761 protein-coding genes, 7 tRNA genes, 1 other RNA gene, 28 pseudogenes, 1 CRISPR repeat array and 1 riboswitch (2 of these 799 cut by a window edge) are annotated in these 922,746 nt (G+C 38.9%); of the genes and pseudogenes, 408 read left to right on the top strand and 389 right to left on the bottom strand.

Annotated elements, in window-relative coordinates; all coding sequences use genetic code 11:
* A protein-coding gene (locus tag AC012T_RS06370) for an AMP-dependent synthetase/ligase (protein ID WP_487064092.1) crosses the window boundary here: on the bottom strand, positions 1-1,682 show its 5' portion. 301 nt of this gene lie to the left of the window's left edge; the window shows 1,682 of its 1,983 coding nt (coding positions 1-1,682); it begins with the start codon at positions 1,680-1,682; its stop codon lies off the left edge, out of view.
* Positions 1,683-2,121: 439 nt separating this feature from the next.
* Here AC012T_RS06370 and AC012T_RS06365 point away from each other — a divergent pair, with 439 nt between their 5' ends.
* On the top strand, positions 2,122-2,367 hold the full coding sequence (locus tag AC012T_RS06365; protein WP_487064090.1) for a hypothetical protein: 246 nt from the start codon (positions 2,122-2,124) through the stop codon (positions 2,365-2,367).
* A gap of 548 nt (positions 2,368-2,915) precedes the next feature.
* Here the strand turns inward: AC012T_RS06365 and recQ are convergent.
* Positions 2,916-5,090, bottom strand: a complete 2,175-nt coding sequence (recQ, locus tag AC012T_RS06360; protein ID WP_487064088.1) for a DNA helicase RecQ — start codon at positions 5,088-5,090, stop codon at positions 2,916-2,918.
* A 162-nt stretch (positions 5,091-5,252) separates the two neighbouring features.
* Between recQ and AC012T_RS06355 the strand changes: the two genes are divergently transcribed.
* From AC012T_RS06355 to AC012T_RS06345, 3 genes are all read left to right on the top strand, one after another.
* The gene (locus AC012T_RS06355; RefSeq protein ID WP_487064086.1) at positions 5,253-5,696 is read left to right on the top strand and encodes a DUF29 domain-containing protein; all 444 of its coding nucleotides are present in this window, start codon (positions 5,253-5,255) and stop codon (positions 5,694-5,696) included.
* Positions 5,697-6,194: 498 nt separating this feature from the next.
* A complete protein-coding gene (locus tag AC012T_RS06350; RefSeq protein WP_487066488.1) occupies positions 6,195-6,479 on the top strand; it encodes a DUF427 domain-containing protein in 285 nt (94 codons plus the stop codon).
* 355 nt (positions 6,480-6,834) lie between these two features.
* Complete coding sequence (locus AC012T_RS06345; protein WP_487064084.1) at positions 6,835-7,119, top strand: DUF2795 domain-containing protein; 285 nt, start codon at positions 6,835-6,837, stop codon at positions 7,117-7,119.
* A gap of 444 nt (positions 7,120-7,563) precedes the next feature.
* Here AC012T_RS06345 and AC012T_RS06340 read toward each other — a convergent pair whose 3' ends face one another.
* On the bottom strand, positions 7,564-7,827 hold the full coding sequence (locus AC012T_RS06340) for a hypothetical protein (RefSeq protein ID WP_487064082.1): 264 nt from the start codon (positions 7,825-7,827) through the stop codon (positions 7,564-7,566).
* 184 nt (positions 7,828-8,011) lie between these two features.
* On the opposite strand from AC012T_RS06340, the gene AC012T_RS06335 reads away from it, so the two are divergent.
* Positions 8,012-8,134 (top strand): hypothetical protein, encoded by a 123-nt coding sequence (locus AC012T_RS06335; protein ID WP_487064080.1) that lies wholly within the window; start codon positions 8,012-8,014, stop codon positions 8,132-8,134.
* 71 nt (positions 8,135-8,205) lie between these two features.
* On the opposite strand, the gene AC012T_RS06330 is transcribed toward AC012T_RS06335, so the two are convergent.
* Positions 8,206-8,640, bottom strand: coding sequence for a TOBE domain-containing protein (locus tag AC012T_RS06330; protein WP_487064078.1), 435 nt, complete (start codon positions 8,638-8,640; stop codon positions 8,206-8,208).
* Positions 8,641-8,796: 156 nt separating this feature from the next.
* On the opposite strand from AC012T_RS06330, the gene AC012T_RS06325 reads away from it, so the two are divergent.
* Together AC012T_RS06325 and AC012T_RS06320 are read left to right on the top strand one after the other, a co-directional pair.
* The gene (locus AC012T_RS06325; RefSeq protein ID WP_487066486.1) at positions 8,797-9,651 is read left to right on the top strand and encodes a DUF72 domain-containing protein; all 855 of its coding nucleotides are present in this window, start codon (positions 8,797-8,799) and stop codon (positions 9,649-9,651) included.
* A 252-nt stretch (positions 9,652-9,903) separates the two neighbouring features.
* Positions 9,904-10,344 carry a hypothetical protein gene (locus tag AC012T_RS06320; protein WP_487066484.1) on the top strand — a complete coding sequence of 147 codons (441 nt, stop codon included), beginning with the start codon at positions 9,904-9,906 and terminating at the stop codon, positions 10,342-10,344.
* A gap of 411 nt (positions 10,345-10,755) precedes the next feature.
* Here AC012T_RS06320 and AC012T_RS06315 read toward each other — a convergent pair whose 3' ends face one another.
* Entirely contained in the window at positions 10,756-11,331 is a 576-nt protein-coding gene (locus tag AC012T_RS06315) for a sporulation/spore germination protein (protein WP_487064076.1), read from the bottom strand.
* A 383-nt stretch (positions 11,332-11,714) separates the two neighbouring features.
* Here AC012T_RS06315 and AC012T_RS06310 point away from each other — a divergent pair, with 383 nt between their 5' ends.
* The 4 genes from AC012T_RS06310 to AC012T_RS06295 all read left to right on the top strand — a co-directional run bounded on the left by AC012T_RS06310 (position 11,715) and on the right by AC012T_RS06295 (position 14,554).
* Positions 11,715-12,290 carry a Uma2 family endonuclease gene (locus AC012T_RS06310; protein WP_487064074.1) on the top strand — a complete coding sequence of 192 codons (576 nt, stop codon included), beginning with the start codon at positions 11,715-11,717 and terminating at the stop codon, positions 12,288-12,290.
* Between the two features lie 47 nt (positions 12,291-12,337).
* Entirely contained in the window at positions 12,338-13,153 is an 816-nt protein-coding gene (gene rsmA, locus AC012T_RS06305) for a 16S rRNA (adenine(1518)-N(6)/adenine(1519)-N(6))-dimethyltransferase RsmA (protein ID WP_487064072.1), read from the top strand.
* A gap of 25 nt (positions 13,154-13,178) precedes the next feature.
* Positions 13,179-14,132, top strand: coding sequence for a 4-(cytidine 5'-diphospho)-2-C-methyl-D-erythritol kinase (ispE, locus tag AC012T_RS06300; protein WP_487064070.1), 954 nt, complete (start codon positions 13,179-13,181; stop codon positions 14,130-14,132).
* A gap of 92 nt (positions 14,133-14,224) precedes the next feature.
* Complete coding sequence (locus AC012T_RS06295) at positions 14,225-14,554, top strand: DUF3082 domain-containing protein (RefSeq protein ID WP_487064068.1); 330 nt, start codon at positions 14,225-14,227, stop codon at positions 14,552-14,554.
* A gap of 74 nt (positions 14,555-14,628) precedes the next feature.
* Here AC012T_RS06295 and AC012T_RS06290 read toward each other — a convergent pair whose 3' ends face one another.
* Positions 14,629-15,492: a response regulator transcription factor gene (locus tag AC012T_RS06290; RefSeq protein ID WP_487064066.1), complete on the bottom strand. Its 864-nt coding sequence runs from the start codon at positions 15,490-15,492 to the stop codon at positions 14,629-14,631.
* A gap of 50 nt (positions 15,493-15,542) precedes the next feature.
* Positions 15,543-17,144 (bottom strand): sensor histidine kinase, encoded by a 1,602-nt coding sequence (locus AC012T_RS06285; RefSeq protein WP_487064064.1) that lies wholly within the window; start codon positions 17,142-17,144, stop codon positions 15,543-15,545.
* 1,654 nt (positions 17,145-18,798) lie between these two features.
* Between AC012T_RS06285 and AC012T_RS06280 the strand changes: the two genes are divergently transcribed.
* Together AC012T_RS06280 and trpC are read left to right on the top strand one after the other, a co-directional pair.
* Positions 18,799-19,077 carry a HetP family heterocyst commitment protein gene (locus AC012T_RS06280; protein ID WP_487064062.1) on the top strand — a complete coding sequence of 93 codons (279 nt, stop codon included), beginning with the start codon at positions 18,799-18,801 and terminating at the stop codon, positions 19,075-19,077.
* A gap of 268 nt (positions 19,078-19,345) precedes the next feature.
* Positions 19,346-20,224 (top strand): indole-3-glycerol phosphate synthase TrpC, encoded by an 879-nt coding sequence (trpC, locus tag AC012T_RS06275; protein ID WP_487064060.1) that lies wholly within the window; start codon positions 19,346-19,348, stop codon positions 20,222-20,224.
* A gap of 593 nt (positions 20,225-20,817) precedes the next feature.
* Here the strand turns inward: trpC and AC012T_RS06270 are convergent.
* Positions 20,818-22,272: an aminotransferase class I/II-fold pyridoxal phosphate-dependent enzyme gene (locus tag AC012T_RS06270; protein ID WP_487064058.1), complete on the bottom strand. Its 1,455-nt coding sequence runs from the start codon at positions 22,270-22,272 to the stop codon at positions 20,818-20,820.
* 93 nt (positions 22,273-22,365) lie between these two features.
* Between AC012T_RS06270 and AC012T_RS06265 the strand changes: the two genes are divergently transcribed.
* Together AC012T_RS06265 and AC012T_RS06260 are read left to right on the top strand one after the other, a co-directional pair.
* Complete coding sequence (locus AC012T_RS06265; protein WP_487064056.1) at positions 22,366-23,598, top strand: GmrSD restriction endonuclease domain-containing protein; 1,233 nt, start codon at positions 22,366-22,368, stop codon at positions 23,596-23,598.
* A 15-nt stretch (positions 23,599-23,613) separates the two neighbouring features.
* A complete protein-coding gene (locus AC012T_RS06260) occupies positions 23,614-24,255 on the top strand; it encodes a HEPN domain-containing protein (protein ID WP_487064054.1) in 642 nt (213 codons plus the stop codon).
* Between the two features lie 106 nt (positions 24,256-24,361).
* Here the strand turns inward: AC012T_RS06260 and AC012T_RS06255 are convergent.
* From AC012T_RS06255 to AC012T_RS06245, 3 genes and pseudogenes are all read right to left on the bottom strand, one after another.
* Positions 24,362-24,745: pseudogene (locus AC012T_RS06255) on the bottom strand (ISL3 family transposase); the annotation flags it as partial.
* A gap of 17 nt (positions 24,746-24,762) precedes the next feature.
* Positions 24,763-26,103, bottom strand: coding sequence for a transposase (locus AC012T_RS06250; RefSeq protein WP_487064052.1), 1,341 nt, complete (start codon positions 26,101-26,103; stop codon positions 24,763-24,765).
* Between the two features lie 94 nt (positions 26,104-26,197).
* Positions 26,198-27,037: pseudogene (locus tag AC012T_RS06245) on the bottom strand (ISL3 family transposase); the annotation flags it as partial.
* A gap of 315 nt (positions 27,038-27,352) precedes the next feature.
* On the opposite strand from AC012T_RS06245, the gene gcvP reads away from it, so the two are divergent.
* From gcvP to AC012T_RS06225, 4 genes and pseudogenes are all read left to right on the top strand, one after another.
* A complete protein-coding gene (gene gcvP, locus AC012T_RS06240) occupies positions 27,353-30,325 on the top strand; it encodes an aminomethyl-transferring glycine dehydrogenase (protein WP_487064050.1) in 2,973 nt (990 codons plus the stop codon).
* A 418-nt stretch (positions 30,326-30,743) separates the two neighbouring features.
* A pseudogene (locus AC012T_RS06235) lies at positions 30,744-32,003 on the top strand (ISAs1 family transposase).
* A 16-nt stretch (positions 32,004-32,019) separates the two neighbouring features.
* Positions 32,020-33,207: an ISL3 family transposase gene (locus tag AC012T_RS06230; RefSeq protein ID WP_487066482.1), complete on the top strand. Its 1,188-nt coding sequence runs from the start codon at positions 32,020-32,022 to the stop codon at positions 33,205-33,207.
* An 85-nt stretch (positions 33,208-33,292) separates the two neighbouring features.
* Entirely contained in the window at positions 33,293-34,684 is a 1,392-nt protein-coding gene (locus AC012T_RS06225) for a 1-acyl-sn-glycerol-3-phosphate acyltransferase (protein WP_487064048.1), read from the top strand.
* Between the two features lie 270 nt (positions 34,685-34,954).
* Here AC012T_RS06225 and AC012T_RS06220 read toward each other — a convergent pair whose 3' ends face one another.
* Together AC012T_RS06220 and AC012T_RS06215 are read right to left on the bottom strand one after the other, a co-directional pair.
* Positions 34,955-35,377 (bottom strand): type II toxin-antitoxin system VapC family toxin, encoded by a 423-nt coding sequence (locus tag AC012T_RS06220; protein ID WP_487064046.1) that lies wholly within the window; start codon positions 35,375-35,377, stop codon positions 34,955-34,957.
* Positions 35,370-35,624 carry a YlcI/YnfO family protein gene (locus AC012T_RS06215; protein ID WP_487064044.1) on the bottom strand — a complete coding sequence of 85 codons (255 nt, stop codon included), beginning with the start codon at positions 35,622-35,624 and terminating at the stop codon, positions 35,370-35,372. Before AC012T_RS06215 ends, AC012T_RS06220 begins: the two co-directional genes overlap by 8 nt.
* Before the next feature lie 113 nt (positions 35,625-35,737).
* On the opposite strand from AC012T_RS06215, the gene AC012T_RS06210 reads away from it, so the two are divergent.
* Positions 35,738-36,247, top strand: coding sequence for a GNAT family N-acetyltransferase (locus AC012T_RS06210; RefSeq protein WP_487064042.1), 510 nt, complete (start codon positions 35,738-35,740; stop codon positions 36,245-36,247).
* Positions 36,244-40,035, top strand: coding sequence for a PAS domain S-box protein (locus AC012T_RS06205; protein WP_487064040.1), 3,792 nt, complete (start codon positions 36,244-36,246; stop codon positions 40,033-40,035). The genes AC012T_RS06210 and AC012T_RS06205 overlap by 4 nt, the downstream gene beginning before the upstream one ends.
* A 405-nt stretch (positions 40,036-40,440) precedes the next feature.
* On the opposite strand, the gene AC012T_RS06200 is transcribed toward AC012T_RS06205, so the two are convergent.
* The 17 genes and pseudogenes from AC012T_RS06200 to AC012T_RS06120 form a co-directional block, all read right to left on the bottom strand.
* Positions 40,441-42,942 (bottom strand): two-partner secretion domain-containing protein, encoded by a 2,502-nt coding sequence (locus tag AC012T_RS06200; protein ID WP_487064038.1) that lies wholly within the window; start codon positions 42,940-42,942, stop codon positions 40,441-40,443.
* Positions 42,943-43,007: 65 nt separating this feature from the next.
* A complete protein-coding gene (locus AC012T_RS06195) occupies positions 43,008-45,491 on the bottom strand; it encodes a two-partner secretion domain-containing protein (protein ID WP_487064036.1) in 2,484 nt (827 codons plus the stop codon).
* Positions 45,492-45,675: 184 nt separating this feature from the next.
* A pseudogene (locus AC012T_RS06190) lies at positions 45,676-46,797 on the bottom strand (S-layer family protein); the annotation flags it as partial.
* Between the two features lie 3 nt (positions 46,798-46,800).
* Positions 46,801-47,799: an IS630 family transposase gene (locus AC012T_RS06185; protein ID WP_487059958.1), complete on the bottom strand. Its 999-nt coding sequence runs from the start codon at positions 47,797-47,799 to the stop codon at positions 46,801-46,803.
* Positions 47,800-47,880: 81 nt separating this feature from the next.
* Positions 47,881-49,534, bottom strand: a pseudogene (locus tag AC012T_RS06180) (filamentous hemagglutinin N-terminal domain-containing protein); the annotation flags it as partial.
* 66 nt (positions 49,535-49,600) lie between these two features.
* Positions 49,601-52,066, bottom strand: a complete 2,466-nt coding sequence (locus AC012T_RS06175) for a two-partner secretion domain-containing protein (protein WP_487064034.1) — start codon at positions 52,064-52,066, stop codon at positions 49,601-49,603.
* Between the two features lie 75 nt (positions 52,067-52,141).
* A complete protein-coding gene (locus AC012T_RS06170; RefSeq protein ID WP_487064032.1) occupies positions 52,142-54,799 on the bottom strand; it encodes a two-partner secretion domain-containing protein in 2,658 nt (885 codons plus the stop codon).
* Between the two features lie 74 nt (positions 54,800-54,873).
* A complete protein-coding gene (locus AC012T_RS06165) occupies positions 54,874-57,621 on the bottom strand; it encodes a two-partner secretion domain-containing protein (protein WP_487064030.1) in 2,748 nt (915 codons plus the stop codon).
* A gap of 65 nt (positions 57,622-57,686) precedes the next feature.
* Positions 57,687-60,161, bottom strand: a complete 2,475-nt coding sequence (locus AC012T_RS06160; protein ID WP_487064028.1) for a two-partner secretion domain-containing protein — start codon at positions 60,159-60,161, stop codon at positions 57,687-57,689.
* Positions 60,162-60,236: 75 nt separating this feature from the next.
* Positions 60,237-63,221 (bottom strand): two-partner secretion domain-containing protein, encoded by a 2,985-nt coding sequence (locus AC012T_RS06155; protein WP_487064026.1) that lies wholly within the window; start codon positions 63,219-63,221, stop codon positions 60,237-60,239.
* A 66-nt stretch (positions 63,222-63,287) separates the two neighbouring features.
* Positions 63,288-65,807: a two-partner secretion domain-containing protein gene (locus AC012T_RS06150; protein WP_487064024.1), complete on the bottom strand. Its 2,520-nt coding sequence runs from the start codon at positions 65,805-65,807 to the stop codon at positions 63,288-63,290.
* Between the two features lie 164 nt (positions 65,808-65,971).
* Entirely contained in the window at positions 65,972-68,725 is a 2,754-nt protein-coding gene (locus AC012T_RS06145; protein ID WP_487064022.1) for a two-partner secretion domain-containing protein, read from the bottom strand.
* 62 nt (positions 68,726-68,787) lie between these two features.
* A complete protein-coding gene (locus tag AC012T_RS06140; protein WP_487059178.1) occupies positions 68,788-70,128 on the bottom strand; it encodes a transposase in 1,341 nt (446 codons plus the stop codon).
* 119 nt (positions 70,129-70,247) lie between these two features.
* The gene (locus AC012T_RS06135; RefSeq protein WP_487064020.1) at positions 70,248-72,758 is read right to left on the bottom strand and encodes a two-partner secretion domain-containing protein; all 2,511 of its coding nucleotides are present in this window, start codon (positions 72,756-72,758) and stop codon (positions 70,248-70,250) included.
* Between the two features lie 234 nt (positions 72,759-72,992).
* Positions 72,993-74,651 (bottom strand): ShlB/FhaC/HecB family hemolysin secretion/activation protein, encoded by a 1,659-nt coding sequence (locus tag AC012T_RS06130; protein ID WP_487066480.1) that lies wholly within the window; start codon positions 74,649-74,651, stop codon positions 72,993-72,995.
* A 1,517-nt stretch (positions 74,652-76,168) separates the two neighbouring features.
* Positions 76,169-76,324, bottom strand: coding sequence for a toxin-antitoxin system HicB family antitoxin (locus AC012T_RS06125; RefSeq protein WP_487064018.1), 156 nt, complete (start codon positions 76,322-76,324; stop codon positions 76,169-76,171).
* An 11-nt stretch (positions 76,325-76,335) separates the two neighbouring features.
* Positions 76,336-78,000 carry a DUF262 domain-containing protein gene (locus AC012T_RS06120; RefSeq protein WP_487064016.1) on the bottom strand — a complete coding sequence of 555 codons (1,665 nt, stop codon included), beginning with the start codon at positions 77,998-78,000 and terminating at the stop codon, positions 76,336-76,338.
* Between the two features lie 298 nt (positions 78,001-78,298).
* Here AC012T_RS06120 and argZ point away from each other — a divergent pair, with 298 nt between their 5' ends.
* The 6 genes and pseudogenes from argZ to AC012T_RS06090 all read left to right on the top strand — a co-directional run bounded on the left by argZ (position 78,299) and on the right by AC012T_RS06090 (position 86,521).
* Positions 78,299-80,410, top strand: a complete 2,112-nt coding sequence (gene argZ / locus AC012T_RS06115; RefSeq protein ID WP_487064014.1) for a bifunctional arginine dihydrolase/ornithine cyclodeaminase — start codon at positions 78,299-78,301, stop codon at positions 80,408-80,410.
* Between the two features lie 43 nt (positions 80,411-80,453).
* Positions 80,454-80,729: pseudogene (locus tag AC012T_RS06110) on the top strand (DUF2085 domain-containing protein); the annotation flags it as partial.
* A gap of 92 nt (positions 80,730-80,821) precedes the next feature.
* Positions 80,822-83,329, top strand: a complete 2,508-nt coding sequence (locus tag AC012T_RS06105; protein ID WP_487064012.1) for a U32 family peptidase — start codon at positions 80,822-80,824, stop codon at positions 83,327-83,329.
* A gap of 54 nt (positions 83,330-83,383) precedes the next feature.
* The gene (locus AC012T_RS06100; protein ID WP_487064010.1) at positions 83,384-85,762 is read left to right on the top strand and encodes a dynamin family protein; all 2,379 of its coding nucleotides are present in this window, start codon (positions 83,384-83,386) and stop codon (positions 85,760-85,762) included.
* Between the two features lie 99 nt (positions 85,763-85,861).
* Positions 85,862-86,233, top strand: coding sequence for a KGK domain-containing protein (locus AC012T_RS06095; protein ID WP_487064008.1), 372 nt, complete (start codon positions 85,862-85,864; stop codon positions 86,231-86,233).
* 42 nt (positions 86,234-86,275) lie between these two features.
* Complete coding sequence (locus AC012T_RS06090) at positions 86,276-86,521, top strand: HNH endonuclease (protein ID WP_487064006.1); 246 nt, start codon at positions 86,276-86,278, stop codon at positions 86,519-86,521.
* On the opposite strand, the gene AC012T_RS06085 is transcribed toward AC012T_RS06090, so the two are convergent.
* Positions 86,518-87,963: a glycoside hydrolase family 13 protein gene (locus AC012T_RS06085; RefSeq protein ID WP_487064004.1), complete on the bottom strand. Its 1,446-nt coding sequence runs from the start codon at positions 87,961-87,963 to the stop codon at positions 86,518-86,520. The two genes, AC012T_RS06090 and AC012T_RS06085, sit on opposite strands and share 4 nt — an antisense overlap.
* A gap of 68 nt (positions 87,964-88,031) precedes the next feature.
* Complete coding sequence (locus tag AC012T_RS06080) at positions 88,032-89,510, bottom strand: site-2 protease family protein (RefSeq protein WP_487064002.1); 1,479 nt, start codon at positions 89,508-89,510, stop codon at positions 88,032-88,034.
* Positions 89,511-89,946: 436 nt separating this feature from the next.
* Here AC012T_RS06080 and AC012T_RS06075 point away from each other — a divergent pair, with 436 nt between their 5' ends.
* Entirely contained in the window at positions 89,947-90,699 is a 753-nt protein-coding gene (locus tag AC012T_RS06075; RefSeq protein WP_487064000.1) for an MBL fold metallo-hydrolase, read from the top strand.
* A gap of 49 nt (positions 90,700-90,748) precedes the next feature.
* On the opposite strand, the gene ctpA is transcribed toward AC012T_RS06075, so the two are convergent.
* A complete protein-coding gene (ctpA, locus tag AC012T_RS06070) occupies positions 90,749-91,984 on the bottom strand; it encodes a carboxyl-terminal processing protease CtpA (RefSeq protein WP_487066478.1) in 1,236 nt (411 codons plus the stop codon).
* A gap of 343 nt (positions 91,985-92,327) precedes the next feature.
* Between ctpA and petB the strand changes: the two genes are divergently transcribed.
* The 3 genes from petB (at position 92,328) to AC012T_RS06055 (ending at position 94,447) form a co-directional block, all read left to right on the top strand.
* On the top strand, positions 92,328-92,975 hold the full coding sequence (petB, locus tag AC012T_RS06065; protein WP_015212945.1) for a cytochrome b6: 648 nt from the start codon (positions 92,328-92,330) through the stop codon (positions 92,973-92,975).
* A gap of 275 nt (positions 92,976-93,250) precedes the next feature.
* Positions 93,251-93,733 (top strand): cytochrome b6-f complex subunit IV, encoded by a 483-nt coding sequence (gene petD / locus AC012T_RS06060; RefSeq protein ID WP_487063998.1) that lies wholly within the window; start codon positions 93,251-93,253, stop codon positions 93,731-93,733.
* Positions 93,734-94,003: 270 nt separating this feature from the next.
* Complete coding sequence (locus AC012T_RS06055; protein ID WP_487063996.1) at positions 94,004-94,447, top strand: ATP-binding protein; 444 nt, start codon at positions 94,004-94,006, stop codon at positions 94,445-94,447.
* Between the two features lie 296 nt (positions 94,448-94,743).
* Here AC012T_RS06055 and AC012T_RS06050 read toward each other — a convergent pair whose 3' ends face one another.
* Positions 94,744-95,460 carry a pirin family protein gene (locus tag AC012T_RS06050; RefSeq protein ID WP_487066476.1) on the bottom strand — a complete coding sequence of 239 codons (717 nt, stop codon included), beginning with the start codon at positions 95,458-95,460 and terminating at the stop codon, positions 94,744-94,746.
* Positions 95,461-95,805: 345 nt separating this feature from the next.
* Positions 95,806-96,441, bottom strand: coding sequence for an orotate phosphoribosyltransferase (pyrE, locus tag AC012T_RS06045; protein ID WP_487063994.1), 636 nt, complete (start codon positions 96,439-96,441; stop codon positions 95,806-95,808).
* Positions 96,442-96,542: 101 nt separating this feature from the next.
* Between pyrE and AC012T_RS06040 the strand changes: the two genes are divergently transcribed.
* Complete coding sequence (locus tag AC012T_RS06040) at positions 96,543-96,977, top strand: hypothetical protein (RefSeq protein ID WP_487063992.1); 435 nt, start codon at positions 96,543-96,545, stop codon at positions 96,975-96,977.
* A gap of 124 nt (positions 96,978-97,101) precedes the next feature.
* Here the strand turns inward: AC012T_RS06040 and AC012T_RS06035 are convergent, their stop codons facing one another.
* Positions 97,102-97,602, bottom strand: coding sequence for a GNAT family N-acetyltransferase (locus tag AC012T_RS06035; protein WP_487063990.1), 501 nt, complete (start codon positions 97,600-97,602; stop codon positions 97,102-97,104).
* A gap of 111 nt (positions 97,603-97,713) precedes the next feature.
* Here AC012T_RS06035 and blaOXA point away from each other — a divergent pair, with 111 nt between their 5' ends.
* Positions 97,714-98,589, top strand: coding sequence for a class D beta-lactamase (gene blaOXA / locus AC012T_RS06030; protein ID WP_487066474.1), 876 nt, complete (start codon positions 97,714-97,716; stop codon positions 98,587-98,589).
* Positions 98,590-98,783: 194 nt separating this feature from the next.
* Here the strand turns inward: blaOXA and AC012T_RS06025 are convergent, their stop codons facing one another.
* The 4 genes from AC012T_RS06025 to patD form a co-directional block, all read right to left on the bottom strand.
* A complete protein-coding gene (locus AC012T_RS06025) occupies positions 98,784-99,503 on the bottom strand; it encodes a class I SAM-dependent methyltransferase (RefSeq protein WP_487063988.1) in 720 nt (239 codons plus the stop codon).
* Between the two features lie 210 nt (positions 99,504-99,713).
* Positions 99,714-101,357, bottom strand: a complete 1,644-nt coding sequence (locus tag AC012T_RS06020) for a dipeptide ABC transporter ATP-binding protein (RefSeq protein ID WP_487063986.1) — start codon at positions 101,355-101,357, stop codon at positions 99,714-99,716.
* Between the two features lie 208 nt (positions 101,358-101,565).
* On the bottom strand, positions 101,566-103,413 hold the full coding sequence (locus AC012T_RS06015) for a sensor histidine kinase (RefSeq protein WP_487063984.1): 1,848 nt from the start codon (positions 103,411-103,413) through the stop codon (positions 101,566-101,568).
* Positions 103,414-103,553: 140 nt separating this feature from the next.
* Positions 103,554-103,904: a heterocyst frequency control protein PatD gene (gene patD, locus AC012T_RS06010; RefSeq protein WP_487063982.1), complete on the bottom strand. Its 351-nt coding sequence runs from the start codon at positions 103,902-103,904 to the stop codon at positions 103,554-103,556.
* Between the two features lie 298 nt (positions 103,905-104,202).
* Here patD and AC012T_RS06005 point away from each other — a divergent pair, with 298 nt between their 5' ends.
* Positions 104,203-106,479 carry a RelA/SpoT family protein gene (locus AC012T_RS06005; protein WP_487063980.1) on the top strand — a complete coding sequence of 759 codons (2,277 nt, stop codon included), beginning with the start codon at positions 104,203-104,205 and terminating at the stop codon, positions 106,477-106,479.
* 164 nt (positions 106,480-106,643) lie between these two features.
* On the top strand, positions 106,644-107,363 hold the full coding sequence (locus AC012T_RS06000) for a class I SAM-dependent methyltransferase (RefSeq protein WP_487063978.1): 720 nt from the start codon (positions 106,644-106,646) through the stop codon (positions 107,361-107,363).
* Positions 107,364-107,365: 2 nt separating this feature from the next.
* Here the strand turns inward: AC012T_RS06000 and AC012T_RS05995 are convergent, their stop codons facing one another.
* Positions 107,366-108,298, bottom strand: a complete 933-nt coding sequence (locus AC012T_RS05995) for a cobalamin-binding protein (RefSeq protein ID WP_487063976.1) — start codon at positions 108,296-108,298, stop codon at positions 107,366-107,368.
* A gap of 515 nt (positions 108,299-108,813) precedes the next feature.
* Positions 108,814-110,060 (bottom strand): annotated as a pseudogene (locus tag AC012T_RS05990) (ISL3 family transposase).
* Positions 110,061-110,350: 290 nt separating this feature from the next.
* Between AC012T_RS05990 and AC012T_RS05985 the strand changes: the two are divergent.
* Positions 110,351-110,704 (top strand): Rieske (2Fe-2S) protein, encoded by a 354-nt coding sequence (locus AC012T_RS05985; RefSeq protein ID WP_487063974.1) that lies wholly within the window; start codon positions 110,351-110,353, stop codon positions 110,702-110,704.
* A gap of 100 nt (positions 110,705-110,804) precedes the next feature.
* Positions 110,805-111,485 carry a class I SAM-dependent methyltransferase gene (locus AC012T_RS05980; protein ID WP_487066472.1) on the top strand — a complete coding sequence of 227 codons (681 nt, stop codon included), beginning with the start codon at positions 110,805-110,807 and terminating at the stop codon, positions 111,483-111,485.
* A gap of 12 nt (positions 111,486-111,497) precedes the next feature.
* Here AC012T_RS05980 and AC012T_RS05975 read toward each other — a convergent pair whose 3' ends face one another.
* Positions 111,498-111,662, bottom strand: coding sequence for a hypothetical protein (locus AC012T_RS05975; protein WP_487063972.1), 165 nt, complete (start codon positions 111,660-111,662; stop codon positions 111,498-111,500).
* A gap of 412 nt (positions 111,663-112,074) precedes the next feature.
* Between AC012T_RS05975 and AC012T_RS05970 the strand changes: the two genes are divergently transcribed.
* The gene (locus AC012T_RS05970; protein WP_487063970.1) at positions 112,075-112,422 is read left to right on the top strand and encodes a hypothetical protein; all 348 of its coding nucleotides are present in this window, start codon (positions 112,075-112,077) and stop codon (positions 112,420-112,422) included.
* A gap of 155 nt (positions 112,423-112,577) precedes the next feature.
* Complete coding sequence (locus tag AC012T_RS05965; protein WP_487063968.1) at positions 112,578-113,486, top strand: hypothetical protein; 909 nt, start codon at positions 112,578-112,580, stop codon at positions 113,484-113,486.
* A 142-nt stretch (positions 113,487-113,628) separates the two neighbouring features.
* On the opposite strand, the gene AC012T_RS05960 is transcribed toward AC012T_RS05965, so the two are convergent.
* Positions 113,629-114,336, bottom strand: coding sequence for a rhomboid family intramembrane serine protease (locus AC012T_RS05960; RefSeq protein WP_487063966.1), 708 nt, complete (start codon positions 114,334-114,336; stop codon positions 113,629-113,631).
* Between the two features lie 189 nt (positions 114,337-114,525).
* Between AC012T_RS05960 and AC012T_RS05955 the strand changes: the two genes are divergently transcribed.
* The 15 genes from AC012T_RS05955 to AC012T_RS05885 all read left to right on the top strand — a co-directional run bounded on the left by AC012T_RS05955 (position 114,526) and on the right by AC012T_RS05885 (position 129,138).
* A complete protein-coding gene (locus AC012T_RS05955; RefSeq protein WP_487063964.1) occupies positions 114,526-115,242 on the top strand; it encodes a Uma2 family endonuclease in 717 nt (238 codons plus the stop codon).
* A 302-nt stretch (positions 115,243-115,544) separates the two neighbouring features.
* Positions 115,545-117,740, top strand: a complete 2,196-nt coding sequence (locus tag AC012T_RS05950; RefSeq protein WP_487063962.1) for a hypothetical protein — start codon at positions 115,545-115,547, stop codon at positions 117,738-117,740.
* A gap of 22 nt (positions 117,741-117,762) precedes the next feature.
* On the top strand, positions 117,763-118,725 hold the full coding sequence (locus AC012T_RS05945; protein WP_487063960.1) for a TRAFAC clade GTPase domain-containing protein: 963 nt from the start codon (positions 117,763-117,765) through the stop codon (positions 118,723-118,725).
* 9 nt (positions 118,726-118,734) lie between these two features.
* Positions 118,735-119,520, top strand: coding sequence for a hypothetical protein (locus tag AC012T_RS05940; protein ID WP_487063958.1), 786 nt, complete (start codon positions 118,735-118,737; stop codon positions 119,518-119,520).
* Between the two features lie 42 nt (positions 119,521-119,562).
* Positions 119,563-120,183, top strand: coding sequence for a tetratricopeptide repeat protein (locus AC012T_RS05935; RefSeq protein WP_487063956.1), 621 nt, complete (start codon positions 119,563-119,565; stop codon positions 120,181-120,183).
* Between the two features lie 1,164 nt (positions 120,184-121,347).
* A complete protein-coding gene (locus tag AC012T_RS05930; RefSeq protein WP_487063954.1) occupies positions 121,348-122,331 on the top strand; it encodes a ferredoxin family protein in 984 nt (327 codons plus the stop codon).
* A 591-nt stretch (positions 122,332-122,922) separates the two neighbouring features.
* Positions 122,923-123,312 carry a DUF2267 domain-containing protein gene (locus AC012T_RS05925; RefSeq protein ID WP_487063952.1) on the top strand — a complete coding sequence of 130 codons (390 nt, stop codon included), beginning with the start codon at positions 122,923-122,925 and terminating at the stop codon, positions 123,310-123,312.
* 50 nt (positions 123,313-123,362) lie between these two features.
* The gene (locus tag AC012T_RS05920) at positions 123,363-124,469 is read left to right on the top strand and encodes a DJ-1/PfpI/YhbO family deglycase/protease (RefSeq protein WP_487063950.1); all 1,107 of its coding nucleotides are present in this window, start codon (positions 123,363-123,365) and stop codon (positions 124,467-124,469) included.
* A 67-nt stretch (positions 124,470-124,536) separates the two neighbouring features.
* Entirely contained in the window at positions 124,537-124,920 is a 384-nt protein-coding gene (locus AC012T_RS05915) for a hypothetical protein (protein WP_487063948.1), read from the top strand.
* Positions 124,921-124,979: 59 nt separating this feature from the next.
* The gene (locus AC012T_RS05910) at positions 124,980-125,321 is read left to right on the top strand and encodes a cupin domain-containing protein (RefSeq protein ID WP_438888757.1); all 342 of its coding nucleotides are present in this window, start codon (positions 124,980-124,982) and stop codon (positions 125,319-125,321) included.
* Positions 125,322-125,566: 245 nt separating this feature from the next.
* Positions 125,567-126,010, top strand: coding sequence for an urease accessory protein UreE (ureE, locus tag AC012T_RS05905; RefSeq protein ID WP_487063946.1), 444 nt, complete (start codon positions 125,567-125,569; stop codon positions 126,008-126,010).
* The gene (locus tag AC012T_RS05900) at positions 125,988-126,674 is read left to right on the top strand and encodes an urease accessory protein UreF (protein ID WP_487063944.1); all 687 of its coding nucleotides are present in this window, start codon (positions 125,988-125,990) and stop codon (positions 126,672-126,674) included. Before ureE ends, AC012T_RS05900 begins: the two co-directional genes overlap by 23 nt.
* 38 nt (positions 126,675-126,712) lie before the next feature.
* The gene (gene ureG, locus AC012T_RS05895) at positions 126,713-127,309 is read left to right on the top strand and encodes an urease accessory protein UreG (RefSeq protein ID WP_487063942.1); all 597 of its coding nucleotides are present in this window, start codon (positions 126,713-126,715) and stop codon (positions 127,307-127,309) included.
* Between the two features lie 45 nt (positions 127,310-127,354).
* Positions 127,355-128,125 (top strand): lipase family protein, encoded by a 771-nt coding sequence (locus tag AC012T_RS05890; protein WP_487063940.1) that lies wholly within the window; start codon positions 127,355-127,357, stop codon positions 128,123-128,125.
* Between the two features lie 50 nt (positions 128,126-128,175).
* The gene (locus AC012T_RS05885; RefSeq protein WP_487063938.1) at positions 128,176-129,138 is read left to right on the top strand and encodes an acetamidase/formamidase family protein; all 963 of its coding nucleotides are present in this window, start codon (positions 128,176-128,178) and stop codon (positions 129,136-129,138) included.
* 1 nt (position 129,139) lies between these two features.
* Here the strand turns inward: AC012T_RS05885 and AC012T_RS05880 are convergent, their stop codons facing one another.
* Positions 129,140-130,303, bottom strand: a complete 1,164-nt coding sequence (locus AC012T_RS05880; RefSeq protein WP_487063936.1) for an NAD(P)/FAD-dependent oxidoreductase — start codon at positions 130,301-130,303, stop codon at positions 129,140-129,142.
* 42 nt (positions 130,304-130,345) lie between these two features.
* On the opposite strand from AC012T_RS05880, the gene AC012T_RS05875 reads away from it, so the two are divergent.
* The 5 genes from AC012T_RS05875 to AC012T_RS05855 all read left to right on the top strand — a co-directional run bounded on the left by AC012T_RS05875 (position 130,346) and on the right by AC012T_RS05855 (position 134,257).
* Positions 130,346-130,852, top strand: coding sequence for a GNAT family N-acetyltransferase (locus AC012T_RS05875; protein WP_487066470.1), 507 nt, complete (start codon positions 130,346-130,348; stop codon positions 130,850-130,852).
* A gap of 518 nt (positions 130,853-131,370) precedes the next feature.
* A riboswitch (cobalamin riboswitch) is annotated at positions 131,371-131,533 on the top strand.
* Between the two features lie 26 nt (positions 131,534-131,559).
* On the top strand, positions 131,560-132,339 hold the full coding sequence (locus AC012T_RS05870) for an energy-coupling factor ABC transporter permease (RefSeq protein WP_487063934.1): 780 nt from the start codon (positions 131,560-131,562) through the stop codon (positions 132,337-132,339).
* Positions 132,326-132,628 carry an energy-coupling factor ABC transporter substrate-binding protein gene (locus AC012T_RS05865; protein ID WP_487063932.1) on the top strand — a complete coding sequence of 101 codons (303 nt, stop codon included), beginning with the start codon at positions 132,326-132,328 and terminating at the stop codon, positions 132,626-132,628. The genes AC012T_RS05870 and AC012T_RS05865 overlap by 14 nt, the downstream gene beginning before the upstream one ends.
* Positions 132,625-133,437 carry a cobalt ECF transporter T component CbiQ gene (cbiQ, locus tag AC012T_RS05860; protein ID WP_487063930.1) on the top strand — a complete coding sequence of 271 codons (813 nt, stop codon included), beginning with the start codon at positions 132,625-132,627 and terminating at the stop codon, positions 133,435-133,437. The genes AC012T_RS05865 and cbiQ overlap by 4 nt, the downstream gene beginning before the upstream one ends.
* Positions 133,412-134,257 (top strand): energy-coupling factor ABC transporter ATP-binding protein, encoded by an 846-nt coding sequence (locus AC012T_RS05855; protein ID WP_487063928.1) that lies wholly within the window; start codon positions 133,412-133,414, stop codon positions 134,255-134,257. The genes cbiQ and AC012T_RS05855 overlap by 26 nt, the downstream gene beginning before the upstream one ends.
* 381 nt (positions 134,258-134,638) lie before the next feature.
* On the opposite strand, the gene petA is transcribed toward AC012T_RS05855, so the two are convergent.
* Both petA and petC read right to left on the bottom strand, forming a co-directional pair.
* The gene (petA, locus tag AC012T_RS05850; protein WP_487063926.1) at positions 134,639-135,640 is read right to left on the bottom strand and encodes a cytochrome f; all 1,002 of its coding nucleotides are present in this window, start codon (positions 135,638-135,640) and stop codon (positions 134,639-134,641) included.
* Positions 135,641-135,775: 135 nt separating this feature from the next.
* Positions 135,776-136,315 carry a cytochrome b6-f complex iron-sulfur subunit gene (petC, locus tag AC012T_RS05845; RefSeq protein WP_487063924.1) on the bottom strand — a complete coding sequence of 180 codons (540 nt, stop codon included), beginning with the start codon at positions 136,313-136,315 and terminating at the stop codon, positions 135,776-135,778.
* Positions 136,316-136,633: 318 nt separating this feature from the next.
* Between petC and AC012T_RS05840 the strand changes: the two genes are divergently transcribed.
* A complete protein-coding gene (locus AC012T_RS05840; protein WP_042465660.1) occupies positions 136,634-136,942 on the top strand; it encodes a DUF3067 family protein in 309 nt (102 codons plus the stop codon).
* 75 nt (positions 136,943-137,017) lie between these two features.
* On the opposite strand, the gene tatC is transcribed toward AC012T_RS05840, so the two are convergent.
* A complete protein-coding gene (tatC, locus tag AC012T_RS05835) occupies positions 137,018-137,812 on the bottom strand; it encodes a twin-arginine translocase subunit TatC (RefSeq protein ID WP_487063922.1) in 795 nt (264 codons plus the stop codon).
* A 286-nt stretch (positions 137,813-138,098) separates the two neighbouring features.
* Here tatC and AC012T_RS05830 point away from each other — a divergent pair, with 286 nt between their 5' ends.
* From AC012T_RS05830 to AC012T_RS05820, 3 genes are all read left to right on the top strand, one after another.
* A complete protein-coding gene (locus tag AC012T_RS05830; protein WP_487063920.1) occupies positions 138,099-138,344 on the top strand; it encodes a hypothetical protein in 246 nt (81 codons plus the stop codon).
* Positions 138,345-138,748: 404 nt separating this feature from the next.
* Positions 138,749-140,083, top strand: a complete 1,335-nt coding sequence (locus AC012T_RS05825; protein ID WP_487063918.1) for a P-loop NTPase fold protein — start codon at positions 138,749-138,751, stop codon at positions 140,081-140,083.
* Positions 140,059-145,215 (top strand): WD40 domain-containing protein, encoded by a 5,157-nt coding sequence (locus tag AC012T_RS05820; RefSeq protein WP_487063916.1) that lies wholly within the window; start codon positions 140,059-140,061, stop codon positions 145,213-145,215. Before AC012T_RS05825 ends, AC012T_RS05820 begins: the two co-directional genes overlap by 25 nt.
* Before the next feature lie 13 nt (positions 145,216-145,228).
* On the opposite strand, the gene AC012T_RS05815 is transcribed toward AC012T_RS05820, so the two are convergent.
* On the bottom strand, positions 145,229-145,378 hold the full coding sequence (locus AC012T_RS05815; protein WP_487063914.1) for a serine dehydratase: 150 nt from the start codon (positions 145,376-145,378) through the stop codon (positions 145,229-145,231).
* A gap of 283 nt (positions 145,379-145,661) precedes the next feature.
* Complete coding sequence (locus tag AC012T_RS05810) at positions 145,662-146,945, bottom strand: hypothetical protein (RefSeq protein WP_487063912.1); 1,284 nt, start codon at positions 146,943-146,945, stop codon at positions 145,662-145,664.
* A gap of 1,042 nt (positions 146,946-147,987) precedes the next feature.
* Between AC012T_RS05810 and fmt the strand changes: the two genes are divergently transcribed.
* Entirely contained in the window at positions 147,988-148,986 is a 999-nt protein-coding gene (gene fmt, locus AC012T_RS05805; RefSeq protein WP_487063910.1) for a methionyl-tRNA formyltransferase, read from the top strand.
* Positions 148,987-149,217: 231 nt separating this feature from the next.
* On the opposite strand, the gene AC012T_RS05800 is transcribed toward fmt, so the two are convergent.
* On the bottom strand, positions 149,218-149,586 hold the full coding sequence (locus AC012T_RS05800) for a DUF6464 family protein (RefSeq protein ID WP_487063908.1): 369 nt from the start codon (positions 149,584-149,586) through the stop codon (positions 149,218-149,220).
* 218 nt (positions 149,587-149,804) lie between these two features.
* Here AC012T_RS05800 and AC012T_RS05795 point away from each other — a divergent pair, with 218 nt between their 5' ends.
* Complete coding sequence (locus AC012T_RS05795; protein ID WP_487063906.1) at positions 149,805-150,869, top strand: vWA domain-containing protein; 1,065 nt, start codon at positions 149,805-149,807, stop codon at positions 150,867-150,869.
* Positions 150,870-151,022: 153 nt separating this feature from the next.
* Positions 151,023-153,067, top strand: a pseudogene (ligA, locus tag AC012T_RS05790) (NAD-dependent DNA ligase LigA).
* Positions 153,068-153,089: 22 nt separating this feature from the next.
* Here ligA and AC012T_RS05785 read toward each other — a convergent pair.
* Together AC012T_RS05785 and AC012T_RS05780 are read right to left on the bottom strand one after the other, a co-directional pair.
* Complete coding sequence (locus AC012T_RS05785) at positions 153,090-153,374, bottom strand: transposase (RefSeq protein WP_487063904.1); 285 nt, start codon at positions 153,372-153,374, stop codon at positions 153,090-153,092.
* Between the two features lie 122 nt (positions 153,375-153,496).
* Entirely contained in the window at positions 153,497-153,871 is a 375-nt protein-coding gene (locus AC012T_RS05780) for a transposase (protein WP_487063902.1), read from the bottom strand.
* A gap of 320 nt (positions 153,872-154,191) precedes the next feature.
* Here AC012T_RS05780 and AC012T_RS05775 point away from each other — a divergent pair, with 320 nt between their 5' ends.
* Entirely contained in the window at positions 154,192-155,109 is a 918-nt protein-coding gene (locus AC012T_RS05775; RefSeq protein ID WP_487063900.1) for a DMT family transporter, read from the top strand.
* A 434-nt stretch (positions 155,110-155,543) separates the two neighbouring features.
* The gene (locus tag AC012T_RS05770) at positions 155,544-157,271 is read left to right on the top strand and encodes an alpha/beta hydrolase (protein WP_487063898.1); all 1,728 of its coding nucleotides are present in this window, start codon (positions 155,544-155,546) and stop codon (positions 157,269-157,271) included.
* A 135-nt stretch (positions 157,272-157,406) separates the two neighbouring features.
* On the opposite strand, the gene AC012T_RS05765 is transcribed toward AC012T_RS05770, so the two are convergent.
* Positions 157,407-157,697 (bottom strand): type II toxin-antitoxin system RelN family antitoxin, encoded by a 291-nt coding sequence (locus AC012T_RS05765; RefSeq protein ID WP_487063896.1) that lies wholly within the window; start codon positions 157,695-157,697, stop codon positions 157,407-157,409.
* Positions 157,698-157,903: 206 nt separating this feature from the next.
* On the opposite strand from AC012T_RS05765, the gene truB reads away from it, so the two are divergent.
* On the top strand, positions 157,904-158,782 hold the full coding sequence (gene truB, locus AC012T_RS05760) for a tRNA pseudouridine(55) synthase TruB (RefSeq protein WP_487063894.1): 879 nt from the start codon (positions 157,904-157,906) through the stop codon (positions 158,780-158,782).
* Positions 158,783-158,971: 189 nt separating this feature from the next.
* Positions 158,972-159,754, top strand: a complete 783-nt coding sequence (locus AC012T_RS05755) for a DUF928 domain-containing protein (protein WP_487063892.1) — start codon at positions 158,972-158,974, stop codon at positions 159,752-159,754.
* Positions 159,755-159,766: 12 nt separating this feature from the next.
* On the opposite strand, the gene AC012T_RS05750 is transcribed toward AC012T_RS05755, so the two are convergent.
* Both AC012T_RS05750 and AC012T_RS05745 read right to left on the bottom strand, forming a co-directional pair.
* Complete coding sequence (locus tag AC012T_RS05750; protein ID WP_487063890.1) at positions 159,767-160,063, bottom strand: hypothetical protein; 297 nt, start codon at positions 160,061-160,063, stop codon at positions 159,767-159,769.
* A gap of 270 nt (positions 160,064-160,333) precedes the next feature.
* Positions 160,334-161,449 carry an ABC transporter ATP-binding protein gene (locus AC012T_RS05745; RefSeq protein ID WP_487063888.1) on the bottom strand — a complete coding sequence of 372 codons (1,116 nt, stop codon included), beginning with the start codon at positions 161,447-161,449 and terminating at the stop codon, positions 160,334-160,336.
* Positions 161,450-161,725: 276 nt separating this feature from the next.
* Between AC012T_RS05745 and AC012T_RS05740 the strand changes: the two genes are divergently transcribed.
* Entirely contained in the window at positions 161,726-162,919 is a 1,194-nt protein-coding gene (locus tag AC012T_RS05740) for a sensor histidine kinase (protein WP_487063886.1), read from the top strand.
* Positions 162,920-163,026: 107 nt separating this feature from the next.
* On the opposite strand, the gene AC012T_RS05735 is transcribed toward AC012T_RS05740, so the two are convergent.
* Positions 163,027-163,743, bottom strand: coding sequence for a GUN4 N-terminal ARM-like repeat domain-containing protein (locus tag AC012T_RS05735; protein ID WP_487063884.1), 717 nt, complete (start codon positions 163,741-163,743; stop codon positions 163,027-163,029).
* 397 nt (positions 163,744-164,140) lie between these two features.
* Between AC012T_RS05735 and AC012T_RS05730 the strand changes: the two genes are divergently transcribed.
* The 13 genes from AC012T_RS05730 to AC012T_RS05670 all read left to right on the top strand — a co-directional run bounded on the left by AC012T_RS05730 (position 164,141) and on the right by AC012T_RS05670 (position 179,163).
* Positions 164,141-165,562, top strand: coding sequence for an NADP-dependent isocitrate dehydrogenase (locus AC012T_RS05730; RefSeq protein WP_487063882.1), 1,422 nt, complete (start codon positions 164,141-164,143; stop codon positions 165,560-165,562).
* A 478-nt stretch (positions 165,563-166,040) separates the two neighbouring features.
* The gene (locus AC012T_RS05725) at positions 166,041-166,703 is read left to right on the top strand and encodes a hypothetical protein (protein WP_487063880.1); all 663 of its coding nucleotides are present in this window, start codon (positions 166,041-166,043) and stop codon (positions 166,701-166,703) included.
* 68 nt (positions 166,704-166,771) lie between these two features.
* Positions 166,772-167,227 (top strand): DUF29 domain-containing protein, encoded by a 456-nt coding sequence (locus AC012T_RS05720; protein WP_487063878.1) that lies wholly within the window; start codon positions 166,772-166,774, stop codon positions 167,225-167,227.
* Entirely contained in the window at positions 167,224-168,558 is a 1,335-nt protein-coding gene (locus AC012T_RS05715; protein ID WP_487063876.1) for a four-carbon acid sugar kinase family protein, read from the top strand. Before AC012T_RS05720 ends, AC012T_RS05715 begins: the two co-directional genes overlap by 4 nt.
* 128 nt (positions 168,559-168,686) lie before the next feature.
* Positions 168,687-169,751: a septum site-determining protein MinC gene (gene minC / locus AC012T_RS05710; RefSeq protein ID WP_487063874.1), complete on the top strand. Its 1,065-nt coding sequence runs from the start codon at positions 168,687-168,689 to the stop codon at positions 169,749-169,751.
* A gap of 45 nt (positions 169,752-169,796) precedes the next feature.
* On the top strand, positions 169,797-170,603 hold the full coding sequence (gene minD / locus AC012T_RS05705) for a septum site-determining protein MinD (RefSeq protein ID WP_015213165.1): 807 nt from the start codon (positions 169,797-169,799) through the stop codon (positions 170,601-170,603).
* A gap of 35 nt (positions 170,604-170,638) precedes the next feature.
* Complete coding sequence (gene minE, locus AC012T_RS05700) at positions 170,639-170,941, top strand: cell division topological specificity factor MinE (RefSeq protein ID WP_487066468.1); 303 nt, start codon at positions 170,639-170,641, stop codon at positions 170,939-170,941.
* Positions 170,942-171,132: 191 nt separating this feature from the next.
* Positions 171,133-173,541, top strand: coding sequence for a GH116 family glycosyl hydrolase (locus AC012T_RS05695; RefSeq protein ID WP_487063871.1), 2,409 nt, complete (start codon positions 171,133-171,135; stop codon positions 173,539-173,541).
* Positions 173,542-175,211: 1,670 nt separating this feature from the next.
* Entirely contained in the window at positions 175,212-175,802 is a 591-nt protein-coding gene (locus AC012T_RS05690) for a hypothetical protein (protein ID WP_487063869.1), read from the top strand.
* A 280-nt stretch (positions 175,803-176,082) separates the two neighbouring features.
* On the top strand, positions 176,083-176,466 hold the full coding sequence (locus AC012T_RS05685) for a HetP family heterocyst commitment protein (protein ID WP_487063867.1): 384 nt from the start codon (positions 176,083-176,085) through the stop codon (positions 176,464-176,466).
* A gap of 295 nt (positions 176,467-176,761) precedes the next feature.
* On the top strand, positions 176,762-177,166 hold the full coding sequence (locus tag AC012T_RS05680; RefSeq protein ID WP_487063865.1) for a hypothetical protein: 405 nt from the start codon (positions 176,762-176,764) through the stop codon (positions 177,164-177,166).
* Between the two features lie 113 nt (positions 177,167-177,279).
* Positions 177,280-178,260 (top strand): aldo/keto reductase, encoded by a 981-nt coding sequence (locus tag AC012T_RS05675; protein ID WP_487063863.1) that lies wholly within the window; start codon positions 177,280-177,282, stop codon positions 178,258-178,260.
* A 102-nt stretch (positions 178,261-178,362) separates the two neighbouring features.
* On the top strand, positions 178,363-179,163 hold the full coding sequence (locus tag AC012T_RS05670) for a hypothetical protein (protein ID WP_487066466.1): 801 nt from the start codon (positions 178,363-178,365) through the stop codon (positions 179,161-179,163).
* 220 nt (positions 179,164-179,383) lie between these two features.
* On the opposite strand, the gene AC012T_RS05665 is transcribed toward AC012T_RS05670, so the two are convergent.
* Positions 179,384-179,683, bottom strand: a complete 300-nt coding sequence (locus AC012T_RS05665; protein ID WP_487066464.1) for a Uma2 family endonuclease — start codon at positions 179,681-179,683, stop codon at positions 179,384-179,386.
* A gap of 426 nt (positions 179,684-180,109) precedes the next feature.
* Here AC012T_RS05665 and AC012T_RS05660 point away from each other — a divergent pair, with 426 nt between their 5' ends.
* The 4 genes from AC012T_RS05660 (at position 180,110) to AC012T_RS05645 (ending at position 183,842) form a co-directional block, all read left to right on the top strand.
* Positions 180,110-181,315, top strand: coding sequence for a DUF4336 domain-containing protein (locus AC012T_RS05660; RefSeq protein WP_487063861.1), 1,206 nt, complete (start codon positions 180,110-180,112; stop codon positions 181,313-181,315).
* A 92-nt stretch (positions 181,316-181,407) separates the two neighbouring features.
* Positions 181,408-182,508 carry a HindVP family restriction endonuclease gene (locus tag AC012T_RS05655; protein WP_487063859.1) on the top strand — a complete coding sequence of 367 codons (1,101 nt, stop codon included), beginning with the start codon at positions 181,408-181,410 and terminating at the stop codon, positions 182,506-182,508.
* Entirely contained in the window at positions 182,508-183,497 is a 990-nt protein-coding gene (locus tag AC012T_RS05650; protein ID WP_487063857.1) for a DNA cytosine methyltransferase, read from the top strand. The genes AC012T_RS05655 and AC012T_RS05650 overlap by 1 nt, the downstream gene beginning before the upstream one ends.
* A gap of 60 nt (positions 183,498-183,557) precedes the next feature.
* Entirely contained in the window at positions 183,558-183,842 is a 285-nt protein-coding gene (locus tag AC012T_RS05645) for a hypothetical protein (RefSeq protein WP_487063855.1), read from the top strand.
* 24 nt (positions 183,843-183,866) lie between these two features.
* Here the strand turns inward: AC012T_RS05645 and AC012T_RS05640 are convergent, their stop codons facing one another.
* From AC012T_RS05640 to AC012T_RS05610, 7 genes are all read right to left on the bottom strand, one after another.
* The gene (locus AC012T_RS05640; protein WP_487063853.1) at positions 183,867-185,177 is read right to left on the bottom strand and encodes a YcjF family protein; all 1,311 of its coding nucleotides are present in this window, start codon (positions 185,175-185,177) and stop codon (positions 183,867-183,869) included.
* A 210-nt stretch (positions 185,178-185,387) separates the two neighbouring features.
* Positions 185,388-186,707: an IS4 family transposase gene (locus AC012T_RS05635; RefSeq protein WP_487066462.1), complete on the bottom strand. Its 1,320-nt coding sequence runs from the start codon at positions 186,705-186,707 to the stop codon at positions 185,388-185,390.
* Positions 186,708-186,888: 181 nt separating this feature from the next.
* On the bottom strand, positions 186,889-188,280 hold the full coding sequence (locus AC012T_RS05630; protein ID WP_487063851.1) for a malic enzyme-like NAD(P)-binding protein: 1,392 nt from the start codon (positions 188,278-188,280) through the stop codon (positions 186,889-186,891).
* A 463-nt stretch (positions 188,281-188,743) separates the two neighbouring features.
* Positions 188,744-189,826: a photosystem II q(b) protein gene (psbA, locus tag AC012T_RS05625; RefSeq protein WP_015213182.1), complete on the bottom strand. Its 1,083-nt coding sequence runs from the start codon at positions 189,824-189,826 to the stop codon at positions 188,744-188,746.
* Between the two features lie 193 nt (positions 189,827-190,019).
* Positions 190,020-192,743 (bottom strand): cation-translocating P-type ATPase, encoded by a 2,724-nt coding sequence (locus AC012T_RS05620; RefSeq protein ID WP_487066460.1) that lies wholly within the window; start codon positions 192,741-192,743, stop codon positions 190,020-190,022.
* 333 nt (positions 192,744-193,076) lie between these two features.
* Complete coding sequence (locus AC012T_RS05615; RefSeq protein WP_487063849.1) at positions 193,077-194,576, bottom strand: MBOAT family O-acyltransferase; 1,500 nt, start codon at positions 194,574-194,576, stop codon at positions 193,077-193,079.
* Between the two features lie 89 nt (positions 194,577-194,665).
* On the bottom strand, positions 194,666-197,674 hold the full coding sequence (locus AC012T_RS05610) for a DUF1574 domain-containing protein (RefSeq protein ID WP_487063847.1): 3,009 nt from the start codon (positions 197,672-197,674) through the stop codon (positions 194,666-194,668).
* A 216-nt stretch (positions 197,675-197,890) separates the two neighbouring features.
* Here AC012T_RS05610 and AC012T_RS05605 point away from each other — a divergent pair, with 216 nt between their 5' ends.
* The 3 genes from AC012T_RS05605 to AC012T_RS05595 all read left to right on the top strand — a co-directional run bounded on the left by AC012T_RS05605 (position 197,891) and on the right by AC012T_RS05595 (position 202,019).
* A complete protein-coding gene (locus AC012T_RS05605; RefSeq protein WP_487063845.1) occupies positions 197,891-198,124 on the top strand; it encodes a hypothetical protein in 234 nt (77 codons plus the stop codon).
* Positions 198,125-198,346: 222 nt separating this feature from the next.
* Complete coding sequence (ppc, locus tag AC012T_RS05600) at positions 198,347-201,373, top strand: phosphoenolpyruvate carboxylase (protein ID WP_487063843.1); 3,027 nt, start codon at positions 198,347-198,349, stop codon at positions 201,371-201,373.
* Positions 201,374-201,740: 367 nt separating this feature from the next.
* The gene (locus AC012T_RS05595) at positions 201,741-202,019 is read left to right on the top strand and encodes a hypothetical protein (RefSeq protein WP_487063841.1); all 279 of its coding nucleotides are present in this window, start codon (positions 201,741-201,743) and stop codon (positions 202,017-202,019) included.
* A gap of 70 nt (positions 202,020-202,089) precedes the next feature.
* Here AC012T_RS05595 and AC012T_RS05590 read toward each other — a convergent pair whose 3' ends face one another.
* Positions 202,090-202,473 (bottom strand): hypothetical protein, encoded by a 384-nt coding sequence (locus AC012T_RS05590; RefSeq protein WP_323310397.1) that lies wholly within the window; start codon positions 202,471-202,473, stop codon positions 202,090-202,092.
* A 158-nt stretch (positions 202,474-202,631) separates the two neighbouring features.
* On the opposite strand from AC012T_RS05590, the gene AC012T_RS05585 reads away from it, so the two are divergent.
* Complete coding sequence (locus AC012T_RS05585; RefSeq protein ID WP_487063839.1) at positions 202,632-202,937, top strand: small RNA NsiR4-regulated ssr1528 family protein; 306 nt, start codon at positions 202,632-202,634, stop codon at positions 202,935-202,937.
* Positions 202,938-202,965: 28 nt separating this feature from the next.
* On the opposite strand, the gene AC012T_RS05580 is transcribed toward AC012T_RS05585, so the two are convergent.
* Complete coding sequence (locus tag AC012T_RS05580; RefSeq protein WP_487063837.1) at positions 202,966-204,411, bottom strand: DUF3370 domain-containing protein; 1,446 nt, start codon at positions 204,409-204,411, stop codon at positions 202,966-202,968.
* A 322-nt stretch (positions 204,412-204,733) separates the two neighbouring features.
* On the opposite strand from AC012T_RS05580, the gene AC012T_RS05575 reads away from it, so the two are divergent.
* Together AC012T_RS05575 and AC012T_RS05570 are read left to right on the top strand one after the other, a co-directional pair.
* The gene (locus AC012T_RS05575) at positions 204,734-205,123 is read left to right on the top strand and encodes a hypothetical protein (protein WP_487063835.1); all 390 of its coding nucleotides are present in this window, start codon (positions 204,734-204,736) and stop codon (positions 205,121-205,123) included.
* On the top strand, positions 205,123-205,455 hold the full coding sequence (locus AC012T_RS05570) for a hypothetical protein (protein WP_015213195.1): 333 nt from the start codon (positions 205,123-205,125) through the stop codon (positions 205,453-205,455). Before AC012T_RS05575 ends, AC012T_RS05570 begins: the two co-directional genes overlap by 1 nt.
* Positions 205,456-205,460: 5 nt before the next feature.
* On the opposite strand, the gene AC012T_RS05565 is transcribed toward AC012T_RS05570, so the two are convergent.
* The 4 genes from AC012T_RS05565 to AC012T_RS05550 all read right to left on the bottom strand — a co-directional run bounded on the left by AC012T_RS05565 (position 205,461) and on the right by AC012T_RS05550 (position 208,180).
* A complete protein-coding gene (locus AC012T_RS05565; RefSeq protein WP_487063833.1) occupies positions 205,461-206,030 on the bottom strand; it encodes a Uma2 family endonuclease in 570 nt (189 codons plus the stop codon).
* Positions 206,031-206,190: 160 nt separating this feature from the next.
* Positions 206,191-206,622, bottom strand: coding sequence for an NUDIX hydrolase (locus tag AC012T_RS05560; protein ID WP_487063831.1), 432 nt, complete (start codon positions 206,620-206,622; stop codon positions 206,191-206,193).
* Positions 206,623-206,630: 8 nt separating this feature from the next.
* Positions 206,631-207,083 carry a DUF3531 family protein gene (locus AC012T_RS05555; protein ID WP_487063829.1) on the bottom strand — a complete coding sequence of 151 codons (453 nt, stop codon included), beginning with the start codon at positions 207,081-207,083 and terminating at the stop codon, positions 206,631-206,633.
* A gap of 161 nt (positions 207,084-207,244) precedes the next feature.
* Positions 207,245-208,180: a Sll0314/Alr1548 family TPR repeat-containing protein gene (locus AC012T_RS05550; protein ID WP_487063827.1), complete on the bottom strand. Its 936-nt coding sequence runs from the start codon at positions 208,178-208,180 to the stop codon at positions 207,245-207,247.
* A 265-nt stretch (positions 208,181-208,445) separates the two neighbouring features.
* On the opposite strand from AC012T_RS05550, the gene AC012T_RS05545 reads away from it, so the two are divergent.
* Both AC012T_RS05545 and rsmG read left to right on the top strand, forming a co-directional pair.
* Entirely contained in the window at positions 208,446-209,123 is a 678-nt protein-coding gene (locus tag AC012T_RS05545; protein ID WP_487063825.1) for an ABC transporter ATP-binding protein, read from the top strand.
* A 43-nt stretch (positions 209,124-209,166) separates the two neighbouring features.
* Positions 209,167-209,922, top strand: coding sequence for a 16S rRNA (guanine(527)-N(7))-methyltransferase RsmG (gene rsmG / locus AC012T_RS05540; RefSeq protein ID WP_487063823.1), 756 nt, complete (start codon positions 209,167-209,169; stop codon positions 209,920-209,922).
* A 46-nt stretch (positions 209,923-209,968) separates the two neighbouring features.
* Here the strand turns inward: rsmG and AC012T_RS05535 are convergent, their stop codons facing one another.
* A complete protein-coding gene (locus AC012T_RS05535) occupies positions 209,969-211,135 on the bottom strand; it encodes a nuclease A inhibitor family protein (RefSeq protein ID WP_487063821.1) in 1,167 nt (388 codons plus the stop codon).
* 1,270 nt (positions 211,136-212,405) lie between these two features.
* Positions 212,406-214,097 carry a dihydroxy-acid dehydratase gene (ilvD, locus tag AC012T_RS05530; protein ID WP_487066458.1) on the bottom strand — a complete coding sequence of 564 codons (1,692 nt, stop codon included), beginning with the start codon at positions 214,095-214,097 and terminating at the stop codon, positions 212,406-212,408.
* Between the two features lie 119 nt (positions 214,098-214,216).
* Between ilvD and AC012T_RS05525 the strand changes: the two genes are divergently transcribed.
* The gene (locus AC012T_RS05525) at positions 214,217-215,110 is read left to right on the top strand and encodes a LysR family transcriptional regulator (protein WP_487063819.1); all 894 of its coding nucleotides are present in this window, start codon (positions 214,217-214,219) and stop codon (positions 215,108-215,110) included.
* Positions 215,111-215,240: 130 nt separating this feature from the next.
* Here the strand turns inward: AC012T_RS05525 and AC012T_RS05520 are convergent, their stop codons facing one another.
* Both AC012T_RS05520 and AC012T_RS05515 read right to left on the bottom strand, forming a co-directional pair.
* Entirely contained in the window at positions 215,241-216,011 is a 771-nt protein-coding gene (locus AC012T_RS05520; protein WP_487063817.1) for a pentapeptide repeat-containing protein, read from the bottom strand.
* 112 nt (positions 216,012-216,123) lie between these two features.
* Positions 216,124-216,294, bottom strand: a complete 171-nt coding sequence (locus AC012T_RS05515) for a hypothetical protein (RefSeq protein ID WP_487063815.1) — start codon at positions 216,292-216,294, stop codon at positions 216,124-216,126.
* Between the two features lie 884 nt (positions 216,295-217,178).
* On the opposite strand from AC012T_RS05515, the gene AC012T_RS05510 reads away from it, so the two are divergent.
* The 4 genes from AC012T_RS05510 to AC012T_RS05495 all read left to right on the top strand — a co-directional run bounded on the left by AC012T_RS05510 (position 217,179) and on the right by AC012T_RS05495 (position 220,665).
* A complete protein-coding gene (locus AC012T_RS05510) occupies positions 217,179-218,792 on the top strand; it encodes a histidine kinase (protein WP_487063814.1) in 1,614 nt (537 codons plus the stop codon).
* 106 nt (positions 218,793-218,898) lie between these two features.
* Positions 218,899-219,354 carry a BON domain-containing protein gene (locus AC012T_RS05505; RefSeq protein ID WP_487063812.1) on the top strand — a complete coding sequence of 152 codons (456 nt, stop codon included), beginning with the start codon at positions 218,899-218,901 and terminating at the stop codon, positions 219,352-219,354.
* A 162-nt stretch (positions 219,355-219,516) separates the two neighbouring features.
* Positions 219,517-219,960, top strand: a complete 444-nt coding sequence (locus tag AC012T_RS05500) for a CAAD domain-containing protein (RefSeq protein WP_487063810.1) — start codon at positions 219,517-219,519, stop codon at positions 219,958-219,960.
* 297 nt (positions 219,961-220,257) lie between these two features.
* Entirely contained in the window at positions 220,258-220,665 is a 408-nt protein-coding gene (locus AC012T_RS05495; RefSeq protein ID WP_487063808.1) for a hypothetical protein, read from the top strand.
* A gap of 28 nt (positions 220,666-220,693) precedes the next feature.
* On the opposite strand, the gene AC012T_RS05490 is transcribed toward AC012T_RS05495, so the two are convergent.
* Together AC012T_RS05490 and AC012T_RS05485 are read right to left on the bottom strand one after the other, a co-directional pair.
* A complete protein-coding gene (locus tag AC012T_RS05490) occupies positions 220,694-221,653 on the bottom strand; it encodes a YegS/Rv2252/BmrU family lipid kinase (RefSeq protein ID WP_487063806.1) in 960 nt (319 codons plus the stop codon).
* Between the two features lie 292 nt (positions 221,654-221,945).
* The gene (locus tag AC012T_RS05485; RefSeq protein ID WP_487063804.1) at positions 221,946-223,115 is read right to left on the bottom strand and encodes a GGDEF domain-containing protein; all 1,170 of its coding nucleotides are present in this window, start codon (positions 223,113-223,115) and stop codon (positions 221,946-221,948) included.
* Positions 223,116-223,320: 205 nt separating this feature from the next.
* Between AC012T_RS05485 and hemC the strand changes: the two genes are divergently transcribed.
* Both hemC and glgA read left to right on the top strand, forming a co-directional pair.
* On the top strand, positions 223,321-224,289 hold the full coding sequence (gene hemC / locus AC012T_RS05480; protein WP_487063802.1) for a hydroxymethylbilane synthase: 969 nt from the start codon (positions 223,321-223,323) through the stop codon (positions 224,287-224,289).
* A gap of 139 nt (positions 224,290-224,428) precedes the next feature.
* On the top strand, positions 224,429-225,862 hold the full coding sequence (gene glgA, locus AC012T_RS05475) for a glycogen synthase GlgA (protein ID WP_487063800.1): 1,434 nt from the start codon (positions 224,429-224,431) through the stop codon (positions 225,860-225,862).
* A 324-nt stretch (positions 225,863-226,186) separates the two neighbouring features.
* On the opposite strand, the gene AC012T_RS05470 is transcribed toward glgA, so the two are convergent.
* Complete coding sequence (locus AC012T_RS05470) at positions 226,187-226,960, bottom strand: hypothetical protein (protein ID WP_487063798.1); 774 nt, start codon at positions 226,958-226,960, stop codon at positions 226,187-226,189.
* 993 nt (positions 226,961-227,953) lie between these two features.
* Between AC012T_RS05470 and AC012T_RS05465 the strand changes: the two genes are divergently transcribed.
* Both AC012T_RS05465 and AC012T_RS05460 read left to right on the top strand, forming a co-directional pair.
* Complete coding sequence (locus AC012T_RS05465) at positions 227,954-231,433, top strand: beta strand repeat-containing protein (protein ID WP_487063796.1); 3,480 nt, start codon at positions 227,954-227,956, stop codon at positions 231,431-231,433.
* Between the two features lie 551 nt (positions 231,434-231,984).
* Positions 231,985-232,824, top strand: coding sequence for an FAD-binding domain-containing protein (locus tag AC012T_RS05460; RefSeq protein WP_487063794.1), 840 nt, complete (start codon positions 231,985-231,987; stop codon positions 232,822-232,824).
* Between the two features lie 44 nt (positions 232,825-232,868).
* Here AC012T_RS05460 and hemE read toward each other — a convergent pair whose 3' ends face one another.
* Positions 232,869-233,921, bottom strand: a complete 1,053-nt coding sequence (gene hemE, locus AC012T_RS05455; RefSeq protein WP_015217182.1) for a uroporphyrinogen decarboxylase — start codon at positions 233,919-233,921, stop codon at positions 232,869-232,871.
* A 207-nt stretch (positions 233,922-234,128) separates the two neighbouring features.
* Between hemE and AC012T_RS05450 the strand changes: the two genes are divergently transcribed.
* Positions 234,129-234,314, top strand: coding sequence for a hypothetical protein (locus AC012T_RS05450; protein WP_487063792.1), 186 nt, complete (start codon positions 234,129-234,131; stop codon positions 234,312-234,314).
* Positions 234,315-234,415: 101 nt separating this feature from the next.
* Here AC012T_RS05450 and AC012T_RS05445 read toward each other — a convergent pair whose 3' ends face one another.
* The 5 genes from AC012T_RS05445 to AC012T_RS05425 all read right to left on the bottom strand — a co-directional run bounded on the left by AC012T_RS05445 (position 234,416) and on the right by AC012T_RS05425 (position 236,917).
* Positions 234,416-234,673: a HEPN domain-containing protein gene (locus AC012T_RS05445; protein WP_487063790.1), complete on the bottom strand. Its 258-nt coding sequence runs from the start codon at positions 234,671-234,673 to the stop codon at positions 234,416-234,418.
* Positions 234,670-234,990 carry a nucleotidyltransferase domain-containing protein gene (locus tag AC012T_RS05440; RefSeq protein ID WP_487063788.1) on the bottom strand — a complete coding sequence of 107 codons (321 nt, stop codon included), beginning with the start codon at positions 234,988-234,990 and terminating at the stop codon, positions 234,670-234,672. Before AC012T_RS05440 ends, AC012T_RS05445 begins: the two co-directional genes overlap by 4 nt.
* Before the next feature lie 33 nt (positions 234,991-235,023).
* On the bottom strand, positions 235,024-235,308 hold the full coding sequence (locus tag AC012T_RS05435) for a DUF5615 family PIN-like protein (RefSeq protein ID WP_487063786.1): 285 nt from the start codon (positions 235,306-235,308) through the stop codon (positions 235,024-235,026).
* A gap of 57 nt (positions 235,309-235,365) precedes the next feature.
* Positions 235,366-235,659: a DUF433 domain-containing protein gene (locus tag AC012T_RS05430; RefSeq protein WP_487063784.1), complete on the bottom strand. Its 294-nt coding sequence runs from the start codon at positions 235,657-235,659 to the stop codon at positions 235,366-235,368.
* Between the two features lie 526 nt (positions 235,660-236,185).
* Positions 236,186-236,917, bottom strand: a complete 732-nt coding sequence (locus tag AC012T_RS05425; protein ID WP_487063782.1) for a hypothetical protein — start codon at positions 236,915-236,917, stop codon at positions 236,186-236,188.
* 275 nt (positions 236,918-237,192) lie between these two features.
* Between AC012T_RS05425 and AC012T_RS05420 the strand changes: the two genes are divergently transcribed.
* Positions 237,193-238,779 (top strand): B12-binding domain-containing radical SAM protein, encoded by a 1,587-nt coding sequence (locus AC012T_RS05420; RefSeq protein ID WP_487063780.1) that lies wholly within the window; start codon positions 237,193-237,195, stop codon positions 238,777-238,779.
* A 43-nt stretch (positions 238,780-238,822) separates the two neighbouring features.
* On the opposite strand, the gene AC012T_RS05415 is transcribed toward AC012T_RS05420, so the two are convergent.
* The 3 genes from AC012T_RS05415 to AC012T_RS05405 form a co-directional block, all read right to left on the bottom strand.
* Positions 238,823-240,088 (bottom strand): condensation domain-containing protein, encoded by a 1,266-nt coding sequence (locus tag AC012T_RS05415; protein WP_487063778.1) that lies wholly within the window; start codon positions 240,086-240,088, stop codon positions 238,823-238,825.
* Between the two features lie 78 nt (positions 240,089-240,166).
* On the bottom strand, positions 240,167-241,153 hold the full coding sequence (locus AC012T_RS05410; RefSeq protein WP_487063776.1) for an arginine deiminase-related protein: 987 nt from the start codon (positions 241,151-241,153) through the stop codon (positions 240,167-240,169).
* Between the two features lie 78 nt (positions 241,154-241,231).
* On the bottom strand, positions 241,232-242,425 hold the full coding sequence (locus AC012T_RS05405) for a type III PLP-dependent enzyme domain-containing protein (RefSeq protein ID WP_487063774.1): 1,194 nt from the start codon (positions 242,423-242,425) through the stop codon (positions 241,232-241,234).
* Positions 242,426-243,212: 787 nt separating this feature from the next.
* Here AC012T_RS05405 and AC012T_RS05400 point away from each other — a divergent pair.
* The gene (locus AC012T_RS05400) at positions 243,213-243,980 is read left to right on the top strand and encodes a DUF3109 family protein (RefSeq protein WP_487063772.1); all 768 of its coding nucleotides are present in this window, start codon (positions 243,213-243,215) and stop codon (positions 243,978-243,980) included.
* Between the two features lie 306 nt (positions 243,981-244,286).
* Here AC012T_RS05400 and AC012T_RS05395 read toward each other — a convergent pair whose 3' ends face one another.
* From AC012T_RS05395 to AC012T_RS05380, 4 genes are all read right to left on the bottom strand, one after another.
* A complete protein-coding gene (locus AC012T_RS05395) occupies positions 244,287-244,796 on the bottom strand; it encodes an SET domain-containing protein (RefSeq protein ID WP_487063770.1) in 510 nt (169 codons plus the stop codon).
* A 294-nt stretch (positions 244,797-245,090) separates the two neighbouring features.
* On the bottom strand, positions 245,091-246,524 hold the full coding sequence (locus AC012T_RS05390; protein WP_487063768.1) for an MATE family efflux transporter: 1,434 nt from the start codon (positions 246,522-246,524) through the stop codon (positions 245,091-245,093).
* Positions 246,525-246,783: 259 nt separating this feature from the next.
* Positions 246,784-248,010, bottom strand: a complete 1,227-nt coding sequence (locus AC012T_RS05385; RefSeq protein WP_487063766.1) for a molybdopterin molybdotransferase MoeA — start codon at positions 248,008-248,010, stop codon at positions 246,784-246,786.
* 25 nt (positions 248,011-248,035) lie between these two features.
* On the bottom strand, positions 248,036-248,287 hold the full coding sequence (locus tag AC012T_RS05380; protein WP_487063764.1) for a hypothetical protein: 252 nt from the start codon (positions 248,285-248,287) through the stop codon (positions 248,036-248,038).
* Between the two features lie 198 nt (positions 248,288-248,485).
* On the opposite strand from AC012T_RS05380, the gene AC012T_RS05375 reads away from it, so the two are divergent.
* The 5 genes from AC012T_RS05375 (at position 248,486) to radC (ending at position 252,913) form a co-directional block, all read left to right on the top strand.
* Positions 248,486-249,043, top strand: coding sequence for an RDD family protein (locus tag AC012T_RS05375; RefSeq protein WP_487063762.1), 558 nt, complete (start codon positions 248,486-248,488; stop codon positions 249,041-249,043).
* A 43-nt stretch (positions 249,044-249,086) separates the two neighbouring features.
* Positions 249,087-249,281, top strand: a complete 195-nt coding sequence (rpmG, locus tag AC012T_RS05370; RefSeq protein ID WP_015217160.1) for a 50S ribosomal protein L33 — start codon at positions 249,087-249,089, stop codon at positions 249,279-249,281.
* A gap of 2 nt (positions 249,282-249,283) precedes the next feature.
* Entirely contained in the window at positions 249,284-249,499 is a 216-nt protein-coding gene (rpsR, locus tag AC012T_RS05365; RefSeq protein ID WP_015217159.1) for a 30S ribosomal protein S18, read from the top strand.
* 320 nt (positions 249,500-249,819) lie between these two features.
* Positions 249,820-251,877 (top strand): ribonuclease catalytic domain-containing protein, encoded by a 2,058-nt coding sequence (locus tag AC012T_RS05360; protein ID WP_487063760.1) that lies wholly within the window; start codon positions 249,820-249,822, stop codon positions 251,875-251,877.
* Between the two features lie 304 nt (positions 251,878-252,181).
* Complete coding sequence (gene radC / locus AC012T_RS05355; protein WP_487063758.1) at positions 252,182-252,913, top strand: RadC family protein; 732 nt, start codon at positions 252,182-252,184, stop codon at positions 252,911-252,913.
* Positions 252,914-252,933: 20 nt separating this feature from the next.
* Here the strand turns inward: radC and AC012T_RS05350 are convergent, their stop codons facing one another.
* The 8 genes from AC012T_RS05350 to AC012T_RS05315 form a co-directional block, all read right to left on the bottom strand.
* Positions 252,934-253,122, bottom strand: coding sequence for an FHA domain-containing protein (locus AC012T_RS05350; protein WP_487063756.1), 189 nt, complete (start codon positions 253,120-253,122; stop codon positions 252,934-252,936).
* A 154-nt stretch (positions 253,123-253,276) separates the two neighbouring features.
* Positions 253,277-253,612, bottom strand: coding sequence for an element excision factor XisI family protein (locus AC012T_RS05345; protein WP_487063754.1), 336 nt, complete (start codon positions 253,610-253,612; stop codon positions 253,277-253,279).
* Positions 253,600-254,016, bottom strand: a complete 417-nt coding sequence (locus tag AC012T_RS05340; RefSeq protein ID WP_168494987.1) for a XisH family protein — start codon at positions 254,014-254,016, stop codon at positions 253,600-253,602. Before AC012T_RS05340 ends, AC012T_RS05345 begins: the two co-directional genes overlap by 13 nt.
* A gap of 335 nt (positions 254,017-254,351) precedes the next feature.
* Positions 254,352-255,098: a creatininase family protein gene (locus AC012T_RS05335; RefSeq protein ID WP_487063752.1), complete on the bottom strand. Its 747-nt coding sequence runs from the start codon at positions 255,096-255,098 to the stop codon at positions 254,352-254,354.
* A gap of 280 nt (positions 255,099-255,378) precedes the next feature.
* Positions 255,379-255,460 (bottom strand) — tRNA-Leu (locus AC012T_RS05330).
* 85 nt (positions 255,461-255,545) lie between these two features.
* Positions 255,546-256,625 carry an alpha-hydroxy acid oxidase gene (locus AC012T_RS05325; RefSeq protein WP_487066456.1) on the bottom strand — a complete coding sequence of 360 codons (1,080 nt, stop codon included), beginning with the start codon at positions 256,623-256,625 and terminating at the stop codon, positions 255,546-255,548.
* 69 nt (positions 256,626-256,694) lie between these two features.
* Positions 256,695-257,570 carry a M48 family metallopeptidase gene (locus AC012T_RS05320; RefSeq protein ID WP_487063750.1) on the bottom strand — a complete coding sequence of 292 codons (876 nt, stop codon included), beginning with the start codon at positions 257,568-257,570 and terminating at the stop codon, positions 256,695-256,697.
* Between the two features lie 140 nt (positions 257,571-257,710).
* Entirely contained in the window at positions 257,711-258,892 is a 1,182-nt protein-coding gene (locus AC012T_RS05315; RefSeq protein WP_487063748.1) for a leucine-rich repeat domain-containing protein, read from the bottom strand.
* A 217-nt stretch (positions 258,893-259,109) separates the two neighbouring features.
* On the opposite strand from AC012T_RS05315, the gene AC012T_RS05310 reads away from it, so the two are divergent.
* Together AC012T_RS05310 and AC012T_RS05305 are read left to right on the top strand one after the other, a co-directional pair.
* Entirely contained in the window at positions 259,110-261,998 is a 2,889-nt protein-coding gene (locus tag AC012T_RS05310) for a CHAT domain-containing protein (protein ID WP_487063746.1), read from the top strand.
* A gap of 262 nt (positions 261,999-262,260) precedes the next feature.
* Complete coding sequence (locus AC012T_RS05305; RefSeq protein ID WP_487063744.1) at positions 262,261-262,446, top strand: hypothetical protein; 186 nt, start codon at positions 262,261-262,263, stop codon at positions 262,444-262,446.
* On the opposite strand, the gene AC012T_RS05300 is transcribed toward AC012T_RS05305, so the two are convergent.
* From AC012T_RS05300 to AC012T_RS05285, 4 genes are read right to left on the bottom strand one after another with little or no spacing between them, the layout of a single operon-like run.
* Entirely contained in the window at positions 262,402-262,599 is a 198-nt protein-coding gene (locus tag AC012T_RS05300; RefSeq protein WP_487066454.1) for an element excision factor XisI family protein, read from the bottom strand. The genes AC012T_RS05305 and AC012T_RS05300 overlap by 45 nt on opposite strands.
* Positions 262,600-262,637: 38 nt before the next feature.
* Complete coding sequence (locus AC012T_RS05295) at positions 262,638-263,054, bottom strand: putative toxin-antitoxin system toxin component, PIN family (protein WP_487063742.1); 417 nt, start codon at positions 263,052-263,054, stop codon at positions 262,638-262,640.
* Positions 263,044-263,265 carry a hypothetical protein gene (locus AC012T_RS05290; RefSeq protein ID WP_487063740.1) on the bottom strand — a complete coding sequence of 74 codons (222 nt, stop codon included), beginning with the start codon at positions 263,263-263,265 and terminating at the stop codon, positions 263,044-263,046. The genes AC012T_RS05295 and AC012T_RS05290 overlap by 11 nt, the downstream gene beginning before the upstream one ends.
* Before the next feature lie 26 nt (positions 263,266-263,291).
* The gene (locus AC012T_RS05285) at positions 263,292-263,513 is read right to left on the bottom strand and encodes a type II toxin-antitoxin system Phd/YefM family antitoxin (RefSeq protein ID WP_487063738.1); all 222 of its coding nucleotides are present in this window, start codon (positions 263,511-263,513) and stop codon (positions 263,292-263,294) included.
* Positions 263,514-263,901: 388 nt separating this feature from the next.
* On the opposite strand from AC012T_RS05285, the gene AC012T_RS05280 reads away from it, so the two are divergent.
* Genes AC012T_RS05280 through AC012T_RS05270 form a run of 3 tightly spaced genes read left to right on the top strand, consistent with a single transcriptional unit; the run spans position 263,902 to position 264,601 of the window.
* The gene (locus AC012T_RS05280) at positions 263,902-264,159 is read left to right on the top strand and encodes a hypothetical protein (protein ID WP_487063736.1); all 258 of its coding nucleotides are present in this window, start codon (positions 263,902-263,904) and stop codon (positions 264,157-264,159) included.
* A complete protein-coding gene (locus AC012T_RS05275) occupies positions 264,156-264,416 on the top strand; it encodes a ribbon-helix-helix domain-containing protein (RefSeq protein ID WP_487063734.1) in 261 nt (86 codons plus the stop codon). The genes AC012T_RS05280 and AC012T_RS05275 overlap by 4 nt, the downstream gene beginning before the upstream one ends.
* 2 nt (positions 264,417-264,418) lie before the next feature.
* The gene (locus tag AC012T_RS05270; protein WP_487063732.1) at positions 264,419-264,601 is read left to right on the top strand and encodes a type II toxin-antitoxin system RelE/ParE family toxin; all 183 of its coding nucleotides are present in this window, start codon (positions 264,419-264,421) and stop codon (positions 264,599-264,601) included.
* Positions 264,602-264,753: 152 nt separating this feature from the next.
* Here the strand turns inward: AC012T_RS05270 and AC012T_RS05265 are convergent.
* Positions 264,754-265,188: pseudogene (locus AC012T_RS05265) on the bottom strand (element excision factor XisI family protein).
* Positions 265,189-265,376: 188 nt separating this feature from the next.
* Between AC012T_RS05265 and AC012T_RS05260 the strand changes: the two are divergent.
* The 4 genes from AC012T_RS05260 (at position 265,377) to AC012T_RS05245 (ending at position 266,770) form a co-directional block, all read left to right on the top strand.
* Positions 265,377-265,694 carry a hypothetical protein gene (locus AC012T_RS05260; RefSeq protein ID WP_487063730.1) on the top strand — a complete coding sequence of 106 codons (318 nt, stop codon included), beginning with the start codon at positions 265,377-265,379 and terminating at the stop codon, positions 265,692-265,694.
* Complete coding sequence (locus AC012T_RS05255) at positions 265,691-266,053, top strand: aspartyl protease (protein WP_487063728.1); 363 nt, start codon at positions 265,691-265,693, stop codon at positions 266,051-266,053. The genes AC012T_RS05260 and AC012T_RS05255 overlap by 4 nt, the downstream gene beginning before the upstream one ends.
* Positions 266,054-266,120: 67 nt before the next feature.
* The gene (locus AC012T_RS05250) at positions 266,121-266,360 is read left to right on the top strand and encodes a hypothetical protein (protein ID WP_487063726.1); all 240 of its coding nucleotides are present in this window, start codon (positions 266,121-266,123) and stop codon (positions 266,358-266,360) included.
* Positions 266,357-266,770 (top strand): putative toxin-antitoxin system toxin component, PIN family, encoded by a 414-nt coding sequence (locus tag AC012T_RS05245; protein WP_487063724.1) that lies wholly within the window; start codon positions 266,357-266,359, stop codon positions 266,768-266,770. The genes AC012T_RS05250 and AC012T_RS05245 overlap by 4 nt, the downstream gene beginning before the upstream one ends.
* Before the next feature lie 29 nt (positions 266,771-266,799).
* Here the strand turns inward: AC012T_RS05245 and AC012T_RS05240 are convergent, their stop codons facing one another.
* A complete protein-coding gene (locus AC012T_RS05240) occupies positions 266,800-267,129 on the bottom strand; it encodes an element excision factor XisI family protein (protein ID WP_487066452.1) in 330 nt (109 codons plus the stop codon).
* 254 nt (positions 267,130-267,383) lie between these two features.
* Between AC012T_RS05240 and AC012T_RS05235 the strand changes: the two genes are divergently transcribed.
* Positions 267,384-267,698, top strand: coding sequence for a hypothetical protein (locus AC012T_RS05235; protein WP_487063722.1), 315 nt, complete (start codon positions 267,384-267,386; stop codon positions 267,696-267,698).
* Positions 267,699-267,703: 5 nt separating this feature from the next.
* The gene (locus tag AC012T_RS05230; protein WP_487063720.1) at positions 267,704-268,126 is read left to right on the top strand and encodes an HNH endonuclease; all 423 of its coding nucleotides are present in this window, start codon (positions 267,704-267,706) and stop codon (positions 268,124-268,126) included.
* 68 nt (positions 268,127-268,194) lie between these two features.
* On the opposite strand, the pseudogene AC012T_RS05225 reads toward AC012T_RS05230, so the two are convergent.
* Positions 268,195-268,531, bottom strand: a pseudogene (locus AC012T_RS05225) (element excision factor XisI family protein).
* Positions 268,532-268,630: 99 nt separating this feature from the next.
* Here AC012T_RS05225 and AC012T_RS05220 point away from each other — a divergent pair.
* Complete coding sequence (locus AC012T_RS05220) at positions 268,631-270,118, top strand: Shedu immune nuclease family protein (RefSeq protein WP_487063718.1); 1,488 nt, start codon at positions 268,631-268,633, stop codon at positions 270,116-270,118.
* A 291-nt stretch (positions 270,119-270,409) separates the two neighbouring features.
* Here the strand turns inward: AC012T_RS05220 and ahcY are convergent, their stop codons facing one another.
* Positions 270,410-271,687 carry an adenosylhomocysteinase gene (gene ahcY / locus AC012T_RS05215; protein WP_487063716.1) on the bottom strand — a complete coding sequence of 426 codons (1,278 nt, stop codon included), beginning with the start codon at positions 271,685-271,687 and terminating at the stop codon, positions 270,410-270,412.
* A 397-nt stretch (positions 271,688-272,084) separates the two neighbouring features.
* Here ahcY and AC012T_RS05210 point away from each other — a divergent pair, with 397 nt between their 5' ends.
* Positions 272,085-273,722 carry a mechanosensitive ion channel family protein gene (locus AC012T_RS05210; RefSeq protein WP_487063714.1) on the top strand — a complete coding sequence of 546 codons (1,638 nt, stop codon included), beginning with the start codon at positions 272,085-272,087 and terminating at the stop codon, positions 273,720-273,722.
* Positions 273,723-273,954: 232 nt separating this feature from the next.
* On the opposite strand, the gene AC012T_RS05205 is transcribed toward AC012T_RS05210, so the two are convergent.
* The gene (locus tag AC012T_RS05205) at positions 273,955-274,287 is read right to left on the bottom strand and encodes a hypothetical protein (RefSeq protein ID WP_487063712.1); all 333 of its coding nucleotides are present in this window, start codon (positions 274,285-274,287) and stop codon (positions 273,955-273,957) included.
* A gap of 136 nt (positions 274,288-274,423) precedes the next feature.
* Positions 274,424-275,392 (bottom strand): metal ABC transporter substrate-binding protein, encoded by a 969-nt coding sequence (locus AC012T_RS05200; RefSeq protein WP_487063710.1) that lies wholly within the window; start codon positions 275,390-275,392, stop codon positions 274,424-274,426.
* A 212-nt stretch (positions 275,393-275,604) separates the two neighbouring features.
* On the opposite strand from AC012T_RS05200, the gene AC012T_RS05195 reads away from it, so the two are divergent.
* Both AC012T_RS05195 and AC012T_RS05190 read left to right on the top strand, forming a co-directional pair.
* A complete protein-coding gene (locus AC012T_RS05195; protein ID WP_487066450.1) occupies positions 275,605-276,345 on the top strand; it encodes a metal ABC transporter ATP-binding protein in 741 nt (246 codons plus the stop codon).
* A gap of 155 nt (positions 276,346-276,500) precedes the next feature.
* On the top strand, positions 276,501-277,364 hold the full coding sequence (locus tag AC012T_RS05190) for a metal ABC transporter permease (protein ID WP_487063708.1): 864 nt from the start codon (positions 276,501-276,503) through the stop codon (positions 277,362-277,364).
* Between the two features lie 608 nt (positions 277,365-277,972).
* Here AC012T_RS05190 and AC012T_RS05185 read toward each other — a convergent pair.
* The 6 genes and pseudogenes from AC012T_RS05185 to AC012T_RS05160 form a co-directional block, all read right to left on the bottom strand.
* Positions 277,973-278,563, bottom strand: a complete 591-nt coding sequence (locus tag AC012T_RS05185; protein ID WP_487063706.1) for an exopolysaccharide biosynthesis protein — start codon at positions 278,561-278,563, stop codon at positions 277,973-277,975.
* A 117-nt stretch (positions 278,564-278,680) separates the two neighbouring features.
* Entirely contained in the window at positions 278,681-279,556 is an 876-nt protein-coding gene (locus AC012T_RS05180) for a lipid kinase (RefSeq protein ID WP_487066448.1), read from the bottom strand.
* A 637-nt stretch (positions 279,557-280,193) separates the two neighbouring features.
* On the bottom strand, positions 280,194-281,870 hold the full coding sequence (bicA, locus tag AC012T_RS05175; protein WP_487063704.1) for a bicarbonate transporter BicA: 1,677 nt from the start codon (positions 281,868-281,870) through the stop codon (positions 280,194-280,196).
* An 891-nt stretch (positions 281,871-282,761) separates the two neighbouring features.
* Positions 282,762-283,094, bottom strand: coding sequence for a P-II family nitrogen regulator (locus tag AC012T_RS05170; protein WP_487063702.1), 333 nt, complete (start codon positions 283,092-283,094; stop codon positions 282,762-282,764).
* 98 nt (positions 283,095-283,192) lie between these two features.
* A pseudogene (locus AC012T_RS05165) lies at positions 283,193-284,303 on the bottom strand (sodium-dependent bicarbonate transport family permease).
* Between the two features lie 130 nt (positions 284,304-284,433).
* Positions 284,434-284,640: pseudogene (locus tag AC012T_RS05160) on the bottom strand (sodium-independent anion transporter); the annotation flags it as partial.
* 864 nt (positions 284,641-285,504) lie between these two features.
* On the opposite strand from AC012T_RS05160, the gene AC012T_RS05155 reads away from it, so the two are divergent.
* The 3 genes from AC012T_RS05155 to AC012T_RS05145 all read left to right on the top strand — a co-directional run bounded on the left by AC012T_RS05155 (position 285,505) and on the right by AC012T_RS05145 (position 291,386).
* A complete protein-coding gene (locus AC012T_RS05155; protein WP_487063700.1) occupies positions 285,505-286,950 on the top strand; it encodes a cytochrome ubiquinol oxidase subunit I in 1,446 nt (481 codons plus the stop codon).
* A 244-nt stretch (positions 286,951-287,194) separates the two neighbouring features.
* Positions 287,195-288,208 carry a cytochrome d ubiquinol oxidase subunit II gene (gene cydB, locus AC012T_RS05150; protein ID WP_487063698.1) on the top strand — a complete coding sequence of 338 codons (1,014 nt, stop codon included), beginning with the start codon at positions 287,195-287,197 and terminating at the stop codon, positions 288,206-288,208.
* Between the two features lie 244 nt (positions 288,209-288,452).
* Positions 288,453-290,625: direct repeats of the CRISPR family, unit length 37 nt; unit sequence ATTGCAATTTTCCTTAATCCCTATTAGGGATTGAAAC.
* 296 nt (positions 290,626-290,921) lie between these two features.
* Positions 290,922-291,386: a hypothetical protein gene (locus tag AC012T_RS05145; protein WP_487063696.1), complete on the top strand. Its 465-nt coding sequence runs from the start codon at positions 290,922-290,924 to the stop codon at positions 291,384-291,386.
* Between the two features lie 383 nt (positions 291,387-291,769).
* On the opposite strand, the gene AC012T_RS05140 is transcribed toward AC012T_RS05145, so the two are convergent.
* Positions 291,770-292,168 (bottom strand): nuclear transport factor 2 family protein, encoded by a 399-nt coding sequence (locus AC012T_RS05140; protein WP_487063694.1) that lies wholly within the window; start codon positions 292,166-292,168, stop codon positions 291,770-291,772.
* 121 nt (positions 292,169-292,289) lie between these two features.
* Between AC012T_RS05140 and pnuC the strand changes: the two genes are divergently transcribed.
* Both pnuC and AC012T_RS05130 read left to right on the top strand, forming a co-directional pair.
* Positions 292,290-292,859, top strand: a complete 570-nt coding sequence (gene pnuC, locus AC012T_RS05135) for a nicotinamide riboside transporter PnuC (protein ID WP_487063692.1) — start codon at positions 292,290-292,292, stop codon at positions 292,857-292,859.
* The gene (locus AC012T_RS05130; RefSeq protein WP_487063690.1) at positions 292,823-293,812 is read left to right on the top strand and encodes an AAA family ATPase; all 990 of its coding nucleotides are present in this window, start codon (positions 292,823-292,825) and stop codon (positions 293,810-293,812) included. The genes pnuC and AC012T_RS05130 overlap by 37 nt, the downstream gene beginning before the upstream one ends.
* Before the next feature lie 135 nt (positions 293,813-293,947).
* Here AC012T_RS05130 and AC012T_RS05125 read toward each other — a convergent pair.
* Positions 293,948-294,158, bottom strand: a pseudogene (locus AC012T_RS05125) (alcohol dehydrogenase); the annotation flags it as partial.
* Positions 294,159-294,254: 96 nt separating this feature from the next.
* On the opposite strand from AC012T_RS05125, the gene AC012T_RS05120 reads away from it, so the two are divergent.
* On the top strand, positions 294,255-295,160 hold the full coding sequence (locus AC012T_RS05120) for a DUF4437 domain-containing protein (RefSeq protein ID WP_487063688.1): 906 nt from the start codon (positions 294,255-294,257) through the stop codon (positions 295,158-295,160).
* Between the two features lie 33 nt (positions 295,161-295,193).
* Here AC012T_RS05120 and hisS read toward each other — a convergent pair whose 3' ends face one another.
* The 4 genes from hisS to AC012T_RS05100 all read right to left on the bottom strand — a co-directional run bounded on the left by hisS (position 295,194) and on the right by AC012T_RS05100 (position 299,742).
* The gene (hisS, locus tag AC012T_RS05115) at positions 295,194-296,579 is read right to left on the bottom strand and encodes a histidine--tRNA ligase (protein ID WP_487063686.1); all 1,386 of its coding nucleotides are present in this window, start codon (positions 296,577-296,579) and stop codon (positions 295,194-295,196) included.
* Positions 296,580-296,618: 39 nt separating this feature from the next.
* Positions 296,619-297,065 (bottom strand): DUF3598 family protein, encoded by a 447-nt coding sequence (locus AC012T_RS05110; RefSeq protein ID WP_487063684.1) that lies wholly within the window; start codon positions 297,063-297,065, stop codon positions 296,619-296,621.
* A gap of 41 nt (positions 297,066-297,106) precedes the next feature.
* Positions 297,107-298,528, bottom strand: coding sequence for an aldehyde dehydrogenase family protein (locus AC012T_RS05105; RefSeq protein ID WP_487063682.1), 1,422 nt, complete (start codon positions 298,526-298,528; stop codon positions 297,107-297,109).
* A 158-nt stretch (positions 298,529-298,686) separates the two neighbouring features.
* On the bottom strand, positions 298,687-299,742 hold the full coding sequence (locus tag AC012T_RS05100; RefSeq protein ID WP_487063680.1) for a nitrilase-related carbon-nitrogen hydrolase: 1,056 nt from the start codon (positions 299,740-299,742) through the stop codon (positions 298,687-298,689).
* A gap of 282 nt (positions 299,743-300,024) precedes the next feature.
* Between AC012T_RS05100 and AC012T_RS05095 the strand changes: the two genes are divergently transcribed.
* Positions 300,025-300,888 (top strand): isocitrate lyase/PEP mutase family protein, encoded by an 864-nt coding sequence (locus AC012T_RS05095; protein ID WP_487063678.1) that lies wholly within the window; start codon positions 300,025-300,027, stop codon positions 300,886-300,888.
* A 108-nt stretch (positions 300,889-300,996) separates the two neighbouring features.
* The gene (locus AC012T_RS05090; RefSeq protein ID WP_487063676.1) at positions 300,997-301,647 is read left to right on the top strand and encodes a Uma2 family endonuclease; all 651 of its coding nucleotides are present in this window, start codon (positions 300,997-300,999) and stop codon (positions 301,645-301,647) included.
* 722 nt (positions 301,648-302,369) lie between these two features.
* Here the strand turns inward: AC012T_RS05090 and bioF are convergent.
* The 4 genes from bioF to AC012T_RS05070 form a co-directional block, all read right to left on the bottom strand.
* A complete protein-coding gene (gene bioF / locus AC012T_RS05085) occupies positions 302,370-303,539 on the bottom strand; it encodes an 8-amino-7-oxononanoate synthase (protein ID WP_487063674.1) in 1,170 nt (389 codons plus the stop codon).
* A 27-nt stretch (positions 303,540-303,566) separates the two neighbouring features.
* Complete coding sequence (gene ruvA, locus AC012T_RS05080) at positions 303,567-304,205, bottom strand: Holliday junction branch migration protein RuvA (RefSeq protein WP_487063672.1); 639 nt, start codon at positions 304,203-304,205, stop codon at positions 303,567-303,569.
* Between the two features lies 1 nt (position 304,206).
* The gene (locus AC012T_RS05075) at positions 304,207-304,461 is read right to left on the bottom strand and encodes an HAD family hydrolase (protein WP_487066446.1); all 255 of its coding nucleotides are present in this window, start codon (positions 304,459-304,461) and stop codon (positions 304,207-304,209) included.
* Positions 304,462-304,698: 237 nt separating this feature from the next.
* Entirely contained in the window at positions 304,699-306,228 is a 1,530-nt protein-coding gene (locus tag AC012T_RS05070; protein WP_487063670.1) for a YifB family Mg chelatase-like AAA ATPase, read from the bottom strand.
* A 149-nt stretch (positions 306,229-306,377) separates the two neighbouring features.
* Here AC012T_RS05070 and AC012T_RS05065 point away from each other — a divergent pair, with 149 nt between their 5' ends.
* Both AC012T_RS05065 and AC012T_RS05060 read left to right on the top strand, forming a co-directional pair.
* Positions 306,378-306,983, top strand: a complete 606-nt coding sequence (locus AC012T_RS05065) for a Uma2 family endonuclease (protein ID WP_487063668.1) — start codon at positions 306,378-306,380, stop codon at positions 306,981-306,983.
* 97 nt (positions 306,984-307,080) lie between these two features.
* The gene (locus AC012T_RS05060) at positions 307,081-307,437 is read left to right on the top strand and encodes a hypothetical protein (RefSeq protein WP_487063666.1); all 357 of its coding nucleotides are present in this window, start codon (positions 307,081-307,083) and stop codon (positions 307,435-307,437) included.
* Between the two features lie 63 nt (positions 307,438-307,500).
* Here AC012T_RS05060 and AC012T_RS05055 read toward each other — a convergent pair whose 3' ends face one another.
* Positions 307,501-308,049, bottom strand: coding sequence for a pentapeptide repeat-containing protein (locus tag AC012T_RS05055; RefSeq protein ID WP_487063664.1), 549 nt, complete (start codon positions 308,047-308,049; stop codon positions 307,501-307,503).
* A 909-nt stretch (positions 308,050-308,958) separates the two neighbouring features.
* On the opposite strand from AC012T_RS05055, the gene AC012T_RS05050 reads away from it, so the two are divergent.
* Positions 308,959-309,576: a hypothetical protein gene (locus AC012T_RS05050; protein ID WP_487063662.1), complete on the top strand. Its 618-nt coding sequence runs from the start codon at positions 308,959-308,961 to the stop codon at positions 309,574-309,576.
* Positions 309,577-309,593: 17 nt separating this feature from the next.
* Here the strand turns inward: AC012T_RS05050 and AC012T_RS05045 are convergent, their stop codons facing one another.
* Genes AC012T_RS05045 through AC012T_RS05035 form a run of 3 tightly spaced genes read right to left on the bottom strand, consistent with a single transcriptional unit; the run spans position 309,594 to position 311,818 of the window.
* Positions 309,594-310,376, bottom strand: a complete 783-nt coding sequence (locus AC012T_RS05045) for a pentapeptide repeat-containing protein (protein ID WP_487063660.1) — start codon at positions 310,374-310,376, stop codon at positions 309,594-309,596.
* Entirely contained in the window at positions 310,373-310,798 is a 426-nt protein-coding gene (locus AC012T_RS05040) for a hypothetical protein (protein ID WP_487063658.1), read from the bottom strand. Before AC012T_RS05040 ends, AC012T_RS05045 begins: the two co-directional genes overlap by 4 nt.
* A gap of 45 nt (positions 310,799-310,843) precedes the next feature.
* Positions 310,844-311,818, bottom strand: a complete 975-nt coding sequence (locus AC012T_RS05035; protein WP_487063656.1) for an SGNH/GDSL hydrolase family protein — start codon at positions 311,816-311,818, stop codon at positions 310,844-310,846.
* A 167-nt stretch (positions 311,819-311,985) separates the two neighbouring features.
* On the opposite strand from AC012T_RS05035, the gene AC012T_RS05030 reads away from it, so the two are divergent.
* From AC012T_RS05030 to AC012T_RS05005, 6 genes are all read left to right on the top strand, one after another.
* Positions 311,986-312,210, top strand: a complete 225-nt coding sequence (locus tag AC012T_RS05030) for a hypothetical protein (protein WP_487066786.1) — start codon at positions 311,986-311,988, stop codon at positions 312,208-312,210.
* Positions 312,211-312,526: 316 nt separating this feature from the next.
* Positions 312,527-315,415, top strand: coding sequence for a glycerol-3-phosphate acyltransferase (locus AC012T_RS05025; protein WP_487063654.1), 2,889 nt, complete (start codon positions 312,527-312,529; stop codon positions 315,413-315,415).
* An 881-nt stretch (positions 315,416-316,296) separates the two neighbouring features.
* The gene (locus tag AC012T_RS05020; protein ID WP_487063652.1) at positions 316,297-317,670 is read left to right on the top strand and encodes a CmpA/NrtA family ABC transporter substrate-binding protein; all 1,374 of its coding nucleotides are present in this window, start codon (positions 316,297-316,299) and stop codon (positions 317,668-317,670) included.
* Positions 317,671-317,803: 133 nt separating this feature from the next.
* Entirely contained in the window at positions 317,804-318,640 is an 837-nt protein-coding gene (gene ntrB, locus AC012T_RS05015) for a nitrate ABC transporter permease (RefSeq protein WP_487063650.1), read from the top strand.
* 99 nt (positions 318,641-318,739) lie between these two features.
* Positions 318,740-320,743: an ABC transporter ATP-binding/substrate-binding protein gene (locus AC012T_RS05010; RefSeq protein WP_487063648.1), complete on the top strand. Its 2,004-nt coding sequence runs from the start codon at positions 318,740-318,742 to the stop codon at positions 320,741-320,743.
* A 75-nt stretch (positions 320,744-320,818) separates the two neighbouring features.
* Positions 320,819-321,661, top strand: a complete 843-nt coding sequence (locus AC012T_RS05005) for a nitrate ABC transporter ATP-binding protein (RefSeq protein WP_487063646.1) — start codon at positions 320,819-320,821, stop codon at positions 321,659-321,661.
* A 62-nt stretch (positions 321,662-321,723) separates the two neighbouring features.
* Here the strand turns inward: AC012T_RS05005 and AC012T_RS05000 are convergent.
* Positions 321,724-322,007: pseudogene (locus tag AC012T_RS05000) on the bottom strand (chorismate synthase); the annotation flags it as partial.
* A 247-nt stretch (positions 322,008-322,254) separates the two neighbouring features.
* Between AC012T_RS05000 and AC012T_RS04995 the strand changes: the two are divergent.
* Entirely contained in the window at positions 322,255-323,607 is a 1,353-nt protein-coding gene (locus AC012T_RS04995; RefSeq protein ID WP_487063644.1) for a PIN domain-containing protein, read from the top strand.
* Between the two features lie 71 nt (positions 323,608-323,678).
* On the opposite strand, the gene AC012T_RS04990 is transcribed toward AC012T_RS04995, so the two are convergent.
* On the bottom strand, positions 323,679-324,026 hold the full coding sequence (locus AC012T_RS04990) for a hypothetical protein (RefSeq protein WP_487063642.1): 348 nt from the start codon (positions 324,024-324,026) through the stop codon (positions 323,679-323,681).
* A 181-nt stretch (positions 324,027-324,207) separates the two neighbouring features.
* Between AC012T_RS04990 and AC012T_RS04985 the strand changes: the two genes are divergently transcribed.
* Complete coding sequence (locus AC012T_RS04985; RefSeq protein WP_487063640.1) at positions 324,208-324,549, top strand: hypothetical protein; 342 nt, start codon at positions 324,208-324,210, stop codon at positions 324,547-324,549.
* 102 nt (positions 324,550-324,651) lie between these two features.
* Here AC012T_RS04985 and psbA (AC012T_RS04980) read toward each other — a convergent pair whose 3' ends face one another.
* Positions 324,652-325,734 carry a photosystem II q(b) protein gene (gene psbA / locus AC012T_RS04980; RefSeq protein ID WP_487063638.1) on the bottom strand — a complete coding sequence of 361 codons (1,083 nt, stop codon included), beginning with the start codon at positions 325,732-325,734 and terminating at the stop codon, positions 324,652-324,654.
* 217 nt (positions 325,735-325,951) lie between these two features.
* On the opposite strand from psbA (AC012T_RS04980), the gene cofG reads away from it, so the two are divergent.
* Together cofG and purH are read left to right on the top strand one after the other, a co-directional pair.
* On the top strand, positions 325,952-326,935 hold the full coding sequence (cofG, locus tag AC012T_RS04975) for a 7,8-didemethyl-8-hydroxy-5-deazariboflavin synthase subunit CofG (protein WP_487063636.1): 984 nt from the start codon (positions 325,952-325,954) through the stop codon (positions 326,933-326,935).
* 431 nt (positions 326,936-327,366) lie between these two features.
* Entirely contained in the window at positions 327,367-328,902 is a 1,536-nt protein-coding gene (gene purH, locus AC012T_RS04970) for a bifunctional phosphoribosylaminoimidazolecarboxamide formyltransferase/IMP cyclohydrolase (protein WP_487063634.1), read from the top strand.
* A gap of 585 nt (positions 328,903-329,487) precedes the next feature.
* On the opposite strand, the gene AC012T_RS04965 is transcribed toward purH, so the two are convergent.
* Both AC012T_RS04965 and AC012T_RS04960 read right to left on the bottom strand, forming a co-directional pair.
* Entirely contained in the window at positions 329,488-330,222 is a 735-nt protein-coding gene (locus AC012T_RS04965) for a lipoate--protein ligase family protein (RefSeq protein WP_487063632.1), read from the bottom strand.
* A 44-nt stretch (positions 330,223-330,266) separates the two neighbouring features.
* Entirely contained in the window at positions 330,267-330,746 is a 480-nt protein-coding gene (locus tag AC012T_RS04960) for a YbjN domain-containing protein (protein WP_487063630.1), read from the bottom strand.
* Between the two features lie 210 nt (positions 330,747-330,956).
* Here AC012T_RS04960 and AC012T_RS04955 point away from each other — a divergent pair, with 210 nt between their 5' ends.
* On the top strand, positions 330,957-332,042 hold the full coding sequence (locus AC012T_RS04955) for an aromatic ring-hydroxylating dioxygenase subunit alpha (RefSeq protein WP_487063628.1): 1,086 nt from the start codon (positions 330,957-330,959) through the stop codon (positions 332,040-332,042).
* A 298-nt stretch (positions 332,043-332,340) separates the two neighbouring features.
* Here the strand turns inward: AC012T_RS04955 and AC012T_RS04950 are convergent, their stop codons facing one another.
* Both AC012T_RS04950 and rpiA read right to left on the bottom strand, forming a co-directional pair.
* The gene (locus AC012T_RS04950) at positions 332,341-333,522 is read right to left on the bottom strand and encodes an aldo/keto reductase (RefSeq protein ID WP_487063626.1); all 1,182 of its coding nucleotides are present in this window, start codon (positions 333,520-333,522) and stop codon (positions 332,341-332,343) included.
* Positions 333,523-333,700: 178 nt separating this feature from the next.
* Positions 333,701-334,411: a ribose-5-phosphate isomerase RpiA gene (gene rpiA / locus AC012T_RS04945; protein ID WP_487063624.1), complete on the bottom strand. Its 711-nt coding sequence runs from the start codon at positions 334,409-334,411 to the stop codon at positions 333,701-333,703.
* Between the two features lie 296 nt (positions 334,412-334,707).
* Between rpiA and psbP the strand changes: the two genes are divergently transcribed.
* The 4 genes from psbP to AC012T_RS04925 all read left to right on the top strand — a co-directional run bounded on the left by psbP (position 334,708) and on the right by AC012T_RS04925 (position 336,586).
* The gene (gene psbP / locus AC012T_RS04940; protein ID WP_487063622.1) at positions 334,708-335,253 is read left to right on the top strand and encodes a photosystem II reaction center PsbP; all 546 of its coding nucleotides are present in this window, start codon (positions 334,708-334,710) and stop codon (positions 335,251-335,253) included.
* A 117-nt stretch (positions 335,254-335,370) separates the two neighbouring features.
* Complete coding sequence (locus tag AC012T_RS04935; RefSeq protein ID WP_487063620.1) at positions 335,371-335,964, top strand: Maf family protein; 594 nt, start codon at positions 335,371-335,373, stop codon at positions 335,962-335,964.
* A 106-nt stretch (positions 335,965-336,070) separates the two neighbouring features.
* Positions 336,071-336,301, top strand: coding sequence for a nucleotidyltransferase family protein (locus AC012T_RS04930; RefSeq protein ID WP_487063618.1), 231 nt, complete (start codon positions 336,071-336,073; stop codon positions 336,299-336,301).
* Positions 336,302-336,403: 102 nt separating this feature from the next.
* Complete coding sequence (locus AC012T_RS04925) at positions 336,404-336,586, top strand: hypothetical protein (protein WP_487063616.1); 183 nt, start codon at positions 336,404-336,406, stop codon at positions 336,584-336,586.
* Between the two features lie 76 nt (positions 336,587-336,662).
* Here AC012T_RS04925 and AC012T_RS04920 read toward each other — a convergent pair whose 3' ends face one another.
* The 3 genes from AC012T_RS04920 to AC012T_RS04910 all read right to left on the bottom strand — a co-directional run bounded on the left by AC012T_RS04920 (position 336,663) and on the right by AC012T_RS04910 (position 339,087).
* Positions 336,663-337,553 carry a PEP-CTERM sorting domain-containing protein gene (locus AC012T_RS04920; RefSeq protein WP_487063614.1) on the bottom strand — a complete coding sequence of 297 codons (891 nt, stop codon included), beginning with the start codon at positions 337,551-337,553 and terminating at the stop codon, positions 336,663-336,665.
* A 119-nt stretch (positions 337,554-337,672) separates the two neighbouring features.
* On the bottom strand, positions 337,673-338,305 hold the full coding sequence (locus AC012T_RS04915; RefSeq protein WP_487063612.1) for a hypothetical protein: 633 nt from the start codon (positions 338,303-338,305) through the stop codon (positions 337,673-337,675).
* Between the two features lie 632 nt (positions 338,306-338,937).
* Complete coding sequence (locus tag AC012T_RS04910; RefSeq protein ID WP_487066444.1) at positions 338,938-339,087, bottom strand: DUF4351 domain-containing protein; 150 nt, start codon at positions 339,085-339,087, stop codon at positions 338,938-338,940.
* Between the two features lie 619 nt (positions 339,088-339,706).
* On the opposite strand from AC012T_RS04910, the gene AC012T_RS04905 reads away from it, so the two are divergent.
* The 4 genes from AC012T_RS04905 to AC012T_RS04890 all read left to right on the top strand — a co-directional run bounded on the left by AC012T_RS04905 (position 339,707) and on the right by AC012T_RS04890 (position 344,899).
* Positions 339,707-340,444, top strand: a complete 738-nt coding sequence (locus AC012T_RS04905; protein ID WP_487063610.1) for a phycocyanobilin:ferredoxin oxidoreductase — start codon at positions 339,707-339,709, stop codon at positions 340,442-340,444.
* A gap of 836 nt (positions 340,445-341,280) precedes the next feature.
* The gene (locus tag AC012T_RS04900) at positions 341,281-342,714 is read left to right on the top strand and encodes an HlyD family secretion protein (protein ID WP_487063608.1); all 1,434 of its coding nucleotides are present in this window, start codon (positions 341,281-341,283) and stop codon (positions 342,712-342,714) included.
* Positions 342,715-342,884: 170 nt separating this feature from the next.
* A complete protein-coding gene (gene devC, locus AC012T_RS04895; protein ID WP_487063606.1) occupies positions 342,885-344,039 on the top strand; it encodes an ABC transporter permease DevC in 1,155 nt (384 codons plus the stop codon).
* A gap of 116 nt (positions 344,040-344,155) precedes the next feature.
* Positions 344,156-344,899 (top strand): DevA family ABC transporter ATP-binding protein, encoded by a 744-nt coding sequence (locus AC012T_RS04890; protein WP_487063604.1) that lies wholly within the window; start codon positions 344,156-344,158, stop codon positions 344,897-344,899.
* 11 nt (positions 344,900-344,910) lie between these two features.
* Here AC012T_RS04890 and AC012T_RS04885 read toward each other — a convergent pair whose 3' ends face one another.
* Positions 344,911-345,729: a hypothetical protein gene (locus AC012T_RS04885; RefSeq protein ID WP_487063602.1), complete on the bottom strand. Its 819-nt coding sequence runs from the start codon at positions 345,727-345,729 to the stop codon at positions 344,911-344,913.
* A 105-nt stretch (positions 345,730-345,834) separates the two neighbouring features.
* Between AC012T_RS04885 and AC012T_RS04880 the strand changes: the two genes are divergently transcribed.
* The 3 genes from AC012T_RS04880 to AC012T_RS04870 all read left to right on the top strand — a co-directional run bounded on the left by AC012T_RS04880 (position 345,835) and on the right by AC012T_RS04870 (position 348,120).
* Positions 345,835-346,629, top strand: a complete 795-nt coding sequence (locus AC012T_RS04880; RefSeq protein ID WP_487063600.1) for an HAD family hydrolase — start codon at positions 345,835-345,837, stop codon at positions 346,627-346,629.
* A gap of 857 nt (positions 346,630-347,486) precedes the next feature.
* Positions 347,487-347,825 carry a Mo-dependent nitrogenase C-terminal domain-containing protein gene (locus AC012T_RS04875; RefSeq protein WP_487063598.1) on the top strand — a complete coding sequence of 113 codons (339 nt, stop codon included), beginning with the start codon at positions 347,487-347,489 and terminating at the stop codon, positions 347,823-347,825.
* Between the two features lie 22 nt (positions 347,826-347,847).
* Positions 347,848-348,120: a cupin domain-containing protein gene (locus AC012T_RS04870; protein WP_487063596.1), complete on the top strand. Its 273-nt coding sequence runs from the start codon at positions 347,848-347,850 to the stop codon at positions 348,118-348,120.
* A 284-nt stretch (positions 348,121-348,404) separates the two neighbouring features.
* Here AC012T_RS04870 and AC012T_RS04865 read toward each other — a convergent pair whose 3' ends face one another.
* A complete protein-coding gene (locus AC012T_RS04865) occupies positions 348,405-348,968 on the bottom strand; it encodes a thermonuclease family protein (protein WP_487063594.1) in 564 nt (187 codons plus the stop codon).
* A gap of 492 nt (positions 348,969-349,460) precedes the next feature.
* On the opposite strand from AC012T_RS04865, the gene AC012T_RS04860 reads away from it, so the two are divergent.
* On the top strand, positions 349,461-349,703 hold the full coding sequence (locus tag AC012T_RS04860; RefSeq protein ID WP_487063592.1) for a hypothetical protein: 243 nt from the start codon (positions 349,461-349,463) through the stop codon (positions 349,701-349,703).
* Positions 349,704-349,719: 16 nt separating this feature from the next.
* Here AC012T_RS04860 and AC012T_RS04855 read toward each other — a convergent pair whose 3' ends face one another.
* Positions 349,720-350,502, bottom strand: coding sequence for a TrmH family RNA methyltransferase (locus tag AC012T_RS04855; RefSeq protein WP_487063590.1), 783 nt, complete (start codon positions 350,500-350,502; stop codon positions 349,720-349,722).
* Positions 350,503-350,754: 252 nt separating this feature from the next.
* Positions 350,755-350,836, bottom strand: a tRNA-Leu gene (locus AC012T_RS04850).
* Positions 350,837-351,187: 351 nt separating this feature from the next.
* On the opposite strand from AC012T_RS04850, the gene murA reads away from it, so the two are divergent.
* Positions 351,188-352,567: a UDP-N-acetylglucosamine 1-carboxyvinyltransferase gene (murA, locus tag AC012T_RS04845; protein ID WP_487066442.1), complete on the top strand. Its 1,380-nt coding sequence runs from the start codon at positions 351,188-351,190 to the stop codon at positions 352,565-352,567.
* 232 nt (positions 352,568-352,799) lie between these two features.
* Positions 352,800-355,085 (top strand): AAA-like domain-containing protein, encoded by a 2,286-nt coding sequence (locus AC012T_RS04840; protein WP_487063588.1) that lies wholly within the window; start codon positions 352,800-352,802, stop codon positions 355,083-355,085.
* A 147-nt stretch (positions 355,086-355,232) separates the two neighbouring features.
* Here AC012T_RS04840 and AC012T_RS04835 read toward each other — a convergent pair whose 3' ends face one another.
* From AC012T_RS04835 to AC012T_RS04810, 6 genes are all read right to left on the bottom strand, one after another.
* Entirely contained in the window at positions 355,233-357,350 is a 2,118-nt protein-coding gene (locus AC012T_RS04835) for a prolyl oligopeptidase family serine peptidase (RefSeq protein ID WP_487063586.1), read from the bottom strand.
* Positions 357,351-357,479: 129 nt separating this feature from the next.
* Positions 357,480-362,417, bottom strand: a complete 4,938-nt coding sequence (locus tag AC012T_RS04830) for a hybrid sensor histidine kinase/response regulator (RefSeq protein ID WP_487063584.1) — start codon at positions 362,415-362,417, stop codon at positions 357,480-357,482.
* Between the two features lie 136 nt (positions 362,418-362,553).
* A complete protein-coding gene (locus AC012T_RS04825) occupies positions 362,554-365,727 on the bottom strand; it encodes a methyl-accepting chemotaxis protein (RefSeq protein ID WP_487063582.1) in 3,174 nt (1,057 codons plus the stop codon).
* Between the two features lie 16 nt (positions 365,728-365,743).
* Entirely contained in the window at positions 365,744-366,271 is a 528-nt protein-coding gene (locus AC012T_RS04820; RefSeq protein ID WP_487063580.1) for a chemotaxis protein CheW, read from the bottom strand.
* A 32-nt stretch (positions 366,272-366,303) separates the two neighbouring features.
* The gene (locus AC012T_RS04815) at positions 366,304-366,669 is read right to left on the bottom strand and encodes a response regulator transcription factor (RefSeq protein WP_015212647.1); all 366 of its coding nucleotides are present in this window, start codon (positions 366,667-366,669) and stop codon (positions 366,304-366,306) included.
* A 199-nt stretch (positions 366,670-366,868) separates the two neighbouring features.
* Positions 366,869-368,074: a response regulator gene (locus AC012T_RS04810; protein ID WP_487063578.1), complete on the bottom strand. Its 1,206-nt coding sequence runs from the start codon at positions 368,072-368,074 to the stop codon at positions 366,869-366,871.
* A 380-nt stretch (positions 368,075-368,454) separates the two neighbouring features.
* Here AC012T_RS04810 and hmpF point away from each other — a divergent pair, with 380 nt between their 5' ends.
* A complete protein-coding gene (gene hmpF, locus AC012T_RS04805) occupies positions 368,455-370,206 on the top strand; it encodes a pilus motility taxis protein HmpF (protein ID WP_487063576.1) in 1,752 nt (583 codons plus the stop codon).
* Between the two features lie 39 nt (positions 370,207-370,245).
* Here hmpF and tilS read toward each other — a convergent pair whose 3' ends face one another.
* The 10 genes from tilS to AC012T_RS04755 all read right to left on the bottom strand — a co-directional run bounded on the left by tilS (position 370,246) and on the right by AC012T_RS04755 (position 378,277).
* The gene (gene tilS, locus AC012T_RS04800) at positions 370,246-371,259 is read right to left on the bottom strand and encodes a tRNA lysidine(34) synthetase TilS (RefSeq protein WP_487063574.1); all 1,014 of its coding nucleotides are present in this window, start codon (positions 371,257-371,259) and stop codon (positions 370,246-370,248) included.
* Positions 371,260-371,340: 81 nt separating this feature from the next.
* A complete protein-coding gene (locus tag AC012T_RS04795; RefSeq protein WP_487063572.1) occupies positions 371,341-371,685 on the bottom strand; it encodes a KGK domain-containing protein in 345 nt (114 codons plus the stop codon).
* A gap of 92 nt (positions 371,686-371,777) precedes the next feature.
* Positions 371,778-372,125: a KGK domain-containing protein gene (locus tag AC012T_RS04790; RefSeq protein ID WP_487063570.1), complete on the bottom strand. Its 348-nt coding sequence runs from the start codon at positions 372,123-372,125 to the stop codon at positions 371,778-371,780.
* A gap of 138 nt (positions 372,126-372,263) precedes the next feature.
* Positions 372,264-373,316: a c-type cytochrome biogenesis protein CcsB gene (gene ccsB, locus AC012T_RS04785; RefSeq protein ID WP_487063568.1), complete on the bottom strand. Its 1,053-nt coding sequence runs from the start codon at positions 373,314-373,316 to the stop codon at positions 372,264-372,266.
* A gap of 410 nt (positions 373,317-373,726) precedes the next feature.
* Positions 373,727-375,442, bottom strand: a complete 1,716-nt coding sequence (locus tag AC012T_RS04780; RefSeq protein WP_487063566.1) for a DUF3352 domain-containing protein — start codon at positions 375,440-375,442, stop codon at positions 373,727-373,729.
* Positions 375,443-375,529: 87 nt separating this feature from the next.
* A complete protein-coding gene (locus AC012T_RS04775; RefSeq protein WP_487063564.1) occupies positions 375,530-376,099 on the bottom strand; it encodes a type II toxin-antitoxin system VapC family toxin in 570 nt (189 codons plus the stop codon).
* The gene (locus AC012T_RS04770) at positions 376,100-376,312 is read right to left on the bottom strand and encodes a hypothetical protein (RefSeq protein WP_487063562.1); all 213 of its coding nucleotides are present in this window, start codon (positions 376,310-376,312) and stop codon (positions 376,100-376,102) included.
* A gap of 273 nt (positions 376,313-376,585) precedes the next feature.
* A complete protein-coding gene (locus tag AC012T_RS04765) occupies positions 376,586-377,368 on the bottom strand; it encodes a pentapeptide repeat-containing protein (RefSeq protein WP_487063560.1) in 783 nt (260 codons plus the stop codon).
* A 93-nt stretch (positions 377,369-377,461) separates the two neighbouring features.
* A complete protein-coding gene (locus AC012T_RS04760; protein ID WP_015212656.1) occupies positions 377,462-378,073 on the bottom strand; it encodes a chorismate lyase in 612 nt (203 codons plus the stop codon).
* 123 nt (positions 378,074-378,196) lie between these two features.
* Positions 378,197-378,277, bottom strand: a tRNA-Leu gene (locus AC012T_RS04755).
* A 347-nt stretch (positions 378,278-378,624) separates the two neighbouring features.
* Here AC012T_RS04755 and accC point away from each other — a divergent pair.
* A complete protein-coding gene (accC, locus tag AC012T_RS04750; protein ID WP_487063558.1) occupies positions 378,625-379,971 on the top strand; it encodes an acetyl-CoA carboxylase biotin carboxylase subunit in 1,347 nt (448 codons plus the stop codon).
* A 107-nt stretch (positions 379,972-380,078) separates the two neighbouring features.
* On the opposite strand, the gene AC012T_RS04745 is transcribed toward accC, so the two are convergent.
* Positions 380,079-380,372, bottom strand: coding sequence for a YggT family protein (locus AC012T_RS04745; RefSeq protein WP_438893161.1), 294 nt, complete (start codon positions 380,370-380,372; stop codon positions 380,079-380,081).
* A gap of 174 nt (positions 380,373-380,546) precedes the next feature.
* Here AC012T_RS04745 and psbX point away from each other — a divergent pair, with 174 nt between their 5' ends.
* From psbX to AC012T_RS04720, 5 genes are all read left to right on the top strand, one after another.
* On the top strand, positions 380,547-380,666 hold the full coding sequence (gene psbX / locus AC012T_RS04740; protein ID WP_013189728.1) for a photosystem II reaction center X protein: 120 nt from the start codon (positions 380,547-380,549) through the stop codon (positions 380,664-380,666).
* 223 nt (positions 380,667-380,889) lie between these two features.
* Positions 380,890-381,807 (top strand): Ycf66 family protein, encoded by a 918-nt coding sequence (locus AC012T_RS04735; protein ID WP_487063555.1) that lies wholly within the window; start codon positions 380,890-380,892, stop codon positions 381,805-381,807.
* Positions 381,808-381,854: 47 nt separating this feature from the next.
* The gene (locus AC012T_RS04730) at positions 381,855-382,409 is read left to right on the top strand and encodes a TolB family protein (protein WP_487063553.1); all 555 of its coding nucleotides are present in this window, start codon (positions 381,855-381,857) and stop codon (positions 382,407-382,409) included.
* Positions 382,410-382,428: 19 nt separating this feature from the next.
* Complete coding sequence (locus AC012T_RS04725; RefSeq protein ID WP_487063551.1) at positions 382,429-382,572, top strand: hypothetical protein; 144 nt, start codon at positions 382,429-382,431, stop codon at positions 382,570-382,572.
* 17 nt (positions 382,573-382,589) lie between these two features.
* On the top strand, positions 382,590-383,117 hold the full coding sequence (locus AC012T_RS04720; protein WP_487063549.1) for a TolB family protein: 528 nt from the start codon (positions 382,590-382,592) through the stop codon (positions 383,115-383,117).
* A gap of 92 nt (positions 383,118-383,209) precedes the next feature.
* On the opposite strand, the gene AC012T_RS04715 is transcribed toward AC012T_RS04720, so the two are convergent.
* A complete protein-coding gene (locus tag AC012T_RS04715; protein WP_487063547.1) occupies positions 383,210-384,208 on the bottom strand; it encodes a succinate dehydrogenase/fumarate reductase iron-sulfur subunit in 999 nt (332 codons plus the stop codon).
* Positions 384,209-385,842: 1,634 nt separating this feature from the next.
* On the opposite strand from AC012T_RS04715, the gene AC012T_RS04710 reads away from it, so the two are divergent.
* Positions 385,843-386,277, top strand: coding sequence for an AbrB family transcriptional regulator (locus AC012T_RS04710; RefSeq protein WP_323312787.1), 435 nt, complete (start codon positions 385,843-385,845; stop codon positions 386,275-386,277).
* 304 nt (positions 386,278-386,581) lie between these two features.
* On the top strand, positions 386,582-387,451 hold the full coding sequence (locus AC012T_RS04705; RefSeq protein ID WP_487063545.1) for a CPBP family intramembrane glutamic endopeptidase: 870 nt from the start codon (positions 386,582-386,584) through the stop codon (positions 387,449-387,451).
* Between the two features lie 171 nt (positions 387,452-387,622).
* Here the strand turns inward: AC012T_RS04705 and AC012T_RS04700 are convergent, their stop codons facing one another.
* Positions 387,623-388,744 carry a geranylgeranyl reductase family protein gene (locus tag AC012T_RS04700; protein WP_487063543.1) on the bottom strand — a complete coding sequence of 374 codons (1,122 nt, stop codon included), beginning with the start codon at positions 388,742-388,744 and terminating at the stop codon, positions 387,623-387,625.
* Positions 388,745-388,969: 225 nt separating this feature from the next.
* On the opposite strand from AC012T_RS04700, the gene AC012T_RS04695 reads away from it, so the two are divergent.
* The gene (locus AC012T_RS04695) at positions 388,970-389,434 is read left to right on the top strand and encodes a DUF29 domain-containing protein (protein ID WP_487063541.1); all 465 of its coding nucleotides are present in this window, start codon (positions 388,970-388,972) and stop codon (positions 389,432-389,434) included.
* Between the two features lie 200 nt (positions 389,435-389,634).
* Here the strand turns inward: AC012T_RS04695 and frr are convergent, their stop codons facing one another.
* The 3 genes from frr to AC012T_RS04680 form a co-directional block, all read right to left on the bottom strand.
* Positions 389,635-390,183 (bottom strand): ribosome recycling factor, encoded by a 549-nt coding sequence (gene frr, locus AC012T_RS04690; protein WP_487063539.1) that lies wholly within the window; start codon positions 390,181-390,183, stop codon positions 389,635-389,637.
* A complete protein-coding gene (gene pyrH, locus AC012T_RS04685; RefSeq protein WP_487063537.1) occupies positions 390,170-390,898 on the bottom strand; it encodes a UMP kinase in 729 nt (242 codons plus the stop codon). Before pyrH ends, frr begins: the two co-directional genes overlap by 14 nt.
* An 80-nt stretch (positions 390,899-390,978) precedes the next feature.
* Positions 390,979-391,557: a thioredoxin family protein gene (locus AC012T_RS04680; protein WP_487063535.1), complete on the bottom strand. Its 579-nt coding sequence runs from the start codon at positions 391,555-391,557 to the stop codon at positions 390,979-390,981.
* A 325-nt stretch (positions 391,558-391,882) separates the two neighbouring features.
* Here AC012T_RS04680 and AC012T_RS04675 point away from each other — a divergent pair, with 325 nt between their 5' ends.
* A complete protein-coding gene (locus AC012T_RS04675) occupies positions 391,883-392,770 on the top strand; it encodes an alpha/beta fold hydrolase (RefSeq protein ID WP_487063533.1) in 888 nt (295 codons plus the stop codon).
* Positions 392,771-392,922: 152 nt separating this feature from the next.
* On the opposite strand, the gene AC012T_RS04670 is transcribed toward AC012T_RS04675, so the two are convergent.
* The 8 genes from AC012T_RS04670 to AC012T_RS04635 form a co-directional block, all read right to left on the bottom strand.
* Positions 392,923-393,126 carry a hypothetical protein gene (locus AC012T_RS04670; RefSeq protein ID WP_487063531.1) on the bottom strand — a complete coding sequence of 68 codons (204 nt, stop codon included), beginning with the start codon at positions 393,124-393,126 and terminating at the stop codon, positions 392,923-392,925.
* A gap of 479 nt (positions 393,127-393,605) precedes the next feature.
* Positions 393,606-393,809: a hypothetical protein gene (locus AC012T_RS04665; protein ID WP_487063529.1), complete on the bottom strand. Its 204-nt coding sequence runs from the start codon at positions 393,807-393,809 to the stop codon at positions 393,606-393,608.
* A 352-nt stretch (positions 393,810-394,161) separates the two neighbouring features.
* Entirely contained in the window at positions 394,162-394,314 is a 153-nt protein-coding gene (locus AC012T_RS04660) for a hypothetical protein (protein WP_487063528.1), read from the bottom strand.
* A 411-nt stretch (positions 394,315-394,725) separates the two neighbouring features.
* Positions 394,726-395,043 carry a hypothetical protein gene (locus AC012T_RS04655; protein WP_487063526.1) on the bottom strand — a complete coding sequence of 106 codons (318 nt, stop codon included), beginning with the start codon at positions 395,041-395,043 and terminating at the stop codon, positions 394,726-394,728.
* 25 nt (positions 395,044-395,068) lie between these two features.
* Entirely contained in the window at positions 395,069-397,237 is a 2,169-nt protein-coding gene (locus AC012T_RS04650) for a peptidase domain-containing ABC transporter (protein ID WP_487063524.1), read from the bottom strand.
* Positions 397,238-397,396: 159 nt separating this feature from the next.
* Positions 397,397-398,905: an HlyD family secretion protein gene (locus tag AC012T_RS04645; RefSeq protein WP_487063522.1), complete on the bottom strand. Its 1,509-nt coding sequence runs from the start codon at positions 398,903-398,905 to the stop codon at positions 397,397-397,399.
* A 725-nt stretch (positions 398,906-399,630) separates the two neighbouring features.
* Complete coding sequence (locus AC012T_RS04640; protein WP_487063520.1) at positions 399,631-399,987, bottom strand: CTB family bacteriocin; 357 nt, start codon at positions 399,985-399,987, stop codon at positions 399,631-399,633.
* A gap of 513 nt (positions 399,988-400,500) precedes the next feature.
* Positions 400,501-401,205 (bottom strand): diacylglycerol/polyprenol kinase family protein, encoded by a 705-nt coding sequence (locus AC012T_RS04635; protein WP_487063518.1) that lies wholly within the window; start codon positions 401,203-401,205, stop codon positions 400,501-400,503.
* Between the two features lie 55 nt (positions 401,206-401,260).
* Here AC012T_RS04635 and yidD point away from each other — a divergent pair, with 55 nt between their 5' ends.
* The 6 genes from yidD (at position 401,261) to AC012T_RS04605 (ending at position 406,333) form a co-directional block, all read left to right on the top strand.
* On the top strand, positions 401,261-401,506 hold the full coding sequence (gene yidD, locus AC012T_RS04630; RefSeq protein WP_487063516.1) for a membrane protein insertion efficiency factor YidD: 246 nt from the start codon (positions 401,261-401,263) through the stop codon (positions 401,504-401,506).
* Between the two features lie 30 nt (positions 401,507-401,536).
* Entirely contained in the window at positions 401,537-402,241 is a 705-nt protein-coding gene (locus AC012T_RS04625) for a M15 family metallopeptidase (RefSeq protein WP_487063514.1), read from the top strand.
* A gap of 165 nt (positions 402,242-402,406) precedes the next feature.
* A complete protein-coding gene (locus AC012T_RS04620; RefSeq protein ID WP_487063512.1) occupies positions 402,407-402,730 on the top strand; it encodes a DUF6825 family protein in 324 nt (107 codons plus the stop codon).
* A 285-nt stretch (positions 402,731-403,015) separates the two neighbouring features.
* Positions 403,016-404,701, top strand: a complete 1,686-nt coding sequence (locus tag AC012T_RS04615) for an ABC1 kinase family protein (protein ID WP_487066440.1) — start codon at positions 403,016-403,018, stop codon at positions 404,699-404,701.
* A 17-nt stretch (positions 404,702-404,718) separates the two neighbouring features.
* Complete coding sequence (locus AC012T_RS04610; RefSeq protein WP_487063510.1) at positions 404,719-405,453, top strand: Stp1/IreP family PP2C-type Ser/Thr phosphatase; 735 nt, start codon at positions 404,719-404,721, stop codon at positions 405,451-405,453.
* Between the two features lie 682 nt (positions 405,454-406,135).
* Positions 406,136-406,333, top strand: coding sequence for an NblA/ycf18 family protein (locus tag AC012T_RS04605; protein WP_015212684.1), 198 nt, complete (start codon positions 406,136-406,138; stop codon positions 406,331-406,333).
* Positions 406,334-406,798: 465 nt separating this feature from the next.
* On the opposite strand, the pseudogene AC012T_RS04600 reads toward AC012T_RS04605, so the two are convergent.
* The 9 genes and pseudogenes from AC012T_RS04600 to priA form a co-directional block, all read right to left on the bottom strand.
* A pseudogene (locus tag AC012T_RS04600) lies at positions 406,799-408,416 on the bottom strand (serine/threonine-protein kinase).
* A 415-nt stretch (positions 408,417-408,831) separates the two neighbouring features.
* Positions 408,832-409,278 carry a hypothetical protein gene (locus AC012T_RS04595; protein WP_438893137.1) on the bottom strand — a complete coding sequence of 149 codons (447 nt, stop codon included), beginning with the start codon at positions 409,276-409,278 and terminating at the stop codon, positions 408,832-408,834.
* A 65-nt stretch (positions 409,279-409,343) separates the two neighbouring features.
* Positions 409,344-410,522, bottom strand: coding sequence for an anhydro-N-acetylmuramic acid kinase (locus tag AC012T_RS04590; protein ID WP_487063508.1), 1,179 nt, complete (start codon positions 410,520-410,522; stop codon positions 409,344-409,346).
* An 84-nt stretch (positions 410,523-410,606) separates the two neighbouring features.
* Complete coding sequence (locus AC012T_RS04585; RefSeq protein ID WP_487063506.1) at positions 410,607-411,716, bottom strand: universal stress protein; 1,110 nt, start codon at positions 411,714-411,716, stop codon at positions 410,607-410,609.
* A gap of 155 nt (positions 411,717-411,871) precedes the next feature.
* Positions 411,872-412,471: a K(+)-transporting ATPase subunit C gene (kdpC, locus tag AC012T_RS04580; protein ID WP_487063504.1), complete on the bottom strand. Its 600-nt coding sequence runs from the start codon at positions 412,469-412,471 to the stop codon at positions 411,872-411,874.
* A 67-nt stretch (positions 412,472-412,538) separates the two neighbouring features.
* Entirely contained in the window at positions 412,539-414,668 is a 2,130-nt protein-coding gene (kdpB, locus tag AC012T_RS04575) for a potassium-transporting ATPase subunit KdpB (RefSeq protein WP_487063502.1), read from the bottom strand.
* A 317-nt stretch (positions 414,669-414,985) separates the two neighbouring features.
* Positions 414,986-416,671 carry a potassium-transporting ATPase subunit KdpA gene (gene kdpA / locus AC012T_RS04570; RefSeq protein ID WP_487063500.1) on the bottom strand — a complete coding sequence of 562 codons (1,686 nt, stop codon included), beginning with the start codon at positions 416,669-416,671 and terminating at the stop codon, positions 414,986-414,988.
* Positions 416,672-417,303: 632 nt separating this feature from the next.
* A complete protein-coding gene (locus tag AC012T_RS04565) occupies positions 417,304-418,566 on the bottom strand; it encodes an FAD-dependent oxidoreductase (RefSeq protein WP_487063498.1) in 1,263 nt (420 codons plus the stop codon).
* Between the two features lie 74 nt (positions 418,567-418,640).
* Positions 418,641-421,184, bottom strand: a complete 2,544-nt coding sequence (gene priA, locus AC012T_RS04560) for a primosomal protein N' (RefSeq protein WP_487066438.1) — start codon at positions 421,182-421,184, stop codon at positions 418,641-418,643.
* Positions 421,185-421,966: 782 nt separating this feature from the next.
* On the opposite strand from priA, the gene AC012T_RS04555 reads away from it, so the two are divergent.
* From AC012T_RS04555 to AC012T_RS04515, 9 genes are all read left to right on the top strand, one after another.
* Positions 421,967-423,100 carry an RpoD/SigA family RNA polymerase sigma factor gene (locus AC012T_RS04555; protein WP_487063496.1) on the top strand — a complete coding sequence of 378 codons (1,134 nt, stop codon included), beginning with the start codon at positions 421,967-421,969 and terminating at the stop codon, positions 423,098-423,100.
* 188 nt (positions 423,101-423,288) lie between these two features.
* Complete coding sequence (locus tag AC012T_RS04550; RefSeq protein WP_487063494.1) at positions 423,289-423,783, top strand: GNAT family N-acetyltransferase; 495 nt, start codon at positions 423,289-423,291, stop codon at positions 423,781-423,783.
* Between the two features lie 142 nt (positions 423,784-423,925).
* The gene (locus tag AC012T_RS04545; protein WP_487063492.1) at positions 423,926-425,176 is read left to right on the top strand and encodes a hypothetical protein; all 1,251 of its coding nucleotides are present in this window, start codon (positions 423,926-423,928) and stop codon (positions 425,174-425,176) included.
* Between the two features lie 361 nt (positions 425,177-425,537).
* The gene (locus AC012T_RS04540; RefSeq protein ID WP_487063490.1) at positions 425,538-427,838 is read left to right on the top strand and encodes an FAD-dependent oxidoreductase; all 2,301 of its coding nucleotides are present in this window, start codon (positions 425,538-425,540) and stop codon (positions 427,836-427,838) included.
* 330 nt (positions 427,839-428,168) lie between these two features.
* A complete protein-coding gene (locus tag AC012T_RS04535; protein ID WP_487063488.1) occupies positions 428,169-433,553 on the top strand; it encodes an ATP-binding sensor histidine kinase in 5,385 nt (1,794 codons plus the stop codon).
* Positions 433,554-433,735: 182 nt separating this feature from the next.
* Entirely contained in the window at positions 433,736-434,068 is a 333-nt protein-coding gene (gene petJ / locus AC012T_RS04530; protein WP_487063486.1) for a cytochrome c6 PetJ, read from the top strand.
* Positions 434,069-434,545: 477 nt separating this feature from the next.
* Positions 434,546-434,881 (top strand): cytochrome c6 PetJ, encoded by a 336-nt coding sequence (petJ, locus tag AC012T_RS04525; protein WP_487063484.1) that lies wholly within the window; start codon positions 434,546-434,548, stop codon positions 434,879-434,881.
* A gap of 97 nt (positions 434,882-434,978) precedes the next feature.
* On the top strand, positions 434,979-435,896 hold the full coding sequence (locus AC012T_RS04520) for a tetratricopeptide repeat protein (RefSeq protein WP_487066436.1): 918 nt from the start codon (positions 434,979-434,981) through the stop codon (positions 435,894-435,896).
* A 158-nt stretch (positions 435,897-436,054) separates the two neighbouring features.
* Positions 436,055-438,139 (top strand): TonB-dependent receptor plug domain-containing protein, encoded by a 2,085-nt coding sequence (locus AC012T_RS04515; RefSeq protein ID WP_487063482.1) that lies wholly within the window; start codon positions 436,055-436,057, stop codon positions 438,137-438,139.
* A gap of 268 nt (positions 438,140-438,407) precedes the next feature.
* On the opposite strand, the gene AC012T_RS04510 is transcribed toward AC012T_RS04515, so the two are convergent.
* From AC012T_RS04510 to AC012T_RS04490, 5 genes are all read right to left on the bottom strand, one after another.
* Positions 438,408-439,256 (bottom strand): hypothetical protein, encoded by an 849-nt coding sequence (locus AC012T_RS04510; protein ID WP_487063480.1) that lies wholly within the window; start codon positions 439,254-439,256, stop codon positions 438,408-438,410.
* A 612-nt stretch (positions 439,257-439,868) separates the two neighbouring features.
* Positions 439,869-440,312, bottom strand: a complete 444-nt coding sequence (locus AC012T_RS04505; RefSeq protein ID WP_487063478.1) for a GNAT family N-acetyltransferase — start codon at positions 440,310-440,312, stop codon at positions 439,869-439,871.
* Between the two features lie 82 nt (positions 440,313-440,394).
* Complete coding sequence (mtnA, locus tag AC012T_RS04500; RefSeq protein WP_487063476.1) at positions 440,395-441,435, bottom strand: S-methyl-5-thioribose-1-phosphate isomerase; 1,041 nt, start codon at positions 441,433-441,435, stop codon at positions 440,395-440,397.
* A 302-nt stretch (positions 441,436-441,737) separates the two neighbouring features.
* Positions 441,738-443,759 (bottom strand): cation:proton antiporter domain-containing protein, encoded by a 2,022-nt coding sequence (locus AC012T_RS04495; protein ID WP_487063474.1) that lies wholly within the window; start codon positions 443,757-443,759, stop codon positions 441,738-441,740.
* 101 nt (positions 443,760-443,860) lie between these two features.
* Entirely contained in the window at positions 443,861-444,142 is a 282-nt protein-coding gene (locus tag AC012T_RS04490) for a hypothetical protein (RefSeq protein ID WP_487063472.1), read from the bottom strand.
* A gap of 197 nt (positions 444,143-444,339) precedes the next feature.
* On the opposite strand from AC012T_RS04490, the gene AC012T_RS04485 reads away from it, so the two are divergent.
* The 3 genes from AC012T_RS04485 (at position 444,340) to AC012T_RS04475 (ending at position 448,261) form a co-directional block, all read left to right on the top strand.
* Positions 444,340-445,623 (top strand): dicarboxylate/amino acid:cation symporter, encoded by a 1,284-nt coding sequence (locus tag AC012T_RS04485; RefSeq protein ID WP_487063470.1) that lies wholly within the window; start codon positions 444,340-444,342, stop codon positions 445,621-445,623.
* A 226-nt stretch (positions 445,624-445,849) separates the two neighbouring features.
* On the top strand, positions 445,850-447,034 hold the full coding sequence (locus tag AC012T_RS04480; protein ID WP_487066434.1) for a class I SAM-dependent methyltransferase: 1,185 nt from the start codon (positions 445,850-445,852) through the stop codon (positions 447,032-447,034).
* 348 nt (positions 447,035-447,382) lie between these two features.
* The gene (locus AC012T_RS04475) at positions 447,383-448,261 is read left to right on the top strand and encodes an NAD(P)-dependent oxidoreductase (protein WP_015212361.1); all 879 of its coding nucleotides are present in this window, start codon (positions 447,383-447,385) and stop codon (positions 448,259-448,261) included.
* A 99-nt stretch (positions 448,262-448,360) separates the two neighbouring features.
* Here the strand turns inward: AC012T_RS04475 and AC012T_RS04470 are convergent, their stop codons facing one another.
* From AC012T_RS04470 to AC012T_RS04415, 12 genes and pseudogenes are all read right to left on the bottom strand, one after another.
* Positions 448,361-448,885 carry a single-stranded DNA-binding protein gene (locus AC012T_RS04470; RefSeq protein ID WP_487063468.1) on the bottom strand — a complete coding sequence of 175 codons (525 nt, stop codon included), beginning with the start codon at positions 448,883-448,885 and terminating at the stop codon, positions 448,361-448,363.
* A gap of 253 nt (positions 448,886-449,138) precedes the next feature.
* A pseudogene (locus tag AC012T_RS04465) lies at positions 449,139-450,041 on the bottom strand (FAD-dependent oxidoreductase); the annotation flags it as partial.
* Positions 450,042-450,179: 138 nt separating this feature from the next.
* Positions 450,180-451,355 (bottom strand): ISH3 family transposase, encoded by a 1,176-nt coding sequence (locus AC012T_RS04460; RefSeq protein WP_487063466.1) that lies wholly within the window; start codon positions 451,353-451,355, stop codon positions 450,180-450,182.
* Positions 451,356-451,538: 183 nt separating this feature from the next.
* Positions 451,539-451,877, bottom strand: a pseudogene (locus tag AC012T_RS04455) (FAD-dependent monooxygenase); the annotation flags it as partial.
* 281 nt (positions 451,878-452,158) lie between these two features.
* A complete protein-coding gene (locus AC012T_RS04450; protein ID WP_487063464.1) occupies positions 452,159-452,602 on the bottom strand; it encodes an HNH endonuclease in 444 nt (147 codons plus the stop codon).
* 1 nt (position 452,603) lies between these two features.
* Positions 452,604-452,864 carry a hypothetical protein gene (locus AC012T_RS04445; protein WP_487063462.1) on the bottom strand — a complete coding sequence of 87 codons (261 nt, stop codon included), beginning with the start codon at positions 452,862-452,864 and terminating at the stop codon, positions 452,604-452,606.
* Positions 452,865-452,890: 26 nt separating this feature from the next.
* Positions 452,891-456,415: a HEAT repeat domain-containing protein gene (locus AC012T_RS04440; RefSeq protein ID WP_487063461.1), complete on the bottom strand. Its 3,525-nt coding sequence runs from the start codon at positions 456,413-456,415 to the stop codon at positions 452,891-452,893.
* Positions 456,416-456,595: 180 nt separating this feature from the next.
* Positions 456,596-457,087: an ArsC/Spx/MgsR family protein gene (locus AC012T_RS04435; RefSeq protein ID WP_487063459.1), complete on the bottom strand. Its 492-nt coding sequence runs from the start codon at positions 457,085-457,087 to the stop codon at positions 456,596-456,598.
* A 181-nt stretch (positions 457,088-457,268) separates the two neighbouring features.
* A complete protein-coding gene (locus AC012T_RS04430; RefSeq protein ID WP_487063457.1) occupies positions 457,269-457,880 on the bottom strand; it encodes a cysteine dioxygenase family protein in 612 nt (203 codons plus the stop codon).
* Between the two features lie 15 nt (positions 457,881-457,895).
* The gene (locus tag AC012T_RS04425) at positions 457,896-458,054 is read right to left on the bottom strand and encodes a hypothetical protein (protein ID WP_487063455.1); all 159 of its coding nucleotides are present in this window, start codon (positions 458,052-458,054) and stop codon (positions 457,896-457,898) included.
* A 52-nt stretch (positions 458,055-458,106) separates the two neighbouring features.
* Entirely contained in the window at positions 458,107-458,592 is a 486-nt protein-coding gene (locus AC012T_RS04420) for a hypothetical protein (protein WP_487063453.1), read from the bottom strand.
* A gap of 414 nt (positions 458,593-459,006) precedes the next feature.
* A complete protein-coding gene (locus AC012T_RS04415; RefSeq protein ID WP_487063451.1) occupies positions 459,007-459,576 on the bottom strand; it encodes a Uma2 family endonuclease in 570 nt (189 codons plus the stop codon).
* Positions 459,577-459,747: 171 nt separating this feature from the next.
* On the opposite strand from AC012T_RS04415, the gene AC012T_RS04410 reads away from it, so the two are divergent.
* Positions 459,748-460,314 carry a Uma2 family endonuclease gene (locus tag AC012T_RS04410; RefSeq protein WP_487063449.1) on the top strand — a complete coding sequence of 189 codons (567 nt, stop codon included), beginning with the start codon at positions 459,748-459,750 and terminating at the stop codon, positions 460,312-460,314.
* A 146-nt stretch (positions 460,315-460,460) separates the two neighbouring features.
* Here the strand turns inward: AC012T_RS04410 and AC012T_RS04405 are convergent, their stop codons facing one another.
* The 4 genes from AC012T_RS04405 to fdxB form a co-directional block, all read right to left on the bottom strand.
* A complete protein-coding gene (locus AC012T_RS04405) occupies positions 460,461-461,057 on the bottom strand; it encodes a cytochrome c oxidase subunit 3 (RefSeq protein WP_127055945.1) in 597 nt (198 codons plus the stop codon).
* A gap of 184 nt (positions 461,058-461,241) precedes the next feature.
* A complete protein-coding gene (ctaD, locus tag AC012T_RS04400; protein ID WP_487063447.1) occupies positions 461,242-462,888 on the bottom strand; it encodes a cytochrome c oxidase subunit I in 1,647 nt (548 codons plus the stop codon).
* A gap of 72 nt (positions 462,889-462,960) precedes the next feature.
* The gene (locus AC012T_RS04395; protein ID WP_487063445.1) at positions 462,961-463,917 is read right to left on the bottom strand and encodes a cytochrome c oxidase subunit II; all 957 of its coding nucleotides are present in this window, start codon (positions 463,915-463,917) and stop codon (positions 462,961-462,963) included.
* A 435-nt stretch (positions 463,918-464,352) separates the two neighbouring features.
* Positions 464,353-464,646, bottom strand: coding sequence for a ferredoxin III, nif-specific (gene fdxB, locus AC012T_RS04390; protein WP_015212347.1), 294 nt, complete (start codon positions 464,644-464,646; stop codon positions 464,353-464,355).
* Positions 464,647-465,742: 1,096 nt separating this feature from the next.
* Here fdxB and AC012T_RS04385 point away from each other — a divergent pair.
* On the top strand, positions 465,743-467,332 hold the full coding sequence (locus AC012T_RS04385; RefSeq protein ID WP_487066432.1) for a helix-turn-helix domain-containing protein: 1,590 nt from the start codon (positions 465,743-465,745) through the stop codon (positions 467,330-467,332).
* A gap of 162 nt (positions 467,333-467,494) precedes the next feature.
* Here AC012T_RS04385 and AC012T_RS04380 read toward each other — a convergent pair whose 3' ends face one another.
* A complete protein-coding gene (locus tag AC012T_RS04380; protein WP_487063443.1) occupies positions 467,495-467,878 on the bottom strand; it encodes a four-helix bundle copper-binding protein in 384 nt (127 codons plus the stop codon).
* 535 nt (positions 467,879-468,413) lie between these two features.
* On the opposite strand from AC012T_RS04380, the gene AC012T_RS04375 reads away from it, so the two are divergent.
* From AC012T_RS04375 to AC012T_RS04365, 3 genes are all read left to right on the top strand, one after another.
* A complete protein-coding gene (locus tag AC012T_RS04375) occupies positions 468,414-469,016 on the top strand; it encodes an MBL fold metallo-hydrolase (RefSeq protein WP_487063441.1) in 603 nt (200 codons plus the stop codon).
* A 212-nt stretch (positions 469,017-469,228) separates the two neighbouring features.
* Positions 469,229-472,243: a hypothetical protein gene (locus AC012T_RS04370; protein ID WP_487063439.1), complete on the top strand. Its 3,015-nt coding sequence runs from the start codon at positions 469,229-469,231 to the stop codon at positions 472,241-472,243.
* A gap of 29 nt (positions 472,244-472,272) precedes the next feature.
* The gene (locus AC012T_RS04365; RefSeq protein WP_487063437.1) at positions 472,273-472,608 is read left to right on the top strand and encodes an element excision factor XisI family protein; all 336 of its coding nucleotides are present in this window, start codon (positions 472,273-472,275) and stop codon (positions 472,606-472,608) included.
* A 52-nt stretch (positions 472,609-472,660) separates the two neighbouring features.
* On the opposite strand, the gene msrB is transcribed toward AC012T_RS04365, so the two are convergent.
* Positions 472,661-473,155, bottom strand: a complete 495-nt coding sequence (gene msrB / locus AC012T_RS04360) for a peptide-methionine (R)-S-oxide reductase MsrB (protein ID WP_323310727.1) — start codon at positions 473,153-473,155, stop codon at positions 472,661-472,663.
* Positions 473,156-473,394: 239 nt separating this feature from the next.
* Here msrB and AC012T_RS04355 point away from each other — a divergent pair, with 239 nt between their 5' ends.
* The gene (locus tag AC012T_RS04355; RefSeq protein ID WP_487063435.1) at positions 473,395-474,180 is read left to right on the top strand and encodes a class II glutamine amidotransferase; all 786 of its coding nucleotides are present in this window, start codon (positions 473,395-473,397) and stop codon (positions 474,178-474,180) included.
* Positions 474,181-474,319: 139 nt separating this feature from the next.
* On the opposite strand, the gene AC012T_RS04350 is transcribed toward AC012T_RS04355, so the two are convergent.
* Both AC012T_RS04350 and AC012T_RS04345 read right to left on the bottom strand, forming a co-directional pair.
* Positions 474,320-475,516: a response regulator gene (locus AC012T_RS04350; RefSeq protein ID WP_487063433.1), complete on the bottom strand. Its 1,197-nt coding sequence runs from the start codon at positions 475,514-475,516 to the stop codon at positions 474,320-474,322.
* A gap of 355 nt (positions 475,517-475,871) precedes the next feature.
* Positions 475,872-476,954: a sulfate ABC transporter substrate-binding protein gene (locus AC012T_RS04345; protein WP_487063431.1), complete on the bottom strand. Its 1,083-nt coding sequence runs from the start codon at positions 476,952-476,954 to the stop codon at positions 475,872-475,874.
* Positions 476,955-477,370: 416 nt separating this feature from the next.
* Between AC012T_RS04345 and AC012T_RS04340 the strand changes: the two genes are divergently transcribed.
* From AC012T_RS04340 to AC012T_RS04325, 4 genes are all read left to right on the top strand, one after another.
* Positions 477,371-478,486 (top strand): sulfate ABC transporter substrate-binding protein, encoded by a 1,116-nt coding sequence (locus tag AC012T_RS04340; protein WP_487063429.1) that lies wholly within the window; start codon positions 477,371-477,373, stop codon positions 478,484-478,486.
* Positions 478,487-478,643: 157 nt separating this feature from the next.
* Positions 478,644-479,585: a sulfate ABC transporter permease subunit CysT gene (locus AC012T_RS04335; protein ID WP_487063427.1), complete on the top strand. Its 942-nt coding sequence runs from the start codon at positions 478,644-478,646 to the stop codon at positions 479,583-479,585.
* Entirely contained in the window at positions 479,572-480,411 is an 840-nt protein-coding gene (cysW, locus tag AC012T_RS04330) for a sulfate ABC transporter permease subunit CysW (protein ID WP_487063425.1), read from the top strand. Before AC012T_RS04335 ends, cysW begins: the two co-directional genes overlap by 14 nt.
* A 178-nt stretch (positions 480,412-480,589) precedes the next feature.
* On the top strand, positions 480,590-480,856 hold the full coding sequence (locus AC012T_RS04325; protein WP_487063423.1) for an NIL domain-containing protein: 267 nt from the start codon (positions 480,590-480,592) through the stop codon (positions 480,854-480,856).
* Between the two features lie 383 nt (positions 480,857-481,239).
* Here AC012T_RS04325 and AC012T_RS04320 read toward each other — a convergent pair whose 3' ends face one another.
* Together AC012T_RS04320 and purE are read right to left on the bottom strand one after the other, a co-directional pair.
* Positions 481,240-482,712: an ammonium transporter gene (locus AC012T_RS04320; protein ID WP_487063421.1), complete on the bottom strand. Its 1,473-nt coding sequence runs from the start codon at positions 482,710-482,712 to the stop codon at positions 481,240-481,242.
* An 869-nt stretch (positions 482,713-483,581) separates the two neighbouring features.
* Positions 483,582-484,100, bottom strand: a complete 519-nt coding sequence (gene purE, locus AC012T_RS04315; RefSeq protein ID WP_487063419.1) for a 5-(carboxyamino)imidazole ribonucleotide mutase — start codon at positions 484,098-484,100, stop codon at positions 483,582-483,584.
* An 85-nt stretch (positions 484,101-484,185) separates the two neighbouring features.
* Between purE and nagA the strand changes: the two genes are divergently transcribed.
* From nagA to AC012T_RS04300, 3 genes are all read left to right on the top strand, one after another.
* Positions 484,186-485,349, top strand: coding sequence for an N-acetylglucosamine-6-phosphate deacetylase (nagA, locus tag AC012T_RS04310; RefSeq protein ID WP_487063417.1), 1,164 nt, complete (start codon positions 484,186-484,188; stop codon positions 485,347-485,349).
* 569 nt (positions 485,350-485,918) lie between these two features.
* A complete protein-coding gene (bchM, locus tag AC012T_RS04305) occupies positions 485,919-486,602 on the top strand; it encodes a magnesium protoporphyrin IX methyltransferase (RefSeq protein ID WP_487063415.1) in 684 nt (227 codons plus the stop codon).
* Between the two features lie 265 nt (positions 486,603-486,867).
* Positions 486,868-488,415 (top strand): hypothetical protein, encoded by a 1,548-nt coding sequence (locus AC012T_RS04300; protein WP_487063413.1) that lies wholly within the window; start codon positions 486,868-486,870, stop codon positions 488,413-488,415.
* Positions 488,416-488,437: 22 nt separating this feature from the next.
* Here the strand turns inward: AC012T_RS04300 and AC012T_RS04295 are convergent, their stop codons facing one another.
* A complete protein-coding gene (locus AC012T_RS04295; protein WP_487063411.1) occupies positions 488,438-488,602 on the bottom strand; it encodes a hypothetical protein in 165 nt (54 codons plus the stop codon).
* A 14-nt stretch (positions 488,603-488,616) separates the two neighbouring features.
* Between AC012T_RS04295 and AC012T_RS04290 the strand changes: the two genes are divergently transcribed.
* Both AC012T_RS04290 and AC012T_RS04285 read left to right on the top strand, forming a co-directional pair.
* Positions 488,617-488,805 carry a hypothetical protein gene (locus AC012T_RS04290; RefSeq protein ID WP_487063409.1) on the top strand — a complete coding sequence of 63 codons (189 nt, stop codon included), beginning with the start codon at positions 488,617-488,619 and terminating at the stop codon, positions 488,803-488,805.
* Positions 488,798-489,178: a hypothetical protein gene (locus AC012T_RS04285; RefSeq protein WP_487063407.1), complete on the top strand. Its 381-nt coding sequence runs from the start codon at positions 488,798-488,800 to the stop codon at positions 489,176-489,178. Before AC012T_RS04290 ends, AC012T_RS04285 begins: the two co-directional genes overlap by 8 nt.
* Here the strand turns inward: AC012T_RS04285 and AC012T_RS04280 are convergent.
* Positions 489,103-489,948: an RpnC/YadD family protein gene (locus AC012T_RS04280; protein WP_487063405.1), complete on the bottom strand. Its 846-nt coding sequence runs from the start codon at positions 489,946-489,948 to the stop codon at positions 489,103-489,105. The two genes, AC012T_RS04285 and AC012T_RS04280, sit on opposite strands and share 76 nt — an antisense overlap.
* 305 nt (positions 489,949-490,253) lie before the next feature.
* On the opposite strand from AC012T_RS04280, the gene AC012T_RS04275 reads away from it, so the two are divergent.
* From AC012T_RS04275 to AC012T_RS04260, 4 genes are all read left to right on the top strand, one after another.
* Positions 490,254-492,977, top strand: coding sequence for a M16 family metallopeptidase (locus AC012T_RS04275; protein WP_487066430.1), 2,724 nt, complete (start codon positions 490,254-490,256; stop codon positions 492,975-492,977).
* A gap of 223 nt (positions 492,978-493,200) precedes the next feature.
* A complete protein-coding gene (locus AC012T_RS04270; protein ID WP_487063403.1) occupies positions 493,201-493,695 on the top strand; it encodes a hypothetical protein in 495 nt (164 codons plus the stop codon).
* Between the two features lie 171 nt (positions 493,696-493,866).
* Positions 493,867-494,280 carry a hypothetical protein gene (locus tag AC012T_RS04265; RefSeq protein ID WP_487063401.1) on the top strand — a complete coding sequence of 138 codons (414 nt, stop codon included), beginning with the start codon at positions 493,867-493,869 and terminating at the stop codon, positions 494,278-494,280.
* Positions 494,281-495,093: 813 nt separating this feature from the next.
* Positions 495,094-495,729, top strand: a complete 636-nt coding sequence (locus AC012T_RS04260) for a glutathione S-transferase N-terminal domain-containing protein (RefSeq protein ID WP_487063399.1) — start codon at positions 495,094-495,096, stop codon at positions 495,727-495,729.
* 244 nt (positions 495,730-495,973) lie between these two features.
* On the opposite strand, the gene AC012T_RS04255 is transcribed toward AC012T_RS04260, so the two are convergent.
* Together AC012T_RS04255 and AC012T_RS04250 are read right to left on the bottom strand one after the other, a co-directional pair.
* The gene (locus tag AC012T_RS04255; protein WP_487063397.1) at positions 495,974-498,775 is read right to left on the bottom strand and encodes an amino acid permease; all 2,802 of its coding nucleotides are present in this window, start codon (positions 498,773-498,775) and stop codon (positions 495,974-495,976) included.
* 143 nt (positions 498,776-498,918) lie between these two features.
* Positions 498,919-501,714 carry an ATP-binding protein gene (locus AC012T_RS04250; protein ID WP_487063395.1) on the bottom strand — a complete coding sequence of 932 codons (2,796 nt, stop codon included), beginning with the start codon at positions 501,712-501,714 and terminating at the stop codon, positions 498,919-498,921.
* A 63-nt stretch (positions 501,715-501,777) separates the two neighbouring features.
* Here AC012T_RS04250 and tmk point away from each other — a divergent pair, with 63 nt between their 5' ends.
* The 9 genes from tmk to AC012T_RS04205 all read left to right on the top strand — a co-directional run bounded on the left by tmk (position 501,778) and on the right by AC012T_RS04205 (position 511,633).
* On the top strand, positions 501,778-502,410 hold the full coding sequence (gene tmk / locus AC012T_RS04245; protein WP_487063393.1) for a dTMP kinase: 633 nt from the start codon (positions 501,778-501,780) through the stop codon (positions 502,408-502,410).
* Positions 502,411-503,364, top strand: coding sequence for a DNA polymerase III subunit delta' (gene holB, locus AC012T_RS04240; RefSeq protein WP_487063391.1), 954 nt, complete (start codon positions 502,411-502,413; stop codon positions 503,362-503,364).
* A 722-nt stretch (positions 503,365-504,086) separates the two neighbouring features.
* On the top strand, positions 504,087-504,587 hold the full coding sequence (locus AC012T_RS04235; protein ID WP_487063389.1) for a DUF2231 domain-containing protein: 501 nt from the start codon (positions 504,087-504,089) through the stop codon (positions 504,585-504,587).
* Positions 504,584-505,198: a DUF2231 domain-containing protein gene (locus tag AC012T_RS04230; RefSeq protein ID WP_487063387.1), complete on the top strand. Its 615-nt coding sequence runs from the start codon at positions 504,584-504,586 to the stop codon at positions 505,196-505,198. Before AC012T_RS04235 ends, AC012T_RS04230 begins: the two co-directional genes overlap by 4 nt.
* Before the next feature lie 64 nt (positions 505,199-505,262).
* Positions 505,263-506,189 carry a cytochrome c oxidase subunit II gene (locus AC012T_RS04225; RefSeq protein ID WP_487063385.1) on the top strand — a complete coding sequence of 309 codons (927 nt, stop codon included), beginning with the start codon at positions 505,263-505,265 and terminating at the stop codon, positions 506,187-506,189.
* 114 nt (positions 506,190-506,303) lie between these two features.
* Complete coding sequence (gene ctaD / locus AC012T_RS04220; protein ID WP_487063383.1) at positions 506,304-507,980, top strand: cytochrome c oxidase subunit I; 1,677 nt, start codon at positions 506,304-506,306, stop codon at positions 507,978-507,980.
* Between the two features lie 170 nt (positions 507,981-508,150).
* Complete coding sequence (locus AC012T_RS04215) at positions 508,151-508,753, top strand: cytochrome c oxidase subunit 3 (RefSeq protein ID WP_487063381.1); 603 nt, start codon at positions 508,151-508,153, stop codon at positions 508,751-508,753.
* A 298-nt stretch (positions 508,754-509,051) separates the two neighbouring features.
* A complete protein-coding gene (locus tag AC012T_RS04210) occupies positions 509,052-510,371 on the top strand; it encodes an IS4 family transposase (RefSeq protein WP_487066428.1) in 1,320 nt (439 codons plus the stop codon).
* 446 nt (positions 510,372-510,817) lie between these two features.
* A complete protein-coding gene (locus AC012T_RS04205) occupies positions 510,818-511,633 on the top strand; it encodes a carbon-nitrogen hydrolase family protein (protein ID WP_487063379.1) in 816 nt (271 codons plus the stop codon).
* A 149-nt stretch (positions 511,634-511,782) separates the two neighbouring features.
* Here AC012T_RS04205 and fba read toward each other — a convergent pair whose 3' ends face one another.
* Positions 511,783-512,856: a class II fructose-bisphosphate aldolase gene (fba, locus tag AC012T_RS04200; protein ID WP_487063377.1), complete on the bottom strand. Its 1,074-nt coding sequence runs from the start codon at positions 512,854-512,856 to the stop codon at positions 511,783-511,785.
* A gap of 530 nt (positions 512,857-513,386) precedes the next feature.
* Between fba and AC012T_RS04195 the strand changes: the two genes are divergently transcribed.
* Together AC012T_RS04195 and AC012T_RS04190 are read left to right on the top strand one after the other, a co-directional pair.
* On the top strand, positions 513,387-515,009 hold the full coding sequence (locus AC012T_RS04195) for a Vgb family protein (protein WP_487063375.1): 1,623 nt from the start codon (positions 513,387-513,389) through the stop codon (positions 515,007-515,009).
* Between the two features lie 180 nt (positions 515,010-515,189).
* On the top strand, positions 515,190-515,495 hold the full coding sequence (locus AC012T_RS04190; protein ID WP_487063373.1) for an RNA recognition motif domain-containing protein: 306 nt from the start codon (positions 515,190-515,192) through the stop codon (positions 515,493-515,495).
* Between the two features lie 114 nt (positions 515,496-515,609).
* Here AC012T_RS04190 and AC012T_RS04185 read toward each other — a convergent pair.
* Positions 515,610-516,630 (bottom strand): annotated as a pseudogene (locus AC012T_RS04185) (NADP-dependent oxidoreductase).
* Positions 516,631-516,808: 178 nt separating this feature from the next.
* On the opposite strand from AC012T_RS04185, the pseudogene AC012T_RS04180 reads away from it, so the two are divergent.
* A pseudogene (locus tag AC012T_RS04180) lies at positions 516,809-517,726 on the top strand (ribonuclease D).
* Positions 517,727-518,259: 533 nt separating this feature from the next.
* A complete protein-coding gene (locus AC012T_RS04175) occupies positions 518,260-519,099 on the top strand; it encodes a tetratricopeptide repeat protein (RefSeq protein WP_487063371.1) in 840 nt (279 codons plus the stop codon).
* Positions 519,100-519,133: 34 nt separating this feature from the next.
* On the opposite strand, the gene AC012T_RS04170 is transcribed toward AC012T_RS04175, so the two are convergent.
* The 3 genes from AC012T_RS04170 to AC012T_RS04160 form a co-directional block, all read right to left on the bottom strand.
* Positions 519,134-520,789, bottom strand: coding sequence for a sodium:solute symporter family protein (locus AC012T_RS04170; RefSeq protein ID WP_487063369.1), 1,656 nt, complete (start codon positions 520,787-520,789; stop codon positions 519,134-519,136).
* Between the two features lie 9 nt (positions 520,790-520,798).
* Complete coding sequence (locus AC012T_RS04165) at positions 520,799-521,053, bottom strand: DUF4212 domain-containing protein (RefSeq protein ID WP_487063367.1); 255 nt, start codon at positions 521,051-521,053, stop codon at positions 520,799-520,801.
* Positions 521,054-521,646: 593 nt separating this feature from the next.
* Complete coding sequence (locus AC012T_RS04160; protein ID WP_487063365.1) at positions 521,647-523,014, bottom strand: hypothetical protein; 1,368 nt, start codon at positions 523,012-523,014, stop codon at positions 521,647-521,649.
* 210 nt (positions 523,015-523,224) lie between these two features.
* On the opposite strand from AC012T_RS04160, the gene AC012T_RS04155 reads away from it, so the two are divergent.
* From AC012T_RS04155 to AC012T_RS04135, 5 genes are all read left to right on the top strand, one after another.
* Entirely contained in the window at positions 523,225-523,374 is a 150-nt protein-coding gene (locus AC012T_RS04155) for a hypothetical protein (protein ID WP_487063363.1), read from the top strand.
* Between the two features lie 38 nt (positions 523,375-523,412).
* Positions 523,413-523,694 carry a hypothetical protein gene (locus AC012T_RS04150; RefSeq protein ID WP_487063361.1) on the top strand — a complete coding sequence of 94 codons (282 nt, stop codon included), beginning with the start codon at positions 523,413-523,415 and terminating at the stop codon, positions 523,692-523,694.
* Positions 523,679-523,864, top strand: a complete 186-nt coding sequence (locus tag AC012T_RS04145) for a type II toxin-antitoxin system PemK/MazF family toxin (protein WP_487063359.1) — start codon at positions 523,679-523,681, stop codon at positions 523,862-523,864. The genes AC012T_RS04150 and AC012T_RS04145 overlap by 16 nt, the downstream gene beginning before the upstream one ends.
* Before the next feature lie 429 nt (positions 523,865-524,293).
* Entirely contained in the window at positions 524,294-525,802 is a 1,509-nt protein-coding gene (locus tag AC012T_RS04140) for a UbiD family decarboxylase (RefSeq protein ID WP_487063357.1), read from the top strand.
* Positions 525,803-526,037: 235 nt separating this feature from the next.
* Positions 526,038-526,685 (top strand): Coq4 family protein, encoded by a 648-nt coding sequence (locus tag AC012T_RS04135; protein ID WP_487063355.1) that lies wholly within the window; start codon positions 526,038-526,040, stop codon positions 526,683-526,685.
* Positions 526,686-526,854: 169 nt separating this feature from the next.
* Here AC012T_RS04135 and AC012T_RS04130 read toward each other — a convergent pair whose 3' ends face one another.
* From AC012T_RS04130 to AC012T_RS04110, 5 genes are all read right to left on the bottom strand, one after another.
* Complete coding sequence (locus AC012T_RS04130; protein ID WP_487063353.1) at positions 526,855-527,844, bottom strand: hypothetical protein; 990 nt, start codon at positions 527,842-527,844, stop codon at positions 526,855-526,857.
* A gap of 10 nt (positions 527,845-527,854) precedes the next feature.
* Complete coding sequence (locus AC012T_RS04125; protein ID WP_323309632.1) at positions 527,855-528,100, bottom strand: hypothetical protein; 246 nt, start codon at positions 528,098-528,100, stop codon at positions 527,855-527,857.
* A gap of 348 nt (positions 528,101-528,448) precedes the next feature.
* Positions 528,449-530,335 (bottom strand): molecular chaperone DnaK, encoded by a 1,887-nt coding sequence (gene dnaK / locus AC012T_RS04120; protein WP_487063351.1) that lies wholly within the window; start codon positions 530,333-530,335, stop codon positions 528,449-528,451.
* A gap of 330 nt (positions 530,336-530,665) precedes the next feature.
* Positions 530,666-531,160 carry an Hsp20/alpha crystallin family protein gene (locus AC012T_RS04115; protein WP_487063349.1) on the bottom strand — a complete coding sequence of 165 codons (495 nt, stop codon included), beginning with the start codon at positions 531,158-531,160 and terminating at the stop codon, positions 530,666-530,668.
* Between the two features lie 384 nt (positions 531,161-531,544).
* Complete coding sequence (locus AC012T_RS04110; protein WP_487063347.1) at positions 531,545-532,294, bottom strand: thioesterase II family protein; 750 nt, start codon at positions 532,292-532,294, stop codon at positions 531,545-531,547.
* 108 nt (positions 532,295-532,402) lie between these two features.
* Here AC012T_RS04110 and AC012T_RS04105 point away from each other — a divergent pair.
* Both AC012T_RS04105 and AC012T_RS04100 read left to right on the top strand, forming a co-directional pair.
* Positions 532,403-533,305: pseudogene (locus AC012T_RS04105) on the top strand (DUF2887 domain-containing protein).
* Between the two features lie 358 nt (positions 533,306-533,663).
* Complete coding sequence (locus AC012T_RS04100; protein ID WP_487063345.1) at positions 533,664-535,493, top strand: ABC transporter ATP-binding protein; 1,830 nt, start codon at positions 533,664-533,666, stop codon at positions 535,491-535,493.
* A gap of 124 nt (positions 535,494-535,617) precedes the next feature.
* On the opposite strand, the gene AC012T_RS04095 is transcribed toward AC012T_RS04100, so the two are convergent.
* From AC012T_RS04095 to AC012T_RS04060, 8 genes and pseudogenes are all read right to left on the bottom strand, one after another.
* On the bottom strand, positions 535,618-536,547 hold the full coding sequence (locus AC012T_RS04095) for a manganese catalase family protein (protein ID WP_487063343.1): 930 nt from the start codon (positions 536,545-536,547) through the stop codon (positions 535,618-535,620).
* A gap of 361 nt (positions 536,548-536,908) precedes the next feature.
* Entirely contained in the window at positions 536,909-537,211 is a 303-nt protein-coding gene (locus AC012T_RS04090) for a hypothetical protein (protein ID WP_487063341.1), read from the bottom strand.
* A gap of 317 nt (positions 537,212-537,528) precedes the next feature.
* Positions 537,529-538,137: pseudogene (locus AC012T_RS04085) on the bottom strand (SDR family oxidoreductase); the annotation flags it as partial.
* Positions 538,138-538,142: 5 nt separating this feature from the next.
* Entirely contained in the window at positions 538,143-539,012 is an 870-nt protein-coding gene (locus tag AC012T_RS04080) for an alpha/beta fold hydrolase (RefSeq protein ID WP_487063339.1), read from the bottom strand.
* Between the two features lie 73 nt (positions 539,013-539,085).
* Positions 539,086-539,805: a 3-oxoacyl-ACP reductase FabG gene (fabG, locus tag AC012T_RS04075; RefSeq protein WP_487063337.1), complete on the bottom strand. Its 720-nt coding sequence runs from the start codon at positions 539,803-539,805 to the stop codon at positions 539,086-539,088.
* A gap of 56 nt (positions 539,806-539,861) precedes the next feature.
* A complete protein-coding gene (locus tag AC012T_RS04070; RefSeq protein ID WP_487063335.1) occupies positions 539,862-541,055 on the bottom strand; it encodes a thiolase family protein in 1,194 nt (397 codons plus the stop codon).
* A 741-nt stretch (positions 541,056-541,796) separates the two neighbouring features.
* On the bottom strand, positions 541,797-543,167 hold the full coding sequence (gene phaC / locus AC012T_RS04065; RefSeq protein WP_487063333.1) for a class III poly(R)-hydroxyalkanoic acid synthase subunit PhaC: 1,371 nt from the start codon (positions 543,165-543,167) through the stop codon (positions 541,797-541,799).
* A 198-nt stretch (positions 543,168-543,365) separates the two neighbouring features.
* Positions 543,366-543,488 (bottom strand): annotated as a pseudogene (locus AC012T_RS04060) (NAD(P)-binding protein); the annotation flags it as partial.
* Between the two features lie 371 nt (positions 543,489-543,859).
* Here AC012T_RS04060 and AC012T_RS04055 point away from each other — a divergent pair.
* The 6 genes from AC012T_RS04055 to AC012T_RS04030 all read left to right on the top strand — a co-directional run bounded on the left by AC012T_RS04055 (position 543,860) and on the right by AC012T_RS04030 (position 547,991).
* Positions 543,860-543,931, top strand: a tRNA-Phe gene (locus AC012T_RS04055).
* 113 nt (positions 543,932-544,044) lie between these two features.
* Entirely contained in the window at positions 544,045-544,245 is a 201-nt protein-coding gene (locus tag AC012T_RS04050; RefSeq protein ID WP_487063331.1) for a hypothetical protein, read from the top strand.
* A 289-nt stretch (positions 544,246-544,534) separates the two neighbouring features.
* Positions 544,535-545,260: a hypothetical protein gene (locus tag AC012T_RS04045; protein WP_487063329.1), complete on the top strand. Its 726-nt coding sequence runs from the start codon at positions 544,535-544,537 to the stop codon at positions 545,258-545,260.
* Positions 545,261-545,292: 32 nt separating this feature from the next.
* Positions 545,293-545,363 (top strand) — tRNA-Leu (locus AC012T_RS04040).
* A gap of 343 nt (positions 545,364-545,706) precedes the next feature.
* A complete protein-coding gene (locus tag AC012T_RS04035; protein ID WP_487063327.1) occupies positions 545,707-547,146 on the top strand; it encodes a vWA domain-containing protein in 1,440 nt (479 codons plus the stop codon).
* 86 nt (positions 547,147-547,232) lie between these two features.
* Positions 547,233-547,991 (top strand): hypothetical protein, encoded by a 759-nt coding sequence (locus AC012T_RS04030; RefSeq protein ID WP_487063325.1) that lies wholly within the window; start codon positions 547,233-547,235, stop codon positions 547,989-547,991.
* On the opposite strand, the gene AC012T_RS04025 is transcribed toward AC012T_RS04030, so the two are convergent.
* Positions 547,988-548,236 (bottom strand): hypothetical protein, encoded by a 249-nt coding sequence (locus tag AC012T_RS04025; RefSeq protein ID WP_487063323.1) that lies wholly within the window; start codon positions 548,234-548,236, stop codon positions 547,988-547,990. The two genes, AC012T_RS04030 and AC012T_RS04025, sit on opposite strands and share 4 nt — an antisense overlap.
* Positions 548,237-548,640: 404 nt before the next feature.
* Here AC012T_RS04025 and AC012T_RS04020 point away from each other — a divergent pair, with 404 nt between their 5' ends.
* Both AC012T_RS04020 and AC012T_RS04015 read left to right on the top strand, forming a co-directional pair.
* Positions 548,641-549,471, top strand: coding sequence for a hypothetical protein (locus tag AC012T_RS04020; RefSeq protein WP_487063321.1), 831 nt, complete (start codon positions 548,641-548,643; stop codon positions 549,469-549,471).
* 84 nt (positions 549,472-549,555) lie between these two features.
* The gene (locus tag AC012T_RS04015) at positions 549,556-550,194 is read left to right on the top strand and encodes a HesA/MoeB/ThiF family protein (protein ID WP_487063319.1); all 639 of its coding nucleotides are present in this window, start codon (positions 549,556-549,558) and stop codon (positions 550,192-550,194) included.
* Positions 550,195-550,514: 320 nt separating this feature from the next.
* On the opposite strand, the gene AC012T_RS04010 is transcribed toward AC012T_RS04015, so the two are convergent.
* Both AC012T_RS04010 and AC012T_RS04005 read right to left on the bottom strand, forming a co-directional pair.
* The gene (locus AC012T_RS04010; protein ID WP_487063317.1) at positions 550,515-552,176 is read right to left on the bottom strand and encodes an NACHT domain-containing protein; all 1,662 of its coding nucleotides are present in this window, start codon (positions 552,174-552,176) and stop codon (positions 550,515-550,517) included.
* A 110-nt stretch (positions 552,177-552,286) separates the two neighbouring features.
* Entirely contained in the window at positions 552,287-552,403 is a 117-nt protein-coding gene (locus AC012T_RS04005; protein WP_487063315.1) for a DUF4351 domain-containing protein, read from the bottom strand.
* Here AC012T_RS04005 and AC012T_RS04000 point away from each other — a divergent pair.
* A pseudogene (locus tag AC012T_RS04000) lies at positions 552,402-552,638 on the top strand (ThiF family adenylyltransferase); the annotation flags it as partial. The gene AC012T_RS04005 and the pseudogene AC012T_RS04000 overlap by 2 nt on opposite strands.
* A 333-nt stretch (positions 552,639-552,971) precedes the next feature.
* On the opposite strand, the gene AC012T_RS03995 reads toward AC012T_RS04000, so the two are convergent.
* The 3 genes from AC012T_RS03995 to AC012T_RS03985 form a co-directional block, all read right to left on the bottom strand.
* Positions 552,972-553,487 (bottom strand): hypothetical protein, encoded by a 516-nt coding sequence (locus tag AC012T_RS03995; protein WP_487063313.1) that lies wholly within the window; start codon positions 553,485-553,487, stop codon positions 552,972-552,974.
* 130 nt (positions 553,488-553,617) lie between these two features.
* Positions 553,618-554,376, bottom strand: coding sequence for an intradiol ring-cleavage dioxygenase (locus AC012T_RS03990; RefSeq protein ID WP_487063311.1), 759 nt, complete (start codon positions 554,374-554,376; stop codon positions 553,618-553,620).
* A gap of 40 nt (positions 554,377-554,416) precedes the next feature.
* On the bottom strand, positions 554,417-554,662 hold the full coding sequence (locus AC012T_RS03985; protein ID WP_487063309.1) for a hypothetical protein: 246 nt from the start codon (positions 554,660-554,662) through the stop codon (positions 554,417-554,419).
* A 147-nt stretch (positions 554,663-554,809) separates the two neighbouring features.
* On the opposite strand from AC012T_RS03985, the gene AC012T_RS03980 reads away from it, so the two are divergent.
* The 7 genes from AC012T_RS03980 to AC012T_RS03950 all read left to right on the top strand — a co-directional run bounded on the left by AC012T_RS03980 (position 554,810) and on the right by AC012T_RS03950 (position 564,648).
* On the top strand, positions 554,810-555,487 hold the full coding sequence (locus AC012T_RS03980) for a response regulator transcription factor (RefSeq protein ID WP_487063307.1): 678 nt from the start codon (positions 554,810-554,812) through the stop codon (positions 555,485-555,487).
* Between the two features lie 2 nt (positions 555,488-555,489).
* Entirely contained in the window at positions 555,490-557,040 is a 1,551-nt protein-coding gene (locus AC012T_RS03975; RefSeq protein WP_487063305.1) for a sensor histidine kinase, read from the top strand.
* 114 nt (positions 557,041-557,154) lie between these two features.
* Positions 557,155-558,168 (top strand): helix-turn-helix transcriptional regulator, encoded by a 1,014-nt coding sequence (locus AC012T_RS03970; RefSeq protein ID WP_487063303.1) that lies wholly within the window; start codon positions 557,155-557,157, stop codon positions 558,166-558,168.
* A 335-nt stretch (positions 558,169-558,503) separates the two neighbouring features.
* On the top strand, positions 558,504-561,191 hold the full coding sequence (locus tag AC012T_RS03965) for a TonB-dependent siderophore receptor (RefSeq protein WP_487063301.1): 2,688 nt from the start codon (positions 558,504-558,506) through the stop codon (positions 561,189-561,191).
* 57 nt (positions 561,192-561,248) lie between these two features.
* Positions 561,249-562,265: an ABC transporter substrate-binding protein gene (locus AC012T_RS03960; RefSeq protein ID WP_487063299.1), complete on the top strand. Its 1,017-nt coding sequence runs from the start codon at positions 561,249-561,251 to the stop codon at positions 562,263-562,265.
* Complete coding sequence (locus AC012T_RS03955) at positions 562,262-563,263, top strand: ferredoxin family protein (protein WP_487063297.1); 1,002 nt, start codon at positions 562,262-562,264, stop codon at positions 563,261-563,263. Before AC012T_RS03960 ends, AC012T_RS03955 begins: the two co-directional genes overlap by 4 nt.
* Before the next feature lie 98 nt (positions 563,264-563,361).
* The gene (locus tag AC012T_RS03950; protein ID WP_487063295.1) at positions 563,362-564,648 is read left to right on the top strand and encodes an MFS transporter; all 1,287 of its coding nucleotides are present in this window, start codon (positions 563,362-563,364) and stop codon (positions 564,646-564,648) included.
* A gap of 34 nt (positions 564,649-564,682) precedes the next feature.
* On the opposite strand, the gene AC012T_RS03945 is transcribed toward AC012T_RS03950, so the two are convergent.
* From AC012T_RS03945 to AC012T_RS03905, 9 genes are all read right to left on the bottom strand, one after another.
* Complete coding sequence (locus AC012T_RS03945; protein WP_487063293.1) at positions 564,683-566,056, bottom strand: pyridoxal phosphate-dependent decarboxylase family protein; 1,374 nt, start codon at positions 566,054-566,056, stop codon at positions 564,683-564,685.
* 17 nt (positions 566,057-566,073) lie between these two features.
* Complete coding sequence (locus AC012T_RS03940) at positions 566,074-566,661, bottom strand: siderophore biosynthesis protein (protein ID WP_487063291.1); 588 nt, start codon at positions 566,659-566,661, stop codon at positions 566,074-566,076.
* Entirely contained in the window at positions 566,658-567,131 is a 474-nt protein-coding gene (locus AC012T_RS03935) for a hypothetical protein (RefSeq protein WP_487063289.1), read from the bottom strand. The genes AC012T_RS03940 and AC012T_RS03935 overlap by 4 nt, the downstream gene beginning before the upstream one ends.
* A 190-nt stretch (positions 567,132-567,321) precedes the next feature.
* Positions 567,322-568,710 (bottom strand): aspartate aminotransferase family protein, encoded by a 1,389-nt coding sequence (locus tag AC012T_RS03930; protein WP_487066426.1) that lies wholly within the window; start codon positions 568,708-568,710, stop codon positions 567,322-567,324.
* A 68-nt stretch (positions 568,711-568,778) separates the two neighbouring features.
* Positions 568,779-569,654, bottom strand: coding sequence for a class I SAM-dependent DNA methyltransferase (locus AC012T_RS03925; protein ID WP_487063287.1), 876 nt, complete (start codon positions 569,652-569,654; stop codon positions 568,779-568,781).
* A gap of 88 nt (positions 569,655-569,742) precedes the next feature.
* A complete protein-coding gene (locus tag AC012T_RS03920) occupies positions 569,743-574,305 on the bottom strand; it encodes an amino acid adenylation domain-containing protein (protein WP_487063285.1) in 4,563 nt (1,520 codons plus the stop codon).
* Positions 574,302-577,727, bottom strand: coding sequence for a non-ribosomal peptide synthetase (locus tag AC012T_RS03915; RefSeq protein ID WP_487063283.1), 3,426 nt, complete (start codon positions 577,725-577,727; stop codon positions 574,302-574,304). The genes AC012T_RS03920 and AC012T_RS03915 overlap by 4 nt, the downstream gene beginning before the upstream one ends.
* Positions 577,724-581,998 (bottom strand): type I polyketide synthase, encoded by a 4,275-nt coding sequence (locus AC012T_RS03910; RefSeq protein ID WP_487063281.1) that lies wholly within the window; start codon positions 581,996-581,998, stop codon positions 577,724-577,726. Before AC012T_RS03910 ends, AC012T_RS03915 begins: the two co-directional genes overlap by 4 nt.
* A gap of 33 nt (positions 581,999-582,031) precedes the next feature.
* Positions 582,032-586,537 (bottom strand): type I polyketide synthase, encoded by a 4,506-nt coding sequence (locus AC012T_RS03905; RefSeq protein WP_487063279.1) that lies wholly within the window; start codon positions 586,535-586,537, stop codon positions 582,032-582,034.
* Between the two features lie 855 nt (positions 586,538-587,392).
* Here AC012T_RS03905 and AC012T_RS03900 point away from each other — a divergent pair.
* The 5 genes from AC012T_RS03900 to AC012T_RS03880 all read left to right on the top strand — a co-directional run bounded on the left by AC012T_RS03900 (position 587,393) and on the right by AC012T_RS03880 (position 596,314).
* Positions 587,393-587,638: an acyl carrier protein gene (locus AC012T_RS03900; protein ID WP_015217390.1), complete on the top strand. Its 246-nt coding sequence runs from the start codon at positions 587,393-587,395 to the stop codon at positions 587,636-587,638.
* A 24-nt stretch (positions 587,639-587,662) separates the two neighbouring features.
* Positions 587,663-589,219 carry a benzoate-CoA ligase family protein gene (locus AC012T_RS03895; RefSeq protein ID WP_487063277.1) on the top strand — a complete coding sequence of 519 codons (1,557 nt, stop codon included), beginning with the start codon at positions 587,663-587,665 and terminating at the stop codon, positions 589,217-589,219.
* Between the two features lie 120 nt (positions 589,220-589,339).
* Positions 589,340-590,662, top strand: coding sequence for a salicylate synthase (locus AC012T_RS03890; RefSeq protein ID WP_487063275.1), 1,323 nt, complete (start codon positions 589,340-589,342; stop codon positions 590,660-590,662).
* Between the two features lie 258 nt (positions 590,663-590,920).
* Positions 590,921-592,420, top strand: coding sequence for a 3-oxoacyl-[acyl-carrier-protein] synthase III C-terminal domain-containing protein (locus tag AC012T_RS03885; protein WP_487063273.1), 1,500 nt, complete (start codon positions 590,921-590,923; stop codon positions 592,418-592,420).
* A gap of 414 nt (positions 592,421-592,834) precedes the next feature.
* Complete coding sequence (locus tag AC012T_RS03880) at positions 592,835-596,314, top strand: amino acid adenylation domain-containing protein (protein WP_487063271.1); 3,480 nt, start codon at positions 592,835-592,837, stop codon at positions 596,312-596,314.
* A 35-nt stretch (positions 596,315-596,349) separates the two neighbouring features.
* Here AC012T_RS03880 and AC012T_RS03875 read toward each other — a convergent pair whose 3' ends face one another.
* The 4 genes and pseudogenes from AC012T_RS03875 to AC012T_RS03860 form a co-directional block, all read right to left on the bottom strand.
* A complete protein-coding gene (locus AC012T_RS03875) occupies positions 596,350-596,889 on the bottom strand; it encodes an inclusion body family protein (protein WP_487063269.1) in 540 nt (179 codons plus the stop codon).
* Between the two features lie 107 nt (positions 596,890-596,996).
* A pseudogene (locus AC012T_RS03870) lies at positions 596,997-597,329 on the bottom strand (AidA/PixA family protein); the annotation flags it as partial.
* A gap of 538 nt (positions 597,330-597,867) precedes the next feature.
* Positions 597,868-599,217: a DEAD/DEAH box helicase gene (locus AC012T_RS03865; protein WP_487063267.1), complete on the bottom strand. Its 1,350-nt coding sequence runs from the start codon at positions 599,215-599,217 to the stop codon at positions 597,868-597,870.
* Positions 599,218-599,399: 182 nt separating this feature from the next.
* The gene (locus AC012T_RS03860) at positions 599,400-600,380 is read right to left on the bottom strand and encodes an NAD-dependent epimerase/dehydratase family protein (protein WP_487063265.1); all 981 of its coding nucleotides are present in this window, start codon (positions 600,378-600,380) and stop codon (positions 599,400-599,402) included.
* A 604-nt stretch (positions 600,381-600,984) separates the two neighbouring features.
* Between AC012T_RS03860 and AC012T_RS03855 the strand changes: the two genes are divergently transcribed.
* On the top strand, positions 600,985-601,401 hold the full coding sequence (locus AC012T_RS03855; RefSeq protein WP_487063263.1) for a hypothetical protein: 417 nt from the start codon (positions 600,985-600,987) through the stop codon (positions 601,399-601,401).
* 476 nt (positions 601,402-601,877) lie between these two features.
* Here AC012T_RS03855 and AC012T_RS03850 read toward each other — a convergent pair whose 3' ends face one another.
* Positions 601,878-603,353 carry a glycosyltransferase family 39 protein gene (locus tag AC012T_RS03850; protein WP_487063261.1) on the bottom strand — a complete coding sequence of 492 codons (1,476 nt, stop codon included), beginning with the start codon at positions 603,351-603,353 and terminating at the stop codon, positions 601,878-601,880.
* 491 nt (positions 603,354-603,844) lie between these two features.
* Between AC012T_RS03850 and AC012T_RS03845 the strand changes: the two genes are divergently transcribed.
* Positions 603,845-605,245, top strand: a complete 1,401-nt coding sequence (locus AC012T_RS03845; RefSeq protein ID WP_487063259.1) for a TldD/PmbA family protein — start codon at positions 603,845-603,847, stop codon at positions 605,243-605,245.
* 507 nt (positions 605,246-605,752) lie between these two features.
* Here the strand turns inward: AC012T_RS03845 and AC012T_RS03840 are convergent.
* The 4 genes from AC012T_RS03840 to AC012T_RS03825 form a co-directional block, all read right to left on the bottom strand.
* Positions 605,753-608,449 (bottom strand): SUMF1/EgtB/PvdO family nonheme iron enzyme, encoded by a 2,697-nt coding sequence (locus AC012T_RS03840; RefSeq protein ID WP_487063257.1) that lies wholly within the window; start codon positions 608,447-608,449, stop codon positions 605,753-605,755.
* A 6-nt stretch (positions 608,450-608,455) separates the two neighbouring features.
* Entirely contained in the window at positions 608,456-608,860 is a 405-nt protein-coding gene (locus tag AC012T_RS03835; RefSeq protein ID WP_487063255.1) for a Pepco domain-containing protein, read from the bottom strand.
* Positions 608,861-609,118: 258 nt separating this feature from the next.
* Positions 609,119-609,313 carry a hypothetical protein gene (locus tag AC012T_RS03830; RefSeq protein ID WP_487063253.1) on the bottom strand — a complete coding sequence of 65 codons (195 nt, stop codon included), beginning with the start codon at positions 609,311-609,313 and terminating at the stop codon, positions 609,119-609,121.
* On the bottom strand, positions 609,300-609,785 hold the full coding sequence (locus AC012T_RS03825) for a PIN domain-containing protein (RefSeq protein ID WP_487063251.1): 486 nt from the start codon (positions 609,783-609,785) through the stop codon (positions 609,300-609,302). The genes AC012T_RS03830 and AC012T_RS03825 overlap by 14 nt, the downstream gene beginning before the upstream one ends.
* Before the next feature lie 371 nt (positions 609,786-610,156).
* On the opposite strand from AC012T_RS03825, the gene purL reads away from it, so the two are divergent.
* Positions 610,157-612,556 (top strand): phosphoribosylformylglycinamidine synthase subunit PurL, encoded by a 2,400-nt coding sequence (purL, locus tag AC012T_RS03820; RefSeq protein WP_487063249.1) that lies wholly within the window; start codon positions 610,157-610,159, stop codon positions 612,554-612,556.
* Positions 612,557-612,839: 283 nt separating this feature from the next.
* Positions 612,840-614,360: an amidophosphoribosyltransferase gene (purF, locus tag AC012T_RS03815; RefSeq protein ID WP_487063247.1), complete on the top strand. Its 1,521-nt coding sequence runs from the start codon at positions 612,840-612,842 to the stop codon at positions 614,358-614,360.
* Positions 614,361-614,402: 42 nt separating this feature from the next.
* Here purF and AC012T_RS03810 read toward each other — a convergent pair whose 3' ends face one another.
* On the bottom strand, positions 614,403-615,722 hold the full coding sequence (locus AC012T_RS03810) for an IS4 family transposase (RefSeq protein ID WP_487066390.1): 1,320 nt from the start codon (positions 615,720-615,722) through the stop codon (positions 614,403-614,405).
* A 242-nt stretch (positions 615,723-615,964) separates the two neighbouring features.
* On the opposite strand from AC012T_RS03810, the gene AC012T_RS03805 reads away from it, so the two are divergent.
* Positions 615,965-616,711: a Uma2 family endonuclease gene (locus AC012T_RS03805; protein ID WP_487063245.1), complete on the top strand. Its 747-nt coding sequence runs from the start codon at positions 615,965-615,967 to the stop codon at positions 616,709-616,711.
* Between the two features lie 95 nt (positions 616,712-616,806).
* On the opposite strand, the gene AC012T_RS03800 is transcribed toward AC012T_RS03805, so the two are convergent.
* The 3 genes from AC012T_RS03800 to AC012T_RS03790 form a co-directional block, all read right to left on the bottom strand.
* Complete coding sequence (locus tag AC012T_RS03800; protein WP_487063243.1) at positions 616,807-617,088, bottom strand: hypothetical protein; 282 nt, start codon at positions 617,086-617,088, stop codon at positions 616,807-616,809.
* Between the two features lie 58 nt (positions 617,089-617,146).
* On the bottom strand, positions 617,147-618,193 hold the full coding sequence (locus AC012T_RS03795) for an ABC transporter permease (protein WP_487063241.1): 1,047 nt from the start codon (positions 618,191-618,193) through the stop codon (positions 617,147-617,149).
* A gap of 171 nt (positions 618,194-618,364) precedes the next feature.
* Positions 618,365-618,883 carry an adenine phosphoribosyltransferase gene (locus tag AC012T_RS03790; protein WP_487063239.1) on the bottom strand — a complete coding sequence of 173 codons (519 nt, stop codon included), beginning with the start codon at positions 618,881-618,883 and terminating at the stop codon, positions 618,365-618,367.
* A gap of 438 nt (positions 618,884-619,321) precedes the next feature.
* On the opposite strand from AC012T_RS03790, the gene AC012T_RS03785 reads away from it, so the two are divergent.
* Entirely contained in the window at positions 619,322-619,948 is a 627-nt protein-coding gene (locus tag AC012T_RS03785) for a DUF3038 domain-containing protein (protein WP_487063237.1), read from the top strand.
* Positions 619,945-621,402: a DUF4335 domain-containing protein gene (locus AC012T_RS03780; RefSeq protein WP_487063235.1), complete on the top strand. Its 1,458-nt coding sequence runs from the start codon at positions 619,945-619,947 to the stop codon at positions 621,400-621,402. Before AC012T_RS03785 ends, AC012T_RS03780 begins: the two co-directional genes overlap by 4 nt.
* Before the next feature lie 138 nt (positions 621,403-621,540).
* Here the strand turns inward: AC012T_RS03780 and AC012T_RS03775 are convergent, their stop codons facing one another.
* On the bottom strand, positions 621,541-623,811 hold the full coding sequence (locus AC012T_RS03775) for a transglycosylase domain-containing protein (RefSeq protein WP_487063233.1): 2,271 nt from the start codon (positions 623,809-623,811) through the stop codon (positions 621,541-621,543).
* A 443-nt stretch (positions 623,812-624,254) separates the two neighbouring features.
* Between AC012T_RS03775 and AC012T_RS03770 the strand changes: the two genes are divergently transcribed.
* Positions 624,255-624,731: a hypothetical protein gene (locus AC012T_RS03770; protein WP_487063231.1), complete on the top strand. Its 477-nt coding sequence runs from the start codon at positions 624,255-624,257 to the stop codon at positions 624,729-624,731.
* 165 nt (positions 624,732-624,896) lie between these two features.
* Here AC012T_RS03770 and lspA read toward each other — a convergent pair whose 3' ends face one another.
* Positions 624,897-625,367 (bottom strand): signal peptidase II, encoded by a 471-nt coding sequence (gene lspA / locus AC012T_RS03765; RefSeq protein ID WP_487063229.1) that lies wholly within the window; start codon positions 625,365-625,367, stop codon positions 624,897-624,899.
* 60 nt (positions 625,368-625,427) lie between these two features.
* Positions 625,428-626,015, bottom strand: coding sequence for a biotin transporter BioY (locus AC012T_RS03760; protein ID WP_487063227.1), 588 nt, complete (start codon positions 626,013-626,015; stop codon positions 625,428-625,430).
* Between the two features lie 385 nt (positions 626,016-626,400).
* On the opposite strand from AC012T_RS03760, the gene pstS reads away from it, so the two are divergent.
* The 4 genes from pstS to pstB all read left to right on the top strand — a co-directional run bounded on the left by pstS (position 626,401) and on the right by pstB (position 630,599).
* Positions 626,401-627,579 carry a phosphate ABC transporter substrate-binding protein PstS gene (gene pstS / locus AC012T_RS03755; protein ID WP_487063225.1) on the top strand — a complete coding sequence of 393 codons (1,179 nt, stop codon included), beginning with the start codon at positions 626,401-626,403 and terminating at the stop codon, positions 627,577-627,579.
* Between the two features lie 314 nt (positions 627,580-627,893).
* Entirely contained in the window at positions 627,894-628,844 is a 951-nt protein-coding gene (gene pstC, locus AC012T_RS03750; protein ID WP_487063223.1) for a phosphate ABC transporter permease subunit PstC, read from the top strand.
* 14 nt (positions 628,845-628,858) lie between these two features.
* On the top strand, positions 628,859-629,740 hold the full coding sequence (gene pstA, locus AC012T_RS03745) for a phosphate ABC transporter permease PstA (RefSeq protein ID WP_487063221.1): 882 nt from the start codon (positions 628,859-628,861) through the stop codon (positions 629,738-629,740).
* Between the two features lie 52 nt (positions 629,741-629,792).
* On the top strand, positions 629,793-630,599 hold the full coding sequence (gene pstB, locus AC012T_RS03740) for a phosphate ABC transporter ATP-binding protein PstB (protein ID WP_487063219.1): 807 nt from the start codon (positions 629,793-629,795) through the stop codon (positions 630,597-630,599).
* A gap of 415 nt (positions 630,600-631,014) precedes the next feature.
* On the opposite strand, the gene AC012T_RS03735 is transcribed toward pstB, so the two are convergent.
* The 4 genes from AC012T_RS03735 to AC012T_RS03720 all read right to left on the bottom strand — a co-directional run bounded on the left by AC012T_RS03735 (position 631,015) and on the right by AC012T_RS03720 (position 636,526).
* Positions 631,015-631,085, bottom strand: a tRNA-Gly gene (locus AC012T_RS03735).
* A 51-nt stretch (positions 631,086-631,136) separates the two neighbouring features.
* Positions 631,137-632,399: a hypothetical protein gene (locus AC012T_RS03730; protein ID WP_487063217.1), complete on the bottom strand. Its 1,263-nt coding sequence runs from the start codon at positions 632,397-632,399 to the stop codon at positions 631,137-631,139.
* A gap of 214 nt (positions 632,400-632,613) precedes the next feature.
* Positions 632,614-636,141 (bottom strand): response regulator, encoded by a 3,528-nt coding sequence (locus tag AC012T_RS03725; protein WP_487063215.1) that lies wholly within the window; start codon positions 636,139-636,141, stop codon positions 632,614-632,616.
* A gap of 247 nt (positions 636,142-636,388) precedes the next feature.
* A complete protein-coding gene (locus AC012T_RS03720; RefSeq protein ID WP_487063213.1) occupies positions 636,389-636,526 on the bottom strand; it encodes a hypothetical protein in 138 nt (45 codons plus the stop codon).
* 535 nt (positions 636,527-637,061) lie between these two features.
* Here AC012T_RS03720 and AC012T_RS03715 point away from each other — a divergent pair.
* Both AC012T_RS03715 and AC012T_RS03710 read left to right on the top strand, forming a co-directional pair.
* Positions 637,062-637,697 carry a GNAT family N-acetyltransferase gene (locus AC012T_RS03715; RefSeq protein ID WP_487063211.1) on the top strand — a complete coding sequence of 212 codons (636 nt, stop codon included), beginning with the start codon at positions 637,062-637,064 and terminating at the stop codon, positions 637,695-637,697.
* A gap of 799 nt (positions 637,698-638,496) precedes the next feature.
* On the top strand, positions 638,497-639,078 hold the full coding sequence (locus AC012T_RS03710) for a hypothetical protein (RefSeq protein ID WP_487063209.1): 582 nt from the start codon (positions 638,497-638,499) through the stop codon (positions 639,076-639,078).
* Here AC012T_RS03710 and AC012T_RS03705 read toward each other — a convergent pair whose 3' ends face one another.
* From AC012T_RS03705 to AC012T_RS03695, 3 genes are all read right to left on the bottom strand, one after another.
* Positions 639,079-640,230 (bottom strand): histidinol-phosphate transaminase, encoded by a 1,152-nt coding sequence (locus AC012T_RS03705; RefSeq protein WP_487063207.1) that lies wholly within the window; start codon positions 640,228-640,230, stop codon positions 639,079-639,081. It lies immediately after the preceding gene.
* Positions 640,231-640,454: 224 nt separating this feature from the next.
* Positions 640,455-641,105, bottom strand: a complete 651-nt coding sequence (locus AC012T_RS03700; RefSeq protein ID WP_487063205.1) for a YqiA/YcfP family alpha/beta fold hydrolase — start codon at positions 641,103-641,105, stop codon at positions 640,455-640,457.
* Positions 641,106-641,133: 28 nt separating this feature from the next.
* Positions 641,134-642,534, bottom strand: a complete 1,401-nt coding sequence (locus AC012T_RS03695) for a FecR domain-containing protein (RefSeq protein WP_487063203.1) — start codon at positions 642,532-642,534, stop codon at positions 641,134-641,136.
* 491 nt (positions 642,535-643,025) lie between these two features.
* Here AC012T_RS03695 and AC012T_RS03690 point away from each other — a divergent pair, with 491 nt between their 5' ends.
* Positions 643,026-644,285, top strand: coding sequence for a porin family protein (locus tag AC012T_RS03690; RefSeq protein WP_487063201.1), 1,260 nt, complete (start codon positions 643,026-643,028; stop codon positions 644,283-644,285).
* Positions 644,286-644,305: 20 nt separating this feature from the next.
* Here AC012T_RS03690 and AC012T_RS03685 read toward each other — a convergent pair whose 3' ends face one another.
* Entirely contained in the window at positions 644,306-645,121 is an 816-nt protein-coding gene (locus AC012T_RS03685) for a sulfurtransferase (protein ID WP_487063199.1), read from the bottom strand.
* 26 nt (positions 645,122-645,147) lie between these two features.
* Here AC012T_RS03685 and AC012T_RS03680 point away from each other — a divergent pair, with 26 nt between their 5' ends.
* The 3 genes from AC012T_RS03680 (at position 645,148) to AC012T_RS03670 (ending at position 649,003) form a co-directional block, all read left to right on the top strand.
* Positions 645,148-646,062: a tRNA (5-methylaminomethyl-2-thiouridine)(34)-methyltransferase MnmD gene (locus tag AC012T_RS03680; protein WP_487063197.1), complete on the top strand. Its 915-nt coding sequence runs from the start codon at positions 645,148-645,150 to the stop codon at positions 646,060-646,062.
* Positions 646,063-646,194: 132 nt separating this feature from the next.
* The gene (glmU, locus tag AC012T_RS03675; protein WP_487063195.1) at positions 646,195-647,553 is read left to right on the top strand and encodes a bifunctional UDP-N-acetylglucosamine diphosphorylase/glucosamine-1-phosphate N-acetyltransferase GlmU; all 1,359 of its coding nucleotides are present in this window, start codon (positions 646,195-646,197) and stop codon (positions 647,551-647,553) included.
* A 478-nt stretch (positions 647,554-648,031) separates the two neighbouring features.
* Positions 648,032-649,003: an orange carotenoid protein N-terminal domain-containing protein gene (locus AC012T_RS03670; RefSeq protein WP_487063193.1), complete on the top strand. Its 972-nt coding sequence runs from the start codon at positions 648,032-648,034 to the stop codon at positions 649,001-649,003.
* 95 nt (positions 649,004-649,098) lie between these two features.
* Here the strand turns inward: AC012T_RS03670 and AC012T_RS03665 are convergent, their stop codons facing one another.
* The 3 genes from AC012T_RS03665 to AC012T_RS03655 form a co-directional block, all read right to left on the bottom strand.
* A complete protein-coding gene (locus AC012T_RS03665) occupies positions 649,099-650,052 on the bottom strand; it encodes an isoaspartyl peptidase/L-asparaginase (protein ID WP_487063191.1) in 954 nt (317 codons plus the stop codon).
* 88 nt (positions 650,053-650,140) lie between these two features.
* Positions 650,141-650,302, bottom strand: a complete 162-nt coding sequence (locus AC012T_RS03660) for a DUF2256 domain-containing protein (protein ID WP_081593725.1) — start codon at positions 650,300-650,302, stop codon at positions 650,141-650,143.
* A 371-nt stretch (positions 650,303-650,673) separates the two neighbouring features.
* Positions 650,674-653,601, bottom strand: a complete 2,928-nt coding sequence (locus AC012T_RS03655) for a sensor histidine kinase (protein WP_487063189.1) — start codon at positions 653,599-653,601, stop codon at positions 650,674-650,676.
* Positions 653,602-653,702: 101 nt separating this feature from the next.
* Here AC012T_RS03655 and AC012T_RS03650 point away from each other — a divergent pair, with 101 nt between their 5' ends.
* Complete coding sequence (locus AC012T_RS03650; protein WP_487063187.1) at positions 653,703-654,836, top strand: quinone-dependent dihydroorotate dehydrogenase; 1,134 nt, start codon at positions 653,703-653,705, stop codon at positions 654,834-654,836.
* Positions 654,837-654,939: 103 nt separating this feature from the next.
* On the opposite strand, the gene AC012T_RS03645 is transcribed toward AC012T_RS03650, so the two are convergent.
* From AC012T_RS03645 to groES, 8 genes are all read right to left on the bottom strand, one after another.
* Positions 654,940-655,662 (bottom strand): hypothetical protein, encoded by a 723-nt coding sequence (locus tag AC012T_RS03645; protein ID WP_487063185.1) that lies wholly within the window; start codon positions 655,660-655,662, stop codon positions 654,940-654,942.
* Between the two features lie 628 nt (positions 655,663-656,290).
* Positions 656,291-656,491 carry a hypothetical protein gene (locus tag AC012T_RS03640; protein ID WP_487063183.1) on the bottom strand — a complete coding sequence of 67 codons (201 nt, stop codon included), beginning with the start codon at positions 656,489-656,491 and terminating at the stop codon, positions 656,291-656,293.
* A gap of 48 nt (positions 656,492-656,539) precedes the next feature.
* Positions 656,540-656,929, bottom strand: coding sequence for a toxin-antitoxin system TumE family protein (locus AC012T_RS03635; RefSeq protein WP_487063181.1), 390 nt, complete (start codon positions 656,927-656,929; stop codon positions 656,540-656,542).
* 3 nt (positions 656,930-656,932) lie between these two features.
* Positions 656,933-657,253, bottom strand: coding sequence for a hypothetical protein (locus AC012T_RS03630; protein ID WP_487063179.1), 321 nt, complete (start codon positions 657,251-657,253; stop codon positions 656,933-656,935).
* Between the two features lie 97 nt (positions 657,254-657,350).
* Positions 657,351-657,755 (bottom strand): PIN domain-containing protein, encoded by a 405-nt coding sequence (locus AC012T_RS03625; RefSeq protein WP_487063177.1) that lies wholly within the window; start codon positions 657,753-657,755, stop codon positions 657,351-657,353.
* Positions 657,756-658,049 (bottom strand): hypothetical protein, encoded by a 294-nt coding sequence (locus AC012T_RS03620; RefSeq protein ID WP_487063175.1) that lies wholly within the window; start codon positions 658,047-658,049, stop codon positions 657,756-657,758.
* A 397-nt stretch (positions 658,050-658,446) separates the two neighbouring features.
* Positions 658,447-660,084: a chaperonin GroEL gene (gene groL / locus AC012T_RS03615; protein ID WP_015217475.1), complete on the bottom strand. Its 1,638-nt coding sequence runs from the start codon at positions 660,082-660,084 to the stop codon at positions 658,447-658,449.
* A gap of 114 nt (positions 660,085-660,198) precedes the next feature.
* Complete coding sequence (gene groES / locus AC012T_RS03610; protein ID WP_487063173.1) at positions 660,199-660,510, bottom strand: co-chaperone GroES; 312 nt, start codon at positions 660,508-660,510, stop codon at positions 660,199-660,201.
* Between the two features lie 1,071 nt (positions 660,511-661,581).
* Here groES and AC012T_RS03605 point away from each other — a divergent pair.
* Positions 661,582-662,259 (top strand): response regulator transcription factor, encoded by a 678-nt coding sequence (locus AC012T_RS03605; RefSeq protein ID WP_015217478.1) that lies wholly within the window; start codon positions 661,582-661,584, stop codon positions 662,257-662,259.
* Between the two features lie 514 nt (positions 662,260-662,773).
* Here AC012T_RS03605 and AC012T_RS03600 read toward each other — a convergent pair.
* The 5 genes from AC012T_RS03600 to AC012T_RS03580 form a co-directional block, all read right to left on the bottom strand.
* The gene (locus AC012T_RS03600) at positions 662,774-664,906 is read right to left on the bottom strand and encodes an alpha/beta fold hydrolase (RefSeq protein ID WP_487063171.1); all 2,133 of its coding nucleotides are present in this window, start codon (positions 664,904-664,906) and stop codon (positions 662,774-662,776) included.
* Between the two features lie 4 nt (positions 664,907-664,910).
* Positions 664,911-665,801 carry a hypothetical protein gene (locus tag AC012T_RS03595; RefSeq protein WP_487063169.1) on the bottom strand — a complete coding sequence of 297 codons (891 nt, stop codon included), beginning with the start codon at positions 665,799-665,801 and terminating at the stop codon, positions 664,911-664,913.
* A gap of 193 nt (positions 665,802-665,994) precedes the next feature.
* A complete protein-coding gene (locus AC012T_RS03590) occupies positions 665,995-666,447 on the bottom strand; it encodes a hypothetical protein (protein ID WP_487063167.1) in 453 nt (150 codons plus the stop codon).
* A gap of 672 nt (positions 666,448-667,119) precedes the next feature.
* Positions 667,120-668,511, bottom strand: coding sequence for an asparagine--tRNA ligase (gene asnS / locus AC012T_RS03585; RefSeq protein ID WP_487063165.1), 1,392 nt, complete (start codon positions 668,509-668,511; stop codon positions 667,120-667,122).
* 88 nt (positions 668,512-668,599) lie between these two features.
* Positions 668,600-668,944: a sll0565 family protein gene (locus AC012T_RS03580; RefSeq protein WP_487063163.1), complete on the bottom strand. Its 345-nt coding sequence runs from the start codon at positions 668,942-668,944 to the stop codon at positions 668,600-668,602.
* A 66-nt stretch (positions 668,945-669,010) separates the two neighbouring features.
* Here AC012T_RS03580 and AC012T_RS03575 point away from each other — a divergent pair, with 66 nt between their 5' ends.
* Entirely contained in the window at positions 669,011-669,271 is a 261-nt protein-coding gene (locus AC012T_RS03575) for a DUF6439 family protein (protein WP_487063161.1), read from the top strand.
* A 57-nt stretch (positions 669,272-669,328) separates the two neighbouring features.
* Here AC012T_RS03575 and AC012T_RS03570 read toward each other — a convergent pair whose 3' ends face one another.
* Together AC012T_RS03570 and rlmD are read right to left on the bottom strand one after the other, a co-directional pair.
* Positions 669,329-669,778 carry an ATP-binding protein gene (locus tag AC012T_RS03570; RefSeq protein ID WP_487063159.1) on the bottom strand — a complete coding sequence of 150 codons (450 nt, stop codon included), beginning with the start codon at positions 669,776-669,778 and terminating at the stop codon, positions 669,329-669,331.
* A gap of 412 nt (positions 669,779-670,190) precedes the next feature.
* Positions 670,191-671,573 (bottom strand): 23S rRNA (uracil(1939)-C(5))-methyltransferase RlmD, encoded by a 1,383-nt coding sequence (gene rlmD, locus AC012T_RS03565; RefSeq protein WP_487063157.1) that lies wholly within the window; start codon positions 671,571-671,573, stop codon positions 670,191-670,193.
* A 182-nt stretch (positions 671,574-671,755) separates the two neighbouring features.
* On the opposite strand from rlmD, the gene AC012T_RS03560 reads away from it, so the two are divergent.
* The 6 genes from AC012T_RS03560 (at position 671,756) to AC012T_RS03535 (ending at position 676,931) form a co-directional block, all read left to right on the top strand.
* Entirely contained in the window at positions 671,756-672,241 is a 486-nt protein-coding gene (locus AC012T_RS03560; RefSeq protein WP_487063155.1) for an allophycocyanin, read from the top strand.
* A gap of 697 nt (positions 672,242-672,938) precedes the next feature.
* On the top strand, positions 672,939-673,778 hold the full coding sequence (locus AC012T_RS03555) for an urease accessory protein UreD (RefSeq protein WP_487063153.1): 840 nt from the start codon (positions 672,939-672,941) through the stop codon (positions 673,776-673,778).
* A 21-nt stretch (positions 673,779-673,799) separates the two neighbouring features.
* Positions 673,800-674,102, top strand: a complete 303-nt coding sequence (gene ureA / locus AC012T_RS03550; protein WP_323311928.1) for an urease subunit gamma — start codon at positions 673,800-673,802, stop codon at positions 674,100-674,102.
* A 31-nt stretch (positions 674,103-674,133) separates the two neighbouring features.
* On the top strand, positions 674,134-674,439 hold the full coding sequence (locus tag AC012T_RS03545) for an urease subunit beta (protein ID WP_487063151.1): 306 nt from the start codon (positions 674,134-674,136) through the stop codon (positions 674,437-674,439).
* Between the two features lie 63 nt (positions 674,440-674,502).
* Positions 674,503-676,209 (top strand): urease subunit alpha, encoded by a 1,707-nt coding sequence (ureC, locus tag AC012T_RS03540; protein ID WP_487063149.1) that lies wholly within the window; start codon positions 674,503-674,505, stop codon positions 676,207-676,209.
* Positions 676,210-676,457: 248 nt separating this feature from the next.
* Positions 676,458-676,931, top strand: coding sequence for a hypothetical protein (locus AC012T_RS03535; protein WP_487063147.1), 474 nt, complete (start codon positions 676,458-676,460; stop codon positions 676,929-676,931).
* Between the two features lie 173 nt (positions 676,932-677,104).
* On the opposite strand, the gene AC012T_RS03530 is transcribed toward AC012T_RS03535, so the two are convergent.
* On the bottom strand, positions 677,105-679,489 hold the full coding sequence (locus AC012T_RS03530) for an NACHT domain-containing protein (protein ID WP_487063145.1): 2,385 nt from the start codon (positions 679,487-679,489) through the stop codon (positions 677,105-677,107).
* On the opposite strand from AC012T_RS03530, the gene AC012T_RS03525 reads away from it, so the two are divergent.
* From AC012T_RS03525 to AC012T_RS03515, 3 genes are all read left to right on the top strand, one after another.
* Positions 679,457-679,855, top strand: a complete 399-nt coding sequence (locus tag AC012T_RS03525; RefSeq protein ID WP_487063143.1) for a hypothetical protein — start codon at positions 679,457-679,459, stop codon at positions 679,853-679,855. The genes AC012T_RS03530 and AC012T_RS03525 overlap by 33 nt on opposite strands.
* Positions 679,856-680,016: 161 nt before the next feature.
* Positions 680,017-681,114, top strand: a complete 1,098-nt coding sequence (locus tag AC012T_RS03520; RefSeq protein WP_487063141.1) for a sensor histidine kinase — start codon at positions 680,017-680,019, stop codon at positions 681,112-681,114.
* A 100-nt stretch (positions 681,115-681,214) separates the two neighbouring features.
* Positions 681,215-682,597, top strand: coding sequence for an aldehyde dehydrogenase (locus AC012T_RS03515; RefSeq protein WP_487063139.1), 1,383 nt, complete (start codon positions 681,215-681,217; stop codon positions 682,595-682,597).
* On the opposite strand, the gene AC012T_RS03510 is transcribed toward AC012T_RS03515, so the two are convergent.
* The 4 genes from AC012T_RS03510 to tig all read right to left on the bottom strand — a co-directional run bounded on the left by AC012T_RS03510 (position 682,574) and on the right by tig (position 687,308).
* On the bottom strand, positions 682,574-683,482 hold the full coding sequence (locus AC012T_RS03510; protein WP_487063137.1) for an alpha/beta fold hydrolase: 909 nt from the start codon (positions 683,480-683,482) through the stop codon (positions 682,574-682,576). The two genes, AC012T_RS03515 and AC012T_RS03510, sit on opposite strands and share 24 nt — an antisense overlap.
* Before the next feature lie 131 nt (positions 683,483-683,613).
* Positions 683,614-684,957 carry an ATP-dependent protease ATP-binding subunit ClpX gene (gene clpX / locus AC012T_RS03505; protein ID WP_015217495.1) on the bottom strand — a complete coding sequence of 448 codons (1,344 nt, stop codon included), beginning with the start codon at positions 684,955-684,957 and terminating at the stop codon, positions 683,614-683,616.
* 10 nt (positions 684,958-684,967) lie between these two features.
* Positions 684,968-685,666: an ATP-dependent Clp endopeptidase proteolytic subunit ClpP gene (gene clpP, locus AC012T_RS03500; protein ID WP_487063135.1), complete on the bottom strand. Its 699-nt coding sequence runs from the start codon at positions 685,664-685,666 to the stop codon at positions 684,968-684,970.
* A 244-nt stretch (positions 685,667-685,910) separates the two neighbouring features.
* Entirely contained in the window at positions 685,911-687,308 is a 1,398-nt protein-coding gene (gene tig / locus AC012T_RS03495) for a trigger factor (protein ID WP_487063134.1), read from the bottom strand.
* A gap of 1,022 nt (positions 687,309-688,330) precedes the next feature.
* Here tig and AC012T_RS03490 point away from each other — a divergent pair.
* The 5 genes from AC012T_RS03490 to AC012T_RS03470 all read left to right on the top strand — a co-directional run bounded on the left by AC012T_RS03490 (position 688,331) and on the right by AC012T_RS03470 (position 693,115).
* Positions 688,331-689,368 carry an aspartate-semialdehyde dehydrogenase gene (locus tag AC012T_RS03490; protein ID WP_487063132.1) on the top strand — a complete coding sequence of 346 codons (1,038 nt, stop codon included), beginning with the start codon at positions 688,331-688,333 and terminating at the stop codon, positions 689,366-689,368.
* Between the two features lie 84 nt (positions 689,369-689,452).
* Entirely contained in the window at positions 689,453-690,337 is an 885-nt protein-coding gene (gene dapA, locus AC012T_RS03485; protein ID WP_487063130.1) for a 4-hydroxy-tetrahydrodipicolinate synthase, read from the top strand.
* A gap of 304 nt (positions 690,338-690,641) precedes the next feature.
* Positions 690,642-692,405: a ribonuclease J gene (locus AC012T_RS03480; RefSeq protein ID WP_487063128.1), complete on the top strand. Its 1,764-nt coding sequence runs from the start codon at positions 690,642-690,644 to the stop codon at positions 692,403-692,405.
* Between the two features lie 227 nt (positions 692,406-692,632).
* Positions 692,633-692,809, top strand: a complete 177-nt coding sequence (locus tag AC012T_RS03475) for a hypothetical protein (RefSeq protein WP_487063126.1) — start codon at positions 692,633-692,635, stop codon at positions 692,807-692,809.
* Between the two features lie 96 nt (positions 692,810-692,905).
* Entirely contained in the window at positions 692,906-693,115 is a 210-nt protein-coding gene (locus tag AC012T_RS03470; RefSeq protein WP_487063124.1) for a PIN domain-containing protein, read from the top strand.
* Positions 693,116-693,545: 430 nt separating this feature from the next.
* On the opposite strand, the gene AC012T_RS03465 is transcribed toward AC012T_RS03470, so the two are convergent.
* Entirely contained in the window at positions 693,546-694,736 is a 1,191-nt protein-coding gene (locus AC012T_RS03465) for an anion transporter (protein WP_487066424.1), read from the bottom strand.
* Positions 694,737-695,083: 347 nt separating this feature from the next.
* On the opposite strand from AC012T_RS03465, the gene AC012T_RS03460 reads away from it, so the two are divergent.
* Complete coding sequence (locus tag AC012T_RS03460) at positions 695,084-695,464, top strand: Mo-dependent nitrogenase C-terminal domain-containing protein (RefSeq protein WP_487063122.1); 381 nt, start codon at positions 695,084-695,086, stop codon at positions 695,462-695,464.
* A 249-nt stretch (positions 695,465-695,713) separates the two neighbouring features.
* Here the strand turns inward: AC012T_RS03460 and AC012T_RS03455 are convergent, their stop codons facing one another.
* A complete protein-coding gene (locus tag AC012T_RS03455) occupies positions 695,714-697,570 on the bottom strand; it encodes a caspase family protein (RefSeq protein WP_487063120.1) in 1,857 nt (618 codons plus the stop codon).
* Between the two features lie 195 nt (positions 697,571-697,765).
* Between AC012T_RS03455 and AC012T_RS03450 the strand changes: the two genes are divergently transcribed.
* Both AC012T_RS03450 and rpmF read left to right on the top strand, forming a co-directional pair.
* Positions 697,766-698,320, top strand: coding sequence for a hypothetical protein (locus AC012T_RS03450; RefSeq protein WP_487063118.1), 555 nt, complete (start codon positions 697,766-697,768; stop codon positions 698,318-698,320).
* Between the two features lie 117 nt (positions 698,321-698,437).
* Positions 698,438-698,611: a 50S ribosomal protein L32 gene (gene rpmF / locus AC012T_RS03445; RefSeq protein ID WP_487063116.1), complete on the top strand. Its 174-nt coding sequence runs from the start codon at positions 698,438-698,440 to the stop codon at positions 698,609-698,611.
* Between the two features lie 547 nt (positions 698,612-699,158).
* On the opposite strand, the gene AC012T_RS03440 is transcribed toward rpmF, so the two are convergent.
* Positions 699,159-700,145: a GntR family transcriptional regulator gene (locus AC012T_RS03440; protein WP_015217141.1), complete on the bottom strand. Its 987-nt coding sequence runs from the start codon at positions 700,143-700,145 to the stop codon at positions 699,159-699,161.
* Between the two features lie 201 nt (positions 700,146-700,346).
* On the opposite strand from AC012T_RS03440, the gene AC012T_RS03435 reads away from it, so the two are divergent.
* Together AC012T_RS03435 and AC012T_RS03430 are read left to right on the top strand one after the other, a co-directional pair.
* Positions 700,347-701,096: a dienelactone hydrolase family protein gene (locus tag AC012T_RS03435; RefSeq protein WP_487063113.1), complete on the top strand. Its 750-nt coding sequence runs from the start codon at positions 700,347-700,349 to the stop codon at positions 701,094-701,096.
* A 131-nt stretch (positions 701,097-701,227) separates the two neighbouring features.
* Positions 701,228-702,130, top strand: a complete 903-nt coding sequence (locus AC012T_RS03430) for a S1 RNA-binding domain-containing protein (protein ID WP_487063111.1) — start codon at positions 701,228-701,230, stop codon at positions 702,128-702,130.
* Between the two features lie 449 nt (positions 702,131-702,579).
* Here the strand turns inward: AC012T_RS03430 and AC012T_RS03425 are convergent, their stop codons facing one another.
* The 3 genes from AC012T_RS03425 to AC012T_RS03415 all read right to left on the bottom strand — a co-directional run bounded on the left by AC012T_RS03425 (position 702,580) and on the right by AC012T_RS03415 (position 703,856).
* Positions 702,580-703,065 (bottom strand): PIN domain-containing protein, encoded by a 486-nt coding sequence (locus AC012T_RS03425; protein WP_487063109.1) that lies wholly within the window; start codon positions 703,063-703,065, stop codon positions 702,580-702,582.
* Between the two features lie 2 nt (positions 703,066-703,067).
* Positions 703,068-703,307: a hypothetical protein gene (locus tag AC012T_RS03420; protein ID WP_487063107.1), complete on the bottom strand. Its 240-nt coding sequence runs from the start codon at positions 703,305-703,307 to the stop codon at positions 703,068-703,070.
* 147 nt (positions 703,308-703,454) lie between these two features.
* Positions 703,455-703,856: an endonuclease domain-containing protein gene (locus tag AC012T_RS03415; protein WP_487063105.1), complete on the bottom strand. Its 402-nt coding sequence runs from the start codon at positions 703,854-703,856 to the stop codon at positions 703,455-703,457.
* Between the two features lie 226 nt (positions 703,857-704,082).
* Between AC012T_RS03415 and AC012T_RS03410 the strand changes: the two genes are divergently transcribed.
* Positions 704,083-705,867: a GmrSD restriction endonuclease domain-containing protein gene (locus AC012T_RS03410; RefSeq protein WP_487063103.1), complete on the top strand. Its 1,785-nt coding sequence runs from the start codon at positions 704,083-704,085 to the stop codon at positions 705,865-705,867.
* A gap of 38 nt (positions 705,868-705,905) precedes the next feature.
* Here the strand turns inward: AC012T_RS03410 and acnB are convergent, their stop codons facing one another.
* The gene (gene acnB, locus AC012T_RS03405) at positions 705,906-708,536 is read right to left on the bottom strand and encodes a bifunctional aconitate hydratase 2/2-methylisocitrate dehydratase (RefSeq protein ID WP_487063101.1); all 2,631 of its coding nucleotides are present in this window, start codon (positions 708,534-708,536) and stop codon (positions 705,906-705,908) included.
* A 150-nt stretch (positions 708,537-708,686) separates the two neighbouring features.
* Here acnB and AC012T_RS03400 point away from each other — a divergent pair, with 150 nt between their 5' ends.
* The 6 genes from AC012T_RS03400 to AC012T_RS03375 all read left to right on the top strand — a co-directional run bounded on the left by AC012T_RS03400 (position 708,687) and on the right by AC012T_RS03375 (position 712,544).
* Positions 708,687-708,902 carry a hypothetical protein gene (locus tag AC012T_RS03400; protein WP_487063099.1) on the top strand — a complete coding sequence of 72 codons (216 nt, stop codon included), beginning with the start codon at positions 708,687-708,689 and terminating at the stop codon, positions 708,900-708,902.
* Positions 708,892-709,299, top strand: coding sequence for a type II toxin-antitoxin system VapC family toxin (locus AC012T_RS03395; protein ID WP_487063097.1), 408 nt, complete (start codon positions 708,892-708,894; stop codon positions 709,297-709,299). The genes AC012T_RS03400 and AC012T_RS03395 overlap by 11 nt, the downstream gene beginning before the upstream one ends.
* Positions 709,300-709,557: 258 nt before the next feature.
* Positions 709,558-710,811: an NYN domain-containing protein gene (locus AC012T_RS03390; protein WP_487063095.1), complete on the top strand. Its 1,254-nt coding sequence runs from the start codon at positions 709,558-709,560 to the stop codon at positions 710,809-710,811.
* Between the two features lie 155 nt (positions 710,812-710,966).
* A complete protein-coding gene (locus AC012T_RS03385; protein WP_487063093.1) occupies positions 710,967-711,254 on the top strand; it encodes a BrnT family toxin in 288 nt (95 codons plus the stop codon).
* Complete coding sequence (locus AC012T_RS03380; RefSeq protein WP_487063091.1) at positions 711,244-711,441, top strand: hypothetical protein; 198 nt, start codon at positions 711,244-711,246, stop codon at positions 711,439-711,441. Before AC012T_RS03385 ends, AC012T_RS03380 begins: the two co-directional genes overlap by 11 nt.
* A gap of 149 nt (positions 711,442-711,590) precedes the next feature.
* On the top strand, positions 711,591-712,544 hold the full coding sequence (locus tag AC012T_RS03375; protein ID WP_487063089.1) for a class I SAM-dependent methyltransferase: 954 nt from the start codon (positions 711,591-711,593) through the stop codon (positions 712,542-712,544).
* Positions 712,545-712,704: 160 nt separating this feature from the next.
* Here the strand turns inward: AC012T_RS03375 and AC012T_RS03370 are convergent, their stop codons facing one another.
* From AC012T_RS03370 to AC012T_RS03355, 4 genes are all read right to left on the bottom strand, one after another.
* Positions 712,705-713,094: an STAS/SEC14 domain-containing protein gene (locus tag AC012T_RS03370; RefSeq protein WP_487063087.1), complete on the bottom strand. Its 390-nt coding sequence runs from the start codon at positions 713,092-713,094 to the stop codon at positions 712,705-712,707.
* Positions 713,095-713,371: 277 nt separating this feature from the next.
* Positions 713,372-713,749 (bottom strand): hypothetical protein, encoded by a 378-nt coding sequence (locus AC012T_RS03365; protein WP_487063085.1) that lies wholly within the window; start codon positions 713,747-713,749, stop codon positions 713,372-713,374.
* 355 nt (positions 713,750-714,104) lie between these two features.
* Positions 714,105-715,793 carry a potassium channel family protein gene (locus AC012T_RS03360; protein ID WP_487063083.1) on the bottom strand — a complete coding sequence of 563 codons (1,689 nt, stop codon included), beginning with the start codon at positions 715,791-715,793 and terminating at the stop codon, positions 714,105-714,107.
* Positions 715,794-716,048: 255 nt separating this feature from the next.
* The gene (locus AC012T_RS03355) at positions 716,049-718,376 is read right to left on the bottom strand and encodes a CHASE2 domain-containing protein (RefSeq protein WP_487063081.1); all 2,328 of its coding nucleotides are present in this window, start codon (positions 718,374-718,376) and stop codon (positions 716,049-716,051) included.
* 809 nt (positions 718,377-719,185) lie between these two features.
* Between AC012T_RS03355 and AC012T_RS03350 the strand changes: the two genes are divergently transcribed.
* Positions 719,186-719,707 carry a LabA-like NYN domain-containing protein gene (locus AC012T_RS03350; protein WP_015217058.1) on the top strand — a complete coding sequence of 174 codons (522 nt, stop codon included), beginning with the start codon at positions 719,186-719,188 and terminating at the stop codon, positions 719,705-719,707.
* Positions 719,708-719,798: 91 nt separating this feature from the next.
* Positions 719,799-721,391, top strand: a complete 1,593-nt coding sequence (locus tag AC012T_RS03345; RefSeq protein ID WP_487063079.1) for a 2-isopropylmalate synthase — start codon at positions 719,799-719,801, stop codon at positions 721,389-721,391.
* Between the two features lie 46 nt (positions 721,392-721,437).
* On the opposite strand, the pseudogene AC012T_RS03340 reads toward AC012T_RS03345, so the two are convergent.
* Positions 721,438-721,880, bottom strand: a pseudogene (locus AC012T_RS03340) (DUF29 family protein).
* 127 nt (positions 721,881-722,007) lie between these two features.
* On the opposite strand from AC012T_RS03340, the gene AC012T_RS03335 reads away from it, so the two are divergent.
* From AC012T_RS03335 to AC012T_RS03320, 4 genes are read left to right on the top strand one after another with little or no spacing between them, the layout of a single operon-like run.
* Positions 722,008-723,303, top strand: coding sequence for an AAA family ATPase (locus tag AC012T_RS03335; protein WP_487063077.1), 1,296 nt, complete (start codon positions 722,008-722,010; stop codon positions 723,301-723,303).
* A 2-nt stretch (positions 723,304-723,305) separates the two neighbouring features.
* On the top strand, positions 723,306-724,034 hold the full coding sequence (locus tag AC012T_RS03330; RefSeq protein ID WP_487063075.1) for an HNH endonuclease: 729 nt from the start codon (positions 723,306-723,308) through the stop codon (positions 724,032-724,034).
* Positions 724,035-724,077: 43 nt separating this feature from the next.
* Positions 724,078-724,584: a hypothetical protein gene (locus AC012T_RS03325; RefSeq protein ID WP_487063073.1), complete on the top strand. Its 507-nt coding sequence runs from the start codon at positions 724,078-724,080 to the stop codon at positions 724,582-724,584.
* Between the two features lie 27 nt (positions 724,585-724,611).
* A complete protein-coding gene (locus AC012T_RS03320) occupies positions 724,612-726,057 on the top strand; it encodes a RecQ family ATP-dependent DNA helicase (protein ID WP_487063071.1) in 1,446 nt (481 codons plus the stop codon).
* A 9-nt stretch (positions 726,058-726,066) separates the two neighbouring features.
* Here AC012T_RS03320 and AC012T_RS03315 read toward each other — a convergent pair whose 3' ends face one another.
* The 4 genes from AC012T_RS03315 to pheS form a co-directional block, all read right to left on the bottom strand.
* The gene (locus AC012T_RS03315) at positions 726,067-726,432 is read right to left on the bottom strand and encodes a type II toxin-antitoxin system RelE family toxin (protein ID WP_487063069.1); all 366 of its coding nucleotides are present in this window, start codon (positions 726,430-726,432) and stop codon (positions 726,067-726,069) included.
* Entirely contained in the window at positions 726,422-726,646 is a 225-nt protein-coding gene (locus tag AC012T_RS03310; protein ID WP_487063067.1) for a type II toxin-antitoxin system RelN family antitoxin, read from the bottom strand. The genes AC012T_RS03315 and AC012T_RS03310 overlap by 11 nt, the downstream gene beginning before the upstream one ends.
* A 173-nt stretch (positions 726,647-726,819) precedes the next feature.
* Positions 726,820-727,560 (bottom strand): hypothetical protein, encoded by a 741-nt coding sequence (locus AC012T_RS03305; protein ID WP_487063065.1) that lies wholly within the window; start codon positions 727,558-727,560, stop codon positions 726,820-726,822.
* A gap of 73 nt (positions 727,561-727,633) precedes the next feature.
* Positions 727,634-728,626 carry a phenylalanine--tRNA ligase subunit alpha gene (gene pheS, locus AC012T_RS03300; protein WP_015217066.1) on the bottom strand — a complete coding sequence of 331 codons (993 nt, stop codon included), beginning with the start codon at positions 728,624-728,626 and terminating at the stop codon, positions 727,634-727,636.
* A 437-nt stretch (positions 728,627-729,063) separates the two neighbouring features.
* Between pheS and surE the strand changes: the two genes are divergently transcribed.
* The 10 genes from surE to AC012T_RS03250 all read left to right on the top strand — a co-directional run bounded on the left by surE (position 729,064) and on the right by AC012T_RS03250 (position 740,786).
* Complete coding sequence (surE, locus tag AC012T_RS03295; protein WP_487063063.1) at positions 729,064-729,861, top strand: 5'/3'-nucleotidase SurE; 798 nt, start codon at positions 729,064-729,066, stop codon at positions 729,859-729,861.
* Between the two features lie 282 nt (positions 729,862-730,143).
* A complete protein-coding gene (locus AC012T_RS03290) occupies positions 730,144-731,031 on the top strand; it encodes an MBL fold metallo-hydrolase (RefSeq protein WP_487063061.1) in 888 nt (295 codons plus the stop codon).
* 795 nt (positions 731,032-731,826) lie between these two features.
* Complete coding sequence (locus AC012T_RS03285) at positions 731,827-732,930, top strand: bifunctional riboflavin kinase/FAD synthetase (RefSeq protein ID WP_487063059.1); 1,104 nt, start codon at positions 731,827-731,829, stop codon at positions 732,928-732,930.
* 237 nt (positions 732,931-733,167) lie between these two features.
* The gene (locus tag AC012T_RS03280) at positions 733,168-734,076 is read left to right on the top strand and encodes an AAA family ATPase (RefSeq protein ID WP_487063057.1); all 909 of its coding nucleotides are present in this window, start codon (positions 733,168-733,170) and stop codon (positions 734,074-734,076) included.
* Positions 734,077-734,249: 173 nt separating this feature from the next.
* Entirely contained in the window at positions 734,250-735,650 is a 1,401-nt protein-coding gene (locus tag AC012T_RS03275) for an AAA family ATPase (RefSeq protein ID WP_487063055.1), read from the top strand.
* The gene (locus AC012T_RS03270; RefSeq protein ID WP_487063053.1) at positions 735,647-736,243 is read left to right on the top strand and encodes a hypothetical protein; all 597 of its coding nucleotides are present in this window, start codon (positions 735,647-735,649) and stop codon (positions 736,241-736,243) included. The genes AC012T_RS03275 and AC012T_RS03270 overlap by 4 nt, the downstream gene beginning before the upstream one ends.
* Positions 736,244-736,373: 130 nt before the next feature.
* Positions 736,374-736,913, top strand: coding sequence for a cytochrome C (locus AC012T_RS03265; protein ID WP_487063050.1), 540 nt, complete (start codon positions 736,374-736,376; stop codon positions 736,911-736,913).
* A 288-nt stretch (positions 736,914-737,201) separates the two neighbouring features.
* Entirely contained in the window at positions 737,202-739,991 is a 2,790-nt protein-coding gene (gene secA / locus AC012T_RS03260) for a preprotein translocase subunit SecA (RefSeq protein WP_487063048.1), read from the top strand.
* Positions 739,992-740,122: 131 nt separating this feature from the next.
* A complete protein-coding gene (locus tag AC012T_RS03255) occupies positions 740,123-740,374 on the top strand; it encodes a type II toxin-antitoxin system Phd/YefM family antitoxin (protein WP_487063046.1) in 252 nt (83 codons plus the stop codon).
* On the top strand, positions 740,349-740,786 hold the full coding sequence (locus tag AC012T_RS03250) for a putative toxin-antitoxin system toxin component, PIN family (RefSeq protein WP_487063044.1): 438 nt from the start codon (positions 740,349-740,351) through the stop codon (positions 740,784-740,786). The genes AC012T_RS03255 and AC012T_RS03250 overlap by 26 nt, the downstream gene beginning before the upstream one ends.
* Positions 740,787-740,830: 44 nt before the next feature.
* On the opposite strand, the gene AC012T_RS03245 is transcribed toward AC012T_RS03250, so the two are convergent.
* Both AC012T_RS03245 and AC012T_RS03240 read right to left on the bottom strand, forming a co-directional pair.
* Positions 740,831-741,160, bottom strand: a complete 330-nt coding sequence (locus tag AC012T_RS03245; protein WP_487063042.1) for a type II toxin-antitoxin system PemK/MazF family toxin — start codon at positions 741,158-741,160, stop codon at positions 740,831-740,833.
* Positions 741,148-741,408 (bottom strand): AbrB/MazE/SpoVT family DNA-binding domain-containing protein, encoded by a 261-nt coding sequence (locus tag AC012T_RS03240; RefSeq protein ID WP_487063040.1) that lies wholly within the window; start codon positions 741,406-741,408, stop codon positions 741,148-741,150. The genes AC012T_RS03245 and AC012T_RS03240 overlap by 13 nt, the downstream gene beginning before the upstream one ends.
* A 292-nt stretch (positions 741,409-741,700) precedes the next feature.
* Here AC012T_RS03240 and AC012T_RS03235 point away from each other — a divergent pair, with 292 nt between their 5' ends.
* Positions 741,701-742,777 carry a helix-turn-helix domain-containing protein gene (locus AC012T_RS03235; protein ID WP_487063038.1) on the top strand — a complete coding sequence of 359 codons (1,077 nt, stop codon included), beginning with the start codon at positions 741,701-741,703 and terminating at the stop codon, positions 742,775-742,777.
* Here AC012T_RS03235 and AC012T_RS03230 read toward each other — a convergent pair.
* Complete coding sequence (locus AC012T_RS03230; RefSeq protein WP_487059111.1) at positions 742,698-743,723, bottom strand: IS630 family transposase; 1,026 nt, start codon at positions 743,721-743,723, stop codon at positions 742,698-742,700. The genes AC012T_RS03235 and AC012T_RS03230 overlap by 80 nt on opposite strands.
* Before the next feature lie 57 nt (positions 743,724-743,780).
* Here AC012T_RS03230 and AC012T_RS03225 point away from each other — a divergent pair, with 57 nt between their 5' ends.
* The 8 genes from AC012T_RS03225 to AC012T_RS03190 all read left to right on the top strand — a co-directional run bounded on the left by AC012T_RS03225 (position 743,781) and on the right by AC012T_RS03190 (position 747,771).
* On the top strand, positions 743,781-744,032 hold the full coding sequence (locus tag AC012T_RS03225) for a hypothetical protein (protein ID WP_487063036.1): 252 nt from the start codon (positions 743,781-743,783) through the stop codon (positions 744,030-744,032).
* Positions 744,033-744,034: 2 nt separating this feature from the next.
* Complete coding sequence (locus tag AC012T_RS03220; RefSeq protein ID WP_487063034.1) at positions 744,035-744,556, top strand: PIN domain-containing protein; 522 nt, start codon at positions 744,035-744,037, stop codon at positions 744,554-744,556.
* Positions 744,556-744,873, top strand: a complete 318-nt coding sequence (locus AC012T_RS03215) for a helix-turn-helix domain-containing protein (RefSeq protein ID WP_487063032.1) — start codon at positions 744,556-744,558, stop codon at positions 744,871-744,873. The genes AC012T_RS03220 and AC012T_RS03215 overlap by 1 nt, the downstream gene beginning before the upstream one ends.
* Before the next feature lie 39 nt (positions 744,874-744,912).
* Positions 744,913-745,083, top strand: a complete 171-nt coding sequence (locus AC012T_RS03210; RefSeq protein WP_487063030.1) for a hypothetical protein — start codon at positions 744,913-744,915, stop codon at positions 745,081-745,083.
* A gap of 23 nt (positions 745,084-745,106) precedes the next feature.
* Positions 745,107-745,346, top strand: a complete 240-nt coding sequence (locus AC012T_RS03205) for a UPF0175 family protein (RefSeq protein WP_487063028.1) — start codon at positions 745,107-745,109, stop codon at positions 745,344-745,346.
* A gap of 81 nt (positions 745,347-745,427) precedes the next feature.
* Positions 745,428-745,883, top strand: coding sequence for a hypothetical protein (locus tag AC012T_RS03200; protein WP_487063026.1), 456 nt, complete (start codon positions 745,428-745,430; stop codon positions 745,881-745,883).
* A gap of 13 nt (positions 745,884-745,896) precedes the next feature.
* Entirely contained in the window at positions 745,897-746,229 is a 333-nt protein-coding gene (locus AC012T_RS03195) for a low molecular weight protein tyrosine phosphatase family protein (RefSeq protein ID WP_487063024.1), read from the top strand.
* Between the two features lie 312 nt (positions 746,230-746,541).
* Positions 746,542-747,771: a response regulator gene (locus AC012T_RS03190; protein ID WP_487063022.1), complete on the top strand. Its 1,230-nt coding sequence runs from the start codon at positions 746,542-746,544 to the stop codon at positions 747,769-747,771.
* Between the two features lie 37 nt (positions 747,772-747,808).
* Here the strand turns inward: AC012T_RS03190 and AC012T_RS03185 are convergent, their stop codons facing one another.
* Entirely contained in the window at positions 747,809-748,963 is a 1,155-nt protein-coding gene (locus AC012T_RS03185) for a hybrid sensor histidine kinase/response regulator (RefSeq protein ID WP_487063020.1), read from the bottom strand.
* 309 nt (positions 748,964-749,272) lie between these two features.
* Positions 749,273-750,778: a response regulator gene (locus AC012T_RS03180; protein WP_487063018.1), complete on the bottom strand. Its 1,506-nt coding sequence runs from the start codon at positions 750,776-750,778 to the stop codon at positions 749,273-749,275.
* 322 nt (positions 750,779-751,100) lie between these two features.
* Here AC012T_RS03180 and AC012T_RS03175 point away from each other — a divergent pair, with 322 nt between their 5' ends.
* The 5 genes from AC012T_RS03175 to AC012T_RS03155 all read left to right on the top strand — a co-directional run bounded on the left by AC012T_RS03175 (position 751,101) and on the right by AC012T_RS03155 (position 759,713).
* A complete protein-coding gene (locus AC012T_RS03175; RefSeq protein WP_487063016.1) occupies positions 751,101-751,496 on the top strand; it encodes a response regulator in 396 nt (131 codons plus the stop codon).
* A 169-nt stretch (positions 751,497-751,665) separates the two neighbouring features.
* Positions 751,666-752,739 carry a putative bifunctional diguanylate cyclase/phosphodiesterase gene (locus tag AC012T_RS03170; RefSeq protein ID WP_487063014.1) on the top strand — a complete coding sequence of 358 codons (1,074 nt, stop codon included), beginning with the start codon at positions 751,666-751,668 and terminating at the stop codon, positions 752,737-752,739.
* 46 nt (positions 752,740-752,785) lie between these two features.
* Positions 752,786-757,129, top strand: coding sequence for a response regulator (locus AC012T_RS03165; protein ID WP_487063012.1), 4,344 nt, complete (start codon positions 752,786-752,788; stop codon positions 757,127-757,129).
* A gap of 80 nt (positions 757,130-757,209) precedes the next feature.
* Positions 757,210-757,983, top strand: a complete 774-nt coding sequence (locus AC012T_RS03160; RefSeq protein ID WP_487063010.1) for an RNA methyltransferase — start codon at positions 757,210-757,212, stop codon at positions 757,981-757,983.
* Between the two features lie 200 nt (positions 757,984-758,183).
* Positions 758,184-759,713, top strand: a complete 1,530-nt coding sequence (locus AC012T_RS03155; RefSeq protein ID WP_487063008.1) for a serine hydrolase — start codon at positions 758,184-758,186, stop codon at positions 759,711-759,713.
* Between the two features lie 70 nt (positions 759,714-759,783).
* Here AC012T_RS03155 and dprA read toward each other — a convergent pair whose 3' ends face one another.
* Positions 759,784-760,896 (bottom strand): DNA-processing protein DprA, encoded by a 1,113-nt coding sequence (dprA, locus tag AC012T_RS03150; RefSeq protein ID WP_487063006.1) that lies wholly within the window; start codon positions 760,894-760,896, stop codon positions 759,784-759,786.
* A gap of 90 nt (positions 760,897-760,986) precedes the next feature.
* On the bottom strand, positions 760,987-761,643 hold the full coding sequence (locus AC012T_RS03145) for a DUF2301 domain-containing membrane protein (protein ID WP_487063004.1): 657 nt from the start codon (positions 761,641-761,643) through the stop codon (positions 760,987-760,989).
* Between the two features lie 469 nt (positions 761,644-762,112).
* On the opposite strand from AC012T_RS03145, the gene AC012T_RS03140 reads away from it, so the two are divergent.
* The 3 genes from AC012T_RS03140 (at position 762,113) to pirA (ending at position 764,455) form a co-directional block, all read left to right on the top strand.
* Positions 762,113-763,699 carry an ATP-binding protein gene (locus AC012T_RS03140; protein ID WP_487063002.1) on the top strand — a complete coding sequence of 529 codons (1,587 nt, stop codon included), beginning with the start codon at positions 762,113-762,115 and terminating at the stop codon, positions 763,697-763,699.
* A 346-nt stretch (positions 763,700-764,045) separates the two neighbouring features.
* A complete protein-coding gene (locus tag AC012T_RS03135) occupies positions 764,046-764,213 on the top strand; it encodes a hypothetical protein (protein WP_487063000.1) in 168 nt (55 codons plus the stop codon).
* Positions 764,214-764,299: 86 nt separating this feature from the next.
* A complete protein-coding gene (gene pirA / locus AC012T_RS03130; protein WP_487062998.1) occupies positions 764,300-764,455 on the top strand; it encodes an arginine synthesis PII-interacting regulator PirA in 156 nt (51 codons plus the stop codon).
* Positions 764,456-765,219: 764 nt separating this feature from the next.
* Here pirA and AC012T_RS03125 read toward each other — a convergent pair.
* Positions 765,220-765,414, bottom strand: coding sequence for a hypothetical protein (locus tag AC012T_RS03125; protein WP_015216787.1), 195 nt, complete (start codon positions 765,412-765,414; stop codon positions 765,220-765,222).
* Positions 765,415-765,683: 269 nt separating this feature from the next.
* On the opposite strand from AC012T_RS03125, the gene AC012T_RS03120 reads away from it, so the two are divergent.
* Complete coding sequence (locus AC012T_RS03120) at positions 765,684-766,826, top strand: SGNH/GDSL hydrolase family protein (protein ID WP_487062996.1); 1,143 nt, start codon at positions 765,684-765,686, stop codon at positions 766,824-766,826.
* Between the two features lie 100 nt (positions 766,827-766,926).
* On the opposite strand, the gene larE is transcribed toward AC012T_RS03120, so the two are convergent.
* Both larE and hrmK read right to left on the bottom strand, forming a co-directional pair.
* Entirely contained in the window at positions 766,927-767,757 is an 831-nt protein-coding gene (gene larE / locus AC012T_RS03115) for an ATP-dependent sacrificial sulfur transferase LarE (RefSeq protein ID WP_487062994.1), read from the bottom strand.
* Between the two features lie 190 nt (positions 767,758-767,947).
* Complete coding sequence (gene hrmK, locus AC012T_RS03110) at positions 767,948-769,801, bottom strand: hybrid histidine kinase/response regulator HrmK (protein ID WP_487062992.1); 1,854 nt, start codon at positions 769,799-769,801, stop codon at positions 767,948-767,950.
* 167 nt (positions 769,802-769,968) lie between these two features.
* On the opposite strand from hrmK, the gene AC012T_RS03105 reads away from it, so the two are divergent.
* Complete coding sequence (locus AC012T_RS03105; protein ID WP_487062990.1) at positions 769,969-770,835, top strand: branched-chain amino acid ABC transporter permease; 867 nt, start codon at positions 769,969-769,971, stop codon at positions 770,833-770,835.
* Between the two features lie 21 nt (positions 770,836-770,856).
* On the opposite strand, the gene psaX is transcribed toward AC012T_RS03105, so the two are convergent.
* Together psaX and lipA are read right to left on the bottom strand one after the other, a co-directional pair.
* Positions 770,857-770,973 carry a photosystem I protein PsaX gene (psaX, locus tag AC012T_RS03100; RefSeq protein WP_015216781.1) on the bottom strand — a complete coding sequence of 39 codons (117 nt, stop codon included), beginning with the start codon at positions 770,971-770,973 and terminating at the stop codon, positions 770,857-770,859.
* Positions 770,974-771,138: 165 nt separating this feature from the next.
* Positions 771,139-772,049: pseudogene (gene lipA, locus AC012T_RS03095) on the bottom strand (lipoyl synthase).
* Positions 772,050-772,489: 440 nt separating this feature from the next.
* On the opposite strand from lipA, the gene AC012T_RS03090 reads away from it, so the two are divergent.
* The 4 genes from AC012T_RS03090 (at position 772,490) to AC012T_RS03075 (ending at position 775,599) form a co-directional block, all read left to right on the top strand.
* Positions 772,490-773,068, top strand: a complete 579-nt coding sequence (locus AC012T_RS03090; protein ID WP_438890898.1) for a response regulator — start codon at positions 772,490-772,492, stop codon at positions 773,066-773,068.
* Between the two features lie 290 nt (positions 773,069-773,358).
* A complete protein-coding gene (locus AC012T_RS03085) occupies positions 773,359-773,892 on the top strand; it encodes a methanogen output domain 1-containing protein (RefSeq protein WP_487062987.1) in 534 nt (177 codons plus the stop codon).
* Positions 773,893-773,952: 60 nt separating this feature from the next.
* Entirely contained in the window at positions 773,953-774,114 is a 162-nt protein-coding gene (locus tag AC012T_RS03080) for a hypothetical protein (RefSeq protein WP_487062985.1), read from the top strand.
* A gap of 48 nt (positions 774,115-774,162) precedes the next feature.
* Positions 774,163-775,599 carry an ATP-binding protein gene (locus tag AC012T_RS03075; protein ID WP_487062983.1) on the top strand — a complete coding sequence of 479 codons (1,437 nt, stop codon included), beginning with the start codon at positions 774,163-774,165 and terminating at the stop codon, positions 775,597-775,599.
* A 310-nt stretch (positions 775,600-775,909) separates the two neighbouring features.
* Here AC012T_RS03075 and AC012T_RS03070 read toward each other — a convergent pair whose 3' ends face one another.
* On the bottom strand, positions 775,910-777,466 hold the full coding sequence (locus AC012T_RS03070) for an NAD(P)H-quinone oxidoreductase subunit N (RefSeq protein WP_487062981.1): 1,557 nt from the start codon (positions 777,464-777,466) through the stop codon (positions 775,910-775,912).
* A 290-nt stretch (positions 777,467-777,756) separates the two neighbouring features.
* Between AC012T_RS03070 and AC012T_RS03065 the strand changes: the two are divergent.
* Both AC012T_RS03065 and AC012T_RS03060 read left to right on the top strand, forming a co-directional pair.
* Positions 777,757-778,172: pseudogene (locus tag AC012T_RS03065) on the top strand (XisH family protein).
* A complete protein-coding gene (locus AC012T_RS03060; RefSeq protein ID WP_487062979.1) occupies positions 778,160-778,489 on the top strand; it encodes an element excision factor XisI family protein in 330 nt (109 codons plus the stop codon). Before AC012T_RS03065 ends, AC012T_RS03060 begins: the two are co-directional and overlap by 13 nt.
* 19 nt (positions 778,490-778,508) lie before the next feature.
* On the opposite strand, the gene AC012T_RS03055 is transcribed toward AC012T_RS03060, so the two are convergent.
* The 3 genes from AC012T_RS03055 to AC012T_RS03045 all read right to left on the bottom strand — a co-directional run bounded on the left by AC012T_RS03055 (position 778,509) and on the right by AC012T_RS03045 (position 780,803).
* The gene (locus tag AC012T_RS03055) at positions 778,509-778,853 is read right to left on the bottom strand and encodes a hypothetical protein (RefSeq protein WP_487062977.1); all 345 of its coding nucleotides are present in this window, start codon (positions 778,851-778,853) and stop codon (positions 778,509-778,511) included.
* Between the two features lie 65 nt (positions 778,854-778,918).
* Positions 778,919-779,974 carry a ParA family protein gene (locus AC012T_RS03050; protein ID WP_487062975.1) on the bottom strand — a complete coding sequence of 352 codons (1,056 nt, stop codon included), beginning with the start codon at positions 779,972-779,974 and terminating at the stop codon, positions 778,919-778,921.
* 253 nt (positions 779,975-780,227) lie between these two features.
* Positions 780,228-780,803: a Uma2 family endonuclease gene (locus AC012T_RS03045; protein WP_487062973.1), complete on the bottom strand. Its 576-nt coding sequence runs from the start codon at positions 780,801-780,803 to the stop codon at positions 780,228-780,230.
* A 522-nt stretch (positions 780,804-781,325) separates the two neighbouring features.
* On the opposite strand from AC012T_RS03045, the gene topA reads away from it, so the two are divergent.
* From topA to AC012T_RS03010, 7 genes are all read left to right on the top strand, one after another.
* The gene (gene topA, locus AC012T_RS03040; RefSeq protein ID WP_487062971.1) at positions 781,326-783,962 is read left to right on the top strand and encodes a type I DNA topoisomerase; all 2,637 of its coding nucleotides are present in this window, start codon (positions 781,326-781,328) and stop codon (positions 783,960-783,962) included.
* A 294-nt stretch (positions 783,963-784,256) separates the two neighbouring features.
* Positions 784,257-784,394, top strand: coding sequence for a hypothetical protein (locus tag AC012T_RS03035; protein WP_015216771.1), 138 nt, complete (start codon positions 784,257-784,259; stop codon positions 784,392-784,394).
* Positions 784,395-784,419: 25 nt separating this feature from the next.
* A complete protein-coding gene (gene aroQ, locus AC012T_RS03030; RefSeq protein WP_487062969.1) occupies positions 784,420-784,872 on the top strand; it encodes a type II 3-dehydroquinate dehydratase in 453 nt (150 codons plus the stop codon).
* An 81-nt stretch (positions 784,873-784,953) separates the two neighbouring features.
* Complete coding sequence (locus tag AC012T_RS03025; RefSeq protein WP_487062967.1) at positions 784,954-785,880, top strand: ADP-ribosylglycohydrolase family protein; 927 nt, start codon at positions 784,954-784,956, stop codon at positions 785,878-785,880.
* A 375-nt stretch (positions 785,881-786,255) separates the two neighbouring features.
* Entirely contained in the window at positions 786,256-788,904 is a 2,649-nt protein-coding gene (locus tag AC012T_RS03020) for an HD family phosphohydrolase (protein WP_487062965.1), read from the top strand.
* Between the two features lie 315 nt (positions 788,905-789,219).
* Positions 789,220-789,513 carry a hypothetical protein gene (locus AC012T_RS03015; protein WP_487062963.1) on the top strand — a complete coding sequence of 98 codons (294 nt, stop codon included), beginning with the start codon at positions 789,220-789,222 and terminating at the stop codon, positions 789,511-789,513.
* A gap of 60 nt (positions 789,514-789,573) precedes the next feature.
* Positions 789,574-790,653, top strand: a complete 1,080-nt coding sequence (locus AC012T_RS03010) for a WD40 repeat domain-containing protein (RefSeq protein WP_487062961.1) — start codon at positions 789,574-789,576, stop codon at positions 790,651-790,653.
* 75 nt (positions 790,654-790,728) lie between these two features.
* Here AC012T_RS03010 and AC012T_RS03005 read toward each other — a convergent pair whose 3' ends face one another.
* From AC012T_RS03005 to AC012T_RS02995, 3 genes are all read right to left on the bottom strand, one after another.
* Positions 790,729-791,352 (bottom strand): cytochrome c oxidase subunit 3, encoded by a 624-nt coding sequence (locus AC012T_RS03005; RefSeq protein WP_487062959.1) that lies wholly within the window; start codon positions 791,350-791,352, stop codon positions 790,729-790,731.
* Between the two features lie 144 nt (positions 791,353-791,496).
* Complete coding sequence (ctaD, locus tag AC012T_RS03000; protein WP_487062957.1) at positions 791,497-793,191, bottom strand: cytochrome c oxidase subunit I; 1,695 nt, start codon at positions 793,189-793,191, stop codon at positions 791,497-791,499.
* A gap of 51 nt (positions 793,192-793,242) precedes the next feature.
* A complete protein-coding gene (locus AC012T_RS02995; protein ID WP_487062955.1) occupies positions 793,243-794,250 on the bottom strand; it encodes a cytochrome c oxidase subunit II in 1,008 nt (335 codons plus the stop codon).
* A gap of 414 nt (positions 794,251-794,664) precedes the next feature.
* Between AC012T_RS02995 and AC012T_RS02990 the strand changes: the two genes are divergently transcribed.
* The 5 genes from AC012T_RS02990 to aroF all read left to right on the top strand — a co-directional run bounded on the left by AC012T_RS02990 (position 794,665) and on the right by aroF (position 799,080).
* On the top strand, positions 794,665-795,588 hold the full coding sequence (locus tag AC012T_RS02990) for a COX15/CtaA family protein (protein WP_487062953.1): 924 nt from the start codon (positions 794,665-794,667) through the stop codon (positions 795,586-795,588).
* A 149-nt stretch (positions 795,589-795,737) separates the two neighbouring features.
* Positions 795,738-796,682, top strand: coding sequence for a heme o synthase (locus tag AC012T_RS02985; RefSeq protein ID WP_487062951.1), 945 nt, complete (start codon positions 795,738-795,740; stop codon positions 796,680-796,682).
* Between the two features lie 313 nt (positions 796,683-796,995).
* Positions 796,996-797,265, top strand: a complete 270-nt coding sequence (rpsO, locus tag AC012T_RS02980; RefSeq protein WP_438888245.1) for a 30S ribosomal protein S15 — start codon at positions 796,996-796,998, stop codon at positions 797,263-797,265.
* A gap of 12 nt (positions 797,266-797,277) precedes the next feature.
* Entirely contained in the window at positions 797,278-797,748 is a 471-nt protein-coding gene (locus AC012T_RS02975; protein WP_438888244.1) for a PAM68 family protein, read from the top strand.
* A 273-nt stretch (positions 797,749-798,021) separates the two neighbouring features.
* Positions 798,022-799,080 carry a 3-deoxy-7-phosphoheptulonate synthase gene (aroF, locus tag AC012T_RS02970; protein ID WP_487062949.1) on the top strand — a complete coding sequence of 353 codons (1,059 nt, stop codon included), beginning with the start codon at positions 798,022-798,024 and terminating at the stop codon, positions 799,078-799,080.
* Positions 799,081-799,215: 135 nt separating this feature from the next.
* Here the strand turns inward: aroF and AC012T_RS02965 are convergent, their stop codons facing one another.
* The 3 genes from AC012T_RS02965 to AC012T_RS02955 form a co-directional block, all read right to left on the bottom strand.
* Complete coding sequence (locus AC012T_RS02965) at positions 799,216-800,100, bottom strand: hypothetical protein (protein ID WP_487062947.1); 885 nt, start codon at positions 800,098-800,100, stop codon at positions 799,216-799,218.
* Positions 800,101-800,156: 56 nt separating this feature from the next.
* Positions 800,157-800,750 carry a DUF1517 domain-containing protein gene (locus AC012T_RS02960; RefSeq protein ID WP_487062945.1) on the bottom strand — a complete coding sequence of 198 codons (594 nt, stop codon included), beginning with the start codon at positions 800,748-800,750 and terminating at the stop codon, positions 800,157-800,159.
* 82 nt (positions 800,751-800,832) lie between these two features.
* Positions 800,833-802,389, bottom strand: coding sequence for a pentapeptide repeat-containing protein (locus AC012T_RS02955; RefSeq protein ID WP_487062943.1), 1,557 nt, complete (start codon positions 802,387-802,389; stop codon positions 800,833-800,835).
* Positions 802,390-802,470: 81 nt separating this feature from the next.
* On the opposite strand from AC012T_RS02955, the gene AC012T_RS02950 reads away from it, so the two are divergent.
* Positions 802,471-803,310, top strand: coding sequence for a prephenate/arogenate dehydrogenase (locus AC012T_RS02950; protein WP_487062941.1), 840 nt, complete (start codon positions 802,471-802,473; stop codon positions 803,308-803,310).
* 201 nt (positions 803,311-803,511) lie between these two features.
* On the opposite strand, the gene AC012T_RS02945 is transcribed toward AC012T_RS02950, so the two are convergent.
* Both AC012T_RS02945 and AC012T_RS02940 read right to left on the bottom strand, forming a co-directional pair.
* Positions 803,512-803,661: a hypothetical protein gene (locus AC012T_RS02945; RefSeq protein ID WP_487062939.1), complete on the bottom strand. Its 150-nt coding sequence runs from the start codon at positions 803,659-803,661 to the stop codon at positions 803,512-803,514.
* The gene (locus tag AC012T_RS02940; protein WP_487062937.1) at positions 803,658-804,365 is read right to left on the bottom strand and encodes an ROK family protein; all 708 of its coding nucleotides are present in this window, start codon (positions 804,363-804,365) and stop codon (positions 803,658-803,660) included. The genes AC012T_RS02945 and AC012T_RS02940 overlap by 4 nt, the downstream gene beginning before the upstream one ends.
* A 260-nt stretch (positions 804,366-804,625) precedes the next feature.
* Here AC012T_RS02940 and AC012T_RS02935 point away from each other — a divergent pair, with 260 nt between their 5' ends.
* Positions 804,626-805,132, top strand: coding sequence for a 2TM domain-containing protein (locus AC012T_RS02935; protein WP_487062935.1), 507 nt, complete (start codon positions 804,626-804,628; stop codon positions 805,130-805,132).
* Positions 805,133-805,650: 518 nt separating this feature from the next.
* Here AC012T_RS02935 and AC012T_RS02930 read toward each other — a convergent pair.
* Positions 805,651-806,970, bottom strand: coding sequence for an IS4 family transposase (locus AC012T_RS02930; RefSeq protein WP_487066422.1), 1,320 nt, complete (start codon positions 806,968-806,970; stop codon positions 805,651-805,653).
* 406 nt (positions 806,971-807,376) lie between these two features.
* Between AC012T_RS02930 and AC012T_RS02925 the strand changes: the two genes are divergently transcribed.
* Positions 807,377-809,449: a protein kinase domain-containing protein gene (locus tag AC012T_RS02925; RefSeq protein ID WP_487062933.1), complete on the top strand. Its 2,073-nt coding sequence runs from the start codon at positions 807,377-807,379 to the stop codon at positions 809,447-809,449.
* A gap of 24 nt (positions 809,450-809,473) precedes the next feature.
* Here the strand turns inward: AC012T_RS02925 and AC012T_RS02920 are convergent, their stop codons facing one another.
* Together AC012T_RS02920 and AC012T_RS02915 are read right to left on the bottom strand one after the other, a co-directional pair.
* Entirely contained in the window at positions 809,474-810,742 is a 1,269-nt protein-coding gene (locus tag AC012T_RS02920; RefSeq protein ID WP_487062931.1) for a tetratricopeptide repeat protein, read from the bottom strand.
* Between the two features lie 211 nt (positions 810,743-810,953).
* Complete coding sequence (locus AC012T_RS02915) at positions 810,954-813,650, bottom strand: CBS domain-containing protein (RefSeq protein ID WP_487062929.1); 2,697 nt, start codon at positions 813,648-813,650, stop codon at positions 810,954-810,956.
* Positions 813,651-813,898: 248 nt separating this feature from the next.
* On the opposite strand from AC012T_RS02915, the gene psbZ reads away from it, so the two are divergent.
* The 8 genes from psbZ to AC012T_RS02875 all read left to right on the top strand — a co-directional run bounded on the left by psbZ (position 813,899) and on the right by AC012T_RS02875 (position 819,759).
* Positions 813,899-814,087 (top strand): photosystem II reaction center protein PsbZ, encoded by a 189-nt coding sequence (gene psbZ, locus AC012T_RS02910; RefSeq protein WP_015216746.1) that lies wholly within the window; start codon positions 813,899-813,901, stop codon positions 814,085-814,087.
* A gap of 197 nt (positions 814,088-814,284) precedes the next feature.
* Positions 814,285-814,842, top strand: coding sequence for a 6,7-dimethyl-8-ribityllumazine synthase (gene ribH / locus AC012T_RS02905; protein ID WP_487062927.1), 558 nt, complete (start codon positions 814,285-814,287; stop codon positions 814,840-814,842).
* A gap of 181 nt (positions 814,843-815,023) precedes the next feature.
* Positions 815,024-815,095, top strand: a tRNA-Gly gene (locus AC012T_RS02900).
* A 525-nt stretch (positions 815,096-815,620) separates the two neighbouring features.
* Complete coding sequence (locus AC012T_RS02895; RefSeq protein WP_487062925.1) at positions 815,621-816,028, top strand: hypothetical protein; 408 nt, start codon at positions 815,621-815,623, stop codon at positions 816,026-816,028.
* Positions 816,029-816,032: 4 nt separating this feature from the next.
* Entirely contained in the window at positions 816,033-817,298 is a 1,266-nt protein-coding gene (locus AC012T_RS02890; RefSeq protein ID WP_487062923.1) for a glutamate-5-semialdehyde dehydrogenase, read from the top strand.
* 107 nt (positions 817,299-817,405) lie between these two features.
* Complete coding sequence (locus AC012T_RS02885; RefSeq protein ID WP_487062921.1) at positions 817,406-818,596, top strand: hypothetical protein; 1,191 nt, start codon at positions 817,406-817,408, stop codon at positions 818,594-818,596.
* A 16-nt stretch (positions 818,597-818,612) separates the two neighbouring features.
* On the top strand, positions 818,613-819,212 hold the full coding sequence (locus tag AC012T_RS02880) for a hypothetical protein (RefSeq protein ID WP_487062919.1): 600 nt from the start codon (positions 818,613-818,615) through the stop codon (positions 819,210-819,212).
* The gene (locus AC012T_RS02875; RefSeq protein ID WP_487062917.1) at positions 819,202-819,759 is read left to right on the top strand and encodes a hypothetical protein; all 558 of its coding nucleotides are present in this window, start codon (positions 819,202-819,204) and stop codon (positions 819,757-819,759) included. The genes AC012T_RS02880 and AC012T_RS02875 overlap by 11 nt, the downstream gene beginning before the upstream one ends.
* Positions 819,760-819,841: 82 nt before the next feature.
* On the opposite strand, the gene AC012T_RS02870 is transcribed toward AC012T_RS02875, so the two are convergent.
* From AC012T_RS02870 to AC012T_RS02860, 3 genes are all read right to left on the bottom strand, one after another.
* The gene (locus AC012T_RS02870; protein WP_487062915.1) at positions 819,842-820,915 is read right to left on the bottom strand and encodes a fatty acid desaturase; all 1,074 of its coding nucleotides are present in this window, start codon (positions 820,913-820,915) and stop codon (positions 819,842-819,844) included.
* A gap of 213 nt (positions 820,916-821,128) precedes the next feature.
* Positions 821,129-822,184 (bottom strand): fatty acid desaturase, encoded by a 1,056-nt coding sequence (locus AC012T_RS02865; protein ID WP_487062913.1) that lies wholly within the window; start codon positions 822,182-822,184, stop codon positions 821,129-821,131.
* 257 nt (positions 822,185-822,441) lie between these two features.
* Positions 822,442-823,257, bottom strand: coding sequence for an acyl-CoA desaturase (locus AC012T_RS02860; protein ID WP_487062911.1), 816 nt, complete (start codon positions 823,255-823,257; stop codon positions 822,442-822,444).
* Between the two features lie 110 nt (positions 823,258-823,367).
* Between AC012T_RS02860 and AC012T_RS02855 the strand changes: the two genes are divergently transcribed.
* Both AC012T_RS02855 and AC012T_RS02850 read left to right on the top strand, forming a co-directional pair.
* Positions 823,368-824,597: a methionine gamma-lyase family protein gene (locus AC012T_RS02855; RefSeq protein ID WP_487062909.1), complete on the top strand. Its 1,230-nt coding sequence runs from the start codon at positions 823,368-823,370 to the stop codon at positions 824,595-824,597.
* 41 nt (positions 824,598-824,638) lie between these two features.
* The gene (locus AC012T_RS02850; RefSeq protein ID WP_487062907.1) at positions 824,639-825,016 is read left to right on the top strand and encodes a GxxExxY protein; all 378 of its coding nucleotides are present in this window, start codon (positions 824,639-824,641) and stop codon (positions 825,014-825,016) included.
* 35 nt (positions 825,017-825,051) lie between these two features.
* Here the strand turns inward: AC012T_RS02850 and AC012T_RS02845 are convergent, their stop codons facing one another.
* The gene (locus tag AC012T_RS02845; RefSeq protein ID WP_487062905.1) at positions 825,052-826,245 is read right to left on the bottom strand and encodes a Coenzyme F420 hydrogenase/dehydrogenase, beta subunit C-terminal domain; all 1,194 of its coding nucleotides are present in this window, start codon (positions 826,243-826,245) and stop codon (positions 825,052-825,054) included.
* A gap of 468 nt (positions 826,246-826,713) precedes the next feature.
* Here AC012T_RS02845 and AC012T_RS02840 point away from each other — a divergent pair, with 468 nt between their 5' ends.
* The 4 genes from AC012T_RS02840 (at position 826,714) to AC012T_RS02825 (ending at position 828,613) form a co-directional block, all read left to right on the top strand.
* Positions 826,714-827,124: a hypothetical protein gene (locus AC012T_RS02840; RefSeq protein WP_487062903.1), complete on the top strand. Its 411-nt coding sequence runs from the start codon at positions 826,714-826,716 to the stop codon at positions 827,122-827,124.
* Positions 827,125-827,227: 103 nt separating this feature from the next.
* Positions 827,228-827,629, top strand: a complete 402-nt coding sequence (locus AC012T_RS02835) for a hypothetical protein (protein ID WP_487062901.1) — start codon at positions 827,228-827,230, stop codon at positions 827,627-827,629.
* Positions 827,630-827,644: 15 nt separating this feature from the next.
* Entirely contained in the window at positions 827,645-828,052 is a 408-nt protein-coding gene (locus AC012T_RS02830; RefSeq protein ID WP_487062899.1) for a DUF6575 domain-containing protein, read from the top strand.
* 42 nt (positions 828,053-828,094) lie between these two features.
* Entirely contained in the window at positions 828,095-828,613 is a 519-nt protein-coding gene (locus AC012T_RS02825; protein WP_487062897.1) for a hypothetical protein, read from the top strand.
* A 22-nt stretch (positions 828,614-828,635) separates the two neighbouring features.
* Here AC012T_RS02825 and AC012T_RS02820 read toward each other — a convergent pair whose 3' ends face one another.
* From AC012T_RS02820 to AC012T_RS02790, 7 genes are all read right to left on the bottom strand, one after another.
* A complete protein-coding gene (locus AC012T_RS02820; protein WP_487062895.1) occupies positions 828,636-829,412 on the bottom strand; it encodes a hypothetical protein in 777 nt (258 codons plus the stop codon).
* 48 nt (positions 829,413-829,460) lie between these two features.
* A complete protein-coding gene (locus AC012T_RS02815) occupies positions 829,461-830,207 on the bottom strand; it encodes a cobalt-precorrin-6A reductase (protein ID WP_487062893.1) in 747 nt (248 codons plus the stop codon).
* A gap of 95 nt (positions 830,208-830,302) precedes the next feature.
* Positions 830,303-830,728 carry a DUF1636 domain-containing protein gene (locus AC012T_RS02810; RefSeq protein WP_487062891.1) on the bottom strand — a complete coding sequence of 142 codons (426 nt, stop codon included), beginning with the start codon at positions 830,726-830,728 and terminating at the stop codon, positions 830,303-830,305.
* Positions 830,729-830,810: 82 nt separating this feature from the next.
* A complete protein-coding gene (locus AC012T_RS02805; protein ID WP_487062889.1) occupies positions 830,811-833,714 on the bottom strand; it encodes a pentapeptide repeat-containing protein in 2,904 nt (967 codons plus the stop codon).
* A 117-nt stretch (positions 833,715-833,831) separates the two neighbouring features.
* Entirely contained in the window at positions 833,832-834,326 is a 495-nt protein-coding gene (locus tag AC012T_RS02800) for a hypothetical protein (protein ID WP_487062887.1), read from the bottom strand.
* 228 nt (positions 834,327-834,554) lie between these two features.
* Complete coding sequence (locus AC012T_RS02795; protein ID WP_487062885.1) at positions 834,555-836,675, bottom strand: pentapeptide repeat-containing protein; 2,121 nt, start codon at positions 836,673-836,675, stop codon at positions 834,555-834,557.
* A 55-nt stretch (positions 836,676-836,730) separates the two neighbouring features.
* Positions 836,731-837,075: a hypothetical protein gene (locus AC012T_RS02790; protein ID WP_487062883.1), complete on the bottom strand. Its 345-nt coding sequence runs from the start codon at positions 837,073-837,075 to the stop codon at positions 836,731-836,733.
* 399 nt (positions 837,076-837,474) lie between these two features.
* Between AC012T_RS02790 and AC012T_RS02785 the strand changes: the two genes are divergently transcribed.
* Together AC012T_RS02785 and AC012T_RS02780 are read left to right on the top strand one after the other, a co-directional pair.
* Positions 837,475-837,909, top strand: coding sequence for a hypothetical protein (locus AC012T_RS02785; RefSeq protein WP_487062881.1), 435 nt, complete (start codon positions 837,475-837,477; stop codon positions 837,907-837,909).
* Positions 837,910-837,927: 18 nt separating this feature from the next.
* A complete protein-coding gene (locus tag AC012T_RS02780; RefSeq protein WP_487062879.1) occupies positions 837,928-838,077 on the top strand; it encodes a hypothetical protein in 150 nt (49 codons plus the stop codon).
* Between the two features lie 6 nt (positions 838,078-838,083).
* Here AC012T_RS02780 and AC012T_RS02775 read toward each other — a convergent pair whose 3' ends face one another.
* The 3 genes from AC012T_RS02775 to AC012T_RS02765 are packed head-to-tail and all read right to left on the bottom strand — an operon-like array spanning position 838,084 to position 840,675.
* Complete coding sequence (locus tag AC012T_RS02775) at positions 838,084-838,455, bottom strand: hypothetical protein (RefSeq protein WP_487062877.1); 372 nt, start codon at positions 838,453-838,455, stop codon at positions 838,084-838,086.
* 50 nt (positions 838,456-838,505) lie between these two features.
* Positions 838,506-839,687, bottom strand: a complete 1,182-nt coding sequence (locus tag AC012T_RS02770) for a glycosyltransferase (protein WP_487062875.1) — start codon at positions 839,685-839,687, stop codon at positions 838,506-838,508.
* Positions 839,677-840,675 carry a GDP-mannose 4,6-dehydratase gene (locus tag AC012T_RS02765; protein ID WP_487062873.1) on the bottom strand — a complete coding sequence of 333 codons (999 nt, stop codon included), beginning with the start codon at positions 840,673-840,675 and terminating at the stop codon, positions 839,677-839,679. Before AC012T_RS02765 ends, AC012T_RS02770 begins: the two co-directional genes overlap by 11 nt.
* 810 nt (positions 840,676-841,485) lie before the next feature.
* On the opposite strand from AC012T_RS02765, the gene AC012T_RS02760 reads away from it, so the two are divergent.
* The 3 genes from AC012T_RS02760 (at position 841,486) to AC012T_RS02750 (ending at position 844,097) form a co-directional block, all read left to right on the top strand.
* Positions 841,486-842,199: a rubrerythrin family protein gene (locus AC012T_RS02760; protein ID WP_487062871.1), complete on the top strand. Its 714-nt coding sequence runs from the start codon at positions 841,486-841,488 to the stop codon at positions 842,197-842,199.
* Between the two features lie 149 nt (positions 842,200-842,348).
* Positions 842,349-842,843 carry a hypothetical protein gene (locus AC012T_RS02755; protein ID WP_487062869.1) on the top strand — a complete coding sequence of 165 codons (495 nt, stop codon included), beginning with the start codon at positions 842,349-842,351 and terminating at the stop codon, positions 842,841-842,843.
* A gap of 60 nt (positions 842,844-842,903) precedes the next feature.
* Complete coding sequence (locus AC012T_RS02750; protein WP_487062867.1) at positions 842,904-844,097, top strand: MFS transporter; 1,194 nt, start codon at positions 842,904-842,906, stop codon at positions 844,095-844,097.
* 81 nt (positions 844,098-844,178) lie between these two features.
* On the opposite strand, the gene AC012T_RS02745 is transcribed toward AC012T_RS02750, so the two are convergent.
* Together AC012T_RS02745 and AC012T_RS02740 are read right to left on the bottom strand one after the other, a co-directional pair.
* Positions 844,179-845,675 carry a beta-barrel domain-containing protein gene (locus AC012T_RS02745; protein WP_487062865.1) on the bottom strand — a complete coding sequence of 499 codons (1,497 nt, stop codon included), beginning with the start codon at positions 845,673-845,675 and terminating at the stop codon, positions 844,179-844,181.
* Between the two features lie 82 nt (positions 845,676-845,757).
* Positions 845,758-846,131, bottom strand: a pseudogene (locus AC012T_RS02740) (NAD(P)H-binding protein); the annotation flags it as partial.
* A gap of 120 nt (positions 846,132-846,251) precedes the next feature.
* On the opposite strand from AC012T_RS02740, the gene fabG (AC012T_RS02735) reads away from it, so the two are divergent.
* Entirely contained in the window at positions 846,252-846,992 is a 741-nt protein-coding gene (fabG, locus tag AC012T_RS02735) for a 3-oxoacyl-[acyl-carrier-protein] reductase (RefSeq protein ID WP_487062863.1), read from the top strand.
* Between the two features lie 109 nt (positions 846,993-847,101).
* Here fabG (AC012T_RS02735) and AC012T_RS02730 read toward each other — a convergent pair whose 3' ends face one another.
* Positions 847,102-848,184, bottom strand: coding sequence for an MraY family glycosyltransferase (locus AC012T_RS02730; protein WP_487062861.1), 1,083 nt, complete (start codon positions 848,182-848,184; stop codon positions 847,102-847,104).
* 158 nt (positions 848,185-848,342) lie between these two features.
* Between AC012T_RS02730 and groL (AC012T_RS02725) the strand changes: the two genes are divergently transcribed.
* From groL (AC012T_RS02725) to AC012T_RS02715, 3 genes are all read left to right on the top strand, one after another.
* Complete coding sequence (groL, locus tag AC012T_RS02725; RefSeq protein WP_487062859.1) at positions 848,343-850,028, top strand: chaperonin GroEL; 1,686 nt, start codon at positions 848,343-848,345, stop codon at positions 850,026-850,028.
* A 227-nt stretch (positions 850,029-850,255) separates the two neighbouring features.
* Positions 850,256-851,419: a circadian clock protein LdpA gene (ldpA, locus tag AC012T_RS02720; protein WP_487062857.1), complete on the top strand. Its 1,164-nt coding sequence runs from the start codon at positions 850,256-850,258 to the stop codon at positions 851,417-851,419.
* Positions 851,420-851,684: 265 nt separating this feature from the next.
* The gene (locus AC012T_RS02715; protein WP_487062855.1) at positions 851,685-853,424 is read left to right on the top strand and encodes a R3H domain-containing nucleic acid-binding protein; all 1,740 of its coding nucleotides are present in this window, start codon (positions 851,685-851,687) and stop codon (positions 853,422-853,424) included.
* A 46-nt stretch (positions 853,425-853,470) separates the two neighbouring features.
* Here AC012T_RS02715 and AC012T_RS02710 read toward each other — a convergent pair whose 3' ends face one another.
* Both AC012T_RS02710 and AC012T_RS02705 read right to left on the bottom strand, forming a co-directional pair.
* Positions 853,471-853,815, bottom strand: a complete 345-nt coding sequence (locus AC012T_RS02710; protein WP_487062853.1) for a hypothetical protein — start codon at positions 853,813-853,815, stop codon at positions 853,471-853,473.
* A gap of 158 nt (positions 853,816-853,973) precedes the next feature.
* The gene (locus AC012T_RS02705; RefSeq protein WP_487062851.1) at positions 853,974-854,642 is read right to left on the bottom strand and encodes a helix-turn-helix transcriptional regulator; all 669 of its coding nucleotides are present in this window, start codon (positions 854,640-854,642) and stop codon (positions 853,974-853,976) included.
* A 92-nt stretch (positions 854,643-854,734) separates the two neighbouring features.
* On the opposite strand from AC012T_RS02705, the gene AC012T_RS02700 reads away from it, so the two are divergent.
* Positions 854,735-855,379, top strand: coding sequence for a DUF3386 domain-containing protein (locus tag AC012T_RS02700; protein WP_487062849.1), 645 nt, complete (start codon positions 854,735-854,737; stop codon positions 855,377-855,379).
* Positions 855,380-855,644: 265 nt separating this feature from the next.
* On the opposite strand, the gene AC012T_RS02695 is transcribed toward AC012T_RS02700, so the two are convergent.
* The 3 genes from AC012T_RS02695 to AC012T_RS02685 all read right to left on the bottom strand — a co-directional run bounded on the left by AC012T_RS02695 (position 855,645) and on the right by AC012T_RS02685 (position 857,619).
* Positions 855,645-856,040 carry a GFA family protein gene (locus AC012T_RS02695; protein WP_487062847.1) on the bottom strand — a complete coding sequence of 132 codons (396 nt, stop codon included), beginning with the start codon at positions 856,038-856,040 and terminating at the stop codon, positions 855,645-855,647.
* Between the two features lie 180 nt (positions 856,041-856,220).
* Positions 856,221-857,105 carry an alpha/beta fold hydrolase gene (locus AC012T_RS02690; protein ID WP_487062845.1) on the bottom strand — a complete coding sequence of 295 codons (885 nt, stop codon included), beginning with the start codon at positions 857,103-857,105 and terminating at the stop codon, positions 856,221-856,223.
* Positions 857,106-857,118: 13 nt separating this feature from the next.
* Positions 857,119-857,619, bottom strand: a complete 501-nt coding sequence (locus tag AC012T_RS02685) for a HugZ family pyridoxamine 5'-phosphate oxidase (protein ID WP_487062843.1) — start codon at positions 857,617-857,619, stop codon at positions 857,119-857,121.
* 62 nt (positions 857,620-857,681) lie between these two features.
* On the opposite strand from AC012T_RS02685, the gene AC012T_RS02680 reads away from it, so the two are divergent.
* From AC012T_RS02680 to AC012T_RS02665, 4 genes are all read left to right on the top strand, one after another.
* Positions 857,682-857,906 carry a hypothetical protein gene (locus tag AC012T_RS02680; RefSeq protein WP_487062841.1) on the top strand — a complete coding sequence of 75 codons (225 nt, stop codon included), beginning with the start codon at positions 857,682-857,684 and terminating at the stop codon, positions 857,904-857,906.
* 16 nt (positions 857,907-857,922) lie between these two features.
* A complete protein-coding gene (locus AC012T_RS02675; protein WP_487062839.1) occupies positions 857,923-859,407 on the top strand; it encodes a CIA30 family protein in 1,485 nt (494 codons plus the stop codon).
* Between the two features lie 23 nt (positions 859,408-859,430).
* Entirely contained in the window at positions 859,431-859,781 is a 351-nt protein-coding gene (locus AC012T_RS02670; RefSeq protein WP_487062837.1) for a hypothetical protein, read from the top strand.
* 80 nt (positions 859,782-859,861) lie between these two features.
* On the top strand, positions 859,862-860,605 hold the full coding sequence (locus AC012T_RS02665) for a Uma2 family endonuclease (protein ID WP_487062835.1): 744 nt from the start codon (positions 859,862-859,864) through the stop codon (positions 860,603-860,605).
* 125 nt (positions 860,606-860,730) lie between these two features.
* On the opposite strand, the gene glgB is transcribed toward AC012T_RS02665, so the two are convergent.
* The 4 genes from glgB to AC012T_RS02645 all read right to left on the bottom strand — a co-directional run bounded on the left by glgB (position 860,731) and on the right by AC012T_RS02645 (position 865,235).
* The gene (gene glgB, locus AC012T_RS02660) at positions 860,731-863,022 is read right to left on the bottom strand and encodes a 1,4-alpha-glucan branching enzyme (protein WP_487062833.1); all 2,292 of its coding nucleotides are present in this window, start codon (positions 863,020-863,022) and stop codon (positions 860,731-860,733) included.
* Between the two features lie 233 nt (positions 863,023-863,255).
* The gene (locus AC012T_RS02655) at positions 863,256-863,630 is read right to left on the bottom strand and encodes a hypothetical protein (RefSeq protein WP_487062831.1); all 375 of its coding nucleotides are present in this window, start codon (positions 863,628-863,630) and stop codon (positions 863,256-863,258) included.
* A gap of 138 nt (positions 863,631-863,768) precedes the next feature.
* Positions 863,769-864,440, bottom strand: coding sequence for a glutathione S-transferase family protein (locus tag AC012T_RS02650; RefSeq protein WP_487062829.1), 672 nt, complete (start codon positions 864,438-864,440; stop codon positions 863,769-863,771).
* 561 nt (positions 864,441-865,001) lie between these two features.
* Entirely contained in the window at positions 865,002-865,235 is a 234-nt protein-coding gene (locus AC012T_RS02645; RefSeq protein WP_487062827.1) for a hypothetical protein, read from the bottom strand.
* 343 nt (positions 865,236-865,578) lie between these two features.
* Here AC012T_RS02645 and AC012T_RS02640 point away from each other — a divergent pair, with 343 nt between their 5' ends.
* Both AC012T_RS02640 and AC012T_RS02635 read left to right on the top strand, forming a co-directional pair.
* Positions 865,579-866,241: a hypothetical protein gene (locus AC012T_RS02640; RefSeq protein WP_487062825.1), complete on the top strand. Its 663-nt coding sequence runs from the start codon at positions 865,579-865,581 to the stop codon at positions 866,239-866,241.
* 79 nt (positions 866,242-866,320) lie between these two features.
* Positions 866,321-868,132, top strand: a complete 1,812-nt coding sequence (locus AC012T_RS02635; protein WP_487062823.1) for a peptidoglycan D,D-transpeptidase FtsI family protein — start codon at positions 866,321-866,323, stop codon at positions 868,130-868,132.
* Positions 868,133-868,573: 441 nt separating this feature from the next.
* Here AC012T_RS02635 and AC012T_RS02630 read toward each other — a convergent pair whose 3' ends face one another.
* The 7 genes from AC012T_RS02630 to AC012T_RS02600 all read right to left on the bottom strand — a co-directional run bounded on the left by AC012T_RS02630 (position 868,574) and on the right by AC012T_RS02600 (position 875,201).
* Positions 868,574-868,927 (bottom strand): phage holin family protein, encoded by a 354-nt coding sequence (locus tag AC012T_RS02630; RefSeq protein ID WP_487066420.1) that lies wholly within the window; start codon positions 868,925-868,927, stop codon positions 868,574-868,576.
* A gap of 354 nt (positions 868,928-869,281) precedes the next feature.
* The gene (locus AC012T_RS02625; RefSeq protein ID WP_487062821.1) at positions 869,282-870,136 is read right to left on the bottom strand and encodes a peptidoglycan-binding domain-containing protein; all 855 of its coding nucleotides are present in this window, start codon (positions 870,134-870,136) and stop codon (positions 869,282-869,284) included.
* A gap of 80 nt (positions 870,137-870,216) precedes the next feature.
* Positions 870,217-871,488: a M16 family metallopeptidase gene (locus tag AC012T_RS02620; RefSeq protein WP_487062819.1), complete on the bottom strand. Its 1,272-nt coding sequence runs from the start codon at positions 871,486-871,488 to the stop codon at positions 870,217-870,219.
* 79 nt (positions 871,489-871,567) lie between these two features.
* On the bottom strand, positions 871,568-872,809 hold the full coding sequence (locus tag AC012T_RS02615) for a M16 family metallopeptidase (RefSeq protein WP_487062817.1): 1,242 nt from the start codon (positions 872,807-872,809) through the stop codon (positions 871,568-871,570).
* A 524-nt stretch (positions 872,810-873,333) separates the two neighbouring features.
* A non-coding RNA gene (gene ssrS, locus AC012T_RS02610) (6S RNA) lies at positions 873,334-873,517 on the bottom strand.
* A 62-nt stretch (positions 873,518-873,579) separates the two neighbouring features.
* Positions 873,580-874,713, bottom strand: a complete 1,134-nt coding sequence (locus AC012T_RS02605) for a 5-(carboxyamino)imidazole ribonucleotide synthase (RefSeq protein WP_487066418.1) — start codon at positions 874,711-874,713, stop codon at positions 873,580-873,582.
* Positions 874,713-875,201 (bottom strand): pentapeptide repeat-containing protein, encoded by a 489-nt coding sequence (locus AC012T_RS02600; protein WP_487062815.1) that lies wholly within the window; start codon positions 875,199-875,201, stop codon positions 874,713-874,715. The genes AC012T_RS02605 and AC012T_RS02600 overlap by 1 nt, the downstream gene beginning before the upstream one ends.
* Before the next feature lie 642 nt (positions 875,202-875,843).
* Between AC012T_RS02600 and AC012T_RS02595 the strand changes: the two genes are divergently transcribed.
* Positions 875,844-876,167 carry a slr1957 family protein gene (locus tag AC012T_RS02595; protein ID WP_042465358.1) on the top strand — a complete coding sequence of 108 codons (324 nt, stop codon included), beginning with the start codon at positions 875,844-875,846 and terminating at the stop codon, positions 876,165-876,167.
* Between the two features lie 282 nt (positions 876,168-876,449).
* Here the strand turns inward: AC012T_RS02595 and AC012T_RS02590 are convergent, their stop codons facing one another.
* From AC012T_RS02590 to sbcD, 3 genes are all read right to left on the bottom strand, one after another.
* Complete coding sequence (locus AC012T_RS02590) at positions 876,450-878,348, bottom strand: GTPase family protein (RefSeq protein WP_487062813.1); 1,899 nt, start codon at positions 878,346-878,348, stop codon at positions 876,450-876,452.
* Positions 878,349-878,864: 516 nt separating this feature from the next.
* A complete protein-coding gene (locus AC012T_RS02585) occupies positions 878,865-883,703 on the bottom strand; it encodes a GAF domain-containing protein (protein WP_487062811.1) in 4,839 nt (1,612 codons plus the stop codon).
* 339 nt (positions 883,704-884,042) lie between these two features.
* Positions 884,043-885,281 carry an exonuclease subunit SbcD gene (sbcD, locus tag AC012T_RS02580; protein ID WP_487062809.1) on the bottom strand — a complete coding sequence of 413 codons (1,239 nt, stop codon included), beginning with the start codon at positions 885,279-885,281 and terminating at the stop codon, positions 884,043-884,045.
* Between the two features lie 100 nt (positions 885,282-885,381).
* Between sbcD and AC012T_RS02575 the strand changes: the two genes are divergently transcribed.
* The 3 genes from AC012T_RS02575 (at position 885,382) to AC012T_RS02565 (ending at position 887,304) form a co-directional block, all read left to right on the top strand.
* The gene (locus AC012T_RS02575; protein ID WP_487062807.1) at positions 885,382-886,041 is read left to right on the top strand and encodes a GUN4 domain-containing protein; all 660 of its coding nucleotides are present in this window, start codon (positions 885,382-885,384) and stop codon (positions 886,039-886,041) included.
* Positions 886,042-886,554: 513 nt separating this feature from the next.
* Positions 886,555-886,905: a hypothetical protein gene (locus AC012T_RS02570; RefSeq protein ID WP_487062805.1), complete on the top strand. Its 351-nt coding sequence runs from the start codon at positions 886,555-886,557 to the stop codon at positions 886,903-886,905.
* A gap of 12 nt (positions 886,906-886,917) precedes the next feature.
* Positions 886,918-887,304, top strand: coding sequence for an HNH endonuclease (locus AC012T_RS02565; protein WP_487066416.1), 387 nt, complete (start codon positions 886,918-886,920; stop codon positions 887,302-887,304).
* Between the two features lie 304 nt (positions 887,305-887,608).
* Here AC012T_RS02565 and cysH read toward each other — a convergent pair whose 3' ends face one another.
* The 3 genes from cysH to lipB form a co-directional block, all read right to left on the bottom strand.
* The gene (cysH, locus tag AC012T_RS02560) at positions 887,609-888,313 is read right to left on the bottom strand and encodes a phosphoadenosine phosphosulfate reductase (protein WP_487062803.1); all 705 of its coding nucleotides are present in this window, start codon (positions 888,311-888,313) and stop codon (positions 887,609-887,611) included.
* A gap of 941 nt (positions 888,314-889,254) precedes the next feature.
* Positions 889,255-889,455, bottom strand: a complete 201-nt coding sequence (locus tag AC012T_RS02555; protein WP_323313788.1) for a hypothetical protein — start codon at positions 889,453-889,455, stop codon at positions 889,255-889,257.
* A 148-nt stretch (positions 889,456-889,603) separates the two neighbouring features.
* A complete protein-coding gene (gene lipB / locus AC012T_RS02550; RefSeq protein ID WP_487062801.1) occupies positions 889,604-890,293 on the bottom strand; it encodes a lipoyl(octanoyl) transferase LipB in 690 nt (229 codons plus the stop codon).
* A 148-nt stretch (positions 890,294-890,441) separates the two neighbouring features.
* Here lipB and AC012T_RS02545 point away from each other — a divergent pair, with 148 nt between their 5' ends.
* The gene (locus AC012T_RS02545) at positions 890,442-890,585 is read left to right on the top strand and encodes a hypothetical protein (protein ID WP_487062799.1); all 144 of its coding nucleotides are present in this window, start codon (positions 890,442-890,444) and stop codon (positions 890,583-890,585) included.
* A gap of 319 nt (positions 890,586-890,904) precedes the next feature.
* Positions 890,905-891,540 carry a ribosome hibernation-promoting factor, HPF/YfiA family gene (gene hpf / locus AC012T_RS02540; protein WP_487062797.1) on the top strand — a complete coding sequence of 212 codons (636 nt, stop codon included), beginning with the start codon at positions 890,905-890,907 and terminating at the stop codon, positions 891,538-891,540.
* Between the two features lie 80 nt (positions 891,541-891,620).
* On the opposite strand, the gene AC012T_RS02535 is transcribed toward hpf, so the two are convergent.
* The gene (locus tag AC012T_RS02535; protein ID WP_487062795.1) at positions 891,621-892,082 is read right to left on the bottom strand and encodes a peroxiredoxin; all 462 of its coding nucleotides are present in this window, start codon (positions 892,080-892,082) and stop codon (positions 891,621-891,623) included.
* Between the two features lie 120 nt (positions 892,083-892,202).
* On the opposite strand from AC012T_RS02535, the gene AC012T_RS02530 reads away from it, so the two are divergent.
* On the top strand, positions 892,203-893,333 hold the full coding sequence (locus AC012T_RS02530; RefSeq protein WP_487062793.1) for an acyltransferase family protein: 1,131 nt from the start codon (positions 892,203-892,205) through the stop codon (positions 893,331-893,333).
* A gap of 61 nt (positions 893,334-893,394) precedes the next feature.
* On the opposite strand, the gene AC012T_RS02525 is transcribed toward AC012T_RS02530, so the two are convergent.
* Positions 893,395-893,520, bottom strand: coding sequence for a hypothetical protein (locus AC012T_RS02525; protein ID WP_487062791.1), 126 nt, complete (start codon positions 893,518-893,520; stop codon positions 893,395-893,397).
* Between the two features lie 61 nt (positions 893,521-893,581).
* On the opposite strand from AC012T_RS02525, the gene AC012T_RS02520 reads away from it, so the two are divergent.
* On the top strand, positions 893,582-894,772 hold the full coding sequence (locus AC012T_RS02520) for a GUN4 domain-containing protein (RefSeq protein ID WP_487062789.1): 1,191 nt from the start codon (positions 893,582-893,584) through the stop codon (positions 894,770-894,772).
* A gap of 237 nt (positions 894,773-895,009) precedes the next feature.
* On the opposite strand, the gene obgE is transcribed toward AC012T_RS02520, so the two are convergent.
* Both obgE and AC012T_RS02510 read right to left on the bottom strand, forming a co-directional pair.
* Entirely contained in the window at positions 895,010-896,047 is a 1,038-nt protein-coding gene (gene obgE / locus AC012T_RS02515) for a GTPase ObgE (protein WP_487066414.1), read from the bottom strand.
* 272 nt (positions 896,048-896,319) lie between these two features.
* Positions 896,320-896,979, bottom strand: a complete 660-nt coding sequence (locus AC012T_RS02510; protein WP_487062787.1) for a Mo-dependent nitrogenase C-terminal domain-containing protein — start codon at positions 896,977-896,979, stop codon at positions 896,320-896,322.
* Between the two features lie 114 nt (positions 896,980-897,093).
* On the opposite strand from AC012T_RS02510, the gene AC012T_RS02505 reads away from it, so the two are divergent.
* Positions 897,094-898,203, top strand: a complete 1,110-nt coding sequence (locus AC012T_RS02505) for a glutamate--cysteine ligase (RefSeq protein WP_487062785.1) — start codon at positions 897,094-897,096, stop codon at positions 898,201-898,203.
* A gap of 265 nt (positions 898,204-898,468) precedes the next feature.
* Here the strand turns inward: AC012T_RS02505 and AC012T_RS02500 are convergent, their stop codons facing one another.
* Positions 898,469-898,909, bottom strand: coding sequence for a cobalamin biosynthesis protein (locus tag AC012T_RS02500; protein ID WP_487062783.1), 441 nt, complete (start codon positions 898,907-898,909; stop codon positions 898,469-898,471).
* Between the two features lie 663 nt (positions 898,910-899,572).
* Between AC012T_RS02500 and AC012T_RS02495 the strand changes: the two genes are divergently transcribed.
* A complete protein-coding gene (locus AC012T_RS02495) occupies positions 899,573-900,910 on the top strand; it encodes a hypothetical protein (RefSeq protein WP_487062781.1) in 1,338 nt (445 codons plus the stop codon).
* Between the two features lie 82 nt (positions 900,911-900,992).
* Here the strand turns inward: AC012T_RS02495 and AC012T_RS02490 are convergent, their stop codons facing one another.
* On the bottom strand, positions 900,993-902,282 hold the full coding sequence (locus AC012T_RS02490; protein WP_487062779.1) for a Glu/Leu/Phe/Val family dehydrogenase: 1,290 nt from the start codon (positions 902,280-902,282) through the stop codon (positions 900,993-900,995).
* A 281-nt stretch (positions 902,283-902,563) separates the two neighbouring features.
* Here AC012T_RS02490 and AC012T_RS02485 point away from each other — a divergent pair, with 281 nt between their 5' ends.
* Together AC012T_RS02485 and AC012T_RS02480 are read left to right on the top strand one after the other, a co-directional pair.
* Positions 902,564-902,935, top strand: coding sequence for a hypothetical protein (locus AC012T_RS02485; RefSeq protein ID WP_487062777.1), 372 nt, complete (start codon positions 902,564-902,566; stop codon positions 902,933-902,935).
* Positions 902,936-903,230: 295 nt separating this feature from the next.
* Positions 903,231-904,595, top strand: coding sequence for a cytochrome P450 (locus AC012T_RS02480; RefSeq protein WP_487062775.1), 1,365 nt, complete (start codon positions 903,231-903,233; stop codon positions 904,593-904,595).
* 72 nt (positions 904,596-904,667) lie between these two features.
* On the opposite strand, the gene AC012T_RS02475 is transcribed toward AC012T_RS02480, so the two are convergent.
* The 3 genes from AC012T_RS02475 to AC012T_RS02465 all read right to left on the bottom strand — a co-directional run bounded on the left by AC012T_RS02475 (position 904,668) and on the right by AC012T_RS02465 (position 908,099).
* Positions 904,668-906,161 carry a carotenoid oxygenase family protein gene (locus AC012T_RS02475; protein ID WP_487062773.1) on the bottom strand — a complete coding sequence of 498 codons (1,494 nt, stop codon included), beginning with the start codon at positions 906,159-906,161 and terminating at the stop codon, positions 904,668-904,670.
* 176 nt (positions 906,162-906,337) lie between these two features.
* Positions 906,338-907,699: a folate/biopterin family MFS transporter gene (locus tag AC012T_RS02470; RefSeq protein WP_487062771.1), complete on the bottom strand. Its 1,362-nt coding sequence runs from the start codon at positions 907,697-907,699 to the stop codon at positions 906,338-906,340.
* 205 nt (positions 907,700-907,904) lie between these two features.
* Positions 907,905-908,099, bottom strand: coding sequence for a hypothetical protein (locus AC012T_RS02465; RefSeq protein ID WP_015212291.1), 195 nt, complete (start codon positions 908,097-908,099; stop codon positions 907,905-907,907).
* A 689-nt stretch (positions 908,100-908,788) separates the two neighbouring features.
* Between AC012T_RS02465 and xth the strand changes: the two genes are divergently transcribed.
* The 4 genes from xth to trxA all read left to right on the top strand — a co-directional run bounded on the left by xth (position 908,789) and on the right by trxA (position 911,427).
* Positions 908,789-909,571 (top strand): exodeoxyribonuclease III, encoded by a 783-nt coding sequence (gene xth, locus AC012T_RS02460; protein ID WP_487062769.1) that lies wholly within the window; start codon positions 908,789-908,791, stop codon positions 909,569-909,571.
* A 134-nt stretch (positions 909,572-909,705) separates the two neighbouring features.
* Positions 909,706-910,008 carry a hypothetical protein gene (locus AC012T_RS02455; RefSeq protein ID WP_487062767.1) on the top strand — a complete coding sequence of 101 codons (303 nt, stop codon included), beginning with the start codon at positions 909,706-909,708 and terminating at the stop codon, positions 910,006-910,008.
* Positions 909,977-910,870, top strand: coding sequence for a DUF6414 family protein (locus tag AC012T_RS02450; RefSeq protein ID WP_487062765.1), 894 nt, complete (start codon positions 909,977-909,979; stop codon positions 910,868-910,870). The genes AC012T_RS02455 and AC012T_RS02450 overlap by 32 nt, the downstream gene beginning before the upstream one ends.
* A gap of 239 nt (positions 910,871-911,109) precedes the next feature.
* The gene (gene trxA, locus AC012T_RS02445) at positions 911,110-911,427 is read left to right on the top strand and encodes a thioredoxin (RefSeq protein WP_487062763.1); all 318 of its coding nucleotides are present in this window, start codon (positions 911,110-911,112) and stop codon (positions 911,425-911,427) included.
* Between the two features lie 103 nt (positions 911,428-911,530).
* Here the strand turns inward: trxA and prmA are convergent, their stop codons facing one another.
* From prmA to AC012T_RS02430, 3 genes are all read right to left on the bottom strand, one after another.
* Positions 911,531-912,451, bottom strand: coding sequence for a 50S ribosomal protein L11 methyltransferase (prmA, locus tag AC012T_RS02440; RefSeq protein WP_487062761.1), 921 nt, complete (start codon positions 912,449-912,451; stop codon positions 911,531-911,533).
* Positions 912,452-912,580: 129 nt separating this feature from the next.
* Positions 912,581-914,161: a phosphoglycerate dehydrogenase gene (serA, locus tag AC012T_RS02435; protein WP_487062759.1), complete on the bottom strand. Its 1,581-nt coding sequence runs from the start codon at positions 914,159-914,161 to the stop codon at positions 912,581-912,583.
* Positions 914,162-914,649: 488 nt separating this feature from the next.
* The gene (locus AC012T_RS02430) at positions 914,650-915,834 is read right to left on the bottom strand and encodes an RNA-guided endonuclease InsQ/TnpB family protein (protein WP_487062757.1); all 1,185 of its coding nucleotides are present in this window, start codon (positions 915,832-915,834) and stop codon (positions 914,650-914,652) included.
* A 176-nt stretch (positions 915,835-916,010) separates the two neighbouring features.
* Here AC012T_RS02430 and AC012T_RS02425 point away from each other — a divergent pair, with 176 nt between their 5' ends.
* Positions 916,011-916,706, top strand: a complete 696-nt coding sequence (locus AC012T_RS02425; protein WP_487062755.1) for a Uma2 family endonuclease — start codon at positions 916,011-916,013, stop codon at positions 916,704-916,706.
* Between the two features lie 48 nt (positions 916,707-916,754).
* On the opposite strand, the gene panB is transcribed toward AC012T_RS02425, so the two are convergent.
* Positions 916,755-917,525 (bottom strand): 3-methyl-2-oxobutanoate hydroxymethyltransferase, encoded by a 771-nt coding sequence (gene panB, locus AC012T_RS02420; RefSeq protein WP_487062753.1) that lies wholly within the window; start codon positions 917,523-917,525, stop codon positions 916,755-916,757.
* A gap of 179 nt (positions 917,526-917,704) precedes the next feature.
* Positions 917,705-918,787, bottom strand: a complete 1,083-nt coding sequence (locus AC012T_RS02415; RefSeq protein ID WP_487062751.1) for a ligand-binding sensor domain-containing protein — start codon at positions 918,785-918,787, stop codon at positions 917,705-917,707.
* A 1,045-nt stretch (positions 918,788-919,832) separates the two neighbouring features.
* Between AC012T_RS02415 and AC012T_RS02410 the strand changes: the two genes are divergently transcribed.
* The 5 genes from AC012T_RS02410 to AC012T_RS02390 all read left to right on the top strand — a co-directional run.
* Complete coding sequence (locus AC012T_RS02410; protein WP_015212301.1) at positions 919,833-921,263, top strand: form I ribulose bisphosphate carboxylase large subunit; 1,431 nt, start codon at positions 919,833-919,835, stop codon at positions 921,261-921,263.
* A gap of 85 nt (positions 921,264-921,348) precedes the next feature.
* Positions 921,349-921,756 (top strand): RuBisCO chaperone RbcX, encoded by a 408-nt coding sequence (gene rcbX / locus AC012T_RS02405; RefSeq protein WP_487062749.1) that lies wholly within the window; start codon positions 921,349-921,351, stop codon positions 921,754-921,756.
* Positions 921,757-921,797: 41 nt separating this feature from the next.
* Entirely contained in the window at positions 921,798-922,127 is a 330-nt protein-coding gene (locus tag AC012T_RS02400) for a ribulose bisphosphate carboxylase small subunit (protein WP_015212303.1), read from the top strand.
* Positions 922,128-922,245: 118 nt separating this feature from the next.
* Positions 922,246-922,473, top strand: coding sequence for a type II toxin-antitoxin system Phd/YefM family antitoxin (locus AC012T_RS02395; RefSeq protein WP_148765920.1), 228 nt, complete (start codon positions 922,246-922,248; stop codon positions 922,471-922,473).
* Positions 922,470-922,746, top strand: the 5' portion of a protein-coding gene (locus AC012T_RS02390) for a type II toxin-antitoxin system VapC family toxin (RefSeq protein WP_487062746.1). The gene runs 104 nt beyond the window's last position; only the first 277 of its 381 coding nucleotides appear in the window; it begins with the start codon at positions 922,470-922,472; its stop codon lies beyond the right edge, outside the window. The genes AC012T_RS02395 and AC012T_RS02390 overlap by 4 nt, the downstream gene beginning before the upstream one ends.

Below are 922,746 nucleotides of genomic sequence, written 5' to 3'. Positions count from 1 at the left end.
ATCAAAGCGCCAATGCTACGTTGATCTTGTCCTACTAGCATAATTTGATCAACATAGGGCGATCGCAAACAAGCATCTTCTATTGGTTGCGGTTCAATGTTTTCTCCATTGGTTAACACAATTGTATCCTTGGCTCTACCAGTCAACACTAAGTCATTTTGGGGAGTCACCCAACCCAAATCACCGCTATCAAACCAGCCTTCCGAGTCTATTACTTTCTTGGTCGCTTCGGGATTTTGGTAATAGCCTTGCATAATTTGTGGCCCCTTCAGCAATACTAAACCACGTTCTCCTACTGGTAGTGGCTGACGAGTTTCTGGATTGACAATTTTTACTTCTGTGCCGGGAATTGGTTGTCCAGATGAACCGCGTAAATTTCGCCAAGGACGACGCGCATTAGTAACTGGTGAGGTTTCTGTCAAACCATAGCCTTGTAAAATCTCTACACCAACAATTTCAAAAAAGTTATCAATGTGCCGGGGTAGCGCACCCCCACCGCTAATCACTTGCTTAATTTTGCCACCTGTTGCTTCCCGCACTTTGGCATAAACTAATTTTTCTCCCAATGCCTGGAACGGCCACAAGGTTAATTCTCGGATCTTTGCACCTAATCGCTCACCAGCTGAGGCATGAATATGATCTAAACTTAATCCTTGGGTAATTCGTCGTGCTTGGATATATTTCTGGCTCATATCCAGCAAAAATTGAATCAACTGTTGTTTTTTGGCTGGTTGTTCGCGGAACTGCTTCTGTACTCCTTCATAGATCGATTCCCACAGCCGGGGTACAGCAATCATGTAATTGGGTTTAAATTTTTTTAAATCTTGTTTAACAGCACGTAAATTTGTGTAAATTTGTGTGCAGCCTTGAGAAAGCAAGAAATACTCCCCACTCCGTTCGTAACTGTGCCATGTGGGGAGAATGCTGAGGACTATATCTCCTTTTTGTGGCTGTACGACTGTTCCCAAGGTTTTTACTTGGTGTAGCAAGTTCTGATGAGATAGCATTACACCTTTGGGTTTGCCTGTAGTACCAGATGTATAAATTAATGTTGCTAATGTTTCGCTGCTTTGTTTGACGGTGGCTAAGGTGTGATTACTACCAATTTCTAGTACCTGGAGAAAGTTCACCACGCGCAAATTTTCAGTTGTTGGTGGGGTTTCATCGGCAAGTAAGATGACTAGCTTAATGGGTAAGTCGTTCAGGCCTGCTTTGATTTTATTGAATGTTTTGATATCTTCGACTACTACGACAGTACTACCACTATTGGCGATGATAAAGAGTAGTTCTTCTCGTTCTGCTTGGGCGCTACGGACTGCATTCACTGCCCCAGCAGTCATAATCCCTTGATCAGCAATAAACCAACGCGGGCTATTGTCAGCAATTAGGGAAATGCGATCGCCAAATGTAGGCGTTTCACCATTACCTAGATCCATTATTAATGCCTGTAACCCAGATGCAAATTGTTGGATCTGTTCTGCTAACTGACTATAAGTGATCTGGATTTCTGGTTTAGCATGGGGGTTATGGAGGGCGATCGTATTACTAAATTCCTTGGCCGCTAAAGGCCAAATTTCTGGTAGCGACTCCACATTTGTATAATCTACCAAACGCTGTAATTCTCGGTATTCTCGCTCGGTAACGTTAGATAAGTAAGAAGATGCAGGTTGTATTTTTGTCATAACACAATGATTGAGCAGTAAATGGATTGTTCTTGTTAATAACAGTATTTAATAGGCACTTTCCCTACTGTGTATAACAATAGCGTAATCGTCACATTCATATTCATAAAACTTTATGTTAAACTACATTTATATAAGTAAAATTCAATGGTTCAGTGGTCATGCGGTTCCATAAGCTTTACTTTCAGCCCTACAACGATGTCCAAATAATTGCTAATTCGTAATTATGTAAGAATTCAGGAGTTAGGAGTCAGGAGTCAGGAGGAAGAAGGAAGAAGGAAGAAGAATATTTTTCTCTTCTGTTAAGAGTTCCTCGCTATATCAAACATTCTCTATGCTGAATCCTTACGTAATTATCTAAGATGCAAACGCGGAAATCTTTAATTACGAATTACTGTTATCACTACAATTATCAAGGAGGTGATCAGTTATAGGTTTAATGGAAGCATTATTAATCACAGTCATCAATGCTGTTGCTTGTCTAGCTTTACCCAAGTTTCTATCTATGCTTCTGGCTTCTCAAGTCAAACCTCTTCAGCCATCATTGATAGACTCTAGGCGACATACAGCTAGGATAGAAATTACCAGTTTTCCCTATTGTACAGTTTACTCGTTGACTGGTAGTCAGTTCTGTAAATTCAGTCCTCGATTTTGTTCCCAGTGTTCTCCTAATGGACAGGAATAGTGGCATTTCTTAAATGCTAATTTGAGATTTTTAACGGGAAAATCAGTTGTAAATCAACACTATTTTGGAAAGCTTTTGGTTTTCAAAATATGTTTGGTATCATACTTGCGTAAGTCCTATTTCACTTAAACTGTCTCTACACTCAAAGGTTTTTCTATAAATCGTTGGCAGATAACTCATTAAGTTTAAGTTTTTTGAAGATATATATTGTTATATAAATATTTTAATAGTTTTTTAAACTTATTTAATTCACTTATATATACCAAAAGAAATTCAAAAACTTAGATGTCATCACTCACACCTATTTTGATTCAAAATAATAACTAGTAATCAGAACCAATTTTTATAAAGGGCTATTATCTATGAGTTGCATGGATGTTGTACTTTTGACTCTCTTAAATACTGCTGCTTGTCTGGCATTACCTAAGCTACTGGCTGTAATTTTTGGTACGCAAGACCAAAGCGAAAGTGCTACATAATCGTAATTGGTCAACAAGAAGCAAAGGGGCTGAGGAAAAAAGTTGTTTCCCTAACTATTTGGTTAGCAGTCAAGACTTAGAATTACGTTTTTTTTGTCGCCAAATTCCCCTCACTAGGCGAATTTCGTCAAAACTGTAACTTTCACCTAAATGATCTCGAATAGGTGTGAGGGAAATATCGCCTAGTACTTCTAAAACTTGCCAAATCTTTTGTTGATGTTCTAGTGGTACTAATTTGTTTAAATCTACGGGTTGATTTTTTTCAATTAAATCTGAGATGTGACGGATAATTGTCGTAGGACGAATGTTGCGTTTTTGGGCAATCTCTTCTATGCTCAAACCCTGTTGATATAACTCTAATGTCGTTAATTCGGTATCAGAAGGGAAGTTAGGCGGTGGTGCGTAATCAACTTGATTTATTGGTAATGGCTGTAAACCTTGTTCTTGACGATAGGCTTGAATTTCGGTTAAAAACTTTGCGCCATATTGAGCTAATTTGTGACTACCTACACCTGAAAGTTCACCAAATTCATGTAAGGTTTTGGGTTGTACTTGCGCCATTAATTTCAGGGTAGAATCATGAAAAATGACGTAAGGTGGGACTGCTTGCTCATCAGCTATTTGTTTGCGGAGCGATCGCAATCTGTGCATGAGAACTTCGACTTCAGCCTCTTTAATATTCCCCTCATCGAAGCTGATTTTCTGGGCTATGGGAACTGCAATTGAGACAGTACGCTGTTTTCGCATGACTTCCCAACTGAGGGGGTTAAGCTTCAAAACCGAGTAACCATCAGGGGTTTGCTCTAGTATACCTTGATGTAAGAGCGATCGCCCCAACATCCTCCACTCATCTACAGTTTTATCTTTACCAATCCCATAAGTAGATAATTTATCATGTCCATTCAGGGCAATTTTTTGGTTTTTCGCGCCTCGCAACACATCAATTATATATAGCATTCCATATCTTTCTTTGCACCTAGCCACACAAGATAAAAACTTCATCGCTTCAATAGTCCAATCCTGCACAGGTTTGGGATAACGACAATTATCACAATTGCCACAATTCCCTGCAAATCTTTCCCCAAAATAACCTAATTGAATAGTGCGTCTACAGTCTGTTCCTTCCGCATAATCAATTACCTGTCTTAGTTGTTGTTTAGCAATTAATTGTTCTTGAGGATCTGTTTTTTGATTAATACTCCATTCAATAGTTTTCACATCAGCAAAGCTAAAAAAGAGCGTACACCGTGAAGGTTCATCATCTCTCCCAGCCCTTCCTGATTCTTGATAATAACCCTCAATATTACGCGGTAAATCAGAATGAATGACAAACCGCACATCAGGCTTATTAATTCCCATTCCAAAAGCAATTGTTGCTACCATTACTCGCACATCATCCCGAATAAATCGAGTTTGATTTTTAGAGCGTTCATCATCACTCAATCCTGCATGATATGGTAAAGCTGCAACTTTATCTTTTTGTAATTTAAAAGTTAATTCATCAACCTTTTTACGGGTTAAACAATAGATAATTCCTGAACCTTCATTTTCTCTAACAATTTCTAATATTTCAGCGTAAGCGCGTTTACTTTTAGCCCTAACTTCATAATAAAGATTTTGCCGGTTAAAACTAGCAATATGAATACTTGGTTGCTTTAACCCTAATTGTTCAATAATATCAGCCCGGACGCGATCTGTAGCGGTAGCAGTGAGGGCGATAGTAGGAACATCTGGATAGCGTTTTCGCAGTAACTTTAGCTGACGGTATTCTGGACGAAAATCATGTCCCCATTCGGAAACACAGTGCGCTTCATCAATAGCAAAGGTAGAAATGCCGATTTTCTCTTTAACTACATCCAAAAGCGGCAGAAATCTATCACTAACTAACCGTTCTGGGGCAACATAGAGTAACCTCACCTTACCATTCATGATTGCCTCTTCACGCGATCGCACTTTATAGGCGTTGAGGCTACTATTCAGAAATGTGGCAGAAATATTATTATTTCGCAATGCTTCCACTTGGTCTTGCATTAATGCTATCAACGGCGACACTACCACCGTTAAACCAGGTTTGAGCAGTGCAGGTAATTGAAAGCACAAAGACTTACCCCCACCAGTCGGCATCACCACCATTAAATCACGATTTTGCAGCGCATCTTCAATAATTTGCCTTTGTCCAGGGCGGAATTGATCATAGCCAAAGTGATATTTAAGCTTTTTTTCGAGTTCAGGATACTGAAGCATGGTAGATGGCTGTTTCTCTGTTGTCTGCGTGGGTTGTGATAAAGATATTAGGATTTTAACTCACGTTGACGAATAGGGAGAGGGAATGCATCGACAAAAATTAACATAATTAGTTAAAATCAATTCATAGAGATTAAAACATCAAAACTACAAATTCAGCTAATGACTGTAATTATTGACATCAAGACATTATATGAATCCAATTACCTGCAATGGTTGGAGGAAACTATTAAATGTCTCAAAAATGGTCAATTGGCAGACATTGATTATGAAAATTTAATAGAAGAGTTGGAAGACTTGGCTAAAAATGAGAAAAGACGAGTAAGAAGTCTGCTGGAACAGATTATTAGACATTTATTACTTTATCAATATTGGGATTTAGAAAAGCCAAGAAATGCTAATCATTGGGCAGCAGAAATCACAAGTTTTCGTAATCAATTAAATGAAGATTTAACCACAAATTTACGCAACCATTTAGAGGATAATTTCAGCACAATTTATAGTAATGCCTTGGATTATGTTAAAGCTAAAACACAGCTAACTATTTTACCTGAAATCTGTCCTTATAGCTTAGAGCAAATTTTGGATAAAAATTGGTTGCCTTAGAGCATATTTGAAAAGTTTAGGGACGTATAATTTGTCATTCTGTTCGCGTTCACGTAGTGTGCCGTAGGCATAGCGTGGCGTTAGCCATGTGGAGTCTTACGCAACGAAGAATCTGGAGTTTAGCCCACATACTGAGATGCTACGTTCCTCAGCATGACATGGAAGGAGACTTTTCAAACACCCTCTTAATTAGGACTTACACAAGTGTCACGCCAAAAATATATTGTAGGGTGGGTTAGGCGCACTAGTTAATGTATGATACTAAACGAAAAAATAATTTTTGCGCCGTAACCCACCATTATTCTAAAATTGCTAAATTCTATGTAATGCACTACCTCAATAGTCACATTTGCTGTTTCGCAAAAATTTTTATTAACCTCAGTATATCACGCAAATAAATGGTAACTTTAAGCTGTTTCCATAAATTTTATAATTACCACCCAGTATTCAACATTAAAATGTAACAATATAAATTGTTAACTTTCTTTGCAAACTCAGATTATGAAAGCAATTTGGAACGGCACAGTTTTAGCCGAAAGCGACAAAACCGTAGTTGTGGAAGGAAATCATTACTTCCCTGCTGATGCTATTAACAAGGAATATTTCACAGAAAGCAACACCCACAGCACTTGTCCTTGGAAAGGTGTTGCTAGTTACTACAGTATTGACGTAAATGGACAAGTTAACAAAGATGCTGCTTGGTATTATCCCACCACGAAAGAGAAAGCTAAAAATATAGAAGGTTATATTGCTTTCTGGAAAGGTGTAAAGGTCGAAGCTTAAGAAAGTCTCTGGGAATATTTTGGTGGTTGATACGACTCAACCGCCATATTTAACAAGTTGAAGATGTTGGAAAAGTCTACGCTTGTATCCATGTTCCCATTGAAAAAGAAATAACTTTCTTGAAGTCATCCTTTTTAAGGAAGATTGATGAAGATCTAAGGTTTTAGATTATCTAGCAATTTTAAAATTAACACTAAGTAGGTAAAGTTTGTCAAGTACATCAATTTTGTCATAGATGCTACTTCAACTTTTAAAAGTTAAATCAAAAGTAATTCTCAAGATAGAAGGCTGTTATAAATAACAGTTCTAGCTTAGAAAGTAGATGAGTCACTTACGATTCTGTAAGGAGAATTTTATGTCTACTAAATCACAAGAAGGACGTGAACATCAACGCGGCCCTGATAAAGGTGAAGCTTATGGAGTAGCGGCAGTCACTCAAGCACTTGCAGGTATTGATTTTCCTGCAAGTAAAAAAGAAATACTCCAACAAGCAAAAGGTCACGAAGAAATTCACTGGACAAAGGACAAAACCGTAGATTTAAGATCATTACTTGATCAAACAGGTCAAGATAGGTTTGAAAGTATGCCGGAGTTAGTCGAAGTTATTAGTCAAAGTTCGAGAGAAGAAGAACTATCATAGCTGCTTTGGCTTGCAAATTCTAATATTTGTATTTGTAAGCCACAACAACAAATTTCAGAGGCTGTTTGATAGCTTGCGTGGCGTAGCCATAAACTTTTTCCTGTGGTATCTAGCAGTTGTAGATTTCCCTCAATCCTCCTTGGGAAGGGGGAATCTCAATCAATTATGATACTAATCAAACATCCTCTAATATGGATTGGTTTATGATTCTAGAAATAATCTTAAGGCTGATATTATAAAAGGTAGGCAGAGCCTACTCAGTTGCATTCCCAGTCAGAGACTGGGAACGAGATATACTTTTCAAACATCCTTTAATATTGATTGGTTTATGATTCTAGAAATGATCTTAAGGCTGATATTATGAAAGGTAGGCAGAGCCTACTCAGTTGCATTCCCAGTCAGAGACTGGGAACGAGATAAAACCTAATCTTAATATTGATTGGTTTATGATTTACGCATCATTTTAAAGTAACTATCCCACAATTTTCTTTGTGTGTCTATTGAGAAACGATTGACCTGTTCTTGGAAATCTAAGGAGTTTTTTACTAGGTCTTCTTGTAGTTTTACACTTTGTTCTAAATTTTCTGGTGGATCTGATAAGTTTAGATTCTGCATACTTGATAGGGTGGAAGTCCAGTTATGGAAAACCATAGTTTGGAATTCGCTTAATTGTTTAAAAAACTGTTCAAAGCTGTTAAACCAATCCATTGTAAATACTCCTATTGGCTAGTGTTGTTTGTTTTATTTGCCCTCAATTTTTAAGTTACTAAATGTGGATTATTTTATTTATTTCTTAAGAGTGATTTATTGAGACATATTTGGTGATATTCTAAAGTTTAAAATAGTGAAATTTAGACTAAAAAAACAAAAAAAATTGTTAGATAATCTGATAATGAAAATCTATGATTGTGATTTATTCGAGAATAATGAAGCCTTTGCGCTGAGTAATGTGTTGTTTAATTGCTTGCTGAGAGTTCCTGAGGAAGAATTAAATGTTTTTGAGCGATCGCTCTAGGATATCCTTGAGAAGCTTCAGGAGCGCAAGTTTTAGCCACTTTACTCTGACTGTGGAACTGTTATTTAACCCTATTCCTTTGCAATCACAATGTCATTAGATTTAATCACAGCATAAGCTTCAACTCCCTCAACCAATTCCAAATCCTCAGCCGAAACTCTAGTAATCATTGAAGTTAACTCAACTTTATGCACAATTTCTAAGGTCACTTCTGTATTCACACTTCCTGTAGTGACTCTGGTCACAACTCCCTTGAGAACATTACGCGAACTAACTTTTAATGATTTTTTGGGATTAATAATTTCCATCTCAGGAGTATGAGTTTCCACTTTCTCCGGTTGAGTTGGTAGAGGTACTGGTGGTGAGGAGTACTTATTCAGTCCACGTACTAATTCCCGCAAAATCTCAGTTTTAGTTCGCTGGGAGTGCTGACAGAACTCTTCTAAAATCTTGCGTTCTTCTTCTGATGTTTGAAATGTCACCCAACCTTGTTCTTTTCTTGGCATAAATAAAATTACCAATTTATTTGGTATATATAATCTTGATCTAATCCTAGCAATCATCAATCCTTTTTAAATCTACTCGTGTTCGTTACCACCTGGAAAGAGCTTTCTGCTGTTCGAGGTAAAATTGCAGAAGAAACCCTCAAACATTTTATTTTTGTGAACTTTTTTCTCGGTTGTGCGGTTTGGGCATATAAAGGTTGGGTGGGCGAACTTTATCCCCCAGGAACTCGCACCACTGAGTTTCTGCATCTCTACAGTCGTCGCTTTACCACGGTAGAAGGTAATACGACTTTTTACGCTGTTCCTAACTCTGAAACTGTCACTCGTTGGGCGACAGAAACACCTCCAGGCTTTGAATTTTGCTTGAAGTTACCGCGAGAAATTACCCATCAAGGATTATTGCGATCGCATATCCCTGAAGCTTTAACGTTTTTAGAACAAATGCGCCCTCTAGGTAAGCATTTAGGGCCAATATTTGCCCAATTACCTCCAAGTTACTCACCCGCATTATTAGATGATTTAACGGCTTTTTTGGCAGCTTGGCCACGCACAGATATCCCTTTAGCATTGGAAGTTAGACATCGTGATTGGTTTCAAGCACCTCATGCTAGTAATTTGAATGCGCTGTTAGAACAGTTAGGGGTAGGAAGAGTACTGTTAGATACACGACCAATTTATACTGGAGATGATGACCCACAATTAACATCAGAACGGCGTAAACCTCAGCTTCCAGTGCATTTTAGTGTGACTGCACCTTTTACTTTGGTACGCTTTATTTCTCATCCCCAGTTGTCAATTAATCAGCCGTTTATGGCAGAATGGGTAACGCAGATTCAAACCTGGCTGAGAGCAGGGGTAAGGATTTATTTCTTTGTCCATTGTCCTACTGAAGACATATCTCCTCAAAATGCTCAGTATTTCCAACAGTTATTAGAACAAAGTGGTGTAGCTGTTCCGCCTTTACCTTGGAATAATCTGAATCAGCCACCAAATCAACTTAGTTTGTGGTGATTACAATTAATACCAGATTTTCTAGACATACGTAAGTTATAGGAAGAATTTTCAGGATTTAATAAATGCTCAAAAAGAGCGATAATTTAGATATAGGTGTGAATACAGTAGAGCTAACAATCCCTGCCTATGAAGGTTTCTAGAGATGTCTAATGCGATCGCACAATTTTTTTTAAATATCGAAAACGTATTCACCAGGTTTGTGTTAATTGAGTAAATATTATGGAAGAATTTACGCCAAAGGAGATTGAGATGAGCCGTCTTCTTTATGAAAGCTCTGTTTCATATAAAGGATATCTCATTATTCCATTTGTTTTTGCTAAAATAGATAATCATGAAATTTTCTCATACAAATTATTGTCAGAAATTGGACGTAAAAGTAAATTTCATAAATTAGAAAATCCTGCAAAAATTTACGATAAAAGCATCAGCAATATAGTTGATATTGCCAAAGAACATATTGACAGAAATGCAGAATTTATCAGTTATGAAGATGGATTTAAATCGCGTTATGTTTACCGTCACAATTTAATAATTGTTTTTAAAGAAAACAATAAATTTTTTTATGACCACTATCCGGCAAATTCTTTAAATAATATTGCAGCCCCAAAATTATTCCTATCAGAATCTGAGTGTTTGCAATGGGTTCAGGAAGGACTTCAAGGACGAGATATTAAAGAGAAAGCGCAATAATTTTGATAATTGGTAATTAATACAGCAGAATTCAGGAGTCAGGAGTAAAACTGTCTGGGTGTCTAGGTTTCAATTTTGATTCTGTACCTCATTAATCTGCAATCTGCTGTATCTCGGTAAGGATTCAGGATAAAAAATGTTTGATATAGCAGGGAACAGGTAACGGAAGAAAAAAATATTCTTTCTTCTTTCTCCTAACTCCTAACTCCTAATACCAATTTTATATGAGGCTGCACAGAATCCTAAAATTGATTAATCCATCTTTATCTGTGTTTATCTGCGGTCATCTGCGTTCAATTATTCTTGACATCTTATTCTATGCAACTTCATATCAATTTGATATAACTCCTGACTCCTGACTCCTGACTCCTGACTCCTGAATTCTTACGTATCTCGTTCCCGTTATCTCGTTTAAAAGACAATTTCCTCACCTTTTTCAGTGAAGCGTACCTCTTTGATTTTCCATTCAGCATTACTGGTTAAGGTTTTGCGGAGACTACCAAACAGTGCAAATTGCTCACAACTAGAAAGAGAAGTGATTTGCCGTTTTGAATCAGGAGAGATTCGCAAATCAATTGTAGCCACATCATTATTGACGTTGACACGATACCCAGACAAGCTAAAATCGGCTGTATCTCCTTGTTCTAAAACTTTACCCACTGTTTCATTCATGGGTTCATCTGCTGAAACTAAAGCTGTTTTAGCAACGTAATCTTGACATTGAGTGTCACTTGTGTATAGGGTGACTTTGGTGGTTTTACCAGAGATAGTTTTAGAAGTTGAAGTCGGTGGCTGTTCGGTAGGAGTTGGTTGAGTTGAAAATGGTTGAGTTTCGACTGGAGAATTAGAAGGACTTGGGGAAGTTGTGTTTTTTGGTATTGTTGGTGTTGAGGTTAAGCTGTCACTGCTATCAGGTGTACAACTGCTAATACTGGCACAAACCGCTACTAAAATTAGAGGGAAAATATATCTTTTTTTGGTGTTCATAGCTGGGAAGAAATCTACCGGAGTATCCAGGTTTATTATAAATAATCGGAGTTGTTAAATCAAAGATGAACTTATGTGTAGAGACTTAACAAGAATTATAGTAGTGTCTAAAAGTCTATAAGTTTTAGTCCAGGGATGAAAGGTGACTTTGTGTGCCTAACCCAAACTATAGTAATCATATTTGATTTCTGAAAAAATCTAGGTATATGTAGGGTGTGTTAGGCGTAAGCCGTAACGCACCAAAGGCTTCAAGGAAGGTGCGTTACGCTCCGCTAACACACCCTACGTGTATTTCAAAAATCAAATATTAGTCCTATATCAGTTAAAATATTGTTATTCGGTAGATACTATCTCCAAACAATATCCAACTAAATATCAATTATATGACAGCTATCATCGTTAACTTAAATCCTATCATCACACTCACAGACAATCAATTTTATCAACTTTGTCGGGAAAATCCTGATGTCAAATTTGAACGTAATGCAGAAGGAGAATTATTAATTATGTCACCCACAGGTGGAGAAACTGGAAAACGTAATTTTGAAATTGATATTGATTTTGGAATTTGGAACCGCAAAACTAAACTAGGAGTTTGTTTCGATTCTTCAACCTGCTTTAAACTCCCTAATGGTGCAAATCGTTCTCCTGATGTAGCTTGGATAAAAAAAGATAGATGGGATGCACTTACACCAGAAGAACAAGGAAAGTTTCCGCCTATTGCACCTGATTTTGTTTTAGAGTTAATGTCACCAAATGATAGTTTGCAAGAAGTCCAAAAGAAAATGCAGGAATATATCAATAATGGAGTAAAATTGGGTTGGTTAATTAATTATAAAATGCGTCAGGTGGAAATATATCGTCTTCATAAACCAGTGGAAATATTAGAATCTCCGGTTGAATTATCTGGAGAAGATGTTTTACCAGGATTTATTTTAAATTTGCAAATAGTTTGGTGAAGAAAAAAATTACAGATGGCAAACAAAATATGGAGAAACAAATATAGATGGTGCAACCGCGCAAGCAATTTGCTCAACATTGGTTAAAAAGTGAAAAGGCACTAGATGCAATTGTCAAAGCAGCACAGTGTCAAGATGGTGATAGGATTTTAGAAATTGGCCCTGGCACGGGTATTTTAACTCGGCGTTTATTACCTTTGGCTCAATCTCTAGTTGCTGTAGAAATTGACCGGGACTTATGTAAATTATTGGTCAAACAACTAGGTCAAAAAGAAAATTTTTTACTGCTACAAGGGGATTTTCTCACCTTAGATGTACCATCTCAATTGGGAGCATTTAACAATTTCCAAAAGCAAAATAAAGTTGTTGCAAATATTCCCTACAACATTACTGGGCCAATTATTGAGAAGTTACTCGGTACTATCACTCAACCCAACCCAGAACCCTATGATTCTATTGTGCTACTGGTACAAAAAGAAGTAGCAGAAAGGTTATATGCTAAACCAGGTTCAAGAACTTTTGGGGCGTTGTCGGTACGGGTGCAGTATTTAGCTGATTGTGAGCTAATTTGCACAGTCCCCGCTAGTGCATTTCATCCACCTCCAAAAGTAGATTCGGCTGTAGTGCGGTTGCTACCTCGACAGATAGAAATTCCGGCAGATAGCCCCAAAAAGTTAGAAAATCTGGTTAAATTGGGGTTTGGGGCAAAGCGAAAAATGTTAAGAAATAACTTACAATCGGTCATTGATCGCGATCGCTTGACCCAATTACTGGAACAATTAGGAATAAACCCCCAAGTACGCGCCGAAGACCTCAGCGTGGCACAATGGGTAAACTTAAGTAACTGTCTGACTTCTGAGTAAATCTACTACAGCTGAAGCACTAAAAATGCATTCTTATAGCTTAATTGCACCTGCCAAAATTAACTTATATTTGGAAATCATTGGTAATCGTCCTGATGGATATCATGAGTTAGCAATGATACTGCAAAGTATTGACCTTGCAGACCAAATTGATGTCCATGCTGCCAGCACTCAAACAATTCGCGTCTACTGCGATCACCCACAAGTACCCACAGATAAAACCAATCTAGCATACCGGGCTGCGGAACTCATGGCCAGGAAGTTTCCTGACGCTTTTAGTAACTTTGGCGGTATTGATATTACTATCAGAAAACAGATTCCTGTCGCTGCGGGTTTAGCTGGAGGTTCGACAAATGCAGCAGCAGTTTTAGTAGGAATAGATTTACTCTGGAACCTGGGACTAACTAAATCAGAATTAGAAGAATTAGGAGCTACCCTGGGTTCAGATGTGCCATTTTGTATTTCTGGGGGAACAGTAATTGCTACAGGTAGAGGTGAGCAACTTTCCCCTTTACCAAATTTAAATCACATAAATATAGTATTGGCAAAATATCGCAGTTTAGAAGTTTCTACTCCTTGGGCATATCAAACCTATCGGCAAGTATTTGGCAGTACTTATATTAAAGATAACAAAGATTTAGTTGCCCGTGCCAGTGCAGTTCATTCGGGAGAAATGGTGAAAGCCATCTTGGCTAAAGATGCAGCAGAAATTTCCCAAAAACTGCACAATGATTTAGAAAAGGTCGTATTGCCAGCTTATCCCCAAGTTCTGCAACTGCGAGAATTATTTGCTAGTCAAGAAGGAGTTTTAGGAACCATGATGTCTGGTTCTGGCCCTTCTGTATTTGCGATTGTCGAATCTCCAGCACAAGCAGAAGTGGTCAAGCAGCAGATACGCACAGCAATTCCTGACGAAGATTTAGAATTGTTTGTGACTGGGACAATTACAACTGGAATTCAAATAATTCGTAATTCGTAATACTCGCCAAGGGCGAGAAGCAAGCTACGTAATTCGTAATTCGTAATTCCGCTACGCGGAAGCAAGCTACACCTTATACCCCACAACCTTTTATGAATGAACCAAATATCACACCATCACCAGATACTAGCGGACAAGTCCCACCTACTCCATTACGCTGTATAACTGGGGCTATCATGTCAGGAGGGCTGGGATTTGCGATGTATTCTCTCATGATAGCGATCGCAACTACATTTGCTGCAAAACCTATCCATTCTGATAACTTACTTGCAATCAAGATTAGCGCGGCTGTTCGTACCTTAGTTGTGGGTATCGTAGCTTTGGGAGCGGGGATATTTGGCATCGTAGGTATTGGTTTATTCGCTTTAGCCATACAATTAGTATTTCAGCAGCTAACAAAACCCAAAGAGAATAATTCGTAACTCGTAATTCTAACTAAGCAGGATAAATCCTGCTCTAGCCTTCATCCCTTGTCTAAAGCCCAGATGTGGCTGACTCAGGAAGCCACATCTTCAAGGGTTTTCGGCATTTCTCTTATAAATTGCAACTTGGCATTTGCAGACACATGAACTAACTGATGTTGTTTTCGCCAAATTGTTGGTGATAAACCGTGATGTTGACGAAACTGGCGGGAAAAATGACAAGTATTTTGATAGCCTAGTTTTGTGGCAATTTCTTCAATTGTCTGATTAGTATTTTTCAGTAAAGGACGAGCGGCAGCCATACGACGCTTAACAATCCAAGTATTAACACTTTCTCCCGTCTCTTTACCAACTTGTGTAGTCAAGTAAGCAGGAGAATAACCAACCGCTTCTGCAACATCTGACAAAGTGATCCCTTGATGGAAATGAAGTTCAATATAGTCGAAAACTTTTTTGAGATGGGGAACACTCGGAAAAATTGATTCTGAATTAACTAAAATATCTGGAACTGCTGAGATTTGTGGAGATTTATTAGCATACCAGTTCTTAAAAAGAGCTTGTTTTTCTAATCGGATAGAAATTGCTTTTAGCAACTCATCCACAGTAGAAGGTTTACTCAAATAATCATCTGCTCCCAACTCCATCGCTTTTCTCATAGATATTTTAGAGCTACAAGCTGTGAGAAAAATGAAAGGAATAATTGCTGTTAAATGATTTTGACGTAACTTAGTTAAAACACCATAACCATCTATATCCGGCATCATCACATCACAAATTACCAAATCAGGTAAATGTTCTTCTGCCTTCTGGATACCAACCAGCCCATTTTCTGCTCCTATCGTAACAAAACCTTCAGTCTCAAGACCTTCTAAGAAGAGATTGCGGGTTTTAGCATCATCTTCAATTACAAGAATTTTTTTCGACGATTCGCGTATCATTTTGCAACCAATAAAAGTGTTAACAGAGAATGATTAAAAAATTCTGAGTATTAAGCCATTGAAAAATCAGCATAGGGAACAGATGGTAGTACCACAGTAAATGTACTACCTACATCAACTTCACTTACTACCATAATTTGACCTCCATGTATATTAACAAGAGTTTTGACAATTGATAACCCCAATCCTGTACCAGGAATTTTAGCAACATTGCTACCTCGATAAAACGGTTCAAATAATCTTGGTTGATCTACTTCAGGAATCCCAATTCCCTGATCTTTAATCTGAAACATCACCTTCTCCTGTTCACAATAAACTGTGAAATATATAACGCTATTGTTAGAAGAATATTTAATAGCATTTGCAAGCAAGTTATTCAAAATTGGTTTCACCAATTTCGTATCAATCCAGACTTTTGAACAGTCACCTTGGTGATAAAATTTAATATGCTGTTCACTATTAATTAGCAGAAACTTTTCAATTAGATCATTACAAAGCTCAACTAAATCAACCTGTTTAAGTTCAACTTTATTTTTTTCTAAATCCATGTTAGATAAAAATAAAATATCGTCTAATACCTGATTTATATCTTCAATTGATGTTTGAATTGTTTCTAAAAATAGTTGAATTTTTTCTTCTTTCCATTTATTAATATGTCGCTTGATTAAGCTATTAGAAAAGGAAATAACATTTAGTGGTGTGCGAAACTGGTGAGAAACTACAGCCACAATATGCGCTCTGAGTTCGCTGAGTTTTTTGGCTTCTTCCAAAGTCTTTTGTAAGTCTAATTCTGCATATTTGTAGTCTGTGATATCAATAGCTGTGAGTACTTCAACTTCTTCACCTTCAAAATTCAGGAATCTATTAAATCGAGTCAAAGCACCCACTAACCATCGTTCTTTCCCATCTTTAGTAAGTATTTTGATCTCTTGATATTCAGAACTAGTTGCTTTACTTTGTTGTGATTTTGTACTCTTGATGAGTTGGTTTAATTCAAAACCTGCTAACAGTTCCTTTTTTGTATAGCCAGTGACTAACTCCGCAGCAGAATTTGCATAATAAATCTTTGTACCTTGAATTAGAAAAATATTCGCATTAATAGTTTCTACTAAGCTAAAAAATCCAGACTCTCTGAACCACAGTAAGTTATCAACCTGTTGAGATTTGAGTTCAACAACATCTTGTTGTAAATGCACTGGAGATTGCTTATATTCTGGCAACTCCCAGTTCTGCATACTCAATTCGACTAATTCATCACTAATTTCTTTAAAAATAGCACAGTTAAACTCTCTGTCTTGGTACTTTATATAAGTAAGAGTTATTTCTCCTAAAAATATTCTTCCTCTTTTTGTACAGTATCGAGATTTAAATGTGCGGTGAGCGATGTTTATATCTTTCCATTGTTCTAACCAATTCTGTAAGGAAAAATCTATATCTAAATCACCTAAATGCATGGAAAGTAATTCTTCGCGGGAATACTCTGTTAGGTAACAGGTGGCATTGTTAACATAAAGAAATTGCGCGTTTTTTCCTAGACAAAAAGCAGCATCGACAACTTGATTGATGAGAAAATCAGCAAATTCTAATTTCACCTGTGGCTGTAAACTCAATTGAGAATTAGATGTTTCTAATGTGGAATCGCTATAATTCATCTCTCTACTCACTCCTAGTCATCAGATATTAATGTAAGTGGTATTGAGTTGATCATCAAAAATTTACAAAATTTTGATTGTGCTATTAATTCACAACTTAAATTGAATAATTTTGATTTTAACAATAAAAAACTATAAGTTTCATTTGGTTGCATATCAAAATGAAATTGTTTTTTATTAAGTACCTTGTTGGTGTTAAGACAATACAAGCATTAGCTGACTTGTATTTTTGATCGGCTAACAGAGAGTAAACTTGATGATATAAATGAGGATGAATGTGGGGAATAATCTCAGACTCTAATTGGTTTCAGGTTAATACCTTTTTTGTAATGAATATTCTCAGTGGATTTATGTGCGAGTTACAGCACTTTGCTCAACTATTTGGTACAAAACAAAATCCTATAATCCTTGCCCCATAAACTTTTTAGATATTTAGGTGTGGTACTTTTAAAAAAAGTGCTGTAAGTTATAAAACTATAGCGATTTGATTTTATTAGCTTAATACAGGGTATGACAGATAAATGAGGTACACAATCAGTGTAAAAAATTCATCTACTAATAGGGCTTTAGTGCTATAAAACTGACACTGTATGAAAAATAAGTTTTGGAGAACAAAACATCTATTTTGTCAAGATTGAAATATTTATATATTACCTCAAGATCGTTACATTAATAGAGAAAGCCGGGTTTTTGAGTTGAATTATCTTAGTTTCCTTGTTAAAGGATTTAACTATATAAAAATATGCCGAGTCATCCTTCTTAAGAAAGAGATTTTTCTCAATAAAATCCTACTAATGGCAGAACATCTAACCAAAGGTATATAAAATATTAATAATAAATGTGTTGAGATATACAAAAGCTTAAATATATGCTTTTGAGCCTCAAAAATATTACTACAAAGGGCAGATAGCAAATATATTAAGTTATATTTATTTAATCATCATGGCTTACATAACTGACCTATTCCCAGGGTGTCTCAGATGTCGAAAGATAGGACTGACACACCCTACAGAGCCATTAAGTATGAGACGTAGCTTGAGTCCTAGCAATAATGAATTATGCCTGAGGTCCTGTACCCTCCAAAAAGCCTCTGTCAGTTTAGATAATAATTTTCTTAATTCAGGAATTGCAATCATATAAACTGCCTCTAAGAGGAAGATGCAATAGAAATGGAGCTTTTTAGGGTGAAGAATAATCAAAAAAAATTTAAGAGCGAAAAAATAGACAAGTTGATCAAAAAATAGTTCATGTATCTGGTGTTGAAGTTTGAGTAGGCTTAAACAAAGAAGCTAATTTTTCAATATGGTTAAGTTGATAAGCAGATTGAGCTAGATATATTAAGCAATAATATGCTGTTTCACTTGATTAAATCTGCTCCTGCTTTTCATAACCATCAATATCTATCATGGAGATTTTTAAACCCAGTGCATTGGAGGAAAATAAGATACAAAATAAGCATCAAAATCAATGTAATCAAAGGATGTCAGGGTTATACAGGTGGATTGCAATAATATGTCCTTCTGACCTCTCAAAACTGCGGGATGTCTGTGAGTAAGAAGTACATTTTTTTTCTTTGTGGTGAGGAATTTAGCAATCTGATTAAAAATCAGATAAGCCATTGACTAGTTTTTGTTCACACATAGGAGTGCATACTATGAACCAGAATGTTGCCGATTATAATAAACCAGCCAATAAGAAAATTAATACTGAACAAATAGAACAAATAGTCAAAGCAATTATATCTGGAAAGTATTCCTGGGCTTGTGTGTTACTTTTGCGGTTTTCTGGACACAACCCTATAGATTATATACCCTACCGTACTTATATCAGATTGCTGAAAAATAATTGCCTACTGGGTGGTTCTCAGCAAAATAAAACTTCTAACAAGGAGGTGGAAATGTTTGACCTCAAGTCAAGTTGGATTCATTTCTGAGAATACACAAAATTGAGGATATGCCAATTTGGGTTAGTGCAAAGAGGCAGAAATAAAAAAGTGAGCTTTTGCAACTATTTTGGCTGTTCTGTACTAGTTAGTGTTGATGAAAATTTTCAACCCATCCACAGATGGTTTGACAACTACTTTTGACAGTTAATCCAAAATCCCAACTTGGTATTATCCTCAGATAAATTTCTCATAATTGCCTGTGAGAAAAAATGAAGGATGAAATTGCTTAATTCTTAATTCTTAATTCATTTTCATCATGATTTACCCACTTAGTATATCTAATAGTCGCCTGCAACCTATACTCAGAGAGATTGTATGGCAGAAGAAGCTAGAAATCACACAAATGCAGCAAGAAATGTCTTTGGCTTCCTTACAACGTCAATTAACTGCTGCTCCGACTGTACGAGATTTTTTTACTGCTTTGCAGCAGAGTCTTTATAAACCTAGTTTGATTGCAGAGGTAAAAAAAGTATTACCTAATCAAGATACTCTCAATAAAGATTTTGATCCTTTAGCGATCGCAAAATCCTATGAGCGTGGTGGTGCTACTTGTCTGTCTGTCGTCACTGACCAAAAGTTCTTCCAGGGAGGTTTTGAGCATTTACGCACTATCCGCTATCGGGTAGCATTACCTCTGTTGTGCAGAGATTTTATCCTCGATCCTTGCCAAATTTATTTAGCCAGATCTGCTGGTGCTGATGCGGTATTATTGATTGCTGCTATTCTTACAGACCAGGAAATACATAATTTTTTGCGGGTAATTCACTATTTAGGAATGAATGCCGTCATTGAAGTTCATAACTTAACAGAATTAGATCGGGTACTCAAATTAGATGATGTACGCATTATCTCCATTAACAACCGCAGTTTAGAAGATTTTAGCGTTAATCTTAGCACTACTCAGCAATTAATGGCTGCTAGGCGATCGCAATTACAAAATTTAAGTATTCTTGTTGTTAGTGAGTCAGGAATTGAAACATCTGCTGATATAGCCTTAATAGCTGATGCTGGTGCTAATGCAGTGTTAATGGGAGATTCTTTACTGCAACAAGAGAATTTAGAGGAAGGTGTGCGTAGTCTCATCAAGGCAAAAGTTCCAGTTTATAAAGACCTTGTGAAAAAGGGAGCTTATTGAGAAAGCACTGTATTTAGGGCTTGCTGTAAAGCCATGCGGGCATAGCTTCCGTGCCGTTAGGCATAAAAGTCTTTCCGTTAGGGCTAGAAGTCAGGAGTCAGGAGTCAGGAGGAAGAATTAGAAGGAGATCAGAATATTCTCAAATCTGGGTAAATGAATTGATCCTGTTTTAATATCATTCTCCTAAAGCTTGTCTCCGTGAAAGCAGGGGTAATTCATGAATTACTCCTACTCCATTGGATCATGTTTTTTATGGAGTTCTCTTAATATCTTTTGCAGGTGCGTCAGATATCATAAATCTGTCGATAATAACCCTACAAAGCAAGCGACTTGCGTAAGAGCATGTTTGAAAAGTTTAGGGACGTATAATTTGTCATTCTGAGTGGAGTCTTACGCAACGAAGAATCTGGAGTTTAGCCCACATACTGAGATGCTTCGTTCCTCAGCATGACATGGAAGGAGACTTTTCAGACACCCTCTAAGTCCTGACCAATAGACATCTCCGGTGATTAAATGTGCGTGGATTGAAACCCTTCTGGAGACGTTCCAAACGTCTCTACAATCATTTTCACGGTCTTGTCTAATTACCTTTCTCAAGCTTTCACTACTTTTAAAGTTCTCAAACTAATATCTGCACAACCGTTAATAAATCCTCCTAAAGCCTGAATTTGTTGGAGATATTCTAAGGCTGATTTTGTGATAACTTCTCCCGGCATTAATATGGGTATTCCAGGGGGATATGGACAAACTATTTCCGCGCAAATTCGTTGCGGTGTTTTCTCCAAAGGTAATGTTTCACTATTAGCAAAAAAAGCCTCACGGGGAGAAATGCATATAGGATAGCTAATTATAGCATCGTTTCTATATTTACATATTTTGTACTGACTTGTCAATTGTGGTATCCGCGTCAAATTTTTCAATTCTTGCACTAATGCATTAATATCTGTTTTTGTATTACCCAAACTAATAATAAAAGTGAGATTTTGTAAGGATGAAAATTCTGGAGTTACACCCATTTCATTGATAATTTCTTCAGCTGCAAAACCTGTTAAACCTATTTTAGAAACGTTCACAGTTAAGCGTGTTTGATCTAAATCGACAAAACCCTTACCCCTGGCATGGAGAGGAGTCGATAAACCAGGAATTTGGCTAATTTGACTTTTTGCTGATGCTGCTAATTGCAAAGTCTGAGACATCAACTGTTCCCCATTAGTTGCCATTTGTTGACGTGCGGCATCGAGGGAAGCTAAAAGTATAAAGCTGGGACTGGTAGATTGTACTAGCTGCAAAGCTTTATTCACTTTGTCAATGTCGATTCTGTTACCTTGGATGTGTAACATTGATGCCTGTGTCATCGCACCGAGGGTTTTGTGGATAGACTGCACAGTTAAATCTGCACCTGCGGCTAAAGCTGGTGTGGGTAATTGAGGGTGAAAGGCAAAATGTGCGCCATGTGCTTCATCTACAAGGAGGGGAATATTATATTGATGGGTCAGAAGTGCGATCGCACTCAAATCTCCACAAACACCGTAATATGTAGGGTAAACTGTCAGCACCGCTTTTGCATCAGGATGTATTTCCAATGCTGTTTTTACCGCTGCTGGCGTAATACTGTGAGCAATATCTAAATCCTCATCATATTCAGGCTGAATAAAAATAGGAATTGCACCAGAAAGAATTAACCCAGAAATCACCGAAGAATGCACATTTCGCGGCAGAATAATTTTATCCCCCGTACCACAAGTAGCGAGAATTGCTGCCTCAATTCCACAGGTAGAACCATTAACTAAAAACCATGTTTTCTCAGCCCCAAAAGCTTCCGCTGCCAGTTCTTGTGCTGCGAGAATGGCATTTTCAGGAGTAAATAAATTATCTAATTCAGCCAATTCCGTTAAATCAGCACGAAAAACCTCTTTACCTAATAAATCGGTTAAAACTGAGGAAATTCCCGCACCACGTTTATGTCCTGGAGTGTAAAACGGTGCATGAGGACGAGAAATGGAGTTTTTTAAGGCATCTATGAGGGGTGTTTGGTTTTGATTGGGCATTTATTGGTGAAAGAAGCTTATAGTGCTTCAAGTAAAAATTGATAAAGTATAGAATATAATTAATAAGCTATATTTTATCCTGATTCAACTCTTATGCAGACTACATTTACGCCAGAAGAAGAAGTAATATTTTTTGAGGAAGATGAAGACCAAGAAATTGAGTCTGAATCTCAGAGTAAGTTAATTCCTGAATTAAAGCAAATATCAGAAATTGTTGTTTCTGGAAGTGACTGGACAACAGCAACAATATGTGATCAACTTGTGCGAGGTAATATACAATTAAGCCCAAGATTTCAAAGACGAGACGCTTGGACTATAACTCGCAAAAGTAGGTTGATCGAATCACTGATATTGGGATTTCCAGTACCACAAATAGCCCTGGCTGTTAAACCGGAAGAAAAAGGTAAATTCATCGTTCTTGATGGGAAGCAACGATTGTTAACTATTTTGCAATTTTATGGTAGGAGTGAAGAAACTCCAAACAATGCATTTGCCTTAAAGAATCTAGAATTCAGACGTGATTTAATTGGTAAAAAATATGAAGATTTTAAAAGGGATATACTCTTAAATTCAGAACTCAATGCTCTAGATAACCAAACTATTCGTACTATATTAATTCGGAATTGGCATAGCGAAAATTTTCTTTACAAAATTTTTCTGCGTTTGAATGTAGAAAGTACTCCCTTATCTCCTCAAGAACTAAGACAAGCATTGCATCCAGGTGAATTTATCAATTTCTTAGATGATAAATCAGTTGAAAGTAAGGCTTTGCGAAAGATATTAAAATCACCAAATCCTGATTTTCGGATGCGTGATGTAGAATTGCTACTACGTTATGTAGGATTTCATTATTTTCTATCTGAGTATAGGGGAAATCTAAAGGCATTTCTTGATATGACTTGTCAAGCTTTCAATGAAGATTGGGAGAAAAAACATGATGATGTAAAAAATGCAGTAAACCAATTCGAGGAAGCAGTACAAACAACTATTAATATATTTGGAGATAATTTTTCTCGTATGTGGTTAGGTAATAAATATCGAAGCCAGTTTAATCGAGCGATTTTAGATGTAATGGTTTTCTACTTTTCAGACGCAATTATCAGAAAATCTGCTGAAGATAAAAAAGAAGAAGTAGAAGATGCTTTTAAAAAATTGTGTGCATTAAACATCGATTTCAGAGAAGCTATTCAAGGAACAACCAAGAATATTCGTGAAACTTACAATCGTCTTAGATTGTGGGGTGAAAATCTCAAAGCAGTTGTAGACGTAGAGTTTAACCTACCTGAACTCGTTGATAATCATATTATTTTTAACGGGTTGAGATAGGGTGTCGTCTGTAATATGCAAAAATCAACTAGATTTCGCACTTTAACCAGGGAGTTAAATAGGTTAAAAAAGCAATTTTTGCCTAAGATTAGCCCGACAGGTTCATATTCTGGGAGTCAGTTAGCTAGAACTCTTGCATATAAAGTTTTAGCTCATGCTGAAATTGAATCATACCTTGAAGAGAGAGCTTGGGAAGTAGTTTTGAATGCCAAAAGAGCTTGGGATAGTACGGGTAAAACCTCTCGTACTCTGATATGTCTACTTGGTTTCTCTGGTTTAACTATGGATCAACCACCAGACACACTCAACAGAACTAGGGGAAGTCAAGATGATCACGACAAGCGATTGAAAATAAGCAAGAAGATTGCTTCAGCTATCACTAGCTTTAGGTGGGTTATTGATAATAATCATGGAGTCACAGAACCTAAGATTTTGGCTTTACTATTACCAATAGGAATTGATAATAATGATTTAGATCCTGCTTGGCTTCTTACTATGAATACATTTGGGAAAGAACGAGGCGTTGTAGCACATACCTCAGCTACATCATACAGAACTGTTCAACCACCAGATCCTGCAAATGAACTAAACACGGTCAACCAAATTACTCAGGAGCTTTTAAAAATAGATGAATTAATCAATAATTTGATGAAATAAAATATTAACTACCGATAGTCGGAGTGTAGCTTACTAAATCGCTTTATCGGCTACTCCTGCTATACAATAATTTCAACCTCAAAAAAATATGGCTCTTGCGCCTTTTTTATGGAGAATTAATACTAAAATGCCAGTTTAATAAACTACGTAATCTGAAATTGCTAAAGTTACGGAATCCATATCCAAGTCTTTTGATTAATTTGAGTTTATTATTAATTCCTTCCACAGTACCACTGGTAGTTCTACCGTCAAAATAACCTACGACTTCACCAAACCATCTAATCATTGTTCCTATACTTTTGGGAAAATACAAAAGTCCATCGTGCATCCAATCCAATAAATTCATTATGTTTTCACCCCAAGACTTAGTAGATTCAAATATGTCTCGAAATTCTTCTTTTAGGGCGTGCATTTTCGCCAGAGTAGGGGAAACTTCTTGAGCATTATTTAATCTTTCTTTTTGTTGTTCATTTAAAGAATCCTCATTTTTTCAATACTGTAGCCAAATTACGAGGGTTCAACGGCTGTAGAAGCATTGTGAATACGACCAAGAGAGGTAAGCTTGGCAAAAATCTGGGATAATAAAATAGGCTCAGGCTGTTGCGGAAGCATTTTTAACATTTCCCGAACATATCGAAAACCACGACAGTAAGCCTTAAGATCAACAATGCCAGAACCAGGATTATCTTGACGGAACTGAGCTAGAAGATAATGAGATAAATTGACCATAAAAAATGAAAGGTTGACAGCATTAGTCACCGCAGTTTGACCCCTGTTCATAAAATCTTCCAATCCCCAAAATTGTTTAGCATCACGAAAATTAAATTCGATTTGGAAGCGCAGTTTATAATAGTCAATTATTTTGTCATATGATAAAGTTAAGTCACTAGAAAACAGAATTACGTGACTGCAAGCATTAGTTTTCAAATTGGTTTTTACTAAAATCACTACATTCAAAGGCTGGGCAAATTCTTTGTGCAGTAAGGTAGATTGATAAGTATTTGTTTGGATATCTTCTTCAATACTAATTTGACACAAATATTTATCAGATATATTGTGCCAGTCCAGCTTATCTCCGTATTTACGACGAGAACGATGATTGGGGTCAGGATGTTGGTAAGGTATATATAATGCCGAATCGTGGCGTAACTTGGAAATTATGTGTAACTTTACCTGCCTAGCCATCTGCAAAGCATTATTGTTCCCAAAGTGACCATCTACGACTAAGTAAGTGAGAGGAATAAAATTAGCTATTAACTTGAATAACTCATTAATCATCTTCTGAATTCGTAGTAACTCAGATGTCAAAAAGACTTCCGTTTTATTTTTGTTTTTACTTCCTTTAGGTCGTCCTCGTCCACGTTTTTCTTGAGATTTTATTTCTGGGATTGACGATACAGTATTTTTTTCTACATCACTCTTGATTACTTGTTCTATTTGAATCGGAAATGAGTGTCTTTGTTGAACACTTACTAATGATAAGGTAAAGAAAGATAACCCCGATATTGGTTTGCTTATTAAACTGGAAAAAAACCTATCTAATCCGTAGGTTTTTTTCCCGGCTTTGCTTATTACTACTTCGTCTCCTGCCAACAAATAAACATCATTTGGGCAGAACAAATGCCGCCGAAAAAACACCCAGAACACCGTTGTCCACGGTATGACTGTACGAAAAAATCTGATTACCGTCCGATAACTACCACCACTAAGCGTCCAACGCGATATTCCCAACATTGTGACTCGCCCGCTCATGGCTAACATGGCCGTGATGATCTGGCTCAACTGCCGCATCGTCGTGACTTTTATTTCTGGCAGTAGGCATTGCAACAGTGCTAGTATGTCAAACATGGGCTGTATGTGGCTTTCGAGTTGTCGTTGTGGAAGACTATAACTCTACTACATCAGCCCTCTTTTTATACTCTTTTTTTGGCTACAGTATTGTTTTTATGAAGCTATATTTGCTTTTATTTAATCCTGCTAATATTCGGTGTCGCTCCGATTTATTATCTAAAGACATGGCGGCTTTTTTCTCAGATTTACGCATAGCATCTAATTCCTCATTTACTTGTTTCATTACATGAAATCTATCGGCAGTTATATTTGCATTTGGCATTAATTCTTCTACTAAACTTTTATAAGGAGACCAGAGATCGATACTCACTTCAACTATTTGTTCAAGTACCTGAGATCCCCATTTCATAATAACTTCACGTATTTCTTCTATTCTTCTTGACTTCACTAACTCAATTGGTTTACGAGTATCTAAATCTACTAATACTGCTAAATAACTTCCTTGACCTTTCACCAAAGCAATCTCATCTATGCCTAACCTTTTCACCTGATTTAAATTAATGTTTAATATTTGTGATACTTGTGCATTTAACATTGATTCAACTTCTTCATCACTCAAGTCATTTCTTTCGGCAACACTATGAATATTACTGTCTAATACTTGTTTAACTATATCTACGGCTAATCTTTTAGTATATCCTTTACTTTTATCTACAAAATTTAGCTTTTCACTAAAGACTTTTTTGCACTTGTTACATTTGAATTGACGGCGATTTATTTTTAATAATACTAGTTTTTCACTCCACGATAAATCATGAATCATCCGCCAATGATTTTGATGTATACTATAGGTGTTTTTTCCACAGTCTGGGCAAGTAGAATAGTTGACAGACTTCTCTATTGTTATAATTATTTCTGCTCCTTCAATTTCTTGAAAATCTAACACTTTCATATCTGGTAGATTGAGAATTTGATCTACGCTAAATTTCATAACTATTCCTAAAACTTTTATATTTGATAATTATGATTATTATCTTATGCTTATTCGCTTATGTCTAGAAGTTTGCAAACCTTTACATAGATAGACTTTTCAGCTTTTATAATTTAATTTTATCGGCATTAAATTTTAGTAATTTTAATTTTCTCCATAAAAGAGACGCAAGAGCCAAAAATATCTCCAGGACTGGAAATAGAAAAATGTGCTTTTGTCCAGAATATATGGCTAGTTTACATCCTGAGAAAAAAACCTAATATATAAAAATAATTATTACAATACATTAATACAGAAGCGTCTGGAGAACTATTTGTGGTAGCTAATCCCCCTCGTACTCAACCTAGTGATAACAAGATTTTGGCTAAAAGCAGTCAGAAACTCAGCAACTTTGCCCAAAGACACATTGGAATTAACCCTGATGATATTCAACAAATGCTTGATATCTTAGGGTTTTCTAGTTTAGATGACTTAATTGATCAAACAGTACCACAGACAATTCGCTTTAACCAAGAGCTAAAGTTACCAGCAGCACAAAGCGAATATGCAGCACTAGCGAAATTAAAACAAATAGCCGATAAAAATCAAGTTTATCGCTCATTTATTGGCATGGGCTATTACGATTGTATTACTCCTGCCGTCATTCAACGTAATATTCTTGAAAATCCCGGTTGGTACACAGCTTACACCCCTTATCAACCAGAAATTGCCCAAGGACGTTTGGAAGCATTGCTAAATTTCCAAACAATGATTATTGATTTGACAGGGTTAGAAATTGCTAACGCGTCTTTGTTAGACGAAGCGACAGCAGCAGCAGAAGCCATGAGTTTGAGTTATGGTGTCTGCAAAAATAAAGCCAATAACTATTTTGTTTCCCGTGAATGTCATCCCCAAACCATTGATGTATTGCAAACTAGAGCTAAACCTCTGGGGATAAATATCATTATCGGTGATCATCAAACATTTGATTTTACCGAATCAATTTTTGGTGCAATTCTCCAATATCCTGCGAGTGATGGCACAATTTACGACTACCGCAATGTTATCACACAGTCCCATGCTCAGGGTGCATTGGTGACTGTAGCCGCAGATCCTCTCAGCTTAACATTACTTACACCCCCCGGTGAATTAGGGGCTGATATTGCCGTAGGCAGCACCCAACGCTTCGGTATTCCTTTAGGCTTTGGGGGACCACACGCAGCTTATTTTGCCACGAAGGAAGAGTATAAACGACTAGTTCCAGGCAGAATTGTCGGGGTATCAAAAGATGTTAATGGCAAACCTGCATTACGTCTAGCATTGCAAACCCGTGAACAGCATATTCGCAGAGATAAAGCCACCAGCAATATTTGTACAGCCCAGGTATTATTGGCAGTGATGGCGAGTATGTACGCAGTTTATCATGGGCCAGATGGACTGAGGGGAATTGCCGAAAATATCCACCAGTTAACCGCAACTTTAGCAAATGGACTCAAACAGCTAGGTTACAAAATCACTTCTGAAAATTTCTTTGATACCTTACGGGTAGAATTAGGAAATACCAGATTAGATGCAATTCTCGACGCTGCAAATGAGAGAAATATTAATTTACGCATCTTTGATAACGCAACAGTCGGTATTTCCTTAAATGAAACTACCACAGAATCAGATTTAATCGACCTTTGGCAAATTTTCGCTCTTACAGATAATCTACCTTTCAGTGGAGAAGAATTCATTTCTCTGACCAATTACCAATTACCAATTACCAATTACCAAGGATCACGTCAAAGTAAATATCTTACACATCCAGTTTTCAACCGTTATCATTCAGAAACCGAATTATTACGTTATCTGCATCAACTAGAAACCAAAGATTTATCATTAACAACATCAATGATTCCCTTGGGATCTTGTACCATGAAGTTAAACGCAACTTCAGAAATGATACCTGTAACTTGGGCAGAATTTGGTAAAATTCATCCTTTTGCCCCAATTTCCCAAACCAGAGGTTATCAAATTCTCTTCCAGCAATTAGAAACATGGTTAGCAGAAATAACAGGTTTTGCAGGAATTTCTTTACAACCAAATGCAGGTTCTCAAGGTGAATATGCAGGACTTTTGGTAATTCATGAATATCACCAAAATCGTGGAGAAGGACACCGAAATATTTGTTTAATTCCTCAATCTGCACATGGAACAAATCCCGCGAGTGCGGTAATGTGTGGGATGAAAGTAGTAGGAATTGCTTGTGATGATCAAGGTAATATTGATGTTGATGATTTGAAAGCCAAAGCAGAAAAACACAGTCATGAACTTGCTGCTTTAATGGTGACATATCCATCAACTCACGGTGTGTTTGAAGAAGCAATACAGGATATCTGCGCTATTGTTCATAATCATGGTGGACAAGTTTACATGGATGGGGCTAATATGAATGCCCAAGTAGGAATTTGTCGTCCTGGTGATATTGGTGCAGATGTTTGTCATTTAAACTTACATAAAACCTTCTGTATTCCTCACGGTGGTGGTGGACCTGGTATGGGACCCATTGGTGTTGCCTCCCACCTTGTAACCTTTTTACCTGGACATTCTGTGGTGAAGATAGGGAAAAATGAAAAACTCTCTAACTCTGAACATACTCAGTACTCATTACTCAATACTCAGCACTCTTTTGGTGCTGTTTCCGCTGCACCTTGGGGTAGTGCAAGTATCTTAGTAATTTCTTGGATGTATATTGCCATGATGGGTGCAGATGGTTTAACGCAAGCAACCAAAGTAGCAATTCTTAATGCAAATTACATCGCTAAGAAATTAGAGTCATTTTATCCTGTTTTGTATCGCGGAAAAAATGGTTTGGTGGCACATGAATGTATTTTAGATTTGCGAAGTTTGAAGAAATCAGCCAGCATTGAAATTGATGATGTTGCAAAGCGTTTGATGGATTATGGTTTCCATGCACCAACTGTTTCCTGGCCTGTGGCTGGTACTATTATGGTGGAACCAACGGAAAGTGAATCTAAACAAGAATTAGATAGATTCTGCAATGCTTTAATTGCGATTCGTGAGGAAGTTGCCGCAATTGAATCTGGTAAAATGGATATTGAAGATAATGTTTTGAAAAATGCACCTCACACTGCGGAAAGTTTGATTATTGGTGAATGGAATCATCCCTATTCTCGTGAACAAGCTGCTTATCCTGCACCTTGGAATAAGGAATATAAGTTTTGGCCAAGTGTGGGTAGAATAGATGCGGCTTTTGGGGATAGGAATTTTGTTTGTTCTTGTTTACCGATGGAGGCTTATAGTTAATTTGTAGTTAATTAGTAGGGTGCGTTAATGAAATGTAACGCGCCATTTTGATTGTGGGATAAGGTGCGTTACGCTGATGCTAACGCACCCTACGAACTAACTTTGGATGTAAATAATCTAAATACTGCCGTACCTTTTCGATAGAACCCACATTCCGCAGATATTAAAGTAAATTTAGGAATTAAAAATTTAGAAAAAGTAAAGCCTGAAAAGATTGCCTAGCAAAGATTTCAGGCTTTTTTGGTAAAATAATAAGCGTCAAATACAGGGTAAGCTCATCTAATTTGGTATAGTATGAACTTGACAAAATGACTAAGACAAGCATAAGCAAAGGGATAAAAAATACACTTGACAGCAGAGCAAAAGACATGGGATGAAAGCAATGCAATCGCTCTGAAAACACCGGGAAAGAAACTTTATGTCGGCAGGATTTGAAACTAAATCAAGTGATTCCAAGAAGAGAAATTGCCGTCAGTCAAAGCCAGTACAGGTGGCATCCATAGAAGCAATTCAAAAGAGTTTAGTCGAGAATTTTGGAGACATCAAAGACCCAAGAGTAGAGCGAACAAAGAAACATCAACTTACAGATATCCTGGTGATTGCAATTCTGGCAGTGATAGGAGGAGCGCAAGGATGGGAAGACATAGAGAACTACGGCATCAGCAAGCAGGAGTGGTTGGAAGAGTTTTTAGAACTACCAAATGGCATCCCCTCAGATGACACATTCCGAAGGGTATTTGAGTTCATTAACCCTGAAGAATTAAATCGTTGTTTCAGCAGATGGATAGAAAGCCTAGTCACAAACATGGGAGGAGAGATAATTCCCATAGATGGGAAGACCATTAGGGGTTCTTACGACCGAAATCAAGGGAAATCAGCACTGCACGTTGTTAGTGCCTGGGCAAGTGAACAGAATTTGGTCTTGGCACAGATGAAAGTGGAAGATAAATCCAATGAGATTACAGCAATTCCGGCATTATTAGAATTATTGGATATGACAGGAGCTATTATCACTATTGATGCAATGGGGACTCAAACTGAGATTGCCAAAAAGATTATTGATAAAAAAGCAGATTATGTTTTAGCACTCAAGGCAAATCATCCAACTCTCTATAATCAGGTAAAACAATGGTTTGAAACATCATCTACACAGGATTTTCAAGGCATTGATGTCAGTTACGATCACCGCATTGAGAAAGGACATCACCGCACGGAAATCCGTCAAGTTTGGTCTGTTCCTATTTCGGCTGTTGGTGAACTTTACCAACCCAAAATCTGGGCTGGACTTCAAACTGTAGTCATGGTTGTTCGGGAGCGTCGTCTTTGGAATAAAACTACTCGTGAAGTTCAATTTTATCTCTCTTCTTTACCCAGTGATGCTCAACTTTTAGGTCGGGCTATCCGTAAACACTGGGGGATTGAAAACTAAGCTCATTGGACTCTTGATTGCACTTTTGCTGAGGATTCCTGCCGTATTCGCTCTTTCCATAGTCCCCGTAATTTTGCTCTTTTACGGCGCATTGCTCTCAATGCTCTCAATCGCGAACAAACTTACAAACGTAGTCTCCGCCAAAAAATGAAACGCACTGGTATGGACAACAATTACATGATTCAAGTTCTCAGTTGTTGTTTTCTTGACTCTACATTAGATTCCTCACATCCCTTATGTCAAGCCTAATTGAGATGCTCTTACCCTGATATCACATCGTCTTCATAGTGGGATTGGAATGATTTTACAAACCGAATCAAAAAAGTCATATGGTACTTGCCCCAACTGTGGCACAAAAAGCCATAAATTACATCAAAACCATCACCACATTATTAAAGACTTACCTTTTGGAGAAAAGCCAGTATTTTTAGAAATTAATAGACGACAGTTCAAATGTGCTGTATGTAAAAAACCGTTTAGCGAAGACCTAGATTTTGTCAGAAAAAAAAGGACTTTTACAAAGCGACTGGCACATAAGACAATACAAGAAGTTTTAGAGAATGATATTCATAGTGTAGCGTCAAAAGGTATAGTGACAACGGAAGAAATAGAACGGATGCTAAAAGATGCATCCGAAACATTACCCAATTTAAAACCTCTGAACTTAAAAAGACTTGGACTTGATGAAATAGCTCTGATTAAAGGCAAAGGTAATTACTGTGCAGTCTTAATAGATTTAGATACATCTCAACTAATTACTATATTAAATGGACGTACGCAAGAAATAATCAAGAAAACTCTTATGGAATGGGGATTTGAGGTTTTAGAACAAATAGAAGAAGTCAGTATAGATTTGTGGCAAGGCTATAAAAATTTAGTCATAGAATTAATGCCAAATGCCCAGGTAGTAGCAGATAGATTTCATGTAATGGCACAGATAAATAAAGAACTAGATACACAAAGAAAAAAAGAAAAACGCAGCGTAGAAGAGTTAATTAAAAAAGCAAATTCAGCAGAAGAAAAATCTAAATATGAACAAATATTATCAGGTCTGAAAAATAGTAAATATCCCTTACTTAAGAATGAAGAGAATTTAAATGAGGAGCAATTACACAAACTTATTCAAGTTCAAAATGTATCCCCTGTATTGAAAGTAATGCATGAACTGAAAGAGAAAATTAGAACGATTTTTAATAATACTCGTGATTGGTATACGGGAGTCTTTAAACTGGGTATGTGGCTATCAAAAGCTAAAAAATATTTCCCAAATAGTAACAATACTATTATTCGTTGGTTTGATGAAATTATTGCTTACTTTGATAACCGAACAACTAGTGGTACTGTAGAAGGAATTAATAACAAACTTAAGCTGATCAAACGTTCTAGTTATGGGTTTAGAAACTTTGACAATTTCCGAGTTAGATGTTTACTTAATTGGCATCTATATTATTAGTTTAGCATAGCAACTACTGAAGAGCCTAAATATTCTCATTGTTCAGTCTAAAGTGTCTCATTATTTACTTGAGGAGAAAATTACTTTGTCAAATTTAATGTACCAAGCACAACCACCATTAGAATTTATCCCCCCAGCTTTTAACCCCTTATTATTAAGATGTGTACATCTTTTGTTACCCAACTGGATACGCTGGAAAACTCCTATTAACCAGATTGAAGCCGAAAATGTAGAAGTTTTGGTAAATCTCTATCAGCAGTTTCAGGCAAGTAAAATCCGCTTCATGTTGGCGTTCCGTCATCCGCAAACAGAAGATCCACTTTGTTTAGCTTACTTGTTTTCCCAACTTGTACCCAAGGCAGCACGAACGCAGGGTATACAGCTACAGCATCCAATTCATGCCCATTTTATCTATGATCGGGGTATTCCTCTCTGGGCTGGTCAACATATTGGTTGGCTTGCTTCTCATTTAGGAGGTACTTCCATTCAACGGGGTAAAGCTGACTGGACAGGGTTACGTTCAGTGCGGGATTTGTATATGAATGGTCAGTTTCCAATGGCTGCTGCACCAGAAGGTGCAACTAATGGTTTATCAGAAATTGTCAGTCCCTTGGAACCGGGTATTGCTCAAATGGGCTTTTGGTGTGCTGAAGATTTACAGAAAGCTGGTAGAAATGAAGATGTGTTAATTTTACCAATTGGACTTCAGTATAGTTACATCAATGAACCTTGGAAGGCGATCGCAAACTTATTAACTGAATTAGAAGTAGCTAGTGGTTTATCTGTTAACCCATCTACTAGTACTTCTTTTGAAGTGCTTTATCCCCGATTATTGAGTTTAGCAGAAAATTTATTATCTATAATGGAGCAATTTTATACCCGATTTTATCATCAAAAATTGCCAGATGAAAAGATTATTAATGGAGAAATTAAAGATAGAAATGAAGCTTTAGCTTATCGGTTACAAGCTGTTATGAATGTAGCTTTATTTATTGCTGAACAATATTTTGATTTACCATCTAGAGGCAATTGGAATGATAGATGTAGAAGAGTAGAACAAGCGGGTTGGAATTATATATTTAGAGAAGATTTCAAGGATATTCAATCATTATCACCCATCGAGAGAAGTTTGGGCGATAAAGTTGCTGAAGAAGCTTATTTTCGGATGTGGCACATGAGATTAGTTGAGAGTTTTGTAGCAGTTTCTGGTATTTATATCCGTGAAAAACCAACAGTAGAAAGATTTGCAGAAACAACTTTACTTTTATGGAGTATGGTCAATAAAATTAAGGGCAATAATCCTTTACAGCGTCCGCAATTGGGCAAGCAAAAGGTAAAAATTACTGTGGGGACACCGATTTCTGTTTCTGAACGTTTTTCGGGGTATAAGGGGAGTCGTGTGGGAGCTAGACAAGCAGTGTCTGAATTAACAAGCGATTTGCAGCAGGTGTTGGAGGGGTTAGCAGGTGTGGGATGATGCATGAGTTCGGAGTTTCTCCTATGCCTACGGCACGGCTTCGCCGAACGGAGACGCTTCGCGAACGGAGTTCGGTGTTTGGAATTTCTCCTTAGGAGACGCTACGCGAACGGTGTTTCTCCTATGCCTACGGCACGGCTTCGCCGAACGGAGACGCTTCGCGAACGAAGTTATGATTTTTAAGAGAGAGAGAATAAGGGTTTGAGACTCCTACTAGGGGCGAGTTTTCCACAAATTATCTTATGTCGAACTCAGGTGATGATACTTAATTCATGCGTCAAGTTTTTTAACCCATGCTGGACATGATACGAGCGTGTTGAGCAAAGATTGGTCTGCTGTCCAAAATTCGGCTGATTCTAGCTCGGCAACTGCCAGAAAAGCAGCATCGTAGAGAGTTGCCAGAGAGAATTTTTCTGCGATCGCATAAGTTTTGGTGCGGATAGCATCACTATCGAGGTACTCAACAGGCATTTGACAGAAATCATCATAAAATGCCTCTGCTTGTGCTGCGGTAATTGTTCCCAATCTAGCTTTTTTTCGCAATACTGACCCAACTTCAGCCCATGCAAATGCTGGAGCAACTAAGCGCATATTTGATGTCAGTAAGGGAATAATCAAGTTTCTGGCTTGGGTTTGCAGTATTTCCGGTAGAAGATAGGGAATCCAAACACTGGTATCAATGCACTTAGTCACGCCGTTCCTCACCTGCTCGCAAATGACGAATCAAGTCTAAAGAGCTTGATTGAATACCTGTTTGAGCTTCCACTTCGGTACTACGAGCCACAATCCGCTGATGGGCTGCGAGGGAGCGCCTTCTTCGTACTTCATGAGCGATCGCTTCTACAACCATCTCATTAAAAGACTCACTGCTCTCTCTTAACTGCTTTGCTTGCTGAAGCAAGTTAGCAGGAATGCGGATAGTTACTGCTTCTCGTTCCATAGTTACAATATTTATAGTTATAATATGATATCATATAGTGTAACTATAATGTGGTATTATTTATTAATATCGCTAAAGCATATAAAAAATATTGCTATTTATCCATATAAAAAATGAAAAAGCCAAATATTACAATCAGAAAAGCCACCATAAATGATCATCAAGGCGTGACAAAATATGCCATCAAGCTAGTTCATCAACATCAAAATTACAATCCATACAGATTTGTTGAATTTACAAATCATGAACAACAGCTTTTTGATTTCTTTGCCGAACAGATTGATCACCCAAAAGCAGTTGTATTAGTGCTAGAAGTAGAAAATGAAATCGTTGGGTACTCATTTACAAGATTAGAAGAAAGCAGTTTTGTTGATATTGCACCAGAAGCAGCATGGCTTCATGACATTTACATTGATGAGTCAGTGCGGGGACTAGGAGCAGGAAAATTACTGTTAAATGCTTCAATAGATGCAGCTAAACAGTTAGGAACAAAAGTTTTAATACTTCAAGTAGCCGCACAAAACGAATTTGCTAAAAAGCTATTTGAAGCTAATGGATTTAACATAGCAACTTACGAAATGATCATGAATCTAGATGAAAGCTCAAAAATGTTGAAAAAATGAATTTCCACCCCTTTCAACAGTGGATTATCAAGATAGCAGGTACAGCACCATTAAGACGGATGCTGATAGTTCCGTTTGTCTTACAAATTGTGGGCGTTGTTGCCTTAGTTAGCTATTTTTCCTATGAAAATGGATCTCTGGCAGTTAACAAACTTGTTGTGAATTTACAGTCAGAAATTGATAATCGGATTCATCTCAATCTCAGTAACTATCTCAATACACCTGTCAAAATTAATCAGTTAAATGTGGATGCTTACGAATCTGGGCAACTGAATTTGTGGAATTTTCAGGACACAGGTAAGTATTTTGCCAAACAATTGCGAACCTTTGGGGCTAGTTATATTCAATTTGCCACAGCTAGAGGCGAATATATTGGTGCCGGTGATTATGGATTAGGTAACACCCAAATAGAAGAAATTCCTTTAGGGGCAGAACTGGGGAAATCCTATAAATATGATACAAATCAGACAGGCGATCGCACTCGACTAGTTTCTATGCCAACTTATGACCCTAGAGTAGAAGCTTGGTACTCCAAAGTAGTTAAGGTAGGTAAACCAGTATGGAGTGAGATCTACAACTGGGACGCGAATCCAGAAATTATGTCGATCGCAGCCAGCTATCCACTATATAATCGTCAAGGTAAATTTATTGGCGCTCTCAGTACAGATCTCAGTCTGACTTATATCAGCAATTTCTTGCAACAAATACAACTGGGTTCTTCTGGTAAAGCATTTATTCTAGAACGGTCGGGAATGCTAGTTGCCAGTTCTGCCAAAGAACCACCATTTCGGATGGTGAATGGTCAAGCACAACGGTTGCAAATCCTCAATAGTCAAGATTTAGTAATTAGGGAAGTTGCCACCAACATCCAAAAAAAATCGGGCAGTTTAGCAAAGATTTACAAAAATCAGCAAATCCAAGTCAAAATCAAAGATAAAAAATATTTTGTCCTCGTTTCTCCCTGGCAAGACAATTTTGGTTTGGACTGGTTGATTGTAATTGTCTTACCAGAATTAGACTTTATGGCAGAAATTCAGACCGCAACAGAGAAAACCATTTTCTTGTGCGGTGTGGCTTTTTTGCTCTCAATAGGGATGGGATTATTAACTACTCAGTTAATTGCCCGACCATTGCTGAGGTTAAACTTAGCAGCTAGACAGATTGCCCAAGGAGACTTTCAGGAACTAGCCCCAATTTTTACCCCCATAGTTGAAGTCCAGCAACTGTCTTCTTCCTTTAGCCAAATGGCACAGCAATTACAGCAATCATTCACCAAACTGGCAGACAGCAAGGCAGAACTGGATCAATTTTTGGAAAGTTTGCCCATAGGGGTATCTATTCATCAAAGAAATGGTTATGTAATTTACCTGAATCGGAGTGCTAAATCTCTGCTGGGTGTGGAAAAACTTCCTGAACAAGATGTAGATAATTTGTCTGTTGCTTATCAACTTTATGTAGCTGGAACTAACCAACTTTATCCCCAGAATAAATTACCTGTAATCCTAGCTTTACAGGGAGAGTATGTGCAGATTGAAGACATTGAAGTTCACTACAACGGCAGAATAATACCACTAGCAGTATGGGCAACGCCAATTTTTGACCAAAATGGCGGCATTACCCATGTGATTACTGCATTTCAAGATATTACAGATCGCAAACAAGCCGAACGCATTCTGACTAACTACAATGCCGAACTAGAAAGACAAATCGCCTGCCAAACTGCCGAATTACGTCATCAAGAAGCCCAATTTCGTGCCATTGTTGAGTTGCAAACAGAATTAATTTTCCGTAGTTGTGTCGATGGCAAGCTGACTTTTGTTAATGATGCCTTTTGTCGTTACTTTGGGGTGAATGCTGAGGATATTTTGGGACATAGTTACAAAGGTTTTATTTTTCCAGAGGATCGCGCTCAAGTATTTCAAACTCTGGCTACTATATCTATAGAAAATCCTGTTATCAGTATAGAAAATCGCGTAATTGCCCAGGGAGATGTGCGTTGGACGCAATGGAATCAACGAATGATTTTCGATGAAGAAAACCGCTTCGTGGAAATACAAGCAGTGGGTCGAGATATCACAGACAAAAAACGTGCGGAAACTGCTCTGGCAGCACGAGAACGTTATCTTTCAACTTTGGTTAATGTCCAGAATTACCTTTTAGTTAATGAATCTGATACCAACTACTACACACAAATTCTGCAATGGTTGGGAGAAACAGCATCTGCATCCCGTATATATGTGTTTGAAAATCATGATGATGCTGCTGGGAATATGGTAGCAAGTCAGAGATCAGAATGGTGTGTGGAAGGGATTGTTTCGGAACTTGATAATCCTGTACTGCAAAATATTCCCTATGCAGAGTTTTTACCACGATGGTTAGAAATCCTTTCTAGTGGCAAGATTATCAACGGTGTAGTTGCCGATTTTCCAGATAATGAAAGGGAAATATTAGAACCCCAGGGAATTCTCGCTATCTTAATTTTACCTTTCTTGGTGAATGGTCAGTTTTGGGGTTTTATTGGCTTTGATAATTGTGCATTGGCTCGCATTTGGGAACCAGCTGAGGTAAACTTGCTCAGTGCCGCTGCATCTGCGATTTCGGCACATCTAGAACGGCAGCAAGCTAGACGTGAAATTGTAGATGCCAAAGAGGCTGCCGAAACTGCTAACAGTGCCAAAAGCCAGTTTTTGACCAGTATGAGTCATGAGTTACGGACTCCGCTCAATGCGATTATTGGTTTTAGCCAGTTGCTAGAAACTGATGCTACCCTGCAAGCAGAACAAAAAGATTTTATTAATACCATCAATCAAAGTGGTGAACATCTGCTGTCATTGATTGATGATGTTTTAGAAATGTCCAAAATAGAAGCGGGTAAAGTGTTTTTGAATGAAAAATCTTTTCACCTGCCACAATTGCTGACGGGTCTAATGGATATGCTACGTCAGCAAACATTGTCTAAGGGATTGTTTTTTGAGTTGGAACTTGCGAACAATCTGCCAGATTGGATCGTTACCGATGATGCTAAATTACGGCAGGTGCTGATTAATTTATTGGGAAATGCTATCAAGTTTACTGATCATGGTGGTATTGTTCTGCGGGTAGGGATGATGGCATCTATATGTGCAGGCTATCACCTGTTCTTTGAAGTGGCAGATACAGGACAGGGTATTGCGGCAAATGAACTAGAAAACATTTTTGAGGTTTTTGGACAATCTGAAGCAGGTAAGCGATCGCAAACAGGTACTGGTTTAGGTTTGCCTATCAGTCGCAAGTTTGTAGAACTCATGGGTGGAGAACTGACGGTGCAGAGTATCCCTGGTGTAGGTAGTAAATTTAGGTTTGATATTCAAGCACAGATGGTTGATCCACCAGCTAAGAAAGATGAAAATACTCAACCAACTGGCTTGAGTTCTACAAAGGTCTTAGTGGTTGATGATAACGCTGTAAATCGCAAATTTGCTTTACTGATGTTGAAACGTTTGGGATACGAAGCTCAAACAGCAGATAGTGGAGAAGCAGCAATTCAAGTATTACAACACCACACTTTTGATGTGATCTTGATGGATGTGCAAATGCCTGGTATGGATGGACTGGAAACAACCCAAAGAATTCGCACCTTGTATAGCGATCGCCCACAACCTATATTTATTGCTTTAACGGCGGATGTCTCTAGTGAAACTCGTGATAAATGTTTTGCCTGCGGAATGAATAATTTTCTTTCCAAGCCAGTAAAAATAGAACTGTTGCAACAAGTCTTACAAAAAAAGGGAATAGGGAATAGGGAATAGGGAAAAGATAAGAAACTAAAGTTTCAGAGTTTAAAGCTCAGTCAAAAAAAGATATTTTTTGAAGGAGAATGGCATGAAAAAAGAACAGTGTCATTATTTCAATATTCTGATCTCCTTCTAATTCTTCCTCCTGACTCCGAACTCCTGACTCCGAACTCCTGACTCCTGACTCCGAACTCCTGACTCCCGACTCCCGACCCCTGACTCCGAACTCCTGACTCCTGACTCCCGACTCCCGACCCCTGACTCCGAACTCCTGACTCCTGACTCCCGACTCCCGACCCCTGACTCCGAACTCCGAACTCCTGACTCCGAACTCCGAACTCCGAACTCCGAACTCCGAACTCCGAACTCCGAACTCCTGACTTCTAGTCTTAACGGAAAGACTTTTTCAGCAAACCCTACTTAATTGTTAGAAACGCCAGCACAGGTTAAATTTGGTTGCACCTGACCAGAAGATTTATCTGCAATTAACTCAACTTTGCCGATCGCATTACGATGCCAAGAAGTAGCTGAAATCAAAGTTCTTGGAGATGGGGGTATTTGGGCTGATGCGCTGTTTCCACGATATGCAGAGATGTCGCGGATATCAGTCCAAGTACTGAGACGTAGCCAGTTGTAGACATCACTCCTCGCGTCCTGAGTGGGATTTTGGGGGATTCCCCCTCTTCCTGTGGCGACAAAACTACTACCACTCGTCTCTGCACATCCTGTAGCTATTTTTTGGGATGGGTCTGTCACATTTTCAGGTAATTCCACTAAACCGGAATTGGGGTCAACACCAATGTTATGTATCTGTACCGTACCGCTAACACCAAATTGAGAACTGGCAGTAATATCATTTTCAGCAGTAATTTGAGGACGATATTCTAAACCGATAATTCCCTGGGCGGCGATTTTAATATTACCCCCACGTCCTCGGACGGCATTGGCAATAATGTCGCTGTCTTGCAACCCCAGAAGAATCGGTGTGGCAATTTGAATATTACCCCCATCTCCCGCACCACCAGCAGTTGCAGTAATATTGCTGCGATCGCGCATTAGCAAAAGATTCCCCACTTGCAAGCTAATATCACCACCATTACCAGATGCTGTCTGAGCCTGAATTAAGCCTTGATTTTTTAATTGGATGCGATCGGCTGTGATGTTGAGACTGCCGCCATTTCCAGAGCCTTGATTGGTGACGCTCACTGTACCCCCATCTGTTAATATCAGATTAGGTGTAGTCACGCTCACATTACCAGCATTTGCACTCAGTATATCTGGTAAACCAAATAATTCTCTGAGTAGTGGTTCTGGCTTGAGGATGGATGAGTTAATACTGCTCTGATTTAATTGACTACGACCACTAATTTCAATAGATTCTGTGGCATTTACCTGAATATCACCCCCATTACCCATAAAAAACGAACTTCCGGCAATCACTCCTCCATCTAACAGTTGTAGTCTCTTAGTATCTAGTATTAAGGTTTTAGCACTGCCAGTACCATAGGTAATTGAGCTAATATTACTGTAAAGTCCGGCAGGATTGTCTCCCTTCACTATAGTAGTATCAGTATTAATTCTTACCTCACCACTAGAACCACTACCAAATGTAATTGAAGATAGTGCGGCACCATCAGACACTAGTAAGCTATTAGAATTAACGGAGATATCACCAGCAGTTCCAGTACCGCGTGCGCTAGTAGCCATACTGGTTACACCAGCTGGATTGATGGATGAGAAGCCAGATATCTCTATTGCTGATGCTTCAATCTGAATGTTGCCACTGTCAGCAACTCCAAACGCCGTGTTATTTAACCCTGAACCCTGCTGGAGTGAAAACCGAGGGGTGATGATTTGGATATTCGCACCAGTTCCACTACCGAGAGCTTCAGTGCGAATCCCACTGCGAATTTTGGCATCTGGTGTTGTGCCAATCATAGCGATCGCTTCTGATGCTTGCAAGTGGATATTCCCGCTAGGAAGATTGCCAAGATTCTTTGTAAGAACTAATGATCCATCAGTGAATTTAATCTTGCGTCCTTGAAGTTGAACTGAACCCGCATTTACTCCACTCACATCTAATAGTGATTTCTGTGCCAGTTGAATATCACCAAAGATTTGCTCTTTCCCATACTCCAATTTATATCCCTGAGTATTTGCAACTAAACTAACTAATCCTGCACCTCCCAGACTACCTAATTCTATTTGCCCTGTTTCACTAGTGAGGGTAGCCCCATTGAGATTCAGATTACCACCCACCAAGGCTAGGGTTTTTCCAGGCTGTACTTGCAATTTTGTTAAGCTAGGATTGCGAATAAAAGGAGCTAGAAGATTAGGAATATCTAAGGAATGTCCGGTACCTTGAACTTGTATTGGCGCGGGATTATTACCCATTTGTAACCCTATCGGCGCACTCATTGTCAATAAGGGTGTGGTCACGTCAATAGCACTAAATTCCATTCCATCACTAAATTTAATACTATTTGCCGTTGTTCCTACAAAGGACCCGCTGATATCCAACTTGGCATTTTCACCAAATACAATCCCCGCTGGATTCATTAAAAATAAACTGACTGGATGATTACTGTTGAGAGTTTGCATCAAGCCATCAATATGAGAAATATTGCCACCTGTCACCCGACTAAATATAGTTGTAATATTTGGTGTATTGTTTAAATCAAACTTTGCTGAACCACCTGTAGGTATAGAAAAATTACTAAAACTATGGAATAAGTTATGACCTTTTTCCATGCCGTTAAGAATAGTAAAATCATTACTAATTGAGTTGACAGTGGTATTAGTAGTACCATCAGATGTGACTTGAGCTATTGCACCTCGACCCCATAGAAATATTGCTGTTAGCATGATCCCTGGAGTTAATAACCCAGTTGTTAACATAAATATAAAAGCTCTAACTCTCATAGCTAACAATTTCCTGAATTTGGTATTAACTTATTGTTCCCTAAATAGGCATTTTTATAACATGATTAACTTTTAAGAATAGCCGCACAGGTTAAGGTTTGTTGTACTTGAGTAGGATATTTATCGGCTAGTAATTCTATTTTTCCTTGGGCATTACGATGCCAAGAAGTCGCTGAGATCAGAGATTTTGTTGATTCAGGTACTTGGACTGAAACTGTGCTACTCCCACGATATGCAGAGATGTCGCGGATATCAGACCAAGTGTTTAGACGTAGCCAGTCGTAGACATCTTTCCTTACATCCTGAGTCGGATTTTGGGGTATTCCCCCTCGTCCTGTAGCCACAAAACTACTACCACTCGTCTCTGCACATCCTATAACTATTTGTTGGGATGAGTCGGCTACATTTTCAGGTAATTCCACTAAACCAGAACTGGGGTCAATGCCAAAATTATTAATTTGCACAGTACCGCTAATACCAAATTGAGAACTGGCGGTAATATCATTTTCAGCAGTAATTTGAGGACGATATTGTAAGCCGATTATTTCCTGTGTGGCAATTTGAATACTACCCCCACGACCTTGAACTGCATTGGCAATGATGTCACTGTTTTCTAAACCAACAATAACAGGAGATCTAATTGACAAGTTACCACCATTACCTTCCCCCTTAGCGGTGACGGAAATCAGGCTATTGTTCCGCATCAACAGATAATCTTGCACATTTAATCCCACATCTCCTCCATTACCAGAAGCGGTGGATGCAGTGATATTGCCTTGATTGTTAAGAAAAATTGAGTGGGCATGAATCTGCAAATCTCCGGCTTTACCTAGTCCATCATTTTTGACAGTGACAAATCCCCCATCTGTGACACGTAACAATGGGGTGTTAATGGTTAGGGAGCCTGCGTTACCGGTAGGAATGGCAGGAAGTCCAAAGACAGCTTGAGTAACTGGATCGAGAATTTCGGCGCTTGAGGCAATGCGAGCAGGAAGAATCGATTCAGAGGCTCTGCCTCTAACATCTACGGATTCCAAAGCATTAACTGTCACGCTACCTGCTGCGCCTGAGGCAACCGCGCTAGACCCTAGTATTCCACTGTCTTGAATCACTAATCTAGATGTGTTGATGAACGTACTACCAGAATCTCCTGTGTTAATAGCCGATGAAATTATTGAACTTGATAATGCTGTAAAGGGGTTATTGCCAGCAATCTCAACTAAATCTGCTACATTGAATCGTAAAATTCCTGACTGCCCTGAGCCTGTGGATGTAGTGCTAATACTACCACTATTCAGAATTCTTAAGTTGTCACTGGAAACAGTAATATCACCTGCTTTGCCGGAATTCAATGTGATGGATGTGATTGAAGTTGAAGCGATAGGATTAGTCGGGGCAAAGCCTTCGATAGCGATCGCACCTGCAACATTGGCTGTAATATTGCCACCAGGTATTGGCGTAAATGTCCAGTTATGGATTTGTGACCCATCTTTGAGGGATAACTGTGCGGCGAAGAGACTGATATCCCCCGTTGACGTGATGCCTAAATTATCAATTTGGATCAGGCTACCTAATTTGCCATCGGATGTATTTCCACTTAAGTTAATAGACTCAGTGGCCTTGATAGTGATGCCCTGAGAAGGTTGTTGTAGCCCAAAGTTTTGCAGCAAGGCACCAGAACCTTCAGTGAAGCTAATATTCCGTCCTTGTAATTGGATCGAGCCACCACTACCACTAGCATCTACCAAAGATTGTTGTGCCAAATTAATATCGTTGAATTGCCTGACTGCGGAATAATCTCCAACTAACCCTGTAGAAGTAGAGTTAAGTTTGACTTGCCCATCGCTAACACTCCCAACTTCTAGATGTCCCCCCCCATTTGTGGTAACAATACCACCAGAGAAGTTCACGGCTCCACCAATCAGTGCTAGCGTATTGCCTGCCCCAACTTGTAACCCGATGGGATTATTGCTGCGATCTGCGGGAGTAAAAAATCCGATGGTGATGCGATGTCCACTCCCTTGCACAGCAATCTCTCCTGGATTTTGACCTAACTGTAAGCCGATTGGCATACTCATAGTCAATAGGGGCGATACTCCGAGATTAGTCGCACTAAACTCTACTCCATCAGCAAACTTAATACTATTCGCCGTCGTTCCCACAAATGAGCCGCCAATATTTAAACTGGCATTTTGACCAAATACAATCCCCGCTGGATTCATCAAAAACAAACTGACTGGGTTATTGCCATGAATAGTGCTAATTAACCCATCAATATTGGCAACATTGCCACCCGTAACCCGACTAAATATAGTTGTAATATTTGGCGTATTGGTTAAATCAAAAGTCGCTGCACCACCAGTAGGCACAGAAAAATTATTGAAGCTGTGAAATAAATTATTACCTTTATTTATACCATTAGTAATATTAAAATTATTACCACTTGGATTGACAAGGGTGTTAGTTGTGCCATCGGATATTACCTGAGCAATACCTACGGTCGGCTTTGCCAACGCACCGCAACTCCATAGAAATATTGCTGTTAGCATGATCCTTGGAGTTAATAACCCAGTTGTTAACATTAATAGACATCTCCGGTAATTAAATATGCGTGGCTTCAAACCCTTGTAGAGAAGTTTCGCCGGAACGTCTCTACTCTACTCTCATAGCTAGATAATTTCCTTGACTTGATTTAAACTTATTGTTCCCTAAATAGGCATTTTTATAACATGATTAACTTTTAGGAACGGCAGCACAGGTTAATGATGGTTGCACTTGTGAAGGAGATTTATCTGCAATTAATTCAATTTTGCCTTGGGTGTTACGATGCCAAGAAGTCGCTGAGATCAGAGATTTTGTTGATTCGGGTATTTGGGCTGTAATTGAGCTATTTCCACGATATGCAGAGATGTCGCGGATATCAGTCCAAGTGTTTAGGCGTAGCCAGTCGTAGACATCTTTCTTCACATCCTGAGTCGGATTTTGGGGTATTCCCCCTCGTCCTGTAGCCACAAAACTACTACCACTCGTCTCTGCACATCCTGTAGCTATTTGTTGGGAAGAGTCTGTCACATTCTCTGGCAATTCCACTAAACCAGAACTGGGGTCAATGCCAAAATTATTAATGTCTACTGTACCGCTAAGTCCAAATTGGGAACTCGCGGTAATATCACTTTCCGGGGTAAGTTGGTCGCGGAATTCTATTCCAAATAAACCCTGAGTTTGAATATCAATATTGCCACCAGCGCCTTTAATAGCATTGGCAGTAATATCGCTGTTTTCTAAACCAATAATAATCGGTGCATTAATGGTGATATTGCCGCCTGTGGCTGTACCTGTGGCATTGGTACTAATTTTACCGCCATAACGCATCAATAGAATATCAGTATTGAGAGTCATATTACCGCGATCGCCTGCGGAAACTTCTGAAAGCAGACCGCCACCTTGTTCGAGTTTGATTTGCTTGGCATTAATGAGCAAGTTCCCTGAGTTACCACCCCCTGTATTACTAACTGAAATTTGCCCATGATCCAGAACATTGAGCCGATTCGCCACTAGATTCACTGAACCAGCATCAGAGGTGGTAGTAGAAGCAGCAGTAATGGTACTTGGAAGAATGCGACCATTAGTTAAGGGTTGAGAATTACCCTCTACCGTTATATTGTTAACTTGTAAGTTGACATTACCTGCCGCACCATTGCCATCTGTAGAAGAGGTAATTTGTCCACCATTGAAGACGCGCAGATTGTCTGCCGTCAAGCGAATATTGCCTCCCTTGCCTGTGGAATTCTGCCCTATTGCTACAGTGATACCACTGGGAGCGTCACCAAGAAGATCAAGTACGGGATCGCTAAGTAGTTAGACAAAATTAATTACATAGTTTTCTCCAAATTCTCTCAGAATTTGTTCAACGGATGCAACAAAAGTTTTCCAATCTTTGTAAGCATCTATAGGAATCCATTCATACTTAATAAATCGCCACAAAATTTCAATTAAATTCAAATGAGGGGAATAAGTAGGCAATTCAAAAATAGTAATATTGCGCTCTTTCCATTCTTCAATTTTGTCAAAAATAGCATCACTAGTATGAATAGATGCTTGATCTACAACAATAAATGTTGGCTTATTTACTGTAACAAAAAAAGTATCAATACAAGCAATAACTACATCAGAGTTAATGGTTTGATATGAAACATAAGATTTAAGTTCATTTCGTTTATTCATGATTCCTAATACATTTAACCGCCGACTACGACAACTCAAAATATTTAATTGTTCCCCGATATCTTGCCACGCATAAGGGACAGAAGGAATTAGACAAAATCCCGATTCATCTAAATAATATAAATCAATTTCTCCCTTTTTATCCAATAGTTCTAATTCTTCTAATTGCGCCCTTTTTTCTTGATATACTTGAGTTTCAGGCTTTCCTCCTACCGCTCTACGCATTCGATGCCAACTCATTTTTAATCTTTTTAATATTCTTTTAACTGTTTTTTTACTGGTTTGAATTCCCAATTCTTCTTCGATTTTTTGAACAACTTGTTTTAATTGCCTTGGATTGTCTTTTGCTAATTCTTTAATTTTTTGTTCTTGTTCAGCATTGAATTTTGATTTAGCTCCCCTCCCTGATTTATTATATAATCCCACCATGCTTTCTGATTCCCATCTCTCAAACCAATTATAAATAGTTTTGTAACTTACTTGAAAAATTTTTATCAGTTCCTCTATTTTTACTCCTTGATGTGCTAGGATTAGACAATGCGCTCTTTGACGTACTTGATGATGTCGACTTTGACGATAAATCCGCTCTAATAATTTAGCGGATAGAGGGTTTATTTCTCGAATAAATATCATTTTATTAAATATTAGAATACGCTCATTATATCTGAATATTTTATGTTAATTATTTGTGTAATTAATTCTGTCCATGTACTTAACCTGCACATCAGTGGCTTGGATCGTGATATTCCCTGCTGTGCCTTTACCCGCGATCTCAGCATTTGGACTGCCTGTAATCTGACTGGAGATGGTTCCACCGTTGGTGAGAGCGAGTTGACCCGTGTTAATTGTCACATTGCCCCCTTGACCAACCGCCCCGGTTAGAATTGAACTGATGATCGCACTGGTACCATTGTCAGGGTTTGTACCACGAATATCGAGGCTTTGAGTTGCCGTCACGGAAATATCACCTGCTTTGCCAGTTAAAGGAGAGAAAGCACCAAACAAATCGGTGCTGATACGTCCCCCATCTAGTAGCAGTACCCGTTCAGCCTCTACCGCAATTGCACCACTTTCATTTTGTTGTCCTCCTAGAATCAGCGTTCCAATTGCAGTTCCTGGAAAAGAGTTTCCCGTATTCGGACTGCGGAATGGCGCATAACCAATAATTTCTACATCGGTGGCATGAACTGTGATGTCCCCTGTTTTGGCATTGTTGATAGGCATGAAAGTCGAAAAGTCAATACCAAGGTTAGAGGAGTTTATCCATCCTCCATTGGCAAGGCGTAATCGTTGAGTATTAATCGTGGTATTTCCGGCAGTTGCTCCACTTCCTTTTACACTGGTGGTTAAACCTGGAAAATTAACATTATCGGGATGAGAAACACCCAGTAAATCTACAAATTCTGTAGTTTGGACATTGATACCCTGTCCTTGACCATTCGCGCCAGTGGAAGATTCTATATTTGAGCCATCTTGAAGGGTCAACCCCCGCCCCCGGATGTTGATCGCACCCCCAATCGCCCCACTCGTATTGATATAGGAGGATTGTTGCAGGGTAATATTGCCCCATGTTGGCGATGGGGATGAACTCGCCAATTGCCAGTTACCAGAGGTGGGTATATTCACTGTACCATTTTGCATCGCCCACAATTCCACACGGCTATCCGGCGCAGAAATGTTGGCATTATTGATATCCACTTGTCCCCCAATCAGCGCCAGGGTTTGATTTGGTGCGATCGATAATGTCGGTGTCCGAAACATGAAATTGTTGGCAGGTGTACCTTGAACTTTTATCTCTCCCGCATTACTTCCCATCTGCAAACCCACAGGTACACTCATCGTCAACAACGGTGATTGAGTTGGATTTATAGCACTAAATTCTGTGCCATCGGCAAATTTAATACTATTTGCTGTCGTCCCCACAAATGACCCGCCAATATTCAACGAGGCATTTTCACCAAACACAATTCCGTTAGGATTCATCAAAAACAAACTGACTGGATTATTGCTGTGGAGAGTTTGAATCAAGCCATCAATATGGGAAATATTTCCACCTGTAACTCGACTAAATATGGTTGTAATATTGGGCCGTATTGGTTAAATCAAAAGTTGCTGAACTACCTGTAGGTATAGAGAAATTACTAAAACTATGAAATAAATTATTACCTTTATCAATCCCGTTAAGAATATTAAAATTATTGCCACTTGGATTGACAATGGTGTTGCTTGTTCCATCGGATGTTACCTGAGCAATACCTACGGTTGGCTTTGCCAACGCACCGCAACTCCATAGAAATATTGCTGTTAGCATGATCCTTGGAGTTAATAACCCAGTTGTGAAGATTAATAAAAAGGGTTTGACTCTCATAGCTAACAATTTCCTAGACTTGATTTCAACTTAATTGTTCCCTAATTAGGCACTTTTATAACATGATTAACTTTTAGGAATAGCCGCACAGGTTAAGCTTTGTTGTACTTGAGTAGGAGATTTATCCGCTAGTAATTGTATTTTTCCTTGGGCATTACGATGCCAAGAAGTAGCTGAGATCAGAGATTTTGGCGATTCGGGTACTTGGGTTGTAATTGCGCTATTTCCACGATATGCAGAGATGTCGCGGATATCAGTCCAAGTGTTTAGGCGTAGCCAATCGTAGACATCTTTCTTCACATCCTGAGTCGGATTTTGGGGTATTCCTCCTCGTCCTGTAGCCACAAAACTACTACCACTCGTCTCTGCACATCCTGTAGCTATTTGTTGGGATGAGTCGGCTACATTTTCAGGTAATTCCACTAAACCGGAATTGGGGTCAATACCAAAATTATTAATTTGCACAGTACCATTAACATTGAACTGAGAACTAGCAGTAATGTCATTGGTGCTGTCTTCTCTAGGACTGAGGGTGTTACGGTATTCTAGACCAATAATGCCTTGAGTGGTAATGGCAATATTGCCACCTTCTCCTTGCACAGCATTGGCGAGGATATCACTATTTTCTAAACCAGTAATAATTGGCGCATTAATGTTGATATTTCCCCCTTTACCATTACCGCCTGCGGTCGAGGTAATTTGGCTATTATCGCGCAGCAGCAACAAATTCCCCACTTGTAAGTCGATGTTGCCACCATTACCAGATGCTGTCCTGGCCTCGATGAAAGCTTGATTGCTTAATTCGATGTTATTGGCGTTAATCTTGAGACTGCCACCATTGCCACTACCTTCATTGGTAACAGTTACAGTGCCACTATCCTTTAAGATGAGGCTTGGTGTCGTAATGTTCATCGTACCACCATCGGCAGACAGTATATATTCTGTTAGCCCAAATAAGTTACGCAATACCGGGCTAAGAATGAGGGCAGAGGAACTAATGGCACTCGGTGTTAACGGATTGCGACCCTTAACTTCAATAAATTCCGTAGCATTGATCCTCACATCTCCGGCATGACCAATAAAATATGAACTTGTGCCTATTGATCCGCCATCTATCACTTTTAACCTAGCGGTATCTAGGGTTAAGGTTTTAGCATTGCCGACGTTGAATGTGACGGAGGTAATTCTTGTGCCGAAGGGAGAGCTATTACTACTCTGCACAGTGGTATCTAGGTTGCGAATCATAACTTCACCACTAGAACCAATACCCCGCGATACAGAAGATAGTCCGCCACCATAGGATACAAGTAAACTATCACCATTGGCAGAAATATTACCTGCATTGCCAGAACCAAAGGTACTGGTGTTAATAAAACTGCCAGTGGCATTGAGGGGCGATAAGCCAGATATCTCTATATTTTTGGCATTAACTTGAATATTCCCACTGTTAGACACACCATAAGTATTACTACTTAATATCCCTCCTTCATAGAGATTGAGTTTGGGGGTAATAACATTGATATTGCTACCAGTTCCCTGGCTCCAAGTTTCACTCCGAACCCCACTCACTGCATCAGTCAGATGTATGCTTTCTACTGCCTGAAGATGCAAATCGCCTCCAGGGAGATTACCATGATTTTGTGCCAGTAATAGTGAATGATCGCTAAATTGAATCTGCTTACCTTGCACCTGAACAGAACCAGCATTCACTCCACTAACATCTAGTAGGGATTTTTGGGTGACTTGAATATCCCTAAAATTGTGTACCTTCCCATACCCCAGCGTATAACCTTGAGTAGTTGATATCAGGTCAACTAGTTCTGAGCTACCCAAACTACCCAACTCAATATGACCTGTTTCAGCAGTTAAGGTTGCTCCATTCAGATTGAGATTACCACCCACCAAAGCCAGAGTTTTTCCGGCTTGTACCTGAATTTTTGTGAGACTAGGAGTGCGAATAATTGGAGACAGAATACTAGCAATATTTAAGCTATACCCTGTACCTTGAACAGCGATCGCTCCTGGATTTTGGCCTGTTTGCAGCCCCACTGGCACACTCATGGTTAATAATGGTGGCGCACCAAGATTAATTGTACTAAATTCGACTCCATCAGCAAATTTGATACTTTCGGCGGTAGTAGCTACAAATGAACCACCAATATTCAAGCTGGCATTTTGTCCAAAGATAATTCCACTGGGATTGAGCAAAAATAAATTAGCGCTACCATTGGCTTGAATTAAACCATCAATATGGGAAACACTACCGCCAGTTACACGACTAAAAATATTTTGGATATCTGAAGCGTTGTTGAAGAATACAGAGCCTTGGCTAGGAATGGAAAACTGACTGAAGCTATGAAATAAATTATTGCCGACGCGATCGCCATTGGTAATGGTGAAGTTATTATCATTTTGGGAGACGGTAGTTTTAAGGGTACCATCGGGAATTACTTGAGCGTTAACCCAACTGCTGCAAATCCCAGATGTTAATATTCCACTGATTAAAGTCAACCAAGTACAAATAACTTTCATCACCTCACCCCCATTTTTAACTACCTATATATAGGTTTCCCAAATTTGTATTTTTAATAACAAAATTAGAGGTAGTCATGAACTTTTAGGAACGACAGCACAGGTTAATGATGGTTGCATCCGAATGGGAGATTTGTCTGCAACTAACTCAATTTTGCCGATCGCATTACGTCGCCAAGAAGTAGCTGAGATCAGAGATTTTGTCGATGGGGGTATTTGGGCTGTAACTGCGCTCTTTCCACGATATGCAGAGATGTCCCGAATATCAGACCAAGTGTTTAGGTGTAGCCCGTCGTAGACATTGCTGATTACTTCTTGATTAGGATTTTGTGGTATTCCACCCCTGCCAGTGGCAATAAAACTGCTGCCAGTATTAATAGAACAACCTGTAGCTATTTGTTGTGATGTGTCTGTCACATTTTCTGGTAATTCCACTAAACCAGAATTGGGATCGACTCCAATGTTATTAACTTGAACATTGCCACTGATACCATATTCCGAACTAGCTGTGATATCACTGTCAGAGGTAAGTTGATTACGGAACTTCAATCCAAAAAGCCCCTGAGTTGTAATTTGAATATTGCCACCTCTTCCTTTGATGGCATTAGCAATGATGTCACTGTTTTCCCACCCTAGAATAATGGGTGCATTAATCGTAATATTACCACCGCTGGAACTTCCACTGGCATTAGCAGTGATAGTACTGCCTTGCCGTAGTAACAAAGTATTGAGGCTCATGACAATATTACCTTGGTTGCCTGCATTAGCTTCAGAACGAAGTTTGCTAGTTCCATCCAACTTCATATGATGAGTTTGAATGAGCATATTACCGGCATTTCCTGTACCTTTGCCGCTAACTACAATTTCACTGCGATCGCTCAAATTCAAATTTTCTGTGGTCAGATGTACCGAACCCGCAGCACCAGGGCCTGTAGAAGAGGCATATAAACCACTCGGACCAGTGGCATCAAGTGAGTAAAGCAGTTCGCTATCTGGGACTTTACTGACACCTGCAATATTGATGGAATTGGCTTGAATGGAAATATTTCCGGCTTTACCGTAGGTTTCAGTTGAGGTGGAAATTCGTCCTCCATCAAGTAAGTTGAGCTTACCAACATTAAAAGTAATGTTGCCACCTTGCCCCGCACCTAAACTAATCAGTTCATTAGTAGAGAAATTGTAGTTACCGTTTGTTGATGCAAAAAATCGCGTTGCTACTCCAGTTGACGAACTGCCACCCAAAGTTGCTTCTTCCGCATTAACAATAATGTTACCTGATGCACCTTCACCATAAGTACCAGTGCGAATACCAGGGCCATTCAAAACCTCTAGTTTCTCTACGTTGAGAATTATATCTCCACCCCTGCCTGTGGCATTTTCACGGATGCTAGTACTCATCCCCGTTAAAAATGCAGGTTCACCTGTTGCAGTTTCACCTGTCACACTTAAGTTTTGTGCTGTGACGATGATATTACCACCATCACCAGTTCCTCTGGCGGTAGAACGTATTTCAGCCCCGTCTTGAATGTTGACCTGTGTAGCATCAATTGTGACATTACCACCCCGACCTTGAGAACCATTTATTGTATTAGATGCTAGGGTACTTACACTAAATCGCTGCTTTGTAGGTGCATAGATCGCTTCTCCAATTATATTGACAGTTGTAGCCTTGACGGTAATATCGCCCGAATCTCCAGTTCCATAAGCACGGGTGTTAATTTGTGCGCCATTTAAAACATTGAGAACGGGTGTTTCGATTGTCACATCACCACCTCTTCCACTGGCTGTTGCTTGGGAGTAAGCGGCAATTGCAGTGTTAGAAAGGGCTTCCTTACCAATTAGTTCCAGAGACTCTCCGGCTTTGACAAGAATGCCTTGTCCTGAGGTTGTTCCTAGGGTGTGGGAGGTGATAGTTGAAGAACCAGATAGGGTAATTTTTTGCCCGTGGAGAGCGATCGCACCACCTTGGTTTCCACTTGTATCAACCTTGGCTGCGTTAGTAAAGTTCATATTTTGGAACTGATTCGCAGTCTGGAAATCTAAGCTAAATCCAGCACTGTTTGCAGACAGTCCCACGTTATTATTTGCTGCAACACTCGCTAATTCAACTCTGCCATCGGCAGCAGTAATTTTATTCTGGTCAAAAGTTAAGTTACTTCCAACCAGTGCAAATGTCTTTTGTGTTTGAACTTCTAATTTTGCCCCATAAATGTTAATTGCACTAGGATTGCTGCCCATTTGCAAGCCAATTGGCACGCTCAAGGTGAGTAAAGGTGAATCCAGTGGATTTTTAGCGCTAAACTTAAACCCGTCCGCAAATTTGATACTTTCGGCGGTAGTAGCTACAAATGAACCACCAATATTCAAGCTGGCATTTTGTCCAAAGATAATTCCACTGGGATTGAGCAAAAATAAATTAGCGCTACCATTGGCTTGAATTAAGCCATCAATATTGGAAACACTACCGCCAGTTACACGACTAAAAATATTTTGGATATCTGAAGCGTTGTTGAAGAATGCAGAACCTTGGCTAGGAATGGAAAATTGACTGAAGCTATGAAATAAATTATTGCCGACGCGATCGCCATTGGTAATGGTGAAGTTATTATCATTTTGGGAGACGGTAGTTTTAAGGGTACCATCGGGAATTACTTGAGCGTTAACCCAACTGCTGCAAATCCCAGATGTTAATATTCCACTGATTAAAGTCAACCAAGTACAAATAACTTTCATCACCTCACCCCCATTTTTAACTACCTATATATAGGTTTCCCAAATTTGTATTTGTACTAACAAAATAGAGGGTGTCATGAACTTTTAGGAATGGCAGCACAGGTTAATGGTTGTTGGACTTGAGTAGGAGATTTAGCTGCAACTAACTCAATTTTACCGATCGCATTACGATGCCAAGAGGTAGCTTGGATTGGAAATTCGCTCGATTGGGTAATTTCTGGTGTAACTGTACTATTTCCACGATATGCAGAGATGTCCCGAATATCAGACCAAGTGTTTAGGTGTAGACCATCGTAGACATTGCTCCTGATTTCTTGATTAGGATTTTGTGGTATCCCACCTCGTCCCGTCGCTATAAAACTGCTGCCAGTATTATTGGCACAACCTGTAGCTATTTGTTGGGATGGGTCTGTCACATTTTCTGGTAATTCCACTAAACCAGAACTGGGATCAAGCCCGACAGTATTGACTTGAACAGTACCACTGAGTCCAAATTGCGAACTGGCGGTGATATCACTTTTTGCTGTGATTTGGGGACGAAAGTCCAAGCCAAAGATACCTTGAGTGGCAATCTGGATATTTCCACCACTTCCTAATACCGCATTGGCAACAATATCGCTATTTTCATCAGCAAGGGCAATAATAAATCCGGCATTAATGTCAATATTTCCCCCTGTTGAGGTACCACTAGCATTGGTGGTAATATTGCTGCCATGTCGCAGTAGTAGAACATCATTTGCTTGCAACTCAATATTACCCAGACCACCTCCATTCACTTCAGAACGCAGATTTGCGCCATTATCGAGGAAAATCTTGTCAGCGTTAATATCTATATCTCCCGCGTCTCCAGTTTTAGTATTACTAACAGTAATTTCTGCACCATTGCGAATGCTTACAGTGTCAGATTCTTTAATCTTTACAGACCCCGCAGCAAAACTAGTAGCAGAAGATGCCGCGATCGCACTGGGCAGTTGACGACCATTAACTATGGTTTGGGAAATTCCTTCTACATCAATATTTTTAACTTGCAGGTTAATACTCCCCGCAGCACCTTGACCCAAGCTTGATGAAGTAATTTGTCCACCGTTGAATACCCGCAAGCGATCGCTCTTCAGAGTAATATTTCCTCCTTCTCCGACAGCACTATCAGCCACAGCAACTGTAATGCCACTGACTGCATTATTAATAGTATCGAATACTGGGTCGCTAACCTCTACATTCTGGGCATAAATCTCTATATTTCCAGCTTTACCAGCACCTGATAGCCCACTAGAGACAGTCCCGCCTTCCGCTAGTTGCAAATATCCAGTATTAATAGTGATGTTGCCACCTTGACCAGCTGCAAAAAGTTGAATAGAGCTGATCACAGCACTAGTAAAGTTATTAGGTGTAGCTCCTTTAATTTCGAGACTTTCCACAGCTTTGATTGAGATGTCCCCAGACTTACCAGTGGCGATAAACTCAATACCAAAAAAGCTGAAGCCGAGTAAATCAGTACTAATGTGACCTCCATTGAGCAAATGAACTCGATCAGCTTCAATGGTGATACTGCCACTATTATTATTATTACCACCACTTACCAAGGTAGTAATAGCGCTAGGTCTAAAAACAAGAATACCATTGAAAGGAATGCCAAATGGGTTGTATCCGTTTACTTCCACATCTTTAGCATGAACGGTAATATTTCCAGTACTAGCATCGTTGATGGGGGAAAAAGTGGAAGTAAAGCCATTATTGATGGACTGCAACCAAGCTCCATTCGCAATCCGTAACCGTTCAGTCTCGACGGTAATATCTCCCGCCTTTGCCCCGGTTCCAAATACACTAGTCAATAATCCAGGAGTTTCATAATTCTCAGGGGCAGAGACTCCTAACAAATCTATAAATTCCGTGGTTTTGACGGTGATACCTTGTCCTTGTCCAAATGCTTCTGTACCAGAAGAAATTCCTGAACCCTCCTGAAGTGTCAAACCGCGCCCTCGAATGTTAATTGCTCCGCCATTTATCCCACTAGTATCAATCAGCGAGGCTTGTCTGAGCGTAATTGTTCCCCAGTCAGCAGAAGTGGGGCTAGTTAGTTGCAATCCGGCTTGATTATTCAACCCAACTTCAGCATTCTGCAATGCCCATAATTCAACTCTTCCATCTCGATTGGCAAGGTTGGTCTGATTGATGTCGATTTCACTACCCACTAATGCCACTGTTTGAGCCTTGAAGATTTGCGAGGGGCGAAAAAGGAAATTGAGTGCTGGTGTTCCTTGGGTGCGAATTGTTCCGGCATTGGCTCCAAGTTGCAGCCCAACGGGTGCGCTCATAGTTAATAAAGGGGGCGTTGTGGCATCGGTGGCATTAAATGCGAACCCATCCGCAAATTTGATGCTATTGGCTGTTGTACCCACAAATGACCCGCTGATATCCAACTTGGAATTTGACCCAAATACAATTCCATTCGGATTCATCAAAAATAAACTGACTGGATTATTACTGTTGAGAGTTTGAATCAAGCCATCAATATGAGAAATATTGCCACCTGTAACTCGACTAAATATAGTTGTAATATTTGGTGTATTGGTTAAATCAAAGGTTGCTGAACCACGTGTAGGTATAGAAAAATTACTAAAACTATGGAATAAGTTATGACCTTTTTCCATGCCGTTAAGAATAGTAAAATCATTATTAATTGAGTTGACAGTGGTATTGGTAGTACCATCAGATGTGACTTGAGCTATTGCACCGCAACTCCAAAGAAGTATCGCTGTTAGCATGATCCCTGGAGTTAATAACCCAGTTCTTAACATAAATATAAAAGGTCTAACTCTCATAGCTAACCATTTCCTGAATTCGGTACTAACTTATTGTTCCCCAAATAGGCATTTTTATAACATGACTAACTTTTAGTAACGGCAGCACAGGTTAATGATGGTTGCATCTGCATGGGAGATTTATCTGCAATTAACTCAATTTTACCGATCGCATTACGATGCCAAGAAGTAGCTGAAATCAAAGTTCTTGAAGATTCGGGTATTTGGGCTGATGCACTATTTCCACGATATGCAGATATGTCCCGGATATCCGACCAAGTGTTTAGGTGTAGTCCGTCGTAGATATCGCTCTTGATTTCTTGATTAGGATTTTGAGGTATTCCACCCCGTCCCGTCGCCACAAAACTACTACCAGTATTATTGGCACAACCTGTAGCTATTTGTTGGGATGGGTCAGTTACATTTGTTGGTAGTTCTACTAAACCAGAACTGGGGTCAACATCAACTGTATTAACTTGAACCGTACCACTGAGACCAAATTGGGAACTGGCAGTGATGTCGTTTTCTGGAGTCAGGCGATCGCGGTACTGTAGCCCAAAAATACCTTGAGTGTTAATCTGAATATTACCGCCCTGACCAAGAAATGCGTTAGCAATGATATCACTGTCTTCTAATCCCACAATAATCGGAGAGTTGATGCTGATGTTGCCACCATTGCCCATATTGCCTGCTGTGGCAGTAATATTACTACCCTGACGCAAAATTAAGGTATCTGTTTGGAGATTAATTCCGCCTCCTTGTCCTGAATTTGTACTAGCCAAAATTTTTCCAGAGCGATTGAGGTTGATGGTTTCAGCATTAATGTAGAGACTCCCCGCATTACCCACTCCTTGATGATCGACCCGTACCTGTCCACCATCTGTAATTTCTAAGTGTGGTGTATTAATCATCAGGTCGCCTGAATTCCCTGTAGGCAGAGCAGACAGTCCAAAAGCTTTCTGAAAGGATAAAGGTAGAACTGGGGCGCTAGCACTGACATTGGCAGTTTTACCTGATGCCTCACTGACTCCACTAACACTAATTTTTTGGGAAACATTGACTCGTAAAGTTCCAGCATTACCTTGACCCAAGGTGGAGGCTGAAACACCTGCTCCTTTGCGTATGCTCAATTGCGGTGTATTCACTGTCACGTCTCCCCCATCACCTCTGTTAAAGCTGACAGTTCCGATTAAGCTAGCACTGAAGCTAATGGGTGTTTCTCCTTGCAATTCAATGAAATCAGCAGCATTGACACTAACGTTTCCAGTTGAGCCGCTACCAAAACTTGCCCCTGTAATCGAACCGCCATCTTGCATTTTTAGGTGTCGTGTTGTGACTTGAATATCACCGGCTCGTCCTCTGCCATAGGTTTCTGACATGATACCACTACGAGTAGTACCGGGTTTCAAGGGGGAAAACCCAATGAGTTGGATGGAATCTGCCTGGACGACGATATTTCCTGCTATTCCCTCTGCAAAAGTATGAGCATTAATTTTTGCGCCATCTTGGAGTATTAATTGAGGTGCAGTAATGATAACGTTACCACCAGTGCCGGCGATCGCATTTGTCCCCACTAGACTTTGGGTAAATCCATAGTTCCCAACGGCTTGCATTGTCAAGGAATCAGTGGCATCAACCTGAATTTTCCGAGCCAATTGATTTCCCTGGTTAATTGACAAAATTGCAGAACCTTGATTAATACTAATATTTCTCCCTTGGAGGTGAATCGAACCTCCAGATAAACCACTGGTGTTCACAAGAGCTTGACTCGAAAATCTAATATCGCCATACTTTTGTAGATTTCTGTAGTCAAAATTCCAGTCAGGAGATACTATACTCAAGTTAATCGTTCCATCTGCGCCACTACCAAGTTCTAGATGACCAGCAGAAGCATTCAAAATCCCACCATCTAAAATAATCTCTCCCCCCAAGAGTGCTAGTGTTTTTCCTACAGGAACTTGCAAGCCATTGGGAGTGTTTCCGATTTCTAGCGGGATGTTATTTCCTTCAATCAAACGGTGTCCAGTGTTATTAACAGTAATTTTTCCTGGATGTTGCCCCATCTGTAAGCCAATTGGCACACTCATTGTTAACAATGAGGACGTATCAAGGTTATTTATACTAAATTCCGTTCCATCAGCAAATTTTATACTCTTGGCAGTTGTGGCGACAAATGAACCACCAATATTTAAGCTGGCATTTTGCCCAAAAATTATGCCGGCTGGGTTGAGTAGGAATAAATTGGCACTCCCATTAGCACTGATTGAACCATCAATGTAGGAAGTATTACCTCCTGTGACCCGACTAAAAATATTTTGGATATCTAAAGCGTTGTTGAAGAATGCAGAACCTTGGCTAGGAATGGAAAACTGACTGAAGCTATGAAATAAATTATTGCCGACGCGATCGCCATTGGTAATGGTGAAGTTATGATCATTTTGGGAGACGGTAGTTTTGACGGTACCATCGGGAATTACTTGAGCATTAACCCAATTGCTGCAAATCCCAGATGTTAACAACATTCCACTCATTAAAGTCAACCAAGTACAAATAACTTTCATCGCCTCACCCCCATTTTTAACTACCTATATATAGGTTTCCCAATTTTGTATTTTTAATAACAAACTTAGAGGTAGTCATGAACTTTTAGGAATGGCAGTACAGGTTAAGGTTTGTTGGACTTGAGTAGAAGATTGATCGGCTAGTAATTCTATTTTGCCGAGCGCATTACGATGCCAAGAAGTAGCTGGGACAAGATTTTGTGGAGATTGGGGTATTTGGGCTGTAATTGCGCTATTTCCACGATATGCAGAGATGTCCCGAATATCAGACCAAGAGCCTAAGCGCAGCCAGTCGTAGATATCGTTCTCTATCTTTTGATTAGGATTTTGCGGTATTCCCCCTCGTCCTGTAGCCACAAAACTACTACCACTCGTGTCTGCACATCCCATAGCTATTTGTTGTGATGTGTCTGTCACATTTTCTGGTAATTTCACTAAACCAGAATTGGGGTCAACTCCAATATTATTAATATCTACTGTACCACTAATGCCAAATTGGGAACTAGCTGTAATATCACTTTCTAGGGTAAGTTGGTCGCGGAATTTTAAGCCAAAGATGCCTTGAGTAGTAATGTTGATATTGCCACCATCACCATTCAAAGCGTTGGCAATGATATCGCTGTTTTCAAACCCAACAATCACCGGAGCGTTGATGTTGATATTGCCACCATTACCATTACTACCTGCCTCGACATTAATTTGACTTTCATTACGACTCAAAAGTATATTTGTTAATGCTAGATTGATGTTACCGCCTTTTCCAGATGCCGTAGTTGCATTAATTGCTCCAGTATCTAAAAATAATCGGTCAGCTTGGATTTTTAACTCTCCTGCATTACCAATACCTTGATGAGTGACGCTGATAACACCTCGATTACGTATGGTTAATTGCTGAGTATTGATGTTGATAACACCTGTGTTACCGGTGGGAGAGTCTGGAAGCTTAAACAAGTCACGATTAATGGCATCTAAAAGGGAGGCATTAGCAATGATCACTGCAAAATTATTTTCACCATCTATTAGAATGTCATTGGCTTGGATTGTCAAAGTCCCAGCATCACCAGTTCCCACAGTCGAGTTACTGATGATCCCACCATTAAGAACGAGTAATTGATTGGTTGTGATGGTGACATCTCCAGGTTTGGCACTGCTATAGTTGACGCTATTTAAAGTACTACTGCTGCCACTTATAGGATTGATACCGCTAATGATTAAGCGATCGCTTACATTTAAAGTAACAGCGCCATTGCTTCCCAGATTACTGACCTGGTTAGGATCTCCAAGTCCACCAATCACTGGTACAGTAATCACTCCCAAGGTAGCACCATCTTGGATAGATAGTATTGGTGTCGTTATTAAGACATTGCCAGTATTACCAGAGCCAGTGCTGAGACTGCCAATAAAGCTGTTTTGGGAGGCAGAAATGGGTGACACTCCGACTAAATTGATAGCTTCTCCTACAACTAATGTAATATCTCCAGCATTGCCAATTCCTGTACCAGGTATGCCCGACAAGCGAGAAGTAATGGTGCTAATTGTTCCCCCATCAATGAGATTTAATTTATCTGAAGAAACCCTGATATTGCCACTATTCCCAATCCCAAATGTGAGAGCATTAATACCACTGGGCTGAGACCCAATGGGATTCAATCCCAAGGCATAAATCTCATCTGCACCATCAACCGAAATATTTCCACCCCGTCCAGTTGCTCCAGGAGATACGGTTGTTCTGACTGAAGCACCATCTTCCAGTATGAGTTTTCGAGCTACCAGGGCAACATCTCCCCCATTTCCCGCTCCATAGATTTGACTGGCGATACGGCTATTAATATTAGTAGAGAAGAAGAAAGGAGATTGCAGAGCAACGACACCATTAACAGCAATGGTATCTGCTACCACTTCCACTTTACCTGCGTCTCCTGCACCTAAACTGAGGGTTTCAATGCCTGCACCATCTTGTAAAGTCAAATTACCAGCTTTAATGTTTATTGCTCCCCCATTTCCAGTTGCTCCTGGAGTCACCTGATTGACAATCCAGGCGCTGGGAGCTTGAGCAGAAGGATTTACACCACCCAGAAAGAGCGATCGCTCTGCATTCACTGTAATATTACCACCTTGCCCAGTTCCTACTGTGGCAGCAGCAAGTTGGGATTGATCCAAGGTGATATCTCGCCCTACGACTTGAATACCCCCAAAAGGATTGCCTACAGGATCGGGATTCCATAGAGAAGAACGCCCCGTAAATTTTATATCTCGAAAATTTTCAATTTGTGCATAACCTAATTGCCATCCTGCGGGTGTGGGAGTCAAATTTACAGTCCCACTACCCACCGCACCCACTTCAATTCGACCTGCAAGGGCAGTAATCACACCGCCCGTAAAGGTGACATCTCCTCCAACTAAGGCGATGGTTTTTCCCGGAGAAGCTACTATTCCCAAGTTACTTGTAGGCACAATGCTATCATTGCCTTGACCCTGCACCTGAATCTGACTGCTAGAATCACCTAATTGCAAACCAATGGGTACGCTCATCGTTAACAATGGTGAATTATTCGTATTCACTGCACTAAATTCTGTGCCATCGGCAAATTTAATACTATTTGCTGTCGTCCCCACAAACGACCCACTAATATTCAAGCTGGCATTGTCACCAAATATAATTCCGTTGGGATTCATCAAAAATAAACTAGCAGGATGATTACCGTTGAGAGTCTGAATCAATCCATCAATATGGGAAATATTTCCACCTGTCACCCGACTAAATATGGTTGTAATGTTGGGCGTATTGCTTAAATCAAAGGTTGCTGAACCACCTGTAGGTACTGAGAAATTACTAAAGCTGTGAAATAAGTTATTACCTTTTTCAATGCCATTCAGGATATTGAAATTATTACCACTTGGGTTAACAATGGTGTTAGTTGTCCCATCAGATGTGACTTGAGCCATACCTACGGTTGGCTTTGCCATCGCACCGAGACTCCATAGAAATATCGCTGTGAGCATCATTCCTGGAGTTAATAACCCAGTTGTTAACATCAATAGAAAGGGTCTAACTCTCATGGCTAATAATTTCCTGGACTTAATTTAAACTTATTGTTCCCTATAAAGGCCTTTTTCATAACATGACTAACTTTTAGAAGCCGCAGCACAGGTTAATGATTGTTGCACCTGCATGGGAGATTTATCTGCGATTAACTCAATTTTACCGATCGCATTACGATGCCAAGAAGTAGCTGAGATCAGAGATTTGGTCGATGGGGTTATTTGGGCTGTAACTGCGCTCTTGCCATTATATACAGAGATATCACGGATATCAGTCCAAGAGCCTAAGCGTAGCCAGTTGTAGACATCATTCCTTGCCTGTTGAGTGGGATTTTGCGGTATTCCACCCCGTCCTGTGGCGACAAAACTGCTGCCAGTATTATGAGAACAACCTGTAGCTATTTGTTGTGATGAGTCTGTCACATCCTCTGGTAACTCCACTAAACCGGAATTGGGATCAACGCCAATATTATGAATATCTACCGTACCATTCACACCAAATTGAGAACTTGCTGTAATATCGTTTTCCGAAGTGAGTTCGTTGCGGTATTTTAACCCGAATATGCCTTGGGTCGTGATGTTAATATTACCGCCATTACCTTGGACTGCATTGGCGACGATATCACTATTTTCTAATCCCAGAATGATGGGGGCGTTGATGGTGATGTTGCCTCCATTACCAATACCACCTGCATTAGTAACAAGTGAACTACCATGACGCATGATCAAGTCGTTTGCTTGGATAAAAATGTTACCACCTTCACCCTCAGCCGTCGCGGCAGTAAGACTACCACCATTGTCGAGTTGGATTGAACCCGCATTAATTTCAAGTTTTCCAGCATCGCCGACACCTTGATGATCAACCCCGACAATCGCCCCGTCTGTAATCTCCAAATGCGAGGTATTGAGGATGAGTTTGCCTGTATTACCTGTGATCACATCTGGTAATCCAAATAGTTGTCGAATGGGTAGTGCAAGCAATTCTCCCCTAGCACCAATTCGACTAGGAAGACCAGAAGTACTACCGACTCCACTGACTTCAACTTTATCTGAAACATTGATGGATAAATCTCCGCCATTGCCACTATTTACGGTAGAGGCAACTATACCTCCTCCATCTCGCAAGCTTAGTTTAGGGGTGTTAATAGTTAAGTGACCTGCATTTGCTTGGCTAAACGTGCCTGCTACTATTACACTTGCAGCCATATTTTGTGAGTTTTCTCCGATCACTTCGATGAAGTCAGAAGCATCAATAGTGGTATTACCTCCTGCGCCATTTCCCCAGGGAGAATTGCCGATTACAGCACCATCTAAAACCTGTAATTTGCTGGTAACTACTCGAATATCACCACTTTTCCCAGAACCTCTGGTAATTGTGTTCAGTGAACTAGCAAATCCGCTAATCGGTGATAGTCCCACAATCTGAAGCAAATCTCCAATTTCGACAGAGATATTACTTCCTGCACCTTGACCAAAATTGATTCCATGAAGTGCGCCCCCATCTTGGAGGAATAACTGTGAGGCAGAAACTATGATATTACCCCCTCCAGCATTGCCGAAGTTATCAGCACGTAACAGACTTTGTGGAAATCCATTAGTGCCAATGCCCCCCAGTGTTAACGATCCACTCGCATTAACGCTGATATCGCCGGCATTACCACTTCCTTGATTAACTAATAAGGCCGCAGAAGCATCATTCAAGCTAATATTTCGACCTTGGAAATGAATAGAACCCGCAGGAGTACCACTAGCATCAGTCAGGGATTGATGGGAAAGCTGAATATTACCAAATTGCTGGAGATTGCCATAATCAAAACTCCAAATAGGAAATGAGGTGTTGAGATTAACTGTGCCATTACTAACGCTACCAAGTTCAATATGTCCAGAAGGTGCATTTAAAACGCCACCATCTAAAGCGATTTCTCCTCCTACTAATGCCAGGGTATTGTCAGAGTTAACGCTTAACCCCAGCGGATTGTTGCTGCGATCTGGAGAAGAGATCAAAGGGTGAATCAGGAATGTTAAACTATGTCCGCTATTCTGGACGTTGATTGCACCGGGATTACTTCCCATCTGTAAACCCACAGGTATACTCATAGTCAATAAGGGGCTACCTGAAGCATTCTCAGCGCTAAAATCTACACCATCAGCAAATTTAATACTATTTGCCGTTGTTCCTACAAAGGACCCGCTGATATCCAACTTGGCATTTTCACCAAATACAATCCCTGCTGGATTCATTAAAAATAAACTGACTGGATGATTACCGTTGAGAGTTTGCATCAAGCCATCAATATGGGAAACAGTTCCACCTGTTACCCGACTAAATATAGTTGTAATATTGGGCGTATTGTTTAAATCAAATTTTGCTGAACCACCTGTAGGTATAGAAAAATTACTAAAGCTATGGAATAAGTTATGACCTTTTTCAATGCCGTTAAGAATAGTAAAATCATTATTAATTGAGTTGACAGTGGTATTGGTAGTACCATCAGATGTGACTTGAGCTATTGCACCGAGACTCCATAGAAATATTGCTGTTAGCATAATCCCTGGAGTTAATAACCCAGTTGTTAACATAAATATAAAAGGTCTAACTCTCATAGCTAATAATTTCCTGGACTTGATTTAAACTTATTGTTCCCTAAATGGCTTCTTTTATAACCAGGACTTACGCAAAACAGAATGGAAGTAGGGGTAATTCATGAATTACCCCTACCCAAGAATCAGGTTTTGAGTCCAATCTTGCGTAAGTCCTAATAACATGATTAACTTTTAGTAACGGCAGCACAGGTTAATAATTGTTGCAACTGCATGGGAGATTTATCTGCAATTAACTCAATTTTGCCGATCGCATTACGATGCCAGGAAGTAGCTGAGATCAGAGATTTATTCAATGGGGGTGTTTGGGCTGTAACTGCGCTCTTGCCACGATATGCAGAGATATCACGGATATCAGTCCAAGAGCCTAGACCTAGCCAGTTGTAGACATCGTTATTTGCCTGTTGAGTGGGATTTTGGGGTATTCCACCCCGTCCCGTGGCGACAAAACTGCTGCCAGTATTATGAGAACAACCTGTAGCTATTTGTTGTGATGAGTCTGTCACATTCTCTGGTAATTCCACTAAACCAGAACTGGGGTCAACGCCAAAATTGTTAATGTCTACTGTCCCACTAAGCCCAAATTGGGAACTAGCTGTAATATCACTTTCTGGGGTGAGTTGGTCGCGGAATTCTATTCCAAATAAACCCTGAGTTTGAATATCAATATTGCCACCAGCCCCTTCAATAGCATTGGCAGTAATATCGCTGTTTTCTAAACTAATAATAATCGGTGCATGAATGCTGATATTGCCGCCTGTGGCTGTACCTGTGGCATTGGTACTAATTTTACCGCCATAACGCATCAATAGAATATCAGTATTGAGAGTCATATTACCGCGATCGCCTGCGGAAACTTCTGAAAGCAGACTTCCTCCTCGTTCCAGCTTGATTTGCTTGGCATTAATGAGCAAGTTCCCTGAGTTACCACCCCCTGTATTACTAACGGAAATTTGCCCATGATCCAGAACATTGAGCCGATTCGCCACTAGATTAACTGAACCAGCATCAGAGGTGGTAGTAGAAGCAGCCGTAATGCTACTGGGGAGAATGCGACCATCTGTTAAGGGTTGGGAATTACCTTCTATAGTTATATTGTTGACTTGCAAGTTGATATTACCTGCCGCACCATTGCCATCTGTAGAAGAGGTAATTTGTCCACCATTGAAGACGTGCAGATTGTCCGCTGTCAGGTTAATCGTCCCCCCTGAACCAATAACTTCATTACCCAGAGAAGCCGTGATACCTGTGATGCTTCTGCTATATCCATCTATGACTGGATCACTAACTTTTATTTCCCTTGCCTGAATGTCAATACTCCCAGCCGTACCCTGCGCCGCCGGTATTTTTCCAAAGAATGTGTCACCAGCACCTGCCAATCCACTAGTAATAGTGCCACCATTAGCCAAAACCAGACTACCTGTGTCAATTGAGATACGACCGCCTTGTCCTGTTGCTCCAGATTCGATCGAAGCGAGAACGGCACTGGCAATACTGCTGGTGGGGTCAGTTCCCCGAATCTCAAGACTCTCCGCAGCATGAATAGAGACTTCTCCCGCCGTGCCATTCCCTCTCAACAAACTGCTACTGATACGACCGCCATCGAGCAGATGAATCCGTTGGGCATCAATCGCAACCCGTCCACTCTGATTGTTGTTTCCAGCGGTGATTAACGTGCCAATGCTACTCACAATGCCCAAAGGAAGATCTGTTTGGTATCCCATCAGGTCTACATCAGTAGCACGAATGGTAATATCTCCGGCGTTCGAGTTGTTGCCAGATGTTGAGGACTGAATCCAAGCGCCATTAGCTAACTGTAAACGTTGGGTTTCGATGGTTATATTTCCTGCTTGTCCAGTTGTTGGTAGTCCTGACGGTGGAAAAAAATTAAATTGATTACCTACTGATGTGTTAATACCAGAAAGGATAAGTTGTCCCGCAGCCGAGACTCCCAAAAGCTCAACAAATTCTGTAGTTTGAATATTAACATCTTTTCCTCGTCCAGCCGAGGTGCTGGAACTAATATTCGACCCATCCTGAAGCGTCAAACCCCGTCCGCGAATGTTGATTGCTCCGCCATTGATTCCACCTGCATCAATAGAGGAGGATTGCCGTAGTGAAATATTGCCCCAATTGGCTGTGGTTGGAGCAGAAGTTAGTTGCCATGCCGCTTGATTATCTATCGCAATCTGAGCATTCTGCACTGCCCAGAGTTCGATTCGTCCGGCTGAAGCCTTCAGATTGGCTGCTGTCATGTCAATCTGTTTGCCCACCAAAGCCAGAGTTTGCTCGGTCTGCACTTGTAAGCCAGAAGCCAGATTTGCTGGTTGCACTCCTTGCACTTGTATCGCTCCAGCATTTACCCCAAGTTGCAAACCAACAGGTACACTCATCGTCAATAATGTTGGTTCAGTGGGATTTACAGCACTAAATTCTGTGCCATCGGCAAATTTAATACTATTGGCTGTCGTTCCTACAAACGAGCCACCAATATTCAACTGAGCGTTTTCTCCAAATATAATTCCCTTAGGATTCATCAAAAATAAACTGGTGGGATGATTACCGTTGAGAGTCTGAATCAAGCCATCAATATGAGAAATATTTCCACCTGTTACCCGACTAAATATGGTTGTAATGTTGGGCGTATTGCTTAAATCAAAGGTTGCTGAACCACCTGTAGGTACTGAGAAATTACTAAAGCTGTGAAATAAGTTATTACCTTTTTCAATGCCATTCAGGATATTGAAATTATTACCACTTGGGTTAACAATGGTGTTAGTTGTCCCATCAGATGTCACCTGAGCCATACCTACGGTCGGCTTTGCCATCGCACCGAGACTCCATAGAAGTATAGCTGTGAGCATGATTCCTGGAGTTAATAACCCAGTTGTTAACATCAATAGAAAGTGTCTAACTCTCATTGCTAATAATTTCCTGGAATTGATTTAAACTTATTGTTCCCTATAACAATACTGTAGCCAAATTACGAGGGTTCAACGGCTGTAGAAGCATTGTGAATACGACCAAGAGAGGTAAGCTTGGCAAAAATCTGGGATAATAAAATAGGCTCAGGCTGTTGCGGAAGCATTTTTAATATTTCCCGAACATATCGAAAACCCCGACAATAAGCCTGAAGATCAACAATGCCAGCACCGGGATTATCTTCACGAAACTGAGCTAGAAGATAATGAGACAAATTGACCATAAAAAAAGAAAGATTAACAGCATTAGTCACAGCAGTTTGACCTCTGTTCATAAAATCTTCCAATCCCCAAAACTGTTTGGCATCTCGGAAATTAAATTCGATTTGGAAGCGCAACTTATAGTAGTCAATTATTTTTTCAGATGATAAAGTTAAGTCACTAGAAAACAGAATTACGTGACTGCGAGCATTAGTTTTGAGATTGGTTTTCACCAAAATAACTACATTCAGTGGTTGGCCAAATTCTTTGTGCAGTAGAGTAGCTTGATAAGTATCAGTTTTAATATCTTCTTCAAGACTACTTTGACGCAAATATGCCCCAGGAATATTACGCCAGTCCAACTTCTCTCCGTATTTACGACGGGAACGATGATTAGGGTCAGGATTGTGGTAAGGTATATATAATGCCGAATCGTGACGTAACTTGGAAATTATGTGTAACTTTACCTGCCTAGCCATCTGCAAAGCATTATTGTTCCCAAAGTGACCATCTACGACCAAGTAAGTGAGGGGAATAAAGTTAGCTATTAACTTAAATAGCTCATTAATCATCTTCTTAATTCTTAGCAATTCAGGTGTAAAAGTCACCTCCTTTTTATTTTTGTTTTTACTTCCTTTTGGTCGTCCCCGTCCACGTTTTTCTTGAGGTTTTACTTCTGGACTTGGCGAGACACTACTTTTTTCTACATCGCTTTTTATTACCTGTTCTATCTGAATCGGAAATGAGTGTCTTTGTTGAACACTTACTAATGATAATGTAAAGAAAGATAGTCCCAATATTGGTTTACTTATTAGACTGGAAAAGAACCTATCTAATCCATAGGTTTTTTTCCCGGCTTTGCTTATTACTACTTCGTCTCCTGCCAACAAATAAACATCATTTGGGCAGAACAAATGCCGCCGAAAAAACACCCAGAACACCGTTGTCCACGGTATGACTGTACGAAAAAATCTGATTACCGTCCGATAACTACCACCACTAAGCGTCCAACGCGATATTCCCAACATTGTGACTCGCCCGCTCATGGCTAACATGGCCGTGATGATCTGGCTTAACTGCCGCATCGTCGTCACTTTTATTTCTGGTAGTAGGCATTGCAACAGTGCTAGTATGTCAAACATGGGCTGTATGTGGCTTTCGAGTTGTCGTTGTGGAAGACTATAACTCTACTACATCAGCCCTCTTTTTATACTCTTTTTTTGGCTACAGTATTGCTATAAAGGCCTTATTTATAACAGGATTAACTTTTAGGAACAGCAGCACAGGTTAATGATTGTTGCACCTGCATGGGAGATTTATCTGCAATTAACTCAATTTTGCCTTCAGGATTACGTCGCCAAGAAGTAGCTGAAATCAAAGTTTTTGGAGATGGGGGTATTTGGGCTGATGCAAAATTTCCACGATATGCAGAGATGTCACGGATATCTGACCAAGTGCCTAGGTATAGTCCGTCATAAACATCGCTCCTCACGTCCTGTGTAGGATTTGATGGTACACCACCCCGTCCTGTGGCTACAAAACTACTGCCTTGGGTTGGAAAACAACCTGTGGCAATTTGCTGGGATGGATCATTCACATTAGTTGGTAGTTCTACTAAGCCAGAATTAGGGTCAATACCAAAATTGTTAATCTCTACGGTTCCGTTAACCCCAAATTGGGAACTGGCAGTAATATCACTTTCAAAGGTAAGTTGGTCACGGAATTGCAAGCCGAAAATCCCTTGCGTGGAAATATCAATATTTCCACCTTTGCCATTGACGGCATTAGCAATAATATCACTGTTTTCTAAACCGACAATGTTCGGGGCATTAATCGTAATATTGCCACCATTGCCACTACCACCAGCTTCTGCATTAATAAAACTGCCATTACGCATTAATAATATATCCTGCATACGGAGTTCTATGTTGCCCCCTTCACCGACTTTTGTGGATGCGGAAAGACTGGCATTTTTATCAAGATATAAGGTATTCGCATTAATTTTTAAAATACCTGCATCACCTAGAACTTCGTTTTGAACAAAAACTCTTCCCCCATCATGAATGGTTAATTTAGGAGTATTAATTGTGACGCTACCGGCTTTCGCAGTAGAGTTTCTATTATCACTATTCCCGATAGCGAATAAACGGGCGACCGCTCCAATGTAACTGGGATTTTGTAGGTCTTTGATTCCGCCTACGTCGATTGAGTCAGTGGCATTGATGGTAAGATTGCCTGCATTCCCAATATTTACAGTAGAAACTGAAACTAAGCCCCCATCTTGAATCGACAGTGTGCGGGTATCCAGTTGAAGATTGCCGGCATCCCCAGAACTAAAAGTATTAGCTGATAGCAGACTAATCAATAAAGATCCTGGGAGGGTATTTAAACTTGATACCTGAACAGTATCGGCATTGATATTAACGTTACCACCATTGCCAGTGGCAAAGCTTCTAGTACCAACATTGCCACCACCAAAAATTGTCAGGCGATCAGTAGAGAGCCATAAATCTCCACCGTGACCACTTCCATAAGTTGCAGCCATTAACACGCCAAAGATTGGGTTAAGAGAAGGATTAGCAGGTTGAATCCCACCTACTGACACTTCATTTGCTTTGACGACGATATTACCACTTCTTGCAGAATTATAGGTACGGTTAATAACGATCGCACCTTGATCAATGGTTAGTTTTGGGGTTGTGATGGCAATATTTCCTGCTGACCCCGCTTTTAGAGTTTCATTGACTATACCACTGGAACTTTGAAAGTCTGAAGACATACCAATCACTTGTAACGATTCTGTGGCATTGATGGTAATATCACCCGCAGTCTGGCTACCTAAATTTTGTACTACCACCAAAGAACCATCCCGCAGATCGATCTGTTTTCCCTGAATTTGTATCGAGCCCGGAGTCGTTCCACTAACAGATGCTACAGCACGTTGGCTCATTTGAATATTACCAAAGCTATAGTTGTCGTGAGGATAGCTAAGTGTTAAAGCTGAGGAAGTGAGATTAATATTTACATTGCCTTGGGTGATGCTTCCTAGTTCTATTCGTCCTCCTGGTGCAGACAAAAAGCTACTGTTGAGGAAAAGATCCCCACCCACCAGAGCTAGTGTTTTTTCTGAGGACAGGTTTAACCCATTGAAACTGGTTAATCCAGAAATAGGACTTGTACCATTTAATTTGTGATTATGCCCTGTTCCCTCAACGGAAATTGTTCCCGGATGACCACCAAACTGTAGCCCAATTGGTACACTCATAGTCAGCAAAGGAGCGGTATTGGCCTGCACTCCACTAAACTCAGTCCCATCACTAAACTGAATGCTATTAGCCGTTGTCCCCACAAATGAACCACCAATATTCAACGAGGCGTTTTCACCAAACACAATTCCCGCTGGATTCATTAAAAATAAACTGACTGGATTATTACTGTTGAGTGTTTGAATCAAGCCATCAATATGGGAAATATTTCCACCTGTCACTCGACTAAATATAGTTGTAATGTTGGGCGTATTGGTTAAATCAAAATTAGCAGAACCACCTGTAGGCACTGAAAAATTACTGAAGCTATGAAATAAATTATTACCTTTTTCAATACCATTAAGAATATTAAAATTATTGCCATTTGGGTTAACGATGGTGTTAGTTGTCCCATCAGATGTGACCTGAGCCAAGGCACCACGACTCCAAAGGAGTATTGCTGTGAGTATGATTCCTGGAGTCAATAACCCAGTTGTTAACATCAATAGAAAGGGTCTAACTCTCATGACTAATAATTTCCTTAACTTGATTACTGTAGAAATATCACTGTTATCAAACCCCATGAGCAGATTGAGTCCATCTTAGAATCGCTCTTGATTGCCTGAGTTGGATTTTATTAATTTGGGAAAAGGTTAAAGGTTTTTCTTCCTCCTTCCCTTTTCCCTTTAGAAATAAAGACCAATTCCCTTATCTGAAATGTTCATGGTTGAAGTGATCAGATTGCTTGTTGATTGCCTCTTTTAAAATGGTGAATAGCTCACTGAAAAGTACAAACCATTTTCCTGGAGACTACGTTTTTCACCCTCCACGGAAACCAGCGGAATACCCCAATCTAGACGGGCTGAGAAGTTATTACCCTGTTTCCACAGCAGTCCTAAGCCGGTACCCACTAATGTACTTGTTGATGGATTATCTCCCTGGGTGTTCCAACCTTGACCCACATCAATAAAAGGTGTTAGTTGTAGCACTCCACCAATTTTAGCGGCACGCACTATCGGCAACCGCAATTCTGCTGAAAACAACAATCCATTATCTGTAAGTAATGTGTCTTGGCGATAGCCCCGCACACTGATTTGTCCACCAAGACCAAATTGCTCTAATGGTACTAGGGAATCTGCTGCTAATTGCAAATCGCCCCTGACTAAAAACAGGGTGTCAGATGCCAATTTTCGCACCCACTGCGCCTGTCCTCGCCAAGCGAAAAAGCGGCTATCTGGAGCATTGTCACTGACGTTAGCCCCAAACCAATCGACACCAAAGCTAAATTGCGATCGCATTGCAAAGACTTGGCTGGTGCTGCGCTGGGTATAATCCTGAAAAAAGCGTAGGGCAGATATGTTAGTTTTACCGTCGGCATCTGCACCAGGTGATAAAGGAAACCCACCAATATTATCCAGACCTAATTCAGTTTGGCTTTCTTGCCGTGAGAATGATAGCCCCATTGCTAATTCTTGAGTGGGCTTTTGTATGAGTGGTTGGCGATAACTCAATTCGTAAGATGTGGTATTTGATTGAATATCCAGAACGCTGAACGGTTCTTCAATCACGCGGTTCCAACCTTGGTTAAAACCTAAAGATATGGTGCCATTGTGGGCATTAATTGGTAGTTTGTAATTCACATTGATGGCATTACTACCATCGGTATTGGCGTATCCTATGCTGAGGGTATCACCTAAACCGAGTAAATTGGCTTCTTGGAGATCTATTCCGCGTCGAAAACTACCCACACTAGGCGATCGCCCATTATCTATGGTTGTGGTGAGGGAGAATGTGTCGGCTTCTTGCACTTCTACTTGCAATATATTGGTTCCCGGAATTACACCCATCTGTAACTCTGCTGAGAGGTTTTGAATGCGCGGATCGAGGCGAAGCATTTGTAATTTTTCCATTAAGCGCGGTACATTCAGGGGTTTTTTAGCACCTAGTTGAATGCGATCGCGAATGTATCCAGTCTGTAATCGTCGATTACCAGTAATCTTGATTTCTTGCAGACTACCTTCGATTACCTGAATTTTGACTGTCCCAGCTTCTAGTGTCTGCGGTGTAATCAACGCCCCTGTGGTGACATAACCTTTGTCAGTGTAAAACTTGGTGATGACATCTTTGATTTGTAGCAACTCTACAAATGTTAATTCCTTGCCCACAAAAGGCTCTGTAATTGCAGCAAATTGCTCTGGGCTGAAAACTGTACTTCCGACAACTTCAATGCGATCGACTTGAAATTTAGCATTAGAGTCATCCTGCCCTGGTATTGATTGATCCGGTATTTCCAAGGGAGGAAGTAGTTGTTCTTCTGGCATTGATGGCTGTGGTAGCACATCCGAAGGTAAGGGATTGATCTCTGATGGTAGTGAAGTGGGATTGGGAGTTTGAGCGTAGACGTAGCCCGTCCTAGACATCGCTTGTTGATAGTTGCACAGCAAAGTTGCTGCCGCAAAGCTGCAAGCAAAAAGTTTTTTCTCAGGTGTAATACTTAAATTATTATTAAATATTTTCGTAAAAAAAACGCATACTCTCTCAAATGCTTCTAGTCGTTCTTTGACTTCTTTTTCTCGACCATATAATTTTTCGGGAATGGTCAAGCAATGTCTAATCTCTCGCTCTTCTAACCCAAAAGATTCGCTAACTACAGGGTTTCGATCAGTTTCTCGATGCTTGCGACAAACCATTGTCCTGGAACCATTATAGAGTTTTTCAGTTATCTGATATCTGGAAATACTAAACATATTGGCAAATCGGTAGTGGTAAACACCAGAACTAACCCTTTCAAGGTGTATTAATCTTCTGTATTCTTTGGGCTAGAACTTTAGCAGTAGAGACGTGAGATTTGTTCTTGAGGTAAGTTCTTTGTGGTTGAGCAATCATCACGATTAGGCTGCTCCAAGCTTACCTTGACTCGGCACATTTTTAATATATGTCCATCATCTACACTTCACATAATGTTTTAATCAAACAGTACACTCCTAACGCTTTGATGTAATCAAAAAAAAACCATCATTCGCCTACTAAGTTATACTCTGATGCTATCGGATGAAAAAGTAGCCTTTTTGACTAGCATATCAAAGATTAATAACTTTCTACTATACTGTTCTTTCCCACTATATTCAAACCCTGATTTCTCATCAAGAGATAAAAACAAGAAGTCAAAAACGGCGAAATTGTATATATAGAAGGCATTCTGGAGCCTATAAAACATGACCACAATGATAACAGACTTTATATCAAAGTGGTCAATTAGTAGTATTGTTAAAGTATAATTTTTTTCTGCTACGGGGAAAACTGATCAGAGAAAGTGGAAACCGCAGTAAGTATTTCTACAGAAATACGAGTTTTCACGCATAAGCAATTAGTCCCTAACCTTCATAGCTTTATTTTTTCTATAGAAACATACATATACTAGTTTTAATCTATGATAAGTCCCAGATTTTTCTATTTCACTCGGTTCTTGTTCTGAAAAGAATTTTTGCATTGTTAAAATGGCATTTGCAATATAAAATATTGTTCTTGTCTTTTTTTTACAAATGAAAAAAATATTCATGCTCCTAATTTTGTTGTAAAAGCAAAATAGAAATGATCTAGTAATTCATTTATATCCTCATTTTTATACATATAATACTAATTTTATGTGAGACTGCACATAGTTCTGAAATCCCTTGATTAATCCATCTTTATCTATGTTTATCTGCGTTCAATTATTATTAATATTTTTTGATTTGGAAGTCTCTTATTTTCTACTGTTATTTTTTGGGGCATAAAAATTAAATTTTCTTTTGATAAATATGCTTTTATCTACACAGTTATTAGCCGCACCATAACACATTTTAGCCTTATTCACTTAGAACCGATTTAATTGATTTTCAGAGGCTTTTCCTAAACCTTGTAACAGTTTTTTAAAACTCTGTTCTTGCTCAATTATTTATCTTTCTGGTGTTGCTTGAATAAAATCAATGGATACAATTTGGCAGGTTAAAGCGTAAACTATATATTGGTTCAAAGAAACAGCTTCAGTTTCAGCTAACTGGATTAACTGTTTGTGTAGTGTTTCTGGTAATCTCAGTGTTAATTTACTCATAAACATTTTGGCTATTGTACTAATTTACTTAACATCTCATTTTGTCTTGTTTTGAGTATTGTTGTATTCCATTCCTGATAAGTTGCGAAAATCTTACTGCTTGGAAAAATATCAATTTTACCTTTCAAGTAGCGTTCTTTTTTTTCTTCAAAATCAAGATTGCTTAATGTTGAATTTTTTCGTGTGCTAATCAGAACAAGATTTCCTAACTTGTTTGTCCAATTTTTTCTTTCATCATCTGTAAAAACTGATTTCCATTGACTAGAATCTTTGGGGTTTTGCGGTAAAATATGTTCTACACTTATAGTTTTATAATTGGAAAGATAAACTGTATTATCTCCATTTAAATGCTCATATTTTAAGAGGATATATTTTGCAAAATGTTTTCCGTAAATTTGTCCATTTAAAATATTAAACAACTCATTATTATTTACTTCAAAAATAGTTTTATTTAATAAAATATCATCGGAATTATTATTATTTTCAATTTCTTTGAGAATTCTATTCATGTTATCTCCACGTTGAGTAGGAGTGGATTGTAAAATCCAATCACTGGTGAATTTATATTCTAAGTTTTTTAAAAATTCTAATATATTTGATTTGCCAAATTTATGATAAAATGCTAACAAAGGTGCTATCCAATCACTAGAAGATAACCCAAAATTCATTATGGTGACGAGATTCTTGTATTCGTTGTCTAAGTTTATTCCATCTGTATTTGTCAAAATGATAACTTTATCATAGTTTTCCTTTGTGGTATCAATATAGTCAATACTCTCTTTGCCTTTTTTTAGTAGATTTTTCTTGTAAATATTTTCTTCAAATTCATCTAATAAATTTAACCGAGCCTTCTCTTTAACCAATATTGTTCTTATAAAAGAGAGAAACCGATCAAATTCATTACCAAAATCTTCTTCGATTTTTTCCCATTTTTTGGCATACTTATCACGGATCTCTTCCGAAATTTGACCAATATTTATTGATTTCAAAATATCAGCATTCGTTAATGGAGTGCCACGATTGTTTAATATAGTAAATAATCTAAAAGCATCTTCTTGATTTTCTGTAGAAACATATATAAATACTGGTTTTAATCCCAGATAAGCTCCAAAGTTTTCTATTTCGGTTGCTTCTTTTTTAGAAAAGAATTTTTGCATTGTTAAAATGGCGTTTGCAATATGAGATATAGAAACATTTTTATCTTTACAATAATCTACAATTTGTTTATCTTTAGTACCAGATTGTGTGGCAATATATTTATTAATAAATTCTTCTACATTATCTCGAATTTTGTATATTATTCTTATTCTTTCTGGATCACCTTCAAATATATCTTCTTCTTGAATTATTCTATGATGGCATGATTTTTTTAACTTTTCATTTTCTGTTATATCGCGCAAAACTGCCATCAAAATTAGAAAAGTTGTAAGTCTTTGCTGACCATCCAAAACCTCATATTCATTAAACTTGATTTGCTCTGTTTTTTTCAAAACAAGTGAACCCAAAAAATATTCATTCTCATATTTGGTTTCAAAAGCGAACCAGAGATCATCGAGTAATTCATTTATATTATCACTTTCCCACACATAAGACCGTTGATATTCAGGAATTATGAACCAAAAATGAGAATATATGAATTTAATTTCTTTCTTTTCTGCAACTATCTTGTGTGCCATAAAAATTTAATTTCCTTATAAAATACAAAAGCTCTACTTAGCTTAGTATATAAATATGCTTTTGTATACACGGTTATTAGCCGCACCATAACATCCCCCATAACACATTTTTCCCTCCTATCACTCACATTGTCCCTAGTGGTAATAGAATAGGAGCGATGCCTACGGCGAGTGAAGCGATCGCCTGATAAAGCCTACCAAGAGCAAAAGGTAGGGATTAAGTAGCAGATTTGACAGAAGTAGAACACCAAAACTCTGTATCCAGAAGAGATTACTGAAAAGCGAAGTAAAAATTTTTATGGTTTCCCAAATTCGGTTTTTAATGTGCGCTCCTGACCATTATGATGTGGATTATGTGATTAATCCTTGGATGGAAGGGAATATTCACAAGTCCTCACGCGATCGCGCGGTGGAACAATGGAATAAATTATACAACGTTATCAAAAATCACGCCATTGTTGATTTAGTTGCCCCAGAAAAAGGCTGGCCTGATATGGTATTCAGTGCCAATGCAGGTTTAGTCCTCGGTGAAAATGTCGTTCTTAGCCGTTTTTTACATAAAGAACGCCAAGGTGAAGAACCGTATTTTCAACAATGGTTTGAACAAAACGGTTATAATGTTTACACTCTGCCTAAAGACCTGCCCTTTGAAGGTGCTGGTGACGCACTCCTAGACAGAGAAGGGCGCTGGTTATGGGCTGGATACGGTTTTCGGTCAGAATTAGATTCTCACCCCTACCTGGCTAAATGGCTGGACATTGAGGTGATTTCTCTGCGGTTGATGGATGAGCGTTTTTATCACCTTGATACCTGCTTCTGTCCTTTAGCAAATGGTTATTTGCTGTATTACCCTGGTGCTTTTGATTCCTACTCTAACCGCGTCATTGAAATGCGTGTCGCACCTGAAAAACGGATCGCTATTACTGAAGCTGATGCTGTTAACTTCGCTTGTAATGCGGTGAATGTGGAAAGCATCGTCATTATGAACAAAGCCAGTGAAAGTTTAAAATCACGTTTGGCTGAAGTTGGTTTTCAAGTGATTGAAACACCTTTAACCGAATTTCTCAAAGCTGGTGGTGCGGCTAAATGCTTGACTTTGCGGGTGACGGAACCAATTGGTGATGAAATTCACGCTAACGCATCCGTAGAAAGTCGTGTTATCCGCATGGAAGGACACCTACTAGATGCAGGTTTGATTAACCGCGCATTAGATTTGATTGTGGAAATGGGGGGAAGTTTCCAAGTTCTCAAATTCAACTTGGGAGAACAACGTCAAAGTACATCTGCGGCTGAGGTGAGGGTATCTGCACCATCCCATGAAGTGATGGAAGAAATTATCTCGCAGTTGATTGATTTGGGTGCGGTTGATTTACCCCAAGATGAACGGGATTCTAAGTTAGAACCTGTGATCCAAGCGGGTGTAGCGCCTGATGATTTCTATGTCAGCACGATTTATCCCACTGAAATCCGGGTAAATGGGGAATGGCTGAAAGTGCAGAATCAACGCATGGATGGTGCGATCGCAATTTCTCAAACTCCTAATGGTATTGTAGCTAAGTGTAAACTATTGCGTGATTTAGAAATAGGCGACAAGGTAGTTGTTGATGTTTTAGGTATTCGCACCGTCCGCAAAGCCGAATCACGAGAACAACGCAATTCCCAAGAATTCAGCTTTATGTCTTCTGGTGTTTCCAGTGAAAGACGGGTGGAATTAGTTGTTGAACAGGTAGCTTGGGAATTACGCAAAATTAAGGATAGCGGTGGTAAAGTCGTTGTTACGGCTGGGCCTGTGGTGATTCACACAGGTGGTGGTGAACATCTCTGTCGGTTAGTTCGAGAAGGTTACGTTCAAGGTCTTTTGGGTGGAAATGCGATCGCAGTTCATGATATGGAACAAAATATCTTGGGTACATCCCTAGGTGTGGATATGAAGCGGGGTGTAGCTGTGCGGGGTGGACACCGACATCACTTGAAGGTGATTAATACTGTCCGTCGTTTTGGTAGCATTGCTAAAGCGGTAGAAGCGGGAGTAGTGAAAAGTGGGGTGATGTATGAGTGCGTGAAAAATAACATTCCCTTTTCCCTCGCTGGTTCAATTCGGGATGATGGCCCCTTACCCGATACCCAAATGAACTTGATTTTAGCACAACAGGAATATTCTAAAATCATTGAAGGTGCAGATATGATTTTGATGCTGTCTTCTATGCTGCATTCTATCGGGGTGGGAAATATGACTCCTGCGGGTGTGAAGATGGTCTGTGTGGACATTAACCCAGCGGTAGTGACTAAATTGAGCGATCGCGGTTCAATAGAATCAGTAGGTGTGGTGACTGATGTGGGTTTGTTCCTCAGTCTGTTAACTCAGCAGTTGGATAAGTTGACAAGTCCTTATGTTGCTAAGGTAGGTTAAGAATTTTCTCACGCAGAGACGCAAAGACGCAAAGGGTTTTCCGGTGCGTTTTTGTGTCTTTGTTTTTTTCAGGGGTTTACAGGTTAATTGGGTGAGTTTTTTTGCTGATTTCCTGTTAGCTGGAATGGTTTTAGATCTTCCTATTGCTCATTTTTTGGCTGCGTCTGCTGTGTTTCCGGGTATTGCAGACATTACATTACTTACTTTATGGGTAATCATAAATATGTTCGCAGCCTACGCTTGATTTGGAGTTAGCACCACCTTATATATAATTGCAGTTTGTATGCATTGCTGTACAAAAATAACGGAGTTATATTTATATAATACCAAATTAGATTAGCTTCCCCTGTCCCACAATCTCACCCCAATTTAGATACAATCTATAAGCTGAACTAAACCTGACTAACCAAAATGACAAGCACCCCTACCCTCAAACTCCCCGAAATCCTAGCACCTGCGGGTAATTGGGAATGTGCCAAAGCAGCAGTAGAAAATGGTGCTGATGCAATTTACTTTGGTTTAGACAAGTTTAACGCGCGGATGAGGGCTGAGAATTTCACCGAAGCAGACTTACCGGAATTAATGGAATTTCTGCACCTACGAGGAGTGAAAGGTTACGTCACCCTGAATACTCTGATTTTCCCTCAAGAACTCACTGAAGCACAGCAATACCTCAAAACTATCATTTCTGCGGGTGTTGATGCTGTCATTGTTCAAGACATTGGTATTTGTCGTCTAATTCGTCATCTTTCCCCCGACTTTCCCATTCACGCTTCAACGCAGATGACTATTACCAGTGCTGCGGGGGTAGAATTTGCTAAATCGCTTGGTTGTCAATTGGTAGTTTTAGCGCGGGAATGTTCTATTACAGAAATTAATAAAATTCAACAACAAATAGTTCAAAAAAATACTTCCCTACCTTTAGAAGTTTTCGTTCACGGTGCTTTGTGCGTCGCATATTCTGGACAATGTTTAACTAGTGAAGCACTGGGGGGACGTTCTGCAAATCGGGGAGAATGCGCTCAAGCTTGCAGAATGCCTTATGATTTAATTGCAGATGGTGAAGTTGTTAATTTAGGTAATCGGAAATATTTACTTAGTCCTCAAGATTTAGCAGGTTTAGAAGTTTTACCAGAGTTGGTTAAATCTGGAGTGACTTGTTTAAAAATTGAAGGACGTTTGAAAGCACCGGAATATGTTGCTAACGTTACCCAAGTTTATCGAAAAGCTTTAGATAGAATTATGGCAACAAATGTAGAGACGTTCCATGGAACGTCTCTACTACAAACATTTTCTAGTAGAGAAAAAGATCAATATAGTCTAGAAATGGCTTTTTCTCGTGGACTGTATACAGGTTGGTTTGAGGGAATTAATAATCAAGAGTTAGTTCATGCAAATTTCGGGAAAAAACGCGGTGTTTATTTAGGAGAAGTTACCCGCATTAGCAATGAACAAATAACAGTAAAATTAGAAGCACCAGTTAAACCAGGTGACGGAATCGTTTTTGATTGTGGACATCCAGAAACGCAGGAAGAAGGGGGAAGAATATATGCAGTTGTGGAAAAAGGGAAAGAAGCAATATTAAGCTTTGGTAGAAATAATTTAAATTTTCGACGGATAAATATAGGTGATAAAGTTTGGAAAACTAATGATCCAGAACTTGATAAACAAATTCGTCAAAGTTATGCTGGAGAAAATCCCCAATTTCAACGACCGATTAATATAGAAGTGTATGGAGAAATTGGAGAAAACTTAATAGCGATCGCTCGTGATCAATTTGGTAATATAGTCCAAGTAGAATCAGAAATATTGCTAGTAGAAGCACACACTAAACCTCTCACTACAGAAAGGGTAAAAGAACAATTTGGACGTTTAGGAAATACTCCTTTTTATTTAGACGACTTTATAAATAATCTCAACGGGAATATTATGTTACCTGTGAGTGAATTAAACCGAATGCGTCGGGAAATAGTCACTCAATTAGAAAAATTAAGAAGAAAACCCAAACTTTGGCAATTAAATCATCATGGAAAATGGCAAGATTTAATTACTTCCCATTTTTCCCCTATTTCAGCTTTCCCTTCCTTGATTGTTTTAGTCAGAAACATCAAGCAACTCAAAGCAGTATTAACAGCAGATATCAAAACTATATACTGTGAATTTGAAAATCCTCGCAATTATCAAGAAGCAGTCAAAATAGTGCGAGAATGTGAAAAAGAAATCAATATCTTTGTTGCACCACCCCGCATAACTAAACCTGGAGAAACCTGGATTTTAAAACAAGTCCGCGCTGCGAATGCTGATGGTTATTTAATTAGAAATTATGACCAATTAGAATATTTTGCTAATGAAAGATGTATTGCTGACTTTTCTTTAAATATCGCTAACCCACTCACAGCAGACTATTTGAAACAACGTTTTAATTTAGAAAGATTAACAGCATCCTACGACTTAAATATTAACCAACTCGAAGATTTAATTACAAATTATCCACCTCAAAACTTTGAAGTGACAATTCACCAACGAATACCAATGTTTCACATGGAACACTGCGTATTTTGCGCTTTCTTATCTGAAGGAACAGATTATACTAACTGTGGCAGACCTTGCGAAAAACTAGAAGTCAAAATTAAAGACAGAGTAGGTAGTGAACACATTCTTAAAGCTGACGCAGGATGCCGGAATACAGTATATAATAGCACGGCTCAAACTGGTGCAGAATATGTACAAAGGCTAATATCATTAGGTTTACAGCACTTCCGGATTGAATTTCTCAACGAAACACCGGAACAAGTAATAAAAACAATACACCGTTATAATCAACTCCTCCAAGGAGAAATCAACGGTTCTCAACTTTGGAGAGAATTAAAACTACAAAACCAATTAGGTGTAACCCGTGGTGCGTTAAGTAAAATATAGCTAAATTGCAATAAGTAGTATTACAATACTTGTAAACTTTGTTTACTACTTATTATGTCAAGTTTAGCGCCTCAGTGCCAGCAATTACAAACTCAAGTTGAATCTATTTTACAACTGTTGCACCAAGAAGCAGCGTTGCGTTCTCAAGATATTACATCTGTGCAAATATCTTTGGATAAAGCAATTTCTCCGAAATTTGAGATTGTGTTCGCAGGTGCTTTTAGTGCGGGTAAATCAATGTTGATTAATGCACTATTGGAGAGGGAATTATTATATAGTGCAGAAGGACACGCGACTGGTACAGAATGCAAAATTGAGTATGCACCAGCAGATTCAGAAAGAGTTGTTTTAACCTTTTTGAGTGAAGTAGAAGTTCGGGAACAAGCGGTTTCTTTGTGTCAGCAATTGGGATTTACTACAGTAGAAAATATTAATCAATCTGATGTAATTGATTTATTGCGTCAAGGTTGTATGGTAATTGTTCAACAGGAAGGTGGAGAGAGTAAATCAGAACGGGGAAAACAAGCAAAAGCGTTAATTTTGTTATTAGAAGGATATGTAACAAACCGCGATCGCATCAACACGGTTAATAATGCTACATACTCAATGGAACAATTCAACTTTACCAACCTCAAGGAAGCTGCGGGATATGCACGAAGAGGTAGTAACAGCGCAGTTTTGAAGCGAATAGAATATTACTGTCATCATCCACTTTTAGAAGATGGTAACGTCATTATTGACACACCAGGAATTGATGCACCCGTAGAAAAAGATGCACAATTAACTTATGCAAAAATTCAACATCCAGATACATCAGCAGTCGTATGTGTTCTCAAACCTGCTGCTGCGGGTGATCTGACGAAGGAAGAAACCGAATTATTAGAAATAATGCGGGAAAATGCAGGAATAAGAGACAGGGTTTTTTATATCTTCAACCGCATTGATGAAACTTGGTATAACAACCAACTCAGACAACGTTTAGAAGATTTAATTAACAATCAATTTCGAGATAGTAGCAGAGTTTATAAAACCAGCGGGTTACTAGGTTTTTACGGAAGTCAACTTAAACAAACAACGAGATCAGATAGATTTGGTTTAGACTCGATTTTTGCTGAAAGTGTGAAAGGTTTAGATGGGAGAGAAGAAACACCACAATTTATTAATGAGTTTAATCGCTATTGTGCTAACTCTGGTAAATTATCCCCCAGTCAATTTCGCATTTCCGTTAACAGCTTTGAAACACCAAATGAAAACTATGTGAGAATTTTAAACGAACAGGGAACACCATTAATTAAGCAACTCATTCAAGATAGTGGTGTTGAAGAATTTCGCACATCAATTACACGCTATCTGACAGAAGAAAAACGTCCACAGTTATTTAAAAACCTCGCTGATGATTTAGAAGATATTTGCATTAAACTCAAAAAACACTATCAAAACGTGCAAATTGACTTAGATAGTCAACCGCGTGAAATCGAAAGTATGAAAGAATATGAGTTGCAAAAATTAAATCAGCAACTCCAGCAAGTTGGGAGAGATTTTAGCCAACATATTCACGAAGAAGTCAACAGATTAATTAATAATAATTGTGAAGAATTTGAAGCAGATTTTCGACAATTACAATCTCGGATGATTCGTCGTCTTGATGAATTACTAGATACATTTTCCGTTGCAGAAGTTTATCGTCGTGCAACATTGAGTCATCCCCGCAATGCAACTGCACCTTTATTGGCTATTTTAGTAGAGGCTTTTTATTATCTATCAAATCAGTTGGAAGATATTTTAATAGACTCTTGTCAACAAGTAAATGCTAATCTATTCCAGCAGTTAATGGAAAAGATTAGAAAATCAGAATATTACCGTCAATTGTATCGTTTATTAGGGAATGATGGGGGAATTGAATCAGAAATAAAATTGATAGAAAAACAAGTTTCTCAAGCTTTGGTAAATGCTGCTAGGGTGGAATGCGATAGATTTGTGAGAGAAAGTCCCAGATTTTACGATGAAGGAACATTTTCCATCTATCAATTTCGGCAAACATTACAACAAACATCACAAGGTTATGATGCAGAAAGTATAATTGAAGCTGAACCAGCAATTAGACAATTATTGAAGTTAGACTTTGAACCAAAAGTTGAAAATACCATTCGTAAATCTTTCCGACAAACCATCAACCAAACTATCAAAACTCAGTTATTACCAATGGGGGATAAACAAGCAGATGATATTTTACAACAATATCCCCATGCGCGTGCTTATTTAGAGAGAACTTTGGAACAAGAAGCTGAGGAAAAGATCGCTAATAATCAGCGTTTATTGAGTCAGGTTGCGGGGAAAATTGAGGAGTATAATACAGCAGTTGCTGGAATAAATAGCTGTTTACAAGCGATGCAGTTATATGAACATTTACTGCCGATAATTGGGGAAGAATAGGTATAGTATAATATTTTGGGGTGAATGCAGGGGTTTGCTGTGTTCACCTAATTAAGAATTATCTCACGCAAAGGCGCAAAGGCGCAAAGGAAGAAAGAAATGAAAGATAAGTTTAAGTTGATAGAGTGTAATGATGATGATGTGATTGAATGTAATGATTTAACTTATAAAGTTAATAAATTGAAACAAGCATTTGAAGAACTCGGAAGTGATACAAACTTTTTGAGTTCTCTATGGGAAGCATTGAGGAGACAAAAGATTTATTATTTACAAGATAGACATTATAATACTGAATGTTTCAAAGAAGGTATGGATGTCAAAATGCTAAATTTAGGTTCTAAATCTTGGAAAAAAGGGAAACTTAAATTTAAACTCAGAGTTGAATTTTACGTTGAAGAAGATACAGAAATAAAAGAACCAGAATCACCTCTTGATGATTTACGTCGGATGATAAATGATGCTACATCATAACTCTTACCTTTGCGTCTTTGCGCCTTTGCGTGAGATAAAAACATGAACAAAACCCCACGTATCACCATACCCTCAGAAGTCAGAACTTACGTTTTCCAAAGGGATAAATATCAGTGTCAAAGCTGTGGTAAAACTTCCCAAGAAACTAACCTCAGTATTGATCATATTATCCCTTTGTCTCGTGGTGGAAAAAACGATATTAGTAATTTACAAACTCTCTGCTTAACTTGTAATCAGCAAAAAACTGATAAAATTGACAATCGCTTTCACCGAAATTTCGATATTTAACCCAAAATGCAACCAGTACGCGGAGGAACGGTTAAATCAAGAACTTTACTATTCCATTCAATTTCACCAGTACCAAACAAAATTTGATCAGGTTGAGTTTGTAAATTGCTACAATCTACATTACCCGTTGCGGTTGCTGTTCCCACATTCACAGCAATAATTAATTCCTCAGTTCCCAAGGTTCGCGCAAATATATACAGCGTTCCCTGTGCATAAAGAACTTGATAATCCCCAATCCGCAAAGCTTGATATTTATGACGTAGAGAAATTAATTTTCTGTGAGTATCAAGAATTTCTAAATTCCAATTTGCTTCTAAAGGAAAACCCCGACGAGAATCAGGATCTAATGCACCTGGTAAACCAACTTCATCACCATAATAAATACTAGATGCACCGGGAAAAGTGAGTAAAAGTAAAGTTGCTAATTCTGCACTGGGGATATCACCACCAGCAATGGTAATTAATCTAGCTGTATCATGACTTGCAAGTAAATTAAGTTGTGTTAGCTGAATTTCCCAAGGATAAAGTGCTAGTAATTCTTTAATTTTAGCAGCGTATTCAGCCGCAAATAATGGTGGAGATGGTTGATAATCACGGCCTTGTACTTGTTCTAAATCTACTCTGTCGCCTGCGGTAAAGGCAATAGTTGGCCCAGCAAATAAATAATTCATTACCCCATCAAATTGGGTTCCATCTAACCATTCACGGGAGTCTCCCCACACTTCTCCGACAATATAAGCATCTGGATTAATAGCTTTGATTCGTTGGCGAAATTCTTGCCAAAATCCTGGAGTTTTAATTTCAAAAGGTACATCTAAACGCCAACCATCAATGCCAAATTTAATCCAATATTCGGCAATTTCCATGATGTATTCCCGTACTTCTGGGTTATCATGATTAAATACTGGTAATGAGCGAATTCCTGCCCAGCCTTCATAGTTTGCAGGTGCATCACCTGTATATGGTGCCAGCGGCCAGCCGTGGATTTTAAACCAATTTACCCAAGGTGAATGAGGTCCATTTTCTAAAATGTCGTGAAAAAAGAATATGCCCCGGCTTGCATGATTAAATACTCCATCAAGAACAATTTTAATATTCCTGTGATGGGCTGCATCTAGTAATTCTTTAAAGGCTTCATTACCTCCTAAAAGTGGATCAACTTGATAATAATCATGGGTGTGATAGCGGTGATTACTTGCAGATTGAAAGATGGGTGTGAAGTAAATGGCGTTAATTCCTAAACTTTGGATATAGTCTAATTGTTCCAATATGCCCCACAAATCTCCACCTTTATAACCTTGGAGGGTTGGCATTGCTTCCCATGCTTCCCAATTGGCATTTCGTAATAAACTCTTACGTGATTGTTTACTTTTGGCGAATCTATCGGGGAAGATTTGATAGAAAACGGCGTGTTTAACCCAGTCTGGTGTTTGAATTTGCATAAATTTTGTCTTTTACTCAATTAGTACACATATAGAGTATGACGAATTTCTGCAAACTGAGAGTTGTTTTAAATCTGCAACACACGAGCTAAGAATTGAGGTAGGGGCAGGATTATTAATAATAATAAAGCGATCGCACTTAATCCTAAAATATCACGTCCGTTATCCAGTTCTGTAACATCGTTCAGCGCTGGCTCATCAATTAAGGGAATAAATAATAACAGAATTGCCCACAACAGAAATTCTCTACGGATAAAAGACAGCATGAGTAACAACAAGCGAGCGATTTGACCAATGACAACTGCGGTACGTTGTCCAAACATGGCATGGACAATATGACCTCCATCAAGTTGCCCCACGGGCATCAAATTTAATGCGGTGACAATTAATCCTAAAAATCCAGCTACTGCCACGGGATGTAAATTTAAGGCAGATTGGGCGGTTAATTCACTTCCCAAGGCTAATTTTGAGAGCAATGCTAATAAAATTGAATATTTAGGATTCAGGGCATTGGGGTTTAACAGTCCCATTTTTGCGCTCAAAGGTACTACTTCCGAATGAGCTAAACCCCAGATCAGTAGAGGTAAAGTGGCGATAAAACCAGCAATTGGCCCAGCAATACTAACATCAAATAATGCTTTGCGGTGGGGAATGGGACTACGCATTTGAATAAATGCGCCAAAAGTTCCTAAGAAAAAAGGCACAGGGATAAAATAAGGCAGGGTCGAGCGAATTTTATGGAATCGAGCCGTGAAATAGTGACCAAGTTCATGGATACCCAAGATGGTGATGAGTCCTAAGGCGTAGGGTAAACCATTTGTGAGTAGAGTGAGGTCAGATTTGAGTTTTGCTAGTTCCACCCCAGCAATTTGCGATCCTATTAAGGTGGTGGTGAATAAAGTCAGTAACAACAGGGAAAGGGCTACTGCGGCTTGAGTTAAATTTTCTGAAGCGCGGTTTGGATTTTGTTTAGCAGCTTGGGAATTGGGAACGAGTACAAAGAAGGGTTTATCATTCATACCTTCTTGAAATATCACCAAAAAGCGATCGCCAAATTGCCCTTCAATATTTGTTTTAATTTGGTGATAAGCTTGATTGGCCTTGGTTCGCAACTGACCACGACAAATCACCGCTTGGGGTCGATACTCAATGTTTTGTAGGTAGTATACAGACCAAGGAAAACAATTCCGCAAATTAGTTTCTTCTGCCGGCTGAATGGGACGCACTGGTGATGCTTCGGAAGTAGGATTATTAGCTGATGGTGATCCTGTCATTTGTCCTTGAGTCTGGGTATCCCCTGGTACTCTACGCCCTGATAGGAACAAAAACCAGTATACCAGTAGAGAAACTACCAGAGGCCAGATAATCAGCCCTGGTGGAGGTGGTTGTTTGACACCATAAATCAATGTCCAACCGCTTAAGATTATTGCAGGTGTCATTAACACCAGCCACAATAACCACACTGGTGTTCTGGTGATATGAGCAACGCTGCGCTGCACTATGAGATAAGTAGCTAGACCCAGTAAGAGAAGAAACCAAAATGCCATGTTATGTTCACTAATTTGGACAAAAAAGTAGTTCAGGATTGCCTTGATATTTCCTGCACAGACGCTGACGCAAACAGGAGTTCATGATCAAGGAAGTAGGAACACAGAAGTTATACTGCAAACGGTTGAAAATTGGACTGATGTCATACTGAGTTCGATATAAGATAATTTGTGGAAAACTCGCCCCCAGTAAAGTTTCAAACCCTTATTCTCTCGCTTTTAAAAATCATAACTCCGTTCGCGTAGCGTCTCCGAACTCCGAACTCCGAACTCCGAACTCCGAACTCCGAACTCCGAACTCCGAACTCAGGTGATATGGGTTATTCTGTACATTGAAAACGCCTTACCCTCTAAAAATTCTCTTCAGGTAGTATTACTCCTATTTAAAGAGACCTACTAAGAAATAAGAATTCTTGATTTTGAAATTATTTGATTTATGTCTCCCGCACTTCAACAAACAAGTTATCCAATTAAGCCTCCTCAGAATATACTTTCTGGTCAAATGCCAGTAGGAGAAATCCTTTCTACTTCAACTGAAACAGAATCAGCATCTACCGACTTGGGCATCAACAAAATTTTTGCCTTGCCACCAAATCGAGATACATTAGGAGGAACTTCTTATCTCATTGTAAGAAATGAAGGTAATATTCTCATCGACTGCCCCTCTTTAGAGCAAATTAATCAGGATTTTTGGGAATGTCTGGAGCAAACTACACAAACAGATAAAGGTGTACGCTGGTTGTTCATAACTCATCGTGGTGCTATTGGTAAAACAGCAGAAATTCAACAAGCCCTTGATTGTGAGATTCTCATTCAAGAGCAAGAAGCTTATTTATTACCTGGCTTAAATGTCACTACCTTTGGTCAAGAATTGACTCTTGATGCCACCACACAAGTTATCTGGACACCTGGACATTCTCCAGGCTCCTCATGTCTATATTATCGTGAATTTGGGGGAGTTCTCTTTTCGGGACGGCATTTAGTCCCTAACTTGCAAGGTGAACCTGTCCCATTACGCACTGCAAAAACTTTTCACTGGCCTAGACAACTAAAAAGTGTTCAAGCTTTATGCGATCGCTTTACGCCAGAAACTCTACAATACATTTGCCCCGGCGGTAACATCGGTTTCCTTCGAGGCAAACACTTTATAGACCAAGCTTATCAGCGATTAGTCAGTACCGAGTACTGAGTACCGAGTATTGAGTAGGAATTTTCCTTGTGCTTCCTCATCTTCTCCATCATTCCTTTTCTGCTACTACCAAGTTTTTGGTCAACAATTCTACAGCGGCTTGATATTGGCTGTCTGCTTCTGTGGCAATTTGGTCACGGGTGATTGGTATTTGGGTAATTACTGTGTCTGGTTTAATACCGAGTTTGTTAATATCTCGATGGTTGGGAGTTTCATATTTAGCAATTGTCACTGCCAAACCAGAACCATCGGATAATTCAAATAACGATTGAATTAGACCCTTACCAAAGGTAGTTTCACCTACTAACTGGGCGCGACCATTATCTTGCAGCGCACCAGCTAGAATCTCACTAGCACTAGCCGTTCCTTGATTCACCAAAATCACTAATGGGTCTGGTGTTAAGGCTTGTCCAGAGGCTTCAAAATTGCCCTGAATCCCTTGACGATTGACCGTGTAGACGATTGTGCCAGAATCTAACCACTGACGAGCAACTTCAACACCTGCTTGTAATAAACCCCCTGGATTATTTCGCAGATCAAGAATATAGGCAGCTGCGCCTTTTTTTTCTAAACTAGAAATAGCGTGTGCTAACTCCATAGCCGCATTAGCATTAAATTGCGTGAGACGGAGGTAGCCAATGGGTTTTCCTTGGGGGGATAAACGCAAATCAGCTACAACAGGATTAAGTTCAATGCGATCGCGCATCAAGATAAATTCCTGGTCTGTTTCTCCCTCTCGGCCAATCAAAAGTGATACCACACTGCCGATAGGGCCACGCATTCGAGAAGCAGCTTCATCAAGAGTCAGATTTTCTGTGGATAATCCTTCAATCTTCAAAATGCGATCGCGTGGTCTTAACCCAGCTTTCTCTGCCGGCGAACCCTCAATAGGTGTAATTACCTCCAAAATACCCGTTTGGGGATTGAGGGCAATTTGTAAACCCACACCCGTCAGTTCACCAGAAGTACTAACTTGCAAACTGCGGTACTGCTCTGGGTCTAGAAACCTAGTAAAAGGATCATCAAGGCTTTTCAGCATCTTCTGAATTGCCGTGTATGCTGCCTGGTCATTGAGCAGCGGCTTTTTTAGAGCCTGTTGCCGCACATCCGACCAGTTTTGATGATTAAACGTCTCATCCAGATAAGAGCGATTGACAATTCGCCACACCTCAGAAACCAGCTTTTGTTCCTGAGTCAAAGCGATCGCAGGTGAGATGAATGAGCCAAAAATCAAGCAAAAACCCAATAGTAAGGAAAATCCCCACCTCAAAACCTTTTTATTCATGTTCACCACAACCCAAATTAGCTCTAACAGTCCAGTTGCCACGTTTTTGATGAAATCTATCTCTCGACTATGTTACTTTTTTTATAGAAGAGGTGCATTGCTCTCATCAAGTTGTCATCAACAGCTGCTGTGCATATCCCTCCTCAAAAACGATAAAATCTACTTTGGAACCAACATTTTCAGCGTTGGCTTGCAAAGAGATCGCAATATATTCGATATTTACAGAGTGTTAAGTTTCTGAAAATCTTAACGATTCTGCAAGAAAGCTACTCTTTGTGAAAATCCCAAAATTGCTATTGGGAGATTTATCAACCGCAACCAATTTTTAGGAACTTAAGATTGTATGGCCAACGTTTATGACTGGTTTGAGGAACGCTTAGACCTTGAAGCGCTCGCTGAAGATGTAACCAGTAAGTACGTCCCTCCCCACGTCAACATTTTCTACTGTCTAGGTGGAATCACCCTCGTTTGCTTCCTTATCCAGTTTGCCACTGGATTTGCGATGACATTCTACTACAAGCCCACAGTAGCTGAAGCTTATTCCTCCGTTCAGTACATCATGAATGAAGTCAACTTCGGCTGGCTAATTCGCTCCATTCACCGCTGGTCAGCCAGCATGATGGTGCTAATGATGATTCTGCACGTCTTCCGAGTTTATCTAACCGGTGGTTTCAAAAAACCCCGCGAACTCACCTGGGTCAGTGGAGTCATCCTCGCTGTCATCACAGTTTCCTTCGGTGTGACCGGTTATTCCCTACCTTGGGATCAAGTTGGTTACTGGGCTGTAAAAATCGTTAGTGGTGTACCCGAAGCAATTCCCGTAGTTGGTGTACTCATCTCTGACCTGCTACGTGGTGGTTCTAGCGTCGGTCAAGCCACCCTAACCCGCTACTATAGCGCCCACACCTTCGTTCTACCTTGGTTGATTGCAGTATTCATGCTGTTCCACTTCTTGATGATCCGCAAACAAGGTATTTCTGGGCCTTTGTAACTGAAAATTATCACTAAATAGGTAAAAACTGTTTCCAGATCAGAGTCGTTTGTTTTAAACTTAGGGCAAATAACATTTAAGTGAAAAACAAACACTATTCTCTGAAGCTGTAAGCATTGAAAGCTACAAAAACTGATTTCAACTAGCAAGACAGAACTTAGTGTCATACTAAATTTGTGGCTTTCAACCAGACGCACAAGCGTGCGGCTTACCTAAATAGCTGATGGCTTTCACAAATGCTTTAACTTAATTTAAGCAGGAGAGCAAATTTCAAAATGTCAACGCAAAAAAAACCGGATCTCAGTGATCCTCAGTTAAGAGCCAAACTTGCCAAAGGCATGGGTCACAACTATTATGGTGAACCAGCTTGGCCTAATGATTTGCTCTACGTGTTCCCAATCGTGATTATGGGTTCATTCGCTTGTATCGTCGCTCTAGCAGTCCTAGATCCCGCCATGACAGGTGAACCTGCTAATCCCTTTGCTACCCCCTTGGAAATTTTGCCAGAGTGGTATCTATATCCCGTTTTCCAAATTTTACGCTCCCTTCCTAACAAACTGTTAGGAGTATTGGCAATGGCTTCCGTACCCTTGGGTCTGATTCTCGTTCCCTTCATTGAGAACGTGAATAAGTTCCAAAACCCCTTCCGTCGTCCAGTAGCAACAACAGTATTTTTGTTTGGTACTTTTGTAACTATCTGGTTAGGTATTGGTGCTGCATTGCCATTAGATAAATCTCTGACTTTGGGACTGTTCTAACTGAGTTTTTCCACAAAGTACTGTAATGCCTGTGAGTTTAAAGAGCATATACCTAGGTTATGAGTCTAACAACTTAGCCGCAGGGCTTACATAGTCCATTAGTCACTCATATTCCTGGCTAATATGCTTTTTAAAACGCACAGGCATAGATTTTTAGAGTCTAAGTTTTGTCTGGAATTTGAAATTTTGGATATAAGATCAAAGCTATTGCTAAATTTCAAACCAACAAAACTAGCATTTTTCATTTACTTAATATTCAAGTCACGGTCAATGCTTACCATAGTGCAGCAAGACCATCTGACAGTAAAGAGCGATCTGAAGCTCCTAAACCAGGTGCAACAATGGTTTGAAAAATTCTGTCTGCAATATTTAACCCAATACGGCTGGTCAGAAAGCCAACTCTATCGCCTCAATTTAGCATTAGCAGAAGGCTTTACCAACGCAGTTCGCCACGCTCATCGTTCTTTACCACCAGATACAACGATAGATATTGAATTGAGTCTATGGATTGACCGACTAGAAATGAGAATTTGGGATCATGGAAAACCATTTAATCCTGACGCGATCATTGAGCCAGAGCCAGGTACTCTACAAGTAGGTGGGTATGGATGGTTTCTCCTCCGACGCTTGGCAGATCATGTTGTTTATGAACGAGATGCTGATAACAGAAATTGTCTGCTGATTGTCAAATATTGTCTGGAAGGGCAACATTAGCTTTGCTCTCTTTTGTCAAATGGGAATGAAACCTTAATTTTTACCAGGCTATGAACCGGAAAATACCTGAGTTCGGAGTTTCTCCTATGCCTACGGCACGGCTTCACCGAACGGAGTTATGACTTTTAAGAGCGAGAGAATAAGGGTTTGAAACTCTACTGGGGGCGAGTTTTCCACAAATTATCTTATGTCGAACTCAGGTGAAAATAGTCGATTTATTTCGATAGTGATTAAAGAAGATTAAGCAGAAAAAGCCCCATGTTTGCCAAATATTAGGCTTTAGGTTGAATTTTTGTTTAAGCTAAGTCAAAAAGCAAGATTTCTGCACTGAGATTTGTACTAATTTCTAGTCGTTCTTCTCCAGTAATTTGGACTCCGTCACCGGCTCTTAGTTCTTGACCATTGAAAGTTGCTTCACCTGCCGCTATTTGTAACCAGGCATAACGATGAGGCTGGACATGATAATTTACAACATCGCCCTTCTCTAAAATAGATGCATATAAATCAATATCTTGGTGAATAGTCACAGCACCATCACGTCCATCTTTAGCTGCGATTAATCTCAGTTTTCCTCGCTTTTCTTCTGCTGAAAAAGCCTTTTGGTCATACCTTGGTGATAATCCTGGTGTGTCTGGTAACATCCAGATTTGCAATAAATGTAACTCTTCAGTTTTTGAGTGATTAAATTCGCTGTGCATGATACCAGTACCCGCACTCATAATCTGTGCGTCACCGGGACGAATGACTGAACCTGTACCCAAACTATCTTTATGTTCAACTGCACCTGATACAACATAGGTGAGGATTTCCATATCTCGATGTCCGTGAGTAGGAAATCCAGCCCCAGCAGCAATGCGGTCATCATTAATGACTCTTAAAGAACGAAATCCCATGCGTTTGGGATCATGAAAGTGACTGAAGGAAAATGTATGATAACTATCGAGCCAGTCAATTTGACTATGACCGCGTAAATTTCCGTCATGAATTATGTAGTTAATCGTATTTTGAGACATCATAATTAAGTCCTACTAAGTTCATAAATTATTTAGGATTACTATCTAGTTTAAGATGTTCCCGTATAAGATGAAAAGTACGCACTTAAAAGTTGCATACTTACCAAAAAGATACTATTAAACCGCGCTTTATTCCTGACTGTAAAGACGTTCCATAGAACGTCTCTACGGTATTCGGAGATTACAGATAAATGAGGCTTACGTGAGCGTCAGCGGCTCAACTGAGCTATCCCTGAATTAGTTAGGACTTACGCTAGATGCAGCTGAAAACCTTATTATTACGTAGCGATAATTCATAAATTACCGCTACTTTCGTTATTTTTTGCGTAAGTCCTGTTAGTATTACTAATGATTTGGAACTTTCTTGAGTATCTGCTGATACCGTTCCTGTAGATCCCGAATTGAAAACAGGACATCAAATTGCAACCCATGAGACTGATATAACTCTGCTCCCCCTTGTAATCGGTCTATCAAAGAAATTACTCTATTGACTGTATAACCTGCTGCTTGCAATCGCTCTACAGCTTTCAGTGCAGATTGCCCAGTAGTAACAACGTCTTCTAAAACCACTACGTTTGCACCTTTTGGCAAACTGGGGCCTTCTATATAAGCCATTGTTCCATGACCTTTCGCTTCTTTGCGAATAATTAAAGCTGGTAGGGGTCGATTTTCATAGACGGAAACTACACTCACTGCTGAAACTATGGGGTCAGCCCCCAAGGTTAAACCTGCTACTGCTTGTGTATCTTCCGGTAAGAGTTGTAACAAAAGTCTGCCTACTGCCAATGCACCTTGAGGGTGGAGTGTTACTTGTTTACCGTTAATATAGTAAGAACTCTGCTGTCCAGAAGAGAGAACAAAATCACCTTCTTGATAAGCAAGTTGGCAAAATAAATCTAGTAACTTCTGACGCAGGGTTGTTAAATCAGTAGTAGTTGCCCAAATATCCGATTGGTTAGATGTTTCAGTAGAATTAGACATTACAAACGATTAAAAGTTGTGCTACACCAAAGGTTAAACTCATGAGAGTTCTGAGACTAAGCATAAATTAAGATTCGTCCAAAAATTGAGGAGTAGTCAATATGGGTATAAAATGGCAAGGCTTTAGTGGATTACTAGTACTCCTGGTTACTAGTACTGCTTTTCCTGTAGTTGCAGTTGCTCAGATGCAAGCAGATCATTATGAAACAACGAGTGATAGCTTCGAGAGAGCTTATTTTCGCCATGATCCTAATTTTTACGATAATGGCAGTTTAAAGCGTCAGGTAGATTCTTTGCTGGGGCCTGGAGGTAAGTTCGGGACAACTTTCCCTGATAATGAAATAGCGAAAGATGCTGAGTTGGTTAATACTCTTTATCGGGATGTTCTCACTCAACAAAGTATGAATGATCCATATCTTCGTACCCCTGATTTACCGAATCCTTACGATACTTCTCTGTTGATGTCTCCTCGTTACAATGCTAATCAGCTAAAAGTTGGTACTGAATACAACTTTGATACTTTAACTGCTCGATAAAAATTCTGTTTGCGGCTTCGGTGCTGAGTGCTGAGTGGTGGCCAGTTACTCTCAGACTCAGGACTTAAAAACATTTTTATGCATCTTGGTGTACGCAGTTCGTGATGGCTAGTTAAGGTATACTTTATTCCGGTTTTCCAACTCGTAACCCCATAATAATTAAATCCCTTTCTACACCTGCTAAATCGGCTATTTTGGGCAAATGCCCCCAATGTTGAAAGCCAAATTTTTCAAATAGCTTCAAACTGGGGTGATTATGGGCAAAAATAAAGCTAACTAAGGTTTTTAAACCTAAATTCGGACTTTCTTTGATTGCTTGTTCTACTAGTCGCTTTCCTAAACCACGTTTTTGAAAGTTTGGGGAAATGTAAATACTAATTTCGGCTGTGGAATGGTAAGCTGGTCTGCCATAAAATGATTGGAAACTTAGCCAGCCAGCGATCGCACCATCTGCTTCAATAATCCACAGTGGTCGTTGTGAGGGTACTCGTCCTCTAAACCAAGCCATGCGACTTTCCACAGATACAGGTTCTAAATCGGCTGTAGCCATGCGGCTAGGAACAGCAGCGTTATAAATGTCTACAATTATCGGTAAGTCTGTTTCTGTGGCATGGCGGATGGTCATTGCGGCTATTTGGGCAAAATTCTTAGTAAAATATTTACAAATAATACACTGTCACCGGAAAATTTATGCGGTTTTTTGTTGATTGTATTTTATCTAAATGGAGAAAAAATTTTGTTGCGTATTTGGCGATCGTCTCTGGTGCTGCGCTACGTGCAATCGCTCAGTTTTGTTTTCACACTCATAGTTATTATTAGCTTAGGATCAATATATGTCCAGGCTCAACCCTCTTCTAACTCATCTACACACTCAGCAAAAGTGAGTGTTAAAGTCCCAGATTTGGGACGGCATTTCCAAAAATTTGGGGTTGAAGGATCGATATTAATTCATGACTCAAAAAACAACCTCACCTATGAACACAATCCTCAGCGCAATGCCACGGCAATGACTCCAGCTTCAACTTTCAAGATTTTCAACGCCTTGACGGCTTTAGAAACAGGTGTGATTGCTGATGATGTGGCTGTCCTGACTTGGGATGGAATTCATCGGGATTTTGAGGGTTGGAATCAGGATACGAATTTACGTCAAGCCTTCAAAAATTCCACTGTCTGGTTTTATCAAGTTCTAGCACGTAGAATTGGATATGAAAGAATGCAGCAATGGATTGATAAAGTCGGTTATGGCAACCGTCAAATTGGTACTGCCGCAGACATTGATCGTTTCTGGCTGCAAAGTCCATTGAAAATTACACCCAAAGCGCAAATTGATTTTTTGCAACGGTTGTATGAAGGTAATTTACCTTTTACAAAACGGACAGTGGATGTTGTTAAAGATATTATGGTGCGGGAACAGACTCCAGATTACACGCTACGCGCTAAAACAGGGTGGTCAATTACTAATAAACCACAAATAGGCTGGTTTGTTGGCTATTTGGAACAAAACAAAAATGTCTACTTTTTTGCTACAAATCTTGTCATCAATAAACCAGATGATCTACCTGCTAGAATTGAGATTACACGCAGCAGCTTGAAGGATCTAGGGTTGCTATAATTAGGGCTAGGAGTCAGGAGTCAGGAGTCAGGAGTCAGAAAGAAGAATTAGAAGGAGATTAGAATATTATCAAATCTGGGTAAATGAACGGTTTTTGATGCTTTTATTGCTTATTTCTTGCAATTTTTCCAACTTTTTTTTAGCCTGAAACTTTTGATATATCTAGGTTTTTAGTTTATTCACTAAATTTTATCTCAAAACCGTACTTTATATAACTCGAATAATTCTCCTAATTGGCGTTTAGCTACTTTACCACCCGCTGCTTTAATGGTTTTTTCCCATTCAGTCCCAGATTCTAGAAACACTTCAGCACCTAAATAAGTTTCTAAAACTGCCCAATCTTCTGCTAAAGGTTGTTCTGAATTAAGAATATCAAATACAAAATGTCCATCTGGTTTCAATACTCGTTTGACTTCTAGTAAAACGGCTTGCCAATATTCTAAGGGAAAATAACAACTAAATCCTGTAGCTATGACTAAATCAAACTGATCTGAAGCGTAATTTAGATGATGTGATGCGCCTAATTCCACACCTTTAAAAAGTTTGGAGTTCAATTGTGAACCACGGGAATTGAGCGTATCTCTAGCTATATTACTAATTTCTTGCCCATAAAAAAATGCTTGCCAATCTCGCCAAGGATAGATTAAAAAGCTGACACCGCAACCAATATCTAAGCAGTGTTGATTTTTTTGAGGTTGAGCGATTTCCCAAAAAGGTGATACTATTCTATCCCCTAATAAGCCAGTATTCCATTCTCGAAATATTGGCATTGCTTGTACTTCTTCTGGTACTTCAAAGGGTTGATTTTGATATTGTCGGTTGAAGCGATATGCTATTTGTGCTATTCTTTCTTGCCATTTATCTGATGGATTAGTATTGGTTGCGTAAGGTTTTGAAGATGAATTTTTAGACATTAATTACTTTGGTGATTGGTAATTGGTAATTGGTAATTGGTAATTGGTGATTGGTAATTGGTAATTTTATCCTGACTCCTGACTCCTGACTCCTGACTCCGAACTCCGAACTCCGAACTCCTGACTCCTGACTCCTGACTCCTGACTCCTGACTCCTGACTCCTGACTCCTGACTCCTGACTCCGAACTCCGAACTCCTAACTCCTAATATTAAGCTTTCGCTAATAGGGGTGCAGCTGCTAGGAGAGTTTTGGTGTAGGGGTGTTGGGGATTAGAGAAAATTTCTTTGGTGATGCCTAGTTCAACTATTTTACCGCTATTCATGACGGCGATGCGATCGCACAAAAACCGCGCTAACCACAAATCATGGGTGATGAATAGGTAAGTTAGCTCAAATTCGGCTTTTAGTTGCAACATCAAATCTAGGACTTGTGTCTGTACACTAGCATCTAACATACTTACGGGTTCATCGCATATGACTAGTTTAGGACGAGTAATTAAGGCGCGTGCGATCGCAACTCGTTGTTGTTGTCCCCCAGATAAATCACTAGGATAACGCTGATAATAAATTTCTGCTGGTGATAATCCTACTTTATCTAACATCCACAAAACCTGTTCTTTTGCTGCTCCAGTATTAGCTAAATTGTGAATTAATAAAGGATCAGCAATACTTTGTCCTACTGTCATGGCTGGATTTAAACAAGCATGAGGATCTTGAAACATCATTTGTATTTCTCGCCGGGAAGAGCGAATTTCTTGGCGTGACAAATTAGTTAATTCCCTGCCTAAAAATTCAACTTTCCCAGATGTAGGGCGAATTAATTGTAAAATGGTTCTAGAAAGTGTACTTTTACCACAACCCGACTCACCAACTAATCCTAATATTTCCCCTGGATATAATTCTAAATTAATCCCATCTACAGCTTTAATTGTTTGACCTTCTCCTTTAAATAGGCGTTCAATAAAGTTAGGTTCAATGGTATAATGTTGTTTGAGTTCTGTAACTTTTAAAATCGGGGATAATATAGGTTTTTCCTGGTTTTCTGATTCTGCTTCCTGTTCTGCCTGAATGTGTAAAGCTGCTTTGAGGAGAGATTGGGTATATTCGTGTTGGGGTTGTTTAAATACGGTTTCTGTTTTCCCCATTTCTACCATTTTACCTTGATACATAACACCGATGCGATCGCAATATTCACCCACCATTGCTAAATCATGGGAAATCAGCAATAACCCCATATTCTCTTCACCACACAATCGGGTTAATTCTTGTAAAATTTGGGCAGAAACGGTAACATCTAAGCTAGTTGTAGGTTCATCAGCCACAATTAGTTTAGGATTGAGAAGGAGAGCAAGTGCGATCGCTACCCGTTGACGCATTCCACCGCTAAACTCATGGGGATACTGACTCCAGCGACTAGCAGGAATCTTCACCTTTTCTAAAGTTGCCAGTGCTTTTTCCTTGGCTTGCTGTTTTGATAACTCTGGTGAATGAGCCAAAAGCGTTTCAATACAATGATTACCAATGGTCATCAGTGGATCAAGTCGCGTCATTGGATCTTGAAAAATCAGTGCTACAGCTTCTCCGCGAAACTTTCGCATCTGGTTTGGTGTTAAATCTAATACTGATTGTCCCTGAAAATTTACTTTGCCCTCAATACAACTAGAAGAAGGTAGCAAACGCATAACAGCCTTGCCAATTGTGGATTTACCACAACCAGACTCTCCCACCAAACCCATTCTTTCACCGGGTTGGAGGATAAAAGAGACATCATCAATCGCCCAACTTGCTTCTTCCCCACTACGTTGCGGATAAGCTACACGCAGATTTTCAATACTAAATAAGACTTCATTCATAAATTAATTATTAGCCGACGTTGTCAGCTTTTATTAAATCGTAAATTTAAGATAGTTTATCAGATTTGGTAAAAGTGCAAAATATAGTGTATTGCCATATGCCCATACTGACCTACTTTTTTGACTATAGCAATCCTAAATAATTCATAAACACCTTCTATTTCCTAATTTCTATAGTATGAGTTGGTTTTTAACTCAAATAGGACTGCTATGTATGTTTAATCGGCAGATAAATGATAAATTCTGTTCCTTTTCCACGTTGAGAAATACAATTTAGTTTACCACGATGTTTTTCCGTAATAATTTGATAGCTGATAGACATTCCTAAACCTGTGCCTTTGCCAACATTTTTAGTTGTAAAGAATGGATTAAAAATCTTGTTTTGTACCTCTTCACAAATACCAGTTCCATTATCAGCAATGGTAATTTGCGCGAATCGTGAATCCACCAACGAAGTGTGGATAGTAATTCGGCTAGGATTTGCTTGCATTTGCTCATAAGTTCGTGTCGCATCGACTTCATCTAGAGCATCAATCGCGTTAGAAAGAATATTCATAAATACCTGATTAAGTTGTCCAGGATAGCACTGAATCAGAGGCAAATCACTATATTGTTTGATCACTTGAATTGCTGGACGGTCATGTTTTTCTTTCAGAGAATGTTGTAAGATTAATAATGTGCTATCAATGCCCTCATGAATGTCTACTGCTTTGAAATCTGCTTCATCTATCCGTGAAAAGTTGCGAAGAGATAAGACAATGTTGCGAATGCGTTCAGCACCCATGTTCAAAGAAGCAAGTATTTTCGGTAAATCTTCCTGGATAAACTCTAGATCAATTTCTTTAGCCTTAGTTTCAATTTCAGGAATTGGGTCAGGATAGTGCTGCTGGTAAAGTTGTACAAATTCCAGCATACTTTTAGCATATTCATCAACATGAGTGAGATTACCAAAGATAAAATTAACTGGATTATTGATTTCGTGTGCAATACCTGCAACCATTTGGCCCAAAGCGGACATTTTTGCACTTTGCACCATTTGAACTTGAGTGTGTTGTAGTTCCTCTAGAATCTGTTGTAGGTCAGTATTTTTTTCCCTAAGTTCCTGGGTTCTTTCTTGAACATTTTGTTCTAGAGTTTCTTTATCAGCTACAAGTGTAGCATTAGCGATCTGTTGCTGCTGTAATAGTTCCTTCACCGAATTAATGAGTTGATTAAAAGAGTTAGCTAAAACACCTATTTCATCATGACACTCAATAGTAGCTTGTAAATCGAAATTAGATTCTTCAGTGGATCTGCGGGCGATATTGGTCAGAGATTGGATAGGTTTAGCGATCGCACGACTGGTAACAATTGCCAATATAATCGAGATAGCCATAGATATTCCGATGCTGGTAATTACGATTACCTGAGCAATATTATTTGAATGCGCTAACATCTTTTCTGCTTGATGAGATATCTCGTATGATTTCTGAATTATTTCTACCAGATCATCTGATATACCATCATATTTGAGTGCTAAATCGCCATTTGTAAATTGTAGTAGTATTGTTTGGGCTTGATCAAACTCTGTGGGTGACTCCAGATTTAACAAGCTAATTTGCCGCATTCGGTTATCTAGTTCTCTCAAGTAAAGTTCTGGAACACCAGCATAAGTTTTCAAGAATTCCGGCACTTCTGGTGAATTTAAATTCTCATCTGACTGAGGCTCATTTTCTATAAACTTCTTGAGTTCATCCCACGATTTCTGAATTTCCTTTTGATGATGAAGTATATGAGCATATTCTTTCTGAGACTGTTTCGGGTTTGACAACAAAGGGATCAATTGTTGTTGATGGGTACGTACTTGAAGAATATCAGCTTGCAAACGATGAAGCAATTCAACTTCGTTACGAGTGTGTTTTTCTTGTAGAAAAGCTTCTTTGTAGTAATAACTACCGATACTAAAGCCAGTAATTGTTCCGAAAACAGCAATACTCAGAACCAAGGCATATCCTAAACTAATGCGCTGACCTATTCCTAAAGATAGCAATCGGTATCTGAAGCTGAATTTCGACATACAATTTTCTGGTTTTGGAACAAATGACTGTTAAGTCTAGAGTTCCCATTCTGTCTATAAATCTAACAGTTAGTAGTTTTATGGACAAATATCCTCAAGCTACTTTTACTCGTGAATTCTGCTATGACTCGCGCCATGATTTAATCTTCTGGTGCTTCTTGTTGCAGTATGGCATGGCAATATTGAATTAAAGTTGTAATGCGATCGCAGATAGTTTTCATTCTCGCCTGTGCTGTTGATGACTGCCTAGCCCCTTGGAAAAACATCACATCTATTTCCAAAAGACGCAGTTGCTTACTCATCTCCGTCTGATAAGACTGTTCCTGCCAGTCTACATCAGACAAAGGCACAATTTGCTCAACAAACCATTGCCGCAGAACCGTCAGACGCTGCCTCAGTGCAGGGGCATCTAGTTGGGTTTTTGTAACATCAGAGGATAATTGCTCTAGGAATGTTGCGAATTCCTGATATTTCTTAAAATTCAGAGACATCCAGTGCTAGTTAAGATAGTATTAATGTCAAGAAAATTTTCTTCTACAATAAACTTTTTTAAGGACTTAATCAAATCAACAGCCTCACTTCATACTTTGAGGCTTTGTTTGCCATTAATCAATGTTTACCTTTATGCGTTTAAACACCCACAATGGATGATGATCATAGGCAATTAGCGCATCATCCTCACATTGGGTTTCCCACCCGTCTGTATGATAACAGCATCTTCGTTATGGCGATGCTGTCATTTTCGTCTATATCTCACTTATCCACCAAAAATCTAATAATTTCTCTTGTATGAGCAGCTTACTTCTTGATTCCTCAGTAGATGTCAGTCTTCCGGAATGGCTTAAGAAATGTTTACGAGAAACATCCGTCAAAAGCAGCACACCAGAAAATGACCGAACGCATAGCGAGATTGATTTGATTTGTAGAGCTTTTAGATTTGCCTATCAACTGCATCAAGGACAATACCGCAAATCTGGAGAAGCATATATTGCCCATCCGGTTGCTGTAGCTGGCTTACTGCGAGATTTGGGAGGCAGTCCTGCTATGATAGCAGCTGGATTTCTTCATGATGTAGTTGAAGATACGGAAGTTACAATTGAACAAATAGAAGAACTTTTTGGAGCCGAAGTCCGTCTGCTAGTGGAAGGTGTCACCAAGCTTTCTAAAATCAATTTCACTAGCAAAACTGAAAGCCAAGCAGAAAACTTCCGACGAATGTTTTTGGCTATGGCGCAAGATATTCGGGTAATTGTGGTGAAGTTGGCAGACCGTTTGCATAATATGCGAACCTTGCAATATATGTCAGAAGCAAGCCGTCGTCGCAGCGCCCAGGAAACGCGAGATATATTTGCACCTTTAGCCAATCGCTTGGGAATTTGGCGGATTAAATGGGAATTGGAGGATTTGGCGTTTAAGTATTTGGAACCTGACGCTTTCCGCGAAATTCAGCAGCACGTTTCTGAAAAACGGACGGCACGAGAAGAAAAATTGCTCAAAACTACGAACGTCTTGCGGGAACGTTTGCAGCAAGCGGGAATTCAGTGTTTGGATATTAGTGGCCGCCCCAAACATCTTTATAGCATTTATCAAAAAATGCACCGGCAACAAAAAGAATTTCATGAAATTTACGATTTGGCTGCACTGCGAATAATTGTGCAAACCAATGAGGAATGTTATCGCGCTTTGGCTGTTGTTCATGATGCTTTTCGCCCCATTCCGGGAAGATTTAAAGATTACATCGGCTTGCCAAAACCCAACCGTTACCAGTCGTTGCATACTGGGGTAATTGGTTTAACTGGCCGCCCCTTAGAGGTACAAATTCGGACTGTGGATATGCATCATATTGCCGAATATGGGATTGCAGCACATTGGAAGTATAAAGAAACAGGCAGTTCTACTAATAATCAAGTAACGAATTCAGATGAAAAGTTTACTTGGTTGCGGCAACTATTAGAATGGCAAAGTGATTTAAAAGATGCTCAAGAATACTTAGATAGTGTTAAAGACAATTTATTTGAAGATGATGTTTATGTCTTCACCCCTAAGGGGGATGTCGTACCTCTAAGTCCTGGTTCTACGAGTATAGATTTTGCTTATCGAATTCATACAGAGGTGGGCAACCATTGTGCAGGTACGCGGGTGAATGGGCGCATGGTGCCATTATCAACGCGACTACATAATGGGGATATTGTAGATGTGATTACGCAAAAAAATAGCCATCCGAGTTTGGATTGGTTAAATTTTGTCAGGACTTCGGCAGCGAAATATAGAATTAAACAATGGTACAAGCGATCGCGCCGGGAAGAAAATGTCGCACGGGGCAGAGATTTATTAGAAAAGGAATTGGGTAAAACTGGTTTTGATAACTTGTTGAAATCTGACGCAATGCAAACTGTGTCTGAAAAGTGTAATTATCATAGTGTTGAGGATTTATTAGCCGGTTTAGGTTACGGTGAAATTACTTTGAATCTGGTGCTAAATCGCTGGCGAGAAGTGGTGAAAGCAGATCAACCTGTGGCTGATGTGATCCCATTTTTACCCAAAGAGTCATCATCAAAAACCGCACGAGAAACACAACCAACTACATCCCGTGCTAGTGATTCACCAATTCTTGGGGTTGAAGGGTTGGTTTATCATGTAGCTGGGTGTTGTACGCCAATTCCAGGTGAAGGGATTATTGGTGTGGTGACAAGAGGTCGGGGTATATCTATCCATCGCCAAGGCTGTCATAATGTGGAAAGTGTCGAATGTGAACGCCTAGTACCCGTGAGATGGAACTCAGCGGTAGAAAATAGCGGTCGTCCTCACACATACCCAATTGATATTCAAATTGAGACTCTTGACCGAGTGGGAATATTAAAGGATATTTTATCGCGGTTGAGTGATCAAGGCATAAATGTCCGTCATGCTAACGTGAAAACAGCTTTGGGACAACCAGCATTGATAGATTTGGGTATTGATATCCGCGATCGCAATCAATTAGAACACTTATTTGTACAAATTAAAAAAATGAGTGATATTCTTAACATCCGTCGTGTTGGTCAAGTGGAAGAGTCACAGGGGTAATTGTTTGCGAGTGCGTTAAACAGTCAAATTTTTTAACGCACCCATTGTAACTGGTTCAATGAATCTATGAAGTAGCAACAAAGCTAGAATTCTGCGGAACAGCATCACCAATAAAAGTAGATTCCACAGCCAGGAAGACATTAATCAATTTAATAACTACTAATATGACACAAATATTTCCCGGTGAAGTATTCGCCGAAACCAAAGATTTTGATCTGGGTATCCGCCAACTATTACCCCGCTATGATGAAATGTTAGAGGTAATTATCCGTTGCTTACCTGCTACAACTCATCGGATTTTAGAATTAGGTTGTGGAACTGGGGAACTTAGTTTAAAAATCCTCAACCACTTTCCAAATGCTGAAGTTATCTCCCTCGACTATTCACCACGCATGATAAAATTTGCTCATGCTAAAGTTGTTGCTGCCGGATATGAAAACCGATGGACTGGAATCGAAGCAGACTTTGGCGAATGGGCAAATTATCCAGAAAAATTAGGGATAGGGACAGATTTTGATGCTTGTGTTTCATCTTTGGCTATTCACCATCTTACAGATGAAATGAAACTCAGGTTAACTCAACAAATTGCTATTAATCTCATTCCTCAAGGCTGTTTTTGGAATGCTGATCCTACTCTGCCAGAAACACCAGCCTTAGCAGAAATATACCAAACAGCAAGAGTAGAATGGGCAAATCAACAAGGAATAAATTTACCAGAAATTCGTAGTAAGGTAGGGAAATCTGATACTCAAGGTTATTCTAGTCAAGACCAATTAGCTACCCTTGACACTAATCTACAAATGCTAAAAAAGGCTGGTTTTGCTACTGTAGCTGTACCTTGGAAATATTACGGACTTGCTGTATTTGGTGGTTGGATCGGTTGATTTTAGTTTTTTAAAGGTTCCCAACCAATACCTTTATAACCATATTCAAATATCTCTGGGTGCAATATCTCTGCTAAAATTTCCACAGAATCTACCAGGCGGGGGCCAGGACGATTAAAGTAAGAATTACCGTCAGTAATGAAAACTCTACCAGCTTTAGCCGCGTGTAGTTCTTCCCACTCTGGGCGTTGGGTTAACAATTTGGCTTGTTGCTGAGTCTGTTGTAAATCAAAGCCGCAGGGCATAAAAATGATGACATCGGGATTACTAGCTACCAATGTTTCCCAGTGCAAGCGAGCAGCAGGTTTACCCATATTGCTACACACAGTTTGTCCTCCTGCTAAATTGATTAATTCGGGAATCCAATTAGCAGCAATCATCAAAGGATTAGTCCACTCAATACAAGCAACTGTGGGCATTTCTGTGACAAAAAGGCCTTGGACTTTACGATTACAAATTTTGACTCGTGCTTCTAGGTTATCCAGTATATTTACTGAATCTATGCCAAAGGTTTGACCAACTCGCTCAATATCACCCCACACATCCTCTAGAGTGTTAGGTTGCAAGGATATAATTTGGGGTGAACTGTGGGTAAGTTCAGTAACTGCTTTTTCCACTTCTGGCAAACTGATAGCACAGACATCACACTGGTTTTGAGTAATAATGTGGGTCGGTTGCAGTTTCTCTAAAACATCCAATTTGATTTTGTAGATACTCAGCGCAGATTGCAATATATGGTTGATGCCGTTGTGAATGGCATTGCTGGAATCATCGCCATTTACGCGTGATTCTGTACAAACAGGAAGATGGGCTATTTCCGGGGGGTAGTCACATTCGTGCGATCGCCCTACAATAGCTTCAGATAAACCCAAAGTAGCGACAATTTCTGTCGCACTAGGAATTAAAGATACAATTCTTATATCATTACCGCTCATGATGTAACCTCCTATAAACATAGGAGTTTAGGATTTAATAATGGAAATTATTTTTAAGTTTTCTTAGCAGCTATTTCTATATTTATTATTACATCATTTGATAATATGGGGATCTTTCTTTAGGGGAATATACACGCTGATACCTTCAAAAATTATTACTTAGAAAATCCTCACAGGAGTGAGTAAATAATTTGACTATTAATTTGAATACAGAGAACAGAAGAGGTAAATATTATGTATGAGGTAATTCTATATCCGTTTAAGTCAAAATTATTGCTTGCCAAATGCCCACCCTACTCATTTACTGCATCAAATTTTGATCATGATTTCATGATAACAACCAATTTTCTAATTTAATAGGACTTACGCAAGATTGAACTCAAAACCTGATTCTTGCGTAGGGGTAATTCATGAATTACCCCTACTTCCGTTCTGTTTTGCGTAAGTCCTGTTTAAGTTCTTCAATTCTTAATAAATCAGAATCATTAGGGCTCTTCAGTAGTTGCTATGCTAAACTAATAATATAGATGCCAATTAAGTAAACATCTAACTCGGAAATTGTCAAAGTTTCTAAACCCATAACTAGAACGTTTGATCAGCTTAAGTTTGTTATTAATTCCTTCTACAGTACCACTAGTTGTTCGGTTATCAAAGTAAGCAATAATTTCATCAAACCAACGAATAATAGTATTGTTACTATTTGGGAAATATTTTTTAGCTTTTGATAGCCACATACCCAGTTTAAAGACTCCCGTATACCAATCACGAGTATTATTAAAAATCGTTCTAATTTTCTCTTTCAGTTCATGCATTACTTTCAATACAGGGGATACATTTTGAACTTGAATAAGTTTGTGTAATTGCTCCTCATTTAAATTCTCTTCATTCTTAAGTAAGGGATATTTACTATTTTTCAGACCTGATAATATTTGTTCATATTTAGATTTTTCTTCTGCTGAATTTGCTTTTTTAATTAACTCTTCTACGCTGCGTTTTTCTTTTTTTCTTTGTGTATCTAGTTCTTTATTTATCTGTGCCATTACATGAAATCTATCTGCTACTACCTGGGCATTTGGCATTAATTCTATGACTAAATTTTTATAGCCTTGCCACAAATCTATACTGACTTCTTCTATTTGTTCTAAAACCTCAAATCCCCATTCCATAAGAGTTTTCTTGATTATTTCTTGCGTACGTCCATTTAATATAGTAATTAGTTGAGATGTATCTAAATCTATTAAGACTGCACAGTAATTACCTTTGCCTTTAATCAGAGCTATTTCATCAAGTCCAAGTCTTTTTAAGTTCAGAGGTTTTAAATTGGGTAATGTTTCGGATGCATCTTTTAGCATCCGTTCTATTTCTTCCGTTGTCACTATACCTTTTGACGCTACACTATGAATATCATTCTCTAAAACTTCTTGTATTGTCTTATGTGCCAGTCGCTTTGTAAAAGTCCTTTTTTTCTGACAAAATCTAGGTCTTCGCTAAACGGTTTTTTACATACAGCACATTTGGACTGTCGTCTATTAATTTCTAAAAATACTGGCTTTTCTCCAAAAGGTAAGTCTTTAATAATGTGGTGATGGTTTTGATGTAATTTATGGCTTTTTGTGCCACAGTTGGGGCAAGTACCATATGACTTTTTTGATTCGGTTTGTAAAATCATTCCAATCCCACTATGAAGACGATGTGATATGACTTTTACATCATCTAAATCAAGAAGCTCTGTGAGAATTTTAATATCTCTTTTGCCAGTCATAACTCTAACTTTATCTAAAAATACGGTTAATTGTATTTATACTTAACAATATATATTGTTCATATGTCAATACCTGTAAGACTTTTAGTCAGTTTTTAATATGTTTTTTAATAGTATTTTATGCCTACTGCTAATAATTTGGCATAATAGGTAATGAAGAGCCAATATTTATAGCGTTTCTTTTTAAGATAGCCTAGGGATTGTCACCAGTGGTTAGACTGACTATAAGCGATCGCACTGGACACAATTGCGGGAAACTGGAAACAGGTCTGTAAAGAAAGGAGAACTGTATGGCCTGGACTAAAATTTTAGCGGCTAATGCCTTAGCACCTGGTGCTAGAGAAGTTGTGAAAGTAGGTAACAAAAATATTCTGGTGTTGAACCACGAAAATAACCTCTACGCTGTGGAAAATAACTGCCCGCATTTAAAATTACCCTTGAAATCTGGGAAAATTAAAGATGGAGCGATCGTTTGCTCTTTCCACCGTAGTGCTTTTGACTTGAGTAGCGGTGAAGTGAAAACTTGGTGTCCTTGGCCCCCCGGAGTGGGTAAGTTACTGTCAATGGTTTCCGAAGCCAAAACCCTGCCAGTTTTTCCTGTCCGTGTGGAAGATGGCAATATTTTGGTTGATGTTCCAGAGTAATAATAGTAGCTAGTTTTGGAGAGCGATCGCTTGAAAGTAAAAATTCTGGAGAGCGATCGCATTGATTTAGTCTATATTTTAGCAATCAACCCCGATGAATATGAGCGAACAACAACCAGAAACCATACAGCAGAAGATTAAACAATTAGCCAACCAAGCGATCGCACAATCAAACCCCTCATCCTGGTTTGAAGTTCTATATGCAGAATCTCAAGGTGATGCAACTCAAGTACCTTGGGCAAACTTAACTCCCCATCCCTATTTACAAGATTGGCTTCATACTCATCCTCTCACCCGTGACAAACATTCAGCACTGGTAATTGGTTGTGGCTTGGGAGATGATGCTGAAGCTTTAGCTAAACATGAATTTCAAGTTACAGCCTTTGATATCTCTCCCACCGCAGTTACCTGGTGTCAACAGAGATTTCCTAATTCTGCCGTTACTTATATGGTTGCAGATTTGTTCGCAATTCCTCTCCAATGGCAGCAGGCTTTTGACTTAGTATTTGAATGTCGAAATATTCAAGCATTGCCATTGAATATACGTTCCTTAGTAATTGAATCAGTTGCTTCTATGGTTGCAGTCGGGGGAACCTTATTAATAATTACAGGATTTCGAGAAACAGAAGCCGAACCAGATGGCCCACCTTGGTTTGTGTCTGAGTCCGAACTTACTCAATTTACAGCATTGGGATTAACAGAGATTTCTCGCTTTCCGTTCTTAGAATCGAACAAACAACGCCTAAGAATTGAATATCGGCGGGAATTGTCTACCAAATAAATCTACAAAATGTTACATACAGTATATTGCAGGTAAACGAAGTACAAAATTTAACTCAAAACCAAGTATCAACTGACTTCTGACTCCTGACTTCTGACTCCTGACTCCTAAATTCTGCTCAATATTTTTTGTAGTTATTTTTAGGCGATAATAAAAATAGAAAGTCGATTCAAGCATTACTCACTTTTATTAAATTAGCTCCAAACTCAAATAGCTTAGTTAGCAAGTGGTAAATGGAGGTGAAATAAGATGACACATGATTTTATCATCCCTGATACTACTACACACCTGCTCATTAAAATCGGCGTGGTAATTTTAGCCCTTTTACTGTGGTTTGTAGTGACAGCCGCACCAGTTATTTAGTGATTAGACCTCTGGGAACAAAGAAAGTAGAGGCGTTACATGGAACGTCTCTACAATGTTTATAGCCAAGTTTAGAGCAAAATGAGCGATCGCATCAGTGGCTGCGGTGTTTAGTAGAGGCGCAGCATCAAAAAAATTGCTTTCGATAATAAATCTCTCAATGAATTGCCCGTTATGAGCTTCCGTATTATAGGATGAACAGAGTGTTACAAGGCTTGGGGCTATTATGGCTCGGTATACCTGTTCGTTTATTATTTCTGTTCCCATTGATCGGTTGCAAGGATTACTAATACAACTTCTACAGGAATGTCATTTAGATGTTCAATACTATACACCCGACTACATTATGGCGCGGGAAATTCCCGGTCAAGTATCTTTTTCTAAATTAGTGACAATAGAGGTACTGATTGATAAATCCAATGCTACCGAAACCGAAACTGGGATGAGTATGATCATGAAAAATGAGGAACTCCCACTTCAATTAAATAATCACTGCCGACAAATATTTGATTTTGTGAGGCAGTCCATTGAACAAAGCCGACATTGGCATTTAATTGAAAGTATTTCTAGTTAACATTCTCCCGACTGTAAAAATCAGCAATAGCGAAATTTTCACAAAAAGTCGGGAAATTTTTAGTTCCGCGAATCCACTTAAACTAGATTTCTGAGATTATGGTATAAATAAAGTATGTAGGCAACCACATTACAGTAATAGCTCATATACCAGGTATGCAAAGTAATCTTAACCCCCTCGAATTTCTTAATCTCAAGGTAAAAGCAGCTGTTACTGATACTCAGAATTTAGCTAACCAAGGCATTGCTAAAATACAAGAAACTACAACTCAAATAGGCAATTTTGCACAAGCAGCACCCAGTTCAATCGTTAGTGCTGGTACAATTGCCACTCAAGAAGCTTTTAAAATCGCTCATCATATCCGGTTTGAAAACTTGCCAGCAAATCTGCAATTCAAATTTGCACGGGCTGGAGTGCGTAATGGAATGCGTGATATTCAAGAAGCCGCAAAAGTGTTTGAAACCATTCCCGCACAAATTCGCGCTCAAGGTTCTGAAGCAGTTCGAGAATTTTGTCAAGATAAAGACTGGAGTCACATTCAAGCTCATGTGAATGGAGGTGGCAGCGAAGCCACTAACGGCATTTTTGAGCATTTTTGGATTAACCGCGCTCGTGGTGGTGTAGACATGACACCAGAAGAACTAGCCGTAGCCCAGCAGGTTTTAGCTGACGCAGCATTTAAAGCCGCAGTGGCAGAAGTAGTAGGAGCAGTTTTAAAAGGAGCCGTTGCCGCAGCAGCAATTGAGTTGGTATTCTCCATTTTAGAAAACTCATTGTTGTGCGTCGAAGGCAAAATTACACAACAAGAATTAGTGCAGAAAGTCGCCACAGCTACCGCTAAAGCAGGTATAGCAGGTGGTGTGATCACAGGGATTCTTTTAACCATTTGTATGATATTTCCACCTATAGCTGCACTTTTAGGCGCAGCAGCTATACCCCTTGCAGTTGCAGGTATTGGTTTTATGGGAGTTCGCGCTTGGGAAATTTTCTGTCATGCAGACAGCTTGTTTGGTATCACTGAACAGACACAAAAATTCCTGGGAATGTCTGAAGCTACAAGTTAGGTTAGCACTCATACCAGATTAATATGAAGCTGCATAGAATAATTAAACGCGGATGCACGCAGATAAACGCGGATAAAGACAGATAAATCAATGGATTTCAGAATTATGTGCAATCTCACATAAAATTGGTATCAGCACTTTGCTATCCTTTGTAAGATTTATCATTAAACAAACCCAACAAAGGGCCAAGAATTGCCCCAAATACGAAACCACCTGCATGGGCCCAATAAGCGATTCCTCCACTTTCCATACCGATGTTAGTGGGTGTTTCTAAACTCGCAATTCCGTAAAAAGCTTGTTGGACAAACCAAAATCCTAAAAAGAAATATGCAGGAACCCGGAAAGTCGGGAAGAAAATACCCAAAGGAAGTACCGTGAGAATTTCCGCTTGGGGAAAACGAATAATGTATGCACCCATTACGCCGGCTATAGCTCCACTTGCACCCAATGATGGAATGCTAGAATTTTGAGAAAAGTACCATTGTGTTAATGATGCCAAAACACCGCAAGATAAATAAAACAGTAAATATTTAATTCCACCTAACTTTTCTTCAACATTGTTACCAAAAACCCAGAGAAACAACATATTACCAGCTAGGTGCAAAATACCACCGTGGAGAAATTGAGCAGTAATTAAAGTTACCCATTCTGGTACAGGTTGATTTACAGAAATACCTGCAAAGCTTAAACTGAGTTCTTGAGGAACTACAGCAGCCCAATGTAAAAACACATTTAATGCTTGAGGAGAGAGACTGGCTTGATAGAGAAAAGCGAGGATATTGATAGCAATTAGCGCATAAGTTACATAAGGCGTAATATGTACGGGGTTGTTGTCTTTAAGGGGAACCACTGGATTTATTCCTGATTTTTGAGCAACTAGCTTTAAAATAACGAATTTTGCCAGTAAATGCTTCTACCTGTTGGATGGATTAGGCTTTAGTAAATGTGATTATTTTAATTACTGTCCGTTAAGCGATCGCACTTTCCCACCTTTAAACTAAGACTATCAGCACAACTCCCTAAAATTGGAGGTCTAGCTATGGTACAGCAACTCACCCCAGAAACCGCACCAGACATCATCTACCCAGACAGCGACGGACAACCAATGGCAGATAATACTAAACAATTTCGCTGGATTGTCACTATTAAAGAAAACTTAGAAATCTTATTTGCATCACGGGATGATGTTTTTGTCGGTGGAAATCTTTTATGGTATCCTGTTCAAAGAAGTATTAAAACTCGCCAAGCACCTGATGTCATGGTCGTTTTTGGCAGACCAAAAGGCGATAGAGGTTCCTATAAACAATGGGACGAAAATAATATTCCTCCCCAGGTGGTTTTTGAGATTTTATCACCTGGAAACCGAACTCAAGAGATGATTAATAAATCACTTTTTTATCAACGTTATGGAGTAGAAGAATATTATGTTTATGACCCAGATACATTAGAATTATCCGGTTTTCTGCGTTCTCAAGATTCTTTTGCCGAAATTGAAGAAATTAATGGTTGGATAAGTCCAAGCTTGGGTATACAGTTTCAACTTACTCCAGATACTTTAGAAATTTATTATCCTGATGGACGAAAGTTTCTCACATCTGTAGAACTTGATCAACTACGAGAACAAGAATATCAACGTGCTGAACAGGAATATCAACGGGCTGAAAAGGAATGTCGAGAGAAAGAAGCAGCACTTCAGCAATATCATGATTTATTAGCCAAATTGCAAGCTAAAGGAGTTGATATAGACAATTTATAAATACTTGCTGTTATAAAAATATTAATTTTAATTAACCGCAGAGGCACAGAGAACGCAGAGGAAGAAAAAGATGAAGATACCATTTATCAGCTAATCTTGCACCGATAAGGGAATCATTATCTCTTCTAGGATTTACGCAAGATTAAACTCAAAACCTGATTCTTGCGTAGGGGTAATTCATGAATTACCCCTACTTCCGTTCTATTTTGCGTAAGTCCTTTCTTCTTAGGAGGTGCATGGAGTTAATTGAGGCAATTATAAGCGATAATTTATAGAGGCTCACTGTTTTAAGAAATTATTTTATGTACATAACGACTAATAGAATTGGAAAAATTACCAGCATTATTGAAAAACGCCGCCCAATAATTGATAAAATTCAAGTTGTAGAGGCAAACCTACATTCTCTTTATTCTAAATTAGATTATCTAGAAAGCTACCGTCATTACTTGCTAACGGCAGTTGATGATAAAAATGTTTATGGACGTTTGCAAGAAATTGATTTGACAACAATTCAAAACACCATTGCAGACGAACTCAATAAATTGGGCAAATTGAAAATGCGTTTCTGTCGTGACACCCTTAATATTGGGGTAGTTGGACGCGCACGTCAAGGAAAAAGCCGCTTATTACAAAGTTTAACAGGGTTGAGTACTGCTGAAATTCCTGATGGTGATAGACAACATTGTACTGGGGTGAGAAGTACGATTCACCATAACTTGAATGTCGATACTTATGGTGAGGTTTGGTTTCATTCAGAACGATCTTTTTTAGATGAAGTAATTAGTCCTTATTATCAAAAACTACGTTTGGGTAATACACCAATTACAATTGCCGAATTTGCTGCCAATCCTATTCCAGCTTTACCACAAAACCTGCCGGGATATGCTGAACCAGGTGCAATGTATGAACATTTAACGAGATATCATACACATTTAGAAAAATATCGTCACCTGTTGAGAGAAACTGTCCCTCGGCGGATTTCTAGAAATGAAATTCGGGAATATGTGGCTCAAGATACTGCTGATGGACAAAGGGTATTTTTTAATTATTTAGCAGTGCGAGAAGTGAAAATTATTTGTAATTTTCCTAATGCTGATGTGGGACAAATTGCTTTAGTAGATATGCCTGGATTGGGTGATACAGGTGTTGGTGATGAAGAAAGATTAATGAAGACTTTGGGACAAGATGTAGATGCAGTTTTATTTGTGAGAATGCCAAAATCATCTGGCGATTATTGGGCAGATGTAGATGTGCGACTTTATGACACTTCTCGCGCTGCATTGGTTGATTTGCCCATTGATTTGTGGTCTTTTATAGTGCTTAATCAAACTAGTGCTAATTCTAAAAATGGAGATAACTCTAATAATTGTCAAGATTTGGCAGAAAGTTTTACAGATAAACACATCAAAGTAGTTGATTGTTTAATTGCTAATTGTGCTGATAATGAAGCAGCAAATCAAGTTTTAGATACGGTTCTCAATTATTTAGTTATTAATATTGAGTCTTTAGATCAGCAATATGGAGCATCTTGTCAAGAGCGATTAATGCGTTTGCAAAATTCAGTTGATGCTGAGTTAGAAAAAGCGCGTCATGTTTTGGGAGAAACGACTCAACAAGATAATTGGTTTCCTTTATTTGAGCAATTATTTGATCAACTTTGGAACGATTTAACTAGTGGGTTGGAAAAATTACTCAGACAACTGAGAAAACAAAGAAACGCTGACGATCTTGATTTTAAGCAGCAGGTTGAGAAGGCGATTCAAGCTTGTCGCCATGATACTGGTATTCCTAGCCTAGAGCAAATCGAGAAAAGGCGCGATCGCATCGGTGGCTATCCAAACGCCTACTACGAGTATCTGAACGAGGTTCGAGCGCACTTATCGCAAAATTTCCTCTTGCTGGATGATGCTTTAAAGCGATCGCTCTCCCAAGTTAAAGCCAATGTCGCCCAAGTACTTATAGAACAAGGACTTTTAGGAAAACTCACCGCAGAGAAAAAAGAGCAATTCTTTACAGAAATTGCCAATCTCATCCCCGAAAACCTCAGCAAACTCAAACTAGGATTTCATATCCTCTCAGATTTTGATATCTCCTATCGCGGCTTAATTCAGCACCGTATCCGCAAACATTTAGATGGATTAACACCAGATGATACCTCACTCCAACTATCCACATTTCCCTCAGCCAAAGAACTTTTAGCCAACTTAAAATCACTACAAGCAGAAGCCGTTTATGGTTGCGAAACTGCTTTAGAAGACTTACTCTGTGAACCTAGCCAAGCAGCTTTTGCTATAGTTGAAGAATTTGTTGATCGCGTCCTTCGTTCTGAAGGTGCAAAAACCGAATGGCGCATCTTTTTAGAAGAAATGCGTGCAGAAATTTGGCAAGAAGAATTTGAGCAATTAGGAGAACGGACTAAACTGCGTCGAGAATGGTTAAAATCAGTAGAACAAGTAGCCGCAGCTAATCAATTAGACTCCATGCAATTTTTGAATTAACAAACTAAGGTAAAAATTTTAAATGCACGAACTAAAAATAACAATGCTTGGCCCCAGTGGCGTTGGTAAAACAAGTCTTTTAACTGCTATGTATGAGCAGTTTGAAAGTAACATCGGTAAAACTAATCTGCAACTCACACCTGATTTAGATAGTTCAGCACTTTTGCAAGAACGTCTAGCAGAACTGAAAAATCTTCCTGATAATTTTGAAACTAAAGGATGGATGCAAAATACTGAAGATTATAAATCTTTCTTTTTTGAACTTGGTAAAAAAGGTGCTAAACCTTCCTTAATGCTCAACTTTCAAGACTATCCTGGTGAATACCACGGTTCTAAAAGTCCCCGTGAAGAAAAAGAACGAATTGAAAATTTTGTTAAGGAATCTGCGGCTGTAATTATTGCTATTGATACCCCTGCTTTGATGGAAAAAAATGGTCAATGGCATGATTCAATTAACAAACCACAAATGATAACTAATATCTTTCAAAGAGCTTATCGAGAACTTGATTCACCAAGGTTAGTAATATTTGCCCCTGTGAGATGTGAAAAATATTTACAGAATGAGCAAAGTATTTCTGAATTAATGAACCAGGTAAAAATTGGATATACCAAATTACTTGAAGATTTTAAAACCGAAGCGCTACTTCCTAAAGTAGCTGTAATTGTCACACCTGTACAAACAGTAGGTAGCGTGCATTTTTCTCGCATAGAAATGAATGGGAATAATCCATTATTTATCTTTCGCAAAACTTCTCATGATGCTAAATATAATCCTAAAGATAGTGAACAACCTCTGAGATATCTTTTGCGGTTTTTGCTCAAACTCCATATTGATAAAAAACATTGGAGCTTATTCAATTTTATCCGCGAGTGGGTTGGTTTAGATAATCATCTCAAAGATGCCGTGCGTGAATTTGCCAAGGGATGCAAAGCTAATAATAGCTTCGTAGTTTTACAGGGTGACAATCTGCTAAATATTGATTAGGAATTTGATATGGAGATTTACATTCGCAGTCGAGGATTTTCTCAAGAAGAAGGCTACGCTTGGATACCAGAACTACCTGAAATTATCAGAAAAAATCAGGTTTATGAACTGATTCAAAGTGAAGTTTTTTCTCTTTTTATTGGGCGATATGGTAGCCAGTTATTATTACTGATTACTGGACTTGATGCCATTGAAAGAGTAGATTTTCGTGACCGCAAAATCCGTAATTCTGTAGCTTGGATAGGTGAAGATTCCGAAGAAAATGAACAAAAAATTAGAGCTATCGCTGCTGCTGCTTTACGAGATGAACTAAGAGAAACCTTAAGAACAGAAATAGACCAAGCTGTGATTTTTGATCATGATCATGGATTTAAAATTGAAGCAGATATTAGCAAATTATCTGTAGAAGAAGTTATCAATATTCATGATTTTTCTGCCAATAACAATCATAAAATAGGTAAAAATTGCAAGAAATTAAGAGATGAACTAGCTTTTGAATTTGAAGAAAAATCTTTACCAAAAGGAATTACTTACAATAATGTACCTTTAGTAATTGTCACAGGAATTCAAAATAAATCAACACTAATTGATTCGGGAGTTTGGCGCGGTTTATCAAGTAGTTTACAATTGGAGGTATGGGAAGAGTACAGAAAAAGCCCCAATTCTTTGGAAACGCAGCCAGAAAATAAACAGACAATTCAAAAAAACAAGTCACTAATATTCATCATGATTTTTATTGCTTTAATTTCAGCTTTCATCATCCTTTTTTTGTTATTACAACCACAGCTAAAATAATATAGCTGATTTACCTAAAAATTGCCTTAAATAACCAAATTTATGTTTTTTAACAATTCCTTAGAATCTCAACTCCAACGCTGGAACGAAATAATTCATAGTCAGCCAAACAACCCTAATGCTTACATTCAGCGAGGAATGTTTTACTTTAAACTTGGGAAAATTGCAGAATCTATTCAAGACTTTGACACCGCAGAAAAATTAGATTCTAAAATCACACCCTATCTGTGGCAACGTGGTTTATCTTATTATTATGTAGAAAGATTTGCTGATGGTGCAAAACAGTTTGAAATAGATTTAACTGTCAATGCTCAAGATGTGGAAGAAACAGTTTGGCGATATCTTTGTATAGCGCGTTATTTAGGTGTATCTGAAGCGCGTAATTCTCTGTTAACCGTAAAAAATGACCCCAGAAAGATTATGCAGAGTGTGTATGATTTCTTTGCGGGCAACTGCACACCAGATGATGTTTTAAATGTAGGTAAATTGCAAGGAATTAAAGGAAATTTTTATAGTCATCTTTATCTGGGATTATATTACGAAACCGAAAATAATTTTGAATTAGCACAAAAATATATAGTTAAAGCTGCTGATACATATAAAATTGATGATTATATGTGGTATTTAGCACAGGTACATAAAAAAGTGAGACAATGGCCTTGACCATAATTAAGACTTGCTGTAATTAGGACTTACGCATTAGACAAGAGCGTGAAAATTAAATGTGCGTTTCTTAGAACCTTGGTAGAGAAGTTCCATGTAACGTCTCCAGCAGATATCTATTGACAAAATTTATTAAATATGAATGAAGGATTTTATCTCTTGTAGGGTGCGTCAGACCCTATAATTTAGGACACCACAGATTGTCACTATCTGACGCACCGCACTAATATGCGATTCCAAAAGCCTGAAACTAAGCTATTTCGGTCATATATATCATACATATGCAGTTTATACAGTACGTAAGTCCTGAAGTTAAAAAAATCCAAGTAGCGTTTGTAGGGTACGTTAGGATGGAAAAGTGTAACGTACATAAGGGACTTTCAAATAAAAAAATATACAAATATTTCTTGTGGTGCGGGCATCTTGCCCGCTAATTATTAAGGGCAAAGGGCAGACAGGATGCCTACCCCACAAGATGAGATTATTTATTTTCTGGAAATCCCTAAAGCTTAGGATAGTGTATTTTGTTGCAATTTATTGTAGCCATAATGCATTTCTATACATACATTACGTATTTTTCAAAGATCAAATATTAGTCTTATAGTTATACTGAAGATACGACTAGACAAACTACCGAAATGTTTAAATAACCCTACGGTAAATTAGCGCTGCCAAAGATGCTTTATCTCCCTTGCTGCTACTACTTGATACTAGTTTAAAATCGCCTAGTTTTAGTACATAAGTTTTACCCCTAATTAATAAAAGTATTTTAATCATTGGGTAAAGTGTAAAGTTAAACTTCTCAAATGTACCCTAACACTAATTTTTTTTCACTCCCACTCCAGTAGGGTTTAATTTATCCACTAAAAGCGTAAAATCTAACTTTCTGTAAGTCCATGTTTTGATAGGTGAAATTTCATGAATTGCTAAACGAACTTAGATACACAATTAACTTGACTGTTACGGAAATATTTTGTATGGGGAGGCTTATTTCTAGAAATGGGGGATTTATTAACCGGAAGGACTTCAAAAAATCAGAAATTTATAAAGTGGCTACTTGTTTTTAGTTGATAAATCTAGGAAAACATCAGGACTGGTAGCTAAAAACACAATTTTACTTTTTCATTACCTTTGTCTATAAAATCAATTCTTGAGTACATTTATATGAATACGATGTTTTGCTCTGACTATTCGCGGCACATAGGAGAAGATATTATTGGTAGTGCCACTAACTATCAAACTTACATTTTAGTGGAATGTCCTCAACCGTGGATGTCAGAAGCATTTAAATCCAAATGGGTTCCAGATAATTTACGGGTTTTAGTAGAAGAATTAAAACGCAGTAAGCTATCAATTCAGTTTCTTTTAATTGCTAATGATCAATCACATAAAGTAGAAGAAACAACCTTATTAATTTATAAAAAACAAGAAGGTCTAATCAATGGATACTGTAAGCAAGAGTTCAAGTTACCAAATATTGAACAAGTAGCAGGAGTTATAAATAAATGGTTGTTAGATGAAAATCTAGATTATCAAGTAGAAAATGGGATAAATAGAGATATTTTAGTATGTACACATGGTAGCCATGACCAGTGTTGTGCTAGATATGGAAATCCTTTTTACTATTATGCTAAAAATATAATTTCTGATTTACATTTTGATAATGTACGAATTTGGAAATCAAGCCACTTTGGTGGACATCGCTTTGCACCTACAGCTATAGATTTGATGGAAGGAAGATATTATGGTGTTCTTGATCATGATTCTTTCAAATCCATTCTAACTCGTACTGGTGATATTAAATTTTTGAATAAGGTTTATCGTGGCTGGGGAATTTTGCCGTCTGCATTACAGATTTTGGAAAGAGAAATAATTCTTCATCAAGGATGGGATTGGTTTAACTATAAAGTAGCAGGTAAGATATTAGAGAAAAGTTTAGATAATAATACGATGTTAGCAGAGCTAACTTTTGAAAAACCGTCTGGTTCTCTCTACACATACCAGGCTAAACTTGTGAAAGATCCAGTCAAAACTCAAGCCGTAAAAAGTTCTTGTCATGCTACACAAGAGTCAGTGGTTGTTAAATATGCTGTAGCTAATCTTTATCTAGCTGATAGGGAAATGCTTACTTGTGCAAATAACTATTAATTGACAACTGAACACTTCTGAATGTAGAGATGTTGTCCACAATGTCTCTACAGGAGTTATGGAAGACACATGAAGACACATATTTAAATTCGATTGATGTCTCTACTACTTTTGATTTTAGTAGGAGGCATCAGACCTATAAATTGGTTAGTATCAGCAGATTTTTGGCATCTGATGCACTCTCTAATCTTACATTAAGTGTGACACGCAGCTTTAGATATATAGCAGATTTTGCTGTCAGGAGGTACTTACCTAGCGGGTAAGATGCCCGCACCATAAGAGTTTCATTATTCAAGTTTGTATCTCATTTAAATGAAATTCGCTGTATAGAGCTTTTCAAGCAAAAAACTAGTAATCTCATATAAATATATCTATATGGAGATATATAACTTTAGTCATAAAAAATATATCCCCTGAGAACGAAGTGAATCAAGTTTTTAAAGCTTACACTGATAAGTGTGAATTTGAAGTGTTCTATATACAATATATATTGTATCTTTCATTTTAATAAATTCATAAATCTAAAAAAATCCTTCAAAAACACTATTCATTAATTTTGAACTTTGTAATTTTTAACAAGGGGCATATCTAATGGAATATACAGAGTTTATTACCCATGTTCAAAGTCTAGCTCAATCAAATTCTCGTGAGGAAGCTGAACGAGCTACTCATGCCACATTAGGAACTATTAAAGAGCTTATTCCTAATCATGAAGCTCAAGAAATAGCGGCACAACTACCAGAAGAATTAGGTAAATCTTTGTCTGGAAGAGAAACCGAAGCTACTCAATCTTTTCATCTACAAGAGTTTATTGAGCGTGCCAGTCAAAAGGAAAATATAGAACCTACTACAGCCGCAATTCATGTTAGGGCTGTTTTTGCAGTTTTGCAGAATGCTATTACACCAGATAAATTTAGAAAATTTCACACTTATTTTTCACATGATTATGAGGAATTATTTGCTACATCATCAACAAGTTAAATTTATTCGTCAATAGTGTGATTTAGTCAGTTGACTTTAGGAGAAACAGTATGACACAAATTCATCAAAATAATCATCATTCTGGCAAAAATAAAATAGCTATCCTGATTGAACAAGGGGTAGAAGATGTAGAATTTATCGTTCCTTGTAATGGGTTAAAACAAGCCGGAATGGAGGTAGTAGTCATTGGTTCACGGATGAATGAAAAATATAAGGGTAAACGAGGTAAATTAAGTGTACAGGCTGAAGCAACGACAGCAGAAGCTTTGGCAGAAGAGTTTGTTGCGGTGGTAATTCCTGGTGGTATGGCTCCTGATAAAATGCGGCGCAATTGTAATACAGTTTGCTTTGTCAGAGATGCGATGAATCAAGGTAAATTGGTAGCTGCAATTTGTCACGGGCCACAAGTTTTAATTGAAGGTGATTTACTCAAAGGTAAACAAGCAACGGGATTTACTGCTATTCGCAAAGATATCAGCAATGCTGGAGCAACTTATCTAGATGAGTCGGTAGTCGTGGATGGAAATTTAATTACATCTCGTGAACCTGGAGACTTAGCAATTTTCACAACAGCCCTTTTAAACCGTTTAGGTTATGGTGGTAAAGATGTAGAATTGCCTGATATAAAAGACACAAGTGCGGAATGGTGGAAATTAGCTGATGCTTGGGGTGGTTCAACTAAGAATGAAATTATAAAAGGTTTAAATACTGCTTTAGCTGGTGAACGTTATTCATTAGAAGCTTTAGAAAAATATGTAGAAAAGGAATCTGATCTAGAAATCAAAGCGCTGTTTCAAGAAATGATAACCAATAAACAGCGTCATATTGAAAAACTGGAAATTTATCTTCAGCGCTTGCATGAGAAACCCTCTTTAGCGGCAAATATTGCCAATCAATATGCCAAAGTAAAAACAGCTTTGACAGGAAGTGATGATATTTATCAACTTCGTTGTGCATTGGGTGATATCCAAACAGGTATTGGTGATATGAGCAATTTATCTGCAATGTATACTGACCCTGTAGCAACGGCAATTTTTAAAGAAATACAAAATGATTTAGGGAAATATGAACAGCGATTAATAGAGCTTTATCAGGCGAGGTTAGTGGCTGGTATCAAGCCTCCTAAACCAACTACTGGGGCTGCTGTGACAATGTAGAATTTTCGTTTTTTTAACACAATACCTCAAAGTTTTTCTTCAACCTATAATTTCTGGAAGGATGTTTATGAACAAGTTTCTTAAGAATCTACAACGTCAAATTTTGGTAATATTTTTTGTAATATTAACCTTTTTTGGATTCCAATCTTTTGGATATGCTCATACTATGTTAGTAGCACAAGCGGATACTGTGAAAACACCAGAAGGTATTTATTACAAAGGTACTCCAAATGCAGCGGAACTGAGAAACGATCAAAAAAGACACAAAGATACTGGCGATAATATTAAAGAAAAACTCAATCTTGATGAACCAATTCCTGAATCTACAAGAGAGTTTTTAGACGATGTACAAACAAATGTTGAGAAATCTGTAGAGCCAATTACTGGAACTAGACATGGATATTACCAAGAGAATATACCACCGGAAAGAGTATTGAGAGACAAGATGTAAGTAATCAAGCTGTTTTGTGCTTTATATTCATGTAAATGCTTTTTGTAGCCTAGATTATTATGAGTGACACCAGTGTTAAAAAAGTAGATTCTGCCTATTCCCCAAAAGGTCAACTTGGTCAAAAGTATCTTGCATCTGGAAAAACTGTTTCTATGCGGCTGTGGGAAAATGAGGAACCAGGTGAGGAAAAACAGCCAACTCAGCGAGAATATGAGACTGTTGGTTATGTAATTAATGGTCAAGCAGAATTGGATATTGCAGGACAAACAATTTTGCTAGAAAGAGGAAGTTCTTGGGTTGTACCAAAGGGAGCAATTCATTCTTATAGAATTCTGCAACCATTTACAGCGGTGGAAGCAACTAGTCCTCCGGCTCAAGTTCACTCCAGAGATGAAAATTAAATTTTTTAAATACCAAATTTTTAACCCCGTTTCCTAATAGGAGATGGGGTTATTTATATTTTAGGAAACACCAGAACATAAATTATAGCGGTTATCGGTTGAGTGAGGTACAAAAACCACACCCCGCAAGCGATGAGGGGGCTATGGTGTACCTCATGTGATGAGGAAACGCTATAAAAATAGTTTTTTTGGACAAGAAAGCCTTAAAATCCAACAAGAATATGTATTGATGATTGACTAAAATTATGCTGACGTTGACGCAACGTAAGCCATCTGACTCTAATGCTGTAGTTACGCTCACTCTGGCACTCACCGCAGAAGAACGCACCCGCAGCCGTCATCGGTTTACATTGGAGGATGGGAAGGTGGTATTTTTACATTTACCAAGGGGGACGGTTTTACATAATGGTGATCTTTTAGCTGATGAAAGCCAAGATAATTTAATCAGAATTATTGCTAAGTCTGAGCCTGTTTTAACTGTGTATGCAAAAACGCCTTTGCTGTTATTAAGGGCTGCTTATCATTTAGGAAATCGTCACGTATCTCTGGAAATTAATTCCACTTATTTGCGCTTGTCTCCAGATCCAATTTTATACGCGATGTTGGCACAATTGGGGTTAGAAATTAAGGAGGAAGTTGTACCTTTTCAACCAGAATTAGGAGCTTATGGACAACATTCTCACGCATAGGAGTTTTTTATCTATTTTGCAATTGGCGAGTCCAGCCTTACCAGTGGGAGCATATAGTTATTCTGAAGGTTTGGAAATGTTGGTAGAAAATTCGACTATTACTAATGTAGAACATCTAAAACATTGGTTGGAAGCTGAGTTAATTTATGGATCAATTCGCCTTGATGGGGCGGTGATGGTAAGAGCTTTGCAAGCTGCGAGAGTTGGTGATTTAGAAGCTTTATGCCGCTGGAATTTGTGGTTATCAGCATTGAGGGATGCGGAAGAATTACGTGCTTCTAGTTGGCAAATGGGGCGATCGCTCTTGCAGTTATTAGGTAAGCTGGAACCAGAGGTTTTACCGTTGACTACTGCTGTGGGTTATCCTTGCAATTATGCGATCGCTTTTGGTATCGCTTCGGCTCACTGGCAAATTAGCCCCCAAACTGCATTATTGACATATCTGCATAGTTGGGCAAATAATTTAATTACTGCGGGAATCAAACTTATTCCCCTCGGTCAAACTGCTGGGCAACAATTGTTATTAGGGTTACAAGACGTATTAAGTACTACAATGGGGGAAATTCTCGCTTTGGAGGATGATGACCTCGCTTGTTGTAGTTGGGGTTTATCCCTGGCTAGTATGCAGCATGAAACCCAGTATACAAGATTGTTTAGGAGTTGAGCGACTGATGACCAATCACCAATGATGAATGACTAACTATGAGTACGTTTCGAGTTGGGGTAGCAGGGCCTGTAGGTTCGGGAAAAACGGCTTTAGTCGATGCTTTGTGTAAAGCACTACGACAGCAGTATAACTTGGCAGTTGTCACTAATGATATATATACTCAAGAAGATGCTCAGTTTTTAGTCCGTTCTCAGGCTTTGGAGAGCGATCGCATTTTGGGAGTAGAAACAGGAGGTTGTCCCCACACCGCTATCCGTGAAGACGCTTCCATGAATTTAGCTGCAATTGAACAACTAGAAGAAAAATTTACAGACTTAGATTTAGTCTTTTTAGAAAGCGGTGGTGATAACTTAGCTGCTACCTTTAGCCCCGAATTAGTAGACTTAACCATATATGTAATTGATGTTGCCGCAGGTGATAAAATTCCCCGCAAAGGTGGCCCCGGTATAACTAAATCCGACTTATTAGTCATTAATAAAACTGACCTTGCACCCTATGTTGGCGCTGATTTAAACGTCATGCAAAGAGATGCAAAAACAATGCGCGGCGAAAAACCCTTCATTTTCTCCAACTTAAAAACCAAAGCCGGTTTAGAAGATATAATCCAATTTGTTACCACGCAAATTTGCTAAATTTTGATTTTCTAATATCCAGTTTTATAACTAGAGGACACAGGCATGAAGGTTGATTATTCTAAAGCATTGAAATTAGCAATTTGCTGCCAGGAAAGTTACCAAAACTTTTCTAAAATTAAATTTAGTGGCTGGAATGAAAAACCATTTTTAATTGACCAAAAAGATACTGATACCCAACTTGCTATTCTCACAGATACATCAGGAATTACTATTGTTTTTCCTGGTAGTAATTCATCCTTTGATTGGAGAACAAACCTTGAAACCACTCAAGAACGGAAAAAGTTTGACCAGCAAATCATTCAGTCAAAAATTGTTGATCAAAATGATAAAATTTATCCTTATCCAACAGAAAATACTTCGGGATCTTTGATGCACAGTGGCTTTGCCAAGGCTTACTTTTCCGTCAGAAACCAAATTCATGAATATATCAAAAATAATAACATTTCTCGTGTCACCGTATCTGGACATAGTTTAGGTGGAGCATTAGCAACATTATGTGTTGTAGATATTCAATACAACTTTGTGAATCAATTAACATTTATAGAATCCTTTACTTTTGGAGCGCCCAAAGTTGGTAATAAAGGCTTTCAAGAATCATATAATCAAAGAATTCCCAACAGCTATCAATTTGTGAATGGTATGGATATAGTACCAGAATTACCAAGATGGTGGCAGGGATATCGCCATATAGATAAAGAATTGCGGATAGGTTCAAGATTCAGTTTAAATTTTATTTCCGCACGATTTAAAGATCATGCTATCAGCAATTATATTAGTACCTTCAAAGAAATAATAAGCCGTTCAGGGAATTAAAAGACGCTGCAATCAATAGCCATGCATCTACTCAATTCATCCACCACAACATGACTCACCACATTTTAAAAGCTACCAAAGAAACTGTACATCTAGGTGGCTTTTCCCATTTATTAAAACCAGCATTAGTAGTTAATTCTGACGACACAATAGACGTAGAAACTTATACTGGTTATTATGTTTATGACAAAGCTCCACCAGAATTTTTAACACCGGAATTTATTGATATCTGCAAAAATTTACCTCCCGAACGCAAAATAGCAGGTGGGCCACATTTACTCACAGGGCCAATTTATATCCGAGATGCTGAACCAGGAGATGTTTTAGAAATACAATTAGAAGCCATCTCACCCCGTTTACCCATTGGCTTTAATGCTATTCGTACAGGTTGGGGAGCATTACCACAACAATTTCCTCATCCAACATTAAAATTTATTCCCCTGGATTTAGAAAATAATTTTGCAGAATTTCCTATAGGATCAAATATCAAAATTCCCCTCACACCATTTTTTGGAATTTTGGGAGTTGCTACCCCAGAAAACTCCCGTAATTCTATACCACCTGGTGCTTATGGAGGGAACATTGATAACCGTCAATTACAAGCAGGTTCGCGGCTATTTTTACCCATATATCTTCCCGGTGCATTATTTTCTCTAGGTGATGGACATTCTGCACAGGGAGATGGTGAAGTGAATGTGACTGCTATCGAAACTTCTATGAATGGCAGAATTAAACTCAAATTGCGTAAAGATTTGCAACTGAAAATACCAATTGCCGAAACTCCCACAGATTTCATCAGCATGGGTTTTGCACCAACCTTAGATGATGCTTTAGAATTGGCTTTAAAAAATATGATCTATTTTCTGGAACGCTTCACAAACTTGTCACCAGAAGATGCTTATATTTTATGTAGTTTAGCTGTTAATTTCCATATTACCCAAGTTGTGAATAGTCCTCAAAAAGGTGTGCATGGAATGTTATCTAAATCAATTTTTCCGAAGATAATATTATAGATTAGTTCAAATTAGTTCTAGCTGGAGACATCTGGCTAATAATTTCATCTTGATAACCAGATACAAATTTAGCAAAGCGTGCTGCTAATGGTGGAACCAAAACAAAAGGACTACTAAAACCAGAGAAAATATGAATGTTTTCAAATTCAGGAATATTCCCAATTAATGGTAATTTATCTTTAGTGAATGCCACTAAACAATGATGCCAAGTTCCCGGTAAATTTCCTAAAGTTGGTAATATGTTGTTGATACTTGTTCGTAACCATTTTTCACTAGCTTCTGAGTTAATTGAAGCATAGGGATTTGTAAGAATACGGCTAATTTGACCTAAACGCAAACTACCATCAAGAAACTGCACAGCACCTGCATCTAAAATTGGTGTTACTGGTTCCTGTTCAGATTCATCCCATAATTTATCAACTTGAGTTGATGCAATTTCTAATTGCAAGCGTTGTAGATTAGCTGGTGTAACCAGGGTGCGTAAACGCAAATCTACAGGTGGGGTTTCAATTATTTCTGCATGAGAAAAATACGTTTTTATGGGAATACCTGCTAATTTTAGTAATTGTCGGCTGAGTCCACCCGCACAAATTGCTATATTGGCACTGTGGAAAGTTGCCGTAGTTGTTTTTACGCCTTTTAAGCCTTGATTAAGTTCTAATACTTGGGTAAACTGCAATTCTCCCCCTAGTCGCAACATAGCTTGAATATATGCTTGCGCTGTTTTATTTGGGTGGATATGACCATGTTTAATAGTCAAAGCACCAGATATGGCATTTCTATTTAGCAGTGGTTCTAATCCACAAGCTTCTTGAATACTTAATAAACTCGGTGGAATGGCAAGATGAGAGTAAGACGCAGATGTTGTTTTTGGGTCGCTATTAGTGGGGATAGTTAGCAATAAATCTAATTCACGAAATTGGATATCAGCATCTAACTCTTGGGATAAAATAGGGTAACGAGCTTTACTTTCTTGACTTAATTGTTGTGTAATTGGTGTTGTTCCTGACCAATAAGAAATTCCCCCATAACTATAGCAAGTAGCATTTTGTGGTGTGGTATATTGTTCTAGCAACAGTACAGAAAATCCAGTTTTTGCTAATTCATAAGCAAGTGCAGCACCTGTGATTCCTGCACCAATAATAATCCAGTCGTAAGTTTTCATGATTGTTTGAATCTAAATATGTTGAAAATTGGAACTGTTAAGATGAAAATTCGTGGTGAAACTTTCCTCGACTATCCAGCAATAGCTGAGGTCAATACTCTAGCTTTTAAAGGTGAAAATGAAGCTCTACTGATTGAGAAAATTCGGATTTCTGACCGCTATATTCCAGAGTTATCATTAGTAGCAGAAACTGATGGTAGAGTAATTGGTCATATTCTTTATAGCTATATTGATTTGGTCGATGAAGATACACTACAGGTTCTTGGTTTAGCACCCATAGCAGTTCATCCACAGTTTCACAATCAAGGAATTGGTAGCGCATTAATAAATGCAAGTTTAGAAATAGCAAATACCAGAAAAGAAGCTATCGTTATTGTACTGGGTTATCCTTCTTTCTATACACGCTTTGGGTTTGTTCCATCAGTTGATTATGAAATTGAATCTCCGTTCCCAGTCCCGAATGATGTTTTTATGGTCAAAACATTGCAAAGCTATGATAAAAAATACAAGGGTAAAGTTATTTATCCACCTGCTTTTGATGGATGTTGAGATTTAAATAATTCAGCGGGGTTCATTTCCCCGTTTGTAAGAAATTATTTGGTTCGTGCAGAATATGGGAGATAATGTTAGTGAGAGATATTATTCAAACTTAATTAGAAAACAAGGCGCAGGCATTTAAAGAAATAGCAAGCAAAATATAGGGTTGAAAACCAATAAAATCGTTATGAAATAAATAGAGTTTGATAATTTTGGTACAGGTATTGGCTTAGAGGTTGTTTGAAAAGTCTGTTTCTTTGTCATGTTGAATGGAGGGTAGCGGAATGAAACATCTCGGTACACGCTCTCAACCTAGATTCTTTCCTACGGAACGCTTCGCGTTCACAAAGTGTCCCGTAGGGATACGCTCGATTTCATTGCGCTCAGAATGACCTTTTATACCTCCTGAAACTTTTCAAACATACTCTTGCTTTCTTAGAAAACATCGCTTATCGACGATTTCCCGGACTTGTAGCTAAATGGCGGCAGATGTGGTGGTAAAAAATAGCGTCTCAAAATTTAGTAACGGTGATATAGTTACTCTAATCGGTTCTGATGGTTGGCAGCCAATGGCTAACGCCAAGCTGCACTATCGGACGCAAGGGGGAAAGTTCGGTGCAAATCCGGCGCTGTCCCGCAACTGTGAACCACAAATGGGTGAGTCAGGATGCCCGCCGGTTAGAATCAATTCGTTTACATAAATCTGCGAGGTACAGATTATGAACAGAAAAAAACAGGCGTTAGTCAGCCTAACCCTGATGGCAGTTATCAGTTTTTATCTAGTAGTTGGTTTACCCAAACCCGCCTACGCCATGCACATTATGGAAGGTTTTTTACCGGTGCAGTGGGCAATTTTTTGGTGGATTGTGGCATTACCATTTTTTCTATTAGGATTGCGTAGTCTGACTCGCATTACCCAAGCTAACCCGGAACTGAAACTACTGCTGGGCTTGGCTGGTGCTTTCACTTTTGTGCTGTCAGCGTTGAAAATCCCTTCTGTCACAGGTAGCTGTTCTCACCCAACAGGGACGGGGCTAGGTGCGGTGCTGTTTGGCCCCCTAACTATGTCGGTTTTGGGTAGCTTAGTATTGTTGTTTCAAGCTTTGTTACTGGCGCATGGTGGCTTGACAACGCTGGGTGCAAATGCTTTTTCGATGGCGATCGCTGGCCCTTTCCTAGCTTACTGGATCTATAATCTGACAATCAAGTTAAATGGTAAACAACAAATCGCCATATTTTTAGCAGCTGCGATCGCAGATTTGCTCACCTATATTATCACTTCTATCCAACTCGCCCTAGCTTTTCCTGCACCTGTTGGTGGGTTTATCGCTTCATTTACCAAGTTCGCCGGAATTTTTGCTATAACTCAAGTTCCCTTAGCAATTAGTGAAGGATTGCTAACTGTATTGGTGTGGAACTGGCTGCAATCTTATAATCCTCAAGAATTGGAATTGCTGAAATTAATCAAACGGGAACCCCAAGGAAATGAATCAGTCTAAAAAAGGGTTGAGTAACTGGCTGCTGGTGGTAGCTGTATTAGCTTTAGCAGTTGCACCATTAATATTTGTGCGTGATGGAGAATTTGCCGGTGCTGATGGCAAAGCGGAAGAGGCTATTAATGAAATACAACCTGAATATAAACCCTGGATTAAATCATTTTTTGAACCAGCTAGTGGGGAAATAGAAAGTTTATTATTTGCATCGCAAGCAGCTTTAGGTGCGGGAGTAGTTGGTTACGCAATTGGGTTGTATAAAGGACGTTCCCAACAACAAAAACGTGAAGAATGAGCCTGCAAATAGACACTTTAGCTTATACTAATCGACTGCGAAGATTGCCACCAGAACATAAACTAATTTTTGCATTTACTACTCTTGCTATTTCCCTTGTTACCCATCCGCTAGTGCAAATTTTAATAGTGCTTTGGATGGGTGTTTGGACAGTAATTTATGCAAAAATTCCGGCTGATGTTTATTTCCGGTTATTAATGTTCACTATGGTTTTTTGTTTGACGAGTTTACCAGCATTAATGGTGAATGGAGTGGCAATTACTGATTTAGAAAGTGTCAAATTAGATTCCTTGTATGGACTAAATATCGGACAATTCTATATTTATATCAGTCATAATGGCAGTATCCAAGCATTGGAAATTTTAACCAGAGCATTAGCCTCTGTTTCTTGCTTATATTTTCTCATGTTAACTATCCCTTTCACGGAAATTTTACAAACTCTGCGTTACTTAGGATTTCCAGTACTTTTAACCGATTTATTATTATTAATGTATCGGTTTATTTTCATCCTACTGAACACAGCCGATGAATTATTGACAGCACAAAATTCCCGTGGTGGCTACCGCACTTGGCGTATTGGCATAAAAAGTTTAGCATTATTAATTGGGCAACTATTACAGCGAACTTTACAACGATATAGTCAGTTCTCTCTGGGATTAGAAGCACGGGGTTTTGTTGGTGAATTTCGAGTTTGGTATCCCCGGCGCTATCGCCCACAAGTGCGATATATCATCGAAGCAATTTGCGGCTGTGTAGGATTAATAGGATTAGAGTTTTGGCGAAATGCAGGAATATTTACTCGAATTTGAGCAGGTATATTACACCTATCCCGGCGCACAACAATCAGCTTTAAATGGACTAACACTGAAGATTCCATCAGGTAAAAAGTGTGCGTTGATCGGTCAGAATGGTTGTGGTAAAACAACACTATTTCTATTAGCTAATGGTCTATATAAACCTGATTCTGGCATTGTCAGTTGGCGTGGTAAACCGTTAATTTATAACCGAAATTATCTCGGTAACTTAAGGCAGAAGGTTGGACTAGTATTTCAAGATCCAGAACAACAGTTAGTAGCTTCTACTGTTGAAGAGGATATATCTTATGGTTTATGTAATTTAGGTTTACCAGAACCAGAAATTAAAGACCGAGTAGAACAAGCATTAGTTGAATTTGAACTGACTACTTTAGCAGAAAGACCAGTGCATCATCTGAGTTTAGGACAAAAAAAGCGAGTTTCTATAGCTGATGTGATGGTACTTCACCCGGAACTCTTGGTACTAGATGAACCCACTGCTTATTTAGATATCAAACATACTCGTAACTTGATAGCAACTTTAAAAAAAATTCATCAAAATGGAACGACTTTAGTAATGGCAACCCACGATTTAGATCTAGTTTATCGTTGGGCAGATTGGGTTTTTGTCATGGATAAAGGACGGTTGATGCTAGAAGGTAAACCACAAGATGTATTCAGCCAGCGCACACTTTTAGAAGAGTTAGAGTTAGGTGTACCATTGATATATGAGATGTTATTTGATGGGCTATCTTTTGAGGAAGGAGTAGTTGAAGGAGTAGTTATAGAACGAGTGCGACAGAGGATATTAGAGCTATTTCATAATTTTTCCTAATTATACAGCTAGAGATCTCAAAAAATGCACGACAGCTTACAAAGAAGGCAGGAGGCAGAGGGCAGGAGGCAGGAGGCAGGAGGGAAGAAGTATGAAAACTTTAGTTCTGGGTCTAAAGCCCAGTTTAAAAGAGGAATTGTATCGAGACGCATAGCGCGTTAGCAAAGCGGCACGGAGTGCGATACAAAGCGTCCTTGCTTCAATCCCACGTTTTAAAACGTGGGTTCCTCCTGCCTCTTGAACTGATTTTTAGGGTATTTTATCGGCAAATCAAGGGATTTATCTTTTTATTTTGCCTAAAGTCATGGAAGAGGGTTATGTAACAGAAATAAAAAAGACAGGCAAGATGCCTGTCTAAAAATGAATTATTTAGCAGAGAATTTAGAAATTCATCTCAGCAGCTTGAACTTTTTCAATCTGCTTTTTCTTTAGTACCAGCATAACTTGTGCCAACATCACTAAACAGACGAAAGCAACCATCCATGCGACTCTGGAACTATCTTGTAAGACAATTTCTGCATCTAGTTGACCGAAACCACCAACATTGGGGTTGTTGGTCAAAGCATCACCAGATGCAACTGTTTGTCCTTCAGAAACAATTAGATCTGGGCCTGCGGGAACAGTGTCATTAACAACTTCACCAGCGTCAGTTGTGATGCTGATTACATACTTAACATTACCGTCTTCGTCTTCTTCTTTGGCAATCTTGCTAATTGTGCCAGCAGCAGAAGCGTTGTAAATGTTGTTATTGCTCTTTTCACCTGTGGGGTATACTTGTCCGCGTCCCCGGTTTCCGCCTACATGAACGGAATATTTGCCAAAGTGGATATTTTTGTCGGTAGCGGGGTTAGGAGACAAAATAGGGAAGACGATTTCTTGATATTGTTCGCCGGGTAAGGGGCCAACGATGACAATATTGTCTTTGTCTTCACCGTAAGGTTGGAAGTAAACATCGCCTACTTCTTCCTTCATTTCTTCAGGAATGCGGTCTTCTGGCGCAATTTTGAAGCCGTCGGGCAACATTAATACAGCACCGACGTTTAAGCCGACTTTAGAACCATCAGCGCCTACTTGCTGTGCGCTGGTATCGTAGGGAATTTTGACGATCGCTTTAAATACGGTGTCAGGTAGTACCGATTGGGGTACTTCTACTTCTGTAGGTTTAGCTGCTAGGTGACAGTTAGCGCAAACAATCCGTCCTGTTGGTTCGCGGGGAGTTTCCGGATAGGCTGCTTGCGCCCAGAATGGATAAGCCGCAGCGGTTTGGGGTTGGGCTATATCGCTGGTGAAGAAAAAGGTCACGGTGGCGATCGCTATAAGCAATGCGTTTAACATTACTTTAGCAGTACGAGTTAACCTCGCAGGTGTACAGGCGTTTCTCATCTCTATAAAGTCATTACATTAGTCAGTGGTCATTAGTCATCGATCATTGGTCATTGGTCGTTGGTCATTGGTCAAGAATTGATTCAAAACTCTGGACTTTAGACTTTAGACTAATCACTCGGTACTCAGTACTTTCTAAGCCCACCAAGCTGGTTCACCGGTACGGAAGTCGGTTTCTGTCCAAGGTGTCAAAACGATTTTGTCGTCATTAACTGTGGCATGAGCCAGAGCCAAAGATTTGGGTGCAGGCCCCCGAACGACTTTACCAGTAGCATCGTACTGGGAACCGTGACAAGGACATTTAAATTTGTTTTCAGCTACGTTCCAAGGGACAACACAACCTAAGTGGGTACAGATGGCGTTAATCCCATAGTCAGCGATCGCTTCTTTGCTTTCGACCACAATATATGTAGGATCACCTTTTAGTCCTTGAACCAAAGTGCGATCGCCCACATTATGGCTTTCTAGAAATTGACCAACACTAACATCGTTACCGAGTTCATTTTTAGCGACTGTACCACCACCAGCACCACCGCTTGCGGGGGGGATAAAGTAGTTGACAACAGGATACAATGCACCTAGCGCCACTCCGGTCACAGTCCCAAAAGTGAGCAGGTTCATGAATTGACGACGACCCATATCAGGCACGTCTGCTGATTCAGAAAATTGAGCCATAATCTACGCGCTCTTTGTGTAATTTATTAAGCATTTTGACAAGAGTACCAGCACTTGAGCAACCCCTGTCTGAGTCGAAATGCTAACGCCTTCAGCGACACCATACTTCTTTGTTGCAAGACATATCTAGCATCTTTTCTGTTAGCATTACATTTCTTTATATCCTTATCATACTGGAGTTACGGAACTTAACATCATAACTAAATGTAAAATCTAATGGAGAAAACTTCTGATCCCATCAAGGATAGGCTGCGATGTTTCAAATCGAGGAAACACCCTCAGCCGAACTATTCTCAATCCCAAATCCAAATTATAGATATGACAGGACAGGAACTACGACAACTGCTGATTGATAAATGGGGATACTCTTATGATGTCCAGTTCCGCAGGACACAGGGGAAGGTATTTCTACAAGTGATGTGGAAATATGTTGAGCAAGCTTCATTCCCCTTAAGCGAGGCTGAGTACCAAGAGCATATCAATGATATTGCCAATTATCTCAATGCCTTGGGGGGAACAATACAAGTGCAAACTTTTATTACACAGACAAAAGAGCGTCCCCGTCTGGGTAAAGCAGTGAGTATTCCCCTCGATTTAGGCGATCGCGCTTCTGAATGGATTTTATGACTTTATAATAAAAATCAATCATGCTCATTTGAATATTGATTGGTAATTGGTGATTGGTGATTGGTAAAATGACCATTATTTTCCTGTAAGTTTAACTAAACCAACACCACCAAAATAAAGACCTAAAACAGCCCCTGCTAACAAACTTTGAGTGAGAGGATCAGTAGAAGGTGTGAGAACTGCTCCTAAAACCACTGCTCCCATAATTACAAAACGCCAACCAGCCACCATTTTTTCAGAAGAAACAATCCCTAAATTACCTAATAATAATTGAATAATGGGTATTTGAAATGCTAACCCAGTACTGAACAAAAGCAACAGTACAAACTCAAAATATTTTTCAATCGACCACAATTGTTCTACAACATCTGCACCGTAGCTAATAAAAAATTGCAACGCTGCGGGGATAAGTAATAAATAAGCAAATACTAACCCACCCACAAATAAAACACTAGACCCCAAAACCACAGGCCCTAACAAACGGCGTTCACGGCGTGTCAGTCCGGGAAGCACAAACTGCATAATTTGGTAAAGAATAAAGGGACTAGCAAGCACCACACCACTGTAACCAGCAACTTTGATAGACACAAAGAAATATTCTCCCGGTGCTAGTTGGAGAAACTTAATTCCATGCGCGGGGACTTCTAGCAACTGAACTAGGGGTTTAACGGCGACAAAACAACCGATAACAGCCACTACCACAACAATTAAAGAATAGAAAATCCGTTGCCGCAATTCCTCAAGATGGTCAAAAAAGGACATTTCAACCTCATCTGGTAACTCATCAAGGGGATTATTGTCAGAGTTTTCGTATCCTTCCATGTCCATGTCAGGGGAATTGAGAGTATCCACATCTGATAAAGGTGTCATAAGTCCATTAATAGCGATCGCGAACATTCCTTCACTATTTTATCTGCCAGAGTGACCAGCAATGGAGGTTTTTAGGGTTTTGGGAATTTTTCCGGTTGTTTAGTATTACATCTGCATAAGTAAGTAAGAAGACATTTGTGGGGAATGTCTACTACACACAATTACGGAACCGTTAATTTGTCAATTACGTCTGGAGTAACTACTACCGCTGTGCTGTGGTATTAACTCTAGTCGGTCAAAATAATGTTTCCAATAACCCAATCATCACTAAGAAAAGAGGTTTGGGATGAATAGGAAAATTTATATGCGATTGATGGTATTGCCAGTATGTTTATCCAATTCTACTTCAGGTATTGCCAGTAGTAATTTTTCACTCTTCCAGTATATGTTGCCGATGACAATTGCTCAAAACACAATTGCTCAAAATACAATAGTTGCTGATGCTAATTTTCAGCCGGAATTTAACAAAAATATCCACGCCAGAGATGATCAAACAGAAGATTGTTTAAGATCAGGTATCTGTAAGGATTAATATTTGTTTAAGATTACTAGCCTAGATGGCAATTATCCATTATCCACACAATTACTTTTTTAAAATTTAATTGTGTTGTTGTGTTACATAAAATTATTTGTAGTCCTATAAAATAATGAGACTAGATGAAAAATATATAGTTTATCAAACAGAATTCAGGAGTCAGGATTCAGTTGGGTATTCTGTGCGAGTGGCGGATGAATAACCAGGTTTCAGACCCCCACCACGGGAAGGCCAGAGCGAACAATCAGTTGCAGGTCTGTAGCTTGCTTCCCGTAGAGTATCCCCGACTGATAGCGTAGCGTTAGCGAGGAACGAGCATCTTGATTCTGACTCCTGGCTACTGACTCCTGACTCCTTCTTTATTTTTATCCTCCCCGTTCTTGAGTGAAGTAGATTAAATTATGCTCCTAGATTTAGAAAGATTTTATCAGGCTTGTAATCCGAGCAGACCACTAATGATAGAAAATGCTGCGGATCGCCTGTACTATATTGATTTTGCCTCAGTACGGGGAGGTAAAATTATTGAAGCTTTGCTGCGAACTATTAGTAAAATTTCTCCGAATACCCCCACCTGTCAATTATTTACCGGACACTTGGGTTGTGGTAAATCTACAGAATTGTTACGGTTGAAAGCAGAGTTAGAGGAGCAGAAGTTTCATGTCGTATATTTTGAATCCACTCGTGTGCTAGAAATGGCGGATGTGGATGTGACTGATATTCTCTTGGCTGTTGCTGGTCAAGTGAGTGAAAGTCTAGAAGCGATGAAAATCAGCCTCAAACCTCGCTACTTTGCTAAATTATTTACTGAAGTGGTGGATTTTTTGCAAACACCAATAGATGTGGGAGTAGAAGCCGAATTATCGGTGGGAATTGCCAAAATTACTGCTAAAACTAAAGAAAGTCCACAGTTACGAAGACGGTTAAGAGACTACTTAGAACCACGCACAGAAAATATTTTACTCTCAATTAATCAAGAATTGCTAGAGCGTGCCAATACTGAACTCAAAGCCAAGGGTAAAAAAGGTTTGGTAGTAATTGTTGATAATTTAGATCGAGTATCATCATTCCGACCTATACCATCTGGGAAATCTCTTCCAGAATACTTGTTTATTGAACGGGGTGAGCAGTTACGTAAACTTAATTGTCATCTTGTTTACACTATTCCTTTGTCTTTAACTTTTTCCAACGATAGCGCTGAACTACAACATCGTTTAGGTGGTGGAGTTGCACCAAAAGTCTTACCAATGATACCTGTGTTACTGCGCTCAGGGGAAATTTACAGAGAAGGATTAGAATTAATGCAGCAAATGGTATTAGCTAGAGCCTTCCCTGACATTTTGTCGAGCAATCGCTTAAACTTAATTACAGAAGTGTTTGATAGCGTGGAAACTTTAGACCGTTTGTGTCTGATTAGTGGTGGTCATGTGCGTGACTTATTAGGGTTACTGTTTGACTGTCTGCGGGAACAAGACCCACCATTTGACCGGGAATGTTTGGAATTAGTCATCCAAAGACAAAGAGATTATCGAGCTAACGCTATTGACCCCCATGAGTGGGAACTAATCTTTCAAGTGATGCGCGAGCAAAGAGTCAAAGGTGATACAGAATATCATGCATTATTACGCAGTTTGTTCGTTTTTGAATATCGCGATCGCCAGGGAGCTTGGTTTGGTGTTAACCCAGTCTTAGCAGAAACCCAAAAATTTAAATCATGGTTGAACGAAACACATCAATAGATATCAACAGTGCTAATGATCGTTCTTTACGCAGTTTAGCCAGGGCAATTTCACTTTCTCAAGGTCAATTTTCTGTTGTATTGGTGTGTTGTAACTATGGAATTTTGCGGGATTTAATACTGCAAAGACTATCAGAAATAGATAGTAGTTTTAATAAAATCCAAAAAGTAGTATTAACCCAAAATTCCCTCAGCCTATATTCAACTATTCATTTACAGCAACAAATTAATCAACCTACAGCATTAATAGTTTTAGGTTTAGAGTCAGTAGAAGGACTTGATGAACTCCTAATTTCTATTAATCAAATTCGTGATGAATTTCGTAAACGCCACCCATTCCCAATGGTAATATGGGTGAATGATGAGGTTTTACAAAAAGTAGTAAAATTAGCTCCAGATTTTGCTAGTTGGGCAGCAACACCAATTAGATTTGAAATGACTTCTATGGCGTTGCTAGAATTTTTGAAACAAGAAACAAACTCTTTATTTGCTAAAGCTTTACATAGAGATAATACCCAAAACCAGCAAATACAAAAGTATGATACTACCATAGAACAAGTATGGATGCGGAGCTATGAACTGCAAATTGCAATTAGAGACTTAGAAAATCGTGGTATTGGCTTGGAAGCCCAATTAAATGCTAGTTTACAATTTGTTTTTGGTTTAGATGATTATGTCAGTGACAGAATAAATTCAGCTTTAAACCATTTTCGACAAAGCTTACTTTTTTGGTATCAAAATCAGGACATAGGGGAAAAAGAACAAATCACCAAAGAATGGGAAAAAGGTAGAATTATCGAATGGGATAATCTTTCTCAATCACCCCAACTTTCTAAGTCTCCATCTCCTCATCTTCTCAAACAAGGTGTTTTATTACTTTACATCGGTCTATGTCATTGTCGTCTCACTGAACAAAATCAAACAGCAAGTCACCGCCACTTACAAGCCGCAGAAAATTATTTTCAACAGTGCTTACACACTTTTGAAATAGCTGGACGTACAGATTTAGTTGCTGAATTTATTGGACAACTTGCGGATGTTTTGCAAAGTTTACAAGCATGGTCAGAATTACAAATTGTTGCCGAAAAATCTCTAGAATTACACCAAAATTATGGCAGTCAAATTCAACTAGCTGGTGACTATGGTATTTTAGCCCAGGTAGCTGTACAACAGTCACGCTGGATGCAGGCAAGCATTTTAGCACACATAGCATTATTGAAATTAGGGGAAGCTCAAAAGCACCGTAACCTCCAACCTTGTTTATTTCCTCTGCTGTTGGCACAAATTTATTATTTAACCTTAGCCAAAGCACAGCAACAACTAGGTGAGCAAAAAGTAGCTCAGGAATACTTAGACAAGGCCACAACAGAACTACCAGCATCTTTAGAAAGCAGTGAACACCAATATGATGCCCATCGTTATATTCGCTTATTGCGGACATTGCGATCGCTCTATTTTGAAGCCGGTTGCTATCTCCAAGCCTATCTAATTAGACAAAAACGCCGTTCAGTTGAACAACAATATGGTTTTCGTGCCTTTATCGGTGCTGGACGTTTACAACCCCAAAGGAAAGTTACCAACCCCGCTTTGATGTCTGCGTCGGGAAATAGCAGCGTGGCTTTAGAAATAGCCGCTTCTGGTCGGGAAGGTGATATTAATAACTTAATTGGCAGACTTAGCCGTGCTGACTACAAGCTGATAGTAATTCATGGCCCGTCTGGTGTAGGTAAAAGTTCTACCGTCACCGCTGGTTTAATTCCCGCACTGCAAAATCGTGCCATAGGTGATCAAAATGCCATTCCAGTTGTCCTCCAAATATATACCGACTGGGTGCGAGAATTAGGCAAATCTTTAACAGCAGCAATGCTGCAACATCAAGAAGCCAACATTGCATCAGGAATCACCTCTGATTTAGCCCCCCTCAACAGCATTGATGGCATATTACAACAACTGAGAGAAAATGCCGATCATCATCTCATTACAGTTTTAATTTTCGACCAATTTGAAGAATTTTTCTTTGGTCATACTGACCGCTATCAAAAACAAGACTTTGATAGATTTATAAGTGACTGTTTAAATATATCTTTCGTAAAAGTGATTTTATCTTTGCGAGAAGATTATTTACACCGATTACTAGATTTTAAACATCTAGTTTCACTAGAAGCAATTAATCATAATATTCTTGACAAAAATATTCGCTATCAATTAAATAACTTTTCTACTGAATACGCCAAAGTAATTATTCATAAATTAACCGAACGTTCCCAACTACATTTAGAATCGGCTTTAATTGATGCTGTAGTCCAAGATTTATCAGCAGAATTAGGAGAAGTTCGCCCCATTGAATTGCAAGTAGTTGGCGCACAACTTCAAGATGAACGCATTACTAGTCTCTCCCAATATCAGCCTTATAGACCAAATAAACTCATTGAAAGATATATCAAAGAATTAATTAAAGAATGTGGCACAGAAAATGAACGGGCTGCTTTAATAGTGTTATATTTATTAACAGATGAAAGTAACCAAAGACCTTTTAAAACCCAGGCGGAATTATCAGCAGAATTATCAGAATTAGAAGATTCTAGTCAATTAGAATTAATTCTATCTATTTTAGTCAGTTCTGGGTTAGTCGTATTATTTCCCGACATTCCCGAACGCTATCAACTTATTCATGATTATTTAGTAGATTTAATTCGCTATCTGCAACAACAAGAATCAAGTTTACAAGCACAACTCAATCAATTACGTTATAAAGTCGAAAATAGCCAACAAGAAATTGAACGTCTTAAAAGTGAACTGAGACAAAAAAAACAGCAAGCAACATTAGTCGATACCCAACGTCAACAAGGAGTAGATTTATTAACAGAACTCCGAGAACTACGCAAGCGAGAAGAATTAAGTCAATTAGAAATTGAACATCTGCGTGGAGAACTCAAAGAAAAAGCATTAATCGCACAACTAGCAGAAAGTCAAGAAAAACAACGACTAAGTGAAGCACGATTAAATCGGACATTAAAAATCGCCCTGACGGCTTCCGTCGTTGCTATATTTGGTTTAACTATTTCCGTAATTACTGCCATAGATAGTGAAATTAAAACTCTCAGTACTTCTAGTGAAGCTTTGTTTGCTTCTCAAAAAGGACTTGATGCACTCAAAGACAGTTTAAAAGCGGGGAAAAAATTGCAACAGACAATCTGGGTAAGTTCTTCTACCAGAGAACAAGTACTAACAGCTTTATACCAAGCGGTTTATGGAGTCAAAGAACGTAACCGCTTAGAAGGTCATTTATCTGGAGTTAATAACGCCACATTTAGCCCAGATAACTCTTTAATTGCTTCAGCTAGTGCAGATTACACAATTAATCTCTGGCTTCCTAATGGCAGTTTTGTCAGAACTTTATCGGGACATGAAGATGTAGTCAATAGTGTTAATTTTAGTCCTGATAGTCAAATTATTATTTCTGCAAGTCAGGACAAAACAGTAAAATTGTGGAACCAAAAAGGTAAGCTATTAAAAACTTTAACTGGTCATAAATCTGTAGTGAATAGCGCTTATTTTAGCCCTGATGGTAAATTTATAGCTTCGGCAAGTACAGATAAAACAGTTAAATTATGGAGTGCGGAAGGTAAATTTATCCAGACTTTGACAGGTCATAATGGTGCGGTTTTGGCTGTAGCTTGGTCATCTGATGGTCAAATTATTGCTTCAGCAAGTGCTGATAAAACTATCAAATTGTGGAGTCGGGAAGGTAAATTTATCAAAACTTTGATAGGTCATGAAGATGCGGTTAAAAGTCTAGCTTGGTCATCTGATGGTCAAACTCTTGCTTCTGGTAGTTTAGATTTAGACAAAACTATTAAATTGTGGAGTCGAGAAGGAAATTTACTGAAAACTCTCTCAGGTCATACTTCTGGCGTTACCAGTGTTAGTTTTAGCCATGATGGTCAAACGATCGCATCTGCTAGTACGGACGAAACAGTTAAACTCTGGAGTTTGGATGGTGTATTGCTGGGAACTCTCAGAGGACATAATAATTGGGTGAATAGCGTTAATTTTAGCCCTGATGGTGGTACTTTAATTTCTGCGGGAAGGGATAAAACGATTAAGCTATGGCGTTGGGATGATGTGCTATTGCGAAATGGCAAAACTGACATTGATTGGGTGACTAGTATTAGTTTTAGTCCTGATGGCCGGATTTTGGCGGCAGCTAGTCGAGATAAAACTGTTAAACTTTGGAGTCAGAATCATCAATTACTGAGAACATTAACAGGACATCAAGGTTCTGTTTGGGGTGTTGCTTGGTCGCCGGATGGTCAGAATATTGCTTCTGCTAGTAAGGATACTACAGTCAAGCTTTGGAGTCGGGAAGGGCTATTAATTCATACTTTGCGGGGTCATCAAGATACTGTTTTAGCTGTAGCTTGGTCGCCGAATGGTCAGAATATTGCCTCTGCTAGTAAGGATGCTACAGTCAAGCTTTGGAGTCGGGAAGGGCTATTAATTCATACTTTGCGGGGTCATGGAAGTGCGGTCAATTGGGTCAGCTTCAGCCCTGATGGTAAGTTGTTAGCGTCAGCGAGTGATGATAATTTAGTCAAGATTTGGAGAAATGATGGTAAATTTCTCTACGATTTAACTGGTCACACCCGGCGGGTAAATGGTGTGGCTTGGTCGCCGGATGGTCAGACTATCGCTTCAGTCAGTATTGATAGTACGGTAAGACTTTGGAATCGGGATGGTAGTTTACTCAGGGTATTGCCCGGTAATGGTGATAGTTTGATCAGTGTCAGTTTTAGTCCTGACGGTAAAACCTTGGCTGTTAGTAGTGATGATAAGATCAGGCTTTGGAGCCGAAACGGAACTCTGCTGATAGCTTTAAAGACTGATAAGCAAGAGTTAACTAGTCTGAGTTTCAGTCCAGATGGTAAGACTCTGGCTGCGGGTAGCGGGAATGGAACTGTGATTTTACGCAGCTTATCAGATGTGAAGTTAGATGTTTTATTAAAACGTGGCTGTGGATTAATACAAGATTATTTGCAGAATAATCCTAAGGTGATGGAGAGCGATCGCATTCGCGGAGTGTCTACCACAGCAGAAACCCTCAGTGGGAATCGCTCTTTGTGCAATCGCTGAGAATGTGAAAACCTTATCTACTTGTCAGGTGTTTAGCTACTTCTTCTAAGGTTTGAATCAGGTGTTCTAATGTATAGATATGAGGTTTATCCTGATGAGAATTGCGAGTATCAGTAGAAACTTGTCTGACCTTCTGAATAGAATTAGAATTGATCAGTTGCATTGATTTTGACCCTGAGTGACTGACATTGTTAAATGTTATGCAATCACTATAAAATAATCTGCTATGAATAATACTGAGTTTATCCAAGTTTTCATGTAATTTTTAACTGGTAGCACAACTCTTCATTTGCACTTTATAATATATGTAATAGTAGAGACTCCGTAAGCACAGTTCTTCCCAATTCAGAAGTTGACGATATCTCTGATTTTGATCCGCAAAAAAACCCCGCTGTCACCTATAGCAACAACGGGAGTTTTGTTCAATTGATATGTCTTGGTGCAAATTATCTTGAGGCTACTTGGGGTTCTGCCCAAACTTGTCTATCACTTGTACCAAAAGTAACAGGCTGATCCCTATCGGTGGAGACATTGATACTTTTACCATCACTAGCAACTTGCACCAAAGGCCAATTTTCTTCCCCTATTTCACCTGCACGGAACAGTACATGATCCGGTTGTTGTTTACTCCAACCTAACAAGATTGCTATTTTTTCATGCTCATTTGCCTCCTGGGGAGGAGCAACTGTTTTGGTCTGATTTTGTTGCTGATCCCAAATTACTGCATGATCTGTAACATCTGCTGTATTGAATACGCCTATAAACTTGCGGGCTAAAAAGCGATCGCCTTTTTGTGACCAGCTAACCGGAACTAAAACCCCAATTTTTCCTTCTGTATCGGTTGCTTCTGTAGCCACAGTCTGTTGTAATAGCGGGTCGCTAATCACAGATGTTTTAGCTATCACCTTTAATTTCTTCGTTTGTCTATCTTCTATAAACAACAAGCTAGTGACTCGGCTATTATACATTTCGGGTTTCACTTCTAGCTGTACCCGGCTATAAACAGCATATCTACCATCTGGAGAAACCACCGGTATGCTGCGATAGTGCCGTACTCCAGAATTCCCTTTGCCACCAATAGCTTCCTGAGTCATCATGATCCATTTCCAAGGAATAGGATGAGGACTGCCCATCGGATCATCTGGTAATCCATCAGACTGATTTGGAGGACTATCTATGGGTATTTCCCTCATTGATGAGTCTCTAACACCTGGTGAACTGTTAACCGTTGCTACTTGTTCTGTTGCCGATCTCTTGCCGATCTGAGAATTAATTTCACCTTGCAAAGCCGCTAATTTAGCTTCTTTTAATTTTTGTACTAAATCAGTTTGACTAACAGGTATCTGTTTACTTGCTGTCACAGGAACACTCGTATCACCCCTAGACTGATAATTCTCTTTTTTTACCCCCGAATCCAGTTTATCTGCCAGTAATACTTGCCTTTCTCCACTAATAGGCGTATTTGATGGCACAACAGTCCCCAATTGCCCATTCAATGAGTTTAACTGACCTATTTTTAAATTAGATTCCCCGAAAATAGCACTTTTTGGTGATTTTGAATCAGATTTATCAACTTCCACACCAATTTTGGCTACCTTTAATTGTGATTGTTTTGCCAAGGTAGAGTGAATAGATACACCTAAGAGGGGAGCAATTACTATAACAACAGCAACGTACTTGATAAATGGTTGTACGCGGAACCATCCTGACAGCAAAAGGGATTTCAGCATGAGTGGACTCTCTAAGGGGGGTGGCTATTTCGAGGAGCAATGTCTATACAGGAAGGGCAAAAGCTATGATTATTATGTATAACAACAAAGTAGAAGCTCTAACGAGATCATCTCGTCAAATTTTGCATCACTTTACAAAAGTTTTAGTATCATTGTCCACATCTTTACAATCTTTAAATTCTGTAATATTTCCGGGCAGTCGAACCAGCAATCGTGCATTACTGTGTTGATAGATACAATAAGTTTTGGTGTCATCCATATACTCAAGTCTTACCTTTAATCAAGGAAGACTACAATACATTTCCAGTAGTACTGAGTAACCTCATGGATAAATCTAGTGGCTTAAAAAAGACCCGTGATCAGCTTTTAAACTTTTTTCACCGGATATTTATTTTCGCCATGCTGCACTAGTGCCTAAATTCAGGTATGCTTTACAAACAGTAATAGCAAGAGCTAGTCCATAACATCTAAAACACTACCTAATTAGAAACTTTTGTAACAGTACTAATCCCGTTAAAAGTAAAGCTAACGCGTATGAAAGCAATTGAGTAATCAAAAAATTTTCTACTTTCAGGGAAGAATTACTAAAATCCTCATCTTTAAACCTATCCAACTCCATAAATCTGTTCGCAAATCAATAATATATCTATTGCGATCGCCTTGCGTGTGAGTGCTATCACACAAATATAAAGAAGCTGATTTTAGTAAACTACCAAATTACTGCCCTACCAGATAAGTGGTTTTAGTAGATGCTTAATTGTCTAGCCATAAGACATAACCAAATATTTATGCCTGCATAGCAGCAAATACGATTACTGATTACTGCTATCCTGCTTGCCAAGACCTTCTAATTAATTAAGGAAGTTTTTATTGCACCAATAATCAACACTTTACCACTAAATCACTAAAATTGAATGCCCTCATCACGAAATTGCTTTGCGTTTTTTCTATCGTTATCGTAATTTAGTGAGTTGTGGGCAGTCAGTTGTCAGTGATTCATGACGCATCTAATATTGACTAAATAACTAATAACGTATAAATAATGAAAATCGTATTTTTTGGTACTCCCCAATTTGCTGTCCCCACGCTAGAGAAACTACTGGCTCACCCAAATGTAGAAATTTTAGCAGTTGTCACCCAACCGGATAAACGTCGGGAACGAGGGAATCAATTAACACCCTCACCAGTAAAAACACTTGCTATTTCCAGCAATCTCCCCGTATGGCAACCAGAGAGAATTAAAAAAGATATTGAAACTTTAAACCAACTTAAACAATTAGACGCAGATGTGTTTGTCGTGATTGCTTATGGGCAAATTTTGTCTAAGAAAATCTTAAATATGCCAAAATTGGGCTGCATTAATGTGCATGGTTCGATTTTACCCCAATATCGTGGTGCGGCTCCCATTCAATGGTGTCTATATAACGGTGAGCAAGAAACCGGGATCACAACTATGTTAATGGATGCGGGCATGGATACAGGTGATATGCTGCTAAAAGCCACTACACCCATTGAATTACTAGATAATGCCCAAAATTTAGCTGATAAGTTAGCGATAATGGGTGCAGATTTATTGATAGAAACACTGTTCAAGCTGGAACGTCAGGAAATTGAACCAATTCCCCAAGATAATTCTGTTGCCACTTATGCCTCTTTGATTCAAAAACAAGATTATAGTTTGGACTGGTCAAAGACAGCTATTCAATTGCACAACCAAATTAGAGGTTTTTACCCCAACTGTCTGACGACTTTTCGCAATCAACCACTGAAAATAACTGCTGCTGTTCCTCTAAATTCTGCTTATATACACGAGTTACCAGAGCAAGTAAGAGCAAGAATTCACAAAATACCCGATTTGTCAACTATTTCAGGGCAACCCGGAGAAGTAGTTAGTATCATCAAAGGCTTAGGAGCAATTATACAAACTGGAGAAGGTTTGCTGTTGTTGAGAGAAGTTCAGCTAACCGGTAAACGTCCTCAATCAGGATGGGATTTTGTGAATGGTACTCGTTTAACTTTGGGAGAAGTGTTAGTAACCTGAGTTCGGAGTTTCTCCTATGCCTACGGCACGGCTTCGCCGAACGGAGACGCTACGCGAACGGAGTTCTGAGTTCTGATTTTTTTAACGAGAGAATAAGGGTTTGAGACTCTTACTGGGGGGAGTTTTCCACAAATTATCTAAATTATCTTATGTCGAACTCAGGTGTTAGTAGGTAATTCGTAATTGAGAAAAAGGGGAATAAATAGAAAGTTTTTCTCCCTATCTCCCCAATCACCAATCACCAATCACCTGATTTTCATAGAAACGGCAGGATTTACAAGGGCCTTCTGGATTAACTGCACAACGAAGGATTTCTGAACGAGCATTGTAGTTGCAGGTAGCATCACCAATCACCCAACGTCCCTCAACCAAGGTTTTTTCGTCTGGTCGTTTAGCAGACTGTACATAAATAGCCACATTATGCAAGCGGTAGCGTCCTAATTTTAATTGATATTGATGACGACGCTCTAAAACCGCATAGGTTTTACCTTCAAGATCAAGATAATTACCCGGTTGGGGTGTCCAATCAAGTTTTAATATACCGAGAGATTGACGTGGGTTTGTTAAAATCACCTCAGTTGGTAACGAGTCTGGCTCCATAATAAGTTTATGTTATGAAATTTACGTTATAAAGATAATACCGCAACAACCAAAAATATATTTATGGGTATGAGTTGATAGAGATTTACCGTATTTTTACATATTTATTAATTTTCAACAACCCTAAATATTACAATATTTTAAAGTAATGTTTTTCACATTAAATAAGTATTTAAAATAAAGATACATTCTAGATAAGTGAGATTTAGGTTATAGCTATGGCAAACAACAATATAGAAGTTGTTTTTAGCTTTGATACGACTGGTAGTATGTATCCTTGTCTGACTCAGGTGCGGCGAAAAATTAAAAATACCGTCACTAGACTGATGGATGAATTACCTCTAATTAGGATTGGGATTATCGCTCATGGAGATTATTGTGATGCAGGTTCAACCTATGTAACTAAAACTTTTAACCTTTCTGGTGATGTCGATAAAATTTGTGATTTTGTCCAAAATGTAGAACCTACTGGTGGGGGAGATGCACCGGAATGTTATGAGTTAGTATTACATGAATCCCAATCTCTATCTTGGTCAAAATCAGCATCGAAATCTCTAGTTTTAATTGGTGATGATATTCCCCATGCACCAGCACACAATCCCCAAAAGTTAAATTGGCGTAAAGAGGTAGATAAGTTAGCCGAATTGGGAATTTCAGTTTATGGAGTACAAGCACTTAATCGCCATCATGCGACACCTTTTTATCAAGAATTAGCTGAAAAATCTGGTGGTTTTCATATTAATTTAGACCAATTTTCTTATATTACTGACTTGTTTTTAGCGGTTTGCTATCAGCAATCATCCGATGAACAGTTACAAGCTTATGAAAAAGAAGTAATTAACCAAGGTAGGATGAGTCGTGGGTTAAATAAAATATTTGACACCATGATGAAACGAGAAGGAACATCTTATTATGAATCAACTGATTTAAGAGCGGTTGTTCCAGGAAGATTCCAGGTGTTAGAGGTGGATTTAGATATTTCTATTAAGGCGTTTGTGCTAGAAAATGGGTTAACATTTAAAGTAGGGCGTGGTTTTTATGAATTCACGAAAACAGAAACTATCCAAGCGACTAAAGAAATTATCTTAATGGATAGGACTACAGGTGATTTATTTGAAGGCAGTGCTGCACGAGAAATGTTAGGTCTACCGATGGATGCGACAATTAGGATTAAACCGAGTAATCTAGAAAAGTATGTTGTGTTTGTTCAAAGTACTTCTGCTAATCGAAAGTTAATTGGCAAAACTAGATTTTTATATGAAGTTGAAGACTGGGATCATTAATCGAGATTTTGCCAAAATATTTCGTGGGTTTTCAGTATACATTCTTATAAAAGCCTGCTTCTGGCAGGTTTTCTAGTGCAATAAGGCAGAAGGTAGAGGAGCAGGACAATATTTTTCTATCTATTCTCTATTCCGCAATTACGAATTAAAATTATGATGCCAACTCAAGCTGAAGTAAAGCGTATAGAAGAAATCCGGCGGTTATTACAACAAGCCAGCTATGCTTATTATGTCCTAGATGCACCAATCATGGAGGATACTGTCTATGATCGGTTTTATCGGGAATTACAAGAATTAGAAACTCAGTATCCAGAATTAATCACTCCTGATAGTCCGACTCAACGGGTGGGTGAGCGGCCTGCAACGCATTTTACTTCAGTGCGGCATAACATCCCCCTATATAGTTTGGAAAATGCTTTTAATGTTGAGGAGTTACAAAGCTGGGAACAACGTTGGCGAAGACACTTACCTCCTCAGTATTTTCCGGGTGATATAGAATATGTGGCAGAACTGAAAATTGATGGTGCGGCTTTGGCGTTAACTTATGAAAATGGTGTTTTAACTAGAGGTGTGAGTCGGGGTGATGGGGTGATGGGTGAAGATATTACCCAAAATGTGCGGACTATTCGCTCAATTCCCCTACGTTTGAATTTTGACGGGTTAGCAAATATCGAAAAGGTGGAAGTGCGTGGTGAGGTTTTTTTACCTTTAGATGTATTTCAACAAATTAATGAGAAAAGGCAGAAAGCAGGTGAACAGGTGTTTGCTAATCCCCGCAATGCGGCTGCTGGTACACTTAGACAGTTAGATCCCCGGATTGTGGCACAGCGGCAGTTAGATTTCTTTGCTTATACGCTACATATTACTGGTTTGGATGACTCTAGTATTGCTAATACCCAATGGGAAGCTTTGGAGTTGTTGCAAAAAATGGGTTTTCGGGTTGATGCTAATCATAAGCTGTGCCATACATTAGAGGAAGTTGCTGAATATTATCAATATTGGGATACGGAACGGCTGAATTCGGCTTATATGACTGATGGGGTGGTGGTAAAGCTAAATTCGTTTAGGCTACAAGAACAGTTAGGTTTTACGCAGAAATGCCCCCGGTGGGCGATCGCTCTCAAGTATGCAGCAGAAGAGCTCCAACCCGTGTAGAAAGGATTACGGTGAATGTGGGGAGAACGGGAGCGTTAACTCCTTTAGCGGAAATGTTGCCTGTACAATTAGCAGGGACTACGGTTTCTAGGGCTACTTTACATAATAGCGATCGCATTGCTCTATTAGATATCCGCATTGGTGATACTGTAATTGTTCGCAAAGCTGGGGAAATTATCCCGGAAGTGGTGCGAGTAATTAAAGAATTACGTCCCGCTGATACTCAACCTTTTATTATGCCTACCCATTGTCCCGTCTGTGGTCAACCGGTGGTGCGGGAATCGGGGGAAGCAGTGACAAGATGTGTAAATGCTTCCTGTCCGGCAATTCTCAAAGGTGAAATTGAACATTGGGTAAGTCGTGATGCTTTGGATATTAAAGGTGTCGGTGAGAAATTAGTACATCAACTGGTAGATAAAGAGTTGGTGCATTCTGTTGGTGACTTATATGATTTGACACCAGAAAAATTATGTGCCTTGGAACGGATGGGGCAGAAGTCAGCGGAAAAATTGGTGAGTGCGATCGCTAAATCAAAAAATAAACCTTGGTCAAGGGTATTATATGGTTTAGGTATTCGTCACGTTGGTAGTGTCAACGCCCAATTATTAACGGAAAAATTTACCACAGTTGAACAGTTAACAGCAGCTAGACAATCGGATATTGAAGGCGTTTATGGTATTGGTGCAGAAATTGCCCAATCAGTTTATCAATGGTTTCGCATCAGCGCTAATCAAACTTTGATTTCTCGTCTCCAAGCGATCGGTTTGCAATTCATTTCCACCGAAGAACCGAAAGCAGCAGGAGAGATGAATGAGCAATTTGCTGGTAAAACTTTTGTCGTTACAGGTACTTTACCAACCTTAAAGCGCGATGAAGCAAAAGCACTTATTCAAAAAGCTGGTGGTAAAGTCACAGATTCAGTCAGTAAAAAAACAGACTTTTTAGTTGTGGGTGAAGATGCAGGTTCTAAATTAGAAAAAGCGCAGACTTTGGGAATTACTCAGTTAACTGAAGCACAGTTACTAGAAATGTTAGAGATTTAAACAATCAGCTTGACAAAAATAGCTAAATTGCTCGCGCTGTCTTAACATTTGCTGGATTTTCCTGGTCTTCTGCCCAACTTATCGGATTGGTAACTATGTACTGACGAATATTATTTAATGCTTCTTCATTGCGGATAATATGTTCATAATAATTACGTTGCCAAATAACATTTCCCTTATCCTTATTAATGCGATTAATTTGGCGCGTAGAAACAGATTTATAATTTTGAATTATTGATGCCAAAGATTGTGATGTCGTCCCATTAATTTTAATTTTTTCATCTGTAGGGGCGAAGCATTGGCTCAAAAATTTGTAAGGATTCAGGACACAGAATGTGTGATATGGCAGAAAACAGGGAACAGAATAGAAAAATATTCTTCTTCCTTCTTCTTCCTTCTTCTTTCTCCTGACTCCTGATTCCTGAATTCTTACGAAAGTTTTTGTTGTTGTTGATCATTTAAATTTGCCAATGCTTCGCCCTCCGCCTTAGAAAACGATTGTGAAAAATCTTGCTTCGCCAATGCTTCACTTTTAACTATAAAAATAATAATTCCATGTAAATGATTGGGCATGATCACAAATTCATCTAACTCTACATTTTGAAAATGCCGAGGAAGAGATAACCAATATCCTTTTGCTATCTCGCCATTTGTATTTAATTTCATTTCACCATCTACAATTTCACCAAATAAAAAATTACGTTGATGAGTGCAAATTGTGACAAAATAAGCTCCTGTTTGAGTATAATTATATCCTTTTAAGCGGATAGAACGGCGGTGGTGAATTTCGGGATTATAAGGCATGAATTAAATTTTTTTCATAGCATCATGGTTATGCAGAAGGGTGAAGCATTCGCCAATATAGATTATTTGTTTGTTCCATATTTTTCTAGTGCGAATGCTTCACCCCTACAGTAAACTATCTTTTAAGCGGTTATACTATAATAGTAATTCTCGATCATTCGTCAAAAACAAGATCCTCAATTTATCCAGTGTTTCTTCTGAAATGACCGCTTTTCAAAACTTACCCGGAGATAATAGTCAATAGTACGAAGTAATAAAGTATTCTTGATACTTGACTCCTGGAGACAAATGATTTTTTACCCATCAATTTACTATTAATCATGCATCAAAGTTCCGGTCGCTGGCGTTTAGGACTAGGTTTATCGTTAGTGACTGTTTTTTTATGGGGTATTCTCCCAATCGCTTTAAAGGTAACGCTACAAGCCCTAGATGTTTATACTATCATTTGGTTTCGCTTTTCCATGTCCTTTGTATTATTGGCAATTTATTTGTCTGTACAGGGAAAATTACCAACTATAGAAGAATTACGTTCTAGTTCTGGAAAGTTATTAGCAATAGTCACAATATTTTTAGCCACAAATTACTTCTTTTTCATGCAAGGTTTAGCATTAACAGCACCCGCTAATGCTGAAGTGATAATTCAGTTGGCTACTGTGTTGTTAGGTTTTGGTGGGTTGGTAATTTTTAAAGAACATTATACATTACGGCAATGGATTGGAGTTAGTGTCTTAACTTTAGGTTTTGCACTGTTTTTTAATGCCCAATTAACAAATTTAATTACAGCACATGGGCAATATCTTTTAGGCAGTGGATTGGTTGTATTGGGAGCAGTTGCATGGGCTATTTATGCTTTGGCACAGAAGCAGTTATTACAATCTTTATCATCCTCTAATATCATGCTGATAATTTACGGAGGATGTGCTTTATTATTCACTCCTTTTGCTAAAATCAATACAGTTTTTAGTCTCAATCCTTTGCATTTAGGAATGTTGCTATTTTGTGGATTAAATACTTTAATTGCCTATGGTGCTTTTGCAGAATCATTAGCACATTGGGAAGCATCAAGAGTAAGCGCAGTCTTAGCATTAGCTCCAATTGTCACTTTAATATCAGTTTGGATGGTTTCCGGTATTTTCCCGACTCTAATTCCCCCAGAACACATCACTATAATAGGAATTATAGGGGCATTTTTAGTTGTTAGTGGTTCGGTGGCTATCGCTTTAGGTAAATCTGAATAAAATAAATTATTGGCATAATTAGCTTAGGTTTTTTAACTCAAAAAATTGGTTTTATATTTAAAGCTACACCACAAATACTGAAGCAAACTATTGTTTTGGTTGTTATGATTTTAAGAGCATCTAATCAAATAGAGTCAAAATCTAATCGCAGAGATATTTGTTTTATCCTAATTGACTCTATTTCAATCAGGACTTACGCAAAACAGAACGTAAGTAGGGGTAATTCATGAATTATCCCTACTCAAGAATCATGTTTTTAGTTCAATCTTGCGTAAGTCCTGTCAATTAACCTCTAAATTTTGTCTTCACGAAAAAAAGCTCAAAAATATCCAGAAGACTGAGGCAAATAAGAGTATATAAATTTATTCACAGGGTGTCTGAATAACTACCAAATTTAACGCCTCGCGAAAAAACATCACTGAAATATTTGAGCGATGAATAGTTTGTTTGGTAATTGGGCCAGCAGTCTGAAAAAATTTTTCCTCTTGCTGGTAATTTCAATATTGCTGCCAACATTTGGAATTAATAATTCTGTAATGGCAGCAGAGAAAATATCCGCTTCTTATTCGTTACTAGAAATTTCCGTTCCTGTAATTAGTTTAGAAACCTACGCCAAAACTGGATTAATTGATCATGAATTGTCAGTATATCAGCAGTATATTTCACTTCAAAAACTGCAAGAACTACGACAAATTTTACTCAGAACTATCAAAATTAGTCCCGCAGTAGCTTCACAATTCCTCCATACACAACAAGGAGAATTTTTGCTGCGACGGCTGGCAGAATTAATTAAAACTAAATCTCGTCAACCTGAATCAGGATTTCATGCTTTACGCACAGCAATAATTTTAGCATCGGGTGAAGCAGACGGTTTAACATTATTAAATTTGCTACGAAAATATCCTACAAATAATATTCATATTAATTTAGCTGATAGTCTAGAAATAATTGGTGAACTGGAGAAATTAATTAATGAAACGAAGATAGCGATCGCAGCAATTCAGCAAAAAGCCAGTCTAGAAGCTGGTATCATCCAAAAGGCAAGTTTATATCAGCTGCCAAACTTAAAAACTGAAGGCGGTGTAAAATCAAAGAAATATCAGCTAGAGTTCTTTGATGTCACCCGTAATCGGCGGTTACTGACTGATGTTTATGTTCCTAATGTTCAGCATCCCACTTCAGTAATTGTCATTTCTCACGGTTTAGGTTTAGATAGCAGTAACTTTCGTTATTTAGCTACTCATTTAGCTTCCCACGGATTAGCTGTTGTGGTTCCTAATCATCCGATTGCTAATGCTCCAAAATTGCATCCTCAGCAATCTGTTGGTAAAAGTAATACAACTAGATTGATAGAGTCAGGTGAATTTATAGATAGACCTTTAGATATTAAATTCATATTAAATCAACTAGAAAAAGTTAACAAATCTGATGGCAAATTTCAAGGTCGGTTAAATCTGCAACAAGTGGGAGTAGTTGGCCAATCGTTTGGTGGTTATACTGCGTTGGCTTTAGCAGGGGCAAAAATTAACTTTGAGCAGCTAAAACGAGATTGTCAACCAGATACGCTGCGGGATACCTGGAATATGTCTTTATTCCTGCAATGTCGGGCTTTGGAATTGCAAAGAGAGCCAAAACTAGAATATGATTTGCGAGATGAGAGAGTTAAAGCTGCGATCGCAGTTAACCCCATCACTAGCTCTATTTTCGGACAAGCTGGTTTAAATCAAATTCAAACTCCTGTCATGCTGGTTGGTAGCAGTGAAGATACTGTCGCACCAGCTTTATACGAACAAATTCTCCCTTTCGCTTGGTTGACCAATCCCCATAAATATCTAGTCATGTTTGTTGGTGGTACTCATTTTTCTAGCATTGGTAATAGTAGTCCAGACAGCAAGCAAGTAGCATTACCAGTAGAAATGGTTGGTGATGCTTCCCAAGCGCGTGCTTACATCAATGCTTTGAGTTTGCCTTTTTTGCAAACTTATGTAGCCAAAATGCCACAATATATACCCTATCTTAATGCCAATTACGCTCAAACTATTTCTCATCAATCTTTGGGTTTGAGTCTGGTTCAATCTTTGAGTAATCAAGAATTAGCATCGGTACTGGGTAATAATTTTCAGGAAGCTTTCCCTGTAAAAAAAAACTTTCCCACACCATAATCGGGTTTGGATTATGGATGTTGAATGTTGGTGTATCCTTGCTTCATGTCTTGATTTTTTTGTAATTTTTTTTTCAAAGCAGGGAAGTTTGAATTATTCGCTCTTTAAAGTTCTTGCTCATATTGAGCGATTGCTTCACTCTGCATCTATGCCTGACCACATTTCTGAAATGGGAATAGTTTGTCCAGTTAAAGCTTCATGTAAACCTTGACGAATACCTTCAATGACCATTTCAGTAGGCGTTTCATCAGAATCGACTTCATCATCTTCGGAAAGTAAGACGATAATGCGAACGCGCTGTGGTTTGATCAATCCCAGCGATTGATCTAGGGTAAGTTGTCCACTCTCATTAATTGTCGCAGTGGTTTCAATCGCTTTCATACTGTAATAATATTGATGGCTAATGATGGCTAAATATTGAGACAATTTAATCTACTTATAGTTTAGTACAGCCAAACCTGTAATTAAACAAATACTATATTTTGTCTGTGCTAGTATAATTAATTACTTTAACTAATTCTACTAGAAACAGAGTTTTTTAAGCGCAAAATATAGGCTACACCAACAAAAATTAGAAAATCAAATAGTATTCCTATATAATTACTGAGAAATTACGAATTACAAATTATTCTGTGCAAGGATTTCTCAACCTTAACAAACCATTAGACTGGACTTCTCACGACTGTGTAGCGCGAGTCAGAAGACTTTTGCGTCTAAAACGAGTGGGACACGCGGGAACATTAGATCCTAAAGCTACAGGAGTATTACCAATCGCTCTAGGTAAAGCTACTAGATTATTACAATATTTACCTGGTGAAAAAGCTTATCAAGCCACTATCCACCTGGGTATACGTACAACTACTGATGATTTGGAAGGGGAAGTTATTACTTCTCAGCCTTGTCCTGGGTTAAATTTGGCAGCAATCAAAATAGCACTTAGGCAATTTATCGGCACCATTGACCAAATTCCCCCTAGTTACAGCGCCATTCAAGTGGATGGAAAACGTCTGTATGATTTGGCACGTAAAGGGGAAATTGTGCAAGCACCAGTGAGGACAGTAGAAGTTTTTGATATAGAAGTTATAGACTGGCGTGATGGTGATTTTCCGGAGTTGGAAATAGCGATCGCTTGTGGTGCCGGAACATATATTAGAGCGATCGCTCGTGATTTAGGTATAGTCTTAAGCACAGGTGGAACTCTGGCCACTTTGACACGAACACAAAGCAGCAGTTTTCACTTAAAAAATAGTCTCACCCTCACCGACTTAGAAACCCAAATCCAAGCTGGAACCTTTCAACCCATTCTCCCAGATGCAGCCTTACAAAAGTTACCATCTGTAAATTTACCAGGAACATTTGCCAAAAAATGGTGTCAAGGTCAACAAGTTCCTGTAAATATGGATATTTTGGGAATAGTGCGAGTCTATGAACAAGAAACCCGCTTTTTAGGTATTGCTCAATTAGAAGATAATGTGTTGATTCCCCAAATGGTTTTTGAACCGATTTCTTGATTAAATTTTCCCCAAAACCCCTTTCCCTCATACATTGGAGCTTCCTGCCTCTGACCTTATCCTCATGCTAAATATTCACAACCATCTACTTAGATGCACCTTAAAATCTTCACAATATCCTCGTTGATCTACGGAATTTAGCTTTCTGAATGTGAATTTTAATAAAGTAGCAAACCAAATATCCCTATCATGAATTTACAAAAGTATATTAATTTTTTGACTTTAGGAAAAATTGCTGTCGGAATTTCTCCAGCGCTGATAATTTTATCTAGCTTTTCTTTACCCTCATCAGCACAAATTTCCTCAAGCCTTCAATTACCAACAACACCTAACAGCAAATTATTAGCACAGTTGCAATTTCCATCCGCACCCGACCGAGGTAGACCTCAAAGAACAGGTGCAGGAGGAAGACGTGGAAATTCTTGTATTAGTAGCCAAAATGACCAACCATCTTTAACTGCTTTAATACCTACATGGGATAATAATGGGCAAACAGTTTCTAATAATCCAGAATTGTATGTGTATGTTCCCCAAATTAATACAAAATCTGGAGAATTTGTATTAATAGATGAGGATGGAAATGAAGTTTACCAAACTGATTTCATCCCACCTGATCAACCAGGAATAGTCAAATTGACCATCCCATCCAATGCTGATCTAAAAATAGGCAAAAAATATCAATGGTTTTTTACAATTGTTTGTAATTCTGAAGATAGAAGTCAGGATGAATATGTATCAGGTTCACTAGAACGGACTACCCTAGGTTCATTATTAAATAATAACCTTCAGCAAGCAGCACCTCTCAAACAAGCAGAGATTTACGCCAAGAATAGAATTTGGCATGATACTATTAGTAACGTTGCTGACTTGCGTACTGAAAATCCAGATGTATGGTCACAACTGTTAAAATCAGTTGGTTTAGAGCAGTTAGAAAAAGAGCCTTTTGTTGATTTCGGTACACCGAAACCCTAATGTTTCATGACTTCATTCCCAAGTAGCCACATCCCGCAACACATGAGGAATTTCTCCCTGTGATAAGGGAAACTCTAAAAAGGTTTCCCTATACCCCAAATATCCAGACTCAGTAAAAGACATTAGCATTCGTGCTAGTGCTAACCACACTTCTGATTCATATTCCCAATCACTATAACGCCTAGCACGACCAGCTATGGAACGTAGCGCCCAAAAGTAAGAATTTCTCACCACAGAACCACCTTTTTTAAATTCAGGTACATCCTCTTTATGGATAAATAAAATATTATTGTCGATTCTGGTTCTCATATATTTTAGATTTTAGGTAAGTATTCAAAATAAAGAATACTCCAAGTCAGGAGAATAAAGGCTTTTTTAGTTAAATTTGATGATTTTGATAAAATCTAGAACTAGCCCTTTCAAGGTGGTAAAATTTGCCATGAAGATTGAAGGGCTAGTCCTAAAATCTTACTTCTCTCTATTCTTCATTTTATAAACATTCTGAACCGCAGGTCTGCGTAGCATCTCCGAACTCCTGACTCCGAACTCCGAACTCCTGACTCCTGAATTTTTACGAATTTAGACTATCGGAAAAATCCTTTCCCCAGTGCTTGTATTAAACACAAATAACTGATTTAAATCTAATTGTAAATTCAGGTGTTCACCTGGATGTAAACGCACACCTCCACCCAGCTGCACATTGATAAACCCAGAAGAACCGAGTAAACTTGCACGAATTAAAGTTTCTCTTCCCAAAGTTTCCACCACCTTAACCTCTACAACCAAATCTCCCAAATCTTGCTCACTGTATTCACCGTGTCTCTGCGGTTTGTTAATACAAATATGTTCAGGACGAATACCCAAATTACAGATTTGTTCTGGGTGCAAATTTAAACCTGATTTTATATTTTGAGGAATGGCTAATAATTGCCCACTAATATCAAAATTGTCACCTTTATAAATAGCTGGTAAAATATTCATTGGTGGATTACCCAAAAAACTTGCTACCATCTCATTAGCAGGAAGGGCATAAATACTTTGAGGATCACCAATTTGTTGAATTTTACCGCGATTTAAAACCACGATTTTATCAGCTAAAGTCATCGCTTCAACTTGATCATGGGTGACGTAAATTGTCGTAATTCCTAATTGTTGATGTAGCTGTTTTAATTCGGCTCTGGTATCATCTCGTAATTGAGCATCTAAATTAGATAAAGGTTCATCGAGTAAAAATAGCTGTGGTTGACGTGCGATCGCTCTCCCTAATGCTACCCGTTGCTGCTGTCCCCCCGATAGCTGCTGGGGTTTACGATTTAATAAATGTTCTAGAGAAAGCGATCGCGCTACAGTAGTTACTCGTTCTTGAATCGTCTTTGGATCAACTTTCCGCATTTCCATCCCAAAGGCGATATTTTGCCCTACCGTCATGTGGGGATATAGGGCATAGTTTTGGAATACCATGGCCACATCACGCGCTCTGGCAGGAATATCATTAACCAAGCGATCGCCTATAAACAGATTACCAGATGTAGCAGTTTCTAATCCGGCGATAGTCCGCAAAATCGTAGATTTACCACATCCCGAAGGGCCAACAAACACCCAAAAATCACCATCAGGAATTTCAAAGCTAATATCCTCAATAGCGGTGACATTATTGAATTTACGCTTAATATTTTCTAGAACAACTTTTGCCATTATGAAATTAATTCGTTGTATTTGGCAGTTTTATACAATTATAAGGGAATAGTAACTATAAACTCCGCGCTGTTTCTAGATCTTCCCATTGTACTCTTCTGATATTTTAGGAGGTTAATGGCATTTTCAAAGCTGTAGTTGACGGGTTAGTTGCTATCTATATTCTGATCCTATATAATTCATCTTCATATCATGATTTATGTCAATAATGGTGAAGATCATCTTCTAAAATAATTAAACTCATTAGTTTACATTAGATTCATGGAATTTAAATAAATGGATTTTAGTCAAGTGCTGGCTGATAAAAATGATTTTATTTTAGATAAATGGGTGATAGCTGTTCGCCAAGATAAACAGATAGAAAGTGCTGATAATCTATCCTTCAGTGCCATTAAAAATCACATTCCATATATATTGAAAGCAATAGTAACAGTCCTGTCAACAGATGAGATCAATGATTTTAAGTCAATCGTCACTGCGAGTTGGGAACATGGAATGATTAGAGCTGCACAAGGCTTTAACTCAGAAGAAATTGCTAGGGAATATCATCATTTAAGAACAGTGATATATGATGCAATACAAGAAGACTTGTTGCAGGAAACTCCTAGAGATATCGTTCGGGCTTTTCGGTTGATTAACGCGGTACTTGATGAAGCCATTGCTCGCTGTTTTAATAGTTATGTTGATGAACGATTAAGAGAATTAGATCATCTTTATAAGACTTTAATGTTGCACAATCAGGAACTAACTAGATTAGTTAATGCTAATCGGGAAAATCTCTCTTTACTAACTCATGATTTAAAACAGCCTCTAGCTTCGATTATTGGTTACTCTGATTTATTTTTACGTCAATATCAAAAAAGTGATGAAAAAGAAGCTTTTCACAATATCGAACATATTGAACGAGTATTACGTAATGGCAGGCAATTGCTACGTTTAATTAATGATCTACTAGAAGTATCGCGGTATGAAGCTGGCAAAATCAAACTGGAACTTACATCACCAGATGTCTGTGAAATCATTAATAATGTATGTGAAATGCTTGAGCCTTTAGCTGCTGAAAAAAAATTGGCACTCATAGTTAATTGTAAGCAAGAAGCACAAAAGATAACCACTGATGCATTTCAATTACAACAAATTATCATAAATCTTGTTAGTAATGCAATTCGCTATACAGAGTCGGGAACTATTAATATTACTTTTCGTATATCAGATCATAAAAAATGGGAATTTATCGTCGAGGATACAGGTATTGGAATTGCCACAGAAAACCAAAAGCAGATTTTTGAACCCTATTTTCGTTGCACTAGTCCAAAGTCTCACCTACCTGATAGTAGTGGTTTAGGTTTAACAATAGTTTCGCACTTAGTAAAACTATTACAAGGTGAAATTAAGCTAGTTTCTCAACTAGGAGTTGGTTCTAGTTTTACTGTAATTTTGCCTTTGCGAATAGAAATGAAAGAAGGTTGATTTCGATCAGAGACGCAAAAAGGCTAAAAATATTTTTGCGTCTTTGTGTGAAATCAATATTTTTCAATGCCCCCTGCCTGATCGCAACGACTATTTTTAACACCAACTTAGGTATTCCAAGCAGGATGATTGAGAAGCGAAGACATCACCCGCACACCCCGCAGTTGATTAGAGAGGGGTAGATGACCTCTAGGGGCGCTTAAATCCCATGTAAACTCTTGTGGGTAGCGTGTCCAGTTATTACCGCTTTTCCAGCCTATTTTCGTCCATAGGTTGATCCAGTTTTTACCCAACCCCAACCAAATTTCTCGCTGTACAGAAAAACCAAACTTCCCTTCCGAGTGGACTACCCACAAATGATTAATAGTTCGTAAGTCCTGAGTAGGGAAATTATCCACATCAGTAAAATACAACCATTTTCTCTGTACAGTTGTGGGGCCTGCCACTTCACACATTTTTTGGATAGTCAGAAGATCGGCAGCTTGGAACTCTTGACGAGTTAGTAGCTGTTGCAAAGAATTGTAACTGATCCCACAGTCTGATTTTAGAGGTACAATTCCTTCAGGAAAGTTAGTTTCTAGAAATTGTTTGGCTGTGGGTGCATCAGAGTTGTAGACTACTTGGTAGGCGTTACCATCAATCCAAGTTGCTGGGGTGTCACGACGTTTCAGTAAAAATTCCTGCAACACTTCCAATCCCTCATTACCCAAGTTAGCTAACTGTGGGATGATTTGTTGTTGGACTTTTTGGGACCCAGCGATTAAATTTTGGCGCAGGGAGTCGATGTTATTAGCAGTGCCTGATAAAATCATTGGGTCTGTCATGCCATTACTCGTGTTAGCGGTGAGCGGAAATAAACGATTCAGCTATTGGGCATTCTACAAAATGAAGCACAGATAGCGAAATGTAGTTTACTATTTTTGACCGTACAAAATAGCGATCGCTTAACTGAAAGCTACACCTGAGCTATCAATACTGTATCAGTTAAAGCCGGGGATAATCTGCGCCTCAGGCATAAAGAGTGAGTTGCAGGAGTTCAGAATACAGGATTTGCGGGAGTTACAGGAGTATGACTATAGTTTGCGTGACAAATTAGGAGTCATACTGCCAAGATACTCCCTATCACAATGGAGGAGTTTTGAAGATAAATGTATTCCTTAAATTTCTGAACTTCTGAACTCCTGAACTCCTGGAAATTATTCTATTTGGAGTGTGTTAACTATGTACGATAAGATTACCCCCCCGACAACTGGATCAAAAATTACCTTCAAAAATGGTGAACCAGTAGTCCCTGAAAATCCTATTATCCCGTTTATTCAAGGTGATGGAACGGGTATAGATATTTGGCCGGCAACGGAAAAAGTCCTTGATGCTGCGGTAGCTAAGGCATACAAAGGCAAACGAAAAATTAGCTGGTTTAGGGTTTATGCTGGTGATGAAGCTTGCGATTTATATGGGACTTACCAGTATTTACCCCAGGATACATTAACAGCTATTGAAGAATATGGCGTTGCTATTAAAGGCCCTTTGACTACTCCGGTAGGTGGGGGGATTCGTTCTTTAAATGTGGCACTACGACAAATTTTTGACCTTTATACTTGCGTGCGTCCTTGCCGATATTATGCTGGTACTCCATCTCCACACAAAACCCCGGAAAAACTGGATGTAATCATATATCGGGAAAATACGGAAGATATTTATTTGGGGATAGAATGGAAACAGGGAAGTGAAATAGGCGATCGCTTGATCAAGTTCCTAAATGAGGAATTGATACCCGCTACCCCAGAACATGGTAAAAAGCAAATTCCCCTCGATGCGGGAATTGGCATCAAACCCATCAGCAAAACCGGTTCCCAGCGTCTTGTCCGCCGGGCTATCAAACACGCCTTGTTATTGCCCAAAAATAAGCAACAAGTGACCTTGGTGCATAAAGGCAATATTATGAAATACACCGAAGGCGCTTTCCGTGATTGGGGTTATGAATTAGCCACCAGCGAATTCCGTAACGAAACAGTGATAGAACGGGAATCTTGGATTTTGGGTAACAAGGAGAAAAACGCCAATCTCTCCTTAGAAGAAAACGCCAGAATGATTGATCCTGGGTTTGATTCCCTGACTCCAGAGAAGAAAGCGCAAATTGTCAAGGAAGTAGAAACAACTCTTAACACCATTTGGGAAAGCCACGGAAACGGCAAATGGAAAGAGAAAATCATGGTCAATGACCGGATTGCTGATAGTATTTTCCAACAAATCCAAACCCGTCCAGATGAGTATTCTATTCTGGCGACAATGAACCTCAACGGTGATTACCTGTCTGATGCGGCTGCGGCTATCGTGGGCGGTTTAGGCATGGGGCCAGGGGCGAATATTGGGGACTCCTGCGCCATTTTTGAAGCTACTCACGGTACTGCACCCAAACACGCGGGGTTAGACAGAATTAACCCTGGTTCTGTAATACTTTCCGGTGTAATGATGCTGGAATTTATGGGTTGGCAAGAAGCCGCAGATTTGGTTAAAAAAGGATTGGGTGATGCGATCGCAAATTCTCAAGTCACCTATGACCTAGCGCGGTTAATGGAACCACCTGTAGAACCATTAAAATGTTCTGAATTTGCCGACGCAATCATCAAACATTTCGGTTAATTTTTACTACCTGTAGGGGCGGGGTTTCCCCGCTCACAAGGGTAGGTATTTTACATTGTCGTGAGGGCAAGACAAGGATGACAAGGAAGGACAGTGGACAAGGGAGGAAAACCGTGCAAAATCAGATTCTCTTGGTAACAAGAACAGTCCGTCAAAATACCATTGTGCGTATCAAATCTTCCTTGTCTACCTTCCCTCCTTGTCTTCCTAGTCCTGCCTTTACAGTTAATATTAAAAACCTACCCCTGTGAGGGGTTTCCCCGTCCTATAAAACTCCATTTCTCAAATAGTGGATAAAATCAATCATGATTGAGCAACTTTTGAAACTAAACTTAGACACCATTCATCTCACAACGGCACACCAGGTGAACGCTATCAGAATGACACTTTTAACCCGTTTTTAGAATAACTGCAATTATCACGGTAAAGCGGGCTAAAATAGATACTTAACTCACCCTGACCCAAGGAGTATCTAGCGGTGCAGCCAGATTTAGTAGGATTAGAAATCAGCAAAGGGGAATTGAGGCGTTTAACAGGTTTTGATACTGAAGACATTTTTAGACCCTCAATTATGGCAGACAAGGAAAAGCGGATGGGCTTTTTCTTCAACGAAGGCTTGGTGGCTTTGGCACTTACGCCGATTATTGTCGGCTTTATTTATGCTTTTATAATTTTGCCCATTTTGGGATCTTCCACTAAATTGGGGATTATTTTACTGATTATTGTACCTATTGCTGTGGTTGTGGGGCGATCGCTCTGGCGAAAAAAAACCTGTCCCCATGCACTGACAATCCTTTTAGATGAAGTTGATAGATATCACACCGTAGTCCAAGCTATAGATATCAATGATCAACTCGCCACCTCTGGCAACTCCCAAAGTAGCATTAGCGACCGAGAACAAGTAATATCTGCACTCCAACTAATTAGAGAAGATTTAGTTCGCGCCTTAAAAAGTGAACGTATTTTGCGCGATAATAAAAAACTGCTTCTTAACAACCAAGAGTTACTAGTCAATAACTTAGCCAATTTGCAAGCCTTACAAGTTAGCTCTCAAGCTGGTGAATATGCACTACTCCTAAATGAGTCATTACAGATTGCGTTAGATGTGCAAGCGGAAATCAGAAAACTCAGAAAAGTGTAATCATAAATTTATTCCCCAAAATTCAATGCTTAAATCTTAATCTGTCTATTCAATCAGGAGAATCCTAAATGATATCTAAATTATTGAGTCAAACTCTTTATGAACAGGATTATCCCCAGTGGTTAGAAACCACTTTACAAAAGTTACAAGAACGGGATTTAGAAAATCTTGATTGGGAGAATTTGATTGAGGAGATTGCCACATTAGGGAATGAACAAAAACACAAACTAGAAAGTTATCTCCTGCAACTGCTCAAACATCTGCTGTTGTACCAGCATTGGAGTCTTCCCGACTGTAAAAATCATTGGGAAGTAGAAATTGATAATTTTCGGGTAGAAATTAGGAAATTAACAAAATCAAAAAACCTCTACAATTATATGTTAACAGTGGTGGATGAAGTTTATACTGATGCAGTACGACAAGCAAATAAAAAAAGTGGTTTAAATTGTTTTCCTGAAATTTGCCCTTACACAGTTGAGCAGATTTTAGATGTAGAATATTTGCCACCATTCACATATTTATGAATAACAAACCCAAAATAATCGTTTTAGATGATGATCCTACCGGTTCGCAAACCGTCCACAGTTGCTTATTATTGATGCGCTGGGATGTAGAAACCTTACGTTTGGGTCTAAAAGATGATGCTCCCATTTTCTTTATCTTAACTAATACGCGATCGCTCACACCAGAATCAGCCGCAATCGTTACTAGAGAAGTTTGTCACAATCTCAAACTCGCACTAGCAGCAGAACAAATAGATGATTTCCTTGTAGTTAGTCGTTCTGACTCTACTCTCCGTGGACATTATCCCATAGAAACGGATGTCATCGCCGAAGAACTCGGACCCTTTGACGCTCATTTTCTCGTTCCGGCATTTTTTGAGGGAGGACGTATCACCCGCGACAGCATCCATTATCTAATTATTGATGGTGTTCCTACCCCAGTCCATGAAACAGAATTTGCTCGTGATTCCGTCTTTGGTTACAATTACAGCTACCTACCCAAGTATGTAGAAGAAAAAACCAAAGGACGTATTCAAGAAAATACAGTCACTAGATTTTTACTAGCAGATATCCGTGCTGGTAGTTTAGAACGTTTGCTACAACTCCATGACAATCAGTGTGCTGTGGTAGATGGTGAAACTCAAGCAGATCTCAATAACTTTGCTGTAGATATATTAACAGCCGCAAGTCAAGGCAAACGCTTTCTATTCCGTTCTGCTGCCAGCATTTTAACAGCTTTAGCTGCCCTACCCCCTCAACCCATCGCCGCCGAAAATATGGCAGAATATGTCCGTGGTGGTAAACCAGGTGCAGTGATTGTTGGTTCCCATGTGAAAAAGACAACTCAACAGTTAGAATCACTGTTAAAAGTTGAGGGGACAGTAGGAATCGAAGTTGAAGTTGGACGATTAGTTGATGATGGAGTGAATGAATCAGCTAAACTGTTAACTGAAATTCTCGAAAGCGTCCAAGCAGTACATAATGCTGGTAAAACACCAGTAGTTTATACTAGCCGTCAGGAATTATCTTTTAAAGATGTTAAAACTAGGTTGGATTTTGGAGTAAAAGTTTCGACATTACTTATGGATGTCGTCCAGGGTTTACCGTCTGATATAGGATTCTTAATCAGCAAAGGTGGTATTACCTCAAACGATGTCTTGAGTACGGGACTAGCTTTAACTTCAGCTAGGTTACTAGGTCAAATTTTAGCAGGTTGTTCAATGGTGTTGACTCCATCTGACCATCCCCAATTTCCTAACTTGCCAGTTGTTCTATTTCCCGGTAATGTCGGTAATGCTGATGCCTTGGCTACCAGTTATCAAAGATTGACTGGACAAGGAATGAGAAATTAGCAAGATGGGAAGCTTGAAAGACGCTTTTACGCGGAGATAAATTTTAGATTTTAGATGGGAGTTAATTAAATACAATCCAAAATCCAAAATCCAAAATCCAAAATCGAGTACCCAATCACCAATTACCAATGAATTCTGATTCTACTAACTCCCCAAAAAATTTGGAAACGGAGTCAAATTCTGCACACCCTGATGTAGAATTAATCTCTCAACTAACTGAACTAGAGGAAAAAGTTGCCAAAACTACCGATATAGAGGCAGATACTGTTGTTGATGCTGAAGATAGTAATTCTATTATCCCCAATGGGGAGTTAACTTCTGTTCTTAACTATTTACAAGTTAATTCAGCAGCAAATGTAGATTCTGATTCTGAAGCGAAGAATACAGAGGAATCTAATTCTGAGTTGACTGATTTGGACAGCAATGAGTTAGGATTACCAGAACCAAAGCTTAATAATATCCAAGTTCAGTTAAAAACTGAAGAGGAGAGATTGTTATTAATTTTGCCAACCGAATCCCAAGTACCTGCTTCAGAAATTAGTTGGTCAGAGATTTGGCAACAAATGAGACAGCGACTCAATGCTGGGGATCGCTTGCGAACTCCTAATACCACAGTACATCTGTTAGCAAAAGACCGTTTATTAGATACTAGGCAACTGCAAGAATTGGCAGAAACTTTAAATGAAGTCAAACTTCAGCTAAAATCTGTAGTCACTAGTCGGAGGCAAACAGCGATCGCAGCTTGTTCTTTAGGTTATTCTGTAGAACAAGTACAGCTACAACCATCTTTTAGTGCCGATTCCCAAGCTACCACCTCCAAACCTCAAGCAGATGCCCTTTATCTAGAAATGACCGTCCGTTCTGGTGGAGAAATTCGTCATCCTGGCACAGTCATCATTTTGGGAGATATCAATCCCGGTGGTATTGTGGTCGCAGATGGAGATATCCTGGTTTGGGGTCGTTTGAGAGGTGTTGCTCATGCTGGTGCGGGGGGAAATCGTGATTGTTTAATCATGGCTTTGCAAATGGAACCAACCCAATTGCGGATTGCAGATGCTGTAGCTAGAGCGCCGGAAAAATCTCCGTCGCAATTTTTCGCGGAGGTGGCACATATCACACCCGAAGGAATTCGCATCGCTAAAGCTACTGATTTTTCTCGCAGTCAGTTAAGTAAAATTAATCAGAACCTCTAAATATTTAGTATTATTTGCTGAACCCTATTCGAGCGCATCGCTATTATGACTCGCATTATTGTAATTACCTCCGGTAAAGGAGGAGTGGGCAAAACCACAGTTTCCGCCAATCTGGGCATGGCTTTAGCCAAAATAGGCCGCCAAGTTGCCTTGGTTGATGCGGATTTTGGTCTGAGAAATTTAGATTTGCTATTAGGACTAGAAAACCGAATTGTCTACACAGCCGTAGAAGTTCTGGCTAGAGAATGTCGGCTAGAACAGGCTTTGGTTAAAGATAAGCGACAACCAAATCTTGTACTTTTGCCAGCTGCCCAAAATCGCACTAAAGATTCAGTCACTCCTGAACAGATGAAGCTGCTAGTAAATGCACTGGCGCAAAAATACCAGTATGTGGTGATTGATAGTCCCGCAGGTATTGAAATGGGATTTAAAAATGCGATCGCACCAGCCAAAGAAGCTCTAATTGTCACCACTCCTGAAATTTCTGCCGTTCGGGATGCTGACCGAGTAGTGGGGTTATTAGAAGCACAAGGAGTCAAAAAGATTCATTTAATAATTAACCGCATCAGACCTGCAATGGTACGAGCAAATGATATGATGTCTGTGCAAGATGTTCAGGAACTTCTCGCCATCCCTTTAATCGGGGTAATCCCTGACGACGAGCGTGTCATTGTCTCTACTAACCGTGGTGAACCTTTAGTATTATCAGACACCCCCTCTTTAGCAGCCGTAGCCTTTGAAAACATTGCTCGTAGGTTAGAAGGGCAAACTGTCGAATTCCTTGAGCTTGACTCATCCAACGACAACATCTTTTCGCGGTTGCGGAAGTTGTTGTGGACAAAGATCGTTTAACTCGTTTTCCAGTCTTCGCCTTAGACCTAGCCGCAATGATTCTTGAACTTTTAGAAAAACTTTTTGTTCGCACACCCGATACCAGTCGCACTCAAGTTAAACGTCGCTTGCAACTAGTGATAGCCCACGACCGCGCTGACTTAGACCCCCAAACCTTGGAAAAAATGCGCCAAGAAATTTTGGAAATAGTCTGTCGCTATGTGGAAATTGAGACGGACGGTTTGGAATTTTCCTTAGAAAGCAATCAGCGCACTACAGCCTTGATTGCCAATCTACCTATCCGTAGGGTTAAAGATAGTAACACTGATGAGTTAGAAAGTAGTGATACATCACAGTAGTTAGAATAGTTATCATGTATTTAGACCACACTGTAGAGACGTTGCATGCAACGTCTCTACAGGAATTTTAATTACCTGAAAAATAGCCTGACAAAAATAACTTGTGTATGGGGTAGGGGTTTTTAACAACTTGATCAAAATCACACATTGCGCTACTCTTCCTTAGCGTCAACCAGTGATATCTGACATAAATGACAACCCCCACCACCCTGCAAATACCATCCTGTACTTGGAATCGTCCTATCGGTTTAGGCTGGGACAAACCCTATACCGTCCGTTACCCTAGTAATATTGATGATGGCCCTTGGCACGGAATGCCCCTTGGTGGTTTTGGTGCAGGTTGTATTGGTCGTTCCTCACGGGGAGATTTTAACCTGTGGCACATTGACGGTGGTGAACATATTTTCAACACCTTCCCCGCTTGTCAATTTAGTGTATTTGAATCAACGGATATAAATACTAAAGCTTACGCTTTATCTACCCAACCCCCGGAAGATGGGACTTTACAAACATGGCAATGGTATCCAGCATCTAGCACTACAGGGGAAACCGGGAAATATTATGCTTTATACCCTCGTAGTTGGTTTGTTTATGAAAATGTATTTCAAACTCAGCTAAGTTGTGAGCAATTTTCCCCTATTTGGGCAAATAATTATCAAGAAACTAGTTACCCTGTAGCGGTGTTTGTTTGGAAAGCACACAACCCTACAAATGCACCTATTACTCTTAGCATTATGCTGACTTGGGAAAATATGGTGGGTTGGTTTACTAATGCTTTGAAATCTCCCCAAGTGCAAATACGGGATGATGGTAGTCCGGTTTATGAATATCAGCCACGTTTAGGTGCAAGTCAAGGTAATTACAACCAGATAGTCGAAAATGCAGAAAACTTCAGTTGTTTTTTAGGTCGGGTAGCTAGTGGTGAACCTGTCCAGGAAGGTGATGGTAGCTGGTGTATTGCTACGCCAAAACATCCCCGTGTGGAAATATTTAATCATACCCGTTGGCATCCAGCAGGGACAGGCGCGGATATATGGCAAAGCTTTGCAGCCGATGGATCTTTGGCTAATGATCAAGATGCAACTCCCGCAGACGAAAATACACGTTTAGGCGCAGCCATTGCTGTCCGTTTTACTCTCCAACCAGGAGAAACTCTGGAGATTCCCTTTACTCTGGCTTGGGATTTTCCAGTTACAGAATTTTCGGCAGGAATTAACTATTACCGCAGATATACAGACTTTTTTGGACGCAATGGAGAGAATGCGGGGAAAATTTCGACTGCTGGATTACAAGAATATCAAAATTGGCGATCGCACATCCTAACTTGGCAAAATCCCATTCTCAATCGGGAAGATTTGCCAGAATGGTTCAAAATGGCGTTATTTAACGAACTTTACGACCTCACCAGCGGCGGAACTCTCTGGAGTGCAGCTTCAGAAATTGATCCTATCGGTCAGTTTGCAGTATTGGAATGCTTAGATTATCGCTGGTATGAAAGTTTAGATGTCAGGTTGTATGGTTCTTTTGCTTTACTGATATTATTCCCAGAATTGGAAAAATCAGTGATTCGCGCCTTTGCACGGGCAATACCTCACAGAGATGATCATCTACGGGTAATTGGCTATTACTACACAATTGGGGCAGACACAACAACAGCCGTTCGCAAGGTAGTCGGCGCAACACCACATGATTTAGGCGCACCCAATGAACACGTTTGGGAAAAAACTAATTACACCTGCTATCAAGATTGTAATTTGTGGAAAGATTTGGGTAGCGATTTTGTCTTGCAAGTATATCGAGATTTTATCTTTACAGGTGGGCAGGATGTGGAGTTTTTGGCAGATTGTTGGGATGCAATTGTGCAGACTCTCGATTATCTGAAAACCTTTGATTTGGATGGTGATGGTATACCCGAAAATTCGGGCGCACCTGATCAAACCTTTGATGATTGGCGGTTGCAGGGTGTGAGTGCTTATTGTGGTGGGTTGTGGTTGGCAGCTTTGGAAAGTGCGATCGCTATTTGTGATATTTTAACGAACCGCAGAGGCGCTGAGAACGCTGAGAAAATAAGATTGCAAAAATCAATTTATCAATCTTGGTTAGACCAATCACTACCTATTTATCAGGAAAAGCTTTGGAATGGGCAATATTACCGCTTGGATAGTGAAAGTGGTTCTAATGTAGTCATGGCAGATCAGTTGTGTGGGCAATTCTACGCCAGACTACTGGGTTTACCGGATATTGTCCCCGGTCATAATGCCCTCTCGGCTTTGCAAACAGTTTATGATGCTTGTTTTGTAAAATTTTGTAATGGTCAATTTGGTGCTGCTAACGGCGTTCGTCCTGATGGTTCACCAGAAAACCCCAAAGCTACCCATCCCCTAGAAGTCTGGACAGGTATCAATTTCGGACTAGCGGCTTTTCTCATACAGATGGACATGAAAGATGAAGCAATGCGCTTAACCCAGGCTGTAGTGCAGCAAATTTATGACAATGGATTGCAATTCCGTACCCCAGAAGCAATTACATCTGCTGGTACTTTTCGTGCCAGTACTTATCTTCGGGCAATGGCTATTTGGGCAATTTACTTAAATTTTTAACGCGAGTGCGGCGACTCTTCCCAATTACCGGATAAATGTAACTTTATTTTCTGATTATTTCCGGAATCCATTGAAAAACTAAGTAATGGTAAGAGTCGAAAGATTTCATGCTCAGTAACCCTGTTGGAAACTATACGCTCATTACGCTTTTAGGTCAGAAAGATCATGAATATCCGCTATCCCCTCAACAAAAGCTATGATCATCAAATTTTTGTACAAAAATATCGAATTTAAGGTGTAAAACAACACTTTTAATCCGATATACATATTAGTTTCTCACCTTCTATTACAAAGTATCCAAAAAAAATACAGAAAAATGAAAAATTAGGAGCATCAATTGTCTTAATTAATTGTGTCAGGTTCACAAGTAGTTGCACTCTTAACCTACAGACAGGCAGTTCACTCAATCAGGACTTATATTATAACCCTTTGATTGCTAATTGGCAATCAATTATTGTTTAAAATTCAGAATTGACATATTAGCATCACAGAGCCAACTTCCCATTTATCAACGTTGTTCTCTGAAACCGAAGTATCAATTTTTAACAAATTGTCAATTATAAACTCATCATAATTAAGAGATTGAATTCACATTTATTAAAAATAAAATAGCAACTGTAATCTCACGGAATTTAGTTAATTTTATATTCAAAAATTATAAATTTTATCAAAAAAATAATCCCAAAAGTATTTATTTGCGCTTAACTTCAAATTAGCGTTTTAATTAGATTATTGCAGATAACTTTAATGAATTAACTCTTTTGTTAACGCACCCGCTTATAAGTGTTTTTTTATATACTATTAGTGTGACAATTATCCTTTATCTATCATATCATAAAATAGTATCATAAACAACTTAACAACAGAATCAGTTGACTTGTTGCCGGGTAATATGTTACTCCTATTTCACTAGACTCTATTGAATACAGGTGTGGCTACAACTATTTTTAGACCAGACTTCAAAGAAAAACATATAACAATATATAATGACTAAACTATTACGGCTAATTTGATTTAAAAAAGTGAATTTGATTTTCACTAAAGCCACCAAAAGTCTTAATTAGCAAGGGTTCAGAAATCAATTTAATCATAATAATTACTAAAAAAGTAACTGTCATTAGAGTTTTTAAGTATATAAAATGAGGGGTGTCACCCCTCATTTTTTTGATAAATTTGGGACAAAAGTTAAAGTTGCACAACACATAAATGAACATTCGGAGATATTCAGTAAATTTAACTTATAACACTGCCAAATTGGCAGATGACATTAGCGACAAAAAATAGTATAAATACGAATGTAGGTATTGAGATTCCCATATGAATCATCTTCTCGGTGCAATTGAAAATTATGAGACTTTACTGAAAAGCTCTCCTGATTTTCAGCGGTAAGTTATACAATAATAGCCAAGGGTCATCTATTGGATTAAAGGTTGTGAAATTTTCAGAGGACACAACAGCATCTACTCAGTCCGCTAAATTACAGAAAGAAGGTAAATTTCTACCTTTCATTCACTAATCAGCAAAAGCCACAGTCGAAACGTAATTAATGGCAGTTGTCTTCATCAACAACCAAAGCCACTAAGCTACAAAACTGCACAACAGGGTCAATACATCAACGCAGTACACAGACTTGATTAAAAACAGTCAGGTTTTCAATCACAGGTCAGGTCATGAAACAAATCATCAGGTCAAATGCAGTCGAAACACCAAGCCAACGAGGTATTTTAGAGATCAAACTCTCTGATTTGCATTCTCGTCAGGCATCCATTCAAGGAAGTCCCGTACTTTCACCAACGCTAACTTTATCAGTCCTAACTAAAAGTAGTGACATAGCAATTAAAAATACAGACAACAGGTCAACATCCTTTCAAACAGAAGTTCTCTCAACCCTTCTGTATTTAGTTTGGTGGAGTAAGTTAAATTTTTTGCCCACAGTTGTGGTTTGGGTGTGTACAGGAAAGATGTTACAAGTCAGTCACACCCAGGTAAAGCAAATCACATCTGGGATATCTCAGACTTCTTCAAAGACTCAACCTCTTGGAGTGATTATAGCTAGAGCAGAACCAGCACCTCCAATGGCATTAGCTTTGAAAGTTTATTTATTGAAGTTGCTCCCAAACGTACAGAAAAAACCCCAGTTAGTCGCCAAAATTGCTCAACCTAAAGCTTGGCTCAATAGCATCTATACGCAGCGAAAACAACAGAGCCATTTTAGGAATAGCTTTTTCCACTGGGAGTTACGGGAACCGCTGTTAAGTTGAGAAATTTCTGGTTGTGCCTGTTGGAAAGTTTATCTATTTTTTCAACATTCGCTACTAATTCAATTACCAATATATTCCTGTAATTAATTCAACATCTATCTCAAGACTAGTAAACAACCAAACCATTACTGCTGGGTGCAAGTACGCACAGGAAGAATATCAATTATCTTGCTGTTGTGAACCCATCAATGTTGGTGTGGTGGACTAGTATTGCAGTTTGTCAATAGCACTTGCAGAACCTGGACTAGTTTACTTTATTCAAATAAAACTAACACTCACTATGAATCAAGACATTTCTGGCAGTAGTAACAACTTAGATAAGAAAATTAATCCTGAACAGTTTGATCAAGTATTAGAAGCAATTCTGGCTGGTAAGTATTCATGGGCTTGTGTTTTAATGCTACGGTTTGTTGGTTATAATCCTTTGCATTACATTCCTTATCGCACTTATAATCGGCTACTCAAAGAAAACTCCCGTATGAGTAGATCAAATTCTCAAAACAATGAAAATCTAAAAATTGCCAAATCAGCTACAGAGAAAAGGTCTGATGGTCATTTAGCACCTAGCTGTTTGAGCAAAATGAAAGATTTAGCTTATCTGGAAGTAGCTGGTAAGCAAAAAGCCGAAATGCATGGTAGTCTCAGGGAAAAGAAATCAGCATAGGTGTCTATAATATTGTCAGTAAGGTGAGGTTGAGTAAAGTATCCCAGAGAGAGACTGTGTGTTTGCAAAGCGTAGATTCAGTAACCCACTTTTGCCATAAATGGTGGGTTACGATGCAACGAGAGCAAATATTGAGCGTTCTCATCTTTATATTGTGTGTCTCACTCAACCTACAGTTTTCTGGTAATTTATTTTTTGGTGTTCTTTTACACCGGAAGCTTTTGGGATTGGGTGTTGTTCAGCCAATAATTTCATCATCAAATATACTAACGGTGGAGAGTAGTATATAAAAGACATGGTGCGGTTTGTTTTCACAGGTATTTTGGTGTTTTTAACAGCTTGTAGCAGTATTGCGTTGCTACCGACTTATGAATTGGTGCAAAAAGCGATCGCAATTCAACTAGAACAAACCCAACAGCAGCTTAACCAAAAGCTGGATTTAGACTTCCAAAAATTCAATATTAAGGGACTATCAATTACTCAACAGCAACCGCTAACGATTGAAAATTTACCCGCTTACCGTGTGCGCGGAACTTATGACTTAACTGTTAAATTACCAAAACGACAACTCACTCAACCGCAAAAACCCTTTGAAGTTTATTTGCAAATTCAGCGAGAAGGTAAAACTTGGCGGTTACTGCTACCAGAAAAAAATACTGAAAATCCCCAACTAGTTTGGCATAGTTACTTAATTCTCTAACTGGTACATTTGTGCTATGATCATGCCTAATAAAGCTGCTAAAGCATAATTAGCAACTTAGGTCAGCATGGCCTGATAATGAGTTTTTAGAGAACTTTGAAAACGTCTTGAGTATGCAAACTAACCAAACATTATCTCTCCCTAATATGGGTTGCGGGACTTGGGCATGGGGAAACCAACTCCTCTGGGGATACAATGAAAGCATGGATGACCAATTGCAACAGGTATTTAACCTGTGTGTAAATAATGGTATCACCCTATTTGATACTGGTGATTCCTACGGAACAGGAAGATTAAACGGACGTAGTGAGTTACTTTTAGGGCGTTTTGCAAGAGAATACGATGGGATAAATAAAAACAATATTTGCATTGCTACCAAACTGGCTGCGTACCCTTGGAGATGGACAAGAAAGTCGATTATATCTGCTTGTAATGCTTCTGCAAAACGTTTAGGTAAAAATGTCGATTTAGTGCAAATGCACTGGTCTACAGCTAATTATGCACCTTGGCAAGAAGTAGGTTTATTAGATGGTTTGGCAGATTTATATGAACAAGGTTTAGTTAAAGGTGTAGGCTTATCTAATTACGGTACAAAACGACTTTTATGGGTGCATAAAAGATTTCAGGAAAGGGGAATACCGATAAAAACTTTGCAGGTGCAATATTCATTATTATCTACCTATCCAGTCACGGAATTAGGTTTAAAATCCGTTTGTGATGATTTAGGAATTAAATTAATTGCTTATAGTCCTTTAGCCTTGGGTTTATTAACAGGTAAGTTTTCTGAAAATGGTAATTTTCCTCAAGGTGTGAGAGGAATATTATTTAGGCAGATATTACCAGGAATTCAAGGTATTTTAGGGACTTTACAGGAAATAGCAAATAGTCGAAATAAAACCATGTCTCAGGTGGCAATTAATTGGTGTATTTGTAAAGGTACAATTCCCATTCCTGGTGCGAAGAATTTAGAACAAGCACAACAGAATATTGGTGCTTTGGGTTGGTTTTTGAATGATGGGGAAGTTGCAGAGTTGGATAATGCTGCTGCGAAGTCTGAGAAAAAGATGGTGCAAAATATTTTTCAGACAAAGTGAAATAAAACAACTATCTAAATATTACATATGCTATAAAAATCAAGATTATATTTCCCAAAGCTTCCCAAATCTAATTATCAACCCCAAAGCCAAGATACAGCCATAGAAGCTGATATTTATTTATTTAATAGATTACGACAACTGACATTAAAACAACGCTTAGAAATATTTATTTCCCATGAAAAAGGCGTAAAAAAACTATGTATTGTAGGAATTAAATCACGACATCGAAATTTCACTATCCAGGAAATTCGTGATATATTTACCCGTGCTGTATTAGGAGAAAAATTTACTCCTGATTTTCGACCAAAAGGTATTAATGAAAATATGTGGATTCAAGATTCAATTTCTTTAGCAGGTGAACTGCACCAAATTTTTGAATCAATTAATATTTGTTACTATGTAAGTTGTGGTGTTGCTAGTTCTATTCATGGAGAACCTCGTTCTACTCGTGATTTAGATTTAGTTATAGAAGTTAACCAAAATCAAATATATTTATTAGTAAACACTTTAGAAGCATCTGGATATTATTGTCCAGCAGGTGCGGTAGAAGATTTGCAACGTGGTTATGGAAATATGTTGAATATTACCCATACAGAAACTATTGCTAATGCTGATATCTATATTACAGATAATTCACCTTTTGCTATATCGCAAATGAATCGGAGAGTGTTAGTTAATGTAGAGGGAATACCTACTTTTTGGGTAGCTTCAGTAGAAGATATTATTTTACAAAAACTGCGCTGGGGTAAGGGAAGTAAATCAGAAAAACAATGGCGTGATGTTTTGGGAATAGTTAAGTTACAAGCAGAAAATTTGGATTATGGTTATTTAGTAAAATGGGCGGAATTTTTAGATTTGGTTGATGAATTTAGTGAAGTATTAAATCAAGCTGGGATATAAAATTATCATTTAGAGCATGTTTGAAAAGTTTAGGGACGTATAATTTGTCATTCTGTTCGCGTTCACGTAGTGTGCCGTAGGCATAGCGTGGCGTTAGCCATGTGGAGTCTTACGCAACGAAGAATCTGGAGTTTAGCCCACATACTGAGATGCTACGTTCCTCAGCATGACATGGAAGGAGACTTTTCAAACACCCTCTTAGTATGAGTTAAAATTACTCTTACATACCCAATAATTTCCTAACATAAATACTCACATCAGGAAAAGCTAAAGATTGAATTTCACCATGTTTGAAAATTGCTTGACTTTGATAACCTACGTCAGTAGGAACTCTAAAAATAATCAATTCCATAGTCTGTAAATTAATTATCCAATATTCGGGAATACCTGCGGACACATAAACTTTAGTTTTAACTTCCAAATCTTTAGTTAAACTAGAATTTGCACATTCAATTAACCAAAATATATTTTCTGGATAAGGATGATGTTCTCGATAATCTTTTCCTAAACGTTGAACAATAGAGATATCTGGTTCTGGTTCTGAATTAGTTTCCGGGATAGTAATTGGTTTAGCTTGACGAACTTTTGCCTTTTCTCCTAATAAATAAATTAAATATTCTCCTGCTTCATCACTAGCATAAGCATGATATTCTCCCTATGAGTACATTTCTAATATTTCTGCATTTATTAACTCAACATGACGATCTGCTAAAATACCTGTGGCAATTATTTGATGATAATCTTTAATAGTCCATTTTACAGTAGTTACATTCATAGCAGTTCTTCATCTGCTTTATTTTCATCGTACCTGTATTTATGACAAAATTAAATTATTAGTTCCATAATTTGCTAAACTCCAAATTTGTGAAATCTTAAAGTATTGGTTATTGGGAGCGATAGCGAAGCGCTCCGTAGGAATCGCACAGTGACTCAAGGTGAAGGTACAATGAATATAGAAAACGTCAACCCCCAGGACTATTTATGGAAGTTCTGGCCTGTTGTCCCTCTTTATCCTTACGGTAAACGTCGCACTATCCGCAAAGAAGTAGTTAAGGATAGCATCTGGACTTTTGACCAAATGCAGGGGGTTTTCTATGTGGTTGTGCCAATTCGCATGACGGTAGTAAAGTTAGAAAATGGCGGTTTGCTGGTTTATGCACCTGTCGCACCAACTAAAGAATGTGTCCGGTTAGTAAATGAGTTGGTAGCAGAACACGGTGATGTTAAGTATATTATTTTGCCGACTATATCAGGGATAGAACATAAAGTATTTGTCGGACCATTTGCGAGATGCTTTACTAATGCACAGGTTTTTGTTGCACCGGAACAATGGAGTTTTCCGCTAAATTTGCCTTTGAGTTGGTTGGGTTTACCTGCGAAACGCACTCAGATATTGCCGGAAAATAGCCAGGAATCGCCTTTTGCGGATGATTTTGATTATGCGATACTAGGAGCAATTGACCTTGGCCCAGGTAAGTTTGCAGAGGTGGCTTTTTTTCACAAGCGATCGCACACACTCCTACTTACAGATACCATAGTTTCGGTACCAGCAGAACCACCTGCGATCGTCCAACTCGACCCTTATCCGTTGTTGTACCATGCAAAAGATAAAGCTTATGACATCGTAGCTGATACCCAAGCCAATCGCCGTAAAGGATGGCAACGTGTGACTTTATTTGCTTTGTACTTCCAACCCAGCGTTTTAGATGTACCCAAGTTGAAAGATGTCTTCCGTGATGCCTCCAAAGCCCCAGAACGCACAAGAAAAGCATATTTTGGTTTTTTCCCCTTTCAATGGCGACAAGACTGGGAAAGGTCTTATGAAGCGTTAAGAGGAGATGGACGGATATTTGTAGCGCCGGTTTTACAGAGTTTAATATTAAATCGCGCACCCCAGGAAACAATAAATTGGGCTGATAAAGTGGCAAAATGGGATTTTCAATGGATAATTCCCTGTCATTTTGATGCACCAATTAAAGCCGAACCGCAACAATTTCGACAAGCGTTTTCTTTTTTGGAAAAATATCCAATTGGGGGTTTAGTTAATAGTAATAGTTATCCTTTACCAGAGGATGATTTTCAGGTTTTGCGAGATATTAATGAGGGGTTGAATCGGTTTGGTATTGTACCACCTGCGCGAGACAGGGTGTAGGCAAAGTATTGTTAAAATAAAAAATACTCATAATATTATGATATATTATTTTGGGCTGGCTGCTGAATAATTTCCTATATTATAATAATATTATGAATTCTGAGCAATTACAGGTTGGATTATTCGGACTACTTCATTCTAATAGAGATTTTTCTCAAAGAGAAAGCTGGGGTAAAAATCAATTTAATAATTCTTTTCCAGCATCATTAGCTTGTTATATGTATCACAAAGGAATGAAGCTAAATTATTTAACGCTGGATAAAGATTTGAAAATTCAGCATCAAGAAATAGATGTTTCTCAAATATTTGGCATTGCCCCGCTTTCTCCTAATTTATTTTTCTCCTTTGAAAGTGATTATGTACCTTATAGAAAAATAGTGATAGGTAAACTACCAAGAGTTGATTTAGTGACCCATGATATTAATAAAGATAATGCTTGTTTACGAAGTATAGAAATTAAGTTAACAGCATTACCTGACAACTCAACTTATCGTTTACCAGATAATCAATATGGTTGTGAAATTGTGACTAGACCAGATACAATTGTCTATCTTACTCTGAGTATTGCTCATGAGTTTGAAAATTCGAGAGATAAATTACTAAATTATCTTCAACCTGTATGTAGTCAAATTGAAGACTGGTCAAGTATACGTCAGGTATTGCCTTTTATCCCGCAAATTTTAGATTGTTTAGATAATTTACTCAGCGATAATCTTGAAATTCAATCTCCATTAGTCATGCAACCAATATGGAAAACAGTGGGTAAGACTTCTAAACTTTATCAAAACTGCCTAGATATTTTTGTTTGGAGTAACTTCGGGTTTACTAGGCTTTTCTTTGATATTACTAAAAGATTAGCTAAATCAGAAGAAACCATACAAAGACCTATGCGTTCTGTGGTATGGTTGGCAAAGATGTTATATGAATTTGCTCTTGTTGGTAAAATAAATCATAAATTAGTTATTGATACATTAACCTATAACACTAAAAATGATAAAGCTTTTGCTTTAAGTGGTTCAAATACTCGTCCTTATATGACTTGTGATAATTTGATTCATCCCAGAATTACGAAAGAAGAAATTAAAAATATCATATTAGGAGGAGGACAAAACTTTTTAAGTCCTGAGAGAAGATTTGATGGAGTAATCTTGAGTAATCCTGAAATTTTTGATGAGCGATTAAAGGAAATTTAATGAATACACAATTACAAGACTCTTCCTTAAAAGTCATAGATTTATTTTCTGGTTGTGGTGGTTTATCATTAGGATTCCAAAAGTGTGGCTTTGAAATAATTGCTGCTTTTGAAAACTGGAAACCTGCAATAAATATTTATCAACAAAACTTCAATCATCCAATTATTGAATATGATTTAAGTCAGGTAAATAACGATTATTCAATATTTAAACAATTCTTACCAGATGTGATTATTGGTGGTCCACCATGTCAAGATTTTTCTAGTGCTGGTAAGCGTAATGAAGATTTAGGTAGAGGAGATTTAAGTATTACATTTGCTGAAATAGTAGCTAATGTTCGTAGTCAATGGTTTGTCCTAGAAAATGTAGAGTTGTTTAGAAAATCTAATAAATATCAAGAATTTCGACAAATTCTCAAATCTGCTGGTTATGGTTTAACAGAAAAAGTGCTAGATGCTAGTTTATGCGGTGTACCCCAAAAGAGAAAAAGATTTTTTTGTATAGGAGAACTTGGTGGTAAATATGACAACTTGCAAACTTATTTAGAAGCTAATTTATCTAGAAAACCTACAACTGTTAGAGATTATTTAGGGAATAGTTTAGGTATTGAATATTATTATAGACATCCTAGAAGTTATCAAAGAAGGGCTATTTTTAGTATTGATGAACCTAGTCCTACTATTAGAGGGGTGAATAGACCAATACCTAAAAATTATAACCAACATCCGGGGGATGTTGCACCAGTAACACCAGATTTGCGCCCTTTAACTACTCGTGAAAGAAGTTATATACAGACCTTCCCTGAAGATTTTATTTTTGCAGGTTCAAAAACAGATTTGGAACAGATGATTGGTAATGCTGTACCTGTTAAATTAGCAGAATATGTGGCTAAATGTCTACTGATGTACATTCAAGAGAGTAAGAAATCACCAATATATAATATATGCACAGCTAAACAGTTGGAATTTCTACATTTAACAAGTTGCTGAACAAATGTGTAATCAGAATTATTTCAGCCCGTAAAGCAACACGCAAGGAGCGAGAATATTATGAAGATTGAAACATTAAAACAACGCTTAGACAAAAATCGCCCCATGACTACAGTAACTTTAAGAATGCCCGAAGATGTGATAGAAGACTTGAAACAACTTGCACCCATACTCGGTTTTTCTGGTTATCAACCATTAATTCGTGCATACGTTGGACAGGGAATGAGAGCAGATTTAGAACGTCTAGACAGCAATACAGTGACTGCTTTAGTTGCTAGTTTAAAACGACGTGGAGTGAGTGATGATATCATTCATGAAGCACTAACTGAAATTGTTAATGGATAACTGAAATCTCAGATGTTTCAACTCCTAACTTTTCATTCCCTTAAACCGTTCTTTTGCCCCTTCAAAAGCCTCTTGCATCACATTTTGAATCTTCTGAGGATCAGGTTTTTTCCCACCCATTAAATCACCAAAATACACGCAAGCAGCTGCACCTAAAGACCATGTATAAGCACCTGCCCAAGATGCAGCAATTACGCTGCCGAAACCAGGGATAAATTTAATTAACTCCCTTGCTATGGCTTGGGCTAAAAAACCACCAGCGATCGCACTCACAATACCCCCAGCTTGAGATGGTGTCAACGTTTGCCCATATAATTTACCCAATAATCCCACCATTGATACCTGCAAAGCCGTCAACACAGGCATAGTTGCAAAGGGTAAAGGCACTGCTGCTAAAGTAGCTGCCATAATCGAAAAAGGTAAAATATACCGTCTTCCCGCATCTCGGTAGATATTACCCAGTTTTTCACCCGCTTGCTGATCTAATAACTGATAAATTGCTTTTGCTTCTGCTTCCGGGAGGAGTTCAGCTAAATTATCTCGCAGTGCTTCTAAGCCATAAAATACAGGATTATAGCTATCTTCTTCTAAAGTGAAATCAATTAAAACTGCACTATTATATAAACCCGCAAAATTTTCTTTTATCGCGGTAAAAGCTCGGTTAACTTCCGCAAAATCTGGGGGATAATTAGGATGATCCTCTGTTTTTGGTGGATAAAGTTCATGTAAGCAAGTCACTACCAACAAACAAGGAATATTTGGATATTGTTGACGCAATTTTTGAGTAATTTGTCGCAGTGTATCAGTTGCGAAATCATTAATTTTGACGGTGAGAATTAAAACTCTAGCCCCTGTAGCCTCTTTTTGTAAATCACCAATCAATTCTTGAATAATTATTTCAGTATCTTGATTTACATCTCCTAATCCCACCGTATCTGTAAAAACTAGTAAGGGTAAATCATTGGAAGGATAAGCGTAACGTTGGGTGTTTTGAGTATGGGGACGAAATCCCTGTCCGACAATTTCCGCAGAAACCCCCGTTAAACCCCGGACAATGGAACTTTTACCCGCTTGGGGTTTACCTAACAACAATGCTTCTGTAGTGGGCAATTCAGCGCGAATCGTCTCTAAAATTTCTGCAACTTGGGCATCACTGACACTAAACCATTTTCCTACGGTCTGCGTCACTTGGTCTACAGGTAGGAGTTGGGTTAATTTGGCTGTGGTTTTGTTCACAACACCGGAAATGCGGTTTTGCCAAGAGTCATTATCTGACTTGGGTTTGAGTTCATCAGTCGGTGTCTTCAATAAGTCTGCGTTGGGTTGCTCAGTCATTGGTGTAATTTCAACTTGCCACCATTTCTAGTATAACTTGCTGTGTTGGTGTGATGAAAAGCTGGATAAAAACCCACAAATTATAGTTCAGTAGACAGGAGTCAAAAAAGAGGATAAGGAGGAGAGAGGAGAGGAAAACCCCATACATAAATGTAAGGGGGTGAAAGCAGGACGCATTTCAGATGATTGCTGGGCATCCTGCCATTGGTGTCAAGTTAAGGCATCAGCCCAAATGTCAAGAGAGCGAGCAGCCGTTCGTCGGTGACGTTGACGGACGGTCTTGATTAAGCCCATAGAACGATGATGTTCGACAAGCCAAGGAATAAGTTGTAAATCAGGAGCAAGTAAAAGTGCGCGGTGGAAAAAATACAAACTGCGAAAAACCATTTCCACAGAAATGCGTTCTAAAGGTTGTTGTAAAGCAATAGCCACATCAGCACACAAGTCATTGAGGACAGCGTAGAAAATCCAGGTAGCATATATTTGCATCTGTACACCATTAGTGCCACCAACCCACAAATAGGACAAGCCCAATAAACGCTTAGTCAATAAAAATGCGTCCTCAATTCGCCAACGTCGGCGGTATAAATCACAAACCTCCTGTGGTGAAAGCTGTTGTGGGTCAAGAACATTAGTCAAATAATGATACCAAGTCTTACCCCATAATACGGATACTTGGCGCATGGGATAGCGACATGGGTTGGTATGATGCAATCCCATTTGAATAATTTCATCCCTGTAGTGAGAGCTACTAGAAAGTACACGCACTACCTTATATCTGACCTTTTCCTTTTGGCGGGTGAGAACATACTTACCGGCAGCAGTTAGAGAATCAAACCACTCAAAACCATAAAATCCCATGTCTACTATGAGTAAACCACCATCAGGTAAAAGTTCTAACAATGCTTGCCACCAACGAGTCTCATTCCGCTTGGCATCAGCATCATACCAAACTGCTACAGGAATATGAGTGAAAGCTTCTACTACCATCAGCATTTTTCCTGCCAACACTGAACCTGTTTTTTCTTGCAATTGTCCGAAGTGCTTTTTCATGGCTTCGAGTGTTGAGGCATCACAAATCCAAATGGCGGAAAATCTCTGCGCCACTGATGCCCAGGCTGGAGCTAATTCTTTTGCATTCCTTTTTGCTGCTAGACGTTCTACTACTTGCTCAAACATCTTGGCAAATAGATGCGCCGGTAAACTGTTGAGTCTTTGGGACAGAGCTTGCTTGCTGACTTTTGTTGCCTCTACCCACATTAGTCCTTCTATTTCCAGGCAGCGCAATACATCTGTTAAGTGTTGTACTTGTCGATATACTAGACTCAGTATTATTGCTGCCATTACTGGTAGGGTTAATACTCTTGAGCGCAAGCTTCGCTCTTTGTCTTTTACCCCTTTGAGGTTGGCAAATGTCCCTGGACTTAATAGCCCAATCAACCGTGATTCTATTTCTTCACTAGCTGGAGCAGGTACGCTAACTTGATGGCGAAAGTCTGGATTCCCTTGTTTTTTCCTTGGTTTACTCATGGCTCTTTTCAACACCCCTGTGTTGACTTTTACCATTTATTTCCCACTCTTGACACAAATCCATTTTTCTTAACTTGACACCAATGGCATCCTGCCGGCACCACAAGAAAGTTTAAGGTGTTTGCAACCCTGATTTGTCAGGGCTATTTCTTCCTCTGTTTCTGCCCCGGAGGGCTAGTCATTAACTCTGAGCGATACCTTCTGCCCGTGCGGCTTGTTGTACGGCAGCAGCAACAGCGGTAGCAACACGTTGGTCAAAAACAGAAGGTATGATGTGTTGTCGATTCAAGTCTGAAGGATTAACTAAAGAAGCGATCGCACTGGCAGCTTCTAAACACATCGTCGTAGTAATCGTACTAGCTCGACAATCTAAAGCCCCACGAAACACCCCAGGAAACGCCAGGACGTTATTGATTTGATTGGGGTAGTCACTCCGACCTGTAGCCATGACTGCAACGTTATCAGGGGCTAATTCTGGTTGAATTTCGGGAATCGGATTAGCCATTGCAAACACGATCGCATCTTTGCTCATTCCTTGTACCATTTCTGGTGTTAAAACTCCGGGTGCGCTGACACCGATAAAGACATCTGCACCTTGGACTGCATCGGCTAAAGTTCCTTGGGCTGTAACTGCAAATTCCAGTTTTTCTGGGGTTAAATCTGTACGACTAGTTGATATAATGCCCTTAGAATCGCACATCCAGATGTTTTCTGCACCTGCTTTGCGAAGTAAACGAGCGATCGCTACCCCAGCCGCACCAGCACCGTTAATGACAATCCGAATATCTGCAATTGATTTATTTACCAGTTTCAGAGAATTAAACAACGCTGCCAAGGTGACAATTGCTGTACCATGTTGGTCATCATGAAAAATCGGGATATTTAATTCTGCTCGCAGTCTTTTTTCAATTTCAAAACAGCGGGGTGCAGCAATATCTTCTAGATTTACACCACCAAAAACTGGGGCGATATTCTTCACTGCTTTGACAATCTCATCTGTATCTTGGGTATCTAGACAGATAGGAAAAGCATCCAGCCCTGCAAATTCCTTAAATAGCATGGCTTTACCTTCCATTACTGGTAAAGCAGCAGCCGGCCCCAAATTGCCCAATCCTAAGACAGCACTACCATCGGTGACAATAGCCACGGTGTTTTGTTTGATAGTCAGATTGTAAACTTCTTCTGGATTTTGGGCGATCGCTGTACAAATTCTCCCGACTCCTGGAGTGTAAGCCATTGCGAGATCGGAAACACTCCTCAGAGGAATTCTACTAGTAATACTAATTTTGCCGCCACGATGTAGATTAAAAGTGCGGTCATACACACTAATTACTTTAATTTCTGGTAAGGCTTTTACTGCTTGGACAATAGCTTCAGCGTGTTCGGTACTAGCTGCATCGACTGTAATATCGCGGGTTGAGTCTTGGCGACTTTGATCAATTAAATCAATTTCTCCTAGATTACCACCACTTTGAGCGATCGCTTGGGTTACTGAAGCCAACATCCCCACCCGATTGGGAATCTGCAAACGCAGGGTTATACTGAAACTAGAATTAGGAGTTAGGTTTGCCATAGTAATTTTAGATTTTAAATTTTAAATTTTATAGTGAATTGCCTGTGAAAAATTTTATTTCTACAATAAAATATGATATTTCATGTTTGTAGTTAGGCGTTCAATGTGAAAATACTCACATTCACGTATTTAAATATACTATTTAATCAGATTCTCAGGATTTAAATTTTGTCAGAATCAGGATATCCAGGATTTAAGGATTTTCAGGATTTTGATTGATAATTTGTTGGTTTGTTTTCAACATTTTTATTGGTCTGATATATATTTAATATGAAAATTTAGCAATTAGTAAAATTGCATCTTAACTTAATTTACAAAATTGACAAAATCCCACATCCCAAAAATTTAAATTCCTAGAAAAAAACCATATCCTGTTAAATCCTTAAATCCTGGACATCCTGATTCTGACAAAAATACCCCCCATCTCTGGAAGGTATTTTTTATCTATCTGAAGATTTCAGAATTAACCGTTGATTGCAGGTGCAGTTAAAGCAACAGGAGCAACATCACCAGCAGCCAAGTCTAGAGGGAAGTTGTGAGCGTTGCGCTCGTGCATTACTTCCATACCCAAGTTAGCGCGGTTGATTACGTCAGCCCATGTACCAATTACACGACCTTGAGAATCAATGATTGATTGGTTGAAGTTGAAACCGTTCAAGTTGAAAGCCATTGTGCTAACACCCAAAGCGGTAAACCAGATACCGATTACAGGCCAAGCAGCGAGGAAGAAGTGAAGTGAACGGCTGTTGTTGAAAGAAGCGTATTGGAAAATCAAGCGACCGAAGTAACCGTGTGCGGCAACGATGTTGTAGGTTTCTTCTTCTTGACCGAACTTGTAACCGTAGTTTTGTGATTCGGTTTCGGTTGTTTCCCGAACCAAGGAAGATGTAACCAAAGAACCGTGCATTGCAGAGAACAAGGAACCACCGAATACACCAGCTACTCCCAACATATGGAAGGGGTGCATTAAGATGTTGTGTTCAGCTTGGAACACGATCATGAAGTTGAAGGTTCCGGAGATACCCAAAGGCATACCATCGGAGAATGAACCTTGACCGATGGGGTAGATCAAGAATACTGCGGTAGCAGATGCCAAAGGTGCAGAGTAAGCTACACAGATCCAAGGACGCATACCCAAGCGGTAAGACAATTCCCACTGACGACCTAAGTAGCAAGCGCAACCGATCAAGAAGTGGAAAATTACCAATTGGTAAGGACCGCCGTTGTACAACCACTCATCTAAGGAAGCTGCTTCCCAGATTGGGTAGAAGTGCAAACCAATAGCGTTGGAAGAAGGAACAACTGCACCGGAGATGATGTTGTTTCCGTAGATCAAGGAACCTGCAACTGGCTCACGGATACCGTCGATGTCAACGGGAGGCGCAGCGATGAATGCGATGATGAAGCAGGTGGTAGCAGCTAACAGGGTAGGAATCATCAATACGCCGAACCAACCGATGTAGATACGGTTTTCGGTGCTGGTGATCCACTCGCAAAAGCGATCCCAGACGTTAGCGGTTGAACGCTGTTGAATGGTTGTGGTCATTTTATAAGTGCTTTATTTTTTTATGATGTTGATAGGTTTTTTTGCCTACCTATATTCAACATTAAATCCTTAGTTGCGTTTTGTAAAGATAATTAAAATTAGTATTCATTATATCAGTTATATGTTTTACTAATGTGTTTAGATTTACAGAATGATTGGTGTGGGCAAGGATGCCTACACCACAAGGAATTTCTTAAAAACTAGAGTCCAAACGATTGGCAAAAGCAGCTACTGCAATCATGGGCAAGCCGACAAGTAGACAAATTAACCATTGATTCAAGTCTAAGGGGGCTGTATAAAATAATTGGTTCATTAAACTCCATTGGCTAAAAATAATCTGCAAAATTACAGTGCTGGTAATTCCTACATACATTGCAGTTTGATCGCTTATTTCCCGCCTAATTCCGCGAATTTTATCAAAAATAGCAATGCCTAATTGGGTGATGCTTAACAGGTAAAAAATTCTGCCTACCACTAAAGCTTGAATTGCCATTGTCCTAGCAACAGCAATATCACCTGTTGTTTGTCGCATCCATTCAAATACACCGAAAATTAAAATCCAGTTAAAGATAGAAATAATGAAAATGCGCTTGACTAAATTAGGAGAAAGTAATTTTTCATTGGGGTTACGTGGTGGTTGTTGCATCACCTGATCAGATTTGGGTTCAAAGGCTAAGGGAACTGTCATGGCAATGGAATTCACCATATTTAACCAGAGAACTTGTAAAGATAATATTGGTAAATCTCTAGCTAACAAAACGCTAATCAAGATCGTCATAGATTCACCACCATTAACGGGCAGAATAAATGCGATCGCTTTCAGCAAATTTTGATAAACGGTTCTTCCTTCCTCAACCGCAGCTTCTATAGATGCAAAGTTATCATCTGTTAAAATCATATCAGCGGCTTCTTTGGCTACTTCTGTACCAGCCCCACCCATAGCAATACCAATATCTGCTTGTTTGAGGGCAGGGGCATCATTGACACCATCCCCCGTCATGGCGACTATTTCACCTTTAGATTGTAGTGCTTCCACAATCCGCAATTTCTGTTCTGGTGCCACACGGGCAAATACTACCCCATCTTCTATGGCTGTTGCCAGTTCTGGTTTTGCCATTTTCGCCAGTTCAGCACCTGTAAAAGCCTTCACTTCTCCATGATGATTAAAACCCATGCGAGATGCGATCGCAGCAGCCGTTACAGCATGATCACCTGTAATCATTTTCACCTGGATACCAGCTTGTTGACAGGCTTGCACAGCTTTGATAGCTTCGGCGCGGGGTGGATCGATCATTCCCTGTAAGCCTAAGAAAATCAAATCATTTTCGATATCTGCGTGATCTATTGAGATTAGATTCTCAGATACTGGTTTTTTTGCAAAAGCTAACACCCGTAAACCTTGATGCGCCATTGTATGCACTTGCCGATTTACAGTATCAGCATCTACAGAAGTCAGTTGTCCAGAAAAATTTAACATCTGTTGACAACGCTGGAGAATTGCTTCTACCGAACCCTTAATGTAAATAATTCGTTCTTGTTGTTCAATTTCATACAGAGTTGCCATGTACTGAAACTCCGACTCAAAGGGGATGACATCAAGCTTGGATGTACTCGCTTGTAAGTTGTCACGGGTTAACCCGACTTTATTCGCAGCAGTTATTAATGCACCCTCGGTGGGATCGCCAACTACTATCCATTGCCCATCTTTATTTTCTAAGTGGGAATCATTACATAACAACCCAGCTTTTAAACATTCGGCTAAAGGAGGAACATCATTAAAATCTAGAGGATTTTCATTGAGTAAAATTTCTCCGCTTGGTGTATAGCCGGTACCCGTGACACTATAATCCTGATCACCTGCATAGATGGCTTGTACTGTCATCTGGTTTTCAGTCAGAGTCCCAGTTTTGTCAGAACAAATAACTGTAGCGCCCCCCAGAGTTTCGACTGCGGGCAATTTACGAACAATGGCGTGTCGTCGTGCCATGCGGGAAACACCAATAGCTAAAGTGACAGTAACTACAGCGGGTAATCCTTCAGGAATGGCACTCACAGCAAAAGCTACAGCAGGTTCAAACATTTGCACCCAGGTGTTACCGTATCCTAGCCCGACGGCAAAGGTGAGGGCTGCTATTGCTAAAATAATGTAAAGTAAGGTGCGACTAAATTTGTCGAATTTCCGAGTTAATGGGGTTTTAAGGATGTTTCCCTGTTCCATTAATTGAGAAATGCGCCCGGTTTCTGTTGCTTCCCCAATGGCAACTACAACACCTTTCCCAGTTCCAAAAGTGACAAAACTGCCAGCATAAGCCATATTAGTGCGTTCTGCTAAGGCTGCATCTGCGTCTACGGGTTGGGTATTTTTTTCCACAGCGACGGATTCCCCTGTTAATCCCGATTCGTTGATTTGTAAATTGCGGATTTGCACAAGTCGTAAATCGGCTGGTACTTTGTCGCCGGAAGTTAATAATACGATGTCTCCGGGGATTAATTCTGTGGAGGAAACTTGGAGTTTATTACTGTTGCGGATAATAGTGCTATTGGTTTTGACTGAGGAAGCTAAAGCAGCGATCGCACTTTCTGCTTTTGATTCTTGCACAAAACCAATAATAGCGTTAATCAGAGTTACGCCCCAGATTACCCCAGCATTTACCCATTGCCCCAAAGATGCTTTAATTGCACCGGCAATTAGCAAGATATAAAGTAGTGGCTGATGAAATTGCAGCAGAAATCGCAGTAAAGCACTTTTCCCGTGTTTGGCTTTAAGTTCGTTAGTACCAAAACTTTCTTGGCGCTTGGCTACCTCCGTAGAATTTAAGCCTATTTCGATATTACTGTTTAAATATCGACTTACTTCCTGTACAGGTAGATTGTGCCACTGATGTTCTGTTAATTGATTTTTAACTACTGCTGTCATCATTTTTGGTTCCGATATCATTCCCTGACAGGATAAATTTACAATGGCATTATTAATTATTAATTGTGTTGATTAAGGTCGAATTGAAATAGATAAAAAATCTATCTTTCGGATTATTTAGATAAAAAATATGGCTGGTAATAATATCACTATAGATGGATGTATTGCACCAATTTGTTAGTTATATGTACTGCAACTGGTTCATGGTTAAACTAAATATTTTACCCCTCTCCATCGCGGAGTGGCTTCTCTAATAGTACCTCTCTGCGTGAATGGGGAGAAGCTTTAAACTTGTTCTTTTTAAGGCAAACTAAATGCTGTCACAAGAATTTGTTAAAAGTCAAAATATATATAAGGTAAGCTACCTTCAGGTGCTAGTAACCAAACAGCGTAAAAACATAAAGGTACAAAAACAAGTTTGATAGGCCAGCTAAATTCTAATTTCATTCCTCGCTTAAAGGCATAGGTTAGACTCATCAGAACAGCTAGAACTATCAATAAATAAGAGAGTTGGTATTGGCTGATATTTAAAGCTTCCACATAGACTTTTTCAGCAAATTGTTGATCAGCAGGATGACCCCAAAGGTGTTGGATGACAAAAGCAGAGTCTTGGGGGTTGGGAAGACGGAACCAAATCCAGGATGTGAAAACCATCAGTTGTGTTAAAAACCAAGCGAAAACTATACCTAGAGGGTTTTGCCAGAATAGGTTTAAAATTTTAAAGCGATCGCTCATCGCATCTGTGAGACGATGAACTGCTAAGGCTAAACCATGCAATGCTCCCCAAATCAGAAAACCCCAGGCGGAACCGTGCCAAATACCAGCTATGATCATCACTATCAATAAGTTTCCGCAGGTGCGAAGCAACCCCCGACGAGAACCACCCAAAGGAAAATATAGGTAATTACGCAACCAATCGCCTAAAGTTATATGCCAGCGTCGCCAGAAGTCTGCGATACTATTGCTGAAGTAAGGAAAATCAAAGTTTTCAGGCAGAACTAAACCAAAAAGTAAAGCACTACCACGAGCAATATCTACATAACCGTTAAAATCTAAATATAACTGTAAGCCATAGGCAAAGGTAGCTAACCATAAATCAGCGCTACCGGCTCTTTGCAAGTTACCAAAACATAAATCAACAAAAATTCCCAGATTATCTGCCAGAATACCTTTTTTAACTGCACCTCTAGCAATTAACCACAGTCCCTCTGCTAATCTATCAGCAGTGGGAAATCGTACTGTATCGAATTGAACTGCTAAATTATGGTAACGAGTAATAGGCCCAGAAATCAATTTAGCAAAAAATAATTTGTAGGTAGCAAAGTTAAGAAATTGATCAGTAGCTGGCGCACCACGATAGACATCTATTAAATAAGCGATACACTCAAATGTAAAAAAAGAAATTCCCAAGGGTGTAGTTAATTTAAAAGATGCATTTGGTGAGTTTATAGATAAGTCAAATAACCATTTTAATAAAATAGGTAAATATTTAAAACTTAGTAAAAGACCTATATTTAAAATCACACCAAACCACAAAATTTTCAGTCGGGTAAGATTCCAGTCAGCTTGAGCAATTTGCCAATCTTCATTAGAAATTTTCCAGTTTTGAGAATGTTTTCCTGGTGAGGTATTTTTGCCAATTTCTAACCCTAGACGAAAGTTAATAAAAGTCAAGACTAGTAGTAATGGCAAATATTGAATATTCCAAGATGAATAAAATACAATACTAGCTACAAGTAGAGTCAACAAGCGTAATTTTTGCTTGGCTACAGTCCAGTAAATTCCCAGAATACTCAACAAAAAAAGTCCGTAAAAAATTGATATAAACTTCATTTTTTAGTCATTGGTCATTGGTCATTGGTCATTAGTTATTGGGAAGAGGTTATAGATAATTCTTACCCTGCGCCTACCTCCCCACCTTCTTATTTAAAAATCCAGGGAATCATGGGGTCTACAGCCAGCTTTTTGGAGACTTCATAAGCACCATAGCGGTTCAGGTGGCTGGGGTCAGAAAAGTATTCATTTGCTTTGAGCCAAATTTGGCTTAAATCTCGGTAAATAAAGTTTGTATTAGTGGTAGAAACATTTAACATATATTGTTGAAATTCTTGTTCATATTTTGTTCTAACTGGGTCTAAATAATCGGCTGTGAGGGGAGTATTTACAAAAACTAAGGAGATTTTTTGAGATTTTGTAAACTCCATTAATGATTGTAAAGCTGCGTCTTGATTACCTTTTAATTGAAAGGATTTATAGTCGTTGTCGTAACTTCCTGATACTCTGGCATATTTTTGATAATATGTGGCAGGATTAAACCGAATAGATAAAGGTAAGAAACCATCAAAATCAACTGCTTGCAGAGAATTATCTTCTTCTGAATCTTTTGTTAACTGAACTGTGACTTGCTGATTATTTTTGCTAAAAGGTAAATGGTTGAGTTGTTTTTGTAATAGTGTTTTAATTTGTTCACGATGTTGATAACTAGCAGATATACCAACGACAGCTTGATTTAACCAATCATTAGCAACTTGATAGCTATTAAAATCTAATGTTTCATTTTTGATTTCTGCCTTTTGGTCAGAATTTATCTGTTGTTGAGGTGGTTGATCACTAATGCTAGGTTTCTTGGCTCTTTGTAAAACTTTTTGATAGCCTTTTGATGCAGCAATGGCATTAAAAGTGATATCTTCTCTGCCACTATTAAAAGCTCTAGAACCATCTGCCCAAATAATGATTTTTGGGAGTTCTGAGGGTTCTAAAACTTGACGAATAATCAAGTCTACAACTTGTGCTGTTGCACCATTAACACCAAAGTTAAATATATCAACTTGGCGATAACCTTGAGATGTCAAGGCTTTAGAAAGGGCAACGGGATCAACACCTCTCAAAGCACGAGAAGATCCAATAATCAGGATATCTGGTGGTTTTCCATTTCTGGCTAAACGCTGTTTATACAGCGCAAATTGCTCATCTAATTGCCTAGCATTAAAACTGGGCATTTGAGATCGTGCTGCTAAAAGAATAGCAGTAGCGCTGGCTTTTGCTTTCAATGGTGCAGCTGGTAACTTGTCTGATGGAGTGTCATCATTTTGGGTAAACCCAGAGGCATTAAATCCTGAATTACGCCCCTGAGTAGATTTTATGTTGTTGCTAGTAAAAAATGCTGTTGTTCTTTGATTTGGATCTTCTCCTGATGTCAAAGATGCCTGTGAGGATAAAGCACTATTACGTTTGAGTGAATTTGAGACAGTACGAGTCAGGACATAACCTAACATCCAATCACTTTGAATTGTAAGTATTAATCCCAATGCTACCCAAACTAGACTAGCCAAAAATCCTTGTTCATCAGGGTTATGATCGATGGAGTGGTTGGGTTCTGCAAATAATTGAGTTCCCACAAGTAATTTTTTAACTTTTTTGTGAGCAGTTGCTATCCAATCTTGTGCTGCTTCTGTGACGAAACTTTTAACTTCCTGGGTTGTTAAATCAGGACGCAGAATTGGTTCGTCAGTTTCATTTGTGACTAGTTCACTGAAATATTCAGCAGTTGCGGCAAATTCTGGTGTGGCTTCTGGTACTAATCTGTGACGTTGTGTAAAATCAAATCCGTGATGCCATACGGGTTGATTATCGCCGGCACGACGACCGTAAACTCTGACACCAAAAAGATCAGGGATATTCAGTTGACGAACAAATTGAGTGACTTTGCTGGCGACTTGTTGGCGTGTGGGACAATTAGGCGCATCACACATCACGTGCAGTAAGTCACCTTTGCGAAGCAAGAGGACGCGAATACCACCAGTTTTTAAGCGCCAATCCATGTCAGGATTGAGTAGGCGTTCTAGTAAAAAAACAATGGCTGGTTCATCACCTGTAGAACCTAAGGCTAGTGTAGATGTTGCTAAAGCGGGATGTTTGGCGGATGGTAAAGACAACCAATCTACCCAAGCGGGTTGTTGTTCGCCTGTTTTTTGTCCATAGATAGCTGCTGCTAGAATTCCTTGGGGGGCGATCGCTTCTAACTGAGAAAGAATAATTTGTAAACACAGTTCCTTGTCTGGCGCAGGAGCGGTTTTTGCAGGATCAACTGCTGGGGTACAAAAGATATGTAGGGTAAATTCTTTCAGAGAAGCTTGGACAGCAATTTTTAATTCTGATAATACTTCTGTTAACAATCTAGCGATCGCTTGCACATCTCCCCACCGCGCCCATTCTTTCAGCATTGTTTCCGGTGGTGTCAAATCCACCCGCAGCCGCCAATCAGGGTCTATTTCTCCCCTCACTTGAGAGACAATGATTGCATCTTCATAACCAGCCAGTTTCAAATGCCTTAATTTTTGGGCTACTGGTTCGGCTAACAAAGTGGCATCTGGGCTATAACTTGATTGACAGAAGATCCAGAGACGATTAACAATTTTTTGAGATTTGGACTTGGCATTATGGGGTAGACTTTTGACTTGTACTGCCACACCCAAACTGCTCAGATTTTCACTCAAATAGCGAGCGATCGCATCTGGATTTCCTTGGCGTGCCAAACTTTCATTAGAGACAATCAGCGCCCCACCAGGTAGTTGTGTTTTTTCCGCTTCTACTAACATGGCTTGCTGTACCTGCTCTAGATGCCGATCTAATTGATTTAAATAAACTCGGTGACACCATTGAGGATGGTGTGAGCCTTTTTTTCGACCGTAGACCAATACTTGGTATATTGGGGATTGTTCCTCACTGGTTAAGCTATCCAAATCTGTTTGCTGTAGTGCTTGCAACAAATCAGAAAGAGTGTGCCAACGTTGCGGGCAGTCTGTACCTTCACAAAGTATGTGCAGATCATTTCCCAGCAACCGGACTTTCACCCCGAAAGTGCTGATTCCTGTGGCTTGGCTTACCCATTGCACTAAGGTTTGTTGGCGATCAAGTGATACTGTTTTCATGGGAAGTTAACTTTAACAGGAAGCGAGTATTAGGGGATTTTGCCTGTACTTGTAAACTAGAAACATACATTTAGCACATTTTGCAGTTTTTTTTTAACAATTTTGTTACCTTTAGAGCTAGAAAAATGGGCAAAGATAGTCTTATAAGGTTACAAGTCTTATCAAGATTGAGTTTTGTGTCTATTTTACCCATCTGCCAAAAAACAAGAATTAGCAATGTCACCTGTAACCCACAACCCCTCACCAACTAGCGGATTTAATCCGATTTTCAACATTCCCCAATCTTGTCTTCTCCAAATAGGCATAGCGTCTATACTACTGCTGTTGATAGCAGATAAAGCTACTGGTAAAGCACTAGAAGCCTTGGGGGAAGCCAGTGAAGAAGTATTTCGGGGCGATCGCTTGCCCATTCTTAATTTTCCCCATGAACAGGAATTAAACCAAAGCTAACTATATATATAAGCATTTATTGGCTACGGTTAATCCTATTCCAGTACAAACAAAAAAACTAGAATTATGAAGAGTGCTGAATTGAAAGTGCTATTACCTAGATTTTTCACAAAGGGTCGGACATTTACCGCTTGCAAAAGTAGTAAATATTCTTCTCACTCGGCACTCAACACTCAGTACTCAGTACTGTAAATATTAATTGGCTTTACCAGAACGGAGAATATGGGTTCCCTTTTATACTCTTCATCGCCAGCAGCGAATACATACCCCATGTCGGAATTATTCTTGCGTCATCGTCTACAGGTAGTAGAGGAATTGTGGGAGTCGGTTCTTCGGCAAGAATGCGGACAAAAAATGGTAGACCTATTGCGTCAATTACGCGATTTGTGTTCTCCCGAAGGACAAGCTACCCATGACCAAACTTCCTCCGCAGTCGAATTGATTGAACAATTAAATATCAACGAGGCCATTCGGGCTGCTCGTGCCTTTGCTCTGTATTTTCAGTTGATTAACATCATTGAGCAGGAATACGAACAAAAGCAGCAACTAACTCGCTATTCTGATACAAACGGAACAGATCAGGTAAATCTCGCCAATATTATTTATTCGACTAACCAAAGAGAAGATGACCTACCAGTCACCAAGTCATTAGGATCAGACTCACCACAAAGTTGGACAGACACCACACCAAGTCAACAAAAGGGTACATTTGCAGCTTTATTTCCGCTGTTATTCAAACTGAATGTTCCACCCCAGCAAATTCAACGCCTCATTTCTCAACTGGATATCCGCTTAGTTTTCACTGCACACCCCACGGAAATTGTCCGTCATACTATCCGCGATAAACAGCGTCAGGTAGTAGACCTTTTACAACACCTAGATAGCTTAGAAAATCGCTCTGGGGGCTATCCTTGGGAGGCGGCAGAGGTGAGAGAACGATTGATGGAAGAAATTCGCCTGTGGTGGCGGACAGATGAGCTACATCAATTTAAGCCCACAGTTTTAGATGAAGTAGATTATGCTCTGCACTACTTCCAAGAAGTGTTATTTGATGGCATTCCGCAGTTGTATAAACGCCTCAAATATTCTCTAGAGCAAACATTTCCTTGGCTAGAACCACCAAGTACAAGTTTCTGCTCCTTTGGTTCTTGGGTAGGTTCAGACCGAGATGGAAATCCGTCGGTGACACCGGAAGTTACTTGGAAGACTGCTTGTTATCAGCGGAAAATGGTCTTAGAGCGATATATTCAGTCGGTGACGCAGCTGATTGAGTTATTGAGTGTTTCCATGCACTGGAGCGATGTATTACCAGATTTGCTGGAATCGCTGGAGTTAGATCAATCAACGATGAGTGATGTCTATGATGCTTTAGCTCTGCGTTATCGCCAAGAACCTTATCGGTTGAAACTAGCTTATGTGTTGAGACGGCTAGAAAATACACGCGATCGCAATTTGGCTTTATACAATCGGGAAACGCCAACCAATGAAGATGCGCCAATGTACCGTTCTGGGGCAGATTTTTTAGTTGAACTGCGATTAATTCACCGCAATTTAACTGAAACGGGTTTAGGTTGTCGAGCTTTAGAAACTCTGATTTGTCAAGTAGAAATTTTTGACTTTAACCTCACCCAGCTAGATATTCGCCAAGAATCATCCCGTCATGCTGATGCGCTGAATGAGATTCTTGAATATTTGCAAGTTTTACCCCAACCCTATAACGAACTTTCAGAAGAGCAGAAAGTGGCTTGGTTAACCGGGGAATTACGAACAAGACGGCCGTTGATTCCCAGTGAATTGCCATTTTCGGAAAAAACCAATGATGTCATTGAAACTTTCCGGGTTTTGCGATCGCTCCAACAAGAGTTTGGCATCAACATCTGTCAGACTTACATCATCAGTATGTGCCGCGAAGTCAGCGATGTTTTAGAAGTTTTGCTGTTAGCCAAAGAAGCCAGATTATTTGACCCTGCGATCGCAGTAGGATCAATTAGAGTTGTACCGCTATTTGAGACTGTAGAAGACTTACAACGCTCCAGAAGCGTCATGCGGCAACTGTTTGAACTCCCCCTCTATCGCGCTTTCTTAGCAGGTGGCTATGAAGCAATTAAACCAGAAAATGCTTCCCCATCTCCTACCCTCAACCCCAACTTGCAAGAAGTCATGCTGGGGTATTCTGACAGCAACAAAGACTCCGGTTTCTTAAGTAGCAATTGGGAAATTCACAAAGCTCAAAAATCACTCCAGGAAATCGCTGAAGAATACGGCTTACATCTGCGGATTTTTCATGGACGTGGTGGTTCCGTGGGAAGGGGCGGTGGCCCAGCTTATGAGGCAATTTTGGCTCAACCAGGTCACAGTATTAATGGTCGCATTAAGATTACAGAACAAGGGGAAGTTTTAGCTTCTAAGTACTCCTTGCTGGATTTGGCTTTATACCACGTAGAAACCATTACCAGTGCAGTCATTCAAGCTAGTTTACTGCGGACTGGATTTGATGATATTGAACCGTGGAATGAGATCATGGAAGAGTTGTCAATGCGATCGCGTCAGCATTATCGCGCCCTCATTTACGAACAACCTGATTTTATCGACTTCTTCCACCAAGTCACCCCCATAGAAGAAATCAGCCAACTGCAAATTAGCTCCCGTCCAGCACGAAGACCATCTGGTAAAAAAGACTTAAGCAGCTTACGAGCCATTCCTTGGGTATTTAGCTGGACACAAACCAGGTTTTTATTACCTTCTTGGTACGGTGTAGGCACAGCCTTACAAGAATTTTTAAACGCCGAACCAGAAGAACACCTCAAATTACTGCGCTACTTTTATGTCAAGTGGCCTTTCTTCAAAATGGTAATTTCCAAAGCCGAAATGACCTTAGCCAAAGTAGACATTGAAATGGCACGTCATTACGTCGAAGAGTTATCCAACCCAGAAGATAAACCCCGATTTGATAAAGTATTTGAGCAAATTGCCAGCGAATTTTATCTCACCAGGAATTTAGTCTTAAACATCACTGGACACGAGCGACTTTTAGATGGTGATCCCATTTTGCAGCGTTCAGTACAGTTAAGAAACGGGACAATTGTACCTTTAGGATTTATCCAAGTTTCTCTACTCAAGCGTCTACGACAATACAAAAACACCAGCACCTCTGGAATAATTCACTCCCGTTACAGCAAAGGTGAGTTACTCAGAGGAGCATTGTTAACCATTAACGGTATTGCCGCAGGAATGAGAAATACAGGCTGATAATTATGAATTCCTAACCAGTAGGGTGCGTTAATGAAATGTAACGCACCATCTTTGATTGATATTTAACTGTAAGAGTAAAAATTTTTATTCGTTGTGAAAATTGATAAATTAACGTGAGTTCGGTGTTAGGAGTTTCTCCTATGCCTACGGCACGGCTTCGCCGAATGGAGACGCTACGCGAACGGAGTTATGATTTTTAAGGGCGAGAGAATAAGGGTTTGAGACTCCTACTAGGGGCAAGTTTTCCACAAATTATCTTATGTCGAACTCACGTTAAATTAGAGCCATAATTTATTACATCATGGAAAGCTGTCCGTAATTCATCGGTTTTATATTAATTATTCTTCCCGATTCCCCAATCACTATGACTAAAAAACGCATCCTAATTTGTACTTGTTTAGCTTTATCTTCTGGCTTTTTTGGTGGTTTGATGGGTGGACAAATCACGTCAATGCTGCACAATCAAAAATGCCAAAACCAAGGTTGGGGTTTTCAGCAGATGTGTAATGCTTGGGTCACACCAGGGGCAATGTGGCAAGGCAGTACAGCCGGCATTTGGACAGGTACAATATTAGGAGCGTTTGTTGGTGGTTCAATTACACGTAAATTTGGGAACGGGAAACAGGGAATAGGAAACAGATAGAAAGTTATTCTGTTCATCTCCCCAGTCCCCAGTCCCCAGTCCCCAGTCCCCAGTCCCGAATCCCCAGTCCCTATTCCCTTGGGGTAGTAGATGATTGCAACTTACTTAGAGATTGCCAACTGTTTGTACTAGTATCGAAACAGCGCCAATAGCCTTTACGTTCATCTTTATAGCAAAACAAAGTGCGATCGCGATCATCGAAGTTATCAGTTAAAAAATACACCATTCCTCGAAACGGATAGGTTTTCCGACTCAAGCGTTTAGCTACAGCGTGATTCGGACATTCAACAATAAAGACTGATTCTCCATTAATTTCAGCTAAAGAGAAAATACACATCCGCAAAATTGCTCTCAGCCAACTTTCAGAATTCTCGAAATAATCGTCGATAATTTTGTTAGTTAGTGCTTGTTCGAGACTGCGGTCTTTGTGGCGAGGAGAGTTGGCATCAGACATAGCATCACCTAAAAATTGCTATACTGCTGGTTCGAGGTTAAACCAAAATTTCCGAAAGTGACAAGTCTGGACTGGTAAAGCTCATCAGTCAAGCAACACAGCCAGAGGTGGCAGCAAGACTGGTAAAGTATACTTAATATTCTTGAGAGCAAATTGCCATGACGACCGAAATTAATCTAGGAGAGCAGACTACCACAGGTGCAGATGCTATTGATGTAGCGATCGCCCAAGGAGTTGATTTTGATGGTTCTCCCATTCCATCAGCTAAATTAGAACTATACAGCCAAGTTATGGGACTAGAAGCAGGTAGACAACGTAGTGGCGTATCTAATACCATGCGTTCTCGAATAGTCCGCATTGGCGCAAAACACATTCCCCAAGCGGAATTAGACCAAAAATTAGTAGATGCCGGTTTTGCACCCCTCAAAGAAAAAGAAATTGCCTTCTTCTACGGTGGTAAATAAGATCGGGAAAACTGCGATCGTCTTTACCTCATTTTTCTAAAGTTCTCACCGTCAAAACCTGGGGTGGAGTGGAATCGGGTGGATAAATCAAATCTAGCTGCACCATGCGCCTCATTCCAGGTTGTAACACAACTTTTGTCAAAGGTTCCAGAACTTGACCAGTACGATGCCATAAATGCACATAGCGCGTCCTTTGTTCCCCCTGATCATCAGCATAACGCAACCTCACTGTCCCCCGAAAGAAAGGAAAATCTAAGGATGGTTTTCGGAAGCGAACACCACCTTGAGCTAATTTATCTTCTTTCAAAGGTGTTTCTAAAGTCACGGAAACAGTTTGAGCTTTCTCAGTATTATTCCTTAAAGGCAAACTGAGATTGTATTCCACACCATAATTACCATGTGCCTCATAAGCTGTGTCGGCATAACGTACCAACATTTTTGCTGTTTGACTTTGTTCAGTACCCAATCTACCACCCCGCAAAGTAGCTATAGGATAGGAAATCGCTTTACCAGGTTGGGGAATTGTCAAAGTTTGCGTTTCCGGTTTATCCACCAGTTTCGCTTCCCACCGAGAACCTTGAGAAACGCCCGCTACACGTCCATAAATCAATTGACCGCCTTTAGCATCTGGTGCTGTAGGAACTTTATCTCTAGGCCCAGCAAAATTACCGTTATTTAATAAAGCTTGCCATTCGGCTAAAGTGGGCGCACGGTCAGAACCATCAGCATTTTTTTTCGCATACATCGCTAAACTAGCTGTATAAACTTTCCCACTACTACGCAAACGAAAAAAGCTAGACCGACCATTTACAGGTTTTTCTAAATTTCGCACCGGAATAGGATGATTTAACAACATCCGACTTTTTCCCGCAGGAATTACCAATTTAGCCGGAAAATCAGCTTGACGAACCCCCCTCAACACATCAGCCACAGCCCTATTTCCCGGGCCGGAAAAAGCCTTGCCATCATTATTTTCAATGTATGGTGCTAAAGTTACAAAAGGTGCATCTTGCATTAAATAACTTGCACCTTGTAAAACATCGACTGTTACAGATTTTTTACCAGGATTATGCAAAACTATACCCAGATAAAGCGTTTGTAAATCTTTAGGAGTATGGCTATAGTGATGAGCAAATAAATCAAAGCGTCCTTGAAAGGGAAAATTAAGATGTGCTGCGGGAACTTTTTTCCCATTGGTGGGAAAAGTAGAAAGTAAAACTCCTTCAGTTTTTACCCATTCCGGGCTATTACTATTAAAAACAGGTATGGTATCTAATTTCCCAGGTAAAACCCGCACTTCTCCCCCTTGAATAATTTCTTGGGGTACTGGTTTAGGTGGAGTTTGGGCATCTGCTACATTTTTATTATTATCCGAGTATAAATTTGTACAACCAATGCTTTGGGTAATTGCAACTCCTGATAGAACTATGAATAGAGTTACAGATAGTTTCTTTTTTAGCTGTTGAACTGGCATAATGTTTGATTATTCAAAAAGATTTGTTCTTATACTCAAAACGGTTAGGAACTGTACTTTTTATTGATGAAAAAACCGAGTTCTAAGCCTCTACCCGGTGAATGGGGAGAGGTTTGGAGAGGAGTTCCATATTTGGTTAAACTATGAACCGTTCACAGTATAAGCATGAATAGTTATGATTACAGGTTCTGATAAATGGATTTCTGACATGAGTCAGTTTTTTATGAAAATCTGGCACATTGGCACTTGCCACCATACAATTATCTGTAAGTTTAGGGTAAATTTAAAGTAACCTTGAAATTTCGACTCAGGAGTTAAATTGATGGATATACTCATTGAATCGACAAAGGATTTTGAGAAAGATTTAGAAAAATTTAATGATACGGAGAAATTTAAAATTATTAAAGAAATGAATCGCCATTTTGAACTTTTATCATCTGAAAATAATTCTTTTTATCAACACAGCGAACAACTCAGAAACATAAAACTTAATCACTCATATGATTCGACTATATATTCTTTAAAAATTAATGAACAACAAAGAGTAATTTTAACTATTGATGATGATCCAATTTTTGGCTGTATACTTGTTACTTTATTTAGAATAGTAAAAATGGAAGATGCACAACAAGCATATAATGCCATTGCAGAATTTATTTATCAAGATTTTACGGTAGATGAAAATCAAGAGGTTAAGGTTACTGCTTTATAATGCCACAAATTAAGCCTCTTCTAGATGAATATGGTGTTATTTATGAAGCCATGCAAATTTTGCCAGAGGAGTTAAAAATAGAGTTTCTCAAAGCTTTAGCAGAACTAGAAGATAATGAATGTCATAGAACTAGAACTTTTCCTAAAACGAGATTACACAAAGTAACTGGTATTAAACAAGCTATCTACCGTGCTGATATTGATAAAATATCAGGTTGGCGGATACATTTACAGTATATTGAGGGGAAAATACATTTAAAAGATATTATTGGTGGTCAACATCATGATAATGTCATTGAAGTGATTAAATTAAAAAAAGATAGATACGATTAATTTAATTAAATCGGTTGTCCTAGTACATCATTAACTCTCAATGTAACTTCAGGAAATGCTTGTATATCTAGAATATCACCATGTCGGAAAGTTTTGATTTCACTATAACCATTTGCGTTAGGGTAGCGATAAACTGTAATTAGTTGTTCATAAATATCTATTAACCAAACTTCACAAATATCACTACTTGCATAAAGAGGAATTTTTATTTCTCTGTCATATTCAATGCTGCTATCTGCAACTTCAACTAATAACAAGATATCCTCTGGTTGTGGGTGTCCAGCTTCATAAAAATCTGCACGAGGTTTGAGTAATGCTATATCTGGTTGTGGTTCTGATAGATTGTTTAATATAATTGGATTTTGGACTCGGATAATTACTCTTGTTCCTAAAAGAATACTGAGTAAATAATTAAGACGGTCAACACAAGCTGCGTGTCTTCTACCAATGGGGGACATTTCAATAATTTCTCCGTTAATAAGTTCTACCCTGTCATCTTCTGTGAGAATACCAGCTTGATTCATTTGGTTGTATTGTGCAACGGTGAAACGTCTTGTCATTAATTGAATAGACATAATTCACTCTCTTGGTTGATGTTCTAAGTTAATTATAGCAATTAAGGATTCAGGATACACAATGTTTGATATGGCAGGGAACAGAAGAGAAAAATATCCTTTATCCTTCATCCTCCCTTCTTTCTCCTGACCCCTGAATCCTGAATCCTGAATCCTGAGTTTACAAATAATCAAAAAATATCTCAGGTACTAACCTTAATTCTCCTGATTTAAATCGAGCAATATCTATCCATAAAGCGCGATGTTTACGTTCTGGAGATTCAGAAAAAGTTAAACTTTCGATTTTGTAAAATTCAGGATCGGCAAAATCGCATTGATAAAGTTGAATGATTTCATGTCCTTGTTTACCATCGAAGCTAAACAGGTTTTCTATACAACTCAAATAGCGAATATTTGTTAAATCAGCTTGGATTTCTTCTTGAAATTCTCTTTCTAAAGCTATAGAACTAGTTTCGCCAAATTCCACACCACCGCCTAAAGCACGATAGAATGTTGATTGTTTGGTAGGGTCATAACCTTCAGAAACAAATATTCTATCACCATCTCGAATTAGAGCTAAAACTATAACTCGAATTTGACCTGATTTATTCATGGTTGTAGTTAATTATCGTAAATTGCATCAGCACGAGTTTCGCTATCTTCGATAGGCCAATCTGGATTTTCTCCGCCGATGTATAGTTCTTGAATATCAACATATTCCTCACTTAATTGCGTCAGGGCGTTGATTAATATATCGAGAGAGATGGCATCGCTAGTTCCCATATCAAACCAGCAACGCCCCCATTCTCCTTCATACTCAAACTCGCCCATATTGTGCATCAAAGCGAGAAAGCTTTTGTTATAACCTTGTGGATCATAATCCAGATAGCTGAGTTCCAAACCAGTTTCCTGTACCTGGAGATTTTCAGCATTAAATGCTCCTAATTTACCCAGATAAAACCAGGAATTAAATACTTCTTCTACATATTTTTTTTCCCGTTCAGAGGGAATCATGTTGAATTTCAACCAAATCCAGACATCAAAAGGATTAAACTCACGGAATTGAATGTGCATTTTGGTAATTGGTAGATGGGTAATTAGTAAAAGGGTTTCACAATTAATTATGAATTATTTACTATATAGCGGTTTTAGGTGGGATGCAATATGATCAAGGGCGGGGAAACCCCGCCCCTACAGGCTTTGCAATTGAAAACTTCTCACTGAGATGAATACCACTATGACAGATTAGTCAATCGGCTGGCTGCGCTTCTGCGTTCGTGTTCAATTTGTTTGACTAGACTAGCAGGAAGTTGGGATTTTTTGGTTAAAGCTTTATCAAAATGAACTACTGCATCTTTAATCAAACTCTGGCTTTTTTCTTTTTTACCCTTTTCGTGTAATATCTGGGCTTTGAGATAATAGATTTCTGGGTTGTCAGTAGTCGATTTTAAGGCTCGATTGACATAATCTAAGGCTTGAGGATATTGTTTCAAATCCCGGTAGGCTAAAGCAATACCCCGATCTACCAAATACCCAGGTGCAGCATTTTTTTCTAACTTTTCAATTGCTTGATCTGGGCTGATAAAAGGTAAATTAACCGCTAACATTAAATTCATGTAACCCCGGAGTAAGTTTACTTCTGGATCATTTGGTGCGATCGCTTCCGCTTTATCTAAATACTCATAAACTTTTGTCAAGCGACTCAGGGCTTTTGATACACCATTAACACTCTTGTCACGGGTGATCATGACTGCACCCTCTAAAAAATTGCCGACACCAGTGTATAAATTACCGCGTAAGGGATCACTAGCAATCAGCTTTTGTCCTGCTTCTAAAGTCTTTTTACTGTACTTATCTAAGCCAGCTAAATCTTGATCGCCATAAGCCAAAGAAGCCTTCATAGCGTAAGCCAGGGGTTCATTTGGTTCCTCAGAGATTGCTTTTTGCAGATTATCTGCGGCTGCGGGGTAATTTCCTTGTTGAAAAATGGCTTTAAAAGCTGCTTCAGTGCGATCGCCAATTTTATGCTGTTCACCACTCCGAAACGGATCACCAGCCCAAGAAGGATTCACCAATAAATTTAGTGCAAAAGTAGTAACAAAGGTGACTTTAACAAGGGTAGGAAATCGGAAAAACATGATTAATTGAGGAATGAAAAATTGTTTGGACATAAAACGCCTCAGAAGAATTGCGGTTGAAATTGTCTTATCTGTTACTTAAAATGTAGAAAATTGGTAAACTTCAGAAGTATCTATCACAGTCAAAATTTTCTACACAGGTAGACTCTGGTCAATTACTTCTGTTCCCTGACTGCTTGTAGCGATTTTCTCAGCTAAGTCTGCCACAATAGAAAAAAAGCATGATTATTGCTGCTAAATCAAGTTTTTCTCAATTGACTCCATCAGTTATTCCCTGACTTCTTGCTAATTTTAACAAATGCTCTATCTCAGAAATCTAACTTATCACCCCACAGCTTGTCCAACCGCAATTCTTAAATCTATCAACTTGGAATTACCACCCCAGCAACTAGGTTTGATTATTGGCCCCAGTGGTTCCGGTAAAAGTACCTTACTAGAAATCCTATCTGGACTAGCTGAACCTACCTCCGGTGCAGCTTTCTGGAGAGAACAACAACTGATAGCCGAACAATTACAACAACTAGCCGGAATCGTATTTCAGTTTCCAGAAAGGCACTTTTGCGGTGGTACAATCTTAGAAGAATTGCGTTTAGGGCATCCTGAATTAGGGTCAGAGCGAGTTCATCAAGCATTAAGCGAAGTGGGATTAGAGCATTTATCCTTATCTACATCACCCCATGCTTTAAGCGGTGGACAACAAAGACGTTTAGCCTTATCCGTGCAATTAATTCGCCAACCAAATTTATTATTATTAGATGAACCCACCGCTGGTTTAGATTGGTCAATGCGTCGTCAACTAGTAAACTTATTAGCGAAACTCAAAAAAGATTGGACTTTATTAGTTGTAACACACGATGCTGGCGATCTGTTACCAATAGCTGACCATTGTTGGACACTAAATCATGGTGTATTAACAGCAGTTGACCCCGCAACATTAGAAAATAAAGTGAAAGAAGTAGTAATTCGTAATTCGTAATCTTTTCCAGTTCCTGGGTAATCTCCAATATTAAAATCAGAAAATGAATTTAGAATCTTTACCTGTATCTATTTTACCAGAAATGACAGAAATCTGGCAGCAAACACTTAATTGGCAACCAACAACTCAACAACAAAATCAATTTCAGCAGTTGTATGAATTAATTTTAGAAGGAAATAGCCAACTTAATTTAACTCGTATTACCGAACCTGAAGAATTTTGGGAAAAACATCTTTGGGACTCTTTAAGAGGGATTGCACCACAACAGCATTTTATTGATTCTCTTCATCAAGGTGCATCTGTAATTGATATTGGCACAGGTGCAGGTTTTCCTGGTGTACCAATTTCTATTATTTTTCCAAATTCTCAAGTTACCTTGTTAGACTCAACTCGCAAAAAAATTAATTTTATTGATACTTTATTAAGTAATCTCTCTTTAATTAACGCCAAAACCACAGTTGGACGAGCAGAAGAAATTGGTCAAGAACCGAAACATCGCCAAAGCTATGATTTAGCCCTAATTCGTGCCGTGGGGGCTGCTTCTGCTTGCGCTGAATATAGTCTACCTTTAGTAAAAAAAGGTGGTTTAGCTGTAATTTATCGGGGTAGTTGGACTAAAGAAGAAACCGCAAATCTACAAAATGCGGCTAATCAATTAGGTGCAGTAATTGAATTAATTGAAGAATTCACAACTCCTTTAACTCAAAGTATTCGTCATTGTATCTATTTGCGGAAAGTAGTACATACCCCAGTTCATTTTCCTCGTCCTGTAGGTATACCCAAACAAAAGCCTTTGTAAAACCTGCACATCTTTTCTTTGATTCCTTAAAAGGTTAAAAAAGTTTTCAAGTCCAGACAGCAACAGTTGAAACTCCTACTGCATCACCACTATTTGTATTACCAATACTGTATAAGTGATAAAGTGAATAGGAACCTATCACATATTCGCGTAAATTTGTGAGATTTAACTGCAACAGTTGATCTAAGGGATGGATGTCACGGAAGAATTCACCATCTTCATATTCTGCTACTGAACCAAAGGGAGCAAAATTGCAAGTAATGACAAAATCAATGGCATCAAGTAACTGATAAATTGCTTGTTCTTGAGAGTTAGCAGATGTTAAATAAAATTCTCTATTAGTAGTGTTTGGAGTAGTAGCAAACTCCAAGCCATTTACTATAGTTTGCAAGGTATTAATTAATATTTGAGTGCTGGATAAAAGAGTAAAATCTGTGGAAATTGGCAATCGCTCAGTATCGGTTCTAATATCCTCAATAGAACCAATTTGTGGCGCAATTCCTACCCAATTTCCATCATGAGTTTCACCTAAAATAAAATGAAACTCATCAATTTTTTCCCCAGGTAATAACGGATCAAAATGCATGATTTTATAAACAGCAATATTTTTACACTGCATTCGCAATGTAGTTTCTAGCATTTGGCATTTATGAGCAATTTCTTCAGGATTTAGATTTGCTTCTAAAGTCAAATTGCTAGGGAGATTACTGCTATTAGTAATGACAGTTGCCAAAAAATTATCCCATACAATCGACTGCATAAATCCCTCTGCTAAAAGCAGCTTATCTATAGTAAATTCTCCTTGATCTTCTACTTTCCAAACAAATGTTTTAAAAGGATAAGCGCTAGATTCACTCTCATAAATTTCTAAACCGGGTAGCACTACTGCTAGACGATTGACTAATTCATCTGTTGCTAAATTCTGTTCATTCAAATCGAAATCAAATGTTAACGGCTCAAATTCCTCTTCCTCTTCTTCTTCTACCTCAGTAGATAATGAATCTGTTGGCCGCTGATAACTAGGGTTTTCCCTGCGAATAGTTGTTTCGTAAAATTCCAGCGCTTCGGTTTCGGTAGCCAATTCATGGGTTTCAAAAGTGTGTGCATTGAAACCAACACCGTCAGTTGTGATGCTGACTATACAACCGGCAAGAGTAATCGTCATGATATAGTCGTATTTTCCGTCATCAAACCTGATCGTATGACTAGGCATAATTTTTTAATAAATCAATACTTTTGATACTTTATCAATAGTATTTTCTCACAGATAAACAGCTATAGCAATCCTATTTATTGTCGTCAAGGACGTTCTGTAAGGGGTTCTTACGACCGAAATCAAGATAAATCGGGATTGTATTTGATGAGTGCCTAAGCAAGTGAACAAAATTCAAGTCCTAAATTAAGCACAAAAAAGGCTTGGTTGTTAACCAAGCCTAGATATATACCAAGTGTTTACCATATGTAGATAATTTAAACTTACTTGGATTTCAATTCATCTACCTATAGGATGTGTACAAATATTAGATAACCTGTTAATCATTTATCATATTAAATGTGAATAAAATTTTTTTTCGATAATTTATAGATTATAGCGTTTCTCGGTTGAGTGAGATACAAGAACCCCACCCCCAACCCTCACAGGGGTAGGTTTTTTTACATAGAGATTTATAATGGAGAAAGACAAGGTAGACAAGGAAGAAGAACCAAGAAAAATTAAAACCCATAAAGATTTAGTGATATATCAAAAAGCGTTTAATGCAGCGACGACAATTTTTGAATTATCAAAATGTACCTAATGTAATGGGGAAACGCTATATTTACTTTTAGAATGACCTCAAAATGATGTGATGCTCAATATAAAAAGGCTTAGTGTGCTAATATTTGCTGGATAGAAGTAGATCATATGTGCTGTATTAAAAATATCACAGAGAAGATTTAATTAGTGATTTTATAAATTAAAAAAAGGTTTAGCAATCCGCTAAACCTCTATAGAAAGCAGTTATTCGACACACCAAAATTAATTTAAATCTATTTCTCATTCTAGTCATCTTCCTCTAGGATCTATCTAAATATTCATAAATCTGGTAGAGGCTTATTTGTTTAAATTTTTAGACAAATCTACTACCAAAAGAAAGATTTAAAATCAAATTTAGTAGCTTATAAACATTTTATATCTAATTAGGAAACACAAAAATAATTTCCTGACTTTCAAATCCAGATTTGAGCAAAGTTACAATATTTGATTACTAACAAAATGTGGCAAATATCTTTTTAAATAATGGGTTAAAATTTTGTGTTACCTAGGTCATGCAAAAGGAATAAGCTGTTACGCAGTTTTTAGATTACTGTTATCTACCTGATTTAATGTTTTCCATGATTAGACATCTCCGACAAAAATTGTAGAGCCGAAAATCGCTATCCATTTCACGTTTTTACAAACGTTTCAGATAACGCATATTTAATTTTCGGAGATGTCTATTAGTTTAGTCGTTGAACAAATTTAAATCTGTCACAGCACCAACACTACTAGAAGACACGAGTTTGGCATATTTCGCCAAAACGCCTTTAGTGTAAAGAGGTTGACGGGGTTTCCAATTGGCACGACGACTTTCCAATTCTGCGTCTGATACATTTACTTGCAATAGTCGAGAATTGGCATCTATGGTGATGCTATCACCTTCTTCTACAAGTCCGATATTTCCGCCTACTGCTGCTTCTGGGGCGACGTGTCCGACTACCATGCCGTAAGTACCACCAGAAAAGCGTCCGTCGGTAATTAATCCCACGGAATCACCTAAACCAGCACCAATAATTGCAGAAGTGGGAGCTAACATTTCCCGCATTCCGGGGCCACCTTTGGGGCCTTCGTAACGAATAATAATCACGTCACCAGCTTTGATTTTATTTGCTAAAATCGCATCTAAGCAAGATTCTTCAGATTCAAATACCCTAGCTGGCCCGGTAATGATGGGCTTTTTCACCCCTGTAATTTTGGCAACTGCACCTTCTGTAGCTAAGTTACCTTTAAGGATAGCTAGATGTCCTTGGGCATACATGGGGTTGTTCCAAGGACGAATTACATCTTGATCAGCACGTGGTTCTGCGGGTATATCTGCTAAAATTTCGGCGATGGTTTGCCCGGAGATAGTCAGACAGTCACCATGCAGTAAGTCATGGTCGAGTAGCATTTTCATGACTTGGGGAATACCACCTGCTTTGTGTAAGTCTGTGGCGACATATTTTCCACTGGGTTTCAAATCACACAATACGGGTACACGCCCACGAATAGTTTCAAAGTCGTCTAGATTTAGTTCTACTCCAGCTGCGCGAGCGATCGCTAAAAAATGTAAAACTGCATTGGTAGAACCACCAACGGCCATAATAACCGCAATGGCATTTTCGATGGATTTGCGGGTAATAATTTGTCGGGGTAATATCTGCTTGCGAATAGCTTCGACTAAGACAAAGGCTGATTTTTCGGTGCTATCTGCTTTTTCCGCATCTTCTGCGGCCATGGTGGAGGAATAAGGTAAACTCATTCCCATTGCTTCAAAGGCTGAAGACATGGTATTTGCTGTGAACATTCCTCCGCAGGAACCAGCACCAGGACAAGCAAGGCTTTCAATTGCTAAAAGTTCGGCTTCGTCAATTTTGCCGGCGCTGTGTTGACCAACTGCTTCAAAGGAACTAACAACAGTTAAATCTTTGCCGTTATAGTGACCGGGTTTGATTGTGCCACCATAAACAAAGATAGCTGGGATGTTCATGCGTGCGATCGCTAACATCGCTCCTGGCATATTTTTATCACATCCACCAATAGCCAGGACACCATCCATACTTTGCCCTGTACAGGCGGTTTCAATGGAATCAGCGATTACTTCCCGCGATACCAGGGAATATTTCATCCCTTCAGTTCCCATCGAAATCCCATCACTAATGGTAATAGTACCGAAGATTTGGGGCATTGCACCGGCATTTTTAACGCTACTTTCTGCCCTTTGTGCCAGTTGATTAATCCCCATATTACAGGGAGTGATGGTGCTGTAACCGTTGGCAATCCCAACAATGGCTTTGTTAAAATCTTCGTCTTTAAAACCAACTGCTCGCAGCATAGCCCGATTTGGCGATCGCTGTACACCTTGGGTAACAACTTTACTCTTTAAATTTTCTGGCATTGTTTTTTCACTCATTACTCTTATCTCAATTAAATCTCTGTACGAGTATGATATGTATACTTTTTTGATATGTCCAATATATATTTATTTAAAATTGAGACTTATTAAGTATCATAAATATGGAACTACGACACCTGCGCTACTTTATCGCTGTAGCTGAAGAATTACATTTCAGTAAAGCCGCAGAAAAACTGCACATGGCTCAACCACCTCTCAGTCAACAAATTCAGCAGTTAGAAGCAGAATTAGGAGTAAAACTTTTTGATCGCAAAACTAAGCGACAAGTACAGCTAACAGAAGCGGGAAAGGTGTTTTTACAAGAGGCTGATCAACTACTGGTGCAACTAGAAACCGCAGTGGCACTGACTCAAAGAACCGGAAAAGGTGAAACTGGTAAACTGCGAATAGGATTTACTAGTTTGGTAATTTACGACCTATTACCCTTGATTTTGCGAAAATTTCGCGAGCAATTTCTGGAAGTAGAAATAGAATTACTGGAATTGACTACAAGCCAACAGGAACAAGCGCTGAAAGATTCCTTGATTAATGTAGGTTTTGCTCATCCTCCTTTAGAAGATGACACACTATCTTATGACTGTATTCACAAGGAGACTTTAGTTGTGGCGTTGTCCTCAACTCATTCACTGGCTCAAAAAGATTATATCTCAGTGCGATCGCTTCTCAATGAACCTTTAATTATGTTTCCCCGCTATTTAGCACCAGGACTTTACGATCGCATTATGAGCCTTTTTCACCAGGCAAATTTTAGCCCTAACATTACTCAGGAAGCAATTCAAATGCAAACAATTATTGGTTTAGTATCGGCGGGAATGGGTGTAGCGATTACACCATCTTCTTTACAGAACCTGCAAAGATCTGGCGTAGTTTATCGTCCGATTCTGGAAGAAGTACCTTTAATAGAAACTGCTATTATCTGGCAGCAAGACCGTTTAACGCCTATTGTAGAGAATTTTTTAAAATGTACTCAAGAATTTATGGCTGGTAATGGGTAATGGGTAATGGGTAATTGGTGATAGAATCCCAGTTTTTATCCTTACATCCTGAAAATCCTGTATCCCTTACGGGAGCGTAAGCCATATCTGACATTCTTTTCTTCCCCTATACCCTCATACCCTTACACCTCTAAAAAGGTAAAAATTGCAGTAATACTGAACCGAGACTACCGACAAAATCCATAAAGCTGGGTTTACTAGGTTTAACGTTTTCTGTATAAGGTGTTTTCACTTCTAGAATAAAAGCTTGTGCTGTTAATATTCCCTCCGCATTTTTTTGTTCTTCAAACAGTTTTGCTGCCATTTGAGCATCTTCCAAGGCGCTTTTTCGGTCTAAGCTTTGATAACTAGCTACACCACGGGATAAATATGCACCTGCGTAGTCTGGTTTAAGTGCGATCGCTTGACTAAAATAATCAATAGCTGGTTTAAGGTTGCCTTTCTCAGCTGCTGCTACACCCCAAGCGTAAAATTCTTCTGGTTTGGCAATTTGTAAAGGTATGCCCACTGCCCCTTGGAAGTTAGCGGCATCAAGTTTAGCATCTGTCAATTCTATATTTGTTAAATAAGTGTTTCTCAAGTCCGCACCCGTCAGATTTGCTCCGCTAAGTTTAGCATCACTTAAGTTAACACCAAATAAACTAGCACCAGTCAAGTTTGCACCCCGCAAATCAGCACCACTCAAGTTAGCACGGCTGAGATTTGCACCAGCGAGATTTGCACCGCTTAAATTGGCTCCCGATAGGTTAGCCATCACTAAACCAGCATTGCGGAGATTACAGTTTTGACATTGTTTGGTGGCTAATAACTGTTTTATCTGTTCATAATTAGACGCTTGCGCGGTTATTGGCAAGCTTATAGTCAACAAAAATGCTGTTGTGGCAATAATTTGGCTTTTCATACTCAGTATCACCATATATCTTAATTCAGGACTCAATCTTAGCCGAATCTGGATTTATACTGAACAGATGATATGAGTAATTTTAGTCAATTTACCACAGTATTTATCTTTGTTACCGATTTATCTCTAGGTTTATATTTTTTTGTCGTTGACTTAAACTTACAACTTCCTGGTGAGGTACAGGAGTTTTTGCTATTTCTTTTTTAGAATTAGACCAACCCATCTCTGCAAATAGGCTGAAGCTAAATGTTAGGATAGATGCTAATAATAGTTTTTCCAGCATAAGTATAACTCCCCATCATCACCAAGCATTAACTAAAAATTTTTCTATATTTTAGCGGGCTTACTTGACTATACAGTAACAGATGTTTTAGTTAAGTAACCGTGATTTAATGCTAACGTTTACGTGATTAATATCACAACAGTGACTCTACTCAATTTCGATTTTATAAATTTTTTCTAATAATTTTGTTTGAGTAATTGTACTGTTACATCAGAACTATCATCCAGCGTCAGGCTGGCACCACTAAGAGGATATTTGAAAAGTTTAGGGACGTATAATTTGTCATTCTGTTCGCGTTCACGTAGTGTGCCGTAGGCATAGCGTGGCGTTAGCCATGTGGAGTCTTACGCAACGAAGAATCTGGAGTTTAGCCCACATACTGAGATGCTACGTTCCTCAGCATGACATGGAAGGAGACTTTTCAAACACCCACTAAGATTGATGGCTTGTGAATGCCTAAACCTACTCAGTGTATAACACAGTATTTCTATTTATATCTAGGATATTAATAATTTTACCAAATCTTTATTTTTATAATTTCCACATATCGTTTAGCGTCATTTTTTATCTTCCTTACAGAAGAATTTAATTTAGTCAGATCATGTTTATTTAAATACTTGTCGTATATGTTTTATTTAGTAATTAGTTATTAGATAAACTAGATTTACTGCTAGTAATATTACAAGATTTGTGTATTTTTTGTTGCCTAAAAAAATGAGAAAAATCTTACTTAATTCACAAATCAAAAATTTATCTATACCCAATGATATAAAGATAGGTTACTCCAAAAGATTGATGTAGACTGCATAAAAAAATGTACTAATAGAGTTAGTGTGTCTCATAACACTGGAATAATTCTTCTATAATTTCAGGGTAATAAAAGTATGGCTATAAATGCGAATAAACGGGCTGTAGGCATATTTACTCAGCGCCGTGATGTTGAACAAGCTCTCCATGAATTGAGAGATTCAAACTTTCCTATGGAAAGAGTTTCTGTAATTGCCAGACATAAAGAAGAAGGTGATGAAATAGCAGGTAAGCAAGTACATGAAAAAGTTGGTGATCAGTCTGATGAAGGTGCAAAAGTTGGAGCAGTTTCTGGTGGAGTTTTGGGTGGTTTAACTGGGTTATTAGTGGGACTGGGAACTTTAGCAATCCCTGGAATTGGGCCAATTATGCTGGCTGGAGCCACAGCAACAGCTATAGCTACAACTGCTGCTGGTGTTGGCATTGGTGCAGTAGCAGGTGGTTTAGTTGGTGCTTTGATTGGTTTAGGAATTCCTGAAGAAAGAGCTAGAATGTATCACGCCAGAGTGGAGCGAGGAGATTATTTAGTCATTATAGATGGTACGGATGTAGAAATTGCTAGAGTTCGAGCAATTTTCCATAAATGGGGAATTGAAGAGTTTGAAATTTATGATCATCCGAATAGTCAACAGACAACAACAAATACAACAAATACAACAACAAGTGTTATCCATCGAGATAGGAATGTCACTAAACAAGCTATTGGTTACTTTTCAATGTTGCAAGATGCAGAAGCAACAATTAACGATTTAAAAAAAGCAGGTTTTCCTTTAAGCCAAATTTCTTTAATTCACAGGGAACATCCACAGCGGAATGCTTTTGAAGGAATTGATGTGAGCGATCGCATTGAGCCTACTCGTTTTCATATTCCCAGTCAGCGGACTCAGTTCTACAACGATTGCATCCATCAAGGCAACTATATCATCATTGTTCGTGGTACTGATGCTGAAATCCAACGTGCAGCAACAATTATCAGCCAGCATCACGTTAAACAATGGGAAATTTACGAAGCCAATGGCCATGAAAATGTAGCTCCACCCACTACACAAACTGCCAAGAGAGCGGTTGGTGTATTTGCCCATCGTCGTGATGCAGAAACCGCACTGAATGAATTAAGAAATGCTGGTTTTCCCATGAGCTATGTTTCCCTGATAGCCAAAGACACAAATGGTAGTGTGAATAGAAATTTGGAGACAGGTAATCAAGCTGGGGAAGGGGTAAAAGCTGGTGCAGTTACTGGTGGTGCTATAGGTGGTTTAGGCGGTTTATTAGTTGGTTTGGGAACCTTAGCAATTCCGGCAGTGGGGCCTGTAATGGTAGCTGGTGCAGCAGCTACGGCTTTGGCTACCACCTTAACTGGTGGTGCTGTGGGTGCAGCCGTTGGGGGTATCGCTGGGGGATTGGTTGGTTTAGGAATTCCTAGAGAACGGGCGGAAGTTTATAGCGATCGCTTCCAAAGAGGTCATTACCTAGTAATTGTCGATGGCACAGAAGCAGAAATACGCCATGCAGAAACGATTCTCAAACGTCTGGGAATTGAAGAATTTGCTATTTATAATGCCCCTGATCCCCATAATGTCAGAGAACGTCAAGACAGTTTTGAACCAATCAAACAGGCAGAAACTGTTCCTAGTAATTACAACGGAGAAGCTCCTGTAATTATTGTTGATAACCGCGAAAGAATGGTCTAATCACCTTTCAATCAGTGCAAAAATTAGGAGTATTAACATCAAAATTTTGCTCCTAATTTCTACCCCATACTTCCAAACATTCACATTTATATCAAGAAATAAACAAATGAAAAAGCTAACTCCTTTCTTGATTGGTTCGCTTTTACTTTTTAGTGTTGCTTGCGATGACACTGCTAAGACAACTGTGACTGCACCCGAAACGGGAGAAGTTCCAGCAAGTCCTGCTGCACAAACAACGCAAGAAGCAAAAGAAGATGCCCAAAGTGAACTCCGCAGAAGACAACTAAATGCTGATATTCGCGCTCGTGAAGAACGAAATTTGGCAACTGGCGATCGTACAGACAGAGCCGCCTCAGATTTAGCAAGTCAAGTCCGATCTAAATTAGAGGCCAATATACCGGGTGGTCAATTAACAGTTAAGGCTACAGAAGATGGCCTAGTTACTGTATCAGGAACCGTTGGTAATCAGGAGCAGTTGGCTAAAATTGAACCTTTGGCAAAAGAAATTAATGGTGTCAAAAATGTAGTTGTTGAAACGATTGTTGCACCACCACAAAGCTAAAGCAGTTAACAATTAATATCCTTAAGTTGGCTGATGTAAATAAATTTTTAGCATCAGGAGTCAGTAATCAAGATACAAACTGAAATATTTTTGACTTGGTATTCTGTGTCCAGACTGTTATATTTATTTACGTCCAGTCATTTATCAACACTGTTCTGCCAAATGGCAAACGTTATGGAAACTCACCAACAGCCACCAGACACAGTAAATTCAGGTTCACCAGACGGTGCATTAGCTCTTGAGGGTGTAGATACTGCCAAATTACCAAAACTCCCGCCAGCTAAAGCTTATGAAAGCCAATGGCAGCGAGTGAGCAGACAAATTGTTGATTTCTTAGACCAACTGCCAAATTATCTAGGTAGTTTTTTTGACAAAAACAAACAGGCTTTATTAACGTTTGGATTAATTTTGTCTGCAATTGTCACAGTCAAGGTAGCGATCGCAGTTTTAGATGCTATTCATGGTGTACCGTTATTAGCGCCTATTTTTGAGATAATTGGCATAATTTATGCCATCTGGTTTACTTTCCGTTATCTCATCAAAGCTGAAACCCGGCAAGAATTAATACACAAGGTTAATTCATTCAAACAACAACTTGTAGGTTAATTAAGATAAATCTATTAGTTAATTTAATGTAGGGTAAACAATGCTAACCCTACATTTTTTTGAATTACTTACAGCAAAATTTAAGCTTCGCTGTGAACTTTAGTCGAACGAAGTCAGAAGTAAAAGATTGAAAGAGTAGGATAGGAGATTTAACACACCTCTGTATATGCCTCAAGATAGATAATTTTAGTTTGGATTTTTTATGAATTCACTTCTTAAGACAGTATCTATTTTTATAAAAAAAAACTAATCTAGTTCTCGAAGTTATTTTCAAAATAAATAAAGAGGGTTAAATTTATGACTAATAAACCAGTTAAAAAAATAACAGATTCTGCTCATCGAGTTGATGTAGATACTTATGATCGGGGAATTATCCCAGCGGAAATAGCAGCGCGTATGGAGAGAGAAGGAGAACATTATAAACATCTTCCCACAGAAGAAAACATCTCCAGTGCGCCTACTGATGACCAAACCAATGTTGAAAGCATACGTACCACAGATGGTTATACCGTTGATCAAGAAGGTCTGTTGAATAATTATCCAGTTGAACCAGAAATGTATTACGAAGTTCCAGGTGATGCACGAGAGCAAGCAGCAGAAGACACCGCAGAACGTCTTGAGGAATTACACGAAGTCAATGAAGATAAAACAGGTGAATTAACAGAAAAACATGACAGCAGGGGTAAAGGAACGGGAATAATTTAGATTACATAATTTCTAAATTTCTCATAGATTAATCTTTCATTTCTACAGTTAAGTTAGGTAATCCTTCTAGCTTTTCTGTGGGAATATCTTCTGTTACTGATGGGACAAAAACCCTCAAACCTCCTGGTACACAATGAATTTCCACAGGAGTTGTACCGACTATTTCTCCATCTATAACTACCTTTTGTGGTGGTTCAGTTGTGATTTTAAATGTTTTAGCTCGCAAATAGCCAATATCATCCCGTTCTACGGGTGTCCCTGCGGTAGCAGTTTGAAATAAATGAAATGAGGCTGCGATCGCACCTGCTTTATTTTCTGGAGCTACAATTGTTAAATCTAGTAATCCGTCATCAAAAATAATACCTGCTGGGCCATGAGCTAAAACTGAAGTTGCAGGTGCAGCATTGGCAACCGTCACCGCTGAAGCAATCGTTTTAATTATCTTATCTTCGGTTTCAATTTCTACATCAAATTTCTGTAAGTTCCCTAATTCTTGAATTCCTGCTAGGATATATGCCATCATCCCCAGGCGATTTTTAGCATTCCTGTCTGCTTTTTCTACAGTTCCCGCTTCAAAACCAATACCAGCTAATAATACCATCAGTCGCTCGTTGCAATAAGCTACATCTACTGCACGGCTTTTACCTTGTAAAATTGTCTGACAAGCGTCTGCAATGGTATCGGGAATAGTTAAAGCTGCTGCAAAAGCGTTTGCTGTTCCCCGTGAAATAATCCCGAAGGGAATATTAGTATTAACTACCGCTGCTGCTGCTGCTGACAGAGTACCATCTCCTCCAGAGGCAATAATCGCTTCTACTCCTCTTTCTACAGCTGCGCGTGCTAGTTCGTCAGCATCTATTTCTTCAGTGGTGAAATAAATATCTAATTCAATTTCTGGTTCTAATATTGATCTAATCTGATCTAATTCTAATTCTGGATCACCCTGACCCGCAACTGGGTTAAATATAAGGCAAGCGGAACGACTCATATAGATTAAAAAATAGATTTAGTCAGTATACTCTCTTGTAGCACATCTGTAAAGTTTTAACTTCCCTCTCAAGACTACTTTAGTGCAGGAGATAACAAAGATATAACCCGCCATTTCTCTAATTTTCTCTCGAAATGCGAACGCCGCATCTAAAGGATCATTTGCCATGATAGATTGCACTAATATTGTCCAAATTTGGCAATAATTCGCTTTTTGCAACAAATTTTCCGAAAATGAGGCGCAAATTTTTTAAAGCTGGTATTAGTTAATTTAATGAAATCTGGTTCCCATATTAGAGAATTTTGGGAACAATAAATACTTGGTTCCGACCATTATTTTTCGCCTGATAAAGAGCTTGATCAAGGACGATCAAAAATAAACTTAGTGAATTCATATAAGTTTCTTCAAAAGTTGCTACTCCTAAACTAATAGTGTAATAAATCATTCCCTCAGCGGCTGGATTTTTTTCAACTGTTATTCGCAATCTTTCAGCAATAAGAGATGCGCTTTCAATATTTGTGTTTGGTAATAAAATGAGAAATTCCTCTCCACCCCAACGACTCACCAAATCTTGAGAACAAAGAGATTTTCTCAGGATTTCAACTAGGTGTTGTAAAACATTATCACCGTAAATATGTCCATAATTATCATTAATTAATTTGAATTTATCAACATCAATTAAAATTAAACTAAAAGGTATTTTACTACGTTTGAATCTTGTTACTTCATGCTGTAAATATGGTTCTATTGCTCTACGATTTAGTGCTGTTGTTAAAAAATCTGTTGTAGCTAATGTATGCAAATCCTGATACATTCTTTGATTGACTATCATGATAAAGCCGGAGTTACGAAGGTAATCAAATAAAAATATTGCCCAAAGTGTGATGATATTTATGCTACTTGATTGCATTAAAGAAGTTGTCTGAGTAATTGGTATCATGATCATACGTAATATCGAAAAACCAACATAAAATAAAAATATAATAGAAGTAAAAATGGAAGAACTTAATAGAGATTTATCTTGATTTGACATGAGATAGTAAACCGCCAATAAATTAGAAATTATTGTCGGCAATAAAATGCTTGCATTTCTTATAAAATAATCATCTTTGATATATATAAAATAAAATTGGGCAACACAAAAAGCAGAACTAAGAGCTATAAAAAACAGGTAGTTTATTCTTTTGCCAATAAATTTACCAATTGCTATGGTGTACATTATTTGAGCGCAGGTAATGCATAAGTTACCAAAAAATCGTAGATTTAATAGCAGTAATTCATCTGATAATAATAAGCGAATAGGAAAAAGGATAAATCCCAGTGCTGATAAGATTGTGCCAATAGCATAAGTACTAATTCCCCGATATTGGTTAGCTAAGAAAACTAAAAATATTAGTGTGATTGATTGCAAAATAGATGCCACACTTACCATTAGGGACATTGTGCTAATATCAATGGTCATTATGGTAGCTAAAAAATTCTGCATATAAGTAAATTATTGAAAATCTGATATGTAAAAATATACCTAAAGTTTTACCAGCCTTTCAGCCGCTGTTGGCGTGTCAAAAATGTAAACAAATGTAAAGGCGTTAGTTCAATCCAGTACGTCACTCCCTGCGGTAGTCTAGATAAATGTGAATTTATCGCCTGGTTTGACATATAGTTTTATGACTTCAGTTTCTAGTCCTCCCCGCACTATTCGTATTGGTTCACGTAAAAGCCAACTTGCTCTGGTTCAAACACACTGGGTAAGAGAGCAACTTGAGAAAAGCTTTCCTGATATCACTTTTGAAGTCCATACCATGTCTACCCAAGGTGACAAAATCCTGGATGTAGCATTAGCCAAAATTGGTGATAAAGGTTTATTTACCAAAGAACTAGAATTAGGAATGATCAATCAAGATATTGATTTTGCAGTTCATTCCCTTAAAGATCTGCCAACGAAGTTACCAGAAGGGTTAACATTGGCAACAATTACCGAACGTGAAAATCCAGCAGATGCGCTGGTACTGCATGAAAAATATAAAGGACAGACAATCGACACCTTACCTGAAGGTGCAGTAATTGGGACATCTTCCTTGCGACGGCTGGCACAGTTACGCAATAAATTTCCCCATTTTACATTTAAAGATGTGCGGGGAAACTTAATTACACGCATGGAGAAACTGGATAAAGGTGATTATGATGCTTTGATTTTAGCGGTAGCTGGGTTGGAAAGATTGGGAATGAGCGATCGCATTCACCAAGTTTTACCCCCAGAAATTTCTCTCCATGCCGTCGGACAAGGCGCTCTGGGCATAGAATGCCGTGCAGATGACAGCGAAGTCATTGCTATCCTTAAAGCCATTGAACACCCCCAAACACGCGATCGCTGTCTAGCCGAACGAGCTTTTCTCCGTTCCTTAGAAGGTGGTTGTCAAGTACCCATTGGCGTAAATACAGAAATAGTTGATGGTAATTTAACCCTAACAGGTATTGTTGCCAGCGTTGATGGTCAAAAACTGGTGCAAGATACTGTTACTGGCCCAGCCAATGATGCAGAAAAACTGGGTACAGAACTAGCCAATATTTTAAGGAAACAAGGCGCTACGGAAATTTTAGAAACAATCTTCACCGAAATTCAACGCGGATCATAAGGTGACAGGTGACAGGTGACAGTTGACAGTTGACAGAGAATAATTATTCACCAATTACCAATTACCAATCACCAATCACCAATCACCAATCACCAATCACCAATCACCAATCACCAATTATCAATTACCAATAAATACCATGCGGATTTTATTTGTTGCAGCTGAAGCTGCTCCCATTGCCAAAGTTGGCGGAATGGGTGATGTTGTGGGTGCATTACCGAAAGTCTTAAGACAAATGGGGCATGATGTGCGAATATTCTTGCCTTACTATGGCTTTCTCCCAGACAAAATGGAGATTCCCAAAGAACCTGTATGGACTGGAAATGCAATGTTCCAGGACTTCTCCGTTTATGAAAGCCTTCTACCTGGTACTGATGTGCCATTGTATTTATTTCAACATTCTTCCTTCAATACCCGCCGTATTTATGGCGGAGAAGATGAAGATTGGCGGTTCACATTTTTCTCCAATGGTGCAGCGGAATTCTGTTGGAATTACTGGAAGCCAGAAATCGTTCACTGTCACGATTGGCACACAGGAATGTTACCAGTTTGGTTGAACCAATCTCCAGATATCACCACAGTATTTACTATTCATAACCTAGCTTATCAAGGCCCGTGGCGTTGGTATTTAGAGAAAATTACTTGGTGTCCCTGGTATATGCAAGGTCATAACACCATGGCCGCAGCAGTTCAATTTGCCAACAAGGTAAACACAGTTTCTCCCACCTATGCAGATCAAATCAAAACCCCTGCTTACGGTGAACAAATCGAAGGTTTACTGTCTTTTATTAGTGGGAAACTATCAGGGATTATCAACGGCATAGATACCGAAGTTTATAATCCTGCCAATGATAAATACATCACCCAAACTTTCACCACCGATACCTTAGACAAACGCAAAGCCAACAAAATTTCTTTGCAAGAAGAAGTAGGGTTAGAAGTCAATTCTAATGCCTTTCTCATTGGCATGGTGACAAGGTTAGTGGAACAAAAGGGTTTAGATTTAGTCATGCAAATTCTAGACCGCTTCATGGCTTATACAGATGCTCAATTTGTTTTGCTGGGAACAGGCGATCGCTATTATGAAACCCAAATGTGGCAATTAGCATCCCGCTATCCCGGACGCATGGCAACTTACTTACTGTATAACGATGCTCTTTCTCGTCGCATTTACGCTGGTACTGATGCTTTCCTCATGCCTAGTCGATTTGAACCCTGTGGTATCAGTCAAATGATGGCTTTGCGTTACGGTTCTGTCCCCATTGTCCGCCGCACAGGTGGATTAGTTGACACCGTATCACATTACGATCCAGTCAATGAAGCAGGTACTGGTTATTGCTTCGATCGCTATGAACCATTAGACCTCTTCACCTGCATGATTCGCGCTTGGGAAGGTTTCCGTTTCAAACCCCAATGGCAAGAATTACAAAAACGCGGTATGAGTCAAAACTTCAGTTGGTATGAATCTGCCAAGCAGTACGATAAGTTGTACAAATCAATTTACGGTTTGCCAGAAGAAGAAACGACACCAGAACCAAAGTTAATTTTAACCGAATCTAATGGTAAGCCCTGATTAGTAATATAGAGCGATTGACACTCCCCGGTCTAAAGACCTACCGTGTACACACAAGTGATCTGATTACCCAAAACAAGCCCTGGCGATTATAAATCACTGCTACACAAACAAAGTCCACCTGCGTGGACTAAGAAACAATACTGGTTTTCAACCCACGGAGGTGGGTTTTGCCTGTGTAGTTGCGGTTTCTAACCGCCGATTTAATCTTAAATAGGACTTGTGTGTACACTGTAGGGTCTAAAGACACGGGGATTCTACATTCATATTCCTGACTCCTGACTCCTGACTCCTGACTCCTGACTCCTGACTCCTGCTATATATTCACGCTGATTTAAAAAATCTAATAATTTCACGGACATGATCAAGAAATTGCCCATCAGTAGAAAGTTGTGCGATCGCATTTCTGGCTTCTCTAGACAGACGTTCATGTTCAGATTGGTTTGTAGCGCGTACTTCCTCTAAACTAGCAACAATCCGCGCTAATTCTCGGCGTGTCTCCTCCGAAAACCTTTGATTATTTGCTACTAAAGAATAAGGCTGTTCTGGGTTAAGTTGCTCTTCTAAAGATTTGACTTTTTGCTCTATTTCATCAAAACGGTGACGCAGTTCCACAATATCTTCCCGTGGATAGGTAAATGATTGACTAATCATTCTCAACCGAGCATATAAATACTCGTAAGCGCTGATTGCTGGACGCAATAAAGTTAATAATAAAGCTGCACCAGAACTAATATATCCGACAGTACTAATACCTGTAACAGCCAAGATATACAGAGCCAAGGCTGAAACTAAGTGTAAAGCAATTGCAATCAAGAGCGATCGCTTGGCTAAAACTTTTACATACTTAACTTGTTTCTCATCTACGGAAATGTTTTTTTCTATAGATTCTGCTGCTTGGGCTAAAACTTCTTTAGCCTGAAAATGGACATTCCACGGAACTGTCACAATTACCAATAACCACCAAAAACTCGCCCCACCAATTACCCAATCGAGAAAGCTACCAGCGGATACATGAAACCACTGCAAAACACCAAAAGCCAGTAATACTGTGACAATAATTCCCACAATCGAACTTATAAAAAAGTTGAAATACATCTTTATTATGTCTCCAATAAAACTCTTGCTTCTATCTTGACTACAAGTTAACAGTTATACCGAAAACATTGTGATGGTTTTTCTACTAGCACATCATAATTAAAATAAATCAAATGTCAAAAATTATCATCTTTTTTCTGCCAAAATCTTGACAAACTGACCCTATATGTGGGAATCAACAACTATAGTCATTAAAAGCAAACTCAGCGTTTTAAGTATTCTTTGTCTAAACTTTATGGAAACTTGACAATTAATAGGACAGGATATAGGCTATATTTATCTTGGGCGTTTAATGAAAACCTTATCCATCAATAGAAAATTAAACCCCTAAAAGATAAGTAAAAACTTCAGCATCTTGGTAGGTTCATTTTAGTAGGGTCGTTCGGGTGTCATCGGAAAAACCCCAGGTCTAGATAGACATGGATTTTCATAGTGTGCTGTAGGCATAGGTATAGCTAATAAGCTAGTGCTTCCAGCAGATCGTAGTTTGGGTAATTGAATCAAAATCTAGGTTTTATTTTGCATAGAGTTTAACCCGGATTTCCCTCATACCCATTGCTATAAATATTAAGCTCTGACTGTTTTACCACGGTACAGAGAGCAAGCTTAACGCAGATTAACAGCGGGATTAACTCCTATCCTTAACTGCTTGCTATCCATAGCAAATCTAACTACTTCACCGAAGTAGTGCTGAGTAAAAAAGTCTAATTAATTGTACGCCGCTCAACTTCCAGCTACCGCTTTAAATGTAGCCATGCAAGGCTGACAGCACAAGAGGTTTAAAACCCCTACATTCAAGTAAGGAATTTCCTCATGCAGATTAATCGCAGAGTGAACTCCTTCCTATTGTCTACTCCAATTCATATCAACTCTGGCTACTCAACTACAGCACAGAGAAATTTTTTCACGCAGATTAACAACAAAGACGAGCCGATTACAAAGCAGTAACGGCAATTTATCAAAACTTGAAAAAGCCAAAAATACTACAGAATTATGACTGAAAAAGTAGATATCTCCACACTTAATGGCACAAACGGCTTTACCATCATCAATGGCAACACAAACGATGACAACTTAGGCTACTCAGTTAGCAATGCAGGAGATATTAACGGTGATGGTGTTGATGACATAATTATCGGCGCTCCCCAAGCCGACCCCCAAGCAAAAGGTAACGCTGGAGCCAGCTACGTAGTATTTGGCAGCAAAAACGGCTTTGATTCTACCATTGATATCTCCACCCTAGATGGGATCAATGGTTTTACTATTCTCGGTGCTACTGAAAGTGAAGCAGCAGGTCGTTCTGTTAGTGCAGCAGGAGATGTGAATGGCGACGGCATCGACGACTTAATTATCGGCGCTCCCTTTGCTGACACCAATAACAACAATAACATTGGTAGCAGCTACGTAATATTTGGCAAAAACAGTTTCAGTTCCAATTCCACCATTGACCTCTCCAACCTTGGCAACAACGGCTTAGTCATCAACGGTCTGAATGCAGAAGACGAATTAGGCTACTCAGTTAGCAGTGCCGGAGATATCAACAATGACGGCATTGATGATCTGATTATCGGCGCTCCCAATGCCTATACCACCTCCAACGGCAAGCCTGGACAGACTTACATAGTATTTGGTTCAAGCAACTTTGATTCCAGTTTCGACCTCAACACCCTTAATGGCAGCAACGGTTTTGTCATCAACGGACAGAGCATAGAAGACTACTCAGGCTTATCCGTCAGCAGCGCTGGAGACATCAACAACGACGGCATTGATGATCTGATTATTGGCGCTCCCCAAGCTGCTCCAAATGGTACAAATTCCGGGCAAGCTTACATAGTATTTGGCAAAAATGGTAGCTTTGATTCTAGCCTTGACCTCAACAGCCTTGATGGTAGCAACGGCTTTATCATCAATGGCCAAGAAGGTGACAAATTAGGCTTCTCTGTCAGCAGCGCTGGAGATATTAACAACGACGGTATTGATGACCTAATTATCGGCGCACATGATGCCGACCCCAATGGCATCACGAATGCTGGAATCAGCTATGTAGTATTTGGCAAAGATGGTAACTTTGATCCCATCTTTGACCTCTCCACCCTCAATGGTAATAACGGCTTTGCCATCAACGGCATTAACGAATTTGACAACTCAGGCTGGTCTGTCAGCGGTGTGGGAGATATAAGTGGAGATGGCATCGACGATTTAATTGTTAGTGCTAACAATGCAGATCCTAATGGTGAAAGTTCTGGTCAAAGCTATGTAGTATTTGGCAAAGATGGTAACTTTGGTTCTGCCATCAACCTTACCGATATTGATGGTACTAACGGCTTTCTCATCGACGGTATTGCCGAATTTGATAACCTAGGTAATTCAGTTAGTGGTGCAGGAGATGTAAATGGTGATGGCATCGCTGACCTAATTCTTAGCGCCCCCTTTGCCTCCTCTCAATCTGGCGAAAGCTACGTGATTTTTGGTATCAACAGCGCACCTACAGATTTACTACTCAGTAATAACAATGTTGATGAAAATGTTGAATCTGAAACCGTAATTGGTACATTTACCACTACTGACCCCAACATCAAAGTTCAAACTTTCTCCTATAGTCTAGTTGCTGGAGATGGGGATGCTGATAATGATGCTTTCATAATTGATGGTGAAAGTTTGAAAATTAAGTTATCTCCAGACTTTGAAAGCAAGGCAACTTACAATATCCGTGTCAAAACAACAGACCAAGGTGGACTCTCCTATGAGAAGGAGTTGACCATCAATGTTAATGACCTTGACGAAACAGAAAATAATACAGCACCTACAGATTTAGCACTAACTGCAATCACTATTGATGAAAATGTTGCCGCTGAAACAGTAATTGGCACATTTATCACCACTGATTCAGATGCCGGTGATACTTTCACATACAGCTTAGTTGATGATGATAACTATCCTGATAATAGTGTTTTCAGCATTGATGGTGAAAGTCTGAAAATTACCCAATCTCCAGATTTTGAAACTAAATCAAGTTATCTGATCAAAGTTAAAACTACAGATCAAGATGGACTTTCCTATGAGAAGGAATTGATTATCAATGTTAATGATATCAATGAAACAGGCACAAATGTAGCACCTACAGATTTAGCATTAACTGCAATTACTATTGATAAAAATGTTGCTGCTGAAACAGTAATTGGCACATTTATCACTACTGATTCAGATGCCGGTGATACTTTCACATACAGCTTAGTTGATGATGATAACTATCCTGATAATAGTGTTTTCAGCATTGATGGTGAAAGTCTGAAAATTACCCAATCTCCAGATTTTGAAACTAAATCAAGTTATCTGATCAAAGTTAAAACTACAGATCAAGATGGACTTTCCTATGAGAAGGAATTGATTATCAATGTTAATGACATCAATGAAGATTCTGGAAATGGCGGTTCCTTAACCACTAAGTTAGTCAAAATTAGTGATGATGTCTTTAAAATCCAAACCAACAATAGCAAAGCCACACTTGAAGTTACACTCACCGGACTTAGTTCTAGCCTTGTCAATGAATTAGGTGCATTTACAGTTGATGATGCCGCTGGCACAATTAATGGTATCGCCCCTGGAGAAGCTGGATATGCTGAGGCAGCATTGGCTAACAGTAAGGTGATTTTCTCGGCTATTTCCAAAATTCCTCAGCAGTTTGATGCAAATAATATCAATAAGTTATTAGGATTCGATGCCAATGATAACTTAAGATTTTATGTGGTTAAAAATGGCTCGACTGATTCTGTAAAAGCTGGAATCACGTCTATTTCTAACTTAATTTTTCCTAGTTCTTCAACTCTCCAAAGTACAGACTTAGGTAATAATAATTTCTCTCTAGCTTGGGAGGATGGTTCTGGTAATCCTCAAGGATTCGAGGATTTGGTTGTCAAGATTAAGGCTACAGATAATCCTTTACCTCTGGGTACAGGTTTGCAAGACCGTTCACAGGGAGAAAACATTGATTTACGAGATGTTTCTGGTTTGGTGACTGCTGAGTTTACAGTCTATAGAGAAGCAGCCTTCGATAACTATGTTGGTTTCTATAAAGTGACTGATGCAAATGGTGGAATTGATATTGACGGTGATGGTACTGCTGATATCTTACCTGGGCAAGCTGGCTATACTCAGGCAGCGGTTAATCAACATTTAAGTAATCTTGGTTTGAGTGTTAGTAATGGACAAACAGCAAATTTTAGTGGCACTTTAGAAGGTGGTGCTATCTATGTGCCATTTCTAATTGTGAATAATAGGCCTGATGCTGTTCTTGATAACAATGCAAGTAATGATCCAGCCGTTTACTTTACTTTCTTAGGTGCTAATTCAGATCAATCAGATCATGTCCGGCTTTTAGGTGATAACACCTTTGGCTTTGAAGATTTAGTAAATGGTGGTGATGGAGATTTTAACGATATCGTTGTCAAATTTGAGTTACAAGCGATCGCATAAAAATCTTTGAGGATGTTTGCAATGTCTACGGTTGTGTCGAGATTTCCCTCTTAAAAAGGGAATAAGCTTCTCAAAGCCTTCCTGACTATCGGGGGTGGGAAAACTCACAAAGGTAGGTATTTTACATTGTCGTGAGGGCAAGACAAGGATGACAAGGAAGGACAGTGGACAAGGGAGGAAAACCTTGCAAAATCAGATTCTCTTGGTAACAAGAACAGTCCGTCAAAATACCATTGTGCGTATCAAATCTTCCTTGTCTACCTTCCCTCCTTGTCTTCCTAGTCCTGCCTTTACAGTTAATATTAAAAACCTACCCCTGTGAGGGGTGGGAAAACCCCGCCCCTACAGGCTTTGTATTGAAAACTGTACTTCAATAATCTGACAACTGCTACGGGTATTTTGATTTCCTCAAATTATTGATACTATTGGGAATATGAGAAGGCAAAAAAAAAGATAAGAATATTCAACACCGATTTCTGTGTATATTTTGTCATAATTTACTCCTTAAGGAATCACTTGGTCACTCAAATTATGTTTAAATCAGTAAAACTATGTTACGTGATTTTACTAGTCGAGAGGAATTAATAGCTTACCTCCGCGAACAGTTCCCCACAGCTACAGAACGAGATGATCACATTAGTATGACTTTAGGCGGAAGGAAAGCAGCCGAACAAGTATTACATCAAGTCAATCCAGATGCTTATGGAAAAACACGTAATTTTCTAACAGGTGATGTTACTAAACTATCACCTTACATTCGTTATGGTGTTTTGAGTTTGCGAGAAATTCGAGATTATATCCTTGATCATGTCCAGAATTTAGATGAAGCTACTAAATTAATTACCGAGTTAGGTTGGCGTGACTATTGGCAAAGGTTATATGTAAAGCTGGGGGATGGTATTTGGCAAAATCAAGAAGAATATAAAACTGGATACAAACTAGCAAACTACGCAGCAGATTTACCTCTAGACATCACCGAAGGTACAACAGGACTATTTTGTATTGATAGCTTTAGCCGAGAATTGCGAGCAACTGGCTATCTGCACAACCATATCAGAATGTGGTTAGCAGCTTATGTGATTCATTGGCGACATATTCAATGGCAAGCAGGCGCAAAATGGTTTCTGCAACATTTGCTTGATGGCGACCCAGCGAGTAATAATATGTCATGGCAGTGGGTAGCGAGTACCTTTAGCCACAAACCTTATTTTTTCAACCGCGAAAATTTAGAACGTTATACAAAAAGCGTTTATTGTCGTCAATGTCCGCTTTATGGAAGTTGTGATTTTGAAGGGAGTTATGAAGAATTAGAACAGCGACTTTTTCCTAATGGGGAGTTTAGTAAAAAGCCTAATAGTCAAAGTTGGCAGCAAGGAAAAAAGCGAGGTTGAACTGATGTTAATTAATTAGGTGGGCATTTGCCCACCCAAAAGAATTACACCAAAGCATTCAGTTTTTTTGCAGTTTCAAAGAAGAAAGCGACATTTTCTTCTGGTGTGGCTGGTAGTACACCATGACCAAGATTGAGGATGTGTCCCCAGTTACCGGCTTTGCGAACGGTGTCTAGAATGCGATCGCGGATGAACTCTTTTGAACCAAATAACACACCAGGATCAAGGTTTCCTTGAACTTTGACGTGTTTACCTAATCTAGCCCGTGCATCTGCCATATCCACAGCCCAATCGACAGTAACGATATCCGCCCCGGATTGTGCCATGCGTTCGAGAATACCTGCGCTACCACTAACTAACAAAATTAAGGGTGTATCAGGATGAGTTGCTTTGACTTTCTCGAACACCATTTTTTGATAAGGTAGGGCAAAGGTGTCATAATCTTGGGGGCTGAGTTGTCCTGCCCAAGAATCGAACATTTGCACAACTTGAGCGCCGCAGTCAATTTGGTAGCGGACATAGATTGCGATCGCATCAGCCAATTTTTCCAAAAACTGATGTAGCATCGTTGGGTCGCTAAATGCCATGTTTTTAATGATGGAATAGGTTTTAGAACCTTTGCCTTCCACCACATAAGCGGCTAATGTCCAAGGTGCGCCCACAAAGCCTAACACCGTTGATTGATTGCCTACTTCCTGCCGTAATGCCTGCAAAATCGTTTTGATAAATGGCAGGGATATTTCTGGTTCTAGAGGACGCAGTTGATCAACTTGTTGTTGAGTGCGAATGGGCGAGTGAATAATTGGGCCTTTACCTTCCGCAATATCCATTTCAATCCCCATTCCTGGGAGGGGAGTGACAATATCGGAAAATAAAATAACTCCATCGGGTTGGAAAGCTCTCCAAGGTTGGAGGGAAACTTCAATCGCTACTTCTGGAATTTCTGAGCGATCGCGGAATGAAGGATATTTTTCTCGCAAATCCCGATATGCTTTCATATAGCGCCCCGCTTGTCGCATCATCCATACGGGGGGACGATCTACTACTTCACCACGTGCAGCCCGGAGGAGGAGAGGAGCCGTTGAGGAAACACCCATTTAACACTTCATCCTAAGTCACTTTTTTATGTCACTGTTTAGCTTATCATTCTCAGAATACCCTTGATCAGCATGGGTGAAAAGCAGCGCCTACAGCTTTACCTAACTTAATATACTCAGCCAGAAGTTTAATAAACTGACTATGGAAATGCGATCGCTCCCAGGGAGGTAAAAAGGCTGGTTTAATGAGGTGTAAGTTTGCAAGAGATGCGATCGTACTGCGCCACGGTTGTATTGAAATTTGAAAAAGATTTGATTCGTCAATTTTTAAGGGGAAGAATGATTATTGGTATGTGCGATCGCATCCCTCCCCGCAGATACCGCTTCCATACAAACAAAAAAGGTGAGTTATTTGAAACTGTTCAGCAATCTTATATTGCACCAATGAACTGAATTGCTAGGGACAAAAATTCCTCCGCGCGGTCAATTTGTTGTGCGGCTTGGTCTGTTGTGACGGCGTTCAATTGTCCGTAGTCGCCAGTAGTTCGCAGTTCCTATGCTTCAATTAGGAAACGATGAAAATTAGTTGGGACTAGTTGAGGTTTGGCAAATTCTCGCCCGAAAGCAGCAATAACGGCTGAATGTTTAGAAAATGAAAGTCCCTTACCTTCTAGAAATGCTTCTGCAATGTAGAACATGGCGTAGTAGGCGCGGGAGGTGGCGTAGTCTGGGTAGTTGTTGGTAAGTAGGAGTTTTGCGGCTTCTAAACTCTGTTGGGCTTTGAGGAGAAGTTCCCGTTGTTCGTCCGTCATAGAAGAACGCCTTCTTTACGGATATTACGAAGTAAGGAGCCGTTGCGGGTTTGGTAGTGGGTTTCGTCCATGAAAAGACAGCTAATGACAACATCGTAGTGTAGGGAAAGATCAGCGATCGCTTTACCCGTGCGTTTGATTTCTTCACCGGGGTTGACGGGAGACTTCAGCACTACCAACACATCTATATCTGATCCGGGTTCTGCATCACCACGAGCTTGAGAACCAAAGAGGGTGAGGTGCTGCAAGCGATCGCCATACAGGTCAGTGAGTTCTTTTTTCAGGCGAGTGAGAATAGGTTTTAGATTAATGTTCATGGTTATAAGGGCGATCTGAACTTTTCACAGGAATTAGGCATATAATAGCTGATTTTTAATTTCATCAGCCATTAAGGTACTTACCAAAATGCCAACCCGTTGTGCAATTTCATAAGCATTTTTCTGAGGGACAACAATAATTCCAAAATGCTGTTTTTCTTCCTCTATAAATTGAAGATGCAATCTTTCAAAATCAACTCGGTTATGAGTGAGGATACATCTACATAGAGAAGTTGCAAATTCTAGCTGTTGACGATCAGTTTTTCCCAGTGTTGCTTGTTCAGGAACAGTTGTCACATCCAAACCACGAGAACGCATTCATGGTTGCGACTAATGCGGACATATCTTCATCTATATAAAGTGCAGCAAAAATAGTCATACTGTGCCTAATGCAGCTTTCACAGCAGGATGTACTAATTCATTAGGTACTTGATTTCGTTCAATATAATCATTAATTTCTGCTTGATGATCTAAATAAAAACTCAAGGCATCAAATACTTGTGCTAGTGTTAAATGCGGTAAATGATTAGGGATTTCTTCTGGCATAATGCCCAATCGCCATAAACCAACAATAGCGCTGATAGATGTACGAGTGCCTGTGATAATTGGCTCTCCACCTAAAATTTCAGGATTGCGTGTAACATATCTTGAGGATGTTTCAGCAAACATAAGAAAAAGTTGCTCAGATAGTCTGATATTTTCTCTAGTTTATCTCATGCGAATCGCTTCTCTTACCACAGGCATCGCTCCTATGGAAATAAAAAAGGCACAAATCAAGAAAGAACAAACCACGAAGACACGAAGGAAGCGAAGGAAAGAGAGTTTCAGAGATATTTTGCGTCTATAGTGTCTAAACTTTTGCACCTTTTTAGTAGGGGATACCTTGACAAGATGATTTAATTTCAGTTTTAATAAGTGTATTAAATAAAGTTTAGCCTGTTGTAGTAAACAGGACACAGCGCAACTCCCTAATCGCCCACTATACAATTAAGTCCGCTTCATGGGCGGGTCGCGGTGACGGCCTGATAGCTCTAAAGAGTTGTCAGGCTTTGGGGTATTAAATGTAGGACTTACGCAAGTGTCACACCAAAAATCTATTGTAGGGTGCGTCAGACTGCATAAATCTAGTAAATAAACATATTTTTGATATCTGACGCACCCTACCAATGTGCCAGTTGCGTAAGTCCTGAAATGGTTAGAGCATAGTATGGAGTTTTTGTGCTGTATCATAATGTACTTTAGCTAATGTATCTTGAAGTAAACAGGAATATTGGTAGAATCTGGAATGACTTCCAAAACAGCCATGCAGTGCGTTTCCATGAACTGACCAGTTGCGGAAGGCGTACAAAAGAGTAGGCATATCAAGAGAGTTAGCACTTCCTGCCTGTGCTGCGTCTCTAATAGCTTTCGCCGTATCTCCACGAACATCACTGGGTAAGTATTTCCAGCAGATAGCCTGTAAAGTTATGACAGACTGGCTACTCATGTTAGGTAATCGTGTTACAATATTTGTATTAAGTAATTGACGAAGTTCTTGCAGCCTAAATGATACATTTGCTGGTGAAGCACTGTTATAAATAACACAAAACTTAGAGTATTCAGTTCCTCTATTCGAGGGAGTTCCAACAAATAAATCAAGCAGTTCCTTACGAGTAAAAATTGCATTAATAGCAAACCAAGAGAAGCTAAATCTTAAAAGTTCAACAAACAACTCATTGTTTTTTGATTTATTTAAGTTTTTACCCATGTAGTAAATGCTATCCATCTCTGCTGCACGTCTTATCCATTCAGTCGCAACACCTATTCCAATGACTTGGGTTGAGAGTACATCAGTAAGCCCTTGTTGTGCAATACATTGTTCTACTTTAGCTGCACACTGTGAATAAATTTTACGTGCTTCTAAAAGAGTATTTCTATGTGAAATCATAGTATCAGTAATTTTATGTAGTCCCAACCTGTACTATCCATCAAAAATCATCTTAACCCAAGTTGCTAATTATCTAGTCGAGGCTGGTAATAGGTAGTTACTGATACGTAATTATTGATGAAATTCTGTCTTCATCCTGTAAATCCTTAAATCCTGGACATCCTGATTCTGACAATTCCCCCATTCTAACATACACCAGGCAAATTGAGAAAAAAGTCAATTAGTCTTAATTTTGGTTACAGTTAGATCACAAATAAATCGTGAGGGGTGATACTATGCGTGTTTTGCTAGTTTATCCAATATTTCCCAAAACCTTTTGGTCTTATGAGAAAATTCTAGCGTTAGTTGATCGCAAGGTACTGTTACCACCTTTGGGTTTAGTCACAGTAGCGGCGATTTTACCCCAAGAGTGGGAATTTAAACTTGTAGATCGTAACATTCGCGCTGCAACCGAGGAAGAATGGGCATGGGCAGATATTGTCATTTTCTCTGCCATGATTGTCCAAAAACAAGATTTACTGGATCAAATTCGAGAAGCAAAACAGCGTGGTAAGCTGGTGGCGCTAGGTGGCCCCTACCCCACATCGACACCCCATGAAGTTGAAGCAGCAGGGGCAGATTTCCTGATTCTCGATGAAGGGGAACTGACTTTACCCATGTTTGTGGAAGCAGTGCAGAAAGGTGAAAAATCTGGTGTTTTCCGGGCTACTGAAAAACCTGATGTCACTGGTACACCCATTCCCCGCTTTGATTTATTAGAATTTAATGCCTATGATATGATGTCCGTGCAGTTTTCGCGGGGTTGTCCCTTCCAGTGCGAATTTTGCGACATCATTGTTTTATATGGACGCAAACCCAGAACCAAAACACCTGCACAACTTTTAGCAGAGTTAGATTATCTCTATGAGTTGGGTTGGCGACGTGGCGTGTTCATGGTAGATGATAACTTTATTGGCAACAAACGCAATGTGAAATTGTTGCTAAAAGAGTTAAAAGTCTGGATGGAAGCACATCAATATCCCTTTAATTTTGATACAGAAGCTTCCATTGATTTGGCACAAGATCAAGAAATGATGGAGTTGATGGTTGATTGTGGATTTAAAGCCGTATTTTTGGGTATTGAAACGCCAGATGAAGATAGTTTACAACTAACTAAGAAATTCCAAAATACCCGCAGTTCTTTAACTGAGTCAGTAGAAACAATCATTAGAACTGGACTGCGGCCAATGGCTGGGTTTATTATTGGTTTTGATGGTGAAAAAGCTGGTGCAGGCGATCGCATCGTCAGATTTGCAGAACTAGCCGCTATCCCTTCTACAACCTTTGCCATGTTACAAGCGTTACCAAATACCGCCCTATGGCATCGTCTCACAAAAGAAGGCAGACTGCGGGAAAATAAAGATGGGAACATCAATCAAACTACTCTGATGAATTTCATTCCCACCCGTCCCCTAGAAGAACTTGCGAGGGAATATGTGGAAGCTTTCTGTGCTTTATATGATCCTGTAGCCTATTTAGATCGCACCTATCGTTGTTTCCTGATGTTGGGTTCTCCCAAATGGACAGCACCAGCCAAAACCCCAGAATGGGTAGTTATCAGAGCATTGCTAATTGTGATTTGGCGACAAGGTTTTAAAAGAGAAACCCGCTGGAAATTCTGGCATCACTTCTTTAGCATTCTCAAGCATAACCCCAAAGTGATCGAACAATACGTTTCTACCTGCGCTCACATCGAGCATTTTATGGAATATCGGCAAATTGTGCGTGATGAAATCGAAAGCCAATTAGCTGCATATTTAGCCCAAGGTGCAGAAAAACCCTATGTACCAGTGAAAGCAAAAGCAGAAGCAGTAGTTAGCTAACCAGATTAAAAGGCGATGTCTAGTTTGGGCATCGTCTTAGTTTTTAGTAGCAAGCGTCGATGAGATTGGATATTACATTGTTTGCTAAATTCTCCATCGTCGTTTGACTAACCGAAGGCTCAGAAAACAAGAAAGATAATAATGTTTTTTCTCGAAACTCAGATATGATAAGGGTCGGCATTCCCCCAAATGCAGCTGTTCCACAAACGGTGTGAATTTCCTCAAGTTCAAATGTCCCGTATACTGTGGGAATATTAAGTTTTCCCAGATTGCTGATATCGGCGGTTGTTTCCACTTCTTTGCCGAGAAGATCGATAAACTCATCAAGCTGTTCTGAAGTGATTTCGCTAATAAAAGCACCGCTCTTTAAAACCGATCGAATCTGTTGTCTTACCTCCCGCGACAAACCCCAAAAAGATGTGTTTTTTTCTAGAGTTTGCCATGAGATTGCATCCCAAGCCAACGAGTTCAAATGCTCGTTACTAACAGTAAATTTTAAATAAGGACGCAAATTAAAAATCGTAGTGCAAGAGGCACGCACAACCTCAATTTTTTGAGTTGCTCTGATAATTCCGGCTGTTGCTAACATCAGGGCTGCACAAAATGCTCCATGCAAGGTTGTTTTTTCCTGTCTCGCAATTTTTTTCAGATGTTGAGTTAACTTTTCATCGAGATATTTGTAAATGTAGGCAGTTTTGCGGCTTTCTATGGGAACCCACTTTTCAAAACCTAAGGTATCTATCTCCAAGTGTGATTCATACGGCTGACTGGTTGTCGTTAAATGTGGCAAGAGTTTTTCTAGTGAGGGTATTACAGGTAAGGGTGTCACTTGAGTTAGAGTTTCACCTGAAGCAATTTTTTGACAGTAGCTCAAGATTTCCGATTGCAGTTGCACAAATGAAAGTCCATCTGCTATTGCATGATGCACAGTTGTAATCAAATAGTTGCTATCTTTTTCATCGAGAGCGCGAATCAGTACAGCTCGCATCAGGCACTTGCTACTATCAATTTCTTTGTTAATTTGTGCGGTAACAATTTCTTGCCAGTATTTATCATGGAGCTTATCCACAACCTGTAGCGGAATCTTTTGCGTACCTTCCGTTTTAAATTGCAAACAATCCTGTTCCTCAACAATTCGCCAATTCAGGCGTGGATGACGAGACTGAGCCATGTCAAGAGCCTGTCTGATCATCTCTGGTGTTAAGATCCCCTTTATCTGGCTGGATATTGTGATATTAAATGTTCCTCCTTGTCGATTCAATAGTTCACAATACCGTTCATGTGGGAGGAGATTTTGGTTATTATTCATGAATATTTTATCCTGTAATTAAGCTAATATATATGACTAAACTCCTCAAAATTATAGAAATTTTTTTCAAAAAAATCATCACGAATAAATATTAGTATATTTTCTATTAATTTCTTTAGCAGATGAAGTTGCTTCTTGATAGTCAAGTACTTCTCTATAATTATTCCGGTTTAGGTGCATCATCATACATGAGAGCGATGCTCCTGATTTGTGGAACTCGGATAAATTGAACAACACAGGTTCCATTCCCATATATGTACACAGCTTGTTTAATGATTCAATCTTAGTTTTTTCCAGATCATAGTTCTGATCAGAGGACGAAAGTTCTTCGATATTAGATTCACAAAGGATGTATTTTCCTAAAACCACACTATTGCAAAGTCCAGCATAGGCAGAATTATATTCAATGTCATAAATATAAGTATATTTTTCCAGTTCTAGCAAAGTTTTTTTCTCAGCTATGTGTGTACACACAGCGACCTGCTCAGATAAAATTGGAAAAACACAGCAGTCAAGATGATATAGATATCCATCTTTCATGAAAAAAGGAATTACTTTCATCTCAAAAGTTTGACTAAACCAATCTAAAGCGTTCTTTGAAGTGCGAATACCATGAGCGCCAATATAAACGTTGTCCTTTATATGCTTTAAATCTGCCTCTCCTTCAAAATAGGCAGGCGCTTGTTGGACAGAAGAAAAACCTAAATGCTTGAAAAATTCAAGTCCGATACTACTCTCGTTCCGTCTCAGCTCTGAATAGTAATTTGCAATCACAACAGTTTGCTCTTGAGTATGAGGTAAAACAATACCTAAATTTGCCACATAGGTCTGATCCTGAAGACCAGAACAGCTAGGAAGCAAATAAACAAGCGCAAAACGCGATACAAAGCTATATAATGACATGAATTGTGAAATCGCATTTTCTTGGTCAATAATACGCTTATCAGGGCTAAGTTTTTGCATATAAAGATTATTAGGAACTTCAGCCGACAAAGAAAAGGGAACATTCATCAAAAATGCTGGCTTATTAGTAGTAGAAATATAATTAGCAGGATGGTGTGACATGAAAACCTCGTTAGTAAAAATGCTTCGATATCCAATGAAACTTGAGAACCCAGTTAGAATTAGATTCTAATAAGATAATTAAGATAATGCGGCTCTACTTAGCGGCTCATCATACAAAATCGAAAAGGCTTCGGAACACAAACCATTAAAACGAGTAACGGATGAATTTGAATATGCACCAATTTGGTCAATTTCAATCCAATCACCTTCACGCACATCATTAGACAATTTTAAGGGTGTTGGCAGCATATCGGCAGAATCACAGGTTGCGCCATTAATATAAAACTCTTCTAACTTATTAGAAGTAAAATCATTAAGCCGAACAACTCTCGCTGGTAGCTGAATTTTTGAATCATACAATTCAGATAACCCACCGTAAATACCATCATTGATGTAAAGTTGGTTTTTTTTACGCAATTGCACTTGCACTAATAATGAACAACTAGAGGCAACGAGTGCGCGTCCTGGTTCTGCTATGACTTGGGTTTGAGGCGATAATCTCAGCCGATTTAGTCCATGCTTTATCTCTGTCATATAATCTTCTAAAAGAGGAACATTAGTTCCTGGATAAGCATTGGGAAAACCCCCACCTATATCAAGGCAAATTGGTTGAATACTAGTACTATGAATGACCTCTCCTACAATGTCTAAAGCAATGCTGTAAGCTTTAGGGTCAATACATTGAGATCCAACATGAAAAGTAATGCCTGTTTTACAGCCATGTTTCTCAGCTTCTTTAATCAAACTACTTGCATCGTTTGGTTCTGCGCCAAATTTTTTGGAAAGGTTGTAGAAGCTGCCTTGTGATGCTGGTGTTTTTAAACGCACCATAATCACAATATCTTCCCCACCAGTCTCCTGTAATATTTTTTCTAATTCATCATAGTGATCGACTACAAAGTGTCGTATCCCATGATCCCAATAAGCAGATTTGATAGCAGCGCGGCTTTTTACCGGGTGCATAAAATATGACTTTGCATCTTTATAAGCATTGGATATTTGTGAAAACTCAGCTTCTGAAGCAATATCAAATCCTCTAATTCCTGCTTTATATAAAGCATCTACAACAATGGGTTGTGGGTTGCACTTTAGTGCATATATGACTGTTCCAGGAAAGAGAGATATAAATTGCTGGACTTTTTCTGCTAAAATTTTTGGTCGAAAACAGTAGATAGAGTAGTTGGGTTGTAAAGCAGCAATTAGAGATTGAACATCTGCAAAACATGGAATACATATTTTCAGACGACGGTTATTGACTGTTTTCTCAATCATTTTTTAAAGGATCAGCAGTATTAGAAGAATGAAGTAAAGAATTGTTAATTAAATCAAAACAAAAAATGGTGAAACAACTGTTAATATGCAAAGGTATACTATTACTTTCAATTACACTTGTCAATCAAGTAGGTTAAATGATATTTGTCAATAGGAAAGTCAGGATATACACATTTACAGGAATCACCAAATATATAGTATTGGTTAAATCTCTTCATTTTTGCCAAATGATTGAGTCTGACGCACTCTGCTAATATGCTATCCCAAAAGCCGGAAATTACCAATTATCGTTGATTCATATCATGTCATGTTCGATTTGTATAGCGCGTAAGTCCTATATTTAGCCCTTTCAAGGTGGTGAAATTTGGAACGAAGATTGGTTGTTTCAACCTTCAAAAAACCCAAAATATGGGCGGAGGATTTAAGATGATCTCACGGAAATGACGTATTTCCGTTAGTCACATTGAAAGGGCTAGTCCTATATTTAAGAAGAGAGAATCATCTTCAATATTTTTACTTGACGACAAGCCACGTTGCATATATGCTGTGCTTATTTGAAGTTAGGTTTTTCCAGGCTAACACAGTCGATTCAAAAGGTTGTAGGGGGTAGGGTGTGGGGTGTAGTGACTCAAGTTGAAAAACGTGGGATTGAAAGATGTATTTCTTGCGCTTTGCGTCTCGAAATACATCTTTTTTAACAAAGCTCTCAAACCAGAACTAAAGTTTTCTCTATATTCCCCCACACCCTGTTTTTTGTAATGTAAAGAAATGAATTGAGTTAAAACAAATGTCTAACACTAATATTCCAGAAAAGTTCATAAACTTTACGGCTTACCCCCAGACAGAGCAAGCTTGCCGAGATGAACTTAGTCAGGCAAATCTTAACATTGATTCATTTGAACAGAATCGTCAGCGTTGCTCTTTGTCTAGCTGTCACGGTATGTGCTGCCATTATGGAGTTCACGTTAATCAAGAAACTGCGGAAACTATTCAAAAAGTCGTTGAAGAAGAAGCAGAGTTTTTTAAAAGCATTGGTCTTGATTTACCAAAAGAAGTAATTATCGATGATGAAGAATATGAAGACTTTCCAGTTGAAAAGCTTGAATGGAAAGGTATGTGTTCGGTAAAAAAAACGGCTCTTAAAGAGAAACCTTTTTCCCGTCTCGTCAACGACTATCCAAAATATTTCAAAGACACAGCCTGTGTCTTTTTACTTGATGATTCTCGCTGTGGATTGCAGGAACTGTCCAAAGCCAAAGGATTACATCCCTGGTACTATAAACCATTGCCTTGTTGGCTGTTCCCAATTTTTATTGCTCCAGGAGAGAAGCAACCTGAAATATTTTTACCTAGCCCCGAAGCAGAACCTTGGTATTTGCCGGAGTATGGCTATGATGGGTTCTTCACAAAAGTACCTTGTGGTCAATATTCTGAGTGTGGACAAATAGGTTATATTTTGTTGCAGGAAGAACTGAAGTTTTTGTCAGCGATTGTGGGTCGAAACTTTGGGCAAGAAATTCAAGATTCAGTTAATAAGTCTGCTGAGAGCGATTGAGAAAAATATTCTAAGAGGTTGTTTGAAAAGTCTAAATTCATACATCCCTTGGCGATTATAAATCACGTCTACACAGACCAAACCCACCTTCGTGGGTTCAAAAGCCTTGATTTTTAATTAGTCCACGCTAGAAATTAAATATGTATGAGCTGAAACCATTGTGGAGATGTTCCATGTAACGTCTCTACAATCTTGACTGAAGATGTCTATTGTCTCTCAGCTTTTTCTATCCGAATTCTTCTAGATTATAGATTATCTGTTTACAAAACCTACGATAGTTTCAGTCAGTTTATCAAAAATGCACCTCTAGCTAAGTTCATCTGTATGGCGATTGTGTTCACGAACAATGAAATCTTGGACTATACCTAATTTCAGATATTTTTCTTTAACGTTAGTTGGTAAGTAATGAAAATCTTTTATGATTTTCCTACAATTTCTCGATGAACACCCACACTCCATTGTCCATGTATCGCTCATAGTGGTAGAGTAATCGCAAAAAATCTCATCACTTTTGGAAATATTCATTAGAGCTACTAACATATTGGTATTTACAATCCCTGCATTAGGATCGCAATGATGATTGATAAAAACGCCAGGTTCTTCTAAGTCAATATATAAGTTAGTATCTATTTGCAGTGGATTAGCTCCTTCCTTTTCTTCTTTAGCTATAACTTCATCAAGATTAATTATTTTACCGGTAAAGATGAGAATAACTTCACCTTTACTAATGTTTTGAGCAGCAAAAATTCCTCTTCCAAAACTACATTTATCTATATAGATGTTTGGATAGCTAGGATTCAAATTTTGAACGTTCATATTGTTTTTTTATACAATTTAATTATTTTAAGCACTTAAAATACTATTTCCCCATTGGATAAGTTTAACTGAATAAGCCTTAGTGTTTTCATAAAATTTACTTCTCAACCACACTGCATCAAATCGGTAGCGTGTCACTATCAGATGAATATTCAGTGGTGTTAGACACTAGCTAAATGGTAATCGATCACAGGTGATGGCAAATTACAAGAAACTGAAGTTTTTGCCAGAAATTGTTGGTCGAAACTTTGTGCAAGAAATCCAAGATTCAGTTGCTAACTCTACTGAAAGTGATTAAGAAACTGATTTGAATACAGGAGTTTGATCCTCATTTGCGGATTTACTCCTGTCTAGCTTTTCTTCATTATCGCTAGATTCGATCATCTCAGAAATCGAAAGGTAAAAACGATAAATTAAAAACAGTGTAGCTAGTGTAGTTCCTATTGTTAAACCTGACCACAAACCGATAGATCCCCAATTGAAATAAAAGCAAAGCAGGTAGCCGCTAGTCATGCCAATACACCACTGAAACAGGATGTTAATTAATAAAGGTAAGCGGGTGTCTTGGATACCTAGTAACGTCCCTAAAGTAATCAGGTTAAGTCCGAAAGCTATGAGAAAAAGTGAGGCAATTCTCAGTAGGGGGATTGCAGACGTGATTGCTAGGACGTTATCTGAATTACTGCCATCTAAATAGATGGTGGCAATCTGCTCTGGAAATAGACATAAAGTAACAGAAATCAGGCTAATTGCTGCTATACCAATGGCAATTGCGGCAAATCCTGCCCTTTTTGCGCCACCAGGATCATTCTGACCGATCATTTGTCCAACTCGCGTCATGGTAGCGTAAGATATCGCTGTTGGCACAATCAAAGATACTTCTATAATTTGCACGATAATTTCATTGGCTGCTAGTAAGGTTGTTCCCATGTAGCCACTCAGTAAGGCAATCAAGGTAAACAAGAACAATGTGGAAGCGTATTCTAATCCAAGAGGCCAACCATTTTGCCAAAGTTGGGCAAATATATCTCTGTTAAACTGTAGAGCAGCGAATAGTTTATATTCTTGAAACCAAGGATGGAAAGCAATTATGGCAGCAGCAGCTAGGAAATTCACCCAGTAGACAAAGGTGCCAGCCCAACCAATCCCTGCTAATCCTAGAGGTGGCAAGCCTAATTTACCAAATATTAAAAGGTAGTTAATGAGAATATTTAAGGGAATAGTAGAAAGGGCGATCGCACTAATTATTTGAGGACGATTGATCGCAGTAGCCACTTCTTTGATAACAAAAAAGCCTATGGCCGCTGGAAAACCCCACACAATTGCTCTTAAATAGCTACTACTTAACAATACTGTGTTTTCCTGTTGACCAGATAGCAGCAAAATTGAGTCTAGATGCCAAATAAGAAATATTATCGGTAAACATAGAACAGCTACCAGCCAAAGTCCTTGAGCAAAAAGTTGGCGAATGCGATCTATTTTCCCCATACCAAAAGCTTCAGCTGCCAGGGGACTTGCTCCCTCGACAATTCCCATACAGATAAAAATTAAGGTATAGAAGGTAATTATACCTAAAGCGCCAGCAGCAAGGAATTCAATCCCTAAGAATCCAATCATCACGGTATTGATAAAACTTATGGATGCTTCCGCTAGTTGAATGCCTCCTAAAGGAATTGCTAATTGCAAGGTGGCAAAAACTTCTGATATGAATTTTGATGGCGATCGCATTAAATCAACTACTCTTGGTTTATTTAGAGAAATGTAAAGAATCTTATATTTAAGTATATCAGGATATTACAACCCATACCAATTACCCATTACCAGCCTCAACTATAGGAATCCTATTTGATTTTTGATAGCTTGCGTGGCGTAGCCATACAGAACTCCGTACATACTGAAAGCCTTCTTCCCTGTTCCCTGCCTCCACGAAAAATTCATGAATCACATCGGATCACTATAGATAACTAGGAACTTGAGTTATTATTAATTATCTCACCTGTAAAACTAGCACTTCTTCCCGTGGATAAACTAAGGTTTTCCCGACTGGTAAAATAGCTAAAGCATTAGTTTGAGCTAAATTAATTAAATTACCAGAACTATTATTACCCCCGGCTTGATGAAATTCATAAATGCCATTGACTAAATGTAACTTACCCCAGATATAAGTTTCCATCTTGCCATTAGATTGTAGTTCGGAGTGCGATCGCACTTTCAAAAAATTCCCTTGCCAACCTTGAGCCAGTCCCGCTAGTTTTTTAATCGTTGGTTGTACAAAGCGCCAACAAGTCACCAACGCAGACACAGGATTTCCAGGTAAACCAAAGTATAGAGTATTGGGAAAAGTTGCAAAAGTCAGGGGTTTACCCGGACGCATTTGCACAGACTGAAAATGGATTTTTGCACCAAGTGATTGTAAAATCTTTTCTATATAGTCATAGTCGCCTACAGACACGCCACCAGAAGAAATAACGATATCAGAATTAGCGATCGCATACTCGATAATTTCTTTTAACGCAGTAGGATCATCCTTAACAATTCCTAAAACTAACACTTCAGTCCCCAGTTCCCTAACCAAAGCTGCCAAAGCAAACTGATTAGAATCTACTATTTGCCCTGATTGCAGCGCTTCTCCCGGCATCACCAACTCATTACCACTAGAAAAAATTACCACACGAGGACGACGAAAAACACTGATTTGATCACGCCCTGCTGCGGCTAAAACTGCAATTTCCGCAGCAGTTAGGCGAATACCCGCTGGCAAAAGTTCGCTTCCTGCTTTGTAAAAATCTCCCTTGCGTCTCACAAACTCTTGCGGTTGAGGAGCAGCAAAGATAAAAACGCGGTTTTCCTGTCGGTGTGTTTTTTCCTGCATAACTACAGTATCTGCACCATCTGGCATCACCGCACCCGTAAAAATTCGTGCCGCTTGTCCTGGTTTAACGGTAATTTGGGGTTTATATCCAGCGGGGATTTCTGCCACAACTTCTAAAACAGTTGGTTTTTCAGCCGTCGCTTTCAGCACATCTGCATAACGCACTGCAAAACCATCCATTGCTGAATTATCCCAATGGGGAAAATCCAGATAACTATTTACCGAAGTTGCCAAAATTCGATTATGTGCCGTCAATAAATCGACAAATTCTATATCCTTCTGGTTATCCAAGCCTCGTACTAAATTTAAGATAGTAGCTTCTGCATCTCTGACTGACAGCATGGTGAATAACTCCTGTATAATTATTTTAATCTACATCTTTAATATTCACAAAACCCTCACTACACCACGCTTGTAACAACCATTTTTTAGAGTGCTGATCAAGTGCTGGTAAAATTCGGAAATTAAAAACATCTTGCCATACTTCAACACTATGTTGATCAACAAAGGTTCTTTCTAATTCTTTAAACTGTGAATAATCACGATCATCAATTGCAATCAGCATAGGAATTACGGCGCTGACTGGAATTTGAGTAGCAGCTGTTCCTATAGATGTCATTGTGGGTAATCCTCAAAAATACAAATAAATAAATGGTAAAAACACCTGTTTAGTATTGATGATTGTAACCAACCGCTTATCTTGGCTTGTGGTCACTGCGAATCCGACTCATGCAACAAGTACTTAAATTATCACCTTAATATTAAAGATAAGAGCAATGATTATTTTCCTACACCTAAACATAAACACTTATTGTGTATGACCATCGTTAAAGTACCCCAAAAACACTACCCCAAGGCAGAAATAATCCGTCGAGGCATGGCACTGGGGATAGATATTCTTGGTGTCTGGCTAGTTAGTTCCCTACTAGGCAGCAATAATGTTGGGATTCAATTTGTCCAAATTTGCGTCTTTATCCTCTCTTGGCTAGTTTTGCGGGTAATAGTGGTGTACAACAATCGTGGACAAAGTTTAGGGCGTTGGGCTTTTGATTTAAAAGTCTTAGAAGTCGAAGGTGAAAGAATAGTTGGCAGAATTCCCCAATTGCAGGCATTATTGAAGCGAGAGGGGATTATTTGCTTTAATGCCTTGCTAACATCCATAGCTTTGACAAATATCATAGCTAATCCCACTGCTATACTACTATTACTTCCTTTAGGAATTGACTGTGGTGCCGCCTTATCAGATACTCAGATGCGTCAGGCTCTGCACGACCGCTATGCTGGAACTATCATCGTTTCATCACGACGTGGCTATTCGCTGGACTTAAAAGTTAAACGATTAGTTGAAAAATTGCAGCGAAATGTGAGAAGATAGTCATTTGTGTTAATTCTCTCCAGGCTTTACTGTTTGTAAGATTATGGCTAAGAGTAAAGGTGCCCGCATAATAGTGACACTAGAATGCACCGAGTGTCGTACAAACCCTGACAAACGTTCTGCTGGCGTTTCTCGCTACACCAGCACCAAGAACCGTCGGAACACAACTGGTCGCTTAGAACTGAAAAAGTTCTGCACCCACTGCAACAAACACACTGTTCATAAGGAAATCAAGTAAATATGAGCTACTACCGTCGTCGCCTGTCGCCAATCAAGCCAGGAGAACCAATTGATTATAAAGATGTTGATTTATTACGGAAATTTATCACAGAGCGTGGTAAGATTCTACCCCGGCGGATTAGCGGTCTGACCTGTAAACAACAGCGCGAATTAACATTAGCGATTAAACGCTCTCGGATTGTGGCTTTGTTGCCATTCATCAACGCAGAAGGCTAAGAAGATTTTGGATTTTGGATTTTGGATTTTAGATAATGATCCAAAAAAAAGTAACGTTGGTAATAGAAATTAAACGTTCACTTTCAGTCCAAAATCTAAAATTTGATCAACACCAAGGGAGTGTACAATAATGACATTCCAAATTTAAAATCAACAGATTTGGAGTTAGGTTATGGGGAACAAAAAACAGGAAATAGGTAAAGAATTTTACTTTTTTCCTAATCACCAGCCTAAACTAGATAACTAGGAACTTGGTTTACTAGTCATTTAATCCAAAATCTAAAATCTAAAATCTAAAATTACTATAAAGTGCGAGAGTTGTGGACAAGGGGACGCTAGTTGAATTTAGGGTTCAAGGCGATCGCCGTTTGGGCGTGGTAGATCGTCCAGACGGCAAGACCCGTTGGTTTGTGTTAGATGAACGAGGTCAATCCCACAGCCTCGCGCCTCGACAACTAACTTACATAGTTGATGGGCAAACTTATCAGCCCTCAGAAATTGCCAATTTTTTAGAGCAAGTCAATCCTTACTTAGATCCATCTAGTTTGGAAGTGGCTTGGGAAATATTGGTAGAAGATGGGGAAACTATCACCCCTGGAAAAATGGCAAATTTGCTATTTTCCGAATCAGAAGCAGTTCATTGTTATGCTGCTCATTGCTTGTTATCAGAAGACAAACTGTATTTCAAGCAGAAAGGAGAAGCTTACGAACCTCGCAGTGCCGCACAAATAGCAGAACGTAAACATCAAATTGAAGTAGAGACGCAAAAAGCTAAGGGACAACAGGAATTTTTAGCGCGTGTAGAACAGGCACTCAATGGTGAAAGTGTCGAATGGCAAAGACTGGATCGCCAACGCTTAGAAACACTGGAAAAATACGCAGCCCTAATGGCGGACATCGTGCGAATGGGAGTAAATTTTGACTCTTTAGCTCGTGCATATCCACCTCCAGCCCCAGTATTAGAAACCATGAATATGCTGGGACGTTCTGCTACTCCCCAGGCGGCTTTTCAACTATTGATCGACTTGGGTTGGTGGAGTTCCCATGAAAACCTGTTCCTGCGTCGTTCTTCAATTCCCGTTCAGTTCCCCAATAAGGTATTAGAAGTGGCGCAACAACGCTTAGATTTTCCACCAACAGACTTGGATGTAAATCGCCTGGATCTAACTCATCTGAAGGTATACACCATTGATGATGAAAGTACTACAGAAATAGATGATGGTCTGAGTTGGGAATTGTTACCAGATGGACAGGAACGCCTGTGGGTACATATTGCTGATCCCACCCGGTGGTTAATACCAGAAGATGAGTTGGATTTAGAAGCCAGAAAGCGGGGTAGTACTGTTTATTTGCCTACGGGGATGATTCCCATGTTCCCAGAGGTACTAGCAACCGGCCCGATGAGTTTGGTACAGGGAAAAATTTGTTGCGCTCTCAGTTTTGGGATAGTTTTAAATCAAACGGGATCTGTAGAAGATTATTGTATTCATCCCACCTTGATGAAGCCTACTTATCGCCTCACTTATGAAGATGTAGATGAGATGTTGGAATTAGGGGTAGAAGCAGAACCAGAAATTGCTGCGATCGCTAATTTAGCAAAACGGCGTAAAACTTGGCGATATAACCAAGGAGCCATCAGCATCAATATGCCAGAAGCGATGATCAAAGTCAAAGATGATGACATCAGCATTGACATTTTAGATGATTCCTCATCTCGGCAACTGGTAGCAGAAATGATGATTCTCGCTGGCGAAGTAGCCGCACGTTATGGACAAACACATAACATCCCCTTGCCTTTTCGCGGTCAACCCCAACCAGAACTACCACCAGAAGAAGAATTACTACAACTTCCCCCTGGTTTTGTCCGTTCCTGTGCCATGCGTCGTTGTATGCCCAAAAGTGAAATGAGCATTACACCTGTACGTCATGCTGGTTTGGGCTTAGATACATACACCCAAGCGACTTCCCCCATTCGTCGTTACAGTGACCTCCTCACCCACTTCCAACTTAAAGCCCATTTGCGTGGCGAAGTTTTGCCCTTCTCCCCTGAACAGCTAAAAGAAGTGATGATGACTGTCACCAGTACCACCCAAGAAGTAACAATGGTGGAACGACAAACAAACAGATATTATGCTCTAGAATATTTACGCCGTCATCCCGAACAAGTATGGCAAATCACAGTTTTAATGTGGCTACGGGAAGATAGCAATTTAGCATTAATTCTGTTAGAAGATTTAGGCTTGCAATTACCAATGGCCTTTAGGCGTTCTGTTAATTTGGGTGAACAGTTGTCCGTTAAAGTTAGTCTCGCTGATCCGCAAAAAGATATGATCCAATTTCAAGAAATAATTTATCAAGAATCTCAATTAGCAAATTAGATGCAAGATACAGCAGAATTCAGGAGTCAGAAGTCAGGAGTCAGGAGTAAAACTGACTTGGTGTCTGGCTTTGAATTTAGATTCTGTACCTCATTGATCTGCAATCCGCTGTATGAGTAACGGGATTTCTCTGAAAAGACCCTACCCATAGCTTGCTTCCCCAGCATAGCTGTAAGGCAAAACTTGGCAAACCCTCTGTAAGTTTCCAAAATTAAAGATTTTTGCCAATAGAGATAATTTGTAGCTTAAAAAAGGGATAAATAGAAATAGTTCCATCTGTGGTGCATATTCCCCTTATTTTTATATGACATATTGCCTCAGAATCGCCGACTTACCAGAAAATGAGCGTCCCCGTGAGCGATTAATGACCCACGGACCGAAAATCTTAGCTACTGCTGAGTTAATTGCCATTCTGCTGGCTACTGGACAAGGGCCAGGTAAACTCTCCGCAGTCGGGTTGGGGCAACATATATTACATGAATTAAGCAAACATCAGCGTGATCCTTTGGCAGCCTTAAGGGAAATTACCCCGGCTGAGTTAATGGCGATTCCCGGAATTGGCCCTGCAAAAGCCACAACTATTCTCGCAGCCATTGAATTAGGCAAACGTGCTTTTTTATGCCGTCCTTCAGATGGAACAGTCATAGATAGCCCACTCGCTGCGGCTGCCACGCTTAGTCAAGATTTGATGTGGCAGAGTCAAGAACGTTTTGCAGTACTACTTTTAGATGTGAAAAATAAGTTTTTGGGAACTAAGGTGATTACTATTGGCACTGCGACTGAAACCTTAGCTTCTCCTCGTGATATTTTTCGGGAAGTGATTCGTCATGGTGCAACGCGGGTAATAGTTGCCCATAATCACCCTTCTGGTAATCTAGAACCGAGTGAAGCAGATATAGAATTAACAAAACAATTATTAGCAGGGGCAGAACTTTTAAGTATTCCGTTATTAGACCATTTAATTTTAGGTAATGGCACTCATCAGAGTTTACGAGAAACTACAACTTTGTGGGATGATTTACCTCAGGTAGATTGAATTAACTACCGTTATCAAGGTTATGGGTTTTCAGGAGGATTGATATCTAATAAGCAATGATAGCGAGAAACTGTCATATCAATATTATCGGCAATTTGCAAATTGCAATCTTCACTTCTACCGATAATACAAGTGCTGCGACTATCAAATATGTATTGTTTTCCTGAAAGTTTCCCTGTGGCAATGGTGAGGGTAACAGTATATGGCATTTTTTTATAGTTGATTATTTAATGTTGTGGTAAATATTATAGTTGAGATCCCGACTTCTTGGATCAAGATTGTGATTTATTTAACGTTTAATTGAGAAGTCGGGGATCTGGGAGTGGGATTTTTAGAAAAAAGATTGGATAAAATTGGCAAAAATTAAGCCACACCATAACCAGTATAAGGACGTTTATAGGGTGGTTGTAAACCAAAAACAATGTCCTCTTTTGGTACTCCCATATTTACGAGTTGTTCAGCTAAATCTGTTTCGGTCGTATTTTGCTGAATCCAGATTTTGTTATCTTTAATATCAAAATGAATCACACTATGATAAATCCGGGTTAAACCATTCCAACCGACACGAAATAATTGATAATGATCATGAATGGTATCAAATATTAATTCATTATCTATTTCATCATATTGAGGTTTAAATTGACTGTGTTCCTGGAGTATGGTTTGAATATATTGACGATAATTTTCTAAATTTGCCATTTGATAATTACCTCCATTATGGGATTATATACTATGATTTTAAGTTTATGTCTTGCTACTGCAATTTTAGCAAGTCGAGTTTGAAAGAAGGATTTATAAGTTTCTTCGGGAACTGCTAAATATAATACTCGTTGTGATTCAGTCTCTTCTAACATGATTTGATAATTGAGAAATTGTCCTAATGCTGTATGAAATTCACTTACTGCTGAGTTACTAGCAAAACTTTTGATTTCTACAGCAATCTTTTCTTCTCCTTTTTCGGCTGCAATTAATCTTTCTGCACCTAAATCAATTTTCAATGTTGTATCTTCTAATTCTACCTCCAATGGATCATCAGTAATTAACCATTGTTCTTTTTCTAGTGCTGTTCTAACTGCTTGATGAAATAAATCTCTTGCTGACATAGTTATTTATGAATTAATTTATTTGTCTGAATCAGGATGTACAGGATTTAAGGATAAACAGGATTTAAGATATATGTTACATCTATTTGTATGTATTTAGACATCCTTTCAATTTCGGCTCCACAGTACATACTATGCTAAATATAGTTCATGAAAACCATAAAAATTTTACCATATAGCCAATACAGATTTTATTTATTAACATTTTAGATTTTTTTCGTTGATTTTAGTTTTTTGCCTTATTTTTCAACGAAATTTTGATGTTTAATTAAAAGTTTGGCATAACAAGTACCTAAGAGCCTCAATTTCTCTTTGTGTCTCTGCTTGAAAAAACCCTATTCCCCCTTCACAAATTCCAAATACCCTTTACTCAATTCCCCCACAGCCAAATCATAAAACTGCTTACCATGTTCTGGTGTTGCTAAAGCCGGATTTGAACCCATGCGGCCATCTGGGTAACTTTCTCGAAAATTAGCTGCACCATAAATTCTATGTCCACTTGCAACTTCTGAAGACAGGGGTGCTTGCTTGATTGCTTCTGGATAAACGTACTGGGTAACAGCTACTTCACTAGGGGTAGCATGAGAACCTTCTTGATCACCATATAATTCTTTGGCAAGTTTATATACAGAACCGCACATAAACCAATTAGCAATTTGACATTGAACTTTTTGAGAATTAGGAATTTGTAAATCTTCTAAATGTGCGTAGGTTTCGGAAAAAGCAGCTTTCAGAGTCGCAATATTTCCACCATGTCCATTAATAAAATAAAACTTTGTAAAACCTGCTTTTGCTAAACAAGTTATATAATCCCGAACTACCAAAATTAAGGTGCTAGGACGGAGGCTAATTGTACCGGGAAAAGCAGTATGATGTAATGCCATACCGATATTGATTGTTGGTGCAACCATTCCTTGAGTTTGTTCTGCGACACCGTGGGATATTGCTTCTGCACAAATGGCATCAGTCCCAATTAAACCCGTTGGGCCATGTTGTTCTGTGGAACCAATGGGGCAAATAATTCCCTGGGATTTTTGTAGATAAGTTTCAACTTCTGGCCAGGTGCTTAAATGTAATTGCATTTTCTCTAAATCTCGAAACCTGATTCAACGAAGCTAATATGTAGCATATTGCTAAACCTGTCCATAGGATATTTATTAGACATAGGAGTGAGAATTAAATGTGCGTAACTTGATAATTTGCGGATAAGATGCCCGCACCACAAGAAATTTTAGGGTATTTTTTTAATTGCAAGTCCCCTAATACAGATATAGGTTTACAAGGAAATTATTTTGTCACAGAGAATATCTCATTTGTGGATGTATGTCGAAGCGATATAAGATATATTTACAATTTTTAAAGTGGGCGGGAGGAGAATCGAACTCCTATACCTTTCGGTGCCGCATTTTGAGTGCGGTGCGTCTACCAATTCCGCCACCCGCCCTTGGGTGTCACTTTTCTAAACATAGCCTATTTTTTTTATTTTGGCAACAGGTATTTAGATTTATTTAGGGATTGGGGAAGAATGATTAATTATGAATGACCAAAGTTGAATCAATATCTTGTAAATTAGCACAGCCGCTGAGTGCCATTGCCGTAGTTAATTCATCTGTGAGTAGGGAGATGATATGAGATACTCCCGCTTGTCCAGATACCGCTAATCCCCATAGGACAGGGCGACCGATAAGGACGGCTTTTGCACCGATGGCTAAGGCTTTGAGGATGTCTGTACCGCGACGAATGCCGCCATCTAATAGGACTTCTGCTCTACCGTCTACTGCTGCTATGATTTCCGGTAGGGCATCTATGGAGGCGATCGCACTATCTAATTGTCTACCACCATGATTAGAAACCACAATCCCTTGAGCGCCATGTTCTACAGCCCGCACCGCATCATCACCCCGTAAAATTCCTTTCAATACCAACGGTAACGGACTCAAAGATTGCAGCCATTCCAAATCTTTCCAAGTCAGCGCGGGGTTAATTTGTTGAGCAAAATAACTCAATAAACCAGATTCACCTTTTTCCTGGGGAATATCTAACCCTGATATCTTGGTTAAATTAGCGGGATGCAAACCAGAAGGTAAGGTAAATTCATTGCGTTGATCTCGTTCCCGCTTTCCCAACACTGGCGCATCCACAGTTAAACACAGTGCTTTGTAACCTGCTGTGTATGCTCTTTCTACCAAAGCACGAGTTAAACCCCTGTCTTTGTGGATATAAAGCTGAAACCATTGCAAACCATTGTCAACCGTTGCAACTTGTTCCAAACTCTTAGTAGCCAGCGTACTCAACACCATACCTGCACCAGCTGAAGCTGCTGCTGAGGCTGTAGCAATTTCCCCTTCTGGATGTGCGAGACATTGAAAAGCCATTGGTGCAATGAGCAGCGGTAACTGCAAAGATGCACCTAAAACTTTAGTTGTCAGGTTAATTTCGCTGACATCAACTAGCATTTTAGGACGGAGTTTAACTCGTGTAAAAGCAGCACGATTATCCTGCAAGGTGATTTCATCCCACGCACCACTGCTGTAATAGTCAAAAGCCATCTGTGAAAGATGTGATTTTGCTAGTTGCTCATATTCAAATAAATTGATGGGTGAATTCATCTCTTGCACTTACCCCACTCCTCCTGCTTTCTTCTCTGTCACCTGTCACCTGTCACCTATTACCTAATTTTACCAATTGCGCCATCCGCCCTTGGGTGCTGTTTCAATCTGATCTTTAAAACCGTGATTTTGCAGTAACTTTTGGTACTCTAAACTACTACTCCAGCGGTCAATTTCCCTAGCGCGTAATACTGGTACTGGATGGCTTAATTGAGCGGTGCGGGCTTCTTTGACCATTACACCAAGTTCTGTTTTACTGATGTCATCATAAGCACGAGCTTGGTCAATAAAGGCATCGAGATTTAGCTTGGGTGCTAAGGTGGGAGAACCGCCGGCTAACTTCATTAAGACTGACATGACAACTTTGGGGTTTTGGGTAGCTAACAAAGCAGCGCGATCGCAAGTAAACTCAGCACAACGTACCCATTCTAATAATTGTGCCTGTAATGCTTGGGCTAAAACCGCACCCACATTAGGTAAAATCGCTGCCGCTAAGACCAATAAATTGACAGGTGTTAAATAAACGCTGTGGTCACATTTGAGATGTCCCAATTCATGGGCAATTACAGCTTGAATTTCCTCTGGTGTGAGAATATCAATCAAGGAAGTGTGCAGAACCACAAACGGCTGCTTACCACGCATTGCAAAAGTATAAGCATTGGGTGCAGGATGTTGACGCACATACAACTGGGGAGGCTCAATATCTAAGATTTTGCAAGCGTCTAATAATAACTTGTGTAAATCAGGTAATTGTTTTTCACCCACCAAAATACTAGAAGCAATATTTTCTACATAAAAAACCTGTTCAGCCATTGGACCGAGCCAATTTCTGACCATCATATCTATTCCAGGAATTTGCTTGAGAGTTTGCGTTGCTTCCAAGTCCAGAGGATGACGGAATGAGTCAGCTTTTAAACCAATTAGGGGCGTTTTAACTAATGACATAATTATGGTAATCAATAAAAAATACAATTCCCATAGATAGTATAACGATAGAAAAACGTAATCTCCAGATCCCCGACTTTTTTAACGTCAATTTATAGCTCAAAGCTGATAACTGATTACTGATAGCTGATTACTTACCATTATTTCACAATTGGATTATCTTTAAAACTCACATCTTTTAAATTACTGAGTTTTGATAGGGGCGTGACATCTGTGATTTTGTTATGATCGAGATTTAGGAGCGTCAAGCTAGTAAGTTGTGATAAAGCACTAATATCTGTGATTTCATTATCTTCTAAAATAAGTTCATTTAAGTTAGTCATTTTTCCTAAAGAACTTACATCTTTAATTTTATTCAAACTCAATACCAACATCTGTAAATTATTCAAATTCGCTAAAGGACTAACATCTCTAATTTGATTGTAAGTCAAAAGCAACCGAGTTAAATTTTTCAGGTTTCCCAAAGGACTTACATCTTTAATTTTATTATCTCCTAAAAACAGCATATTTAAGTTAGTGAGATTTGTTAACGGACTAACATTGGCAATTTGATTACCTTCTAAATTCAGCCTTTTTAATTTTTTTAAATTTGCCAAAGGAGTAAGATCCTGAATTTGATTCTCCGTTAATTCCAGTTGAGTTAAATTAGTCAACTTAGCTAAAGCAGAGATATCCTTAATTTGGTTATCTTCTAAAGAAAGACCAGTTAATTTCACCAAATCTCTGAGAGAACTAATTTTGTTAATATAATTTTTATCGAGACTTAACGAAGTTAAATTTTTCAATTTAGTCAAAGCACTAATATCAATAATTTCATTATTAAACAGTGACAAAGATTCTAGATTTTTTAATTCTTTTACGGCATTAATATCCTTAATTTTATTTCTTGCTAAAGTTAAACGATTAAGATTTTGCAGGGTTGCTAAAGGATTAATATCAGTAATTTGATTATTACTAACATCCAAATCTTTGAGATTTTTTAAACCTGCTAAAGGACTAAGATCAACAATTTCATTACCGTAGAGATTTAATGATTCTAAATTTGTAAATCCTGACAAGGGACTTAAATCAACAAGTTGCTGATTTATCAGATCAAGTTTTGTGACATTTAACAAATTTTTGGCAGCTAAATCACAATCATTTGTTTTGGCTTTTGCTAATAATAATTCTACCGTAATTCTCGCATCTGCCGATAAATTAGCCTGTTCTTTACACAACTGTATAAAATTACTTTCCCTGGGAGGTTGAGCAGCTTCAATAACTCCCCATCCACCACATATCCACATACTCGTCATCAACACCAACGCGCTAGTTAATTTCATATTTGATATCCCTATTGTTTGTATAACTTTTTGCCAGAATTTAGCTGTTCAGTTATCAGTAATCAGCTTTCATCTGTTTTGTCTACCTCTTGCTAACTGATCATAGCTGAATATTGACATTGCTGTATACTAGATTACTTGCTATGCTAATAGTTATAGTTTAAACCAATAATTTTTATTAGTTGTTTTCTTAACATTCATTAACCAGTTTACCCTTATGCGTATACATTCAGCAAATGTCGGTTTTATTACTCTGTTGTTGTCAATATCTTCCATATCTGTTTTAACATCCATCAGTAATTTTAATCCTGTATTCGCTCAAGAAGTGAGTAATCAAACTCAGAAAGATCAAGCTGATCGGTTATTGAGAGAAACAATTTATTTATGGGTGAATAGTCGCATATATAGAAGAAATGATGACAGAATTATTAACGGTTTTCAAAAGACCTTACAAGCATATAAAAAAATAGGATACAAACCCGGAATTGCTAAAACATTGGATTATCTAGCGTTTGTATATTACAGCAGAAAAAATTATCAACCAGCATTTAATCATTATCAGCAAGTATTAAAACTTCAACAAGAATTAGGTGATAGTAAGGGTGAAAAACAAACACTCATTAAAATCATGGATATTGAAAGTGAACAAAGTCGTCAACTTTATGAACAAGGACAATATCAAAAAGCATTAGAAAAATTACAAAAAGTTTTAAAATTAAGGGAACAACTGGATTTACAAGATTTAAAGGGACAACTAGATTTACAAGATGTAAAAATTCAAACAGGTTTCATCATTAACAAAATCGGTATGATTCATCATACTTTAGGAGAATATGAAACAGCTTTAAAATTTTATCAACAATCTTTATCAGTTTTTCGAGAAGTTACTACACAACCAGTAGAAAAAACTCCTTGGGTATGGACTGTGTTTTTTAACATGGGAGAAATTTATCAATCTTTAGGAGAAAATGAACGAGCTTTAAATAGTTATCAGCAAGCGTTAAAATTAGCTCAAGAAAATAAAATAGGCTCAGAAGTAAGAAATATTAACGCCATTGGTAATAGTTATTATCGCTTAAAACAATATGATTTAGCATTGCAATTTTATCAACAATCTTTGGCAAAACTTCCAGGAGTTAAGAACAAAAAAGAAAAGAAATTATTAGAAGCATTGACTTTTAATAATATTGGACTGGTTCACCTTGATCAAGGAAATTATGACTTATCTTTAAAGTTTTTACAGCAAGGTTTAACTATTGTGAAATCATTGCGAGATAAACTTTCTCAAGGAGTGATATTAGATAGTATTGGTAAGGTATACTTCCAACAAGGTAAGTATGAATTAGCAGGTAATTTTTATCAACAATCTTTAACACTTTTTCAGGAAATTGGTTATAAAGCAGGTGAGGCTAAAGTTTTGAGTAGTCTGGGTTATTTGTTGGAAAAACAAAACCAACCACAATTAGCAATTGTGTTTTTTAAACAATCAGTAAATGCAAGAGAAGGAATTAGAAATAATATTAAAGGTTTATCCCAGGAACAAAGACAATCTTATACAGAAACCATTGCAGAAGATTATCGTCATTTAGCTGATTTATTATTAAAAGAAGATCGCATTTTAGAAGCACAAAGAGTATTGGATTTACTTAAAGTTCAAGAATTAGAAGATTATTTAAGTAATGTCAGAGCTAGTGATAACACTGTTCAAGGTATTACCAAGCGTCCCCAAGAACAGCAAATTATTCAAGGTGTGTCCGCACAAATAGATAAGGCAATTTCTCAAGGACAGGAATTAGCTTTATTAGAAAATTTAGGTGTTAATCAAAGAACAGAAAAACAAAAACAGAGAATTATTGAATTAAGAAAAAATGAACAAGAAATTACTAAAGAGTTTGCAACTTTTTTAGAAAGTCCCCAGGTTAGAGAATGGATAGCAGAACTACAAAAAACCACCCAAGGACAAGCAATTGATTTAAATGCTTATGCTACCACCTTGCAAGATAACCTCAAAAAAATCCAACAAGATGCCGTAATTATCTATCCTTTTGTTTTAGAAGACCGTTTAGAATTAGTGTTAATTTCTCCATACACTCCTCCTTTAAAGCGCACTGTTCCTGTCAAAAGAGAAGAACTTAACCGAGCGATCGCTGAATTTCGTTCGACTGTCACAACGCCAATCCGTAATCCTAAAATTCCTGCTCAAAAGCTCTATAATTGGCTGATAAAGCCCTTGGAAAATGATTTAGTTCAAGCCAAGACCAAAACCATTATTTATGCCCCTGATGGACAATTGCGTTATATTCCTTTAGCAGCACTGCATGATGGTAAGCAATGGCTTGTCGAACGCTTTCGCATCAATAATATCACTGCTGTTAGTCTGACTGATTTGAACACCAAACCGCAAAGTCAGTTAAATATTTTAGCTGCTGCTTTTAGTGAAGGTGAGTACACTTTTAAAGTGGGAGATAAGGATTTATATTATTCTGGTTTACCATTTGCGGGAAAGGAAGTAGAAACTCTTGCTCAAACCATTCCTAACACTAGAAAAGTTTTAAATAAACAATTTAATCAAGATATTATTTTGGAAATGAACGATTATTCTGTGGTTCATTTAGCGACTCATGCTTTATTTACCCCAGGACAGCCGGAAGCATCATTTATTTTGTTTGGTAATGGCGATCGCATGACCCTACGAGATATCAAAAATTGGCGGTTGCCAAATGTTGATTTAGTGGTACTTTCAGCTTGTGCAACCGGATTAGGTGAGATATTGGGAGACGGTAGGGAAATTCTCGGTTTTGGCTACCAGATGCAACAAACAGGTGCAAGAGCGGCTATAGCCTCTTTATGGTCGGTGGACGATGGCGGTACGCAAGCATTGATGAATGTCTTTTATACAATTCTCAAACAAGGGAATATTACTAAAGCCGAAGCCCTGCGTCAAGCTCAAATATCCCTGATTACTGGCAACTATGCAATTACAGGTCAGGAAAGACGTATTTCTATCAAACAACCCATTAATAGTAATTTACCATCACAGGTGAGCGATCGCCTGAGTCATCCTTTTTACTGGTCTCCATTTATTCTGATTGGAAATGGATTATGAAGCGATCAGATGCAAATTTTCCTCAAACATCCGAAACTGATCACAAAAACTTACACATTTAGGACTTACGCAAGTGTCACACTAAAAATATTCGGTGGCGTTTCTGTTATTGTTAGAGGGTGTTTGAAAAGTCTCCTTCCATGTCATGCTGAGGAACGAAGCATCTCAGTATGTCGGCTAAACTCCAGATTCTTCGTTGCGTAAGACTCCACATGGCTAACGCCACGCTATGCCTACGGCACACTACGTGAACGCGAACAGAATGACAAATTATACGTCCCTAAACTTTTCAAACATCCTCTTAGGTCAAGAAATTGGTTATGAACATCCTTATGATTGGTTGCGGGTTTTTGATGCGGATGAATTGCAAGATTTTATTAAAGAAGTGAGTGAGGCTTTTCGTTTAACTGATACTTCTAATCAAGCTTGGGATTTGATTGATGCCTGAACCATAAGTCCGTTTTTCACCTTCCCACCCTATATGACTTACTAAATAGTGATTTCTTTGATTATCAAATATTAATTGTAATTCTGTTCCTTTGACTAGATGACTTTCTGTATGTCTTGCTAATACTGTCTGTACTAATTCAGGATAATTCATTCCTTTCATAAAACAATTTGAATTATATTAAGTATAATTTAATCAATGCTAATAAAGTCTCTTGGAGTAATAATCTGGTCTTGATATTTGGCTAGAGTTTTGAGTGATAACAAATCTTGATCTCCTATGATTAAAAATTCGGCATTAGCATCTTTTGCTAGTTCTAAAAATTTGTTATCGTCTGGATCTCTACAGATATCTATTTGAGTTTTTATTTCTATAAATTGGCTATATTTTTTGACTACTTCTAAAAAATCTTGTCGTTCTTCATCGGAGATATATTTATTGAATTTATGTTTATAAATTCGTGTTTTTAATTCTTGATAAGTTTCCTCACTTTGAGCTATTTTGAATTCTTTATAGGCTTTATCTAGGGCTTTACGGGCTGTTCCATCTGGACTGAGTGCAGCACTAAGTAAAACATTGGTGTCAATGACAATTAATTTATGATTCATCAGCTAATAATTCTTCTAAAATTTCTTCTGTAAGTCCTTTTACTTGAGCATTTCTACCAATTCTATCAAAAACAGTAAGTAAATCTTCTTCTTGATTTTTGTGTGAGTTAATCTTTATTTGTTGGATAATTTCTTCTTGTTCTTGTGCGGGAAGTTGTAAAACAAGATTAAGAATTTGCTCGAAGGTTAGAGGATAGGTTTTTTGTGTCATGGTATTAATTTTAACGCATTCAAAAATTAAAGTTTGTACGCAGGTAAGGGAGCATCAAAATCATCTGGAACTGTAAACTCTCCAGCACATAAACCATAAGGTCTGAGTTTTGGAGATGTGGAGAAAACTGGTTTTATTTCTGCTATTGGTTGACCTGCTTCGGTGATAATTATGCTTTCTCCTGCTGCTACTTGGTGAAGATAGATGGTGAGGTTTTTTTGGATTTCATCAATGGTTACGGTTAACATGAGATGATTTTGTGGGAATGTTTATATTATAGCAATTATTAATGTTTTTCATTTCGCGCAAAGGAAAAATGAAAACCAAAACAAAGGTTTTTGTAATGTTACCTATTGACAAATAATGGACATTACGTACAATAGTACGTAATATTATTTTTAGATTAAATCAGCGTTTGGAGGAAAATGCAGGTATCATGTCAATTGCAATTTTTACCAATGCGTTCTCAGATGAGTTAGTGACAGCTACTGAGTTAAATCGTCAACCTGGAAAGGTTTTAGATAAGGCTTATGAACACCCAATTACTATTACTAGAAATGACCAATCTTTTGCGCTGTTGCGTCGTGAATATGTAGCTTATCTTGTGAAAGGGGTAACACAAAGTAAGGCTGTGAGGTGTTATCGGTGGCGTTTCGGTTGTTGTTGGGTCAAGAAATTGGTTATGAACATCCTTATGGGTGGTTGCGGGTTTTTGATGCGGATGAATTGCAAGATTTTATTAAAGAAGTGAGTGAGGCTTTTCGTTTAACTGATACTTCTAATGAGGCTTGGGATTTGATTGATGCTATTATTTATGAATGGAAAGAAAGTTCTATAGCTATTCTTAGTCCTGAGTTAGCAGCAGCTTTTAATGATAATAAGGTGAAATCATGAATATCCAAATTAAACCGGAATTAGAGGAAATTATTCAAGCACAAATTGCTACGGGTAGATATACAAATCCTGAAGATGTGATTAGTAAGGCTTTGAAATTGCTTTTGGAGTGGGATCAGGGTTATCAGAATTGGGTAGAAGAAACGCGGGAAAAGGTTGATGTTGCTATTGAACAATTGAATAGAGGGGAAGGTATTGATGGGGAAGTTGTGATTTCACAATTGCGGGATAAGTTGCGTCAAGCCAGAGAAATATAAGGATGAAAATACATATTATCTCTCCAGAAGCTAGTCGGGATTTATCAGAAATTATTGATTATTTTGCAAATAGAAATATTGATGCTGGAGAGCGTTTTGTTGATGAGTTTGAAAAGAAGTGTAAGTATTTAGCTAATTTCCCCAATATGGGGCTATTAGGGTTGATTTGCGGGGTGTTCCTTTAGATGGTTACGTTATTCTTTATCGAGTTCTTAATGGTGGGATTGAAATTGTGCGCGTCGTTAGTGGTTATCGAAATTTGGAATCTTTGTTACAGAATCAATGGATGATTGAGAGTTTTTCTCACGCAAAGACGCAAAGGAAGAATTGCAAGATTTTAAGTAACTGCAAATTCGGTATATTGTCTGATATCCGCTGGTTGGAAGGCTAAAACTATTTGATTTTTAGGAATACCAGCGTTAACAAGTTCGTTGGCTATACCGTATTCTGTTCCGTCTCTTTGAATCCAGATTTTATCGTTGATTATGTCTATATGAGCTAAGCAACCATGCACTCTTTGATTATTTCCCCAGCCTAATGTTAGTAGTAGGTCAGGACTTACACAAAACAGAATGGAAGTAGGGGTAATTCATGAATTACCCCTACCCAAGAATCAGGTTTTGAGTCCAATCTTGCGTAAGTCCTATAGGTAATGGTTGGTGGTTTGGTCTATTATTAGTTGTCTTTCTAGTTCACCGTAAGCGTAGGGAAGTTGGGAATATTCGGTTAATATTTTTTGAATGATTTGGCGATAATTATCTAAGGTATCCATTGCAGTATAATCTCTCCTTTTGAGTCGAAGACAAGTAAACAAAGGCGTTGATTTTCTAAGTTGGCAGCAGCTTTTAATGATGAAAATAAAGAGGGAAAATCATGTTAAAATTTATGTTCAAACAATGATAAAAGTTGTAATTAAGCACAATTTAAGTTAAAATAATAATTGGAGTTCAAGTTAATAATATGACTCACATAACATCAAAAAAAGTGGTAAGAAGAGGAAGAATTTTTCCTGAATTAACTATACCACCAGAAGAATTAGCCAGACGAGCAGCGGAAGATGAAATATTTTATCAACGTTGTCGTGCAATTTTTGAGCGTGTCCGTCCTCAATATATTGAAAGTCACTATAGCTGGTATATTGCCATAGAACCAGATAGTGGTGAATACTTTCTTGCTCAAGATAATATTCAAGCTCATAAAAAAGTCCTTGAAAAATATCCAAAGGCTAAGAATTATGTGTTTTGCTTAAACGAAACAGGAACGACTGGGAGAATATGATTCAGGGAAGTTTTGGTAGTGAGGGGCAGCTATTTTTTGAGATTGATTTGATTACTGCTGATGGGTTAAATTTGCCTGTGGATGCGATGTTAGATACAGGTTTTACCAAGTTTATGGCAATTAATACTCAAGATTTGGATGGACTTGATTGGGTTTTTCTTGGTAATGAACCTATGCAAACAGCACAAGGTGAATCAAGGTTTAATATCTATTTAGGTAAGGTAATATTGGATGGTAAGGAATATGAAATTCCTGTTCATGTGGGGGATAATATTACAGAAGTTTTATTAGGTTCTGAATGGTTGAAGTTTTTGCGTTTGGTGGTGGATTTTCTAGAGGGTATTTTGACTTTGGGATAATTTTTTATTTCGCGCAAAGTAAGAAAAGTATCATAAAATATATATAGGATAAATAGCAGAATAAATTATGAATGCTTACAAAACTTATATCACGATTGAAGACCCGAAGCAGGTAGTTTTATCTGATTTACCTTTTCAAGTTGGACAGCGTGTGGAGATTATTGTTTTAGCTGAAGATAACCCGCAAGTTACGATTAGTAATAAGTTGCGGAATTTATTTGATAAAACTCAGGCTATTCCTGGTGTGGAAGAGGTTACAGATGAGGATATAGCCGCAGAAATTGAAGCTTATCGGCGTGGGGAATGAAAGTTATTATTGATACTAATGTTTTAGTTTCTGCTGTTCTCAAGGGGAGAGAACCAAGGGAAGTTATTCAATTTGTTGTGGATAGTCCTAATTGTGATTGGGTTGTTTCTGAGGATATTTTAGCAGAGTATCAGGATGTGTTAAGTCGGAAGAAGTTTAAATTGACAGATGAAGTCAGAAAAGAATGGTTAGATGTTATAGATTTGGTAACTAAATTAGTTGATGTTCAGGTAACTATAGATTTTGCTAGAGATAGAAAGGATGAAAAGTTTTTAGCTTGTGCTGTCGCAGCAGAGGCGGATTTTTTAATTACTGGAGATGCTGATTTTAATCAAGCACAGAATTTAGTGAATACTACTATTGTTTCTGTGTCTATGTTTAAGCGGTTGGTTTGTGATTTTAGGGGATAATCAGGCGATTAGAAAGATATATAAAAAATTTAACCTTCTGCAAAACCAGTAAACTGCCTAATATGAGGCGCTCTAAAACCTAACACAATATCTGTTTTCGGTACTCCTAACTCTACTAATTGATTAGGAATTCCTTCTTCTGTAAAATCGCGCTGAATCCAAATTTTTCCATCTTTAATATCTACATGAATCATTGTACCATAGGTTCTCTTTTCACCTTCCCAACCTATATGAACTACTAGATAGCGATTTCTTTGAATGTCAAATATTAACTCAATTTCTGTTCCTTCAGAGCAATGACCGTCTGTATGTGTTGTTAACACTTGTTGTACTAATTCAGGGTAATCTAATTTTTCCATAACATTGGGAACTGGTTTAATTTCTGCAATTGCTTTACCTGCTTCAATGATAAGAATACTTTCTCCTGCTGCTACTTGGTGAAGATAGCTAGTGAAGTTTTTCTGGATTTCATCAATGGTTACAGTTAACATGAGATGATTTTGTGGGAATCTTTCTAGTATATCAAGAAGTTATGAATATTTTTATCTCACACAGAGATGCAAAGGAAGAGAAGTGTTATAAAATATATATAGGTCAAATACCAGGATAAATTATGACTACACAAATTAATGCTCCTCCTGCGGTTGATTATGCACCTCTGGAATTACAAGGGGAATTAATGGCTATGCAAGAATTAACGATTGAGGATTTATTAAATATTGCTCAAATTCAAATTCCTGAAAGTCAGCAAGAATTACATTTACAACTTTTAGAAAAAAATCAAAATAATCAATTAAGTGAATCTGATAGGTTATTGTTGAAATCACTGCGAGTGAGTGCTGATTATTTAATGTTAAAAAAAGCTTATGCCTATGCACTTTTAAAGTGGAAAGGTTATACTCTTCCAGATTTTGAGCAAATAGTATAATACCAGTGTCATCTATTTCTAAATCTCTTCGTCAACAAGTTATTAATGAGGCAGGCTATAGATGTGAATATTGTCGCACTTCTAGCCGTTTAACAGGTATGCCTTTAGTTATGGATCATATTTTACCTAGTTCTTTAGAGGGAAGTGATGAACGAGAAAATTTAGCTGCTTGTTGTTATCGTTGTAATGAGTTTAAAGGAGCGAAAATAACTGCTAATGATCCTGTAACTAATGAATCTGTATCTTTGTTTAATCCTCGTCAACAACGATGGTTAGATCATTTTCAATGGGCAAATGGTGGTACTCATATTATTGGGATAACTGCTATTGGCAGAGGTACGGTTTTAGCTTTACGATTAAATAATGAGGATGTTGTACAAGCTAGGGCTATTTGGGTTGGTTTAAGCTGGCATCCTCCTAATGATTAATAATGGGTATTTTTGGGGTTTTTATCTCACGCAAAAGCGCAAAGACGCAAAGAAAGAATTGCAAGATTTTAAGTAATTGCAAATTCGGTATATTGTCTGATATCGGCTGGTTGGAAGGCTAAAACAATTTGATTTTTAGGAATACCAGCGTTAACAAGTTCGTTGGCTATACCGTATTCTGTTCCGTCTCTTTGAATCCAGATTTTATCGTTGATTATATCTATATGAACTAAGCAACCATGTACTCGTTGATTATTTTCCCAGCAAGAGTGTTAGTAGTAGGTAATGGTTGGCGGTTTGGTCTATTATTAGTTGTCTTTCTAGTTCACCGTAAGCGTAGGGAAGTTGGGAATATTCGGTTAATATTTTTTGAATGATTTGGCGATATTTATCTAAGGTATCCATTGCAGTATAATCTCTTGTTATATTCGTAGGTTGGGTTTGTGGTAATTGAGTGATATACGATATACTGAACTTTGATGTAACAGTAAAGGATAAAAATGTATGAATATGGAAAATAATACTATCCCCCCCATTGATTACGCACCTCCAGAATTGCAAGGTGAATTAATCGCTATGCAAAAATTAGAAACTGAAAAATTATTAGAAATTATTAATGGTGAATTTCCAGAAATTAAAAAAGAATCTCAGTTATCCCTATTTTCTGATCATTCAGATAATCAGCAAAGTGAATATGAGAAAAATAATCAACTCAGTAAAGCGAATGAATTTTTAATTAAACGAGCTTATGCTCTTGCGCTTTTGAGGTATAGAAATCATCCCAGAGAAACTAAGCTAACTGGCAAAAATAAAAACAGACGAAGTAAAGATTATCTTGATTTTATATCAGTATGGACTAAATTAATTGTCTCTCTAAATTCTACCACTGATGATAAAACTTTAAATGATACTCTTTCTAAGTTTGATTGTGTGGTGGGAAATCCTCCATTTCAAACTAAGACGCATCAATGTGCAGAATTTATTTTACTAGATGATTTAAGACTTAATAAAGTTAGTAATGAGTTAGCTCGGAAGTGTAAATGCTTTGTTCCTGTAACAAATTATATATCTGATAGTGTAAACAAGGCTGCAACTGATATATCAAGTAAATTTGAAGTACATCGTAGCCATCATACTAAAAGTTCATTTAGGGACGTATTTATAGAAAATAGTGATCTTACTTGGGAAGCACTAGAGATACGTCGAGAGCAAATAAATCCCTCTGGAAATATTAATATTATAACAAACAAATTACGCAAAAAAGCTGATTCTCCAAATGAATTCAACCGAATTTTGGATTTACTGATTACATCAAGAGAAATATCAAAAATCATAGTAGATATTTTGGAAAATAAATCAGAAAATGAACGAGATATTGAAGTTCAAAAATTACTTAACAGAATAGTAGCAGTAGATAATCTCAAAAATATTCTTGAAACATGGAAAGATAATAAAAATAATTCATTAGAGGAATTTTGGCATAAATTTTTTGAGGAAAACTCAGTTATACTGGGACAAGTCTTTTCTACACCAGTAACTATACTAGGTTCTAAAGCTTATGTAGGTGGAAAAAAATTCGATAATAAAGGTGGTAAGTATCCTGATTATTTGATGATACATAAACAAACAAGGAACACTGCATTAATAGAAATAAAAACACCTCAGACGAAACTTCTTTCTAGTGAATATAGGTCTGGAATTTATCAAACTTCCCCTGAAATAACAGGTGCTGTTATTCAATTATTAACTTATCGTGACCAATTTATTAAAGATTATTACAGTCTCGTTCACAATTTTCCAGATGAACGTTTTTATGCCTTTAACCCTCAGTGTATTTTAATTGCTGGTAATGCAAAACAAGAATTATGTGATAGTGAAAAAAAGCAATCTTTTGAACTCTCTCGCTCTAACTCTCAAGGTGTACAGATTGTTACTTATGATGAAGTTTTTGAAAAATTAAGCACTTTAGTTAATCTTTTAGAAGGTAAATAATTTAGATGATTTCTTTCACTTTCCATCTTATTATACCAATTCTTCCTTCGTGTTCTTCGCTTCTTCGTGGTTCATTAAATAAAAAAAAGGAATAAGCAAAACGCCCATCCCCAAAAAACCAACTATTAATCGTTGTGCTTCCAAACCCGCCCAGAACTGAAGTTCCGGGCTAATAGCCAAAGTAAACTAAAGTTTACTAAAAGACATTCATTTTACTTAGTCATCTTTAGATGACTTGAGCTATTAGACAGGGAATTAATTCCCTGTCGGGATATGGGTTTTACCAATAAATCAAGTACCAGACTGCCAAGAATTGATATAGTCAATTTGCTCGGCTGTCAAACTATCAATGAAAATGCCCATAGCTTGCAACTTCAAGCGAGCAATTTCTTCATCTACTTCTCTAGGAATAGAATGCAAACCAGCAGCTAAACTACCCTTATTCTTCACCAGGTATTCAACAGCCAAAGCTTGGTTAGCAAAACTCATATCCATAACTGCGCTGGGGTGTCCTTCAGCAGCAGCCAAATTAATCAAACGTCCTTGTCCGAGTACGACAACGGATTTACCATTTGTCAATTTATACTCTTCAGTGAAAGGACGGACATCCTTGATTTCCTTAGCATTAGCAGCTAAGTATTTCAAATCAAGTTCCAAATCAAAGTGACCAGAGTTACAAACGATCGCACCGTCTTTCATCACATCGAAGTGTTCACCCCGAACGACGTGCTTGTTACCTGTGACAGTAATGAAGATATCACCGTGAGGTGCTGCTTCCGCCATTGGTAGCACGCGGAAACCATCCATAACGGCTTCAATTGCCTTGATGTGGTCAATTTCGGTAACGATCACGTTTGCACCCATCCCACGGGCGCGGAGGGCTGTTCCCTTACCACACCAGCCATAACCGACAACTACAACAGTCTTACCAGCTAACAAAATATTTGTAGCGCGGATAATCCCATCTAAGGTAGATTGACCAGTACCATAGCGGTTATCAAAGAAGTGCTTGGTGTCTGCGTCGTTGACGTTCATTGCGGGAAAGGTGAGAACGCCTTCTTTAAACATGGCGCGTAACCGCACGATACCTGTGGTGGTTTCTTCGGTGCTACCAATTAAATCTGCGATTTGGTGTTGACGATGTTGAACCAATTCTGCTACCACGTCGCTACCGTCATCAACAATGATGTTGGGGCGATGATCTAATGCGATTTGCACGTGGCGGTTATAGGTGGCGCTATCTTCGCCTTTTTGAGCAAATACGGAAATTTCATGATCAGCTACAAGACTTGCAGCTACGTCATCTTGAGTTGATAAAGGGTTACTAGCAATTAAAACTGCATCAGCACCACCGGCTTTAAGAGCGATCGCCAAATGTGCAGTTTCTGTGGTCACGTGGGCGCAAGCTACAAGGCGCAATCCAGCAAAAGGCTTTTCTTTCTCAAAGCGATCGCGGATTTGCTTCAATACGGGCATTTCTCGTCCAGCCCACTCAATCCGTTGTCTTCCCAAGGGAGCTAGGCCGAGGTCTTTAACCTCGTGCTTTAATCTGGGAGTAGTTGCGGTCATTCAAATTATCCTCTAAAAAACAAAAAAGGTGCTTATACCTTTACGTACTTTAATAGATTATTTCACGAGTAGCCATATTTGCCGTTAATTAGCAATCAGCTAGTCAATAAGTCCTCAGCACTAGCTTCACCTTGGATATGAGCAATATCAACGCCCTATCTAGCTTTTTTCTTTTTCATCTTTCTCTGGTAAAAGTATTATCGACATTTACTTTTAGTTTTGAATCAATTCAAACCTGAATATGATCTGTCTAAAGATAGACAATAACCAAAAAAATGCAAATATCATCATCTTTAGGTCAATATTGAACCTTAGATAGGTACATTTACACAACTTTTTTGGTAGAAAATAACTATCGAAACACCCAATAATAGATTTTGCCCAAGGAGGTTTTTGATTGCGTTTAAAATTTTTGGCGATTGCAGGTTCAATGGTTATTACTATTGTTTCTGTACCAAAAGCTACAGCCCAGATTCCTCTTTTACCTTACTTACCAAATCCTAGCAGCGTAAATAATGCTTCCGAAAATACAATCGTTTCAGAATGGGTTTATTTAGATGGTCGTCCTCTATTTCAGATCGCTGCATCAAAAACCAATCTTTCAGAACGGTTGCAAAATATCCAACTTAATTTGCAGGAAATTAGCCAGGATTACTTTTATTCATCTACACAAAAACTTAATGTGCAGACCCGTAGAATCAACGATTTGCCAGTAATTTATGTTAATGAAAAATACTTGATGACAGTTAATTCTGATGATGCTAAATTACGTCAAGTAGATTCCTTAACACTTACTAATCAAATTGCTGTAGATTTACAAAAAGAGTTAGAACGTGCTAAAGAAGAACGCCAAATTTCATCTTTAATCGGTCAAGGTAAAATTGCAGGTAGTCTTGCTTTAGCAATGCTTGTCACAAGTTTAATAATATATCGTTATCAACGCCGGTTTCAAAAAGATGATGTAGAAGCAGTTTCACCAACCAACGAAATAGAACAACCGATTACAACCCAACTCAATCAACAACAACATCAGCATTTAGCAGAAGTTCAAAAAAGACTATTTCAATTAACTCAAACAGGTATTTGGGGTGGTGGAAGTTTTGTTGTTTTGGGTCTGTTTCCCTACACGCGAGCATTACAATTAGGGATTCTCGCAGCTGCTCAAATTCCTTTGAAAGTAGGTATTGTGGTATTAGGAACCTACGTAGCTATTCGGTTTAGTTATGCCCTAATCGACAAATTTACCACAACTTTAATCAGCGGTGGTGTTTTATTAAACTCAGAAACTTCTGAACGGATGCAACTGCGAGTTTCCACATTTTCAGGAGTGACAAAAAGTATTACTACTTTGATTTGGATGGGAGTTGGTATTTTACTTACCCTCATCGCTTTGGGTATAGATATAATTCCTTTACTAGCAGGTGCTGGTTTAATTGGTGTAGCTGTATCCCTCGCTTCTCAGAACTTAATTAAAGATGCCATTAATGGCTTTTTGATTATCCTTGAAGACCAATATGCCCTTGGTGATGTAATTAATGTGGGAGATGTGGGCGGTTTAGTAGAAAATCTCAATTTGCGAATGACTCAAGTCCGGGACGCAGAAGGACGTTTGATTACAATTCCCAACAGCGAAGTTAAAATAGTAGCCAATCTTTCTAGTCGTTGGTCACGGGCTGATTTAACTATTCCAGTTTCCTACCAAGCCAATATTGATGAAGCTTTGAAATTAATCGAGAATGTGGCTGTGAAAATGAATCAAGAACCCTTCTGGAAGCGGCAAATTATCGAAAAGCCCAGTATTTTAGGAATTGATAATTTTAGCGATCGCGGTATGATGATTCGCGTATGGATTAAAACCCAGCCCCTCAAGCAATGGGACGTAGCCAGAGAATATCGTCGTCGTCTCAAAATTGCCTTAGACCAAGCCGATATTTCCATCCCCGTACCACAACAAGCAATTTGGATCAATGATTCTCACCTGTTAAATTATGAGGGTAATGGTGCATCTAGTCCTGAATTAGGTGGACATCTTTAAATCACCAACCCCGTAGGGGCGGAATCTCCCCCATGAGTATCAACACAAACTCAAATCATTACCATACCTCGTTCCTAGTCTCTGACTAGGAATGCTATCACAGAAGTATCTTTCGCCTTGACCACACCCAACGCCGTCATTGCAACTCGTTCCTAGTCTCTGACTAGGAATGCTATCACAGAGGCTCTGCCTCCACTCTCCTGCCTCCACTCTCATTGTTTCAAACATCCTCTTACCACCAAACTCGATTTCCGTCTTCATCTACTCGCGCTTGACGAATCATATCAGAAATTTCTTCTGCATCTTTGACGTGGTGGAGTGCTTTTTGCTCACCTTCAGGAGTTTCAACTACAAAATAAGTTGGAACTGTAATATGATCGCCTGTAATATCCGGTGAGTCTACAGCAATTTGTTGAGATTTTTCTTCAATTGATTGCGGTTCTTCAGCAATTCTATCCCCAGGATTAGCAGTTAAGTTCCTTTTTTTGACATTTAGTTCTTTTTTAGAAAAGCTATCTTTATCTACTGGCTGATTAATTTGTTTATCTTGATGATTATCAGTCATGAGTTTTACCAAAATATTTTTTTGCTATCACTAATATCAATTTAAACAATCAAAGCCATAAGTAGCTCTTTCTTAGGAAAGAGTTTAAGAATGAAATTAAAACTTGGCTTCAGACTAAAGTTAGAGACTAATTTCACTAAGATTTTGCTTCTATTTTTTGCTTGAGTTTAAACGGCGTATATTTACCTCCCAATGCTGTGACAATAGCACGGGTATTGGCTACCATCATTTTGATGTATGTATCTCCATCACTTCCCTTTGCACCAATAGAATCAGAATAAAGTTGTTGTGGAGCAAGTTTTATACCTGCCTCTTGGGCAACGGTTTTAATTAAAGCTGGATTAATGGTAGTTTCAGCAAAAATTGCAGGTACACCTATTTTTTTGACTGAATCTACTAATTGTTTTACCGTTTGGGCGCTGGGTTGTTCTTCTGTACTAATGCCAATTAAAGTTCCAGCAATTTTGATCCCATAGGAATTTCCATAATATTGAAATGCATCATGAGTAGTGATCAGTTTACGTTTTTCTGGGGGAATAGTTTGGATTTGTCCCCTAATCCAGATATTTAATTGCTGTAATTCATCAATAAGTTTGTCTGCTTTTTGAGTAAATTTATCTTTATCTTCTGGTGATAACTCAATTAATCCATCTCTAATTGCTTTTACCATCAAGATGGCATTTTCTCCACTTCCCCAAACGTGTGGATCTGGAACAATTTGACCTTTGCTTTTTTCTAACTTTAAGGGTTTGACCACTTCCCCTACTGCTAACTTTCGTGTTTTTCTTCCACTAGCGTTCATCAACTTAATAATTCCCGGTTCTAAGTTATAACCGTTATATAAAATTAAGTCTGCTGCTTCTAAAACTCGGCTATCTGCGGGTACTGGTTCGTAAACGTGAGGATCTGCACCGGGTTGAAGAATTCCCAACAAATTAATTTCCTCTCCACCAACCTCTTCAGCTAAATCTGCAATTATAGTGCTAGTTGCTACAACTTGCGGTTTACCATTTCTCCGTGGCTGAGAGTCTAACGGAGTACAACTGAGTAATGTTAAAGGTAACAAAATTCCCACACACAACCGAAAAATCTTTGTTTTCTTCATCCCACTACCACTATTGATTCTGAGTATTAATTTAATTTATCCCCATTATTACTTCTAATTATAGATTTTTTCATATTTCTCTCATATTTATAGTAAACTCAAGGAATGAATATTTAAGTACGGTTATGCAAAACGTCTCTTTTTATCAAAAAATTAGTTTATTACAGAGACAAGTAAGAGCGATTTCTGAACAAACTATCAAACCGATTGTGATGAATCCCACAGCAGCCATTAACATCTCCCACTTAGGGGTACACTACCGGACACAGGAAGCCTTGCGGGATGTTAACTGCATTATTAAACCAGGACGACTGACGGGAATTTTTGGCCCTAATGGTGCTGGTAAAAGTACGCTGATGAAAGCAATTTTGGGATTAGTACCTTTAACTAGTGGTCAAGTTTTATACGAGAGCAAAGCCCTGATGCAGCAACTAGAGAAAGTTGCCTATGTACCACAACGTAGCCAAATTGATTGGAATTACCCTGCTACGGTTTGGGATGTAGTGATGATGGGACGTGTAAAAAAGACAGGCTGGTTACGTACTTTCTCGACTGTTAGCCGCCAAGTAGCCAAAGATGCTTTAGAAAGAGTGGGGATGAAAGAATTAGAAAACCGCACCATTGGTGAACTGTCTGGAGGACAACAACAACGGGTATTTTTAGCCCGTGCTTTAACCCAACAAGCAGAAATTTTCTGTTTTGATGAACCCTTTGTAGGAATTGATCAAAAAACCCAAACCATAATTTTTGAAGTTTTCCAAGAACTAGCCGCAGCTAACAAAATAGTTTTAGTAGTTAATCACGACTTAGGCGAATCCATCGCCCATTTTGATGATTTAATTTTACTAAATTGTGAACTAATTGCCACAGGTTCCCGCCAACAAGTCCTGACAGAACAAAACCTTAATCAAGCTTACGGAGGAAAAGTTATGTACTTCTCTGATGCAGCATAATACAGGAGTCAAAAGAGTTGTGAGTACCGAGTACCGTTAGCGGTAGCGTGGCGTTTAGCCTGTACCGAGTGCTTGACTCTCTTTCTTCGTCTCTTCCTTCGCGTCCTTCTCTTCGAGACACTTCGTGAATGCGTCTTTGCGGTTCATTTTCCTCTATGATTCAAACACTAATAGAACCGTTGCAATATGGCTTTATGCAACGTTCTTTAATCATCGCCATACTCGTAGGCTTATTATGTGCAGTAGTTGGTAGTTACTTAATGGTACAACGCCTAGCATTGCTGGGTGATGCTATCAGCCATTCTGTTTTACCAGGATTAGCGATCGCATTTATGATCGGTGCTAATATCTTTGTCGGTGCATTTATTGCTGGCATTGTGAGTACAATGGTCATAGCTTTTATTAGAACACGCTCACCCATTAAAGAAGATGCCGCAATGGGGATAGTGTTTTCAGCATTTTTTGCCCTGGGTGTGACTCTAATTACAGTTATTCAAAAAGATAATAAAATCGACCTGAATCACTTCCTTTTTGGGAATATTCTGAGTGTAACTGTAGATGAAGTGCGAGATACAACTATCATTGCTGCAATTGTTTTGATAGTTATCCTCTTATTATACAAAGAACTTCTATTTTACACCTTTGATCCATTGGGCGCACAAGCCGCAGGTTTACCAGTTAATCGTCTCAACTTTGGTTTAATGTTGTTGATTGCTTTAACCATTGTTGCCAGCATGAAAGCTGTAGGCGTAATTTTAGTATTATCACTTTTAATTACTCCAGGTGCAACCGCTTATCTATTAGTGAAACGCTTGCATGAAGTGATGATTGTCGGAGCCATAATTGGTGTAATTTCTAGTGTTAGCGGAATGTATATCAGCTACTTTTATAATTTACCTTCTGGGCCAGCTATTGTCTTAGTAGTTTCGAGTTTATTTACCTTGGCTTTATTATTCAGTCCCAGACATGGAATAATTTTTGCATCTCGTCAACCAAGGAAACAAGCTCTGGAAAAATAGCCCTTAGTACAAACACGCTTAAATTTATATAATTTAATTATAAGGCGCTCATCCACCGATGGGTAGATGCCAAAAAAATCACTACCTTATCTAAAAAAATGCGATCGCACTTTTTTAATTAATTCTTCCTGATTAACCCGACACACGGACGGAGGTATATATACCTTAATTGATTAATCGCCCTCAGGTGGAACTGGGGGTTTTACTACAATACTTTTCGATTATATACAAAAAAATATCTGATCAGCCTCGACCTTCCGGATATAGCCAAAAATCAGACGGATAAGAAAATAGTAGATGCACCTTAATTAGATTGCAGCCCTCAGCTTTTAGCTGGGGGTTTTATTTTAGCAATAATTTGATTGCTATATTGTGTATTTTTGTGAATGAAAAAGTCCTCTTCATCAGGGAACTTTTCCCATTTGAATCAGAATTCAGAGGAATCATCAGATAAACAGCTGATATGAGATGATTAATTTCTCTCAGTTTTCTATTCTGGGTATCTCATTATATCAACTCCCACATTCCGATGTGTATATTGTTTTGTAAAGATTTTAAATTTTTCCTATTTGAGCGATCGTAAATTCAACAGCACCACCTCAGAAATGTCAGTTCTTCAGAGTGGCAAACCACAACGCATAACCAAGAAACCCAAACAATAAGGTAATCAAGGCTGTAATCACGTAACTGATGCATATCAGCAAACCGTCAGATTCAATCATGGCAACTGCCAAAAGTAAAATACCTACAGTGGGGATGGGATTGGTAAAAGGAATTGGTGATATTAGTAATATTGTTAGCCAAAAAATACAAAGCCCATTTAAGCGCCAAATCCACGGATGAGAAGCTATGTGCATTAATCGGGGACGAGTAATTTTTTCCAACACCCTGGTTAATCGACGCAGATTCTGTAGAATTATCTGAGCAATAACGTGAGGAAATGGGTAATTAGCGATTTTTTTAGGCAGCCAAGGTGATCGTCGGCCTAAAATCATCTGTACCGACAACAGTAAGCAAGTACCCCCAAAAGGCCCTGTTAAGCCTGGTGGCAGAGGAAATAAAAAGGGCAGCACTAATAATGAAATTATTAAGCTAAAACCCCGTTCTGAAGTTTCTGCCAGAATATCACCAATAGTCAGTGGCTGTTCAGCTAAACGTTCCAGCAAAGACTTAATGTCTTGAGAAAATCGCAAATGCATTTTGCTCAAAGTTTATAGGAATATAGCCTGAAAACCCCGATAGTGGAGCATAGTTTTAGACATAGCTGAAATATAAAGACTCAAACAAAGTTTTTATGTTTCAACGTCTTCATAAAACTATAGTGGTGGTACCAAAACGCTGATAGCCATAGGTATCACACGAAACACAGCCGGAGTATACGTAGTTATTTCCCCATCTGTATTGATAGGACGTGGTTTACGAGTATAAACCTCAAATTCCTTTCCTTGTATAGCACGGACATTTGGCCAATGTATATGTCTACCTTGGCGCATTGACGGTAGTAAAGGTATTATTTCCCACCAATGCTTAACTTCTAAACTATAAAGATCCAGCCTCTGATCATCTATTGTAGCATCATGAAATACAGCCATGCCACCACCATAATAACGACCATTGCCCACAGCAATTTGCACAGTTTTGACGTGAATTGATTGACCATTCATGCGAATTTCTGCACGAAATGGGCGAGATTTCCAAACTACTTGAAATGCTGTCGCTGCATAAGCAAATATTCCCCAACGGCGTTTAACTTCTGTAGTTAATCGCTGAGTAATTTTTACACTTAATCCCAAACTGGCAGCATTAAAAAAATACTTACCATTTACCCAACCCAAATCAATGTGTTGCAACTGTCCAGCAGCAATAATTTGACAAGCTTCGGGTAGAGAATTGGGAATTCCCAAAGTTCTAGCTAAGTCGTTTGCAGTTCCCAAAGGCAAAATTCCTAAAGGTAATTGAGTTTCAACTACAGCATCGACTGCGGCATTAAGAGTACCATCACCACCGCCAACTATGACCAAATCAATTTCGTGGTGGTATTGTCTAATAACATCACCTAAATGTGTGGGGTTTTCTGTAGATTCTGGAATCACATTAAAACCAAGTGTCTCCAGACAATGAATAGCTGCCAAGAGGTTTTCTTCCCCTTTACGGGCATGACGATTTACTAATAACAGGGCGCGGGGGCTGATGGGTAGTACCCTTTGCAGTTTATATATCGAATTTTCCACGTTTTTTACCTTGCTTGAATTTCACTGTCAAGGCTTGGTGAGTCTGTGATTTTATTTACTAACAATTCAGTTTTCTCTAGCTGAACGTTAGTAGTTATCAGTATATTCCTTGTTAAGGAATTATAGCAATTCGTAATAGGGAATTAGTAATTAATAAGGGGTAGATTAATCTGTGTCACTATATTTACATGAATATAACTTACGCACAACAGAACAAAAGTAACCTGAGTTCGGTGTTAGGAGTTTCTCCTATAATGAATTATAACTACACTACAATCAGGTTTTTTATTACGTCTTTAGTAGGCCATAGTGGTATGAGCAATAATTCCTTGAGGCTACAAACCCCCAGATTTATCTGTGGAATCAATCCAAAAGCGTCTAACTTAAAAAACCTAAGTTATTGAAAACAAACCCCTATTTTGAGCGACAAAATAGGGGGATATTTTTTTGATTGATGTGATTTGGTTTTAAGAGAATGTTTTTACAGTGGTTTGCGATGTATTAAAAACCCCAGATCCTCTCATACGCCAACTTGAGCAGGAAAATTGAGAGGATAGAGAGCGATCGCTCTCACCAAGTTAGACTTAACCAATATCCTCTAAGCAACAGGTGCATTTGTTTCGTTTGCTAAACTGTGAACTAAAGCAACCGCTTGTGTTAGTGCTTCCTTGCGGTCTACCATCAAATGATGGGGAGGCAATAAGCTCAAAACTCCCAAGTTATCCAACCGTTTCTTAATTTTGCCTGTTGCACCCACAATGATCACTTGACGACCTTTCTCACAAGCTTCCCTAATTGCACTTTCAATAGTCAAAGAAGCTGTAACACCCATCATCGGTACATCACTCAAGTCAAGCACAACAACATCACAATCTTTGATAGCGTTATGTTCACGAGAAATAGCCTTAGAAACACCAAAAATCATTGCCCCACTTAAGTAGAACAGCAACACGCGGCCATTAGCTTCATCTAATAAACTCTTTTCTTCTGGAGTCAAATCAATAGCATCATCTGCATCACTAATGGCTTTGACTGTCTGAGACTGCATACTAGAAAGACGTTCAATGGTTAAGATGTTGGCAATAAATACACCCACACCCACAGCCACAATTAAGTCTACAAACACAGTCAAGAGTAACACACCATACATGATGATGGAACCCTTGAGAGATACTTTGTGAGAGCGTTTTAAGAAACTCCAGTCCAGAATATCAACCCCTACTTTCAGGGCAATACCAGCTAAAACAGCCATAGGAATGCTTTGAGTTACGCCAGCAGCACCCAAAACCACAACCAACAAAATCAAAGCACGCGTGATACCAGATATTGCAGTTTGCGCTCCACTTTGGATATTCACAACAGTTCCCATTGTTGCCCCAGCACCGGGTAAACCACCACATAAACCGGATACGACGTTAGCGATGCCTTGCCCAATTAATTCTTTATCAGATTTATGTTCAGTGCGGGTTAAGCTATCAGCAACCACAGCGGTTAATAGAGTGTCAATACATCCCAACATCCCCAACATTACCCCATCAACTAACATGATGGTCATTTGGGATAATGTGAAAGTTGGCATTTGGATCTTTGGTAAACCAGTTTGGATCACACCAATGCGTTTTATATCTGCATCTCCAAAAAATACCAAAGAAACCACTGTCACCGCTACTAATGCAATTAACTGGGGGGGTATAATGCGCTTAACTTTCGATGGTGTTAAGTAAATAATTGCCACTGTCATCACACCCAAAATTAAAGCAATCGGGTTGATATTTTCTAATAAACTAGGTAGGTTTTGAACTATTCCTAATACTCCACCTTTAGGGGTTGCTTGCCCCAAAAAAGGCGCAATTTGCAAAATAATCAAAATCACCCCAATTCCTGACATAAAGCCAGAAATTACACTGTAGGGCATGAGAGTGATATATTTTCCTAGCTTAAAGATGCCAAAGATAATTTGAAATAGTCCTGCTAACATGACTACGGTAAAAGCCATAGCCATGCCGTTTTCCGGGTCGCTGGCTGTGAAGGAACTGATAATACCAGTAATTACTACTGTCATTGGACCAGTAGGTTCAGAAATCAGAGTTGGTGTACCACCAAATAATGCTGCGAAAAAGCCCACACAGACAGCACCATAAAGACCAGCTACGGGGCCGGCACCGGAAGCAACACCGAAGGCTAAAGCCAGTGGTAGAGAAACAATAGCAGCTGTAACACCACCAAAAATATCTCCGCGTAAATTACGAAAATGAATAGTATTGGTTATTTCCATTAGTGGATGCTCAATGACAACAAAATTGTACGGTTTAGACAAGTGTTCTTCTGTCTAACTAAATTCACAATTCTAGCCATATAAAAACATCTAAACTCATCTGTTAGAAACTCAAATAGTGAGGAAAAATGTAATCATGTTATATTTATTGACAGTGATAATTTTTGGGTGGCTTTTATAGTTCCTTACCAATTTTTTGAAATATTGGGAATATCTAAGCTACCTTTCCTCTCACGTTAAAAGGCTGAGTTCTATCTGATTGCTAGTGTGTATTGTATGGTTGCTAAAATTGCCATAAAACTTGCAATGGCTAGATATATTTTAGATATCTATGAGATTTAGCAAAATGATTTTTTAAAAAAATGTCATCATTGTTGGGAATTTGCATTTTAGTCAGTTGAAAATTAAGTGTTATGTCGGCTGAAACCAGGTAAACAGATTTTTAGATTACTGGGAGAGACTGTTACTTAGTAGCGCTTAACCTTTGTTTATTCACGTAAGTACGCAACAATAAACGTAACAGAGTTGAGCCTAGTAACAAAAAACCAGAACCTACTCTAGAAGGAATTTGAATAAAAATAGCATACAGCTTTTAGCCCTCAAAATCTTAATTTCTGAACGCAATATTTGAAGAATACTAGCGCTTTATCTGTTTTACGGATTTCTTGGATATGATGTCCTTCAACGTCTGCGGTAAATTTACAACTTTTCATATATTTCCGGGTATTTTAAACCCACATTCCGCATCCTTAGCTGTCACACAGGGAAATTACGGAAACAAGAAAGGAAACTGAGGCTAAAAAAGCACATATAAGCGAAAAAGAAAAACAACAAAAATGGCATCAAAAAGCCGGGGATGACCCCGGCTTTCTAGGTCTGCGTCGTTTCGATTCAACAGCCGTCTGGCCCACAGAAATGTCTTCCGTACAGTACCTCTGCTTCACAGATATAGATAATGCCCGCATAATCGGTAAAAAACTTTATTGCGACCTGATCCGCAATATTCTCGGCCATCTCCCGAGTTTCGGTGAGTACCTCGAACTTTACATTCGAGTCGGTGTCGGCAGTGCTGGGTTTACCCGTAGAGCGCACGTTACGACTGCCTTTCCCGCCAGTATCTACCACCGTATAACCGGTCGCCCCGCATTCATCAATGATCTTGGCGACCTTTTTCATCAGAACCTTTTCCGTGACAATGACGAGCTTGTTGGCACGCTTGGACATATTAGTTACCTCCTTACTTAGGTAAATTGATATTATATACTTAAGTTGCTTAGTCTGCCGGTTCAAGGGAGTGCCAACAGACCGCGACCTTTGTGGGATTAGCCGCCTATCGCCTGGGCAAGACCGATAAAGAACGGTATACACACACCAATCGCAATTGGTGTACCGACGGCTGTGGAAGCGCCTATATAAGCGGAGGGATTGGCAGACGGGATACCGGCTCGCAACGTGGGAGGGGCCTGAGATGTCTGAACTAGAGGAAGCGATGACAGCCAGTACCACGACACCGCCCATGCTGAAGTTCATTGTGTAATGGGCAATCATGCCGAGACCGAAAGCTATCAACCCATGTATAAACGGTGCTACCACACTATACACAACATACCATTGGGCTACCTTACGCAGTTCGCCAATTCTTGACCAAGCTTCCATACCCATGACCAGCATCAAGATCGAAAGCAAGCCGCGAAAGGCGGGATCGTAGAAGCTTTTATAGACACTTTCCGGCTGGGTGAACAGTCCAAGAGCGAGGCCTAATAACATTGCCGATAAGGCAGGACCCCGAAGGCTTTCCTCGATGATCGGCCATATCTTGACCCGATTATCCGCAGGATCTTTCTTCTGGCTAAGATACTCCTGCCTGGTGCTGGGATAATCACCAGCCGCCACGGGATGCTTACTCAAAGACTCCTCAATGGCAGATTCGGGTGATTCTTTAAGCTTCTTCTTGTTGAGATAAATGTTGGCTATTACAATCGCAGTTACGAGCGCGGGGATATCCATGAAGGGATAGAGTGCGCCAGTCCATGCTTCAAATGGAATTTTTTGTTCTTCCAGAACCGTCAGTCCGGCAGCCATGGTAGAGCCGCTCACCGCACCAAACAACCCTCCAGTAGCGATCGCATCCACAGTTCTGACTTTAGGCAGCTTGGCTAATGTATAACGGGCGATGAATACAACCGCAATACCTGTGGCTACAGCAAACAATGCGGGTAAGATCATGTCCGCTAGGTTGGAATTACGGATCGCAATTCCACCGGTTAGACCGATTTTGGTCAGCAGCATGAAGACGATGATCGTACAAATTGACTCTGGAATTACCAATTCACTACCAAGGGCAGCAATGATCATCCCACCAATTAAAAAGGCCAGTGTTGGGGACTGCAACTGCTTAACAAAGTCCTGCAAGAAAACGGACAAGAATTCCACGAATACCTCCTTGTGTCTCCTTTGATGAGGAGTATTACAATAAATGAAATGAACTAAATGAACTTTACAAAAGAGTGATGCGCTTGACTCCTACAGCACAGGTGCTGCACAAGAACCTGTAGACAGGGCTTACGGTCATTAGCCCGGTCAGTTCAGAGATCAACGTTGGCGTACCAACAGGGCGGCAAAAAAGCCGCTATAAGCTGCCCCATAGAGTCTATCGAGGAGGCCCTACGCCGAAGGTTAAGGCGATAGGTAATGAGACAACGGCAGTGTCACGGCTGCCGAAGACATCGCCACGGAGATTGCGGAAATGAATAGTATTGGTTATTTGCATTAGTGGAAAATGTAATGATGTGGGTTGAAAAACAATTTTTACTGCTGACTAATTCACAACTATTTAGCCAAACAACTAGAATACCAGTTTTGAACTGCAAAACATTTGCTTGGTCGGCAAGAATGCAACCATTTCTATATTGGCAATAATAATCTGGATAACAATGAGATAATTAGCTACCCTGTTGATTATTAGTTGAAACTATTAGTGTTGGTTAATTTCGGCAAATGCACGTCATAAAGTTTGGACTGTCAAAATTACAAGTAAAGAGTTTTTATAAACAGCCTTTGCACTTCTATGTTTTGCTAGGTATATTAATGTTGATCTAAATAGATGTTCTCAACATTTAAATTTTATTAAAAAATGGGGTGTAGAATTCATTTGTAACTGCTCACTCCTCAAGTAGTAATAAATTGATTTGAAATTGCCAAACATAGCAAGCATAATAATATCTTGCTGGCGCTATAGTTATAGATGAAGAATTACATGATCAATGAACCAAGATTTTACAGAAGGATAAAACCTAGTTATTATTCAACACAATCATTTAAAACTATCTAATTTACGGTTTCTGACTGCAAATGTAGTTTAACTGTTTGATTAAAAATAGCATACAGCCTTTGCAAGCTAAAAAATTAACCCGAAGGTACGATTTATTAAATAAATATTGAATACCTTATATAAGCAAATGCTTATATATCATCCAAAATTTGCCTGTTTTTTTCGATGTATAATATTTTATCTATGGAAATCATTATTTATTCCTTTTGCATTGGGGTGAAAAAATTTTTTCGCAGCTGATATTTTTCCATTCAGTGCTTTACCCGATATCCTAGAAAGAGTAGTGAGCAAATGGAGAGATAGGTGGAATTTTTATCCGATTCCGTCTTATTATCACGGATGCAATTTGCACTCACAGCAATATTTCATATGCTTTGGCCTGTGCTAACGACAGGTATGGGCATTTACTTAGTCATAATTGAAGGAGTATGGTTAAAAACCCGTAATCCAGATTACTACCTCCATGCCCGTTTTTGGTCTAAATTTTACGTTCTCAACTTCGGTATTGGTGTAGCCACTGGTATTCCCATGGAATTTCAATTTGGGACGAATTGGGCCCCATTCTCGGAAGCAGTGGGTAACTTTTTTGGCAGCGTGATTGGTTTTGAAGCGTCTTGGGCATTTATGCTCGAAGCTGCTTTTTTAGGAATTATGCTATTTGGTTGGGAGCGTGTCAACCCTACCATTCACTATCTTTCTACCATTTTGGTAGCTGTGGGTGCTAACCTGTCCACTCTGTGGATTTTAACAGCTAATTCTTGGATGCAAACTCCCGCAGGTGGGGAATTAGTCGATGGTAAATTTATTGTCCATGATTACTTTCAGGCTATTTTAAATCCCTTTATGGTTAACAGTGTGCTGCATATGTTTTTTGCCACATTGGAGACATCATTATTTGTGATTGGGGGAATTAGTGCTTGGTATATTCTCAAACAACGTCATCCAGCTTTCTTTTCCCGTTCCTTGAAAATAGCTTTAGCAGCTGCGATCGCAGTTGCTCCACTTCAAATATACATCGGACACCTCAGCGGTGAACAAGTTTATCACTATCAACCAACCAAACTAGCAGCAATGGAAGCCCAGTGGGAATCATCACCAGCGGGAAAACCTGCTGACTGGAGTTTACTAGCTGTACCTAACGAAAAAGCCCAAAAAAACGACTGGGAAATTACCATTCCCAATGCTTTAGGATACATTCTCGAATTTAAACAAAATCTTTCAGAACCACTACGGGGTTTAAAAGAGTGGAAACCAGAAGACCGTCCCCACATGATAGGTTTAATATATTATGCCTTCCGCATCATGATTGGCATTGGCTTCTTCTTCGCTGGACTGATGTTATTAAGTACCTTGCAATGGTTACGAGGTAAACTTTCAGCCGAGAATATTAGTCAACAACGTTGGTTAATGGTGGGTTGGGTATTAGCAGCCCCTCTAGGATACATCGCTGTAGAATCAGGTTGGATAGTTCGTTGTGTAGGAAGACAACCTTGGGTACTTTATGGACAAATCCGCACAGTAGACGCAGCTTCTCATTTACCCGCTAGTAATGTCTTAGTTTCCCTCACCAGCTTTGCCACAGTTTACAGTATTTTATTTATAGCCGCTTTATATTTTGGTAGTCGCATTATTCGTAACGGCCCCAATCTTGATTTACCAATTCCCGGTGTAGAAATTACCAAACCCGCAGTTGATACCACACCAGGAGAATTTGTACCAGATGAACGTCCTGTAGAAGCGCAACAATAACACTAAAGGATTTCTAAATATTTTAATTGTAGAGATATTTCATGAAATGTCTCTACAGAATTTACAACATCTGTAGGGTGGGTTAGCGATAGCGTAACCATAAGAATTCAGGAGTCAGGAGTCAGGAGTCAGGAGGAAGAAGGAAGAAGGAAGAAGAATATTTTTCTTTTCTGTTCCCTTCTATATCAAACATTCTGTATCCTGAATCCTTACGTCAATTTACATATTCAAATTACATCAACTTATGGAAACACTACAATATTTTCTTCCCCAAGTTTGGTTTGTAATCTTAGGCTTATTTCTATTTCTCTACGTCATGTTAGATGGCTTTGATTTAGGAGTGGGCATATTATCTCTCACATCTTCTGATGAAGAACGTCGGGGACTGTTGATGACCAGTTTAAGTAATATTTGGGATGCTAATGAAACTTGGCTAGTATTGATGGCTGGAGGTCTGTTTGGTGCATTTCCCCTTGCTTACGGCACAATATTAAATGCTTTATATATCCCCATTTTGGTGATGATATTTGGCTTTATCTTTCGGGGTGTAGCCTTTGAATTTCGGGAATTATCCCGACGTAAGTTATTTTGGAATTTAGCTTTTGGTACAGGTAGCTTCGGTGCTGCACTTGGTCAAGGTTTTGCGTTAGGTGCAGTTTTACAAGGTATTAATGTCGATCAAAAAGGGCATTTTATTGGTAGTACCTGGGACTGGTTAAGTCTGCCGTCTGTATTGGTAGCTTTAACCTTAATTCAAGGCTATGTTTTGATTGGTTCAACATATCTTGTTTGGAAAACTACAGGAGAATTACAAGAGACTCACTATAAAACTGCAAAACTAGCTGCTTGGACAACTTTAATCGGTGCAGTTTTGATTACAATCACCACCCCCTTGATTTATGAAGGTGCGAGAATGAGGTTATTTCAACAACCCTTAGTTTATATTTTTGCAGTTATTCCCATTTTAGGAATCTGGTTAATTTGGCAGCTTTTACAAAGTTTAAATCGCCAAGAAGAACGCGCACCATTTGTTTGGACAATTTTGTTATTTGTTTTGACATTTTTGGGTTTGGGTTTGATTGTTTTTCCCTACATTATCCCCCGACAGATTACAATTTATGAAGCTGCTGCTGACCCCAGTTCGCTGGTAATCATGATTATTTTTATCGGCTTCCTGATTCCGGTAATGTTGTTTTACAATCTATATCAGTACATTGTTTTCCGGGGTAAGGTGACTGGTGGAGAGTATGGAGAGTAGTTGACAATCAGCCTTTTAGCGCGGCTGGGTAGGTGTAAAAAATCAAGAACCTGAAAAAATGTCTGTATCTCTTGATAGGCTTGGTTTTGCGGCTGTTAATGTTAGTCACCCGTCCGCGCACCTTACCCAGACTGGGTTTCAGCGATTTTCATTCTTGACACAATTTCTGAAATGGACTATGATGAGAGCGATCGCGCAACCGTACCTTGAAAACCAAATACAGACAGGCTTCCAGGATGCCGCTATTGCAATTTTCCTTAATCCCTATTAGGGATTGAAACTTAACAGTTTTACTACCAAGAACGAAGATAATTTATTGCAATTTTCCTTAATCCCTATTAGGGATTGAAACTTTGTGGAAGTAGATGGAGTTTGCATTCCTGCTGATGAAAATTGCAATTTTCCTTAATCCCTATTAGGGATTGAAACTGAGTTTGTGGGTGACTACATAGAAAATTACTCAGAATTGCAATTTTCCTTAATCCCTATTAGGGATTGAAACAGGACATAAGCTGTAAATGCTCCTATCTCTGGCTCAAATTGCAATTTTCCTTAATCCCTATTAGGGATTGAAACTGACACACCTGACACAGTGGGTGCAGCAGGGGTGCAGATTGCAATTTTCCTTAATCCCTATTAGGGATTGAAACTTGGAAGAATTATTTCAACAATCTCTAGCTGAACTTCGCCGATTGCAATTTTCCTTAATCCCTATTAGGGATTGAAACATTCTGTTTTTCTCGCTAGGTGAAATATGTGTCAAATATTGCAATTTTCCTTAATCCCTATTAGGGATTGAAACAAGCGTTCCCGGTGGACAGCCAGGGATGCACTCAAATTGCAATTTTCCTTAATCCCTATTAGGGATTGAAACAGGAGTGAATTTCCCAAATCGAACCTTGGCATTTACAATTGCAATTTTCCTTAATCCCTATTAGGGATTGAAACCTTGTGCAACGTTTACCGCTTCCTTTACGGCTTCGATTGCAATTTTCCTTAATCCCTATTAGGGATTGAAACACAGAAGCTGGGTAATTTATCCGGGTCTGTGCGTATTGAATTGCAATTTTCCTTAATCCCTATTAGGGATTGAAACGTCTCTATTCTTGCCTCCAAAAGGTATGGAGATTCGTCTAATTGCAATTTTCCTTAATCCCTATTAGGGATTGAAACTTAATGTTGTTTCAATTGAAACTGGACATATTTGGGAAATTGCAATTTTCCTTAATCCCTATTAGGGATTGAAACATCACCAGCATTCTCAACAATCACCTTAGCCTGAGATTGCAATTTTCCTTAATCCCTATTAGGGATTGAAACTGATATTCTGATATAACGCCGTTTTAACTATGACTAATTGCAATTTTCCTTAATCCCTATTAGGGATTGAAACGGCTCAAGTGTAAATAGCTTATTAATTTCAATTGTATTGCAATTTTCCTTAATCCCTATTAGGGATTGAAACGCGAATTCTCGTTTTATATCTTTGGCTAATGCCTCTGATTGCAATTTTCCTTAATCCCTATTAGGGATTGAAACGTTGCTTGGGAATTAACATCAATTCCTAAAAACATTGCAATTTTCCTTAATCCCTATTAGGGATTGAAACTTCCAGAACGAGTACAGATGGGACTTGAAAAGGGTTGATTATTGCAATTTTCCTTAATCCCTATTAGGGATTGAAACTCGAGGCTTAGATAATGAGTAGCTGTGACGAGAATTGCAATTTTCCTTAATCCCTATTAGGGATTGAAACTCTCTTCTGGTTTGAAGCGCGAACAAATTGAGCAGATTTTGATTGCAATTTTCCTTAATCCCTATTAGGGATTGAAACGATTCGGAAGAACCAGAAAATCAGAACAATGTCTATTGCAATTTTCCTTAATCCCTATTAGGGATTGAAACTTCCGCCTGTAATGGGTTTCTAACTGACTGTGGGTATTGCAATTTTCCTTAATCCCTATTAGGGATTGAAACGATTCGATAGAGGAATTACAGGATATTCATAATAATTGCAATTTTCCTTAATCCCTATTAGGGATTGAAACCATAAACTGGTATCGAAAGATATTTTCACATCACGAATTGCAATTTTCCTTAATCCCTATTAGGGATTGAAACTTATTTGCGCCCATCTTGCCGAATATCTGAATAGCTGGCATATTGCAATTTTCCTTAATCCCTATTAGGGATTGAAACATTAATAATAATGAATTTTCTCAATTCGATATTGATTGCAATTTTCCTTAATCCCTATTAGGGATTGAAACCAATAAAAGACTCTTTTCGTATCCATAATCTAAGATTGCAATTTTCCTTAATCCCTATTAGGGATTGAAACCACAAAAGTAAAGTTATTAAATCTCCTTCGGTTGAGTCTATTGCAATTTTCCTTAATCCCTATTAGGGATTGAAACTCTCATATTGACTAATAATTTAGAAAATAAATGATTCTGATTCCAAATTGATATGAAGCCGCATAAAATAAAATATCAAGAATAATTGACCGCAGATAAAGACAGATAATTCAATTGATATCATCATTCTGTTCAGCCTTACATATACTGCAAAAGGGTAAAACCTGAACTTATGTCATACTGATAAGATTTTTTTATCTTTCTATCCTACTTAAAAAATTGTGAAAATCGGTTTACAAGTGCAGACATTAAGAGATGATAGAATTGACAGTAATTAGAGGAGGCTAATTTCACCCATGAATAAGTTATTAGATGAATCATTATCTCTGCAAGTTGCTGAAAGCATCAAAAGTAAAGCTAAGAAACCTTTTGAAAATGCTTATAAAGCGGCTTTAGCTACTGAAGGATCAAAATATGTTCAAGGCTTTTTAGTGTTTACTGGTCAGCCTTATAAACCTGTTGAACATGGTTGGATTGAATTAGATGCAGTGATTATTGATCCCAGTTTTCCTTTTTTACAAAAAAACCATAAAACCCTTTGGTATTTTCCTGCACAGAGTCTAACTCTCAAAAAACTAAAAGCCATAATTGATGAATCAAAAGAAGATTATCCAGAGGATGATCCTCTGCCAGTTTATGGTAAATCACCTTATGAATATTATGGTGATTTAATGTTAGGTGATCAAGAATATTTGACAGCTTATCAAGCGGCTGAAGCCAAGTGTAGAGAAATTAATGGTTTAAATGCTGAGGGCAATTAATTTTAAATAAATTACTCTAAAATATAGAATTTATTGTATTTTTACCCTGCACCTAAACCCTCTTCATTATTTTGTGGAGAGGAAAAATATCTTTTGAAAATAGCTAGGGCTTGCTGAATAAACCAAAAACCTACATATATCAACAGTTTCAGGCGAAAAAAGTAGAAAAAAGTGCAAGAAATAAGCGATGAAATCATCAAAAACCGTTCATTTACCCAGATTTGAGAATATTCTGATCTCCTTCTAATTCTTCCTCCTGACTCCTGACTTCTAGCCATAACGGAAAGACTTTTATGCCTAACGGCACGCTACGCGGTAAGCGAAGCTATGCCCGCAGGGCTTTACAGCAAGCCCTAGCTATAAATTTAATTGTGTATTAAAAGCTAATAGGATTTTCCATCACTACCAAAGTATTCTCTATAACCACAAATTTTATTGTCTCTGACATCAAAGGCAACTGCAACGCGATTTTTATAAGGTTCTCCTAGCAATTTACCTTCATCCCGAAATTCAAAAATAACAGTTTTTTCATTGCTAGTAATATTATCTAAAGATTTAAGGTTTAATCCAGGTTTAAAAGCTTCAGAAACATATTCAAAAAACTCTTTTGCTCGTTCTTTACCTACATTTAATCCGTGAAATTTCCCCATTGGAAACCAAAAGCTAAAATCGTCTGTGAGTATATCTAGAAATGCTTGCCAATTACCTGTTTCTAGACCATTTGTAAAATATTTGAATGCTTGTTGCGCTACTTTTAAAGTGTTTTCTGATGTGGTGGACATCTATTAATTATTCCTTTTAGTGTCAAATTGAAATTTTGCTACTATTTAGATTTACAATATCTTAGAGCAGTTAAGGTACTAAAAAATAATTTAAGCCCTAAAATCCCCAGTCTAAAATTACATGACTTCTATTGAAATTATTGCAGCTATCTTCGGTCTTGTCAGCGTTTGGTTGACTGTTAAAGAAAATATCTGGTGCTGGCCGACTGGGTTGGTGATGGTGTTTTTATATATTTTCGTTTTCTATGAAGCACGTCTTTATTCAGATGCAATTCTCCAGGTAATTTACATTTTTTTACAAATCTATGGTTGGTATGCTTGGTTACATGGAGGTAAGGATGACTCTCCACTTGCGGTTACTCGCATTTCTAACCAGGGAAAATTGATTTGGTCTGGGGTTGCCGTTGTTGGGATTTTCGGTTTAGGTTATATTATGCACAATTATACTGATGCAGCTTTACCTTACCCTGATGCAAGTATTACTATTTTAAGTCTAATTGCCCAATGGTTGATGGCTAAGAAAATATTAGAGTGTTGGATTATTTGGATAACGGTTGATGCGATCGCAGTGGGAGTTTATGCTGTTAAACATCTTTACCCCACAACGGGACTCTATACGGTATTTTTGGTTTTAGCTGTATTGGGGTATAAGGAATGGCAAAAGGCTTACAAAAAGCTACGACTGGGATGATTTTGGGCAAGTTTATGCCCCCACATTTAGGACATAAGTATCTTGTCGATTTTGCGCGAAATTATGTTGACAATTTGACTGTTTTAGTTTGTTCTCTTCAGTCAGAACCTATTCCCGGAGATTTGCGTTACTGCTGGATGAAGCAGATGTTTCCTGATGTGAATGTGGTTCATGTCACTGATGAAAATCCCCAGGAACCAAAAGATGATCCTAATTTTTGGCAGATTTGGTATGACAATATTCGTCGGGTATTACCTACGGGGCCAGATTATGTTTTTGCTTCGGAAGATTATGGTTGGAAGTTGGCAGAAATCTTGGGAGCAAGTTATATTCCTGTAGATCATGGACGGAATTTAGTACCTGTTTCTGGTACAAAAATCAGGCAAAATCCCCTTACGAATTGGCGTTATTTACCGGACTTTGTGCGTCCCTATTTTGTCCGTCGTGTGTGCATTTTTGGTGCAGAATCGACAGGTAAATCGACGTTGACTCAAAATTTAGCTAACCATTATCATACTGTTTATGTGAGCGAATATGCGCGGGGATTATTAGATTTTAAAGCTGGACATTGTGATTTTACAGATATTCCTCTGATTGCTAGAGGACAAATGGCTTCTGAGGATGCTTTGGTGTATCAGGCAAATAAAGTAATATTTTGTGATACTGATTTAATTACAACTACGATTTGGAGTGATGTCCTGTTTGGAAAATGTCCCCGGTGGATTGAGGAGGAAGCTAATCGTAGAGAGTATGATTTATATTTGCTGCTGGATGTGGATGTACCTTGGGTGAATGATTCCCAGCGTTTTTTGGCTAATTATCGAGAAGAATTTCGCGATCGCTGTATTCAAGCTTTAGAATCACGCGATAGACCCTATATTATCATTAATGGCGACTGGCAACAACGCTGGCAAAAGGCTTGTAGAGAGGTAGATCAGGTGTTGGAGGATTAAAAGAAGCGATCGCAGTTCCGTTGTAGTTATGCGATCGCCCTAATTAATTGATACCTAGCCAAAGGAATCAATTCACTAACGATTATAGTTCTCATATTGCTAATATTGAGTGCAGTGCTATCCCCCTCAGGTGTGTCACCCCGCAGGAGATAATTTAACAACTACTTGGCCGCAATTTTTACCCATCAGGTATGGCTTCTAAGCCCTGAAACTCTGTTGGTTTCACTGCGACTTTAATTTTACCAGTGTAGAACAGATTGAGTAAGCGATCGCGTGCCTCTGGGATATATTTTTGATAAAATGTCATCAAAAAACCACGCACAGATGCAGCTTTCCAAAAAATTTGTCATCTAAACACGGTATCACGATACAACCTGCAAATAAAAATTCATCTTTTTATCATAACAATGTGAATCTTTTGCACACAAACACAGGTATTCAAATGAACAATAAAGCCTCCACAGGACGTAAACACGTAGAAACTGAAGAATCACTTAACTCAGTTATCAACTTTCCACAATTACCTTTTGAGGTAAAAAACTTTATTACTGGTGAATTCGGTACTGCTCAGATTCTATCCATCAACAAAAGTACTGGCGAATCTACAGAGCGAGTAGTCCTGAACAAAGGCTGGGACGCACCTATCGGTCATTTCACTACTGATGTGGAAATTTTCGTACTAACCGGCGTACTTTGCCAAGGTGGGTTTAAACTCCGCAATCTCAGCCACTCTTTCATCCCTGCTGGTATACCTACTGGCCCATGGAAAACCGAAGAAGATACCATTATCTTATGGATGCCCGATGCTACTCCCACTTACATAACAGAAGACTACACCAGCCTTGAGCAAACAAGAGAAAATTCTGTATATCATCCGAATATGCAGACCCATGAACGGATGACTGAGTATATTCCCCTGCAAGAACTTCACGCCATGAAATGGGAAAGCACAACCTTCCTACCTCCTGGTTCAGCACGTAAAAGCTTGTACACCAATAAAAAAACCGGACGCGCCACATGGATTCTTGGTTTAGTACCTATGTGGTTAGAAGGTAACTTTTATGCTGGTCATCCTACTACTGAGGAGGCATATGTCATCAGTGGAGATATCCTTGGGCATTGGTCTATGAGTGATGATCCTTTCAATAGACGTTATAGTGCTATGTGCAAAGACGGCTACTACTGGCGACCTGCACACATTCCCCACGGTCCATTTTGGACAGAAAGTGGCGCACTACTTTTATTCCGCACTAATGACCGCCTAGATTGTTACTGGATACTGCATAACCCAGATATTACTCAGCAAGATCAGGCGCTTCTCCAAGCTGCTCTTGAGAAAAACAAGTAAAATTAGAGAATACTCACCTGATCAATACTGAATTTAAGTCAGCCTTCTTTTAACTTCTTCAGCTAAATCTACTAAAGCCACCTCTACTTGTTCACCTGATTTCAAATCTTTCAATGATGATTTTTCGGCTGCGGCTTCATCAGCACCAATAATAACGCAAAATTGAATGCCTTGTTTATCTGCTGCTTGAAATTGTTTACCTAAAGGACGTTTTTCAAAATTAGTCACCACATTAATTCCCGCTTGACGCAATTGCTGTGATACCTTTAAATAAATAGGCATTAAATCCTCTTGCATATTTATTACCACAACCTGGGTAGGTGTTGCAGATAAGGTATTGAGAATACCCGCTTTTAACAACCGACTAATTAACCGAGTTAAACCAATGGAAATCCCCACTCCAGGCATTTTTTCGCCTAAAAACATTCCCACTAATTCCTCATATCTGCCTCCAGAACAAATACTACCTAATGCTTCATGTCCTATTAAAGTAGTTTCGTAAACTGTTCCAGTATAGTAATTTAAGCCACGAGCAATAGATAAATCAATACAGAAACGTTTGTCAGCAACTCCTAAATCTCTAACTCCATTAATTACCGTTTCTAATTCACTAACTCCTAAATTGAATTGCTCTGATTCTGATCTTCTAGCTAGGTATTTGAGTTGATCTAAAGTACCAACAACGCTATTATCAATTTTAATAAACTCAATAATTTTCTCTGTTTGTTCTGGAGAAATACCTTCTTTTTCTAACTCCAATTCAACTTTGGCTTCTCCAATCTTTTCCAAATTATCAATAATGCCAATACAAGCTTTAATTTGGTTGTCCGCAACTCCTACCGACTGAAAGAAACCTGTAAGAATTTTCCGGTTATTAATGCGAATAACAAAATCACCAATATTAATTGCTTCAAATATTTCGGTGATAATTGCCGGCATTTGGGCATCATATAGTAAACTGAGTTTACCACGAGCAACGACATCAATATCACATTGCCGAAACTGCCGAAAACGCCCATCTTTTGCCCGTTCTCCCCGAAAAACCATATCCATTTGATAACGTGCAAAGGGAAAGGTTAATTCATTTAAATGACGCGCAATATAAGCTGCAAAGGGAACAGTTTGATCAAATTTTAAAGCTCTTGCTTCCGAACCAGTTTCCCCAGATTTATCCTTTTCTGCTTGGCGATTTGGTGGTAAAATCGGGTCAATACCATATATTATATTATCGCCTTGATTGCCCTTAGCTTGCAGTACTTCTAACCTTTCAACTGCTGGGGTTTCAATCGGTGTAAAGCCATAGCTTTCAAATACACGACGGATTATATCTAATAAATATACTTCTAAACGCTTTTCGCTGGGTAGAAATTCGGGAAAACCGCTAGGGGTAGAAAAGTTAATTTTTTCGCTTTTTGCCATGCCTATACCTTGTCAAGTGGGAATTTAATCACAGAATTATTATTTTAACCGTTCTTCTTGAATAAGAGTGCGTTGGTAAATTTGATTATTTTTAAACCATTGCCAAGTACGAGCGCGATTATTATTATCAGGACTAATTTGAATCATTTCATACAGATACATATCTGGAAACTGTTTATAACCAAACCACAAAATAACGGTTGAATCATCAACTTCCCAGGCTTTACCTTGAATACGTTCGGTATCAAACCAGAGTTTTTTATCTTGATATGTTCCTGGAAATTTATGCTCTTCTTGTTTACCATCTTCCCAGGTATAACGATTGATTTGATAGTAAGAATAATCGCTATTTTCAGGAAATTGACAAGTTAAATGAGATTGATGACTGTCCAGAATTTTTCCTGTTGTATCAACCAATGTATAAGTTCCTACCCATTCACCTTCATGACGGGCTAAAACAGGCATTTCTAAACGAATATTAGACATAATTGGTAATTGGTGATTGAGAAAAACTTTTACCTATTTCCCTATTCTACTTCATTAAACCACCACGGGTCTTTATTGGTGTTGGTTTTAATTAGAAAGGCTTTTTTTCTCATGAAGCGTTTTAATGCTGCTGCACCCATGCGAGAACCTCCTAAACCAGAAAATTTAAAGGCGTTTTTCTCTCCTTCGTGCATCATAGATGTTAACCCTGCATCATTAATACTAATAGCACCTACATCTATTTGTTGGGCAACTTCAATTGCTAATTCTTCTGACTCAGCAAATACAGCCGCACTCAGTCCATAAATAGAGTCATTTGCTAAATCTACTGCTTCTTCTACTGTGGAAAAAGCCATTACTGGCATAATGGGGCCAAAGGTTTCTTCCGTCATCACTTTCATGTCATGATCAACTTCGGTGATAACTGTGGGACGACACCACCAACCACCACCTAATTCTTCTACTTTACCACCACAGTGAATTACTGCTCCTTGTAATAGGGCATCTTGTAGATGTTCATTAATAATTGCAGCTTGGTTTTCGGAAATGATGGGGCCAATGTCACCGCTTTCAATTGTAGGATAGGCTAGTTGTAGACGTGAGGCTTTAGTTACTAATTGATGATAAAATTCTTCAAAGATAGATTCAGCAACATAAATTCTTTCTATTGATAAACATGACTGTCCTGAATTGATCACAGAACCCCATAAAATTGCTGAAGTTGCTAAGTCTAGATTGGCTGATTCTAAAACTATAGCTGGATCTTTTCCTCCTAATTCTAAGAAAGATGGAATAAAGTTTCTCGCTGCAGTTTGTGCGACTATACGCCCTGTTTCAACACTGCCTGTAAAGCATACTAAATCAACTTCTGCAATTAAAGCTGCTCCTGTTTGTCCTGCTCCTTCTACAAAGTTTAAAACATCGCGTAATTTAGGAACTGTATTTAGTGCAGTCATCAATGGTGCAACGAAACGAGGTGCAATTTCGCTGGGTTTAACTATGACAGCACAACCTGCTAGTAAGGCTGGAATTGTATCAATTGTAGATAACAATAAGGGAAAATTCCAGGGACTAATTACAGCTACTAGAGGATAGGGAACGGCTGTTTGTTGTAAAGCAATAAAGGGAATAGCTGTATTTTTGGAGGTTTCTTGTAGTAACTGGGGAGCTAAATTACACCATCTATCAATGCTTGAGAGAAAAGAGTCTATTTCGAGTATGGTTGTTGATAATCTACCTGTATCACTTACCAAGGCATCTGTTAACTGTTTGCGCTCAGATAATATGGCTTGTTTCCATTGCTTGAGTGCATCAATTCTCCCTTCAATACCGAGTTCCTGCCAATAAATCTGCCCTCTGCGGAGTCGGTGACATTGCTGGGATAGCAGTTTGGGTGGTGGTGGGATAATGACGTAATCAAATTTCCCTGTACGGGGGTTGCGGACTTCTATTGGTTTTGTCATTTTTTATTAGTCATTAGTTATTAGCAGGACTGACGCAACTGTCTTGCCTTGTAGGGTGCATCAGACCTATAAATTGGTGATTATCAACAAATTTATGATATCTGACGCACCTGCAAAAGATATTAAATGTAACACGCAGCTTTAGTCATGATTAGTCATTAGTTATTAGCAATTATCCCTAATTTAGTGAGGCGTTCAATGGTGTCTTTTTGTGTTTGCATGAAATGTTTGCGGTCTATTTTCCCATCTAGCATGGTATTAGGTGGGTAGAAGTGTGACTGGTTGTAACTTTGGGCATAAAGTTCAAATCGTTGACGGGAGAGGAGGTTATTTAACCCTGGCCTAGTGCGATCGCTCCTCAATGCTGCTATATTAATCTCAGCAAAGGCTGCCATGCTTTCACCTGCACCTGTTTCTGCTAATACGATGCCTCGATGATCAATAATTTTAGACCCACCATCGACAGAAGCCGCAGGAATGGGACTATTAATTATACCTGCTGTATTGGCTGAGACGACGTAAACCATATTTTCGACAGCACGAGTGATTTTAGCTGCATCTTTTGGGGTCAGGTTTTTGCTATAAACCTCTGATGTGGAATGTAATAATATTTCTGCACCACGCATTGTTAAACAACGGGCAACTTCTGGATATAAAATTTCTTCAGATGCTAAAGCTGCTAAATTGCCAATTGCGGTTTTTGCAACTGGGAAAACTCCCTCTAATCCATAGCAATCAAGATATTTATCCCAAACATCATGCGGTGTGGGTGCAAACATAGAATTTAGTCGTCGATAGCGTAAAATAATTGATCCTTCCGGCTCAATTACAAAGCAAGTTTGGAAGTATAAACCTGGAAAATTTGGGTCTAATTCATAAGCATTACCAGCTAAAAAGATTTTATGTTTTTGGGCAATTTTACCAAGTGCTTCATATTCAGCCCCTGCCATTTCTAAACAGGCTTTTTCTGCCCATACTTCTAAAGATTCTCCCAATGGAAAACCTGTAAGGAAGTATTCAGGCAGGACAATTAAACGACAGTCAAAACCGATAAAAGCAATGCTGGCAGCGATTTGTTGTTCTAAGCGTTTAATGGTATTTTGGATCATGGAGCAGGCTTCAGTGCGATCGCTTGCCTGATTGACTGCATGACAGGTAACTTGCAATGCTAAGGCGCGGAACGATTCAAGATTATTTATATTCTTATTTGTCATCTACTTAAATGTGAATTTAAAAAGAATTAATTTGAAATTTAAATGCTGCAATTGCAAAATATCAAGACTTACGTAACTGGCTTGCTTTGTAGGGTGCGTCAGCTGTCGAACATCTGTTAATTGTTAATGAATTATCGAGTTTGACACACCTGATAAAAGACATGGAATGTGACACACAGCTTTATGCCGAGATATAAACGAAAAAATAATCTCTAGTTTTAAAATTTTCTCATTGTATCAAACTGGTTGTATTCTCAAAAGAGTACACTTATTGTTACTTATATGTCTGCTGCCAAAAAACTGCGGGAATTAATAGCACGTCCTGAAATTATCATTATTCCTGGTGTGTATGACTGTTTGAGTGCAAAACTTGTAGAACAAGCAGGTTTTGATGTCGCTGCTACTAGTGGTTTTGGTATCGCTGCTTCTACGTTGGGTGTACCTGACTATGGGTTTCTCACCGCTACGGAAATGCTTTACAGTGTAGGGCGGATTTGTCAGTCAATTAATATACCTTTAATTGCCGATTGTGATACGGGTTATGGTAACGCTTTAAATGTGATGCGGACTGTAAAAGATGCCGTACAGTTGGGTTTAGCTGGAGTGATTTTGGAAGATCAAGAATGGCCGAAAAAGTGCGGGCATTTTGAAGGCAAGCGAGTTATACCCATGACTGAACACGCGGGGAAAATTCATGCTGCGGTGGCAGCGCGTGGTGATAGCGATTTGGTAATTATAGCTAGAACTGATGCCCGCGCACCTTTGGGCTTGGAAGAAGCGATCGCACGAGGAAAATCATACATTAATGCTGGTGCTGATGTCTTATTTGTGGAAGCACCCCAATCTGTGGCAGAATTACAAACCATAGCCGCTGCTTTCCCGGATGTGCCGTTAGTAGCTAATATTGTAGAAGGTGGAAAAACCCCGGAAGTTTCCCCAGCAGAATTACAAAAATTAGGTTTTAAAATTGTCTTTTTCCCTCTCACTGCACTTATGGCTGCAACTGAAGTCATGAGTACTTGTTTTCGTCATCTCAAAGCACAAGAAACAACTGTTAATTTTCCTGGTTTGATGAATTTTCAAGATTTTCAAGAACTCATGGATGTTCCTAAATATCTGCAAATTGAAAAACAGTATAAAGAATGAGTTAATAATTGGTGATTGGTAAAAAATTAACTTTTAACCATCACCATTTTTAGTAATTTTGTCCAACGATGAGTTAAGCTAAATAACAACAGCACTCTGTCCAAAACTATGGTTAACTCTCCTTTAGTTTTAACAACTGTCCCCACTGATACTTGGGTAGAAGCGACTTGGGAAGATTTTCTCACTTTTGCTGATGACCCAACTTTAGCAAATGGACGGTTTTATTATGATCAAGGTTACATGAGGATTGAAATGTTACCAATAGGTTCTGCACACAGTCAAGATAATACTGTCGTCTCCACCGTGATTATTTTGTATGCTGCTATTAAAAATATTCCCATCAAAGGATTAACAAATGCGAGTTTTAGAAAAGTTATGGTAAGGGAATCTCAGCCAGATATAGCTTTTTACATTGGCAAAAATTTGAGATTTCCACCTCACAATAATACACCAGTTAATTTAAATGAACTAGATCCACCAACTCTAGTAGTAGAAATTGCAGCTTCTTCTTTAGAAGATGACACAACTCGGAAACAAAAACTTTATCAACGGTTGGGTGTAAAGGAATATTGGGTTGTTGATGTTAATAATAGTCAAGTGATTGCATCTTGTTTATCACTTGTTGAAAGTATCCCTATTCGTGAATCTCAAGTTTTACCAGGATTGGAAATTGACTTAGTTGAAGAAGCTTTGAAAAAATCGCAAACTGAAGATGATGGTGCAATTAGTCGTTGGTTATTAGCAACTTTTAACAGATAAATTCATGATTGATTATTGCTGACAGGACTTACGCAACTTGCTTTGTAGGGTGCGTCAGACTTCATAAATCCTGTAAATAAACAGATAAACTTCGTCCAAGTGGAGAACTGGAGTTTTTCAAAAGGGAACAGGGAAGAGAGAAGAGTATAGGATTTATACCAGATTAATATGAAGCTGCATAGAATAATTGAACGCGGATGTACGCAGATAAACGCGGATAAAGACAGATAAATCAATGGATTTTAGAATTATGTGCAACTTCACATAAAATTGGTATTAGGCACAAAACCCGATTAGGAAAAAACTATTGGTTTCAAAGTAGACGTGGTTTATTTGATATCTCATGCACCATAAATATAGATGTTTGGTGTGACACGCAGCTTTAGTCCTATATATTTTATAGGTGCGTCAGATTTAGAAAATTTATATATTGTGTCAAACAAGAGACTTTGATGTTTTTTGTCAACGCGTAAGTTCTATTTTTTATAAAAATAAGTTTTTTAAATCTAAATTTTTCTAAAAAAGTAATTTATCCAATATTTTGCAATAAGCCTAGACTATTATCAATAATATTGAGAATGTTGTCAATAATTTGACGAATTTTGGTCTTTTAAGCAATTGATATTGACATACATATTTTTCGTGGTATCATACCTGTATACTCAAAAAGTATTCTTATAATAATTTTCAGTAGCAGTTCTTCTGAACTTCAGGAAGTATTTCTATAGTTGCATTCCCTGTAAAACTTCCACCAATTTCTCAATATGCTCTTTTTCATGTGTCGCCATCATGGTGATTCTAATCCGACTAGTGGGGACTGTGGGGGGACGAATTGCCGGAGCAAAAATACCAGCTTCTCTCAGATGCTTTCCGGCTTTTAATGCTGTGGCTGCATCAGATAATTGAAAGCATAGTATTGGTGATTCGGAAGGTAAAATATTTAAATTAAGTAAATTTTCAGAAACTAATTGTTTTAAATAATCTATATTTTGCCATAATCTCTCACGGCGTTGGGGTTCTTGTTGGACTATTTTGAAAGCTGCTAATGCTGCTGCTGTGTCTGCTGGTGACAGGGCTGTGGTATAAATCCAACTGGGGGCGCGATTTCGCAAAAAGTCTATGAGGGCATTATTTCCCGCTACATATCCGCCTAAACTACCCAAGGCTTTACTTAATGTACCAATTTGAATTAATTCTCTACCTGTACAACCGAAATATTCCACACAACCAGCCCCGGTTTTACCCATGACTCCGGTAGCGTGTGCCTCATCTAATAACAGCATACAATTAAATTCTTCAGCTATGTCCAGCAATTCTGGTAAAGGACATAAATCACCGTCCATGCTGAAGACGCTATCTGTAATTAGTAAGCAGCGTCGATGGTTTTGACGTTGTTGCTGTAATTTCTCTATTAGTACTGCATTACTATTATGGGGATATTCAAGAATAGTCGCACCGCTGAGAATAGCCCCATTTTTTAAACTGGAATGATTATATTGGTCTGATAAGATTAAGTCTCGTTTACCGACCAAAGTAGTAATTGCACCTATATTAGCCAAATATCCAGAACTAAACACTATGGCATCTTGTGTTTGTTTGGTAGACGCTATTTCTTGCTCTAAATCTCTGTGTAGTTTTCGATGTCCACTGAGTAATCGAGAACCTGTGCTGCCAGTCCCAAATTGTTGAATAGCAGTAATTGCAGCTTTTTGTAAGCGTTCGTCTGCTGCTAGTCCCAAATAGTCGTTACTGGCAAAATTAATCACCTCTTGCCCAGATAGTAGCACTTTTGCACCGGGAAGACTGTTAATTGTTTGTACCGAACGATACCAGTCAGCCCGATGAATTGTTGCTAGAGATTCTTCTATCCAAGCATAAGGATTATCATTCATTACTCAGAACTTGATGTATTCACAATATTACACGCCAGCTTCGGTACTGCTAAGATGGGCGATCGCTTGTTTGATCCAATCTTCCACATAGGCATCTTTGGGTAAACCTATATTTTCGCTGACTACGTGCAGAGCGTGACTGACTTCATGGGCAGTATATCCCAAAGCGAAGAGAGTCATTTGCACTTCTTCGAGAATTCCCGGTGCAGGTCCACCTGTAGCCACGAAGAAGCCTGCTGATTTGCGCCATTCAATCAACTTGCTTTTGAGTTCTAAACATAACCTTTCAGCGGTTTTCTTACCCACTCCAGGAGTTTGAATTAGTATTTGAGTGTTAGCAGCAATAATCGCTTGGACTAACTCTGGTAATTCCAAAGTGTCCAAAAGTGCGATCGCTAAAGCTGCACCAATACCGCTCACAGATAGCAAGTGGCGAAATAAATCCCGTTCCGATGGCGAAGAAAAACCATAGAGTACAGGTACTTCTTCCCGAATCTGGTAATGGGTAAATATTTGTACCACATCTCCAGTACTTGTTAATTGGTTGGCTAGACGCTGCGGAATTTGCAAATCGTAACCCAACCCATTTACCTCTAACGTCAAAATGACGCGATTAGCGCTAATTGTTTGGACACCAGCGACGATACCTTTAAGATAACTAATCATTCTAGGAACCCAAAATATTTAAAGCCTTCCATAATCTCCCCAGCACAACAGCTTTGTGCAAAGTAACGGTGTTAATTGTGTCATGGGAGTAACTCTTGGTGAGCATTCCCGACAAGATTCCCCATTCGTTACCTACAGCGAATAAAGCAATATCATTACCTAAATCGCTGCGAACAAAAGTTTGCTTGGCTGCAAATTTCCACCCTTGTCGTAAAAATTGCATTGCTTGACCTTTATCGCTGGTCAGGGGTAAAATGTCAAGGTCTATATCGCCACTATAAATTAACTTTATATTTAATTTACTTTTCTGCGAATCTGTCTGAAGTTAAGGGACTTCCGGGAAATATATTATCCAATCTTGTGGGATGGGCTTCTAGCCCGTCCGAGTTTAAGGGCAGGCTTTTCGGACTACCCCACAAGAATTACAAGAATTAATTGAATATTTTTTTATTTGGCAGTCCCTAAAAAACAAACGCATTTGCTGGGATCAAAATCACTGCATTCTATCAATTGTCCGATATTGAATTGCTTCTGCTACGTGTTGCGGTTTGAGATCATCATCTCCTGCCAAATCTGCAATCGTGCGTGCTACTTTGAGAATGCGATCGCTTGCCCTAGCCGATAAACCTAATTTTCTAATTGCTGCTTCCAGTAAATTGCGACTAGCATCATCTAACTTGCACCATGTTTGTAAATGACGACTTTGCATTTGGGCATTACAACGCAGATTTGCTTCAGCTTGAAACCGTATGATTGCCTGTTCTCGTGCCTTCTGTACTCTTAATGCCACAGAATTCGATGTTTCTCCCGTTGGTTGTTGGGTAATTTCCTCCGGTTTCAAACGATTTACAGCCACTTGCAAATCTATTCTATCCATCAAAGGCCCAGACAACTTTGCCCAATATTGCTCCCGTTGTCTAGGGGAACAAGTACATTGTTGAATCGTATCGCCATAGTAACCGCAAGGACAGGGATTAGTACTTGCCACCAAAGTAAATTGTGCGGGAAATGTTACCGATTGTTTAGCCCTGGAAATCGTCACAAAACCATCTTCTAAAGGCTGACGCAGAAACTCTAATACATCTCTTTTAAACTCTGTTAATTCGTCCAAAAACAATATCCCTCGGTGAGATAAAGATATCTCTCCAGGACGGGGAAAAGTGCCACCACCAACTAAAGATGGACCTGATGCCGAATGGTGAGGACTACGAAAAGGGCGATCGCGCACCAAAGAACCCCGATTTTTCAACAACCCAGCCACAGAATGAATCCGAGTCACTTCTAAAGACTCAGAAAACTCCAGCGGTGGTAAAATACCCGGTAAGCGACGTGCTAACATCGTCTTGCCACTACCAGGCGGCCCCACAAAAATCAAATTGTGTCCTCCAGCCGCAGCGATTTCCAAAGCCCGACGCGCATGAGCCTGACCCTTCACATCATGCAAATCTGCCCCAGTGTATACCGCCTGTAGCCCTTCTTCCCTGGCAGCCAATTTTACAGGTTTGTAACGTTCTGGATTATTTAACAAATCCACCACATCAGAAATATGTTGGCAACTATAAACAGCTAATCCTGCCACCACAGCCGCTTCTTGAGCATTATCAACCGGTACTACCAAAGCCGTAATTCCCATCTTTTCCGCAGTTGCTGCAATGGGGAGAACACCAGCCACAGGGCGCAAACTACCATCTAAGGAAACTTCCCCTAAAAATAAAAAATCTCCCAACAAATCAGCGTTAACCTGCTCAGAAGCCGCTAAAATACCCACACTAATCGGCAAATCAAAAGCAGGGCCTTCTTTACGTAAATCTGCGGGAGTCAGGTTAATTACAATCTTTCGCATCGGAAAGGCAAAACCCGCATTTTTGAGAGTCGCTTTTACCCTTTCCCTAGATTCCTGAATTGCAGAATCTGGTAAACCCAAAACCACAATTCCTGGTAAACCCCCAGAAACATCAACTTCTACACCGACTTTAACAGCATCTATACCAACAATTGATGCACTCCAAACTCTAGCCAGCATTTTTTATATATAAATAAACTTTGAGAATATCAAAGCAGATTCGTAGGTAGATTAACAATGGGTAAAATCACGCAAGAACACTGTTAGTAACTCAGAAAATAAGGAAAATGTCAAGCTAAAATAATAGCAGCAAAAGATGTAGGTGACTTATGGTTCAAGCATTAACAAAACCATTAACCTTAGCAGAATTTCTCATCCAATATGGTAAAAACCCTCGCTATGAACTTGCAGACGGAGAATTGATTGACATGGAACCAACTGGCCCCCATGAAACCGTTGGTGGTAAACTGGCAACTCAATTGGGTATTGCCATTACTACAGCCCAACTGCCTTGGTTTATTCCTCGCACCTGTCTAATTCGTCCTTTCGCAGAAACAGCCACAGCCCGCCGTCCTGATATTGTAGTATTAGATGAAACGGTGCTTCAACATGAACCTTTTTGGGAACATGAACCAGTCATCGCTTTAGGTCAATCAATTAAATTAGTAGTTGAAGTTGTCAGTAGCAACTGGGAAACTGATTATGCCCGTAAAGTCGAAGAATACGCCTTGTTAGGAATTACTGAATATTGGATTGTCGATGATCGAGGACTGGGTGGCATTGTTTTTATTGGTAAACCGAAGCAACCCACATTTACAGTTTGTCAACTAATTGGAGAAGATTACCGCCAGAAACAATATCGGTTGAGCGAATTTATTCAATCTCCTCTTTTACCTCTTCTGCAAATGCGTCTTGAAGATGTTCTACCTCGCTAATTGATAGCGAATATTATTATTCCTGATTACTGTTCACTTGAATTGAAATATCTAATCGTGTATTCTGAGCATTCAAGAACATTTATCAAAGACAAAAATGAACAAATTTATACTAACCTTGTTTTCTTCTCCTGTGTTGATTAGCTCTTTGTTGACTATGGGAGTGATGCTAAACCAGGCACAAGCTGGGGAACCAAAAGCTAAAAATACAGATAATTTGTCCTGTATTCGCAATAAACATAAAGTTGGTTTAGTCTGTGCAAGAGTTTCCGTATTGGCTCAAGTTCCCGAATATCAAGCTCAACCAGAAGATGCTTCTACTCCAGGTGATGTTCTTTTGCTAGAGTTTAATATTGAAGAAAGCAATAAAGCGATCGATTTATTTGGCTGTGATTGCCCCGCTTGTATAAATTCTTTACGTCAGATGCGTGGTGTTACACCTCTAGTTTATTGAGTAATAGGGAACAGGGACAGTAAACAGTGAAAAAACTTTTAACTGAGCCAGTTCCCAAGAATATCAATAACTTCCAGCCCAAGTGATCCATTTATGGGATAAACCTATGTGCAGAACTTCGCCGGTTATCTCTAGTTCAGTGATAATTGCGTTAGTTAAATTTGCACCATTAAATTCGGCTTCATTGATATTACTACCAATCAAATTGGCATTTTGAAGATTAGCACCACTAAAATCAGCACCACTAATTTCCGACTCACTGAGGTTTGCACCCAGTAGGTTAGCCAATTTTAAATTTGCACCGCGTAAATCAGCACCACTCAGGTTCGTTTCTTTGAAGTTGACTTTTGTTAAGTCAGCACCAATTAAGTTAACTTCACTCAAATTTGCACCTTGCAAATTAGCTTTACTTAAATCAGCATTAGTCAAATTTGCCCTGGTTAAGTTACATTTACTTAAATTAGCTTCACTGAGGTCAGCGCCACTCAAGTCAGCTTCAGATAAATTGATACCACTTAAATTAGCTTGAGTTAGCTTTGCTTGATGCAGATTGACACGATTAAAATTCCGTTCTCCTGATCTATATTGTCTCAGGAAGCTGATAGTATCCATACTTCACCTCGCTATGTCTATGGGTGAGTTCGACACTCTTCAAACCACATTAAGAGTTCTCCAATTAAAAAAATATCCCAAAATTTCTTGTGGTGCGGGCATCTTGCCCGCTAATAATACAAGGACAGGCAAGATGCCCATCCCACAAGATTGGATCATCTTTTTTGTGGAGTTCTCTAAATTAAATTTAGTAATTCTATTGTGCTAAATATTTTTGTGTTTTGAACCTTTTTTTAATGGAAAGATATTTAACTTAATGGTATGGCTAGACAGGAAAATCACAAAATGAACGTTAGAATCTTAGAAATTACTCAATTGGCTTACTTTTTAGGGTGCGTAAATCCCTTGCAGGTATGGATACACAGCGTAACGCACCGTAAATTTGATTAATGGTGCGTTACGGTTTTGCCTAAGAGGATGTTTTAAAAGTGGTATCCCGTAATTTTCATCACATTGTTACCCCCCTTAGCCCCCCTCACAGGTGTAGGTTTTTAATATTAACTGTAAAGGCAGGACTAGGAAGACAAGGAGGGAAGGTAGATAAGGAAGATTTGATACGCACAATGGTATTTTGACGGACTGTTCTTGTTACCAAGAGAATCTGATTTTGTACGGTTTTCCTCCCTTGTCCACTATCCTTCCTTGTCATCCTTGTCTTGCCCTCACGACAATGTAAAATACCTACCCTTGTGAGGGGTTAGGGTGGGGTAAAAAATATTTGATGCATCAACCATAACTTTTCAAACACCCTCTAACACACCATACAAATACTTAGATTGTTTCAAAACTCAAATACTATTGCTCTATCTGACGCACCGACAAAAGATATTAAATGTGATCCGCAGCTTTAGTCCTGAATCTGTCAAAATGGGAGTAAAGCAGATAAAATTCTCAATCCCCAATGTTCTCATGACGACTGATTTGACATCTAGTATTACATCTGATTTTACCAGCATTCTCTTCCAGACTGCGATCGCATATCGAGAGGGAAACAAACCCCCTACAGCTGAGGTAGTAGTGAATGCGCTGCTACAAGCTGAAATGTTTGCCAAGAAACAAAGATTAAATTATACTTTTGATTCTCTGATTGGTAAATGGCGGTTATGTTTTGCTACTGGTACTAAAAAGGTGAGAAAACGTGGGGGAATTATCTTAAGTAAGGGTTTTTATGTACCTAAATTGGCAAAAATTCATCTTGCTTTTAGAAATACCGAGGAACAGGTTTTAGGTAGAGGTGAAATTTATAATCAAGTGCAATTAGGCTCAATTTTATTAAAGCTGACAGGCCCATCACAATATTTAGGTAAAAAGAATTTATTAGCATTTGACTTTACCCAGATGCAAATCAGTTTATTTAATCGTCTTCTTTACAATCAACCAATTCGTTCTGGTAAAGATCAATTAGATGATTTTCACAACCAATCTATAGCTAAATTACCATTTTTCGCCTTCTTTTTAGTTACAGCAGATTTTATTGCTGCCCGTGGCCGTGGTGGAGGTTTAGCTATCTGGATTCGGGAAAATTAAAAATGATTAACTAAATCTTATTTGTGGGGAGATAAGGGAATTGTTACCAGTTCATCATGAGGAAAGATTGCTCCCTGCTTTTCTAGGATATACCTAACATTATCAGTTAGCCCCATATTATTGCTAAATAGAGTATTTTTCACTTTTAAATTGCTGAGATTCGTGCCTGTTAAATTAGCACCGCTGAGGTCAGCATTGTTAATATTAGCGTTAATTAAGTTAGCATTGCTCAAATCAGCGTTTCTTAAGTCAGCATAACTCAGGTCAGCATTTATTAGGAGGGCATTACTGAAGTTAGTATTCATTAAATAGGCACGAGGTAGTTTAGCATTGCATAAATTTGTGTTCATTAAGTTAGCTTCACTCAAATCAGTACGGCTTAAATCAGCTGCGCTCAAATCGGCATAACTCAAGTTATAGCCACTCAGGTTGCAACCAATTCCTTTAACAGCAAATAAATTAGCCCCAACAAAATCTGTAAGTGGATTAAATCCGGCAGTTTTGATTAGTTCAGATAAGTTTTCTGTATCGGCTTCTAAAATTTGTTTAACTTGCTTTTGAATTTCTTCTTTTTCTCTAGCTAATCGTTGTTTGGTTAGTCGCTTTTCTTCTTTCCACGCAATAAATCCAATGCCTAGAATTATACTTAATATAATAGTAAAAGCTGGAGGATTTCCACCAGTTATGAGTAACATAACTAGGAAATATACTCCAATTTGAGTAGTTTGTTGTAATAAAGAATTTAAGCTAGTTTTAGCTTCTTGATAAAGGCTAATTTGCTGCTGAGTAGTTGGGTTCATATATTTCTGTTCCTATATTTTTTTGGAGATTTTTTCAAATATGTCCAAAATCGAGCTATTATCCGTCCTGTCAGCACAATCCATAGTAAAAAATTGGCTGTGACGATGATAAAGCAAGCATAACGGGATAAACCCCAGGCATTTTCTGCTAAACAGAATGGAAAATTAGAAAAATTTTGATGCAGAATCTTTTCACAAATTAAACTTGGTATTTTGATGAGGATGATTAAAGCGATCGCATCTTGAATGGAAACATACACTGTTCTCCCCAATTCTCCCATTAATCTATACAGTAGCTCATCAATAAATTCAGCAATATTAATCACCAGTACTTTGGCGCTTCTCCCCAATGTTGTATCTTCTGAAGAAGATGTTTCTACAGAAGTTGGTGGTGGTGGACTGAGTTTCTGCGACTGTTTCATATTAATTTTCGATTAGGTTCTGAACACTGCTAATAAACTATTGACTTAAAAGCCTTTTTGTGTATTAACTTGCTCTAAAATAGACAAAAGTGATGTCTCGATGACTTCGCTCACCAGTCTATTCCCTTTGACATTCATATGGATGTGATCTTGATATAAGGTGTGCGGGTGAGCAGTTGAATTAAATTTTAGTAAAAAATCTATATAGGTAATTTGCTGCGCTTTAGCGAAATCACTGAGGCGTTGACGTGCTTTAATTTCATAATCATGGGGGCCTGGTTCGCCAATTTCCCTCAGTAAGGGAGTCATAACTAGAAGTAAGCGACTGTTGTTTGCTTGAGTGAAACTGTGAATTTTGCCAATTGCTTCTAAATTAATCCCCACCCGGTCTCCTGCTTCGTTATGAATTGCTTGGAGTTCAGGAATCGGCTTTTGCTTTAATAAGTAACGCTGTAATACTTCTGAAATTGCTAAAGGTGGTTTACGATCTGGGTAGTTGCGATCGCGTCCCACTGGTAAAGACGTAGGCGCAGTAGCAAATAAGTCGTCAGTGTTGATTAATAATATCACCACCTTAGCTCCAAAATTGCCAAAACGTTGCAAATAAGCTAATTCGTTTCTAGGCCCCCAGGAGTTAGCTGAAGCATTTAATACTTCCACTTGCTGATTATGACTAGTAGATTTCAAGGCAGTCATCAGCAAACTAGAAATAGTCAGGTGCTGATCTGTCCACCAGCCACCATTAGCAATAGAATCACCTAAAAGCAAAATTCGTAGAGTTCCATCTGTCGTGGCTTTAATTGGGTCACTCCGCATAGAATATTCATTAATTTCAATGCGATTTCCAAAGCGCCGGGTGCGTTGATTAGGCGCTAATAAATAACCAATTTGTTGATCCTGAATGTAAATTAGGGGATTACCAAAGCCAAAGAGCGATCGCAATCCTAACTCTATCACCACACCTAATCCTACCAACACTGCCAAAATAACAATTAGCACCTCTTTCACCTGCAACCACATCTAATCCTTTAAAATGTTACAGTATTAAATTACACTATTTTAACTGTTAATTGACAGAAGCAGCAGGGGGGCAGAGAAGAAATTTAGCCCTCTCCTTTTCAGACTGTCAACTCTCCTATTGCCTAACCACTTCCGAGAAAGCTGCAAAGATTAAAGAAAATAATAATGTGAATTTAATATCATCGGCAAACAGTAAAGACTACAATCAAAACGGAAAGATTAGCACTGTAACAAAGGAGGCTTACAAAGCTATGTCTGACTTAAATCGTGGAATTATGAAATTTGAAGGTGCAGATTCACCAAAAGTAGTCACCATCTCTACTGTGTTACTTTTGGGGTCAATAGCAGTACTCATCCTATGGGCTTTACAATCTGCTTATGCACTAAATTAGAATCATTAGTAAACTTGAAGGACACTGGCAACAAATATTTTCATTGTTGCCTAGTGTCCATCAATCGTGCAAACGGTCAAAAATTTCATCAGAATTACTGTTTCAAAACCCAGATTCAAGAAAAAAAGGTGTTGAACCTTTTTTATTATACTTAAGTACGGATATGATTACTATGATTGTAGTGTAAATAACTATTAATTAATTTGTCACTTACCAGCGCTCAAAGAATGCCAAAATTATTATAATCAAAATTTACAATTACCAAATAATATCCAAGAAGATTCAGTTTTAATCAAACATTCAAAATCAACAATAAATGTTTCAGCTTTGGGGTTTATTAGTTATTTTAATTGCTTGCCCACTCATAGGGGCAGTACCTTTAATCGCTTGGATTACCTATGCTCTCAAGGGTAAGCGATTAGCACAAATTGGTACAGGAAATATTAGCGTCTCAGCCGCTTTCTATCATGGTGGCAAATTGGTGGGTACTCTGGCAGTGTTGTCAGAGGCGTTGAAAGGAATTGGTGCAGTATTGATTGCTCGGATCTTCTTTCCTCCCAGTTCGTTTTGGGAATTAATTGCGCTCATTGCCTTAGTTGCAGGTAGATATGCCCTGGGTAGAGGTGCAGGAACAACAAACGTCTTCTGGGGATTTTTGATCCATGATCCTCTCGTTTTCGGATTTGTCAGTTTATTTGCAGCTATTAGCTTTATCCTTTTTCGTTCTCGGCAAATAGTCAAATTTGGGGTTTTGATTTTATTTCCCGTGTTTGTGGCTATTTTGTATTTTAATGATTTTGCCAGAATAGTAGCAGCGTTTACATTAGCGGGATTACTCGGCTGGATTTATACACAAATTCCCGATGATATGAATCTACCGGTGGCAGAGGCAGACGCGCAATTGCAACCGATGATGGAATATGTTAGCGGTGGTGAGCAAACGATTGTCACGTTGGATGATGAATTAAATCCAGAGGTATTTGGCAGCAAGGCAGCTACATTAGCTCAAATTAAACGTTGGGGTTATGCAGTACCCAAGGGATGGATACTCGCTCCCTTTGATGATCCAATGTTGTTGATTGATTTTCTCCAACCATCGGCGCTATCACCATTAGTAGTGCGTTCTTCGGCGATTGGGGAAGATTCGGAACAAGCTTCTGCGGCTGGACAGTACACAACCGTTTTGAATGTTACTACTCAACAAGAGTTAGAGCAAGCGATCGCACAAGTCCAAGCTTCATACAATCATCCCTCCGCTGTGCAGTATCGGCGCGATAGGGAACCGCTCCGCAGGAATCGCAATGCTAAAGATGCGGCTATGGCGATCCTCATTCAACCACAAGTCCAAAGTGTATTTTCTGGTGTAGCTTTCAGCCGTGATCCCATTGCCCAACAAGGTGATGCTGTCATCATTGAAGCTTTATCCGGTAGCCCAGAACAAGTAGTTTCTGGCAAAGTCACCCCAGAACAATATCGAGTATTTGTCGTCGGTGAAGAAAAATTATCTTGTCTCCAATTTGAGGGAACAGGCAAAATTCCCCAACCATTAATCAAACAAGTCGCATATTTAGCCCGTCGGCTAGAAAATCGTTATCACGGCATTCCCCAAGATGTAGAGTGGAGTTATGACGGACAAACTCTGTGGGTACTGCAAGCGCGACCAATCACCACCTTACTACCCATCTGGACAAGAAAAATTGCCGCTGAGGTGATTCCGGGAGTCATTCATCCCTTAACTTGGTCGATTAATTTGCCCCTCACCTGTGGAATGTGGGGAGAAATTTTTACCATCGTACTAGGCGAGCGCACCCGTGAATTAGATTTTAGCAAAATGGCGACGCTGCATTACTCTAGAACCTATTTTAATGCTTCCTTCCTAGGGGAAGTTTTTCTAGAAATGGGTTTACCGCCAGAAAGTCTGGATTTTTTAACCAGAGGTGCAAAAATGAGTAAACCCCCCCTAGCTTCCACCTGGGAGAATTTACCAGGACTAACGAAGTTGCTACAGCGGGAAATTAGTTTAGAAACAGAGTTTAAGCAAGATTATCGCCAAAAGTTCATTCCTGGGTTGACACGGTTAGCGAATGAACTGATTGAGAAATTATCACCACACCAGTTGTTAAGCAGAGTTGACTTAATTCTGGATTTGCTCAACCAAGGTACTTACTACAGTATTTTATCTCCTTTGAGTGCTGCCATCCGTCAAGCAATTTTGGGAGTCAAGGATGAGCAGATTGATCATAGTATTACTCCAGAGGTAGCATCATTGCGATCGCTCAGTCTTTTAGCCGCAGATGCCAAAGAAATCTTACAAGACTTTGACCCAGAAAGCGTTTTTGAACAATTGGCGCAAACTCCAGAAGGGGAAAAGATTTTGTATGACTTTGAAGAAATACTGCAAGATTATGGTTATTTAAGCGAAGTCGGAACTGATATTTCCGTTCCCACTTGGAGAGAACAGCCTCAGCTAGTGCAAAAATTATTTGTACAGTTGATGCTGAGTGAATTACCACATCAAGATGAATCGCAAAAACGCCAGCAAGGTTTTGTGCAAAGGCGAGTGGATCTTAAAGGACGAGTTACAGAGGTTTATTCCCGCTTGTTAGCCGAATTGCGCTGGACTTTTTTGGCTTTAGAAAAAACATGGTTAGAGACTGGTTTATTGAAACAAACCGGGGATATCTTCTTTTTAAAATTGGGTGAAATCCGGCGTTTAGAAGCCAATGCAGATGTAGAACTGAGAAATCGACTTGTACAGTTGCTGGAAAATAGGCGATCGCAATTTCTCCAAGATAGCCAGATTACCGAAATCCCTCCCCTGGTTTATGGCTACAACCCCCCCCACCCCATCGCCTCTCCTATTGATACCTCAGACAATATCTTACTAGGCATCCCCGCCAGTCAAGGGCAAGCCGAAGGGCGAGTTATGGTATTGCGAAATTTACAAGAAGTCGGTGAAATTAACAAAGGTACGATTCTCGTCGTCCCCTACACAGACTCTGGGTGGGCCCCTTTCTTAGTTAGGGCTGGAGGAGTGATTGCCGAAGCAGGCGGTAAACTTTCTCATGGTGCGATCGTCGCCCGTGAGTACGGTATACCCGCAGTCATGGATGTACGTGGCGCTACATATCTGCTCCAAGATGGTCAACAAGTCAAGATTGATGGTTCTAAAGGTATTGTCGAACTACAGGAATTTTTAGCTTAGAGTAAGCCACAAAATAAATGATCCTGTCTTGTCATGCTGAGTAATGACATTGGACATTTCTTTTTGTGGAGTTCTCTTAAAAACTCGTGTTGGGTAATTAGGACTAAAGCTGCGTGTCACACCAAAAATCTATTGTAGGGTGCGTCAGACTGCATAAATCTAGTCAATAAAAAGATTTTTGATATCTGATGCACCTTGCCAATGTGCCAGTTGCGTAAGTCCTGGTTTTGAGACTCCTACTGGGTGTGAGTTTTCCACAAATTATCTTAAGCTGTTACGCATCTAAATTAGATAATCCTAAAATGCTTAAATCCTGTGGGGTTGGCATCTTGCCCGCCAGACTTATACAAATTAAATACACAACAGCTTATGTCGAACTCAGGTTAATTCAAAAAAATCATCATCATAGGATTCACTTATGGATGCAGACTTGCATCTATAGTTACCATCATTAATTAGCTAGGATTTACCTTTTTTGTGTGATTAATTAAACTCGGAACTACTTATTTCATAGACTAGAAATAATAGTCATCATCAATTCCAAAATATATATTAGAAACTTTCCTAAAAATTAATCCCAGATTATAAATTTTTACTTATATATCTAATCTAATATTTATTTAATAATTGGCTTTCAAGGTTGACCAATTTCCATAAAAAACCTGTAAACTAAATTTCACTAGGTCAGAGATGCTTCTCCATCTCACCCAGTGACCCAAAGCAATTAAACTTTGTTTCCATAGCCGAATCAGGCATTTTCTATCAGAAAATGTAAAATTTTCATGACTACATATATTCTAATGTAGCGGCAAGAAATCAATTTCTTCTTGCTTGAATTTTCATGGCTAAAAAATAAATTTGCAAATCCAGGAGATATTAAGATGTCTGATTTTTTAAACCAAGTGTCTCGCCGTAAATTTATCGTTACAGCAGGATTTTCAGCAAGTGCAGTATTACTCAAAGGTTGTTTAGGAAATCCACCTGAAACAGGTGGTAATTCTACACAATCTGCTGTTCAACCAGTAGCTAATAATAACCCAGAACAAAAACCAGAAACAACAAAAGCCAAACTTGGATATATCCCCATTGTTGAAGCCGCACCTTTAATTATTGCCCTAGAAAAAGGCTTTTTCACCAAACATGGGATGACCGAAGTAGAACTTTCTAAACAAGCTTCTTGGGGTTCAGCAAGAGATAACGTAGAAATTGGTTCTGGTGGTGGTGGTATTGATGGCGGACAATGGCAAATGCCCATGCCACACTTAATTACAGAAGGAAAAATTACCAAAGGGAATAAACCAATTCCCATGTATGTATTAGCGCAGTTAGTTACCCACGGTAATGCAATAGCGATCGCAAACAAACATCAAGGGAAAGGAATTAGCTTAAAACTCGATGCTGCTAAACCCCTATTTGCCCAACTTAAATCCTCCACACCCTTCACCGCTGCTTTTACCTTCCCCCACTGTAATCAAGACTTGTGGATTCGTTACTGGTTAGCAGCAAGTGGAATTGACCCAGATACAGATGTCAAATTGCTGACAGTACCAGCAGCGCAAACAGTCGCTAACATGAAAACCGGCACAATGGATGCCTTCAGCACAGGAGATCCCTGGCCATTCCGTCTCGTTAACGACAAAATTGGCTTCATGGCCGCATTAACAGCCGAAATTTGGAAAAATCACCCAGAAGAATATTTTGCCATGAGAGGAGATTGGGTTGACCAACATCCCAAGGCTACAAAAGCCCTACTCAAAGGCATCATGGAAGCCCAACAATGGCTAGATAACTTTGACAACCGTAAAGAGGCGGCTGACATTCTCTCGGCTAAAAAATATTTTGGCTTATCTTCGCCAGAAATTCTTGCTAACCCATATCAAGGTAAATATGACATGGGTGATGGTCGTAAAATTGATGATAAATCAATGGCTGCTTATTACTGGAAAGATGAAAAAGGCAGTGTTTCTTATCCCTACCAAAGTCATGATTTGTGGTTCATAACTGAAAATGTGCGTTGGGGATTCTTACCCAAAGATTACATTGCCAATAGCGGTGCTAAAGCCAAAGAATTGATCAAAAAAGTTAACCGCGAAGATATTTGGAAAGAAGCTGCTAAAGAATTAGGAATACCTGCTGCTGACATTCCCAGCAGTACATCTCGTGGAGTAGAAGTGTTTTTTGATGGCGTTAAATTTGACCCAGAAAACCCAGAAGAATATCTCAAGAGTTTGAAAATCAAAAAAGCTAGTGTTTAGTCATTAGATATCTGGTGGTAAAGATCTGGGAAAGAGAGACGTTTTATAGAACGTCTCTACAAGGATTCTAAAAAACGCATATTTAATGTTTACCAGATTCCCCTTAGTCATACATAAATTTGAGGAAACATTCATGACATTAGCCCAAAAACGTTCCACAAGCCCTAAGTTTGATAATAGCTTTTTATCAAGTTTGCAAAAGCAATTTCCTGAACTTATTCCTCCAGCTATTGCCCTCCTGATCTTCTTAACTATTTGGCAATTATTCTCTTGGACTCCAGGGGCAACATTACCAGGTCCCATAAAGGTTATTCAAGAAACCTGGACTTTAATTTTATATCCCTTTTATGATAAGGGTGGCACTGACAAAGGGCTGTTTTGGCAAATTTTGGCTAGTTTACAACGGGTTGCTATTAGCTATACATTAGCGGCAATTGTCGGTATTGGCTTAGGGGTTTTGATTGGTGTTAATAAAACCATGTCCAAAGCTTTAGATCCCTTATTTCAATTACTCAGAACAGTACCACCTTTAGCTTGGGTTCCTATTTCTTTGGCAGCTTTAAGACAAAACGAACCAGCCGCATTGTTTGTAATTTTCATCACCGCAATTTGGCCGATTCTTATTAACACTGCGGTGGGTGTAACTCAAATTCCCCAAGATTACAACAACGTTGCTAAAGTTCTGCAACTCAGCCGCAAAGAATACTTTTTCAACATTCTTATTCCCTCAGCATTACCCTACATTTTTACAGGTTTAAGAATTGCCATTGGTTTGGCTTGGTTAGCGATTATTGCAGCAGAAATCGTCATGTCCGGTATTGTGGGAATTGGCTTTTTTATCTGGGATGCTTATCAAAATAACAACGTCAGTGAAGTTATTTTAGCCCTAGTTTATATCGGTGTTGTTGGTCTAATACTAGATAAACTCATGGCGGCACTGCAAAACTGGATTTTACCAGAGCAAAAATAGTCACTAGTCATTAGTCAGTGGTCACTAGTCAAGAAATAACAACTGACGACTGACAAATAACAAATTAACAATTACCAATTACCCATTACCAATTACCATATGTCTATATTTGTTGGCGTTGATCAAATTGATAAAGTTTTTGAATTAACTGGTGGCGGTCAATATATTGCTCTCAAAGGCATTGATCTACAAATTAAAAAAGGTGAATTTGTTTCTCTCATTGGTCACTCCGGTTGCGGAAAATCCACTCTGTTAAACATGATTGCCGGTTTGGATTTACCAACTGATGGACTAGTGACTTTGGAAGGACAAAGAATCACCAAGCCAGGCCCTGATAGAATGGTGGTTTTCCAAAATTATTCTCTCTTACCTTGGCGGACAGTCAGAGAAAATATTGCCTTAGCGGTAGATTCAGTATTAAATGGAATGCCCCCAGCCGAACGGAAAGAAATCATCGAACGGCATATAGATATGGTGGGTTTGCGTCCCCATGCAGACAAACAACCGGGAATGTTATCGGGTGGACAAAAACAACGGGTAGCGATCGCACGAGCATTGGCAATTCGTCCTAAACTATTACTACTAGACGAACCCTTCGGTGCTTTAGACGCACTCACTCGCGGTAACTTGCAAGAACAACTCATGCAAATCTGCGAAGAAAACGAAGTTACCGCAGTCATGGTGACACACGACGTAGACGAAGCCGTTTTGTTATCTGACAGAATAGTCATGTTAACCAACGGGCCCGAATCAAAAATTGGTGACATTTTAGAAGTTGACATTCCCAGACCCCGCAAACGCATGGAAGTAGTAAAACATCCCAGTTACTACACCTTGCGGAGTGAAATGATTTACTTCCTCAACCAACAAAAACGCGTCAAGAAAATTCGGGCGAGAAAAACTGCTGCAATTGTCCGACATGGCTTAGAAAAAGTTAATTTAGAAATTGGCTTCTTACCCATCACAGCTTGCGCCCCTCTCGCTATCGCCAAAGAAAAAGGCTTTTTCATCAAACATGGCTTAGATGAAGTTAATTTAGTCCGGGAAAGCAGTTGGCGAGGCATTGTGGATGGGATGACAGGGGGTTATTTAGATGCCGCACAAATGCCATCAGGGATGCCAATGTGGTTAAGTTTGGGAGGGAATAGCAACGAACCATTACCCGTTGTCACAGCCTTGACCATGACCCGCAACGGCAACGCCATCACCTTAGCCAAACGCTTTTATGATGCAGGTGTCCGCAGTTTATCAGACTTCAAAACTTACCTACTGAAAACCCGCGAAGAACAACACAGAATGGGTGTAGTCCATCCTGCATCCATGCACAACTTACTGCTACGTTATTGGTTAGCAGCAGGTGGCATTGACCCTGACATTGATGTGGATATGAAAAATATCCCTCCTGCCCAGATGGTAGTAGACTTAAAAGGTGGAACTATTGACGGTTATTCTGTAGGTGAACCTTGGAATTATCGGGCAGCAGTTGAAGGTTCAGGCTTTACAATTGCCACAGATTTAGAAGTTTGGTTAGGACACCCCGGTAAAGTTTTAGGCGTGCGAGAAGATTGGGCAGAAGCTTATCCGAATACCCATATAGCCTTAACTAAAGCCTTACTAGAAGCTTGTCAATATTGTGCAAATCCTGCCAACTCCCAAGAAGTTCGCCAAATTTTAGCAAGTCGGGATTATGTCAGCACAGATGTTGAGTACATTCAAATTGAAGACCCGAATGGCGCAACCTGTGACTTAGATCATCCCATGCGGGAATATGCCCATCACCAATTTTATTCTGAGTCTGCCATTAACCGCCCCAGTCGAACAGAACAAATTTGGATTATGACTCAATTAGCACGTTGGGGTGATACTCCCTTCCCCAGAAACTGGGTAGAAATCGTGGAAAGAGTTTGTCGAGTCCGCGTTTTCAGTACCGCAGCCAGAGAACTAGGCTTAGATATCAGTTACACCCGTCAACCGATTCAATTATTTGATGGTAAACCCTTCAACGCCGATGACCCAATTAGCTATCTGAACGACTTAGAAATTAAACGTGACTTCTCCATAGCCGAAGTCGTTCTAGATGCCCCCAGAAGAACAGCAGCTTAAAACAAACTCCCTTTCTTCCTTTGCGTCTTTGCGTCTTTGCGTGAGACATAAAAATCTATCCCCAATTCCCAAACCATGCAAAACCGTAACTTTAAATCCACCAACACCGCTACCAGCACAATCAGCCGTCAGCCTTTCCTAGAAATTAAGGATGTTTGCAAAGTTTATCCCACCAAAAAAGGGCCATTTACCGTCCTTGATGGTGTTAACCTCAACGTTGAACAAGGAGAATTTCTTTGCGTTATCGGCCACTCTGGTTGCGGTAAATCAACTTTATTAAACATGGTTTCTGGTTTTAACTTTCCCACCACGGGACAAGTGCTGTTAGAAGGAGAACCAATTACCAAGCCAGGCCCAGACAGAATGGTGGTTTTCCAAAACTATGCGTTATTACCTTGGAGAACGGCTTTTGAAAATATCTATTTAGCCGTAAATGCTGTTTATCCCACCAAACCAGAAGCCGAAAAACGGGCTATTGTCCGAGACCATTTGGCAATGGTGGGTTTAGGTGATGCAATGGAAAAGAAACCCATGCAGATGTCTGGGGGGATGAGACAGCGGGTTTCTATTGCCCGTGCTTTGGCTATTCGTCCCAAAGTGTTGATTTTAGATGAACCTTTTGGGGCGTTAGATGCAATCACTAAGGAAGAATTACAAGAAGAGTTGTTGAAAATTTGGAATGATAACCGTTGTACGGTGTTAATGATTACTCATGATATTGATGAGGCGTTATTTCTGGCAGATAAGTTGGTAATGATGACCAACGGCCCTCATGCCAAAATTGGGGAAGTGATGGAAATTCCCTTTGCCAGACCACGGGATAGGGCGAGAATTATGGAAGATCCTCAATATTACCAATTGCGGAATTATGCCTTAGATTTCTTGTTTAACCGTTTTGCCCATGATGATGTAGGTTAGTCAAGTTTATCAATATCCTCTACTTTTTCGAGAAGTAGGGGATTTCAACATAACCTCTATAGAATAATCTTTTGTGCGATCGCACCAGCAGTAACTCTCCCTATTGTCTCACGCGCTAACGACCTATTACCCTCAAACACCCCAGATAAAATCTCACAGTGTCCGCTTCCTTGCGAGGAGTGGTTATTTTACTTTGTCCCGGCTTTCTTCTATCTAACTCAAATTGAATTTCCTCAGCCGAAATTTCCAGTTGTGGCGAACAACCATCAATAATAAATCCCACACCACCGACGTGAGATTCTCCAAAAGTCGTAATTCGGAAAAAATGACCAAAAGTGCTGCCCATGATGTTGAGGAAATACAGACCGGGATATTTATTTTACATGGAGTTGAGCATTTAAAACACGATGCAATACCGAAATCCTTGGTTGACAGTAAAGGGTTGAAAATTGATTTGCATAGTAGGAGGTGATAGCTTTGAAGTCCTTTGTGAGAAATACCGCAAAAACACAAATTAACAGTTTATACTTTTACCAAACTGCCTTCACTTAGCATTATAATTATACTAATGATCTTAATTTAACCCCCTGTATATGAAAAACTTATTTTCCTGGAGACTTGTCCCATCTGATGCTGATTTTTCAAATTTGTGGGAAAATGCAACTTTTGTCTTTGATACCAATTTTCTTTTAGATTTATATCGGGTATCGCGCCCTACTGTAGAGGATTTTCTCAAAATATTGGAACATCTCCATCGCCAAAACAGAATTTGGCTGCCTTATCAAGTAGCCGATGAGTTTTTGAGACGGCGAGAAAAAGAAATTGATTCGGAGGCAGCATCTTTTAAGAAAGCTCTATCAGAACTCGATAGATGGAAATCTGAACAACAGAAATTTAAAAGTCTCCGAGCTAATCTTGCACAAGCAGGAAGGATTGTAGCTGCTGAAGTAGAGGATTTGTTTGATAAGCAGAAAAACTACTTTGATGCAGTGGATGAGGTAGAGAGGGTTTTTCAAGAAAAGATAAAGGAGCTTGCCAATTCTCATTTCCCATTTGATGCAGACAATGACATAATTTTGGAACGTCTTCTCTTAATATTTGATTCAAAAGTGGGAAATCCCTACGATAAGCAAAGTTTGCAGAGCCTATATAAAGAAGCTGAAGATAGATACAAAAAATTACAACCTCCTGGCTTTATGGATGCTAAAGAAAAGGAGGATGAACGGAAGTATGGAGACTTCATTCTTTGGAAACAAATATTAACTTTTGCTGAAAGAGAGTCTTTACCAATCGTTTTTGTAACAGGTGAGAAAAAAGAAGACTGGTGGATAAAGAAAAATGGAGAAATAGTTGCTCCACATATCGAACTAAGACGTGAATTTCAGGAATATGTCAAACAGTCATTTTGGATGTATCGAACTCAACGTTTTATTAAAATGGCTAAGAATAAATTGATGGTTGATATTGATGTAAGATCAATCGAAGAAACAAATGCAATTGCCGATGCTGACTTAAGTGATGAAGAAGAGAATGAAGCTATTAAGGAAGCAATTGAACAATTAATTGAACAAGCGAAACCAGAATATTCTACTTTGGAAATGGCAAAAAAATTAATTGAACAAGCGAAACCAGAATATTCTACTTTGGAAATGGCAAAAAAATTAGTGGAACAAACGAAACCAGAATATTCTACTTTGGAAATGGCAAAAAAATTAATTGAACAAGCGAAACCAGAATATTCTACTTTGGAAATGGCAAAAAAATTAATTGAACAAGCGAAACCAGAATATTCTACTTTGGAAATGGCAAAAAAATTAGTGGAACAAACGAAACCAGAATATTCTACTTTGGAAATGGCAAAAAAATTAGTGGAACAAACGAAACCAGCATTTACTAATTCAGATATGGAAAAATTGATTGAACAAATGCGAAAGAGGTACAGATGAGGGGTCTACTACTTCTCTTAATATACAAGGTTGGGTTGACACAAGGAAACCCGACACCACATTACGGTTTATCACAAATGAAGACGATATTTAGCTAAGTTCAAAATCTCTTGATGATTTATTTCTGATTGTTTTGGATCTTGTAATTCTAACCTTTCAACTAAATAACTATAAAGTTTTAAAGATTTTTCATAATTCTCTGGCTGATTCAACAAATCATCACCAGCCTTTAAAGTATCAAAAGCAAATTGATAATTTTCCTGTTCACAATGATGATAAAAAGCATCAATATAATCTGTTAAATCATCTTCCCAATCCCAATTTTCCAGCCAATCACTTTCTATATCTTCAACATAAAGATGAATATAATCAGAAGCATAAGTTCGCTTATCTAGCTGCAACTGCTGGGATGCTTCCAATCTACATCAGAACTGCACATATTTACATCTTGAATCATAAAATTACCATCCTGTAAATCCTTAAATCCTGGATATCCTGATTCAGACAAAACAATTAAGTATCTTGTACTGTTGTAACAATATTTATACAATAAGTATGGTAAGTGCTAAATTATAACGAAACTTGTAAATTACGGTAATCATGGGCTTTTTACTGAGAATATTCGGCTTCGGTGTGCTGATATTAGGAATCTACTTGGTTGGACAAAACATCATCTTCACAACCAATGCTTATCCTTATTGGTGGAGAGGAATCGCTGCCGACACATCTGTACTGGCACTTACAATAGGAGTGATGATATTAATTTTCTTCCCCAGAGGTATGAAAGAGCTAGGCTGGATACCCGTAGTTACTGGGATTATCCTTGTATTTATGAGCAGTCGAGCCATCCTCAATCCTACGAGCCTCTGGCAATTTTTTCTATCATTAATGCTCATGTCTGGTGGTTATAAAATGTTCATTACCGGACGCTTACCTATATAAAAAACTCAAACTTCCTCTCTGCGTTTCTGCGTCTCTGCGTGAATAAACAAAAAAAACGCCCTCCTTAAGGAGAGCGTTTCTTATTTAACTAAGCTTGAATTATTAACCGTTGATAGCAGGTGCAGTTAGAGCAACAGGAGCAACATCACCAGCAGCCAAATCTAAGGGGAAGTTGTGAGCATTGCGCTCGTGCATTACTTCCATACCCAAGTTAGCGCGGTTGATTACGTCAGCCCATGTACCGATTACACGACCTTGAGAATCAATGATTGATTGGTTGAAGTTGAAACCGTTCAAGTTGAAAGCCATTGTGCTAACACCCAAAGCGGTAAACCAGATTCCGATTACTGGCCAAGCAGCTAGGAAGAAGTGAAGTGAACGGCTGTTGTTGAAGGAAGCGTATTGGAAAATCAAGCGACCGAAGTAACCGTGTGCAGCAACGATGTTGTAGGTTTCTTCTTCTTGACCGAACTTGTAACCGTAGTTTTGTGATTCGGTTTCGGTTGTTTCACGAACCAAGGAAGAAGTAACGAGTGAACCGTGCATTGCAGAGAACAAGGAACCACCGAATACACCAGCTACACCAAGCATATGGAAGGGGTGCATCAAGATGTTGTGTTCAGCTTGGAACACAATCATGAAGTTGAATGTTCCAGAGATACCTAAAGGCATACCGTCGGAGAATGAACCTTGACCGATTGGGTAGATGAGGAATACTGCGGTTGCTGCTGCTACTGGTGCAGAGAAAGCTACACAAATCCAAGGACGCATTCCTAAGCGGTAAGAAAGTTCCCATTCACGACCGAGGTAGCAAGCTACGCCGATTAAGAAGTGGAATACTACCAATTGGTAAGGACCACCGTTGTACAACCACTCATCTAAGGAAGCTGCTTCCCAAATTGGGTAGAAGTGTAAACCGATCGCATTAGAAGAAGGAACAACTGCACCGGAGATGATGTTGTTTCCATACATTAAGGAACCTGCTACTGGCTCACGGATACCGTCGATGTCTACGGGAGGCGCAGCGATGAATGCAATTACGAAGCAAGCGATCGCAGATAGTAGAGTAGGAATCATCAAGACTCCGAACCAACCGATGTAAATCCGGTTTTCAGTGCTGGTGATCCATTCGCAGAATCTATCCCAGACGTTGGCGCTTTCGCGCTGTTGAATGGCTGTGGTCATGTGTTTATAATTGCGTTTTGGGTATGTATGTTTTGGTAGGTGTTTCTACCTCATGAATTTATATTAAGCTGTTTATTTAGTTTTGTAAACCCCTGTTAACAAAATTTTTTGAGAAACCTGCAAAATCAGGTATCTATTAGGAACTAGAAAGATTACATAGCAAGAGTTTCAGGAATTTTTGCTAATTTGTAAATATCTACTCATAAACGTTACATTTATGCCCTCATCTAGTTCAAACATCGTTACATATAGTCCGGCTTACACCATCGTCCCCACCTACGAATGCTTTAATCGCTGTTCCTACTGCAACTTTCGGACAGATCCTGGTCAAAGTCCTTGGCTGACTCTCGCAGAAGCCAAAAGCATTTTGCAACAACTACAAAGTCAGAATGTCTGTGAAATCCTCATCCTCAGTGGTGAAGTTCATCCCCATTCCTCTAGGCGTGAGGCTTGGTTTCAGCTAATTTATGATTTGTGTGAATTAGCACTAGAAATGGGATTTTTACCACATACCAACGCCGGACCCCTCAGCTTTGAGGAAATGCAAAAACTCAAATATGTAAATGTTTCAATGGGTTTGATGTTGGAACAATTAACACCACAACTACTAAATACTGTCCATCGCCACGCGCCAAGTAAAATACCAGAAATAAGGCTACAACAATTACAATGGGCAGGAGAGTTGCAAATTCCTTTTACTACAGGCTTGCTTTTAGGAATTGGGGAAACCGAAAACGATTGGTGGGAAACCTTAGCAGCTATTACTGAATTACATCAACGCTACCACCATATACAAGAAGTAATCTTACAACCCCACAGTCCAGGAAGTCAGCAAAGCTTTAACGCACAAGCTTTTGACCCCCATAAATTACCAGAAGTCATCAGCAAAGCACGGGAAATTTTACCCGCAGATATTACAATTCAAATTCCGCCCAATTTAGTTAAAGATGAAAATTGGTTACTAGCGTGTTTAGATGCAGGTGCGAGAGACTTAGGAGGAATTAGCCCTAAAGATGAAGTTAACCCTGATTATCCCCACTTGCAAGAACAGACATTAAAAGCAATTTTACAACCTGCGGGATGGGCGTTAACACCACGTTTGCCAGTTTATCCCAAGTTTCATAGCTGGTTGACTGGAAAATTGACGACAAACATTAGACATCTCCGAGAATTAAATGTGCGTGCTTTGAAACTCTTGTAGAGACGTTCCGGCGGAAAGTCTTTACAATCATTTTCTGGCGTTGTTGATTAAGAGTATGATTTTGTTATGCCTACGGCACGCTGCGCGAACACGCAGAGGCGCAGAGTCACAGAGAGTAAGAGTTTGAAATCATTGATTTTTCAATTTCATACTTTAGTAGGACTTACGCAAGATGTGGCTGAAAACATTATTATTACGTAGTAGGGGTAATTCATGAATTACCCCTACTTCCGTTCTGTTTTGCGTAAGTCCTGTTTAGTTCAGCAATGCCCATTTTCTGATCTTCTTCCTTCTTTCTTCGCGTCCTTCTCTTCGAGACACTGCGTGAACGCGGTTTATTGAATCCATATTCTTTTAGTTTTTTTTGCAAAGCCATTCGGTAGAATAATCATCTACTTGCAATTTTATAGTCCAAAGGAAACTGGGGAATTATGGCGCGTCTAGCCCTGCTGAGTGTATCTAACAAAACTGGTATTATTGATTTAGCCCGGAACTTGGTTGAAGAATTTGGCTTTGATATTATCAGCAGTGGGGGAACAGCAAAAACCCTGAAAGATGCCGGAATTCCAGTTACCAAAGTTTCGGATTACACAGGTTCACCGGAAATTTTAGGCGGTCGGGTGAAAACTCTCCATCCCCGCATTCATGGCGGTATTTTAGCACGGCGGGATGTGGCAGAAGATGTAACGGATTTAGAAAATAATCAAATTCGTCCTATTGATTTAGTTGTTGTCAATCTTTATCCTTTTGAGGAAACGATCGCTCGACCAGGTGTAACATTAGCTGAGGCAGTTGAGCAAATTGATATCGGTGGCCCAGCTATGTTAAGGGCATCATCGAAAAACTACGCTCATCTGACAGTATTATGTAATCCTGACCAATATGACGAATATTTGCAAGAATTACGCCAAAATGGAGAATCTTCTTTAGAGTTTCGCCAAAAATGCGCTTTAAAAGGATTTTCACATACTGCCAGTTATGATAACGCCATAGCTTCCTACCTCGCTGGCACACAAGCAGAAGAATTACCCGAACAATATACTGTTTCTGGTCAAAAACTCCAATCTCTGCGTTATGGTGAAAACCCTCACCAACCCGCAGCTTGGTATCAAACAGGAAGTACAGCCACAGGTTGGGCTGCTGCAACTAAACTGCAAGGAAAGGAACTCAGCTACAATAATTTGGTAGATTTGGAAGCTGCACGGCGAATAATTGCCGAATTTACAGAAAGTCCCGCAGCGACAATTATCAAACATACTAATCCCTGTGGAACTGCTGAGGCTGAGTCGATTTTTACAGCTTATCAAAAAGCTTTCAATGCTGATTCTACATCGGCTTTTGGGGGAATTGTAGCTTTAAATCGTGCCATTGATGCGGCAACAGCGACGGAATTAACAAAGACTTTTTTAGAATGCGTGGTTGCGCCTGGTTGTGATGAAGAAGCCCAGGAAATTCTGACTAAAAAGGGCAACGTCAGAGTTTTGATTTTACCAGATTTGTTAACTGGCCCGAAAGAAACAGTGAAAGCGATCGCAGGTGGGTTCCTTGTCCAAACTGCTGATGATATTGTTGCAGATACGAGTAAATGGCAAGTTGTCACCGAACGTCAACCCACTCCTAGCGAGTTAGCTGAATTACTTTTTGCTTGGAAAGTTTGTAAACACGTTAAATCCAATGCTATCGTTGTGGCGAGCGATCGCACAACTCTAGGAATAGGTGCAGGTCAAATGAACCGCGTCGGTTCCACAAAAATAGCCTTAGAACAAGCTGGAGAAAAAACTCAAGGTGCGTTTCTCGCTAGTGATGGTTTCTTCCCCTTTGATGATAGCGTCAGAACCGCAGCCGCAGCGGGAATTACAGCCATTGTCCAACCAGGAGGAAGTCTGCGCGATAAAGATTCCATCAAAGCTGCTAATGAACTGGGTTTATTAATGGTGTTGACTGGTGTTCGCCACTTTCTACACTAAGTTATATGTAGATTCTTTGCTGTCAAATAACTCAATTATAGAATTGTCACGCAATTTACTTGCCATTCTCTAAATTCAGTGATATAGTCATGGGGTGTGAGGAGCAATGTTAAATATAAGAAGCGCTTGGGGTGGAAACACGGTAACACTCCCAGGCGCTTTTTATTGGGCGTGTAAAAAATCACCTCCTGGTGCAGTTACGAAACTGGCACTCAACATACTTGTTTTTGAATTCAGCAATGATAATTTAACTCCTGTGTGAGGAGTAAGTTGAAACAAAAAATGCTTGGGGTGGAAACACGGCAACACTCCCAGGCATTTTTTATTTTTGCCTCAGCCCAGATATATATTTAAATTACTAATATAAAATTGTTAGTCAAACACTTGCTATTTAATTTAACCAGTGATATATTTATGGAGTGTGAGGAGCAAGTTTAAAAGAAAAGCGTTTGGGGTGGAAACACGGTAACACTCCCAGACGCTTTTCTATTGAGTCACAAATTCAAAACGAAAACTTCAATAAAAACTCTGCGTCACTTTGCGTTTACCTCAGCGAACCTCCGCGTTTGAAAGTAAAATTCCCAATCATTTCAGTATAGGTTGTGTTAAAATTGCTTCCCACTCAGTTTCAGAAAGCGGTTTTACTTTTATCTGCATATGAAAACAATCACAAGCTGCAAGAATAAAAGCTTCTATCAGTGCTTCCCGATTGAAATTTTGAGGAAGTTGGACTGGGGTAAAAGCATCTTTCCCAAACACTTGTTTAAATAAATCTGCGTCTGGGTTTAACTGAATAGAACCATGTTGCAAAATCGCCTCACCTCGTCGCAGTTGGGCGCTACCAATCAGTTTACTACCATCTGCTAAAATTAAATCTGCACCAGTCGCAGTCCCAAAACAGTTAGGGTTGTGGATATAACCACGCCCAGCTTGACCATAATTTAACTCTAAACCAAGCGATCGCCAGCCGGCAATCAAAAACTCACAAATCTTCCCATACACCTGGAGACGATTTCCCTTCATTTCTGATGTCACTACAGCATAAGTCAAATCACCTTGGTGTAACACAGCCCTACCACCACTAGGACGACGCACCAAATCTAGTTTTTCACCTTGCCAAGTTAAACTTTGCCAATATTCAGGGTATTGTTTTTGATGATATCCTAGGGAAATTGCGGCTGGCGACCAAGTATAAAACCGCAGAGTTGAAGGATGATTTCCTGACTCGTGCTGTTCTAACAACCAATGGTCAATTGCCATTTGTAAATTACCAGTAGTTGCTATTAAAGGAATTAGTCGCCAAACCTGCTTATTTTGCATCCTATGCAGGAGACTCCAATCTCAAATCCAAAATCTAAATGTACCTATGCTAGGCCATATTCAGCTACTAAAGCTTCATCATTATTATCGGCAATGGTAGCAACTATGGTGATTATACGGGAAACTTCGCTAGGTGACAACTCTGCTAAAGTCCGAGACGAAATTACAACCACTTGATTGTCGATAATTCCAAAACGAGCTTCAAAGGTACTAGTAAAGTTCAATTCTAACAGATAACGCATCAATTTGGGTTCATCTTTGGCGGGTAAATTCAGTACCGCAGACCAAACTGTAATTGTATCTTCATCACTCGAACCCGTGAGTTGCACAAATACTTCTACACTGCCATATTTAAATTTCCATAGATAAGCACCCTCTGGTGTGTGGCTAACCATAGCACTGTTATCTTGTTCCAACGTGCCAATCACGCTTTCAATTACTTGTACATGATTTAGACCTGTTGTTTCACTAATGAGTTCATCAATGAATTCATCGGGAGTTAGGGTTTCTTGGTAGCTTGTCATACAGACTTATTCCTCAATATGGTTACTGCTTTAATGTACATTAGGGAACTCTTAACAGGGAACTCTTAACAGATAGAATAATCACACATTAACTTTTTCCTACTGTCCTTTAGTCCCCAAAAATGAATAATTTGGTATAAAAAGAATATATAACCGTAAATACAAATTACTTGTAATATAACTTTAACTACTGCTGAATTTTAACATCTTATGCAGCAAATAATTCCTGAAACTACTTCCCCTCTGCCTTCAGTTCTACAAACTAGTGTGCGAAAAATCGGGATTAATCCCAACCACTGGTACGTAGTCGCACGCAGTAGTGAAGTTACTAATCAACCTTTAGGTGTGATAATTTGGAAACAAGCGATCGCACTCTATCGAGATCATACCGGAAAAATCCACGCCTTAGAAGACCGCTGTCCCCATCGTCAAGTTCAACTGAGTCACGGGCAAGTCATAGGCAATGAATTAGAATGTAGTTATCATGGGTGGCGCTTTAATAGTAGCGGTGAATGTGTAGCAGTTCCTTACCTAGCCGCAAATCAAAAATTACCGACTTGCAAAATTCGCCATTATCCAGTCAAAGAACAAGATGGTTTTATTTGGTTATTTCCCTCAGATATAGAACCATCTATAGAACCAATGGGTTTACCAGAATGGGAACATTTAAATTATATCGCTACAGTTTCAGTAATTAATACTCAAGCCCATTATTCATATTTAATTGAAAACTTGATGGATATGTATCACGGACATTTACATCAAGATCTACAAGCCTGGGCAGAAGCAGCATTACAAAATATTGATGAGGATAACAATCGTGTTAATGCCCATTATACAGCCCAAAGCTATTATAAAATAGATAAAATTTGGTCAATATCACAATTATTTTTTCCAGCTTTGCGACGCTTACATCCTGAACCCTTAGATGTCAGTTATGTTTATCCCCATTGGGTATCTACCTTGGGTAATGATTTTAAAATTTACTGTTTATTATGTCCTATAAATGAAACACAAACAAAAGCCTATTTAATTCACTTCACTTCGCTTAATGCCTTTTGGAGATTACACAAATTACCAGTATGGTTTCGACGATTTATCAAAGATAGCTTATTTGGTGCAGCCCAAAAATTACTTGATGGTTTGGTGATACAAGATGTAAAAATGATTGAAGAAGAACAGCAAGCTTATTTACATAATCCAGAAATACGGAATTACGAGTTAAATCGAGCCTTAGTGAGTGTGCAGAAGCTAATGAAGAATCAAATTGAGAAATTAGTCATGGGTAATGAGTAATGGCGAAAACAAATTATCAAATAGACTAATTTTGTAAAAATGCAAAATTAGAATTTATGTAAGTATTCAGGATAGAGAATGTTTGATAAGTAGTCGTGCAAAATAAATTTTATATTTGGGAGAGGGAAGAGGTAACAGATAAGGAATACAGAGATTTTTGTTTGATCCAAAAATGTTAAATTAATTTTGCCCAGGTACTTGTAGCAGGGAACTTTTAACAGTAGAGAAAAATATTATTCTTCCCTCTTTCTCCTAACTCCGAACTCCTGAATTCTTACAAGAAGATTTTTAATAAAATTCAACTTTGAGATAAACGTTTCACTTCTGCACCTGCTAACATTTCATGGGCTTTTGCTAACATCTGGGGTATTTTCTGTCTTTGCGGACTATTAACAAGACATTCTTTTAAATCTAGTTCTGCTAACTTATCTGCCTTGTTACCTGGAAACCAAGAACTACCATTACCTAAGAGGTTATAGCGCATTTTGCTGTATTCTATCATGTCATAGGCTAAAGCTAAATTTAATAACCACAAAACGGTTTTAATATTGATCTGTCCTGGTGTTTCTTCCCAAGTTGGTAAATTAGTTTCCCAATTTTTTACCCAATCTTCTCCCAAAGTTTTTATAGCTTCTGATTCTAACCGGGCTAAAATTGGCGGTAAAATTTGATCTGCATTATCTAATAATTCTAAAGTTTTTAAATGTTCATCAAAATCTTGAGGTTTTGCTGCCCCTATACTCAAAGTATGCACTTGGGGATGACTCAAACAAAATAAATCATTAAACACCATTGGACTCAATGGATAACACAAATTAACTAATTTTTCTGATGGTTGATATAACAAGCCTCCTTTATTAGATGGACTAATAATAAACACTCCCATATCTAGACCATTAGCAGCTTCAATTGCTGACCAATTCCATTGATTGATGTAGTACCAGTGCAAATTAACATAATCAAATTGATTGGTATTAATCGCTTTTGTAATTATATCTGTTGAACCATGAGTAGAAAAACCAATAAATCTAACTTTTCCTTCTGATTGCAATTGCTTTGCGACTTCTAAACAACCTCCAGGATTCAGGCTATAGTCAAAAGATTCGGCATGATTAATACCATGTAAACCTAACAAATCAACATAATCTAACTGAAGATATGCTAGAGATTTTTCAAAGGTTTCCCGAAAATTTTTAGCATCTGCCACAGGAGAGACTTTTGTTTGTACAATCAACTTTTCACGAGGAAATTTAGGCAGTATTTTTCCTAACTGCATTTCTGAACTACCATAACCACGAGCAGTTTCAATGTGATTAATTCCTAGTTCTACGGCATGATGAATTGTTGCTTCTAAGTTTTCTTGTTGATCTGCTGGAATCTCATCTGGTGTAACATCTTGCCATTTGAACTGATATCGCATTCCCCCACAGGAAAACACGGGTATTTGTAATTCTGTGCGTCCGAATCTTTTATATAGCATCGTGTAATTTTAGATTTTGGATTTTAGATTTTGGATTATGAATATTTACAAGTATAACTTAGTCCAATTATTCCTAAAATTTTAGGGTGCATTACTTCACGATATAGCTAACTTACGTTTTTGCTATTGTGGATAACACACCCTTTGATTTTAGATTTTTTTTACCTGTAATTGCTGACTACATTTGCCGAACAATAGGTTTACCATCTATAACTTCACCAATCAGAACTAAATCCACACAATTGACGAAGATGCCATTTTCCAAAACACCAGGAATGTTATTGAGTGTGATTTCTAAATTCGCTGGATCTGGAATCGAGTCAAATCTGACATCTACGACCATGTTACCTTGATCGGTGATGACTGGGCCTGCTTTTTTGACACCCATACGCAATTCAGGCTTACCACCGAGTTTCTTAATGGCATTAAGTACAGGGGTGATGGCCATTGGTATTACTTCTACTGGTACGGCAAAACTAGACCCCAAGCGGTCTACTAATTTGCCACTATCAACTACAACTATGAATTGCTTTGCCAGATAATCTACAACTTTTTCGCGGGTATGTGCTGCACCACCACCTTTGATCAGATTTTTATAAGGATCGACCTCATCCGCACCATCAATGGCAATATCAATGTGGTCAATAGCATCTAAAGTGGTGAGGGGAACACCGTACTGTTTTGCTAGAACTTCCGACTGAAATGAGGTGGGGATACCGACAATATCTTTGATTTCTCCAGACTGGAGGCGATCGCCTAAAAACTGAATTGTGTATGCTGTAGTTGAACCTGTACCCAAACCCACAATAGAACCTGATTTTACCAGGGCGGCTGCGGCTTTACCAACTTCTTGCTTCATCAATTTCACTGGATCTGCTGCTACGGTCATTTCCTCAACTCCTGAAAAATCAATTAATAGAAATAGAAGGCACTATTGAATGCTTACAGAGAATGTATCACGTTGAATGTCTATGATCTTCGGTTCAATCTGACTAGCGTAGTGTGGCGAAAATAACTATCCAGTTCAAAAAGGTTCAATTGAGGTATAACGATGCCTACGTCCTCCACAGGCATCGCTATGGAGATTCTCTCTATATCCCAAAGCGTACCCATTAATGGGAGAATAGGACGGTGTAATAACGCTTGTCTTATATTATTGCTTTGGGTCTAAAGGAATTTTGATAAATGTGGAAAAAAATTGCTTTAATTTTGTTATTGGTTTTTAGCTTCAGTTTCAGCAACTCTGATGTAGCGGCTGCTGCTGGATTCAAAAGCTTTGTAGATAGTGCTGACGGTTATCAGTTTTTATATCCTAATGGATGGTTGCAAGTTAAAGTTGCCAATGGGCCTGATGTAGTTTTCCATGATTTAATTGAAGTATCAGAAAATGTATCTGTGGTAATTAGTCCTGTTCCCGCAGGAAAAACTTTGGCAGAATTGGGGACTCCGACAGAAGTGGGATATAAGTTAGGTAAGGCTGCTCTTGCTCCTGTAGATTCTGGCCGTTCAGCCGAATTAACCAACGCGGTTCAAAAAGAATCTGATGGTAAAATATATTACCTGTTAGAGTATGATGTGCAACTCCCTGATGGACAACAAAGACACAATATTTCTAGTGTCGCTGTGAGTCGTGGTAAGCTTTTTACCTTTAATGCTTCAGTCCCGGAAAAGCGCTGGAAAAAACTGCAACGCATGATTGATGAAATTGTCAATTCTTTTACGGTGTATTAATTAATTTGGATAACTGGGAACTGGGGATTGGGTACAAAGTTTTCTAGTGAATAATTATCAATTAACTATTAACTATTACCCATTACCTAATTAGCAATTCTCTCCATTTTTTTGACTATGACCATTCCTCAATTTATACTTGCTTCTGCTTCTCCAGCACGTCGTCGCTTGCTGCAAACTGTGGGGATTGAACCAATAGTTTGTCCTAGTGATTTTGATGAGTCGCAAATTCAACTTAGTGATCCTGCCCAATTGGTACAAACTCTGGCTCAGTGTAAGGCAGAAACTGTGGTTTCGCAGTTTGCATCAGCGTTGATTATGGGCTGTGATTCGGTTTTAGCTATGAATGGAGAGATTTATGGCAAACCGGCAGATGCTGAGGAAGCGATCGCTCGTTGGCAATTAATGCAAGGTAATTTTGGTGATTTGTATACTGGTCATGTTTTGATAGACACAACAAAAAACCAAAGTATTGTCAAGTGTCAAGTTACTAGAGTTTTCTTTGGGAAGATGAGCGATCGCGCAATTCAAGCTTATGTAGCTACAGGTGAACCCCTTAAATGTGCTGGAGCCTTTGCTATTGAAGGATTTGGTAGTTTATTTGTAGAAAAAATTGCAGGCTGTCACAGTAACGTAATTGGTTTGAGTTTACCCCTATTGCGGCAGATGATAGGGGAATTGGGGTATGAAGTGACGGATTTTTGGGGATAGCAGATCAAGAGAAACTATAATATTGAATAATGACTTGGGGGATGTAGAAACCCCAATCTCAGGCGAAGCCAAATTGGGGTAGTTCATTGTGTTTTAGGGAAAAATAATGAAAAGAGATGAGGTACTGGCAATTTTAGCTATACATCGAGAAAAATTGCAGAACCTAGGAGTAAAATCCCTTAATTTATTTGGTTCAGTGGCACGGGATGAAGCTCTTCCAGATAGTGATGTAGACTTTTTAGTGGATTTTAATCAACCAGGTGGGTTGTTTCAACTTTTGCAAGTGCAGTATTATTTAGAAGATATTTTGGGATGTTCTGTTGATTTGGGAACTTAGGATGCTTTGAGAGAACATTTACGAAAACCTGTACTTAAGGATATCATTCGTGCCTTCTAGAGATTGGCGGTTTCGCATTCAAGGGCATTGCTGAATTCAGGTATGAAATTAGAAAATTCAAAATCTAAAACTTTGCGACTTTGCGCCTCTGCGCGAAACATAATTCATACTCCCATTATGCAACGCCTTGATTTGAATAGAGTTTGGGAAACTATTCAAAATGATTTACCTTCATTAGTGCCACATCTACAGGAAGTGCTGGAGAGAGAAGTATCTGGAGAATAGTTGATTGAATTAAGAGCGATCGCACTCTCTGGTTTTATATTGAGGATATGCGATCGCTAGATTCAAGCTTATGTGGCTACAGGTTAATCCCTGAAATGTGCTGGTGTTTCTTCCATATCCCTATTAATCCTAAGAATCCTATTGCAATAAAACCGAAAATAGAACTAGGTTCAGGGACTTTCGTAACTTGCAAATTAGTTAAGGAAATAAATCCACCAGAGCCTTGAATTAAAATATCATTGGGTTGTCCAGATATTGTGATTCTAGAAGCATAATTAAAATTTGCTTGTAAACTTCCAATCAAAGCTAAGACATCGTTAGAATTATTAAAGGGATTAAAAGCTGTCTCCGGAAGTTCAGGTTTTGGTGGATAAAGTGGTGAGTAAGGCTTACTTGACGGTGGTGAAGTACAATCTTTCAAAAATTTCAGCTTTCCACCTTCTATACATTCTATAGTAACTCCATTTAGTTCTAGTCGATGTTCTCCAACTTCATTTAACGTTTCTAAACTTATAGTTAAATTACTTAGTGCATTCCATAAGAAACCTAACTCCCCTGTCTCCTTATCGATACCCAAAACAATAGGTCCATCTTCCTGATTTTCTACTATCTTTGATATTCCAAGTGCTGGAATATCTATTTGTAATAGTACATCTAGACTACCTATCCCTTCACCTGTCTTGTCGTTAACATTAAATACTACCGAACTTGGCGATGAATCTATTTTTGAAATGGTAATTGGTCCTGTACTAATTGAACCCATCCCTAAATCGACTATAAATGGCTCGGCTACTAGGTCAAAGCGGCTAACTTCTCCTCGTATAATTGCTGCAAAAGCTCCTGAAAATGAGGTTAATGACCATAACAGTGTAGTTAATGATAAAAAATACAGCTTTTTTATCATCGATACTTTCTTCCAATCGAATTTTGCTACATTAAGCATCTGACGGGATTTCAAAAAAGTCATGATTTTCTTCAATTAATGAATTTGGTAAAAATACAAAAATTGGACTTGATGAAAGGGAGATGTGCGATCACATTCCTTGGTCTTATATTGAGAAGGAGCTATCGCACTATATGGAAGTTTTAGCAATTATTCGATTCCATCAAAGGATCGATAGAGCCACACTTCATTTGTTTTGTCAGGCTTACTGTTAGTCCTGTTAAAGCAATTGCGATAAGACTCAAAATAGAAGAAGATTCAGGAACACTAGCAACTGTTACTCCAACATCACTATTATGAATTTCTGAGGAAACTAAGGCTCTAAAGTTTTCAATATCTGAAGGAGAAAAAGAAAAAGATGCGTGAATTTGTGGATTTAATAGGAAAGGCATATCATCATAGGAAAAGAAAACATCAAACAGAGTACCTGGTGACCAACCAGGAAAGCTGTGAGCATATAGTTGATTCGGAAGAACTCCGCCAACACCAGGTTGAAGAATATTATAAGTTACACCAGATACACCACCTGGCACTATGTTTTGACCTATCAATCCGGGAAATTCCAGACCTCCATTAGATCCTGGTACATTTATAAATGGTGGGGGATTGAGAACAAAGACAGTAAAATCTGTTGCAGTCCTCACGTTATCAGGGTTGACAAATATATAATTACCAGGTTCTATTACAAGTGCATGACTGATGTCTGGAATTAAAGATATACTACTAGTTAAAGCTGTTGCAGCAATAAATCTTACTATTGATTTAGAGTATTTCATGAAAGAATTGCTCCAATTTGCAAAAAATTAAGTACATTTAAGCTTGATATATTTCTTCAAAAAAAGTTGATGCGATCGCACGTCCCCATAATTAGGGAGTGAAGCTTGAGGCTTTTTTCCCTTAACTTCAGTAATCATACGGTTGAATAAATCATAAAAATACAGGTACAGACAATCTTTATATGGTAAAGTTATGTAAAAACTTATAGTTTAATTTACTCACCGCAAAACCACTGAATAGATATTCCAGGACTTCTCTGAACGGAATAAATCCTTTACTCCCTAGATAGATCAGGAATTTTAACAAAACTTTATTTTATAAAAAAAATATGAAGTATTTGTTACTTTATTAATAGATATGAACATTTATCAAGAATTAATGACTTAAAAATGACCGAAATTCGTTGACCTAATAAGTTAAATGTATAGAAGGGTATCACTTACCTGAGCCATGAACTTCATATAATTTTTATACAATCTTCATAAACTTTCTGTATTGATACAGGACTTACGCAAAAATCAGGTTTTGAGTTCAATCTTGCGTAAGTCCTATGATAATAATTTTTACCAAAAAATAATGCTTTACTTAAAAAAGCAGGTTTCCTTAATCCATAACTTAACCTCGGACTGTTTTAATACGGAAAAATATTTTTTAAATTACAGTTTTCACTCAACCAATTAATTAAGTCAGCTTCAGTTTTAAAATCTAATAAAGCTTCTCCTAAATCCCCTAATTGTGTAAAAGATAAGTTTTGAATTTGATTTTGAACTTCAGTATTTATTTTTCTTAAATGACGTTGAAGTAGACGAACAATTAATTTAACTTCAGAACGTCTTCCCTGTTATAAACCTTCTCGAATAATTTTTTGATACACGACAGATGCTTGCATGATACCCTCCCGAAAATAGGCGTTAATCAAATCCGCATCAAATCTAATTCCAGCTAGAAGTTGAACACAGGCTAAGAGGATGTTTTAAAAGTCATGCTGAACGTAGCGCAGCGTAGTGAAGCATCTCCGAGTAATCGTTCAAACCCTAGATTTTTCGTTCCACTTTGTTCCACTCAGAATGACAAATTATACCTTTTCCAACTTTTCAAACACCCTCTAAGAATTTTTCTAGTAACCCAAGTTGCTAGTTATCTAGTTGAGGCTGGTAATGGGTAATTGTGATAAAATTCCAGACTTCATCCTGTTCATCCTTAAATCCTGGAAATCCTGATTCAGACAATATAATCTCACCCAATAATCTAGCATTCTTAAAGGTAGAGGAGGTTTTCATTGAAGGCTACTGTCATAACTCATATTTTATGAGAGTGGCGTTGTGCATTTACATTTCTCAATACAACAGAATGTACTTAATAATTGTAAACTAGATACTGAATTACATGGTTAAAATAATATGTCTTCTACTTCTACACCCTCCCTACGTCAACAACAGCATCGCTTAATTTGTCAATTAGCTGACACAATTGAAGCGGTTTGGCATAAATACTTAGACTTATCACCCTACAATCTGCCGGCGGAATTGGGATATGTAGAAGGTAGACTAGAAGGCGAAAAACTGATTATCGAAAATCGCTGTTATCAAAGTCCACAGTTCCGCAAAATGCACTTGGAACTAGCAAAAGTAGGAAATATGCTGGATATCTTGCATTGTGTGATGTTTCCGCGTCCAGAATACGATATCCCTATGTTTGGTTGTGACTTAGTTGGGGGTAGAGGTCAAATTAGTGCCGCGATCGCAGACCTTTCTCCTGTAAACTTAGAGCGCATCTTACCGACAGCTTATAATTCTGCACTCACTGAACTACCAGTAATCGACTTTTCCCAACCCCGTGAATTACCGGAATGGGGAGCTATATTTTCTGACTTTTGTATTTTTATTCGTCCCGGTTCCCCAGAAGAAGAAACATTGTTTCTCTCTCGCGTACAAGAATTTTTAGAAATCCATTGCCAAAATGCGATCGCATCTCACCCCGTTCCACCAGAAAAAATAGCTCCAATTCTGGCTGGACAACACAACTACTGTACCAAACAACAGCAAAACGATAAAACCAGACGTGTGCTAGAAAAAGCCTTTGGTACAGATTGGGCAGAAAACTACATGACTACTGTATTATTTGATCTACCACAATAATTAAAGCTCAAGCATCAAAACTCTACACCCCCCACACTCCAACTCTTCAGCTTCTCATCTATCTATCTGTAAGCTCTGTTACGTTTTCCCCCAACTGATAAATGTAGAATTCATTTAACCAGAGTTGAATGGAGTCAAAAAACAACAGCAGGGAAAGTAGCGCATCAAATCTTCGCAGTAGATAAGCAAAGATATTCGTTGTCTTATTCGATGTCAGCAACCAACCATGCTCACAGATTAATAATCAAGATAAGGAAACTGTGATGTTAGGAATGCTCTATTTGACAGATATATTTCAATTGGTAATTGATCATGCCAATTTTAGATTGAGAAAAAGCCAATTTTAGATTTTTTTGACACATTTACCTAGTTTCAAAGTCAGGATTCAACAAACAGTTATCAGTAAACCGAGATAACTGAGTTTGATCATCTATGATTGTAGACAATCTTGGCAATAGCCTACGCCTAGAAGATGTCTGCATTATTATACCTACCAAATTTATACCGGGTTGCCTTTCAAAATAACCTGCTCAAATCAATAGTATCTGGGTGCTGGAGTTGGTGAATTCAATAGCTTGAATTCCCTTAATCTTTAGTGCAATCACATCTCATACTCAGAAACTATTAAATAGCCAGTGCAAAACTACGCGCCATTGCAGAAAATTCTAGCTTTGAGTGCTAATCAGGCAATGGATTTTAAGTAAATAACTAGTCTAAAACCAGCCTTATTTCCTAATAGCTGGCAGTTTACTTATGACTCTTTTTGACTAATTCAACTGCGGCTAATTTGCTTTTTTACTTCCATTAGTACAAATCAGATAAACGGGCAATATACCATGTCAAGGGTGACTGATAAGCCAGAGTTAAAAGAACAAGGACTAGAAAAATCTAAAATTTGGTTGAAGGTTGCTGTCGCCCTGCCAGTTGCGATCGCAGCAGGGTTCCTAGCTACAGCCAAAATTGAGCAGCTAAGAAAACTTACATCCTCCGTATCAGTAGCACCATCGATCAAAACCATCAGTGCGGTAGGAAGATTAGAACCACGAGGAGAAGTCATTAGAATAGCTGCCCCCAACTCAGGACTATCAGCAAGAGTGCAGCAACTTTTGGTGAAAGAAGGACAAAGAGTACAACAAGGTCAAGTTATTGCAATTCTAGACAGCCGTGATACCAACATGGCAGCAGTCGAAGAAGCAAAAGCCAAACTGCAAGAATCTCGTGCTAATTTAGCGCAAATCAAAGCTGTTTCACCAAGAGATATTCAAGCCCAAGCAGCAATTATTGCTCGCTTACAAGCACAATTATCTGGTGAAAGTAATGCTCAACAAGCCACCATTGCCCGTATTGCTGCCGAGTTGAGTGGAGAAAAGAATGCTCAACAAGCTGGCATTAAACGTCTAGAAGCTGAACTCAGAGGGCAACGAGATGGTTTAAGAGCAAGCATTGCCAAAATACAAGCCGAACAGCGTGACGCTCAAGTTGATGCCGGACGCTATGAGTTCTTGTACAAAGAAGGCGCTATTTCCCAGCAAGAAAGAGATACAAGGCGTTTGCGTGCGGCTACAGCTAATCAGCAACTGCGTGAAACTCAAGCCAGTTTGAGACAAGCACTAGGAACATTACAGCAGCAAATAACTCAAGCTAGAGCTACCCAAATTCAAACGATCGCGACTTTGCAGCAACAACTGATTGAAGCCACCGCTACCCGCAACAAAACTTTAGCCACTTTACAAAAGCAAATCGACGAAGAACGAGCTAGATTGAGCAGGTTCTTAGATGTTCGTCCTATTGATATCCAAATAGCCCAAGCCCAAGTTAGTAATGCGATCGCTTTTGTTAAAAAAGCCCAAGCAGAACTCCAGTTAAGCTATGTCAAAGCACCAACTCAAGGTGAAATCTTAAAAGTTTACACCAAATCAGGCGAAGTCATGAGTGCAAATGGCATTGCGGAAATTGGACAAACTGATCAAATGTTTGTGGTTGCAGAAATAGCTGAAGACAGTATTGGTAAAATTCGTGTTGGTCAAATAGCGACGATTACTAGTGATAACGGCGCATTTGAAAAAGAATTAAAGGGAACTATCACTCAAATTGGCAGAAAAATTGGCAAAAAAGATGTCCTGAATACAGATCCAGCAGCCGATATTGATGCCAGAGTAGTAGAAGTGAAAATTGCCCTCTCGCCAGCAGATAGTCAGCAAGTTTCTGGTTTAACTAACGCCAAAGTCATTGTTGAAATTAATACTAATGGAGTTACAGATGGGCAGTAATTACATATATCTATCAGCCGGAATTATGAGGTTCGGCTCGCTATCTTTAATCCCTAGCAACACGTAATTATCTAATGCATAGGACGAATTAACAAAAATCATGATCATTCCCCATCAAAAATATCAACTCAAACATAAAAAATTAGCGTAACTGTAAATAAACATAGAAAATGACTCAGAAAATACCTCTATCTTGGCTACAACTGACCAGAGAAAAAACTCGCCTCGCTGTGGCATTATCAGGTATTGCCTTTGCTGATATTTTGATGTTTATGCAACTTGGTTTCCGAGATGCACTATATTACAGTAACGTCAGAATGCATGGCAGTTTAAAAGGTGACATTGTTTTAATTAACAATCAATCCAACGCTGTACTAGCAATGAAACCTTTTTCCCAACGGCGATTATATAAAGCTTTAGATTTACCAGCAGTACAGTCAGTACATCCTATATATTTAGATTATACCAGCTGGAAAAATCCCGTTACAGGCCGCCCTCGAAGTATTTTAGTTTTTGGCATCAATCCAGAAATTAACGTTTTTGATTTACCAGGTGTTGAGGAAAATTTAAATGCCTTGAAACTACCTGATGTAGTTATATTTGACCGTTCTTCTAGACTAGAGTATGGGCCTATTGCTGCTGATATTGATCAGGGAAAAGTTGTCACAGCAGAAGTGAGAAGAAGAAGAATTAAAGTAGCAGGATTATTTACTTTAGGTGCATCCTTTGGCGCAGATGGCAATTTAATTACCAGCGATGTCAACTTTATGAGGTTATTTAGTACCCGACAACGCGGATTAATTGATATTGGCTTAATTAGACTAAAACCAGGCGCTGATACAACCCAAGTTGCTCAATATTTACGGACTTATTTACCAACAGATGTTAATGTTTTAACCAAAGATGAATTTATTGCATTTGAAAGAAACTACTGGGCAAGTAGTACAGCTATTGGGTTTATTTTTACATTAGGAACAATTATGGGTTTTATTGTCGGCACCGTAATTGTTTACCAAATTTTGTATACAGAAGTAACAGATCACTTGTCTGAATATGCTACACTGAAAGCAATAGGCTATACACAAAATTATTTATTAACTGTTATTCTTCAAGAAGCTTTTATGTTAGCAGTTTTAGGATATATGCCTGGATTTGCTTGCGCTCTGTTGATGTATCAAGTCGCCAGAGATGCTACGCTTTTACCAGTTTTCATGAGTTATAATCGTGCTATTATGGTGCTAATATTAACTATTTTTATGTGTTTTATATCTGGCGCTATTGCCATGAGAAAATTACGTTCAGCCGACCCCGCAGATATTTTTTAAACTAAGATTATTAAATCCATATTTGGCAGTAATCATAATTCTAAATCCTGTTGAATAATTTCAGTTAAAAAACTCTTAATTGCTCAATATATCCAAAAATTAGTAACCAGAAACATATGAACAGCACAGAACCTGTAATCGCTATTAAAAATATTAACCATTACTATGGTAGAGGTGTTCTCAGAAAACAAATTCTATTTGATATCAATCTAGACATATATGCTGGAGAAATTGTAATTATGACAGGGCCTTCAGGTTCAGGAAAAACTACATTACTGAGCCTGATTGGTGGATTACGGTCTGTACAAGAAGGAAGTATGAAATTGTTAGGTCAAGAACTACTTGGTGCTAGTCAAAATAAACTTGTACATATGCGGCGTAACATTGGTTATATTTTTCAGGCTCATAATTTGCTGGGGTTTTTAACTGCTAGACAAAATGTGCAAATGGCAGTGGAATTAAATCAAGGTATTTCTCAATCAGCAGCCATTAAGAAGTCAGAAATAATGCTCGGCTCGGTTGGGTTGTCTGAACGGATGAACTACTATCCAGACAATCTATCTGGTGGGCAAAAACAAAGAATTGCGATCGCACGCGCCTTAGTCAATCACCCTCCATTAGTTCTAGCAGATGAACCCACAGCCGCCTTAGATAAACAATCAGGACGGGATGTAGTCGAAATCATGCAACGTCTTGCTAAAGATCAAGGAACAGCTATTTTGTTAGTCACCCATGATAACCGCATCTTAGACATCGCTGATCGCATCGTCGAAATGGAAGACGGTCTATTAACTCGTGATGCCCAAAATGTCACTATTAGCAACAAAGTAGGGCGAGAAGTTTCCGAGCCTCATAACTAGCCTTCACATTATCAAACCTGCTTTTTTGAATGTGGCATCTGTGGCGGCGGCGGTGCAGGCAGATTTTGTTGGCGCGTAGTCCTAAAAGTAACATTTACCCCTTCATTTGATTGTTCTAACACCAGTAGAGGAGTGGGTTTAGCCTTTTGGTCCCAATGCATATAAACAATCCGACCTTGAATTGTCGGTTGCCATGTATCATCTTCTTCTCTAGGACTAAGGTAAGTTTCTATACAGTCCATAATTTGGCTAATAGTAGCAGAAGTTGCTTGTGTGGGTAACTTCATTAAGCGAATTTGAATCCGAAATAGTACTCGGTTGACAATATTGGGCGCAATACCAGTTTCATATTCGACATCAAAAATCTCATCTACCTGCTTACCAGCATTACTGGCAATTCCCACTTGACCTTGTTGTGATTGATTGGGTCGCAGTGCCTGAGAAATTTTCTCTTTCACCTTGAGTTTCACTTGATTAACAACCCCAAAATGAAACACCTCCTCTGTCATCCGCATTCGCAGATAATCGAGGTTAAAATCCCGTGAGTGAACCAAATCGGGATTTGTTTCCATTTTCCGAATAGTTTCCAGCGCCAACTTCAACTTTTTTTCTAGTTCTCGCGTGCGAAACTTTTCAAACTTAACTTTTTTTTCATATTTACCCGCTAATATTTTGCTGTACACAATCACAGCAATTAGTGCTATTATCAGTCCTCCACTGGCAAACAGTAATAAAGATGATGGCATCTGAAAATTACTGGCGGCGACTTCCTTGATTGCCGGTTTAGTCTTGGAACTTGAAGACTGGGCTAGAAACATTGTACTAAGCATGGTTAGCAAACTAAAGATTTGACTCCTAATGGTTAGGATGCCCAAATCTTTAATATCACATTACTGTATTATTAATATTTTTTTACATCATATTGTGATTTTATTATGTACAAACCCATTAGCGAATCTACGGAATTTAGGGATGTTTGCCTTGTAGCTACGGATATGGATGGCACTCTGACGAAGGAGGGAAAATTTACCTCCCTTTTGTTGCAAGCTTTAGAAAATTTAGCCGCCAACGGAATTCAGGTACTGATTGTAACTGGTCGTTCAGCAGGTTGGGTAAGTGGAATAAGTAGTTTAATGCCTGTGGTAGGTGCTTTAGCAGAAAATGGGGGTATCTTCTATCCATCAAATAACCTCTCACCAATATTGTTAACACCTATACCTGACATCGCCAAACATCGCCAAGATTTAGCCAGGACTTTTGAAAAATTACAAAGTCAATTTCCCCAACTTAGGGAATCTAGTGACAATCAGTTTCGTCTCACCGATTGGACATTTGATGTAGCTGCTTTGACAGAAACCGAATTGCAATCACTCAGTCATATTTGTCAACAAATGGGTTGGGGATTCACTTATAGCAATGTCCAGTGTCACATTAAACCTCAACAACAAGATAAGGCTGTAGGCTTGTTACAAGTGCTACGCCAATACTTTCCAGGATATTCACCATCACAAGTTGTTACTGTTGGCGATAGTCCAAATGATGAAAGCCTATTTAACCAAAATTCTTTTCCTCTTTCTGTCGGTGTAGCAAATGTAATTAAATACGCACATCAGTTGCAGTATCAGCCAGTTTATATAACCACTGCGGCAGAAGGGGAAGGATTTTGTGAATTATCTAATCGTATTTTGCAAAAAAAAGCCGAGGACAGGGGACAGGATGAAAGAAGTTAATACTTTAAGAGTTTGTTTGCTCACGTCTAATTTCACCTTATACTCTCCGCACTTCTGCTTGGGGAGTATAAACAACTTGGGCAGCTTGTCAAGTTCCCGCAGTCATTCGGAAAATTATATCTGCGGGTATTAATAAAAATTTTTTGAGCAGGTAATGTTCAAGGAATAATGACTATTTGACCCACAATCTTAATAGTTAAAAATGCATTTATAGAGTTATGGTCTATAAAAAAAGACGAACATCTTTAATAGCAGTCAGGTAAACTTTTATTTTAAATATTTACCTCACCTATCATGAAATATATTATAGCATCTTTTGTATTTTTATAACCTACTTATATAGATAGATTAGTTTGTACTTATCAAATAATTTATTGCTACTAGTTAGATAATTTTTAGGTTGACTTATGTAACTTATATAACATTTTCTTCATATATAATCTAATCTCATATAGAACATTATCATTGCTAACATTCCTATAACCTTTCTATAGCGTAACTTAAACTATATTTTTATCTGTACAGTTAGAATTTGTACTACTGTGTGCTTTCCTTACCAGGCATTTGCAATTTATATATGGGAACACAATATTTGACATCAGCAATCAATAAGTTAAGACAATACCATTTTTATAATTTCTTTGTTATTTTGTATTTAACGGGACAGTTCTCCAACATCCCCTGAGCTTAAATAGCAATTAGTTGAAGAACTTATCTGTTTCTTTTATGTAAGATATGTAAGTCGCAATTATCTTACCTAAGATTACCAAATGGGTGTATTTCTTTACAACAATTTGCATGATTATAAGCCAAATTGGCTGATTATCATCAATCTCAAGACAGCAGGATTTAGAACTATGATCACAACAAATACCCAATCTATCATTCTCCATACTTTAATTAGCCCTATGGGAGAAGAGCATCAAGCAGATAATAAATTTGATTTATTGCAACCAATACGTCAATGGTTGGATGAAATCGAGATTCAGAATCGTAAATTAGCTAAATTTATTGCTAAATTGATTCCTGCTCAGTGTCCCTTTGAACGTGACATCGTTTTGTTTGGTCGGAAAATTGCCCATATTCCTCCTATGTGTAAGCTCAATCCGCTATATGATCAATTAGTTGGCTTGCGTTTTCGTGCATTATGTTATTTAGTAGATAAGTGTGGAGAAGATATCCAATCATACTGCTGAATACAACTAGATCAAACATCGCATGAAAATTCAAATCCAGCATCAACCAACTCAAGATGATCTCAAAAAACTAGATGTTTTTAAATGGGCTATTTGGCAAAAAGAAGCTTCCAAATTTCCCTGGACTTATGATTCTCAAGAAACTTGCTACTTTTTAGTAGGTAATGTAATAGTGACTCCTGATGGAGGACAACCAGTGCAAATGGGTGAAGGAGATTTAGTGACGTTTCCTGCTGGTATGTCTTGTACATGGGAAATTATCAGCGATGTAAAAAAACATTATTGCTTTGATTAATGTAGTACTAAGAGTCAATTATTTTTCTCTTTGTCTCTTTGTCTCCTAGTATTCTGAATTATTCAGAAAACAGATATCTCATTATTGACTTGAAGTTAGTCTTGTATGGAGATTCGCAACGAGTGTGATTAACTAAAGTTGCCGGATAGATAAATGACTTAATATTCTTATCGTTCAAAGCTTGTTGCGACTCCATCCCCTAGGAAATATTCGTTAAAATTTTATACTTTCACCTACAGGTTTTAGCTGTTGCTATATCTAATCAAGATGGCAGCTGATTGTGGTTATTTATTCGCCTTTCGATACGCCCAAGGATCAACAAATTTAGCATCATTCCAAAGGCCAATCCGTTGCTGTTGCGCCTGAGCTTCGGCTTGTTGGACTAAATTTTGACTAGGACACTTGTTTAAATAAGGGCGATACGCTTTAGCTAATCCTTCCTGTAATAAAACTTGCTGTACAAAAGTACCATCTTTTAAACGCACTTCTGCAACTTTTCTCCCGTAGCGATCGCTATCCGTGATATTCAACTTGACGCGATGACCTGACTGTTTAACCAGTTCCTCTACCCGTGTTTGTGCTTTAATACCCCAAGTAAATTGATTAATATCTTTAGTAGATTTACTGTTCTTTTCTTTTTGAGAATGAGGTATTTCTGGTGCATCAACACAAGCAAAGCGCACTGTAAATTTATTACCATCAGCGCCTTTCAATACCAGTGTATCACCATCACTCACTCGCTCAACTGCATCACCAGAGGGGGGAAATAGGCTACTACACCCGCTCAGACTCACAATAAAGATAGCTGCACCTAAACTGATTAGAACTTGTTTAATGAATTGATTCATTTCCACCCACCAGATTATTATGAGATAATTTATCAAGGTATTAACCCATTAATTGAAAATTTCTTCTGAAAATTAGGACTTATGCAAAAACTTGCCCAAACTCCTACTCCTCTGTTTCCTCTGCGGTTAGTAATTCCATAACTGATGTGTAAGTTTTATGAATCTGTCATAGTACTTACGACTTCTAAGTAATACCACGGTTTGGCAATCAAGCCTGTTAATGTGTAAAATATATACCAAGTTAAATATAGGACTCCTATTTGATTTTTGAACAAACTCAGTACACCTTATATTCCTTCTTTTCTGTTCCCTGTTCCCTACCTCTACGAGTAAATATGCCTACGGCACGCTACCGCGAACAGGAATCAAACCGGATTCCTATAGTTGTGATTCCAATAGCTATCAGAATAATTTTAGATTGCTCACATTGAATGGATTTGCATAGACAATCCACGATTAAGTTACTAAAATAATCATTCTCACATTAATACCATGAAACCTATTCAGCAATATCAACGGTGCGCCTCTGCTCAAGAATTTCAAAAATCCCTCACTCAGTTAGAAGATATTTTAGAAGTCAATTCTACTCATCATCAAGTGGTTATAAAACTAGATGCTAGTAGCTCTATTAACAATGAATTCAGTGAAAGTGCTGAGGAAATTTCTTTAGCTGCTTTAGAGGATGCAGTTGCTGACATTGAACAATATTTAGACCAGAAAAACAAACGGAAGTAATTCCTAAATCAATAAATCACCCATAAATCTTTTGTCGCTGGACTTCATACAACATTAGAGCCGCTGCGATCGCAACATTTAAAGATTCTACTCCAGGACTGAGGGGAATTTTTACTTGCTGGTCTGCCATTGCAGCTAAATCTGCTGACAACCCAGCACCTTCATTTCCCAATAAAATCAAACTCGGTTTCCGCCAATCTACTTCCCAATAAGTTAAATTTGCATTGGGTAAGGTGGCTACTACCTGCATTCCAGCTTGCTGACTTTGTTTGACTGTTGTTCTTAGATCTTCACTTACCGCCATATTTAAGCGAAACCACTGCCCCGCAGATGCACGTAAAACCTTGGGGTTATCCAAATCAACACTATCATCACTTAACCATAAACCCGATACCCCAGCCGCAGCAGCAGTACGAATCATAGTCCCCAAATTGCCAGGATCTTGCAGAGTCTCGACAGCTAGAACCACACCACTAAAAGGGACTTGGGTTTGCTGTTGGGTGCGTTTTGCTATTGCCACTACACCATCTGGCTGTACTGTTGTTGCCATTGCCGATAAAACTTCTTCACTGACAATTTCAGCGCGATGGCACCGACTACAGACATCATCCCATAATTGAGGATGTACCATTTGCCATTGGGGAGTACAACACACCACTTCTAAGGGGTAATTCACTGCACAAGCTTCTTCTAACAAGTGCGTCCCTTCCAGTAAAAATAACTCTTGTTTGTGCCTCTCTTTGGTAGAGTGCAACTTACGGATTTGTTTAACTAAGGAATTTTGTAAACTTGTCAGCACAATTTTAAAATAATTTGTAATTAAGTTTTTTAGGACTTACGCAAAATACCATTTCACCGTGACCTCTGTGCCTCTGTGATATGCGCTACGCGCACGTTATTCCGTGATTTGTGCGTAAGTTCTAGTGTTGTAACTGAAATTCATACCCAGCCACAAAACTTGCTGTTTCTTAGTAGGCTACTTAAGCCCCAGATTTAGTTAAATTTTGATATTATTGGATTTTAGATGAAACTAAAACCCAAGTTATTGATATGCGGAACCCGGGACTTGAACCCGGAAGCCTTGCGGCACTAGAACCTGAATCTAGCGCGTCTGCCAATTCCGCCAGTTCCGCTGGCATCAATGTCTTATTGACAATTTCTTATTATTACTTAAATATTTGAGTTTGTCAAGCTGAGTTTATATACATAAATTTAAGCAACAGAAACCAATACTTACTGTGTATTAGTTTTTGAGCTTACTGAATATTTTTTCTGGTTGTAAATTTGGCGTTAGTATTTCTATGGTCGATAAGTAATCAAAGCTTATAAACCTTGCTAGTAGATATTTACAGATGCGAGAGAAAAGAGTTATAAAATTCATTTCCATGAATCATAATAGCAAAATGTAGACAAACCGACTCTTTACTGTAGAATCGAAACCAACTTCAAACCCTTATTATTACTTATTTTTTGGAGGTAGGCTTATTAATTCTTCTAGCAGCTTACCAGATGCCAAGTCTTCACCTGAAGCAGAGTCCCCAGTTTTGCAAATTTGGGGTGGGCATCCTTTACGAGGTCATGTAAGAATTAGCGGAGCAAAAAATTCAGCCTTGGTAATCATGGCTGGAGCTTTGCTTTGTTCAGGAGATTGTCGGATTCGCAATGTCCCATTATTAGCGGACGTAGAGCGCATGGGGCAAGTTTTATCAGCTTTGGGATTGGGCTTAACCAGACAAGACGACATATTAGATGTTGATGCCAGGGAAATTAGCACATCCAAAGCGCCCTATGAACTAGTTACTCAACTGCGAGCCAGCTTTTTCGCCATTGGACCCCTATTAGCGCGACTGGGAGTAGCACAGATGCCTCTACCGGGGGGTTGTGCAATCGGTGCTAGACCAGTTGATTTGCACGTCCGAGGACTGCAAGCAATGGGTGCAGAAGTGCAAATTGAACATGGTATTTGTAATGCCTATGTTCCTGGCAGCAATGGCAGATTGAAGGGAGCCAGAATCTATTTAGATACTCCCAGTGTTGGGGCAACTGAAACTTTGATGATGGCAGCTACTTTAGCTGACGGCGAAACTGTCATTGAGAATTCTGCTAGAGAACCAGAAGTGGTGGATTTAGCAAATTTTTGCAACTCAATGGGAGCGAAAATTCAAGGAGCAGGTACGAGTACAATTACCATTGTTGGTGTACCTCAGTTACATTCTACTGACTACTCAATTATTCCTGATCGCATTGAAGCAGGAACTCTTTTACTAGCAGGAGCAATCACTCGGTCAGAATTTACTCTGTCTCCAGTGGTTCCCGACCATTTAATTCCAGTGATTGCCAAGTTACAAAAAATTGGTGTACCCATCATTGAGGAAGGATTAGATTGTCTGAGAATTTTGCCAGCAGAAGTATTGAGAGCCACAGATATTGATACTTTACCCCATCCGGGTTTTCCCACAGATATGCAAGCGCCATTTATGGCATTGCTGACTTTGGCAGAAGGTGACAGCATCATTAATGAATCTGTATTTGAAAATCGTCTGCGTCATGCTTCTGAGTTAAATCGCTTGGGGGCAGATATTCGGGTTAAAGGTAATACCGCCTTTGTTCGCGGCGTACCAATGTTATCGGGCGCACCAGTCATAGGCACGGATTTACGAGCATCCGCAGCCTTGGTGATAGCAGGACTAGCCGCAGAAGGACAAACTACTATTCAAGGATTAAATCACCTAGATCGTGGTTATGATCGCCTGGATATGAAGTTACAGCAACTCGGAGCAAAGATTATCCGTGTAAACGAAGCATCAGCAGATGCAGAATTACATACGAATAATAGTAATCCTCCGGCTTCAGTTTCTATCTAGGGTTAGGGGATTTCTTATTTGGTTACTTAATGGCGGATTTTACCTGTTGATGAAATACCAAGTTGGTAATTTTCGCCATTAATTTATTGAAATTAATTTATTGAATTTTCTCAAATTCTACCCACTATCTAAAACTACAACTTAAGATTTTAGTTAAATTCAGGCACTAAAAAACCTATAACCATGTGACAATTAACACTGATGCAGGTTTTAACAGTCTAAAAAAATCCCAATGTTTATCAAACTCAACGCTACCTATCAACCAGGTGGTAGTCTACCACCTGATGCCCCTACTTATGTAGTGCGACAGGCTGACTCTGAACTTTACGAAGGGTTATTAGCTGGTGATTATTGCTATGTTCTCAACGCTAGACAGATGGGGAAATCTAGCTTACGAGTACGGACAATGGACAAGTTACGAGCTACTGGTATTAACTGTGCAGAAATTGAATTGAGCGGTATTGGTAGCCAGCAAATTACTGCACCCCAATGGTATGGGGGAATTATTCAGGAATTAGCGAGTGGTTTTAAGCTCCAAATAAATCGGCGTAGTTGGTTAAAAGAACATGATGATCTTTCTCCTATTCAGTGCTTAAATCAATTTATCGAAACGGTATTACTCACGCAAATTCAGGAAAATATTGTCATCTTTATAGATGAAATTGATAACGTGCTGGGTTTGAAGTTTTCTACCGACGAATTTTTTGCCCTGATTCGCCACTGTTATGAAAGTCGAGCCATCAAGCCAGCTTATAGGCGACTATCATTTGCTTTATTGGGGGTAGCTACGCCTTCCGATTTGATTCAGGATAAACACTATTCTACACCATTTAACATCGGTAGAGCCATTGAACTACAAGGGTTTCAACTACAGGATAGCGAACCTTTATCAAAGGGATTAATAGGAAAAATTAGCAATCCAGAAGCAGTATTAAAAGAGGTTTTATTTTGGACTAATGGACAACCTTTTTTGACACAGAAACTTTGTTGGCTAATTGTAAATTACTGCAATAACAGTAAGGATTTTTATTCTTTTCAAGAAGGTGAAGAATCGGAGTGGGTGGAGAAAATTGTAGAAAATCAAATTATTAAAAATTGGGAAAGTCAGGACGAACCAGAGCATTTAAGGACAATTCGCGATCGCATACTTCGCAACACTCCCAGAAGCCAACAATTATTACAGCTATATCAGCAAATTATACAAGAAGGAAAAATCCTTGCTCACAACTCCCCTGAGTACTTAGAATTACGTTTGTCAGGACTTGTCGCCCAACATCAAGGAATTTTAACAGTTAAGAACCCAATCTATGCAAAAGTCTTTAATTTGGATTGGGTAAATCAAAATCTGACAATACAAACCTCTAATTCAGAGTTGAACAAGCTCAAAGACATCTCTACAACTGTCTTTGTATCCCATATTAGCCCCTATAATCCTGTGTCTATAGACAATGACAATATAGATAACTCCCTCAATTCTCCCTGTTATCCAAATGGTGCAGTTCCCCTCAATTCTCCTTTTTACATAGAACGAGCTGCGGTGGAAACGCAAGTTTATGAAGAAATTAGAAAACCTGGGGCTTTAGTCCGAATTAAAGCACCTAGAGAAATGGGAAAAACATCTTTACTACTGAGAACCTTGGATTATGCGACTCAGCAAGGCTACCGCACTGTTAGCTTAAATCTAGAACAAATTGATGATGTAATTTTGAACGATTTGAATCGTTTTTTGCGCTGGTTATGTGCCAATGTTACTCGTCAACTTCAATTAGAACCAAAGCTAGAAGACTATTGGGATGAAGATATCGGTAGCAAAATTAGTTGCTCTCTTTATTTTCGTAATCATCTTTTAAAACAAATTGATTCCCCTCTGGTTTTAGCAGTGGATGAAGTCAACTATATTTTTGAACATCCTCAAGTAGCAAAAGATGTTTTACCTCTCTTTCGTTCATGGTATGAAGAAGCTAAGAGACAACCAATTTGGCAAAAATTACGGTTAATTATTGTTCATTCAACTGAAATCTATGTCCCTCTTCAGTTAAAACAATCACCGTTTAATGTCGGATTACCAATAGAGTTAAGTAGTTTCAATCTAGAACAGGTACAGCAGTTAGCTCAACTTTACGGACTCAACTGGACTGACTACCAAGAAGCTAGAGAACTGATGGCAATGGTAGAAGGACATCCAGCCTTAACACATACAGCTATTTATCATCTGAGTCGAGGAGATATTAGCTTTGCTCAATTCCTAGATACAGCAGCTACATCAACTGGAATTTATTCCTCTCATTTGCAGCGTCATCAAGCAATATTGCAAGAACAACCTGAATTAGCAAAAGCGTTAGATATGGTGATCAATTCTCAACAACCAATATCATTAGATTCACTCATGACTTATAAATTAAGCAGTATGGGGCTGATCAAACAGTTAAAGGATAAAGTGATACCAAGCTGTAAATTATATCAGCAATTATTTTGCATCCAGAAATACAGCAGGAGTCAGGAGTCGGAAGAGTTGTGAGTACCGAGTACCGAGTGCTTGACTCTCCTTCTTACTCGTTACTCGTTACTCGTTACTCATCGGTCTGTACTGGCTTGGTGTCTGGCTTTGAATTTAAATTCTGTACCGCATTGATCTGCAATCCGCTGTAGCAACTGGAAGTATCATCTAAGAGTTGGACAAAACTCTCACTAGAAATGCCCACTTATCAGCTACTTCCTCAATAATTTTTGCAGTTGGTTTACCTGCACCATGTCCCGCTTTTGTCTCAATTCTAATTAAAACAGGTGCATCACCATTATGAGCTTCTTGCAAAGCCGCAGCAAACTTAAAACTGTGAGCAGGTACTACCCTATCATCATGATCAGCGGTAGTAATTAAAGTAGCAGGATAAGCAGTTCCCGGCTGTAAATTATGCAAAGGTGAATAAGCATAGAGAGTTTTAAATTCTTCCGAGTTTTCCGAAGAACCATATTCAGCCACCCAAGCCCAGCCGATGGTAAATTGATGAAAGCGCAACATATCCATTACACCCACTGCGGGTAAAGCAGCACCAAATAACTCAGGGCGTTGTGTCATACAAGCACCCACCAACAAACCACCATTACTACCACCACCAATAGCTAATTTTTGAAATTGGGTGTAATTATTAGCAATTAACCATTCAGCCGCAGCAATAAAATCATCAAAGACATTTTGCTTTTTCTCCTTCATTCCCGCTTGATGCCATTCTTCCCCATATTCACCACCACCACGCAAATTAGGCACAGCATACACTCCCCCCATTTCTAGCCATACTAAAAGGCTAACGGAAAAGCTTGGTGTGAGTGAAGCATTAAAACCACCATATCCATAGAGATAAGTAGGATTATTGCCATCTAATTTAATATCTTTCTTATGAGTAATAAACATCGGTAATCTTGTACCGTCTTTACTTTGATAAAAGACTTGTTTTGTCTCATATTCATCAGCCTTAAAATCTACTTTTGGCTGGCGGAAAAGTTCACTTTTACCAGTTTTCATGTCGTAGCGGTAGATAGTTCCTGGTGTGGTAAAGCTGGTGAAACTATAAAAAGTTTCTGTGTCATGACGCTTACCAGCAAATCCTCCTGCTGAACCGAGTCCAGGTAATTCTACTTCCCTAACAAATTTACCTGAAAGGTCAAATATTTTAATTTGACTATGAGCATTTTGAAGATAGTCAGCAACAAATTGATTATTAAGAACGCCTACACTTTCTAATGTTTCTGCGGTTTGGGGTATAATTTCTTGCCAATTTTCTGATGCGGGATTTTTAATATCAATGGCAATAACTTTGCCTCGTGGTGCATTTAAATCTGTACGAAAATAAAATACCTGTTCATCGTTCTCAATAAAACTGTAATCAGCCTCAAATTGGTTAATTAGTTCGATAACTTCAGAATTAGGGTTAGTCAAATCTTTATAAAAAACCAAATTTCTAGAATCAGTTCCTAGCCAAACGGAAATAATTAGATATTTACCATCTTCTGTAACTTCACCAGCAAAACCCCATTCTTTCTGATCAGGACGGTGATAAATTAAGATATCTTCTGCTTGAGGTGTACCAAGTTTATGGTAATAAAGTTTATGGTAGTAATTAACATCTGTCTTGGAAAATTGCTCCTCTTCAGGAGAAATCAAGATTGCATTTTCTGCTGCTAATTTTGTTTTTTTATTTGGTTCATCATAACGACTGTAGAAAAAACCTTGATGATCATGAGTCCAAGATGCACCAGAAAATTTAATCCATTGTAAATGGTCTTGTAAATCCTGACCTGTTTCTATATCACGGACTTTCCATTCTTGCCAATCTGAACCAGATGCTGATAAACCATAGGCTAAAAGTTTACCATTTTCACTAATTTCAATTCCAGAAAGAGCAATTGTTCCATCTTCTGAAAGTTTGTTAGGGTCTAATAAAACTCTAGGTTCTGCATCCAGATTGGGCAGAGTGTAAAGCACACTTTGGTTTTGCAGTCCATCATTTTTGAAATAAAAATAAGTTTCACCTTCTTTAAAGGGAATACCATATTTTTCATAATCCCAAAGTTTGGTGAGACGTTGTTTAATTTGTTCCCTCGCAGAAATTTCGTTCAAGTAGCTAAAGGTAACTTGATTTTGTGCCTCAACCCAAGCTCTTGTTTCCTCTGAATCTGGATCTTCTAAGGCACGGTAAGGATCGGCAACCAAAGTACCGTGATAGTTATCAACTTGATTGCTTTTGCTAGTTTTGGGATAGGTGAGGGATTTTGGAGAATTAGACATAGTGATAGAAATTATGAACCGTGCATTTTCTATTCTCCCCATATCCCCAGTTTTAGGCTACTCCTGAAAGAATAGAAATTAGGTTTTGCGGAGATTGGGTCAGAATCTTTCCCAGTCCCCATTCTCCACCTAAGCTGTAACGAGTTTTTCTCCTTTCAACATCCGTGAAGCTGCTTCCAGTAGTGCTTCTTCGAGATAGGGCTTGGTAAAGTAACCACTAGCACCAAGCTGAACAGCCATTTGTCTGTGTTTGTCTGCACCTCGTGAGGTGAGCATGGCTATGGGCAGGTGGTTAAGAGTATTATCTTTTTGAATGCGTGAGAGCAATTCCAGTCCATCACAACGGGGCATTTCGATGTCACAGAAGACGATATCGCAAGGTAAACCGGAACGAAGTTTATCCCAAGCCTCTTGACCATCACGGGCTTGCTCAACACGATAACCTGCTTTGTTGAAGGTGAGTGAGAGCAATTCTCGGACTGTAATTGAGTCATCGACAATCAACACTGTGGGTTCAATCTTCACATCTGGAGTTTCAGGGACGGGAGAAGCTGTTTTGCGTTGCCAAGAACCGCCACCAATTTGTTTGGACATCTTACCTTGGAAGATGTCTATGATTTCTAAAACGTCGGCAATGGGCATAATGCGACCATCACCGAGAACTGTGGCACCAGCGACACCGCTGGGTTTGGGTGCGGGGCCTTCAAATTGCTTAATTACAATTTCTTGTTCGCTCAATACTTGGTCAATTTGGAGAGCGACCATTGTATTTCCTGAGCGTAATACGACGACAGAAAGTAGGTCATCATCTCTGGTATTACCGTAGATGTTACCGCGACTAATCTGGCGATTGAAAGCGAGAATTTCGTGTAAAGGTCGGAATGGCAGGACTGTATCCCGCCAGAAAATAAATGATTGTCCATCAGAATCTTGCTGAATATCTGTTGCGGATATGTCTAGTGTGTCTTCTACTCCGTCCATAGGGAAGGCAATTCTTGATTTATCAGAGATACAGCAGAGGGCTTTACAGATACTGAGGGTGAGTGGTAAGCGAATGGTGAAGGTGGTTCCTTTACCTATGATTGAATCTGTACCAACTGTGCCGCGAATTTCACTAATGTCAGTACGAACTACGTCCATGCCTACACCGCGTCCTTTGAGATCATCAATCTCATCAGCAGTACTAAAACTGGGTAGGAATAAAAGATCGTAGAGATCTAGACGAGACATATTTTGTGCTTCTTCTGGTGTAATTACACCTTTTTGAATCGCCTTGAATTTGACTTTTTCGTGATCGATACCAGCGCCGTCATCAGTTACAGAAATTACTGTTTGGTTTCCCTGGTGGAAAGCGCAGATGGTAATGATGCCCATTGCTGGCTTGCCAGTAGCTTTGCGAACCTCTGGAGTTTCGATTCCGTGAGCGATCGCATTATTGAGCATATGAGTTAGTGGATCGGTGAGATGATCTAAGATCATTTTGTCAATTAATGTATCTGCTCCTTCTGTGACTAAATCCACTTGTTTGCCACACTTAATGCCGTTCTCGCGCACTCCTCTCCGCAAGCGATCGATAGCCTGGGCAAAAGGTATCATTCGGGTTCTTGTTAGTCCCTCTTGTAGCTGGGTGGTGACTTGACGGAACTGCCGTGCCACTCGTTCGGTTTCTTCGGTGACGAAATCAATGTCACTGGCTGATTCTCGCACCCGCACAATAAACTCAATTGTCTCTTGGGACAATGTATGAAACAGGGTAAAGTGATCCATTTCTAGTTCACTAAATCCTCTGTCTTGGGAACTGCCAGATGAGCTACTGTGGTCTCTTGATGAGCGATTCCGGCTGCTGAGGAGAGATGCTTCTAATAGCGATCGCTCATACAATTCCTGCATCCTCGCGCCTACATCCGAAAGATGCTGTACCTGAATTAGCAAGTTATCTAATGATTGTCGTAGCCGTTCATGATCCTGCTCTAAGGTATTACGATTAACTACCAACTCCCCAACTAAGTTGCTCATTTCATCCAGTTGTTTAACTGGAATCTTCATACTTTCTTCTCTGACTCGTCGAGTTGTGGGACGTGGTGTTTTGCTGGTACTAGATTTAATTACTCTGCCTTGGGAACTCATTGTTTGATCCGCTTCAGCGAGTAATTTCTCCAAATCCCTAAATTCATCAGGCAGTTCTGAAGATACAACCGGATTGTGAGCTTTTGCCACTACAGGTTGATAAACTTTTGGTGGTACTGCTGGTGTTTCTGCGATCGCCAAATTATTGCTTCCTAGTAATTCTTCTAAAGCCGCAAAATCTGCATCTGGGATGGCAGCGCTGGTACTCACATCTAATTCTTCATCTTCTAGTAATGCGTCTAATTCGGCAAATTCATCGAGGAAGGAGGCTTCATTCTCAATAGTATCTACTACTGTATTTTCTACCTCTAATTGTTCAGTATTTTCTGCTAATGTGTGATTATTTTCATCGGTTGCAGCCAAGACTGCCAATTCCATAGCAGATTCATCTGCTTCTAAACCCAATTCTAAGGAATTAGCATCTACAACTGTGTTGCTTGCTGCTATTGATAAACTATCTGCCCAATCACTGCTTTCAGAATTGATAATTAACTCTTCTTGGTTGGTCACTGCTGGTAAAGCAGTTACAGGCGCATCTATTTCTGTCAACTCCAGTGATGAATTCTGGTTGCTATCATCATCAAAATTAACCAGGGTATCCTCCAATTCAGAGGATTTTTGGGAAGATTGGTTAGTAAATTCTGGGCTGAAATTTAATGCTTCTGGCTCTTGAGAGAAGCTATGTACTGCCGGCAATGACGATATTCCACCATCATTAACTATGGAGAAATTGAATTGAGAATCTGCAAAATCAGCAAATAAGTTATCGGCCGTATCTGAGGTCAAGTTTAGATTATCAACCTCTTCTTCTTGAACAGCAAAATCAAAGTCTTGCAAGTAAAAACCGAGGTCGTTGTCCGATTCCTGATGGTCACTTACAGCTTCACCATCCCCAGATAATGCTGCAAATAAACTTTCCTCTAATTCCCTAGCTACATCTTGCTCTACAACAGCGGCGATTTCTTGGGTGGGAACTACATCTGTCTCGTTCCAGAAGCTGTTGAAGTCGTCCTCATCTGTGGCAACTTCTACGGCTGTTGTTTCTGCTGGTAAATCAAATATATCTCCAATGCCTAAATCATCTATTGGCTCTTGTGTATCTTCTGCGAGTTCGTTGAACAGATTGTCCAAAGACAAGCTTTCTGGTGTTGTTTGATTCTGTTCTAATGCAGGGATATCAAAGGTTAGGGTCAGTTCTTCTAGGGAATCAGCATTTTCAGTTGGTAATAAGTTCTCAACACTGTTGGCGGTTATGTTGGATAATTCTAAGTTAGGATTAATTTCAATTTCTGCTAGAAATTCTGGTGCTGTAGATAAAGATTTATTTTTATCTGTTACTGCCAATGCATTTTCTACAGCATTGATATTTGTTGACTCAATTTCTCCAGAATTAACTGTCGATTCTGCATTGATAATTGCAGTCGGAGACAATTCCAGATTTAGATTATCAAGGGAATTTTCACTAGATTCTCTAGTCTGAATAGTTGTTGTTTGCTGTTGTAGTTCTAAATTTTCTGCTTCTAAGAAGTTTTCGCCAAATAATGGAGTCAGATCTTCTGGAGTATGAGTGGGGCTTTGTTGCTGAACATTAGTTTTATCCGTATCCAAGGATAGAAAATAATCTAAATCAAGATCATCATTCTCATCTTCAATTTCATCATCACTAATTCCTAGCTGATTGATTGTGGTATCTAGAATTTCTCCTTTTTGCCAGGTTTCTTCCAGTTCGGGAGTTTCACCTTCAAACAAGTCAGCTAGAGTATTTAACTCTGAAATACCTACCTCTGGCCCAGTGAGGTCAATAATATGATTGAGGTTGAGTATTGAGTCTTGATAACTGAATAAAGAATCGGCAGAAACAGCAGTTGCATCCGTGTTTATTTCTGCTATGTCTGGCAAGTTATCAAAGGGATTAGCGCTGGTATCTGCTGCTAAATTTAGTTCTTCTGTTGTTTCAAATATAATTGTGCTATTCTCTTCTAGCCACAAATTATCTGTATGTAGTTCCAGTGTTTCTGGTAATTCTGTTACTGCTTCTGATTGGTCATCTGCCCAATCAAGTGTTAGTTCTAATAGCTCCAGTTCTGGAAGTAGCTCAAGTGCTTCTAGCTGTGGACTAATAGTTATTTCTGCTTCTCTACCTTGAATAACTAGTTCCTGAGCTTGTTTGATTTCGGTAATAATGATTTTGGCTAAAGTGAGATAGGAATTTTCAGGATTTGCGATCGCATTACCTGCTGCTTTACACAAACTGCACCAGTTGAGCAAATTTAATTTCTCACCCAGCTTAACTAATTTGTCACACCATTGCCGTAGATCGTCTCTGGATGAGGATACGCTGCTTTGCTTAAACAATTGCAACATATCCCGTAGGGCTTGTAGAACTTGAGTTTGGAATTCTAACTCATCATCGGTTTTGCTGCCTACTAGTGGTTTTTGTGGTTGCGGCTGAGGTCTATAATCCTGTTTTGGCGGCGTTGTTGGTGCAGATTCAGCTAATAAGCTGGCACCATCAGTTGATTGTAAAAGTAGTTCTAGATGCTGATTAAGCCCTGCAAATATAGGTTCACTTTCTAACATCAAAGTATGCGCCGTTTCATCTGAAAGACCAAACGGACTACCCAGATGATCTAACAATGCTTTTAAAGTATCAGATACACCCAGAAACAGAGACTCTAACTTTTGGTCAACTGCGACTGGATGCTCTTTGAGAACTTTGAAACAATCTTCCAGGCGGTGAGATGTTTGTTGGATACTATTAAAGCCCAGCATAGCCGCACCTCCTTTGATGGAGTGAGCGGCCCGGAAGACTTCGTTGATCATTTCTGGGTCGTTGAGGGTATCTTGTAGCTTCAGTAACCCCTGTTCGATAGTATTCAGGTGTTCTCTGGCTTCTTCGATAAAGTAACCCAAAATCCGCTGTTGTTGTTCCGGCTGCATAAACGATGAAGAATAAAGGATTAATGATTAAGGCTGTAGATCCCCCGATGACAGCTTCCTGTACTCAACATGAGAATCCTCAAGGTAGAATCGGTGATGAAGCATGAACTATGATTCATGCTTCATTTTGCATTTTTTACCTGGATTCAATGGTTTCCACTCGGAAGCGTTCCACAGAAGCAATCAAGTCACGAGATACCCCTACTAAGTGTTGTAAGGCTCCTGAAACTCGCTGTGCTTCTTGAGAGGTTTCTTGGGCTGTGAGTTCCACTGATTGCATTACCTGAGCTACAGCACGAGAAGTTTCCGTCTGTTCTACGGTGTCACTGGTAATTGAGCGCACCAACCGATCAATATGATCGGCTACTTGAATGATATTTTCAAGCGATCGCTTGGCTTCTTCTGCTAATCTTGTCCCTTGAATTACTTGTTGTGTACCTTCTTCCATCGCTGTCATTACAGAACTGGTTTCGCTCTGAATTTGCATGACGATTTGTTCAATCTCTTTTAAAGATTTGGCAGATTTGTCTGCTAACTGACGCACTTCATCAGCAACAATTGCAAACCCTCGTCCAGCGTCTCCGGCTCTTGCTGCCTCAATACTGGCATTTAGTGCCAATAAGTTGGTGCGAGAAGCAATCTGGGAAACCAAGGCGACAATAGAGTTAATTTCTTGGGATGATTCTGCCAATCGTTTAACTTTGCGGGTGGTTTCCGCTACTGTTTCCCGAATTTCCAAAATCCCTGCCACGGTATTTTCTACTGCTTCCCCTCCTTTGAGTGCGATCGCACTGGCATCACGAGCTACAGTTTCTGCCTCTTTTGCAGCCACTGCTACCCGTTGAATAGATTCAGTCATCACCTGTACGGAATTCAAGGTAACAGCTAACTCTTCTGCTTGGCGCAAGGCATCACCAGACAAGGCTCTAGCAAAGGTTTCCGAGTTAGTTGAGCCTTTGGTTACTTCTCTGGCAGCCACTTTCACCTGTTGCACAATATCCCGCAGGTTTTGAATTGTCAGGTTAAAAGCATCCGCTACGGCTCCTAGCACATCGGCTGTCACCTCAGCTTGGACTGTGAGATCTCCTCTCGCTGCTCCTTCTACATCGTCCAAGAGGCGAATTACCTGGCGTTGTAGGTTTTCTTTCGCTTCTTCTTGCTCAACTGCTTTCCTTTGCGCTTCATTAGTAGTCGTGAAAATTACCCGCGACATATCGTTGAAGCTAGTGGCTAAGTACCCTAACTCATCTTCTGAATAAACTGTGGCTTGAACATTCAGATTCCCTTCCCGGACAGCATCAAACTGTGTTTGCAGGTCTTTGGTAGTGCGCCGAATTTGCTTGAGTGCCAGATTCCCCATGAAACCTGCTGTCACTCCTCCAGCAATTCCCGCCGCTAAAGCCATTGCCCAACCTGTATTCCGCACTGAAGCCCGTTGTTCTGCCGGAGAAAATTGAGTAGCTCCAAAGCTAATTACCGCTGCTACTACTGCTGATGTTAAACCCACTGTGCCAGCGATGTACCATTGCTTGGTTTCTAAAGAAGCATTCTCAAAAAATGCAAACAAGCCTTGCTCAACACTGACACTAGGTTCTAGCTTAGAAGCATCTGATTCAGTAAATACAGGTACGGCTTCTTGCGCCCCAGTAATCGAGAACAGTTCCTCATCACGGTCAATACTGTTATCGGTTTCGTCATGAAAACTATGGCTATTTGTACCACTAAAACTATGACTATTCGTACCACCAAAATTATGGCTATTTGTACTTCTGATTCCCTGTGATTGAGATAATGAATCCACATCGCTGTAGCTAGAATCTCCAGTCAAATCAAAGCTAGGAATATTACCTAAATCATCAAAATCATCAAAATCATCTAAAAACTGGATATTATTTTTAGAATTTTCTCCCCGTGAAATACTCGAAACACTATGGATATCTTCATCATCAGGAAAGCCTTCTGAGCCAAAGGCAGACTCAAAAGCCTCTAAATCGAAATTATCATCATCAAAGTTATTTTGTTTCTGATTTGTATTTAAGTTAACCGATTCGTTCCGATGCTCAAAACTACTGTTCCAAGACGACGATATTTCAGTATTTAAATTTGATTCTTGAGCGGTTTCTATTTCCTCAGAAATTTGAGATAATGAATTATCTAAACCACTCAAATATGTATGTTCGCCGCTGTCTCTGAAATCATTGTTGATTAAATTATTGGGTATTTCTTGATCATATATACCGACGTTTATCTCCTCCGAGCTATGGTTAACAAAGTTAAAATCCCCCATACTTGTATCTTCAAAGTCTGATGAATTTTGTTCCATCAATAATTCAGGCGTATGTTCCCAATTATTGACGGCGTTCATCTCCTCCGCATTATGGTTAGCAAAATCAAAATTCCCCATACTTATATCTTCAAAGTCTGATGAATCTTGTTCCATCAATAATTCAGGTGTAGGTTCCCAATTATTAACTTCTCCAAAAGGTGAGTTTGTCTGCTCGTCTTTTATTCCTGAAAATTCCTGAGCAGAATTGACTTCAATATCAGCAAAAGGATTATTTTCTCCTGAATGTCCTATATTTCCTGTTGAAATATCTTCTTGCCAAAAAGGAGGTAATTCCAAAGCTCCCGATGCTTCATCACTATCAATACTTGCTTGTGGCTCTAAAGTCAGAGGTAGGTCGAAAGCTCCTAATTCTCCATTATCACTAATGCCACTTGCATCTGTACCTTTTAATGGCTGATCTAAAGCGAAAGGATCATCCCCAAAAGTCATGATGTTATTTGGTATTTGATCAAATCCTAGATCGTCTAAATGGCTATCAAAGGGATTATCCTGAGATATATCTTTGAGGGCATTGTCAGATGGTTGATATTCACCAAAAGATTGCAGATCAAAGTTGCTGTCATCAAAATCTCCAGCAACTCCCAAATCTAATAACTCTGCCTCATTAGCTACCAGACCATTAGACATTCCTCTAGAATTTATTGGCTCATCAGTTTCTATTAATGATTCTCCTCCCCCAAATGACTGTAAGTATTGATTGATATTCTCAAGGTAACTAGTGGCAGAACCAATAATTTCCTCATCATCTGTTAAATAAGATACTTGCTCATATTCGGTTTTTGCTATCTCAAACTGCTGCAAAACATAGTAGATGTGGCCTCTTAACAGATGAGAGTTTGGGTCATCTGGTAAATTTTGCACCACCTGGTCTACTAAAGTAGCTGCAACTTCATAATCTCCTTCTGTATAAGCTTTTACGGCTTGCTGATATTTTGAATTGTGATCATCTATATTTACTACCATTTCCTCCCTCCCAACTTCATCCTGCCCACCGCGCACTTCGCAAAATAGCTGTTTGATCTATTAGTCTTAGATACTTATTATTTTTAGTATCTAACCATTCTCCACGCAAAAATGGAGCCATAGTATCTGGTACGTTATTTGATGGCATCAGATACTGTACATCAAGCCAGCCCATTCCACAGATTTGCTCTACTCCTAAACCTACTATTATGTCTTGATCTTCAATAGCAATTACTGGTATCTCAGACCTATCCGTGTTTAATGCCGTTCCCTCCCCCAAAAACTGTCCTAAATCTGCCACCCAAATTAATCTGCCTCGCAAATTTAGAGTACCCAAAAGCAAGGGAGAAGCATTAGGAATCGGAGTGATCCGATCTGGACTGAGTTCGATTACTTCCCGAATCCCAGTGGCTTGCAATGCAAACTCCTGAAATGAGGGAAGGTAAAATCTTAAATGTAACTCACCTTCGGGACTTTCTAGTTGTAATTCCGGGCGAAATTGATCTTGACCACTACCGCTTAAAAAGTCTGGTTTGCTGACCATATTTTTGCATCTGTTGTTATTTTTATCGACCTTTATCCTCGTAGCAGTTGTTTGACTGTTCCTACCAATTCAGTTGGTTGAAATGGTTTGGCTATGTAAGCGTCAGCCCCTTGTTTCATTCCCCAGTAGCGATCAAATTCTTCCCCTTTGGAAGAACACATGACCACAGGAACATTTTGGGTTTTAGGATCAGATTTTAACCGCCGACACAGTTCGTACCCATTCATGCGGGGCATGACAATATCCAGAACTACTAAATCGGGAGGTTTGCTTTGAATTGCTTCTAAAGCTTCTACTCCGTCACAAGCATGGGCAACTGTTAAACCACTGGCTTTCAGGAGGTCTGTAATCATCTCCCTTTGAGCAATGCTGTCTTCAACAATCAGAACTGTACTCATAAATACCTATCTACCTCCTGATTTAGACTTTGTGTTTCTAGAATGAATATTCATTGGTTTTCTAACAAATATTAACTGTATAAATTAATTCTAGTATTGTAATAATTTACTGATTCTAGACATCTTACTGGAGTTAGCTGATTCTGTGATAACATTTTTTACCCTATGTTTGAGCAAATCCACAAGTCTTGTATTTCGTTTATATTCCCACACCAGAATCTATGTTGATATATTTTTCGACCAGCATCAGTAATTCTGTATCTGAAAATGGCTTTGTTAAATAATCTGTAGCTCCAACCATCCTAGCTCTGACACGATCAATGAATCCTTCTTTCCCGGTCAGCATAATAATTGGGATCAGCCGAAATGCTGTGGAATGTCGCAGCATGGCACAAATTTCGTAACCGTCTAATTCCGGCATGGCGATGTCGCATAAAATTAAATCTGGCTTGAGTTGAAAAACTAGGCTGAGGGCTTCTAAGGGTTTGGTGATGCAGATGGCTTCATAGCCCTGTGGGTTTAAGATTGACTCTACAGTTTGGCAGATTGCGATCGCATCTTCAATACATACTATCCGTCCTTTGTTCTGATCTAGTTGCTCCCTGTTTGGTATTTGATTACTAGGGCTATCAGTCACAGAATATACTAATTGTAGCCACCCCTGTTGTACGTAAGGATATATAACTTTGGCAACGGTTAAAATGTCACGGTTGAGATAACGAGCTAACTGCCGTAGGGATGTTTTACCATCTGCCCAATGTTGTAATTTATTAACTGTTGATGCTGGTAATGAATGGCGAAATCTTTCTATATCAGCCAGTACTGGCAACTGTTCTGGCGATTGAATATGGGGATATAATTGTTTCCATTCCTGTACTTGTTTAGTGATTTTTGTTACTAAAGTATTTATCTCCAAGCTAGTTAATTGCGGAACAAGGGCTGTACCTAAATCAAAAATGAAACTACCTTGATGTAAACTCAACAGATCAAAGAGTGTCTCATGTACTAAGCCATGAATGATATTGCGAGCTATTTTTGGGGTAATAATATTCTGCTCTAGAAGCGCCCAAATGTAGGCGTACTCTGGGGAATTCGTAGATTCTAAGGTGGCAAGTTGCGTTTTATTAAGTCGCTTCTCAACTCGATAATGACGCAAGTAATCATCAATCCGAGATAAACTACTTTCACCAGCTTGACAATAGACTATTTGACCGTTGAGGAAAAATACAAACCAAGATAGTGGTTTGCTCTCTCCCGACGAACGATACTTGAGAATGTCTTCTCCACTCAGTTTGTGAGTTGGGTAAGAATGATGCGCTTCTACCCACAACTGTCCAGTTCTTTGTCCTAAGGAAATCAGTTGTAGGATACTGTAAATGTCAATTTCGTTTAAATTTCCCTGCATTTAGCTAAAAAACCCTCCGTGGCATTCTAGAGAGATTACTATCTCAATTGTTACTTTCAGTTTTTTCATGTTGCAACTCAGGTTAAGATGACCTAGACAAGTAGTCTCAGAAGCCAAACATGATCCTTTTATGATCAATGATTGACAAACTTAGTGTTCACACGGTAGTCATAATTACTATCATGGGTACAGGATATAAAAGATGCGACATTGCCGCGTCTACCAAATATCAAGATATATCAAGATGTGAGATATCACTTCCATAAAATAGTTTTGTTTATCTTGTACTGTTAAACTGAGGTTAAACAAGACAATTTAACAAAATAATCTAAGATATATCCCAAAACACGGACGTAAAGTGCATCAAAAGGACTAGCGGTGTGCTGTATTTAGCAGAAGTACAAAAGCAAAAAGGCGGCTTACTCAGTGGTGGTTCTAAAACAGAACTAAAACTACTAGCTTGTCAACGAAGCGACCAGAATTGGAACACTGTATCAGAAGAAACTATCATTGCTGAAGAAGCAGGTAAATTGAACGATGGCGCACTAGTACTAGTGGAACTGAGTCCGAATCGCCAAGTGCAGCGGATTCAAGAAGCTGGCCGTCCCTTAGTCAATATTTTGCAGAATTTTTCCCGCCAGATGGAAAAATTTAAGCTCAAAGAAGACGAAATTGACCAGTGGAAGCAGTCCCTGATGTTTCAAGTCCAAGAGCTAAATCGCCGCGAAATGGACATGGAATCAAGGTTAGAACAACTGCAACAACTGGAAAATGATGTTCAACGCCTGGAAACACAAAAACACGAAGTAGAAACATCCCGTGAGCAAATTGAAAAGTTGCAAGCGGAAGTTGAACGCAATCGTCAGGAGCTAGAAGGTGCTTGGGAGCATTTACGGGGAGAACAGCGTCGTCTAGATGAGATCAAAGCAAATGCCCCCCAGGGTGCAGTTTTGGGTGAGGAGCAAAGTCGGCTCATCGCTGATTTACTCAAGCGCTTGTCTACGAATGACATTAGTTCCACTGGAACATTACGGGAAGACCTGAATTTTGCTTTTGAACTCATCGAACAGCAACAAGCTACTCTTAACCCACATTGGCAACAACTAGAGTCACAACTAACGTTGGCTCATCAACAGCAAGAGGAAGTTGAACAAATTTCCCAAACTTTGCGCGATCGCCAAGCTGAAATACTCTCTTTAGAGCAAAAACTAGTTCAGTTCCAATTGACTAGTGCCACGCTGAAAAATAAAGAGGAGTTTTCTGTCATACTCAAACAGCAGTTGCAAAATCAAGAAGATTTATACCAACAAACCCAGGCTTTGGTAGCAACGGCTGGTAATATGGCTGTCGAACAGCAAGTCGATGTGGAAGCTTTGCAGACAATTCCCCTGGAAGAACTGCAAAAGATGGTAGCAGAAGACCAGGAAAAATTGCACCAAGACTCTATTTTTGTTCAAGAACAAGAACAAGAACTCAATTACAAACAAGAAAGTATAGAAGAACTACAAACAAAGATACAGCAAGCATCAGGGGAAGATTTAAAAAATTTAGAAGCAGAACTAGCAGATGAAGAACTTCTGTACCAGATGCTCAATGATAGTTTGGAAGGACAACGTCGTAATTTAATAGATCGGCAAAAAACTCTAACGCGCAACCAAAATATACTCTTGCAACGGCAAGGACAGACTGTTGTCAATTCTCCAGATGAGAACAATATTAATTTAGAGTCAATTCTCGCCCAAATAGATCACCAACGACAACAATACTCCCAAGAACTACAAAAGCTCGAAAGTGAGATTTCGCTATTGAGTGCCGAGCTAGAGATGAACGAAGAGGGAATTGATCATCAAAACTTTGTACTAGATGAAAAGCGCCAAGAACTAAAAACCATAGAAGCCAAATTACTCAACTTACAAACAACAAATGATCAATGCTGGGGTAGGGTAAATCTCTATCAAGAAGCATTGCAACCTATTCAAGATTGCTTGGATGGTTTACGGGATAAGCTGCAAGCGATTTCTAGCTCTTTGGCTCATGTTCAAGAAACTGGTGATTCTCAAATTCAGACTATTACTGAAATGCGCCAAACTCTCCAGAGTTTGATACCCAATTTACAGTTGATTGCTTCATAGCAGAAGTCAAGAATGAAGGATGAATCATAATATCACCCTTTATTCTTTATCTTTTTTTATCAAGATCCAGCTATCTTGTACGATCGCTGTTGCACCACCAGGAAAAGGATCGGTTTGGGAACGATTTGGGGCTGTAATTAAAGCCGTTAATTTCTCGATATGTTCAAAGTTAGGCGCATTGGGTAACATTTCTTGCAGCACCTGACGCATGACACGACGTTGCAGGGCTAGAGGTGCTTTCTGCAATACCCGCCGATTTAACCTCAGAAGATGGTTTAGATGATTTGCTCCCACTTCCCCATTTTCCTCTCCCTCCATTGCTTCTTCCCGCAAATGAAGGGCTGCTTGTTCTAAATATTCCACCTCTGCTTGCAACAGTTCGGCAGTTTGAGCTAAATTTGATTCTACTTGGGGGTTGAAATTTTCTTGTAAATAGGGTATTAATTCTTTGCGAATGCGATTTCGCGCATATTGTAAATTTTGATTTGTGGAATCTTCCCAAATTGGTAAATTAAAATCTTGGCAAAATTGCTCTGTTTGGAAGCGAGTAATTTCTAATAGTGGACGCACTAGTAGTATATTTTCGGTAAGTGGACGTTGCCAAGTTAAAGCTTGTAAACCATCTGCACCAGTACCACGCATTAGATTATAAAGTAGCGTTTCCGCGCGATCGCTCGCCGTGTGTCCGGTAACGATATATTGATAATTATGATTTTGGGCAATTTTAGTTAAAGCTTGATATCGCCAACTCCGTGCTGACGCTTCACTATTAACAGGATTTGTCGCAGTTTCTAAATAAAAAGGTGTATTCCAACTTTGTGCTAAATTCTGCACATGATCAGCATTAGCTTGAGAATCTTCACGCCAACAATGATCACAATGAGCAACGCCTAAATTCCATCCCCATTTTGGTTGTAAATCTAATAATAATTTAATTAAACATAAAGAATCTTGTCCACCAGAAACCGCCACTAATAGCCGCTGATTACGTTCAAATAGACGACGTGTGCGAATAGTCCGATGTATTTGGGCGTGTAATAGAGTCCATGTCATTTGAGTCTTATTTTTGCTGATAGCTTTACCCTAGTTGAAGCGTGGCTATAACCTAACAAATGAATCCTTACAAACTGAATATCAGCTTTCAACTTCTTTCAGTTTGTTACGTAAATCATCAAGTGGTGATTCCGGTTCATCAGGACAAAATTCTAGAGTGACTCTAACCCTAAGCTTACCTTTTTTCCAGTAACCGCCTGGCTTCATAATTTCACAATCTACGCCTTCATTTAGCCATCTTTTTTTTTCTATGTATTCGTCAGTTTTTTCCCAATAGCTACTATCAATTTCGATGATGTTAGACTTAATTTTACTGAGAATTTGAGCGACTTTAAACATAGGATCATTAATTATATATCGCTGAACAACCTTTGTAATAGACAAAACTGCATCTTCGTTATCTACTGGCTCCCATCCATTGCCCATATTTATCTCCTATAACTAAATTGGTATTGACGAAAAAATAGTTTTTGATTTAACGTCACTTCTTTTACTTACCTGTGCTTGGGTAGATAATATTAATTTTCAATATCTTTGAGTTTGTCGCGTAAATCATCTAATGGGGAAGTTTCTTGATTGATTACTAAATTATTATTTACAATGGTTTTTTTTACTTCATCAGCGCAAAATTCTAAAGAAACCCTTATCTTACCCTTTTTCCAGCCATCAGCACCCGGTCTAAGTACCTCAAATTCCATGCCTTCTACAAACAATTTTGCATCTGTATGATCAGAACCTATATAATCCTTAATTGCTTCTATTAATTCAATTACTTTTAAAGTTCTAGATACATCTAATCGTTCAAAATCTTCAGGATTAACAGAAATTACATCATTGTAATCTAGTCTTTCAAACTTATTACCCATATATTTTACTTCAAACTATTTGGAACTTAGTATATTATATTTTATACCATCTTCTTAAATTTCTCTCTGTGACTCTGCGCCTCTGCGTGAGATAAAAAAATATTCCCCTTCTCAAAAGAAAAGGGGAAAAAGATATCCTTAGAAAAACCAACCGTAAGAATGTAAACCTTTACCCAAAAGATTCACACCAAGATAGCAAATCCAAACTACAACAAAACCACTAGCGGCTAAAATTGCTGGTTTTCTTCCTTGCCAACCGCGAGTTATTCTAGAGTGAAGATAGGCGGCGAAAACTAACCAAGTAATTAACGCCCAAGTTTCTTTCGGGTCCCAACTCCAGTAAGAACCCCAAGCTTCGTTAGCCCAAACACCACCGGCAATAATACCAATTGTCAGTAGGGGAAATCCCAAACCGATAATGCGATAACTAATATTATCTAGGGTTTCAGCTAGACTGAGGCGTTGAGGGGAAAGAGTTTCAGTAGATTCTACAGTTTGAGTTTTTGGGACAGTTACCAAATCTAAAACAGCGGTTCCGTTGCCGTTGTTATTGGTTTCCAAACGAGAAAAGCCATTATTTTCCGCAGCGGGTGTGGGGGGTTGAGAAATCACCTCACCGGCTTTAAGTAACTTGTAACCATTGCTGCGATAGCCACCTGTACCAACGGAACTACCTTGTAGTTGAATGTTTTTTCCGTAAGTGACAATTAAAAAAGCGATCGCTAACAATGCACCCACCATCAAAGCCGAATAGCTTAACATCATCACGCTAACGTGCATCATCAGCCAATTTGACTTTAAAGCAGGCACTAATGGCTCTGACACTTGCATAGTTGATGGTAATGTCAAAGTCGCAAAAGCAGTTATCCCCATCGCTACAGGAGCAGTTACAACCCCCACCAAGCGGCTACGGCTGCTATTCTCTGCAATTAGATGGATGGCAGTAATACCCCAAGTCAGGAAAAATAGGGACTCATAGAGATTGCTTAAGGGGAAATAGCCAGCTTCAATCCATCTAGCCCCTAATAGAGTAGCAATACACAAATTAGCGATCGCCATTCCAGCCGTCCCCAAAGCCGCAGTTGCCGATAAATTCGGAAAAGCTGCCCCCACCCAATACACCAGCATGGTGCAGAACAAGACAGCAAAAGAGGCATTATCTAGCCAGTTCTGGAGTACAACCAGATTCATAAACTCTTCTCCCCAGTGAATGCTTGAATCAATATCAGTTAAGTAATTAGACTGAGTTAGAAAATAAACCTAACTCAAATCTTAATCACTTTTCACTGAATTTAATTCCGACTATTCTGATCCTATCTAGTTTTGGTAATTGGTGATTGGTGATTGGTGATTGGTAATTGGGGATTGGTAATTGGGGATTGGGGATTGATGATTGGGGATTGATGATTATACTAAAAACGGGTTAAAAGTGTCATTCTGAACGAAGTGAAGAATCTCCGAGATACTTCGCTGCACTACGTTACGCTCAGTATGACATAAGTCCAGATTTTACCCGTTTGCAGTATAATTCTTTCTTTCTTCTCTTGAACTCCTGCCCCCTGCCCCCTGCCTCCTGCCCCCTGCCTCCTGCCTCCGAACTCCTACTCACCAGTTTTTTTTAATTCTAGAAAGATTTCATATCGCTGACTGCGACTATCATTAACCGCAGTTGTTAGCCCAATTGTCCGTATTCCTGCAAGTAATGCTTGTTGACTGGGAGATGTCGTATTCAGAGTAAAGTTTTTAACAGTTCGTTCCACATCCAAGAAAAATAGACCCTTGGCTGGATTTAATTCCCTGGGGACGGTTTCTTGAAAAGCGAGAGTACTACCGAGTGTAATTTTGGGTTTGGAAACAATTTTATCGCTGATAGGAGCGCCCAAAACGAAAAAAAGCACATCTTCATCCAACCAACCATGAGTAGCAGTTAAAGTCCCAAAAGGCGAAATCCAGTTGACAACGGGTTTACCCCCAACAATTGCCGATTGAATCTTAAACTGGTATTGATTTTGCATCGCCTCATCTAGCTGTTTTAAGGAAGTTTCCGCCACACTCCGTTGGCCTCCCTCACCTTTGCCTCCTACCTTTGTCATAAATACCAACCCCGCTCGAAAATTATCCGGTGAACCATCTTTTGGGGTATTAGGAATCACTGCAACTGAAAATTCACCTTTCATCCAACTTAGCAAATCCCGATCTAAATCCAAATTTGTTAACGACTTTACACCCCGTCGCACTTGTTCAGGCATGATTGGTGACAAAGGATTTCCCCTAGAGGTAGAAACATAGTCTGCCCATAACCGCTTTAAGTTACTACCAGTCAGCATCATTAAAGTGTCGTTGGGTAGGCGATTTTGCATAGTTCCAGCTTGGTTTTCTACTGCCAGCAGTCGCTGACTATTAGGATTTAACCAAGAAACACCTTTTAAACGGATTCCTTCTGGTTCTAAAGTGACAGTTCCCGCTAAACCTTGGTTATTCTGAAGTTGTGCTAAAACCTGGGCTGGTAAAGGACGGTTGGGAGCTTTTGCTGCTATTCTTGCTGCGATCGGCACATTGACATAAAATTGAGCAAAAGGTTGATAACTTGCCGTTTTTGAGAAATTTTGAATAAAGCTCCCTATGTTTGCCAAAGATGCTTTGCTTTTATAAGCATCAATTGTCCTTTCTGTGGCCTTAGCATTATCTGTAATTACAAGAAAACGCTCATCTATCAATGCTGCTGAAAGCTTGCCTCCAGCTTGTCCTTCAGTTTGTTTAATAGCAATTCCTTGATAAGTGCGGTCAATCCATTTACCTTGTTTGAGGGGTTTCGGTTGTGCCAAAATACTTTTGGCGATTTCTGGATTTTTAATTGGTAGCACCATCACAACTGATTGCTCAGAAGCAACTTCAACATTAGTGGCTACTGGTTTAGATAAAGGTTTGGTGGCTGCTGGAGGAGCTAAAATAGCGATCGTGACTTCATCTCCTACCCACGGTTGAATATCTTTCTCAAAGTCATAACCATTGTTAATGAGAAATCGTTGTTGCAGTTGTACTAAATTTTTATTCAGTTCTTTTTGAGTTTCTGATGTTCCAAATTCCTGCAATTTTTGCCATTGCTTAGTATCTGTCGTTAAGGAAACTGTAGCTAAGGCATCTTCAGGAATAATATTTGCACCCACTGGCAAATTTCTGGAAAATGGTTGTCCTTGGGTAAAAAACCAATATGCTGCACTTCCTATACCAATCAATAACCCAGCAGCTGATAGCGTTAGCACCAAAGACGGTTTCTTTTTTTTCATCATCCAATTAGACACAATAGATGGTGCCATTGCAACTTACTACCTAACCCGACTTGCTAGTTATCTAGTTTAGTCTGGTAATTCGTAATTATCTCATCTGTCACCAGCCATAACACTTTAGTCCCTTTGGCACTTCTCTGCCTCAAGATGAGCGATAGCGTACAGCGCTCCGTAGGAATCGCATATTTTGGGGATGAAAGTCTTTTCCTGCCCAAAACCGAGCGGCATAAAATTTGTATGATGCTGCGATCTGCTTGCAGCAGTTTTCACGTCCAATCCTCGATAGGTAAACCTAATAATACGTCCGAAATCAGAAGTGTTTCGAGTCAACAGAATGGCTTGATTCACCAACACAACTGAAGCAATTTTTAAGTCCATTGTGCCAAGCCGTGGATACAACTTTTTGAGACGTTGCAATTCCTGGGCTGCTTGCTCATCAAAATTGATAATCGGGATTGTGCAGTAATTGGTTAATTGTCGCTTTAGCTCCTTGTAAGCTTCAACCTGCTTTTCAATAGTCTGAGCTTTGGCTGCGTAACTCAGCCAACCTCGCATTTGCTCTTCATAGCTGATGATACTCGTCGCTACTTGAGTAGGATCAATAATTGCCAGTTTTTGTAACAGATTTTGCGCCTTAACTCCACCACGATCTATAACGCTGAGATGATCCGTATCCAGAATATACATTTACTCTTCAGATGGTTCTATAGAACTTAGGCTCAGAGAATTACGATACTCGCGCCCCAATCGCATCGCCTCATCATAAGCTGAATTGTCAGAAAATGTCCCAGTGATTTTCTCCCACCAAGGTCTGGATAACGAATCGTTTTCTACTTTACTTTTAAGCCGTGCAACTTCAGCTTCTAAATAGGCTAATCGTTCTTCTAACTGCTCTGGCATTTGCAAAAACCTCATTTGAACTTAAATCTTACTTTGATCGTAGGTTACTATTTTATATTTTGCACTTTTTATCACCAGCTAACCAATTCCTGCCGGAAGCTCATCAAGTTTCTTGCAAAATGCTTTTGTAACGCTAATATGCGATCGCATATCTATTTTCGGCACTTAACAACTTAGCTGATTCCTTTAGCTTACTTAATTGCGAACGAAAACAGACAACCTAATCGGCTGTTCCAGTTTATAAATCTGTCGAGATGATGGGAAATAGACCTATCAAAATATTGCTCCATTAAGATTGGCTTCACTTAAGTCCACATCAATCAACGTAGCATTCCTTAAATCGGCATTCTTGAAAACAACATGACTACGGTTCAATGAACTAAGATCGAATATACCCATCTTGCCGAAATTAGTCTCCCCTCTTGTCAAGGCTTTGTTTAAGTTAGCTTTTTTGAGTATTGCGCCCGTAAAATCCGCACCTCTGAGGTCAGCTTCGTAAAGATTTGCCTCCTCAAGGTTTGCATTCCTAAAATTTGCTCCAACAAGTTTAGTATTACTCAGATTAGCTCTAACTAAACTTGCATCTTCCAAATCTGCTGCTGATAAAAGCGCCCTAGTTAAATTGGCATCTGTGAAATTTGCTTGTGTAAGAGATGCCTTGAAAAAAAGTCCTTGCATAAGGATACCAAAACTGAAGTCTGCATCGACTAAATTGGCTTTGAAAAAGTTAGCCTTGGTAAATTCTACTGAACAGAGAAACTGGCTTTGACTCAAGTTCGCATAACTGAGATTTGCCTCGCTGAGATCGAGCATTTCAAGGTTACAGCCTTTCATATTAGCTCTGCTAAGATTTAATCTTGTTAAATCCACCTCATCTTCTTCAAAGTCATAGGCAATTTCTACCGACGCATCATTATCATTACATAAATCAGCTAAACCCATACAGCCAATGTATGCTCCACTTAGATCAGGAATCTTTTCTGGGTTGCCTTTTCTCCAAGTATTCCACGCTTTGGCTCCTTGACAAAGGATTTCCAAATGTTCAGAATTAGCCATTCATTTTCCCAAGAGAAAAGTTATTTTTATTACATTTTAGACTAAATCTATTTTCATAATCAGCACCATCCTCAATGGTTTTCAGCTTTTTTTCTAATAACCTTGTTGTTGACCCAAATATTTAGTTAAATAAGGCGAAAAAACCTCATAAATCAAGGTTAGAGGCTGTCCATGATGCCAAAACAAATAATGGCGACCCCAAAAAGGCCCAACTTGATCGAAGCCTGACTCTAGGGCAGCTGAAGAACCACAGTAAATTCCTCTAATATCTCGATATAATTCTGTCCGAATCCGCGCTAAACTTGCCCAAATCGGTAGAGAACGGTTTTGCAAAAACTCATCCACATGACTAGCTTCCCACCAGGAAGTAGCATAACCCAATCGCTGACCAGAGGAAGTACGCAGCCATACTTGTCGGCGCAGTCGCGGGCCGGGGACAGCTTGAATTAAATCGGGAGCAGCATCAGCATTCATGCCAATCAAAGCCATATCAATGACATCCACTTCTATAGGCTCACAAGTGAGTAATTGTAAATGCCTAGTTGGAGAACCATCTCCTAAAAGTAGCAATTGCCATGCTGGTGCTAACTGAGTATGAGGTAAACCTTTTTGAATATCCTTCTCTCCACCTTCCCAAATAGGATTTAGGCGATGCCAAGCGGTTGGCAATGTTGAGTTATTTGTGGGCGTAACAATAGTAGTCAATGTTATTTACAAAACTTCACCTATTTCTATGAAAGCACAAAAAACCCAGATTCTGATTAAGAACCTGGGTAAATTAGGCTGATAAATCTATATATCAGCACTTATAAACTAAAGACATAAAAATGCGGATGGCGAGACTCGAACTCGCAAGGCAAAGCCACACGCACCTCAAGCGTGCGCGTATACCAATTCCGCCACATCCGCAAAATTTGACTAGAATTCAATATAGCATAAAAAAAACAAATAAGGCGAATTTTTTCCCAAATTCTTTGAATGCGGGTATGAAGCTGACAGAAATATAGTTATGGGACAAGAGATATTAACAGTTATGGCGATCTTTCAAAAAGCCAAGTGAGGGAAACTGGCAAAGACTGACAGCCGCAATGTTGTTAGTTTAGCTAAGATTCGGGGAGGCAAGCAATCCAATCCTGAACTCTACTAAGAATAAGGGTGGGGTATCTCCTGTTAAAATTTGCAGTAATGCGACAGCTTTATTTCAACGGGATGGGAGAGAATGTCAATCTACGTGGTACTAATATCGAAGCTAGAAAATGAAATTTGACAAAATTTTAATTGCTAATCGGGGAGAAATAGCGCTTCGCATTCTCCGAGCTTGTGAAGAAATGGGAATTGCGACAGTTGCTGTTCACTCCACCGTTGACCGGAATGCTCTCCATGTCCAACTTGCTGATGAGGCAGTTTGCATTGGTGAACCAGCCAGTAGTAAAAGTTATTTGAATATTCCCAATATTATTGCTGCTGCCTTGACGCGCAATGCTACTGCTATTCATCCTGGTTATGGCTTTTTAGCAGAAAATGCTAGATTTGCGGAAATTTGTGCTGACCACCATATTGCCTTTATTGGCCCTAGCCCCGAAGCTATTCGGTTAATGGGAGATAAAGCCACAGCCAAAGAAACCATGCAAAAAGCTGGAGTACCGACAGTACCGGGTAGTGATGGTTTAGTAGAGACTGAGCAGGAAGGAATAGCGATCGCAAAAGAGATCGGCTACCCTGTAATGATTAAAGCCACAGCAGGTGGTGGCGGTCGGGGTATGCGGTTTGTACGTTCCGAAGATGAATTCGCTAAACTTTTCCTCGCAGCCCAAGGAGAAGCAGGAGCAGCTTTTGGCAACGCCGGCGTTTATATAGAAAAATTTATCGAACGTCCGCGCCACATAGAATTTCAAATTTTGGCTGATAGCTACGGTAATGTCATTCATTTAGGTGAAAGAGATTGCTCAATTCAGCGCCGCAATCAAAAGTTACTGGAAGAAGCTCCTAGTCCAGCACTTGACTCAGATCTCCGAGAAAAAATGGGACAAGCTGCTGTCAAAGCAGCCCAATTCATCAACTACACCGGGGCAGGTACTATCGAGTTTCTCCTAGATAAATTCGGTAAATACTATTTCATGGAAATGAACACCCGCATACAAGTTGAACATCCAGTCACAGAGATGGTGACTGGCATCGACTTACTTGTAGAACAAATCCGCATTGCCCAAGGTGAAAGACTCAATTTAACTCAAGATCAAGTTATTCTCAGGGGTCATTCCATTGAATGCCGTATCAATGCCGAAGACCCAGATCATGATTTTCGTCCCTCCCCAGGCAAAATTAGTGGTTATTTACCCCCTGGAGGCCCCGGCGTGCGGATTGATTCTCATGTGTACACAGATTACCAAATTCCGCCTTATTACGACTCTCTCATTGGCAAGCTAATTGTCTGGGGGCCAGACCGGGCTACTGCTATTAACCGCATGAAACGAGCATTGCGAGAGTGTGCTATTACCGGACTCCCTACCACCATTGGGTTTCATCAAAAAATTATGGAAAATCCACAGTTTTTGGCAGGTAATGTTTACACTAATTTTGTGCAGGAAATGAAAATTCAGTAATTGGTAATTGGTAATTGGTAATTGGTAATTGGTAATTGGGGAAGAATATTTATCTTTCCCTCTGCTCCGTGCTTTTTCTCTGTCACCTGTCACCTGTCACCTGTCACCTAATTTACGCGAGACATCATGGTCAGTAAACCTTGCTGACCTAGTAGAATTTCTCGCACTAGGCTGAAAATACCAACCCAAATTATGGGGGTGATATCCACCCCACCAATAGGTTGTACTAACTTTCGCAATGGCACTAAGAAGGGTTCTGTTGGCCAGGCGATCAGATTAAATGGCAACCGGTTGAGGTTCACTTGTGGATACCAAGTGAGAATGATGCGGAAAATAAACAAAAATATCATCAGCCCCAAAAAGAGGCCGAGAATCAAAGAGGTCAAATTAGCACCGGTCATTACTTTCAGTCAATATCTGTGAGTAAATATAAAATCTGGGCGCAAGCCAGAAAAGTTGAAGCTTTGTAAAGCCTTCTCTCTCATTTTAACCAGATGCTGTTGTCTCTTCTCAAGAAAGTAATACAGGATTAAGATTAAAATTAAAATGAAGTGTGTAAAAAAAGGTTGAGAATTATGACACCCTCTTTAGCAAATTTTCTTTGGAGTCTGGTTTGGGGTACTGCAATTGTGGTTATTCCCGCAACAGTAGGGCTAATCTTCATTAGCCAAAAAGATAAAATCCAACGTTCATAAGGAACAGGGGAACAGGTGACAGGTGACAGGTGACAGGTGACAGATGATAGATTATTCTCTCCCATCACCAATTACCAATCACCAATCCCTAATCCGCAATAACGGTAAACAGCTTCAGAGCTTCTTTGCCAGATGCTTTGAAGCTTTCATATTATTGTCAATAGTTAGAGTAGTGATTTTAATTGTGACCCGCTAACATAGATTTGATATTGGGAAAACAGCAATGATAAATTTTGGGCTGAACTCAGCCAATGTTTTGGCTCAGGTAAATTTTGGGGCTAACTCAGCCAGTGTACTAGGAATTTTCCTGGCTGTGGCTGGGGCAGCGCTGTATTTTCTCCGCACTGTGCGGCCAGAACTGTCACGAGATCAGGATATCTTTTTTGCAGCAGTTGGCTTATTGTGCGGTTTTATTCTCATCTTCCAAGGATGGCGATTAGATCCCATTCTGCAATTTGGTCAGTTGCTTTTAGTTGGTACTACTGTATTTTTTGCAGTTGAAAGTATTCGTCTGCGGAGTATAGCAACCCAACAAGCCAAACGAAACACTCCGATTGTTGATGATGAGCGGGAAGTAAGCAGAAAATATTCTTACTCTGAGCGACGCAATTATCAAGCGGAGATGGATGCAGATTTGGAACCGCTACCTTATTACGAGGAGGAGGAAGAAGAACGTCCCCCACGTGCGAGGATTCGCGGTAGCAAAGATGAACGTCCAAACCGTGATAATTATTATGAGGATCAACCCCCCCGTCGTTCTGAACGCCGCAATAGCACAGAAAAGCCGGAAACAGGAGAAAGGAAACGTCGTCCTACCTCTGGGCGTTCTGCGAGTCGCCCTACTGAAAGTTATGAACAAGAAAATTGGGGTTCTGTTTCTAGGGAAGTTGATGATTGGGAAAGTCCCCAGGAGGATGTAAAAAAACAACCACGTCGCACTAATAACAGACCTCAACGCCCAGAAGTTCGTGAGGATGATGTTGCTCCTAGACCAAGAAAGCGTCGTCCACCTGCTGATTCATCTCCTCGCAGAGTTAGGGAAGATGATGAGGCTATTCCTACTGATTATGTACCGTATAACCCAATTGAAAAGCCAAATGATAGGGGAGATAATTCGACTGATTTTGATGATGATATTTAGAACAGTTGGGGGGATGGCAGTTTCAAAGGCGACGGAATGCGGTTGATGTGAGAACATTTACGTCTATGTTGTGGCTCCAAAAACCAATTTATTGGAGCCTAGTTTTTAGTTTGACTAGTTTAATTGTGTCCTGTGGTTCTGGTGATATTCCTTTAGGGGTATCTTCTCTGAACAGTCGTTATACTGAGGAACAACCGTCTTTGAGTGGAAATGGTCGCTTTTTGGCGTTTGTTTCTAATCGAAATGGTAATCAGCAATTGTTGATATACGATTTGGAAACCCAAAGTTTTATTTCTACACCAGGCTTGAACCGACGGGAAACGATCGCAGAAAGTCCAAGTCTCAGCTATACAGGGCGTTATATTTGTTATTTAACTAGTGATCAAGGTAGAGCAGTTGTAGCACTTTACGATCGCGCTCTGCAAAAATCACAAATTCTCACACCGACCTATCGAGGTTGGGTGAGAAAGCCTCATATTAGCCCTGATGGACGTTATATCGTCTTTGAATCTGCTAGTCGTGGACAGTGGGATGTGGAAGTGCTAGATCGTGGGCCGACGGTGGAGTTAGATATTCCTAATGGTGCAACTGTGAGTAATTAAAAATTTAGGAGTCAGGAGTTTGGAGTTCGGAGTTCGGAGTTCGGAGTTCGGAGTCAGGAGTTCGGAGTCAGGAGTCAGGAGTCAGGAGTCAGGAGTCAGGAGTCAGGAGTTCGGAGTCAGGAGGAAGAAGGAAGAAGGAAGAAGGAGTTTAATAACCCAATAATTAATGACCAATGATCAATGAGCAATTACAAATTATTTATTATTTTATTTTTAAGCTCAACTTCTCTAACTGGGTGTTTTGGTTATCCGCGTTTGTTGAGTTATCCTTTTGATTCTGGTGGACGGGGTCTTAATAGTCTGGCTTCAGAGTTAGATCCGCAAATTTCTGGGAGATATATTGTATTTACTACAGACCGCAGGGGTAGTGAAGATATTTATATGTTTGATACTGTGACTCGGAATCTGGTGGATTTACCGGGTTTAAATTCTTTTGATACGATCGCTTCTCACCCTTCTGTCACTCAAGATGGTCGTTATATTGTTTTTACTGCGAGTCGTCAGGGTCGTTCGAGCATTTTTCTTTATGACCGGGAGACGCGACAATCACGGAATTTAACTCCTAGTCTGCAAGCGGAAATCCGCAATCCTACAATTAGTGCTGATGGTAGTAGGATTGCTTTTGAGTTTAGTAATAATGGACAATGGGATATCTTGCTGTATGACCGTGCTGGAAGACAATTGAATATCCCGCAAGAACCGAAATAATTTGTAAAAAAGGGAACAGGGTGCAGGGTGCAGGGGAAGAGTTTTCTCAATGACCAATGACCAATCCCCAATCCCCAATCCCCAATCCCCAATCAGGATTCTATTTTTTGGATAGATTCGATGAGCGATCGCACTTGTTGAGTACCCTGTGATGGTTCAAAGGAAAGAGGGAATTTACCCCGAACAAGCATTCGCAGACCTAGAGGTGCAATGCTAAGTAGTCCTTTGAGGTCGCGGAAATAGTTACCAACTACTTGGATACCAAATTGGCGTTCATCAATCCAACCACCTGATTTAACTAACTCTATCAATACTTTCCGATGACGAATTGATCTGCTATCGCTGGCTTGTTTGCGGTCAAGAATTTCCTGTTTAACTTTGGTGATTTGCTCTAATGGTGCAACTTCCATTGGACAAACTGAGTCGCAGTAAAAACAACGAGTACAACCCCAAACACCTTTAGTACCTTCGTTATAATTTTCTAACCGAAAATCGGTTACACCATCGCGGGAATCTGCCACCATGCGATATGCTTTGGCGAGGGCGTGGGGGCCAACAAAGTCTGAATTGACTTCGCGGGCGTTGCATTCAGAATAGCAAGCACCGCACATAATACAGTTACCAGTTTGATCGAGGAGCGATCGCTCTTGTGGTGTTTGCAAAAACTCTTTTTCTGGGACTTGTCGCGCTGCTGTACTGACATAAGGGGCAACCGCTTCTAAATTATTCCAGAAACTGCTCATATCCACGACCAAATCCTTAATCACTGGCATATTACCCAAAGGAGCGATCGTGATTTCAGCAATGGTATTGTCCTGGTTTTGCGGTGATGGAATTTGTTTTAATCTAGCCAGTTCACTGCCAACATTTTCCTTACAGGCTAAAGCCGAACGTCCATTGATTCGCATCGCACAGCTACCACAAATAGTATTGCGGCAATTTTTGCGAAATGCTAAAGTTCCATCTTGTTCCCACTTAATCTGATTGAGGCAATCTAGGATTGTATTACTTGCTTCTACTTGCAAAGGATAGGTTTGCACAACAGGAGTAGAGTCTTGTTGCTGCCGAATAATCTTAAAAATAACTTCCATATTATTACCAACCAAATTTTTTCAATTACCTTACCTGCCTCAAAAATCATGAGTTCAGGTTGGTTGTTGTGAAAAATGAGCTATTGTACATAACGTCACTGCTTAATAAGCTGACGCTTAAGGCTCTCATGATTCCAGTTTAACGATAACCATTAAAATTTTAGTCGTAGAAGTGCAATGAGCAAAATTTATCTTCTCAAAGCAATCCAACAGTAAAAAGGAATCATCCCTTTGCATTTAATTTACCGGTTAGGGGAGTACAGAGTGGAGATGTTTCACGTATAGAGGTGCTTACTTGATTAAATGCAGCTTATACATCTTGATGTCAACCACAGTCTACCAAAGACTGAAGAACCGTAATTTCTCATCCTCACAGGCATAATAGGTCTAATTTTTGAAAATTTTTTTTCCTTTTTCCTCACAAAAGCCGAGGTATCTACCTCAACTACTTTAACGTGAGTTCGGTGTTAGGAGTTAGGAGTTCGGAGTTATGATTTTTTCAACGAGAGAATAAGGGTTTGAGACTCCTACTTGTGGCGAGTTTTCCACAAATTATCTTATGTCGAACTCACGTTACTTTATCCTTTACACTTCATCCTTCTTTAGTCAAGTCCTATTTATCAAAAGTTTTTAAGCAGCAGCGAAGTAGAAATTTTTCAAATATATAGAAGTGTTAAAGCGGATAACAATTATCGGATCATGGCTATCAAGCTGTAGATTGATGTGGTAAATTGATTCTTCCCCTAGACAGACATGCAGAATAATTTGAGAGATTTGGCCTGATGCTAATAAACATAGAGCAAAATCCATCTTGCTTTTTGTCTCATCTCTATCAAGAAAACCGTGGATTTAACTCACTCACTCAAAACTGCTCATCTTAATTATATGAATTTTTATAAAAGCCCTGACCCAAAACTCATGACAGTATCAAGCCAGAGAAAAATCTACCCTGCTTTTTCTCTCCCCAAGTCCAGGGATTCAAAAAAAAACTTGAATTGCAAATTGAATTTTAAATTAAATAAATATTTTGCTATTATTAGTCCATGCTAGTATTTAATATAAAATTATGAATTAACAAAACCAGTACCAATCGCCGTATAAGTGCGACTACTACCGCTTTGTTTATTCATGGTGTAGAGATAAGAAAATTCTGTCTCTACTGGCAGGACAATAGGGTGTATGTCCGTAAGACCATGAGCCAATACAATGCTGTCCTCAGCTTGAAATGACGAGTAGGGATGACCTTACAACTCAATGGCAAGAAAGGCAAGTACTAAAAGTGAAAAACCTGCAATTTATTGTATCTACGACTTTTTTGGAGTAGAACTAACCTGATTTGTAAAGGTGGCTTAAAATTACACCGCTACAGTAGCGCCAAAAAATAAAATACTTTTATTTCTAATGGCGAATGATGGTTAAAAGTGCCGTAAAATCACCTAAATAGATTTCTGTGACAACCCTAGGCTCTAATTTAAGGTTCTAAACCATTTATAGAGGTGCTTGGGCTGCTCATATCAGCAGAAATTCACCCTCACCCACCAGTTTTGAGTAACTCTGTGTAGAAGCTAAAAAGCTAACTACTGTGTTCAGACTACATTGATGATCAGCTAGAGATTAAGGAAATTTTGAGCATAATGACTGAAACTGCAACCGCACCATTAACTGGAAAAGCACTGCTGGCTAAAGTAAAAGAGCTTTCTAATTTACCACGCCGAGAAAGAGCAAAGCAGTGCGGCTATTACACCGTTACTAAGAATAATCAGGTTCGTGTCAATCTCACCGATTTTTATGATGCTTTGTTGTCAGCTAGAGGTATTCCTCTCAGCCCAGAAGCACCTAAAGATGGACGTGGGCGCGAACCGACATACCGTGTTAGTGTTCACCAAAATCGTCAAATTGTGATTGGTGCTACTTACACCAAAGCAATGGGCTTAAAGCCTGGTGATGAGTTTGAAATTAGGTTGGGTTACAAGCATATTCACTTGATTCAGTTGGGCGAAAGTGATAAAAAATTAACCCCACAGGATGTAGACTCTGATGAAACAGAGTTGGAAGATGAAGAGGAATAAACTTTTCTGATAGTAGGGGGAAGTGTTAGGTAAATACTTGATAACTTGTCCCTACTGCTACAAATAAATAATATTTGTAGTTTAAGTATATATTCACACAACAAAATACGATTTGACTATGCCGATTTTAGATTTTTTGGTTCATGCAAGACTAACGTCCTGCAAGACTAACAACCGTTGTGATTGAAACAAATCCAAAATCCAAAATCCAAAATCCAAAATCGCTTGACCTTTTGCATGAGTCACAAATTCTAGTAGAGTCTTGAATAATAAGCAAGAACTTTATTTCTACTAGAAGTATATCGTGATTTTTTTGCCCGTTCTTTTATCACTTTTAGAGCCATCAGTCAATACATTACTGGCGTTATTTAAAAATGCACCAGTAGTAGTTGTTGTGATGGCTTTTTTCATTGTTTGGGTAGGGTCTTGGTTGCCATTAGCAGCGATCGCAGCCATCATGCTCAAATTGCAAATTAATCAACCTTTACAACCAGAGCAAAAAATACCTTTATTAGTATCTCTCTATTTATTAGCGCCCTTAATTCTCTGGGGATTTAATTGGCTAGGACTGGGATCTTTTGCTAATTATGGCTTGGTTGGGAACTTTTCTATTTTTGGTTCCTTGCTGCTAGGTTTGGGGCTGGGTGTATTGGGTCTTGCGATGGTGTTTACCTGCCAATTTTGGCTGGGTTGGTGCTATTTAGAAAAATCTCATCTCAAGTTAATACCATCTATTTTGTTACCAATTTCCTTGGTGGCTTTATTTGTTGGTGGAATAGAAGAGTTAATTTTTCGGGGTTTTTTGTTGACTCAGTTAGAAAAGGATTATGCAATTTGGGTAGCGGCGATTATCTCTAGCTTGATTTTTGCGTTACTACATTTAGTTTGGGAACAACGGGAAACGGCACCCCAACTTCCCGGATTGTGGCTGATGGGGATGGTTTTGGTAGTAGCTAGGGTTGCTGATCACAATAACTTAGGGATAGCTTGGGGACTTCATGCCGGATGGGTATGGGCGATCGCTACCATAGATACAGCAGAACTAATTACCTACACAGGAAAAGTCTCAGAATTGTTTACAGGTAAAAACAAAAAACCCCTAGCCGGCTTGACTGGGGTTCTTTGCGTTCTGGGAACAGGAGTAATTATCTGGTTATTTTCTGACTATGTTTAAATGCCGTTGAAAATATCGGTTATTCATAATTCGTAACAAGGATACTAAATTACGAATTACGAATTAGTTATAGGACTTACGCAAGATGTGGCTGAAAACATTATTATTACGTAGGGGTAATTCATGAATTACCCCTACTTCCGTTCTGTTTTGCGTAAGTCCTGAGTTAATCTAACCACCGAAACCGGGAATTAAACGCTTTAAGGCGCGGCCAGCTACATCGCCATATTTCAGTTCACCAGCAAGGATTTTACCCATGATTTGAGCGCCGGAGGGACGTTTAACACCGACTTTATAACCAATACCAGGGAAACGATAAAATGCTCCTGCTAATTTTTGCGCCCAAGCCATATCTGTTCCCCACTGTTCATTAATAGCCTCAGTGTAATTTGCTAAGGCATTGATATCACCACTAAGAGCCTCATTAATGAATTGTGCGGCTAGAACACCACTAAAAATTGAGGGACGAATACCTTCTGCGGTAAAGGGATCAACTACACAAGCTGCTTCACCAGCTAAAACAGCATTTTGGGTATGTAGCTTTTGATTACCATCCCACAAACAGATGGGATGACCATACTGCTTGCTAGTTTTGACATCTACATTAAAAGACTTAGCATACTCATCTAAAATTTTCTTAAAGTCTTGGGGTTCGCCACCAATAAATGTACCTACACCGATAGAATAACCATCAGCCTTGGGGAAATTCCAGATATAGCCGTTTTTTAGCAAGCCAAACTCGAAGTGCGCCATATTTTTATTGACTACTTCAGCAGCAACTTCGGCTTCTAATGCACCTGCTAAACGACGTTTACGGTCTTTAAAACCTAGCCATTTTGCCATTGGGCCTTTTGCACCATCAGCAGCAATTAAGTAACGACCTGTGACTGGGCCATTAGCAGTGTTGACTTGCCAATGATCATTTTTAAATTCAATACCTTTGACTTCTGTATTGTCCCGGAGTTCGGCTCCTTGATTTTGGGCTTGTTGGACTAAAAAATGGTCAAAAATATCTCGTCGCACCATCCAGACTGGTTCTTTGATGCCGATTTTTGCTTCTACGGGATCTTCAAGTTTCCAGGTAAAACGGAGGGAATCTACTTTGACGGAAATTGCGGGACTAAAGTCAAAGTCGAACCATTGAGCGATCGCTGGTGACACACCACCACCACAAGGCTTATATCTAGGTAGGGATTCTTTCTCTAAAACTAATACTGAGCGTCCCCGCTTGGCTAAATGATATGCTGCTGTTCCACCTGCGGGACCAGCACCGACGATGATGCAGTCGTACATAATTACTGAATTTTTGCTTTTTATTTTAATTAGTTGACTTTCCAGTATATATAAGGGTTTTGGATTTTTGGTAAATTTTTAGTGAATTATAATTTATTACTCCATCCTTCATAAAATTTTCAGGATGATTACGAGTTGACAAAAGTAGCTCTATTTTAAAGCGAGCGATCGCGTAGCCTGCTAGAGGCATTTGCATTTAGAAAAACTATAATCTAAGTAAAAGCTATGGAAACAGCCATGTCTTTGTTAAAGACCCATTCCCCAACCCTATATGAAACCGACTACTTGCAATGGATAGAAACAACTGTGGCCAAATTGCAAAGTCAGGACTACGCAAATGTAGACTGGGCTAACCTCATTGAAGAAATTGGTGACATGGGAAGGAGTGAGCGCAAAAGTCTTAAAAGTAATCTGATTGTCATTCTGCTGCATTTACTAAAATGGCAGTTTCAGCCTGAGAAGAGAAGCGGTAGTTGGGAAGGAAGTATCATTGAACATCGAAGACGTGTTCAAGAATCTCTCCAGGATTCTCCTAGTCTCAAACCCTATCTGGAGAGCATTTTTTCAGAATGTTATACACAAGCAGTTAAGCAAGCAAAAGCTGAAACGGGTTTACCAGTGGAGTCTTTTCCTGTGATATGTCCATATCATTTAGCAGAAGTAATAGAGGATGATTTTTTACCGGCATAAAACAGAAAAAAGGCAGGGAGGAGATTAAGCTATATCTTGGAGTAAATCATGAGTTCCCCCCACCTACAAATTTAGGAAACACCAAAAAATAAATTACCCAACAATCATAGGGTGAGTCAGGACGGTAGTCCGTAACCCACCATAAATTTAGCTGATAATTGTGGTTTACTTGGTACTCAGTACTTGGTACTCAGTACTGCTTAGACAGTTGTGATGTCTTTTTCTTTTTCTGCCAACAATTCATCAATTCTGGCAGTGTACTTGTTGGTCAGTTTTTGCAGTTTGTCTTGCTGATCTCGTGATTCGTCTTCGGAAACTTCCGCAGCTTTTTCTTGTTTGCGAATTGAGTCCAAAGCATCACGGCGAATATTACGAATGCCAACTCGACCTTCTTCTGCATACTTAGCAGCCATTTTGACAAATTCTTTCCGGCGATCGCTTGTCAAAGGTGGAATATTCAGCCGAATAACAGAACCGTCATTACTGGGAGTTATTCCTATATCTGACAAAGAGATTGCCTTTTCAACTATGTTGAGGCTGCCCTTATCATAAGGTTGAATCAGAATTGTTGAGGCATCAGGTGTGCTAATGTTTGCTAAAGATTTCAGTCCTGTAGGTGTACCGTAATATTCCACCTGTACCTTATCTAACAAGCTCGCATTAGCGCGACCTGTGCGAATGGTATTAAAAGCTCGTTGAGTGGCCTCAACGGTATGTTGCATTTTACTTTCGGCTTCATCTAATTTCACAAGAACCTCCCACAAGGGTACCAATAGATTCTCCCATTACTGCTCGGTGGATGTTGCCTCGCACTGTCAAGTCAAATACCAGAATGGGAATATTATTTTCTTTACACAAGGCAATTGCGGTGCTATCCATGACTCGTAAATCTTTGGCCAATACGTGGGCATAGGTGAGGGTTGTATAACGTTTGGCATCAGGATACACTTTGGGATCAGCATCGTAGATTCCGTCTACTTTGGTGGCTTTAAAAATCACTTCTGCGTCAATTTCTGCTGCTCTTAAAGCGGCAGTCGTATCTGTAGTAAAGAAGGGATTTCCTGAACCTGCACCAAAAATTACCACCCGTCCTTTTTCGAGATGACGGATAGCGCGACGGCGAATATAAGGTTCTGCTAATTCTTGCATAGCGATCGCAGTTTGTACCCGCGTTTGTACCCCTATTCGTTCTAGTGAATCTTGCAGCGTCATGGCATTCATTACCGTGGCAATCATCCCAATGTAGTCGCCGGTTGCCCTGTCCATCCCCGCCGATGCCGCTTTCACCCCTCGAAAAATATTGCCGCCGCCAACGACAATAGCGACTTGAACGCCAGTGGCTACCACCTCTCCTAACTGTTGGGCTATTTCCTTGACTACTTCTGGATCAATACCATAGCCCATGTTGCCCATCAAAGCTTCACCGCTCAGTTTAAGTAAAACCCGTCGGTAATTCGTTCCCATGAAGTTACACTTTATCAAATAAGTTGCAATTGCCTCCAATTTAAGATAGCAGTACAATGGGCTATCTGTGTCTATCAGGTCTATTTACGCCATACTAATGGTGTCCCCACCTGTTGTGTTTGTGCTGGCTGGATTGCTTGACCTGCAAATAAGCAAGCGATCGCATTTCTCAAATAATCCACTCCTGAAGCTAGTGGCTCTTGCGGGTGATCGTCAATTTGACCTTTATAGCGCAAAATCCCATCACTATCTATTAAAAAAGCTGTTGGTGTACTAATTGCCCCAAAGCTCTGAGTTACATCTTGAGTTGAATCCCATAGATAGGGAAAATTTAACTCATGATGACGGGCAAATGCTTTCATCCTCTCAAAGTTAGATACAGCGTCAAGTTCTTCACCAATACGAACATCATTGTTGCCATCACCACAATTTAATCCAATCAGTGTGAAGCCCCTGGAGGAAAATTCCGATTGAATAGTTTTTAGTCTGTTTATATACAAATCTACATAATCACAGTGGTTACAAATAGAAATGACACAGACTGAGCGTAAATTTTCTAAGTAACGGCTGAGATGGTGTACACGATCATCAATTCCTGGCAACTCAAAATCTGGAGCGTAACTTCCGATAGGAGTATCAATTGTTTCTAGTATATTCATCTTCTTTCGCCCGAAGGAACTAGGAACAAAAACTTTTTCAAAATTAGCGTTAGTTTCCAGGTGTAAAACTACGCCTTAGCATTTGTTTTATATCCAATTAATTTTATATACTAATTGAGTTAGCGTAAATTGTAAAACTACTTGATCTATTACTGGTGCTACTTTAATCATCCCAAACCATAATATTTCTGCAAATTTTCTTAAAAATACTGTAAAGCGCCATCTATTCGTTTATCTCGAACTTGCTATACATCAATATAAAAATAATTCTTAAATAGTTAGACAAATTTAAATTATTAGTAATTCCCCATCCAAAAATCAACTCATGACAACTTCTACAAACGCATTTACATCCACACAAACCTGGCTTTGGCAAGGTTTCCCCATTTGTTACCAAACCCAAGGAACTAGCGGCCCTGCGGTGATTCTAGTACATGGCTTTGGTGCTTCATGGGGACACTGGCGCAAAAATATACCGATTTTAGCCGAAAATTGTCGAGTGTATGCCATTGATTTGATCGGCTTTGGTGCTTCTGCTAAACCTCAACCAGGAGAAAAAATCACATACACGCTAGAGAACTGGGGGCAGCAATTAGCAGACTTTTGTAGCCAAGTGGTAGGTGAACCAGCTTTTTTAGTCGGTAATTCAATTGGCTGTATTGTAGCAATGCAAGCGGCGGTAATTAGACCGGATATGGTTTTAGGAACGGCGTTAATTAACTGTTCTTTGCGATTATTACATGATCGCAAACGGCTAAATTTACCTTGGATAAAACGCATTGGTACGCCGATTCTGCAACGCTTTTTATCTATCCAAGCAGTGGGTGACTTTTTTTTTAGTCAACTAGCCAAACCGAAAACAGTAAAAAAAATTCTCTTACAAGCCTATGCTAATGGGGAAACAGTAACAGATGAATTGGTAGAAATTTTGATGACACCAGCAAAAGATTCTGGTGCTGCTGCTGTGTTTTTGGCTTTTACTGCGTATTCCAGTGGACCATTACCAGAAGACCTCTTAGCAGTATTACCTTGTCCAGCAATTATTTTGTGGGGTACAGATGACCCTTGGGAACCAATTGAATTAGGTAGAGAATTAGCCAATTTCCCTCAAGTACAAAAATTTATTCCCTTAGAGGGAGTAGGACATTGCCCTCAAGATGAAGCACCTGAGCTAGTTAATCCGATCTTACAGAATTGGATATTTAAGGGATAAGTCGTTGGCACTTCCTCCACTGTCTGAAGCCAAGTGGCTTCAGTACCGTTCGGCGATTTTCTTGTGAAACATGGTATGGGGAGTAGAGAATGGAATTTTCCTCATTTTCCTCGCCATGTTTCACAGATCGCAAAGCGATTTACTGACTTTGCTTACCAGCCATAACCACGATGGTGGCGGTGATGGGGTCTCCAGCCATATCCATAGCCATAACCGGGTCCGTAGCCATAGCCGGGTCTACCGTAGCCATAACCATAGCCGGGTCCATAGCCGTAGCGATGCCCCCCTGTTAAAACTTCCTGTTCGTCGTTAGATAATTCTGTCAACAACTCAGTTGTGTTAACTTGCTCCAACATAATTGTTAGCCTCCATTGGTTGATATATCTTATTGATCCATAATCTTTTTATAAATTTCATTTCGATAAATTTAATGAATCTATGGTCATAAACTAATAGTTATATTGTCTATCTTTTGACTTAAATAAATTCATAAATCCATTTATTTTTTCTTACTAAAGACAGACTAAAATAATCATGCCTGATTCTCTACTTAAAAGTCCCATATTAAAATTTATCCTCATCCTATAACTGCAAAGTCGATAAAAAAAGTCTATAAACTAGGCTACCCTTAATAGCATTAGTTTATAGACTTGATAAATTATACCCATCCTCTAGTTTTTAAACATCCTCTAAGAAAAATAGGACTTACGCAAGTGTCACACTAAAAATCTGTTGTAGGGTGCGTCAGACTGCATAAATATTGCAAATAAACAGATTGTTGATAGTTGACGCACCTTACCAATGTGCCAGTTGCGTAAGTCCTGAAAAAGCATTATTAATCACCGCATTTATTGTCACTATCATGATAGCTATCATAACCATTGTCCGGTCTATATTGATCATAATTTTCGTAGTCTCCACAACGTTTTTTGGCTTTACATTTGGGGTAAGAATGGTAACATTTCCCACCAGATAAAAGCTGTTGCTCTTCTGCGGATAGTTCTACAAGCAAGTTAGATTGATTGGGTTGACGTGACATAATTATTTGCCTCACTTACATATCTACAATGGTTCAATTAGTAGATAGAATTCCCTGATTGAAAATCACTTGAAGAGTGTAAAATTACTTGGTTGTATCAAAAGTAAGAGTAGTGAGAAAAGTAAACACTATTTCTAGCAGTTACTTTTCTGGTCTCCGCACATTTGATTTAATTTAGGAGGAAGGAGAAAGGTAAGAGTTATCTCTAGTATTTCCCTTGGTAGTATTTGGAAGCTGAATGTAATACCCGAAGAAAATATTTGAGATTACCCAAACTATCTATCTCAAAACTTAATTATTTTGAGTCAATTATATAAGCTTTCTCTTTCCTCTCGTAAATGCTAGATTGAAATTAAATGGCTACCCAATTTGTGGTTTTTTTCCATTTAACCTCTCCGCCCTCTTCTTCTTTCGACATCAAAATCAACATCAACATCGACACCTCTACCGCCTCTACCACCTCTACCACCTCTACCTCTATCATCTTCAAAGAGATCGTAGTCATAGCAGATTATGGGCCTTCTTCTGGACTGTCCTCCAGACAGAAGCTGTTGTTGGTCAGATGATAACTCCACAAGTAAATCAGATGTAATGTTTTTATTTGACATGATTGTTAGCCTCAATTTATGAAGTAGGTGAATAACACCTATGCTTCTTTTATAAAGATTTATGATTAGAAATTAATGGCTCCATAGTTATAAACTTACTGAAACTTAAATTCTTCTTAGGTTATAATTCTATTCAGATAAATTTCTTTCTTTTAACTCATGTTTAATTTATTTATTTGTTTAATTTAAAGACTGAGCTATTTTTTAGATTAAAAAATGTTCTATTTATTGAGTTGGCAGACAAAAAATGTAGAGAAAGAAATAATTGTATCTCTACAAAAAGATGTTTAAATTCAAACCCAGCTATGTCATGAAAATAACTTATTTAAAAAATTTGGTGATAAATTACTTTCTTTCTCACCACTAGGACTAATTTTGAATAACCCGAAAGTTAAAGAAATTCCTATGGTGACTTGAGATAATTTATATTTAGTACTTTCTGAAGTAGAATCACCTGTTGCGAGAGTTAAATCACTATTACCTTCGGTTTCGATATCAGTTATTTGGAAGAATAAATTAGTTTCACCTAAAATAGGAGATATTTGCCCTCCAACTAGAGATTCCTGTTCTGTTTCAGAAAGATATCTAAATAATTGAGGACGATTAAAATTAGTAGTTGCAGACATATTACTCCTCACACAAATAAGACGGTTATATAGTTAAAAACTGCAAATGTTCTCCTGGTTGAGAAAGAAAACTTTCTAAGCTACCTTCAAGTTTGATTTGACCTTTATCTATGAGTACAATCCAATCAGCGCGATTAATGACACTGGGACGATGGGTAATTAAAATTGTGGTTTTGTCTTTTCTATATTCCAAGAGACGATCTAGGACATGAGCTTCACTTACTGGATCGAGTCCTCCGGTAGCTTCATCTAAAATCAGTATAGGTGGATTTGTGAGAATTCCGCGTGCGATCGCTAATCTTTGTCTTTGTCCCCCAGAAAGATTAGCCCCAAACTCCCCTAACACAGTTTGATACTTATTCGGTAATTGACTGATAAACTCATCTGCATCAGCTATATCACAAGCTTGAACAATTTGCTCAAAGGAAATAGAAGGAGTTCCTAGACGGAAATTTTCCAAAATTGAACGACTCCAAAAATGAGGTTCTTGGGGTACATAAACTATTTGCTGTCGCAAACAATCTAGAGCAATATCTTGGACATTCAAAAAGCCGATGCGGATATTACCAGAATCTGGTTGATATAAACCACCTAATAATTTAGCTAAAGTGCTTTTACCACAGCCTGATTTACCAATTAAAGCAATGACTTTTCCGCCTGGAAGCTTAATTGAAAAATCATTTAATAAGTCAACTCTTCCGGGGTGATGAAATTTGAGATGAGAACAACTAATATCTGCATCACCGGCAATTTTTGCAACTGGCTTTTGACTTCCTCCTACTACTTCTGGTGTAGCATCAATAACTTCTAGCAAACGAGAAACTGCGGTTTGGGAACGAAAATATTCATCGACAAAGCTAACTAATGAGTTAATTAACGCTAAAACATTGACTTGTAAAGCGTTAAAGGCTAACATTTGACCGATACTTAAATTACCTTGTATTACTAAAAGACTTCCTAAGCCTAACAACAAGACAGTACCAATTGTAGATAGGAGTCTGGCAATAGTACCATTGATAATTCCTAATTGAACTGTGCTGAAAGCAAGATTTGCAAGACGACCAAAACGACTTTGAAATTCATCCCAAAATTGAGGAGCAGCATTTGTTGTTTTGATTACCTGTGCGCCTTTAAATGTTTCTACTAAAACACCTTGATTCTCTGCTCCTAAAACCAAGAGACTACGGGTTTTTTGTTGAAGAAGAGGTAAAAAAGGGAGGGTAGCTAAAGTCATTAAGACAGCGACAAAAATGACTGCTGCTGTCAATTGCCAACTGTAAAATAACATTAAGCAAAAAGAAATTACAGCAATAAAAAACTGGCTAGGTAAAACGATGACAATCTGGGATACTAGCTGGTTAATTTCATTAATATCTCGTAGTCGGCTGGTGATTTCACCACTCCGACGAGACTCATAATAACTTAAGGGTAATTGGAGAAGTTTACGCCCAAATTCTAGGACTAAACCTAATTGTAATCTTTGTCCAAAATGAGAAATCATTAATGATTGAAATACTTGCAACCCTCCACTAAATAAACTCATGACGACAACTGCGGAAACGACAACCGTAAGTAACTGTACATCTCCACGAACTAATACATCGTCTGTGAGCAGTTGAATTAAAACAGGAGTTCCCAGTGCTAGTACACCTAGGACGATATTGATCATTAAGACCTGAGTTAGCAAGCCACGATAGGGTAAAAGTCGGCGAAAAAAGCGACTTAGACCACCTTTTGATTCTTCTTGGGGCAGATCAAAAAAGCGGTCTGGATCTGGCTCTAGTAAGAGCATGACCCCATTCCAAGCATTTGCTAATTCTTGTCGGCTAACATAGCGGAGTCCTACTGCTGGATCAGCAATGGCATATTTTTTACCACGTTTGCCATATAACACTACCCAGTGGTAGCCTTGCCAATGAATAATTGCAGGTAATGTAATTTCTGTGATTCTGTCTATAATCTCTGGGGAAGCTTTGACTGCTCTAGCATTTAAACCGAGATTTTCTGAACCACGTTTTAAACCGAGTAAGGTTGTGCCTAATTGTCCAGTACCGACTGCTTCCCGACTTTTAATCATGCTGAGGAAGCGTCCATAATGTTTGGAAATTGAAACAAGACAAGCGGCTCCGCAGTCTTCTTCACTTAGTTGTAAAGTACACTGATACTTTTTATGAGGTTTTAAGATATCTAACATGGATGCCAGACCTATAAAAGAAGGAGTTCAGGAGGTGGGATTGAGATCGAGAAACTCAAGATTATTGATTCAAATTTAATAAGATTGGTAGAAATATTGGGTTGCGCTGTTGCTTAACCCAACCTACGCTTTTAACCAATTTTCAAAGAAGGTGTGGAATTATAAATTGGTGATGAGTTTGCTTTTTCTGAGGATAAATTGCATGACGCTTTCTTGACGGGAAATAATATCAGCGCGGCCTTCCATACCAGATTTAAGATGACACAAGCGATCACTCTGACCGAGATATAGGGTTTCTGGTTCGATATTGACTTCGTAAGTAGCTACCTGGGATGTACCAGCAATGGGGTTATTTGGTGTAGTTGCTACAGCATCTGCTGCTACTGTTTTCACTGTCCCTTTGAGAGTTCCATAGTCTGGATAGGGACAAGCTGAAACCTGCATCTGCACAGCTTGACCTACTTCCACTTTGTCGATATCTTTAGCAGAAACGTGAGCTTTGATGATTAAAGGAGCATCAAGGGGAGCAATTTGAGCAAGAGCTTCACTTATTTGTACCCCCTGTCCAGGGTTGCGGAGTTTGAGTTGCATCAGTGTGCCGGTAATTGGTGCGCGAATCACACTTTTTTTCAACTCATTTTCTAGTTGTAGTAGTTCTTGACGACTACGAATCAGTTGCTTTTGCAGTTCTAGACGCTGTTGGAATAATGTTTCTCGTTCTTTTTGTAAAGCTGCTAAAGTGCCTTTGCCTCTGGCCTGTTCTTGCTTAATTCGTTCCGAGGCTACGGTTACAGATGCATCACTGGGGTTAAGGGAGATTTTAGCCTTTTCTAAGTTAATTCTGGCTAATTTAACAGCTTGTTCCTTTTCCTCTAGGAGATTTTTGGCATTAGCTTTAGATTCTGCTAATTTAGCCTGAGCAGATTTAACACCTTGTTGTTTTTCCTCCACTAGATTCCGAGAGACTGCTCCTGATGCAGCTATACTCTGCAAGCGATCGCGCTGCAATTTAGCCAGCTTTAAGGCAGCTTCTGCTTCTTGGACAGTTGCTGTTAATAATTTATCTCTTTTTAATCTTGCTAATTGCTCTTGAGCCAACTGTAAACCAAATTCTGACTGCGCCATTTCCGCATTAGCTTTAATTTGCTGATCCAAATAGTTGCGTTCAGTCCCACTTAACTCAGCTTGTGCAGCTATGATGGTGCGGTTAATTAAACTGGTTTGAGCCGCTATTTGCGTATTAACTTGGCTGACTTGAGTATCAATTTGTAGCAGTTGTAATTGATTTTGCTGAATACTATTTTGGAGTTGACTTTTTTGAGATTGAAGTTGGGAATCATCAATGTAAGCGATCGCATCTCCCTGATTTACAACCTGATTTTCTTGAGCTTGAATTTTTTCTACAGTTCCAGTCATAGCAGACTCCACTAACCGTAATTCTCCTAACGGTCTGATCGTGGCCGGAACTTTGACTGTGACATTGTAATTTAGGACATGAGTGAGACTCACAGCAATTACAAAGATAGCAATCATCACTCCCCCACCAATATTGATCCATTTACCAATATGGGGAAGAAACTCATTAGCTTCTAGTAAAGGTAGATCCTCTGGAGTCGGTTCATTTAACCGATACCAAGAATTGTTTTCTTCGCGCTGTAACGAGTTCACGGCATTGCACCTTATATTAGGACTAACATATTCTGTTCTCAGATTTAAATTGCAAATATTATGCAACAAAAAAGTAACTATCTCAGGTAATAAATCAGGTCAAATAAAAACCAGTGAATATCTATATTCAGATTATTCATATTCTGAAAACTAATTAAATGAATCGTTTATAATTAAATGAAGGGGTAGAGAAAGTTATTCCAGAGCATTGGAAATCATCTTTCTCAAATCTTCAACGCAGACAATGCGTTAAGAAAATGGAGGGGAACGCTCAAACTCTCTCAAAGTCCTCACTTACGTTGAGCGAGTTATTATTATCTCCTCTAACCCCTTTTTGTATCCAAAACAAGACAGTCTCACAATTTAATCACGATTGCATCAGGGCTTCAACCCGATAGACTATCTTCTCTATCAAATGATTAATTGAGCGGAAACAATTTTTAGCCTGATTTGCATTTGCACAAATAAAGATTCCAGAGACTGACTCAATCATGCAGTCCTCCCATCAGCATCCGGCCAGATGAATTGGGTTATGCATTCATTGAAGATGGCAGGAAAACTCTGGAATCTATGTTTGTTTTTAGCTTCCAATCCAAATAAACTTCAACTGACTAGTGCAAACTAGTTTAAAAGTTGATAAATCATCATTTTTCCCTAATTGCACTAGTTGAATCCTGCTTTGAAGTCTTTGAAATAGAGCAACTTCTAGCCTTGGCAGCCTATATCTATAATGTCACTCCAGACTGACTGAAATCTCCTTCATTGCCAGTTAGAGGGGTAACAGCTGGTATTCCTCCACCTCCTTCAGTTGGTAGTGTTGCTTGACCTAAAGGTCCGATACCAAGAGGAATATCTCCACCCAAGCCTAAGAAATCTTGTGCCGCAGTTAGTATGGTATTAGCTCGACCTGCTGAGGTAGCAGTGCTACCTTGTGGGCCTGAAGTACTTGTTCCCATTAAAGCTGATCCTCTGTTGCCGTAATTACTAGCAGCTAGTTCAAAGTCAGCCCCACCAGTTACAATCTCTTGTTGTTGATCAGATAATGCAATCAGCAAATTGGAAGCGTTGATTTGAGTAGACATAATTCTTAGCCTCACTTACGAAATTGGGTGTTTGACCACCTAACAACCCAACTATAAGCATTATTTCCTAATAATTCATAAACCTAAGGTTAGAAAGTCAAGGTTATAGTTTTACTTCTCAAAGTAGATATAAAATCTTTTAATTTTTACAGATATATGAATATTCTTAGAGTGGGTATTAACGATATTGGATGTTATTAAAGAGATTTGCCAACTTAAGATACAAATTGACTCTTTTTACTGACCAAAGCTAATACCAAATTTCAGAACAGCTAAATCTATGCAATTAGAAAATATAGTGGTTTTCGATCAGATACAATACAATCGACCCCAGGGAAACTCTGCCCCTACAGATGTTGCCATTGAAAACGGGTTTAATCTCTTACAAAACAGGACTTACGCAAAATCATAAAGAACCGTATCGCAAAGTACACCTGCCCCGGAGGCATTCTCGTAGGGTAAGAAAGAGGGTGGTAGAGAATTTTTATGTAAGTCCTAAAAAATATGGATAATTCAATTCAATACTAATAGCTTAATTAACATATAAGCTGCTGCTGCACTACCTAAAGGAACTGTTAAATTATCAATACCCAAAAATGAAAAAGCTTCTAAAACTGTAGCTATGATGGCTACTGCTAAAGAAATTACCCAAGTTTGCCAGATATTTCCTTGTATTGCCAGTAAAATAACAATAGTAACCAAGCAGCTAACCACAGTCATTGTTAAGGAACCTTCCCAACTTTTTTGTGAGCCAAAGAGTATATATTTGTGTTTACCAAATCTCTGTCCAATTAAAGCTGCTAATCCGTCTCCCCAAGCCATAATCATAATTCCTAGTGCAGCATACTGGGGTTGCTCTAAATACCAAAAATAAGCAATTAAAATACCGATACTAAGAGCATAAAAAAATGTTCCTAAACTTTGGCGGCCAACGCTATTAATTCCCGGCAAAATTGGGAATATATAGGACAATAAGGTGATGGCACAGCCTAAAATTGCAGATGTAATCCCGATTATGGGGGGGATATTTAGCCACCAAGCAATCAAGATGACGTTACCAATGCCAATATGAGCTATTTTGCGGATAAGTTCGGGTTCACTTTGAGGAGAACGACTAACTCCCCAAGCGGTGAGGATGACTAGTAAAACCCAAGCGGCAGGAGGTAAAATTTGCAGCCATAATGGGTAAATGGATTCTAAACTAAGTAATGTATTCAAGAATGATACAACAAATAAACTTTCATCTTTGATACTACTTTATTAAATTTCAGATATGAAAATATTATTGATTTGGCTAATTAAAGGCTATCGCTTATTCATTTCACCCCTGTTTCCCCCCACTTGTCGTTTTCAACCAACTTGTTCGATGTATGCTATGGAAGCGATTGAACGCTATGGTGTACTACGTGGTGGTTGGATGGGTATTTGGCGGATTTTGCGCTGTCATCCGTTTCATCCAGGTGGTTATGATCCTGTTCCAGAAATAAAGGAAAAGTCTTGCTGTCAACATGAGAAGTAATCTTGGATCTGTTTAATTACTAAAATTTCTATGCGACCTTATCACCAAATCCCAATTATTGAATGTGGTGAACCGTTGATTAAGATTCCCTTAGAACTGTTTGCGCTGGAATCTCCTCATCCTTATGAAAAGTTGGGTGCTACCTATGGGGAATATTCACCTTATTTTCTGCGTCATAGTGTGATTGAAAGTTTGATCAAGGCACAAAATTATTTACAATTGCTGCGTCCTCATTGGCATCTCCAGATATTTGATGCTTATCGCCCGGTGGCTGTGCAGCAGTTTATGGTAGATTACAGTTTTGCGGAAGCTTTGCAGGATAGGGGATTGATTGAGGCAGATTTATCACCCCAGCAAAGGGAAGAAGTTTGGCAAGCGGTTTATGAAATTTGGGCTGTACCCAGTTTAGATCTGAATACTCCCCCTCCTCACAGTACGGGGGCTGCGGTAGATGTGACTCTGGTAGATGATGATGGGGTGGTTGTGGATATGGGTTCACCGATTGATGAGATGTCGGTGCGATCGCACCCTGATTATTATGCTAGTAGTAACCAGCAGTATCATGCTCATCGTCAATTGTTACATGATGTGATGTTAAAAGCAGGATTTCAACGTAATCCCAGAGAATGGTGGCATTTTTCTTTTGGTGATCAAATGTGGGCTTGGTTATGCAATCAATCAAATCCTGATCATTTTACATCCGCACGTTATGGGCGATTTGATCGCAATATGTGAAAATTGCGGATTAACAGAGTAATATTACGCAGTAACATTTCTTGACAAAAATGATATATATGTTTTTATTTGGTTTTTGTGGTTGCAATGCCAATGTTTCAGATAGAAGCATTCCAGCATCCAGGCAAGCTATAATTCTCTTGCGGAGCAACGTTACAAAAATTTATGAGTAATCCCCTTGTGCAAGCCTTTTTTGTAGGCAGAGCAGTAGCTGAAGTCATTAATGAGCGTGTAGAAGTCGCCTTGACTGATGCTTTAAGTGAACTAGGCAAATTTGATGCAGAAGCTAGAGAGCAACTACGCCAATTTACAGATGAAGTTATAACACGAGCTAATCGAGCGGCGGAAACGGCTGGATCTGGAAGAACTCCAGGTACTACCCAAACTAATGCTGGTTCAGTTGACTTACAAGCAGAAATTGATGAATTACGAGCCGAAATTGCCCTCTTAAGAACCGAACTGCAAAAATATCGCACTAGTTCAAAATAAAGAGCAACATAGAGGTAACTAACCAAGTTGCTATCTCGTCAGGGCTGATAACGGGTAATTGGTAATGGGCTGTTTCTAATTACTCATCAGGATTTAAGGATGAATAAGATTAATCTTTTGATCATCCTTATAATCTGAGGAAATTGTATTCCCTCCGGAAGCTTTAGCCATTCCCAATTACCAACTACCCTAAATCGGTTTTTCTTCTATATCAAAAAAATTTTAGGAATCAAAGTGTCTCTTTTTACTGGTAATTCGGTGAATACCCGACGGTACACAAAAAATATGGACAAAGGTTATTCAGATCAGGCATACCGTTGGAATCGGGAAAATTATTCTAGCAAACGGCGCTTTGTAGATATTTGGTCTTTCGTGCTAACGTTAATGTTTAAGCTTTGGCGCTATAACAAAGCTTGGAGTTACTCTGGAGGAATGACAGAGGAGAAGCAAAGCGATAGACGTAAAGCCCAAGCTATCTGGATTCGCAATACGTTTTTAGAATTGGGGCCAACTTTTATTAAGGTTGGGCAATTGTTCTCTACCCGTGCTGACATTTTTCCTAGTGAATATGTTGAAGAACTTTCTAAGTTACAAGACAGAGTTCCAGCATTTAGCTATGAGCAAGTAGAAGCAATTATTGAGCAGGAATTAGGTAAAAAGATTCCTGAACTATTTCATAGTTTTGAACCTGTTCCTTTAGCTGCTGCCAGTTTGGGACAAGTTCACAAGGCTATATTGCATTCTGGGGAATCGGTTGTAGTCAAGGTGCAACGTCCTGGACTCAAAAAGCTATTTGAAATTGATTTACAAATTCTTAAGGGTATTGCCCGCTATTTTCAAAATCATCCCAAATGGGGCAGGGGAAGGGATTGGATTGGAATTTATGAAGAATGTTGTCGCATTCTATGGGAAGAAATTGATTATCTCAATGAAGGTCGCAACGCTGATACTTTTCGCCGGAATTTTCGGGATTACGACTGGGTAAATGTGCCACGAGTTTACTGGCGTTATGCTACTTCTAGAGTAATTACTTTGGAGTATTTACCTGGGATTAAAATTAGTCAGTATGAAACTTTGGAAGCTGCGGGTGTGGATCGGAAAGCGATCGCTCGTTATGGCGCTCAAGCTTACCTACATCAGCTACTAAATAATGGTTTCTTCCACGCTGATCCCCACCCTGGTAATCTCGCAGTTAGCCCAAATGGGGCTTTGATTTTCTACGATTTTGGCATGATGGGGACGATTAAATCCAATGTACGAGAGGGTTTAATGCAAACCCTGTTTGGCATTGCTCAAAAAGATGGCGATCGCGTGGTTCAGTCTCTTGTTGATTTGGGAGCGATCGCCCCTGTAGATGACATGGGGCCTGTACGGCGTTCGGTTCAGTATATGCTGGATAATTTCATGGATAAGCCCTTTGAAAATCAATCCGTCGCCGCCATTAGTGAAGACCTTTATGAAATAGCTTACAATCAACCATTTAGATTTCCAGCAACTTTTACCTTTGTCATGCGTGCCTTTTCTACCCTAGAGGGGGTAGGCAAGGGCTTAGATCCAGATTTTAATTTTATGGAAGTTGCCCAACCTTATGCAATGCAACTTATGACTGATAACAATGGTTTAGAGGGGAATAGTTTCTTGAATGAGTTAAGTCGTCAAGCCGTACAAGTCAGCAGTACTGCATTCGGATTACCGCGTAGACTAGAAGACACACTCGACAAAATCGAACGTGGAGATATTCGTCTGCGAGTTCGTTCTGTAGAAACAGAAAGACTCATACGCAGACAGAGTAACATTCAACTCGGAATGAGCTATGCTCTTATAATCAGTGGTTTTACAATTGCAGCCACAATTCTCTTGGTTGGCAAGTTTCTGTGGTTAGCAGTTTTCATTGGTTTAATTGCAGCAGCAATATCATTCTTGCTGATTCGTCTGCTTTTGCGCCTTGACCGTTATGATCAAAAGTATTAATTGTTGCTCGAAAATCTATGAAACTGAACTTCACGGGTTGTACCGATCCGGGACTTATTCGTGCTAATAATCAAGATGCTTACTATATAGACCCTGAAGGGCGATTTTTTATAGTTGCTGATGGTATGGGTGGTCATGCCGGAGGTGAAGAAGCAAGCCGCATTGCTACCCAAGAAATTCAGGCTTATTTGGGCGCAAATTGGCAATCTTCAGAATCTGCACAAAAATTATTAGAACAAGCTTTATTAACAGCTAATAAAGCAATTTTGCAAGATCAACAAAATCATCCTGAGCGTTCCGACATGGGGACAACAGCTGTAGTAGTGGTTTTTCCTCCACAAGAACAGCCGTTGTGCGCTCATATCGGAGATTCAAGACTATACCGCTGGCGAGAATCCAAACTGGAGCAAATCACAGAAGATCATACTTGGATCGCCAGAGCCATCAAAATCGGTGATATCTCAGTTGAAGAAGCCAGATTGCATCCCTATCGCCATGTTTTGTCACGTTGTTTGGGGCGTGAAGACTTTAATCATGTTGATATACAAGCATTAGATATCAAAGTTGGCGATCGCTTGCTCTTATGTAGTGATGGACTCACCGAGGAACTGGTTGATCAAAAGATTTCTAGCCATCTCCAAGATACTCCTTGGCTAGATAAAGCCGCCTTTGCTCTAGTCGAAGCAGCAAAAGAGGAAGGTGGACACGACAATATCACCATCGTCCTTGTTGCTGTTGAGGAAAATTCTTAATTTATATTGTCAGTTGCAGGTAATAACTTTAGGCAGAGCCTCTGTGATAGTATTCCCAGTCGGAGACTGGGAAAGAGATAACGGGGTAAATTCATTAACAAAACCATTCAGCTAGAAGGTTTTACTGCTGTAGGGGCGTATTTTAATAGGCCCCTATGATCACTGCTATAAGTTTTTGGTAATAAATTAAATCATCAATTATTGACCAATTACCATTGACAATTGATAAATCGAGTAAATATACTCAGCATTTTGTTCAATTTGAGCATTTTTTCTATTTACAAATTGATAAAAATATCTGTAACCTTTAAATTCATCCGAATTGAGGTTAAATTTATATAATCTGAGTAATTGACATTTTGCACCTCTTACCCTTGCTAGTCCCAACGACAAGGAGATTAACCCAACTTAATCTGGTCTTGCTTTCAAGCACCTGAGTTTGTAAACAGGTCTATTTAGCCAAAATATGCCTGACCAAGCTTGGGTAATGTGCCAGTAGAGTTAAGTGCAGACGACCAAAGCAGAAAAGTTAGACCTAAATGACTGGGCAATTTGTCCAACAATTGTTATCTTTCTTAATTAAAGGCGAACAAACGTTAGGATAGATATCAGCCCAAATATGATCATTTTGGCCTTTCTGTAACCAATATCACTTTTACGAGTTGTTTTTTTGGTTTTAACTATGAATCAACCAATTCAGCTTTCCTTGGAACAACAGTTTAACATCCGCTCATTTGCAACACAAGTTAAGCACATGAGCCATGAACAAGCACAAGACTTTTTAGTTAAGCTCTATGAACAAATGGTTGTCAAGGAGGAAACCTATAAGGAGCTTCTCAAGCATCAGTGGGGATTAGATTCAGGCTCCACTATGGCATAGAGTAAATCTTCTTTTGTCGCAGTGGGCGACCTCCTTCTCTTGCTGGTTTCCACCAGAGGAAAAGAGCTGGGGATGCTGGGGCGTCAACTTCAATCCTTCAAACTTACCTTCTAGAATGCTTAACCTTGACTCAGGAAGTAAATTCACAGTCAAGTCATAGGTTTAAACTTAGTATCACTTAACTCAAAACTTCCCTAAAATGATACTAGTATTTAAAAGTCAGACAAACTTCTAAATTTTGTCTACCTCAAATTACTTTCACCTGTAGAGACATTGTAGCTAGAGCTTGATTCTAATTTGCACTGATAATCATACCAGTCTAAACATAGAGTATCATTAAGGCTGACACTTTATTTATCTAACTATAATTTGCCAAGATAGAAAGCTTTTCTTTACAAAAGTTTACTTTATCTGATTAAATACTTTCCGGTTATTTATAATACTTGTAATATATTCATCTAAAATCTAGCCAGAGAGGTCAAATGGTGAATCTGTATCCATTGTTTGCAGTCTAGCTAAAATCTGCGGTTTAATTTTTTCATACTCTTGTTTAAGAAAAGTTTTACTAACTTGAGCATCGGCAGATGATGTTGATATTTTACTTGCTTCCAACCACTCTTTTAGTCGTTGACATTGGACAGGGGCAATGCTGGAAGGGAGGATATGGGTACAGCGAGTGGGTGTTTCTCGTGCAAAGAACAACAAGCGATAATGACCTGTATGTTGAAGTAAGCGCACAATCTCCTGACCAAAATTGGTTTTGAGATCAACATAATAAGGTAACCATTTAGCTCCATGTTGGCGATTGTAGATAACAGTAATCCACAACAGCATGGGATGGGGAACAGACATGAAAAGAAATTGATTATAGCGAGTACAAACTAAACGCTTTTGAATTTCCTGTTCAGGTAGCATGACCCATAAAGCTGGTAAAACTTCACCATTATTATAAATGGGTTGGGGAAAAACAATATCAGCAATTGGTTTATTTAATGGCCAAGAAGTCGTGCGAGACATATCATCGCTGATTGCTGTTACCCGTAGTTCAGTTTTGATTATTTTTTCGACTACTGGGGCTGGGGGGGGGTACTAATGGAGTAATTGTTGGCTTCTTTTCCGGCTCAATTTGCTGTTTAGCGGTGAAGTTAGGATTGAGTGCAGGCGTATTTTCACTAGCTTTTTTACGTATTTTTTCCTGCTGTTCTACGGATACTAAAACACTGAGAATCTCGTTAATGCTTTGAGGGCGATCGCTTGGTTTTTTTTCTAAACAACTCATTACCAAATCTTCGACCTGCTTTGGTATCCTTAATATAGGATTAACTTCGGCAAAAGTCTTTGGCTTTTGCGATTTATGGATTTGATACCATGCTCCAAAAGAATGATTAGACGGGACTAAGGGCAACTTAGCTGTGAGCATTTCAAACATCATCACACCCAAGCTATAAATATCAGAGCGATTGTCTAGTTCCTTACCCTCAATTTGTTCTGGAGAAGAATAGGCTAGAGTACCCAAATAAAATTTGGTCTGATCGCTATCTGACATAATTAACTTGGCAATTCCGAAGTCTAAGACCTTGACTAGTTCGCCAAAACTATCATCTTGAACCACCAGCATATTGCTAGGCTTAATATCACGATGAATAATTGAGTAGATAGCTCCGTCTACTGGGATGCCATTATGAGCGCACTGTAAACCCAGGCAAATCTGCCTAGACATACTCAAAAATCTAGATAAAGAAAGATTTTGGTCACGGATGACATCGCTGAGGCTTTTTCCTTGCAAATATTCCATCACGTAGTATGGAGTATTATTTTCGTCTACGCCATAGTCCATCACACGGACAATGTGCAGACTTTTTTGACCTAGTAAGGCACAGGTTTTCGCTTCTCGCTCAAAACGTTCTTGCAAACGCATTTTTTCGTTTTGAATAGATATAGCAAGAAACTTGATAGCTACGGGTACACCTCCCAACAAATTATCTTTAGCACGATAAACCCGCCCCATTGCTCCAATACCAATTAACTCTTGGAGCTGGTAGCGTTTGCTGAGTAAGCGACCAGTATTGGGGTCTGCTGGCATAGAAAATTCGGCTCCCATGTTCCAAAATCGTGAATGAAACCTGCCATTTGTAGATTTGTAATTTTTTCAGTTTTGAGAACTGAGCGAACAAACAGTAGGGTACTAATCAAGTTATCAGTTTTTTTATGTATATTTACGGAAAAAAATGATAATTTTGCTAATAATTTTTTGTTTATCTAGAGGATACTTGCGTACAAACTAAGTTTTTTTCAACTGGTATACAAATCCGCTGTTATATTTACTGAATGAAAATGAGGAAACCGGAAATTATCAATCCCTCCTAGTTAATTGTTTGTGACTAAAGATTGATAAGATTCACTTTTTTATAATTAGATTACCTAGTGCATAACCGTGAAAATAACTAGCTGGTGCAAAAAGTTTAAAAAGGTGATCAAGCTTGCCTCTTTTCCTTGTACTAGTTTGGTTGACGCTCTAAACTTGCTTCCATTGTACTGGTCAAAAAATGGCCTGCCAGGATACCGCTAGTGAGGTAGTAATTATCATCAGAAACCTGATGTAGGGTTTCAAACCCGCTGCGACGTTCGCGATCGCCTAGTACCCAGAAACGCTGGACAATGGTATCGGGACAAATCCAGCCTTCACCTTCTACTTGGCCTAAAAGATTATGTTGCAGTAAAAAAGTATATTGGCGGTCGCTATCATGCAGTCTGCCTTTATATTGGCAAGATATTTCTGCGCGATCGCTTCCAGGAAACACCAACTTTGTGGCCATAGAAAACCAGTCATCACGATCCCAAACGACTACAGTCATGCCCTTAAAACAGATTGGCATACTATTTCGTTCCAGCCAACTTCCTTGCATGATCCAGCGCCCTGGTTCTAATAAAAAACTGTGAGTCACCTTTTACATTCCTTGTTTTAATCCAACACTTTGCAATTAGAGCGATTCCATAAAATCAGTTGACGTTATGAAAGACACACAGAAATATTCTGGTGCATTTCTCCTAAAAGCACTTCTTGATCTGCTCCAGTTGCAGTGGGTAAGTTACCGGGAATGCCTAGCTGTCTCCAGTAGGCTAAGACCGCAAATGCGATCGCTTCCTTAAAATTTGCACTTAAGCCTACTTCATCTGTAGTTAAGACTGGTACTGATGCCAACAATAATTCTAACCGATGTTTTAAATAAAGATTCCGACTACCACCGCCACATAAAAATACCCTGTCTGGCATTTGCGGTAAAAAAGTCCGGTAACTGTGAACTATAGAAGTTGCAGTAAGTTCTGTAATTGTCGCCAACACATCTGCGGGGCTGAGTTCGTAGGTTTGGGAATCTTTTAAACAATCCTGTAGATAACTCACACCAAATAATTCCCGACCTGTAGATTTAGGTGGTGGTAAATGAAAATAATCTTGACTCAGCCATCTGTCTACCAATGGATGACAAGGATTACCACTAGCTGCCCAATCGCCATTTTCATCGTAGGTTTTAGCACCATTACTAAAATGATGTACAGCCAAATCCAAAAGACTATTTCCTGGGCCCGTGTCCCAGGCACAAATTTTGTCCAGCCAGTCATCTTGGCGAGGAGGTATATAAGCTACATTACCAATACCACCAATATTTTGAATACAACGCCTTTCTTGGGGATGACTCAGTAAAAAAGCATCAATTCTGGGGACAAGAGGCGCACCATGACCACCAGCTGCAATATCACCCACACGAAAATTGCTGATAGTATGAATACCTGTAACGCGAGCAATGATATCCCCCCGACCGAGTTGTAGACTATAGCCGAGTGATTGGGTTTTCTCCTCTCTGTTTCCCTGTGGTGGTCTATGAAAAACAGTTTGACCGTGGGAGCCAATTAAAGTGGCTGGTGGATGACCTATTTGAATATTTTGGGCAGCTTGGGCAAAAACTAGAGCGATCGCATCATCAATTTCTGCTAATTCTGCCATTGAAATAGGCGCACCGCCACAAATAGCCAAAATTCGGTCTCGGAGTTCAGCGGGGTAAGCGTATGTTTCCCCGGCTAGTAATTCAACTTTTAGATCAAAATCTGTACCGACAATCTCTACTAAGGCAGCATCTATACCATCTACAGAAGTGCCGCTGATTAAACCTATAACGCGAGTCGGATGCATTTACAGAGCTTCTGGTGTGAGTTCAACAGGTAGTTTAACTCAAATATTACCCAGATCAAAGCCAGAAGTTGCCACTATTAGTTTTTAGAATGATGTTTTTTCAGTAGCAATAATATGTAAATCAACATTTTTCAACAAACGTACCAATTTTTGGGTTAAAGAACCTTTAAAGAGGATTTCCCAACGAGAACGCTGACTTTCCCCAATGACTATCTGGGTAATGTGGTATTTTTCCGCAACTTCTGCGATCGCATCGGCAATATTATTACTGCTAACTCTGATAAAAGTACCTGTGAACTCTTTACATAACTTCTCACAAATATCAACGTGTAGACTTTCTTCTTTCGAGAGAAAGCGCTGAGGATCAGCCACAAATAAAACATACATAGGAGCATTCATATAACCAGCCAATCTAGCACCCCGACGCAACAATTGCACCGAATTGGGGTAAGTAGATACACAAACTAAAACCCGTTCGTGAATATTACAGAATTTTTCTGTAGGTATAGAAGCTAACGCATCTTCCTCCACATTATCTGCCACTTCCCGCAAAGCCAATTCTCGCAAAGCAATCAAGTTACGTCTTTGGAAGAAATTATCTAGAGATTGTTGAATTTTTTGAGGTGCATAAATTTTCCCTTCTAGCAACCTTTCTTGTAAAGTTTCCGGTGTAATATCAACTAATACAACCTCATTAGCTTCCTCTAGAATGCGGTCAGGGATTCGCTCACGTACAACTATACCTGTAATTCTGGCAACTAAATCATTGAGACTTTCCAAATGTTGAACATTCATAGTCGAGTAGACATCAATACCCGCTGCTAAAATTACTTCCACATCTTCATAGCGTTTTTCTCTCAAAGAACCAGGAATATTAGTATGGGCGAGTTCGTCGATTAAAACTAGTTGAGGAAAACGATTAATAATTGCCTCCGTATCCATTTCAGGAAACATCAAATCACCTAGAGGCATTAACTGTGGAGGTATAATTTCCAGCCCCTCAGATTTTTGGATCGTCTCCTTACGTCCATGAGTTTCCAATAACCCGATTACAACATCAATTCCTTCCTGTTTTAGCAACTGTCCTTCTTCTAACATTTTGTAGGTTTTACCTACACCGGGAGCCATACCAATAAATATTTTGTGTTTTCCCCGTCGTTTTAAATATAAAGAAGAATTTGCATCAGTTAGCATAATTCGTAATTGTAGAAAATCAATTATAGCGTTTTTCAGTTGAGTGAGATATAAAAACCCCAACCTGCTTATTTTAGGATCTCTATAGGTAATAGGGAACAGTATTGAAAAAGAGTATTACAATATGCCCCTATAGACAATTATTAATTTAATTATTAATTTTGTTGACGGTTCAGTTCTTGCAAATCAAGAGCATAATTTAAACGTAAAACATTAATACCTGGTTCACCAAATATCCCTAAAAATCTTTCATCAGTGTACTTACTAATCAAGGGTATTATTTCATCTTCTTTAATATTTCTTGCCCGTGCTACCCTTGTTAACTGCTGTCGTATCGCTTTCAAAGAAATATGGGGATCTAAACCAGACGCAGACGTGTAAATTAAATCAGGCAAAGGTTGTATATTTTCATCTTGAAGTTGATTAGTTTGTTCTAGAATTCTGTTAGTTAGCTCTGGATTACTAGGAGCAAGATTACTAGCACCAGAGATACCTGTAAGATAAGCTCTTCTTCCTTGGCTATATCTGACAACACTGGGACGACCATGAAAATATTTATCTGATGTAAAAACTTGACCAATTAAAGCTGAACCAATGGGTTTAGCATCTATATTTAAAACAATGCTGCCATTAGCTGAAGAAGGAAAGACAAACTGACCAAATTGTAAAATAGCCAGAGGATAGATAATTGCGGTCAACAACCAAAGTAAAATAGTTATCCGAATGGCGCGGATAGTTTCTTGAATAAATACCATAATGGGTGATTGGTGATTGGTGATTGGTGATTGGTAAAACTCTTCCTCTATTCCCTATTCCTTATTGTTAAGCTAAACCGACAACAGTGATGATCATATCTATAAATTTAATGGCAATAAATGGAGCAATTATTCCACCTAAGCCATAAATTAAAATATTGCGTTGTAGAAGTTGATTAGCTGTCAAAGGTCGAAACTGGACACCCTTTAAGGCCAAAGGAATCAAGATTGGAATAATCAAAGCATTGTAAATCAGTGCCGACAGTACCGCCGAATTAGCACTGGTTAACTTCATAATATTCAAGCTTTCTAGATTAGCAGCTGTAAATATTACTGGGATAATAGCAAAATATTTAGCAATATCATTGGCAATTGAAAATGTTGTCAATGCCCCACGAGTAATCAGCAATTGTTTACCAATACTGACAATATCAATTAGTTTTGTGGGGTCAGAATCCAAATCCACCATATTAGCAGCTTCTTTTGCTGCTTGAGTGCCTGTATTCATTGCCACACCGACATTTGCCTGGGCTAAAGCAGGGGCATCATTAGTCCCATCTCCTGTCATTGCCACCAGTTTACCTTCTGCTTGTTCCCGTTGAATGACGCTGATTTTATCTTCAGGAGTGGCTTCGGCAATGAATTCATCTACTCCCGCTTCTTTGGCAATAACAGATGCTGTGATACGGTTGTCTCCGGTTAGCATAATAGTACGAACTCCCATGCGCCGCAACTGGTCAAAACGTTCGCGGATGCCTGGTTTAATGATGTCTTTGAGATAGATAACACCGTAGATTTCGTTATCTAAACAAACGGCCAAGGGTGTACCTCCTTGTTGAGAGACTTCTTCGTAAGCAGTATCTAGTTCTAGGTTTTCGCGTCCATTCCGCGATGTTCCTGCGGAACCACTTCGTGAACGCACAAATCCTTTAATTGCAGCTACTGAACCTTTGCGGGCTTCATGTCCACTAGGCAGATTAGTCCCACTCATGCAGGTTTTGGCAGAAAATTCTACTCCTTGGGATTTTTTACGGTCTATATCAAATTTTGCCCCAAATTTTTCTGCTAGTCGGATAATAGATTTTCCCTCTGGAGTATCGTCAAAGATACTAGCGGCTAGGGCAACGTTAGCAATTTCTGCCATTGAGTGACCGTTGATGGGTATAAATTGTTCTGCTAAACGATTGCCGAGAGTGATTGTTCCTGTTTTATCGAGAACGAGAGTATTTATATCTCCACAGGCTTCAACTGCCCTGCCTGAGGTGGCTATGACGTTAAATTGAGCTACTCTATCCATACCTGCGATGCCTACTGCATTGAGTAGTCCGCCGATGGTGGTGGGGATGAGTGCTACTAAGAGGGCAATAAGTATGGGTACGCTGATTGGACTGTTTACATAATAGGCAAAGGCTGGCAGAGTTACGACTACAAATAGAAATACGAGGGTAAAAACTGTTAGTAGTGCTGTCAAGGCAATTTCATTAGGTGTTTTACTGCGTTCTGCCCCTTCGACTAATTCAATCATCCGGTCAATAAATCCTTTGCCGGGGTCAGCGGTGATGCGGATAATTAATTCATCGGAGATGATGCGCGTACCACCAGTAACGGAACTAGCAACATCTGAACTTGGTTCTTTGAGGACTGGTGCAGATTCGCCGGTAATTGCTGATTCATCGACGGAAGCGACACCCAGAATTACTTCGCCGTCAGCGGGGATGATATCACCGGCTACGACGTAAACAGTGTCACCTTGTTTGAGGCTGGTAGAAGAGACTTCTGTGATTGTGCCATCAACGACGATTCTTTTGGCTGTTGTTTCTGAACGAGTAGACCGCAATGTGTCGGCTTGGGCTTTTCCTCGTCCTTCTGCCAATGCTTCAGCGAAATTAGCAAACATCACGGTGGAAAACAAAATTCCCGTTAATAAGCCGTTGAAAAGTTGGGGGTTTTTTTGGGTGACGGGTCCAAATAGTGGGGGATAAATTGTGAGGGCTAGGGTGATGATTGTTCCTAACCAGACCACAAACATGACGGGATTTTTGATGGCATATTTGGGGTTGAGTTTGAGAAAGGTATCCCTAATTGCTCTAGTGTAGAGTCCTTTGGTGCTGACTAGGGCTTTTTTGCGTTTTGGACGGCGATCGCTAGGACGAGTCCGGGAAGATTTTGGTCTTGGGGTTGTTGCGGCAAAATTCATATATCAGGTCATTGGTAATTGGTAATTGGTAATTGGTAATTGGTAATTGGTAATTGGTGATTGGTGATTGGTAATTGGGAAAACTTTTACCCAGTCCCCAGTCCCTGACAGGTGTAGGTTTTTTACATTCTCGTGAGGGCAAGACTTGGCAGACAAGGTGGACAAGGTGACAAGGGAGGAAAACCATACAACAATATGTATGTTTCGTATTTGCGTAGAAAATCTTCCTTGTCTACATTCCCTCCTTGTCTTCCCAGTCTTACCTTCACAGACAATATTAAAAACCTACCCTTGTGAAGTCCCTAGTCCCCAGTCCCTTAATTTCCAGAAGCTAGTTTAAAAGCTTCGGCTATGGGGCCTAAAGCTAAAACTGGGAAGAATGTTAGTACTCCTAAGATGATGGTTACGCCAGCGGTGATGCTGGTAAACATGAGAGAATCGGTTTTGAGAGTAGCACGGGTTTCTGGTACTTTTGGTTTGCGGGACATACTATCAGCTAAAAGGAGGATGGCGATAATGGGAATGTAGCGCCCTGCTAAAATACTGAAGCTAGAACTTAAGTTCCACCACAGAGTGTTATCTTTCAACCCTTCTAAGCCAGAACCATTATTTGCTGCGGCTGAGGCGTATTCATAAACTACTTGAGAGATACCGTGAAAGCTGGGGTTGCTGATTCCTGATAGAGATATGGGATATGCTAGAGCGATCGCACTCGGAATCAAAACCAAAATCGGATGAATCAGCAGCACGACGCTGGCCAGCACGATTTCCCTTTGTTCAATTTTGCGTCCAAAAAATTCCGGGGTGCGTCCTACCATTAAGCCGGTTAAAAACACGGTCAGAATTAGGTAAATGAATAGATAAGCTGTTCCTGTTCCCTGTCCTCCCCAAATTATTTGCAAAAATAAATTGAATAAGGTAGAAAATACTCCTTGAGGCATGAGTGAATCATGCATGCCGTTGACAGCACCGCACATGGTAGCAGTAGTGGTGACTGCCCATAATGCAGTTTCTGCCCAGCCAAATCGCAGTTCTTTCCCTTCCAAATTCGGTATTTCGGCGCTCACAATTTTGTTAATCAGGGGATTTCCCTGCATTTCACCAACGGCTGTAATCCAGATCAGAATCACAAAAATGACAAATACCATCCAAAACAGTAACCAAGTTTGTTTGAGGTTGTTGGCAAATACGCCGTAGGTGTAAATTAAGGATGTGGGAATTGAAAGCATGGCGATCATTTCTAATAAATTAGAAGCGCCATTGGGATTTTCAAAGGGATGGGCGGAGTTAGCACCAAAAAAACCACCACCGTTTTCTCCTAACATTTTGATGCTTTCAAAGGAAGCAACTGGTCCTCTAGCAATATATTGGGTTCCTCCTTCTAAGGTTTGGATCGCCAATGTTTGATCTAATGTTTGTGGTACACCTAAGGCGATGAGTGCGATCGCACCGATAATAGACAGAGGTAGTAATATCCTGGTAATGGCACGGGTGAGATCAACATAAAAATTCCCTAACTTCCTCCCCGTTAACCCCCGAATAAAAGCAATTCCTACCGCTAACCCAGTTGCGGCCGAAGTGAACATTAAAAATCCTAAAGCTGCTATTTGGCTAAAGTAGCTTAAAGTCGTTTCCCCGATATAGTGTTGTTGATCTGTATTAGTCAAAAAAGAAATTGTTGTGTGTAGCAATGTATCCCATCTCATCGCCCCAAAACCATTGGGATTCCAGGGCAAAAGTCTTTGATAATGGAGTACTGCATATACAAAAATACCCATAACCAGGTTGCTGCATAATACTGCACGGATATATTGCCAACCTGTCATCTCATCATTTTTACGAACACCCACTAATATATAGAGAATTCTCTCTATCGGGTTCATGATCACATCCAGAATTGTGCTTTCTCCCAAGAAAACCTTAGCTATGTATCTTCCCAATTTGGGAGTAATGAATATGACAATAAGGAGCGTTAACGCAATTTGTAAAAAACCTTGTCCCATATAGTTTTTACTCAATTAAAATGAAGTTCTAGCCTGTCAATTCTGAAAAATAATACTTAAATTACGGGTAAACTTGATTGCTAGTGATTGGATGATCTCTACATATCACCTCAATGTATCAATCTTGATTTACTATATTCTCGATACTTGTGGAAGTTGTTGTTAAGAATATTTCAATTCTACTATTACTCATCTATTTGGCTAGTTATTATTATCTGTTTATACAATACATTCACCAAAATATACTTTCAATAAAATTAAAATATATGATCCTTTTATTACATCATTTACAGCTTAATCGTATAAGTTAATACCGTTTACTCTGCCATATATTAACCAGAGTGAGGTTAGCAGATGATTATATTCTATAATTGCTGAATTTTCGTAAAAATCCTGATCAGTTCACAATATCAAGTTTACCTGTATAAATTTAAGCTAAATCCTTACTCCCGAATTTTCATATTAAAGGTATTCATTGTTACATAATTTTTTATTAATTTATTTGTAACACCAATTCTCTGTAAAGTTGCGCCAAATAAACACCGTAGAGACGAGAATCCCTACCCATGAAACGTCTCTAGAAAGGAAGAAGTAAGAATATGACTAATTTTACATTAGGATTGCTATATTAACTATTTATTAGCAAAAAACTGATCATTCGATTTTTTGACTTTGGATATCCAATTTTGGTTTTTATACAAAATTTCTCTATAGGAAATATCGGCTACGAATACCGCATCAAATATAGGTGGAAAGAAAGTTTTTGGAAATATTTGATGGAGAATTTTTCCTAAACTATTGCGAATAATAAATTCAGTAAATAATTTTTTAGAAGTAGGAAAACAATAGTCACTTAATTCTCGTAATGCAAAAGCATCCGGTTGACGAATAATACTATAATTCTCTAGGGTTAGTGCTAAATTATCAGCATATTCATCTAACAATTTATCCAAAACTACCACATCTTCTAATGCTGAATTACAGCCTTGACCAATAGAAGGAGAAACTGCATGAGCAGCATCACCAATTAATAGAATACTATCACCGTAATGATAGCGATTGCAGCGAACTGTTAAAACTTGTGATATTGGTCTTTGTGAAAATGCTTCAGCTTCATCTTCTGGCATTAGTTGACCAATTTCTGGGAAATTTTCTTTAAAAAACTTAGTTACTTTTTCAGCGTCTGTAAGTTCTGTTATCGGATTTTTAGCATGGGGAAAAAGAATTACACCACTCATTGTTGCATCTGGCTGATGCAGCATTAATACAGCGACACCATCATTTATTCGCCAACTGTGAACCTTGTCTTTTTCTAAATTAATTCCTGGAGTTTGATCTGGATTAGGTAAAAAAATTGATTTGTAAGCATTGGGAACGTAATTTTGTTGACATTCAAATTCTTCTGTGTTGATTAAATGTTCTCTCACCACAGAACGCGCACCATCTGCACCAACTAATAAATCATAATCAATAGTCAATTCAGATTCTATTTCTTCAGCAGAAGTTTCTGGTTTTAGTTTTTGCAAGTTTACTTTTTTAGCTGCAAAATCTACTTGTACACATTGACAGTTAAAGTGAACATTAAGCCGAGTACTATCGTAGTTTTCTAGTAATTTTTCTAACAGTACATTTGCCAAGTTAGTACGGTCTAAAGTTACTAGCGGTTTTTTTCTACTAGTTACCTGAGTTTTACCTTTTTTTCCGTGGAGAATTGTTCCTGTCATTTCCACACTAACTGCTTTAACTGCTTCCTCTAGTCCGGGAATCTGACGTAAAGCATTTACACCCCGTTCACCGAGAGAAATGGGAAAGGTGCGTGTTTTGGAGAAATTTACAGTCTGGGGATCGCTGCGACGTTCATAAATATCAATTTGATATTTTTCATCCCGACGCAATAGGTAATGAGCCAGAAGAACACCACTGGGCCTGCACCGATAATTGCAACTTTTTTAACCATAACTTTGAACTATTACATAATATTGATGGGGTCTACATCTATTGTTAAGCTGATTGAGGGGGGACAAAGCGCTCTAATTTCTTGCCAGTCAGGTAAATTAGGTAATGCCTCATGATCAAATTTGAGCAATATTTGCCAGCGATAACGATTAGCTACGCGTAAAATACTAGCTGGTGCTGGCCCCAATATTTCAAAGCCTTCTTGATCGCTGAAGGTTGTAGCGATGATTTGGGCTGTATTTTGGACTTGAATGGGGTCAAGACTACTCAACCGCAATAAAATTAACCTACCATAAGGGGGATAATTAAGAGCTTCTCTTTGTTCTAATTCTGCATTAGAGAAAGAGTGATAATCATGTTTTTGGACTGCTGCAATGACTGGATGTTCTGGGGTATAAGTTTGCACAATTACCCTGCCTGGATCTTCTCCTCTTCCTGCACGTCCTGCTACTTGGGTAAGGGTTTGAAATGTTCTTTCATTGGCGCGATAGTCTGATAAATGTAGTAACCCATCAGCAGCGACAACACCAACAAGGGTAACTTGGGGTAAGTCTAAACCTTTGGTGAGCATTTGTGTTCCCACTAATAAATCTGCTTCACCGTTTGCAAATTGGGTGAGTAAGTTGCGGTGTGCGCCTTTGTTGCGGGTGGTATCGCTATCAAAGCGAATTAATTTGAGGTTGGGGAATTGGCGGTTTAATTCCTGTGCTACGCGTTGAGTGCCGCTGCCGAAGAACTTTAAATAGGGAGAACTGCATTCTGGACAGTGGGGGGGATGCGATCGCCCATAATTACAATAATGACACCTTAATAATTGCGGCGCACCTTCTTCTACATGGTGATAAGCCAAAGAAACATCACAATGTGGACATTCCAATACATAACCACAACTGCGACAAGAAACAAAAGTGCTATGTCCCCGACGATGAATAAATAAAATTCCCTGCTGTTTCTTTTCCTGTAGCTGTTCTAAAGCTTCTTGTAAAGACCTACTAAATATAGACCGATTTCCCTCCTGTAACTCCCGACGCATATCCACTATTTCCACCGGTGGTAAGGGACGCGAGTTAATCCGTTCAGGAAGAGAAAGATAAATTGTTGATTCCCGAATCATCTCCTGTCCCCCCTCCTCGCTTGCGGGGCTAGGGGGTGGGGTTCCTCCCAGACTCACCCAACTTTCTAAAGAAGGGGTCGCAGAACCCAAAATTAATGGACAATGTTCTAATTCAGCCCGCCATTGGGCGACTGTACGGGCGTGGTAGGTGGGAATGGGGGAATCTTGTTTAAAGCTGCTGTCGTGTTCTTCGTCTAAGATGATCAAGCCCAAGTTGGGTAAAGGGGCAAAAATGGCGCTGCGAGTCCCAATCACTACTTGAGGTTCTCCAGTGAACATTTGTCGCCATGTGTCGTAGCGTTCACCGTCGGAGAGGGCGCTGTGATAAACTTGGACTCGGTTTCCAAATCGAGCGCGAAAACGATCTGTTAGCTGGGGTGTGAGTCCGATTTCGGGAACTAAGACTAAAGCAGATTTACCTTGATTGAGGAGAGGTGCGATCGCTTGCAAATATACTTCCGTTTTTCCTGAACCTGTTACCCCATGTAATAAAACTTGAGCAAATCCATTTAAAGATTGTATTAATTCTAGGGCGTTAGTTTGAGCATTTGTTAAAGATTTTGCCTGATCCCCAGCCATGAGAGGACTTTGTTCTCTGCGTAATATTTCCCGTTCTTCAATTACTATATATTTCTTTTCTACCAAAGTTTTGAGGATAGAAGTACTAGCACTACAAATTTGTAATAATTCACTTTGCCATAATTCTCCACCTTGTCGCCGTAATACTTCAACAATTTCTTTTTGACGTGTGGTTAAATCTCGGTCATTATTATCTATTATTGTTACTGCTTTTTGCAGTTTTGGTTGATTTTGTCTGGGCGGTTCTAAATAGTTTTCTGCTAATCCCAAACGGATTAGTTCACGAATTCCTCGATAGGAAGATTTAACTTTTTGTTGAATATAGTAATAACTGTAGTCACCTGTAGGAGTTTTTTGCAGCAGCGATAAAACTTGTTGCGCTGTGGGTGAAATGAACACTGAAGTATTGCTAGAGACATCTTGATGTCTTCCCAAGGATGTCAAACGCAGACGACGTTGCGATCGCCCTAATAATCCTGGTGGTAAAGCCACCCGAATTACCTGAATTAGCGGCGTATAGTAATAAGTAGCGATGCGATTGAGTAATTCCCAATAGGTGCTAGGGAAAAATTTTCTGCTGACGACATCTTCGACTTCCCGAATTTTCTCTGGTGCTAAATCTGCTGGCGGTTGAGACAAGAAGCGAATAGCGATCGCACCCACTTGTTGCGTCCCAAAAGGAACAGTCAAAATATCCCCTGGTTTGATTTCTAACTGAGGTGGTATTTCGTATGTAAATAGCTCTGAGCTTCCTGGACAATCCACGAGTACTTCAATCCATCTATAAACATTTGTTTTTGATTGGTATGACTCCCCAGGTTCAGCTACGACTACAGAAGACAATTTTACGGTATTAGTATACATCATCCCTAAGTTTTTAGATAGATATTATCGCCATATACTTGGAGGAAATTGACCAAGCTCACTTAACTTTAACTGCTTAGATTACTACAGGTAAACTGTATTTCGCAATACTTTTATTACCAATCATACTTGATAAGTTTTAACTTGTGTAATCTACTAGACAAATTAATTTCCACGGTACGTGCAATAAATGTTTGATATTGGCTATACAAATGAACGTATCTGATATGTAAATAAAACGTTTTTTTATCTACTAAATATGGAGTATGCTTTTTCCACCTAATGATAGATATTAAATACTTTTTCTATGTGAGATGCTTTTATACAATTAAGATTGTCCGGATTTTAAGCTACCATTTTTGTAATTTGTATCATTTGGGAAGCTTCCACTTCTATCCTCTAAAACCAACAAAAATCTAGGAAAATACATGAAAATTTAAGACATAGCCTCCCTGAGATGGAATTTTTATATTTGTTAAGGTTGAGAATGTTTGAGGGGGTTTGACATATTTGGTGATCAATAAAAAAATGAGGAATATGTCTGCTGGTAGTCGAAAAAGATGGTATTTTGGGTGCAAAGACAATATAAATTGTATCTAAAAGTAACCAAAAGCATGACAGATGGATACAGATTTTCATTCCGACTGAGGAATTTTCAAGAAAATTGTATTTTGCTCTCGTTAATGGGTGTATTCATCCTTAAAGGAAAACTACCAAGCCTCAAATGAGCGGCTGTCACTAAATTATGTACCAAACAAAGCAACAATCCCGAAAAAAAACTTATGAATATTGCTGAATTGGGAACAATGGAAATACTGGAGAACGCTACTGATCATGAAGAACCATCACTTGATAGTTTGGATGCAGTAGTATTTGATGACTCTGCAATTGTAGAAAATTTGGAGTCAGAGGAACGGAATGGGGATGACATGGCAGCCGCTCGTCCTTCGGGATACAATAAAACCGAACATGACGATGCTGTAGGCGCGTTTTTTAAAGAAATGGCGCGTTACCCTTTGCTAAAAGCCGATGAAGAGGTGGAGTTAGCGAGGCGAGTTAGGTTTCTCGAAGAGGTAAAAGACTTACAAGCAGCTTTGGAATTGGAACTGGGACAGCAACCGAGTAAAAATGATGTTGCTGCTAAGTTTGAGATGACAGAAAAACAATTGGAAAGCCGCTTGTATCAAGGACGAGTAGCGAAGCGGAAAATGATTCGTTCTAACCTGCGGTTGGTTGTATCTATCGCTAAACGCTATTTAAACCGGGGAGTTCCTTTTTTGGATTTAATCCAAGAAGGTGCAATGGGCTTAAACCGCGCTACAGAAAAGTTTGATCCCGATAAAGGATATAAGTTTTCCACCTACGCTTATTGGTGGATTAGACAGGCTATTACTAGAGCGATCGCTAATGATGCGCGAACTATCCGTCTACCAATCCATATTGTTGAAAAACTTAACAAGCTCAAAAAAGCCCAAAGGGAACTCAAGCAAAAATTAGCTCGTAACCCTTCGGAAGCTGAAATGGCTGAATCTTTGGAAATTAGTGTTCAGCAACTGCGACAACTTCAACAACTGCGTCGTCAAGCGTTATCTCTCAATCACCGTGTCGGGAAGGAAGAAGACACAGAATTGATGGATTTGTTGGAAGATGAAGATAATCAGTCTCCAGAAGCAAAAATGAATGAAAACATGATGCGTCAGGAGATTTGGGAAGTTTTAGGTGATGTCCTCACTCCACGGGAGAAGGATGTAATCTCTCTGCGCTATGGACTGACTACCAGTGAACCCTGCACTTTGGAAGAAGTTGGGAATATGTTTAATCTTTCCCGTGAACGAGTGCGTCAAATTCAAAGTAAAGCTATGCGTAAGTTGCGTCGTCCCCATATAGCTAAACGTTTAAAAGGGTGGTTGATATAGCAGGAGTTCGGAGTTTCTCCTATGCCTACGGCACGGCTTCGCCGAACGGAGACGCTACGCGAACGGAGTTCGGAGGCAGGAGGCAGGAGGCAGAAGATTTAGATTGGAAAGGGAGTATCAGTCATTAGTTAAGAAAATTTATGGGCTTCGGTATAAACTATGGACTGTGGACTATAGATTAAAGACTAATGACTTTGCGTAGTGATTTGATTGTGCGTTTTGCTGAACCAAATGATTGTCATACTCTATTTGCGTTAATTCAGTGTCTGGCAGAATATGAGAAGTTATCTCATGCTGTAACGGGTGATGCTTCAGCACTAAAGGAGCATTTATTTGGTTCATCAAAATATATAGAGGCAATATTAGCAGAATCGGCGGGGCAAGCTGTAGGGTTTGCCCTATTTTTTCATAATTATTCTACTTTTTTAACTAAGCCAGGAATTTATTTGGAAGATTTGTTTGTTTTACCGGAATTTCGACGACAAGGTATTGGTAAAGCTTTACTAACTAAATTAGCAAAGATAGCTGTAGAAAGGAATTGTGGGCGCTTGGAGTGGAGTGTTTTAGATTGGAATGTGTCAGCACAGGCGTTTTATCGTCGTATGGGGGCAGATATTTTAGATGATTGGCGAATTTGTCGTGTGACAGCAGAGGGACTGACACAGTTAGCAGAGCAAGGTTAATCAGTTCTTAAATCATGACAGAGCTTTTTTGGAGTACCTTGATATTAGCTGTTGAGTATAAACCTAGTTGTATCGTTTATAGTCATAGTAAGAAATAACGGTACATCACCGTAGAAATAACTAACTGCTTACCCAAAGGTATATGAATACAAATTGCCCCTCCCAAGCAATGCAGACTAGTTTTCATGCTGCTCTCGGTGCTATGAGTGCATTTACAGAACTTTTTCAAGAACCACAAAATTTAACCAATTACCTAAACCAAATCCAACAAACGCCAGATCAACTGCTCCAAGATTTAGCCGCTAAAGGCAAAAATATGGAGGAAGACATGGCAAGTTTTGTCAAATCTCATTGTTGTGGATGCAAGCCAAAATCCTCCTATCCTCAGTATGTTGAACAAGCAGATGGACAGGCTTTCAATCAACCCTATGAGATTAAAGGGACGACAATGTATGGCTTTGCGATTGAGGCTTCAATGTCAAAGCTTCAGGATGTGTGTGACAAATATCTCAATAATCCTAGCAATGGGGAGATTGAATATCGTCCAGTGATGTCTCATGTCATTCTGACTATCAACAATTTAGACAGTTTAAGATCCATCAATCCTCCTGATTATGAAAAAGGAACAGTCCAAGAACAGGAAGTTGTGTTTTGGATGTTAACAGTAGTTGGGAAAAAGGTCGGGCCTGTGTTTGTCGCTGAACGTCTGGCTTGGTTCATACCCTACATCTATGTCAATAATGCCACTCCTCTAGTATCAGGGAGGGAAGTGTATGGCTTCTTTAAACAATTTGGGACGGTGCAGATGCCCAAAATTGATCAACCACCAGATTTATTTACTTTAGACACCTTGGTATTTAAGGAGTTTACCCCAGAAACCAAGGCGATAGAGGCTCGTTTATTGGAAGTCCGACGGATTTCCCAAGGAGAGAAACATCCCTCTGTCAAGACTTGGGAGAGTTTTGAAGAAGGAATTAGTGCGATCGCTAATTTACTATTTGACAGCAATAACGAAATACTTATCCCCGGTTTGGGATTACCATTCAATCTCCTTAACTACCTAATTGAAAAAATTGTCCCACTGGTTAACCTCAAACAATTCCGCGATGCCGAAGATAGTCGAAAAGCTTGTTATCAAGCCCTGATTGAATCCCCCATGCAATTACAAACTTTTCATGGTGGAGAACTTCTTGGCTTCGATGATTTTGGCGATAAATTTGAGTTAACAATCAATAAATTCGCCAGCCAACCCATCGTTCAAGAGTTGGGCTTACACACAGGATATTCTCCAGGTAGTGAATCCATACAAATTCCTATCAAAATAGCTTTCTTACTTAATTTCGATTTTAGTTTTCAAAATGGTACTACCGTATGGCAAGCACAACAAAAATAATTCGTAATTCGTAATTTGTAATTTGTAGTAAACCCTTAATAAATCCATTCCCCCTCCCTCACAAGGGTAGGTATTTTACATTGTCGTGAGGGCAAGACAAGGATGACAAGGAAGGACAGTGGACAAGGGAGGAAAACCGTGCAAAATCAGATTCTCTTGGTAACAAGAACAGTCCGTCAAAATACCATTGTGCGTATCAAATCTTCCTTGTCTACCTTCCCTCCTTGTCTTCCTAGTCCTGCCTTTACAGTTAATATTAAAAACCTACCCCTGTGAGGGGGTTAGGGGTGGGGTTTTTCGACACTCTCCATAAACGGAATTGATTGGCATACGCATATCTATTAAATCAGGAAAAATCATCATGTCAGAACCATATAACCCGAAAAAGATTGTCATCTTAGGTGGAGGAATGGCATCCTTAACTACAGCCTATGAATTAACCAGCCAACCAGGATGGAATAACCTCTATGAGATTACTATTTATCAAACAGGTTGGCGTTTAGGTGGAAAGTGTGCGAGCGGTCGGAATCTTAAACCCCATAAACCTGATCATGAACCTGATTACCGCATTGAAGAGCATGGATTACATATCTTTTTTGGATTCTATGAAAATGCCTTTAGTCTGCTCAATCAATGTTATGAAGAATTAGGAGGAAACGGCCCTTTCAGTACTATAGAAGATGCCTTCAAACCTCACAGTCTGATTGTGTTAGAAGAATACATAAATCAGCAATGGATAGACTTGCCCTTTGACTTTCCCACAAATTCCCTACTTCCCTGGGAAGGTGGTGGTAAATCTTCGATTTGGCAACACATTTGCACAACTATTAAATTTGTACTTCAGACTTATACAGAAATCAATGCTAAACAATCACAATCTAAAAATTGTTTAGAAACTCTAAATCAACAAATATCCCTTGGTAAAGAAATCATTGAATTTCTCTTAGAAGAAAGTCTCATTCAAGTTCCTAGCCAGTTAATACAACTCTTGCTACAAGAACCTAGCCATTGGGGAGAATGGTTAGAAAATATCAACAATAATTTGGGGAAAGTTTTCAAAGACCTTGATTTTAATTCAGAAGGAATGTTTCTGAATCTTGCTTATAATTTTGCTCAATTTCTTCCTCAGAACACCAAAAACCATAAAAGAGAACAGCATCAATTTATTCTGAAATTGATCAATCGCTTTACAGAGCATTTTAGTAATTATTTGGATACTGATGAAGAAGATTTTGAAATTCAGTGGCGGTTAACTCTGATTGATCTAGCACTAGCTAACATTCAGGGTTTATTTGTTGATGGAGTTCTTAATTATCGTAGTTTAGATCACCTAGATGAATATAACTATAAAGACTGGTTGAGGAAACACGGAGCGCGGGAATCAAGTGTTAATTCAGCATTTATCCGAGTTTTGTATGATCTCGTTTATGGCTTTCCAGAAGGGAACACCAACAACCCTCAATTAGCCGCAGGAACAGCTATTCGTATTCTCATGACCATCCTGTTCCAGTACAACGGGGCAATCATGTGGAAGATGCAAGCCGGCATGGGTGATACGGTGATTACGCCCCTCTATGAAGTCCTCAAACGTCGGGGTGTGAAATTTAAATTCTTCCATGTTGTCAAGGAGTTGCATCTTGATCAGAATCAGGAATCAATAGCTGAAATTGCGATCGCACGTCAGGTTAACTTAAAACATCCACAGCAGGAATATCAACCTCTCATCCCCGTCAAAGACCTGCTTTGTTGGCCTAGTGAGCCTCTCTACGATCAGATTGTAGACGAAGAAGCCAAAAAGCTCCAAGACAAGCAAATTAACCTAGAGTCATATTGGACACCTTGGCAAGATGTAGAAACATTTAAACTCACCAAAGGTAAAGACTTTGATATCGTACTTCTTGGTATTTCCATAGCGGCTTTACCTTCTATCTGTCAAGAAATACTCCAGGCTGAAAAAAATCCTGCTCATCAACAATGGAACAATATGTTGAATCGAGTCAAAACAGTCACCACTCAAGGTGGACAGCTATGGCTCAAGTCAACCCTGCCGCAACTAGGTTGGAAAATGTCTAGCCCCGTTCTTGGTGCCTATGTTGAGCCTATTGATGTTTACGCGGATATGAGTGATTTATTGCCACGAGAAAACTGGCCTTCGGAACATTATCCTTATAACACTGCCTATTTTACTGGCGTAATTGCAGACCCAGGAATTCCCCCCAGCAGTGAGTATGGTTTCCCCGCCCAAGAACAGATCAAAGGCGACGAAAAAGCTGTGAATTTCCTCACCAATCACATTGGACATCTTTGGCCTAATGCAACTCTCCCCAACAATCCTCAAGGATTAAACTGGGATTTGCTGATAGATTACCAAAACCGTCAAGGTGTAGAACGGTTTAAAGCTCAATATTGGCGAATTAACATCAATCCTACAGAGCGTTATGTACTTTCGGTTCCTAAAAGTACCAAGTATCGTCTCAAAACAGATGCATCTGGATTCAATAATCTTTACTTAGCAGGTGATTGGATCAATAACGGTTACAATTCCGGTTGTGTAGAAGCTACAGTTATGTCAGGAATGCAAGCAACGCGAGCAATTCTACAGCAATGCTTTCAAATCAAATATACAAAGAAAATTATTGGTGAATGGGATAACTGGATCTAGGGTTTGAATCAGTTGAACAAATCTGAGTATTTGTAGTATTTGTAGGGTGCGTTAGGACAAAAGTCTGTAACGCACCAACCGAAACTCCTAGTACATTAAATCAACTTAACGTAGCTATAGCCACATAAAATATATACGCTATACGTATGTCTCGGAAATCAAATATTGGTCTTATATACATACCAACTGACATATTGGTTAGGAGATCATATTTTAAGTTAAAGAAAATGGAGCTTCTAATAATTGTGGAGACTGCTATATTTATAGATAATTAGGATTTCTAAGGCTACGTCTTTCAATTAACAACAGTCCAGAGTGTGATGATAAGCCATGATTAATTTATCTAATTACAAAATTTTAAAGTTAATTTATAATGGATACAAAACTACTGTTTATCAAGCCAAAAGCAATGAGGATGATAAATTAGTGGTCATTAAAATCTTAAATATAGATTATCCCAGCCTAAAAGATATTGCTAAATTAAAATATGAATATGATCTCCTGAAAAATTTAGATATAGAAGGAGTCATCAAAGCTTACAGTCTAGAAAAATATAATAATAGTTTTGCGTTAATTTTAGAAAATTTTGATAGCATATCTATTGATAGTCTAATTAAAGAGCAGCAAATTGAATTGTTTGATTTTCTACAAATAGCAATCGAAATCACCCAAGCAATAGGCGAAGTTCATCAACATCATATTATTCATAAAGATATTAAACCAGCAAATATTCTTGTTCACAGACAAACACATCAAATTAAAATTATTGATTTTTCTATTTCATCTCTTCTCCCCAAAGAAAAACCTAAATTTAGTAATCCTGATTCGCTAGAGGGAACCCTGGCTTATATATCCCCAGAGCAAACAGGAAGGATGAATCGTTCGCTTGATTATCGTACCGATTTATATTCTTTGGGAGTTACTTTTTATGAAATGCTCACGGGGCAATTACCCTTTGAAGTTACTGATCCAATGGAATTAATACACTGTCATATTGCCAGACAGGCAGTACCAGTAGATCAGTTAAAGCCAGAAATTCCCCAGGTGATTTCTGCAATTGTTATGAAGTTACTGAGTAAGACGGCTGAAGAAAGATATCAAAGTGCTTTTGGACTCCAATATGATCTGGAAAACTGTTTGAATCAGCTAGAAAATATTGCTCAGATATCTAGCTTTCCAATTGGACGACACGATCAATCTAGCCAATTAGAAATTCCAGAGAAACTTTATGGTCGGGAAGCAGAAATAGCAACTTTATTAACAGCCTTTGAGCAAGTAAATCAAGGACAAAAAGAGTTGATATTAGTTGCTGGTTATTCAGGAATTGGTAAATCGGCTCTAGTCAGCGAAATTCATAAGCCTATTATCCAAAAGAAAGGCTATTTTATTACAGGTAAATTTGAGCAATTCAAACGTAATATTCCCTATGCTTCTCTTATTCAAGCTTTGCAAGAATTGATTAGACAATTACTGACAGAAAGTGAAGCACAGTTAGCGTCTTGGAAAGACAATTTATTAAAAGCATTAGCTCCTAATGCTCAGATTATTATTGATGTCATTCCAGAAATAGAATTAATTATAGGTAAACAACCATCAGTACCTCAACTAGCCCCAAATGAAGCTCAAAATCGCTTCAATTTGTTTTTTCAAAAATTCATAAGTATCTTAGCTAAAAAACAACACCCATTGGTTCTATTTTTAGATGATTTACAATGGGCAGATTTAGCTTCTCTCAAATTAATTCAATTATTATCTACAGATATAGAAATTCAAAATTTATTAATAATTGGAGCTTACCGAGATAATGAAGTAGATAGCACTCATCCCTTAAATTTGACTTTACAAGAGATTGAAAAAACTGATGTTGTCATCAGGACAATTAATTGTCAACCTCTAAGAATTACCGATATATATCAATTAGTTATTGATACCCTTAAATGTGAATTAGAAAGAGCCAAACCCCTGGCAGATTTGATTTTTAATAAAACTGGTGGTAATCCCTTCTTTTTAACTCAGGTACTTACTTATATTTATCAAGAAAATCTACTTTCATTTGATTTTAATACAGGTAATTGGCAGTGGAGAATTGAGCAAATTCAAGAAATAGGTATTACTGATAATGTTGTCGAGTTAATGCTCGGTAAAATTCAAAAATTACAGTATTTTACTCAAAATACCCTCAAACTTGCTGCTTGTATTGGTAACAGATTTAATTTAGATATCCTCTCTGTTATTAACGAAAAATCACAGAAAGATACAGCAGAAGAATTGTGGGAGGCTCTAGAAGTTAGTTTAATTTTGCCTCTTGATAATATTTATAAATTACCTCAATTTTTAGAGCAAGTTAATGATTTTATAATTGACTATAAATTTCTCCATGATCGAGTACAACAAGCAGCTTATGCATTAATTCCAGAAGAACAAAAAAAGGAAGTTCACTTAAAAATTGGTCAGCTACTTTTAAATAATTTAGACAAAATATCAAGAGAAGAAAAAATATTTGATATTGTCAACCATCTAAATATCGGTGCTGAATTAATTTATTCCCAAGTAGAAAGATATAATCTAGCTCAATTAAATCTGATAGCTGGAAGCAAAGCTAAGGATTCTACTGCTTATGAATCTGCTGTTAAATTTTTTAAACTGGGCTTAGAAATGCTGGCAGATGATAGCTGGCAGACTCATTATGAATTGACACTCAACCTTTATGTAGAAACAGTAGAAGCAGAGTATTTAAATACAAACTTCGAGCAGGCAGAAACTCTGTTTAATGTTGTTATACAACATAGCAAAAATATTCTTGATACAGTTAAAGTATATGAGAAAAAAATTCAATCTTACGTTTCTCAAAGTAGGATGCGAGAAGCATTAGATATAGATTTACAAGTTCTGGAAATGCTCGGAGTTACCTTATCTCAAACACTGCCGGTAGAAGTGAGCATTGAGGAGTTTGCTAATCTGCCAGAAATGACTGACCCTAGAAAACTAGCGGCGATGAGAATGCTGATTACAGCAATACCTCCTGCCTATTTTACAGAACCTACACTTCATCCATTGATTGTTTTTACCATGATTGAGCTTTGTCTCAAGTATGGAAATTCATCTTTAGCAGCGCACGCTTATGTTTCCTATGGGCTAATATTAATAATGATACCTAAACCTCTTCGGAATATTGAATTAGGATATCAATTCGGTAAATTATCTTTACAGCTTTTAGAAAAGTTTGATACCAGAGAAATAAAGCCTAAATCCTTTACGGTTTTCAATATTTTTGTTAAACATTGGAAAGAACATATTAAAACAACAATAGAACCACTACAAGAGGGATTTAAACTTGGTGTAGAAGCGGGAGATTTTGAATATGCAGGATATAGTGGTCTATTATTTTGTATGCATCAATTTTTTGCTGGAGAAAATTTAGAATTAATTGAGCAAATCCAATCTCCATATATAAGTTTTACACAAAAAATAAAACAAGATTATTTTAGTTTTTCCCTAAAAATATTCAGACAGACAATATATGAATTTATTAGAAGAGAAGCCAACGAATCCTATTTAGAAGGTGAAATTTTTAACAATTCCATGATGCCTAAGTTGGCAGGAAATAACACAGCTACTTTTTATGTATATTTCGGGAGAACCATTCTTTCTTATTTCTTCAAAAACTATAATACGGCTATTGCTAATGCTCATTTAGCTAAACAATATGAAGTTGGCATCAATGGAACTGTTTACGTAGTACAGTATAATTTTTACTATTCTTTAGCACTTCTTGCTCGCTGTTTGGAACGCAATTTTGAGCCAGTTTTAGAATATGAAAATGAATTAAAAGAAGTTTTAGAAAAAGTAGCAGCAAATCAAGAGCAATTGCAGGAGTGGGCTTTTCATGCACCAGTCAATAACCAGCACAAGTATGATCTTGTAGAGGCCGAAAAAGCCAGAGTTTTGGGACAAACTCTAGTAGCAATGGAATATTATGATCAGGCTATTAAGGGTGCAAATAATAATGGATATATTCATGAAGAGGCTCTAGCTTATGAACGCGCAGCAGAATTTTATCTCGCTTTGGGAAGAACTGAGTTTGCTTCATTATACATAAAAAAGGCTCACTATGGTTATACGCGTTGGGGTGCGATCGCTAAAGTTAAAGATTTAGAGTCAAGATATCGAGAGTTAATTTCTCAGTCATCCACAACAAATAAAACACATACAACAGAGGCAACAATTACTGTATCCGCTACTACTTCTAAAACAAATAATCTGGATTTAATAACAGTTATTAAAGCATCACAAGCACTATCTGAAGAAATTCTTCTGGATGAGTTACTAGAAAGTTTAATGCAGATTGTGATTGAAAATGCTGGGGCTGAAACTGGTTATATGATTTTAGAGAAAGAAGGCAATTTGTTTATAGAAGCTAAAAAAGGTGTTGACGAAAACGAGTTTAAATCTCATCAAATAATTGGCGATGATGACCAATGTCTACCTGTATCTTTAATTAGATATGTGGAAAGAACTAGAGAATATATAGTGATTAGTAATGCTACTTCTGATGGAATATTTACAACTGATCCTTATATTATTAAAAATAAAGTTAAATCTGTTCTATGTATGCCTATTGTTCATCAAGGTAAACTTATTGGTATTCTCTACCTGGAAAATACTTTGATTGTGGGAGCGTTCACACCCAACAGATTACAAGTATTAAAAATACTATCTTCTCAAGCAGCTATTTCTTTAGAAAATGCGCGACTCTATGCAAATTTAGAGGAAAAAGTTATTGAAAGAACTCAGGAATTAAATGAAAATAATCGCAGATTACAAGAAACGCTAAGTGAGCTTAAATTTACACAAGCCCAACTTATTCAAACTGAAAAGATGTCTAGTTTAGGGCAAATGGTTGCAGGTGTTGCCCATGAAATCAATAACCCGATTAGCTTTATTTCTGGTAATTTAACTTACGTTAATGAGTATGTACATGATCTACTTGCTTTAATTAAACTTTATGAAGAAGTATATCCTCAGACTGTACCCAAAATTAATGACTATATGGAAAAAATTCAACTTGATTTTCTGAAAGAAGACATACCTAAAACTCTGTCTTCTATGAAAAACGGTACACAGCGTATTACTGAAATTGTGCTGACATTACGTAACTTTTCCCGACTTGATGAATCTGATATGAAGCTTGTCAATATTCATGAGGGAATTGATAGTACTTTGGTGATTTTGAAGAGTCGTCTCCAAGCTAATGGGAAGAGTTCTGCTATTGAAATTATTAAAAATTATGCTGATTTGCCTAAAGTTGAATGTTATGCAGGACAATTGAATCAGGTATTTATGAATATTCTAGTTAATGGTATTGATGCTTTAGATAATTTCCATCAGGAACAAAGAGTAGCAGGTAATAATCATCAGCCAACTATTATAATCTCCACGAAAATAGTAACTCCTGATTGGGTAACTATATCCATTAAAGATAATGGAAAAGGGATGAGTGCAAGTGTTAAAGAAAAGATATTTGATCCCTTTTTTACTACGAAACCAGTGGGAGAAGGTACTGGCTTAGGATTATCCATAAGTTATCAAATTATTGTGGATAAACATCATGGTAAGATTGAGTGCATTTCTGAGCTTGGAGAGGGAGCAGAGTTTGTAATTGAAATTCCTCTACAACAAAAGCAGTCGGTAAATGCTATCAATCAAGTTATTTAAACAATATTTAACCTTTAAGCAGAAACTTTAATTAATATTAAGATATTAAATTAATAGATTCAAATTTACTGATTTTGAAAGTGAAGTTTGACAGCTTGTCTTTTGACTCAGATGATGGTTCGGATGAGAATTATATAAGGATATTGCACCTAATTCAGCAATTGTCGTAGAGAGAACACGAAATGAAAAAGATTATTTCTATATTACTGTTAGGCATTACCATCTTCACCTTTGCCTTCAGTAATCCCGCTTTAGCGGCTGATGCTGCTGCTGGAAAAGCAGTATTTACAGCTAATTGTGCTTCTTGTCATGCGGGTGGCAAAAATTTGGTTAATGCTGCCAAAAGTTTGAAGAAAGATGCTTTGGAAGAGAACGGTATGTACTCAGCAGAGGCTATTATTTCTCAAGTTACAAATGGTAAAGCCGCTATGCCTGCTTTCAAGAGTAGTTTAAAGGCAAACGAAATTGAAGATGTTAGTGCTTATGTAATGGAACAAGCAGAGAAAGGCTGGTAATAAACCAACATCTCGGTTGATTAATTAATACTATGCGGGGCTTTTTGTCCCGCTCATTGTTTTACTCTCACCACAAGCATCACTATGTAATACTTTTACATTTTTTGTATACAAAATAGCTTGAATGGGGGATAAAAATCGCTTGTGATACCGTTTTATTTTAAGTTTGATACACCAGAAATTCCCCTAAACCTCCTTCACAAGGGTGGCTAAGAAAAGTTATAAGTATTAAATTTTTCGTAAAATGGTATGACTGAGAGGATGATGGAATACTGGTTTTATGATTGGTCGTCCTAAATTTTAGTTTATAGAAATTTACATTTATTCTTAAACCCGAAGCTAATCATCAATCAATCTATAATCCTCAAATTTGAGAACCAAGTTTGACAGCCTGTCGTTTGACTAATGCAACTTCCTCAAAAGAGAATTAAAGAAGATATGTCACTTAATAAGTGATTGTTGTAGGGAGAACACAAAATGAAAAAGATTATTTCCGTATTACTGTTAGGTATCACCATATTCACCTTTGCCTTCAGTAGTCCCGCTTTAGCGGCTGATGCTGCTGCTGGAAAAGCAGTGTTTACAGCTAATTGCGCTTCTTGTCATGCGGGTGGTAAAAATTTAGTTAATGCTGCGAAAAGCTTGAAGAAAGCAGATTTGGTAAAGTACAATATGTACTCAGCCGAAGCTATCATTGCTCAAGTTACTAATGGTAAAGCTGCTATGCCTGCTTTCGGTAAGCGTTTGAAAGCTAACCAGATTGAAGATGTAGCCGCCTACGTGCTGGAACAAGCTGATAAAGATTGGAAGTAAGCTAGCTAATTTTTCATAAGTTGATCAACTCATAATTTGCGGGGCTTTTTGTCCCGCTCATTGTTGATGGCTGAAATGATCAAAGGAGATGGTGATGATGAATTTCTGGCGATTAATTTTCAGTGTGATGATTATAGCTTTTTCTTTGATGTTTTTTACTGCTGGTGCCAATTCATTACCTGTTGCTAATAGCGAAATTACAGCTAGTGACTTGTTTAAATTGGGTGTGAATCAGATGCAGCAAGATAATTACCAAGCTGCGATTAAGTATTTGAATTTGGCGATTGAAACGCAAGAAGAGTTTATAGCAGCCTACAAAAATCGCTGTTTGGCATATCTACAGCTACAAGATTACCATCAAGCGATCGCAGATTGCACCCAAGCACTAGACTTAGCACCAGATGACTCAGAGGCTTATCTCAACCGGGGACTAGCACTATACCGACAAGGTAATTATCTTCATGCAATGGCGGATTATAATCAAGCGATCGCACTCAAACCTGATAATTTCCGCGCTCACTACAACCAAGGTATAGCTTTTGCTGGAAAAGGTAATCACTCTGAAGCCATAATTGCTTACAACCGAGCATTAACTCAAATCGATCCCACTACTACCCTATTGCTTGCAGATATATACAACGACAGGGGTTTAGCTTATTTGGAGACGCAAAATTTAGCAGCAGCTATGAACGACTTTAATCTAGCAATTCGTCTCAATGCTGATGATGATAGAGCCTACTTTAACCGGGGTTGTCTTGGTGAACGCAGTGGTAATTACTTGGACGCAATACATGACTTTTCTCAAGTGATTAGGCTGAAACCCGGTCATGCTCTGGCTTATATTAACCGAGGACTAGCGAACTATAACTTAGGATACTACCAAAGAGCGATCGCTGATTTACAACAAGCATCAGCATACTTTGGAAAGCAAGGGCAGAAAATTGCTCACCAAAAAACCCTAGATATGCTGAAGATTGTGCAGCAAGAAATTTCATTCACAGAGGAAATTGCCTAACTCTCTTCTACGGTAATTCATTACCCACCTGGGAAGGAATTGAAAAATCAACTTCCTTCCTCTTAATTTAACTATGACAGCTTGTCTTTTGACACTTTTTATATTAATAAGGTAAATCTCACATAGTGATTGTTTTTACCGGGTGTGAGTTCAGAAATATGAATAAGAGTTTCTTTTTCCTGCCAGTCTCTTTACTGAGTTTCCTGGTAGCACTTCCTGCTGTAGCTAATGATAATAAAACTGATCAAAATATAGTCAATTCTGACATTCAGAATATAAATGAAATTGAATTACCTGCTACTAATGCTCAATTATTAACTCAACAACCTGGATCAAATGAAGTTGAACAAGAACCTGAAATAGAAGCAGATCCAACTCCCACAAATGATGCAGATATCTCCATAGAAGTAGTTGGAGAAAAAGATGCTTTACCTACATCTACCCCAACTTATGTAATTGAGAAAGAAGAAATTCAAAAACAGGGAGCTACTAGCGTCGCTGATGTTTTAAAAAGAATGCCTGGTTTTGCTATCAATGATGTCGGGCATGGAGCAGATATTCACACAGGTACATACTACCGGGGCGCATCAATTAATCAATCTGTATTTCTGATTAATGGTAGACCAATTAACACTAATATCAATACTTATCATGGAGGAACTGATTTAAATAGCATTCCTATAGAATCTATTGAAAAAGTCGAATTATATAGCGGTGCTGCTTCCTCTTTGTATGGTTCATCAGCTTTTGGGGGAATTGTCAATATCATCACCAAAGCAGGTTATAGTCAGGCAAAATTAACTGGTAGTGTAGAATTTGGCTCATTAAATTTAAACAACCAACAAATAACTTATGCTGGTTCTACTAATAAAGTAAAATACAATTTTAGCTTTGAAAGATACTTTATAGATAACCGTTACCGTGTTCCTATTGGTGCAGCAAACCGTGACTCTGAAGGATTTTTATCAAATGCTGATACTGCAACTAGTAGCTATTTTGGCAGCATTGGTTTAGATTTAGACTCTAAAAATTCTTTGAACTTAGATGTAACTGCACTTAGTAGTCGTCGGGGTTTAATTTATTTTGGATTCCCTTTACAAAAAGATAGATTAGATCATGATGGTTTGAATATTGGATTATCTTGGAAAACTCGACTTGGTAAGAATAACGACTCAAATCTGACAACTACAATCGGTTATAACCAAGATTACTTTAGTACCTATGGCCCAACAGGAGCAACATTTTATCGCACAGGAGTTTTAGATACCCAACAAATTACAGCCAGAGTTGATCATGATTGGAAACTTAGCCCTAATAATCAATTACGTTGGGGTATAGATTTAAAAAATACTGATTTAAATGGTGATGTTTTCAGCACAGCCCCAAATCGTATTAATCAGAATGAAACCGAAAATAGAAATCTCTTTCATACAGCCTTATTTGCTGTAAATACTTGGCAAATTAGTGATGCTTTGTTAGTTGATTTAGGGCTAAGACAAAGCTTTGACGGACAATTTGGTAGTTATCTTAATCCCAGTGCTGGCTTACGTTATGTCATTAATCCAGTAGTTGCAGTTCGTGGCAGTTGGGCAGGGGCGCAACGCAATCCTGGGTTAGATCAATTATATGTTTATGATACGGTACATGGTTGGGACCCCAACCCGGATTTAAAACCAGAAACTGGTTCTACCTGGACTGCGGGAGTGGATATTAATTTATCTAGTAATTTGCTGGCACAGTTTACATATTTTGGCAGCAGTTTAGATAATCGCTTAGGAGTCATTAGTGGCAGGTGGGAAAATATTGGCTTAGTAGATACCAATGGTTTAGAAGCTGCTTTGCAATTAAAAATTGCTCGTGAGTGGTCTACTTTTGTCAATTACACTTATACAGATGCCGAAATTAAAACAGGAACAGATAAAGGGTTACAATTAGGTTTAATTCCTTACTCTTTGCTGCAAACTGGAATTGGTTACCAAAAAGATGGATGGCAAGCTAATTTGTATTTGACTTACAATAGTGGTACTCGTCGTTCTGTTTTTACTAATACTGCTGCTGGTGATAAAAACACAGATTTCTCTCCATCTTTTGTGAATTTAGATTTGAGTGGACGCATTCCTGTGAGTAAAAATTTAGGAGTGACTGTTTACTTAGAAAATTTACTCGGTGAACAATATGAACGTGTTAATCGCATTTATAGTCCTGGGTTTACTTTTCGTTTGGGTTTAACTGCAAATATATAATAGGACTTACGCAATTGGCATATTAGTAGGGTGCGTCAGACCTCATAAATCCTGAAAATAAACAGATATTTGATATCTGACGCACCATAAAACGGGTTTTGATATTTTAATCGCTTATTTCTTGCACCTTATCCAACTTTTTCAGCCTGAAACTGTTGATATATCTAGGTTAGGGATAATGGTGTGTTACGCTGCGCTAACCCACCCTACGAATTGGGGATTTTTTTATGAGGATGTTAGATTGAGGCTACAGAGGAACGGCGCATCCTTATTTCAGTTCTGTGGCTTTGAGAATTTCGCTATTACCTTTCTTAACAATTAGAGTAGAAGCAGCATTTCCATCTTCTGTAATCGGTTGTTCTAATATGTAAATATAATCTCCATTTTTCCAACCTGTAACACATTTTCCATCCCGACAAGAAATTTTACCACCTGTTAATTCAATACATTTACCTTTAGTGTCACATCCTTTATAACTAATATTGCCTGTATTATTAATTCCTGTCCAAGAGTCATGATTGCTTGTTGTAATTGTCCATTCACCATTACTAATAGTATGTGATTTACTATTTACAAGTGGATATTTTTCTTTTGATATTTCTCCATTTGCAATCTCATTTCCTATACTGATAGTTTCAGATGTAGTATTTTTAGATTTAGATTTAGATGATTTTTCTTTGACAACCTCCATTTTGGTAATTATAGATTCTTTGCGAGTTTTGCCACAGGGTTCAGCACTTTCACAATCACTCAATGATTCTATTGTGTAAGTAGCACGGACTTTGTTATTTAAGAATTTTGCTTCTTCTGCACAAATTTCAAAACTTGCGCCAACTTGGTGTTCAATGCCTTTTTCATCTACTAATGTGGCATAACATAGTAAATCACCATTGACTAATTCTTTGACTGTAGCAATTTGTGGTTGTTGAGTTTTATTGGTGCTATGGCTAACGCTTTGAGTGGTTGATTTTGTTTCAGCTTGATTATCTGTTTTTAGTTGAGATTGTGCAGTAGTATTAGTTGATGTTTCTGTGGTTGTATTAGTTGGTGAATTACTACAACTAACTAGAGAGATACAGGAAATAATTAAGGATATTGTAGGAATTAATTTTCTCATGGATATTTTTTACTATTTTCTAAAAGCTAGATTCACTTATTTAACAAAATGCGATATAGCAATCCTAAATGAGATGTGAACATCTCTTCCTTGTGTTCCTCTGCGAACTCTGCGTCTCTGCGGTATGGCTATAGCTTGCGTGACGACGTAGGAGTCATACGCCACGCTACGCGAACGTTAAAAAAAATCCGTTCATAATTCAAATAGGATTGCTATATTACTGTTTGTATTATATAGCGATCCTATTTGAGTTGAGAACTGATTGGTATGGGCAGGGAACAAGTATTTTGCTCAGGACTTAGAGCATGTTTGAAAAGTTTAGGGACGTATAATTTGTCATTCTGTTCGCGTTCACGTAGTGTGCCGTAGGCATAGCGTGGCGTTAGCCATGTGGAGTCTTACGCAACGAAGAATCTGGAGTTTAGCCCACATACTGAGATGCTACGTTCCTCAGCATGACATGGAAGGAGACTTTTCAAACAACCTCTTACGCAACTAGCACATTGGTAAGGTGCGTCAGATATCAACAATCTGTTTATTTGCAAGATTTATGCAGTCTGACGCACCCTACAACAGATTTTTAGTGTGATACTTGCGTAAGTCCTATTGCTATTACTGCAACCGTAAAGCGTAATGGTAAAAGTCTTCGTTTTTAATATAATCTCGCGTTTCGTAAAGTTTTTGCGCGGTTGTATTAGCAATTTGAGTAGCTAAAATTATGCGAATTGCTCCATTCTTTTTTGCGTATTCTTCTGCTGCATTCATTAGTAACTTTGCAATTCCCCTGCGACGATATGACTCTTCGACATATAAATCGTTCAATATCCATATTCGTTTCATTGACACTGAAGAAAAACTGGGATAAAGCTGAGTAAATCCAACTAATTCCCCATTGTCATTAGCTGCAAATACTACCGAGTCATGATTCTGGAAACGTTCTTTGAGGAATTCCTTGGCATCTTTAAGGTTTGATACTTGATTGTAAAAAATACGATAGCGATCAAATAGTAATGCAATACTTTCAAGATGATCAATATTAGCCAAAAAAACTTCCATTGAATGTCCTCATCGCTTCCATACAGTTTACATTTATAGCCCAGATTCCACGATTAATAAACGTCCAGCAATGATTGAATATTTACTGACATATAGTCTGAAGCTTGACTAACTCATCAGGTGCAAAGACACCTTTTTCTGTAATAATTGCTGTGATTAATTCTGCGGGTGTGACATCAAAGGCAGGATTATAAAATTCGACTCCTGAAGGTGTGAGAATAGTATCACCAATTTGATAGATTTCGGCTGGGTGACGTTCTTCTATGGGAATTTGGCTACCATTGGCTAAGATAAAATCAATGGTTGAAAGAGGTGCGGCAACGAAGAAGGGAATATGATGTTTTTGAGCTACTATAGCTAAACTGTAAGTCCCGATTTTATTAGCAGTGTCACCATTAGCGGCAATTCTATCAGCACCGACAACTACAGCATCAATTAAACCTTGTTTCATGCAATGGGCGGCCATGTTGTCAGTAATCACTGTTACGGGAATTCCTTCTTGCACACATTCCCAAGCGGTGAGTTTTGCACCTTGTAAACGGGGACGGGTTTCATCTGCAAATACCCGTGTTAGTCGTCCTTCTCTCCAAGCGGAACGCACTACACCTAATGCGGTACCATAACCGGCAGTTGCTAAAGCTCCGGCGTTACAGTGAGTAAGTATAATTAGCTTGTCTGGAGTTTTGGGTAAAGCTGCTAAACCGTGATCACCGATCGCTTGACAGGTTTGGATATCTTCGGTATTGATAGTTTGGGCAGTTTCTAGGAGAGTTTGTTTAATTTCGACGACTGTGCCTATAGTTTCATAGGCAGTTTGCATCATTCTCCCAATTGCCCAAAATAAGTTGACTGCGGTGGGACGGGTAGAACGTAATAATTGGGCGACTTTTTCTAATTGTTGCAAAAATTCGGTGCGATCGCTTGTTTCAATTTCCCTGGCACCCAAATACATCCCATAAGCCGCAGCTACACCTATCGCTGGCGCACCCCTCACAATCATAGTTCTAATCGCCTCAGCCATATCTTCACTACGGTGAATTTCCACCACAGCATACTCATTTGGTAAGCGGGTTTGGTCGATTAGTAATACTGAGTTATTTTTCCAAACAACGGGATAAAGCATAATTTAAAAGAGTTCGGAGTTAGGAGTTCGGAGTTAGGAGTTCGGAGTTAGGAGTTAGGAGTTCGGAGTCAGGAGTCAGGAGTCAGGAGTTAGGAGTTCGGAGTTAGGAGTCAGGAGTCAGGAGTCAGGAGTCAGGAGTCAGGAGTTAGGAGTTAGGAGTTCGGAGTCAGGAGTCAGGAGTTAGGAGTTAGGAGTTCGGAGTCAGGAGTCAGGAGTCAGGAGTCAGGAGTCAGGAGGAAGAATGAAAAAGGAGTCAGGAGGAATAATAATAAATTTCCCTTATTCCCAGTCCCCAATCTCTACTACTGCGGTAAGTAGGCAATTATCATAGCAACTTTAGGGTGATTGTGGGCGATCGCTTCAGGGATATGACCAAGTAGTGAAAATAACTGTGTTTTCTGGGCTACAGAACCATTTAACAACAATAAATCATTTGTTTTCAGTAACCGTGACACTTCTTTAACAAAATTACCCCTGACTTTTTGAATTGGTGTATCCGCTGGTAGTCCGGCATCAGTAAAATCAATATCTACTCCTTTTGTGGAGACGACTTCCAATAGTTGTAACGATGCTTTGAGTTCTACGGCCAAATTTTGGGCTAATTTGATACTTTCCCTAAAGGAACTAGCATTGGCTTGTTGGCTGGTGAAAGCCAGGAATACTCTTGATGTATGTTCAATAGGTAAGGGAAAGCGAGTTACCAAAACAGGTATAGAACTGCGTTGCACGATTTTATCAATTACGCCGCCAAATAAGTTTTCTTGATAGGTAGAGTAGCCTTTCCAACCGCAAACTATCACACTGGCTTGTTTTTCTACTGCTACCCGTGCAATGCCTTTGTCAATTGATTCATCAATTCTACCAATGGGCGTAACATTTGTAACTGATGCGTGAGCAATCATTTCTGCGGTGGAAAGTAACTGATTTTGTCTGGCTTTAGCATCTGGAGAAATTGGTTCACCTTCCTCGATGATGATATGTAGAGGTAGAAGTGTACCTGCGGCTGATTTAGCTAAGAGGATTGCTAACTTTAATAAGTTATCTTCAGTATTTGGGTTAGCAACAGGAACTAAAACGCGATCGCCTAAACTCCCACCTATCTGCTTTTGGGGAGTAACATTTTGTGTCCTCATTTTTTGTCCCCACTTTGCTGTCACCCAAGGGGAAGCAATGCAGGTAACTAAAATCATAGCGATCGTACCATTCACCGTTAATTGATCAACCAATTTGATGTTGTAAGCAACAGTAATTGCTGCCAGAGTAGAAGCTGCTTGGGCTACAGATAGCCCAAACATAACCATAATATTGTCGAAGTTGTATCCAAATAATTTACCCGCACCCCACGCAGGGATATATTTAGCGACTATAGCCACTGTCACCATGACACCGGAGACAATGAGCGATTTTGGTTCTTGAATCAAAATCCCTGGATTCACCAACATTCCTACAGAAATCAGGAAAAATGGCACAAACAGAGTGTTACCAATAAATTGAATCCGATTCATCAAGGGACTAAGTTGGGGAATCAATTGGGTAATGGCAACTCCTGCCAAAAAAGCACCAATAATCGGCTCGATTTTGACTACTTCTGCCCCGTAAGAAACCACAAACAGGGTAGCAAGAACGAAGGTAAACTCTGCACCTTCATCATGTCCAAACTTGCGAAAAAACCATTTTCCTAAACGGGGAACACCCCAGAGTGTTAGGAAAGTATAGATGATCAGCGAAGGGATGAGAAATAACCAAAACTGTAAAGTTAAATTCCCTTGATGCGCCCTCACTACCACAGCTAATACTAACAATGCCAAAACATTAGTGATGAGAGTACCACCGAGGGTAGCAGTTAAAACGGGCGATCGCATAATTCCCAGTTTACCTACCACAGGTAAAGCCAACAGAGTATGGGAAGCAAAACAAGAAGCAACCAGAATGGCAGGCAAAAAACCGTAACCTATTGCCAACATTGCCCCTGTTCCCAAAACCATAGGTACAGCAAAGGTGGCTAATCCAAAGATTAATGCCTTATCGGCGTTATATTTCATGTCATCGAGGCTGGTTTCCAAACCTGCCATAAACATGAGAAACAACAACCCTACTGTACCTAAAAGGACAATAGTGTTATCTCGTGCCAAAAGTCCCAAACCATTAGGCCCAACAATCACCCCCGCTAATATTAACCCCACAATCCCCGGTAGCCGCATTTTTTCAAACAGCAGCGGGGCAATGAGCATAATGCCCAAAATCGTCAAAAATACTGGTACTGGCTCTTTAATGGGCGTAGCTACCATCGCAGGAAACAAAAGAGCGAACGCGTCTATGTTCATAGATATTTGTCAGCTAGTACGTCGGCACTCCACTAAAGTATCTAGTCCTTGCTCAAAAGACAAATGCCTATGGTAACTATTTTTAGATATATTTCGGATAATTAAGCAAATTCTTCCTTTAAAGACTCTACTAAGACTGGTAAATATTTTGTGGCTTTACCCTCAAGCGCAGTAAACCCAGCTAAAACTTCATTTTGGGTAATGCAAACCACATCAAAATTATTTGCTAGTTCTGCGATCGCAAAATGTGCTGCATTAGGTTGGCATTCTTGCATTTGTGCAAATCTTTGGGCGTAAAAATCTAACACCATTTTTTGATTTTGCATCCAACCTAAAGGTGTTGCTACATCTTCTATTTTATATCCTTCCCCTAGCCCTTTCAAGGTGGTGAAATTTGGAACGAAGGTTGGTTGTTTAAACCTTCAAAAAACCCAATTGAAAAAAGATGTAAAGGTTGGGGTTGATAGTAAACATTTGTAAACCATCAGATAAATTCTGGGATTTGAACAGAGAAATAAATGGAGAAGTGCGTAAAAAAACGTTTGTCAAATCCAACAACTTTATTTGCAGGAAACCAAGCATGGGTCAAATAGTACAGAAAAAACACCTTTCTGCGTGGAAGCGCATTCCATTAGCATTGCAGATTGCTCTTGCAATTATCTTGGCAGTACTTATAGGAAATTTACTAAGTACACAAGCCGCAAATAATACAGCGATTATCAGTAACTTAGCAATTCCCTGTAACTTAATACTCAAGGCGCTGCGGGCTTTAGCAACACCACTAATTATGTTAGCTGTACTTCATGCCTTTCTCACTGCTGATATTCCAGGTAGATCCGGTCGTCGTCTGACAGTGCTGTTACTGACCAATACAACTGTCGCCATTGTCATTGGTCTCCTTGTCGCTAACATTCTGCAACCAGGTTCATGGGGTCGCATTTCTCCTCCATCTGGAACAGAAGCAGCTGGGAAAACCCTTGATCCTTGGGGATTAGTTCAGGACATCATCCCAGATTCTATTCTGAAACCACTGGTTGATAACAATGTTATTCAACTAATTTTTATTTCTTTAGCTTTTGGTATAGTTCTACGTGCCTTGAAAGCACAGCAAATAGAGGAAGGCAAAACATATTACCAGGCAATAGAGGGAGTAATTACAATATTATTTGAGGCTGTGATCCGCATTCTGCACTGGGTTATTACTTTAGTGCCATTAGCGGTCTTTGGTATAGTTGCCAAAACCGTTGCTCTCCAAGGATTTGCGCCGTTTAAATCTCTGGGCGCATTCATTATTGCCGTGCTATTGGCTTTGAGTTTGCAAGCCTCTTATTACTTACTGCGGGTGAAATTTGGTTCTTGGGTAACTCCTCAAAATTTCTTAGCTGGGGGTTCAGAAGCTTTGTTAACAGCCTTTTCCACTGCTTCCTCAACAGCAACCACACCAATCACTTTTGAGGCGTTGCTATACAAAATTGGTTTACGGGAATCTTCAGCTTCTCTAGGGGCGCTAGTTGGCAGTAACTTTAATAATGATGGAACTGCCCTCTATGAAGCAATGTCAGCATTATTTATTGCTCAAGTATTGGGTTTACATCTTTCTCTACCACAACAGTTGATAGTTGTCGTCACAGCTATTTTTGCTTCCGTTGGTGCAGCGGGTATACCAGAAGCTGGTTTAGTGACAATGACTCTTGTCTTTACTTCTGTCGGTCTGCCTACTGAATATATAGCCTTGCTGGTGACAGTTGATTGGTTTTTAGATCGCTGTCGCACTGCTATAAATGTCATGGGCGATATGACTGTTAGCTGTCTACTTGATGGTAAGAAGCGTCTAATTACCGAAATAGTGCTGAGTACCGAGTAATGAGTGAGATCCCTACTTAGAACTCAGCACAAATAGGTATAAAGCCCCTGAATTCATTCATGGAAGAAGGAAAAATATTTATTTTGAAATGCAAAGCACGAGAAATAATGCTTCCTTGTTTCAATCCCCTAACTTTAGTTATGCAGTTACTCAGTACTTGGTACTCGGTACTTCTGAAGAATATCGACTCTTAAGTTTTTATACCCAATCTCTCAGCAAAAATTCTATGGATTCTCATCCCGCACTGTGTACAGCTATCGCTAAACGCATTAAAACTAGTCCTCAACAGCGCATTACTTTTGCCGAATATATGGATATGGCGCTATATCACCCAGAATATGGCTACTATGCCAGTGATGCAGTTAATATTGGGTTTCGGGGCGGTGATTTTTTCACATCTTCTAGTTTAGGGAGTGATTTTGGCGAATTACTGGCTGTGCAGTTTTGCCAAATGTGGGAAATTTTAGGGCAACCGATGCCTTTTCATTTGGTAGAAATGGGAGCAGGTAAAGGTGTTTTAGCATCCCATATTCTGAATTACATACAATTAAACTATCCAGATTTATTTGCGACGCTGAAATACATCATTGTGGAAAAGTCGCCAAGTTTAAGGCAAGAACAGCAGCAAAGGTTACAGGAGTTCTCTGTGCAATGGTTCAATTTAGAAGAAATAGCTGCTAACTCCATTACAGGCTGCTTTTTTGCTAATGAATTAGTTGATGCCTTTCCCGTACATCAGTTCGCTATAGAAGCGGGGGAATTGCGGGAAATTTATGTAACTGTTGAGGATGATGGAGAGAATACGCCTGTTTTTCCTAAATTTATTGAGGTTTTAGGGGAATTATCTACACCGCAGTTAGCAGCATATTTTGATTTGGTGGGGATTGAGTTAAATCCCAATATTTATGCAGATGGCTATCGGAGTGAAATTAATTTAGCTGCTCTTGATTGGTTGAGTATAGTGGCAGACTGCTTGCAGCGAGGGTATGTGCTAAATATTGATTATGGCTATCCTGCCAACCGTTACTATAACCCCAGGCGATCGCAAGGAACTCTACAGTGCTACTACCATCATCGTCATCATGATAACCCTTATATCAATGTTGGGCGACAAGATATCACCGCTCATGTTGATTTTACAGCTTTGGAATCTTGGGGCAACAAGTGCGGTTTAAATCTAGTTGGTTGGACACAGCAAGGTTTATTTTTGATGGCATTAGGTTTAGGTGAAAGAATTGCAGCCCTTTCTTATCAACAGCAACCAATATCACAAATGCTCAACCGTCGGGAAGCATTACACCAACTTATTGAGCCAACGGGAATGGGCAACTTTGGGGTTCTAGTACAAAGCAAGGGGCTAACAGAAACAGAAACTTTGCGATCGCTTCAAGGATTAACCATACCAGAGTAGAGGGAAAGGTAAAATTCAAAGGTTAAAACTCTATTCAATAATCCTGTATCAGTCTTTTTTCGACTAGCATAACAGTGATTACTCCAAAGTTAACAACCTGAGAAAAGTAATAATTATGACGGCTCACGACCTACTTGTATTAGCAACACTACTTACTCCCGGCATCTTACTTTCAGTTATCATCATGGCTACTTTTGCCGCAGGTGGCTGATTTTTGGTGATTGGTGTTGGCGGTAGCCTGCCGTTAGGCATATGGGGAAAAGGTGATTGGTGAATAGAAAAACTACTACCCATTACCCATTACCCATTACCTTGTTTACCCTACAATTTACCAAAGGAAAGTGAAACATGAAGGTGGCATTTCTGGGAACTGGATTGATGGGACTACCGATGGCTCAAAGGTTATTAGCTGCAAATGTAGAGCTAATTGCCTATAACCGCACCCCAGAAAAATTAGCACCATTACAAGCCGCAGGGGCAGAAATTGCGACCAAACCACGTCAAGCAATTCGCTCTGCTGATTGTATAGTTCTCATGCTATCTAATGCCGCAGCTATTTATCATGTCTTGCTCACAGATACTTCTTGGCACACTTTATCAGGACGTAGCGTCATCCAAATGGGGACACTTACTCCTCCAGAAAGCCAAGAAATCAGAGATGCAGTTGTTGCGGCAGGTGGTGAATATATCGAAGCGCCAGTACTCGGTAGCATCCCAGAAGCAGAAACTGGTAAATTAATTGTCATGGTTGGTGGCGAACAAGAACAATATCAACGCCATCTCAAGTTACTGCAAATTTTTGGTACAGATCCTGTATACATAGGCCCTGTGGGATCTGCATCATCTCTAACTCTGGCACTCAATCAATTAATTGCTTCGCTTACTACTAGCTTTGCACTCAGTTTAGCTTTTGTGCAGATGCAAGGTATTGATGTAGATTTATTTATGCGAATCCTGCGCGATAGTAAACTTTATGCCCCTACCTTTGATCAAAACTTGAAACGGATGTTGGATGGTAATTACACAAAAGCCAACTTACCCACCAAACAATTGATCAAAGAAATAGATTTATTTATCACTGAAGCTAAATCCCTGGGTTTGAATCTCAGCAGTATTGAGGGTGTAAGACAAATTTTGCAATCAGCAATGAGTATGTCCTATCCAGAAGATGATTACTCATCAGTTTTCCCTGCTATTCGTGAATGGGGTGAAGCCAGCGGGGAATAGAGGCAAGGGGGCAGGGAGATGAGGGAGATGTATCAACTCCTGCCTCCTGTCTCTTGCCTTCTGCCTCCTGCCTCCTGCCTTCTGCCTCCTGCCTCCTGACTAAAATGGGATGTCATCTGGATCAGGTTCTGGTGCTGATACAGGCTGATAGGATGGAGGCTGAAAATTTGCTGGTTGATAGGTGGGTTCAGGGATTGTTACCTGGGGAGTGACGGCGACATTAGTTGTAACTGGAATTGGTGCTGGACGAGTGGATTCATAAGACTCTGGAGGACGCTGTGCTGTTTGCGCCATTGTGGTTGCTGGTGGACTCGAATTCATCTCTTTGCCAATGCCATGAATTTTTTGGACTGTCAACTCAGCACGTTTTTCTTTGAAACCTTCGGGACGATCAAAGGTATTCATTCCTAAGCGTCCTTCAATAATAACGCGATCGCCTTCTTTGTAAGTTTGATGAATTTCTTTGGCCAAATTACCCCACCCAACTACTTTCAAAGGATGCGAAGGATCATCAGGCCGCACTCCAGGCACATGAACGATCATTTCTGTCACTTCCAACCCGTCTGGTGTGTGCCTCAGTTGGGGAGTGTCATAAATTTCTGCCATTAAAATACAACTGTTCATATATTGCTCCTTATAAGTCAATCTTTACAATATTTAGGATAACGCCTGAGTGCCGCGATCTATTTCATAATTCCTCTTCCCAATACCTATTACCAGCCCAAACAAATATCATAAGTATTCTAGCGAACATTAAGATATAGAAAGTCAAGCGGAGAAGGTGAAACAACTATGACTATAGATGTTCACGAACAACGCCTGACTAGAACGAGCATTTAATTCTGCATTGAGTAGTACAACTATACCATTAAAAACATTAAATTTGTACATGAACAGGAAAAATACCCAAAGCAATTAATCGGGCTGGCAGGTCACGTAAGATAGGTAAACGTAGCAAAAGAGGCGGCTGAAAAATTTGATTCTCATTGAGAATGGGGGCAAATATTCGTTTTTGAATAAATGTCTGAAATGCCTGAATGATACGCGTAGGTAACTCCCGACGCTGCTGTACTTTTGCTAAATCGCTGATTTGTACATGATGTTGCTGGAGTGGTTGACTGAGTATGTTTGCAGTTACCACAGCATCTTGAATTGCATAATTTATACCAACTCCACCAACTGGGGACATGATATGGGCTGCATCACCGATAAGTAGCAATCCAGGACGATACCAACGCTGAAGGCGACTAGATTCCACACAGAGAAAGGCTATTTGTGACCAATCTTGTAAAAGTTCCAGGCGATTCTTTAATTCTGGTACTACCTCAACAATAGAATTTTTTAACACTTCCAAACCAGCAGCACGCAGTTTTTGATAACCACCTTTGGGGATGACATAACCAAGTTGCCATTCTTCACCCCGATCTAGCATAACTACAATGTGACCAGCACCAAAGCGTCCCATTCCCCCGCTAAATTCTTCTGAGTGACGAGGTAGCCGAAACCAAAGGACATCCATTGGTGGTGAAGTTTCGATAGATTCAAAATCAGCTAATTGTCTGAGACGTGAATGACGACCATCTGCACCTACTGTCAGTGTAGCTTGGACTTCGTGCCAACCACAATGTCCACGATAACGCACACCTTGGATTACACCATTTTCTTCAATTACTTCATGGACATTTGCACCCATCACTAATTGAAAATTGGGATATTTTTGTGCCTCTTGGGTGATAAACTCCAAAAATTTCACCTGGGGAAGCATCATGATATAACAGTAAACCAAAAAGTTTTTTTCCTAAGAGCAAAAGCTAAAAAAATAGTGGTTTTTAATACTTAATGATACACAATCCTTTAATCAGCAAACATAGTACAGATAATTTTTACTTATAATTTATTGATTAATAATTTCTTGATGTTAACCTGATGGAATGTAGATGCCTTGGACTACTTGATATTTACGCTCAACAGCCTGAGATAAAAAGGCTAACATTTGTTTGAGTACGAAAAGCGTGCGATAAATTAATCGACTACCTTTCCTCTTACGACTAATTTTGCACCACAGGATATTCACCCAAATATTAACTAAAAGAAAGGATATACCAACGAATAATAATCTCAAAGCAGGCTTTTTATTATTCGTTTTTATACGACAGATATTTTTCAACCGATAGCTAGTTTCGATTCCAAATCTTTTTCGATAATCTTGATAGATATAATCTAAATTCGTTTTAATTTTATGCACAACATAAGCCAAATATTTTACCCCATGCTTATTATGTTTTCCCTTTCTATATTTACAGATAATCCATAAATCAAAAGTAACTGAATCGTCTTTATCTCTTGTGATAGTATGGGTGGTTTTATAACTTTTTTTACCCTTCAAAAATTGCTTGATTCCTCCTTGTTTTCCCGTTTTAATAGCAGGCATCATAAATGGTATATCTAATGCTTGCAACCATCGGATTACAGGAGTGTTAAAAAATCCCCTATCTAGATAGAGTTTTTTAACATTTATGTTAAGAGAGTCAAGTTCTGCCAATAAATAAGTAATTATTGCAACACTAGTATCTAATCGTCGAACACCTCTCACTGCAAGAGTTACACGCTTATTTTTGCTAATAACATATAAGGTTGCATAGGCGTAAAATGAATGAGTACCAGATTTTGCTTGACTTCGATATATGTAAGGTAATTCCTCATCCGTTGGTTTACCATAATAGCAAATTAAATTTAAATCAATCGCTATTTTTAAGCACCCTTTTTTTAATCCTAAAGGAATTCGACTTTTCAACGCTTGATTTATTTGCGCCTCTAATTCCTCAAAATTGTTGATTTTATTGAGATGATATCTAATATCATTAGCTGTGGGAACATTCTTTAATATTTTAGCTGTATTCTCAATACTATCTCCACTGCTTGCTGCTTTTATGAGGATCTCAAATAAAGTTTTTTGGTCACATATCCCTTGTGTTTCAATCGAAAAATTTTCTACTAAACATTCAATAACCTCATCCAGAGTTTCTGAGTCTGTTAAAATTGGTTCTTCTGTAAACTCGTTCCCCTTGGCTTTTTTTAGAGATGAAATAGTCAATTTTTTTAGATAAAATACAATTTATTACTTTGATTATTTCACATTTTGACCCACTGCAAAATATGATAATTATTTTTTATACAAAGAGTATTACATAATACTCTCTTGCTATACGTATTTATTCGTGATACCTGCTGCATCCCTAGTGGATCGCTCTCTTTGAAAAACTTTTTGGTTTACTGTATAAGGGTAGCGAGTATTGAGGTGACTAAAATCTGCTAAAGTTATAGTCTCTTGGGAAGTTTGGATATTAAGACGGTGCATTTTCGTGTGAGGTAATTGCAAAATGCGATCGCTCAAACCCAACTCTTCCATAATCTGCATTACCGATGGGTGAATAGTATCACCACGAAAATCCCGGTCAAAATCTTTATGTGCTTCCAGCAGCATCACCGAAATACCCTGACGTGCTAGTAACAAAGACAAAACAGCCCCCGCAGGGCCACCACCGACAATGCAACAATCTGTGGTTTGTACGTCTAAAATCTCATGTTCCTGAGTAACATCCTGATTTACAGACATAAAAACTCCTCCCGATTATGCCTCTTTTGTGTCTGCTATATATTGCTATTTTATTGGTAGCTGGTGTTTTGACATTGAAATTCTCAAAAAGCGTTTCCCTGCTAGTACTGCCACAATGAAGGCAAATACAGCACCATGCTTTTTTTGATATATACTCAAAACGGTTTAAAATGTCATTCTGAACGAAGTGAAGAATCTCTGAGATACTTCCCTGCACTACGTTACGTATGGCTAACGCCACAGTATGACATAAGTTCAGATTTCACCCGTTTTCAGTATATCTACTTGCTAATTCTTCCTTTTGCTGATGTTGGTGGATACTTACCAACTTCTATTAATAATTGTCTTTCTATAATCCGTTCATCGTTATTAAAATCGAGAATACGCACTGTTACTTCACCAATATCTGTTAATGGTTGAATTACAGCTTCATCGAGTTGAAAGTGATCACCCCAGAAGTCTCTACGGGGGTTAAAAAATCTCACTAATTCACCATTTCGCCAATTAATTGAACCTAAATCTGTACCTTTTTGTAAGTTACAGAAAACACAAGCATAACAAAGATTATCATCTGTGCTTGCACCACCATGTTTAACGCTAATTATATGATCAACTTGACAACCGGATGATCTATCTACTGCTGAAATCAGACAATATTCACAAATATTATCAGCGCGTTCAACAACTAAACGCCGCAAATCTACATTAATGTAAGTACGAGACATCTTATTTATCCTCGGTGTTCATATATTTATAAGCTTTGGCTTTAGCTAAAGTCATAATGTGTTCTAGAGTCAAAAAATGGTCTAACTCCTGCTTTTCTTCTTTTGTTAACTCATTATTTTTAGCACCGTCAACTAAATCCTCTAAACGGTTTTGTGCTGTTTCGGAAAGGTGAAAATTAATCACACTTTGAGGAGTAGTACCAGCAGCAATAAAATCTACAATTTCGTCGTAGACTTTGATAGTTTTGACAGATGTATTCATAGCGGTATCCTTTTTTTTATATTTTATCAGTTTAATTTTGCTAATTCTTTCTTTGCAAATTCCCGCACTTGCTCATCTGGGTCATTTTCTGCTCTGTCGTGCAACAGTGGTAAAGTTTTGGGATGGTTGGGATATGGCTTAATAATTATTTTCAGTGCAAGTAGTCTAGGGTTATCTTCTCGTTCTTCTTTACGTTCAAATGGATCATTTTTAGCACAGTTGTAGAACAAATCAAATAACTCAGGGTTAGTTTTAAAGTATTTGGCTAATTCTCGAACTGCTGTATATCTCACATTCCCTTCATCATCAGAGGTAGCAAGTTGTTTGAGGAGGGGTAAGGTTTCTGGGTCATCTTTGAAATTATGTGCTAACATTATTACTACCGAATTTCTGGCATTTTTATGATTATAAGAAGTAGCAAATCTTTTGAGGATTGGTAATATATCGGGGTCATCTTTGTAGTGATTTATTAATGTCCGTAAAGATGTATATCTCACATTTTCATGATTATCAGAGGTAGCAATTTTTTTGAGCAATAGTAAGGTATCGGGATCATCTTTGAAAGATTCAGCTAATCCTTCTATGGCTGAAATTCGCACATTTTCAATATCATCAGAAGTAGCAAGATTTTTGAGCAATGGTAAGGTATCGGGATCATCTTTAAAACTCTGTGCTAATGCTGCAACTCCTGCACGTCGTATATCCTCATCATTAGAAGTTGTTAGTTGTTTGAGGAATAAGAGAGTTTCAGGATTATCTTGATAGTTTTCTCCTAGTGCTGTTAATGCTGCAAATTTTGCAAACCAATGATCCTGAGATGTAGCAAGTTGTTTTAAAAATAGCATAGTTTCAGGATTATCTTTAAAATTACGTGCTAATTCTTGCATGGCGGGATATCTCACATTTAAACTCTGATGATAAATACTAATTTGCTTAAGGATGGTTAATGTCTCAGAGTTATATTTATAGTTTTCTACTAATGCGTCTAATACGGCAAGTTGCACCCCCCAATGATAATTAATATTATCGTTATAGGTAATAAGCTGTTTAAGAATTGTGAAAGTGTCAGGCATATCTTTATAGTTGGCCACTAAAGCTTTTACTGCTGCACGCTGCACCTTCCTATCCTCAATGGAAGTAGAAAGTTGTTTGAGAAGTTGTTTGAGAATGATTAATGTATCGAGGTTTTTTTTAAAATTCTCTGCTAATGCTTTTACTGCTGCACTTCGCAAATCAGTATTATCACCAAAAATAGCGCACTGTTTAAGCCAGGATAGAGTATTTGGATCATCTTGGCAAAGAGTCACTATTTTTGTAACTGCGTGGGTACGAATTTGTTTAACTAGACTAGCTTCTTCTTCATAATTATCATAATAGTAAATAATGTCATATCTAGTTAAATCTTTCAACTTCTCAATTAGTCTATTAGCAGTTGACTCTATTAATTGAATATTTCTTACCTCTTCAAATAACTCGGATGCTAAAAAGACATTAGTAAATTTTTCCTCCTCTCCATCTTGCATGATTAAATAATCAATAATTTCCCCAGCAAATTTTGGTTCAATCATTCCTGCAATCAAGCGTAATACTTCATGCCAAGATTCATCTTGCCAATGTTTACCAAAAAGCTCTGTTTTCAATTGCTCAATAGATAAAACTTGAGTTTCTTTAAATTGCCACACAAACTCCCATGCACAAAAATATTCCAAAAATGTACGATGGACAAAAGCATAATAATCTGCACCAACAAAACACAGGATAAAATTGCGAGTACGTAATTGATTAATCATCACTCGCGCAGCTTCTCTGGGTTTATCAACAATGGTTTTGAGATAATCGGTCAAAATCCTTTCTAAATCAGATGCACTTATTAAATTACCAGTTAATCCCTTTTCATTTGCTTGCATACTGTAGGCAACTTGCCTTAACATTGCCTGTTTATCTTTATAATCAATGGTTTTGGGATCTAGACGTGAATCTTCAATTAATGCTCGTTCTACATCCCATTGATGTAGCAATACCCGCGATGCTTGATGATAAAGTTCTGGTCTATCCCTAGGTAATTCTTGGTTACGATTTAAAATCGCCATCATTGTTAACAGTAGAGGATTTCCTGCTAATTCTTTGATAGATTTTGAATTTGTAACTGCTCCTTGTAGACGTTCTTTTTTTCTTAACTTATCAGCTTCATTATTAAAATTTAATTCATGCCAACGATTGATAAAATTTTGAATTTGTTCTGCGTCTAAATCTTGTAGCATGAAGTGATGAAATGCAGCATCTCTTAACCGTTGAGTTTTGTAGCCAATCACGCGAGAAGTCACAATCACCCGGACTTGAGGATATTTATTTGTAAAGCGATGAATATCTGTAATTACATCTTCTCGTTTTCCTGGATCAAAGACTTCATCTAAACCATCAAACATTGCTAAAGCATTACCAGCTAAAAGTTGTTCATGCAATTTATGTTGATTGAGATGATGAATTGAACCACTACATTTATGAAAAAATTCGATAAAATCAACGCATTCCTTATCTTCTCGTCGCCGCATATAAGTACGTAATTCAATCAACAAGGGAATCGGTTGAGAAATTACATTATCAATTGGCGATTCTGCCCAATTTAATGCTAAAAATTGCAGTAATGTAGATTTACCAGAACCTGGATCACCTAAAATTACTACATATTTATAATTTTGCTTGTCGTTAATAATATCTAAAACTGGTCTAGTTGCTTGTTCAAAATAACTTTGTTTGTAGCGTTCTAACTCCTGTATGGCAACTTCTGCTTCTAGCTGATTACTTTCGCGGAGTCGATTCCGATGTTCTTTAGGCAATTCGTAAATTTGTGGTAAAACTTGGTGAACTTCCCGCACATTTTGGGCGATAAACATTCGCCATAATTTAAGTTCGTTATAAGCATAACCTGTTGTATCTAAACTCTCTAATTTAAGATTGCCATAAGTTTCTTTGATTGCCTCTTGATATCCCAATAAATCAAAATCTGGGATAATACCTGCAAGTTCTTGGGTGTTTTTTTCAATTTTTTCAATATTCTGTGAGTCAAGTATATCTCTTAAATCTTTTGAATCAAAAATAATTTCTTGAACATTGATTAAATACTGGTTCGTGATGGCATCCCAGTTAAAATTATTTGGTAGAGATTTTAATTGTAGAGTGTTCCAAGTATTTTTAAGAGTTGTTGCATCAAGGGAATCGCAATCAATAGCAAAAGCTTTCCCTAAAATTGATTTAACCGATTTATCGCTGATAAATTTCTTGACTTCTTGAATATATGGTTTAATTTCATTTTCAGGAAGTTTACAACGGATTTTTAACTGCTGCTGTACCAGTTGTAAAAATTCTTTAATCGCTTTACCTGCTGCTACCTGACGAGGATCTTTTTCCCTTAGCAGAACGTGTTTGAGGGAATCTTTGAAAAAGTCTTTAGCAAAATCTTTTGCTCCTTCCTTTGCTAAATCTTGCAGAATTGGAGCAACCAGCACCCCAACACCTTGAGAAACTCCCCAAATAAGCAACCAGTCCAACATAATACTCGTATCTATTTGTGTTTAATTACGAGTATATACATTTGAACTGGGTATTTTTGCAGATTTAGGTGAATTGCTCTATATTTATCGAAAAAAGTAACCGCGACTTCGACAGAATTGATTTGATCTATTTAACCTTCTCCATACCTCTCCCCACAACGGAGAGAGGCTTTTTAATATCTAATGCTGGTGTTGTTCTTGACCGTGATTTTTACAACCACCCTTACCGTGATGGTGTTCGTGATCATGACCGTGAGAGCAGCCTTGGAGGTTTTGCTGCATCAGTTTTTCGCTCATTTCCTTCAAAGAGTCATCGACAGGTTTTAAACCTATCCATGCGTCAATTTTCTCGACATCAAAACCTACTTCACGTCTATTTCCTACTTCAATTAAAGGACGACGAATTAATAAAGGATCTCTGAGCATCATGACCAAAGCAGTATCAGCGTCAATGCTTTCAGGAATCACCTCTCCTGATTTTACTTTAGGTGCGGACTTATTAAACCATTCACTTACAGAGCGATCGCCAAAAAAAGACCGCAACCTGTCTGCTGTCCAAGGTTCCGTTAATAAACTGTATGTCACTACTTCATGACCTGCGGCTGTCAGCAAAACTTTTTGCTTTGTACCACCTTTACAGCCTGGTTTTTCATAGAAAATTACTCTGGCCATGGATATATCTCCTATAAGGTTTTGATTCGATTTCTGGACAGGAAATAATTAACGCAGATAAACGCAGATCAAAGATGATTAATTCTCTTTATAGGTAAATATTCTGGATTTTTTACCTATTACTATTTAGTTGCTATCTATTTATCACAATAATCATTTATTTCTGTTTTTGCCACTACATTTAAAATTTTTTAGCCCTGTGGTGAATTGTATCAAATTCAAATCTCTCTTTAGGGTCGGTTTCTCCATAGATATTAAATGTAACCGTAGGTTGTTCACCAACAGCTTGTACCTGATGAATTGTATCAGGAGCAAAACTAATAATATCACCTGGGAATAAATTTATTTCTCCAGTTGTTTCAATTTTATCTGGAAACTCCGGGTTAGAACTACGCCGCCAAAATGTATTGTTTTCTGAACCTTTTAGCACCGCTACCACTCCCCAAGTTCCATGATTATGAATATTGGAAATTGTCCCCGGTGCAAATGTTACTGTTTGTACAGTTAAAGGAAAACCCAATTCATCGTATAACAGTAAAACAGAGGTTCCTGTTTTGGAGTCAGGTGCTAAAAATTGACTTTGTACCCAATAGGAATTGACAATTAATCGCCTTACCAGCATCCGAATTTCAGGAAGACAAGTTGATTCGTCTTCAACATTATTGAGAACGTCTTCTATCTCAGTCAGAAACCGATACAGGCGATAATTGTCACGCAATAAATCCCATGTTCTCGCTGATTTACAAGCTTGATGCTGTCCATCTCCAGCGACAAACCAATCCTTACCTTGCATAATTTATATACTCAATTATGAATATTTTGGTAAGAAAATCATGGGAGGATTAGCTTGAGGCATCACAGTTATAGGAGTCACAGGAGATGCAGGGAGGGGAGGTAGGAGAAGATTATTATTATTAGCAGGTGTGAGAGATTGATAAGGGGATGAGGTGGATAACCAATTGTTCATGATTTTTGATTGTTGATGGTTGATTAGTAAAAATCTGAGCAAGTTTCTATTGTTAGTCATCATCTTCTGGTGGACGAGTTAAAATATCCAGAAGAATGCCAGCACCAAAATCATTTTTGTCATCAATGCCTTTAACTCTGGCACTAATTTCCTTGGCTTGCTCTAACTTTCCTAGTTTAGCTAATACCAATCCAGAAGCAGCATAAGCATTTAAGTACAATCTGATTCGGTGTTCTTCGTGACGTTTAACTAAGATGGGTTGAAGTTGTTCCCAGTTATCTGGAAATTTCTCGACTTCTTTAATTTTAGCGGTTATTTTCTCTGCTGTTGTCAACGCGAGAACATAATTATTTTTGTAGTAAAAATATCTATAAGCTGCAACTAAAACATCTGTGTTGTCTTCTGTTTTAGCTAAAGCTTGCTGCATATATTTTGCAGATTCTTCTGTATTTTCCCAAGTCTGTGCTGCTAGTATCAATAATTCCTTGACATCATCTGCTACATCAAACCATGAGTATTTATTTTGAGCAGTTTCCATAATATTTAAACTATAGTAATTTGTCTGAATCAGAATTTTAGGATTTACAAGATTTTAATTGTCTGAATCAGGATATCCAGGATTTAAGGATTTTCAGGATGTAATTTACTAATTATCAATTACCAATCTAATTTATTTTAGAATATACACTAGACGTAATTCTGTAAATTTTAGATTATCTCAATATCTATCTTGAAAAATAATAAATAGTTAACCAAAATCATAACTTACACACAAATAATACCATCCTGTAAATCCTGAAATCCTGGACATCCTGATTCTGACAAATACTGAAATCAGCAAATCACCACCAACCATTAAACACTATTATCCTGAAAATCCTTAAGGTAATTTAGATATTGAGACAGTTGTTGAAAAAATACAGGCAAAATTTCGTCATGCTGGTAAGATTGCTTACTCAAAAGCAACACCACGATAAATTTCTGCTATTGGTAATTCAACTCCAATTGACTCCAAAGTAATGGATTTTTCTAAATTATTAAAATCGGTTAATAACCAACCTTGAGATTGTTTACTATATTTTTCTATAAAAGGTTCATCTTTTTCAACTAATAAATATTCACAAAAACTGCTAATTGAACGACACATCCGAAACTTGCTTTTGCGGTCATAATCTGCTGTGGAAGGGGATAATACTTCTATAATTAAGGTAGGATTTAAAACTTCATCACTGCGATTTTCATTTAGTTGCGGTTCACCTGCAAAAACCATTACATCTGGATATAAGCCGCGTTTATATTCAGGAATCCATAGCCGCAAATCACTATTAATTGGCTCAAATTTACTATCCCGTAGCAGAAATTTTAGAAATGCAAAAATATTACCACCTATACGGCTGTGGTTGAGTGATCCTCCTGGCATTGGTATAATTTCCCCATCATGATATTCGTTGCGCCCTTCTGCTTTTTCTTCAATGGCGCGATATTCATCTAAACTATAATGACGCTCAATAGTGGTAATCATTATGCTGTCACCGATTACATTGAAGTGATTATGATTATAGCAAAATTGCGGCTAATTGTCTGAATCAGGATATCCAGGATTTAAGGATTTACAGGATGTGATTGGATGATTGTTTTAATACTTAATAAATAATGTTAAAATTAAACCATCAGTAATCATGGAGTAAATGTCATGGTACAAATTAAACATAGATTTGCAAGTTTTGAAGAATATTTATCTTATGATGATGGCACTGATAACTTGTATGAATTGTTTAATGGGGAGTTAGTGGAAATGCCACCAGAATCAGGTATTAATGTGCAAATTGCTAATCGTCTTTTACTTATTTTTGCATTGTTAATAGGGATTGATAGAGTGCGGGGACATGGCTTAGAGTTGGAAGTAAGAGGAGAACCAAGAAATCGTTATCCTGATCTGACTATTATTCGGGAAGAACATATTAAATTATTATCAAACCGGAATACTATTCGCCTCTCAATATCACCACCTTTATTGGTTGTTGAAGTTGTTAGCCCTGGGGAATTACAAAGAGATAGAGATTTTATCGCCAAGCGGTTACAATATCAAGATTGTGGTATTCCTGAATATTGGATTATTGACCCAGAAACTAAAAGCATATTAGTTTTAGAATTAATTAATGAAATTTATCATGAAATTGGGATTTTTTCTGGTGATGATTTAGTTGTTTCTCCACAATTTAATATATTGAGTTTAAAAGCATCACAGATTTTTGATTAAGCATAAATAATTTCTGTATCAGGATGTCTAGGATTTAAGGATTTTCAGGATGTGATTGGATAATGTTTTTACAATTGTGAATGATGTATGATCAGGTAAAAGGTAAAAGGTGTATAATTACCAATTACCCATTACCCATTACCAATTTAAAATGCGTTGAGAATGTAAACCAAGGTGAAGAGAACAATCCAAATGATATCAACGAAGTGCCAGTAAATTTCTGCCATTTCGATGCCTGTGTGTTTGGTATCAGAATAATGACCACGACGCAAAGAACGCCATAATACACCCAAGATTAACAACAGTCCGATGAAGACGTGTAAACCGTGGAAACCAGTCATTAAATAAAAGCAATTGGCGAAAACATTGGTGGTTAGACCATATCCCAAATTCATGTATTCATAAACCTGACCGGCTAGGAATACAGCCCCCATAATTGCGGTAATGAAATACCAAAACCGCATCCAACCTACACTATTTCTTTTAATTGCCATATCACCAAAGTGAATGACAAAGCTACTAGAAACAAGAATGATGGTGTTAATTGTAGGGATAAATAATTCTACTTCTGTTCCTTCTGGTGGCCAAACGGCGGTAGTACCTCGAAAGAACAAGTAGGTGGCAAAAAATCCACCAAACATCAAAGATTCGGAAACCAGAAAAGTTAATAGTCCCCAAACTCGTAAATCTTGATGTTCTTCGTGTCCAGCTTCGTGATGTTCACTGGTTGTAATTGCAGTCATTTCATTTACCTACTATTCGTTTCTCGATTAGCTGTCTCACCCGCCTGGGAATGAATTCCCAGTCTAATAGCCCAAGTCCGTTAAAACGGACTGAAAACCGGATTTCTTAGTCGGTTTTAACCGACTTTTGCTATTAGCCTTGTACTTGAGTACAAGGTGAGTAAACTATGTCAATGTCTGCGTTTTAACTGACAGCCTCAGTCACTGATGATGATTCATCATGAATATGACCGTAATCATAAGGACCATGAGTAACAACAGGTAATACTTCCCAGTTTTCAATAATTGGTGGGGAACTGGTTGTCCATTCTAAAGTCAAACTTTCCCAGGGATTATCACCTGCGAGTTCGCCTTTTTTCCAACTGGTAATGGCGTTGTAAGCGAAGGGAATCACAGAAATACCCAAAATGAATGCGCCAATGGTGCAAAGCTGGTTTAAGCTGACAAATTGGGGGTCATACATGGCAACTCGGCGAGGCATTCCTTGTAAACCCAGTTTGTGCATGGGTAGGAATGTCAAGTTAGTACCGATTAAAGTGAGGATAAAGTGAACTCTTCCCCAGGTTTCGTTCATCATTCTGCCGGTCATTTTGGGGAACCAGTGATATATACCTGCGTAAATACCAAAGACGGAACCACCAAAGAGAACGTAATGGAAATGTGCGACTACATAATAGGTGTCGTGGACGTGAACATCAAAGGGGGCTGTTCCCATTGTTACGCCGCTTAATCCACCCATGACGAACATGGATAATAAGCCGATCGCAAATAGCATGGCGCTGGTGAAGCGAATCTTGCCACCCCAAAGGGTTGCAACCCATCCGAAGATTTTTACACCTGTGGGAACTGCAACTATGAGGGTAGAGATGGTGAAGAACATCCGCATCCAACCGGGTGTACCACTGGTAAACATATGGTGTACCCAGACGAATAAACCAACGACGCAAATAGCAACTGTGGAAAATGCGATCGCTTTATAACCAAAAATCTGTTTCCGTGCATGGGTGGGAATTACTTCTGACATAATCCCAAAAATCGGCAGAATCATTAAATAAACTGCCGGGTGGGAATAAAACCAGAATAAATGCTGGTAGATAACGACGTTACCACCAGCATCTGGTTTGAAGAAGGAAGTACCAAAGTTGATATCAAACAACAACAGAATTAAACCTGCTGCTAATACTGGTGTAGATACAAGTGCGAGGACAGAAGTTGCTAAAATTGCCCAGCAAAATAGGGGAACTTGATCCCATTTCATGCTGGGGACTTTCATCAACAAGATGGTGATCACAAAGTTGAGTGAACCCAAAATTGAGGAAGTTCCCACTAACACAATCGCTAAAATCCACATGGTTTGCGCGATTGGTGCGGTAACTAAGCTTAATGGTGGGTAAGCTGTCCAACCTGATTGGGAACCACCAAAAATGAAACTGAGTAACAGTAATAATCCTGCGGGTGGGTTTAACCAAAATGCGATCGCATTTAATTTGGGAAACGCCATATCTCTAGCACCCACCATCAGCGGGACTAGATAGTTACCAAATCCCCCAATTGCACTAGGGACAATCCACAGGAAGATCATGATCGTCCCGTGATTGGTCATGAAAGCGTTGTACAGATTAGGATCAAGAAAATCGGAATCTGCGGTGGCTAACTCGGTGCGGAGTGCGATCGCCATCAACCCACCGATGAGATAAAATGCAAACGCTGTCACCAAATATTGAATCCCAATCACCTTGTGATCAATATTAAAAGTGAAATAATCTCGCCATTTCCACGCTGTAGGGTGTGAGGTGTGTGGCGTATTTGGTGGAAATTCTAACTGTGTCATTCGATTTTAGATTTTAGATTTTGGATTGGGGATTTTCAGTTATCAGTAGAAAAAGGCAAAAGTTTAATTTACCTATTTCCTATTCCCGATCACTAATGACGCAATATTTTCTTTACTCACTCCCATATCCTGAACATAAGGTGCCAGAAATTCAGGTGTAGATAAATTAGCTGGATTTACAGCCACAACTTGAGGTTGTCCTTGCTGTTGTGCAATCTGGTTTTCTGTCAACCAGCTATCAAAATCTTCTTGGGTGTGGACAACAACTTGCGATCGCATAGAACCGTGATAACCACCACACAATTCCGCACAAACTATCGGATATGTACCTGGTTTAGTAGCAACAAAACGCAATTCAGTAGCAATACCAGGAAGTGCATCTTGTTTGAGACGAAATTGGGGAACCCAAAACGAATGAATTACATCATCTGCTGATAGATTCAACTGCACATCAGCACCAACAGGAACGTGTAACTCACCAGCAGCAATCCCAGTTTGGGGATAGTTAAACAACCAAGCAAACTGAATCCCCTTCACATCAACTACCAAATCCGCTGCTTTACCTTGAGTTTGGGGACTTCCACCAATACCAATCCCAGCAGTGACAGCTTCAGAACCATCATTCATGGTAGCAGCCATAGCCATCTGTCCATGAGGATGACTACCTGGTTCTAAACCTCCCATTTTGTTATAAATATCTACACTGTAGATACCCAAAACAATCACAATTACTGTAGGAACTGCTGTCCAAAATATTTCTAAGGCTAAGTTACCTTCTACAGGTGTACCATCACCATTGTCTCCTGGACGACGACGATACATAAACAAGAAAATTAGAATCGTTCCTTCTACTACTAAAAATAAAGCAACAGCAATGGTAAACATGATATTGAAAAATCCGTCTACCAAAGGCGCTTGTTGCGATGCTTGTACCGGTAGTAGATGATGATTTTGACCAATCCAGATGCTAATAGGGGAAATTATCATCCCAGCTAATAGCGTCCATAACGACACAGGAACTTTTTGCATACTACCTGCACTCTATCAGTTATCAATTATCAGTTGTAGGAGCAAATTACAATTCGTCCGTACTTATCCAGTTATCAATCTGTTCACTGTTCTCTGATTTGGGGCAGTGTTTTTGATTTTCACTTACTAACGTTCTAACTTACACTTAATACTAAATTGCATAAACTTCCAGATTTTTTCATATCTTTTACTCAAGATTAAAAAAAATGCTTTTAGTATATTCAAATTTCCAATTTTTTATAAAAACTGGAAATTCAGGATTTTAATTCTGCTCATTTATAACAATTTACGATTTATATTTTTGTTGTTGATGAACTTTTTATCTAGTTGGGGAAAAAATAAGATATTCCCATATAATTACATAATTTAGCAGATTTACGCAGTCAAATAGTGCTTTTTTAAGCAAAGCATTATTTTGAGTAATTCCCAAAAATATTAGTTGTCTACTGTTGTATGAGAATAACAATTTTTGGGACAAATACGGGAACAAGCTTCGCAACCAATACAGTTTTCTGGAGTCACTACTGCCATTACCTTCCGTTCAATTTCTTCATCATCTTCGTCTTCCACAAATTCGCCTTCTTCATTTAGTGCCTTTAACCCTAAAACATTGTGACCACATACTTTAATACATCTGCCACAACCAATACATTTATCTTTGTCAATCTCTTGGGCAAATTTTGGAGTCCAGGTCTTACCGCCAAAAGTCACTCCTGTTAATGTCGCCATAATTTTTCCCTCAGCAATTTTGCTTACAAATTAGTTCGTGATTTAATCTTAATCCTAGCCTAATAATTTTTATTTTTACGAATAAAAATTAACTTTTTTATCAAATTTTTCTGACTTGGTAAATAATAGCAATTGAGTTTAGATAATTAATCATATTAAATGATATTTATTATTAATAAAAAACATCTACTTATCAATACCTTGTCCATTTTTTGTAGGTTGGGTTAAGCAACAGCGCAAGCCGACGCATTTGTTGGGTGATGCCTCCGGCACACTACGTGAACGTCCCTCAAGCCAACCTACAAATCAAGACTTTTTTCGATTTGGACAAGGTATTGCTGATAGATCCCCCTAAATTCCCCTTTTTAAGGGGGGTTGGGGGGATCTCAATCAATTCTGATACTTTTCAAACATCCTCTAGGGGTCAGTTTTCCTCCTGCCCTTGATAAAAATATATTGATATTTTTTTGCAAATATAATATTTACCTCATGGATAAAAGATGCGATTTAACAGTATTAGTAGATACTAAATAAACCCAAATTACCTTTTATGTAAAAAACTATACAAATTAAATCATCAGAAAAGTTATATTTTACCTTAACTTAATTTATGCACAAAATTTAACTTTAAAAGAAACTGTAACTTCCATAGCAATAAATAAATTCAAATTAACAGTCAGTTAAACAATTTAGCAGTACCTAGATGTTACCCAAAAACACTTTGAGTAAGGTTTTATAGTCAAATATAAAGACAAAGATTAAGAAATCTTCCTAAGCTCATTCTGAACAAACTTAGCGAAATCTTTATGAAATGTATAGTTAATAAAGAAGCAATGAAGCTCTTGTTTCAATGTCTTTGATCAGTGAATAGTCAACAGTGAACAGTTATTAAGGATATGCTGTGATTTTTCATTCAGCTAAATCCATTAGTAGGGGTAAAGCACAATATAAACCCTGTTAACTGATAACTGACAAGTGAGGCGAGAAAAACATTTCTTGTCATGGAGATACTTTGGTAGCAAGTTATGAATCAACAGGAGACATCACGGGGGGACTTGAGCCAAACATCTCAGCAATTAGAGTAGGAAGAAGCCTGATGCCTTATACAATTCCTAACAAAAATTGCATTGGATGTGATAAATGCCGACCCCAATGTCCTACGGGTGCAATCAAAATAGAAAATAATGAATATTGGATTGATCCTTGTCTTTGTAATAATTGTGAGGGTTATTATCCAGAACCACAATGTGTCATTGCTTGTCCAATAAATGCTCCCATACCTGCACAAGCGAAAAAAGGAAGATGCAAAATTGAACCGCGAGAACCTACCAGTCCTGATTTATTTTCCAATGGCAAGAATCATCCATTTGCTTCAGCAATAGTTATCTGGGAAGCTTGCAATTTACTAGCACAACGTAAATCATTAAATTGGGAAACAGATGCAGAAGATAATTTACATTATAGCCGACAAGTTAATCAAGGTCGGGGTGCAATTTCTTTTCATATCCAAGACCCATTTCAACTTAGTAACCTAGCTAAAGATTTACACGTAATTCAAAGCCTCGATATTCGAGCAGCTTGTATTCATTTAATTTTCGCAGCCCATGCTACAGCCTTAGATAAACCTTGGGAACAAGAATTTGCCATTGATGAACGCCAAATTGAAAAATATTTGGGGTTAGAGAAACGCAAAGACCTCAACAAAACTGCCAAGCTTTCTTTAATCAAAAACATCGTTCAACAAGCTTGTTCTCTCATTGTTACCATAGACTGGCCGCAACGGGGTAGAGTTACCGGATTTTCTGTTACACAAAGTCACTTATGGCATTTAACAGATATTCAGCACCATTTTCAAGAAGATGATCTGGGGTGTAAATATTTGATTGGACTGACATTTAAGGTTAAAACAGGCACTTGGGCGCAACATTTCTTAAATAGACAAGCCAGTAAAGAGCGAAGCGGATTTTATCAATATGGTAGTCTTCCTAAAACGCTGTTAACTACAGTTATGAGTCTTTGGCAGCAACATGAAGGTGCCATTAGACTGATGTTATGGTTATTATTTAAAACCAAAATGGGTAGAGAACAACGCATCACTGTTCCTACCCTAATGCGAGTTGCTTATGGTGAGGAAAAAATTAACCTAGCTTCGAGATTAAGAGATGAACGTAAGCGTTTATTACGCACTTTTGAAAATGATTTGGAAGTTCTCAATCATTATGGAGTCAAACCACTATTTGACCCTATTACCTATCCGCCAGAAATTCAACCATTGTGGGCGAAATTAGTTGATATTCCTGAAGATCCAGATGAGGCTTTGGAATTTTGGATTAATGATGGTAGTGGTGATAATCGACTAACAGATAGTGGACCTCGTGGCAAGTGGAATTTGTTAATGAATGCGCGAATTTTATCTTTTGAACTTCCTCCAGAGTGGGAACAGCTAAGTTCAGAAGCAGAGAAAAAAAAGCGTAGTACTGTTAGGAGTAAAAAAACTCTTAAAAGCATTGGTGATTTATTAGGTGAACAAGTTTTGCAAGCACGCAAAAATATTAATATCTCCCAAAGAGAATTAGCAAGGCTTACGGGTAAAAGCCAAAGCTGGATTCGTGATGTTGAAAATGGTCGTCTTAAACCTAAGTTAGAAGACCAAGCACTACTCAGAAAGGTGCTGAATATTCTTTAATTTAGTTATCTCGTTCCCAGTCTCCGGCTGGGAATGCCATTAAAGAGGCTCTGCCTCTAATCTTAGCAGAAGTGTTACCGATAGCGCAGCCTTGGCTCAAGGCAGAGCCTTCTAGAATTCATTCCCATACAGAGTATGGGAACGAGAAAAATTACGAATTAGTTAAGCAGGCATCATTTGCATTGATCTGCAAGTTTCAGCACATCTACGACAAACTGCGGCACATTCCATCATCTTGCTATCATCACTGATTTTTTCACAAGCTGCGGCATAGCGATAGCTTTGCTCGCCGCAGGCATCGCACATTTCCGCACAAAGCATACAAGTACGTCCCATGAACTCGGAACCACCCATCATCATGTTCATGCACATCATGCACATTTCAGAGCAGTCGCGCATCATGCTGATCATGCCCATATCCATGTACTTACCACCTTTACTCATACAGTAAGCCATGGTTTCTAAGCATATTTTATGACATTCCATGCAAGAGTTCATGCAGGTTTGAATTTCGCTGGTCATGTTTTCGGTCATCATCATCAACATAAAAAATACTCCTGATTTCGCAATGTTTGCCTATGTTTTGATTTGGATTAATTACAACATTAAGTCCAAATTTTTCAAGGGTAACTGGGGCTTTCACCCCTAAATTGATTAATTCAAAATTCCGATATAGTGACTAAATTCCTCCCCCAAATTATTCACATGAATTGGTGCTATTTTGCACTCTTTTCAATGATTTTTGCTGATAAGTTCTCTTATGAGAAATTCAATAAATAGAAGTTCTCAGCTTTTAATTTGGATATCCTAATGAAGAGTGAATTTTGACTAAATCCTAACACCATATTTTTGGTTCACAGTATTGATTAACTGTGATTAACTACTTTTTACCTTCTATCCTATGGCTGATTTTTAAATAAAATCATTAACTAAATTACCCGGTATATTTTGATGATCCTCAATTCCTAACGATGGTGACGGCAAAAACAGTAGTTTTTTCGCTGACTGGTGAGCATGAATGATACATTATTAATGCTGGTCTATTAATACAAACTATTGAAAGTTCTGAACTAAAATTATCATGAAATCTTTGCACCGTAACGATTTATATAGCTGGTCTTGTTTTAACCCCGCAAGAAATATTGATTTCAATGGGTTCGCTTGGATACGTCCAGAAGGGAATATCTTGATTGATCCAGTAGCTTTATCAAACCATGATTGGAATCATCTGGAATCCCTCGGTGGTGTGGCTTGGATTGTACTGACGAATTCTGATCATCTGCGGTCAGCTAAGGAAATTGCTAATCAAACCTATGCTAAAATTGCTGCACCAAAGGCGGAAAAAGAAGATTTCTCGATTTTGTGCGATAGGTGGTTGACTGATGGTGAGGAGTTAGTTCCAGGACTGAAGGTGATTGAAATCCAAGGTTCAAAGACTCCTGGTGAGTTGGCCTTGCTGTTGGAGGAGACGACGTTGATTACTGGGGATTTAGTGCGATCGCACAAAGCCGGCACTTTAACTATTTTACCAGACGAAAAGTTGATGAATCGAGATCAAGCCGTGGCTTCTGTACGCCGCTTGGCTGGTTTGGAGAAGGTGGAAGCGGTGCTAGTGGGTGATGGTTGGTCTGTTTTTCGCAATGGTAGGGAAAGGTTGCAGGAATTGTTGGGGACTTTGGGGTGATGTGGAGGACGAGGAGGGAACTGACAAGTCAGCGCTTCGCTATGGCATCACTTCAGAACAACATGGTATAAAATTTAATGTGGGCTGGGAAATGCCCTCTTTATATCATGTAATATATAATACAATAATTAAGAAGCTTTTTTAAAGTTGGAAGTATATTGCTAATAACTGCTTGATTTCATCTTTAAATTTTTACTTGATTAGAATACATAATGACTTTGAAAAAATTCAAAAAACATTGGTCAGGTAGTTTGAAACATCTGCAAGTATTTCAGACTTGGAATTTGCGGAGTTTAGCGAATAAAAAAGTAATTGGGTATGGAGTTAACTTTATAAGTGGTATGAGTCTGGGATATCTTTTAGGATTATTTAAGGCTCATGTAATTATTATCAATAATTTAGCTATGATTAATTTCCAAATTATAAGTATTAATTGGGATTTAATTATTTCTAAATTTTCCTGGGTAAAATATTGTTTTAACTGGATAATTTCAATATCACCTAGCACTGGCTTTTTATCAGATGTAGTAGCTTTTCAAGGTGCAATAATTGCTATTGCTATACCTCTCAGCTTGGAAATTATTTCTCGAATATCTGAGCGATATCAATCAGGAGTTATTACCAAGAAATTTAGCCAAGAGTCGGAAATTAAGCTGCTGCCAATATTGTTAACTATAGATATCATAGCTGCTATTATTCTAAAATTTTTCACCCCTGCTGATTCAATTTCTGGTTATTGGAAAATTCTTGCCTGGATTACTTTTATTATATTTATATTTACGATTTATATACTCTATAAATTTTTTGCTACCCTTCGACGTTATATAACTGATACTAATTTTTTATTAGATGAGCTTTTCAATGATATGGAAAAATCACTTACTCCCCAAACTCAAAATAAGAAATTAGATAATGAAGCATTGAAATTAAAACAAAAACAACTTGTTGAAGCTCTAGAAGCTACTGGTGATATTTTAGCATTTGAAACAAAGAATAAGAAAGGAGAAGAAAAAATCAAAATAGGACTAAATAGAATTAGCGAGAAAATGGGACAATTTCTTGAGATACAAAAAAGTAGACCTGAAGAATTTGAGCGATTACTTTTATCTCAAGATTTTTTTGATGTATATGCTCAGGATAAAACTAATGGTCAACTACCATTGAAATTAGATACTAAAAAACATCTTGTTTCATTTACAGCAGCAGTAAATCAACTTTTGAGAATACGCGAAGCAGCTTTAGAAGTAAACAATGCTGAAATTGAGTGGTTTGTAACTGCTGATATTATTTCGTTACTTAGAGATATATCCCAGATTCCTAATAATAATTTGCTTGTAGAACAATTGCTTAAAAATCTTGCTGAACTCAGAAGAAATACTAATCAAAATCAAAGCGGTTCAGCACATCTGGTTTCAATAAGCTGGTACATTACTATAGTATTTAATGATTTATTTGATCTTTCATATTTGGATTTATTTGATAGATACTTTTTTTACGGAATTCAAGATATTATATCTAATAATAAAACTTCCCTATTTAAAAGTTTGGTATCTAATTTAATAAACTCTATAACACTACACGATTCAAGTTATGAAAATATTGATAATTATATATCATTTGTTAGAGGGTGCAATTATCAAAAATACAAAGAAATAGATGAAACATATCACATAAGGAGTAAAATAAATAATTTAAAGCAGCAAATTCAACATATTCGTACAAGAGATCAGCTAATTAGTTGTCTAAAAATTGTTAATGAAGTAGTAGAATTATTACAACCTTGCTTTAATGACGTTCAAAAAGAGGAAGCTCAACAAAAAGAAGATAAACTTCGAGAGGATATTACTTCTAATTTCAAGTTTAATAACCTTATAGATATTATTTTTGGTGCTGGAGCATATTGTATTTTTAAACAAAGATATGACTATATTAAATATCTATGGAATTTCAAGCAACCACATGATTCGGAAGCAACTTGGGTAGGGCATGATATTCTTCCTACTTCGATTGGAAACTTAATCAACTTTTATTTTGAAATAAATCGTATTCAAAGAGATTTTTGCCTTTTTTGGGAAGATCGTCACGGAAGTGAACTCTACTATAAACAATATTTTTTGCTGCTATCGCTTAGAGAATTTCAAAAAAATAATCGGACAGAAATAATTAATCAATTTAGATTATCAGACACTTTGGATTCCCGCGAATTAAATAATATAATTTACTCAGTAGATAGCTTTATTAAACTTGCTAATAAACTCAAAGAAGATACTGAAAATTTAAGCATACTTGGACTGGACATTAATAATATTGAATCTGCATTAATTCCATTTTTGCAAAGTTTGAAACCAAAAGTAGAAGAACGGATAAAAAGTTTACTAAGAATTAAAAATCTCAGTTCTAAAAAAGTCGATCAATTTAAAAAAGATTTTACTGAGAGCTTTGATAAATCAACAATAATTAGAAATATTCTCAGTTATCATGAATTGTATGAAGATAGAATTCATGAGGGTTTAGAAATTAGCATTAATCCATTTGGTATAATAGAGCTTTATCCGAAAGCTGCTTTTTTAGAAGAATGGTATGTGACATATTATGATATTGGTATTACCTACGGTAGGAATTTAGCAAGAGACGAAAATTTAAGAATTATAGAAGAAATAGAAAATTTGTGCCAAGAGATTGATATCAGTCAGTTCGATACAGCAATTGATTTATTTAAAGAAAATCTAGATAATATAATTATTCTTACTATAAATTTAGATATAAATAGTCTTCTTACAAATAGAGTCAACTTCAAATCTAAGTGGCAAAATGATTGTCCAAAAATAGAAATCCGAGGTTTTCAGGGATGCTATACAATTGAAGATTGTGATATTCCAGTCTTTACTGTGTACGACGACAATACTGATAACAAGAGAATTTTAATCCTTAATAAGTCTAGACTTGGTAAACTAGTTCAATATTCACCCAGCAATGGGAGCGAGATGGAAGAATTGACAGGTATATTTCATATTAATATCAAGTCTTATTCAGAAAATCAAGAACTAATGAATGATTTCCTACAAAATCCGCCAACTTGGTTAACAGATTTAGGTGATCAAGTCCAACAAAAAGAATATCTGGAGGAAAAAGTCAAAATCGAAATTTATGAAAAATTCCAATTTGAGCAACATCAAGACTTTCAGGGATATTTAATAAAATTACCTAATCAGGATTCCTCTAATTAAGATAACTTGATCTCTTAACATCATGTTTTATGGCAAAGTTAGAAGATTATCGCCAATATATTCAGCAAATATTGACGAAATACGCCAGTTATAAACCTGCTTATGGAGAAATTGAAGTAGAGACAATCTTTGATACACAACGGGATCATTATCAGATTGTCCATATTGGCTGGGAAAATAAATGTCGAGTGTATGGCTGTTCTATGCACCTCGACATCAAAAACGAAAAAATCTGGATTCAATGGAATGGAACAGAAATTGATATTGCTGAAGAATTAGTTCAACTCGGTGTTCCTAAAGAGGATATTGTGATCGGGTTTCATTCCCCTTTTATGCGAAAATTTACAGAATATGCAGTAGGTTAAGCCAAAAAAGCGAACTGCTGAAAACAGCAGTGCTTTACGATCGCTCTTTTGACTAAGCTGGTGTAAACTGCAATGACACACCGTTCATGCAATAACGCAAGCCAGTAGGTTTGGGGCCATCGTTAAATACATGGCCTAAATGTCCACCGCAATTGCTACAATGCACTTCAGTTCTAGTCATGAACAAAGACCGATCTGTTGTAGTAGCGATCGCACCTTCAATTGGTTTAAAGAAGCTCGGCCAACCAGTACGGCTATCAAATTTGCTGTCTGAGGTAAACAAAGCCTGTCCACACCCAGCACAGACATAAGTACCAGGCTCATAATTCTTGTCTAAAGGGCTAGTATGAGGGCGTTCTGTGCCATGTTTCCGCAATACCTGATACTGTTCCGCTGTTAAAATGCTTTTCCACTCTTGTTCTGTTTTGGTCACTGCAAACTCAGTATTAGAAGCTGCCATAGTCTCTGAACCCCAATTGATATAACGTGAAAAAAAGGCTGTGCCAAATAATACGGCACTAATCTGTAAAAAACGGCGTTTGTCCATATTTATATTATTTACTATTTTACTTTTCTCAGCCAAGCAAACTCAGACGAGAATTTACTCATCATGAGCAATCACCCTGAGAAACACCTGATAAACTCATTAAAATTAGCTAAAAAAGTTTAATTTTCAAATTGCAGCGTTCGCGTAGCGTACCGGAGGTAATCGCGTCAACATAGATCAGCTATTCTGGAGTATCTTTATCCACAAACATCTATAGAAAATTCAGCGCTTTAACACTAATGTGTCAACTGCTAGGAATGAACTGCAATGTACCCACAGATATTTGCTTCTCTTTTGAAGGATTTTCTGCTAGGGGAGGAAAAACCGATGATCATAGCGATGGTTGGGGTATTAGTTTTTCTGAAGGTAAAGGATGTCGGATTTTTTTAGATGCTAAACCCTCCATAGCCTCTCCATTAGCAGAATTAGTCCGTCGCTATCCCATCCACTCTACCCACGTCATTGCCCATATTCGCAAGGCTACCCAAGGTGAAATTGCCATTGAAAACTGTCATCCTTTCTGCCGGGAACTTTGGGGTAGGTATTGGGTATTTGCCCATAACGGTAATTTACCAGACTTTCATCCTCAAAATAATGGTCTTTTTCAACCTGTCGGTAACACAGATAGCGAACAGGCATTTTGCATGATTCTCAACGCTTTGCGAGAAAGTTTTCCTGATGGTAAACCCCCGCTCAAGTTACTTTATCCTGTATTAAGCAAAATCACGGCAGAATTAAATTCTATCGGCATTTTTAACTATTTGTTATCAGATGGAGAGCATTTTTTTACCCATTGCTCTACCAAACTTTGGTACATTATCCGTCAAGCACCCTTTGCAGCCGCGCATTTAATTGATGAAGAGATGACTGTAGATTTTAGCGAATTGACTACCCCAAGCGATCGCGTTGCTGTCATTGTCACTATTCCCCTCACAGATAACGAAATTTGGACACAAATCCAGCCAGGAGAAATACTAGTGTTTCAAGATGGTTTACCACTTAATGTTGACCTGCGTTCGACATAAGATAATTTGTGGAAAACTCTCCCCCAGTAGGAGTCTCAAACCCTTATTCTCTCGATTGAAAAAATCATAACTCCGTTCGCGTAGCGTCTCCGAACTCCGAACTCCGGTTAATGTTGAGTAATTTATTTAGGAAAACATCTTAATAAGAAAATGCCAAATTATATGGCTTTCCCAATTTTGGTTCATCCTGTAAATACTTATTCACTATCCCTATTACCTTATCACTATCAATCGGCTTGGTGATAAATTCCGTTGCCCCAAATACCTTAGAACGGACTTTATCAAAAACGCCATCACTACCAGTCAAAACCACCACTGGTGTTTTAGCAAATAAAGAAGTGCATCTTAATTGGCTGCAAAGTTCATAACCATTGATCACAGGCATAATTAAATCCAAAAATATCAAATCTGGTTTATTTGCAATTAGTATAGGTAAAGCTTGTACAGAATCTTGAATACCTATAAATCTCATCCCATTAGCAGTAATAATCCTCTCTAATATTTTACAAACTTGAAGACTATCATCCACACAAGCTATAAGAGGAGCATTTTTACTAACTACTCGTGAATGGCTAGATTGATTATTCACTTTAGAAATTGCTAAAGGTAAGTCACCTATTTCTATTAATTCTGTGATTCCTTTTTGCATAAAAGGACGCAATGAGCGAGCTACTGATACGACACTCTGCTTCATTTTTGCAGCTAATTCCCATAATGTATACTGTCCGTTAATTAAACGTTCAAAGTTATTATACACAATTGGACTAACTTGCCTTTTTAGTAAGTCTGGATTGCGTAATACTGGTGATAAATTAGGATGAAAATTTTCCAAACCTGCTTCTGACCAACCATTCCAGAAATCTTTAATTTGTTGAGACAGGATATTTATAGATGTAGAATTTACTGGAGATTCTAACTGTATATCTTGATTTTGCTCACAAAAAAAAGATGAAGAGTTGGTTTTTTGAGCTAAATCACAGGTAACTTCAAATATTGTTGTTTCTATAATGTTATTAATTTGCTCTTTAGTAATTTTTTGAGTTTTATACAAATTCTCTAAAATCAAAAAATCCCAGTGTTCGACTGATATATCAATGTCAGAAAAGTTGATGCTATTAATATCAAGATCATGACAGTTGTTAGCCAGATTTCTACGCAACCGACGGTAAATGTGAGAGCCTTCTGTCGCCCATACTAATTGCCCCAATTGATAATAGAAAATCCACTTGTTTTTTTTTGTGTCTTTAATATTAATTTGACCGCTAAATTGCAGTTGAGTACATTTTTGAAATATATTTGTTATTCTACTAAGTTGTATAAGTTGCGGCTGTGTCATAAATTCCTTATTAAAATTTTTTGTGGTTAGGATAGTCTTGCTTTGCTGATTTAAATAACCAAAAATTTAGCACTTAAATCTAGCATAGATAGTAGTTTTCCGTCACCCTAAATGCAATAAAATATAACAGCAATTTCAGCAAGTCTACATATAGTAAACTTTTGTAAATAAAGCCAACAATAGTATAAATACTGATATTTGCTATAAGAAATTTTGTCTTGACAAAAGTGTTTAACTATGATATACGAGGGTGGTCAAAATAAAAGTAACTCCCCAAGAAAGCTATGGCAATGAGAACATGACAAGCATCGCATCCCTGAAGAGTTACTATAACAATTTGATTACGTAGTTAAAGTTAGCGCTTTGCCCCTTGAATTTTGTCAAAGATAGCTCCATCATCAAAAAATTTCTTCTGCACAGCATCCCAACCGCCCAAATTATCTACTGTGTAGAGTCTGGCAATCTTCGGAAATTTATTCTGTACTTCTTTAGCTACAGTAGAATTAACTGGACGAAAACCAACTTTAGCAAACTCACGTTGCGCTTCTGGAGTAAAAAGAAACTTTACAAAAGCTTCTGATACTTGACGAGTACCTTGCTTATCAACATTTTTATCCACAACAGCAACAGGTGCATCTATCGAAATATTAATTGATGGCACCTCGTAAGATACATCTGTCTTTCCTTGTTGTGCAGCTAAGATAACTTCATTTTCATAGTTGAGTAATACATCACCTTGACCTTTTTTATAAAAGACATCACTTGATTCTCGTGCATCTTTAGGTAGTACAGCCACATTCCGAAAGACTTGAGTCAGGAAATTTTGGGCTTGAGTTTCGTTACCACCATTTTTAGTGATTGCACCCCACAAAGCCAGAAAATTCCACCTTGCACCGCCTGATGTCTTAGGGTTAGCAGTAATAACTTTGACACCTTGTTTGGATAAATCAGTCCAAGTTTTAATTTTTTTCGGATTACCCGGACGAGTTTCTAAAGCAACTACCGAACGAGTCACAATTGAATTGTTCGGGGCTTCTTTCTCCCAACCAGGTTTAATCAAACCTGCTTTTTCTATCTTTTTTGTATCCAGTGCCAATGCTAAAGCTACCACATCTGCGGGCAAACCATCAATTACAGCACGGGTTTGTGACCCAGAACCACCATAGCTTTGACGAATTACCACATCTTGACCTTTTTCCCGTTTCCATTTCCCCACAAACTGAGGAATAATTTTTTCGTAAGCACCCTTAGTTACTGCATAAGAAACCAAAGTAATTTCAACCTTTTTACCACTTTGACTAATCAGTTGCGTTTTTGAAGTTGTGTTTGAAGCTAATACAGGGTAAATCGTATTTATACTTAAACCTGCTACTAACCCTACAGTAGAAGAAAGCTTTAAAAATGGAACTACTGGATTTGTTGAGAAATTGTATTTCATGGGGAGTTGTGAATTAGTTGGCAAAATCTACGGTATATAGATCGGAATATCGTAATTAAGAGATTTAAAAAAGAGCGTATCAGATAGTACAGAGAAAATCAATAGGTTTTCTCGACAAAACCACTAATTATTTATCGGGAAATGTATGTATAATATTTTTTTATTTAGAATAAGCTAAACTGATTACAAGCTTATGAATATATGTAGAAATTTTCATCAAGCTAATAGCCCGATGAAAATTTTTAGACCATAGAAGTTGTAATTGACCATGAAACTGGTACAATCCCCATATTCTCTATCGAGGAAGTGTTGTTTTTGCTTGCATTTATAACCACATATCTGCAATTATCTATATACTATGAACGGTAAATACCGTATCCCCATCAATTAACTGTAGATTTACAGGAGGACAGAAAATGAATTTGCGATCGCTAAAACAATTACAACTTGGATTTAAGCTAAATTCACCCAAAAGCTTTGTATCACTATTTTTAGCAGGGGTAATTTTGAGTGTAACACTTGCCGCTTGCTCTGGTGCGAATGATAGTAATTCCGCAGATACTCCTGGTGCTACTCCTGTTGCGGCAAGTAAGCAGAACGTGGAACTAACTCTAGTATCCTTTGCTGTTACCAAAGCCGCTCACGAAGCCATTATTCCTAAATTTGTAGAGAAGTGGAAACAAGAACATAACCAAACTGTTACCTTCAGGCAAAGCTATGGTGGTTCTGGTTCCCAAACTCGCGCTGTTATAGATGGATTGGGAGCAGATGTTGTCCACTTAGCCCTATCTGGAGACACCCAAAAGATTGAAAAAGCTGGACTAATTGAGCCAGGATGGGAAAAAGAAGTTCCCAATAATGCTATTGTCTCCAAATCTGTGGCAGCCATCATCACTCGTCCAGGCAACCCTAAAGGTATCAAGACCTGGGAAGATTTAGGAAAAGATGGTATCAAAGTAATTACTGCTGACCCAAAAACGTCAGGTATTGCTAAGTGGAATTTCTTAGCACTATGGAATTCCGTGGTTAAAACTGGTGGTGATGACGCTAAAGCTACTGAATTTGTCAGCAAAGTTTACAAAAACGTGCCGATTCTGACTAAAGATGCACGGGAAGCCACTGATGCTTTTGCTAAACAGGGTCAGGGAGATGCTTTAATCAACTATGAAAACGAAGTTATCTTGGCACAACAAAAGGGTGAAAAAGTTGACTATGTTGTTCCTGATGTCAATATCTCCATTGACAATCCTATTGCAGTAGTGGACAAAAACGTTGATAAACACGGCACACGCGAAGTCGCAGAAGGGTTTATCAAATTCCTCTACACTCCTGAGGCACAAGAAGAGTTTGTCAAATTGGGATTCCGACCAGTGAATGAGACAGTAGCCCAAACTAAGGCAGTTTCAGACAAATTTCCGAAGGTGAAAACTCTGGGTATTGTTGATGACTTTGGCGGTTGGACAGCAGTCGATAAGAAGTTTTTCGCTGATGGTGGGGTTTTTGACCAAATTCAAGCCAAGAACAAACGGTAATTTGGGTTTGGTGATTGGTGATTGGTGATTGGTGGTTAATTCCTTCCTCCTTTTTCCTTCTGACTCCTACCTCCGAACTCCTACCTCCGAACTCCTACCTCCGAACTCCGAACTCCTGACTCTCATCAGACAAAAAGCTAAGTTTAAATTTTGAATTATGACCGTATCTTCTTCGGTGAAAGTTGATCATAAAATTCCTGCCTGGAAGGTGTTTCTAGATAATGTCATTCGACTGCCTTGGACTTGGCGAATTACCATAGCATATTTAACGGTAATGTTGTTTTTGCCTATGGCGGCAATGTTTCTCAAAGCAAGTACTGAATCTCCGGCTAAGTTTTGGGAAATCGCTACTAATGAGTTGGCCTTAGCAACATACAATGTTACTTTTCTGACTTCTATTTTTGCGGCTTTGCTCAATGGCGTATTTGGAACTCTGATTGCTTGGGTTTTGGTGCGTTACGATTTTCCTTTCAAACGCATCATTGATGCGACAGTAGATTTACCTTTTGCTTTGCCAACATCGGTTGCAGGTCTAACGCTGGCAACAGTTTACAGTGATAATGGCTGGATTGGTTCGCTGTTAGAACCGGGTTGTTTTCTTCGGCATTGCCATCTGCCTCCAGACACTTATTATGATTGGATTCGTTGGCTGTTAGCACCACTGGGGTTTAAAGTATCTTTTACCCGCTTAGGAGTTGGGGTAGCAATGATATTTATCTCCTTACCATTTGTGGTGCGGACTGTGCAACCAGTGTTGCAAGAAATGGAACAGGAAATTGAAGAGGCTGCTTGGAGTCTGGGTGCTTCTCAATGGCAGACTTTTTGGAAGGTGATTATCCCACCTTTATTTCCGACAATTTTGACTGGTGTGGCTTTGGGTTTCTCCCGCGCTGTGGGAGAGTATGGTTCAACGGTGATTATTGCTTCTAATACACCGTTTAAAGATTTGATTGCACCTGTGTTGATTTTCCAGCGATTGGAACAGTATGACTATTCTGGTGCAACAGTGATTGGTGTGGTTTTACTTTTGATTTCTTTGGTACTGTTACTAGCAATTAATTTCTTACAAGCTTGGTCGAGAAGATATGACAACAGATAAGAGAAATAATCCCAAACAGCAGAGTTGGGTTCCGGGGGTTTTGATTGGAATTGCGATCGCTTATTTAGCCTTAGTTCAATATATCCCTGCACTCAACGTTTTTTACCAAGCCTTTAAAAAGGGAGTTGGCCCTTTTATCTCTAACCTCACCCGACCTGAATTTCTCCATGCAGCTTGGCTAACTTTTTTGCTGGCATTAATTGCTGTACCTATAAATACTGTATTTGGTCTATGTGCAGCTTGGGCTATTTCTCGTCATAAATTCCCAGGACGGGCTATAGTTCTCAGTATTATTGACCTGCCTTTTTCTATCTCCCCAGTAGTCGCTGGTTTAATGATAGTCCTACTTTACGGACGACAGGGGTGGTTTGGCCCTTGGCTTGAGTCTCATAATATCCAAATTATCTTTGCCTTTCCCGGCATGGTTTTAGCTACCGCATTTGTCAGTATGCCTTTTGTCGCTAGAGAAGTAATTCCGGTTTTAGAAGAGTTTGGTAAAGACCAAGAAGAAGCTGCTAAAACTTTGGGTGCAAACGACTGGCAAACTTTTTGGCGTGTGACACTGCCTAGCATCCGTTGGGGTTTACTCTATGGCTTAATTTTAACTAATGCCAGAGCAATGGGTGAATTTGGTGCGGTTTCTGTTGTTTCTGGCAATATTGGCAATACAACTCAGAGTCTACCGCTTTTTGTTGAGGATGCTTATAAACAGTATGAAACTGAAGCTGCCTTTTCTGCGGCTGTACTTTTGGCACTACTGGCAGTTGTAACTTTGGTGCTGAAGGAGATTCTGGAACGGAAAACCCGTATTAAGGAAGTTGAATAATGCGTAATTCGTAATTATGAGTCTTGATATACTAAACACGGTTAGGACTTGGACTTTTCTAAAATTGGGAAAACCCTAGATGTGTAGGGGTAATTCATGAATTACCCCTACCTATAGAATCAAATGATTAAGCCGTTTTGAGTATAAACAATATCAATTTGCTTTACAGGAGATTTTTATGGCTAGTGACAATGCGCTCACCCATAAAGGGATTCGAGTGAGGATTCCTCAAGACTATCATCAAGAACCTGTGATTTCTCGTTTAATATCTGACTACGGACTGACTGTGAATATTAAGGCAGCTATTCTGGGACGTGATGCAGTCGGTGATGGTTGGTTTGACCTGGATTTAGAAGGTACAGAAGTGCAAATTCAATCCGGGTTAACCTATCTCCAAGAATTGGAATTGGAAGTCTGGGATGAAAATAAGATAGGTGATTGGTAATTTAACTGTAGAGACGTTTCCCGCAGATGTCTCTACAGAGAAAATTTTGATTTGACCGTTTTTTGATCAAACAGTAAATAAGCCCAAGCAGATTTTAGACTAATAATATCACAAAATGTCAATAGGTAATAATCAATGGCTGTAAAAACGTATTTACGTTAAATTATTGATAATAATGTCAATAATATTGAGAATATAGGCTACTTATTGCTAAAAAGCTATAGTTGACAATTTTCTGAAAAAATATATTTAAATAAATTATGCTTTTCTAACAATTCAATTTGCATCTTCTAGAATCCTTGTAGAGACGTTCCATGGAACGTCTCTACATTTATATTCGTTAGATAATCGGTTGATTGCGCTTACCTAACCAAAGCGGTAAATTATTCACCTTCCAAAGCACCGACACCAGGCTTATGAGAGCGATGTTTTTCTTCTTCTTCGACAAACTGCTCAACTGCATAGACATCAGGCCAGACAGTTGCGCCGTGTTCATAAGCATCAATACCGATTTTATCGGCTTCAGAATCAACACGTAGGTGGCCAATTGCTTTGAGTCCACCGAACATCAAAAAGGCAAAAGCAACGGTGAAAACTGCGATCGCAACTACACCCAAAATTTGCACACCCAGCAAATCAAAGCCACCGCCTAACAATAACCCAGCTTTTTTGTTCAGAGTTAATTCTGGCTGACCCAAGAAACCTATAGCCAGAGTACCCATCATGCCATTAATCCCGTGAACAGCGAATGCACTTACAGGGTCATCAATATGCAGTGATTCAATGAAATCAATTCCTAAAACTACTAAAATTCCACCGGTTAACCCGATTAAAACCGCAGCCCAAGGTGCAACAAAAGCGCAACCAGCTGTAATCCCTACAAGTCCGGCTAAAGAACCATTCAGACAATAAACTAAATCCCATTTACGGGAACGGAAGTATTGATAAAACATTGCCGCAATTGCACCAGCACCAGCACCAAGGGTGGTATTGAGTGTGACTAACCCAATCAAGCCAGGATTACCAGTACCAAGGGTTGAACCTGGGTTGAACCCGTACCAACCAAACCATAAAATCATGGTTCCCAAGGCTGCTAAACCTAAATTATGTGCTGGGGGGATTTGTCCCCAAGGAGTACGTCCAGGACGGGGGCCTAACAAATATGCCCCAACTATTGCTGTCCAACCACCAACACTGTGAACTACAGAACTACCAGCAAAGTCATGGAAACTCATTTTGGCTAACCAGCCGTCCGCGTTCCAAACCCAGTGAACAATAATTGGGTAACTGAATGCTGCCATAACAGCACTGTAGATTAAGTCACCGATAAAATCTGTTCTTCCCGCCATTGAACCAGTTGTGATTGTACTGGCAGTAGCAGCGAAAGCAAACTGGAAGAAGAACAAGGTGTAAGCATTGAGTTCGGAAGCTATACCTGGCACTCCACCACTTGGGAAGGCTCCATCAGTTGGTAACTGACTGAGGAAAAAGGTATCTGTGCCAATAAAACCACCTGCACTTGTACCGAAGGCAATACCAAAACCAACTCCCCACCAAATTAAGATGGTGACAGCAGCATCAATGAAGTTTTCTAATAAGGCGTTAACAACACCTCTTTGACGGAGCAAACCTGCTTCTAACATTGAAAAACCAGTTTGCATGAAAAATACTAGAAACCCTGTGAGTAATACCCAGGTAGTATCAATAGAAATTTGTAATTTGGTTGTTGTTTCCGCTAAAGATTGAATTGTTGGCGGATCTGCTGCTTGAACAACTGTGGGAGCAAAAATTGCAAACACCATTGAACCTATAGCTAGTGCTATTAGGCGATACAAGGGTCGAGTACGTTTATTCATTGCTGTTTTTTCCTGCGAGTAAAGCCTTGATTGATGTTTTTCAGCAGCTGACAAAAATTAATTCTAGAAACATTAAACAATGTTTTTCCCGCTAAATCTGAAAAATCATTACCTCAAAATTTATGTTTCAAAAATGGATTCTATTTCGGCTCAAACGTGTTTTTTTGGAATAAAAATTGTCAGTTTGAGGCATAGAAAACAGAGTATTTCTTCCATGATTTATCCCCTAATTATCATGAAAGTTGATCATCGATCAAGGTGCAAATTACAATTCGGCAAAATTTGGTTAACTAACCCTAATTAAGGGAAAATTTAGATGTAATTGCTTCAGGAATTTCTAGATTAATTCCTGATTTAATTTAATGAAACCGTTCTTCAATAAATTTGATTGATTTTCTATTTAATATATAAATAAATTCTGTATCGAAAATTACATTTTTATGTTTTTGATATAAATTACTCACCCTGGAATCAAGGTAAAGGTGAATATATCCCTTGCAATACAAGGATTTAGCCTCATCTATATCTAATAAAAAGAACTTAAATAATTAACTATTAAAAAAAATAATAATGTGGTTATACTTTTATATACAAAATTTATGAGCTATTCGTTTTGACTGTTCAGCTGTTCCAAATTTAATTTGCATATTAAGGTTCAATAAGATGCTTATTTGCTTTGTGATAGCTTGATTATAATTATAATATACAAATAAACTTGACACTCTACCTTCTAAAGAGAGGCAGATTCTTTAAGACCTGCTTAAAACGGATAGTCAAATACCCTCTTACGTAGCGATAATTCATGAATTACCGCTACTTTCGTTCTGTTTTGCGTAAGTCCTGATGATGCAGGTAAGGTAATAAGCGAATCAAAACATTTGTTGTAAATATTGCTGATAGCCTAATTCTTCTAATTTGCTTTGTTTGTCCATGACCATATCACATAAGCTTTGGCGATATTTCAGGATTTTTTGCAGCAGTTCTGGTTGGTGAGTAGCGAGAATCTGCACTGCTAAAAGTCCAGCATTTTTAGCATTACCAATGGCTACCGTAGCGACAGGTATTCCCGCTGGCATTTGCACAATTGAATATAAAGAATCCACACCTTGTAAATTGCGGGTAGCTACGGGGACACCAATCACAGGGAGAGGGGTTAAAGATGCTACCATACCAGGAAGATGAGCCGCACCACCAGCACCAGCGATAATGACTTTAATACCGCGTTGGTGTGCTGTTTGGGCATATTCTACCATACGTTCTGGGGTACGATGGGCAGAAACGATCGCTATTTCGCATTCAACACCAAATTCCTCACAAACTGCGATCGCATCTTTCATTGTAGGCAAATCTGAATCGCTGCCCATGATAATACCAACTTGAAGATTCATAGAATTTTAGATTTTAGATTTTAGATTAATTGTCGATGCTTCCATCTACAATCGGTTGAGGTTCAGCTTTTTTCTGGCTAGGGTAATGACCAAAGCAACACCAAATTCCATCCTGACAAACGTAGATATTATCAACGCAAGAGTACCCGGTTATCAAGACTTACAGATGATCTGGGTGAATGAAAACGGCATAATTGAGCAAATTCTGCCTATGGGTAGAGTCTGTAGACGAGTGACACCAGAAGATTTACAAATTTTAGATTTTGCCGGTGACTGGATTTCCCTGGGTGGCGTTGATTTGCAAATTAACGGTGGACTAGGTTTGGCGTTTCCTGATTTGACAGTTAAAAACGCCGATATGCTCGAAGATATCTCTCAATATTTGTGGAATGTCGGTGTTGATGGCTATTTACCAACTCTAGTCACAACTTCTGTAGAAAATATACAGCGATCGCTTGCCATCATCTCTAACTATACTCAAAACTCAGGCGCGAAAATTCTCGGAGTCCATCTCGAAGGCCCATTTTTAAACTACGGTAAACGTGGCGCACATCCAGCAGAATACATCCTACCCCTAACTATGAATGAAGTTAAGCGGGTTTTAGGTGATTATGCCTCCATTGTCAAAGTCATCACCTTAGCACCAGAATTAGATCCCACCGGTAAAGTCATCCCATATTTACATTCATTAGGCATCACAGTCAGTTTGGGACACTCCCAAGCCACAGCAGAACAAGCACAAAACGCCTTTGAACAAGGTGCAACAATGCTCACCCATGCTTTTAATGCCATGCCACCATTACATCACCGTGAACCAGGCTTGTTAGGTGCAGCCATGAACCATCCCGATGTGATGTGTAGTTTTATTGCCGATGGCCAGCACGTAGTCCCTACAATGTTAGAAATTCTCCTCCGCGCCAGTAAAGGGTTGTTTCTTGTAAGTGATGCCCTAGCACCATTAGGATTACCAGATGGCGTATATCCTTGGGATGATCGACAAATTGAAATAATTAACGGAACCGCCAGATTATTTGATGGCACTTTATCAGGCACAACTTTACCCCTATTAACGGGAGTACAAAACTTAGTCAAATGGGGAATTTGTGGCGTAGAAAAAGCCATCTTCCTAGCTACAGACGCACCCAGAAAAGCAATAAATTTACCAACAATTGCCCCAAATCAACCAGCTAATTTATTACGCTGGCATTATGAACAAGAAACACAAGAATTGACTTGGGAAAGATTATAAGATTATTACATAACCGAAAAAATTTTAGATTTTAGATTTTGGATTTTAGATTGAATTCAAAGTCTAAAATCTAAAAGTAAGGTTTCAAGCCTCTCCATTTATGGAGAAAAATACAAATGTTTTTCACCTTCAAGCCTCTTCTTTAAAAGAGAGGATAATCTAAAATACTCGCTGCGCTGAGTACGCTTCGCTAACGTCAATCCAAAATCCAAAATTGATTGACCGAATAATTACTAATTCGTAATTCGTAATTCGTAATTGTCGATGATTTAGAAAGTTGGTTAAATCAAAATCAACAATGATCAAGGTTGTGAGTGGGGTTTTAGCCATACAACGGACTTCATTATAAATGAGATACAAACTTGAATAATCAAACTCTTGTGGTGCGGGCATCTTGCCCGCTGGGTATGTACCTCCCAACAGCGAAATCCGCTGTAAATCATTATTATGTTGAAACCCAATTATCTACTGAATGAAAGCAGATGTGAAAAAAATTTCTATTTTTTAAGTGAAAAACTAGCTCAAAAAATTTATAATTCTAAGAATTGGGAACTTCAATAATCAACTTTATGAACGCAGCCGACGATAAAACAATAGTACGTGAATACTTCAATTCCACAGGTTTTGACCGTTGGAAACGCATCTATGGTGATGGTGAAGTCAACAAAGTCCAGTTAGATATCCGTACTGGACATCAGCAAACTGTTGATACAGTCATCGGCTGGTTGAAAGCAGATAACAATTTAGCAGAGTTATCAATTTGTGATGCTGGTTGTGGTGTGGGTAGTCTTAGTATTCCCTTAGCGATAGATGGTGCTACAGTTTACGCCAGCGACATCTCCGAAAAAATGGTGTCAGAAGCCAAAGATAGAAGTGTAGAAGCTTTGTCAAATTCTACAAATCCGACTTTCGCAGTTCAGGATTTAGAATCTTTGAGTGGTAATTATCATACTGTCATTTGCTTAGATGTTCTTATTCACTACCCCCAAGAAAAAGCAGATGAGATGATTTCGCACCTCTGTTCTTTAGCACAATCACGCATTATTCTGAGTTTTGCACCCAAAACCTGTTTCCTGACTATCCTCAAGAAAATTGGTAGTTTCTTCCCAGGCCCTAGTAAAGCAACTCGTGCCTATTTACACCGTGAAGCTGATGTGGTGAAAATCCTCGAAAAAAATGGCTTCACAATACAGCGTCAAGCAATGACTCGAACTCGCTTCTACTTTTCTCGTTTGTTAGAAGCTACACGTTAATAAATAACAATCGTAGCAAAATCAATCATGTTTTTGCTGGGGGTTACATCTAAGAGGGTGTTTGAAAAGTCATGCTGAACGTAGCGCAGCGTAGTGAAGCATCTCCGAGTAATGCTCAAAGGCTAGATTCTTTCCTTCGGAACGCTATGCGAACGTTCCACTTTGTTCCACTCAGAATGACAAATTATACCTTTTCCAGCTTTTCAAACATCCTCTAAAAATTTTCTGGCTTTGATTCTGAGTGCAAAACCTTAATTTATAAACAATGTCTGCAAAAACAATATTTAATCATCTACCAAAATTAATCTTTAATTCACCTTGGTTGATAATACTTTCATTTTCGATTCTCGGTTTGATTGGGATTCTCAACCATTCAATGTGGAGAGACGAATTAAATCCCTGGCTAATTATCAGAGACAGTGAATCTCTGCCTGATTTAATCGGAAATATTCGTTATGAAGGTCATCCCGTTCTGTGGTATTTTTCTCTAGCATTATTAAGAAATATTGCTGATACACCCATAATGATGCAACTATTTCATTTAGGTTTAGCAATTTCTTCTGTTACAATTTTTTGCTTATACAGCCCATTTAATTATAGACAAAAACTGCTATTTTCATTTGGTTATCTACCTTTTTATGAATATCTATTAATTTCTCGCAACTATGCTTTGGGAATGTTATTTATTTTTGCCTTTTGTGCTGCTTTTCCATCTAGAAAAAAAACTTATATCATCCTAGCTATTTTCTTGGGATTAATGGCTAATACTAATGCCTATGGTCTAATGATCTCATTTACTTTGTTATTAACATTAATATTTGAATTGTGTTTTGATGTTGAACATCGTCACCAGTATTTTCACCAACATAAAAAATATGATTTATTTATAAGTGTTGCAATTGTAATATCTTGTTTTATTTTAGCAATAAACATTATTACTCCTCCTGCTGATAGTTATCTTCATGGAGGATTAAGCAATGGATGGTCTGTGACGCTAGATATACGTCATTTATTGAAAAGTATAGGCAGATTATTTGGGGGCTATTTTTTAATAATACCTACATCTAAACGATGGCTAGATTTAATTGTCTGTACATTAATTGCCTTATTCACAATAGCTTTAACCTTGCTCAAATTATCTAAAAAACCCATTCCTTTGTTTTTTTACACCTTAGGGACTTTCGGGATTTTGACGTTTGCATATTTGAGATTTGCAGGTTCAGGACTTCGACATTTTGGGCATTTTTATTTAGTTTTTATAGCTGCTTTATGGCTAGAAAGTTATTATCAAGAATCCAGATTTTTATCCAATAAATTTCTCATTCCCCCGCAAACACTTAGGTTTAGTAATAAATGGTATTCTATCATCCTCATGGCTACTCTTTATATGCAATTTTTTGGAGGAATTTATAGTTTTACGAGAGATTTAATTATTCCCTATTCTGCTAGTCGTGAAACAAGTCAATACATTCGCAAGTCTCAACTAGATCAGGAATTTATTGTTGCTAGTCGAGATGCAAATATGGCTGCGCTATCAGGTTATCTTAATCGTAAATTTTATTATCCTGAATTGCAAAATATGGGAAGCTTTACTTTATTTAAAACAGGACGTAAAGAGGTTGATCAAGCGGAGATACTCAAACAAACTAGTTCTCTTTTAAATATGCAAAAAAAGCCAAACAAAATTTTGCTAATTTTACATCAAGAACTGAAAATCAACCAAAATGATTTAAAAATTGTACCAATTAAGGATTTTAAAAGGGCATGGGTCGATAGTGAAAGATATTATTTATATTGGGTACAGAAAGAGTAATTATTTAGAATAGTTAACTACCTTAAGAAGCATTTTGCCACCAATTTCGCAGAAGATCATTTTTTGGTGGTTTATAACGTCCTTTAATCTGAATTGCATTGAGGACATAACTTAACATTGAAGAATCAGGTTTTTCTACTTCTGACCAATGTTTTATTATTTCTGGGGTTGATAAAAAAAGTCTCAACAAGTAAAATCACCATGACAGAAGACGAAAAAATTTCCAGACACGCAGCAACAGATAGAGATAAATGTCAGGAAATGGCTGATAAATACGGCTGGGAATTATTGAAAGTAGAACCTACTAATAATAAAATTCTCAAAGTGGATTGTGTGTTTGAAGGTGAAACAGAATTTCCTAATTATTATGAGGAATCAGAAAATGAGTAAATATATTATTTTTAAAGCAGATAAAGGACAGTTAGAAAACTGGGAAAAAATGTTATTATCTCATACTGGGGCTTGTACTGATATCCTAGCTGAACATTATGATGGTTCTAAAAAGCCTATTCCCGAACCAGGTTATAGACTCAAAGAATTTTGTCAAGTTGAAGAGTATGTAGATCCTGAGTTTCCAGGTGCAAGTACACATTATAGAATTGGTGATTGGGAAGTTTCCAAGGTAGAAGAATATGTACCAGATTTACCTGTGGGTACTTTTGAATCAGTAGTTATTTGTTATTGTCGTTATTCTCCCATCAATACCCCATTAAAACCATTACCAAAAATCCAAGTTTCCTCCAGTATTAAAATAGAAGCGTGAATAGAAACCTGTGGGAAATTGTAGGTAAATGATTCGAGGATATTCGTAAAATAATTATAGGACTTACGCAAGATTAAACTCAAAACCTGATTCTTGCGTAGCTGTAATTGCTCAGGTAATGCCATCATTTTGTCAATTATTTTAAAGAGGTTAACAATTTGTTCTTTTGTTAAGCCTCTATCATAAAGTCCGCGAATTAATATCCATTTCCATTGTTCCCTTTCTGATAAATTACCAGTGGTTGCTTTAGTTTTCAAATGCGCCATTACTATGATAGCAAATGGATTGTTACTTGATTCTAATTCCTGCCAGCGTGATTCATAGTCAAGAAGTTTAGCAATGGGAAATTTAAGACTAACTTCACACCCTCCAAGGGAATAACCATAAGTGCTAGGTCGCCAATTATTCCTTTCATCACCTAGAACAGCTAGACTAACTACAGGTTTGTGATACAGATCAAAGGAACGGTAATTATAAATATACATCCGTTCACCAAAATCTACTTCATATTGACTTTGAATTTCCACATGAATTAATATCCAAACTTCTCGTTTGTCAAGTAACCAAACTTGATAAAGTTGATCAGCAATACGTTTGTCTGTCTCTGATGCAGCTGTAATTTCCTGTAATTCTTTATCAAGGGATTTAGGCGTTTGAGTCCAATCAATTAACTGATGGACTTCAGGAAAAAAGAATATTAAGAAGCTTTCAAAGTACTCGGTTAATGCTTCTTTCCAAGATTCGTCATAATTGGCAGTTATTTCTTTCATAACAAAAGTTTACGAATTACAAATTAGGAATTGTTTTAATTTACTATTTCTTCTATTTCTCGCAAATAAGCTGTTTGGGTGTGATTTATCTAACCAATCTAGCATCCGCCGTTCGTTTTTCTTTCTTCACGCTAGAATTTCATGACTACACTAGAGGAATAGCAAAACCTGCTTAGTCCTTCACATCTCTAACTGTTGATAAATACCTGTCATCATCCAAAAGAGAGATTTTGTAATTTACCTTTCACCCCAAAAGCTGGGGTTTTGTTGTTTCAAATTAACCGCTTATGAAGCTGCGCTTTTATATGCTTTTAGGTTTGTGTCTCAGTCTGATTCTGAGTGTTGTGCCGCTTTCCGGCAATTTTACCAATGCTGCTACACCAGCAGTTACACCTGTTTCTGCACTCTCTTTTACCCAAGGGGTGCAAAAAACGGTTTTAGAAAATGGTCTAACGGTGCTAACGAAAGAAGTACATACTGCACCTGTGGTAAGTGTGCAGGTTTGGTACAAGGTTGGTTCTCGCAATGAGGGAAATGGAGAAAATGGTATTTCTCACCAGCTTGAACATTTAATGTTTAAGGGTACTACTGACCGTCCGGTGCAATTTGGACGGTTATTTAGTGCTTTGGGGAGTCAGTTTAATGCTTTTACCAGTTTTGATGAAACTGCCTATTTTGGGACGGTGCAGCGAGATAAGTTAGAAGCACTGTTGACTCTGGAAAGCGATCGCATGAAAAATGCTTTAATAGGCTCAGAGGAACTCACCAGTGAAAAGCGTGTAGTTATTTCTGAGTTGCAAGGCTATGAAAACTCTCCAGAATATCGTTTAGATCGAGAAGTCAGAAAAGCCGCTTTCCCTAACCGTGCTTACAGTTTACCAGTAGGGGGAACAAAAGCAGATGTTGAAAAGTTCACCGTTGATCAAGTTCGCAATTATTACCAAACTTACTACAGTCCTGATAATGCGACTTTGGTAGTTACAGGCGATTTTACCACCGAACCGACACTGAAATCTATCAAAGCAACTTTTGGCAAACTACCAAAAGGGGAAAAGACAACTTTGAAAGTTTCTCCAGCGGTGACAGCGGTTAATGCTGTTCAAAAAACGCCAATTGTCCTCAAACAACCAGGAAGTGCTGCACTGTTGCAAGCTGTCTATCCGTTACCAGATATCAAGCATCCTGATGTACCGGCAATTGATGTCATGGATGCTATTCTGACAGGTGGACGTAGTTCTCGATTGTATCAAGCTTTAATAGAATCAGGATTGGCTAGTTCAGTTAGTGGTTCTGCTGCGGAACTGATAGAACCGGGTTGGTATGACATCAGTGCTACAGCCGCACCTGGTCAAGAATTAAGCAAAATTACGGCTGAATTGCAAGCATCTCTGACAAAATTGCAACAGCAACCAGTTACTACTGAAGAATTAAACCGAGCCAAAACCCAATTGCAAACTAGTTATATCTTGAATAATCAAGATATTAGCAGTCAAGCTAGTCAATTGGCGTATAACCAAGTTATTGCTGGAGATTATCATTATATAGAAAAGTATTTGAGTGCGATCGCTCAAGTTACTCCCCAAGATGTGCAGCGAGTCGCTAAAAAATACCTCAACCCAGCAAAACAAACTATTGGTTACTTTGAACCAACTCAAGCAGATGGTCAACCAGGAACTACTAGCGGTGCTGCTGGACGCACTACGGAAAACTTTAGTCCTGGTCAACCTGTAGACCCCGCAGAATTAGCAAAATATCTGCCACCGACAACATCAGCTACCAACACTAACCAACAATCTTTACCACAAAATTTCACCTTAGCCAATGGCTTGAAGGTGCTGCTGTTAAAAGATTCCAGCTTACCCACCATCAATATTAGTGGACAAATTAATGCTGGTAATGAATTTGATAGTAATCAAAAAGCGGGTTTAGCGAATTTGACCGCTACCAACTTAATGAATGGTACGAAAACTAAAAATGCTTTGACATTAGCGCAATCTTTAGAAGATAGAGGTGCTAGTTTAAGCTTTCGTGCTAATCGTGAAGGATTAAGCATTAGTGGTCAGGGATTATCAGCTAATTTGCCGATATTAGTGGAAACTTTAGCAGATGTGGTACAGAATGCTAACTTTCCCCCAGACCAGCTAGAACTAAGTCGTCAACGAGAATTAACCAGTCTTAAAGTCCAGTTAGATGACCCCAGAACCCTAGGAAGACGGGTTTTTCAGCAAGCAATTTATCCAGAAAATCATCCTTTTCATAGTTTCCCCACTGTTGAGAGTTTGCAAAATATCACCCGTGACGATGTGGTGAGTTTCTATCAAACACACTATCGACCAGATACTACAACACTGACTTTAGTGGGTGACTTTGAGCCAAATCAGGTTAAATCCTTATTGGATAAGGCTTTTGAACAATGGCAACCACAGGGAAAACCACCCGTTATTAACTTCAATTCCGTAAAATCATTGTCAAAAACTCAACTGCTGAATCCAGTAATTCCTGGTAAATCTGAAGCTGTGACTTACCTTGGGTACAATGGCATTTCGCGCACAGATCCTCGTTATTATGCCGCATTGATTCTCAATCAGATTTTAGGTGGTGATACCTTATCGAGTCGTTTGGGAACAGAAGTGCGCGATCGCTTGGGTTTGACTTATGGTATTTACAGTGGTTTTGCTGCGGGAATCAATCCTGGCCCCTTCTTAATTTCCATGCAAACAGCACCTAGTGACACTCAAAAAGCGATCGCAAGTACCATAGCTTTACTTAAACAATTGCGTGACCAAGGTATAAATGAAGCAGAATTTAACACAGCTAAACGTTCAATTACCAATAGTTACCCCGTAGATTTAGCTAATCCTAGCGAAATAGCCAGCATCATTCTTAACAATGCTGTTTCAGGATTATCAACCGCAGAAATCCGCGAATTTCCCCAGCGAATTCAAGCAGTAACTATGAATCAAGTGCAGAAAGCAATTGAACAGTTAATTCAACCAGAAAATTTGGTCATTGTCACTGCTGGCCCCTGACAGTAATAACACGGTTGATTTAGTGTATATTTAGGTATATAACTATTTATACACTAAATTAGCTTTCTTAGGGACTTGCAAATAAAAAAATCTCCACTTGATTTATAAAGTTGGTTAGATACACTCTTATAGGAGGATAAAGATTTGTGTAAGACTGCTGTACTACTCCTCAATATATCATGCTACTATATCTAAACAAAATAATATATTTTTATCTCAAAACATGAAAATACCAGAGAATAAAGAAAAATCAAACATTCATTCTGATTTTGAAAGATGTTTTTCTCAAATTTCCCCAGAAATAGCAGCTACCTTTACACAAGAACAAATTGAAGCAATTCAAAAAGGCTTTATTCACAATGAATGGAAGCAGCATTCTTTAGACTTACGGGTATCTGTTCCTATCCCTATAATCGGTTTTTATTTAGTGTTATTAGCAGGTGAAGAACGTCGTTCAAAACAACGCTGGCAATATGAAAAACAGTTATATCCTTTTTGGACTTTTGGTAATATCTTGTTTTTAATTTTCCTCTCCTTCATTGTTATAAGTGGTAGCATCTCAACATTATTTTTAATCAAATCCTTTATTCCTAAACAATCAAACTCAACCTTTCCTACCTCATTACCTTGGATAACCGATGAAAATCTATGCAAAAAAGCTAACAAAATTTGGAGAGATGATAGATGTTGGGATAATGAACATGATCCTACATTTTGAAGCAAAAACCGTAAGAATTTAGGAATCGGGAGTCAGGAATCAGAATAATAATGATCAAATCAGTAATTTACTGATTCGAGATTTTATCAACAATATTAAGCATAATGTTCTAATTATTATTGATCCTGAATCCTTACCAAAAATCTAATCATAGAAAATTACCAAAAATACATGGTTAATAAACGTCTAACTCAAAAACCTTTGCACAATGATCCTTTCGTGCAAAAAATTTTAGCTCGTATTCCTAATCAAATAGCTGCAACTTTTACTGATGCTCAACTAATAGAATTAAAAAAGGTATTTATAGACCGTGTTAGCAATTCATCTAAAGTAGATATAAGGCGTTCTATACCATTTTTTAAACGCAGATTTTATCTAGTATTATTGATGGGTAAAGAAAACCGTTCACAACAGCGCTTAAAAAATTCAACTTTTAAAGTCGTCAATGGATATTTAGCCACAATATATAGTTTAGTGATTATTAGTTTTATTTTAGGTATTTTGTTTTATGTAGAAAAAGAATTGGAAATTAATGCCTTTCCATATAACCAATTACAACACCTTAATAGATATTTTAAAAAATAACCCGTAAGAAGTTGGAATCATACTCAAGAATAACTATAGGAAATTGTTGATATCTGACGCACCTTACCAATGTGCCAGTTGCCTAAGTCCTGTCCATAAAAAACATGATCCAATGGAGTAGGGGGAATTTATGAATTACCCCAGGGGAATGTGGGTTAAAACAGGATCAATCATTCTATGAAGTTTTCTAACAGAATTAGATTTCAAACTTCAATCGAACATCAGCAGGTAAAAATCACCATTTCTGATAATGCTAAAGGAATGAGCGAACAAATCAAACAGAAAATAAAATAACTTACTCTTTTACAGGACTTACGCAAAACAGAACGGAAGTAGGGGTAATTCATGAATTACCCCTACGCAAGAATCAGGTTTTGAGTTTAATCTTGCGTAAGTCCTATTTTAGTAAAAATACTTAAAAGTATTTAAATATACAGTACTAGATAGATTATTCCAAATTTGTCTATCTAATGGAGGAATAAATATATTTTAGATAAATACTTAAATGATTAAATATTCCGATCACCTGACGAAATTTAATACTATCTTCCCTCGTTGATATCTGACAACGAGGGAATTTTTTTAAATTATACAAACAGATAATAATCAAGAGTAATTGATCTATCTTTAGGAGGACTGGATAAATAGCTAATCAATATTAAATATTAAATAGCCCGATTACCCTACCGGACTTTAGCTCCAAACCCCCTCTTGTTATTAACCGTTCAGAGGGGGCTTTATTAAATAAATTTCCTTTTTATGACATTATAAATATAAAATTAAGTTTAGTACTATAAATTTGCATCAAAAGCGATGATCGAGCTTTATTATTGGACAACTCCTAATGGTCATAAAATCACAATTCTCTTGGAAGAATTAGAAATTCCCTACACCATCATTCCTATCAATATCAGTGCTGGTGAGCAATTTCAGCCTGATTTTCTGAAAATTTCTCCTAATAATCGCATTCCTGCAATTATTGATGATGAACCAGCAAATGGAGGTGCGCCAATTTCCATTTTTGAGTCTGGAGCCATATTATTATATTTAGCAGAAAAAACTGGAAAATTAATTCCTCAAGATCTGCGTGGACGTGTGGAAGTTCTCCAGTGGTTATTTTGGCAAATGGGTGGTTTAGGACCAATGGCTGGACAAAACCATCACTTTAGCCAGTATGCTCCTGAAAAGATAGAGTATGCTATTAATCGCTACGTTAAAGAAACTGGACGTTTATATACAGTATTGAATAAGCAACTTGCAGATAGAGAATTTGTCGCAGGTGATTATTCTATTGCTGATGTTGCCATTTATCCTTGGATTGTTCCTTATGAACGTCAAGGCCAAAATCTAGCAGATTTTCCCCATATTTCACGCTGGTTTGAAACCATAAAAAACCGTCCAGCAGTAATTCGTGCTTACGAGAAAGCTGAGGAGTTTAAGATTAAATGAACCGCGTTACAAAGGAAAGGACACGAAGGAAGAAGGAAGAAGAAGCTTTTTGATTTTGTTGGCAAGAAGTACGGTAGAACTAACATTATTCACCTGAGTTCGACATAAGATAATTTGTGGAAAACTCACCCCCAGTAGGAGTCTCAAACCCTTATTCTCTCGCTCTTAAAAATCATAACTCCGTTCGCGTAGCGTCTCCGGAGGAGAAACTCTGAACTCCGAACTCCGAACTCCGAACTCAGGTTTATTCGGGTGGTAATTCTTGTTGTTTTAAGGGGATAGTAATGACAAATTCTGTTCCCATATCAGGAGCAGAAATACATTTTAAATTACCACCATGTTTTTCTGTAATAATTCTGTAACTGATAGATAAACCTAAACCTGTACCTTTGCCTACTGGTTTGGTGGTGAAGAAAGGTTCAAATAAGCGCTTTTGGATATTTTCAGGAATGCCATAGCCATTATCTTTGATGTGAATAATTACCTCTTCATCAGTGGTGATTTCAGTTTGAATTTGAATTTGTGGTTGCTCAATTTTTTGTCCATTTAAAATTGATTCCTCCAACGCATCAATTCCATTAGCCAGAATATTCATAAATACCTGATTGAGTTGCCCGGCATAACATTCTACTGGTGGTAAGTCACCGTATTTTTTAATGATCTGAATTGCTGGACGATTAGATGTAGACTTGATCCGATTTTGTAAAATTAGCAGTGTGCTATCAATACCCTCATGAATATTTACAGCTTTCATTTCTGCCTCATCTAGCCGGGAAAAGTTTCGCAGAGATAGTACTATTTCTCTGATTCTTTCGGAACCAATTTCCATAGAATGCAATAACTTAGGCAGGTCTGCTATGACAAAATTTAAGTCTATGGCGGTGATTAATTTTTGTATTTCTGAGTTGGGCTGGGGATAATGCTGCTGATAAAGTTGAATGAGTTTAATTAAATCTTGGATATATTGATTAGCTGGGTTGAGATTGCCATAAATAAAGCTAACTGGGTTATTAATTTCGTGTGCGACACCTGCTACCAATTGACCCAAACTAGACATTTTTTCACTTTGTACTAATTGAGTCGCTAATAGCTGTGCTTCTGCTCTTAATTGAGCTTCAGATTGTCGTAATATTTCCTCTGCTTGTTTGCGTTGGGTGATGTCGTGAACAATGACGACATATTCTTGAAAATCTTGATGAAGTCGGTCTGAGATGGAAACTTCTAGAGTTCTGATTTTATGATGATGGTGTAGGGTGTGTTCACCTCGATTTTGCCATTCTTCTGGATATTGAGTTAATTGGGGGAGAAATTTTTTAAGATGATATCCCGATAATTGGGATGGGTTGAAACCAAAAAAATCTTCGGTTGCGGGGTTTGCTTGACGAATAATACCCTGTTCATCTACGACTAAAATAGCATCTTGGGCAATGTTAAATAGGTGTTCGGCTGATTCCCGTGCTTCTGCTAAGGCTATTACTTCGGGTAAACTTGTCCAACAAGCGATCGCAACTCCTACAAATGCTACCGTGATTAACAAGATGACAATCAGGTTTTTGGTAGTAGTATTCGGAGGTGCATTTAACAGCCACACAAATACACAACCCGCTAAAACTGCACCACATAACAGAAACATTAATATTCCCACTTGTATCAATAGGGAATCTTTGACTGGTGTACGTCTTTGTGATTTATACTGCCTGACCCACCAATGGGAACGAAAAATAGGGAGGGGAACATAACGGACAAAAGCATCCATCAATAATACAAAAAATGGAGCTAACAACCCAGCGAGAAAATCTTGCCAACCCCACGCATAGGCAGTTACTAACAGAATTACAGCTTCTAAGATATAAAAAACTAAAGATAGTTTTGGCCACAATATGTCAGCTTGATTTCGTTTTCTCCATAACCCCAAGTGCATAAGCATGAATGCTACAAACCAAGCCACATTTCCCACAATGACGATTTGAGATATGTCTCCCCACAGAAAGTAAATTATACATATACATAAACTCAAAACCAGTGCTGAACCAAAGACTCCACGAGACGAAACTAGAGCAAATACTGGTGCTAAGTGCTTATCTTTAGCCAACTGGTAAATAATTCGGGGGGAATTAGAAATTGCTGTTGCTGAACCAAGCAAACAACATCCAGCTAGTAAAAAAGTGATGGTGATAGGGGCAAAGTCTCCCCAAAATCGGGACGCAGCGGCAACAAGATTAAGATAAGCATCATCCCCTAAATCTGGCAGGGTAGATAAACGAATTATTACCCAAGAACCGCCAATAAAAATTGGTGGCATTAACCAAGTTGCAATATCTAGAAATTTTAAGGTTTCTTGAGGATGACGACTATCAGCAATAAAAGAGGAAACAGTTTCACAACTATAGGCTGTATAGCTGATAAAAAAGAACCATTTAGCCCAATTTATAAAACTTATTGATGACCAATGTTCAGGAAAAAAGCCGGGACTATGAGGAGCAAAAGCTAAAAAACCGAGTCCTTGCAGACAAAATGATAAGAGTAAAAGTAAAGCTGGCAGTGAAAATAATAGATGTAAAATACTTAAGGCACGACTACCACTAAAGGCAAGAACAAAGGGTAGGAGAGTAAAACCGAGTTTGAAAATTAGCTCTGGGCAGGTAATACCCAATAGATCCAGATTAGATTTAATCATCTCTGTGATGATGACGGCATTGAGTGGGACTACAGAAAGCCAGGAAATGAGATACCCAATTGCAGCATAACGAGCAATAATAGGGTGGCCATTCCATAACCGGGCTATGTAGTTGGGAGTACCACCAGATACATCTAATAGATTTCTACCTAGATGTTTAACTTGATAATTGATTAACATTCCTACGATGATGGCAGGAACCCAAACAAATATAGCTGCCGTTCCCAAGTCCGCATGAACGGTTGCGACTAATGTAGGCCAACTGAGATGGTTAGTGATACCGAAAGTCCAGGTTTCCAAAGTAGTCATGCTTCTTGGTAAACTTTGGAATGCAAATTGATGGGAGACTGGACTCTGGGAACTTGACATAAGTCTTTTATTTTGTCTGAAGTTAAAAAATTAGTGAGGGAAAAATTTTTAAAATATGAGTGGTAAATTCATTGTATTTGAAGGTGTGGAAGGTGGCGATAAAATTTTATACATTACGTTAGCGTAGCTTGCTGTAGGTTCTATTACAAATTATTTTTTTGTTTTAAGGGAATGGTAATCACAAATTTTGTTCCCATATCAGGAGCAGAAATACATTTTAAATTACCACCATGTTTTTCTGTAATAATGCTGTAACTAACAGATAAACCTAAACCTGTTCCTTTGCCTACTGGTTTAGTGGTGAAAAAAGGTTCAAATAAATGCTTTTGGATATTTTCAGGAATGCCATAACCATTATCTTGAATGTAAATAATTACTTCTTCATTTCTGGTGATTTCAGTTTGAATTTGAATTTGTGGTTGCTCAATTTTTTGTTCTTTAATAATGGCTTCTTCTAAAGCATCAATTCCATTAGCCAAAATATTCATAAATACCTGATTGAGTTGCCCGGCATAACATTCTACTGGTGGTAATTCACCGTATTTTTTAATGATCTGAATTTCTGGACGATTAGATGTAGACTTAATCCGATTTTGTAAAATTAGCAATGTGCTATCAATACCCTCATGAATATTTACAGCTTTCATTTCTGCTTCATCTAGCCGGGAAAAGTTTCGCAGAGATATTACTATTTCTTTGATTCGCTGAGAACCAATTTTCATGGAATGTAATAATTTAGGCAGGTCTGCTATAACAAAATTTAAGTCTATGGTTTCTATTTGATTTTGTATTTCTGAGTTGGGATGGGGATAATGCTGCTGATAAAGTTGAATGAGTTTAATTAAATCTTGAATATATTGATTGGCTGGGCTGAGATTACCATAAATAAAGCTAATTGGGTTATTAATTTCGTGTGCGACACCTGCTACCAATTGACCCAAACTAGACATTTTTTCACTTTGCACTAATTGAGTCGCTAATAGTTGTGCTTCTGCTCTTAATTGAGCTTCAGATTGTCGTAATATTTCCTCTGCTTGTTTGCGTTGGGTGATGTCGTGAACAATGACGACATATTCTTGAAAATCTTGATGAATTCGGTCTGAGATGGAAACTTCTAGAGTTCTGATTTTATGATGATGGTGTAGGGTGTGTTCACCTCGATTTTGCCATTCTTCTGGGTATTGAGTTAATTGGGGGAGAAATTTGTTGAGGTGATGTCCTAATAATTGGGATGGGTTAAAGCAAAAAAAATCTTCGGTTGCGGGGTTTGCTTGACGAATAATACCCTGTTCATCTACGACTAAAATAGCATCTTGGGCAATGGTAAATAGGTGTTCGGCTGATTCCCGTGCTTCTGCTAATGCCATCACTTGGGGTAAACTTGTCCAACAAGCGATCGCAACTCCCACAAATGCTACCGTGATCAATAAGATAACGATTAGGTTTCTAGTAATAGTGTTTGCAGGTGCATTCAATAGCCACACAAATACACAACCCGCTAAAACTGCACCACATAACAGAAACATTAATATTCCCACTTGTATCAATAGGGAATCTTTGACTGGTGTACGTCTTTGTGATTTATACTGCCTGACCCACCAATGGGAACGAAAAATAGGGAAGGGAACATAACGGACAAAAGCATCCATCAATAATACAAAAAATGGAGCTAACAACCCAGCTAAAAAATCTTGCCAACCCCACGCATAGGCAGTTACTAACAGAATTACAGCTTCTAAGATATAAAAAACTAAAGATAGTTTTGGCCACAATATGTCAGCTTGATTTCGTTTTCTCCATAATTCCAAATGCATGAGCATGAATGCTACAAACCAAGCCACATTTCCTACAATGACGATTTGAGATATGTCTCCCCACAGAAAGTAAATTATACATATACATAAACTCAAAACCAGTGCTGAACCAAAGACTCCACGAGACGAAACTAGAGCAAATACTGGTGCTAAGTGCTTATCTTTAGCCAATTGATAAATAATTCGGGGGGAATTAGAAACTGCTGTTGTTGAACCGAGTAAACAACATCCAGTTAGTAAAAAAGTGATGGTGATAGGGGCAAAGTTTCCCCAAAAAGGGACAGCAGCTACAGCAAGGGTAAGATAACTATTATCTCCCAGATCTCCCAAATTAGATAAACGAATTACTACCCAAGAACCACCAATAAAAATGGGCAGCATTAACCAAGCAGCAATATCTAGAAATTCTAAAGTTTGTCGGGGATGACGACTATCAGCGACAAAGGAGGAAACAGTTTCACAACTGTAGGCTGTATGGCTGATAAAAAAGAACCATTTAGCCCAATTTATAAAACTTATTGATGACCAATGTTCAGGAAAAAAGCTGGGATGATGAGGAGAAAAAGCTAAAAAACCGAGTCCTTTTAGACAAAATGATAAGAGTAAAAGTAAAGCTGGTAGTGAAAATAATAAATGTAGAATATTTAAGGCACGACTGCCACTAAAAGCAATCACGAAGGGTAGGAGAGTAAAACCGAGTTTGAAAATTAGCTCTGGGCAGGTAATACCCAATACATCCAGATTAGATTTAATCATATCCGTGATGATGACGGCATTGAGTGGAACTACGGAAAGCCAGGAGATGAGATACCCAATTGCAGCATAACGAGCAATAATGGGTTGCTGATCCCATAACCGGGCTATGTAGTTGGGAGTACCACCAGATACATCTAATAAATTTCTACCTAGATGTTTAACTTGATAATTGATTAACATTCCTACGATGACAGCAGGAACCCAAACAAATATAGCTTCAGTTCCCAATTCCGCATGAATGGTTGCGACTAATGTCGGCCAAGTGAGATGGTTGGTGATACCGAAAGTCCAGGTTTCCAAAGTAGTCATGCTTCTTGGTAAACTTTGGAATGGTAACTGATGGGAGACTGGACTCTGGGAACTTGACATAAATTTTTTGTCTAAGGGCTTTTGTCTAAGGGGAAAAAAATTGGTAGGGGAAAATTTTAAAACATGAGTGGTAAATTCATTGTATTTGAAGGCGTGGAAGGTTGTGGTAAAACTACGCAAATGCATCTGTGTAGTCAGTGGTTAAAGAGTCTAGATATCTCTGTGGTTTTGACTCGTGAACCGGGGGGAACGGTGTTGGGTTCAGATTTACGACGGTTATTGCTGGAAAAGTCGGAAGATAAGCCAGTGGGGGAAGTAACAGAATTATTGTTGTATGCTGCGGATAGAGCGCAACACATCGCAGAGGAATTAAGACCTAATTTAGCAGAGGGAAAATATATTTTGTGCGATCGCTATACTGACTCTACCATTGCCTATCAAGGTTATGGCAGGGGTTTAAGTATGAGTATCATTAATCAGCTTAATAACATTGCGACTGGTGGGTTAGAAAGCGATTTGACTATTTGGCTAGATGTTGATGTGGAAGTGGGACTAGCAAGGAAACGTGGCAGTGAAGCAGCACTAGATAGAATAGAACAAGAAGCGATCGCATTTCATCATCGTGTCCAACAAGGCTATACAGAATTAGCAGCAACTTACCCGTCACGAATTTTCCGAATAGATGGAAGTTTGAATAAAGAAATTGTGCAGAAAAATATCCAGGAAATTTTAAATAAGCGGTTGTTTAATTCGTAAATGTTTGAATCATTAATCGGACAAAAACAAGCAATAGAATTATTAACCCAAGCTGTTAAACAAAACCGCATTGCCCCAGCTTATATGTTTGTTGGTGCTGAAGGTGTGGGACGAAGTTTAGCAGCTAAATGTTTTATTGAATTGCTGTTTTCTAGTTCCGTAGAACCACAGCAAATACCCGCTTTACACAATCGGATTCGTCAAGGAAATCACCCTTCCTTATTTTGGGTACAACCAACTTACCAATATCAAGGACAAAGACTCACCGCAGTCGAAGCAGCAGAAAAAGGAGTGAAACGTAAAGCACCTCCTGTAATTCGCTTAGAACAAATTCGAGAAATCACTCAGTTTCTTTCTCGTCCACCATTGGAAGCACCAAGAAACGTAGTTGTTTTAGAACAAGCAGAAACAATGGCTGAAGCCGCTGCAAATGCTTTACTCAAAACCTTAGAAGAACCAGGACAAGCGACATTAATTTTAATTGCACCTTCTGCTGAGTCTGTTTTACCGACCTTAGTTTCCCGTTGTCAGAAGATTCCTTTTTATCGGCTAGATACAGCCTCTGTGTCTCAAGTGCTGACACAGACAGGGAATAAAGATATTTTACAGCATCCAGAAGTCTTGAGTTTAGCCGCTGGTAGTCCTGGAAGTGCGATCGCATCTTATCAACAATTACAAACAATTCCCAATGAACTACTCCAACAGCTAACAAAAGCGCCTAAATCTTACCGCAATGCTTTAGAATTAGCCCAGAGAATTGATAAAGAATTAGATACAGAAGCCCAACTATGGTTAATTGATTATCTACAACAATCTTACTGGCAACAAATACATCAACCGAGAATTATTGAACAATTAGAAAAAACCAGAAAAAATTTACTTTGTTATGCTCAACCGCGTCTAGTTTGGGAATGTACATTTTTATCAATATTGCAAATATCTCAGTTGCGTTAATTTTTAAACAAAATTATTTCGTATTTTATCCCCTGTATCCCTGACAGGACATTAAGCCATATTAGATATTTAAATATTTTCAGCATGAATATGATTAATCCTGCGAATCCTCTAATCCTGTAAATCCTGATTTAGACATTTACTATACTATATTCGCTATATTAAGAAATTTATAAACAAGCAGTGCGTTTCGCTCACCAAATCTACAGCTAATAATTTACAATAATTCTTAACTAGATAAAAATGAGCAAATAGACAATTTGTATATGTAGCAGCAATAATTTAAATTTCTGTTATTTTCGGCACAAAGTAATAATTCTTATATGTACAGCACTAGACATCAAAATATATGCCTTTTATTTCATAATAATTAAAGAAAGCAAAGGTAGCCAGATTAGCATTATTGCCTTTCTTGCTTTCTCTTAATTCTAAAAGTGAAGCTTTTAGTTTTTTGACAATTTATAAAAATTTACGTAACCTAAAAAATAGGTCTAGTAAATCAAAACCCCAACAGCGATTTAGTTTAGCTACATCGAGAATTGCTGTTACAGACTGCTGTTATGAGCATAAGACTTAACCCCAAATCATGCGCTATACATTTGGGTATTGGAAGTAGAAAATTTTCTAATGACTAACGTGTGATTTTTGATAACGATAATAATTGATATCTATCAATTATTTAAATGTGGCAGAGGAGTAGTAAATCAATCCAGGAGAACTCCATGTTCGAGTCCTTAACGTCGCTAAACGAGCATAATTTACCATATCCAGATCCACTGCATCCCATCGTAGTTCATTTCGTAATTGCGATGATACTGTTTGCATTTTTTTGTGATTTAATTGGCTTTTTAACTGGAAAAACCCGCTTCTTTGAAATAGGTTGGTGGAATTTATTTGTAGCTACAGTATCCATTTTCATTGCCATTATCTTTGGTCAATTTGAAGCAGGTTTAGCCAAACCTTACAACCTAGTTAAATCAGTATTAAATTACCACACCTTAATCGGTTGGTCACTGTCAGGAATTCTCGCTGCAATTACAGCCTGGCGTTATGTACTCCGCACTCGTGACCCACAAAGATTACCAATTCATTATTTAGCAGTTGGATTACTTTTAACCATACTTGTTGGTTTTCAAGTATATCTCGGTGATGAATTGGTGTGGGTTTATGGAATACACACAGTTCCAGTTGTGGAAGCCGTAAAGGATGGAATCTTACCATGAACTCAGAATTAATTGATCAAGTCAGCGCTCAAATGGGTGCAAATGGATTACCTTACACAATTCCGATTCATCCTAACTTAGTTCATCTAACTTTGGGATTATTCATCATTGCCATTATCTTTGATATAGCTGGTGTACTTTTTCCCTTAGAAAACTGGCTGTTTAAATATTTGGGTTTAGCTGTTGAACGCGCCCAATTATTTGAAGTTGGTTGGTACAACATGGTAGGCGCTGCTGTAATTACATTTTTCACAGTTGCGGCTGGCTTTTATGAAATGTTGTTAGCAACTCCACCAACAAACTTAAAAAGTGCTTGGGGTTTGCAAGCAATGGAAACCATGATGTGGCATGGTGTAGGCGGAGTTTTCTTATTAGCTTTGATGATTGCCATGACATTTTGGAGAGGATGGCAACGTTATATTTCCTGCAAAGATTCAGATCAACAAGTGCGCTGGAGTTATTTATTAGCAGGAATTTCCATCATGTTTGTTATGTATCTACATGGCACATTAGGAGCGCAATTAGCTGGTGAATTTGGTGTACATAACACTGCTGATAACTTATTGAGAATGGGAAAAGACATCAATCAGGTACTAGGGAATGGAAATTAGGGACTGGGAAGAATACCCAATTACCAATCACCAATTACCAATCACCAATCACCAATGACTAATTATGAACATCCGGCTGATTTTAAATCTTTTGACCTTGATGACTGGGGGGTTGATTGTCACGATTACCAGTATCTTCATTGGTAAACAGGCTTATTCTTGGCTTCCCCCCCAAGCAGCGGCTGAATCTCATCTTGTTGATGATTTATTTAGCTTTTTAGTGACATTAGGTGCTTTCATCTTTTTAGCTGTTATTAGTACAGTTTTGTATTCTGTCACCTTCCACCGCGCCAAAAGCTACGATTTGAATGATGGCCCACACATTGAAGGTAACGTCACCCTAGAAGTAGTGTGGACAGTAATACCGATCATGTTGGTATTGTGGATTGGCAGCTACAGTTACCAAGTTTACGAAGAAATGGCCATTCAAGGGCCAGCCCAACTGGTACACCTGCATAATCCAATGGAAATGCAAACTGCTTATGCAGAAGAAAAAGCAGCACCAATAGAAATTGCGGGTGAACCATTAGAAAAAATTGACGTACTAGCCAAACAGTGGGCCTGGGTATTTCATTATCCTGAAAAGAATATTACCAGTACAGAATTGCATTTACCGAGCGATCGCAGAATTCGTTTAGCCCTACAATCAGAAGACGTACTCCACGGCTTTTACATTCCCGCCTTTCGCCTCAAACAAGACATCGTTCCCGGCAAAACCATCGACTTTGAATTTACACCCATTCGCCCCGGCAAATATAGCCTCACCGATTCCCAATACAGCGGTACATACTTTGCAACCATGCAAGCCAACGTGATTGTCGAAACTCCCGAAGAGTATCACGAATGGTTAGAAAAAGCTGCAAACCACATCCCCACACCCGCAAAAAATCAAGCAGCCAGCGAATACGCCCAAACCAGCAACCAAAGCATAAAAACCGGTTGGGGAAGTGTCAAACCTGCTGCACCTCCAGTAGTCAACTTTTCCGGTTAACCAACTCTTCCTTTCTTCCTTTGCGTCTTTGCGCCTACTCTTTGCTACGCAACACTACCGCGAACGAGATCGCGAAACGCGATTGCGTGAGCCTTCCTATTTGGAAACTAACCAATGACAAACATTCCCATTCGCATTACTGGTGAAACACATCACCACGAAACGCCCAACAACTGGAAAACATACTTCACCTTCAGCACAGACCACAAAGTAATAGGTATTCAATACCTCGTTACCTCCTTTATCTTCTTCCTTGTTGGCGGTATCTTCGCCATGATATTGCGGGGAGAACTGATCACCCCCGAATCTGATTTAATAGACCGCACCGTTTATAACGGAATGTTCACCATGCACGGAACCGTGATGCTGTTCCTGTGGACATTTCCCTCCCTTGTTGGTTTAGCTAACTACCTCGTACCCATCATGATTGGGGCGCGAGACATGGCATTTCCGCGATTAAATGCCGTTGCCTTTTGGATGGTTCCAGTAGTGGGAATCCTCCTCATGTCCAGCTTTTTTGTACCTGGTGGGCCAGCCCAAGCGGGTTGGTGGGCTTATCCCCCCGTTAGTTTACAAAACCCCACAGGTCACTTAATTAACGGTCAAGTTCTGTGGTTATTAGCGGTAGCGATTTCTGGCGTTTCCTCCATCATGGGGGCGGTGAATTTTGTCACCACCATCGTCAAAATGCGCGCCCCTGGTATGGGTTTCTTCAGAATGCCCTTATTTGTGTGGGCAGTATTTAGCGCCCAAATCATCCAATTATTTGGACTTCCTGCGTTAACTGCGGGTGCAGTCATGCTGCTGCTTGATTTAACAGTTGGTACTGCCTTTTTTGACCCCAGCAAAGGCGGAAACCCGGTAATGTTCCAGCATTATTTCTGGTTTTACTCCCACCCAGCAGTTTACGTGATCATTCTGCCTGTGTTTGGGATTTTCTCAGAAATATTCCCTGTTTACTCCCGCAAACCTTTATTTGGTTATAAAGTAGTTGCAGTTTCATCCATGTTAATCGCCGTAGTTAGTGCGATCGTCTGGGTACACCATATGTATGTCAGTGGTACACCAGGCTGGATGCGGTTAATTTTCATGATGACAACAATGTTTGTCTCCATCCCTACAGGGATTAAAGTATTTGCTTGGGTAGCAACAATTTGGGGTGGAAAAATTAGATTAACTACACCAATGATGTTTGCTTTGGGTGCTTTAGTAATGTTTGTCTTTGCTGGTATTACAGGAATTATGCTTTCTTCTGTACCAGTAGACGTTCACGTTAACAACACCTATTTTGTAGTTGGTCACTTCCATTATGTTCTTTACGGAACAGTGACAATGGGTTTGTATGCAGCCATCTATCACTGGTTCCCCAAAATGACAGGGCGGATGTTTAATGAAGGTTGGGGACAAATTCATTTTTGGTTAGCATTCATCGGTACTAACCTCAACTTTTTACCCATGCACCCATTAGGTTTGCAAGGGATGTTACGCCGAGTTGCTTCCTACGCACCAGAATATACTTTCTGGAATGTGATCGCTAGTCTTGGTGCATTCTTATTAGGAATGTCCACCTTACCCTTCATTTTCAATATGTTGGTTTCTTGGACACAAGGTGAAAAAGCACCTAATAATCCTTGGAGAGCAATTGGTTTAGAATGGATGATTTCTTCTCCTCCTCCTGTAGAAAACTTTGAAGAAATTCCCATCATTATTAGCGCACCTTACGGCTACGGAAAATCAGATCCATTAACAGCCAACCTGGAACGCCAAACAACATTACAAAACGCAGAATAATGCAGAGAAAAAGAAGGACGCAGAAAACCTCTGCGTACCCTCTGTCTTGAAAAGTTTCCTACGCCGGGAAACCCGGCTTTCCTGCGGAACGCTTACACGAACGATGAACTTTTCGCTGCGTTTCCCTCCGCGTTCCTTTGCGTTTAAAACTAAAAAGGAGAAATTACCCAATGGATAGTTCTATTCACCCTGAAGAATTGCATCATGCCAGCCATGAACATGAACACGATGAAGAAGGCAATAAAATGTTTGGTTTTATTGTCTTTCTCTTATCAGAAAGTGTCATTTTCTTAAGTTTCTTTGCTGGCTATATTGTCTACAAAACCACAACTGTCAACTGGCTCCCTGCTGGTGTTTCAGGACTAGAAATTACAGCACCGACAATTAACACAATTATTCTGGTTTCTAGTAGCTTTGTGATTTACTTCGCAGAAAGATGCCTACAACGTGGCAATTTGCAGGGATTTCGCCTGTTTTTGTTGGCTACAATAGCAATGGGTAGCTACTTTTTATATGGTCAAGCTGTAGAGTGGAGTGAATTAGAATTTGGCTTTACTTCCGGTACTTTTGGCGGGATGTTTTACCTGTTAACCGGTTTTCACGGGTTGCACGTTTTCACCGGAATTTTATTGCAGTCTATTATTTTGATTCGTTCTTTCATTCCTGGTAATTACGATACAGGTCACTTTGGTGTCAATTCGACTTCATTATTTTGGCACTTTGTTGACGTTATCTGGATTATTTTGTTTCTGCTTATCTACGTTTGGCAGTAGGGATTTTAGTACGCGAGAATCAATTAATTATGTAGGGGTTTAGCAATGCTAAACCCTGATTATTTGATAGAATAAAATTTTTTTTACTTTTAAAATTGCTGATTTATCGAAGGCAGGAGTTAGGGGTCAGTTTCCCTCCTGTCTCCTTCAATTGTAGGACTAAGGGATTACCAAAAAATAGATTCCCCAATTTTGTGGGATGGGCAGGATGCCATTGGTGTCAAGTTAAGAAAAATGGATTTGTGTCAAGAGTGGGAAATAAATGGTAAAAGTCAACACAGGGGTGTTGAAAAGAGCCATGAGTAAACCAAGGAAAAAACAAGGGAATCCAGATTTTCGCCATCAAGTCAGCGTACCTGCTCCAGCTAGTGAAGAGATAGAATCACGGTTGATTGGGCTATTAAGTCCAGGGACATTTGCCAACCTCAAAGGGGTAAAAGATAAAGAGCGAAGCTTGCGCTCAAGAGTATTAACCCTACCAGTAATGGCAGCAATAATACTGAGTCTAGTATATCGACAAGTACAACACTTAACAGATGTATTGCGCTGCCTGGAAATAGAAGGACTAATGTGGGTAGAGGCAACAAAAGTCAGCAAGCAAGCTCTGTCCCAAAGACTCAACAGTTTACCGGCGCATCTATTTGCCAAGATGTTTGAGCAAGTAGTAGAACGTCTAGCAGCAAAAAGGAATGCAAAAGAATTAGCTCCAGCCTGGGCATCAGTGGCGCAGAGATTTTCCGCCATTTGGATTTGTGATGCCTCAACACTCGAAGCCATGAAAAAGCACTTCGGACAATTGCAAGAAAAAACAGGTTCAGTGTTGGCAGGAAAAATGCTGATGGTAGTAGAAGCTTTCACTCATATTCCTGTAGCAGTTTGGTATGATGCTGATGCCAAGCGGAATGAGACTCGTTGGTGGCAAGCATTGTTAGAACTTTTACCTGATGGTGGTTTACTCATAGTAGACATGGGATTTTATGGTTTTGAGTGGTTTGATTCTCTAACTGCTGCCGGCAAGTATGTTCTCACGCGCCAAAAGGAAAAGGTTAGATATAAGGTAGTGCGTGTACTTTCTAGCGGCTCTCACTACAGGGATGAAATTATTCAAATGGGATTGCATCATACCAACCCATGTCGCTATCCCATGCGCCAAGTATCCGTATTATGGGGTAAGACTTGGTATCATTATTTGACTAATGTTCTTGACCCACAACAGCTTTCACCACAGGAGGTTTGTGATTTATACCGCCGACGTTGGCGAATTGAGGACGCATTTTTATTGACTAAGCGTTTATTGGGCTTGTCCTATTTGTGGGTTGGTGGCACTAATGGTGTACAGATGCAAATATATGCTACCTGGATTTTCTACGCTGTCCTCAATGACTTGTGTGCTGATGTCGCTATTGCTTTACAACAACCTTTAGAACGCATTTCTGTGGAAATGGTTTTTCGCAGTTTGTATTTTTTCCACCGCGCACTTTTACTTGCTCCTGATTTACAACTTATTCCTTGGCTTGTCGAACATCATCGTTCTATGGGCTTAATCAAGACCGTCCGTCAACGTCACCGACGAACGGCTGCTCGCTCTCTTGACATTTGGGCTGATGCCTTAACTTGACACCAATGGCAGGATGCCCATCCTTGATAATTTGCGGGCTTTTCGACCGCACCACAAGAAACTTTTGAGTATTTTTTTAATTGGAAGTCCCTAAAGCTGCGTGTCACACCAGAAATCTATTGCAGGGTGTTTCAGACTGCATAAATCTAGTAAATAAACAGATTTTTGATATTTGACGCACCTTACCAATGTGCCAGTTGCGTAAATCCTGGTAAAGTAGCGATCGCATATTACAATTGTGAATGTAGCCAGAAAAATATTAACAACGCCATAATCAGGGTTTCAGCCCTTATTACTCAATAAATTTATTATTTGTAATCATGAACCACCTACACCACAGGTCAAAGCGAGAAATGCAAACCATGTTTTGACTTGAAATAAGGATATGAAGTAACGATATATTTGAGAATCTATCTCGTACAAATCCACTGTTTGTTTTTGAATCTATGAAGTCTTATTTAGCTGCCGCTATTCAAATGACCAGTGTGCCTGATCTACAGAAAAACTTGACACAGGCAGAGGAATTAATTGATTTGGCTGTGCGTCAGGGTGCAGAATTGGTAGGGTTGCCAGAAAATTTCTCTTTTATGGGAGAAGAAAAAGACAAACTTGCTCAAGCAGATGCTCTTGCTCAAGTAACGGAAACATTTTTAATTAAAATGGCGCAGCGCTTTCAAGTTACTATACTCGGCGGCGGCTTTCCTGTACCCGTAGGAGATGGCACAGGCAAAGTCCATAACACAGCTTTACTAATTAACCCCAATGGTCAAGAACTGGCCCGTTACCACAAGGCACATTTATTTGATGTCAATGTTCCTGATGGTAATACTTATCAAGAATCTAGTACTGTTATGGCTGGTAAAGCTTTACCCCCAGTCCATTTTTCCGACAACTTGGGTAATCTAGGACTTTCTATTTGCTATGATGTCCGCTTCCCGGAACTGTATCGACATCTAGCAGACAAGGGAGCAGATGTTGTTTTTGTTCCTGCGGCTTTCACGGCTTTTACAGGTAAAGACCATTGGCAAGTATTGCTGCAAGCCAGAGCAATTGAAAACACCTGTTACGTCATCGCTCCTGCCCAAACTGGCACAAACTACGCCCGTCGTCAAACCCACGGTCATGCGATGATTATCGACCCTTGGGGAGTAATTCTAGCAGATGCCGGAGATAAACCAGGAGTTGCGATCGCAGAAATTAAACCCACCAGACTAGAACAAGTACGCCGACAAATGCCATCTTTACAACATCGAGTATTTTAGATACTGGATCTGACAGAGGCTTTGTGGTGCGGGCATCTTGCCCGCTAATGTCAGATAAAAACAAAAAACCGGGAAACTTTAAAGCCACCCGGTTTATTGATGTAGGGGTATAGCATCGCCATACCCTAATTAATTATTGCTGAAAAAGATTAAACTTTAGCAGCCGCTCTCATTACCAATTCGCCCTTAGCATATTTAGCAGCAAAATCTTCTAAAGAAACTTGCTTAATCTTGCTTGCATTACCAGCAGTACCAAATTCTTGATAGCGATCTGCACAAACCTTCTGCATATATTTGATAGAAGGCTTGAGGAAGTGACGAGGATCAAATTCCTTAGGATTAGCTGCCAAAGCTTCACGGACAGCAGCAGTAATAGCTAGACGATTGTCGGTGTCGATATTTACTTTACGTACACCACTCTTGATACCTTTTTGAATTTCTTCTACGGGTACACCGTAGGTTTCAGGAATTGCACCACCATATTGGTTAATAAGTGCAAGTAAATCTTCTGGTACAGAAGAAGAACCATGCATTACCAAGTGGGTGTTAGGCAGACGACGGTGAATTTCTTCGATACGGCTGATAGCCAAAATTTCCCCAGTAGGCTTACGGGTAAACTTGTAAGCACCGTGGCTAGTACCGATAGCAACAGCTAAAGCGTCTACTTGGGTTGCTTCTACGAAGCTAACAGCTTCATCGGGGTCGGTTAACAGTTGAGAATGATCTAGTGTACCTTCAAAACCGTGACCATCTTCAGCTTCACCGGCACCGGTTTCTAGAGAACCTAAACAACCGAGTTCACCTTCAACGCTGACACCCAAGGAGTGAGCGACGTTGACAACTTCACTAGTAACTTTAACGTTATACTCAAAGCTTGCAGGTGTCTTCGCGTCAGCTTCCAAAGAACCATCCATCATCACGCTGGTGAAGTTGTTCTTGATTGCTGAGTAGCAGGTAGAAGGAGCATTACCATGATCTTGGTGCATGACAATGGGAATCTCAGGATAGGTTTCTACTGCTGCCAAAATCAGGTGGCGTAGAAAGTTTTCTCCGGCATAATTACGAGCGCCGCGAGAAGCTTGTAAAATTACGGGGCTATCTGTCTCAGCCGCCGCTTTCATGATTGCCTGAATCTGCTCTAAGTTGTTAACGTTAAAAGCTGGTATGCCGTAACCGTTTTCAGCAGCGTGATCCAAAAGCAACCGCATTGGTACAAGCGCCATAAATAATCCTCCTAATTTGGGTATCAGCTAGTCAGTTTAATAGAAGCGTAATATCTATCTTAATGTAAGTTTTACGCTAATCTTAAGAATTTTTTCACATTATAGGAAATTATAACTAATAGCGGGTGTTTATGTTGAAAAAGTTTACCGCCGTACTATATAGACATTAATCTATGCTTTGCAGGTACTGTTGTACTGTTAACTACTGTCTAGGGAGTTGGTTTGGTGGCTTGGGCTACCCACGGAAACAAAGAATAGGAAATAACTCTGCTGTAGAGTGCTTAATTAGACATAATTGTTCAGTAGAAATCTCCGAGACTTAAATGTGCGTGACTTGAAACCTGTGTAGAGACTTTTCATGGAACGTCTCTACAATCTTTTTCGGAGATGGTCAGTATAAAATATTATGGTTAGGTAAGTTGATAGAGATGCGATCGCACAACGTCCTCATGAGATTATTAGCAATCATGGTAAATTGTTACAAAGTCCATACCTTGATTTTACCTAACTGCTGATGGCTTTATAGAAATATGCAAAACAGAAATAGTAGTATTCTAGTTGGTAACACCAGAGGCAATAATGTTCTCCGCTTTAATGCTTATACAGGGAAATATTTAGGTGAGTTTATCACCTCTGGTCTGGGTGGACTGAAAGATCCCGATACCTTACTCTTTGGCCCAGATGGAAACGGTGATGGTAAAAGCGACCTTTATATAGCCAGTAGCTCAAAAGTAAAAGGTTCTTCTATATTGAGGTTTGATGGTCAAACTGGTAACTTTATTGATGTATTTGTAGGAGATAACCCAGATACATCATTAGATGAAAGCGGAGGGTTAGTTCGTCCCTACGGTATTGCTTATGGACCAGATGGTAATTTTTACGTTGCTAGTTTTCTCAGTGACCAAATATTGCGTTACAACGGTTCAACTGGTAAATTCATTGATGTTTTTGCCCAGGGAAATGGTCAAATAGGTGGTTTAAATGGACCAAACGGGCTACTTTTTATTAACAACAGTCTCTATGTGACAACCCAAGGTAGTGTAGCCAAAGTTAATCCTGATACTGGAGAAGCTGCCGCTGATTTTAGCGCAGGTTTACCTAGTCAAATCTTGCGGTACGACTCACTAGTAGCAGGAGCAACACCCACAGTTTTTGCTACACCTCAGCCTTCCCCAGATAGCGTTGGCTTTATCAGTTTGCTTGGTTTAGTTCTTGGTGAAGATGGTGATTTGTATGTAAGTGATTTTGCTAACGACATCCGCCGCTATGACCTGGAGAGTGGGGACTTAGTAGATACTCTTACTACAAATTATACAACCGTTGCACCACCCAGGCACAATTTTATTGGTGGACTTGCTTTTGCTCCTAATGGTAATTTATTAACCGTTGGTTTTGATGTGACTACTGCACAAGGTGCGATTCTCAAATATGATTCTGAGGGTAGTTCACCTGTTAATCCATTTCAGGTTTTAGTTCCCACAAACCCGGTTCTTGAGCGTCCTGTTGGTATAACTTTTTTCCCCACAGAAAGCCAGTTGGTATTTGGAACTGCGGGAAATGATAAATTAATTGCAGGTGTGGATTTAGAAGCTGTTGCAGATATTGTATTTACTGGTGGTGGTGATGATGAGGTTGACTTGGCTATTAAAAGTCATGCCAGTGATAACCGCGCTTTTTTAGGTAGTGGTAATGACATTATATATGTTAGGAACAGCGATCGCGCCTTTGGTGGTTCAGGAGATGACATTTTTGATGCTACAGATGGTCAAGGTGGTAGTCGGATGTCAGGTGGTTCAGGCCATGATACCTTTTATCTGGGTAGTGGTGATAGGGCATTGGGCGGTGATGGCAATGATAAATTTTTTGTGCAGTCTGGTGGTGGTAATCTCATAAGTGGTGGTGCTGGTGCTGACAATTTCTTCATTGTTAATGCTGAACTACCAGACACAGCTAATACAATTCTCGACTTTGAAATTGGTATTGACGTGATTAGTATTAATGGTGCTGCCGCCCTTGGTATTTCCGCAGCTACTTTGCTTTTGCAGGAAATAAGCGGCAATACTGAGATTAGCTTTGGTGACAAAACTCTGGCTATCCTGAATGGGGTTACAAATTTGGATATTAACCTCATCAAATTTGATGTGTTTATATAACCTTATGTAAAATTTTTGCCTCTTTTTTGTCAAGAGTTAATTGTTATGCCATCATAGTGATTGAGAAGTAATTCGGCGACGGCGTTTGTTCTTAACATTGATGGGCTTTTTCCTTTTGATATTTCCAGACTTTTCTCCGAAATCTAAATCTCTGCACTCTTATGATTTTGGAGACATTCTATGTCAATTTACGTAGGCAACCTCTCTTATGAAGTTACCCAAGACAACCTAACTGCGGTCTTTGCAGAATATGGTTCAGTGAAACGTGTTCAACTACCTACCGACCGTGAAACAGGTAAACTGCGCGGTTTTGGTTTCGTAGAAATGGGTACAGATGAAGAAGAAACCACAGCTATTGATGCCCTTGATGGTGCTGAGTGGATGGGACGTGACCTTAAAGTAAATAAGGCTAAACCCAGAGAAGATAGAGGTGGCTCCTTTGGTGGTGGTAATCGCAGTGGTGGTGGCGCTCGTAACCGTTACTAAGCTATAGACTATATCTAGTCTTTGTAGCTAATTCAACAGGCTTAATAACTTAATTGAATTTAAAAAAGGCTCAGGTATTGATACTTGAGCCTTTTTAATGGATATTTATCTGAATTATGGTTCTTCAGCAATTTGTATGATCAATTTTCCCATCTTAATGACCATCAAAAAGTTTGAGAATTGCTTGGGGTGCATTTTCCAAACCTGGGACAATTTCTTGAGTATATTTAATTTTACCCTCTTGTAACCACTGACCAATATCTCTAAAAGCAACATTCCACTGCGGAACGTAATCAGTGACAATAAAACCTTGTACAAGCACACGCTTCATTAAAATCTGGCTGAAATTATAGGGGCCGGGTACAGCATCTTCAGCATTATAAGTGGAGATTAACCCGCATAGAGGAATGCGTGCATTTAAATTTACCTGTGTCAAAACAGCATCAAGAATTGCACCACCAACATTCTCGAAATACACATCAATACCATTGGGACAGGATTTTGCCAAAGCGGGAATTAAATCTGCGGTTTTATAGTTAATTGCAGCATCAAAACCCAGTTCTTCTAGCAACCATTGACATTTCTCGTCTGAACCAGTGATACCCACCACCCGACAACCTTTAATTTTGGCAATTTGTCCCACCAGGGAACCAACTGCACCGGAAGCTGCTGACACAACAACAGTTTCCCCTGCTTGAGGTTTTCCTATATCCAGTAGTCCAAAATAAGCAGTACAACCAATAAAACTAAGAGGCCCAATGAAAGCAGAGAGAGGAACTGCTAAAGGTTGAGGTAGTTTGATGAGGTTTCCAGACGAAGCTAGTGCGTAATCTTGCCATCCTAGCGCACCAGAAACTAAATCTCCTGACTGAAAATTGGGATTTTTCGACTCTTCAACGACACCAATAACTAAACCACGCATTACTTCCCCAATTTCTACAGGAGGCATATACTGGGGTCTATCGCTCATCCAAATACGATGGGTAGGATCTAGAGAAAGATAGATATTGCGTACCAGTATTTCACCATCTTTTGGACTAGGAATTGGTTCTTCCCGATACTCAAAATCACTTTCTTTGATTTCACCAACAGGACGACTAGCCAAACGCCACTGACGATTTATTAATTTTTGCATAGATTTTAATTTGCGCTTTTTCAAAAAGAACTGCATCTATCTTTATGGGTATTTTGGCAAATTGGCAGACATTTTTGTAAAAAGTAATCATAATAGTGGGGCAGCAAAGAGCAAATTTAGTCACAAAATGTTAATTTTAGAAAACTATGACTAAGTTACACTCTCCCTACATCTACCAATGCCTTATCTTACTGCTGCCAGCGAAATTCGTTGCCTGATTGCTAAATATAGCAAAGCACAAACTCTGTGGATAGATACAGAAGTTGCTGACTATAAAAGTCGTAATCCTAAATTATCGCTGATTCAGATATTGGATAATCCTCAAGATATGAGTGGTAATAGCATTTACATTTTAGATGTCCTAGAACAATCGGAAGTAATTGCTGATTTTATTGAGCAAATAATGATGAATGTGGATATCGAAAAGGTATTTCATAATGCTAGTTATGATGTTAAGTTTTTAGGAAATAAAAAAGCTGAAAATATTACTTGTACATTAGAAATTGCCAAACAAATACCCTACTATATTTTACCTTTACCTAATTATCAACTAAAAACTTTAGCTATGGTTCTGTGTAATTTTCATGGTATTGATAAACAAGAACAAAGTAGTGATTGGGGGACAAGACCTTTAACTGATGAACAAATAGAATATGCTTATTTCGATTGCATTTATTTAGCTCAAATCCATTCAAAGTTATTGGCATTGCAAGCCACAATTAACCCAGCACCTGAGACAGAAAACTTAACTCTACTTTCGGAAACATATACAGAAGTTGAACAGCAGCGGAAGCTGATCAATTCGGAATTTGAGCATTTGCAAGAGCGATAAAAAAAAGCTATGCAGGCTCAAAATGTATCAGAAACGGCATATTGCCAAATTAGTAATTATGAACGCAAAACTGTAAAAGTTAAGTTTAAAGAACTAGTACGATTGATGGAAAATGATGATGTTGATTTAGATTTTTCAATTACGCTGACTGAAAAAATACAAAAAGATTTAGGTAAAAAATTGGAACAGTTAGAGGTGGATATCGAAAATACTCCTGTGTGGCGACTAACTGCAAAAACAACAGAAAATGAGGTAAATAATTAGTCATAAATATTTGGGTTTAGGCAGATAGCAGGATGATTGGCAACGAGTTAATTTGACCTTAAATAGTATTTGTAGGGTGTGTTAGGCAAAGCCGTAACGCACCATTAATCGAATTTACAAAGAAGGCAGGAGGGAAAAAGTATGAAAACTTTAGTTCTGGGTCTAAAGCCCAGTTTAAAAGAGGAATTGTATCGAGACGCATAGCGCGTTAGCAAAGCGGCACGGAGTGCGATACAAAGCGTCCTTGCTTCAATCCCACGTTTTAAAATGTGGGTTCCTCCTGCCTCTTGAAAGTGCGTTACGCTTTTGAGTGATTAGAGAACAAATTAAACACAAAAAAAGAAATTATTTACACATTAAATTTAAAAACTTATGTTTAAACTTTGGAAGATGATTTTATTAAAAAATAAAGAATATGAGGAAATCTTGTTAATTGAGTTAAAATTTTTAGCGTTAGTTAGAATTATTATGGAGTGAAAAAATAGATTTTGGTACTAATTTCCTCCAGGAGTGAAAGCGGTTTATAAAAATATATGGAATGGCAGTTATTGACACCTAAAAGGCAAGCATTAGGCAGAATATTCACCATAGCTTTTTTTACTGCTTTAAGCGGAGTTTTATGCGTTGCTTGCAGTAAAAATCAAGATGTTTTGGTGACAGAAGTAGGAGTTAGTCCTCCCAATCGTCTGACAGCGAAAACATCCAAAGCGGGAGAATTCTATATTCAAGGGCAGAATCAACACGCTAAGGGCAATTCCGAAGCTGCTATTGCTGCCTATAGTAAGTCGATTAGCCTTAATTCTCAATATGCTCCCGCTTTTAAAAGTCGGGGTTTGGCATATTTTGACGCGGGTAATAAAGAGGGTGCGATCGCAGATTATAATCAAGCATTACGCCTCAACCCTAATGATGGCGAAACTTACAATAACCGGGGCAATGCCCGTGCATCTCTGGGAGATCAACAAAATGCGATCGCAGATTACAATGAAGCTATTCGCTTGGCTCCTAACTATGCTGAAGCCTTCAATAACCGAGGAAATGCCCGTTCTGCCCAAGGAGATAAAAACGGGGCTGTGGCTGATTATACTGAGGCTATTCGCATAGATCAAAACTATTCTGTTGCCTATAATAACAGAGGAAATACTTACTTTGCTCAGGGAGATCAACAGAAAGCGATCGCAGATTATAATCAAGCCATCCGCCTCAATCCTAACTTTGGCCCCGCTTTCAATAATCGAGGAAATGCCCTTGCAGCCATTGGAGACAAACGTGGGGCATTACAAGATTTACAAAGGGCAGCAGCTATTTTTGATAAAGAAGGTAACAAAGATTTGTACCAACAAGTAATGAAGAATATTCAAGAACTGGGGTAATTCGTAATTCGTAATTAATTCTCTCCATCTTCTTTTATTCTTCAATTATTGGGGTGCGTAAATCTTCTACCAAAGCCTGAATTTCTGCGGGTGGGGGTGGTGTTAGTCGAGAAACTATCAGGGTGACAATAAAGTTAATAATCATCCCTAAAGTTCCAATTCCTTCAGCAGAAACGCCAAAAAACCAGGGTGACATCCCGGCAAATTTTACGCCGACGATGTAGATAATTGTAAATATCAAACCTGTTAACATTCCGGCAATTGCACCTTCTGAATTAGTGCGTTTGTCGAAAATACCTAAAAATATCACCGGGAAGAAACTTGCAGCGGCTAAACCAAAGGCAAAAGCTACCACTTCACTCACAAATCCCGGTGGGTTGACTCCAAAATATCCAGCTAAAACCAGGGCAAAACCAACGACAACTCGCCCCACAAATACCCGTTTTTCTTCTGAAGCGGTGGAATCAAAAATGCGGTAATACACATCATGGGCAACGGAACTAGAAATTACTAATAATAACCCCGATGCTGTGGATAAAGCAGCCGCTAAACCACCAGCCGCGACTAAAGCAATTACCCAAGGGGGCAGGTTAGCAACTTCTGGGGTAGAAAGAACTATGATATCTTTATCAATTGTAATTTCGTTGGTTTCTTTATTAGAGGTTAACTGCAAACGTCCATCTTTGTTTTTATCTTCAAAAGCTAGAAGTTTGGTTTTTTCCCACTTATTTACCCAATCTAATTGCTGTACTTCGGCAATTGTTTGATTATGCAAAGAAGTAATTAGATTATAACGAGAAAACATCCCAACTGCGGGGGCTGTGGTATAGAGAATGGCGATAAATAATAATGCCCAACCAGCAGAAAACCGGGCAGCACGAACACTTTTAACTGTGTAAAACCGGACGATGATATGGGGTAAACCAGCAGTCCCTACCATCAAAGCAATGGTGATGAATAGGACATCCAGCATTGATTTGTTAGCAAAGGGCTGGGTGTATTCTTTAAAACCTAAATCAAGTTGAATGAGGTTGAGTTTATCAGCAATATCACTAGCAGTAAAAGCTAGTTGGGGAATAGGATTACCCGTGAGTTTGTATGCGATCGCAATTGCGGGAATCAAATATGCGAAAATTAGAACACAATACTGGGCTACTTGTGTCCAGGTAATGCCTTTCATGCCTCCCAAAACCGCAAAAAAGCCGACAATAATCATGCCGATAATCACGCCAGTATTCACGTCTACTTGTAAGAAGCGACTGAAGACAATTCCCACCCCCCGCATTTGTCCAGCGACGTATGTGAGAGACACGAAAATGGCTGCAACTACCGCCACCAAACGGGCTATGTTAGAGTAATAGCGATCGCCTACAAAGTCGGGAACTGTATATTTACCAAATTTCCGTAGATAAGGCGCTAATAATAATGCTAGTAAAACATAGCCACCAGTCCAACCCATCAAATAAATAGAACCGTCATATCCCAAAAACGAAATCAACCCCGCCATTGAGATAAACGAAGCCGCAGACATCCAATCAGCCGCCGTAGCCGCACCATTTGCAATTGAAGGTATTCCCTGACCGGCAATAAAAAAGTCTTTAGTATTTTCTACTCGTGATTGCCAACCAATGTAAATGTAAACAACAAAAGAAAGTCCAACTAAGATAATCGTCCAAAGTTCAACTGACACTGTTTCTCCTCACTTTTTGGTATTATATTTGCGATCTAATTTGTCCATTTGGAAAGCGTAAGTAAAAATCAATACCACAAAAATCAAAATTGATCCTTGTTGCGCCATCCAAAAGCCAAAGGGAACACCAAAAAACCGTATTGCATTTAATGGTTGAACCAACAAAATACTAAAAACCAGGGATACTAAAGCCCAAACAATTAAAAGATTTCTAATTAAGGTGGTGTTAGCACGCCAATAAGCGCGACGCTGATCTTCGTCCATTTTTCTTTTATCATGATTGCATCACAGATAATATCAGCAAGTCGAGATAATGCTGTTTTATTTTGGCGTTTTTTTGTTAAGTTTTCTATATTAAGTAGTTAGTTCTATTTTTTATGGTGATTTTTGAGTAAGTTAAATATTTTTTATTTCACGCAGAGACGCAGAGGCGCAAAGAGGAAGAGAGAAGGAAATGAAACCCAACTTTGATTAATTTTATTATTGGGCTGCACTTCGCTTAACTCTTGTTCATTATTCGATATTTGATGATGTTTTTAATTTCCTTCATAGCATCTTGATAGTCTGTTTCCTTACCCTCTTTTATATATATGCAGATGTTTGAAAATCTTGTAACAATACTTTTTATATTTTTATAGTAACATATTTTGAAATCACGCCGTTAAATCTGTATTCATTTGCGTCTTTTCTCCTTTGCTTCTTTGCGAGAAACTTTCATATCAAATATCACCTTCTAAAGATAATTCAGCAACTTCTAAAAATCTTCATAATTACATTTCTTGTAACACAAGACCTGCTAAACTTGTACTAATGGCAAATATTCAGGGTTTAGCATTGCTAAACCCCTACAAAATTAACTAACTAACAGCTAATGACTTTTTACTGTAATATTCAGTTTGAGCATAAACAGTAATTACAGTATCACCAACTTCAAAAAATGTCCCTTCCTCTTCATGTTTAGAAAATTGCAAATGAGGATATTTAGCAGCTAGTTGATCCGCAGTCATTGCTGTAGCTGATATTTTATTGGGTAACAGCCCCGTTGCACCAATGTAAAATACTAAAGGTGAAATCTTCTCTTGGTAAATTTTATCAGCATAAGCTTCTAACTGGTTGTAAGCCGTCGTCATAGATGCAATAAAATTTTCTCTGTTAACAGGTTTACCCGCGTGTTTAGCATATAAAAATACGGCTAAACTATTATCAGCCACCTTGTTGAGTATTTCCGCTACTTTACCATTGATATCTATTCCCAGAAAGTCATCAAAAATCGGTTTCATTAAATCATCAACTTTGGTAAGTTTCATCCGTGTAGAAATGGCTTTAGGATGAAAGGAAATATTTTCATGTAAACCCATATCAAAACTAGGTTTAGAGAAAATCTCCCCAGTTACTTTATCTACAGCTTCATATCTCCGCGCTAAAAATTGATTAGCGGAATATAACTTACTTAAATTGAGAATATCGTGATTACCAAATTCGATTTTATAACTTAGATGAGAATCAATATTCTTTGGATATTCCTGAGTAGTGGGGAAATTCAGATACAAGTTTTTGGATAAATAATGTTTTCTTAACTCCTCTAATTGATTGACAATAAACACATCTGACTCATGGCGTAAATGAGCCGCAAGAATACTAGCAAGAACCTTTATTTCTGCAAGTTGGACAAATAAACCATCAATGCTGCCGAAATTCACATTAACAGGGACTAAAGATAGATTATCTAACTGAAGAGTATATTCAGAATTGAAATCAAACTTATCCGCAAAAATTACGTCTTTAGCTTTCAATAAATCGAATACTTTCTTATTGCTGATTTTTATATTTAATGCAGTTACATTGAGTTTGCCATCTTTAACAATGGTATAATTATTAAAGTTGTCTAAATCATTAGCCAGCAAACCCGCAACCTCAATCATAGGTGTATTATCTTCAGCTTTAACTAGCTTAACTTTCCGCTTCACCAACATATTAATAGTAGCGGTATTGCGATTCATGGCAAATACACCCATCTGCACAAAATCGCCAGGAAAGATATCTTCCGTTTGTAACCAAGGAGTGATTAAATCACCATTAATATCTCTCACACCTTTCACTCGCTTAATACTAGTTCTGTGGTAATCTTCCTTGAGCTTCTTAATATTAACGAGGATATATTGACGATATTCAGACAAAATTTGCACAAGTTCCAACAGCGAAATTTTATGATTTAACTCCGACATAAAACCCCCTAAATTTTATCTGGTAAAAACTCTATCTTCCTCTCCGCACCTCAGCGTCTCTGCGTGAGAAAAATCTATCTTTTTACTATTATAGTAAATATGTACTAAAATGTCAAGTTATTCCCAATAAGACTAAGATAAAAATATCTCTACATTCAGTTTATGATCGTGTTAAAATAAACACAGTTATTATTTAAGTATCTGTAACCGATGGTTTGGCAACAGGTTGATAAATTACAGGGTGGGAGATACGTTATAGAAAAAAAGTTTCCACCAGATGAAAATTTTGATGATGATAAAATTAAAAATATGCTCATCCAAGAAATGGAAAAGATTGAAATTGTATATGATACAATATAATCAAGTTTCAAAAATCTAACTACATAAATATAAAGAATATGAACAACCTATCAATTCCAGCGCAAACATTACAAGAAGCATGGGAAAAAGGTGTACGGCAAGGTTTAACCCAAGTTGCGGTAAATATGTTACGAGAAGGTATTGATTTAGATTTTATAGTTAAACTAACTGGACTGCCATTAGCAGTAGTTAAAAATTTACAAGCTGTTGATATAAATGATGAGAAAATAATAGTTAAAGAATTTTTAGAAATGAGTGAATCATCATTAAATAAAATTTGGCTTGAACCAGAGGAAGACGAAGCATGGAAGGATCTGTAGAACGTTTAATTAAAGGTGATGTGATATCTGTTCCTTTTCCTTTCTCTGATACATCTACCACAAAAAAATGTCCAGCTTTAGTTATAATTGAATCGGACAATAATAATATTATAATTTGTCCTATCACAAGTAAACCAAGTCGAGATTATGAAATTAAGTTGGAAGATTAAGATTTTAGGGTTGGTAAATTAAATTTAAGTCCTTGCTATATTCGCCCTAATATTATTACTACGGTTGATAAAAGTAAAGTAATTCGGTATATTGGAAAACTTAAAGATCATAAACTTCATCAAGTGATTATTACAATCATTGAAATTATAGAAAAGCCACCACCAGCATCAAAAGCTTGGGAAAGAAGCAAAAAACCAAAATGATTAAATATCCAGATTCCCGACTTCTTTTTTGACTAATTAATGTTGTTTGTAAATTGTAAATTGATATCTGTTTAATGTATTATTTAGAGGCAGAGCCTCTTATTTGCATTCCCAGTCAGAGACTGGGAACGAGAAACGAGAAATCTTAATTTAAGAGTACAAAAATACTACCCAGATATCAAGTTAAGATTAAGAAGACTTTACACTTCTTAATTCTTAGGGAACATGGCGCGAGATTTACGGGGATTCATTAAAATTTTAGAAGAAAGAGGACAATTAAAGCGAATTTCGGCTTTAGTTGACTCAGATATGGAAATTGCGGAGATTTCCAACCGAATGCTGCAAAAAGGTGGGCCGGGATTAATCTTTGAAAACGTGAAAGGTGCATCTTTCCCCGTTGCGGTAAATTTAATGGGGACTGTGGAAAGGATATGCTGGGCGATGAATATGGAAAAACCAGAGGAGTTAGAAACCCTGGGAAAGAAGCTGAGTATGCTTCAGCAACCCAAGCCACCAAAAAAGATTTCCCAAGCGATAGATTTTGGTAAGGTGCTGTTTGACGTGGTGAAAGCTAAACCGGGAAGGGACTTTTTTCCTGCTTGTCAACAGGTGGTGCTGGAAGGTAATGATTTAGATTTAAATAAGTTACCTTTAATACGTCCTTATCCGGGAGATGCCGGAAAGATTATTACTTTAGGATTGGTAATTACTAAAGATTGTGAGACGGGAACGCCAAATGTAGGTGTGTATCGTTTACAACTACAATCCAATAATACTATGACCGTACACTGGCTATCGGTGCGGGGTGGTGCGAGACATTTACGCAAAGCAGCAGAACGTGGTAAAAAATTAGAAGTGGCGATCGCACTTGGTGTAGATCCTTTAATCATCATGGCAGCTGCCACACCCATTCCTGTAGATTTATCAGAATGGTTATTTGCGGGGCTTTATGGCGGTTCTGGAGTGCAATTAGCCAAGTGTAAAACAGTAGATTTAGAAGTTCCCGCAGATTCAGAATTTGTTTTAGAAGGGACAATTACACCAGGGGAAGTTTTACCAGATGGCCCCTTTGGCGATCATATGGGGTATTACGGTGGTGTAGAAGATTCGCCATTGGTACGGTTTCAGTGTATGACCCACCGCAAAGATCCGATTTATCTGACCACATTTAGCGGTCGTCCACCTAAAGAAGAAGCCATGATGGCGATCGCACTCAACCGCATCTATACCCCTATTTTACGCCAACAAGTATCCGAAATAGTAGATTTCTTCCTGCCAATGGAAGCATTAAGTTACAAAGCGGCGATTATTTCCATAGATAAAGCATATCCTGGACAAGCGCGACGAGCAGCCTTAGCTTTTTGGAGTGCCTTACCCCAATTCACTTACACCAAATTTGTGATTGTCGTGGATAAAGATATCAACATTCGTGATCCGCGTCAAGTAGTCTGGGCAATTAGTTCTAAAGTTGACCCTTCACGAGATGTATTCATATTACCAAATACCCCCTTTGACACTTTAGATTTTGCTAGTGAAAAACTCGGTTTAGGGGGCAGAATGGGCATAGATGCAACCACCAAAATGCCCCCAGAAACAGAACATGAATGGGGTGAACCATTAGAATCAGATGCTGATGTAGCTGCAATGGTAGAAAGACGTTGGGCTGAATATGGTTTAGGAGATTTAAAACTAGGAGAAGTTGACCCAAATTTGTTTGGTTACGATATGAAATAAAGTGCTACACTGCAACTAGTAAAAACATCTAAAAAATCAGCTTGGCTGTTTACATCGGTCAAGCTAATAGAAATTCTCCAGTTGCAAAAGGAGTATTTCATAAACAGGAAATTTATCAAAACTTATCTGGGGGGTCAAAAGTAATAGTAGAAGAAGTTTCTCATGGAAAACTGTAGAAAACTTTTGGATACCAAAATTTAGTATTATCAAATTTTCAAGAATTAATTAGTAACACATGATAGAAACCATCAATCAGTCTCAAGAAACAGCAATTCTGGAAAGCTTTCTAACATTAGTCAAATCTCCTTATGGAGATTTCGCTGCCATTGGTAAGCTTTCCCATTTTCTAAATGATCCAGCTACGCTCCAAAAAATTGTGGCATCTCTCAGCTTGACCCCCCAAGGCAAGCAAGCTTTTGTAGAACGCCCTTTGCTGGGAAAAATTGATTTACAGCAACTGCATCAATTACCTGACCATACACTGGGCTATATGTATGCCGAACACATGATCAAAAATGGATTAACTCCACCACCTGTTAACGAAAATGTAAATGATCAGTTGACATTTTTGGGTACTCACATTGCTGAAACTCATGACATCTGGCACGTCGTTACAGGATGTAATACTGATAAACCGGGTGAGGTTAAACTAGAAGCTTTTTATATCGCACAGCTTGCTTCAGATCGTTTATTTCTAGCCCTGCTTGCTAAGAATTTGCTCAAAACTGCAATATACGAAATCGAACTCTGTGAGCAGATGATGGATGGCTTAATGCAAGGTTGGATGATGGGAAAACAGGCAAAACCGCTGTTTGGCATCGAATGGAACAGATTATGGGAAACACCCTTAAAAAACTTGCAGACATCTTTGAACATTAGCTAATTTTGAAGGACATATAAAAACAAAGTATGTAACGAAAAGTAAAGAAGCACCAGAAATAACCATCAAGCAAAGAGCTATTGTCAAGTCATAGAACAGGGGAAGGTAGATGGGGATATGGGGAGAATAACCTTCTAACTCCAACCAGTCCCCAGTCCCCAGTCCCTAATCCCTACACCCTTCTTTTTATCGTCTTAGCATCCCAAGTATAGAAACCGATTTGGTTAGGAACTCTAGAAAATCGTCCTGTGCGATGACCTCTAGATAATTCATTCAGCACTTTGTTTTTTACCTCTCTGATTTCTTGATCATCAAGTTCTCCATAAATGCCATTGACGATTTCATTCACACCAAAAACTCTTCCCTTATGTTGCTCCAAGAAAGAAGTGAGAGCATCAATTAAAAATTGACCTTGAAATTCTCTGAGCATCGGCACATCTTTTGAGTGCTGTTGAACAAAAGGCTTTTTCTTTTTATTTCTTGCACCAGCAGACGAGCCGTTGTGATGAACTGGAGCTAAAAGACTTAACACCAGAGTATAACAACCAGGTTCATTGGGAATAGCCGACCAGTAACCCCGTTCTCTACCTTGGGTGAGGGAAGACTGAACTCGACCTTTGACAACCTTGAAAATAGTTGACTCTAAATCTCCGTAAAGCGATCGCACAATAAAATCTATATGGCATACAGTACCAGCATATTCATGCAATAGCTTTTTCAGCGCTTCCATCCGAGTCAGAGCTTGATATTGGGGCAGCATGGGAATTTCTGCCCCTTTTGCCAAATGATCATAACTCTCGGAAGATGTATTTATCAGATGGGAATCTTCTGTATCTGTAGCAGTACTAGACTCATTTGTCTCCCATGTATCTGAGAGAGAAAGTTCTGACTCTAAAGACTCTAACAAGTCCAAATCAGACTTATCATCAGATGACAGAAAAAACAGAGAACCCTGCTCATCAGCGCTTTCTAGTTGGGAAAATGATTGATTATCTGGATAAGACCAATTGGATAATAAAGCTTCTGTATGATCCAACTGCGATCGCGCTTCTATAAATAGCCGTTGGTATTCTTGGGTAAGACTAGCATAGTAGTCTCGTAATTCCAACAATGGTCTGATAAATACCTCTGAAGGAGGTTGTAATTGTTCTTTTGGATTCATATTACTTCAATTAACCTAAATCAATATCGCTTTTGTAAGTCATTGCATGAGGCTTAACTTTTCTAGCTTCTTGTGATGATTTTTTAGGAGGTTGAGGAGGGCGACAGGATTCACAATACAAAGGTCTAGTCCCAAAAGTTTCCCTTTTTGTAGCTTGATTACATTCTTTACATACAAAATTAAAAACACGAGTGTGAATCTGTCTTTGATGCGCTCTGACAGTATATTCTCTAACATCAATGATTTTGGTAGCCATAATTAAGAATTGCCAATTCCAGTAATCTTAATATAGCTATTCAAGCAAAAGAAACTACATCAGTGTGTGTTTTAGTGTAAGTTTTATTCAAATCCTTAAAATCAAGCCAAGCATAGGATACAAATTTTAATTGTCAAGAATAAACAGCGAAGCAATCTCCACCCATGTGATTGTTCCGCCGTACTAAGCTTTCCTGACAATGGCCTTTCATATTGAATTTAAGTCTTTCTACTTGTTCATCTCTGCCTACTGATTATCTGGATAGTTTGCAGATTTTCACATCCTCCTTATGGATGAAATAAAAGGATGAAGTTTTTCATCCTGCGTAATTTATGTTCATTCATTTTTTTATTGATTTTCCACAAAATCAGCATCAATCACATCCTCGCTCCGACCACTTTGTGATTCCCTACTACTTCCATCTGGGCTGCCCGCGTGAGCATAAACTGCACTACCAATCTGCATCAAGACTTGCTGTAATTCACTGCTAAGGGACTTAATACGGTCAAAGTTATCTTGATTAATGGCTTCTTGCAAATCTTTAACTAACTCCTCAACTCGGCTTCTATCAGCAGCACTCACCTTATCACCCAAGTCTTTCAATTGCTTCTGGGCTTGATAAGCTAAAGAGTCTGCCAAATTTTTAGTGTCAATTTGTTCACGTCGTCTTCTATCTTCCTCCGCATGAGATTCTGCATCACGCACCATATTTTCCACATCTCGTTTATCAAGAGTAGAAGCACCTGTAATCGAAATTGACTGCTGTTTATTCGTGGCTTTATCTTTCGCTGTGACTGAAAGAATACCATTAGCATCAATGTCGAAAATAACGTCAATTTGCGGAACACCTCTTGGTGCTGGAGGAATACCATCCAAACGGAAAGTGCCTAAACTCTTATTATCTTTGGCTAACTCTCTCTCACCTTGCAAAACGTGAATTTCCACATTAGTTTGACCATCAGCCGCCGTGGAAAAGATTTCCGATTTCTTCACCGGGATAGTTGTATTGCGAGTAATGATTTTAGTCATCACACCCCCAAGAGTTTCCACGCCCAAAGACAACGGAGTCACATCAAGCAGTAAGATATCTTTAACTTCACCAGACAACACACCTGCTTGAATAGCCGCACCCACCGCCACAACTTCATCAGGATTCACACCTTGACAAGGGTCTTTACCTGTTATCCGTCGCACCAATTCTTGGACAGCCGGAATGCGTGTGGAACCACCAACTAAGACAATTTCGTCAAGTTCAGCATTGCTGAGTTTTGCATCTTGCAGTGCTTGTTGCACAGGTTTACGACAACGGTCAAGAAGATCAGCAGTCATCTCCTCAAATTGAACCCGCGTTAATGTCATATCTAAATGCTTGGGCCCCGTTTGAGTGGCAGTAATAAAGGGCAAATTGATATTAGTTTGAGTGGTACTAGAAAGCTCAATTTTTGCCTTCTCTGCTGCTTCAGTCAGTCTTTGTAAAGCTTGCTTATCTTTACGTAAATCAATGCCTTCATTACTTTGAAACTCATGAGCTAACCAATCTACAATCTTTTTATCGAAGTCATCACCACCTAAATGGGTATCCCCACTGGTAGATTTGACTTCAAAAACACCATCCCCAACTTCCAAAATAGAAACGTCAAATGTCCCACCACCAAGGTCAAACACTAAGATAGTTTCATTCTGCTTTTTATCCAAACCATAGGCCAGGGCTGCTGCTGTGGGTTCATTGATAATGCGGAGAACATCTAAACCAGCAATTTTACCCGCATCTTTAGTAGCTTGCCGTTGAGAGTCGTTGAAATAGGCAGGAACAGTAATCACTGCTTGAGTGACTTGTTCTCCTAAATATTTACTAGCATCATCAACTAACTTTCTCAATACTTGGGCAGAAATTTCTTCAGGTGCAAACTCTTTACCCGCAGCCGGACAGTTGAGTTTCACATTACCGTTGCGATCGCATAGAGTTCTATAAGTAACTTCTGTGGCTTCATGGGTAATCTCCTCATATTTGCGCCCAATGAAACGTTTAACAGAATAAAACGTGTTTTCTGGGTTCATTACCGCTTGTCGTCTAGCAATTTGACCAACCAAGCGTTCCCCAGTTTTCGTGTAAGCTACAACTGAAGGAGTGATGCGCTGTCCCTCAGTATTAGCAATAACTAATGGTTGCCCTCCTTCCATGACAGCAACACAAGAGTTTGTAGTTCCTAAATCAATTCCCACTACTTTTGCCATATCTTCCCCTTGGGCTTCAGTAGAAGTTTACTTTTTTAGTAAGCCTTCAGCGATATCTCGTTATCTCGTTCCCAGTCTTCAGACTGGGAATGCTATCACTAAGGGCAGAACCTTCTCGAATTCATTCCCATATAGAGCATGGGAACGAGAAAATTAGCAATTAGTTACAAATTAACCGAGATTAACTTTGAAAGCTTTTATTTTGTTCCCAGTCTCAGACTGAGAATACTATCACAGAGACTCTGCCTCTGCTATTACTAAAGGCAGAGCCTTCTTGAATTCATTCCCATATAGAGTATGGGAACGAGGAAATTAGCAATTAGTTACAAATTAACCAAGATTAACTTTGAAAGCTTTTTGCTTTTCTGGTTCTGCTTTAGGCAAATTCAACCGGAGAATACCGTCTTTATATTCAGCCTGGACTTGTTCATGTTGGACAAGGGAAGGCAATGGTATGATCCGTTGGAATTTGCCATAACGGAATTCAGAACGAGTGTAACCTTCTCTTTCTGCTGTAGTTTCCGATTTTCTTTCACCAGTAATAGAAACGGCTTCAGGAGTTACTTCCACATTTACATCTTTCGCTTCCAGACCAGGTAATTCTAGTCTTAATTTAAAAGCATCATCAGTTTCTTCAAGTTCAGCAGAAGGAATAAAAGTGATTCCTCCTCTTTCACCTCCATCAGTTGGTATAATTCTTTCAAACAATCTATTCATGCGACGTTGTAGCGTATCCATTTCGCGGAGAGGGTCCCAACGATCAAGTTCGCGGAATGGTTCTAAGCGTTCAATTTCCCGGAGCGGGTCCCAACGAATTAGTGCCATATCTATCTCCTAGACAATCCTCTATTTGGTTTGTGGAGGCTTAATTTCAAGCTTCACAGATGGCAAATAACGGTAATATTTTTTAAATCTTTCTTTGCCTGAAGCTTCATCTTTAGCTTCCTAAATAAACAATAACACCAGGAGATAAATTCAGTGGGTTCGGTTTTATAGATATGGGAATCGCAATAGCCGTACCTGTGGGAATTTTTGATAATTCGTTACAATTTCCATATTGAAAACAGAATAAATCTCATGTCAGAATAATTGTAAATATTTCTACCTTTATCCCAACCATAGGTTATTAAGTGCCTTGATAATTATAGAGAAAAGGCAAGGATTCAGAATCTATCTGAGGTGTAATCATGGATTATTTACACAATATTTTTACTCTAACTGTTGAGATATAGTTTCAAGTATTTTTTTTTGATTCGAGCTAATAAAGAAGTGATTACCATCAATCATTTGTAACAAAAAAGGAGCAGTAGTTTGTTCACGCCACGCTTCTAGCTCATAATCAGTAAACTCTGGATCTTGCAAACCACCAAAAACACTAATAGGAAAATCAAAAGGTGGTTGATGTTTGTAATTATAGGTATCTAAAACAGTAAAATCAGCCCTGAGAATTGGCAGAAAAATTTGGATTATATCTGGATTATCTATAATATCATTAGGAGTACCATTAAAATTCAGAATTTCTTGCCAAAACTCTGCATCTGGTAAGTTGTAAATCGGTCTTTTTTTCGGTGGAACTTGTGGCGCATTACGAGCAGAGATAAATAAATGCGATGGAGTTAAATTATAATCTGAGCGCAGTAAACGAGTTAATTCAAAACTGACGAGTCCACCCATACTATGACCAAAAAAAGCAAACGGTTTATCTAGATAGAGAATGAGATTTTGGGCTATTTCCCTCACCAAAGCTTGCATTTCTGTGTAGGGGGGTAAGTTCATTTGTCTTCCTCTACCGGGAAGTTCGAGAGGACACACTTCAATAGTTGGGGGTAAATCATTAGCCCAGGTGCGAAATACCATTGCACTACCACCTGCGTAGGGTAAGCAGAATAAGCGTAATTTAGCTTGGGGGTTGGGTTGGGGACAAGTTACCCACGAATTGAATGTAGTTTTGATTGTCATAATGGTTTTTTAAATCACCAGATATTTTTAAAAAATTGGGATACTCCCGATCTAATATATGATTTAAATGTATCGCTGGGTTAAAAAATAAATTAACTACAATCCTTCATGCGTCGGGACTCTATCTTTTACAAACTGTTTCAACAATCTCCCTCTTTACTATTTGAATTCTTGACAAATCCTCCGACAAATGCAGATGCTTATAGATTTGATTCTGTAGCTGTCAAAGAACCCAAATTTGAAATTGATGGGGTATTTCTCCCACCAGAAAATGCAGGTGCTGGAGTTGTCTATTTCTGTGAGGTGCAATTCCAAAAAGCGGAAAGTACGGTCTTGGGGTCTCCCCAAGTAGAGTAACTTTCCAAGACAGATGAACAGCTTTACGAAAGAGTATTTGCTGAATCTTCACTTTATTTCTACCGCAACCGTGCTAGATTTAGTGACTGGCAAGCTGTGATCATTTACCCATCTCGCAGCATTGAACAAAGCGATATTCATCCGCATCGAACACTACTCAATGGAAACCAAGTGCATCGAGTGTATTTAGATGAATTGGGGGATATTCGTCAATTACCTTTATGGGTAGCACTGATGGTACTCACTACAGTTGAAGAAGAACAAGCACCAGAAGCAGCAAGGTATTTGTTAACTAGAACCAATCAAGAAGTATCATCACCAACAAGTCACGTCATAATAGAGATGATTACGACGATTATGGTGTACAAGTTTGAACAACTTAGCCGCATGGAGGTAGAATCTATGTTAGGAATAACACTAAAGGAAACGAGAGTTTACCGAGAAATAAAGGAAGAAGGACGAGAAGAAGGGCGAGAAGTTATGGCTAATGCAATTTCTCGACAATTGACTAAGCGGTTTGGGAAATTGTCGCAGGAAATGCACTCTTCAATTTGTGGTTTAGCTTTACCTGTTTTAGAAGATTTGAGTGAAGCACTGTTAGATTTTAACAGTTTAGCTGATTTGTCATCTTGGCTAGAGGCGCAAATCAATTAATAGGATAAGTTATCCAGGAGTTAAATGTGGTTTTGGTTGTCATAATTGGGTTTAAGTGGGGATAATAATATTTAACTAGATTTTTTAGATATATTCACTGACATTTTTAATAATGCCGGACTTACGCAACTGGCGCATTGGTAAGGCGCGTCAGATATCAACAATCTGTTTATTTGCAAGATTTATGCAGTCTGACGCACCCTACAACAGATTTTTAGTGTGACTATCAAAATACAGCAGATTTCGTCAGGAGGTACATACCTGGCGGGCAAGATGCCCGCACCACAAGAGTTTTATTATTCAAGTTTGTATCTCATTTAAATGAAATTCGCTGTACTTTTCTCAATCTTGCTTTTAAATGAAGATAAAAAAACGAAATGTTCTGCGTCAATCACTGACGGTTTTTCGCTATAGTGGACGGGCTATAAACTTAGTATGGACGACTAGTCGCTGGCTGACTATTCTTCTGGCTGGTTTAACTTTAGTAGCTGGTCTTTTCCCGGCTGCGATATCCTATATTGGTAAATTAATTGTTGATGCAGTAGTATCGGCTTCTCTTGTTAATTCAAACGGCAATGGTTTTGTCAATGATTATGCACCTTTGTTGTATGTAGGATTAGAAGCGATCGCAATAATTTTACTCGCAGGCAGCCAACGGGGAATAATAATTTGCCAATCCTTACTGCGGGCGCTACTGGGACAGCGGGTGAATGTACTCATCTTAGAAAAGGCATTAACACTAGATCTGCGGCAGTTTGAAGACTCAGAATTCTATGACAAATTGACTAATGCACGCAGAGAAGCTTCCGTTCGTCCCCTTTCCCTAGTCACTCGCACCTTTGGCTTAGTTCAAAATGCCCTTTCCCTGATCACCTACGGTATTTTACTAGTAAATTTCTCATTTTGGGCAGTAGTCATGCTGATTGTGGCAGCCATGCCCGTATTTATTGCGGAAACGAAGTTTGCGGGGGAAGCCTTTCGCTTATTTAGTTGGCGTGCGCCAGAAACTCGTCAACAGCATTACCTAGAAAATCTCTTAGCCAGAGAAGATTTTGCCACAGAAGTCAAACTCTACCAACTGGGTGAGATGCTGCTAGGACGTTACCACAACCTCTTTGCTCAACTCTACGGACAAGACCGCGATTTAACTCTACGGCGCGGATTGTGGGGTTATCTTCTGAGTTTAGTCAGTACTGCTGCTTTTTACATAGCTTATGCTTGGATTGTCCTGGAAACAGTTGTCGGCAGGATTTCCTTGGGAGATATGACCATGTATCTCACTGTGTTTCGCCAAGGACAGTCTACTTTTGCCAATGCCCTCACTTCTATTGGTGGGATGTATGAGGACAACCTCTATTTATCGAATCTCTACGATTTTTTAGAAGAGGAAGTACCAACATCTTCAGGTCAGGCTACCATTGGTTTTCATCCCCAAGATGGTATTCGGTTTGAGAACGTATCATTTACTTATCCAGGCAGTTCCCAGCCAGCATTGAGAAACATTTCTCTGCATTTGCAACCTGGAGAAAAACTGGCCATTGTGGGTGAAAATGGTTCCGGTAAAACCACCTTAATCAAACTACTGACCCGACTCTACACCCCTGACTCTGGGCGGATTTTATTAGATGGTTTGGACTTGCAAGAATGGGATGTGGATGTGCTACGTCGTCGCATTGGTGTGATTTTTCAGAACTTTGTCCGGTATCAGTTTACTGTGGGTGAGAATATTGGCGTGGGCGATATAGAACATTTAGAAAACAAAACTCGCTGGCAAACTGCGGCCCAAAAAGGCATGGCCGAACCTTTTATTGACCAATTACCTGAAAGCTTCCAAACCCAGCTTGGTCGTTGGTTTAAGGGTGGACAGGAACTTTCTGGGGGACAGTGGCAGAAAATTGCTTTGTCTCGTGCTTTTATGCGATCGCAAGCTGATATCTTGGTTTTGGATGAACCAACATCGGCAATAGATGCCCAAGCTGAGTTTGAGATTTTTAATCATTTTCGGGCTATTACTCAACATCAGATGGTACTGTTGATTTCCCACAGGTTCTCAACAGTACGCATGGCTGACAAAATCGCGGTTATAGAAGATGGCGTTGTTGTGGAACTGGGAACTCACGAAGAATTAATACAGGCAGGAGGACGTTATGCTAAGTTGTTTTTTTTACAAGCAGCCGGATATCGTTAGTCACACTAAGTTATGAAGTAGGTCAGGTCAGGAGTTCGGAGTTTCTCCTATGCCTACGGCACGGCTTCGCCGAACGGAGACGCTACGCGAACGGAGTCAGGAGTCAGGAGTTCGGAGTCAGGAATTAGCCACCTATAGTCGTCCGCTCAACTAAAGGAGGTGCGATCGCTCCATTGCCTTCAGTCTTTCCGGGGTGTGGTGTATCATGTAGGCGTGGATCAGCAGGTGATAGTTGGGGTTCTTGTCCTAACGGTTGGGGATGGGCAACATACTCAAATTCCCCTTTACCGTCCATAGAGCGTCCTTTTGCCCAGCGACCTTCTTCACTTTGAGTTCCTTCTGAGTGATTCCAGAATTGATAGGCAAATTCGTGTTTTTCCAATTCTTGGGGGAAGGAACTAGGGACTGGTGTGGTTTCTATGCCAGAGCTTTCTATCTCTTCAATGGCTGCTAACCACTGGTTTTGATGCATAGTGTCACGAGCAATTAAGAAACTGAGAGTATCTTTTACCCCTGGGTCGTCGCTCATTTCGTACAGCCTCACTGCTTGCAAACGCCCTTGGGTTTCGGCGTGGAGATTAGACCGGAAATCTGCTAAGAGATTACCACTGGAGGCAATAAAGCGACCGTTCCAAGGAAAGCCAACGCTATCGGCTGGCTGCGCTCCTAAACCTGTGACAATGGTATGTTGGGGATTCATAGCCGCTGCTATCACATCAGTAATTACATCCCGTGGGCTAGTCCCACCCATAACTGCACCGACAACAGGATCTTCTGCTGCTAGTTCTTGCATTTTCAGCGGTGCTTTATCTAGCAGATGACCTATCAAGGTAGAGAGGATCTCGATATGCCCAATTTCTTCAGTACCTGTATCTAACAACATATCTCGGTATTTGGCAGGGCCGCGACTATTCCAACCCTGAAATAGGTACTGCATCATCACTGTCATTTCCCCAAAAACGCCACCGATGAGTTCCTGAACTTTCTTGGCGTAGATTGGATCTGGCCGTTGTGGAGGTGTGTAATACTGTAGTCTCTTGTTGTGATAAAACATCTGGATTCCTCGTTATGCTGGGACAAAATTAAATTTCTTCCTTCCTACTAGAAGAATATGGATTTAATGAATCGCGAAGAAGAAGGAAAGAAGATAGGTAAGAGAACTCCACAAAAAAGATGAGCCAATCTTGTGGGATGGGCAGCCCGTCCTTGTATTATTAGCGGGCAAGATGCCCGCACCACAAGAAATTTTGGGATATTTTTTTAATTGGAGAACTCTAAGTTTTATTGATATTTATGCAACCTTTTCATTCTAGGAAACTAACCAAATCGTTGATCTTCATCAGCCTTTAGTTAGATAAAAATACTTATTTTGAAAGCATTTTTTTGCTTTTTCCAGTTATGCCTAGCAGTGGAATTTAACCTTTGTTATTTAAGGTTTGTACTGCTAACAACGCTAATGCACCTGTAACTGCAATCGCTCCCCATTGTAGGAAAGGATTCTTATCCAAGGCATCGAAAAAACTGGGTATGACTTGGTTTTTATAGTCGCCATCTATTCGATCATGTTCAGGAACAGGTTGATAAAAGTTATTTGGTGCGTCTTCAGATTTGGGATCAGAACTACGCTGTAAATCAAAACCGAATTGTAACAACAGTGAATCTACTAACCCCGGAGAAATACGTTGTAATAAATCTATTGCCTTGGCTGCATCACCCACTAAAAGATCACGAGTGGGATGTTCCGCTACATGGATGACAGCATCAGCTACTAGCCTGGGGTCGTAGTAAGGTGGTATACCGGCTGGTTTTACGCCTAATTTAGTTAGGGCTTGCTGAAAAAGTCTTTCCGTTAGGGCTAGAAGTCAGGAGTCAGGAGTCAGGAGTCAGGAGGAAGAATTAGAAGGAGATCAGAATATTCTCAAATCTGGGTAAATGAACGGTTTTTGATGATTTCATCGCTTATTTCTTGCACCTTCTTCTACTTTTTTAGCCTGGAACTATTGATATATCTAGGTTTTTGGTTTATTCAGCAAGCCCTAGTTAAACCATTATTCCAGAACGGGGTATTAATTACGCCAGGTTTGATACTGGTGACACTAATCGGCCATTTATCATGCTGTAACTCTATCCGCATGGCTTCCACAAAGCCTTCAACCCCATGTTTAGCAGCAGCGTAGGCACTTTGATAAGGAAGCGATCGCCTGCCTTCCATTGAGGAAATGTGAATTAGCGCCCCCCTTCCTTCCCGCTTCAAATGGGGTAAAGCTGCCATTGCACCATAAGCTTGTCCAACTAAATCAACATCAATAACGTGCTTGAATTCTTCCGGTTTTGTGTTGTCGAAAGTGGCAAAAAGTCCCACTGCGGGAGTATGCACCCAAGTATCAATGCGCCCGAATGTCTCTACAGTTTTATCTGCGATCGCATTTACCTGCTCAAATTCCTGCACATCGGCGACAATAGAAGCTGCTTCACCACCAAAGCTGCGAATCTCTTCCACCACAGATTTTAACCCTGACTCACTACGGGCAGAAACTACTACTTTTGCTCCCCGTCTCGCAAATTGTAAAGCTGTTTCTCGACCAATACCACTAGAAGCACCAACGACGGAAACAACTTGTTGATTGATTGGTTTTAATTGCATAGATGCTAATCCTTTGAATTTTCAACAGAATCCAGAAACTGGTTTAATTCAGTAGTGAATAATTCGGGTTGTTCAACTTGGGGTATATGTCCACAGTTAGGAATTAACGCTAAGTGTCCTTGTTTGATGCGGTTAACAGCATTTTGAGCTTGATTATTTGGCAAAACCAAATCATTGACTCCCCACAAAATCAAAGTTGGCATTTGTAACTGTGGGAGAAGATCAAGTATTATTTGATGCTGTCCAAATAGATTTAATTGGGCGCGGAGTGAAGATAAACCAGCCTCTAAAAAGCCCGGTATTTTAGCCATCCGCTCCTGTTCTGATATCCATTGAGAAGGAACTTTCAAAGGTTGGGCAAACAGCAGTACAGCCCGTGACCAAGCCCGCTGCGTTGCTCCTAGAGGAGTTTTGCACCAAGCGATCGCTAATTCTCCATACAAAGGCAAGGTCAAATTCGACAGGATAGGATTGACTATATTGCTAAATCCCATACTATCTACCAGCACTAAAGCAGCTACTTGTTCTGGTTTGGAAAGTGCCAAGCGTAAAGCAATTATCCCCCCCAGAGAATTACCCACTAACACCGCTCTTTGAATTTCTAGGGTTTTGAGAAAATCGGCTAAGAACTGGGTGAGAAAATCAAGAGAATAATCGCGTTTTGGTTTATCACTTTCGCCGCAACCAGGAAGATCAACTGCTAAAACACGGCGGTTTGTTGCCAGTTTAGGTAATACCCACGACCAATCAATAACACTTTCACCAACTCCATGTAGTAAGACTAAGGGTGGGTCATTGTTACCTGCTGTCCAGTAGCGGATGTTTAAGCCGCTGACATCTATATATTTTTCTTCTGTCGTAGTTTCTGTAATCATTTTTTTAAGGAGTCAGGAGTCAGGAGTCAGGAGTCAGGAGGTAAATATTTCTCACCATCTCCCCTAGTCCTTTTTATGTGTGATGTGCGCCGTTGACTCGCAGCACTGTCCCGGTAATGTAGCTACTTGCTATGGGTGAAAGTAGGAAAGCGACTGACCAAGCAACTTCTTCGGGTTTACCAAAGCGTGATAGGGGAATTTCTGACAAAATTCGCTGTTTTACTTTGTCAGAAATAGGGTTGAGCATATCTGTTTCGATAAATCCTGGTGCTACTGCATTTACTCGCACTCCATACCTAGCTGCTTCTCTGGCTAAGGATTTAGTTAAACCAATTACCGCTGCTTTAGATGCTGCATAATTAGTTTGTCCGAGGTTGCCCTGTTCGCCAGAAATTGAGGAAATACAAACAACAGAACCAGAACGGCGATCGTACATTTTGGGAATAATCGGTTTGAGGGTGTTATAAACTCCCGTGACATTTGTATCTATGACAGCATCCCAGTCTGTGCTTGTGAGTTTGGGGAAAAAGTTGTCTTTGGTGATGCCGGCATTAGCGACAATTCCGTAAATTGCACCGAGTTCGTTTTCTACTTGTTCTGCTACTTGTGCCATAGCGGTTTTGTCGGTGACATCTGCGGATATTCCGAGTGTGCCAAGCTGGGGTGTGTGCTTGCTGCGGTAGGTGTAGGCTACTTTGCTTCCTAACTCTAAAAGCAAGTTAACGATCGCACTTCCTATACCCCGATTTCCGCCTGTGACTAAAATTACTTGATCTTCTAATCCTAATGTCATATTTTTATTTCACACAGAGACGCAGAGGCTCAGAGAAACAAGAGTTTGATGTAAATTTACCTGAGTCTTTCTATTGCGATCGCTGTTCCTCCTCCGCTACCATGACAAACTGCGGCTAGTCCTAAATGCCCGTTTTTTTGCTGTAGGGCGTTGAGTAGGGTGACTAAAATTCGCGCACCTGAAGCTCCTAGAGGATGTCCTAGTGCGATCGCACCCCCAAAAACATTTAATTTTTCTTCGGGAACTCCTAGCAAGCGATTAAATAAGACGTTACTCAAAGCAAAGGCTTCGTTATTTTCAAATAAATCAAAGTCATAAATTTTCATTTTCAGTTTTTCTAACAGTTTATTTACAGCTAAAATCGGTGCTTCGGGAAATCTCCAAGCTTCTCCACCTGTCCATGTTCCACCTATTAACCGGGCTATAGGTTGGAGTTGATAACGTTCTATTGCTGTTTTACTGGCTAAAACTAAAGCTGCTGCACCATCTGATATTTGACTACTATTACCAGCAGTAAAAACTCCGTCTTCTCTAAAGTTTGGTGGCAATTTTCCTAAACTTTCTAAACTAGTTTCTGGGCGAATTCCTTCATCTTTGTAGATAATTTGCCGTCCTTTTTTACCATCAATAGTAATTGGTGTAATTTCTTGTTTGAGAAAGCCCTTTGTGGTAGCTTCTGTTGCTCGTTGTTGTGAATAAAAAGCAACTTCATCTAACTCAGACCTTGTAATTTGGTAAGTAGTTGCTAACCGTTCTGCTTGTTCTCCCATTGTTTCCCCACTGATGGGATCTGTGAGGCCGTCATCAACTAAAATATCTCTGAGTTGTTCAGGTGTATCTTGTAAAAATTTATATCCCCAACGAGCGCGGTGTGAGAGTAAAAACCCTGTTTGAGACATAGATTCCATCCCCCCAGTCAGGACTAAATCCGCTTCACAGGAACGAATTGCTGTAGCAGCGTTGATGGCGCTCATCATTCCCGATGAACATACCATATCAACCGCATAACCATTTACCGTGTCAGGAATCCCGGTTTTAAAAGCTGCTTGACGGGGTAATGATTGTCCGTGTCCGGCTCTGAGTACATTACCAAAGATATACAAATCTAAAGCCTCCCCCGAAATTCCTGCTCGTTCTAAAGCCGTACCCATTGCGATCGCACCCAAGTCTACCGATGACAAATCTGCTAAAATACCTCCAAATTTACCCAGTGGTGTACGGACTGCTGAGACAATATAAGCTTCTTGCATACTGCTCCATCAAACTAATACAAAACCCGATAAATCTGGTCATTATGGAAAATGTAAAATTTAGGATTTTGTCCTAAAACTCCAAGGTTAAACTCTAATTTTGATAAATTTGAATCTTTGTTTTCAACTTTAGAATATAAAAATTTAATTATTAATAAATCAATCATAAGAAATAAATACAAAGCTGTATATCTAATCATCTAAAAATTTAAAATCATCCTTTCAGTCAATAGAACTATTGATAATGGAGGAGGTTAATAGCCTTGATTTTTTAACATTATCTCGTTCCCAGACTCTGGCTGGGAATGCAGTTCAGGAGGCTCTGCCTCCCTTTAAAATATCAAATAAAACCTAATAAACGAAATATCTCGTTCCCAGACTCCGGCTGGGAATGCAGTTCAAAGGCTCTGCCTCCCTTTAAAATATCAAATAAAACCTAATAAACGAAATATCTCGTTCCCAGACTCTGGCTGGGAATGCAATTCAGAAGGCTTTGCCTCCCTTTAAAATATCAAATAAAACCTAATAAACGAAATATCTCGTTCCCAGACTCTGGCTGGGAATGCAGTTCAAAAGGCTCTGCCTACCTCTAAATATCAAATAAAACCTAATTAGGACTTACGCAAGATTGAACTCAAAACCTGATTCTTTCGTAGGGGTAATACCCTTCGGGAAGCAAGCTACATGAATTACCCCTACTTCCGTTCTGTTTTGCGTAAGTCCTGCTAATAAACAAAATTTTTATATTCGCATCTTCAGCCAATTTCCAATAGTTAAAGGTAAGTTTTTCTGCACCTTGCTACTCACGTACATTCCAATATGTCCAACAGGGAAAGAATGCACTGTATAATCAAGACTAGCGATATATTTTTCTAGCGCCAAAGATGAAGATGGTGGAACTAAATGATCCTGTTCAGCGTAAATATTTAAAATTGGTATTTGTATCTTTGCCAAATCAATTTTTTGCCCACCAATTTCTATCTCACCTTTAATCAATTTATTTCCTTGATAAAAATCCTTAATAAACTGTCGAAACGTCTCACCAGCTTGATCAGGACTATCAAAAATCCATTTTTCCATTCTCAGAAAATTAAGCAGCTTTTCTTCAGATTCAATAATTTCTAGCAGGTCAATATATTTTTTAACTCCCAATTGAAAAGGTTTCAACATCAAAAAGACATAATTAAGTAAATTACCAGGAATATTCCCCAAAGTATCAACCATTAGGTCTACATCCAAAGCTTGAGAACCTAAAGTAGAGCCACTCCAAATATTGAGAAGTCCATCATTAACATGAAAATCCACTGGAGTAATCATAGTAATTAGGTTTTTCACCTTCTCTGGATACAGAGAACTGTAACAGAGACTGAGTGTTCCACCTTGACAAATTCCTAATAAATTAATTTGAGCTAGATTATGGATTTTACATATCACATCTACACAATTATTGATATAACCATTGATGTATTTATCAAGAGTTAACCAGCGTTCATTTTCATTAGGATATCCCCAATCAATCAAGTAGACATCTAAACCGAGTTTGCGCAAATTAGCAACAAAAGAACGTCCTTCTTGTAAATCAACAATATAGGGACGATTGACTAGAGCATAAACAATCAATACAGGAATATTTAAAGAATTTTTATCTGGCGAATAGTGGTATAATACCATCTTATCTTCTTTATATATTTCTAGCTTTGGTGTTACTCCTACCCGAAGTTTATCTGCATAAAAGTAGTTAACAATATTAATCGGATTAATTTGATTAACAAAGTCTATAAAGGGTAAAAATTCTTTTAGTAGTTGTTGCTGATATGACCAGTTAGTGATAGCTGTGCTTAAAAATTTACCTTGAACAATAACAGAATCTGGTGAGCGGAATTTATCCGTAAACTTTTGATCAAATTCATGAGCAAATAATTCAATTATTTGCGGTAATTCATCCAATATATTACTGCTATTGTTTGCATTACTAAACTTATATATTAATTGCGAAAAAACTTTTATATAAACATCAGCTATTAAAATTTGATAATTAAGATTGGCTTGATAAAATTGAATTAGATTCCTAATGAATTGGTGATATTCATGGATATCATTTTCGATGCTCATCAAATTTTATTCCTTCGTAATAATTCTGGATATTTCTGTATATTAAGTTTATATTTCACCCGTTTGTAATCAGGACTTACGCAAAACAGAACAAAAGTAGCGGTAATTCATGAATTACCGCTACGTAATAATAAGATTTTCAGCCACATCTTGCGTAAGTCCTGGTAATATAGGTGTTTTGTAATTAGCTAATTCCAAACCACCACCAGGAAGCGATCGCCCTTCCAATAGCAGAACGCTGTATCCTGCTTTCTGGAGATAGGCAGCACAAACTAAGGCATTATGACCAGCACCAATCAATACAACGTCATATGCTTCCATGAATGCAACTGGGGGGATACAAAGATATCCTCTGATGCTAGAAAGTGCTGAAGGTATCTAAATCCTTCATGAGTTGTAAACCATTGCCTATCTTTAGGGTAGTTGTTGCAACTGACAATATAAGTCCCAGAAAACTTAAACCACTCACTACTGCAACAGAGTCTGCGCTTATTTACACAGCAGTTTTCCGACTTTCCCAAAAATTTGTAGTATGCTCTTGACATCGAGTAGTATTTGTATTACAAATGTAATATCAACACAAACACCTCTCCAAGAGGCAAAATAAAAACCTCGCAATCATGCTTTTATTGGGTCTGTAGCTCTAATGGTAGAGTTCCTGGATTCACTTGTGTCCTGACAGAAAAAGCTTACATACTTGCTCAATTGGTAGAGCGATCATCTGAAAAATGATAAGTGCAGGTTCAATTCCTGCGGTGTTACCACAGCTTTTTCAACTTACACGAGGTGTGAGTGCAACTCTCACAGGGAGGGTATCGGTTCAATCCCGATCAGATCCATTAATAACAATTTGTAATTAAAACAAGAGGTGATGACAATGGTGCATATTCGATTTGAGGGACGTTCTGTTGATGTTACAGAAACACAACTGGGAATTACAGCAGGGATGAATGATGTAGCAGTCAAGGAACAAATTGCTCGACATTTAGATGTGAAAAGTGATCGCCTTTCTGCTTACATAATTGATCGTCGTCCCAGTGGTGATTTGATCATCCGGCCTGAAGCTGTTTATGGTTAAAGTATTTGACCCAAGGTGCTAATCATCTAGTTGAGGCTGGTAATGGGTAATTGGTAATGGGTAATTGGTGATCAAATCCCCAATTTCATCCTGTTCATCCTTAAATCCTGGAAATCCTGATATGGCTACGCCACGCTACGCTATCAGACAGATTTTTACGAAATTTCAACTATTAAAATTGTATTTAACTCAATCACTTATAAGGAGGTAAATCCGATGATGTTCGCTAACTTAATTGCAATCAAAAAACCATCGTTACAACTGCATTTGTATTTAAACAACGTGATATATGAGCGAACATCGTTTGAGCGAAATTGTGATTGAGCGTCCTCGTGGTGGGATGAAAATTAGCCTCAAAAAATTGGGTGGCTTTAAAAAGCGATTACAAGAAATTACCGAAGAGGCAACTGAGGATGGTTTATTCAATCCCTACCTGATTAAACCAACAAACAAATACAAATATCTTTCAGATCATCTCGGTCCCCTGCGTCGGTTGTTGCGTTCAAAAGTTGGACAGCCTTGGAACGACATTTACAGCGAACTGTGCCAAAAATTAGATACCAGCACAATGGCAGGACAGCACGTGATTGGTCATCTGTGGGACTACGTTGAACGCCATGTAGAAATCATTGATGGTCAGGTTTATAGCAAGTCTTACCGCTGGAATCGAGTTCGGTTAGATGGGAGTTACGATAACCGTTTTTACATCCATCCTGAAACCGGAATCCTTTGTGCAGTCCAGAAAGTAAACCGAAAGCAGAAGCAACAACCAGAACAAACCGATATTGTCATCATTGATAATTATCATCAATACCAGAAGGTCAACGAGATTTGGTATTTAATTACCTTTGCAGATTTTCCACCACCACCAACTGATTATGTAATTGATGTGATCCAAGGTGAAATCCATCGTTCTGCTGCAATTTTTAGAGGTCAAAAAATTTATGCTGTCAAAAAACAGCAATGTAGCAAGAAACAAATTCGATTGATTTTGAATCTACTTGCTAAAACTTAGAATTTTCACTTCGTACCCTAACCGATAAAGCTTACATACTAGCCAAATTGGAAAAGGCACTTGACTCAGAATCAAGAGAATACGGGTTCAAATCCTGTGTGTGAATCAACAGCTTTTTCAACTTGTACGAGGTGATTCAATTTTGGATTTTAGATTTTAGATTTTGGATTTCAAATATATACAGGACTTACGCAAAAAAGAACGAAAGTAGCGGTAATTCATGAATTACCGCTACGTAATAATAAGGTTTTCAGCCACATCTTGAGTAAGTCCTGATATAGTCAAAACGGCTTAATTATTTGATTCTATAGGTAAGGGTTTAGCACTGCTAAACCCCTACACATCTCAGTTTTTCGTAATCTTGTAAAAGTCCATGTTCCAACCGTTATTAGTCTAGAAATCCAAAATCGCAAATCCGCAATCCAAAATTTTTAGAGGAGGTGATCATGAATACTAATACCGCAGAACGTGATTTGCGTTTAGAAATGCTCAATAGTTTGCTGACAACTCCTCACCGCAAACTTGAGCAAGTGGCAGAAATTCATAAATTAATTGTTGAACTTGATCCTATATTTTACGGACATTTAGCTGTTTGGTATCAGCATTATGGTGATGTTCGTGACCACAAAGAAGTATTTCTCGCTCATTTGCTCACTAGCAATTTGACTGAACACCGAGATGCTGGATTTGTGATGCTGCAAGAGTTTCCACCCTATCAGGTGGCTCGTGTGGTGGATTTTATGAAACAGCAACAAAATAAGTTGCCTCGTTCTGCTCGGACTGCGGTGCGGCTGTATCTGAAGACACGGGAAAGTAATCCGGCTTTATTCGATCGCGCGGCTTTGCGGGGTCGTAAGGCAATGAAACACCTGTATGCTTCCCTGCACATCAAGCCCAATGAACGGGCAAATGCGATTTTGTTCCGCAATACTCCGCCAACCGGTTCTTTAGCAGATATCCTAAAACAGCTTGCTAAGGCAGAAAATGGGGCAGAACAGGCTCGTTTGATTGTGGAGTTCAAAATTCCTTATGCGATCGCCATTGGTGCTATTAAACAACTTACACCTGTTGTCTTGGTGGCATTAATCAACAGTATGACTCCCCAAGAAGTGATCAATAACCTCAAGTCTATCCAGGCTAGAGGAGCAATGGATCACCCAGAAGTCAAAAAGCTGATTGACTCCAAGCTGGAAGAAGCGTCTAAGAGTGGCCGTGTCTCAGCTTTCAAAGCCCAGATTGCCGCAGATACAGCAGATTTCGACGCAGACACCGTTGCCCGTTTGGACAAGGTGACTAATGAGCAAGTAAAGCAACGGGGTGCGATCGCTCGTCCGACTGCCTTATTAGTGGACAAGTCTGGTTCAATGGAAAATGCGATCGCTGTTGGTAAACAACTTGCTGCTTTAATTTCTGGTATCACTCAGGCAGAATTGTTTGTCTATGCCTTTGACACCATTCCCTATCCTGTTACAGCCAAGGGTAAGGAGTTGACTGACTGGGAACGTGCTTTTCAGTACATCAATGCAGGTGGTGGTACTAGTATCGGTTGTGCATTGGAAGCAATGCGGAAGAAGAAGCAGGTTGTTGACCAAATTATCGTGGTAACGGATGAAGGTGAAAATGCTGCTCCTTACTTCGGTGAGGTTTACAAGAGCTATTGCCGGGAGTTGGGGGTAATGCCTAATGTGGTGATTGTCCGTGTGGGTTCTCATTACAACTGGGTGGAAACTCAACTGAAGCAGCAACAAGCACCTGTAGATACATTCACTTTCGCCGGTGACTACTACAGTTTGCCGAACCTTGTCCCACTCTTAACGCGTCCTTCTCGTCTGGATTTGCTGATGGAGATTCTGGATATGCCTTTGCCTGTAAGGGTGGATAAGTAGAATGTAAAATGGGTGCGTTATATTTATACTTGACGCGCCCAATAACCTTAAAGAAAATATTCAAACGAATTGAGGCAATTTTTTGTATGAGAATCTCTAGAACTATAGATGAATTGGTATTTCAAGTTAAAAAATATGACATTCCATTGCTACCAATAATATCCGATCAACCACTGCTAAATCTTCTTAATCTTCGAGATGCTGTGGAAACATCTGTAGATATTCTCTATCACTTACGGGATGAGGAATGTATAAGTTATGAAACTTTTAAATATGTAGAATCAGTAAAAGAATTTGGTATTTCTTCTGATGGTATTATCAGTTCTGAAAAGTCAACGTTAGTACCTGATGCTTTACTATGGGTTAAACAATTTAGGTCAAACTTTCTATCAATATTTAGTACCTATATAATAACTATATGCAGTTTAGATAGAATCCTTGATAAGACATACGAAAAATTCATGAAAGCTCTTGAAGATACTAAATATAAAAGCCTTGTTCCAAAAGAAGACTCATTGTGTAAACAACGGGAGGAAGAAATAAAACATTACACTTATCTACGGAATAAAGTATTTGCACATACATCATATGCTAACCCAAAGGCTAACCATAAAAAAATAGATGGGGAAAATTTACAATCAGCCTCACTAGCATTTTATTCAGGTAGTGGAATGAGATATGCTGAAGATCATGTCTATATCCACATAGATATTCCAGATTTTCCTTCACCAGAAAAAATAGATTTAAGCATTTTTAAAGATTATTTTGAGACAATAATTCCACACTATGAGAAATGGGCAGATATGTTTACAGAAATTTTGGAGCAACTACCGACTATAAGCTAGATTATAAGGTCTTCTCCAAAACCACTCCGACATTCTGCTTTTTCTCTATCTGCTTCTTCAGCCGTTAACAAAGGAAGACCAGAATCAATAATTTCTTGTCGAATTTGTCTTAATTTTTTACCTAACTTAGAGCCAGATTTTATCTCCTGCTTTTGGCGTTCAAGTGAATCAATAAATGCTAAAACTTTTTCTTTTTCATCTGTATTTAAAGCTTGCCATTTATCCAGCATTTGTTCGGTGATCATATTAGTTATCACTCCGATTACCAAGAATATGAATACATTCATATTGTACTTGCTAAGATTTTATTTGCATCAACATTAAAACCTATAACCCGACTGGGAATGAATTCCCAGCCTCATAGCAAAAGTCATCTAAAGATGACTAAAAATGCAAAAAAATCTCCAGTTTACTTTAGTAAACTTTAGTTATTAGCCCGGAAATTCATTTCTGGGCGGGTGTGGAGTCCAACAGATAAGCTATATATTCTGGAAAATAGCAAACTTTTAAAGGAACGAACCGCAAAGACGCGAAGAGCGCAAAGGAAGAAGGAAAGAAGAAAAATTAAAAAACTTATTTACCCATCAATTAGTAATTGACAGACTGCTAGGTTGAATTTCTAGCTGATTTTGAATAATTGGTATTAGTTATGACAAACATATTTAACCTAATCAACCAAATAGCTAATGCAGAAGCGCAGTTGTCTGAAACTCAATTCCTTGCGCCCTGTGTCAAGGGTGGACGAGTTCGCACAAGGGTAGCCGGGATGGTTTACACCTTCACACCAAAGCCTATTAAATTTGCAGGTTGGGGCATCTTTCAGGCTGTGGATGAAAAGACAGCAAAGCTTGTGGAAGAAGCAGATTTACCCCAAATTGCCGAATACTTGCAAAACTTTCCGCAAATCCGACTGCGGTTAGCACACCAACTGCAAAAACAAACTTGGTTAGCATACCCTGTAAATGAAGCAGATATGCGTCAACGGTTGAAAGTCGTTAAACCGATCGCATTACATTTAGTAACTGAGGGTGTTGTCTTTGAGCAAATCATAGCTCGTTGGGATGGTCAATCCTGCTGGTTTGAGGAAGTTGATCGCCGTACTGATCCTGAAATTGTGGAAGTTCTGCAATCTGCTGTGAAAAAATTCACCCCGATACAGGAATTGCAGTTCAAAGGCATTACTCCAGAAATCCGCACAGTGTATGAATTAGCAAGTCAGCGGATTGATGGTTTTACTCAACCCCAACAGGATGAAAGACGATTGAGAAAGGCATTACAGATGGGGGGTGGTACTTTAACTCAATTCCATGATCGCGGTGATTATTGGACCGTTGATTGGACAACTAGTGATGGTGTTCGTCATAGTAGTGCGATCGCTAAATCTGATTTAACTGTTGTCAGTTCTGGTATTTGTCTGAGTGGACGCGATCGCGATTTTGACTTGCAATCCTTAGTAGCTGTAATGGAACAAAAAGAGTAGTGACACCAAGTTAAAAAATGATGGCGACAGATTCAATCAATTTCTTTCGCAATCCAAAATCCAAAATCTAAAATCCAAAATCGAATGAGCATCTTTTTTCACGAACAGCTTTACCGCAGCAATGCTGTAATGACAAAGCTCAAAAACTATCCTGTAACCATTTGTGGTGCTGGAGCATTAGGAGCTAACATTGTTGAGAACTTAGCTCGATCTGGTTTTGATAAACTGACGGTGATTGATTGCGATCGCATAGAAGAACGTAATCTTTCAACTCAGCCTTACTATCGTGCCGATGTGGGAGCATTTAAGGCGAAGATTTTAGCCAACAATTTATATCGAGCAATTGGCACTAAAGTTGATGCTAAAACAAAGGAATTGACATCAGCAAATACAAATCAATTACTTCAAAATAGCCAGTTAATTATTGATGCCTTTGACAACAGTGTGGCACGTCAAGCAGTGAAAGATTATGCTGTTCAAAAAAGCATTTCTTGTCTTCATGCTGGGCTATCATCTGATTATGCAGAAGTAATTTGGAATGATGTTTATCGTGTTCCCTCTGGAGTTAATGATGATGTTTGTGATTATCCATTGGCACGAAATCTAGTCATGTTAACGGTTGCTGTGGCTTGTGAGGCAATTATCTCCTTCATTGCTACAGCAGAACAGCGTAATTTCACCATTACCCTCAAGGATTTGACTGTTCAATCTTTTTTTGAATAAGTAGCCAATTGTCCCAGTCAGATGTTTACTGTAATCTTGTTAAAGATTTTGTTGTTTTTCTATCCGGTTTTTCGAGCTTTCATTCGCATGAATTAGGAGGAAGACATCTGAGCATTTATGTAACAATAACCTGAACAGTTTTTATATAGAATTTGTATTCACAATCTATTTTTGATAAAAATCGTACAATTTATTTTTACATGATGCTTTATAAGCAATGTCTAATCTCAAAAGGGTGAAAGCACTAATTTAGAAATTACGTCTCTGTGGCTAGTAGAGATGAGTAAATCAAAACTTAACACCTAGTTTTGAAAATCTGGTTAATCAAGGTGGCATCTGACGTAGGCGTTGTCGATTTCGTTGGCGTTGGCGTAGGCGTAGGCGATCGCCACTGCACGTTTACCCACTGGTTTATAATCACCCTGAGAGCCTACTGTAACTTGTTCTGACCAATTTAATAAGGCTTGCAGTTTTGGTGTATTGATGTATTTTTGTGCTTCCTTTTCCATCAACGACAGCAACTCATCTGCACCACCCCGCATTACTCCAGCAACTAATAAAAATACCTCTTTCCATCTTTTATCTATCAGGTGTTCAGTGACTAATTTCTCAACTAAGCGATGATCATCAATATATTGTGCTGCTAAATATTCCTGTAGCGTCAAATGAGAAAAAGAAAATACATCTTCTGCACGTTCTACTAAAATTCCTTGTTGCACTGCAATAGCATTTAAAACTTTTTCACCATCTAAATGCTGTGGTGCATTCAAATTACTGGCTAGAAATGTTTTGATTTGTTCCACAATTTCCCGTTGGGAGAAAAACAGGCGATTAGATTCAAAACCTGTATAAGCAATTTCTGAAAGCAATAATTCCTCTAGTTCTGTATGCAGTCCTTGATAAATATCATCTCGCAGAATTCGCTTTTCAGAAGCCCATTCTTCTAATAATATTCGCAACGCCTTTTTATATAACACACTGCGAGTATTAGGAAAATTTTGCGAACGGTCATATACTAAACAGAGAAAAGTCAGTAATAAAGGCGTGTGTGCCAACTCTTTCGCAGCTTGATTTTCTGGCTTTTGCAATAATTCCCAGCATTTATCCCCCGTTTTCGCTTGTTTATCATCTTCTCCATGAAACCAGTTTTTAATAAATTGCTGAATTTGTTCATCATCAAAATCAGCCATAGCCACATCGCTAAACCGCCGGAAATTATGGCGATAAGCTGCTGTGCGACAAGAAGCTATAAACCGATTTCTATCATGTTTATCAACAAAGTTTTGAATTTGGTTAATTACCTCAGTCAAATTTTGACTAGGAACTTCATCCAACCCATCCAGAAGAATTAATAATTTACCTTGTTCCAAAGCTTTAGATGTAAACTTATCTGGAACTGGAAAACCACAAATATCAAACTCATCAATAATACATTTTTCAATATTACTCTCACTAGATGCAAACTTTTTTAATTCGATAAAAACCGGAATACAGCCATGTTTAAATTTTCCTTTTTTACCTTTGAGTGCTTCCAGTCCCATTTTCCGTAAAAAGGTAGACTTTCCCGCACCTGGTTGACCCAAAACCATCAGATATTGTTTTTCATTAGCGACTTTAATTCCTGCTTGTTTTTCGCAATTTTGAGAATTAAACTTCCGGCTTTTAGCTTCACGATATACTTCTTCTAATTTTTCGATAGATGCAAAACTACGAATAGCATCATCATTTAAAAACTGCACTGCTGTATAGACTGACTCAAGCTTGACAGGTTCACGCATTCCTAAAACTTTGAGAATACCGTGTCTTTCTTCATAGTTCTGGACATATTGCTTGGAAGCATTAAAGATCACCTCTTTGGTTGTTTCATCCAAAGTTTTACCAAACATTCCCAAAAACCTACCACCGCTTCCCCACAGAGACTGGAAAATAGGAACTGCTAAACCGCTAACACCTGATATTACCCAAGGTTCAATGCCTGTCATAATGGTGAGTCAGTGAATATATCTAAAAAATCTAGTTAAATATTATTATCCTTACTTAAACCCCATTATGACAACCAAAACCACATTTAACTCCTGGGTAAATTATTTTATTAATTGATTTGCGCTTCTAGCCAAGATGACAAATCAGCTACACTGTTAAAATCCAAAAGTGCTTCACTCAAATATTCCAAAACAGGCAAAGGTAAGCCAGAAATTGAAGAATGCATTCCTTGTCTTCATGCTGGGCTATCGGCTGATTATGCAGAAGTAATTTGGAATGATGTTTATCGTGTTCCTTCTGAGGTTAATGATGATGTCTGTGATTATCCATTGGCACGAAATCTAGTCATGTTAACGGTTGCTGTGGCTTGTGAGGCAATTATCTCCTTCATTGCTACAGCAGAACAGCGGAACTTTACCATTACCCTTAAGGATTTAACTATTCAATCTTTCTTGGATTAGGTTGCCAGACTTTTACGAGTTATGTTTAGCTCAATTGTATCTAAATCAAAGAACGTAAACCTTAAAATCTGGCAAAAGTTCTAGCTATTCAGCAAATATTTTTCCCAATTTCACTAATTTTGATGAAATCAAAAAAGTCGAAACTCAATTGGAAGTTCCTTATTCACCTGAGTTCGACATAAGATAATTTGTGGAAAACTCGCCCCCAGTAGGAGTCTCAAACCCTTATCCTCTCGATTGAAAAAATCATAACTCCGTTCGCGTAGCGTCTCCGTTCGGCGAAGCCGTGCCGTAGGCATAGGAGAAACTCCGAACACCGAACTCAGGTTTATTCTACCTGGTTGCGGGAGTCGCACTGCGATCGCTTGGAGGATGAGCAGGAACACCCAAGGCATCTTTTAACTGTTGTTCAGTTACACCCAATTTTGTCGCCGCTGCTTTAAAATCCGGGCGTGGTGGTCGCTGATTTTTGTCACCTTGACTGGGAGGATGAGCAGGAACACCCAAAGCATCTTTTAACTGTTGTTCAGTTACACCCAATTTTGTCGCCGCTGCCTTAAAATCCGGGCGGGGTGGTCGCTGATTTTTGTCACCTTGACTGGGAGGATGAGCAGGAACACCCAAAGCATCTTTTAACTGTTGTTCAGTTACACCCAACTTTGTCGCCGCTGCTTTAAAATCCGGGCGGGGTGGTCGCTGCTCTCCATCTGGTCGTGCGTTGGGCGATGGTGCAGCTTGGGCAATTTGATAGGATGGATTAGCAGCATTTACCTGATTCAGCAAAATTAAACTAAATGTACCAGCCGTTGCTGCAATTGCTGTCACGATTACTACTTTATTAAGCTTCATGGTCATTCTCCAATAGATGAGATGGTTTAAGTTAGATGGTTGATATTTCTGATTTAAGCAACTAAAAATTACAGTTTGCCTTGTGTCTGAATTACAATTTTGTAATTTTTGTGCTTAAGATAAAATCCAATCAAGTCATTTGAAGTCCAACATCAAAGGTTGCCGCGTAACCTTGTGCATTTTTGGTAAGCTTGAGCAACATTTGCTCACCACCACCAGCAAAAATTCCGTCGTCAGCATTTTTTAGCGATCGCACTCCCTTGCTGGCGTAGGGTGCTTGGCTGTAAATGCGATCGCTTATTGCATCATCAAAATATAGCTGGGACGTAAATTCATAACTTTGCCCTGATCTCCCATTTGTGCGGACTTTAAAGTGGATATGCACAGTTCTTCCTTGATACCAACCAGGGTAAATAGTGGTGAACTGGACATTTCCTTTAGCATCCGTTACTTGATAGCCACGCAAGAATTTTTTGCCCACGGTATTAAATCTTCTGTCTGCTACATCGGAATAAACACCCAATGCATCACAGTGCCAAACATCCACGATTGCACCTACCAAAGGTGTACAACCATTACTGCCTAAGAGGGAAACGTGCAGTGTCAGTTGCAGTGGTACGCCATCTTTCACCGAACCATCTGACGGATCGGAACGGATATCAGAACGGTTAAGTTTCTCGTCTATGAAATACGGCCCTTCAGTTTGCTCTGGACTCACGACACAGGCAGGTGTAGATGATGTTTGGATAGCTACATTAGACTGTACTTGTGTGGAAATAGACTTTTTTGATGTGCATCCCACCACAAGTATTGCTGTTCCGGTTGCTCTAAATAGAGCAAGTACTTCTCTTCTAGTTAAAATTCGACCTAATTGGTGCTGATTTTTCATGATGAGCAATTTTTAATTATTCGTAAATTGCGAATTACGATCAACGGTTATTCGGTCTTGGCTGATTGTGATCTGCACCCTGTTGCGGTTGGGAATGGCGATGTTTCACCCGTGGTTTTTTCTTACGTCTTTGCAATTCCTTCTGGCGACTGTAGGGCTGTTGTGCGATTTGTGGATTGCGAGCAGATGGAGTTTCTGCGATCGCTTGATTGGGTGCAATAAAACCAAATATCCCAATCACTAAGGGAATTGCCGCTACGGCTAACACTCTCCGAATATTCATCATAATTAACCTCGAAAATTACTGTTGCTGACATTTCTAATTAATCCACCTCAAAATTACAGATGACCTACTTTCTGAATTACAATTTTGTAATTTGAGCTATGGAGCAATGAATCTAAAATGGAGCAATAAATGAAGTAATAAATACGTGTGAATATTCTATTTGTTGAAGATGAAGCAAAAATTGCTAACTTCGTCCGGGCTGGACTGAAGGAGCAGGGATTTGTCGTGGACTACTGCAACAACGGTGATGAAGGGTATCTGCGGGCATTAGATAACGAATATGATGCCATTATTCTTGACATTATGGTGCCGGGAAAAGATGGACTGTCGATTCTCAAACAACTGCGGCGAGAAGGTCGCAATACTCCGGTGATTTTATTAACGGCTCGTAATGAACTAGACGATCGCTTGGCAGGTCTAAACTTGGGAGCAGATGATTACATTGCTAAACCGTTTTTTGTGGAAGAATTAGCGGCTCGTATTCATGCAGTTGTGCGTCGGAGTGTAGGAGAACGTCAAAATCTCCTTGCAGTTGGGCCAATCAAACTTGATCGCATCACACGAGAAATAACTTGCAATCAACGAGCAATAGAACTCACCAGCCGCGAGTTTAATCTTTTGGAATATTTCATGCGCTCTCCCGGACGAGTTTTCACCCGTACCCAAATCTTAGAACACATTTGGGGCTATGACTTTAACCCCAACACCAACGTTGTAGATGTATGTATCCAGCGAATTCGTAAAAAAATTGACCCCATTGATGAAGCCAGTTGGATTGAAAGTATTCGTGGTGTTGGCTATCGGTTTCGCAAACCAGAATCTTGATCATGAAACAATTACGCTCGTTTCGACTCCGAATTGCTCTGTTGTCTGCGGCTCTAGCTGGCAGTACATTAGTCGGGTTTGGTGCAATTTCCTGGTTGCAGATTTACAATGCCAAGATTAGCCAACTCGATGCCGAACTGTTAAATCAGTTGATGCGAGCCAGCCGTCCACCTGAAAAAGAGCGATCGCCTATTCCCAGGAACTTCCTCTCTATGCCTCCAGGAGAGCGTAGCCCATCTCTGCGCCCAGAATTGCTATTCTTTGGTTCGGGAACCAATATCAAAACCCCCATCGCCCTGCTGATAATTGACGCAAACGGCAATACAGTCTCTCAATTTAACTCTCTAGCTGCTGATATTGAGGTGAACAATCTGTTGGTTAAGCGTCTTCAATTAACACCTCTACCACCTCCTCCTAGAGAACAACCAAATTCTCGGCCTTTTCGCCCACTTCCTCTGCAATTTGTCATTGCACAGACAGCAACAGCGACTTGGCGGATTGGAGCCGCTAAATTTCCCAATACTCAGGTGGCGATCGCTGTGAGTCTGCAAGCTGTCAATTTAGAGATGGCTACAATTCGGAATATCTTCTTGGTTTCCATTCCAGTGGCTTTGCTCATGGTTGCGATTGGAGCATGGTTAATTTCTGGGGGGGCGTTGCGTCCTATCGGTCAATTAACGGGTGTCATTCAACAGGTGACAGTCAAAGGATTAGATCAGCGAATTCCTATTGGGACAACGGATGTTGAGTTTGTCGAACTGATTCAGGTATTTAACCAAATGCTGTCACGTCTGGAGCGTAGTTTTACCCAAGCTTCCCGCTTTAGTGCTGATGCTGCCCATGAACTCAAAACTCCACTGACTATTCTCCAAGGTGAACTAGAAAGAACTTTGCAACAGGTTGACTCAGGAAGTGAAGTACAACAGCGTTTAAGCAATCTTTTGGATGAAGTGCGCCGTCTCAGTGGAATTATCCGCAAACTTTTGCTGTTATCTTTAGCAGATGCCGGACAAATGAGCTTGTATCTGGTTGAGGTAGATATGTCACAGTTGCTCATTGAGATGGTAGAGGATGTAGAACTGCTGGCTCCTCACTTGAGCCTACAAACTGATATTCCTGCTGGACTTAAGGTACAGGGCGATCGCGATTTGCTCATGCAAGTTTTGCAAAACCTGTTGAGTAATGCCATTAAATACAATCTTGCCGACGGTTGGATCAAGATTTATGCACAGCAAAAGCTAACAAATATCCATATCACCATCGCCAATGCATCAAAAGATATTCCTGCAAGCGATCGTGATCGTCTTTTTGACCGCTTCTATCGCGGTGATCCAGCACATACCCGCAAGGTTGAAGGACTAGGACTAGGACTGAGTTTAGCTCGTGAAATTGCTCGCGCCCATCGTGGCAACCTCACCCTAAATCCCATATCTGAAGCTCAAACTGCATTTACCTTGACGTTGCCAATAGACATAGGAGTGAAAAAGATTGTAGAGACGAGAATCCCTACCCAGATAACGTCTCTACAAGGGTTTCAATTCACGCACATTTAATTCTCACTCCTATGTCTATTGGTTCATAAGAGACAACGTACTTGATTTTCTGTGGTATTAATTACACAATAAATTATTGAGAAAAAATACTATTAGTTATCAAGTAGGATCGCCATGACAGTTTCGGTTTCACAACAAGCTTATGCAGATTTAGTTGAAGAAGCTCAACATAATGGTGAAATTATCCATCATCAAACTGCTTTTGAAAGAATTTATAGATTACCAAAGTGTTTTGGCAGAGGAGTTGATCACATCACCAAGCTGCGTAACGGACTGATTATTCATATTCAAGAAATCCAACTGCGGCAACCCTTAATACTAGAAAGACAGCATGAGTCTTCATTTCCACTCACGGCAAAATTTTATCTATCCGGTAGTTCTAGAATCAAAACTCCTGGAGCTATAGGTATTAAAGATGACTATGAAGAAACCTCTGGTTATAACTACATTTACTACCTACCCAATATCTTAGAATACGAGGAATGGCAAGCCGAAGAACAAATTCAGTTGGTAATGATTTATGGAGATATCGACTATTTCAAATTGTTTAATTTAGATGATCAATTTTTGCCAGAAAGCTTGCGGCAGATAATTAAAGCCGGTGAACCAGCACAGTTTCATCAATGCCTTGGCAAAAACACTATGGCAATGGAACAAGTCCTCCAGCAAATCCTGCATTGTCCTTATCAGGGAATTACCCGGCAAATGTATCTTGAAGCCAAAGCGCTGGAATTATTAATTTTACAGTTTACCAATTGCACAGAAACCCCACATCAATCAACTGCCGCAAAGTTACGAAAAGATGACATTGAGCGACTAGATGCAGCAAAAGATATTTTGATACGCACAATGAATAATCCCCCAACCCTATTAGAGTTAGCCCGACAGGTAGGACTTAACGAGCGCAAACTAAAACAGGGATTTCGCCAAGTCTTTGGCACAACAGTTTTCGGCTACCTACAAGATTATCGGTTACAGCAAGCCCAACAGTTGCTGAAAAAACGGGACATGTCAATTGCCAGAGTTGCCACAGCCATAGGTTATACGAATCCTGAGGCCTTTAGCGTGGCATTCCGACGCAAATTTGCAGTCGGTCCCAAAGCTTATCAAATGAGTAAAAATTACTAGGACTTATGCACAAGCTCAAACCCTGATGATATCTCGTTCCCAGGCTCTGATTGGGAATGCTATTACAGAGGCTCTGCCTCTGTTTTCAGAGAAGGCAGAGCCTTCTAGAATTCATTCCCATACAGAGTATGGGAACGAGAAACGAGAAAACCTAAATTCTAATTACAAACTTTTTTCAAGAAAGTCCGTTTCACAAAGAAAAAAGTCCGTTTCACAAAGAAATTCCAGAGGTTAACTTCGTATAATTTTTTCACTCACTTTTGCAAAAGATTCTTAACTAATAGCTAACTAGCCTGATCGGGGTTTAGTTGCAAGGATTTGTCAGGACGTAAAATATGAAGATCTCAATTTTCCTAGCAGGAGCATTAGCCCTTGTCGCTGTTCAACCTGTATGGGCAGAAAGTATCAGCAAAATGGAAGTGGAAGGCAAAAAATCCCTCACTCCCACCAAAAAAAGACAGAAGGTTATAGAAGGGCAAATAGACAATATTCCCTATCTCAGTGAATTTGTTAGTCCCACTAGGACTGTAAAAGGATGGCTGTCTCAAGCAAATTCAGCAGTTATACAGGTAACTGGTGTGAAAGCTAATCCCACCGATAAAGGTGTAGAGATACTTCTAGAAACTTCCCAAGGAGACAAATTACAACTTACAAATCGCAGTACTGGTAATAGCTACATCGCTGATATTGCTAATGCACAACTACGTTTACCGAGTGGAGAATCCTTCACATTTCGTTCTGAAAATCCAATAGCAGGCATTACTGAGATTACTGCCACAAATCAAGATAATAATACTATCCGAGTCAGCATAATTGGTGAAACAAGTTTACCAACTGCCGAGTTGTTTGATAGTGATGAGGGATTAATTTTTGGTTTGACACCTGTTGTCGCTTCATCACCACCCCAACAGCCAGCAACTCAAGAGGGTGAAACCCAACCAGAACAGCCATCAGCAGCAGCACAGAATCCAGCAACTCAAGAGGGTGAAACCCAGCCAGAACAGCCATCAGCGGCAGCAGACGAGCCAATTGAATTGGTGGTGACAGGTGTACAAGATAGATATCGCATACCAAATAGCTCAACAGCAACTAGAACAGACACACCTCTTCGTGATATTCCGCAAGGGATTCAAATCATTCCTCGTCAGGTGATTGAAGATCAGCAAGTGACCCGACTAGATGAAGCTTTACGAAATAGTAGCAGTGTGACCTTTGGTGGGACAAATATTGGTAGAGACGTTTTATTTAGTATTAGAGGTTTTGATCGCGCTCAAATCTTGCGCGATGGTTTTAATCAATTTCGCAGTGGAGGGATTCCAGAAACCACAAATTTGCAGCAAATCGAAGTTTTGAAAGGGCCGGCTTCTGTTTTGTATGGTGATATTCAACCAGGAGGAATAGTCAACCTAGTAACAAAAAAGCCGTTATCCGAACCTTTTTACGAAATTCAAACTCAGTTTGGTAGCCGTGGTTTATTTAGACCCAGTATTGATTTTTCTGGGCCGTTAACTGCAAATGGAAATTTACTTTATCGGTTAAATGCGCTTTATCAAACCAGCGAAAGTTTTCAGAATTTAGATAATAATGTCAATCGTTTCTTCATTTCGCCGATTTTAACTTGGAAAATTAGTGATAGTACCGATTTTACGTTGGATTTGGAATATTTAAATGATCGAAGACCAGCATCACCAGGTATACCTGCCTTTGGTAACAGAGTTGCCAATATCCCTTTTAATCGCATCATTAATGAACCTGATGATGTAGTGGAAGAGGATTTTTTCAAAATAGGATATACGATAGAGCATCGTTTTAGTGAAAACTGGAAATTAAATAATGCTTTTAGATATTTGCAGCAGAATATCTTGGCTGATGTAGCTTATGTTACGTCAGTGGATACAACAACTGGTATTGCTGACCGTAATTGGGCTATGCAAAAAGATGATTCTCGCAATATTTCTTTTCAGACAAATGTAGTAGGTGAATTTACCACAGGGCCGATTAAGCATAAACTATTAACCGGCATAGATTTGAGTAGATTTGACAATTTTTTCTATACAATATTTGATTTTGCCACGTCTATACCCATAGACATATTCAACCCAGTATACAGAGCATATACCAGACCAAGACGGGAAGATATACCTGTGCTGAATGATAGTAAAGCACAGACAGATAGACTAGGTTTTTATCTTCAAGATCAGCTTTCTTTGTCTGATAATTTGATAGTATTGGCAGGTTTTCGCTATGATACAGTCAACCAAACCAATATCAACAACCAGTCTGGTTCTGAGCAAACTCAATATAGTGATGCTTTTAGTCCACGTTTAGGTATTGTTTATAAGCCAATTGAAGAAATTTCTCTCTATGCCAGCTATTCACGCTCATTTACTCCCAATACAGGGGTTACGGTAAATAATGATTTTCTGCAACCGGAACGTGGTCAAGGATATGAAGTTGGTGTCAAAGCTGATTTATTTAAAGGAAAACTGTTTACAAGTTTGGCATACTTTGACATAACGAAACAAAATGTAGTTACTGAAGATTTAAATGCTCCTGGTCTGGGATTTTCTGTAGCGACTGGTGAACAAAAAAGTCAAGGTATAGAATTTGATCTCAGCGGTGAAATTTTGCCTGGGTGGAATGTCATTGCTTCTTACGCATATATTGATGCTAGGGTAACAAAGGATAACACCATACCAATTGGTAATCGGTTACAAGATATCCCCAAAAATAGCGCTAATCTCTGGACAACATACGAAATCCAAAAAGGTGGTTTGCAAGGATTGGGTTTTGGAATTGGAGTAAATTATGTGGATAGCAGGGCAGGTGATTTACAAAATAGCTTTGAGGTAGACAGTTATTGGCTGACGAATGCTGCAATTTTTTATCGCAAAAATAACTGGCGAGTTGGACTCAATTTTAAAAATGTTTTTGACATTGATTACATTTCAGGTGTATCGTTTGACGGAAATGACCCTGGAGAACCGTTTACGGTAGTTGGCTCAATTTCGGTGAAGTTTTAGATGATGATGCTTCCTATCTCCTGGATAAGTCGCATATTCAAGCTGTTTGTGCTGGCTATGATTACCACTTACATGATTACAGCCTGTGGGAATCAGGTTGTTCAACATTCTGCCAACAAACAGTTTTCTTCCCCAAGTGAATGTCAAGTTATTAAACATGAAATGGGGGAAACCAAGATTTGCGATCGCCCTCAAAAAATTGTGGTATTTGGCCCATATATCCTGGAACTTTTACTTGCTCTTGATGTTCAGCCAGCAGGATTTGCTGACCAACTTCCATTTCATCAGGGTGACTATAACAATCCTAGTCAACAAATTCCCTATTTGGGAGAGCGAATAACTGGTCAGCCAATTAATGTAGGTCTTGCTTACAGTCCTTCTATTGAGGCATTACTTAAAATTAAACCTGATTTAATTTTAGGTACTGAAGCTAACACAACTCAGTATGAAATGCTCTCCAAAATCGCACCAACGCTGTTATTAAAATGGTTTGACGCGAAATCTAATCTGCGATTAATTGCTCAAGTTTTAGGACGTTCCGCTCAGGCAGAACAAATACTAGCTAATAATGACCAGCGATTAGCTATTGCCAAGAAAGCATTCTCTCCCATTGTTGCGGCTCATCCTCAAGTGCTGATTCTAGTCTCTGCGGGTCAGTCGCTTCAGCAACAACTGCGTTTTCCCAATACTAAGAGTTTTTGTACTTCTCTGGTTGCTAATCTGGGATTTCAATCGCTACTTCCTAAAAGTTTGGCTCAGTCAAATGAGAGTCTCCCCCCGCCACTTTCTATAGAAACGTTGCCCCAATTCAACGATGCAGACTTAATTATCTTGCTAGGAGCTAACTTTAGCGATTTTCATCAGATCAGTGGTCAGAATTACTTTGATCCTCAAGTGAAAAAGCTCAAGCAACAGTGGTCAGAAAATGCGATCGCTCAATCTATGACAGCGAGTAAGGAGGGTCGAGTATATTTCATCCCCGGTTATCTTTGTCTAGGATTGCCAGGGACAATTGGTACGGAACTTTACCTCAATGAACTACAAAAACAACTACTCAACCCACCAGGAAAATGACAACTCCAAAACTCTTATCCGATTGTCAATTTTGCTCTGTTGTTTCCAAAAATAACGGTGAAGACCCTATTGGTACAGCGAATACAGCCGATACTTGGTTAGTTGTGGAAGCCACACTACCCTGGACGGAAGAACGCTTGCACAGCGATCCAATTCTCAGCCCAATTCACGATTTATTTCATGAAGTGGAAAATCGGCACATCCCAGTTATGCCAATTGCGATCGCACCTGACCGAGAGTATTCTATCCCCGGATATGTCCGCGCTCTACTTTACAAACGCCCTACAACAAATTTTGCTGAGTTTGAAAAGCAAGAATTTTTGATCCCTGAAAGTCACATCGGTCAGTTTACTACCGGTTTTTTAGAACACCCCAATAACCTAGATCAATTTCAACCATACCAACAGCCTCAAAATCACATTCGTGAAATTCTGGTTTGTACCCACGGGAATGTAGACGTTGCTTGCTCTCGGTTCGGCTATCCTATTTATCAAAAGCTACGCCAGGAGTATGCCACTGCATCTGCTGGAAATTTGCGAGTCTGGCGCTGTTCTCACATTAGTGGTCATCAATTTGCACCGACTCTGTTTGACCTGCCCACAGGACAATTTTGGGGACATATTGAACCAGATATTTTAGATGCCTTAGTTTGGCGTAACACCCCAGTTAAACAACTGCGTCAGTTTTATCGGGGTTGGTCAGGAATGACAAAATTTGAGCAAATAGTCGAGCGCGAGATTTGGATGCAGCATGGCTGGGAATGGCTTGGATATCACAAATCTGGTCAAGTATTAGCTCAAGATACAACAAACGATGAGGGAAATGCAGATTGGGCAGAAGTTCGCATTGATTTCACCTCTCCAGATCACAGCAGCCAAGGTAGTTATTTAGCAAGAGTGGAAACTTGTGGTCAAGTAATGACCGCTTTTAATTCTGGCGAAGAACAACCTTTAGAAGCTGTGAAACAGTATGCCATTAAGCAACTGATTACTGTGTAATACCATTTCACAAACAGCTGGATACAAACCATTAGTGTTTAATTCTTGCCCCCTGCCTGATTAGTAGCCCATTCTCTATATTTGCCGTGCGTACCTTCATGATTATTTGGTGCGGTCAGATCGTCTCTGCGATCGGCAGCGCCATGACTCGCTTTGCTCTGACTATTTGGGTTTGGCAATTAACTGGAGAGGCGACAACTATAGCCTTATTTAGTTTCTTTTACCAACTCCCACTCATATTTGTCTCTTTATTTGCTGGAGTTCTCGTAGACCGTTATCGCCGTAAATATCTAATAATTTTGGGCGACACCATCGCCATTCTCTGTACCATCATTATTGGATTGCTCTACGCTACTAACAATTTACAAATTTGGCATCTTTACTTGCTAGTTGCCATATCTGGTTGCTTTGGACATATCCAAAATCTGGCCTATTCTGCTTCTATTCCTTTGCTGGTTCCAAAACAGCATTACTCTCGTGCTAGTAGTATGATTACCTTGGTTGTTCATGCTTCAGCAATTTTTGCTCCAGCCTTAGCTGGTAGTCTTTATCCATCCATCGGTTTATTAGGCATTATTATTATTGATATTGCTACCTTTGCCACTGCCACAGTAACAGTTATTTTGCTCTCCATACCTCAACCTGCTAGTACAGAGACAAGCACTAAAGCAGAGGAAACAATTTGGCAACAGTTAGCATTTGGTTTTCGCTACATCCTGTCACGACCTAGTTTATCTGGTATGACGATCGCATTCTCGCTTTTTTGGTTCGCTCACCAATTAGCGGAAACTATCTTTCAACCCATGATTCTCGCCCGTACAGGTGGTAACACCGAGATTTTAGGTGTGGTTATGACTGCGGCTGGAGTGGGTGGCGTGGTTGGCGGCTCATTTTTAAGTATTTGGGGAGGATTTAAGCGGCGAATTAACGGGATGCTGCTGGGTTTTATTGGTACTGGCTTGAGCAAAATTTTATTAGGTATAGGTCAAATACCATTAATTTGGATTGGTACTAGTTTTTGTTCTGCGCTCAACCTTCCCCTGTTATTTAGTTCCAGTAGTGCTATCTGGTATGCCAAAGTTGAGCCAAGTATCCAAGGGCGGGTTTTTGCTGCTGACCATACAATGGGCATGATTATTGGTACAGTTGCTAGTTTAATTGCTGGCCCACTAGCTGACAAAGTTTTTGAACCAGCGATGAAACCAGGCGGAATTTTAGCATCTACATTGAGTCCCATATTTGGTACAGAAACTGGTAGTGGTATGGCTTTTTTGTATGTAATTACTTCATTATGTGTTGTGTCAGTTGGGATTGGCGGTTATTTTTTTCCAAAACTGCGGAATGCGGAAGATATTCTGCCTGATCATGATGCTGGTGTTTCTTGAGGAGTATTAGGAGTTAGGAGGCAGGAGTCAGGAGTCAGGAGTTCGGAGTCAGAAGTTCAGGAGTTAGTATTTGGTTGTTTACCTGCTGCAATAATTGCCAGATATCCTCTACCCAGTCAAGGTGTTCTGGTTTGATTAAGCATGAACGCAGACAAGTCAGGTGGTCTTGGTCAGGCTCAATTTCTGGATGGGCATCAATAAAAAATTCTATGGGAAGATGAGCGATCGCTAAATGCAGATTTTTTTTAGCTGCTTCAGTAAAAATATCTTTCGCCATTTGGGAAGCAACACTAGCACTCTTCGCTCTGGGAGTCCAAACTAGGATATCTAGTTCTGGTGCGAAGGGTATAACAAATCTGCCATCAGCTTGAATTTTTTGCTGCAAAGCTAGTGCAGCCGTTCTCGATTTACTCAGTTCAGTCGCAAATTCTCCTTCCCTAGTATAAGGAAGCAAACGCTGTGTAGCCCAAAGTGCCACAGCCGCAGCCCCAGGTCGAGAACATTCCAAGCTAATTTCCCCTAGATGCAACTCATCTGAAGTGAAATAAGTAAAAGGACACTCATGTTTATAAAAAGCCCCTACAGTGGGGTCGGAGAAAATCACACAACCACAACCGTAGGGTTGAAGACCATGTTTATGAGGGTCAATTACCAGAGAATCAACCTCAGACAGACAATTAAAAGCAGTTCTAGTGGCATCAGCGAGGTTATTTGCCAAAGTAAAATAACCACCATAGGCAGCATCAGCATGGATGCGAAAATCGTAATGCGATCGCAACTTCAAAATAGCTGGTAGAGGGTCAACAGCCCCAGTTGCAGTAGTACCCATTGTGACCACAACAGTACCAATATCACCAGCTTGGAGTAGAGTTTCCAGAGCATTAACATCCATTCGACCAAAGCGATCGCTCTTAACAGCCGCAAAAGGCAGACCCAACACCCCACAAATTCGTTCATGTGTATAGTGTGATTGCTGGGAAGCGACAATTTTTAAACCAGGCTTGACCTTTCCAGACACCCATAAAGCTTCCAAATTAGCGATCGTTCCACCACCACAAAGATGTCCCAGATGAGTTTCCCATCCAAACATCTGAGCAATTTCCTTAACCGCCTCTTTTTCCATGAAAGTACTAGCTCGTCCTCCATCTAACGCATGATTATTCGGATTAATCCACATTGACAGCATATAAGCCAAACGAGCCATAGGATGAGGCGGTTTTAGCATTTGTCCCACATATAATGGATGAGGATAGGGAAAGTTATCATGCATCCGCGTCGCCACTGCCAACAAAACAGTCCGTATAGCATCTAATTGGCATGGAGAATCGAATTCCGGCATTCCTTGAAAACCCAATTCCAATTCCTCAAGTGCCTCAAACAGTAATTTCAAACTTTCTTTTTCTAGCATCAATTTCAAAATACTGATTAATTTGCTTTTTCATGTTGATGGAACGGACAACCAGCAGATACTTTAAAATTCGGATCAATCAACCGCCAGCGATTTTGAGAAAATCTATCTAATACATCCGCAGCAGTACTATTGTCACATCTTAAGCTACCAGCTTCACCACCACCAAATTTCTCACAAACAGCTTTATGGGACTTGGCCAAACTAAAATAAGCAGCGACTAATTTGTGGTGTTGAGGCTCAAGATCAGCGGGTAATCGTTCAAACACCGGTCGGAGTCTTTTCCATATCTTCACCAACCAAGAATGCTCCCAAGACATAAGTCCACTAAAATCATTAGATTGAACATAAGGAGGAGCCATTGTCGGACGGACTTGACTTTCATACTCTTTTCTACTAAAACTGCCAGCAAGCTCCATCGCTGCCCCTGATGCCATCATCAATTCAGCCGCCGTTTCTAACTCAATTTGTGCCTCTGGAATATTGCCTAATGCCAGATTCATTTCAAACCGACTCAAACAAATAATCAAACCTTGAGTATTAATAAAAAATGACCAATGAAATCCTTCCCAAATTTGTTGCGGATGATTTTTAATATCAATCATGAAATTTTCTCCAGACATAAACTAAAAACTCTTGATAACAAATATGTATAAGTTTCAAATCCTTTCTTTTGCATTTCTATATGAATAGGGTCGAAATCATCAAAATTTTGACTGAGTTCCAGAAAATTTCTATACGCTAAAAGTAAACTCCTCACCAGACAGATAGCAGGTTCCTGAGTTTGTATATGCTTCACACCAAAATAATTATCAAAGTCTTCCACCTCAACAGTTTTTAAGGAAGTCTCTGTAGAAGATATCTCTGCTGTAATTACATTTGTTATTTCCAAGTTTGCCAATGCTTGATTAACAGTAATAAGTGCTTCTTGAACTCCAGGTTGTTTGAGAGCCAGTAACAACTGATTAAGTGCTGCGTATAACTTAATTTTATCAACTTCATTGAGTTCCTGCTCAATTGGTAAATCCCAAGGAACAAGTAAATGTAGTTGGACAGAAAAATTATTTTTGGTCATATCAGGGCAGAATTTATATTAGGGTTGATGCATTGATAGCCCTATTGACCGGAAAAAGGACTGAGTTAGGACTTACGCAAATATCACACCAGAAAGTAATGTATCAAAAACTTTGAGCTCCCCTTTGTTAAGGGTTAGGGGAGATCAATAAGTGCCTAACGTCACAGCCAGAAACTTTTAAAACAACCTCTTAGGGGAAAAACCCTGCTGATTGGATTTCATTGATGCTATCTTTCATTGCCTGCACAATATAATCAACATCTTCATCTGTATGAGATGTGGATAAGAAACCCCCGCCCTCACCTCGCAGCAAAACTCCTCTATCAAATAGGTGATAGCGTAATAAATTCAGACCCCCCATAAAAGAGGAAATTTCTGCACCTGAAAATTCTGCTAAAAAAAATGGTCCAAAAAATGAGCCAAAATTAGCCATACGGATAGGTAAATGTTTAGCTGCAAAAAAGATATTTAGTCGTTCTACATATTGTGTAGTGCGTTGATTTAATTCTGCTTGTAAAGAAGATCCTTGCAATTTTAAATAGTTAAGAACTGCTCTGGCCGCAGCTATAGATAATGGATGCTTACAGTGAGTACCAGCAAAAAATGTCCTTTCTACTTCTGGGAAAGAAGCATCGCCATAATTCCACATACCACCATCAATTTTATCCATGTAAATAGCTTTGCCAGCAATCACACCAATCGGCATTCCCCCACCAACAACTTTACCGTAAGTTGCTATATCTGCCTCTACACCAAACCAAGCCTGAGCGCCGCCCAAATGCAAGCGGAAACCAGTTATCATCTCATCAAAAATTAAAGTTATTCCTGATTTTTGTGTTAGTTGTCTGAGTTGTTGTAGAAATTCTTTAGGCTGTAAATCTGGACGGCGTGTTTGTACAGGTTCAACCAAGACAGCTGCTAATTCATCTTGATAAGCTTTGATAATCTCTAATGACTGAGAACTCCCATAATCTAAAATCAAGACATCTTCAATCATACCTGGCAAAACTCCAGGTGCTACAGGTACTGCATGAGAATTTTCAGGAGTTTGGGCTTGAGCTAGAGTGCCATCAAAATGACCATGATAAGCACCGGAAAAGATAGCAATTTTGCTACGCTTTGTAGCCGCTCTAGCCAAACGAATTGCTGTCATTACAGCTTCTGTACCTGTGTTACTAAAAGCTACCCTCTCCATCCCTGTTATTTCACTAATTAATTGAGCTAATTCCCCAACTAGTTCAGATTGGGGTCCTAGGGGTATTCCTTTCTCCAGTTGCTCTATAATTGCTGCTTGAATAAACGTTGGATTATGACCCAAAAGATTGGAGCCAAATCCCATGATTATATCTACATATTCATTGCCATCAATATCCCAAATGCGAGAACCTTTAGCTTTTGTGCCAACAGTTAAATAACACATTTCTTTTGTGGACAAATTAAACCATTCGGGAACTCTGGGATCAGCTAGTACCGAACGATAGGCTTGTCCCATCTGCTTTGAAGTTTTTGTTCGTTTAGTGTAACGCTCAATTAATGCTGCCAAATGTTGCTGTTGCAGGTTTTGTGTTTCTACTTGCATCATAGTACTATCCTTGTGGTTATTTAAAGTGAAAAAATTCTAGTATCAAAGTTGAAATCATCCTGAAACTATTGATTTATCAATGCTTTAGATTTATGAGCCACAAAATAGCCATATTTATTCTCTTTCTCACTGGCAAAACCAAAATAGTTATAAACTTTAATATTGGTAAAACCAACTTCTGATAATGCTGATTTTATTTCTGCTTGAGAATAGGGATGCACAGAAAAAGTAATGTCATAATGCTCCCATTGATTAGCTAGTATTTGTAATAATAATGAAGGTTTTACAAAACGCAAAAAGTTATTGTAAACAGAGCGTTTTGTCTGCTGTACAATTGAGTCAATGAGTGTAGAATTTTTATCTAATTGACCATGTTTTTTTTGAAAAACGGTGATAGTGAACGTACCTGTTTTAGTTTCAGAATTATAGGTTTCGCCAACGCTCCAAGCATAATTCTCTTGAAGTTCACCATCATTAACGGGTATATTACGATATCGGTTTTCTAAACCTAAATCAAAAAAGAATATGGTGTTTTCCTTCATGGCTGCATATACATTGTGGAAAACAGATTTAAGTTCTTCAAGACTCATGATATGATTAAGAGCCGAATCAGTACAAATAACTGCATCAAAGGTATTTGGTAATTCAAATAAGCGGGCATCACCTAAAATGAATTTAGCATTAGGTGCATTCTTGCGAGCATAGTTCAACATTTTTTCTGAGCCATCCAGTCCAGTGAGTCGATAACCCTTGAGAATTAGTGTTTGTGTTAATTGTCCAGTACCACAACAAAGGTCGAGAATTTGTCCTTCTACAGGAAGATGTGGTAAGACTAATTGTTTCAGTTTTGGGAGCAATCGACGAGAGGATAGATGTGCTTCCGATTCGTCATATAACCAAGCCCAGGGGTCGTAATCTGTGTAGCGCATTTGTGAATTCATCAAATATATTCCTTAAGTGAAGTTAGATAAAAAACAAACAATTGATTTCTCATTGCATCTGGAGCGTGAGACAAAAAATATCTAAATTCTAATGAACCGATATAGAAGCGAGAAAACCATGATCAATGAGATATGAGATGTAGGTATTTAGCAACCTTTCATCAATAGGTGGACAGGTAATAGATGTACCTGTAAGTCCATCGAGTGTATTTTGACAATCAAATTTTAAAACCGTGTTATCCGTGGTTTTAGCTGGAGAGAATCTGCTGGGAAAAAGTGAAACCAAGGGATATAAAGCGTGTTCGGGTGAATTTTCGGCTATATTCAGTAGTTGTGTATGCCATTGGTCGTAACAAACTTGCTGAATAGAGTATCCAAGCGATCGCATTTTTTCAAATAGTACACTTGAACAAACAGGTTGAGGATGAACGAAGTGAAAAGCCTGATTCCAGGACGCTGATTGCTTTGATAAATGCACAATAGCCTGACTGGTATAATCTACCGGAATTATATCCAGCAGCATCATTCCCTGATCTGGAATACTCCCTAACTGCACACAACCGATAATTAACCTGTACAAAAAGTCATTGACATTAAACACACCCGTTTGGCTGTGTCCTGATATGCGTCCCAGTCGATAAATACAAACAGGAAGACCCCGCAAACCAGCTTCAGTCACTAATTTTTCAGCAACCCATTTACTTTGGTTATAGCCACCCAAAGGCAACTGGCCATCATCAATATCATCCTCTTCTCGGACTACTTTCACACCAGCATCACCCACCGCAGAGAAAACGCTGGTAGCAGACATGAAATGAACAGGTTTAGTTTTCACCTCACAAGCTAACCTCAAAACTTCTTGAGTTCCCAAAACATTGGTAGTCTTCAGTAACGAGTAAGGAGAAGCATGATTTACCCAAGCGCCATTATGATAAATCACATCAATGCACTCAGCCATCTTGTGAAACTCTGCTTCACCAACACCCAAAAAAGGCTGTGATAAATCTCCAAGCACAGGAATAACTCGATGACTATAATCTTCATCCCCAAGTAAATAAGACTCCAAGCATTTTTGTAGCTTTTCCCTAGCTGACTCCCGATCTTTACCCCGCACTAAACAATAAATAACTGCCGATGTTTGTTGCAGGAGTTCATACAGTAAAAAAGCCCCCAGAAAACCCGTTCCTCCAGTTAATAAAATAGAATTAACTTCACAGTTTTGGGTAACTACATTTGGAGGATAAATTGTCGAATCTAAAACAGCATCAGCCCTCAGCAGTGCTAAAGTTTTACCGCTATCTTTAGGTACAATACCCCTAATTTGGATATTTTCAATCCGTTCAGCCAAACCTGCCACAGTCGGCACTTCAAACAGATCAATCACCGTTAACTCTACCTGAAAAGCCTTGAACAACCGAGCAATTAATTGTGTTGCCAGTAATGAATGTCCTCCCAACTCAAAGAAATCATCATCAACACCCACCTGTTCAACCCGAAGCACCTGAGCAAAAATTTCAGCTAAAATCGACTCTATTGGGGTACGAGGAGCAACATACACTGCATCTAACTCAGGTCGAATCGTCTCAGGTACTGGTAATGCCCGACGGTCTACTTTACCATTAGGATTCAATGGTAAACTTGGCAAGATTACGAAAACCGCAGGAACCATATACTTGGGCAAAGTTTTTTCAATGAAGCGGCGTAAATCACTGGTAGTAGGAATAGTTTTTGACTCAGGAACAACATAAGCCACCAGACGTTTTTCACTAAGATGATCCTGAACTACAACCACAGTTTCTCGGACTGCTGGGTGTTGGGAAAGCAACACTTCAACCTCTCCCAGTTCAATGCGAAAACCACGAATTTTAACTTGATGATCGACACGACCAAGAAGCTTGATGTTACCATCTTTGAGATAACAACCTAAATCCCCAGTTTTGTAAAGACGGCTACCTGGTTGATGATTAAAAGGGTTAGAAATGAAAACTTCCGCAGTTTTTTCGGAAAGGTTGAGATAACCCCGTGCCAAACCAACTCCACCAATGTATACTTCACCCACAACTCCCACAGGGACAAGTTGATGTTGGCTATCTAAAATATACAACTGCTTATTGGCAGCAGGACGAATAGTAGGCGATATTTGACCCCCATTACCACATTCCACCATACTGGCGTTTACCGTCGTTTCAGTGGGGCCATAGGCGTTAATAAATAGTCGCCCCTTTGACCATTGTTCAATCATTTCTACAGAAGGCGCTTCTCCCCCTACTAACACCATTTGCAACGCTGGTAAATCTTCAGGCGTTAAAGCTGCTAGTGCTGATGGCAGTATGGTGATATGGGTGATAGCTTGTTCACGCAATAACCGCATTAAGGGTATTCCTGGTTGTAACTCCTCTGGCGTTGCCAAGTGGAGGGCTGCACCAGAACCAAGCGCCATAACTATTTCGGGGATAGAAGCATCAAAACTGAAAGAGAAAAACTGGAGGACGCGACTATCAGGTTTGACACGACAAGCGCGAATTTTGTCTTGGGTTAAGTTTACTAATCCCTCATGATTAACCAACACACCCTTGGGATTTCCCGTAGAACCAGAGGTGTAAATTAGATAAGCTAGGTTTTTGGTTATGACGTTACTTACTGGGTTTTCATCACTGTATTGACTAATTTTTTCCCAGTTTGCATCTAAGGAAATTATTTGTCCTGAATAATCAGGTAGTCTGGTAACTAAATTCTGAGTTGTCAATAAAATCGGGATTTGGGAATCTGACAACATGAAAGCCAAGCGTTCTTGGGGGTATGCTGGATCTAAGGGTAGATAAGCCCCACCAGCTTTGAGAATTCCCAATAATGCTACGATCATTTCTAGCGATCGCTCTACACAAATTCCCACAATAGTCTCAGGTACTACACCCAGCTTTTGCAAGTATTGTCCCAGTTGATTAGCCCGTTGATTTAACTGCCGATAAGTTAAATATTGCTCCCCAAAAACCACTGCAACTGCATCTGGAGTTTGTGCAACTTGGGCTGCAAATAACTCATGGAAGCACAAATCTGGTGGATAATCGGTTTGCGTATCATTCCACTCCACCAACAACTGATGCTGTTCAGATATCGTCAGTAAAGGTAATTCCCCAATTCGCTGTTCTGGATCATGAACAATACCCAAAACCAAAGTTTGAAAATGTTCCACCATGCGGGAAATAGTGACATCATCAAACAAATCTGTATTGTATTCAAATACCCCCGTCAATCCGGCGGAAGTTTCACGCATATCTAGAATTAGATCTAACTTAGCAGTAGAGTTTGTTTGGGGTAAAGGAGTAATAGTTAAATGGGGAAGTCTGATATCTAAATCAGGGGTATTTTGTAACACAAACATCGTCTGAAACAGAGGATTGTAGCTCAAATCCCGCTCAGGTTGTAACTCCTCTATCAATTTTTCAAAAGGCAAATCTTGATGATCGTAAGCTTCCCAAGTCACCTGTCGCACCCGACCGAGTAATTCCCAAAAAGTTGGGTTGCCAGAAAGGTCAGTACGCAACACCAAAGTATTGACGAAAAAGCCAATCAATCCTTCAATTTCCACCCGATTCCGGTTAGCAATAGGTGAACCAACCAATAAATCTACTTGAGAAGTGTAACGGTAAAGTAAGACCTTAAATACCGTTAGCAGAGTCATAAAAAGAGTAACTTCTTTCTTTTGACTCAGAACTTTCAGCGCTTCAGTCAGTTCAAAAGATAAACAAAAAGATTTACTCGCACCCCGGAAAGTCTGAACTCTGGGACGGGGGCGGTCTGTGGGCAATTGTAATATTGGTAAATTACCGCCAAGTTGTTGTTTCCAGTAAGTAAGTTGAGCCGATAGTACATCACCCTGTAACCACTGACGCTGCCAATTAGCAAAGTCAGCATATTGGATAGATAATTCTGCAAGTGGCGAGGGTTTTCCATCACAGAAAGCTGTATACAAGTCCTTTAATTCCTTCAGAAACACCCCAATAGACCAGGCATCAGAGATAATGTGGTGCATAGTCAACAGCACTACATACTCAGCCTCATCTAGATACAAAATAGTAATTCGCAGCAGTGGATCTTGAGCTAAATTAAAAGGTTTTTGGGCTTCCTCACTAGCTAAATGTAAAACTTCAATTTCTCGCTCCCCTTGACTCAAATCTCGCAGATTTACAACTGGCAGCACCCTGGGAGAAAATTGGTTAATTACCTGGAATGGCTGGCCGTCTAAAGCCTGGAAATTAGTACGCAGCACTTCATGACGACGGATGATTTCGTTACAGCTTTGTTCAAAAGCAGGTAAATTCAATAAACCAACCATACGCACCGCAGCAGGTATGTTGTAAAAGGAACTATTCTGTTCCATTTGGTCGATGAACCAAAGCCGTTGTTGAGCAAAAGATAAGGAGATATTTTTGGTTTGAGAAATGGGAAAAATAAACTGAGTTTGTGAATTAAAAGTTAATTCTGCTTGGGCTAGAAATTCCAAAATTTCGGCTTTGCGTTCAGAAATCTGACTGCTGAGGCTTGGTGTCAATACTTCCTCTGGAGCATTACAACGTAATCGTTGATCTTCTACCCAAAGTGTTACGTCCAAACTATAAAGATAAGATAAAAATTCATCAATAGTTTTCATAATTCAATTTCCTTTCGACCTGGCTGCATAATAGAGGAAGACCGCGAAACTTGGGTGAGAGCTAAACGCATTGTTTCTATCCGTTCTGCTAAACTAGCTATAGTTGGTCGCTCAAACAAACTCCGTAACGGCAACTCCAGTTTGAATGCCTCACGCAACCGAGAAATAACCTTGGTTGCTAATAGAGAATGTCCTCCCAAAGCAAAAAAGTTGTCATGAATGCTGACTTTTTCTAGTTTTAAAACATCGACATAGGTAGCAGCCAATATTTCCTCTATAGATGTACGTGGTGGAACAAAAACAACTTCACTATTTCTGAGAAATGTATCGGGTATAGGTAAAGCTTTGCGGTTAACTTTGCCATTAGGTGTTAATGGTAATGCCTCAAGAGTGACAAACGCATTGGGTATCATGTAATCTGGCAGTCTCAATTCTAAAAAATGCCGCAATTGAGCAATTATTAACTCTTGTTCGGAGTGGGGAACTAGATATGCTACCAAACGTTGAAAATCTGCTTCATCTGAGTGAACTATAACTACAGATTCTCGCACATCTGGATATTGACTAAGAACTGATTCAATTTCTCCTAATTCAATCCGAAAACCGCGAATTTTAACTTGATAATCAACACGACCAATATATTCAATCTCACCATTAGATAAATATCGAGCCAGATCACCAGTTTTATAAAGACGACTATCTAATTCCTCACTAAAAGGATTGGGAATAAATTTCTCTTTGGTCAAATCTGGACGATTTAAATAACCTCTAGCCAGTCCAACCCCACCAATATGTAATTCCCCAGGTACACCCACAGGAGTAGGTTTTCCTTGAGCATCGAGAATATAAATTTGGGTATTGCTAATGGGGCGACCAATAGGCACAAATGGCAATTGACTATGAGGCTGACATTGCCAAAAAGTTACATCAATTGCTGCTTCTGTCGGTCCATATAAGTTATGTAATTCAGCATTCAAACGGGCAAAAAAGCGGTCTTGTAAAGTTTTAGATAAAGCTTCTCCACTACAAATTACCCGTTTTAGAAAACTACAAGTTTCTAACCCTGACTCGTCTAAAAATACTTGCAGCATCGAAGGTACAAAATGCACCGTTGTGATTTGCTCTTGAGCAATTAATTGAACTAAATAGGCGCTATCTTGATGTCCTCCCGGTTGAGCAATAACCAATTTTGCTCCGGTGATTAATGTCCAGAAAAACTCCCAAACTGAAACATCAAAACTGAAAGGAGTCTTTTGTAAAACTCGGTCTTGTGGTGTTAATTGATAGGTTTCTTGCATCCACAACAAACGATTACACAGCCCTTTATGGGTGTTCATTGTCCCCTTGGGTTTACCTGTGGAGCCGGAGGTATAGATAATGTAAATTAAGTTTTCACTAGTAACATTGCTAGTGGGATTGTGTGGACTGTGAAGGGTGATTTTATCCCAGTCTGTATCCAAACAAATAACTTGGGCTGAATGAATGGGTAGTGTGTTTAGTAGTGATGCTTGAGTGAGTAAAATGGGAACTTGGGCATCTGCCAACATGAAGGCAATCCGCTCTGGGGGATAGGCAGGATCTAAGGGAACATAAGCTCCTCCGGCTTTGAGAATAGCCAACAGTCCCACAACCATTTCCAGGGAACGTTCTACACAAATACCGACTAATGTTTCTGGTTTGACACCCAGTTTTTGTAAATAATGTGCTAACTGATTGGCTTTGGTATTGAGTTCTCTATAGGTTAATTGCTCATTTTCAAAGACCAATGCAACTGCATCTGGTGTTCGTTCTACTTGCTGTTCAAATAACTGATGAATACAAGTTTGTTGGGGATAATCTATTTGAGTTTGATTCCACTGCTGCAATTGCAGATATTCTACGGGAGTTAGTAAAGGTAAATCAGATAAACATTGGTCAGGATGAGCGACAATGCCAGCGAATAAAGTCTGAAAATGCGCGATGAGTCGAGCGATTGTCTGCTCATCAAATAGGTCTGTTTTGTACTCGACTCTACCGACCAAACCCGAGTCTTGTTGGGTGAATTCCATTGTCAAATCAAACTGTGAGGTGTGAGTATCTACCCGTGAAGACTGGACAATTAAATCCCCAAGGTGAATATCCTTGGTATCAAAAGCATTTTGCAGGATAAACATCACTTGAAACAATGGCGAGTAACTTAAGTCTCGTGTCGGTTGTAATTCCTCTACTAGCTTTTCAAATGGTAAGTCTTGGTGAGCATAAGCACTTAATGCCATAGCCCGGACTCGGTTTAATAGTTCCCGAAAGCTGGGATTACCGGATAAATCAGTCCGCATTAATAAGGTATTGACAAAACAACCTATTAAACCTTCGCTTTGCCTATGATTGCGGTTGGCAATGGGTGAGCCGACGAGGATATCTGTTTGCTGGGTGTAGCGGTGCAGTAAGGTGTTAAATCCTGCCAACAGCAACATAAACAGGGTAACTCCGGTGTTTTGCGCTAGAGTTTGAAGTGCGCTGGTGAGATTGTGGTCTAAGGTGAAGGATTGGCTTTTGCCGATAAAGGTTTGTAATGGTGGTCGTGGTCGATCGCTCGGCAATTGTAAGAATGTGTTCGCTCCTTGTAATTGCTGTTTCCAGTAGGATAGTTGTTGTGCTAGATATTCTCCTTGCAGTTGCTGTCTTTGCCAAGCCGCAAAGTCTGCGTACTGGATGGTTAACTTTGCCAATGATGGGTTTTTTCCTTGGCTCAAGGCTGTATAAATAGCGTTTAGTTCTCGAAAAAATACTCCTAATGACCACCCATCTGATATTGTGTGGTGCATGACAATCTGCAATAAATACTCAGTTTGTCCTAGTTGTAATAATGTGCATCGCCATAATAAATCTTTGGCTAGGTCAAAAGGTCGCCGAGCTTCTTGGATAATTAGTTGCTCTATTTTTTCTATTTGGTTGCCTTGGGAGAGCGATCGCCTGTCTAGCAATGGCAAGGTAAAATTGACAGTTGGTGAAATAACCTGGATTCCTTGTCCGTTGATATTCCCCAAGGTAGTACGCAGGATTTCATGACGTTGGATGATTTCCCTAATGCTTTGTTCGAGGATAGGAACTTGCAGCGCACCGCTAATTTTTAATGTGCCAGATAAGTTATAAGTTGCATTTGTGTCTTCAATTTGGCTAATTAACCAAATTCTTTGCTGGGCAAAAGATAGAGGTATTTCTGTATCCCGTGGTACAGGTTGAATAGACTCTAGATGGGAACTGTGGGCTAAGTTCGTGGTTTCCAAAAATTGAATTATTTCGGCTTTATGCTCGCGTATCTGAGCTAAAAATTCCAAAGAAATTACTTGTTTCGGGACACTATAACGTAACTCATGACCCTGAACCCAGAGTTTAACGTCTAAACGAACACATTCAGATAATAACTGATTAATATTTTTCATAATATTCCTTCCTCCCGATCGCCAAATATAGAATTTGCCCCTAGCTGGAGTGTTTGACTAAGTAAGCGCTGATTCTCTATGTATAGTGATATATCTGCTATAGTAGGTGTTTCATATATACTGTTTGCAGGCAAATTGATTTGGAGTTTTTGCCGCAGTCGAGAAATAACTTGAGTCGCTAGTAAAGAATGTGCGCCTATCTCAAAAAAGTTGTCATATATACCTACTTTCTCTATTCCCAACAGTTCTTGCCAAATATCAGCCAGTGTTTGTTCAATTTCATTTCTGGGAGCAACATAAGCATTTTGCAGATTTGCTCTGGCATGGAGTGACTGTGAATTATTTATTTTGTAATAATGCTCTACTGTCGAAAAATCTTGTTGCATCCAGCGCTTAATTCTAGTTTGTAAATCTCCAGTTGAGACAATAATTTGAGGAAAATCTCCACCAGATAAAATCCGTTGAAAAGCCTGAATTCCTTCTTCAGGTAACATGGTAAATTCTGCTAAAGTTCCCCCTATTTGACTGTCATCTCTCACTTTCCATGTGTCCCAATTGACACTGAGCCAAGGAATGGAGTTGCTATCAGCATATTGATGGGCAAAAGTATCCATGAATATATTAGCGGCTGAATAGGCCACATAACCTAACCCTCCTAAAATTGAAGAGAGCGAAGATAATAATAAGCAAAAATCAAGTTTGTGTCCCTGCAAAACTTTTTTTAATACCAAAAGTCCATTGACTTTAGGTGATAGCTGCTGTTGACAAATGGTTTTATCTATCTTGCCAATAGCACTCGAAAAAGTTTCTCCAAAATTTCCAGCAGCATGAATTACGCCATGAAGTTGAGCAAATTGATTAGCAATTTGGTAGAACAGTTTTTGCATATCATCAAGGTTGGCTACATCAGCATTGATAACTAAAACTTCAGATCCCATTTCTTCAAGTTCCTGAAGTTTTTGAATTTTGCAGCTGATACTATCTTGAGCGTCGTGAGTTGTTAGCCATTGCCTCCACTCATGTTTGGATGGAAAAGCCGAACGACCGATTAAAATGAGTTTTGCTTGTACAGTTTTAGCTAAATATTCGGCTATAACTAATCCAATTTTCCCAAGTCCTCCGGTAATTAGATATACTCCTCCTTGCCTTAATTTATGTATTGGTCTAGAATGAGTTTTTAATTGAATTTTTTCAAAAATTTGCACCCAACGATGATTTTTTCTATAAGCAATAAATCGGTCATCAGATTGAGTTGTAATTTCTGTAAATATTTGGTTAGTCAGTTGTGGAGAAATGGGTAAGCTAATATCAATGCTGCGACAGATGATATTTGCATATTCTTGAGGAATGACATTAATAGTTCCTAATAAAGTTGCTTTTGCTGGGCATAAAATTTCTTCTCCATTGACATCATATAAGTTGTTAGCTACAACTAAAATTTGTACCTCATTGACTAGGTTATGTTTTGTTAATGCCTGTGTGAGAAAGAGCAGGCTGTAAAAGCCTAAATTTTGAATTTTTTCGCTGATTTCTAATTCTAGATTGGTATTAGTATCTGGTGTAACACTCCATAAATGCACGATCTTATTGGGCAGCTTATTTTGATCTTTCAGTTCATTGATTAACGCTTGATAACCATGACTTTGTTCAGGATTGAGGGTATATGCACGTAACCCTTGGTCGCTTAATTTGTCAAATTCCGTTCCAATTTGAACTGTGATTACATCGTGACCTTGCTGTTGTAGTCGTTCTACTAATTGCCAACCCAAGCCGCATTCATCCAAAAAAACCAAATAGCTAGACTGCTGTGGTGCTAACTCTTCATACTGGGTTGTCAGTATAGATTGTTTCCATAAAGGTAAATAAAACCAATCAGCAATATCTGACTTTTTCACCTTTGATATTGGTGTTTGCGGTTCAATCCAATAACGCTGACGCTCAAAGGGATAAGTAGGCAAAGGCAGACGCTGACGGCGTTCATGAGCATAAAATCCTGACCAGTCTACGGATGCCCCAGCTAACCATAACTGACCTAAGGTATTCAGTAAAGATGCGGCTGCTGATTGATCCTCGCCTACTGAAGATAGCACCACTTGTTGAGCAGATTTAGCCGGATGCTGTTTGACTAAGGTACTCAAAGTATTTCCTATGCCTACCTCCAGCAGAATTTGTCCCGGTTGTTGGCATAACTCTTGTAAACCTGCGTGAAAATTGACACCTTTCCCTAAATGTTTTGACCAGTAATCGGGATTTGTTGCTTCTTGGGTAGTTATCCAAGTTCCAGTCAAATTAGAGATGTAGGGAATTTGTGGTGGTTGCAGGTGAATTTCGGCGATTTTTTCCCTATTTGCGACTAATTTTAAAGCGTCTTTCAGGGAAAATACTCCGGCTAAAGTTGCAGCAACATATTCTCCCATCCCATACCCAATCATGGCTACAGGGTGTATTCCCCAGGATATCCATAATTGAGCTAAAGCATATTCAATCACAAATAATCCTATTTCTGGGGATTTTTCGGCATAGAGAACTTGACGCAGATCAATTCCTAAATCAGGTTGGAGCAGTTCACAGCAGATATCAATATGCTGACGAAATGTGGGTTCCACTTGGTAGAGTTCTTTGGTCATGTTCACATATTGCGTACCCTGACCTGGGAACATGAAGATAACTGGCCGTTCTTGTGATGCCTGAAATTGGCTGAACACTGTTGAGGAATCTTTTGATTTAAGTGCTTTGACGGCTGCGTCCAGGTTTTGAGATACTACTATACAGCGATCGCTAAAGGCTTGACGACCAATACTCAGGGTGTAAGCAATATCAGCCAAGTTGAGTTCTTGATGCTGTTCTAAATATTCAGCCAGATTAGCGGTGGCTGTATCAACGGCTGTAGCAGTTTTAGCGGAGATAACTAGCAACTGCCAAGGGCGTGATTTTCCTGGCATTGCTGGTTCAGGAGCTTCTTCTAAAACAATATGGGCATTCGTACCACCAACACCAAAAGAACTCACACCAGCGCGACGAGGACTATCCTCAGTGTTCCATGCTGATAGTTTGCTATTGACGTAGAAGGGACTATTGGCAAAATCAATTTGCGGATTAGGTTGCTCAAAATGCAAACTAGGGGGAATCATCTTGTATTTGAGTGCCAAGATGGTTTTGATTAAACCTGCTATCCCAGCAGCTGCATTCAGATGTCCCACATTAGTTTTGACTGAACCAATGGCACAGTAACCTTTATTTTGGGTACTAGCACGAAAAGCTTTAGTAAGAGCGGCAATTTCAATCGGATCTCCCATTGGAGTCCCAGTCCCGTGAGCTTCAATATAACTAATAGTTTCTGGATTTAACCCTGCATTCGCTAAGGCTTCAGCAATTACCTCTGCCTGTCCTTCTACACTAGGTGCTGTATAACTGACTTTTAATGAGCCATCATTATTAATAGCCGAGCCTTTGATCACTGCATGAATGCGATCGCCATCTCTCAAGGCTTCTTCTAACCGCTTTAAAACTACAATGCCAACTCCACTACCAAACAGTGTTCCCTGGGCTTTGGCATCAAAGGCTCGACAGTGACCGTCTGGGGAAAGGATGCCACCCTCTTGATAAAAATAACCCGCTTTATGTGGCAAACTGATGGCAATTGCACCCGCTAAGGCAATATCTACTTCATAATTGAGTAAACTTTGGCAGGCTAAATGGGTCGCTACTAATGAGGTAGAACAAGCAGTTTGAATATTAATTCCTGGGCCTTTTAAATTTAATTTATAACAAACTTTTGTAGGCAAATAATCTTTATCATTTGCTAGTAATAAATTTCCCATTTCATGGTCATCTATATAATTCTCTTGAGAAATTTTTCCTAGTGAATAATTATTAAAAATTCCCCCTGCATAAACACCAATTAATCCCTGATAATTCTCTGTTACATAACCAGAATCTTCTATCGCTTCCCAAGCAGTTTCTAAAAATATCCGTTGTTGCGGATCAATTAACTCTGCTTCTGCTGGATTATAACCAAAAAAGGCAGCATCAAAAAATTCTATATCTTCTAAAACAGGTCTAGATTTGACATAATTATCTTTGCTAAATAATGATGAAGATATACCAGATGCTGCGAGAGTTTCCTGAGAAAGTTGAGATATAGACTCTACCCCATTCACTAAATTATCCCAGAATTGAGCAACATTTTTTGCCCCTGGAAACCGACAAGACATACCAATAACGGCTATATCTGTATCCCTAAATTTATCATCAGAATTACTTGTTTCCATTTTGAAATAAAGCCTCAGATTTTTAATGTCAATTTATTTTTGTATTTGCATTTTCTGTCTACGCATCTCACCACGAGAACGTCTTTGTTGCAGTGCAAATTGTTCTTTTTCTTCTGGATTTAATAATTGAGCAAGTTGACTAACTGTCGGAGCTTCAAAAATACTGACTGTGGATAGTTGAATATTAAACTCTTCTTGAATTTTGTTAATAACTCGAATACCGATTAAGGAATGACCACCCAATTCAAAAAAATTATCATAAATTCCTACTTTTTCAATTCCTAAAACTTGTTGCCAGATATCGGCAATGATTTGCTCCATTTTATTACGAGGCAAAACATAAGAATTATTCAGATAAGGACGAGGATAAGTTGGTTGGGCGGAATTTTCTCCTGTAATCGCCTCTTCAAAAATAGACTTCATACTAGCATATTGAGCTATCGTTTCTTGTATATCTTGGGTAGCTACAAGAATTTGAGATATGCCATTTTCTAGAATGCGATTGAATGCTTCCATCCCTTCTTTAAGAGTGATACCATTCTTGAGAACTTCAACATGAGACTGTTGAAATCCATACTCTACTTGCAGATTCACTGCCATTCCAACTTCTTGCCAAACATTCCAGTTGATAGTTATGCTTGGCAGTGATGAGCATTGAGCAAATCTATCCAAAAAAGCATGAGCAGCAACATAATCTACGTGTCCATATCCACCCGTAAAAGCTGTGATAGAAGACCAAAAAACTAAGAAGTCTAATGGCACATCTTTGAAGATGGCATCAAGTACTAATGTTCCTTGAATTTTCGGCCCAAATACGGATTTTAACATTGCTGGTGTTTTGAGTTGAGCCAAACCTCCACCACGGACTCCAGCTGCATGAATTACTCCATGAATTGCACCAAATTTTGCGTTTATTTGAGTTACTGCTGATCGCATTTGGACTTGATCAGCAACATCAGCACTCAAAACTAATACTTCTGCACCAAGTTTTTCTATTTCTTGTAGTTTGCGAATCTTTTGACTAGAAATATCTTGTTCATCATGGGTTACTAGCCAATTTTCCCATGCTGATTTTTCTGGTAAGGTTGAACGCCCAATTAAAGCTAGTTTTGCTTGTGCTGTCTTGGCTAAATATTCGGCAATTCCTAAGCCTAAACCTCCAAGTCCACCAACAATTAGATAAACTCCTTTTTCTCGCAGTCGTTTTGTCTCTGCTGTCTTTTCTAAAGGTATTGCTGCAAAGGTTTGTACCCAACGATAGTTATTTCTATAAGCAATCACATCTTCGCTATTATCTGCAACAATTTCTACTATTAATTTATCTATAAGTTCATTTTCACCTGATTTATTAATGACAATATCAATGCTACAACAATTTATATTTGGCTGTTCTTGGGGAATGACTTTACAGCCACCTAAAACTGTAGCTTTTTCTGGGTGAATATTTTCATTACCTATCACCATTTGGATATCACTAGATATAACGCTAATTTTCAAAGATTCAGTAATCTTCTGTTTAGCAATTACATAAGATAAATTGAGTAGGCTGTATAAACCTAGTTCTTGAGATTTCTCAAAGGACTCATGGGGATTAAGACTCCATAGGTGAGCAATTAGAGGTATTTTTCCTAATTGAGATATTTTCTGGAATAATTTCTCATAGTCCTCTCTAACTTGCGGATTGATTGTATAGACTTGCTCGTTTACCTGAGAGAAGCAATTGCCAATTTTAATTTGAATAACTTCGTGTTGGTAGTGAGTTTTTAAGCGTTGACAAAAAGCATCACCAAAGCCAGTATTATCTACAAAAACTAGCCAAGAAACATTTGCTGTTGCTAAATCTTGTGTAGGTATAATTGAACGTTGCCAAGACGGAAGGTAAAACCAATCATCTAGTTTTAGTCTTTGGCTGTGATGATTGCCTTGTTGTGGTGGATCAATCCAATAACGTTGGCGCTCAAAGGGGTAAGTTGGTAATGGTAGACGATCGCGTTTTTCATGCTGATAAAATCCAGACCAATTGATCTGTACTCCTGTCAACCACAATTTACCTAAAGTATTGAGCAAAAATCCCACATCAGAATGTTTTTCCTGGGGATGACGCAAGGAAGAAAGTATGACTCTTGCAGATGCTTGTTGTTTAGTTAAGGTGCTTAATGTCCGTCCTGGGCCAATTTCTAGAAAAATTGATTCTGCATTTTGTAGCAATTGAGCAATTCCTTCTGCAAATCTTACACCTTGGCGTAAATGTTGCGCCCAATAATTGGGATCTGTGGCTGCTTCTGCTGTCATCCAAGTCCCGGTAACATTGGAAATAAAGGGGATTTGTGGGGGATGAAGTTTGATTTTTTTAACTGCTACGGTAAAAGGCTCAACTACCGCTGCCATCATTGCGGAATGGAAGGCGTGAGAAGTATGTAGCCGCCGATATTCTATGCTTTTGGCTGTGAGTTGTTGTTCTAGTGCGGCTATGTCTGCTATTGTTCCAGATACGACACTCAATGATGGTGCGTTGCTGGCTGCTAAAGAGAGGTTTTCACCTAAAAATGATTGCACTTTTTGAGCAGGTAAGCTGACGGAAAGCATCGCTCCTGCTGGTAGTTGTTGCATCATCTGCCCACGAGTTACTACCAGTGATAAAGCGTCCTCTAGGGAGAAAACACCAGCGATACAAGCTGCTACATATTCCCCTATGCTATGACCAATCATGGCTACAGGAGACACTCCCCAAGATATCCACAATTTAGCTAGGGCGTATTCAATGACAAATAAGGCTGGTTGAGTAATAGCTGTTTGCTGTAATTGCTGGGTTGCTGTTGGAAGATCTGTGTCAGTTGGATATAAATAAGAGCGTAAGTCAAGGTGGAGATGATTTTGAAGATAGTCAAAACAGCGATCGCACTCTTCCCTAAATATAGTCTCCTGCTCATAGAGTTCTTTGCCCATGTTGACATACTGCGATCCCTGTCCTGTGAACATGAACACTACAGAGCGCTCACTAGATGCCAAAAGTTCGTTATCAACTGATTCCAGCTTTTTAACTACATCCTCAAGATTCTCTCCCACTACCATCCGTCGATAATTGAAGTCTTGACGACCAATTTGCAAGGTATATGCAACATCAGCTAAGTTCAAATCTGGATGCTGTTTTAAATATGCCGCCAAATTTTTGGTCGCTGTTGCCAAAGCAGAACTAGTTTTAGCAGACAGTACCAATAACTGCTGTTGACGAGCAGAACTAGAGGTTTCTAAAGGAGGTGCTTCTTCTAAGATGACATGGGCATTTGTCCCACCAAAGCCAAAGGAACTAACCCCAGCACGACGAGGACTATCGTTAGTTTTCCACTCCAGAAGTTTTGTGTTGACGTAAAACGGGCTATTGTCAAAATCAATTTGGGGATTGGGACTCTCGAAGTTGAGGCTGGGTGGTATAAGTTTGTGGTCAAGTGCTAAAACTGTCTTGATTAAACCGACAATTCCCGCTGCTGCATCTAAATGTCCAACATTGGTTTTCACTGAACCAATAGCACAATAGTTTTTTGCGTCAGTGGTAGCGCGAAAAGCTTGTGTCATCGCCGCAATTTCAATGGGGTCGCCTAAAGCTGTGCCGGTACCGTGAGCCTCAACATAGGTAATGGTTTCTGGCTCAACTTCAGCCATGATTTGGGCTGTGCGAATAGCTCTGGTTTGACCCTCTTGACTAGGTGCTGTATAACCAACTTTGTCAGCACCATCGTTATTAATGGCAGAACCTTTGATGACTGCGTAAATACGATCTCGATCTGCGATCGCATCTTCTAATCTTTTTAAAACTACAACCCCAATCCCATTCCCCCCTACAGTACCATTCGCCCTAGCATCAAAGGCTTTACAATGTCCATCAGCAGCCACAATTTCATCTGGCGATAAAGTTAACTCGTTTTGCGGTACTTTGACTGCAACACCAGCCCCTAAAGCCATATCACATTCGCCACTCAACAAACTTTGACAAGCTAAATGAACCGCCACTAATGAACTAGAGCAAGCTGTTCCTATACTGACACTCGGACCCGTAAGATTTAATTTATAAGAAACGCGACTAGCAAGATAATCTTTATCAACACCAACCAAAGTTTGTAAAAAGCCTTTTGATTCTATCCAGCCTTGATTGGGAATTAAGTTATAAAGCAGGTAAGTACCCATACCCACACCAGCATAGACTCCTATTGGTCTAGTTTCTAATTGCGAGTTATAGCCAGCATTTTCTAAAGCTTCCCAAGCACATTCTAAAAATAAACGCTGTTGAGGATCTATTGCTTCCGCTTCTCTAGGATTGAAACCAAAAAAAGCAGCATCAAATAATTCTACATCGCTCAAAATTCCACCAGCTTTAATTTTTTCTTCTGTGTCTGTTTTAGCTAATTTTGTATTTGTAAAAACTGAAGTTAACTCAACTCCCGTTTTCAGATTTTCCCAAAATTCCTCAATATTATTGCAGCCAGGAAACCGCCCAGCCATACCAATAATTGCAATCTCTAAACCATTGTGCTGAAAATTCATAAAAGTTAGTTGTGGAAAAATTTTTATAGTGGAAACTCGATGTATCAGATCAAATTTCCCTCTTAATAGCAATTTTGTGTGAGGCTGCACATAATCATGAAATCCCTTGATTAATCCATCTTTAGGGATTTTCAGGAAATAAATTATCCAATCTTGTGGGATGGGCTTACTATGGCTAACGCCACGCTACGCTATCGACAAGCTCAGTACAAGTCTAGCCAGTCCGGATTTAAGGGTAGACAAAATGCTTACCCCACAAATGAAAGTTATTTTTATTAGAGTCTCAATTTTAGGAATCTTTCTGAAACCTAGATTTACACCAAAAAGCTACTTATTGCAAGTAACTTTCATTAGATTAATACAGGTAAACAATTTTGGCAAGCCTAAATTCAGAGAATATAGGTACAAAAAAATTGGTGTTCCGGTATATTCTTGTGCAGAATGCCGTCTATGCAATTCTTTCAGCTTCTTCGGCAAAGTATTTTTACCTAAATTATCTGGAAAAAAGAGTTGTAATTCCTGAAAAATCGAAAATTTATCTTTTTTAAGATTTTGCATCTATCTTAAGACATAGATAAAACAATATATAGTTTATAGTAATGTATCTACTGTTACAGTATAACTAGTTTCTATGTAATATTGATTGCAAATGCAATTAATTACCATTAGAGTATCTACAGACATAATTGAAAATTAGTTGCATTAATTAGCTCAAATCAAATTGTTTGTTGCCAGCGTCAGCTACTAGCAAACACCCCAGGCATCGTCCAGGGAGTCTTTTGCAAAAGGTCTAATTAAATACAGCCAGAAATCTGCGCTTGACTTCGAGTCATCAGCTGGGGAGTTTTTTGCGTCATGGATACCTTAAATGTGATGAATACCCTGAAAACAATACTGACTGATTTAGGTATTCCCGAAGAATCGCTGTGTGAAGACACCTTTTTAAGCAAAGATTTACAGATTGATTCCGTAGAGACAGTAGAAATTGCTTTGGGACTAAAACGAAAACTAGGGGTCAACATCAAACTAGAAGCTTGGCAAAATATGACATTGGCTCAAGTCTGCAATGTAGTCGAGGCGGCGATCGCTAACAAAACCTAATATTTAGCCTAAAAGGAAAGTTGGATGGACAGTATTTCTGAACTTTTGCCTCCATTATTTAACGTTGCAGCTTATTTTATAGAAGGCAATTTAGCCCAGGAACGCAGCGAGAAAACAGCATTTTACTATCAAGATCAGACTTATACTTACGCTCAAGTGGGTAGTTTTGTCCGACGCACGGCTAAATTACTTTCTTATCTTGGTTTAGAATCAGAAAACCGCATCGCAATTCTTGTGCCAGATACACCAGAATTTATCTTTGCCTTTTGGGGTGCTATTTGGTTAGGCGCTGTTCCTATCCCCATTAATACCGCCTACAATGCTGATGACATTCAGTATATTTTGCAAGACTGCCGTGCTAAAGTTTTACTCACAACCCAAGAATGGCAACAAAAATTAGCTCCTATCCAGTCACCGTATTTGCGAAGTATTCTATCCATTGATGGGGAAAATTCATTTTTATCCCAACTAACCCAGCAAGACGAATTACTAGATTGGGCGAAAACATCGCGGGATGAACCAGCTTTTTGGCTTTACACTTCTGGTAGTACAGGACGACCTAAAGGTGTAATTCATCTCCATCAAAGTATGGTGGTTTGTGCAGAACAGTACGCTAAAAACACCCTAGGTCTGCATCCAGATGACATCACCTATTCAGTTGCGAATATGTCCTTTGCCTATGGCTTGGGTAACACCTTATATATGCCAATGGCAGTTGGTGCAGCAGCTGTACTATCGAATGGTAACAATGCTTTTGAAATTATTACCGACATCCAGCGATATCGACCGACGGTACTGTTTGGAATACCCAGTATTTATGCATCTATTCTCGCTGTTGATGAAATCTCACCTTTAGATGTTTCTTCTTTGCGTTTATGTGTATCCGCTGCTGAACAACTACCCAAAACTATTTGGCAACAATGGCTGAAAACTTACAACCTCGAAATTTGTGAAGGTATTGGGACTACAGAGTTTTTACACATATTTCTCTCCAATCGCATAGGAGAGTGTAAAACAGGAACTTCCGGTCGTCCAGTCCCTGGTTACGATGTTGAAATTGTTGACGACGATGGTATTCCTTGTCCTCCAGGCACGATTGGTAACTTACAGGTGAGTGGAGAAAGCCTGATGTTGGGTTATTGGAATCGGCTATCGCAAACGCGCAAAGCTATTTATGGACATACTATGCGGACTGGGGATAAATATGTGCGTGATGCGGATAATTATTTCCGATTCATCGGGCGATCTGACGACCTATTTAAGGTCAATGGTCAATGGATATCACCTATAGAAATTGAGGATGTCTTGCATCAACATCCCCAGATTTTAGAAGTAGCTGTAGTCCCAGAATCTGAAGGTGGTGAACAGTTAACTCAAATTGTGGCTTATGTTAGCCTCCAGTCGGGACAGGAAGCATCACCTGAATTAGAAAATAGTATTCGGAGATTTGCTAAACAGCAATTACCTCACTTCAAGGCTCCAAAAATAGTTCGCTTTGTAGAATGTTTACCCCGCACTGCAACTGGTAAAATTCATCGTCATTTATTACTCAAACAACAAAATCTTGTTCTTAATTCCTAATTCATAATCACGTCAATTTTCCTGATAACACACACTTCTCTCTTTGCGACTCTGCGCCTCTGCGTGAGATAGAAAAAATGTGTCTAATCAACTCAGATATTATCAAAAAGGATCAAATTAATGGTAGCCGAATTAAAGACTGAAATAAAGTATCACGAAACATTTATACCAGGTCAAAGAGAGCCAATTCTGGTTTTAAAGAATCTGCTAGAAGCTGGGATTTTTTCTAACTATGTGATGTATGAAGGTAATAATGAAGTTCGGATTGCTGGTAATGAACTTGTTAGGGTTTCGGTAAGCCAAGATTCTGTAGTAATTAATGGTTTAGGAAAGTTTCATTCTGAACCAGTCAGCGATCCTTTGAAACAAGTAGAGACTTTGCTCAAGTCTTTGGATATTAAAAATTGGACGGCTTATGGTTATGTTGCATTTGATATAGCTCGTTTTTATTCAGGATATTCTAAAGCAATTTCTCAAGAACTGCTTTATTTTTTGATTCCTGAAACTGAACTACGCTTTACAGAAACAGGAATTCATATCAAGACTACTAAGTCGTTAGAGCAGATTGAACAACTATTATTTGTTGAGACTTTTTTACCAGATTATGAATTGACTTCTTTAGTAGTTGATTTTAGCGATAACGAAAATTACAAAAACCGTGTTGATAATTTAATTACAGCAATTCAAAACGGTGATTTGCAAAAAGCAATTATTTCCCGTTCTGTGAAAGTAACGGGCAATTTAGATATTTTGGGGACTTATGTGGTCGGTTCTAAAGCCAACAATTCGGCGCGTTCCTACTGTCTGAATTTAGAAGATATTCGTGCTGTCGGTTTTAGTCCTGAAATTCTCATGCAGGTAAATGAAGATGGTTTTGTAGTCACAAATCCCCTCGCAGCAACTCGACCTCGTGGTGCAGATGTAGAAGAAGATACACGATTGAGTGGTGAACTGTTTACAGATGCAAAAGAGGTGAAAGAACATTCTCTTTCTGCTTGGTTAGCACAAAATGAGATTACTTCACTTTGTTTACCAGAAACTGTGCGAGTTTTTGATTTCATGGAAGTCAAAAAGTACCGTTGTGTACAACATCTATCCTCACGAGTTGGTGGTCAACTGCTACCAGGAAATACTTTGTGGGATGCTTTGAAAGTTTTATTTCCTGGAATTACTGTTTCTGGAATTGATAAAAAACAAGCCTTAGAATGGATTAACAATCTAGAAGACGAACCGAGAGGAATTTATGCTGGTGGTATTGGTTGGGTAGATAGTAATGGGGCGGCAGATATTGCAATTGCTATTCGCTCAGTTTACCAATACGGCAATAAAATTCATTTGAATGCTGGTGCGGGAATTGTTGCCGAATCAGTTCCAGAAAAAGAGTACATTGAATCAGTTAATAAGATGAATACGATGTTAAATAACTTAGTTTTGGAGGACTAAAAAAATCAGAATACTTATTGACGATTCTAGGGTATATTATCACCATTGATTACGGCATCATCAAAAATTTAGGACTTACGCACAACACAACAAAAGTAGGGGTAATACCCTTCGGGAAGCAAGCTACATGAATTACCCCTACGGAAGAATCAGGTTTTTGGTCACATCTTGCATAAGTCCTGAAATTGAAGGTGCGTTAGTCTGCTGCATAATACACCCTACTTTTTCAACTTGTTACTATTTATAAATAATTCTGTTATGAACAATTGTCCAGTAGGTATTCGCTCACTTGCAGTTAGCTTTCCTAGTATCATCCGTACAAATGATTATTGGCGTAATAAATACCCTAATTTGTTCGCTAAAGAAAAGCTCAGAAAAACAAGAGTTGCTCCTGCGATAGAATCTACTTCGGACAATAACGGGATTGATATTTGGTCACAAGAAGTAGCACCTTATTTGTCTGATTCATTTCGGGGGAACGTTGAGCGTCGAGTGCTTGGTGAGGATGAGTCATCATTAAAGTTGGAGTGTGATGCTGCAAAAGATGCGATCGCATCTGCTAAACTCTCCCATCATGAAATTGATTTGTTAATTGTAGCTTCACTCTTTAGCGAACATATTGGCCCTGGTCATGCCTCTTACCTCGCTCACCAACTAGAATTACAATGTCCCGCTTGGAATTTAGAATCCACCTGTTCTAGTGCCTTAGTGGCTTTAGAAAATGCTCATGCACTGGTGCAAGTAGGAGCATACCGCAATATCTTAGTAGTTGTTTCCCAAATCGGATCTAACACTGTTGATGAAGAAGATACCCTCTCTTGGTCAATGGGTGACGGTGCTGGTGCTTTTGTAGTTGGGTTGCTGAAACCGCAGCAAGGAATTCTCAGTAGCAAAATTGTTCATACTGCTGAAACTTGTGGCGCTTACGTACATGAACTGGTAACTGATGCTCAAAAACAACCGCAGATACGTACTCGCACGGGAACAAACGCCAATACCCTCGCCGAAACAGCTGTAGATTTTGTCCGGCAATGCTGTAATGCGGCTGTGGCTGCGGCTGGTGTCACCCTTGAGCAAATTGATTTTTTTGCCTTCAATACTCCAACTGCTTGGTATGCCAGTGTTTGTACTAGAGCTTTAGGTATCAATCCAGAGCGCACCATTAATCTCTACCCCCGATATGCAAATATTGGGCCTGTGCTTCCCATTGCTAATTTGTATCACGCTGTCCACACAGGTAAGATTCGTGAAAATGATTTAGTTCTTGTTTATACAAAAGGTGCAGCAGCAACTGCGGCAGCAACCGTGATGCGTTGGGGTGATGTGGCATTGGGTCAAGTTCCGGCTGATCCCATCAATGTAACTTGGGAGAATGAGACAGTTAAGCCAGCAAAAATTAGTAATTTATCAATAGCACAAAACAACTTTGATCGAGAAAAAATTCTCGCTGCTGCAACTGATTCACAACAGCAAATGTTGGAAATGTATCTTTTAGAATCCATGAGTAGTTTATTACAAATACCTTTAGAAAATTTAGACAAAAGACAATTTTTTGCGACATTACTTGATTCCTTAATGGCAATTATGTTGAAGAATAAAATTGAATCTGATTTACAGGTAAAAATGTCATTAAATCAATTTTTAGGTGAACAAAATATAAATACATTAGCAACAGAACTGCTCAATCAATTAGCTTTATCAAAATTAATTGCTAAAGCAGCAATCACCACAGAAGAAAGAGAAATATTGAGTTTATAGCCTAAGAGTATGTTTGAAAAGTGTTCGCTGATGTATTAGAGAATGTTTGAAAAGTTTAGGGACGTATAATTTGTCATTCTGTTCGCGTTCACGTAGTGTGCCGTAGGCATAGCGTGGCGTTAGCCATGTGGAGTCTTACGCAACGAAGAATCTGGAGTTTAGCCCACATACTGAGATGCTACGTTCCTCAGCATGACATGGAAGGAGACTTTTCAAACAGCCTCTTAACAACTTTAGATCCTCTAAAAATTAATAAGAAGCGTACAATTAAATCCAAAATTTTGCGCTTTCCCTGCGGGACGCTACGCGAATGCGCCTTTGCGTGAGATTATCCTCTTGAAAAATCGTGCTAGAAGCCCATCCCACAAGATTTGATAATCTATTTTCGATACTGTAAAATATTTGGTTAAAAATATGAACTTACATTTACTGTTAAATAATCTTGCTCACAAAGGTGTAAAACTATCTGCTAATAAAGATGCACTTTTAATTGATGCACCCAAGGGAATAATTACACCAGAATTGCGCGATTTATTAACTGAGCATAAAGCAGATTTGCTGAGATTGCTGCATCAAAATAGTCAGGATGTTAACGATACAACTTTACCAGTTGTTGTACTAAAACCAGAGCTACGTTATGAACCTTTTCCCCTCACTGATATGCAGCACGCATTCTGGGTGGGTCGTAGTAATGTATTAGATTTAGGCAGTGTTTCTAATCATGGTTATTACGAAATTGAAGGTCATGATTTAAACCTAGAAAGATTAAATTGGGGATTGCAAAAACTAATTTCACGACATGATATGCTGCGGTCTGTAGTGTTAGCAGATGGTCAGCAGCAAATTCTAGAACAAGTACCCGTTTACGAAATGGAGGTTTTAGACTTAAGAGAAAAAGATGAAGAAACTGTCAAATTAGAATTAGAAAAAATTCGCGATCGCTTATCTCATCAAGTTCTCCCTGCTGACCAATGGCCTTTATTTGAATTTCGTGCTACCAAATTGGCTCAGGAACGTGTGCGGCTACACGTCAGCTATGACTTGCAAGTATTTGATGCTTGGAGTTTGTTTCGGTTATTTGATGAGTGGTTTGCACTGTATCAAAATCCTGATGCCGTATTGCCATCGCTGGATTTGTCTTTCCGGGATTATGTTTTGGCAGAGCGATCGCTACAACAAACAGAATTATTCAAGCGATCGCAAGATTATTGGTTCAGCCGTCTAGATAATTTCCCCCCAGCCCCAGACTTACCCCTAGCCAAAAATCCCAAACAACTCAAACAACATCGCTGTCGGCGCTATCAAGCATCCCTCCCCCAACCGGAATGGCAGCAATTAAAACAGAAAGCCGCACAAGCCGGTTTAACGCCTTCTGGAGTCTTATTGGCTGCTTTCGCCGAAATTTTGACCGTTTGGGGTAATAACCCCCAATTTACCATCAATCTAGCCCAATTTAACCGTCTACCACTCCATCCCCAGGTCAACGATATCCTCGGAGACTTCACATCAGTCATCCTCTTAGCAGTAGACAATTCCACCCCTGAACCATTTACCGAGCGATCGCGCCGCATCCAACAACAACTCTGGCAAGATTTAGAACACCGCTACATTAGTGGCGTGCGCGTAGTCCGAGAATTAGCTCGAAGAAAAGGCACAGGCCCCAGCGCCATGCCAGTTGTCTTTACCAGCACCTTGGGTTTCAGTTCCTTAGGACAAAAAACCATGACCTTTAGCCATTTTGGCGAATTAGTTTATGGTATCAGTCAAGCTTCTCAAGCTTGGATGGATGTACAAGTTTGGGAAGAAAAGGAAGAATTAACATTCAACTGGGACGTGGTAGAAGAACTTTTTCCGGAAGGACTAATTGCAGATATGTTTGAGGCTTATAAAAACTTTCTCAAACTGTTAGCTACCTCCGAGTCAGCTTGGCTAGTTACTTCTCGACAATTAATTCCTCCGGCTCAATTAGCATACCGAGAAGCAATCAATTATACCGCTGCACCAATTTCTGAAGAACTCCTACACACTTTATTTGCAACTCAAGCACAGCAGCGAGGAACAGAAACCGCAATTATTTCCGCCCAGCGTACCCTAACTTACCAAGAGTTATATCAACTATCAAATCAACTTGGTCATCGACTGCGCCAACTAGGAGTTACTCCTAATCAATTAGTTGCCGTATTCATGGAAAAGGGATGGGAGCAAATTGTCGCAGTTCTGGGTATTTTAGCCGCTGGTGGTGCTTATGTTCCTATTGATCCCCAATTACCCCAAGAACGCCAGAATTATCTTCTAGAAAACAGTGAAGTACAAATTATTCTCACTCAATCTTGGTTGCAGAAAAAATTAGCATTGCCATCACAAATGCAATGTTTATGTATAGATGGAGATGAACTAGCAACCGAAAGTAAACAGCCACTACAACCAGTACAAACACCAGATGATTTAGCTTATGTGATTTATACATCAGGTTCTACAGGTTTACCCAAAGGAGTGATGATTACTCATCGCAACGTCGTTAATGTCGTTGTCTATACAAACCAAAGATTTAACATCGGTTCTCAAGATAGTATCCTCGCGCTGACAGCCCTTAACCATGATTTATCTGTGTATGACATCTTTGGTTTATTAGCCGCTGGTGGCAAAATTATCATCCCTGATGCTGAAGTGGTGAAAGACCCTGCACACTGGGCTAAGTTGCTGGTGGAACAACAGGTCACACTGTGGAATTCTGTCCCTGCCATGATGGAGATGTTGGTAGAATACGCCGAAAGTGAATCTATAGCCCTACCTACTAGTTTGCGTTTGGCAATTTTGGGTGGAGATTGGCTACCCCTAGCCTTACCTCGTTGTCTCAAAAGTTCAGTGAAAGGAATAGAAATATTAAGTATTGGCGGCCCCACAGAAACGACTATTTGGAATATTGGCTATTTGATTAAAGAAGTTAATCCAAATTGGCAAAGTATTCCTTATGGCAAACCTATGGCTAATTCCCAATATTATATTTTGAATACAGCTTTAGAAGATTGTCCGGTTTGGGTAACTGGGGAAATATACTGTGCTGGAGTACAGTTAGCGCAAGGCTATTGGCGCAATGAAGAAAAGACCCGTGCTAATTTTATTACTCATCCGCGCACAGGCGAACGCATTTACCGTACAGGAGATTTAGGTCGCTATTTACCTGACGGAAATATTGAATTTTGTGGACGAGCAGATTTTCAAATTAAGATTCGCGGATACCGCATTGAAGCTGGAGAAATTGAAGCAGCGTTAATGCAACATCCAGCAGTACGTACTGCTGTGATTACTGCCACAGGTAAAGATAATAGTAAAGAGCGTTTGGTAGCATATATTCTGAGCGAAAATCAGAACCCTCCAATTGAGGATCTGCACAATTTCCTCAGAGAAAAGTTACCAGAATATATGTTGCCATCAGCTTTTATATTTCTCGATCATTTACCACTTTCTGCTAATGGGAAAGTTGATCGTTTGGCGCTTCTAAATCAAGAAAGTTCATTCCAAGAATTTGCAGTTACTTATGTAGAACCCCAAAATGATGTGCAACAGATGATTGCGAAAATTTGGGAAGAAGTTTTAGGTTTAGAAAAAGTAGGCGTAAATCATAACTTTTTTGATATTGGTGGTAATTCTTTAACAATTACCAAAGTCTACTCTCAGCTAAAAAAATCTTGGCAGAAAGATTCAAATTCTTTATCAGTAGTTGACTTGTTTAAGTACCCCACAATTAGGCTTTTAGCTAATTATTTAAACCAAAATGAATACTCTAATTCATCAGCAAAAGCAGAAGGTAATGAATTAAATCAAAAATTAGAAGATGGTAAAAATCGTCTCAAACAAAGATTGACAAAATCATTAAAGGCTAATACCAAATAAATACCGTTTAGATTTATAGGAGAAACTCCTAACTCCTAACTCCTAACACCGAACTCAGGTTCAACGGTCATGGTCAAATTCCACTCAAAGTAGCCAAAGATATCGGGATGCCCAGAGTCAGCATTGCGGGTGTAGAGAGCAAACTGTACTCTGTAGTTTTCCGTTCCCCTGCTGATAACGCTGGCTTGGTAAAACCAAAATTCCTCATCCACGATTCTGCTTGGTAACATACTGTTTAGCGACTGGGGAACAACGGTTGACCTGGTGAAATTCTGGTAATTAAAAAGGCTAAACACCTGATTACCACTCAACTTCGGTAAACCGTAGACTAAAACAGCATCCTGAAAATTGTCAGAACCGGAAGTAGCAAAGACACGGCAGATATCACCAACGAAGGCAGTTACATTCAGATCCCCAGTTCCCTGACCAGAGTTAATTACTGTTCCTGTTGCGATCGTGTACCCGTAGTTGTGGCCAATTCCAGTGGGTCTATTCTGATCTTTACTAGGGTTGGGATAGAACTTCTTGACAGCATCCGTGTCGATTGTAATAAGAACGTTGATGGTTTTGCCCATGATACATCTTCATAATTTTTTGTGGCTTCTAGTGCTGGACTGAAATAAACGGTAATCTGAGCGTCCCACTGGTAGAGACCAGTGAAATTAGGCTCCCCATTTTCATCGCGGACATAGAGCGCTAGTATCAAGCTGTAGCATCCGGTTCCTTCGCAGGACACTTTGCATTCGTGCTGCCAGAACTCCCGCAGCACACTCCGGGCAGGCAATACGCTTTTAGATGAAGCAGGAACAATCTGTATTCGCTCGGTTCTCACGGTCTTGAAGTCTTGCAGAACGTTGTCACCCTGAGAATAGCGGATGTCCTGGATCACGACAGACTGCTCGAAGTTATTCGAGCCTGACGTGGCAAAGAAGCTTACGGTGTCGTTTACACAGGCAACAAGAGCGATATTAGCGCTATCCTGATTTTTGACCGCTGTGGCAGAGGTAACAATCATGTACTCATGATCACAAGCGATAGTTGTAGGAGTCAAGATATCCTCCTTTGGTTTGGGTCAAATGCATTCACCTTTTATCTCTAATAGTCAGAACTTACGCAACTGGCTTGCTTTGTAGGGTGCATCAGACTTCACAAATTCTGCAAATAAACAGATATTTGATATCTGACGTGGTTGGTGAGCTTGCGGAACCACACCATAAAATAGATGTTTGGTGTAACACGCAGCTTTAGTCCTAATAGTTTAGTTTTCAGCTAATTGCTTATTTGAAATATATCTAGCTTTTTAATTGAAAAATTCAGTTAAATTCAGTACTATAAAATACCTGAGTTCGGAGTTTCTCCTATGCCTACGGCACGGCTTCGCCGAACGGAGACGCTACGCGAACGGAGTTATGATTTTTAAGAGCGAGAGAATAAGGGTTTGAGACTCCTAACGGGGGCGAGTTTTCCACAAATTATCTTATGTCAAACTCAGGTACCTGTAGAGTTTTCAGATTTATTCAGCAACCCCTATTTAGACTAAATCACAAATTAATTTAGCGATCGCTTTTTTTACGGCGTGATGCAGATGAATTACCACCATACTTTTTAGCATCTGTTGCTGGTGGTGCTGCTTTACGTTTACCCGATCTTCGTGGTGCTGATTTACGTTTACTGGTAGAATCAGCCGTTTCTTGATCACGTCCAGGCTGGGGTTTGGGTTTGCGTCCATTTTGAATTGGTTCCGGCTTAATGTCGGGGTTGACTGCAAAACCAGCAACCACTTCTAATCTCAACGGTTGCTTGATCAGTTTTTCGATATCTGCCAACAAATGGAACTCATCAACACATACTAGAGAAACAGCTTCACCTTTGGCACCAGCGCGGCCTGTGCGACCAATACGATGGACATAATCCTCTGGGACATTGGGTAAATCGAAATTGACCACATGGGGTAATTCGCTAATATCCAGACCTCTAGCGGCAATATCCGTGGCTACCAGTACCTGTAAACTACCATTTTTAAATTTTGCTAAAGCATGGGTACGCGCCCCCTGACTTTTATTACCGTGAATTGCTAATGCTTGAATGCGATCGTCATTCAACTGCCTCACCAGACGATCTGCGCCATATTTAGTGCGAGTAAACACTAGAACTTGATACCAATTATCTTGTCGAATCAGGTGGGCAAGTAATTGACGCTTTTTGTCACGGTCTACCTGGTAAGCTCTTTGTGCGATCGTATCAGCAGTAACGTTCCGGCGTGCCACCTCAATCATCGTCGGGCGATTCAATAACCCTGAGGCCAATTCTTTGATTTTATCGGAGAAGGTAGCAAAGAATAGCAAGTTTTGGCGCTGTTTTGGCAATACCGACAGAATACGCCGAATATCACGAATAAAGCCCATATCCAACATTCGATCAGCTTCATCCAACACCAAAATCTCAACACGCGATAGGTTCACCGTCCCCTGTTGCAGATGGTCTAGCAGTCTTCCAGGAGTAGCAACCAGAATATCTACACCACTCTTCAACTGCCGTTTTTGAGGATTGATACTGACTCCACCGAATACCACTGTTGATTTCAACTTCAGGTACTTGCCATAATCATGCACGCTTTCCTCTACCTGTGCAGCGAGTTCCCGTGTAGGGGTGAGAATCAACGCCCGGATTGGTAGCCATCCAATAGCAGTGCTTTTAATGTTCTGGTCTGATGACAACTTATGCAAAAGTGGCAGAGTAAAACTTGCGGTCTTTCCCGTCCCAGTTTGAGCGCCAGCTAGTAAATCACCACCCGACAATACCGCAGGAATTGCCTGTATTTGAATTGGTGTAGGTTTAGTGTATCCCCTCTCAGTAACTGCACGAATAATTTCATTGGACAAGCCGAGATTAGAAAAAGACATAAAACTCCGTAAATAACATCGGCCTGTCGCTAATATCAGCGTCAGTCTTAGGCGGACGGATGGTTTGAAAGGCTGCATGGGCAACTAGCGCCAAGACTTCAGAGCAAATGCCGCAGCACTGAATTTTAACAGACTTTGACCATGAATTTACAGAAAATTGTTCAGGATGCTTTGTATTTTAATTATGAGGATTTCCGTGTCCCCTCTGAATACGGTCTGTTAATACCGCTAATTTTCAACACATCACTCATAGTTGCACAGTAATTTGGTAAGTCGAAACTGGCAGGATTAATGGTGTTAGCATAGGTAAAATGTCTATATTTCATGCAAAATCTATCCCATGCAGCCATTTGAATACGAAACAAAACAATAATCAAATTAGCTAATGATAAAGATAGAGGAATACGAAGGTAAATCTTTTTGCCTAAATAATCGCAGACTTCTTTAACCGCTTGGTTAACAGTTAATGCAGATTGACCCAAAACAAAACGACGTGGTTCCCCTTTTTCAGGTGGATAATCAATTAAATATTGAACAACAGTAGCAATATCGCGTCCATGAATAAAGTGAAAACTGCCATCTGCTTGTAAGAAACGAATTATATCAATATATTTGGTAACTTCGGGAATGCCTGTTGTCAGGTGAGAGTAAGGTTTGTTGTCATCACCACCTAAAACTAGTGTGGGAAAAACGGTGGTTATTTTGGGTGCAAGAGCTAATTTTTCTATTTTGTGTAAACAATCGTATTTAGACCGGATATAATCTGTACCGATTTCTCCAGCTTGTTTCATGGGTTGATTGTCATAATTTAAAACGCTTGCAGTTGAAAAATATATTACCTGTTGACATCTTTCTGGATTGAGTAGGTTGATTAACTCTAATGTTTTCAAGACGTTAATATCAAATATTCCTTCTCCACCCCATGAGGTAGCTGTTAGTACTGCCGTATCAATGGTTTTGAGTAAATTAGAATACTTACTAATTTCTTGCATATCGCCCTGCAAAACGGTGATACCAGGACGTGCAGCTGTATCAACTTGCAGTTTATTTGGGTTTCTTACAAGTAGGTATAATTCGTGATTGGTATTTTGAATTAAGGCCTCACTTATATAGTGACCGACACAGCCACTTGCACCAGTGATTAAAATCCGTTTTGTGGTCATGAAGTTTAATGTTTGGGTTGTTACAGGTGAATGATAGACGTTTGATAAACGTTTGATAAACTAAATATTAATCGAATTTACGGCAATTAACACACCTATCCAGACATTCGATACTGCTCGGTTAAGGCTACAAATTTGTTATATAGTAAGTTGGGTTGATGCAAGGAAACACAACATAATCAAGGCTTTTGTTAGGTTTTGCTGTCCCTCAATCCAACCTATATTTTCGATTATAGGGTGCGTCAGACCGCCTAAATCTAGTAAATAAACAGATTTTTGATATCTGACGTGGTTGGTGAGCTTGCCGAACCACACCTTGCCAATGTGCCAGTTACGTAAGTCCTGAAAAACTTTTAAAATAACCTCTTACTAGTTCCCATTCAGAAACCCAAAAAGCTCAGGAGGCTTTGTTAAAGTCTATCTGATTAGTCAAAAATGCACAAAATAATTGATAATAAAACTCCACAAAAAAGATGATCCAATCTTGTGGGATGGGCAAGATGCCCGTCCTTGTATTATTAGCGGGCAAGATGCCCGCACCACAAGAAATTTTAGGATATTTTTTTAATTGGAGAACTCTAATTTATAATTATCAATGATCAACATGAACAAACCAATTATTTGGATACATGGAGACTGCCTCAATCCCCAAAATCCGGTATTTCAAAAATATCCAAATGCTCCAGCTATTTGGGTTTGGGATGATGCTTTAATAGCAGAATGGCAACTGAGCCTCAAACGCCTGACTTTTATTTATGAATGTTTACTAGAATTACCTGTGGAAATTCGTCGTGGCAATGTGGGACAAGAGATTTTAAATTTTGCTCAAGAACATGATGCTAATTTAGTTGTCACTCTTGATAGTCCTAGTCCTCGTTTTCAGGAGATTTGTAATCAATTTGAAAAATATTTAAATTTAGAAGTTTTGGCAATAGAACCATTTTTTGATTATGATGGATTTATTGATTTGAAGAGGTTTTCCCGCTATTGGAAAGTTGCTGGGAAATATGTGTTTGAGTAGATTGACTCGCAAAGTTTTTATTCTCCTGACTTGGAGTATTCTCTATCCTGAATACTTACTATACTAAACACGGTTAGGACTTGGACTTTTCTAAAATTGGGAAAACCCTAGATGTGTAGGGGTAATTCATGAATTACCCCTACCTATAGAATCAAATGATTAAGCCGTTTTGAGTATAAAATTCTAGGACTTATGCACTGTACAAATTAATCATAATATGCTCTTACCAAAATAACTTATTTCAGGCTTTAATTAATGATGCTGTTACTGATAAATGAACCGTGGAGTAGGGGTAAAGCAAAAGCTTAATGGTGTCAACTTAAGCTCAAATCCTGATGATATCTCGTTCCCAGTCTCTGACTGGGAATGCTATTATAGAGGCTCTGCCTCTTTTTTCATATAAGGCAAAACCTTCTAAAATTCATTCCCATACTCTGTATGGGAACGATAAATTACGACAGTTTATAAAAACTGCTTTATTTATTTCCATTTAGATTTTGAATATTATTCCGAAGATAATGTTTTGTGGATTCGTCTACATAAATTTTTTGATAATTTTTGTCTAGGTAAGGTTTAATTAAATCAAAAATAATGAAAAATCTATTAATCAAAATTTGTTCTGGTTGATATTTTTCTAAAACATTTAATAAAAATTCCGAGTTAATATTTCCAGAATTTAATCTTTTCATAGAGATAACAGTTAGTTCTGGAGGAATATTAATTTGACTGTAAAATCCATACATTCCTATATCGGTAAATAACCATTTGCTTTGGTTTTTATAGGTGATAATTCTTTCTAAATTTGCAAATTTAAGTTGAGATTTTTGCACAAAATTATAGTTTTCCAATTGAATTACGCCTAGTTTAATGGGAATTACTAACAAGGTAAAAAAGATGGTAAACACAGCAAATTTAGAAAGTTGAATTTGTTTAAGTTTGGAAATTTTATTAGTATGATTATTTTGACTAAGTTTTACCAAAATCCCTTTAATTCCATAAGCACTTAACCATATTAAAGGTACAGAAACTAAAATTATATAGTGATACCAAATGGGTTTATGATTAAGAAAAACAAAGGTGATAATGATTAACCAAAATAGAGGAATTTTATAAATATGCTGTTCAGGTTTATTATCAATAATTTTGTTATCAAGAAGTAAATCAATTTTTATATTTCGGTATTTGAATCCTAATAAACTTAAGAGTAAAGCGTCAAAATTTTGTAAGTAGATATAAATTACATCTTGAAAACTGTTATGCTTAGAAAAGCTATATTTTAGGTTTGAGGAAATATGGAAAAAAAGTATTTTTTCTATGTTTAAGGATTGCGTAATAAAACTAATGATGATAAATGCTGTACTTAAAGATAGCAACCAAATAGAAATAGGAGATTTTAAAATATTGACAATATTAATATTAGTGATGTTGTTTAATGATATTTTATAGTAAGTTGCCCATAAGTAAATGATAATTACTGGAATCAGAAATATCATAATCATTTTTATCTGTAAAGATAAAGCGAATATTATTCCTGAGAGGATAATCCAAGATATTTTTAAACTCCTAGTATATAAAATTAATAAATAAATAGATAGCATTCCCAAGCTTAAACAAGGGATGCATTGCATAACGGAGACACTTAATCTTAAAAAATTTATGGAAATAATTAATAAAATTATGGTGATGATGGCGGTCAGTTTGCCTACGGATAAACGTAAAATATGGCTAAAAGACCAGATTAATAATGTTGAAAATAATAAAATTAATATTCTTGCGTTACTGATATGATCACCGAAAAAGTCCAGGTATTTAGAGATGATGATTGGGAAAAGAGGTGGTTGATCTGACCAAAATTGAGGGGAATTATTAATTATTTTTTGACTATATATATTCGCCTGTACAAGTGCAATTCCTTCATCTGAGTCAAACATGAAAACCTGATCGATTGGCATGATGATGAGAGTAAATATTATAAAAATAAAAGGAATAATTATGTTAAAAATATAAAATTCGTGGTTTTTGATCTTAAATATTTTTTTAATTAGGTTCATGTTTGAATGGTATTTTTATTTATGGTTTGGTTTTTGAATGAAGGTTGTTTAGCAATGCCCACCCTAAACACTATTAATTAAGGGTTCTGGACTGGAGTTTTTACAATAAGTTGATAAAGCAAGATAAGAGTATATCACTTCATCAGTCATTTTATTTTGAAGACTTGACAAGGTGCCAATATTATGATTTTTCGATGTTATGTAGCAATCCGATTTGATTTATGAGGAAGAGGAAACAGGAAAGAAGGCACAAATATGTGTATTGTGTTTTGCACCAATTCCGTACACAAGAAGCCCTTACAGAATTAAACCTGAGTCCTATCTGTTATGGATAGCAAAATTGACCTAAATAGTTGCAAAATAAATACAGTTCGTCATGATCACTAACAAGAATGCCTAACTTACTTGCTGACGTACAAAATTTACTATCTGAGCTAATCGCGTCCTACTCCTCCCGTGTGGATTATTTGATGATTCGCTTAGAAGAGGCAGAAGGAACGGATATCTTGTTGCGTGGTGACAAGGTGGAAACCCTCAGCGAGGGCATTTCTATTGGTGGACATATTCGCGCTTGTTATAAAGGTGGCTGGGGGTTGAGTAGTTTTAACCAGTTGGCTACTATTAAAGAACGGATAGAAGAAGCGATCGCAGCAGCTCGGATAGTGGGAGACGAAGAAACCATATTAGCTCCCATTGATCCCATACAAGCTATATGCGAATTACCCTTAACAGGTATAGATCCGCGTCAAGTTTCCCTAAAGCAGAAAAAACAATTGTGCGATCGCTATACCCAATTACTCAAAAGCGTTGATTCCCGCATCACCACCACCTCTGTCCGTTACGGTGACAGCGCCCAAAGAGTAATTATTGCTACTTCTGAAGGCACTTTAATCGAGCAATCTTGGGTAGATATGGAAATGCGCTTTGCAGCCACAGCCAGAAACGGCGACACCGTACAAACTGGTAGAGAAACCATCGGTTCTCGCAAAGCCTATCAAGATCTAACAGATTTAGATGCCCAAGTCAAAGGTGCTGCCGAAAGAGCAGTTACCGCTTTATCCTTACCATCAGTCAAAGGTAATACTTATACCGTAGTTATTGACCCTATACTCAGTGGTTTATTTGTCCATGAAGCATTTGGTCATCTTTCCGAAGCTGATATGGCCTACGAAAACCCTGATTTACTAGAGGTTATGACCCTGGGAAGGCGTTTTGGTTCAGAAGAACTGCAAATTTTTGATGGTGCAGCCCCAGAAGGTCATCGCGGTAGTTATTATTACGATGATGAAGGCACACCTGCCACAACTACGCAATTAATTAAAGATGGTGTTTTGGTCGGGCGTTTGCACTCCCGTGAAACAGCCGGCAAATTAGAAGAAGCGCCCACAGGTAATGCCCGTTGTCTCGATTATCACTTTTCACCCATTGTGCGAATGACAAATACCTGGATTGAAAGAGGTAATACCCCCGTCGCCGACTTATTTACTGATATTAAAGAAGGGGTATATGCCCGCAATTGGTTAGGTGGCATGACAAACGGAGAAATGTTCACCTTCAGCGCTGGTGAAGCTTGGATGATTAGAAATGGCAAAATCGCCGAACCCGTGAAAGATGTCACCCTATCAGGTAACGTTTTCCAAACCCTCGCGGATATTGAAGGCATTGGTGATGATTTTTACTGGGATGAATCAGGTGGTTGTGGTAAAGGTGGACAAAACGGTTTACCTGTAGGTTGTGGTGGCCCAAGTTTACGAATCAAAGATGTGGTAGTTGGGGGAGAAAGTTCAGATTAATTTGTAATATAGAAAGTGATTAGTTTGACTGGTCACTTTTTTCAAAATTATCAAAAGTTGATTATTGATTTACGTAAGAATTCAGGAGTCAGAATGCTGAGGAAATGAAGATATAGAGAGAAACAAGATTTGATCAAAATCATTAAATTTGACTCAAAAAGTCTTTATTGAGATTTTTCCGCTATATTTTTGTAGCTGATTTGTTCTGGTGGTATTTCTGAATTAGTGATAGTTTGGGTAGTTTCGGAATTATTGAAATCAGCGCTATTTAAAAGTTTTAATTCTGCTGGTGGTAAAGATTTGATCCAATCTACATGATTTTGCCATGATTCGATAATTACTAAATCATGATTATGAATGCGGGTAAGTTCAGGAAAGAGAAAATCAAGTTCGTCGTGGGATTCACATTGATTAAAGTCAAACTAATCGCTTTTTTGAAAAAATTTTTAGATCACTCCGTTCCACTACGCTTAAAAGGGTAAAGGAAAGAAGGGAAAAGGGCAAAAATTAAAGAGTCCTTGCGCCGGAAACTACTAGCCGAAACCCAAAGGCGTTACTTCTGACACCTGGGCTGCCGTTGGTGCTACGATCCGCAGAACGGCAATACCTAGGGGTGCTGCCCCAAGAACCACCGCGCAGCACCTTTATATCGCTTCGACCTGTCAAAGCACTACCATCTGTAGGCGCGTTATTATAACTATCTATATAATCATCCTGACACCATTCCTGGACATTGCCGTGCATATCATACAAACTAAAAGCATTAGGGGGAAAACTTCCGACATCAGTAGTTTGTTTTCGATTTTTTCCTTGGAGAGCATCACCATAATGATAATCACCATCATGGTTGACTAAATCGGTGGTAATGGTTTCACCAAAATGAAAGGGCATAGTTGTACCTGCTCGACAAGCGTATTCCCATTCAGCTTCGCTAGGTAATCTATAGGTACGCCCGGTTCTTTGACTTAGTTTTTTACAAAATTCTATTGCATCATTCCAAGAAACCATTTCCACAGGGCGTTTTTTTCCTTGAAAACGAGAGGGATTTTTACCCATTATTTGTTCGTACTGTTCTTGAGTCACAACAAATTTGCCCATATAAAAAGCAGGTAAATTTACATCATGCTGTGGACTTTCACTATTATTCCGACCTTTTTCTGATTCTGGTGAACCCATTTTAAAAGAACCAGCCGGAATTTGTACCATTTCTAAGGTAATACCATTACCTAAATCTTCTTTAAAATATTTGGCTTCATTATTAGGGGTACTTTTGAGTTTTGTTCCTGTCTTATCAACTGTTGTTACTGTTGTAAACTTAAATTTTAATAATTCAGGTGGTTCTACAGGTAGTTTTACAGATGGTTTTGGTTGTTCCTTAAACATCTGAGTAAATACAATCGTAGTTACTAAACCTGTCCCTCCTAACCCAGCATAGGTTAAAAATTGTCTTCGATTTATAGAAGATAAGATTAATTGTGGTGTTACTGGAGAACTTACAGATTTTTCCTGTCTTTTTCTATTCTCCTCCTGAAGTTTTTGATATTCAGTTTCTTTTTTAGTAATAATTGGTCTTTCTATTTGTAATATTTCCTGATCTGTAAGTTGTAAAGAACGTTGTAATTTTTTAAACTTATTTCTAGTTACTTCACTAAGAGGATATTCTCTATCAATATTTCTTGAAAATTCTTGTTTATACTCCAATATATTTTGTTGATATATTTTTTCAGCTTCTCGTCCATTTCTTACTATCTCCTCTGCATATTGGCGTTGATCTTTTAATATTTTTTCATCAATACTTAAAAGTTCTATTTGCGATACTTCCTGATCACTGAGTTGTAAAGAACATTGTAATGTTTTTAAATGATTTTTAGTTACTTCACTAACGGGATATTCTCTATCAATATTTCTTGAAAATTCTTGCCTATACTCCAATATATTTTGCTTATGGCGTATTCTTTTAGCTTCTTGTTCCCGTTTAATTTTTTCTTCTTCCTGGACTTTTTGGTATTCAGCTTCTTTTTGAACAATAATTGGCTGCTCAATTTGCGCTATATCTTGCTGTTTAATTGATAAAGATTGTTGTAACTTTAGTAAATTATCACGACTTTTTTTATCCAGTGGAAATTTTTGCTCAACAGCTTTCAAAAAAGCTTGTCTATATTCTTCTTTTTTACGATTATTTTCTTTTATTTTTTCGGCAACTTGAGATATAGATGCAGGTGCTATAGTAAACTCACCTCTAGATGAAGTAGCAGATTCAGGATTAATAATAGGTTGAGGAATTATTAATGGTGCTGAAGTATGTTTTTTAATCGCAATTCTTTGAAGAGCCGATATTGCATCTAAATCAGCACGAGACACACCTAAAACCCTAATCCATAATTGTTCTGCTAACTCAAAATTGCCAGCATTTTCAGATAAGGATGCCTGTAACTTTAATGATTCAACATCTTTAAGAGTAGCAGATTGCTCTAATAAAATATAATACATTTTATATGGCGGTTCTGCTTTGAGGTAAGGATTTTGAGTAGGTTTTTTATATCTAGTATTTAATTGAGGAACAGAAGAATTTAAATATCTATCTAATCGTTCTACAGTGGCACAATTAGCTTCACCATGTAACCTTAAACCTGTTAATAGTGTATGGGTAAATGAACCATGTTGTAATTCGGCAATTTCCCAAGATTTTTGGTTAGCAGCACAGGAATAAAAAGTAATTACTCCTTGATGCTTTTCTTCACCTATTCCCAAACCGCTACGACTACTTTCTTCTCGACAGGCATCTAATAACAAAACTACATTATCAGCACGACTACGACGCAATCTTTCAGTGATATATTCAACGGAAATAGCTGTATGTTCAATATCACCAGGATCACTATCTGCAAGCATTAAATAGTCTTTGTCTGCATGACGCATACCATGTCCAGCAAAAAAGAACCATAAATTATCTTCTGGTTTTAATAGAGGTTGTTCAAATTGTGCTTGCAAAAATCGCCGCAACCGTCCGTAAGTTGGTTGAGTAGGAATAGGTGTATTAGCGGGAATGGGTGGAGAGTCCTCTGTAAACAGAAACACCTGATCAAATTTGGCTTCTTCCCGAAACCAAGCGGCCATTGCTTCTGCATCCCGTTTAGCAAAATTTAGGGGTTGCAGGTTGTCATATTGATTAATGCCAATACTAATTGCCCAATTCTTACCCATTTTAATCTATGGTTGTCGCTTGAATTTAAAAGTTAGACTGCCTTTACCTCCTACTTTTCCCCCAGTTCCGAATAAACTAAGTTGTCCTTCCCCATTGACTTCTACTGAAACTTCTACTTCATCCAAGCGAATTTTTGAATCATTAGTATCGGCTTCATCCAAGCATTCTCGCATAGCTTGTATAAATCCCCTCATTTCCTGCTTGAGTTTTGTTACCTCAACTTTACGTCTGGTAATTATTACTTTGTCTTTTTCTTTAGTGACTATTATTTGTTCCTCAGTAGTCTTACTTCCCAGTAATCCACCTGTATCACCACTACTTCTAGCACCGCTAATAGTCGTCGTTGAGGTTTCTGCTACTTCTTCAGTAATAATCCATAAGCTGTCTGGGGTAGGAAATTCTGCTGACATAAAATTTAGTGGTTACACCTGCGTATTATCTACATGGCAAAATATTACTATTATCAAAGTTATACGTCAATATAAACCTGATCCAGTTACAATTTCCGGTAAACCAAACAGAAGCCAGGAATATTTACCACACATCCATATCCCCGACTTCTTTTTTCACTCTTATTAATAAACGATTAATTCATGCTAGAAGTCGGGGATCTTTAACCTCATTGATCAATAAATAAATCTTTTTATAAACCTATTTATCTTTTTCCGCTAGATAGTTTCTTGATGTTTCTTAATATCTGCGAGTATTTCATCCATTGTCACCTGATCCAACCATTGATGACGTTCTTCTGTATAGTCTCCACTACCATTATCAAATTGACGAATAAATCGGATAGCGTCAACATATCCTAAAGCATCTACGAGAGCTTGAAATCCTTTTCTGTATAATTCAATTGGGGTCATTTTCTCCTCCTTGTACAATATTATTGGTAGCTTCTGCCAACCAGATCATTGGATTAGCAACTATTATATTTATATTATCCTTATAGCTTAATGATTTTGACAATAGACGGCTATCAGTGGTTAGGAAAATATCAGCGTTATTTTCAGCACAAGCCAGATGAAAAGCATCAAAATTTTTAATATTAAAGGTTGTTAATTCTATTGCTCGTCGAGAAATTTCTTCTGTGACTAAAATCTTATCATGAGCCATTGTTAAGACTTTTTGTACTTGTTCTCTCCTGTTTATATCTGGAGTTCTCGCAATTTCTAATTCTAAAGCTGTGCTACCGACTAATTGCCATTTGCCAGATAAACAATGATTGATAATTTCTAAAATTGCTTCAGTTTCTAGCCTAATTCGCCATTGAGTTTGGTCGTCAAAAGGACGATTAAGGCAACAAACATCTAAATATATTCTATATTGTTTATTCATATTTTCAGAACATTTCTTTTTGTAAATACTGTTGCAACATATCAGTTAAAGTTTTTTCGGCTAAAAAAGCATCATAAGGCGACCAAACTTCATAAGTTTTACCATCTTCAAGAAAAGTTAAATTTTCTGCACCTTTAGCTAATTCTGCGGCTAAAAATTGAATAGCTTTAATTTTTTTGATCAGATAATTTTCGCAGTGATGGCAAAATTTCTGTCAATGTCATAAAAATACAGGGTAAAAACTGGTTACATCATAACATTATGAATAACTTTATAATTGATAATTTATTGACAAGATTAAAAAGAAATCCATGATCTTAATTGCCGTAAACAGATAGAATATTTCTCTGTCCTCTTGGTGCATAACTTCCATGACCACATTTGGTGAAAATCCCTTTTCTCCCCAAGAAATTGCCTCAGAAGGCATAAAACCAGAAGAATATACCGAAATTGTCCGCCGCTTAGGCCGTCATCCCAACAAAGCCGAACTAGGAATGTTTGGGGTGATGTGGTCAGAACATTGCTGTTATAAAAATTCCCGACCTTTACTCAAACAGTTTCCCACTACAGGCCCCCGCATCCTTGTTGGACCCGGTGAAAATGCCGGAGTTGTGGATATCGGCGACGGACTACAATTAGCGTTTAAAATAGAATCCCATAACCACCCTTCAGCCGTTGAACCCTTCCAAGGTGCTGCTACAGGAGTAGGTGGCATATTAAGAGATATCTTTACAATGGGGGCGCGTCCCATAGCTTTATTAAACTCTTTGCGGTTTGGAGATTTGAATGATCCGAAAACCCAACGATTATTTACAGGTGTAGTATCTGGTATTTCACATTATGGTAATTGCGTTGGAGTTCCCACAGTAGGGGGTGAAGTGTATTTTGACCCCGCCTACTCTGGAAATCCCCTTGTCAACGTCATGGCCTTGGGATTGATGGAAACTTCGGAAATTGTCAAATCAGGGGCTTCAGGCTTCGGAAATCCGGTGCTGTATGTGGGTTCAACTACGGGACGGGATGGCATGGGTGGGGCAAGTTTTGCCAGTGCCGAATTAACTGATGAGTCAATGGATAATCGTCCGGCTGTGCAAGTAGGAGATCCATTTTTAGAGAAGTCTTTGATTGAAGCTTGTTTAGAGGCATTTAAAACCGGGGCTGTAGTTGCTGCCCAAGATATGGGCGCAGCTGGTATTACCTGTTCTACCTCTGAAATGGCTGCTAAAGGTGGTGTAGGGATTGATTTTGATTTAGATAAAATTCCGGTGCGGGAATTGGGGATGATTCCCTATGAATATCTGCTTTCGGAATCTCAAGAACGAATGTTGTTTGTTGCCGAAAAGGGACGGGAACAGGAATTAATTGATATTTTCCACCGTTGGGGATTGCAAGCGGTGGTTGCGGGTACGGTAATTGAAGAACCCATTGTGAGGATTTGGTTTGAGGGGAAAATTGCCGCCGAAATCCCCGCTGATGCTTTGGCAGAAAATACGCCTTTGTATGAAAGAGAATTATTAACAGAACCCCCCGAATATGCCCAAAAAGCTTGGCAATGGACAAGTGATAGTTTACCTGTTTGCAATGCTGAGGGAATTGAACTTGGGGGAAGTCTACAAAGTTGGCATGATATTTTATTAACTTTGCTAGATACTCCTAGCATTGCTTCTAAAAGCTGGGTTTATCGCCAATATGATCATCAAGTGCAGAATAATACGGTATTGTTACCGGGTGGTGCTGATGCGGCTGTGATTCGTATCCGTCCTTTAGAAGCACCCCAAAATCCAAAATCCGGTTCATATCTTTCTTTGGCCCAAAATCTAAAATCCGGTGTTGCGGCTACGGTAGATTGTAATTCTCGTTATGTCTATCTTGATCCTTATGAAGGGGCTAAGGCTGTGGTGGCTGAAGCTGCCCGGAATCTTAGTTGTGTGGGCGCTGAACCCTTGGCTGTGACAGATAACCTCAATTTTGGTAGTCCTGAAAAACCGATTGGTTATTGGCAATTAGCATCGGCTTGTCGGGGTTTGAGTGAAGGTTGTCGTGAGTTGGGAACACCTGTGACTGGGGGAAATGTTTCTCTATACAATGAAACTTTTGATGCGGAAGGTAATCCTCAACCAATTTATCCGACTCCGGTTGTGGGTATGGTGGGGTTGATTCCTGATTTAACAAAAATTTGCGGACAAGGTTGGCAAAATGCAGGTGATATAATTTATCTTCTTGGTTTACCTATTCAATCCAAAATCCAAAATCCAAAATCTAAAATAGAACTGGGTGCTTCTGAATATTTAGCAACGATTCATAATACTGTTGCAGGTAAACCCCCTAGAATTGATTTTGATTTGGAACTTCGTGTCCAAAAAGCTTGTCGTGATGGTATTCGGGCTAGTTGGGTAAATTCTGCCCATGATTCGGCTGAGGGTGGTGTGACTGTGGCTTTAGCGGAATCTTGTCTTTCTGGAAATTTGGGGGCGGAAATTAATTTCCCAATTAGTGCAAATCACGATTCCCGTTTTGATGAAGTTCTTTTTGGTGAAGGTGGAGCGAGAATTTTAGTTTCTGTAAGTGAAGAAAACCAAGAAGCATGGGAATCCTATTTAGAGGAGCATATTCCTGAGCATTGTCAACTACTGGGAACAGTGACTAATTCTGGGAATTTGGAGATTTTAACCGCTGATAACCATAAGTTACTCCAGGTTAGTCTCGAAGATATGAGCGATCGCTATTCTCAGGCAATTTCTAAACGTCTCGCTATCTACACCAATACTTGATCAATATCAAAAATCAAGGTTTGTAAATGAAAATTTACAATTAATACTTGATTCTTAACCAATTTACGGTACTGTTTTAATGGATGGTTAAAGATTTATTAAGAGGTAGAAGAAGGTGACAGGTGACAGGTGACAGGTGACAGTAAAGAGGTGAAGAGGTAATAGAAGAGACTATACAAGTATTTTTCTCCCCTGCCCCCTGCCCAGTTCCCTATTTACCTCAACCCTATTTCCCATCCCTCAGTTCCCACTGACTCGACACCCCACCAGGAGTAAAACCAGCATGATTCCCATCCATTCCGTTACTTCGGATGAATACCCCCATAGCTTGCGTGGCGCAGCCATACTTGCCAACAACCAAATCAACAGTCATGAAAATCGCCCTGACAAGCCAGAAGAAGCTTGTGGTGTTTTTGGCATTTATGCCCCAGAACAAGACGTTGCTAAAATGACCTATTTTGGATTGTACGCCCTCCAACACCGGGGTCAAGAATCTGCTGGTATTGCCACCTTTGAAGGTACGCACGTACACCTGCACAAAGATATGGGTTTGGTGTCTCAAGTTTTTAATGAAACTATTTTAGAAGAATTACCCGGTGAATTAGCTGTTGGTCATACTCGCTATTCAACCACCGGTTCTAGCCGTAAGGTGAACGCCCAACCCGCTGTTGTCGAAACTCGCTTGGGTTTATTGGCTTTAGCACACAACGGTAATTTAGTCAACACAGTGCCACTGAGAGAAGAATTACTCAAAAGTAATTTTAACTTAGTTACATCCACCGATTCAGAAATGATTGCTTATGCGATCGCTCAAGAAGTCAACAGCGGTTTAGATTGGCTAGAAGGTTCAATTCGTGCCTTTAACCGTTGCGAAGGCGCATTTAGCCTAGTGATTGGTACACCTGATGGTATCATGGGTGTACGTGACCCCAACGGCATCCGTCCCTTGGTAATCGGGACTTTAGATAGTGATCCTATCCGTTACGTACTCGCTTCCGAAACTTGCGGTTTAGATATTATCGGTGCAGAATACCTGCGTGATGTCGAACCAGGAGAATTAGTTTGGATCACCGAAGCAGGTTTAGCCTCCTTCCATTGGAGTCAACAGCCTGAACGCAAATTGTGTATCTTTGAAATGATCTACTTTGCGCGTCCTGATAGCCTCATGCACAACGAAACTTTATACAGTTATCGAATGCGCTTAGGACGAAGAATAGCCAAAGAATCCCCCGTAAATGCCGATATAGTTTTTGGAGTTCCTGATTCTGGTATACCTGCTGCCATTGGTTTTTCCCAAGCTTCTGGCATACCCTACGGTGAAGGATTAATTAAAAATCGCTACGTCGGCCGCACCTTCATTCAACCCACCCAAACCATGCGAGAGTTAGGTTTACGCATGAAACTTAATCCCCTCAAAGATGTCCTTGCTGGTAAAAGAGTAATCATTGTTGATGATTCCATTGTCCGAGGAACTACTAGCCGCAAACTCGTCAAAACATTGCGTGAGTCTGGTGCAGAAGAAGTACATATGCGGATTTCTTCCCCTCCTGTGACTCATCCTTGCTTCTATGGTATTGATACCGACACCCAAGATCAATTAATTGCAGCCACTAAATCAGTAGCAGAAATAGCCAAACAATTAGAAGTTGATAGTCTCGCTTATTTAAGCTGGGAAGGAATGTTAGAAGAAACAAGAGAAGATACTAATAGTTTCTGTTCTGCTTGTTTTACTGGTGATTATCCTGTGCCTATTCCTGAACAAGTGAAGCGTTCTAAATTGATATTGGAAAAAGCTGTAGTTTAGATCATTCTATCATCTTGTGGGGTGGGCATCTTGCCATTGGTGTCAAGTTAAGGCATCAGCCCAAATGTCAAGAGAGCGAGCAGCCGTTCGTCGGTGACGTTGACGGACGGCCTTGACTAAACCCATAGAACGATGATGTTCGACAAGCCAAGGAATAAGTTGCAAATCAGGAGCGAGTAAAAGTGCGCGGTGGAAAAAATATAAACTGCGAAAAACCATTTCCACAGAAATGCGTTCTAAAGGTTGTTGTAAAGCAATAGCGACATCAGCACACAAGTCATTGAGGACAGCGTAGAAAATCCAGGTAGCATATATTTGCATCTGTACACCATTAGTGCCACCAACCCACAAATAGGACAAGCCCAATAAACGCTTAGTCAATAAAAATGCGTCCTCAATTCGCCAACGTCGGCGGTATAAATCACAAACCTCCTGTGGTGAAAGCTGTTGTGGGTCAAGAACATTAGTCAAATAATGATACCAAGTCTTACCCCATAATACGGATACTTGGCGCATGGGATAGCGACATGGGTTGGTATGATGCAATCCCATTTGAATAATTTCATCCCTGTAGTGAGAGCCGCTAGAAAGTACACGCACTACCTTATATCTAACCTTTTCCTTTTGGCGCGTGAGAACATACTTGCCGGCAGCAGTTAGAGAATCAAACCACTCAAAACCATAAAATCCCATGTCTACTATGAGTAAACCACCATCAGGTAAAAGTTCTAACAATGCTTGCCACCAACGAGTCTCATTCCGCTTGGCATCAGCATCATACCAAACTGCTACAGGAATATGAGTGAAAGCTTCTACTACCATCAGCATTTTTCCTGCCAACACTGAACCTGTTTTTTCTTGCAATTGTCCGAAGTGCTTTTTCATGGCTTCGAGTGTTGAGGCATCACAAATCCAAATGGCGGAAAATCTCTGCGCCACTGATGCCCAGGCTGGAGCTAATTCTTTTGCATTCCTTTTTGCTGCTAGACGTTCTACTACTTGCTCAAACATCTTGGCAAATAGATGCGCCGGTAAACTGTTGAGTCTTTGGGACAGAGCTTGCTTGCTGACTTTTGTTGCCTCTACCCACATTAATCCTTCTACTTCTAGGCAGCGCAATACATCTGTTAAGTGTTGTACTTGTCGATATACTAGACTCAGTATTATTGCTGCCATTACTGGTAGGGTTAATACTCTTGAGCGCAAGCTTCGCTCTTTGTCTTTTACCCCTTTGAGGTTGGCAAATGTCCCTGGACTTAATAGCCCAATCAACCGTGATTCTATTTCTTCACTAGCTGGAGCAGGTACGCTAACTTGATGGCGAAAGTCTGGATTCCCTTGTTTTTTCCTTGGTTTACTCATGGCTCTTTTCAACACCCCTGTGTTGACTTTTACCATTTATTTCCCACTCTTGACACAAATCCATTTTTCTTAACTTGACACCAATGGCATCTTGCCCGCCCAAATCTTTAATTGTCTGAATCAGGATTTACAGGATTTAAAGATTTACATAAGGTAGATCATAGCCCCATCCTCGCTTGCGGGAAGGGGTTTCTTATCAAAAACTGCTATATACTAATAGTTAATCCCTTTATCTAATTGCTATGGTTGTCACTGCTTCGACCTACAATAATATTACCTGGGAACTATTACCGGAAGATTTCATTTTAGATGATGAACCAGTGGATAATGTTAATCAACCTTCTTTAGCTGCTGCATTAACTGAAAGCCTACAAATAGCAGGAAAGCTCCCAGAAACTGCCCTCTCTACAACCAATTACGGCATCTGTGCGACAGTTAACGACAAATTTGTTGTAAAAGCACCTGATTGGGCTTACATACCGCAAATTACCGTCTCTAGAGAGCAAGTAAAACGCAGCTACACCCCTCACAAACAGGGTGAAATTCCTGTGGTAGTAATGGAATTTCTTTCTGATACAAATGGGAGTGAATATTCTAGCAAACGGACTTATCCACCTGGTAAATGGTTTTTTTATGAAGAGGTTTTACAAGTTCCCAACTATCTAATTTTTGAACCAGATAGCGGTGTTTTAGAAGTTCATCGTTTACAAGATTTAAGAAAATATCAATTACGTTCTCCAGATGAAAACAACCGTTATTGGTTAGAGGAGATGGAATTATTTATTGGTGTTTGGGAAGGAAAGCGAGAAAATCGTCAAGGATATTGGTTAAGATGGTGGGATAAAGAAGGTAATTTGTTATTGTGGGGGTTTGAGTCGGTAGAAAAAGAAAGAAGAGAAAAGGAACAAGAACGAAGGGAAAAAGAAGCAGCCTTACAACGTTTACAAGAATTGGAAAAAAGATTGAGAGATGCAGGAATTGAACTTTAACGGATTTTCAGGATTTATAATTGTCAGAATAAGGATAGAAGATAATTAAGAATGTTCGGTAAAATAGATTATTGCTTCCTTGTTCACCTAAAAAATTAACTATGCTGCAAAAATTTAATTTTAGGTAATAAAGGATCACTCACAATTCCTGTACCAGCAAAACTCCAACGTTTTACCAAACTTCCTACTTGTGTACCTGTAACAGATTCGACGGTTAAACGATTGGCTAAATCAGCTGCATGGGTGTTCAAATAACTGAGAGCATCAAAATCTTCTTTAAACAATAATAAATATCCTGATGTGTTATCATCAACACGCGCTGTGAGATATTTACCATCTGTTCTTGACCGAATAATATAATAAACTTCAGAAAGCATAATTCTGGGGACTGGGGACTAGGTACTGGGGATTGGGAAAGGAAAAATTGAATAATGACTAATTTAAATCTTCTAATTTGATTCTTGGATCTGCTGCTTTTAACATTAAGTCAGCAATTAAATTACCGATAATTAATAAAACTGCACTCATTACTAAACTGGCCATTACTAAATATTGATCTTTTGCTAAAACGGCTTGTAAAGTCAACTTTCCTAAACCGGGCCAGTTAAAGAAGTTTTCTGTGATAAATGCACCACTTAATAAACCTGCTAATTCAAAGCCTAATAAAGTAATTAAGGGGTTAATAGCATTTCGCAATGCATGAACATAAATAACGCGGTTTTCTGGTAGTCCTTTAGCGCGTGCTGTTTGGATATAATCTTGACGCAATACATCCAATAATTGTCCACGCATGATGCGTTGTAACCCGGCAAAACTGGTGATACTTAGGGCAATTAACGGTAAAATCATGTGCCAGCCAATATCTAAGATTTTACCCAATCCTGTGAGTTCAGCGTGATCGATGCTAGTCATGTTACCCACTGGGAATAATGGGGTAGTTATTTGGGCTAAGAATAAGAGAAATAAGGCGGTGATAAAACTAGGGAATCCTTGTCCAGCATAGCTCAATACCTGTAAAATCTTGTCTGTGGGGCGATTTTGCTTAACGGCAGCAAGTGTACCCAAGGGAATAGCAATCGCCCAAGTTACAATTAAAGATGCGATCGCTAACAACAACGTCGCTGGTACTCTTTCCCATAACAACGACGATACAGAACGTTGGTAAACAAAACTTGTCCCAAAATCACCTTTAGTAATAATTTGTTTCAACCAAAATACAAATTGTTCTGGCCAAGACTTATCTAACCCAAATTGTTGTCGTATTTCCTCAATCCGTTCTGGTGAAATTTTTGGGTTTTGTCTCAGTGTATCTACATAATCTCCTGGTGACAACTTCATGATAAAAAACGACAAAGCCGACGCTAAAAAAATCGTTAATAGCGCCTGCAATAATCTTTTGATTACATAAATAAACGTCTCATTTGTCACTAGTCTCACTAGTGCATTCCGAGTTGTCTCCAGGGAAATTTTCGTAGATGTCATAATTTGCCAGTTATCACTTAGAGTAATCCAATAATTAACAATCAAGAATTCAAGAGTCAGAATTTAATTCTGAATTCTGTGCAAATGCTGGATGTAGCTTGCTTCTTGGCAGGAGTATAAACGGGTTTAAGTCGCCCACGAATTTATTCTGACTCCTGACTCCTTCTAATTTCAATATTCAACCAAAGAAATAATCGGCACATCAGGCAGATGTTTACGCCCTTGCAAATCCCGTAGCTCGATAATAAACCCAAACCCCACAAGTTCGCAGCCAATCTTCTGTACCAACTTAGCCGTCGCGCTTGCAGTTCCACCCGTAGCAATCAAATCGTCTACAATCAAAACCTTGCTACCTGGTTGCAAAGCATCCTGATGCACTTCTAAGCTGTCTGTACCATACTCTAGTTCATAATCAATACTGTGAACTGCCGCTGGTAATTTTCCTTTTTTGCGGACAGGAATAAAACCAGATCCTAATTTATAAGCTAAAGGTGCGCCGAAAATGAACCCCCGCGACTCCATTCCCACAACACAATCAATCTGAAATTCAGATTCAATACATTTTTGTGTTAAAAAGTCAATAGTATAGCGTAAACCCTCTGGATCACGCAGTAAGGTGGTAATATCCCTAAATAAAATTCCTGGTTGAGGAAAATCTGGTATGTCACGAATCAGAGACTTTAAATCCATAAAACAGTGATTAGGTAATGGGTAATGGGTAATGGGTAATGGGTAATGGGTAATGGGTAATGGGTAATGGGTTAGGAGTGTTTTCTAGCCTCTGCTTTCGATTCCCCAGTCCCTAGTCCCCAATCCCTGATTCCAGATACCTGAAAAATCGTACACTATAATGTCATACGCTGGAGATTGAGGCTTGTGTTTCGTCACTTGTTGACAATAACTTAAAATTTGATCCCAGCTGATGTATCTTGGCTACTAACCTTAAACAAGTAGGTGATTTAATGGTTTAAAACTTTCATTACAGTATAGGGAAATATGTGAGTAACGAAAGTAAGTATTGTATATATTGAGATGCTCATGTCACCACCAGCCTAAGTGCTGGTTTGGCTATCTATCTTAAATTTTGTTTCACTCAGTTTGTTGGCAGCGCAGAAGGTTTTTTAGAAAATGAATGTTTCCGCAAGTTTAACGCCGTTCGATAGTCCAACTCCTGAGGCAATGCCCATGATTTTGGATACTTTACCAGATCCAGCGATCGCTGGACAGGGATGCCCCCGCAGAACCACTTTGCAAATAGACCTCATGTTGCTTGCAATTGAAGCCTTAGAGCTTGGCGGTTCTGAAGCTATCCTCGCCTTTGCCCAAGAGTTAGACCTGACAGGAATTATTAAAAATCGGGTAAACTTATGGCGAATGAGAGCTTCTAATCCCTTACGAAGAGCGCATATCCGCCGCCCGTTAAGTATCATAGAAGCGAAAGCTTTAGTAGTGATTGCTTGCTACATAGCCCGACGCTTAACAGTTGTCATCCGTCAGTTACTAATGATATATCAGCAATTGTCTGAAAAACAGATTCCACTAGAACAAAATCTACGTCTAGCTAATTACCTAGAAAGGTTTAGAGCGCATTTTAAAAGCCGGATGAATTCCAGACGTTCTGTTTTATTAACCCTAAATTCTGATGAAAAATTAGATGACCTGGCTATAGATTTATTAGGAAAATTACTATTCTGCACAGGTACAGCTGGAATGCAGCGGTTCTGGATTTCTCTTTTTGACGGTGAAGTAGAATGAATATTCAACGTAAATACAGTTTACCTAATTGCACGCTGCTCTTAGAAGGGTTAAGTGATGTCACCCTATCTGGTCACTTTCAAGAACTGCGTCCAGAGCTATCTATATTGGTCAATGCAGAATGCTATTTATCTAGTTATACTCAGCCCATAGCCGGAGGGCGGGAATTTTTTGAAAGCTTGGTGAGAGCAGTCAGTGCCTATGCCCAAGAATTTTTAAGTAGTGTACCCAACCCCCAAGCACATAATGATGCAGAGTTAGTAGAGTTGCAAAAAATTGATAGCAATCGACATAAGTTGATTGTGCATTCAGAAATTGCTACCGAAGGTTTTGAGTCTAAATCAAATGATCTTAAACAGCCATTTATTCAAGTTGATTTGAATACTGTGCAGTTGTTTGATTTAGTTGAAGCTGTAGATCAGTTTTTTGCTGACACCCAAACTTTACCAGAATTATCACTGGAACTACAACCTGTCACCAGACGTTATGGTGGTACTAGTCAAGCGGTATTAAAACAAGCAGTACCAGCGACTGTAGGATTATCAACTTTAGCCGTTGCTGCGATCGCTTTCAGCTTAATTCCTCCCCCCCAAGTACGTCCACCAGAACCAAAGCCAGAAGAACAGTCCAGCACCACTACACCGACAACCTCACCCACAGCCATAGCCTCGGAAACACCAACTACAACACCGACAACCTCACCCACAGCCATAGCCTCGGAAACACCAACCACAACACCGACAACCTCACCCACCGCAATTATTAAGGATTTAGAAGCACTTCTAAATTCAGTTCCAGAAATTACAGATCCTTCCCAGTTACGCGCATTAAATCGCCAAGTTTATAACCAAATTCACCCAGCTTGGAATAATCGTTCTGAAGTAAAAGAGAATTTAATTTATCGTTTGGGTGTAGCTGCTGATGGTAGCATCGTCGGTTATAAAGCTGTAAACAAAGGATCAAATGAAGCAGTAGACAAAACCCCACTGCCAAATCTACTATACAATCCTGCTAACCGTAATATTGCTAACGAACGTATCGCCCAATTCCGAGTAGTCTTTACTAAACAAGGCATCTTAGAAGTCAGTCCTTGGCTGGGATATGCTAGAAAACCAGAGGTAATCGGCGAAAAAATCAATGACACTAACACAGTCAAAGATTTAAACCAAAAGCTTTATAAAACAATTCGCCAAAATTGGAGCATTACACCTACTTTTAACAAAGATTTAAAATATCGGGTAGCAGTAAACACAATTGGTGTAATTGCGGACTATGAACCACTCAACCAAGTAGCATTTGACTTTTTTCGAGAAACACCATTGCCACAAATGTTCCAAACAGTATACGGTTCAAATGCAGCTGCTCCTAACAACAAAGAACCCCTAGCTCACTTCCAAGTAGTATTTAAATCTAATGGAACATTGGAAGTTAGTCCTTGGCAGGGGTACAGATAATAATTCGTAATTACTAATATTTCCTGCGGAAACGCTCCGCGAACGTAATTCGTAATTGAAGATTAATAAATTCGTAATCACTATTTCTTAATTCATGATTGAAGATTAATTACGAATTATGAATTACGAATTACGAATTTATTTAGTAATTCTCCCCATATAATTTCCCCATAACTGAGCGGCTTGAGCGCTGCTACCAGATGTGGGGGAATTATTATCATTACCTAACCAAATACCAGTGACAAGTTGCCGACTAGGAATAAAACCAATAAACCACAAGTCCACGTTTTTATCAGTTGTACCGGTTTTCCCCCCTTCACCCAGTCCCAGGGAAGCACTGCGGCCAGTACCTCTAGTGATGACACCACGCATTAATCTCACCATCTCATCCGCCACTCCTGGCTTTAATACTTGCCTGTTACCATCTGGATCTTGGTCAAAGGAATAAATGACACGACAGGTTTTTAAATCCTGACGATCTTCACAATCGCTACTGTCTAAAATCCTACTAATGGCATGAGGAGGATTCCACACACCACGATTGCTAATAGCGCCAAAAGCTCCAGTCATTTCTAAAACATTGACGACACTTTGACCTAGAACTAAACCAGGAACTGGATCAAGTGAGGACTGTACCCCAAGACGCTTGGCCATATCCACTACTTTATTTAATCCCACTTCTCTGGCAACCCTTAAAGCAATGGGGTTTTCAGAAAGAGCTAAACCTGTGGCTATATCTAAACTACCACCGCCACCAGACCGACAGGGCTTGTAGGTAAAACCTTGCCAAGGGAAAGACGCGCAGGAATAACTTCTGGATGATGATATTCCTTGTTCAAGTGCAGCAGTGTAAGCAAAAATCTTGAAAGTGGAACCAGGTTGTCTTTTTGCTTGAGTAACACGATTAAACTGACTTGTTCTGTAATCAACTCCTCCTACCATTGCCAAGATACTGCCACTTCTAGAGTCCAGAGTTACCATACCCCCTTGTGAAAACCGAAAACTTGAACCTGCGTTACTAACTGAATTTCGTAGTGCTGATTCTGCCTGGGCTTGAATGGCTGGATCTAACTGGGTTTCAATGATATAGTTACCCTCTCTTGCTGCTCCTTCCCCTAAAATTGATTCCAGTTCTTGAAAGACGTAATTATAAAAGTAAGGGGCAATTGTCTGAGCTTGCCTTTCACAGACTTTGGGACTAACTTGGACGGTAGATCGTCTGGCGCGATTGGCTTCTTCTGGGCTAATTTTGCCCATTTCCAGCATTCGTTTGATCACTCGATTGCGGTAATCAGCTGCTCCGAGTTTCTTTGGCCCATCTCCACAAAAATCGAAGGCGTTGGGAGCAGGTAAGATACCTACCAGTGTCGCCGCTTCTGAGAGAGTTAATTCTTTAGCTGACTTTTCAAAGTAATATTTAGCTGCATCTTCAAACCCAGAAGTATCCCCCCCCAAAAATACCCGATTTAAGTAAGAGAGTAAGATTTCATCTTTACTGTAAAAGGTTTCTAGCTTCAGTGAGACAATTGCTTCCCTGACTTTACGCCCCAACGAATCTTGTCTACCTACATAATCGCGGAATAAACTGCGGGCAGTTTGCTGGGTAACAGTACTAGCGCCTTGTTGGACATCACCTGTGCGGCTATTGATGAGTACGGCTCGCAAAATTCCTAAAGGGTCAACCCCAAAGTGCCAGTAATAACGACTGTCTTCAGAAGCGACGACAGCAGCAGGTAAATAAGGGCCGAACTCTGACAACTGTTTTAGGTCTACGTGAGCAATATTCCGAGGCTCTCGGAGTGGGGTAGAGCCATCACGGGCATAAACAATTACAGGGGCTTGTGTAGCTGTCGGTAGGGGTTTGACAGTAAATTTAGTCCATTCAATACCAATTCCTAGGGCCAATAAAGCGCTGACACTGCCAACACCATAAAACCCCCAAGTCGCTACTTTAATATACCAGGCTGGAGGATCGACGTATTGTAATCGGACAGAGGCAGCAAGCTCTGGTGGACCCAGGGTAAAAACATCTCCATGACGCAGTTCGAGAGAAGTGACTCGTCGCTTACCAAGATAAATTCCATTGGTAGAATTTTCGTCTTTGATGGTGAAAATTGGCGTTCGTTGGCTGGAATCGCGAGAGAGGGAGAGGTGAATTTGACTAACTACTGGGTTACGGACAACGATATCGGAGGATTTGGAGCTACGACCGAGAATATAGCGATCGCCTAATAGGGGGTATATTTCCGCTTTATCCGCTCCCGCATCCTGCACCCAGAGTTCCGGTACTTTGGCATTAGGCTTGAGCGCCAGTTTGGAAAAATCAACCCTAGCTTGAATAGTATTTACTGCTTGAGTCAGTTGACCAAGTAAAGTTTGTGGCTTTTGAGGAGGTTGCGGGAAACTCATCGGCTATATCACATCACATCTATATAGTGAAGACAAAATTGCAGGGATCGCAATTTTAATGCTAGTCTGACACCATTTTACTCACAAGCCAAAAATAAATTGAATGTACTGAATTTTTATTGTAGCCTATAATACATGGCTATATCTAGCTGGCAAAACTAACTGGTGATTTTTTGCACTAGTTTATATATTCAGATATTTTTACTACTCCAATCAGATGCTTATTTTATCTGAAAAAGCTGTTCACTTACGTTCAGCTACTATATTTATTTTTGTATTTCTAAAAACTACCATGAAATTAACAAAAGTTTTAAATGTTACCTTTACTCAAGAGTAGTATCACTTTTCCCAATAATTTACATCTTCATTTAGGCAGATTTTGTCCAATAAATTGTTTGATTTAATTAGCGAAGTGTTCCGTTGACCTTGAGGTTAATTTCAGAATGAAGGGAAAATCTCTGACCTTAATTGGTACAGCCATAACTTTGGCATTTACTAGTAATGTTGCTATGGCTGAACCTAGTAAATCCTTGTTTACCGAATCGAGTGACTCATCTATTAGTTCGCCAACGGAAATTAAAATGTCACCTGAAGGGATGAAAATTCTCTGTGAATATTTCCCTCTGAATTCCCGTTGTCCAGGTGGTACACCGCTTAATGCCAATGTCCCTTCTCCGGTTCCAGCAGTAGAAACTAATCCTGGTGAAAATAACGTTAATCCTGATACAAATATAGTACCAGAAACACCAACTTCCCCAGAGTCTAATAATTCTAGTCAATCAATTCCTGCACCACAAAGCCCTTCTTCACTTGAATTTGGTAATTCAGGTAGCACTACTAAACAAGATGAAGGTCTTTCTAATCAAGTACCCGCAACTATTGTGCCACAAACTCCTGCATCTGATATTCGCACTCCTTAATGAACAAGTCTCGCTACGCTTATTTGTTCAAGTAAGGCATTGTTAAAACATTTGTATTAAAAAATAATCTCTATCACTAATACCATTGCATTTTTGAATTTCAAAAATCCACTGATTTAGCGATGGAGATTTAAATTTGGGTAACGCTACCTCTTAATCTTAGATTTATCTTCGATGAGAAGTTGGTGTTTGTGGCAATGAGGCAATTAACAAGCAAACAATACCAATACTAATAAAAGAATCTGCCATATTAAATACAGCAAAGTTAATTAGGCGAAAGTCAAGAAAATCAACTACGTAGCCTAAGAAAAATCTATCAATACCATTACCCATAGCTCCACCTAAAATCAAACCATAACCCAACTGCTCCCAAAGAGTTAAGACTGGGCCTAGTGATGCGATCGCTATCAAGACTAAACTTACTCCTAATGATAGCCAGCGTAACCACTCTACTCTTCCACTTAACAGACTAAAAGCTGCACCAGTGTTTGTGACATAAGTGAAGTGAAATATCCCTGGCAATAATGGTAGTGTTTGTCCTAAAGCAAAGGTTCTCACTACCCAGTATTTTGTCAGTTGGTCAAGAAAAAAAGCGAATAAGGCAGAAATCCAAAAGAGGCGATTTTTTAAACGCATGGTAAATTAGTCATTAGTCATTAGTCATTAGTCATTGGTCATTTGACAGACCACTAGTGACTAATAAAACATTATATGTCGTAGCACATAAGCTACTATGGTGACAGCACAAACTACAACTAACTGCCCTGGTAGTGAAAACCAGGAATATTTTAGAATTGCTTGTATTAAAGGTAAATTTTCTGCACCTCTGCCAGGGAAAAGATAGCTGATCATCAAATAAGCAATACCGCAGATGTGTACTGTTAATAAGCCACAAAAGCAACTAAAAGCCAGTGTTTCTAACCGAGGTCTAGCTTTAAAGGCAAAATAACCACAAATCCAAGCACCTGGAATAAAGCCCAGGAGATAGCCAAATTGAGATAACTTAACATAACCGATACCGCCTCCTTCGGCAAATACAGGTAATAAAGTTAATCCCATGACTAAATAAGCAATTTGCGAAAGCGCACCAGCATTTTTGCCTCCTAAACAACCTACCAAAAGCACTGCGCCAATTTGATAGCTAACACCTAATGAAAAAGTTTTAATTCCTTGCTGACTCCAACTCCAAGGAAAGGTAGTGCCATAGGCTTCTAGGAACGTGCCACCCATTGTCAGGAGTAAGCCAATCATGGACCAAAGTAATTGATTGGAAGCAGCAAACATTTATCAGGCAACAGGGAAAAAGGCCAAAGAAAAAACTAACAGCTATCAGTATAAGCGAACGATACTAATCTAGGTTTCAGATATCCTAACTGCTTTGTAAAACCATAAATCTACCACGTTCTGCAAGCATTTTAGATATATTTAATGTAACTTGATTAAAAAAATAAATATTGCCGAATAATTACCAGTAATTATTATGAAAAATTTACGGTTAATCAGTATAATATATGGCACATATTAATGATGTATATCTTCATTATTCGTCTGCAAGAACAAAAAAACATTGCTTTATTAACCTTTTGTTTACCTTTTGTTTACCTTAGGGTGAATCATTAAGAGGTATCTTAGAGGCGCTCATCTGGCAATTCACAAAATTTTGACAACAATGCTATTACGTCTAATTCCAGTAAAGAATAATTGTCTTCAAGCTTCTATAACCGTATTAGCACTGACACTAGGTCTAGCTGCTTGTGGCGGAGAGTCAACCCCAGACAAGGCTGCTACAACTGAAACTCCTGGAACTACTCAAAACACCACTGCTTCTAGTCCAGCCAAACTGGATCTTGGTGGAAATATTACCTTAACTGGTGCTGGTGCAACTTTCCCAGCGCCATTGTATGCAAGTTGGTTTGCTGATTTAAACAAAAAGTATCCCAATTTGCAAGTTAGTTATCAGTCAGTGGGTAGCGGTGCTGGTGTTGAGCAATTTGTCCAAGGTACTGTAGACTTTGGTGCCAGTGATGTGGCGATGAGTGATGAAGAAATCGCCAAAGTACCCCAGGATAAAGGCGTGCTTTTACTGCCTGTGAGTGCAGGTAGCATTGTACTGGCTTACAATCTGCCAGACGTTCCTGAGATTAAACTACCACGAACAGTTTACACTGACATATTGCTAGGTAAAATCAAGTCATGGGATGATCCAGCGATCGCAAAAGCTAACCCTGAAGCCAAGCTGCCCAAACAACCAATCACTGTTGTATATCGTGCTGATGGTAGTGGGACTACAGGTGTGTTTACAAAACACATGAGTGCTATTAGCCCAGAGTGGAAAACTAAAGTTGGCGATGGTAAAAGCGTAAACTGGCCTGTGGGAGTTGGCGCTAAAGGTAATGAAGGTGTGACAGCCCAAATCCAACAAACTCAAGGTTCTATTGGTTACATTGAGTATGGCTACGCCAAACAAAATAATATTAAGTTTGCCGCTTTAGAAAATAAAGCAGGTAAATTTATATCTGATAACGAGGTGTCAGCCTCTAAAACCCTGGAAGCCGTAACTCTTCCAGCAAATCTCCGCGCCTTTATTGCTGATCCAGAAGGTGCTGATTCCTATCCTATTGTTAGCTACACTTGGATTCTGGCTTATAAAAAATACTCTGATGCGGCTAAAGCCAAGGCTGTTGAAGCCACAATTGAGTACGCTTTGACTGAAGGACAAAAACTTGCTCCTGAATTAGGTTATGTTCCCTTACCCGCAAATGTGGCTGCTAAAGTGGCTGCTGCTGCTGACCAAATCAGTCCTGACTATAAAATTGCTGTTGGTGATGGTACTAGTGCGAGTAACTAAGTAGGTTGGCGTTAAAAATTGTCGTTGGGATAAGGCACTTAGTCTCGGCTTTTTGTCTAACCGCAATACTCAAACAATAGGTTAGCCAAAATAATTTAATTGACCAATCAGTTGGGAACCCTGATTAGTTAGTGTGTCAGATGCAAAAAACAACGAAGCAATAATTAGGGCTTGCTGTAGTCACTAAATATCAGGACAGCTTTGATTATTTAGTGGGTTCATACTCAGTACTCGGTACTCAATACTCGGTACTTTTTTCTTAAGTCTGGTTCCCTCTCACATTTTTTCTGATTTGATTTTTACAGTCAGTATTTATGACTACAAATTTTCAGAATATGCCATCAGCGATTAAACAGCGCTCGGAAATAGACAAATCTCTAGATCAGGGATTTATTTGGTTGACACAGCTTTTTGCTCTAGCGATCGCGGGAGCTTTATTATGGATCACTGTACAGGTTGCTATTGGGGCTTGGCCTGCCATTCAAGAGTTTGGTTTTGGCTTTTTATTTAAAACCACTTGGAACCCTGTAAATAATGAATATGGGGTGCTGCCACAAGTCTATGGCACTCTGATTAGTTCTTTTCTAGGATTGTTATTAGCTATACCTATTGGTGTCGGCACGGCTGTTTTACTGAGCGAGAATTTTTTGCCATCTAAACTGCGCTTGGTACTAGTATTTTTAGTAGAACTACTCGCAGCTATTCCTAGTGTTGTCTATGGAGTATGGGGCATTTTTGTATTAGTTCCGATTTTAACTAATTTGGGAAAGTGGCTGCATAGTACTTTGGGCTGGATACCATTTTTTAGTACCCCACCCACTGGTCCAGGAATGCTACCGGCTGGAGTGATATTAGCAATTATGACTTTGCCAATTATCACAGCTATTTCCCGTGATGCCTTAATTTCTGTACCCTCTAGTTTACGTCAAGCAGCGATCGGATTGGGAGCAACCCGTTGGGAAACAATTTTTCAAGTTATTATCCCCGCTGCCTTTTCTGGCATTGTCAGCGCGGTGATGTTGGCACTTGGGAGAGCAATGGGAGAAACTATGGCTGTAACAATGTTGATTGGTAATTCCAACAACATTAATATTTCCTTACTCGCTCCATCTAATACAATTTCGTCTCTACTGGCCAGCCAATTTTCTGAAGCCAGTGGGCTACAAATTTCAGCTTTAATGTACGCTGCTTTAGTTCTGTTTTTTCTAACTCTGGTAGTGAATGTTTTGGCAGAGTTTATTGTTCTCCGGGTTAAGCGATTGTAGTTGTAGGCAAAATTATGAGCAATTATTTTCCCCAAAACAGCCTGACTCGCTCCCCTTCCTCTCCCCGAACAATGTTTAATACGGCAATGACCGTAGTTGCATTTATTTGTGGAGCATTGGCGCTACTACCTTTGCTGGCTGTACTTTCCTATGTCTTGTTTAAAGGTTTTAGCAGTTTAAATTTGAGTGTATTTACAGAATTGCCCCCAGCACCTCTGAGAAAGGGAGGAGGCTTCGGTAATGCCATTTTGGGAACGCTGTTAATGGTAGGTATTGGTGCATTAATAAGCATTCCTTTTGGTGTATTAGCAGCAATTTATTTAACAGAGTTTAGCTCTAGTAAAGTAGCTAGGTGGATACGTTTTGCTACTAATATTCTGAGTGGAGTTCCCTCAATTATTGCTGGGGTATTTGCCTATGGGATTGTGGTTTTGACATTAGTAAAGCTGAACTTAGGATCTTACTCAGCTTTCGGTGGTGGGTTTGCGTTGGCAATTTTGATGTTACCCACGATTGTACGAACGACAGACGAAGCTCTACAGTTGGTTTCCCAAGATTTGCGGCAAGCATCTGTGGGGTTAGGGGCAACTAAGTTTCAAACAGTCATACAGGTAGTTTTACCAGCAGCCCTACCAGCCATTGTCACTGGTTCTACTTTAGCGATCGCTAGAGCATCTGGAGAAACAGCACCTTTACTGTTTACTGCTCTGTTTTCCTCTTTTTGGCCTAGTGGCTTATTACAACCGACAGCTTCTCTTGCTGTTTTAGTTTATAACTTCTCAATTTCACCTTTTCAAAATTGGCAGTCTTTAGCTTGGGCTGCTTCTTTAATTTTGGTTTTGATGGTTCTGATTACCAGTATCATCGCTCGCTGGGCAACAAGGCAAAAAGCTTAACAAAATACCTCAACAGGATGGGTGATCATCCTATATTATCTCTAAACTTTTTATGGCTACTAAAACTAGTACAATCAACGGGACTGATGCGATTTTACGTACAGAAAACCTGAATATTTACTACGGTAACTTCCTTGCTGTACAGAATGTTTGGCTAGATATTCCCAAAAATAAGGCTACAGCTTTTATTGGGCCTTCAGGCTGTGGTAAAAGTACATTACTTCGATGCTATAACCGTCTTAATGATTTAATTGAATCATTTCGAGCCGAAGGTAAAATTTATTTTGGTGATAATAATTTGTATGCACCAGATATTGACCCGGTAGAAGTACGCCGTCGGATTGGTATGGTGTTTCAAAGACCAAACCCTTTTCCTAAATCAATTTTTGACAATATTACTTTTGGAGCCAAAATTAACGGTTACAAAGGTGATCTCAATGAATTGGTAGAACGGAGTTTGCGACAAGCTGCTTTGTGGGATGAAGTCAAAGATAAACTTAAACAAAGTGGTTTGTCTCTATCCGGTGGACAACAACAACGTTTATGTATTGCCAGAGCGATCGCAGTTCAACCAGAAGTTATACTCATGGATGAACCATGTTCTGCTCTTGACCCCATCTCTACTCTGCGGGTTGAAGAACTAATTCACGAACTTAAAGAACATTACACCATCGTTATCGTTACCCACAATATGCAACAAGCAGCACGGGTTTCTGATAAAACAGCCTTCTTTAACGTTAAAACTTCTGATAAAGGAAGCCGCACAGGCTATTTAGTCGAATACGAAGAGACAGAATTAATTTTCAATAATCCACAGCAAGAAGATACAAAAGCTTACATCAGCGGTAGATTTGGTTAACTATGTGACAGATATCTCTTAAAAATAATCCATATCTACCTAGGGTTTGCTGAAAAAGTCTTTCCGTTAGGGCTAGGAGTCAGAAGTCAGGAGTCAGGAGTCAGGAGGAAGAATTAGAAGAAGAGAAGAATAGTCTTGAATCAGATCCAGTGATAGGTTTTTGGTAGTTTCAATGCTTATTCCTTGCACCTGATTTACCTTTTTAACCTTCCGACTCTTGATATATCTATGTTTTAGCTTTATTCAGCAAGCCCTACCTATCACTGGAAATTTTGTACAGTGATATTTTTTTACCTAAATAGGGCTTTACAGCAAACCCTAAATAGACAAAGATAAAGTTGAACAAGAAATCAGGAACCGTATTCCCGTAAAAATCCCTTGGAATAACAGCCCTTTTGTCATTAATTCTTTTTAAAGCGGGTGGCGGGAATCGAACCCGCATTATTAGCTTGGAAGGCTAAAGTTTTACCACTAAACTACACCCGCATATTCCCAGCTAAATAACTTTAACATAGCTTTTCTAAAATTACAAGCTATTTATGGGGAATTTATCGGCTCAATTCTAATCCGTACATACAAATTACTCAAATCTGGTTTTGAACCATCTAGATTATAGGCAGCGAGAAAGCTCTCTTGCCTAAAAATATCATTAAGTGCTTGCTCATAGATGCTTTTTTGACTGCTGAGTATCGCCGGTTCGATGTTGATGACGATCGCTTGCTCAAAGTTACCATTTTTATCAATTACTAGACTAGCCAATATATCTGCTGGCTTAAGTCCAGAATCACCAGGTAGAAAACTTACTTCCAATTCTTTGGTGCGGCTACCTTGGTATTCTGCCAAAACATCAGGTAAAGCATCAACTCTTAATTGCTGTTGTTCTCTTAATTCGTTGACTTCATCTTTTAGTATAGGAGCAACGTTAGCGTTGATGAAGCCTGTTGAAGACATCGTACCTCCTCCTGTTGGGGTTGAGGAATCCTCTGGATTAGGAGTTGGTGAATCTTCTGGAGTGGGAGTTGGTGAATCCTCTGGATCAGGAGTTGGTGAATCTTCTGGATCAGGAGTTGGTGAATCCTCTGGATCAGGAGTTGGTGAATCTGAGGGAAAATCGTTTGGTAATAGAGTTCCCTGACCGAGTTTGACTTCTTGACGGCGATTCCAGGGAAGGTCATTTAATGGAATTGTCTCGGTAGGTGTAGCTGTAGGGGTGACTTGTGTTGTGGGACTCGGTGATGGAATTGTCTCGGTAGGTGTAGCTGTTGGAGTGACTTGTGCGGTAGGACTCGGTGATGAAATTGTCTTAGTGGGTGTGCCTGTAGGAGTTACTTGCGCTGTAGGACTCGGTGTAGGTGTAACTGTAGGATTTACTGGTTGCGGAACTGATTGATTATTAACTTCAGTATTTTTGCTCTCACCTTGCTGTGAGAGATTAAAATCAGGATTTATAATGCCATCATCTGGATTATTGTTGGTGGTTGGCGCGATTTTTGGTAAAGATGCTGTGACAGACTGTTGAGGTAACGAAGAAAATTTTGAGGCAACTGTTTTAGGTGTTGAATCGGGTTTGGCGGTTGATTGTACTTGAGGCGAAATATCTATCAAATCAACCGGAATTTCAGCTTGGTTAGATTGGGGAATCCAAGGTTTAAATTCATTAGATGAGCGTAAAAACCAAAAAATTAACAGGTGCAGCGAAACTGAACTTATAAATAAAATAATCCACAAAAAAGGTGGATCAGTATGTCTCCTCCAGCTTGTAGTAGAAATTGGAGATTTATCTGTAACTGATGGTATCATAGTTAACTTAAAACTGGATTTGACGTTTCCACTCTAAAAAGACGGCAATTCCCAAGAGTTATTTCCTAGTTGACGATTTTCTAGACAACACTGTACATATATAGGCAGCAATTCACTCTTCAGGGCTGTGTCAAACAGCTGCTAAACACGGTGCTTTCATCATTGCGCCCACTTTTTTCATGCAATGGTCGATAACATAATCCAGGATGAAAATCTATGCTTCTGGTGTAACTACGAATGTGAGAACTGTTTCATCTATACCTTTAAGTTCCAATGGACTGCCTTTAGTGATTTCTTCTTCCTGCAAATAATCTGCGACGGCAGCAGAAACCAAGATGTTCCCAGGAACAGCAGCAGCTTGCAATCTAGCAGCAATATTCACGCTTGGTCCGATCGCTGTATAGTCTGCTCGTTCGGCACTTCCAAACATTCCCACAACTGCTGTGCCTTGGTGGATACCACAGCGAAATTGTACTCCATTCCTGCCGTCAGTCTCGAATATACCTTGTTCTAGCCAACGATTATTTAACTGAATCAGGGCTTTTTGCATTCCTCTGGCTGTATTGATTGCCCGACGTACCTGTTCATTAGGTGTTAGTTCTTCTGGCGCTCCATACAAGGCTAAAATAGCATCTCCCATAAATTTATCTACAGTACCGCCATTGTTAAAAACAACTTTGGTCATGATTTCTAAATATTCATTCAGCACTTCTGCTACTTTTCGGGATCTGAGGGTGTTGGATAGTTGAGTGAAACCAACAATGTCACTAAACAATACTGTAACCAAGCGGGGTTCTGGTCGTAAATCTAGAGATAAAGTTCCAGCGGCAGCTTTTTTTACGAGTGCAGATGGCAAAAAGCGTTTGAGAACAGATTCTGTGAGGTAGGTGTTTAATTCCAATACCCGTTTCTCATTTTCCTTCAGGGCTAAAAGATTCCTGACTGCTGCTAAAAGTTCGCGGTCATTGAATGGTTTAGCTAAATAGGCATCCGCACCATATTCTGTGCTTTCAATGCGAGTTTCTTCATTAACTTTTGCTGTCAGCAAAACTATTGGTGTCCCTCGCATCTGGTCTTGACTGCGGATCATCTGAATCATTTCTAGTCCAGTCACCAAGGGCATCATTAAGTCAGTGATGATCAAGCTGGGATGATTTTCTTGTGCTGAACTAAACCCTTCGTAACCGTTGCGAGCTGTCAGTACTTGATAACCGCTGTGACGGAGGATGTCGGCTACATAGAACCGCATATCTCGGTTGTCATCTACGACTAAAATTGATTGCTCATTATTATGGTGAGTTTGAACTTGTTTGTTAGAGTCTACAATTTCTAAGTTGGGTGATAAATTTTTGCTAATCAGTTCTGGGTTATCTCTGACTGACTCTACCTGTTCTAAGTCTGCCAATTCTACACTGGCACGGTTATTATTTAGTTCCGATGGTGCTTCTAGTACTTGTTCTGGGGGTAAGTGATCTGAACCAGTCAATAGCCTTAGGCTAAATTGAGTACCTTGTCCATAAACTGATTGTACTGTGACTTGGCCACCGTGTAGTTCCACTAGTTCTTTAACTAGGGATAAACCTAATCCACTGCCTTCATAGGTGCGGTTTTCGGAGCCTTCTGCTTGACGGAATCGCTCGAATAGGTGGGGAATTTGTTCAGAAAGAATACCAATTCCTGTGTCTTGGATTTGCAGTATGCAGCTATCGCCCTCGTTGTATAATCTGACAGTGATGATACCTCCATCAGGGGTAAATTTCATGGCATTTGACAGCAGGTTGTAAACTACTTTGTCAAATTTTTCCATATCCAAGTAGACTGTCGGACATTCTAGTAAATCAGTCAGGACTTGCAGCCCTTTTTTCTCGCAGTAGAGTCGAAATGATTCCACAATTTGGGTGATAAATTCGACCATATTGCAAGGGCGGAAAGTAGGCTGCATTCTGCCAGCATCTAGACGTTGTAAATCTAGTAGTTGATTTACCAAGCGTAGGAGACGGCGAGAATTGCGGAGTGCGATCGCACTTTGGGCATGGGATAACCCTTCACCATTTTCTACCACCGATTCTAGCGGCCCTTGAATCAAGGTGATAGGAGTCCTAAATTCATGGGAGATATTTTGGAAAAATTCGGTTTTTTGCCTATCTAGTTCTATTAAACGTTCAGCTTGTTCACGAGTTTTTTGGTACAACCGTGATTGTTGTACTGCGATCGCAGCTTGGGCTGCTACTGATTTAGATAGTTCAATTTCTGATGTCAACCATTTACGAACTTTATTCCCTTCCCTCAGAGTAATACTACCAATGCATTTACCCTCAATCAATAGAGGCACAACCATTAGCGATCTTGGTCGCATTTTTAAAGGTAGATCAAAAGCTTGGACATCTGATGAAGAATGGGTAATATCCGTAATTACCACTGGTTCTTGTGTGTATAATATTTCTTGTAGAATCGGATTCTTGCGAATAGGGGCTTGGGAAATCGGTAATTGTGGAGTTAAAGAGCGATGCTTACTATTGAGATTATGCTCTTGATGATTGTCTAAATTTTGAGAACTATCATACAAACCCACACATTGAACAAATTCATCTTCTTCTGTCCATAAAGACAGAACACACCCATCCACTTGTAAAGCTTGTCCCAATCGTTGGGTTATTGCTGAAAAGATATCTTGTGGGTCTAAACTAGAGCGAATCTCCCTAGTAATAGTATTAATCAAAGCTTCTCTCTTTGCTAAAGCTTCCACTTCCTCATAAGCATAAGCCTGAGATAAAGCCAAAGCAGCTTGATCAGCCACAATTGATACTAGTTGTACCTCGTCATCTCCCCAACTTCGGACTTGGGAACACTGATGTAGAGCTAATACTGCTCTGACTTCTTGCTGACAAATCAGCGGCACAACTAAGCTAGAACGTATATTAGCAGTCCTAAAAGCCTCCGCACGTTCTGCATTTCCTTGGATGCGCTCATCATTAAGCACATCGTAAATTACCTGTACTTCACTAGTTTCCCATACCGTCTGCACTAATAGAGACAAGGGAATAATAGGGTCTAGACACTCATCGGGTAATTTCCCATCGGGTTGGTTTGGAGGTAAAGAAGAATCACTCTCTCCATGATCCTGGGCTGGTGGTTGAGCAGATTTTTGGTAAGTAAATCCTTCATCTGCCAACTGCTGATCTTGGAAGGGACGTAACAGGCAAACATCCACCTCTAACATATGCCCCACCGTATCAACAATTGTTTGCAAAATTTGCCGATAGTCTAGAGCGCTACGGATTGTATTAGTAACAGTATTCAGCAGCGATTCTCTACGGAGTGTGCGAGTGAGTTCACGGGTTCTGGCTTTCAGGACATTATGTGTGTCCAAAGCTTGGCGTACAACTGCTTTAAGTTCTTCAGCTTCCCAAGGTTTAGTAACATATTTAAATACTTTGCCAGAGTTAATGGCTTCCACCAAATCTTCGACATCAGTGTAACCAGTTAAAATAATTCGGATAATATCTGGGTATTGAGTTGCTGTCAGACTTAAAAATTCTGTACCGCTCATCATTGGCATCCGTTGATCTGAGATGATTACGGATACGTCTCCCTCTTGTGCAAGCAGTTCCAGCGCTGCTGGACCAGAATTAGCCCTCAGTACCTGATACTCGCGATAGAAACTGCGGTAAAGCAAGTCAAGGTTGTCTGGCTCATCATCGACAACTAAAATTTTCGGCTTACTGTTTGCTTGTGATGTCATGCACCGCTTTCCTGCTGCAACGGCAGTCGGATAAAGAATAGTCTGATCAGGTCAATATATTTCTGATTCAGGTAAGGTTCGAGCATTTCGACCAAAAAACTGTTAGGCCACATGACTACTAAGTATAAGAGTGTTTATTCACAATAATTGTAAATAGCTGGTATTAACTGCTTAAAAAGGTAAAATACAGTTGATTCCAGCGTTATTTTTGATTCATCATGTTAATTTTCACTGAGAAAATTTTTCCTCATCTCCTTTTATAACCTCCTTGGACTACATAATGCGCTTCCATCTGGATAAAAAACACCATAAAGCGGTATATTAAGTTTTCCCATTCCAGCAGTTGCACTAACACTTGGCGGTCAATTTTACTTATGATAGTCATGATATAGCAATGAATATTACAATAGTCATATTTAAAATTAAAGTATACTATTAAACAAGTACTTATTTAATAGTTGATACTCATAACTAGCACTCAGACAGGTGCTGAAGCTAGGTAAATTGAGAATCGAAGATGCTGAGAACTCGATTTTACTCTCATAGTAGTTGCTCAACCATGAGAGTTGGTATTCACACTGACTAAATCACTGTCAACTAGTTGTTTACTAAAGATACCACTCATCTCTGATAAAAATGCAGCCTGAAAACCCTGTAGCTTTAGTCTAAAAATGTAAGCTTCCCACAGGGTAAGCCTCTTTAGAGACGTTGGTTCCTCAAGTGAGACTTTGTTTTTCTACCGTCAATAGCTTGAAGAAGGCAGGTTGCAGATGGTTTGATGACAAGGGCATTCAGATCCTTCAGTCATTGTAGAACGTTAAACCATAATATATTTAACAGGAGTCTTTAACCTGATTAAGCAAGGTAAAAGAGCATAATTAAGATAATTATCGTTTAGTCCCATTACTCCTAAACTCGCTTTGAAATCCTGGTTTTCCCACCCACACTACCAAAAGTCAGTTACAGATGCTCGCATTCCCAATACCAGGCAACTCCAAATTCGTGCGGCTACATCTGCTGATTTCCCTGGGATTGCTCAAATAATTTCTGAAAGCTTTCATTCCCAAAAAGGTTTGTGGGGATGGGCTTTTCCATTATTTCGTTTGGGAATTTATGAAGACTTAAGATATCGTCTAGCGGCAAGAACACCTCATCACGTTTGTTTGGTAGCTGTTGACAGCAGCATCAGTGGAACTGATCAAATACTGGGAACTGTAGAGATGGGTGTACGCTTCAGTGATTCCTGGGCAAATGTCCACAAATCTTTTCCCTATTTATCTAATTTAGCTGTTGATCCTCAATATCGTAGATACGGCTTGGCTTCCAGTTTACTGATTAGCTGTGAACAAGTCTGCCAAGATTGGGGGTTTCAAGATTTATATCTCCATGTTTTGGAAAATAACTATCAAGCGAGGCAACTTTATTTTAAGCTGGGATATCGGGTACATAAGGTTGAATCTCATTGGAACACCTTTTTCTTCAATTCTTCGCGGCAAATTTTTTTGCATAAACACCTGACCAGTAAAGCTTCTCAGCGAGATGTTACACGAATGTAGGTAGGGATGGGTTACGGACTAACGTACTAACCCACCCTACGATTTTTGGGTAATTTATTTTTTGGTGTTCCCTGGGTAGGTTGGCGTTAAAAATTGTCGTTGGGATCAGGTAAGGGGCTTTCTAGCAGAGGAAAAAGGGTTTTATTCTGCCCACTTACTTACTACTAGAATATACTAAAAACGGGTTAAAAGTGTCATTCTGAACGCAGTGAAGAATCTCCGAGATACTTCGCTGCACTACGTTACGCTCAGTATGACATAAGTCCAGATTTCACCCGTTTGCAGTATAAATTTATGATATGTAGCCTTTCCCACTCTAGTTAGATACAAAATTACCCCTCCCCCCTGCCTCACAGGTGTAGGTTTTTTACATTGTCGTGAGGGCAAGACTTGGGGGACAAGGCTGACAAGGTATCATAATATCTGCTCATAAATTCACATGATCATATTGTTAAGATTTAGTACAGAAAATTTATGAAAAGGAAAAGCTCACCAACCAGTGGTTTCATAGGTTAACATTTCTGGAAATCTTTATGCTAACTTTGCATTGCCATTTTAATCTTTACAAAAACTTTAAAAAAGTCTCCTGCTGTTTGGAGACAAATTCAGTTAGATTCCATAATATATGGGTATATAATTTTGAACAATACCGATTTACTCATTAATAATCTACTTAGACATTTCCAAAAATTTCTTGGACATAACAAACAAAATCAAACACTTAATTGAATTAAACAGCCAGTTCATGGAAGTCTAGAAGTGCAGAATCCTATTACCTTTATCAAAAGTTTGAGAAAAAATGGATAGCGAACAACGCCGACGCTATCAGACTATGATGCTATCAACATATTGCCCTGAAACTAGTTTCCTGGACAAATTTGTCATGCGAGATGGAACTGATAAATGGCGATGTTCGCAGCAGGCATCGCATGGATCTAATATTCTTGCGTCTCTGCATGGCGGAAAAGTATTCATTGTGAATAGTCGTAAGCGGAATGGGTTAATATTATTTAAACCCTATCATGCAGAGTTTGCTGGGCCAGGAGCAGTGGTAGGTGGTGATTGTGATAGCGATTGTCAATTTGTACTACCTATAGGTAATCTATCTTTATTAGATGCTGAATCTCATGAGGATCGTCAAAAAGCTTACTTGATTAGGCGACAATGGATTCGTTTAATCAAACAAATTACAGAAAACTCTGTTGCTAGTCAGAGAGTACAGAAAATTCTTGATCAATTTGAACAGTATTTCCCTGCTGATGTAGTTGCTGATCTCCCAGATGTGGCTTTTGCTATGTTAGTAGGTGTGCTGCCGCAAACGGTAGCAATAGTGAGACGTTTGGGCAGTGATTTAGATGATTATATTAATCATCATGAATAGTTAATAAGATTCCAGATTTGCCAAGGCAGTTTGTAGTCGATTTAGGGTACGGACGTTTTCGGCTGGTGTTCCTACAGTAATTCGCAGTCCACCAGGAAGTAGGCGCACAAGAGTTCCTTGGTTCCTGAGTGTTTGGTTGAGATTTTTTAAAGTAGTACCTGCTTGATGAGAAGAATTTGGTTGGAGACGCAGGTAAATAAAGTTGGTATCACTGGCTGTAATTTCTAATGCTGGGTGCGAAGATAAAGCTGTGATGAGTTTGCTGCGTTCACTTAAGGTTTGGGGAATTGATTCCAGCAAAAGTTGGCGGTTTTGTAAAGCTACTAAGGCGGAAGCAATGGAAAAGCTGGGGAGATTGTAGGGGAGACGAACTTTTTCTAAAATAGCGATCGCATCTGGATGACCTATACAATAGCCTACCCGCATTGCTGCTAACCTAAAAGCTTTGGAAAAAGTTCGTAGCACTACCCAATTAGGACGCTGTGTTAACTCCCCAACTAAGGTAGTTTGGCTAAATTCAAAATAAGCTTCATCAATAACTACCAAAATTTCTTCTGGTAGACTTCTTAACCACGTTAATTCAGCCGCAGTTAAGCAATTGGCGGTTGGGGAATTGGGATGAACAACAAAAACTACCCGAATCGGAGGATTTTGTGTGGCTTCCAGGGCAGATTGTGCTGCTTTTAAGTCCATTGCAAAATTGCTTTCATCTCTACCGACAGTCACTACAGGAATGCCCAAGGTTTGCGCCAAAATCCCGTACATGGAAAAAGTGGGGTTGGCAACTAAAATAGAGCCTTCACCGCCTAAACAGGTGGCAATTAATAAAGAACGGATGAGTTCGTCTGAACCATTACCAACGGAAATATTAGCAGCAGTCAAAAGAGAGGATGAAAGATTAGCTGACTCGTTGACATATTGTGCGATCGCATCTTTGAGTGTCTCATGTCCACCATCAGGATAACGATTGCTTTCAATGACTTGTTGAAAAGTCCACGCCAATTTTTCTTTGATTTCCACTGGCAAATCATAGGGACTTTCATTAGTATCTAGCCGATCAAATTGCGTGGCAACGGGTTCGGCTGTAGTACTGCTGGGGTGGGGTTTGTAAGCGGTAAATTGGGCTAAATCTGAGCGAATAAATGGCAGCATAGTTGGTGATGGTAATTGGTGATGGGTAATTGGTAATTACCTGAGTTCGGTGTTAGAAGTTCGGAGTTTCTCCTTTGGAGACGCTACGCGAACGGAGTTATGATTTTTTCAATCGAGAGGATAAGGATTTGAGACTCCTACTGGGGGAGAGTTTTCCACAAATTATCTTATGTCGAACTCAGGTGGTAATTGGTAATTATCCCATTTCCCAAAATTCCCAGTACCTAATTCCTAATTTCCAAGCGACAGAATGAGCAAATTGCTTGCCAAATTTCGGCTGTAACATTGCCCAAAGCGTGATCGCTATCAAGTTCTATTAATTTTACCCAAGGACGGGAACTTGCAAATTCACGACTAGCAGTAATCGGAATCACATCATCTTGTTTACCGTGCAGGATTAAGGTGGGAATGGGACGTTGGAGATTTTTTTCTTGGTATTGGGCAGCATCGGTGAGGAAATTATAACTTAGGGGTAGCGATCGCTCTTCCCCATAGTGATGTACTAAGAGATATTGGTCTTGTTGCCAACGTTGCAGCGCTTCATCTCCTAACTTGGGCAACCAATGGGATAAAAACTCAAAGGCTGGTGCTAATAAAACTAGGCGTTTTACCTGTGGGAATTTTTCCCCTAAATGAGCAGATGTCAAACCACCCAAACTAGAACCAATCAGAGTTACAGGTACGGAATCATCCTCTGGAAATTCAGCAGCGACTTGATTTAGCTGACGGGTAATTGTCAGATGGGAAAAATCGCCGGCATTTAAATCAGGTATTTTCAGTTTGATGTGAATTTGGGAAAAGCGATCGCTTATATCCTGGGCTTTTGTTGATTTGGGACTAGAAGCAAAGCCGTGAAGATAGATGAATGAATTCAAATTGATTTCCCCGACCTAATATTACTAATTAATTATTGCCATTACCCTGACCATTGCCATTGCCCTGACCATTGCCATTGCCTTCACCATTGCCATTACCTTCACCATTACCCTGACCATTGCCATTGCCATTGCCATTGCCATTACCTTCACCATTACCCTGACCATTGCCATTGCCTTGACCATTGCCATTACCCTGACCATTGCCATTGCCATTGCCTTGACCATTGCCTTGACCATTGCCATTGCCTTGACCATTGCCATTGCCCTGACCATTGCCATTGCCTTGACCATTGCCTTGACCATTGCCATTACCTTGACCATTGCCATTGCCCTGACCATTGCCATTGCCCTGACCATTGCCATTACCCTGACCATTGCCATTGCCCTGACCATTGCCTTGACCATTGCCATTACCTTGACCATTGCCATTACCTTGACCATTGCCATTACCTTGACCATTGCCTTGACCATTGCCTTGATTATTTTCCTTGAGAACCTCTCCTGTTTGGATAAAAGTATCTTTGAAACCACCAGGATTGTTTCTAATAGAGTCTCTTTCTACATTGCCTCTCGAAGGACGGTTATTTCGTTGATCACGCCCAACACCATTATTATTTAACCGTTGATCACGCCCGACACCATTATTAGCAGATGAATTACCGGCATTAAAATTTTTATGTAAAAAAGATGGATTATCAATTAATCCCTGTCCTGTAATTGGTTTTTGTGCTGCTAAAGCTGCGGTAGTTTCAGCTTGAACACTTGCCAATTCTGGATCTGGTATAGAAGTAGAATTTTGCCTATTTAAATCGAATCCGCGTACTAAATCGCTATTGTCATAAAAATTTTTTAAGTCAAAATCGTATAGTCCTTGAAATTCACCTTTGACTACAACCATTAATTGTCCTGCTTCCAGAACAACATTTTGCGAAGCTTCCTTATTAGCAACTTCAATACCGCTATTTGTTAACGCACCAATAATCGTTGTATCTGATTCCTTGTTATAGCGAACAAATAATGCTGAACCGCGAATTGCTGCTGCGGCATTCGGTGTCTTAATACGTGTTTGTCCTCTTCCTGGTGGGATGAGTAGCAGGACAGTGCCATTACTTAGTGTGAAATCTCGTGTTTGCGGCAAAAATTGAAATACCGCTTGTTCCCCAACCCTAGCTACAGAACCATCATTAAAGCGCAAATCTGCTAGGGAAGCTCGACCGGTAGATAAACCATCTCCAGGATTTATGGTATCTGATTTTCGTGCAGGACGGGTCAGAGAATTATTTTTAGGAATCAGCTGAACCATATTACGGAGTTGCTGAATTTCTCCTTGGGTCAGAGGAGTTATTGCTTTAGCACGATGTGCAAAAGGTAAGACTGTAAATACCCATAAACCCACAACCAACTGAGGTAAGAATTTATTAAACATAATATTGGTAATTTCTCTCGACTTAACTGGTAATAACTTGATTAATTTTTATATACTATGTCTAATAATCTGATACCATTTATAGTATTAATACTTAAAATCAACAATTTAATGAAATTTATTTAAAAAATTCCGGTTATTTAAGTTTACGTGGAACCAACAAGCCGCTAGGTTTAAATTTTTGGTACAAAAAAAACTTAATTACGTATTATACGATTTTTGTTTTTTGTTAAATTTATGTTACTTAGAGAATGTTTGAAAAGTTTAGGGACGTATAATTTGTCATTCTGTTCGCGAAGCGTGGCGTTAGCCATGTGGAGTCTTACGCAACGAAGAATCTGGAGTTTAGCCCACATACTGAGATGCTTCGTTCCTCAGCATGACATGGAAGGAGACTTTTCAAACACCCTCTTACAAAAAAATATACTCTGGCTATATATCAATTCAGATAAAATGATACCTAAGACTAGCTGCGATAAACACCATACAAGATGCAAACCAAGATAAGAAAAGATTTGTTATTGGCAATTTTGTTAGTTTTTAGTGGTGGACAATGCTGTTGTATGGGTATAAACAGAAGTTGTTCTGCCCAAGCAGAGACAAAACTAAACCAAAAATCCTCAGTATCAAATATAACTAATTTAGTCTTATTAGAAACTAGTCAGGAAACAAGTGAGTTACAGATTATAGACTTAGAAACACCGTCAAATATAGAATCACTAACGGCTGAAATCAAGCAAGCGCAGAGGGAAGAATCAGGGAAGACTCAACAGGCATTTAGTTTAGTTCAGTCAAAAAATCAAATTGATGATATTCCTCTATTGTCTCCTGTATTAGCAGCACAACGGTTAAATCAAGCTTCAATAGATGATATGGGAAAAACACAAATACTTACCCAGTCTCAAGAAGAACAACAACCGTCTTCTGATGAAGCAAATGAAGAACAGGAGTTAATATTAAGAGTGCGGCCAAGACCCCTGCCAGAAATACCAGCACCGCAAGATAAACCCGCAGATCAATTTAAACCCATAGGATATTTAAGGGGTAATGTCGGCTATTTTCAGACAAGTAATATTTTTTCTATCAATGAAGATCAAATAAAGGATGGTTTAATTTTTTCTGGACTGACACTGGCTTCAGCGTATTTCCCTATCGGATCTAATACTTATTTAAATGGCTCAATTAATGGCAGTTTGATTCGTTATCTAGACCAATCACAATTCAATTATAATCAGGTACGATTCAACCTGGGTCTTTATCAAGAAATAACGCGGGAAATGTATGCAGAATTTAGTTTGAGTAATCAACAATTATTTTATTCTAAAAATAGTGATTTCTTTGCAGCCGGAGATAGGTTTTTAAATGAAAATTCTGTGCAGTTATCTTTGGGAAGACGGGATACACTTACAGATAAGTTGACATTAGATAGCCTTTATGAATTTAATGTAAACTTTTCTGATCCAGACAGGCGCAGTCGTTTAGTAAATTCTTTATGGCTTTCTTTAAGCTATTACTTGGAAAAACCCTTACAAGTTGGTCTGAACTATCAGTTTAGCTTGTCAGATTTTACCCAACGTGATAGAGAAGACCAATTTCATCGTTTATTTGGCAATTTAAATTATCGTGTATCTGACACAAATAATTTGAATTTGCAAGGTGGTGTTAATTTTGGTGGTTCCACAACCCCCAATATTGATTTTTCCAGTTGGTTTTTTAGCATTAATTACGGTTTTGAATTAGGAAGATTTTAAATAGTTCGTATTACCAATTACTAATGACTAATCCAATCACTCCAACTCCCAGCATAGAGTTTACCTTTGGAAATTCCTGCAATTTCTAAAGAAAGTAAATTTACGCAAGCTGTGACACCAGAACCGCAATAGACTACAATTTCATTAGATGTTTCTAGTTGTTTCCACCGTTGATGTTGTTCTGATTGGGGGAGTAGAAAACCATTCGTGTCGGTTACTTCTTGCCAGGGATAGTTTATAGCACCGGGAATATGACCGGCAATTTTATCAATGGGTTCTCGTTCTCCGCGATAGCGATCGCTCTCTCTTGCATCTACCAAAACTATATCTGGACGATCTTTGCGATTTTTAACATAAGTATAATCTACAACTGTATGCGCTTGTATTTGCGGAACAAAATTCCCTGTTTTAGCTGCTGGAATCACTTCTGAGACAGGATAATCAGCTTTTTGCCAACCAGCAAAACCCCCGTCTAAAACGGCTACTTGTTCATGCCCCAAATACCGTAATAACCACCATAAACGAGAAGCAAACGCCAAGCGAGAATCATCGTAGGCGACTACCAAGGTTTTTTGGTAATTAACCCCGATTTTCGCTAATTTATCAGCTAAATCATCGGTATTAGGTAAAGGATGTCTGCCTCCATGTTCTCCCACAGGACTGGACAAATCTTGATTTAAATCTAAATAGTAAGATCCAGGTATGTGACCTTCTTGATATTGCTTTTGTCCTAATTGCGAATCAGCCAAAGAAAAGCGACAATCGACAATTACAACTTGGGAATCGTTAAGATGTTCAAATAACCATTTAGGCGAGACAAAAACTGAAGTAGTCATTAGTGATTAATTATTAGTTTAGTATTATGAACAAAATATCAGATCCAGATAATTTTATACCCCAACAAACACAAGATGGTTCTTTTACCTTCTTTTCGGAAGAATTTGACGAGGCTTTTCACAGCCATTTTGGTGCTAGACAAGAGACTTATTTGAAGTTTGTACTTCCTAGTCAAGTGCAGAAAGCAGCCGGAAATGGAATAGTCAGGATCTTAGATGTTTGTTATGGTCTAGGATACAACACAGCCGCCGCTTTACAGGTAATTTGGGAAGTAAATCCCATTTGTTATGTCGAAGTCATTGGTTTAGAAATAAATCCAGCAGTCCCCCAAGCAGCCATTAAGCAGCGTATATTCTATGATTGGGAATACGAGTTTAGGCAAATCTTGAACGAATTAGCTTTTAAGCATCAATCTTATACAGAGCGATTAAAAGCAAAGTTACTCATAGGTGATGCTAGAGAATCAATTCAGATATTACAAAAGTCAGGTTTCCAAGCTGATGCTATTTTTCTTGATGCCTTTTCACCACCGCAATGTCCGCAATTATGGACTGTGGAATTTATACAAAAACTTGCTTTGTGTTTACATCACAATGGTTTACTAGCGACTTATTCCTGCGCTGCGGCTGTACGCACTGCACTTTTAGCAGCTGGCTTGGTTATAGGTTCTACGACACCCATAGGAAGACATACACCTGGTACTATAGCAGCATATCCCAGAGATGAGTCGGTGGATAGTTGGGGAGACGAGGACGAAGAAATTATCCCCATTCCCCCTCTATCGGAAGAGGAAAAAGAACATTTACAAACTCGTGCGGCTATTCCTTATCGTGATCCTCAATTGAGAGATGCTGCTGAAGTTATAATTAGGCGACGACAACAAGAGCAAAAAGCTTCTGTTTTAGAATCTACCTCTCAGTGGAAAAAAAGGTGGAATTAAAAGGAGGTAGAAGTCAGGAGGTAAAAGATTAATAAGCTAATCAGCACTCAATACTCGGTACTCGGATATGATTTGAGTCTGATTCAGAAAATACTAAAAAGATTGTTCATTGTAATTTACCGATATTTAATTATGGTTGTTGTAGCAATTCTCGCGGCAGGAAAAGGAACAAGAATGAAATCGAATCTGCCTAAAGTTTTACATTCTTTGGGTGGAAAATCTTTAGTTGAGCGTGTCATTGAAAGCGTCGAACCTCTTTCGCCTTCACAAAGGTTAGTGATTGTTGGGTATCAGTCTCAAGAAGTGAAAACTGCTTTGGGTTCAATTCCTGAATTGGAGTTTGTGGAACAGACTGTACAATTAGGTACAGGTCATGCTATTCAGCAATTAATTCCTCATTTAGAAGGTTATACTGGCGATTTGTTGATTTTGAATGGTGATGTACCTTTGTTACGTACAGAGACTTTGAAAAATCTTTTACAAACCCATCAAGAAAACCAAAATTCCTGTACTATTCTGACTGCAAAGTTATCAAATCCTCAAGGCTATGGTAGGGTTTTTTGTGATAGTGATGGTGTTGTGCAACAAATGGTTGAAGATAAAGATTGCACTCCTAGCCAAAAAGAAAATAATTGTGTTAATGCTGGAATTTATTGTTTTCGTTGGCCAGATTTAGCAAAGTTTCTGCCTCAATTAGAAGCCAATAATGCTCAGAAAGAATATTATCTCACAGATGCAGTTACCCAAGTTGGTAAAGTGATGGCTGTAGATGTGAAAGATGATCAAGAAATTTTAGGAATTAATGATAGATTGCAGTTATCCGCAGCTAACGATATTCTGCAAAGACGCATTAAGGAAAAATGGTTGTTAGCCGGTGTGACGCTGATTGATCCGGCAAGTATTACTATTGATGAAACGGTGCAATTACAGCCAGATGTAATTATTGAACCTCAAACCCACTTGCGAGGTAAGACTGTGATTAAGTCCGGTAGTCGCATTGGCCCTGGGAGTTTAATTGAAAATAGCGATTTGGGTGAAAATGTAACTGTTCAGTATTCTGTAATTACAGATAGCTTCATCCAGGGGGGAACTAAGATTGGCCCCTATGCTCATTTGCGTGGTCATGCAGAAGTGGGTGCTAATTGTCGAATTGGCAATTTTGTGGAGTTGAAAAATACGCAATTGGGCGATCGCACTAATGTAGCTCATTTATCCTATTTAGGCGATACTACAGCCGGAACTCAAGTCAATATCGGTGCGGGGACAATTACTGCAAACTACGACGGTGTGAAGAAACATCGCACAAGAATAGGCGATCGCACCAAAACCGGTTCTAATAGTGTTTTAGTTGCACCTATTACTGTAGGCAATGATGTCTACATAGCCGCAGGTTCAACGGTGACAGAAGATGTTGCTAACGATTCTTTGGTAATTGCGCGGAGTCGTCAAGTTGTGAAACCAGGTTGGCGCAAGAAGAGTACTGAATCCTGAGTAAGAAAAATTTTATAGGGTGCGTTATATTGCTAACGCACCTTTCTTTTTACGCAGAAATTTTATCACTTTCATCAAACCTCCACCTTTCCTCGGCGTTAAAAAAATCCCCCACTGCTAACATAAAATTTTTATACGAAAGCCTAATTTCATATTTAGGTATTTTTGTCAACTCGTAATATCAGTAACTTTACAAAAGTTATTTATCTTGTTACAGTTCTTTACAGATAAAGATAAATCGCTAATCAAAGAACTGCATAAATTAAGTGCAGTTGAATTATGAACCAGCAAAGGTAAACCTATACCTTCAGGTTCAACTAAATATTGATGTGCATAACAGTCCCTAGTGCAGCTGCGGCTTCTAGGTAAATTAACTTAGTGTGCGCCAGCAGTTTTGACCAGAAAAGCATCAGCTTAAAGATTCTGTGTGGGAATTTTGAAAGCTACAAATTAACAACCATTATTGGAGATTTTGATTATGACCTTGACTATCCAATCTGCTCAAAGTATTTTTTCTAACACTCAAGTTCCTAGCTTAATTCCAGCAACAATCGCCTTATTCGATCAACTCAATGTAGATGATCAACTTGCATATCTTTGGTATGCGTACACCGAAATGGGTAAAACAATTACCCCCGCAGCACCTGGAGCCGCACGTCTGCAACTAGCAGAAAGCTTGCTCACCCAAATTAAGCTCATGTCTCCTGAAGAGCAAACAAAAGTGATGCGCGATCTTGCTAGTCGTGCTGACACTCCTATTAGCCGTTCTTACGGATTCTTCAGTGTTAATACCAAACTGGCTTTCTGGTATGAGTTAGGAGAATTGATGAAAAAGGGTCTCGTCACTCCTATTCCAGTGGGTTATCAAATGTCTCCTGGCGTGAAAGTAGTGTTGGAAGCAACCCAGAAACTTGATCAAGGTCAACAAATCACAGTACTGCGTAACACCGTAGTCAATATGGGATTTGATACTTCTGAACTTGCTCCTAGCAGTTATCCAAAAGCAGATGCAGAACCTGCTTTCCAACGGACAACTCCTAGCATTTCTTCAGTCAAAATTGAGGGTGTGACAGAGCCAGCTGTGTTGGGCTACATTGAAGCAATGAATGCAGATAACTTTGATGCTGCGATCGCTTTATTCACTGCTGATGGTGCGCTACAACCACCATTCCAAAAGCCAATTGTTGGCACTCAAGCGATCGCTAAATATATGCGTGAAGAAGCTCAAGGACTCAACATGATGCCACAACAAGGTATTTGCGAGGTGCGAGCAGATGGTTCTAAACAGCTAAAAATCACAGGTGTAGTGCAAACACCTTGGTTTGGTGTCACCGTGGGTATGAATATTGCGTGGCGCTTCCTCATCAATCCCGAAGGAAAAATCTTCTTTGTTGCGATCGATATGTTGGCATCTCCCCAAGAGTTATTACAACTGACTCGCGTTCAATAACATATACATACATAGGATGAAAACCCTTGTAGAGACGTTCCGGTGGAATGTCTCTACAGTCATTTTCACGCTCTTGTCTAATAGTTGTAGAAAAATCAACAATAACCAATCAATTGGCCATCATTCCATTCCAGAGTATCGCCAATTGTTTCGCCATTGTGGTAGGCAGCCAGTAATATTTCGCTAGTTTTACCATAGGATATCGTTCCAGTCGCATCAAGAGCGATCGCACCCAAATCTCTGTCATTCTTACTAGCTTCAGTAAATGAGCGCAACATCGACTCTTGCAAAGACATTCCATCACTAACTCGAATCACAATCTTGGCAGCTAAACACTCATCAATGATGTCTTCGCCAATTCCAGTGCAGCTAACTCCAGCATACTTGGTAGCATAATTCCCCGCAGGCATCGCAGAATCACTGACTCTACCAATACGCTCAAAGCCTTTACCACCAGTGGAAGTACCAGCAGCTAACTGACCATAACTATCTAAAGCCACTACACCAATCGTACCTCTGCCAGCATTAGAGCTTTCTGCTACTTCCGGTTCTGCAACCACCCCAGCCATCGTCCTTTTAAAATTATCTTGACGTTCCTCCATCCATTCTTTCAGTCGCAAATCAGTTAAAGCATTGTAACTAGGAACTTGTAGCTCTCGTGCCAACTCCGCTGAACCGTAATCAGACAATACCCGATCTGGAGAGTTTTGCAGAAATAGCGCCATTTCAATCGGGTTTTTTACCCGTGAAACATTAATTACACCACTAAAACGCCCTGATGTACTATCCATTAAAGAAGCACTCATGCGGATTTGACCATCAGATTGTAATACCGAACCTGTACCAGCATTAAAGCGAGGATTATCCTCCAACATTTGACAACCCCGGACTACGGCTTCTGAAGCATTTGTACCCTTAAGCAATAGAGAGTAGACTTCAGCGATGATTTTGGAAAGGGAGTTGCGTACAGCCTCCAATCCTCCCTTACCTTGGAGAGAACTACCAGCCCCTCCATGAATAATTAATTTAGGTTGTACTTGTAATATCATTTATTTGCATTTGAGTAGCTTTAACAGTTATCAGTTATCAGTTATCAGTTATAAATTGTCAATTATCTTCCCACTCCCAAATTCCCAATTACTTATCTCCTTTAGCCTCAGAACGGCGACGACGACAACGTTCTGAGCAATATTTAACTTCATCCCAACAATCTTCCCATTTTTTGCGCCAACTAAAGGGACGTTGGCAGACTGCACAGATTTTTTCTGGTAAATCAGATTTAGAACGAACACGTCTCATTTGAAGTATTAAGTAGGGCTTGCTTAATAAACCTAAAACCTAGATATATCAACAGTTTCAGGCTGAAAAGTATAAGAAGGTGCAAGAAATAAGCGATGAAATCATCAAAAACCGTTCATTTACCCAGATTTGAGAATATTCTGATCTCCTTCTAATTCTTCCTCCTGACTCCTGACTTCTAGTCCTAACGGAAAGACTTTTATGCCTAATTATCGAGTCTGACGCGGTTGGTGAGCTTACTGAACTACACCCTATAAGAGACTGAAACCATACTCCATAATTGTCAGACTCAAGTGATGAAAACATTAATTGATTCACCACTAAAAACCAAGATTGGCGATTCGTCATCGACCAAAATTCATCCCACCCTCCTAAGAGTAAGGGGTAGGGCTTATTTGGTTTTCAGCTAAAGTATATCCTTCAGCATTCTGAGGAGCTACAGGTAAGACTAAACGACTTGCTACTCGATTATCTGGTAATTGATATATATGCAATTCTCCGCCCAACTGCTGCATCAGGTTTTGGCAAATTAGCAGATGTAACCCTGGTGGTTGGTTGAGTTGTGCAGAAGCGAGTATATCCTTGGATCGATTGTGATTTAATTCTGCTAATAAATGTGGATCAATGATGCCATTATCTGTAATAGATACTTCTAGTAAGCGCTCATCTAACCGACGACACCAGATATCAATTCTGTCACCAATGGGAGAACGTTTACAGGCAGAGACTAATAATTCATAGATAACTAATTCAATCTTGACGATATCACCAGATGTAGCTAATGGGGGTGGATTGTTAGCAGTAATTAGCTCTCCAGATAATAATGAACCACTTTTGGGTGATTCCCCATCTTCAATTGGTTTTCCCAAACCATGCAAACCTATCCATAACTGTTGCTGCTTAACCAAACTGTCTACTCTTTCAACAGATCGCTTTAATAAACTGGAAATTGACATAGTTTCCCCACTCAGGTGCAACTGCCACTGCTCTTGTTTGATGATTCCTGTCATTGAGTTGGCAATGTAATTTAATTGCCGCAGCAGGAGCTTGTAACGCATTTGAGTGAGTTCATTACTGGGAATACCCAAATCACGAATTTGAGTCAGTACTATGGCTGACATTCGATGAATTTCTTCTAAACGACGATGTTTATACCAGTTAAGTTCTTGTAATTCTTCAGTTTTGGACTTGAGCTTTTGGGTGATTTGCTGTTGACTATACCACCAAGCTAATTGAGTAATGAGGGTAGCAGTTGCATTGAGGTTGAGTTCTGACCAAGGTTGTTCTCCATAATCTGCCAGCAACACTATACCTCTAGGTTGAGAACCATCTGTGGTACGCAATGCCATTACCAAGACTCTACCCTGATCAGGAATAGTTAACCATTGTCTGGTTTCTGGTGGTAAATCATCAGCTTTAAAAATCAAGTAACTATTATGTGCTAATGCCAACTCGATGAGAACATCTTTTTGGATCAAAATAGGTGCATCTGCAACAATCCCAAATATATGATTGCTAATTATGCCTTGAATAATTTCTGCTCGATTTTGTCCAGGAGTCCAGGCTAGGATGACAGCTAGACGGCATTCCAAAACACTTGCTATATATTTCAGGGCTGTTGATCGGGTAGTTTCGCAGTCTGTTTGTATGAGTATGTTTGGGTATTGTTTGAATATTTTGGCAATTTTTTGCTGTTCTTGAGTGATGACATTTAACTTGCGATTACGGACGATGACACCAAGAGACTGACTAACTACCCATGACAATTCTTTTTCTAAAATTGTCCAAGAACGATGGCTGTCATTGGTCAGCATTAGCAATATTTCGGGTTGATGTCCTTGAATGCAGTTGCAAATTAAGAGTGATCGCACTCCACTTTCTAACAACTGGGTATGCCAGCTATATAAACGCAAATCTTGGTCTAGGGTTTCAATGTCTATCGCTTGCTTGGTATTTTGCAAAAGCTGAGAATCCATTTCCGAAAGAGGGGTGGGAATAAATTTCCACAATCGGCGACTACTCAGCACATTTTGGTAAATAATTTGATAAATATTTTGATGAGGATCGTACTCTAAGAGTAAAAAGCGTGTAGCACTTAGTTGCTCTAAAAGTTCTGTAGCATACCGTTGTAAGATTTGTTCTAGGTCTTGTTCTTGATGGACTGCTTGGGAAAATTTGACGGAAAGTTGGTAGTTTTGTTGAACTTGTTTGATTGTGCTGTCGATTCTGTCATTGGGAGCCGCTAAGGAGAGTAAGCCAGCTGCACCTTGAATGAACGTTTTATCCGCTTGAGTCCAAGTTCGTGGTTCAGTGCTTTCCACTGCTAGAAAGCCTAGTAAGTCTTTTTGCCAGATAATAGGAGATGCTAAAAGCGATCGCACTCCCAGGCGTTTTAGCAACTTATCTTGAACATGACTTTTCAGGGAACTATTGGATTCACCAAGCCAGACAAGTTGGTTAACCGCTAAAGAATAATAAACATCCCCCAATTCTTGTACTTTTATCCCTGCCGATGCTGGCTGCTCGCTCCAATCCCTACCTATACTTACTAGTTGACTACTCATTCGACACCAAAAATAGTGTCCTTCCCGTTCAAACCAGTATATATTTGTCCGCGAGGGAGCAATAAATTCATGGGTTTCATTAACTACGGCTTCTAGCCTTTTATTCAAGTTACTTGGGGAGCGTACATTTTCCAGGAGTTTTAATAATGATTCAGTAGGAGAATTATTAGCGTTATTTTGCCAATTTCCTTCTTTTTGATGGTGATCAAGTACTACTCCTAATTCACCTATTACTATCAATAGTTTGGCCCTTGCTTCTCCGGCCAGTAAGTAACCCCAGCGTTGTGAAGCTAGTAATACCACACCTAAACAGTTATTTTTATAGCGAATTGGTAAAACGATTGTCCCCTGAATATTATATTTAGCAGCAACGTCTTGCCATTCCGGAGCGCGGACTTCTCCCTGTAAATTAGCTACGCCCACAGGACAAAGTTCAGTCACTACTTGCGCTAATAAGTTACCAGGATTTACCAAAATCGATCTTGTTAAAATATTTGTCTCTCCATCTGGGGTTATACCCCCCTGACCATGTAATTTTTTACTCACCTGATCGTAAAGGGCAAGCCAAATAAATTGGTAGTCAAACTGTTCTCTAAGATAAGCAATAGTAATTGTGATCAGAGCATCAACATGATCTTCATCTCTGAGATTTTGGAGAATTTTCCCCACAGACATAATTTGTGGTTCGGCGGGTATAGGCTTTTTTGAATGCCCCATCTGATTATCCGTGGACATAGGTTGTAGTAATATATTAAGGATGCCCTGAAAATAATTCGGATTAATCCTGGATTTGGTATCTGATAATAATAGTAATAATTGGTAGATGTTAACCTAGTTTGGATATTTATAAAGCAGTAATTAGTCCTTTTTTATTTACTCTGGTGAGAACCGATCCAGAGTGGTTACACCAAAACACAATTCATAGTTTTACTTCCCTGTCACAAGCAAGCAATTATCCGCTTGGTAAATGGTTAGTTTCTCGTTTAGAACAGTCTTTATGCTTACATGATACACGTCTAGAACAAAATCTGTTTGGATTAAAATTCCCTAACCCCATAGGCTTGGCTGCTGGGTTTGATAAGGATGGCGTTGCGGCTAATATCTGGTCTAGTTTTGGTTTTGGCTTTGCTGAACTGGGTACTGTTACTTATCATGGACAACCTGGTAATCCTCGCCCCCGATTGTTTCGTTTACCTTTAGACAAAGCTGCACTTAACCGTATGGGCTTTAATAATTCTGGTGCAGTAGCAATGAAAACAAGATTAACAACTCTTAAGCAAGAAAAATCTTGGAAAATACCCATAGGTATAAATTTGGGTAAATCTAAGATCACACCTTTAGAAGTAGCAGCAGAGGATTATCTGGAGAGCTTTCGCTTGCTTCAAGATTTGGGTGATTATTTTGTTGTGAATGTTTCTTCTCCCAATACACCAGGATTGCGATCGCTCCAAGATGCCTCCATGCTTAGTCAGATATTGGACTTGCTACAAACAGACAACAAATCACAAAAGCCAATTTTTGTAAAAATAGCACCAGATTTAGAGTGGGATGCGATCGCTGACATTATTACTCTGGCTAAAACCTACAAACTAGCAGGAATAATTGCCACCAACACCACCATCAGCCGTGAGGAACTGAAAACCCAGTTGATAGAAAAAACTGGTAAATCCCCCCAAGAAGAAGCCGGGGGAATTAGTGGAAAGCCATTGTGCGATCGCTCCACAGCAGTAATTCGCTTCATTTACCAACAAACCCAAGGAGAAATCCCCATCATTGGCGTTGGTGGCATTTTCACCCCAGAGGATGCCTGGGAAAAAATCACAGCCGGTGCCAGCCTCATCCAAGTCTATACAGGCTGGATTTATGAAGGGCCAATGATGGTACGCCGCATCCTGTCCGGTTTATTAACCAAACTAGAGGAAAACGGCTTAAATTCCATCAGCGAAGCAGTAGGGATTGCTAATAGGTAATGGGTAATGGGTGAGTACCGAGTAACAAGTGTTTGACTTTAGTTCCTACTCATTACTCGCTACTCATCGCTTTGTACTAAACTTGCACCCTGCACCCTGCCTCCTATTCTTCTACAGGGAAAAACTCCTTAGACTTACGAGAATAAGACCAAGCAATCCCATCGGGGTCACGGCTACGACTCCATTCTGAGAAATCTGGGTCATTGCGACGTTTGTAAACAGTGCTGGAATATACACTTAGTCGTTTTGCCAGTTCAGATTGGATGAGAGAGCCAAAAACTAACTGTTCTTCCAGAGGTTTTTTGACTTCCTCATCATTGACTTGAGGTAATGACTCAGATTCTGTTTCTTCCTGCTGGGGAATTGTTTCTGGTGGTGCTAAGAGCGATCGCGCCTCTTTAGTCACAGGTTGAACAGGACGTTTTTCCACAACCTCACTACTATCAAGTATATTTCCCAGAATACTGGCATTTATAAAGTAGTAAGATTGGCTATCATGTTCAGAATCTAGTACACTAGCACCAAATTCCTTAGCCTTTCCATCTAAAAAGCGTTTAGCCTCATTTCCAGAAAAATTACCTCGAATGGCCAAATCAACCGGTGTAATTTTGCCCTGGTTTTCCCGAATTAACTGATAAAAAAGAGGGTTAACTTGTTCACACCACTTTTCCCACTTATACTGCTGCCAAAGGTTGAAGGCCATCAGCAGCAGCAAAACAATTAGCAAAATTTTCCAAGTAGAAACCAGGAAAATAATCAAAAACGAGATTGGCAAAAGGAGAACGAGAAAGGTTTTCCCGTTATTTTCTATTTTTTTTTCACTCATGCTGATTCACGCCAAGTGAATTGTTGCAAAATAATATATCAATCTTGGCAAAAATTGTGACATTTTTTTGTATCGTTTGGCAAACTTATGGCAAATTATTCGGCAAAAGTTAACATTAGCAAGTGTTATAGACTTCAATTTCGGCAAAATATCTAACCTGAGTCTGAGAATTGACCAAATTCTTTGCCAAAATCCGCAAAAAAATTTCCCTAAGTTCAGCAAGCCCTAAGAGGATGTTTGAAAAGTTTAGGGTTAAAGACAAGCTACCCTATCGGCGAATAAATATAATAAAGCCTCTTGTTCCCGTTAGGGATATGCTAATGCACAAATAATTAAGCTTACTCATAATAGCACAATATCAAGTCCAACCCATCTGCGTTTCATTTGTGTATCCGCAACTTTCAGCCACCAAGGCTGTAATAAATTAGACCTTTCAAACACCTTCTAAATTATGAGCAAATAGATCTCTATTTTTTATCATTTAATAATTCATAAACATCACAAAAATGGATTTTTAGATGATGATTCATCATTTTTAATGCTTATTTTTGAACAATATCTTTATTGATAAATTAATAACTCTTTCATAATATCCTTTAGGATAAATAGATGAACCAAATTTTTTTGCTCATTTTCTAGACAAAATCACGTAATCATCTTGAGGATTATTATTATAAGAACAGATAGCATAAAACTCCCTTTTAACACAATGATACGTACTAAAATAAGCTTCTAAGGCTATATTTAGAGAAATTATAGATAATTCAACATCATCCTCATTAAATAAAATATTTTTGTCCTTAAACAAGTTATCAATTTCATTCTTCATTTTTATATCTCCGCTTATTCTCTACATAGATCAACATTCAAAACTTATCTATCCGTTTTGTATTTCTTCTTCAATCAAAATCAGAATTTGTAAAATATTCCTCGACTCACTAGGTTTAACAATCAACTCATCTCCTAGATGAACATGATGGGGAAAATTCGGTAAATCAGGAAAATGCTCTACATTATCCCAACGTTTTTTTAATTGAGTTTGAGATGGATTCATCCATTGATAGCGATAAGTGATAGTAATACATTGTTCATTTTCTATTTTAAAAAATTCAGCTACTTCTAAAAAATCTCCATTATTTAAAGTTAGTCGCGCTCGAAAATAACCTTGATCTGGTATAGCTCTTTCTTTAATAACTTCAATATTATGAATTAGTTTATTATTGTTTAATTTGGCTTTAATTTCAGTGATATAAATGTGAGAGATCATAAATTAAAGTTGAAATTTAAGAAGATTTAATCGTTCTTGTAATGAACACAACATTTGATAAAAAGCACTCCATTCAACGAAGTCTATACAATCGCCTAGTTTACCATCTTTAAATTGTTGATAAAATTGTGCAGATGATAACTGATATTGTTGTTCAAAACTCTGTAAATCAGTCTCTATTTCTTGAATTTGTTGTTCAATACTATTAATTTCTTCAATAAGAATGTTTCTTAAAGATAAAACAAATGTGTCGCTATAAGCCCCTTGTTTAGAAAGAGTCTCTAGCACTTGTAATTGATTGAGTATTTTTTCTTGAGTTGTCATTTCAGGACTTGTTCTTGATTGTTTAAGAAAATAATTACTGATGACAGTATAAAATACATAATGCAATACTTTGCATTATCTTTAAGGCAAGAATTGACTAAGAAATTAACCAATTTTCTAGATTTAAATCTTTAACTCTAGTTAAATCAGAATCGTGAGAAACTAAAATTAAATTATGAATAATAGCAGTAGCAGCTATCAAAATATCTGCATCTTGAATAATTTTACCTCTGCTTGTTAAATCAGCATGAATTTCCGATGCTTTTTGAAAAATTTTTAGATCATCTAAAAACAAAATAGGATAATCTTGGCAAAATTGTTGAAACCAAGCTAGTTTTTTAGTGGCATTGCTTCTTAAAAGTCCTCTTTGCACTTCATAATAAGTTATGCCGCTAATACCGATAAATTCACCTTGACGACGTATTTCTGTAATTTTCAATGCCACTTCAAGATTCTGTTTTAGTGATGCTGAAACAATATTAGTATCTAATAAATAACCCATTTACCCACCACGTTTTACAGATTCATCAAAAAGTTGCATTTGCTCTGGAGTGAAATCATTGAGCATTCCTGAAACTAAATGTAAAGACAAAATACTTTTAATCCGTTTAATTAATGATTCTTCGGAAATACTATTAACATCAGGAACGGCTACAGGATCAAAATTACGATTGATATTTTCAATCATTTCCTGTTTATCTAAGTTCTCTTGATAAAGAGGATTATTGTCAATTAAATTTTTGACAATTTCAGGTAATCTTTGATAATTAGATTGATGATTAATAATTTGAGTCATGTTTAAACCTCATTAAAATAATATCGGTGTTGGGCAACATATTGTATTTTGGGTAAAATAGCAAATTATGCTCTTAATTCCGTTTTACCCAACTAATACTGTGATAGAGAAATTAAAATTTACGAGACTAAAGAAATACGCTCTTCTCCTTTTTTGAGAATAAGACGATAACCACAATATTGAACTAGCTGTAAAAAAATACTAATTCTTGAGCCTTGCTTTCACCATTTTCATCAAAATACCACTCCAACTAAAAAACTGAACCAACATAAATTAAATATTATTTAGTCATAATAAGTCCCATTATAGCAGCTACAATATCCGTGAAAAAGTAGGAATCAACAAAAAATAGCCGCCCCCTTGCGGAAGCGGCCATTATTCAAACTAGGAAAAGATTTTAGTAGTCGTAATCTCCGCCACCCATACCAGCGCCAGCAGCAGGAGCGCCATCCTTAGGTTCAGGCTTGTCAACTACGATACATTCGGTTGTCAACACCATTCCCGCAATAGAAGCCGCATTTTGCAGTGCAGAACGAGTTACTTTAGCAGGATCTACAATTCCAGCAGCCAACATATCAACGAATTCGTTGGTAGCAGCGTTGAAACCTACGTTGAATTCCTTCTCTTTCACACGTTCAGCAATGACAGCGCCATTCTGACCGGCGTTTTCTGCAATTCTCTTTAGAGGTGCAGGTAAAGCACGAGCCACAATTAAAGCACCAGTCAATTCTTCATCCTTGAGGTTGCTGTTAGCCCAAACTTCCAATTGAGGAGCCAAGTGAGCCAAGGTTGTACCACCACCGGGAACAATACCTTCTTCTACAGCAGCTTTGGTAGCGTTGATAGCGTCTTCCAAGCGCAGCTTCTTGTCCTTCATTTCGGTTTCGGTAGCTGCACCAACTTTAACGACAGCTACACCACCGGACAATTTAGCCAAACGCTCTTGTAGTTTTTCCTTGTCGTAGGAAGATTCGGTTTCTTCCATTTGACGGCGGATTTGTTCGCAACGAGCCTTAACTGGAGCTTCGTTACCTTCAGCTACAATTGTTGTGCTGTCTTTGGTGATGGTGATACGGCGAGCTTTACCCAGGCTATCTAGCTTGGTGGTATCCAGCTTCAAACCAGCATCTTCGGTGATGAGTAGACCACCAGTTAAGACGGCAATATCTTCTAGCATAGCCTTACGGCGATCGCCAAAACCAGGAGCTTTAACGGCTGCAACGTTGAGTACACCGCGCAAACGGTTAACTACTAAAGTTGCTAAAGCTTCTTTTTCGATATCTTCAGCGATAATCACCAAAGGACGACCAGAACGAGCTACTTGTTCAAGTACAGGTACTAAATCTTGTACTAAAGCAATTTTCTTGTCTGTTAACAAGATGTAAGGCTCATCAAAGACTGTTTCCATCCGCTCTGCATCAGTAGCAAAGTAAGGAGAGATATAGCCTTTATCAAAGCGCATCCCTTCGGTGATTTCGAGTTCGGTGGTCATAGACTTCCCTTCTTCTAGGGAAATCACGCCTTCCTTACCCACTTTGTCCATTGCTTGAGCAATCATCTGACCGACTTCTTCGTCGTTACCAGCAGAGATGGACGCAACTTGTGCGATCGCTTTAGAATCTTCTACAGGACGAGCGTGTTCAGCAATCTTTTCCACTAAGAAAGCCGCAGCTTTATCAATACCACGCTTCAGCAAAATCGCATTAGCGCCAGCTGCAACGTTCCGCAAGCCTTCTTTCACGATCGCATGAGCCAAAACAGTAGCGGTGGTTGTACCATCGCCCGCAGCGTCATTTGTCTTAGAAGCAGCTTGACGAATTAGTGCCACACCTGTGTTTTCAATGTGGTCTTCTAATTCAATTTCTTTAGCGATGGTGACACCATCGTTAACGATTTGTGGTGCGCCAAATTTCTTCTCTAGAACTACGTTGCGACCTTTGGGTCCAAGGGTGACAGCAACTGCTTCAGCTAAGATATCAATACCGCGTTCTAGAGCGCGACGGGCGTTTTCGTTATAGATAATGCGCTTTGCCATAAGAGTCTAAATTCGGGTAGTAAGTTAAAATTTGTCTTGAATTTGGTAATTGGTGATTGGTAATTGGTTATGGGGAAAACTCTTTCCCAGTACCTCATCCCCCTCATCACCCATTTACATGACGACTGCTAAAATATCTTTTTCAGAAAGCAGCACGTACTCTTCGGTTCCGAGCTTAACGTCGGTTCCAGCGTACTTGGAGTACAGCACTTTATCACCAACTTTGATTTCTAATTCTTGACGGCTACCGTCATCATTACGCTTGCCAGGTCCAAGGGCTACAACTTCACCTACTTGGGGCTTTTCCTTAGCGGTGTCGGGCAAATACAGACCACCTGCGGTCTTCTCTTCTGCGGCGGTCACTTTTACAAAAACGCGATCGCCTAGAGGTTTAACGGTCGAAACGGTCAGAGATACAGCTGCCATAAAAATTTTTTTCCTTTAGTTAGCACTCTCAACTCCTGAGTGCTAATTTACCGAAGTGCAGCATACAATGGCAACGATTGCTTGTGTACGGGTTTCCGAACTGAGCGATCGCAACTGTACTTAAGCATAAATGCCTAATTGTGATAGTTGTCTGGTTCTGTTGCGTAAGTAATGAATATTTTTATATGGACAACATTTATTTGCAAAGCGGGGAAATTGTTATAGAACTGTAATCAGGGAACCGTTCAATGAGTAACATTACAGTAAGTCCAAAAATTGCCTTCCTCTCCCCAAAACTACTAAAGCTGTGGAAGGAACTTAAAGCCCTAAGTCATTGTGTGAAAGCTATAGGACTGGCAAACCTTCACTGAACAGCGTTCTCTTGGTTCTGAGCAGACAGTTGCTCACTCATGGACAAAACAAGCTAGTCTAGAGTCCTGGGAATGCTTAAAACTGGGACTTAAAGAGCCACATCTCAACCAGCGGCTTAGTTAGTCATCCCATTTGCATCTTCAGAACTAAAACCAACTGCTTGCGTGTTTGTTGTTCTAGGCAGATAATGGTAGTTTACCCAGATGGGGTTTGGTATAGCCAAACAAAACCGGAAGTCATTGAGCGGATCATCCCAGAACACTTAATCGGCATAATGGTGGTGGAAGCATAAGCCTTTTTAACCCATCCTTTGCCAGAAACTTCCCCGGTTTCTCGTGAACCTCTAAATAGAGGCTTAACATCCAAAGGATATAGTAGAGCAACAGTAAGCGAATGAAAGTGCGGGTAAGTTTTGAGCTAGGGTCATCTTCAGCTAAATACTGAACTTGTCAACCAGAAAGATTATTATTTAATCAGGTTTAATCAGGTTTTTTAGCCCGCCCCTTTCAAAGCGATATATAATAGCGCATTATAAATACTATTGCTCTCCGTATCCTTACTGGAATTTTGCCATCGAGCTACTAGTAAGATTGAAAGTGACCTTCACTTTTTAGACTTCGAGGCAGCAAAGGCAAGTTAAGTGGGAAAAACAACAACATCTCAATAATCCACCATAGAGGATAACTAATCAAGACCTTGATGGATCGAAGCGCGACAAGTGCCACTGCTATGAAAGAGTCCAGCATGAAAGATCACAAACGACTTCTATTGATTGATGACGACCCTAACCTCATCTTGCTGGTGAAGGATTACTTAGAATTCCGAGGATACGAAGTCATCACGGCCGAAAATGGACGAGAAGCTCTGGATATTTTAGAACATGATGTTCCAGACATGATCATCTGTGACGTGATGATGCCGGAAATGGACGGGTACACTTTTGTGGAACAAGTACGCCAAAATGAACGTACAAGTTGGATTCCCGTCCTCTTCCTCTCCGCTAAGGGACAAAGTGCAGACCGAGTGAAAGGTCTAAACAAAGGTGCTGACGTATACATGGTCAAACCCTTTGAACCAGAAGAACTCGTAGCACAAGTAGAATCCTCACTAAAGCAAACCATCCGTTGGAAAGAACATCAGACAAAGGGAGGGGAAAACGGTTCCCGTATCCAAGTTCCCTTCGATGTACAGCTAACCCCAACCGAACTGAAGGTAGTCCAGTTTGTAGCCAGGGGTTTAGCTAATCGGGAAATCGCTGAAGAATTAAACGTCAGTCAGCGTACCGTGGAAAGCCATGTTTCCAATATGTTGGGTAAAACCAATCTCCACAACCGTACCGAACTAGCGCGTTGGGCGATTGAAAATCAAATGGCTTAAACCCTCTGCTGATTTACCGAAGTTCTGAGTTTTGAGTTAGGACATAATAGCTCAAAACTCAAACTGGTTACGTAACTTGACTTCAGTTTGAGAGCTAATAAATTATGAATTGTGAAGTCGAACGTGGATTTTTAATTCAAACTTCATAATTCATAGTTTATGATACAGCCCTCAACTGCTATGTTCCAACCCGGATATCACCTAAAAATATCACTACATCACCCCCACGCAAATCCCCCATTTTCCCAGATGGAAAGGAAATATAGCTCATACGGGCTGATAAATCTTTACACAACAGAAAATTAAATTAAAAATCAACATTTTGCAATATACGCAAATTAGCAATTATTTTTTACAAAATTAGTGTATGTGTCTTAAATAAAACTAGTTATATAGTATTTACTTCAATGCTTGTTATTAAAAAAACAAAGTAATTGCAAAAAAAACTTAATGCCAGTAGAAAAATAAGATTTTTGAAAGAGACGCTATGTAAAACGTCTCGATAAAGTTAAGATTACACAGGTATATAAGAGTACGATAACCAGTATACACCCCACAAAGTTAGCCCAACCAAAATAACAGTTACTATCAATTTCCAATTAATTGGTTTTTCTGGCAAAGTATCCGTGATAATAACCGGACTGCCAGGAGGGTTAAATTGATCGAGTAACTGGTTAACATTGGCTTGGTTTCTCACTACTAAATCAACACCAGTCCAAATATATTCCTTATTGTAAAGGTTGGGACTTTTCTTCACACCACCGAAATTGTTAAACAACGCATCATCAAAATAAGTGGTGTCGGTTACGGCTTGGTTATGAAAGGCAATTAACGGGGGATTATAGTCCTTATTGGAAAGCGAAAAGTAGATTTTCTTCTCTTCACTAGCTATACAGTCAAAATTGGATTTTTGTTGCCCAAATCCTGGTTTAGCCCAAGACTGGGGCTTGACAATTTTATCATCTACACCATGTAGAATCCCAATAGGTAAAATTAATTTACTACCGATTTTACGGATATTTATTGGGTTTTCTGCAAAGGGAGAATTAAAGAGTTTTAAAATCCAGAGAGCTATCTGCGGAATGCCCATTTCCGTACTTGGGGCTGGATCAGCAGTAATAATTTGTTTGGGTAAAAATCTTTGTTGATTTGGTTCGAGATAAAGAGGCCAACTCAGTGCTAATAATCCTCCCAAAGAATGACCAAATAGATAAAAGTCAAACTCTGATTGGGCAATATTGGGATAATCATCAGATAACTTTTTCCAAGCTCTATCAGTAATATCTATCGCTTGGTCAATCCATTCTAAAGGACTATGTAAAAGACTTAAGCCAACGGTGGAAATAAGTTTGATTAAATTCTGTCCATAGCGACGATTGAACCATGAAAACAGCACTTTAATCACAAAAATGATTACGACTAAGGCTAAAGAAACTCGAAGATAATTGACGAAATTAGGTTTGATTAATTTGCGGGCAACTTTCCCTATTTCTCGCCGCCGTTTTTGCTGTTGATCTAAAGTATCTCCTAGTTTAAATTTCTCACCTTTGGAAATAACATTTTGCAGAATTTTCCACCAGGATAATTCATGCTTTTCTTGATTATCTCTATACGCTGTTTTCTGTTCTATATCATCTGGATAGGTACTTTTTTGAAAATCTGGAAAAACTACATAATAGCCTTGTTTAGCCAATTCTTCTAAATGATCTTCATAGAATTTTGGCATACACAAAGCAAAGCCGTGTAAGTAAGTAATTAATCTGAGTTTTCCTTGCTCATCACGATAGGGAGCATCAGGAGCATAGACTTGGATAAAATTACCTTGAATGTGACTACCTGACTGGTAGATTGTGTAGCCTTTTTTTGTGTCTATAGTATGCTCCCATTCTAAGGCTTTTTGACTTGCAGCATCTACCATCAATATCTCTTTTTCTTTTTGAGGAGGTTGCTTACCGATAACTTGTATTTGCTGCTCTGTGAACAACAAACTTAAAGCCAAGATCAATTCAGATGCACTACCAGGAAGTGTCCCGATAGTTGATGAAGGCATAGCATTACCAAGTAGGGCAATAAATGTTCCTACAAATAACCATGACCATTTCAGTCTGACCCAAATGCCAATACCAATTAGTAGCATAAACAAATTAACTACAATGGTAATAATTGGTGGGCCACTCAGATTCTCAGGGACATAACGCAAGATTCCCGCAAAAAACTCTGGTTTTAATTCTATTCCTATATAGTTCTTGGTAATATCTATCCCAGCCAGTACAAATGCAATTCCCCAAGCTAAAATTCTCACTAATGTAACTGCCCAAGCTGCTCCAGCACGGTAAGCAAGTTCAACACCAATAACAATAAACAGTGGCAAAACTAAGTAGTGCAAGAGATAGCGAATCATGCTGAGACTTTCTAAAAGCTCTCCTGCACCAATAAGTTTTCCTGTTACCAGAATAGAATTGTCATAGCTAAGACTGACTAACAATAAGGGAGTTACAATCATCGCTACACTGGATGATTTTCGCCACAGACTAACCCCCCAACCTATTAATATCCATGCCATCACAGCTATACTGAGATGTCCCAGGGGATATATGATTGACAAAATATTGTTAATTGGCGCATCTTCAATTATTGATAGGAGCATATTGCTAATTCTTTATTGCTAATTCTTTGTTGATGATTAATTTTTCTTGATTAGTCTTTCTAAATTGAGTAATGCCTTTGTCGTAGACTAGCCAGGTGAAAATAGCTACTCCTGCTTCTGTCCCACCTAAGTCATGGAGGATATGAAATAAAGCATTGAACGCTATTTGGGGGTCTGTATAAGGATTGCCACCATACTTATCTAGAAGAAATACAAAACTTAAGTTAACTCCTACTGAAAAGAAGGGAACGAGGATAATTTTCCAATCTTTGAGTAGCTTATAACCTCGATAAGTCAAAATACCAAAAACTAAAGTCAGTGCAATATAGATTGGCACTTTAAAACTAGGGTTATTAGCTTGATAACCTAACGGGTATAAAATGGAGATAACTAACAAACTAATAGCAAACAAAATGTTAACTATTCTGGTGAGAATAGTTATCTTGAGAACTAAGCCATCTGACCACAATACAAATGATGAAATCAAAAAAAAGTAGAACATGAAATTCAGCATTGTAAAATCGTTGGCATAATACCAGCATTGGGTAACGTGCCAACCAATTTCAGCAGCGATCGCCACCATTACAAAAGCTAGACCTAGTTGAGAAGCAAAAATAACTTTAAATCCCAATCCCAAATTTTTTAACCCAGCATAAAAAATTCTCATTGCCAAGGGAATCAGGGCAAAAGTGATAATGTGTGTGAGAATTAATGCAAATTTCCAACCACCAGTAATGCAAGTTCGCTTTTGATCAATTAACTGCGATTCGGCGATTTCTGGCAATATAGTCAGGGTGTAACCAAATCCAAATAGTACTATACAGAAACAGAGAGCGATAAAAGCTAAATCAGCATTAAATATTTTGCTGGTGCTATCTTCTTGAAGATTTTCCATCGGTTCAATGCGTTATTTTCTCTTGATTAGAACAATGCTTTTTTTGCCATAGAAAACTTAATCGGCTGGCAAAAATCTCAGCAATTTCCAAACACAAATAGCAAATATTTCATATATTTTTATAAAATTGAGCTATGTTGTGTTTGGCAGAAAAGCTATATCAACTCTTCAAATAAATCAAGGCTGATTATGCTTAGAAATCAGAACTTAAGTTAACAGTTAACCTGACATTATCTGGTTTAAAACCACTTCCTGCTGCCATATAGATCGTATCTCCAGCGTCCAAAACAGCCGGACCACCGCAAGCTCTAATTAGGTTGGTATCTTGCGTTACTGCTTGAGGATTACAACCAAATTCAATCTTTCCATCAGGACCTTTAATTAAAATGCTGTTAATTTTTCCAGTTGCAGTTGCAGGTTCTAAGCAAACCTTCACAGAGCGAATCACGGCTGGATAGGGTAACTGGTTCTTCACCTCATATTCAAAACTTCCATTCACAACTGGTATTTCTTTGAAAATATTTCCTGGGATAGGTCTGCAACTATCTGCCATTGCTGTTGTCGGGGAAAAGAACATCAAACATGACAGAGCAAATGCAAATATCAGCACCTTTGCACAGTCCATAGACTTTTTCAATGAATTCATGATCATAGTCCTTGTTTAGCTTGTAATTTGTAATGCCAAGTAGTTGAGGAACATGGTTGATTTAGAGTTTCTAAAATTGAACTCAGAAATCGTTGTGTTTTTTGTTCCTGCCTTTAAGACGATTTCAGATGGCAATTTGTGAATTTTTGAACTAGAAATTATTTGTCGAACTTTTTTTGGGGAATAATTAATCCTGAGTACAGCATGGCGTAAATAAACCAACGGTTCGACGAGCTATCCCTGAGGGATGCTATTTCATGGAGGGGTAAACCTAACGTTTATTCTCTATTGCCAAAAATTTAAATCCTACCTTTCGCACCCTAAACTGTCACACAACGAAAATGGGTCGTTTGGAAATTTGGGATCGGCGATCGCCTATGAATATTAGTTAAGTTTTGTCAAAAATCCAACATTAAATGTGGATAAAAAACAGAAAAAACCGATTGTGACACTGGGGGTGTGGGAGATGCGTTAAATACAAGGACTGATAATGGACTAACATCTATTTACGTAGTTTTTCTACGTATTTTTTCTATTGTTTCTGGATATAGAGAAACACGCATTAACAAGTTTATAAATGAATTAATATATTTAAATGAATAGTAACTAAGATTAGGGTATATATAAATCAATACTATGGTAGAGACGTTGTAAATAACGTCTCTAAAGTCATTAAAACTCCGCGCTTTGTGGTGTGCGAGGGAACGGAATTACATCACGAATATTGCCCATACCCGTCATAAACTGCACTAATCTTTCAAAACCCAAACCGAAACCAGCATGGGGAACAGTACCATAACGACGTAAATCTAAATACCACCACAAATCTTCGGGGTTCATACCTTGGGCTAAAACCCGTTTTTCTAACACATCTAGCCTTTCTTCCCGTTGGGAACCACCAATTATTTCTCCTATTTTTGGTGCGAGAATATCCATTGCGCGAACGGTTTTTTCATCATCACTCAACCGCATATAAAAAGCTTTGATTTGGGCGGGATAATCTGTAACAATTACAGGCTTTTTAAACAGTTGTTCTGCTAAATAGCGTTCATGTTCTGATTGCAAATCTGCACCCCAACTAACAGGATAGTCAAATTTAACATCAGCCTTTTCTAAAAGTTTGACTGCTTCTGTATAAGTCAATCTTTCAAATTGATTATTAATAATGTTATTGGCGGTTTCTAAGACAGTTTTATCAATCCGTTCATTGAAAAATTCCATGTCTTCTGGACAGGTTTCTAATACATATTTAAAAATATATTTAAGAAACTCTTCCGCTAAATCCATATCACCTTCTAAATCACAAAAAGCCATTTCTGGTTCAACCATCCAAAATTCTGCTAAGTGACGAGAAGTGTGAGAATTTTCCGCGCGAAAGGTGGGGCCAAAGGTGTAGACGTTAGTAAAAGCCATTGCCATAATTTCGGCTTCTAATTGTCCACTTACTGTTAAATAAGCAGGTTTACTAAAGAAGTCTTGGCTGTAATCAATTTCTTGATTTTCGGTGCGAGGAACGTTCTTTAAATTAAAATTGGTAACGCTAAATAATTCTCCCGCACCTTCGCAATCACTAGCAGTAATAATAGGAGTATGTACCCACAAAAATCCTTTTTCTTGAAAGAATTGGTGAATAGCGGCTGAACAAGCATTTCTCACCCGAAATACTGCACCAAAGGAGTTAGTTCTAGAACGCAAATGTGCAATGGTTCGCAAAAACTCAAAGGAATGACGTTTCTTTTGTAGAGGATAGGTATCAGGATCAGCATCACCGTAGACTTTGACGCTATCAGCTTTTAATTCTATCCTCTGTCCTTTCCCTTGGGAAGCCACAAGTACACCTGTCACTTCCACAGAAGCACCAGTATTTATTTGTTTTAATATTCCTTCGTAGTTTGGTAAATCTTGATTAATGACAATTTGCAAATTACCTAGAGATGAGCCATCATTGACTTCCAGAAATGCAAAGCCTTTTAACTCGCGTTTTGTTCTTACCCAAGCTTGAATCACCAGAACTTCTTCTGGTTGACCAGTTTTTAATATTTCTGCAATGCGACGATTTACCATTTTCTACAATTTGTATTTTGTCAATGTATATATTATTAATTTTATGAAAAATTAACAGTTTCAGCCAATCAAAAATCCCAATTTGGAATTACCCAGCACAAGACTTTAATAGCCAGCCTATAATTATACCTAAACCACCAAAGCGGACAGATTGCCAAAAAGGTCTTTTCAGGCTATTCCAAGAAAATAACTGGCTTTCTAAGTTAAGTTCTAACGCCTCTAACTGTTTTTGAATGCGCTTTAGCTCTGACTTAATTTCTGGGGGCTGCTTTTTATTTTGTTTCAGATTTTTTAATTCTTGTTGCCATTGTGCCTTTTGTTTTTGATCTTGTTGCACTTGGGCATATCTTTCTTTTAATAATCGGAGTGAAGTTTCTACTTCTTCTAGTTCCTGTTCAAAGTCTGGCTGCTGGTTTTCCTGTAAATTAGTCATTGGTGATTGGTCATTGGCTATGATGATTAAATCATAACTGTTACTCTTCACTCACCACTTGGTTTTATGTCTCAAACTAGTCAACTGAATGAAATCAGCACTCTAGAACTGGCTCAAGCCCTGATAGAAAGGCTAAGTATCTCCCCTAATGATTGGCATCGCCTCAAGTCTAACCGCAATTCCCGTGCTAGTGAACAGGTAGCGGCTGCGATGGTGTTTCTCCTCAAAAACCAGCCTCAAGAAGCTCAAGCGAGATTAGAACAGGCTATTGGTTGGTTAGATAAGTCAATTTCTGCCCCTCCTTGTGAAAGTCACGGAAAAAAATGAGGGAAATCTATATCAGGATTAGGGGCGTATTGCAATACGTCCCTACTTGGGGTTCCTTCATCGCCGTAATGATAGAAGGCGACGGGTTTCTAGTTGCTTACAAAGCCGCAATTCTGTGCCTTTACGGTTCCACTCTACCTGATCAAAGATTAGATGCAGAAGAGACATACCGCGTCCACTTTCGGCTTCATCTGGTGGTAAATAGTCTGTAGGATCGCTATCGCTATCAGGTGAGGGAGTGAAGCCACTTCCTTGGTCTGAAATAATCCACCAATATTGATTATCTATTAGGGAAAAACGAACTACTACTAGTTTGCCGGGATCAAGATTATTGCCATGTTTAGCTGCGTTGACTAGGGCTTCTTGAAGTCCTAATCGCAGTTCGGCTTGTAATTTTGTAGGAACATCTGCCAATAGTAAATCTAATATGGGACAAAGATAAAGGGTTGAGGCAAAACTAATAGTGCCCCAATTACGTCCAACTGGACGGAGGGAAATGGTAATCACAAGAGAAACCCCGTAGCTTTTAGTTAGCTAGACATTAGTTTGGTGTCACAGGCACCCTAATAATCATTGAGGTGGTCATACTGCCTTCAAACTTGAGTCTGTAAAACTAAATTTTAAAAATGCTAGGGAGCATTGACTCTAAATATATGAGTGAGAATTGGTATGTTAAAAATTGGCTGTAATTTTACCGCTAATGCGGTCAGCAACTTGGAAGTTGCTATTAATTTAAATGGGTATATAAATAGCCCACTTTATTGCCGCTTAATAATTTACACAAATTAATTCACCTTTAAGAGTCTATGCAACTTCAATTTTTTAACAACAGGAATGTGTATTTTTAGATTAATTCTATTTTAGCATTACTACCATGCACTAGACTACAAATTTCTCATTTGAGTTTTTTGTAAATAATTTACTGACTCTCATCCACGGATGAACGCACTAGAAATGCGGCAGCTTCCACATGAGCCGTTTGGGGGAAAAAGTCTGCGGGCTGTACCCTGGTGAGAGTGTATAGTCCATTTTCACACAGTAATTTTAGGTCACGAGCTAGGGTGGATACTTTACAACTGACGTAAACAATCCGAGAAGGTTTCAAGTCAAGTAAAGTTTTGATGACGTTAGCTTCACATCCTTTGCGTGGCGGATCAAGTAATACAACATCTGGTATAATGCCTAGATTTGGAAGATTTTTTTCAACTGCGCCTATTTGAAATGTAACATTATTAATTTCATTGTGTGTGGCATTAAGAATGGCTTGTTGTACTGCTGTTGATTGGACTTCTAAGCCGATAACTTGGCGTGCTTGTTTGGCTAGGGGTAAGGTCAATGTCCCAATACCGCAGTAGGCATCGACTAGAATTTCGTGACCTTGCAAATTGAGTTCTGACTGAATTACTTGTAATAGGGATTCTGCGGTTTCTGTGTAGACCTGAAAGAATGTATCTGGGAGGATTTGAAATTCCAGTCCGGCAAATATTTCGCGCAGGTAAGGAACTCCGGCGATAGAACGGGTTTCTGAACCAAAGATAGCATTTGTGCGATCGCTATTTCGATTCAATGACACCCCTACCAATTGAGGATATCTCTCTAACCATTCTTGTGCTTGGGCTTCAATTCCAGATAATTTCCAATCTTTCACCACCAAAGTCAGCAGCATTTCCCCTGTGCGACGACCAATGCGTAAACCCAAATGGCGAATTAACCCTTGGTGACGGTGTTCGTTATAAATTGACCAACCCCGCTTTTGGATATCTAATTTCACTTCAGCCAGCATGGGGTTAAAGCGGGAGTCCTGAACCGGACATTGATTCAAATTAATTAATTGATGGCTACCTTTCTGGTAATAACCAGCTTGTACCTGTCCCGTAGCTGAGATACCCAGAGGATAGGTGACTTTGTTGCGATAACCTAAGGCTGCGTCAGCTGCCAATACGGGGTCTACAGGTGGGTCAACAAAATTGCCAATACGTTCTAAAGCTTGGATTACTTGATTACGCTTGGCTATTAGCTGGTAATTATAGTCAATATGCTGCCACTGACAACCGCCACATTTATCAGCCACAATGCAGTTTGGTCTAATTCTTCCCGGAGATCGTTTGAGGATTTCCTTGAGCGTAGCCTGAGCATATTTGGGTTTAACGTTTACCAGTCTAACAAGAGTGCGATCGCCTGGTACAGTGTCTGGAACAAAGACCACACGCTGCTCAAACCTGCCCACACCATCACCCGTATCACTCAAATCAGAAATTTCAACTTCAATTACTTCACCCTGTCGCCAAACATTATTAGTCATTCAATTTTAGATTTTAGATTTTGAATTTTTGATTTGATGGTTGAAGAATTATTACAATTGCTTCCTTATTTTTCCCCAATCCCCAATACCCAGTTCCTATTACTATCTTCTCACACCCTTCACTTCTGTACCTCTAACTAGTTAAACTAGCAAATAATATTTCGCGTAATTGCATAATAATCATGACTGTAATTAGCCAAGTTATTCTCCAAGCCGACGACGAACTGCGTTACCCCAGCAGTGGTGAACTTAAGAGTATCAAAGAATTTTTGCAAACTGGTCTACAGCGGACAAGAATCGTCTCTACTCTTGCGGAAAATGAAAAAAAGATAGTTCAGGAAGCAACCAAAAAACTTTGGCAGAAGCGCCCTGACTTTATCGCCCCCGGTGGCAACGCTTACGGAGAAAAGCAACGTGCTTTATGTATCCGTGATTTTGGCTGGTACTTGCGCCTGATTACTTACGGCGTACTTGCTGGAGACAAAGGACCAATTGAAAAGATTGGTTTGATAGGTGTGCGGGAAATGTACAACTCTCTAGGCGTTCCTGTCCCAGGAATGGTGGAAGCTATCACTGCTCTCAAACAAGCCTCCTTGGATTTATTGAGCGCTGAAGATGCTGTCGAAGCAGCCCCTTACTTTGATTACATCATTCAAGCGATGTCCTAATACACCTGGTATTAGTTCTAGCAGTGGACTTTCAGTCTAGCAGAGTGAGTATCAGACATTAGTACTCAATCCCAACCAATAAAATTCATCATTTGAGGATACCTTCCCCACACTTGATAGTGGCTATGGCAAAATCTTTGTCAAGTTATTATCCAGTAGTGGGGATATTTTATACTCAGTAATTAGGTACAAAGACAAAAAACCGACAGGTATAAGGCTGTCGGTCATTAGTGTGTTCCCTATTAATGACTCGGCTAGAGTTCAGTTATAGGTGATTATGCCAATATGCCCACTCTTAGAGGAGGATCTTTATCATATAAAAATTGTGATTATAATCATGTTTTTTTGTGATTATAATCACTAAATTATTACCAAAAAGATGTATTCACTTCAACAATTAATTTTACTTAGCAATTCTAAATCAAACTCCATACTTTAATGTAAAAAACCTAAAACTTGTGAAACCGGATACTATAATATTCTTTCAAACATCCTCTGAGAAGATTTGGGAGAAGCATTATTTAATTTTTCTGAAGCTGGTGATTTAGTGACTTGGTTAAACCAAAGAGTAAGCAATTAATCAAGATTTGGCAAGAATATTTTTTAGAGCTATTGTATGTAAGGTATCTTCTAGATTTAATAATATTTATATTTTGAATGATAAAGTTAAAATCAGAGAAATTTTATCCATTTATCCATGATTGTTAACAGTCCAATAGATAAAAATTGGCATGGAAGACTTAACTTGGTCTATGCTAAACACCAAGATTCTACTCAGTTAATTTACAACCATCATCAAGCGCCGTTTAAGGTACAACGCCCCTTTTATCCAGAAGGAGAAGAAGTTTGCCATAGCGTTATTTTACACACGGCTGGGGGTATTGTGGGGGGCGATCGCTTGTCATCTGATATTCACCTCGAAAAAGATTCCCAAGCATTAATCACCACAGCCGCTGCTGGTAAGGTATATCGCAGTAACGGCTTACCTGCAAGACAAAATGTAAATATCCAAATTGATGCTAATGCTTGTTTGGAATATTTACCTCAGGAGACTATTTTATTCAATGGTGCTGTTTATCGTCAAGATTTGAAAGTAAAATTGGATACTAATTCTAGCTTTGTCGGCTGGGAAATTACACGGTTGGGACGCAGTGCGAGGGGAGAAAAGTTTTTAGAGGGGGAGATGCGATCGCACACCGAAATCTGGCAAAATGGTATTCCGCAATGGATTGATAGGCAAATCTTACCCGGTAGCGAAGAAGTATTTCACAGTCCCCACGGTTTAGGGGGATATCCTGTGGTTGGTAGTCTCGTTTGGGTAGGAAGTTCTGTTTCCAGAGAAATTATTGAAAAAGCACGTTTTTTAGCTATTCAAAATAATTTAACGGGTGTGAGTCGTCTGCAAAATGGATTTTTGTGTCGATATCGTGGTAATTCTACATCTGAAGTCAGAAACTGGTTTACAAATGTTTGGCAAATGTTACGAGTATCTTTGCTAAATCGTGGTAATTGTATACCCAGAGTCTGGCAAATTTGAAATAACCGCAGAGGAGGAAAAATGCAACTTACACCCCAAGAAAAAGATAAATTATTAATTTTTACCGCTGCTTTAGTAGCTGAAAGACGAAAAAATAGAGGTTTGAAATTAAACTATCCAGAAGCAGTTGCTTTTATTTCTGCTGCAATTTTAGAAGGTGCAAGAGATGGACAAACGGTCGCAGAATTAATGAGTTATGGGACAACACTATTAACTCGTGATGATGTTATGGAAGGTATTCCTGAAATGATTCATGATGTCCAAGTAGAAGCAACTTTTCCAGATGGAACTAAGTTGGTTACTGTACATAATCCGATTAGATAATTTTCGCGCAAAGACGTAAAGGAGCAAAGTTATGATTCCAGGAGAAATAATCACCCCAGCAGGTGAGATTGAGTTGAATTTAGGTCGTTCCACTACTAAATTAGTAATAGCAAATACAGGAGATAGACCAATTCAAGTTGGTTCACATTTCCATTTTTACGAAGTTAACACAGCCTTACATTTTGAAAGAGAAAAAGCAAGAGGAATGCGATTAGATATCCCCGCCGGTACAGCCGTCAGATTTGAACCAGGAGACGAAAAAGAAATCACCCTCATCCCCCTCGTTGGTACACGACAAATCTACGGCTTCAACAACAAAATCGACGGAAACCTCTAAAAAACCCTCAGCGTACCTCAGCGCTAACCTCAGCGTCCCTCTGCGTTAAAAAAAGGATTTGATATGACCTACAAAATGAACCGCCAAGCCTACGCCGAAACCTACGGACCAACAGTAGGAGACAAAATCAGACTAGCCGACACAGAATTATTTATCGAAGTAGAACAAGACTTCACCACTTATGGCGACGAAGTGAAATTTGGTGGAGGAAAAGTCATCAGAGACGGCATGGGACAATCCCCCATTTCCAACGCCGACGGTGCAGTAGACTTAGTAATTACTAACGCCTTAATTCTCGATTGGTGGGGAATTGTCAAAGCGGATATTGGCATTAAAGACGGCAAAATTCACAAAATTGGTAAAGCTGGAAATCCCTATATTCAAGACAACATAGATATTATTATTGGCCCCGGAACAGAAGCTTTAGCAGGGGAAGGAATGATTCTCACAGCGGGGGGAATTGATTCTCACATTCATTTTATTTGTCCTCAACAGATCGAAGTTGCGATCGCATCTGGAATCACTACCATGATAGGTGGAGGAACAGGCCCAGCAACAGGTACAAACGCCACCACCTGCACTCCCGGCCCTTGGAATATGTACCGAATGCTGCAAGCTGCTGATGCTTTCCCGGTTAATATCGGCTTTTTAGGTAAAGGTAACACTAGCCAACCTCAAGGACTCATAGAACAAGTCCAAGCCGGTGCAATGGGGTTAAAACTCCATGAAGACTGGGGAACAACCCCCGCAACCATTGACACCTGTCTCACCGTCGCTGATGAATATGATGTACAAGTTGCAATTCACACCGACACCCTCAACGAAGCCGGATTTGTCGAAGATACTATTGCGGCTTTTAAACATCGTGCCATTCACACCTACCACACAGAAGGTGCTGGGGGAGGACACGCACCCGATATCATCAAAGTCTGTGGACAAACCAACGTTTTACCATCTTCCACCAACCCCACCCGTCCTTACACCCTCAACACCCTAGATGAACATCTGGATATGTTGATGGTATGTCATCACTTAGATCCGGCAATTCCTGAAGATGTCGCTTTTGCTGAGTCCCGTATTCGTCGAGAAACCATCGCTGCGGAGGATATTCTGCACGATTTAGGCGCATTTAGTATGATTGCTTCCGATTCCCAAGCAATGGGACGTGTCGGTGAAGTGATAATTCGGACTTGGCAGACATCACACAAAATGAAGGTACAACGCGGAAGCCTTGCTGGAGATAGCAATGCAGACAATCTGAGAGCAAAAAGATATGTTGCTAAATATACAATTAATCCAGCGATTACACATGGGATTTCTCAATATGTGGGGTCAGTAGAAGCAGGTAAATTAGCTGATTTATGTTTGTGGAAACCGGCATTTTTCGGTGTGAAACCAGAAATTGTGATTAAAGGGGGAATGATTGCTTGGGCGCAAATGGGTGATGCAAATGCTAGTATTCCTACACCGCAGCCTGTACACGCACGTCCCATGTTTGGTAGTTTTGCCGGTGCGAGGAATGCCACATCATTAACATTTGTTTCTCAAGCAAGTTTAGAAAGGGAAATTGCCCAACAATTAGGGTTACAAAAAACAGCAGTTTCAGTTTCGGGAACTCGGCAAATTAGTAAGCGGGATATGAAATTAAATGATGCTTTACCTCATATTGAAGTAGACCCAGAAACTTATGAAGTACGAGCAGATGGAGAATTATTAACTTGTGAACCTGCAACAGTTTTACCAATGGCACAAAGGTATTTTCTCTTTTAGGTTATGACTGAACAATCTACCGATTATGATAGCCCTTGGAAAGAAATTATAGAACTCTATTTTGACAAGTTTTTAGAGTTTTTCTTTCCTTTTTAGCAGATGAAGAACCAAACTGGCGACCTTCTAGTTATAATTATCAATTAGGAGGGTGTAGAGTCAGTTTAGAGTTTCCTATTGCAAAATTATTAGATTATGAACCATCTTGGTCAAGTCTAGAAACAAGTAAGAACCCTTTTGCTATCGTGGTGATGGCACATTTAAAGAGTAAAGCTACTAAACGCAATCCTGAAGATAGATTACAATGGAAATTAAGTTTAGTCAGAATGCTCTTAGAAAGCGGTTTCAGTCGGCAAGATATTAGACAGTTATTCCGTTTTATTGACTGGATAATGGTCTTACCAGAAGACTTGGCAATTAGTTTTAAAACAGAAATCAGAAGTTACGAAGAGGCAAGGAAAATGCGCTATGTAACCAGTATTGAAAGATTAGCTAAACAAGAAGGAATTGAGGAAGGTCTTGAAGAAGGTCGTCAGTTAGGAGTTCTTCAAAGCAGTCAAGATAGCGTGATTGAAGTCTTGGAAACACGATTTGGTGAAATACCAAAATTTATAATTAATGCGGTGAATAATATCAATGATTTATCTGTATTGAAAACACTGCATAAAAGAGCGATTTCTATTCCTGCACTTTCTGAATTTGAGCAATTATTACCATCAATTTGAAATATTGTTATTGATGCAGTGAGAATAATTCATCTGCATTAATAACACTTGATGAAAAGTGGTTCTTTCTAAAGATAAATTTCAGCAACTCTTAAATAATATTTCTGTTGAAAGTTAAACACATAAAAAATCCTTACGCATTTTTCTGATTAGCCTCTAACTACGCAAAAAAATTATTGTTTCTTTCTATGTTCTATTTCACTCATCGGTAAGAGTAAAGTATCCTCAATTTCTTGCCTAACTTCGCGGCTCACATAACAATCGCTATTTAGGCAATCAATTAGTAGCTTGTTAGTATAGTAATACTGCTGTAAAATTTGTCTTTCTACATCACTAAATTGCCAATCATGTCCAATATTGCGATACTTAATCATTGCAGTTCTTAATTGCTTATCCAATGTTGGACGATTTATTTCCAACCATTCTTGTATACGATCTTCAATTATTGAAATTCTATTAGATAGATCATCGGCTTTCCACCATTTTTCCAATATTTCTTTTTCTTCTTCATCTAGAATATCTAGCTTGTCCATAATATTTTGAATTATTTTTATCATATGAGGAGCAACTTTATTTGCAAAATGAATTGACCCAGGGAATTCAATCTCTTTTGCGTTCACAAAATCTGATGCAAACCAATAATTGTTTATTCTTGAAAGAGTGAAGTTAAGAAAAATATCCAAAATTAATTCACAATCTTGATTTTTGTCGAGCGATTTATCATACTTACGAGTAATAGTTTGAAAAATTGAAGGACAATAAGCATTATACTCGTCTTCAGAACGTCCTATACGTAACCCTTCATTTTCAATCCCTAAGTAAAAAGTGCGTATTGCTGCTGGCGTATATATTTCTTTAATGGAAGTAGATTTTTGATTCAGCCAGGTGATAAACTTCTGTAAGTTATCACTAGCAGCAACCTGATTATCAATTTTTACCTTCATTAAATTAACCAAATCATCAGCCTTACGCATCATGCCTACAGTAAGTAAAAATACTTCCCGCCAGCGTGTTTCTGTGATATGTTCAACTAAACTATCCCAAGCCGAATTAGCAACAATTTCTTTAGCAGTAAAATACTCATGAAATGTCAAATGTGAAAAAGAATAAATTCCCCTTGCGCGTTCCACTAATAGCCCATGCTGCGATTCAATAGACTTTAAAACCGCTTCACTATCAAGTTCTAATTCCTGTGGTTCAGTACGAGCATCGGGTAAATTATAGATAAATTCAGAAATATATCCTTCAAGCATTTTTTGCTTAAATAAATATTCCTTCTGCTCAAAAGTAGTCAGTGCAATTTGACTAAGCAAATATTCCTTACCCCGCAATGACAGATTTTTATAAACTTGATCACGTTCAATATTACGTTTAGCATCCCATTTTTTGAGTAGTATCTCTAAACCTTCTTCATAAAGTTCAGAACGATTGGCTGGAAAATCATTATTTTCACCAAAGACCAAACACAGCAAGGTTAATAATAATGGATTTGTAGCTAGTTCATAAATCGGTCTATTTTCTTCTAGTCTTTCAATAAAACGCTCTGCTTTTACTGGGTCAGTTAACCTAAACCAATTTTGGGCAAATGTTGCTATTTGCTTTTCGTCAAAATCTGCCATTTCCACTTCGGTAAAGCGTTCAAAGATATATTCTTTAGAAGCTATGCGACAGGTAATGAGAAATTGATTGGTGTAAAACTGGTCAGAAATTTCGAGAATTTGATTTAAAATACGCTTGGTATCTTCTTCTCGAACTTCATCTAAACCATCTAGCAAAATTAATCCTCTACCTTTTCTCAAAAGTTTATCTATTTCATCTTCAGCATTTTTAACATTACACGCTGATAATTGTTGAGCAAAATATTCTAGTAAATTTGGCTGTTTAGGTTTTTCTGCAAATTCCTTGAGAGCGATAAAAAAGGGAACTTTATTTGTTAAAAAATCCCCTTCAATACAATTCATTGCTAGATATTTTAAAAATGTTGTTTTACCTGCTCCCGGTTTACCTAGAACCATCAATTTACTGTGACGCTGTACTGCTTCTAGTCCTGGTATTCTTTCCTCTGTTATTCGGCTAAGTCCAAAACGGTCAAATTCTCCAGGGTTAGAGTTTTGCAACAGTTCAGCAATTTCTATTCGTCTACTTCGGTTGAGTTTCTCCAAAATATTAACATTTGTATAAATACCCCTCTCACCGGTTAACTCTATTGGTTGCGCCATATCTAAAACGCGCATAGTTCCGCATTTTTCTTTGATATGGGGTTTTACCAAGGCGCGAATTTCTTGGACTAGAACATCTATTTCAGAGTCTTGTTCTAAACTTGGCTTAACTTCAATTTGTTGATTTTCAGAAGTTTCTTGCCAGTTTAATCCTAATTTTTCGCATATCCGCACGAACAACTCATTATCAACTGTCTTCCCATTAAAAAACTTACTAATTGGTTGACGAGTCACTTCTAGTGAATCAGCAAGCTTTTGCTGTGTCCCAAATTTGTCAATTAAAGCTAATTTTGCCTTTTCAATCCCTTGTTGAGAAGCCTGAAGCGATCGCTTGACCATAATCTACTTAGCAAGTTTTACACTATTATATCGCTGTTAGCAAAAGTCACACATAGAGCTTACATAATTCACACATACAGAAAGCCAGTTAAATACGACATTAGAGGGATTTTAGAAAGACATAAATCCAATATGCTGACTAAGGCGATCGCAATGCTAGAAACTCTAATCCCCCAATTACTCAACAAATCTCTTGAAGTTATCCTGACGCTACTGCTGGAAAAATTCTTAAAATGGCTGCTGAAGGCTAAAAATAGCCAAAATCTCAACTACTTCCTGAAAACGCAGATACTTATGCTTTATCTAGATTGGGTTTTACTGAAAACGCCTCTCAACCCCGTTATCAAAGACACAACAAATAAATAACCCAAAAACAAATGAGTCGTATCAAAAATCTATGTGTAAGATACTGAAGGGATACTACACTCCTACAAAAGCTCTACTGCTCAAGCGTATACTTTATGGATTTTTACCAGGGTAAGCTAACCTAAGAAAAGCTAACTGTTTCCCTCTACCGCTTAAAGTCTATGAGTTCAAAATCTCCCCGCACCGGCAAAATACTAGTTGTAGACGATTCCCCCGATAACATCTTTCTCGTCAAAACTATCTTAGAGGCAGAAGGTTATACAGTTAGCACTGCCGAAAGTGGTGCTTCAGCACTCGCAAAACTGGAAGCATCTCCATCTGACTTGGTATTATTAGATTTAATGATGCCAGAAATGGATGGCTATGAAGTCACCAGATGCATTCGTAGTGAGATAAATTTCCTACAATATATCCCCATACTATTAATTACTGCCCACGATTCTCCCAGCGTTGCGGAAGGCTTAGATTTGGGTGCTGATGACTTTATCCGTAAACCGGTCAGTGTGGATGAATTATTGGCCAGAGTGCGATCGCTTCTCCGACTCAAACATAGTATAGATGAACGTGATGAAATTGCCCGTCAGCGTCAAGATTTCGTTTCCCGTCTCACCCATGACTTACGCACTCCTTTAGTAGCCGCAGATCGAATGTTGATGCTATTACAGCAAGGTGCTTTGGGACAATTATCACCCCAAATACAAGAAGTAGTAGTCATCATGGCGCGGAGTAACATTAACTTACTAACTATGGTGAATACCTTATTAGAAGTTTACCGCTTTGAAGCAGGACGCAAAACCCTAACTTTTCAACCTGTAAATATCAAACAATTACTCCAAGATGTATCAGCAGAATTAGCCCCCCTAGCTGAAGAAAAATCACTGGCTATCAATCTGGAATTCTCTAATGATTCAACTCCAAAAACAGTCCTGGGTGATCGATTAGAATTACATCGTCTATTCACAAACTTGATAGGTAATGCCATCAAATTTACAGATTCAGGTTCAATTACAATCCGTCTTAATAATCAACATCAGTTAGAACAAAATGTTATTGAAATTGCAGATACAGGGTCTGGTATCCCCCCTGAAGACCAACCAAGCTTATTTGAAAGATTTCGTCAAGGTAATCATAATCGGTCTGGTAGCGGCTTAGGACTTTACCTAGCGCGTCGGATTGTGGAAGCACATGAAGGGACTATTCATGTCAAATCTGAGTTGGGTAACGGTAGCATTTTTAGTATCCATTTGCCAGTTCATTAAATACAGAAACCGAACCGCAGAGGTAGCGAAAAAAATGTAATATTACAAAAATACATTTATTTTCAGCTTGTTATAGCTATTTAATTTTATCATCAACAAAATGATTACTGAATTATCAATTAGTGAAAATATTCGCCAACAACGTATTTACTTTTCTACAGGTAAATCCAAAGAAATTAATTTCCGACTGCAACAACTAAAAACTCTCAAACAATTAATTATTGATAATGAACTCGTAATTATTCAAGCATTACAAGCAGATTTACAAAAACCAGAACTTGAAGCTGTTACTTCCGAAATCATCTTAGCTTTAAAAGAAATTGAATTAGCAATTAAAAATCTGAGAAATTGGGCTAAACCCAAGAAAGCAGCAATTCCTTGGCAATTATTACCCGCTTCAGCCCAAATTATACCAGAACCTTTGGGAGTAGTTTTAATTATTGGTGCTTGGAACTATCCTTTTGAATTAGTGATTGTTCCTTTAATAGGTGCCATAGCTGCCGGAAATTGTGCAGTTCTCAAACCTTCAGAAATTTCCACTCATACCTCCCATGTTTTAGCTGAAATTATTCCTAAATATTTTGATTCAGACTATATTTCTGTAATTGCAGGAGGTGTAGAAACAAGCCAACAATTATTAGCAGAAAAGTTTGATCATATATTTTTCACAGGTAGCCCTCATATAGGCAAAATTGTCATGGCTGCTGCTGCTAAACATCTTACACCTGTAACTCTAGAATTGGGTGGTAAAAATCCCTGTATTGTAGATACTGATATTCATTTTGAACATACTGCTAGACGCATTATTTGGGGTAAATTTATGAATGCTGGACAAACTTGTATTGCCACTGATTATCTGTTAGTTAATAAAAAAATCAAAGATAAATTATTAATTAATCTCGAAAAATGCTTAAAAGAATTTTATGGTGATAGTCCAGATAAAAGTCAAGATTATGCCAGAATTATCAATCAAAAGCACTTTGATAGATTAGTTAATTTCCTAAAAAATGCTGAGATTATCGTTGGTGGAGAAACTAAAGCAAATGAATTTTATATCGCACCAACATTAATACAAAATGTCTCATTGACAGATTCTATTATGCAGGAAGAAATTTTTGGGCCTATCCTGCCTATAATTGAATACACAGATATTGAAGAAGCTATTAACTGGGTTAATTCTCAACCAAAACCCTTAGCTTTATATTTATTTTCTCAAAATGAATTTCTGCAAAAGCAAGTTTTACAAGCAACTTCTTCCGGTGCAGTTTGTTTCAACGATACAGTAATTCATTTTACTGTTCCATCTTTACCATTCGGTGGTGTGGGTAATAGCGGTATTGGCAGTTATCACGGTAAATTTAGTTTCGACACTTTTTCCCATTACAAAAGTATCTTACAAAATCCTTTTTGGATAGATGTAAAATTACGATATGCCCCCTACAAAGGCAAATTATCTATATTAAGGCAACTTTTGAAGTTTTAAAAATTCTTGTATCTTTACTAAGTAGGTTTCTGGATCTTCCAGCATCGGAAAATGAGCGGTATTCGGAATCAACGCAAATTCAACATTCTCACTCAATTGTGCGGCTTTTTTACCCATTTCTGCCGGAATAATGATGTCATATTCTCCTGCTACCAGTAGCGTTGGTACTGTTAATTTGCTAAATTCCTGGGGCATAAAGTCTGCTTGTTTCTTGCTAACAGACGTGAAAATTGTCCCCAAAGCTGCATCATAATCAGCATCTATAAAATCTTGTAAAAAAGCTTTCCTCTCAGATTTGGGGATAGGACTATGCAAAAATCTTGCCATAAACATCTTGTCAGCCAAGGGTATTTTTCCTAACCACTTGGGACGAAATTTAACTACTAGTCCACCAAATTTATAAAAGGATGTAAAAGCTTTTTCATCATATTCAAAAATCCCGCTACAAGTTAAAATCCCTTTTTCCACTCTTTGGGGGTAGCGGTTAAAAAATAAAGTGGCAATTGAAGCACCCATTGAATGAGCATTAATATAGACACGCTGGAGATGCAACCCGTCTAAAAAAGCTGCCAAATCTTCAGCATAATCCTCTAATTCATAAGTTAACTCTTGAATTGCCTCTGTTTTTTCCTGGGTTGACTGCGATTCAACTACAGACTCAGCAGTTTGGACAATAGTTGGTTTACCATGAGAACGCCCAAAACCGCGCATATCGTAGAGTAAACAGTCAAATTTGTCTAATAAAGCCTCAGCAGTGCTTCGCCAATACCTAGACGAACCAGCCCAACCATGAATAAAAACCATCACTGGCTTCACTTCTGAACCAGATGATGATTTTATCCACTCGTAGTAATGCTCAACCCCACGAACATTGATATAAGGCATTTTAAAATAATTCTTAATTCTTAATTATTAATTCTTAATGGATATTTCAGATGAGGAGTGTTTAATAACGCACTCCCCACCTTCGCTTTTAACTTTACTCGGTACTCGGTACTCAGCACTCAGTAATTATGCTATGCTGATTCTGGTTTTGGTAAGGAAGATGGATGTACTAACAGTTCAGCGGTAGAACGTTTCTCAACCATTTCCCGTGTTACTGTGCAGCGAGTCACATCTTTACGAGATGGTAACTCATACATTACATCCAGCATCAATTCTTCCACAATGCCCCGCAGCGCCCGCGCCCCGGTTTTGCGCCGATAGGCTTCTTGAGCGATCGCTTTTAAGGCTTCTGCTTTAAAATCTAACTGGACGTTATCCATATTCAACAGTTTTTGGTACTGCTTCACCAAGGCGCTGCGTGGTTGGGTAAGAATCGCCATTAGCGCCTCTTCATCCAGGGGATCTACCACTGCTATCATTGGCATCCGTCCGATAAATTCAGGAATCATCCCAAATTTTACCAAGTCATCTGGTTGAAGATGACGCAGTGTATCTGCTGCCCGTTTTTCTTTAGATAGCCCTTCTCCCGGTTGGACAAAACCAATTGACTTTTTACCCACTCTCTGATCTACAACTTTTTCCAAACCGACAAAAGCACCACCACAGATAAATAGGATGTTACTAGTATCAATTTGGATACAATCTTGATAGGGGTGCTTGCGTCCGCCTTGGGGGGGAACGTTGGCGGTTGTACCTTCCAACATTTTCAGCAAAGCTTGCTGTACACCTTCCCCAGAAACATCCCTCGTAATCGAGGTATTTTCACTTTTGCGGGCGATTTTGTCAATTTCGTCGATGTAGATAATGCCTCGCTGTGCTTCTTCTACATCCAAATCTGCTACTTGTAAAAGTCGCAGCAAGATGTTTTCTACATCTTCCCCTACATACCCTGCTTCTGTCAGAGTTGTGGCATCAGCAACAGCAAAGGGTACATCCAGAATTTTGGCTAGAGTTTGTGCTAACAGAGTTTTGCCGCAACCAGTCGGGCCCATTAATAAAATATTGGACTTTTGTAGTTCTACTGCATCATCTGCCCCACCTTTGCCATTACCTTTAGACTGAACAATGGCCAACCGCTTGTAGTGATTGTAAACAGCGACTGACAATACTTTTTTGGCTTCATCTTGACCAATGACGTGTTCGTCTAAATAGTTTTTAATCTCTCTCGGTTTAGGAATTTGGTTAAATGAGAGATTGGAAGAACGGGTACGGCGTTTTTGAGGTGGTTCTGACCGTGGTGCTGGTTGGGATGCCGCAGCAGCATTTGTATCAAGTAACTCCTCATCTAGGATTTCATTACACAAGTCAACGCATTCATCGCAGATGTAGACTCCCGGCCCTGCGATTAGTTTACGCACCTGCTCCTGAGACTTGCCACAAAACGAACATTTTAAATGGGAGTCGTACTTAGACATACCAAGCCTCTTATTTCAGAATGGTGACGTTTTCCCCTGCTGTGGGAAGATTTTGTCTAGAAATAACCTGATCGATCAAACCGTAGTTCTTGGCCTCTTCTGCTGACATGAAAAAGTCGCGTTCCGTGTCTGCTTCGATCCTCTCCAAGGGTTGACCAGTATGTTTGGCCATTAATTGATTCAAGTTACCCTTAATGTAAAGAATTTCTCTGGCTTGAATTTCAATATCAATAGCTTGTCCTTGAGCGCCACCAAGGGGTTGGTGAATCATAATCCTGGAGTCAGGTAGAGACATACGTTTGCCCGCAGCCCCAGATGTTAACAAAAATGCCCCCATACTGGCAGCGAGACCAAAACAGATAGTAACTACATCAGGACGTATCTGTTGTATTGTATCATAGATAGCCATCCCTGCGTAGACGGAACCACCAGGGGAATTAATGTAAAGTTGAATATCTTTTTCTGAGTCTTCGGCATCTAGAAACAGCAATTGGGCAACTATGGAGTTAGCAACGACATCATCTATTGGTGTTCCCAAAAAAATAATCCGCTCTCGCAGTAGGCGGGAGTAGATGTCAAATGCCCTTTCTCCCATACCGGATTGTTCTACCACCATCGGGACGATGTTGTTAGGGCTGCCGTAATTACAGCTAATGCCGATAGGACTCAAGCTACTGATTGGGTAATTTCCCGACTGCGATACAAGCATACAAGAATATTTAACAATAAATGGGACAGAGTTTCAGCCGTTATGGCTGATTTTTCAGGAATTGAATTTTTATTTGTGCTATGTCTTAACCATTATGCCTTATATAGATTCTTATCGTTGAAGTCAGGGGACTGGTGACTGGGGACTGGGGACTGGGGATTGAGGACTGGAGATTAGGTTTAAATAAATTTCCCCTGTTCCCTGCTTCTTCTTCCTGTCACCTGTCACCTGTCACCTTCTTCCTCTACTCAGGACTGGCTGTTGCTTCGTCTGTGACTACTTCAGTACTTTGAGCTTCTGGTTCTTCTGTAGGACTCAAAGAACCTTGGGGTACTAGTTCTACAGATGAATTGGCTACAAGCCAATCAAGAATTTTTTCGGTGAGCAGTTCGTTTTCGACGACTGATTGCAGTCTGTTTTGGTCTACGTCTTCGTCAGCGTACTGTTCTAATATTTCTTTGACTCTAGCTGCAACTTCTTCGGCTGTAACTTTGATGGATTCGCGTTTACCGATTTCTTGTATGGACAAGGAACGTTTGAGACGCTCAATTGCCTCTGGCTGCGATCGCTCCCGTAATTGGGGAATGATATCTTGGGTAAACAGCTTTTTCACATCTAGCCCTTGCTGTGACAGTTTCATGGCTGTCTGTGTCAACATGGCATCAATTTCTTGCTCAATCAAGGTTGCCGGTAAGTCAACTTCTACGTGCTTGAGCAATTCTGCTAACAAAGCTTCTTGTTGATTTACTTTGGTTTGATTTTGAGCTTCTGTTTGATAACGTTCTTCTAAAGATGCCCGCAATTGTTCCAAAGTCTCAAATTCACTCACTTCTTGAGCAAAGTCGTCATTTAATTCCGGTAACTCTTTTTCCTTAATTTCTTTAAGCGTTACCGTGAAAATTGCAGGCTTACCAGCTAAATCTTCATTAGCATAAGGGTCTGGAAACTGAGCCGGAATCTCTCTAGTTTCTCCGGGGTTCATGCCCACCATACCGGAAACAAAGCCGGGGATAAACTTATCTTCTTGTAACTCGACTTGAAAATCAGTTGCTTCCCCTCCAGGAATTGGTGTCGGTTCTGCTGATTCGTCTTCAGCTTTGGTAATCACACCTTTAAAATCAACTACCGCAATATCACCAATTTGGGCTGCTCGTCCTTCTACGGGAATCAAGGTTGCCATTTCTTGGCGTTCTTTGTTGAGAACATCATCTACCCGTGTAGGATCATACTTTATTTCTTCGGCTTTGGCTGCCAACCCAGTGTATTGAGCCAGATTGATTTCTGGTTCTACATCAACAGCAGCAGAAATAGTCAGAGGTTGCCCAGGTTCATAACTCTTAATCAAATCGTCAAAAGTTGAGAGCAATCGCGGCTGACCAATTGCTGAGATGGCTTCTTGTTTGACTGCTTCCTCTATCCCATCTGGAATCAGTTCTTCTAGGGCTGCTGCTTTGATGCGAGTTACGCCTAGACGCTGTAGTAATATTTGCCGGGGTACTTTTCCTTTGCGAAACCCAGGAATGTTTACAGTACCACTTAAGTTTCTAATGACTTGTTCGTATTTTTGTTTGGTAATTTCTGGCGTAATCTCTATTTCCAGTCCAATTTGGCTTTTATCAAGTTTTTCCTGGGTAACTTTCATGCTTTGTCTCTGTTTTTTTGTATTTTCATCTCCGAGTACACACAAGAAGCGTATCGCTCGCGTTATTAACTTGATGTCTCACTGCGGGGATTTATTTTATGTCTTGTAGGCATAATCAAATCCTGGGTGGGAAATTTTGCCCTTCAGCAGATATCCAGTTTACTGCCAATAGCAAAGGACTTAACACTTTACTGCAATTTCTTTACTGATAGCATTTCTAGATTCCGATTTATAAGCACTGAGCATTTATACGGCGCTTAGTCCTCAAAATCCTGCTTAATTGTCTGCTGTTGGCGTTTTTTGCTCAAAAATTAGATATTGGATAGAAAATGGTACTCAGATTGCTCACACTGTGATATCCTTTCAACAATGGTAGCTTTACTGCTAACTGTTTGTCGCATTGATTTTGTCAAACCTTGTGTGACAGAGCGCTAACATATTATGGTATGTAGCTCGTTTGCAGTACTGAATTGCAACCATCTGGATTATAGTATATTTTTAGCAACCTAAATTTACGGTAGGGCATGGGCAAATTTTAATTTACGTACAAATTTCAATCTATTCATTTTCAACAGGTTGTTATAGAATAGTGTATGATTGTTCAATTAGAATTCATGAACATTATTCATAGAGATAGTAATTTATTGTCACGCTAAAAAAGTTTTAAAAGTTTTAAAATATATAAAAAATTGAATTAGGTTAAAAACAATAAAAAAATTTTAACATATCATATGTAACACAAATCAGCAAAATATATTAAATTGAAGTATCAAGTTTTATTTAATTTCTGAACATCGTTATTGCGAAGTATTGACATTCAGAGGAAACTCTTAACAGAAAAAACTCGTGTTTAAAAATATGAAATTGAAATAATGATACTTTTTTTCGTGCCACTCTCCTTCAAAAAAACATATTTTCTTGAATGAGCTTTAAACTCTGAAACTTTAGTTTCTTATCTGTTCCCTTTTTTTTGTAAGTTTTACAAGAAAATTTCTAGTAACCTCTTAAAGGAGGAATCAAGTTTGTCTAAATCCTATCGTGTAGCTATTTTGGGTGCGACTGGTGCTGTAGGCACAGAGTTGCTGGAATTATTAGAAAATCGAGATTTTCCCATTGCCGATTTAAAATTATTGGCATCAGAAAGAAGTGTGGGGAAGACGCTCAAGTTTAAAGGAGAAAATATTCTCATTGAGCCAGTGAGCGATCGCTCTTTTGAAAATATAGATATAGTACTGGCTAGTGCCGGAGGGGGAACATCCAAAACCTGGGCTGGGATAGCAGTAGCTAAAGGCGCAGTCGTCATAGATAACTCTAGCGCTTTTAGAATGAACCCCGAAGTTCCCTTGATAGTACCAGAGGTAAATCCCCAAGCCGTCGTTAACCATAGAGGCATTATCGCCAATCCCAACTGCACAACAATTTTAATGGCATTGGCAGTATGGCCACTGCACAAAATTAAACCAGTTAAAAGGATTGTGGCAGCTACCTACCAATCTGCCAGCGGTGCTGGTGCCAAAGCAATGGCAGAAGTCAAAACCCAAACCAGTGCTATATTACAAGGACAGCTACCAGTAGCCGAAGTGCTGCCTTATCCATTGGCATTTAATTTATTTCCCCACAATTCCCCAATGACCGATTTAGGATATTGTGAGGAAGAGATGAAAATGGTCAACGAAACCCGCAAAATCTTTGGTAGTCAAGAAATCAGAATTACTGCCACCTGTGTACGGGTTCCCGTACTTCGCGCCCATTCGGAAGCCATTAACCTAGAGTTTGAAACACCCTTTAATCCAGATGAGGCCAGGGAAATTTTAAGTCATGCTCCGGGTGTAAAACTGGTAGAAGATTGGCAAGCAAATTATTTTCCCATGCCTATGGAAGCCAGTGGTCAAGATGAAGTTTTAGTAGGTAGAATTCGTCAAGATATTTCTCACCCTTGTGGCTTGGAACTCTGGCTATGTGGCGACCAAATCCGTAAAGGCGCAGCACTTAATGCAGTGCAAATTGCCGAGTTATTAGTAGAAAAAAATCTCCTAAAATCGGCAACAGCTTACGCTTAAATGTAGTCATTGGTCATTAGTCATTGGTAATCAACAACTGACAACTGAACAATTGACAACTGACAAATTAGGAGTGAAAACAGGGTGGGAGATTTCGGCAAAATTTTAACTGCTATGATTACGCCGTTTAAAGCAGACGGCAGCGTCAACTACGATGTCGCCTCAAAATTAGCAGCACATCTAGTTAACAACGGTACAGATACATTAGTAGTATGTGGAACAACAGGTGAATCCCCTACCTTGACTTGGGACGAAGAGTACCAGTTGTTTGTGGAGGTGTTGCAGACTGTATCAGGGAAAGCCAAAGTAATTGCCGGCTGTGGTTCTAATTCCACCAGCGAAGCGATCGCAGCAACCCAAAAAGCCGCTAAAATAGGAGTGCATGGTTCCTTACAAGTTGTTCCTTATTACAACAAACCGCCTCAAGCAGGCTTATATCAACACTTTCAGGCAATAGCACAAGCCTGTCCTGACCTACCAATGTTGTTATATAACGTTCCCGGACGTACTGGTCAAAATCTGAGTCCAGAAACAGTAGTTCGCTTGGCGGAAATTGAAAATATAGTAGGAATTAAAGAAGCCAGCGGGAACTTAGACCAGGCTAGTGAAATTCGCCGCTTGACACCAAAAGAATTTCAGATTTACGCTGGAGATGATTCTTTGACATTGCCCTTATTAGCAATAGGAGCAAAAGGAGTTGTCAGTGTAGCTTCACATATTGTAGGTAATCAACTACAACAGATGATTGAGTCCTTTAATATGGGGAAAATTCAAATTGCTACAGAGATTCATCTACAACTATTCCCGTTGTTTAAAGCTTTATTTTTAACTACAAATCCCATTCCTGTTAAGCACGCGCTGAAACTGCAAGGGTGGGAAGTTGGTTCGGTTCGTCTACCCCTATGGGAAGCTGACGCAGAAATCTATCAAAAGTTAGAGGTGGTGTTAAACAAACTTAGTTTAATCTAAGCGCCAATAAGTTGGAAACTAGCCAAATGCTAGTTGCCAGAGATATCTATAAATAATTGGCAATAATTGCTACCAATTTGCAATTTAAACATCTGTGCTAAAACTGAGTGATATAAGAATCCTTCTATAGGAGACGCTGTACGAACAGTGTAAATTCCCTTTTATTTATTCAAGTAAAAAATTGGATATCTGAAACTAAAAATTGGCTGCTTTTACACAGATCTGAATAGACATTGAATGTTGTCTTTCATACAAAAGTGCTAACTATCAACTGATAAACAACAAACACAATCTCAAGGAGAAAATGGTTAAAAACGAAGCTGAATACGCCCTAAAAATTATTCCTTTGGGTGGCTTGCACGAAATTGGTAAAAATACTTGTGTTTTTGAGTACCAAGATGAAATCATTCTCTTAGATGCAGGGTTAGCTTTTCCCACACGGGGGATGCACGGTGTTAATATTGTCTTGCCTGATACAACTTACCTGCGGGAAAATCGCCACAAAATCAAAGGTATGATTGTTACCCACGGTCATGAAGACCATATCGGTGGTATCGCTTTTCACCTCAAGCAATTTGATATCCCAGTGATTTATGGCCCTAGACTAGCAATGGCAATGCTAGAGGGTAAATTGGAAGAAGCGGGAGTACGCGATCGCACAGAATTAAGAACAGTTCTCCCCCGCGATGTCGTCCGCATCGGTGAATCCTTTTTTGTTGAATATATCCGCAACACCCACTCTATCGCTGATAGTTTTACTGTTGCTATTCACACGCCAATCGGCATAGTCATCCATACAGGTGACTTTAAAATCGACCACACCCCTGTTGATGGTGAGAAGTTTGACCTGCAACGTTTAGCAGAACATGGCGAAAAAGGCGTACTTTGCTTATTAAGTGATTCTACTAATGCCGAAGTACCAGGATTTACACCATCGGAACGTTCTGTTTTTCCCAATCTTGACCGGGTATTTTCTCAAGCCACTGGGCGCTTATTTGTCACCACCTTTGCTTCCAGCGTGCATCGCATCAACATGATTTTGCAACTGGCTAGGAAACACAACCGTGTAGTCACCGTTGTGGGGCGTTCGATGCTGAATTTGATTGCCCATGCCCGAAACTTAGGTTATATCAAGTGTGAAGATAATCTCTTCCAACCCTTGCACACTGTTCGTGGTATGCCAGATGAAAATGTGCTGGTTCTGACGACTGGTTCTCAGGGTGAAACAATGGCAGCCATGACCAGGATTGCTAATAAAGAACACCCCCACATCAAAATCAGGGAAGGAGATACGGTAGTTTTCTCAGCTAACCCGATTCCCGGCAACACAATTGCGGTGGTTAACACCATCGACAAATTGATGATTCAGGGGGCAAAAGTAGTCTATGGACGGGATAAAGGTATTCACGTTTCTGGACACGGTTGCCAAGAAGAACAAAAGCTGATGATTGCTTTAACTCGTCCTAAGTTCTTTGTGCCTTTCCACGGTGAACATAGGATGTTGGTGAAACACGCAGAAACGGCTCAAAGTATGGGCATCCCCTCTGAAAATATGATTATTATTGAGAATGGGGATGTAATAGAACTGACAGAAGAATCTATCCGTGTGGCAGGTAAAGTGCCATCGGGAATTGAATTAGTGGATACGACTAGTTCGGGAATGGTTAGTTCTAAGGTGTTGGAAGAACGTCAACGCATGGCTTCTGAGGGACTTGTAACTATTGCTGCTGCTATTGATTGGACTGGTAAACTGTTGGCTAAACCAGAAATTCATATGCAGGGTGTGGTGACAAGTATTGAGCGATCGCTCTTGCTAAAATGGGTACAACAACGTATTGAAGAAATTCTCCGCGTCCGCTGGCCAGAATTTGTGACGGGAAGCGAAGCAAATGATATAGATTGGGGCGGTTTGCAAGGAACTTTAGAAAAAGAATTGCAGCGTTCTATTCGTAGAGAGTTGCAATGTCAACCAACTCTGACTTTGTTGATGCAAATTCCTGAAGAACCAGCGGTGAAGGTTGCTGACGGTAGAAGAAGACGCACTCGTTCTACTGCTGTGGCTTCTTAGGATTTATTTCGCGCAAAGACAAGGCAGCGCGTTGGACGGGTTTCCCGACTTGTAGCGACTGCCGCGCAGAGGGCGCAAAGGTGTTTTTAGCATCTTTGCGTTTTTGTGTAAAATTGAGAAATCACTATTTTTTCAAGATGTGAAAAAACTAAGATAAAAAGATCAAGTTTACATAGCAAGTAAATAGTTATGCTACCTATTAATAAAAAATTGTCACTGACGACGCAATGCACCCAGTTGCTGTTTTGATTGATTATCAAGACTGGCAAAAAATTGAACAAATATTAAATGTCTATGAATTACAACAACAAGAAAATTGTGATTTAAACAAGTACGCGGGTGTCATTAAATTAACTCAAGATTCTTTAGAATATCAACAACAAATTAGGGATGAATGGAGTTGACGCAGCCTTTAATATTGTTAGATACAAATATATTGCTGTATTTTCTGGTTGGTAGGTTAGTAAACCCATTAGCCTCTGGGAAATATTTTGTTTCTAGTGATTACTGAAATTGAATTATTATCTTATCCTAGTCTGAGTTCAGTTGAAGAAACACAAATAATTGATTTTTTAAATAAAATTACGGTTGTTGGTATTGATAGTAATATTAAAAATTTAACGATTGCACTTCGCAAACAATACAAGCTTAAGCTTCCTGATGCAGTAATTGTAGCAACTGCAAAATCTCTCAACGCTACATTAACGTGAGTTCGGAGTTTCTCCTTTGGAGACGCTACGCGAACGGAGTTATGATTTTTTCAGCGAGAGAATAAGGGTTTGAGACTCTTACTGGGAGGGAGTTTTCCACAAATTATCTTATGTCGAACTCAGGTGATAGTTAGTTAGGGCTTGCTTAATAAAGCTAAAACTTAGATATATCAAGAGTTTGAAGGTTAAAAAGGTGAATCAGGTGCAAGGAATAAGCGTTGAAACTGTTCATTTACCTATCACTTGACGAGATTCAAGACGATTCTTCTCTTCTTCTAATTCTTCCTCCTGACTCCTGACTCCTGAATTCTGACTCCTAGCCCATGACTTACGTCACGCTGCGCGAACACAGATAACTTTTATGCCTAACGGCACGCTACGCGGTAAGCGAAGCTATGCCCGCAGGGCTTTACAGCAAACCCTAGTTAAGCTAATTAACCCACAGATAAACTAAAACTAAAGTAGATATTGTCAACGGTACACCAAAGCGCAAATGTTCCCAAAATGTGAGTTTGTAGCCTAACTCAGCGGCAGCTTCTACGGTGATTAAATTGGCAACTGCACCAAATAAAGTTAAATTACCCGCTAGGGTTGATGATGCTGCCAGCAATAGCCAAGAACGAGTATCTTCTTGAGCAATTAAGGGTTGTAGTAGCAGTACAGTAGGAACATTAGAAATTAAGTTAGACATAATAGTTGTAATTCCTAATAAACCAAGTTCAGATTTAACTACATGAGTAAATGGTTGTAGCAAGTTCAATTTTTGTGTGACTTTCGTTAATATAAAAAGTCCAGAAAACATCACTAATAAATTCCAATCTACTTTTTTGAGAATACGCTGTGCTTTGATCCTTCTAGTAATTAATAATAAACTTGCAGCTATTAAGGCAGATTCTGCTAGAGGTAAGCCAATAGCAAAAGCAATTAATAATCCGGTGGTGATAATTAATGTCTTTTTAAATAAGGGTTTAAAAATTCGTTGATTGTCTATTTTTAAAAGTTGACAAGGTTGATTTGAGCGCACTTCTGGATAAAGTAGCCAGAGTAATGCTACCTGAATAACTAAGCCAGTTATGGCAATGGGGGTTAATGCTTGTAAAAAATCTAGATAGCTGATGCCTGAAAATGAGCCGATGAGGATGTTTTGGGGATTACCGCTTAAGGTGGCAACTGAACCTATATTAGTTGCACCTGCGATCGCTAACAAGTAGGGAATAGGATTCAATCCTAAAGCTTGTGTCAGGCTGAGAGTCAGCGGTGTAAAAACTAGCGCTAAGGTGTCATTGAGAAAAAAAGCGGAGAGAACACCACTACCAAAGGTTAAGGCTATTAGCAAGCCCAAAGGACTGCGGGTGATACTCAATAAGATAGATAAGGCTTTACTGAAAAATCCTGCATAGGATAGATTGGCGTTCACCACCATCATACTTAACAAAAAGACGATGGTTTTGGCATCAATAGCCAGCCATGCTTCCTGTAAAGTAAGAACTCCCAAGGCTATCAAAAAAGCAGAACCGACTAAAGCTATGGTGGCACGGTTCATCCGCAAACCAGGTATGTAACCCAGAGCTAAACCGAGGTAAGTTAGCCCTAATACGCCATAAATGGCAAATTGCAGCATAATCACTGGCTTAAATCCTAGATAAAGAGCATTTATACTTATTGGAATTACGTATAATAATTAGATATATTAAGTTCTGTTACGGTTACAGCGAAACCCGTCCAAAGGTAGAGGTCTTCATTAGAATTTAAATTGTGTCAAGTTATCAAAAAGATTGAATGACTGGACTACCCATTTTCGGGAAATTGCGTTTAACTTGACGTAGTAATACATAAGTTCTGACTTTAAGTGGCTACTCACACTTTTTACAAAATTTCCGTCAGAATACTATTCCTCCGGCTACCGTGATTGTCATATTGTATATTCATCAGTAAGGTGAATACCCTCATAAAAAGAGAGGCGTAACCATGAATAAAGTATTTGAAAGTACCACGAAAAAGATTTTTTTATCAAGCTGGGTATCGGTTCATCAAGCAGAGATTAATAACGCTAATGTTACCCAGTTACAAGCTTCCCATTCTCAGTCTGATTGGAAATTTATCCGTCCTTTGCGAAATTGGTTAGATGATTTAAAGGTTAGCGATCGCCAATTTGCTCATCGGTTGTGTAAATATATTCCGGCTCAATGTCCTTTTGAACGTGATGTCAAATTGTTTGGTAAAGTCCTGTTTCACATTCCTCCAATGTGTAAACTGAATCCTGTATATGAAGAAGTAGTAGGTCTAAGATTTCGAGCCATGTGCTATCTGGCCGATGAATGCGGCGAAGATATTTCACAATACTGCTAATAGAGTACCGAGTACTGAGTACTGAGTAAAAAGTAGAGAGTCCAGAGTTAATTACAGTTCCTGTTAACTCTGGACTCTTTACTAATTACCAATTACTAATTACCAATTACCAATTACCAATTACCCATTACCCATTACCCATTACCCATTACCAATTACCCATTACCCATTACCAATTACCCATTACCCATTACCCATTACCCATTACCCATTACCCATTACCAATTACCAATTACCCATTAGCAATAACTAATTTTTTTTTACTTGCCACTTTTGAATAGCATCTTGAGCATCTTCGTAAGCGGGCGTTATTTCTGGAACTAAAGTAGCGGTTTCTATGGCGGTGCTGATTTCTCCTTGGGCGGCGCGATTTTTAGCTAAATCTAAAATTTTTTCACTCCATTGATTGATTGATGTTTGGGCAATTTCAAAGCCTGGTTGCCCTGGTGGTACTCGCTTGGCAACTTCAATGGCTCGATTGTAGGTTGATGCCTGTCCGGGTTGAATCAAGGCATTAGCGGCATCTAACAAAGTTTTGTTACTTACATACCGCTTGATTTCTAGTCGCCATTTGGCGATCGCAGATTGTGCTTGGGAATAGAGCAACTCGTCTTTGGTAATTAACTCAGCAGCAGCGATCGCATCACTATATTCTCTTTGTTGAGCGCGTTCCTCGGCTAACTCTAAAATCAACTGATTCCAAATCTGAATATTCTCCTGAGCCTGTTGATAAAGAGGTTCACCGGGTTTAATTTTTTTAGTCGATGCGATCGCTTGACTCAAATCACTAGCTTTAGTTGCGCTCAAGGACATTTTACCTAGCTCTAAGATTGCTTGGTTCCGCTTTTGGGAGTCCACAATGGGGAGCCTGGCCGGTTTTATTGGTTCTACAGTTGGGGTGACAGGGGGGAAACTCTTGGAAAATTGGGAGTCGCTGGTAGTATTATTTACGGTTGTTGAGAACTTTTTGAAGCGAAAACTAGCCTGATTATTGAGAACAAAGGTAGCAATTAAACCTACTATCATCATGCTGCCTCCGCCCCATAAGATAAATTGTTTCCAAATGGGGGTATTTGCCTGAATTGAAGGCGTAGCGTAGTCTTTGGCAGCAGAGGGAATAAACCTAGCTCCTGTATTTAATTCTGGGGAAGTAGCCAGAATCTGATTACCGTCTACAGGTAAGGTGCCGACTAATTCATCTGAATTGGAGGAAGTTTTGTTGAGAGTAGTTTCTACGGTTTTCTTTTCCGCCCACCAAGCTTTATCTCTACTTGAATTTTTAGATTTATTGTCTGCTAATGGGGGGACAGTGAGAGCAACAGCAAAGTTTTCTTCAGGAAAAATCACTTGCTGTGTTTCTGATTCACTGTCTAATTCCAAGATAGGCAAAATGGCTTGCTGATGGGATGGAATGACAGTTGCTGGGTTTTGAATAGGTCGCCAGTGGTGTTGACAAAGTTCCGGAGTCAGGGAACTGACATAGCCTTCTAAATCTGTTAAGTTGCCACCTTTGCCAGCACGTAAAGCTTCTAATAAGGCTGCTGTAAAGAATCCGTGACCTAGTTCGCTACTTTCGTGGGAAAATTCTTCTGGTTGACAAGACAGCATGACTGCCATTTGTAATTCTTTGGCCATGTCGAGAATTTCTTGCCCAACAGGAGCATCGGCTTGTGTGCCAAAGGCGCGGTTGATATCAAAAATGAGTAATACATTCAGTTGGGCAACTTGGAGACTTTGCATCAGCGATCGCACTTCGAGTCCAGTTTCAGAAACCATATCTGGGTTTCCTGCCACCGGCATTAAGTAATCTTTGTCGTTATAGTTGACTCCATAACCGCTGAAGAATAACCATAGATGGTCTTCTGGTTGCCAAGATGTTGCTGCTAATTCCTCCAGCAAAGACAAAATATTATCTTTTGTTGGATAGGAAGTTTTTTCCCCTATTGGTGGTGAAGTATTGGTCATCAGCAGGCAGTTTTGGGGAAGTAAACCTGCTTCTGTCAACAAAAAATCATGTAATGCCTCAGCATCGGCTTGAGCGCAGCTTAAAGGTTGAAATAATTCATATTGATTGATGCCAATAGCGATCGCCCAGTAATTTACCATCCCGCTCTTTGTCGGTTGTTGTTTGCTGAAAATTGCGGTTGGCCTTGCCGAAAAACAAAGCTAACCTATGTTTTATAGTCTAGGTGGGTTTCCACTAATTCCTAGATATAATGTAGTTCTTATGACGTTTAAATCTCGGAAAATACTTGCATTTGTTGAAAATGCTCAGTCATCATTCAGGAGGGCTACAAGTTTATGAACAGGATTTACACTCAACAATCATCATTCATTCCCTTTTCATTTATTGGCCAATTTGGCAGGAAAATCCGGATAGTTCAAGCTGGAGTCTTCCTATTCTTAGCGTTTCCTCTCTGGTTGGCTACGGAAGCGATCGCACCTCAAATTGTGCAAGCTTACACAGCCAGAGTTGATTTAACTATTGACAGACTGCCAGAAGAAAACTACGAAACCGTTCTCAGAAGAGCAGAAGCAGTGGCTAGGGCAGCGGCTCAACGCAGTTTTGATCAAGATATCTTGGTGACAGATGTTTCCATAATTGTCTCCGTACAAAATTATGGAGCTATCGCCCCAGTTATAGCCTTAGATGTTAGTCGTCTGCAATGGAAACAGCGTCCTGATCCCCAACGTTGGGTAACTTACTTCAAAACAGCGCGATCGCTACTTTTCTTTGAAACGAAGACAGAATTACCAGATCCTGCTCCTGTTGTACCTCCAACCACAGCTACCCCACCCACAGCTACCCCACCCACAGTTACCCCACCCGCAGTTAAGGAACCAACACAACCATAACGATAAAAAGCTCATCTTCTTATTTAGACATCTCTGAAAATTCAACTTTCTATCATTGCTAATGTCAATTGATGGCCTAGAATAAAAAGGTTGTCAATAATCACGATATCCGCTATCATGGCTGTTCCAAAGAAGAAAACGTCCAAATCCAAACGAGACAAACGCCGCGCTACCTGGACACATAAGGCTGTTGTTGAAGCTCAGAAAGCCCTCTCTCTCGGCAAATCAATTTTGTCTGGACGTTCTAAATTTGTCTATCCAGTTGCTGAAGAAGAAGAAGAAGAGTCATAATCTCTCGTTGAGGAAAAGCACAAACAGCGTATATGGGAGTGCTTTTTCTTTGCTTGCCTGATGGCATCAACTACGTAAGAATTCAGGAGTCAGGAGTCAGGAGTCAGAATATTTGATAAATCGTTGAATTATCAAATAAATATTTTTGGCGTAAGCGTTAAAAAGCTGACTGCTGATGGCTGATAGTTGAATGCTTACTTAATTACTAACCGCTAGACGCTTTGCGTTATAGCGGAGGTTTCCAGAAGGTAATTTATGAAGTTTTTTCAAGAACCAAATTAATTAAGAAAGCAAACGTGTTTTTCCTAATCAACGTCTGGCTGAAGGTTTTTCTATTTTAACTTATAGCAGTTTGCGTAGTTAGGAGGGACAAGATCTAAATTCAAACCTATACACAAAGCCAGTTTTATTCGTGACTCCTGAATTTTGCTGTATAGTGAAATTTCCCAAGTTAGCATTGAGAAAAAAGTTGATGAAACTATCAAACAGAATCCCTGAAATCTTGAAAATTTCCGGGATTCGATTGTTTATTTTGGAGTTGGTATTGTTAAATTAAACCGAGTTCGCGTTTGAGTAAATTTATTGACTGAGAACCAATGTAGTTTTCACAGCGAATTAGTTTTGGTGGACGAATCAGATCGTCTAGAACTATTTGCACTCCGGCTTGAACTGCTGAATAGCTTGCTTGATCTGTACAAAAAATGATTTCAGACCGTTTAACGATCGCTTGCAATTTATAACCGTCCTTTGGTTGGGAAGTCATTACGAGTAATTCATCACCTCGTAAACCGTGGAGGATGACTTCTGTGGCTCTGAGAATGCCAGGACTGAGGCTAACTATACCTATACAACTAGCTTTGGGTAAGTTTTTAACAACATTGAGTTCTTTGGCATAATCGTGAATATCTAGGGGAATAACGCGTACAGCTTTTGGTGCGGCGATCGCTTCCACTTCGCCGATAAAATAACGACTGGTGACTAATGTAGCCGAAGTAGTTTGGTCTAAAACCGCTAGTAACTCTTCCATTGCGACTAACTGAACTGGAATTTCTAAGGCTTCTTCCAATTCATCTACCATTAATTCTCCGGCCCCAATATCCTGAGATGGTGCTACTACAAGCACTCTGGCACTACACCGCAAGCGCCAATCAACTTCTGCTAGAAATAGCTCCCGTGCTTGATTTAGGGAACATCCTTGACCAAGTAACTCATCCAAAGTTTGTTGAACTACTTTGTATGCTTCAGGATATTGCTTGAGAATTGGCGACTGTAACCTACTCCCACCTTCATGTCCTTGAGCGCGGACATAGATTCCTGAACCCGCAAGACTTTCGACAAATCCTTCTTCCTCCAACTGGCGGTAAACTTTGCTAATAGTATTCCGGTGTAATCCCGTTTGCATAGCCAGCGCCCTTGTGCTAGGCAACTTATATGCAGGTGAATACTGCCCAGATGCGATCGCAAATCGGATTTGATTAAACAGTTGGGTAGATGCCGGAATTTCGCTGTCTGGCTGAATACGGAATTGAATCATCAACAATTCTCCTGATTACTGGTAGCTGCAATTAACCAGATGTGGATGCTACCTATTAAATATAATATTCTTGATACGTTAGATGTTTTAAAGGATGTTGCTAATACATTCAAGTTTATTAATTGATCATTTGGTTAAAAGCAATCTGAAGATACTGGCATAGTTATATCAGACAATTAGAGAGCTTGAGTAAAAATTATTATGACAGAGCGATTAATAAACACTACAAAAGTTAATCTTTCCCAAGATGATTGCCAAGTAGAGGCTTATCTAGCCACACCAACAGCACCCGGTTCTTACCCAGGAGTGATAGTTTTACAAGAGATATTTGGCGTTAACGTTCATATTCGAGATGTGACAGAACGGATTGCTAAACTGGGATATGTAGCGATCGCACCCGCACTTTTTCAACGTCAAGCACCTGGATTTGAAACAGGTTACACCCCCCAAGATATAGAAATAGGCAGAGAATATGCCTGGTCTCAAACCAAAGCCTCAGAACTCTTGAGCGATATTCAAGCAGCTATCAATTATCTCAAAACCTTGCCCCAAGTCAAAAAAGATAAATTTGGTTGTATTGGTTTTTGTTTTGGTGGTCACGTAGCATACCTAGCTGCCACCCTCCCAGATATTCAAGCTACAGCTTCCTTTTATGGTGCTAGAATTACCACTCGCACCCCCGGAGGTGGAAACCCCACTATTACCCGCACCAGAGAGATTACAGGCACTATCTACACCTTTTTTGGCACTGAAGACGCAAGCATTCCCAAAGAACAGATAGACGAAATTGAAGCCGAGTTAAAAAAATATAACATTTCCCATCGTGTGTTTCGTTACGATGGATCTAATCATGGGTTTTTTTGTGACCGTCGTGCCAGCTATAATCCTAAAGCTGCGGCCGATGCTTGGGAAGAAGTTCAAAAACTTTTTGCCAGCGTTTTAGCAGCTTAACAAGAGGTTTTTAGGAAATAGAGTTGTTTAAGGGATTTTCTAGCTGATTGTCCCTGTTAGCCTATCTCTCGCGTTGTGGCACTACTGAACTCCTAAATTTCTTCTTCTCATACAATTTATCTTCAAACGTCATGAATTCCGAATCACAACTTTCTCAAACAGCCAATTCGTCTTTTTCAATGGACGACTTTGCCCAAGCACTGGAAAAACACGACTACCAATTTCAAAAGGGACAGGTTGTACATGGCAAGGTGTTTCAACTTGACCATGATGGAGCCTATGTTGATATTGGTGGTAAGTCGTCCGCTTTTCTCCCCCGCGATGAGGCTTCGTTGAGAGCAGTAACTGATTTAGCGGAAGTTCTGCCGATGCAAGAAGATATGGAGTTTTTGATTATCCGAGATCAAGATGCTGAAGGTCAAGTTACCCTGTCTCGCAAGCAGTTAGAAATTCAGCAAATCTGGGTAAAATTGTTACAAATGCAGGAAAATTCCCAGACAGTACAAGTGCGAGTCACAGGTGTGAATAAAGGTGGTGTCACTGTTGATCTTCTTTCTTTGCGGGGATTTATTCCGCGATCGCACCTCGCCGACCGTGATAATTTAGAAGCACTCAAAGGTCAAACTCTCACCGCTGGCTTTTTGGAAATTAATCGCAACACCAACAAACTCATCCTTTCCCAGCGTTTAGCAACTCGTTCTAGCAACTTCAGCTTATTAGAACTAGGTCAGTTAGTAGAAGGTAAAATTACTGGCATCAAACCTTTTGGTGTCTTTGTCGAATTAAATGGTGTTAGCGCCTTACTTCACATTAAACAAGTAAGCCAAAAATTCATCGAATCATTGGAAAAAGTCTTTCAAATTGGTCAGCAAATTAAAGCCGTCATTATTGATTTAGATGAAGGTAAAGGCAGAGTAGCCCTTTCCACAAGAGTTTTAGAAAACCATCCTGGTGAAGTGCTAGAGAATTTTGCAGAAGTTATGAGTTCAGCCGAAGCGCGTGCTAATCGGGCTGCAAATAAAACTGCCGAATAGATAATTGGTGATTCATTTATTCAATACTCATAAATAGATTACAGCGGATTTCATTTAAATGAGATACAAACTTGAATAATGAAACTCTAGTGGTGCGGGCATCTTGCCCGCTAGGTATGTACCTCCTGACAGCGAAATCCGCTGTAAGTCTATTTTTAGAATCAAATGGGAAAGGAATACTTTTGGTAAGCTATGCGATCGCTCTTAGAAGCTATACCCAATTTAACTGTTAATCTTTAAACAAGATGAGAAAACCTTCTTGTGTAAAATGTTTATCATGAGTCAAGATTTATATAATATTGAGCTTTTTCATTGTCACCATAGAAATACAGTTTTTTCAATTGTAAGGATGATAAGCAATTGTTCTCTCATCCTACCTGTATCAAACAGCGATACCTATGCCTACGGCACGCTGCGCGAACGGACAGCTTCGCTATCGCACTTCACTATCAATCCTCAAAAATACTATCAAAAATTTCTCGATTTACCCGAAAATTAACATCCCTGATTTGTTGATACAACATATCTAAATCAGAAATATTAATTTTCCCATCTAGCTGTAATTTACGAATCACTGCTAAAGTTCCTTTAACATTTAATCCTAATCTTATGGCTTCTTTTCTGGCGGCAAAATCATCTAAAATAATATAATCTGGTTGTAATTCTATACCTAAAGTAATCGCTTGAGATTCTCCTATTCCTAAACGCTCATTTAAACGATTAGCTAAAGAAAGTAATTGTACTTTTTGGATTAATAATTTATTCTTGCTGATTAGTATATTAATATGTATGGATGATTTATCTTGTTTAGCACTGATTTCTTCTTTAACACTTTCCGGTAATAAAAATTGAGCTTCGGTTGTCAGAAATAAATCCAGGAAATTTAACTGAGATAGGAAAATTAAAGGGGAAGAATTAAATACTATTTTCATCATGCTTACCAGTTTTTTTCTATAGCGATATCTTCACCGGTAAGATATGAGAAATCTATCCCCATTAATTCTAAAACTTTCAAAAATATTTCTATATCCATTTCCATGATTTCGGCTGCTTTATGTAAACTAATCAACCGATATGTTAAAGCACCGAGTACAAATATAAATGTTTCTTTCTGTTCTATACTCTGGAATAATTGCACTTGAGAAGCAATTTCTTTAAAGGTAGTTTGGTGATTCATTTATTTGATACTGGTTAATGGATTAAGTCTATTTTTACAATTATATCAAATTGTAAAGCGATATTGACCTCTCCCCCAACCCCTCTCCTTATAGGAGAGGGGAGTAAGATTTCTCCCCCTTCCCTCGTAGGGAAGGGGGCTGGGGGGTTAGGTCTTTTCACAACAAGCTTGATAAATTCGCCGCAAAACTTGATCAATTTTCTCTGTTATTTCTTCATTTTTAAATCTCAATAAACGCAAGCCTCTAGCTGATAAAATTTTATCTCTTTCTATATCATATTCTATTTGTTGTTCATGAATTTTTCCATCTACTTCTATCACTAAACTAGCAGCATGACAATAAAAATCTACTATAAAACCATCTATAATTTGTTGCCGGCGAAAATGTAAACCATGCAAGCGGTTGGCGCGAAGATGTTCCCACAGAATTTTTTCTGTTGGTGTCATTTGACGACGCATTTCTTTGGCGCGTTCGAGTTTTACAGGTTCTATTTTTTGTCCAATGACAATGTTACGAAGTTCGTCTTTTTTCGGTGGTTGGTTGTTCATTTGTGGGGTGTGTTTTTATATCGTGTTTGACCTCTCCCCCAGCCCCTCTCCTACAAGGAGAGGGGAGCAAGATTTCTCCTACAAGGGAAGGGGGTTGGGGAGTTAGGTTAGTATGTGTTGGGAAAAGACATTGCCGCCTTATAAAAAATTATTGTCTAAAATCCAACTTAATATTGTACAAATAATTATATAATTTTTTACTAAGTACACCTGAGAAAAAATAATTATGAGTATTGCACCTCGTCCCATGAACGTTACTGAAGCATACCGTTCCTATCGCTTTGGGAATTTATTAGTCAATCGTAAGTATCAAAGAAAGCTTGTCTGGACAGTCGCAGAAAAAGAAAAGTTGATCGGAAGTATTTTGATGAAGTATCCAATACCTCTGATTTTGTTAGCAGAACGCCCTCAAATTTATGGCAGTGGTAAATATGAAATTGTTGATGGAATGCAAAGATTAAATGCAATTTTTGGATTTATAGAAAATTCATTTGCTTATAAAAATCAGTATTTTGATATGAATGAATTTTCTTATGCTAAACAATTGTCAGAGAATGGAATTTTTCAAATAGTTAGGGAAAAAGATTCCAAGAATCTTTCTCGAGAAAAATGCGCTGATATTATAGATTATCAATTGGCTGTGACTATCTATACCGCAATGGAAGAAGAAGATATTACAGAAATTTTTGGAAGAATCAATGCAAATGGCAAACATTTAAGTCGTCAAGAAAGAAGACAAGCAGGGGTAACTACAGCATTTTCAGAGTTGGTGCGAACAGTTTCTATGAAACTGCGTGGAGATGATTCAGAAAAGGTGCTACTACTTGCTGATATGCCTGAAATAAGTATTGACTCGCAAAAATCTAAACAGGGTTATAAAATTCAAGCTGAAGAAACTATATGGTGTAAGCAAGGCGCTCTGACAGTTTTACAATTACGTGAAAGTGAAGATGAGCAAATAATTGCTGATCTTGCTGCATCTATCTTGCTTAATGAACCTTTACCAGTAAGTACGGAACGTTTAGATAGTTTGTATGATCCTACAAGTAGACATAGTAAAGAAGTAGAAACAGCACTAATAACTTATGGTTTTAATAAGTTGAGTGATGACATAATTAAAACTTTTGCTATACTGCGAGAAACTATTGAATCTTATAGTTCTGAACCAAAATGTTTACTTAAAGTTGTTAATCCAAATAGCAGCAATCCTATCAGGACAGCATTTTATACTATTTTTATGGCATTTTTTGATTTAGTAATTCGTCAAGAACTTACTCCTATTGATCCTACAAATATTATTAATTCTCTTAAAGAACTCCAGAAAAAATTAGATTTAAGTGGTCACTATACAACAACGGAAAACAGAAAAAGTAATATTAATCAAACTAAAGGATTAATTCAAGATTTTTTTGCAAGAAGAGAGCCACCATTGCTTGGTCATGGTGTTGAATTGGCTCTAGATTTGGAGAATTCTTTACGCCGTTCTGTCAGAGAAACTACAAGATATGAGTGTAAGCAAGGCTTGCTGGATTTATCACAGAACAGAAAACTCAATAATGACTTGATTAAAAGAATAATAGAAACAATTTGTGGGATTGCTAACTTAGGTTTAGATGGCAATGGATACATTCATATTGGAGTCGCTGATAAAAGAGAAGATGCTGAAAGAATTACACAATTAGACAACATTAAGCCTATCGAAGTTAATGGGCGCTATGTAGTTGGAATTGAGAGAGAAGCAAAAATTCAAACTAAGAATAATGTGGAAAATTATGTAAGAATATTAACTGATGCTATTGAAAACTCTGCTTTAACAGAACCATTAAAAACTCAACTTTTAACAAAGTTCGATACCATATCTTACAAAGGTTACACAGTAATCAGAATTACTGTACCAGTACAAGCAGATATATCTTTTGTCGGTGATAAAGCTTTCACAAGAAAAGATTCATCAACCGTAGAGATACAAGGGCGTGAATTACTTGCTGTTAATAAACTTTTCCAAAAATGAGAAATTGTAAGGTGGGCAATGCCCACCTTAACCTAACATTATACCAAAGCTGCCTGCTCCTCCTTACTAATCACCCTACCCTCATCCTCAAAACCGACAATTTGATCAAAGTTCAAATAGCGATACAAATTATCAGCAAAAGGATGAATTCTCTCTGCCACAATATCCAAATATTCCTGCACATTAGGAAGTCTTCCCAACAATGCACAAACTGCTGCTAATTCCGCTGAACCTAAATACACTTGTGCGCCTTTTCCCATGCGATTATTGAAGTTACGAGTCGAGGTAGAAAACACCGTTGTGTTATCATCAACTCGCGCCTGATTTCCCATACATAAACTACATCCAGGAATCTCAGTTCTCGCATTTGCAGCTACGAAAACATCATAAACACCTTCTGTTTTTAGTTGGTGTTCATCCATGCGGGTTGGAGGTGCAATCCATAACCGCGCTTTTACCTCTCCTGCACCTTCCAAAACCTTTGCGGTTGCCCGATAATGGCCGATATTTGTCATACAAGAACCAACGAATACTTCTTGTACTGGATCATTAGCAACTTCTGATAATAACTTAACATTATCAGGATCATTGGGAGCAGCTACAATTGGTTCTTTGATTTGGCTTAAATCAATTTCAATTATTTCTGCATACTCGGCATCTGCATCTGCTGACATTAACACCGGATTTGCTAACCATTCTTCCATTTTCGCTACTCGGCGCATAATGGTTCGCTCATCATGATAACCCCGTGCTACCATATTTTTCAACAAGGCAATATTAGAACGCAAATATTCCGCAATTGTTTCTTCACTCAACTTAATTGTACAACCTGCACAAGAACGTTCTGCGGAAGCATCGGTTAATTCAAAAGCTTGTTCAACTTTCAAATTTGGTAAACCTTCAATTTCCAAAATTTTGCCAGAGAAGACGTTTTTCTTGTTCTGTTTCTCTACTGTTAACAAACCTTTTTGCATAGCAACATAAGGAATTGCATTAACAATATCCCTCAATGTAATTCCTGGTTGCAATTCTCCTTTAAATCTTACCAAAACTGATTCTGGCATATCCAAAGGCATGACACCCAATGCACCAGCAAAGGCTACTAACCCAGAACCGGCAGGGAAGGATATTCCCAAGGGGAAGCGAGTATGGGAATCTCCACCTGTTCCCACGGTGTCGGGTAACAACATCCGGTTTAACCAGGAGTGAATGATACCATCTCCAGGACGCAAGGCTACGCCACCACGTTGGGCGAAAAAGTCGGGTAGTTCTTGGTGGGTTTTGATGTCTACTGGTTTGGGATATGCGGCTGTGTGACAGAAGCTTTGCATTACTAAGTCTGCACTGAAACCTAAACAGGCGAGTTCTTTTAATTCATCCCTTGTCATTGGCCCTGTGGTGTCCTGAGAACCGACTGTAGTCATGATTGGTTCGCAAGATGTCCCCGGACGTACTCCTGTTAAACCGCAAGCTTTCCCGACCATTTTCTGCGCTAGTGTGTAGCCTTTTCCGGTGTCGGCTGGGGCTTGGGGACGAATGAATAAATCACTGGGTGCTAAACCTAATGCTTGACGGGTTTTATCGGTGAGGGTACGTCCAATTAGTAAGGGAATACGTCCACCGGCGCGAACTTCATCTAAGATGGTGTCGGGTTTGAGGCTAAAGGTGGAAATTACTTCTCCTGCGGCGTTGGTAACTTCGCCTTTGTAGGGATAAATGGTGATTACGTCACCGGTTTCCATTTTGGTGACATCGCATTGTATGGGTAATGCACCGGCATCTTCGGCTGTGTTAAAAAAGATGGGAGCGATCGCACTTCCTAATATATAACCCCCAGCCCGTTTGTTGGGAACAAAGGGTATATCATTGCCCAAATGCCATAATACAGAGTTAATTGCAGACTTACGGGAAGAACCTGTACCGACAACATCACCAACGTAAGCAACAGGATGTCCTTTTTTCTTCAACTCTGCAATAGTTTCCAAACTTCCTGGTTGCCGAGTTTCTAACATCGCCAAAGCGTGTAAAGGGATATCCGGGCGAGTTGTGGCGTGGGTTGCGGGTGATAAATCGTCGGTATTGGTTTCCCCAGGAACTTTAAAAACGCTAACAGTGATAGCTTCTGGTAATGTGGGACGGGAGAGAAACCATTCGGCTTCTGCCCAAGAGTTGATCACTTTTTTAGCGTAGGGGTTGGTTTTCGATAATTCCAAAACATCATGGAAAGCATCATACACCAACAAAATTCGGCTGAGTGCGGAAGCTGCATAAGCGGCTATTTGTTCTCTTCCTTCCCCTTTCATGACTAAGGGTGTTTCTGAAGATGTTGATACAGATGTTGTGGAAACTTGGAGTAAATCAATTAAGGACTGTACATTGTAACCGCCTATCATTGTTCCCAGCAATTCCACTGCGTCTATTGGTGAAACCAAGGGACTGGTTATTTCCTCTTTCGCAATAGCAGTGAGAAACCCAGCTTTTACATATGCAGCTTGGTCTACACCGGGTGGAATGCGATCGCGCAATAAATTTAATAATAACTCTTCTTCGCCTTTTGGTGGATTTTTCAGTAATTCACACAACTCTGATGTTTGTTGTGCGTCTAACGGTAAAGGGGGAATATCCAGTTGAGCGCGTTCTGCGACGTTTTGACGATATTGTTCTAGCATAGTTTAGCTTGTTCTCCTGTATGCAATGTCTTGTTTTCTTTATTTTATTGTAAAGGGAATGTTACAAGAGTTACTGATAAACGGATTTGTTAGAAATAACAATTTATAGATTATAATCTTGAATAGAATATTTATTCTAGGTAATTTACTATGGTTACAAAACAAATAATTCAAGAAAAATTAGAAAGTTTAACAGAAGAACAACTTAATCAAGTTTATGATGTAATTGAACAATTAAGTATTGCAGAAAATATCATTAAAAAACCTAGTTTAATGTCTAAATTACGAAAAATTTCTATTGATGCTCCCGAAGATTTTTCTGTTAACCTTGCAATTAGTTTTGGGAGAGATGTAAGTGAGGACTAAAATTTTTGTTGATACTTGGTTTATTGTTGCTTTAATCAATAAACGGGATCAATATCATCAAAAAGCCTTAGAATTATCTGAACAATATGAAAATTATCCTTTGATTACAACTGATGCCGTTTTTTTAGAAGTTGGTAATGCTTTATCAAGTAATTATAAAAATGAAGCAGTTGAATTAATTGAAAGTTTCCTAGAATCAGATGATGTTGAAGTTATTCGTTTAAATACAGATTTATTTGATCAAGCATTAAGTTTATACAAAAAACATCAAGATAAATCCTGGGGTTTAGTTGATTGTATTTCTTTTGTAGTGATGAAAAAATATGAAGTTACTCAAGCGTTAACTTTTGATAAACATTTTATTCAAGCAGGTTTTCAAGCATTAATGAAACAATAGAGATTCTTGATTACAAAAAGGAATTGTAATTGATGAATACTAAACAATAATAAATTTATGAGTTAATTAAAGAACTTAGAAAGGCTTTGCAAATAAAAGAAATTATGAAACCATCAGAAACATAATTTACATAATGGTATGATCCAGAAGAGGATATTTGTTAATCGAATTATTTTGTTTTTAACAATAATTCTACTTTAAAATATATTTTCAGACCACAATAAACATACCATATAAAGAGAGAAAATAAATTAATATATGATAGATAAAGTTGGCATTTTTTTAGATATTGAAAACTTAGCTGGTTGGCTAAAATTAGATGGAGGAGAAACGCTACTTGATAGAGCTAGTGAATTAGGTAGTGTTGTAGTACGTCGTGCTTATGGGGATTTTAGTTTACCATCTGTTAGCAAAAGACAATCTGAATTAAATTTATTAGGATTTGAGTTTGTTCATGTTTATCATCCAGTTAAAGGGAAAAATTCTGCTGATATTCAAATTGTAGTTGATGTGATGGAATATTTAACAAGAGTTCCTGATCTTCAATGGTTTGTATTAGCTACAGGTGATGCTGATTTTTCTCCATTATTTAGAAGATTAAAAGAGTTAGGAAAATCTGTTGTTGGAATTGGTCCCAAATCTAAATTAAGTGAAGTTGTCAAAAAATCGTGTAACCGCTTTATTTATACAGATACAAATGTTACAAACATTGTCACAAATATTGACATAACTACATTTCCTATAAACAATAAAGAACTGCAAGAATCTTCTTTAGAACTATTAGAAAAGATTTTAAATAGAAATACCGATCAAATTCCTGTATCTGTCCTTAAAACAGCAATTTTAGAACTTGATCCTTCATTTGATGAAAGAAATTTTGGTTATTCAAAATTTTTATCATTCTTAAAAAGTGTTCCTGATATTGTTAGTTTAAGATTAGATAAACAAAAAACAACTTGGTTTGCTAAATCAGCAGAAGATAATGAGGATAATAATGATGAAATAAAAATTTCATCTGAAGATCAAAATAATCAAAACCAAAATATACAACTACAACCTACACCGGATTTATATAAACGATTATTAAAGAAAATTGGATTACGATTATGCAAGAAAAAATTACTATGTGAAGCTTTTGTCAAACTTAATCAAAAGTTTAAAGATAAATTTAGCACATCAGAACAACTGGAATTTTTATTTGATACATTTGATAATCTTTATAGTCGTGGAGAAATTAGAGCAGCTTCTTTTCTCCTTTATAAATGTGGTTTTATTATTAAAAGTGAAGATGTAAATGATACAGCTAATTTATCGTTAATAACAACCTTTTCTCAAGAGGATGTACTTATAAAAATTGACAAAATTATTTTATCACATATTTATTATCAATGCCAAAATAAAAATATCAAATTTATACCTGATTTATGTATATCTTTAATGATAAGTAATTTTTTTAAAAATAAGAACAAAATTCAAGAAATTATATCTCAGTGTAAACTAGAGCATGAGTAAAGTTATCGCTCAAGCTCTCATCCTCAAAAATAACTCCATCCTGTAAATCCTTAAATCCTGAAAATCCTGATATGGTTTGCGTCACGCTACGCTATCAGACAAAATGATATAGTAACTTGAAAGAGCGAATTTAATCTAAAATATAATTATCAACTATGGAATTTGAATGGGATACAAAAAAAGCAGAATCTAACTTATCCAAACATGGAGTTTCATTTACAGAAGCGCAAACAGTTTTTGATGATCCACTCTATGTTGATTTTTATGATCCTGATCATTCAGAAACAGAACATCTTGATCTCATTATAGGAGAATCATCAAACAATTATATCTTGTTATTTTCCTACACCGAAAGAGAAGATAAAATTAGAATTATTAGTGCAAGAAAAGTCACAAAACAAGAACTCAAAACTTATCAAGAGGGTTCAAGCAATGGAAGATGAATTAAGAGAGGAATATGATTTAAAAAGTCTAAAAGTCAGGAAAATGGGAGCAAAGCGTAAAAGTTTTGGTAATACAATTATCAAACTAGATGCAGATGTAGCAGAAGTTTTTCCTAATGCTGAATCAGTTAATGAAGCTCTGAGATTTTTAATTAGAATCAGCAGAGAAAATCAAGTCACATTATAAATTAAATTCTGTAAGTTGGGTTGAAAAAACCAACATTTTTATTTATAACTAAAATCAAAAATAACCTCATCCTGAAAATCCTGATTCAGAAAATACTCGAAATTAGCTACAATATAAATAATTATTGTACCTCTATACTTACTGTTCAGATGAATACAAAAATCAAACCAGACTGGGCTGGACAAGGATTACTTTCTCAGTTTGTCAACCTGCTGATTAATACCAAACCTATCTACAGCCTAATGAAACAACAAGCTAGGCAAGTAATGATTAAAACTGCCGAAAAAAACGGTGTTGCTTGGCGGAAAAATTATGAGAACCTAGAAGCATCAGGAATCAAAGAAAAGCTGACAGAAGTTGTTAATCCGAATGTAGTTTATCCTGAGTACTACAAAGTTCCTTTTCATGCTTATAGTGAAGGTAATCTTTGCTGGAAAGCGGCTTTTGAAGCCCCCAGTGCTACCTATGCTATGGGATTACGGGTATGGCCAAAAGAAAAAATCACTTGGCAAACTGCAAACCACAGATTAAGGTCAAGTTTTCACGAAGTTTTAGGCAATTATGTCACTCAAGACGTGCAGGATATTCTAGATATTGGCTGTTCAGTTGGTATTTCAACTTTAGAAATACACCGCTATTATCAACGAAAACAAAACCATCCAGTTAACACAATAGGTTTAGATTTATCTCCCTATATGTTGATTGTAGCTAAACAGTTAGATGTTGATAACGAAATATCCCAATGGTTACACACTCAAGCAGAAAACACAGGATTACCAAATGAGTCTTTTGACTTAGTAACTCTCCAATTTGTCACTCATGAACTGCCTAGTTTTGCTAGTAAGGCTATTTTTCAGGAAGCTTTGCGGTTATTACGCCCTGGTGGTTGCTTTGCCATAGTAGATAATAATCCAAAATCACCTGTAATTCAAAACTTACCTCCTGTACTATTTACACTGATGAAAAGTACAGAACCCTGGTCTGATGAATACTATATGTTTGATATAGAAGAGACTTTACAGACTATAGGTTTTGAGGTACTAACAACGGTTGCTACTGACCCAAGACACCGTGCTATTGTTGCTAAAAAACCTACTTTGTAAAAGTGTAGGTTGTAGGGAAAATATTTATTTATCCCTACGTTTAGACTGATCTTAAAAACCATTAGCAATATCATTACAACTGTCAATCTTTAAATACTGATTCAGACTATTAAACGTCCATTAACTTTAAATTTATCTGCATCAATATTCAATTTTTATCTTACGTTGGAAAACCTAAATTTTTCATCAACTCCATCAAAGAAACTCCGTGCAAATGTGCCAAATCTGCTAGATATTCAAAACGATGTGCTTGCAGCTGATCTATCTGTTCACTTAGACGTAATAACTCTCTATACTCCTCATCTGTCAGATTTTTTTCGTCCGCTTTAGCTATTAATTGGTTGTAATAAATCTGATTATTATCAGAAATATCTGGATTATTTTTGAGAAAAAATTCGGCTTCTTCTTTGATCAATTTAGCAGCTTTTCTTTGGGTATGCAAAATAATGACTTGAGAGACGAATTTATGGAAATCTGGCTGGTTTAACTGTTGAACAGCTTGGAGTAAAGCTTCTGAAGATAATTGAACTTCAAGTTTCACTGTTGACATTTTTTACATCTCGCCAGCTAATTTGTCAATATTCTATCAATAGACTGATGACAACAAGTATATATGTCGTTAAAAATTCGTACAACTGCTCCTTGAAATTATAAAAAATCATCAGAAGTTAATACTAACCATAAATGTTAAACAAAGTATCGTTTTGATAAAGAATATTAAGATTATACAAAAACTTGTAAGTTATATTTATTTGTAAGCAGTGGATATGAACAATCAATCCACCCCTACAAATATTACTTTTAACAGAAAAGTCCCTTAAAAAAGGTTAACCAAACCAGTGAGAAGGTTGACAACCCGGTTGAACAGTTTCACAAAGGTAATTACTAATCCAATCTGATTTTTGTTGGATAATTGAAAAGATACCTTGATGAATCAAATTTTGTAGATGTAAGTGTTGCTCTAAAGGATGACGTGGTAACTTTTGGTTGATAGAGTTATTTTGTTCATCTTCATGTATAGGAATTTGACTATCAGGAACTGCGCTATAAAAGCCAGGAAGACGATTGATAACAAAGGAAATTAGCTCTTGTCGTAAATCAGGAATTGCAAAAGCTTGTTGATAAGGTTCATACAGATATGTATCTAAAACACTTTCAATTTCACCAATGACTGATTGGTGGGATAACTTGACTACTGTTTCCATGATTAATTATCTCCTGATTGTTAATAATTTACACAACGAAAAAGCTATTTAAATGGTGTGTTTTTATGATAAACATCTGGAAAATTTCCAGTATTAGACCTGATAACCTTATCTAAAAAAATTGTTTTTGGCAAAATTTTAGATATTTAATTATCCTATTTTTAGGTTAATTTTATACTCTTTTGAGTACAAGCTTAAAAATAGTATTCATTTAATTTTTGATATTATCGGTTTATAATCCTAATTATTTGAAATTTACAATTTTTTACAAAAAAATATACAAAACGCAGCATAAACTATGAGGGATCAATTTTACTATAATTACCCTAACCTCAAGGCAGTCAGATGGAGTGGTTCATCCTATTATCGGCTGCTGCTCTTCGCGCCATAACTGATATAACCGATTTGCAGGTATGGTCATGTACAAAATATCTCCTGCACTCAAATTGGTATCTAACAAATCCCAACCGTGTAAAGTTTGATGATTTGTCTCTACATACAAAGGTACAAAATCAGCAGACCTAGCTACATCTTTCACCCACTGGCCACAAAAAGGATGTAAAGGCGTAATCAAAGTGGCAAAAGCTACCCACAAACTATTGCCAATAATACCATTACCAATAATTTTACCTCCAAGGGCAGCAGCTGCAAAAGCTGGTGCTGCTAATTCTGCGGGACTGAGTACAGCTTCAAAGTCAAATACCTGTTTTGTCATCCCTGCAAAATCAGGATCAGCATAATGAACAATCACAGGAATTTTTGGTGTTAAACCTTTTGCTTTGAGGGCAATTTCTAAATTAGTAGCATCGTTGTTAGTAACAGCCAGAACGGCGGCTGCGGTATCTATATTACTTGTTTGTAGAGTTGTGCGAAAACTCGCATCTGCGAGAATTACAGGAATACTCATTCCTCTAGCAGTGTTGACAAATTTATTATTAGGATCTGTTTCAATTACTACTACTTCATATCCACCAGCATGAAGTTGTTGAATAATTCTAATACCAATTCCACTCAAACCACAAACAATATAATGATTACGTTGGGGAATTCTGGCAGCATCCCAAAATTGTTTGAGGCGAGTACCTAAAACAAAATCGGTGAGCATAGCATACCAAATACCAAAAACTGCTGCCCCAGCCAGCATCATAAAAACTGTAAATAATTTAATGCTATTTGGTGCTTGTTCTACAACTTTGTCATTACCACCAGCACCTGTAATCATGCCCACAGCAAAGTATAAAGCATCAACAAATGAGATATTTAATTTAGCCGAAACATAGGTGAATGTGGCGAGTAAAATAATTACTATTAGCGCTATTGCCATGACGATTACTGATTGGGCGTGTTTCTGAAACTGCCGAACACTTGTAAAAATTTTTAGCAGTTTTCTTCCCCATGATTTACGAGGGAGATTGACACGAGGTTGAGAACCAATAATTAAGCGATCACCTACTTTTAATTTTTGTTCTGACAATACAGCAGATACTAAATTTATCTTCCCTAGTAACGGTAGATAATAAATTAGCATCCGGGACTTATCTTCCCACAAATCGCTTAGTTTACAACCTCTCCAAGGATGATTTTCATCAATATATTCTTCCTGAATTGGCCAAGTTTGATCAAATAACTTAATTTGCCCAATTGCTTGATTTCCCAGGGCGGCAAAGGTAAATACTGGTGCTGCTAAACCGACAACACTCATACTTAAATGATCTACAAGAGTTTGATCTAGGCGTTCGCCCAAGTTCGGATTATAGAAGCGATTAATAATCCGAATTTGGGGATTCAGTATCCGCGCCTGCATCATAATGGACAAATTTAATGCATCATCAGAGCTAGCAATTACTAAAGTATGTGCTTGCTCAATTCCTGCTGCTTTCAGGGCAGAAGCTGTGTATAATTCACCAATAATTACATCTCCCGTAGCTTCGCCAGGTATGGGTTTGCGATGAATACCAACAACGGAAGCACCCTGTTGTCTCAGCAAACGAAAGATTTTATATCCAGTACGTCCTAAGCCACAAACAATGATTCGAGGTTTCATGAAACAGCAGCATGATTTACAAGAAAGGCTGCATATCAGTTCTTTATTTCCATTGTTGCTTACTTGCGGGAGGGATAACTGTAGCTGAAAATACTATACGGCAGAATTCAGGAGTCAGAAGTAAAGCTGGCTTTGTGTATAGGTTTAAATTTAGATTTTGTACCTCCTAACTAAGCAAGCTGCTATAAATTTACATTGCGTCAATTTACAGATTTTGCTGTGGGGTAGTTTTATGTTTATCTAAAATATATTCTCTCAAGATATTCCTGTCCAAGGTGTGGTAGGAGAGTCGGCATCAAACGAAGATAAATGATCTATGGAATACTTTGTATTGAAGTTAGTTTTGCTATCTTCACAAATTGGCAATTTATGTAGTTCATCTAATACTTCTAGGGCAGATTGATATCGTTGTTTATAATCTTCTGAAATCATTTTATTTATAATTTCTGCTAAAGGCTGACTCACTATGGCTTTGTCTATCCATTTGACTTCGCCATCATTATCTCTTGCTAATTCATGGGGAGAAATACCAGTTAAAGCCTTAATTCCAATCATGCCAATGGCGTAAATATCACTATTATATTTAGGACGACCAAAACATTGTTCGCTAGGTGCATAACCTTTAGTACCAATACCGATTGTGAAGGCGGTTGAATCAAGACTTTCTGTTATTTGAGTACTGACTTCTTTGACTGCACCAAAGTCAATTAGTACGAGTTTCCAATCTGAGTGACGGCGGATAATATTGTTAGGTTTGATGTCTCGGTGAATTACACCATTTTCATGGACAAATCTTAAGATTAGCAATAGTTCTTTTAACAGAGTAATTGTTAAATTTTCTGTGATGCACTTACCGGAAATTAATTCCTGATTTAAAGGATGTCCAAGTATGTATTCTTGCACTAAATAAAATTCTTTGTCTTCTTCAAAATATGCTAAAAGCTGAGGAATTTGATGGTGTGTTCCTAGTTTTTCTAGGGTTTTCGCTTCTGCACTAAATAAACGCCTAGCTAGTGCTAAACTTTCTGCTTTAGTTGTGGCTGGTTTTAGCTGCTTAACTACACATTGGGGGTTTCCAGGACGTTGTATATCTTCAGCCACATAAGTTTCACTAAATCCACCTGCACCTAAAACTTTAATAATTTTGTAGCGTGCGGCGAGTATTTTACCATTCAATGCTAAATCCCTTTGCTGAATTAGGTCTTGGAGGTCGTCTTGTTGGCTGATAATTTCTTGAATAATGGGAGAAGATTTGTATTTCTGAAAAATGAGGAATAATTTTTGTTTGTTGATTTTTTCTCTAGCTACTTCAGTGACTAAATAAGAGAGTCCTGTCAGAGCGATCGCTATCATGGGTACTATAGTCGGGAACATCAGTTGACCATAGATAAAGCTGCTATAGCTGATTACTCCCCACACACTAGCCAAAGCTATACTCAACAAAAATCTACTAACACCTCTTTTTTTGATGGTTACTATTACAGCCGCACCCCCTACGAGTAACAGCACAAATAGACCACGTAATATGGGACTTGTAATTGCTGTACCAATAGTTTTATTTTCCATCAAGGTAGCGATCGCATGAGCATGAATTTCTACCCCAGCCATAAGATCATGTGCTGAAACGGCTACTCGATGATAATCATTGCTTAGTTGCGATGTTGCACCAATTAGCACGATCTTATTTTGGAAAACTCTTCCCTGTTGTAAATAATTGTTCCAATTTTCTGAATCAAATACATACCAAAACGGAACTATCTTAAATCTATCTCCATTTCCCCAAAAATAAATGCGATCGCCCCTGGGTTGAGAATAATTCTCTTGTGCTGCTCCTAAAACTGCTTCCCCAAACGAAGGTATTTTAGTTTTAATCACATTGTCCTGAGCTAAAAACTTGGCATATTCACTGGCCATGCGATGAACCTTACCATCCACCTCCAAGGGAAAATTTACTGAACCAATGGACACAGAACCCATGCGAAACATTTCTTGCGGTTGGGTCAATTGCTGGAATGATCCTTGATGTGTCGTAAAATCTTCATAGACTGCGGCTAAGGTAACTTTACTCCCATATTTTTGTAAAACTGACTGTAATTGCCGATCATCAGCCTCACCATAACTACTCGGCCTATCAAAAACTATACCTAAAGCTACCGCACGCGCACCCGCTTTCATCAATTTATTAATCACTTGAGCATAGGCTGCACGTTGGTAAGGAAAAGATTTTAGTGGTTCTAAGTAGGCATACTGTTGAGGATCAGTCCTATAATACTGTTCAGGAATTGATATCGACTGATCATCAACTGCCAAAATCACAATATCTTGCGGTGCCGTTATTGGCCCACGTATTTGAAAAAAAGTAGTTAAAGCTTGAGTTTCTATCAATTTCACCCCATCTCCACCAGAAGCACTCAGCACTGCTGCCAGTATTGCCGAAGTACCAGTGAGCAGATGACCAAAACGCACCATTAGTTTAGACTGGTGTAACGAGGCAGTTAAATTTCCTTTTGTGAATTTACTTAACTGGTTCTGGGCAGCAGATAGTGATTTTTTAATTGAGGTCGATCTAGATTCTTCTGCCATATCGTGTTACTCATTAATTTAAGTACAACGCTTTTATTTATACACAGCATCTAGTACTAACATTGGGAAATCAAACTCTTATACATTACTCAAGTATGCTTTAATTCCAATTAAACTTGCATTGTTACAGTACCGCTAAAGAACTTCCCATCCAGATACTGCCCTATTTTCCTTGTGACTAAATGCCTATCTGTGATTGTTGCACAGATATCTACCAGATATGCTTCACCTTTGTAATTGGTTACGGTGAGAATCTATCCTAACTTTAGGACTCAACTTAACCAAAAGGACAGCAGGAAGAGACTAAACTTTTAGCCTTCGATCATTAACTGGTTCCTTCTTGATTTAGCAAAGTCCAGGCAAAAGGCAACTTCTGAACAATGGTATACTAGGCAACCTTGCCAGGAAGTCTTCTCTCTGTGGTTAAATCTTGATACTTACCAAAAATTCATTTCTGCTATTGAGGACAAAATCTATTGATGGGCATCAGCCTAGATCTTATTCCCAGTCCATACCATACCTCTTTAGGAGTAAACTTGATCGATATACAGATCACAATCCTGTTACTGGGTCGATTTTATTGGTAGATTTTGATGATGGGGGATCTTGAAAAAAGTTGGAGGTTAAACAAGTTCAGTTAGCGAGTATATCAAATTTAATGTTTTAGCCAATTTTATGCTTTGACAGAGGTAAGATAAAAGCTATACATGAAAACTACCTTTATAGATATTAGCGACCTTGCCAATTAAGAATTGCTATAATCTATTGTTCCATCTTACATTCTTATCTATTATTAGGTGTAAATTTCTATGGGTTCTCCAATGAATCGTCTGTCTATTTTTGTAGACGGAAACAATATGTTCTATGCTCAACAAAAAAATGGCTGGTTTTTTGATCCGCGACGGGTATTAGAATATTTCAAGAATGAGCAGTCAGACACAACATTAATTAATGCCTTTTGGTACACAGGCTTAAAAGATCCACAAGATCAACGCGGTTTTCGAGATGCACTGATTAGTTTGGGATATACAGTCCGCACCAAAATTCTTAAAGAATACTATGATGATGTTTCTGGTCGTTACTCGCAAAAAGCGAATTTAGATATTGAAATTGTTGTAGATATGTTTAATACAGTTGATCAGTATGACAGAGTTGTTTTATTTAGCGGTGATGGAGATTTTGAGAGAGCTATAGAACTATTACGTTCTAAAAATACTCATATAACAGTTGTATCAACAGAAGGAATGATTGCGAGAGAATTGCGTAATGCTACTGATAGATATATAGACTTGAACGATATCAGAGACCAGATAGAAAAAACTGAAGCTTAGTAAAATTAATAATTATTTACAAAGCCAAGAGTTAGAAAATAAAGTTCAAGGTATTTTAAGCCCACAGTCACAACTAAACAACCCAAAACCAATGAGCAATCAAGCAGACAGAATTATCATCTTTGATACGACACTGCGAGATGGAGAACAGTGTCCAGGAGCGACCTTAAACATTGACGAAAAGCTAATTATCGCCAAACAATTAGCCCGTTTAGGTGTAGATATAATTGAAGCTGGTTTTGCCTTTGCTAGTCCCGGCGATTTTGAAGCAATCAGCAAAATTGCCCAAACTGTGGGCATAGAAGATGGGCCTGTAATTTGTAGTTTAGCCAGAGCCAGACATGATGATATCAAAGCCGCAGCAGAAGCGATAAAACCAGCTGCTAAACGTAGGATTCATACCTTTATTGCCACTTCTGATATTCACCTGCAATATAAGTTGAAAAAAACTAGGCCGGAAGTGATCGCTATAGCTGAAGAAATGGTAGCTTATGCCAAAACCTTCACCGATGATGTAGAATTTTCTCCTGAAGATGCAGGACGCTCTGACCCAGAATTTTTGTATCAAGTTTTAGAAAGAGCGATCGCAGCTGGTGCAACAACAGTTAACATTCCTGACACCGTGGGTTACACCACACCCAGCGAATTTGGCAACATCATCAAAGGCATTACAGAAAACGTCCCCAACATCGACCAAGCCATTATTTCTGTTCACGGCCATAACGATTTAGGTTTAGCAGTTGCTAACTTCTTAGAAGCAGTCAAAAACGGTGCCAGACAGCTAGAATGTACCATCAATGGCATTGGTGAACGGGCCGGAAATGCCGCTTTAGAAGAATTGGTAATGGCACTGCACGTCCGTCGGCAATATTTTAACCCCTTCTTTGGTAGACCGGCTGATTCTCAAGGATCATTAACTAATATTGACACCAAACAAATTTACAAAACTTCACGTCTTGTTTCTAACTTGACAGGGATGTTGGTGCAACCAAACAAAGCCATAGTTGGTGCAAATGCCTTTGCACACGAGTCTGGTATTCACCAAGATGGGGTATTGAAAAATAAACTCACCTATGAGATTATGGATGCCCAATTGATTGGTTTAACAGACAATCAAATCGTTTTGGGTAAACATTCCGGTAGAAACGCCTTTGGTACTCGCTTGAGAGAATTGGGTTTTGAACTGTCAGAAACCGAATTAAATAAAGCCTTTGTACGATTCAAAGACGTAGCGGATAAGAAGAAAGAGATATCAGATTGGGATTTGGAAGCGATCGTTAACGATGAAATCCAACAAGCACCCGAATTATTCCGAGTCGAGTTAGTACAGGTTTCCTGCGGTAGCAACGCCAAACCCACAGCCACAGTCACACTCCGCACCCCCGACGGTGAAGAATTAACAGATGCTGCCATAGGTACAGGCCCAGTAGATGCAGTTTATAAAGCCATCAATCGGGTAGTCAATGTACCAAATGAATTGATTGAATTCTCTGTGCAATCTGTCACAGGCGGAATAGATGCCCTGGGAGAAGTAACCATCCGCTTGAAATATGAATCGCGTGTATTTTCAGGCCATGCAGCCAACACCGATATCATCGTTGCCTCGGCGCAAGCTTATGTGAATGCACTGAATAGGCTGTATTCAGCTTTACAGCAACAAGCCAAAGAAGAAGTAACAGCCTAGTAGGGTGGGTGAGACGCAACGGGTAATATGGTATTAACAGATTGCCTCAATTCGCGTCGTCACCCACCTTTATCAATTCCAGCGCCTGAGTTAAAATTTCTTGTTTAACAACCATTGCTGCTAATTCTTCCGTTTCATAACGTCCCTCATAAGCTTCTAGCGCCGCTCTTTTTAGTGCTACTTGATATCCTTGTTGGAGAATTTCCATTAATTCTGTTTGATTCAAGTAAACACCACCAGATTTGCGGCGCTTGTTAATTTTATTGATTTCCCGCACTGCATTTTCAATAGATATTTTCCAATAATGAGTAGAACGTTTTTCAGCTTTTTGTTTGATTAAATTAAATGGATGAGTAGAATTACGACATAACTATCAATTTTATTGATTTTATCGCTTAGGCTCATTTCTTCTAGTTCATCCACTAATAGTAATGCTTCAGGAATTTTACCCTGTTGTAGAAGCTGTCTGAGTTCTAGTATTTCTTCTATATTATTTGTTGAAGTTATTAAGAAGAATTAATATTTATTATATGCTTAGACTATTTGTGAGTGGATAAAATAATTAAATAATTTGTGAAATAACTTACCTAATAAAGCTATATTTACGATAACTAATATGAAAATACGACAACTTGAACTTCATAATTTTCGGTGCTTTGAGCAAAAAACATTCGATTTTTCCGATCAATTTAACGTTTTTATTGGTGATAATGCTACAGGAAAGACTGCTATTCTTGATGCACTAGCTATTGGTGTAGGAAGCTTGTTTCTAGGAATTGACAAAATCGACTCACGCAATATTCTTAAAGATGAAATTCGTCATATTTTCAGAAAGGAAGGCGAAACACCAACATTAGAACCGATTTTACCAGTTGTTGTATCTTGTAACGGTTGTTTTGAAGATGTTAAAGGGATGTCATGGAGAAGAGAGATAACCACTTATGGTGGTACGACAACTCGTGAAGGTGCAAAAGAAATATTACAATATGCTAGGGAATTACAGCAAAAAGTTCGTATTCAAAAAGAAGATAGAGAAAATATTATTTTGCCAGTAATTTCATATTACAGTACAGGTCGTCTTTGGGTTCAACATAGAGAAATAAGAAATCTTAAAAACCCTGATTCTCGATTTCTAGGATATAAAAATGCTCTCACAAAATCCTATGAACTGAAAAAATTAATGCAGTGGTTTAAAACTTGGGAATTAGCATCTTTACAACAAGGAAAAACTTTAGGCACCTTGTCAGCCGTCAAAGAAGCTATTAAAAGTTGTATGGAAGACTGGCAAGATGTAAAGTATGACATACTTCAAAAAGAAATATTAGCAACCTCTGAAGATGGAAAAACTTTGCCATTTCGGATGTTAAGCGATGGAGTGCGTAACATGATAGGAATGGTTGCTGATATTGCATATCGTTGTGTTATCCTAAATCCACAGTTTGAATCTGAAGCTGCGCGATTTACACCAGGTATCGTACTTATTGATGAAATTGATTTACACCTACATCCTAAATGGCAACGTCGAGTAGTTGAAGATTTAAAAAGAACATTTCCCAAAATTCAATTTTTTGCCACTACCCATTCTGAACATATAATTCAATCTTTAAGAGATGGGGAACTGATTGATTTAAATAACCCTGATTTAATACCAGCGGCAGAATATGAAAATAAGAATATAGAATATATCACAGAAAACGTGATGCACGTTCCTAATCCATACAGAAATGAGCGATATCAAACAATGATGGAAACGGCAGAAAGATATTATCAGATGCTAGAAAATTCTAACAATACATCACCAGAAGAATTGGAAAAGTTAAAAACAGAACTGGATGAATTAATAGAACCATATAGTGATGATGTTGCCTATCATGCTTTTTTGAAAATGGAACGTTTAGCAAGAGGATTATAAAAATGAGACCAGTTGTTAGAGGTGAAAATACAAAAGTTTTCAAAGATTATAAAGATGCACGAGGGGACTTAATTGATCGGCTTGGTCAATATTGTTCTTATTGTGAAATGCCTCTTGGCTCATCTCTAGCTGTTGAACATATATTACCACAAGCACTATTTACCGATGAAACAACTAACTGGGAAAATTTCTGTTTGGCTTGTCCTAACTGCAACTCAACTAAAAAATCTCCTATGGAGAAAAAATGGCAAGATTCATGGCAACACCTTAACATAACCTCTGCTAAAATAGCCGCAAGAGATGAATTTTATTGGATTGATCAAGATAATACTTTCCGAGCTTTTGAGTATAGCGAAGGTGGACTTGTTAAAGTAAATCCTTCTTTAGCTTCCGAAGAAGAAATAGTAGCTAAAGAAACTATTAAAATGGTGGGACTCGATAAAACACCTAAGTATGATCGGCAAATGAAAGATCGCCGATGGATTAATCGCAGAGAAGCTTGGGATAAAGCAAAAATGTCTTTAGACAATCTTGGTAAATGTAATGTAGAAGAAATGCGAAATCAAATTCTTCAACAAGCATTTGCTCAAGGCTTTTTTTCAATTTGGATGACAGTTTTTAAAGATGATCCTGATATGTTAAAACGGTTCATTGCTGCATTTCCTGGAACTTGTAAAGATTGTTTTGATGTGGAAGGAAAGGCTATTCCGCGTCCAGGGGGAAGAATATAAAAACAGAGAACTATAACTTTAAAAAATGATGTAGGGAACAATTATGAATAATAACCAGAATTTAGCAACACCTATTGATTTACTTTTTAACCCAGCATCTCTCCAAGCAGCAATTCAAATTGAAAATGAAACCGAGTCCGACGTGACAGCAGGTTTAGATTGGGCTTTAGCAATTCCCTCTTTATTGCAAAATCATGGAATGTTTGGAAGAATGACACAGTTGCGCGTATCACTCAACCGAGAACTGCGGTTACTCATAAAAGAATGGAATTTGGGGATAGGGGAAAAAACAGCTTTAGAAGTAGCACAAAAACGCTTGATTCAAAGACTACAATTACCCCAACCTGTAGCTTTATCAGCACTGCAAGATATTTTAAAGCAAGATGAATTATATAACGTTGAAGAATTTATATCTAATCGGGATGTATTAAAATCACTTTTAACTATTTTATTATTAGCTAGTGATTGGGAAGAAATAGCTGTAGCTGCTGCAAATTCAGTCCGAGAACAGGTAATTTATCAAGTAGGTGTTAATCAGATTTCTGCATAAAATAATGGTTTAGGCTTAAATTTTACTATGAATAGCCCAATTACAACTTCATTAAATGAAGTCAAAACAGCATTAAAACAAATCTGGGGATATGATGATTTTCGTCCTCCGCAGGGAGAAATTGTCAATAGTTTATTATTACAAAAAGATGCTTTAATAATTATGCCAACAGGAGGGGGAAAGTCAATTTGCTTTCAACTTCCCGCACTATTAAAAACCGGATTAACTTTAGTGGTTTCTCCCTTAGTAGCACTAATGGAAAACCAAGTAGAAGAACTCAAACAGCAAAATCAAAAAGCTGCACTTTTACATGGTGAATTATCTACATCCCAACGTCGTGCAACATTGCAAGCTTTAGAAAAACAACAATTAAGATTATTATATTTATCACCAGAAACTTTACTCAGTCCCCCAGTTTGGGAAAAATTATCTCATCCCCAATTACAAATTAATGGAATTATCCTTGATGAAGCGCATTGTTTAGTACAGTGGGGTGATACATTTCGTCCAGCTTATCGGCGTTTAGGTGCAGTTCGTCCAGCGTTATTAAAATCAAAACCACCAGGAACCAAAATTAGTTTAGCAGCTTTTACCGCAACTGCTGATCCTTCAGCCCAAAAGATTATTTCTACAGTTTTACAATTACAACAACCTGATAGTTATAGACTTAATCCTTATCGGAATAATTTACATCTTACCGTGCGTATTGCTTGGACACCAAAGGGAAGAAAACAACAATTATTAAAGTTTATTCAAAATCGACCCAATCAAACAGGTTTAATTTATGTCCGCACTCGGAAAGATAGCGAGAATTTAGCCCAGTGGTTCACAGAAATGGGATATAAAACCGCTAGTTATCATGCGGGATTAGGTGCAACAGAAAGACGCGCAGTAGAAGCAAGTTGGTTAGGTGGAAAAATACCGTTTGTGGTGTGTACTTGTGCCTTTGGAATGGGTATTAATAAAAGTGATGTGCGCTGGGTTATTCATTTTCATGCACCACATTTATTATCTGAATATGTGCAAGAAATAGGACGTGGAGGTAGAGATGGAAAACCAGCAGAAGCGTTAACTTTAATCAGTGAACCGACGGGATTTTTAGATGCTGAAGACAAGCAAAGACAGCAGTTTTTTGAACAACAAATGTTGAAGCAACAACAAAAAGCCCAACAGTTAGCGAAAAAGTTACCGCAACAGGGAGAAGTAGCATCTGTAATCAAACAATTTCCTGATGCTGCAACGGCACTTTCTTTACTGCATAGTAGTGGACAATTGCAATGGCTTGATCCTTTTCATTATGCAATTTCTGCAAAGTCAGGAAGTCAGCCACAAATGCAGTTACAAGCTGCGAAAAAAATGAGTGAATATTTGCATACTAAAAAGTGTCGTTGGCAGTTTTTGTTAAATGCTTTTGGTTTTAGTAAAGAAGCTGAAAACTGGCGTTGTGGACATTGTGATAATTGTAGAAAATAGTTTTTAATATCAGTCTTGATAATTATCTTTTTGAAACTCTTCTATAACTGACTTAATTTCTTCTGCTGTAACATCTGTTTGTTCAAGTTTAGAATAGATTAATAGTAGAATTACATTTGTAGGTGATTCAATCTGATAAACAAGTCGATAACCGCTACTTTTACCTTTCTTGATATCACTGTTGCGGACTCGCACTTTAAAAACTGTATATCCTGTTCCGGTAATTTGATCACCTACAAAATTACCGGCTTGTAATTGTTCAATTATTGGCTGAATATCAGCGCGTATCTTTCGGTATTTTTTAAATAAGTTGCGTAATCGTCGCTGAAAATCATCGGTAAAATTAACTAAAACAGTTGCAATTTCACTCGGCATCAATTCCATCCCATAGTTCTGAAACTGGTCGAATTTTGCCTGTCTTTGCTTGTTGTAACGAAGTCTTAAGACTCTCTAGAATAGATTCTTTTGGTTCATCATCTTCGTCTAGTTCATCTTCGACAAACAACACAATTACTTTTACACGGCTGTGTTTGTGAAGTGTTAATGGTGTATCTAAGGAAAGTTGACCATTTTCATCGACGCTTGCCATTATTTCTTGCGCTATCATCTTTCTTTCTTTCTTTTATTGATACTTGTTGTGAATTATAACAAATTTTATATATCAATGAACTCTCTTTGGCAGTTTTTGTTAAATGCTTTTGGTTTTACTCAAGATTCTGTAAATTGTAGTGAACATTGTAATAATTTTAAACGGCAGTAATTTTAACTTAAAGATTCTAAAAAGGGACGTATTCCTCCACTGTAAAGTAAGTCTTGCATTTTTAAATCACCTGAATCTTTTATTTCTGCTGTGGGTTTAAAACCTGCAATTATAAAATCGTAAGAACCTTTTATCTCATCTACTACTATAGGATTCATAAACAATACACAAATGAGAACTTTATTTTTGTTAAGCTCATCTTTTTTAATTCTCCACTTTATGTCATCTATCCTAGCAGCCTGACTTTCATATAATTCACTACTTTGATAAGCTAAATAAGCATCACTTAAATTGTTTTTAGACAAATCTATTAAAGATATTCGATTTAAGCTTTTTGTTTTTACTTGTATGCCAATATTTTGATTATTTTCGAGCCTAAAATCTATTTTACCATCTCCACGATTATAAAATTTATAATCTACCCCTGTAATTAGTTTCTCTAAATATACTTTGACTGCTTCTTCTCCTAGTTTGCCAATCTTGTAGTTCATATAAGCATCTACAGCAGGTTCTTGACCATATTTGTCAGCTAATTCACCACAAAATATATCAATCTTGTCTTCATCAAGTGCTGAGATTATAATTCGTTCGCTAGGATATGATTTTTCACAGTGCAAGGGGTGATAATCGAAACAACTGAGAGTGAGATTATCATATTCTGGTTTGTCTAAGCTGTACTTTAACCTTTGAATAAAATCTTGTTGCTGCGCCTGTAAAACTTTCTGCCAAGTAAGTTCTGCCATGATTAATTTTGGTTTTAAATCTTAGGTTCATTCAAACAATTATAGTAAAGAGCGGGTAAACCCCGCTCCTAAATTAAAACTGCTGCAAAAAGCGTAAATCGCTATTATACAAACGGCGAATATCATCAATTTGATGTAAAACCATTGCAAAGCGTTCTACACCAAAACCAGCAGCAAAACCACTATAAACCTCTGGGTCATAACCTACAGATTTCAGGACATTTGGGTCAACCATTCCGCAACCCATGACCTCTAACCAGCGGCCATTCCACTGCAAATCTACCTCAGCAGAAGGTTCGGTAAAGGGGAAATAACTAGCGCGAAAGCGAATTGGTAAATCGCCAAACATTGCTTGCAAAAACATCTTTACAGTGCCTTTGAGGTCTGTAAAAGTCATTCCTTCATCGATCGCTAAAAGTTCAATTTGATGGAAAACTGCGGAGTGGGTCGCATCTACATCATCTCTTCGGTAAACTCGTCCTGGGGCCACAATCCGAAACGGTGGTTCTTCTTTTTCCATGTAGCGAATTTGCACCGATGAGGTATGAGTCCGCAGCAAATTACCATCTGGTAAGTAGAAAGTATCCTGCATATCACGGGCTGGATGGTCAGGAGGGGTATTCAGGGCTTCAAAATTGTAGTAATCTGTTTCCATCTCTGACCCTTGGGCGACGGTGTAACCCATGCCGACAAAGATATCCAGGGCCTGATCAATGATGCCATTGAGGGGATGTATGCGACCTTGGGGGCGGTAAATACCGGGCATTGTCACATCTAAAGTTTCAGCTTCTAGTTGTGCCTGAATTTGAGCAGATTCTAAAGCGGTGCGTTGCTGGTCAAGAGAGTTTTGGATGGCTTCTTTAACTGTATTAGCGATCGCACCAATTTTGGGACGTTCCTCTGCACTCATCTGTCCCATACTGCGTAACAGCGCCCCCAATTGACCTTTTTTGCCCAAATAGTTAACTCTAAGTTCCTCTAGGCGTTCCAGGGTATCAGCAGATGCGATCGCACTTTCTCCCTCTTGTCGCAATGCTAAAAGTTGTTCCTCTAAATTACTAGTCATTAGTTATTAGTCATTTGTGATTAGTCTATAGTTTATAGTCCCCAGCAGCCGACAGAGGGCGTAAACGACCATGATTATATGGCATTATTCCCACTGCTCTAGTTTTTAGCGGAGACTCCTGCCTCTTTGTACTAGCATGGATATACAGCAGAAGTCAGAAGTCGGAAGAGTTGTGAGTACCTAGTACCGAGTGCTTGACTCTCCTTCTTACTCATTACTCGTTACTCATCGCTCTGTACTGGCTTGGTGTCAGGCTTTGAATTTAGATTCTGTACATCATTAACCTGCAATCTGCTGTAAGACAATAGAATTTAATTTAGATCTCCCATAACAAAAATTTTATATTCCCTCTTGTGACCAAAAACACTGACAATAGACATTTAACTCATTATTAATGACTAATCACCAATTACCCAAGCACCAATGACCAATCACACATGAAATTACTAATTAGCAACGATGACGGTGTTTCCGCTCTGGGTATACGCACCTTAGCCAACTGTTTAGCAGAAGCTGGTCATAACGTTACCGTAGTTTGTCCAGATAGAGAGCGATCGGCAACAGGACACGGATTAACCTTACATCAACCAATTCGTGCCGAAATAGTTGAATCCGTTTTTCATCCCGCCGTCAAAGCTTGGGCTTGTGATGGGACACCTTCCGATTGTGTAAAATTAGCATTGTGGGCTTTGCTAGATTCTCCTCCTGACTTGGTGTTATCTGGAATTAACCAAGGTGCCAATTTAGGAACCGAAATTCTGTATTCAGGCACTGTTTCAGCAGCTATGGAAGGTATGATAGAAGGCATTCCTAGTATGGCGCTGAGTCTTACCAGTCATACTCACAAAGACTTTCACCCAGCTGCCAACTTTGCCAAACTCTTAGTTGAGCAGATAGCAGCAGCACCTTTACCAGAACTCATGTTACTTAACGTCAATATTCCTCCCATAGCCTGGGAAGAAATTGCTGGTGTCACTCTCACTCGTCAGGGAGTCCGTCGCTATGTTGATGTTTTCGACAAACGAGTTGATCCTCGTGGCAAAACTTATTACTGGTTAACTGGTGAGGTTTTAGAGGATGTCGAACCACCTGCTGGGTTAAATTTATCCCCAGACATTCCCATTGATGTCAATGTCGTCCGTAATAACTACATCAGTATTACTCCATTGCAATACAATCTTACGTATGCTAATGGACTGGATAAACTATCTACATGGGAATTTAAATTTCCGTAAATTTTTCAGAGCCTGCTCAAAATTTAGCATTCATTAAATTTACTATCCTACAAATGAAGTTACGAATTTAGGAGATATACTGGGATAACTCAATACACACAAATTATGTTAGATCGAGAGTTGTAATATATATTATTACAATATAGTTACAATAAGAATTTATTAGGGTATACATTTTTACTAGTAGAATTGTGATACCCAAGGTTAGTCAGACAGCATAAACTGAAAAAATAAAAAGCATTTTTTTGATTGATCGCTAGCTCAGTCCAGCAACCAACACCCATGTCTAGGATAGAGAATCAATTTACAGTCCAATTTTGGGGCGTTAGGGGCAGCATCCCCTGTCCAGGTTCAAATACCGTCCGTTATGGTGGTAACACTCCTTGCGTTGCGATGCAAGCGGGTGGTAAAAACTTAGTTTTTGATTGTGGTACGGGAGTACACGTTTTGGGACAATCTTTATTGCCCCAAATGCCAGTAGAAGGTCATATATTCTTCACTCACTCCCATTGGGATCATATGCAGGGGTTTCCTTTCTTTACCCCAGCCTTTATCAAAGGTAATAAGTTTCATATCTATGGAGCGATCGCACCCGATGGATCAACCATTGAGCAACGGCTCAATGACCAAATGCTTCATCCCAACTTCCCCGTTCCTTTGCAGATCATGCAGGCTAATTTGGAATTTCACAACATTAAAGCCGGCAAACCAATCTACATCGACGACATTATCATAGAAACTGCACCGTTAAACCATCCCGGTGAAGCCGTAGGATATAGAGTGAACTGGCGAGGTGGAGCCGCTGTTTACATCACAGATACAGAGCATTTTCCTGACAAATTAGATGAAAATATCCTCTGGCTATCACGGGATGCCGACATCTTAATTTACGATTCCACCTACACTGACGAAGAATACTATTCTTCAAAATCACCCAGAATTGGCTGGGGACATTCTACTTGGCAAGAAGCAGTCAAAATAGCACAAGCTGCCAACGTCAAAACCCTAGTCATTTACCACCATGATCCAGCCCACAACGACGATTTCTTAGATGATGTAGGCAAACAAGCATTTGAAAAATTTCCTGGCGCAATCATGGCAAAGGAAGGATTAGTACTGCCAATTCCTGTTTTAGATCCTGTATCAGAATCCTTTCCTCTGAGCAAGTGAGTAAATCTATCGTTGATAATTAAACAAACAAGTCTGTACACTTATTAACAAATATCTATAGTTAAGCTTCCCCGGTCTGTTGCTTGCCGCCGAAGGCTAGGCGCGGGGATTTCCGAAGAGTGCATAAAAGGACTTTCTTCGGCTGACTTAAACAACCTCTACTGATTCGGGCTAACTCAAACTTAGCCATCATCGCTACTTTACGGATAATATTTGCAGCCCCATTACAGTCCGCATTTATCTTAATTCCGGTTAAAGTTTTAAACAAACCACGATTTATTCTAACACCACTACTTTTACACCCCGGTTTAAAAACACGGGGCTACCAAGCCCCCATATTGTTTACGTGTATTATGTATAATCCTAATAGACATCAACAGAATTTAAATATGCGTTTTCCAGAACCCTTATAGAGACATTCCATGGAACGTTTCTACATTCTTTTTCACTCCTATGTCTAATGAATTCGCCAAAAAATTAGGTGTTTCTGTAAAAACGATTCAGCAAAAATTTATTATTTCTGCGTCCTATTCCTCTGTCCTCTGCCTTTCTTCCGTCATTTGTAGATTTTAGATTAAATTGGTGATCAGAGAGCTAACAGCGCCATAGCTTACCTATTGGTGAAGTGGCAATTACTGGTAGATCAGCTTTTTGGCTTCACCAGCAGGCCAAACAAGCCTCTAGAACCCTCTCAAGCTGCTGAGGATAGGTAAACGTCCTACAGCAAAAATATAAGCACCTGAGAGGTCGCCAAGCGCTGATAGCTAAAAATAAACCTAAAATCCCAGAATCCACGTGCTAAATTTGTCTCAAAATGGGTGTTCTGTGTGGGTTGCTTCTTCGACCGAATTGGCTCGAACACCGACTGCGATCGCTCTTGGTAAATTTGATGGTGTTCATATTGGTCATCAAAAGGTAATTCAACCAGTTTTGCAGTCAGCAAGGGGTGAAGATGGGCGAGGAAATGGGGAGAAATTACCAGAAGGCGCACCTATTCATTCTAGTCAATCATCAACTTTGCCATCATCCTCAGGACATATATATTCAACAGTTGTCACCTTTGATCCTCATCCCCAGGAGTTTTTTACAGGTCAACCCCGTGCTTTGTTGACACCACTCGATGAAAAAGTTCAACAATTGCGATCGCTTGGAGTAGAACAATTAGTACTGTTACCCTTCGACAAAGAACTATCTGCCCTATCACCCCAAGATTTCGTCGCTAAAATCCTTGTCCAACAACTACAATGTCAAAAAATTAGCGTTGGGCAGGATTTCTGTTTTGGGAAAAAGCGCATGGGTACTGCCCAAGATTTGCAAATACTCGCTGCCCAATACAATATACCTGTAACCATTGTGCCGCTACAAACTGATACAGGAGACTTGCTCAAAAATAGCAGTTGTCTCAATACCGAGCCAATTGAAGATGGTCGCATTAGCACTTCATTAATTCGCCAAACTTTAGAAGCAGGCGATATTCAACGAGCCAACCGCTTACTAGGAAGACCTTATACCCTCACAGGTGTAGTTATACAAGGTCAACATTTGGGTAGAACCATTGGCTTTCCCACCGCCAACCTGCAACTACCAAAAGACAAATTTTTACCCCTCCAGGGAGTTTATGCAGTGCGGGTAATCATCCTCAACGAAACACCAGAAAATCTTCCCACTCAGAACTTAGGTGTAATGAATATCGGCAATCGCCCCACTGTCAACGGTACTCATTACTCAGTAGAAGTACACTTGTTAGATTGGTCTGGTGATTTATATGGAAAAAACTTGGTAGTGCAGCTAGTAAAATTTTTGCGTCCCGAACAAAAATTTCCTTCCTTAGACGCTCTAAAAACTCAAATTCAACTTGACTGCACTGTAGCCAGAGAAATTTTGAGTACACAATGCTGAATTTGGAATGTTAATTGGGAACAATGTATGTATGGTAATGGGTAATGGGTGATTGGTAATTGGTGATTGGTAATTGGAGGCACGAGAAAGATAAAGATTCGCCTCATCTCCCTCACGTTCCCCAGTCAATCCCCAGTCCCCAATCCCCAGCGATGCACTGAGCTTGTCGAAGTGTCCCTAGTGGTCACTGAGCTTGTCGAAGTGTCCCCACCTCCTCAAATCCCCCAACCCCAGTGCATGAGAGATAAAATTGACGCTTTAACACAAAATCTGGCTCGTACCATCGTTGGTAAAAATGAAGCAATACATTTAGTGATAATTGCTTTGTTGAGTGGTGGTCATGCCTTGCTAGAAGATGTTCCTGGGGTTGGTAAAACCCTGCTCGCCAAATCTTTAGCTCGGTCTGTAGATGGTAAATTTCAAAGGTTACAGTGTACCCCCGATTTGTTACCAACTGACATCACTGGTACTAATATTTGGAATCCTAAAAGCGGCGAATTTAGTTTTCTTCCTGGGCCAATATTTGCCAATGTGCTGTTAGCTGACGAAATTAACCGTGCTACCCCCCGCACCCAGTCAGCATTGCTGGAAGTGATGGAAGAAAATCAGGTAACAGTTGATGGTGTTTCCCGTGCAGTTCCTCAGCCATTTTTTGTCATCGCTACCCAGAACCCCATTGAGTACCAAGGTACTTTTCCTCTGCCCGAAGCACAAATGGATCGGTTTATGTTGTCTTTAAGCTTGGGCTATCCTTCCGAGTCAGACGAATTGGGAATGTTACAAAATCTGCAAAATGGGATTCAGGTAGCTGATTTGCAGCCTTGTATCACCTTGGCAGAAATAGCTCAGTTACGCCAACTTTGTTCGCAAGTAAAAGTAGAAATATCGTTGCAGCAATATATTTTAGAATTAGTGCGAGCAACTAGAGACGATGAAGAAATCACTCTTGGTGTTAGTCCTCGTGGGACTGTGGCATTACAAAAAGCCAGTCAAGCACGGGCTTTTATGTTAGGGCGAGATTATGCTATTCCTGATGATGTGAAATTTCTCGCACCTTACGTTATGTCTCATCGCCTGATTCCTAGAGGTGGCAGGAATTCTAGGACTATAGTAGATCGTTTATTGCGATCGCTCCCCATTCCTTAAATAATTGTAGTATCCGGGAGGTAGAACCTCCCAATGGGCATTCCCAGTCTCTGACTGGGAACAAGATAAATAATTCTGCAAACCGTCTTAATAACTGGGGCTATGTCTACGACGGCCTACACCTACGCAATATAATTAAATTAATGTGAAATATACAAAAATAACCTTGACCTATGCAAAAAATTATTATCAAAAATTTCGGTGCGATTCAAAATGCAGAAATAGAAGTCAAGAAAATATTAGTTTTGATTGGTGAGCAAGCAAGCGGTAAAAGCACTATTGCTAAACTTATTTACTTTTTTAAATCACTCAGGGATGATTTATTTAGTCAAATCTATCGGGATACCAATTTTAGTTATCTTGAGTTTACTTCTGACATCATTAATCCGACGATACAAAAATTTCAGAACTTCTTTGGTTCTACATCTCATTTACCTAATTTTGAAATAGTATTTTATTATAGTGTCGAGAAAAATAAATTCTTAAAATTAACGATTAATGAAAATAAAAGACTAAGTCCTAATTTTGGTCATTTGTTAGATGATGATTTTAGAACTTCTGCAAGTAGTATTAAACGACTTATACAGCAACGGTTAAATGCAAATAATATTGGTGGACAATTACAATTATTTTATGAAGAAGAGAAAATTAGATATGCTCAAAAACTTTATACATTACTAGATGAATCATTTGAAAGCTATCAGGCAGATTCATTATTTATAATTGCGGGAAGAAATGCAACAGTAAGTTATTCTGACTTGTTTGAAAAATATTTGTTTGCAAGTATTCAAAGTAGTTTAGAGGCAAATATAAAAAAATCACGGGATGAACAAACCATAGATGAAACTTTAATGTTAAAATTCATGGAAAGAGTTGGAAAAATTAAAGATATATTCAAAAAATTTGGAAATTTTGAAGGATTAATTGATAACTATGTAAAAAATGAAGTAAAGGAAAAATTATATGAGATTAAAAATAGGATAAATGAAATCCTAAAAGGTGAATACCAAATTGATCATAGGGGAGAAAGAATTGTATTCAATACGCAAGAAGAATATGTTTATCTTTCTAATGCTTCATCAGGACAGCAGGAGTGTATAAGGATTTTACAAGATATTTTCCTTAATATTCTCGATGATGTGAAAGTATTAAGAATAATAGAAGAACCAGAAGCACATTTATTTCCTATTGCTCAAAAGAAATTAATTGAATTATTAGCTCTAATGGTCAATCATAATGATGATAATCAACTTATAATTACTACCCATAGTCCCTATATACTAACAGTTTTTAATAATCTACTCTTTGCAAACAGAGTAGTTGAAAAAAATCCGTCAGCAGAATCTGAGGTAACAGAAATAATCCCGAAAGATTGTTGGCTTGATGCTCATGATTTTTCAGCTTATTCATTAGGTAATCAATCTGTTGCTGCGGATGTGAATTATTGTGAGTCCATTTTTAATACGGAGAAAGGTACTATTAAACAAAATTATTTGGATACTGTTTCCGAAATTTTAGGTGGTGATTTTCAGACTTTGTACAGTATTCACGCTAGAACTTTTGCAAGAAGATGAGCAAGTTTGAAGACATCAAAGAACATCTATCAAATAATTTCACTAATTTTTCTGATTTTCTAGAAATTGAATTGAAAGCAGAGTTCTCAGTAATAGATTATCAGGGACAATCTTTTATCATTATCAATATTCAGTTTGATGATAATACATTTACGATTAAACTAAATGGTCTTGAGACTGTGATAAAAAGCTTTGATAGCACTAAATTATTTAATGTAAGCAATTCTAAAATAGTTGGATTTATTCCTATTGATGGGAAAAAGGGACTTTTAGGATTTGGTACTTCTCATTGCGATTTTGTATTTTTTGATGAAACAGATTTTTGTTTTGTAGAATTTAAATTGAATGCAACAAGTGTCAGAAAAGTAAATAAAAATAGAGTAGATGCTATTGGACAATTAAAAAATACTATTAATTTATTTGATGATAAATTAGCCAAAAACTATGTAGGTTTAAATTTAGAAGCTTATGTTTGCACTCCTCCATTTTACAAATACCCAGCATTTAATGCAAGTTGGCAAGAATTGGCAGAAGATTTCTTAGAAGAGTATGGTATTCCACTTTTTGAAAGAAATGATAAAACCTGCAAATAAATAACACCTCATGCAACAAATTTTTATAAAAACCGTCTAAACATCAGGTAATCACAGATTGCTCAATGATGAGGTTTTTAGTTTAATAGATACAAGAAAATACAATATTTACGCTAAAGTAACTAAATTGATGTTAAATACGATTAAGCATAAACCATCCCATCAACGACTCAAACGCCAACTGCTGATTGTCATGCTGGTAATTTTCGCTTGGAGTATAGCCATAGGATTTATACTAGGTTTAGCTACCAGCACCCAAGCTGCTAACCCAGCTTCCTCTATTGGCACTGTTGATGTAGTACCTGCACAATACCAACTAGGGCAAGAGTTATATTTAGAAAACTGCGCCAGTTGTCACATTGGCATCCCACCAGCAGTTTTTCCTACCCAAACTTGGAAAAATCTGATTGAAGACTCCCAGCACTATGGGGTACAGATTCAGCCCTTAGTAGATCCGCAGCGGATTTTGGTGTGGAAATACCTATCAACTTTTTCCCGTGTGCAACTCCAAGAGGAAGCAACACCTTATCGCTTCAATAGATCACGTTATTTTCAAGCTTTGCACCCTGATGTCAAATTACCAAATCCTTTACAAGTTAGTAGTTGTGTAAGTTGTCATCCCGGTGCTAGTAAGTATAATTTCCGTAGCCTGACGACCGAGTGGGAGTAAGAAGAAGGTGACAGGTGATAGTAGTTAAGAGAATATTTCCCTCATCTTCCTTCCCTGCACCATCTGGGGGCAAAATGATACTATGAAGAGGCTTTAAATATAAAATATAGGTTGAAACCAATCACTATATCAACGTGATTGACCTGTTTTTATTAGGTTTTTGAGTAAATTCTCTTTTCCATGCCATGCAAAAGCAAAATGGCTGGATTGAGTTAACTGTCTATAATCATATAGCTATTTGCTAAACCTTTAATTCCCATCCCCCTTGATTTAGTTCCATAAACTGCCATGCTAAAACTATTGTTGGGCGATCCCAACGCTCGTAAGCTTAAAAAATACCAACCTTACATTACAGAAATTAACCTCTTAGAGGAAGAAATTCAGCCGCTATCTGATGAAGCGTTAAAAGGCAAAACTGTTGAGTTTAAACAACGGCTTGCCAAAGGCGAAACACTTGATGATATATTGCCTGAAGCTTTTGCTGTTGTTCGAGAAGCGGGACGAAGAGTATTAGGGTTGCGCCACTTTGATGTGCAATTATTAGGTGGTGTGATTCTGCATAGCGGGCAAATCGCCGAAATGAAAACCGGTGAAGGTAAAACTTTGGTGGCTACCTTACCGAGTTATTTAAATGCCTTAACTGGTAAAGGTGTCCACGTCATTACCGTTAACGATTACCTGGCACGTCGGGACGCGGAATGGATGGGGCAGGTACATCGGTTCTTGGGATTAAGTGTAGGGCTAATTCAGTCCACTATGACTCCCAGTGAACGCCAAAAAAACTATCAGTGCGATATTACCTATGTCACTAATAGCGAAGTAGGTTTTGATTACCTGCGGGATAATATGGCGACATCTATGGCTGATGTGGTACAACCGCCGTTTAATTATTGTGTTATTGACGAGGTAGACTCGATTTTAGTGGATGAGGCGCGGACACCGCTGATTATTTCTGGACAGGTGGAAAGACCGACAGAAAAATATCTGCAAGCGGCAGAAATTGCTTTTACGCTGAAAAAAGATGAACATTACGAGGTAGATGAAAAGGCGCGTAACGTTCTTTTAAGTGATGAAGGTTTTGCGGAAGCTGAAAATCTTTTGGGTGTGACAGATTTATTTGACCCGGAAGATCCTTGGGCGCATTTTATGTTTAATGCGATTAAGGCGAAGGAATTGTTTCTTAAGGATGTAAATTATATCGTCCGCAATGATGAAGTTGTGATTGTCGATGAATTTACAGGTCGGGTGCTGCCGGGACGACGTTGGAGTGATGGATTGCACCAAGCAATTGAAGCGAAGGAACACGTCGAAATTCAGCCAGAAACCCAAACTTTGGCAACTATTACCTATCAAAATTTGTTTTTGCTGTATCCCAAGTTGGGGGGAATGACGGGAACTGCAAAAACAGAAGAAGTTGAGTTTGAGAAGATATACAAACTGGAAGTTGCGATTATTCCTACTAACCGCATTAGAAGACGGGAAGACCTGTCTGATATGGTGTTTAAGACGGAATTGGGTAAGTGGAGAGCGATCGCTCAAGAATGCGCCCAAATGCACGAAAATGGTAGACCTGTGTTAGTGGGTACAACCAGCGTTGAAAAATCTGAACTTCTCAGCCGACTCCTCAAGGAAATGGAAATTCCCCACGAGTTACTCAACGCTAGACCAGAAAACGTGGAACGGGAAGCGGAAATCGTCGCCCAAGCCGGACGTAGAGGTGCTGTAACTATCGCCACGAACATGGCAGGAAGAGGTACAGATATCATCCTCGGTGGTAACTCCGAATATATGGCGCGGTTGAAGCTACGGGAATACTTTATGCCTCGTATTGTCAGCCCAGAAGATGAAGATAGTTTTGGTATGCAAAGGGCTTCTGGACTACCTATGGGTCATGGTAGTGGACAAGGTTTTGCGCCTGGTAAAAAGGTGAAAACTTGGCGGGCTTCCCCAGAAATTTTCCCCACCCAGTTATCTAAGGAGACAGAACAGCTTTTAAAAGCAGCTGTAGAAGTGGCAGTGAAGGAATATGGTGAGCGCAGTTTACCAGAATTGGAAGCGGAAGATAAGGTAGCTGTAGCTGCGGAAAAAGCACCAATAGATGATCCTGTAATTCAGAAATTGCGGGAAGCTTACCAACGGATTAAGCATGAGTATGAAGAGTTCACCAGCACTGAACATGATGATGTGGTGAGTAGAGGCGGACTGCACGTTATTGGCACAGAACGCCATGAGTCACGCCGGATTGATAACCAGTTGCGCGGAAGGGCTGGTAGACAAGGTGATCCAGGGACGACAAGATTCTTCCTCAGTTTAGAGGATAACCTATTAAGGATCTTTGGGGGCGATCGCGTTGCCGGCTTAATGAATGCTTTCCAAGTAGAGGAAGATATGCCTATTGAATCAGGTATGTTAACCCGCAGTTTGGAAGGCGCACAGAAAAAAGTCGAAACCTATTACTACGACATCCGTAAACAGGTATTTGAGTATGACGAGGTGATGAATAACCAACGTCGTGCTATTTACGCGGAACGTCGCCGGGTGCTAGAAGGTCAAGATTTGAAGGAACAGGTAATTAAATACGCTGAAAAAACGATGGACGACATCGTTGATTATTACATCAACCCTGATTTACCTTCTGAAGAATGGGAGTTAGAAAAATTGGTGGAGAAGGTAAAGGAGTTTGTTTACCTGTTGGCTGATATGCAGCCTAACCAATTAGAAGATATGGGAATGGGCGAAATTAAAGCTTTCCTTCATGAACAAGCCCGGATTGCTTACGATATGAAGGAAGCGCAAATTGACCAAATTCAACCGGGTTTGATGCGTCAAGCAGAACGGTTCTTTATTCTCCAACGCATAGATACTTTGTGGCGGGAACATCTGCAACAAATGGATGCTTTGCGTGAGTCGGTTGGTTTGCGTGGTTATGGTCAAAAAGACCCGCTGATTGAGTATAAGAGTGAGGGTTATGAGTTGTTCTTGGATATGATGGTGAATATCCGCCGTGATGTGGTTTATTCGCTGTTTATGTTCCAGCCTCAGCCTCAGCCTACTGTGCAGACTTCTGAGATGGTTTAAGATTTTTTTTCACGCAGAGACGCAGAGGCGCAAGAGAGGCGTTTTCTGCGTCTTTTTTGTTTCGCGCAAAGGCGCTAAGGAGCAAAGGAAGAAAGAGATTTGAGTTAGGATTAGGAGAAAGGGGGTATTTTATGATTTATCTTTCTGCTAATGAAGTAAAACAGAATTTTACAGAATTTTTAGATCAAGCTCAGAAAGAACCTGTTACTATTCAGGGTCAAAATGAAGATTTGGTGGTTGTGCTTTCTATTGTTGAGTATCAAAAACTTACAGGATTGTTGAAAAGAGAGTTTCAAGAATTTTGTGATCAAGTTGGCAAAGAGGCTGAAGCTAAAGGAATGACGGAAGAAAAGCTGAATGAGATTCTTGACAGTGATGAATGAGTTAAGAATTGTTATTGATACTAATTGTTTTGTGAGTCGGCTATTAACTCCAAATTCTACTGCTGCTCAAGCTGTTCGTAAGGCTATTGATAGTCATTGTATTCTCGTATCTTCGGAAACATTGGCAGAAATTGAAAAGGTTTTTTCGAGAAAAAAGTTTGATTCTTATGTTAGTTATGAAAATCGTCAAAAGTTTATTTTGTCTTTAAAAAATATTTCTGAGATGGTTGATATTGTGACATCTATACAAGTTTGTCGAGATCCAAAAGATGATAAATTTCTCTCACTGGCTATTTCTGGAAATGCTGATTTGATTATTACAGGAGATGAGGATTTACTGGTACTTAATCCTTATCAAAATATTTATATTATTTCACCAAGTGATTTTTTAATAATTTATGAATCTGATTAAATTAATCTGACAGTGTTTGCTAAGTTTTTGTTTTATGCAATCAATTATTCAGCGAACATTTCCGCTAAGATATCTAACACTACTTTTTGTTCTTCTGCACTAATTTGACCAAGAAGTTTGACTAGTCGAGTTTTATCTACTGTGTGAATTTGGTCAAGTACAATTTGTCCTTCTTTTCCTTGGAATTGAAAAGTTACCCTTGTAGGGTATGTTTGCCCTTTGGTTGTCATTGATGCAACAATAACGGTGGCAATATGATGGTTTATTTCGTTGGGTGAAATGATTAAACAGGGGCATATTTTTTTAATTTCACTGCCAATGGTAGGATCAAGATTAACTAGGAAAACATCAAATCTGTTGACTACCATTGCCATTCAGCTTCATTCCATTCTGTTGTATTGATATCATCTAATAGAACATCATCTTGTTTTTCTGCCATTTCTATAAATGCTTTTTCCCAACCCATTCTTACTTGTTCAACTGGGCGAATAATTAGATAATTACCTTGAACTTCAATTTCTACTTCTGAGTTAATACCGCTTTGTTCTAATAGGGTTTTGGGTATACGAAGTCCTTGGGAATTGCCGATTTTGACTATTCGGGTTTTAATTGCTGTACCCATTTTATGTAATTGGGGATAGTATAGTATTTACATTGTAATTACAAGAATGTAAATAATCAAGTTGAAAGCCGAAAGTAATGGTGTAAACATTCAAATAATCGAAATATTTTTTTACATAAAAGCATAGAGAAACTGATAGTGTTGTCTGCGTCTTTGTTTCATGTGGTAAATCCATGTTAGGTTAATCCAAAAAATTACGTAGCTTGCTTATGTATATATGTAATATATATACTTGATCATTTGCTTAATTGCAATATAATAGTATAAAGTAAATTCCCACTCAATCCTTAATATGACATTTGATTATGTACTATTGGGTCGAAAACTTCAAAATGCCCGTGAAAGTCTCTTAATTACTACTCACGAGGCAGCATCACGTCTTCAGATAGGTTTACAAGATTATTTAGATATTGAATTAGGGAATAGTAAAATTACTGGTGATAAATTGGTTTTGTTAGCAGGTTTCTACCGTCGTGATTTTAGATACTTTGTTACAGGTGACTATCCATCAGCAGAATCTCAAATCCAAGAAATGTTTCGCCGCAATGCTGCACTTTCTCAAAGCGATCGTATTGCAATTCAAGAATTTGTGCGTCTATGTGAATATGAACATTTTTTAGAACAAGAACTCTTGAACCGTCGGAAAGAAATTATTCCTGACTATAGACAATTTAGATTTAGTCATGGCAACTTTAAGCGTCAAGGTAAAGAGGCAGCTTATTTTGAGAGAGAACGTTTAAGCTTAGGACATAACCCAATCGACAATATTTTTGATTTAATACGAAATCAAGGTATTCATATTTTCAAGCGTCAGCTAGAAGACAATAATATTTCTGGACTGTATATCAATCACCCAATAGCTGGTCATTGTATTTTAATAAACTATCTTGATGATTTATATAGACAGAATTTTTCTGCTGCTCATGAATATTGTCATGCTCTATTTGATTCATCTCAGGAGCAGGATGTTACATATTGGTCTTCGCAGAATAAATCTAATCATGATAAGAAAGGTAACGATTGGTCTTTGGAAGAGAAAATTGAGTTTAGAGCTAATAGTTTTGCTGGTAATTTCTTGATTCCAGAACAGATAATCAAATTAGATTATTATCCTGTGAGTACTTACGAAGATTGGATAAGTTTAGCTAGACAAATTGCAGAACGTTTCCGAATTAATTCAAAAGTAGTCATTATACGTTTATTTGAAATTCAGTGGATTTCTCAAGATATACAACAGCAATTAATGCAAGATCGTCGCTTAATTATTAACTATAGCAATCCTAAATCATTCATGAGAAAACACCATACTCATAAAGTTTTGGAAAGTCAAAAATTTGACAATGAATGGATAACTCAAATAACGCCTTGACTACAGTAAAAGAATGACAGAAAAAATAAAACTCTCTAATTAATCGTTTTGCTTGTAGCCAAATATCTTCTACAGGATTCTGTTGTGGTGCATTCGGGGCAAATCTCAAGCAGGTAATCCACCATTGTTCTTTTTCAAGTTCACGATTTAATGAATCTAGATAATCTTGAATTTCTTGTGAACGATGATAACTTGCACCATCCCAAATTATTAAAAGTTTGGCTCCAGGTCGCTGTTTTTGAAGATATTCTAAAAAATTAATTGTGTTTTTAGAGTCACCTTTTTCAGCTTTATACGTGAGAAATTCTTTGGTTTTATAATCCAATGCACCGAAATATGTTTGTTTATCACGAGCATTTACTACTGGTATTGTTACTCGTTCACTAGTTTTCCCCCAAACATACCCTATTATATCCCCCCAAAGTAAATGACATTCATCTACCATGAACACAACTAGGTCTCCTGTCTCTATTTGAGGCCGTCGCGTCTCCAACAACTCACAAATCTCTTTTTTTTTTGAATCTACTAATTCTTGGTTATATTTTGGATTATTTGCTTGAGTTTTCTTCCAACTAATACTGGCAGCATCAAATAAATCGTAGTAACTTTGTTTTGAGGAGAATGTTACTCCATATTCTGAGGCAATATAGTACTCTAATTCATTTAAAGTCCATCTGTCTTTGGTTTGCAACCATTCCATTACCTCGGCACGTTGAAGCTCATCTAGAAAACCTTTACTTCCTTTATGCCCTAGTTTTAACCCTTCCAGCCCCAGTTTAAAAAATGCTTTTTTATAGGTACTAATGAAGCCAGATGAGACACCTAATATTGGCATTATCTCTTCATGCTTGTATCCACATAACAGCATTTTTACTGCTGTAGCTCGCTTGATTTCACGTGGCTCTTTATTATTTTTGATAAAATCTTCTAATAATTGTATCCACATCACCACACCTGCACCTTGGTTTCAAACGTTACTTTTAAGCTCTCTCCGTATTTTCTCATGAATGATTCCGGATTGCTATACAATTATAAATTTGATCCTGAAATTCCACCATCTTTGTCTTCAGGTATGCGAGATAAGCTGACACAAATTATTCGTAGAGGTTTGTCATGGCACTTTATTGAGAGTAGCACGGAAGCATATAGAGGAGGTGAAATTACCTACCATAAGCTTCTAGATATGCTTCTTATTCCCCTTGAAGATGGATATCAATTACTAAATGAGCTACTGACATTTTTGGAGGTAAATTGATAGTGAGTAGTATAGTAATTATTGATACTTGTGCAATTATTCATTTCATGTATATTGATCGTTTCTATATTCTTAAAACACTGGGTTATTCTGCAATAACTACAATATATGTACAAATAGAATTTGAACGAGGCTATTTTGATAGCTTTAATTATTACAATCAGTTGCTTCATTCTGGAAATATTGTACAATTTCCTCTGGAAATTGAGGATCTTGTGGAGATGTCAAAAGTCCCTCAATCAAAACGTGCAAGCGATGCCGAATTATCTTGTTTTGTAGTTGCAAAACGTATTGCTGGTAAGGCTATGACTGACGATACCAAGGCAATTAAGTATATAAAGAGATATATTTCAATGCCTCTAGGAAGTGTTATACAGTTAAAAGAAGTTCTGATAGAAGCACAATTAGAAAATCATTTGCGGCTTCATGAACTTAGAAAAATACAAAAGATACTAGCAAATCATAAATTTATGATAAAAGAAGATTTAGCTACTGAAGCTGTTAGAAGAAGAGGGATGATATAATGACAGAAAAGATTGAAATAAAAACCAGTAGCGGTAACGTATTTGCTGATTTAGGTTTACCCAACCCAGATGAAATGCGAGTAAAAGCTGAACTAGCACGCAAAATCAGTAATGCTATCACCGCACGTCATATTACCCAAGCAGAAGCGGCTGAATTATTAGGAATTGATCAGCCAAAAGTTTCTGCTTTAATGAGAGGAAGACTTACAGGTTTTTCTATAGAAAGAATGTTTAGATTTCTCAATACATTGGGAATTGATATTGAAATTACAGTCAAACCTAAATCGAGAGATGATGCACGGATAACTGTCGTTTAATTTGTGCTTCTGAAAATTCAAAATTCAAGGAATAAATATATGACTACTTTAGTGAAAGAATTATTAAGTACATTTGATAGATTACCAGAAGCAGAAAAACTAGAAATAGCTGTAGAGATTTTGAAACTGGTTACAAATTTAGACTTTCCACCTTTATCAGATGACGATTTAGTGTGGAATGCTGAAGAACTTTTTTTAGAATTAGATTAACGAGAAACAACTATGAAAATTTTATGACTTCCATTAATTTACAATTATCATCTGATTTGATTAACGAAGGTGAGCAAGCAATTCGTAAGGAATTAGCTTTACAATTGTATGAGCAAAATATCTTTCATTTTGGACAAGCGCGACGTTTAGCTAATTTATCTGTTTGGGAATTGCAGCAGCTTTTAGGAAACAGAAAAATTCAACGACATTATACTAAAGTTGATTTACTGGAAGATGTCAAGACTATTCAAGAAGGTTTTTAATAATTGTAAATATTATGTGCATTATTAAAATAAATATCACAATTAAAATATACAAAATAACACACTTGGAAAAAATCAACCATGCCAAAAATTACCCTAGAAGTATCAGAAGAATTATCTCAACAAATAGCACAAATAGGCAATGAACGCCTACCAGAATTACTTGCTTGGAGTATTCAACAACCAGCAATACCATCACAAGTTTACCAATATATCCTTAATTTTCTTGCTAGTAATCCTACTCCTCAAGAAATTACTGAATTTAAACCCACAGTGGAAATGCAAGAAAGACTGCGTACCTTACTAACACGTAGAAAAGCAGGTGATATTAACCCCAGAGAGTTAAAAGAACTCGATGAGTATGAACGTATTGAACATTTAATTGTGATGATTAAAGCAGGTAAATTATCTAAAATCAAAGGTGTTATCGGTAAAGAATTATTACATTTTGCCGGTTCAATACCCAAAGAAGACTTACAGCTAATGAGTAAAGCAATTGAACAAGATTGTGAGCAGATTGATACTACTGAGTGGTAGCTAATTGAGATAAATGAAAAAGCTATTATTCCTCTGTAGCCAAAATAAATTACGTAGTCCTACCGCTGAAGCTGTGTTTTCAGAATATCCAGGACTAGAGGTAGAGTCAGCAGGTTTAGACAGAACCGCCGAAAACCCAGTTTCCACAGAATCTATTACCTGGGCTGATATTATTTTTGTGATGGAAAAATCCCACAAAAGCAAGCTGTGTAAGAATTTCCAGCCTTTTCTCAAGGGTAAACGGGTGATTTGTTTGGACATTCCCGATGAGTATGAATATATGGAACTTGCTTTAATTGAGTTGTTACAGCAGAAAGTTCTGCCGCTATTGGGAACATTTAGTTGAGATATCTGTTGACAGATGCCTTGCTGCTTGATAAAACGATACTCATAAGCATTGCAATCCCGACATTTTATCCACTACCAGCAGCAAATCACTCAACTAAATTTTATACTGCTATACATTTGTATATATTTGTACGTAAAAATATTTATTTCTGGCAGAATTACATAAATTTTCTCCACAAGTTTTGCACAATAATTGTCTAAATTTAGAAGCATCAGGGTGATAGGACTATGCCTGTGGCAAAACTATCAGTGCTGCTCCTTGTCCTGAGTTCATCCAAAAATTATGTAAAAATAACTTCTAAATAGAGCTATGAATAACCTAAAATCTATGGAAACTAAACTACTCTTTCAAGAATTTCAAATTTGTACACAACTGCAATACAACGGACAGTTAAAAATTCAAACCTTACAAGGAAAAAGTTGGATTTTCTATTACAGTCTGGGACAGCTAGTTTGGGCAACAGGTGGAATTCATCCTTCTCGCCGATTACGTAGAAATATAACTCAATTCTGTCCTCAGATTGATACTAATAAATTATTTTTAAATTCTGAAGATACCTCACTAGATTACTGGGATTATCAACTTTTAGACAACTTACATCAAGACCAGAAAATCCAACTAAATCAAATTAATGCTATTGCCGAAAGTACTATATCAGAACTTTTGTTTGATTTAGTTCAACAAGCAAATTTCAACTCTTTTAATTGTGAACGTAATCAAGAAGTAATACTAGAAATAAAAACTTCTTCCACTAATGCAAATATGTTTCTTCAGCAAATGCAAAACTGCTGGAATAATTGGTTAAAAGCTGGTTTAGCAAGCTTGTCTCCTGATTTGGCACCAGTTCTACTAAAACCAGAAAAACTCCGGCAGCAAGTTAGCCCAAATGTCTACAAAAACTTTGAGAATTTAATCAACGGCAAACATACTCTGTGGGATTTGGCAGTCAAAATGAAACAGAGTGTATTATCAGTTTCCCGTTCATTATTACCCTATATTCAGCAAGGAATCACAAAACTTGTAGAAGTTCCTGATTTACCATTAGCAGTTGCAAGAGTTAAAAATAGCCATATGATTACACACATTAATAGTGGGAATATACCTCTTATTGCTTGTGTAGATGATAGCCCTCAAGTTTGTCAAATTCTAGAGCGCATTATTACCTCGAATGGAATGAGGTTTCTAAAGATTCAAGATCCTCTACAAGCTCTACCAATTCTGATTCAAAATAAACCAGACTTAATTTTTTTGGATTTGATGATGCCAGGTATGAATGGTTACGAACTTTGCACGAGTTTGCGACGTACTACCACTTTTGCCAACACACCACTAGCTATTTTAACAGGCAGTAATGGTGCTTTTGATAGAGCTAGAGCTAAGGTATTTGGTGCTACAGATTTTATTAATAAACCTATATCAATTGATAAAATTTGGAGCATAGTAGATAAATATTTAGGCGCTGCACCAAAAAATGTGCATCTATCCAATTCCTGCTTCCTCCCTTCTGTAAATGACGAATCTTTATGCCTATCTAGATAATACAGAATTGTTATCAATTTGGATTTCTATAGTGATGTTAAAACTCACTCTGAGCATAACGAGGTAAGGATACAGTAAATGTTGTGCCTAAGTTCTCTTGACTCTCCAATGAAATATTTCCTTGATGAACTTCAACACATTTTTTGACAATTGCTAATCCCAAACCTGTTCCCTTGATGTTACCGACATTACTACAGCGGTAAAATGCTTCAAACAAGTGTGATTGATTTTCCAAGGGAATTCCCATTCCTTGATCACGTACTTTGAAGATAACAACATGATTTTGACATTCTAAATCTAAATAGATTTCTGATCTAGAAGGGGAATATTTGATGGCGTTGGAAAGTAAGTTGCTGAGGATACGTTGCAGTAGTATTAAATCCATCTCTGCTTTTGTAGGGTTGCCTGTGTAATTAAAACAGATTTGATGTTGATTACCCAAACTATATTGCAGGGTATCAATGAGTTCTTTACAAAAATTTTCTAAATCAACTAATACAGGTTCATACTGCATTTTACCTACTTCTATTTTCCCAATTAGGAGTATCTCATCTAACAAGGAAAGCAGTTGGTCAACAGCATTGTTAATCTTATCAACGTAACGGCTGAGTATTTCCGGAGTAGGAACTTCATCACCACATTCAAGCAACCCTGCAAAACCTTGAATACTAGTGAGTGGATTACGAAAATCATGGGAAATCATGGAGACAAATTCTGATTTCAACCGATTGAGTTCTTGCTCTTTTTTTAGAGCTTTAAGGGCTTGATCTTTTGCTTTTTGTAGTTCTTGTTGCATTTGTCTTAGGCTTAATTGAGTCTCAATTCGAGCCAGAACTTCTTCTAACTGAAAGGGTTTGGTAATGTAATCTATCCCTCCCGTTTTAAAAGCTCTCACCTTATCTATTGTTTCGCTGAGAGCGCTGAGAAAAATTACTGGGATAGATTGAGTCTGTTTATCTAATTTTAAACGCTCACAGACTTCGTAGCCATTCATATTAGGCATATTGATATCTAGCAATATGATATCTGGATGCTCGATTTCCACTGCCTTGAGTGCGATCGCACCACTATTAGCACAACGTACCTCATATCCCTGTTCTTCCAGCATACTGGACAGCAAATGTAGGTTATTGGGCGTGTCATCAACAATCAGAATGTTAGCTTTACAGGGATAGGGCTGAAAATTATTCATAATTAAAGCGGGTTGAAAACTAGATAAATCTTATTTTATTTGGTTAAAAAATTATGTAAATTAGTATTTCCTACCAAATTTAGATAATTAATTTATAATTAATCTAGTCTATTTGATAGTTTCTCTTTCTCAATTACTAGCCGAAACAAATACTTTAAGTACCTGGGCAAAATTAATTTAACATTTTTGGAACAAACAAAAATCTCTGTATTCCTTATCTGTTAACTGTTCCCTGTTTCCTGTTCCCTCTCCCAAATATAAAATTTATTTTGCACGACTACTTAAATGTAACAAATGAGCATGATAATATCATGTCTTGTTTCTGAGTGTTTGGATGCGCTGGAGACGATTGACAATTCTGGTAAATAGTTCCTTTGGGACTATTGGCTTGGTTAGGTAATCATCTGCTCCATTGGTGAAGGCGTTCTGCAAAGTTTCCGCATCAGAACAGCTAGTCAGAAATAAGATTGGTAGCCAATTCCAGTCATGATTTTGACGTACATCCCGACACAAATCTAACCCTTCAGTTCCACTAGGCATATTAATATCAAGGATCAGAAAGTCTGGATAAGTTGATTTTAAAGTTTCCCAGAAATTTTCTGGATTTCCTAGACAAGTTAGCTGCACTCCTAAAGGTTCTAATAATATTCTTAAGGTCATCAGAATTTGTGGGTCATCATCAACAGCTAAAATTGTGGCATTAATTGGTTTAAATAACTCAGGTTCCTTGTCAATACTACTTACATTAATTAGCTCTTTAGCAGAACCTTCTATTTCCTGACGTAAAGCAATTACTAACGGTTCTAATTTCTGAGCAATTTTTTGTTGGTAAACTACACTAAAGTGTGATGTGGATTTAAAATCTGACTCCAAGGAAGTTTCTATTTGTCGAGCCAAATTACTTCCCTTATCAAAGCCGAACATACCCAGAGATCCTACAAGCTTATGGGCATTTTGAATTGCTTTTTGGTGTGAGTTGTTATCAAATAAACCAACTACTAGAGCGGATATAAATTGTTCTAAAGCAATCAGACGTTCAAAGGTTAAGTTTTTTGTCTGCTTCCATATTTCTACAATAGAGTTATCTAAAGTTTCTCGTTTAGCTAAATTGACAACTAATTGATCATTTTTTGCGGAAAGGAAAGCAGCATTAATCCGGTATCCCTGCCCATATACTGTTTCTAGGAAATCACCTGCACCAACTGCTTTTAATTCACGGCGAATATTTTTAATATGGGATCTAACTGTAGATTCATTGGGTAGTTCGTCATCAAATGCCCACAAGTGATTAACAATATCTCCGCAACTGTAAACCCGTTTTTGATTGCGAAAAAACAACTCTACTAAAAGATACTCTTTGCGGCTAAACTTCAGTAACTGTGACCCATAAGTTACTTCATGCAGATTGGGATCAAGACGTAATTCACCACACATGAGTACCACAGAACTAGATGTACTTCCTCTACGAATTAAGGCACGAATACGGGCAGCAAGTTCCTCAACATTAAATGGCTTGACAACATAATCATCTGCTCCGCTATCTAGTCCCATAAGCTTATCATTTGTGGTATCACAAGCCGTCAGTAGCATGACTAAAACTGGATTTTTCATCTCTCTCAAACGACGACAAAAGCTGATGCCATCAAGTTTAGGGAGCATCACATCCAACAACACTAGATCATACTGAAAGCTTTCTATGAACTCCCAACCAGTCTCACCATCGCTGGCTACATCTACAACATAATTCTGTTTTTGTAGCACATCAGTCAAAACTTTTACTATAGTTTCATCATCATCTACCAGTAGAATCCTCATAAATTAATCTTTAACTCCTGTGTATCTTCACGATTTATCTCTTTAAGTTGAATTTTATAACTATATCCAAATTTAAAGTTAAGTAATATTACTGAATGTCTTGGTTAATTATTGGTTAATACATTGATTGATTTCTGGTTGAAGGCCTACAAGCTGGAGTATACTGATCATGTTATATTTGCTGCCTAAATTGATGCTCAAGATTTGGGAATACTGGAAAAGTGAAGATTATCTATTTTTATTGGATATTATCTTCCCTAAGTCATAATCTAGCAGATGTATACTTCCCTACGGGTAAGTATTGGTTTTCTAGGAGGTTGAGATGAAAAGAAAAACAGTTTTGGTGATTGATGATGAAGATGATATCCGGGAGGTTGCGAAAATCAGCCTAGAAATTATGGCAGGATTGAAAGTTATCTTAGCTAGAACCAGCCATGAAGGAATACAAAAAGCGGAGACTGAACAACCTGATGCTATTTTGCTGGATGTGATGTTACCAGATCTCGATGGAGTCGAGACATTTCAGAAACTCCAGTCAAACCCATTAACGCAGAATATTCCTGTTATTTTGCTAACTGCCAAAGTACAGGCATCGGATCAACGTCTCTTTGCGAATTTGGGTGTTCGAGCGCTGATTGCTAAACCCTTTAAGCCGGCTCAATTAGCTGAAAAGTTATTATTAGCTCTTGGTTGGAGTAATGGAAGTGTTGTGGAGTAATCCAAAAAATAAATATTTAGGAAATGTTTGGGTGAAAGATTTGTCGAAGAAGTAAGTAGTTTGCTCTCTTCCTGTAGCTGATTCAATGTATATCCACGAATTTTCCACAATCTCGCAATACAATTTTTAATTAATATCCTAATTACTTAGTTAATACAGAGTACGAATTATGACAAATGGTCTAACTTCAAATCTACGTTTTAATGATGCTGCTAATCTAGAAATTAAGGATGAAAATTTCTTCTTGGGTATCAGTCACGAATTGCGTACCCCTTTAACAGCAATTCAGGTTGCTCTTGATCTTTTAAGTTCAGGCAAGCTCGGCAATCTTTCGCAGCAGGAATTACGGATGGTGGAGATTGCTACCAAAAATGCAGAACGGCTGATGCGGCTTACGAATGCCATCGAACGAGAGCCAGAAGCTCAAACTCTCTTCCTGTCATCGGCAGAACTTGCTCACCTGCGGTTGGAACGAGATCTAAAAATGGCATTGACTCGCAATGAGTTTAAGCTGTGCTATCAGCCAATATTTTCCTTGACAAACAATCAAATTAGCGGTTTTGAAGCTTTGATTCGCTGGCAACACCCTACTTGGGGGATTATATATCCTGACAAATTTATTCCTCTGGCAGAGGAAAAAGGCTTGATTATCGACATAGGCTTTTGGGTTTTACAAGAAGCTTGTCGTCAACTTTGTAGCTGGCAACAACAGTCTCCTGAGCTTTTTAACTCCTTGACGGTGAGTGTGAATGTTTCTAGTAAACAGTTGGCACTTCCTCTTTTAGTAGAACAAGTTAAGCAAGTTTTGCAGGAAACTGGTCTACAGCCTCACAACTTAGTCATAGAAATTACCGAGAGTGCTATAATTGATAACCAAGTAAATGCTCATAAGACTTTAGCGGACTTACAGAATTTAGGAGTTCGGTTGTATATAGATGATTTTGGCACGGGTTACTCTTCCCTGAGCCGACTTTATGAACTGCCATTAGATGTCTTAAAGATTGATCGTTCTTTTGTACAGAAGTTAGATTGTTCCAGCGGCAACCATATAGTTCAAGCGATCGCAAACTTAGCACATAACTTAGGACTTGAGGTAATTGCCGAGGGGGTAGAAACAGTTGAACAAATGAACAAGCTTCAGTTAATCGGTTGTAATCAGGGACAGGGATATTTCTTTGCCAAGCCCTTAGAAGATCATGAGATTGTAGATTTTTTATTCAATCAGTCTACAGCCGTCAGCTAATGGACACGCTTTCGCTAGGGCAAGCGATCGCTTGCTTACCCGTAAAATGAATATGAACCAGCAGCAAACCTCTCAATCCCTAGCAAATATCTTAGTGGTTGATGATAGTCCAGTAAATTTAGTTCTACTCTCCAAGGTACTTACTAATTATGGTTATAAAGTGCGGTCTGCATTAGATGCCGATATAGCACTGAGGTCAGTTCAGGCTAAGTTGCCCGATCTGATTTTGCTAGATATTATGATGAACGATATAGATGGCTATGAGGTTTGTAAAAGGCTGAAAGCAAATGAATACAGCCGTGACATACCTATAATTTTTATTAGCGCCCTTGATGAACCTTTAGATAAGGTAAAAGCATTTGGTATGGGTGGTGCAGATTATATTAGTAAACCCTTTCAAGCTGAAGAAGTAATTGCCAGGATCGAAAATCAACTCCGCATTCAGCGTTTACAAAATCAGCTAGTTGAGCAGAATGAAGAATTATTGCAAAAAACCCAGGCATTGGCTGATTTTAGTTCCAGCCTAAAGCAGTTACATCGCATTAACATGACTGATTTTAGTAATGTTGAAAAACTATTTTTAGATTATTTAAATACAGGTTGTCAAGTTCTGCGATTTTCAGCAGGAGCAATTGGTCAGATCAACAATCAAACTTATTCATTTTTGGCCGTACAATCTAACCTAAGCAGCCTGGTTCCTGGGCTAGAAATTAAGTTATCAGATGCTTATTGTGGAAAGGTTGTTGAACAACAACAAACTGTTACCTTCCACCATGTAGGAGAAATGCCAGAAATGCGTTGCCATCCACTATACCAAAGCTTAAAAATAGAGTCCTACATTGGCACTCCTATTTGGGTAGATGGATATATATATGGTACGCTTTGCTTTTTTTCCACTGATACCAGACCTGATAAATTTGAGAGTCACGAAAAAGAAATTATTGAATTGATGGCTCAAAGTATTGGTAAGTTTATCAGCGCTCATCAAACAGAGAAAAAACGCCAGCAGGCAGAAGAGGAATTAAGACAAAGTGAGGAACGTTGGCAATTGGCAATTCAAGCCAGTAAAGATGGTATTTATGACTTGAATTTACAAACATCTGAAGTTTTTTACTCGGCTCGCTGGAAAGAAATATTGGGCTATGAAGACGGAGAAATTGCTAATGATATTAACGAATGGATCAATCGCATTCATCCAGATGATCTCAAAGGAGTGATTCAGGCAAATCGCGCTCATATGAATCGGGAAACTCCCAGCCTCATCCAAGAGTATCGGATGTTGTGCAGAGATGGTACCTATAAGTGGATTTTGGTACGCGGTCAGGCGCTTTGGAATCAAAATGGGAAGCCAATTAGATTTATTTGTTGCCATACAGATATTAGCGAAAAGGCACGGCTTGAAGCCGAACGCGAACAGCAAGAAGAAGAAATCAGACAAACTCAAGCATTTCTGGATTCTATCATCGAAAATATTCCCGATATGATCTTTGTCAAAGATGCCAAGGATCTCAAGTTTGTCAGGCTTAACAAAGCAGGTGAAGAACTACTAGGCCATACCAGAGAAGAATTAACAGGTAAAAACGACAAAGACCTTTTCCCCCAAACAGAAGCAGATTTTTTTATTGCTAAAGATCGGGAAGTTTTAACCAACAAAAACATTTTAGACATTCCCGAAGAAACTATTCACACCAGATCTCAGGGAATCAGAACCCTGCATACTAAAAAAATCCCCATTCTTGATGAAACTGGAAATCCACAGTATCTATTGGGTATTTCTGAAGATATCACCGAAAGCAAACGCCAGCAAACAGCCTTACAGCTGATAGTTGAAGGTACCGCTTCAAAAACAGGAAGTCAATTTTTTCGTTCATTGGTGCGTTACCTAGCAGAAGTTTTACAAGTTCGCTACGCTTTTGTGACCCAATTTATAGATTCTGCAAAAATGCGGGCTTGTACACTAGCATTTTGGGCAGGAGAAGACTTTGGAGAAAACTTTGAATACGACTTGGCAGAAACGCCTTGTCAACAAATATTATCTGGAGAAGTAGTTTTCTATCCCCATAGCATCCAATCGTTTTTTCCTCGTCATGAACATCTATGCGACTTAGAAGTTGAAAGCTACTTGGCTATCCCACTCAATGATTCTATGGGAAACATCGTGGGATACTTGAAAGTGTTGGACACCAAGCCAATGGTTAACAACCAGACCACAGAACTGATTGTCAGAATTTTTGCAGCCCGTGCAGGAGCAGAGCTAGAGAGGCAATTATTTGAAAATGCTTTGCAAGAAAGTATAGAACAGCAACGGGCAAACCTGCGAGTAGTAGAACGGATGCGACAGACTTTAGATATTGCTAAAATCTTCCATACAACTACGGTAGAATTGCGAAATCTTTTGAAATGCGATCGCGTTGCTATTTACCAATTCCATTCTGACTGGAGTGGCGAATTTGTAGACGAATCTGTAGGTAATGGCTGGATTTCTTTACTGCCCAATAACAATAATTATCCCCAACTTGCAGAAAATATTATTTTTAATGAGCAATGTTCGATCAGAAAATTTGAAAGAAGAAAGCTAGACAGAGCAACCAAAAATAATAATACTGATAACTATAATTTCTGTACAGATACCTATATCCGAGAAAACAAAGATAGTATTTACAATCAAGGAACAAGCTATCGAGTTGTAGAAGATATTTACAAAGCAGGATTTGATGATTGTTATGTTCAACTTTTAGAAAAATTCCAAGCTAAAGCTTATATCATCGTCCCAATTTTTCAATCTGGTAAGTTGTGGGGACTCTTGGCAGGTTATCAAAACTCCGCTCCCCGTGCTTGGAAATCAAGTGAAATCAATCTGGTTATTAACATTGGTCAACAGCTAGGAATAGCCCTCCATCAAGCAGAGTTATTTGCTCAAATTCAACACCAATCAGTAGAACTAGAAAAAGCCAGAGATGCGGCTGAATCAGCTAACCGAGCCAAGAGCGAATTTTTGGCTAACATGAGCCACGAATTGCGAACTCCACTGAATGCCATCATGGGGTTTACTCAAGTAATGAGCCGTGATGTATCCCTGCATCAAACCCATCGGGAACATCTCAATATTATCAACAGCAGTGGTCAACACCTGCTAGAACTGATCAATGATGTATTGGAAATGTCCAAGGTGGAAGCAGGCAGAATCCAACTCAATACAACTAGTTTTGATTTATATTACTTACTCAATAATCTAGAACATTTATTACGCTTAAAAGCTACTTCAAAGCAATTAACGCTGATCTTTAATCGCGCTCCCAATATTCCCCAATATATCAAAACCGATGAAGTTAAATTACGCCAGGTTCTACTGAACTTGTTGGGAAATGCAATTAAGTTTACTCAACAAGGGCAAGTGACTCTAGGCATTACCAGAGGAGAAAGTCAAGATAACCAAGAGCAGGTTTCTAGTTTCCTCATATTTGAGATTAAAGATACCGGACCTGGCATTGCATCAGAGGAAATACAACGGTTATTTACTCCTTTCGTGCAAACCAAAACTGCTCATTCCCATGAAGGAACAGGACTAGGATTAGCCATTAGCCAAAAATTTGTCAAGTTGATGGGAGGAGAGATCAAGGTTGATAGTCTTGTGGGTGTGGGGAGTGTATTTCAATTCCATATCAAGGTTGATTGTGCAGAAAAAGTAGATATTCCTGCTCCATTATCTAACCATCGAGTTATTCATTTGGCTCCTAATCAGCCCGCTTACCGATTATTAATTGTGGAAAATCAATGGGAAAGCAAAAAACTTCTAGTAGAGATGCTTATTCCACTGGGATTTGAGGTGTATACAGCGGAAAATGGCCAAGAGGGATTAGAACTTTGGCAGCGTTACCAACCCCATCTAATTCTGATGGATATGCAAATGCCTATCATGGATGGTTACGAAGCTACACGACAAATTCGGGCAGGAGAAATGCACAATTTAGCTGCTGTTCAACACCAAACCAAAATTATTGCTTTGACTGCTAGCGCTTTTGAGGAACAGCGGACTTATATTTTGTCTATAGGTTGTGATGATTTTATTCACAAGCCATTTCGAGAAGAATTTCTGTTGAATAAACTGGCAGAACATTTAGGTCTTAGCTACACTTACGAAGAAAAGACCGAAAATATAGGAAGAGAAGCAGAAAAATCTTCATCTTTTATGCTTACTTCTGCATCTTTACAGGTGATGCCTGCTGAATGGATTACTCAACTACATGGGTCTGCTGGTCGATGTAGTAAACGTCAAACTGTTGAATTAATAAATCAAATCCCTGAATTACATAGTAATCTTGCCAAAGCTCTCACTAATTTAGTGCATGACTTTCATTTTGAGAAGATTGTACAGTTATGTGTCGAGTAGGATGCAGGTGGCAGAAGTAGGTAGAGAAAATTCTTACTTAGTACTCGGTACTCAATACTCATTTAGCAGGAGGAGTAAATATGGGTTTGGCTGGAATCAGAATTGTGTTGGTAGAACCAGCAGGACCCTTGAATTTAGGCTCAATTGCTAGGGTAATGAAAAATTTTGGTTTATGTAACCTAGTATTAGTTAATCCGCAGTGCGATCGCTCTGCTGATGATGCTCTAAAAATGGCAGTTCATGCCAAAGAAATTTTAGAATCTGCGGTCATAGTAGACACATTACCACAAGCATTGCAAGGATGCGTGCGTGCGATCGCTACCATAGGCCGTGATTACAGCGGAGAAATCCCCCTAGAAAACCCCCGCACTACCTTACCCTGGCTATTAGAAGAACCAGAAAAGCCAGTAGCCTTGATTTTTGGTAGAGAAGACCGAGGACTAAGCAATGAAGAAATCAATTATGCCCAAAAGTTAGTTTTCATTCCCACAAGTCCCATTTATCCATCCCTAAATTTAGCTACAGCTGTCTCCATCTGTTGTTACGAATTATCACAATTAGCAGAAATATTTACAACACCGAAAATACCTCCTACAGAAATCGCACCTTTGGATATTGTGGAACCTTACTATCAGGAATTGGAATCTCTACTATTATCCATAGGTTATCTTTACCCCCATACAGCAGCTAGTAGAATGGAAAAATTCCGTCACTTGTATAATCGCGCTCACATCCAAACTACTGAAGTTGCTCTGTTACGCGGAATTCTACGACAAGTAGAATGGGCATTGAAGGAGGCAAGAGGTAGGGAGCAGGGAGCAGGGAGCAGGGAGCAGGGGGAAAATTTTTCATAACTTCTTTCTTCCCAATCACCAATCACCAATCACCAATCACCAATCACCTAACTAGCAACTTAGGTTAATATGACTTAAACTGAGCAGAAAAAAGCTACTTAATCCCAGAAGTTTATCTGAGTATATCAAGGTGCGGGAAGATTCAATTTTGGGTCGAACATCTACAAACAAAACAGTTGAGTGGGTAACAAGGAGGAGTAGTGTCAGAATCAAGTGACAAACTAATAGCTGTCTCAAGACAGCAACCTTCACAGCGTCGTCGCCGTCCACGTCAAAATCAAAAGGCTGGACAAACACCCGTTGTCAAGAAACAGCAACAGGTTATAGCTAGAGGCGAAAGTGTGGCGCTAACACGGCTTAACAACAATAATATCATTCCTCCGGCTTTCCCCTCTGAGGGGCGAAGACCACGCTCCAAGATAGTTATGCCAACAGCTGTTAAACCCATCCCTAAAACTAAGGGCAAGATGCCACAACCGGGTACTGCAAAGTTGAAGACAGTACGTGTACCAAAGCAAGGAAAGCCAAAAATAGATAGGCGAGCATCTCGCAAAACTCGGTTAAAGCCAATGGCTAGAACCATATTGTATACGTTGCGGTTGTTGATTGTGGGCATCGGCTTAGGTGCAATTGTTGGCACGCTGTTGTCAGTATTAGACCCTGCTAATCGCATCACCACATCTTCTTCCCCATCTCAGACTAACGCGGGACAATCTCCAACACAATCTCCAACTAATTCCTCTGTCGCCGCTTCCAGTTTATATTTATCCCAAGAAATTATCCCTTTAAAAACCGATGTGCAGAATTTAGCAGCGGCCAATCCAAATCTGACCCCTGGGGTGTTCATAGTAGATTTAGATACTGGGGCTTATGTGGATATTAATGGTACTGCTAGTTTTTCTGCTGCCAGCACGATTAAAGTACCAATTCTCATTGCTTTTTTTCAGGATGTAGACGCGGGGAAAATACGTCTGGATGAAATGCTGACTCTGCAACAAGAGATGATTGCAGGTGGTTCTGGAACTTTACAGACGAGTACAGCAGGTAGTCAATACACTGCCCTTGATGTTGCCACAAAGATGATTACCATCAGTGATAACACAGCTACAAATATGCTCATTGCCAGATTGGGAGGTCAAGAGGTGCTGAATGAGCGTTTTCGCAGTTGGGGATTAGCAACTACAATAATTCGCGCTCCACTTCCAGATTTACAAGGTACAAACACCACCAGTCCTAGAGAATTGGGTAATTTAATTGCGGCACTCAATCAGGGAAATATGGTGAGTATGCGATCGCGCGATATCATGCTTGATATTATGCGTCGCACACAAAGAAATAATCTTCTACCTTCCGGCTTAGGAGAAGGAGCAAAATCATACCACAAAACCGGTGACATCGGCACAATGTTAGGAGATGCAGGTTTAATTGATATCCCCACCGGCAAGCGTTATATAGCTGCTGTTATGGTACAACGTCCCAACAATGACCCTGCTGCTGAAAAACTGATTGGTTCCATCTCTAGTGCCGCTTACCAACACTTTAGCCAAACTCCTATCACACCCCGGACTCCCACAAATAATCCACCAACCACTAATTTTCAGCAACCGGTTCAACCCTTTATTCAACCCCAGGTGATGACTCCAATAGTACCTAACGGAACAGTTAACAACGCCCCTATGGGTACTTATCCAGCCCCTGTGATGACTCCACAATATTACCCACCACAATAAACAATTCAAAATTAGAACGTGAACAGATTGCAGAAAATATGACTTTTTAAACCTGAAACAAAATCTTCTCTCAACATTTTTGATATCGCATTCCTGGTAATTGCGAAACTAAACCCATGAGTTCTAACTGTAATAAAGAACTAGAAACTAAACCAGCATTCATACCTGTTTTCTGCACAATAAAATCAAAAGATAAAGCATCAATAGATAGAGTATCAATTACCTGTTGTAATTCTGCTGATAAATTAGGTAAAGGAGCAGATTTAACTAATGGTATCTCTACATCTATTTTGGGAATTGCCCCCAACATTGTTAATAATTCACTTAATTGCTGATTAATAATACCAGCACCTTGACTAATTAATTTTAAACAACCTTGTGATGGTTGATCATCAACTCTTCCCGGTAAAGCATAAACATCTCTACAAAATTCATTCGCATAGGTAGCCGTAATTAATGCACCAGATTTTATCGGTGCTTCTATAACCAATACTGCACGACTTAAACCAGCAATAATGCGATTTCTTCTCGGAAAATGGGTGCGGTTAGGTGCAGTTTTCGCCGGATATTCACTAATTACTATTCCAGAAGTCAAAATTTCTTTATATAAATCTCGATTTTTATGGGGATAAATGACATCTACACCAGTTCCCACAACCGCTATCGTTCTTCCTCCAGCTTTCATTGCTGCTGAATGACTTTCTGTGTCTATTCCTTCGGCCATTCCCGAAACAACAGTAAAACCATTTTTTGCTAAAGCGGTACTAATTTGACGAGTCCATTTAATTCCATATTCTGTAGGTTGACGAGTTCCCACAATTCCCACTAGGGGTTTTTGTCCCGAATTTTCTTGTAAATCGACTTCACCGCGATAGTACAACAGTGGGGGTGGACTGGGTATTTCTCTCAATAGCTGGGGATATTCTGTGTCTGCTGGTGTCCAGAAATGAGGGTTTACTTGTTGGTGTTGGGCAAGTAGTTGTTGAGGATTTAAACGGGTTCTTTGTTGAACAACTTTTTCTAGTGTTTGAAATCCAAAACCTTCTACTTTTCGCAATTCCCCTGGACTTGCTTTCCAAGCGGTTTCTAAATTCCCAAAATGTTGTTGTAATCTTTGCAGTAATACTGGCCCCACACCAGAAATTTGTGACCAGGATAACCAATATGCACTTTCTTCTCTCAAGTTTTTCCCCTCATTTGTAGGATTTTTATTGCCTAATTAGTTTTATTGCTCATATTTCAAATAACCGCAAAGAACGCAGAGGAAAGAGAGTTAAATTTTTGCTAACCGTTGATTTTTTAAATAATCAAATACAGATTTATCCCCAATATCTGCGGGAATCGCTTGTACTGTTTTTCGCAATGCAAATACTAGAAAGCAAATTGCCCAAATTCCTAATAAAACCTGTTCAGCTTGAGTTGATAAAATTCCTGTTAAATGTCCTAATAAAAGTAGAGGTACAAGGGGAGTTAAGATTTTAGTTTCTAACCGATTGAAGCAAAAACCTTCTTTGAAAAAGATCCCTGTTAATGCTGCGAAAGTAAACCCAACTCCGAATAAAGTCAGAGGTTCATTATAAACGGTAATCGCAAAAGGTTGGCTATCAAAATGTCCAAAAATAAATGCGGAAATGCTGCCAATTACCCAGAAAAGTTGTAAAATTCGGTGCAGAGATGCCATATAAATATGGATGGTTAACAAACTGACACCTAGTGCAAGACTAAAACAGGTATAGAGTGGGGTAATTGCTTGAATTGCAGCAGGTTGAGGAGAGAATAAAACTAACCCGCTACCGATCGCAAAACTCACCGCAGCTACCATTAAACCTGTACGATAGATGATCACACTTGTGCGATCGCTCTCTGTAATTGTAAAATTGCCAAACTGGCCTTGATATACTTCTGGTGCAGATATTGTTTGTGTAGTCATATTACATAATAGATGATATTGTTAACGAGCTTCTATAGCCATTCTATATGATTTATGCAGATTTACCCAAATCTCATACACCCAACCACAATTCAAAATTCTGTACCCCACATTTAGCAGAAGTAACGCATTAATTTTTTTAAAGATCTGAAATGATTACGAGAAAATCTTTCAATGTTTGATTTTTCCCAAATTAATAATTGTTGAACCTGCTTTAATACCTGTGGAATCTGAAATACAATATGGGCAATCACAATCATCACATTAAATATTAAAAAATTGTTAAAATAAAATATCCGCCAGTATTTTTGACGAAGAATCTGCTATTATTTTTTACTAATACTCAGAAAAATATCACAAAATACGTAAAGTAATAAAGCAATAGCTTTATTTTTTGCGTGAAAAATTATCAATCTGAAGCATAACTGAATCATCTGCAAATCATGATGATAATCATGTACAAACAATGATGAAAAAATTAAATCAATATTTGCCCCAGTACAATCTGTGGCTAAGTAAATATCGTATTATTTTACTTTCTTCTACTTTATTTCTGAGCTTCGATGTAGGAGTTCTTATACCTAATTTTATTATATCTTCCCAATTACAAGAAGATGCTGTAATTATTAACTTGGCTGGTCGTCAGAGAATGTTATCACAGAGAATTGCCAAAACTCTTTTACAATTACAGGTTGCACAAACATTAAACCTTCCCACAGCAGCCACAAAAGAAGAATTAACAAAAGCCTTTAATAAATTTGATGAAACTTTAACAGGATTTTCTTCAGGAAAAGTTGTCACTGGTAGTGATGAAAAACCCGTTTTTATTAAAAAATTGGAAGATGAGAAATCTAAAGAACTGGTTATTCAAGCTCAAGCAATCTGGAATATGTATAGAGTAAAAATAACCCCTATAATTTCATCGGGAACGCAAATTTCATCCCCTATATTAACAGAAGCTGTAATTTATTCTAGTACAAATAATATCAAATTATTAAATTTAATGAATGATCTAACTACAGAACATCAAAATATAGCTAATCAAAGAGCGCATACATTACAGATTATTCAGATTACTGGATTAGTAATGGCATTAATTAATTTCTTTATATTGCTTTCACAGAGCCTAAAGAAACTAACAGACAGCGATACTCAAATGGCAGAAACTCTAAAGCAATTAGAAACAACCCAACTCCAACTTATCCAAAAAGAAAAAATGTCCAGCTTAGGCCAACTAGTTGCTGGAATAGCCCATGAAATTAATAATCCTATTAATTTTATTTCACCTAATATTAATCACGCTCATAAATACATTTCAGATTTATTAGAATTGATAGAACTCTACCAAAAACATTACTTAGAACCAATACCAGAAATAGATGAATTTATCCAACTAATTGATCTAGATTTTCTGCAATCAGATTTACCAGAACTACTAAAATCAATGAAAAATGGTACAACTCGTATTCAACAGATTGTACTTTCTTTAAGAAGTTTTTCTCGCTTAAATGAAGCTGAACTCAAGCAAATTGATATACATGAAAGTATTGATAATATTCTAATTATTCTTCAAAACAGATTGAGTTATAAATTAAATCAACCTAATATAGAAATTATCAAAGAATATGATCAATTGCTACCATTAATAGAATGTTATACTGCCAAAATTAATCAGGTTCTATTGAATATTATCACCAATGCTATTGATTTTTTGGAAATGACACCATCACACATCAATCCTAAAATATCCATTACTACTAAATTTATCAAAAATAATTATGTCTTAATTTGTATTGCTGATAATGGTATTGGGATACCAGCAGAAAATCAACAAAGAATCTTTGACCCGTTTTTTACAACTAAGCCAGTAGGAAAAGGTACTGGTTTAGGATTATCTATTAGCTACAAAATTATTGTTGACGAACATCACGGTCAAATAAGCTGTAGTTCTACTCCTGGAGAAGGTACAGAAGTCCAATTAGAAATTCCTATTGTTTATTCACTAGATAATTACAGGACTTACGCAAAACAGAATGGAAGTAGGGGTAATTCATGAATTACCCCTACCCAAGAATCAGGTTTTGAGTCCAATCTTGCGTAAGTCCTAAATTATAAAAAAATATAAATTTAATTATTCTAGGACTTACTCATTGATAAAATCTATCAAATATAAATTATGAATTTTATATCTTGTAGGGTGCGTCAGACCCGATAATTTAGTACACAACAGATTTTTTCTATCTGACGCACCGAACTAATATGCTATTCCAAAAGCCTGAAACTAGGCAATTTCGTTCACACATATCATGTGAAGTTGGTACAGTGCGGAAGTCCTATGTTCTTTAGACATAAGTGTAGAAAATTAAAAGTGCGTTTTTTTAGAACCCTTGTAGAGACGTTCCATGTATAGAGAGATTCTCATCTCTACATTCTTTGCAGGAGATGCTTTTTCACAAAAAAATCGCCTAAAAGCAATTAAGCTGATTGGCTATCTTAACAGTGGAGGAACTGCCAACGGCGAATTTATAGAGCCTCTGGTACTCTACATGAGATTATCCAATATACAATAGTTAACTTATTTCTGTAACAACAGCTACAAAATATGTGCTATGTTATGAATACAAAACATAGATATAAGCTTAAAGGAGTTATCCCTATGAGTAGCAATCGAGTGCAAGTAGCCAGAAAAACAGAAGAAGCCCACAGAGTGAATATTCAGAAAACCTTAGAACATCGCTTGGAAGTAGCCAGATTAAAGGGTGATGAAAACCTAGTTCGTCAGTTGGAAGCAGAAATGGCATCTTACAGCTAAATCAAGTTTTTAAATTTAATATGCATTCTTGGGGGTAAAAGTTTAGTAACTTTTATCCCTTATTATTTAGGGCTTTACAGCAAGCCCTATTTAGACATAACTAGTGAAAATTAAATTTGCTAAGAATTTATAATTTTTTACGTAAAAAAATATTATCAGTATTATCTACTGCTCCCACTTTTATCAACAGGTGAAAATTAAGAATATTTTTGTTAATTATGCAGTGAATTTAGTAGTTGTCAAACACCACATCTCAAAACAGATAGCAGAAAAATTTGGAAGCCTTATAGCCAGAGTAGGCAAAATTTACTCAAAAATGGCTATAAAGCTAATATTTGTCCTAGTGGACATGAAATTCCGGAAAAATTCCCGAAGGATAACCAGGTAGCAATTTCGCCGAATTTGCTAAAAATTGCCAACACTGGATTAAATAGTGCTTATTTTCGCCCTGTAAATAAGCGAGAAAAAACCCCATCTAGTTAAGTTATCCTTTGGGTTTTTTTTGAGTTCTTTATTCAGTTTGTAACTTTTGACGGATATCTACTTCTAGATACCTGATCAGGTTCTAAAACAGCGGATTTTATTGCTGAAATTCAACAATGCCGAGAGATATCTCTGGAACTGAAAGAGGTTTATTTAATGGGATGCTGCTATGGATTTAGCAGAGAGTCCATGCTTGAGTTGTCGTGGTTTTACTATCATCTCAATTGCAGTCAATATTGTTGCACTTGAAGATTTTAGAATTTAGACTCCTCAAGACAGATTCATATATCACCATTAACCTGCATTTGATGGACTTGATCTGCTAACTCTTGACGACCTTGATCATCCAATTTGTCAATTGCTAACATCCCCATGAGAATAACCTCTTTTAGGGTTAGACGTGTAGAATGTGCCTGTTTTTGCACAATCTCTTTAATGATTGGACTGACACCAATTGCGGTACTAGCTCTAGCCACGGAATAAAAGGAAACATTAATGACTTCGCATAAATCTTAGCACTTTAAACGACGTTATTCTAATTTTGGAAAAATTTTAACTAAGTTGTAAATAATAATAAAAAATTTAAGCTGCCAAAAACACGTTATTTTTTATACCTAAACTTAAGGAATTACATCCTCATGGGGGATATTGATACAGCTGTAAGGAAAGTAAAATTTTCCTGAATTCAGCCTGAACAGGCTGTCATAAGGAAAAGTAGTGAGTATTTACAAGGAAAGAAAAAACGATGAAGGAACCTTATCTGTTGGCAGCAAGCTTGTTAACAGGGTTGACAGTACCAACATCGGCTCTCCCAAAGATGTCGAGTGTCCTACCAGAAAATACTGATTTTTTGGTAGATTTAACACCACATTCACAGTCACAAGTAGGTGGAAAAGTTATCAATAATGTTGACATTTCTTTACCAGAATTTAGTGGTCAAGCTACTTCTACGCCAAGGCGTTCACAGCGACAAGTACGTGAAAAAAGTATCTCTTTACCAGAATTCAGCAGCCAAGCTGTATCCACATCTGAGAATTCGCAGCGAGAAGCAGGTGAGAAAATTACCCCCAGTCTTGACATCTTGTTGGCAGAATTCACTAACTATATTTTGCCAACACCCATAAAAACATCACTGAACTTCAGTTCCCAAAAAACCAAACAAACTTCTTTATCTGGGAGTCAACTGTACTACCTAAGATTAGCGTCACTAAAAACCGGTCAGATTTACACACGCGTGGATGATGACGATTTATCATCCTCGTGGAAGTCAGCTAAACAATATAAACTCAGTTATCAAGATTGGAAAAGCTTATTAGTTATGGAAGCTAGGGCTATTTCCCAAGGTCAGGGTACAAATCGCTTGAGTATCTTGGTGGGTGATTCTCTGAGTTTGTGGTTTCCTAAAGAAAAGCTGCCTTCTGGTAAATTATGGCTAAATCAAGGCATATCTGGAGATCGGTCTGAGGGTGTATTGAGAAGAGTGGGAGCATTCTCGACAACACGTCCAGAAGTGATTTATTTGATGGTTGGGATCAATGATTTACTTAGAGGTGCTAGTGATGTTTCCATTTTGCGTAATCACCGCCAGATTATTCGTAATTTACGCCAAACTCACCCAAAAAGTCAGATTATGGTGCAATCAATTTTGCCGATTCGCCGGACTATAATTCCTAACAAGCGTATTCGTCATCTCAATGCCCAAATAGCCTTGATTGCTAAACAAGAAGGTGCAAATTATCTGAATATCCACAATTGGTTTACAGATGTTGAGGGTAATTTACGTTCAGACTTAACAACAGATGGGGTGCATTTGACCCTAGAAGGATATGATGTGTGGCAAGCTGCTCTACAGCAAATAGAGTTTAGAGTCGCTCAAAGCCTGAATTGAGGGTAAATGTAGGTGACAGGCAACAGGTGACAGGTGACAGAGTTAAAAGTCTGTTGATGTCTTCAGCACCTTGATAGTTGCTATATCACTAATTTTCTAGTTAAGATTTATTACCCACAGTTTCCCGATTTAAAACCTGATTTAATTTGCCGCTGCGATAACCTTCTAAATCTAAGGTGACGTAAATAAATCCCAAATTCTGAAATGCAATAACTAAAGAGGATAAATCTGTGGTTAAGACAAATTTTTTAATTTGTTCTGGAGATAATTCAATGCGTGCGGTGTCTTCTTGAGAACGTACCCGCAAATTGTCCCAACCGAGATTGCGTAAATAAATTTCTGCTCTGCCGACTCGCTGTAACTTGGCTATGGTAATTTCTTCCCCATAGGGAAAGCGAGAGCTCAAGCAAGGTTGGGCTGGTTTATCCCACCAAGGTAAACCGAGTTGTTGAGAAAGTTGACGGACTTGGGCTTTAGTGATGCCAATTTCTGCTAAAGGCGATCGCGCACCTCTTTCTTTAGCTGCCTGAATTCCGGGGCGATAATCGTGCAAATCATCGGCGTTTACCCCATCTACCACATAGGGATAGCCTAACTCTAATGCCAAAGGTTTGAGTGTATCGTGTAGTTCACTTTTGCAAAAATAGCAGCGGTTAACAGGGTTAGATGTGTAATTGGGATTTTCCATTTCGTGAGTCTGGACGATTTTATGGGCAATCCCAATGCTTGCGGCTTGGGCTTCTGCGTCTGCCAACTCTTCTGGTAACAGCGATGGAGAAACAGCCGTTACAGCCAAAGCGCGATCGCCCAACACGTCATAGGCAATCTTAGCCACTAATGTACTATCAACGCCCCCAGAGTAGGCAATCAGCGCCTGCTCCATTTCTGCAAATAAAGCTTTTAATTGCTCCAATTTTTCTGTCATCATCATTTCCCAATCCTGCCAAAACCTTATAGCACCTGACAACTATTATTGTAGTCATCCATCGTTCCCATGTTTTCGGTCAACATAAATAGGGCTTGCTAAAAAAGTTTTTTGGTTATAAGTCAAAATCAGCACTCAATACTAACTGCTCGGTACTCGGTACTCGATACTCAATACTCGGTACTCAATACTCGGTTCAGCTATACTTGGCCACCATATTACCTAAAAGTTGTAAATCTATGGGTTTGGAAATATAGTCATTGACACCAGCAGCTAGACAGGTTTCTCTATCTCCTTTCATGGCCATTGCTGTTTGGGCAATTATTGGGATTTTTTGATATTGGGGATTGTTTCGCAGTTGTTGCACCAAGTTCAAACCATTGCCATCTGGTAGACTTACATCCATTAAAATTACTGCTGGTTGTAGCTGTGGCAGAGTTGTCCACATTTTGTCTGCATTTTTGACACAAGTTACCTGATAACCCAATCTGTTTAAATAAATTTTTATTAATTCCGCATTAGCTACATCGTCTTCTACCAACAAGATTTTTGGCGAGGTATTGAGAGAAATAATAGAATCAGAGAGAGAACCAGAATAATTACTTGTTTCTTTACTAGCTTCTAAATCCTTTTCTGCCTTGACTTCTATTGCTTCCAAAACTTTTCCCCTTGGCTGGAGGGGAAGGGAAATTGTGAAATAGGAACCGCGATTTACTTCTGATTCCAACTCTAAAGAACCACCGTGAATTTCTACAAGCCGCTGAGTCACCACTAACCCCAAACCAGTACCTTCATTGGTTTCAGCGGCAGAGTTAATAATTTGGCTATAGGGACGAAATAGTAGAGATTGGTTTTCTGGAGATATGCCAATTCCAGTGTCCCAAATTGTAAAACGTAAATATAAATCTTGTGTAGCTACCCGTAAACCAACACTACCAGTATTTGTAAACTTAACGGCATTGAAAAGTAAATTCAATAGCATTTGTTTGAGTCGCAAAGGGTCTGCTAGTAGTGTGTTGACATCATCGTCTATTTCCAGAAGCAGCTTCAAACCCTTATTAGCAGCTTTCTCTTTCACCAAAGCTAAAACATTGCGACATAACGATGGCACATCAACCATTTCCCATTGCACTTCTAGCTGATTGGCTTCGATTTTAGAAAGATCCAAAATATCATTAATCAGACATAGCAAATGCTTACCACTGGATTGGATGATGTGTAAATATTCTTGGTGACGCTGTTTGTCTGGTTCGTAACCTTGTGCTAAAAGCAGATGGGTGAATCCGATGATAGAACTCAGAGGAGTGCGAATTTCGTGGCTGGTATTGGCTAGAAACTGGTTTTTAAGTAGATTGGTGCGTTCCAGTTCCTGATTAAAGTTAGCTAATTGTTGACAATGTTGTTGCCAAGACTGTAATTGCCTCAGTTGTGCCAAAGCTGTATTGCAGTAACCGACTGTTCTGGTGATTAATTGCGATCGCAGTTGAGGCAGTTGAGTTGGTGATGAGTCGATGGTGTCACTATCATGATTTGACTTAGTTGTGGCAATAACTAACCACGTCATCACATTGCTAGAATCATCCACTATACGCCAAGCAAGCGCAGGCTTTTGTCTCTCCATTTGCTGCAAGTCTTTTAGTTTGATGGCAGCTTTTAATCTCAACCGCAGTTTTTTTCCGGCTTTGAGTCTTATTTCTGGGATTGGTATTCCGGGGGTAGAAGAACTATGAGAAACATAGCAAATATTACCGACTATTTCTTGTGGTTGACATTGGGCGATACCTACTACAAATTCCGTCAACTCTTTCCAACTACTATTTAAAGCGTTGTAGAGTTCATTAACCACAGTTTGAAAAATCTCTGCTTCGGTTATTGTCGCCTGTGGCATCGGTTCAGCAGATGAAAGCAGGCAATCATTGAGACGACTCTGCAAATGATTCAACCTGCGTTCTAACCACAAGTTATCCCGCAGTTGCTGGATTGTTGTCAAAACTGTTGGCGTTCCATTTATCTGTGAGTTCTGTTCTGGTAAGCTTGAAGATTGCTGCATGGTCAACTAGACCGCCAAGAAAATGCGAACTGGATTTTATGTATATTAACGAACAAATCTTTTTAAATTGAAAAACATAACTGCATAGTGTCAATTGTAACGGTTAATTAAACACTTTGTAGAAGGAAAGTACCGTCTTAAAAATTTCTTCATAGTAATTTAAAACAATGGATGCACAATTTATTCAATTAATTATCAACGGGATTGCTGTGGGCAGCATTATTGCTCTAGCCGCAGTAGGACTCACTCTTACCTATGGAATTTTAAGATTATCTAATTTTGCTCACGGTGATTTTCTCACATTGGGAGCTTATCTGACCCTGATCGTCAATGCTATGGGGTTAAATATTTGGCTGTCGATGATTCTAGCGGCTGTAGGAACCGTGGGAGCAATGTTATTGTCTGAAAAATTACTATGGTCAAGGATGAGATCTATTCGTGCTAGTTCAACAACACTGATCATTATTTCTATCGGACTGGCTTTATTTCTCCGCAATGGGATTATTTTTTTCTGGGGAGGTAAAAACCAAAACTATAATCTGCCTGTCACCCCGGCTTTAGAATTTGGGGAACTAAGAATACCACAAAATCAAATATTGGTACTGGGATTAGCCGTTCTGGCAATTGTGTCGTTACATTACTTGCTGCAAAATACCAAAATTGGTAAAGCGATGCGAGCCGTTGCCGATGATTTAGACTTAGCCAGAGTCTCAGGTATCAACGTTGATAGAGTAATTCTCTGGACTTGGGTAATTGCGGGAACTTTCACTTCTTTGGGTGGAAGTATGTATGGTTTGATTACCGCTGTTCGACCAAATATGGGCTGGTTTTTGATTTTACCCTTATTTGCTTCTGTAATTTTGGGAGGTATCGGCAACCCCTATGGCGCGATCGCAGCAGCTTTTATCATTGGTATAGTTCAAGAAGTCAGTACCCCTTGGCTAGGTTCACAGTACAAACAAGGTGTAGCCCTATTAATCATGATTTTGGTGCTGCTCGTTCGTCCCAAAGGTTTATTCAAAGGCACGATGTGAGCAGCACCAGTTCACGTTTAACTAGTCAATGATGTGGAAGTAGTAAGCCGCTACCAAGAAGTTGATAGCCAACAGTAGCAACGCCCAACTTGCACGAAAAACATAAGTAGGTTTAGCAGCTTTGCCTTTAGAAGTCATAATTTTGGTTCTCCTGATTTTGATGACTTTTTAACAAATAGCAAACAGAAGCACCAATTCTTCAGAATCTTTAAAAATATTTTTGTAGAGATGGGTATTGGGTATTGAGGACTAGGGAGAAAAATTAATTCTTTCTTCTGCCCCCTGCCTGTCACCTGTCACCTGTCACCTGTCACCTTCTTCCCCAGCATGGTATGAACTCCGCACCAAGGGGCCAGAACGGACATGACTAAATCCCATCTCTCTGGCTATACTGCCAAGTTCGTCAAATTCTGCTGGAGTCCAGTATTTTTGTACAGGTAGATGTTCTAAAGAGGGTCGCATATATTGACCAAGGGTAATGCGATCGCATTTTACAGCCCGCAAATCTGCCATTGTCTCAATTACTTCCTCTTTACTTTCTCCATGTCCCAGCATCAAACCTGATTTAGTAGGGATACTGGAATCAATGTTTTTAACAGTTGCCAGAACTCCTAAAGAGCGATCGTACTTCGCACCCCGTCTTACAGGCCCCGTTAATCTCCGCACAGTCTCAACGTTATGATTAAAACAAGCCGGTTTAGCAGTAACAATCATAGCTATCCTTAGGCTTTGCCCTGCTTCCCCAACACCAGCACCACCCCACAAATCAGGTGTCAGCACTTCAATTTGAGTTTCTGGGTTTAATTGGCGGATAGCCTCCATCGTTTTCACAAAATGTCCAGCACCCCCATCAGACAAATCATCACGAGCTACAGAAGTCAATACCACATAACGCAAGCCCAAAAGCTGGACTGATTCCGCTACCTTTTGTGGCCCTCTTCATCTACAGCCATCGGGGCATGACCTTTATCTACCTGACAAAAAGCACAAGACCTAGTGCAAGTTGGCCCCATGAGTAAAAAAGTTGCAGTTTTTTGGGCATAGCACTCCCCTCTGTTGGGACAGCGGCCTTCTTCACAAATCGTATGAATTTGGCGCTGCTTAATAATACGTTGTACGGTAGAAATTTCACTAGCTTTGCCAACAGAACGACGTAACCAGCTAGGCATAGCCGCAATTTTCAATTTGAGTTCGGCTTGTCGAGAAAAAGTCATAGACATCCCAGTAAGATACAAAAATAAAGATAAAAGATATACTAATTCAGAAAGGCAGGAGGGTAGAAAAGCTTGTTTTATCAGCTTTTGAACCTTGTTGAAGGGTATAGTTATTTTTGCGACGCTGCACTAGTGCGGGTGAGCAGAAATTATTTATTACCTAAAATAACCTCAAAAGCCTGTATGATAAGACTTGTAGAGATAAACCTACTAGCAACTGAATACTGACATTAGTTTAAGTTTTTTAGTTCATGGAATTTCTATGATACAAATTGATCACAACGCAAACAGAAGTTTTACAAACTACTTGTTTTTTTGACACTTATACAGAAATATACTCTCCCCCAATTTACATAAATCTTGTATATAGTGGGAGAATTCTTAATGTCAATCGGCAAACTAGCCATCTAAACATAAAGTCTCTGGTAGAGTAATCAGTCGTGGCAAACAAAATTTTAGTTATTGATGACACTACAGTTGTCAGGGTAAAAGTTAGAGAAATGTTGCCTCCGGGCAATTTTGAAGTATTGGAGGCAAAAGACGGCTTAGAAGGATATAATCTCATCCTTAACGAAAAAGTCAGCCTGATCATGTTGGATTTTATTTTACCGAAAATGAGTGGGTGGGAAGTTTTTCAGAAAGTTCAAGCCCATTCAGAGTTAAGCAAAATTCCTTTGGTGATCATGTCTGGCCGTAAGGAAGAGGTAACGGAAAAAATACCTGAACCATTTGAATATTTTGAATTTCTCAATAAGCCTTTTGACCAAAGACAGCTGATTACTGCTATTAAGTCAGCAATGGCCAAGGCTACTAAAAAAGCTCGTATTAATACTGAGCAATCAATGGTTGCTCCTGCGAGACAAGAAACAGTAGCTGCAAAACCTAATTCCGCAGTAGGTAGTTCTGATGCAGAAATACAAGCTCTGAACGCAAAAATGGTGAAGATGCAAGCAGAGATTGATAGCCTCAAGAAACAGCTAACTCAAGTTGTGACATTTATTAAACAGAAAATTAAGTAGTATTTGCTCTTGCGATGATCTTTACCACCCAAAATATTCAGTCAAGCAACACGGCTATAGACTGAGCAACCCTGCCTATTTGTACTTAGTTTCAGAGAATGGCAGGTTTTTTTTGGTTAGAGACAGCTTAATAACATACTTCCAAATAAAAAATATCCGCAGAGGAGAAGAATACAAATTTAAGAATGTCAGATTTTATATGGTTTTCTAAGTGTATAATCACTAATTATTCATACAATATTTACTTACGAACCATTTTATAGAGTTTAGAAAATAGAGTTTCAAAATTTATGACCCAATACCCTCAGCAATCATTAGATAACATCAATGTCCCTTTAGAGCGTGATGTTTTTTTACGTACTTTAATTAGAGAATTATCAGGTACATTACAGGACGTAGTAGGGTTAGAAGAAGCTGCTGGATTTATTAGCGTGGTTGGTGAAAGTATGGGTAGGCAGATTAACCAAGATTATAAGTCTGCTCTGAAAGTATCCAATCTTAGCCGTGAGCAAGTTGTTAATGTCTTGATTGATTTGAAAAAAAGAATCCAAGGCAGTTTTTATGTCATTCATGAGAATGATGAAAAAATTGTCTTTGGAAACCATAACTGCCCATTTGCAGAAAAAGTAATTGATCGCCCTGCTATGTGTATGATGACTTCAAATGTATTTGGAACTATTGCATCTGATAATTTGGGATACGCCAAAGTAGAGTTACAAGAGACAATAGCACGGGGTAATACTGGATGTAGGATTGTAGTCTATCTAAAAACAACACCAGAGTCAGAAGATGCACCAGGTAGAGAATATTTTCAATCATTATAAACTCTATACAGCAGAATTCAGGAGTCAGGAGTTCGGAGTTCGGAGTTCGGAGTTTCTCCTATGCCTACGGCACGGCTTCGCCGAACGGAGACGCTACGCGAACGGAGTCAGGAGTCAGGAGTAAAACTGGCTTTGTATATAGGTTTGAATTTAGATTTTGTACCTCCTAACTACGCAAACTGCTATCAATTCATCATTATTCAGCCAATGTTGGATTATTAGATTATTGCATTTATGTAAAAATGCTTAAAGATTCAAAATATAAACCGCATGACTCCTGAACAGTTTCTTGAATTTGCCAGAGTTTTGCCAGAACCTTTACTGTTAGTGAATAGTGATGGTCAGATACTAGCCACTAATCAACCAGTAACAGAGATGCTAGGATTACGCCGTCAGGAATTGCAAGAAAAAATGATTTTTGATCTTGCAACTGAGCCTCCCCATAAAATTTCTGCATACCTGAAAGCTTGTTCTCGTAGCCGCGCAATGATTTTGGGTTCATTGACTTTACACAATAGTGATGGAGAAACATTAGTGTGTCGTTGTCAAGGAGCAGTTATTCAACCTTGGTCTAATCAATCTTTAGCGCTAATTCTTCTGCGGTTAGAACAGAAAAAAGCAGCCAACATTAACTTTGTTTTGCTTACTAATAAAATAGATGAATTAGCCAAAGAAATCCAGGGACGTAAACAAGCAGAAGCAGCACTTTTAAAGGCAAATCAAGAACTAGAATCCAGAGTTGAGGAACGGACAACTGCCTTAAGGCAAACATTAAAGGAGTTACAACTTGCTCAAACCCACCTGATTCAATCTGAGAAAATGTCTAGCTTGGGTCAAATTGTGGCTGGTGTTGCTCACGAAATTAACAACCCTGTCAGCTTTATTCATGGTAATCTTGATTATACTGAACAGTATATTGAAAATTTGTTAAAATTATTAGAAAAATATCAAGAATATTATCCAAATGCTCCTCAAGAAATACAAGATATGAGAGAGGAGATAGATGTAGATTTTATTGTAAAAGATATAACTCAAATTGCCCATTCTATGAGAGTGGGAACACAACGTATTCAGACAATTGTGCAATCGTTACGTAATTTTTCTAGGCTTGATGAATCTGAACTTAAGCAAGTGGATATACATGAGGGAATTGAAAGCACTTTAATGATTTTGGCACACAGATTGAAAGGTAAACATTATAAATATCCAGAAATTAAAGTTATCAAAAAATACGGTATGCTGCCAAATATAACGTGTTATCCTTCTAAACTTAACCAGGTATTTATGAATCTTATTACTAATGCAATTGATGCATTAGAAAATTTTGTTGTTAGTGATAATGGGTCAATATTAGATTTCAAAAAACCTGAACAAAAAATAGAAAAAAGAAATGAACCAACTATTTATATTACTACTGAATTATTAGATGATAAATGGGCGGCAATCAGTATTGCGGATAATGGTTTAGGAATTGAGGAAGCATTACATAGCAAGCTATTCAATCCTTTTTTTACAACAAAACCTGTAGGCAAAGGAACAGGACTTGGTTTATCTATTAGCTATCAAATTGTAGTCAAAGAACATGGGGGATACCTGACCTACAATTCTATACCTATGAAAGAAACCAAATTTGAGATTAAGATTCCCATCCATACAATCAATAAAACGGCTTGCTATGGTGAGGAAGGGAGCATCCCAAATGTGTAAGTTTACTGTCTGTCAGGTTTCATTGCGCTTCGCTTCATTCAGCATCTCGCGAGATTCTCAAAGCCTACGGCACGCTGCGCGTTCACAAAGTGTCCCAAAGGGATAAGCTTCACTCCGTTCCGTATGGCTAACGCCACACTATGCCTACGGCACACTACGTGAACGTGAACAGAATGACAATTTGCAATGTTTTTGCTTTCATTGGGATGCTCCCGTGAAGAAAAAGGTGATAGGTGACGGGTGACAGGAAGATAAAGGAGTTTAATCAATTTTACCTATTACCCATTACCTATTACCCGATTACCACGAATTATTCTACTTGGTCAGTAATAATTACACTTGCTTGAGTACTCACTATTTTTGCTGCTTGCAATATGGGAGTATTCGCAACTGAATTATTGACTAAGGTAAACAGTGGATTTGACAAAACACCGGCGATGGTAGTAGCGATTAAAGTTACTATCAAACCTACCTGTAAAGGTCTGAAACCTGGTAAATCCCAATTAATTGCGGGATAATTTTTCACCACGTCAGACATTTCTTGGGGTTCTTTGACTACCATCATCTTAACTACACGGATGTAGTAGTAGATGGAAACGACGCTTGTAATTAAGCCTAGTAGGACTAACCAGTAAAGACCTGCTTGCCAACCAGCCCAGAATAGGTAAATCTTCCCGAAAAACCCAGCTAGTGGGGGAATACCACCTAAGGAGAGAAGAGAGATACTTAATCCTAGAGTGAGAAGTGGGTCTTTTTGATATAACCCTGAATATTCGGCTATTTGGTCGGTTCCCGTCCGTAGGGAGAAGAGAACTATGCAGGTAAAGCCGCACAGGTTCATGAACAGATAAACCAGTAGATAAAATATCATGCTGGAATAACCTGCATCAGTACCAGAAATTAAGCCAATCATCACAAAACCAGCTTGGGCAATGGATGAATAAGCTAACATCCGTTTCATGCTGGTTTGGGCTAGGGCAACAACGTTACCCAACACCATACTGAGGACTGCAAGGGCTGTGAAAACAAATCTCCACTCATCAGCGACGAGGGGGAAAACTACCGTTAATAACCGGATAGCAAGGGCAAATCCTGCTGCTTTGGAACCGACGGATAAAAAGGCAATAACTGGGGTGGGTGCGCCTTCATAAACGTCTGGTGTCCACTGGTGGAAGGGGGCAGCGGAGATTTTGAAACCAATGCCGGCAATCACGAAGACGAGGGCAATGATAAAACCAAGAGATTGACTGACGTTGGCTGCGGCGATACCATTAGCGATCGCACTCAGTTCTGTTTGTCCACCGGATAAACCATACAGCAGCGATACACCGTATAAAAATACTGCTGTGCTGGAAGCTCCAATTAACAGGTATTTCAGCGCCGCTTCATTGGAACGAGAGTCACGCTTGGTATAGCCTGTCAACAAATAAGAGGAAATACTCAGGGTTTCTAGGGAGATGAAAATCATTACCAACTCACTAGCAGCTGATAAAAACATTCCTCCCAAAGTCGCAGTCATCAAAATGGCGATGAATTCGGCTAAAGCTGTGCCACTCTGCTCAATGTAACGAATTGACATCAATATGGTGACAATGGCAGACAGCGCAATAATGCCCCGAAAGACAATACTCAGGTCGTCAGCATTAAAGCTACCAGTAAAGCCGATGGGGTTGGTAGAGTCCCATTGTAAGCATAGGGCGACAATTGCAGCGAGTAAACCTGCGATCGCTAGATATCCTATCCAGCGCGAAGATGTCCGCCCCAAAATCAAATCAACAATCAAAACCCCTAAGAGGGTGATAATTACAATCCCCTCTGGCAAAATCGTTCCAGCATTTAACTGGGATGCAATATTAGCAAAATCCATGAGATGTATAGGTTTTGGCGATTAGATATTCAGGCTAACTCTGTTCATTCTATCTATAGTTCTGAACTAAAATTGCATTGATCTTTCTATCTTCAATAGTTGATAATTTATATACAGCATATTGCCAGTCTGTGAGGTATTAAATTTTATCACAAAGCCATGCCATAATATGGTTTTACTCTTGACGGGCGTAAATTTTGCCATATCCGATTTTCTATATCCGTAAATCTCACCCCACAATAGACATATCCAGCCCATTACTATAAGTAGTGATCAACTAAATTTGATTTATGCCAGCTAAAGATTTGTTTCATAATACAGTTAAAACAGCACTAGAAAAAGATGGATGGAAAATCACTGATGAGCATCTATTTATTCAAGTTGAAGATGTTGATTTTTATATAGATTTAACAGCATAAAAAATGTTAGCTGCTGAAAAAACTGGTAAAAAATAGCAGTAGAGATAAAATCTTTTTTAGGCGCTTCAGACGTTACTGAATTTCACTTAGCTCTTGGTCAATGTCTCAACTACCGTTCAGCATTGAGGTTAACAGAACCTGCTCGAATTTTGTATTTAGCTGTTCCTGTAGATGTTTACGATGAGTTTTTTAGTCTGAGATTTGTTCAAAGAATAATTGGCGAATATCAACTAAAATTATTAGTTTTCAACCCAGATCAAGAGGAGATTGTGACATGGAGAGACTGAATTATAAAGAAATAGTCCAAAAAATTCTTGAAAATCACGTAAACAATCGCTCAAATAGTCAGACAGAAGTAAAACTGATATTTGATACTGAGCGCGATCACTATCAACTTCTTAATATTGGTTGGCAAGAGCTAACGCGAATATTTGGTTGTATCATTTACATAGAAATTAAAGATGGTAAAATTTGGATTGAACGCGATGGAACGGAAATCGGAGTGGCTAATGAATTAGTAGAAGCTGGCGTTCCTAAACAAGATATAGTTTTGGGTTTTAAAGCCCCATATAAACGGAAATTTACTGAATTTGCTGCTAATTGAAGCAAAGCAAAACCCCTTTCTAGAGAATAAACACTTTTTTCAAAGTCTTGATTTTAGTTGTATTAATACCACATTCAAGTTTAGAAATAGGATTTAGGCTTTTCCATTTACCTTTACTGGCACTAAAAATAATGTCTGCTGCTAGTTCTATATCAATTTTGTCAAAACCATCTAGTCTGTTTTGAGATAAATATTCTAAACGATTAAAAATATCATCTCTTGTAGCACTTTTAATACTAATTATCTCTGGAAGATGTGAAGGGTGTGAAATTGATATTTGTGGAGATAAAAAGAAAACTTTAGACAGAGCATCTAATTTTTTACCCTTAGTGATACCACATTTTAAAGCAGCTATCGGGTTCAAGTCAGACCAACTTTCTCTATTTGCTGATGCAATTTTGTTAGTAGATATTACAGGGTCTACACCTTTTAATGCACTACTGGGATAAAATCTTTAATTACTTTAGCTGCATTCTCTAGAGATGCTAAATTGTTGTGCTTGGTAGGTATGAGAACAGCATCACAGGCATACAAACTACTTTGACTAAAAAACATCCAATTTGTAGGACAATCAATGAATATATAATCGTATTCGTTTCTGAAAACATTAACAGCATCTCTTAATCTAGCAGAACCCTTGTCAATTTTTGCAACCAAGTCTTGCTCTGTAAATAATCCCATTTTTGGATCTGCTGGTATAACATCAAATTTTACTGTCTCTCCAGATTTGAATTTGACTCCAAAATGCTTAATGGTGTTGCGAATATCTAAGGTTCTATCAGCCAGACAATCATATAAACTTAATTTTCCTAATTGTAATCCAAGAGAATTAGTTAAATCTCCTTGTTGTGGATCAAAGTCAATTACAAGGACTTTTTTCCCCATTCGGGTGAGAGTTGCTGCTAAATTAACAGTTGTTGTGGTTTTACCAACACCACCCTTATTGTTGTAAACACAAACAGTCAATGCTTTCGGTGGATTATCAATCAAATTTTTGATGTGAGCAACAATATTATGAATATTATCTTTTTTAATTAAAATACTACGAGTGGCAGGTACAACAACTTTCCCATGTCGTCTAAATAGCTGGATATGAACTGAATTAGTAATGATACCCCATTGAGATTTTTGACAATTATGAGCAAGTAAATATCTTTTGATTTGCTCTCTAGAACTAACGTATTGAGGAGTTCCTTCCGATAAATTAATCTTTGCACCTGCACCTGTTGCGCGAGCCTTGACTTCAATGAGTAAATAGGGATTAGTTTTGGAAGATGAGAAATTATCACCATTTGTATTTTTGCGAACTGCAAAATCTACTTTGCAAGTATTATTTTTTTCTGTAAGAAATTGTGGAACCTGCTCTTGTTGATTAAATCCCAGTGCTGTTATCAGAGGTTCTACAAATCTCTGACTGATCAGAGCCTCATTACTTTCATCTGGTAAAATGTTCTCTAAAATTTGATTCCAGTCTATAGTTACCATTACTTAATTACCAAACAAGAATTTGTATTAAAACCTCGGCTTTATTAATTTAAGCAGATATGTTACTGCAAATGAGACAGTATTTTCACTGAGTTATTTTAGCTTTATTCTAATTTCTCATGAAGTTGCAGAGACTAAAAATTTTTCGCGTCAATTTTGATAAAATCTCACTTTTTTCTATTATTCGTTTTGTAAATATCCTGAATTCTAAGATTTTCTGAAGTTTTTTTTTAATAAATCGGGGATATTTAAACTAACGAATTAAACCAGCACGCTGAAAAATAGTCTGGGGAGTAATTTCTAATTCTGGTAAAATTTCATAACTGATGACTTGATTTTCTCGAAAAGTCACAGGCAGAGAAGATGCTGTAAAGACAGTGATAGTTTGAGATATTGTATCCACTATCCAAACCAGAAAAATCCCAGATTGAAGATAATAAGTAGCTTTTTCAATCATGTCTCCAAAAGTTTGACCAGGAGAAATAATTTCAATTACTAATTCTGGTATCACAGGACAAGCTTCATCTTTAAGCCAGTCAGCAGGAAGGCGGTTATAGGAAACATAGGTTAAATCAGGTACGGGTAGCCAATTTTCTTGATTCCTTGTTAATTTAATCCCCCATTCCACGACAACACGACCTTTTCCTTCCGCCCATGTGGATAGTAGTATAAATAATGCTCCTGTGGTTGAGCCATGAAAAAATTTAGGAGACATTTGATCATTTTTATATTTAGGTACAGATTCACCATTAACGAACTCATAGGCAAGATCACTTTCTGGAAGTGCAAGAAATTCTTCGAGAGTGAGTTTGGTTTTTAGTTGAGTCATAAAGGTAATAGGGAACAGGGAACAGGAAATAGGGAACAGAAAAATAACTTGTGTAATTAATTCCGTCCAACTACTTACCCAATATCATTTTGACATACTCCCCCGGTTTCTAAGGACTTACGAGACACTCTGCGTAACTTGCTTCCTATCCAGTGATACACCACAGGTATCCCACTTTAGCTAATTACCCAATTAGAATTTATAATTGCTCAGAAGCCCCAACCCTCAAGCAAAAAAAGCATCACACCAGTTACACTTCAGAGATATTTTGAAACCCGTAGTCGCCAATTACGCGTTAGATAAGTTAAAGATGGAAATAGCTGACAACCTAACGATTTGGCATTACCTTCCCCAGCCTTCTGGGACTGACTGTGCCTAAAGTTGAAAGAATTTTCCCCCTTTTGGGCAGTTTGTGTAAGGATTAAATCACTGCTTAGGCGTGATATTTCATCTTGACATTTCGCCGAAATTATCTCAACTTGACTGTTTAGCTTCGCAGCTATTCTTTTTTTTGAAATTTCCATGTCAACTCTCGTCATTGTCGAATCTCCAACCAAAGCTCGTACCATTCGCAACTACCTGCCAAAAGACTATCGGGTAGAAGCTTCAATGGGTCATGTGCGTGACCTACCGCAGTCGGCCAGTGAAATCCCCGCCGCTGTCAAAGGGGAAAAATGGGCGCAGCTTGGGGTGAATATAGAAGCCGACTTTGAACCGGTGTATGTCGTTCCCAAGGATAAAAAGAAAATTGTCACTCAGCTTAAAGATGCCCTGAAAGGCGTTGATGAACTGATCTTGGCAACTGACGAAGACCGGGAAGGTGAAAGCATTAGTTGGCATTTATACCAATTGCTGAAGCCAAAAGTTCCAACCAAGCGCATGGTCTTCCACGAAATTACTCAAGAAGCCATTAAAAAGGCTTTGAAAAATTGTCGCACCATTGATGAGCAGTTGGTTCGCGCCCAAGAAACCCGAAGAATTTTAGATCGCTTGGTAGGATACACCTTATCTCCTCTGCTATGGAAAAAAATCGCCTGGGGGCTATCTGCTGGGCGAGTTCAGTCTGTAGCCGTGTGTCTATTGGTGACAAAGGAACGTCAACGCCGTGCTTTCCATGAAGGTACATACTGGGATTTAAAAGCCAGTTTGCTCCAGGAAAAAACTCCTTTTAGCGCTCAGTTAGTGACACTAGGAGGCACGAAAGTTGCCACAGGTAGCGATTTTGATGCGGCAACTGGACAAATCACCGCAGGACGCAATGTGGTGTTGCTCAATGAAGAACAAGCAGTAGACCTCAAGGAACGACTGACAGGAAAAACTTGGAATGTTAACGACATTGAAGAACGTCCAGTCATCCGTAAACCTGCGCCACCGTTTACTACTTCGACACTGCAACAAGAATCTAACCGCAAACTGCGCCTTTCGGCACGAGACACAATGCGGGTGGCTCAAAATTTGTACGAGCAAGGGTATATTACCTATATGCGTACAGATTCGGTACATTTGTCAGATCAAGCGATCGCAGCTGCCCGCAGTTGTGTAGAGCAAAAATACGGCAAACAATACCTCAGCCCCCAACCCCGTCAATACACCACCAAATCCAAAGGCGCACAAGAAGCCCACGAAGCCATTCGCCCCGCAGGTAGTAATTTCCGTACTCCCCAAGAAACAGCTTTAGGCGGCAGAGAACTGGCGGTATATGACTTGATTTGGAAGCGTACCGTCGCCTGTCAAATGGCTGATTCTCGCCAAACGCAAATTACTGTTCAACTGCAAGTAGAAGATGCTGGTTTTCGCTCTTCTGGGAAGCGCATAGATTTTCCTGGCTACCTCCGCGCCTACGTTGAAGGTTCCGATGATCCTGAAGCCGCATTAGAAGACCAAGAGGTGATTTTACCACCGCTAAAAGTCGGGGATCATCCCACTTGTAATGGGCTAGAAGCCGTGGGACATGAAACCCAACCTCCAGCTAGATACACCGAAGCAAGTCTAGTGAAAACCTTAGAAAGTGAAGGCATTGGTCGTCCTAGTACCTATGCCAGCATCATTGGCACTATCATTGACAAAGGTTATGCCCAGTTGGTGAGTAATGCTTTGATTCCCACCTTCACCGCTTTTGCTGTTACTGACTTATTAGAGAAACACTTTCCCGACATTGTTGATCCCAGTTTTACCTCCAAAATGGAGCAAACCCTAGATGACATCTCCACAGGAGAAGCTAAATGGCTACCCTACTTGCAAAAATTTTATCTAGGCGACCAAGGTTTAGAAACTCTGGTGAGGGAACAAGAAAGTAAAATTGATGCCACTACAGCTAGAACCGTAATATTAGAAAATTTAGATGCTAAAGTCCGCATTGGTAAATATGGGCCTTACATCGAAGTGGAAAATGGTGATGGTGTTGTTACAGCATCCATTCCCAAAGACCTCACACCCGCAGACCTCGACCCCAAACAGGTGGAAGTTCTACTGCGACAAAAAACCACCGGTCCTGACCAATTAGGACGGCATCCCGAAACAGGTGAACCAATTTATGTAAAAATTGGCACTTATGGGCCTTATGTGCAGTTGGGAGATAAAACAGACGAAAACCCCAAACCTAAACAAGCTTCCCTACCTAAAGGCGTAACCCATGAAAATGTCACCCTAGACATGGCCGTTGGCCTTTTGGCACTCCCCCGGACATTGGGAGTTCACCCAGCCACTGGAGGGAAAATTCAAGCTAGTTTGGGACGTTTTGGCCCTTACGTTGTTCATGACCAGGGGAAAGAAGGAAAAGACTACCGTTCTTTGAAAGCTGCTGATAATGTATTGACAATTCCTTTGGAACGTGCATTGGAGTTATTGTCTGAACCGAAAAAGGGACGTGCAGCCAGCAATAGCAAATCTAAGGCAGCTTTACGGGAATTAGGAACACATCCAGAAGATGATGCTCCTATCAATATCTACGATGGACCCTATGGCCCTTATATTAAGCATGGTAAAACTAATGTGAGTATTCCCGAAGGTCAAACCGTAGAGAATGTAACGCTATCTACAGCATTGGAATTGTTGGCAGCTAAAGCTTCTACCAAATCCACAAGTAAAACTAGAAAATCAACAACTTCTAAAGCTAAGTCGTCAACCAGTAGGACGAAAAAGAAAGACGCAGCTAGTTAGGGCTTGGGAACTGGGGACTGGGGAAGATGAAGAAGTATTTATGAAGTATTTATAGTCTGCCACCCATTACCCATTACCAATCACCAATTACCCAATTACCCATTACCAATCACCCATCACTAATGTGATAATCTAAGAAGTAAGGGATAACACAAAATAAAATTTCAGCAGCAGCTTTAGCTCTAAATCTCAGAACGTGTTAACCCTGCTAGAAGCCAGAGGTGCAATAATACGCCAGTTTCTGCGACTAAAGTTAATTAAAATTGAGGTAGTATCTCAGGAGCGTTCAGTTCAATGGATTATATAGAAAAGGTGCTGGAAAAGCTTAAAGAATTAGCGCGGAAGCTAATGGGAGCCTTGTTGGGGCCAGAGGCTGAACCGGAACCGGAACTAATTCCGATTCCTGTGAACGAACGTCGCCGAAGTCGCTAATTACCTGAAGTGATTGGAGTTAACGTTGCCAACTTTAAGCATTTTGATACTGCACGGGCCAAACCTCAATTTACTAGGACAGCGGGAACCGGGAATTTACGGTTCTCTGACCCTAGTAGAAATTAATAGACTGTTGGAAGCAGAAGGACTAAAGCTACAGGCAAAAGTTACTGCTGTGCAGTCAAATCATGAAGGAGTCTTGGTGGATACTATTCACCAGGCGTTAGGACTACATCAAGGGATTGTAATTAATGCTGGGGCGTATACCCATACTAGTGTAGCTTTGCGGGATGCGATCGCAGCCGTGAATTTACCAACTGTAGAAGTGCATCTTAGCAACATTTATCGTCGTGAAGATTTTCGTCATCATTCTTATATAGCTCCAGTGGTAATTGGTCAAATCAGTGGCTTTGGTGTCCAAAGTTATTTGTTGGGCTTACAAGCATTGATACATCATCTGAGAAAGGAAAAAGTCTAGAAGTTTGTTGTAGATTTTGGTTTTTGGAATCTAAACATTTGCAATACAATCCAAAATCTAAAATCTAAAATCCAAAATTGTATGCGTTATTCTCTCGTAAGTCGGGTTAGAGGTATTTTTATAGGCGCATTCCTGGGAGAAAATTTAGCTATAGAGAATGCTGGTGATTTAGGTAAAATGGCTATTTTGGGTAGCCAAAGTTTAATTGCACTAGGTAGATTAGATGTAGATGATTGGTTAAAGCGTCAGCAACAAGCATCTCTTGCTTGGGAAAAAACTGATTATGCTTGGGTAAAAATAATTTTAGCCACCTTACCAGTGGCAATTTTTTTCCACGAAGATACTATTAAACTTAAACACAATTTACTGCAAGTATTACAAATTTGGCATACTGAGCCGATGGTAACAGATGCAGCCCTAGCTATAGGATATGCGATCGCTCAATCTCTCACAGAAAAACTCGACCCCTTGACCCTCATTCCCCAAACGATTACTTTTCTGGGAGAACCAACCACACCGTTAACAGAAAAATTATTAAAAATTAATACTTTATTAGCTCAAAGAGCAGAATTAGAACAGGCGCGAACCGAACTAAGTAGACAAGAACCACTAAGTAGCAATATCGCCTTTGCCTTTTATTGCTTTCTGAGTACCTTAGAAGATTGGCAACTAACGGTTTTGCGAACTACAGTTAATTCTGGGAAACAAGATCCTTGGTGTATGGACTCACATCCTAGAAGTGCTATTGCTGGAGCCTTATCAGGAGCATATAACAGTACAACAAGCATTCCTGTTAATTGGCAACTTTTAGCCATGAATTCACCCGGCTGGGGACTAAGCAGCTTTTCTCAAATGTTGGAATTAGCCGATGCACTTGTAGCCGTTTGGTCAGGTGTGTATAATATTACCCTGGATACAAACAAGTCCAAAAAAGAAGGATGTGGCATAAATCGGGGATTGACTCCACTATCTATCTTTGCTGCACCCCGCGTTATTCGCCCGCGATGAAACATAAATTTCTCACCCAAGCATCTAATTAATTTCTAATTTATCTTGACTTATCTGGTTTTGGATAAGTTTTTTTAGAGCAGATCAGCTGCTACAATTCACACAAACCAATGCGTAAGAAAAACCGCTGCCTGATATGTAGTTGTTTTGATTATCTGCTAAAAAACTCTGTCCGATAGAATCAATTTATGTATATATAGGCTAATAATTCATGGAGCAGTAGTCTGGCGATTTGGGATTTACTATTTTTCCGTCCTGAAGAACGGGGCTTGTACCAAATTTTTTTAATCTAAAATCTAAAATTTAAAATCTAAAATTCCCGGTCATGATTGTCTTGTTTTGGGCTATCAAAGTAAGGAACTACACCCAGAGGTAATGAAAACGCAGGAAATTTTGCGGTCTTTGACCCAGCAAATCAAGCAGTGGCGGCGACAGTGCAAAGTGTTATACCGTAAAGCGAAGTGGCTGGGTTTAGCGAGTAGTCCCAGCAGTCAGAGTCATAACAAAAAATTTTTCAGGAATATCCTCAAAAATTTACTTGTGTTTTTGTTACCAGCCAGTGAGGAAGGTGGACACCGACAAGGAAGAAAAGCTCCTCATTCAACGCCCAAATCTTTCAAAACGAATCATGGCATTTATGCTGTTGTTTTCAGTTGGTTATATAAAAAGCGTTCTGCGGTGATTTTAGTGATTGCCGTGATATCTCTCACAGGTGTCATGGGGCATGAATTATATAACCAGCCTCAGATGAAAGTTGGTTCTTTTGCACCACAGACAATTATTGCCCCTAATACTGCAAGTATCGAAGATCGCAAACAAACAGAAGACGAGCGCAAAGCAGTGAGAACGAGTTCTCAGCCTGTATTGATGATTAATGCCCAAAAAAATGAGCAAATTAACGAACATTTGCGACAACTGCTCGATGATGCTAATGAACTTCGTGCTGTTGCTGGGCCTTTTCCTTTTTTTGATGTATCGGTTTTGTCTATTCCTACCCAACGCTATCTCCGTTCTTGTCTGGAGTCAGAATGGCAACAGCTAAAAGTAACTTTAGAAAATAATCAGAAACAAAATTATAAATTGTTGATTCCTAAGTCGAGGCCAACTGATAGACAACAATTTTCTAGACCTTTGCGTAGTCCGCTGTTGTCGTTATCTATACCCTTAATTAAGGAGGGACAGACGGATATTTCTCAAGCATTAGCAGAATTAGACGCTTATCGCCTCACTACTTCAGAAAAAAATCTATCTTTACTAATTGCCCAAATAGGTCAAATTAGATTGGGATATGCCAAAGCTACTGAGAAACTTATAAACATGGAGGCAGAACGATCGCAAAGAGTATATTCAGAAACTTTCCTTTTGCAACTGTCAGATGAGGACTGGGCAAAAACACAAATGGGAGTACACCAAAGTGCAGAACGGATGCTGACTCAAGGTATAGCACCTGGACTGCCGCGCAGTATTCTACAGGATGCAGTGAGCCTACAAGTACAAATCTCTGTCCCTGGTGAAGCTGAATCATTGGCAAGTAAAGTTTTGTTGGCTGTACTCCGGTCGAATCTCATGCAAGATGAAGAACAAACGAGACAAAAGGCTCAATTAGAAGCGGATAAAGTGCCATCGGTAATGCAAAAAGTGCGGCAAGGAGAAGTCATCGTTAAGAAGGGGGAACGAATTTCAGAATGGAAATTTGATGTGCTTGAGCATTATCACTTGATTCGTAGAGAGGTGAATTGGCTGGCTTTGACTCTTTTAGGAGGCTTAGTTAGTACAGCCCTTGGTGTTTTTGTTTGGATAGAACGGCAGATTGGTAATCACCTGCGAGAACGCGATCGCTTTTTGATATTATTACTCACTCTCAGTATCCCTAGTGTTTTAGCAATGGGTGTGCCATATACTACATGGAGTGCTATTGGTTTATTGTTGGGTAGCTTTTATGGTCCGACTTTGGGAGTGACACTTGTCGGACTACTATCACTGTTACTACCAGTGAGTATGGAGATCAGTAAGATTGGGCTGCTGGCTGGTGCTGCGGGGGGTATCTTGGGCAGTTATGTCGCCCAAAGATTTAAATCTCGTGAGGAATTGGCGTTATTAGGTATTGTTCTTGGCTTGACTCAAGGCAGTATTTACCTGGGTTTGAATATACTTGTTGGTGCGGCGTTTGGTTCTGCTTGGTATATTGTCCTACAGGAAGCACTGTTATTTGCTATATCGGGTTTGGCGTGGAGTATTATCGCTTTAGGTTTAAGTCCTTATTTGGAAAAACTGTTTGATTTAACTACCCCGATTCGTTTGGCAGAACTGGCTAACCCTAACCGTCCGTTATTAAAACGACTAGCTACTGAAACACCGGGAACTTTTCAACATACCTTGTTTGTGGCAACTCTGGCTGAAGCGGCGGCCAAAAAACTCCGCTGCAATGTGGAGTTAGTTAGGGCTGGAACATTATACCATGATATTGGTAAAATGCATGACCCTTTAGGATTTATTGAAAATCAAATGGGAGGGCCAAATAAACACGAGACGGAAATTAAAGATCCTTGGCAAAGTGCAGCAATTATCAAAAAGCACGTAACTGAAGGTTTGGTAATGGCTAAAAAACATAGTTTACCCACAGCAATTCAAGCTTTTATTCCCGAACATCAGGGTTCAATGGCGATCGCTTATTTTTATCACCAAGCCCAGCAAATGGCTAAGGAAGACCCCAGTATTATCGTTAATAAAGCGGATTTTTGTTACGATGGACCAATTCCCCAATCTAGAGAAACAGGAATTGTCATGTTAGCTGATTCCTGTGAGGCTGCATTGCGAAGTCTTAAAGATGCTACTCCAGAACAAGCATTAAATATGCTGAATAATATTATCCGCGCCAAATGGCAAGATGAGCAATTAGTAGACTCTGGATTAACAAGGGAAGAAATGTCAAAAATTTCTCAAATATTTGTAGATGTGTGGCAGCAATTTCATCATAAACGTATTGCTTATCCAAAATTAAAAGCTGGCAGTGAAAAACTATAGCACTTCCAAAATAATATGTGAAAACGAATCAAGGCTGAAATCCTTGGAAAATAAATACTTGTATCTTTGTTGACAGGAGGCGTGTTATGTAAGTTTCGGTTCAAGATTTAATCAAGTTTCTTAGCTGCTGTCTGATTGGCAGGAAATTACTAAACATAATAGGGAATTACTACCCTACCTCTCCAACCCTAAAAAATTATAATATTATATGCCTTGATAGCCTTAGATCAGAAATATCTATCGCCTGTGAGGTATTCTAGGTTAGATTCTAGGTTAAATTTATACAAAAAGTTAACGGGAACTAAATAAGCTGTGATGAACGCTGTATTACCTCGTTTTTTGAAGTCAGCATATCGGAAGGAACCTATCATTAGTGCATTAGTCACAATGGGTGTAGTAGATGCACTGATTGGTGGTTTGGATGATAGCTGGTCATTGTTCGCTTTTGGTTTGGGGACAACAGGAATAGCTCTGGCCTTTAAGTTATGGCGGATGCAACAGCGTCCCCCTTTACCAGAGGAGCCTGTAGTACAACATTATTTACCGCCCAACTCCTCAAGTCCACCTTTACCCATCATGACCGTCTCTAAGAAAAAACCACGCCAGTAGGTAGTGGTGAGTAACGAGTATTGATTTAATTCAATAAGTGTCAACAGGTGAGGAGGAACTGTGAGAAGTGAAGGAAGAAGGGGAAGTAATACGGTTATTCGCTCTTATATGAGCGTGGTATTAATGACATCTGTAGCTTTGTCAATTCCTATGATTCCAGAGCTTTACAGTCATCCTGCTCATGCGGCTGATGAATTAAAGACAAACTCTCCAGATAGTAAAACTTTTGCTAATCCCCAACTACTTCACACCTTAATCGGGCATACAGGAGCTATTAAATCTCTAGCTTTCAGCCCAAATGCTAAACTTTTGGTAACAGGTGGGGCAGAAAATGAGGGTATAATTCGCTTCTGGAATCCTCAAAAAGGCAAAAATTCGGGTACGATTAACAGAGCGCATCAAGGATCTGTAGACTCTATCTTGATTACTCCAAATGGTGAAACTCTGATTAGTTGTGGTAGTGACTACAGAATTAACCTTTGGAATCTCAAAAGTCTGGAGTTTAGCCGTTCTTTCGTTGGACACACAAGTCCAATATTGTCTTTAGCGGTTTCTGCTGATAGCAAAGTTCTTGCCAGTGGTGGTTTAGATGGGATTCGGTTGTGGGATTTAAAACGACAAATGCCACTAGCTACCCTGGTACACTTAGATAATATAATTTATACCCTAGCTCTTAGTCCTAATGGGCAAACCTTAGCTAGTGGTGATAGTAAAGGTGTAGTTAAGCTATGGGATTTGCGTACTAACAAATTAATCCGAGCATTTGTCGCACATTCTCAAATAGTAACTGGGTTAGCTTTTACACCCAATGGTGAAACTTTAGTTAGTGCCAGTCGGGATACAAGCATTAAAGTTTGGAATGTTAACGGTGGTGAACGAATCTATACTCTTACCGGACATAATAATTGGGTGAACGCTGTTGCTATTCATCCTGATGGTAAAACCCTAGCCAGTGGTGGCAAAGATGGGATTAAGCTGTGGGATTTAACTACGGGTGAGTTAAAAAATAGTCTTGATAGTCAGAGTAAGTCGGTGAATGCGTTGGTGCAGCCCATTGAAGATATTGCTTTTAGTAGTGATGGGCAATTTCTGTCCAGTGGTGGATTTGATGGGAAAATTAATATTTGGCGGAGTCGTTGAAAAACCTATAAAAAAACCCCCTGGGTGGGGGACTGTAAGTTATTCAAGTGGAGTGAACAACTAAGTAATTAATACTTAAAGTAGATACAGTAATCCGAACAGAATGATCCAAATTACATCTACGAAGTGCCAGTACAGTTCAGCGGCTTCAATGCCGAAGTGTTTTTGGTTGCTGTAGTGGCCGGGAGTGCGCGATCGCCACAAAACTGCTAAAATCGCCAATACTCCAATAGTTACGTGCAAACCGTGGAAACCAGTTAAGACGTAAAACGCACTAGCGAATAAATTGGTAGTTAAACCAAATTCCAGATGGGTGTATTCATAAATCTGACCTACCAAGAAAATCGCACCCATAGCGGCAGTAATTGCCAACCAGATACGCATTCCCTTTTCATCATTCTTTTTGATGGCAGTATCACCATTGTGCATGACAAAACTGCTGGTAATCAAAATAATGGTATTCACACCAGGTAGTAAAAGTTCTAACTTTGGTGTACCTGCGGGAGGCCATACAGGCAAGATAGAACGGAAAGCTAAATAAGCACCGAACATTCCCAGAAAAATCATTCCTTCCGCAATCAGAAACACAACCAACCCAAATAAACGATGGTCTGGATGTGCTTCATGATGACCATCTGTTTCTGCTGCGTGGTGATGATTCTGTTCAATTTTCGCTGGGTCAATTATTTGACTTTGCATGAATTTTTAAATTGGTAATGGGTAATTGGTAATTGGGGATTGGTAATGGGTAATTGGTAATGGGTAATTGGTAATGGGTAATGTCAACTCTTGGCTTTTGTCTATTCCCTTCTTACTGTCACCTGTCACCTGTTACCTGTCACCTCATTTACCAGACTCAATGGTTGGATATGGTTCGTCAGGTTGAATGCTTAACACTGCACTGACATCAACTTTTTTATCACCTACACCATAGTCATAAGGGCCAGTAGTCAATACGGGCAGTTTTTCAAAATTTTCTATTGCTGGTGGTGAAGTAGTTATCCACTCTAGGGTCAGTGCTTGCCAGGGGTTGTTACCAGCTTTAGGCCCATATAACCAACTCCAAATGGCATTGATGATAAAGGGTAATGTGGAAACGGCAAGAATATAAGACCCGTAAGTACAGATTTCATTCAATGATGTGAATTTGGGGTCATATTGGGCAATGCGGCGATTCATACCCATCATGCCTAGCTTGTGCATGGGTAAGAAGGTCATGTTTAGACCAACAATGGTTAAAGCAAAGTGAACCTTACCCCAAAATTCATTGATCATTCTTCCCGTCATTTTCGGGAACCAGTGGTAGATAGCGGCAAAGATACCTAAAACGCTACCACCAAAGAGAACGTAGTGCAGGTGTGCCACGACAAAATAAGTATCGTGAACGTGAATATCAAAAGGCACGGCTGCCAACATTACGCCACTGATACCGCCAATTACAAAAGTTCCCAAGAAACCCATTGCAAATAACATGGGACTATTGAGACGGATTTTGCCACCCCAAATGGTTGCTAACCAACCAAAAATTTTAATGCCTGTGGGTACAGCGATGATCATTGTGGTGATCATAAAAAACATCCGTAACCAGCCAGGGATACCGCTGGTAAACATATGATGCGCCCAGACAATTAGACCCAAAAAGCTGATAGCTAAAGATGAAAAAGCGATCGCTTTATATCCAAAAATTGGTTTGCGGGCATGAACCGGCAGAATTTCCGAAATTGCCCCAAAAAATGGCAAAATCATGATGTAAACCGCAGGGTGGGAGTAAAACCAGAACATATGCTGGTACACCACCGGATCACCACCACCAGTCGGATTAAAAAATGTTGTCCCTGCCAATAAGTCAAAGGAAAGGAGAATTAACGCCCCCGCTAAAACAGGTGTCGATATCAATACCAGTGCTGAAGTTGCGAACATTGACCAACAAAACAAAGGTAGTTGATAGATACCCATGCTAGGAACACGCATTTTCAGCAGGGTAACGATAAAGTTGATTGCCCCCAAAATCGAAGACGTACCCAACAACAACACACTCATAATCCAAATAGCTTCACCCACCTGACCTGTAACGAGGCTAAGAGGAGGGTAGGAAGTCCAACCAGCATCCGGGGCATCGCCTACTACTAAACTCGCAATGAGCAATATACCCGCCGGCGGAATCATCCAAAAAGCCACAGCATTCAAGCGGGGAAAAGCCATATCCCTAGCCCCAATCATCAAGGGAATGAGATAGTTAGCAAAACCTGCCCCTGCTGGCACAATCCACAGAAAAATCATGATGGTGGCGTGGAGTGTAAACAGGCTGTTATAGACTTCTGGAGTGACAAAATCTACATCTGGAGTGCGTAATTCTGTCCGCACCAAGTCAGCCATCACGCCGCCAATGCAGTAAAAAATAAACGAGGTGACTAAGTATTGAATACCAATCACCTTATGATCGGTACTAAAGCCAAAGAAGTCGCGCCAATGTCTTTCCCCTTCTTCTTCAATATGAGCAGGGATATTAGCAGTTTCTTGTAACTGTGCTTGTGTCATAGTCAATTAGTCATTAGTTATTAGTCATTAGTTATTAGCCGTTACCTGCGACTATCTAACCATTGACGAATGGTGAACTTGATGAAGCATTTCTGAATGAATTCCCATGTCCTTAGTGTAGGGGGCGAGAAATTCATCTGCGGATAAATCGGTCGAGTTAACGGCAACGGCTTGATTTAGGGTTTCTTTACTAGCGACTAGCTGTTCTTGCATCCAAGTGTCATAAGCCGCTTGGGACTCTACCACTACTTGGGTTTTCATAGCTCCGTGGTAAGGGCCACAAAGTTCAGCACAAATTAAGGTATACTCACCCACCTTATTGGGTGTGAAGCGAATCTCACTTTGTCTACCGGGGATCACATCTTGTTTGAGGCGAAATTCTGGAACCCAAAAGGCATGGATGACATCACTAGCTGTCATGTTCATTTCCACTTGTTGACCAACAGGTACATGAAGTTCACCACTTGTCACGCCTGTATCTGGATAAGTGAAAATCCAAGCATACTGGAGTGCAGAGACGTTAACGACTAATTGTGGTGGTTGTCCTGCTTCTTGTTGGGGAGTAACAGTATCTACTTGGGCGATCAGGTTTGGTTCGGTGCTAGGAAGTGTATCGCCTAAAGTTGCAGCGATCGCTGTTCCTGGCATTGACATTGATTCTTGCATCATCGGTGTTTCCGGGGCAGCATGGACTGCATGAGGATCAAAGCCACCGATTTCGTTGTAGACATCAAAGCTATAAACAGAAATACCAAGGACGATAATCGCTGGGATCGCTGTCCAGAGTATTTCTAGAGGTACATTACCCTCAATTGCTGGCCCATCTTCATTGTCACCAGCACGGCGGCGGTATTTAAATGCAGCATAAATTAAAATACCTTCAACAAGTAGAAATATACCTGTAGAGACGATCATCATCGTGTTGAATAGGCCATCTACTAAGACGGCTTCATCAGATGCGGCTGTGGGTAACAGACCGTGATTTTGACCGTACCAAAGGCTGGCTAAGGTTAGCACAATGCCAATGAGTAATGTCCAGATCGAACTTGGAATTTTCACGGCTTACTTAACTGAATTTACTACGTTATTTCAAAGTCACTCACTTACTAAGGTAGTGCAGACTATAGAATATAGGGTCTCAATGTCTGAAATTTTTATTAATTTTTTTAATAAGTTGAGTAATCTTGAGTAAAAGGGATTTATGTGCTATTGCTAACAAAAAATGACAACTATATAGAAGAATTTTTGGAAAATTTTAGGAAATTCTTAAGAATTGCCATTAATTAATTATTCATATCTTAAAAAATACCTAAATCTTACAGATAAAAGTCCCTGAAGTGATTCAAAGTATAAGTAAAAGCGGAAGCCAATCTATAAATCTTAGCTCATACGTTAGGGTGTAGATAGGTCTGGATTGACTCAAATAGATAATTTATAAGAATATCTACCTCAAGCGGGCGGAAGGTATCGTTGATGAACGAATTTGTCCTACAACAACAAAATGAAGCGGCTGCCCAACACAATAGCCCCAAGGAAGTAATTCGTCGCTTGGTGTGGAAGATTTGCATAGCCACCTTGATTTTGATGGCCATAGGCAGTGCCACCCGCGTGATGAATGCTGGACTTGCTTGCCCCGATTGGCCTCTGTGCTATGGGGAATTGGTGCCAGCCAAACAAATGAATCTCCAGGTGTTTTTGGAGTGGTTTCACAGATTAGATGCAGCTTTGATTGGTTTTAGCGCGATCGCTCTTTCGGGTTTATCCTGGTGGCATCGTCGTGTTTTACCCAACTGGCTACCTTGGGCTTCTACATTCGCCCTGTTTTTAATTGTCTTTCAAGGCGTTTTGGGGGGACTTACCGTTACTGAATTGCTGCGGTTTGATATTGTTACCGCCCATTTGGGAACGGCACTATTGTTTTTCACTACTCTCTTAGTCATCGGTACAGCACTTAGCCCATATCAAGGGACTGGAACGGTTGGTAAGCTGCCTTGGGTGGGTTTAACTGCCTCTATTTTCGTTTACTTGCAAAGTTTACTAGGGGCTGTTGTCGGTTCTCGCTGGGCTGTACACCAATGTTTTGGTGATTCTCAACTTTGTGGAGTGATGTACAGCCATATTGTGGGATTGCTGCCGCCAACGGTGGCTATTTTGGCAATAGTTTTTATCTCTTGGCGAACGCCAGCGTTACATCCAGCTTTGCGCCGACTGGCAAATATGGCTGGTAGTCTGTTGATTTTACAACTGCTGTTGGGAGTTGCGACTTTCCGACTACATCTACAAGTTGAACCTCTGACCGTGACTCACCAAGCTGTAGGTGCTACTTTGCTGGGTACTTTGGTGGTGTTCACAGTTTTATCACTCCGCGACAGAACACTTAGTAGCCCAAGTTGCTAGTAATGGGTAATTGGTAATGGGTAATTGGTAATTGGTAATTGGTAATTGGTAATTGGTAAAATTTGTCTCTATTCCCTGTCACCTGTCACCTCTCACCTGTCACCTCTGTTACCTGGTAATTGATAACTGAGAAAGGAAGTAGAGCCAACATGATTGAGACTAATGTCTCTCGCCACCACGATACATTTTTACAAGTGATTCAAAGTTACTACCAGCTAACTAAGCCCCGGATTATTCCGTTGCTGTTAATTACTACTGCTGGGAGTATGTGGATTGCTGCTCAGGGACAAGTAGACCCTTTGCTATTGCTAGTAACACTAATTGGTGGTACTTTGGCTGCTGCTAGCGCTCAAACGATTAACTGTATCTATGACCGAGATATAGATTACGACATGGAACGGACGCGCCATCGTCCTATGCCTTCTGGTAGGGTTCAGCCCCGTGATGCTTTAATTTTTGCGATCGCTCTGGCTGTTGGTTCTTTTACCATCCTCACAGTATTTGCAAATTTACTAGCAGCACTCTTAGCTTTTTCTGGCATTATTTTTTACATCTTGGTCTATACCCACTGGCTGAAACGTCACAGCACTCAAAATATCGTCATTGGTGGTGCTGCGGGAGCAATCCCAGCCTTAGTAGGTTGGGCGGCTGTGACGGATACTTTAAGCTGGGCAGCCTGGCTAATTTTTGCGATCGTCTTTTTATGGACTCCGCCTCATTTTTGGGCTTTGGCTTTGATGATTCGTGATGATTATGCCAAGGTGGGCATACCTATGTTACCAGTGGTAGCAGGTGATGAAGCTACGGTACGACAAATTTGGTATTACACGGTGATTACCGTAACTGCCACCGTACTACTGTTTTATCCTTTACACGCCAGTGGTGTTGTCTATGCCTTTGTGGCTTTGACACTAGGGGGGATATTTGTTCACAAAGCTTGGCGCTTGCTACAAAATCCCGAAGATCGGACTACAGCTAGAGAGTTGTTTCTTTATTCCATCTCCTACATGATGCTGTTGTGTCTGGCGATGGTGGTTGATAGTTTACCGATTACTCACAGTTTGGTAAGTGCTGTGCTTAATCTGTTTAGTTAGTAGGAAGTTGCGATGGGCTACGCCCCGCAGGATGCGATCGCATGAAGTTAACTGCCGAAAGCGATCGCTTTTCTTTGTTCTGATGATGCGATTCCTATTTTTAACGCAGAGGAACGCGGAGGGTCGCTGAGGTTTATTTATAATTTTTGCATGGGGTTGTAGAGGAAATATAATAGCGATCGCTTTGAGAAGAGCAAATTACTCAAAAGCCAGCATCTCAGTAGTCACAAAGCTAATTCACCACACAGATTGAAGGCTGTGATATTATGGGAGACTGCTGCATACATTTGAAAAAATCACAATTTAATCGCTCATGGCTCTGACGCAACAGCGCAAACAAGAACTCATTTCTGGCTACCAAGTCCACGAAACCGACACCGGTTCGGCCGATGTCCAAATCGCTATGTTAACTGATCGCATTAACCGCCTCAGTCAACATCTCCAAGCTAATAAGAAAGACCATTCCTCCCGCCGAGGATTATTGAAGATGATTGGACAACGTAAGCGTCTTCTCAGCTATATCCAAAAGGACAGTCGGGAAAAGTATCAAGCTCTAATTGCTCGTCTCGGTATTCGTGGTTAGGAATTGCTGCTTATGCCTGCTGAAGAATCAGAACGTAGTCGCTTACCTTTTGAGCCAAACAAAAAACGCCCAAAACCAGTAAAGGCTAAAACTCAACCCGCCCCCAAGCCACAGGAGTCTGGTAAACAGACGCAAAAACAGCCACCCTTCACCAAGGAAGAAATGGCTATTCCTGAGGTTGTTAGCCAACGGATGATCCGCCGAGTGGCTGTGTTTTGTGGTGTACCCACAACTTTGGGTATTGTCAGTCTTGTTGCTAGTTATCTACTGGTCATATATGCCCACATCCAACTACCTCCCATCGCTGTGTTATTGGTGAATATGGGATTATTTGGTTTAGGGGTATTGGGGATAACCTATGGTGTTCTTTCTGCTTCTTGGGATGAAGAAAGACCTGGAAATTTAATAGGTTTAGGTGAGTTTAGTACCAACTGGGGAAGGATGATCGAGGTTTGGCGCGAAACTCGCAGCAAGAACGTCTGAGAATCGGCGCTCAGGTATCCAGATAACTGCAATATTGGGTAAATGGAAGAATGAATGTTGAAGTTGAAATTTTATCACTTCAACATCAATATTAAGAAAAATATATATTGTCTTGTTTATACCCAATATTCAGAAGAAAGTACCGAGCGCTACATTTTTTTAATATATTTGAATAATTTATTTTTTGGTATTCTCTAACTCCTGAATTCTTACTAAATCAAACTACATTACTGGATCGCTAAATAATTTATCCAAATAGATAGGAACTTTAACATGATTGTTGTTATGAAAGTTGGTTCCCCACAAGCCGAAATAGACCGTATTGAAGAAGAATTAACTAGCTGGGGATTAACACCAGAAAAAATCATTGGCAAACATAAAGTAGTAATAGCTCTAGTAGGCGAAACTGCTAACTTAGACCCCTTGCAAATTCAGGAACTGAGCCAATGGATTGAGCAAGTTTTACGAGTAGAAGTACCCTACAAGCGGGCTAGTCGGCAGTTCCGTCATGGGGAAGCTTCTGAGGTGGTGGTGAACACTCCCGATGGAAATGTGGTGTTTGGTGAACACCATCCTTTGGTCGTTGTGGCAGGGCCTTGCTCTGTAGAAAATGAAGAAATGATTGTGGAGACGGCTCGGCGTGTTAAGGCTGCTGGCGCTAAGTTTTTGCGTGGTGGGGCATACAAACCCCGGACTTCACCTTATGCTTTTCAAGGTCACGGCGAAAGTGCTTTGGAATTGTTAGCTAAGGCGCGGGAAGTCAGCGGACTCGGCATTATTACCGAAGTGATGGATACTGAAGACTTGGAGAAAATTGGGGAAGTTGCTGATGTCATCCAAGTGGGTGCGAGAAATATGCAGAATTTCTCCATGCTCAAAAAAGTTGGGGCGCAACCGAAACCAGTTCTTTTAAAAAGAGGCATGGCGGCGACAATTGAAGACTGGTTAATGGCAGCTGAGTATATTCTGGCTGCGGGTAATCCTAATGTGATTTTGTGTGAACGGGGAATTAGAACTTTTGACCGCCAGTATACCCGCAATACTCTAGATTTATCGGTTGTGCCTGTGTTGAGAAAGCTGACTCACCTACCAATTATGATTGATCCCAGTCATGGTACTGGTTGGTCTGAATTTGTTCCTTCTATGGCTATGGCTGCGATCGCAGCTGGTACTGATTCTCTCATGATTGAGGTACATCCCAACCCTGCCAAAGCCTTATCTGATGGGCCCCAATCTTTAACACCAGACAAGTTTGATAATTTGATGCAAGAGTTGGCAGTGATTACCAAAGTCATGGGACGCTGGCCGCAACCTGTAACTGTAGGAGTCTAGAACCCATAAGCAGGGAGCAAGGAGCAGAGGAGATGAGAGAGAATCTTTACTCCTGACTCCGAACTCCGAACTCCGAACTCCGTTCGCGTAGCGTCTCCGGAGGAGAAACTCCTAACTCCGAACTCCTGCTTCCAATTACCTTCTTCTGCTTCTACTACCAAATCCAGAAGACCGGCTACCAGAAGAACGTCCACCGCTACCAAAACTACTACCAGAATTACGACGAGGAGTAGAGTTAGAGTTACCGGAAGGACGGAGAGTACTACCACCAAAACCGGAACCAGTAGCTCTACCTGTATTTGTACGGGGTGTCGTCCGCACCTGACTAGAAGGCCTTCTAATTGTCCCTGTGGTACGGAAAGCAGTGCGATTTCTTACGGCTGCGGGTGGTTCATTGTAGCGAGTGCGATAGCTGGAAACCGCTTGGTCATAAGTAGAACCATATCCACCGTAACCACTCATAATCCCACCTGACTGATAAACAGGAGGCACATAGTACTGAGGTCTAAATAAAAGACTACCAATTGCTTGACCTGCAACATTACCAGCCAAAGAAGCGGCAAAGGGTGTCCAGAAGTTAGATTCTCGGCGAACAACAACGGTTTCCTGTTGTCCTGTTTGGGGATTAGTTTTAGTTTCAGTGACGTTATGAACGTACTCAATTTTAAAATCTTCTGTTAGGTATAAAGCTGGTTCTCCCTTTTCTACTTTTAGGTAAGTTTTTTTACCCTCTTTGATTTCTTCATCAGTCAGCCGTGCCATTTGTAATTTTTCGGTAGCAAAGGTTGGGGGCTGACTATTGAGTAAAAACAGCGTATACTCCCCGTTGGCATCGTTATAAGTGGCTTGTTGTACAGGATACTGTCCATCACTTATCTTGGTGGGGGTAGCAGTTTGGCTAACATTGTTTGTTGCAGATGAAGATGTAGTTTGGTTTCCACCTCCACAGGCGACGGTTGTTAAGCACAAGGTCAGAGATAAAAAGATGACTGTAAATTTACGTGCTATGGTCATGAGCATTACATGATTTTCCTAAAGTGATGAATGCAGGTGGTAAATATAGACTAACCAAAAAGTTATAAGGGAATCAATTCAGGAAAATACTGCAATAACTGATCGTTAGTTAGTTCGTCCCCTAACTGGGCGGGTGAAAAATGCACTTGGATGGCTTGGAGGTTATGTTTGTAGTGTAGATTGATGAGAGCTTTGAAACCTTCCTTTAATGCCTGGATGTTAGAAAGGTCTGTTTCTAATTGCGGTACTTCTCCTTCATAAGCCACTGTCAGCATGACAACTACATTGCGGGTGACAGGGATAGATAAAGGTTCATCGAAACCTGAAGCCGAACTAAAATCTGGTTCACTGAGATATCTTTGGGCTGAGTCGGTAAATAATTCATTGACATAATCTCCTGCTTCTCCTTCGCTCCAAAAAACATCACCTTCATTAGCTGCTGATGTCCAGTAGTCATCATATTGGAGGAGGTTTTGGCAAATTGTGACCAATTCTTCTCCCAAAACTTCCAAATCGCCTTCAGCGTCCATTGCTTGCCGTGCGGCACGATTGAGTACACCGAGAACTGGCGCTACTTCACCCCCGCTTAAGTGCAGAAAGAGACGACAGACGACATAGCGAGTTTTCCCCATCATTCGATTCAAGCGATCGCGCATTTTCTTTTTCCAGTAATTTATTTAGAGTATGCTGAAAAAGTCTTTTCGTGACTCCTGACTCCTGCTGTATTATCACCAATTACTACTGGTTGACGACGTAAAAACCTTGGATAAAATCTATTGCCATCTTTAGCGAAGGCATAATATATTCTGATTCACCTGATGTATCATCGTTGAAACTACTAATAGTCCGATTCACAAATCGTTTACCAAAGTTGGGATGATCATAAACAGTCAAACATCGAGCATTAGAATTTGTTAAAATTGTCTGGGTTGGCGCTTTAAAGAATCTTAATCTCGCGGCTACTTCTAAATTTTTTTTCGTCTGTTTAATGTTTTTAGATTTATGCATAGCTTCCTCTAGTAGGAAGATGAGTTTTTTAACAAGTGCTGGTGATTTAAAATTCTGGTTATTCATCGCTTCTTGACGCATCATATCTACCAACATATAGATATTTTTTTGAGTGGCGCTGGCATCCTTAAAAGGTAGAATTGCCATAAAAGCAGTTGATAATAAATTTTCGTCTTTATCAACTCGAAAAGTAAAAACTGTTCTGCGGCTGCCGTTTTCCACACTAGCTGGTTGTATCATTGCCTCATACTCTTGAGCAATTTGGTAATAAGCACCAGCGAGAACAAAATTTGCCTCATGCTCTAATGGTAGATCAACAATAATCCGAATAGTGGGTGGAGTGGCATTAAAAAAGTCTCGTGATTCATCACCATTAAAATTTTGAATGATTGTGCGATCGCCTGTAGTAGACAAATCAACCCATTCGCATTTTATCCCTTCAGTTTTTAAACCAAAACGAGGGGTAGCATACAGTTTAGAACCAGTTAAGGTACAGCCTGTTAAGTCAGCGCCCATCCATTCAACTTTAATTAATTTGGCTTGAGTTAAATTAGCGTGTACTAAACTCGCATTCGTTAAATTAGCATTACTCAAGTCTGCCCCGGTTAAGTTAGCTCCACTCAGTTTTGCTCCGCTTAAATCTGCCCAACTCAGGTTTGCACCTCTCAAATCTGCCCAACGAAGATTTACCCCACTTAGATCTGCTCCACTCAGGTTAGCCATACAAAAATTGGCTTGTCTGAGTTCACTGTCTCGTAAATTTGCGCCACTCAAGTCACAGGAAGTCAAATCAGAGGCGTTTAAGTTAGCCATTTCTAAATTAGCTTCTTGAAAACAAGCACCTCTTAAGTTGGCTTCGCTCAAATTGGCGTTACGGAGATTTGTTTGTCGAAGTGTAGCTTCTCGTAAGTCAGCATGGTTGAGATTAGCATCATACATATCAGCACGACTGAAGTTAGTGCGGATTAACTCAGCCCGCACAAAAGAAGCATGACGTAGTTGAGCGCGACTAAGATCTGCTCGAATCAAATTGGCAACGTTGAGGCTAGAGTTGTTGAGAATAGCACCAGAAAGATTGGCGCTACTCAGTCTGGCTACATTGAATTTAGTTTCGCTGAAGTTAGCGTCATTGAGAGTTGCACCACTAAGGTTAGCTACGCTCAAATTAGCTTTGCTGAGATTAATGCCGGTTAGTTTAGCACCACTCAAGTTAACTTCTGGTAGGTCAGCGCCACTAAAATCTAAAACTCCCGTCGCATATTTCGCTAGTAATTCCTCTATGGTCATGAATCTACCTCTCAGATGCCAACCTTAATAGTTGGTAAAGTATGCAGAGAATAAGTCAAATTTTAGTTGTCAGCGGTAAAAATGAAAATTGGTATTTTGGGACTGGGATTGATAGGTGGCTCATTAGGATTTGATTTACGTTCCCAAGGAAATCATGTTCTAGGAGTTAGTCGTCGTGAATCAACCTGTAAAAAAGCTATTGATCTCGGTATTGTCGATCAAGCTTCAGTGGAATTGAGCCTGTTGGCTGCTGCTGATATTGTATTTATTTGCACTCCGATAGGACTTATTATTCCCCAAGTTGAACAGTTAATTGCTTATTTGCCTGCAACTACTATTGTGACTGATGTAGGTTCAGTAAAAACACCTATAGTAGCAGGAATTTCTCCGCTTTGGAATAATTTTATTGGTGGTCATCCAATGGCGGGAAATACAGATGCAGGTATAGAAGCAGCACAACGAAATTTGTTTGTTAATCGTCCTTATGTACTGACACCAGTAGCTACAACGCCAACGGATGCAATTTCAGTTTTAGAGGAAATTGTGCGATCGCTAGGTTCTATTATCTACCATTGTCAGCCAGAAAAACATGACCGGGCAGTGAGTTGGATTTCCCATTTACCTGTTATGGTTAGTGCCTCTTTGATGGCTGCTTGTTTGAGTGAAACAGATCCTGAAATTTTTCAATTAGCTCAAAACCTAGCTAGTTCAGGATTTCGTGATACCAGCCGTGTTGGTGCCGGTAATCCAGAATTAGGAGTGATGATGGCACAATATAATCATCAAGCATTGATAAATTCACTACATCAATATCGTCAAAATTTAGATGAATTTATTGACTTGATTTCACAAGAAAAGTGGCTTCTTCTAGAAGACAAACTCAAGTTAAATCAACAAAATCGTCCTAAATTTTTAGACTAGGAGTAATACCGTTTTACTTTAATTATGATACATAAGATATCCTTCCAACCCTCTTAAAAAGGGTGGCAGTTACAAGTATCATCGGTAGGGGCGTATTGCAATACGCCCTTAGTGCATGAAAAAAGTTAAACAATTTTAGATTGTTCAATCAAAAATTGAAAATTCTTCTCCCTCCTTAAACAATTCTCAGAGAAGAAACTACTACTCGAAAGCTCGTAGTTGCGGAATCTGTTGATATTTGCCCAGTTTTTCGAGAATAGCCGCTTCTTTTTCAAAGAAATCCACAATCCGTCGATGGGAATGGTGAGGATGCAGTTGAAGCAGGATTGTTGTATCGGTTAGACAGTTCATTCTCTCCATAAAGCAATACCACCTAATAACCCGGTGATATTAGGAATTAGTTTCACGTTTAAAGGTAAATTCATGTTGACGCGCACAGCTTCACCACCACCGATGTAAAGACAATCATAGTTAAAGAGACGTTGTAAAGATGCGATCGCTCTCTGTAATCGCTTATTCCACTTTTTATCCCCAATCTTTTCTAAAGCAGCACGTCCTAGCTGTTCTTCATAGGTCTCCCCTTTACGAAACGGATGATGTCCCATTTCCATATTTGGAACCAGCTTTCCATCTACAAACAAAGCCGAACCGAAACCAGTACCTAGTGTGATGACTAATTCCACACCTTTACCTGCAATTGCCCCTAGTCCCTGCATATCTGCATCATTAATCACTTTTACAGGTTTATTTAGCTGTTTAGATAGTGTTGTTGCTAAATCAAATCCAATCCAATCAGCATTTAAATTCACCGCTGTTTCTGTGACTCCACTGCGAACCACACCGGGAAAACCTACTGAAACCCGATGATATTCACCTTGAGATGCAGCTAACACAGCAATGGCATTAATCACTACTTCTGGTGTCGCTGGTTGGGGTGTTTCTAACCTTCCCCTTTCTGTTAAAGGTTTCCCAGTGATATCCAAAACCATAACTTTGACACCACTACCCCCAATATCTACTGAGAGTGTGCGAACTGAACCGTTATCTTCCACCATTGGGTTTTTCCCTCTTGCTGCAACTTCTTTCGATATTATGCGCTGCTAAATTCCAGTCAGTAAGATATTTTTTCAGAGTCTTCAGCTTTTAATAATGAGAACGGGAAGGGGGAAGATTATTACCAATTATCAATTAACAATGACACATTACTATAAATCTCTATCGTCACTCTCATTTAGATTTGCTAGTGTAGGAGTAGTGCAAAGATTGCTAATAGCAGCATAGCCGTCTATTCAAAATTATTATCAGAGAAAGCATTATGACGAACTTTGAATCTAACAGTCTGCGTTCCTATAGCCAAGAAGAGGTACAGCAAATTCTACAACTAGCGATCGCTCGTCAAACCAATGATCGTGATCAAGAATTTTCCTATCAACAAATTATAGAAATTGCTGCTGAGTTACAAATATCACCAAATGATGTAAAACAAGCCCAAATTGATTGGATAGCCCAACAAAGTCAAGTACAACAACGTCAAGCTTTTGACCTTTACCGCCGCAGTAAATTTCAAAAACGTTTGGGTAATTATGCTATTGTCAACGCATTTTTAATACTAATTGACTTGCTTGGTGGTGCTAGTCTTTCTTGGTCATTGTACATTTTATTATTCTGTGGTCTAGCGATTTTGCTTGATATCTGGAATACCTTTCAAAGTAAAGGTGAAGAATATGAAATCGCTTTTCAAAAGTGGAATCGTAAGCATCAAATTAAACAAACTCTGAATACAGTTTTGAATAAATGGTTTAAGGCATTCCAGACATATTAAAATAATTCGTAATTCGTCATACCGCTACGCAACAGAAAGCTACGTAATTAATTTTCATGGAAATTTATACCTCCAGAATTAGTAGTATTCAGTTAAAGCAAGATTTATTAGAGAACTCCATAGAATCATTGATCCTGTTTTAATATCATTCAGCTAATACCAGATTAATATGAAGCTGCATAGAATAATTGAACGCGGATGTACGCAGATAAACGCGGATAAAGACAGATAAATCAATGGATTTTAGAATTATGTGCAACTTCACATAAAATTGGTATAAAGTCTGTCCCTGCGAAAGTAGGGGTAATTCATGAATTACCCCTACTTCATTAGATCATATTTTTTATGGGGTTCTCTTATTACATAAAAATAGTAGTTTTGAACACAAAATTTTCTTGACAATTACATTTAAAAATCAAAATTTTAATGAATATTGTGCGCTGATAAGCTGTTACGCATCTAAATTAGATAATCCTAAAATGCTTAAATCCTGTGGGGTGGGCATCTTGCCATTGGTGTCAAGTTAAGGCATCAGCCCAAATGTCAAGAGAGCGAGCAGCCGTTCGTCGGTGACGTTGACGGACGGTCTTGATTAAGCCCATAGAACGATGATGTTCGACAAGCCAAGGAATAAGTTGTAAATCAGGAGCAAGTAAAAGTGCGCGGTGGAAAAAATACAAACTGCGAAAAACCATTTCCACAGAAATGCGTTCTAAAGGTTGTTGTAAAGCAATAGCCACATCAGCACACAAGTCATTGAGGACAGCGTAGAAAATCCAGGTAGCATATATTTGCATCTGTACACCATTAGTGCCACCAACCCACAAATAGGACAAGCCCAATAAACGCTTAGTCAATAAAAATGCGTCCTCAATTCGCCAACGTCGGCGGTATAAATCACAAACCTCCTGTGGTGAAAGCTGTTGTGGGTCAAGAACATTAGTCAAATAATGATACCAAGTCTTACCCCATAATACGGATACTTGGCGCATGGGATAGCGACATGGGTTGGTATGATGCAATCCCATTTGAATAATTTCATCCCTGTAGTGAGAGCTACTAGAAAGTACACGCACTACCTTATATCTGACCTTTTCCTTTTGGCGGGTGAGAACATACTTACCGGCAGCAGTTAGAGAATCAAACCACTCAAAACCATAAAATCCCATGTCTACTATGAGTAAACCACCATCAGGTAAAAGTTCTAACAATGCTTGCCACCAACGAGTCTCATTCCGCTTGGCATCAGCATCATACCAAACTGCTACAGGAATATGAGTGAAAGCTTCTACTACCATCAGCATTTTTCCTGCCAACACTGAACCTGTTTTTTCTTGCAATTGTCCGAAGTGCTTTTTCATGGCTTCGAGTGTTGAGGCATCACAAATCCAAATGGCGGAAAATCTCTGCGCCACTGATGCCCAGGCTGGAGCTAATTCTTTTGCATTCCTTTTTGCTGCTAGACGTTCTACTACTTGCTCAAACATCTTGGCAAATAGATGCGCCGGTAAACTGTTGAGTCTTTGGGACAGAGCTTGCTTGCTGACTTTTGTTGCCTCTACCCACATTAATCCTTCTACTTCTAGGCAGCGCAATACATCTGTTAAGTGTTGTACTTGTCGATATACTAGACTCAGTATTATTGCTGCCATTACTGGTAGGGTTAATACTCTTGAGCGCAAGCTTCGCTCTTTGTCTTTTACCCCTTTGAGGTTGGCAAATGTCCCTGGACTTAATAGCCCAATCAACCGTGATTCTATTTCTTCACTAGCTGGAGCAGGTACGCTAACTTGATGGCGAAAGTCTGGATTCCCTTGTTTTTTCCTTGGTTTACTCATGGCTCTTTTCAACACCCCTGTGTTGACTTTTACCATTTATTTCCCACTCTTGACACAAATCCATTTTTCTTAACTTGACACCAATGGCATCTTGCCCGCCAGACTTATACAAATTAAATGCACAACAGCTTAAATCGCTAACATATACATCCAATATTGTCTTGGCAATTTGACCAGTTTTTCAATTATGCTTGTTGTATGATCATGAAACAATTAATTTTATGACTCTTGTTGTTTTTCTATACTGAGAAAAACATAGTTAGATTTACGAAATTTGAATATAATAAGTAATTCCCCAATCCCTACCAGGTTTATCTACCCTCCAAGTATGCAAGAGTCTATTAAATACAGGGAAAATGCGGAATAAACTTAGCATTATTTATCATGCAGTCACTTTTCTTTGCTCATGATCTGCTGTTTAAATCCCGATTGTCAAAAACCCCAAAACCCAGATGGTAAACAGTTTTGTCAAAGTTGTAACACCCCGTTATTACCACTGTTAAGAAATCGTTTTCGTGTCATCCGAGTGCTTTCAGATGAAGGGGGATTTGGCAGAACTTATCTATCAGAAGATACCGATAAATTAAATGACTGTTGTGTAGTTAAACAATTAGCACCAAAATTTCAAGGAACTTGGTCACAAAAAAAAGCAATGGAGTTGTTTAGCGAAGAAGCAAAGCGACTCCGAGAACTAGGAGAACATCCACAAATTCCTACTCTCTTAGCTTACTTTGAGCAAGATAACTGTTTGTATTTAGTACAACAGTTTATTGATGGAAATAATTTATTAAAGGAGTTACAGTTACGTAAAACCTATAGAGATTGGGATATTCAATCTATTTTGCTAGATTTATTGCCTATTCTCAAATTTATTCATAGTCGAGGAGTTATTCATCGAGATATCAAGCCAGAAAATATTATTCGGCGTAAAAGTGATGGCAGATTAACTTTAATTGATTTTGGTTCTTCTAAACAATTAACAGCCAGAGTTCAGAAAAAAAATGGTACTTCCATTGGTTCACATGGCTATTCTTCAATTGAACAAATCAGAGATGGTAAAGCCTATGCTGCTAGTGATTTATTTAGTTTGGGGGCTACCTGCTTTCATTTGATCACGGGAATTTCTCCTTTTCAATTGTGGATGGAACATGGATATAGTTGGGTAAAAAACTGGCAAGATTATTTGCGATGTCCGCTGAGTCATGAATTAGCACAAATTATTGATAAGCTGTTACAAATTGATATTCAAAATCGTTATCAATCGGCTGATGATGTCATCAAAGATTTGAGTAGACAATATACACATTTATTAGCACCAGCTAGTAATTCATTTTTAGCTGTACCCATTAAAAAGACAGGTGTTTATCCACGAAAATATGTTTGGCTGAGAAATTCACTTTTATTAGTTGCAACAATTTTATTTTTGGGTTTGGGAGAATTTGGTTATAGACATTTTCATCAACTACAAACTGCTATTTTGGCTAGATTTATTTCACCACAAAATAGTACAGCTACTAGTGATGCAATTTTCTATCAATCCCCACAGGAATCTTCAGAGAAATTTTCTTTAGTAAAAACTATTTTTGAACCAAACAATTTAATTTTATCTGTTGCTATTAGTCCAGATTCTCAGACTATTGCTAGTGGTGGTAATGGCATCATTAAATTATGGAATGTGGCTACAGGTAAAGATGTTACATCGCTATCAGGACATATACAAAATGTAAATGTAGTAACTATTAGTCCAGATGGTAAAAATCTAGTTAGTGGTAGTGATGACCAAACAATTAAAATTTGGAACTTAATTACAAAAAAGTTAAGTTATACCCTAAAAAGTCATACTGATTCAGTCCATTCTTTAGCTATTAGTAAGGATGGAAAAACTCTGGCAAGTGCTAGTGATGACAAAACAATTAAAGTTTGGAATTTAGCTACAGGAAAGCTAATTCGGACTCTCAAAGGTCATTCTTACTGGGTGCGATCTGTGGCTATCAGTCCCAATGGTGTTACCCTAGCAAGTGGTAGTTTTGATAAGACGATTAAACTATGGAATATCACTCAAGAAAAGTCAATTCATCAATTAACTCCAAATTCGCAAACGGTGACATCTCTAGCTTTTAGCCCAGATGGTAAAATTCTTGCTAGTGCTAGTCGCGATCGCAAAATAAAATTATGGGATATTGCTACAGGTAAGGAAATTCGCACCCTCACGGGACAAGACAATAATGTAACGACTATTGCTTTTAGCCCAGATGGTAAAATTCTTGTGAGTGGGAACCGCAATTGTATGGAGTGCGATACCTTGAATCAACCCAATCATCATAATATTAAACTATGGGATGTGGCTACAGGTAAGGAATTAAGCACATTGACAGGACATATTAATACAGTCACATCTCTGGCTTTTAGTGCTGATGGTAAAATCTTAGTCAGTGGTGGAGAGGATAATAAAATTAAGATTTGGCGTTTTTCTCAGTAATTCGTAATTAAAAATTAATCAAAACTACTGAAATTTATCGCGTTCCCAATCATCAATCACCTTTTGTAAATACCATTCTTCTGACATTCCTGGATAAACATCTTTTTTTTGTTGAATTAATCTTTGTGCCATTTCCCAATATCCACCAACCATGCGTAACAGTCTTTGACGTAATAGGTTATATGTGGCTTTATTTGTTTCTGGGATAGACGACTTGATTTTTTGTAGGCTATTTAATACTTGTTGATAATTCTGCCAATCTTCTTGTTCACAATAGATACTAGCTGCTTTTTGATAATCTGCAATTGCATTTTGCATTTCTTCTAAAAAAGTGTAGGCAAGACCACGATTGTAGTAAGATAAAGCGTCATCAGGATTAATTTTTAAGGCTTGGGCATAATCTTGAATTGCAGCTAAATAGTTACCCATTGACCGATAGATATTCCCTCTAGCAACATATCCTAAACCATCTTCAGGTTGCATTTTCAGGGCTTGATTCATATCAGCTAATGCCCCTTGATGATCTCCTAATTGAGAACGGGCTTTGCCACGATTTCGATAAACAACAGCATCTTGAAAATTTAGTTGTAATGCTTGATTAAAGTCGGCAATTGCTTCTCGATAATTACCAATTTTACAATATACAACTCCGCGACAGCAGTAAGCTTGGGCATCTTGAGAATCAGCTTTTAATATCCAGTTTAAATCAGCAATTGCTTCTCGTGTATCTCCATGTTCTGCTTTTTCTAATAATTGTGTGAAATAATCCTTAGTAGATATAATTGGTGCAGGCTTTGAATTAACTGGATTTGTGACAGGTTGTGGTTTTGGTTGTAGCTGTTTAATTTTTTCTAAACAGAGACGACAATTTTTTGCATCTTTTTGTTCTAAGTATAATTCTGCGGCTTTTTTGAAATTAGCGATCGCATTTTGAATATTTCCCTGTTTGCGCTGAACTATCCCCCGTAAGTCATAAGCAGCAGCATAATTAAGATTAAGCTGAATCGCTTTCTCTACATCTTCTAGAGAACCAGGTAGATTTTTTAGTGTTAACCTTGCTAAAGAACGACAATAATAAGCTTCTACATTTTTAGGATCTAGCTTGATAGCTTCAGTATAATCAGAGACGGCTTGGAGAATTGTACCTGAGTCATAATATGCCAAACCTCTTTTTACATAAACTGAACTAAAGTAAGGATCGGCTTGTATAACAAGGTTAAAATCTTCTATTGCACCAGCATAATCTTTTTGTTGAGCTTTTTCTAAGCCTCGATTGTAAAATTCCTGATTCATAGGTTTAAAATCATGCAATGTATATGTAGCTTTTCCTAGTCTAATGAAGTACAAAAATATCTGCGTTTATTTGCGTCCATCTGCGTTTAATTATTACTGTGTCTACCTCACTTGAATGGGAATTGCTATAAGTCAGCTAACGGGAAATTTGGGAATTTAGTATTTTTGAGATATTTGAATTTGCATATAAACTTCATATTTTTAGTTTCAATTATCGAGGATAATGGCTTGCTAAAAACTCTAGTGCTTCCGCCTCATTCTTAATGATACCATCTAAAGTAGCGCTGAGTAAATCATCAAGAATTTGTTTGTATAGTGGACTAGGCTTATAACCCAACTGTTTTAAATCATTGCCATTTAACAAAGGTTGTTTGTTTGCTAAATTAGTTAAAAAATACCAAATCTTCCGTCTAATTTTCCTAGGACTTTTTACGGCAATTAAAATCAAAGTTTGTAAATCATATTTTCGTAGTAAATTGACAACTTGACTAGGAGATTGTAAATTTGCTAAAGATGTGATTACCGTTGTTTGCGTTTCTACTAAATTATTTAATCTGGCAATACTATCATCCCCTAATTGCAGATTTTTAGAAACTTTTGCTCTATATTTTGGTTCTAAATGAGCTATTAATACTTCTAAGCGTAGTTGCCAATGATGTAGATTATATTGTTTGTCAAATTTTCGCAAACAAATTTTCAATAAATGTAATTCTTGTAAAATATCAGCATCTAATTTTAAGCTAGAATGGATACACTGCAATGCCCCTAAATTATCTAATAACTCTAAAGCTGATTGCCAATAAGGGGCTTCAAGAATATGTTTTAGTTCTGTTTTTAACCGAGTTTGTAACGCGGGTGTTTTGGTATTTGCTTGGGAAGTGCGATCATAAACACCGCTGTTAATCGCATAACGAATATATTCTTCAGTCCGCTGTTCAATTGCAAATCCAAATCGCACTGCAAAACGAACACCACGATAAATACGAGTAGGATCTTCTATAAAACTATTAGCGTGTAAAGTCCGAATTTGCTTGGCTTGTAAATCTAATAAACCACCAAAAAAATCAAGTAATTCACCAGCACGGGGAGATGTTAGCCTTAATGCCATAGCATTAATAGTAAAATCCCGACGATATAAATCTTGACGAATTGAACTGGCTTCTACTTCTGGATTTGCGGCTGGGTAGGGATAAAATTCTGTTCTAGATGTGGCAATATCTATCCATAATGAGCCTAATTCTGGGTCTTTGTGCCACAATAATGCAGCAGTTTGAAATGCACCATGAATTTCTAAACGAGCATTGGTGTAAATTTGTTGGAGTGCATTTGCTAATTCCACACCTGCACCTACATCTGCCGATTTATGAAAACCATCAACTACTAAGTCAATATCATTAATCATTAAAGTGCCAGTTTCTGCTTCTGCTAATAGCAAATCTCGCACTGCACCACCAACTAAATAAAGATGCCAACCGCGTTTTTCTGCTTCTTTTGATGCGGTGGTGAGTAGTTGCCAAAGTTGGGGAGCTAGTTTATTTTGTAGTTGTGGCAGATTAATATTAATTTCACCATCTTTTTGTATTTCCCCATCAACCACATCTACTTGATGTAATTCCCTTAAAACATCGGTACGGGTGACAATGCCAACGAGATTTTCATTTTCTAATACTGGTAAACGTCCAATATCATAAGTCACCATCAAGGACTCAATTTGTGGCAAGGTGGTATCTGGGGTGATGGTTTTTAAATTAGTTGTCATGTAGCCTTTAACTGGTGCATGACTAAAGCCGTGATGTAAAGCAATATCTAAATCACGTCGAGAAATTATACCAACTAATTGCCCGTGAGGATTGACGACGGATAAACCAGAATGACCATAACGCAATAAAATCCTTTGTGCTTCAGCTATTGTGGTTTCAGGACGAATGGTGCGGACTGGGGAAGACATTAAATCTCTGGCTGTGGGGGGATGGGGAATTTGTGCTTTTAACCCATCTAGAAGTTGCTGTAAGATTGGCTGTGAGTCTTTTGTGCGAATGTTCAGGGAAGCTGCTTGAGAATGTCCACCACCGTCAAATATTTGAAATAAGAGGTTGAGATTTGTACCGGAGATGTGCGATCGCCCAATTACCGTTAATCGCCACTCATCATCGTCACCCAAAGCATATTCATTTGCCAACAATATGGCATCAATTTCTGTTAATTCCACCAATTCTGAAGCTAAACTTGATAACCCTGGCACAAAACAATCTGTTTTTAATGTCACCCAAGCAATAGTATATCCTCGTAGACAAATATAATCTAAAGTTTCTAAAGCCTGAGTTAATAATTGTTGTAATTGTGGCGATAAACCAGGATCACAATAAGTGGAAATTACTGATAAACTTGCCCCCTGTTGCATCAACCACGCCAACGCTAAAGCATCTCTGGGTGTAGATTGGTCATAAGTTAACGAACCTGTATCGACATGAATACCCAAAGCCATCACAGTTGCTTGGGCAGAATTTAAAGAAATATGACGTTTTTGTAATTCTTCCACCATTAAGGTAGTCGTAGCGCCCACTTGATCAACATATAATTGCGTCGTGGGAATATCGCTATCTTGTCCGAGGTGATGGTCATAAACTATAATTTCTTGGACATTGGGTAAATCGAACCATTCAGCAGCTTTGCCCAAGCGATCGCGCTGTTGAGTATCCACAACCCTCAAAGAACGAATCTTTTCTGGATTTACCGCACGTCTTTCAATCAGCGGATACTCATCCCGATGCAACGCTAAAAAATCTCTCACAGGTGGATGCGCTCCCCCTGTCAACACAATCTTACTACCTGGCAGCAGACAAGTTAACCCAACAGCCGCCCCCAAAGCGTCAAAATCAGCAGTTGTATGGCAAAGAATTAAATCCATAGGGAATAGGTGACAGGTGACAGGTGACAGGTGACAGGTGACAGTAAAGAAAGCAGAGAGGGAGAAGCAGGAGAGATCATGACTAATGACCAATGACAATTGATCATCTGTTACAAACCGGACGTAAAATATTAATGGTTCAGAAGACCAAGTGGGCTTCACAGGGGTCACTGAACAACCCAGTCTGTCCATCATACAGCGACAGTCTTGGGACAATTTACGATATCGCTGTGTTGGGGAAAGTAAAAATGACCTTAGTATTCCAATTTGCTTTAGTATCTCTAGTTCTGATGTCTTTTGTCCTAGTTGTTGGTGTACCTGTTGCTTACGCTACACCTCAAAATTGGGTAGAATCTAAAAAACTGCTGTGGGTTGGTTCTGGAGTCTGGACTGTCCTAGTGCTTTTAGTCGGTATATTAAACTTTTTTGTGGTGTAGGCGACGGCTGCAAACAGGCACAAGCACATAACATAAAAAACTAGAGGGGCAGAAAAGTTAACGTAGAAGGTTAGAGAAGAAACAGAGAAATTTTCTTTTTCCTGATGCCTTTTTCCTAAACGTGCTTTCCTGCTCCTCTATCTTGAACACAGAAAAGTGTATTGGCTAAGAATTTATAATTAATTTAAGAGGCAGTCATGGCAGTTTTTGAGGGAAATTTTACTCAAACAGAGCCTTTGCGGTTTGCAATGGTGATTGGTCGATTCAATGACTTAGTTACTCTCAAACTGGTAGAAGGATGTCAAGATTGTCTAAAACGTCATGGTATAAATCCTGATCCTCAAGGCAATCAAGTAGACTATGTTTGGGTTCCAGGCAGTTTTGAAGTTCCTACCGTAGCTCGCCAGTTGGCACTCTCCCAACGTTATGATGCCATAATTTGTCTCGGTGCGGTAATTAAAGGACAAACACCTCATTTTGATTATGTATCGTCTGAAGTAGCTAAAGGTATTGCTGCTGCGAGCTTTCAAACTGGTGTACCCGTGATTTTTGGCATTTTGACAACGGATACAATGCAGCAAGCATTAGAGCGAGCAGGAATTAAAAGTAATCATGGTTGGGATTATGCCATGAATGCCATAGAAATGGCCAGCCTGATGCGTAATTTACGCTCTAACCTAGCAGAACCCTATGCTCGTAATGCCCAATCTTTACCAGCTGCAATGCAAAACCCCGTAGAATCAGAGGTGGTTTAGGGACTGGGGAGCAAGTCAGTACAAAGCGATGAGTAACGAGTAATGAGTAGGAAAGAAAGTCAACTACTTGGTACTCGGTACTTGGTACTTGGTACTCACCAATTACCCATTACCAAAAAAAATAAATTTAGGGGTTGACAAACTGGGATAAAGCTGAGATACTGATATTAATGTGAAAGTTGCGGGTATAGCTCAGTGGTAGAGCGCAACCTTGCCAAGGTTGATGTCGCGCGTTCGAATCGCGTTACCCGCTTTTCAAAAAATAATATCAAAGTAAAACTCAGGTTGTTTGACATCCGAGATTTATTGCCTAATCACAGAAAACTAATAGGCAAGGTAAATTTGGTTTTTTATCCCGTAGCGCCAGCATATTTAAGTTTTACGAGGATATCAATAGACATCTCCGAAAAAGAATGTAGTAGAGACGTTCCACCGGAACCTCTCTACAAGGGTTTTAAGGCACGTACATTTAATTACTGGGGATGTTTAATGTAGCTAAAATTCTTCAAGCTGGGTATTTTGTCAAGTTAAAAATAGCGACATCAATGCAGCCAGAAATATACTAGAAGTAGTCCTGACTGTGGCGATATTCACCACGACTAAAATTAACTGATGAAAGCTGCATTTAACTAGTGTGAGGTTTTCCTCCTGGCAGCAGCTGCTGTGGAAAACTCCGCTAATGAGGCTGATTTGTAGAAATAAGTAATCCAAGAAGCAATTCTGGGAATCACTACCAAAAACTGTTAAGAAAAACTCGCTCAAGTTATTTATATCGCTTGTGCCATCTCAAAAACCTGAAAAAATAGATTTCAATACTGAGTATAGCTGTCCTTGCCGTCGCCGGGGTCAGTTAATACCGATTACGCTGACAGAAGCCTTTGGTTGCGATCGCTGTCAGCAAATATTCGTTGTCGAAGATAATGGCTATATATTGGAGCAACTTTCCACCACCTATCCTTATAAAAGGGCTTGGCGCTGGACAGGGAATAGCTGGAATGTGATCCAACCCAGGTTGGGAGAAAGTTATTTACCGATAGCTTTAGGCATTATTTTTGTGCTAGTGATTATATGGCTACCATTAGCACTACGATTGGCAAATGGCTCTAGCATTATTGCTTGGGCGATAGTCGCTGTGCTATTGGCTATTTTGCCAGCAATTATGGTCTGGCTTACCTACAGACGTTAACTCAATGACCGTTGAAGCTTTTGATGATTGCCCCGAACCCATGAACAGCGCCAAACGCGCTTATCAAGCTTCCCTGAAGTTAGGGATTACCAAAGGGGCAGACCGAAGCCGTGCTGTGCTGGCAATGGCACAGGCGCTAGAATATTCATTCGACGATATTCTCGAAGCCAATACATTGGATTTAGAAGCAAGTCGAGAAATGGCAGTCTCAGAATTAATATTGGATTGGCTGAAGCTAACTCCCTCAAGGTTAGAGAATACAGTGGCGATTCTCCAACGCTTGGGGGAATTATCTGATCCGCTACGACGAGTGAGAACTGCCGATTATCAACAAGAAGATTCTCAGAGTTATACCCAGTTGATGCCTTTGGGTGTGATTGGATTTATTTATGAGGCTTTTCCCGATTTGGGTGCGATCGCAGCTGGGTTTTGTATTAAAACTGGTAATAGTATTATTCTTAAAGGTAGTACAGAAGCCAGTCATTCCAATGCTGCAATCGTAGAAGTACTGCAAAATGCTATTACTGAAGTCGGTTTACCAGCAGGTTGTGTAGAACTAGTTACCGCCGAACATGGTGCTTCTATTCGAGATTTAGTTACTCAAGATCAATATCTAAGCTTAGTCATTCCCTACGGACGTTCTAGCTTAATCCAACAGGTGGTAAGACAAGCAACTTGTCCAGTTTTAAAATCAGCGATGGGTAATTGTCACCTGTACTGGTCGCTCAATAGTAGCTTGGAAATGGTGCGCTGGATGATTCTTGATAGTCATGAGAGTGAACCAGATCCAGTCAACGCCATTGAAAAAGTGCTGATTCATCGTCAAGCTTTACCATCTTCATTGTCTGTATTGTGGAATAGCTTAAAAGACAAAGGCTTTGAACTGAAAGCAGATGCAGAATTAGTGGAGGCTTTTCCCCAGTTACAGTTAGCCAAAGATGGAGAATGGGGAACACCGTATTTAACGAAAACAGTAGCTTTTAAATTGGTGGATAGCTTAGAAAGTGCGATCGCTTGGATTAATCAATATAGTAGCGGTCATGCCGATTGCATAGTCACAGAATCCTACCAAGAAAGCCGCCAATTTGCTTTAGGAGTAAATAGCGCCTCTACCTATATCAACGCATCCCCGCGTTTTGCCCGCAACTCCTCACGGGGAGACGCAGTATTTTTGGGAATGTCGAATCAAAAAGGACATCGTAGGGGATTTATTAGTTTGGAGACTTTGACAACAGTGAAGCACATTGTCCAGGGAAATGGACGGTTTTAGTAGTGAGCAGTGAGAAGTACAACTGTTATTCATTTAAAATAGTCATTAAAGATATTCAGCTATTTCTCACAGTACCCACAACTTCGTAAATAGAGAATTTAATTTATATGTCTAATCGACTAAAGCTTTTTAGAGAAAGAATGGCTGCTTTTGAGGGTGCAGCAAATCCATCAGAAGCAATTGAAAGTGGTTATTATGTCCACGCACCAGGAAAATTATTGGTAGATGAGATATCAGGACGAATAGCTTTACGTCCTTCATCTTCACATCTTCTTTTAGGAGGAATTGGATCTGGTAAAACAACTCAATTATTAGTTGCTTGTCAGCAAATTAATGAGATAGAAGATACTCATGCAATATACGTAGATGTTAGTTTATATACATATATTTCCAAAATAACCACTGGTGTTCTAACTGCAATTGCAGGTATAGAACTTGCTGAATTAATGAAAGATAGTGAAGATGAACATATTATACAATCCATTGATTTAATTCGTAAGCGGGCAAATGGTTATACATACTATGATTATGATGATGACTACTATGACGAGCCTGACGGTTACGAACGGTTGATCAGCGTAAAAGGTATTATTCCCAAAAAAGTAGAGGGATATGGAATAAATTTAGAGTTAGTAGAAACAATTAAAAAATTAGCTAAACTTACCTCTGAAAAGTATGGAAATCTGGTTATTTTATTTGATGGATTAGATAGACTTGATGATGCTAAAACATTTATGCAGCTTGTGTATTCAGATGCAAAAGCAATATCATCAGCGGGTATTGGTCTAGTATTAGTAGGTTCATTAACTGCAATTTATGGTAACTATCATGATACAGTTGATAAGAGTTTAGACTATTTCTGCTATCAGCCATTTTTTGATGTGGAAAACGACCCAGAAGCTTATAATTTCTTTGAAAAAATAATTCAAACTAGATCATCCGAAGATTTTATAGGAGAATCAGCAATTAAACCTCTTATCCTATTTTCTGGTGGAGTTTTACGAGACTTTATTAGCTTAACACAAGCATCTATTCAGGAAACATATATATCAGGTGAAGAGAAAGTAAAAGAACAGCAAGTTTTAAAAGCAGTTGATTCAACTGGTAGAAATCAATTACTTGGTATATCAGACAACGAACTGAAAATTATTAAGCAGATTCTTAAAACAGGAACATTCATTCCTAGAACTGAAGAAGATTTGAGATTACTTGTAAGACGAGTAATTCTTGAATATAGATATCCAAAACTACGTTATGCAGTTCATCCAGCTATCAAACTATTAATTCAACAAATTTAGATTAATGTAAAATTCTATGATTAATTTACCTAAATCACTCTCTATTGATGAATTTTTACAGAGAACTAGCTCACAACCGACCAAAGGAAATACTTGGTCAGTCCTAATTGCTTCAAATTTAGATAGTCAACAATTAGTAGATGATTTACAAGAAACTATGAGCATTTTTGCAGAATGTGAAGTAGGTTGTTTATCTGCTAATGATGAAACTAATGTTTTTGTAGATAAAATCATCAATACAACTGAAGATTATTTAATTCTTTGGAACTTTGAAGAATGGGATAAAAATAATTGGTATGAATTTGATTGTATGCGAAGTTCCTTAATGAGAAAACGCGGTGTAGTTCTGATTTTATCTCCAGAATCAGCAAAAACGATGTTTTCTTATGCTCCAAATATTGTAAGTTGGATCGGTTCTAGTGTATATTCATTTTTAAAAGATACAGAATTACTCAGTGTTGAAGAAATTCAGGAAAGACTAGCGACACTTCAAGAATGGTCAGGTTTAACTGACCTTCAAATAATTGAAATGGCTGAAATGCGAACTTTACCACCTGAACCTGAATATGCTGAATGGCTTGTGCTTCTGGAACGGGGGGATTTAATTGAACAATAAAAATGACTGGGAGCAAATTTGTGAGGATGTACAAGAACGTTTAATAAAAACGACTCCTCTAACTGTAAAAAGTGCTAACATCCTGCGGAGTGAGATTTTAAAGTGTTTAACAAAAGCCTGTGATGATCAGCGTTTAAACAAAGAATACTATTCTAAAATTTATGAACTACTCAAAAAGACACCAAAAAGTAAAGGAATTATTGAAATAACTGGAGGACAGCGAAACTTTAAGCGACTCAAAAATATTCCGCATTTTGAAAGATTTGATGGTTGCTGGTTTGATTTTGCAATTTTAGTTAACGAAAATATTAAACCTGCCCAAATTATTGCATTCGACCTTGAAATTAGATTTTTAGAAGACAACCCAACAAAATTTTTACGTTTTGATCTCAACTTACCAGAACATAATAATGATGATAAAGGAAAACGATTTCATCTACATCCAGGTAATGATGATTTAATGATTCACGCTTCCCCAATGTCACCACTAGAAATTCTGCATTTATTTTTATATGATTTAAAAATGCCTGAACGTCCTCGCATTTGATGAAAAAAACAATTAAACATAAAAATAGGGACACTGCAATGCTGTATCCCTAATAACTTGATATACAAGGAAAAATTAGCCTTTAGCTAACTTTATTCTTAGAAGTGTAGTAAACCTTATTTCCCGTATCTGGAACAAAATGACAACTGATAGCAGAACGCCATAAAGACTTCCAAACTGGTTCTTTAGACTCGAAAAAGTACTCACCCATAATCGGTTTAATCGCCTTAGTTGCCTTCAACAAATTGTAATGAGGCATATTCAGGAAAATGTGGTGAGCAACATGAGTACCGATATCGTGATGGATATGATTTACAAAACCGTAATCTCTATCAATACTAGAAATCGCACCTTTCAAGAAAGTCCATTCTTCCCCACGATACCAGGGAATTCCCGGCTCAGTGTGATGTAAAAATGTCACCAAATCCAGCCAAATGATAAACACAATATATGGAGCAGCGTAGTATTTTAACAACCACATCCAACCCCATTGGTAGGTGAGGAAACCTAACAAAGCTACAAAGCCAATCCAGAGTGTTGTGCTAGTGATAATATCCCATTTTTCCGCAGGCTTGAAAAGAGGGCTACTGGGTGAAAAGTGAGAGCCTTCTTTACCAGGAGAACGCTTAAACAAATACACTGGATAAGCTAATAAGAATAGATAAAAACGTCCTATTCTTTGTAATAAAGGCATCTCGTCGTATTCTGATTCAGATACAGGATACCAGCTTTCATCATTCTCCAAGCTGCCTGTATTTTTGTGGTGAGTTCTGTGACTAATTCTCCAGCCATGATAAGGAACTAAAATGGGAGTGTGGGAGAGATGACCAACCAAATCATTTAGCCATTTATGTTTAGAAAAAGATTGGTGTCCACAGTCATGACCAACTACAAATAAAGCCCAAAACATTGTTCCTTGCATGACCCAGAAAATTGGCCAGAAATACCAAGAATCTAGATAATTAGCAACTGCATAAAGCAGACCGATAATCAAGATGTCACGGAAAAAATAATAAAGTGATTTAATCACACTTGGCTGAAAACATTCAGCAGGAATGGCTGCTTTCAAGTCCTGAAGGGTAAAGGGTAACTTGGTTGTTTCCTCAGATGATTCAGAGCTATTTGGCTGATTGAGATTGATTATATCTAGTTGCACTGGATTTGGTGATTTGATGTAAAGCGAAACTTAATTTTGGTGGTAATTGATATTACCTTAATCTATGCCAAATTGGGGAAATTTTTAAGACTTCACCAACTTAAAATCAGGTAAAAGCTGGCAATTTACTTCAGAATATTTCTGCGTGAAAAATTGCCATAAATAAATTCAAGAGGATGAAAGTTAAATTCCTAACTCATCCTGAATTATTAATTATTTACCTGCGTAATGTTCTGAGAAAGTCTTATAGCCCACATCAGTTGTGTAGAGTTGACACTCGTCTGTAATTTGCTTCATTAAAGACCAAGAGAACTTACATTCATCATGTAAATAACTGCTCCAATTTTCTTTAATGCTGCTGTAAGCCAACCGCAAATTATAAGAAGGAATGGCAGTAGAAATATGATGGGGAACGTGAACGTTGATATCGTGGCAAAGAATTTCTACCCAACGAGGATAATCACAATGGATTGTACCGAATAACTGTGCTAACGCCTCGTTCCATTTGTCAGCAGTTGTAAAAGGAACATCAGCAATAGTGTGGTGAACAATTGTGAATGTACTCATCCAGAAATGGTAAACCATCCAGGGTATAAACCAGAATTTGATAAATCCCCAAATACCAGTTGTAGCAATGAGTGTGGGGAAAACGATAGCTGCAAATATGACAACAACAGCTACAGAAAGCTTGACGCTAGATTGTTCTTTGGGTTGAAATTTGCGTGCGTCAAAATGCACAACAGCCCAATGTCCGATAGAACCTACCCACCATAGGCGTTTCTCCATGAACAATACAAAAGCTGACTGTCTGGTTTTATCCCAACTTTCAAAAACTTCTGGTCTAATGGGATGCCAAGCGTTATCTTCATCCAGCTTGTTTGTATGTTTATGGTGATAATTATGTTTAATGCGCCAACTATGGAATGGGTAAATTAAGAACATCATGAAGAAATGTCCGACTAAATCATTTACCCAACGACGGTTGGAAAAAGAACGATGACCGCAGTCATGTCCGATAACGAAAAAACCTGTTAAAGCAGTTCCTGTAAAAATCCAAGCTAGAGGTAACAGAAACCAAGGAGAAATCGCCAGGAAAAAGTAGCCTAAACCAGCCATGAAGAGACTAAGTACTACTTGTGTCCAAGCCTTGCGACTATTTTTCTGAAAACATTCTTTTGGCAGACTTTTGATAATATCTTTAAGCTTCAGGTCGGAATTACCAAGGTCTGTAGAAACGTTATTGATCTGGCTGTTAATTGTTGTAGTCATGAATACCTGAAAAAGAACAAAAATTCCCTACAAAGCCACTAAAAAGTAACTAGTCGCAAAGTTTTGTAACATTAATTCTTCGGATTATAGCAAGCTAAGTTACACTAACGCACTTGTAAAAAAAAATTGCTAAATTTTCCGAATTTGCAAAAAAGTTTTTGTGAAAAATATCAATACTCACAAGTTAAAAGCCAATAATCGCAAGTCAAAAAATAATTGACTATATGACTATTGACTGTATGAATATTGACTATGATTTACTGCTTGCGATCAGCCAGCTTCACATTTGTAGCTAGGCCAAGTAATTGCAGTAATTGAATTGTCATCCAAGTCATATCAATTTCCCACCATTCTAAGCCATGACGGGCTGAGTATTGAAAGGCATGGTGGTTATTGTGCCAGCCTTCCCCAAATACTAGTAGGGCTACCCACCAGCAGTTAGTGGATCTATCACCAGATTCATGACTGCGATAGCCAAATTGATGTGTAGCACTGTTAACCAACCAGGTACAGTGGTAAACCCAAACAATACGAAAGAAAATTCCCCAAACAACAAAAGACCAGCCACCTAAGAAAAATAGTGCTATACCCAAAGCAATTTGTAAGAAAATGAAATTTTTCTGTAAAAACTGATAAACTGGGTCATCTATGATGTCTTTAGTGAAACGGGGAACTTCATCATGAGCCGGAGCGAAATGAATCATCCAGCCCATGTGGCTCCACCAGAAACCTTTATTTGAATCATGGGGATCTTTTTCTGTATCCGAGTGCAAGTGATGGATACGGTGTGTACCTACCCACTCAATTGGCCCGCCCTCACAGGAGAATGTCCCAAAAATAACTAGGACATACTCTAACCATTTGGGTGTTTGAAAACTACGGTGGGTAACAAGACGGTGATATCCGAGGGTAATGCCTAAACCACCAGTCACCCAGTAGAGAAATAATGCGACACCAACGGCGTTCCAGCTAAAGTTACTAGGAACCAAAGCGAATAAAGCGCCGACGTGGAGTCCCACGAAAAATAGGGTGTTAACCCAGTTAATTTGAGGTTTAGAAGTAGCAATTGTCATGCAATATCCTGAATAGAAAATTGTTTAGCCCCGTCTGCGCGATCCGTTCGAGTAGCTAGGCGCTACGCGCCATAAATCCGCATATCTATATTTTTTTGAATGAGGAAACAATGAACAGCTTAGAAAAGCTGCGGCAAGCAGAACAGGCACTATTAGAGATTTTTTCTGGTATTGACGCTCAGGTCAAGCATAATCTTAAACGAGTACTAGATAGTTTCCGTAATCACCGTGTGGGCGCACACCATTTTGCAGGTGTAAGTGGTTATGGACATGATGATTTCGGACGAGAAACTTTAGATAAAGTATTCGCTGAAGTGATGGGTGCCGAGGCTGCGGTGGTGCGAGTGCAGTTTGTTTCGGGAACTCATGCGATCGCCTGTGCGCTGTTTGGTGTACTCCGTCCTGGAGATGAAATGTTAGCAGTAGTTGGTTCTCCCTACGATACGCTTGAAGAGGTGATTGGCTTGAGAGGACAAGGCCAAGGTTCCCTAATTGATTTTGGCATAAATTATCGACAATTGGAGCTAAATTCTGAAGGAACAGTGGATTGGCAAACCTTAAGCACTAGCATCACTGATAGTACACGGTTAGTGTTAATCCAGCGTTCCTGTGGTTATTCTTGGCGGCCGAGTTTGTCAATTGCGGATATTGCGAAGATTGTCCACCTAGTCAAACAGCAAAATCCCCAAACCATTTGTTTTGTAGACAACTGCTACGGCGAATTTATTGAAACCCAAGAACCGACAGCCGTAGGTGCTGATTTAATGGCGGGATCATTGATAAAAAATCCTGGTGGAACTATCGTCAGTGCGGGTGGGTATATTGCAGGTAGGGCTGACTTAGTAGAAGCTGCGGCTTGCCGCTTAACAGCCCCTGGTATTGGTAGTGCTGGGGGTGCTACCTTTGATCAAAATCGCCTCTTATTCCAAGGATTATTTTTAGCACCGCAGATGGTAGGTGAGGCCATGAAGGGAACGTACCTCACAGGTTATGTATTTGACAAACTCGGTTATCCCGTTAACCCTGCACCCTTAGCGCCACGGGGGGATGTGATTCAAGCGATTAAACTGGGTTCTGCCAAAAAACTGATTGCCTTCTGTAAAGCCATCCAACAGTCTTCACCCATTGGTTCTTACTTAGACCCCGTTCCTGATGATATGCCGGGGTATGAGAGCCAGGTAGTGATGGCTGGGGGGACATTTATTGAGGGGAGTACCTTGGAATTATCGGCAGATGGGCCGTTGCGTGAGCCTTATATTGTTTATTGCCAGGGGGGGACTCATTGGACTCATGTAGCGATCGCACTCCAAGCAGCTATTGAGGCTGTGGGAGAGGCATGAATTAAGATTCTTGCACGCAGAGGCGCAGAGGCGCAGAGAGTATGATTGAGAATGAGATTTCGGGAGTTATTGTTGATGTGGCTTACAAGGTTCACACTACTTTGGGTCCTGGTTTGTTGGAGTCTGTCTATGAGACGGTGATGGATGTTGAGTTGAGGAGGCGAAAGTTGGAGGTGAGAAGACAGGTAATTATTCCCATCATCTATGAGGGCGTTGTTTTGGAGGAGGGTTTCCGGGCTGATTTGATAGTTGAAGACAAGGTGATTGTCGAACTTAAATCAGTGGAAAATCTCCATCCTGTACACAAAAAGCAGCTATTAACCTATCTACGCCTTGCTGATAAGAAAGTCGGATTACTAATCAACTTTAACGTCTCACTCATCAAAGACGGTATCACACGCATAGTCAACAAACTCTAAAAACTCTCCGCGTCTCTGCGCCTCTGCGTGAGCTATCATTCCGGTAACTTATACTGTCCCACTATCCGCTTCGCAAACTCCGGTACATGAGCTTCTAACTTCTCCCCATGATTTCGCTTCACATATAAATAATTTCTCGCAAAGTGAGAATCTATAGAAAAACGTGCATATTCCAGTCCTTTTGGGCCAATTTTATCTATTACTACGCCCATTAATTTTGCAGCCCACATCGGTAAGGTAACGGCTTGGTCGTAAGCTGGTATGCTTTGCTGTACAGCAGGTTTTCTATCTCCTTTAGACATGACTGGCTGGGTGTCGATTTGGTCTTTCACTAATTCCAGCATTTCTTTGCCTGTATCATTTCTGACTACTATCCATTGCCATTGGTAGGGTGCGCCCATATACCCAACGACGATATCCGCGAGGGAGTTGACATAATCAAAACAACTCATACAGGATGGGGCAAAGATGTCTTTGAGGACGTTGGTTTTTAAGCCAAAGAAGGGTACTGTTTCTTCGGAACCGTCTTCGTGTTTGAAGTGGACTCGGAAGTCTTGCATAAATTCGTAACTGACGACTGTTTCCGGTGATCTGCTGGTAGTTTCGAGGAATTTTTGCAGTCCGGCGCGGGTAACGTTATCTACGCATGGTGTTCCCAGTACGTAGAGTTTTTCTAAACCGAGTTTTTTCTCTACGGCGCGTAAGGCTTGGATTTGACAACCTACACCAATTACTAATAACCGTTTCATTCCTGATTGTTCTATCTGTTCTAATACGGATAGGTTGGGGGATAGGGTAGGTTTATTTACTTTAGCTGCTAGTACTTCTTCGGGGGTACGGGCGATGATGGGCATGGGTTGAAAGCGGTCTTCTTTGGTGTTTTGGACACAAACCACGCCTTCTACTAAGCCACGATTCAGCATTTCTATGGCTATGCTGCTAACTATTCCTGTCCATTGTGCGCCTTCGATGGGTTGTTGTTTCCGTGCGGACATCATTTTTTGGTGAACACCAAAGTAGAGTTCGTTTTCGTCTTCTAGGTTGCGGGGACGTTTATGGGTGGTGGTTTCTAGTTCGTCTATTCTTTGGGTGATGAAGGCGCAAGCTTCTTTGACGTAGTGGATATAGTAGGTGTCGCATAGTCCGCATTCGCTACAAAGTTCTTTGGCGGGGCGAACACTTCCGGGTTTGAGGGCTTTGGCTTTTTTGTGGGAATCTATGGATGTCATTTATTTTGTTTATTTTTACTAAATATGGCTTTTATTACCTTACCGTTAGGGGTTGTGAAGTTGGCGGTTTGATTTGGATAAGAGTTTTTTTTCGCGCAAAGACGCAAAGGCACAGAGAGTATCAAAAAACATTTTAATTAGAAAATTTGTTATAGTTTTATTTATCATTACTGTAAATTTACAGTTGCAGCTGTTAAATATACAGTGTTATTTACTAAGTAAATTATTATACTGTTGTTTGGGGTTTTATGAGTTTTATATTTACCTTATTTAAGGAGGGAATATTCTTATTTCGAGAACCACATGAATCTAGATTGAATCCTCCTGGACTAGAAGGTGATATTTTATTATTTTTTAGAGAATTTAAAAAAGCAATAGATACTAAAAATTGTAGATAGGTTAAATGGGTTAATAGCTGATAGATATTATAGCGAATCCTATTACCCTAGCACTAACAAAAGTCAATTAATGTCATATTTCAAAGATTTATTTAACTCTTTACCATTTTTTATTAATCCTTCTTTGGAAATAGAAATTTGTAAAACTCCAGAATTAAAAGGAAATGAACAAGTTTTTATTGTTATTAGACCTATTTTAAATATTCATATATTAGGAATAAATTTATCTTCTCAAGGGTTTGGGATAGAAGAGCGTATGCGTGTAATTTTAGAAAAAATAAAAAATCAGGACTATTTGCTATTATTAATATGGAAGATATTATTTAGATTTCTGCGATTTAATAAAGAAGTGATTAACTACAATTTTGAGTTAATTTTCGAGGATTTTTTGGTGTTAAATACATCTTCCATTATCCCACATAACTACATGAGAATTAATTCTCAGTCTCATAGCGAAAGTCTGTTAAAACAGACTGCATAAATATCACTCTTCATTCAGCTAAAGCTGAATTTCGCTATTAGCCATAGAATTCATTTCTTAGCTGTGGTGATATCATTTAGAAAATGAATTCATATAATAGAATATGGAATGGCCTAACCATTTTCCTGAAAATTGTCCACATGAAACTGCTCAACCAATTTCAGGAACTATTTACCGTCTGGTAGATAACAACCCTCCTACATCTGATGATTTTAGATCATGGCGTGAACAAAATATAGATCAACTTTGTCCTAAAAACATCACAGAATGTCAAACTTGTGGACTCTCTGTTTTTACCTCAGCAGCAGGAGTTTGTAATGCTCGTAATAAAATTCCTGCACTTCGCAAAAAACAAGTAGCATTAGGATATGGGAAATCTGATTTAGGAGTAATATTAAACACACCTTCCAGAAAAACAGGTAATGATCATCATACTTGGTGGTTTCCAGCTAATCAAGAACCTTGGAAAAATTTTGAAATTGTTAATATTACTTCTCCTGACTAAAAATGAGGTTTATCTATGAAATTAATACCACAATACCCACCGCTAGTAAACCTAGAAATTATTGAAATCTATGAATATTATGATTTTCCCTGTTTATTTAGCTGTCAAAATGCGTCAGGGCAGATTTTTTTAGCTGTTTGGATAGATGAAACACCAGATCATAAAACTTGGCTTTATTCTCCCATGTCAAAAAGCAGATTAAAAGATATTCGTTCTGGTAATATTGATTTATATGATGCTTTTAAAAAATCAGAAGATGGTTTTATTTATCAAGCTATAATTTCCGCAAATAATAATTTGGATATTGTAGAAATTATATTTTGTGAAAATCTCAATGATGAATGTTTACCCATATCAGGAGAAACTATTGATTTTTCCGATGCAGCTTTTCCTCTAGAAAATAAGGAAAAAATCAAGATTTAATTTAAAATAGCAAATAAATTCACAAACACATTGAATAACTCCATGCATAATATTCCCACTCAATCTTTAAACATAGGAATAAGTATTATTTTACTTTCCCTATTCCCCTCCTTTAATGTCCAAGCACAAAAGGGAGCAAATAAAATCGAACTCAAGGTTTATAGTGAAAACGATCAAAAACAAAGCTGTCCAGAGAAAGTTATTGTGACTGAAATTCCCCGTCCTTATCAAGAAGGTGGTTTTGCTACTGATGGTTCTGTGAATTTGAGTGAGTACGCAAATAATATTTCTATCAGCGCCAAAAATAGCTTTAGCACTACATGGGTAGGAACATTAAAACCCAAATATGCAAAATGTTTTGCGTCTGCTGGAATTACTAAGATTGATGGCGAACAATATACTGGAAATACTAATTATTTACGACTGCATTTTGTCAAAGGTAAAGTTTATTTTATGCTTGATTTAGCTGGTGGTTCTGATCCTAATAATTATCCTTTAATAGTTGTTAAACAAGGGATAAAAAAAGGTAATCCTGTGTGGACTTGGGGTGGAACTGATTAAAGAATAAAAGATGATTAATTCTTCATTTCCCCTTTATTCCTACAATACCCAATGGACATTTATCAGGTTTCCGAAACTCCCACGAAACACAACCACCTGCTTCCAAATTTGGTACAGGTAAATCCTCAATTCGAGGAGATAACCTGATAATAAAATCAATATAATTTTCTTCTACAGCAGCTTGATAATATTCTCTTTTCTTTTCATCATCTTCTGTAATTTCATAGCTTATCCAAGCTGACATTTCTTCTGGTTGACGAGTTCTCAAAAAATAATCTTTGATTGATTCCGGTTCAATACCTAGTTGTGGTTTAAATAATCTGGGATTGGTAATTTGTCCCCAACCTGTAGATAAATCTCCTGGTGCATAACTATAAACTTCTACTTGATATATTCCCGGTGTAACTTCTACATAACATTGCAAAGCCTCACCATTTTCTATGTCATTTGCTGATGGTAAATTTTTAAATTCTTCTTCGTCTCCATCTAGTATTCCTGAAACCACCATTGCACCACAGGAAAGGTCTAATTTCCATCTTACTCTTGCTACCCATTCTTCTTGTTCCTGTGGATTTAATTCCCCCATCACTACTTGTACTCTATATCCATCATCTTGATAAAGATCCATTGCTAGAAATGCTTGATGTTCCACAATGATTTTTTTTAATTTTTCAGGATCACTTCCCCAAATTGAATGACAAAATTCATTGTAAGGAAGTCCACATAAATCTTTTGCACCCACCCAAATTAAACATCCCGCTTCCCAAAAGCTAAATTCATTTCTGTCGCTGCTTTTCATATTTTTATTTAATAAATAATATTGATGTTGTTAGTAAAATTCAATTATTTAAATACCCAACTTATCCAACAACCATTTCACGGCAGTTTCTACATCTGGAACTTGTTCCCCAGGTGGTAAAGGTGGACGGTTTACCATCACAACTTTTATTCCCATTTCTCGCGCTGCAATAATTTTAGGATATGTGGCATTTCCACCGCTATTTTTACTAACAATAGTATCTATATGATAATTAGTTAAAATTTCCCTTTCATCCTCTAAAGAAAAGGGGCCTTTATCAAATAAAACCAAACCAGGAGGTACTACAGCATCAGGGTTAGGGGGATCAATCATTCGCATCAAAAACCACATTTCCTGCAAATGGGCAAAAGCAGAGATTTCTTGTCTACCAATGGTCAAAAATACCCGTTTTGCTAGGTTTTCTAAAGCTGCGGCTGCTGCGGTAATATTTTCTGCTTCAATCCAAATATCACATGCTTGTTTTTCCCAAGGGGGACGATTTACCAATAATCTAGGAATACCCGTTTCTGTTGCTGCTGCGGCTGCATTCCAGGAGATATGATTGGCAAAGGGATGAGTGGCATCAATTAATACATCTATTTGTTGATGCTGTAAATACTCAACCAAACCTGTCACACCACCAAAACCGCCAACGCGGAAATTACCAATAGGGGTAGAAGGTTCACGGGTACGACCGGCTAAAGATGCGATCGCATCCACACCACTAATATTAGCAACTCTTGCAACTAATTCCGCAGCATCACCAGTTCCACCCAGAATCAAAACACGCAACATCGCAATTTGGGATTTTTATCTATTTTTTAGGTAAATGAAGCACATTTTTTGCTCACGCAGAGGCGCAGAGTCACAGAGAGAAATCAGGAGAAAGGTCAATTAATTGTCGGAATCCTGGCTAAAATGCCTTTTTTTAAAGGTTCGGGGCGTTCTGACCAAGGTAGGACACCATCAGGCTTGGAGTAGTATTTGCTGGCACATTCCAGCACCGCCTCAGCACAACCTTCAACCGGCAAATCACCGAATAGATAAGTTAACTTACCTTCACCAGCAAAAGCGACCACACAGGAACGGTTACAAGCACTCATACATTCAACTTCTTTAATAGGGAAATCATCCCGTAAATCCCAATTTTGCGCGGCTTGCTGAATTTCTTGTAAAAGTTTTTGACCACCAGTTTCACCGACACGCTTACCATCTTGCCAAACACTGGCGCAGGTTTTGCAAACAAAGAGATTATGAGAAGCTACACCAGTGTCACGAGTAGGAGAAATTGGAGAAATATTCACAGCAGCAGTCATCTGTATCCTCGCTGATTTGCACAATTTCTAATTATACCGCGAGGATTTTGACTCACACAGCTTTTGATGATATCGGCTGTTGTCACATCGTGCTGGAATCTTTGTCTGTGTTCAGATTCGTTAAATCTTGACCTTCTAAAATAGTTCCTCTAACATCTGCCTCTTGAAGATCCGCCCCTTGAAGATCCGCCCCTTGAAGATCCGCCCCTTGAAAATCCGCCCATTGAAGATACGCCCATTGAAGATTCGACCCTTGAAGATCCGCCCCTTGAAGATTCGACCCTTGAAGAATCGCCCGTTGAAGAATCGCCCATTGAAGATTTGCCTCTTGAAGATTCGCATCTTGAAGATTTGCCTCTTGAAGATTCACCTCTTGAAGATTTGCCTTTTGAAGATTCGCATCTTGAAGATCAGCCTCTTGAAGATTCGCATCTTGAAGATCAGCCTCTTGAAGATTCGCCTCTTGAAGATTCGCCCGTTTAAAATAAGCCCCTTGAAGATTTGCCCGTTTAAAATCACCCCCCTGAAGATCCGCGCCTTGAAGATCCGCCCATTGAAGATCCGCCTCTTGAAGATTCGCTTTTTGAAGATTCGCCAGAAAAAAATCTTGATGAATCAGAATACATTTCTGCAAATCTAGATAACTCAAATAATCCAAGCAAAAAATTTGATTATCATAATCTAATCGTTGTCCCCGTAGCCGAGAAATCCACACACCAAAATTTTGTGGGGAATGCCATTTAATCTCGGAAATTTTCTTTGTCACTCTAGCACAAGCATTCAACACAACTAATAACGCTTCTTCTGCATTTCGCGCTTGCCGATTTTCTTCATAAAAATTAGTTAAGTCTAATTCTTTCATCGGCATTCCTTCACGCAACATAAAACTAATCAAATTGCATAAAGTCTGCTGCCATTTTTCAACATTTGCTAGTTCTTGCAACCGCATTTCATCAAAAATAAAACTAAACAGATACTCATTTAAAGGAGATATCCCACACAAAATAGCCCATTGTTTTAAAGCCGCTTTTTCATCCCATTCTTTACGGCGATTTTTTTCACGTTCTTCTAACTGTTTATGAATTAAATCTAATTCTCGCACTATCCGTCTAGCTGTCAAATATTCCCCAAAACTCTTATGAGTAAATTCAAAGGTTTTATCCAGTTCCTTCAACCCACCTTGGCGAAAATAAAAAGCAGTTAATAAACGAGTTATACCTGCCTCTGCTGCTTGCTGATATTCAGCAAAAAGATTTTTTAAATGATTATTATCACCACAGATTTTTTCAATTTTACTAACAGTTGTAGTTCTTCCATCTCCGTGCCAACAAGCCAAAGCAATTTCTTCTAAAACTTCTGCAAATTCTTCCTCATCTTTAATTTTAAATTCTTGATTTATAGGATGTTTTTTATCTGCCCATTTACGTTCATAAACTGCTTTGAGTAAATCTGCATAAATACTATTCAAATTACTATCTGCTGAAAAATCTACTTCACCACGAGCAAAACTTAAAGCTACCAAATAATTTAACAAAGGTTGAGCAGTAATTTCTCCTAGCTTACCTTTATTTAATTCAGATGGTAAACCAGTATATTCTATGCCTTTTGCTTCACCATAATGCTTCCACCATAAATCTCTTTGGTCTGTTTCTAACAATTTTTGTTCATCTTCATAATTATCTCTTTCAGATTTCTCTAAAAAATAAGGCAGAACATACAATATTTCTTGTGATGAGTTATCCAATAAACTACTATTCGCTTGAATAGTTAAATCCCGTCCTGTAATCAAAACTTGTAATCGAGTTTCCCGTTGATTGAAATTAGCTAAATTTTTATCAACCTTCTGAATAAACTCTTTAGCGACTTCTGCCCCAAGTTTACCCTGCATTGCCAATTCATCTAAACCATCAAAGATAATTAATAATCGTGATTCAAAATCATTTGTTTCTAAAGGATTCTGTTTAATAAAGCCATTACTCAAAACAAAGTCACCAATAGCCTTAGTTAAATTATCCGTAACTTCAAACCGATGCAAAGGAATAAATAAAACTCTAACTTTCCCCTTTTTTGCTTGGTTAGCTGCCAATATTTTGGCAAAGGAAGATTTACCACTTCCGGGACCACCACTAATCACCCTCATAGCATCTTTAGAGTCAGCTTTATTTAACCAAGTTTCTACTTCTGTTTCTAAATCAATAACAACCTGCTCAAATTTAGCTTCTTCTCTGCTAAAGGTATCTGTTTTTTTAACTTCAATTTTGCGTTTATAATAAGCCCGCAACGGCACATAAACCTGTTTTAAACCAAAGGCTTCATCAAACATCCTTTCATTAACTTGGTTTTCTAGCCACGCTCTATAAATTTTCCATGCTTGTTGTCGTTCAGTGGCTTTAACAAAAGGACTATTGAGGTTATTTAATAAAGATTGATATTTATCACTATTTTTTAACCATTCTTTGTGTAGTGCATAAACAAACTGACCAGGAATTTGATTGCTAATAACTTTAGCTTCTGCTGGCTTGACACCAAAACCTTCTAACCACTGAGTAAAAGGTATTTTAATTTTTTCAACAATTACTAAATTTTCAGGATGTTCAAAAAAGTTAATATCAATAGTTACCTCTTGTGATTCTAGATTTTTTAAACACTGTTCTAGACGATGATTAACTATTATTTCAATATCTTTACTATCAGCTTCCTTTAATAAATCTTTTCTCTCTTCTGCTAAAGTACACATTGCTTGAATTAAAGCCCGAGAAATCAATATCCAAGCAACTTCTCCAGCAGGTTCTTTATCTAAATCTAAACCAACTGCGGCGACAACTTCCACAAGATTTTCTGGTATATTACCAAAATTGGCAACAGCCGCATTTGCACCAGCTTTGGTTAATGCTGTAAAAAAACTCCCGAAGTTAAAGTTATTCTTTAAATTTCTATTTAAAATAGAAACTGGCTTTTTGATGAGAATCCCTGATGTGTCGCTCATAATATTATGTTTATTTAATCACTTTTAAAGTAGGTTGGGTTGACGTAAGGAAACCCAACATTATTAATGTTTTTGTTGGGTTGCGCTGTCGCTTAACCCAACCTACTTTTTTATTATTTAAAATCTCAAACCCACCCCACCTTGTAAAGATAAAGCAGTACCTCCACCATTGCGGTAGGCATCAAAAGCAATAATTGCATTACCAAAAATCACTGTATTGCTATTAGGAACAACGTAATCAATTCCCGGTTGCAAAGCAAAACTAATTTTATTACCCACAGGAGAAGCTTCATTCCCACTTGTCAATACCATTCCAGCACCTAAATAAGCATCTGTTTGCCAATTCAAAGGGACATCATAAGAAACAGTAGGTACTATTGCTGTTCCTTGACCAATTAAAGCTTGAGCGCGGAAAGATACAGGTGTTTCTAGTAACTTGTAGCGGAAAGCCAACACCCCACCAATTTGAGTACCATCACTTAATCCTACTGTTGGGCCAATACCAACATAGCTACCATAAGCTACTTGAGCTTTTACTGGTTGGGTATTTATAGATAGACTCAAAACCGCACCAGTACCTAAAATTGAAACTAAATATTTAAAATGTTTCATTATCCCCACTCCTGACACCATATCAATAACTATGTTGTCTATATTACTCTGAATAGCTAATAGCGAAAAGGGAACAGTGAGTGGAAAAATTACTTTCCCTGCATCATCTGCTCCCTTTTATAGGTTATTTCTGATTTGACTAATGATTTCTGGATGCTACAAGCCATCGGATTTATCCGTGGAGTCAATCCAAAATCTAAAATCTAAAATCTAAAATTGTCTGACAAACTATGGACAGCGGGGATGAATGCCACCTTTAGTACAAATAAAAGCCAGTTGTTTGGCATCTAAATTTTTGGCTTCGGTAAAATCAACTCCTTGGACTACAGCGGCTTGTGAACCAAGATCAGATGTTTGTACAAATTGATCTGTGGGATCTTGTTTAGCAGGGAAAAGAATAGTTCCTTGAAAATCGGCTTCGTTCAAATTTGCCCCTCGTAAATCTGCGCGACTTAAATCAGCATTTCTGAGGTTGGCATTTTTCATATTGGTAGAGCGCAAAACAGCACCGGAGAGACGAGCAGCACTCAAGTTAGCATTGGTAAGATTAGCATTATCTAAATATGCTTCAGATAAGTCTGCTCCTTGCCAATCTGTGTTGGTTAAATCGGCATAAGATAACTGTGTACCGATCGCAGAAACTCGGCCTAAATGAGCAGCATACAAATTAGCTTCCATTAATTTGGCATCACTGATATCCGCCCCTGTCAAACTGGCATTTTCCAAGATTGCTTTTTGCAAATCGCTACCTATTAACTGAGCGCTGCTGAAGTTAGCACTCACGAGACGGGAATTTGATAAGTTAGCTTTGTTGAGGGTGGCGCGGCTGAAGTCGCTACGGTTCATCAATACACGACTGAGGTTAGCATTACTGAGATCAGCTTGTTGGAAATGAGCGTTACTCAAATCAGCGGTGACATCATCATAAGTATCCCAACGTCCATCTTCGCCTACACTGCGGAAACGAGTACCTTTCAAACTAGCGTGGTTAAGGTTGGCAGATTTGAAAATAACTCCAGATAAATCAGTATTGTCTAGTCCTAAGTTGAATAAAGAATTTGCCTCAGAGCTTTTTGAACCTAATTGGGTGCTGCTCAAATCCATGCCATTAATTTTGCCGCTATAAACAGTAAGAATTTTGTTTATTGCTTGCTGGTTAAGGTTTAACTGCTTTTGCCGAATTTCTCGGAATGTGGCGACTGATTCCATTTCACCTGCAAGAAACTGATTCATGCGTTTTAGTTCTGGCATCGCACTCGGTCCGATATTTGCCAAGGCTTGTTGAATAGTATCTATGGTTTTGGGGTCAGTTTCTTCAACTAGTAGATCTACCAGAAATTTAATTGATTGTGTATCGTTGATGCCGCCTAAAACGAGAATTGACCTCTGGCGTTCTTCGTTGGTAACACCAGAATCAGGGCTAAGTTGTTTAACAAGTTCCAGAAATTTTTGGCTATTGATTTGCTGGGTTTTCCGCAGGCTTTCTTGGCTTTGGATGTAAATTTGTGTGCCGACTAAAGTTGATAACACAGCAATCATGCTTGTTATCCCTACCAAAAACAAGATTAAATTGGGGCTACGCCGGATTGAATCTTTTGGAGTCGGTTGGTTAGTGGATGTATTGAGATCATGCTGATTTTCTGGTTGGGGTTGCTCGCTGGCATTGTCTACGGGTGGTTTGACTCGTTTTTTGCTATCTGTAACATCTACTGTGTATGTACCTGCTAACTGATCATGAAAGGAACGACGACGCTTTTGCGAAGGCCAACCCATTCCTTCTCCTAGCACCATCAATACAGCTAAAAATGTGAATAAACCTAAGTTAGGAAAGGCAAAGCTATAGCGCCACAGCAGATAGGCGATAGAAACTGGTGCTGTCCACCGTCCTAGACCTTCACGGACGACAACTGCGCCTAAACCAGGGGCTGTACCTTCGTCATTAATTACCCGGACACCAAACCAACGTTTGGGAATGGTGCTGCCGGTTTTACCTAGTAGATACAATTGCCACCATGAGAGGGTGATTGGTGCTAATAGGGCAATTGTCCACAAGAAATTAGTCGGACTGGCAACGTTACGAATACCATAACTAACGGGTAGGGCTAGAGGTCGTGCGATCGCTCTTTCTGTGAGTACCAACACCGGGTTTAGAGGTACTCGGTTGAGATCGCTGCGAGAATTGGCATAAACGCCTAGCCCAAAGGGAACTAACCCGCTGGCAACTACTAATGTGATTTCCACTGCCCAAGCGGCCAAGCGTCTTGTTCCTAAGGGCAGGGAATGAGTTTTTTCTGGTTTTTTGGACTGGCTAGATTGATGAATATTTGTCCCGACAGTTGGGGTCGCCATTATATAATTCCCTTTGACTTTATGTTTACGCCAATCTCGGCGCGGTTAAAATAGGCTATTGCTTACTTTGAAAGCTATTAGACACAAAAAATTTGTATCCAAGATACACTAATACCGCTAACAGTGCCAGACTGATTACAGATGTTACGAGTTTAAACACTGTTTGTAACATCAATAATCCCAATACCATCACTGCTCCCCCAACGGCCAGCTTTTTCATTCCCGATAAACCTTGGAACCAAAAGCGCGATCGCTCTAGATATAAGTTTAATTTGGCAAACCAAGCGATCGGTGTCTGTTTTTCTCCCTCTGGTTGAGGCTGGGTTGGGGAAAATGAATTAATCTCAGCCTCTAGTTTTTGGAGGCGACGTTGCAACTCTTCTTCGGGTTGAGGACTCATGATTTTTTTTACCTCAGCTAGGATACTCTGGTTTTACAACCAACTAAATCCTTTATTTGGCGGTTGTCTTAGTGATTTTAACTAATATCTATGTGTGCAACACCTTTGTAGGTAGGGAAAATAATCTATTACCCGTGAGTTGCTAGAGGTTGCTGTTTACTAAAAATTGACTAGCCATTATTGAAGGGGATCAAGATGATTAGTGCTTGAGTATCAGTAAAATTTTTCTGCCTTTTCCTTTTCATTTCAGGATATTTTAATGTTTAGTCACAAAATAGTTAAATTTCGGAATAAAAATTTATACATTACATTTGGGAACAAAATCGGTTTATCTGCGTCAAGTAGCCCAGAATATATATAAAGATATTGCTCTATTCACAGTCGGGAGCATTAACTAAAATGAAAACTTTAAGACTATTGACTCTTGTTTCTACAACTTTGGCAATGTGTTTGGTATTTAACCAAGCTAATTTGGCCCAAACTCCAGTCATTCAAGTTAATAACAAACTCCAGACAGACCCGATGGTTGTCAATGGTATGTCAGGAGGAACAGTTAAAACTAACTGCGGGAATATTACCACTAAACCAAGTCAAGTTATTCAAGTTAAAGAATCACTGCCTTATTTGCGATTAACCGTTGAGAGTCAGGGAAAGCCGACGCTATTCATTGATGGTCCCGGTGGTAAATTTTGTGTATTGGCAGATAGTTACTCTGAAAATAATAAACCAGAACTTGCAGGTTTCTGGCAGGCTGGGCAATATTTGCTCTATATAGGTGATTTATCCCCACAACAGCATCCTTATGCCCTCTCAATTTCACAAAAACGGAATTAGGAGTTCGGAGTTTCTCCTATGCCTACGGCACGGCTTCGCCGAACGGAGACGCTACGCGAACGGAGTTCGGAGTTCGGAGGCAGAATGATGAATGCTAGTAAGTACTCACTACTCGGTACTCGGTACTCGGTACTCACTACTCGGTACTCAGCACTCACACCGTTATGAATTATCTTAATCTTCTAGTGATTTGGCTGTGACTTCAATGGCTGTAATATCAATTGTTCCTTCTGGTGCGAAGCGGCTAAATTGACTATTTTGGATTAATAGCTGTTCTCCACAATTTGGACACTGCAATTTGCTGTTATTTAAACCTGTTAATTCAAATTCGCAGACGGGACACTGGCCAGCAACCAAATTGCGTTGTAGCCACCAGCGAAATCCGAAAAAAGCGATAACTGGTGTGACTAACAACAGCCCAAAAATAATTAGCAGGGAATTAACCAACCAGCCCAAGCCTAATGATGCTAATAACCAGGTTATAGCTAATAAAGTGAGCCAAGGACGAAGTTTTTCAAGATTCAATTGCAAGTTATTAGGGCGCATTTCTCAAATTTGTTTTACTATCACTCTATCTTAGTCATTAGTTATGGAGGTCATGAGTTTAGTTGAGATGGGAAGAGAAGCATTTGTTGTAGGCGTTGTTGAAAGGCTTCTATACCAAAAATTGCGATCGCCTGTTCTCGTAACCACTCACCATCACAACGTTGATCCTGACCTTGGAGAATTTCTATACAAGCTGCTGCTACGGCATCGGGGTTGCGGTGTGGTACTCGCCATCCTAGTTTACCATCTTGTAAGGGGTCAGCCGAGCCATCATTATCACCAGATAAAACTGGTATACCACAAGCCATTGCTTCTAGATAAACTATACCAAAGCCTTCTTGAGAGGGCATAACATAGGCATCTGCTAGACGGTAGTGTAACATTAATGCTTCTGTAGGGACAAAACCGGCAAAAATCACGCGATCGCTCACACCTAGCTCTTTTGCCAACTCCGCTAATCTCAGTTGGTCATCACCACGACCAATTACCAAATATTTTACCTCTGGAAACACCTGCATAATTTGCGGTAATGCTCTAATGGTGACATCTACACCCTTGTAAATATCCCCAGACCACAAACGTGCTACAGTCATCAACACCTTGGCATTATTTAAACCGTACTTCTCAACTAATTCTGGTGCTTTAATCCCAGGAGTAAATTTATCCCCATCAATAGCACAAGGTAACATCTTTACCTGATCAGCATTAATATCATTAGCAGCACAAGCACAATCTCGACTGTAGCGGCTAATTGTCCAAATGGCCGCAGAGGAAGCCAAAGCACTTCGTTCTTGATTTTTAAGCGGTTCCCAGACTTCCTTCCCATAAGTTAGTACAGTATAGGGAATCCCCAAAGGTTGGCATAAAGTTTTTATCAGTACCGCCAATTTAATATGACCACAAAAAACGTGTTGCGGCCTTTTTTGCAAGAGATAGCGAAGCAAGGCTAAAGTAAATTTGACTCTCCCTATTTGTGGCAAATCACTTTTAAAATAATGAAATTTCAAATTTTCTGATGCAAAAGGATTTACACAATCATCACTATCGCGTAATAAAAAAACTTCTGCTTTACAGGTTTGTTCTAATCCCAAATAGGCACGAAAAATGTCTTTAATATAGGATTGAATCCCACCTTCAAGGGCAAAAATTTCTAAAAATACGAATAAATGATTGGCTTTATTACTCAATTTTTCACCAGGCTTGAGATTGTCTATCACTTCATTAATTAGCATTTTGGGATATTTGTGGTGACACTCTACCACTTTGCAATTTATCCAAATCAGTATTCACCATTCTCTCTAACAGTTGCTCAAAACTAACTTTAGGTTCCCAGCCAAGATTATTTTTAGCTTTATTAGGGTTAGCAACAAGTTGAAAATGTTCATCCGCTCGTAATAAATTGCTATTAGTAACTACGTATTTTTGCCAGTCTAGTCCCACACAATCAAAAGCTGTGGCAATTAATTCTCTAACACTGTGGAGTTTACCTGTACCAATCACATATTCTTCCGGCTCATCTACCTGTAACATTCGCCACATTGCTTCAACATGATCTCCAGCAAAACCCCAATCACGTTTAGCATCCAAGTTACCCATTTCTAAAGTTTCGGCTAAACCCAATTTAATTGATGCTACCGCTAAAGAAACCTTGCGTGTGACAAACTGAGGAGGACGCAGAGGAGATTCATGGTTATACAAAATACCGCTACAAGCAAATAAGCCATAACGCTGCCGATGATGTACCATCGTCCAGTGAGCGTGTAATTTTGCGGCTGCATAGGGATTTTTAGGACGAAAAGTAGTTTCTTCATCTTGAGGAGAAACATCAACATCCCCAAACATTTCTGAACTACTAGCTTGATAAAAACGTGTAGATAAACCAACTTGCCTAATTGCATCTAACAATCTAGTAGCAGTACCTGTGATTAGATCCAGTGTTCCTAGAGGATCATGCCAAGAATCAGGAACAAAGCTGGGTGCGGCTAAATTGTAAATTTCGTGGGGTTGTAATTGTTCGACAGCCGTTAATAAGGCCGCACTATCTCTAGAATCAACAGTGTAAATGTCTACCTTGTCTGCCAAGTCTCCCAGTTTTGACAAGTTGGCTTGTCGGTGTGGAGATACCAAACCCACAACTCGGTAATTTTGGTTGAGGAGCAAATGGCTGAGATAGTAACCGTCTTGACCTGTAATGCCTGTAATCAGGGCTGTCTTTGTCATAGATATACTTTTTGAGTATGACTGTTTTAGTCTACTAAAATTATGTATCTAGTATATAATGAAGTTGATTTAGCTACCCGTGATATATTAAACTCCGTTACTACTGAGTTTATTTAACTATATTTCATTGATTTGATCACTGGTAGCAGTGATCAAAACATTTCCCGCATTTCTCACAAGTCCCGTGAATGCATTCGCCATAATCCTTACCCAAAATATGTTTTGGGCATTTTTGACAGGTTATTTTTTGATGCAGTGTGAAAAACCGGAATCTAGATTTTATAAGGCTTTGAGAATTGTGGTGAGAAATCCGGGATTTGCAATTCGCATTTTCACCAAATAGTAATGCAGATTTAATCTCTTTTGGCAAGCTATTGATCTCTAAAATCACGAAAGCTGCGTATGACTCTTAACGCAAGATTGTAGAATGCATCAAACTCGATCATTCAGTAAAAATCTACCAATTTTCGGTATCTGACACACCCTACTAAATATTAGCTAAGAATGGATAAACTAATAACTGTTTTAGGTTTTATAATTGTCTAGAACAGGTAAAAACTGGTCATTAATAGAGAGGCTGAACAGGTTGTATAAATCTATCTAGACACAGTATATTGCAGGTAACTTTAACACAAAATTTAGTTACAAAGTCATGTATAGAGATTTATTCCTGTACAGGTTGATGATTCCTAAATCCATGGCGACCAATGATTACTGACAGCTACTGTATTTTAGATATAGGTTCATATAACCTGGCTTGAAAGTCTGTTTTTCCATGAAATATCACTTCGCCGACACGTACAAACAATTATGGATTTGTCAAACTTTACTACACTCCAAAACTTAGAATCTGCCTTCGGTGGTGAATCGATGGCAAATCGCAAATACCTGTTTTTTGCTAACGTAGCGCGTAAACTAGGTTTTTCAGACTTAGCAAAACTTTTTAAGGAAACAGCAGATCAAGAAACTGAACACGCTTTTGCTCATTTTGAGTTATTGCATCCAGAACTAGCTGTTAAAGATGCAGCGAGTTTAACAGAAGAACAAAAAAAAGAAATTATCTCTCGCTGTTTGTCTTTAGCAATTGAAGGTGAAACCTACGAATACACTACAATGTATCCTGATTTTGCTGCTGCTGCTCAAAGCGATCGCGATCATCCCGCAGCTGAAGAATTTCTCAAACAAGCACAAGAATCTAGCGAACACGCCAACACATTCCGCACCGCAGCACACCGTTTTGGTTTGCTGAAATTCATAGAAAATCACCATGCAGATCGCTACTCTGAAGCTTTAGAAGTATTAAACGGAGGACAAGCTGTAACCAGAATAGCAGGTGAAGATCCTGCAACTCAGAAATGGATTTGTAGACAATGCAGCATGATTTATGATCCCGTAACTGGTGATCCTGATTCAGGAATTGCACCTGGTACACCTTTTGCGGCAATTCCTGATGATTGGAGTTGTCCTATTTGCGGTGCGACCAAAAAGACTTTTAAACCTCTTGAAGAAAAAGTTGCTGCTTAAAACAGAACTAAATTGAGGTGTCATTCTATTCAATTTCAAAAAATCCTAGCCTTATCCCTCTTCCTTTATAATGTCTAAAGTACGGAAGGGGGATTTTATTTTTCTTTCTACTAGCTAAATGATATTTTTGAAGAGAAAAAGAAATAAATATGCAGCCAAAAATAAAAAGAATTTACAGAATTGAAGAATTTTCTCGGCAAGATATACTTTATCATTCTTTTACACCTGCTTTAGGAATACTTTCCTCTATTTTTGGTGGCTGGACAATACTTTGCTTTTATTTGTTAGTGGGTGCATTTATTAGTATTTTATTTTTAGACCTTGATAATTGTTATGAAGTACTAACTTGCAATTTCAATTCAACCCTGGGTCGAATTAGTTTGAAACAAAGAAATATATTTTCTCAGGGAGTTATTGAACTATCACTAGCTGAAATTGAAACAGTAATAATTAACTCGCGCAGTTCTTCCTTTACCCCTAAAAGTAGGTTTGGCAAAAAAATTCAAATTGAAAATCAGTTATATTGGATTACTTTTGTTTTATATTCTGGTGAACATCATCGTTTGACTTATTATGAAACTACTCTTTTTAGTAGCAAGCAAAAAATAGTTGATTATATTTTGTTTTTAAAAGCAAATACATAAGGTTATTTATCCACTAAAATCATGTAAGATTTTAATTAAAAATATCATAGGTGCATAATTATGATTTCATCAGAAGAAAAAGAACCATTAAAAGACCTTAAACCAGTTTATCAAGAGTTGAATTTTCAGATTATTTGTATAGTTACGCTAATTGCTGTAATTGGAGTTTCTAGTGTGACTCCAGCATTTCCTTATTTGGCTAAATCTTTAAATATCAACCCCAAAAATTTAGGGTTATTAATTACAGTATTTACATTACCTGCCTTGTTTTTAGGGCCTGTAATTGGAGTATTAGCTGATAGATGGGGTAGAAAAATAATTATTGTCCCTTCTCTGTTTTTATTTGGAATTGCTGGTACAGCTTGTGCTTTTGCTCGTGATTTTAATTTATTATTATTTTTACGCTTATTGCAAGGAATTGGTGCAGCTTCTTTATTATCTTTAAGTATTACTATAATTGGTGATTTATATAAAGGAGACAGACGCGCTGCTGCAATGGGATATAATGCCAGTTTTAGCAGTGTTGGTACTGCCAGTTATCCGTTAATTGGTGGTGCATTAGCAACAATCGGGTGGTATTATCCCTTTATGTTACCTGTGGTAGCGATTCCTGTAGGGTTGCTGGTGTTATTTGTTTTGCAAAATCCAGAGCCAAAAGGTGATCGCAACCTAAAAGAATATTTTAGCAATGCCGGAATAATAATCAAAAATCGACAATTATTTGGTTTATTTATTGCCAGTGCGTCTAATTTTGTACTTCTTTATGGTGCTTATGTTACCTATTTACCACAATTAATTAGTGATATATTTAAAGAACCACCTGCCACTATTGGCTTAATACTTTCAAGTGTGTCTGTAGCAATTACAATTACGTCATCTCAGTTAGGGAGATTAGCGAAAAGATATCAACCAACAAATTTGATTAAAGCATCTTATCTTTTGTATGCTTTAGCAATGTTAATTGTTCCCTTTGTCTCAAATATCTGGTTATTGTTAATCCCGACAACAATATTTGGTATTGGTTTAGGAATAGGTTTTCCCAGTATTCAAACGTTGTTAGCGGAGTTAGCACCAAAAGAATATTTAGCAACGGTCGTATCAGTAAATGGGACATTTTTTGGTTTAGGACAAACTATGGGTCCTTTGTTGATGGGTGTTGCGTTTGGTTTTGGGGGAATTAGTAGTGTGTTTTTTGCAGCGATGGGTTTTGCTATTTTAATATTTTTCATGTTTAGGTATTTGACTTGTAGTTGAGGGATTGGATAAATTTAACAAACAAAAACAAAAAAAGAGACGTTGAATACAACCTCTCTACAAAAGTTTAATTTAAGTTTTTTATCTCACAGAAAAAGCCTCACTAAATCTGCGTGTAATTGGCTCAACAATAAACGTCAAAACTGATTTTTTTCTAGTGACAATTTCTGCATTTGCAGTCATACCTGGTGTAAATTCTACATCTTGTCCTCGGAAATTAATTGAATGTTTGCTCAACTTAATTTGAGTCGGAAAAATTAATCCCAAATCCTTATCAACTACCGCATTGGGACTAATTTGTGTAACTTCGCCATCAACAATTCCAAATTCTTGAAAAGGGAAAGTTGCTAATTTCACCTTTGCTTTCATGTTCTGACGAATAAAACCAATATCACGATTGAGAACTTTTACCTCTAATAGCATTTCTTCCCCTTCAGGGACAATTGATAATAATTCTTCACCAGATTGAACCGGCCCTTTAGTGGCTTTGATTTTATAAATTGTCCCCGCTACAGGTGCTTTAATAGTTTCTCCATCTTTTTGCTTTCTCGCTTGCTCTAGTTGACCAGCAATATTGGTTAATTCTTCTTTGCGTTTATTTATCAGCGTTAAAATTTCACTTTGACGTTCTGAGGATAAACGTAAAACTTGATTAAGTGCAGATTGATAAGCTTGTTCAACTTGTTTAATTTCTTGACGTTGAGCAGCAATATCTTTTTCTAAAGATGAAACTTTATCTTTTGCTTCTGTTAATCTGTTTTTGGCATTAGTTACTTCATCTGCACTTCTAATAATTTCTGTGTTGGCACGGTTTAATCTTTCTTGTGCTTCTAAATAATCTACTCTGGGAACTGCACCGGGATTTAATAAAGTGCTGAGATTTTTTTCTCTTTGTTGAGCAATACTTAAATTATTTTCAACTTTAATACGGATATTTTCAGCATTAACTATATTAGTTTGAGCATTAATAACACTGGTTTGAGCGCTGGCTAAATTTTCTTGTAACCGAGTCAACCGGACTTTTGCTTGATTGATAATAGAAAGTTGACGTTGCGCTTCTGCTTCTGCGGCTGCTTGTTTGGCTTTGTAATCTGATAAACGCGAGTTTAACAATTCATCTTGCAGTTTTGTTCCCGCAGTTTTTCCCCCAGTCCGTTCTGCTTGTAAACGTTGTAAGTCTTCCTCAATTAATTTACTAGCTTTAGCCAAGCGATTCACATCTGTTTGTTGTAAATTAGGGTCACGTTCAATTAAAATCTGATCTTTGGTAACGCGATCGCCCTCTTTCACCTTTACTGCTAAAATAGAACCATTACCCAAAGATGTCACTGGTCTGACTTGGGTAGATGCAATTAACTCTCCTGGTGCTGTAGCTACTTCATCAATTTCGGAAAAATGCGCCCAGGAAATTGCTCCAAATATAATGATGCTGATTGTTCCGGCTAATAATCTTGTATAAAGTGGTGGTAATTCTTGTACAGCTTTACCCAATTCATAAGATAATTGTTCTTCTGGTTGAGCAAATCTCTCTTTTGTTTGACGTGCTTGAGCAGCATTTGCAGCTAGGGAATATTTCATAGATTTTGGTAATGGGTAATGGGTAATAGGTAATGGTTAATGGGTAATGGGTAGAAGTCTTTCCAATCACCAATTACCTAATTTAAATTTCTAAATAACGGTGCAAAAAATTTTCCAAAGTTTCCAATTGAAAGTTAAAAATTCTTTCTACATTTGCGGTTTCTTATGATGTACAGAAAAACTCATTAGCCAGCAAATTACGAAAGGTTCCTAAAAACGTTCTGCCAGTGGTAGCAAGTTTGATGCTAGTCCAGCTAGGCGTAAAATAGTGTAATCTAAGCCACTACTTTGCAGATATCTTTGCTATGGCTCGTTTTGCTTTGAACATGGGTGCATCTTCATATCCTCTCTCAGCACCTAAAACGGATATGAAAACAAAATGTTCAATACCTTAGCTTGGACTTTAGCTTGGTCAATGAGTTCAATATTAGCGCGGTAATCCAAACAGAGAGCGTTGTTGCCTACAATGGAAATTTTAGGCTGCGATTTATACTTTTTTGACTCCGATCATGTTGCGTCATTACACCCTTTAAAGATTTACTTATAAAGGGTCTGTTGGATATTGAGGAAAATTAAATGACACTATTAAAAGATCAAGTTGCGATTGTCACAGGAGCATCACGGGGGATTGGGAGAGCGATCGCACTCCAATTAGCATCCCAAGGCGCTAAATTAGTTGTCAACTATGCCAGTTCTAGCGCAGCAGCAGACGAAGTAGTCGCAGAAATTATCGCTAATGGGGGAGATGCGATTGCTCTCAAAGCCGACGTTTCTCAACCAGATCAAGTAGACACGCTCATTAACACCACCATTGAAAAATTCAAGCGTGTCGATATTTTGGTCAATAATGCAGGCATTACCCGCGATACCTTACTGTTACGAATGAAATTAGAAGATTGGCAAGCAGTTATAGACCTGAATTTAACTGGAGTATTTTTATGTACAAAAGCTGTTAGCAAAATTATGCTCAAACAACGTTCTGGGCGAATTATTAATATCGCCTCTGTTGCTGGACAAATGGGCAACCCAGGACAAGCCAACTACAGCGCCGCCAAAGCAGGTGTGATCGGTTTTACCAAAACAGTTGCCAAAGAGCTTGCTTCCCGTGGCATCACCGTTAACGCCGTCGCTCCTGGCTTTATCACCACCGACATGACCAGCGATATCAAAGCCGAAAATATTCTCCAATTCATCCCCCTCGGCCGCTACGGTCAACCTGAAGAAATTGCGGGTATGGTGCGCTTTCTTGCAGCAGATCCCGCAGCAGCTTACATCACTGGTCAAGTATTTAATGTAGACGGGGGCATAGTGATGTAATTCGAGTACCGAGTATTGAGTACCGAGTACCGAGTTGTATTGATTTTCTACCTCCTGATTTCTGACTCCTGACTTCTGACTCCTACCTCCGAACTCCTCACTCCTGTAATTACGAATTACTCCTAATTCTTTGCCAGATAGTAAAACCCAAAAGCAAAATAATACTAGCGGCAGATGTGAGCATAACTGCTAAATTCATACCTTGTATTCTCATAGCCAGCAAATTAAAAAACAAGGTAATTGACCACAGAGTCAAAGCTGCGTGGCGTTGGGATAACCCCCAAGCCAACAAACGGTGATGTAAATGGTCTTTACCGGGAGTACTCAGGGGGTTTTTTCCTGCTAGGAGTCGCCGTACAAAAACCTGAGTGGTATCTAATACTGGCAACATCAGAAATAAAACCGTGGGTACAAGAGCATAAACGGTGTTTTGTTGGAGTTTTCCTAAAATGCTAGTTGCTGCTAGTACGTAGCCAAAAAAATATGCCCCCGCGTCACCCATAATGATCCGTGAGGGATAGAAATTGTGCCTCAAAAATCCCAGTGCTGCACCTGCCAAAGCGGCTAAAACTAAGGTGGCTGCGGCTCGATTATTAAACTGAGCCGAAACCCCTAACAAACTCATGGCGGTAATAAAACTAATTCCTCCCGCCAAACCATCCATACCATCCATCAGGTTAATAGCATTGGTAATACCTACTACCCACAACACTGTCAACGCCATCGACAATAGCGAGTCTATGGGTGTACCAAAAGTAACTTTAATGCTAATGCCATTAGCCACCAGCAAGAGTGCCGTGATCATCTGCGCCCACAAACGCACAGAAGGAGGTAAGCCAAATTGATCATCAATAAAACCAACAAGGACTAAGATAGATCCTCCTAAAAGGATTGTTAGTACCTGAGCTAACACCCCTTGGAGTTCAATGGGTCGTAAGAGACTAGCAAGCACCAAAGCGGCAATAACACCGGCATAGATAGCCAAACCTCCGGCATTAGGTAAAGGTTCTTGGTTAAGTCGTCGGGCATTGGGTTGGTCTGCCCAACCTACCCGCAAGGCAAATTGACGTATTGCCGGAATTAAACGCCAAGTCACAAACCAAGCCAAAATAAAAGTAAATACAACCGCTAACCAGCCGGTGCCGCTAGGGTTAGCAATGCCAAGAGACTTAAGGGAGTTGTCTAGGTTCATCTCCCACTTTAACCATTACTGCTAGTATTGAAAATCAGCATCAATTGTAATATTAATCAATTTTTTATTAGAATTTCTTAATTTGAGTGGCTAAGGGACTTAGCACTCTTTGCCTGTGAGTGCTAAATTGTCTAATGGAAGCGCTAGAGAAATTAAACATGGCGAAAATTATTGCATTTGATGAAGAATCACGGCGGGCCTTGGAAAAGGGTATTAACGCTTTGGCTGATGCGGTGAAAATCACCTTGGGGCCAAAAGGTCGCAACGTCCTTTTAGAAAAAAAATTTGGTATACCTCAAATTGTCAACGATGGTATCACTGTTGCCAAGGAAATTGAATTAGAAGATCCTTTGGAAAACACTGGAGCTAGACTAATCCAAGAAGTAGCATCCAAAACCAAGGATGTGGCTGGGGATGGAACTACTACTGCTACGGTTCTAGCACAAGCTTTAGTTCGAGAAGGACTCAAGAACGTTGCCGCAGGTACTAACCCTATTAGCTTGAAACGGGGAATTGATAAAACCGTTGAGGCACTCGTGCAAGAAATTGCAAAAATTGCCAAACCAGTAGAAGGAAGTGCGATCGCTCAAGTAGCTACCGTTTCGGCTGGTAACGACGAAGAAGTTGGCAGTATGCTGGCTGAAGCTATGGAAAAAGTCACCAAAGATGGTGTAATCACCGTTGAAGAATCTAAATCTCTGACCACCGAATTAGAAGTAGTGGAAGGGATGCAAATTGACCGGGGTTATATTTCTCCATACTTCATCACCAACAACGACCGGATGACGGTAGAATTTGAAAACGCCCGCATCTTAATTACTGACAAAAAAATCAGCAGTATTCAGGAGTTAGTACCTGTCTTAGAAAAAGTTGCCCGGTTAGGTCAACCTTTGCTGATCATTGCCGAAGATGTGGATGGCGATGCTTTAGCGACTTTAGTAGTCAATAAAGCGCGGGGTGTATTGGCAGTTGCCGCCATCAAAGCACCGGGATTTGGTGAACGCCGTAAAGCCTTGTTACAAGATATCGCGATCCTCACCGATGGACAGATGATTTCTGAGGAAATCGGTTTAAGCTTAGATACCGCTACTTTGGAAATGCTGGGAACTGCCCGCAAAATCACCATTGACAAAGAAAATACAACAATTGTAGCTGGCAGTGACATCAAGCCAGAGGTGCAAAAGCGGATTGCTCAAATTCGTAAACAGTTGGAAGAAACTGATTCCGACTACGACACCGAAAAACTACAAGAACGCATTGCTAAACTAGCTGGTGGTGTGGCAGTCATTAAAGTCGGTGCAGCTACAGAAACCGAACTCAAAGACCGTAAACTACGGATTGAAGATGCACTCAATGCCACCAAAGCCGCAGTTGAAGAAGGCATTGTTCCCGGTGGTGGTACAACCTTGATTCATCTGTCTTTGAAAGTAGATGCAATTAAGAACACCCTCGACCCTGAAGAAAGAATTGGGGCAGAAATTGTCCAAAGAGCCTTAGAAGCTCCCCTACGGCAAATTGCAGATAATGCTGGTGTTGAAGGTACTGTAATTGTTTCTAAAGTCAAGGAAACAGATATTAACATCGGCTACAACGCTGCTACTGGAATATTTGAAGATCTAATTGCCGCAGGTATCATTGATCCTGCCAAAGTTGTCCGTTCTGCTTTGCAAAACGCCGCTTCTATTGCGGGAATGGTCTTAACAACCGAAGCTATCATTGTTGAGAAACCTGAACCTGCTGCTGCTGCTGCCCCTGATATGGGTGGCATGGGTGGTATGGGCGGTATGGGCGGTATGGGTGGCATGGGTGGCATGGGTGGCATGGGCGGCATGGGTATGTTCTAAGTACCGAGTACTGAGTACTGAGTAAAAACCCAGGAGCTATTTGCCAGTCTTGTGGAATTCCTTCTTAAATTCTGACTCCTGACTCCTGTATTCTGTTTGATAAATTTTGATTTTTGATACAGTTTGTCTTGACAACAGGGCAAACTGTTTTTTTGTGTCTTTAGGAAATTATGATTTTTTATTGATTACGGTCGTAATTTTCATGCAGATAAAAGCATAATAGAAATGTGACTGATATGTTAGCCCCTTTACAATCCCTACAACAGGGTCACTGGTTCAAGTTAATTTGTGGAGCCAGTTTCCAACATTTACCTGCGGTCAGAAGTTTAACATTAGCCTATACTTTGGCGGGCGCTGACTGCATAGATGTGGCAGCTGATCCGGCGGTGATTGCCGCTGCCCAGGCAGGGTTACAAGCAGCTAAGGATCTGGTTAGGGATGCCCAGAAGCGGGGCTTTGGCTTTGAAGGGAATTTACCATTGCTAATGGTCAGCCTAAATGATGGAGAAGACCCTCATTTTAGAAAAGCAGAGTTTAATTCTAGTAATTGTCCGACAGATTGCCCTAGACCCTGTGAAAAAATTTGTCCTGCACAAGCGATTGTGTTTAACGATTTAAAAAATAGCTATTCAGGAATTGTGGCTCAAAAATGTTATGGCTGTGGTCGTTGCATTCCAGCCTGTCCTTATGAGATGATTGATACAGCATCATATGTGTCAACGCCGGGAGCGATCGCACCATTGATCATGTCAACGGGAATAGATGCCATAGAAATTCATACACAAATAGGGCGTTTGGAAGAATTCCAGCGTTTGTGGGCAGCAATTGCCACACCCTGGGCAGTTAATTTAAAGGTAATAGCCATCAGTTGTAACGATGGTGAGGGATTAATTGATTACCTCCAAGCAATTTATAATCTTATGTCCCCCCGTCCCCAAGTTGTAATTTGGCAAACAGACGGGCGCTCTATGAGTGGTGATATTGGACATGGAACCACCATAGCCGCAGTAAAATTAGGGCAAAAAGTTTTGGCAGCAAACCTACCGGGATATGTGCAGTTAGCAGGAGGCACAAATAGTTACACCGTTCCTAAGTTGCAGGAACTGGGACTGTTGAACGATTTTGGATTGCCGATTTTAGATTTTGGATTAGAAAACGCCAATTCACAATCTAAAATTCAAAATCCAAAATCCAAAATTGCCGGGGTTGCTTATGGTAGCTACGCTCGTGTATTGCTGTCACCCATTCTTGAAAAGTTAGAAAATAAGGAGGTGAGTAACACTAGTATTAAGACCTCTATCCGCCTGGAAGAAGAACCGGAATTACTCTGGCAGGCTGTAGAGCTTGCCCATACTCTCGTTTCCCAACTCAAGTCACAGCGGTCACGCTAATCGCTCATTCTGGACATTTTCTTCAACAGGGGTACTCGATTTTGGATTTTGGATTGACGATTTTGGATTGACTCCACCCTCAAGTGTAGAGCTTGAAGATTTTGAATTTTGGATTGACGATTTTTCTGTCAATAGAGGACGGGGCGTGTACCAAATTTTTTTAATCTAAAATCTAAAATCTAAAATCTAAAATCTAAAATTACTGGGCAACCCCTGCATCAAAGTGTCCTCGTTATCTCTAAAAACGTCAGTCACCATAGAAAGCATGACGATTACAGAAGATCTCCAAAAGTTATTAGACATTTTGCCCCAGGACTTGCGACAAGTACTAGAGAATCATCCCAAACGAGATAGTTTAGTTGAAGTGGTCTTGGATCTAGGTCGTCGTCCAGAAGCTCGGTTTCCCCATGAAGCTGAATATCTGAGCGAAACAGCCATTACTCAAGCACAGATAGATGATTGCATTCAAAGAGTAGGAACCTTTGGCGGAGATAATCGGGCAGGAATTGAGCAAACTTTACATCGAATCAGTGCTATCCGTAACCGCACTGGTAAGATTATTGGCTTGACTTGTCGTGTCGGTCGGGCAGTATTCGGCACAATTGGCATGATCCGCGATTTGGTAGAAACTGGTAAGTCAATTCTCATGCTGGGTCGTCCAGGTGTGGGGAAAACTACTGCTTTAAGGGAAATTGCCCGTGTTTTGGCGGATGATTTCAATAAACGAGTAGTAATTATTGACACCTCCAATGAAATCGCTGGAGATGGTGATATTGCCCACCCGGCCATCGGTCGTGCTAGACGAATGCAAGTTACTAAACCAGAATTACAACATCAGGTGATGATTGAGGCGGTGGAAAACCATATGCCAGAAGTCATTGTCATTGATGAAATTGGCACGGAATTGGAAGCTTTAGCAGCTCGTACCATTGCCGAAAGGGGGGTGCAATTGGTAGGAACTGCTCACGGAAACCAAATCGAAAACCTGATCAAAAACCCTACCCTTTGTGATTTGGTTGGGGGTATTCAAGCGGTGACGCTAGGAGATGACGAAGCGAGAAGGCGGGGTTCTCAAAAGACTGTTTTGGAACGCAAAGCCCCTCCCACTTTTGAGATTGCTGTGGAAATGTTGGAGAGACAGCGCTGGGTAGTTCACGAAACTGTAGCTGATACTGTAGATACTTTATTAAGGGGTCGTCAACCTAACCCGCAAACGCGAACTGTGGATGAAAAGGGCAAAGTGGCAATTAGCAGACAGTTATCTGTGGTTAATGGTCGTGGGGGTAGTTTACCTAGTGAGGAAGAATCTTTCCCAGCGATGAAGCAGGCTAATGGCTGGCGTTCTTCTGGTCAAATGGTTGCTTTACCACCTTTGTCTCTGGAACGTGAACGGGTGACAGGACGCAGTGAATTTGACCGCTTGTTAGATGAATCTTTCAATTATTCTGAAAGTATTGATTTTAGTAGTTCTACTAAGCAAGCAGGGCCAAATGGGGAAGATTTGCCATTACATATTTACCCCTATGGAGTGAGTCGTCACCAATTGGAACAGGTGATTAGTGTGCTAAGTTTACCTGTGATTTTGACAAAAGATATAGATAATGCTGATGCTATTTTGGCATTGCGATCGCACGTCAAAAATCACGCTAAATTAAGGCAGATGGCCAAGGCTCGTCATGTCCCAATTCATGTCATCAAGTCCAGCACCATTCCTCAAATTACTCGCGGTTTACGTCGATTGCTGAACATTGATGATCCAGAAATGGGCGATGACCGAGAATTACAATTGTTACTGCATCGGGGCGGCGATGATGAGATGGACGCTTTGGAAGAAGCAAGACTTGCTGTTGAGCAAATTGTGATCCCCAAAGGTCAGCCAGTCGAGTTATTACCTCGTTCTTCTCAAGTTAGGAAAATGCAACATGAGTTGGTAGAACATTATCGGCTCAAGTCAGACAGTTTTGGGGAAGAACCAAATCGGCGGTTAAGAATTTATCCAGCTTAACCCCGTTCAAAACCTTGACAAAACCCCTCTTTTTCATCAAGAGGGGTTAATTTGTGGGTTCAATTAATTTAAAGCCCCAAGGTTTCATAACTGCGATCGCTAGTTCTCTATCTACACCTACATAAGCTTCCCATTCAGACTGCTTATCTTTAGGATGTCCCTCACCTACATGACCTGCAACTTTGATTACCGGCACACCCACCAAAGAATCGCGTTCCAACCCTTTTGGGAGGGCTAATCGCATCTTGTGACCTACAAATTTTGATGCACTGGAATTAGCTACAGATTCACGGACTAAACAAATATCACCAGCAGTCCCCCAAGTAGTTGGATAAATGTGGAGAAAACATATATAAGTTTCTGGTTTAATGGATCTTTTTAGAACTTGCATTATCTGTAATCCTTAATCAACAATTTTATCTTAACCTCCCAGGAGACCCTCACCATAACCGTTTGCAGAGTGTTCCGTAAAGTCTTACTGGCATTGCTGCGTTTACTGCATAGCATTCTCAAAGAAAGGAAATGGCTGGTGGTCGGAGGAATAGGAGGTTAAGGTGAAACCAGTCTATCTTGCAATTTTGCCACCATTTCCGCCCGTGCTGATACCCCAAGTTTGCGGAACATTCTTTTCAAAGCTTGTTTAACAGAATTTTGGGTAATCCAAAGTTTAGCCGCAATTTCACCATTGGTTAAACCTTGAGCGACTAATTCCGCAATTTCTAACTCCCTGGCTGTCAAGGGACAACTGACAGCAGACAATAATGGTTTTGGTTTCGCCCGTAGGGTAGCCAGTTTAGTTGATAAATGAATACAAACAGCACTTAAATCAGCTAAATCGCTACCATTAAAAGGCGGACTTCCTTGGTCACGGGCAAAATTTAACGTCCCTACCAAACGACCATCACAAACTATTGGCCCAGTCATCACATGATCATGACGTGAGCAAAAACGCTTCCAATCCCCAGGAGATAAGATTAATTGCTCATGGGCTGGGGCGTGACGTTCCACCACATAACGCCCTACGGGATTGCTTTCTAAACAGGCTGCGGGCATTTCTGGCAGGTCTATGTCGGTTGTAGAATAGTCATCTAAGAAATAAATACCCCAATGTTGCACGCCAAAATGGTCGCCAATAGCATCCATGAGAGCTAATTTTAATTCTTGCTCATTCTGGATATTAGCGATCGCTTGAAAAATGGCATGGAGAGTTTTAGCCATAAGAGTACCCACTTGGGGACTATACGAACCTCGATAATTACCTCTATGCTAATACCAACAGCCATAAAACTCTATTAATCACCAATAAACACATGACAGTTACTCAAATTTCAGCCCAAGAATTTTTCCAGGCTGCCTATGAAAACCGCTACACCTGGGATCAAAATTTCCCTGGTTATACCGCAGATATCACTTATAAGTATGACGGGCAAGTATTGACTGGAAAAGTTAAAATTGACGCTAATCTCAAAGCAGAAGTTTTAGACGTAGAAGACGAAGCCGCAAAAAAAGCAATTCACGGACAAGCTTGGGAAATCGCTATTCACCGTGTTCGTCGAGCCTTTGCAGATACCCACGGCGCAAATACCTTTAGCTATGGGAAAACTGATGAAACCGGTGCAATAGAAATTTTAATGGGTGGTAAAGCCGAAGGTGACAAATACAAAATTCGTAATAATGAAGTTTGCCACGTTCATCGTTTAATTCATGGAACTTACGTAACCATTGACACTTTCAGCAGTCATGATACAGGTGCAGGTTATCTGTCTCACACCTATGACTCTGTATATCATGACCCCCAAACCGGCGCACAAAAAGGTGGAAGAAGTTTCTTCACTGACGAATATGAAAAAGTTGGTGAGTATTCCATTTTAAATCGTCGGGAAATTCGCACTGAAACAGAAGGTAACATTTCAGTTCAAGAATTTATCTTTTCTAACATAGAGTTGTTAGGCTAGATTTGGAAATAGCAACTAATCTAAATCAATAGAGTCTATTTCCAATTTATTTAGATCAGCAGAATCATCTGTAGGGGCGGGGTCTTCCCTCACAAGGGTAGGTTTTTAATATGATCTGTGAAGGCAGGACTGGGAAGACAAGGAGGGAACGTAGACAAGGAAGATTTTACAGGACTTACGCAAAACAGAACCAAGGTAGGGGTAATTCATGAATTACCCCTATAAAAGAATAAGATTTTCAAGCACATTTTGCGTAAGTCTTATTCTAACTCTCAATTAACTTATGAATATTATCCTCCCAATTTGCACCATCAAAAGGTACAACTTCAAAATCACCAATCACATCTCCATCTAAACACCTGACATTCACATCAATACAATCAGGATGACTGCGGGGAATATAAAAAGAATGAATTCCACAAATATTACAAAATTTATGTTTTGCAACTCCAGTATTAAATTGATAACTTGTTAAAACATTCTCTCCTTGCCGCAAAGTAAACTTATCTTTAGGAACAATTAAATGTAAAAATCCTTTTTTTCTACAAATTGAACAATTACAATCATCAACTTTATATTTATCAACCATCACCCGAAAGCGAACTGCACCACAGTGACAACCACCCTCATAAGTAACAGTTTGATTGATATTTATTGTCATTTCTAATTGCCTAAACTATATTTTTAGAAAATTGTAGGTTAGGTTAAGCGACAGCGCAACCCCACAAAATCTCGCAAATGTTTGGTTTTATCACATCAATAAAATCTATGTAATTTTATTTTTCTGAATTTTAACTAAATTGTATTTGCCTAAAACCTGTTAAAATTATAAAATAAATATCTAAAGGTGCTTATATAATAAACCAATCACAACTTCTGGCGTTTCTAAATGTGGTAATATACCGGTATTAGCGATTCCTTGAAAATCTCTAATCACACCTTTATTTAAACTTGCTAACCTCCGTCCTAATTTGATATTAGTAAATTGTGCCTCTTCACCCCAAAAAAATACAGTAGGTATTCTCAATTGCTGAATATATAAACTCAAATCAAAATAAAGATCACCCCGTAAAAATGCCAAAGCCGAAAACTTAGCATTAGGCTTTTGTGCAGATGTCAAATAAGCCTCTACCATTTCTTGAGTAACAAGTTCTGGTTTAGCAAACAGAAAACTTCTTAAAAAATTACTAACAGCAACTTCATTCTCCGCACCTAAACCATAAATTAGATTATCCACAAAAGGCATATTAATCACCGAAAGTGGTAATTTTCTTCCCGCACCTTGACCAAAATCATCAAACCCAGAAGGAGAAACTAAAAACAAATCTTTAAATAAATCAGGTTCAGAAATAGCTAAACGAATAGCAAATGCAGCAGTTAAAGAAGAAGCTACCGCTGTTACAGGTTGACTACAAGTTTGATTAATAAACTCACTAATAGTCGTCAAATAATCTTGAATTTGGTAATCTCTTGCAGGATGATCAGATTCTCCCCAACCAATTAAATCTGGTGCTAAAATGCGATATTTATTTGCAAATGCTGGATAGACTTTAGACCATTCATAAGCAGAAGCACCACCACCAAAATTGTGTAAAAATAATAATGGTGGTAATTCTTGAATTTGAGAAATATCCCAAGGTTCACTAATTTGGGTATAATATACCATTGAACCCAAGGATGTATTAATAACCTTATGACCAAAACCAGGGGGTTGAAATTTCAGCATATATAATTATGAATTAGGAAATATTATCTTTAGTAATTTGTACAAGTTGATTGAGATTATCACCATTAATATTGTAAGCTGCACCAAACCCAATTACAAAACGTCCCGCAGTTGGAGTGAGTTGAAAAATTCTAAAATCAGGTAAACTGCGTAACATTTCAATAATTTCTCCAAAACTGTCTTGAAATTGTTCAACAATTTGATTCCATTTTTCAGTTTCCCTTGTAATTAAAGTCGCTGTACAGTCAAAACTCAAACGACGACGAGCAAAAATATTAGCAGTTTTAGCTTCATCTTCAATAAATAAAACACCAACATGAGGGTGAGCATGAATATTAGTAGTGTGACTAGCCAAGCCACTCACATAAATGTAGATATTTTTAGATTCATCCATCACAAAAGGAGTATAACTTGCATTAGGAATACCCTTTTCATTGACTGTACTAATAATTATGCTGGAAAATCCTTGAGGAAATTTCTCATATTCAGTTTGAACTTTTTCAAATTGGCTCATAAATAAAATACAGTTGCACTTATCTTACCTAATTATAATAGAAATCCGATACCTTATCTTTCATGCTAATCATAAATAATTTATCATCAACTTCCTTAATTACCTCTGTGTCGTACCAGTTGCTACAAGTCGGGAAATCCGACGACAGTCGCCTCAAGTCGGGAAACCCGCCCACGCTGCTGTTTCCCCAACGCACTGGCTTCTCTGCGCCTCTGCGGTTAGTTCAAAAAAAAATTATAATTGATGCCAATGTAAAACTTAAAATTGATACAATTAAAGCACAGTAGAGTAGTAGAAATAATCGTGACTGAAAAAAATCGTTCTCAATGGGACTTATGCAGATTCATCAAAACCCTCACCTACTTTGAGGTATTTCCTGTCTTGAACTGGGTAGAAAAGTTATTTAAAAGTCATCCTCAAGACAATCAAAATCAACCAAATGAGGGAAGTAAAATGAGTGTAATTCTAGTAGCAGGTGCAACTGGTGGAGTTGGTAAGCGAGTTGTAAAAATATTGTCAGCACAGGGTTATAAAGTCCGCTGTTTAGTCAGAGATATTGAAAAAGCACGATTAATTGTCGGTAATGATGTTGATTTAGTAGCTGGGGACATCACCAAATCTGAAACCCTAAACAGCTTAGTTATGAATAATATTCAAGCTGTTATTTGTTGTACAGCAGTGCGTGTCCAACCTGTAGAGGGAGACACAGCAGATAGAGCTAAATATAATCAAGGTGTGAAATTTTATCTACCAGAAATTGTTGGTGATACACCAGAAAATGTTGAATATAAAGGTGTAAAAAATTTAGTAGAAGCAGCAGCAAAATATCTACCAAACACAGGTGAAAAAGCGATATTTGATTTTACTCAACCCTCTGAAGAATTAAAAAATATCTGGGGTGCATTGGATGATGTGGTAATGGGTGGTGTGAGTGCAAGTAATTTTCAAATATTAGAAAAAACAGCCTTATTTGCTGGTAATGTTTCCACAGCTAATTCTGGAGGATTTGCTTCTGTCAGAACTAAGAATTTTTCACCCCCAATTGATTTATCAGGTTATACAGGCGTAAAATTGCGTCTCAAAGGTGATGGACAGCGATATAAAATCTTTTTAAGAACAGAATCCACATGGGATGGTGTAGGTTACAGTTATGCTTTTGATACTGTAGCTAATACATGGATAGATGTTAGCATCCCTTTTGCAGATTTAACACCTGTATTTAGAGCGAAATCTGTTCAAGATTGTCCACCAATTGATTCTAGTAAAGTTTGTTCATTGCAACTAATGTTGAGCAAATTTGAATATGATGGAGCTTTAAATCCTAAATTTAATCCTGGTAATTTTGCCTTAGAAATAGAATCAATCAAAGCTTTTGGTGGTGAAAGTTTACCTCAATTTGTTTTTATTAGTTCTGCTGGTGTAACTCGTCCTGGAAGACCAGGAATTAATTTAGATGAAGAACCACCAGCGGTGAGATTAAATGACCAATTAGGAGGAATTTTAACTTGGAAATTAAGAGGGGAAGATAGTTTAAGAGCGAGTGGAATTCCTTACACAATTATTAGACCTTGTGCTTTAACAGAAGCAACAGGAGGGAAAGAATTAATATTTGAGCAAGGTGATAATATCAGAGGTAAAATTAGCCGTGATGATGTTGCTGAAATTTGTATTCAATCTCTACAACAACCAAAAGCCCGTAATCTGACTTTTGAGGTAAAACAGGGAGAAAATAATGCTAACTCTATTAACTGGAATCAAATATTTTCCAGCTTAAAGCCAGACAAATAACTGTTAGAGAATCAGTCAATAAAATGCTGAAAAAATTATTGTTTTCTGGAACTTTAGTGATCATAATTTGGAGTGGAATTTTATTAAATTCTGCTTCATCACAACAAGTGGATTTCCGTGTAAATAACTTAGAGTCTGACTTACGACGGTTAGAGTTACGTTTGAACCAAATTGAGTTATCACTCAGTCAAAATCGTCAACTTCCATCTTCTAGAACAACTCTTAATCCTCCAAAACCTCAGAATTCTAGAAGAAATTTGTCACAGTCAGAACGGGATAAAATGTTTGATAAATTATCAATTTTAGTGGTTGAAGTAAAGCAACAAGTTAATGAATTAGCCAAGCGGGTTACTCAACTGGAGTCTGGAAAATAATGAAAATGTCTGATATGGCTACGCTATCAGACAATAAATGCTAGAATCAATAAATAACTACTTGATGCCATATCAATCTTATGATCATTGCTCAAGAATTAGAATTTAAACAAAACATCTCCCAAGATGTAATTTTTCCTCCAGGTGATTTATATAGTGACGAACCTCAAGTGGAAACAGAACTGCATCTACGACAAATAATCCTACTTTTCAAATGTCTAGAATGGTTGTGGAAAGACAGAAATGATTTCTATGCTGCGGGAAACCTCACTATTTACTATAGTCCTAACCAAAAAAAATCAGAATATTTCCGGGGTCCAGATTTCTTTGTTGTGTTGGGAACTGAACGCAAAACCCGTAAAAGTTGGGTAGTTTGGGAAGAAGATGGTAAATATCCCAATGTAATTTTAGAAATTCTCTCACCAACTACGGCTAATACAGATAAAGAATATAAAAAAGAACTTTATCAAAATACTTTCCGTACACCGGATTATTTTTGGTTTGATCCTTATACATTAGAATTTGCAGGTTTTCATTTAGTAGATGGAAAATATCAACCTCTAGCAGCAAATGAAAAAGGACATTTATGGAGTCAACAGCTAGGGTTATATTTAGGAATTTATGGTGGTTTATTGCGGTATTTCACAGCAGAAGGAAAGCTATTACCCACACCAGAAGAAAGCGCAGAACAAGAAGCTAAAAGAGCAGAAAATGAAACTAGAAAAGCAGAAATCCAAGCTAAAAGGGCAGAACAAGAAGCTATAAAAGCCGAACGTTTAGCCGCAAAATTGCGAGAATTAAATATCGATCCGGATACAATTTAAAATGTAGCGTCTGACCATTTCTTGTTCCCTGATCTATCCAATATCCTGAATTCTGAGCATAAAAATAAGGGTACAGCAATGCTGTACCCCTACAAAATCCTCATTTATGTGGATAAATTAAACTGTTATGACATAAGTTCAGCCATCTTCTGCTTATCCAGCTTAAGCATCAACACGCCCAAGGGTGGTAAACACAAATCCAACGAATAAGGACGATTGTGTAAAGACCAATCATCAGTCCACTTACCGCCTAAATTGCCCATATTGCTGCCGCCATACTGACGAGCATCACTGTTAAACATCTCGGTATAAAATCCCTTTTCGGGTACACCAATGCGATAGTGAGAATGGGGTTGGGGTGTAAAGTTACAAACCACAATCACGAAGTTATCAGAATCCTTTTCACGACGGACAAAGGAAACGACACTATGACGGTTGTCGCTACAGTCAATCCACTCGAACCCTGGTTCGGCAAAATCCTGGGTGTATAAAGCTGGTTCAGAACGGTAAAGGTGGTTAAGAGCCTGGAAAAAGTCTTTTAACTGTTGGTGTGGTTCATGCTGGAATAAATGCCATTCCAAATCAGCCCACACATTCCACTCACTCCACTGGCCAAACTCCATGCTCATAAACATGGTTTTCTTGCCTGGGTGAGCGAACATATAACTAAACAAACAACGCACATTGGCGAGTTTTTGCCATGTATCACCCGGCATTTTACCGATGATATTGCTCTTACCATGTACCACTTCATCATGGGACAAGGCGAGCATGAAGTTCTCGCTGTGGTTATACCACATACTAAAGGTGATGTTGTTTTGATGGAATTGGCGGAACCAAGGGTCCATGCTGAAATAATCCAGCATATCGTGCATCCAACCCATGTTCCACTTTAGGTTAAAGCCGAGTCCACCTGTGTAAGTCGGCCAAGATACCATTGGCCAAGATGTTGATTCTTCAGCAATGGAAAGAACACCGGGAAAATAGCTAAAGATGGTGTGATTTACTTGACGGAGAAAATCAGCGGCTTCTAGGTTTTCTCTACCGCCATACTGGTTGGGTAGCCATTCTCCTGGTTCGCGGCAATAGTCGTTGTAGAGCATGGAAGCAACAGCATCAACGCGAATTCCGTCAATGTGGTACTTATCAAACCAGAATAGGGCGTTGGCTACCAAGAAATTACGAACTTCGTGGCGATTATAGTTGAATACTAGTGTTCCCCATTCTTTATGTTCTCCTTTGCGGGGGTCAGCGTGTTCGTACAGGTGACTACCATCAAAGAAGGCTAAACCATGTCCATCTTTAGGGAAGTGTCCAGGAACCCAATCGACAATTACACCGATGCCATTTTTATGACATTGGTCAACAAAATACATGAAATCTTCAGGACTACCAAAACGAGAAGTGGGAGCAAAGTAACCAGTGACTTGATAACCCCAGGAACCGTCGAAAGGATGCTCGGCAATTGGTAGTAATTCTAGATGGGTGTATCCTAGTTCTTTGACGTAGGGAATGAGTCGGTCTGCTAATTCCCGATAGGTAAGAAAGCGTGCGCCAGGATTTAGTTCTGATACGGGAACGATCGCTTGAGTTTCCCCATTTGGTCTTTTGGCTGGTTCGTCACTAGCAGCGTGTAACCAAGAACCTAGATGGACTTCATAGACGGAAACTGGTTGAGTGAGGGGGTCAGTGTTACGCCGCACTTCCATCCAATCTTCATCAGTCCATGTGTATGTATTTAGGTCTGTGACAATTGATGCTGTTTTAGGGCGTGGTTCTTGTTGGAAACCGTAGGGGTCAGATTTTTCGTAAATATGTCCTTCAAAATTTTTGATTTCATATTTGTAATGCTCTCCTACTCCTAGTTCAGGAATAAATAGTTCCCAAATCCCGGTGTGGCCTTTACGCATTTGGTGTTTGCGTCCATCCCAAAGGTTAAAATCTCCTAATAAGGACACGTTGCGAGCGTTGGGGGCCCAAACCGCAAAATAAACTCCCTTGACTCCATCTACAGTGGTGAGGTGCGCCCCCAGTTTTTCATAAATTCGGTGATGGTTTCCTTCACCAAATAAATGCAAGTCAAATTCAGTGAGATTGACTGAACGGAAGGCATAGGGGTCGTAAGTAACGCGCTCATGCTCCCCTTCTTTGATCCGTAACTGGTAGTTTGTTAGTTCTGCGGTTTCAATGATGCATTCAAAAAAATGGGGATCATGCACACTGTGCATAGGGTATTCCTGCCGTTGTTCAGGAACTATTACCCATGCTGCACTGGCATTTGGTAGGTAAGCTCGCACAGCCCAGACAGTCTTACCATTTTGCTCTATGGGATGAGAACCAAGTATTTCAAAGGGATCGTGATGCTGATTCCAAACGATGCGATTAACCTGTTCAGGGGCGATCGTGGTCATGGACATGAAGCTACCTACGTAAAATAATGTGATTAACTAAATCTACTTTTTTAAGATCTATATATATTCTTTACATTTATTTGCACTTTTGTCGTCACGGTTATCCTACATCAGAATGTATCTTGATTGGGTAATTGGTAATTGCTGAGTACCGAGTACCGAGTACCGAGTGATTGACTCTCGTTCCTACTCATTCTCATTATTCGTTACTCATCCCTCTGTACTGACTGGCTCCTTGCCTAAATATCTAAAAACGGGAAAAGCTGTAATAATGCTTTTCGTAACTGGAGGAGGAATATTTGGTCTCTAATTTTGCCATCGAGCTTTGGTGGTGGACTTGTTTGCAGTTGCGTTTGTAATTCTGCATATTCGGATGCTGTTAGACGCTTACCATCAATGGGCGATCGCGCTTCGGTAATAATTTCTGTTCGCAATATTTCCTCTGGTGTATCCTCTGGTGGCGGTAATGATGCGATATGTGGCACTGCGCTTCCTGCGATCGCCTCCGGCGCGGCGTAGCCTATCCCAGTTTTCCCCCAATAGCTACTTACCATCACTAAAACACTAGTGCTAAAACACAAAATCGTAAATAGTATGGCTTTTATCTTTTTCACTCTCCTCTCCCCCCTATTTCCCCACCCATTTTGACATCTCAGACCATTTCACGAGAAGCTTGATAAAATCATTTGTTTTTAATTTTTTCCCCCTGCACCCTTGCGCTCTATTTGTATCAACCTGAAGGTAAAACGGTATCAAAGTAGTCCTGGTGGCAGTTGCTCTCCACACAATTGATGAATCTGCACAATCCGCTCAAATAACCAAGGATATTCCTGACGGTACTGAGGAATAAGGGCTAAAGGACTCAGCAATGCAGCTGCGGTAATATCTGCGACGCTTAAGCTTTTACCCACCAGAAATTCGCTTTTTTGCCAGCGGATAGATAATTCCGCCAGAGCAATGGCTAACCTATTGGTAGCTAATTCTACAGTAGCATCGTTAATACCATACTGTTTTCTTACCACACCAATCACCATTTGACTGAATAGAGACGGGTCAATTTGTTTACCATCACCAGCACGAAAGTGATAATACACAAACCTTGTGGCTGTACCAATACTTTCATCTAACCAATCTTCAAGCATCAAAGCTTCAGTTTGCTGTTCATGGTTGGTTAAAAATAGTGAAGGTTCTGGCTGATAAGATTCTAAAAATTTTACTATTTGGGTAGAGTCTGCGATCGCTTGCGGTTGTCCCTGAATTTGGGGCAACAACACAGGCATAGTAGTTAAACCCGTTAGCGGCTTCAGTTTCAGGATATGCAAGCCAGGTGTCAGGTTTTCTACCTGATAACTAATTCGTTTGTAACCCAGCGCTAGGCGAGCTTTGCGACAATAGTGAGATGTACTAAATTGCATTAGCAACATAAAGCTGCTGATTGATAAAGTGATATTTTTTCCAGCTTAAATTTATAGATGGACACTGAGAGGCGGTAGAAACCGCTTTTTCTCGTGTCCTAAAGTTGCTGCTATAGCAAGAGAACTCCACAAAAAGAAATGTCCAATGTCATTCTGTTCACGTTCACGTAGTGTGCCGTAGGCATAGTGTGGCGTTAGCCATAGGAAACGAAGTGAAGAATTTTCCGAGATTCTTCTTTTCGCTTTGCTACACTCAGCATGACAAGACAGGATCATTTATTTTGTCGCTTACTCCAAAGTCAAAGTGCTGTTAGCGGTAGCGGGGCGTTTAGCCCGTGCTGCTGAGTCACCCTATAGCGAAACGCGGGGATTGGGGATCTTTAAGTAAAAACACATTATTTCTCGTCCACTCTCGGCTCGAAATAAATCTTTTTTCTTGTTACAGACCCAAAGCCAGGGGCTACAGACCAATTTGATACTGAGTCGAATAATTTTGTTTTTGACTCAGCACTCATTACTCAGAATTGTTTTAGTGATAGCGATGTGGTGAGGAGCGCTATCTAAAATGAATTAGGGAGTCGTAGTGGGAGTAGCTGCGGGGCTAGTTGCAGGGGTAGCTGCGGGGCTAGTTGCAGGGGTAGCTGCGGGGCTAGTTGCAGGAGTAGAACCAGTATCAGATGGTTCTCCACCTGTTGTAGCAGCAGGAGTACTAGTAGTACCAGCAGGTGGCGTACTACTTTCGCAAGCACCAAGAACTGTAGCCAGACTTAACATGAGAGCCAAACCAAAGATTTTTGTTTTCATAACTCCTCTTTCACCAAATAAAGGGCAATAGAAATCTTGCACCTGTTCAATAAGATAGCTTATTTGTTGATTTTTTTTAACCCCTATTTTCTAAGCTAACGAGCTTTGTGGTCAGCTATTGCCGCAGAATGCTCTACATTGCCATAATCTTAGATGTATGTAATACCTGATAAGTCAGTCTACCCAGGTGAGCATTACACTACCTGATGAATGTAAATTGTGGTGGAGTCACCGAGGAAAATCTGGAAAGGTTTTATCTGTGGAGATTGCTAAATAGAGGGTTTTAACCCTAGCAATAACAAGCGCTCAAGTTCAAATACAATGTTTATCATTCAAGAAAATTATGGTTGCTGCCCGTAAATCAGCTGTTTCTACAAAAAATACTTGGTTCAAGCGAAATTCTGCTCTGCCCCCAAGACAGCGACCTTCTAGGAGTCTGGACACAAATAAGGACAGCACCTCTACAGAGACGAATGAACTCACAGTAGTACGCCCCAGAAGAAAACGTAATTCCTCCAGAAATTTATCAGTTTCTACCACAAATGAGGCAACCATGCTCTCTTTGAAGAAAGACGATGGCAAAAAAGCAGTTTCCAATATTCATGGACAATCTCGTTTGCCTATGATGCATACTGCTGGGGCTGCACCTATTTGGTTGTTACGCTTACACTCTGTCTATCGTTATTCTTCAGCAGCGGCATTTTTGTTTGTGGCAGCTACACTTATGGTTTATGGTTGGACAGTATATTCTCAAGAGCTTTGGAGTCAAGCTTATCGCACGCTGCAAAGTCTACAACGTAACGAACGTCAATTGACTACAACCAATGCAACTCTAACCAGCAAAATGGCTGAAGAGGCAGAACAAGCAGCAGCAGGTTTTGTATCACCAAGTCCTGGAGGGACAATTTTCTTGCCACCAACATCTAATAGCCCTAACTCCCAATCCTCTACTACAGTCCCGAATACAGAAACACAGCCCCAAACAAAATCACCTATGGGATATTAATATCAACAATCATTGGTCATTGGTCATTAGTCATTGGTCATTGGTCATAACAACAAACAACTGACAAAGGACAATCCCAATGCAGAAATCGCCAAGCAGAACAAAATTCAGAAATTTGCAAAATTTGGAATTCACAAGGCAGCGAAAGTTTTTTAGGCAAGTTTTCCCAGGGAATGATACTCCTAAAACTCAAGCCCAAGTCCCAAATCTTAGGTCTCGACTTTTGATAGCTTGGGGTGTGCTAATTGCTGGTGGGATAGGGCTGGCTTTGAATTTGTATCGGTTGCAAATTCTTCAGGGATCAAAGCTGACTGAAAAGGCTAGAAGTCAGCAAATGGTAAATTTGCGTCCTTTTATGCCCCGTCGTTCAGTGGTCGATCGCAATGATAATATATTGGCCATTGACCGCCCTGTTTATACTTTGTATGCCCATCCCAAACTATTTGATAAATCTAATGAAGAGATAGCCAAGCAAATTGCTCCTGTATTGGGTAAAGATGCTGACAATTTAGTAAAAATATTTAAAAGTAGAAAAAGTGGTATTCTGCTATCCAATTCGGTGGCTGAAAATATTGCCGATCGCATATTTTCATTTCGGTTGAATGGCTTGGAGTTGATTGAAAAATACTCCCGGTTTTACCCACAGGGTGATTTAGTAGCTAATGTGGTGGGCTATGTTAATCTTGACCGTCGCGGTCAGGCAGGAGTGGAATACAGTCAAGAGAAGTTGTTGGAACGTTCTGTGCAAACTATACGTCTCAGTCGGGCAGGTAACGGGGCCTTAATGCCAGATCACGCACCTGAGGGATTTCTACATTTTGATGACTTAAAATTGCAACTAACTATTGATAGCCGTTTACAACGTGCTGCCCGGACTGCGCTTAAAGAACAGATAGACAAGTTCCAAGCTAAACGCGGGGCAGTCATTGTCATGGATGCTATGGATGGTTCTTTACTAGCTTTAGTTTCTCAGCCTACTTATGATGCGAATCAATATTCTAAAGCCAATATTTCCCTATTCAAAAACTGGATTGTAGCAGATCTTTATGAACCGGGTTCAACGTTCAAACCTTTGAATGTAGCGATCGCACTAGAAAATGGTGTCATTAAGCCAGATGATGTCTTCAGCGACCCAGGAACTATGAAGGTAGCTGATCGTATTATCAAAAATGCTGAAAAAAATGCCCCTCGACAAATTAATATTGCTCAAATTCTTCAGCATTCTAGTAATGTGGGCATGGTCAAAATCATTCAAAGAATGCGCCCCACAATATACTACAATTGGCTGGAACGTCTAGGACTAGGACAAAAAGTTGATACGGATCTGCCCTTTGAAGTCGGTGGTCGGCTCAAAAGTCAAGAGGAATTTTTGTCCTCAACTATAGAACCAGCAACTACTTCTTTTGGTCAAGGCTTCTCTCTGACTCCATTGCAGCTAGTACAAATGCATGGTGCTTTAGCTAATGGTGGTAAATTGGTAACACCGCATATAGTCCGAGGGCTAATTGATACCCAAGGCAAAATGCATTATTCCCCCACTCTCCCCACACCACGCCAAATTTTTTCTCCCACAACTGCCCAAAAAGTAGTAGACATGATGGAAACAGTTGTTTCTATAGGCACAGGTAAAGCATCAAAAATCAACGGCTACAGCATCGCAGGTAAAACTGGTACAGCCCAAAAAGCCAGTCCCAATGGTGGATATATTCCGGGAGCAAGAATTACCAGTTTCGTGGGTATTTTGCCAGCAGAAGCCCCCCGGTATGTAGTTGTAGCAATAGTTGATGAGCCAAAAGGAGCAAATGCCTATGGCGGAACTGTAGCAGCACCAATTGTCAAGGCTGTGATGGAAGTACTTATCCCAATGGAAAAGATTGCACCTAAAAAATAAGGCAACCTGAGTTCGGAGTTCGGAGTTTCTCCTATGCCTACGGCACGGCTTCGCCGAATGGAGACGCTACGCGAACGGAGTTATGATTTTTAAGGGCGATAGAATAAGGGTTCGAGACTCCTAGCGGGGGTGAGTTTTCCACAAATTATCTTATGTCGAACTCACGTCACGTTAAATCCCACCAGAAAAATTAGGTAGATAAAATTTTCCTGGCTGGAATTTTTCAAAAATATCAATAATCTGAGTCACATCTGCGGAATGTGGGTTAAATTATCGGGTCTGACGCACCCTACAAGAGATAAAATTCATAATTCATAATTCATATTTGATAGATTTTATCAATGCGTAAGTCCTAGATTTATACTAATTTTATATAAAAAAGTTTTGCTAAATAAATATTGTAGAGACGTTTGTGAGGATTATCGGCTCTACATTAGCGATTCAATCAACTACTCTGAGAAAATAGTTGATGAGACTAGAAACTATGGAAAGTACTATAGAACCGAGAAAAGCAGGTACAAAACCCTGAATCTCGAAGCCGGAACCTGGAGTGATAGCGCTTGCCAGCCAAAGAGTTAAAGCGTTGATGACAAATGTAAATAAACCAAATGTGATTAGGGTGATGGGGAATGCTAACAAACCTAAAATTGGGCGGATAATGGCATTCACTAAACCGATAACTATAGCTGCAAGCAGGGCAGCTACAAAAGTTTTGATAATGAATCCAGGCACAATTCTAGCGGTGATTAATAATGCTACCGCAGTACCAAGCCAAGTGAATAAAAAGTTTTTCATATCAATGTTAAGTAGGGTTTGCTGTAAAGCCCTGCGGGCATAGCTTCGCTTACTGCGTAGCGTGCCATTAGGCATAAAAGTGATCTGTGGAGGCTAGGGAACAGTTTTAGATGGTTGGTAAGTTTGAGTTTTCATCCAAAGTGCAAGGTTTTAAAGCACTAATCGTCAAATATCTTGCACTTTTTCAATTTAAAATCTCCTCACATCCTTTACCTGTAAAGGTTTCGCATTTATTCATCAAGCTCTAAGTAGTTGTGGAGAATAACTTATCTAGTTAGGGGAGGTAATGGGGAACGGGGAAAGAATGGAGCGATTTCATTTGTGTTTAAATGATTTTCTCGATTCAGTCTCAGGTTATTGGGGCAATCGTCGCACGAAAGCTTCCCAGGTAGCACCACCAGCTATGCCATCTGGTTGTAACCCATAGCGGGTTTGAGCGGCTTTGACTGCTGCTTCAGTTGTGACACCAAAGTCTCCATCTATACGACCTTTCAAAAATCCCAGGTTTTGGAGTAGTTTTTGCAACTTTACTACTTCTGAACCGCTATTACCTAATCGCAAAATCGGCCATCCTTCTGCGGTGTATTGAATGTTAGGATTTTGCTGTTTGTTGGGAGTGGGCTGAAAGGGTGTGTTGGGCTTATTGCGGATGGTTGTGTTTTGTTTTGGTGAAATCGGTTTCTGTACAGTTGTGTTATTAATTTTGGGGATTCTATAGGATTGGGTAGGAACTGCAAAACTATTGACTGAGGTGGGTTGGGTAGGGGCTAAGGGGACATTGGCAGTAACGTTTGATACGTTAGGAAAAAGTTTTTGCCAGGTGATAGCATCGACTACTCCATCTGGATTTAAGCCAGCGGCTTGCTTAAACTGGGAAACAGAACTGGCTGTCCCTGCTTGATAAATGCCATCTATTGCACCTGTGTAAAAGCCTAAAAGTCTGAGTGCTGCTTGAAGTTCAGAAACACGTTCACCTTGGCTACCAAGTTTGAGGGTGGGACGGTTAATAGTGTTTGTGCTTAATTGGGCAATTTTTGCTGGTGCGGCGATTCCTACGGGGCGCTGAGGATAAGGTACACGCTTTGTGTATGCGATCGCTCTTATAGCAGAGGAGCCAATTAGTACAGGTATTGCGGTACACAAAAACAAGTAATACAAATGATTTGGTTTCAAGTATTTAGAGACACTTGTTGTCAGACTGCCGTTCATAAAATTTACGTGCAATATTCTGTTGTTGATCTTACAGCTATGCGATCGCTCTAGAACATGATGACATTTCCCATAGCCCGCTAAATAACTGATTTAATTGCCTCTTCTTGACCTACTAAAGACAAATATGGTTCCTGTAAATACTGTTTAGCCGCTGTCATCGCTAACTTAGCACTGACTTTGTTGATCATTTCGGCAAATTCTTGGTCAAATGCTATTCCTAAGCCGAGAATTTCATACCAGCCATATATTTGAGCTATTTGTCCGTTAGTTTGCTTACCCAATGCGTACTGACCGAGTATTTTATTTTTAGCTGTTTGCAGCGCATCTGCGGTGAGTTCAGTCGTGCAGAGTAGTTCTACTTCTTGGCGTAGTCCTTGGAGGGCAACACCTGTATTTTCGGGTGCAGTCCCCATATAAACGATAAATGAGGCTGGAAAGAGGCGTGTGGAGTAAATGGCAGAGACTTCGTAGGCTAAACCCCGCTTTTCCCGTAATTCCACAAACAAGCGGCTAGAAAGACCATTTCCCAGGTAGGTAGACAGTAATTTGAGGGCAGCATATCCGGGAGCGCTCACTGATGGCCCCATATAACCTAACATGACGATTGATTGCTGTGTATTTAAGGGTTTAAGGCAAGATTTTGGTGTGACAGAAATTCCCGGTAAGTCAAGTATATGGCGTGGTTGCGCTGGAGGCAGCCAATCACCAAAGACTGCTGTGACTAACTCTAGAGCTGCTGAGGGTGTAATCCGTCCAGCAATACTAATTACCACATTATCTGGACGAAAGTGAGTTTGGTGAAACTGTACCAAGTCTGCACGGGTGATACTATTGAGAGTTGTTTCATGTCCCAAAACTGACATGGAATATGGATGCTCTTGGTACATTGCTTGCCGGATTTGCTCAAAAGCGAGGCTAAAGGGTTGTTCTTTTTGGGAGCGAATATCTTGTAATGCTAATCGGCGTTCTAGTTCGACTTGGGTTTCGGGAAATGTGGGCGATCGCAATAACAACCCCGATAATGCTAAAATTTCTGCAAAATCCGCACTCACCGTCTTTAAAGATAGTAAAAAATAATCCGTACCCGCATCTGTACTTAAACTTGCCCCTACAGACTCGACTTTTTCGGCAATTTCTAAACTAGATAAACCATCACAACCCTTAGTCATCACCGCTGATAGCAAATGTGCTAACCCAGACTGCTCTCTGCTTTCGTAACAACTACCAGCACGCACAAAAATTCGTCCGGCAATAATATCCGCAGCTTGATTTTCTGCCACCAAGACAACAATGCCGTTGGGTAATACGGTGCGATGGATAGAAGAGTTAGAATTATTTATAGTTTGCATTCTTTAGTCAAAAGGTTGATGGTTAATGGTCAATAATCAAAAGTCACAAGCTTTTAACTCATGACTAAGTGATTAATGACTAATAGGGTTTAATAACAGTAACTGCGTAATTTTGTAGTGAAAGGTACTGCCGTGCTAATTGTTGTAGTTCTTGAGCATCAAAGGACTGAATTGTCTGGGGATAAGTAACAGCTAATTCAGCTTTGGCAATGGTATTGTAATAACCATAGAGTGAAGAAAGCTGATTAGGCGCTTCTGTAGAAAAAGCATATTCATTACACAATGATCTACAGGTGCGGTTAACTTCTTGTTCACTAATACCTATACTTTGCAAGTCATACAAATGGTTACAAATTAAAGACTCCACACGCTCTAAATATTCAGGTTCTAACCAAGCAGTAATTGTGAATAAACTTGATTCCCGTTGCAGAGAAAAATTACTGCAAATTGCTTGTACCAATTGCTTTTCTTCCCGTAAATCATGAACCAAGCGGGAAGTTCTTCCTTCTGCCAGTAACACCGAAAGAAATTCTAAACCATGATTTGTACGGAGTTGTTCTACCCCAGGTGCTACCCACGCCATCATTAACCTAGCTTGCTCTAGCCTTGGTAAAATCAACTCTTGACGGCGAATTCCTGTAATTACTGGTTGTATTATTTTCTGAGATGGGGGACAATTAGAGCCACCACTAAAATCTGAAAAGTTGCGATTTACAAGTTCCCAAGCTGGTTCTTGAGCAATTCCCCCCACAATTACCACCGTCATATTTTCCGGTTGGTAGTGAGAACGATGAAAACAGCGCATTGCTTCTGGTGAATGCTGCATCAATTCTGGCTCAGTACCTAACACAGAACGTCCATAAGGATGATCTTGATAGACGTTTTTGAGCAGCGATTCAAATCCTATCCAATCAGGATCATCAGCACAAGAGCGAATTTCTTCTAGAACTACATCCCGTTCGCGCACAAATTCATTGTCAGGAATAGCCGCATTTAGTAGAAGTTCACCTAAGTGTGGTAAGGTATCCGCTAAGTAAGAGGTGGCTGTAGTCAGCGAGTAATGGGCATAATCATGACTTGTCGCCGCATTACTCACACCACCCATCTTTTCGATGTTATAATCAAACTCCCCAGGAGGTAAGGTGGCTGTACCTTTAAAAATCATGTGTTCTAAAAAGTGAGCCATTCCGAACCAAGGTTCAGGCTCTAAAGTGGCTCCAGCACGAACCCAAACATCAGATACCACTACAGGGGTAGTAGGAATCTCCTGATGAATAAAAGTCAAACCATTGTCTAGGTGAAGAACCGAGGCTGGAAACACTGTTTTTGTTAGGTATGTTGTCAATTTTTTGTAGCTTCAACCACAATTTAGCCCAATTTTGTCATCTTAACTCTGAATTTTACTCCAATTAGAATCAAATTATACAGATTTTTGGCTTCAATGAAATAAATAAATTGATAAATTGTAGGATTTACACGCTGTAAAAATTTAGCGTCATATGTTATGAACGAAATTGGGTTGTTTCAGCCTGTTGGCATAAGATATTAGTAGAGAGTGCCTCAGATGTATAACGTCTGTTAATTTTTGCCAAATTATTGAGTCTGACGACGCACCCTACAAGACTACGCATAAACCATTTTTGGTAAATTCTGTCAATGCGTCAGTCCTAAATGGATAAATAGACTGTTTTCAGTAGTGCTGAGTCCTGAATTGCTAAAATAGTTAAAATATTTACAGGCTTTCCCCGTAATATTTCTAGAAATCGCATCATCAAATCTAGCTAAGACAAGGTTTTAAAATAATTAAAACTCCCAGGTTGTTGCAACTTGGGAGCTAATATTTTTGAGTTCACCGCAACGCCGTCTTACCTAAGTTTATGACCTGGTTAAACCAGGGGGGAACGGCTGTTTCTCGTTTAAAGTTTCCGGGTACAAGCCCGGTATACTGCCACAAGAACTCTTTTGCTCCCTTTTCTTTAAAGACATAGATCAAAAAACTTGGGGGCAGTCACCAACGTCGTAGTGCAACTAGTTCATTATAACTTTCAAAATCAGTTTGTGTGTTGAATATGCAAAAGTTGGAAAAAATTTTTATTGGGGATACCAGATAGATTCGATGGTATTGATGATAGCCTTGATAGCATCTGGGTTTTGCCGCTCTAGCAAAACGGTGATATGTCCCAGTTTACGTCCTGGACGAGATGCAGTTTTCCCATACCAGTGCAGGTAAGCTTGGGGAATATTTGCTAGTTTTTGGCGTTGGTTTTGATAATCGCTGTGTGAATTTTCATACCCTAGCAAGTTAACCATAACTGCACTGGCAAAATGTAAAGCTGGATCAACCAAAGGTAAACCACAAACCGCTCTCAGGTGTTGTTCAAATTGGGAAGTTTCACAAGCATCTAAGGAAAAATGCCCAGAGTTATGGGTACGGGGGGCAATTTCATTTACTAGTATTTTACCGTTAGCGGTGATAAATAGCTCAATACCAAAGATGCCTACAGCTTGGAGGTTATTTAATAGTGTATGTGCGATCGCTTGAATTTCTTCCTCTTGTTCGGCTGTAATATCCGCTGGTGCAATCACCCGACGACAAACCTGTTGTTCTTGTTGGGTTTCTACAACTGGGTAGGTGACAATTTCCCCATGCACAGAACGCGCCGCAATTATAGCTAATTCTCTGGTAAAGGGAACAAATTCTTCGACTAAAAACTGTGTATTATTTTGACTTACTACTGTTGACAAAGCAGCTAAATCATGAATAATAAAAGTCCCTTGACCATCATAACCATGTCGTCTAGCTTTGAGAACAATGGGAAAACTCAAATATTCTGTTTTAGATTGAATATCTTCTGGCTTTTCTAAAGCGAAAAACTGGGGAACAGGTAAACCTAAATCCCGTAAATAGCAACGTTGCTCATATTTATCTAATAGCGGAGATAAAGCTGCTAATCTGGGACGGAAACAAACACCTTGTTTCTCTAATAAAGACAAAGCATTTAAATCAACAAACTCATTCTCAAAGGTGATCACATCACATTTTGCAGCTAAAATTTCCGTAGCTGCGGCATCATCAACTGCGGCAAAAACAGCTTCTTGAGCAATAGATACAGCGGGATCATCTTGGCTAGGAGTTTGTATAAATAATTCTATTCCTAGCTTCTTTGCTGCATCTCCCATCATCCAGGCAAGTTGTCCGCCACCAATTATACCAACACGTTGCATCAGCATCCTAGAGAATCACGAGTTTCAACACCAGTCTGGGAATTTACACCACTGGCCTTTTGACATAGCTCTTTTATTTGCGCTTTATCCAAAATTGCATCTGTAAAATCTGCACCGGCAATATTCACATCTGTAAAAATGGAACGTAGTAAAAGAGCTTCTAATAAAATGGCATCACTTAAATCAGCCCCGTTTAATTTTACCTGATCAATCATGGCATTTGTTAAGTCGGCTCCATGTAAATTTGCTTGAGTCATTACTGAAGCACTTAACACTGCTCCCCGTAAGTCAGCACCTGTAAAATTAGCCATTTCTAAATTAGCGTTAGAAAACTCCGCAGCTTGTAAACTTTGTCCTGAAAAATCGTGTCTTCCTAACTCTGCATTACTAAATGATAGGGGGTGAGTCCAGTTTACTGCTAGTGCTGGAAATGTCACACACCAGATCATAATTCCTAAAAATAATGCTAATCCTTGCCGCAAATACATATTTAATAGCCAAAAAAAAGTGTTGAATTTATTTCAGCTTACCGCATTCTGTTGGGCTGGGTTGCTGCTTTCGTGGAAAGATTTGTCATAAATTGCTTAAGTTTTCAGCAAAATATCAGCTAAATTCTGACTTTAGGCTGATGTCAATCTAGGGTTTAATTTTTAATTATGGCAATAATTAAAATAATGTAAATACAGCTAAAAGCTGTCAAAAATCGGTATTTTTGAGATCAGCAGAGTGAAACCAGGATGAAATGTAATTCCCTATTACCCTTTCCCTATGCCTATAAGTAGGATTTTAGTAATGCTAGATCTATAAACCAAGATAATAGTTAAGTTATATATTTACTGATTTTAGAATTACTTAAGAATTTAGCAGCAACTCGCTAATTTATTTACATTCATTTACATAGTAAAGTTTATTATCGTTTGCTGGAAACCGTAGGTTGATGCTGTTATTGTTCTAATTAAGGGAAGCAATCTGTGAGCATGATTTATATATATGCCTCAAGTGCTAAACTCAATTTTACGATTATGGAATTAGCGTTAATCTTATAAGCATTTGTTAGCTTGTCAGGAATCGTCGATAAATCTATATTCACTCACTAATCAAATTGAAACCTGGAAGTATTACCCCCTATGATGAATAATCATTACTCTATTCAATGGATTGAAGCATGGTGCATGGAAAATGGCTGGACAGATTTATTTATAGAACGTCGTGATAATTTTTGGGCGTTTCCTCCTGGAGGAGTAATGCCAGAACCAATTCCAGTTCATGTTTTGAGAGTCATTAAAGAAGAGAATGGACTCACTAATCAAGAAATGATATGGTCGATGTCCGCTGTGGTAATTAGCATTTTAGCTATTATTTATACCTTTGTTTTAAAATGTCCTATGCCGTTAGTTTTTGCTTTCGCATTTAATGCGGTGACGGTGGCACAACTTGAGTTAGAAGATGACTAATATTATTAATTTCGGCATTAGTTAAAACTGCTCTCTCTGAATACAGATGAGAGTGGTTTTTTATATGTAGACTTTATTAAAATTAAATAAGGCAGAGCCTTAGATCAGGCATTCCCATACAGAGTATGGGAACGATACAAACCCTCGCCTTGGTAAGGGGAGGGTGCGCGACAGCGCGGGTGGGGTGTATTTCATGAACTTGGGAATTGCTATAATGCACATCTTTATTCCGAACACATTTCTTTATATCCCTTTTTTCCTGTTCTTCTTTTGTCTCCATAACTACTGAAGATAATAATCAAATCTTTCTCGCAGTTGTTCAATTGTTAAATTCTGAGTCCAATACTCTATTAAAGCATGACCAAATGCCCAGGCATTACGATCTGGGGTGGTAGAATTTTCTAATAACAATGGCCATAGGGATAGTAAATCAAAATTACGTGATTTGGAATTATCTGTATTTAACAGGGGGAATAGTTCATAAGCCATTTGCAATTTACCAATAACTATAGGTAATTGTTCGACGGGAATTTGTTGTGCAAGGAGATAGGCAAGGGTAGGAGTACCTGTTGAAAGAGTAGAAATAAATTGCAAAACAGGACTTTTTAAAAGTGTGGTTAGTCCTTGGGTTGTGGCCATTTGAAAGGTATAATGGTCGATGATTTTTGCTGCTGCTAGGGTGCGTGTTTCTAGGTTACGTAAAAAGCGGGTGAGACGTAATTGTTTTGCGGGAGATATGGTTTCTACTAATCCCCAAGATAATTCTTCTATTCCCCAAGCGATGCGACCACTTTTTATATCACTGGTAACAATTGGTAAAACTAAATTAGCGTAATTTCCTAATAGTTGTTTTCGATATTCTGTGGCTTCTCGAATGGAAATTTCTTTTGGCTTTTCTCCGGTTTCCCAATTGTATGGGGGTTGCCATTCACGGAGAGGACGCAAACGATCTACTTGGGTAACAATGGTAATGATGGGTAAATCTGCGACTTCTGCTTTTATCTCTACTAAAAAGTCTACATCCATCTGCAAGGCGGGATCAAGTGCGGGGGTGATTAATAATAGTAAGTCGGCATTACTGGCATAATCAAGAACTACATCCCGCAAATCGTCGCGTTTTACTTGTTCATAACCGGGAGTATCCAAGAGGTTGAGGATTTCACCGCTTGCCGTTTCCCAGTGGTAGTTCTGAATTTTATCTGTACTGGGTAATACATCAACTGCGGCAAGTTCGGCTTGAAAGAGAGTGTTAATTAAACTGCTTTTACCTGCACCTGTGCGTCCTACGAGGAGAATATTAACGGGTTTTTGGGCGACTATTTCTGGGGGTTCTGCTTGGGTGAGGATGTCGCGCAGGGTTTGGGTTTTGTCTGGGGATAGGGTGGGGGTAGATAATTCAATTGTAGTCCCGGCATAGAGTGCGATCGCTTGTTTGCATAAATTTCGCAAAGCTGCTTCTCTTAATAATTGGCTCAAATTTATCAGTAATTCTTGAGAAGCGCGGTTACTTGTACCTTGACTGGCACGTTTTGCGACTGCTGCAACTGGATTTAATACCCACTGGGCCCAACTCCAAGCCTGCCAAAATTTACGGGCTGATGGTTCTAACTTGCGGTAGATTTGGTATGCTTGGTAAGCCTGTCCGACGGTAACTTGATTGAGAACAGGGGATAACTTTTGCATCCATTGATCCATATCATCTACAGTGCCGCGAATTAAACCGTAGACTTGGGGGATGTAGATATTCAGTAGGGGATATTTTACTTCAGGATTGTAAATGTGTGCGATCGCAACTACTAAATCTTGACATCTTTGCCAAAAGCTTTGCCAATCTTCCCAAATCAGAGAATCGTTTTGTGCTGCGGTGAGAATTTTTTGTAATTCTGCTTCTGCTTGTTGGGTATTGTCTTTTGTTGTTGACACATCTGAATTATTACTAGTGGTATTAGATGCTAATTCTTCCCGCATCTCTGCAAAGACAGCTTCAATCTGATTAACAGACGGTTTAGTCCAGCGTACCAGCAACCAACGCCAACCGACAAACACAATAGTAAATACACCCCAAATCCAACTTAGTCCCCAAGTATGAATTTGCGTTCCTGCGGCTATGAGTAGGAATGAGATAATCAGCGCAATAGGTGAAACTATAATTATCCATTGCCAGATTTTTAAGCGTACCATCCTTTAATACCTGCCTTGATTAGAGTTCTTTATAGACTACCAAATACAAAAATATCTAAAAATTTATTTGTATATTTGTAGGGTGGGTTAGCGATAGCATAACCATCAGGAGTCAGGAGTCAGGAGTCAGGAGGAAGAATTAGAAGAATAGTCTTAAATCTGCTCAAGTGATAGGTAAATGAACAGTTTCAACGCTTATTCCTTGCGCCTCATTCACTTTTTTAACCTTCAAACTCTTGATATATCTAGGTTTTTGGTTTATTCAGCAAGCCCTATTGAGCAAGCCCTAAATAAGTTTTATTGTAAGGATTCAGGATACAGAATGTTTGATATAGCAGGGAACACTTCGGCAAGTTCAGTGCGTAGCAGGTAACAGAAGAGAAAAATATTCTTCTTCCTTCTTCCTTCTTCCTTCTTCCTTCTTCCTTCTTCCTTCTTCCTTCTTCCTTCTTCCTTCTGACTCCTGACTCCTGACTCCTGACTCCTGACTCCTGACTCCTGACTTCTTTTTAAGATTTACTCATCTTGGTTTAAAAGCTGTTGAATCGTGGTAGCCAGTTGTTTGAGCATAACTGGCTTAGTCAAATAATCATTTGCCCCTGCTTCTAAACATCGTTCACGATCGCCTGTCATGGCCAGCGCCGTGAGCGCAATAATCGGTATATCCCTTAGTTTAGGATCGAGGCGAATTATTTTCATAGCCTCTAGTCCATCCATTCCCGGCATTTGGATATCCATTAAAATCAAATTAGGCTGGTGAGTTTTAGCAAGGTTAACAGCTTCATGACCATCCCTGGCTAAGATAATTTGATAGCCTTTGGCTTCCAGATAGCTACAAAATGTAATAATGTTGGCTTCATTATCTTCTGCTAACAAAATCAAAGGGGTTTGGCTTTCAGCTTCCTCAGCAGTGAGGAAGTCCAATTCTAAAGTAGAGGCTGATTGATCATCTGTGGTGATTGCAGATGAAAAGGGACTACATGGTAAATCAATCATAAAGCAACTACCTACACCAAGTTCACTGGTTAGTCCCACCTGACCACCGTGGAGTTCGACAATTTGTTTCACTAATGCTAGTCCCAAGCCTGTACCGTTATACTGACGATTTAAGGAGCTATCAATTTGGACGAAGGGATGAAATAGTTTATTGATATTCTCCGGGGAGATGCCAATGCCAGTATCGCTTACGGTAATTCGCAGGAAGTCCTGCGGGGGGAAATCAGTGTTCTCTATGTTGGAGTCAAGTTGGATGATTTCTAAGGTAACGCTTCCTCCCTGTGGCGTAAATTTCACCCCATTGTTAAGCAGGTTAATTAATACCTGACGAATCCGTCGTTCATCGACGAACAGATTAGGTAGGTTTTGTGGCAGTTTAATATCTAGCTTGATGCGCTTTTTAAGTGCTTGCTGTTTGATAAATGCCAAACTGGATTGGCACAGATGAGATACAGAAATTGAAGTACAGTCGAGATTGATCTGTCCTGCTGCAATTTTGGCTAAATCCAGGATGTCATTGATCAAGTCCAGTAGATGATTACCACTATTCTCAACAGTTTTTAATGCTTTGATTTGGCGTTCGTTAATGCCACCAAAAACTTGCTCTTGCAGAGCTTCAGCCATGCCTAAAATAGCGTTCAAGGGGGTACGTAGTTCGTGACTCATGTTGGCGAGAAATTCATCCTTGAGGCGGGTAGCGCGGGCGAGTTCTTCGTTAGAAATGGCTAGTTGTTGATTGGTTTGGGTGAGCTTGATTTCTGTTTTTTGCCTTTCTGTGAGTTCTTGCTGTAATTGCTCAAAAAGATTTGCTTGCTGAATTGCGATCGCTAACTGGTTAGCAATTTGCTGAAGGAGTTGGGCTTCACAGTCTTTCCAGATGCGTTTTTCCGAGCAAGCATGAACAACCAAAACGCCCCAAAGTTTGTTATTTTCCCCAGAGGCTACCCAACGATTCTTTTCTCCATCTTGTGCCTCTTGCAAAATCGGTGCGACGATTTTCGACTGGATTTGGCCTTCGGTGGAATATTCCACCAGGCAATCTGTCCAGATATCTTGCATAACATCGGCCACAATCCGGGGTTGCCCTTGCCAGTAGTAATCAAGAATTTCTTGAGACCAGGCTTCATTATCCCAGTGACGGTTTTTGAGGGTCACTAACTCACCAGAAACTGCTTCTTCGACAATTTGGCTTCTACCGTCAGCAAAGAGACGAAAAACGATCACGCGATCGCAATTAAGCAAGTTTTGGATCTCCTGAGTCACCGTTGCTAAAATATCTTTGATATCTAACGATTCTCGAATTTTTTGCGCTATTGCCCCTAGAGAGCGCTGTTGCTGTAACTGATGCGAGATGGCTAGTTCAGCTTTTTGGCGGATAATTAATTCTGCTTGGACTTGTTGATATAAATTTGCTTGGTAAATAGCGATCGCCAACTGGCTGGCAATTTGTTGTAATAATTCGATTTCCCCCGTTGTCCACCAATAAGGCTGATCATTTTGGTACATACCTAACAGACCCCAGAGTGATTCACCTACGAAAATGGGTGTAATCACATAAGCTCTGGCTTGGAACTGTTCCAAAAGTTCAATATGACAAGGCTGTAAACCAGCCTGATAAATATCACGGACTATTAAGGTTTCGTAGTTTCGGAATCTACCTCCTTGAGTTTCTTGGAGATAAGTATCTTCCCAAATCCTTTTAACGCCAGATTCTGCAAGCTTGACCCAACCAGAAACTACAGCCTCAGTAATAAATTCACCACTCCAATCGGGTTGAAAGCGATAAATTGCTACCCGATCTACTACCAGTAATGATCTGGCCTCATTTACAGCTGTATTGAGAATGACTTCAATTTCTAGGGATTCACGAATTGCTTGGCTAAGAGTTAAAAGCAACTGTTTGTACATTGCCTCCTGTTGCAGAGAGAGTTCAGCTTCTTGACGTTCCCGCAGTGCAGCTTTTTGTTTGCTAATATCCACTATTACACAAATAGTTTGATCCTTTGATTCCGGGAGGATCGCTGCGCCAATGAGAACAGGAATTCGACTACCATCCTGACGGTAGTATGCCTTTTCCCAAGGATCAATTTCGCCATGTTTCATCAGGTGATCCATGGCGGCAAAGTCGGTCGGTATATATTCAGATGGAGTAATTGCCAACCAATTAATTGCCCCGGCATTGAAGTCATCCCTGGTGTAGCCCAGCATCTGTAAGAAACGATCATTGGTATCAATAACCCGTCCCTGAAAATCAGCAAAGATCATCCCAACTACACTAGAATCAAACACCTGGCGGAAACGAAGTTCACTATTTTGCAAGGCATTCTCGGCTTGTTTGCGTTCGGTAATATCCCGAAAGATGCCTCTTGTCGCAATCGGCTGTCCATCTTGAAGCTGACAATTGACATTTCCTTCAACAATGATTTCTCGACCATCTTTGGTCAAAAATCTGGTTTCTATGTTTAAACAGGATGCACCAGAAAATAGGGTTGCCATTGCTGCTTGACAGTGTGCAAGCTCATCGGGATGGATGATTTGGAAAATGGACAACTGCTCTAAATCGGTATCATCGTATCCCAAGGTTTCTTTCCATGACCTATTGACAAATAAAATCCGACCTGCGGAGGAAATACTCTGGATTAAATCGGTGGCATTGTCGAGGAAGTCGAGCAGTTGGGCTTCTTGTGCTTGTAGTTGGATAGTCCGCTGTTCTACCCTTGTTTCCAAGTCTTGATTCAAGCGAATTAGGTCATCCTTGGCTATTTTGCGTTGCAATTCTGCTGCTGCCCGTGCTGCAAATACTTGGAGGAGGGCGATCGCTTCTCTGTGGGTAGATTCCTGAAAGGGTTGCACATCCAGAATGCAAAGGTTGCCAATTGCATTGCCGAGATCGTCTTTTAAGGATATGCCCAAATAACTATCGGCCTGCATCGTCACCAAATCAAAATCATCAGCAAAGACTTCTTGTACTCCAGTTTTGCAGCAAAATTGTCCATCTCTGAGGGCATATTCGCACGGTGTATGAGCCGCATAGTAGGAAACTGATGGCTGTAAAGATCCATTAGCCCAGAAACCCAAGGTATGAAGTTGATCACCCACTAGTTCGGTAACGATCGCATAGCTGACATTTAAGGCTTCGGCAATATGTTGCACCAAGGCTGGAAAAAAGTCCTCTCCTGTAACAGCAGCAGTTCCTGCTACCAGTTTTTGCAATGTTAATTCAGCTTGTTGGCGTTCTCTGAGTTGTTCCTGTAATTTGTGGTGGGTGGTAGCTTGCTGAAGGGCGATCGCTAGTTGTACTGTTAACAGTTGCAATAGTTCGATTTCTGAATCTTGCCACTGACGGGGGTGCTGGCTTTCGGTAACGTTGAGAAAGCCCCACAATTCATCACCACACAGCAGCGGCATCAAAATCTTGGCACGAATCTGGAGGCGAATTAACATATCGCGGTGACAGTCTGACATTTCAGTTGTGTAGATATCAGGTACGACGCGAACCTTCCCTTGGCGATACATCTCAATTAGCTGTTGCTGAAAACATTGGTCTTGAATTTGTTTTCCTCGCAGAGACAGACCGGAGTTTGTAGACTCAGCTACAGTAATTACTTTCCCATTGGCTTCTAATTGCCAAATAGTGACGCGATCGCAATTCAGCAATTGCCGGATCTGTTCAACTGTCGTATCCAGTATTGTTTGCAAATTCAGGGATGATCGAATTTGGGTGGCAATAATTGCTACCAATTTTTCTTGCTCTGTTTTAGTCTGGAGAGCAATGCTTTGATCTGCTACTTCTTGTTCTAATTCAACTGTACGAGTTTCTAAAAGCAGTATTTTTTCTGCTTCTAAGCGCAATACTTTTTCTTCTAAGATACGATTAGATATTTGCCGTAAACTTTCATCTGTCACTAGCCCAACCACACAATCTTGCTCATTCAGGATGGGTATGTGGCGAATGTGATACTGCTGCAACAGATCAATTGTCGAAAATAAATCGCTAACAGCAGATTCGGATAGGGTGACAACTGGATAGGTCATCACATCTTGAATAACCAAATTCTCCAAGGAACGCTGCTGAGAAATCAAACGCACTACGTCGCTTGCTGTGAAAATGCCTAACAATTTACCATCTTCCATAACCAGCACGCAGCTTGATTTTGCCTCTAAATCGAGTTCATCCAGTTGCCCAGCCGTTGTTTTAACAGTATTACAGACCAACTGCATACCACTCATTTGGTCGATGCCTGCGGCCAGTATGGCGATCGCATCCATTACCGTTGTCTCCGGTTTAACTATCAGAGGATTACGGACAATGGCAGATTTCAATTCTGATTGGGTAAGTATTACGGAACGGCTAAACATTTATTTGTGTATGGGCATGGGAATGATTTAGTTCACAGTCTTACAATGGAGTTGTCACAATATTTGTTTTGAGTACCAGTCACTGAATAAAGGTTTTTCCTCTTCCCTCACACACCAGATACTGTTGGCAGTTATAGGGTTTGTGCAAAAATAGTTTTATCCAGAAAAATCCAGGAGTATAGCATCTGAACTCCTTTCAAGTTATCACCAAAAAAAAGTTGATGTAATATATTTTCTAATTTTTATACCAATTTACAAGGTGGTTATTAATGCATCAATTAATCATAAAGCTCCCTCTAAAAAAGGGTTATAATCCTGAATTTTAACTCCTAACTCTTGTTATATTAACAAAATTTCCTCATCATCTTGTAATAAAGTTTGTGCTGCTTCTAACATAGATGTAGCAAGGTCTTTTAAATCTTCCCGATTATTTAAATAAGTTTTTAACGCTTCCATCGGGTCAATACTGCTACTTGCACTTAATTCAGGAATACGCGGTTTCGCCAACTGACTAATTAACTCTGGCTGAATTGTGTATGTGTGCGTTACACTTAAAGCATTATGTATAGAAGAGTTGTCGATCAAATCTAACTGTTCTGATCGCAATTTGTAAATCAGTCGAACTACGGTATCTTCAAGATTATGTTTTGCGATCGCTTTCAATAATAACGCTTGCGGATCATCAGCCTTAGATAAATCTACCTCAATAGTACGGAAAGTACGAACCGGTAACGAGCAAAAGGACCACTCAACCCTCCCTCGTTCCAGTTCCAGCATCACATAACCCTTATCTTCCTTCTCCTCACTAAAATCCACCCTTTCAATACTTCCCGGATAAATCACCGGTGGGTCATTAGACTTATTTAAATTCTGGTGTTTATGAACGTGTCCCAAAGCCACATAATCAAAACAAGGGCGCGTCAGCAAAGATAGAGGTAAAGTAAAACCCTTACCCACAGCCAACAAACGTTCCGCCCCCAAAGTTGCATTATCCGCCATCAAATGTGCCAAAAGCACCGTTGGTACATCCGAGTCAAGTCTGCGAATTTCCCCTTCTAAAACCACTTGTAACCGTTCTGTTAACAGTTGATTAACATCCGCCATAGACAACCCCGCAGTTTCCTGACGAGTCATCAAAGTAGAACGAGTTAACCAAGGGAGAGTAATTACCTGCACCTTTCCATTACGAGTTTGGATCTGGTGAGTAGTCAATGTATCACCCACCACAAACCCTGGTACACCCAAAGTCCGGTAAATATTTAAACTTGCACCTCCCACTCCTTGGGAATGTTGATCATGATTACCCACCAACAGTACCGTCGGAATATCAGCATCAACAAGACGACGAAATTGACTAGCAAAAGCCTCTTGTACATAAGGCGGTGGCGTAGCATCAGGAAAAGCATCACCGCCAAATATCACCATATCTACAGGATCAGCTAGGGCTTGGTCAATACATAAAGACAAAGTATTGACAAAATCCTCTAATCGTGTATTTAATCCCGTAACTGGATTGATGCGTCCGTGGGAAAAACCGCTTCCCATGTGAATATCGGAAAGGTGGAGTATTTTTATCATAAATAGTTATTTGTCATTAGTTATTAGTTTAGAACTAACCGCGATTTTCAATTACCTGGATTTGTTACAATTACGGAGATATTTAAGCATACATCTTTCTATGTTACAACCAGGAAAGCCATTAAAACAACGTCCCCAATATGTAATAGAAGAAGAAATAGGTACTGGGGGTTTTGGTGTTACTTATAAAGCAAAACATAAAGATTTGAATTTTCCGGTTGTTATTAAAAATCCTAATTGTCGTTTGTGTAAAGATGCTAATTATCCTAAATATGTGGAAGGTTTTCGCAAGGAAGGAATAACATTAGCTAAAATCTCTCAAAATCATCATCCCAATATTGTCAGAATAATAGACTTTTTTGAAGAAGACAATTTACCATGTTTAGTCATGGATTTTGTTAAGGGTGAAAATTTATATCATTTAATCCAAGACAAGGGCATTTTATTAGAAAAACTTGCTATTGATTATATTAAACAAATTGCTGAAGCTTTTAAAGAAACATTGCAGTTAATGTTGTGTGTGGGAGAACGGGAAGAGGAAGGTTGGTTTGATGCTGAAAGTATTGATAATTTTCCTTGTGAAGACCTCTGCACCATTGACCAATTATGGGTAAAATACAGCAATAGTAAGTTTGGGTTTTCTGCACAGAAACGGATTTATCAAAGTTTCGGTGGAACGATAGAATATAATGAAGAAATCTGGGATAAGTTTGGGGACAATGTAGGATGGAGGAAAGGAGGGAACTGGTTGTACTACTAAAGATACAGATACAGAGATTTAATAACATTTGATATAAAAGCACCAGAAGGCCACCTCCCTTTTGAAATCGTGTATAGAATGGTGCGTGGGGCTGCGTATCCAGGACGTTCCGTGTGGTGGTCTGTCTCTTCTCTCGCATCGAGACTTGTAGATTGCAACATTTAAAGATTACAGAAAATTATTAAGTCTGAATCAGGATATCCAGGATTAAAGGATTAACAAGATGGTAATTTTTAGATGGTTTAAATTATTCACAACCAATCATTCAACAACATCCTAAAAATCCGAACTTCCCATCATAAATAATCCAATCACATTCTGAAAATCCTCAAATCCTGGACATCCTGATTCAGACATATTCTATCTTTTTTATGGAACCACGAAGAAGCGAAGGACATGAAGGTAAGAGGTTACAAAGATATTCTCTATGGGTAATTTAATCCTGTAAATCCTAAAATCCTGGATATCCTGATTCAGACAATAATAAAATAACAGATTTTAGAAAAATGCACTATGCCCAAAATTACCCTAGAAATATCAGAAGAATTATCCCAACAAATAGCACAAATAGGAATAGATGCCTTACCCGAACTACTTGCTTTAAGTCTTCAACAACCCCCTATACCAACACAAATTTATCAATATATTCTAAACTTTCTTGCTAGTAACCCCACTCCTCAACAAATAGCAGAATTTAAACCTACACCGGAAATGCAAGATAGGTTACATACTTTGCTAACACATAGTAAAGCTGGTAAACTCACACCCAGAGAATTAAAAGAACTGGATGAGTATGAACGTATTGAACACTTAATTGTCATGATTAAAGCTGGTAATTTATCTTATTTAAGTAATAACCTGTGAGTATATCCTAATATTCCCGCAGCACTTCGCAGATTAGTAGAAGAACGTGCAAACTATCAATGTGAATATTGTTTACTACCTGCAAAAGTTGCATTTTTTCCCCATGAAATTGACCATATTATTGCAGAAAAGCATGGTGGTGAAACTAATGCTGATAATTTAGCACTCACTTGTTGGCGTTGTAACCGATATAAAGGTAGTGACTTAGGTTCATTTGATCCAGAAACAGCCAATTTTAGCTTTCTATTCAACCCACGTAAACAGGAATGGAAATCACATTTTATGTTTTCAGAAGTGGTTTTAGTTGGTTTAACTCCTGAAGGAAGAACAACAGTTAAATTGTTACAAATAAACAGCGAAGACAGACTAGTTGAACGAAAAAAATTAAAGTCAAAATAGCAATGATTTTAGAATTTGGGTTCTTCGGTTCTTTTTATGGAAAACCTGATTAAAAACCATTGAAAGCCTTATTGCGTGGGCATTTCATTGAAAATATGGTTATAATTCTTGTCTCGTGAGGGTTTTATTATAAAAAATCCTTAATCACCATAAAAGAGACGCAAGAACCAGAATTTGTAGTAGTTTCTAACCGCAATTAAACAACATCCTGTAAATCTTCAAATCTTGGACATCCTGATTCTGACAAAATACCTAAATTCAGGTGCGTTACGCTGTCGCTAACACACCCTACTCTGACAACTAACTAAATGTGAATCCCACACTCAGTTTTTTCACTTCCTCTCCAACGTCCGGCGCGTTCGTCTTCACCGTCAGCTACTTTGGTGGTAATAGGTTCATCACCAATACTGGGATAACCTTGGTCATGAAGAGGATTGTAAATTACTCCATGTTCAGCGACATAAACCCAACTATCTTTCCGTGTCCAAGCTGCAATGGGATTTACTTTCAATCTTCCCAAATTATCTAATTCAAATATAGGCATATTGGCACGGGTAACGGCTTGGTCACGACGGCGACCTGTAATCCAAGCGACGGTATTTAAATCGTCCAAACCCCGTAACAGTGGTTCAATTTTTGTAACTTGGTGGAATTGGGCAATATCTTTGTCCCAAAGCGCTTCACCATATTTAGCTGTAAAGGCTTCGCGGCTGTTTACATCTGGAGTTTTATAAGTTTGCAAATCTAGATTGTAGATTTCTTTAGCTTTCGCAACCAATTCTAGCGTTTGGGGAAAGTGGAAAAGGGTATCGAGAAAAATGACGGGAACAGGATGCTTTAGTTCAGTATACAGAATATGAGTAATTACCAAGTCATCTACATTAAAAGCGCTTGTTTGGACTAGTCCCGTGGGAATATTCTCAATAGACCACGCTAGTATTTCTTTGGGAGTGGCGGTTTCAAATTGTTGATTTAATTGATCTAAGTCAAAAGCTGTGGAAACTGTCATGATCGTTTTCTAGAAAAATTTTTTTACCTTGACCAAACTTAATTTTAGCCTATCAAGGCACATATTCCTCCCGATAATTGGGTATTTATTCAGAAAAAAGGCTGAAAACCCTTACAAGTTAGTCATGGTGCTATGCCTAAGCCCATATCAATATATATAATTATATATATATTAAAATAAATTAAGCAATTTTAATTTTTACTTGTTTTTGCATAGATGTTTATATTAATCCTGTTATTCTTAACCTAAGCTCTAATAATTCAAGGATTTAACAAAATAATGAATAATACAAAATTACCAAATAGCTTGAATCAATCTATAGTTATGGGCTTTTTAATCGTTTTGACCAGTGCGGGGATCATTACAATCATGAGTGTTTTCTAATCTCAATACAGTTAATTTTAGCCAAAAAAAATTTTTATTAACCCTGTTCAAAAATGAGTAGGGTTTTTACATTTTGTTATAAATTTTGGTTCTTCAGTACCTAATATGCAAAATCTAGGCAAAAAATCCCAGAAACATTAATTTGTATAAGACAGGACTTACGCAACTGGCACATTGGTAAGGTGCGTCAGATATCAACAATCTGTTTATTTGCAAGATTTATGCAGTCTGACGCACCCTACAACAGATTTTTAGTGTGACACTTGCGTAAGTCCTATAAGAAATGATGCAGAATTTTTAACATTATTGCAAAATATTGCCTCTTTTCCCCTGTTCCCTCTTATCGACTGGTGATTTAGCATAACAAGTAGCGTAGAGCCTAAATTTTTGCGTTGTCTTTAAGGGATCAAAAAAATAGTGCTGCTTTTGGACTGTTTTTGTAAGCTAGTCTGGAGCAGGTGCTACGTGCAGCTACGCGAAACAAAGTTGTCGCTCTCAAGGCAGCAATGGGTAAATAATGCAAACCTAGTCTTATTTGCAATAAAAGCGTGGTTAGTTCATAGAAACTCCCGCAGGAACTCAAAGGGATTATCTTCCCAACATGGTTCTGGTACTAACCAAACTAATTTACTTTTGATTTCGGCTTCAATTTCATCACTGTCGTCTCTGTCGAACAATAATATCAAAGCTTCCCAGTCCCGTTCTCTGAGGGTGGTGTATGAGGAAGGGCTTACCTGTAGATTATTGGAGTAATTCACAAGCACATTTCAGTTGATGTATATAAGGAGTGAGTATATTTGCTGGCAAATGTGCATATTTTACTTTGAATACTGTGATTAAAATGTGACGTAGATCATAAAGCTTTCAAAAAGTTTTCAGCAAGTTTCTGCAATTTTTCTCCTTAAATTAAGAATATGCAGATTTTTCAAACTGAGACTCGACTAATTCTACGCCAAATACTTCAGAAAAGTAGTGGGCTACACAAAAACGTACTTCTTGACATTTGATACCGGGAATCCAGTCTGCTAAACTGCCGACAGCCTTATCAGCAATACCACAAGGGACGATACGCTCAAAGCCTTTTAGATCGGGACAAACATTTAAAGCAAAACCGTGCATAGTCACCCAACGACTGACTTTAATGCCTATGGCTGCGACTTTGTAACCTTCTAACCATACACCAGTAAAACCGGGAATGCGATCGCCTGACAATCCATAATTTGCCAAAACGCGAATTAACACTTCCTCTAGTTGACGCAAATACCAATGCAAGTCTTGACGATAACGTTGCAGATTTAAAATCGGATAACCCACCAGTTGACCAGGACAATGATAAGTTACTTCACCACCCCTTTCAACTCGATGCACATCATACTCACTTTTGTCAATATCAAATTTGATAAATTCTGAATTAGCTCCTTTACCCAGAGTGTAAACAGGGGGATGTTCTAGCAAAATGAGTACGTCATCTAGGCTGGGGTTATTGATACGTTCTTGGAGAAGCGATCGCTGCCATTGATGAGCATCTAAATATGGCATTAATCCTTGGTTATAAAAAAAACACCGATATTTTGCGGTTGCATTACTATCAATCATGCCAAAAATCAATTGGGTAAATGACTAAATATATTTAAACTTGCCAGAATAAAGTCAATAAATGTCAAGCTATGCAAAGGATTTTAAAGGAACATCAAGGGAATTAGCTATATAAACAACAAAGTGCTAATTTGAATATATAACCTCAATGGTGTTGGGAGGAATTCTCTACAATCATCATCAAGCCAAGACAATAGGAACGAATGGACTGGCTGATGGATCTTCAGAAGTTGATGACATTGATCAGGATAAAACTTTGACAAAGGCTTGTATATTGTTAAATAAAAGATGAGCAAGCCTACCAGATAAAAAAAGGAGCAACTACTGCTAGTTTTATCAAGGTTACTCTAACTAACAAGGCAGGGATAAAAAAGTCAAAACTGCTTTATTTAGAGACTTTATCGGCAGATCCAATTGTCTAGCAACCAGTTAGTAAACCGAGCAGAGTTTGGCACAGTAAATCAAGGCTAAAGGTGGTCATAAATAAAGATGCGACAGCCATACATCAAAAGCAGTTCAAAATTTGTATTAGCGGCAATGATAGACTGACCGCAATCTCTGTTCATACAAAATACATTCACATCAAATAAATATTGAGCGGGAGAGTTTACATGAAGCTTGTCATCCACGGTAAAAATATTGAAATCACCGATGCCATCCGGGAATATGTGCATCAAAAAATTGAAAAAGCAGTTAATCACTTTCAGAACATCACAAACGAGGTGGATGTCCATTTAAGTGTAGCTCGCAATCCCCGAATTAGTACCAGACAAGCTGCGGAAGTCACTATTTATGCTAATGGTAGCGTCATCCGAGCGGAGGAAAGCAGCGAAAACTTATATGCCAGTATTGACTTGGTTGCAGATAAAATAGCCCGTCAACTGCGTAAATATAAAGAACGAAGACAAGACCACAAAACCCAACCCATACCAACCAATGAGGTAGTAGCGGCAGAACCAGTAAATGACTTAATAGGCGATCGCACTCCCGAACTACCAGGAGAAGTCGTCCGCACCAAATATTTTTCCATGCCTCCCATGACCCTTGCAGAAGCACAAGAACAACTGCAACTCGTAGGACACGACTTTTATATGTTCCGTAACGCCGAAACCGGAGAAATTAACGTCATTTACGAACGTAATCATGGCGGTTTTGGAGTCATTCAACCCCGCAACGGTAACGGTCAGACCAACGGCAAAAACGGCAAAACAGCTAACGTCTCTGTACCAGAAAAATCTAAAGCCTAATTAAAACGCAAAGGAAAGCTGAGTAAAACGCAGAGAAACGCAGAGAACATACTCTGTGAACCTCTGCGTTTGAAATCCTCTTACTTTGCAGCCAACTGTTGCAAAGTTTTCAAAGTTTCCTCAACATGGCCTTTAAAATTCAACATAGAATCAAACACGTACTGCACAATTCCCTGCTGGTCAATCACATAAGTCACCCGGCCGGGGATAAAACCAAAAGCAGTAGTTGCACCGTATAGCTTCCGCACCTGATCACCTTTATCACTCAAAAGAGTAAAAGGTAAATTGTGCTTGGCTGCAAACTTCTGGTGAGACTCGCTAGAATCACCACTTACACCAATCACCTCAGCACCAACGCCTTTAAAGACTTCATACTGATCCCGAAAAGCGCAAGATTCCATAGTGCATCCTGGTGTATCGTCCTTGGGATAAAAATACAGGACAACAGCCTGTTTACCACGAAAATCTCTCAGGCTGACTGTAGAACCGTTTTGGGCGGGTAAAGAAAAATCTGGGGCTTGATCTCCAACTTTGATAGCCATATTAAAAAATTCAAACATTACTTAATAAAATTTTACCTTGTAACCTAGTCTATAAATTTTCCTTGATAAGGTGCATTGGGCAGGGTAGGGTAGATAGTCATCAAAGACAAAATTCTGCCCATGCGCCTGACTTCACTCGATGTTTTTCGCGGTATCACCATTGCCGGTATGATTCTCGTCAATATGGTGGGAGTCGCAGACGATAAATATTCCCTTCTAGATCATGCTGAATGGAACGGTTGTACACCCACAGATTTAGTATTTCCTTTTTTTCTGTTCATTGTTGGTGTAGCAATGACTTTCTCATTATCAAAATACACCGCAGATAATAAACCTACCAAAGCAGTTTACTTACGTATCCTGCGCCGTGCAGCAATTCTCTTTATTTTAGGGTTACTACTTAACGGTTTTTGGAATAAAGGTGTTTGGACTTTTGATTTAAGTAGCATCCGCTTAATGGGGGTATTACAACGTATTAGCCTTTCCTACCTGTTCGCATCTTTAATAGTTTTAAAATTACCCCGCAAAAGTCAATGGATAGTAGCAGGGGTATTACTAATTGGTTATTGGTTAACAATGATGTATATTCCCGTTTCCGAATATGGTGCAGGAGTGCTGACACGAGAAGGTAATTTCGGTGCATTTATTGACAGGTTAATTATTCCCAAAGCGCAGTTATATAAAGGTGACGGGTTTAATTTTCTGGGAGATCCAGAAGGATTATATAGTACCATTCCCGCCATAGTTAGCGTTTTGGCTGGTTATTTTACTGGAGAATGGATAAAAGATAAAAAACAAGCTAATTCACAAACCAGCATGGATTTAGTTTTATTTGGTTTGTGTTGCTTGGTAATTGGGATTATTTGGGATGTAGCATTTCCCATTAATAAGAAATTATGGACAAGTTCTTATGTTGTATTTACCACTGGTTGGGCATTAATGTTATTAGCTGCTTGTTATGAAATGATAGAAGTGAGGGTAATAAAACGCTGGAGTAAACCATTTGAGATTATGGGCTTAAATGCGATCGCACTTTTTGTTGCATCTGTCTTGTTAATCAAAATCACAGCAAAAACCCAAATTGGCACAGGTGAAACCGCCATCAGCATCTACAATTGGATTTATCAAAATATCTTTGCATCTTGGGCGGGAAATTTCAACGGCTCATTTTTATTTGGGGTTGTCACCGTGTTCTTTTGGTACGGTGTTGCTGTTTTGATGTATCAGAAACGCTGGTTTATTAAAGTGTAAATAAAACCTTTGTGGGACAGGCATCTTGCCTGTCCAATATTTTGCTACAAGTTGAAAAGACCTATCGTTTTGGACATTTTACACCACCAGGGCGTTTTACCCCAAATCCATACATATAAATTTCAGGCATATTAACACGCTTATCAGAACGGTTTTCGACAATTCCCAGTTGGAGTAAATATCGCATAATTTCCTCCTGTTTTGAAGTTGTTTGTACTCTAATTAATTAGAAAAGGCCTGTAACTATTATGTCTCAACTTAAACTTATATCTGATATTGGTATAGATTATACCCAATTACATAGTTTACTGTTCATACAAAACTGGCGAAAAGCTGATAAAGAAACTGCAAGATTAATTTTGGATGTTGCCAACAAAAAAAACATTAAGAGTTCTTCTCAAACTCTCGCAACCGATAAAATTAAAACATTTCCTTGTGAGGATTTACAAATAATTGATCAACTTTGGATGTATTACAGTCAAGAACGTTTTGGTTTTAGTATTCAAGGTTCTTTGTGGGATGAGATTATTCAAGAGCATAGAAAATCAGATTTTCCGAGTTTTTGCATTTTAGCTTATAAATTAGGATGGTTTTTAGAGGAAGGTTGGCTAAGTTCTCAAACAAACTTAGATATAGAAACAGTACCAAAGGGGCATTTTCCACGTTGGGGTTTTGGTTTCAAATCAATAGGAGAGGAAGTAACTTGGACACCGGGAATCATGGGTCTACAAATGTTGAGTGCAAACGTAAAAATCTTGGGATATAATGGAACTGGTCTGAGATTGGATAACATACTAAATAAATTTAATACTCTTCTGCCTCTTGAAAATTTATTTTTTCGTATAAAAACTTGTGATTTGGTAAATACAACTGCTTACGAGCTTCGTACTTTCAAACACAAATTGCACGAAAGCCCAGAATTACAAAGTACAATCAAGAAAATATCTGTCACTTCAGAACTTAATCAACTTGATATTGAGGTAAATAATCTTCAGCAAAAAAATTACTATACTCCTAAAAAAAAGATAACATTTAAAAAGCGAATAATTACATCAATTGCCCAACGACAGGGACAACCTTTGTTTCGTAAGGCTTTGCTTGAAGCCTATGACTATCGTTGTGCTATAACAGGGTTTGATGCACATGAAGCATTGGAAGCTGCTCATATAATACCTTATTGTGAAACTGAGGATAATGATATTTCAAATGGTTTATTACTACGTGCTGATTTGCATACTCTTTTTGACCTCAACTTAATTGTTATAAATCCAAAAACGCTGAAAATATACATTGCTCCTAATTTACGAGGAACTTGTTATGAACAAGAACTTCATAATAAATCTCTGCGGCTTCCTATAAATCAATCAGATTTCCCCAACAGACACGCACTTCAATCGCGTTGTAATCAGTGTAGTTGGTCTGATTTCTCACGAGGGTAAAAGCAAATACCACGCTTGACAATTTCCTCTTTTCCTTAACTTGTCACCAATGCATCGTTCCTCATTCAACAATATTTTTGCATCATGTAAATGCCTTCCTGCTGCTTATGGAAAAGACTCTTCTAACAAAATCACTCCTTACTTATTGTTTTCAATAAACTACAAAAATGCTAAACATGAGTCCGCGCAGGCGGACTTTGCTTGTATAGCGTTTATTCAACAAAACCGCCACATTAATTAAACAGCAACCTCCGCCGCTTCCAAAGCCTCCAAAGCATTAATTTCATCTAAAATCCGCCAGATTTCCTGCATCATTGGATCTAAACCAGTGCGAGTTACAGCAGAAATTATGAAAACTGGCGCTAAAGCCAGATGATTTAATCGCATAGCTAACGCCTCCAAATCAACAGTTTCTCTATCAACTGCGTCAATTTTATTCAAAGCTAAAATTTGCGGACGTTTTGCTAAACCCCGTCCATAAGCTTTCAGTTCTTCTTGAATAGTATGGAAATCGGCAATTACATCTTCACTTGTTGCATCAATTAAGTGTAATAAAACCCGTGTGCGTTCAATGTGACGTAAAAAATCATGTCCTAAACCGGCACCATGAGAAGCACCTTCAATTAATCCGGGAATATCAGCGAAAACTGTACCATCACCAGTGGGTTTTTTAACTACACCTAAATTAGGAATGAGAGTAGTAAAAGGATAATCAGCGATTTTTGGCCGTGCGGCTGATAAAGAAGAAATTAAAGTTGATTTACCTGCATTTGGCAAACCAATAATTCCCACTTCTGCTAACAATTTCAACTCTAAACGCAATATTTTCCTTTCTCCTTCCAGTCCAGGAAGTGCGTATTCTGGGACACGGTTGCGGTTACTCAAAAAATGTTGATTTCCTAGTCCACCTTTACCACCTTCAACGACTCGAAAGCGTTGTCCTGGTTCAACCAAATCGCACAATAAGGCGCTTGTTTCCGCATCATAAACAGTAGTACCGCAGGGAACTTCGATAATTAAATCCTTTCCACCTGCGCCGGTGCAATTATTGGGGCCGCCACGTTCCCCATTTTGGGCTTTAAACAAATGCTTGTATCGAAAATCCAGCAAGGTTTGTAGGTTTGTATCAGCCACAAAAATGATGGAACCGCCTCTTCCTCCATTCCCGCCAGAGGGGCCGCCGGCTGGTACATATTTCTCTCTGCGGAAGGCGACGATACCGTCGCCACCTTTACCGGCTTCTACTTCAATTACTGATTGGTCTATAAATTGCATATTGTTAGAGTCTTGAGTTCTGAGTGATGAGTTATCAATTATAAGTTTTTCATTAACTTTAAATTCCTCACTCTTTACTTGTAACTCAATCCTCTGCACTCAGCACTCTTTACTCAGCACTTAGGGACTTCCAAATAAAAAAATCCCCAATTTGTAGGGTGTGTTAGGACGCTAATCCGTAACACACCATAAATTCAAGGATAATGGTGGGTTACGCTGTTGCTAACCCACCCTACGGTTTTTGTTTGGGTAATTTATTTTTTGGTGTTCCCTTAAATATATGCTGAAATATCTTCACCACAGTCATCAGCAAGGTAGGAAAGGGCGCGGAAACGTAAACCTACTAGTTGCTCATACAAGGGGTTAATTTTGCACATTGGTGGGATGTGAACTATTTTGCGTCCAAACAGAGTGACATCTCGCTCAAAGGGACATTGGGAGGGGATCATTTTGCACAAAAACCTAGCTACTCTGGGGTCTTGAATATCTAGTCCGTCCAACCAGTCCCGCATGGGGTGAAGTATATCTGGTGGGTGTAGGGTGGGTTCTTCTGTTTGTTCTGTCGCTTCTAGGGTATGACGTAGGGCTGCTAGGGCTTCTGTTTGCAGTTCTAATGCTTGACAAAACTGTTGCAGAAGTTCCTCTTCGCTGGGAGAATATGTTCCATCTGCGATCGCTACCATTACCGCTGTTCGCAAAAAATTCTCCGCTGCTGATGTACCTTTACCCAATACAGCAGCTAATTCTTCTGGTGTAATTATTTCTAGTGAGTTCCAGTCCAGACAAGGGGCTAACTCATCTTTGGTCAGGCTGGTAATTAACTCCTGTTCTTGGGCATCAAAATTACCATCAGCCCAAGCAATAGACAGTAATCCACGTAACCAAGCAGTAATTTGTTCGCTGCTGTATGGAGTTTTAACAGCACTTTTCATAAAACTCACGCCTCAACTTTTTCTCAATCATTACTAAGCTTAAGCTACTTTAATTGTCAGTCTTGCGTTAGAATCCCTCTGAGAGTATTATTGAGAATTCTTTCTATTTACTATATGTTTTTCTTCGGGATTGAACATGAAGTTGCTTTCCTTAACCATGAAGGAAAGTTTGCTGATTTCTCTTGTACAAAATTTGCTGAGTTTAATCAAATTGTTGATCGGCTACCTATATACGCCAACGACTACCCACAATTAAGAGTAGGTGATGCTGGCATTAAAAAAAAGCGTTGGTATATTGAGGGTTTTGAAAGATTTGCTGATTCAGAAGAGGTAATTGACTGTGTAGCGAAAGGCATCGAAATCAGAACAACTATCCACCCCACTATTCAAGGAGCAATTGCTGAATTAACAGCAAGTTTTAACTTACTACGTGAAGTATCTGCTAGTTTTGGATTTTTACCTGTTTTAGTGAGTTTTAACCCTTATACTGACATTTTTGAACCTAAACCACCATTAAATGATTTTGAAATTAGACAATTACAAGCTTATCCTGATGAACAAACTGCTCATATTTATATGGTTTCCTATGGGCCAGATTTAAATATTTCTCTAGCAGATTTACCTATTGAAAATGTCATTGATATAGGTAAAAAGTTAACTTTTTATAGTCCTTATATTGTTCCTTTTAGTTATAGCTCTCCTTTTTTAAATGGGGGTTTATGGGAAGGTTTATCAATAAGGACATTTATCAGGACTGGAAAAAGATCAGCAACATTAGTTTTTGTAGAAAAACAGGAACAACTTATTCAAAGTGTACCTTCTTTAACTAAAGTAGCCCGTATTCCAGCAGAAGTAGGTCGGATTGAGTTTAAAGCCTGTGATAGTTGTGATAATTTTGCTATTTATGCAGGTTTATTAGCTTTATTAAAAGGTTTAGCATTAGATACAACTTTGATGGGTAGAGCTACTATACCCGATGCTAATTTACACCAAATTTCGGCAAAATATGGGTTTGCTCATGAAGAGATTTTTCTGAATACAACCAAGATTTTACAAGCTGCTGAAGTTGCTCTTACAAATGACCCAGATATTGAGTTTTTAAAACCGCTAAAAGTTATTTTGGCAGACAAGAAAATTAAATCTCATCAACTAATTGAAATCTTCCAAAATGTAGGTTCAATCGAAGAAACACTTAAGAAAACTTACGACTTTGGTAATGGGTAATTGGTAATGGGTAATTGGTAATGGGTAATGGGTAATGGGTAATGGGTAATTGGTGTCAGAAGAAAGATAACTTTTCCCCATCCTCCTCATCTCCCCCTGCCTTACCTGAGTTCGACATAAGATAATTTGTGGAAAACTCACCCCCGCTAGGAGTCTCGAACCCTTATTCTATCGCCCTTAAAAATCATAACTCCGTTCGCGTAGCGTCTCCATTCGGCGAAGCCGTGCCGTAGGCATAGGAGAAACTCCTAACACCGAACTCACGTTAAATAAAACCCCTAATCCCTTGAGCAACAGCTATCGTGATACCACCTGATTCTCCTGGTAAGCGAAAAATTTGCTTGGGGACTAATAACCTTACACCGTCAGCAGCAAATTCCTGAGCAGCCAGAATAGCAGATGCCTCTGCAACACTCTGTGTCCCTACTAACGCTTCAATAATTTTGGCAGGGTTAGGAACACAGACACTAGATAAAAATTCTGCCGTGAAAGTTTTTAACGGGAAATTATGTATATGACAAAATTCCCTTAAACCAACTTCCGACGCTTTAGACTCAATAGTCGCAATACCTGTTATGTCAGTATCAGCAAGTTGATATTCTCGAAAAACTTTCTCAATAGCAGCATTAATTAAGTGGTAGGAAATGCCTTTTTGACAACCGATACCCACCCATAAAACTTGTAGAAACAATAAATCTACTTGCATAATTTAGTCATTCAATAGTATTAGAATAAATTTAATTTTTTATATAGAATCTCGCAAAAGCCTTGTAAATAGCCACAAAATCACACCAATGGATGATTGATTTTCAACAATTGTACATTTTAATACATCAAAATTGCTAATTTTAATACTTTCGCCAAAACTAAAAACCGATATATTTAGTACATCTAGCACAGTAGGAAACATCGAGGGAGAAAGCAAAGGTAAAAAGTAAATTAGGTCTTCATTTTTACTTTTTTCTGCCCTTGTAGCGTAAGCATTTCATCTTGATGTTTCAATTTCTTCTTTCTCCGTCGTAGCAAACTCACAACAGTTACGACGGAGTTTTGCTTATTTGAATGGGGTATAAAATTTAGCTTTTCAATCGGCGTTAAACGTAACCATAACAGTTTTTAGATCAGTGACGCATAGTTTTCAATCACAAAGCCTGTAGAGGTGAGGTTTATTGGTCTTCAATTATATTGCATTTGACCGAGAAACACTATATCTTCACAAAATTTAAATTAGATGATGATTGTAGATCATTTGCAACTGATAGCAATTGTACAAAATTACACAATCTTGGGAACTTATATCTTTTACCTTCTGTCGTTCCCATAAAGACTCAGTAGACCATTTGAAAAGTCAAGTCACAGAAGGATTTCCATGTCACCTCAGCCTTCATTCAAGTTTTTTCGTCAAGGTGCTTTGACAGTTACTAGTATCTCTGTCTTAGCTACCGTTGCTTTCCCCTCTCCAGTTTTCTCCTTAACAACCCAAGTAGAACAAAATTTACAAAGTCAACATCTTCAACTAACAGAACAAGGAACTAATTCATTCTCAAATCAGTTGAGTGGAATTAAAAAATCAACTTTTTTGATTGCCAGAGATGATGACGACGACGATGATGATCGTAGGAATAACCGTCGTGGACGTTATGAAGATGACGACGACGATGATGATCGTAGAAATAACCGTCGCGGACGTTATGACGACGATGATGATCGTCAGAATAACTATCGCAGAAATGAACAACGTTATCAGTCATCAAAAGCTTTTCGGAACAAAGACTGGAGTTGCTTACTAAAATCAGGAAGGCTAGTTAATTCCAAGCAAAGAGCCTTAGTTTTACAACTAGATATTCTAGAAAAACCCATTACTAGATATGCAAATGTAGTCTACACTGTGTACGCTCGACAGAACAATCGTTGGGTGCAATTTTATAGCACTACAGGCTCAAAATTGATTGAACAAAGAGCAGGAAGATACTCTTTACAACCAGAAGTCATAGAATACAATAAACTGCGGCTAGGCAATCTTGATTTGTCGAGATCAGACCTGAAATTTGTCACTCAAATTCGCTATGATTCAACCAGCAGACGCGAAGAAAGCCTAGTATTTGAAGATATCAGAAACTACAGAGAGGTTGCTGAAATTAGTAGTATTAGACAGTTTACCAACATCAGTACATCAACTGGCAATCAAACAATCTATGATCGTCAACATAATAATCGCAGACGTGATGATGACGATGATGATTATCGGCGCAGACAAGGATATGGCAGAGAACAAAATCGTAACTCATCAAAAGCTTTTCGGAACAACGGCTGGAGCGGCTTACTGCAATTTGGTAGACTAGTTAATTCCAACCAAAGAGGCTTAGTTTTACAGCTAAATATTCTAGAAAAACCCATTACTAGATATGCAAATGTAGTCTACACTTTATATGCTTTACAAAACAATCGTTGGGTGCAATTTTACAGCAGTACAGGATCAAGATTGATTGAGCAAAGAGCAGGAAGATACTCTTTACAACCAGAAGTCATAGAATTCAATAAACTGCGAATAGGTAATCTTGACTTGTCGAGATCAGACCTGAAATTTGTCACTCAAATCCGCTATGATTCAACCAGCAGACGTGAGGAAAGCTTGGTATTTGAGGAGGTCAGAAATTATAGAGAGATAACTGAAGTTAGTAATGTCAGACAGTTTACTACTTATTAAATAACGCATCCTTAGAAATAAAGAGGTAAAAATATTTTTATTATTTTTACCTCTTAGTCTTAAAAATTGTGAATCATAAAATCTAAGGATATAAACCTCTATCAGTCAAAGCTTGAGCCACCCTACCGACACCCAAAGTGTAAGCTGCCAACCGCAAATTTACCCCTTGGGATTGCGACCTTTGAACTACACGACGATAAGCATTTACCATCAGATATTCCATTTCTCGGTTAACACGTTCCTCATCCCAGAATAGGTAAGAAAGTCCTTGTACCCATTCCAAATAACTGACTACCACACCACCAGCATTGGCCAGAATATCCGGTAAAACCGTCACACCCTGAGCTTCTAGGACTCGGTTAGCTTCCAGGGTTACTGGGCCGTTAGCAGCTTCAGCAATAAACTGAGCTTGTATCTGATGAACATTTTCCTCAGTAATTTGGTTTTCCAAAGCTGCGGGAATCAAGACATCACAAGGTAAAGTTAGTAAGTCTGCATTACTAATTGGTGTAGCGTGGGGGAAACCTACCACACTTCTGCGGTTTTGAGCAGCATAGGCTTTCAAAGCCGGAATATCAAGACCAGTTTCCGAAAATACACCCCCAGCACCGCTGGAAACAGCAATAATTTTTGCTCCTTCTTGGTGTAATAATTCCGCAGCCGCGCCGCCAACATTCCCGAAACCTTGAATAGCAACTCGCACACCTGCAAGAGATTTACCTTGATCTGCCAGTGCTTCACGGACAATAATCATTACACCCCTGCCAGTAGCCATTTCCCGACCTAGAGAACCACCAATAGAAATAGGCTTACCAGTCACCACACCCGGTACAGAATGACCAACATTAACAGAATAAGTATCCATCATCCACGCCATTTCACGGGCAGAAGTACCCATATCAGGCGCGGGAATGTCTACAGAGGGGCCAATATCCTTAATTAATTCACTGATATAACGACGGCTAATTCGTTCTAATTCTCCAACAGTGTACTGTTTGGGATCTATGGGAATTCCGCCTTTAGCACCACCATAGGGAATACCCAGCAACGCACATTTCCAAGTCATTAGCATAGCTAACGCTGAAACTTCCCGCAGCGTCACAGCTGGATGAAAACGAATCCCTCCTTTATAGGGGCCTAAAATATCAGAATGCTGTACCCGATGACCAGGGAGAACTCTGATATCACCATTATCCATTTTCACGGGAATGGAAACTGTCACCACCTTACGAGGATGGCTGAGAATTTCTAATAGACCTGGATCTAATTTTAATTCTTTACCTGCCCATTCTAAGTAGCTACAAGCTTGGTCATAGGGGCAAATGTAAGCAGGAGAGTGACTTGCTAGTGATGGTAGCGATGTTGAAACCATAAAATTTTCCCCTCGTCGCGGTGTCTTCGCGAGCCGGATTTATATGGATTAGCTTACCTTTATTTTTGAAAAATATGGCAATTTTGTAGTTTTTGTTACAATTTTATTTTTCTTTGTATGATTAAAAATCAGTAATTCTCATTTTGAAACGATATTTTTCTTTAAAAAGCTGTTTTTTAAACCCTGCTTTAATAAATCATTATCTTTGGATAATGCCCGTGTGTTAACTAGTAAGCAACGAAACCTCTGTATGAGTTTTTCAATTTTTTAGAGAAGATAAAATGAAGAAATTTAGCAGTTTGATGATTGTCGGAGCAATATTGTCGATGAATGCGCCGGCATTAGCTGAAAGCCGTGCAGTTAATATCAGTGTTGGTAGTATTGGTGGTGCGTTAGATAATGCTGCTTTGCGAACAGTTCGCCAAGTGATCGGGTTTGCGGTTGGGACTGGTACTGTTGATCAATTTATTGTATATAGCCCAAGAGAAGGTGGTCCTATTCCGAAAGAAGGTGGGTTATCTGCTTGCGCTGAAGCTGGGTTCGGCGTAACTGATGCTAAATTTAAAGCTTTTATCCAGCAGTTACGTTCAATTACACCCAAATCAGGAACTTTCTTAAATGTAGAACTTACGGCAAGTTGTAGTATCAACTAAAAATGCTTAGTGGTGCAGAAAACTTTTTTGGGTTTCACAATGAAAAGACTGAAGGGTCAAAATAGAAGCTGAAACCCAATGCCCTCATTCGATTTCTTGAAAAATCCCAAATCCATTGTTTCAGTGATAATCCTTTATTTATAGGTGTTTCAGGATTTTTCTTCACCACTAATCTCTCACAGATGCTCGCAACAAAACTGAAGCATTTAGCAAATGGCGCGACTTGATGACGATCACTGTACCTCATATTAAAACCGTCATATAATACATATAAATTATTACTTAATAATTAATTATGATAAACCAAGAGAATAAATCACAAGATCAAAATATTTCTCCTCAGAATCAACTACCTTTACCACCAGGAAACTTAGGTTTACCTTTAATTGGCGAAACAATTAGTTTTTTGAGTGATCCAGATTTTGCCACAAAACGACAAAATAAATACGGTAACGTTTTTAAGACTAATATTTTTGGCTCTCCCACAATTATGATGATAGGAGCAGAAGCCAATCGCTTTATATTTAGTAGTGAAAATCATAATTTTACAATTAAATGGCCTGAGAGCGTTTCTGTCTTACTTGGCCCTGCTTCTTTATCAATGCAAATTGGTAGCATTCATCAAACCAGACGTAAATTATTATCCCAAGCATTTCAACCAAGAGCTTTAGCAAGTTATTTACCTGCAATGGTAGAAATTACTAATAGTTATTTACAGAAATGGGAAGGTGCAGGGCAATTAACCTGGTATCCTGAATTAAGAAAATATACTTTTGATGTCGCTTGTAAATTATTAGTAGGAAGAGATGCTAATAATGATAGTCATTTCGCTGAATTATTTGAAGAATGGTGTCTTGGTTTATTTACTCTTCCTATTCGTTTACCTTGGACTAAGTTTGGTAAAGCTTTGAAATACCGAGATCAGTTGTTAGTAAAAATTGAAGAAATTATTTTACAACGTCAACAACAACCCAGTTCTGAACAAGATGCTTTAGGTTTATTGTTAAATGCAAAAGATGAAGATGGTAATAGTTTGAGTATAGATGAACTCAAAGATCAAATTCTCACCTTATTATTTGCTGGACATGAAACATTAACATCTGCAATATCTTCTTTCTGTTTACTATTAGCACAGAATCCAGAAATTTTAGTAGCAGCAAGGAAGGAACAGCAGCAAATAATTTGTACAAGTGAGCTAACATTTGAACATCTTAAACAAATGACTTACTTAGATCAAATACTCAAGGAAGTTTTGCGAGTTATTCCTCCTGTTGGTGGTGGTTTTCGAGAAGTGGTTCAAAGTTGTGAATTTAATGGATATCACATTCCTCAAGGTTGGAGTGTGTTATATCAAATTGGCAAAACACATCAAGATGAAACTATATACAAAGATGCTCAAAATTTTGACCCAGAAAGGTTTAGTACAGATAGGGCTGAGGATAAATCTAAGCCTTTTAGTTATGTGACTTTTGGGGGTGGGATGAGAGAATGTATAGGTAAGGAATTTGCTAGATTAGAAATGAAAATATTTGCTGCTTTGTTATTGCGTGGTTATGAATGGGAACTTGTTGCAGGACAAAATTTAGATTTAGCAATGATACCCACACCACAACCCAGTGACGGTTTAAAAGTCATTTTTCGTTCTCTTCATGAAAGTTAAAAATTTTCTGAGAGTTTGTTGGGTTTCACGTTGTACCCTTCGGGAAGCAAGCTACAACCCAACTTACATTTATTAAATGAATATCTCAGGGGTAAAACTTCCATGTAAACCATAGGGAATATGATGCTTCAGATGTAGTTTTGCTACTGCACCTTTCTGGAAATCTTGAGCATCTAAAATTACTACATCTGAACGATGATATTCGGCATCATAAACTAAAGCTATTATCCAACCATCATCTTCTTGTTGAGAATTGGGACGAGGAACAAAAATTGGCTCACCTACAAAACCACGAGGTGCAGCACTCCATAATTGTCTGTTTCCTGACTCTAAATCAACTTTGAGAATTGCTTGTAAAGGGGCATTTCCAGTTTGGTTATGGGCAGCACCAATATATAAATAACGATATTTTTTACCCATATTATTGGGGTGAATAATAGGAAATTCACAAGCACGACTGTCTATCAATTGACGCTGGACTTGATTTTCTTTTAAATTTAGATGAAAACGCCACAGTTGTGAAGGTGCATTTGCTCCAAAATCAGTTTTTCGATAATCACTATTTGGTTCAACTTCCGATAAAGATTCATAGCAGATTGAATCAATCACTATTTCGTCCCCAACTTCAAAAGCATTAACGTGGTGAAAGATAAAACCTGATTGAGCTTCTAGAACTTTTAAATTTGGTGTTTCTGATTTGGATGTACGAGGGATAATTATTATCTGAGTCGGTTTATTTTTAATTAACTTAATGCATTGTCCTGCACTGCATATTCCTAAGGCAAAAGGTAAAGGATTAAATTTAACAGGATTTTGAAAAAATATGCAGTAATTTGGGGTAATCACAAAATCATGAATGAAACAAAAACCCGGAACTTTATGGGATTGCTTTCTAATGATTTCCCCTGCTAGATTTAACTCAAAAATGGTAATTTTTGTAGATAATCCTGGCTTAGTAGAAAAATTAACTAGACAAGGTGTGTTATTATCTTGTTGGCAATTGGGGTCAATACGAGGATGGGCGCTAAAGGCTTCACCTGTTGATAAGACACCATTAAAATATTCTTTTTCTAATGTTTCGAGTGTATGGGGGTCAAGACGATGGGGTTCTGCTGCTTCCCATAATGCCAAGAGTTTACCACCCCAGTAAATAACGTTTGTATTAGCAATATTTTTGATTTTAAAATCGAAGATATTTGCCAACCAACCACCAGGCTTTTGAGTACCAAAAACACCACGATAAAGGATTTTTTTAGCTGTTTTTTCTGCTAAATAACCGCTAGTTTGCACAAATCTGTTACGAAAATGGGCGCGACCGTTGGTGAAGGAGATGCGGCTAATCATGCCATCACCATCAAAAGGATGATGTAAGCGGTTTCCGTTTATATCTAATAAACCTGGGCCATTTCTAAATAGTGTTCCTTGCAATTCTGGTGGAATTTGTCCTTCTATGTCATCAATCCAATAATCAAATTCTTGGGAGAGAGATTCATATCCTCCTTGCCAATCTTCAAGAGTATAGGATTTTGCTGGATTTTTGTTTTCTTGAGTTTCTAATATCTGCATATTTTTGAAAATGTGTTAAGTTGTTATTTTTTACCTAATGCTATGTGGTGATTCTACTTTGAGTGAGACCCCCAAACCCCACCCCGCAAGCGAAGAGGGGGATATAATGTACCTCATTCAAGTGCATACCACTATCAATATAGACTTAAAAAATTTGTTTGTGATTTTATAGGAGGTCAATTATTAACTGAGGTTGCTGTCAATGTTGCTGATTCGGTTTCTTGTTCTTCTGGTAATAAGTTGATAAATAACAGAGGTAATAAAGCACTTAAATTAGTGATAATTACTAATAGCCAGAGGGCATCAAAGCTGGTGTCTGTAATACCTAACCAGTGCATGATTAATGCACCAAATTCTTTAGAAATAGCTCCTCCTAAGTTAAATATTGACATGAGGAGTGCAAATAATGTGGCTTCTATTCCTAAGGGACAAATTCTAGCGGCTAATACCATCACGGGCATGAATGCAATTTGTCCCATGACAGCAAGAATTAAGCTATCTCCTAAACTAAACCAGTGGTCATCTATTCCTAATGCTCTATTTGTGTGAGTTACTAACACTAATATTGTCATTCTTAGTGCTGTTGAGATGACGATACTCCAACCACAAATTACGCGGAAAGGAACGCTTTTAAGGAAGCGTTGAAAGATCCAGATGCCAATTAATGAGGCTAAACTGGTGACTAAATGAACTCTTCCTAAAAATTCTGGTTCAAAGTGTAGTTCGTTGGTGAAGAAGAAGAAAAAGGCTGCGTCGCCACTAGGGGTAGATTGCCACAGAAAGATAAATAGTGTGGGCAGCCAAATTGCTTTTTGAGTGAAGGCTTGACGTAGTTGTTTGAGTTGAGTTGAGACGTGGAAGGGATTAGTTTGATGATTTTCGAGGGTATTTTTGTGAATGGGTGTTTCACTAATGAACCAAGCTGCTGCTGAGATAATGAGGGGGAATAATGCGGTAACTAAAAATACTGTGCGGGTGGTGAAGTATTCTAAGAGTAGTCCGCTAAAGTAAGCTGTAATCAAGCCTCCAAGGGCGGTAGCACCCCAGCAGATAGATTGGAGGGAGCCAACTTGTGCTTTAGATTCAACTCTGGCACGTTCGACAACGAGGGAGTCAACTATGACATCACTGAAGGCAACGGAGAGGGAACTGAGTGCGATCGCTATTGTTGCTCCCAAGCTAGTATGAACTAATGTGGACAAACTCACCCAAGCCGCAGATCCCAATATTCCTGATAACACCAAATACGGGCGACGACGATAGCCAAAGATCGGCAAACCATCGGATATAAAGCCAAATAAGGGCTTAATCATCCACGGTAGGGCGACTATTCCCAACAGTGCTGACACCTCAACTGGACTCAGATGTAATTCATCTTTGAGGAAGAAACTGACGGCTAGACGAGCTAACCCTAATATGCCTTGGACAAAGTAAACAGCAAGTATTGCAATTAATTCTGGCTTAGGTTCGTTACCTAAGAGAATTTGTTTGGTTACTGAGTCTTTGACCTTGGATAAGCCAGAAGAGTCAATCAGCATTTGATAAATATTCTTTAAGTTTTATCTACTTTTATATCATAACCATATACGGATGATGTTATCGGCTATCTTAATCACAAAGTTTTTAGCTGCAACTGTAAAAGAAGGGTGGAATCTAACTAAAAACAAGACGCAAGCATCATTTATAGTCTGACGCTTGCGCTTAATAAATTCGGGCTGATTGTGTTTTTATCCCAGATGAAAATCAAGACGATGTGACATCAACCGCTTTCTGAGTCAGCACTCCAGTGTTACGACTGTCCAAATTAGACAAACGATTAATGCTTAAAAGTGGAACTTCTTGCCGACAAGACAAGCAAAACCAATACAGTTCACCATGACGGACATGACGCAGGATAGAACCACCGCAGCATGGGCAGATGTTGGCTCTCTTATTCATACCAATGTCCTCCTAAAAAAAATTGTTGTTGAAAACAGGCAAAAAAATTTTTGATTAAAACCTAATTAATATGTAAATTCAAGTGCCAAAAATTCTGCTTGGCGACCAAAACTACATATTTTGCTCTTTTTCCTGGTGAATAGTAATCTAAAAATGCTAAATTCTGTGGATATTACGGTTGTTATATACAAGAAAAATTTGTTTGTTCCATACCGCAATCAACAGCATCAACATAATATTGATTTAAGGTTGTATTTTACCAATACTGATTTAATAACTGACATTATTTTATGAGGACAAAGCATTTGTATATATTCTTCTGAAATTTAAATTAACTTTTTCCCACCTAAAAGCAAAATTTCAGCTAACTATACTCTCAATTCCCTACAAAATCATCATGTCATCTCATCAGCAATAGCTAACTACCAGCAGCACTCTTAAACTATAACCGAGGATTTAGTATTTTCATCTGTCCTGGGGATCATAAACGATTATGATATTCTGTAGCTGAATTTACAAATTCGCATATTTTGTAGCTGACAATACTAAATCAGGGCTAGGGATCAATTACTTACTGCTTTCTTTAGAGTAAATAGCAACAAAATAGAAAAATTATCGAGAGTAAATAGTCACGAAAAATTTACATATTTTATAATTCTTAATCTACCATCATTACTGATAAATAACTCATGAAAATTGCCACTTGGAATGTCAACTCGATTCGCACACGTTTAGAACAGGTTATTGATTGGTTAAATCAAAATCCTATTGATGTCCTGTGTTTGCAAGAAACAAAAGTTGTAGATGCTGATTTTCCGCGTTTACCTTTTGAAACATTAGGCTATCACCTTTATATTTTCGGACAGAAGAGTTATAACGGCGTTGCACTCATTAGCCGTAAACCCCTGGAAGATGTGAGTATGGGGTTCTGTGCGATTTTGCCAGAGATAGAACCACAATGGGACGAGCAAAAGCGCGTCATTACTGGTGTTATTGATGGAGTTCGCATTGTCAATCTTTATGTTCCCAATGGTTCCTCGGTGGGAAGTGATAAATATGAATATAAGCTGCGCTGGTTAACGGTATTGCGGAAATATTTGCAGGTGGTGTTGTTGTCTCAACCTGATATTTGTATGTGCGGTGATTTTAATATTGCTTTGGAAGATATAGATATTCACGATAAAGCGAAGATAGAAAATCACATTATGGCATCTGAGCCAGAACGCCAAGCTTTACGAGGTGTGATTTCGCTGGGTTTTGCGGATGCTTTTCGCAAATTCAACAAAGAAGGAGGAAATTATAGCTGGTGGGATTATCGTACTGCTGCTTTCAAGCGTAATTTAGGTTGGCGAATTGACCATCATTATCTGACACCTGTTTTGTGCGATCGCGCTCAAAGTTGTATTATTGACGTTGCACCAAGGAAGTTAACCCAGCCTAGTGACCATACACCAGTTATTGTGGAGTTTTAGATTTGAATGGCTCTTGATACCCCTCAGTAGTTCCACTTTATAGCTGGTTGTGGACTGAGCGTCAGTGATAGCTGTCTTAGTTACTCAAGTCGTTCAGTCATGACTTCGCTACAACTGGCTTAGATAGAAATAAATTGCTACTAGAGCTAAAAATAGGTAAACTAAGGTTGCATATTCTGAAAGTAGTAGGACTAGTAAATGATATGTCCTCCGAAAACAGCGAAATAGATAAAAAAATTCACTGTGCAGCAGAGTTAAGTCAAACAATTGTTGATGCCCTAAAAAGTACATCAAAGGAAAATGCTGATAAAATATCAGATGAATTAAATTTAATAATCAACAATAATGAAAAGGACCAGGAAGAACGTAGGATTCAGTCAAGAATTGAAACTGACAGAAGAAGAGATGAAATCAGAAGAAAATGGAAACGGTATTAATTTAAAGCATTTTATTTATTTAGACAAAAATCGCTTAAATTCGTATTCCTCTCAATTAGAAGATGGGCTAATTCAGATTAGAAGATTGACAGAAAATATAGGAAATAAAAATACAGAAGTACAGGGTGAGAAATATACAGAATATACAGAAGAAGAAGGGAGAGATATAGAGTTTACCGCAGGTCCAAAAAATATTTTGGGTGGTATATCAGGAAAGGGAGGAGATAAAACAACTAAAAAGAATGGATATAGAGAAGGAACGAAAACAATTATAGATGAATTATCTGAAAGTTTTTCTCAAGATAAAATTGATTACCATAATACTTATTTGGTTTTTGAAAAACAACTAATTGAGAAAGGCATTTTGAAAGAAATTTCTCATGAAAATCAACTAAAAAAATATGCGTCATTAATCAAAATCACAGGAACCTCAAAATTTTTTGATTGGGATTCACTATTCAAGGTGTTTGATGAATTTGGTAATCTTATAGCTAATAATTCTACTAATTCTACTCCTGAAGAAGCATTACAAGCAGATGGCATCAAAGTAATATTTCAAACGGTAAAATTATTTTCACTAGGAGAAATTACTTTACATACAAAAATAGGAAATTCCATTTTAATCAGCTCTCTTAATATCGAAAATCTGTGCATGACTAAAGATCAATTACGTTCAGCATATGTAATGCCAGGTGATGTAGAAACAACTATCGTTGGATTTGTGCCAAAACGAAGAATAGAGCAAACCACATTCCCTGGATTGGCAGGAACAATAAATATGGCTGAAATGTGGGGTCAAATGGCCGGAGAAGTTCAAACCGTCATAGATCCATTAGCAATCTATACAGAAATACATATCTAAGTTTACAAAATAGACCTGAAAGCGATCGCTATCCTGCAAAAGCCATCCGCTAAGGTTCTGCGGTCAATCTTCGTTACAAAACTTAATTATAAATTACGAATTACAAATTATTTTTTCTGTTGAATAAATCAGCTAATTTTGTAGATTTAACAGCTTTCCAAAAAAAATATGAAGATATACCGTTTCCATGACGTAAGAACTACCATTAAAACAAACAATAAAAAATTGGTGTGTGTCACATGACAACTAAAAAGCAATTTAACAGCTTTGAAGAAATGCTGTCTGGTTCTGATGTACCTGTGTTGGTAGATTTTTATGCTGATTGGTGTGGCCCCTGCCAGATGATGGTGCCAATTTTAGAACAAGTCAATGCCCAATTGAACAATCGTTTAAGAATTGTCAAAATTGACACAGAGAAATATACAGAGTTAGCCAGCCAATATCAAATTGAGGCCTTACCAACTCTAGTATTGTTTAAGCAAGGTCAGCCAGTGGAGAGAATTGAGGGTGTAGTACAAGCACCGCAGTTAGTTCAACGTCTTAAATCTCTCATTTAATTTGGGGGAAGGTGACAGGTGACAGGTGAGAGAAATTTTTGATATTTGATTTTCTTTCTCTGCACAAAACCCTGATCTCCTGCATCTTCCTCATCTCCCCACATCATGAACGACGGGCATTTAAGCAACACCATTCTTTTCTTTTCCAGAGAGTAGCCACAACCCAGCCATTTTGCTCTAAGACATCAGCAACCGCTTTAGATTGTTCTAGTAAAATACCGCTAAAGATACCCCAGGTAGTAGGTTTAACAATAGCTCCCATTTCTGGAATTAACTCAATAATTACATCAGCTAAAATATTGCAGACAATACCATCGACTGGTTGAGTAATTATTTTAGTGAGAATTTCTACACTTCCTTCTGTTGGCAGCAAGCGGTCTGAATTCATATCATTCAGGGCGCGATTGCTGAAAGTTGATTGTACTGCCAAAGGATCAGTATCTACTGCATAAACTTTTTCTGCTCCCAGTAGTACTGCACCAATGGAAAGAATGCCAGAACCGCAGCCAATGTCCGCAATTATTAGAGATTGTTTTTTATCATTTTTACTAACAAAAGCTTCAGGAACTTGACTGAGACGCATTTCTAGCGATTCTAAACACAATTGGGTTGTAGCATGATTACCCGTACCAAATGCAACGCCTGGATCAAGACGAATGACCAACCGTTCTAATGATTCTGGTAGTGGTAGCCACGCGGGGTTAATCAGAAAGCGATCGCCTATTTCTTGAGGTTGCCAATATTGTTTCCAGCTACTAGCCCAATCTTCCTCATCAATCAATTGCCAATGAAGTATGGGAGATGGCAACCCTATACACATAGCATCTTGCCGCAACCATAGTGATAGAGCCGATAAATCTAGTAGCTGTGCTTGAAAGCTGGGTAAGTAAGCCTTTAATAGTGAGGAATTACCTTTGCTTTCACTAGCTGTACCACGACAGCCAAAACCCTCCAGTCGCCAAAAGATAGAATCTTCCAGATCTGGTTCACATAAAATTTTGAGTTCCCACCAGGTGTTTGCCATAGAATTTTAGATTTTAGATTTTAGATTTTAGATTTTAGATTGGTGATGGGTAATTGGTGATGGGTAATTGGAAAAAACAATCACTGGTTACCTGTTTTTAATCCAAAATCCAAAATCCAAAATCCAAAATTAAAGTGTTACTGTATACGCATCTCGAATTCCTGGTACTTTCGTAATTTCATCTAAGATGCCTTCTGGTAGAGGATCATCAATACTCAGTGCCATGACTGCATCACCACGGACGATTTTACGACCTACCTGCATACTGGCAATATTGACATTAAAACTACCAAGTAGGGAACCGAGTTTGCCAATAATTCCTGGCATATCACGGTGCAGAGTGAACAGCATATATTTGCTAGGTGGAACGTTAATGGGGAAACCATCAACATCAGTGAGGTGAATTTCTTTATCACCCAACAAAGCACCTGTAACTGAATGAGTACCTAAAGTACCTGTAGCTTCTAGATGCAGTGAACCGGCATAATCTCTGGCTGAGGCATCCCGTGTTTCAATCACGCGAATTCCTCTTTCCTTGGCTTCTATGCTGGCGTTGACATAATTAACCCGTTCCCGTAAGGCTTGATAAAGTAGTCCTTTGAGGGCTGCTACTATCAAGGGCTGACTTTTGTTGGTTGCGAGTTCCCCTTGTAGTGTAATGTTGAGTGTTTCTACTCTGCCACCTACTAGTTGTCCTACCAAGTTACCAAGGGTTTCTGCCAACTGCATATAAGGCTTGAGTTCTTCTAAAACATCGGGACCGAATCCGGGGATGTTAACAGCGGAACGGGCAGGTAGTCCTAGAAGGACATCGCGGATTTGTTCAGCTACGTCTATAGCGACGTTAACTTGGGCTTCGGTGGTGGATGCACCTAAGTGGGGGGTGAGGATGAGATCTTTGCCGAGCGATCGCAAATCAGATTCACCCAGAGGTTCTGACTCGAACACATCTAAAGCTGCACCACCAATTTTACCTTCTTTAATTGCCGCTGCTAAAGCTGCTTCATCAATGATGCCACCACGAGCGCAGTTAATAATTCTCGCAGTTGGTTTCATCTTCGCCAAAGTTTTGGCATTAATTAAGTGGGTAGTTTCTGGGGTTTTGGGGATATGCAAGGTGATATAATCGGATTGCTGCATCAGTAAATCTAACTCTACCAACTGACAGCCCATCTGTTCAGCCCTTTCTGTAGAAATAAAGGGATCATAAGCTAATAGTTTCATCCCCATAGCTTTGGCTACAGCCGCAACATGAGAGCCAATTTTCCCTAGCCCGACAACGCCAAGAGTTTTTTTGTATACTTCTGCACCTACAAAAGTTTTGCGATCCCATTCACCCCTTTTGACTGAAGCATTTGCATCTGGGATATGACGAGATAAAGATAACATCATCGCTAGTGCGTGTTCGGCTGCGGCAATGGTATTTCCTTCGGGAGAATTGACTACTACAATACCTTTGCGGGTAGCAGCAGGAACATCAACATTATCCACTCCCACACCAGCACGACCAATAATTTTTAATTGTGTGCCAGCTTCAATAATTTCTTGAGTGACGCGAGTTCCAGAACGGATCATCAACGCATCGTACTCACCAATAATTTCTATCAGTTCTGCTGGTTTAAGACCTGTTTTGACATCAACCGTAGCAACTTGGGAAAGGATGTCAATACCAGCCTGGTCAATTGGATCGGAGACAAGAACCTTAGACATGATTACTTCATTTAAATTTACAAGTTTCGCTGCACAAGACTTTTAAGTTTAGTCTTTATCTGTAACAATTCAGCAAGAATTATGCGTTTCTATATATAGCAGGAAGGGAACAGGGAAAAGGAAAACAAGGCAAAAATATATGTGTACTGTGTTTTTTATGGCTGCTCCACGCAAGCTATCAAAAATCAAATAGGAGTCGTATATCTAATTTACCTGCTTCCAGCCCATAAACCTGATTTTGGTGCGATCGCAACGAACAAAGCGGTTAGAACATCAAGCGTATTGATGACACTCCGACCACATCATAAGTTTTACTTCTTCCTTCTTCCTCCTCCTTCTCCTGACTCCCGACTCCGAACTCCGAACTCCTGATTCCTGCTATATCGCCTGAACAAATTGACACTCCCCTGGCTAAAGCCGAGGGGATTCTACATTCATCGTCAAAACTTGCTCAACCAGGTTTGCACCCTTACGGGTTCGCCAGTCACTCATGAGGGAAACCCCCAAGACCGCGCTGGCGAACCAAGTAGAGTAGTGGTTTCAACTCCTGTAGCGTTACTTTGGGGATGCCCTCCCCTAGCTTTTGCAAGATTTAAAATATTAATTGCGGCATTTGTATCTCTGTGTAACTCGCATCCACAACTACATTTATGGGTACGAGTGGAGAGAGACTTTTTGACAATTACGCCACAACTAGAACACTTTTGAGAAGTGTAATGTGGTGTTACAGCTATAGCAACTTTGTCAAATTTAACAGCAAAATATTCAATCCATTGCCTAAACAAATACCAACTAGCATCACTAATTGATTTTGCTAAACAATGGTTTCTTACCATGTTTGAAACTCTTAAATCTTCATAGGCTACTAAGTCGTTAGACTTGCATACGTTACGCGCTATTCTCTTAGCGTGTTCAATCCGTTGCCTACTTATTTTTAAGTGTTTCTTAGCGTAAATTTTTCTAGCTTTTTTTCTACTGCTAGAACCTTTTACTTTTTTGTAAATCCGTCGTTGAGAATGCTTAATTGATTTTTCAGCCTTGATCAAAAACTTAGGGTTAGGTTCATGATGTCCATTAGAATCGGTGTAAAACGACTCAATACCGACATCTAAACCTATGTCTACACCTGTTTTTGCTTGAATATCTACAACATCAATCCCCACAATAAACTGTGCATAATAACCATCGGCACGACGGATTAAACGCACTCGTTTAATATCTTTAAGTTTGTAGGATTGAATATCCCATTTACCTAATAATTTGAGTTCACCAATTCCTTTCTTGTCAGTGAAAGTAATGCGCCGATTGGTTTTGTGCAATTTCCATCCCGATGTTTTATATTCAACGGAACGGCAATCTTTCTGAAACCGTGGGAATCCCTTTCTGCCAATCTCTTTAGACTTACAATTGTCGTAAAATCTTGATATAGCAGCCCAACTACGTTCTGCGGCTGATTGTACTGCCATTGAGTTTAACTCAGCAGTAAAAGGGAATTCCTTACGAAGTTCGGTAGAGTATTTGTTAAGGGCGAACTTATCAATTTTTAGCTCTCGTGGTGCATCCATCCAATATCTAATCGCTTTGTTACGAACAAATTGAGTAGTCCGAATAGCGTCATCTATTGCATCGTATTGATGTTGTTTTCCTTTAACTTTGTACTCTAGGACTATCATTACTTTATTTGTTTACGACCTATAAGTATTATACAATGTCAATACAGGATAAATCCTGTATCTAGCCTTCATCCCTTGGCTAAAGCACAGGTGTATCCTCCTGAGTCGCACACACCTTCAAGGGTTTTCAGCATTTTCGTTATAATTAATTGTGGTGAGTGTTGGGAGAAGTAGTGATGTTAAATTTCCACCTACCAAGGTACTTACCCTCGGCTGAAGAGTTACCCGATTCTGATGAGACACCTGTGGATAACGAACTGCAAGAATTAATTCCAGGATTGCTGAAATCTATACTGCTGATACTTTGGGCAGAACGCATGGACTGGTTTTTTGGGGTAAATATGGGGATTTATTATCACCCTGATGAACTGCCAATGGTGCCAGATGGGTTTCTGAGCTTGGGAGTAGAACGTTGTTATGATGAGGAATTACGCCCTAGTTATGTGTTATGGGATGAAAACATTGTCCCATCTTTAGTTCTAGAAGTAGTTTCTCCAAATTACCGTAAGGAGTACAGCATCAAGCTAGACGAATATGCGGACTTAGGTGTGCGATATTATGTGATTTATTCTTCTCGTCGCCGTCGTAAACCACGTTTGGAAGTACATAAGTTAGTGAATGGGAAGTATGAGTTACAAGCAGGAAACCCTGTGTGGCTACCAGAAATTGGTTTAGGAATTGGTTCTGAACAGGGAAATTATGGCGGTTTGAACCGGGAATGGTTGTATTGGTATGATAACGAAGGCAAGCGGTATCTGACACCACAAGAACAGATTAAAGAGGCAGAAAAACGCGCTCAGGTGGCAGAAGTGCGATCGCAAAAGTTAGCTGCAAAATTGCAAGATTTAGGAATTGATCCCGCTCAAATTTAATAAGATAAACATAAACCTGCCTAGGCAGGTTTATATATTTAATTCTAATTACGGAAATTGGCGATCGCGCACTTCCACAGCATAATTCTGCACAGCTTGAGTAATGTGTTCTCGTAAATTTGTATAAACTTTGGCAAAGGGCGGTTGTTTTTCTGAAAGTCCGAGAATATCAGAAGTAACTAATACCTGACCATCACAGTCCGAACCTGCACCAATACCAATAGTAGGAACACGTAATTTTTGGGTAATTTGTAATGCTAAATGAGCAGGGATATGTTCTAATACTATGGAAAATACACCAGCTTGTTCGAGAGCGATCGCTTCAGTTAAAATTTTCTCACCGGCTTCCGGGCTTTTCCCCTGTTGTCGCAAACCCAGTTGATGTACAGATTGTGGTGTCAACCCTACATGACCCATCACCGGAATACCAGCTTGTACCAACCTGGCTACAGTTTCCACCATTGCTGGATGTCCACCTTCTAATTTTACCGCTTGTGCGCCAGTTTCCTTTAGCACCCTGCCGGCAGACTGCATAGCTTGAGAAATGCTTTCTTGATAAGTTAAAAATGGTAAATCGACAACAACAAGAGCGCGTTTTACAGCACGACGCACAGCTTTAGCATGATGGATCATTTCATCTAGAGTAATTGGCAGCGTTGTCTCATATCCAAGAATTGCTGCCAAAGAATCTCCTACCAGGATTAAGTCTACACCAGCTGCATCTAACAGTTGAGCGATCGCATAATCCCAGCCAGTCAAAGCGACAATTGCCCGCCCCTGCTGTTTCCATTGAATTAATTGCTGGGTAGTAACTGCCATAAAAAAAGGAGTTTGGAGTTCGGAGGTCGGAGTTCGGAGGTCGGAGGTCGGAGTCAGGAGTCAGGATTCAGGAGTCAGGATTCAGGATTCAGGAGTAAGAAGAAAGAATTAAAATTTCCTCCTGCCTGTTCCCTGCTTTCTTCACTGTCACCTGTCACCTGTCACCTGTCACCTATTCCCTACTTCACAGCCCGACCGAACCCAAAATGAGTTTGTGCTTTATCCATTGTAGGCATTAACCACGCCAGCCCCTCGCTGGTTCCCACCCACAACTTATTACCAAGATCAGGTGCAACAGTTAGTACTCGACTAGAAGGAAGCCCCGCAACTCGGTCTAATAAAGCGCCTGTATTGGGATTTAATCGTAACAACCCATTAGTCGTACCAACCCAAACACTACCATCTTGAGCAAAACGGACTGAAGTTACATTCCGTCCTCGTAAAGGCGTGACAGACCTCAACACAATCCCATTTTTTGGGTTAACCACTAATAATTGATTTGGCATTCCTGCCCAAATTAACCCTTCAGGACTGATAGCTAAAGATTGCACAGTCGTCCCTGGTAAATTATTTATCCTCTTCATAATCAAAGCATTGGCAGTATTCACCCTCACCAAGCCATCCAAAGTCCCAACCCAAAGCTGACCTTCAGCATCTAAAGTCATTGCATTAGCACTAACACCAGGCAAATTTTTGACTGTAGTCATAATCAAGCCTTGGTCAGGACTAATCAAAGCTAAACCGCTATCAGTACCTGTCCACAAATAACCACGTTTATCTGTTAACAGCGACAATACCCGTTTGGAAGGTAGTAATAAATTTTGTGCTGTAATTTCATTAGTGCGAGGATCTACACGTGTCAAACCTTCATAATTTCCCACCCACAAACGACCGACTTTATCCTGGGCTAATGCACTAATAGTAATATTTGGTAAACTGACACGAGCAATAACCTTGCCCGTATTCGGGTCAATTCGCGATAAACCCCGCCAAGAACCTACCCACAAATTACCAGCAAAATCTCCTAATAAATTACTAATCCGGTAATCAGTTTCTGCTTCTCTTTCTTGCACATCCCGATCATCGGGTAAGGGATCTACTCGTCTTGGTGGAGGTGCGGCTGGGTAAGTAGTAGTGGAATTATTTGGATTGATATCAGGTTTTGTTTGCGCTCCTACTTGCTCTGCTGTGCTGGGCAAACTTATTAGCCCCAGCAAAATAGAAATCATCAATAAACGAGTACGACTATTAAATAATACCACGGTTGTATATCCTTTTGAGACAGTACCTAGAGAACTATTAACTAAAATGACTTGAGATTAATTAATAGTCTTCCCTGAGTTGGTATTTTTTTAGCATCAATAGCAATTTTTTCCTCAATCTAGCACTTTGCTGATAAATTATGCTGCACAATCGGGAGTCAGTAAACTAATTTGACAAAACTGCGGCGCGATCGCTCAGTAAACATCTCCTAGATTCAACTATGGGGTAGCACAGCACTTACTTATAGGACTTACGCACGAAGTAATCAGAAACCTGATTCTTTCGTAGGGGTAATTCATAAATTACCCCTACCTTCTTGATGTTTTGCGTAAGTCCTGACTTAGTAGGCTGGAAATTCTTTTATATCTAGTAAAAAAAAGTATCGCAGGTAGTCCATACAACTAATCATTACCCTTTGTACAGCAGTCTTAACAAAATGTTTAATAATTTCTTTAATAAGAAATTTAAATATATGAGTTCAAAACTTTCAAAGGATAACTTATTAAATTATTGATATATTGTGAGACAAGTTACAAATTACGTCGTGTGCAGTTTTTTGTCTTTAGCTCACTTCTGAGCTAAACCGCAGTTAGTGAAGTTTCCTCTATATCTTTTGTACCCAAACGGGATAAAGATATCAGGAGAAAAAAACGGGAATATGAGCTAAACAGCTTAAAACCCCACTTTTTCTACTTTTAAGGCATAAATTCCCATAATGCCCGTAAAGCAACGAATTTTCTCTGAAATTAAGCAGGTTTAGTAAGGTAAGCAAGAGAGATAGAAAAAACTTAGTGTTTGTGGGACGGGGGAAAAAGCAAAGCGTCTAGATTTGCGCTTTTACATAAAGATAATCATAAAGGTGCGGTAATTTGCCACCGCTGCCCACTGTTTGTCACAAAAAAATGCTTCCCTCTAGCAACAGTTAAGACCCAAATATAAGTTTTCTTTATATCTATAATGAGAAAAGAAGAAAGATAAAGGGTGATAAGAAGTTGCACATAACGTGATTTGATAGTAAAAAGAATGACTTCTTGGAAGGAAAATATGTCTTACGCGCAAACGAAGACTCAGGCGAAAGCTGGGTATCAAGCTGGGGTTAAAGATTACAGACTAACTTATTACACTCCCGATTACACACCTAAAGATACAGATATTCTTGCAGCATTCCGGATGACTCCTCAACCTGGAGTTCCACCCGAAGAAGCTGGTGCTGCGGTAGCGGCTGAGTCTTCTACAGGTACTTGGACAACTGTATGGACAGACTTGCTCACCGACCTAGATCGCTACAAAGGTCGTTGCTATGACATCGAACCAGTTGCTGGTGAAGACAACCAATACATCGCTTACGTTGCTTATCCTCTAGACTTGTTTGAGGAAGGTTCCGTAACCAATATGTTGACCTCTATTGTAGGTAACGTATTTGGTTTCAAAGCATTACGCGCATTGCGTTTGGAAGACTTGCGGATTCCCGTAGCTTACCTGAAGACCTTCCAAGGTCCTCCTCATGGTATTCAAGTTGAACGCGACAAGTTGAACAAGTATGGTCGTCCTTTGTTGGGTTGTACCATTAAGCCCAAATTAGGTTTGTCTGCTAAGAACTACGGACGCGCTGTATACGAATGTTTGCGCGGTGGTTTGGACTTCACCAAAGACGACGAAAACATCAACTCTGCACCATTCCAAAGATGGCGCGATCGCTTCTTGTTTGTAGCAGAAGCAATCCACAAAGCACAAGCAGAAACCGGCGAAATCAAGGGTCACTACTTGAACGTAACCGCTCCTACCTGTGAACAAATGATTGAACGGGCTGAGTACGCTAAAGAACTCAAAATGCCCATCATCATGCATGACTACCTGACCGCAGGTTTCACAGCTAACACCACCTTGGCTCATTGGTGTCGTAAGAACGGTATTTTGCTGCACATTCACCGTGCTATGCACGCCGTTATTGACCGTCAAAAGAACCACGGTATCCACTTCCGCGTATTGGCTAAAACCTTGCGGATGTCTGGTGGTGACCACATTCACACTGGTACAGTTGTGGGTAAATTGGAAGGCGAACGCGGCATCACAATGGGCTTCGTTGACCTACTACGTGAAAACTACGTTGAGCAAGACAAGTCTCGCGGTATCTACTTCACCCAAGATTGGGCTTCTATGCCTGGTGTAATGGCAGTTGCTTCCGGTGGTATCCACGTATGGCATATGCCCGCACTCCTAGAAATCTTTGGTGATGACTCCGTACTACAGTTTGGTGGTGGTACACTTGGTCACCCCTGGGGTAATGCTCCTGGTGCAACCGCTAACCGCGTAGCTCTAGAAGCTTGCGTTCAAGCTCGTAACGAAGGACGTAGCTTGGCTCGTGAAGGTAACGACATTATCCGCGAAGCGGCTAAGTGGTCTCCTGAACTAGCTGTTGCTTGCGAACTGTGGAAAGAAATCAAGTTCGAGTTTGAAGCAATGGATACCGTCTGATCATTTAGGATTTGGGATTTTGGACTATTGGATAAATTTAAAATCCAAAATCCAAAATCTAAAATCTATGGGGCTGGGGTCAAGCATGAATTTAAAGCAAATTGCGAAAGACACAGCCAAAACTCTCCAAAGTTATCTGACTTATCAGGCACTTATGACTGTTTTGGCACAGCTAGGCGAAACAAATCCTCCTTTAGCATATTGGTTGCAAAACTTTTCCGCTGGAAAAATTCAAGACGGAGAAGCTTATATTGAGGAATTGTTTCTGGTCAAGTCAGATTTGGCTTTGCGGATTATGACTGTCAGGGAACACATCGCGGCAGAAGTGACAGATTTCTTACCAGAAATGGTGCGTACTGGCATTCAGCAAGCCAACATGGAACAGCGTCGCCAGCATCTCGAACGCATCACGCAACTAAATTTATCAAGTCCCAGCCCAATAATTGAACAGCAGACAGTCTCAGACCCTGATTTGGATAATTTATCCGGTTAGTCGGTCAACGTAGTAGTAAAAACAACCCATTACCAACAGCTATGCAAACTTTATCAAAAGAGCGTCGTTACGAAACTCTCTCTTATCTTCCCCCCCTGTCTGATGCTCAAATTGCCAAGCAAGTTCAGTACATTCTGAGCCAAGGCTACATCCCAGCAATCGAGTTCAACGAAACATCTGAACCAACCGAATTGTTCTGGACAATGTGGAAGCTACCTTTGTTTGGTGCTAAAACCACTCAAGAAGTATTGAGTGAAGTTCAAGGTTGCCGTTCTCAGTTCGGTAACTGCTATGTTCGTGTTGTTGGTTTTGACAACATCAAACAGTGCCAAGTTCTCAGCTTTATCGTTCACAAACCCAGCAGATACTAAATTCTGATTTGGTTTAATAATTTATTCTTGGGAGAGGTAGAGTTTTCTATCTCTCTTTTTTTGTTTTTGATAGAGAATAGAATTGTTAGTGGAGTAGCACACACAAAACGGTGGCATTATGCAACAAATTACTGTTAATGAAGCATCTCAACACTTATCTGATTTAATTGAAGCCGCACTTGGTGGTGATGAAATTATCATCATGAAAGATAATCAACCTGTTGTTAAGTTAATTCCTGTATTACCTGTGAAAATTCGTCCTAAATTTGGTAGTGCAAAAGGAATGATCAAAATGTCTGATGATTTTGATGAACCTTTAGAAGAGTTGAAGGAGTATATGGAATGAAGCAATTAATTGATACTCATACTCTGCTGTGGTTTACTATGGGTAATCCCAGAATCAGCGATAATTTGAGATTACAAATTGAGAATAACGACAATCTTCTGAGTATTGCCAGTGTTTGGGAAATGGCAATTAAACACAGTATAGGTAAACTAAATTTGGAGATGAGTTTTGATGATTTTGTCGAACAGCAAATAATTGGTAACGGTATGACATTAAAGGAAATCAACCAACAGCATATTTCAGTTATTGCTCAACTACCTCTACATCATCGTG

Source organism: Anabaena sp. EIM26 (genome assembly GCF_057568715.1).
Note: the sequence above shows the minus strand (reverse complement) of the source record. Positions and strands in the feature narration are given on the sequence as shown.

Bases quoted from the DNA above. Each gene is read 5' to 3' on its own strand.
- AC012T_RS06365 (WP_487064090.1), top strand. From the start codon at position 2,122: ATGGAAGCATTATTAATCACAGTCATCAATGCTGTTGCTTGTCTAGCT.
- recQ (WP_487064088.1), bottom strand. From the start codon at position 5,090: ATGCTTCAGTATCCTGAACTCGAAAAAAAGCTTAAATATCACTTTGGC.
- AC012T_RS06355 (WP_487064086.1), top strand. From the start codon at position 5,253: ATGACTGTAATTATTGACATCAAGACATTATATGAATCCAATTACCTG.
- AC012T_RS06345 (WP_487064084.1), top strand. From the start codon at position 6,835: ATGTCTACTAAATCACAAGAAGGACGTGAACATCAACGCGGCCCTGAT.
- AC012T_RS06340 (WP_487064082.1), bottom strand. From the start codon at position 7,827: ATGGATTGGTTTAACAGCTTTGAACAGTTTTTTAAACAATTAAGCGAA.
- AC012T_RS06335 (WP_487064080.1), top strand. From the start codon at position 8,012: ATGAAAATCTATGATTGTGATTTATTCGAGAATAATGAAGCCTTTGCG.
- AC012T_RS06330 (WP_487064078.1), bottom strand. From the start codon at position 8,640: ATGCCAAGAAAAGAACAAGGTTGGGTGACATTTCAAACATCAGAAGAA.
- AC012T_RS06320 (WP_487066484.1), top strand. From the start codon at position 9,904: ATGAGCCGTCTTCTTTATGAAAGCTCTGTTTCATATAAAGGATATCTC.
- AC012T_RS06315 (WP_487064076.1), bottom strand. From the start codon at position 11,331: ATGAACACCAAAAAAAGATATATTTTCCCTCTAATTTTAGTAGCGGTT.
- AC012T_RS06310 (WP_487064074.1), top strand. From the start codon at position 11,715: ATGACAGCTATCATCGTTAACTTAAATCCTATCATCACACTCACAGAC.
- rsmA (WP_487064072.1), top strand. From the start codon at position 12,338: ATGGTGCAACCGCGCAAGCAATTTGCTCAACATTGGTTAAAAAGTGAA.
- ispE (WP_487064070.1), top strand. From the start codon at position 13,179: ATGCATTCTTATAGCTTAATTGCACCTGCCAAAATTAACTTATATTTG.
- AC012T_RS06295 (WP_487064068.1), top strand. From the start codon at position 14,225: ATGAATGAACCAAATATCACACCATCACCAGATACTAGCGGACAAGTC.
- AC012T_RS06290 (WP_487064066.1), bottom strand. From the start codon at position 15,492: ATGATACGCGAATCGTCGAAAAAAATTCTTGTAATTGAAGATGATGCT.
- AC012T_RS06285 (WP_487064064.1), bottom strand. From the start codon at position 17,144: ATGAATTATAGCGATTCCACATTAGAAACATCTAATTCTCAATTGAGT.
- AC012T_RS06280 (WP_487064062.1), top strand. From the start codon at position 18,799: ATGAACCAGAATGTTGCCGATTATAATAAACCAGCCAATAAGAAAATT.
- trpC (WP_487064060.1), top strand. From the start codon at position 19,346: ATGATTTACCCACTTAGTATATCTAATAGTCGCCTGCAACCTATACTC.
- AC012T_RS06270 (WP_487064058.1), bottom strand. From the start codon at position 22,272: ATGCCCAATCAAAACCAAACACCCCTCATAGATGCCTTAAAAAACTCC.
- AC012T_RS06265 (WP_487064056.1), top strand. From the start codon at position 22,366: ATGCAGACTACATTTACGCCAGAAGAAGAAGTAATATTTTTTGAGGAA.
- AC012T_RS06260 (WP_487064054.1), top strand. From the start codon at position 23,614: ATGCAAAAATCAACTAGATTTCGCACTTTAACCAGGGAGTTAAATAGG.
- AC012T_RS06250 (WP_487064052.1), bottom strand. From the start codon at position 26,103: ATGTTTGACATACTAGCACTGTTGCAATGCCTACTGCCAGAAATAAAA.
- AC012T_RS06215 (WP_487064044.1), bottom strand. From the start codon at position 35,624: ATGGAACGAGAAGCAGTAACTATCCGCATTCCTGCTAACTTGCTTCAG.
- AC012T_RS06210 (WP_487064042.1), top strand. From the start codon at position 35,738: ATGAAAAAGCCAAATATTACAATCAGAAAAGCCACCATAAATGATCAT.
- AC012T_RS06205 (WP_487064040.1), top strand. From the start codon at position 36,244: ATGAATTTCCACCCCTTTCAACAGTGGATTATCAAGATAGCAGGTACA.
- AC012T_RS06200 (WP_487064038.1), bottom strand. From the start codon at position 42,942: ATGAGAGTTAGAGCTTTTATATTTATGTTAACAACTGGGTTATTAACT.
- AC012T_RS06195 (WP_487064036.1), bottom strand. From the start codon at position 45,491: ATGCTAACAGCAATATTTCTATGGAGTTGCGGTGCGTTGGCAAAGCCG.
- AC012T_RS06185 (WP_487059958.1), bottom strand. From the start codon at position 47,799: ATGATATTTATTCGAGAAATAAACCCTCTATCCGCTAAATTATTAGAG.
- AC012T_RS06175 (WP_487064034.1), bottom strand. From the start codon at position 52,066: ATGAAAGTTATTTGTACTTGGTTGACTTTAATCAGTGGAATATTAACA.
- AC012T_RS06170 (WP_487064032.1), bottom strand. From the start codon at position 54,799: ATGAAAGTTATTTGTACTTGGTTGACTTTAATCAGTGGAATATTAACA.
- AC012T_RS06165 (WP_487064030.1), bottom strand. From the start codon at position 57,621: ATGAGAGTTAGACCTTTTATATTTATGTTAAGAACTGGGTTATTAACT.
- AC012T_RS06160 (WP_487064028.1), bottom strand. From the start codon at position 60,161: ATGAAAGTTATTTGTACTTGGTTGACTTTAATGAGTGGAATGTTGTTA.
- AC012T_RS06155 (WP_487064026.1), bottom strand. From the start codon at position 63,221: ATGAGAGTTAGACCCTTTCTATTGATGTTAACAACTGGGTTATTAACT.
- AC012T_RS06150 (WP_487064024.1), bottom strand. From the start codon at position 65,807: ATGAGAGTTAGACCTTTTATATTTATGTTAACAACTGGGTTATTAACT.
- AC012T_RS06145 (WP_487064022.1), bottom strand. From the start codon at position 68,725: ATGAGAGTTAGACACTTTCTATTGATGTTAACAACTGGGTTATTAACT.
- AC012T_RS06140 (WP_487059178.1), bottom strand. From the start codon at position 70,128: ATGTTTGACATACTAGCACTGTTGCAATGCCTACTACCAGAAATAAAA.
- AC012T_RS06135 (WP_487064020.1), bottom strand. From the start codon at position 72,758: ATGAGAGTTAGACCCTTTCTATTGATGTTAACAACTGGGTTATTGACT.
- AC012T_RS06130 (WP_487066480.1), bottom strand. From the start codon at position 74,651: ATGTCTAGGACGGGCTACGTCTACGCTCAAACTCCCAATCCCACTTCA.
- AC012T_RS06125 (WP_487064018.1), bottom strand. From the start codon at position 76,324: ATGAGTAAATTAACACTGAGATTACCAGAAACACTACACAAACAGTTA.
- AC012T_RS06120 (WP_487064016.1), bottom strand. From the start codon at position 78,000: ATGGCACACAAGATAGTTGCAGAAAAGAAAGAAATTAAATTCATATAT.
- argZ (WP_487064014.1), top strand. From the start codon at position 78,299: ATGGTTTCCCAAATTCGGTTTTTAATGTGCGCTCCTGACCATTATGAT.
- AC012T_RS06105 (WP_487064012.1), top strand. From the start codon at position 80,822: ATGACAAGCACCCCTACCCTCAAACTCCCCGAAATCCTAGCACCTGCG.
- AC012T_RS06100 (WP_487064010.1), top strand. From the start codon at position 83,384: ATGTCAAGTTTAGCGCCTCAGTGCCAGCAATTACAAACTCAAGTTGAA.
- AC012T_RS06095 (WP_487064008.1), top strand. From the start codon at position 85,862: ATGAAAGATAAGTTTAAGTTGATAGAGTGTAATGATGATGATGTGATT.
- AC012T_RS06090 (WP_487064006.1), top strand. From the start codon at position 86,276: ATGAACAAAACCCCACGTATCACCATACCCTCAGAAGTCAGAACTTAC.
- AC012T_RS06085 (WP_487064004.1), bottom strand. From the start codon at position 87,963: ATGCAAATTCAAACACCAGACTGGGTTAAACACGCCGTTTTCTATCAA.
- AC012T_RS06080 (WP_487064002.1), bottom strand. From the start codon at position 89,510: ATGGCATTTTGGTTTCTTCTCTTACTGGGTCTAGCTACTTATCTCATA.
- AC012T_RS06075 (WP_487064000.1), top strand. From the start codon at position 89,947: ATGTCTCCCGCACTTCAACAAACAAGTTATCCAATTAAGCCTCCTCAG.
- ctpA (WP_487066478.1), bottom strand. From the start codon at position 91,984: ATGAATAAAAAGGTTTTGAGGTGGGGATTTTCCTTACTATTGGGTTTT.
- petB (WP_015212945.1), top strand. From the start codon at position 92,328: ATGGCCAACGTTTATGACTGGTTTGAGGAACGCTTAGACCTTGAAGCG.
- petD (WP_487063998.1), top strand. From the start codon at position 93,251: ATGTCAACGCAAAAAAAACCGGATCTCAGTGATCCTCAGTTAAGAGCC.
- AC012T_RS06055 (WP_487063996.1), top strand. From the start codon at position 94,004: ATGCTTACCATAGTGCAGCAAGACCATCTGACAGTAAAGAGCGATCTG.
- AC012T_RS06050 (WP_487066476.1), bottom strand. From the start codon at position 95,460: ATGTCTCAAAATACGATTAACTACATAATTCATGACGGAAATTTACGC.
- pyrE (WP_487063994.1), bottom strand. From the start codon at position 96,441: ATGTCTAATTCTACTGAAACATCTAACCAATCGGATATTTGGGCAACT.
- AC012T_RS06040 (WP_487063992.1), top strand. From the start codon at position 96,543: ATGGGTATAAAATGGCAAGGCTTTAGTGGATTACTAGTACTCCTGGTT.
- AC012T_RS06035 (WP_487063990.1), bottom strand. From the start codon at position 97,602: ATGACCATCCGCCATGCCACAGAAACAGACTTACCGATAATTGTAGAC.
- AC012T_RS06025 (WP_487063988.1), bottom strand. From the start codon at position 99,503: ATGTCTAAAAATTCATCTTCAAAACCTTACGCAACCAATACTAATCCA.
- AC012T_RS06020 (WP_487063986.1), bottom strand. From the start codon at position 101,357: ATGAATGAAGTCTTATTTAGTATTGAAAATCTGCGTGTAGCTTATCCG.
- AC012T_RS06015 (WP_487063984.1), bottom strand. From the start codon at position 103,413: ATGTCGAAATTCAGCTTCAGATACCGATTGCTATCTTTAGGAATAGGT.
- patD (WP_487063982.1), bottom strand. From the start codon at position 103,904: ATGTCTCTGAATTTTAAGAAATATCAGGAATTCGCAACATTCCTAGAG.
- AC012T_RS06005 (WP_487063980.1), top strand. From the start codon at position 104,203: ATGAGCAGCTTACTTCTTGATTCCTCAGTAGATGTCAGTCTTCCGGAA.
- AC012T_RS06000 (WP_487063978.1), top strand. From the start codon at position 106,644: ATGACACAAATATTTCCCGGTGAAGTATTCGCCGAAACCAAAGATTTT.
- AC012T_RS05995 (WP_487063976.1), bottom strand. From the start codon at position 108,298: ATGAGCGGTAATGATATAAGAATTGTATCTTTAATTCCTAGTGCGACA.
- AC012T_RS05985 (WP_487063974.1), top strand. From the start codon at position 110,351: ATGGCCTGGACTAAAATTTTAGCGGCTAATGCCTTAGCACCTGGTGCT.
- AC012T_RS05980 (WP_487066472.1), top strand. From the start codon at position 110,805: ATGAGCGAACAACAACCAGAAACCATACAGCAGAAGATTAAACAATTA.
- AC012T_RS05975 (WP_487063972.1), bottom strand. From the start codon at position 111,662: ATGCTTGAATCGACTTTCTATTTTTATTATCGCCTAAAAATAACTACA.
- AC012T_RS05970 (WP_487063970.1), top strand. From the start codon at position 112,075: ATGGCTCGGTATACCTGTTCGTTTATTATTTCTGTTCCCATTGATCGG.
- AC012T_RS05965 (WP_487063968.1), top strand. From the start codon at position 112,578: ATGCAAAGTAATCTTAACCCCCTCGAATTTCTTAATCTCAAGGTAAAA.
- AC012T_RS05955 (WP_487063964.1), top strand. From the start codon at position 114,526: ATGGTACAGCAACTCACCCCAGAAACCGCACCAGACATCATCTACCCA.
- AC012T_RS05950 (WP_487063962.1), top strand. From the start codon at position 115,545: ATGTACATAACGACTAATAGAATTGGAAAAATTACCAGCATTATTGAA.
- AC012T_RS05945 (WP_487063960.1), top strand. From the start codon at position 117,763: ATGCACGAACTAAAAATAACAATGCTTGGCCCCAGTGGCGTTGGTAAA.
- AC012T_RS05940 (WP_487063958.1), top strand. From the start codon at position 118,735: ATGGAGATTTACATTCGCAGTCGAGGATTTTCTCAAGAAGAAGGCTAC.
- AC012T_RS05935 (WP_487063956.1), top strand. From the start codon at position 119,563: ATGTTTTTTAACAATTCCTTAGAATCTCAACTCCAACGCTGGAACGAA.
- AC012T_RS05930 (WP_487063954.1), top strand. From the start codon at position 121,348: ATGAATACGATGTTTTGCTCTGACTATTCGCGGCACATAGGAGAAGAT.
- AC012T_RS05925 (WP_487063952.1), top strand. From the start codon at position 122,923: ATGGAATATACAGAGTTTATTACCCATGTTCAAAGTCTAGCTCAATCA.
- AC012T_RS05920 (WP_487063950.1), top strand. From the start codon at position 123,363: ATGACACAAATTCATCAAAATAATCATCATTCTGGCAAAAATAAAATA.
- AC012T_RS05915 (WP_487063948.1), top strand. From the start codon at position 124,537: ATGAACAAGTTTCTTAAGAATCTACAACGTCAAATTTTGGTAATATTT.
- AC012T_RS05910 (WP_438888757.1), top strand. From the start codon at position 124,980: ATGAGTGACACCAGTGTTAAAAAAGTAGATTCTGCCTATTCCCCAAAA.
- ureE (WP_487063946.1), top strand. From the start codon at position 125,567: ATGCTGACGTTGACGCAACGTAAGCCATCTGACTCTAATGCTGTAGTT.
- AC012T_RS05900 (WP_487063944.1), top strand. From the start codon at position 125,988: ATGGACAACATTCTCACGCATAGGAGTTTTTTATCTATTTTGCAATTG.
- ureG (WP_487063942.1), top strand. From the start codon at position 126,713: ATGAGTACGTTTCGAGTTGGGGTAGCAGGGCCTGTAGGTTCGGGAAAA.
- AC012T_RS05890 (WP_487063940.1), top strand. From the start codon at position 127,355: ATGAAGGTTGATTATTCTAAAGCATTGAAATTAGCAATTTGCTGCCAG.
- AC012T_RS05885 (WP_487063938.1), top strand. From the start codon at position 128,176: ATGACTCACCACATTTTAAAAGCTACCAAAGAAACTGTACATCTAGGT.
- AC012T_RS05880 (WP_487063936.1), bottom strand. From the start codon at position 130,303: ATGAAAACTTACGACTGGATTATTATTGGTGCAGGAATCACAGGTGCT.
- AC012T_RS05875 (WP_487066470.1), top strand. From the start codon at position 130,346: ATGAAAATTCGTGGTGAAACTTTCCTCGACTATCCAGCAATAGCTGAG.
- AC012T_RS05870 (WP_487063934.1), top strand. From the start codon at position 131,560: ATGAACAGAAAAAAACAGGCGTTAGTCAGCCTAACCCTGATGGCAGTT.
- AC012T_RS05865 (WP_487063932.1), top strand. From the start codon at position 132,326: ATGAATCAGTCTAAAAAAGGGTTGAGTAACTGGCTGCTGGTGGTAGCT.
- cbiQ (WP_487063930.1), top strand. From the start codon at position 132,625: ATGAGCCTGCAAATAGACACTTTAGCTTATACTAATCGACTGCGAAGA.
- AC012T_RS05855 (WP_487063928.1), top strand. From the start codon at position 133,412: ATGCAGGAATATTTACTCGAATTTGAGCAGGTATATTACACCTATCCC.
- petA (WP_487063926.1), bottom strand. From the start codon at position 135,640: ATGAGAAACGCCTGTACACCTGCGAGGTTAACTCGTACTGCTAAAGTA.
- petC (WP_487063924.1), bottom strand. From the start codon at position 136,315: ATGGCTCAATTTTCTGAATCAGCAGACGTGCCTGATATGGGTCGTCGT.
- AC012T_RS05840 (WP_042465660.1), top strand. From the start codon at position 136,634: ATGACAGGACAGGAACTACGACAACTGCTGATTGATAAATGGGGATAC.
- tatC (WP_487063922.1), bottom strand. From the start codon at position 137,812: ATGACACCTTTATCAGATGTGGATACTCTCAATTCCCCTGACATGGAC.
- AC012T_RS05830 (WP_487063920.1), top strand. From the start codon at position 138,099: ATGAATAGGAAAATTTATATGCGATTGATGGTATTGCCAGTATGTTTA.
- AC012T_RS05825 (WP_487063918.1), top strand. From the start codon at position 138,749: ATGCTCCTAGATTTAGAAAGATTTTATCAGGCTTGTAATCCGAGCAGA.
- AC012T_RS05820 (WP_487063916.1), top strand. From the start codon at position 140,059: ATGGTTGAACGAAACACATCAATAGATATCAACAGTGCTAATGATCGT.
- AC012T_RS05815 (WP_487063914.1), bottom strand. From the start codon at position 145,378: ATGCAACTGATCAATTCTAATTCTATTCAGAAGGTCAGACAAGTTTCT.
- AC012T_RS05810 (WP_487063912.1), bottom strand. From the start codon at position 146,945: ATGCTGAAATCCCTTTTGCTGTCAGGATGGTTCCGCGTACAACCATTT.
- fmt (WP_487063910.1), top strand. From the start codon at position 147,988: ATGAAAATCGTATTTTTTGGTACTCCCCAATTTGCTGTCCCCACGCTA.
- AC012T_RS05800 (WP_487063908.1), bottom strand. From the start codon at position 149,586: ATGGAGCCAGACTCGTTACCAACTGAGGTGATTTTAACAAACCCACGT.
- AC012T_RS05795 (WP_487063906.1), top strand. From the start codon at position 149,805: ATGGCAAACAACAATATAGAAGTTGTTTTTAGCTTTGATACGACTGGT.
- AC012T_RS05780 (WP_487063902.1), bottom strand. From the start codon at position 153,871: ATGCCTTATAATCCCGAAATTCACCACCGCCGTTCTATCCGCTTAAAA.
- AC012T_RS05775 (WP_487063900.1), top strand. From the start codon at position 154,192: ATGCATCAAAGTTCCGGTCGCTGGCGTTTAGGACTAGGTTTATCGTTA.
- AC012T_RS05770 (WP_487063898.1), top strand. From the start codon at position 155,544: ATGAATAGTTTGTTTGGTAATTGGGCCAGCAGTCTGAAAAAATTTTTC.
- AC012T_RS05755 (WP_487063892.1), top strand. From the start codon at position 158,972: ATGAATTTACAAAAGTATATTAATTTTTTGACTTTAGGAAAAATTGCT.
- AC012T_RS05750 (WP_487063890.1), bottom strand. From the start codon at position 160,063: ATGAGAACCAGAATCGACAATAATATTTTATTTATCCATAAAGAGGAT.
- AC012T_RS05745 (WP_487063888.1), bottom strand. From the start codon at position 161,449: ATGGCAAAAGTTGTTCTAGAAAATATTAAGCGTAAATTCAATAATGTC.
- AC012T_RS05740 (WP_487063886.1), top strand. From the start codon at position 161,726: ATGGATTTTAGTCAAGTGCTGGCTGATAAAAATGATTTTATTTTAGAT.
- AC012T_RS05735 (WP_487063884.1), bottom strand. From the start codon at position 163,743: ATGACAGACCCAATGATTTTATCAGGCACTGCTAATAACATCGACTCC.
- AC012T_RS05730 (WP_487063882.1), top strand. From the start codon at position 164,141: ATGTACGATAAGATTACCCCCCCGACAACTGGATCAAAAATTACCTTC.
- AC012T_RS05720 (WP_487063878.1), top strand. From the start codon at position 166,772: ATGATATCTAAATTATTGAGTCAAACTCTTTATGAACAGGATTATCCC.
- AC012T_RS05715 (WP_487063876.1), top strand. From the start codon at position 167,224: ATGAATAACAAACCCAAAATAATCGTTTTAGATGATGATCCTACCGGT.
- minC (WP_487063874.1), top strand. From the start codon at position 168,687: ATGAATTCTGATTCTACTAACTCCCCAAAAAATTTGGAAACGGAGTCA.
- minD (WP_015213165.1), top strand. From the start codon at position 169,797: ATGACTCGCATTATTGTAATTACCTCCGGTAAAGGAGGAGTGGGCAAA.
- minE (WP_487066468.1), top strand. From the start codon at position 170,639: ATGATTCTTGAACTTTTAGAAAAACTTTTTGTTCGCACACCCGATACC.
- AC012T_RS05695 (WP_487063871.1), top strand. From the start codon at position 171,133: ATGACAACCCCCACCACCCTGCAAATACCATCCTGTACTTGGAATCGT.
- AC012T_RS05690 (WP_487063869.1), top strand. From the start codon at position 175,212: ATGAAACAAATCATCAGGTCAAATGCAGTCGAAACACCAAGCCAACGA.
- AC012T_RS05685 (WP_487063867.1), top strand. From the start codon at position 176,083: ATGAATCAAGACATTTCTGGCAGTAGTAACAACTTAGATAAGAAAATT.
- AC012T_RS05680 (WP_487063865.1), top strand. From the start codon at position 176,762: ATGGTGCGGTTTGTTTTCACAGGTATTTTGGTGTTTTTAACAGCTTGT.
- AC012T_RS05675 (WP_487063863.1), top strand. From the start codon at position 177,280: ATGCAAACTAACCAAACATTATCTCTCCCTAATATGGGTTGCGGGACT.
- AC012T_RS05660 (WP_487063861.1), top strand. From the start codon at position 180,110: ATGAATATAGAAAACGTCAACCCCCAGGACTATTTATGGAAGTTCTGG.
- AC012T_RS05655 (WP_487063859.1), top strand. From the start codon at position 181,408: ATGAATTCTGAGCAATTACAGGTTGGATTATTCGGACTACTTCATTCT.
- AC012T_RS05650 (WP_487063857.1), top strand. From the start codon at position 182,508: ATGAATACACAATTACAAGACTCTTCCTTAAAAGTCATAGATTTATTT.
- AC012T_RS05645 (WP_487063855.1), top strand. From the start codon at position 183,558: ATGAAGATTGAAACATTAAAACAACGCTTAGACAAAAATCGCCCCATG.
- AC012T_RS05640 (WP_487063853.1), bottom strand. From the start codon at position 185,177: ATGACTGAGCAACCCAACGCAGACTTATTGAAGACACCGACTGATGAA.
- AC012T_RS05635 (WP_487066462.1), bottom strand. From the start codon at position 186,707: ATGAGTAAACCAAGGAAAAAACAAGGGAATCCAGACTTTCGCCATCAA.
- AC012T_RS05630 (WP_487063851.1), bottom strand. From the start codon at position 188,280: ATGGCAAACCTAACTCCTAATTCTAGTTTCAGTATAACCCTGCGTTTG.
- psbA (WP_015213182.1), bottom strand. From the start codon at position 189,826: ATGACCACAACCATTCAACAGCGTTCAACCGCTAACGTCTGGGATCGC.
- AC012T_RS05620 (WP_487066460.1), bottom strand. From the start codon at position 192,743: ATGACAGCAGTAGTTAAAAATCAATTAACAGAACATCAGTGGCACAAT.
- AC012T_RS05615 (WP_487063849.1), bottom strand. From the start codon at position 194,576: ATGAAGTTTATATCAATTTTTTACGGACTTTTTTTGTTGAGTATTCTG.
- AC012T_RS05610 (WP_487063847.1), bottom strand. From the start codon at position 197,674: ATGAAAACAGTATCACTTGATCGCCAACAAACCTTAGTGCAATGGGTA.
- AC012T_RS05605 (WP_487063845.1), top strand. From the start codon at position 197,891: ATGTCACCTGTAACCCACAACCCCTCACCAACTAGCGGATTTAATCCG.
- ppc (WP_487063843.1), top strand. From the start codon at position 198,347: ATGGGTTCCCTTTTATACTCTTCATCGCCAGCAGCGAATACATACCCC.
- AC012T_RS05595 (WP_487063841.1), top strand. From the start codon at position 201,741: ATGACTAAAAAACGCATCCTAATTTGTACTTGTTTAGCTTTATCTTCT.
- AC012T_RS05590 (WP_323310397.1), bottom strand. From the start codon at position 202,473: ATGTCTGATGCCAACTCTCCTCGCCACAAAGACCGCAGTCTCGAACAA.
- AC012T_RS05585 (WP_487063839.1), top strand. From the start codon at position 202,632: ATGACGACCGAAATTAATCTAGGAGAGCAGACTACCACAGGTGCAGAT.
- AC012T_RS05580 (WP_487063837.1), bottom strand. From the start codon at position 204,411: ATGCCAGTTCAACAGCTAAAAAAGAAACTATCTGTAACTCTATTCATA.
- AC012T_RS05575 (WP_487063835.1), top strand. From the start codon at position 204,734: ATGGATATACTCATTGAATCGACAAAGGATTTTGAGAAAGATTTAGAA.
- AC012T_RS05570 (WP_015213195.1), top strand. From the start codon at position 205,123: ATGCCACAAATTAAGCCTCTTCTAGATGAATATGGTGTTATTTATGAA.
- AC012T_RS05565 (WP_487063833.1), bottom strand. From the start codon at position 206,030: ATGTCTATTCAATTAATGACAAGACGTTTCACCGTTGCACAATACAAC.
- AC012T_RS05560 (WP_487063831.1), bottom strand. From the start codon at position 206,622: ATGAATAAATCAGGTCAAATTCGAGTTATAGTTTTAGCTCTAATTCGA.
- AC012T_RS05555 (WP_487063829.1), bottom strand. From the start codon at position 207,083: ATGCACATTCAATTCCGTGAGTTTAATCCTTTTGATGTCTGGATTTGG.
- AC012T_RS05550 (WP_487063827.1), bottom strand. From the start codon at position 208,180: ATGTCCAAACAATTTTTCATTCCTCAATTAATCATGTTTTTCCGATTT.
- AC012T_RS05545 (WP_487063825.1), top strand. From the start codon at position 208,446: ATGCTCTATCTCAGAAATCTAACTTATCACCCCACAGCTTGTCCAACC.
- rsmG (WP_487063823.1), top strand. From the start codon at position 209,167: ATGAATTTAGAATCTTTACCTGTATCTATTTTACCAGAAATGACAGAA.
- AC012T_RS05535 (WP_487063821.1), bottom strand. From the start codon at position 211,135: ATGCCTAGTCATACGATCAGGTTTGATGACGGAAAATACGACTATATC.
- ilvD (WP_487066458.1), bottom strand. From the start codon at position 214,097: ATGCCAGAAAATTTAAAGAGTAAAGTTGTTACCCAAGGTGTACAGCGA.
- AC012T_RS05525 (WP_487063819.1), top strand. From the start codon at position 214,217: ATGGAACTACGACACCTGCGCTACTTTATCGCTGTAGCTGAAGAATTA.
- AC012T_RS05520 (WP_487063817.1), bottom strand. From the start codon at position 216,011: ATGAAAAGCCAAATTATTGCCACAACAGCATTTTTGTTGACTATAAGC.
- AC012T_RS05515 (WP_487063815.1), bottom strand. From the start codon at position 216,294: ATGCTGGAAAAACTATTATTAGCATCTATCCTAACATTTAGCTTCAGC.
- AC012T_RS05510 (WP_487063814.1), top strand. From the start codon at position 217,179: ATGGCTATAAATGCGAATAAACGGGCTGTAGGCATATTTACTCAGCGC.
- AC012T_RS05505 (WP_487063812.1), top strand. From the start codon at position 218,899: ATGAAAAAGCTAACTCCTTTCTTGATTGGTTCGCTTTTACTTTTTAGT.
- AC012T_RS05500 (WP_487063810.1), top strand. From the start codon at position 219,517: ATGGCAAACGTTATGGAAACTCACCAACAGCCACCAGACACAGTAAAT.
- AC012T_RS05495 (WP_487063808.1), top strand. From the start codon at position 220,258: ATGACTAATAAACCAGTTAAAAAAATAACAGATTCTGCTCATCGAGTT.
- AC012T_RS05490 (WP_487063806.1), bottom strand. From the start codon at position 221,653: ATGAGTCGTTCCGCTTGCCTTATATTTAACCCAGTTGCGGGTCAGGGT.
- AC012T_RS05485 (WP_487063804.1), bottom strand. From the start codon at position 223,115: ATGACCATTGATATTAGCACAATGTCCCTAATGGTAAGTGTGGCATCT.
- hemC (WP_487063802.1), top strand. From the start codon at position 223,321: ATGACTTCAGTTTCTAGTCCTCCCCGCACTATTCGTATTGGTTCACGT.
- glgA (WP_487063800.1), top strand. From the start codon at position 224,429: ATGCGGATTTTATTTGTTGCAGCTGAAGCTGCTCCCATTGCCAAAGTT.
- AC012T_RS05470 (WP_487063798.1), bottom strand. From the start codon at position 226,960: ATGTATTTCAACTTTTTTATAAGTTCGATTGTGGGAATTATTGTCACA.
- AC012T_RS05465 (WP_487063796.1), top strand. From the start codon at position 227,954: ATGACTGAAAAAGTAGATATCTCCACACTTAATGGCACAAACGGCTTT.
- AC012T_RS05460 (WP_487063794.1), top strand. From the start codon at position 231,985: ATGTTACGTGATTTTACTAGTCGAGAGGAATTAATAGCTTACCTCCGC.
- hemE (WP_015217182.1), bottom strand. From the start codon at position 233,921: ATGGGTGTTTCCTCAACGGCTCCTCTCCTCCTCCGGGCTGCACGTGGT.
- AC012T_RS05450 (WP_487063792.1), top strand. From the start codon at position 234,129: ATGCGATCGTACTGCGCCACGGTTGTATTGAAATTTGAAAAAGATTTG.
- AC012T_RS05445 (WP_487063790.1), bottom strand. From the start codon at position 234,673: ATGACGGACGAACAACGGGAACTTCTCCTCAAAGCCCAACAGAGTTTA.
- AC012T_RS05440 (WP_487063788.1), bottom strand. From the start codon at position 234,990: ATGAACATTAATCTAAAACCTATTCTCACTCGCCTGAAAAAAGAACTC.
- AC012T_RS05435 (WP_487063786.1), bottom strand. From the start codon at position 235,308: ATGCGTTCTCGTGGTTTGGATGTGACAACTGTTCCTGAACAAGCAACA.
- AC012T_RS05430 (WP_487063784.1), bottom strand. From the start codon at position 235,659: ATGTTTGCTGAAACATCCTCAAGATATGTTACACGCAATCCTGAAATT.
- AC012T_RS05425 (WP_487063782.1), bottom strand. From the start codon at position 236,917: ATGATTTCACATAGAAATACTCTTTTAGAAGCACGTAAAATTTATTCA.
- AC012T_RS05420 (WP_487063780.1), top strand. From the start codon at position 237,193: ATGCGTGTTTTGCTAGTTTATCCAATATTTCCCAAAACCTTTTGGTCT.
- AC012T_RS05415 (WP_487063778.1), bottom strand. From the start codon at position 240,088: ATGAATAATAACCAAAATCTCCTCCCACATGAACGGTATTGTGAACTA.
- AC012T_RS05410 (WP_487063776.1), bottom strand. From the start codon at position 241,153: ATGTCACACCATCCTGCTAATTATATTTCTACTACTAATAAGCCAGCA.
- AC012T_RS05405 (WP_487063774.1), bottom strand. From the start codon at position 242,425: ATGATTGAGAAAACAGTCAATAACCGTCGTCTGAAAATATGTATTCCA.
- AC012T_RS05400 (WP_487063772.1), top strand. From the start codon at position 243,213: ATGTCTAACACTAATATTCCAGAAAAGTTCATAAACTTTACGGCTTAC.
- AC012T_RS05395 (WP_487063770.1), bottom strand. From the start codon at position 244,796: ATGAACGTTCAAAATTTGAATCCTAGCTATCCAAACATCTATATAGAT.
- AC012T_RS05390 (WP_487063768.1), bottom strand. From the start codon at position 246,524: ATGCGATCGCCATCAAAATTCATATCAGAAGTTTTTGCCACCTTGCAA.
- AC012T_RS05385 (WP_487063766.1), bottom strand. From the start codon at position 248,010: ATGCTGTCAGTCAGAGATGCAGAAGCTACTATCTTAAATTTAGTACGA.
- AC012T_RS05380 (WP_487063764.1), bottom strand. From the start codon at position 248,287: ATGACATCTATAGGAACAGCTGCTACTCAAATTCCAGTCAGCGCCGTA.
- AC012T_RS05375 (WP_487063762.1), top strand. From the start codon at position 248,486: ATGACCATCGTTAAAGTACCCCAAAAACACTACCCCAAGGCAGAAATA.
- rpmG (WP_015217160.1), top strand. From the start codon at position 249,087: ATGGCTAAGAGTAAAGGTGCCCGCATAATAGTGACACTAGAATGCACC.
- rpsR (WP_015217159.1), top strand. From the start codon at position 249,284: ATGAGCTACTACCGTCGTCGCCTGTCGCCAATCAAGCCAGGAGAACCA.
- radC (WP_487063758.1), top strand. From the start codon at position 252,182: ATGACATATTGCCTCAGAATCGCCGACTTACCAGAAAATGAGCGTCCC.
- AC012T_RS05350 (WP_487063756.1), bottom strand. From the start codon at position 253,122: ATGCCATATACTGTTACCCTCACCATTGCCACAGGGAAACTTTCAGGA.
- AC012T_RS05345 (WP_487063754.1), bottom strand. From the start codon at position 253,612: ATGGCAAATTTAGAAAATTATCGTCAATATATTCAAACCATACTCCAG.
- AC012T_RS05340 (WP_168494987.1), bottom strand. From the start codon at position 254,016: ATGTCAGCAAGAGATTTATTTCATCAAGCAGTTAGAACAGCACTAGAA.
- AC012T_RS05335 (WP_487063752.1), bottom strand. From the start codon at position 255,098: ATGCAATTACATTTAAGCACCTGGCCAGAAGTTGAAACTTATCTACAA.
- AC012T_RS05325 (WP_487066456.1), bottom strand. From the start codon at position 256,625: ATGAATTCACCCATCAATTTATTTGAATATGAGCAACTAGCAAAATCA.
- AC012T_RS05320 (WP_487063750.1), bottom strand. From the start codon at position 257,570: ATGTCATTAGTTAAAACGCCCCTAATTGGTTTAAAAGCTGACTCATTC.
- AC012T_RS05315 (WP_487063748.1), bottom strand. From the start codon at position 258,892: ATGAAATTAACTAGCGCGTTGGTGTTGATGACGAGTATGTGGATATGT.
- AC012T_RS05310 (WP_487063746.1), top strand. From the start codon at position 259,110: ATGCGTATACATTCAGCAAATGTCGGTTTTATTACTCTGTTGTTGTCA.
- AC012T_RS05305 (WP_487063744.1), top strand. From the start codon at position 262,261: ATGACAAATTATACGTCCCTAAACTTTTCAAACATCCTCTTAGGTCAA.
- AC012T_RS05300 (WP_487066454.1), bottom strand. From the start codon at position 262,599: ATGAATTATCCTGAATTAGTACAGACAGTATTAGCAAGACATACAGAA.
- AC012T_RS05295 (WP_487063742.1), bottom strand. From the start codon at position 263,054: ATGAATCATAAATTAATTGTCATTGACACCAATGTTTTACTTAGTGCT.
- AC012T_RS05290 (WP_487063740.1), bottom strand. From the start codon at position 263,265: ATGACACAAAAAACCTATCCTCTAACCTTCGAGCAAATTCTTAATCTT.
- AC012T_RS05285 (WP_487063738.1), bottom strand. From the start codon at position 263,513: ATGTTAACCGTAACCATTGATGAAATCCAAAAAAACCTCACCATCTAT.
- AC012T_RS05275 (WP_487063734.1), top strand. From the start codon at position 264,156: ATGAATATCCAAATTAAACCGGAATTAGAGGAAATTATTCAAGCACAA.
- AC012T_RS05270 (WP_487063732.1), top strand. From the start codon at position 264,419: ATGAAAATACATATTATCTCTCCAGAAGCTAGTCGGGATTTATCAGAA.
- AC012T_RS05260 (WP_487063730.1), top strand. From the start codon at position 265,377: ATGACTCACATAACATCAAAAAAAGTGGTAAGAAGAGGAAGAATTTTT.
- AC012T_RS05255 (WP_487063728.1), top strand. From the start codon at position 265,691: ATGATTCAGGGAAGTTTTGGTAGTGAGGGGCAGCTATTTTTTGAGATT.
- AC012T_RS05250 (WP_487063726.1), top strand. From the start codon at position 266,121: ATGAATGCTTACAAAACTTATATCACGATTGAAGACCCGAAGCAGGTA.
- AC012T_RS05245 (WP_487063724.1), top strand. From the start codon at position 266,357: ATGAAAGTTATTATTGATACTAATGTTTTAGTTTCTGCTGTTCTCAAG.
- AC012T_RS05240 (WP_487066452.1), bottom strand. From the start codon at position 267,129: ATGGAAAAATTAGATTACCCTGAATTAGTACAACAAGTGTTAACAACA.
- AC012T_RS05235 (WP_487063722.1), top strand. From the start codon at position 267,384: ATGACTACACAAATTAATGCTCCTCCTGCGGTTGATTATGCACCTCTG.
- AC012T_RS05220 (WP_487063718.1), top strand. From the start codon at position 268,631: ATGAATATGGAAAATAATACTATCCCCCCCATTGATTACGCACCTCCA.
- ahcY (WP_487063716.1), bottom strand. From the start codon at position 271,687: ATGACCGCAACTACTCCCAGATTAAAGCACGAGGTTAAAGACCTCGGC.
- AC012T_RS05205 (WP_487063712.1), bottom strand. From the start codon at position 274,287: ATGACTGATAATCATCAAGATAAACAAATTAATCAGCCAGTAGATAAA.
- AC012T_RS05200 (WP_487063710.1), bottom strand. From the start codon at position 275,392: ATGAAGAAAACAAAGATTTTTCGGTTGTGTGTGGGAATTTTGTTACCT.
- AC012T_RS05195 (WP_487066450.1), top strand. From the start codon at position 275,605: ATGAATCCCACAGCAGCCATTAACATCTCCCACTTAGGGGTACACTAC.
- AC012T_RS05190 (WP_487063708.1), top strand. From the start codon at position 276,501: ATGATTCAAACACTAATAGAACCGTTGCAATATGGCTTTATGCAACGT.
- AC012T_RS05185 (WP_487063706.1), bottom strand. From the start codon at position 278,563: ATGCATTTGCGATTTTCTCAAGACATTAAGTCTTTGCTGGAACGTTTA.
- bicA (WP_487063704.1), bottom strand. From the start codon at position 281,870: ATGGAAATAACCAATACTATTCATTTTCGTAATTTACGCGGAGATATT.
- AC012T_RS05170 (WP_487063702.1), bottom strand. From the start codon at position 283,094: ATGTCCAAGCGTGCCAACAAGCTCGTCATTGTCACGGAAAAGGTTCTG.
- cydB (WP_487063698.1), top strand. From the start codon at position 287,195: ATGGAAACACTACAATATTTTCTTCCCCAAGTTTGGTTTGTAATCTTA.
- AC012T_RS05145 (WP_487063696.1), top strand. From the start codon at position 290,922: ATGAATAAGTTATTAGATGAATCATTATCTCTGCAAGTTGCTGAAAGC.
- AC012T_RS05140 (WP_487063694.1), bottom strand. From the start codon at position 292,168: ATGTCCACCACATCAGAAAACACTTTAAAAGTAGCGCAACAAGCATTC.
- pnuC (WP_487063692.1), top strand. From the start codon at position 292,290: ATGACTTCTATTGAAATTATTGCAGCTATCTTCGGTCTTGTCAGCGTT.
- AC012T_RS05130 (WP_487063690.1), top strand. From the start codon at position 292,823: ATGGCAAAAGGCTTACAAAAAGCTACGACTGGGATGATTTTGGGCAAG.
- AC012T_RS05120 (WP_487063688.1), top strand. From the start codon at position 294,255: ATGAACAATAAAGCCTCCACAGGACGTAAACACGTAGAAACTGAAGAA.
- hisS (WP_487063686.1), bottom strand. From the start codon at position 296,579: ATGGCAAAAAGCGAAAAAATTAACTTTTCTACCCCTAGCGGTTTTCCC.
- AC012T_RS05110 (WP_487063684.1), bottom strand. From the start codon at position 297,065: ATGTCTAATATTCGTTTAGAAATGCCTGTTTTAGCCCGTCATGAAGGT.
- AC012T_RS05105 (WP_487063682.1), bottom strand. From the start codon at position 298,528: ATGACAAAACCAATAGAAGTCCGCAACCCCCGTACAGGGAAATTTGAT.
- AC012T_RS05100 (WP_487063680.1), bottom strand. From the start codon at position 299,742: ATGACAAATAAGAATATAAATAATCTTGAATCGTTCCGCGCCTTAGCA.
- AC012T_RS05095 (WP_487063678.1), top strand. From the start codon at position 300,025: ATGTCTGCTGCCAAAAAACTGCGGGAATTAATAGCACGTCCTGAAATT.
- AC012T_RS05090 (WP_487063676.1), top strand. From the start codon at position 300,997: ATGGTTAACTCTCCTTTAGTTTTAACAACTGTCCCCACTGATACTTGG.
- bioF (WP_487063674.1), bottom strand. From the start codon at position 303,539: ATGAATGATAATCCTTATGCTTGGATAGAAGAATCTCTAGCAACAATT.
- ruvA (WP_487063672.1), bottom strand. From the start codon at position 304,205: ATGATTAGTTATCTTAAAGGTATCGTCGCTGGTGTCCAAACAATTAGC.
- AC012T_RS05070 (WP_487063670.1), bottom strand. From the start codon at position 306,228: ATGCTGGCTAGAGTTTGGAGTGCATCAATTGTTGGTATAGATGCTGTT.
- AC012T_RS05065 (WP_487063668.1), top strand. From the start codon at position 306,378: ATGGTTCAAGCATTAACAAAACCATTAACCTTAGCAGAATTTCTCATC.
- AC012T_RS05060 (WP_487063666.1), top strand. From the start codon at position 307,081: ATGAACAAATTTATACTAACCTTGTTTTCTTCTCCTGTGTTGATTAGC.
- AC012T_RS05055 (WP_487063664.1), bottom strand. From the start codon at position 308,049: ATGGATACTATCAGCTTCCTGAGACAATATAGATCAGGAGAACGGAAT.
- AC012T_RS05050 (WP_487063662.1), top strand. From the start codon at position 308,959: ATGACGACTGATTTGACATCTAGTATTACATCTGATTTTACCAGCATT.
- AC012T_RS05045 (WP_487063660.1), bottom strand. From the start codon at position 310,376: ATGAACCCAACTACTCAGCAGCAAATTAGCCTTTATCAAGAAGCTAAA.
- AC012T_RS05040 (WP_487063658.1), bottom strand. From the start codon at position 310,798: ATGAAACAGTCGCAGAAACTCAGTCCACCACCACCAACTTCTGTAGAA.
- AC012T_RS05035 (WP_487063656.1), bottom strand. From the start codon at position 311,818: ATGTGGTTGCAGGTGAAAGAGGTGCTAATTGTTATTTTGGCAGTGTTG.
- AC012T_RS05025 (WP_487063654.1), top strand. From the start codon at position 312,527: ATGTTTCAGCTTTGGGGTTTATTAGTTATTTTAATTGCTTGCCCACTC.
- AC012T_RS05020 (WP_487063652.1), top strand. From the start codon at position 316,297: ATGTCTGATTTTTTAAACCAAGTGTCTCGCCGTAAATTTATCGTTACA.
- ntrB (WP_487063650.1), top strand. From the start codon at position 317,804: ATGACATTAGCCCAAAAACGTTCCACAAGCCCTAAGTTTGATAATAGC.
- AC012T_RS05010 (WP_487063648.1), top strand. From the start codon at position 318,740: ATGTCTATATTTGTTGGCGTTGATCAAATTGATAAAGTTTTTGAATTA.
- AC012T_RS05005 (WP_487063646.1), top strand. From the start codon at position 320,819: ATGCAAAACCGTAACTTTAAATCCACCAACACCGCTACCAGCACAATC.
- AC012T_RS04995 (WP_487063644.1), top strand. From the start codon at position 322,255: ATGAAAAACTTATTTTCCTGGAGACTTGTCCCATCTGATGCTGATTTT.
- AC012T_RS04985 (WP_487063640.1), top strand. From the start codon at position 324,208: ATGGGCTTTTTACTGAGAATATTCGGCTTCGGTGTGCTGATATTAGGA.
- psbA (WP_487063638.1), bottom strand. From the start codon at position 325,734: ATGACCACAGCCATTCAACAGCGCGAAAGCGCCAACGTCTGGGATAGA.
- cofG (WP_487063636.1), top strand. From the start codon at position 325,952: ATGCCCTCATCTAGTTCAAACATCGTTACATATAGTCCGGCTTACACC.
- purH (WP_487063634.1), top strand. From the start codon at position 327,367: ATGGCGCGTCTAGCCCTGCTGAGTGTATCTAACAAAACTGGTATTATT.
- AC012T_RS04965 (WP_487063632.1), bottom strand. From the start codon at position 330,222: ATGCAAAATAAGCAGGTTTGGCGACTAATTCCTTTAATAGCAACTACT.
- AC012T_RS04960 (WP_487063630.1), bottom strand. From the start codon at position 330,746: ATGACAAGCTACCAAGAAACCCTAACTCCCGATGAATTCATTGATGAA.
- AC012T_RS04955 (WP_487063628.1), top strand. From the start codon at position 330,957: ATGCAGCAAATAATTCCTGAAACTACTTCCCCTCTGCCTTCAGTTCTA.
- AC012T_RS04950 (WP_487063626.1), bottom strand. From the start codon at position 333,522: ATGCTATATAAAAGATTCGGACGCACAGAATTACAAATACCCGTGTTT.
- rpiA (WP_487063624.1), bottom strand. From the start codon at position 334,411: ATGACCGTAGCAGCAGATCCAGTGAAATTGATGAAGCAAGAAGTTGGT.
- psbP (WP_487063622.1), top strand. From the start codon at position 334,708: ATGTGGAAAAAAATTGCTTTAATTTTGTTATTGGTTTTTAGCTTCAGT.
- AC012T_RS04935 (WP_487063620.1), top strand. From the start codon at position 335,371: ATGACCATTCCTCAATTTATACTTGCTTCTGCTTCTCCAGCACGTCGT.
- AC012T_RS04930 (WP_487063618.1), top strand. From the start codon at position 336,071: ATGAAAAGAGATGAGGTACTGGCAATTTTAGCTATACATCGAGAAAAA.
- AC012T_RS04925 (WP_487063616.1), top strand. From the start codon at position 336,404: ATGAAATTAGAAAATTCAAAATCTAAAACTTTGCGACTTTGCGCCTCT.
- AC012T_RS04920 (WP_487063614.1), bottom strand. From the start codon at position 337,553: ATGACTTTTTTGAAATCCCGTCAGATGCTTAATGTAGCAAAATTCGAT.
- AC012T_RS04915 (WP_487063612.1), bottom strand. From the start codon at position 338,305: ATGAAATACTCTAAATCAATAGTAAGATTTATTGCTGCAACAGCTTTA.
- AC012T_RS04905 (WP_487063610.1), top strand. From the start codon at position 339,707: ATGTCTTCTACTTCTACACCCTCCCTACGTCAACAACAGCATCGCTTA.
- AC012T_RS04900 (WP_487063608.1), top strand. From the start codon at position 341,281: ATGTCAAGGGTGACTGATAAGCCAGAGTTAAAAGAACAAGGACTAGAA.
- devC (WP_487063606.1), top strand. From the start codon at position 342,885: ATGACTCAGAAAATACCTCTATCTTGGCTACAACTGACCAGAGAAAAA.
- AC012T_RS04890 (WP_487063604.1), top strand. From the start codon at position 344,156: ATGAACAGCACAGAACCTGTAATCGCTATTAAAAATATTAACCATTAC.
- AC012T_RS04885 (WP_487063602.1), bottom strand. From the start codon at position 345,729: ATGCTTAGTACAATGTTTCTAGCCCAGTCTTCAAGTTCCAAGACTAAA.
- AC012T_RS04880 (WP_487063600.1), top strand. From the start codon at position 345,835: ATGTACAAACCCATTAGCGAATCTACGGAATTTAGGGATGTTTGCCTT.
- AC012T_RS04875 (WP_487063598.1), top strand. From the start codon at position 347,487: ATGATCACAACAAATACCCAATCTATCATTCTCCATACTTTAATTAGC.
- AC012T_RS04870 (WP_487063596.1), top strand. From the start codon at position 347,848: ATGAAAATTCAAATCCAGCATCAACCAACTCAAGATGATCTCAAAAAA.
- AC012T_RS04865 (WP_487063594.1), bottom strand. From the start codon at position 348,968: ATGAATCAATTCATTAAACAAGTTCTAATCAGTTTAGGTGCAGCTATC.
- AC012T_RS04860 (WP_487063592.1), top strand. From the start codon at position 349,461: ATGAAACCTATTCAGCAATATCAACGGTGCGCCTCTGCTCAAGAATTT.
- AC012T_RS04840 (WP_487063588.1), top strand. From the start codon at position 352,800: ATGTTTATCAAACTCAACGCTACCTATCAACCAGGTGGTAGTCTACCA.
- AC012T_RS04835 (WP_487063586.1), bottom strand. From the start codon at position 357,350: ATGTCTAATTCTCCAAAATCCCTCACCTATCCCAAAACTAGCAAAAGC.
- AC012T_RS04830 (WP_487063584.1), bottom strand. From the start codon at position 362,417: ATGCAGCCGGAACAACAACAGCGGATTTTGGGTTACTTTATCGAAGAA.
- AC012T_RS04825 (WP_487063582.1), bottom strand. From the start codon at position 365,727: ATGGTAGTAAATATAGATGATCACAATTCAAAATATCAGCAAGCCGTA.
- AC012T_RS04820 (WP_487063580.1), bottom strand. From the start codon at position 366,271: ATGGTCAGCAAACCAGACTTTTTAAGCGGTAGTGGTCAAGATCAATTT.
- AC012T_RS04815 (WP_015212647.1), bottom strand. From the start codon at position 366,669: ATGAGTACAGTTCTGATTGTTGAAGACAGCATTGCTCAAAGGGAGATG.
- AC012T_RS04810 (WP_487063578.1), bottom strand. From the start codon at position 368,074: ATGCAGGGAAATTTAAACGAAATTGACATTTACAGTATCCTACAACTG.
- tilS (WP_487063574.1), bottom strand. From the start codon at position 371,259: ATGACATGGACTCTATTACACGCCCAAATACATCGGACTATTCGCACA.
- AC012T_RS04795 (WP_487063572.1), bottom strand. From the start codon at position 371,685: ATGGGCAATGGATGGGAGCCAGTAGATAACGAAGATGCAGTTTTGTCT.
- AC012T_RS04790 (WP_487063570.1), bottom strand. From the start codon at position 372,125: ATGGGTAATAAGTTTGAAAGACTAGATTACAATGATGTAATTTCTGTT.
- ccsB (WP_487063568.1), bottom strand. From the start codon at position 373,316: ATGAATCTGGTTGTACTCCAGAACTGGCTAGATAATGCCTCTTTTGCT.
- AC012T_RS04780 (WP_487063566.1), bottom strand. From the start codon at position 375,442: ATGGCACCATCTATTGTGTCTAATTGGATGATGAAAAAAAAGAAACCG.
- AC012T_RS04775 (WP_487063564.1), bottom strand. From the start codon at position 376,099: ATGTATATTCTGGATACGGATCATCTCAGCGTTATAGATCGTGGTGGA.
- AC012T_RS04770 (WP_487063562.1), bottom strand. From the start codon at position 376,312: ATGCCAGAGCAGTTAGAAGAACGATTAGCCTATTTAGAAGCTGAAGTT.
- AC012T_RS04765 (WP_487063560.1), bottom strand. From the start codon at position 377,368: ATGGCTAATTCTGAACATTTGGAAATCCTTTGTCAAGGAGCCAAAGCG.
- accC (WP_487063558.1), top strand. From the start codon at position 378,625: ATGAAATTTGACAAAATTTTAATTGCTAATCGGGGAGAAATAGCGCTT.
- AC012T_RS04745 (WP_438893161.1), bottom strand. From the start codon at position 380,372: ATGACCGGTGCTAATTTGACCTCTTTGATTCTCGGCCTCTTTTTGGGG.
- psbX (WP_013189728.1), top strand. From the start codon at position 380,547: ATGACACCCTCTTTAGCAAATTTTCTTTGGAGTCTGGTTTGGGGTACT.
- AC012T_RS04735 (WP_487063555.1), top strand. From the start codon at position 380,890: ATGATAAATTTTGGGCTGAACTCAGCCAATGTTTTGGCTCAGGTAAAT.
- AC012T_RS04720 (WP_487063549.1), top strand. From the start codon at position 382,590: ATGAGCAATTACAAATTATTTATTATTTTATTTTTAAGCTCAACTTCT.
- AC012T_RS04715 (WP_487063547.1), bottom strand. From the start codon at position 384,208: ATGGAAGTTATTTTTAAGATTATTCGGCAGCAACAAGACTCTACTCCT.
- AC012T_RS04710 (WP_323312787.1), top strand. From the start codon at position 385,843: ATGACTGAAACTGCAACCGCACCATTAACTGGAAAAGCACTGCTGGCT.
- AC012T_RS04700 (WP_487063543.1), bottom strand. From the start codon at position 388,744: ATGTACGACTGCATCATCGTCGGTGCTGGTCCCGCAGGTGGAACAGCA.
- AC012T_RS04695 (WP_487063541.1), top strand. From the start codon at position 388,970: ATGGAAACAGCCATGTCTTTGTTAAAGACCCATTCCCCAACCCTATAT.
- pyrH (WP_487063537.1), bottom strand. From the start codon at position 390,898: ATGGGAACGAATTACCGACGGGTTTTACTTAAACTGAGCGGTGAAGCT.
- AC012T_RS04680 (WP_487063535.1), bottom strand. From the start codon at position 391,557: ATGAATATACTAGAAACAATTGATACTCCTATCGGAAGTTACGCTCCA.
- AC012T_RS04675 (WP_487063533.1), top strand. From the start codon at position 391,883: ATGACAACTTCTACAAACGCATTTACATCCACACAAACCTGGCTTTGG.
- AC012T_RS04670 (WP_487063531.1), bottom strand. From the start codon at position 393,126: ATGTTGGAGCAAGTTAACACAACTGAGTTGTTGACAGAATTATCTAAC.
- AC012T_RS04665 (WP_487063529.1), bottom strand. From the start codon at position 393,809: ATGTCACGTCAACCCAATCAATCTAACTTGCTTGTAGAACTATCCGCA.
- AC012T_RS04660 (WP_487063528.1), bottom strand. From the start codon at position 394,314: ATGACTACGATCTCTTTGAAGATGATAGAGGTAGAGGTGGTAGAGGTG.
- AC012T_RS04655 (WP_487063526.1), bottom strand. From the start codon at position 395,043: ATGTCTGCAACTACTAATTTTAATCGTCCTCAATTATTTAGATATCTT.
- AC012T_RS04650 (WP_487063524.1), bottom strand. From the start codon at position 397,237: ATGTTAGATATCTTAAAACCTCATAAAAAGTATCAGTGTACTTTACAA.
- AC012T_RS04640 (WP_487063520.1), bottom strand. From the start codon at position 399,987: ATGTCTACTCAAATCAACGCTTCCAATTTGCTGATTGCATTATCTGAT.
- yidD (WP_487063516.1), top strand. From the start codon at position 401,261: ATGAAAATATTATTGATTTGGCTAATTAAAGGCTATCGCTTATTCATT.
- AC012T_RS04625 (WP_487063514.1), top strand. From the start codon at position 401,537: ATGCGACCTTATCACCAAATCCCAATTATTGAATGTGGTGAACCGTTG.
- AC012T_RS04620 (WP_487063512.1), top strand. From the start codon at position 402,407: ATGAGTAATCCCCTTGTGCAAGCCTTTTTTGTAGGCAGAGCAGTAGCT.
- AC012T_RS04615 (WP_487066440.1), top strand. From the start codon at position 403,016: ATGGACAAAGGTTATTCAGATCAGGCATACCGTTGGAATCGGGAAAAT.
- AC012T_RS04610 (WP_487063510.1), top strand. From the start codon at position 404,719: ATGAAACTGAACTTCACGGGTTGTACCGATCCGGGACTTATTCGTGCT.
- AC012T_RS04605 (WP_015212684.1), top strand. From the start codon at position 406,136: ATGAATCAACCAATTCAGCTTTCCTTGGAACAACAGTTTAACATCCGC.
- AC012T_RS04590 (WP_487063508.1), bottom strand. From the start codon at position 410,522: ATGCATCCGACTCGCGTTATAGGTTTAATCAGCGGCACTTCTGTAGAT.
- AC012T_RS04585 (WP_487063506.1), bottom strand. From the start codon at position 411,716: ATGCTAACTGATGCAAATTCTTCTTTATATTTAAAACGACGGGGAAAA.
- kdpC (WP_487063504.1), bottom strand. From the start codon at position 412,471: ATGGTATTTATTCAAGAAACTATCCGCGCCATTCGGATAACTATTTTA.
- kdpB (WP_487063502.1), bottom strand. From the start codon at position 414,668: ATGAATTTTGCCGCAACAACCCCAAGACCAAAATCTTCCCGGACTCGT.
- kdpA (WP_487063500.1), bottom strand. From the start codon at position 416,671: ATGGGACAAGGTTTTTTACAAATTGCGTTAACGCTCCTTATTGTCATA.
- priA (WP_487066438.1), bottom strand. From the start codon at position 421,184: ATGTATACTAATACCGTAAAATTGTCTTCTGTAGTCGTAGCTGAACCT.
- AC012T_RS04555 (WP_487063496.1), top strand. From the start codon at position 421,967: ATGAATATTGCTGAATTGGGAACAATGGAAATACTGGAGAACGCTACT.
- AC012T_RS04550 (WP_487063494.1), top strand. From the start codon at position 423,289: ATGACTTTGCGTAGTGATTTGATTGTGCGTTTTGCTGAACCAAATGAT.
- AC012T_RS04545 (WP_487063492.1), top strand. From the start codon at position 423,926: ATGAATACAAATTGCCCCTCCCAAGCAATGCAGACTAGTTTTCATGCT.
- AC012T_RS04540 (WP_487063490.1), top strand. From the start codon at position 425,538: ATGTCAGAACCATATAACCCGAAAAAGATTGTCATCTTAGGTGGAGGA.
- AC012T_RS04535 (WP_487063488.1), top strand. From the start codon at position 428,169: ATGATTAATTTATCTAATTACAAAATTTTAAAGTTAATTTATAATGGA.
- petJ (WP_487063486.1), top strand. From the start codon at position 433,736: ATGAAAAAGATTATTTCTATATTACTGTTAGGCATTACCATCTTCACC.
- petJ (WP_487063484.1), top strand. From the start codon at position 434,546: ATGAAAAAGATTATTTCCGTATTACTGTTAGGTATCACCATATTCACC.
- AC012T_RS04520 (WP_487066436.1), top strand. From the start codon at position 434,979: ATGAATTTCTGGCGATTAATTTTCAGTGTGATGATTATAGCTTTTTCT.
- AC012T_RS04515 (WP_487063482.1), top strand. From the start codon at position 436,055: ATGAATAAGAGTTTCTTTTTCCTGCCAGTCTCTTTACTGAGTTTCCTG.
- AC012T_RS04510 (WP_487063480.1), bottom strand. From the start codon at position 439,256: ATGAGAAAATTAATTCCTACAATATCCTTAATTATTTCCTGTATCTCT.
- AC012T_RS04505 (WP_487063478.1), bottom strand. From the start codon at position 440,312: ATGGAAGTTTTTTTGGCTAATATTGATCATCTTGAAAGTATTGCATTA.
- mtnA (WP_487063476.1), bottom strand. From the start codon at position 441,435: ATGCTTTATCCCGTTGTTTGGAAAAATAACTCAGTATTACTAATCGAC.
- AC012T_RS04495 (WP_487063474.1), bottom strand. From the start codon at position 443,759: ATGAACATAGACGCGTTCGCTCTTTTGTTTCCTGCGATGGTAGCTACG.
- AC012T_RS04485 (WP_487063470.1), top strand. From the start codon at position 444,340: ATGGGTCAAATAGTACAGAAAAAACACCTTTCTGCGTGGAAGCGCATT.
- AC012T_RS04480 (WP_487066434.1), top strand. From the start codon at position 445,850: ATGGATTCTCATCCCGCACTGTGTACAGCTATCGCTAAACGCATTAAA.
- AC012T_RS04475 (WP_015212361.1), top strand. From the start codon at position 447,383: ATGAAGGTGGCATTTCTGGGAACTGGATTGATGGGACTACCGATGGCT.
- AC012T_RS04470 (WP_487063468.1), bottom strand. From the start codon at position 448,885: ATGAACAGTTGTATTTTAATGGCAGAAATTTATGACACTCCCCAACTG.
- AC012T_RS04450 (WP_487063464.1), bottom strand. From the start codon at position 452,602: ATGTCTCGTACTTACATTAATGTAGATTTGCGGCGTTTAGTTGTTGAA.
- AC012T_RS04445 (WP_487063462.1), bottom strand. From the start codon at position 452,864: ATGAATACATCTGTCAAAACTATCAAAGTCTACGACGAAATTGTAGAT.
- AC012T_RS04440 (WP_487063461.1), bottom strand. From the start codon at position 456,415: ATGTTGGACTGGTTGCTTATTTGGGGAGTTTCTCAAGGTGTTGGGGTG.
- AC012T_RS04435 (WP_487063459.1), bottom strand. From the start codon at position 457,087: ATGGCCAGAGTAATTTTCTATGAAAAACCAGGCTGTAAAGGTGGTACA.
- AC012T_RS04430 (WP_487063457.1), bottom strand. From the start codon at position 457,880: ATGCAAGGTAAGGATTGGTTTGTCGCTGGAGATGGACAGCATCAAGCT.
- AC012T_RS04425 (WP_487063455.1), bottom strand. From the start codon at position 458,054: ATGAACAATTGGTTATCCACCTCATCCCCTTATCAATCTCTCACACCT.
- AC012T_RS04420 (WP_487063453.1), bottom strand. From the start codon at position 458,592: ATGGAAACTGCTCAAAATAAATACTCATGGTTTGATGTAGCAGATGAT.
- AC012T_RS04415 (WP_487063451.1), bottom strand. From the start codon at position 459,576: ATGATTACCACTATTGAGCGTCATTATAGTTTAGATGAATATCGCGCC.
- AC012T_RS04410 (WP_487063449.1), top strand. From the start codon at position 459,748: ATGGTACAAATTAAACATAGATTTGCAAGTTTTGAAGAATATTTATCT.
- AC012T_RS04405 (WP_127055945.1), bottom strand. From the start codon at position 461,057: ATGACTGCAATTACAACCAGTGAACATCACGAAGCTGGACACGAAGAA.
- ctaD (WP_487063447.1), bottom strand. From the start codon at position 462,888: ATGACACAGTTAGAATTTCCACCAAATACGCCACACACCTCACACCCT.
- AC012T_RS04395 (WP_487063445.1), bottom strand. From the start codon at position 463,917: ATGCAAAAAGTTCCTGTGTCGTTATGGACGCTATTAGCTGGGATGATA.
- fdxB (WP_015212347.1), bottom strand. From the start codon at position 464,646: ATGGCGACATTAACAGGAGTGACTTTTGGCGGTAAGACCTGGACTCCA.
- AC012T_RS04385 (WP_487066432.1), top strand. From the start codon at position 465,743: ATGCCTTATACAATTCCTAACAAAAATTGCATTGGATGTGATAAATGC.
- AC012T_RS04380 (WP_487063443.1), bottom strand. From the start codon at position 467,878: ATGTTGATGATGATGACCGAAAACATGACCAGCGAAATTCAAACCTGC.
- AC012T_RS04375 (WP_487063441.1), top strand. From the start codon at position 468,414: ATGAAATCTTTGCACCGTAACGATTTATATAGCTGGTCTTGTTTTAAC.
- AC012T_RS04370 (WP_487063439.1), top strand. From the start codon at position 469,229: ATGACTTTGAAAAAATTCAAAAAACATTGGTCAGGTAGTTTGAAACAT.
- AC012T_RS04365 (WP_487063437.1), top strand. From the start codon at position 472,273: ATGGCAAAGTTAGAAGATTATCGCCAATATATTCAGCAAATATTGACG.
- msrB (WP_323310727.1), bottom strand. From the start codon at position 473,155: ATGGACAAACGCCGTTTTTTACAGATTAGTGCCGTATTATTTGGCACA.
- AC012T_RS04355 (WP_487063435.1), top strand. From the start codon at position 473,395: ATGTGTCAACTGCTAGGAATGAACTGCAATGTACCCACAGATATTTGC.
- AC012T_RS04350 (WP_487063433.1), bottom strand. From the start codon at position 475,516: ATGACACAGCCGCAACTTATACAACTTAGTAGAATAACAAATATATTT.
- AC012T_RS04345 (WP_487063431.1), bottom strand. From the start codon at position 476,954: ATGAAATACAATTTCTCAACAAATCCAGTAGTTCCATTTTTAAAGCTT.
- AC012T_RS04340 (WP_487063429.1), top strand. From the start codon at position 477,371: ATGAATTTGCGATCGCTAAAACAATTACAACTTGGATTTAAGCTAAAT.
- AC012T_RS04335 (WP_487063427.1), top strand. From the start codon at position 478,644: ATGACCGTATCTTCTTCGGTGAAAGTTGATCATAAAATTCCTGCCTGG.
- cysW (WP_487063425.1), top strand. From the start codon at position 479,572: ATGACAACAGATAAGAGAAATAATCCCAAACAGCAGAGTTGGGTTCCG.
- AC012T_RS04325 (WP_487063423.1), top strand. From the start codon at position 480,590: ATGGCTAGTGACAATGCGCTCACCCATAAAGGGATTCGAGTGAGGATT.
- AC012T_RS04320 (WP_487063421.1), bottom strand. From the start codon at position 482,712: ATGAATAAACGTACTCGACCCTTGTATCGCCTAATAGCACTAGCTATA.
- purE (WP_487063419.1), bottom strand. From the start codon at position 484,100: ATGAATCTTCAAGTTGGTATTATCATGGGCAGCGATTCAGATTTGCCT.
- nagA (WP_487063417.1), top strand. From the start codon at position 484,186: ATGACCAAAGCAACACCAAATTCCATCCTGACAAACGTAGATATTATC.
- bchM (WP_487063415.1), top strand. From the start codon at position 485,919: ATGAACGCAGCCGACGATAAAACAATAGTACGTGAATACTTCAATTCC.
- AC012T_RS04300 (WP_487063413.1), top strand. From the start codon at position 486,868: ATGTCTGCAAAAACAATATTTAATCATCTACCAAAATTAATCTTTAAT.
- AC012T_RS04290 (WP_487063409.1), top strand. From the start codon at position 488,617: ATGACAGAAGACGAAAAAATTTCCAGACACGCAGCAACAGATAGAGAT.
- AC012T_RS04285 (WP_487063407.1), top strand. From the start codon at position 488,798: ATGAGTAAATATATTATTTTTAAAGCAGATAAAGGACAGTTAGAAAAC.
- AC012T_RS04280 (WP_487063405.1), bottom strand. From the start codon at position 489,948: ATGAAAGAAATAACTGCCAATTATGACGAATCTTGGAAAGAAGCATTA.
- AC012T_RS04275 (WP_487066430.1), top strand. From the start codon at position 490,254: ATGCTTTTAGGTTTGTGTCTCAGTCTGATTCTGAGTGTTGTGCCGCTT.
- AC012T_RS04270 (WP_487063403.1), top strand. From the start codon at position 493,201: ATGAAAATACCAGAGAATAAAGAAAAATCAAACATTCATTCTGATTTT.
- AC012T_RS04265 (WP_487063401.1), top strand. From the start codon at position 493,867: ATGGTTAATAAACGTCTAACTCAAAAACCTTTGCACAATGATCCTTTC.
- AC012T_RS04260 (WP_487063399.1), top strand. From the start codon at position 495,094: ATGATCGAGCTTTATTATTGGACAACTCCTAATGGTCATAAAATCACA.
- AC012T_RS04255 (WP_487063397.1), bottom strand. From the start codon at position 498,775: ATGTCAAGTTCCCAGAGTCCAGTCTCCCATCAATTTGCATTCCAAAGT.
- AC012T_RS04250 (WP_487063395.1), bottom strand. From the start codon at position 501,714: ATGTCAAGTTCCCAGAGTCCAGTCTCCCATCAGTTACCATTCCAAAGT.
- tmk (WP_487063393.1), top strand. From the start codon at position 501,778: ATGAGTGGTAAATTCATTGTATTTGAAGGCGTGGAAGGTTGTGGTAAA.
- holB (WP_487063391.1), top strand. From the start codon at position 502,411: ATGTTTGAATCATTAATCGGACAAAAACAAGCAATAGAATTATTAACC.
- AC012T_RS04235 (WP_487063389.1), top strand. From the start codon at position 504,087: ATGTTCGAGTCCTTAACGTCGCTAAACGAGCATAATTTACCATATCCA.
- AC012T_RS04230 (WP_487063387.1), top strand. From the start codon at position 504,584: ATGAACTCAGAATTAATTGATCAAGTCAGCGCTCAAATGGGTGCAAAT.
- AC012T_RS04225 (WP_487063385.1), top strand. From the start codon at position 505,263: ATGAACATCCGGCTGATTTTAAATCTTTTGACCTTGATGACTGGGGGG.
- ctaD (WP_487063383.1), top strand. From the start codon at position 506,304: ATGACAAACATTCCCATTCGCATTACTGGTGAAACACATCACCACGAA.
- AC012T_RS04215 (WP_487063381.1), top strand. From the start codon at position 508,151: ATGGATAGTTCTATTCACCCTGAAGAATTGCATCATGCCAGCCATGAA.
- AC012T_RS04210 (WP_487066428.1), top strand. From the start codon at position 509,052: ATGAGTAAACCAAGGAAAAAACAAGGGAATCCAGATTTTCGCCATCAA.
- AC012T_RS04205 (WP_487063379.1), top strand. From the start codon at position 510,818: ATGAAGTCTTATTTAGCTGCCGCTATTCAAATGACCAGTGTGCCTGAT.
- fba (WP_487063377.1), bottom strand. From the start codon at position 512,856: ATGGCGCTTGTACCAATGCGGTTGCTTTTGGATCACGCTGCTGAAAAC.
- AC012T_RS04195 (WP_487063375.1), top strand. From the start codon at position 513,387: ATGCAAAACAGAAATAGTAGTATTCTAGTTGGTAACACCAGAGGCAAT.
- AC012T_RS04190 (WP_487063373.1), top strand. From the start codon at position 515,190: ATGTCAATTTACGTAGGCAACCTCTCTTATGAAGTTACCCAAGACAAC.
- AC012T_RS04175 (WP_487063371.1), top strand. From the start codon at position 518,260: ATGGAATGGCAGTTATTGACACCTAAAAGGCAAGCATTAGGCAGAATA.
- AC012T_RS04165 (WP_487063367.1), bottom strand. From the start codon at position 521,053: ATGGACGAAGATCAGCGTCGCGCTTATTGGCGTGCTAACACCACCTTA.
- AC012T_RS04160 (WP_487063365.1), bottom strand. From the start codon at position 523,014: ATGTCGGAGTTAAATCATAAAATTTCGCTGTTGGAACTTGTGCAAATT.
- AC012T_RS04155 (WP_487063363.1), top strand. From the start codon at position 523,225: ATGGTTTGGCAACAGGTTGATAAATTACAGGGTGGGAGATACGTTATA.
- AC012T_RS04150 (WP_487063361.1), top strand. From the start codon at position 523,413: ATGAACAACCTATCAATTCCAGCGCAAACATTACAAGAAGCATGGGAA.
- AC012T_RS04145 (WP_487063359.1), top strand. From the start codon at position 523,679: ATGGAAGGATCTGTAGAACGTTTAATTAAAGGTGATGTGATATCTGTT.
- AC012T_RS04140 (WP_487063357.1), top strand. From the start codon at position 524,294: ATGGCGCGAGATTTACGGGGATTCATTAAAATTTTAGAAGAAAGAGGA.
- AC012T_RS04135 (WP_487063355.1), top strand. From the start codon at position 526,038: ATGATAGAAACCATCAATCAGTCTCAAGAAACAGCAATTCTGGAAAGC.
- AC012T_RS04130 (WP_487063353.1), bottom strand. From the start codon at position 527,844: ATGAATCCAAAAGAACAATTACAACCTCCTTCAGAGGTATTTATCAGA.
- AC012T_RS04125 (WP_323309632.1), bottom strand. From the start codon at position 528,100: ATGGCTACCAAAATCATTGATGTTAGAGAATATACTGTCAGAGCGCAT.
- dnaK (WP_487063351.1), bottom strand. From the start codon at position 530,335: ATGGCAAAAGTAGTGGGAATTGATTTAGGAACTACAAACTCTTGTGTT.
- AC012T_RS04115 (WP_487063349.1), bottom strand. From the start codon at position 531,160: ATGGCACTAATTCGTTGGGACCCGCTCCGGGAAATTGAACGCTTAGAA.
- AC012T_RS04110 (WP_487063347.1), bottom strand. From the start codon at position 532,294: ATGACAATCAAAACTACATTCAATTCGTGGGTAACTTGTCCCCAACCC.
- AC012T_RS04100 (WP_487063345.1), top strand. From the start codon at position 533,664: ATGAAGATAAAAAAACGAAATGTTCTGCGTCAATCACTGACGGTTTTT.
- AC012T_RS04095 (WP_487063343.1), bottom strand. From the start codon at position 536,547: ATGTTTTATCACAACAAGAGACTACAGTATTACACACCTCCACAACGG.
- AC012T_RS04080 (WP_487063339.1), bottom strand. From the start codon at position 539,012: ATGATTACAGAAACTACGACAGAAGAAAAATATATAGATGTCAGCGGC.
- fabG (WP_487063337.1), bottom strand. From the start codon at position 539,805: ATGACATTAGGATTAGAAGATCAAGTAATTTTAGTCACAGGCGGAAAT.
- AC012T_RS04070 (WP_487063335.1), bottom strand. From the start codon at position 541,055: ATGCAAGAAGCTTATATTGTCTCAGCAGTCCGTACACCACTGGGTAAA.
- phaC (WP_487063333.1), bottom strand. From the start codon at position 543,167: ATGAGCATCGAAAATGATATCCATGAATATCACCAATTCATTAGGAAT.
- AC012T_RS04050 (WP_487063331.1), top strand. From the start codon at position 544,045: ATGGTGCATATTCGATTTGAGGGACGTTCTGTTGATGTTACAGAAACA.
- AC012T_RS04045 (WP_487063329.1), top strand. From the start codon at position 544,535: ATGAGCGAACATCGTTTGAGCGAAATTGTGATTGAGCGTCCTCGTGGT.
- AC012T_RS04035 (WP_487063327.1), top strand. From the start codon at position 545,707: ATGAATACTAATACCGCAGAACGTGATTTGCGTTTAGAAATGCTCAAT.
- AC012T_RS04030 (WP_487063325.1), top strand. From the start codon at position 547,233: ATGAGAATCTCTAGAACTATAGATGAATTGGTATTTCAAGTTAAAAAA.
- AC012T_RS04025 (WP_487063323.1), bottom strand. From the start codon at position 548,236: ATGATCACCGAACAAATGCTGGATAAATGGCAAGCTTTAAATACAGAT.
- AC012T_RS04020 (WP_487063321.1), top strand. From the start codon at position 548,641: ATGACAAACATATTTAACCTAATCAACCAAATAGCTAATGCAGAAGCG.
- AC012T_RS04015 (WP_487063319.1), top strand. From the start codon at position 549,556: ATGAGCATCTTTTTTCACGAACAGCTTTACCGCAGCAATGCTGTAATG.
- AC012T_RS04010 (WP_487063317.1), bottom strand. From the start codon at position 552,176: ATGACAGGCATTGAACCTTGGGTAATATCAGGTGTTAGCGGTTTAGCA.
- AC012T_RS04005 (WP_487063315.1), bottom strand. From the start codon at position 552,403: ATGCATTCTTCAATTTCTGGCTTACCTTTGCCTGTTTTGGAATATTTG.
- AC012T_RS03995 (WP_487063313.1), bottom strand. From the start codon at position 553,487: ATGAAGCTTAATAAAGTAGTAATCGTGACAGCAATTGCAGCAACGGCT.
- AC012T_RS03990 (WP_487063311.1), bottom strand. From the start codon at position 554,376: ATGAAAAATCAGCACCAATTAGGTCGAATTTTAACTAGAAGAGAAGTA.
- AC012T_RS03985 (WP_487063309.1), bottom strand. From the start codon at position 554,662: ATGATGAATATTCGGAGAGTGTTAGCCGTAGCGGCAATTCCCTTAGTG.
- AC012T_RS03975 (WP_487063305.1), top strand. From the start codon at position 555,490: ATGAAACAATTACGCTCGTTTCGACTCCGAATTGCTCTGTTGTCTGCG.
- AC012T_RS03970 (WP_487063303.1), top strand. From the start codon at position 557,155: ATGACAGTTTCGGTTTCACAACAAGCTTATGCAGATTTAGTTGAAGAA.
- AC012T_RS03965 (WP_487063301.1), top strand. From the start codon at position 558,504: ATGAAGATCTCAATTTTCCTAGCAGGAGCATTAGCCCTTGTCGCTGTT.
- AC012T_RS03960 (WP_487063299.1), top strand. From the start codon at position 561,249: ATGATTACCACTTACATGATTACAGCCTGTGGGAATCAGGTTGTTCAA.
- AC012T_RS03955 (WP_487063297.1), top strand. From the start codon at position 562,262: ATGACAACTCCAAAACTCTTATCCGATTGTCAATTTTGCTCTGTTGTT.
- AC012T_RS03950 (WP_487063295.1), top strand. From the start codon at position 563,362: ATGATTATTTGGTGCGGTCAGATCGTCTCTGCGATCGGCAGCGCCATG.
- AC012T_RS03945 (WP_487063293.1), bottom strand. From the start codon at position 566,056: ATGCTAGAAAAAGAAAGTTTGAAATTACTGTTTGAGGCACTTGAGGAA.
- AC012T_RS03940 (WP_487063291.1), bottom strand. From the start codon at position 566,661: ATGATTGATATTAAAAATCATCCGCAACAAATTTGGGAAGGATTTCAT.
- AC012T_RS03935 (WP_487063289.1), bottom strand. From the start codon at position 567,131: ATGACCAAAAATAATTTTTCTGTCCAACTACATTTACTTGTTCCTTGG.
- AC012T_RS03930 (WP_487066426.1), bottom strand. From the start codon at position 568,710: ATGCAAGTAGAAACACAAAACCTGCAACAGCAACATTTGGCAGCATTA.
- AC012T_RS03925 (WP_487063287.1), bottom strand. From the start codon at position 569,654: ATGAATTCACAAATGCGCTACACAGATTACGACCCCTGGGCTTGGTTA.
- AC012T_RS03920 (WP_487063285.1), bottom strand. From the start codon at position 574,305: ATGAAAACTATTGATGAATTTTTATCTTATCTTTATAGTTTGGACGTA.
- AC012T_RS03915 (WP_487063283.1), bottom strand. From the start codon at position 577,727: ATGAAAAATATTAATCAGTTATTATCTGAATGTGTTCGTTTAGACGTT.
- AC012T_RS03910 (WP_487063281.1), bottom strand. From the start codon at position 581,998: ATGGAAACAAGTAATTCTGATGATAAATTTAGGGATACAGATATAGCC.
- AC012T_RS03905 (WP_487063279.1), bottom strand. From the start codon at position 586,537: ATGAATTTTCAGCACAATGGTTTAGAGATTGCAATTATTGGTATGGCT.
- AC012T_RS03900 (WP_015217390.1), top strand. From the start codon at position 587,393: ATGGATACCTTAAATGTGATGAATACCCTGAAAACAATACTGACTGAT.
- AC012T_RS03895 (WP_487063277.1), top strand. From the start codon at position 587,663: ATGGACAGTATTTCTGAACTTTTGCCTCCATTATTTAACGTTGCAGCT.
- AC012T_RS03890 (WP_487063275.1), top strand. From the start codon at position 589,340: ATGGTAGCCGAATTAAAGACTGAAATAAAGTATCACGAAACATTTATA.
- AC012T_RS03885 (WP_487063273.1), top strand. From the start codon at position 590,921: ATGAACAATTGTCCAGTAGGTATTCGCTCACTTGCAGTTAGCTTTCCT.
- AC012T_RS03880 (WP_487063271.1), top strand. From the start codon at position 592,835: ATGAACTTACATTTACTGTTAAATAATCTTGCTCACAAAGGTGTAAAA.
- AC012T_RS03875 (WP_487063269.1), bottom strand. From the start codon at position 596,889: ATGGGCAAAACCATCAACGTTCTTATTACAATCGACACGGATGCTGTC.
- AC012T_RS03865 (WP_487063267.1), bottom strand. From the start codon at position 599,217: ATGTCTTTTTCTAATCTCGGCTTGTCCAATGAAATTATTCGTGCAGTT.
- AC012T_RS03860 (WP_487063265.1), bottom strand. From the start codon at position 600,380: ATGACCACAAAACGGATTTTAATCACTGGTGCAAGTGGCTGTGTCGGT.
- AC012T_RS03855 (WP_487063263.1), top strand. From the start codon at position 600,985: ATGAACAAACCAATTATTTGGATACATGGAGACTGCCTCAATCCCCAA.
- AC012T_RS03850 (WP_487063261.1), bottom strand. From the start codon at position 603,353: ATGCCAATCGATCAGGTTTTCATGTTTGACTCAGATGAAGGAATTGCA.
- AC012T_RS03845 (WP_487063259.1), top strand. From the start codon at position 603,845: ATGCCTAACTTACTTGCTGACGTACAAAATTTACTATCTGAGCTAATC.
- AC012T_RS03840 (WP_487063257.1), bottom strand. From the start codon at position 608,449: ATGGGTAAGAATTGGGCAATTAGTATTGGCATTAATCAATATGACAAC.
- AC012T_RS03835 (WP_487063255.1), bottom strand. From the start codon at position 608,860: ATGTCAGCAGAATTTCCTACCCCAGACAGCTTATGGATTATTACTGAA.
- AC012T_RS03830 (WP_487063253.1), bottom strand. From the start codon at position 609,313: ATGACCCCAATTGAATTATACAGAAAAGGATTTCAAGCTCTCGTAGAT.
- AC012T_RS03825 (WP_487063251.1), bottom strand. From the start codon at position 609,785: ATGAATAAACAATATAGAATATATTTAGATGTTTGTTGCCTTAATCGT.
- purL (WP_487063249.1), top strand. From the start codon at position 610,157: ATGACCACATTTGGTGAAAATCCCTTTTCTCCCCAAGAAATTGCCTCA.
- purF (WP_487063247.1), top strand. From the start codon at position 612,840: ATGATTCCCATCCATTCCGTTACTTCGGATGAATACCCCCATAGCTTG.
- AC012T_RS03810 (WP_487066390.1), bottom strand. From the start codon at position 615,722: ATGAGTAAACCAAGGAAAAAACAAGGGAATCCAGACTTTCGCCATCAA.
- AC012T_RS03805 (WP_487063245.1), top strand. From the start codon at position 615,965: ATGGTTGTCACTGCTTCGACCTACAATAATATTACCTGGGAACTATTA.
- AC012T_RS03800 (WP_487063243.1), bottom strand. From the start codon at position 617,088: ATGCTTTCTGAAGTTTATTATATTATTCGGTCAAGAACAGATGGTAAA.
- AC012T_RS03795 (WP_487063241.1), bottom strand. From the start codon at position 618,193: ATGACATCTACGAAAATTTCCCTGGAGACAACTCGGAATGCACTAGTG.
- AC012T_RS03790 (WP_487063239.1), bottom strand. From the start codon at position 618,883: ATGGATTTAAAGTCTCTGATTCGTGACATACCAGATTTTCCTCAACCA.
- AC012T_RS03785 (WP_487063237.1), top strand. From the start codon at position 619,322: ATGAATGTTTCCGCAAGTTTAACGCCGTTCGATAGTCCAACTCCTGAG.
- AC012T_RS03780 (WP_487063235.1), top strand. From the start codon at position 619,945: ATGAATATTCAACGTAAATACAGTTTACCTAATTGCACGCTGCTCTTA.
- AC012T_RS03775 (WP_487063233.1), bottom strand. From the start codon at position 623,811: ATGAGTTTCCCGCAACCTCCTCAAAAGCCACAAACTTTACTTGGTCAA.
- AC012T_RS03770 (WP_487063231.1), top strand. From the start codon at position 624,255: ATGAAGGGAAAATCTCTGACCTTAATTGGTACAGCCATAACTTTGGCA.
- lspA (WP_487063229.1), bottom strand. From the start codon at position 625,367: ATGCGTTTAAAAAATCGCCTCTTTTGGATTTCTGCCTTATTCGCTTTT.
- AC012T_RS03760 (WP_487063227.1), bottom strand. From the start codon at position 626,015: ATGTTTGCTGCTTCCAATCAATTACTTTGGTCCATGATTGGCTTACTC.
- pstS (WP_487063225.1), top strand. From the start codon at position 626,401: ATGCTATTACGTCTAATTCCAGTAAAGAATAATTGTCTTCAAGCTTCT.
- pstC (WP_487063223.1), top strand. From the start codon at position 627,894: ATGACTACAAATTTTCAGAATATGCCATCAGCGATTAAACAGCGCTCG.
- pstA (WP_487063221.1), top strand. From the start codon at position 628,859: ATGAGCAATTATTTTCCCCAAAACAGCCTGACTCGCTCCCCTTCCTCT.
- pstB (WP_487063219.1), top strand. From the start codon at position 629,793: ATGGCTACTAAAACTAGTACAATCAACGGGACTGATGCGATTTTACGT.
- AC012T_RS03730 (WP_487063217.1), bottom strand. From the start codon at position 632,399: ATGATACCATCAGTTACAGATAAATCTCCAATTTCTACTACAAGCTGG.
- AC012T_RS03725 (WP_487063215.1), bottom strand. From the start codon at position 636,141: ATGACATCACAAGCAAACAGTAAGCCGAAAATTTTAGTTGTCGATGAT.
- AC012T_RS03720 (WP_487063213.1), bottom strand. From the start codon at position 636,526: ATGACTATCATAAGTAAAATTGACCGCCAAGTGTTAGTGCAACTGCTG.
- AC012T_RS03710 (WP_487063209.1), top strand. From the start codon at position 638,497: ATGGATAGCGAACAACGCCGACGCTATCAGACTATGATGCTATCAACA.
- AC012T_RS03705 (WP_487063207.1), bottom strand. From the start codon at position 640,230: ATGCTGCCATTTATTCGCTCAGATTTAGCCCAATTTACCGCTTACAAA.
- AC012T_RS03695 (WP_487063203.1), bottom strand. From the start codon at position 642,534: ATGTTTAATAAATTCTTACCTCAGTTGGTTGTGGGTTTATGGGTATTT.
- AC012T_RS03690 (WP_487063201.1), top strand. From the start codon at position 643,026: ATGCAAACCAAGATAAGAAAAGATTTGTTATTGGCAATTTTGTTAGTT.
- AC012T_RS03685 (WP_487063199.1), bottom strand. From the start codon at position 645,121: ATGACTACTTCAGTTTTTGTCTCGCCTAAATGGTTATTTGAACATCTT.
- AC012T_RS03680 (WP_487063197.1), top strand. From the start codon at position 645,148: ATGAACAAAATATCAGATCCAGATAATTTTATACCCCAACAAACACAA.
- glmU (WP_487063195.1), top strand. From the start codon at position 646,195: ATGGTTGTTGTAGCAATTCTCGCGGCAGGAAAAGGAACAAGAATGAAA.
- AC012T_RS03670 (WP_487063193.1), top strand. From the start codon at position 648,032: ATGACCTTGACTATCCAATCTGCTCAAAGTATTTTTTCTAACACTCAA.
- AC012T_RS03665 (WP_487063191.1), bottom strand. From the start codon at position 650,052: ATGATATTACAAGTACAACCTAAATTAATTATTCATGGAGGGGCTGGT.
- AC012T_RS03660 (WP_081593725.1), bottom strand. From the start codon at position 650,302: ATGAGACGTGTTCGTTCTAAATCTGATTTACCAGAAAAAATCTGTGCA.
- AC012T_RS03655 (WP_487063189.1), bottom strand. From the start codon at position 653,601: ATGTCCACGGATAATCAGATGGGGCATTCAAAAAAGCCTATACCCGCC.
- AC012T_RS03645 (WP_487063185.1), bottom strand. From the start codon at position 655,662: ATGAGTGAAAAAAAAATAGAAAATAACGGGAAAACCTTTCTCGTTCTC.
- AC012T_RS03640 (WP_487063183.1), bottom strand. From the start codon at position 656,491: ATGAAGAATGAAATTGATAACTTGTTTAAGGACAAAAATATTTTATTT.
- AC012T_RS03635 (WP_487063181.1), bottom strand. From the start codon at position 656,929: ATGATCTCTCACATTTATATCACTGAAATTAAAGCCAAATTAAACAAT.
- AC012T_RS03630 (WP_487063179.1), bottom strand. From the start codon at position 657,253: ATGACAACTCAAGAAAAAATACTCAATCAATTACAAGTGCTAGAGACT.
- AC012T_RS03625 (WP_487063177.1), bottom strand. From the start codon at position 657,755: ATGGGTTATTTATTAGATACTAATATTGTTTCAGCATCACTAAAACAG.
- AC012T_RS03620 (WP_487063175.1), bottom strand. From the start codon at position 658,049: ATGACTCAAATTATTAATCATCAATCTAATTATCAAAGATTACCTGAA.
- groL (WP_015217475.1), bottom strand. From the start codon at position 660,084: ATGGCAAAGCGCATTATCTATAACGAAAACGCCCGTCGCGCTCTAGAA.
- groES (WP_487063173.1), bottom strand. From the start codon at position 660,510: ATGGCAGCTGTATCTCTGACCGTTTCGACCGTTAAACCTCTAGGCGAT.
- AC012T_RS03605 (WP_015217478.1), top strand. From the start codon at position 661,582: ATGGATCGAAGCGCGACAAGTGCCACTGCTATGAAAGAGTCCAGCATG.
- AC012T_RS03600 (WP_487063171.1), bottom strand. From the start codon at position 664,906: ATGCTCCTATCAATAATTGAAGATGCGCCAATTAACAATATTTTGTCA.
- AC012T_RS03595 (WP_487063169.1), bottom strand. From the start codon at position 665,801: ATGGAAAATCTTCAAGAAGATAGCACCAGCAAAATATTTAATGCTGAT.
- AC012T_RS03590 (WP_487063167.1), bottom strand. From the start codon at position 666,447: ATGAATTCATTGAAAAAGTCTATGGACTGTGCAAAGGTGCTGATATTT.
- asnS (WP_487063165.1), bottom strand. From the start codon at position 668,511: ATGGTAAATCGTCGCATTGCAGAAATATTAAAAACTGGTCAACCAGAA.
- AC012T_RS03580 (WP_487063163.1), bottom strand. From the start codon at position 668,944: ATGACTAATTTACAGGAAAACCAGCAGCCAGACTTTGAACAGGAACTA.
- AC012T_RS03575 (WP_487063161.1), top strand. From the start codon at position 669,011: ATGTCTCAAACTAGTCAACTGAATGAAATCAGCACTCTAGAACTGGCT.
- rlmD (WP_487063157.1), bottom strand. From the start codon at position 671,573: ATGACTAATAATGTTTGGCGACAGGGTGAAGTAATTGAAGTTGAAATT.
- AC012T_RS03560 (WP_487063155.1), top strand. From the start codon at position 671,756: ATGACTGTAATTAGCCAAGTTATTCTCCAAGCCGACGACGAACTGCGT.
- AC012T_RS03555 (WP_487063153.1), top strand. From the start codon at position 672,939: ATGATTGTTAACAGTCCAATAGATAAAAATTGGCATGGAAGACTTAAC.
- ureA (WP_323311928.1), top strand. From the start codon at position 673,800: ATGCAACTTACACCCCAAGAAAAAGATAAATTATTAATTTTTACCGCT.
- AC012T_RS03545 (WP_487063151.1), top strand. From the start codon at position 674,134: ATGATTCCAGGAGAAATAATCACCCCAGCAGGTGAGATTGAGTTGAAT.
- ureC (WP_487063149.1), top strand. From the start codon at position 674,503: ATGACCTACAAAATGAACCGCCAAGCCTACGCCGAAACCTACGGACCA.
- AC012T_RS03535 (WP_487063147.1), top strand. From the start codon at position 676,458: ATGGCACATTTAAAGAGTAAAGCTACTAAACGCAATCCTGAAGATAGA.
- AC012T_RS03530 (WP_487063145.1), bottom strand. From the start codon at position 679,489: ATGGTCAAGCGATCGCTTCAGGCTTCTCAACAAGGGATTGAAAAGGCA.
- AC012T_RS03520 (WP_487063141.1), top strand. From the start codon at position 680,017: ATGAGTTCAAAATCTCCCCGCACCGGCAAAATACTAGTTGTAGACGAT.
- AC012T_RS03515 (WP_487063139.1), top strand. From the start codon at position 681,215: ATGATTACTGAATTATCAATTAGTGAAAATATTCGCCAACAACGTATT.
- AC012T_RS03510 (WP_487063137.1), bottom strand. From the start codon at position 683,482: ATGCCTTATATCAATGTTCGTGGGGTTGAGCATTACTACGAGTGGATA.
- clpX (WP_015217495.1), bottom strand. From the start codon at position 684,957: ATGTCTAAGTACGACTCCCATTTAAAATGTTCGTTTTGTGGCAAGTCT.
- clpP (WP_487063135.1), bottom strand. From the start codon at position 685,666: ATGCTTGTATCGCAGTCGGGAAATTACCCAATCAGTAGCTTGAGTCCT.
- tig (WP_487063134.1), bottom strand. From the start codon at position 687,308: ATGAAAGTTACCCAGGAAAAACTTGATAAAAGCCAAATTGGACTGGAA.
- AC012T_RS03480 (WP_487063128.1), top strand. From the start codon at position 690,642: ATGGTTAAAAACGAAGCTGAATACGCCCTAAAAATTATTCCTTTGGGT.
- AC012T_RS03475 (WP_487063126.1), top strand. From the start codon at position 692,633: ATGCACCCAGTTGCTGTTTTGATTGATTATCAAGACTGGCAAAAAATT.
- AC012T_RS03465 (WP_487066424.1), bottom strand. From the start codon at position 694,736: ATGCTGCAATTTGCCATTTATGGCGTATTAGGGCTAACTTACCTCGGT.
- AC012T_RS03460 (WP_487063122.1), top strand. From the start codon at position 695,084: ATGAATAAAGTATTTGAAAGTACCACGAAAAAGATTTTTTTATCAAGC.
- AC012T_RS03455 (WP_487063120.1), bottom strand. From the start codon at position 697,570: ATGGTAAATTACTGGGCGATCGCTATTGGCATCAATCAATATGAATTA.
- AC012T_RS03450 (WP_487063118.1), top strand. From the start codon at position 697,766: ATGAACAGGATTTACACTCAACAATCATCATTCATTCCCTTTTCATTT.
- rpmF (WP_487063116.1), top strand. From the start codon at position 698,438: ATGGCTGTTCCAAAGAAGAAAACGTCCAAATCCAAACGAGACAAACGC.
- AC012T_RS03440 (WP_015217141.1), bottom strand. From the start codon at position 700,145: ATGATTCAATTCCGTATTCAGCCAGACAGCGAAATTCCGGCATCTACC.
- AC012T_RS03435 (WP_487063113.1), top strand. From the start codon at position 700,347: ATGACAGAGCGATTAATAAACACTACAAAAGTTAATCTTTCCCAAGAT.
- AC012T_RS03430 (WP_487063111.1), top strand. From the start codon at position 701,228: ATGAATTCCGAATCACAACTTTCTCAAACAGCCAATTCGTCTTTTTCA.
- AC012T_RS03425 (WP_487063109.1), bottom strand. From the start codon at position 703,065: ATGATGAAAATAGTATTTAATTCTTCCCCTTTAATTTTCCTATCTCAG.
- AC012T_RS03420 (WP_487063107.1), bottom strand. From the start codon at position 703,307: ATGAATCACCAAACTACCTTTAAAGAAATTGCTTCTCAAGTGCAATTA.
- AC012T_RS03415 (WP_487063105.1), bottom strand. From the start codon at position 703,856: ATGAACAACCAACCACCGAAAAAAGACGAACTTCGTAACATTGTCATT.
- AC012T_RS03410 (WP_487063103.1), top strand. From the start codon at position 704,083: ATGAGTATTGCACCTCGTCCCATGAACGTTACTGAAGCATACCGTTCC.
- acnB (WP_487063101.1), bottom strand. From the start codon at position 708,536: ATGCTAGAACAATATCGTCAAAACGTCGCAGAACGCGCTCAACTGGAT.
- AC012T_RS03400 (WP_487063099.1), top strand. From the start codon at position 708,687: ATGGTTACAAAACAAATAATTCAAGAAAAATTAGAAAGTTTAACAGAA.
- AC012T_RS03390 (WP_487063095.1), top strand. From the start codon at position 709,558: ATGATAGATAAAGTTGGCATTTTTTTAGATATTGAAAACTTAGCTGGT.
- AC012T_RS03385 (WP_487063093.1), top strand. From the start codon at position 710,967: ATGGAATTTGAATGGGATACAAAAAAAGCAGAATCTAACTTATCCAAA.
- AC012T_RS03380 (WP_487063091.1), top strand. From the start codon at position 711,244: ATGGAAGATGAATTAAGAGAGGAATATGATTTAAAAAGTCTAAAAGTC.
- AC012T_RS03375 (WP_487063089.1), top strand. From the start codon at position 711,591: ATGAATACAAAAATCAAACCAGACTGGGCTGGACAAGGATTACTTTCT.
- AC012T_RS03370 (WP_487063087.1), bottom strand. From the start codon at position 713,094: ATGTCAACAGTGAAACTTGAAGTTCAATTATCTTCAGAAGCTTTACTC.
- AC012T_RS03365 (WP_487063085.1), bottom strand. From the start codon at position 713,749: ATGGAAACAGTAGTCAAGTTATCCCACCAATCAGTCATTGGTGAAATT.
- AC012T_RS03360 (WP_487063083.1), bottom strand. From the start codon at position 715,793: ATGAAACCTCGAATCATTGTTTGTGGCTTAGGACGTACTGGATATAAA.
- AC012T_RS03355 (WP_487063081.1), bottom strand. From the start codon at position 718,376: ATGGCAGAAGAATCTAGATCGACCTCAATTAAAAAATCACTATCTGCT.
- AC012T_RS03350 (WP_015217058.1), top strand. From the start codon at position 719,186: ATGGGTTCTCCAATGAATCGTCTGTCTATTTTTGTAGACGGAAACAAT.
- AC012T_RS03345 (WP_487063079.1), top strand. From the start codon at position 719,799: ATGAGCAATCAAGCAGACAGAATTATCATCTTTGATACGACACTGCGA.
- AC012T_RS03335 (WP_487063077.1), top strand. From the start codon at position 722,008: ATGAAAATACGACAACTTGAACTTCATAATTTTCGGTGCTTTGAGCAA.
- AC012T_RS03330 (WP_487063075.1), top strand. From the start codon at position 723,306: ATGAGACCAGTTGTTAGAGGTGAAAATACAAAAGTTTTCAAAGATTAT.
- AC012T_RS03325 (WP_487063073.1), top strand. From the start codon at position 724,078: ATGAATAATAACCAGAATTTAGCAACACCTATTGATTTACTTTTTAAC.
- AC012T_RS03320 (WP_487063071.1), top strand. From the start codon at position 724,612: ATGAATAGCCCAATTACAACTTCATTAAATGAAGTCAAAACAGCATTA.
- AC012T_RS03315 (WP_487063069.1), bottom strand. From the start codon at position 726,432: ATGCCGAGTGAAATTGCAACTGTTTTAGTTAATTTTACCGATGATTTT.
- AC012T_RS03310 (WP_487063067.1), bottom strand. From the start codon at position 726,646: ATGGCAAGCGTCGATGAAAATGGTCAACTTTCCTTAGATACACCATTA.
- AC012T_RS03305 (WP_487063065.1), bottom strand. From the start codon at position 727,560: ATGGCAGAACTTACTTGGCAGAAAGTTTTACAGGCGCAGCAACAAGAT.
- pheS (WP_015217066.1), bottom strand. From the start codon at position 728,626: ATGACTAGTAATTTAGAGGAACAACTTTTAGCATTGCGACAAGAGGGA.
- surE (WP_487063063.1), top strand. From the start codon at position 729,064: ATGAAATTACTAATTAGCAACGATGACGGTGTTTCCGCTCTGGGTATA.
- AC012T_RS03290 (WP_487063061.1), top strand. From the start codon at position 730,144: ATGTCTAGGATAGAGAATCAATTTACAGTCCAATTTTGGGGCGTTAGG.
- AC012T_RS03280 (WP_487063057.1), top strand. From the start codon at position 733,168: ATGAGAGATAAAATTGACGCTTTAACACAAAATCTGGCTCGTACCATC.
- AC012T_RS03275 (WP_487063055.1), top strand. From the start codon at position 734,250: ATGCAAAAAATTATTATCAAAAATTTCGGTGCGATTCAAAATGCAGAA.
- AC012T_RS03270 (WP_487063053.1), top strand. From the start codon at position 735,647: ATGAGCAAGTTTGAAGACATCAAAGAACATCTATCAAATAATTTCACT.
- AC012T_RS03265 (WP_487063050.1), top strand. From the start codon at position 736,374: ATGTTAAATACGATTAAGCATAAACCATCCCATCAACGACTCAAACGC.
- secA (WP_487063048.1), top strand. From the start codon at position 737,202: ATGCTAAAACTATTGTTGGGCGATCCCAACGCTCGTAAGCTTAAAAAA.
- AC012T_RS03255 (WP_487063046.1), top strand. From the start codon at position 740,123: ATGATTTATCTTTCTGCTAATGAAGTAAAACAGAATTTTACAGAATTT.
- AC012T_RS03250 (WP_487063044.1), top strand. From the start codon at position 740,349: ATGAGATTCTTGACAGTGATGAATGAGTTAAGAATTGTTATTGATACT.
- AC012T_RS03245 (WP_487063042.1), bottom strand. From the start codon at position 741,160: ATGGCAATGGTAGTCAACAGATTTGATGTTTTCCTAGTTAATCTTGAT.
- AC012T_RS03240 (WP_487063040.1), bottom strand. From the start codon at position 741,408: ATGGGTACAGCAATTAAAACCCGAATAGTCAAAATCGGCAATTCCCAA.
- AC012T_RS03235 (WP_487063038.1), top strand. From the start codon at position 741,701: ATGACATTTGATTATGTACTATTGGGTCGAAAACTTCAAAATGCCCGT.
- AC012T_RS03230 (WP_487059111.1), bottom strand. From the start codon at position 743,723: ATGTGGATACAATTATTAGAAGATTTTATCAAAAATAATAAAGAGCCA.
- AC012T_RS03225 (WP_487063036.1), top strand. From the start codon at position 743,781: ATGAATGATTCCGGATTGCTATACAATTATAAATTTGATCCTGAAATT.
- AC012T_RS03215 (WP_487063032.1), top strand. From the start codon at position 744,556: ATGACAGAAAAGATTGAAATAAAAACCAGTAGCGGTAACGTATTTGCT.
- AC012T_RS03210 (WP_487063030.1), top strand. From the start codon at position 744,913: ATGACTACTTTAGTGAAAGAATTATTAAGTACATTTGATAGATTACCA.
- AC012T_RS03205 (WP_487063028.1), top strand. From the start codon at position 745,107: ATGACTTCCATTAATTTACAATTATCATCTGATTTGATTAACGAAGGT.
- AC012T_RS03200 (WP_487063026.1), top strand. From the start codon at position 745,428: ATGCCAAAAATTACCCTAGAAGTATCAGAAGAATTATCTCAACAAATA.
- AC012T_RS03195 (WP_487063024.1), top strand. From the start codon at position 745,897: ATGAAAAAGCTATTATTCCTCTGTAGCCAAAATAAATTACGTAGTCCT.
- AC012T_RS03190 (WP_487063022.1), top strand. From the start codon at position 746,542: ATGAATAACCTAAAATCTATGGAAACTAAACTACTCTTTCAAGAATTT.
- AC012T_RS03185 (WP_487063020.1), bottom strand. From the start codon at position 748,963: ATGAATAATTTTCAGCCCTATCCCTGTAAAGCTAACATTCTGATTGTT.
- AC012T_RS03180 (WP_487063018.1), bottom strand. From the start codon at position 750,778: ATGAGGATTCTACTGGTAGATGATGATGAAACTATAGTAAAAGTTTTG.
- AC012T_RS03175 (WP_487063016.1), top strand. From the start codon at position 751,101: ATGAAAAGAAAAACAGTTTTGGTGATTGATGATGAAGATGATATCCGG.
- AC012T_RS03170 (WP_487063014.1), top strand. From the start codon at position 751,666: ATGACAAATGGTCTAACTTCAAATCTACGTTTTAATGATGCTGCTAAT.
- AC012T_RS03165 (WP_487063012.1), top strand. From the start codon at position 752,786: ATGAATATGAACCAGCAGCAAACCTCTCAATCCCTAGCAAATATCTTA.
- AC012T_RS03160 (WP_487063010.1), top strand. From the start codon at position 757,210: ATGGGTTTGGCTGGAATCAGAATTGTGTTGGTAGAACCAGCAGGACCC.
- AC012T_RS03145 (WP_487063004.1), bottom strand. From the start codon at position 761,643: ATGACTACACAAACAATATCTGCACCAGAAGTATATCAAGGCCAGTTT.
- AC012T_RS03140 (WP_487063002.1), top strand. From the start codon at position 762,113: ATGAAAAAATTAAATCAATATTTGCCCCAGTACAATCTGTGGCTAAGT.
- AC012T_RS03135 (WP_487063000.1), top strand. From the start codon at position 764,046: ATGTATAGAGAGATTCTCATCTCTACATTCTTTGCAGGAGATGCTTTT.
- pirA (WP_487062998.1), top strand. From the start codon at position 764,300: ATGAGTAGCAATCGAGTGCAAGTAGCCAGAAAAACAGAAGAAGCCCAC.
- AC012T_RS03120 (WP_487062996.1), top strand. From the start codon at position 765,684: ATGAAGGAACCTTATCTGTTGGCAGCAAGCTTGTTAACAGGGTTGACA.
- larE (WP_487062994.1), bottom strand. From the start codon at position 767,757: ATGATGATGACAGAAAAATTGGAGCAATTAAAAGCTTTATTTGCAGAA.
- hrmK (WP_487062992.1), bottom strand. From the start codon at position 769,801: ATGCAGCAATCTTCAAGCTTACCAGAACAGAACTCACAGATAAATGGA.
- AC012T_RS03105 (WP_487062990.1), top strand. From the start codon at position 769,969: ATGGATGCACAATTTATTCAATTAATTATCAACGGGATTGCTGTGGGC.
- psaX (WP_015216781.1), bottom strand. From the start codon at position 770,973: ATGACTTCTAAAGGCAAAGCTGCTAAACCTACTTATGTTTTTCGTGCA.
- AC012T_RS03085 (WP_487062987.1), top strand. From the start codon at position 773,359: ATGACCCAATACCCTCAGCAATCATTAGATAACATCAATGTCCCTTTA.
- AC012T_RS03080 (WP_487062985.1), top strand. From the start codon at position 773,953: ATGCCTACGGCACGGCTTCGCCGAACGGAGACGCTACGCGAACGGAGT.
- AC012T_RS03075 (WP_487062983.1), top strand. From the start codon at position 774,163: ATGACTCCTGAACAGTTTCTTGAATTTGCCAGAGTTTTGCCAGAACCT.
- AC012T_RS03070 (WP_487062981.1), bottom strand. From the start codon at position 777,466: ATGGATTTTGCTAATATTGCATCCCAGTTAAATGCTGGAACGATTTTG.
- AC012T_RS03060 (WP_487062979.1), top strand. From the start codon at position 778,160: ATGGAGAGACTGAATTATAAAGAAATAGTCCAAAAAATTCTTGAAAAT.
- AC012T_RS03050 (WP_487062975.1), bottom strand. From the start codon at position 779,974: ATGGTAACTATAGACTGGAATCAAATTTTAGAGAACATTTTACCAGAT.
- AC012T_RS03045 (WP_487062973.1), bottom strand. From the start codon at position 780,803: ATGACTCAACTAAAAACCAAACTCACTCTCGAAGAATTTCTTGCACTT.
- topA (WP_487062971.1), top strand. From the start codon at position 781,326: ATGTCAACTCTCGTCATTGTCGAATCTCCAACCAAAGCTCGTACCATT.
- AC012T_RS03035 (WP_015216771.1), top strand. From the start codon at position 784,257: ATGGATTATATAGAAAAGGTGCTGGAAAAGCTTAAAGAATTAGCGCGG.
- AC012T_RS03025 (WP_487062967.1), top strand. From the start codon at position 784,954: ATGCGTTATTCTCTCGTAAGTCGGGTTAGAGGTATTTTTATAGGCGCA.
- AC012T_RS03020 (WP_487062965.1), top strand. From the start codon at position 786,256: ATGAAAACGCAGGAAATTTTGCGGTCTTTGACCCAGCAAATCAAGCAG.
- AC012T_RS03015 (WP_487062963.1), top strand. From the start codon at position 789,220: ATGAACGCTGTATTACCTCGTTTTTTGAAGTCAGCATATCGGAAGGAA.
- AC012T_RS03005 (WP_487062959.1), bottom strand. From the start codon at position 791,352: ATGCAAAGTCAAATAATTGACCCAGCGAAAATTGAACAGAATCATCAC.
- ctaD (WP_487062957.1), bottom strand. From the start codon at position 793,191: ATGACACAAGCACAGTTACAAGAAACTGCTAATATCCCTGCTCATATT.
- AC012T_RS02990 (WP_487062953.1), top strand. From the start codon at position 794,665: ATGAACGAATTTGTCCTACAACAACAAAATGAAGCGGCTGCCCAACAC.
- AC012T_RS02985 (WP_487062951.1), top strand. From the start codon at position 795,738: ATGATTGAGACTAATGTCTCTCGCCACCACGATACATTTTTACAAGTG.
- rpsO (WP_438888245.1), top strand. From the start codon at position 796,996: ATGGCTCTGACGCAACAGCGCAAACAAGAACTCATTTCTGGCTACCAA.
- AC012T_RS02975 (WP_438888244.1), top strand. From the start codon at position 797,278: ATGCCTGCTGAAGAATCAGAACGTAGTCGCTTACCTTTTGAGCCAAAC.
- aroF (WP_487062949.1), top strand. From the start codon at position 798,022: ATGATTGTTGTTATGAAAGTTGGTTCCCCACAAGCCGAAATAGACCGT.
- AC012T_RS02965 (WP_487062947.1), bottom strand. From the start codon at position 800,100: ATGCTCATGACCATAGCACGTAAATTTACAGTCATCTTTTTATCTCTG.
- AC012T_RS02960 (WP_487062945.1), bottom strand. From the start codon at position 800,750: ATGCGCGATCGCTTGAATCGAATGATGGGGAAAACTCGCTATGTCGTC.
- AC012T_RS02955 (WP_487062943.1), bottom strand. From the start codon at position 802,389: ATGACCATAGAGGAATTACTAGCGAAATATGCGACGGGAGTTTTAGAT.
- AC012T_RS02950 (WP_487062941.1), top strand. From the start codon at position 802,471: ATGAAAATTGGTATTTTGGGACTGGGATTGATAGGTGGCTCATTAGGA.
- AC012T_RS02945 (WP_487062939.1), bottom strand. From the start codon at position 803,661: ATGAACTGTCTAACCGATACAACAATCCTGCTTCAACTGCATCCTCAC.
- AC012T_RS02940 (WP_487062937.1), bottom strand. From the start codon at position 804,365: ATGGTGGAAGATAACGGTTCAGTTCGCACACTCTCAGTAGATATTGGG.
- AC012T_RS02935 (WP_487062935.1), top strand. From the start codon at position 804,626: ATGACGAACTTTGAATCTAACAGTCTGCGTTCCTATAGCCAAGAAGAG.
- AC012T_RS02930 (WP_487066422.1), bottom strand. From the start codon at position 806,970: ATGAGTAAACCAAGGAAAAAACAAGGGAATCCAGACTTTCGCCATCAA.
- AC012T_RS02925 (WP_487062933.1), top strand. From the start codon at position 807,377: ATGATCTGCTGTTTAAATCCCGATTGTCAAAAACCCCAAAACCCAGAT.
- AC012T_RS02920 (WP_487062931.1), bottom strand. From the start codon at position 810,742: ATGAATCAGGAATTTTACAATCGAGGCTTAGAAAAAGCTCAACAAAAA.
- AC012T_RS02915 (WP_487062929.1), bottom strand. From the start codon at position 813,650: ATGGATTTAATTCTTTGCCATACAACTGCTGATTTTGACGCTTTGGGG.
- psbZ (WP_015216746.1), top strand. From the start codon at position 813,899: ATGACCTTAGTATTCCAATTTGCTTTAGTATCTCTAGTTCTGATGTCT.
- ribH (WP_487062927.1), top strand. From the start codon at position 814,285: ATGGCAGTTTTTGAGGGAAATTTTACTCAAACAGAGCCTTTGCGGTTT.
- AC012T_RS02890 (WP_487062923.1), top strand. From the start codon at position 816,033: ATGACCGTTGAAGCTTTTGATGATTGCCCCGAACCCATGAACAGCGCC.
- AC012T_RS02885 (WP_487062921.1), top strand. From the start codon at position 817,406: ATGTCTAATCGACTAAAGCTTTTTAGAGAAAGAATGGCTGCTTTTGAG.
- AC012T_RS02880 (WP_487062919.1), top strand. From the start codon at position 818,613: ATGATTAATTTACCTAAATCACTCTCTATTGATGAATTTTTACAGAGA.
- AC012T_RS02865 (WP_487062913.1), bottom strand. From the start codon at position 822,184: ATGACTACAACAATTAACAGCCAGATCAATAACGTTTCTACAGACCTT.
- AC012T_RS02860 (WP_487062911.1), bottom strand. From the start codon at position 823,257: ATGACAATTGCTACTTCTAAACCTCAAATTAACTGGGTTAACACCCTA.
- AC012T_RS02855 (WP_487062909.1), top strand. From the start codon at position 823,368: ATGAACAGCTTAGAAAAGCTGCGGCAAGCAGAACAGGCACTATTAGAG.
- AC012T_RS02850 (WP_487062907.1), top strand. From the start codon at position 824,639: ATGATTGAGAATGAGATTTCGGGAGTTATTGTTGATGTGGCTTACAAG.
- AC012T_RS02845 (WP_487062905.1), bottom strand. From the start codon at position 826,245: ATGACATCCATAGATTCCCACAAAAAAGCCAAAGCCCTCAAACCCGGA.
- AC012T_RS02840 (WP_487062903.1), top strand. From the start codon at position 826,714: ATGTCATATTTCAAAGATTTATTTAACTCTTTACCATTTTTTATTAAT.
- AC012T_RS02835 (WP_487062901.1), top strand. From the start codon at position 827,228: ATGGAATGGCCTAACCATTTTCCTGAAAATTGTCCACATGAAACTGCT.
- AC012T_RS02830 (WP_487062899.1), top strand. From the start codon at position 827,645: ATGAAATTAATACCACAATACCCACCGCTAGTAAACCTAGAAATTATT.
- AC012T_RS02825 (WP_487062897.1), top strand. From the start codon at position 828,095: ATGCATAATATTCCCACTCAATCTTTAAACATAGGAATAAGTATTATT.
- AC012T_RS02820 (WP_487062895.1), bottom strand. From the start codon at position 829,412: ATGAAAAGCAGCGACAGAAATGAATTTAGCTTTTGGGAAGCGGGATGT.
- AC012T_RS02815 (WP_487062893.1), bottom strand. From the start codon at position 830,207: ATGTTGCGTGTTTTGATTCTGGGTGGAACTGGTGATGCTGCGGAATTA.
- AC012T_RS02810 (WP_487062891.1), bottom strand. From the start codon at position 830,728: ATGACTGCTGCTGTGAATATTTCTCCAATTTCTCCTACTCGTGACACT.
- AC012T_RS02805 (WP_487062889.1), bottom strand. From the start codon at position 833,714: ATGAGCGACACATCAGGGATTCTCATCAAAAAGCCAGTTTCTATTTTA.
- AC012T_RS02800 (WP_487062887.1), bottom strand. From the start codon at position 834,326: ATGAAACATTTTAAATATTTAGTTTCAATTTTAGGTACTGGTGCGGTT.
- AC012T_RS02795 (WP_487062885.1), bottom strand. From the start codon at position 836,675: ATGGCGACCCCAACTGTCGGGACAAATATTCATCAATCTAGCCAGTCC.
- AC012T_RS02790 (WP_487062883.1), bottom strand. From the start codon at position 837,075: ATGAGTCCTCAACCCGAAGAAGAGTTGCAACGTCGCCTCCAAAAACTA.
- AC012T_RS02785 (WP_487062881.1), top strand. From the start codon at position 837,475: ATGAAAACTTTAAGACTATTGACTCTTGTTTCTACAACTTTGGCAATG.
- AC012T_RS02780 (WP_487062879.1), top strand. From the start codon at position 837,928: ATGCCTACGGCACGGCTTCGCCGAACGGAGACGCTACGCGAACGGAGT.
- AC012T_RS02775 (WP_487062877.1), bottom strand. From the start codon at position 838,455: ATGCGCCCTAATAACTTGCAATTGAATCTTGAAAAACTTCGTCCTTGG.
- AC012T_RS02770 (WP_487062875.1), bottom strand. From the start codon at position 839,687: ATGCTAATTAATGAAGTGATAGACAATCTCAAGCCTGGTGAAAAATTG.
- AC012T_RS02765 (WP_487062873.1), bottom strand. From the start codon at position 840,675: ATGACAAAGACAGCCCTGATTACAGGCATTACAGGTCAAGACGGTTAC.
- AC012T_RS02760 (WP_487062871.1), top strand. From the start codon at position 841,486: ATGGATTTGTCAAACTTTACTACACTCCAAAACTTAGAATCTGCCTTC.
- AC012T_RS02755 (WP_487062869.1), top strand. From the start codon at position 842,349: ATGCAGCCAAAAATAAAAAGAATTTACAGAATTGAAGAATTTTCTCGG.
- AC012T_RS02750 (WP_487062867.1), top strand. From the start codon at position 842,904: ATGATTTCATCAGAAGAAAAAGAACCATTAAAAGACCTTAAACCAGTT.
- AC012T_RS02745 (WP_487062865.1), bottom strand. From the start codon at position 845,675: ATGAAATATTCCCTAGCTGCAAATGCTGCTCAAGCACGTCAAACAAAA.
- fabG (WP_487062863.1), top strand. From the start codon at position 846,252: ATGACACTATTAAAAGATCAAGTTGCGATTGTCACAGGAGCATCACGG.
- AC012T_RS02730 (WP_487062861.1), bottom strand. From the start codon at position 848,184: ATGAACCTAGACAACTCCCTTAAGTCTCTTGGCATTGCTAACCCTAGC.
- groL (WP_487062859.1), top strand. From the start codon at position 848,343: ATGGCGAAAATTATTGCATTTGATGAAGAATCACGGCGGGCCTTGGAA.
- AC012T_RS02715 (WP_487062855.1), top strand. From the start codon at position 851,685: ATGACGATTACAGAAGATCTCCAAAAGTTATTAGACATTTTGCCCCAG.
- AC012T_RS02710 (WP_487062853.1), bottom strand. From the start codon at position 853,815: ATGCAAGTTCTAAAAAGATCCATTAAACCAGAAACTTATATATGTTTT.
- AC012T_RS02705 (WP_487062851.1), bottom strand. From the start codon at position 854,642: ATGGCTAAAACTCTCCATGCCATTTTTCAAGCGATCGCTAATATCCAG.
- AC012T_RS02700 (WP_487062849.1), top strand. From the start codon at position 854,735: ATGACAGTTACTCAAATTTCAGCCCAAGAATTTTTCCAGGCTGCCTAT.
- AC012T_RS02695 (WP_487062847.1), bottom strand. From the start codon at position 856,040: ATGACAATAAATATCAATCAAACTGTTACTTATGAGGGTGGTTGTCAC.
- AC012T_RS02690 (WP_487062845.1), bottom strand. From the start codon at position 857,105: ATGCTGAAATTTCAACCCCCTGGTTTTGGTCATAAGGTTATTAATACA.
- AC012T_RS02685 (WP_487062843.1), bottom strand. From the start codon at position 857,619: ATGAGCCAATTTGAAAAAGTTCAAACTGAATATGAGAAATTTCCTCAA.
- AC012T_RS02680 (WP_487062841.1), top strand. From the start codon at position 857,682: ATGCTAATCATAAATAATTTATCATCAACTTCCTTAATTACCTCTGTG.
- AC012T_RS02670 (WP_487062837.1), top strand. From the start codon at position 859,431: ATGCTGAAAAAATTATTGTTTTCTGGAACTTTAGTGATCATAATTTGG.
- AC012T_RS02665 (WP_487062835.1), top strand. From the start codon at position 859,862: ATGATCATTGCTCAAGAATTAGAATTTAAACAAAACATCTCCCAAGAT.
- glgB (WP_487062833.1), bottom strand. From the start codon at position 863,022: ATGTCCATGACCACGATCGCCCCTGAACAGGTTAATCGCATCGTTTGG.
- AC012T_RS02650 (WP_487062829.1), bottom strand. From the start codon at position 864,440: ATGTTGCTAATGCAATTTAGTACATCTCACTATTGTCGCAAAGCTCGC.
- AC012T_RS02645 (WP_487062827.1), bottom strand. From the start codon at position 865,235: ATGAAAACAAAAATCTTTGGTTTGGCTCTCATGTTAAGTCTGGCTACA.
- AC012T_RS02640 (WP_487062825.1), top strand. From the start codon at position 865,579: ATGGTTGCTGCCCGTAAATCAGCTGTTTCTACAAAAAATACTTGGTTC.
- AC012T_RS02635 (WP_487062823.1), top strand. From the start codon at position 866,321: ATGCAGAAATCGCCAAGCAGAACAAAATTCAGAAATTTGCAAAATTTG.
- AC012T_RS02630 (WP_487066420.1), bottom strand. From the start codon at position 868,927: ATGAAAAACTTTTTATTCACTTGGCTTGGTACTGCGGTAGCATTATTA.
- AC012T_RS02625 (WP_487062821.1), bottom strand. From the start codon at position 870,136: ATGAACGGCAGTCTGACAACAAGTGTCTCTAAATACTTGAAACCAAAT.
- AC012T_RS02620 (WP_487062819.1), bottom strand. From the start codon at position 871,488: ATGCAAACTATAAATAATTCTAACTCTTCTATCCATCGCACCGTATTA.
- AC012T_RS02605 (WP_487066418.1), bottom strand. From the start codon at position 874,713: ATGCAACGTGTTGGTATAATTGGTGGCGGACAACTTGCCTGGATGATG.
- AC012T_RS02600 (WP_487062815.1), bottom strand. From the start codon at position 875,201: ATGTATTTGCGGCAAGGATTAGCATTATTTTTAGGAATTATGATCTGG.
- AC012T_RS02595 (WP_042465358.1), top strand. From the start codon at position 875,844: ATGAATAATCATTACTCTATTCAATGGATTGAAGCATGGTGCATGGAA.
- AC012T_RS02590 (WP_487062813.1), bottom strand. From the start codon at position 878,348: ATGGTACGCTTAAAAATCTGGCAATGGATAATTATAGTTTCACCTATT.
- AC012T_RS02585 (WP_487062811.1), bottom strand. From the start codon at position 883,703: ATGTTTAGCCGTTCCGTAATACTTACCCAATCAGAATTGAAATCTGCC.
- sbcD (WP_487062809.1), bottom strand. From the start codon at position 885,281: ATGATAAAAATACTCCACCTTTCCGATATTCACATGGGAAGCGGTTTT.
- AC012T_RS02575 (WP_487062807.1), top strand. From the start codon at position 885,382: ATGTTACAACCAGGAAAGCCATTAAAACAACGTCCCCAATATGTAATA.
- AC012T_RS02570 (WP_487062805.1), top strand. From the start codon at position 886,555: ATGCCCAAAATTACCCTAGAAATATCAGAAGAATTATCCCAACAAATA.
- cysH (WP_487062803.1), bottom strand. From the start codon at position 888,313: ATGACAGTTTCCACAGCTTTTGACTTAGATCAATTAAATCAACAATTT.
- lipB (WP_487062801.1), bottom strand. From the start codon at position 890,293: ATGATTGATAGTAATGCAACCGCAAAATATCGGTGTTTTTTTTATAAC.
- AC012T_RS02545 (WP_487062799.1), top strand. From the start codon at position 890,442: ATGGTGTTGGGAGGAATTCTCTACAATCATCATCAAGCCAAGACAATA.
- hpf (WP_487062797.1), top strand. From the start codon at position 890,905: ATGAAGCTTGTCATCCACGGTAAAAATATTGAAATCACCGATGCCATC.
- AC012T_RS02535 (WP_487062795.1), bottom strand. From the start codon at position 892,082: ATGGCTATCAAAGTTGGAGATCAAGCCCCAGATTTTTCTTTACCCGCC.
- AC012T_RS02530 (WP_487062793.1), top strand. From the start codon at position 892,203: ATGCGCCTGACTTCACTCGATGTTTTTCGCGGTATCACCATTGCCGGT.
- AC012T_RS02525 (WP_487062791.1), bottom strand. From the start codon at position 893,520: ATGCGATATTTACTCCAACTGGGAATTGTCGAAAACCGTTCTGATAAG.
- AC012T_RS02520 (WP_487062789.1), top strand. From the start codon at position 893,582: ATGTCTCAACTTAAACTTATATCTGATATTGGTATAGATTATACCCAA.
- obgE (WP_487066414.1), bottom strand. From the start codon at position 896,047: ATGCAATTTATAGACCAATCAGTAATTGAAGTAGAAGCCGGTAAAGGT.
- AC012T_RS02510 (WP_487062787.1), bottom strand. From the start codon at position 896,979: ATGAAAAGTGCTGTTAAAACTCCATACAGCAGCGAACAAATTACTGCT.
- AC012T_RS02505 (WP_487062785.1), top strand. From the start codon at position 897,094: ATGTTTTTCTTCGGGATTGAACATGAAGTTGCTTTCCTTAACCATGAA.
- AC012T_RS02500 (WP_487062783.1), bottom strand. From the start codon at position 898,909: ATGCAAGTAGATTTATTGTTTCTACAAGTTTTATGGGTGGGTATCGGT.
- AC012T_RS02495 (WP_487062781.1), top strand. From the start codon at position 899,573: ATGTCACCTCAGCCTTCATTCAAGTTTTTTCGTCAAGGTGCTTTGACA.
- AC012T_RS02490 (WP_487062779.1), bottom strand. From the start codon at position 902,282: ATGGTTTCAACATCGCTACCATCACTAGCAAGTCACTCTCCTGCTTAC.
- AC012T_RS02485 (WP_487062777.1), top strand. From the start codon at position 902,564: ATGAAGAAATTTAGCAGTTTGATGATTGTCGGAGCAATATTGTCGATG.
- AC012T_RS02480 (WP_487062775.1), top strand. From the start codon at position 903,231: ATGATAAACCAAGAGAATAAATCACAAGATCAAAATATTTCTCCTCAG.
- AC012T_RS02475 (WP_487062773.1), bottom strand. From the start codon at position 906,161: ATGCAGATATTAGAAACTCAAGAAAACAAAAATCCAGCAAAATCCTAT.
- AC012T_RS02470 (WP_487062771.1), bottom strand. From the start codon at position 907,699: ATGCTGATTGACTCTTCTGGCTTATCCAAGGTCAAAGACTCAGTAACC.
- AC012T_RS02465 (WP_015212291.1), bottom strand. From the start codon at position 908,099: ATGAATAAGAGAGCCAACATCTGCCCATGCTGCGGTGGTTCTATCCTG.
- xth (WP_487062769.1), top strand. From the start codon at position 908,789: ATGAAAATTGCCACTTGGAATGTCAACTCGATTCGCACACGTTTAGAA.
- AC012T_RS02450 (WP_487062765.1), top strand. From the start codon at position 909,977: ATGAAATCAGAAGAAAATGGAAACGGTATTAATTTAAAGCATTTTATT.
- trxA (WP_487062763.1), top strand. From the start codon at position 911,110: ATGACAACTAAAAAGCAATTTAACAGCTTTGAAGAAATGCTGTCTGGT.
- prmA (WP_487062761.1), bottom strand. From the start codon at position 912,451: ATGGCAAACACCTGGTGGGAACTCAAAATTTTATGTGAACCAGATCTG.
- serA (WP_487062759.1), bottom strand. From the start codon at position 914,161: ATGTCTAAGGTTCTTGTCTCCGATCCAATTGACCAGGCTGGTATTGAC.
- AC012T_RS02430 (WP_487062757.1), bottom strand. From the start codon at position 915,834: ATGATAGTCCTAGAGTACAAAGTTAAAGGAAAACAACATCAATACGAT.
- AC012T_RS02425 (WP_487062755.1), top strand. From the start codon at position 916,011: ATGTTAAATTTCCACCTACCAAGGTACTTACCCTCGGCTGAAGAGTTA.
- panB (WP_487062753.1), bottom strand. From the start codon at position 917,525: ATGGCAGTTACTACCCAGCAATTAATTCAATGGAAACAGCAGGGGCGG.
- AC012T_RS02410 (WP_015212301.1), top strand. From the start codon at position 919,833: ATGTCTTACGCGCAAACGAAGACTCAGGCGAAAGCTGGGTATCAAGCT.
- rcbX (WP_487062749.1), top strand. From the start codon at position 921,349: ATGAATTTAAAGCAAATTGCGAAAGACACAGCCAAAACTCTCCAAAGT.
- AC012T_RS02400 (WP_015212303.1), top strand. From the start codon at position 921,798: ATGCAAACTTTATCAAAAGAGCGTCGTTACGAAACTCTCTCTTATCTT.
- AC012T_RS02395 (WP_148765920.1), top strand. From the start codon at position 922,246: ATGCAACAAATTACTGTTAATGAAGCATCTCAACACTTATCTGATTTA.